882 protein-coding genes, 11 tRNA genes, 4 other RNA genes, 16 pseudogenes and 1 other annotated feature (2 of these 914 only partly in view) are annotated in these 903,887 nt (G+C 58.9%); of the genes and pseudogenes, 492 read left to right on the top strand and 421 right to left on the bottom strand.

Features of this window, described 5'->3' with window-relative positions; genetic code table 11:
- From potH to rlmC, 4 genes are all read left to right on the top strand, one after another.
- On the top strand, positions 1-859 hold the 3' portion of the coding sequence (gene potH / locus IMX17_RS10165; RefSeq protein ID WP_042784087.1) for a putrescine ABC transporter permease PotH. It extends 104 nt beyond the left edge of the window; only the last 859 of its 963 coding nucleotides appear in the window; its start codon lies off the left edge, out of view; the stop codon is at positions 857-859.
- Entirely contained in the window at positions 856-1,701 is an 846-nt protein-coding gene (potI, locus tag IMX17_RS10160) for a putrescine ABC transporter permease PotI (protein WP_042784088.1), read from the top strand. Before potH ends, potI begins: the two co-directional genes overlap by 4 nt.
- 161 nt (positions 1,702-1,862) lie before the next feature.
- Positions 1,863-2,342: a YbjO family protein gene (locus tag IMX17_RS10155; protein WP_046897048.1), complete on the top strand. Its 480-nt coding sequence runs from the start codon at positions 1,863-1,865 to the stop codon at positions 2,340-2,342.
- Positions 2,343-2,411: 69 nt separating this feature from the next.
- Positions 2,412-3,539, top strand: coding sequence for a 23S rRNA (uracil(747)-C(5))-methyltransferase RlmC (gene rlmC, locus IMX17_RS10150; RefSeq protein WP_046897049.1), 1,128 nt, complete (start codon positions 2,412-2,414; stop codon positions 3,537-3,539).
- On the opposite strand, the pseudogene IMX17_RS10145 reads toward rlmC, so the two are convergent.
- The 8 genes and pseudogenes from IMX17_RS10145 to IMX17_RS10110 all read right to left on the bottom strand — a co-directional run bounded on the left by IMX17_RS10145 (position 3,536) and on the right by IMX17_RS10110 (position 8,789).
- Positions 3,536-3,819 (bottom strand): annotated as a pseudogene (locus tag IMX17_RS10145) (type II toxin-antitoxin system RelE/ParE family toxin). The gene rlmC and the pseudogene IMX17_RS10145 sit on opposite strands and share 4 nt — an antisense overlap.
- Complete coding sequence (locus tag IMX17_RS10140) at positions 3,809-4,060, bottom strand: type II toxin-antitoxin system Phd/YefM family antitoxin (RefSeq protein WP_004928423.1); 252 nt, start codon at positions 4,058-4,060, stop codon at positions 3,809-3,811. Before IMX17_RS10140 ends, IMX17_RS10145 begins: the two are co-directional and overlap by 11 nt.
- 100 nt (positions 4,061-4,160) lie before the next feature.
- Entirely contained in the window at positions 4,161-4,895 is a 735-nt protein-coding gene (gene artJ, locus IMX17_RS10135; RefSeq protein ID WP_015377297.1) for an arginine ABC transporter substrate-binding protein, read from the bottom strand.
- 200 nt (positions 4,896-5,095) lie between these two features.
- Positions 5,096-5,764: an arginine ABC transporter permease ArtM gene (artM, locus tag IMX17_RS10130; RefSeq protein WP_094142945.1), complete on the bottom strand. Its 669-nt coding sequence runs from the start codon at positions 5,762-5,764 to the stop codon at positions 5,096-5,098.
- Positions 5,764-6,480 (bottom strand): arginine ABC transporter permease ArtQ, encoded by a 717-nt coding sequence (gene artQ, locus IMX17_RS10125; RefSeq protein WP_015377299.1) that lies wholly within the window; start codon positions 6,478-6,480, stop codon positions 5,764-5,766. The genes artM and artQ overlap by 1 nt, the downstream gene beginning before the upstream one ends.
- A 9-nt stretch (positions 6,481-6,489) precedes the next feature.
- Positions 6,490-7,221 (bottom strand): arginine ABC transporter substrate-binding protein, encoded by a 732-nt coding sequence (gene artJ / locus IMX17_RS10120; RefSeq protein ID WP_033642533.1) that lies wholly within the window; start codon positions 7,219-7,221, stop codon positions 6,490-6,492.
- Positions 7,222-7,253: 32 nt separating this feature from the next.
- Positions 7,254-7,982, bottom strand: a complete 729-nt coding sequence (artP, locus tag IMX17_RS10115; RefSeq protein ID WP_089192582.1) for an arginine ABC transporter ATP-binding protein ArtP — start codon at positions 7,980-7,982, stop codon at positions 7,254-7,256.
- Positions 7,983-8,246: 264 nt separating this feature from the next.
- Positions 8,247-8,789 (bottom strand): lipoprotein, encoded by a 543-nt coding sequence (locus IMX17_RS10110; protein ID WP_094142943.1) that lies wholly within the window; start codon positions 8,787-8,789, stop codon positions 8,247-8,249.
- 159 nt (positions 8,790-8,948) lie between these two features.
- Between IMX17_RS10110 and IMX17_RS10105 the strand changes: the two genes are divergently transcribed.
- Entirely contained in the window at positions 8,949-9,272 is a 324-nt protein-coding gene (locus tag IMX17_RS10105; protein ID WP_004928400.1) for a heavy metal-binding domain-containing protein, read from the top strand.
- 53 nt (positions 9,273-9,325) lie between these two features.
- Here the strand turns inward: IMX17_RS10105 and IMX17_RS10100 are convergent, their stop codons facing one another.
- Positions 9,326-10,891, bottom strand: a complete 1,566-nt coding sequence (locus IMX17_RS10100; RefSeq protein WP_193549700.1) for a DUF3300 domain-containing protein — start codon at positions 10,889-10,891, stop codon at positions 9,326-9,328.
- Between the two features lie 187 nt (positions 10,892-11,078).
- Here IMX17_RS10100 and IMX17_RS10095 point away from each other — a divergent pair, with 187 nt between their 5' ends.
- Positions 11,079-11,915, top strand: coding sequence for an N-acetylmuramoyl-L-alanine amidase (locus IMX17_RS10095; RefSeq protein ID WP_046897054.1), 837 nt, complete (start codon positions 11,079-11,081; stop codon positions 11,913-11,915).
- On the opposite strand, the gene IMX17_RS10090 is transcribed toward IMX17_RS10095, so the two are convergent.
- Both IMX17_RS10090 and IMX17_RS10085 read right to left on the bottom strand, forming a co-directional pair.
- Positions 11,916-12,926, bottom strand: coding sequence for an NAD(P)-dependent oxidoreductase (locus IMX17_RS10090; RefSeq protein WP_046897055.1), 1,011 nt, complete (start codon positions 12,924-12,926; stop codon positions 11,916-11,918).
- 158 nt (positions 12,927-13,084) lie between these two features.
- The gene (locus tag IMX17_RS10085) at positions 13,085-14,524 is read right to left on the bottom strand and encodes a DUF2867 domain-containing protein (protein ID WP_193549699.1); all 1,440 of its coding nucleotides are present in this window, start codon (positions 14,522-14,524) and stop codon (positions 13,085-13,087) included.
- Positions 14,525-14,673: 149 nt separating this feature from the next.
- Between IMX17_RS10085 and IMX17_RS10080 the strand changes: the two genes are divergently transcribed.
- Positions 14,674-15,021, top strand: a complete 348-nt coding sequence (locus IMX17_RS10080; RefSeq protein ID WP_046897057.1) for a DUF1294 domain-containing protein — start codon at positions 14,674-14,676, stop codon at positions 15,019-15,021.
- On the opposite strand, the gene IMX17_RS10075 is transcribed toward IMX17_RS10080, so the two are convergent.
- Entirely contained in the window at positions 15,022-15,849 is an 828-nt protein-coding gene (locus IMX17_RS10075; RefSeq protein ID WP_046897058.1) for a MurR/RpiR family transcriptional regulator, read from the bottom strand.
- Positions 15,850-16,016: 167 nt separating this feature from the next.
- Between IMX17_RS10075 and IMX17_RS10070 the strand changes: the two genes are divergently transcribed.
- Both IMX17_RS10070 and IMX17_RS10065 read left to right on the top strand, forming a co-directional pair.
- The gene (locus IMX17_RS10070) at positions 16,017-17,573 is read left to right on the top strand and encodes a PTS transporter subunit EIIC (RefSeq protein WP_046897059.1); all 1,557 of its coding nucleotides are present in this window, start codon (positions 16,017-16,019) and stop codon (positions 17,571-17,573) included.
- Positions 17,570-18,265, top strand: a complete 696-nt coding sequence (locus IMX17_RS10065) for an N-acetylmannosamine-6-phosphate 2-epimerase (RefSeq protein WP_046897060.1) — start codon at positions 17,570-17,572, stop codon at positions 18,263-18,265. Before IMX17_RS10070 ends, IMX17_RS10065 begins: the two co-directional genes overlap by 4 nt.
- A gap of 29 nt (positions 18,266-18,294) precedes the next feature.
- On the opposite strand, the gene ltaE is transcribed toward IMX17_RS10065, so the two are convergent.
- From ltaE to IMX17_RS10040, 5 genes are all read right to left on the bottom strand, one after another.
- Positions 18,295-19,311 carry a low-specificity L-threonine aldolase gene (gene ltaE, locus IMX17_RS10060; protein ID WP_046897061.1) on the bottom strand — a complete coding sequence of 339 codons (1,017 nt, stop codon included), beginning with the start codon at positions 19,309-19,311 and terminating at the stop codon, positions 18,295-18,297.
- Positions 19,312-19,386: 75 nt separating this feature from the next.
- The gene (poxB, locus tag IMX17_RS10055; protein WP_193549698.1) at positions 19,387-21,108 is read right to left on the bottom strand and encodes a ubiquinone-dependent pyruvate dehydrogenase; all 1,722 of its coding nucleotides are present in this window, start codon (positions 21,106-21,108) and stop codon (positions 19,387-19,389) included.
- 198 nt (positions 21,109-21,306) lie between these two features.
- Complete coding sequence (gene hcr, locus IMX17_RS10050; protein ID WP_046897062.1) at positions 21,307-22,308, bottom strand: NADH oxidoreductase; 1,002 nt, start codon at positions 22,306-22,308, stop codon at positions 21,307-21,309.
- Positions 22,309-22,364: 56 nt separating this feature from the next.
- A complete protein-coding gene (hcp, locus tag IMX17_RS10045; protein WP_046897063.1) occupies positions 22,365-24,014 on the bottom strand; it encodes a hydroxylamine reductase in 1,650 nt (549 codons plus the stop codon).
- A 180-nt stretch (positions 24,015-24,194) separates the two neighbouring features.
- Positions 24,195-25,091 carry a lysine exporter LysO family protein gene (locus IMX17_RS10040; protein ID WP_046897064.1) on the bottom strand — a complete coding sequence of 299 codons (897 nt, stop codon included), beginning with the start codon at positions 25,089-25,091 and terminating at the stop codon, positions 24,195-24,197.
- A gap of 187 nt (positions 25,092-25,278) precedes the next feature.
- On the opposite strand from IMX17_RS10040, the gene IMX17_RS10035 reads away from it, so the two are divergent.
- On the top strand, positions 25,279-26,937 hold the full coding sequence (locus tag IMX17_RS10035) for an ATP-dependent endonuclease (protein WP_046897065.1): 1,659 nt from the start codon (positions 25,279-25,281) through the stop codon (positions 26,935-26,937).
- 14 nt (positions 26,938-26,951) lie between these two features.
- On the opposite strand, the gene IMX17_RS10030 is transcribed toward IMX17_RS10035, so the two are convergent.
- Entirely contained in the window at positions 26,952-27,905 is a 954-nt protein-coding gene (locus tag IMX17_RS10030; RefSeq protein ID WP_033642547.1) for a VirK/YbjX family protein, read from the bottom strand.
- 194 nt (positions 27,906-28,099) lie between these two features.
- Between IMX17_RS10030 and macA the strand changes: the two genes are divergently transcribed.
- The gene (gene macA, locus IMX17_RS10025) at positions 28,100-29,215 is read left to right on the top strand and encodes a macrolide transporter subunit MacA (RefSeq protein ID WP_046897066.1); all 1,116 of its coding nucleotides are present in this window, start codon (positions 28,100-28,102) and stop codon (positions 29,213-29,215) included.
- Positions 29,215-31,161: a macrolide ABC transporter ATP-binding protein/permease MacB gene (gene macB, locus IMX17_RS10020; RefSeq protein WP_033642549.1), complete on the top strand. Its 1,947-nt coding sequence runs from the start codon at positions 29,215-29,217 to the stop codon at positions 31,159-31,161. The genes macA and macB overlap by 1 nt, the downstream gene beginning before the upstream one ends.
- 87 nt (positions 31,162-31,248) lie before the next feature.
- Here macB and cspD read toward each other — a convergent pair whose 3' ends face one another.
- A complete protein-coding gene (cspD, locus tag IMX17_RS10015; protein ID WP_004928349.1) occupies positions 31,249-31,470 on the bottom strand; it encodes a cold shock-like protein CspD in 222 nt (73 codons plus the stop codon).
- A 355-nt stretch (positions 31,471-31,825) separates the two neighbouring features.
- On the opposite strand from cspD, the gene clpS reads away from it, so the two are divergent.
- A complete protein-coding gene (gene clpS / locus IMX17_RS10010) occupies positions 31,826-32,146 on the top strand; it encodes an ATP-dependent Clp protease adapter ClpS (RefSeq protein ID WP_004928347.1) in 321 nt (106 codons plus the stop codon).
- A 27-nt stretch (positions 32,147-32,173) separates the two neighbouring features.
- Positions 32,174-34,453 (top strand): ATP-dependent Clp protease ATP-binding subunit ClpA, encoded by a 2,280-nt coding sequence (gene clpA / locus IMX17_RS10005; RefSeq protein WP_025302261.1) that lies wholly within the window; start codon positions 32,174-32,176, stop codon positions 34,451-34,453.
- Positions 34,454-34,658: 205 nt separating this feature from the next.
- Here clpA and infA read toward each other — a convergent pair whose 3' ends face one another.
- The 6 genes from infA to IMX17_RS09975 form a co-directional block, all read right to left on the bottom strand.
- Positions 34,659-34,877: a translation initiation factor IF-1 gene (gene infA, locus IMX17_RS10000; protein WP_002211347.1), complete on the bottom strand. Its 219-nt coding sequence runs from the start codon at positions 34,875-34,877 to the stop codon at positions 34,659-34,661.
- 105 nt (positions 34,878-34,982) lie between these two features.
- Entirely contained in the window at positions 34,983-35,708 is a 726-nt protein-coding gene (gene aat, locus IMX17_RS09995) for a leucyl/phenylalanyl-tRNA--protein transferase (protein ID WP_033650663.1), read from the bottom strand.
- 29 nt (positions 35,709-35,737) lie between these two features.
- Entirely contained in the window at positions 35,738-37,477 is a 1,740-nt protein-coding gene (gene cydC, locus IMX17_RS09990) for a cysteine/glutathione ABC transporter ATP-binding protein/permease CydC (protein WP_193549697.1), read from the bottom strand.
- Positions 37,478-37,479: 2 nt separating this feature from the next.
- Positions 37,480-39,246 (bottom strand): cysteine/glutathione ABC transporter permease/ATP-binding protein CydD, encoded by a 1,767-nt coding sequence (gene cydD, locus IMX17_RS09985; RefSeq protein WP_182264801.1) that lies wholly within the window; start codon positions 39,244-39,246, stop codon positions 37,480-37,482.
- A gap of 240 nt (positions 39,247-39,486) precedes the next feature.
- The gene (trxB, locus tag IMX17_RS09980; RefSeq protein ID WP_019454557.1) at positions 39,487-40,458 is read right to left on the bottom strand and encodes a thioredoxin-disulfide reductase; all 972 of its coding nucleotides are present in this window, start codon (positions 40,456-40,458) and stop codon (positions 39,487-39,489) included.
- 158 nt (positions 40,459-40,616) lie between these two features.
- Complete coding sequence (locus IMX17_RS09975; RefSeq protein WP_182264800.1) at positions 40,617-41,057, bottom strand: hypothetical protein; 441 nt, start codon at positions 41,055-41,057, stop codon at positions 40,617-40,619.
- A gap of 55 nt (positions 41,058-41,112) precedes the next feature.
- On the opposite strand from IMX17_RS09975, the gene lrp reads away from it, so the two are divergent.
- The 5 genes from lrp (at position 41,113) to serS (ending at position 48,953) form a co-directional block, all read left to right on the top strand.
- Entirely contained in the window at positions 41,113-41,607 is a 495-nt protein-coding gene (lrp, locus tag IMX17_RS09970) for a leucine-responsive transcriptional regulator Lrp (RefSeq protein ID WP_004928318.1), read from the top strand.
- A gap of 120 nt (positions 41,608-41,727) precedes the next feature.
- A complete protein-coding gene (locus IMX17_RS09965; protein WP_182264799.1) occupies positions 41,728-45,387 on the top strand; it encodes a DNA translocase FtsK 4TM domain-containing protein in 3,660 nt (1,219 codons plus the stop codon).
- Between the two features lie 198 nt (positions 45,388-45,585).
- A complete protein-coding gene (gene lolA / locus IMX17_RS09960; RefSeq protein WP_033642555.1) occupies positions 45,586-46,197 on the top strand; it encodes an outer membrane lipoprotein chaperone LolA in 612 nt (203 codons plus the stop codon).
- Positions 46,198-46,264: 67 nt separating this feature from the next.
- On the top strand, positions 46,265-47,551 hold the full coding sequence (locus IMX17_RS09955; RefSeq protein WP_182265115.1) for a replication-associated recombination protein A: 1,287 nt from the start codon (positions 46,265-46,267) through the stop codon (positions 47,549-47,551).
- Between the two features lie 109 nt (positions 47,552-47,660).
- The gene (gene serS, locus IMX17_RS09950) at positions 47,661-48,953 is read left to right on the top strand and encodes a serine--tRNA ligase (protein WP_182264798.1); all 1,293 of its coding nucleotides are present in this window, start codon (positions 47,661-47,663) and stop codon (positions 48,951-48,953) included.
- A 53-nt stretch (positions 48,954-49,006) separates the two neighbouring features.
- Here serS and IMX17_RS09945 read toward each other — a convergent pair whose 3' ends face one another.
- Positions 49,007-49,372, bottom strand: coding sequence for a DUF1801 domain-containing protein (locus IMX17_RS09945; protein WP_171403356.1), 366 nt, complete (start codon positions 49,370-49,372; stop codon positions 49,007-49,009).
- A 163-nt stretch (positions 49,373-49,535) separates the two neighbouring features.
- On the opposite strand from IMX17_RS09945, the gene IMX17_RS09940 reads away from it, so the two are divergent.
- Positions 49,536-50,687 carry an MFS transporter gene (locus IMX17_RS09940; RefSeq protein WP_015377323.1) on the top strand — a complete coding sequence of 384 codons (1,152 nt, stop codon included), beginning with the start codon at positions 49,536-49,538 and terminating at the stop codon, positions 50,685-50,687.
- Between the two features lie 49 nt (positions 50,688-50,736).
- Here the strand turns inward: IMX17_RS09940 and pflA are convergent, their stop codons facing one another.
- The 4 genes from pflA to ycaO form a co-directional block, all read right to left on the bottom strand.
- Positions 50,737-51,477: a pyruvate formate lyase 1-activating protein gene (gene pflA, locus IMX17_RS09935; RefSeq protein ID WP_031299859.1), complete on the bottom strand. Its 741-nt coding sequence runs from the start codon at positions 51,475-51,477 to the stop codon at positions 50,737-50,739.
- A 281-nt stretch (positions 51,478-51,758) separates the two neighbouring features.
- Positions 51,759-54,041 carry a formate C-acetyltransferase gene (gene pflB, locus IMX17_RS09930; RefSeq protein ID WP_046897072.1) on the bottom strand — a complete coding sequence of 761 codons (2,283 nt, stop codon included), beginning with the start codon at positions 54,039-54,041 and terminating at the stop codon, positions 51,759-51,761.
- Between the two features lie 54 nt (positions 54,042-54,095).
- Positions 54,096-54,956 (bottom strand): formate transporter FocA, encoded by an 861-nt coding sequence (gene focA / locus IMX17_RS09925; RefSeq protein ID WP_019454548.1) that lies wholly within the window; start codon positions 54,954-54,956, stop codon positions 54,096-54,098.
- A 460-nt stretch (positions 54,957-55,416) separates the two neighbouring features.
- Positions 55,417-57,180, bottom strand: a complete 1,764-nt coding sequence (gene ycaO / locus IMX17_RS09920; RefSeq protein WP_182264797.1) for a 30S ribosomal protein S12 methylthiotransferase accessory factor YcaO — start codon at positions 57,178-57,180, stop codon at positions 55,417-55,419.
- A 148-nt stretch (positions 57,181-57,328) separates the two neighbouring features.
- Here ycaO and ansB point away from each other — a divergent pair, with 148 nt between their 5' ends.
- From ansB to lpxK, 9 genes are all read left to right on the top strand, one after another.
- Positions 57,329-58,375, top strand: a complete 1,047-nt coding sequence (gene ansB, locus IMX17_RS09915) for an L-asparaginase 2 (RefSeq protein WP_193549696.1) — start codon at positions 57,329-57,331, stop codon at positions 58,373-58,375.
- 302 nt (positions 58,376-58,677) lie between these two features.
- On the top strand, positions 58,678-59,763 hold the full coding sequence (gene serC / locus IMX17_RS09910) for a 3-phosphoserine/phosphohydroxythreonine transaminase (RefSeq protein ID WP_084826489.1): 1,086 nt from the start codon (positions 58,678-58,680) through the stop codon (positions 59,761-59,763).
- A 113-nt stretch (positions 59,764-59,876) separates the two neighbouring features.
- Positions 59,877-61,163 carry a 3-phosphoshikimate 1-carboxyvinyltransferase gene (gene aroA / locus IMX17_RS09905; RefSeq protein WP_193549695.1) on the top strand — a complete coding sequence of 429 codons (1,287 nt, stop codon included), beginning with the start codon at positions 59,877-59,879 and terminating at the stop codon, positions 61,161-61,163.
- 259 nt (positions 61,164-61,422) lie between these two features.
- Positions 61,423-62,112: a (d)CMP kinase gene (cmk, locus tag IMX17_RS09900; RefSeq protein ID WP_004928270.1), complete on the top strand. Its 690-nt coding sequence runs from the start codon at positions 61,423-61,425 to the stop codon at positions 62,110-62,112.
- A 184-nt stretch (positions 62,113-62,296) separates the two neighbouring features.
- A complete protein-coding gene (gene rpsA, locus IMX17_RS09895; protein WP_004928267.1) occupies positions 62,297-63,970 on the top strand; it encodes a 30S ribosomal protein S1 in 1,674 nt (557 codons plus the stop codon).
- A 62-nt stretch (positions 63,971-64,032) separates the two neighbouring features.
- Entirely contained in the window at positions 64,033-64,317 is a 285-nt protein-coding gene (ihfB, locus tag IMX17_RS09890) for an integration host factor subunit beta (RefSeq protein WP_004928264.1), read from the top strand.
- A gap of 276 nt (positions 64,318-64,593) precedes the next feature.
- Positions 64,594-66,864, top strand: coding sequence for a ComEC family protein (locus IMX17_RS09885; protein WP_193549741.1), 2,271 nt, complete (start codon positions 64,594-64,596; stop codon positions 66,862-66,864).
- Between the two features lie 35 nt (positions 66,865-66,899).
- Positions 66,900-68,648, top strand: coding sequence for a lipid A ABC transporter ATP-binding protein/permease MsbA (gene msbA, locus IMX17_RS09880; RefSeq protein WP_033642563.1), 1,749 nt, complete (start codon positions 66,900-66,902; stop codon positions 68,646-68,648).
- The gene (gene lpxK, locus IMX17_RS09875) at positions 68,648-69,628 is read left to right on the top strand and encodes a tetraacyldisaccharide 4'-kinase (protein ID WP_193549694.1); all 981 of its coding nucleotides are present in this window, start codon (positions 68,648-68,650) and stop codon (positions 69,626-69,628) included. The genes msbA and lpxK overlap by 1 nt, the downstream gene beginning before the upstream one ends.
- 2 nt (positions 69,629-69,630) lie before the next feature.
- On the opposite strand, the gene IMX17_RS09870 is transcribed toward lpxK, so the two are convergent.
- Positions 69,631-71,037, bottom strand: coding sequence for a VOC family protein (locus tag IMX17_RS09870; RefSeq protein WP_046897078.1), 1,407 nt, complete (start codon positions 71,035-71,037; stop codon positions 69,631-69,633).
- Between the two features lie 525 nt (positions 71,038-71,562).
- On the opposite strand from IMX17_RS09870, the gene IMX17_RS09865 reads away from it, so the two are divergent.
- From IMX17_RS09865 to IMX17_RS09840, 6 genes are all read left to right on the top strand, one after another.
- Positions 71,563-71,772, top strand: a complete 210-nt coding sequence (locus IMX17_RS09865; protein ID WP_004928244.1) for a cold shock domain-containing protein — start codon at positions 71,563-71,565, stop codon at positions 71,770-71,772.
- A gap of 223 nt (positions 71,773-71,995) precedes the next feature.
- Positions 71,996-72,217, top strand: a complete 222-nt coding sequence (locus IMX17_RS09860; protein WP_004928241.1) for a cold-shock protein — start codon at positions 71,996-71,998, stop codon at positions 72,215-72,217.
- 113 nt (positions 72,218-72,330) lie between these two features.
- Positions 72,331-73,557, top strand: coding sequence for a winged helix-turn-helix domain-containing protein (locus tag IMX17_RS09855; RefSeq protein WP_193549693.1), 1,227 nt, complete (start codon positions 72,331-72,333; stop codon positions 73,555-73,557).
- Between the two features lie 297 nt (positions 73,558-73,854).
- Positions 73,855-74,037, top strand: coding sequence for a Trm112 family protein (locus IMX17_RS09850; RefSeq protein ID WP_004928237.1), 183 nt, complete (start codon positions 73,855-73,857; stop codon positions 74,035-74,037).
- A complete protein-coding gene (kdsB, locus tag IMX17_RS09845; RefSeq protein WP_033642567.1) occupies positions 74,034-74,783 on the top strand; it encodes a 3-deoxy-manno-octulosonate cytidylyltransferase in 750 nt (249 codons plus the stop codon). The genes IMX17_RS09850 and kdsB overlap by 4 nt, the downstream gene beginning before the upstream one ends.
- Before the next feature lie 149 nt (positions 74,784-74,932).
- Positions 74,933-75,829 (top strand): YcbJ family phosphotransferase, encoded by an 897-nt coding sequence (locus IMX17_RS09840; RefSeq protein WP_094141876.1) that lies wholly within the window; start codon positions 74,933-74,935, stop codon positions 75,827-75,829.
- Between the two features lie 8 nt (positions 75,830-75,837).
- Here the strand turns inward: IMX17_RS09840 and elyC are convergent, their stop codons facing one another.
- On the bottom strand, positions 75,838-76,611 hold the full coding sequence (elyC, locus tag IMX17_RS09835; RefSeq protein WP_042784114.1) for an envelope biogenesis factor ElyC: 774 nt from the start codon (positions 76,609-76,611) through the stop codon (positions 75,838-75,840).
- A gap of 152 nt (positions 76,612-76,763) precedes the next feature.
- On the opposite strand from elyC, the gene cmoM reads away from it, so the two are divergent.
- The 7 genes from cmoM to IMX17_RS09800 all read left to right on the top strand — a co-directional run bounded on the left by cmoM (position 76,764) and on the right by IMX17_RS09800 (position 87,493).
- Positions 76,764-77,549, top strand: a complete 786-nt coding sequence (cmoM, locus tag IMX17_RS09830) for a tRNA uridine 5-oxyacetic acid(34) methyltransferase CmoM (RefSeq protein ID WP_046897081.1) — start codon at positions 76,764-76,766, stop codon at positions 77,547-77,549.
- Positions 77,546-78,868, top strand: coding sequence for a chromosome partition protein MukF (gene mukF / locus IMX17_RS09825; RefSeq protein WP_004928228.1), 1,323 nt, complete (start codon positions 77,546-77,548; stop codon positions 78,866-78,868). Before cmoM ends, mukF begins: the two co-directional genes overlap by 4 nt.
- Positions 78,849-79,577, top strand: coding sequence for a chromosome partition protein MukE (gene mukE / locus IMX17_RS09820; protein ID WP_046897082.1), 729 nt, complete (start codon positions 78,849-78,851; stop codon positions 79,575-79,577). The genes mukF and mukE overlap by 20 nt, the downstream gene beginning before the upstream one ends.
- On the top strand, positions 79,574-84,022 hold the full coding sequence (gene mukB / locus IMX17_RS09815) for a chromosome partition protein MukB (protein WP_089196851.1): 4,449 nt from the start codon (positions 79,574-79,576) through the stop codon (positions 84,020-84,022). Before mukE ends, mukB begins: the two co-directional genes overlap by 4 nt.
- Before the next feature lie 221 nt (positions 84,023-84,243).
- Positions 84,244-86,052 (top strand): L,D-transpeptidase, encoded by a 1,809-nt coding sequence (ldtD, locus tag IMX17_RS09810; protein WP_071991639.1) that lies wholly within the window; start codon positions 84,244-84,246, stop codon positions 86,050-86,052.
- A gap of 180 nt (positions 86,053-86,232) precedes the next feature.
- Entirely contained in the window at positions 86,233-86,781 is a 549-nt protein-coding gene (locus IMX17_RS09805) for a YcbK family protein (protein ID WP_004928217.1), read from the top strand.
- Positions 86,782-86,845: 64 nt separating this feature from the next.
- Entirely contained in the window at positions 86,846-87,493 is a 648-nt protein-coding gene (locus IMX17_RS09800; RefSeq protein ID WP_046897084.1) for an MBL fold metallo-hydrolase, read from the top strand.
- Positions 87,494-87,572: 79 nt separating this feature from the next.
- Here IMX17_RS09800 and IMX17_RS09795 read toward each other — a convergent pair whose 3' ends face one another.
- From IMX17_RS09795 to IMX17_RS09775, 5 genes are all read right to left on the bottom strand, one after another.
- A complete protein-coding gene (locus IMX17_RS09795; RefSeq protein ID WP_033642574.1) occupies positions 87,573-88,763 on the bottom strand; it encodes an amino acid aminotransferase in 1,191 nt (396 codons plus the stop codon).
- Positions 88,764-89,007: 244 nt separating this feature from the next.
- On the bottom strand, positions 89,008-90,150 hold the full coding sequence (gene ompC, locus IMX17_RS09790; protein WP_046897085.1) for a porin OmpC: 1,143 nt from the start codon (positions 90,148-90,150) through the stop codon (positions 89,008-89,010).
- A 301-nt stretch (positions 90,151-90,451) separates the two neighbouring features.
- On the bottom strand, positions 90,452-91,852 hold the full coding sequence (asnS, locus tag IMX17_RS09785) for an asparagine--tRNA ligase (RefSeq protein ID WP_033642576.1): 1,401 nt from the start codon (positions 91,850-91,852) through the stop codon (positions 90,452-90,454).
- A gap of 221 nt (positions 91,853-92,073) precedes the next feature.
- A complete protein-coding gene (gene pncB, locus IMX17_RS09780) occupies positions 92,074-93,279 on the bottom strand; it encodes a nicotinate phosphoribosyltransferase (RefSeq protein WP_033642577.1) in 1,206 nt (401 codons plus the stop codon).
- 255 nt (positions 93,280-93,534) lie between these two features.
- On the bottom strand, positions 93,535-95,235 hold the full coding sequence (locus tag IMX17_RS09775) for a GGDEF domain-containing protein (protein WP_193549692.1): 1,701 nt from the start codon (positions 95,233-95,235) through the stop codon (positions 93,535-93,537).
- Between the two features lie 336 nt (positions 95,236-95,571).
- Between IMX17_RS09775 and pepN the strand changes: the two genes are divergently transcribed.
- Positions 95,572-98,190, top strand: coding sequence for an aminopeptidase N (gene pepN / locus IMX17_RS09770; protein ID WP_193549691.1), 2,619 nt, complete (start codon positions 95,572-95,574; stop codon positions 98,188-98,190).
- Between the two features lie 51 nt (positions 98,191-98,241).
- On the opposite strand, the gene ssuB is transcribed toward pepN, so the two are convergent.
- From ssuB to ssuE, 5 genes are read right to left on the bottom strand one after another with little or no spacing between them, the layout of a single operon-like run.
- A complete protein-coding gene (gene ssuB, locus IMX17_RS09765; RefSeq protein ID WP_046897089.1) occupies positions 98,242-99,015 on the bottom strand; it encodes an aliphatic sulfonates ABC transporter ATP-binding protein in 774 nt (257 codons plus the stop codon).
- Positions 99,012-99,806: an aliphatic sulfonate ABC transporter permease SsuC gene (gene ssuC / locus IMX17_RS09760; protein WP_193549690.1), complete on the bottom strand. Its 795-nt coding sequence runs from the start codon at positions 99,804-99,806 to the stop codon at positions 99,012-99,014. The genes ssuB and ssuC overlap by 4 nt, the downstream gene beginning before the upstream one ends.
- A gap of 11 nt (positions 99,807-99,817) precedes the next feature.
- Positions 99,818-100,966 (bottom strand): FMNH2-dependent alkanesulfonate monooxygenase, encoded by a 1,149-nt coding sequence (gene ssuD, locus IMX17_RS09755; protein ID WP_193549689.1) that lies wholly within the window; start codon positions 100,964-100,966, stop codon positions 99,818-99,820.
- Between the two features lie 19 nt (positions 100,967-100,985).
- Entirely contained in the window at positions 100,986-101,951 is a 966-nt protein-coding gene (locus IMX17_RS09750; protein WP_182264790.1) for a sulfonate ABC transporter substrate-binding protein, read from the bottom strand.
- Between the two features lie 24 nt (positions 101,952-101,975).
- Positions 101,976-102,554, bottom strand: coding sequence for an NADPH-dependent FMN reductase (gene ssuE, locus IMX17_RS09745; RefSeq protein WP_043137622.1), 579 nt, complete (start codon positions 102,552-102,554; stop codon positions 101,976-101,978).
- A 258-nt stretch (positions 102,555-102,812) separates the two neighbouring features.
- Here ssuE and pyrD point away from each other — a divergent pair, with 258 nt between their 5' ends.
- Together pyrD and IMX17_RS09735 are read left to right on the top strand one after the other, a co-directional pair.
- Positions 102,813-103,823 carry a quinone-dependent dihydroorotate dehydrogenase gene (gene pyrD / locus IMX17_RS09740; protein WP_019454516.1) on the top strand — a complete coding sequence of 337 codons (1,011 nt, stop codon included), beginning with the start codon at positions 102,813-102,815 and terminating at the stop codon, positions 103,821-103,823.
- 176 nt (positions 103,824-103,999) lie between these two features.
- Positions 104,000-104,548, top strand: coding sequence for a cell division protein ZapC (locus IMX17_RS09735; RefSeq protein WP_004928171.1), 549 nt, complete (start codon positions 104,000-104,002; stop codon positions 104,546-104,548).
- Positions 104,549-104,554: 6 nt separating this feature from the next.
- Here the strand turns inward: IMX17_RS09735 and IMX17_RS09730 are convergent, their stop codons facing one another.
- The gene (locus IMX17_RS09730; protein ID WP_046897092.1) at positions 104,555-105,658 is read right to left on the bottom strand and encodes a YcbX family protein; all 1,104 of its coding nucleotides are present in this window, start codon (positions 105,656-105,658) and stop codon (positions 104,555-104,557) included.
- A gap of 103 nt (positions 105,659-105,761) precedes the next feature.
- Between IMX17_RS09730 and rlmKL the strand changes: the two genes are divergently transcribed.
- From rlmKL to rmf, 6 genes are all read left to right on the top strand, one after another.
- The gene (gene rlmKL / locus IMX17_RS09725; RefSeq protein WP_152665189.1) at positions 105,762-107,888 is read left to right on the top strand and encodes a bifunctional 23S rRNA (guanine(2069)-N(7))-methyltransferase RlmK/23S rRNA (guanine(2445)-N(2))-methyltransferase RlmL; all 2,127 of its coding nucleotides are present in this window, start codon (positions 105,762-105,764) and stop codon (positions 107,886-107,888) included.
- Between the two features lie 5 nt (positions 107,889-107,893).
- Positions 107,894-109,798: an ABC transporter ATP-binding protein gene (locus IMX17_RS09720; protein ID WP_049200441.1), complete on the top strand. Its 1,905-nt coding sequence runs from the start codon at positions 107,894-107,896 to the stop codon at positions 109,796-109,798.
- A gap of 76 nt (positions 109,799-109,874) precedes the next feature.
- Complete coding sequence (gene pqiA, locus IMX17_RS09715; RefSeq protein ID WP_369825817.1) at positions 109,875-111,188, top strand: paraquat-inducible protein A; 1,314 nt, start codon at positions 109,875-109,877, stop codon at positions 111,186-111,188.
- Entirely contained in the window at positions 111,175-112,821 is a 1,647-nt protein-coding gene (gene pqiB, locus IMX17_RS09710; RefSeq protein WP_033642587.1) for an intermembrane transport protein PqiB, read from the top strand. Before pqiA ends, pqiB begins: the two co-directional genes overlap by 14 nt.
- Positions 112,818-113,378, top strand: coding sequence for a membrane integrity-associated transporter subunit PqiC (gene pqiC, locus IMX17_RS09705; RefSeq protein ID WP_182264789.1), 561 nt, complete (start codon positions 112,818-112,820; stop codon positions 113,376-113,378). Before pqiB ends, pqiC begins: the two co-directional genes overlap by 4 nt.
- 270 nt (positions 113,379-113,648) lie before the next feature.
- Positions 113,649-113,819: a ribosome modulation factor gene (gene rmf / locus IMX17_RS09700; RefSeq protein ID WP_004928150.1), complete on the top strand. Its 171-nt coding sequence runs from the start codon at positions 113,649-113,651 to the stop codon at positions 113,817-113,819.
- Positions 113,820-113,883: 64 nt separating this feature from the next.
- Here rmf and fabF (IMX17_RS09695) read toward each other — a convergent pair whose 3' ends face one another.
- The 4 genes from fabF (IMX17_RS09695) to IMX17_RS09680 form a co-directional block, all read right to left on the bottom strand.
- Complete coding sequence (fabF, locus tag IMX17_RS09695; RefSeq protein ID WP_033650690.1) at positions 113,884-115,161, bottom strand: beta-ketoacyl-ACP synthase II; 1,278 nt, start codon at positions 115,159-115,161, stop codon at positions 113,884-113,886.
- Positions 115,158-115,685, bottom strand: coding sequence for a helix-turn-helix domain-containing protein (locus IMX17_RS09690; RefSeq protein ID WP_033642590.1), 528 nt, complete (start codon positions 115,683-115,685; stop codon positions 115,158-115,160). Before IMX17_RS09690 ends, fabF (IMX17_RS09695) begins: the two co-directional genes overlap by 4 nt.
- A 464-nt stretch (positions 115,686-116,149) precedes the next feature.
- Positions 116,150-116,668: a bifunctional 3-hydroxydecanoyl-ACP dehydratase/trans-2-decenoyl-ACP isomerase gene (gene fabA / locus IMX17_RS09685; protein WP_004928144.1), complete on the bottom strand. Its 519-nt coding sequence runs from the start codon at positions 116,666-116,668 to the stop codon at positions 116,150-116,152.
- A 68-nt stretch (positions 116,669-116,736) separates the two neighbouring features.
- Positions 116,737-118,485 carry a Lon protease family protein gene (locus IMX17_RS09680; protein ID WP_072056112.1) on the bottom strand — a complete coding sequence of 583 codons (1,749 nt, stop codon included), beginning with the start codon at positions 118,483-118,485 and terminating at the stop codon, positions 116,737-116,739.
- A gap of 210 nt (positions 118,486-118,695) precedes the next feature.
- On the opposite strand from IMX17_RS09680, the gene matP reads away from it, so the two are divergent.
- Complete coding sequence (gene matP / locus IMX17_RS09675) at positions 118,696-119,154, top strand: macrodomain Ter protein MatP (protein WP_033642591.1); 459 nt, start codon at positions 118,696-118,698, stop codon at positions 119,152-119,154.
- Positions 119,155-119,254: 100 nt separating this feature from the next.
- On the opposite strand, the gene ompA is transcribed toward matP, so the two are convergent.
- Together ompA and sulA are read right to left on the bottom strand one after the other, a co-directional pair.
- Complete coding sequence (gene ompA, locus IMX17_RS09670) at positions 119,255-120,334, bottom strand: porin OmpA (protein ID WP_046899347.1); 1,080 nt, start codon at positions 120,332-120,334, stop codon at positions 119,255-119,257.
- Between the two features lie 357 nt (positions 120,335-120,691).
- Positions 120,692-121,198, bottom strand: coding sequence for an SOS-induced cell division inhibitor SulA (gene sulA, locus IMX17_RS09665; protein ID WP_033642592.1), 507 nt, complete (start codon positions 121,196-121,198; stop codon positions 120,692-120,694).
- A gap of 243 nt (positions 121,199-121,441) precedes the next feature.
- On the opposite strand from sulA, the gene IMX17_RS09660 reads away from it, so the two are divergent.
- On the top strand, positions 121,442-122,098 hold the full coding sequence (locus tag IMX17_RS09660; RefSeq protein ID WP_033650692.1) for a TfoX/Sxy family DNA transformation protein: 657 nt from the start codon (positions 121,442-121,444) through the stop codon (positions 122,096-122,098).
- Positions 122,099-122,102: 4 nt separating this feature from the next.
- Here the strand turns inward: IMX17_RS09660 and yccS are convergent, their stop codons facing one another.
- Positions 122,103-124,238: a YccS family putative transporter gene (gene yccS, locus IMX17_RS09655; protein WP_182264787.1), complete on the bottom strand. Its 2,136-nt coding sequence runs from the start codon at positions 124,236-124,238 to the stop codon at positions 122,103-122,105.
- Positions 124,239-124,264: 26 nt separating this feature from the next.
- The gene (locus IMX17_RS09650; RefSeq protein WP_025302313.1) at positions 124,265-124,717 is read right to left on the bottom strand and encodes a YccF domain-containing protein; all 453 of its coding nucleotides are present in this window, start codon (positions 124,715-124,717) and stop codon (positions 124,265-124,267) included.
- A gap of 165 nt (positions 124,718-124,882) precedes the next feature.
- Here IMX17_RS09650 and helD point away from each other — a divergent pair, with 165 nt between their 5' ends.
- Entirely contained in the window at positions 124,883-126,937 is a 2,055-nt protein-coding gene (gene helD / locus IMX17_RS09645; RefSeq protein WP_193549688.1) for a DNA helicase IV, read from the top strand.
- Positions 126,938-126,970: 33 nt separating this feature from the next.
- Here helD and IMX17_RS09640 read toward each other — a convergent pair whose 3' ends face one another.
- A complete protein-coding gene (locus IMX17_RS09640) occupies positions 126,971-127,429 on the bottom strand; it encodes a methylglyoxal synthase (protein WP_042784134.1) in 459 nt (152 codons plus the stop codon).
- A 121-nt stretch (positions 127,430-127,550) separates the two neighbouring features.
- Positions 127,551-128,216, bottom strand: coding sequence for a DUF2057 family protein (locus IMX17_RS09635; RefSeq protein WP_094141859.1), 666 nt, complete (start codon positions 128,214-128,216; stop codon positions 127,551-127,553).
- Between the two features lie 256 nt (positions 128,217-128,472).
- Between IMX17_RS09635 and IMX17_RS09630 the strand changes: the two genes are divergently transcribed.
- Positions 128,473-128,886, top strand: coding sequence for a CoA-binding protein (locus IMX17_RS09630; protein ID WP_033642598.1), 414 nt, complete (start codon positions 128,473-128,475; stop codon positions 128,884-128,886).
- A gap of 66 nt (positions 128,887-128,952) precedes the next feature.
- Here IMX17_RS09630 and hspQ read toward each other — a convergent pair whose 3' ends face one another.
- Together hspQ and rlmI are read right to left on the bottom strand one after the other, a co-directional pair.
- On the bottom strand, positions 128,953-129,270 hold the full coding sequence (hspQ, locus tag IMX17_RS09625) for a heat shock protein HspQ (RefSeq protein WP_004928104.1): 318 nt from the start codon (positions 129,268-129,270) through the stop codon (positions 128,953-128,955).
- 60 nt (positions 129,271-129,330) lie between these two features.
- Positions 129,331-130,521, bottom strand: a complete 1,191-nt coding sequence (gene rlmI / locus IMX17_RS09620; RefSeq protein ID WP_042784137.1) for a 23S rRNA (cytosine(1962)-C(5))-methyltransferase RlmI — start codon at positions 130,519-130,521, stop codon at positions 129,331-129,333.
- Positions 130,522-130,613: 92 nt separating this feature from the next.
- Here rlmI and yccX point away from each other — a divergent pair, with 92 nt between their 5' ends.
- Positions 130,614-130,892, top strand: a complete 279-nt coding sequence (gene yccX, locus IMX17_RS09615) for an acylphosphatase (protein ID WP_033650696.1) — start codon at positions 130,614-130,616, stop codon at positions 130,890-130,892.
- A 34-nt stretch (positions 130,893-130,926) separates the two neighbouring features.
- Here yccX and tusE read toward each other — a convergent pair whose 3' ends face one another.
- Positions 130,927-131,256 (bottom strand): sulfurtransferase TusE, encoded by a 330-nt coding sequence (gene tusE, locus IMX17_RS09610; protein WP_033642601.1) that lies wholly within the window; start codon positions 131,254-131,256, stop codon positions 130,927-130,929.
- Positions 131,257-131,366: 110 nt separating this feature from the next.
- Complete coding sequence (yccA, locus tag IMX17_RS09605; RefSeq protein ID WP_033642602.1) at positions 131,367-132,026, bottom strand: FtsH protease modulator YccA; 660 nt, start codon at positions 132,024-132,026, stop codon at positions 131,367-131,369.
- Positions 132,027-132,255: 229 nt separating this feature from the next.
- On the opposite strand from yccA, the gene IMX17_RS09600 reads away from it, so the two are divergent.
- The 8 genes from IMX17_RS09600 (at position 132,256) to IMX17_RS25450 (ending at position 139,807) form a co-directional block, all read left to right on the top strand.
- Positions 132,256-132,343, top strand: a tRNA-Ser gene (locus IMX17_RS09600).
- 227 nt (positions 132,344-132,570) lie between these two features.
- Complete coding sequence (locus tag IMX17_RS09595) at positions 132,571-132,783, top strand: hypothetical protein (protein ID WP_004928089.1); 213 nt, start codon at positions 132,571-132,573, stop codon at positions 132,781-132,783.
- An 819-nt stretch (positions 132,784-133,602) separates the two neighbouring features.
- Positions 133,603-134,199 carry a fimbrial protein gene (locus IMX17_RS09590; RefSeq protein ID WP_369795919.1) on the top strand — a complete coding sequence of 199 codons (597 nt, stop codon included), beginning with the start codon at positions 133,603-133,605 and terminating at the stop codon, positions 134,197-134,199.
- A 54-nt stretch (positions 134,200-134,253) separates the two neighbouring features.
- Complete coding sequence (locus IMX17_RS09585; RefSeq protein WP_046899348.1) at positions 134,254-134,949, top strand: molecular chaperone; 696 nt, start codon at positions 134,254-134,256, stop codon at positions 134,947-134,949.
- Positions 134,950-134,963: 14 nt separating this feature from the next.
- Positions 134,964-137,459, top strand: coding sequence for a fimbria/pilus outer membrane usher protein (locus IMX17_RS09580; protein ID WP_046899206.1), 2,496 nt, complete (start codon positions 134,964-134,966; stop codon positions 137,457-137,459).
- A gap of 15 nt (positions 137,460-137,474) precedes the next feature.
- Positions 137,475-138,539: a fimbrial protein gene (locus tag IMX17_RS09575; RefSeq protein WP_046899207.1), complete on the top strand. Its 1,065-nt coding sequence runs from the start codon at positions 137,475-137,477 to the stop codon at positions 138,537-138,539.
- A 136-nt stretch (positions 138,540-138,675) separates the two neighbouring features.
- Positions 138,676-139,200, top strand: coding sequence for a hypothetical protein (locus tag IMX17_RS09570; RefSeq protein WP_049866670.1), 525 nt, complete (start codon positions 138,676-138,678; stop codon positions 139,198-139,200).
- Positions 139,201-139,291: 91 nt separating this feature from the next.
- A complete protein-coding gene (locus tag IMX17_RS25450) occupies positions 139,292-139,807 on the top strand; it encodes a LuxR family transcriptional regulator (protein WP_080280843.1) in 516 nt (171 codons plus the stop codon).
- Positions 139,808-139,881: 74 nt separating this feature from the next.
- Here the strand turns inward: IMX17_RS25450 and IMX17_RS09560 are convergent, their stop codons facing one another.
- From IMX17_RS09560 to IMX17_RS09540, 5 genes are all read right to left on the bottom strand, one after another.
- The gene (locus IMX17_RS09560; RefSeq protein ID WP_033650698.1) at positions 139,882-140,682 is read right to left on the bottom strand and encodes a DNA/RNA non-specific endonuclease; all 801 of its coding nucleotides are present in this window, start codon (positions 140,680-140,682) and stop codon (positions 139,882-139,884) included.
- 153 nt (positions 140,683-140,835) lie between these two features.
- Positions 140,836-142,296 carry a TrkH family potassium uptake protein gene (locus IMX17_RS09555; RefSeq protein WP_046899208.1) on the bottom strand — a complete coding sequence of 487 codons (1,461 nt, stop codon included), beginning with the start codon at positions 142,294-142,296 and terminating at the stop codon, positions 140,836-140,838.
- Positions 142,297-142,423: 127 nt separating this feature from the next.
- Complete coding sequence (locus IMX17_RS09550; RefSeq protein WP_016928271.1) at positions 142,424-142,738, bottom strand: hypothetical protein; 315 nt, start codon at positions 142,736-142,738, stop codon at positions 142,424-142,426.
- 236 nt (positions 142,739-142,974) lie between these two features.
- Complete coding sequence (gene wrbA, locus IMX17_RS09545; RefSeq protein WP_046899209.1) at positions 142,975-143,574, bottom strand: NAD(P)H:quinone oxidoreductase; 600 nt, start codon at positions 143,572-143,574, stop codon at positions 142,975-142,977.
- Positions 143,575-143,652: 78 nt separating this feature from the next.
- Positions 143,653-144,270: a LysE family translocator gene (locus tag IMX17_RS09540; RefSeq protein WP_193549687.1), complete on the bottom strand. Its 618-nt coding sequence runs from the start codon at positions 144,268-144,270 to the stop codon at positions 143,653-143,655.
- Between the two features lie 68 nt (positions 144,271-144,338).
- On the opposite strand from IMX17_RS09540, the gene IMX17_RS09535 reads away from it, so the two are divergent.
- Positions 144,339-145,262, top strand: coding sequence for a LysR family transcriptional regulator (locus IMX17_RS09535; protein WP_193549686.1), 924 nt, complete (start codon positions 144,339-144,341; stop codon positions 145,260-145,262).
- Here the strand turns inward: IMX17_RS09535 and IMX17_RS09530 are convergent.
- Positions 145,246-145,713, bottom strand: a complete 468-nt coding sequence (locus IMX17_RS09530; protein WP_193549685.1) for a helix-turn-helix domain-containing protein — start codon at positions 145,711-145,713, stop codon at positions 145,246-145,248. The genes IMX17_RS09535 and IMX17_RS09530 overlap by 17 nt on opposite strands.
- A gap of 117 nt (positions 145,714-145,830) precedes the next feature.
- On the bottom strand, positions 145,831-146,406 hold the full coding sequence (locus IMX17_RS09525; protein WP_193549684.1) for a helix-turn-helix domain-containing protein: 576 nt from the start codon (positions 146,404-146,406) through the stop codon (positions 145,831-145,833).
- A gap of 67 nt (positions 146,407-146,473) precedes the next feature.
- Between IMX17_RS09525 and IMX17_RS09520 the strand changes: the two genes are divergently transcribed.
- On the top strand, positions 146,474-147,397 hold the full coding sequence (locus IMX17_RS09520) for a DMT family transporter (RefSeq protein WP_046899214.1): 924 nt from the start codon (positions 146,474-146,476) through the stop codon (positions 147,395-147,397).
- A gap of 50 nt (positions 147,398-147,447) precedes the next feature.
- Here the strand turns inward: IMX17_RS09520 and cycA are convergent, their stop codons facing one another.
- Positions 147,448-148,848 (bottom strand): D-serine/D-alanine/glycine transporter, encoded by a 1,401-nt coding sequence (gene cycA, locus IMX17_RS09515; RefSeq protein WP_033642613.1) that lies wholly within the window; start codon positions 148,846-148,848, stop codon positions 147,448-147,450.
- Between the two features lie 350 nt (positions 148,849-149,198).
- Here cycA and IMX17_RS09510 point away from each other — a divergent pair.
- A tRNA-Lys gene (locus IMX17_RS09510) sits at positions 149,199-149,274 on the top strand.
- A gap of 220 nt (positions 149,275-149,494) precedes the next feature.
- Here the strand turns inward: IMX17_RS09510 and IMX17_RS09505 are convergent.
- The gene (locus tag IMX17_RS09505; protein ID WP_182264782.1) at positions 149,495-149,998 is read right to left on the bottom strand and encodes a DedA family protein; all 504 of its coding nucleotides are present in this window, start codon (positions 149,996-149,998) and stop codon (positions 149,495-149,497) included.
- A 74-nt stretch (positions 149,999-150,072) separates the two neighbouring features.
- The gene (locus tag IMX17_RS09500) at positions 150,073-151,386 is read right to left on the bottom strand and encodes an MFS transporter (RefSeq protein WP_182264781.1); all 1,314 of its coding nucleotides are present in this window, start codon (positions 151,384-151,386) and stop codon (positions 150,073-150,075) included.
- Positions 151,387-151,770: 384 nt separating this feature from the next.
- Between IMX17_RS09500 and IMX17_RS09495 the strand changes: the two genes are divergently transcribed.
- Positions 151,771-152,073 carry a putative quinol monooxygenase gene (locus tag IMX17_RS09495; RefSeq protein WP_046899217.1) on the top strand — a complete coding sequence of 101 codons (303 nt, stop codon included), beginning with the start codon at positions 151,771-151,773 and terminating at the stop codon, positions 152,071-152,073.
- Positions 152,074-152,184: 111 nt separating this feature from the next.
- Here the strand turns inward: IMX17_RS09495 and IMX17_RS09490 are convergent, their stop codons facing one another.
- The 7 genes from IMX17_RS09490 to IMX17_RS09460 all read right to left on the bottom strand — a co-directional run bounded on the left by IMX17_RS09490 (position 152,185) and on the right by IMX17_RS09460 (position 159,289).
- The gene (locus tag IMX17_RS09490) at positions 152,185-152,754 is read right to left on the bottom strand and encodes a hypothetical protein (RefSeq protein ID WP_227414483.1); all 570 of its coding nucleotides are present in this window, start codon (positions 152,752-152,754) and stop codon (positions 152,185-152,187) included.
- Positions 152,729-153,295, bottom strand: a complete 567-nt coding sequence (locus IMX17_RS09485; protein WP_193549683.1) for a GNAT family N-acetyltransferase — start codon at positions 153,293-153,295, stop codon at positions 152,729-152,731. The genes IMX17_RS09490 and IMX17_RS09485 overlap by 26 nt, the downstream gene beginning before the upstream one ends.
- Before the next feature lie 135 nt (positions 153,296-153,430).
- The gene (locus IMX17_RS09480; RefSeq protein ID WP_193549682.1) at positions 153,431-154,150 is read right to left on the bottom strand and encodes an enoyl-CoA hydratase-related protein; all 720 of its coding nucleotides are present in this window, start codon (positions 154,148-154,150) and stop codon (positions 153,431-153,433) included.
- Positions 154,143-155,315, bottom strand: coding sequence for an MFS transporter (locus IMX17_RS09475; protein ID WP_193549681.1), 1,173 nt, complete (start codon positions 155,313-155,315; stop codon positions 154,143-154,145). Before IMX17_RS09475 ends, IMX17_RS09480 begins: the two co-directional genes overlap by 8 nt.
- Entirely contained in the window at positions 155,312-156,523 is a 1,212-nt protein-coding gene (gene hemA / locus IMX17_RS09470; protein ID WP_193549680.1) for a 5-aminolevulinate synthase, read from the bottom strand. The genes IMX17_RS09475 and hemA (IMX17_RS09470) overlap by 4 nt, the downstream gene beginning before the upstream one ends.
- A gap of 15 nt (positions 156,524-156,538) precedes the next feature.
- A complete protein-coding gene (locus IMX17_RS09465; protein ID WP_193549740.1) occupies positions 156,539-157,750 on the bottom strand; it encodes an acetyl-CoA C-acyltransferase in 1,212 nt (403 codons plus the stop codon).
- 9 nt (positions 157,751-157,759) lie between these two features.
- Positions 157,760-159,289 (bottom strand): 3-hydroxyacyl-CoA dehydrogenase NAD-binding domain-containing protein, encoded by a 1,530-nt coding sequence (locus IMX17_RS09460; protein WP_046899223.1) that lies wholly within the window; start codon positions 159,287-159,289, stop codon positions 157,760-157,762.
- A gap of 347 nt (positions 159,290-159,636) precedes the next feature.
- Between IMX17_RS09460 and IMX17_RS09455 the strand changes: the two genes are divergently transcribed.
- The 3 genes from IMX17_RS09455 (at position 159,637) to IMX17_RS09445 (ending at position 161,819) form a co-directional block, all read left to right on the top strand.
- Positions 159,637-160,353, top strand: coding sequence for an autoinducer binding domain-containing protein (locus IMX17_RS09455; protein WP_033642622.1), 717 nt, complete (start codon positions 159,637-159,639; stop codon positions 160,351-160,353).
- 179 nt (positions 160,354-160,532) lie between these two features.
- Entirely contained in the window at positions 160,533-160,961 is a 429-nt protein-coding gene (locus IMX17_RS09450) for a universal stress protein (protein WP_033642623.1), read from the top strand.
- A 177-nt stretch (positions 160,962-161,138) separates the two neighbouring features.
- Positions 161,139-161,819 (top strand): hypothetical protein, encoded by a 681-nt coding sequence (locus IMX17_RS09445; RefSeq protein WP_193549679.1) that lies wholly within the window; start codon positions 161,139-161,141, stop codon positions 161,817-161,819.
- A 46-nt stretch (positions 161,820-161,865) separates the two neighbouring features.
- Here IMX17_RS09445 and IMX17_RS09440 read toward each other — a convergent pair whose 3' ends face one another.
- The 5 genes from IMX17_RS09440 to IMX17_RS09420 form a co-directional block, all read right to left on the bottom strand.
- Positions 161,866-162,879 (bottom strand): Ldh family oxidoreductase, encoded by a 1,014-nt coding sequence (locus IMX17_RS09440; RefSeq protein ID WP_046899225.1) that lies wholly within the window; start codon positions 162,877-162,879, stop codon positions 161,866-161,868.
- A gap of 18 nt (positions 162,880-162,897) precedes the next feature.
- Complete coding sequence (locus IMX17_RS09435; RefSeq protein ID WP_046899226.1) at positions 162,898-164,463, bottom strand: APC family permease; 1,566 nt, start codon at positions 164,461-164,463, stop codon at positions 162,898-162,900.
- Positions 164,464-164,507: 44 nt separating this feature from the next.
- The gene (locus tag IMX17_RS09430; protein WP_193549678.1) at positions 164,508-166,124 is read right to left on the bottom strand and encodes an aldehyde dehydrogenase (NADP(+)); all 1,617 of its coding nucleotides are present in this window, start codon (positions 166,122-166,124) and stop codon (positions 164,508-164,510) included.
- Between the two features lie 54 nt (positions 166,125-166,178).
- Positions 166,179-167,099: a dihydrodipicolinate synthase family protein gene (locus IMX17_RS09425; RefSeq protein WP_046899228.1), complete on the bottom strand. Its 921-nt coding sequence runs from the start codon at positions 167,097-167,099 to the stop codon at positions 166,179-166,181.
- Positions 167,100-167,306: 207 nt separating this feature from the next.
- Positions 167,307-168,161 (bottom strand): AraC family transcriptional regulator, encoded by an 855-nt coding sequence (locus IMX17_RS09420; protein ID WP_193549677.1) that lies wholly within the window; start codon positions 168,159-168,161, stop codon positions 167,307-167,309.
- Positions 168,162-168,548: 387 nt separating this feature from the next.
- Between IMX17_RS09420 and IMX17_RS09415 the strand changes: the two genes are divergently transcribed.
- From IMX17_RS09415 to IMX17_RS09400, 4 genes are read left to right on the top strand one after another with little or no spacing between them, the layout of a single operon-like run.
- Entirely contained in the window at positions 168,549-169,496 is a 948-nt protein-coding gene (locus IMX17_RS09415; RefSeq protein ID WP_193549676.1) for a 4-hydroxyproline epimerase, read from the top strand.
- Positions 169,496-170,620, top strand: coding sequence for an FAD-binding oxidoreductase (locus IMX17_RS09410; protein WP_193549675.1), 1,125 nt, complete (start codon positions 169,496-169,498; stop codon positions 170,618-170,620). The genes IMX17_RS09415 and IMX17_RS09410 overlap by 1 nt, the downstream gene beginning before the upstream one ends.
- Positions 170,617-170,877, top strand: a complete 261-nt coding sequence (locus tag IMX17_RS09405; RefSeq protein ID WP_193549674.1) for a (2Fe-2S)-binding protein — start codon at positions 170,617-170,619, stop codon at positions 170,875-170,877. Before IMX17_RS09410 ends, IMX17_RS09405 begins: the two co-directional genes overlap by 4 nt.
- Entirely contained in the window at positions 170,870-172,138 is a 1,269-nt protein-coding gene (locus IMX17_RS09400) for an FAD/NAD(P)-binding oxidoreductase (protein WP_193549673.1), read from the top strand. Before IMX17_RS09405 ends, IMX17_RS09400 begins: the two co-directional genes overlap by 8 nt.
- 47 nt (positions 172,139-172,185) lie before the next feature.
- On the opposite strand, the gene IMX17_RS09395 is transcribed toward IMX17_RS09400, so the two are convergent.
- Entirely contained in the window at positions 172,186-172,545 is a 360-nt protein-coding gene (locus tag IMX17_RS09395) for a hypothetical protein (RefSeq protein WP_033642634.1), read from the bottom strand.
- Positions 172,546-173,087: 542 nt separating this feature from the next.
- Here IMX17_RS09395 and IMX17_RS09390 point away from each other — a divergent pair.
- Both IMX17_RS09390 and IMX17_RS09385 read left to right on the top strand, forming a co-directional pair.
- Positions 173,088-173,402 carry a hypothetical protein gene (locus tag IMX17_RS09390; RefSeq protein WP_046899234.1) on the top strand — a complete coding sequence of 105 codons (315 nt, stop codon included), beginning with the start codon at positions 173,088-173,090 and terminating at the stop codon, positions 173,400-173,402.
- Positions 173,403-173,576: 174 nt separating this feature from the next.
- Positions 173,577-174,008 (top strand): hypothetical protein, encoded by a 432-nt coding sequence (locus IMX17_RS09385; protein WP_193549672.1) that lies wholly within the window; start codon positions 173,577-173,579, stop codon positions 174,006-174,008.
- 17 nt (positions 174,009-174,025) lie between these two features.
- Here the strand turns inward: IMX17_RS09385 and IMX17_RS09380 are convergent, their stop codons facing one another.
- Positions 174,026-174,367 carry a GlpM family protein gene (locus IMX17_RS09380; protein ID WP_004927953.1) on the bottom strand — a complete coding sequence of 114 codons (342 nt, stop codon included), beginning with the start codon at positions 174,365-174,367 and terminating at the stop codon, positions 174,026-174,028.
- Positions 174,368-174,489: 122 nt separating this feature from the next.
- Positions 174,490-174,714: a DUF2594 family protein gene (locus tag IMX17_RS09375; RefSeq protein ID WP_004927950.1), complete on the bottom strand. Its 225-nt coding sequence runs from the start codon at positions 174,712-174,714 to the stop codon at positions 174,490-174,492.
- Between the two features lie 705 nt (positions 174,715-175,419).
- Here IMX17_RS09375 and uvrY point away from each other — a divergent pair.
- From uvrY to IMX17_RS25445, 10 genes and pseudogenes are all read left to right on the top strand, one after another.
- The gene (uvrY, locus tag IMX17_RS09370) at positions 175,420-176,076 is read left to right on the top strand and encodes a UvrY/SirA/GacA family response regulator transcription factor (RefSeq protein WP_004927947.1); all 657 of its coding nucleotides are present in this window, start codon (positions 175,420-175,422) and stop codon (positions 176,074-176,076) included.
- Positions 176,069-177,901 (top strand): excinuclease ABC subunit UvrC, encoded by a 1,833-nt coding sequence (gene uvrC, locus IMX17_RS09365; RefSeq protein WP_193549671.1) that lies wholly within the window; start codon positions 176,069-176,071, stop codon positions 177,899-177,901. The genes uvrY and uvrC overlap by 8 nt, the downstream gene beginning before the upstream one ends.
- 58 nt (positions 177,902-177,959) lie before the next feature.
- Positions 177,960-178,508, top strand: coding sequence for a CDP-diacylglycerol--glycerol-3-phosphate 3-phosphatidyltransferase (gene pgsA, locus IMX17_RS09360; RefSeq protein ID WP_033642639.1), 549 nt, complete (start codon positions 177,960-177,962; stop codon positions 178,506-178,508).
- Between the two features lie 144 nt (positions 178,509-178,652).
- Positions 178,653-178,728 (top strand) — tRNA-Gly (locus IMX17_RS09355).
- Between the two features lie 308 nt (positions 178,729-179,036).
- Entirely contained in the window at positions 179,037-179,801 is a 765-nt protein-coding gene (locus tag IMX17_RS09350) for a hypothetical protein (RefSeq protein WP_182264770.1), read from the top strand.
- Between the two features lie 357 nt (positions 179,802-180,158).
- A pseudogene (locus IMX17_RS25405) lies at positions 180,159-180,593 on the top strand (RHS repeat-associated core domain-containing protein); the annotation flags it as partial.
- 430 nt (positions 180,594-181,023) lie between these two features.
- Positions 181,024-181,539 (top strand): hypothetical protein, encoded by a 516-nt coding sequence (locus tag IMX17_RS09340; protein ID WP_193549670.1) that lies wholly within the window; start codon positions 181,024-181,026, stop codon positions 181,537-181,539.
- Positions 181,540-181,857: 318 nt separating this feature from the next.
- Positions 181,858-182,532 carry a hypothetical protein gene (locus tag IMX17_RS09335; protein WP_182264767.1) on the top strand — a complete coding sequence of 225 codons (675 nt, stop codon included), beginning with the start codon at positions 181,858-181,860 and terminating at the stop codon, positions 182,530-182,532.
- Entirely contained in the window at positions 182,525-183,232 is a 708-nt protein-coding gene (locus IMX17_RS09330) for an RES family NAD+ phosphorylase (RefSeq protein WP_193549669.1), read from the top strand. The genes IMX17_RS09335 and IMX17_RS09330 overlap by 8 nt, the downstream gene beginning before the upstream one ends.
- A 9-nt stretch (positions 183,233-183,241) precedes the next feature.
- Positions 183,242-183,679 carry an SH3 domain-containing protein gene (locus IMX17_RS25445; RefSeq protein WP_370571082.1) on the top strand — a complete coding sequence of 146 codons (438 nt, stop codon included), beginning with the start codon at positions 183,242-183,244 and terminating at the stop codon, positions 183,677-183,679.
- Here the strand turns inward: IMX17_RS25445 and IMX17_RS25370 are convergent.
- Both IMX17_RS25370 and traD read right to left on the bottom strand, forming a co-directional pair.
- Positions 183,676-184,350, bottom strand: a pseudogene (locus tag IMX17_RS25370) (TIGR03747 family integrating conjugative element membrane protein); the annotation flags it as partial. The gene IMX17_RS25445 and the pseudogene IMX17_RS25370 sit on opposite strands and share 4 nt — an antisense overlap.
- Positions 184,345-185,288 (bottom strand): annotated as a pseudogene (gene traD, locus IMX17_RS25365) (conjugative transfer system coupling protein TraD); the annotation flags it as partial. The pseudogenes traD and IMX17_RS25370, both read right to left, overlap by 6 nt.
- A 309-nt stretch (positions 185,289-185,597) precedes the next feature.
- Here traD and IMX17_RS09310 point away from each other — a divergent pair.
- From IMX17_RS09310 to IMX17_RS09280, 7 genes are all read left to right on the top strand, one after another.
- Positions 185,598-186,035: a hypothetical protein gene (locus IMX17_RS09310; protein ID WP_193549667.1), complete on the top strand. Its 438-nt coding sequence runs from the start codon at positions 185,598-185,600 to the stop codon at positions 186,033-186,035.
- Positions 186,036-186,443: 408 nt separating this feature from the next.
- Positions 186,444-186,860, top strand: a complete 417-nt coding sequence (locus IMX17_RS09305) for a hypothetical protein (RefSeq protein ID WP_193549666.1) — start codon at positions 186,444-186,446, stop codon at positions 186,858-186,860.
- A gap of 398 nt (positions 186,861-187,258) precedes the next feature.
- Positions 187,259-188,839, top strand: a complete 1,581-nt coding sequence (locus tag IMX17_RS09300) for an SEL1-like repeat protein (protein WP_193549665.1) — start codon at positions 187,259-187,261, stop codon at positions 188,837-188,839.
- Positions 188,840-188,855: 16 nt separating this feature from the next.
- Positions 188,856-189,191, top strand: a complete 336-nt coding sequence (locus tag IMX17_RS09295) for a TfoX/Sxy family protein (RefSeq protein ID WP_182264760.1) — start codon at positions 188,856-188,858, stop codon at positions 189,189-189,191.
- Positions 189,192-189,346: 155 nt separating this feature from the next.
- Positions 189,347-189,751, top strand: a complete 405-nt coding sequence (locus tag IMX17_RS09290; protein WP_182264759.1) for a DUF5413 family protein — start codon at positions 189,347-189,349, stop codon at positions 189,749-189,751.
- A 351-nt stretch (positions 189,752-190,102) separates the two neighbouring features.
- Positions 190,103-190,176 (top strand) — tRNA-Cys (locus IMX17_RS09285).
- 10 nt (positions 190,177-190,186) lie between these two features.
- Positions 190,187-190,272 (top strand) — tRNA-Leu (locus tag IMX17_RS09280).
- Positions 190,273-190,410: 138 nt separating this feature from the next.
- On the opposite strand, the gene IMX17_RS09275 is transcribed toward IMX17_RS09280, so the two are convergent.
- The 8 genes from IMX17_RS09275 to IMX17_RS09240 all read right to left on the bottom strand — a co-directional run bounded on the left by IMX17_RS09275 (position 190,411) and on the right by IMX17_RS09240 (position 196,396).
- Positions 190,411-191,421 carry a tyrosine-type recombinase/integrase gene (locus IMX17_RS09275; protein WP_193549664.1) on the bottom strand — a complete coding sequence of 337 codons (1,011 nt, stop codon included), beginning with the start codon at positions 191,419-191,421 and terminating at the stop codon, positions 190,411-190,413.
- 6 nt (positions 191,422-191,427) lie between these two features.
- The gene (locus IMX17_RS09270; RefSeq protein WP_060448284.1) at positions 191,428-191,652 is read right to left on the bottom strand and encodes a DUF4224 domain-containing protein; all 225 of its coding nucleotides are present in this window, start codon (positions 191,650-191,652) and stop codon (positions 191,428-191,430) included.
- Between the two features lie 210 nt (positions 191,653-191,862).
- Positions 191,863-192,039, bottom strand: a complete 177-nt coding sequence (locus IMX17_RS09265; RefSeq protein ID WP_168166355.1) for a hypothetical protein — start codon at positions 192,037-192,039, stop codon at positions 191,863-191,865.
- A 41-nt stretch (positions 192,040-192,080) separates the two neighbouring features.
- On the bottom strand, positions 192,081-192,581 hold the full coding sequence (locus IMX17_RS09260; protein WP_193549663.1) for a siphovirus Gp157 family protein: 501 nt from the start codon (positions 192,579-192,581) through the stop codon (positions 192,081-192,083).
- Positions 192,578-194,755 (bottom strand): hypothetical protein, encoded by a 2,178-nt coding sequence (locus IMX17_RS09255; protein ID WP_193549662.1) that lies wholly within the window; start codon positions 194,753-194,755, stop codon positions 192,578-192,580. The genes IMX17_RS09260 and IMX17_RS09255 overlap by 4 nt, the downstream gene beginning before the upstream one ends.
- A 51-nt stretch (positions 194,756-194,806) precedes the next feature.
- On the bottom strand, positions 194,807-195,085 hold the full coding sequence (locus IMX17_RS09250; RefSeq protein WP_193549661.1) for a hypothetical protein: 279 nt from the start codon (positions 195,083-195,085) through the stop codon (positions 194,807-194,809).
- Positions 195,086-195,095: 10 nt separating this feature from the next.
- Positions 195,096-195,413, bottom strand: a complete 318-nt coding sequence (locus IMX17_RS09245) for a hypothetical protein (RefSeq protein WP_193549660.1) — start codon at positions 195,411-195,413, stop codon at positions 195,096-195,098.
- Between the two features lie 527 nt (positions 195,414-195,940).
- Complete coding sequence (locus tag IMX17_RS09240) at positions 195,941-196,396, bottom strand: helix-turn-helix domain-containing protein (RefSeq protein WP_060431576.1); 456 nt, start codon at positions 196,394-196,396, stop codon at positions 195,941-195,943.
- Between the two features lie 107 nt (positions 196,397-196,503).
- On the opposite strand from IMX17_RS09240, the gene IMX17_RS09235 reads away from it, so the two are divergent.
- From IMX17_RS09235 to IMX17_RS09050, 38 genes are all read left to right on the top strand, one after another.
- Positions 196,504-196,737: a YdaS family helix-turn-helix protein gene (locus IMX17_RS09235; protein ID WP_072265290.1), complete on the top strand. Its 234-nt coding sequence runs from the start codon at positions 196,504-196,506 to the stop codon at positions 196,735-196,737.
- A gap of 60 nt (positions 196,738-196,797) precedes the next feature.
- Positions 196,798-197,250 carry a toxin YdaT family protein gene (locus tag IMX17_RS09230; protein WP_193549659.1) on the top strand — a complete coding sequence of 151 codons (453 nt, stop codon included), beginning with the start codon at positions 196,798-196,800 and terminating at the stop codon, positions 197,248-197,250.
- A 23-nt stretch (positions 197,251-197,273) separates the two neighbouring features.
- Entirely contained in the window at positions 197,274-197,492 is a 219-nt protein-coding gene (locus IMX17_RS09225) for a hypothetical protein (RefSeq protein ID WP_193549658.1), read from the top strand.
- Positions 197,493-197,494: 2 nt separating this feature from the next.
- A complete protein-coding gene (locus IMX17_RS09220) occupies positions 197,495-198,214 on the top strand; it encodes a helix-turn-helix domain-containing protein (protein WP_193549657.1) in 720 nt (239 codons plus the stop codon).
- Positions 198,211-199,584, top strand: coding sequence for a replicative DNA helicase (locus tag IMX17_RS09215; RefSeq protein WP_193549656.1), 1,374 nt, complete (start codon positions 198,211-198,213; stop codon positions 199,582-199,584). The genes IMX17_RS09220 and IMX17_RS09215 overlap by 4 nt, the downstream gene beginning before the upstream one ends.
- A gap of 45 nt (positions 199,585-199,629) precedes the next feature.
- The gene (locus IMX17_RS09210) at positions 199,630-200,328 is read left to right on the top strand and encodes a hypothetical protein (RefSeq protein ID WP_193549655.1); all 699 of its coding nucleotides are present in this window, start codon (positions 199,630-199,632) and stop codon (positions 200,326-200,328) included.
- 59 nt (positions 200,329-200,387) lie between these two features.
- Positions 200,388-200,810 carry a hypothetical protein gene (locus IMX17_RS09205; protein ID WP_193549654.1) on the top strand — a complete coding sequence of 141 codons (423 nt, stop codon included), beginning with the start codon at positions 200,388-200,390 and terminating at the stop codon, positions 200,808-200,810.
- A gap of 3 nt (positions 200,811-200,813) precedes the next feature.
- Complete coding sequence (locus tag IMX17_RS09200; RefSeq protein WP_193549653.1) at positions 200,814-201,056, top strand: hypothetical protein; 243 nt, start codon at positions 200,814-200,816, stop codon at positions 201,054-201,056.
- A 157-nt stretch (positions 201,057-201,213) separates the two neighbouring features.
- Positions 201,214-202,107 (top strand): hypothetical protein, encoded by an 894-nt coding sequence (locus tag IMX17_RS09195; protein WP_193549652.1) that lies wholly within the window; start codon positions 201,214-201,216, stop codon positions 202,105-202,107.
- A 7-nt stretch (positions 202,108-202,114) separates the two neighbouring features.
- The gene (locus IMX17_RS09190) at positions 202,115-202,531 is read left to right on the top strand and encodes a DUF2513 domain-containing protein (RefSeq protein ID WP_193549651.1); all 417 of its coding nucleotides are present in this window, start codon (positions 202,115-202,117) and stop codon (positions 202,529-202,531) included.
- Between the two features lie 376 nt (positions 202,532-202,907).
- Positions 202,908-203,504 carry a DUF1367 family protein gene (locus IMX17_RS09185; RefSeq protein WP_060426453.1) on the top strand — a complete coding sequence of 199 codons (597 nt, stop codon included), beginning with the start codon at positions 202,908-202,910 and terminating at the stop codon, positions 203,502-203,504.
- A gap of 8 nt (positions 203,505-203,512) precedes the next feature.
- Positions 203,513-203,818: a Ref family recombination enhancement nuclease gene (locus tag IMX17_RS09180; RefSeq protein ID WP_193549650.1), complete on the top strand. Its 306-nt coding sequence runs from the start codon at positions 203,513-203,515 to the stop codon at positions 203,816-203,818.
- 154 nt (positions 203,819-203,972) lie between these two features.
- Entirely contained in the window at positions 203,973-204,269 is a 297-nt protein-coding gene (locus IMX17_RS09175) for a hypothetical protein (RefSeq protein ID WP_060433296.1), read from the top strand.
- 28 nt (positions 204,270-204,297) lie between these two features.
- Positions 204,298-204,750: a hypothetical protein gene (locus IMX17_RS09170; protein ID WP_193549649.1), complete on the top strand. Its 453-nt coding sequence runs from the start codon at positions 204,298-204,300 to the stop codon at positions 204,748-204,750.
- A gap of 10 nt (positions 204,751-204,760) precedes the next feature.
- Positions 204,761-204,988: a hypothetical protein gene (locus IMX17_RS09165; protein WP_019456281.1), complete on the top strand. Its 228-nt coding sequence runs from the start codon at positions 204,761-204,763 to the stop codon at positions 204,986-204,988.
- A 3-nt stretch (positions 204,989-204,991) separates the two neighbouring features.
- Complete coding sequence (locus tag IMX17_RS09160; protein WP_193549648.1) at positions 204,992-206,614, top strand: portal protein; 1,623 nt, start codon at positions 204,992-204,994, stop codon at positions 206,612-206,614.
- Positions 206,614-206,847 (top strand): hypothetical protein, encoded by a 234-nt coding sequence (locus IMX17_RS09155; protein WP_193549647.1) that lies wholly within the window; start codon positions 206,614-206,616, stop codon positions 206,845-206,847. Before IMX17_RS09160 ends, IMX17_RS09155 begins: the two co-directional genes overlap by 1 nt.
- Positions 206,834-207,658 (top strand): hypothetical protein, encoded by an 825-nt coding sequence (locus IMX17_RS09150; RefSeq protein ID WP_193549646.1) that lies wholly within the window; start codon positions 206,834-206,836, stop codon positions 207,656-207,658. Before IMX17_RS09155 ends, IMX17_RS09150 begins: the two co-directional genes overlap by 14 nt.
- 109 nt (positions 207,659-207,767) lie before the next feature.
- A complete protein-coding gene (locus IMX17_RS09145) occupies positions 207,768-208,664 on the top strand; it encodes a hypothetical protein (protein ID WP_193549645.1) in 897 nt (298 codons plus the stop codon).
- Between the two features lie 224 nt (positions 208,665-208,888).
- The gene (locus tag IMX17_RS09140) at positions 208,889-209,800 is read left to right on the top strand and encodes a phage capsid protein (RefSeq protein ID WP_193549644.1); all 912 of its coding nucleotides are present in this window, start codon (positions 208,889-208,891) and stop codon (positions 209,798-209,800) included.
- A 55-nt stretch (positions 209,801-209,855) separates the two neighbouring features.
- A complete protein-coding gene (locus IMX17_RS09135) occupies positions 209,856-210,419 on the top strand; it encodes a hypothetical protein (RefSeq protein WP_193549643.1) in 564 nt (187 codons plus the stop codon).
- Between the two features lie 2 nt (positions 210,420-210,421).
- Positions 210,422-212,416, top strand: coding sequence for a hypothetical protein (locus IMX17_RS09130; RefSeq protein WP_193549642.1), 1,995 nt, complete (start codon positions 210,422-210,424; stop codon positions 212,414-212,416).
- Positions 212,417-212,418: 2 nt separating this feature from the next.
- Complete coding sequence (locus IMX17_RS09125; protein WP_193549641.1) at positions 212,419-212,868, top strand: GNAT family N-acetyltransferase; 450 nt, start codon at positions 212,419-212,421, stop codon at positions 212,866-212,868.
- Between the two features lie 2 nt (positions 212,869-212,870).
- A complete protein-coding gene (locus IMX17_RS09120; protein WP_193549640.1) occupies positions 212,871-213,398 on the top strand; it encodes a hypothetical protein in 528 nt (175 codons plus the stop codon).
- Positions 213,398-215,923, top strand: coding sequence for a hypothetical protein (locus tag IMX17_RS09115; RefSeq protein ID WP_193549639.1), 2,526 nt, complete (start codon positions 213,398-213,400; stop codon positions 215,921-215,923). Before IMX17_RS09120 ends, IMX17_RS09115 begins: the two co-directional genes overlap by 1 nt.
- Positions 215,920-217,389, top strand: a complete 1,470-nt coding sequence (locus IMX17_RS09110) for a hypothetical protein (protein WP_193549638.1) — start codon at positions 215,920-215,922, stop codon at positions 217,387-217,389. The genes IMX17_RS09115 and IMX17_RS09110 overlap by 4 nt, the downstream gene beginning before the upstream one ends.
- Before the next feature lie 4 nt (positions 217,390-217,393).
- A complete protein-coding gene (locus IMX17_RS09105; RefSeq protein ID WP_193549637.1) occupies positions 217,394-219,868 on the top strand; it encodes a hypothetical protein in 2,475 nt (824 codons plus the stop codon).
- 12 nt (positions 219,869-219,880) lie between these two features.
- Complete coding sequence (locus IMX17_RS09100; RefSeq protein WP_193549636.1) at positions 219,881-220,027, top strand: hypothetical protein; 147 nt, start codon at positions 219,881-219,883, stop codon at positions 220,025-220,027.
- Positions 220,028-220,054: 27 nt separating this feature from the next.
- On the top strand, positions 220,055-220,381 hold the full coding sequence (locus tag IMX17_RS09095) for a hypothetical protein (RefSeq protein ID WP_227414481.1): 327 nt from the start codon (positions 220,055-220,057) through the stop codon (positions 220,379-220,381).
- 53 nt (positions 220,382-220,434) lie between these two features.
- Entirely contained in the window at positions 220,435-220,932 is a 498-nt protein-coding gene (locus IMX17_RS09090; RefSeq protein WP_193549635.1) for a hypothetical protein, read from the top strand.
- Positions 220,933-221,021: 89 nt separating this feature from the next.
- Positions 221,022-221,363 carry a hypothetical protein gene (locus IMX17_RS09085; RefSeq protein WP_019456267.1) on the top strand — a complete coding sequence of 114 codons (342 nt, stop codon included), beginning with the start codon at positions 221,022-221,024 and terminating at the stop codon, positions 221,361-221,363.
- Entirely contained in the window at positions 221,360-222,970 is a 1,611-nt protein-coding gene (terL, locus tag IMX17_RS09080) for a phage terminase large subunit (RefSeq protein WP_193549634.1), read from the top strand. The genes IMX17_RS09085 and terL overlap by 4 nt, the downstream gene beginning before the upstream one ends.
- A 15-nt stretch (positions 222,971-222,985) precedes the next feature.
- Positions 222,986-225,349: a phage tail fiber protein gene (locus IMX17_RS09075; RefSeq protein ID WP_193549633.1), complete on the top strand. Its 2,364-nt coding sequence runs from the start codon at positions 222,986-222,988 to the stop codon at positions 225,347-225,349.
- Between the two features lie 28 nt (positions 225,350-225,377).
- On the top strand, positions 225,378-225,686 hold the full coding sequence (locus IMX17_RS09070) for a hypothetical protein (RefSeq protein WP_193549632.1): 309 nt from the start codon (positions 225,378-225,380) through the stop codon (positions 225,684-225,686).
- Positions 225,687-225,688: 2 nt separating this feature from the next.
- Positions 225,689-226,198, top strand: a complete 510-nt coding sequence (locus IMX17_RS09065; RefSeq protein ID WP_193549737.1) for a lysozyme — start codon at positions 225,689-225,691, stop codon at positions 226,196-226,198.
- Positions 226,183-226,557, top strand: coding sequence for a hypothetical protein (locus IMX17_RS09060; protein ID WP_193549631.1), 375 nt, complete (start codon positions 226,183-226,185; stop codon positions 226,555-226,557). Before IMX17_RS09065 ends, IMX17_RS09060 begins: the two co-directional genes overlap by 16 nt.
- The gene (locus IMX17_RS09055) at positions 226,554-226,811 is read left to right on the top strand and encodes a hypothetical protein (protein ID WP_193549630.1); all 258 of its coding nucleotides are present in this window, start codon (positions 226,554-226,556) and stop codon (positions 226,809-226,811) included. The genes IMX17_RS09060 and IMX17_RS09055 overlap by 4 nt, the downstream gene beginning before the upstream one ends.
- Positions 226,812-226,928: 117 nt before the next feature.
- Positions 226,929-227,327: a S24 family peptidase gene (locus IMX17_RS09050; RefSeq protein WP_164106103.1), complete on the top strand. Its 399-nt coding sequence runs from the start codon at positions 226,929-226,931 to the stop codon at positions 227,325-227,327.
- 354 nt (positions 227,328-227,681) lie between these two features.
- Here the strand turns inward: IMX17_RS09050 and IMX17_RS09045 are convergent, their stop codons facing one another.
- A complete protein-coding gene (locus IMX17_RS09045; protein ID WP_033642641.1) occupies positions 227,682-229,022 on the bottom strand; it encodes an anaerobic C4-dicarboxylate transporter in 1,341 nt (446 codons plus the stop codon).
- A 237-nt stretch (positions 229,023-229,259) separates the two neighbouring features.
- Between IMX17_RS09045 and IMX17_RS09040 the strand changes: the two genes are divergently transcribed.
- From IMX17_RS09040 to IMX17_RS09030, 3 genes are all read left to right on the top strand, one after another.
- The gene (locus tag IMX17_RS09040) at positions 229,260-229,712 is read left to right on the top strand and encodes a PaaI family thioesterase (protein WP_182264716.1); all 453 of its coding nucleotides are present in this window, start codon (positions 229,260-229,262) and stop codon (positions 229,710-229,712) included.
- 142 nt (positions 229,713-229,854) lie between these two features.
- Positions 229,855-230,136, top strand: a complete 282-nt coding sequence (locus IMX17_RS09035) for a hypothetical protein (protein ID WP_033642643.1) — start codon at positions 229,855-229,857, stop codon at positions 230,134-230,136.
- Complete coding sequence (locus IMX17_RS09030) at positions 230,102-230,653, top strand: hypothetical protein (protein ID WP_033642644.1); 552 nt, start codon at positions 230,102-230,104, stop codon at positions 230,651-230,653. Before IMX17_RS09035 ends, IMX17_RS09030 begins: the two co-directional genes overlap by 35 nt.
- A 56-nt stretch (positions 230,654-230,709) precedes the next feature.
- On the opposite strand, the gene IMX17_RS09025 is transcribed toward IMX17_RS09030, so the two are convergent.
- From IMX17_RS09025 to IMX17_RS09000, 6 genes are all read right to left on the bottom strand, one after another.
- Positions 230,710-230,979: a hypothetical protein gene (locus IMX17_RS09025; RefSeq protein ID WP_033642645.1), complete on the bottom strand. Its 270-nt coding sequence runs from the start codon at positions 230,977-230,979 to the stop codon at positions 230,710-230,712.
- Positions 230,980-231,081: 102 nt separating this feature from the next.
- Positions 231,082-231,264 (bottom strand): hypothetical protein, encoded by a 183-nt coding sequence (locus IMX17_RS09020; RefSeq protein ID WP_139285535.1) that lies wholly within the window; start codon positions 231,262-231,264, stop codon positions 231,082-231,084.
- A gap of 96 nt (positions 231,265-231,360) precedes the next feature.
- Positions 231,361-232,863 (bottom strand): glycine betaine/L-proline transporter ProP, encoded by a 1,503-nt coding sequence (proP, locus tag IMX17_RS09015; protein WP_004927916.1) that lies wholly within the window; start codon positions 232,861-232,863, stop codon positions 231,361-231,363.
- Positions 232,864-233,277: 414 nt separating this feature from the next.
- Positions 233,278-234,645 (bottom strand): TolC family protein, encoded by a 1,368-nt coding sequence (locus IMX17_RS09010; RefSeq protein ID WP_046899244.1) that lies wholly within the window; start codon positions 234,643-234,645, stop codon positions 233,278-233,280.
- A 3-nt stretch (positions 234,646-234,648) separates the two neighbouring features.
- Positions 234,649-236,586, bottom strand: a complete 1,938-nt coding sequence (locus IMX17_RS09005; RefSeq protein ID WP_033642649.1) for a MacB family efflux pump subunit — start codon at positions 236,584-236,586, stop codon at positions 234,649-234,651.
- On the bottom strand, positions 236,583-237,788 hold the full coding sequence (locus IMX17_RS09000) for an efflux RND transporter periplasmic adaptor subunit (protein ID WP_182264714.1): 1,206 nt from the start codon (positions 237,786-237,788) through the stop codon (positions 236,583-236,585). Before IMX17_RS09000 ends, IMX17_RS09005 begins: the two co-directional genes overlap by 4 nt.
- A gap of 216 nt (positions 237,789-238,004) precedes the next feature.
- Between IMX17_RS09000 and cho the strand changes: the two genes are divergently transcribed.
- The 5 genes from cho (at position 238,005) to IMX17_RS25355 (ending at position 240,376) form a co-directional block, all read left to right on the top strand.
- Positions 238,005-238,853, top strand: coding sequence for an excinuclease Cho (cho, locus tag IMX17_RS08995; RefSeq protein ID WP_193549629.1), 849 nt, complete (start codon positions 238,005-238,007; stop codon positions 238,851-238,853).
- 112 nt (positions 238,854-238,965) lie between these two features.
- Positions 238,966-239,062, top strand: a tRNA-OTHER gene (locus tag IMX17_RS08990).
- Positions 239,063-239,248: 186 nt separating this feature from the next.
- Entirely contained in the window at positions 239,249-239,548 is a 300-nt protein-coding gene (locus IMX17_RS08985; RefSeq protein ID WP_193549628.1) for a sigma-S stabilization anti-adapter protein IraP, read from the top strand.
- 123 nt (positions 239,549-239,671) lie between these two features.
- The gene (locus tag IMX17_RS08980) at positions 239,672-240,175 is read left to right on the top strand and encodes a YlaC family protein (protein ID WP_033642651.1); all 504 of its coding nucleotides are present in this window, start codon (positions 239,672-239,674) and stop codon (positions 240,173-240,175) included.
- A gap of 69 nt (positions 240,176-240,244) precedes the next feature.
- On the top strand, positions 240,245-240,376 hold the full coding sequence (locus IMX17_RS25355) for a hypothetical protein (RefSeq protein ID WP_015377413.1): 132 nt from the start codon (positions 240,245-240,247) through the stop codon (positions 240,374-240,376).
- A gap of 61 nt (positions 240,377-240,437) precedes the next feature.
- Here the strand turns inward: IMX17_RS25355 and IMX17_RS25350 are convergent, their stop codons facing one another.
- The 5 genes from IMX17_RS25350 to mdoC all read right to left on the bottom strand — a co-directional run bounded on the left by IMX17_RS25350 (position 240,438) and on the right by mdoC (position 245,706).
- Complete coding sequence (locus tag IMX17_RS25350; RefSeq protein WP_033642652.1) at positions 240,438-240,566, bottom strand: hypothetical protein; 129 nt, start codon at positions 240,564-240,566, stop codon at positions 240,438-240,440.
- Positions 240,567-240,809: 243 nt separating this feature from the next.
- A complete protein-coding gene (locus tag IMX17_RS08975) occupies positions 240,810-242,531 on the bottom strand; it encodes a potassium/proton antiporter (protein ID WP_004927894.1) in 1,722 nt (573 codons plus the stop codon).
- A 283-nt stretch (positions 242,532-242,814) separates the two neighbouring features.
- Entirely contained in the window at positions 242,815-243,039 is a 225-nt protein-coding gene (locus tag IMX17_RS08970) for a hypothetical protein (RefSeq protein WP_033642653.1), read from the bottom strand.
- Between the two features lie 302 nt (positions 243,040-243,341).
- The gene (locus IMX17_RS08965) at positions 243,342-244,358 is read right to left on the bottom strand and encodes an acyltransferase (protein ID WP_164106098.1); all 1,017 of its coding nucleotides are present in this window, start codon (positions 244,356-244,358) and stop codon (positions 243,342-243,344) included.
- A gap of 217 nt (positions 244,359-244,575) precedes the next feature.
- On the bottom strand, positions 244,576-245,706 hold the full coding sequence (gene mdoC / locus IMX17_RS08960; RefSeq protein WP_046899246.1) for a glucans biosynthesis protein MdoC: 1,131 nt from the start codon (positions 245,704-245,706) through the stop codon (positions 244,576-244,578).
- A 259-nt stretch (positions 245,707-245,965) separates the two neighbouring features.
- Here mdoC and mdoG point away from each other — a divergent pair, with 259 nt between their 5' ends.
- From mdoG to IMX17_RS08945, 3 genes are all read left to right on the top strand, one after another.
- Complete coding sequence (gene mdoG, locus IMX17_RS08955; RefSeq protein WP_169539530.1) at positions 245,966-247,534, top strand: glucans biosynthesis protein MdoG; 1,569 nt, start codon at positions 245,966-245,968, stop codon at positions 247,532-247,534.
- The gene (gene mdoH / locus IMX17_RS08950; protein WP_033650723.1) at positions 247,527-250,085 is read left to right on the top strand and encodes a glucans biosynthesis glucosyltransferase MdoH; all 2,559 of its coding nucleotides are present in this window, start codon (positions 247,527-247,529) and stop codon (positions 250,083-250,085) included. The genes mdoG and mdoH overlap by 8 nt, the downstream gene beginning before the upstream one ends.
- A 163-nt stretch (positions 250,086-250,248) precedes the next feature.
- Positions 250,249-250,494 (top strand): YceK/YidQ family lipoprotein, encoded by a 246-nt coding sequence (locus IMX17_RS08945; protein ID WP_033642658.1) that lies wholly within the window; start codon positions 250,249-250,251, stop codon positions 250,492-250,494.
- 6 nt (positions 250,495-250,500) lie between these two features.
- Here IMX17_RS08945 and IMX17_RS08940 read toward each other — a convergent pair whose 3' ends face one another.
- Entirely contained in the window at positions 250,501-251,046 is a 546-nt protein-coding gene (locus IMX17_RS08940) for a GNAT family N-acetyltransferase (RefSeq protein WP_193549627.1), read from the bottom strand.
- 33 nt (positions 251,047-251,079) lie between these two features.
- A complete protein-coding gene (locus IMX17_RS08935; RefSeq protein WP_015377419.1) occupies positions 251,080-251,457 on the bottom strand; it encodes a MysB family protein in 378 nt (125 codons plus the stop codon).
- 277 nt (positions 251,458-251,734) lie between these two features.
- On the opposite strand from IMX17_RS08935, the gene IMX17_RS08930 reads away from it, so the two are divergent.
- From IMX17_RS08930 to IMX17_RS08915, 4 genes are read left to right on the top strand one after another with little or no spacing between them, the layout of a single operon-like run.
- Positions 251,735-252,052, top strand: a complete 318-nt coding sequence (locus IMX17_RS08930; RefSeq protein ID WP_046899249.1) for a helix-turn-helix transcriptional regulator — start codon at positions 251,735-251,737, stop codon at positions 252,050-252,052.
- The gene (locus IMX17_RS08925) at positions 252,042-252,476 is read left to right on the top strand and encodes a YeeE/YedE family protein (protein ID WP_046899250.1); all 435 of its coding nucleotides are present in this window, start codon (positions 252,042-252,044) and stop codon (positions 252,474-252,476) included. Before IMX17_RS08930 ends, IMX17_RS08925 begins: the two co-directional genes overlap by 11 nt.
- 2 nt (positions 252,477-252,478) lie before the next feature.
- The gene (locus IMX17_RS08920) at positions 252,479-252,907 is read left to right on the top strand and encodes a YeeE/YedE family protein (RefSeq protein WP_193549626.1); all 429 of its coding nucleotides are present in this window, start codon (positions 252,479-252,481) and stop codon (positions 252,905-252,907) included.
- Complete coding sequence (locus IMX17_RS08915) at positions 252,898-253,296, top strand: VOC family protein (protein ID WP_182264711.1); 399 nt, start codon at positions 252,898-252,900, stop codon at positions 253,294-253,296. Before IMX17_RS08920 ends, IMX17_RS08915 begins: the two co-directional genes overlap by 10 nt.
- Positions 253,297-253,346: 50 nt before the next feature.
- On the opposite strand, the gene IMX17_RS08910 is transcribed toward IMX17_RS08915, so the two are convergent.
- From IMX17_RS08910 to IMX17_RS08895, 4 genes are all read right to left on the bottom strand, one after another.
- Positions 253,347-254,900 (bottom strand): peptide MFS transporter, encoded by a 1,554-nt coding sequence (locus IMX17_RS08910; protein WP_193549625.1) that lies wholly within the window; start codon positions 254,898-254,900, stop codon positions 253,347-253,349.
- A gap of 474 nt (positions 254,901-255,374) precedes the next feature.
- Positions 255,375-256,613 carry a multidrug efflux MFS transporter MdtG gene (gene mdtG / locus IMX17_RS08905; RefSeq protein WP_193549624.1) on the bottom strand — a complete coding sequence of 413 codons (1,239 nt, stop codon included), beginning with the start codon at positions 256,611-256,613 and terminating at the stop codon, positions 255,375-255,377.
- A 198-nt stretch (positions 256,614-256,811) separates the two neighbouring features.
- Positions 256,812-257,096 carry a YciI family protein gene (locus IMX17_RS08900; protein ID WP_033642669.1) on the bottom strand — a complete coding sequence of 95 codons (285 nt, stop codon included), beginning with the start codon at positions 257,094-257,096 and terminating at the stop codon, positions 256,812-256,814.
- A 101-nt stretch (positions 257,097-257,197) separates the two neighbouring features.
- The gene (locus tag IMX17_RS08895; RefSeq protein ID WP_193549623.1) at positions 257,198-258,118 is read right to left on the bottom strand and encodes a Kdo(2)-lipid IV(A) acyltransferase; all 921 of its coding nucleotides are present in this window, start codon (positions 258,116-258,118) and stop codon (positions 257,198-257,200) included.
- A 408-nt stretch (positions 258,119-258,526) separates the two neighbouring features.
- Between IMX17_RS08895 and IMX17_RS08890 the strand changes: the two genes are divergently transcribed.
- Positions 258,527-259,594, top strand: coding sequence for a rhodanese-related sulfurtransferase (locus IMX17_RS08890; RefSeq protein WP_182264708.1), 1,068 nt, complete (start codon positions 258,527-258,529; stop codon positions 259,592-259,594).
- A 43-nt stretch (positions 259,595-259,637) separates the two neighbouring features.
- Here IMX17_RS08890 and IMX17_RS08885 read toward each other — a convergent pair whose 3' ends face one another.
- Entirely contained in the window at positions 259,638-260,216 is a 579-nt protein-coding gene (locus tag IMX17_RS08885) for a YceI family protein (RefSeq protein ID WP_016928208.1), read from the bottom strand.
- Between the two features lie 23 nt (positions 260,217-260,239).
- Positions 260,240-260,794: a cytochrome b gene (locus tag IMX17_RS08880; RefSeq protein ID WP_046899255.1), complete on the bottom strand. Its 555-nt coding sequence runs from the start codon at positions 260,792-260,794 to the stop codon at positions 260,240-260,242.
- Between the two features lie 442 nt (positions 260,795-261,236).
- On the opposite strand from IMX17_RS08880, the gene IMX17_RS08875 reads away from it, so the two are divergent.
- Positions 261,237-262,295, top strand: a complete 1,059-nt coding sequence (locus IMX17_RS08875) for an AI-2E family transporter (RefSeq protein ID WP_193549622.1) — start codon at positions 261,237-261,239, stop codon at positions 262,293-262,295.
- Here the strand turns inward: IMX17_RS08875 and IMX17_RS08870 are convergent.
- The 8 genes from IMX17_RS08870 to pyrC form a co-directional block, all read right to left on the bottom strand.
- Entirely contained in the window at positions 262,243-263,247 is a 1,005-nt protein-coding gene (locus tag IMX17_RS08870; RefSeq protein ID WP_193549621.1) for a zinc-dependent alcohol dehydrogenase family protein, read from the bottom strand. The two genes, IMX17_RS08875 and IMX17_RS08870, sit on opposite strands and share 53 nt — an antisense overlap.
- Positions 263,248-263,250: 3 nt before the next feature.
- Entirely contained in the window at positions 263,251-263,367 is a 117-nt protein-coding gene (locus tag IMX17_RS08865) for a DUF2770 family protein (RefSeq protein ID WP_004927822.1), read from the bottom strand.
- Between the two features lie 122 nt (positions 263,368-263,489).
- Entirely contained in the window at positions 263,490-264,116 is a 627-nt protein-coding gene (locus tag IMX17_RS08860) for a LuxR C-terminal-related transcriptional regulator (RefSeq protein ID WP_089191509.1), read from the bottom strand.
- Positions 264,117-264,332: 216 nt separating this feature from the next.
- A complete protein-coding gene (gene solA / locus IMX17_RS08855) occupies positions 264,333-265,448 on the bottom strand; it encodes an N-methyl-L-tryptophan oxidase (protein WP_182264706.1) in 1,116 nt (371 codons plus the stop codon).
- Positions 265,449-265,587: 139 nt separating this feature from the next.
- Positions 265,588-265,842 carry a biofilm formation regulator BssS gene (bssS, locus tag IMX17_RS08850; protein ID WP_004927812.1) on the bottom strand — a complete coding sequence of 85 codons (255 nt, stop codon included), beginning with the start codon at positions 265,840-265,842 and terminating at the stop codon, positions 265,588-265,590.
- Positions 265,843-266,041: 199 nt separating this feature from the next.
- Complete coding sequence (locus IMX17_RS08845; protein WP_046686854.1) at positions 266,042-266,323, bottom strand: hypothetical protein; 282 nt, start codon at positions 266,321-266,323, stop codon at positions 266,042-266,044.
- 130 nt (positions 266,324-266,453) lie between these two features.
- The gene (dinI, locus tag IMX17_RS08840; protein ID WP_033650738.1) at positions 266,454-266,693 is read right to left on the bottom strand and encodes a DNA damage-inducible protein I; all 240 of its coding nucleotides are present in this window, start codon (positions 266,691-266,693) and stop codon (positions 266,454-266,456) included.
- Between the two features lie 75 nt (positions 266,694-266,768).
- Positions 266,769-267,815, bottom strand: a complete 1,047-nt coding sequence (gene pyrC, locus IMX17_RS08835; RefSeq protein ID WP_193549620.1) for a dihydroorotase — start codon at positions 267,813-267,815, stop codon at positions 266,769-266,771.
- A gap of 213 nt (positions 267,816-268,028) precedes the next feature.
- Here pyrC and IMX17_RS08830 point away from each other — a divergent pair, with 213 nt between their 5' ends.
- Positions 268,029-268,316 carry a putative quinol monooxygenase gene (locus tag IMX17_RS08830; RefSeq protein WP_046899352.1) on the top strand — a complete coding sequence of 96 codons (288 nt, stop codon included), beginning with the start codon at positions 268,029-268,031 and terminating at the stop codon, positions 268,314-268,316.
- A 60-nt stretch (positions 268,317-268,376) separates the two neighbouring features.
- Here IMX17_RS08830 and rne read toward each other — a convergent pair whose 3' ends face one another.
- Positions 268,377-271,745, bottom strand: a complete 3,369-nt coding sequence (gene rne, locus IMX17_RS08825) for a ribonuclease E (protein WP_193549619.1) — start codon at positions 271,743-271,745, stop codon at positions 268,377-268,379.
- A 552-nt stretch (positions 271,746-272,297) separates the two neighbouring features.
- Between rne and rluC the strand changes: the two genes are divergently transcribed.
- A complete protein-coding gene (gene rluC, locus IMX17_RS08820; RefSeq protein ID WP_004927787.1) occupies positions 272,298-273,257 on the top strand; it encodes a 23S rRNA pseudouridine(955/2504/2580) synthase RluC in 960 nt (319 codons plus the stop codon).
- 6 nt (positions 273,258-273,263) lie between these two features.
- Here rluC and IMX17_RS08815 read toward each other — a convergent pair whose 3' ends face one another.
- Positions 273,264-273,845: a nucleoside triphosphate pyrophosphatase gene (locus IMX17_RS08815; RefSeq protein ID WP_033642681.1), complete on the bottom strand. Its 582-nt coding sequence runs from the start codon at positions 273,843-273,845 to the stop codon at positions 273,264-273,266.
- A 141-nt stretch (positions 273,846-273,986) separates the two neighbouring features.
- Between IMX17_RS08815 and yceD the strand changes: the two genes are divergently transcribed.
- The 14 genes from yceD (at position 273,987) to ptsG (ending at position 286,302) form a co-directional block, all read left to right on the top strand.
- Positions 273,987-274,508 (top strand): 23S rRNA accumulation protein YceD, encoded by a 522-nt coding sequence (gene yceD, locus IMX17_RS08810; protein WP_004927780.1) that lies wholly within the window; start codon positions 273,987-273,989, stop codon positions 274,506-274,508.
- Positions 274,509-274,524: 16 nt separating this feature from the next.
- Positions 274,525-274,692: a 50S ribosomal protein L32 gene (rpmF, locus tag IMX17_RS08805; protein WP_004927778.1), complete on the top strand. Its 168-nt coding sequence runs from the start codon at positions 274,525-274,527 to the stop codon at positions 274,690-274,692.
- 11 nt (positions 274,693-274,703) lie between these two features.
- Positions 274,704-275,738 carry a phosphate acyltransferase PlsX gene (gene plsX, locus IMX17_RS08800; protein WP_071841648.1) on the top strand — a complete coding sequence of 345 codons (1,035 nt, stop codon included), beginning with the start codon at positions 274,704-274,706 and terminating at the stop codon, positions 275,736-275,738.
- Positions 275,739-275,744: 6 nt separating this feature from the next.
- Positions 275,745-276,698, top strand: coding sequence for a beta-ketoacyl-ACP synthase III (locus IMX17_RS08795; RefSeq protein ID WP_033642683.1), 954 nt, complete (start codon positions 275,745-275,747; stop codon positions 276,696-276,698).
- Positions 276,699-276,716: 18 nt separating this feature from the next.
- Positions 276,717-277,646 carry an ACP S-malonyltransferase gene (fabD, locus tag IMX17_RS08790; RefSeq protein ID WP_193549618.1) on the top strand — a complete coding sequence of 310 codons (930 nt, stop codon included), beginning with the start codon at positions 276,717-276,719 and terminating at the stop codon, positions 277,644-277,646.
- A gap of 11 nt (positions 277,647-277,657) precedes the next feature.
- Positions 277,658-278,392: a 3-oxoacyl-ACP reductase FabG gene (fabG, locus tag IMX17_RS08785; RefSeq protein ID WP_004928729.1), complete on the top strand. Its 735-nt coding sequence runs from the start codon at positions 277,658-277,660 to the stop codon at positions 278,390-278,392.
- A gap of 154 nt (positions 278,393-278,546) precedes the next feature.
- A complete protein-coding gene (gene acpP, locus IMX17_RS08780; protein ID WP_004719003.1) occupies positions 278,547-278,783 on the top strand; it encodes an acyl carrier protein in 237 nt (78 codons plus the stop codon).
- Between the two features lie 82 nt (positions 278,784-278,865).
- Entirely contained in the window at positions 278,866-280,107 is a 1,242-nt protein-coding gene (fabF, locus tag IMX17_RS08775) for a beta-ketoacyl-ACP synthase II (RefSeq protein WP_033642685.1), read from the top strand.
- Between the two features lie 150 nt (positions 280,108-280,257).
- Positions 280,258-281,055, top strand: coding sequence for an aminodeoxychorismate lyase (gene pabC / locus IMX17_RS08770; protein WP_193549617.1), 798 nt, complete (start codon positions 280,258-280,260; stop codon positions 281,053-281,055).
- Between the two features lie 13 nt (positions 281,056-281,068).
- The gene (gene mltG / locus IMX17_RS08765; protein WP_193549616.1) at positions 281,069-282,094 is read left to right on the top strand and encodes an endolytic transglycosylase MltG; all 1,026 of its coding nucleotides are present in this window, start codon (positions 281,069-281,071) and stop codon (positions 282,092-282,094) included.
- Positions 282,084-282,722 carry a dTMP kinase gene (tmk, locus tag IMX17_RS08760; protein WP_182264700.1) on the top strand — a complete coding sequence of 213 codons (639 nt, stop codon included), beginning with the start codon at positions 282,084-282,086 and terminating at the stop codon, positions 282,720-282,722. The genes mltG and tmk overlap by 11 nt, the downstream gene beginning before the upstream one ends.
- Positions 282,722-283,729: a DNA polymerase III subunit delta' gene (gene holB / locus IMX17_RS08755; protein WP_182264699.1), complete on the top strand. Its 1,008-nt coding sequence runs from the start codon at positions 282,722-282,724 to the stop codon at positions 283,727-283,729. Before tmk ends, holB begins: the two co-directional genes overlap by 1 nt.
- 19 nt (positions 283,730-283,748) lie before the next feature.
- Positions 283,749-284,525: a metal-dependent hydrolase gene (locus IMX17_RS08750; RefSeq protein ID WP_182264698.1), complete on the top strand. Its 777-nt coding sequence runs from the start codon at positions 283,749-283,751 to the stop codon at positions 284,523-284,525.
- Positions 284,526-284,868: 343 nt separating this feature from the next.
- Positions 284,869-286,302: a PTS glucose transporter subunit IIBC gene (gene ptsG, locus IMX17_RS08745; RefSeq protein WP_019455831.1), complete on the top strand. Its 1,434-nt coding sequence runs from the start codon at positions 284,869-284,871 to the stop codon at positions 286,300-286,302.
- Positions 286,303-286,358: 56 nt separating this feature from the next.
- On the opposite strand, the gene IMX17_RS08740 is transcribed toward ptsG, so the two are convergent.
- Together IMX17_RS08740 and mntR are read right to left on the bottom strand one after the other, a co-directional pair.
- Positions 286,359-286,724, bottom strand: coding sequence for a DUF4180 domain-containing protein (locus IMX17_RS08740; protein WP_046899270.1), 366 nt, complete (start codon positions 286,722-286,724; stop codon positions 286,359-286,361).
- Between the two features lie 14 nt (positions 286,725-286,738).
- Complete coding sequence (gene mntR, locus IMX17_RS08735; protein ID WP_016928182.1) at positions 286,739-287,209, bottom strand: manganese-binding transcriptional regulator MntR; 471 nt, start codon at positions 287,207-287,209, stop codon at positions 286,739-286,741.
- 229 nt (positions 287,210-287,438) lie between these two features.
- Between mntR and IMX17_RS08730 the strand changes: the two genes are divergently transcribed.
- Entirely contained in the window at positions 287,439-288,743 is a 1,305-nt protein-coding gene (locus IMX17_RS08730; RefSeq protein WP_193549615.1) for an Nramp family divalent metal transporter, read from the top strand.
- Between the two features lie 9 nt (positions 288,744-288,752).
- On the opposite strand, the gene IMX17_RS08725 is transcribed toward IMX17_RS08730, so the two are convergent.
- Complete coding sequence (locus IMX17_RS08725) at positions 288,753-289,658, bottom strand: LysR family transcriptional regulator (RefSeq protein ID WP_046899272.1); 906 nt, start codon at positions 289,656-289,658, stop codon at positions 288,753-288,755.
- Positions 289,659-289,816: 158 nt separating this feature from the next.
- Between IMX17_RS08725 and IMX17_RS08720 the strand changes: the two genes are divergently transcribed.
- Complete coding sequence (locus IMX17_RS08720) at positions 289,817-290,335, top strand: DUF4440 domain-containing protein (RefSeq protein WP_046899273.1); 519 nt, start codon at positions 289,817-289,819, stop codon at positions 290,333-290,335.
- A gap of 50 nt (positions 290,336-290,385) precedes the next feature.
- Here the strand turns inward: IMX17_RS08720 and IMX17_RS08715 are convergent, their stop codons facing one another.
- On the bottom strand, positions 290,386-291,135 hold the full coding sequence (locus IMX17_RS08715; protein ID WP_193549614.1) for an SDR family oxidoreductase: 750 nt from the start codon (positions 291,133-291,135) through the stop codon (positions 290,386-290,388).
- Between the two features lie 99 nt (positions 291,136-291,234).
- Here IMX17_RS08715 and IMX17_RS08710 point away from each other — a divergent pair, with 99 nt between their 5' ends.
- Positions 291,235-291,612 carry a helix-turn-helix domain-containing protein gene (locus tag IMX17_RS08710; protein ID WP_080350253.1) on the top strand — a complete coding sequence of 126 codons (378 nt, stop codon included), beginning with the start codon at positions 291,235-291,237 and terminating at the stop codon, positions 291,610-291,612.
- Here IMX17_RS08710 and IMX17_RS08705 read toward each other — a convergent pair.
- On the bottom strand, positions 291,609-292,514 hold the full coding sequence (locus IMX17_RS08705) for a transporter substrate-binding domain-containing protein (protein ID WP_193549613.1): 906 nt from the start codon (positions 292,512-292,514) through the stop codon (positions 291,609-291,611). The genes IMX17_RS08710 and IMX17_RS08705 overlap by 4 nt on opposite strands.
- Positions 292,515-292,735: 221 nt before the next feature.
- On the opposite strand from IMX17_RS08705, the gene hinT reads away from it, so the two are divergent.
- From hinT to IMX17_RS08660, 9 genes are all read left to right on the top strand, one after another.
- On the top strand, positions 292,736-293,086 hold the full coding sequence (hinT, locus tag IMX17_RS08700; RefSeq protein WP_004928776.1) for a purine nucleoside phosphoramidase: 351 nt from the start codon (positions 292,736-292,738) through the stop codon (positions 293,084-293,086).
- An 11-nt stretch (positions 293,087-293,097) separates the two neighbouring features.
- Complete coding sequence (locus IMX17_RS08695) at positions 293,098-293,487, top strand: YcfL family protein (RefSeq protein ID WP_025302428.1); 390 nt, start codon at positions 293,098-293,100, stop codon at positions 293,485-293,487.
- Between the two features lie 26 nt (positions 293,488-293,513).
- Positions 293,514-294,104, top strand: a complete 591-nt coding sequence (gene lpoB / locus IMX17_RS08690; RefSeq protein ID WP_193549612.1) for a penicillin-binding protein activator LpoB — start codon at positions 293,514-293,516, stop codon at positions 294,102-294,104.
- Positions 294,085-294,951 (top strand): thiamine kinase, encoded by an 867-nt coding sequence (gene thiK / locus IMX17_RS08685; protein WP_182264694.1) that lies wholly within the window; start codon positions 294,085-294,087, stop codon positions 294,949-294,951. Before lpoB ends, thiK begins: the two co-directional genes overlap by 20 nt.
- A gap of 37 nt (positions 294,952-294,988) precedes the next feature.
- The gene (gene nagZ, locus IMX17_RS08680) at positions 294,989-296,008 is read left to right on the top strand and encodes a beta-N-acetylhexosaminidase (protein WP_182264693.1); all 1,020 of its coding nucleotides are present in this window, start codon (positions 294,989-294,991) and stop codon (positions 296,006-296,008) included.
- A gap of 79 nt (positions 296,009-296,087) precedes the next feature.
- Entirely contained in the window at positions 296,088-296,630 is a 543-nt protein-coding gene (gene ycfP, locus IMX17_RS08675; protein ID WP_015377468.1) for an alpha/beta hydrolase YcfP, read from the top strand.
- Positions 296,631-296,962: 332 nt separating this feature from the next.
- Positions 296,963-298,267: an NAD(P)/FAD-dependent oxidoreductase gene (locus tag IMX17_RS08670; RefSeq protein ID WP_004928794.1), complete on the top strand. Its 1,305-nt coding sequence runs from the start codon at positions 296,963-296,965 to the stop codon at positions 298,265-298,267.
- 356 nt (positions 298,268-298,623) lie between these two features.
- On the top strand, positions 298,624-299,160 hold the full coding sequence (locus tag IMX17_RS08665; RefSeq protein ID WP_004928798.1) for a glycine zipper 2TM domain-containing protein: 537 nt from the start codon (positions 298,624-298,626) through the stop codon (positions 299,158-299,160).
- A gap of 265 nt (positions 299,161-299,425) precedes the next feature.
- Positions 299,426-299,905 (top strand): Rrf2 family transcriptional regulator, encoded by a 480-nt coding sequence (locus IMX17_RS08660; protein WP_046899281.1) that lies wholly within the window; start codon positions 299,426-299,428, stop codon positions 299,903-299,905.
- A gap of 65 nt (positions 299,906-299,970) precedes the next feature.
- On the opposite strand, the gene sdeB is transcribed toward IMX17_RS08660, so the two are convergent.
- Together sdeB and sdeA are read right to left on the bottom strand one after the other, a co-directional pair.
- The gene (gene sdeB, locus IMX17_RS08655) at positions 299,971-303,114 is read right to left on the bottom strand and encodes a multidrug efflux RND transporter permease subunit SdeB (protein ID WP_042784219.1); all 3,144 of its coding nucleotides are present in this window, start codon (positions 303,112-303,114) and stop codon (positions 299,971-299,973) included.
- 24 nt (positions 303,115-303,138) lie between these two features.
- Complete coding sequence (gene sdeA / locus IMX17_RS08650; RefSeq protein WP_182264692.1) at positions 303,139-304,326, bottom strand: multidrug efflux RND transporter periplasmic adaptor subunit SdeA; 1,188 nt, start codon at positions 304,324-304,326, stop codon at positions 303,139-303,141.
- Between the two features lie 297 nt (positions 304,327-304,623).
- Here sdeA and IMX17_RS08645 point away from each other — a divergent pair, with 297 nt between their 5' ends.
- A complete protein-coding gene (locus IMX17_RS08645; RefSeq protein WP_033642706.1) occupies positions 304,624-304,980 on the top strand; it encodes a helix-turn-helix domain-containing protein in 357 nt (118 codons plus the stop codon).
- A 52-nt stretch (positions 304,981-305,032) separates the two neighbouring features.
- Here IMX17_RS08645 and IMX17_RS08640 read toward each other — a convergent pair.
- The 5 genes from IMX17_RS08640 to IMX17_RS08620 all read right to left on the bottom strand — a co-directional run bounded on the left by IMX17_RS08640 (position 305,033) and on the right by IMX17_RS08620 (position 306,017).
- Positions 305,033-305,152: non-coding RNA, RtT sRNA (locus tag IMX17_RS08640), on the bottom strand.
- Positions 305,153-305,198: 46 nt separating this feature from the next.
- A non-coding RNA gene (locus tag IMX17_RS08635) (RtT sRNA) lies at positions 305,199-305,318 on the bottom strand.
- Between the two features lie 46 nt (positions 305,319-305,364).
- Positions 305,365-305,454: transfer RNA gene (locus IMX17_RS08630), tRNA-Ser, on the bottom strand.
- Between the two features lie 307 nt (positions 305,455-305,761).
- A non-coding RNA gene (locus IMX17_RS08625) (RtT sRNA) lies at positions 305,762-305,882 on the bottom strand.
- 45 nt (positions 305,883-305,927) lie between these two features.
- Positions 305,928-306,017, bottom strand: a tRNA-Ser gene (locus IMX17_RS08620).
- 447 nt (positions 306,018-306,464) lie between these two features.
- On the opposite strand from IMX17_RS08620, the gene IMX17_RS08615 reads away from it, so the two are divergent.
- The 6 genes from IMX17_RS08615 (at position 306,465) to IMX17_RS08590 (ending at position 313,354) form a co-directional block, all read left to right on the top strand.
- On the top strand, positions 306,465-307,931 hold the full coding sequence (locus IMX17_RS08615; protein ID WP_046686867.1) for a peptide MFS transporter: 1,467 nt from the start codon (positions 306,465-306,467) through the stop codon (positions 307,929-307,931).
- 127 nt (positions 307,932-308,058) lie between these two features.
- Positions 308,059-309,000, top strand: coding sequence for a glyoxylate/hydroxypyruvate reductase GhrA (gene ghrA / locus IMX17_RS08610; protein ID WP_193549611.1), 942 nt, complete (start codon positions 308,059-308,061; stop codon positions 308,998-309,000).
- A 90-nt stretch (positions 309,001-309,090) separates the two neighbouring features.
- Complete coding sequence (locus IMX17_RS08605; protein WP_073533891.1) at positions 309,091-309,828, top strand: phosphatase; 738 nt, start codon at positions 309,091-309,093, stop codon at positions 309,826-309,828.
- 42 nt (positions 309,829-309,870) lie between these two features.
- The gene (locus tag IMX17_RS08600) at positions 309,871-310,449 is read left to right on the top strand and encodes a molecular chaperone (RefSeq protein WP_193549610.1); all 579 of its coding nucleotides are present in this window, start codon (positions 309,871-309,873) and stop codon (positions 310,447-310,449) included.
- Between the two features lie 149 nt (positions 310,450-310,598).
- On the top strand, positions 310,599-311,252 hold the full coding sequence (locus IMX17_RS08595) for a tellurite resistance TerB family protein (protein WP_046899353.1): 654 nt from the start codon (positions 310,599-310,601) through the stop codon (positions 311,250-311,252).
- Positions 311,253-311,320: 68 nt separating this feature from the next.
- Positions 311,321-313,354: a S9 family peptidase gene (locus IMX17_RS08590; protein ID WP_193549609.1), complete on the top strand. Its 2,034-nt coding sequence runs from the start codon at positions 311,321-311,323 to the stop codon at positions 313,352-313,354.
- Positions 313,355-313,389: 35 nt separating this feature from the next.
- On the opposite strand, the gene exoX is transcribed toward IMX17_RS08590, so the two are convergent.
- A complete protein-coding gene (gene exoX / locus IMX17_RS08585; protein ID WP_033644251.1) occupies positions 313,390-314,058 on the bottom strand; it encodes an exodeoxyribonuclease X in 669 nt (222 codons plus the stop codon).
- Between the two features lie 26 nt (positions 314,059-314,084).
- Positions 314,085-314,831, bottom strand: coding sequence for a carbon-nitrogen hydrolase family protein (locus tag IMX17_RS08580; protein WP_182264689.1), 747 nt, complete (start codon positions 314,829-314,831; stop codon positions 314,085-314,087).
- 369 nt (positions 314,832-315,200) lie between these two features.
- Here IMX17_RS08580 and dksA point away from each other — a divergent pair, with 369 nt between their 5' ends.
- Both dksA and pip read left to right on the top strand, forming a co-directional pair.
- Positions 315,201-315,626, top strand: a complete 426-nt coding sequence (dksA, locus tag IMX17_RS08575; protein WP_033652008.1) for an RNA polymerase-binding protein DksA — start codon at positions 315,201-315,203, stop codon at positions 315,624-315,626.
- Between the two features lie 177 nt (positions 315,627-315,803).
- Complete coding sequence (gene pip / locus IMX17_RS08570; RefSeq protein ID WP_046899355.1) at positions 315,804-316,757, top strand: prolyl aminopeptidase; 954 nt, start codon at positions 315,804-315,806, stop codon at positions 316,755-316,757.
- A 31-nt stretch (positions 316,758-316,788) separates the two neighbouring features.
- Here the strand turns inward: pip and IMX17_RS08565 are convergent, their stop codons facing one another.
- Positions 316,789-317,019: a DNA polymerase III subunit theta gene (locus IMX17_RS08565; RefSeq protein ID WP_193549608.1), complete on the bottom strand. Its 231-nt coding sequence runs from the start codon at positions 317,017-317,019 to the stop codon at positions 316,789-316,791.
- A 340-nt stretch (positions 317,020-317,359) separates the two neighbouring features.
- Between IMX17_RS08565 and ftnA the strand changes: the two genes are divergently transcribed.
- From ftnA to IMX17_RS08545, 4 genes are all read left to right on the top strand, one after another.
- Positions 317,360-317,878, top strand: coding sequence for a non-heme ferritin (ftnA, locus tag IMX17_RS08560; RefSeq protein ID WP_033642716.1), 519 nt, complete (start codon positions 317,360-317,362; stop codon positions 317,876-317,878).
- Positions 317,879-318,203: 325 nt separating this feature from the next.
- Complete coding sequence (gene yobA / locus IMX17_RS08555) at positions 318,204-318,587, top strand: CopC domain-containing protein YobA (RefSeq protein WP_025302450.1); 384 nt, start codon at positions 318,204-318,206, stop codon at positions 318,585-318,587.
- A gap of 2 nt (positions 318,588-318,589) precedes the next feature.
- Positions 318,590-319,471 carry a copper homeostasis membrane protein CopD gene (gene copD / locus IMX17_RS08550; protein ID WP_193549607.1) on the top strand — a complete coding sequence of 294 codons (882 nt, stop codon included), beginning with the start codon at positions 318,590-318,592 and terminating at the stop codon, positions 319,469-319,471.
- Positions 319,472-319,540: 69 nt separating this feature from the next.
- The gene (locus IMX17_RS08545; RefSeq protein WP_016928154.1) at positions 319,541-319,882 is read left to right on the top strand and encodes a YebY family protein; all 342 of its coding nucleotides are present in this window, start codon (positions 319,541-319,543) and stop codon (positions 319,880-319,882) included.
- 436 nt (positions 319,883-320,318) lie between these two features.
- Here IMX17_RS08545 and IMX17_RS08540 read toward each other — a convergent pair.
- Positions 320,319-321,272, bottom strand: a pseudogene (locus tag IMX17_RS08540) (tyrosine-type recombinase/integrase); the annotation flags it as partial.
- A gap of 44 nt (positions 321,273-321,316) precedes the next feature.
- Here IMX17_RS08540 and IMX17_RS08535 point away from each other — a divergent pair.
- Positions 321,317-321,724 (top strand): tail fiber assembly protein, encoded by a 408-nt coding sequence (locus IMX17_RS08535; RefSeq protein WP_227414530.1) that lies wholly within the window; start codon positions 321,317-321,319, stop codon positions 321,722-321,724.
- A 25-nt stretch (positions 321,725-321,749) separates the two neighbouring features.
- Here IMX17_RS08535 and IMX17_RS08530 read toward each other — a convergent pair whose 3' ends face one another.
- The 5 genes and pseudogenes from IMX17_RS08530 to IMX17_RS08510 all read right to left on the bottom strand — a co-directional run bounded on the left by IMX17_RS08530 (position 321,750) and on the right by IMX17_RS08510 (position 325,413).
- Positions 321,750-322,115, bottom strand: a complete 366-nt coding sequence (locus IMX17_RS08530; RefSeq protein WP_193549606.1) for an AraC family transcriptional regulator — start codon at positions 322,113-322,115, stop codon at positions 321,750-321,752.
- A 103-nt stretch (positions 322,116-322,218) separates the two neighbouring features.
- Positions 322,219-323,025, bottom strand: coding sequence for a helix-turn-helix transcriptional regulator (locus IMX17_RS08525; RefSeq protein WP_072056116.1), 807 nt, complete (start codon positions 323,023-323,025; stop codon positions 322,219-322,221).
- Between the two features lie 195 nt (positions 323,026-323,220).
- Positions 323,221-323,685 (bottom strand): VOC family protein, encoded by a 465-nt coding sequence (locus tag IMX17_RS08520; RefSeq protein WP_072056117.1) that lies wholly within the window; start codon positions 323,683-323,685, stop codon positions 323,221-323,223.
- A gap of 15 nt (positions 323,686-323,700) precedes the next feature.
- Complete coding sequence (locus tag IMX17_RS08515; protein WP_072056118.1) at positions 323,701-324,501, bottom strand: NAD(P)H-dependent oxidoreductase; 801 nt, start codon at positions 324,499-324,501, stop codon at positions 323,701-323,703.
- 28 nt (positions 324,502-324,529) lie between these two features.
- Positions 324,530-325,413, bottom strand: a pseudogene (locus IMX17_RS08510) (DMT family transporter).
- A gap of 717 nt (positions 325,414-326,130) precedes the next feature.
- On the opposite strand from IMX17_RS08510, the gene IMX17_RS08505 reads away from it, so the two are divergent.
- Positions 326,131-326,439, top strand: coding sequence for a hypothetical protein (locus IMX17_RS08505; protein ID WP_227414479.1), 309 nt, complete (start codon positions 326,131-326,133; stop codon positions 326,437-326,439).
- 91 nt (positions 326,440-326,530) lie between these two features.
- Here IMX17_RS08505 and IMX17_RS08500 read toward each other — a convergent pair whose 3' ends face one another.
- Together IMX17_RS08500 and IMX17_RS25345 are read right to left on the bottom strand one after the other, a co-directional pair.
- On the bottom strand, positions 326,531-326,749 hold the full coding sequence (locus tag IMX17_RS08500) for a hypothetical protein (RefSeq protein WP_193549605.1): 219 nt from the start codon (positions 326,747-326,749) through the stop codon (positions 326,531-326,533).
- A 74-nt stretch (positions 326,750-326,823) separates the two neighbouring features.
- Positions 326,824-326,949, bottom strand: coding sequence for a hypothetical protein (locus tag IMX17_RS25345; RefSeq protein WP_255511563.1), 126 nt, complete (start codon positions 326,947-326,949; stop codon positions 326,824-326,826).
- A 292-nt stretch (positions 326,950-327,241) separates the two neighbouring features.
- Between IMX17_RS25345 and IMX17_RS08495 the strand changes: the two genes are divergently transcribed.
- Positions 327,242-327,592, top strand: a complete 351-nt coding sequence (locus IMX17_RS08495; RefSeq protein WP_193549604.1) for a DUF4377 domain-containing protein — start codon at positions 327,242-327,244, stop codon at positions 327,590-327,592.
- A 50-nt stretch (positions 327,593-327,642) separates the two neighbouring features.
- Here the strand turns inward: IMX17_RS08495 and IMX17_RS08490 are convergent, their stop codons facing one another.
- Both IMX17_RS08490 and IMX17_RS08485 read right to left on the bottom strand, forming a co-directional pair.
- The gene (locus IMX17_RS08490) at positions 327,643-327,945 is read right to left on the bottom strand and encodes a hypothetical protein (protein WP_193549603.1); all 303 of its coding nucleotides are present in this window, start codon (positions 327,943-327,945) and stop codon (positions 327,643-327,645) included.
- On the bottom strand, positions 327,945-328,787 hold the full coding sequence (locus IMX17_RS08485; RefSeq protein WP_193549602.1) for a DUF4225 domain-containing protein: 843 nt from the start codon (positions 328,785-328,787) through the stop codon (positions 327,945-327,947). The genes IMX17_RS08490 and IMX17_RS08485 overlap by 1 nt, the downstream gene beginning before the upstream one ends.
- Before the next feature lie 210 nt (positions 328,788-328,997).
- On the opposite strand from IMX17_RS08485, the gene fabV reads away from it, so the two are divergent.
- From fabV to IMX17_RS08450, 7 genes are all read left to right on the top strand, one after another.
- On the top strand, positions 328,998-330,197 hold the full coding sequence (gene fabV / locus IMX17_RS08480; protein ID WP_046899292.1) for an enoyl-ACP reductase FabV: 1,200 nt from the start codon (positions 328,998-329,000) through the stop codon (positions 330,195-330,197).
- Between the two features lie 157 nt (positions 330,198-330,354).
- Positions 330,355-330,918 (top strand): DUF2975 domain-containing protein, encoded by a 564-nt coding sequence (locus IMX17_RS08475; protein ID WP_046899293.1) that lies wholly within the window; start codon positions 330,355-330,357, stop codon positions 330,916-330,918.
- Positions 330,919-330,925: 7 nt separating this feature from the next.
- On the top strand, positions 330,926-331,141 hold the full coding sequence (locus tag IMX17_RS08470) for a helix-turn-helix transcriptional regulator (protein WP_025302459.1): 216 nt from the start codon (positions 330,926-330,928) through the stop codon (positions 331,139-331,141).
- Positions 331,142-331,368: 227 nt separating this feature from the next.
- A complete protein-coding gene (locus tag IMX17_RS08465; RefSeq protein WP_071605351.1) occupies positions 331,369-331,608 on the top strand; it encodes a hypothetical protein in 240 nt (79 codons plus the stop codon).
- Positions 331,609-331,778: 170 nt separating this feature from the next.
- Complete coding sequence (locus IMX17_RS08460; RefSeq protein WP_046899294.1) at positions 331,779-332,078, top strand: hypothetical protein; 300 nt, start codon at positions 331,779-331,781, stop codon at positions 332,076-332,078.
- A gap of 60 nt (positions 332,079-332,138) precedes the next feature.
- Positions 332,139-332,564: a hypothetical protein gene (locus IMX17_RS08455; RefSeq protein ID WP_052759987.1), complete on the top strand. Its 426-nt coding sequence runs from the start codon at positions 332,139-332,141 to the stop codon at positions 332,562-332,564.
- Between the two features lie 33 nt (positions 332,565-332,597).
- Entirely contained in the window at positions 332,598-332,933 is a 336-nt protein-coding gene (locus IMX17_RS08450) for a hypothetical protein (protein ID WP_182264649.1), read from the top strand.
- 37 nt (positions 332,934-332,970) lie between these two features.
- On the opposite strand, the gene dcuR is transcribed toward IMX17_RS08450, so the two are convergent.
- The 3 genes from dcuR to IMX17_RS08435 form a co-directional block, all read right to left on the bottom strand.
- Positions 332,971-333,690 (bottom strand): two-component system response regulator DcuR, encoded by a 720-nt coding sequence (gene dcuR, locus IMX17_RS08445; protein WP_033642727.1) that lies wholly within the window; start codon positions 333,688-333,690, stop codon positions 332,971-332,973.
- Positions 333,683-335,296 (bottom strand): sensor histidine kinase, encoded by a 1,614-nt coding sequence (locus IMX17_RS08440; protein ID WP_046899297.1) that lies wholly within the window; start codon positions 335,294-335,296, stop codon positions 333,683-333,685. The genes dcuR and IMX17_RS08440 overlap by 8 nt, the downstream gene beginning before the upstream one ends.
- 125 nt (positions 335,297-335,421) lie before the next feature.
- Complete coding sequence (locus IMX17_RS08435; protein ID WP_033642729.1) at positions 335,422-336,264, bottom strand: class I fructose-bisphosphate aldolase; 843 nt, start codon at positions 336,262-336,264, stop codon at positions 335,422-335,424.
- A gap of 496 nt (positions 336,265-336,760) precedes the next feature.
- Here IMX17_RS08435 and IMX17_RS08430 point away from each other — a divergent pair, with 496 nt between their 5' ends.
- From IMX17_RS08430 to IMX17_RS08410, 5 genes are all read left to right on the top strand, one after another.
- Positions 336,761-337,690, top strand: coding sequence for a sugar ABC transporter substrate-binding protein (locus IMX17_RS08430; protein ID WP_033652022.1), 930 nt, complete (start codon positions 336,761-336,763; stop codon positions 337,688-337,690).
- A gap of 75 nt (positions 337,691-337,765) precedes the next feature.
- Complete coding sequence (locus IMX17_RS08425; protein ID WP_033642731.1) at positions 337,766-339,250, top strand: sugar ABC transporter ATP-binding protein; 1,485 nt, start codon at positions 337,766-337,768, stop codon at positions 339,248-339,250.
- Positions 339,251-339,265: 15 nt separating this feature from the next.
- A complete protein-coding gene (locus IMX17_RS08420; RefSeq protein ID WP_033652114.1) occupies positions 339,266-340,306 on the top strand; it encodes an ABC transporter permease in 1,041 nt (346 codons plus the stop codon).
- A 65-nt stretch (positions 340,307-340,371) separates the two neighbouring features.
- Complete coding sequence (locus IMX17_RS08415) at positions 340,372-341,292, top strand: sugar ABC transporter substrate-binding protein (protein WP_033642732.1); 921 nt, start codon at positions 340,372-340,374, stop codon at positions 341,290-341,292.
- Between the two features lie 137 nt (positions 341,293-341,429).
- Positions 341,430-342,194 (top strand): SDR family oxidoreductase, encoded by a 765-nt coding sequence (locus tag IMX17_RS08410; protein WP_046899300.1) that lies wholly within the window; start codon positions 341,430-341,432, stop codon positions 342,192-342,194.
- Between the two features lie 30 nt (positions 342,195-342,224).
- Here IMX17_RS08410 and lhgO read toward each other — a convergent pair whose 3' ends face one another.
- The 5 genes from lhgO to metQ form a co-directional block, all read right to left on the bottom strand.
- Positions 342,225-343,415, bottom strand: a complete 1,191-nt coding sequence (gene lhgO / locus IMX17_RS08405) for an L-2-hydroxyglutarate oxidase (protein WP_046899301.1) — start codon at positions 343,413-343,415, stop codon at positions 342,225-342,227.
- A complete protein-coding gene (locus tag IMX17_RS08400; RefSeq protein ID WP_182264645.1) occupies positions 343,415-344,134 on the bottom strand; it encodes a FadR/GntR family transcriptional regulator in 720 nt (239 codons plus the stop codon). Before IMX17_RS08400 ends, lhgO begins: the two co-directional genes overlap by 1 nt.
- Positions 344,131-346,086, bottom strand: coding sequence for a TRAP transporter permease (locus IMX17_RS08395; protein WP_193549601.1), 1,956 nt, complete (start codon positions 346,084-346,086; stop codon positions 344,131-344,133). The genes IMX17_RS08400 and IMX17_RS08395 overlap by 4 nt, the downstream gene beginning before the upstream one ends.
- A 13-nt stretch (positions 346,087-346,099) precedes the next feature.
- Positions 346,100-347,134 (bottom strand): TAXI family TRAP transporter solute-binding subunit, encoded by a 1,035-nt coding sequence (locus IMX17_RS08390; protein ID WP_182264643.1) that lies wholly within the window; start codon positions 347,132-347,134, stop codon positions 346,100-346,102.
- 184 nt (positions 347,135-347,318) lie between these two features.
- Positions 347,319-348,134 (bottom strand): methionine ABC transporter substrate-binding lipoprotein MetQ, encoded by an 816-nt coding sequence (gene metQ, locus IMX17_RS08385; protein ID WP_193549600.1) that lies wholly within the window; start codon positions 348,132-348,134, stop codon positions 347,319-347,321.
- Positions 348,135-348,370: 236 nt separating this feature from the next.
- Here metQ and IMX17_RS08380 point away from each other — a divergent pair, with 236 nt between their 5' ends.
- From IMX17_RS08380 to IMX17_RS08360, 5 genes are all read left to right on the top strand, one after another.
- A complete protein-coding gene (locus IMX17_RS08380) occupies positions 348,371-348,889 on the top strand; it encodes a hypothetical protein (RefSeq protein WP_046899306.1) in 519 nt (172 codons plus the stop codon).
- 147 nt (positions 348,890-349,036) lie between these two features.
- Positions 349,037-349,462 (top strand): universal stress protein, encoded by a 426-nt coding sequence (locus IMX17_RS08375; RefSeq protein WP_046899307.1) that lies wholly within the window; start codon positions 349,037-349,039, stop codon positions 349,460-349,462.
- A gap of 110 nt (positions 349,463-349,572) precedes the next feature.
- Positions 349,573-349,887, top strand: coding sequence for a helix-turn-helix transcriptional regulator (locus IMX17_RS08370; protein ID WP_046899308.1), 315 nt, complete (start codon positions 349,573-349,575; stop codon positions 349,885-349,887).
- Complete coding sequence (locus tag IMX17_RS08365) at positions 349,884-350,213, top strand: SRPBCC domain-containing protein (RefSeq protein WP_193549599.1); 330 nt, start codon at positions 349,884-349,886, stop codon at positions 350,211-350,213. The genes IMX17_RS08370 and IMX17_RS08365 overlap by 4 nt, the downstream gene beginning before the upstream one ends.
- Positions 350,214-350,258: 45 nt before the next feature.
- Complete coding sequence (locus tag IMX17_RS08360; RefSeq protein WP_046899310.1) at positions 350,259-350,852, top strand: ATP-dependent Clp protease proteolytic subunit; 594 nt, start codon at positions 350,259-350,261, stop codon at positions 350,850-350,852.
- A gap of 5 nt (positions 350,853-350,857) precedes the next feature.
- Here IMX17_RS08360 and IMX17_RS08355 read toward each other — a convergent pair whose 3' ends face one another.
- From IMX17_RS08355 to IMX17_RS08330, 6 genes are all read right to left on the bottom strand, one after another.
- Positions 350,858-351,724, bottom strand: a complete 867-nt coding sequence (locus tag IMX17_RS08355; protein WP_193549598.1) for a hypothetical protein — start codon at positions 351,722-351,724, stop codon at positions 350,858-350,860.
- A gap of 44 nt (positions 351,725-351,768) precedes the next feature.
- Positions 351,769-352,521 (bottom strand): molecular chaperone, encoded by a 753-nt coding sequence (locus tag IMX17_RS08350; protein WP_227414478.1) that lies wholly within the window; start codon positions 352,519-352,521, stop codon positions 351,769-351,771.
- On the bottom strand, positions 352,518-353,858 hold the full coding sequence (locus tag IMX17_RS08345; RefSeq protein WP_047026270.1) for a fimbrial protein: 1,341 nt from the start codon (positions 353,856-353,858) through the stop codon (positions 352,518-352,520). Before IMX17_RS08345 ends, IMX17_RS08350 begins: the two co-directional genes overlap by 4 nt.
- A gap of 27 nt (positions 353,859-353,885) precedes the next feature.
- The gene (locus tag IMX17_RS08340; RefSeq protein WP_193549597.1) at positions 353,886-356,417 is read right to left on the bottom strand and encodes a fimbria/pilus outer membrane usher protein; all 2,532 of its coding nucleotides are present in this window, start codon (positions 356,415-356,417) and stop codon (positions 353,886-353,888) included.
- Between the two features lie 20 nt (positions 356,418-356,437).
- Positions 356,438-357,160 carry a molecular chaperone gene (locus IMX17_RS08335; protein ID WP_182264639.1) on the bottom strand — a complete coding sequence of 241 codons (723 nt, stop codon included), beginning with the start codon at positions 357,158-357,160 and terminating at the stop codon, positions 356,438-356,440.
- 89 nt (positions 357,161-357,249) lie between these two features.
- On the bottom strand, positions 357,250-357,783 hold the full coding sequence (locus IMX17_RS08330) for a fimbrial protein (RefSeq protein ID WP_046686889.1): 534 nt from the start codon (positions 357,781-357,783) through the stop codon (positions 357,250-357,252).
- A 375-nt stretch (positions 357,784-358,158) separates the two neighbouring features.
- On the opposite strand from IMX17_RS08330, the gene IMX17_RS08325 reads away from it, so the two are divergent.
- Positions 358,159-358,842 carry a helix-turn-helix transcriptional regulator gene (locus IMX17_RS08325; protein ID WP_227414477.1) on the top strand — a complete coding sequence of 228 codons (684 nt, stop codon included), beginning with the start codon at positions 358,159-358,161 and terminating at the stop codon, positions 358,840-358,842.
- Position 358,843: 1 nt separating this feature from the next.
- On the opposite strand, the gene IMX17_RS08320 is transcribed toward IMX17_RS08325, so the two are convergent.
- Positions 358,844-359,344, bottom strand: coding sequence for a helix-turn-helix domain-containing protein (locus IMX17_RS08320; protein ID WP_193549596.1), 501 nt, complete (start codon positions 359,342-359,344; stop codon positions 358,844-358,846).
- A gap of 166 nt (positions 359,345-359,510) precedes the next feature.
- Between IMX17_RS08320 and IMX17_RS08315 the strand changes: the two genes are divergently transcribed.
- Positions 359,511-359,945 (top strand): tautomerase family protein, encoded by a 435-nt coding sequence (locus tag IMX17_RS08315; RefSeq protein ID WP_046899318.1) that lies wholly within the window; start codon positions 359,511-359,513, stop codon positions 359,943-359,945.
- Between the two features lie 87 nt (positions 359,946-360,032).
- Here IMX17_RS08315 and ychF read toward each other — a convergent pair whose 3' ends face one another.
- Positions 360,033-361,124: a redox-regulated ATPase YchF gene (ychF, locus tag IMX17_RS08310; protein WP_033633304.1), complete on the bottom strand. Its 1,092-nt coding sequence runs from the start codon at positions 361,122-361,124 to the stop codon at positions 360,033-360,035.
- 223 nt (positions 361,125-361,347) lie between these two features.
- Positions 361,348-361,938 (bottom strand): aminoacyl-tRNA hydrolase, encoded by a 591-nt coding sequence (gene pth, locus IMX17_RS08305; protein ID WP_033652046.1) that lies wholly within the window; start codon positions 361,936-361,938, stop codon positions 361,348-361,350.
- Between the two features lie 301 nt (positions 361,939-362,239).
- On the opposite strand from pth, the gene ychH reads away from it, so the two are divergent.
- Positions 362,240-362,518 (top strand): stress-induced protein YchH, encoded by a 279-nt coding sequence (ychH, locus tag IMX17_RS08300; protein WP_033642754.1) that lies wholly within the window; start codon positions 362,240-362,242, stop codon positions 362,516-362,518.
- Positions 362,519-362,703: 185 nt separating this feature from the next.
- Here the strand turns inward: ychH and prs are convergent, their stop codons facing one another.
- The 3 genes from prs to lolB form a co-directional block, all read right to left on the bottom strand.
- Positions 362,704-363,651, bottom strand: coding sequence for a ribose-phosphate diphosphokinase (gene prs, locus IMX17_RS08295; RefSeq protein ID WP_004941061.1), 948 nt, complete (start codon positions 363,649-363,651; stop codon positions 362,704-362,706).
- 174 nt (positions 363,652-363,825) lie between these two features.
- Positions 363,826-364,692 (bottom strand): 4-(cytidine 5'-diphospho)-2-C-methyl-D-erythritol kinase, encoded by an 867-nt coding sequence (gene ispE / locus IMX17_RS08290; RefSeq protein ID WP_182264636.1) that lies wholly within the window; start codon positions 364,690-364,692, stop codon positions 363,826-363,828.
- The gene (gene lolB, locus IMX17_RS08285; RefSeq protein ID WP_025302493.1) at positions 364,689-365,312 is read right to left on the bottom strand and encodes a lipoprotein insertase outer membrane protein LolB; all 624 of its coding nucleotides are present in this window, start codon (positions 365,310-365,312) and stop codon (positions 364,689-364,691) included. Before lolB ends, ispE begins: the two co-directional genes overlap by 4 nt.
- A 468-nt stretch (positions 365,313-365,780) precedes the next feature.
- On the opposite strand from lolB, the gene hemA (IMX17_RS08280) reads away from it, so the two are divergent.
- The 6 genes from hemA (IMX17_RS08280) to kdsA are packed head-to-tail and all read left to right on the top strand — an operon-like array spanning position 365,781 to position 371,155.
- Positions 365,781-367,043: a glutamyl-tRNA reductase gene (hemA, locus tag IMX17_RS08280; RefSeq protein ID WP_193549595.1), complete on the top strand. Its 1,263-nt coding sequence runs from the start codon at positions 365,781-365,783 to the stop codon at positions 367,041-367,043.
- A 31-nt stretch (positions 367,044-367,074) separates the two neighbouring features.
- Entirely contained in the window at positions 367,075-368,160 is a 1,086-nt protein-coding gene (gene prfA / locus IMX17_RS08275; protein WP_046899320.1) for a peptide chain release factor 1, read from the top strand.
- Entirely contained in the window at positions 368,160-368,993 is an 834-nt protein-coding gene (gene prmC, locus IMX17_RS08270) for a peptide chain release factor N(5)-glutamine methyltransferase (RefSeq protein WP_046899321.1), read from the top strand. Before prfA ends, prmC begins: the two co-directional genes overlap by 1 nt.
- A 44-nt stretch (positions 368,994-369,037) precedes the next feature.
- On the top strand, positions 369,038-369,436 hold the full coding sequence (locus IMX17_RS08265; protein ID WP_033642758.1) for a SirB2 family protein: 399 nt from the start codon (positions 369,038-369,040) through the stop codon (positions 369,434-369,436).
- Positions 369,433-370,242, top strand: coding sequence for an invasion regulator SirB1 (sirB1, locus tag IMX17_RS08260; protein ID WP_033642759.1), 810 nt, complete (start codon positions 369,433-369,435; stop codon positions 370,240-370,242). The genes IMX17_RS08265 and sirB1 overlap by 4 nt, the downstream gene beginning before the upstream one ends.
- Before the next feature lie 58 nt (positions 370,243-370,300).
- Positions 370,301-371,155 (top strand): 3-deoxy-8-phosphooctulonate synthase, encoded by an 855-nt coding sequence (gene kdsA / locus IMX17_RS08255; protein ID WP_004941087.1) that lies wholly within the window; start codon positions 370,301-370,303, stop codon positions 371,153-371,155.
- Positions 371,156-371,201: 46 nt separating this feature from the next.
- Here kdsA and dauA read toward each other — a convergent pair whose 3' ends face one another.
- A complete protein-coding gene (dauA, locus tag IMX17_RS08250) occupies positions 371,202-372,890 on the bottom strand; it encodes a C4-dicarboxylic acid transporter DauA (RefSeq protein ID WP_193549594.1) in 1,689 nt (562 codons plus the stop codon).
- A gap of 232 nt (positions 372,891-373,122) precedes the next feature.
- A complete protein-coding gene (locus tag IMX17_RS08245) occupies positions 373,123-373,608 on the bottom strand; it encodes a heme-degrading domain-containing protein (protein WP_193549593.1) in 486 nt (161 codons plus the stop codon).
- 200 nt (positions 373,609-373,808) lie between these two features.
- On the opposite strand from IMX17_RS08245, the gene IMX17_RS08240 reads away from it, so the two are divergent.
- Complete coding sequence (locus IMX17_RS08240; RefSeq protein WP_193549592.1) at positions 373,809-374,909, top strand: GGDEF domain-containing protein; 1,101 nt, start codon at positions 373,809-373,811, stop codon at positions 374,907-374,909.
- Positions 374,910-374,940: 31 nt separating this feature from the next.
- Here IMX17_RS08240 and mfd read toward each other — a convergent pair whose 3' ends face one another.
- Together mfd and IMX17_RS08230 are read right to left on the bottom strand one after the other, a co-directional pair.
- On the bottom strand, positions 374,941-378,414 hold the full coding sequence (mfd, locus tag IMX17_RS08235; protein ID WP_042784264.1) for a transcription-repair coupling factor: 3,474 nt from the start codon (positions 378,412-378,414) through the stop codon (positions 374,941-374,943).
- Positions 378,415-378,424: 10 nt separating this feature from the next.
- Complete coding sequence (locus IMX17_RS08230; protein WP_046899325.1) at positions 378,425-378,685, bottom strand: hypothetical protein; 261 nt, start codon at positions 378,683-378,685, stop codon at positions 378,425-378,427.
- Between the two features lie 38 nt (positions 378,686-378,723).
- Here IMX17_RS08230 and lolC point away from each other — a divergent pair, with 38 nt between their 5' ends.
- The 5 genes and pseudogenes from lolC to cobB all read left to right on the top strand — a co-directional run bounded on the left by lolC (position 378,724) and on the right by cobB (position 383,692).
- Entirely contained in the window at positions 378,724-379,926 is a 1,203-nt protein-coding gene (lolC, locus tag IMX17_RS08225) for a lipoprotein-releasing ABC transporter permease subunit LolC (RefSeq protein WP_004941116.1), read from the top strand.
- On the top strand, positions 379,919-380,623 hold the full coding sequence (gene lolD, locus IMX17_RS08220) for a lipoprotein-releasing ABC transporter ATP-binding protein LolD (protein ID WP_046899326.1): 705 nt from the start codon (positions 379,919-379,921) through the stop codon (positions 380,621-380,623). The genes lolC and lolD overlap by 8 nt, the downstream gene beginning before the upstream one ends.
- Positions 380,623-381,870 (top strand): lipoprotein-releasing ABC transporter permease subunit LolE, encoded by a 1,248-nt coding sequence (lolE, locus tag IMX17_RS08215; RefSeq protein ID WP_046899327.1) that lies wholly within the window; start codon positions 380,623-380,625, stop codon positions 381,868-381,870. Before lolD ends, lolE begins: the two co-directional genes overlap by 1 nt.
- A gap of 53 nt (positions 381,871-381,923) precedes the next feature.
- Positions 381,924-382,844: pseudogene (nagK, locus tag IMX17_RS08210) on the top strand (N-acetylglucosamine kinase).
- A gap of 11 nt (positions 382,845-382,855) precedes the next feature.
- Positions 382,856-383,692 (top strand): Sir2 family NAD+-dependent deacetylase, encoded by an 837-nt coding sequence (gene cobB, locus IMX17_RS08205; protein ID WP_046899329.1) that lies wholly within the window; start codon positions 382,856-382,858, stop codon positions 383,690-383,692.
- Positions 383,693-383,737: 45 nt separating this feature from the next.
- On the opposite strand, the gene potD is transcribed toward cobB, so the two are convergent.
- The 5 genes from potD to IMX17_RS08180 all read right to left on the bottom strand — a co-directional run bounded on the left by potD (position 383,738) and on the right by IMX17_RS08180 (position 388,045).
- On the bottom strand, positions 383,738-384,781 hold the full coding sequence (gene potD, locus IMX17_RS08200) for a spermidine/putrescine ABC transporter substrate-binding protein PotD (protein WP_046899330.1): 1,044 nt from the start codon (positions 384,779-384,781) through the stop codon (positions 383,738-383,740).
- A 226-nt stretch (positions 384,782-385,007) separates the two neighbouring features.
- Complete coding sequence (potC, locus tag IMX17_RS08195; protein ID WP_046899331.1) at positions 385,008-385,790, bottom strand: spermidine/putrescine ABC transporter permease PotC; 783 nt, start codon at positions 385,788-385,790, stop codon at positions 385,008-385,010.
- Positions 385,787-386,647, bottom strand: coding sequence for a spermidine/putrescine ABC transporter permease PotB (gene potB / locus IMX17_RS08190; RefSeq protein WP_033642771.1), 861 nt, complete (start codon positions 386,645-386,647; stop codon positions 385,787-385,789). The genes potC and potB overlap by 4 nt, the downstream gene beginning before the upstream one ends.
- Positions 386,631-387,746, bottom strand: a complete 1,116-nt coding sequence (gene potA, locus IMX17_RS08185) for a spermidine/putrescine ABC transporter ATP-binding protein PotA (RefSeq protein ID WP_046899333.1) — start codon at positions 387,744-387,746, stop codon at positions 386,631-386,633. The genes potB and potA overlap by 17 nt, the downstream gene beginning before the upstream one ends.
- Before the next feature lie 8 nt (positions 387,747-387,754).
- Positions 387,755-388,045, bottom strand: coding sequence for a hypothetical protein (locus IMX17_RS08180; RefSeq protein ID WP_127897190.1), 291 nt, complete (start codon positions 388,043-388,045; stop codon positions 387,755-387,757).
- Between the two features lie 57 nt (positions 388,046-388,102).
- Between IMX17_RS08180 and pepT the strand changes: the two genes are divergently transcribed.
- From pepT to IMX17_RS08155, 5 genes are all read left to right on the top strand, one after another.
- On the top strand, positions 388,103-389,332 hold the full coding sequence (gene pepT, locus IMX17_RS08175; RefSeq protein ID WP_046899334.1) for a peptidase T: 1,230 nt from the start codon (positions 388,103-388,105) through the stop codon (positions 389,330-389,332).
- A 298-nt stretch (positions 389,333-389,630) separates the two neighbouring features.
- Complete coding sequence (locus IMX17_RS08170; protein WP_193549591.1) at positions 389,631-390,770, top strand: tail fiber domain-containing protein; 1,140 nt, start codon at positions 389,631-389,633, stop codon at positions 390,768-390,770.
- 92 nt (positions 390,771-390,862) lie between these two features.
- Positions 390,863-393,043 (top strand): S-type pyocin domain-containing protein, encoded by a 2,181-nt coding sequence (locus IMX17_RS08165; protein WP_193549590.1) that lies wholly within the window; start codon positions 390,863-390,865, stop codon positions 393,041-393,043.
- Complete coding sequence (locus tag IMX17_RS08160) at positions 393,043-393,300, top strand: hypothetical protein (protein WP_015377593.1); 258 nt, start codon at positions 393,043-393,045, stop codon at positions 393,298-393,300. The genes IMX17_RS08165 and IMX17_RS08160 overlap by 1 nt, the downstream gene beginning before the upstream one ends.
- A gap of 262 nt (positions 393,301-393,562) precedes the next feature.
- Positions 393,563-394,651 carry a malate/lactate/ureidoglycolate dehydrogenase gene (locus IMX17_RS08155; protein WP_182265105.1) on the top strand — a complete coding sequence of 363 codons (1,089 nt, stop codon included), beginning with the start codon at positions 393,563-393,565 and terminating at the stop codon, positions 394,649-394,651.
- A gap of 40 nt (positions 394,652-394,691) precedes the next feature.
- Here IMX17_RS08155 and IMX17_RS08150 read toward each other — a convergent pair whose 3' ends face one another.
- The 3 genes from IMX17_RS08150 to phoP all read right to left on the bottom strand — a co-directional run bounded on the left by IMX17_RS08150 (position 394,692) and on the right by phoP (position 398,032).
- On the bottom strand, positions 394,692-395,813 hold the full coding sequence (locus IMX17_RS08150) for a cupin domain-containing protein (RefSeq protein ID WP_046899336.1): 1,122 nt from the start codon (positions 395,811-395,813) through the stop codon (positions 394,692-394,694).
- An 84-nt stretch (positions 395,814-395,897) separates the two neighbouring features.
- On the bottom strand, positions 395,898-397,355 hold the full coding sequence (gene phoQ, locus IMX17_RS08145) for a two-component system sensor histidine kinase PhoQ (RefSeq protein ID WP_033652118.1): 1,458 nt from the start codon (positions 397,353-397,355) through the stop codon (positions 395,898-395,900).
- Positions 397,356-397,360: 5 nt separating this feature from the next.
- Entirely contained in the window at positions 397,361-398,032 is a 672-nt protein-coding gene (gene phoP / locus IMX17_RS08140) for a two-component system response regulator PhoP (protein ID WP_004941169.1), read from the bottom strand.
- A gap of 378 nt (positions 398,033-398,410) precedes the next feature.
- On the opposite strand from phoP, the gene IMX17_RS08135 reads away from it, so the two are divergent.
- Positions 398,411-399,430 carry an ADP-ribosylglycohydrolase family protein gene (locus IMX17_RS08135; protein ID WP_182264626.1) on the top strand — a complete coding sequence of 340 codons (1,020 nt, stop codon included), beginning with the start codon at positions 398,411-398,413 and terminating at the stop codon, positions 399,428-399,430.
- 4 nt (positions 399,431-399,434) lie between these two features.
- Here IMX17_RS08135 and IMX17_RS08130 read toward each other — a convergent pair whose 3' ends face one another.
- Positions 399,435-400,199, bottom strand: coding sequence for a GntR family transcriptional regulator (locus tag IMX17_RS08130; RefSeq protein WP_046899337.1), 765 nt, complete (start codon positions 400,197-400,199; stop codon positions 399,435-399,437).
- A gap of 139 nt (positions 400,200-400,338) precedes the next feature.
- On the opposite strand from IMX17_RS08130, the gene IMX17_RS08125 reads away from it, so the two are divergent.
- The 3 genes from IMX17_RS08125 (at position 400,339) to IMX17_RS08115 (ending at position 403,142) form a co-directional block, all read left to right on the top strand.
- The gene (locus IMX17_RS08125) at positions 400,339-401,853 is read left to right on the top strand and encodes a PLP-dependent aminotransferase family protein (protein WP_182264625.1); all 1,515 of its coding nucleotides are present in this window, start codon (positions 400,339-400,341) and stop codon (positions 401,851-401,853) included.
- A gap of 116 nt (positions 401,854-401,969) precedes the next feature.
- A complete protein-coding gene (locus IMX17_RS08120) occupies positions 401,970-402,422 on the top strand; it encodes a GNAT family N-acetyltransferase (RefSeq protein ID WP_033652064.1) in 453 nt (150 codons plus the stop codon).
- Between the two features lie 15 nt (positions 402,423-402,437).
- Entirely contained in the window at positions 402,438-403,142 is a 705-nt protein-coding gene (locus IMX17_RS08115) for a GNAT family N-acetyltransferase (protein WP_046899339.1), read from the top strand.
- 51 nt (positions 403,143-403,193) lie between these two features.
- On the opposite strand, the gene purB is transcribed toward IMX17_RS08115, so the two are convergent.
- Positions 403,194-404,564, bottom strand: a complete 1,371-nt coding sequence (gene purB, locus IMX17_RS08110; RefSeq protein ID WP_033652066.1) for an adenylosuccinate lyase — start codon at positions 404,562-404,564, stop codon at positions 403,194-403,196.
- Between the two features lie 22 nt (positions 404,565-404,586).
- On the bottom strand, positions 404,587-405,213 hold the full coding sequence (gene hflD / locus IMX17_RS08105; RefSeq protein WP_004941196.1) for a high frequency lysogenization protein HflD: 627 nt from the start codon (positions 405,211-405,213) through the stop codon (positions 404,587-404,589).
- 331 nt (positions 405,214-405,544) lie between these two features.
- Here hflD and kup point away from each other — a divergent pair, with 331 nt between their 5' ends.
- Positions 405,545-407,413, top strand: a complete 1,869-nt coding sequence (gene kup / locus IMX17_RS08100) for a low affinity potassium transporter Kup (protein WP_182264624.1) — start codon at positions 405,545-405,547, stop codon at positions 407,411-407,413.
- 49 nt (positions 407,414-407,462) lie between these two features.
- Here kup and mnmA read toward each other — a convergent pair whose 3' ends face one another.
- The 4 genes from mnmA to rluE all read right to left on the bottom strand — a co-directional run bounded on the left by mnmA (position 407,463) and on the right by rluE (position 410,113).
- Positions 407,463-408,563: a tRNA 2-thiouridine(34) synthase MnmA gene (gene mnmA, locus IMX17_RS08095; RefSeq protein ID WP_016928066.1), complete on the bottom strand. Its 1,101-nt coding sequence runs from the start codon at positions 408,561-408,563 to the stop codon at positions 407,463-407,465.
- Positions 408,564-408,669: 106 nt separating this feature from the next.
- Positions 408,670-409,116, bottom strand: a complete 447-nt coding sequence (locus tag IMX17_RS08090) for an NUDIX hydrolase (RefSeq protein ID WP_015377609.1) — start codon at positions 409,114-409,116, stop codon at positions 408,670-408,672.
- Between the two features lie 9 nt (positions 409,117-409,125).
- Positions 409,126-409,464: a lysozyme inhibitor LprI family protein gene (locus tag IMX17_RS08085; RefSeq protein ID WP_182264623.1), complete on the bottom strand. Its 339-nt coding sequence runs from the start codon at positions 409,462-409,464 to the stop codon at positions 409,126-409,128.
- Between the two features lie 22 nt (positions 409,465-409,486).
- Positions 409,487-410,113, bottom strand: a complete 627-nt coding sequence (rluE, locus tag IMX17_RS08080; RefSeq protein WP_046899344.1) for a 23S rRNA pseudouridine(2457) synthase RluE — start codon at positions 410,111-410,113, stop codon at positions 409,487-409,489.
- Between the two features lie 131 nt (positions 410,114-410,244).
- Between rluE and icd the strand changes: the two genes are divergently transcribed.
- Complete coding sequence (gene icd / locus IMX17_RS08075) at positions 410,245-411,498, top strand: NADP-dependent isocitrate dehydrogenase (protein ID WP_015377612.1); 1,254 nt, start codon at positions 410,245-410,247, stop codon at positions 411,496-411,498.
- A 112-nt stretch (positions 411,499-411,610) separates the two neighbouring features.
- On the opposite strand, the pseudogene IMX17_RS08070 reads toward icd, so the two are convergent.
- Positions 411,611-412,048: pseudogene (locus tag IMX17_RS08070) on the bottom strand (tyrosine-type recombinase/integrase); the annotation flags it as partial.
- A 100-nt stretch (positions 412,049-412,148) separates the two neighbouring features.
- Here IMX17_RS08070 and IMX17_RS08065 point away from each other — a divergent pair.
- Both IMX17_RS08065 and IMX17_RS08060 read left to right on the top strand, forming a co-directional pair.
- A complete protein-coding gene (locus IMX17_RS08065; protein WP_193549589.1) occupies positions 412,149-412,421 on the top strand; it encodes a hypothetical protein in 273 nt (90 codons plus the stop codon).
- A gap of 8 nt (positions 412,422-412,429) precedes the next feature.
- Complete coding sequence (locus IMX17_RS08060) at positions 412,430-412,864, top strand: tail fiber assembly protein (protein WP_182264620.1); 435 nt, start codon at positions 412,430-412,432, stop codon at positions 412,862-412,864.
- Positions 412,865-412,894: 30 nt separating this feature from the next.
- On the opposite strand, the gene IMX17_RS08055 is transcribed toward IMX17_RS08060, so the two are convergent.
- A complete protein-coding gene (locus IMX17_RS08055) occupies positions 412,895-414,016 on the bottom strand; it encodes an acyltransferase (RefSeq protein WP_193549588.1) in 1,122 nt (373 codons plus the stop codon).
- A 312-nt stretch (positions 414,017-414,328) separates the two neighbouring features.
- On the opposite strand from IMX17_RS08055, the gene IMX17_RS08050 reads away from it, so the two are divergent.
- Complete coding sequence (locus IMX17_RS08050; protein ID WP_182264618.1) at positions 414,329-414,517, top strand: isocitrate/isopropylmalate family dehydrogenase; 189 nt, start codon at positions 414,329-414,331, stop codon at positions 414,515-414,517.
- 74 nt (positions 414,518-414,591) lie between these two features.
- On the opposite strand, the gene uspF is transcribed toward IMX17_RS08050, so the two are convergent.
- The 3 genes from uspF to IMX17_RS08035 form a co-directional block, all read right to left on the bottom strand.
- Positions 414,592-415,041, bottom strand: coding sequence for a universal stress protein UspF (uspF, locus tag IMX17_RS08045; protein ID WP_182264617.1), 450 nt, complete (start codon positions 415,039-415,041; stop codon positions 414,592-414,594).
- Between the two features lie 217 nt (positions 415,042-415,258).
- Positions 415,259-415,486, bottom strand: a complete 228-nt coding sequence (locus tag IMX17_RS08040) for a YgdI/YgdR family lipoprotein (protein ID WP_019454813.1) — start codon at positions 415,484-415,486, stop codon at positions 415,259-415,261.
- Between the two features lie 12 nt (positions 415,487-415,498).
- Positions 415,499-415,732, bottom strand: coding sequence for a YgdI/YgdR family lipoprotein (locus IMX17_RS08035; RefSeq protein WP_033642785.1), 234 nt, complete (start codon positions 415,730-415,732; stop codon positions 415,499-415,501).
- 366 nt (positions 415,733-416,098) lie between these two features.
- Between IMX17_RS08035 and tolA the strand changes: the two genes are divergently transcribed.
- Positions 416,099-416,536: a cell envelope integrity protein TolA gene (gene tolA / locus IMX17_RS08030; RefSeq protein WP_046898576.1), complete on the top strand. Its 438-nt coding sequence runs from the start codon at positions 416,099-416,101 to the stop codon at positions 416,534-416,536.
- A 161-nt stretch (positions 416,537-416,697) separates the two neighbouring features.
- Here tolA and IMX17_RS08025 read toward each other — a convergent pair whose 3' ends face one another.
- The 3 genes from IMX17_RS08025 to IMX17_RS08015 all read right to left on the bottom strand — a co-directional run bounded on the left by IMX17_RS08025 (position 416,698) and on the right by IMX17_RS08015 (position 418,478).
- Positions 416,698-416,991, bottom strand: coding sequence for a hypothetical protein (locus tag IMX17_RS08025; protein ID WP_046898574.1), 294 nt, complete (start codon positions 416,989-416,991; stop codon positions 416,698-416,700).
- Positions 416,992-417,057: 66 nt separating this feature from the next.
- The gene (locus IMX17_RS08020) at positions 417,058-417,270 is read right to left on the bottom strand and encodes a hypothetical protein (RefSeq protein WP_046898573.1); all 213 of its coding nucleotides are present in this window, start codon (positions 417,268-417,270) and stop codon (positions 417,058-417,060) included.
- Between the two features lie 92 nt (positions 417,271-417,362).
- Positions 417,363-418,478: an AI-2E family transporter gene (locus IMX17_RS08015; protein ID WP_033652078.1), complete on the bottom strand. Its 1,116-nt coding sequence runs from the start codon at positions 418,476-418,478 to the stop codon at positions 417,363-417,365.
- Between the two features lie 294 nt (positions 418,479-418,772).
- Here IMX17_RS08015 and IMX17_RS08010 point away from each other — a divergent pair, with 294 nt between their 5' ends.
- Positions 418,773-418,910, top strand: a complete 138-nt coding sequence (locus IMX17_RS08010; protein ID WP_016928056.1) for a hypothetical protein — start codon at positions 418,773-418,775, stop codon at positions 418,908-418,910.
- A 72-nt stretch (positions 418,911-418,982) separates the two neighbouring features.
- On the opposite strand, the gene IMX17_RS08005 is transcribed toward IMX17_RS08010, so the two are convergent.
- A complete protein-coding gene (locus IMX17_RS08005) occupies positions 418,983-420,194 on the bottom strand; it encodes a CynX/NimT family MFS transporter (protein WP_182264616.1) in 1,212 nt (403 codons plus the stop codon).
- Between the two features lie 232 nt (positions 420,195-420,426).
- Here IMX17_RS08005 and IMX17_RS08000 point away from each other — a divergent pair, with 232 nt between their 5' ends.
- The 5 genes from IMX17_RS08000 to IMX17_RS07980 all read left to right on the top strand — a co-directional run bounded on the left by IMX17_RS08000 (position 420,427) and on the right by IMX17_RS07980 (position 424,801).
- Positions 420,427-420,885: a hypothetical protein gene (locus tag IMX17_RS08000; protein ID WP_046898571.1), complete on the top strand. Its 459-nt coding sequence runs from the start codon at positions 420,427-420,429 to the stop codon at positions 420,883-420,885.
- Between the two features lie 98 nt (positions 420,886-420,983).
- The gene (locus tag IMX17_RS07995) at positions 420,984-421,400 is read left to right on the top strand and encodes a DUF2000 domain-containing protein (RefSeq protein WP_004941246.1); all 417 of its coding nucleotides are present in this window, start codon (positions 420,984-420,986) and stop codon (positions 421,398-421,400) included.
- Positions 421,401-421,472: 72 nt separating this feature from the next.
- The gene (locus IMX17_RS07990) at positions 421,473-422,504 is read left to right on the top strand and encodes a LacI family DNA-binding transcriptional regulator (RefSeq protein WP_182264615.1); all 1,032 of its coding nucleotides are present in this window, start codon (positions 421,473-421,475) and stop codon (positions 422,502-422,504) included.
- A 186-nt stretch (positions 422,505-422,690) separates the two neighbouring features.
- A complete protein-coding gene (locus tag IMX17_RS07985; RefSeq protein ID WP_046898569.1) occupies positions 422,691-423,614 on the top strand; it encodes a TIM barrel protein in 924 nt (307 codons plus the stop codon).
- A 14-nt stretch (positions 423,615-423,628) separates the two neighbouring features.
- Positions 423,629-424,801, top strand: a complete 1,173-nt coding sequence (locus IMX17_RS07980) for a Gfo/Idh/MocA family protein (protein ID WP_182264614.1) — start codon at positions 423,629-423,631, stop codon at positions 424,799-424,801.
- A 13-nt stretch (positions 424,802-424,814) separates the two neighbouring features.
- Here IMX17_RS07980 and IMX17_RS07975 read toward each other — a convergent pair whose 3' ends face one another.
- Entirely contained in the window at positions 424,815-425,165 is a 351-nt protein-coding gene (locus IMX17_RS07975; protein ID WP_182264613.1) for a GFA family protein, read from the bottom strand.
- A 150-nt stretch (positions 425,166-425,315) separates the two neighbouring features.
- Between IMX17_RS07975 and IMX17_RS07970 the strand changes: the two genes are divergently transcribed.
- The gene (locus IMX17_RS07970; RefSeq protein ID WP_004941260.1) at positions 425,316-425,525 is read left to right on the top strand and encodes a hypothetical protein; all 210 of its coding nucleotides are present in this window, start codon (positions 425,316-425,318) and stop codon (positions 425,523-425,525) included.
- 147 nt (positions 425,526-425,672) lie between these two features.
- Positions 425,673-426,317 (top strand): Qnr family pentapeptide repeat protein, encoded by a 645-nt coding sequence (locus IMX17_RS07965; RefSeq protein WP_046898567.1) that lies wholly within the window; start codon positions 425,673-425,675, stop codon positions 426,315-426,317.
- Between the two features lie 9 nt (positions 426,318-426,326).
- On the opposite strand, the gene IMX17_RS07960 is transcribed toward IMX17_RS07965, so the two are convergent.
- Positions 426,327-426,707 carry a hypothetical protein gene (locus tag IMX17_RS07960; protein WP_227414476.1) on the bottom strand — a complete coding sequence of 127 codons (381 nt, stop codon included), beginning with the start codon at positions 426,705-426,707 and terminating at the stop codon, positions 426,327-426,329.
- A gap of 579 nt (positions 426,708-427,286) precedes the next feature.
- Here IMX17_RS07960 and cspA point away from each other — a divergent pair.
- On the top strand, positions 427,287-427,499 hold the full coding sequence (gene cspA, locus IMX17_RS07955; RefSeq protein WP_004941268.1) for an RNA chaperone/antiterminator CspA: 213 nt from the start codon (positions 427,287-427,289) through the stop codon (positions 427,497-427,499).
- A gap of 114 nt (positions 427,500-427,613) precedes the next feature.
- Positions 427,614-427,692: pseudogene (locus IMX17_RS07950) on the top strand.
- 259 nt (positions 427,693-427,951) lie between these two features.
- Here the strand turns inward: IMX17_RS07950 and IMX17_RS07945 are convergent.
- Positions 427,952-428,173, bottom strand: a pseudogene (locus IMX17_RS07945) (hydrolase); the annotation flags it as partial.
- Positions 428,174-428,426: 253 nt separating this feature from the next.
- Between IMX17_RS07945 and IMX17_RS07940 the strand changes: the two are divergent.
- Together IMX17_RS07940 and IMX17_RS07935 are read left to right on the top strand one after the other, a co-directional pair.
- Positions 428,427-428,855, top strand: a complete 429-nt coding sequence (locus IMX17_RS07940; RefSeq protein ID WP_182264612.1) for a universal stress protein — start codon at positions 428,427-428,429, stop codon at positions 428,853-428,855.
- 313 nt (positions 428,856-429,168) lie between these two features.
- Positions 429,169-429,924 (top strand): SDR family NAD(P)-dependent oxidoreductase, encoded by a 756-nt coding sequence (locus tag IMX17_RS07935; RefSeq protein ID WP_016928044.1) that lies wholly within the window; start codon positions 429,169-429,171, stop codon positions 429,922-429,924.
- A 43-nt stretch (positions 429,925-429,967) separates the two neighbouring features.
- Here the strand turns inward: IMX17_RS07935 and IMX17_RS07930 are convergent, their stop codons facing one another.
- Genes IMX17_RS07930 through puuD form a run of 4 tightly spaced genes read right to left on the bottom strand, consistent with a single transcriptional unit; the run spans position 429,968 to position 434,087 of the window.
- Positions 429,968-431,248 (bottom strand): FAD-binding oxidoreductase, encoded by a 1,281-nt coding sequence (locus tag IMX17_RS07930; protein ID WP_046898564.1) that lies wholly within the window; start codon positions 431,246-431,248, stop codon positions 429,968-429,970.
- A gap of 11 nt (positions 431,249-431,259) precedes the next feature.
- A complete protein-coding gene (gene puuC, locus IMX17_RS07925; RefSeq protein WP_182264611.1) occupies positions 431,260-432,756 on the bottom strand; it encodes an aldehyde dehydrogenase PuuC in 1,497 nt (498 codons plus the stop codon).
- Between the two features lie 15 nt (positions 432,757-432,771).
- A complete protein-coding gene (puuR, locus tag IMX17_RS07920; protein WP_046898562.1) occupies positions 432,772-433,329 on the bottom strand; it encodes an HTH-type transcriptional regulator PuuR in 558 nt (185 codons plus the stop codon).
- Positions 433,326-434,087 carry a gamma-glutamyl-gamma-aminobutyrate hydrolase gene (gene puuD / locus IMX17_RS07915; protein WP_193549587.1) on the bottom strand — a complete coding sequence of 254 codons (762 nt, stop codon included), beginning with the start codon at positions 434,085-434,087 and terminating at the stop codon, positions 433,326-433,328. Before puuD ends, puuR begins: the two co-directional genes overlap by 4 nt.
- A 219-nt stretch (positions 434,088-434,306) precedes the next feature.
- On the opposite strand from puuD, the gene IMX17_RS07910 reads away from it, so the two are divergent.
- The 5 genes from IMX17_RS07910 (at position 434,307) to IMX17_RS07890 (ending at position 439,976) form a co-directional block, all read left to right on the top strand.
- Complete coding sequence (locus IMX17_RS07910) at positions 434,307-435,725, top strand: glutamine synthetase family protein (protein ID WP_015377637.1); 1,419 nt, start codon at positions 434,307-434,309, stop codon at positions 435,723-435,725.
- A 308-nt stretch (positions 435,726-436,033) separates the two neighbouring features.
- Positions 436,034-437,404 (top strand): APC family permease, encoded by a 1,371-nt coding sequence (locus IMX17_RS07905; protein ID WP_046898560.1) that lies wholly within the window; start codon positions 436,034-436,036, stop codon positions 437,402-437,404.
- 91 nt (positions 437,405-437,495) lie between these two features.
- Positions 437,496-438,389: an aromatic amino acid DMT transporter YddG gene (yddG, locus tag IMX17_RS07900; protein WP_046898559.1), complete on the top strand. Its 894-nt coding sequence runs from the start codon at positions 437,496-437,498 to the stop codon at positions 438,387-438,389.
- 73 nt (positions 438,390-438,462) lie between these two features.
- Entirely contained in the window at positions 438,463-438,735 is a 273-nt protein-coding gene (locus tag IMX17_RS07895) for a hypothetical protein (protein ID WP_046898558.1), read from the top strand.
- A gap of 362 nt (positions 438,736-439,097) precedes the next feature.
- A complete protein-coding gene (locus IMX17_RS07890) occupies positions 439,098-439,976 on the top strand; it encodes a nucleoside-specific channel-forming protein Tsx (protein ID WP_046898557.1) in 879 nt (292 codons plus the stop codon).
- Between the two features lie 54 nt (positions 439,977-440,030).
- On the opposite strand, the gene IMX17_RS07885 is transcribed toward IMX17_RS07890, so the two are convergent.
- On the bottom strand, positions 440,031-440,210 hold the full coding sequence (locus tag IMX17_RS07885) for a hypothetical protein (protein ID WP_033642811.1): 180 nt from the start codon (positions 440,208-440,210) through the stop codon (positions 440,031-440,033).
- 442 nt (positions 440,211-440,652) lie between these two features.
- Here IMX17_RS07885 and IMX17_RS07880 point away from each other — a divergent pair, with 442 nt between their 5' ends.
- Complete coding sequence (locus IMX17_RS07880; protein ID WP_047576109.1) at positions 440,653-441,141, top strand: anti-virulence regulator CigR family protein; 489 nt, start codon at positions 440,653-440,655, stop codon at positions 441,139-441,141.
- A gap of 115 nt (positions 441,142-441,256) precedes the next feature.
- A complete protein-coding gene (locus IMX17_RS07875) occupies positions 441,257-441,787 on the top strand; it encodes a chorismate mutase (protein ID WP_182264609.1) in 531 nt (176 codons plus the stop codon).
- 3 nt (positions 441,788-441,790) lie between these two features.
- Here the strand turns inward: IMX17_RS07875 and IMX17_RS07870 are convergent, their stop codons facing one another.
- From IMX17_RS07870 to hutC, 4 genes are all read right to left on the bottom strand, one after another.
- Positions 441,791-443,326: a serine hydrolase gene (locus IMX17_RS07870; RefSeq protein WP_182264608.1), complete on the bottom strand. Its 1,536-nt coding sequence runs from the start codon at positions 443,324-443,326 to the stop codon at positions 441,791-441,793.
- A 243-nt stretch (positions 443,327-443,569) separates the two neighbouring features.
- Entirely contained in the window at positions 443,570-444,373 is an 804-nt protein-coding gene (gene hutG, locus IMX17_RS07865) for an N-formylglutamate deformylase (protein ID WP_182264607.1), read from the bottom strand.
- Positions 444,370-445,593 (bottom strand): imidazolonepropionase, encoded by a 1,224-nt coding sequence (gene hutI, locus IMX17_RS07860; RefSeq protein ID WP_004941304.1) that lies wholly within the window; start codon positions 445,591-445,593, stop codon positions 444,370-444,372. Before hutI ends, hutG begins: the two co-directional genes overlap by 4 nt.
- A 157-nt stretch (positions 445,594-445,750) precedes the next feature.
- Positions 445,751-446,506, bottom strand: a complete 756-nt coding sequence (gene hutC, locus IMX17_RS07855) for a histidine utilization repressor (protein ID WP_193549586.1) — start codon at positions 446,504-446,506, stop codon at positions 445,751-445,753.
- A gap of 180 nt (positions 446,507-446,686) precedes the next feature.
- On the opposite strand from hutC, the gene IMX17_RS07850 reads away from it, so the two are divergent.
- From IMX17_RS07850 to IMX17_RS07840, 3 genes are all read left to right on the top strand, one after another.
- Entirely contained in the window at positions 446,687-448,057 is a 1,371-nt protein-coding gene (locus IMX17_RS07850) for a formimidoylglutamate deiminase (RefSeq protein ID WP_193549585.1), read from the top strand.
- A complete protein-coding gene (locus tag IMX17_RS07845; protein WP_193549584.1) occupies positions 448,057-448,620 on the top strand; it encodes a HutD family protein in 564 nt (187 codons plus the stop codon). The genes IMX17_RS07850 and IMX17_RS07845 overlap by 1 nt, the downstream gene beginning before the upstream one ends.
- A 69-nt stretch (positions 448,621-448,689) precedes the next feature.
- Positions 448,690-449,691 (top strand): LacI family DNA-binding transcriptional regulator, encoded by a 1,002-nt coding sequence (locus IMX17_RS07840; RefSeq protein WP_033652100.1) that lies wholly within the window; start codon positions 448,690-448,692, stop codon positions 449,689-449,691.
- 41 nt (positions 449,692-449,732) lie between these two features.
- Here IMX17_RS07840 and IMX17_RS07835 read toward each other — a convergent pair whose 3' ends face one another.
- From IMX17_RS07835 to IMX17_RS07820, 4 genes are all read right to left on the bottom strand, one after another.
- Positions 449,733-451,175 (bottom strand): glycoside hydrolase family 32 protein, encoded by a 1,443-nt coding sequence (locus IMX17_RS07835; protein WP_193549583.1) that lies wholly within the window; start codon positions 451,173-451,175, stop codon positions 449,733-449,735.
- On the bottom strand, positions 451,172-452,431 hold the full coding sequence (locus IMX17_RS07830; RefSeq protein ID WP_182264602.1) for an MFS transporter: 1,260 nt from the start codon (positions 452,429-452,431) through the stop codon (positions 451,172-451,174). Before IMX17_RS07830 ends, IMX17_RS07835 begins: the two co-directional genes overlap by 4 nt.
- A 167-nt stretch (positions 452,432-452,598) precedes the next feature.
- Entirely contained in the window at positions 452,599-453,903 is a 1,305-nt protein-coding gene (locus IMX17_RS07825) for an MFS transporter (protein ID WP_193549582.1), read from the bottom strand.
- Between the two features lie 93 nt (positions 453,904-453,996).
- Entirely contained in the window at positions 453,997-454,695 is a 699-nt protein-coding gene (locus IMX17_RS07820; protein WP_193549581.1) for a DAPG hydrolase family protein, read from the bottom strand.
- A 93-nt stretch (positions 454,696-454,788) separates the two neighbouring features.
- On the opposite strand from IMX17_RS07820, the gene IMX17_RS07815 reads away from it, so the two are divergent.
- The 3 genes from IMX17_RS07815 (at position 454,789) to IMX17_RS07805 (ending at position 457,613) form a co-directional block, all read left to right on the top strand.
- A complete protein-coding gene (locus IMX17_RS07815; protein WP_193549580.1) occupies positions 454,789-455,454 on the top strand; it encodes a TetR/AcrR family transcriptional regulator in 666 nt (221 codons plus the stop codon).
- 57 nt (positions 455,455-455,511) lie between these two features.
- Positions 455,512-456,423: a LysR family transcriptional regulator gene (locus IMX17_RS07810; protein ID WP_193549579.1), complete on the top strand. Its 912-nt coding sequence runs from the start codon at positions 455,512-455,514 to the stop codon at positions 456,421-456,423.
- Between the two features lie 167 nt (positions 456,424-456,590).
- Complete coding sequence (locus IMX17_RS07805) at positions 456,591-457,613, top strand: alcohol dehydrogenase catalytic domain-containing protein (RefSeq protein WP_227414475.1); 1,023 nt, start codon at positions 456,591-456,593, stop codon at positions 457,611-457,613.
- A gap of 56 nt (positions 457,614-457,669) precedes the next feature.
- Here the strand turns inward: IMX17_RS07805 and pckA are convergent, their stop codons facing one another.
- Positions 457,670-459,289 (bottom strand): phosphoenolpyruvate carboxykinase (ATP), encoded by a 1,620-nt coding sequence (pckA, locus tag IMX17_RS07800; protein ID WP_193549578.1) that lies wholly within the window; start codon positions 459,287-459,289, stop codon positions 457,670-457,672.
- A 432-nt stretch (positions 459,290-459,721) separates the two neighbouring features.
- Here pckA and IMX17_RS07795 point away from each other — a divergent pair, with 432 nt between their 5' ends.
- Positions 459,722-461,065 (top strand): 2-hydroxycarboxylate transporter family protein, encoded by a 1,344-nt coding sequence (locus IMX17_RS07795; RefSeq protein ID WP_033642832.1) that lies wholly within the window; start codon positions 459,722-459,724, stop codon positions 461,063-461,065.
- Positions 461,066-461,393: 328 nt separating this feature from the next.
- Positions 461,394-462,812, top strand: a complete 1,419-nt coding sequence (locus tag IMX17_RS07790) for a serralysin family metalloprotease (RefSeq protein ID WP_182264599.1) — start codon at positions 461,394-461,396, stop codon at positions 462,810-462,812.
- A gap of 146 nt (positions 462,813-462,958) precedes the next feature.
- On the opposite strand, the gene IMX17_RS07785 is transcribed toward IMX17_RS07790, so the two are convergent.
- Entirely contained in the window at positions 462,959-463,168 is a 210-nt protein-coding gene (locus IMX17_RS07785; RefSeq protein WP_004931526.1) for a hypothetical protein, read from the bottom strand.
- Between the two features lie 159 nt (positions 463,169-463,327).
- On the opposite strand from IMX17_RS07785, the gene IMX17_RS07780 reads away from it, so the two are divergent.
- Complete coding sequence (locus IMX17_RS07780) at positions 463,328-463,480, top strand: hypothetical protein (RefSeq protein WP_162837208.1); 153 nt, start codon at positions 463,328-463,330, stop codon at positions 463,478-463,480.
- Positions 463,481-463,518: 38 nt separating this feature from the next.
- On the opposite strand, the gene yniD is transcribed toward IMX17_RS07780, so the two are convergent.
- Complete coding sequence (yniD, locus tag IMX17_RS25205; RefSeq protein ID WP_016928013.1) at positions 463,519-463,611, bottom strand: small membrane protein YniD; 93 nt, start codon at positions 463,609-463,611, stop codon at positions 463,519-463,521.
- A 336-nt stretch (positions 463,612-463,947) separates the two neighbouring features.
- Here yniD and IMX17_RS07775 point away from each other — a divergent pair, with 336 nt between their 5' ends.
- Positions 463,948-464,340 (top strand): ASCH domain-containing protein, encoded by a 393-nt coding sequence (locus IMX17_RS07775; RefSeq protein WP_033638276.1) that lies wholly within the window; start codon positions 463,948-463,950, stop codon positions 464,338-464,340.
- A 4-nt stretch (positions 464,341-464,344) separates the two neighbouring features.
- Entirely contained in the window at positions 464,345-464,944 is a 600-nt protein-coding gene (locus IMX17_RS07770) for a C39 family peptidase (protein WP_046898541.1), read from the top strand.
- Positions 464,945-464,998: 54 nt separating this feature from the next.
- On the opposite strand, the gene IMX17_RS07765 is transcribed toward IMX17_RS07770, so the two are convergent.
- The 11 genes from IMX17_RS07765 to yebS all read right to left on the bottom strand — a co-directional run bounded on the left by IMX17_RS07765 (position 464,999) and on the right by yebS (position 477,647).
- The gene (locus IMX17_RS07765) at positions 464,999-465,238 is read right to left on the bottom strand and encodes a YebV family protein (protein WP_193549577.1); all 240 of its coding nucleotides are present in this window, start codon (positions 465,236-465,238) and stop codon (positions 464,999-465,001) included.
- A gap of 135 nt (positions 465,239-465,373) precedes the next feature.
- Positions 465,374-466,309, bottom strand: coding sequence for a spore coat protein U domain-containing protein (locus tag IMX17_RS07760; RefSeq protein ID WP_193549576.1), 936 nt, complete (start codon positions 466,307-466,309; stop codon positions 465,374-465,376).
- 16 nt (positions 466,310-466,325) lie between these two features.
- Positions 466,326-468,797 carry a fimbria/pilus outer membrane usher protein gene (locus IMX17_RS07755; RefSeq protein ID WP_370570999.1) on the bottom strand — a complete coding sequence of 824 codons (2,472 nt, stop codon included), beginning with the start codon at positions 468,795-468,797 and terminating at the stop codon, positions 466,326-466,328.
- Between the two features lie 22 nt (positions 468,798-468,819).
- Positions 468,820-469,587, bottom strand: a complete 768-nt coding sequence (locus tag IMX17_RS07750; protein WP_094142178.1) for a molecular chaperone — start codon at positions 469,585-469,587, stop codon at positions 468,820-468,822.
- Between the two features lie 20 nt (positions 469,588-469,607).
- Positions 469,608-470,123: a spore coat U domain-containing protein gene (locus IMX17_RS07745; RefSeq protein WP_370571131.1), complete on the bottom strand. Its 516-nt coding sequence runs from the start codon at positions 470,121-470,123 to the stop codon at positions 469,608-469,610.
- A 20-nt stretch (positions 470,124-470,143) separates the two neighbouring features.
- Entirely contained in the window at positions 470,144-470,647 is a 504-nt protein-coding gene (locus tag IMX17_RS07740) for a spore coat U domain-containing protein (protein ID WP_046898540.1), read from the bottom strand.
- A gap of 2 nt (positions 470,648-470,649) precedes the next feature.
- On the bottom strand, positions 470,650-471,186 hold the full coding sequence (locus tag IMX17_RS07735; protein ID WP_046686938.1) for a spore coat protein U domain-containing protein: 537 nt from the start codon (positions 471,184-471,186) through the stop codon (positions 470,650-470,652).
- Positions 471,187-471,459: 273 nt separating this feature from the next.
- Positions 471,460-471,996 (bottom strand): spore coat protein U domain-containing protein, encoded by a 537-nt coding sequence (locus tag IMX17_RS07730; RefSeq protein ID WP_046898539.1) that lies wholly within the window; start codon positions 471,994-471,996, stop codon positions 471,460-471,462.
- 265 nt (positions 471,997-472,261) lie between these two features.
- Positions 472,262-473,698, bottom strand: coding sequence for a 16S rRNA (cytosine(1407)-C(5))-methyltransferase RsmF (rsmF, locus tag IMX17_RS07725; RefSeq protein ID WP_193549573.1), 1,437 nt, complete (start codon positions 473,696-473,698; stop codon positions 472,262-472,264).
- 102 nt (positions 473,699-473,800) lie between these two features.
- Positions 473,801-476,431, bottom strand: a complete 2,631-nt coding sequence (locus tag IMX17_RS07720; RefSeq protein WP_193549572.1) for a PqiB family protein — start codon at positions 476,429-476,431, stop codon at positions 473,801-473,803.
- Positions 476,400-477,647 carry a membrane integrity lipid transport subunit YebS gene (yebS, locus tag IMX17_RS07715; RefSeq protein WP_046898636.1) on the bottom strand — a complete coding sequence of 416 codons (1,248 nt, stop codon included), beginning with the start codon at positions 477,645-477,647 and terminating at the stop codon, positions 476,400-476,402. Before yebS ends, IMX17_RS07720 begins: the two co-directional genes overlap by 32 nt.
- A gap of 255 nt (positions 477,648-477,902) precedes the next feature.
- On the opposite strand from yebS, the gene IMX17_RS07710 reads away from it, so the two are divergent.
- The 3 genes from IMX17_RS07710 to prc all read left to right on the top strand — a co-directional run bounded on the left by IMX17_RS07710 (position 477,903) and on the right by prc (position 481,275).
- Positions 477,903-478,400: a GAF domain-containing protein gene (locus IMX17_RS07710; protein WP_033642843.1), complete on the top strand. Its 498-nt coding sequence runs from the start codon at positions 477,903-477,905 to the stop codon at positions 478,398-478,400.
- A gap of 96 nt (positions 478,401-478,496) precedes the next feature.
- On the top strand, positions 478,497-479,207 hold the full coding sequence (gene proQ, locus IMX17_RS07705; protein ID WP_004931497.1) for an RNA chaperone ProQ: 711 nt from the start codon (positions 478,497-478,499) through the stop codon (positions 479,205-479,207).
- Positions 479,208-479,226: 19 nt separating this feature from the next.
- The gene (gene prc, locus IMX17_RS07700) at positions 479,227-481,275 is read left to right on the top strand and encodes a carboxy terminal-processing peptidase (RefSeq protein WP_033642845.1); all 2,049 of its coding nucleotides are present in this window, start codon (positions 479,227-479,229) and stop codon (positions 481,273-481,275) included.
- Positions 481,276-481,342: 67 nt separating this feature from the next.
- On the opposite strand, the gene IMX17_RS07695 is transcribed toward prc, so the two are convergent.
- The 6 genes from IMX17_RS07695 to IMX17_RS07670 are packed head-to-tail and all read right to left on the bottom strand — an operon-like array spanning position 481,343 to position 487,186.
- Entirely contained in the window at positions 481,343-482,188 is an 846-nt protein-coding gene (locus tag IMX17_RS07695; protein WP_193549571.1) for a DMT family transporter, read from the bottom strand.
- Positions 482,185-483,492: an opine metallophore biosynthesis dehydrogenase gene (locus IMX17_RS07690; protein WP_182264590.1), complete on the bottom strand. Its 1,308-nt coding sequence runs from the start codon at positions 483,490-483,492 to the stop codon at positions 482,185-482,187. The genes IMX17_RS07695 and IMX17_RS07690 overlap by 4 nt, the downstream gene beginning before the upstream one ends.
- Complete coding sequence (locus IMX17_RS07685; RefSeq protein WP_033642848.1) at positions 483,485-484,282, bottom strand: nicotianamine synthase family protein; 798 nt, start codon at positions 484,280-484,282, stop codon at positions 483,485-483,487. The genes IMX17_RS07690 and IMX17_RS07685 overlap by 8 nt, the downstream gene beginning before the upstream one ends.
- Entirely contained in the window at positions 484,270-485,055 is a 786-nt protein-coding gene (locus IMX17_RS07680) for an ABC transporter ATP-binding protein (RefSeq protein WP_046898535.1), read from the bottom strand. The genes IMX17_RS07685 and IMX17_RS07680 overlap by 13 nt, the downstream gene beginning before the upstream one ends.
- A complete protein-coding gene (locus tag IMX17_RS07675; protein WP_046898534.1) occupies positions 485,052-486,092 on the bottom strand; it encodes an iron ABC transporter permease in 1,041 nt (346 codons plus the stop codon). The genes IMX17_RS07680 and IMX17_RS07675 overlap by 4 nt, the downstream gene beginning before the upstream one ends.
- Before the next feature lie 2 nt (positions 486,093-486,094).
- Complete coding sequence (locus IMX17_RS07670; protein ID WP_046898533.1) at positions 486,095-487,186, bottom strand: ABC transporter substrate-binding protein; 1,092 nt, start codon at positions 487,184-487,186, stop codon at positions 486,095-486,097.
- 368 nt (positions 487,187-487,554) lie between these two features.
- Between IMX17_RS07670 and htpX the strand changes: the two genes are divergently transcribed.
- Together htpX and IMX17_RS07660 are read left to right on the top strand one after the other, a co-directional pair.
- Positions 487,555-488,433 (top strand): protease HtpX, encoded by an 879-nt coding sequence (htpX, locus tag IMX17_RS07665; protein WP_033652481.1) that lies wholly within the window; start codon positions 487,555-487,557, stop codon positions 488,431-488,433.
- A 338-nt stretch (positions 488,434-488,771) separates the two neighbouring features.
- Entirely contained in the window at positions 488,772-489,479 is a 708-nt protein-coding gene (locus IMX17_RS07660; RefSeq protein ID WP_182264586.1) for a hypothetical protein, read from the top strand.
- Positions 489,480-489,558: 79 nt separating this feature from the next.
- Here the strand turns inward: IMX17_RS07660 and IMX17_RS07655 are convergent, their stop codons facing one another.
- Positions 489,559-490,953: an MFS transporter gene (locus IMX17_RS07655; protein ID WP_182264585.1), complete on the bottom strand. Its 1,395-nt coding sequence runs from the start codon at positions 490,951-490,953 to the stop codon at positions 489,559-489,561.
- Positions 490,954-491,183: 230 nt separating this feature from the next.
- On the opposite strand from IMX17_RS07655, the gene kdgR reads away from it, so the two are divergent.
- Positions 491,184-491,975, top strand: a complete 792-nt coding sequence (gene kdgR / locus IMX17_RS07650; protein WP_193549570.1) for a DNA-binding transcriptional regulator KdgR — start codon at positions 491,184-491,186, stop codon at positions 491,973-491,975.
- A 45-nt stretch (positions 491,976-492,020) separates the two neighbouring features.
- Here kdgR and IMX17_RS07645 read toward each other — a convergent pair whose 3' ends face one another.
- From IMX17_RS07645 to phnR, 5 genes are all read right to left on the bottom strand, one after another.
- Positions 492,021-492,824, bottom strand: coding sequence for an ABC transporter permease (locus IMX17_RS07645; RefSeq protein ID WP_193549569.1), 804 nt, complete (start codon positions 492,822-492,824; stop codon positions 492,021-492,023).
- A gap of 2 nt (positions 492,825-492,826) precedes the next feature.
- Positions 492,827-493,690: a 2-aminoethylphosphonate ABC transporter permease subunit gene (phnU, locus tag IMX17_RS07640; RefSeq protein WP_182264583.1), complete on the bottom strand. Its 864-nt coding sequence runs from the start codon at positions 493,688-493,690 to the stop codon at positions 492,827-492,829.
- Position 493,691: 1 nt separating this feature from the next.
- Complete coding sequence (phnT, locus tag IMX17_RS07635) at positions 493,692-494,816, bottom strand: 2-aminoethylphosphonate ABC transport system ATP-binding subunit PhnT (protein ID WP_227414524.1); 1,125 nt, start codon at positions 494,814-494,816, stop codon at positions 493,692-493,694.
- An 8-nt stretch (positions 494,817-494,824) separates the two neighbouring features.
- Positions 494,825-495,835, bottom strand: coding sequence for a 2-aminoethylphosphonate ABC transporter substrate-binding protein (locus tag IMX17_RS07630; RefSeq protein WP_182264581.1), 1,011 nt, complete (start codon positions 495,833-495,835; stop codon positions 494,825-494,827).
- 177 nt (positions 495,836-496,012) lie between these two features.
- A complete protein-coding gene (phnR, locus tag IMX17_RS07625) occupies positions 496,013-496,732 on the bottom strand; it encodes a phosphonate utilization transcriptional regulator PhnR (RefSeq protein WP_069100110.1) in 720 nt (239 codons plus the stop codon).
- A gap of 152 nt (positions 496,733-496,884) precedes the next feature.
- Between phnR and phnW the strand changes: the two genes are divergently transcribed.
- The gene (phnW, locus tag IMX17_RS07620) at positions 496,885-497,988 is read left to right on the top strand and encodes a 2-aminoethylphosphonate--pyruvate transaminase (RefSeq protein ID WP_182264580.1); all 1,104 of its coding nucleotides are present in this window, start codon (positions 496,885-496,887) and stop codon (positions 497,986-497,988) included.
- 9 nt (positions 497,989-497,997) lie between these two features.
- The gene (gene phnX, locus IMX17_RS07615; protein WP_182264579.1) at positions 497,998-498,807 is read left to right on the top strand and encodes a phosphonoacetaldehyde hydrolase; all 810 of its coding nucleotides are present in this window, start codon (positions 497,998-498,000) and stop codon (positions 498,805-498,807) included.
- Between the two features lie 63 nt (positions 498,808-498,870).
- Here the strand turns inward: phnX and IMX17_RS07610 are convergent, their stop codons facing one another.
- Both IMX17_RS07610 and IMX17_RS07605 read right to left on the bottom strand, forming a co-directional pair.
- On the bottom strand, positions 498,871-500,262 hold the full coding sequence (locus IMX17_RS07610) for an L-cystine transporter (protein ID WP_182264578.1): 1,392 nt from the start codon (positions 500,260-500,262) through the stop codon (positions 498,871-498,873).
- Positions 500,263-500,443: 181 nt separating this feature from the next.
- On the bottom strand, positions 500,444-500,992 hold the full coding sequence (locus IMX17_RS07605; protein WP_033642861.1) for a metal-dependent hydrolase: 549 nt from the start codon (positions 500,990-500,992) through the stop codon (positions 500,444-500,446).
- A gap of 126 nt (positions 500,993-501,118) precedes the next feature.
- Between IMX17_RS07605 and IMX17_RS07600 the strand changes: the two genes are divergently transcribed.
- Entirely contained in the window at positions 501,119-501,256 is a 138-nt protein-coding gene (locus tag IMX17_RS07600; protein ID WP_193549567.1) for a hypothetical protein, read from the top strand.
- Positions 501,257-501,413: 157 nt separating this feature from the next.
- Here the strand turns inward: IMX17_RS07600 and hxpB are convergent, their stop codons facing one another.
- Both hxpB and IMX17_RS07590 read right to left on the bottom strand, forming a co-directional pair.
- Positions 501,414-502,079 carry a hexitol phosphatase HxpB gene (hxpB, locus tag IMX17_RS07595; RefSeq protein WP_046898526.1) on the bottom strand — a complete coding sequence of 222 codons (666 nt, stop codon included), beginning with the start codon at positions 502,077-502,079 and terminating at the stop codon, positions 501,414-501,416.
- A gap of 64 nt (positions 502,080-502,143) precedes the next feature.
- Positions 502,144-503,424, bottom strand: a complete 1,281-nt coding sequence (locus IMX17_RS07590; RefSeq protein WP_046898525.1) for an HdeD family acid-resistance protein — start codon at positions 503,422-503,424, stop codon at positions 502,144-502,146.
- A gap of 185 nt (positions 503,425-503,609) precedes the next feature.
- Between IMX17_RS07590 and IMX17_RS07585 the strand changes: the two genes are divergently transcribed.
- Positions 503,610-504,170, top strand: coding sequence for a YniB family protein (locus IMX17_RS07585; protein WP_046898524.1), 561 nt, complete (start codon positions 503,610-503,612; stop codon positions 504,168-504,170).
- Positions 504,171-504,205: 35 nt separating this feature from the next.
- On the opposite strand, the gene IMX17_RS07580 is transcribed toward IMX17_RS07585, so the two are convergent.
- The 6 genes from IMX17_RS07580 to ghoS form a co-directional block, all read right to left on the bottom strand.
- Positions 504,206-505,075 carry a fructosamine kinase family protein gene (locus IMX17_RS07580; RefSeq protein ID WP_046898523.1) on the bottom strand — a complete coding sequence of 290 codons (870 nt, stop codon included), beginning with the start codon at positions 505,073-505,075 and terminating at the stop codon, positions 504,206-504,208.
- Positions 505,076-505,315: 240 nt separating this feature from the next.
- On the bottom strand, positions 505,316-506,170 hold the full coding sequence (locus IMX17_RS07575) for a metal ABC transporter permease (protein ID WP_182264577.1): 855 nt from the start codon (positions 506,168-506,170) through the stop codon (positions 505,316-505,318).
- Positions 506,170-507,030 (bottom strand): iron/manganese ABC transporter permease subunit YfeC, encoded by an 861-nt coding sequence (gene yfeC / locus IMX17_RS07570; RefSeq protein ID WP_182264576.1) that lies wholly within the window; start codon positions 507,028-507,030, stop codon positions 506,170-506,172. Before yfeC ends, IMX17_RS07575 begins: the two co-directional genes overlap by 1 nt.
- Positions 507,030-507,920 (bottom strand): manganese/iron ABC transporter ATP-binding protein, encoded by an 891-nt coding sequence (locus IMX17_RS07565; RefSeq protein ID WP_046898520.1) that lies wholly within the window; start codon positions 507,918-507,920, stop codon positions 507,030-507,032. The genes yfeC and IMX17_RS07565 overlap by 1 nt, the downstream gene beginning before the upstream one ends.
- A complete protein-coding gene (locus tag IMX17_RS07560; protein WP_227414473.1) occupies positions 507,917-508,861 on the bottom strand; it encodes a metal ABC transporter substrate-binding protein in 945 nt (314 codons plus the stop codon). Before IMX17_RS07560 ends, IMX17_RS07565 begins: the two co-directional genes overlap by 4 nt.
- Before the next feature lie 131 nt (positions 508,862-508,992).
- Complete coding sequence (gene ghoS, locus IMX17_RS07555; protein ID WP_033642868.1) at positions 508,993-509,292, bottom strand: type V toxin-antitoxin system endoribonuclease antitoxin GhoS; 300 nt, start codon at positions 509,290-509,292, stop codon at positions 508,993-508,995.
- A 109-nt stretch (positions 509,293-509,401) separates the two neighbouring features.
- Between ghoS and IMX17_RS07550 the strand changes: the two genes are divergently transcribed.
- The 6 genes from IMX17_RS07550 (at position 509,402) to IMX17_RS07525 (ending at position 517,058) form a co-directional block, all read left to right on the top strand.
- Complete coding sequence (locus IMX17_RS07550; RefSeq protein WP_025159924.1) at positions 509,402-510,067, top strand: transglycosylase SLT domain-containing protein; 666 nt, start codon at positions 509,402-509,404, stop codon at positions 510,065-510,067.
- Positions 510,068-510,374: 307 nt separating this feature from the next.
- Complete coding sequence (locus IMX17_RS07545) at positions 510,375-511,100, top strand: gluconate 2-dehydrogenase subunit 3 family protein (protein WP_033652465.1); 726 nt, start codon at positions 510,375-510,377, stop codon at positions 511,098-511,100.
- Positions 511,101-511,102: 2 nt separating this feature from the next.
- On the top strand, positions 511,103-512,884 hold the full coding sequence (locus tag IMX17_RS07540) for a GMC family oxidoreductase (protein WP_004931432.1): 1,782 nt from the start codon (positions 511,103-511,105) through the stop codon (positions 512,882-512,884).
- 12 nt (positions 512,885-512,896) lie between these two features.
- Complete coding sequence (locus IMX17_RS07535) at positions 512,897-514,234, top strand: cytochrome c (RefSeq protein WP_049239988.1); 1,338 nt, start codon at positions 512,897-512,899, stop codon at positions 514,232-514,234.
- Between the two features lie 256 nt (positions 514,235-514,490).
- Positions 514,491-515,774 carry an HAAAP family serine/threonine permease gene (locus tag IMX17_RS07530; RefSeq protein WP_089191618.1) on the top strand — a complete coding sequence of 428 codons (1,284 nt, stop codon included), beginning with the start codon at positions 514,491-514,493 and terminating at the stop codon, positions 515,772-515,774.
- Between the two features lie 150 nt (positions 515,775-515,924).
- Positions 515,925-517,058 carry an ABC transporter substrate-binding protein gene (locus IMX17_RS07525; RefSeq protein ID WP_116286382.1) on the top strand — a complete coding sequence of 378 codons (1,134 nt, stop codon included), beginning with the start codon at positions 515,925-515,927 and terminating at the stop codon, positions 517,056-517,058.
- A gap of 36 nt (positions 517,059-517,094) precedes the next feature.
- Here the strand turns inward: IMX17_RS07525 and IMX17_RS07520 are convergent, their stop codons facing one another.
- On the bottom strand, positions 517,095-517,784 hold the full coding sequence (locus IMX17_RS07520; RefSeq protein ID WP_019454910.1) for a MarC family NAAT transporter: 690 nt from the start codon (positions 517,782-517,784) through the stop codon (positions 517,095-517,097).
- Positions 517,785-517,891: 107 nt separating this feature from the next.
- Entirely contained in the window at positions 517,892-518,146 is a 255-nt protein-coding gene (locus tag IMX17_RS07515; RefSeq protein ID WP_152665249.1) for a hypothetical protein, read from the bottom strand.
- Between the two features lie 190 nt (positions 518,147-518,336).
- Between IMX17_RS07515 and IMX17_RS07510 the strand changes: the two genes are divergently transcribed.
- Both IMX17_RS07510 and IMX17_RS07505 read left to right on the top strand, forming a co-directional pair.
- On the top strand, positions 518,337-518,960 hold the full coding sequence (locus IMX17_RS07510; protein ID WP_046898517.1) for a hypothetical protein: 624 nt from the start codon (positions 518,337-518,339) through the stop codon (positions 518,958-518,960).
- Between the two features lie 349 nt (positions 518,961-519,309).
- Positions 519,310-520,512: a site-specific integrase gene (locus IMX17_RS07505; RefSeq protein WP_072274560.1), complete on the top strand. Its 1,203-nt coding sequence runs from the start codon at positions 519,310-519,312 to the stop codon at positions 520,510-520,512.
- On the opposite strand, the gene IMX17_RS07500 is transcribed toward IMX17_RS07505, so the two are convergent.
- From IMX17_RS07500 to IMX17_RS07420, 17 genes are all read right to left on the bottom strand, one after another.
- Complete coding sequence (locus IMX17_RS07500) at positions 520,476-520,724, bottom strand: hypothetical protein (RefSeq protein WP_071532844.1); 249 nt, start codon at positions 520,722-520,724, stop codon at positions 520,476-520,478. The two genes, IMX17_RS07505 and IMX17_RS07500, sit on opposite strands and share 37 nt — an antisense overlap.
- A gap of 182 nt (positions 520,725-520,906) precedes the next feature.
- Entirely contained in the window at positions 520,907-521,554 is a 648-nt protein-coding gene (locus IMX17_RS07495; RefSeq protein ID WP_193549566.1) for an MT-A70 family methyltransferase, read from the bottom strand.
- Positions 521,551-521,739 (bottom strand): ANR family transcriptional regulator, encoded by a 189-nt coding sequence (locus IMX17_RS07490; protein WP_060447806.1) that lies wholly within the window; start codon positions 521,737-521,739, stop codon positions 521,551-521,553. Before IMX17_RS07490 ends, IMX17_RS07495 begins: the two co-directional genes overlap by 4 nt.
- A 14-nt stretch (positions 521,740-521,753) precedes the next feature.
- Positions 521,754-522,134 (bottom strand): hypothetical protein, encoded by a 381-nt coding sequence (locus IMX17_RS07485; RefSeq protein WP_193549565.1) that lies wholly within the window; start codon positions 522,132-522,134, stop codon positions 521,754-521,756.
- Between the two features lie 224 nt (positions 522,135-522,358).
- Positions 522,359-522,577, bottom strand: coding sequence for a hypothetical protein (locus IMX17_RS07480; protein WP_193549564.1), 219 nt, complete (start codon positions 522,575-522,577; stop codon positions 522,359-522,361).
- A 56-nt stretch (positions 522,578-522,633) separates the two neighbouring features.
- The gene (locus tag IMX17_RS07475; protein ID WP_193549563.1) at positions 522,634-522,927 is read right to left on the bottom strand and encodes a hypothetical protein; all 294 of its coding nucleotides are present in this window, start codon (positions 522,925-522,927) and stop codon (positions 522,634-522,636) included.
- Between the two features lie 90 nt (positions 522,928-523,017).
- Positions 523,018-523,266, bottom strand: a complete 249-nt coding sequence (locus IMX17_RS07470; protein WP_193549562.1) for a hypothetical protein — start codon at positions 523,264-523,266, stop codon at positions 523,018-523,020.
- A gap of 118 nt (positions 523,267-523,384) precedes the next feature.
- Complete coding sequence (locus tag IMX17_RS07465) at positions 523,385-523,657, bottom strand: hypothetical protein (protein ID WP_193549561.1); 273 nt, start codon at positions 523,655-523,657, stop codon at positions 523,385-523,387.
- A 1-nt stretch (position 523,658) separates the two neighbouring features.
- A complete protein-coding gene (locus IMX17_RS07460) occupies positions 523,659-524,360 on the bottom strand; it encodes a hypothetical protein (protein ID WP_193549560.1) in 702 nt (233 codons plus the stop codon).
- Entirely contained in the window at positions 524,360-524,584 is a 225-nt protein-coding gene (locus IMX17_RS07455) for a hypothetical protein (protein ID WP_193549559.1), read from the bottom strand. Before IMX17_RS07455 ends, IMX17_RS07460 begins: the two co-directional genes overlap by 1 nt.
- On the bottom strand, positions 524,581-524,763 hold the full coding sequence (locus IMX17_RS07450; RefSeq protein ID WP_193549558.1) for a hypothetical protein: 183 nt from the start codon (positions 524,761-524,763) through the stop codon (positions 524,581-524,583). The genes IMX17_RS07455 and IMX17_RS07450 overlap by 4 nt, the downstream gene beginning before the upstream one ends.
- Positions 524,756-525,169 carry a hypothetical protein gene (locus IMX17_RS07445; protein ID WP_193549557.1) on the bottom strand — a complete coding sequence of 138 codons (414 nt, stop codon included), beginning with the start codon at positions 525,167-525,169 and terminating at the stop codon, positions 524,756-524,758. The genes IMX17_RS07450 and IMX17_RS07445 overlap by 8 nt, the downstream gene beginning before the upstream one ends.
- Positions 525,166-525,597 carry a hypothetical protein gene (locus IMX17_RS07440; RefSeq protein WP_193549556.1) on the bottom strand — a complete coding sequence of 144 codons (432 nt, stop codon included), beginning with the start codon at positions 525,595-525,597 and terminating at the stop codon, positions 525,166-525,168. The genes IMX17_RS07445 and IMX17_RS07440 overlap by 4 nt, the downstream gene beginning before the upstream one ends.
- A complete protein-coding gene (locus IMX17_RS07435; RefSeq protein WP_193549555.1) occupies positions 525,581-526,420 on the bottom strand; it encodes a chromosome partitioning protein ParB in 840 nt (279 codons plus the stop codon). The genes IMX17_RS07440 and IMX17_RS07435 overlap by 17 nt, the downstream gene beginning before the upstream one ends.
- Positions 526,421-526,423: 3 nt before the next feature.
- A complete protein-coding gene (locus tag IMX17_RS07430) occupies positions 526,424-526,567 on the bottom strand; it encodes a hypothetical protein (protein ID WP_193549554.1) in 144 nt (47 codons plus the stop codon).
- An 810-nt stretch (positions 526,568-527,377) separates the two neighbouring features.
- Positions 527,378-527,536: a DUF1391 family protein gene (locus IMX17_RS07425; protein WP_193549553.1), complete on the bottom strand. Its 159-nt coding sequence runs from the start codon at positions 527,534-527,536 to the stop codon at positions 527,378-527,380.
- Between the two features lie 376 nt (positions 527,537-527,912).
- Entirely contained in the window at positions 527,913-528,686 is a 774-nt protein-coding gene (locus IMX17_RS07420) for a helix-turn-helix transcriptional regulator (protein WP_193549552.1), read from the bottom strand.
- A gap of 84 nt (positions 528,687-528,770) precedes the next feature.
- Here IMX17_RS07420 and IMX17_RS07415 point away from each other — a divergent pair, with 84 nt between their 5' ends.
- From IMX17_RS07415 to umuC, 43 genes are all read left to right on the top strand, one after another.
- Positions 528,771-528,992: a hypothetical protein gene (locus IMX17_RS07415; protein WP_071845069.1), complete on the top strand. Its 222-nt coding sequence runs from the start codon at positions 528,771-528,773 to the stop codon at positions 528,990-528,992.
- 55 nt (positions 528,993-529,047) lie between these two features.
- Entirely contained in the window at positions 529,048-529,341 is a 294-nt protein-coding gene (locus IMX17_RS07410) for a CII family transcriptional regulator (protein ID WP_049300019.1), read from the top strand.
- Between the two features lie 133 nt (positions 529,342-529,474).
- Positions 529,475-529,657, top strand: coding sequence for a DUF4222 domain-containing protein (locus IMX17_RS07405; protein ID WP_075686568.1), 183 nt, complete (start codon positions 529,475-529,477; stop codon positions 529,655-529,657).
- Positions 529,654-530,676, top strand: a complete 1,023-nt coding sequence (locus IMX17_RS07400) for a helix-turn-helix domain-containing protein (protein WP_193549551.1) — start codon at positions 529,654-529,656, stop codon at positions 530,674-530,676. Before IMX17_RS07405 ends, IMX17_RS07400 begins: the two co-directional genes overlap by 4 nt.
- Positions 530,673-531,647: a DUF968 domain-containing protein gene (locus IMX17_RS07395; RefSeq protein WP_193549550.1), complete on the top strand. Its 975-nt coding sequence runs from the start codon at positions 530,673-530,675 to the stop codon at positions 531,645-531,647. The genes IMX17_RS07400 and IMX17_RS07395 overlap by 4 nt, the downstream gene beginning before the upstream one ends.
- A complete protein-coding gene (locus IMX17_RS07390) occupies positions 531,644-531,838 on the top strand; it encodes a hypothetical protein (RefSeq protein WP_060429441.1) in 195 nt (64 codons plus the stop codon). Before IMX17_RS07395 ends, IMX17_RS07390 begins: the two co-directional genes overlap by 4 nt.
- Positions 531,835-532,233: an antiterminator Q family protein gene (locus IMX17_RS07385; protein WP_193549549.1), complete on the top strand. Its 399-nt coding sequence runs from the start codon at positions 531,835-531,837 to the stop codon at positions 532,231-532,233. Before IMX17_RS07390 ends, IMX17_RS07385 begins: the two co-directional genes overlap by 4 nt.
- 489 nt (positions 532,234-532,722) lie before the next feature.
- Positions 532,723-533,343 (top strand): hypothetical protein, encoded by a 621-nt coding sequence (locus IMX17_RS07380; protein WP_193549548.1) that lies wholly within the window; start codon positions 532,723-532,725, stop codon positions 533,341-533,343.
- An 11-nt stretch (positions 533,344-533,354) separates the two neighbouring features.
- Positions 533,355-533,759 carry a hypothetical protein gene (locus IMX17_RS07375; protein WP_193549547.1) on the top strand — a complete coding sequence of 135 codons (405 nt, stop codon included), beginning with the start codon at positions 533,355-533,357 and terminating at the stop codon, positions 533,757-533,759.
- Between the two features lie 170 nt (positions 533,760-533,929).
- Positions 533,930-534,235, top strand: a complete 306-nt coding sequence (locus IMX17_RS07370; RefSeq protein WP_193549546.1) for a phage holin family protein — start codon at positions 533,930-533,932, stop codon at positions 534,233-534,235.
- Positions 534,232-534,672, top strand: coding sequence for a lysozyme (locus tag IMX17_RS07365; protein WP_193549545.1), 441 nt, complete (start codon positions 534,232-534,234; stop codon positions 534,670-534,672). Before IMX17_RS07370 ends, IMX17_RS07365 begins: the two co-directional genes overlap by 4 nt.
- Positions 534,673-534,704: 32 nt before the next feature.
- Complete coding sequence (locus IMX17_RS25340; RefSeq protein ID WP_332107334.1) at positions 534,705-535,112, top strand: lysis protein; 408 nt, start codon at positions 534,705-534,707, stop codon at positions 535,110-535,112.
- Positions 535,113-535,182: 70 nt separating this feature from the next.
- Positions 535,183-535,479, top strand: coding sequence for a hypothetical protein (locus tag IMX17_RS07355; RefSeq protein ID WP_193549543.1), 297 nt, complete (start codon positions 535,183-535,185; stop codon positions 535,477-535,479).
- A 63-nt stretch (positions 535,480-535,542) separates the two neighbouring features.
- A complete protein-coding gene (locus IMX17_RS07350; protein ID WP_193549542.1) occupies positions 535,543-536,193 on the top strand; it encodes a putative metallopeptidase in 651 nt (216 codons plus the stop codon).
- A 31-nt stretch (positions 536,194-536,224) separates the two neighbouring features.
- A complete protein-coding gene (locus IMX17_RS07345) occupies positions 536,225-536,692 on the top strand; it encodes a DUF2280 domain-containing protein (protein WP_193549541.1) in 468 nt (155 codons plus the stop codon).
- A complete protein-coding gene (locus IMX17_RS07340; protein ID WP_193549540.1) occupies positions 536,676-537,989 on the top strand; it encodes a PBSX family phage terminase large subunit in 1,314 nt (437 codons plus the stop codon). Before IMX17_RS07345 ends, IMX17_RS07340 begins: the two co-directional genes overlap by 17 nt.
- A gap of 21 nt (positions 537,990-538,010) precedes the next feature.
- A complete protein-coding gene (locus tag IMX17_RS07335) occupies positions 538,011-539,339 on the top strand; it encodes an anti-CBASS protein Acb1 family protein (RefSeq protein ID WP_193549539.1) in 1,329 nt (442 codons plus the stop codon).
- Entirely contained in the window at positions 539,323-540,279 is a 957-nt protein-coding gene (locus tag IMX17_RS07330; RefSeq protein WP_193549538.1) for a phage minor head protein, read from the top strand. The genes IMX17_RS07335 and IMX17_RS07330 overlap by 17 nt, the downstream gene beginning before the upstream one ends.
- 14 nt (positions 540,280-540,293) lie before the next feature.
- Positions 540,294-541,559 (top strand): hypothetical protein, encoded by a 1,266-nt coding sequence (locus tag IMX17_RS07325; protein WP_193549537.1) that lies wholly within the window; start codon positions 540,294-540,296, stop codon positions 541,557-541,559.
- A gap of 12 nt (positions 541,560-541,571) precedes the next feature.
- The gene (locus IMX17_RS07320; protein ID WP_193549536.1) at positions 541,572-542,018 is read left to right on the top strand and encodes a hypothetical protein; all 447 of its coding nucleotides are present in this window, start codon (positions 541,572-541,574) and stop codon (positions 542,016-542,018) included.
- A 17-nt stretch (positions 542,019-542,035) separates the two neighbouring features.
- Positions 542,036-543,112 (top strand): major capsid protein, encoded by a 1,077-nt coding sequence (locus tag IMX17_RS07315; protein WP_193549535.1) that lies wholly within the window; start codon positions 542,036-542,038, stop codon positions 543,110-543,112.
- Between the two features lie 9 nt (positions 543,113-543,121).
- Positions 543,122-543,415, top strand: coding sequence for a hypothetical protein (locus IMX17_RS07310; protein WP_193549534.1), 294 nt, complete (start codon positions 543,122-543,124; stop codon positions 543,413-543,415).
- 66 nt (positions 543,416-543,481) lie between these two features.
- On the top strand, positions 543,482-543,880 hold the full coding sequence (locus tag IMX17_RS07305) for a hypothetical protein (RefSeq protein WP_089191651.1): 399 nt from the start codon (positions 543,482-543,484) through the stop codon (positions 543,878-543,880).
- A gap of 173 nt (positions 543,881-544,053) precedes the next feature.
- Positions 544,054-544,290 (top strand): hypothetical protein, encoded by a 237-nt coding sequence (locus tag IMX17_RS07300; RefSeq protein WP_193549533.1) that lies wholly within the window; start codon positions 544,054-544,056, stop codon positions 544,288-544,290.
- Positions 544,291-544,293: 3 nt separating this feature from the next.
- Positions 544,294-544,641, top strand: a complete 348-nt coding sequence (locus IMX17_RS07295) for a hypothetical protein (RefSeq protein WP_193549532.1) — start codon at positions 544,294-544,296, stop codon at positions 544,639-544,641.
- A gap of 2 nt (positions 544,642-544,643) precedes the next feature.
- Positions 544,644-545,042 (top strand): HK97-gp10 family putative phage morphogenesis protein, encoded by a 399-nt coding sequence (locus IMX17_RS07290; protein WP_193549531.1) that lies wholly within the window; start codon positions 544,644-544,646, stop codon positions 545,040-545,042.
- Complete coding sequence (locus tag IMX17_RS07285; RefSeq protein WP_193549530.1) at positions 545,039-545,422, top strand: hypothetical protein; 384 nt, start codon at positions 545,039-545,041, stop codon at positions 545,420-545,422. Before IMX17_RS07290 ends, IMX17_RS07285 begins: the two co-directional genes overlap by 4 nt.
- Before the next feature lie 60 nt (positions 545,423-545,482).
- The gene (locus tag IMX17_RS07280; protein WP_193549529.1) at positions 545,483-546,232 is read left to right on the top strand and encodes an Ig-like domain-containing protein; all 750 of its coding nucleotides are present in this window, start codon (positions 545,483-545,485) and stop codon (positions 546,230-546,232) included.
- A 51-nt stretch (positions 546,233-546,283) separates the two neighbouring features.
- Entirely contained in the window at positions 546,284-546,955 is a 672-nt protein-coding gene (locus IMX17_RS07275) for a DUF6246 family protein (RefSeq protein WP_193549528.1), read from the top strand.
- Between the two features lie 113 nt (positions 546,956-547,068).
- Positions 547,069-547,443 (top strand): hypothetical protein, encoded by a 375-nt coding sequence (locus IMX17_RS07270; RefSeq protein WP_193549527.1) that lies wholly within the window; start codon positions 547,069-547,071, stop codon positions 547,441-547,443.
- Positions 547,443-547,802 (top strand): hypothetical protein, encoded by a 360-nt coding sequence (locus IMX17_RS07265; protein WP_193549526.1) that lies wholly within the window; start codon positions 547,443-547,445, stop codon positions 547,800-547,802. The genes IMX17_RS07270 and IMX17_RS07265 overlap by 1 nt, the downstream gene beginning before the upstream one ends.
- Positions 547,803-547,954: 152 nt before the next feature.
- Positions 547,955-548,155 carry a lipoprotein gene (locus IMX17_RS07260; RefSeq protein WP_060660822.1) on the top strand — a complete coding sequence of 67 codons (201 nt, stop codon included), beginning with the start codon at positions 547,955-547,957 and terminating at the stop codon, positions 548,153-548,155.
- Between the two features lie 111 nt (positions 548,156-548,266).
- A complete protein-coding gene (locus tag IMX17_RS07255) occupies positions 548,267-548,644 on the top strand; it encodes a hypothetical protein (protein WP_193549525.1) in 378 nt (125 codons plus the stop codon).
- Between the two features lie 12 nt (positions 548,645-548,656).
- Complete coding sequence (locus IMX17_RS07250) at positions 548,657-548,989, top strand: hypothetical protein (RefSeq protein WP_141173918.1); 333 nt, start codon at positions 548,657-548,659, stop codon at positions 548,987-548,989.
- Positions 548,990-549,053: 64 nt separating this feature from the next.
- A complete protein-coding gene (locus IMX17_RS07245; RefSeq protein WP_193549524.1) occupies positions 549,054-551,774 on the top strand; it encodes a tape measure protein in 2,721 nt (906 codons plus the stop codon).
- A gap of 57 nt (positions 551,775-551,831) precedes the next feature.
- Entirely contained in the window at positions 551,832-552,299 is a 468-nt protein-coding gene (locus IMX17_RS07240) for a hypothetical protein (RefSeq protein ID WP_046688430.1), read from the top strand.
- Positions 552,300-552,770 (top strand): DUF1833 family protein, encoded by a 471-nt coding sequence (locus IMX17_RS07235; RefSeq protein ID WP_193549523.1) that lies wholly within the window; start codon positions 552,300-552,302, stop codon positions 552,768-552,770.
- On the top strand, positions 552,763-553,182 hold the full coding sequence (locus IMX17_RS07230; RefSeq protein WP_227414471.1) for an NlpC/P60 family protein: 420 nt from the start codon (positions 552,763-552,765) through the stop codon (positions 553,180-553,182). The genes IMX17_RS07235 and IMX17_RS07230 overlap by 8 nt, the downstream gene beginning before the upstream one ends.
- Positions 553,142-555,631: a host specificity factor TipJ family phage tail protein gene (locus IMX17_RS07225; RefSeq protein WP_193549522.1), complete on the top strand. Its 2,490-nt coding sequence runs from the start codon at positions 553,142-553,144 to the stop codon at positions 555,629-555,631. The genes IMX17_RS07230 and IMX17_RS07225 overlap by 41 nt, the downstream gene beginning before the upstream one ends.
- Entirely contained in the window at positions 555,632-557,494 is a 1,863-nt protein-coding gene (locus IMX17_RS07220) for a hypothetical protein (RefSeq protein WP_193549521.1), read from the top strand. It abuts the gene before it with no gap.
- A 155-nt stretch (positions 557,495-557,649) separates the two neighbouring features.
- On the top strand, positions 557,650-558,477 hold the full coding sequence (locus IMX17_RS07215) for a hypothetical protein (protein ID WP_193549520.1): 828 nt from the start codon (positions 557,650-557,652) through the stop codon (positions 558,475-558,477).
- A 145-nt stretch (positions 558,478-558,622) separates the two neighbouring features.
- Complete coding sequence (umuD, locus tag IMX17_RS07210; protein ID WP_033637997.1) at positions 558,623-559,045, top strand: translesion error-prone DNA polymerase V autoproteolytic subunit; 423 nt, start codon at positions 558,623-558,625, stop codon at positions 559,043-559,045.
- Positions 559,045-560,313: a translesion error-prone DNA polymerase V subunit UmuC gene (gene umuC / locus IMX17_RS07205; RefSeq protein WP_060660818.1), complete on the top strand. Its 1,269-nt coding sequence runs from the start codon at positions 559,045-559,047 to the stop codon at positions 560,311-560,313. Before umuD ends, umuC begins: the two co-directional genes overlap by 1 nt.
- Here umuC and IMX17_RS07200 read toward each other — a convergent pair.
- Positions 560,310-561,035 carry an SOS response-associated peptidase family protein gene (locus IMX17_RS07200; RefSeq protein ID WP_193549519.1) on the bottom strand — a complete coding sequence of 242 codons (726 nt, stop codon included), beginning with the start codon at positions 561,033-561,035 and terminating at the stop codon, positions 560,310-560,312. The two genes, umuC and IMX17_RS07200, sit on opposite strands and share 4 nt — an antisense overlap.
- Before the next feature lie 267 nt (positions 561,036-561,302).
- Here IMX17_RS07200 and thrS point away from each other — a divergent pair, with 267 nt between their 5' ends.
- The 8 genes from thrS to ihfA all read left to right on the top strand — a co-directional run bounded on the left by thrS (position 561,303) and on the right by ihfA (position 568,592).
- The gene (gene thrS / locus IMX17_RS07195; RefSeq protein WP_025159696.1) at positions 561,303-563,231 is read left to right on the top strand and encodes a threonine--tRNA ligase; all 1,929 of its coding nucleotides are present in this window, start codon (positions 561,303-561,305) and stop codon (positions 563,229-563,231) included.
- A gap of 3 nt (positions 563,232-563,234) precedes the next feature.
- Positions 563,235-563,786, top strand: coding sequence for a translation initiation factor IF-3 (infC, locus tag IMX17_RS07190; protein WP_048233542.1), 552 nt, complete (start codon positions 563,235-563,237; stop codon positions 563,784-563,786).
- A 98-nt stretch (positions 563,787-563,884) separates the two neighbouring features.
- Entirely contained in the window at positions 563,885-564,082 is a 198-nt protein-coding gene (gene rpmI, locus IMX17_RS07185; protein WP_004931418.1) for a 50S ribosomal protein L35, read from the top strand.
- Positions 564,083-564,125: 43 nt separating this feature from the next.
- Positions 564,126-564,482 (top strand): 50S ribosomal protein L20, encoded by a 357-nt coding sequence (rplT, locus tag IMX17_RS07180; protein ID WP_004931417.1) that lies wholly within the window; start codon positions 564,126-564,128, stop codon positions 564,480-564,482.
- Between the two features lie 113 nt (positions 564,483-564,595).
- Positions 564,596-564,718: a sequence feature (Phe leader region), on the top strand.
- Positions 564,600-564,644, top strand: a complete 45-nt coding sequence (pheM, locus tag IMX17_RS07175; protein ID WP_121626058.1) for a pheST operon leader peptide PheM — start codon at positions 564,600-564,602, stop codon at positions 564,642-564,644. Its footprint overlaps the feature before it by 45 nt.
- A gap of 187 nt (positions 564,719-564,905) precedes the next feature.
- Positions 564,906-565,889, top strand: coding sequence for a phenylalanine--tRNA ligase subunit alpha (pheS, locus tag IMX17_RS07170; RefSeq protein ID WP_004931416.1), 984 nt, complete (start codon positions 564,906-564,908; stop codon positions 565,887-565,889).
- A 14-nt stretch (positions 565,890-565,903) separates the two neighbouring features.
- Positions 565,904-568,291, top strand: coding sequence for a phenylalanine--tRNA ligase subunit beta (gene pheT / locus IMX17_RS07165; RefSeq protein WP_033652458.1), 2,388 nt, complete (start codon positions 565,904-565,906; stop codon positions 568,289-568,291).
- Between the two features lie 4 nt (positions 568,292-568,295).
- Positions 568,296-568,592 carry an integration host factor subunit alpha gene (ihfA, locus tag IMX17_RS07160; protein ID WP_004931414.1) on the top strand — a complete coding sequence of 99 codons (297 nt, stop codon included), beginning with the start codon at positions 568,296-568,298 and terminating at the stop codon, positions 568,590-568,592.
- 188 nt (positions 568,593-568,780) lie between these two features.
- Here the strand turns inward: ihfA and IMX17_RS25335 are convergent, their stop codons facing one another.
- Positions 568,781-568,912, bottom strand: coding sequence for a hypothetical protein (locus IMX17_RS25335; RefSeq protein WP_046898516.1), 132 nt, complete (start codon positions 568,910-568,912; stop codon positions 568,781-568,783).
- 232 nt (positions 568,913-569,144) lie between these two features.
- On the opposite strand from IMX17_RS25335, the gene IMX17_RS07155 reads away from it, so the two are divergent.
- The 15 genes from IMX17_RS07155 to IMX17_RS07085 all read left to right on the top strand — a co-directional run bounded on the left by IMX17_RS07155 (position 569,145) and on the right by IMX17_RS07085 (position 584,550).
- On the top strand, positions 569,145-569,561 hold the full coding sequence (locus IMX17_RS07155; RefSeq protein WP_046898515.1) for a DUF2502 domain-containing protein: 417 nt from the start codon (positions 569,145-569,147) through the stop codon (positions 569,559-569,561).
- A gap of 179 nt (positions 569,562-569,740) precedes the next feature.
- Positions 569,741-570,748, top strand: a complete 1,008-nt coding sequence (gene btuC / locus IMX17_RS07150; RefSeq protein WP_193549518.1) for a vitamin B12 ABC transporter permease BtuC — start codon at positions 569,741-569,743, stop codon at positions 570,746-570,748.
- 45 nt (positions 570,749-570,793) lie between these two features.
- Complete coding sequence (locus IMX17_RS07145; protein WP_033642881.1) at positions 570,794-571,345, top strand: glutathione peroxidase; 552 nt, start codon at positions 570,794-570,796, stop codon at positions 571,343-571,345.
- 5 nt (positions 571,346-571,350) lie between these two features.
- The gene (btuD, locus tag IMX17_RS07140; RefSeq protein WP_193549517.1) at positions 571,351-572,106 is read left to right on the top strand and encodes a vitamin B12 ABC transporter ATP-binding protein BtuD; all 756 of its coding nucleotides are present in this window, start codon (positions 571,351-571,353) and stop codon (positions 572,104-572,106) included.
- Positions 572,107-572,507: 401 nt separating this feature from the next.
- Positions 572,508-573,662 (top strand): UDP-4-amino-4-deoxy-L-arabinose aminotransferase, encoded by a 1,155-nt coding sequence (arnB, locus tag IMX17_RS07135; RefSeq protein WP_033652454.1) that lies wholly within the window; start codon positions 572,508-572,510, stop codon positions 573,660-573,662.
- Positions 573,649-574,629: an undecaprenyl-phosphate 4-deoxy-4-formamido-L-arabinose transferase gene (gene arnC / locus IMX17_RS07130; RefSeq protein WP_019456023.1), complete on the top strand. Its 981-nt coding sequence runs from the start codon at positions 573,649-573,651 to the stop codon at positions 574,627-574,629. Before arnB ends, arnC begins: the two co-directional genes overlap by 14 nt.
- On the top strand, positions 574,629-576,611 hold the full coding sequence (gene arnA / locus IMX17_RS07125) for a bifunctional UDP-4-amino-4-deoxy-L-arabinose formyltransferase/UDP-glucuronic acid oxidase ArnA (protein WP_046898633.1): 1,983 nt from the start codon (positions 574,629-574,631) through the stop codon (positions 576,609-576,611). The genes arnC and arnA overlap by 1 nt, the downstream gene beginning before the upstream one ends.
- Positions 576,608-577,513 (top strand): 4-deoxy-4-formamido-L-arabinose-phosphoundecaprenol deformylase, encoded by a 906-nt coding sequence (arnD, locus tag IMX17_RS07120; protein WP_033652453.1) that lies wholly within the window; start codon positions 576,608-576,610, stop codon positions 577,511-577,513. The genes arnA and arnD overlap by 4 nt, the downstream gene beginning before the upstream one ends.
- Positions 577,510-579,174: a lipid IV(A) 4-amino-4-deoxy-L-arabinosyltransferase gene (gene arnT, locus IMX17_RS07115; RefSeq protein WP_033652452.1), complete on the top strand. Its 1,665-nt coding sequence runs from the start codon at positions 577,510-577,512 to the stop codon at positions 579,172-579,174. Before arnD ends, arnT begins: the two co-directional genes overlap by 4 nt.
- A complete protein-coding gene (gene arnE, locus IMX17_RS07110) occupies positions 579,171-579,515 on the top strand; it encodes a 4-amino-4-deoxy-L-arabinose-phosphoundecaprenol flippase subunit ArnE (RefSeq protein ID WP_182264569.1) in 345 nt (114 codons plus the stop codon). The genes arnT and arnE overlap by 4 nt, the downstream gene beginning before the upstream one ends.
- On the top strand, positions 579,512-579,904 hold the full coding sequence (gene arnF, locus IMX17_RS07105) for a 4-amino-4-deoxy-L-arabinose-phosphoundecaprenol flippase subunit ArnF (RefSeq protein ID WP_182264568.1): 393 nt from the start codon (positions 579,512-579,514) through the stop codon (positions 579,902-579,904). Before arnE ends, arnF begins: the two co-directional genes overlap by 4 nt.
- Before the next feature lie 176 nt (positions 579,905-580,080).
- A complete protein-coding gene (locus IMX17_RS07100; RefSeq protein WP_016927954.1) occupies positions 580,081-580,545 on the top strand; it encodes an NlpC/P60 family protein in 465 nt (154 codons plus the stop codon).
- A gap of 59 nt (positions 580,546-580,604) precedes the next feature.
- On the top strand, positions 580,605-581,618 hold the full coding sequence (locus IMX17_RS07095) for a lipoate--protein ligase A (RefSeq protein WP_046898508.1): 1,014 nt from the start codon (positions 580,605-580,607) through the stop codon (positions 581,616-581,618).
- Positions 581,619-582,129: 511 nt separating this feature from the next.
- Positions 582,130-582,861, top strand: coding sequence for an EAL domain-containing protein (locus IMX17_RS07090; RefSeq protein ID WP_033642891.1), 732 nt, complete (start codon positions 582,130-582,132; stop codon positions 582,859-582,861).
- Positions 582,862-583,107: 246 nt separating this feature from the next.
- Positions 583,108-584,550 (top strand): protein adenylyltransferase SelO, encoded by a 1,443-nt coding sequence (locus IMX17_RS07085; RefSeq protein ID WP_046898507.1) that lies wholly within the window; start codon positions 583,108-583,110, stop codon positions 584,548-584,550.
- A gap of 37 nt (positions 584,551-584,587) precedes the next feature.
- On the opposite strand, the gene IMX17_RS07080 is transcribed toward IMX17_RS07085, so the two are convergent.
- The 9 genes from IMX17_RS07080 to IMX17_RS07040 form a co-directional block, all read right to left on the bottom strand.
- Positions 584,588-585,373 carry a heme ABC transporter ATP-binding protein gene (locus IMX17_RS07080; protein ID WP_046898506.1) on the bottom strand — a complete coding sequence of 262 codons (786 nt, stop codon included), beginning with the start codon at positions 585,371-585,373 and terminating at the stop codon, positions 584,588-584,590.
- Positions 585,366-586,370, bottom strand: a complete 1,005-nt coding sequence (locus tag IMX17_RS07075; RefSeq protein WP_046898505.1) for an iron ABC transporter permease — start codon at positions 586,368-586,370, stop codon at positions 585,366-585,368. Before IMX17_RS07075 ends, IMX17_RS07080 begins: the two co-directional genes overlap by 8 nt.
- The gene (locus IMX17_RS07070) at positions 586,370-587,200 is read right to left on the bottom strand and encodes a hemin ABC transporter substrate-binding protein (protein WP_046898504.1); all 831 of its coding nucleotides are present in this window, start codon (positions 587,198-587,200) and stop codon (positions 586,370-586,372) included. The genes IMX17_RS07075 and IMX17_RS07070 overlap by 1 nt, the downstream gene beginning before the upstream one ends.
- Positions 587,197-588,234, bottom strand: a complete 1,038-nt coding sequence (locus IMX17_RS07065) for a hemin-degrading factor (protein WP_193549516.1) — start codon at positions 588,232-588,234, stop codon at positions 587,197-587,199. The genes IMX17_RS07070 and IMX17_RS07065 overlap by 4 nt, the downstream gene beginning before the upstream one ends.
- A gap of 66 nt (positions 588,235-588,300) precedes the next feature.
- On the bottom strand, positions 588,301-590,385 hold the full coding sequence (locus IMX17_RS07060; protein WP_193549515.1) for a TonB-dependent hemoglobin/transferrin/lactoferrin family receptor: 2,085 nt from the start codon (positions 590,383-590,385) through the stop codon (positions 588,301-588,303).
- A 94-nt stretch (positions 590,386-590,479) separates the two neighbouring features.
- On the bottom strand, positions 590,480-590,662 hold the full coding sequence (gene hemP, locus IMX17_RS07055; RefSeq protein WP_016927944.1) for a hemin uptake protein HemP: 183 nt from the start codon (positions 590,660-590,662) through the stop codon (positions 590,480-590,482).
- A 173-nt stretch (positions 590,663-590,835) separates the two neighbouring features.
- A complete protein-coding gene (locus IMX17_RS07050; protein WP_033642898.1) occupies positions 590,836-591,321 on the bottom strand; it encodes a glutathione peroxidase in 486 nt (161 codons plus the stop codon).
- Positions 591,322-591,426: 105 nt separating this feature from the next.
- Positions 591,427-592,473: a 3-deoxy-7-phosphoheptulonate synthase gene (locus IMX17_RS07045; protein WP_033642899.1), complete on the bottom strand. Its 1,047-nt coding sequence runs from the start codon at positions 592,471-592,473 to the stop codon at positions 591,427-591,429.
- Between the two features lie 196 nt (positions 592,474-592,669).
- The gene (locus IMX17_RS07040; protein ID WP_182264563.1) at positions 592,670-593,530 is read right to left on the bottom strand and encodes a pyruvate, water dikinase regulatory protein; all 861 of its coding nucleotides are present in this window, start codon (positions 593,528-593,530) and stop codon (positions 592,670-592,672) included.
- Positions 593,531-593,988: 458 nt separating this feature from the next.
- Between IMX17_RS07040 and ppsA the strand changes: the two genes are divergently transcribed.
- Entirely contained in the window at positions 593,989-596,367 is a 2,379-nt protein-coding gene (ppsA, locus tag IMX17_RS07035) for a phosphoenolpyruvate synthase (protein ID WP_193549514.1), read from the top strand.
- Between the two features lie 109 nt (positions 596,368-596,476).
- On the opposite strand, the gene rprA is transcribed toward ppsA, so the two are convergent.
- Together rprA and ydiK are read right to left on the bottom strand one after the other, a co-directional pair.
- Positions 596,477-596,588: antisense sRNA RprA (rprA, locus tag IMX17_RS07030), an RNA gene on the bottom strand.
- 258 nt (positions 596,589-596,846) lie between these two features.
- On the bottom strand, positions 596,847-597,947 hold the full coding sequence (ydiK, locus tag IMX17_RS07025) for an AI-2E family transporter YdiK (RefSeq protein WP_042784360.1): 1,101 nt from the start codon (positions 597,945-597,947) through the stop codon (positions 596,847-596,849).
- A 245-nt stretch (positions 597,948-598,192) separates the two neighbouring features.
- On the opposite strand from ydiK, the gene IMX17_RS07020 reads away from it, so the two are divergent.
- Both IMX17_RS07020 and menI read left to right on the top strand, forming a co-directional pair.
- Positions 598,193-601,249 (top strand): FAD-binding and (Fe-S)-binding domain-containing protein, encoded by a 3,057-nt coding sequence (locus IMX17_RS07020; protein WP_193549513.1) that lies wholly within the window; start codon positions 598,193-598,195, stop codon positions 601,247-601,249.
- The gene (gene menI / locus IMX17_RS07015; RefSeq protein WP_016927938.1) at positions 601,246-601,662 is read left to right on the top strand and encodes a 1,4-dihydroxy-2-naphthoyl-CoA hydrolase; all 417 of its coding nucleotides are present in this window, start codon (positions 601,246-601,248) and stop codon (positions 601,660-601,662) included. Before IMX17_RS07020 ends, menI begins: the two co-directional genes overlap by 4 nt.
- A gap of 45 nt (positions 601,663-601,707) precedes the next feature.
- On the opposite strand, the gene IMX17_RS07010 is transcribed toward menI, so the two are convergent.
- Positions 601,708-602,112 (bottom strand): hypothetical protein, encoded by a 405-nt coding sequence (locus tag IMX17_RS07010; RefSeq protein WP_004931369.1) that lies wholly within the window; start codon positions 602,110-602,112, stop codon positions 601,708-601,710.
- 525 nt (positions 602,113-602,637) lie between these two features.
- Here IMX17_RS07010 and sufA point away from each other — a divergent pair.
- The 7 genes from sufA to IMX17_RS06975 all read left to right on the top strand — a co-directional run bounded on the left by sufA (position 602,638) and on the right by IMX17_RS06975 (position 609,558).
- Entirely contained in the window at positions 602,638-603,009 is a 372-nt protein-coding gene (gene sufA, locus IMX17_RS07005; protein ID WP_004931368.1) for a Fe-S cluster assembly scaffold SufA, read from the top strand.
- A gap of 14 nt (positions 603,010-603,023) precedes the next feature.
- Positions 603,024-604,520 (top strand): Fe-S cluster assembly protein SufB, encoded by a 1,497-nt coding sequence (sufB, locus tag IMX17_RS07000; protein ID WP_033642904.1) that lies wholly within the window; start codon positions 603,024-603,026, stop codon positions 604,518-604,520.
- A gap of 43 nt (positions 604,521-604,563) precedes the next feature.
- Positions 604,564-605,310: a Fe-S cluster assembly ATPase SufC gene (sufC, locus tag IMX17_RS06995; protein ID WP_016927936.1), complete on the top strand. Its 747-nt coding sequence runs from the start codon at positions 604,564-604,566 to the stop codon at positions 605,308-605,310.
- Positions 605,285-606,571 carry a Fe-S cluster assembly protein SufD gene (gene sufD, locus IMX17_RS06990; protein WP_193549512.1) on the top strand — a complete coding sequence of 429 codons (1,287 nt, stop codon included), beginning with the start codon at positions 605,285-605,287 and terminating at the stop codon, positions 606,569-606,571. The genes sufC and sufD overlap by 26 nt, the downstream gene beginning before the upstream one ends.
- A complete protein-coding gene (gene sufS / locus IMX17_RS06985; RefSeq protein ID WP_046898496.1) occupies positions 606,568-607,794 on the top strand; it encodes a cysteine desulfurase SufS in 1,227 nt (408 codons plus the stop codon). The genes sufD and sufS overlap by 4 nt, the downstream gene beginning before the upstream one ends.
- Positions 607,795-607,829: 35 nt before the next feature.
- Positions 607,830-608,246: a cysteine desulfuration protein SufE gene (sufE, locus tag IMX17_RS06980; RefSeq protein ID WP_047026200.1), complete on the top strand. Its 417-nt coding sequence runs from the start codon at positions 607,830-607,832 to the stop codon at positions 608,244-608,246.
- A gap of 298 nt (positions 608,247-608,544) precedes the next feature.
- Positions 608,545-609,558 carry a L,D-transpeptidase family protein gene (locus IMX17_RS06975; RefSeq protein ID WP_046898494.1) on the top strand — a complete coding sequence of 338 codons (1,014 nt, stop codon included), beginning with the start codon at positions 608,545-608,547 and terminating at the stop codon, positions 609,556-609,558.
- 139 nt (positions 609,559-609,697) lie between these two features.
- Here the strand turns inward: IMX17_RS06975 and IMX17_RS06970 are convergent, their stop codons facing one another.
- The 7 genes from IMX17_RS06970 to IMX17_RS06940 all read right to left on the bottom strand — a co-directional run bounded on the left by IMX17_RS06970 (position 609,698) and on the right by IMX17_RS06940 (position 614,304).
- Entirely contained in the window at positions 609,698-609,934 is a 237-nt protein-coding gene (locus IMX17_RS06970) for a major outer membrane lipoprotein (protein WP_004931354.1), read from the bottom strand.
- 308 nt (positions 609,935-610,242) lie between these two features.
- Positions 610,243-611,655, bottom strand: a complete 1,413-nt coding sequence (gene pykF, locus IMX17_RS06965) for a pyruvate kinase PykF (protein ID WP_033642909.1) — start codon at positions 611,653-611,655, stop codon at positions 610,243-610,245.
- Positions 611,656-612,048: 393 nt separating this feature from the next.
- Complete coding sequence (locus tag IMX17_RS06960; RefSeq protein WP_046898493.1) at positions 612,049-612,354, bottom strand: cupin; 306 nt, start codon at positions 612,352-612,354, stop codon at positions 612,049-612,051.
- A 121-nt stretch (positions 612,355-612,475) separates the two neighbouring features.
- A tRNA-Val gene (locus IMX17_RS06955) sits at positions 612,476-612,552 on the bottom strand.
- 20 nt (positions 612,553-612,572) lie between these two features.
- Positions 612,573-612,649: transfer RNA gene (locus IMX17_RS06950), tRNA-Val, on the bottom strand.
- A 20-nt stretch (positions 612,650-612,669) separates the two neighbouring features.
- A tRNA-Val gene (locus IMX17_RS06945) sits at positions 612,670-612,746 on the bottom strand.
- A 181-nt stretch (positions 612,747-612,927) separates the two neighbouring features.
- The gene (locus IMX17_RS06940; RefSeq protein WP_182264559.1) at positions 612,928-614,304 is read right to left on the bottom strand and encodes an MATE family efflux transporter; all 1,377 of its coding nucleotides are present in this window, start codon (positions 614,302-614,304) and stop codon (positions 612,928-612,930) included.
- 238 nt (positions 614,305-614,542) lie between these two features.
- Between IMX17_RS06940 and IMX17_RS06935 the strand changes: the two genes are divergently transcribed.
- A complete protein-coding gene (locus tag IMX17_RS06935) occupies positions 614,543-615,193 on the top strand; it encodes a riboflavin synthase (RefSeq protein ID WP_046898491.1) in 651 nt (216 codons plus the stop codon).
- 53 nt (positions 615,194-615,246) lie between these two features.
- The gene (locus IMX17_RS06930) at positions 615,247-615,540 is read left to right on the top strand and encodes an I78 family peptidase inhibitor (protein WP_182264558.1); all 294 of its coding nucleotides are present in this window, start codon (positions 615,247-615,249) and stop codon (positions 615,538-615,540) included.
- Positions 615,541-615,611: 71 nt separating this feature from the next.
- Here IMX17_RS06930 and cfa read toward each other — a convergent pair whose 3' ends face one another.
- Together cfa and punC are read right to left on the bottom strand one after the other, a co-directional pair.
- Positions 615,612-616,763: a cyclopropane fatty acyl phospholipid synthase gene (cfa, locus tag IMX17_RS06925; protein ID WP_046898489.1), complete on the bottom strand. Its 1,152-nt coding sequence runs from the start codon at positions 616,761-616,763 to the stop codon at positions 615,612-615,614.
- Positions 616,764-617,107: 344 nt separating this feature from the next.
- Entirely contained in the window at positions 617,108-618,319 is a 1,212-nt protein-coding gene (punC, locus tag IMX17_RS06920) for a purine nucleoside transporter PunC (RefSeq protein ID WP_046898488.1), read from the bottom strand.
- A 123-nt stretch (positions 618,320-618,442) separates the two neighbouring features.
- On the opposite strand from punC, the gene punR reads away from it, so the two are divergent.
- Positions 618,443-619,399 carry a DNA-binding transcriptional activator PunR gene (gene punR, locus IMX17_RS06915; RefSeq protein ID WP_046898487.1) on the top strand — a complete coding sequence of 319 codons (957 nt, stop codon included), beginning with the start codon at positions 618,443-618,445 and terminating at the stop codon, positions 619,397-619,399.
- Here punR and purR read toward each other — a convergent pair.
- Positions 619,387-620,412 (bottom strand): HTH-type transcriptional repressor PurR, encoded by a 1,026-nt coding sequence (gene purR / locus IMX17_RS06910; protein WP_004931336.1) that lies wholly within the window; start codon positions 620,410-620,412, stop codon positions 619,387-619,389. The genes punR and purR overlap by 13 nt on opposite strands.
- A 322-nt stretch (positions 620,413-620,734) precedes the next feature.
- On the opposite strand from purR, the gene IMX17_RS06905 reads away from it, so the two are divergent.
- The gene (locus IMX17_RS06905; RefSeq protein ID WP_004931335.1) at positions 620,735-620,824 is read left to right on the top strand and encodes a YnhF family membrane protein; all 90 of its coding nucleotides are present in this window, start codon (positions 620,735-620,737) and stop codon (positions 620,822-620,824) included.
- A 64-nt stretch (positions 620,825-620,888) separates the two neighbouring features.
- Here the strand turns inward: IMX17_RS06905 and sodB are convergent, their stop codons facing one another.
- Together sodB and IMX17_RS06895 are read right to left on the bottom strand one after the other, a co-directional pair.
- Positions 620,889-621,467, bottom strand: coding sequence for a superoxide dismutase [Fe] (gene sodB / locus IMX17_RS06900; protein WP_004931333.1), 579 nt, complete (start codon positions 621,465-621,467; stop codon positions 620,889-620,891).
- Between the two features lie 200 nt (positions 621,468-621,667).
- The gene (locus tag IMX17_RS06895) at positions 621,668-622,486 is read right to left on the bottom strand and encodes a C40 family peptidase (protein WP_042784370.1); all 819 of its coding nucleotides are present in this window, start codon (positions 622,484-622,486) and stop codon (positions 621,668-621,670) included.
- A gap of 416 nt (positions 622,487-622,902) precedes the next feature.
- On the opposite strand from IMX17_RS06895, the gene IMX17_RS06890 reads away from it, so the two are divergent.
- The gene (locus IMX17_RS06890) at positions 622,903-623,250 is read left to right on the top strand and encodes a Grx4 family monothiol glutaredoxin (protein ID WP_004931329.1); all 348 of its coding nucleotides are present in this window, start codon (positions 622,903-622,905) and stop codon (positions 623,248-623,250) included.
- Positions 623,251-623,318: 68 nt separating this feature from the next.
- On the opposite strand, the gene rnt is transcribed toward IMX17_RS06890, so the two are convergent.
- From rnt to IMX17_RS06860, 6 genes are all read right to left on the bottom strand, one after another.
- On the bottom strand, positions 623,319-624,002 hold the full coding sequence (rnt, locus tag IMX17_RS06885) for a ribonuclease T (protein WP_016927925.1): 684 nt from the start codon (positions 624,000-624,002) through the stop codon (positions 623,319-623,321).
- 77 nt (positions 624,003-624,079) lie between these two features.
- Positions 624,080-624,487 (bottom strand): lactoylglutathione lyase, encoded by a 408-nt coding sequence (gene gloA / locus IMX17_RS06880; protein WP_033652600.1) that lies wholly within the window; start codon positions 624,485-624,487, stop codon positions 624,080-624,082.
- A gap of 333 nt (positions 624,488-624,820) precedes the next feature.
- Entirely contained in the window at positions 624,821-625,924 is a 1,104-nt protein-coding gene (locus IMX17_RS06875) for an alkene reductase (protein ID WP_033642920.1), read from the bottom strand.
- Positions 625,925-626,011: 87 nt separating this feature from the next.
- Positions 626,012-626,632 carry a TetR/AcrR family transcriptional regulator gene (locus tag IMX17_RS06870; protein WP_046898486.1) on the bottom strand — a complete coding sequence of 207 codons (621 nt, stop codon included), beginning with the start codon at positions 626,630-626,632 and terminating at the stop codon, positions 626,012-626,014.
- 102 nt (positions 626,633-626,734) lie between these two features.
- Complete coding sequence (eptA, locus tag IMX17_RS06865) at positions 626,735-628,372, bottom strand: phosphoethanolamine transferase EptA (protein ID WP_046898485.1); 1,638 nt, start codon at positions 628,370-628,372, stop codon at positions 626,735-626,737.
- A 136-nt stretch (positions 628,373-628,508) separates the two neighbouring features.
- A complete protein-coding gene (locus tag IMX17_RS06860; protein ID WP_046898484.1) occupies positions 628,509-629,150 on the bottom strand; it encodes an NAD(P)-dependent oxidoreductase in 642 nt (213 codons plus the stop codon).
- Between the two features lie 138 nt (positions 629,151-629,288).
- On the opposite strand from IMX17_RS06860, the gene IMX17_RS06855 reads away from it, so the two are divergent.
- The 3 genes from IMX17_RS06855 (at position 629,289) to IMX17_RS06845 (ending at position 631,476) form a co-directional block, all read left to right on the top strand.
- Complete coding sequence (locus tag IMX17_RS06855) at positions 629,289-630,218, top strand: LysR substrate-binding domain-containing protein (protein ID WP_193549734.1); 930 nt, start codon at positions 629,289-629,291, stop codon at positions 630,216-630,218.
- 21 nt (positions 630,219-630,239) lie between these two features.
- On the top strand, positions 630,240-630,479 hold the full coding sequence (locus IMX17_RS06850) for a DUF1289 domain-containing protein (protein WP_046898482.1): 240 nt from the start codon (positions 630,240-630,242) through the stop codon (positions 630,477-630,479).
- Between the two features lie 100 nt (positions 630,480-630,579).
- On the top strand, positions 630,580-631,476 hold the full coding sequence (locus IMX17_RS06845) for an aldo/keto reductase family oxidoreductase (RefSeq protein ID WP_046898481.1): 897 nt from the start codon (positions 630,580-630,582) through the stop codon (positions 631,474-631,476).
- A 60-nt stretch (positions 631,477-631,536) separates the two neighbouring features.
- Here the strand turns inward: IMX17_RS06845 and IMX17_RS06840 are convergent, their stop codons facing one another.
- Positions 631,537-633,381 carry a polyurethanase gene (locus tag IMX17_RS06840; RefSeq protein ID WP_046898480.1) on the bottom strand — a complete coding sequence of 615 codons (1,845 nt, stop codon included), beginning with the start codon at positions 633,379-633,381 and terminating at the stop codon, positions 631,537-631,539.
- Positions 633,382-633,622: 241 nt separating this feature from the next.
- Between IMX17_RS06840 and sodC the strand changes: the two genes are divergently transcribed.
- Positions 633,623-634,144 carry a superoxide dismutase family protein gene (gene sodC, locus IMX17_RS06835; protein ID WP_193549511.1) on the top strand — a complete coding sequence of 174 codons (522 nt, stop codon included), beginning with the start codon at positions 633,623-633,625 and terminating at the stop codon, positions 634,142-634,144.
- On the opposite strand, the gene IMX17_RS06830 is transcribed toward sodC, so the two are convergent.
- Genes IMX17_RS06830 through IMX17_RS06820 form a run of 3 tightly spaced genes read right to left on the bottom strand, consistent with a single transcriptional unit; the run spans position 634,145 to position 637,282 of the window.
- On the bottom strand, positions 634,145-636,175 hold the full coding sequence (locus tag IMX17_RS06830) for an FUSC family protein (RefSeq protein ID WP_193549510.1): 2,031 nt from the start codon (positions 636,173-636,175) through the stop codon (positions 634,145-634,147). It abuts the gene before it with no gap.
- A gap of 3 nt (positions 636,176-636,178) precedes the next feature.
- Positions 636,179-637,042, bottom strand: a complete 864-nt coding sequence (locus IMX17_RS06825; RefSeq protein ID WP_015377735.1) for an HlyD family secretion protein — start codon at positions 637,040-637,042, stop codon at positions 636,179-636,181.
- Positions 637,043-637,045: 3 nt separating this feature from the next.
- Entirely contained in the window at positions 637,046-637,282 is a 237-nt protein-coding gene (locus tag IMX17_RS06820) for a DUF1656 domain-containing protein (protein ID WP_025159708.1), read from the bottom strand.
- Between the two features lie 180 nt (positions 637,283-637,462).
- Between IMX17_RS06820 and slyA the strand changes: the two genes are divergently transcribed.
- Entirely contained in the window at positions 637,463-637,894 is a 432-nt protein-coding gene (gene slyA, locus IMX17_RS06815) for a transcriptional regulator SlyA (RefSeq protein ID WP_004931301.1), read from the top strand.
- Between the two features lie 93 nt (positions 637,895-637,987).
- Here the strand turns inward: slyA and IMX17_RS06810 are convergent, their stop codons facing one another.
- Positions 637,988-638,452: a glycine zipper 2TM domain-containing protein gene (locus IMX17_RS06810; protein WP_025159710.1), complete on the bottom strand. Its 465-nt coding sequence runs from the start codon at positions 638,450-638,452 to the stop codon at positions 637,988-637,990.
- Between the two features lie 351 nt (positions 638,453-638,803).
- Here IMX17_RS06810 and anmK point away from each other — a divergent pair, with 351 nt between their 5' ends.
- The 4 genes from anmK (at position 638,804) to tyrS (ending at position 642,429) form a co-directional block, all read left to right on the top strand.
- Positions 638,804-639,925, top strand: a complete 1,122-nt coding sequence (gene anmK / locus IMX17_RS06805) for an anhydro-N-acetylmuramic acid kinase (protein WP_046898478.1) — start codon at positions 638,804-638,806, stop codon at positions 639,923-639,925.
- 45 nt (positions 639,926-639,970) lie between these two features.
- Positions 639,971-640,273: an MliC family protein gene (locus tag IMX17_RS06800; RefSeq protein WP_004931294.1), complete on the top strand. Its 303-nt coding sequence runs from the start codon at positions 639,971-639,973 to the stop codon at positions 640,271-640,273.
- Between the two features lie 88 nt (positions 640,274-640,361).
- Complete coding sequence (gene pdxH, locus IMX17_RS06795; RefSeq protein WP_033642930.1) at positions 640,362-641,015, top strand: pyridoxamine 5'-phosphate oxidase; 654 nt, start codon at positions 640,362-640,364, stop codon at positions 641,013-641,015.
- Positions 641,016-641,154: 139 nt separating this feature from the next.
- Complete coding sequence (gene tyrS, locus IMX17_RS06790; RefSeq protein ID WP_033642931.1) at positions 641,155-642,429, top strand: tyrosine--tRNA ligase; 1,275 nt, start codon at positions 641,155-641,157, stop codon at positions 642,427-642,429.
- Positions 642,430-642,499: 70 nt separating this feature from the next.
- Here the strand turns inward: tyrS and IMX17_RS06785 are convergent, their stop codons facing one another.
- Positions 642,500-645,574: a DUF4214 domain-containing protein gene (locus IMX17_RS06785; protein WP_182264555.1), complete on the bottom strand. Its 3,075-nt coding sequence runs from the start codon at positions 645,572-645,574 to the stop codon at positions 642,500-642,502.
- Positions 645,575-645,981: 407 nt separating this feature from the next.
- Between IMX17_RS06785 and pdxY the strand changes: the two genes are divergently transcribed.
- On the top strand, positions 645,982-646,842 hold the full coding sequence (gene pdxY, locus IMX17_RS06780) for a pyridoxal kinase PdxY (RefSeq protein ID WP_046898476.1): 861 nt from the start codon (positions 645,982-645,984) through the stop codon (positions 646,840-646,842).
- 39 nt (positions 646,843-646,881) lie between these two features.
- On the opposite strand, the gene gstA is transcribed toward pdxY, so the two are convergent.
- From gstA to IMX17_RS06760, 4 genes are all read right to left on the bottom strand, one after another.
- A complete protein-coding gene (gene gstA, locus IMX17_RS06775) occupies positions 646,882-647,487 on the bottom strand; it encodes a glutathione transferase GstA (RefSeq protein ID WP_046898475.1) in 606 nt (201 codons plus the stop codon).
- A gap of 92 nt (positions 647,488-647,579) precedes the next feature.
- Positions 647,580-648,464: a 4-hydroxy-tetrahydrodipicolinate synthase gene (gene dapA / locus IMX17_RS06770; RefSeq protein ID WP_042784387.1), complete on the bottom strand. Its 885-nt coding sequence runs from the start codon at positions 648,462-648,464 to the stop codon at positions 647,580-647,582.
- 362 nt (positions 648,465-648,826) lie between these two features.
- The gene (locus tag IMX17_RS06765; RefSeq protein ID WP_182264554.1) at positions 648,827-649,090 is read right to left on the bottom strand and encodes a DUF3811 domain-containing protein; all 264 of its coding nucleotides are present in this window, start codon (positions 649,088-649,090) and stop codon (positions 648,827-648,829) included.
- A 95-nt stretch (positions 649,091-649,185) separates the two neighbouring features.
- On the bottom strand, positions 649,186-649,881 hold the full coding sequence (locus IMX17_RS06760; protein WP_209333048.1) for an HD domain-containing protein: 696 nt from the start codon (positions 649,879-649,881) through the stop codon (positions 649,186-649,188).
- Positions 649,882-650,081: 200 nt separating this feature from the next.
- Between IMX17_RS06760 and IMX17_RS06755 the strand changes: the two genes are divergently transcribed.
- A complete protein-coding gene (locus IMX17_RS06755; protein ID WP_072627681.1) occupies positions 650,082-650,474 on the top strand; it encodes a nuclear transport factor 2 family protein in 393 nt (130 codons plus the stop codon).
- Here IMX17_RS06755 and IMX17_RS06750 read toward each other — a convergent pair.
- Positions 650,471-650,740, bottom strand: coding sequence for a hypothetical protein (locus IMX17_RS06750; protein ID WP_004938382.1), 270 nt, complete (start codon positions 650,738-650,740; stop codon positions 650,471-650,473). The genes IMX17_RS06755 and IMX17_RS06750 overlap by 4 nt on opposite strands.
- A gap of 276 nt (positions 650,741-651,016) precedes the next feature.
- On the opposite strand from IMX17_RS06750, the gene IMX17_RS06745 reads away from it, so the two are divergent.
- On the top strand, positions 651,017-651,397 hold the full coding sequence (locus IMX17_RS06745; protein WP_046898472.1) for a nuclear transport factor 2 family protein: 381 nt from the start codon (positions 651,017-651,019) through the stop codon (positions 651,395-651,397).
- Between the two features lie 7 nt (positions 651,398-651,404).
- Here the strand turns inward: IMX17_RS06745 and IMX17_RS06740 are convergent, their stop codons facing one another.
- The gene (locus IMX17_RS06740) at positions 651,405-651,785 is read right to left on the bottom strand and encodes a RidA family protein (RefSeq protein WP_033644265.1); all 381 of its coding nucleotides are present in this window, start codon (positions 651,783-651,785) and stop codon (positions 651,405-651,407) included.
- A 183-nt stretch (positions 651,786-651,968) separates the two neighbouring features.
- Here IMX17_RS06740 and IMX17_RS06735 point away from each other — a divergent pair, with 183 nt between their 5' ends.
- Positions 651,969-652,823 carry an aminoglycoside phosphotransferase family protein gene (locus tag IMX17_RS06735; protein ID WP_046898471.1) on the top strand — a complete coding sequence of 285 codons (855 nt, stop codon included), beginning with the start codon at positions 651,969-651,971 and terminating at the stop codon, positions 652,821-652,823.
- On the opposite strand, the gene IMX17_RS06730 is transcribed toward IMX17_RS06735, so the two are convergent.
- Entirely contained in the window at positions 652,788-653,291 is a 504-nt protein-coding gene (locus IMX17_RS06730) for a cupin domain-containing protein (RefSeq protein WP_033652588.1), read from the bottom strand. The two genes, IMX17_RS06735 and IMX17_RS06730, sit on opposite strands and share 36 nt — an antisense overlap.
- A gap of 100 nt (positions 653,292-653,391) precedes the next feature.
- On the bottom strand, positions 653,392-654,579 hold the full coding sequence (locus tag IMX17_RS06725; RefSeq protein ID WP_046898470.1) for a benzoate/H(+) symporter BenE family transporter: 1,188 nt from the start codon (positions 654,577-654,579) through the stop codon (positions 653,392-653,394).
- A 115-nt stretch (positions 654,580-654,694) separates the two neighbouring features.
- On the opposite strand from IMX17_RS06725, the gene IMX17_RS06720 reads away from it, so the two are divergent.
- Positions 654,695-655,258, top strand: a complete 564-nt coding sequence (locus IMX17_RS06720; RefSeq protein ID WP_046898469.1) for a helix-turn-helix domain-containing protein — start codon at positions 654,695-654,697, stop codon at positions 655,256-655,258.
- Between the two features lie 194 nt (positions 655,259-655,452).
- Complete coding sequence (locus tag IMX17_RS06715; protein WP_046898468.1) at positions 655,453-657,546, top strand: prolyl oligopeptidase family protein; 2,094 nt, start codon at positions 655,453-655,455, stop codon at positions 657,544-657,546.
- 75 nt (positions 657,547-657,621) lie between these two features.
- Here the strand turns inward: IMX17_RS06715 and dtpA are convergent, their stop codons facing one another.
- From dtpA to rsxD, 5 genes are all read right to left on the bottom strand, one after another.
- Positions 657,622-659,136, bottom strand: coding sequence for a dipeptide/tripeptide permease DtpA (gene dtpA, locus IMX17_RS06710; protein ID WP_046898467.1), 1,515 nt, complete (start codon positions 659,134-659,136; stop codon positions 657,622-657,624).
- A gap of 604 nt (positions 659,137-659,740) precedes the next feature.
- Positions 659,741-660,382, bottom strand: coding sequence for an endonuclease III (gene nth, locus IMX17_RS06705; protein WP_019455952.1), 642 nt, complete (start codon positions 660,380-660,382; stop codon positions 659,741-659,743).
- Positions 660,382-661,080 (bottom strand): electron transport complex subunit E, encoded by a 699-nt coding sequence (locus IMX17_RS06700; RefSeq protein ID WP_046898466.1) that lies wholly within the window; start codon positions 661,078-661,080, stop codon positions 660,382-660,384. Before IMX17_RS06700 ends, nth begins: the two co-directional genes overlap by 1 nt.
- A complete protein-coding gene (gene rsxG / locus IMX17_RS06695) occupies positions 661,077-661,706 on the bottom strand; it encodes an electron transport complex subunit RsxG (protein ID WP_046898465.1) in 630 nt (209 codons plus the stop codon). The genes IMX17_RS06700 and rsxG overlap by 4 nt, the downstream gene beginning before the upstream one ends.
- Before the next feature lie 9 nt (positions 661,707-661,715).
- The gene (gene rsxD, locus IMX17_RS06690; protein WP_033652582.1) at positions 661,716-662,801 is read right to left on the bottom strand and encodes an electron transport complex subunit RsxD; all 1,086 of its coding nucleotides are present in this window, start codon (positions 662,799-662,801) and stop codon (positions 661,716-661,718) included.
- A gap of 365 nt (positions 662,802-663,166) precedes the next feature.
- Between rsxD and IMX17_RS06685 the strand changes: the two genes are divergently transcribed.
- Positions 663,167-664,060: a helix-turn-helix domain-containing protein gene (locus IMX17_RS06685; RefSeq protein ID WP_033642950.1), complete on the top strand. Its 894-nt coding sequence runs from the start codon at positions 663,167-663,169 to the stop codon at positions 664,058-664,060.
- 33 nt (positions 664,061-664,093) lie between these two features.
- On the opposite strand, the gene rsxC is transcribed toward IMX17_RS06685, so the two are convergent.
- From rsxC to IMX17_RS06665, 4 genes are all read right to left on the bottom strand, one after another.
- A complete protein-coding gene (rsxC, locus tag IMX17_RS06680; RefSeq protein ID WP_193549509.1) occupies positions 664,094-666,292 on the bottom strand; it encodes an electron transport complex subunit RsxC in 2,199 nt (732 codons plus the stop codon).
- Positions 666,285-666,857, bottom strand: coding sequence for an electron transport complex subunit RsxB (gene rsxB, locus IMX17_RS06675; protein ID WP_004938428.1), 573 nt, complete (start codon positions 666,855-666,857; stop codon positions 666,285-666,287). The genes rsxC and rsxB overlap by 8 nt, the downstream gene beginning before the upstream one ends.
- Positions 666,857-667,438: an electron transport complex subunit RsxA gene (rsxA, locus tag IMX17_RS06670; RefSeq protein ID WP_004938443.1), complete on the bottom strand. Its 582-nt coding sequence runs from the start codon at positions 667,436-667,438 to the stop codon at positions 666,857-666,859. Before rsxA ends, rsxB begins: the two co-directional genes overlap by 1 nt.
- A 135-nt stretch (positions 667,439-667,573) precedes the next feature.
- Positions 667,574-668,014 carry a DUF2569 domain-containing protein gene (locus tag IMX17_RS06665; protein WP_004938446.1) on the bottom strand — a complete coding sequence of 147 codons (441 nt, stop codon included), beginning with the start codon at positions 668,012-668,014 and terminating at the stop codon, positions 667,574-667,576.
- Between the two features lie 224 nt (positions 668,015-668,238).
- Between IMX17_RS06665 and IMX17_RS06660 the strand changes: the two genes are divergently transcribed.
- Complete coding sequence (locus tag IMX17_RS06660; RefSeq protein ID WP_182264548.1) at positions 668,239-669,279, top strand: oxidoreductase; 1,041 nt, start codon at positions 668,239-668,241, stop codon at positions 669,277-669,279.
- A 73-nt stretch (positions 669,280-669,352) separates the two neighbouring features.
- A complete protein-coding gene (locus IMX17_RS06655) occupies positions 669,353-670,357 on the top strand; it encodes a bile acid:sodium symporter family protein (RefSeq protein ID WP_004938453.1) in 1,005 nt (334 codons plus the stop codon).
- An 11-nt stretch (positions 670,358-670,368) separates the two neighbouring features.
- Here IMX17_RS06655 and IMX17_RS06650 read toward each other — a convergent pair whose 3' ends face one another.
- From IMX17_RS06650 to IMX17_RS06640, 3 genes are all read right to left on the bottom strand, one after another.
- Positions 670,369-670,914 carry an AAA family ATPase gene (locus IMX17_RS06650; protein ID WP_182264547.1) on the bottom strand — a complete coding sequence of 182 codons (546 nt, stop codon included), beginning with the start codon at positions 670,912-670,914 and terminating at the stop codon, positions 670,369-670,371.
- A gap of 117 nt (positions 670,915-671,031) precedes the next feature.
- Entirely contained in the window at positions 671,032-672,030 is a 999-nt protein-coding gene (add, locus tag IMX17_RS06645; RefSeq protein ID WP_016927887.1) for an adenosine deaminase, read from the bottom strand.
- A gap of 136 nt (positions 672,031-672,166) precedes the next feature.
- Positions 672,167-672,922: a DeoR/GlpR family DNA-binding transcription regulator gene (locus tag IMX17_RS06640; protein WP_046898460.1), complete on the bottom strand. Its 756-nt coding sequence runs from the start codon at positions 672,920-672,922 to the stop codon at positions 672,167-672,169.
- A 96-nt stretch (positions 672,923-673,018) separates the two neighbouring features.
- Here IMX17_RS06640 and IMX17_RS06635 point away from each other — a divergent pair, with 96 nt between their 5' ends.
- Together IMX17_RS06635 and IMX17_RS06630 are read left to right on the top strand one after the other, a co-directional pair.
- A complete protein-coding gene (locus IMX17_RS06635) occupies positions 673,019-673,615 on the top strand; it encodes an NUDIX domain-containing protein (RefSeq protein ID WP_046686980.1) in 597 nt (198 codons plus the stop codon).
- Positions 673,612-673,980 carry a hypothetical protein gene (locus IMX17_RS06630; RefSeq protein WP_033642959.1) on the top strand — a complete coding sequence of 123 codons (369 nt, stop codon included), beginning with the start codon at positions 673,612-673,614 and terminating at the stop codon, positions 673,978-673,980. The genes IMX17_RS06635 and IMX17_RS06630 overlap by 4 nt, the downstream gene beginning before the upstream one ends.
- Positions 673,981-674,012: 32 nt before the next feature.
- Here IMX17_RS06630 and IMX17_RS06625 read toward each other — a convergent pair whose 3' ends face one another.
- Together IMX17_RS06625 and malX are read right to left on the bottom strand one after the other, a co-directional pair.
- Complete coding sequence (locus IMX17_RS06625) at positions 674,013-675,194, bottom strand: MalY/PatB family protein (protein ID WP_182264545.1); 1,182 nt, start codon at positions 675,192-675,194, stop codon at positions 674,013-674,015.
- Entirely contained in the window at positions 675,187-676,806 is a 1,620-nt protein-coding gene (malX, locus tag IMX17_RS06620; protein WP_182264544.1) for a maltose/glucose-specific PTS transporter subunit IIBC, read from the bottom strand. Before malX ends, IMX17_RS06625 begins: the two co-directional genes overlap by 8 nt.
- Before the next feature lie 223 nt (positions 676,807-677,029).
- Here malX and IMX17_RS06615 point away from each other — a divergent pair, with 223 nt between their 5' ends.
- Complete coding sequence (locus tag IMX17_RS06615) at positions 677,030-678,061, top strand: Mal regulon transcriptional regulator MalI (protein ID WP_033650494.1); 1,032 nt, start codon at positions 677,030-677,032, stop codon at positions 678,059-678,061.
- On the opposite strand, the gene IMX17_RS06610 is transcribed toward IMX17_RS06615, so the two are convergent.
- The gene (locus IMX17_RS06610) at positions 678,058-678,939 is read right to left on the bottom strand and encodes a LysR family transcriptional regulator (protein WP_193549508.1); all 882 of its coding nucleotides are present in this window, start codon (positions 678,937-678,939) and stop codon (positions 678,058-678,060) included. The two genes, IMX17_RS06615 and IMX17_RS06610, sit on opposite strands and share 4 nt — an antisense overlap.
- Before the next feature lie 206 nt (positions 678,940-679,145).
- On the opposite strand from IMX17_RS06610, the gene blaSRT reads away from it, so the two are divergent.
- Positions 679,146-680,282 carry an SRT/SST family class C beta-lactamase gene (gene blaSRT, locus IMX17_RS06605; RefSeq protein ID WP_193549507.1) on the top strand — a complete coding sequence of 379 codons (1,137 nt, stop codon included), beginning with the start codon at positions 679,146-679,148 and terminating at the stop codon, positions 680,280-680,282.
- A 28-nt stretch (positions 680,283-680,310) separates the two neighbouring features.
- Here blaSRT and IMX17_RS06600 read toward each other — a convergent pair whose 3' ends face one another.
- Positions 680,311-681,216, bottom strand: coding sequence for a LysR family transcriptional regulator (locus tag IMX17_RS06600; protein WP_193549506.1), 906 nt, complete (start codon positions 681,214-681,216; stop codon positions 680,311-680,313).
- A 102-nt stretch (positions 681,217-681,318) separates the two neighbouring features.
- Here IMX17_RS06600 and IMX17_RS06595 point away from each other — a divergent pair, with 102 nt between their 5' ends.
- Positions 681,319-682,473 (top strand): serine hydrolase, encoded by a 1,155-nt coding sequence (locus IMX17_RS06595; RefSeq protein WP_182264542.1) that lies wholly within the window; start codon positions 681,319-681,321, stop codon positions 682,471-682,473.
- Between the two features lie 44 nt (positions 682,474-682,517).
- On the opposite strand, the gene IMX17_RS06590 is transcribed toward IMX17_RS06595, so the two are convergent.
- Entirely contained in the window at positions 682,518-684,050 is a 1,533-nt protein-coding gene (locus IMX17_RS06590; RefSeq protein ID WP_193549505.1) for a YdgA family protein, read from the bottom strand.
- 141 nt (positions 684,051-684,191) lie between these two features.
- Complete coding sequence (manA, locus tag IMX17_RS06585) at positions 684,192-685,370, bottom strand: mannose-6-phosphate isomerase (protein WP_046898452.1); 1,179 nt, start codon at positions 685,368-685,370, stop codon at positions 684,192-684,194.
- A gap of 472 nt (positions 685,371-685,842) precedes the next feature.
- Here manA and IMX17_RS06580 point away from each other — a divergent pair, with 472 nt between their 5' ends.
- Together IMX17_RS06580 and fumC are read left to right on the top strand one after the other, a co-directional pair.
- Positions 685,843-686,178 (top strand): hypothetical protein, encoded by a 336-nt coding sequence (locus IMX17_RS06580; protein ID WP_227414467.1) that lies wholly within the window; start codon positions 685,843-685,845, stop codon positions 686,176-686,178.
- A 229-nt stretch (positions 686,179-686,407) separates the two neighbouring features.
- The gene (gene fumC / locus IMX17_RS06575) at positions 686,408-687,805 is read left to right on the top strand and encodes a class II fumarate hydratase (RefSeq protein ID WP_089197008.1); all 1,398 of its coding nucleotides are present in this window, start codon (positions 686,408-686,410) and stop codon (positions 687,803-687,805) included.
- A 49-nt stretch (positions 687,806-687,854) separates the two neighbouring features.
- Here the strand turns inward: fumC and IMX17_RS06570 are convergent, their stop codons facing one another.
- A complete protein-coding gene (locus IMX17_RS06570) occupies positions 687,855-688,520 on the bottom strand; it encodes a peroxiredoxin-like family protein (RefSeq protein WP_182264541.1) in 666 nt (221 codons plus the stop codon).
- A 102-nt stretch (positions 688,521-688,622) separates the two neighbouring features.
- Between IMX17_RS06570 and IMX17_RS06565 the strand changes: the two genes are divergently transcribed.
- The 3 genes from IMX17_RS06565 to IMX17_RS06555 all read left to right on the top strand — a co-directional run bounded on the left by IMX17_RS06565 (position 688,623) and on the right by IMX17_RS06555 (position 690,663).
- Positions 688,623-689,513 carry a LysR family transcriptional regulator gene (locus IMX17_RS06565; RefSeq protein WP_046898448.1) on the top strand — a complete coding sequence of 297 codons (891 nt, stop codon included), beginning with the start codon at positions 688,623-688,625 and terminating at the stop codon, positions 689,511-689,513.
- 1 nt (position 689,514) lies between these two features.
- On the top strand, positions 689,515-690,204 hold the full coding sequence (locus tag IMX17_RS06560; protein ID WP_046898447.1) for a YafY family protein: 690 nt from the start codon (positions 689,515-689,517) through the stop codon (positions 690,202-690,204).
- A 90-nt stretch (positions 690,205-690,294) separates the two neighbouring features.
- Positions 690,295-690,663, top strand: a complete 369-nt coding sequence (locus IMX17_RS06555) for a VOC family protein (protein ID WP_193549504.1) — start codon at positions 690,295-690,297, stop codon at positions 690,661-690,663.
- Here the strand turns inward: IMX17_RS06555 and tus are convergent.
- On the bottom strand, positions 690,653-691,591 hold the full coding sequence (gene tus, locus IMX17_RS06550) for a DNA replication terminus site-binding protein (RefSeq protein ID WP_046898446.1): 939 nt from the start codon (positions 691,589-691,591) through the stop codon (positions 690,653-690,655). The genes IMX17_RS06555 and tus overlap by 11 nt on opposite strands.
- A 366-nt stretch (positions 691,592-691,957) precedes the next feature.
- Here tus and IMX17_RS06545 point away from each other — a divergent pair, with 366 nt between their 5' ends.
- Positions 691,958-693,754, top strand: coding sequence for a glycoside hydrolase family 3 protein (locus IMX17_RS06545; RefSeq protein WP_193549503.1), 1,797 nt, complete (start codon positions 691,958-691,960; stop codon positions 693,752-693,754).
- 126 nt (positions 693,755-693,880) lie between these two features.
- Positions 693,881-695,167, top strand: coding sequence for a glycoside hydrolase family 10 protein (locus tag IMX17_RS06540; protein ID WP_193549502.1), 1,287 nt, complete (start codon positions 693,881-693,883; stop codon positions 695,165-695,167).
- A gap of 50 nt (positions 695,168-695,217) precedes the next feature.
- Here IMX17_RS06540 and IMX17_RS06535 read toward each other — a convergent pair whose 3' ends face one another.
- Positions 695,218-696,486 carry an MFS transporter gene (locus IMX17_RS06535; protein WP_193549733.1) on the bottom strand — a complete coding sequence of 423 codons (1,269 nt, stop codon included), beginning with the start codon at positions 696,484-696,486 and terminating at the stop codon, positions 695,218-695,220.
- Between the two features lie 147 nt (positions 696,487-696,633).
- On the opposite strand from IMX17_RS06535, the gene IMX17_RS06530 reads away from it, so the two are divergent.
- From IMX17_RS06530 to bioD, 3 genes are all read left to right on the top strand, one after another.
- Positions 696,634-697,524, top strand: coding sequence for a LysR substrate-binding domain-containing protein (locus IMX17_RS06530; RefSeq protein ID WP_046898442.1), 891 nt, complete (start codon positions 696,634-696,636; stop codon positions 697,522-697,524).
- Positions 697,525-697,683: 159 nt separating this feature from the next.
- Complete coding sequence (locus tag IMX17_RS06525; protein WP_033642978.1) at positions 697,684-698,901, top strand: ROK family transcriptional regulator; 1,218 nt, start codon at positions 697,684-697,686, stop codon at positions 698,899-698,901.
- Between the two features lie 144 nt (positions 698,902-699,045).
- Positions 699,046-699,711, top strand: coding sequence for a dethiobiotin synthase (gene bioD, locus IMX17_RS06520; RefSeq protein WP_033650480.1), 666 nt, complete (start codon positions 699,046-699,048; stop codon positions 699,709-699,711).
- A gap of 5 nt (positions 699,712-699,716) precedes the next feature.
- Here bioD and IMX17_RS06515 read toward each other — a convergent pair whose 3' ends face one another.
- Positions 699,717-700,211 (bottom strand): DUF2938 family protein, encoded by a 495-nt coding sequence (locus tag IMX17_RS06515; protein ID WP_046898441.1) that lies wholly within the window; start codon positions 700,209-700,211, stop codon positions 699,717-699,719.
- A 69-nt stretch (positions 700,212-700,280) separates the two neighbouring features.
- Between IMX17_RS06515 and IMX17_RS06510 the strand changes: the two genes are divergently transcribed.
- Positions 700,281-700,673 carry a helix-turn-helix domain-containing protein gene (locus IMX17_RS06510; RefSeq protein WP_182265102.1) on the top strand — a complete coding sequence of 131 codons (393 nt, stop codon included), beginning with the start codon at positions 700,281-700,283 and terminating at the stop codon, positions 700,671-700,673.
- Here the strand turns inward: IMX17_RS06510 and clcB are convergent.
- From clcB to IMX17_RS06485, 5 genes are all read right to left on the bottom strand, one after another.
- The gene (gene clcB / locus IMX17_RS06505) at positions 700,670-701,971 is read right to left on the bottom strand and encodes a voltage-gated ClC-type chloride channel ClcB (RefSeq protein WP_193549501.1); all 1,302 of its coding nucleotides are present in this window, start codon (positions 701,969-701,971) and stop codon (positions 700,670-700,672) included. The two genes, IMX17_RS06510 and clcB, sit on opposite strands and share 4 nt — an antisense overlap.
- A gap of 125 nt (positions 701,972-702,096) precedes the next feature.
- A complete protein-coding gene (osmV, locus tag IMX17_RS06500; protein ID WP_182264535.1) occupies positions 702,097-703,236 on the bottom strand; it encodes an osmoprotectant ABC transporter ATP-binding protein OsmV in 1,140 nt (379 codons plus the stop codon).
- A complete protein-coding gene (osmW, locus tag IMX17_RS06495; protein ID WP_015377782.1) occupies positions 703,233-703,883 on the bottom strand; it encodes an osmoprotectant ABC transporter permease OsmW in 651 nt (216 codons plus the stop codon). The genes osmV and osmW overlap by 4 nt, the downstream gene beginning before the upstream one ends.
- Positions 703,884-703,892: 9 nt before the next feature.
- Positions 703,893-704,750 carry a glycine betaine ABC transporter substrate-binding protein gene (locus IMX17_RS06490; RefSeq protein ID WP_227414518.1) on the bottom strand — a complete coding sequence of 286 codons (858 nt, stop codon included), beginning with the start codon at positions 704,748-704,750 and terminating at the stop codon, positions 703,893-703,895.
- A 64-nt stretch (positions 704,751-704,814) separates the two neighbouring features.
- Positions 704,815-705,531 carry an ABC transporter permease gene (locus IMX17_RS06485; protein WP_193549500.1) on the bottom strand — a complete coding sequence of 239 codons (717 nt, stop codon included), beginning with the start codon at positions 705,529-705,531 and terminating at the stop codon, positions 704,815-704,817.
- Between the two features lie 517 nt (positions 705,532-706,048).
- Between IMX17_RS06485 and IMX17_RS06480 the strand changes: the two genes are divergently transcribed.
- A complete protein-coding gene (locus IMX17_RS06480; protein ID WP_193549499.1) occupies positions 706,049-707,536 on the top strand; it encodes an MDR family MFS transporter in 1,488 nt (495 codons plus the stop codon).
- Between the two features lie 50 nt (positions 707,537-707,586).
- On the opposite strand, the gene IMX17_RS06475 is transcribed toward IMX17_RS06480, so the two are convergent.
- Positions 707,587-707,886, bottom strand: a complete 300-nt coding sequence (locus IMX17_RS06475; protein WP_033642988.1) for a DUF1161 domain-containing protein — start codon at positions 707,884-707,886, stop codon at positions 707,587-707,589.
- A gap of 89 nt (positions 707,887-707,975) precedes the next feature.
- Positions 707,976-708,344, bottom strand: coding sequence for a DUF1283 family protein (locus tag IMX17_RS06470; RefSeq protein ID WP_033633135.1), 369 nt, complete (start codon positions 708,342-708,344; stop codon positions 707,976-707,978).
- Positions 708,345-708,492: 148 nt separating this feature from the next.
- Here IMX17_RS06470 and IMX17_RS06465 point away from each other — a divergent pair, with 148 nt between their 5' ends.
- Entirely contained in the window at positions 708,493-708,819 is a 327-nt protein-coding gene (locus IMX17_RS06465) for a YnfA family protein (RefSeq protein WP_004938563.1), read from the top strand.
- A gap of 36 nt (positions 708,820-708,855) precedes the next feature.
- Here the strand turns inward: IMX17_RS06465 and ydfG are convergent, their stop codons facing one another.
- From ydfG to fecI, 5 genes are all read right to left on the bottom strand, one after another.
- Positions 708,856-709,605 (bottom strand): bifunctional NADP-dependent 3-hydroxy acid dehydrogenase/3-hydroxypropionate dehydrogenase YdfG, encoded by a 750-nt coding sequence (ydfG, locus tag IMX17_RS06460; RefSeq protein WP_046898435.1) that lies wholly within the window; start codon positions 709,603-709,605, stop codon positions 708,856-708,858.
- A gap of 125 nt (positions 709,606-709,730) precedes the next feature.
- Positions 709,731-710,252: a GNAT family N-acetyltransferase gene (locus tag IMX17_RS06455; RefSeq protein ID WP_182264532.1), complete on the bottom strand. Its 522-nt coding sequence runs from the start codon at positions 710,250-710,252 to the stop codon at positions 709,731-709,733.
- 199 nt (positions 710,253-710,451) lie between these two features.
- Positions 710,452-712,755 carry a TonB-dependent Fe(3+) dicitrate receptor FecA gene (gene fecA, locus IMX17_RS06450; protein ID WP_193549498.1) on the bottom strand — a complete coding sequence of 768 codons (2,304 nt, stop codon included), beginning with the start codon at positions 712,753-712,755 and terminating at the stop codon, positions 710,452-710,454.
- Positions 712,756-712,869: 114 nt separating this feature from the next.
- Entirely contained in the window at positions 712,870-713,826 is a 957-nt protein-coding gene (fecR, locus tag IMX17_RS06445; protein ID WP_193549497.1) for a ferric citrate uptake sigma factor regulator FecR, read from the bottom strand.
- On the bottom strand, positions 713,823-714,347 hold the full coding sequence (gene fecI / locus IMX17_RS06440) for a ferric citrate uptake sigma factor FecI (protein ID WP_046898432.1): 525 nt from the start codon (positions 714,345-714,347) through the stop codon (positions 713,823-713,825). The genes fecR and fecI overlap by 4 nt, the downstream gene beginning before the upstream one ends.
- A 427-nt stretch (positions 714,348-714,774) precedes the next feature.
- Here fecI and guaD point away from each other — a divergent pair, with 427 nt between their 5' ends.
- The 3 genes from guaD to dcp all read left to right on the top strand — a co-directional run bounded on the left by guaD (position 714,775) and on the right by dcp (position 719,374).
- On the top strand, positions 714,775-716,091 hold the full coding sequence (gene guaD / locus IMX17_RS06435) for a guanine deaminase (protein WP_193549496.1): 1,317 nt from the start codon (positions 714,775-714,777) through the stop codon (positions 716,089-716,091).
- Positions 716,092-716,277: 186 nt separating this feature from the next.
- Entirely contained in the window at positions 716,278-717,006 is a 729-nt protein-coding gene (locus IMX17_RS06430; RefSeq protein WP_193549495.1) for a hypothetical protein, read from the top strand.
- 166 nt (positions 717,007-717,172) lie between these two features.
- On the top strand, positions 717,173-719,374 hold the full coding sequence (gene dcp, locus IMX17_RS06425) for a peptidyl-dipeptidase Dcp (protein WP_193549494.1): 2,202 nt from the start codon (positions 717,173-717,175) through the stop codon (positions 719,372-719,374).
- A gap of 43 nt (positions 719,375-719,417) precedes the next feature.
- Here dcp and IMX17_RS06420 read toward each other — a convergent pair whose 3' ends face one another.
- Positions 719,418-719,840, bottom strand: a complete 423-nt coding sequence (locus tag IMX17_RS06420; protein ID WP_193549493.1) for a cupin domain-containing protein — start codon at positions 719,838-719,840, stop codon at positions 719,418-719,420.
- A 168-nt stretch (positions 719,841-720,008) separates the two neighbouring features.
- On the opposite strand from IMX17_RS06420, the pseudogene IMX17_RS25440 reads away from it, so the two are divergent.
- Positions 720,009-720,338, top strand: a pseudogene (locus IMX17_RS25440) (cytochrome c); the annotation flags it as partial.
- A 99-nt stretch (positions 720,339-720,437) separates the two neighbouring features.
- Positions 720,438-721,298 (top strand): alpha/beta hydrolase, encoded by an 861-nt coding sequence (locus tag IMX17_RS06410; RefSeq protein ID WP_193549492.1) that lies wholly within the window; start codon positions 720,438-720,440, stop codon positions 721,296-721,298.
- On the opposite strand, the gene IMX17_RS06405 is transcribed toward IMX17_RS06410, so the two are convergent.
- Positions 721,282-722,187, bottom strand: coding sequence for a LysR family transcriptional regulator (locus tag IMX17_RS06405; RefSeq protein WP_193549491.1), 906 nt, complete (start codon positions 722,185-722,187; stop codon positions 721,282-721,284). The genes IMX17_RS06410 and IMX17_RS06405 overlap by 17 nt on opposite strands.
- A gap of 107 nt (positions 722,188-722,294) precedes the next feature.
- On the opposite strand from IMX17_RS06405, the gene IMX17_RS06400 reads away from it, so the two are divergent.
- From IMX17_RS06400 to IMX17_RS06355, 11 genes are all read left to right on the top strand, one after another.
- Positions 722,295-723,038 carry a sulfite exporter TauE/SafE family protein gene (locus IMX17_RS06400; RefSeq protein ID WP_193549490.1) on the top strand — a complete coding sequence of 248 codons (744 nt, stop codon included), beginning with the start codon at positions 722,295-722,297 and terminating at the stop codon, positions 723,036-723,038.
- A 212-nt stretch (positions 723,039-723,250) separates the two neighbouring features.
- The gene (locus tag IMX17_RS06395) at positions 723,251-723,535 is read left to right on the top strand and encodes a hypothetical protein (protein ID WP_161796309.1); all 285 of its coding nucleotides are present in this window, start codon (positions 723,251-723,253) and stop codon (positions 723,533-723,535) included.
- Positions 723,536-723,591: 56 nt separating this feature from the next.
- Entirely contained in the window at positions 723,592-723,858 is a 267-nt protein-coding gene (locus IMX17_RS25190) for a hypothetical protein (protein ID WP_046898631.1), read from the top strand.
- 59 nt (positions 723,859-723,917) lie between these two features.
- Positions 723,918-725,192 (top strand): TcdA/TcdB catalytic glycosyltransferase domain-containing protein, encoded by a 1,275-nt coding sequence (locus IMX17_RS06390; protein ID WP_193549489.1) that lies wholly within the window; start codon positions 723,918-723,920, stop codon positions 725,190-725,192.
- Positions 725,193-725,292: 100 nt separating this feature from the next.
- A complete protein-coding gene (locus IMX17_RS06385) occupies positions 725,293-726,567 on the top strand; it encodes an HlyD family secretion protein (protein WP_193549488.1) in 1,275 nt (424 codons plus the stop codon).
- Positions 726,560-728,659: a peptidase domain-containing ABC transporter gene (locus IMX17_RS06380; protein ID WP_193549487.1), complete on the top strand. Its 2,100-nt coding sequence runs from the start codon at positions 726,560-726,562 to the stop codon at positions 728,657-728,659. The genes IMX17_RS06385 and IMX17_RS06380 overlap by 8 nt, the downstream gene beginning before the upstream one ends.
- Positions 728,660-728,831: 172 nt before the next feature.
- Positions 728,832-729,887 (top strand): P1 family peptidase, encoded by a 1,056-nt coding sequence (locus tag IMX17_RS06375; protein WP_193549486.1) that lies wholly within the window; start codon positions 728,832-728,834, stop codon positions 729,885-729,887.
- Positions 729,888-729,903: 16 nt separating this feature from the next.
- Positions 729,904-730,728 carry a M55 family metallopeptidase gene (locus IMX17_RS06370; RefSeq protein ID WP_193549485.1) on the top strand — a complete coding sequence of 275 codons (825 nt, stop codon included), beginning with the start codon at positions 729,904-729,906 and terminating at the stop codon, positions 730,726-730,728.
- A 201-nt stretch (positions 730,729-730,929) separates the two neighbouring features.
- On the top strand, positions 730,930-733,152 hold the full coding sequence (locus tag IMX17_RS06365) for a molybdopterin cofactor-binding domain-containing protein (protein ID WP_193549484.1): 2,223 nt from the start codon (positions 730,930-730,932) through the stop codon (positions 733,150-733,152).
- A complete protein-coding gene (locus IMX17_RS06360; protein WP_033650458.1) occupies positions 733,152-733,610 on the top strand; it encodes a (2Fe-2S)-binding protein in 459 nt (152 codons plus the stop codon). The genes IMX17_RS06365 and IMX17_RS06360 overlap by 1 nt, the downstream gene beginning before the upstream one ends.
- A gap of 11 nt (positions 733,611-733,621) precedes the next feature.
- Positions 733,622-734,926 carry a c-type cytochrome gene (locus tag IMX17_RS06355; protein ID WP_193549483.1) on the top strand — a complete coding sequence of 435 codons (1,305 nt, stop codon included), beginning with the start codon at positions 733,622-733,624 and terminating at the stop codon, positions 734,924-734,926.
- A 36-nt stretch (positions 734,927-734,962) separates the two neighbouring features.
- Here IMX17_RS06355 and IMX17_RS06350 read toward each other — a convergent pair whose 3' ends face one another.
- Together IMX17_RS06350 and IMX17_RS06345 are read right to left on the bottom strand one after the other, a co-directional pair.
- On the bottom strand, positions 734,963-736,126 hold the full coding sequence (locus tag IMX17_RS06350) for a cupin domain-containing protein (protein ID WP_193549482.1): 1,164 nt from the start codon (positions 736,124-736,126) through the stop codon (positions 734,963-734,965).
- Between the two features lie 290 nt (positions 736,127-736,416).
- Positions 736,417-737,328: a LysR family transcriptional regulator gene (locus tag IMX17_RS06345; RefSeq protein WP_193549481.1), complete on the bottom strand. Its 912-nt coding sequence runs from the start codon at positions 737,326-737,328 to the stop codon at positions 736,417-736,419.
- 103 nt (positions 737,329-737,431) lie between these two features.
- On the opposite strand from IMX17_RS06345, the gene IMX17_RS06340 reads away from it, so the two are divergent.
- Together IMX17_RS06340 and IMX17_RS06335 are read left to right on the top strand one after the other, a co-directional pair.
- On the top strand, positions 737,432-737,998 hold the full coding sequence (locus IMX17_RS06340; RefSeq protein ID WP_046898629.1) for a chromate transporter: 567 nt from the start codon (positions 737,432-737,434) through the stop codon (positions 737,996-737,998).
- Positions 737,995-738,516: a chromate transporter gene (locus IMX17_RS06335; RefSeq protein ID WP_046688471.1), complete on the top strand. Its 522-nt coding sequence runs from the start codon at positions 737,995-737,997 to the stop codon at positions 738,514-738,516. The genes IMX17_RS06340 and IMX17_RS06335 overlap by 4 nt, the downstream gene beginning before the upstream one ends.
- 4 nt (positions 738,517-738,520) lie before the next feature.
- Here IMX17_RS06335 and IMX17_RS06330 read toward each other — a convergent pair whose 3' ends face one another.
- Positions 738,521-738,874, bottom strand: coding sequence for a protease inhibitor Inh/omp19 family protein (locus IMX17_RS06330; RefSeq protein ID WP_046898414.1), 354 nt, complete (start codon positions 738,872-738,874; stop codon positions 738,521-738,523).
- Between the two features lie 411 nt (positions 738,875-739,285).
- Here IMX17_RS06330 and IMX17_RS06325 point away from each other — a divergent pair, with 411 nt between their 5' ends.
- Positions 739,286-740,902: a serralysin family metalloprotease gene (locus IMX17_RS06325; protein ID WP_193549480.1), complete on the top strand. Its 1,617-nt coding sequence runs from the start codon at positions 739,286-739,288 to the stop codon at positions 740,900-740,902.
- Positions 740,903-740,944: 42 nt separating this feature from the next.
- Here IMX17_RS06325 and IMX17_RS06320 read toward each other — a convergent pair whose 3' ends face one another.
- Together IMX17_RS06320 and IMX17_RS06315 are read right to left on the bottom strand one after the other, a co-directional pair.
- On the bottom strand, positions 740,945-741,592 hold the full coding sequence (locus IMX17_RS06320) for a dihydrofolate reductase family protein (RefSeq protein ID WP_182264512.1): 648 nt from the start codon (positions 741,590-741,592) through the stop codon (positions 740,945-740,947).
- A 69-nt stretch (positions 741,593-741,661) separates the two neighbouring features.
- Entirely contained in the window at positions 741,662-742,666 is a 1,005-nt protein-coding gene (locus IMX17_RS06315) for an alpha/beta fold hydrolase (protein ID WP_193549479.1), read from the bottom strand.
- A 232-nt stretch (positions 742,667-742,898) separates the two neighbouring features.
- On the opposite strand from IMX17_RS06315, the gene IMX17_RS06310 reads away from it, so the two are divergent.
- From IMX17_RS06310 to IMX17_RS06275, 7 genes and pseudogenes are all read left to right on the top strand, one after another.
- Positions 742,899-743,330: a DcrB-related protein gene (locus IMX17_RS06310; RefSeq protein WP_046898410.1), complete on the top strand. Its 432-nt coding sequence runs from the start codon at positions 742,899-742,901 to the stop codon at positions 743,328-743,330.
- A 31-nt stretch (positions 743,331-743,361) separates the two neighbouring features.
- Positions 743,362-747,624 carry an EndoU domain-containing protein gene (locus tag IMX17_RS06305; protein WP_193549478.1) on the top strand — a complete coding sequence of 1,421 codons (4,263 nt, stop codon included), beginning with the start codon at positions 743,362-743,364 and terminating at the stop codon, positions 747,622-747,624.
- Positions 747,625-747,635: 11 nt separating this feature from the next.
- Positions 747,636-747,959, top strand: coding sequence for a hypothetical protein (locus tag IMX17_RS06300; RefSeq protein ID WP_182264509.1), 324 nt, complete (start codon positions 747,636-747,638; stop codon positions 747,957-747,959).
- Between the two features lie 134 nt (positions 747,960-748,093).
- Positions 748,094-749,046, top strand: a pseudogene (locus IMX17_RS25400) (RHS repeat domain-containing protein); the annotation flags it as partial.
- 3 nt (positions 749,047-749,049) lie between these two features.
- Positions 749,050-749,403 carry a hypothetical protein gene (locus IMX17_RS06290; RefSeq protein WP_033633100.1) on the top strand — a complete coding sequence of 118 codons (354 nt, stop codon included), beginning with the start codon at positions 749,050-749,052 and terminating at the stop codon, positions 749,401-749,403.
- A gap of 147 nt (positions 749,404-749,550) precedes the next feature.
- Positions 749,551-750,527: pseudogene (locus tag IMX17_RS25395) on the top strand (RHS repeat-associated core domain-containing protein); the annotation flags it as partial.
- Between the two features lie 55 nt (positions 750,528-750,582).
- On the top strand, positions 750,583-750,900 hold the full coding sequence (locus IMX17_RS06275) for a hypothetical protein (protein WP_060435512.1): 318 nt from the start codon (positions 750,583-750,585) through the stop codon (positions 750,898-750,900).
- 45 nt (positions 750,901-750,945) lie between these two features.
- Here IMX17_RS06275 and IMX17_RS06270 read toward each other — a convergent pair whose 3' ends face one another.
- Together IMX17_RS06270 and IMX17_RS06265 are read right to left on the bottom strand one after the other, a co-directional pair.
- Positions 750,946-751,842 (bottom strand): PhzF family phenazine biosynthesis protein, encoded by an 897-nt coding sequence (locus IMX17_RS06270; protein WP_193549476.1) that lies wholly within the window; start codon positions 751,840-751,842, stop codon positions 750,946-750,948.
- Positions 751,843-751,896: 54 nt separating this feature from the next.
- A complete protein-coding gene (locus tag IMX17_RS06265; protein ID WP_046898406.1) occupies positions 751,897-752,814 on the bottom strand; it encodes a DMT family transporter in 918 nt (305 codons plus the stop codon).
- Between the two features lie 178 nt (positions 752,815-752,992).
- Here IMX17_RS06265 and IMX17_RS06260 point away from each other — a divergent pair, with 178 nt between their 5' ends.
- The 4 genes from IMX17_RS06260 (at position 752,993) to IMX17_RS06245 (ending at position 755,579) form a co-directional block, all read left to right on the top strand.
- The gene (locus IMX17_RS06260; RefSeq protein WP_193549475.1) at positions 752,993-753,862 is read left to right on the top strand and encodes a helix-turn-helix domain-containing protein; all 870 of its coding nucleotides are present in this window, start codon (positions 752,993-752,995) and stop codon (positions 753,860-753,862) included.
- 18 nt (positions 753,863-753,880) lie between these two features.
- Positions 753,881-754,315 (top strand): glyoxalase, encoded by a 435-nt coding sequence (locus IMX17_RS06255; protein WP_117188372.1) that lies wholly within the window; start codon positions 753,881-753,883, stop codon positions 754,313-754,315.
- Between the two features lie 310 nt (positions 754,316-754,625).
- Positions 754,626-755,078, top strand: a complete 453-nt coding sequence (locus tag IMX17_RS06250) for a MoaF N-terminal domain-containing protein (protein ID WP_099783007.1) — start codon at positions 754,626-754,628, stop codon at positions 755,076-755,078.
- A gap of 9 nt (positions 755,079-755,087) precedes the next feature.
- Complete coding sequence (locus IMX17_RS06245; protein ID WP_033643018.1) at positions 755,088-755,579, top strand: nuclear transport factor 2 family protein; 492 nt, start codon at positions 755,088-755,090, stop codon at positions 755,577-755,579.
- 172 nt (positions 755,580-755,751) lie between these two features.
- Here the strand turns inward: IMX17_RS06245 and IMX17_RS06240 are convergent, their stop codons facing one another.
- Positions 755,752-756,951, bottom strand: coding sequence for a multidrug efflux MFS transporter (locus IMX17_RS06240; RefSeq protein WP_094142508.1), 1,200 nt, complete (start codon positions 756,949-756,951; stop codon positions 755,752-755,754).
- 256 nt (positions 756,952-757,207) lie between these two features.
- Here IMX17_RS06240 and IMX17_RS06235 point away from each other — a divergent pair, with 256 nt between their 5' ends.
- The 3 genes from IMX17_RS06235 (at position 757,208) to IMX17_RS06225 (ending at position 759,335) form a co-directional block, all read left to right on the top strand.
- A complete protein-coding gene (locus IMX17_RS06235; protein WP_046898402.1) occupies positions 757,208-757,780 on the top strand; it encodes an isochorismatase family cysteine hydrolase in 573 nt (190 codons plus the stop codon).
- Complete coding sequence (locus tag IMX17_RS06230; RefSeq protein ID WP_193549474.1) at positions 757,777-758,793, top strand: FUSC family protein; 1,017 nt, start codon at positions 757,777-757,779, stop codon at positions 758,791-758,793. Before IMX17_RS06235 ends, IMX17_RS06230 begins: the two co-directional genes overlap by 4 nt.
- A 92-nt stretch (positions 758,794-758,885) precedes the next feature.
- A complete protein-coding gene (locus tag IMX17_RS06225; protein WP_193549473.1) occupies positions 758,886-759,335 on the top strand; it encodes a MarR family winged helix-turn-helix transcriptional regulator in 450 nt (149 codons plus the stop codon).
- Positions 759,336-759,372: 37 nt separating this feature from the next.
- Here the strand turns inward: IMX17_RS06225 and IMX17_RS06220 are convergent, their stop codons facing one another.
- Positions 759,373-759,654: a YjcB family protein gene (locus tag IMX17_RS06220; RefSeq protein ID WP_046898399.1), complete on the bottom strand. Its 282-nt coding sequence runs from the start codon at positions 759,652-759,654 to the stop codon at positions 759,373-759,375.
- 295 nt (positions 759,655-759,949) lie between these two features.
- Here IMX17_RS06220 and mrdA point away from each other — a divergent pair, with 295 nt between their 5' ends.
- From mrdA to IMX17_RS06205, 3 genes are all read left to right on the top strand, one after another.
- Positions 759,950-761,875 (top strand): penicillin-binding protein 2, encoded by a 1,926-nt coding sequence (mrdA, locus tag IMX17_RS06215; protein WP_193549472.1) that lies wholly within the window; start codon positions 759,950-759,952, stop codon positions 761,873-761,875.
- 107 nt (positions 761,876-761,982) lie between these two features.
- Positions 761,983-763,701: a penicillin-binding transpeptidase domain-containing protein gene (locus IMX17_RS06210; RefSeq protein WP_193549471.1), complete on the top strand. Its 1,719-nt coding sequence runs from the start codon at positions 761,983-761,985 to the stop codon at positions 763,699-763,701.
- A 333-nt stretch (positions 763,702-764,034) separates the two neighbouring features.
- Complete coding sequence (locus tag IMX17_RS06205; protein WP_046898396.1) at positions 764,035-765,660, top strand: methyl-accepting chemotaxis protein; 1,626 nt, start codon at positions 764,035-764,037, stop codon at positions 765,658-765,660.
- Positions 765,661-765,815: 155 nt separating this feature from the next.
- On the opposite strand, the gene osmB is transcribed toward IMX17_RS06205, so the two are convergent.
- A complete protein-coding gene (gene osmB, locus IMX17_RS06200; protein WP_004940700.1) occupies positions 765,816-766,028 on the bottom strand; it encodes an osmotically-inducible lipoprotein OsmB in 213 nt (70 codons plus the stop codon).
- A 231-nt stretch (positions 766,029-766,259) separates the two neighbouring features.
- Between osmB and IMX17_RS06195 the strand changes: the two genes are divergently transcribed.
- The 3 genes from IMX17_RS06195 to IMX17_RS06185 all read left to right on the top strand — a co-directional run bounded on the left by IMX17_RS06195 (position 766,260) and on the right by IMX17_RS06185 (position 767,585).
- Complete coding sequence (locus tag IMX17_RS06195) at positions 766,260-766,655, top strand: DUF427 domain-containing protein (protein ID WP_046898395.1); 396 nt, start codon at positions 766,260-766,262, stop codon at positions 766,653-766,655.
- A gap of 131 nt (positions 766,656-766,786) precedes the next feature.
- Positions 766,787-767,257: an Rrf2 family transcriptional regulator gene (locus IMX17_RS06190; protein ID WP_046898394.1), complete on the top strand. Its 471-nt coding sequence runs from the start codon at positions 766,787-766,789 to the stop codon at positions 767,255-767,257.
- Positions 767,258-767,450: 193 nt separating this feature from the next.
- Positions 767,451-767,585: an AcrZ family multidrug efflux pump-associated protein gene (locus tag IMX17_RS06185; protein ID WP_033643027.1), complete on the top strand. Its 135-nt coding sequence runs from the start codon at positions 767,451-767,453 to the stop codon at positions 767,583-767,585.
- A 60-nt stretch (positions 767,586-767,645) separates the two neighbouring features.
- Here the strand turns inward: IMX17_RS06185 and IMX17_RS06180 are convergent, their stop codons facing one another.
- Positions 767,646-768,524, bottom strand: a complete 879-nt coding sequence (locus IMX17_RS06180; RefSeq protein WP_046898393.1) for an alpha/beta hydrolase — start codon at positions 768,522-768,524, stop codon at positions 767,646-767,648.
- Between the two features lie 150 nt (positions 768,525-768,674).
- On the opposite strand from IMX17_RS06180, the gene IMX17_RS06175 reads away from it, so the two are divergent.
- The 3 genes from IMX17_RS06175 (at position 768,675) to IMX17_RS06165 (ending at position 772,012) form a co-directional block, all read left to right on the top strand.
- Complete coding sequence (locus IMX17_RS06175; protein ID WP_046898392.1) at positions 768,675-769,424, top strand: DeoR/GlpR family DNA-binding transcription regulator; 750 nt, start codon at positions 768,675-768,677, stop codon at positions 769,422-769,424.
- Positions 769,425-769,436: 12 nt separating this feature from the next.
- Positions 769,437-770,504 carry an oxidoreductase gene (locus tag IMX17_RS06170; protein WP_046898391.1) on the top strand — a complete coding sequence of 356 codons (1,068 nt, stop codon included), beginning with the start codon at positions 769,437-769,439 and terminating at the stop codon, positions 770,502-770,504.
- Positions 770,505-770,617: 113 nt separating this feature from the next.
- Positions 770,618-772,012 (top strand): MFS transporter, encoded by a 1,395-nt coding sequence (locus IMX17_RS06165; RefSeq protein WP_046898390.1) that lies wholly within the window; start codon positions 770,618-770,620, stop codon positions 772,010-772,012.
- On the opposite strand, the gene IMX17_RS06160 is transcribed toward IMX17_RS06165, so the two are convergent.
- The 7 genes from IMX17_RS06160 to IMX17_RS06130 all read right to left on the bottom strand — a co-directional run bounded on the left by IMX17_RS06160 (position 771,997) and on the right by IMX17_RS06130 (position 776,610).
- Positions 771,997-772,533 (bottom strand): dihydrofolate reductase family protein, encoded by a 537-nt coding sequence (locus IMX17_RS06160; protein WP_182264492.1) that lies wholly within the window; start codon positions 772,531-772,533, stop codon positions 771,997-771,999. The genes IMX17_RS06165 and IMX17_RS06160 overlap by 16 nt on opposite strands.
- Positions 772,533-772,934, bottom strand: coding sequence for a VOC family protein (locus IMX17_RS06155; RefSeq protein ID WP_182264491.1), 402 nt, complete (start codon positions 772,932-772,934; stop codon positions 772,533-772,535). The genes IMX17_RS06160 and IMX17_RS06155 overlap by 1 nt, the downstream gene beginning before the upstream one ends.
- 147 nt (positions 772,935-773,081) lie before the next feature.
- Complete coding sequence (locus tag IMX17_RS06150) at positions 773,082-773,276, bottom strand: ribbon-helix-helix protein, CopG family (protein ID WP_004928567.1); 195 nt, start codon at positions 773,274-773,276, stop codon at positions 773,082-773,084.
- An 80-nt stretch (positions 773,277-773,356) separates the two neighbouring features.
- Entirely contained in the window at positions 773,357-774,145 is a 789-nt protein-coding gene (locus IMX17_RS06145; protein WP_182264490.1) for a spermidine synthase, read from the bottom strand.
- Positions 774,146-774,179: 34 nt separating this feature from the next.
- On the bottom strand, positions 774,180-774,635 hold the full coding sequence (gene fabZ, locus IMX17_RS06140; protein WP_182264489.1) for a 3-hydroxyacyl-ACP dehydratase FabZ: 456 nt from the start codon (positions 774,633-774,635) through the stop codon (positions 774,180-774,182).
- Between the two features lie 186 nt (positions 774,636-774,821).
- Positions 774,822-775,316, bottom strand: a complete 495-nt coding sequence (locus IMX17_RS06135) for a TIGR00645 family protein (RefSeq protein WP_004928561.1) — start codon at positions 775,314-775,316, stop codon at positions 774,822-774,824.
- Between the two features lie 94 nt (positions 775,317-775,410).
- On the bottom strand, positions 775,411-776,610 hold the full coding sequence (locus tag IMX17_RS06130; RefSeq protein ID WP_046898386.1) for an MFS transporter: 1,200 nt from the start codon (positions 776,608-776,610) through the stop codon (positions 775,411-775,413).
- 97 nt (positions 776,611-776,707) lie between these two features.
- Here IMX17_RS06130 and IMX17_RS06125 point away from each other — a divergent pair, with 97 nt between their 5' ends.
- Positions 776,708-777,649, top strand: coding sequence for a LysR family transcriptional regulator (locus tag IMX17_RS06125; protein WP_193549470.1), 942 nt, complete (start codon positions 776,708-776,710; stop codon positions 777,647-777,649).
- 6 nt (positions 777,650-777,655) lie between these two features.
- Here the strand turns inward: IMX17_RS06125 and IMX17_RS06120 are convergent, their stop codons facing one another.
- Entirely contained in the window at positions 777,656-777,949 is a 294-nt protein-coding gene (locus IMX17_RS06120; protein ID WP_025159743.1) for a SelT/SelW/SelH family protein, read from the bottom strand.
- 127 nt (positions 777,950-778,076) lie between these two features.
- On the bottom strand, positions 778,077-779,312 hold the full coding sequence (locus tag IMX17_RS06115) for an FAD/NAD(P)-binding oxidoreductase (protein ID WP_193549469.1): 1,236 nt from the start codon (positions 779,310-779,312) through the stop codon (positions 778,077-778,079).
- Positions 779,313-779,503: 191 nt separating this feature from the next.
- On the opposite strand from IMX17_RS06115, the gene IMX17_RS06110 reads away from it, so the two are divergent.
- The 3 genes from IMX17_RS06110 (at position 779,504) to adhP (ending at position 782,809) form a co-directional block, all read left to right on the top strand.
- Positions 779,504-780,289, top strand: a complete 786-nt coding sequence (locus IMX17_RS06110; protein WP_080350217.1) for a sulfite exporter TauE/SafE family protein — start codon at positions 779,504-779,506, stop codon at positions 780,287-780,289.
- 16 nt (positions 780,290-780,305) lie between these two features.
- On the top strand, positions 780,306-781,595 hold the full coding sequence (gene blh, locus IMX17_RS06105) for a bifunctional sulfur transferase/dioxygenase Blh (RefSeq protein WP_046898383.1): 1,290 nt from the start codon (positions 780,306-780,308) through the stop codon (positions 781,593-781,595).
- Between the two features lie 197 nt (positions 781,596-781,792).
- Positions 781,793-782,809 (top strand): alcohol dehydrogenase AdhP, encoded by a 1,017-nt coding sequence (gene adhP, locus IMX17_RS06100; protein ID WP_182264485.1) that lies wholly within the window; start codon positions 781,793-781,795, stop codon positions 782,807-782,809.
- Positions 782,810-782,869: 60 nt separating this feature from the next.
- Here adhP and IMX17_RS06095 read toward each other — a convergent pair whose 3' ends face one another.
- A complete protein-coding gene (locus IMX17_RS06095; protein ID WP_193549468.1) occupies positions 782,870-784,390 on the bottom strand; it encodes an aldehyde dehydrogenase family protein in 1,521 nt (506 codons plus the stop codon).
- A 277-nt stretch (positions 784,391-784,667) separates the two neighbouring features.
- Here IMX17_RS06095 and IMX17_RS06090 point away from each other — a divergent pair, with 277 nt between their 5' ends.
- The gene (locus tag IMX17_RS06090) at positions 784,668-786,446 is read left to right on the top strand and encodes a sigma-54-dependent Fis family transcriptional regulator (protein ID WP_193549467.1); all 1,779 of its coding nucleotides are present in this window, start codon (positions 784,668-784,670) and stop codon (positions 786,444-786,446) included.
- Positions 786,447-786,498: 52 nt separating this feature from the next.
- Here IMX17_RS06090 and IMX17_RS06085 read toward each other — a convergent pair whose 3' ends face one another.
- Positions 786,499-787,416 (bottom strand): ABC transporter substrate-binding protein, encoded by a 918-nt coding sequence (locus IMX17_RS06085; protein WP_193549466.1) that lies wholly within the window; start codon positions 787,414-787,416, stop codon positions 786,499-786,501.
- Positions 787,417-787,565: 149 nt separating this feature from the next.
- Between IMX17_RS06085 and IMX17_RS06080 the strand changes: the two genes are divergently transcribed.
- The gene (locus IMX17_RS06080; RefSeq protein ID WP_193549465.1) at positions 787,566-788,759 is read left to right on the top strand and encodes an MFS transporter; all 1,194 of its coding nucleotides are present in this window, start codon (positions 787,566-787,568) and stop codon (positions 788,757-788,759) included.
- Between the two features lie 30 nt (positions 788,760-788,789).
- Here the strand turns inward: IMX17_RS06080 and IMX17_RS06075 are convergent, their stop codons facing one another.
- From IMX17_RS06075 to IMX17_RS06045, 7 genes are all read right to left on the bottom strand, one after another.
- Entirely contained in the window at positions 788,790-789,602 is an 813-nt protein-coding gene (locus IMX17_RS06075) for a hypothetical protein (RefSeq protein ID WP_193549464.1), read from the bottom strand.
- Positions 789,603-789,624: 22 nt separating this feature from the next.
- Positions 789,625-790,797: an MFS transporter gene (locus IMX17_RS06070; protein WP_182264482.1), complete on the bottom strand. Its 1,173-nt coding sequence runs from the start codon at positions 790,795-790,797 to the stop codon at positions 789,625-789,627.
- The gene (locus IMX17_RS06065; RefSeq protein WP_046898375.1) at positions 790,794-791,603 is read right to left on the bottom strand and encodes a hypothetical protein; all 810 of its coding nucleotides are present in this window, start codon (positions 791,601-791,603) and stop codon (positions 790,794-790,796) included. Before IMX17_RS06065 ends, IMX17_RS06070 begins: the two co-directional genes overlap by 4 nt.
- A gap of 3 nt (positions 791,604-791,606) precedes the next feature.
- A complete protein-coding gene (locus IMX17_RS06060; RefSeq protein ID WP_193549463.1) occupies positions 791,607-793,055 on the bottom strand; it encodes a radical SAM protein in 1,449 nt (482 codons plus the stop codon).
- Positions 793,055-794,332, bottom strand: coding sequence for a glycosyltransferase family 2 protein (locus IMX17_RS06055; RefSeq protein WP_046898373.1), 1,278 nt, complete (start codon positions 794,330-794,332; stop codon positions 793,055-793,057). The genes IMX17_RS06060 and IMX17_RS06055 overlap by 1 nt, the downstream gene beginning before the upstream one ends.
- Before the next feature lie 76 nt (positions 794,333-794,408).
- A complete protein-coding gene (locus IMX17_RS06050; protein ID WP_193549462.1) occupies positions 794,409-795,785 on the bottom strand; it encodes a glycosyl transferase family 2 in 1,377 nt (458 codons plus the stop codon).
- A gap of 276 nt (positions 795,786-796,061) precedes the next feature.
- Positions 796,062-798,167: a bifunctional diguanylate cyclase/phosphodiesterase gene (locus tag IMX17_RS06045; RefSeq protein WP_193549461.1), complete on the bottom strand. Its 2,106-nt coding sequence runs from the start codon at positions 798,165-798,167 to the stop codon at positions 796,062-796,064.
- Between the two features lie 245 nt (positions 798,168-798,412).
- Here IMX17_RS06045 and IMX17_RS06040 point away from each other — a divergent pair, with 245 nt between their 5' ends.
- On the top strand, positions 798,413-798,622 hold the full coding sequence (locus IMX17_RS06040) for a hypothetical protein (RefSeq protein WP_161796308.1): 210 nt from the start codon (positions 798,413-798,415) through the stop codon (positions 798,620-798,622).
- Positions 798,623-799,191: 569 nt separating this feature from the next.
- Positions 799,192-802,122 carry an autotransporter domain-containing protein gene (locus IMX17_RS06035; RefSeq protein WP_370570942.1) on the top strand — a complete coding sequence of 977 codons (2,931 nt, stop codon included), beginning with the start codon at positions 799,192-799,194 and terminating at the stop codon, positions 802,120-802,122.
- 445 nt (positions 802,123-802,567) lie between these two features.
- Here IMX17_RS06035 and IMX17_RS06030 read toward each other — a convergent pair whose 3' ends face one another.
- From IMX17_RS06030 to IMX17_RS05990, 9 genes are all read right to left on the bottom strand, one after another.
- Positions 802,568-805,003 (bottom strand): glucose/quinate/shikimate family membrane-bound PQQ-dependent dehydrogenase, encoded by a 2,436-nt coding sequence (locus IMX17_RS06030; RefSeq protein WP_193549459.1) that lies wholly within the window; start codon positions 805,001-805,003, stop codon positions 802,568-802,570.
- A gap of 149 nt (positions 805,004-805,152) precedes the next feature.
- Complete coding sequence (pqqF, locus tag IMX17_RS06025; RefSeq protein ID WP_193549458.1) at positions 805,153-807,462, bottom strand: pyrroloquinoline quinone biosynthesis protein PqqF; 2,310 nt, start codon at positions 807,460-807,462, stop codon at positions 805,153-805,155.
- Positions 807,463-807,464: 2 nt separating this feature from the next.
- The gene (pqqE, locus tag IMX17_RS06020) at positions 807,465-808,601 is read right to left on the bottom strand and encodes a pyrroloquinoline quinone biosynthesis protein PqqE (RefSeq protein WP_033643058.1); all 1,137 of its coding nucleotides are present in this window, start codon (positions 808,599-808,601) and stop codon (positions 807,465-807,467) included.
- Positions 808,594-808,872: a pyrroloquinoline quinone biosynthesis peptide chaperone PqqD gene (pqqD, locus tag IMX17_RS06015; protein WP_033643059.1), complete on the bottom strand. Its 279-nt coding sequence runs from the start codon at positions 808,870-808,872 to the stop codon at positions 808,594-808,596. Before pqqD ends, pqqE begins: the two co-directional genes overlap by 8 nt.
- Positions 808,872-809,627 (bottom strand): pyrroloquinoline-quinone synthase PqqC, encoded by a 756-nt coding sequence (pqqC, locus tag IMX17_RS06010; RefSeq protein ID WP_089194742.1) that lies wholly within the window; start codon positions 809,625-809,627, stop codon positions 808,872-808,874. The genes pqqD and pqqC overlap by 1 nt, the downstream gene beginning before the upstream one ends.
- Before the next feature lie 9 nt (positions 809,628-809,636).
- On the bottom strand, positions 809,637-810,548 hold the full coding sequence (pqqB, locus tag IMX17_RS06005) for a pyrroloquinoline quinone biosynthesis protein PqqB (RefSeq protein ID WP_046898366.1): 912 nt from the start codon (positions 810,546-810,548) through the stop codon (positions 809,637-809,639).
- Between the two features lie 58 nt (positions 810,549-810,606).
- A complete protein-coding gene (gene pqqA, locus IMX17_RS06000) occupies positions 810,607-810,684 on the bottom strand; it encodes a pyrroloquinoline quinone precursor peptide PqqA (protein WP_004937827.1) in 78 nt (25 codons plus the stop codon).
- A gap of 117 nt (positions 810,685-810,801) precedes the next feature.
- Positions 810,802-811,851, bottom strand: a complete 1,050-nt coding sequence (locus tag IMX17_RS05995; protein WP_046898365.1) for a dipeptidase — start codon at positions 811,849-811,851, stop codon at positions 810,802-810,804.
- 81 nt (positions 811,852-811,932) lie between these two features.
- Positions 811,933-812,595 carry an O-methyltransferase gene (locus IMX17_RS05990; protein WP_193549457.1) on the bottom strand — a complete coding sequence of 221 codons (663 nt, stop codon included), beginning with the start codon at positions 812,593-812,595 and terminating at the stop codon, positions 811,933-811,935.
- 94 nt (positions 812,596-812,689) lie between these two features.
- On the opposite strand from IMX17_RS05990, the gene IMX17_RS05985 reads away from it, so the two are divergent.
- Positions 812,690-813,331 (top strand): TetR family transcriptional regulator, encoded by a 642-nt coding sequence (locus IMX17_RS05985; protein ID WP_182264472.1) that lies wholly within the window; start codon positions 812,690-812,692, stop codon positions 813,329-813,331.
- A gap of 40 nt (positions 813,332-813,371) precedes the next feature.
- Here the strand turns inward: IMX17_RS05985 and IMX17_RS05980 are convergent, their stop codons facing one another.
- From IMX17_RS05980 to IMX17_RS05965, 4 genes are all read right to left on the bottom strand, one after another.
- Positions 813,372-814,277: a LysR family transcriptional regulator gene (locus IMX17_RS05980; RefSeq protein ID WP_182264471.1), complete on the bottom strand. Its 906-nt coding sequence runs from the start codon at positions 814,275-814,277 to the stop codon at positions 813,372-813,374.
- Between the two features lie 139 nt (positions 814,278-814,416).
- Positions 814,417-815,886 carry an aspartate aminotransferase family protein gene (locus IMX17_RS05975; protein WP_193549456.1) on the bottom strand — a complete coding sequence of 490 codons (1,470 nt, stop codon included), beginning with the start codon at positions 815,884-815,886 and terminating at the stop codon, positions 814,417-814,419.
- An 18-nt stretch (positions 815,887-815,904) separates the two neighbouring features.
- Positions 815,905-817,287 (bottom strand): diaminobutyrate--2-oxoglutarate transaminase, encoded by a 1,383-nt coding sequence (locus IMX17_RS05970; protein WP_004937838.1) that lies wholly within the window; start codon positions 817,285-817,287, stop codon positions 815,905-815,907.
- A 505-nt stretch (positions 817,288-817,792) separates the two neighbouring features.
- Positions 817,793-819,013 (bottom strand): NADH:flavin oxidoreductase/NADH oxidase family protein, encoded by a 1,221-nt coding sequence (locus tag IMX17_RS05965; RefSeq protein ID WP_193549455.1) that lies wholly within the window; start codon positions 819,011-819,013, stop codon positions 817,793-817,795.
- Between the two features lie 72 nt (positions 819,014-819,085).
- On the opposite strand from IMX17_RS05965, the gene IMX17_RS05960 reads away from it, so the two are divergent.
- The 8 genes and pseudogenes from IMX17_RS05960 to IMX17_RS05925 all read left to right on the top strand — a co-directional run bounded on the left by IMX17_RS05960 (position 819,086) and on the right by IMX17_RS05925 (position 828,927).
- The gene (locus IMX17_RS05960; protein WP_193549454.1) at positions 819,086-819,493 is read left to right on the top strand and encodes a MerR family transcriptional regulator; all 408 of its coding nucleotides are present in this window, start codon (positions 819,086-819,088) and stop codon (positions 819,491-819,493) included.
- Positions 819,494-819,796: 303 nt separating this feature from the next.
- Complete coding sequence (locus IMX17_RS05955) at positions 819,797-822,238, top strand: glycogen/starch/alpha-glucan phosphorylase (RefSeq protein WP_193549453.1); 2,442 nt, start codon at positions 819,797-819,799, stop codon at positions 822,236-822,238.
- Position 822,239: 1 nt separating this feature from the next.
- Positions 822,240-823,127 (top strand): hypothetical protein, encoded by an 888-nt coding sequence (locus IMX17_RS05950; RefSeq protein ID WP_227414466.1) that lies wholly within the window; start codon positions 822,240-822,242, stop codon positions 823,125-823,127.
- A gap of 99 nt (positions 823,128-823,226) precedes the next feature.
- Positions 823,227-824,376 (top strand): annotated as a pseudogene (locus IMX17_RS25435) (PP2C family protein-serine/threonine phosphatase).
- A gap of 27 nt (positions 824,377-824,403) precedes the next feature.
- Complete coding sequence (locus IMX17_RS05940; protein ID WP_089194747.1) at positions 824,404-824,745, top strand: STAS domain-containing protein; 342 nt, start codon at positions 824,404-824,406, stop codon at positions 824,743-824,745.
- Between the two features lie 25 nt (positions 824,746-824,770).
- The gene (locus IMX17_RS05935) at positions 824,771-825,223 is read left to right on the top strand and encodes an ATP-binding protein (protein WP_193549452.1); all 453 of its coding nucleotides are present in this window, start codon (positions 824,771-824,773) and stop codon (positions 825,221-825,223) included.
- A gap of 40 nt (positions 825,224-825,263) precedes the next feature.
- Positions 825,264-827,144, top strand: a complete 1,881-nt coding sequence (locus IMX17_RS05930) for a diguanylate cyclase domain-containing protein (RefSeq protein ID WP_046898357.1) — start codon at positions 825,264-825,266, stop codon at positions 827,142-827,144.
- Between the two features lie 4 nt (positions 827,145-827,148).
- A complete protein-coding gene (locus IMX17_RS05925) occupies positions 827,149-828,927 on the top strand; it encodes a sensor domain-containing phosphodiesterase (protein WP_182264468.1) in 1,779 nt (592 codons plus the stop codon).
- An 11-nt stretch (positions 828,928-828,938) separates the two neighbouring features.
- Here IMX17_RS05925 and IMX17_RS05920 read toward each other — a convergent pair whose 3' ends face one another.
- The 7 genes and pseudogenes from IMX17_RS05920 to IMX17_RS05890 form a co-directional block, all read right to left on the bottom strand.
- Positions 828,939-831,122, bottom strand: coding sequence for a glycoside hydrolase family 2 protein (locus IMX17_RS05920; protein WP_052759957.1), 2,184 nt, complete (start codon positions 831,120-831,122; stop codon positions 828,939-828,941).
- Positions 831,119-833,809, bottom strand: a complete 2,691-nt coding sequence (locus IMX17_RS05915) for a response regulator (RefSeq protein WP_046898355.1) — start codon at positions 833,807-833,809, stop codon at positions 831,119-831,121. The genes IMX17_RS05920 and IMX17_RS05915 overlap by 4 nt, the downstream gene beginning before the upstream one ends.
- Positions 833,806-834,258 carry a hypothetical protein gene (locus IMX17_RS05910; RefSeq protein ID WP_046898354.1) on the bottom strand — a complete coding sequence of 151 codons (453 nt, stop codon included), beginning with the start codon at positions 834,256-834,258 and terminating at the stop codon, positions 833,806-833,808. Before IMX17_RS05910 ends, IMX17_RS05915 begins: the two co-directional genes overlap by 4 nt.
- Position 834,259: 1 nt before the next feature.
- Complete coding sequence (locus IMX17_RS05905; RefSeq protein WP_182264466.1) at positions 834,260-835,642, bottom strand: DUF3131 domain-containing protein; 1,383 nt, start codon at positions 835,640-835,642, stop codon at positions 834,260-834,262.
- Positions 835,627-837,117: a DUF3131 domain-containing protein gene (locus IMX17_RS05900; RefSeq protein ID WP_227414511.1), complete on the bottom strand. Its 1,491-nt coding sequence runs from the start codon at positions 837,115-837,117 to the stop codon at positions 835,627-835,629. Before IMX17_RS05900 ends, IMX17_RS05905 begins: the two co-directional genes overlap by 16 nt.
- A 97-nt stretch (positions 837,118-837,214) precedes the next feature.
- Entirely contained in the window at positions 837,215-838,579 is a 1,365-nt protein-coding gene (locus IMX17_RS05895) for a DUF3131 domain-containing protein (protein WP_193549450.1), read from the bottom strand.
- Between the two features lie 2 nt (positions 838,580-838,581).
- Positions 838,582-838,836 (bottom strand): annotated as a pseudogene (locus tag IMX17_RS05890) (cellulose synthase); the annotation flags it as partial.
- 64 nt (positions 838,837-838,900) lie between these two features.
- On the opposite strand from IMX17_RS05890, the gene opgC reads away from it, so the two are divergent.
- The 7 genes from opgC (at position 838,901) to IMX17_RS05855 (ending at position 845,327) form a co-directional block, all read left to right on the top strand.
- On the top strand, positions 838,901-840,103 hold the full coding sequence (gene opgC, locus IMX17_RS05885) for an OpgC domain-containing protein (RefSeq protein ID WP_193549449.1): 1,203 nt from the start codon (positions 838,901-838,903) through the stop codon (positions 840,101-840,103).
- 542 nt (positions 840,104-840,645) lie between these two features.
- Positions 840,646-840,963 (top strand): cupin domain-containing protein, encoded by a 318-nt coding sequence (locus IMX17_RS05880; protein WP_033643078.1) that lies wholly within the window; start codon positions 840,646-840,648, stop codon positions 840,961-840,963.
- A 356-nt stretch (positions 840,964-841,319) separates the two neighbouring features.
- Complete coding sequence (locus IMX17_RS05875) at positions 841,320-842,111, top strand: helix-turn-helix domain-containing protein (RefSeq protein ID WP_193549448.1); 792 nt, start codon at positions 841,320-841,322, stop codon at positions 842,109-842,111.
- Positions 842,112-842,197: 86 nt separating this feature from the next.
- The gene (locus IMX17_RS05870; RefSeq protein WP_193549447.1) at positions 842,198-843,733 is read left to right on the top strand and encodes a phospholipase D family protein; all 1,536 of its coding nucleotides are present in this window, start codon (positions 842,198-842,200) and stop codon (positions 843,731-843,733) included.
- A 37-nt stretch (positions 843,734-843,770) separates the two neighbouring features.
- On the top strand, positions 843,771-844,097 hold the full coding sequence (locus IMX17_RS05865) for a hypothetical protein (protein WP_227414465.1): 327 nt from the start codon (positions 843,771-843,773) through the stop codon (positions 844,095-844,097).
- A gap of 405 nt (positions 844,098-844,502) precedes the next feature.
- Positions 844,503-844,883, top strand: a complete 381-nt coding sequence (locus tag IMX17_RS05860) for a DUF4440 domain-containing protein (protein WP_182264461.1) — start codon at positions 844,503-844,505, stop codon at positions 844,881-844,883.
- Positions 844,884-844,889: 6 nt separating this feature from the next.
- Positions 844,890-845,327, top strand: coding sequence for a hypothetical protein (locus IMX17_RS05855; protein ID WP_193549446.1), 438 nt, complete (start codon positions 844,890-844,892; stop codon positions 845,325-845,327).
- A gap of 137 nt (positions 845,328-845,464) precedes the next feature.
- On the opposite strand, the gene IMX17_RS05850 is transcribed toward IMX17_RS05855, so the two are convergent.
- On the bottom strand, positions 845,465-845,680 hold the full coding sequence (locus IMX17_RS05850) for a hypothetical protein (protein WP_182264459.1): 216 nt from the start codon (positions 845,678-845,680) through the stop codon (positions 845,465-845,467).
- Between the two features lie 24 nt (positions 845,681-845,704).
- Between IMX17_RS05850 and IMX17_RS05845 the strand changes: the two genes are divergently transcribed.
- Entirely contained in the window at positions 845,705-846,082 is a 378-nt protein-coding gene (locus IMX17_RS05845; RefSeq protein WP_182264458.1) for a VOC family protein, read from the top strand.
- Positions 846,083-846,160: 78 nt separating this feature from the next.
- On the opposite strand, the gene IMX17_RS05840 is transcribed toward IMX17_RS05845, so the two are convergent.
- Positions 846,161-846,619 carry a YbaK/EbsC family protein gene (locus tag IMX17_RS05840; RefSeq protein ID WP_182264457.1) on the bottom strand — a complete coding sequence of 153 codons (459 nt, stop codon included), beginning with the start codon at positions 846,617-846,619 and terminating at the stop codon, positions 846,161-846,163.
- A gap of 168 nt (positions 846,620-846,787) precedes the next feature.
- Between IMX17_RS05840 and IMX17_RS05835 the strand changes: the two genes are divergently transcribed.
- The 5 genes from IMX17_RS05835 (at position 846,788) to IMX17_RS05815 (ending at position 851,857) form a co-directional block, all read left to right on the top strand.
- Complete coding sequence (locus tag IMX17_RS05835) at positions 846,788-847,213, top strand: DUF2231 domain-containing protein (protein ID WP_033650381.1); 426 nt, start codon at positions 846,788-846,790, stop codon at positions 847,211-847,213.
- A gap of 10 nt (positions 847,214-847,223) precedes the next feature.
- Positions 847,224-848,525 carry a sorbosone dehydrogenase family protein gene (locus IMX17_RS05830; protein WP_193549445.1) on the top strand — a complete coding sequence of 434 codons (1,302 nt, stop codon included), beginning with the start codon at positions 847,224-847,226 and terminating at the stop codon, positions 848,523-848,525.
- A 337-nt stretch (positions 848,526-848,862) separates the two neighbouring features.
- Positions 848,863-849,264 (top strand): DUF2946 domain-containing protein, encoded by a 402-nt coding sequence (locus IMX17_RS05825; protein ID WP_193549444.1) that lies wholly within the window; start codon positions 848,863-848,865, stop codon positions 849,262-849,264.
- A gap of 223 nt (positions 849,265-849,487) precedes the next feature.
- On the top strand, positions 849,488-851,554 hold the full coding sequence (locus IMX17_RS05820; protein ID WP_193549731.1) for a TonB-dependent copper receptor: 2,067 nt from the start codon (positions 849,488-849,490) through the stop codon (positions 851,552-851,554).
- Between the two features lie 141 nt (positions 851,555-851,695).
- Positions 851,696-851,857 (top strand): hypothetical protein, encoded by a 162-nt coding sequence (locus IMX17_RS05815; protein WP_171403660.1) that lies wholly within the window; start codon positions 851,696-851,698, stop codon positions 851,855-851,857.
- 269 nt (positions 851,858-852,126) lie between these two features.
- On the opposite strand, the gene IMX17_RS05810 is transcribed toward IMX17_RS05815, so the two are convergent.
- Positions 852,127-852,681 (bottom strand): NAD(P)H-dependent oxidoreductase, encoded by a 555-nt coding sequence (locus tag IMX17_RS05810; RefSeq protein ID WP_193549443.1) that lies wholly within the window; start codon positions 852,679-852,681, stop codon positions 852,127-852,129.
- A 101-nt stretch (positions 852,682-852,782) separates the two neighbouring features.
- Between IMX17_RS05810 and IMX17_RS05805 the strand changes: the two genes are divergently transcribed.
- Entirely contained in the window at positions 852,783-853,142 is a 360-nt protein-coding gene (locus tag IMX17_RS05805; protein WP_046898334.1) for a helix-turn-helix domain-containing protein, read from the top strand.
- A gap of 4 nt (positions 853,143-853,146) precedes the next feature.
- On the opposite strand, the gene entS is transcribed toward IMX17_RS05805, so the two are convergent.
- From entS to fes, 4 genes are read right to left on the bottom strand one after another with little or no spacing between them, the layout of a single operon-like run.
- Positions 853,147-854,430: an enterobactin transporter EntS gene (gene entS / locus IMX17_RS05800; RefSeq protein ID WP_182264448.1), complete on the bottom strand. Its 1,284-nt coding sequence runs from the start codon at positions 854,428-854,430 to the stop codon at positions 853,147-853,149.
- Positions 854,431-854,487: 57 nt separating this feature from the next.
- Entirely contained in the window at positions 854,488-862,998 is an 8,511-nt protein-coding gene (locus IMX17_RS05795) for a non-ribosomal peptide synthetase (RefSeq protein WP_193549442.1), read from the bottom strand.
- Positions 862,999-863,049: 51 nt separating this feature from the next.
- On the bottom strand, positions 863,050-863,274 hold the full coding sequence (locus tag IMX17_RS05790; RefSeq protein WP_033643114.1) for an MbtH family protein: 225 nt from the start codon (positions 863,272-863,274) through the stop codon (positions 863,050-863,052).
- A gap of 29 nt (positions 863,275-863,303) precedes the next feature.
- Positions 863,304-864,611: an enterochelin esterase gene (fes, locus tag IMX17_RS05785; RefSeq protein WP_227414464.1), complete on the bottom strand. Its 1,308-nt coding sequence runs from the start codon at positions 864,609-864,611 to the stop codon at positions 863,304-863,306.
- A 202-nt stretch (positions 864,612-864,813) separates the two neighbouring features.
- Here fes and IMX17_RS05780 point away from each other — a divergent pair, with 202 nt between their 5' ends.
- Entirely contained in the window at positions 864,814-867,003 is a 2,190-nt protein-coding gene (locus IMX17_RS05780; protein ID WP_046898330.1) for a TonB-dependent siderophore receptor, read from the top strand.
- A gap of 803 nt (positions 867,004-867,806) precedes the next feature.
- Here the strand turns inward: IMX17_RS05780 and IMX17_RS05775 are convergent.
- Complete coding sequence (locus IMX17_RS05775; protein ID WP_042784528.1) at positions 867,807-868,427, bottom strand: transcriptional regulator; 621 nt, start codon at positions 868,425-868,427, stop codon at positions 867,807-867,809.
- Positions 868,428-868,937: 510 nt separating this feature from the next.
- Between IMX17_RS05775 and IMX17_RS05770 the strand changes: the two genes are divergently transcribed.
- Positions 868,938-869,285 carry an antibiotic biosynthesis monooxygenase gene (locus IMX17_RS05770; RefSeq protein ID WP_046898329.1) on the top strand — a complete coding sequence of 116 codons (348 nt, stop codon included), beginning with the start codon at positions 868,938-868,940 and terminating at the stop codon, positions 869,283-869,285.
- 542 nt (positions 869,286-869,827) lie between these two features.
- A complete protein-coding gene (locus IMX17_RS05765) occupies positions 869,828-871,102 on the top strand; it encodes a Glu/Leu/Phe/Val dehydrogenase (protein ID WP_033643119.1) in 1,275 nt (424 codons plus the stop codon).
- Positions 871,103-871,141: 39 nt separating this feature from the next.
- Here IMX17_RS05765 and IMX17_RS05760 read toward each other — a convergent pair whose 3' ends face one another.
- A complete protein-coding gene (locus IMX17_RS05760; protein WP_193549441.1) occupies positions 871,142-872,680 on the bottom strand; it encodes a long-chain fatty acid--CoA ligase in 1,539 nt (512 codons plus the stop codon).
- Positions 872,681-872,814: 134 nt separating this feature from the next.
- Between IMX17_RS05760 and IMX17_RS05755 the strand changes: the two genes are divergently transcribed.
- Positions 872,815-873,384 carry a DJ-1/PfpI family protein gene (locus tag IMX17_RS05755; RefSeq protein WP_182264444.1) on the top strand — a complete coding sequence of 190 codons (570 nt, stop codon included), beginning with the start codon at positions 872,815-872,817 and terminating at the stop codon, positions 873,382-873,384.
- A gap of 7 nt (positions 873,385-873,391) precedes the next feature.
- Here IMX17_RS05755 and IMX17_RS05750 read toward each other — a convergent pair whose 3' ends face one another.
- From IMX17_RS05750 to IMX17_RS05730, 5 genes are all read right to left on the bottom strand, one after another.
- The gene (locus IMX17_RS05750) at positions 873,392-873,745 is read right to left on the bottom strand and encodes a DUF1493 family protein (RefSeq protein WP_033643122.1); all 354 of its coding nucleotides are present in this window, start codon (positions 873,743-873,745) and stop codon (positions 873,392-873,394) included.
- Positions 873,746-873,902: 157 nt separating this feature from the next.
- Positions 873,903-875,345: an efflux transporter outer membrane subunit gene (locus IMX17_RS05745; RefSeq protein ID WP_288446333.1), complete on the bottom strand. Its 1,443-nt coding sequence runs from the start codon at positions 875,343-875,345 to the stop codon at positions 873,903-873,905.
- 1 nt (position 875,346) lies between these two features.
- Positions 875,347-878,484, bottom strand: coding sequence for an efflux RND transporter permease subunit (locus IMX17_RS05740; protein ID WP_193549440.1), 3,138 nt, complete (start codon positions 878,482-878,484; stop codon positions 875,347-875,349).
- Position 878,485: 1 nt separating this feature from the next.
- A complete protein-coding gene (locus IMX17_RS05735; RefSeq protein WP_182264442.1) occupies positions 878,486-879,628 on the bottom strand; it encodes an efflux RND transporter periplasmic adaptor subunit in 1,143 nt (380 codons plus the stop codon).
- A 278-nt stretch (positions 879,629-879,906) separates the two neighbouring features.
- Positions 879,907-881,046 (bottom strand): agmatine/peptidylarginine deiminase, encoded by a 1,140-nt coding sequence (locus IMX17_RS05730; RefSeq protein ID WP_182264441.1) that lies wholly within the window; start codon positions 881,044-881,046, stop codon positions 879,907-879,909.
- Between the two features lie 143 nt (positions 881,047-881,189).
- Here IMX17_RS05730 and IMX17_RS05725 point away from each other — a divergent pair, with 143 nt between their 5' ends.
- Positions 881,190-882,053 (top strand): LysR substrate-binding domain-containing protein, encoded by an 864-nt coding sequence (locus IMX17_RS05725; protein ID WP_182264440.1) that lies wholly within the window; start codon positions 881,190-881,192, stop codon positions 882,051-882,053.
- 162 nt (positions 882,054-882,215) lie between these two features.
- Positions 882,216-883,889 (top strand): gamma-glutamyltransferase, encoded by a 1,674-nt coding sequence (gene ggt, locus IMX17_RS05720; RefSeq protein WP_193549439.1) that lies wholly within the window; start codon positions 882,216-882,218, stop codon positions 883,887-883,889.
- A gap of 107 nt (positions 883,890-883,996) precedes the next feature.
- On the opposite strand, the gene IMX17_RS05715 is transcribed toward ggt, so the two are convergent.
- From IMX17_RS05715 to IMX17_RS05705, 3 genes are all read right to left on the bottom strand, one after another.
- Positions 883,997-884,767 (bottom strand): DeoR/GlpR family DNA-binding transcription regulator, encoded by a 771-nt coding sequence (locus IMX17_RS05715; RefSeq protein ID WP_046898320.1) that lies wholly within the window; start codon positions 884,765-884,767, stop codon positions 883,997-883,999.
- A 113-nt stretch (positions 884,768-884,880) separates the two neighbouring features.
- The gene (locus IMX17_RS05710) at positions 884,881-886,104 is read right to left on the bottom strand and encodes an FAD-dependent oxidoreductase (RefSeq protein ID WP_193549438.1); all 1,224 of its coding nucleotides are present in this window, start codon (positions 886,102-886,104) and stop codon (positions 884,881-884,883) included.
- Positions 886,094-887,497 carry an NAD(P)/FAD-dependent oxidoreductase gene (locus IMX17_RS05705; protein WP_193549437.1) on the bottom strand — a complete coding sequence of 468 codons (1,404 nt, stop codon included), beginning with the start codon at positions 887,495-887,497 and terminating at the stop codon, positions 886,094-886,096. The genes IMX17_RS05710 and IMX17_RS05705 overlap by 11 nt, the downstream gene beginning before the upstream one ends.
- A gap of 258 nt (positions 887,498-887,755) precedes the next feature.
- Here IMX17_RS05705 and IMX17_RS05700 point away from each other — a divergent pair, with 258 nt between their 5' ends.
- The 3 genes from IMX17_RS05700 to IMX17_RS05690 all read left to right on the top strand — a co-directional run bounded on the left by IMX17_RS05700 (position 887,756) and on the right by IMX17_RS05690 (position 890,897).
- The gene (locus IMX17_RS05700; protein WP_193549436.1) at positions 887,756-889,216 is read left to right on the top strand and encodes a glycerol kinase; all 1,461 of its coding nucleotides are present in this window, start codon (positions 887,756-887,758) and stop codon (positions 889,214-889,216) included.
- Positions 889,209-890,441, top strand: a complete 1,233-nt coding sequence (eutH, locus tag IMX17_RS05695) for an ethanolamine utilization protein EutH (RefSeq protein WP_193549435.1) — start codon at positions 889,209-889,211, stop codon at positions 890,439-890,441. Before IMX17_RS05700 ends, eutH begins: the two co-directional genes overlap by 8 nt.
- Before the next feature lie 99 nt (positions 890,442-890,540).
- Positions 890,541-890,897: a DUF1937 family protein gene (locus IMX17_RS05690; protein WP_182264433.1), complete on the top strand. Its 357-nt coding sequence runs from the start codon at positions 890,541-890,543 to the stop codon at positions 890,895-890,897.
- Positions 890,898-890,935: 38 nt separating this feature from the next.
- Here the strand turns inward: IMX17_RS05690 and IMX17_RS05685 are convergent, their stop codons facing one another.
- Both IMX17_RS05685 and IMX17_RS05680 read right to left on the bottom strand, forming a co-directional pair.
- Complete coding sequence (locus IMX17_RS05685; protein ID WP_193549434.1) at positions 890,936-892,861, bottom strand: DUF3857 domain-containing protein; 1,926 nt, start codon at positions 892,859-892,861, stop codon at positions 890,936-890,938.
- Positions 892,862-892,982: 121 nt separating this feature from the next.
- A complete protein-coding gene (locus tag IMX17_RS05680; protein ID WP_227414463.1) occupies positions 892,983-893,552 on the bottom strand; it encodes a helix-turn-helix domain-containing protein in 570 nt (189 codons plus the stop codon).
- Between the two features lie 129 nt (positions 893,553-893,681).
- On the opposite strand from IMX17_RS05680, the gene IMX17_RS05675 reads away from it, so the two are divergent.
- The gene (locus IMX17_RS05675) at positions 893,682-894,578 is read left to right on the top strand and encodes a DMT family transporter (RefSeq protein WP_182264431.1); all 897 of its coding nucleotides are present in this window, start codon (positions 893,682-893,684) and stop codon (positions 894,576-894,578) included.
- A gap of 209 nt (positions 894,579-894,787) precedes the next feature.
- Here IMX17_RS05675 and IMX17_RS05670 read toward each other — a convergent pair whose 3' ends face one another.
- The 5 genes from IMX17_RS05670 to tetR form a co-directional block, all read right to left on the bottom strand.
- Positions 894,788-895,393: a nitroreductase family protein gene (locus IMX17_RS05670; protein ID WP_193549433.1), complete on the bottom strand. Its 606-nt coding sequence runs from the start codon at positions 895,391-895,393 to the stop codon at positions 894,788-894,790.
- A gap of 69 nt (positions 895,394-895,462) precedes the next feature.
- Positions 895,463-896,761: a cytochrome c gene (locus IMX17_RS05665; RefSeq protein ID WP_193549432.1), complete on the bottom strand. Its 1,299-nt coding sequence runs from the start codon at positions 896,759-896,761 to the stop codon at positions 895,463-895,465.
- A gap of 28 nt (positions 896,762-896,789) precedes the next feature.
- Positions 896,790-899,048, bottom strand: a complete 2,259-nt coding sequence (locus IMX17_RS05660) for a molybdopterin cofactor-binding domain-containing protein (RefSeq protein WP_193549431.1) — start codon at positions 899,046-899,048, stop codon at positions 896,790-896,792.
- Entirely contained in the window at positions 899,045-899,518 is a 474-nt protein-coding gene (locus tag IMX17_RS05655) for a (2Fe-2S)-binding protein (protein WP_033643143.1), read from the bottom strand. Before IMX17_RS05655 ends, IMX17_RS05660 begins: the two co-directional genes overlap by 4 nt.
- 175 nt (positions 899,519-899,693) lie before the next feature.
- Complete coding sequence (gene tetR / locus IMX17_RS05650) at positions 899,694-900,335, bottom strand: tetracycline resistance transcriptional repressor TetR (RefSeq protein ID WP_193549430.1); 642 nt, start codon at positions 900,333-900,335, stop codon at positions 899,694-899,696.
- A 64-nt stretch (positions 900,336-900,399) separates the two neighbouring features.
- Between tetR and tet(41) the strand changes: the two genes are divergently transcribed.
- The 4 genes and pseudogenes from tet(41) to IMX17_RS05630 form a co-directional block, all read left to right on the top strand.
- A complete protein-coding gene (gene tet(41) / locus IMX17_RS05645; RefSeq protein WP_193549429.1) occupies positions 900,400-901,578 on the top strand; it encodes a tetracycline efflux MFS transporter Tet(41) in 1,179 nt (392 codons plus the stop codon).
- A gap of 198 nt (positions 901,579-901,776) precedes the next feature.
- Positions 901,777-902,733 (top strand): sulfonate ABC transporter substrate-binding protein, encoded by a 957-nt coding sequence (locus IMX17_RS05640; RefSeq protein WP_033643146.1) that lies wholly within the window; start codon positions 901,777-901,779, stop codon positions 902,731-902,733.
- Between the two features lie 258 nt (positions 902,734-902,991).
- Positions 902,992-903,725 (top strand): annotated as a pseudogene (locus tag IMX17_RS05635) (MurR/RpiR family transcriptional regulator).
- A gap of 128 nt (positions 903,726-903,853) precedes the next feature.
- Positions 903,854-903,887, top strand: partial view of a 6-phospho-beta-glucosidase gene (locus IMX17_RS05630; RefSeq protein WP_152665244.1) — the beginning only. 1,403 nt of this gene lie beyond the right edge of the window; only the first 34 of its 1,437 coding nucleotides appear in the window; the start codon lies at positions 903,854-903,856; the stop codon falls past the right edge of the window.

The following is a 903,887-nucleotide window of genomic DNA, read 5'->3' as shown; positions in this document are numbered from 1 at the left end:
GATCGCGCTGCCGTATTTATGGCTGACGCTGCTGTTTATGCTGCCTTTCCTGATCGTGTTCAAGATCAGCCTGGCAGAGTTGGCGATGGCGGTGCCGCCCTACACCGAGCTGATGAGCTGGGTGGACGGCAAACTGAACATCGCGCTCAACTTCGCCAACTACCTGCAGCTGACCGACGATCCGCTGTATATCGACGCTTATCTGCAGTCGCTGCGCGTGGCGGCGGTTTCGACGCTGTGTTGCCTGATCATCGGCTATCCGCTGGCCTGGGCGGTGGCCCACAGCAAGGCGTCGACCCGCAACATCCTGCTGTTGCTGGTGATCCTGCCTTCCTGGACCTCGTTCCTGATCCGAGTCTATGCCTGGATGGGCATTCTGAAAAACAACGGCACGCTGAACAACTTTCTGATGTGGTTAGGGGTGATCGACCAGCCGCTGGTGATCCTGCACACCAACCTGGCGGTGTATATCGGCATCGTCTATTCCTACCTGCCGTTTATGGTGTTGCCGATCTACACGGCGCTGATCCGGCTGGATTACTCGCTGGTGGAGGCGTCGCTGGATCTGGGCGCCCGGCCGCTGAAAACCTTTTTCAGCGTGATCGTGCCGCTGACGCGCGGCGGCATCATCGCCGGCTCGATGCTGGTATTCATTCCGGCGGTGGGGGAGTTCGTGATCCCGGAGCTGCTCGGCGGGCCGGACAGCATCATGATCGGCCGCGTGCTGTGGCAGGAGTTCTTCAATAACCGCGACTGGCCGGTGGCCTCGGCGGTCGCTACCATCATGCTGCTGTTGCTGATCGTGCCAATATTGTGGTTCCACAAGCACCAGAACAAGGAAATGGGAGGCCAGGCATGAACAACTTGCCGGTAGTGCGTTCACCGTGGCGCATCGCCATCCTGACTGTTGGCTTTACCTTCCTGTATGCGCCGATGCTGATGCTGGTGATTTACTCCTTCAACAGCTCCAAGCTGGTGACGGTGTGGGCCGGCTGGTCCACGCGCTGGTATAGCGAACTGTTCCACGATTCGGCGATGATTAGCGCGGTGGGGCTCAGCCTCACCATCGCCGCCGCCGCCGCCACTGCCGCGGTGGTGCTGGGCGCCATCGCTGCGGTGGTGATGGTGCGTTTCGGCCGTTTTCGCGGCTCGACCGGTTTTGCGTTTATGCTGACCGCGCCGCTGGTGATGCCGGACGTGATCACCGGCCTGTCGTTGCTGCTGCTGTTCGTGGCGATGGGGCACGCCTTCGGTTGGCCGTCGGAACGCGGCATGTTCACCATTTGGCTGGCGCATGTCACCTTCTGTACCGCTTATGTGGCGGTGGTGATCAGTTCGCGTCTGCGCGAGGTGGATCGCTCAATTGAAGAGGCGGCGATGGACCTGGGAGCGCCGCCGCTGAAGGTGTTTTTCGTCATCACCTTGCCGATGATTGCGCCGGCGCTGATCTCCGGCTGGATGCTGGCGTTTACCCTGTCGCTGGACGATCTGGTGATCGCCAGCTTCGTCTCCGGCCCGGGCGCCACCACGTTGCCGATGCTGGTGTTCTCCAGCGTGCGCATGGGGGTGAATCCGGAAATTAACGCGCTGGCCAGCCTGATCCTGCTGGTGGTGGGCATTCTCGGCCTGATCGCCTGGTGGTTTATGGCGCGCTCGGAAAAACAACGATCGCGTGAATTGCAGCGGGCGGCCCGTAGCTGAATCGTAACAAACCTGCTATTTTTGCAATCAATAAGTATTGCAACTAACTACCTGACTTTACATGCGCCATTTGAATGGCTCCAATGAATTTCACACTGCCGCCAACAACGCGGCAATGTGAAAGGCGTAGGGGCAGTGGCGCGTCGTAGCGGAACACGGATATGTCAGACATGCTGAAAAGCGGGCAGGGAATAAGATCGACTGCAGATGCGCCGGTGCCGGTGATGGTGGCGGGCACCGCCATGGTGGCGATCAAGTGTATCAGCGTGGTGCTGCTGCTGGGCGAGCTGGGCGTCGACGGCGCGAAGGAGTTCGTCAGCACCAGCGCGCAGGCGTGGGATTCCACCTTTATCTTTCTGGCCGGGCTGATGCTGCTGTGCCTGCAAATCAGCTGCGGTTTTGCGGTGATGCGCGGCCGCAACTGGGGGCGCTGGGGCTACGTGGCCTGTCAGTGCATCGTGGTGCTTTACCTGCTGCTGGCCACCATCGGCAGCGTCTTCCCCGAGGTGTTCACCGTGGAGGGGGAAACCAGCGGCCAAATCCTGCACGTTCTGATCCTGCAAAAAATCCCCGACGTGGTGATCCTGGCGCTGCTGTTCGTTCCTGCCGCCAGCCGCCGCTTCTTCGCCGCGCGCAAGTGAGATTTTAGGCGCGCGGAGTGGTAAACTCTGCGCCCTTAATTCGTCATCCTGAACTTCACGGTAACCTTCATGCATTGCGCTTTGTATACGGCGGGCACCTGCCGTTCCTGTCAGTGGCTGGAAAAGCCCTATCCGCAGCAACTGGCCGACAAACAGCATCACCTGCAATCGCTGCTGGCCGGGCACGATGTCGCGCAGTGGCTGCAGCCGGTGGCGGGGGAGCTGAGCGCATTTCGCAATAAGGCCAAGATGGTGGTCAGCGGCAGCGTAGAGCGCCCGCTGCTCGGCATGCTGCACCGCGACGGCACGCCGGTCGATCTGAGCGACTGCCCGCTGTACCCCGCCGGCTTTGCGCCGATGTTTGCGGTGCTGAAAAGCTTCATCGCCCGGGCGGGCCTGACGCCGTATAACGTGGCGCGTAAACGCGGCGAGCTGAAATACCTGTTGTTGACCGAAAGCACGTTAGACGGCGGCGTGATGCTGCGCTTCGTGCTGCGTTCGGAAACCAAGCTGGCGCAGCTGCGTGCCGCGCTGCCGTGGCTGCAGCAGCAGTTGCCGCAGCTCAAGGTGATCTCCGCCAATATTCAGCCGGTGCATATGGCGATCATGGAAGGGGAGCGCGAGATCGCGCTGACCGAACAGCAGGCGCTGGAGGAACAGTTCAATCAGGTGCCGCTGTTCATCCGCCCGCAAAGCTTCTTCCAAACCAACCCGCAGGTGGCCGCCGATCTTTATGCCACCGCCCGCGACTGGGTGCGCGCGCTGGGTATCGACAGCATGTGGGATCTGTTTTGCGGCGTCGGCGGTTTCGGTCTGCACTGCGCGCAGCCGCAAACTCGCCTGACCGGCATCGAAATCAGCGCGGAAGCGATCGCCTGCGCGCGCCAGTCGGCGCAGCGATTGGGGTTGCTGCAGGTCGATTTTCAGGCGCTCGACTCCACCCGTTTCGCCACCGCCGAAGGGCAGGTGCCGCAGCTGGTGTTGGTCAACCCGCCGCGCCGCGGCATCGGCCAGGCACTGTGCGATTATTTGAGCCGGATGGCGCCGGAATATATTCTCTATTCCAGCTGCAACGCCGAGAGCATGGCGAAAGATATCGAGATGTTGCCGGGCTACCGCATCGAACGGGTGCAGCTGTTCGACATGTTCCCGCATACCGCGCACTACGAAGTGTTGACGCTGTTGGTGCGGCGTTAAAGGCGCTTTTTGGCAGCCGTGTAAGCCGCTGAACGTTCGCGTTTGCCCACAGACAGGACCAGAACCACGATCTCCGTTTCCATGACGCGATATACCAAACGAAAGCCTGAGGCTCTGAGTTTGATTTTGTAGCAATCGGGCAAACCGGCGAGTTTGTTGGCGGGGACGTGGGGATTAACCAGCACCGATGCCAGCTTTTTTTTGAACTGTTCCCGGATCACCGGGGACAGTTTTTAAATTCCTTCAGCGCATGTTCTTCGAATTCAAGCTTATAAGTCATCCAAATTGACCTTAATGCGTTTGCCGTTCATCCGTGAACGAACGATTTCAGCGAGTTCGATATCTTCCAGGTATTCCGCGATCGCCTCCCAGGTTTCCGGAGAGACGTAATATCCCGAAATCTTACCGTTGGTCAGGACGGCGACCGGTTGCCCTTGTGCCTCTTTAAGGGCGGCGTTGGGCGATTTCTTAAAATCGCTGATGCTGACAGCCGAGTCGGCAAGAATGGGTTGAACCGTCATGATGTTATCCTTGATGCTAAATTCAGTATTAAATTTAGCACTAACCGAATGGGGGGCAATCGGATGGAGCCGCCGAAGGAGGGCGACTCCACAGGCGGACTTACTGCGGGAACCATTTGTCGTTGATGGCCTTGTAGGTGCCGTCGGCCTTGATGGCGTCCAGCGCGGCGTTCAGCTTGGCCAGCAGCGCCTGATTGTCCGGGCGCACCGCGATGCCAAGGCCGGTGCCGAAGTATTGCGCATCGGTGATATGTTCGCCGACCGGCGCCAGCTGCGGGTTGGTTTTCAGCCACTCGTTCACCACGGCGGTATCGCCGAAGACGCCGTCGATACGGCCGTTTTTCAGCTCCAGAATAGCGTTCTGGTAGCTGTCGTAAGAGACGGTGTTAATCTCCGGGTGCTTGTCCTGCATGTATTTCTGGTGGGTGGTGCCATTTTCCATGCCGAGCTTTTTGCCTTTCAGATCCGCCAGCGAGCTGAACTTGCCTTTTTGCGCGATCACAATCGCCGAGTTGGCATAGTAAGGTTGGGTGAAGGCGACCTGTTTGCTGCGCTCCGGCGTGATATCCATACCGGAAATCACCGCATCGTATTTTTTGAATTTCAGCGCGGCGATCAGGCTGTCGAACGCCTGGTTGGTGAAAGTGCACTGCGCCTGCATCTGTTTGCACAACGCGTTGGCCAGGTCGATATCGAAGCCGACGATCTGGTTGTTGGCGTCCAGCGATTCGAACGGCGGATAGGTGGCGGAGGCGGCGAAGCGGATAGTCTCGGCCGCGGTGGCGTTAAAGGTCATTCCGGCCAACATCGTCGCGGCAAGCAGCAGTTTTTTCATGCGTAGAGCTCCTGTCTGGATCCTGAAAGTGATTATTTCGCTATCGTTTGTTTTTACTGGTAATCGCCAGAGGTTTTTGCGAGGACACCTGCTGATAACCCTGCCATTAAGTGAATTAAAATGCAATATAAATGATTAAATATTGAAATGGGGGTAAAAAAAGCCCCGCGCAATGGCGGGGCTGGAGAGGGGGGATGGCTTCAGTTGCGGCGCTCAAACGCCAGCGCGCGGCGCTCCACCAACCGCATCAGCAGCGTCAGCAGGCCGTTGACGCACAGGTACACCAGACCTGCGGCGCCGAACACCATCACGTCGTAGGTGCGGCCGTACATCAGCTGGCTATAGCCCATCACTTCCATCAGCGTGATGGTGTAGGCCAGCGACGTGCTTTTGAACACCAGCACCACTTCGTTGGAGTAAGACGACAGCGCGCGCTTGAAGGCGAATGGCAGCAGAATGCGCAGCGTCTGCCGGCGCGACATGCCAAGCGCTTCGCACGACTGCCATTGTCCGGCGGGGATGGCGCGCACCGCGCCGTAGAACAGCTGCGTGGTATAGGCCGCGCTGTTCAGCGCCAGCGCAATCATCGCGCACAGCCAGGGCTGCGACAGCAGGTTCCACAGCCAAGGGTAGTCGCGGATCGCCGGAAACTGACCGGGGCCGTAGTAGATAAGGAAGATCTGCACCAGCAGCGGCGTGCCGGTGAACAGCGTCACATAGGCCTTGACCAGCGGCGTCAGCACCGGCGTTTTCAGCGTCAGGATCACCGTCAGCAGCAGCGACAGCACCAGTGCGACCAGCAGCGCGGCGACGGTCAGTGTCAGGCTGGTATGCAGCCCTTTGAGGATTTCCGGTAAATATTCAATCATCAGGCCGGCCCCCGCTCAAACCGCGTGGCGCGCAGTTCAATGCGCTTGATGACGTATTGGCTGAATAGTGTCACCAGCAGGTAGATGGCCGCCGCGATCACGTACCAGGTAAAGGGTTCCTGGGTGCGGGTGGCGATGCTCTTGGTTTGCAACATCAGATCGTTCACGCTGATCAGCGACACCAGCGCGGTGTCTTTCAGCAGCACCAGCCACTGATTGCCGAGGCCGGGCAGGGCGTGGCGCCACATCTGCGGCATGATCAGGCGAAAGAAGATCGCCGCTTTGCCGAGACCCAGCGCCTGGCCGGATTCCCACTGCCCCTGCGGCACCGCTTTGAGCGCGCCGCGCAGCGTCTGCGAGGCGTAGGCGGAATAGAGCAAGGCCAGGGCGATCACCCCGCACAGGAACGGGCTGACTTCGAAATTGTCGATCGCCAGCTGAATCGGCAACTGAAACAGACCGAGGTTAAGGGTAAAGCCGTCGGAGAGCATCAGCAGCAGCTGCGACGAGCCGAAATAGATAAACAGCACCACCAGGATTTCCGGCAGGCCGCGCAGCACGGTCACCCAGGCGGTGCCGAGCCAGCTGACGGCTTTCCAGCGGGACGATTCCCATACGGCGAACAGCATCGCCAGAATCAGCCCGAGGATCAGGGCGCAAACGGCAAGGCCGACGGTCATGCCGGCGGCGCTTGCTAAAGGTTGTAATTCATTCATCGGGGCGTATTACTGCTGGAACCATTTTTTGTAGATGGTTTCATAGGTCCCATCCTGCTTGATCTTGTCCAGGGCGGCGTTGAACTTGCCCTGCAGATCGGTATTTTTCTGGCGTACCGCGATGCCAAGGCCGGTGCCGAAGTAGTCTTTATCCGTTACTTTAGCGCCTACTGTCGCCAGCGCGTCATTCTGCTTCAGCCACTCGTTGACCACCGCGGTATCGCCGAACACCGCATCAACGCGGCCGTTCTTCAGATCCAAAATGGCGTTTTGGTAGCTGTCGTAAGGCACGGTGGTGATTTCCGGGTGCTTGTCGGTCAGGTATTTTTGGTGAGTGGTGCCGTTTTGCACGCCGACTTTCTTGCCTTTCAGCGCCGCCACGTCGGCGATTTTGCCTTTCTGCGCGATGAACAGCGCCGAGTTATCGTAGTACGGCTTGGTGAACAGCACCTGCTTTTCACGCTCCGGCGTAATGTCCATACCGGCCATGACCGCATCGAAACGCTTGAACTTCAGGCTCGGGATCAGGCTGTCGAACGCCTGATTGGTGAAGGTGCACTCGGCCTGCATCTCTTTGCACAGCGCGTTGGCCAGATCGACATCAAAACCCTGAATTTTGTTGCCGGCGTCAATAAATTCAAACGGAGGATAAGAGGCTTCGGTAGCGAAACGGATGGTTTCGGCTGCGGAGGCGGAAACGCTGATGCCGGCCAGAACGGCGGCGATTATTAGTTTTTTCATCGCAAACTCCCCAAATTACAGCAAGTTAATTGTTAGTGTGATAAGTAGTTGGCAAACTCGGTGGTCCGCGGCTGCGTGAAGTGGCTGCTGTCGCCTTGCTCCACTACGTGGCCGTTTTCCATGTACACCACGCGGCTGGCGGTCTTGCGCGCCACTTCCACTTCGTGGGTGACGATCACCTGAGTGATGCCGGTGCCGGCCAGTTCGCGAATGATGCTGACGATCTGGGCGGTGATTTCCGGATCCAGCGCCGCGGTCGGTTCATCGAACAGCAGCACCTGCGGCTCCATCATCAGGGCGCGAGCAATCGCTACGCGCTGCTGCTGGCCGCCGGAAAGGTGCAGCGGAAAGCGATCGGCGAAGTCGGTCAGGCGCAGACGCTTGAGCAGCTTGTCGGCGCGCTCCATCGCCTGAGCCTTGGTCAGACCCAGCACGCGGCAAGGCGCTTCGATCAGGTTCTGGACCACGGTGAGGTGAGGCCACAGGTTGTATTGCTGGAAGACCATGCCGACATTTTGCCGCAGTTCGCGAATGGCTTTTTCGCCCGGCGCCTGCTTGAAATCGAATTGGTTGCCGGCGATCTTTAGCTGACCCGAACGCGGCATTTCCAGCAGGTTCAGCACCCGCAGCAATGAACTTTTCCCGGCGCCGCTTGGGCCAAGCAGCACCAGGGTTTCCCCGGCTGGACATTCCAGCGTGATGTCAAACAGCGCCTGGTGAGCGCCGTAATAGCAATTGATACCGTTAAGTTGAATACTCATGCGCCAGAATTGAATAGACATTGATGCCGCAAATGTTAACTTCCACAGAATACTTATGCAATCTTTGTGCGTTAAAATTTATGAGTGTGCGGCGGGACAGTAAAAGATTAGCACAAGATACCGCGACTCAGGCCGAGGGAGGGGATTTGTGGCGCAGGCTGTGAGATCGGTAGCGAAATTTTTTCTATCGGACGAAATCTGAACGGCGCAAGGAGAGGTAGGAACGACCGACGCGGTGGGCCCGCGTCGGCCGGGGAGTGCGGGTTATCGGTTTTCCAGCACCTGACGCACGCTGCCGTTGGTGGCGTGCGCTGGAACATTCAGGTAGCGAATATCATCAACTACCCAGCAGGTGCCTTCGCGCACCATCAGCACTTCGTCTTGCCAGTTCACGGTGCTGTTGGCGTCTTTCTGGTAGCTCAAATCAACGCGCAGCGGGATGTTCTTCGCATCGGTGTTGGGAATGGTCGAGGCGCTGGCGACGGACGCGCTGCTTGGCCCCTGCGCGTTGCCGGAGAATAGATCGCCGGTTATCTGATGCTTGCCCGGATTTTGAGTGGCGCTGACCAGATCCTGATACAGCACGTTGCTTAGATAAGGCTGCAGCTGCGCCAGGCGGTTGCTGTCCGGCAGGCTGGAGCCTTGCTGGATGCGCAGGTCATAGAACTTTTGCGCGACCGTATCCGGGCCGCCTTCCACACAGCTGCCGCTGCGGGTGCCGATTTCCTTGTATGCCGGTTCCACCGTGGTACAGGCACTCAGCAACAGCGCTAAGGGTAAAACAGCCGCAATCGTTTTTGTTTTCATCTTATTACCTTATGTGAAAGTCTCTACCATGAAGACCGATAGCTTACAGTATAAATGCGTTTTTTGGCCTTGCATTCGTACTGCGTGCCATTGATTAAGCGAACATAATGCCAATCTTCTGGTCATAGATACGTTGAATTAATCAAACAAGGAGTTCTGATGCAGCTTTCAACTACCCCGACCCTGGAAGGGTTTACCATCACCGAATACTGCGGTGTCGTCACCGGCGAAGCGATCCTCGGCGCCAACATTTTTCGTGATTTTTTCGCCGGCGTGCGCGATATCGTCGGCGGCCGCTCGGGCGCTTATGAGAAAGAGCTGCGCAAGGCGCGCCTGATCGCGTTCGAAGAGCTGGAAGATCAGGCGAAAGAGCTGGGCGCCAACGCGGTGGTCGGCATTGATATCGATTATGAAACCGTTGGCAAAGACGGCAGCATGCTGATGGTGACCGTCAGCGGCACCGCGGTGAAAGTGAGCCGCTAACGCCATGCTTTCTTTTCGCCCCGGCCATTCCGCCGGGGCGACATTCTCTTGATTTATCCCACCTTGTGCTGCTCGACGATTGGGCGGTGTTCCTGCGGCTTCGTGGGCACCGGTTCCTGGCGATGCGGCATCGGCTGAACGGACGTCTGATGGAGCTGCGGCGCCGGGGCCGCATGCGGCATGATGCGCTGTTGCGGCGCCGGCATCGGGCTTATCGCCGCCGGATGCTGCGGCGCTGCCGGTTCGCGGATCACCGGCTGAGCGACGTGCGGAGCCGGCTGAATCTGCGGGCGCGCGACGGCTGGATGCATCGCCGCAGCGGCCGGCATCGGATGCGTCTGCAGCGGCGCTGAATGTACGGCTGTCGGCTGCTGTGGGTGAGGCGCCGTCGGAACGGCATGCGTGAACGTCGGCGTGCTCATCGGCTGCTGTGCATGGGGCGCGATGACCGGTTGTTGCACGTGTGGGGCGGCCGCTACCGGCGGGTGTACGGCTATCGGCTGCTGTACGTGAGGCGCCACCGGCTGGGTATGCGCAAAGTTCGGCATGGTCATCGGCGCGTGGGCCGCAGGCGCGACGCGCGGCTGTTGCGGCGCAGCGTTAGGCTCCGGTTGGCTGAAACGCGGCGCCGGCGCGGCGGCGGTATTGTAGTTGTTCACCGTGCTGGTGCTGCTGCGATTCACAGTGTTCACGTTGTTATATTGGTTGATGTTAGTGACGCGATTCACCACGGTGGTGGAATGCGATACGTAAGGCGCATTGCGGTAGACCACCGGCTGGCGCCGATCGTCCCAGCGCATATCCCAGTTGTGCCAGCCGCTGTTGTGTTGGTTGAGCAAAGAGGCGACCGCGATGCCGACGCCGAAGCTGATCACGCCGGCCGCCAGCATGTCGCCGCCGCTGTAGCCCGAGGGCTGATACTGATAGCTCGGATAGGCCGGGATCGGCGTGCCGTAGGCCTCCCAGGGATCGTAATGCGGGACGTAAACCGTATCCGGCTGGCTGGGTTCGATAACGATGGTCTCGCCCGGCGCCGCCACCACGCGCTGGCGATAGGGCTGCTGTTCGACATAACGCGTCGTCGGCGCCACGACGATGCGCTGCTGCGGGGTGTTTTTCAGCGTGCCCTGGCTGGCCGCCCGTTGACGCATCACCTGAATGGCGTTCATCACGTCGGTGGGATCGTTCAGGTAGGCGCTGCCCAGGGCGGTGGTCCAGGGGATGTTTTTCGCCATTTGATCGAGCACGTCGGGGAATTGCACCAGGCCGCGCACGCTGGGATCCCAGGGCTGAGCGTCGGCCGCCGAGCTGAGCGCCGCCGGTTGCAAGCCGCGGTTTTGCGCCAGCCAGGCATCCGCGGCGCTGATTTGGTCAGGATAGCCCGCGCCGGCCAACACCTGCGCCAGCAGCTTGTCGGGGAACAGCGCCACCGGGCTGACCAACTGGTACAGTTGATCGGCGCTCAGCGGCGTATAGGCCGGCGCGCTGGCACTGGCGGCTGGAGCGGCAGGGGGCGGAGTGCCCCAGCCCATCGCATCGGCGACTTTTTGCCGATCGCAGCCGCTGAGCGGCAGCATGGCGGCACAGAGCAACCAGGACAGATAGCGTGGCGTGAACATGTTCGACTCCGCTCTTTCAGCGCAGATGATACTTTGAGACTATCATGGGCGGGAAAGGCCGCCAGCCGGGAGCAACACTCGCTTGCACATCGGCGCTATCTGTCATTATTTCTCGATGAGCGTGATGATTGGATACAGATTAATCGCGTCGCGTTACATCTTTCACGGACGTCAATCAGGAGGATAAGTGAAAATTTGGCCAGGGATCATCGCCGCCGCGCTGTTGGCGGGATGCCAAAATCCGCAGCAGGACACGCTCGTCGATCGTGGCGTTTACCAGCTCGAAACCTTGCATCAGGCGCAGGGCGCCGATCAGCGCATTCGGTTTCTGGTGATGCACTACACGGCGGAAGACTTTCATTCATCACTGAAAACGCTGACCGATGAACACGTCAGCGCACACTACCTGTTGCCGGCGCACCCGCAGCGCGAACACGGCAAACCGACGGTGTACCGGTTGGTGCCGGAGGCGATGCGCGCCTGGCATGCCGGCGTCAGCGCCTGGCGCGGGCGCAGCAATCTCAACGACACCTCGATCGGCATTGAAATCGTCAACAAGGGGTTCACCCGCAGCATGCTGTTCACCCATTGGCAGCCTTATACGGCGGAGCAGATCGCCGTGCTGATTCCGCTGAGCCGCGATATCATCCAACGCTATGGCATCCAGCCGCAGGACGTGGTGGGGCACAGTGACATCGCACCGCAGCGCAAACAGGATCCCGGCCCGCTGTTCCCCTGGCGGCAACTGGCGCAGGCCGGCATCGGCGCCTGGCCGGACGAGGCAGACGTGCAGCGTTTGTTGGCGGGGCGCGATCGCCATGCGCCGGTGCCGCTGGCGCCGCTGCTTGATAAGCTGGCGCGTTACGGCTACGCGGTTGATTCGTCATGGGATGCGCGGCAGCAGCGCAATGTGCTGGCGGCGTTTCAGATGCATTTCCGGCCCGACGATGTTCGCGGTGAACCGGATGCAGAGAGTGAGGCGATTATCGATGCGCTGCTGTTGAAGTACGGCGCGTGGCGTTGATTACAGGCCGTGCAGTTTGCCGTGATCTTTCAGCCAGCGGGCGGTGCGCGCGATGCCTTCTTCCAGCGAGACGATCGGCTGATAGCCCAGCTCTTGCTGCGCGCGGGTGGTATCGAGCGTGAGATCGAAGTTGAGTTTGGCGACGCCGTAATGGGTCAACACCGGCTCCTTTTCGCTTTTGCTGCCCAGGCGCTCCATGCCGCGCGCCATCATGTCGAGCATCGGATAGGGGACGGAGCGGATGCGGCACTTCATGCCCAAATCGTCGATCAGCTGCTGCACCACGGTGCGCAGCGGGCGCGGCTGCTGGTTGGTGATGTTGTAGGCGCGGCCGGACGGCGTGTCTTCTTTTAGCGTCGCCAGCCACATGGCGTGCACCGCATTCTCCAGATAGGTCATGTCCACCATCGCCGCGCCGCTGCGCGGCAGCAGCAGGTTGCCGTAGCGTTTGATCATCTGCAGCAACCGCGGCAACATCACCTTGTCGTGCGGCCCGAACAGGCCCTGCGGGCGCAAAATGGTGAAATGGGTCTGCGGATTGGACAGTGCCAGTTGCTGGATCACCTGCTCGCCGGCGGCCTTGCTGCGCGCGAACTCGTTGGCGTAACGCTGCGGGCGAAAGTCTTCGGTCACGTTGCGGTGATGGTGGTAGTCGAAATAGATCGCCGGGGAAGAGATGTGAATGAACTGCGCCACGCCATAGGCCGCCGCCCATTCGCCGAGGCGGCGGGTAGCGCGGACGTTGGCCAGTTCGAAGGCTTCTTCGGTGCCCCAGGGCGAGGTAAAGCTGGAGCAGTGCCACAGCACATCGACGTCCGCCAGCATCGCTTTGGCCTGCGAAGAGATCAGGTTGGTGAGATCGGCATGAATGAACTCCGCGCCCATTTTTTCCAGCAGGCCGCCCATCGCCTGGTTGCGGCCGGTGGCGCGCACTTTGATGCCCTGGCGGCGCAGATATTCAACGGCGTTACGGCCTAACCCACTGGTTGCACCGGTGACCAATACCTTCATAACGGACTCTATTCTCACCCAAAATCGGAATACCGGCGGGCGCTTGCGGCGCTCCCAGCAAATAAGATGCCATTCTTCCGTGATTTCGTGCGCTATGCAATCGGAAAGCCCCGAAGCACAGCGGCAAACTGTGCGGTTGATCGACAAATGAACGGCATTCAGCGCTGTTGGCGATCCAGGTTCTCGGCAAGCTCGGCGATGCGCTTCGCCATGCCGCGAAAAATGAACAGATGCGCGGGCATCATGGCGAACCAATACAGCAGCCCGCTGAAGCCGGCCGGATGCCACCAGGCGCGCACGTCCAGCGTGCGGCGATCGCCGCGATCGGTAATGGTGAAGCTCAGCCGCCCCAGCCCCGGCGCCTTCATGCCGAACAGCAGCGCCAGCTGCCGCAGCGGCTTCAGCGTGATGACTTTCCAGCCGTCGATCTCGTCACCCAGCGCCAGGGACGCGCGCGCCGGGCGGCCATAGACCACGCCGTTGCCGATCATGTCGTCCATGCGGGCGCGGATCCGCCACAGGATATTGGCGTAGAAATAGCCTTCCTTGCCCCCCAACTGCTGCACCGTTTGCCACAGCGCCTGGCTGGAGGCGGCGGTGTCGAGCGAACATCCCGCCTGTTTCGGGTAATAGCCGTAGCCGGGGCGCCAGCGGGCCCGCGCCGCCGGATCGTAGCCCCAGTCGGCGGAATCGACCACCTCCAGTTCGCGCTGCAGCGTGGCGGTGACCGCCTGATCGAAGGTGTGCAGACGTTGCGGGATCAGGGCCTGCAACGGTTTGCCGTCGGCGGGCAGATCGTGCTTCAGGCCCTGGATCAGCGCGCGCGCGATCGGCGTCGGCACCGAGGTGATCAGGCTGATGAACCACACTGAAATCAGCCGCGTCGGCAGGGGGATCGGGATCAGCCAGCGCCGCTTGCCGCTGATGGCGATAAAGCGTTTGAACATATCCTGATAGCTGAGGTATTCCGGCCCGGCGACGTCGAAGATGCGGTGTTCCTGCGCCGGGTGCACCAGCAGATCGGCCAGATAAACCAGCAGGTTCTCCAGCGCCACCGGCGAGGACTTCGAGCGCACCCAGCGCGGCGGCGTCAGCACCGGCAGGTTATAGACCATGTCGCGCATCACTTCGAACGCCGCCGAGCCGGGGCCGACGATGATGCCGGCGCGCAGCTCGGTCACCGGCACGCCGCTCTGGCGCAGGATCTCGCCGGTCAGGCGGCGCGCCGCCAGGTGCGGCGAGCTGTCGTCGTTCGGCTGCAGCGCGCCGAGAAAGATCACCTGCTTGACGCAGGCATTGCGCAGCGCGTCGCGCAGATTTTCCGCGGCCTGGCGTTCCTTCTCGATAAAGTCGTCGCCGTCGCCCATCGCGTGCACCAGATAGTAAAGCGTATCTATCTCCCACAGCGCCGCGCTCAGGGTTTCCGGGCGGTACAGATCGACATACAGGCAGTTGACCTGCGGCCAGTTCTGCTCCTGCAGCCACTCGATGCGCCGCGCGGCGGCGGTAATCTGGTGCCCCTGTTCGATCAGGTGCGGGATCAGGTTCTGGCCTATATAGCCGCTGGCTCCAAGAACCAATATGCGTTGGGGTGTCATCGTGCCGCCTTGTGCGGTGAAAGAGTCGCAGAGCGACAGGATGCCAAATTCAGAGTTTAAATGCACTTTTTGTATGGGTATAAGCCGGTTGCATCCGCCGCGGCGCAGGTTCACACTACGCGCCCCTTATCGAACGAAGACCGGATGTCATGAAGCTCAATGTGATTTGTTACGCCCTGCTGGGCCTGGCGCTGATCGCCAGCCTGTTCTCGCCGCATCCGGTGTGGATGTGGCTGCTGTCGGCCAATCTGCTGACGTTTCTGATCTACGGCGGCGATAAGCTGGCTGCGCGCAAGGGGTGGCGACGGGTGCCGGAGGCGACGCTGTTGCTGTTCGGCGCGCTGGGCGGCTGGTTGGGCGCGCTGCTGGCGCAACAGCTGTTTCGCCACAAGACCCAGAAGCAGCCGTTTAAAACCTGGTTTATTCTCAGCGTGGCGCTCAACCTGGCGGCGGTGCTGGGGCTGTGGTACTGGGTTTACGGCCGCTGGATCTTCTGATTACAGCAGCAGCGGCAGAGTCGCGCTGGCGGTGGTCTGCATCGCCTGAGCGTAGGCGGGATCGCGCTGAGTCAGTTCGGCGATCATCAACTCCACCAGCAGCATGGCGCCGACCTTGGCCGGCAGGGCGCCAGCGGTCAGCGGCCCTTCCGGTTTGGCCGCCACCAGCAGCGTATCCGCCATCTTGGCCAGCGGGCTGCGTTGGGTATTGCTGACGGCGATCACGCGTGCGCCGCGCCCTTTGGCCAACGTCACCGCATGCAGCACGTCCTTGGTTGAGCCGGAACTGGAGATGACGATCAGCAGATCCCGCTCATTCAGCGAGGCTGCATTCATCGCCGCCCGGTGCATGTCGCTGAACAGCTGCGCCGGTTTGCCGAGGCGCAACAGCTTGTAGTGCAGGAAGTCGCCGATGATGGCGCTGGCGGCGACGCCGTAAATCTGCACCGAAGCGCAACGTTGCAGGCTGTCCGCCGCCTGTTGCAGCGCCTGCGGATCCAACAGCGCGCCGGTATCCCGCAGCGCCTGTACGCTCTCTTCCACCAAATTTTCCGCCGCGCTTTGCCGCGTCGCCGCTTCCGGCTGGCTTTGTTGCAAGCTGAGGGCCAGCGCCATTTTAAATTCGGTATAGCCTTTGCAGCCGAGATGGCGGCACAGCCGCGTGACGCTGGCTTCGCTGGTGGCGCTTTCACGCGCCAGTTCGGTGATGGTCAGGTAAACGGCGCGGGAGGGCTCCGCAAGAAGATAGTTGCCGAGCTTTTGCAGCGTGGGGCTGTACCCCGCCAAATCCTGCCGCAGCCGCAATAACAAGTTGCCTGTATTCATCACGTTACCTTTCTGAGTATTCCCGTTTCTATTGTGGCGGAAAGACGCCGCGGCTCGCCAGTGAAATCGACGGATTGTGAAGCCGATCATCGTTATGAATAAATTTTTCATTAAAAATATTTTAATGTGGTAAAAATTTTCATCATAAAAATGATGTCGGGGGAAAATTTATGTCAATACCAGAATTGCCGCGCTCCGGCGGCTGGTTCGAAAAAGCTCAGCTGTTCGGCAAGTCGTTCATGCTGCCGATCGCCGTGCTGCCGGCGGCCGGCCTGCTGTTGGGGATCGGCGGTGCGCTGTCCAATCCCAATACCGTCGAGGCGTATCCCTTCCTCGATGTCGGCTGGTTGCAAAGCATATTTACCGTGATGGCCAGTGCCGGTGCTATTGTGTTCGCCAACCTGGCGGTCTTGTTCGCGGTCGGCGTGGCGGTGGGGCTGGCCAAAAGCGACAAGGGCACGGCGGGGCTGGCTTCGCTGATCGCCTATCTGGTAATGAATGCCACCATCAATGCGCTGTTGAAAATCAACGGCACGCTGGCCACGCAGAACGCGGGTGCGATGGGGCAGGGAACGATTCTCGGGATCCAGACGCTGGAGACCGGGGTGTTCGGCGGGGTGGTCATCGGTTTGGTGACCTGGTATCTGCATGGCCGCTACAACAAGATAGCGCTGCCGCCGTTCCTGGGTTTCTTCGGCGGCTCGCGCTTTGTGCCGATCGTCAGCTCGCTGGCGGCGATGGCGGTCGGTGCCCTGATGACGGTGGTGTGGCCGCATTTCCAACAGTTGATCTTCGGCATGGGCGGGCTGGTAGACGCCAGCGGCTATCTCGGTACCTTTATCTACGGCTTCGTATTGCGCATGCTCGGGCCGTTCGGCCTGCATCACATCTTCTATCTACCGTTTTGGACCACCGCGCTCGGCGGCAGCGAAGTGATCAACGGACAACTGGTGGAAGGCACACAGCGCATTTTCTTCGCCCAGTTGGCCGACCCGAATACTCAGCAGTTCTATATCGGCACGGCGCGTTTCATGTCCGGCCGTTTTATCACCATGATGTTCGGCCTGGTCGGCGCCTGCCTGGCGATGTACCAGAGTGCGCGTCCCGAGAACCGCAAACGCGTCGGCGGACTGTTGCTGTCGGCGGCGCTGACTTCGTTTCTGACCGGCATCACCGAACCTATCGAATTCTCGTTCCTGTTTGTCGCGCCGGCGCTGTACGTGGTGCACGCGCTGTTCGACGGCCTGGCGTTCATGATCGCTCACATCCTGCATATCACCATCGGCCAGACGTTCTCCGGCGGCTTTATCGATTTCATGCTGTTCGGCGTGCTGCAGGGCGAAGCGAAAACCCACTGGATGTACGTCCCGCTGGCAGGGGTGCCTTGGTTCTTCCTGTACTACTTCACGTTCCGTTTCCTGATCGTGCGCTTCAACTTTAAAACGCCGGGGCGCGAGGCGGAAACCTCGCCGGAAGCGGTGATGACGGGCACCGAACGCTCGCAGCAGGTGCTGGCGGCGCTGGGTGGCAAAGAGAATATCGTCGAACTGGATTGTTGCGCCACGCGGTTGCGCGTGACGGTGAAACAGAGCCGGTTACTGGACGAAAGCGGGCTGAAGGCCAGCGGCGCACGGGCAGTTATCGTTCGCGGCAACGGTGTTCAGGTGATCTACGGCCCGCACGTCACCATCATTAAAAACGAAGTCGAGGAGTTGTTGGATTTATGACGCTTTCCATTTTGCAGCAGATTGAGGGGCGCCTGGTGGTGTCTTGCCAGGCGCTGGACGACGAGCCGCTGCACAGCGATTTTATCATGTCGCGCATGGCGCTGGCAGCCGAGCAAGGCGGCGCGGCGGCGATCCGCGCCAACGGCGTCGAAGACGTCAAAGCTATCATGCGCACGGTGGCGCTGCCGGTCATCGGCATCATAAAGCGCGATTATGCGGGCAGCGACGTCTACATCACGCCGACCCTGCGTGAAATCGATGAGTTGATGGCGGCGGCGCCGCAGATGATCGCGCTGGACGCCACCGGCCACCCGCGGCCGGGGGAATTGCAGCTGGCGGCGTTGGTCGCCGCGATCCGCGCCAGGTATCCCCGGCTGCTGCTGATGGCGGACATCGCCACGCTGGAGGAGGCGCAAGAGGCCGCCAGGCTGGGTTTCGACTGTGTGGGCACCACGCTGTACGGCTATACCGCTGAAAGCCGGGGCGCCCGACTGGCGGATAACGATTTCGGCTTTCTGCGTGCGGTGCTGGCGGCGGTATCGGTGCCGGTCATCGCTGAAGGCAATGTCGAAACGCCGGCGATGGCCGCGCGCTGTCTGTCGCTGGGGGCGCATGCGGTGGTGGTAGGGGGCGCCATTACCCGCCCGCAACAGATCACCCGCCGCTTTGTCGACGCCATCGGCGGGCGATAAGAGACTTCCCGGCGCACCGGGAGGGGAAATCAGGCGTGCTGCTGAAGAAACTCCTGCCACAGTTCGACCACCCGCTGCAGATCCTGACGGCTGACGTCGAGGTGGGTCAGAATGCGCGTCAGCGGGCCGCTGCTGATCAGCACGCCGCGTTCGCGCATCCACGGGCCGAATTTGGCCGCCAGCGCCGGCGTTTGGCGCAGGTACAGCACGTTGGTCTGCGCGCCGGGTTCGGCGATCTCCACGCCGATCTGCCGCAGCTGTTGCTCCAGCCAGACCGCGTTGTCATGGTCTTCGCGCAGCCGCGCGACGTTATGCTCCAGCGCGTAGAGGCCGGCCGCCGCCAAAATGCCGGCCTGGCGCAGCCCGCCGCCGGTCATCTTGCGCCAGCGCAGCGCGCGTTGGATGAAAGCCTCGCTGCCGCACAGCAGCGAGCCGACCGGCGCGCCCAACCCTTTCGACAGGCAAATGGTGAAGGTGTCGCAGTACTGCACGATCTCTTTTAGCGGCAGGTTCAGCGCCACGGCGGCGTTGAAGATGCGCGCGCCGTCGATATGCAGCGCCAGCTGCCGCTCGCGGGTAAACTGCCACGCCTGCTGCAGGTAGGCCTGCGGCAAGACTCTGCCGCTGATGGTGTTTTCCAGGCTCAACAGCCGGGTGCGGGCGAAGTGGATATCGTCGGGTTTGATGGCGGCGGCGAGCTTGTCCAGCGGCAGCGTGCCGTCGGCGTCGGCCTCGATCGGCTGCGGCTGGATGCTGCCCAGCACCGCTGCGCCGCCGGCTTCGTATTTGTAGTTGTGCGCCTGCTGGCCGACCAGATATTCATCGCCGCGCTGGCAGTGGCTCAGCAGCGCCACCAGGTTGGCCTGGGTGCCGCTGGGCAGAAACAGCGCCGCTTCTTTGCCCGACAGACGCACCGCCTCCGCCTCCAGCGCGTTGACCGTCGGATCATCGCCGTAGACGTCGTCGCCGACTTCTGCCTGAGCCATCGCCTGGCGCATAGCGGCGCTGGGGCGGGTAACGGTGTCGCTGCGTAGATCGATAAGCATAGGGTTCCTGGAATGTAAGGGAGAGGAAAAGGGTACATGGCATCATATACCCTTTATTTGACCGGGGCAGCTTGCTTAGCGCAGCCAGTTGGTTTTCGCCAGCTCGACCACTTCGTCGCCGCGGCCGTTGATGATGGCGCGCAGCATGTACAGGCTGAAGCCTTTCGCCTGTTCGAATTTGATCTGCGGCGGCATCGCCAGTTCTTGCTTGGCGGTGACCACGTCCAGCAGCGCCGGGCCGGGGTGCGCCAACATCTCCTGCAGCGCGCCGTCCAGATCGGAGGCTTTTTCCACGCGGATGCCCTTGATGCCGGCGGCGTTGGCGATCGCCGCGAAGTCCGGATTATGCAGATCGGTGCCGTCGGTCAGGTAGCCGCCGGCCTTCATCTCCATCGCCACGAATCCCAGCACGCTGTTGTTGAACACCACGATTTTCACCGGCAGCTTGAGCTGCGCCAGCGACAGGAAATCGCCCATCAGCATGGTGAAGCCGCCGTCGCCGCACATGGCGATCACCTGTTTATCCGGCGCGGTGGCCTGAGCGCCGATCGCCTGCGGCATGGCGTTGGCCATCGAACCGTGGTTGAACGAACCGAGCAGGCGGCGCTTGCCGTTCATTTTCACGTAGCGGGCGGCCCACACCGTCGGCGTGCCGACGTCGCAGGTGAAGATGGCGTCGTCGCTGGCATAGTGGCTGAGCTGCTGCGCCAGATACTGCGGGTGGATCGGTTGGTCGTCGCCGGCGGTCGCCAGCCCGTCGAGATCCTTGCGCGCGTTGCGGTAATGCTCCAGCGCCTTGTCGAGGAACGCCCGATCGCGCTTCGGCTCCAGCTGCGGCAGCAGGGCGGTGAGGGTGGTGTGGATATCGCCCACCAGCGCCATATTGACCGGGCAGTGCGCGCCGATGCTGCCGGGGTTGATGTCGATCTGAATGATGTTGGCGTTGGTGGGGTAGAACGCGCGGTAGGGGAACTGGGTGCCGAGCAGCACCAGCGTGTCGGCGTTCATCATCGCGTGATAACCGGAGGAGAAACCGATCAGTCCGGTCATGCCGACGCTGTACGGGTTGTCCCATTCGATATGTTCTTTGCCGCGTAGCGCGTGCACCACCGGCGCCTGCAGCAGCTCGGCCAGCTTGACCACTTCATCGTGCGCGCCGGCGCAGCCGCTGCCGCACATCAGGGTTATGTTCTTCGCCTTGTTCAGCGTTTCCGCCAGCTTGTTCAGCTCGCTCATCGGCGGCTGCACCAGCGGCAGCGCCGGGGTATGCCAGGTCAAGGCCGCGTCTTCCGGCGCCATGCGTAGCGCCACGTCGCCCGGCAAGACGACCACCGAGACGCCGCGATTGAGGATCGCCTTGCGCATGGCGATCTCCAGCACGCGCGGCAGCTGTTCCGGGTTGGAGACCAGTTCGCAATAGTGGCTGCATTCGCGGAACAGCTCCTGCGGATGGGTTTCCTGGAAGTAGCCGCTGCCGATTTCGCTGGAAGGGATGTGTGCGGCGATCGCCAGCACCGGCACATGGTTGCGGTGGCAGTCGAACAGGCCGTTGATCAGATGCAGGTTGCCGGGGCCGCAGGAACCGGCGCACACCGCCAACTGGCCGGTGAGCTGGGCTTCGGCGCCGGCGGCGAAGGCGGCCACCTCTTCATGGCGGGTGCCCAGCCATTCGATGGTGCCCATGCGGTGCAGGCTGTCGCTGAGGCCGTTGAGCGAATCGCCGGTCACGCCCCAAATGCGTTTTACGCCGGCTTGATCCAGCGTTTTGGCGATCAGTGTGGCTACGGTTTGCTTCATGGTTCCCCCAAACATGGTTTGAAAAACGATGTGGACTCGATCCGGTGAGTGGCAGCAGAACAACTGCAAGCATAGCTTACCGGCTGTGGACGAGATGCGGTCAGGAAGGGTAAAGAGCGTAGGACGGGGAAAAGTGTAACCGGGCTGGCCACGGGGAACTTGCCGATAAATGCCCCATCGCGGCGATGGGGCCAGGGATCACGCCAGGGTGACATCGCCCTGCAGCTGGCAACTGCAGGCCAGCACGTAGCCCTGCGCGATTTCTTCCGCGCTCAACGTCATGGTGCTGGTGGTGGTGTAGTCGCCCTCGAGGATGCGGGTTTTGCACGAACCGCATACTCCGGCACGGCAGGCGGCGTTGACCGGCAGGGCATTGGCCTCCATCGCTGCCAGCAGGGTGCTGCCGACCGGCACGCGGAATTCGCGCAGCGGGCGGGCGGCGCGCAGCGTCAGCCCTTCGGTTGCGTCAGCCTGTGCCGTCGGCGTGTGGAACTGCTCCTTATGGAAACGCTCGGCCGGCACGCCGAGCCGGCGACAAAGTTGCTCCACCTGATCCATGTAGGGCGCGGGGCCGCAGGTCATCACCGTGCGTTCGGCGATATCCGGCGCCGCCTGCCGCAGCGTCTGTTCATCGATGCGGCCACAGAGGTAGCCGGGCTGCAGATCCTGCTCGGCCATCAGCGTCAGGCGCAGCTGCGGATGGGCGGCGCACAGCGCGCGCCACTGATCGGCGAAAATCGTGTCGGCGGGGGTGCGTACGTTAACGATCGCGGCGATATCACAGGTTGGACGGTTGGCGGTCAGCCAGCGGCACATCGAGACGATCGGCGTCACGCCGCAGCCGGCCGCCAGCATCAGATAACGATCGGCCGGGTGGCGCTCGCAGCTGAATTCGCCCTGCGCGTCGGACAGCCACAGCGTGTTGCCGGGCTTGACCTCTTGCGTCAGCCAGCGCGATCCGACGCCGTCCGGCAGGCAGCGCACGCTGATGCTGAGAAAGCGACTCTGGCCAGGCGAGGAGGAGAGCGTATAGGCGCGCAGCGTCTCCTCGCTGTTGCGAATGCTGACCAGCGCGAACTGGCCGGCCTGGTAAGGATAAAAAACGTCGCAGATCAGGTTCAGCGTCCAGACGTCGGCGGTTTCACGCTGGATGGAATGCACCTGCATGCGGTTCGGGCAAAGCGGAGTGGGTTGAGTCATCGGGGCACCTCAAAAAGCAAAGGGGCCGGCGCAGGCGGCCCCATAACGTAACGGCATCAGGCGAGCAGCGCGGTGATATCCTGCTCGACGGTAGTGATCGGGCGCAGGCCGAATTTCTCGTTGAGGATCGCCATCAGGTTGTCGGTCAGGAAGCCCGGCGCGGTCGGGCCGGTGACGATGTTTTTCACCCCCAGCGACAGCAGCGTCAGCAGAATGACGATCGCCTTCTGTTCAAACCACGACAGCACCAGACTGAGCGGCAGCTCGTTGACGCTGCAGCCGAGCGTATCCGCCAGCTTGACCGCCAGCATGATGGCGGAGTAGGCGTCGTTGCACTGGCCGACGTCCAGCAGGCGCGGCAGCCCTTCCAGCGTGCCGAAATCCAGTTTGTTGAAACGGTATTTGCCGCAGGCCAGCGTCATGATCAGGCAGTCTTGCGGCACGCTGCGGGCGAAGTCGGTGAAGTAGTTGCGCTCGTCGCGGCTGCCGTCGCAGCCGCCGACCAGGAAGACGTGGCGCAGTTTTTTCTGCGACACCAGGTCGATGACCGTGTCGGCGGCGTTTAGCAGCGTCTGGCGGCCGAAGCCGACGGTGATCAGGTGCTCGATCTCGGTGTAAGGGAAGCCGTTCATGCCCTGCGCCTGGCGGATCACGGCGCCGAAATCGTCGCCTTCCAGATGGTTGACGCCCGGCCAGCCGACGATGCTGCGGGTCCAGATGCGATCGCCGTAGTTGCCGACGTTCGGATCGATGATGCAGTTGGAGGTCATCACGATCGGGCCGGGGAATTTGGCGAATTCCGTCTGCTGGTTTTGCCAGCCGCTGCCGTAGTTACCCACCAGGTGCTTGAATTTTTTCAGTTCCGGATAGCCGTGCGCCGGCAGCATTTCACCGTGGGTGTAGACATTGACGTTTTGCCCTTCGGTTTGCTCGAGCAGCATGCGCAGATCTTTGAGATCGTGGCCGGAAATCAGAATGGCTTTCCCGGCCACCGGGCGTACGTTGACCGCGCTGGGCTGCGGATCGCCGTAGGCCTGGGTTTCGCCGCGATCGAGGATCGCCATCACGTTGAAGTTCATCTTGCCGATGCCCATGGCGTTGTTCAGCAGGGTGTCGACGTCGCGCGGCCGGGTGCCGAGCCAGGCCATAAAGGCGTGGTAGTCGGCATAGAGCTGTTCGTCGAACTGGCCGAGCACGTGCGCGTGTTCCATATAGGCCGCCGCGCCTTTCAGGCCGTACAGGCACAGCAGGCGCAAACCGTGTACGTCGTCGCCGACCTCGGCCTTGTCGCTGTCGAGGGCAAACTGCGCCGCCTGTTGCAGCAGCGCAGGCATAGCGTCACCGGCCAGCTGCAGCGCCGCCATCGGGTGATCGACGCGCACGTCGGCATCCAGCAGCCGGCAACGGGCGGCCAGCGAGTCGCGCAGCAGCAGGGTTTCCCGCGCGTAACCGATGATGCGCTGGGAGTCGAAGTTGACGTTGGTCAGGGTGGAGAAGAAGGCGCGCGGGGCGAAGCTGTCGATTTCGTGGTCGACGATGCCCAGCGAACGCGCCTGCAGCGCCCAGGCGGAGAGGCCCTGCAGCGCCGCCACCAGCAGATCCTGCAGATCGGAGGTTTCCGCCGTTTTGCCGCACATGCCCTGAGCATACGCGCAGCCGTTGCCTGCCGGGGTTCGAATGGTTTGTTCACATTGCACACAGAACATAGTCGCTTCCTTTTAATTTTAAAGTTGCATTTGTAATGCTTGTTTAAAAGCATAGATCGGCGATCGGGGTTGCAAAAGGCTTTTGTGCGACTACTGCGGGCAAGTTTGATTTAGCGCAATTTTGCCGTGCGGATGGGAATGATTACGCTTTGGGGGCCGGGTGGCCCCCAGGGGAAAGGATCAGGAGAACAGGGCGATCAGCACCGGCGCCAGCAGGCTCAGCAGGAAGCCGTGCACGATGGCGGGCGGTACCATGTCCAGTCCGCCGCTGCGCTGCAGCACCGGCAGGGTGAAGTCCATCGAGGTGGCGCCGCACAGGCCGAGGGCGGTGGAGCGGCTGCGGCGCACCAGCGTCGGGATCAGCATGATCGCCACCAGCTCGCGCGCCAGATCGTTGAAGAACGCGGCGCTGCCCATCACCGGGCCGTAGGCGTCGGTGATCAGAATGCCGGACAGCGAGTACCAGCCGAAGCCGGAGGCCATCGCCAATCCGGCCTTGACCGGCAGCCCCAGCAGCTGCGCCGCCAGCGCGCCGCCGGCCAGAGACGCGACGACCACCGCCAACGCCACCAGCGTGCCGCGGCGGTTGAGCACGATCTGGCGCAGCGTCATGCCGCTGTTGCGCAGCTGAATGCCGACCAGCAACAGCAGGAAGATCAGCGCATATTCGCTGCCTTTATGGGCGAACTGCAGCCATTGCCACTGCGTCAGGCCGAGCAGGAAGCCGCCGAGCACCACGCCGCACAGCTTGAGCGACTCCAGCGCCATATGCACGCGCGAAGGCAGCTTTTCCTGTTTATGGCTGCTGCGCCACGGCATGCGCCGCTCCAGCAGCGCCAGCAACAGCAGATTGGCGCAGAGAATGCAGAAGAAGAACGCCGCGCTGTACTGGAAGATCAGCACCAGATTGCTGCTGAGGTTCTCCATAAACGCCAGGCTGATGCCCATGAAAAACAGGATCACATACACCATCCAGCTCAGCAGGCGGTTGATCAGCACCAGCAGCGGGCGATGGCGTAAGGGAATGAGGTAACCGACAATCAGCGGTAACAGAATAATCAACAGTCCTGAGTACATGGTGCAACGAGTGTCCTTGAGTTTTGATGCGCGACGAACGGCGGCGAGGAGCACACGCTAACCAAAAGCCCGGCCGGAGTAAAGCGGCAGATTTGACGCTGGCCGCTTGACCTGCAAGGGGTTTTTTGACCATGCTCTGTGAAAGTCGCCTCATTGAAGAGGCGACGGCGCGCACGGGAGGCGGCGGATGTTCTTGGAGCGTATCGAAATTGTAGGTTTTCGCGGCATTAATCGGCTGTCCCTGATGCTGGACGACAACACGTTGTTGCTCGGCGAAAACGCCTGGGGTAAATCCAGCTTGCTGGATGCGCTGACGCTGCTGCTGGCGCCGGAGCAGAAACTGTATCGCTTTGAAGCGCACGACTTCCATTTTCCGCCCGGTGAGGAGGCGGCCAAAGAACGCCACCTGCAGGTGGTATTCACCTTCTGCGAGAAAGACATCGGCCACGCGCACCTACCGCGCTACCGCCATCTGACGCCGCTGTGGGTCAAGGGGGAAGACGGCCTGAGCCGCATTCACTACCGCTGCGAGGGCGAGCTGGCCGATGACGGCACTGTGTGCACCTGGCGCGGTTTTCTCGACGCCGACGGCAACGCCTTTCAACTGCACCATATCGAACAGCTGGCCCACGCCATCATCCGCATCCACCCGGTTTTGCGCCTGCGCGACGCGCGCTTTATTCGCCGCCTGCGCCCCAGCAGCCTCGGCGATGAACGCAAACCCGATACGCAGGCGTTGGCGCAGCAGCTGGATCAGCTGACGCGCGAGCTGGTGCGCAATCCGCAGAAGCTGACCAACGGCGAACTGCGTCAGGGGCTGGCGGCGATGCAGCAGTTGCTCGAGCACTATTTCGCCGAGCAGAGCTCGCAGGTGGCGCGGCCGCGCCGCCGCGGCGGTGAACCGGAGCAGGACGCCTGGCGCGCGCTGGACGGCATCAACCGCATGGTCGCCGAGCCGAACAGCCGCAGCATGCGTCTGATCCTGCTGGGCATGTTTTCCACCCTGCTGCAGGCCAAGGGCGACGTCAAGCTGGATCCGCACGCCCGGCCGCTGCTGCTGGTGGAAGACCCGGAAACTCGCCTGCATCCGATCATGCTGTCGGTGGCCTGGGGGCTGCTCAATCAGCTGCCGCTGCAGCGAATCACCACCACCAACTCCAGCGAATTGGTGTCGTTGGTGCCGGTGGAGCACGTGTGCCGGCTGGTGCGCGAGTCAGGCCGCGTCGCGACCTATCGTCTCGGGCCGCGCGGGCTCAGCGCCGAAGACGGGCGGCGCATCGCGTTTCACATCCGTTTCAACCGGCCGTCGTCGCTGTTCGCCCGCTGCTGGCTGCTGGTGGAGGGCGAAACCGAAGTGTGGCTGCTGAACGAACTGGCGCGCCAGTGCGGCTATCATTTCGAGGCGGAAGGGGTAAGGGTCATCGAATTCGCTCAGTGCGGTCTGAAGCCGCTGCTGCGCTTTGCCCGCCGCATGGGTATCGAGTGGCATGCGCTGGTGGACGGCGATGAGGCGGGCAAAAAGTACGCCAACACCGTGCGCAGCCTGCTGGACAATCATGAAGACAACGAACGCGATCGGCTGACCGCGCTGCCGGCGCCGGACATGGAACACTTCATGTTCCGCGAAGGGTTCGCCCCGGTCTATCACCGAATGGCGTCGGTGCCGATCAATGCGCAGATGCCGGTGCGCAAGGTGATCCAGAAAGCGGTCCACCACTCTTCGAAGCCGGATCTGGCGATCGAGGTCGCGATGCAGGCCGGCGAATGGGGCACGGACTCGGTGCCGCCGCTGCTGAAGAAAATGTTCTCACGGGTGATCTGGCTGGCGCGCGGCCGGGCGGACTGACGGCCCGCCGGGCGTTATCGGGCGCAGAAGTGCGCCGCCAATCCCTGTTCCAGCTCGTCCAGCAGCTGATAGCGGCGGCGATACTCGGCGCGCTTCTTGCTGGCGATCTCTTCGATCGGCTTGCGGGCGATGCGCTCGGGCAGCAGGAAATAGCCGCTGTCGAGCGGTTTGGCGCCCATCGACAGCCAGAACTGATCGTAATCGGCGTGCAGCTTGTCCTTCTTCTTACTCTGGTAGCGCCAGTTTTGATAGATATGGGTGGCGTTGCCGACCGCCACGATCTGGCGGATGCCGAGGTGCCGCGCCAGCGTGCAGATGCCTTCCAGCACCAGCCGTTTAGGGAACAGGCCGTGACACTCTTTGGTGGTGTGCTGGATCTCGGCGTGCGGCACGTCATGGTTCGCGCCCTGCAGGCCGCCGATGAACAACGTCGGCTGCTGCTGATAATGCATCAGCGCAAAGGTGATCTCCGCCAGCATCACGCCGTTGGCGTTGCGCAGCAGCAGCGTGGCTTCCCCTTCCTTATTCAGTTTGTCGATCGCCGCCAGCTCCAGCGTGATCGGCGCTTCGTTCTTGCCCATCGCGCTGGCCAGCACGAAGGCGTGCGGGCCGAGGTGGCCGAGGCGCATCTTCAGCGGCATGCGCTGTACGATGAGATCGTAATGATCGCGCAGGGCGAACAGGCATTCGATCTTGCTCATGTTGGCCGCCAGGTAGGGACGATGCAGTTTGCACGGCAGGTTCGGCTGCGCGCTCAGGATCTCCTCCAGCAGCGGATTGCTGGCCAGGGTGCTGAGCAGGCCGCTGGTGGTGCGCCAGTTGAGCAGCGAACGGCCGAGAAACTTCAGGCGAAACGAGGTTTTTTTCCAGGCGTTGCTCGGTGCCTTTTCGCCATTGATCAGCGCCGTCATCAGTTGCCAGCCGTTAAGCGGCCGGGCGGAGGCGAGTGGGTAGCTGAGCTGTGACATGATGAAATCCTTGGCTGTGTTGAATGGCGCTATTTCATCAAGGCTTCACTAAACGAGAGTTCAATGCCGAACTGTAACCAAGCGTGTCTCCACATTGTGTTGAGCTAAGGTTTAGTTATTCCCTACGGTGCGTGCTAATTTAGCTCCGCCGCCGCAATGGGCGGTCGATATTTACAAGCACAGGCAGGTCAATTTTGACAGGGTTTAAAGGACATAAACGCCGCTGGATACTCGCACTGGCGGTGATTGCGGCGATTGCCGCGGCGGCCGTTTGGCACTTCCGCCATCCGGCGCCGACCGATTTCAAAACGGTAAAGGTCAGCAAGCGCGATCTGCAGCAGAACGTGTTGGCGACCGGCCAGCTGGACGCCGTGCGCAAGGTTGACGTCGGCGCGCAGGTCAGCGGGCAGTTGGAAAAGCTGTATGTCGAGATCGGCGACAAGGTGAAAAAAGGTCAGTTGCTGGGGGTTATCGATCCGCAGCAGGCGCAGAACAGCATCCGTGAAGGCGAGGCGACGCTGCGCGAGCTGCATGCGCAGCTGCTGCAGGCGCAGGCGGAACAGCAGCTGGCGGCGGTTACGCTGCAGCGCAACCAGGCGCTGGCCAAACTGCAGGCGGTATCGCGTCAGGATCTGGATCAGGCGGCGACGCAGCTGGCGGTGAAGAAGGCGCAGGTAGGCACCATCAATGCGCAGATCGCCCGCAACCAGGCCAGCCTGGATACCGCCAAGATCAATCTGGCCTATACCCGCATCGAAGCGCCGATGGATGGCGACGTGGTGCAGATCACCACGCTGCAGGGCCAGACGGTGATCGCGGCGCAACAGGCGCCGAACATTCTGACGCTGGCGGATCTCGGCACCATGCTGGTGAAGGCGCAGGTCTCGGAGGCCGACGTCATTAACCTCAAGCCGGGTCAGAAGGCCTGGTTCACGGTGCTGGGCGATCCGACCCGGCGCTTCGACGGCGTGCTGAAAGACATTCAGCCGACGCCGGAAAAGGTCAACAACGCCATCTTCTATTACGCGCGTTTCGAAGTGCCCAACCCGGAAAGGCTGCTGCGCTTGCAAATGACGGCGCAGGTGCACATTCAACTGGCCGGCGTCCAGCAGGCGCTGGTGATCCCGCTGGCGGCGCTGGGCGATCAGATAGCCGACAATCGCTACCACGTTTCGGTGCTGAAACAGGGCAAGGAAGAGAAGCGTGAGGTGGCCATTGGCCTGCGCAACAATATCGATGTGCAGATCCTCAGCGGGCTCGAGGCGGGCGATGAGGTGATCGTCAGCCGCGGCGGCGTGGAGGCCGGCTGATGGCGGCGCTGTTGCAGCTGAACGGCATTCGCCGCAGCTACCGTTCCGGCGAGCAGACGGTGGAGGTGCTGAAGGGGATCAGTCTGAGCATCGACGCCGGTGAAATGGTGGCGATCATGGGGGCTTCCGGCTCCGGCAAATCGACGCTGATGAACATTCTCGGCTGCCTGGACAAGCCGAGCGCCGGCGTCTATCGGGTGGCCGGCCAGGACGTGGCGACGCTGAGCGACGATGCGCTGGCGCAGCTGCGGCGCGAGCATTTCGGCTTTATCTTTCAGCGTTATCATCTGCTGCCGCACCTGAGCGCGGCGCATAACGTCGAGGTGCCGGCGGTGTACGCCGGGCTGGGCAAAGCGGCGCGGCGCGAACGGGCGGAGGCGCTGTTGCGCCGTCTGGGGCTGGGGGAGCGCGTAAACTATCGGCCGAGCCAGCTTTCCGGCGGCCAGCAGCAGCGCGTCAGTATCGCCCGCGCGCTGATGAACGGCGGGCAGGTGATCCTGGCGGATGAGCCGACCGGCGCGCTCGACAGCCACTCCGGCGAAGAGGTGATGGCGATCCTCAAACAGTTGTGCGCCCAGGGCCACACGGTGATCCTGGTGACTCACGATCCGGCGGTGGCGCGCCAGGCTGAACGGATCATCGAGATCCGCGACGGCGAAATCATCGCCGATTCCCGTCCGGCGCCGTCGGAGGATGCCCAGGCCAAGCCGCTGACGCTGGCCGCCGCGGCGCCTTCCTGGCGGCAGATGGGCGGCCGCTTTCGCGAAGCGCTGGTCATGGCCTGGCGCGCGATGGCGGCCAACAAGATGCGCACCGCGCTGACCATGCTCGGCATCATTATCGGCATCGCCTCGGTGGTATCGATCCTGGTGATCGGCGACGCCGCCAAGCAGATGGTGCTGGCGGACATCAAATCGATCGGCACCAACACCGTCGATATCTACCCCGGCAAGGACTTCGGCGACGACGATCCGACCTATCGGCAATCGTTGAAATACGGCGATCTCGACGCGCTGCGCGAACAGCCGTACATCAGCGCGCTGTCGCCGAGCATCAGCAGCAGCATGCGGCTGCGGCTGGGCAACGTCGACGCGGCGGCCAACGTCAACGGCGTCAGCGAGCAGTTCTTCCGCGTGTACGGCATGAGCTTTACCCAGGGCGTCGGCATCGACCCGATGCAGGTGCAGTCACAGGCGCAGACGGTGGTGATCGACGCCAATACCCAACGGCGGCTGTTCCCGCACCAAAAAAACGTAGTGGGCGAGGTGATCCTGGTGGGCAACATGCCGGCGACGGTGGTCGGCGTGGCTAAAGAGAAGCAGTCGATGTTCGGCAGCAGCAAGACGCTGAACGTGTGGGTGCCGTACAGCACCATGGCCAACCGGCTGATGGGCAACAGCTATTTCGATTCGATCACCGTGCGCATCCGCGACGGCTACGACAGCAAGGAAGCGGAACAACAGCTGTCGCGTCTGCTGACGTTGCGCCACGGCAAGAAGGATTTCTTCACCTATAACATGGACAGCCTGGTGCAAACCGCAGAGAAAACCACTCGCACGCTGCAGCTGTTCCTGACGCTGGTGGCGGTGATTTCGCTGGTGGTGGGCGGCATCGGCGTGATGAACATCATGCTGGTGTCGGTGACCGAGCGCACGCGCGAGATCGGCATCCGCATGGCGGTGGGCGCGCGTTCCGGCGATGTGTTGCAGCAGTTTCTGATCGAGGCGGTCTTGGTCTGCCTGGTGGGGGGCGCGCTGGGGATTACGTTGTCGTTCGCTATCGGTTTGGCGGTGCAGCTGGTGTTGCCGGGTTGGCAGATCAGTTTCCCGCCGGCGGCGTTGCTAAGCGCGTTCCTCTGTTCCACCGGCATCGGCGTGGTGTTCGGCTATCTGCCGGCGCGCAATGCCGCGCGGCTGAATCCGATCGATGCGCTGGCGCGCGAGTAAGTCACAGGCATAAAAAATGCCAGTCACACGGCGGCTGGCATTTTTATCGCAGTCAGAGTCAGTGCAGCGCGACGCTGCCGGAAGCGTTTAGGACAGCGCCTCGCTTTCCACTGGCACAATAAGACTGGCATGGTTGCCTTTGGGCCCTTGATGCACGTCAAAGCTGACCTGCTGGCCCGCCTTCAACGTTCTGTAACCATCCATCTTGATTGTGGAATAATGCGCGAAAATATCTTCGCCGCCGCCGGCTGGGCAGATGAAGCCAAAACCTTTGGCGTTGTTAAACCATTTAACAGTACCCGTCTCCATGCTTTTACATCCCTCGCAACGCTATTTTAAGTGAGATGAATAACTGATTTCGCACTCGCCGTGGGCGAGTAGCAGGGTGGACAAGGGGTGGTTAAAAGACCACCAGCCACGAATTTACACTCTAGAGCAAATGATCGGGGCGTCAAGGGATCGGCTTTTGTCGGCGGGGAGCAGTTCACCAAAGTTTGAAGCAGGTAACGCTATTGCCACGATTCAGTCACAATTGGCCCGTTTTTTTGCGCACGTTACAGTGCGGCGGGACGATGCCGAAGATGATAAAATAGTAACTATCCCCACTTTGAATAACCGAAACCTGTCCCCATATCAGAGGGCAGAGCAGAGAAGATGAGCAGCGATGGGCAATAACAACGATTGGCTAAATTTTGAACACTTAGCCGAAGAAAAACAAATCGATGCGGTAAAACCGCCGTCTATGTATAAAGTTATACTTAACAACGACGATTACACACCGATGGAATTTGTGATTGACGTTCTGCAAAAGTTCTTTTCTTATGATATTGAACGCGCAACGCAACTGATGCTCACGGTCCACTATCAAGGCAAGGCGATCTGTGGTGTTTTTACCGCCGAGGTGGCGGAAACCAAAGTCGTCCATGTGAACCGGTACGCAAGGGAGAACGAGCATCCGTTGCTTTGTACGCTGGAAAAAGCCTGAATAAGGCAATCTATTGGGGAGGTGCTTATGCTCAATCAAGAACTGGAACTCAGTCTCAACATGGCTTTCGCCAGGGCGCGTGAGCACAGACACGAGTTTATGACCGTGGAGCACCTGTTGCTGGCGTTGCTGAGCAACCCTGCCGCGCGAGAAGCGCTCGAGGCATGTACGGTGGATCTGGCCGCGTTGCGCCAGGAGCTGGAAGCCTTCATCGAACAAACCACACCGACGCTGCCCGCCGGCGAAGAAGAGCGCGACACTCAGCCGACGCTCAGCTTCCAGCGCGTGCTGCAGCGCGCGGTCTTCCATGTGCAATCCTCCGGCCGCAGCGAAGTGTCCGGCGCCAACGTGTTGGTGGCTATTTTCAGCGAGCAGGAATCGCAGGCGGCCTATCTGCTGCGCAAGCACGACGTCAGCCGTCTCGACGTGGTGAACTTCATTTCACATGGCACGCGTAAAGACGAGCCGGGCCAAGCGCCGAATGCGGAAAACCCGGTGAACGAAGAGCAGTCCGGAGGGGAAGACCGTATGGAAAACTTCACCACCAACCTCAATCAGTTGGCCCGTGTGGGCGGCATCGATCCGCTGATCGGCCGCGATCGTGAGCTGGAGCGCGCGATTCAGGTGCTGTGCCGTCGTCGTAAAAACAACCCGCTGCTGGTCGGCGAATCCGGCGTGGGCAAGACCGCCATCGCCGAAGGCCTGGCCTGGCGTATCGTGCAGGGCGACGTGCCGGAAGTGATGGCGGACTGCACGCTGTATTCGCTGGATATCGGTTCACTGCTGGCCGGCACCAAATACCGCGGCGACTTCGAGAAACGCTTCAAGGCGCTGCTCAAGCAGCTGGAACAGGATCAGAACAGCATCCTGTTCATCGATGAAATTCACACCATCATCGGCGCCGGTGCGGCTTCCGGCGGGCAGGTGGATGCCGCCAACCTGATCAAACCGCTGCTGTCGAGCGGCAAGATCCGGGTGATCGGCTCGACCACCTACCAGGAGTTCAGCAACATCTTCGAAAAGGATCGCGCTCTGGCGCGCCGTTTCCAGAAGATCGATATCACCGAACCGACGGCGGAAGAGACCGTTCAGATCATCAACGGCCTGAAGACCAAGTATGAAGCGCACCACGACGTGCGTTATACCGCCAAGGCGATCCGCGCCGCGGTGGAGCTGTCGGTGAAATACATCAACGATCGCCATCTGCCGGACAAGGCGATCGACGTGATCGACGAGGCGGGCGCCCGCAGCCGGTTGATGCCGGCCAGCAAGCGCAAGAAAACCGTCAACGTGGCCGATATCGAATCCGTGGTGGCGCGTATCGCTCGCATCCCGGAGAAAACTGTGTCGGCCAGCGATCGCGACGTGCTGAGAAACCTGGGCGATCGCTTGAAGATGCTGGTATTCGGCCAGGATCAGGCGATCGAAGCGTTGACGGAAGCGATCAAGATGAGCCGCGCCGGTCTGGGCCACGAGCGCAAGCCGGTCGGTTCCTTCCTGTTCGCCGGGCCGACCGGGGTCGGGAAAACCGAGGTCACCGTACAGCTGGCCAAGGCGATGGATATCGAGCTGCTGCGTTTCGACATGTCCGAGTACATGGAGCGGCATACCGTCAGCCGTCTGATCGGCGCGCCTCCGGGCTACGTTGGTTACGATCAGGGCGGGCTGCTGACCGATGCGGTGATCAAGCATCCGCATGCGGTGGTGCTGCTCGATGAGATCGAGAAGGCGCACCCGGACGTGTTCAACCTGCTGCTGCAGGTGATGGACAACGGTACGCTGACCGACAACAACGGCCGCAAGGCGGACTTCCGCAATGTGATCCTGGTGATGACCACCAACGCCGGGGTGCGGGAAACCGAACGCAAGTCGATCGGCCTGGTGCAGCAGGACAACAGCACCGACGCGATGGAAGAGATCAAGAAGGTGTTTACGCCGGAGTTCCGCAACCGTCTGGACAACATCATCTGGTTCAACCATCTGTCTACCGAGGTGATTCAGCAGGTGGTCGACAAGTTTATCGTCGAACTGCAGGCGCAGCTGGATGCGAAGGGCGTCTCGCTGGAAGTGAGCGACGAAGCGCGCGATTGGCTGTCGGTGAAGGGTTACGACCGTGCGATGGGCGCTCGTCCGATGGCGCGCGTCATGCAGGAAAACCTGAAGAAACCGTTGGCCAACGAGTTGTTGTTCGGTTCGCTGGTGGACGGCGGTTCCGTGAAGGTCGAGCTGGACAAGGACAAAAAACAGCTGACTTACCACTTCCTCAGCGCCGCCAAGCGCAAGGCGGACGAGGGCGCGGTGCACTAAGGCCGCTTTCAGGCAAAGAAAAAGCGATGCTTCGGCATCGCTTTTTTTATGGGTGAGATTCACCGTACAACAGAAACGAGTGAGCCCTCTCAGTTTACCTGCGCACCTGCAACCCGTTGTTTAACGTCGCTGCGGGGGTAAACGGAAAGGGCTCCCGAGGGATTACATCCTCGATGCCGCCAGCGTGTGGCGCGCGGTGAGCCGATTAACGGCTACGGAAGACAATGCGGCCTTTGCTCAGGTCGTACGGGGTCAGCTCTACAGTGACTTTGTCGCCCGTCAGGATGCGGATATAGTTTTTACGCATTTTACCGGAGATGTGTGCGGTTACCACGTGCCCGTTTTCCAATTCAACGCGGAACATGGTGTTGGGCAGCGTATCAAGAACGGTGCCCTGCATTTCAATATTGTCTTCTTTGGCCATCGAATCCTCTAGGTCTAACTACCTTAGTTTTTAACCGGCAAGATAATGCCGAAAAACCCCCATTATGTAAAGATGTGTCGGTGAACATTGCACCGTTTCCATCAATTAGTTTACTGGATAGGGCGGTTCAACCGGCTGTGGGGATATGACTTGCGGCTCCCAGCACGCCGGTGCCAAAGGCCGCCGTTGAAGGGTGCTGAGCTGCTGCAAAAATTGACGGCGCGGAATTTCACGCGCGCCAAGGCGGGCAGTGTGAGCGTTCAGCACCTGGCAGTCAATCAATTCCCCGCCATAAGCGGCAAAATGGCGGCAAAAGGCCATCAATGCGCATTTTGAGGCGTTGGTGACGCGGCTGAACATCGATTCGCCGCAGAACAACGCGCCCTGCGCCACGCCGTACATGCCGCCAACCAGTTGATCATCCTGCCAGACCTCCACCGAGTGCGCGTAGCCGAGGCGATGCAGATGCTGATAGGCGCGCTGCACCTCCGGGCCGATCCAGGTGCCTTCATCCGGCCGGTGGGCGCAGGCGGCGATCACCGCAGCGAAGTCGTGATTGAGCGTGATGCGAAACGGATCGTGGCGCAGAAAGCGTTTCAGGCTGCGGTTAAGATGAAACTCGGCCGGGAACAGCACCGCACGCGGATCGGGCGACCACCACAGGATGGCCTCTCCCGGCGAGTACCAGGGGAAGATGCCGCGCTCATAGGCCGCCAGCAGCCGCGGCGCCGTGAGGTCGCCACCGATCGCCAGCAGGCCGTTGGGGTCGCGCAGAGCGCCCTCAGGCGAGGGAAACGCCAGCGACTGCGGGGAGAGCTTAACGATGCGCATACAGGGTCTCTGCGTCCTCTACGGGCCGATTAAGGCGCCAGGTTGCTGATACGGTTGCGAAAGCGGGCATAGCGGCCCTGCTGGCGCATCAGGGCCGCGTGATTGCCTTGTTCGACAATCCGGCCGTCGTCCATCACGCAAATGCGGTCGAGATGTTCCAGACCGTACAGGCGGTGCGTCACCAGGATCAGCGTCTTTTCCTGACAATGCCGGCGCAGCAGCGCCAGGATCTGCTGTTCGGTTTCGGCGTCCAACCCTTCGGTCGGTTCGTCAAGCAGCAGCAGCGGGGCCGGATGCAGCAGCGCGCGGGCGATGCCCAGACGGCGCTGTTCGCCGCCGGACAGTTGCCGGCCGCCTTCGCCGAGCCAGGCGTTCAGTCCGCCGTCGCTTTCCAGCAATTTGCCGAGCCCTACCTGCTGCAGCACGTCACTCAAACGAGCGTCGTCGGCATCTGGTGCGGCCAGCCGCAGGTTTTCCCGCAGCGTATCGCTGAAGATATGCACTCGCTGGCTGACGACCGTGGTCATTCGGCGCAGCGTGGTTTCATCATAATCCTCCAGCGGTTCGCCGTTGAGCAGAATTTTTCCGCCATCGGTGCGCCAGGCGCGGGTCAGCAGCTGCAGCAGGGTGGACTTGCCGCAGCCGGTGCGGCCGAGCAAGGTGATGTGTTCGCCGGCCGCCACCTCAAGCGTGACGTCGCGCAGCACCGGCTGCGGCTGATCGGGGTAGGTGAAACTCAACTGCTGCAGGCTGAGCTGCGCCCGATCGGCAGCGGCCGGGCCGGCGGCAGGGAAGGTGACTTCCGGTTGGCGATCGATGATCTGTTTGACCCGCGTGGCGGAGGCGATCACCTGACCGAGATGCTGGAAGGCGCCGGCCACCGGCATCAGCGCTTCGAACGACGCCAGCGCGGCGAAGACAAACAGCGCGATCAACGCGCCGGGTTGGGTATCGCCGCCGATGCCCGCGGCGGTCAGCCACAGCAGCAGCGTTACCGTCAGCCCGCTGGCGAGGATCATCAGCGCCTGCGCCTTGCCGCTCAGCGAGGCCTGCTGCCACTGGCGGCGTTGCCACCGCTGTTCGGTGGCGTTCAGCGTCTGGCGGAAGTCGTTGACGGCGCCGAACACCACCAGTTCCGCCTGCCCCTGCAGCCAGGCGGTCAGGTCGGTGCGGTATTGGCCGCGCAGCGCGGTGAGTTGGCCGCCGATCGGTTTGCCGGCGCGATAGAACACCGGCGGCAGCAGCAGCAGCAGCAGCAGCAGAATGCCGCCGAGCGTCAGGGCGAGCGCAGGATCCAGCCAGCTCAGGCCGTAAGTGACGACCAGGATCACCGCCGCCGCGCCTACCAGTGGCGAGATCACCCGCAGATAAAGATGATCCAGCGTGTCCACGTCCGCCACCAGGCGGTTGAGCAGGTCGGCCTGGCGGAAACGGGCGATGCCGCCCGGCGTCAGCGGCAGGATCTTGCTGAAGGTGAACACCCGCAGGTGCGACAGCACGCGGAAGGTGGCGTCGTGGCTGACCACGCGCTCGGCGTAGCGCCCGGCGGTGCGGAAGATCGCCGCGCCGCGCACGCCGGCGGCGGGCAGCATGTAGTTGAAGGTTAGCAGGCCCGCCAATCCGGCCAGCGAAGAGGCGGCCAGGAACCAGCCGGAGAGCGCCAGCAGGCCGATGCTGGCCAGCAGGGTGACGATCGCCAAAATGATGCCCAGGCTAATCAGCAGGCTATGGCGGCGATACAACGCCAAAAACGGCAGCAACACGCGCATGATTAAAGCTCCCCGCGGCGGTGGGCGATCAGAGTGGCGAACAGGCCCGGTTGGGCGCTGAGGGTGGCGTAATCGCCCTGTTGCACGATACGCCCGTTATCCATCACCCAAATCTGATCGTAGTCTTCGGTATCTTCCAACTGATGCGTCACCAGCAGGGTGGTTTGTTGATGCGAAGCGGCATTCAACGCCTGCATCACCCGTTGTTCGCTATGGGCATCGAGGCTGGCGGCCGGTTCATCGAGCAGCAGCAAGCGGCGCGGGCCGATCAGCGCCCGGGCGACCGCCACGCGCTGCGCCTGGCCGACCGACAGGCGGGCGGCGTTGTCGCCTACTTCGGTGTCGAGCCCCTGTGGCAGATAGGGCAACAGTTCGCTGACGTAGGCGTGTTCCACCGCCTGCTGCAGCTGCGCTTCGTCGGCCTGTGGGCAGCCCAACAGGATATTGGCACGCAAGGTTTGCGCCGGCAGGTGCGGGTTCTGCCCGACCCAGCTGAGCTGTTGACGCCAGTTTTCTGCGGACAGTTCACGCAGCTCGACGCCGTTGACGGTCAACGACCCACGGTAGGGCAGGAAGCCGAGCAGCAGATTGAGCAGCGAGCTTTTACCGGCGCCGCTCAGCCCGACCAGCGCCACGCGCTGCTGCGGTTGCAGGGTGAAACTCAGCGGCCCGGCCAGCAGCACGCCGTTCGGCGACAGGATTTCCAACTCGTTCGCCTGCAGCGTCAGCGGCTGATCGGCGGGCAGCTGCCGCGTGCCGTTGCCCATCTGCTCGCCTTCGGCGCTGAGGAAGGTTTCCAGCGCTTCCGCCGCGCCGACCGCCTGCGCCTTGGCATGATAGAAGGTGCCGAGATCGCGCAGCGGTTGGAAGAACTCCGGCGCCAGAATCAGCACCAGAAAACCGGAAAACAGCGTTACGCCGAGGCCATAGCTGCCGAAGTTGAGTTCGCCGAGGTAAGAAAAACCGAAATACACCGCCACTACGGCGATGGAGATCGACGCGAAGAACTCCAGCACGCCGGAGGAGAGGAAAGCCATGCGCAGCACTTCCATGGTGCGGCTGCGGAAGTCTTCGGAGGATTTGGCGATCTGCGCGGTTTCGGCCTGCGCGCGGTCGAACAGCCGCAGGGTGTCCAGGCCGCGCAGGCGGTCGAGGAAGTTACCGCTCAGTCGCGCCAGCGCCACAAAGTTGCGGCGGTTGGCGTCGGCGGCCCCCATGCCCACCAGCGCCATAAACAGCGGGATCAGCGGCGCGGTCGCCAACAGAATCAAACCGGCGGCCCAGTTGATCGGGAAGACGGCGATCAGGATCAGCAGCGGGATAAACACCGCCAGATACATCTGCGGCAGATAGCGCGAGTAATAGTCCTGCATATCCTCGATCTGCTCGACGATGATGCTGGCCCAGCTGCCCGCCGGTTTGCCCTGGATCCAGGCCGGCCCGAGCTGCTGCAGTTTATCCAGCACCTGCCGGCGCATACGCTGGCGGATCACCTGCCCGCACAGAAAACCGACCCGCTCCCGCAGCCAGCTAAGCAGCGCCCGCAGCGCGAACGCGACGATCAGCCAGATAAACGAAGGGATCAGCTGTTCGCGCGGGATGTGCTCGATGATCAGGGCGTGCAGCAGGCTGGCCAGCAGCCACGCCTGCGCCACGATCAGCAGGCCGCTGAACAGCCCCAACAGCATGGAAAGGCGCAGCCAACGCTGCGCTAACGAACTCTGGGTTTTAAGCCAACGGGTTAACTGTTGCTGTCTGGTTTTTTTCATCAGATATGCGTCTGCGTCGCCGGCGCCCGTTTGTTACGGGCTGGGTTAACGTACTGTTAAATAATAGTGTTTGGCGCAATCGGCGACAAACAAGCGAGGCCTCATGTTACCTCGTCACCCGGCAGACTGAAAAGAATAAAGCGGGCAAATATGGCTATAACAGATGGGAAGGAGAGATTGCTAAACCCAGAAACAAAAAAAGCGGCTCGAGAGCCGCTTTTTGCCGATGATGAAAACGTCTTAGCAGACTTCCGCGCCGGCGATGCCGTCCAGATAACGCTCTGCGTCCAGCGCCGCCATGCAGCCGGTGCCGGCGGAGGTGATCGCCTGACGGTAGATGTGATCCATCACGTCGCCCGCGGCGAAGACGCCGGGGATAGTGGTTTGGGTCGCATTGCCGTGAATGCCGGACTGCACCTTGATGTAGCCGTTTTCCAGCTCCAGCTGACCGCCGAAGATGCCGGTGTTCGGGCTGTGGCCGATGGCGATGAACACGCCGGCCAGTTCCAGCTCACGGGTTTCGTTCTCCGCTTTGGTGCTGCGGATGCGCACGCCGGTCACGCCCATTTCATCGCCCAGTACTTCATCCAGGGTATGGTCGGTGTGCAGCACGATGTTGCCGCTTTTCACTTTTTCCATCAGCCGGTCGATCAGGATTTTCTCCGAGCGGAAGCTGTCGCGGCGGTGGATCAGGTGAACCTCGGCGGCGATGTTTGACAGGTACAGCGCTTCTTCAACGGCGGTATTGCCGCCGCCGACCACCGCGACTTTCTGGTTGCGGTAGAAGAAACCGTCGCAGGTTGCGCAGGCGGAAACGCCTTTGCCCTTGAACGCGTCTTCGGAAGGCAGGCCCAGATAGCGGGCGGAGGCGCCGGTTGCGATGATCAGCGCGTCGCAGCTGTATTCACCGCTGTCGCCGAACAGGCGGAACGGACGCTGCTGTAGATCGACGCTGTTGATGTGGTCGAAGACGATTTCAGTCTGGAACTTCTCCGCGTGCTCGCGCATGCGCTCCATCAACGCCGGGCCGGTCAGGCCTTCGGCGTCGCCGGGCCAGTTTTCCACTTCGGTGGTGGTGGTCAGCTGGCCGCCTTGTTCCAGGCCAGTGATCAGCACCGGGTTCAGGTTGGCGCGCGCCGCGTAGACGGCGGCGGTGTAACCGGCCGGGCCGGAACCCAGAATCAGTAATTTGCTATGTTTAGCCGTGCCCATGAATAACCTCTTTATTCCACAATGGCGGACAATGAAGCCGATTGTAGGGAAAATGGCGCAGTAAAAAAAGCGCCGGGCGACGTTGTTAACGATTTGTATGATAGTTGTCGCCTATTAATGCATCCGTTGTCGGTAAATGGTTCGTCGAACGCAGAAATTTAACTTATCAAAACCGCATGCGGCCAGCGAATCGCCAACCGTGCAAAAACGGCGCACTCTGCGGCTTCCGCCGTTCCCTGCCGGGGCTTATCGGCCAGCGATTCATAATCAAAAATGGGATGCAGACTTTTCATGACGGTACGTTGTTCTGATTTTGCTTCTTTTACTTTGACAATCCGCTGCGCATTTGCGAAAACATCATAGGAAGAAGAAATTATCCCCGTAACACCAGAAAATCGTACGTATTTGCGCCGCAAGGTGACGATACGCAGCGGGAGTGCGGAGCAGGACGCGCAAGCGTTTGCTGATTTTTTCTCGACCGAAACATCGTTGCCGGCGCTGCGCGGAGTTGGACAGACAGGCTGCGCGGCGTGGAATGATGGTAGTGAAGAAGCACATGACAGGCATCGGGTCTTCGCTTGGAACGAACCCTTACACATTGACGTTGGCTAGGGTGTGGCAAGTGCACGGAAGAAAATAAGAGAGACAATAATAATGGCAGACAACAAGAAACGCCCGGGTAAAGATCTTGACCGTATCGACCGCAACATCCTGAATGAGCTGCAGAAGGATGGGCGTATTTCGAACGTCGAGCTTTCGAAGCGCGTGGGGTTATCCCCGACACCATGTTTGGAGCGCGTGCGCCGTCTCGAGCGCCAGGGTTTCATTCATGGCTATACCGCATTGCTGAACCCGCATTATCTGGATGCGTCGCTGCTGGTTTTCGTGGAGATCACGTTGAACCGCGGCGCGCCGGATGTGTTTGAGCAATTCAACTCGGCAGTGCAGAAGCTTGAAGAGATTCAGGAGTGTCATCTGGTTTCCGGCGATTTCGACTACCTGTTGAAAACCCGCGTACCGGACATGTCGGCTTACCGCAAATTGCTGGGCGAAACCTTGCTGCGTTTGCCGGGGGTTAACGACACCCGTACCTACGTAGTGATGGAAGAAGTGAAACAGAGTAACCGTCTGGTTATCAAAACACGGTAAGGTGCAGGTGCAAAACCTGATTAAATTGGTTACACTCCTGTTTATTCATACAGTTTCGGCGCCGGGGCAGTTTCTCGGCGCTGTTGCTATGTCAGCTAACAGGAACCTGGAGAGCCTTTCTTGAGCCAGGAATATACAGAAGATAAAGAAGTTACCCTGAAAAGACTCAGCAGTGGCCGGCGTTTGCTGGAAGCTGTGCTTATCGTGGTAGCGATTTTTGCCGTTTACCTCATGGCTGCGTTGGTCAGTTTCAACCCGTCTGACCCAAGCTGGTCGCAGACCGCGTGGCATGAGCCGATTCACAATCTGGGCGGCGGTGTCGGGGCCTGGTTGGCCGATACGCTGTTTTTCACCTTCGGTGTGCTCGCTTACGCGATACCGCCGATCATGCTGGTCCTGTGCTGGGCGGCTTATCGCCAACGCAGCAACAGAGACTACATCGACTATTTCGCGCTTTCCCTGCGCCTGATCGGCACCCTGGCGTTAGTGCTCACCTCCTGCGGGTTGGCGGCGCTGAACGTTGACGATCTCTATTACTTCGCCTCCGGCGGCGTGATCGGCAGCCTGCTGAGCAACGCCATGTTGCCGTGGTTCAACGGCATCGGCGCTACGCTGGCGCTGCTGTGCGTATGGGCGGCGGGGTTGACGCTGTTTACCGGCTGGTCCTGGCTGGTGATCGCCGAGAAGATCGGCGGGGCGGTGTTGGGCGTTGCGACGGTGATGACCAATCGCTCACGCCGCGAAGAACGCTATTTCGAAGATGACGAGCGTTACGTTGACGACGAACCTGAGCAGGCAGGGAAGGGCGCCGCAGCAGCAGCTGCCGCGACTGCCGCCGGAGCCACAGCCGCCGATGACGACGTGCTGTTCTCCGCGCCTTCGGTCACCGAAAGCGCCAAAGCGGCGGCGGAAGACGCCGCCGATCCGTTGCTCAGCGGCCTGCGCGCCGACGATGGCGAGCTTGAAGCAGAAGCTGCACCCAGCGCGCCGGTGGCTTCGCCTGCACCGACGGTGAAGGCAGAGATCCACGAGCCCGTTGCTGCGCCGATCGCCGCTCAGGCGCCGTCGGTAACGGTGGCGCCGGCCGCACCGGCCTCGGTCAATCAGCACCCGATAAGTGCGCCGGCGCAAGACGCTACGCCGCCGCTGTACTCCTTCGAGATCCCGGAAGAAACGCCTGCGCCTAAGGCGACGCGTCCTGTCGATCCTTATCAGGATGACGATGAGCCGCGCCTCGGCAACTGGCAAGAGCCGGCCGCGCCGCAGCCGCCGGCGCGTTCTCCCTTTGATTTTACCGCCGCACAGCGTGACAGCGTTGACATCGGCAGTTCGAACGGTTTCAGCGCCACCGGCGCCAAACCGCAGCCGGATACGGCGGCAGCCGCTGCTGCGGGCGTTGCGGCGGCGACCTTTATGCCGGCCTTCACGGCGACCAGCGACGGCAATCCGCAGGTTAAGCAGGGCATCGGCCCTGAACTGCCGCGGCCGAACCCGGTGCGCATCCCGACCCGTCGCGAGCTGGCTTCCTACGGCATCAAGCTGCCTTCGCAGCGTGCGGCCGAACAGGAACAGCGGCAGACAGAGGCGGAGCCTCAACAGCTGACGGCGGCGAACCCGCAGGAAGAAGAGGCGCTGCAAGAAGCCGCGCTGCGCCAGGCGTTCGCCGAGCAGCAAAGCCAGCGCTACGGCGAAAGCTACGCGCCGGAGCAGGATGATGAACAGGCTCAGCAGGAGGCCGAGCTGAGCAAAGCGTTCGCCGAGCAACAGAGCCAGCGTTACGGCGAACACCAGCAGGACGACGAAGCGGCGCGGCAAGAGGCTGCGCTGCGTCAGGCATTCGCCGAGCAGCAGCAGGCGCGTTATGGCCAGCAAGAGCCTGCTCCGCAGGCGCCGGCCGCCAGCCCGGTCGATACCCGCAATGCTTTCAGCTTCTCGCCGATGGCGGATCTGGTGGACGATGGCCCGAGCGAGCCGATGTTCACGCTGTCGCCGCAGCTTGAAGAGCGCATTGAACTGGAAAGCGAGCAAGAGGACGACGTGCCGTTCGGTCAGTTTGAGCCTGCGGCGCCGGCTGCTCAACCTCAGCAATCGCACCCTCAGCCGCAGCAATACCAACAGCCGCAGCAGCAACCGTATCAGCAGCCGTCGCAACCGCAATATCAGCAGCCGCAGCAACAGCCGCAGGTGCAGCAGCCTCAGCAGCCTCAGCAACCTCAGGCCGAGCAGCATCCGGCGATGGACAGTTTGATTCACCCGTTCCTGATGCGCAACGATCAGCCGCTGCAGAAACCGACCACGCCGCTGCCGACGCTGGATCTGCTGACAGAAGCGCCGAAAGAGGTGGAGCCGGTCGATTCCTTCGCGCTGGAACAGAAAGCGCGCCTGGTGGAGGCCAGCCTGGCCGATTATCGCGTGAAAGCCGACGTGGTGGACATCCTGCCGGGGCCGGTCATCACCCGCTTCGAGCTGGATCTGGCGCCGGGCGTTAAAGCGGCGCGCATTTCCAACCTGTCGCGCGATCTGGCGCGCTCGCTGTCGACTTCGGCAGTGCGCGTGGTGGAAGTGATCCCCGGTAAGCCTTATGTCGGTCTGGAGCTGCCGAACGCCAAGCGGCAAACGGTATATCTGCGCGAGGTGCTGGATTGCCCGGCTTTCCGTGACAATCCGTCGCCACTGTCCATCGTATTGGGTAAAGACATCTCCGGCGAACCGGTAGTGGCCGATCTGGGCAAAATGCCGCACTTGCTGGTCGCCGGTACCACCGGTTCCGGTAAGTCGGTCGGGGTCAACGCCATGATCCTGAGCATCTTGTATAAGGCCACGCCGAAAGAAGTGCGCTTTATCATGATCGACCCGAAAATGCTGGAGCTGTCGGTTTACGAAGGCATTCCACACCTGTTGACCGACGTGGTCACCGACATGAAAGACGCCGCCAACGCGCTGCGCTGGTGCGTGGGTGAAATGGAACGCCGCTACAAGCTGATGTCAGCTCTGGGCGTGCGTAACCTGGCCGGCTACAACGAGCGCGTCGATCAGGCCGAAGCGATGGGGCGTCCGATCCCGGATCCATTCTGGAAGCCGACCGACAGCATGGACATCACGCCGCCGGTGCTGGAGAAAGAGCCGTACATCGTGGTGATGGTCGACGAATTCGCCGATCTGATCATGACGGTGGGCAAGAAGGTCGAAGAGTTGATCGCTCGCCTGGCGCAGAAAGCGCGTGCGGCGGGTATCCACCTGGTGCTGGCGACCCAGCGTCCGTCGGTGGATGTGATCACCGGCCTTATCAAGGCCAACATCCCGACGCGTATCGCCTTTACCGTGTCGAGCAAGATCGACTCTCGCACCATCCTCGATCAGGGGGGCGCCGAGTCCTTGCTGGGCATGGGTGATATGCTTTATCTGGCGCCGAACTCCTCGATCCCGGTGCGCGTACATGGCGCATTCGTGCGCGATCAGGAAGTGCATGCGGTGGTCAAGGATTGGAAAGCGCGCGAGCGGCCCCAATATAAAGAGGGCATTCTCAGCGGCGGTGAAGACGGCGAGGGCGGTGCCGGCGGCGGTATGGACGGTGACGAAGAGCTGGATCCGCTGTTTGATCAGGCGGTGGATTTCGTGGTGGATAAACGCCGCGCCTCCATCTCCGGCGTACAGCGCCAGTTCCGCATCGGCTATAACCGCGCCGCGCGCATCATCGAACAGATGGAAGCGCAGGGCATCGTCAGCGAGCAGGGGCACAACGGCAACCGCGAGGTGCTGGCGCCGCCGCGGCACGATTGATGGTCGTTTAACCATTGCAACTCAATAAGAAAGGGCCGCTTAAGCGGCCCTTGTGCAAAGAAGCGTAAACCCGTTTCTTCTCGGAACATTGGCCTACCGGCCGTTCGCCGGCTTCGGGTAAAGTAACGGGGTAAAGGGTTGATTTGACCCGCACGGCGCCGCCTTGCGGTTAACGCATTTCATAAGGTATCTGGAATAATGAAAAAACTGTTAGTTGCCTGCTGTCTGCTTTCGGGATTCGCTTCTACCTCCGTGCTGGCCGACGCCGCACAGGATCTGCAAAGTCGCCTGGCGAAGGTGAACAGTTTCCACGCCAGCTTCTCGCAAACCGTGACCAGCGCCGACGGCGCCGCGGTGCAACAGGGTGAAGGCGAGCTGTGGGTGAAGCGGCCGAACCTGTTCAACTGGCACATGACGTCACCCGATGAGAGCGTGCTGGTCTCCGATGGCCAAACCCTGTGGTTCTATAACCCGTTCGTTGAGCAGGTGACGGCGACCTGGCTGAAGAACGCCACCGGCAATACGCCGTTTATGCTGATCACCCGCAACAATGCCAGCGACTGGAAGCAGTACAACGTGAAGCAAAAGGGCGATGATTTCGAGCTGACGCCGAAATCCGCCAGCGGCAACCTGAAGCAGTTCGCCATCAGCGTGACCAACAGCGGCACCATCCGCAGCTTCGCCGCGGTGGAGCAGGACGGCCAGCGCAGCGCTTATACGCTGAAAAGCCAGCAGAACGTCACCGCCGATCCGGCCAAATTCAAATTTACCCCGCCTAAGGGGGTGACGCTGGACGACCAGCGCCAGTGAGGTGCAAGTGAGTAATAATCTGTCGCTCGATTTTTCCCAGAACGAGTTCCAGCCGTTGGCCGCGCGTATGCGGCCGACCACGCTGGCGCAGTATATCGGCCAGCAGCACCTGCTGGCCGCCGGCAAGCCGCTGCCGCGTGCCATCGAGGCCGGGCAGCTGCACTCGATGATTTTATGGGGGCCGCCGGGCACCGGGAAGACGACGCTGGCAGAGCTGATCGGCCGTTATGGTCAGGCGGATGTCGAACGAATTTCCGCCGTGACCTCCGGGATCAAGGAGATCCGCGAGGCGATCGAACGGGCGCGGCAAAACCGCGACGCCGGCCGCCGCACTATTCTGTTCGTCGATGAAGTGCACCGCTTCAACAAAAGTCAGCAGGACGCCTTCCTGCCGCACATTGAAGACGGCACCATCACCTTTATCGGCGCCACTACCGAAAACCCGTCGTTCGAACTGAATTCGGCGCTGCTGTCGCGTGCCCGCGTCTATTTGTTGAAGGCGCTGACCGCCGAAGACATCGGCCAGGTGCTGGATCAGGCGATGAACGACAAGGCGCGCGGTTTTGGCGGCCAGAACGTCGAGCTGCCGGCGGAAACGCGCCGCCTGCTGTCGGAGCTGGTGGGCGGCGATGCGCGCCGGGCGCTGAACAGCCTGGAAATGATGGCGGACATGGCGGAGCTCGACGCCAAAGGCGTACGGGTGCTGACGCCGGAGCTGCTGAAAGAGGTGTCGGGCGAGCGCAGCGCGCGCTTCGACAACAAGGGCGACCGTTATTACGACCTGATTTCCGCGCTGCATAAATCGGTGCGCGGTTCGGCGCCGGACGCCGCGCTGTATTGGTATGCGCGCATCATTACCGCCGGCGGCGATCCGCTCTATGTGGCGCGCCGTCTGTTGGCGATCGCCTCTGAAGACGTGGGCAACGCCGATCCGCGCGGCATGCAGGTGGCGATCGCCGCCTGGGATTGTTTCACCCGCGTGGGGCCGGCGGAGGGCGAACGCGCCATTGCGCAGGCGATCGTCTATCTGGCCTGCGCGCCGAAAAGCAACGCGGTTTACACCGCGTTCAAGGCCGCCATGCGCGACGCCAGGGAGCAGGCCGATTATGACGTGCCGGAGCATTTGCGCAACGCGCCGACCAAGCTGATGAAGGAGATGGGGCTGGGGGCGGAGTACCGTTACGCCCACGACGAACCCAACGCCTACGCCGCCGGCGAGAACTACTTCCCGCCCGAAATGGCCCATACGCGCTACTACCAACCGACCTCGCGCGGGCTGGAAGGGAAAATCGGCGAAAAGTTGGCATGGCTGGCTGAGCAGGATCAAAATAGCCCGACAAAACGCTACCGCTAGCGTGGCCGTTGCGGTAAGGTTAGCGGGTATCACTCTTCTTTTATGCGGCTATAAATCAGCCGCATAGAACAACAACACTTCTTTCAATAACAACAAGCACAGGATTAGCATGCTCGATCCCAATCTGCTGCGTAATGAGCTAGACGCAGTCGCCGTCAAACTGGCTCGCCGAGGCTTTAAACTCGATCTGGATCTGCTGCGTTCGCAGGAAGAACGCCGCAAAGTTCTGCAGGTAGAAACTGAAACGCTGCAAGCGGAACGCAACTCCCGATCGAAATCCATCGGCGCGGCCAAAGCGCGTGGGGAAGACATCGAGCCGCTGCGTCGCGAAGTGAACGAGCTGGGTGACAAGCTGGATGCCGCCAAGGCGGCGCTGGATGCGCTGCAAAGCGAGATCCGCGATTACGCCCTGACGCTGCCTAACCTGCCGGACGACGCGGTGCCGGATGGTAAAGACGACAGCGAAAACCTGGAAGTCACCCGCTGGGGCGAACCGCGCCAGTACGACTTCGCGGTGCGCGATCACGTCGATCTGGGCGAAATGGCCGGCGGGCTGGATTTTGCCGCCGCAGTTAAGCTGACCGGTTCACGCTTCGTGGTGATGAAAGGGCAAATCGCCCGCATGCACCGCGCGCTGTCCCAGTTCATGCTGGATCTGCACACCGAGCAGCATGGCTATCTGGAGGCCTACGTGCCTTATCTGGTCAACCACGCCACGCTGTACGGCACCGGCCAGCTGCCGAAGTTCGGCGAAGATCTGTTCCATACCCGCCCGCTGGAAGAAGAAGCCGACAGCAGCAACTACGCGCTGATCCCAACGGCGGAAGTGCCGCTGACCAACTTGGTGCGCGACGAGATCGTGGAAGAGGAATCTCTGCCGCTGAAGATGACCGCACACACGCCATGCTTCCGTGCGGAAGCCGGTTCTTACGGCCGCGACACCCGTGGTTTGATCCGCATGCACCAGTTCGACAAGGTTGAAATGGTGCAGATCGTCCGTCCGGAAGATTCGATGGATGCCCTGGAAGAGCTGACCGGGCACGCGGAAAAAGTGCTGCAGCTGCTGAACCTGCCTTACCGCAAGGTGCTGCTGTGCACCGGAGACATCGGCTTCGGCGCGTGCAAGACTTACGATCTGGAAGTGTGGCTGCCGGCGCAGAACACCTACCGCGAGATCTCGTCCTGCTCCAACATGTGGGACTTCCAGGCGCGTCGCATGCAGGCGCGCTGCCGCAGCAAGGCCGATAAGAAACCGCGTCTGGTTCACACGCTGAACGGTTCCGGCCTGGCGGTCGGCCGTACGCTGGTGGCGGTGCTGGAAAACTACCAGCAGGCCGACGGCCGCATTCAGGTGCCTGAAGTGCTGCGTCCTTATATGGGCGGCCTGGAATACATCGGTTAAACGGCAAAGCATTTGAAAAAAGCGCCTGCGGGCGCTTTTTTTATGTCGGAAATTCAGTCTGTCGCCAGCGCGTAGGCTTGTTTAATGTAGTCCGCCAGGTGCTTGCTTTTCACTTCGGCGGGCGAGTGGAGCTTGATGTGCCGCCGATACTGGCCGTTGCCCTCGAGCAGGTGATAACGATCTTCCAGGCGGTAGCCCTGGCCGAACTCTACCGTGACGTGGCTGCGGTAGGCGAAAACGCCGCAGAAAAATTGAGTATGCGAGAACATGATGCCGCCGTATTTGACCGATTCGGTGACGCCACTGCCGCTCGCCGCGGCGACCCGGCGTACCTGTTGTACGATCTCCAGCAGCTCGCCGTGCGTGCTGCCGATGTCCGCCAGCAAGGTCTCGACCGCCGCATTATTTGCCTGACTCATCTCGCTTCTCCGTCGTTAAATCCGCTCTGCGCTGAGCATAGCGCTTTTTCAGCCGCTTAGCCGGAAACAAATCGTGCGCTGGAATGATAAGAGGCGATTGACTTTTTTATCGCCAGTGGCATGATGCGCGCACTCTCATTGCGCGTTCGGTCACAATTTCACTATGTCCGCTTACTCCCGCCCGGTGCTCTTATTGCTCTGCGGCCTCTTGCTGCTCACGGTATCCATTGCCGTTTTGAATACGTTAGTGCCGCTTTGGTTAACCCATGCTCAGCTGTCGACCTGGCAAGTGGGTATGGTCAGCTCCTCTTATTTCAGCGGCAACCTGTTGGGCACGTTGGTAGCGGGCAAACTGATCCAGCGCGTTGGCTTCACCCGCAGCTATCATCTCTCTTGTTTGCTGTTCGCCGCCGCGACCGCCGGCATGGTGCTGTCGATCGATTTCTGGAGCTGGCTGGGCTGGCGCTTCTTCGCCGGCGTCGGTTGCGCCTGGATCTGGGTGATCGTGGAGAGCGCGCTTTTGCGCAGCGGCAATTTGAGCAACCGTGGCCAGCTGCTGGCGGCCTATATGATTGTCTATTACCTCGGTACGGTGACCGGCCAGTTACTGTTGAGCATGACCTCGACCGAATTGCTGCACGTGGTGCCGTGGGTGACCGCCATCGTGATCAGCGCCATGCTGCCGATGCTGTTCGCGCGGGTCAACCGCCATGAAGACGAGCCGCAGCAGGCAGCGGTGTGGACAATGTTGAGACGCCGCAGCGCGCGCCTCGGCATCAACGGCTGCATCATCTCCGGCATCGTGCTCGGTTCGCTGTACGGCCTGATGCCGCTGTACCTCTCTCATCAGGGCATGAGCGACGCCAACGTCGGTTACTGGATGGCGCTGCTGGTCAGCTCCGGCATCGTCGGCCAATGGCCGGTCGGGCGTCTGGCCGATCGTTACGGGCGCCTGCTGGTGCTGCGCATTCAGGTGTTCGTAGTGATCCTCGCCAGCGTGGCGATGCTTGGCAACTACGCCATGGCGCCTTCGCTGTTCATCCTCGGCTGCGCCGGTTTTACCCTGTACCCGGTGGCGATGTCCTGGGCCTGCGAGAAGGCGCTGCCGCACGAACTGGTGGCGATGAACCAGGCGCTGCTGATGAGCTACACCATCGGCAGCCTGCTGGGCCCATCAATGACGGCGCTGCTGATGCAAAACTACTCCGATCGCGTGCTGTTCGTGATGATCGCCGCCGTGGCGCTGGTTTACCTGCTGATGCTGCTGAAGAAGCAGAAGCCGGATCGCCATCACACGCCGTTCGCCGCCGCCTGAGCATAAAAAAACCGGCCATGAGCCGGTTTTTTCTTTGGCGCTGCGTCAGTCAGTAGATCACTTTGTGGCCGTAGCTTTCCAGGATGCCTTTGACGCGGTCCATGGTCTCGGCCTTCGGCGGATGCACGCCGTCCAGTTTGTACTCTTCCCCCATCGCTATCCATTTGTGCTTGCCCAGCTCGTGGTAAGGCAGCAGCTCGATTTTCTCGATGTTGGTCATGTCTTTGGTGAACTCGCCCAGCAGGTGCGCCGATTTATCGTCGTCTGACCAACCCGGCACCACCACGTAACGGATCCAGGTGCGCTGGTTGCGTTTCGCCAGGTAGCGGGCGAATTCCAGCGTGCGATGGTTGGAAACGCCGACCAGATTCTGGTGGATCTCATCGTTCATCTGTTTCAGATCCAGCATCACCAGATCGGTAGTGTCCAGCAGCTCGTCGATCACCGGATCGTAGCGGCGCACGAAGCCGTTGGTATCCAGGCAGGTATTGATGCCTTCGGCGTGGCAGGCGCGGAACCAGTCGCGCACGAATTCAGCCTGCAGGATCGCTTCGCCGCCGGATGCGGTCACGCCGCCGCCGGAAGCGTTCATGAAGTGGCGGTAGGCCACCGCGTCTTTCATCAGCTCTTCGACGGTCACTTCTTTGCCGCCGTGGGTATCCCAGGTGTCGCGGTTATGGCAATAGAGGCAGCGCATCAGGCAGCCCTGGAAGAAGACGATAAAGCGGATCCCTGGCCCGTCGACGGTGCCGCAGGATTCGAAGGAGTGGATGCGACCAGTTACTGACATTGCGGGGTTTTCTCCAATATTGACTGTCAAACGCAGTCTAAAAATAGGCGCGTGGCCGCCGGCCAGGTATCTGCGATGCAGTGGCGGAGTGAGCCCGCCACCGGGGGTAATGATGCCTGTCGGCCGGTCAGTTGCCGGATAATTGTTTTGCCGGCTATCCATTCAGTATAGATGTCCGGCAAAACAGACTCGTACAGAGTCAGGGGAGAGCGGTGGGAGAAAAGGGCCGCCAGAACCGGCCCTGACGTTGCTACCGGGCGGTTTCCCGCCCGGCTGGCGCATTACATCGTTTGAGTGAAGGTACGAGTAATGACGTCCTGCTGTTGCTCTTTGGTCAGCGAGTTGAAGCGCACGGCGTAACCGGAGACGCGGATGGTCAGCTGAGGGTATTTCTCAGGGTTTTCCATCGCGTCCAGCAGCATTTCGCGGTTCATTACGTTGACGTTCAGGTGCTGGCCGCCTTCGATGGAGGCTTCATGGTGGAAGTAACCATCCATCAGGCCCGCCAGGTTGGCTTTACGCACGTCGTCGTCTTTACCCAGCGCGTTAGGCACGATGGAGAAGGTGTAGGAGATCCCGTCTTTCGCGTAGGCAAACGGCAGTTTGGCTACCGAGGTCAGGGAGGCGACTGCGCCTTTCTGGTCGCGGCCGTGCATCGGGTTGGCACCTGGGCCGAACGGTGCGCCGGCGCGGCGGCCATCCGGGGTGTTACCGGTTTTCTTACCGTACACCACGTTGGAGGTGATGGTCAGTACGGACTGGGTCGGTACCGCGTTGCGGTAGGTGCGCAGTTTCTGAATTTTCTTCATGAAACGTTCCACCAGGTCGCAGGCGATGTCATCGACGCGGGCGTCGTTGTTACCGAACTGTGGATACTCGCCTTCCACTTTGAAGTCGATAGCCAGGCCGTCTTCGTCGCGAATGGTGGTGACTTTCGCGTACTTGATGGCGGACAGGGAGTCGGCTGCAACGGACAGACCGGCAATGCCGCAAGCCATCGTGCGATAAACGTCACGGTCATGCAGCGCCATCAGCGCAGCTTCGTAGCTGTACTTGTCGTGCATGTAGTGAATGATGTTCAGCGCGGTCACGTACTGCTTGGCCAGCCAATCCATAAAGTGGTCCATGCGGGCCATGACTTTGTCATAGTCCAGCACTTCGTCCATCATCGGCGCTTCTTTCGGGCCGACCTGCATTTTCAGTTTCTCGTCAACGCCGCCGTTGATGGCGTAAAGCATGGTTTTCGCCAGGTTGGCGCGGGCGCCGAAGAACTGCATTTGCTTACCGACGATCATCGGGCTGACGCAACAGGCGATGGCGTAGTCATCGTTGTTGAAGTCAGGACGCATCAGGTCGTCGTTTTCGTACTGTACGGAAGAGGTGTCGATGGACACTTTCGCCGCGAATTTCTTGAAGTTCAGCGGCAGCTTCTCAGACCACAGGATGGTCATGTTCGGCTCCGGAGACGGCCCCATGGTGTACAGGGTGTTCAGGAAGCGGAAGCTGTTTTTGGTGACCAGGGTACGGCCGTCGACGCCCATACCGGCCAGGGATTCGGTCGCCCAGATTGGGTCGCCGGAGAACAGTTCATCGTACTCAGGGGTACGCAGGAAGCGCACCATACGCAGTTTCATCACCAGGTGGTCGATCAGTTCCTGCGCTTGCTCTTCGGTCAGTTTGCCCGCCTTGATGTCACGCTCGATGAACACGTCGAGGAAGGTGGACACGCGGCCGAAGGACATGGCGGCGCCGTTCTGGGATTTCACCGCGGCCAGGTAGGCGAAGTAGGTCCACTGCACCGCTTCTTGGGCGCTGGTGGCCGGGCCGGAGATGTCGTAACCGTATTTGGCGGCCATCTCTTTGATCTGAGCCAGCGCGCGATGCTGTTCAGCGATCTCTTCGCGCAGCTGGATGGTCATTTCCAGGTCTTCGCCGTTTTCCAGTTTTTCCTGCAGCGATTTGAACTGGTTCAGCTTGTCGGCCATCAGGAAGTCGATGCCGTACAGCGCCACGCGGCGGTAGTCGCCGATGATGCGGCCACGGCCGTAAGCGTCTGGCAGACCGGTCAGCACGCCGGATTTACGGCAGTTCAGGATGTCTTTGGTGTAAACGTCGAATACGCCCTGGTTGTGGGTTTTACGGTATTCGGTGAACACTTTTTTCAGCTGCGGATCCAGTTCGCGGCCGTACACTTTGCACGAACCTTCGACCATTTTGATGCCGCCGAACGGGATCAGCGCGCGTTTCAGAGGGGCGTCGGTCTGCAGACCCACGATGGTTTCCAGCTCTTTGGCGATGTAACCCGCGTCGTGAGAAACGATGGTTGAAGCAACGTTGGTGTCGAAATCAACCGGCGCATGAGTGCGGTTTTCCAGTTTGATCCCTTCCATAACCTTGTCCCACAAGGTGGTGGTGGCTTGAGTTGCGCCAGCCAGGAAGGATTCGTCACCTTCATAAGGCGTGTAGTTTTTCTGGATGAAGTCACGAACGTTGACTTCATTCTGCCAGTCACCCTTGCTGAAACCTTCCCAAGCGTTGGCTAATTTCTCGTTAAGTTCGGTCATTGTACACCTACCTTTGATTGTGGATTTCTAACTCTGCGCGCGGTAACTCACAGCTTAGTGCTGTTCGCGGCCCCCGCGCAGATAAATTACCCAGTAAGTCAACCCAACCAGCAGACCGCCGCCGATGATGTTACCAATGGTGACCGGAATCAGGTTGTCGATGATGAAGTTGCTTACTGTCAGATGAGCGAATTGCTCAGGTACCGCCCCTACGGCTTGCCAGAATTCCGGCGTGGCGAAGTGTTTGACCACGATGCCCATAGGGATCATAAACATGTTGGCGATGCTGTGTTCGAAGCCGCTGGCGACAAACATACCGACCGGCAGCACCATGGCGAGCATCTTGTCGGTCAGGGTACGGCCGGAGTAGCTCATCCAGACCGCCAGGCAGACCATCAGGTTAGCCAGAATGCCGAGGCAGACGGCTTCGATAAAGGTGTGATGCAGCTTGTGGTCCGCGGTTTGCAGAACATTCAGGCCCCACTGGCCGTTGGCGACCATATACTCGCCAGAGAACCAGATCAGCGCCACGAAGAACAGCGCGCCGACCAGGTTGCCGAGATAAACGTTCAGCCAGTTGGCGCCCAGTTGGCCCCAGCTGATGCGGCCGCTGGCCTTGGCGATGACGATAAGCACGGTAGAGGTGAACAGGTCGGCGCCCGACACCACCACCAGCATTAACCCGAGAGAGAAACAGATGCCGCCGACCAGTTTCGCCAGCCCGAAAGGCACGCCGGCAGTGCCGGTGGTCGCCGTGATGTAGAAAACGAAGGCAATGGAAATGAAGACACCGGCGGTGATCGCCAAATAAAACGTTTTCAGCGGATGTTTGGTGGCTTTATACACGCCGGCATCTTCAGCGATTTTCGCCGTTGCCGCAGGTAAAATCAGATCGAATGGGCTGTCAGTTTTCAAACTAACTCTCGCTCTTAAGGGTTAAAACAACGCAATGAGATACTAGCAAAGCAGTATAGGGGAAAATTTGATTTGGATCATAAGGCGGGGAAGTAGAGCGCCAAAATGGCATGCTTTCCGTGTGGTTTTTGTGTTTAATTTATTGAATTTAAACAAAAAAAATTTTTTTAATGTTTGCAATTTTTTTTGAATTCACCCGGTGTGCCGAGGGTGTCAAAGTTAAATTTTTAGGCGTTTTGTCGCCGTTCGCCGCTGAAAGTTTAATTATCGGTTAATTATTATTTCACCGTCCGGCAACAATCGCCGGTTTATTTATTCTTATGCTCGTTTAACCGCCTATTTTCCTGCGGGAAAATAAAACAGAATGCGTTGAAATAAACCGCAAAATGAAAACGCCGCAGCGGAGTGCGGCGTTTGACCGGGGAGGGTACCCCAAAAGTGGCGGTACCCCCAATGGCGATTAGGCCTTGGCCCAGTGACGGCGCTTGGCCGCCTGCAGCTTCTCGTAGGCCGCCAGCAGCGCCTGATGGGCCGGCAACGCCTTCAGATCGGCATCGACGGCGAACAGCCCGTTGAAGCGCTCTTCACCGCTGATGGCGGCCGAGGCCGCGTCCACCGCTTCCTGGCCGTACATTTTCACGAACGCGGTATAGTATTGCGCCGCTTCGCGCTCAGGCTCCTGCGCCAGCAGCAACAGCGTTTGCAGGCAACGGTAGTAGTTGCTGCGCGCCGGGCTCAGCACCGAGGCGTTGAAGTCCTGCGTCCACTCGGTCCAAATCAGCGCCTGATCCAGATCGCCGCCCGCCAGCGCCAGCATCGACTTCAGCTCGCCCACGCGCAGGGTATACCAGGCGTTGTCTTTGCCGCTGGCAATGCCCAGCAGTTCGCGTACGCGGGTGAAATCGTCCAGCCCTTCGTCGTCCAACTGCTCGATCAGCGCCAGGTATTCTTCCGGCTCCCACTCGCTGCCCGGCAACGCCAGCAGCGTATCGCGCAGGTGCGCGCCCATGCTGTTGTTGGCCAGCAGCAGGTCTTCCGCCGGGTAGATATCGGACATGCCCGGCACGATGATGCGGCAAGCGTAGACGCCCAGGTGTTCGTAGTCGGCGATGTACACTTCCGCGTCTTCTTTGTCGAAGATGCTCATCAGGGTGGCGAACTCTTCCTGCGTGCTGCCGCTGAAGTTCCAGTCAACGAACGGATAGTCCGCGTCCTGCTTGAACAGATCCCACGAGATCAGGCCGCTGGAGTCGATGAAGTGCGTTTCCAGGTTGGTGTGTTCCGCCACTTCTTCGTCATCGAAGGTCGGCGCGGTGAACACGTCGAGATCTTTCAGGCTGCGGCCCTGCAGCAGTTCGGTCACCGTACGCTCCAGCGCCACGCCGAAGTCCGGGTGCGCGCCGAACGAGGCGAAGCAGGTGCCGTTGGCCGGGTTGAACAGCACCACGCAGATCACCGGATAGTTGCCGCCCAGCGAGGCGTCGTAGGAGAGGATCGGGAAACCTTCCTCTTCCAGCTTGGCGATGGCTTCCACCACGCCCGGGTAGCGGTTCAGCACCTCGTCCGGGATCGCCGGCAGGCTGATGGATTCGGCGATAATGCGGTTTTTCACATAGCGCTCGAACACTTCCGACAGGCCCTGCACGCGCGCTTCGTTGGCGGTGTTGCCGGCGGACATGCCGTTGGAAACATACAGGTTGCCGATGATGTTCATCGGAATGTATACCGTTTGCTGATCGGACTGACGGGTGAACGGCAGCGCGCAGATGCCGCGATCGGCATTGCCGGACTGCAGATCGACAAGATCGCTGGCGCTCAGCTCTTGTTGCGGATCGTAGAAGGCGTGCAGACGCTCGTCGAGGATGCCGGCCGGCAGCGCATCGTCCGCCGGGATCGGGAACCATTTCTCATTCGGGTAGTGCACGAAGTCGCCTTCGGCGATCTGCTTGCCCAGATAGAAATCGGCGAAGAAGTAGTTGGTGGACAGGCGCTCGAAATATTCACCCAGCGCAGAGGCCAACGCGGCTTTTTTGCTGGCGCCTTTGCCGTTGGTGAAGCACAGCGGGCAATCGCGATCGCGAATGTGCACCGACCATACGTGCGGCACCGGGTTCAGCCAGGAGGCTTCTTCGATGTTGAAACCGAGATCGCTCAGTTTCTGCTGGAAACGGGCGATGGAATCTTCCAGGGCGGCGTCTTTACCGGGGATAAAAGTTTGCGTCATTGTCTTCACTTTTTGCGCGTACTAAAAACGCGCAATGATACGGGGTTTTACGCTGGAGCTCCACGTATTCCTAAAGCGGCGGCAAAGTCACAGTTTTTTTAAGGATAAAGGCCATAATTCAGCGAGTTATCTGTCACGGAGAAATCTAATGAAATCAGTGAAACTCAGCGTGTTAACCCTTTTGTTGACCGTCGTCAGCGCCTCGGCGCTGGCGCTGCCCAACATCACCCTGCTGGCGACCGGCGGCACCATCGCCGGCGGCGGCGATTCGGCGACGAAATCCAACTATACCGCGGGCAAACTGGGCGTCGAGGCGCTGGTCGATGCGGTGCCGGCGCTGAAGAACATCGCCAACGTGCAGGGGGAGCAGGTGGTTAACATCGGCTCGCAGGACATGAACGATCAGGTCTGGCTGACGTTGGCGAAGAAAATTGACGCCGACTGCGGCAAAACCGACGGCTTCGTCATCACCCACGGCACCGATACGCTGGAAGAGACGGCCTATTTCCTCGATCTGACGGTGAAGTGCGACAAGCCGGTAGTGCTGGTCGGGGCGATGCGGCCGGCGACGGCGATGAGCGCCGACGGCCCGTTCAACCTGTATAACGCGGTGGTGACGGCGGCGGATCCGCAATCGGCCAACCGCGGGGTGCTGGTGGCGATGAATGACAGCGTGCTGGACGCACGAGATGTCACCAAAACCAGCACCACCGCCGTGCAGACCTTCCAGTCGCCGAACTTCGGCCCGCTCGGGTATATCCACAACGGCAAGATCGATTATCAGCGTTCGCCGCAGCGCAAGCACACCCGGGAGACGCCGTTCGACGTCAGCAAGCTGAACGAACTGCCGAAGGTCGGCATCGTCTACAACTACGCCAATGCCTCCGATGCGCCGGTCAAGGCGCTGATCGCCGAAGGGTACCAGGGCATCGTCAGCGCCGGGGTCGGCAACGGCAACCTGTATAAAACCGTGTTCGACACCCTGGCGACGGCGGCGCACAGCGGCGTGGCGGTGGTGCGTTCTTCGCGCGTGCCGACCGGCGCCACCACCGAGGATGCGGAAGTGGACGACGCCAAGTACGGCTTCGTGGCCGCCGGCACGCTGAATCCGCAAAAGGCGCGCATTCTGCTGCAGCTGGCGTTGACGCAAACGAAAGATGCGAAGCAGATCCAGCAAATGTTCAATCAGTACTGATCGTTTTCTCTCCTGCGGGGGCCGTCCGGGCTCCCGCAGCCATCTCGGCTGAATACAGCATAAAACACCGCGTTAACCCGCTGAATTTCCCCATGTCGCAGGGTTTTATCGTCCAAAAAAACGCGACGACCGCAGAGCCTGTCATCACCCGGTGCGCCTGTTTGCCGCCGGCGGGCGAATAAGCGTTGCAGCCATGGGGCGTGAGTGATAAAACCGGAGGGTTGGTTAACGCGAGCGTTAACTTCGGGCGTCTTTTCGACAGGTCGCTTTTCTGCGGCGAACAGTGAATGTGGTGAGGGGAAATGACTCAGGTTTATAATTTTAGCTCTGGCCCGGCGATGCTGCCGGTGGAAGTGTTGCGTCGTGCGGAACAGGAACTGTGCAACTGGCACGGCCTGGGAACGTCAGTGATGGAGATCAGTCACCGCAGCAAAGAATTCATCGCCGTTGCCGAGCAGGCGGAACAGGATCTGCGCGATCTGCTGAAAGTCCCCTCCAACTATAAAGTGCTGTTTTGCCATGGTGGCGCGCGCGCGCAATTCGCCGCGCTGCCGCTGAACCTGCTGGGCGACAAGGCTACCGCCGACTATATCGACGGCGGCTATTGGGCGCACAGCGCCATCAAGGAAGCGGAAAAGTATTGCGCTCCGAACGTCATCGACGTGAAAACCCGCATCGACGGCCTGAGCGGCATCAAGCCGATGAAAGAGTGGCAGCTCAGCGCCGACGCGGCTTATGTGCACTATTGCCCGAATGAGACCATCGACGGCGTGGCCATCGATGAAACGCCGGACTTCGGCGACAAAGTGGTGATCGGCGATTACTCCTCGACCATCCTGTCCCGCCCGCTCGACGTCAGCCGCTTCGGCGTGATTTACGCCGGCGCGCAGAAAAATATCGGCCCGGCCGGCCTGACGCTGGTGATCGTGCGTGACGATCTGTTGGGCAAGGCGCGTAAAGAAGTGCCGTCGATCCTCGATTACACCGTGTTGGCCGAGAACGATTCGATGTTCAACACCCCGCCGACCTTCGCCTGGTACCTGTCCGGGCTGGTGTTCAAATGGCTGAAAGAGCAGGGCGGCCTGGTGGAGATGCAAAAACGCAATCAGGCCAAGGCCGAGTTGCTGTATGCGACCATCGATAAATCCGACTTTTACCGCAGCCAGGTGGCGATCGCCAACCGCTCGTGGATGAACGTGCCGTTCCAGCTGGCCGATGCAGCGCTGGATAAGGTGTTCCTCAGCGAAGCCGAGGCCATCGGCCTGCAGGCGCTGAAAGGCCACCGGGTAGTTGGCGGCATGCGCGCTTCTATTTACAATGCGATGCCGCTGGCCGGCGTACAGGCGCTGACCGACTTTATGACCGATTTCGAGCGTCGTCACGGTTGATCCCGTCAGCTCGCCGGGCGCGGGCTGACCAGGCTGTTGTCCTTTTGCATTAAAGCGGCTCCGGCATTATTCCGGAGCCGTTTCGTTTATCAGAATTGGAGAGTTTTGTTCACATGGTGGATTCCCTGACGTTACAACCGGTCGCCCTGGTCAATGGCACCGTCAACTTACCCGGCTCCAAGAGCGTTTCCAACCGTGCTCTGCTGCTGGCTGCGCTGGCGAAAGGCACGACCCGGCTGACCAACCTGCTGGACAGCGACGACGTGCGTCATATGCTGAACGCCCTGCAGGCGTTGGGCGTGAACTATCAGCTTTCCGCCGATCGCACCGTGTGTGAAGTCACCGGCGTGGCCGGGCCGCTGGTGGCCGAGCAGCCGTTGGAACTGTTCCTCGGCAACGCCGGGACGGCGATGCGCCCACTGGCGGCGGCGCTGTGCCTCGGCGAAGGCGACGTGGTGCTGACCGGGGAACCCCGCATGAAAGAGCGCCCGATCGGCCATCTGGTGGACGCGTTGCGCCAGGGCGGGGCGCAGATTGATTATCTCGAGCAGACCGATTACCCGCCGATTCGCCTGCGCGGCGGCTTCCAGGGCGGCGACGTCACCGTTGACGGCAGCGTCTCCAGCCAGTTCCTGACCGCGTTGCTGATGACTGCGCCGCTGGCGCCGCAGGATACGCAGATCCACATCAAGGGCGAGTTGGTTTCCAAGCCGTACATTGATATCACGCTGCACCTGATGCGTACCTTCGGCGTATCGGTGAGCCACGACAATTATCGGGTGTTCCACATTCAGGGGCGCCAGACGTATATCGCGCCGGGCGACTATCTGGTTGAAGGCGACGCTTCTTCCGCGTCCTACTTCCTGGCGGCGGCGGCGATCAAAGGCGGCACCGTGCGCGTGACCGGCATCGGCCGCAAAAGCGTGCAGGGTGACACCAAATTCGCCGATGTGTTGGAGAAGATGGGGGCGCGCATCACCTGGGGCGACGATTTCATCGAGTGCAGCCGCGGTGAACTGCGCGGCATCGATATGGACATGAACCACATTCCGGATGCGGCGATGACCATCGCCACCGCAGCGCTGTTCGCCGAGGGGCCGACCACCATCCGCAATATCTACAACTGGCGGGTGAAGGAGACTGACCGTCTGGCGGCGATGGCCACCGAGCTGCGCAAAGTGGGGGCGGAAGTGGACGAGGGCGAAGACTACATTCACGTCGTGCCGCCGGCCAAACTGCAGTTCGCCGAGATCGGCACCTACAACGATCACCGCATGGCAATGTGCTTCTCGCTGGTGGCGCTGTCGGATACCCCGGTCACGATCCTCGATCCGAAATGCACCGCGAAGACCTTCCCGGACTATTTCGAACAGCTGGCGCGCATCAGCCAGCCGGCGTAACCCGTCAAATCGTTTATTTTAAGGCCCCTTTGCGGGCCTTTATCGTTTTTGACCTTTGGCGACCGGCGTTTCTTCTATACTTTTTCGCGGTTGTGCGCTTATTTTCAACAACCGGACAGTTCCAGGGTAACAGATCGCCGTAGGGCAGCGTATAATACGCCACCGTATTTGCCCCTGATTGGGCAGGTGACAGAGCACCCGGGCTTCGAGTCGAAGCGCGCCGTGTCTCTGTGAGGTTTTCTACCTGAAGGAGAGAGAAATGACGGCTACAGCCCCGGTGATAACCGTTGATGGACCAAGTGGCGCAGGCAAAGGCACGCTGTGTAAAGCGTTGGCCGAGTCCCTTGGTTGGCGTTTGCTGGATTCCGGCGCGATCTATCGCGTGCTGGCGCTGGCGGCGTTGCATCATCAGGTGGATATCACTTCTGAGGAAGCGCTGGTTCCGCTGGCCGCACATCTCGATGTTCGCTTCGTTGCCCAGGACGGCAAGCTGCAAGTGATTTTGGAAGGTGAGGACGTCAGCAATGAGATCCGCACCGAAACCGTCGGCAACACCGCGTCGCAAGCGGCGGCGTTTCCGCGCGTGCGCGAGGCGCTGCTGCGCCGCCAGCGCGCGTTTCGCGAGGCGCCCGGCCTGATTGCCGATGGCCGCGACATGGGCACGGTGGTGTTCCCGGACGCGCCGGTCAAGATTTTCCTCGATGCCAGCTCGGAGGAGCGCGCACACCGCCGCATGCTGCAGTTGCAGGAAAAGGGCTTTAATGTTAACTTTGAACGTCTTTTAGCCGAGATAAAGGAACGGGACGACCGTGACCGTAATCGGCCTATCGCGCCTCTGGTGCCCGCTTCTGACGCCCTCGTGCTGGATTCTACCAGCATGTCGATCGAAGAAGTGATCCGGCAGGCGTTGACGTATGCACAGAAAGTGTTGGCGTTGCCGCAGCAATAAGCGCGGCGGCGCTATTGGCTTTTTGTCATATTTGTCATAGCGGTATCGCAATATATCGGGTAAAATTTTACCCCTGTAACCTTAAACCCTGTCGGCATGGAGCCAATGGCGGGGTATGTGAAACAACCCCATTCGGCGGGACGCTAAATGGACGTTAAACTAAAGAACCCTGAAGATTAACAACATGACTGAATCTTTCGCTCAACTCTTTGAAGAATCCTTAAAAGAAATCGAAACCCGCCCGGGTTCCATCGTTCGTGGCGTCGTTGTTGCTATCGACAAAGATATCGTACTGGTTGACGCCGGTCTGAAATCTGAGTCTGCCATCCCGGCTGAGCAATTCAAAAACGCCCAGGGCGAGCTGGAAATCCAGGTTGGTGACGAAGTTGACGTTGCTCTGGATGCTGTTGAAGACGGCTTCGGTGAAACCCTGCTGTCCCGTGAGAAAGCTAAGCGTCACGAAGCTTGGATCACGCTGGAAAAAGCCTACGAAGAAGCTGAGACTGTAACCGGTGTTATCAACGGCAAAGTGAAGGGTGGCTTCACCGTCGAGCTGAACGGCATCCGCGCGTTCCTGCCAGGTTCCCTGGTTGACGTGCGTCCGGTACGTGACACTCTGCACCTGGAAGGCAAAGAGCTTGAGTTCAAAGTCATCAAGCTGGATCAGAAGCGCAACAACGTTGTCGTTTCTCGCCGTGCGGTTATCGAATCCGAGAACAGCGCTGAGCGCGATCAACTGCTGGAAAACCTGCAGGAAGGCATGGAAGTTAAAGGTATCGTTAAGAACCTCACTGACTACGGTGCATTCGTTGATCTGGGCGGCGTAGACGGCCTGCTGCACATCACTGACATGGCTTGGAAACGCGTTAAGCATCCAAGCGAAATCGTCAACGTTGGCGATGAAATCACTGTTAAAGTGCTGAAGTTCGACCGCGAGCGTACTCGTGTATCCCTGGGCCTGAAACAGCTGGGCGAAGATCCATGGGTTGCTATCGCGAAACGTTACCCAGAAGGCACCAAGCTGACTGGCCGTGTAACCAACCTGACTGATTACGGCTGCTTCGTAGAAATCGAAGAAGGCGTTGAAGGTCTGGTACACGTTTCTGAAATGGATTGGACCAACAAAAACATCCATCCGTCCAAAGTTGTTAACGTGGGCGACGTAGTGGAAGTGATGGTTCTGGACATCGATGAAGAACGTCGTCGTATCTCCCTGGGCCTGAAGCAGTGCAAATCCAACCCATGGCAGCAGTTCGCAGAGACCCACAACAAGGGCGACCGCGTTGAAGGTAAAATCAAGTCTATCACTGACTTCGGTATCTTCATCGGCCTGGACGGCGGCATCGACGGCCTGGTTCACCTGTCTGACATCTCCTGGAACGTTGCAGGCGAAGAAGCAGTACGTGAATACAAGAAAGGCGACGAAATCGCTGCGGTTGTTCTGCAAGTTGACGCAGAGCGCGAGCGTATCTCCCTGGGCGTGAAGCAACTGGCTGAAGACCCGTTCAATAACTACCTGTCTATGAACAAGAAAGGTGCTATTGTTACTGGTAAAGTCACTGCAGTTGACGCCAAAGGTGCTACAGTTGAATTGGCAGGCGGCGTAGAAGGTTACCTGCGTGCATCTGAAGCCTCTCGCGACCGCATTGAAGATGCAACTCTGGTTCTGAACGTAGGTGACGAAGTTGAAGCTAAATTCACCGGCGTTGACCGTAAGAACCGCGTTGTAAGCCTGTCCGTACGTGCTAAGGACGAAGCTGACGAGAAAGACGCCATCGCAACTGTTAACAACAAACAGGAAGAAGGCAACTTCTCTAACGCAATGGCTGAAGCTTTCAAAGCGGCTAAAGGCGAGTAATGACGGGGGGCGGTCTCTGACCGCCCCGATACGGTAGTTTAGCTGCAAAGCTTGGAGGTACTATGACCAAGTCTGAACTTATTGAAAGACTTGCTGGCCAGCAATCTCATATTCCGGCGAAGGCCGTTGAGGATGCAGTGAAAGAGATGCTTGAGCACATGGCCGCTACGCTGGCCGAGGGCGAACGCATTGAGATCCGCGGATTCGGCAGTTTTTCTCTTCACTACCGTGCCCCGCGTGTAGGCCGCAATCCGAAAACCGGTGACAAAGTTGAGCTGGACGGCAAGTACGTTCCTCACTTCAAACCAGGCAAAGAGTTGCGTGACCGCGCCAATATCTATGGCTAGTCGCTGACTGCTCATAGCGTTGTTGCTTGAAAAGAATATAAAACGGTGCCTGTAAGGCGCCGTTTTTTTTCGCCTGCAATTCTCCGCGATACGCTCGTGAGTTGCGTACTGCGCCGCATTGACGATGTGGCTCCTGCATAGATCTCTCTTATCCTGCCATGTTCAGCGCATCTTCGTTAAAGCCCGCTGGCGGCGACGTGTCGCCTGAATGATCCTGCTTGCTTGCCGTGACGCGTCTTTGCTCATGGCGGAGCCGATGGGAGAAAAGCGATCAAAATTTCGCTGGATCTGGCGATATTCGCCGTTATCTGCGGCATCCTGCCGCTGTTGGTTTTACCGCAATTGCCTGAGCAATGGCAGCTGTGGCCGCTCTTGCTTGTTGTCTGTTTACTGCTGCGCACGCGCAGGCCACTCTGCCGTTATTTGGCCTGCCTGGGGTTGGGGTTCGCGTGGGCGGTTTTCAACGCCGGAAGCCTGATCGGGCAAATGGAGCGTTTGAGCCGCGGGCCGGAAGTGACGGCGGTGGTGCAGGTAAGCAGCATCGCGTTGAATCCGGCCGCCAGCAAGCAGACGCTGATGCGTATCGAGCGGATCGATGGCCATTGGCTGGCGCCTGCATTGACGTTTACCACGCTATGGGCTCCGGAACAGCAGCGGCTGTGCGCCGGGCAGCGTTGGCAATTGAAACTGCGCTTGCGGCCGGTGCACGGCAAGCTCAATGAAGGGGGCTTCGACAGCCAACGTTGGGCGATCGCACAGCGCCAGCCGTTGACGGGCCTGGTCAGGCAGGCCCGTTTGTTGGATGGCGATTGTAGCCTGCGTCAGCGCATAATCAGCCATGCGGAAACCAACATCGGTGAGCTGCGTTACAAGGCGGTATTGCTGGCGCTGGCGTTTGGGGAGCGAACCGCGCTGGAACAGCCTTTACGCACGCTGATGCTGAAAACCGGCATTGCGCACTTAATGGCTATTTCAGGGCTTCATGTGGCGATGGTCGCCATTTTGTTCTGGGCTGCGCTGCGGGCGCTGCAGTTTTTTCTTCCCTCCCATCTGATTGGCTATCGTTTTCCCCTGGTCGCGGGCTGGGTGGCGACGCTGATCTATGTCTGGTTGGTGGGTACCCAGCCGCCGGCGGTGCGTACCGTGTTGGCCATGACATTGTGGATGTTGCTGCGCCTGCGCGGCGTTCATTGTTCTTCCTGGCAGGTGTGGCTATGGTGTATCGGGCTGATTTTGCTGTGCGATCCGCTGGCGGTATTGTCAGACAGTTTCTGGCTATCGGTGCTGGCGGTAGGTTGCCTGATTTTTTGGTTTGAATGGGCGCCGCTCGGTGAGCGATTCCGGTCGGCCTGGTATTGGGCGCCGGTGCGCTGGCTGCATATTCAGCTCGGCATGACGCTGCTGCTGGTGCCGATGCAGGCCGCGCTGTTTCTGGGCCTGACGTTGACCTCGCTACCCGCCAATCTGTGGGCGGTACCTATTGTCTCATTGGTGACGGTGCCGCTGATTTTGCTGGCGGTGATATTTGGCTTCTTTCCCTCGTTAAGCTACGGGCTATGGTGGCTGGCGGACGTAACGCTGCACTGGGTGTTTGTGCCGCTGCATTACCTGCAACGCGGTTGGGTGGATCTGGGGGCCGCCTCGCTGCTGGCCAGCGCGGCGGGGTGGCTCATCGTCGTCTGTTGGCGCTTTCATTGGTGGTGGCGTTATGCACCGGGGCTGGCGACGATAGCGATATGCTGTGTGCTGTGGAGGGAAAAAGAGCCGGGATACCGCTGGCGAGTCGATATGCTTGATGTCGGGCACGGATTGGCGGTGGTCATTGAGCGAAACGGCAAGGGAATACTGTACGATACCGGCGATCGTTGGCCGGGCGGCAGCGCCGCCGAACGGCATATTTTGCCAATGTTGAACTGGCGGGGGATTGAATTGGAACAGATCATTATCAGCCATGATCATCTCGATCATATCGGCGGGTTGCCGGCGGTGCGACGGGCGTTTCCGCAGGCTACGGTGCGCAGCCCGATGCGAGGGGAGGGGCACTTGCCCTGCGTCGCCGGTGAGCGCTGGCGCTGGCAGGGGTTGCAATTCGAAGTGCTGTGGCCGCCGAAAACGCGTAAAAGGCCGGTCAATGACGACTCCTGCGTGATCCGTATCGACGATGGGAAATACAGCCTGCTGCTCACCGGCGACGCGGAAAAAAAGGCGGAGGCGCAGCTGCTCCGATTGCGGCGCGATCGCTTGGCGGCTACGGTGTTGCAGGTGGGGCATCATGGCAGCCGAACCTCTTCCACGCCGCCGTTTCTGCGCGCGGTCAATCCTCAGGCGGCATTGGCGTCAGCATCTCGTTACAACAAATGGCGTTTGCCGGCGCGTAAAGTGGTCGCCAGATACCGGGCAAATGGCATTATATGGCGCGATACGACGCGCTCCGGCCAGTTATCGGTACTTTTTTTCGACAACGATTGGCAAATTAAAGGCTTTCGCGAACAATTAATGCCCCGTTGGTACCATCAGCGGTTTGGCGTAGAGGGTGATAATGAGTAAAATAGGCCGCTATTTCTTCCGATGCTGGTATTTGCATGATGAATGATAAAGATCTCTCGACCTGGCAGACATTCCGTCGACTCTGGCCGATGATCACTCCTTTTAAGACCGGGCTGATTGTAGCCGCCATTGCGTTGATTATGAACGCAGCGGGGGACACGCTGATGCTGTCTCTGCTTAAACCGCTATTGGACGATGGGTTTGGAAAAACCGACAGCAGCGTGCTGGTGTGGATGCCGTTGGCCGTCATCGCGCTGATGTTAATGCGCGGCGTAACCAGCTTTGTTTCAAGCTACTGCATTTCCTGGGTTTCCGGCATGGTGGTGATGCAGATGCGCCGCCGCCTGTTTGGTCACATGATGAGAATGCCGGTGGCCTTCTTCGATCAACAGTCCACCGGGACCCTGTTGTCGCGCATTACCTATGATTCCGAACAGGTGGCTTCCTCCTCTTCCAGCGCGCTGGTGACCGTGGTGCGCGAAGGGGCTTCGATCATTGGCCTGTTCATCATGATGTTCTATTACAGCTGGCAGCTGTCAGTGATCCTGATCGTGCTGGCGCCGATCGTCTCCATTGCCATTCGCCTGGTGTCCAAGCGTTTCCGCAACATCAGCAAAAACATGCAGAACACGATGGGGCAGGTGACCACAAGCGCCGAACAGATGCTGAAAGGCCATAAAGAAGTGCTGATCTTCGGCGGCCAGCAGGTGGAAACCGAGCGCTTTAATTCGGTCAGCAACCGCATGCGTCAGCAAGGCATGAAGCTGGTTTCCGCGTCTTCGATTTCCGATCCGATCATTCAGCTGATCGCTTCGCTGGCGCTGGCGTTCGTGCTGTTTGCCGCCAGCTTCCCAAGCGTGATGGAAACCCTGACCGCCGGTACCATTACCGTGGTGTTCTCGTCGATGATTGCGCTGATGCGTCCGCTGAAGTCGCTGACCAACGTCAATGCCCAGTTCCAACGCGGGATGGCGGCGTGCCAGACGCTGTTCTCCATTTTGGATATGGAACAGGAAAAAGATACCGGCACCCGCGAAGTGAAGCGCGCGAAAGGCGATATCGAATTCCGCAATGTCACCTTCTACTACCCGTCCAAGGAAACGCCGGCGCTGCGTGATATCAACCTGAACATCGCCGAAGGCAAGACCGTAGCGCTGGTGGGCCGTTCCGGTTCGGGGAAATCGACCATCGCCAACCTGTTGACGCGTTTCTATGATATCCAGGAAGGCGAAATTCTGATGGATGGCCACGATCTGCGCGAATACACCCTGGCCTCACTGCGTAATCAGGTGGCCCTGGTTTCGCAAAACGTGCACCTGTTCAACGACACCATCGCCAACAATATCGCCTATGCGCGTGAGAGCGAATACAGCCGCGAGCAGATCGAGAAAGCGGCCGAAATGGCGTACGCGATGGACTTCATCAACAAGATGGAAAACGGCCTGGATACGGTGATCGGTGAAAACGGCGTCATGCTGTCCGGCGGCCAACGCCAGCGCATCGCCATCGCGCGCGCGCTGCTGCGTGACTGCCCGATCCTGATCCTGGATGAGGCGACCTCTGCGCTGGATACCGAGTCCGAGCGGGCCATTCAGGCCGCGCTGGACGAACTGCAGAAAGACCGAACTTCACTGGTGATCGCACACCGTCTGTCGACCATTGAAAAGGCGGACGAGATCCTGGTGGTGGAAGACGGCCGCATCGTCGAACGCGGTGAGCACGCCGAGTTGCTTGAGCGGCAGGGCGCCTATGCGCAGCTGCACCGTATGCAGTTTGGTCAATAATGATTGAGCGCATCTGGTCCGGCGGTTCGCTGCTTTATCTGGCGCTATTGCCGCTCTCGTGGCTGTATGGCCTGTTCAGTTGGCTGATCCGCTTCAGTTACCGCTGCGGCCTGCGTAAAAGTTGGCGTTCGCCGGTGCCGGTCGTGGTGGTGGGTAACCTCACCGCCGGCGGCAACGGCAAAACGCCGATGGTGATCTGGCTGGTGGAGCACCTGCAGCAACGGGGCTACCGCGTTGGGGTGGTGTCGCGCGGCTACGGCGGCAAGTCGGCGGTTTATCCGCTGCTGCTGGGTCAGAATACGTCGACCCGCGAGGCGGGTGATGAGCCGGTGCTGATTTATCAGCGTACCGGGGCGCCCGTGGCGATTGCGCCCAAGCGCGCCGAGGCGGTGCAGGCTCTGCTGCAACAACAGCCGCTGGATGTGATCATCACCGACGACGGTTTGCAGCACTACGCTTTACAGCGTGACTTCGAGCTGGTGGTCATCGACGGTGTGCGTCGGTTCGGTAACGGCTGGTGGTTGCCGGCCGGGCCTATGCGCGAGCGCGCTGCGCGGCTTGGCAGTGTCGATGCGCGCGTCGCCAATGGCGGCGTGGCCCAGGCCGGGGAAATTGCCATGCGTCTGCAGGCGCGTGATGCGGTGAACCTGCTGAGCGGTGAACGTCGCCCGGCGGCCGAGCTGCCGCGCGTGGTGGCGATGGCGGGTATCGGCCATCCGCCGCGTTTCTTCGCGACGTTGGAAAAGTTGAACGTCGAAGTCGTTCAGGAAGTGGCGTTTGCCGATCATCAGGAATATCAGCAGGCGCAGCTGGCGGCGTTGGTTAATGCAGATCAAACGCTGTTGATGACGGAGAAAGACGCGGTGAAGTGTCGCGCCTTTGCCCAGCCCAATTGGTGGTATCTACCGGTTGATGCGGTGCTGCCGTCCGCTCAGGCTGAGCAACTGCTGCAGGATATCGAGTCCCTGCTGTCTAAGTAATCTCAGGATGCCAGCGTGACAAGCCCCAAGGCTTGCGCGCAGGCTTCCAGCGAGCGCTGCTGGGTTTGCTGATACAGCGCCAGCTCGTCGATCACCTCACTGCCCAATGCTTGTTCAAACGCTGCCCGGCTTGACGCCGCATTGTACTGTGTATGGCGGCTGTCCCCCAGATTCGATTGGAAAATCCCCGCCGCGCTGACCGGCAGAAAATCCTCATACACCAGTGGCTGGAAGCGAACGTGTTCTTTCTCGATCAGTTGCTCCAGGGTGCTGTGCTTATCCAGTGATTCTTTGGCCGCCAGGCCGCATTCGGTCGGGAAATAGCGGAACCAAGCCAGCTGTTGCTCGCGCAGCGTGGCGTAATCATCCGGAAACTCCCGGAAGTTTTCTTCCAGCAGCTGATAATAGCGTTCGGCATTTTTCTCGTTCGGCGGCGCCTGCAGCGCATCGTTGGTGGCCTTCAGCAGACGGTCGTAGAGTTCTCTTCCTTTAGTCGTCAGCGCCACACCGCGCTGTTCGATCTCGCCGAAGCGCGCGGTATGATGACCGGCGACGACGTGGCCGTCATGCTCGACGAAATCGACGCGTTCTTCCAGCGCCTTGAAGCTGGTCTGGCGCAGCAGGATCGCGCGACGGCGACGCGGCGGGCCCTCGATGACCGCCTTGGGCGTAATGCCGCGTGCGGGCATCGCCTGCTGAACGCGATCGATATCCAGCGTGCGGGGTGTCAGATGATTGATATGCGGCCCTTTAAACGCCACCACGTCGGCGATCAGGCGATGCTGATCGTGCAACTGCCGGTATTCTTCGGCGCTGACCGTCGCCCGGTTGTGCCAGCGGAAGGTTTCCAGCGCTTGTTCGACAAATTCTTGCGCCTGCACCTCATTCAGCCCGCCTTGCGCTTCCTGCAGCGCGATCAGTTCCAACGCGCGATCGGTAAAGATGCGGCGGCGCGCCAGCAAGCGCTCAGCCAGCTCACGCAGCGCGGGATCTTCTATCAGCTCCAGGCGCAGCAGGGAGGTAAACACGCGGAACGGACTGATTTGCAGGGCGTCTTCGTGTACGGCGCGAAAGGCGGTCGAGTGGACGGGAACGCCCGCCACCGACAGATCATAGTAACCGACCGGCGCCATGCCCATCACCTGGAACAGACGGCGCAGGGTGGCCAGTTCGTCCGCCGTGCCGACCCGGATCGCGCCGTGGCGCTCCATCGCAAGGCGTTCGATCTCGCCGGTGATTTGCAGTTGATGAGCCAGTGCGGCATCTTCGCGCAGAACCTGTCGGTTGGTTTCCGCCACCAGTTCCAGCAGATCGCCGTACAGCGGTACCTCCTTTTGGTACATGTCCGACATCGCGTGAGAGAATCTGGCGCGGATTTCATTAGGTGAAACGAACTGCTGGGCGGTCATGCGCATAGCTCCTTGATTCAGCATAATCTGAAAAATCGTGTTTTTAGCGGCAAAAGTGCTGGCGAAAAAGCCGTCTGCCTTGTTTTCCCCTCAAGTTTAGCCATCTGATTTGGGATTTGTTATAGACGTGGCAAGCATATTAGAGTTTTATGCGTTAGCTCTCATTTGCAGCGCACGGACGGACAAATGATGCTCCGGTGAGGAGAGGAACGCGATGGATCGGCCGCGGCGAGCGTTAAATTAAGTCATGTATATTCAGGGGGATAAAAATAAATTCGGCGCATTTATGAATTTAATGCAATAAACCCCTTGTGTATTCACCATTTTTATGAGTAAATGCAAGTCGGCCTGTAATCCAGACCTATTTATGTTCGAGTTTAGAGTTAAGCAGTTCCTCCAAAAACGTTATCATCCGATTCCGCTTCAAAGACGAACCTTCTAAGTACCTCCCATAAGTAATGTTTCTGAAATGGCCGCAATTGCCTCTTATGGCAGATTTTGTAAATATATTTAAAGGTAAAAGTAATGTCTAAGAAGACGGGTCAAGTTAAGTGGTTCAACGAAAGCAAAGGTTTTGGTTTCATTGAGCAGCACGATGGCGGCAAAGATGTATTCGTACACTTCTCCGCAATCATGACCGACGGTTTCAAGACCCTGGCTGAAGGCCAGCGCGTCGAGTACACCATCCAGGACAGCCCGCGCGGGCCGGCTGCCGCCAACGTAGTTGCTCTGTAAGAAGACAGGGAACGCGTATAAAGAGATCTTAATACAACCATGGTGACGCTTCAGCGCTGAGTCATGCGGAAGATATTAAGTTCAACAAGCCCGCCTTAGTGCGGGTTTTTTAATTTTTTGCTCACGAGAGGTTTGTTACGAAAAACTTTAGGATGGGCTGGTAGCGTCCAGACAATATAAAAAATGACGTTGTCAAGGATGCTCAAGTAAAAGGATATCAGTTATGTTTAAAAATACTGTGTTAAAAATGGGCCGTGTGAAATGGTTTAATCAGGCCGAAGGCTATGGTTTTATTTCACCGGTAGATGGCAGCGACGAAATCTATGTCAATCGCAACGCTATCGCCAACACCAAAAATAAGTCGTTGAACGAAGGTCAGAACGTTGAGTTCTCGATCTATCGCAGCTCGCATGGGCTGTCCGCGGCAGACGTTATCGCGTTCTGATCGCATCCTCCTTCCTCGCCAGTGCCGGTGTCGCCACCCGCAAGCACTGGCGAAGATAAATCCCGCGATATCCACTATTATCAGGCCATTGCCTATTCGCCACGGATATCAGGATGACCACCCCGACCATTTCCCTTACCGCCGCTCGCGCGCTGCACCTTGCCGCCCAGGGGCTGCTTTCTCCGCTTAAACGCCAGGCTCGGCCCGATGACGTCGTGAGTGCGATCCGGCGCATGGGGCTGTTACAAATCGATACCATTAGCGTCGTTGCTCGCAGCCCGTATCTGGTGCTGTTCAGCCGTTTGGGAGCCTATCAGCCGGAGTGGCTTGAGCAGGCGCTCGCCGGCCGCAAGCTGTTCGAGTATTGGGCGCACGAGGCCTGTTTCCTGCCGATCGAAGATTTTGGTCTGCTGCGCCACCGCATGCTGGCGCCGCATGATATGGGCTGGAAATACTCCGCCGACTGGGTGCAGCAGCACCAGACCGCGATGGACAACTTGCTGCGGCACATCGAACAACAGGGGCCGGTGCGCTCCGCGGATTTCAGCGCCGAGAAGAAGGGCAACAGCGGGTGGTGGGACTGGAAACCGGAGAAACGGCATCTGGAGATCCTGTTTACCGCCGGCAAGCTGATGGTGGCCGAGCGTCGCAACTTCCACCGGGTTTACGATCTGACCGAAAGGCTGCTGCCGGCCTGGGACGATGCGCGGCATGCGCTGCCCGTGGAGCAGGCGCGCCGGCAGATGCTGTGCCGCACCTGCCGCTATCTGGGCATTTTCCGCGCCGAGTGGTTGGCGGACTACTATCGGCTGAAGCGCGTGGCGCCAAAAGACTTGCTGGCAGCGCTGCAGGAGCAGGGCGAGATTACGCCGGTGCGGGTCGAGGGGCTGGAAGGGCCGTTTTATGTGCATGAATCACTGGCGGAACTGCTGCCGCTGGCGGAGCAGGGCAAACTCAAATCGACGGTCACCAGCCTGTTGTCGCCTTTTGATCCGGTGGTGTGGGATCGTCGTCGGGCGCTGGAGCTGTTCAACTTTGACTATCGGCTGGAGTGTTACACGCCGAAAGAAAAACGCCGCTACGGTTACTTCACGTTGCCGGTGCTGCATCGGGGCGATCTGGTGGGGCGGATTGACGCCAAGGCGCACCGACGGCAGGGCATCTTCGAGATCATCAGTTTCCATGCGGAGCCGCAGGTGCGCTTCGGCAAACAGCGAACGCAGGATATCCGGCAAGCCATCGCGCGCACGGCTCAATGGCACGGCGCGCAACGCGTTGCGCTGGGCGACATTCCGGCGGCGTTGGCCGCTGAATGGGGAGCCGGCTGGGAAGTGGGATAACGAGCGACGCCGTCGGTGGGGTAAAACGAAGTTAAGCGCCGCTCGTTACAAAGGGGGCTCAGTGGCTGAAGTTAGCGAACAGAGCGATGATTTTGTGCAGACGTTTGATCACGTATTACAGTCTTTTTTGTGATTTCAATCACAAAATTCTACGCCGTGTGGCGCCGCAGTTCAAGCCGCTGCGCGGGCGCCATGAGGAAATATCGGCGGCTTGGCGCCGCCGATGATTAACCTGAGGCCGGGCGTTATGCTATCCTCACAGCCTTCCCAGATGACCTATCCCCTTGCGGAGGATGCATGGACCACCGTTTACTCGAAATCGTTGCCTGCCCGGTATGCAACGGCAAACTCTATTTCAATAAAGAAAACCAGGAGCTGGTGTGCAAAGCGGACGGGTTGGCTTACCCGCTGCGCGACGGCATTCCGGTATTGTTGGAAAATGAAGCGCGTGCGCTGTCGCTGGACGAGAAGCACGCATGAGTTTTATCGCTATTATTCCCGCCCGCTACGCCTCAACCCGTTTGCCAGGCAAACCGCTGGCCGATATTCACGGCAAGCCGATGGTGGTGCACGTGATGGAACGCGCCCGTGAGTCCGGCGCCAGCCGCGTCATCGTGGCGACCGATCACCCTGAAGTCGCCAAAGCGGTGGAAGCCGCCGGCGGCGAAGTGTGCATGACCAGCCCGGATCACCATTCTGGCACCGAGCGTTTGGCGGAAGTGATCGCGCACTACGGCTTTGCCGACGACCAGATCATCGTTAACGTGCAGGGCGATGAGCCGCTGATCCCACCCGTTATCGTACGGCAGGTGGCGGAAAACCTGGCGGGCAGCCAGGCCGGCATGGCGACGTTGGCGGTGCCGATCGACAGCGCCGAAGAGGCTTTCAACCCCAACGCGGTGAAGGTCGTGATGGATGCTCAGGGCTACGCGCTCTACTTCTCGCGCGCCACCATTCCCTGGGATCGCGAGCGTTTCGCCGCGTCGAAGGAGAGCATCGGCGACAGCCTGCTGCGTCATATCGGCATCTACGCATACCGCGCGGGCTTCGTGCGCCGCTACGTCAGCTGGGCGCCGAGCCAACTGGAGCAAATCGAGTTGTTGGAGCAGCTGCGCGTGCTGTGGTACGGTGAAAAAATCCACGTGGCGGTCGCGAAAGCGGTCCCGAGCGTGGGGGTCGATACGCCGGAAGATCTCCAGCGCGTGCGCGACAGTATTCAACCCTGAGCCTGAGTTCGTCGGCGCGCCGCGCAACGCGTCGACGATGCAATCCCCCCCTATCTGATCCCCGTTTTGTTGATCTGCGTTGAAGTATTTTTCCGCTCACCGTTCGATGATGTTACGCATCTCCCTTATTAGCCTGAGGTGAATGCTTTATGGAGCAGTTACGCGCCGAACTGAGCATTGTGCTGGGTGAGTCCATCAGCCGGCTGGAGCGGGTGAGCGAACAGCCTTATGCGCATATGTATTCCTTGTACGATCGGCAGGGCAACGCCATGCCGCTGATGGCGAAAAGCTTTATCTGCCAGGGCATCGCCCAGCAAGAGGCGTACAAGCTGTCGATGCTGGCGCGCGACGGAGATATTCGTCTGCCCACGGTGTACGGCGTGGTGTGCACCCATCAGGCGCCGTATAAGGAAATCCTGCTTATCGAGCGCCTGCGCGGCGTGTCGGCCGAAGCGCCAACGCGTTCGCCGGATCGCTGGAACATGTTGATGGAGCAGATCGTTGACGGGATGTTGGCCTGGCACCGCATCGACAGCCATGGCAGCGTCGGCACCGTTGACAGTACGCAGGAGAATGACTGGTTTTGCTGGTATCAACAGCGGGTCGAAGTGCTGTGGGCGACGGTGGTCAATCTCACTACCCCGCAGCTGACCATGGCGGATCGGCGTTTGCTGTACCGCACGCGCGAAGCGCTGACCCATTTCTTCGTCGGTTTCGACGATCCCTGCGTCCTGGTGCACGGTAACCTGTCGCTGCGCAGCATGTTGAAAGATCCCAAAACCGATCAGCTGCTGGCGATGCTGAATCCCGGCGTGGTGCTGTGGGCACCGCGCGAATACGATCTTTTCCGCCTCTGCGAGGCGGGCATGCCCAGTCAACTGCTGTTCAGCTATCTGCAGCGGGCGCCGGTCGCCGACGCTTTCCTGGCGCGGCGCTGGCTGTACGTGGTGTGGGAAGCAGTAGGGCGTTTGATCCATACCGGCAAGCTGGAGCGGCAGCCGTTCGACTATGCATCGCAACAGCTGCTGCCCTGGCTGGCCGGTTGAACGGGGTCTTACTCGGCGCCGGCGCTATCCGCGCCTTTCAGCCGCTGCCATAGGCTACCCAGCGTTTCATACCAGGCGCGCTCGGTATGGCCGAGGAACATTGACGACGGCGTGGCGCGATCCCAGATATTCAGCGGCGAGTCGATCGCCAATTGGTTGGCCGGGGCCGGGATCGGGTGCAGGCCCTTAGCCTCGAAGAAACGCATGGCGCGCGGCAGATGGTTGGCGGAAGTCACCAGAAGGAAGGGGTGTTCGCCGACCAACTTGGCTACCTGAGCGGCTTCTTCCTCGGTATCGCGCGGTTCCCCCAGGATCACCATGTCGCTGCGCGGCACGCCCAGGCTTTCCGCGACCAGCGCTGCCGTGGCGGCGTTGCTCTGCATGCGTCCGCCGGGCGCGCCGGTAAACACCATCCTGGCGCCAGGGTGCGCCAGGTAGAGCCGCACGCCCTCCGTCACGCGCGGCAGACTGTTGCCGAGCAGGTTCGAGCTGGGTGCCCAGTCGGGATTGTAGGTATAGCCTCCGCCCAACACCACGATGTAGCTGACCGCATCGTTGCCGCGATATGTCTGGTATTCGGCTTCGATCGGCCGCAGCAGGCGGTCGGCCACCGGTTGCAGGCTGAAAAGCAGTAAAAACAGCCAGCTCAGCGTGAAAATCGTCTTACCGCTTTTTTGCCAGCGGGTGAACCACAGCAGCAGCAGCGCCAGCCCCATCAGCAGCATCAACAGCGGCAGCGGCATCAGCAGAGCGCCAAAGAACTTTTTCAGGTTGAACAGCATCGAAAATCAGATCCTTTTGAGTGAAAAAACGGCATCCAGGCATAAACAGGCCGCAAGAAGATACATTCTAAGCCAGTCTGTGCCAAAATAGCAGGTTTGAATGGGCGTGCGCTTTGCCGCCGACAAGACTGAGATCAGCGGAGCCGTTGTCCATGCAGGATCGTAATTTTGACGATATTGCTGAAAAATTTGCGCGTAATATTTACGGCACCACGAAAGGAAAAATCCGCCAGGCGGTGGTTTGGCAGGATCTGACCGGGCTGCTGGCCCAGTTGCCGCAGCGGCCGCTGCGCATCCTCGATGCCGGGGGCGGTGAAGGCCATATGGCTTGCCAACTGGCAGAATTAGGACATCAGGTGTTGTTGTGCGATCTTTCTGGTGAGATGATCCAGCGCGCCGCGCAGCTGGCGGAGCAGAAAGGTGTGAGCCAGAACATGCAATTCGTACAAAGTTCTGCGCAGGATATCGCTCAACATTTGGAACAGCCGGTTGATCTGATATTGTTTCATGCAGTGCTTGAATGGATCGCTGAACCCGTGGCGGCGCTGCAGGCGTTGTGCGATTGTCTGGCGCCGGGCGGCGCGCTGTCGCTGATGTTCTTCAACGCCAACGGCCTCTTGATGCGTAACGTGGTGTTGGGTAACTTCCAATTGGTGGATCCCGAGGTCAGACGGCGCCGCAAGCGTTCGCTGTCGCCGCAATATCCGCACGATCCGCTATTGGTCTACGGCTGGCTGGAACAGCTGGGCATGCGCATCAGCGGCAAAACCGGCGTGCGGGTGTTCCACGACTATCTGCAGAGCAGACAGCTGCAAACCCAAAAATTTGAAGAGTTACTGGCGCTTGAACAGCACTATTGTCGGCAGGAGCCGTACGTGAGTTTGGGGCGCTATATTCACGTCATGGCGCATAAACCAAACCTGAAGGACGAACTATGAGTGAATTTTCCCAGACAGTACCCGAACTGGTCGCCTGGGCACGGAAAAATGATTTCTCTATTTCGCTCCCTACGGAGCGTCTCGCATTTCTGCTCGCTATCGCCACCCTGAATGGCGAACGGCTGGACGGCGAGATGAGCGAAGGTGAGCTGGTTGATGCATTTCGCCATGTCAGCAAGGGTTTTGAACAGACGCATGAAACGGTGGCGATGCGCGCCAACAATGCGATCAACGACATGGTGCGCCAGCGCCTGTTGAACCGCTTTACCAGCGAACTGGCGGACGGTAACGCGATTTACCGCCTGACGCCGCTGGGTATCGGCATTACCGATTACTATATTCGCCAACGTGAATTCTCCACGCTGCGTCTGTCGATGCAGCTGTCGATCGTGGCGCAGGAACTGAAGCGCGCCGCCGATGCCGCCGACGAGGGCGGCGACGATTTCCATTGGCACCGCAACGTGTTCGCGCCGTTGAAATATTCGGTGGCGGAAATCTTCGACAGCATCGACATGACGCAACGCGTAATGGACGAGCAGCAGCAGAGCGTGAAAAACGACATCGCGGCGCTGCTGAGCAAAGACTGGCGGGCGGCGATCTCCAGCTGCGAAATGCTGTTGTCGGAAACCTCAGGCACCCTGCGCGAACTGCAGGATACGCTGGATGCGGCGGGCGACAAGCTGCAGGCCAATCTGCTGCGCATCCAGGACGCAACCCTCGGCAACGTGGAGCTCGGCTTCGTCGACAAGCTGGTGTTCGATCTGCAGAGCAAGCTGGATCGCATCATCAGCTGGGGCCAGCAGGCGATCGACCTGTGGATCGGCTACGATCGTCACGTGCACAAATTTATCCGTACCGCTATCGATATGGATAAAAACCGCGTGTTCGCCCAACGCCTGCGCCAGTCGGTGCAAACCTATTTCGACCACCCGTGGGCGCTGACTCATGCCAATGCCGATCGTCTGCTGGACATGCGCGACGAAGAACTGGCGCTGCGCAGCGAGGAAGTGACCGGGGAACTGCCGCCGGATCTGGAGTTCGAAGAGTTCAGCGAGATTCGCGAACAGCTGGCGGCGATGATCGAAGAGGCGTTGAAGGTGTACCAGGAACAGCAGATGCCGCTCAACCTTGCAGCGGTGATGCGCGATTACCTGGCGCAATATCCGCGTGCGCGTCATTTCGACGTGGCACGTTTAGTGGTCGACCAGGCAGTGCGCCTCGGTGTGGCTGAAGCAGATTTCTCAGGGTTGCCGGCGGAATGGCAGGCAATCAATGATTACGGAGCCAAGGTCCAGGCCCATGTCATCGACAAATATTGAACAAGTAATGCCAGTCAAGCTGGCCAAAGCGTTGTCCAACTCGCTGTTCCCGGCGCTGGACAGCCAACTGCGCGCGGGTCGTCACATCGGTATCGATGAGCTGGACAACCACGCCTTTTTAATGGATTTCCAGGATGAGCTGGAAGAGTTTTACAACCGTTACAGCGTCGAGCTGATTCGGGCGCCGGAAGGTTTCTTCTATTTGCGCCCGCGCTCCACCACGCTGATCCCGCGTTCGGTGCTGTCCGAGCTGGATATGATGGTCGGCAAGATCCTGTGCTACCTGTATCTCAGCCCCGAGCGCCTGGCGCACGAAGGCATTTTCAGCCAGCAGGAGCTGTACGATGAACTGCTGAGCCTGGCGGATGAGAACAAGCTGCTCAAGTTCGTCAACCAGCGCTCCACCGGTTCGGATCTCGATCGGCAGAAGCTGCACGAGAAGGTGCGCACCTCGCTCAACCGTCTGCGCCGCCTCGGCATGGTCTATTTCATGGGCAATGACAGCAGCAAGTTCCGTATTACCGAGGCGGTGTTCCGCTTCGGCGCCGACGTGCGCAGCGGCGACGATCCGCGTGAAGCGCAGCTGCGCATGATTCGCGACGGCGAGGCGATGCCGGTTGAAACCAGCCTGTCGCTTAACGATGAGAATGACGCTGAGGATCAGCAGGTTGATAACGCTCCTGACGGTGCAGAGGATGAACAGGAATGATTGAACGCGGTAAATTTCGCTCGCTGACGCTGGTTAACTGGAACGGCTTCTTTGCCCGCACCTTTGATCTCGATGAGCTGGTGACCACGCTGTCCGGCGGGAACGGGGCGGGGAAATCCACCACCATGGCGGCCTTCGTCACCGCACTGATCCCCGATCTGACGCTGCTGCACTTCCGTAACACCACCGAAGCGGGTGCCACCAGCGGTTCGCGCGACAAGGGCCTGCACGGCAAGCTGCGCGCCGGCGTATGTTACTCCACCCTCGACGTCGTCAACTCGCGCCACCAGCGCGTGGTGGTTGGCGTGCGTCTGCAGCAGGTGGCGGGGCGCGATCGCAAGGTCGATATCAAACCTTTCACCATCCAGGGCCTGCCGACCGCGGTACAGCCGACTGAATTGCTGACCCAGACCGTGGGTGAGCGCCAGGCGCGCGTGCTGTCGCTGCAAGAGTTGAAAGAGCGCGTGGAAGAGATGGAAGGCGTGCAGTTCAAGCAGTTCAACTCGATCACCGATTACCACTCGCTGATGTTCGATCTGGGCGTGATCCCGAAACGTCTGCGTTCGTCAGCCGATCGCAGCAAATTCTATCGTCTGATTGAAGCGTCGCTGTACGGCGGCATCTCCAGCGCCATCACCCGCTCGCTGCGCGATTACCTGCTGCCAGAAAACAGCGGCGTGCGCAAGGCGTTCCAGGACATGGAAGCGGCGCTGCGCGAAAACCGCATGACGCTGGAAGCGATCCGCGTCACCCAGTCGGATCGCGACCTGTTCAAGCATTTGATCTCCGAGGCCACCTCCTATGTGGCGGCGGACTATATGCGCCACGCCAACGAACGCCGCATCCACCTGGACGGCGCGTTGGCGCTGCGCAGCGATCTGTTGGGCAGCCGTAAGCAGCTGGCTGCCGAACAGTATCGCCATGTGGAAATGGCGCGTGAGCTGAGCGAGCAGAGCGGCGCCGAATCCGATCTGGAAACCGATTACCAGGCCGCCAGCGACCACCTGAACCTGGTGCAGACGGCGATGCGTCAGCAGGAGAAGATCGAACGCTATGAAGCCGATCTGGAAGAGCTGACCTACCGTCTGGAAGAGCAGAACGAAGTGGTGGCCGAGGCAAGCGAGCAGCAGGCCGAGAACGAAGCGCGCGCCGAAGCGGCCGAGTTGGAAGTGGACGAGCTGAAGAGCCAGCTGGCCGACTACCAGCAGGCGCTTGACGTGCAGCAGACCCGCGCCATTCAGTACCAACAGGCGCTGCAGGCGTTGGAGCGCGCGCGCGCGCTGTGCCAATTGCCGGACCTGACCGCCGACAACGCCGAACAGTGGCTGGACACCTTCCAGGCTCGCGAGCAGGAGGCGACCGAAGCGCTGCTGATGCTGGAGCAGAAGCTGAGCGTGGCCGACGCTGCGCACGGCCAGTTCGAGCAGGCCTATCAGCTGGTGGGTAAAATCGCCGGCCAGGTCAGCCGCAGCGAAGCCTGGCAGTGTGCGCGCGAATTGCTGCGCGACTGGCCTTCGCAGCAACACCTCGCCGAGCGCGTTCAGCCGCTGCGACTGCGCCTGAGCGAACTGGAACAGCGCCTGCGCTCGCAACAGGACGCCGAGCGCCTGCTGCAAGAATTTTGCAAACGCCATGGTCAGGAGTACCAGCCGGACGATCTCGACATGCTGCAGCAGGAGCTGGAAGAGCGCCTGGAAGCGCTGTCGCAGAACGTCAGCGAAGCCGGCGAACGCCGCATGGAGATGCGCCAGGAGCTGGAGCAGATCCAGCAGCGCATCCGTGAGCTGACGGCGCGTGCGCCGGTGTGGCTGGCGGCGCAGGACGCCCTGAGCCAGCTCAGCGATCAGAGCGGAGAGCCGCTGGAAAACAGCCAGCAGGTGACCGAATACATGCAGCAGCTGCTGGAGCGCGAGCGTGAAACCACCGTCGAGCGCGACGAGGTGGCGGCCCGCAAGCGCGAAGTGGAAGCGCAGATCGAACGTCTCAGCCAGCCGGGCGGCGCGGAAGATCAACGCCTGGTCACCTTGGCCGAACGTTTCGGCGGCGTGTTGCTGTCGGAAATTTACGATGACGTCACCATCGACGACGCGCCTTACTTCTCGGCGCTGTACGGCCCTTCGCGCCACGCCATCGTGGTGCCGGATCTGTCGCTGGTGCGCGAAATGCTGGAAGGGCTGGAAGATTGCCCGGAAGATCTCTACCTGATCGAAGGGGATCCGCAGTCGTTCGATGACAGCGTATTCGCCGTCGAAGAGCAGGACAAAGCGGTGGTGGTGAAGATCGCCGATCGCCAGTGGCGTTATTCCCGTTACCCGGAAGTGCCGTTGTTCGGCCGCGCGGCGCGCGAAAACCGCCTGGAAGTGCTGCATGCCGAGCGTGAAACGCTGGCGGAGCGCTATGCCACGCTGTCGTTCGACGTGCAGAAAACCCAGCGTTCGCATCAGGCCTTCAGCCGCTTTATCGGCACCCATCTGGCGGTGGCGTTCGACGCTGATCCGGAAGCGGAGATCCGCAATCTGAACGCCCGTCGCGGCGAGATCGAGCGTGCGCTGAACAATCACGAAGCGCAGAATCAGCAGCAGCGCCAGCAGTACGAGCAGGCCAAAGAGGGCATTTCCGCGCTCAACCGCCTGATGCCGCTGGTGTCGTTGCTGAACGATGAAACGCTGCAGGACCGCGTCGACGAGATCCGTGAAGAGCTGGAAGAAGCGCAGGACGCCGCGCGCCACATTCAACAGCACGGGGTGTCACTGACCAAACTGGAGCCGCTGCTGTCGGTGCTGCAGAGCGATCCGCAGCAGCATGAACAGCTGCAGCAGGACTACGCGCAGGCGCAAAGCGTGCAGCGTCAGGCCAAACAGCAGGCGTTCGCGTTGACAGAAGTGGTGCAGCGTCGCGCGCACTTCAGCTATACCGACTCCGCCGGCATGCAGAATGCCAACAACGATCTCAACGACAAGCTGCGCCAGCGTCTGGAACAGGCGGAAGCCGAACGCGCCCGCGCCCGTGAGCAGCTGCGTCAATATCAAACCCAGTTCACCCAATACAGCCAGGTGCTGGCCTCGCTGAAAAGCTCGTATGACGCCAAGCGCGACATGCTGAAAGAGCTGAGCCAGGAGCTGGTGGATATCGGCGTGCAGGCCGACGCCAACGCGGAAGCGCGCGCGCGCCAGCGCCGCGACGAGCTGCATGCGGCGCTGAGCAACAACCGCGCTCGCCGCAATCAGTTGGAGAAACAGCTGACCTTCTGCGAAGCCGAAATGGATGGCCTGCAGAAGAAACTGCGTAAGCTGGAACGCGACTACCATCAGCTGCGCGAGCAGGTGGTGACCGCCAAGGCGGGCTGGTGCGCGGTGATGCGTCTGGTGAAAGACAACGGCGTGGAACGCCGCCTGCATCGCCGCGAACTGGCGTATATGGATGGCGACGAGCTGCGCTCGATGTCGGATAAGGCGCTCGGCGCGCTGCGTCTGGCGGTGGCGGACAACGAACACCTGCGCGACGTGCTGCGTCTGTCGGAAGATCCGAAGCGGCCGGAGCGTAAAATTCAGTTCTATATCGCGGTCTACCAGCACCTGCGCGAGCGTATCCGCCAGGACATCATCCGTACCGACGATCCGGTCGAGGCCATCGAGCAGATGGAGATTGAGCTGGGCCGTCTGACTGAAGAGCTGACCGCGCGTGAGCAGAAGCTGGCGATCAGTTCGAAAAGCGTGGCCAACATTATTCGCAAAACCATTCAGCGCGAACAGAACCGCATTCGCATGCTGAACCAGGGGCTGCAGGCCGTTGCTTTCGGCCAGGTGAAGAGCGTCCGTCTGAACGTCAACGTGCGAGAAGCGCACGCCACCCTGCTGGACGTGCTTTCCGAGCAGCAGGAACAGCATCAGGATCTGTTCAACAGCAACCGCCTGACCTTCTCCGAAGCGTTGGCCAAGCTGTATCAGCGTCTGAATCCGCAGATCGATATGGGGCAGCGCACGCCGCAGACCATCGGTGAGGAGTTGCTGGACTACCGCAACTACCTGGAGATGGAAGTGGAAGTGTACCGTGGCTCCGACGGCTGGCTGCGTGCGGAAAGCGGCGCCTTGTCTACCGGTGAAGCCATCGGTACCGGGATGTCAATTCTGGTGATGGTGGTGCAGAGCTGGGAAGAAGAATCCCGCCGCCTGCGCGGTAAAGACATCTCGCCATGTCGCTTGCTGTTCCTCGATGAAGCGGCGCGTCTGGATGCCAAATCGATCGCCACGCTGTTCGAGTTGTGTGACCGTCTGGAAATGCAGCTGATCATCGCGGCGCCGGAAAACATCAGTCCTGAGAAAGGCACCACCTATAAACTGGTGCGTAAGGTGTTCCAGAACCACGAGCATGTGCACGTGGTGGGGCTGCGCGGTTTCGCCAGCGAGCCGCCGGCGCTGGGCACTGCGCCGGTCGAAACGCCGTAACGCAGAAAAACGCCCTAAAAATCCGAAAATAGCCGCCGCAGGGTGGCTATTTTTTTGTGCGCGTGGATGATAGTCCTGCTTTTTTATCCGTTGAAAAGCGGTTAGTTTAATCAGATAAACAGTAATTCGACGCCCGCAGGGCGAAACGGCCTTTCTGTTTGTATACTGAAGCTATATGCAGTTTTTTGACGTTTTTTTTGTGAGCATACAGGGGGCAAGGGATGTTGCTTAAAAAGGGAAACTCTCTACGACGTTTGGCGCTGAGTGGCGCTATCGCCTGTAGTCTTGTGTCGTCGTTTTCCGCATTGGCCACCGTAACGGCGTTACCGGTGGCATCAGCAGGCATGTCCGTTGCGCAGAGCCGTTCTGAACTGCTGGCCGCGTTGCCGCGCGGCATGGATCTGCACTACCTTTCCACGCTGGCGCCGCTGTATGCGGCGAATCATATGCAGCCGATGTGGCAGGATCGCGAGGCCGTTCAGCAGTTTCAACAGCAGCTGGCCGAGCTGGCGATGTCCGGCGTGCAGCCGCAGTTCACCCAATGGGTGAAGATGTTGACCAATCCGGCGCTCAATGACGTAGGCCGCGATGTGGTGCTGTCCGATGCGATGTTGGGCTATTTGCAGTTCGTGTCCGCTATCGGCGCCAACGGCACCAGTTGGCTGTACAGCAATATTCCCTACAAGCTTGGCTTGCCGCCCACTGCGGTGATCAACCAATGGCAGCTGGCGGTGCGTCAGGCGCGCACGCTGAGCTACGTGAATTCGCTCGCGCCGCAGCACCCGCAATACGCCAAGATGCATCAGGCGTTGCGCGATATGCTGGCGGATAACCGCCCCTGGCCGCAGGTGGGCAGCGGCCCGAGCCTGCGCCCAGGACAAATGAGCAACGATATTCCTGCGCTGCGTGAGATCCTGACGCGCACCGGCATGCTGGCCGCTTCGGCGCCGGAGGCCGAGCCGGAGCCGGCGGTCGTCTCGGCGAAGAGCAATGAGCCTGATGACGGCGGGCTGACGGTAGACGAAGAGAAGGGGCGTGTGACGGTCAGTCCGTCGGCGGCGCCGGTGACGGAGTTGACCGCTGAACAGACGCCGCCGCAGGTCGGCAGCGTGGTGAGCGACAACCTTTATACCAACGAGCTGGTAGAGGGCGTCAAACGTTTCCAGAAATGGCAGGGGCTGACGGCGGACGGCGTGATCGGCGTGCGCACTCGCGAGTGGCTCAACGTATCACCGAAAACCCGAGCCGCCCTGCTGGCGTTGAATATCCAACGTCTGCGAATTTTACCGGGGCATGTCGGTACCGGCATTATGGTGAATATTCCCAACTACTCGCTGACCTACTACCAGAACGGCAACGAAGTGTTGTCCTCCCGCGTTATCGTCGGGCGGCCGAGCCGCAAGACACCGCTGATGAGCAGTGCGTTGAACAACGTGGTGGTCAACCCGCCTTGGAACGTACCGACTACGCTGGTGCGTGAGGATATCGTGCCGAAGGCGATGCGCGACGGTAACTATTTCCAGAAACACGGCTATACCGTGCTGTCGGGCTGGAGCAACGATGCGGAGGTGATCAACCCGGCGATGATCGACTGGAGCATGGTCTCTGCGCGCAACTTCCCGTATCGCGTGCGCCAGGCGCCGGGCGCCACTAACTCGCTGGGGCGTTTCAAGTTCAATATGCCGAGTTCGGACGCTATCTACCTGCACGATACCCCGAACCACAGCCTGTTCCAGAAAGACATTCGCGCGCTTAGCTCCGGCTGCGTCCGGGTGAACAAGGCTTCCGATTTGGCGAATATGCTGCTGCAGGATGCCGGCTGGAACAATAGCCGCGTTTCTTCCACGCTGAAAGAGGGGAATACCACTTATGTGAATATTCGCCAGCGTATTCCCGTAAAACTGTATTATCTGACCGCCTGGGTTTCGGATGACGGCCAACCGCAATTCCGTACAGATATTTACAATTATGATAATACGGTGAGATCGGGCGCACAAATTTTGGCTCAGGCCAAAAAATTAATGCAGTAAATGCAGTAATTATAAATAAATAACGGTCAGAATGTTTGGCTATACCGCAGGCCCTCTTAGCTGGGGGCCTGTAAACCTAGGCGTATCGCGGGTTGACTCAGCATACGCAGGCGGTTATGGTTCGGACAGTGCGCTGCTTTGTGCATTTATTTTGACATTCTTGCCGGGTTTAACAGAGTCATGGACAAAATTGATCATCATCGCCGTAAATGGCTGGCGCTAGGCGGCGCAGCTATGGGCATAGCGCTGCTTCCAGGGCAGGCGTTTGCCAGTCTTTCCACCGCTCGACCGCGTATTTTAGTGTTGAATAACCTGAATACCGGTGAATCTATTAAAGCCGAGTTCTTTGACGGCAAAGGCTACAATAAAGAAGAGTTGGTTCGGCTAAATCATCTGTTCCGCGATTATCGCGCCAACAAGGTTAAATCGATTGATCCCAGTTTGTTTGATCACCTCTATCGCCTGCAGGGGCTGCTGGGTACCAGCAAGCCGGTGCAGCTGATCTCCGGTTACCGTTCCGTAGATACCAACAACGAATTGCGCGCGCACAGCCGTGGTGTGGCCAAGCACAGCTACCATACCAAGGGCCAGGCGATGGATTTCCATATTGAAGGTATCCAATTGAGTAATATCCGTAAAGCAGCGTTAAAAATGCGCGCTGGTGGTGTAGGATATTACCCACGTAGCAACTTCGTGCACATCGATACCGGCCCGGTTCGGAGCTGGTAATCGCGGTGCCCTCAGTGAATAACGCCGCTCCTTGCGGAGGCGGCGTTATTGTCGTTGGAGCCTTATGAAATACCATCTTATTCCCGTTACCGCTTTTAGCCAGAATTGCAGCCTGATCTGGTGTGAAAACACGCAGCAGGCGGCGTTGGTCGATCCCGGCGGCGAAGCGGAAAAAATCAAAGCGGAAGTGGCGCAGCAGGGTGTGACAATCACGCAGATTTTGCTGACGCACGGCCATTTGGATCACGTCGGCGCGGCGGCGGAATTGGCGGAACATTATCAGGTGCCGATTTACGGCCCGGATAAAGAGGACGCTTTTTGGCTGGATGGTTTGCCGGCGCAGAGCCGGATGTTCGGGCTGGAAGAGTGTGCGCCGCTGACGCCGACTCGCTGGCTGTCGGAAGGCGATGAGATGCGGGTGGGCGAGATGACGCTCAAGGTGTTGCATTGCCCTGGGCATACGCCGGGCCACATCGTCTTTATCAATGAACAGGCGCGTTTGGCGCTGGTGGGGGACGTGCTGTTTAACGGCGGCGTGGGGCGCAGCGACTTCCCGCGCGGTGACCATCAGGCGCTGATTGCCTCTATTCGCACCAAGCTGCTGCCGCTGGGTGACGACATGCGCTTTATTCCCGGCCACGGCCCGATGTCGACTTTCGGCCACGAACGCCAGACCAACCCGTTCCTGCGTGAAGAGCCGGCGGTGTGGTAACGATCATTTCCCGGCAGAAATAATCAAGGGGCGCTTAGAGCGCCCCTTTTTTATGTCCTGATGGCCTGCGCCGACGCGCTTAGAGCACGGCGACGATGGCTTCACACAGCGGCGCCATGTTGTCCGGCGTCATGCCGGCAACGTTAACCCGGCCCGAGTTCACAGCGTAAACGCCAAACTCTTCACGCAGACGCAGCACCTGCTCTTTGGTCAGGCCGCTGAACGAGAACATGCCGTTCTGCTGGATGATGAAGCTGAAGTCCTGCTGCGCGCCTTTCTCCTGCAGGGTGTTCACAAACAGCTGACGCATGCGGTGAATGCGTTGGCGCATATCGGTCAGCTCCTGCTCCCACATCGCGCGCAGCGCATCGTTGCCCAGAATGGTGGCGACAACGGCGGCGCCGTGTGACGGCGGGTTGGAGTAGTTGGCGCGGATAGCCGCTTTCACCTGGCTAAAGGCGCGATCGGCGGTTTCGGCATCGGCGGCAACAATGGTGCAAGCGCCGACGCGCTCATTGTACAGACCGAAGTTTTTCGAGTAGGAGCTGGCGACGATCAGTTCTTTATGTTTGGCGGCGAAAATACGCAGGCCCTGCGCATCTTCTTCCAGGCCGTTGGCGAAGCCCTGATAAGCGAAGTCGAACAGCGGCAACCACCCGTTGGCGACGGAAAGTTCAGCCAGCTGCGCCCACTGTTCCGGCGTTGGATCGATACCGGTCGGGTTATGGCAGCAGCCGTGGAACAGCACCACATCGCCGGCCTGCGCCTGTTTCAGGCTGTTCAGCAGGCCGTCAAAATCCAACGCGTGGTTGGCGGCGTCATAGTAGGCGTATTCCAGCACTTCCAGGCCCACGGCGCTAAAGACGTTCTTGTGGTTCGGCCAGCTTGGGTTGCTGATCCAGATGCGTTTGGCGCTGGTCTGGTTGGCGATAAAGTCTGCCGCCACGCGCAGGCCGCCGGTGCCGCCTGGCGTCTGTGCGGTGCGCGCGCGGCGATCGGCGACGATCGGGCTCTCTTTACCGAATAGCAGTTCTTGCGTGCAGCTGGCGAACGCCGGGATGCCCTCAATGCCGAGATAGTTTTTGGTGGTCTCATTTTCCAGCAGATACTGTTCAGCTTTTTTTACGCTGGTCAGCACCGGGGTTTTACCGGTTTCGTCTTTATAAACGCCAATCCCTAAATTGATTTTATTCGGGCGGGCGTCGGCGCGGAAAATGTCGGTCAGGCCCAGGATCGGGTCGGCGGGTGCGGCGGTGATTTTTTCAAACATGTCAGGTGCTTCCAAATCTCGGAGTTAAGCAGACAGAAGCATCAGGGTAACGCCAGTTACCGGCTTTGCCAACCGTTTGCGACAAAAACACCGCGATCTTGTGAAGGGGAAGAGTTAGACAGAAAAAATGATGGGGAAGGGGGAATTGGCAGGATAAAAAATTACCGGCTGACACAAACAAAAACAGGGCCGGAGCCCTGTTTTTTAACTTAGCCGACGGTAAACCGCCGTTAAGCGAGACAACTTAGAACTGGTATACCAGACCAACGCCTACGATATCGTCAGTTGCGATGCCGGCTGCTTTGGTGAACGCGTTGTCATCCAGCAGGTTGATTTTGTAATCAACGTAGGTGGACATGTTTTTGTTGAAGTAGTAAGTGGTACCAACAGAAACATATTTAACCAGATCCTGGTCAGAGCCCGCGCCTGGGACGTTCATGTTCTTGCCTTTAGACTGCAGGTAAGACACTTCTGGACGCAGACCGAAGTCGAACTGGTACTGTGCGGTCACTTCGAAGTTCTGAGTTTTGCTGGCGAAACCACCGCAGCTGTTGTTCTGAGTGTCTGCACAAGAGGTAGTGCCGTCTTTCAGAGAGTTGTTACCACCGTAAGGGGTCATGTTACGGGTTTCTGCGTACATTGCCGCCAGGTAAACGTTGTTGGCGTCGTATTTCGCGCCCACGGTCCATGCGTCAGCCTTGTCGCCACGCTCGTTGGACTTGTTCTTCTGAGCATCGGTACGGTTGGAGGATGCGTATGCTGCACCTACGCTGATGCCTTCGCCGATGTCATAAGTAGAGGAGATACCCCAGCCGTCGCCGTTCTGTTTCTTGATGTCGCGACCGTCGTTCTGGTTTTTGCCCTGGTATTGCAGAGCGAAGTTCAGACCGTCAACCAGACCGAAGAAGTTGTTGTTACGATAGGTCGCAACGCCGTTGGTACGGCCGGTCATGAAGTTGTCGGAGTTGGTGTAAGTATCGCCACCGAACTCTGGCAGCATATCGGTCCAGCCTTCCACGTCGTACAGTACGCCGTAGTTACGGCCGTAGTCGAAGGAGCCGTAGTCAGCGAATTTCAGACCGGCGAAGCCCAGACGGGTTTTGGTGCCTTCGGTGCCCTGAGATTCGGAGTGGTTAGCTTGGACGTTGTATTCCCACTGGCCGTAACCGGTCAGTTGGTCAGTAATTTGGGTTTCACCTTTGAAGCCGAAACGAACATAGGTCTGATCGCCGTCATTACCTTTGTCTTTGGAGAAGTAGTGCAGACCGTCAACTTTGCCGTACAGATCCAGCTTGTTGCCGTCTTTGTTGTAGATTTCAGCTGCGTTTGCTGCACCAGCAGCCAACAGAGCCGGGATTACCACTGCAAGAATGTTGCGCTTCATCATTATTACCCTCATTGGTGTTATTCGGACACCTTTGCCACTGCCGCCAATAATTCTTTGGGAACTATTGTTGATAGATTGGTGTCGTCCTGTGTCTGAACGCAGTGTTCCATTCACAGGCGGGTTAATCTAGGACGAAAATGATACCAATGTCCCAATCGGGTTGCAAAAGGAAAGTATGTGTAACCAAATGTAATTTTTCGGGAACTTTGTGACGTGCGTCAATATTAAAAAATGCGAAAGGCCAGCGATGCTGGCCTTTGTTTTGTAACGAAATCGTTTAAAAAACGTGTGATCGTATAAATTAGAAGCTTGCGTTACGCGGCGTGCGCGGGAATGGGATCACATCGCGCACGTTTTGCACGCCGGTGACATAGGCGATTAAACGTTCAAAGCCCAGGCCGAAACCGGAATGCGGCACGGTGCCGTAGCGGCGCAGATCGCGATACCACCAGTAGTCTTCTTTATTCAGCCCCATCTCTTCCAGGCGCTGATCGAGCACGTCGAGGCGTTCTTCACGCTGCGAGCCGCCGATGATTTCGCCGATGCCCGGCGCCAGCACGTCCATGGCCGCGACGGTCTTGCCGTCTTCGTTCATGCGCATGTAGAACGCTTTGATGTCTTTCGGGTAGTTTTTCACCACCACCGGCGCCTGGAAGTGTTTCTCCGCCAGGTAACGTTCATGCTCGGAAGAGAGATCGATGCCCCAGGAAACCGGGTTTTCGAAGGTTTGGCCCGAGGCCAGCAGGATCTCAATGGCGTCGGTGTAGTCCACCTGGGCGAAATCGGAAGACACGAAGCGCTCCAGACGAGCGATAGCGTCTTTATCCACGCGCTCGGCGAAGAATTTCAGATCGTCGGCACGTTCATCCAGCACCGCCTGGAACACATACTTCAGCATGCTTTCGGCCAGGCCGGCAACGTCGTCCAGCGTAGCGAAGGCCACTTCCGGTTCGATCATCCAGAACTCCGCCAGGTGGCGGCTGGTGTTGGAGTTTTCGGCGCGGAAGGTTGGGCCGAAGGTGTAAACCTTCGACAGCGCGCAAGCGTAGGTTTCGCCGTTCAGCTGGCCGGAAACGGTGAGGAAGGCTTCCTTACCGAAGAAGTCTTCGCTGAAATCGACGGTGCCTTTGTCGGTGCGCGGCAGGTTTTCCAGATCCAGCGTGGACACGCGGAACATCTCGCCGGCGCCTTCGGTATCGGAGGCGGTGATCAGCGGAGTAGAGACCCAGAAATAGCCATTTTCATGGAAGAAGCGGTGGATCGCCTGCGCCAGAGTATGACGTACGCGCGCCACGGCGCCAATCAGGTTGGTGCGCGGGCGCAGGTGAGCCACTTCGCGCAGGTATTCGATGCTGTGGCGCTTGGCCGCCATCGGGTAAGTGTCCGGATCGTCGACCCAGCCGACCACTTTGATCGCGGTAGCCTGCAGTTCGAAGCTCTGGCCTTCGCCCGGTGAAGCGACGACTTTGCCGGTGACTTCAACCGAACAACCGGTGGTCAGATGCAGCACTTCATCCTGATAATTCGGCAGAGAATTATTAACGACGGCCTGTAACGGATCAAAGCAGGAACCGTCATAGACGGCCAGGAAGGAGATACCAGCTTTTGAATCTCTCCGGGTACGTACCCAGCCGCGTACGGTGACTTCACTGTCAACCGCAGCACGACCTTGCAGTACGTCGACTACAGGCACTACGCTCATAGATTTCTCTCTTTAATAATTTGGTTTAGAAATAGCTTACAACCCAAGAATATGGGGGTAATGGCTATGTTACTTGCCGCGGTGCAGAGCACAAGCAGAAATCATCGGATTGGCGCAACATTTATCGCGGCTGACTGAAAACAGGGCGTTCGGGATAAAAACAAAAAAGCCGGCGCGTAAACCGGGCCGGCTTTCTTTCTTTCTCTCTATATAGAGAAGGTTCAGCTGGCTTTCTTCACCAGCGGCAGATCGAAGGCCTTGCGCAAGGCCCGCACGAATGCCTGGTCCTGGCAGATGGTCTTGCCGGGGCTGTCGGAGAGCTTGGCCACCGGTTTGCCTTTGCATTCGACCAGCTTGATCACGATATTCAACGGCTTGACGCCCGGAATATCGCAGGTCAGGCGCGTGCCGATACCGAAGCTGAGATTGATGCGCTGATAGAAGTGGCGATAGAGCGCCAGCGCTTTTTCCAGATCCAGGTTGTCCGAGAACACCAGCGTTTTGCTCATGGGGTCGATGCCCAGTTTCTGATAGTGGGCAATGGCTTTCTCACCCCACTCGACGGGATCGCCCGAATCGTGGCGCAGCCCCTGATAACGCTCGGCGAACTGCGGGCCGAAGTCGCGCAGGAAAGCATCCATGGTAATGCAGTCGGTAAGCGCGATGCCAAGCTGATCCGGGTATTCATCCAGCCAGGCCTGCAATGCGGCGCGCTGGCTGTTGGCCAGCACCGGGCTTATCTGCTGATGCGCCTGGAACCATTCATGCGCCTGGGTGCCGACCGGCGCCAGGCCGAGCTGATGCGCCAGATCGTAATTGCTGGTGCCCGACAGGTACGGGAATTCGGCCTGCAAGGTGCTGACGATGGCCTGTTGTACGCCCTGGGAGAAGCGGCGACGGGTGCCGAAGTCCATCAGCTTGAAGCGTGAAAGATCCAAATCGCCCGCCAGCGTCTTGAACTGCGCCAACTTGGTTTGCAGGTGGGCTACCGCCTGTTCCGGCGTCGCCAGCGGAGAGCGCCGGCGGTGCACCACTTCGCTGATCACCGCCAGCAGCGGCACTTCCCACATGATCACTTCACGCCACGGCCCGGCGATGCGGATTTGCAGCTTGCCGTCGCGGTTGTCGATGGTCACCTGCTGCGGATCGTATCGGAACGTGCGCAACCAGCTCAGGTAATCTTGACGGAAGAAGGGCAGACCCGAAAGGTAAGCGAATTCGGCGTCGGTCAGCGCCAGCTGGCTCATCAGGGCGACCTGCGCGCGGATCTCGTCGGCATATTCGCCCAGCAGTTCGTCGCCGCGGCAGCGGAATTCCGCCGCCACGCTGATAGCGGGATAGCGATGGAACACTGCTTGCTGCATATGAAGCTTGTAAGCATCGGTATCAAGCAGTGATGTCAAAATCGGGGAAGCGTATTGAGTCATAGCGCGTTACAGCATCCTCGTCAGGCGCGTGTCCAAATCCGGATAATCATAAAAGTGGGGGTGGAGTATACCCGGATTATCCTGTTATTGAAGCTGCATCACACCATAAATCACCGAAGCGGGTCGAGGATTAAACGTGCCTTTATGGCGGGCTGGCGACGGCGGCGGAGGAAAAAAGCCAGATATGCCTGTAAGGTGAATGACTTAGCCTAATTAGTCATAAAAATTATAATGTTAATTATTTTAAACAACAAATCAGATAAACCCGGTCTGGGTGTGCACGCTGACCCGATCTTTGCCGTTCTTTTTGCAAAAATAGAGCGCTTCGTCCGCCTGTTTGATCGCCGCCTGCAGCGCAGTAAACGCGTTGACCGGCGCAATGCCGCAGCTGGTGGTGAAACGCACTTGCCGCCCGTCGGCCAGATTCAGCGTCAGGCGATGGGTGCGGGCGCGCAATTGCTCCATGATGTTCCGCGCGTTGTCCAACGAACAGTTGCCCAGCAGCACCGCGAACTCTTCGCCACCGTAGCGGCAGAAGATGTCGCTGGCGCGAAACGCGCGTTGCAACAGATGGCCGAATTCCACCAGCGCCCGGTCACCGACATCGTGGCCGTAGCTGTCGTTGAGCTGTTTGAAGTTGTCGATATCGATCAGGCAAAAGGCCTGCGGGTAGCTACCGTCGCCCAATAGCTGGCATTCGAGGAAGAATTTACGGCGGTTATAAATGTTGGTGAGCGGATCGAGGAAGGAAGAGGCCTCAAGCTCTTTAATCAGCAGCTGTTTCTCGCTTTCCAGCGAGACCTTGTCCAACTGATATTGTCTGAGCTGTTGAATGGCGTCGCTGATGGCGATCAGTTCCCGGCTGTAGAAGGCGTCGTTGCGATCGATATTCATCTCGCCGCGCGACAGCCGCACGATATTGTTGTGGGTTTTGGTCAACCAGCGGTTGATGTTGGTGCAGAACACCAGCGCCGGCAAAATGAACAGCAGCACCCCCAGACCGGCGAGCGCGATCATGCCGTAAATGGTGGTCTGGCTGTCATAAATCTTGTGACGCGAAGCGACGGTTTCCAGCTCAAAGCTGCGTTGATACAGCGCCTGTGAAAGCCTGCTCAACTCGTCGACATAGCGCGAGATAAGCGCGGCGGGATAGGGCTTTTGGGTATTGATGGCGGTGTATAGCCCATCGGTAATCTGCTTGAGGCGTTCGGTAGACACCTGGGTGAGCAACTGATTGACGATGCTGGTGGTTTGCACGTCGTCGTAGTTGAGCTTCATGAAGATCAACCGGGTGCTCAGCGCGTTCAGGACGCCGGTCAACTGAATGGACTTCAGATAGGCGTCTTTGCGATCGAGCGGGCTGACGTTGACGTCGATAATCTGATCGCTTAACTCCGTCAGCGACATATTCAGCCGGTTGTTGAGGCGAATGGCCTCGAGAAACATAAAGGAGTCGGTATCCACCATTCGGGTATCGTAGGTGTAGCGGTAATAGCTCTTGCTGGTTTGCGAGATGTAATAGGCGCTGTTGATGTTGAACAGGTTGGCGTTGGCGTTGTTGACCTGCGAAAGCTGCAGGTTGTCGTTATCCAGCAACTGTTCCATCAGGCCGATCATCGACAGCGCGGCGATTTTTTGCCGCACGCCCAGCTCCCTGGCGATCGTGTCGTTCAGATGCTCGCGGATCCGGGCGATTTTCTCGCGCGCCACCCGATCGGCGGCCAGACACTGCGCGCGAGTGATTTGCGGATCGATCAGGCTCAAGCGTTTGAGGCGGTGAGCCTGCAGCGAAGCCTGAAAGGCCTCGGAGATTTCTTTGGCGCGATCGATCTTATACAGGTTGAGCTGGTTATCGCGGTACTCGGTATGGGCTTCGAGCAGTTCCTCGACGATGAACAGCGAGAAGGAGGTCATCAGGCACAGGGTGAAAAAATAGATTGCGTATTTGATTTTCATAGTGCGAGTCATCCCTGAGCCTGATTCGGCAATTATACCATCATGCCGCCGGTGCCGCCTCAACAATGCCGGAGCGCCGCGAAGGCGGTTTTTTAGCATTAAATGCTGATTTTTATTTAGCCATTGGTCACCCGCGCTGCCATCTGGTGGGTGAACTATGATTTGCCTCTGATTTCTTTATCGCGCTTGCCCGGCGGATCTGGGCTTTTCAGCCAGCTGTGATACAGTTTATTCACAATCAGGTTCGCCGAGCGCCGCAGGGGAAATCTCCAGCGACGGCGCGGAGGAGAAGAGCGGCCTGGCACCTATAACTCACTGAGACGTTTAAGGGTTTTTATGACACAACAGCCACAGGCAAAATATCGCCACGATTATCGCGCGCCCGATTACACCACGACCGACATCGATTTGGACTTCAGTCTGGACGCGGAAACCACGCGCGTGACCGCCGTCAGTAAAATCAAACGTCAGGGCGCGGCTGGTGCACCGCTGGTGCTGGATGGCGAGGATCTGACGCTGGTGAGCATTCAGGTCGACGGTCAACCGTGGAGCGCCTATCGTCAGCAGGATAACCAGCTGATCGTCGAAGAGTTGCCAGCACAATTCACTCTGACCATCGTCAACGATATTCACCCGGCGAAAAACACCGCGCTGGAAGGGCTGTATCTGTCCGGCGATGCGCTGTGCACGCAATGCGAAGCCGAAGGCTTCCATCATATTACCTATTACCAGGATCGCCCGGACGTGCTGGCGCGCTTTACCACCCGCATCGTGGCCGACAAGGCGCGCTATCCGTTCCTGCTGTCGAACGGCAACCGTATTGGCCAGGGTGAATTGGCCGATGGTCGCCACTGGGTGCAATGGCAGGATCCGTTCCCGAAACCTTGCTACCTGTTCGCATTGGTGGCGGGGGACTTCGACGTGCTGCGCGACAGCTTCACCACCCGTTCCGGCCGTGAGGTCGCGCTGGAGCTGTTTGTCGATCGCGGCAACCTGGATCGCGCAGACTGGGCGATGACCTCGTTGAAAAACTCGATGAAGTGGGACGAGACCCGCTTCGGTCTGGAATACGATCTCGACATTTATATGATCGTGGCGGTCGATTTCTTCAATATGGGCGCGATGGAGAACAAAGGGTTAAATATCTTTAACTCCAAATACGTTTTGGCGAAGGCGGAAACCGCCACCGACAAAGATTACCTGAACATCGAAGCGGTGATTGGCCACGAATACTTCCACAACTGGACCGGCAACCGCGTCACCTGCCGCGACTGGTTCCAGCTCAGCCTGAAAGAGGGGCTGACGGTGTTCCGCGATCAAGAGTTCAGTTCCGATCTGGGATCGCGTTCGGTCAACCGCATCGATAACGTGCGCGTGATGCGCGGCGCGCAGTTCGCCGAAGACGCCAGCCCGATGGCGCACGCCATTCGTCCGGATAAAGTCATCGAGATGAACAACTTTTACACCCTGACTGTGTATGAGAAAGGTTCTGAAGTGATCCGCATGATGCACACCCTGCTGGGGGAAGAGAACTTCCAGAAAGGGATGCAGCTCTATTTCGAACGCCACGACGGCAGCGCCGCCACCTGCGATGACTTCGTACAGGCGATGGAGGACGCGTCCAACGTGGATCTGTCGCGCTTCCGCCGTTGGTATAGCCAGTCCGGCACGCCGCTGTTGACGGTGCGCGACGAGTATGATGCGCAAACCCAGCAATATCGCCTGCATGTCAGCCAGAAAACCGCGCCGACCGCCGATCAGCCTGAGAAGTTGCCGCTGCATATCCCGCTGGATATCGAGCTGTACGACAGCGAAGGCAACGTCATCGCGCTGCAGAAGGGCGGCCTGCCGGTCAACAACGTGCTGAACGTCACCGAAGCGGAGCAGACCTTCGTGTTCGACGGCGTGGCGCACAAGCCGGTGCCGTCGCTGCTGCGTGAATTCTCTGCGCCGGTGAAACTGGATTATCCGTACAGCGATCAGCAACTGACCTTCCTGATGCAGCACGCGCGCAATGAGTTTGCGCGTTGGGATGCGGCGCAGAGCCTGCTCGCGACCTACATCAAACTGAACGTGGCGCGGCACCAGCAGAAGCAGCCGTTGTCGCTGCCGCTGCACGTGGCCGACGCGTTCCGTGCGGTGTTGCTGAACGAGACGCTGGATCCGGCGCTGGCGGCGCAGATCCTGACGCTGCCGTCGGAGAACGAAATCGCTGAACTGTTCGCCACCATCGATCCGGAAGCGATCGCCGCGGTGCACGAAGCGATCGTTCGCTGCCTGGCGCGGGAGTTGGCCGATGAGTGGCTGGCGGTGTATCACGCCAACAAGACCGACGGCTACCGCGTGGAGCACGCCGACATCGCCAAGCGCGCCTTGCGCAATGTGTGCCTGGGTTATCTGGCGTTCGGCGAAGATGCGGCGCTGGCGGACCAACTGGTGAGCGAACAGTATCGCCTGGCGGATAACATGACCGACTCGCTGGCGGCGCTGTCCGCCGCGGTCGCGGCCCAGTTGCCGTGTCGCGATGCGCTGTTGGCGGCGTTCGACGAGCGCTGGCATCAGGATGGCCTGGTGATGGACAAATGGTTCGTGCTGCAGGGCAGCAGCCCGTCGGCGGATGTGTTGAGCAAGGTGCGTGCGCTGCTGCAACACCGCTCGTTCAGCCTGAGCAACCCGAACCGCACCCGCTCGCTGATCGGCGGCTTCGCTTCCGGCAACCCGGCGGCGTTCCATGCGGCGGATGGCAGCGGTTATCAATTCCTGGTGGAGATCCTCAGCGATCTCAACCAGCGCAACCCGCAGATCGCCGCGCGCCTGATCGAACCGCTGATTCGTCTGAAGCGTTACGACGCCGGTCGCCAGGCGCTGATGCGCAAAGCGTTGGAACAGCTGAAAGGGTTGGAAAACCTGTCCGGCGATCTGTACGAGAAGATCAGCAAGGCGCTCGACGCCTAATCTTTTCACCGTGAATACCCAAAGGGACGGCCTGCGCCGTCCCTTTTTCGTTCAATTCGCCGCCTGGCGTGGGCTGGCCGCGGTGACCGGCGGCGATAACACCCGCTCCAGCACTTCAGCCTCCAGTTCCGCCAGCCTGGCAGAACCCTTGCGGCGTGGCCGCGGCAGATCGATGCTCAGATCCAGTCCGATTTGGCCCTCTTCAATCAGGATCACCCGATCCGCCAGCGCGATGGCTTCGCTGACGTCGTGCGTCACCAGCAGTACGGTAAAACCGTGCTGTTGCCACAGCGATTCTATCAGCCCCTGCATCTCGATGCGCGTCAGGGCATCCAGCGCCCCGAGCGGTTCGTCCAGCAGCAGCAGGCGGGGGCGGTGGATCAACGCGCGCGCCAGGGCGACCCGCTGCTTTTGTCCGCCGGACAGCGCCGCCGGCCAGTCGCGGGCGCGATCCGCCAAACCGACCGCGGCCAGCGCCTGCAGCGCCGCGTCGCGCCACTGGCCGCGCAGCCCCAACCCCACGTTGTCGATCACCGTTTTCCACGGCAGCAGGCGCGCATCCTGAAACATCAGCCGGGTATCTTCTTTGGCGGCGGCAAGCGGCGCATTGCCGCTGAGCAGCGCGCCGCTGCTGGCCTGTTCCAGGCCGGCCAACAGACGCAGCAGGGTGCTCTTGCCGCAGCCGCTGCGGCCAACCACCGCCACGAACTGCCCGGCGGAGATGCGCAGCTGAATGTTATCCAGTACGGTGCGGTTGCCGTAACGTTTGCCGATGGACTCCAGCGTCACCGGCGTGCCTTGCGCAAGGCGAGCGGGAAGGGTCATAGCGCTTCTCCCTGTTTCAGTTGATAGGCCGGGTGCCAGCGCAGCCAGACGCGTTCCAGCAGTTGCGCGCCCACGTCTGCCAGCTTGCCGAGCAGGGCGTACAGCACGATCGCCACCACCACCACGTCGGTTTGCAGAAATTCACGCGCGTTCATCGCCAGATAACCGATGCCGGAGTTGGCTGAGATGGTTTCGGCGACGATCAGCGTCAACCACATGAACCCGAGGGCGAAACGCACGCCGACCATAATCGACGGCAACGCGCCCGGCAGCACCACCTGCGTGAACAGGCGAAAACCGCTCAGACCGTAGCTGCGCGCCATCTCCAGCAGGCCGCGATCGATGTTTTTGATGCCGTGATAGGTATTGAGATAAATCGGGAACAACGTGCCGAGCGCCACCAGAAAGATCTTGGCGGATTCATCGATGCCGAACCACAGGATCACCAGCGGGATCAGCGCCAGGTGCGGCACGTTGCGGATCATTTGCACCGAACTGTCCAACAGGCGTTCACCCCAGCGCGACAGCCCGGTAATAAAGCCGAGAATCAGTCCGATGCTGCCGCCGATGCCAAAGCCGATCAACGCGCGCTGGCTGCTGATGCGCAGGTGCTGCCACAGTTCGCCGCTTTGGCTCAGGCGCCAGAAGGCGGCCAGCACCGCACTCGGCGCCGGCAAAATGCGGTTGGACAGCCAGCCGGTTTCGACGGCGACTTGCCAGATGATCACCAGCGCCAGCGGCAGCGCCCAAGGGGCCAGCCGGTACAGGATGCGTTGCGCGTTATTTGCCATCGGGGCGCTCCTCAGCTCTGCGACACTTTTTGCGGAACATAGATGTTGGCCACCACTTCGCCCTGCGGGCGCACCGGTTGAAGGCGCGCGGGCGTTTCCTCCTGCGCCAGATCGAGGTGCGGAAACAGCAGTTCGCCGACACGGTAGGCCTCTTCCAGATGCGGATAGCCGGAGAGAATAAAGGTGTCGATGCCCAGATCGGCGTATTCCTGCATGCGCGCCGCGACCGTCGGGCCATCGCCCACCAGCGCGGTGCCGGCGCCGCCGCGCACCAGGCCGATGCCGGCCCACAGGTTCGGGCTGATCTCCAGATTATCCTTCTTGCCGCCGTGCAGCGCCGCCATGCGCCGTTGGCCGACGGAGTCGAAGCGGGCAAAGGCCTGCTGCGCGTTGGCAATGGTATCCTCATCGAGGTGGGCGATCAGCCGATCGGCGGCGCGCCAGGCCTCTTCGGTCGTTTCCCGCACGATGACGTGCAGACGGATGCCGAAGCGTACCTGCCGGCCCTTCGCCGCCGCTTTGGCGCGCACCTCTTCGATCTTTTCTTTGACCTGCGCCGGCGGCTCTCCCCAGGTGAGGTACATTTCTACCTGCTCGGCGGCCAGATCCTGCGCGGCGGCGGAGGATCCGCCGAAATAGAGCGGCGGGCGCGGTTGCTGCACCGGCGGGAACAGCAGTTTGGCGCCTTTCACCTGAATATGCTTGCCGTGGAAATCGACGGTTTCACCTTCCAGCACCCGGCGCCAGATATGAGTGAACTCGGTCGAGGCTTCGTAACGCTCTTCATGACTGAGATGCAACCCCTCCGCCGCCAGCTCTTCCGGATCGCCGCCGGTGACCAGATTGAACAGGGCGCGCCCGTTGGACAGGCGATCCAGCGTCGCCGCCTGACGCGCCGCCAGCGTAGGGGAGATGATACCCGGCCGCAGCGCGACCAAAAATTTCAGCCGCTGGGTGACCGGGATCAGTGAGGCGGCCACCAGCCAGGAGTCTTCGCAAGAGCGACCGGTGGGGATCAGCACGCCGCCGAATCCCAGCCGGTCCGCCGCTTGGGCGATTTGTTGCAAGTAACCGTGATCGACGCTGCGAGCGCCCTGTGCGCTGCCAAGATAGTGGCCGTCGCCGTGGGTGGGTAAAAACCAGAAAACGTTCAGGCTCATCGTCAATGCTCTCCCGTATTTATGGCGCGCTTGGGCGCCAGATGCGTTGCGAGATGTCGACCTTCACCGGCACCAGCCGGTTGGCGTAAAACAGGTCGGCGGTTTGCTGCTGCGCGGCGATCGTATGCGCATCGAGCGGTGTGATGGCGGTCGGGGGACGGTGATCCAGATAGCTGGCGATCACCGGTTCCGGCAGCCCCATGGCGTTGGCCAGCAAGGTCACGCTTTGCGCCCGGTCGCTGCGGGTGAGCGCATCGGCCTGGGTCAGCACCGTCAGGACCTGGCTGATAAAGGCGCCATTGGCTTCGACATACGGGCGCGCCGCCAGATAGAAGGAACCGGTCTGGTTCAGATCGGTGCCGTCGCCGAGCACCCGAACGCCGCCCTGCAGCAGCGCGGCGGAATAATAAGGATCCCAGATAGCCCAGGCATCGACGTTGCCTTGCTGGAATGCGGCGCGCGCATCGGCGGGGGTCAGGTAGGCGGGTTGGATATCCGTAAATTTCAGGCCGGCCTTTTGCAGCGATCGCAGCAGCAGGTTGTGTGAGCTGGATCCTTTCTGAAATGCGACCTTATGGCCTTTCAGATCGGCGACGGTTTTGATCGGGCTGTTTTCCGGCACCAGGATCACTTCCGCCTTCGGTTTGGGAGGCTCAACGCCGACATACAGCAGGTCCGCCCCGGCGGCCTGCGCGAAGATCGGCGGAATATCACCGGTGCTGCCCAGATCGATGCTGCCGACGTTCAAGGCTTCCAGCATCTGCGGGCCGGCGGGAAATTCAATCCAACTGATGCGGGTGGCGGGGAAGCGTTCTTCCAGCAGCCGGTGGCTTTTCGCCAGCACCAGACTCACCGATCCTTTCTGGTAACCGATGCGAAATTGCGCCGGGTCCTGCGCGACGGCGGCGTTGGCCCAGACCAGCGACAGCAGGCCGGTGAAGGCCGCTGCGTTCAGCCAACGTCGCAAAGCGTTGCGTTGTTTCATTCAGGCTCTCCTTTTCCAGGCATTTCAGGCGGTTTGACGCGCCGTCAGCGGCGAGGCGACGCGTAGCGCGGGCGGTTTGCGGCGCCCAAGCGCCAAATAGAAACTGGCGAGCGCTTCTTCCAACCGGGCGGCCACGGCGTCGGTGAGTGTGGCACTTTCGCCGGTCAGCTGGATCTGACTGTCGTCGGCGAACACGCCGTGCAGCACCTCTTGCGCTTTCAGCGCCGCCAGCACCGGTTTCAGCGCATAGTCCACCGCCAGCATGTGACCGACAGAACCGCCGGTCGCCAGCGGCAGCACCACTTTATGGTCCAGCGCGCGTTCCGGCAGCAGATCCAGCAGGGTTTTCAGCGCGCCGGAGAACGACGCTTTATAAACCGGCGTGGAAATCAGCAGGCCGTCGGCCTGCGCCAGCTGCTCGGCAAACGCCTTGATCGCCGGACTGTTGAAGTTGGCGTACAGCAGATCTTCGGCATCGAAGTCGTGCAGGGTATAGGCCGTCACCTCCACCCCTTGTTGCCGCAGCCAGTTCTGACTTAGCGAGAGCAGCGCGGCGGAACGTGATGGGATGCGTGGGCTACCGGCCAGTGATATAACGCGCATTGCCACTCCTTATAACTAAAAGTTAGGTTTAATTAGAAAATTAATAGGAAGTGTTTTAAACCTACCAGCAACCGGGCGCGTTTCTTAAATCTCATTTTTTGATTTGGATATGCGTAAAAGCGGATTGGCGCCGATTTGGCGGTGAAGAGGGAAAACGATTGCGTAAAAACGGCTTTTTTTGCCTTTAATCAATTCCAATTAGGCGGGGGATACCGGATAATACGCCCCCGGTTTGCAACCGGGAAATCAGGAGAGTCCATGTACTACCCCCTCATCAGGAAAGCGTTGTTCCAGCTCGATCCGGAGCGCGCGCACGAAGTGACCTTTCGTCAGCTCAGCCGTATTACCGGCACCCCATTAGCGTTTCTTGTCCGTCAGTCCGTGCCGACCAAACCGGTCAGCTGCATGGGGCTGTCGTTTAAAAACCCGCTGGGATTGGCCGCCGGTCTGGATAAAAACGGCGAATGCATCGATGCGTTCGGCGCGATGGGCTTCGGCCATGTGGAAGTCGGCACCGTGACGCCGCGTCCGCAACCGGGCAACGACAAGCCGCGCTTGTTCCGCGTGGTTGAGGCGGAAGGCCTGATTAACCGCATGGGGTTCAATAACCATGGCGTGGACAATCTGGTTGAAAACGTTAAGAAATCCCATTTCGGCGGCATTCTTGGGATCAATATCGGCAAGAATAAAGACACGCCGGTCGAGCAGGGCAAAGACGATTATTTGATCTGCATGGATAAAGTTTATCCGTATGCCGGATATATCGCGATTAACATCTCTTCACCGAATACGCCGGGGTTACGATCCTTACAGTATGGCGAAGCGTTGGACGATCTTTTGGCTGCGATTAAAAATAAGCAGCAGGAATTACATGCGCGGCATCACAAATATGTGCCGGTGGCGGTAAAGATCGCGCCGGATCTTTCTGAAGAAGAATTGATCCAAATTGCCGATAGCCTGGTGCGGCATAATATCGATGGCGTGATCGCCACCAATACCACGTTGGATCGAAAATTGATCCAAGGGCTGAATTACTGCGAACAAGCGGGCGGGTTAAGCGGGCGTCCGTTGCAATCACGCAGCACCGAAGTGATCCGTCGCCTCTCCACCGAACTGCAAGGGCGTCTGCCGATTATCGGCGTAGGCGGCATCGATTCGCTGACGGCGGCGCGCGAAAAAATGGAGGCCGGTGCGAGCCTGCTGCAAATTTATTCCGGATTTATCTATCACGGCCCGCGTTTGATTAAAGATATCGTTACCCATATCTAATATTTTTCCTCTCATTTTATTCCGGGGGTTTATTTCTGCCCCCGGCTCGTCTATATTTTGTTCGTTAGCTTAAATATCGTTCGCGGAATTATCCGATGTTTAAGCTATTTCATCGGTGATAAAATCGCCTTTTAGGGTGAGTGCGGCGTTGGCGTGGGCAGCGAGAAGGATACGAAATGAAGATAAAACCTGACGATAATTGGCGTTGGTATTTTGATGCCGAACACGATCGGCTAATGCTGGATTTAGCTAATGGTATGATCTTTCGTTCACGTTTCCCGGCTAAAATGTTAACGCCGGACGCCTTCGATGAATGCGCTTTTTGCGTGGATGACGCCGCCCTTTATTTCACCTATGAAGAACAGTGCAAGCAGGTCAAGCTGAGCCATGAACAGCGCGCCGAGCTGGTGTTGAATGCGCTGGTCGCCTACCGCTTCCTGAAACCGCTGATGCCGAAGAGCTGGCATTTCTCGCAGCAGCACTACCCGTTGCAGCCGAAAAACGGCGAGCTGGCGGCGGTGAAAGTGATGGAAAGCGGCGCGGAAGCGCGCCTGCTGGTGGTGGAGGCCGGGGATAACGCCAGCCTGTGCCTGCTGGCGCAAAATCAGCTGACGGTCGCCGGCCGCACCATGGTCTTGGGCGACGCCATCAAGGTGATGCACGATCGGCTGAAACCTTGCGCGCAGGATGAAAGCGCCGCCCCGGCTTACGACAGGGCGGTATAAGGCGGATTACGCCAACGTCAAATCAGTTTTCGGGATGCAGCTGCAGCACAGGATGGTGCCGTTGTCGCCCAGCGCGCTTTTCTTCAGGGGCGCGACTTCACCGCTCAGCAATGTAATGCGGCAGCTGCCGCAAATCCCGGCGCGGCACGAGTAAGGCACGCGAATGCCTTGCTGTTCCAGTTGTTCGAGCAGGATCTGCTGGTTATTGCCGGTAAATACCTTTCCTTCATATTCGATCGTGACGCTGTGCGCGCTGTCCTGCGGCGCCTGCACGCTCTCCACCACTTTACCTGCGCCATAAGGGCGCGGCGGCTTGGTTGACAAGACTTCCACCGTATCGCCCACGCGAATGATGCCGCTGTTGCGCGCGATCATATTCTGGCCGAAATCGATGTCGCCGTTGTCGGCGGAGCGGAATTTTTGCAGCGTGCTGAGCGGTTCGCCGCTCGGGTGCTTGCGGCCACGCTCGGTGCTGACGGTGGTGAGCACGCAGCGGCTGCAGGGTTTCACCAGATCGAACATCACGTCGCCGACGCGGATCACCTGCCAGCCGTCTTCAGCCCAGGCGGTAGCGCCGCTCACCACCAGATTTGGGCGGAACTGTTCCAGCTTGATGCTGCCGGGACAACGCTGCTGCAGGTCGTTGAACGAGGCTTGGTTAATCAGCAGATAAGGGTAGCCGTCGGCAAACGTCAGCGGGATTTCAGGGTGTTTCTTGACCCGGCGGGTCAGCTCCGGCCCCAGCCAGCGCAGCTGCACGTCGCGCTGGAAATAGCCGCTCAGCCAGCGGTTGATCTCATCCGGCGCGATCAGCGCGGTGAAATGGTTGCCCCACACCTCGGTCGGCTGCGGCGCGGCCGCGAAGTCGCTGAAGCGAATGGCGGCGCTTTCACCGTCCGGCGCGGTCAGAAACAGCCCGTCCGGCAACAGCGCCGGCGTGAACAACACCATCTGCGGATATTGGCGCGCGGTAATAAAGGTGCCGTCCGGTTCGGTGATCATAAAGTTGCGGTCGAAGGCCAGACCGCTGCTGCCGACCTGGGCGTAGGAAAGCTGCAAGCCGCGCAGTGATTTAACCGGATGGACGTAGAGTCTGGAAAGCGTGATCACCCTTATCTCCGTGCGATGATTAAATAGAAGGGAGCAACTTTATGACAAGCGGTGCGGATTAGCTATAATGCGCAACAATTTTCTTTTTGGTGATAAGTACGATATGAACTCTCTGTTTGCCAGCACGGCGCGTGGATTGGAAGAACTGTTAAAAAGCGAGCTGGAAACGCTTGGCGCTCACGACTGCAAAGTGGTGCAGGGCGGAGTACATTTTCAGGGTGACGATCGTCTTCTGTACCAAAGCCTGCTGTGGAGCCGCCTGGCTTCGCGCATTTTGTTGCCGCTGAACGAATTCCGCGTGCACAGCGACCTGGATCTGTACCTCGGCGTGCAGGCGATTGACTGGCCGAGCATTTTTGGCGTGGATAAAACCTTCGCCGTGCATTTCAGCGGCGTGAACGAAGAGATCCGCAACAGCCAGTATGGCGCGCTGAAGGTGAAAGACGCCATCGTTGACAGCTTCACCCGTAAGCTCGACCAACGCCCGACGGTTGCCAAACAGCAGCCGGACATTCGCGTTAACGTCTTCCTGCAACGCGATATGGCCAGCGTGGCGCTCGATCTGAGCGGCGAAGGCCTGCACCAGCGCGGCTACCGCGATCTCACCGGTCAGGCGCCGTTGAAGGAAAACTTGGCGGCCGCCATCGTGTTGCGTTCCGGCTGGCAGCCGGGCACGCCGATGCTCGATCCGATGTGCGGCTCCGGTACGTTGTTGATCGAAGCGGCGATGATCGCCGCCGATCGCGCGCCGGGCCTGCACCGTCAACACTGGGGCTTCAGCGCCTGGAATGGCCACAACGCCGAACTGTGGCGTGAAGTCACCACCGAAGCGCAGGTGCGCGCGCGTCGCGGCCTGCAGGAAACCGCCTCTCGCTTCTTCGGTTCCGATATCGATCGCCGGGTGATTGAGATGGCGCGCGGCAACGCCCGCCGCGCCGGCGTCGCCGAGCTGATCACCTTCAACGTCGGCGACGTCGCGCGCTTGACCAATCCGCTGCCGGAAGGCCCGCACGGCACGGTGATCAGCAACCCGCCGTACGGCGAGCGTCTGGAAAGCGAACCGGCGCTGATCGCGCTGCACAACATGCTGGGGCGCGTGATGAAAAGCGCCTTCGGCGGTTGGCAGCTTTCGCTGTTCAGCGCCTCGCCGGAGCTGTTGAGCTGCCTGCAGCTGCGCGCCGAGCGCCAGTTCAAGGCGAAGAACGGCCCGCTGGAGTGCGTGCAGAAAAATTATCAGCTGGCGGCAAGCCCGGCCGGCGCCGCTGCCGGCGGCGTGCAGGTGGCGGAAGATTTCGCCAACCGTCTGCGAAAGAATTTGAAGAAGCTCGACAAGTGGGCGAAGCAACAAGGCATCGAATGCTACCGCCTGTACGATGCCGATCTGCCAGAATACAACGTCGCGGTGGATCGTTACGGCAGCAAGGTGGTGGTGCAGGAGTATGCGCCGCCGAAAACCGTCGATGCGCAGAAGGCGCGTCAGCGCCTGTTCGATGTGATCAACGCGACGCTGGCGGTGCTGGAATTGCCGTCGAATCAGCTGATCCTGAAAACCCGCGAGCGGCAGAAGGGCAAAAATCAGTACGAGAAACTGGCGCAGAAGGGCGAGTTCCTGCTGGTGGAAGAGTATAACGCCAAGCTGTGGGTCAACCTGACCGACTATCTCGATACCGGCCTATTCCTCGATCACCGCATCGCGCGCCGTATGCTGGGCGAGATGAGCGGCGGCAAGGACTTCCTCAACCTGTTCGCCTATACCGGCACCGCCAGCGTGCATGCCGGGCTGGGCGGCGCGCGCAGCACCACCACGGTGGACATGTCGCGCACTTATCTGGAATGGGCGGAGAAGAACCTGCGCGCCAACGGCCTGACCGGCCGCCAGCATCGGCTGATCCAGGCCGACTGCTTGTCGTGGCTGAGCAATGCCAATGAACAGTTCGACGTGATCTTCATCGATCCGCCGACGTTCTCCAACTCCAAGCGGATGGAGAACACCTTTGACGTGCAGCGCGATCACCTGGCGCTGATGAAAGATTTGAAACGGTTGCTGCGCCGCAACGGGACCATTATGTTCTCGAACAACAAGCGCGGTTTCCAAATGGATATGGCAGGGCTGAGCGCGTTGGGTCTGGAGGCGAAAGAGATCACCGCCAAGACGCTGTCGCAGGATTTTGCCCGTAACCGTCAGATCCACAACTGCTGGCTGGTGACTCACGCCGGCGAAGGAAAATAATTACTATGTCGTTAATCAGCATGTCCGGCGCCTGGCTCTCTTTCAGCGATGCGCCATTGTTAGACAACACCGAAATTCATATCGAAGACAACGAGCGCGTGTGTCTGGTCGGGCGCAACGGCGCCGGCAAATCCACGCTGCTGAAGATCCTCGGCAAAGAGATCCCGCTGGATGACGGCCGGGTGATCTACGAACAGGATCTGATCGTGGCGCGTCTGCAACAGGATCCGCCGCGCAATATCGGCGGCAGCGTGTTCGATTTCGTGGCGGAAGGCGTCGCGGAGCAGGCGGAACACCTGAAGGCGTATCACGCGATCTCTCACCTGGTGGAAAGCGATCCGAGCGAGAAAAACCTGGCGCGCATGGCGCAAATCATGGAGATCCTCGATCACCAGGGGCTGTGGCAGCTCGACAGCCGCATCAGCGAAGTGCTGCTGCAGCTGGGGCTGAACGGCGACGCCGAGCTTTCCTCGCTGTCCGGCGGCTGGCTGCGCAAAGCGGCGCTGGGCCGCGCGCTGGTGAGCTCGCCGCGCGTGTTGTTGCTCGACGAACCGACCAACCACCTGGATATCGAAACCATCGACTGGCTGGAAGGTTTCCTGAAAGAGTTCGACGGCAGCATCGTCTTCATCTCGCACGACCGTTCGTTTATCCGCAACATGGCGACGCGCATCGTCGATCTGGATCGCGGCAAGCTGGTTTCCTGGCCGGGTAACTACGATCTGTACCTGCAGAGCAAAGAAGAAGCGCTGCGGGTGGAAGAGCTGCAAAACGCCGAGTTCGACCGCAAGCTGGCGCAGGAAGAGGTCTGGATCCGTCAGGGCATCAAGGCGCGCCGCACTCGCAACGAGGGCCGCGTGCGCGCGCTGAAGGCGCTGCGCGTCGAGCGCTCGCAGCGCCGTGAAGTGATGGGCACCGCCAAGATGCAGGTGGAAGAGGCGACCCGCTCCGGCAAAATCGTATTCGAGCTGGAAGACGTCAATTATCAGGTTGGCGAAAAGGTGCTGGTGCGCGGTTTCTCCGCCCAGGTGCAGCGCGGCGACAAGATTGCGCTGGTGGGGCCGAACGGCTGCGGCAAAACCACGCTGCTGAAACTGATGCTCGGTCAGCTGAAAGCCGACAGCGGCCGCGTGCACTGCGGCACCAAGCTGGAAGTGGCCTATTTCGACCAGCACCGCGCCGATCTCGATCCTGAGCGCACGGTGATGGACAACCTGGCGGAAGGCAAGCAGGAAGTGATGGTCAATGGCCGTCCTCGCCACGTGCTGGGCTACCTGCAGGACTTCCTGTTCCACCCGAAACGCGCAATGACGCCGGTGAAGGCGCTGTCGGGCGGTGAGCGTAACCGCTTGCTGTTGGCTAAGCTGTTTCTGAAACCGAGCAATCTGTTGATCCTCGATGAACCAACCAACGATCTCGACGTCGAAACGCTGGAGCTGCTGGAAGAGCTGATCGACGGCTATCAGGGCACCGTGTTGCTGGTCAGCCACGATCGTCAGTTCGTCGACAACTCGGTGACCGAGTGCTGGATCTTCGAAGGCAATGGCGTGATCAACGCCTTCGTCGGCGGTTACTACGATGCGCATCACCAGCGCGCGACAGCGAAACCGATTCGTCAGGCGGCGCCGAGTGCGAGCAAACCGGCGGCGGAGAAAAAGGCCGAACAGCCGAAGAAAGCGGCGGCCAAGCTGAGTTACAACCTGCTGCGCGAACTGGAACAGCTGCCGCAGCGGCTCGAACAGCTGGAAGCGGAAATCGAAGCGCTGCAGGCGCAGATGAGCGATGCCGACTTCTTCACGCGGCCGCACAGCGAAACGCAAGAAGTGCTGACGGCGTTGGCTAACGCCGAGCAGGCGCTCGAGCAGGCCTTCGCCCGCTGGGAAGAGCTGGAAGCGATGAAAAACGGCTGACCGTTGCGATACCGCCCGCGCGCTGCTGCGGGCGGTATCGACGTGCCGGTGAGCAACGTTATTTAGGAGGAATATGGTGTGTTCCCACAACAATCATCAGCAGCATAGTCATTCCGCACCTTCGGCGGCGCAGCAGGATAACCTGATGCTGTGCCCGCAGTGCGACATGCTGGTGGCGCTGCCGCCGCTGGCCTATGGCAGCAAAGCGGTATGCCCGCGCTGCAAAACCACGCTCAGCGCCCGCTGGGACGAGCCGCGTAAGCGGCCGATCGGTTACGCGCTCAGCGCCTTGTTCATGCTGGTGCTGGCCAACATTTTCCCGTTTATCAACATGCGCGTCGCCGGCCTCGGCAACGAAATCCGGCTGATCCAAATCCCGGAAGTCATGGTGGCGGAAGACTACGCCAGCATGGCCACCTTGTTTATGGTGTTCGTGCAGCTGATCCCGGCGTTTTGCATGGTGGCGATCATCCTGCTGTGCGCCAGGGTGCGCTTGCCGCTGGGCCTCAAAGAGTGGATGGCCCGGGTGCTGTTCCAGTTCAAGACCTGGTGCATGGTGGAAATTTTCCTCGCCGGGGTGCTGGTCAGCTTCGTCAAGCTGATGGCCTACGGCGACATCGGCATCGGCAGCAGCTTCGTGCCTTACTGCCTGTTTTGCCTGCTGCAGGTGCGCGCTTTCCAGTGCGTGGATCGGCGCTGGCTGTGGCAGGATATCGAACCGGCGCCGCGACTTAATCGCCCGCTGACGGTGGGGCGCACCGGCATGCGCCAGGGCGTGCGCTCCTGCGCGTGCTGCACGGCGATCCTGCCGGCCGATCAGGTGCGCTGCCCGCGCTGCCACACCAAGGGCTACGTGCGTCGCCGCCACAGCCTGCAGTGGACGCTGGCGCTGCTGGTGACCTCTGTCATGCTGTATATTCCGGCCAACCTGATGCCCATCATGGTGACCGAGGCGCTGGGCAACAAGATGAATTCCACCATCATGGCGGGGGTGATCCTGCTGTGGGGGGACGGCTCTTATCCGGTAGCGATGGTGATTTTCATCGCCAGTATCATGGTGCCGTCGCTGAAAATGTTGGCGATCGGTTGGCTGTGCTGGGATGCGAACGGTAGGAAGAAACCGCGCGCCGACAGCGAGCGTATGCATCTGATTTATGAAGTGGTCGAATTCGTGGGTCGTTGGTCAATGATCGACGTGTTTGTGATCGCCGTGTTGTCGGCGTTGGTGCGAATGGGGCAGTTGATGAGCATTTATCCCGCGACGGGCGCCGTGCTGTTCGCGCTGGTGGTGATCCTCACCATGTTCGCCGCCATGACATTTGATCCCCGGCTGACCTGGGATCGCGCAAGTGAAACAATAAACAAGGAGCCGCAAGGTGACGGAAAATAATCATAGCGTCGCGGACGTCGAGAAGATCAAACGCTGGTCGCCGGTGTGGATCATTCCCATCGTGACCGCGCTGATCGGCGCCTGGATCCTGTTTTACCACTTCAGCCATCAGGGGCCGGTGGTGACGTTGGTGACCACGACGGCGGAAGGGCTGGAAGCGGGTAAAACCAAAATCAAAAGCCGCAGCGTTGACGTCGGCGTGGTGGAAACCGTCACGTTGAGCGATGACCTGAGCAAGGTGATGGTGCAGGCGCGTCTCAATTCCGGCATGGAGAAATTGCTGCGCCAGGATTCCGCCTTCTGGGTGGTGAAGCCGCAGATCGGCCGTGAAGGGGTCTCCGGACTGGGCACGCTGCTCTCCGGCGCCTATATCGAACTGCAGCCGGGCAACAAAGGCAAAGACGGCAAAGACAACTATCAGCTGCTCGATGCGCCGCCGCTGGCTTCCCCGGACGCTAAAGGGTTGCGCATCGTGCTGGACAGCGAGAAATCAGGCCAGCTCAACGCCGGCGATCCGGTGCTGTTCCGCGGCTATCGCGTCGGGTCGGTGGAAACCAGCTACTTCGATCCTAAAGAGCGCGCCATGCGCTATCAGCTGTTCATCACTGCGCCTTACGATCAGTTGGTTACCACCAACGTGCGCTTCTGGAAAGACAGCGGCGTGGCGTTCGATATGTCGGCACAGGGCATGCGGGTGGAGATGGGCTCGTTGACCACGCTGTTTAGCGGCGGCGTCAGCTTCGATGTGCCGGACGGCTGGGATCGCGGCGAACAGGCGAAAGAGAAAGCGGAGTACCGGCTGTTCGACAACCAGCGCAGCACACAGGATTCGCTGTATACCGTGCATAAAGACTACCTGCTGTTCTTCTCCGACTCGGTACGCGGCCTGCAGCCGGGCGCGCCGGTCGAGTTCCGCGGCATCCGTCTGGGAACGGTGGCGCAGGTGCCGTTCTATAAAGACGGCATGGCGCAGCGTCTGGATAACGATTACCGCATTCCGGTGTTGATCCGCATCGAGCCGGATCGCTTCCAGAAACAGCTGGGCGGCAACTTCGATATTGAAGGGCACTTGAAAGATGCGGAATCCCGCGGCATGCGCGCCTCGATGAAGTCCGCCAACCTGCTGACCGGTTCGCTGTACATCGATCTCGACTTCTATCCGCAGGAAAAACCGTGGAAAGGGCCGCGCGAGCTGTTCGGTTATCCGCTGATGCCGACCACTAGCGGTGGTCTGGCGCAGATCCAGCAGAAACTGATGCAGACGTTGGATAAGATTAATTCGATGCCGATCAATCCGATGATCAGCGAAGCGACCAAGACGCTGGCGGAAAGCCAGAAAACCATGAAGTCGACGCAGCAGACCATGAAGTCGTTGAACGACATCATCGCCAGCAAAGAGATGCAGGCGCTGCCGCAGGACATGCAGAAAACGCTGCTGGAGCTGAACCGCAGCATGAAAGGGTTCCAGCCTGGTTCACCGGCTTACAACAAGATGGTGGGCGACATGCAGCGCCTCGATCAGGTCTTGCGTGAGCTGCAACCGGTGTTGCGCACCCTGAATGAGAAGAGCAACGCGCTGGTGTTTGAAGCCGCCGGCAGCAATGACCCTCAGCCGAAGAAGGCCACGAAATGATGAAATGGATCCCGGTAGCCCTGGCGCTGTTGCTCAGCGCCTGCAGCAGTTCGCCACAGAAGACTTACTATCAGTTGCCGGCGCTGGGCGCGCCGGCCGCGGCCGGCAGCAGCGGCGCCTCCACGCGCCAGCTGTGGCTGGAGCACGTGAGCGTGGCGGATTATCTGGCGCAGAGCGGCGTGGTGTATCAGACCAACGACGTGCAGTATGTGATAGCCCAGAACAACCTGTGGGCCAGCCCGCTCGATCAGCAGCTGCAGCAAACGCTGGTCACCAACCTGAGCAGCGCGCTGCCGGGGTGGGTGGTCTCTTCGCAGCCGATGAGCAGCGATCAGGATGTGCTGAACGTGACCATCAGCGGCTTCCACGGCCGCTTTGACGGGAAAGCGATCATTCGCGGCGAGTGGGTGCTGAACCGCCAAGGGCGTTTAATCAAAAGGCCTTTCAACCTGGAGCTGAAACAGGGTGAAGACGGCTATGATGCCCTGGTGCGCACTCTGGCGCAGGGGTGGCAGCAGGAAGCCCAGGCTATCGCAGCACAGATGGGCGGCATTTAGTCATAATTTGGTCTAAAATCGTCTAATCCCTGTCGGCGTGAAAAGTCGTTTTTTCTCGCTGGCAGGGATTTCTATTTCATTTCAATTGGTTAACTCCTTCCCCTGCAGATCAGCCACTTAGCATTTTCCTCGGGCGTAGCTCACAAATATGACATTGGCGTGAATTTTGCGCATTGATCTTCTCTTCTTTTAGCGCTATTGATTACTCGTGGCTGCGCAAAAAGCAGCCATTGTTTTCTTTCCACCAGACCAAAATGAGGGAAACGAGGCATGAAGAGACAGAAACGCGATCGTCTGGAAAGGGCGCATTCGAGAGGGTATCAGGCAGGTATTTTAGGGCGTTCCAGGGAACATTGTCCCTACCAATCATCAGTGGACGCCCGGTCTCAATGGCTGGGAGGTTGGCGAGAAGCCATGGAAGACAGGGCTGTGACCGCTTAAGCGGCTCCCTGTCAAATAAAAGGAATAACCTCCGCCCCTTGGCGGAGGTTTTTGTTTCAGGTGCTTATTCATCCCGCCAGCGTTTCAACAAAATACTCGCATTCACGCCGCCAAAGCCGAAGCCGTTTGATAAGGCGTAGGTCATGTTCATCGATTCCGCCTGTTTCGCGACCAGATGCAAACCTGCCGCCGCCGGGTCAGGGTTATCCAGATTTAGCGTGGCAGGGGCTATCTGATCGCGCAGAGCCAAGGCGGTAAAGATGGTTTCCAGCCCGCCAGCGGCGCCCAGCAGGTGCCCGGTCGCTGATTTTGTCGAGGTCACGGCGACAGTCCCGGCCGTGCCAAACAGGTGCTTGATGGCGTTGATTTCGCCCAAATCCCCTACGGGTGTCGACGTCGCGTGCGCATTTAAATGCTGTACCTCTTCGGGAACGACGTTGGCCTGCTTCAACGCGATTTTCATCGCCCGATAGGCGCCGTTGCCGTCTTCAGCGCCCGATGTCATATGGTAGGCGTCGGCGCTGGTGCCATAGCCGACGATTTCCGCGAGCGGGGTGGCGCCGCGCGCCAGCGCGTGCTCCAGCGTTTCAATGACCAGCATGCCGGCGCCTTCCCCCATGACAAATCCGTCCCGGGCGCTGTCGAAGGGCCGTGAGGCCTGTTGCGCCAATTCGGCCGGAGCGGTGGACATGGCGCGCGCGGCGGCGAACCCGCCCAGGCTGACGGTATCTATAGCGGCTTCGGTACCGCCGCACACGGCGATATCGGCTTCATCATTGCGGATCATACGCACTGCGTCGCCAATGGCTTGCACGCCGGCGGCACAGGCGGTGACCGGCGCGCCAATCGGCCCCTTGAAGTGGTGTTTGATTGAAACGTGGCCGGCCGCCAGATTGACCAGGAATGAGGGGATGGTGAACGGCGACAGCCGCTTGGCGCCGCGGCTGTCGGTTGTGCGCACCGCCTGGGCAATCGCCGGGAAACCGCCAATACCCGAGGCAATGACGGTGGCTGTGCGCTCTTGTTTTTCGTCCGTATCGGCTATCCAGCCGGCCTGACGAATGGCTTCGTCCGCCGCCGCCATAGCAAACAGGATAAAGCGGTCCATTTTCTTTTGGTCCTTGGGGGCGACGGAGGCGTCGGGGTTGAAGCCCGCTTCAGCATCTTGCGCCAGCGCCGGGACTTGTCCTCCGACCTTGACCGGTAAATCTGCAACGATCTCGTCAGGCAACGCTCGAATGCCGGATTCTCCTTTTAACAAACGTTGCCAGATGGCTTCAACACCGCACCCTAGCGGTGAAACGGCGCCCATGCCGGTAATGACGATACGACGATTGCTCATGATGGCTCCTTGGTAAATTCGGGTAAATCGGCGAGGCGCCGCTGCCGCATCAGTTCGGCGCGTTGATGTATGCCGTCGCTTGCCGCCGGCCCTGGCGCTAGCGTAATGAACTGCGGCGGCACCGGCTGTTGGGTATCACGATTGACCAACTGGACTTGGATCGGCCGATCGTTGCGTCCGTCGACCAACAGGGCGCTGACGTCCCCGTCGGTCAGATGATTGTTGCCCCATTGTGAGAGCGCCGCCAACACCGGGAGAAAATCGTTGCCGCGCTCAGTAAGCAGGTAGTGATAGCGCACCGGCCGCGTTTGATAACGTTCTTTATACAGAATGCCGTGGGCCACCAAATCCTTCAGGCGACGCGCCAGTAGCGTGGGTGACATCCCCAGACTTTGTTGGAATTCGTCGAACCGGGACAGCCCCTGAAAAGCATCGCGAAGGATCAGGATGCTCCACCATTCCCCCACGCGATCCAATGCACGCGCTACGGGGCAAGGCGCGTCGCTAAAGCGGGTTTTTTGCATACCTTCCTCACTAAGTACAATAATTGTAGTTACTATGCGAGTCATGTTAGAGGATCTTGAGGGGCAAGAGAATAACCGGATGCAAAAAAACTGCTATCGCACTGATGTGGGTATTAAGGGAGGCCGCCTTTCAGGCTGCCTGTTGCTTTGGCCGCTTCGGATAAGCATAGGGCAGAGACCGGTGGGGGAAGGCATTTCGGTGTCGGGCGATGAAATAAGGTGCACCCAGCGTCAATGCCAGCGTGATGAGATATTTCATATCGCCCGATAGCGCATCTTTGCTATCGGCCTTAATCCTCTTTGATGAGAACTGAATAATAAGATGATGCTAATGGCGGCTAAAAAGAGGCGGGAATCTTTGGAAGGCCGGGAAAGGATAAAAGAAAGAAATGCCATCACGTCGAACGTGATGGCATGCGAAAAACGTTAGAGAGAAGGCAGTGGCCGCCTTCTCGTCAGCGTGATTAGAACGCGGTGGTATCTTTGAACAGGCCCACTTTCAGATCGGTGGCGGTATAGATCACTTCACCGTCAACCAGCACTTCGCCATCGGCGACGCCCATGATCAGCTTGCGGGTGATGACGCGTTTGAAGTTAATACGATAGGTTACCTTTTTCGCGGTCGGCAGCACCTGGCCGGTGAACTTGACTTCACCGACGCCCAGCGCGCGGCCTTTGCCTTCGCCACCCAGCCAACCGAGGTAGAAACCGACCAGCTGCCACATTGCATCCAGGCCCAGGCAGCCCGGCATGACCGGATCGCCGATAAAGTGGCAACCGAAGAACCATAGGTCCGGATTAATATCCAGCTCCGCTTCCACATAACCTTTGTTGTGAGTCCCGCCGTCTTCGGTCATTTTGACCACGCGGTCCATCATCAACATGTTACCCGCCGGCAACGGTGGGCCACCGGCGCCGAACAGCTCGCCGCGGCCGGATGCTTCGAGGTCTTCTTTCGTATAGGAATCGCGTTTATCTACCATGTTCTCAGTAAGCCTTATTTTAATGAAGGACGCAGGTTAGCTAACACGTGTACGCTGAACAAGTCCGATCAGCCGTGGTTGAACCAGTTGAGCCAGCGTAGCGGCCATGGGCGACGGCGTTCCTGCAGGCTCACCTGCGCAATCCGTTCCTGAATGGCCGCCAACAAATTCGGCTGTTGTTCGTCAGAGTAGAGGCAACCGGTGAGCAAAGGCAAGGCTTCCGCCGCGCTCTCTACCGCCCACAGGTGGAATTGCCCCTCGCGCACCGCGTCAACGACATCCTGACGCAGGCACAGGTGGCGCACGTTGGTCACGGGCAGTATGACGCCCTGTTTGCCCGTCAGGCCGCGGCGTAAACAAACCTCGAAGAAACCTTCGACCTTTTCGTTAACGCCCCCTATCGGCTGTACGTTGCCGAATTGGTCAACGGAGCCGGTGACGGCGATCTGTTGTGTAATCGGCTGCTGTGACAGGGCGCTGATCAGGGCGCACAGTTCAGCCAGCGAGGCACTGTCGCCGTCCACTTCACCGTAAGATTGTTCAAAAACGATCGAGGCGGAGAAGGGCAGCTGCTGATCCAGGTCCAGTTCGGCGATCACGAACGCTTGCATGATCATCATGCCTTTAGCGTGCAGGTTGCCGCCCAGTTCGGCCTTGCGTTCGACGTCGGTAAATTCGCCGTCGCCGAGATGCACAACGCAACTGATGCGCGACGGTTCACCGAAGCTGCGTGGGTGGCCGGGATAATCCAGGACTGACAGGCCGTTGATTTGCCCAACCACTTCACCCTCGGTCTCGATCAGGATCTGACCCAGTTCGATCTCATCCTGCATACGCTCGGCGAGATAGCTTTCACGCCATTCGCGGGCATTCAATGCCGCTTCAAACGCTTTGGCCGTAATGCGGTCTTCTTCGGCGTACAGTGCAGCTTCGGACAACTGCTGCCCAAGCCAAACCGGCGAGAGTGGCAGGATGCCCTGATCGCCACTATAACGCACCGCCTGAACGATCAGCGGTAGCCAGGCATCGGCCGCTAACATCGGTAACTGTCGCTCGGCGATCACACCGTTGACGTAGCCGCACCACTGCGCCATATCATCAACTTCAGTCAGTTGCAGATCGTCTTCATATTCGCCATAGACCGCTTGTTCGCTCAGTTCTGGCTCGATATCGTGGAAATCGGCCAGGCCGTGGCGGTCGCCGACCACAATCAGCCGCAGATCCAGCGGCATCGGCGGAATGGCGACCGGCAGCGGGCGGGTTTCGTCAGGCGAAACCCAATGGAACAGACGCTGGCCGATCATTTGCTTCAACCGCAGCCATAGCAACGGCTGGGCCAGCAGCGCCCGGGCTGACAGGATCAGAATACCGCCGTTGGCCTGGTGCACCAGGCCGGGCTGCAGAGTGATGTCGCCATTGTGGATCCGCACGCAACCAAACAGCTGCTCTGGTTCAATCCACTCTTGGAACACGCAAGCACCGCCGGCAGCGAAAGGTTCATCGCCATGGCTGGCAGGCTCTACGCTGACCTTGCCATCCTGAATGACATAGTGGCTGCCGCGGCATGCCGTGTTTTGCGGCAGCAGTGGTTTGACGGCGTTAGCGATCAGTTCCAGGTATTCTCGCGTTTCTTGCGCTTTCAACAGCATGAATCGCGGTGGCGATTGGGGGTGACAAAATAGCGTCAGGGCATTTTCCAGCCGAGGCTGAATGGCGGAAAAGGGCACGGGTGCCAACTGAGCGGCGGTATCAAATATCGCCTGATAAGGCGTTACGTCCGGCAATAAAGATTGCCATTCAAGTCGGTTATTGGTCAAAGTGTTAGATGCAATCGTTAAAAAGGGAAAGGGCGATTATACAAGAATAACGGCAGCTTGATACATGTGGAGTGCCAGTTGGCATCAGGGAGTTTGACATCGTGCGATGACTGTGCAAAAAACAGTCTAAAAGACGGCTTAATTGCCGGGGAAATTCGGCGTAAAGCTGTTATGCTTATTTGAAGTTACGCGGTCACTGAAGAGCTCAAGATGAAATATCAGCAACTGGAAAATCTGGAGAGCGGTTGGAAATGGAAGTACCTGGTGAAGAAGCACCGGGAAGGGGAACTCATTACCCGCTACATTGAAAACAGCGCTGCTCAGGAAGCGGTTAACGAGCTGCTGAAGCTGGAAAATGAGCCGGTAAAGGTACTTGCATGGATTGCCGCTCATATGAATCCGGATCTGGATAACCGGATGAAACAAACGATCCGCGCCCGCCGCAAACGTCATTTTAACGCAGAACACCAGCATACGCGTAAAAAATCTATCGATCTGGAGTTTTTGGTTTGGCAACGCTTGGCTGCCCTGGCGCGTCGTCGCGGTGTGACGCTGTCGGAAACCGTCGTGCAGCTTATCGAAGATGCTGAGCGCAAAGAGAAGTATGCGAATCAGATGTCGTCGTTGAAAGAAGACCTGAAGGCGATTCTCGGCAAAGAACCTAAGTAAACGGGGCAGTGTGCCTCGTTGAGCCTGTCCTTGAATGCTCTGACAAAAACAGGACGAAAAAAAACCCCGCATTGCGGGGTTTTTTATTAGGCGAGTAAACTTAGCCCTGAGGCTGAGTTACAACGTCTTTGATACCTTTAACTTCGATCTCTACGCGACGATCTGGTGCCAGGCATTCGATCTGAGCTTTGGTAGCGCGACCAGCTTTGTAGCCACAGGTGTTGCCAGTAACTGGATCAGCTTTGCCCATGCCACGTGCAGAGATTTTGTCTGACGGGATGCCTTTGGAGACCAGGTAGTCAACAACGCTTTGTGCGCGTTTTTCAGACAGTTTCTGGTTGTACTGAGCGGAACCTACTGCATCGGTGTAACCCAGAACAACTACGGAACCGTCTTTAGGATCCATGGAGCTCAGCTGGGTGTACAGCTGATCCAGAGCCTGCTGACCTTGTGGCTTCAGAGTTGCTTTGTTGAAGTTGAACAGCACGTCAGACTTCAGAGTGAAACGCTTGGTTTCAACAACTGGAGCCGGAGCTGGAGCTGGAGCAACTGGAGCAACTACGTCATCCTGACCGAAGCGGTAAGAAACGCCCAGGCTCAGCATGGTGTTGTCTGGACGCGCGCCAACGGTACCAGCGTCACCGATGTTGCTTACGAACTGGTAGTCCAGGCGGGTAGCCCAGTTTTTGGTCAGTGCGTATTCAACACCAACAGCAGCCAGCGGAGAAACGCCGGTGTCGTGGTCGCTCAGGCGAGTGCCATTGCCGTAGTTAGCTTTGGAGTCTGCGCGCCATACCATACCACCCAGACGAGTGTAGATGTCCAGATCGTCAGCAATTGGGTAGCTCAGTTTAGCGGCCAGTTGAACGCCTTGCGCTTTGAAAGCACCGTTGTTCACGCTGCCTTTGTAAGGCATACGGCCAAGCCAGTCATAGCCCAGTTCGAAGCCCAGGTATTGGTTTGCCTGGTAGCCCAGGAACGCGCCTGCACCCAGCTGATCTTTGTGGGTTGGGCCGTTGCCGATACCGTTCTGGTAACCGTTGCCGTAGAAGCCAACGTCATGGTACTGGGACCAGCCCAGTTTAGCACCGGTGTACCAGGTGTTATCTTTTGGAGCGGCTTGCGCTACGGTAGCGAAACCTGCCAGTGCCACTGCTAATGCGATAGCTGTCTTTTTCATTTTGCGCCTCGTTATCATCCAAATAGGCAATGAGCTTTAAAGCTGTTTTAAGCCCTTGGTTAAATTCCTTCGCCAAGGTTTAAGCCCTCGTTTGTTACTCGCCAGTTTTTCTGACGTTATAGAGCAACCTTGGCGATGTAAAGTCTACAACGTGGCGCGAAAGTTACAAGTGTGATGTGATAAGGCTCTAAAAAAAAACGCAGAATCGTACATATTTGCTAACATTCTCAGCTCAAAAAAACGGCGATCAGCAGGGCGTTTTCCCTTGCCAAACCGCGGCTGGACTAGCTTTTTGCCTTATCCCGCAAAGGTTCCCTTTACGGGGTGCGAAAATGATGGGAAAAATCCTAAATTTACTTAATGATACAAAGAAGAGTGAATTTTTAGGGTAGAACACTGTCCGTGAGTCGGGCTAATGTCACGTTGTGGACGCATGATAAACCCGTATGCGTTACCCAATTCTGCCGCACGTCTTAATTTTAGACGATCCTCCTCCGTTAGCTCGGGCAACCAGCCGAGAACCACGCTGTAATTCCCCGTTTGCAGCGCTTTTTCCATTGCCTCAACCGTATTCACCGGGCTGATCTGGCTCAATTGCACCACTTTATCCACCGGCAGGCCGGATTGCTGCAGCCACTGTTTGCTTAATTTTTGCTGCGGCGTGAGCCACAGAAGCCAGCGAGACTGCTTGCCCAGTTGCTGCAGCAGGGGCAACAGCAATTGAGCCACTGCGGGCTGGCGCTCGTTGTAAACAAGTTCACTGATCAAGCCATTCTCTTTGCCGACATCCGTGTTCTTCGCAACATTGCGCGTTGTATAAGAGCCATGGCCGAAATGAGGTTGGTAGAGTGATTGAGTACGCATAAAGTTCCCGCCCGTCGTGTTACTGTATGTTTATACAGTATCCCTGATTTAGGATAAGATCAACCCAAATTTTCGTAGCGGCTCGCATAATTGCGATCATTTTTTGTACCGATGGTTTTTGTGATTGGCAGGCGGGCGGATAGTGCGTATTTTTCTAATTAGTTGTTCACGTTACTTTTTTCATTGATGAGAGAAATAATACGGCCAGAACCTAAAGGCCAGAACCTAAAAAGGAGGAACGCTATGAAAAGGATGTCGACGAGAAGAATCGCGCAGGCTAAAAATTGCTTTGCGGCATTGGGGGCCATCACGACTCGGTCGCAGTTCGGCGGTTACGGTCTGCTGGCTGAGGGAGTCATGTTTGCGGTGATAGCGGAGGGTGAGCTGTATTTGCGGGCTACGGCAAGCATGGAACCCGCCTTTCGCGCCCGCGGAATGGTCAATATGGTCTATTCCAAACGCGGTGTGCCCATTACCTTGCGCTATTACTGGGTTGACGAGTCGCTGTGGCGGGAACGCAACGAGCTGGTGGGGCTGGCTTGGCAGGCTGTCAGGGAGGCGCGCCGGGAGCAGCGGCTTAAGGCTGGCGATCACGGCCGACTGAAGGCATTGCCGAATATTGACGTCAATATGGAACGTCTGCTGTGGCGAGCGGGCATTCGCAACGCTTATGACCTGCGGCTGCATGGCGCCAAACGCAGCTATCTCCGTTTATTGAAACAGCAGACTAATTTGGGGCTACGAGTGCTGCTGTCGCTGGGCGGGGCGATAGCCGGTTATCATCAGGCGGCGTTGCCGGCCGAATTACGCAGCGAGCTAGTGCGTTGGTTCGATCATACGATGGCGATGCGCCGCCATGGGCATGAGCCGGTTATTCAGGGCCCATCGAACGGGCCCTGAATAGTTAGGCTGCCTTATTGATTTGGGCATGCAGCGCGGTGAGCTCCGGCAGCAGTTCGAGCACCAATCCCACCTGCTGCAAGACCAATTGTTCTTTGCTTTCAGGTTCCGGAACGGCTTTGCTGATGCGCTCCGCCAGCTGTTCCAACGCCTGCGCAATGCGCTGGCTGTTCCGTTCTTCCTGATGCAGGGCGCCGTCCACGTAACACACGGCGTCATTGAGCAGATCGAGCGTGGCCGGGGTGTTAAGCCGCTCGCGGTGCGCCCCCAATGCGGAGATATAGCTCAGGAGCGTGTGGTTCAGACAGAGCAAGCGGAAGGCGGCTTCCTGCAGCGCTTTGTCGGCCTTGGGATCGGCTGACATGTTGGAGATGACCGAAGCCAGTTCCGCATCGCTGTTATGGGCATCTCGTCGTGCAATGCGGTAAGCGAGGCCGTTATCCTTACCTTGATGATATTGCACCAAAATGGCGTCCAGATAGCGGCAGTTGGCATTCAGCGTTTTATCCACCACCGCCGGCAGTTGGCGGAACTTCCAGTCTGGCCAGATGAAGCTGACGGCCGCCCAGGCGATGGCGCAGCCCAGCAAAGTATCGTAAACGCGCGGAGCGGCCACTTCGAATCCTTCACCCAACAGGTTGAAGCACAGCAACACCAGCAGCGTGATGAACATCGTCGCGTGGGCATACTGTACGGTGCGGAAAGCGAAGAACAGGACGCCGGTGATGACGATCAACACCAGTTGCCCTTCTACGGAAGGCACGAAATAGAGGATTGGCAAGCCGATCAGGATACCTGCCAGAGTGCCGATGATGCGCAGTGCCAGGCGCCGGCGGGTGGCGTTGTAGTTCGGTTGGCAGACGAACAGGCTGGTCAGCAGGATCCAGTAACCGTGCTGCATACCGGTGAACTGGATAAAGGCGTAACCGACGCACAGCACCGCCGACATGCGGATCGCATGGCGGAACAGGGCCGACTGCGGCGTTAAATGGCGGCTGATGCGCAGCCGGATGTCGCTCCAACCGGTTAAGCGATCGTCGGCCAGGCTGTTCTCTTCCGTTTGTCCGCTCGCCAGCGTTTGCTCGGACTCGATATTGGCCAACTGCGCATCTATCGCATGCAGGTTTTTCAGCAGATGCGCCAGCGCCTTGGTCTGTTCGCTATTACCCTGGGTTTCGGCGATGCGCGCCAACGCCTCCTGAATGCGGCTGAAAGCCGGCTCAAAACGCGGGTTGTGCTGGTACTTTTGCCGCAGCAGGATAGATTGCGCCAGCTGGCGGCAGGCGCGCGCCTGCATACTCAGCAAACGCTGGAAGCGGAACAAAATGTCGCTGTGACGGAATTGCCGGCTGAGCGCAGGGTATTGAACGTGAGAAGAACTGGCGCGTTCGTGGATATCCTGCGCGACAAAATAGTAGTGCAAGGTGCGACGGGTGCCGCGCTGGCCGCGATCGCCTTTCAGGCGTGTCAATAACGAGGCTTTGGTCTGGTTGAGTAACGCGACCAACGCGCTGTTGGCCATTGCGACGTCCATCCATGGCAGGTCGGCGTCGCGTTCGGCGTCGGGATCGAACAGGTTGGCTTTGGCGTCCAGATAATTGGCCAGTTGATCGTAACAGCGCGCCAGGTTTTCTTGCAGCGGTCGGATCGGGAACAGCAGGTGGCCCGCCAGCGTCAGCAGGTTGTACCACAATGCACCGATCACCAGCAGCAGCGGTTGCTGATACCAGGCATCGTACATGGAAGTGCCGAGCATGGTGTAAACCGCGATCAGCAGTGCACCGAAGGCGATGGTGGCGTAACGTTGCCCCAAGGCGCCCAGCAGGATAAAACCGCAGGTCGAGGTGGTTAAGCCAAGCGCGAACAACCAAGGGTAGGGAAACAGCAGCTCAATCGAGGCGGAAGCAATAAAGAAGCATACTAACGTGATCAGCAGATTGCGTAATCTGCCGGCCAGGCGGTCGTCCAAATCAGTCAGGGCGGCTGCCACCACGCCCAGCGTTAACGGGATAGTCAGCTTGGGAATGCCGAGCCACCAGGGAACGGCGGTGGTGCCGATCAGCGCAATGAGGATGCGCAAGTGATACAGCAGGTTGCTGTTGTAAGTATAGCGACGAACTGCGGGTGCAAAAGAGAGCACGAAAAACTCCTCAAACGGAGAAAAAATTAACGCTGTTGATAGTGGCGGCGAGCATTCTCAATACGGGCTTGCTGAGCCATTTCTACCGAGACGACGCGGCGTCCCACCGGCCACAGCGCGATGGCGGCTATTTTGAAATTGGCGATGCCGACCGGAATGCCGATGATTGAAACGCATTGCACGATACCGGCGGCGATGTGTGACAGACACAGCCACCAGCCGAACAGCACCAGCCAGATAATGTTGAGCAGCGAGCCGCCGGCGGAGAGCAGCGCATTGCTTTTTTCCGGATACAGTTCATCGACGTGTATCGCTTCGTTGCCGAACGGCACCAGCGACAGCTTGGTGATTTCCCAACAGGAGCGGGTAAGCGGCAGTGTGATGACAAGCAGCACGCTGAACACGGTAGCAATAAGCCAGCCTAGCGTGGTGAAGAAACCGCCCAACACAAAATTAAGAATATTCAGTACAGTACGCATAGACGTCATTCTGCTCTAATGATAGCCAAACCGCGATGCGGGCGTATTCACGATAAAAACGCAAAATCTATTCTACCCTTTTTTTAGCGCTAGAGTGCCACTGCTTATCGCAGGTAAACTGGCAGATATCCTTATTTAATCTCAACATAGTCATGGCGCGACGATATGGAACTTAAAGCGACATCGCTGGGGAAACACCTGGCTCAGCACCCTTATAACCGCGTGCGGTTGCTGCACGCCGGCGTTGAGGTGAGCGGGGAAAAACATGAATACCTGATCCCCTTCAATCAACTGATTCAGGTCAGGTGCAAGCGTGGCATCGTCTGGGGCGAGCTGGAATTTGAATTACCGGACGAAAAAGTGGTGCGGCTGCACGGCACCGAATGGCAGGAAACGCAGCGTTTTTATCACTTTCTGCAGCAGGCGTGGCAGCAGTGGAGCGCCGAAATGAGCGACGTCAGCGCCGGCGTGTTGCAACAGCAGGTGGCGCAGATTAAGCGCATTGAGCAACAAGATAAATGGTTCAAAAAGTCTGAGCTGGGCAAGTTGCAGCAGCAAATTCGCGAGGCTTTCTCCGCGCTGCCGATGCCGGTGGCGCGCCTGGAGGAATTCGATAACTGCCGGGCTGATTACCATCTGTGTTTGCAATGGTTGCAGCAGGGGGAGCGCAGCATCGAGCAACGCAACCGGCAGTGGACCGAGCGCATGCTGGAGCAACACCATGATTTCTTCCAGACCGTCGAGAGTTCGCCGCTCAACGACGCCCAGAGCCGGGCGGTGGTCAATGGCGAGGATTCCGTGCTGGTGTTAGCCGGCGCCGGCAGTGGCAAAACGTCGGTGCTGGTGGCGCGCGCCGGCTGGCTGCTGCGCCGTCAGGAGGCTGAGCCGGGTCAAATCTTGCTGTTGGCATTCGGCCGTCAGGCCGCCGGCGAGATGAACGACCGCATCAAAGAACGTTTGGGTGATGTCGGTATTCAGGCCAAGACTTTCCATGCCTTGGCGCTGCAAATCATTCAACAAGGCAGCCGCAAAGCGCCGGCCATCAGCCGGTTGGAAACCGATGCCAAAGCGCGCAAAGAGCTGCTGATTACCCATTGGCGCCAACAGTGCGCGGAGAAGAAAGCGCAGGCCAAGGGGTGGCGTCAATGGTTGACCGAAGAGCTGGAATGGGAAGTGCCGGAAGGCGACTTCTGGCAGGATAAGCGCCTGGCGGATCGCCTGGCAAGCCGGTTGGAACGCTGGTTAGGGCTGATGCGCATGCACGGTGGCAGCCAGGCGGAAATGATCGAGCAGGCGGATGAAGAAATCCGCGATCTGTTTTCAAAACGCATCAGGCTGATGGCGCCGCTGCTGAAAGCCTGGAAAAGCGCCTTGAAAGAGGAAGGGGCGGTGGACTTCTCCGGCCTTATCCATCAGGCGGTCAACATTCTCGACAAGGGGCGCTTCGTCAGCCCGTGGAAACATATTCTGGTCGACGAGTTTCAGGATATCTCACCGCAGCGTGCGCTATTGCTGGCGGCATTGCGCCGACAGAACAAGCAGACCCGCCTGTTTGCTGTAGGGGATGACTGGCAGGCGATTTATCGCTTCAGCGGCGCAGAACTGACGTTAACCACGGCCTTCGCCACGAACTTCGGCGAAGGCGCACAGTGCGCGCTGGATACCACCTATCGTTTCAATGAACGCATCGGCGAGGTGGCCAACCGGTTCGTGCAGCAGAACCCGCATCAGCTGAAAAAACCGCTCAATAGCCTGAGCAAGGGCAATAAAAAGTCGGTGACGATCCTGCCGCACGAGCAATTGGAGCCGCTACTGGACAAGCTGAGCGGCTACGCCAAGCCGGATGAGCGCATCCTGGTGCTGGCGCGTTACCACCACCTGAAACCGGAAGCGCTGGCGAAAGCGGCCACCCGCTGGCCAAAGCTGGATCTGGAGTTTATGACCATCCACGCCAGCAAGGGGCAGCAGGCGGAATACGTCATCATCGCCGGTTTGCATGAGGGGCGCGACGGCTTCCCCGCCGTGGCGCGCGAGTCGGTCTTGGAAGAGGTGTTGCTACCGCAGCCGGAGGACTTTCCGGATGCTGAAGAGCGCCGTCTGCTGTATGTCGCGTTGACTCGCGCCAAACATCAGGTATGGCTGTTGCAGGATCGTGAACGTCCTTCGGTGTTCGTCGACCACCTGCGTGAGCTTGGCGTTCCGGTGCAGAAAAAACCGTAAGCAGCAGGCCTGGCGGCAGCCAGGCCGAAAGGACTATTTCAGGCGGTCTTGCAGGTAACGCTGATAGTCGGGGATGGCTATCTCCACCTCGCTTTTGAACAGCGGAGAGTCAATCAGGAAATCAGCGGTCGAACGGTTGGTCGCCACCGGAATATTCCAGACGGTCGCCAGCCGCAGCAGCGCCTTCACGTCCGGATCGTGCGGAACCGCGTTCAGCGGATCCCAGAAGAAGATCAGCATGTCTATCTTGCCTTCCGCAATCAGTGCGCCGACTTGCTGATCGCCACCCATTGGGCCGCTCAGCATGCTGGTGACGGGAATGCCGCTGGCACGCTGGATCAGGTTACCGGTGGTTCCGGTGGCGTACAACTGGTGCTGCGCCAGAATGGTCTTGTGGCTTTCAACCCATTCCAGCAGGGCCTGTTTGCGGTGATCATGCGCCACCAGCGCAATGTGCTTGCGCTCGGCGATAGTGCGGGTGGTCAATTCCATCTCAGTGTCCTTCGCTAATCGGTGATGTGCGACAGATTACTGAAACTGTTTTTCACTGCCTAGCGTTTGCACCTGAAAATGCGAAGAAAAGGCGCCTTTGCGGCTAAGGCGCCGGGAGGGATCAGCGAGCCGGTTGTTTGTTGGCCCAGTGCAGGAAGCGCTTCTGGGTTTCCTTGTCCGCCTGTTGGAACCAGTATTGCAGCATCTGTTCCGACACGTTTTCACCTTTCAGTGTCACCGTCGGGGCATTCACCGGTGCGCCGGCCGGCAGGGAGGCTGTTGTGTTGCCTGCGTTCGGCTGGACGAAAAGCGGGACGGAAGCCGGGCGGTTTTGGCGGTTGTAATCCGTCATCACCTTTTCCAAATCGGCATTGAAGGTAACGCTGTCGGGATGCAGCACATCATGCTGGAACGGCAGGGCATTACCCTCTTTATCCACCACCCGATAGTTCAGCGTTTTATCAAAGCGTTGCGTGTCACGATCGTTCTCGATGCGCGGCAGTTCGATCGCCACCTGACTGATCTTTTGCGTATTGAAGGTGGCAACCAGCGGCAGGGACGCATAGGCCTGCGTATGCTGGCCGGAACGTACAGTTTTAGTCACTTTAAACAGCAGCTGGTGCTGTCCGCCATCCAGTTCAAGGCTGTCGGCGCCTTTTAACAACGAACCTGTCATTTTCTTGCCGTCGACCACCAGCAGATCGATGTCCGGGGAGAGTTTCAGGGTCGTAGCCGCGGCAGGCATGCTGATGCTGAGCAACGCCGCAACCACCAGACCAAATTTCATCATTATCTCCTTATAAAGTGACGTAGCTCTAAGTGTTGAACATGGCATAGGTTGTGTCAAAATTTTTCAATCGGGTATTTTGTTTACATTTTTACATATTTATTTGTAATTAGACACGTCCGTGCGTGGCTGAACCGCGACAGCCTCAGACCATAAGATTACGCTGAAGTTTCCTGCGCGTAGCGTTTAGCCGTGCGAATGCCGATCGGTTACACTCGAAACGGAAGAGTGACGCAGTGATAAACGGGAGTTGAAGATGCAAGATCAAGAGATTGTTGAGTTATTGCAGCAGGTGAAAACCATCGCGCTGGTGGGCGCCAGCGATAACCCGTCGCGGCCCAGCTATGGGGTGATGGCTTATCTGTTGTCGCAGGGATATCAGGTGATCCCGGTGAGCCCAAAACTGGCGGGGCAGACGCTGTTGGGGCAGCCGGTTTATGCCACGCTGGCCGCCATCCCGCAGCCGGTCGATATGGTCGACGTTTTTCGCAATTCGGAGGCAGCCTACGGCGTGGCGCAAGAGGCGATAGCGATCGGCGCTAAGGCGCTGTGGTTGCAGATCGGCGTGATTAATGACCAGGCGGCAGTGCTGGCGCAACAGGCCGGGCTGCAGGTGGTGATGGATCGCTGTCCGAAAATCGAAATCCCGCGTTTGGGGCTGGAGCGCTAAATAAGCTAAATAAAAAGGGCCCGGCCGATGCCGAGCCCTTTCAGGGTTTCTCAGGTCTTGGCGCGGTCAATTGCGCAAGCGTGGTGCCTGTAACTGGTGACGGATGGATTCCGCCAGTTCATCCAGCGATGGTTGCTCGGGATGCGCTTCCTGGGGCTCGCCATCCAGCTGCGCTTCCGCCAGATAGGTATGCACCGGTTGGCCTTCCTCGTCTTCCATCACCACGTGGTACCAAGGAGCGGAACGCAGTTCATCGTTCGCCGCTATCTCGTCAGCTTTGGGTTGTTCCAAAGAGTATTCAGGGTCGATATCGATAACGACGCCCAAATACCCCAGCAGTTTATGCCTAACCTGTTGTCCGATACCGAATTTGCTGGCAATCATGATGACCTCCTGAGAAACAATGCCTTGCTCATATATGGGGGCAAGGCAGCGCATTTCAAGTTACATCACCCGACAAGCGAAGCCTTTCAGATACAGCCCCTCTGGGTACGTGGCGATCACCGGGTGATCGGCAGCCTGGCGGAACTGTTCTATAAATTGTACATCACGTCCGGCATCTACAGCGGCGTCGGCCAAAATTTTCTGGAACAGATCGGTCGGCATCAGCCCGGAGCAGGAGAAGCTGAGCAAAATGCCGCCCGGGTTCAGCAGCTGCAGCGCCAGCATGTTGATGTCTTTGTAGCCACGGCAGGCGCTGGCCAGCTGGTTTTTGTTCTCGACGAACTTCGGCGGATCCATGATGATCAGATCGAATTTCTCGCCCTGGGCGCGGTAGTTGCGCAGCAGTTGGAACACGTCATCGCGAACGAACTCTGCCTTGTTCAGATCCAACTTGTTGAGCTCGACGTTCTGTCTGGCGATATCCAGCGCCGCCTGCGAGGTATCCACACTGATCACCTGCGCGCAGCCGCCCATCAGAGCGGAAACGGCGAAGGCGCCGGTGTAGGAGAAGCAGTTCAGCACCCGGCGGCCGGCAGAGTAGTTACGCGCCGCCAGGCGGCTGTCGCGCTGATCGAGATAGAAACCGGTCTTGTGCCCTTGCTGAATGTCCACCAGCAGTTTCATGCCGTGTTCGGTGATCGGCAGCAGCTCCGGCGGCAGATCGCCCAGCACCGGGCCCTGCGCCAGCGGCAGGCCTTCTTTTTTACGTACCGCCACGTCGGAGCGATCGTAAATCGAACATTCCGGGTAGCAATGCTGCAGGGCGGAAAGCAGGGCCGGGCGCTGATATTCGGCGCCGGCGGACAGCAGCTGCAGCACCAGGAAATTCTGGAAGCGATCGATAGTGATGCCCGGCAGGCCGTCGGATTCGCCGGCGATCAGGCGGTATCCGTCCAGGCCGTCGCGCTGCGCGACCCAATCACGCCAGCTTTGCGCTTGCTGCAGGCGGCGAATGAAGAAATCGATGTTAATCTCTTCATCCTGCTGGAAAGTCCAGACGCGTGCGCGGATCTGCGACTCGGGCGAATAGGCGCCACGAGCCAGCCATTTGCCCTGGCTGTCGAGAATATCGATGGTTTCACCGGAGAGGGCTTTACCCTCAACGCGTTGAACGGCGCCGGAGAACACCCAAGGGTGGCGACGGAGTAAGGACTTTTCACGTCCTTTGGCGAGAAACAGGCGTACGGTCATAATTAATAATGCTGCCAGCTAGGATAGAAAGAGTGACACGGCGGTGCAAAGGCACGGCAATGCCATAACGAAAACTGAATAAGGGGGCGATTATGACACAAGTTTGCATTGCTGCGTATGTGTATGGCGTAGTGCAGGGGGTAGGGTTTCGCTATTCCACTCAGCGGCAGGCCGAGGCGCTGGGGGTGACGGGCTATGCGCGCAACCTTGATGACGGCAGCGTTCAGGTGGTGGCCTGCGGCACACAGGCGCAGGTGGACTCGCTGGTCGCATGGCTGAAGCAGGGCGGCCCGCGCAGCGCGCGCGTCGAACGCGTGCTGGTGGAGCCGCAGGGCGTGGCCGACTACGACGGGTTCGGCATTCGCTATTAAACGCTCGCCTGCAGCGGCGCTGCGGGCGGAGCGGTCAGATGCATTTTACCGGTTTGGGCAACCCGGCGATCTTGGTGGCCTGTTTGGCCGGCCCTTTCGGAAACAGGCGGTACAGATAGCGACTGTTGCCTTTTTCTTCGCCGTATTTCTGCGCCATCGCTTTGACCAGCATGCGAATAGCCGGTGAGGTATTGAATTCCTGATAGAAGTCGCGTACAAAGCGCACCACTTCCCAGTGTGCTTCGGTGAGCACGATCTCTTCCTGCGCCGCCAGCAGCGGCGCCAGGCCTTCATGCCAGTCGGCGCTGTTTTTCAGATAGCCCTGCGCGTCAGTGTCGATAACCCGACCTTCAAACTCCAACATACTGCCTCGATAACGGATAATTCGGAACGGCCGCCAGTTTAGCAAATTTTTTCAGCCGCAAAAAATAAAGCCCCGCCGGAGCGGGGCCTGGAAGGCGGGGTAACACGCAATCAGTTGCTGCGGGCGAAGCCCAGAATGCTCAACAGGCTGATGAACATGTTGTACAGCGATACGTACAGGCTGACGGTGGCGCGAATGTAGTTGGTCTCGCCGCCGTGAATGATGTTGCTGGTTTCCCACAGGATCGCGCCGGCGGAGAACAGAATGAACAGCGCGCTGATCGCCAGGTGCAGGGCAGGGATCTGCAGGAACAGGTTGGCGATCACCGCTACCAGCAATACCACGAAACCGGCCATCATCATGCCGGACAGGAACGACATGTCTTTACGCGTGGTCAGCACGTAGGCCGAGCAGCAGAAGAACACCGCGGCGGTGCCGCCCAGCGCCAGCATGATCAGATCGCCCGCGCCGGCGTTCAGGAACGAGCTGAGGATCGGGCCGAGGGCATACCCCATGAAACCGGTCAGCGCGAACGCCGCCAGAATGCCTGCCGGGCTGTTGGCCAGTTTATGCGTCAGGAACATCAGCCCGTAGAAGCCAACCAGCATCAGCAGCAAGCCCGGCGCAGGCAGGCCCAGCAGGGTACTGGCGGTTGCGGTCAGCGCCGAGAAAGCCAGCGTCAGGGATAACAGAAAATAGGTGTTGCGCAGGACTTTATGCGTGCTGAGCAGGGAGTCGCGCGAGGAAGACGAGACGACAATGCGGTCCATAATGATCTCTCTTATCAGGCCATCACAAAATAATCCCGATGATAGGCAGCGCAAGCGCTTGATTAAAGTTTGTTTACCAATCTTTACCCTTAGTTATCATTGTTGCAACAGCGGGAGGAGCGGCCGCGCGTTTGTTCGCCGACTTGCATCGTTCCGTCGATTTTTCGCGCGGTTGAACGCGCCTGGGCTTTACAAGCGAATAAGCTCTGTTTATAGTGCGCGTCGTTGCGGAGGGGTGGCCGAGTGGCTGAAGGCAACGGTCTTGAAAACCGTCGACGGGAAACCGTTCCAGAGTTCGAATCTCTGCTCCTCCGCCATACATTTTGACCCCGCGCTCTTAGAGCGCGGGGTTTTTTGCTTTTGCGTGCTGAGAATTTGACGGTCGCCCGCAGGAAACGTGAACGGCTATTGATAAGGGCTACGTATCGGTGAGATTATGCGGTCATCAAGGCAGGCCGCTTGGATGCCTGCTGCTGTCAGGCGTGACCGGCACGATAATTAACGCCGCCTTATCGATTTTGCTTAATACTCTTAGGAGACAGAGATGAACTGGTATCAAGTCGCCCTATGGACCATGATTTTTCTCAAGTCCGGCGCTTTCCTGGTGTTCGTATGGTGGTGGATGTTCAAACGTGCGACCAAACCCTATGAGCGTCCGAAAGACGTTGTGGTCGACGAGACGCCGTATGACGATAGCCTTACGATGGAAGAGGTGATGAAGAATCACGGCATCGTACGGACTGAAAAGCCGCTCTGATCGTCGAATGTCTGTGTTGCTATCAACCCGAGCCTGTGGTGCTCGGGTTTTTTATTCCCGCCGTTACTCGCGATGCATCCCTTTTCCCCTATCTTGTTTGACCCCTGTAGCGACTTATTTAAATGAATTATCTTTCAGTATATTTTTTAATATACTTTAAAGGTGGGTTTTATATTGATAGGGAAAGATATATTTTTCTCTAAAAATTCGTCCTTATCGACTGGGCGAAGAAAAATTCTGACTCTGTTTTTTGTGTGTCTGAATATTCATGTGCAGAGAGTATCGCATTTCCGGGCTACTCCTATAGCGGTAGGTTGGATAATTTTTAAGGCAGGGGCAAAGTAAACCTTACGTGGGAGAAGGCGGAGGAGTTAAGGAATCTAAGATTTTTCTTTGTGTGTTTTTTCTTTTTATATCAATGGCTTTTTGTTTTTTATGCCGTAAGCGCTTTTATGAGGAAATGGCGACGCTCATTTAACCCGCGCAGTAAGCAGCCAGCCGTACTCACTCTTTTAAGGCGCGCATCCTTCCGGCCATTGCTCGATTCATTTTTTTTATTGTCATGAAAATTATTTGATTCGATGTTGCAATTTTTTTGTCTTTGGAATTAATATGTCCTGCATCTGGCGGTGAATGAGATTTTTCCCATGCCGGATATCTTTTAGAATACACTTGGATATATATAAATATATACCGTCGCATATAAACTTTTAGATGGCAGGATGCTGTCAATACTCTGCTATTGCCTAAGCTTCGTTAGCCTCTAAACGGTTTAATGGTGTAGGTCATTTTATATATGCTCTCTCAGCGAAGAAAGTAATGGGGTTTATTATGATTAAGCAAGGCATCTCTTTGGCGGTATTGGCTGCCGCGTTAACATCTGTGGGCGCAACGGCGGCAGATAATTCCGCCGGTGGCGTTATTTCGTTTAGCGGTGCCGTTACGGATACCACTTGTACCATCAATGGCGGGAAAAGCGCCGATTTTACCGTTGCGCTCAGCCCGATTTCCGTGACTGATGCGGGTACCGTTGTCGGCCCCATCACCAAAAACAAGAAATCTTTCTCGCTGACGTTCTCCGGCTGCACGCCGGCGGCGGGAACGGCCGGTACGCCGCTGAAGATCTACTTCTCTTCGGCGAATAATATTTCTACCGACGGGAAATATCTGTTGAACAGCTCCGTGAATGAAAGCGACGCCGCCGTAGCGAAAAACGTCGGTTTTTCTCTGGCTGAGCCGGGTTCATCCACGCCGATTCCGTTGAACGTGCCTTATGTCACCAAGATCAAAGGCGATAAAACGGCGCCGGATGCCGAAACGCTGACGCTGGACGCCTATTACTACAAGACCAATGCGTTGGCGGCAAAAGTGGGGGAATTGAGTTCCAACGTGACTTACACCATTTCTTACCTGTAATTGCAATTAAGCCAGGCCTGCGCCCAGGGCAAAGGCCTGGCTTCTGGGGTGACTATGAAACAGTGCTTAATCTTTGCTGGATTGTTTCTCAGCAGCTTTTGCGCCGATGCCAATATTGTAATTAATGGAACGCGCGTTATTTATCCGGAAAAAAACAAGGATGTTATCGTTCAGTTAGTCAACAATGGTGACGATCCGGCACTGGTGCAGGCATGGATTGATGACGGTGATATAAACTCGACGCCTGAAACGGCAAACGTGCCGTTCTTGTTATCCCCGCCGGTTGTGAAAGTTGCCGGAAATAATGGCCAGCAATTACGCATACAAAAAATGAGCGCGACGCTTCCCGGCGACCGTGAATCGGTATTTTATTTGAATGTGCTGGATATCCCGCCTACGCCGGAGAATTTGCAGGGCGTCAATACGCTGCAATTAGCCATCAAGTCGCGCATCAAGCTATTTTATCGCCCGGCAGGGTTAACCGGCAGTGCCAATAACATCACCGACTTCATTGAACTCCAGGCGGCGGGAAAGGGATTTAAGGTTATCAACAAAGGCCCTTACTATTTTACGTTGGCCAATGTTGATCAGAAAGGCAAAAAGAATTTGTTGGTCGATTCAGTGATGGTCGGGCCATATTCCAGCCTCTTTGCCCCCACCAAAGTTGGCGTGAGCCGGAATATTCTCTACACCCTGCTCTATATCGACGACCTGGGGGCTTATAAATCTAAAGCCATTACAGCCCGCTAACGTGAAGAACGGCCATGAAGCTTAAACTAAAATTGCTTTCGATACTGACCGCATCTGTATTCATACCGTTAAATAAAGCATCGGCGATGAAATTCGACACTTCTCTATTGGCCGGCGCGTCCAGCGAATCCGATCTGTCGCGTTTTTACCTCAATAATGACATGCCGGCAGGCACGCAAACGGTCGACGTGTATGTCAACCAAAGTTGGAAAGGGCGGTTCTCGTTGCAGTTCGGTGAACATAAAGGCGATATTCGCATCGCCTATCGTGACGCCGCCCTGTTGGGCATCGATATGAGTCGTTTGTCCACCGGGGTGGACAAGGGGCCGATCCCCGTCCAAACGTTGGTGCAAGGAGGAAGGGCGGACTTCGATGTGGGGACGTTGAGCCTTAAGCTGACGGTGCCTCAGTCGCGAGTGATTCGCGCAGAGGCCGGCTATGTTGACGCCAAATTTTGGGATCGCGGCGTGCCTGCGCTGCTGCTGGCCTATAACGCCACCTATTACCACGTGCAGTCGTTGCAGGGCGATAAGGCGTCAAACGACGATTTCTATACCGGTTTGGAATCGGGGGTCAATCTGGCGGGTTGGCAATTCAGAGACAGCAGCAATTTCCGCAGCAGTTCGCGGCAAGGCAGCGATTGGCAAAATAATACTCGCTATGTGCAGCGTGGCTTCGCCGCCATCAAATCGAACCTGACGATGGGCGATTTCTATTCGCCGGGTGATCTGTTCGACTCGATTCGGGTGCGGGGCGGCGCTTTAGCCTCGGATATCAACATGCGGCCCAATTCGCAGCAGGGCTTTTCGCCGATAGTGCGGGGCGTGGCGCAGAGCAATGCCCTGGTGAAAGTATTGCAAAACGGTAACCTCATCTATCAGGAGAACGTGCCGCCGGGCGCCTTTACGCTGGACAACCTATTGCCGACCGGTTCCGCGGGGGATCTGTTGGTCGTGGTCAGGGAAGCCGACGGGCGGGAACAATCCTTTACCGTGCCGTTTTCCGCCGTTCCCAACATGTTGAAGCAGGGCGTCAGCAAATACGGCCTGGTGGCCGGTAAGGTCAATCAGGCGGATACCGACTATGCGCCCGCTTTCGTGCAGGGCACGCTGCAGTACGGCTTCAATAATCTGGTCACCGGTTACGCCGGTACGATCCTCAGCGACGATTATCGCGCCTGGCTGCTGGGCAGTGGCTGGAATCTGCCGTTCGGCGCGGTATCCATCGATGTAACTCAAGCCTCGACGCATTTGCAGGATCGCAATGAGAATGGGCAAAGTTTTCGGATCGCCTACAGCAAGTTTTTGGACGCTACCGCAACCAACTTCACGCTGGCGGCATACCGTTATTCGACCAAAGGTTATTACAGTTTCAACGATGCCATCTACACCCATCAAGGCTACCGCGAGCGTGACAAGCGCTTTCACGATTATTGGAACGATCGGGATGACGATGAGCTTGCCCCGCTGGATTTGAATACCTGGGACGCCGTTCGCTCCGCTCGTCCGCGCAATACCTTCAATTTGAACCTGAATCAGAGGCTTGCAGACGGGTGGGGCACGCTCTATTTCTCCGGCACCCAGCGCGACTATTGGTCGGATACGAATAAAAGCCGGGAATACCAGCTCGGGTATTCAAACGCCTTCGCGCGCGTCAGTTACAACATTTCCGCGAGTCGCGTGAGAAATTCCGATCGCAAAGAAGAGACGCGGTTTTATCTCTCTTTGAGCGTGCCGTTGTCGATGTTCGACAACAATGCCTATCTCAGCACCAGCTTATCCGCCACCGATTCGCACTATCAGCAAAGCTCGCTGAGCCTGAGCGGCAATGCGCTGGAATCAAACCGTCTGAGTTATGCGCTGGCCGGCAGCAATCAAAGCGGCGGCAACAGCATGGCGAGCGTGAATGCCGCCTATCGCGCCAACGCGACGACCGTCGGCGGCTCCTACAGTGAATCATCAGACTATCGACAGTTGGGCATGAGCGCCCGCGGCAGCCTGGTGGCGATCCCTTGGCATTTGCTGGCGTCCAACGAAATGGGCAACACCATGATGGTGGTGGACGCGCCCAAGGCCAAAGGGCTGATGGTGAACGGCGACGAGAGCATCGTCACTAACGACGAAGGGCTGGCTTTGGTGCCTTACGCCACGCCTTACCGACAAAACTCCGTGACATTGTCGGATACCGGCAACAGCTCCGGCGCCGAGATCGTCGGCAATATCGCCAACAGCGTGCCCTACGCCGGCGCCGTCAACTATTTGAGATTCGAAACCGACCAGCGTCGGCCCTATACGCTGCGCGCCTTTAAGCGCGGCAATAAGCCCTTGCCATTTGGTGCGGAGGTGGCGGATCAAAGCGGGCATGCCATTGGCTTCGTCGGGCAGGCCAGCGTCCTGTATCTGCGGGTGGAGCAGCAGCCAACGTCGCTGGAAGTCAGGCTGAATGACGGTGTCTGCAAGATTGAACGCCCGAAAATCTCGATGGACAGCGCAGCCAACACATGTCGATAAAAGGATAATTACACCATGCTCAGGATACTCGCACTGACCCTGTCCCTATTGTTCAGCGGTTACAGCTACGCTTCATGCTACGGCAACGGCATCCAATATGCGCCGCCTATCTACGTCGATTTGTCGGATAAGCTCAGCGATAAGACACCGGTTTGGGAAGGCAGTTTTTATACGCAATACAGCGGTTCATTCAGTTGTTCAACCTCGAGCAGCGAATTCGGCTATACGCGCATCCTGTCAACCGACAGCACAAAGGCGACCATTCTGGGATTCAACAACGGTAAATATTGGGTACGCGCGGAAATAACCAACGACATCGCCAACAAAAAACTTAGCGGTTGGGGATCGCATTCCGCTTCGGAATTGAATCAGTCGATGAATATTCGTTTCAGTCTGGTCAGCAAGACGGGCACATCGATACCCGGCGACACGATTAGCCTTAAGGACGTGATGTTCGTGACCGATCTGAGCGGGATGTCTTTGCTGGAGATCATTTTGTGGCCCGCCAAGCAGTTGGTGAAGATCTTGACCTGGCTGCTCAACGGCTTCAATTGGCCTTACGATCAGCGAGACATGTACGGACAGCCGATGACCATCAAGTATGCGCCCAAGATGACGACTTGCACTTTCGACAATGCCGGCCTGGCGGTGAAGTTGCCGACGCTGGGGATATCACAGATTACTCAGGGGGCGCAAAATGGCCTGACGCCCTTTACGCTGAATTTCAGCTGCCAGAATCGGCAAAGCGGCGGTACGGCCGATCGGGATATCAATATGTTTTTATCCAGCAATAATCTGTTGTCTTCGGATAATACGGTTTTGATTGATAAAAGCGCTGAGGCGGCAAAAGGCATTGGTATCCGGCTGGTCAAGATGGCTTCGCCGAATAATCCCATCACGCTGTCGCTTTCCAGCGTGACGCCAGGCGCGGCGACTTCATTATTTCACGTGGGAACCGGCAATGCCTTGGATGCGCAATTTTCCATCGGCATGGCGGCCTATTATTATCCTTACAACCCCACCGCAATGAGCAGCGGGGGAATTAACACATCGGCTACGCTTAACATTATATATAAATAATTCTTTTGTTATTTTTAATAATAAAAAACAGGTTGCCACATATAAGAAAAATCTTAACATGGTAATTGGTGGCGAATATTATTTGCTTGAATAATATTGGTGTTTAATCCGGATCTCTATGTTGAGGATGAATTGTATGACGGAACAAATCCAGATCGGTGTCAAAGTGGAAAAATCGCTAAAAGATGAGGTTGACGTCATTCTTCGCGGTTTGGATATTAAGCCGACGACGGCGATAAATGGGCTTTATCAATATATCTCGCAGCATGGAGAGCTCCCTTTTGTCATATCAACCAGCGTGAAAACACCGAAGGATATCGCCGGCGGGTTGTTCAAGAACCTGTTTTCCTTACAAAGCACGCTCAGCGTTTTCCTGGATAAAGTGCAAATGAAGCGGTGTGTCAGCAGGGAGGAAGTATTGATTGTGCTCGATATATTGCGCGACTTTATCGTTGGTTTTCGCCAAAGCGCGCAATATCTCGGCGCTTCGCCTTTCGGTCGGCGCGTAGTTTGGAAGGATGCCGTATGCGCCGTCGAGAGTATTCATGAAATTCTAGATAATAACGTGAAATACAGTGAAGATGGTATTATGAATTTGGATGAAAAATATCTTTCATCGCTGTCCGCATTACTGATCTCATTATGTTCTTCACTTAAATAAGTCGAACCAATAAAGTTAATTGACATGACTGCCATGGGGGCGTTGTTAAAAACGCGCCCATGACAAATAGCAATGGGGTGAGCCTGTGCGAGTGGCTATATTTTCTGATGATTACTATTTATTCTATGGCATATCGCAGATCTTAATGTCGTTGGAAGGCGTTGAAGTTATGGGGCTGCATTCATCTGCACGCCGTGGATTACATGCCATGTATTGTCATGCAGAAGTGGTTATCGTCTCTTTCTCGTCTATCTGTCGGGTTATGAATTTCTTATCGCATATTATCGACAGGCCTGACAATACGATCGTCTTAACCGGCGTGGAAACGCCGCGACTGGCGAATTTTAACTGTCTGAAAAAAAACATCGGTCTTACGACGTTTGTTGAGGCGATAAAAATGTTCACCGCGAGCTGCAAAGGGCAGAGCCTGTCGCCGCGCGAGCTTTCGGTGTTGGCCATGCTGCTGGCGGGAAAACCGAATACCGGCGTCGCTAAGGCGTTGGGCATTTCCGAGAAAACCGTCAGCCAGCATAAAATGAACGCCATGCGTAAATTGGAAATCGAACGTTTTCACCAATTTATTGTAGCGGCGGATGAGCGAGTGTAATCGTGATGGCGTTGGCGGAGTGAGCGCCGTTTGATGCCCGAGTAAAAATAAACCCGCCGAAGCGGGTTTTTGCGTCAGTTTTTGCAGCCCATCAACTCCGGCAGAACGCCGGGCTTGTTCTTCAGTGAAGCCTGTACGTCGTCCGGCAGACCAGCCCAGATGATCAGGCCGGTGCGTTTCTCGATCTCGTCCACCGTCACGCGGAATTGGCAAAAATCGGCGCCCTTCGGCGTGTTTTGGTCGAACAGGAAAGCGGCATAGTGGTTCACCGCCGGGCTGTTGTTGATGAAAATCACCTTCCAGTAGGCGCTGGGGATGGTGTGCGCTTTCTGGGTGCCCGGCAGTTTGCCCATATCGCGTTCATACAGCGGCCCGGTCACGGTATAGACCGAAGAGATGTCCGCGCGATCGATAAGCTTGCGCTCCTGATCTTCCAGCCGCGCCCAGGCGCCCTGGTTCAGGTCGGACTTTTGCGGCGTGATGTTGGACAGGTAGTTCAGCGATTCCCAGTCGGAAACGCCGGCCAACGAGGCCAGCGGCGCCTGATGACCGCGATCGACCTTCAGCGCCGCGTTGGCGCCGGTGTAATCGGCAGGGGCCAGGGTATCTGCCGGATTGAGCGCCGGGTCGGTTTTCCAGTTGCGCGTCTTGCCGCTGGCCGGCGTGTCTTTGGTGATGTGATAGGCCACCCAGTTGGCGAATTTGGTGGTGCTGTTATTGTTCAACGTATAAGCATGACGCACGATCGAGACATTGCTGCTGCCGCCGGTCGGGCAGCCAACCGCGCAGTTGTCGATGGATTCGAGCGTCTCGGCTGATGCCTGTGCGGCGAACAGCAGGGCGGCCAGGGCCAACATCTTGTTGTTAAAGCGCATATTCATATCCTCAATAAGTTAAAAAGTACTGTATTTATTTACAGTAAATTAAACTTATCGCAGTGAAACGAATACAACAATGCAACACATTTATGTTGTGAATGTGTCAGCGATAACCGAGCGAAACGGTGGCTTCATGCCGGGCTTGTCCGCTTAAAAACGCCAAAACGCGCGTGAACAAAGGATCAGCATCGGGTAGATCTCGAGGCGCCCGAGCAGCATGGCGGCGCACATCAGCCATTTCGCCGCGTCGTTCAACGTGCCGAAGCCAGCGGCGGTTTCTCCGTATCCTAGCCCCATATTATTGATGCAGGCGGCGACGGTGGCGAAGGCGGTGACCAGATCATAGCCCATTAGATTCAGCAGCCAGATAAACAGGCAGGTGAACAGCACGTAGAGGAAGAAAAAGCTCCAAACGGAGCGCAGCATCCGATCCTGGATCGGCGCATTACCGACCTTGATGGTGTACATGGCGTTAGGATGCACCAGCTGGTTGATCTCGAGCCGGCTTTGCTTGTACATGATCAGAAAACGCAGCGCTTTAATGCCGCCGCAGGTAGAGCCGACGCAGCCGCCGAAGAAACTCGCCGCCAGCAGCAGCATGATGGTATGGGACGGAATTTGGGTGTAATCGGCGATGGCCAGACCGTTGTCAGTCATCATCGAACTGGTGAGGAAAAAACCGTGCACGAAGGCGTCCTTGACGCCGTACATGCCCGAGCGATACAGCTCAACGCACACGATCGCCACGACGATGGCCAGCACCAACAGGAAAAAGCGCAACTCGGGGTTCCGATACAGCGGTTTCAGGCTGCGGCGGCCGACGGCGACGAAATAGAGCGTGAAGTTCACCGCCGCCAGAACAGAGAAAATGCCGCCGACCATTTCCACCGCCGAGCTGTCGTAGTATCCCAGGCTTTCATTGCGGGTGGAGAATCCACCGAGCGAGACGGTAGAGATGCCGTGGCACAACGCATCGAACCACGGCATGCCCGCCAGGCGGAAGGCGACGGTGCAGGCCAGCCCCAGTCCAAGATAAATCAGCCACAGATTTTTCGAGGTGTCGGCCAGCCGCGGTGTCAGGCGTTCCTCTTTGAATGGGCCGGGCATTTCCGATTGATAAAGTTTGGCGCCGCCGATGCCCAGCAGCGGCAACACGGCCACCGCCAACACGATAACCCCCAGACCGCCGATAAAATTGAGCTGCGAGCGATAGTAGAGGAATGATTTGGGCACGTTGGAGACGTCGTTCAGCACCGAGGCGCCGGTCGTGGTGATGCCGGAGACGCCCTCAAACATCGCGTCCACCAGACGGACGTTCAGCGTGTCATCCAACCACAGCGGCAGGGCGCTGATGGCGGAAAACAACAGCCAGAACATGACGATGATCAGGAAACCGTCCTGGGTGCGCAACTGCACTTTCGACTGCCGGGTGCTGAACCAGCCCAATCCGCCGAGTGTGGCGGCGAGCACCAGGGTATAGAAAAACGAGAAGGCGCTTTTTTCTTTATACAGCAGGCCCATCAACAGAGGCGGGATCATTGAAAGGCTGTAAAGAAGGACTAAAAAGCTGCAAAGATGAATAACGACCAGGATTTGTTTGGTTTTGACCATGCTGTTGCTCGGAGTACCCGCCGACGATGCGTCAATTTATTGAAGTGTATCAAGCATAAAGCAGGCGATATAAAAATAACGTAAAAATTCATATCGCCGAATACGCATGGCGTGGAGGGGGAGAACGCTATTCCAGCAGGTCGTTGACCGTGCGGCGAACGTAGTGCGTCATCTGCGCCAGATCGTCCGGTGACACCGGCCCGCCGCCGGCGCGCACCACCTGCTGCTCAATCTGGGCGATCTCTTGCTCGACCTTGTTGGCGATCTGCACTTTGACTATCTTGTCCACCGAAGACAGCAGCACCTTCAATACCACTTTCAACGCGATGTTTTCGCAGAACGAGTCGTAGTGATGAACCGGCGGCGGCGGGGCCGGGGCCGGCTCGGGCGCGCGCGGAGCCAGAGCTTTGAAGCTGTCTACATTTTCAATAATAAGATCCATGTCTCTTATTAGTTCATCAAAATCTTTAGACACTGACTTATTCCCTTCGCTGTGCGCAAAAAACAGAACGCCCGTCCTCGGGCTGAAAGCCGATGAGCGACGGGCAGAACGAATTCGGGCCTGGCCTTCAGACGCTGAATGGCCGGGGGAAGGGCATTCTAACCTTGCGGCGGGTCGGCAACAAGATGGGGCCGTGCGAATGCGCGGCCCTTTGAATCACGGGGATGGGAGGGCGCTTAACTTTTCAGCTTGGCGGTGATTTTCGCCACGTGCTCGCCCTGATAGCGGGCGATGGTCAGCTCTTCGTTGCTCGGCTGCCGCGAGCCGTCGGCGCCGGCGATGGTGGTGGCGCCGTACGGGGTGCCGCCGCGTACCTGTGAAACGTCAAACAGCTCCTGCGTCGCATAGCCGATCGGCACGATGATGAAACCGTGGTGCGCCAGCGTGGTCCAGGTCGAACTGATGGTTTGTTCCTGGCCGCCGCCGGTGCCGGTGGAGGAGAAGACGCTGCCCACCTTGCCGTACAGCGCGCCGGAGGCCCACAGGCCGCCGGTCTGATCGAGGAAGGTGCGCATTTGTCCGGCCATGTTGCCGAAGCGGGTCGGCGTGCCGAAAATAATGCCGTCATAGTCCGCCAGCTCTTGCGGGGTGGCGACCGGCGCCTGCTGGTGTTGCTTGCCTCCGGCCTTGGCGAAGGCTTCCGGCGTCATGGTTTCCGGCACGCGTTTGACCGTCACGTCCACGTTATTGACCCGATTCGCCCCTTCGGCCACCGCCTGCGCCAGGCGTTCGATGTGGCCGTACATTGAGTAATAAAGCACCAACAGTTTCGTCATGTTTCGTACTCCCGCTCAGATGATTAACAAAAACCCCTGATAAGCATAGAAGCGAATGACGAACTTGGCGTCGCGGCGTTACCTGATGCCGGCGATCGCCAACAGGGCGCCAAAGACAATCAGCAGCCCACCAAAGGTGCGATCGATGCCGCGGCGCAAACGCAAAAAGCGCGCATTGACGCCCGGCGCGGAAAACAGCAGCGCGACGGCGGCGAACCAGAATACATGGACGGCGGCGATAAAGAGGCCATAGCCGATCTGTACGCTGAGCGCCGTGTGGGGAGAGACCACCTGCATGAACAGGCTGACGATGAAGATGGTGGTTTTCGGGTTTAACGCGTTGGTGAGAAAGCCGGTTTTCAGGGCGGCGAGATCGCTGATGGCGGCCGGCGTCGTAGTGGGCACGGCGTCGTGATGGGTTGCGTTGCGCAGCAGCGTAAAGCCGAGGTAGATCAGGTAGGCGGCGCCGATGCCTTTGAGCAGGTTAAACAACCAGGGCGACTGTTGGATCAACACGCCGACGCCAATCAGCGTATAGCTAACATGGATCAGCACGCCCGCGCCGATGCCGCAGGCGGTGAAGATGCCGGCGCGGCGGGAGAGCAGCAGGCTGTTGCGCGAGACCATGGCGAAATCCGGCCCGGGGCTGATTACAGCGAGTAAAGTAATGGTGACGACAGCGATGAGTTCAGTCATAGTTATCCTTGCGGTGTTTATCAATAGAGTGGCTGATTTATAAGAGTAATTTTTCTCGGTGACAAACGATGAATAGTGACAGTATCGGTGAGAAAAACTCACGCAAAACCGGCAGGCCGTTGCCATTGGGCGGGCTGCGCTGCTTCGAGGCCGCCGCGCGGCTGGAAAGTTTTACACAGGCGGCGCAGGGGCTGAATTTGACGCACGGCGCCGTCAGCCGGGCGGTGCGGGCGCTGGAAGAGGAACTGGGCGTGGCGTTGTTTGAGCGCCGCCATCGGCGGGTACTGCTCACGGCGGCGGGGCGCAAGCTGTTTCAGGCGACACAGCAGGCCTTCGGCATTCTGGACCATACTGCGCTGGAGCTGCGCCAGCAGGCGCTCAATGCGCCGCTGGTCTTGTCCTGTGAACCGACCTTATTGATGCGTTGGTTGATCCCGCGTTTGCCGGCTTTTCAGCGGGCGCACCCGGACATCAACTTACAGCTGGTGGCGGGCGGCGGTCCGTTTTCATTCCATGACGGCATCACGGCGGCGATCCGGCGCAATGACTTCGATTGGGGAAAGCAGACGCATAGCCTGGCGCTGTTCAATGAAAAGGTCGGGCCGGTGTGCCAACCCGAGGCGCTGACGAGGCTGACGGCCTCTGTGGACGGGCGGCGGCTTTTGCGGCCGGGCGCCAAACTGCTGCATGCCGCGACCCGGCCGGATGCCTGGCGGCACTGGGCGCATCAGCAGGGGGTGACATTGGCGGGGCATCCGGAACAGCGCTTTGACCATTTCTATTTCAGCCTGCAGGCCGCGGTAGCAGGCCTTGGCATCGCAATCGGCTCATGGCTGCAGGTGCGAGACGATCTGGCCGCCGGCTTGTTGAGCGCGCCGTTCGGTTTTACGCCCGACGGCAGCGGCTATTACCTGTTGTCGCCGCAGCCTATCGTGCCGGGCAGCGCGTTGGCCCGGCTGGCCGAGTGGCTAACGCTCACGGCAGGCGCCTGAGTTTTTGCGCCAGCCGCTGTTCCTGCCAGCGGCTGAAGACGTTGCGCAGCAGCAGGGTGCGCACCGCCCGCATGATCAGCGCGAGGCTCATGCCGCCGATCGCCCATAGCGCCCAGAGATAGTGCGGGTGGGTAAAGACGTTGACAGCGAGCAATATCGCGCCGATGAAGGCGAAACGCACCGCCATGCTCAGCAGCTTGCCCTCTGCCGCAACCTGGCGACGAAGGCGCTGCGCCTCAGGCGTCTCCTCTTGCGGTGTTTGCGGCGGCGCGTTGAGATCGCTGACCTGCACGTCCAGCGCGGCGGCGATCGCGGTCAAGGTTTCCAGGCTGGCCTGTTCGCCGTTTTCAATCCGCTGTACGGTGCGGGTGCTGAGGCCGGCGATGGCCGCCAACTGTTCCTGCGACCAGCCTTTTTCCAGGCGTAATGGTCTGATGCGGTACTTTTGCATGGTGCACTCCCGAGTTCGCTGTCACTGTCATCCAGTGTAGGAGGCGCGGGGTAGCGGCGCCACGACAGCGGCACGACAGCGACACGACATCCGCCGTCGGCGCGGGCCGGCGGGCAGTCAGAAGGCGACGTTGCGGATAAAGCACAGCAGGCGATCGCCGTGGTTGGCGTAAGCGTAGCGCTGATCGCTGTTGAAGGTTTGCGTGGCGCCGGCGCTGAGCGTCAGCGTGCCTTGTTCCAGTTCCAGCGTCAGAGTGCCGGCAATCACGTAGATGATTTCGCTCCAGCCTTCGGCGTCCGGCGCGGAGTCATAGCGCTCGCCCGGCATCAGCGTCCATTCCCACAGCTCGGCCCGTTGGCGCGCCGGCACGCTGGCGGCGAACAGCGCCTGGCTGCCCGGTTGCGCGCCTTGCCAGGCCAGTTCCCCCACCAGGTGGCTGCCGCGCGCTTCCGGCGCCTGGATCAGATCGGTGAACGAAATCGTCAGGGCGGCGGCGATCTTGTCGAGTACCGCCAGACTGACGTTGCGATCGCCGGCCTCGATGCCCGCCAGCATGCGGCGGCTGACGCCGGAAAGTTCGGCCAGCGCCATCTGGCTCAGGCCCGCCTGTTGGCGGTAGCCGCGCAGATTGCTGCTCAGGTACTGCAGCACTTTGGGGGGATCGGTTTTCGCGTTATGCGCCGTATTGCTCATCGCCGGACTTTATCTCATACTGGCAGGATCTGTGCATTATATTGCACTCAGCAGGAAGGGCAAGCCGGTGTCAGCAGCAAAAAAATCCTTTATTTCCGCCGTGGTTCCGCAAATCAGGTTGCCGGAAGCGGTGTTGATTTTCATCACCATGATCTGGGGCGGCACCTTTTTGGCTGTGCATCACGCGATGCAAGTCAGCGGGCCGTTCTTTTTCGTCGGTCTGCGTTTCGCCACCGCCACGCTGGCGTTGACGCTGTTTTCGCTGCGCGTGCTGCGCGGCCTGACCCTGTATGAACTGAAGGCGGGCGTGCTGATCGGGCTGGCGATCATGTTCGGCTACAGCATGCAAACCGTTGGCCTGCAGACCATCACTAGCAGCCAATCGGCGTTCATCACCGCCATGTACGTGCCGATCGTGCCGCTGTTGCAATGGCTGGTGCTGGGGCGGTTCCCCGGCATCATGTCGTGGATCGGTATTCTGCTGGCCTTTACCGGCCTGATGCTGCTGGCGGCGCCGAGCAGTACGGACATGTCGCTGAGCCTCGGCGAAATTCTGACGCTGGCCGGCACGCTGGGTATGGCGGCAGAGATCATTCTGATCGGCGCCTTCGCCGGCAAGGTGAATATTCGCCGGGTGACCATTGTGCAGCTGGCGACCGCCTCACTGGCCTCATTTTTGATGATGGCGCCGACCGGCGAGTCGCCGCCGCCGTATTCGGATTACCTGCTGTACAGCGCCATAGGGCTGGGGCTGGCCAGCGCGTTGATTCAGCTGACCATGAACTGGGCGCAGCGCAGCGTTTCACCCACGCGCGCGACGGTGATTTACGCCGGCGAACCGGTCTGGGCGGGCATCGTCGGGCGGCTTGCCGGTGAGCGTTTGCCGGGCGTGGCGTTGTTGGGGGGCGCGTTGATTGTGATCGGGGTGGTGGTCAGCGAGTTGCGCGTACGGCGCAAGGAGAAAGCGGCGGTGGCGACGGAAGCGGATTAGCGCAAAGGCAAGAGAGAACAAAGGGGCGGAGATATCCGCCCCTTTTTGCATCACGCGGTTTTCTTCTTGCGCAGGAACACGTAAGACAGGCCGAGCAGGATGAACCACAGCGGGGTGACGATCAGCGCCTGGCGGGTGTCTTCGCGCAGCGACAACAGCACCAACACGAACACGAAGAACGCCATGCACACCCAGCACATCAGTTTGCCGGCCGGCATTTTGTAGATCGATTTCTGGTGCAGCGCCGGGCGCCGTTTGCGGTAGACCAGATACGAACACAGGATGATGGTCCAGACGAACATGAACAGAATCGCCGACACGGTGGTTACCAGGGTGAAGACCGTCATCACGTTCGGGATCAGGTAAATCAGCACCACGCCGCCCAGCAGGCAGATGCAGGAGAAGGTGAGGCCGTTGGCCGGCACCGCGCGCTTGGACAGGTTGGCGAACGATTTCGGCGCGTCGCCTTCCTGCGCCAGCCCGAACAGCATGCGGCTGGTGGAGAACACCCCACTGTTGGCGGAGGAGGCGGCGGAGGTCAGCACCACGAAGTTGATCACGCTGGCCGCGGCCGGCAGGCCAATCAGCACGAACAATTCAACGAACGGGCTCTTGTCCGGCACCACGGAGCTCCACGGCGTCACCGACATGATGACGATCAGGGCGAACACGTAGAACATGATGATGCGGATCGGAATCGAGTTGATGGCGCGCGGCAGTGACTTCTCCGGATCCTTGGTTTCCGCGGCGGTGGTGCCCACCAGTTCAATGCCGACGAAGGCGAATACCGCGATCTGGAAGCCGGCGAAGAAACCGCTGATGCCTTTCGGGAACATGCCGCCGTCATTCCACAGATGGGTGAATGAGGCCACGGTACCGGTCGGCGACTGGAACTGCATGGCGATCATCACCAACCCGGCGACGATCAGCCCGACGATGGCGACGATTTTGATCATCGCAAACCAAAACTCCATTTCGCCGAACATCTTCACCGTCGCCAGATTAAGGCCGAGCAGCAACAGCACGCACAGCAGCGAAGCGATCCACTGCGACAGTTCAGGGAACCAGAACTGGGCGTAGGCGGTGATCGCCACGACGTCGGCGATGCCGGTGACCACCCAGCAGAACCAGTAGGTCCAGCCGGTGAAGAAGCCGGCCCACGGGCCGAGCAGATCCGCGGCGAAATCGCTGAACGATTTGTATTCCAGGTTGGACAGCAGCAGCTCGCCCATGGCGCGCATCACGAAGAACAGCATAAAGCCGATGATCATGTACACGAAGATGATCGAAGGGCCTGCTAGGCTGATGGTTTTACCGGAGCCCATAAACAGACCGGTGCCGATGGCGCCGCCGATGGCGATCAGTTGAATATGTCGGTTAGTGAGGTTTCGCCGTAGATGATCTTCTGAAGCGGGCGTCGCATCAGTCGCTATTTTAGAGTGATCTACCATCTGATGATGTCCTGTTTTACCTGTCATTAGTGAAGTCGTGAGCTCTGAAGTGGCTCTTTTTTATACATTTATCCGGTTGGTCCGGCTTTAGTAAGGTAGTGCAATAACGCCACCTTTGTGCAACATGTTTACAACATTTATACGTGGGATAAAAGTCGACCAAGCTTTACACGAGAGGAGGCAAATCGGACGTTCAGGGAGCGGAAGATTACTCTTCAAACGGTGGGATTAACAGACCTTATGCGGCTTATCTCGTTGATTAAACAAAGGGTTGTAAATTTCGCATGAGAAAAAGTAATGGGTGTAAGCGTTTGACAGCGCCTCCGACGAGGAGGACAATTTACCTCGTTGGGTCGTTAGCTCAGTCGGTAGAGCAGTTGACTCTTAATCAATTGGTCACAGGTTCGAACCCTGTACGACCCACCAACCAAATCAGCGTGTTACGCTCAGACTTTTCTTCGTTTCTTCCCGCATTGCGCCGTTTTAAGCGCGCATTCTGCAAAAAAATTCGCATTTTTCGACTGATGTTCAGAAAGGTGATCTGGCGCAAACTGCAATGTTGCACCGGACTTTATACGGCAAGGAGGGCTGTGCGCTGGCGCAACGTCGGCGCAGGGATGGGCCATTTGCCCAAGAATCTTTCAGGTCAGGAAACGGGGAATAAATGCGCAGCCGACATCAAAAGCAGCGCCCAGACGGCGGCCGAGAGCGCGGCGGTGGCATAGACGCGCCGCGCCGGCAGTTGCAGCATGCCGGCCATCAGCGGCACGGTGTAACGCATCACAGCCAAAAAACGCGAGGCGAACAGTAGCGGCAGCCCGCGCTTTTGCAAGGAACGTTGCGCTTTGCGCAGCGGGGCGTGAAAGCGTGCCGGCAGCCGGCGGCCAAGATCGCGACGGCAGAACAGTGCGCCGCAGTGGAACGACAGGATTGAGCCCAACGCCGCGCCGAGGGCGATGGCTGCCCAAACCGCGCCGATGGGCAGCGCATGCTTGCCTGCAAGGATGCCCATCAGCAGCGTGACCGAGGCGGGCGGCAAGACGGAAGACACTACGATCACGGATTTACCCAGCGCAAACAGGAAAATCAGCAGCAGCAACATCTCCGGTTCCGGGCTGTATTTGGCGATAATGTGCGTCAATTCATCCATTTAACACCTGCGGGCGAGAGGGGGGACTGTCAGTGTCCCATCTGCAGGTTCAATAATGGCTAAATAACGCGCCGCTATCCGGCAATCTCTGCGTCTGGTTTGCTCACGTCGGCACGCCGATGTCTGAGCGCCCCTAACAGCGCGGCGCACAGCAGTGAAAAGGCGGCCAGCACCAGCGGCCCGGCATGCGGGCTGTTGAAGCGCTGTTCCGCCTCGGTGCGGATAAGCGGGGCTAAAAAGCTGAATGCGGCGCCGAGCGTGGTGCAAAAACCGATGCCGGCCGCCAGCGCCGGGCCGGTCAGCAGCTGAGCGGGAAACGTCCAGAAAATGGGTTGTACCGCCAGAAAACTGACTGCGCAACAGCTCAGGGCGACGATAGCGAGCAATGGGCCGGCATAGGAAGAGACAACCAACCCCAGCGCTGCCGCGACCATGCAGCCAACGGCGATCGGCAATCTTCTGGCGGTTTTTCTGTCGGCATAGCGCGGCAGGAAATAGACGCCCAGCGCGGAGCATGCCCAGGGAATGGCAGCCACCAACGAGGCCTTGAAGCCGAGATGGGTGCCCATCAGCGAAGCGATCTGCGACGGCAGAAAAAACATCAGGCCGTATACGCCGATTTGCAGGGTGCCGTAGATCAACGCCAGATGCCAAACTTTGCCGCTTCTCATCGCCGCTTTAACGCTGCTGGTTTCGGTGCGCTGCTGTTCAGCGGCCAGCTGTGCGACCAGCGCGTTGCGTTCTTCCTCGGTGAGAAAGCGGGCTTGCCTTGGATTATCGTCGAGATAGAAAAAGGCGAAGACGCCGAGGACGACGGCCGGCAACCCTTCCAGCACGAACATCCAGAACCAGCCGGGCTTGCCCAACACGCCGTGCATCTCCAGCAATGCCCCCGACAGCGGTGAGCCGAGCGTCAGGGCCGCCGGCACGCCGAGCACGAAAATGCCAATGACCGAGGCGCGCACCTTATTGGGAAAATAGATCGACGCCAGCAGCAGGATGCCGGGATAAAAGCCGGCTTCGGCGATCCCCAGCAGAAAACGCAGGACGATAAATTGCTGTTCGTTGGTCACCAGCCCGGTGCAGGCCGATAACGCCCCCCACAGCGCGGTGGTGGCGCTGAGCCAGCGTTTGGCGCCCCAGCGATTCATCAACAGGTTGGCAGGAATGCCGAACAGCGCATAGGCGGCAAAGAATATCCCCGCGCCCAGCGCAAAGGCGGATTGCGACAGCGCGATATCGATGGCCATCGCGTCTTTGGCAAAGCCGACGTTGACCCTGTCGATAAACGCGATGAAGTACATGGCGAACATCAATGGCACCAGTCTGCGCCAGGTTTTGCGGATGGCGGCGTTGAGCGCTGGAGCGGCATAGGTGGCGTGATTCACTGGCGGTAACCTCTCTTCTGAGAATGATAAGCGTCGGTCATAAGGACCGTCCTGGCGCCGTGGCCCATCATGCGGCGATGACATGGCTTTTATGCGTGAGCCGTAAAGGCCTAAAGGACTAATGGTCAGGCCTTTAGAGGCGAAAAAAACGCCGCGCAGTGCGTCGGCATATCGGTACAGATATCACCATGGTGAATAGTGTGTTGCTTTTTTGTTAATTTAAAGTTCACACAGGGCCAGGAGGCGTTCAAGCGCTTTGATCGATATCTGTGTGCGCTATCACCGAATTGGGAACCCGATGACAGACACTGGAGAGTGGCGCTTTCATCTCGGGAGGGAGGGCGATAAGGTGAAGCGCGGCACAACAGAACGCAGGAGCGCAACATGCTGAAGGTCATTGCTGAAGATTTCATTCACCCGGAACACATTGACACCGTTATGCCTTGGTATCGCGAGTTGGTGGAGAAAACCCGGCAGGAGCCGCTGTGCATCAGTTATGAACTGTGCATAGACCAGCAGGATCCCGGGCACTTTATTTTTATCGAAAGCTGGCCGGATCGCGCGGCTCTCGAAGTGCATTGCCAGACCGAGCATTTCACCCGGCTGGTGCCGCAGATCAATCAGTATCAGCGCAAGCCTTGCGCCTTCCTGTTTATGCAGGCGTTCCCTGAAACAGGCGATAAATAGGCGAAAAAATCCCCGCAGGGGGCGGGGTTAATGGCTTCTCAACACTATCTTGTTGTGATTAAAAAATAGGCTGATAATGATTTTCATTCTCTAAGAATGCTCTTAAATTAATCAATCTGGTGAATGATTCGCCGTCTGCTTTTCGCTGGCGGTTTTAATGGCGCGCAGCATGCGGCGTCTTATCAATCCACTCACCAGGCGAATCGCATACCAGTAGGGGGTAAACCGCCGCCGGCTGGCGCTGTCGGGGCAGAAGATGCGCGTTTCCGTTACCAGGCGGCAGCGCCCGCCCTCCAGCGGGCTCGCGGCATACCCCAGCGCCAGTTTAGCGACGCCGGGCTGAGCGAAGGCCTGAAAGTCTGCCCCGTCAGCGACCGTCACCAAACCGTATTCAGCCTGCCAAAACCGGCCGATCAGGCCATAGACCAACGCGGTTTCATCCTGCTCAAGCAGGCAAAAGTTTTGCAGGCCAAACGGCGGAGGACGAGGCTTATCGCGTGGCATCAGGCGCGCGGGCAATTCGCGCAGCGCTATCATGCTGCGGAAAAAACGATCGCGCTTGGGATCGTAAGCGGCCACGGCGTCCAACACCCGCGATTGCGACGCGGTGATGACGATCGCATGCTGCTCAGAGAACTGGTATTGCCCAAGGTATTTATTCAACAGCGTCATGTCGTTCATGCTCCCGCCATTCGCTTTGCAGCAGGGCGAAACCGAATTCATCGCCCCATGCGCCTTTGAAAAACACGTTTTGCCGCCAACAGGCCTCACGGCGAAAGCCCAGCTTACCGAACAACGCGGCGGCGCGAAGATTACGCGCGTCCACCACGGCGGTAATGCGGTGTTTCGCCAGCGGCCCGAACAGCAGGGCGATGACGGCGCCTAGCGCCTCGCGCGCCTGTCCTTGCCGCTGATGAACCGGATCGAAGGTCACGCCCAGTTCAGCCTGACGCCCTTCATCGAAAAAATGCACCGCGACATCGCCCAGCAACGCGCCGTCCTCGCGGCGCTCGACCGCCAGTTGAAACCAGCTGTCATCACGGTTGAACGCGAGCCGCTGTTGCTGTGCGAAAAAGGCCTGCGCCTGCGCGGCGCTGTAGTCGCTCCAGCTTTGGTAGCGCGCCACGTCAGGATGGTTGCGGTAGGCGGTAAAGTGGGGCAGATCGTCGGCGGTGAACGGGCGCAAGATCAGTCTGGGGGTCAGCAAAGGCAAGTGGCGCATTATTTTTCCTTATCAGCGCATGAGGTCTACCGGCAGTGTAGCCCAGCGCCGAGAGGCGGGCTGCGTAAAATGAGCTGTGGCGGGGAAGCGCAGCGGGAAATGCCGGCTCAGGCAAGCCGGCAAGCAATAAGGGGGTTAACGACGAGCGGCCGCCTGACGCAGGCGTTCGACCGGCGCCTGCTGAAAATCGAACGATGGCGCCTCGCGCTGCGTCAGCCCCTGGCGCACGATGGCCTTCACGGCCAGGCTGGCGGCGAGGTCCTTCCCGGCGATCTGCTCGGCGATGCGCAGCGCTTCTTCCCGGGCCGAGCCCTCGCTGATGCGGGAAATGGCGCCGTGTGACAGGGCCTCACGCGCACCGACGGTTCTGCCGGTCAGCAGCCAATCGAGGGCGACATAGGGAGAAACTCGCGCCGGCAAACGCGCGCATCCGCCTTGCGCGGCGACCAATCCGAGCCCGGTTTCGGGGAAGCTGAAACGCGCGTTCTGGCTGGCGACGATCAGATCGCAAGCCAGGGCGAGCTCAAAGCCGCCCCCGTAAGCGATGCCGTCAACGGCGGCGATGATCACCTTGGCGATCTGCGCATGGATCAGCCCCCCGAATCCCTCCGGCGTGACGATGGGCAGTTCGCCCTGTCGGAACGCGTTGACATCCATGCCGGCGGAAAATACCGCCGGCTGACCGGCCAGGACGATTGCGCGTATCGTATCGTCATTATCCGCCTGCCGCAGGTAACTGCGGATCAACTCGGCCATCTGCAGGTTGATGGCGTTCTTTTTCTCCGGCCGATTGAGGGTGATGACTGCAATCTGCGCGCCATAACGTTCGTAAAGCACCGGCGGTAATTCACTCATCGCTGGCCTCCCCGCGGAAAAAGATCAGCGTCAGCAGCAGGGCGATGGCGCCGAGCGGCAGCGAGAACAGCGGCAAATAGTGGGCCGGCAACGCATAGAGCGTCAGACCGCCCAGCATGCCGCCCGCCGCGATGCCGGCGTATAGCACCGAGCTGTTGAGCGACACGGTCAGCGCGCCAAAACGCTTCGACAGCGACAACAGGTGATGTTGGATCGGCACCAGATACATCCAGCCGGTGATGCCCCAGATAAGAAAGATGGCCAATACCCACCACGGCGAGGTGACGTAAAAGGCCAGCAGGAACAGGGACAGCGTCTGGATCGCCACCGAAAACAGCAGCACGCATTTGCTGCCCAGGGCGTCGGTCAGCGCGCCGGAGGCAAAATTGCCGATCACCGCGCCAATGCCGAACACCAGCAGCGCCAAAGGCAGAATGGCTTCCGGGCCGAACTGGGTGTCTTTCAACAGCACGCTGACGTAGCTGTAAACAATGTGCTCCGAGCACACGGCGAAAAAGGTGATCAGCAGCGTGGTCAGCACCGCCTTTTGCCGCAGCGGGGCGAGCCGTTCTTTCAACGAATGTTTGCCCGGCGCCGCAATAGCGCGCAGCGCCAGCGACAGGCCGAGCAGCGCCACCGCCCCCAGCAGGGCGATGAACAGAAAAATGTCGCGCCAGCCGATCAGTTTGGCCAGAAAGGTGCCGAACGGAATGCCGAGCGCGATGGCCAGCGTCATGCCGCCATAGACGATGGAAATAGCCAGGCCGCGGCGTTTTTCCGCCACCAGCCCCACCGCGGCGGCTGCGGCCTGCGGGGTGTAACAGGCCGCGCCCAATGCCGCCAGCACTCGGCCTAACGATATCTGCAGGTAGCTGGTGGCCCAGGCGCAGGCCAGGTTGCCGGCGATGAACAGCACCAGCGCCAACTGCAGGATGTGCTTGCGGTTGACGTTGCCCAGCAGCCAGGCGGTCAGAGGCGCAAACAGCATGTAGGCCAGCGCGAATACCGATATCAACTGCCCCGCTTGCGCGGGGCTGACGGCAAAGGTCTCGGAAATATCGCTGAGCACGCCGGCGACGATAAAGGCGTCGGTGCCGATGGCGAAGGTGCCGGTCGCCATCAGACACAGCGTGACCAGATGGCCGTTATAATCCGCTAACTTCATCCTGCCCTCCGCAGATCGTTCGCTGCCCAGACCCGGCCCAGAGCTGCCAGGAAGGTCTCCACGTCGGCATGGGAATGTGCCGAGGTTGGCGTTACCCGCAGCCGCTCGCTGCCTGCGGGCACCGTCGGGGCATTGACCGGTTGCACGTAAATATCATGCTCATCGAGCAGCACTTTACTGATGTGTTTGTTGCGGTGCGGATCGCCGACCCGCAGCGGCAGGATATGGCTGTCTGCCGACACCAGCGGGATGCCGGCGGCGCGCAGACCGGTCTTCAGGTGATCGACGATCGCCAGCAGGTGCTTGCGTTGGGTGTCGTGCTCGAGGTTGTATTTAAAGCTGGCCAACGCGGCGGCCACCACCGGCGCCGGTGACGAGGTGCTGAAGACGAATGCCGGCGCCCAGCTGCGTACGGCTTCCACCACCGAACGGGGCGCGGCGATATAGCCGCCCGCCGCACCGTAAGACTTGCCGAACCCGCCCTGGATAATGGTGATTTTATCCAACAGTCCCAGCTGTTCGGCATAGCCCAGCCCCCGTTCGCCATACACGCCAGCCGAATGAATTTCGTCGAGATAGGTCAGCGCCTGATACTGTTCCGCCAGCGCCACAATCTGCGCCAGGGGAGCAAAGTCACCGTCCATGGAATACAGCGACTCAAAGGCGATCAGCTTTGGCCGCGCCGGATCGGCGGCCTGCAGCAGCTCGGCGAGGTGCGCCACGTCGTTATGGCGGAAGATTTTTTTTTCCGCCTTGCTGTAGCGAATCCCGTAAATCATCGAGGCGTGATTCAGTTCGTCAGAGAACACGATCAGATCGGGAATGGCGTCGCACAGGGTGGACAAGGTGGCGTCGTTGGCGCCGAAGCCGGTGGTGAACAGCAGCGCCGACTCTTTGCCGTAGGCGCTGGCCAGCAGCGTTTCCAGTTCAGTGTGATAGGCCGAGGTGCCGGAAATGCTGCGGGCGCCGCAGGTGCCTAACCCGACTCGGTTAACCGCGTCGGTGGTGGCCAGCAGCACTTTGGGGTGGTGGCTCATGGCCAGATAGTCGTTTGAGCACCAGACGTTGAGACGGCGCTCGCCTTGCTGCCCGTAGCTGGTGGCCCAGGGTTTGTCCTGCACGCCGCGTTCAAGGTTGAGGAACTCGCGAAAACGTCCCTGCTTTTTGGTTTCCGCCAACTTTTCTTCAAGAATGTTCAGTACGCTCATCGTATGTTCCTTGTGTTAAACGGCTTTAAGGTTTAATGACAGCCCCTGACCGACGCCGACGCACATTGTCACCAATGCGTTGCCGGCCTGCCGATCGCGTAATTCCAGCGCCGCCGACAGCACCAGGCGCGCGCCGGACATTCCCAGCGGATGGCCGAGCGCGATGGCGCCGCCGTTTGGGTTGACGCGCGCGTCGCCGGCGTCGATGCGCCAGTGTTTCAGCGCCGCCAGAACCTGCGCGGCGAAGGCTTCGTTAATCTCGATGATGTCAAAATCATTCAGCGTGAATCCGCCGCGCTGCAGTAAGCGCTCGGTGGAGGCGATCGGCCCCAGCCCCATCAGCGCCGGCGCGACGCCGGCGGCCGCGCTGTCGCCGATCTCCACCAGCGGTTGCCAGCCCTGGCGTTTCACGTAGCGGCCGGAGGCCAGCAGCAGCGCGGCGGCACCGTCATTGATGCCGGAAGCGTTGCCGGCGGTGACCGAACCACCGGCGGCGAAGGCCGGTTTCAGCGTCTGCAACTGCTGCAACGTGCTGAGCCGGGGGAATTCGTCCTGTGCGAATATGCGGGTGGTTTTACGATCCGCCGGCACCTCCACCGGCGTGATTTCCCGCGCCAATCGACCACTGTCGATCGCCCGGCGGGCCTTTTGCTGTGAGCCCAATGCGAACAGATCCTGTTCCTCGCGCGAGATATGCTGTTGTTGGGCCACGTTTTCCGCCGTGATGCCCAGCGGATCGCTGCCGTAGCGTTCCGCCAGGCGCGGGTTGACAAAGCGCCATCCCAGCGTGGTGTCGTACAGCTTTACCCCCTTATCGAACGGCGTTTCGCCCTTGCTCAGCACATAGGGCGCGCGGCTCATGCTTTCCACGCCGCCGGCCAGAATCAGTTCGCTGAGGCCGCTGCGGATTTTCGCCGCGGCGTAGATCACCGCATCCAACCCGGAGGCGCAAAGGCGGTTGAGGGTGATGGCCGGCACCGACTGATCCAAGCCGGAAAGCAGCGTCGCCATGCGGGCGACGTTGCGGTTGTCTTCGCCGGACTGGTTGGCGCAGCCCAGCACCACTTCATCCAGATCCTGCTGCGCCGCCGGATGGCGCTGAAGCAGGCTGCGAATAATCGTCGCCGCCATATCATCGGGGCGGGTATGCGCCAGGCTGCCGCCATAGGCGCCGATCGCCGTGCGCGTGCCGTCGATCAGATAAACACCGTCATCTTTAATGTTCATCATGGCTCCTTAAGGCGTGGAGGTCAGCGCCGGTTGGGCGGCGTGCAGAAGGGTGTAATGCGGTGCATAGCGCGCCGCGTGCAGCAATTGCGCCAGGTTGCTCAGCGTCGTCCTGACATTTTCCTCCCCGAGGCGAGTGAGCCAGACGAAAATACCGTCGGCGTAGTTCACGCCGGCGACGGCGGCGACATCAATGTCTTCCCGGCTGCAGACGCCGCTTTCCACCATGATCACCGACTCGTTGATCAGGCTGCTGAGCACCCGGGCGACGATCAAGGCCGGGGAATCCTTGATAAATTCCACCTGCGGGATCGCGGTGTGCAGCAGGCGTAAAAACAGCGCCTTATTGGCCGCAGAGGCGTGGCGGCTATGCGCCGCCGCCAGGTACGCCGTATCGCCGTAGTTCAGGGCGACATCGACGACAAAGGCGTCCGCCGCGGTCTGTTCGGCAAGCTGATTTGCCGTGCGACCATCGGTAACGCTGACGGTGAAAGCATCATTGACCTGAATGGCGGCGCCCAGGCCCGGTAATGTCGGCCGGTGTTCCACGCGCAGCCGCGGCCATTGCAGGGCGGCCCGCTGCTGTAGCAGGGTAAAGAGAGGATGTTCACCGTAAATGCGTAGCGTCTCGATCTCCGCATCGACGGCGGCTGCAAGCGGCGGGGGAGATTCTTCGGCGGAAAAATAGGAGCGGCCGTTCTTTTTGCCCAACAGACCGGCATCGACCAGCGAGCGCTGCAGATGGCCCGGGGTATAGCGCGGATCGTACTGCATGTCCTGCCAAATTTGCCGGCTGACCTGATAGTTGATGTCCTGACCGATAAAATCGGTCAGCTCGAGCGGCCCCATGCGAAAGTGTCCGCCGGCTTTGAGGGCGCGGTCGATCTGCGGCGCACGTGCCACGTGTTCTTCCAACAGGCGGAACCCTTCCAGATAGTAGGGGCGAGCCATACGGTTGACGATAAACCCCGGCGTGGCCTGACAGACGACATCGCGTTTCCCCAATGCCGCCACCAGTTGACGGCAACGTTCGGTGGTGACCTGTGCGGTAAAATAGGCCGGAATGATTTCAATCAGCTTCATCAGCGGCGCGGGGTTGAAAAAGTGCAAACCGATAAAGCGTTCGCTGTGCGTCACCGCCGTCGCCAGCTTATTCAGCGACAGTGAGGAGGTATTGGTGGCGATCAGCGTGTCGGGCTTGACCGTCGCGGCGATGGCCGCCAGCACCTCGAGTTTGGCTTGCTCATGTTCTGCGATGGTTTCGATCACCAGATCGCTGTCGACGATGGCCCCAAATTCCGCGGAGAACGTCAGATTAGCCAGCACCGCGTCTTTATCCTGCGGCGCGACCCTGCCCTGTTCGATCTTTTTGTCCAGGTCTTGCACGATATATTCACGAGCCTGAATGAGGGTATTGCCGTTGCGATTATAAAGCACCGTACGAATGCCTTTTTGCGCGAAAAGATAAGCGATGCCTCTGCCCATCGTTCCCGCGCCGATAATCGCAGCCGATTGAATTGCCGCATTACTTTCTGCCATAGAAAATCCCCGTCACTGTATGCCATGCGAAATTCGCAAATGCTTATTATCTCTTTGGATTTACGGCGGCACCGGGTGCCAGTGAGGAAAGTAATTGGCGGTGTGTTGGCTGTCTAACGGTAGAAATGACAGGTTTACCTGCAGGCGGGGTTATGCTATTCGCGTAGTTTTGCGGTTCAGCCCAATAAAAAGGCTTATTCTGAGGGAAATAAACCGGGGAATAGCTTTTTTCGTTATAGCGTTCGTATTTTTTATTATATGAAACGGCTATTGGCGCCGGGCGGCGATATCCTATAGTGAGTCTGACCTATCGATAAATCGACATCGCTATTTGGAGAACCTGCGTTATGGATACCCGCACTCAACGGCTCATGGCGGAGGTGATTGGCAGTTTGACCGATCGCGAACGTTTTCTGACTCAACTGGGGCGCTGCGTCGAGGCGCTGGGTTTTGATTATTTCTCCTACATCGTTTTTTCCTGTTATCCGGCGAGCCGGCCAAAAATGCGGGTTGAAGGAACGTTTCCGGCGCGCTATCTCGAGGATTATCGGCGGCAGCGGGCGTATTTGCAGGATCCTGTCATCGAGCGAGCCCACCATTCCACGCTGCAATTCCAGTGGGACGAAAGTTTTTATCACGAGCGGCCGGCGCTTTGGCAGCGCATGTCGCAGTTTGGTCTGCACACCGGGTGGTCGCAGTCGGTCAAGGATTGCTATGGCCGCCTGGGGATCCTGACTTTTGCCGGCAAGACGCTGCCGCAGCAAACGCCGCAGGCCGGCGCGGTGAATGAACTCTTTTTCCTTTGGCTGGCGCAAACCGCCCACAAAACGCTGCGTGAAGCGTTGATATCGGTGAACGACGAAGCGATAAAAGATGTGCTGACGCTGCGAGAGAAAGATATCTTGCGCTGGTGCAGCGAAGGTAAAACGGCGGAAGAGATCGCGCTGCTGATGGGGGTGAGCGAACGTACGATCAATTTCCATATCGGTAACTCGATTAAAAAACTTTCGGTCGCCAATAAGACCGCAGCCACCGCCAAAGCCGTTTATTTACAGCTGATTTAATGGCGAGAAATAAATAATTAATCGCCTATCAGTTAGCGGCGCGATGTTTATATTTTGTTAAATTAAGCATTGTCTTTATCAGTATTTACCTCCGATCACAAAAGCGTGATAAAGCGGTTCACCGCGCCCGTGCGCGGCAGTACTCTGTAGGCACCCGGTTTACATAGAAAGGATGTGATATGTACAAGACTATTTTAGTGCCGATAGATATTGAAGAGGATCTGTTGACCGAGCATGCGCTGAAGCATGTGGAATATTTGGCGAAGATGTCCGGCGCTAAAGTGCATTTTTTCCATGCGCTGCCGGATGCCTCGGCTTTTGTTACTGCCTATTCGTTCGGTCTCAAGGAGTTTGAGAATCAGGCGGAAGTGAAGGCGGTGGAGAAGCTGAAGAAAATCATGTCGGAAATCGATCTGCCGTTAGATCGCCTCAATTACACCGTCAGCTTTGGCTCTGCGCGCGATCAGGCGCTGGAACTGGCGGAAGAGATCGACGCCGATCTGATCATTATCGGTTCGCGTCGCCCGAGCGTGAAAACTTATCTGTTGGGCTCCAATGCCGCCGCCATCGTTCGCCATGCCAATATATCGGTGATGGTGGTTCGATAATCCTCCTTTAAGTCCGCCGTTTTCATGCGCGTTCTGCGGTCGCCGGTCGGCCGTAGAACGCAGGCTGCTTTATTGCCATCTCAGCCTGAGCTGCTACGATTTTAGCTGACGTTTTTTATGACGACCGGGCCAGCGGCCTTGCGCATATTCTTTATTTCAGCCAGAAGAGGGGCAGCCATGCCATTAGAAGTCGATGGGATCATCAGAGGCGATCGAGGCAATGAACCGAGCCATTGGCAACATACGCCAACCAAACCGCTTGTCACGCTGACCTGGCATCACACCATCCCCTGGAACTGTTTACGTAATGTCTGGAATGGTCTGGTGGCTGGCGAGCACTGGAGCGCGCTCGACGAGTTTATGAATCTGATCGGTGTGCCTAACCGCGCCGAGGTGCTCAAACAGATAAAGAATGAAAATCTGCAGGATCGCGATGGGTTACATACCCTGGTGACCTGGCAAGGCTGGAATATCGTCGAGGGGCCGGGTAACGAATATCGCGCGCAGGGTGACGATCCCGGTGAAAATTTCGACGACTGGTCCGGCAAAGGCATGAGCACGAATCAGCAAGCGACGCTGCAGCAGGTCAAAGTGTTGTATCAGGTGATGGCACCGCTGGGAAGCCGCGCGCTGGACGCCGCCAGACAGGCGCCGAACATTACTGCGGAAGAAGCGAGCGTCTTGCAACGAACGATTAAACAGACCCGCCCAACGTTGCGCGGAAAGGAACCGATCCGGTGGCAAGAGGACATGTGGCACAAAGTGCAACCAGGTAAACAGGCGAAACATTTCGCCCAATGGGACAGCAAACCCGTGTGGCGCAAGCGCCTGCACAGCGACTTGGCTCAGGCAGGCTAAACTTCGCCCCGCGCCGGATTGGCGGCGCGGGGGCATCAATTCGGCGCTAATCGCACAGCGCCGCTATCTCGTCGTACAGCGCCCTCGGGATTTCCACGCCGTATTGTTCGCTGTGGCGTCGTTGCCGATAGCGACGCTCGCCGGGAATGCGCGCGCCTTGCGCTTGCATGTCGGCAAACATCGCCTCCGCGCTGGCGAAATACCGCTCCTTATCCGCGCCGAGAAAACGCTCGGGATCCAACGCGATGATCAGTTCACCGCCGTAGGGCGATGAACCGGTGCCGTCGTCATAGGCCAGAGATTCTTTGCTGGTCATGTCGCCGATCAGCGGCCCAGCCAACAATTCAACCATGGCCGCCAGCGCCGAGCCTTTATGGCCGCCGAAAGTCAGCATCGCGCCCTCCAACACGCTGGCAGCGTCGGTGGAGGGGTTGCCTGCCTTATCAATGCCCCAGCCTTCCGGCAGCGGGGTGCCGGCGCGGCGATGCAATTCGATTTCGCCGCGCGCCGCCGCGCTGGTGGCCATATCGAACAAAAACGGCGGCCGAGCCGGGCGCGGCCAGCCGAAGGCGATGGGGTTGGTGCCGAATAGCGGGCGTGAACCGCCGGCCGGCGTCACCCAGGCGTGGCTGGGCGTGCAGGCTAAGGCCACGAAACCCTGTTCGGTCAGCGGTTCGATGTCGGCCCACAGCGCGGAGAAATGCACGCAGCGGTTGATCGCCAGGGCGGCGATGCCGTTGGCGCGCACCTTATCGATAAAGGCCGGCAGAGCGGTGCGGTAGGCGAGCAGGGAAAAGGCGCCGCCGGCATCGGCGCGCAAGATGGCCGGCGCCTGGTCGAAGAGCCTGGGTTTCGCATCGGCAGAGACTTTGCCCGCCCGTAATGAGCGGACGCAGCCCAATAGCCGGTACAACCCGTGCGAAGCACAGCCGTCGCGCTCGCCCTGGGTGACATTTTGCGCCACTGTCTCGGCATGCGCCTGATTGAAGCCGTTGCAGCGCAGTGCGCGTAGCGCCAGTTGATAAGCGTGTTCCAGCGACAAAACGTGCATGGTTGTCATTTCGATGTCCTCCCTGGGTCATTCTTCTTCATCGCCGATAAAATTGGCCTGGGGTAAACAGGTATAGGCGCCCCAGTAGTAAATCGCCAGCGCAACCACCGCCATGGTCAGCGTGTCCCACGGATGAGCAATAGCGCCGATGCCGCCGAAACTGCTGAGGTAGGAAAGCGCGATCGTCAGCGCATAGAAGACGATTAGCCACAGCGAGGACCCAATTTGCTGCCTGAGGCTAACGGCGTGGGTCGGCACCTGATTCTTGAACAGGATGTAAATGAAGAACATCAGTATCTGCAAGCCGAGCAGCCAGGAGACGGTGTCCCAGCCGGACCAGAAGACGATCAGCGCCGAAATGATAAACGACAGCGGGCCGAGCACGCAGAAACCGCGCACCCGGAACGGACGCGGCATATCGGGCGCATTGCGCCGCAGCCCGGCGGCGGTGACCGGGGCGATGGCGTAACTCAGCACCAGCGCGGCGGACACCACGCCGATCAGCTTTTCCCACGACGGGAACGGCAGCGTCCAGAAGACCGAGAGGGCGAAGGTCAGCCACAACGCCGGGCGCGGGATACCGGATTCACCATCCACCCGGGTGAACAGTTTGAAGAAGGTGCCGGCGCGCGCCCACCCGTAGATCACGCGAGGCGTGGCGTTCATGTAGATGTTGCCGGTGCCGCTGGGCGAAACGATCGCGTCACTGACCACCAGAAACGCCAGCCATCCCATGCCGAGCGTGATGGCGATATCGCGGAACGGCAGGGAAAAATGTTGGCTGATACCGGCCCAACCGCCGCTCAGCATCTCGCTGGGGATACTGCCGAGAAACGCTATCTGCAGCAGCACATAGATGATGGTGGACAGCACGACTGACAGGATCAGCGCGATGGGAATGGTGCGCTGCGGTTTTTGCACCTCGCTGGCGACCGAAATGATCGGCGTCAGGCCGAGGTAGGCGAAGATGATGCCGCCGGCGGAAATGGCTGCCTCGACCCCGGCGGAGCCGAAGGGGGCAAAGCCCTGGCTGTGCAGGTTTTCCGGTTTGAAAAAGCTGAACAGCACCACGATCACCAACAGCGGCACCAGAAACTTCAGCACGCTGATGAGATTATTGGATTTGGCGAAGGTTTTGACGCTGTAGTAGTTGAGCGCGAAGAAAAAGCACAGCAGCGCCAACTGCACCAGCCAGCCGAGCGCTGTCGGATCGCCGGAACCCGGCTGGCTGAGGAGCGGGAACCAGGCGGCGGCGTACTGACGGGCGGCGACGACCTCGATAGCGATCAGACTGGAGAAGGCGATCAGCGTGATAAACCCCAGCAGATAGCCCATCAATTCGCCGTGCGAGAACACCGGATAGCGAATGATGCCGCCGGCGCGCGGCAGGGCGGCGCCCAGCTCGCAGTAGACGATGCCCAGCAGCAGCACCGCCAGGCCGCCGATGAGCCAGGAATAGATGCCGGCGGGGCCGGCGATGGAGGAGACATGGCTGGCGGCGAACAGCCAGCCTGAGCCGAATATGGCGCCAAGACCGATGAACGTCAGATCGGTGAGCGTAAGCTGCTTCTTGAATTTGCCTTGGGTTGTCATGGTATTACCCTTTTGTTATTGAGTGGCAGGCAGATGCGGCCGGGCTAATGTTGGGCAGGTGAAACTATGGGATCTCGGGTGTAAACGCCGTTCACCAGCCGCAGCAGATTGAGCGGGTTGGCGTCCTGCAGCGGCGGCGGCAGCAGCGCCGCTGGGGTGTTTTGCAGGCAGACCGGCCGCAGGAAACGCTCGATGGCCAGCGTGCCTACTGAGGTGCCGCGCGCGTCGCTGGTCGCCGGGTAAGGGCCTCCGTGCACCATGGCGTCGCACACCTCTACTCCGGTTGGATACCCGTTGAACAGCATCCGGCCGGCTTTGCGCGTCAGCAATGCCGTCAGCCCGGCGGCCATATCGAGATCGCCGTCTTCCGCCAGCAGCGTGACGGTCAGCTGGCCTTGCAACGCCGCCAGCACCGCATGCAGCTGCGCTTCGTTATCTACCGCCACCAGCACGCTGGCCGGACCGAAGACCTCAGCTTGCAGCAGCGGATCGGCCTGCAGCAGCAATGTTTCCTCCGCCTGATAAAGCTGCGCCGCTGCCCGATGAGGCAGAATTTCGCGCCCCCCCGCCAGATGCCGTATGTGCGGATGGGCATCGAGCGCGGCCAGCCCGCGCCGGTAGTGTTCCAGCGTGCCGGCATTCAGCATCGGCTGTGGGGCGGCGGCGTCGACCAATGCGCTCATCGTCGCGGTCAACTGTTCGAAGGCGACGCCGCGCAGCGCGACGATCACGCCGGGCTTGGTGCAAAACTGGCCACAGCCGAGCGTGAAGGAGGAGACCAGTTCCTGCGCGATGTGCTGCCCGCGTCGAGCCAACGCCTGCGGCAGGATCACGACCGGGTTAATGCTCGACATCTCGGCGAAGACCGGGATCGGCTGGGGACGCTGTGCGGCCAGATCGAACAGCGCCCGACCGCCTTGCAGTGAGCCGGTAAACCCCACGGCCTGAATCGCTGGATGCTGCACCAGCTCGGCTCCGACACGGTTGCCGAAGATCATGTTGAAGACGCCGGCGGGCATGCCCATACGTTCCCTTGCGCGCTCGATCGCCTGAGCGGTCAGCTCGGCGGTGATCATATGGCCGCTGTGTGCCTTGAACACGACCGGGCAGCCGGCGGCGAGCGCGGCGGCGGTATCACCGCCCGCGGTGGAAAACGCCAGCGGAAAGTTGCTGGCGCCGAACACCGCCACCGGACCGAGCGCCGTGCGATATTGACGCAGATCGGGACGCGGCAGAGGAGAGCGCTGCGGTAACGCGCAGTCGATGCGCACGCCCTCGACGTCGCCGCGTCGCAGCAGCGTGGCGAACAGCCGCATCTGGCCGCTGGTTCTGGCGCGTTCGCCGCTTAACCGCGCCGGTGGCAGGGCGGTTTCCTGCATGACGAAGGCAAAGAAGGTCTCATCCAACGCGTCCAGCTCCTCGGCGATGGCGTCGAGAAAACTTGCGCGTTGTTCGGCGCTGCATTGCGAATAGGGATCAAAGGCCGCCGCGGCGGCTTCGGCGGCGGCGGCGGTTTCTGCCGCCGTAGCCTGGTGGAAGCGGTAGCCGGTCGGCTGACCGTCGTCGGCGCGCAGGCTGAGCAGCGCCGCTTCTCCCGTAGCACGGCGCTGGCCGCCGATAAATTGTTGGCCGCTGATGGCGGCATCGCGAGCGTTGGGCATGGGTCCCCCTGGTAGAGAAAGTGCGACGCCCGGCGTGGCCGGGCGGTGAAGGCGTTACAGGCCGACGTTCGGCAGTGCGGGACGAGTGGCCAGCGCTTTATCGATCACGGCGTTGATTTCGGAGAGCGTTTCCCCCTGCAGCGCCAGACGCGGCGGGCGAGTGACGGCGCTGCCGCGGCCGACCCGCTGTTCGCACAGCTTGATGCATTGCACCAGATCGGGGCGGGCATCGAGATGCAGCAGCGGCATGAACCAGCTGTACAGCGCCAGCGCTTCCTCATAGCGTTTTTCCTTCGCCAGCCGGAACAGGGTTTCCCCTTCGCGCGGGAAAGCGTTGGACATGCCGGAGATCCAGCCTTGCGCGCCGACGGCGATGCTCTCCAGCACCACATCATCCAACCCGGCGAACAGTACGAAGCGATCGCCGACTTCGTTGCGCAGATCGATAAAGCGGCGTGTGTCGCCCGACGAGTCTTTGAAACACACGATGTTCTCGCAGTCGACCAGTGAGGTCAGGATGTCGGGCGTGACGTCATTTTTGTAAATGGGAGGGTTGTTGTAGACCATGATCGGCAGATCGGTAGCGCCGGCGACGCTGCGAAAGTGCGTGGCGGTTTCGTGCGGCTTGGCGGAGTAGACCAGCGCCGGCATCACCATAATTCCGTCGACGCCGGCCTTTTGCGCTTCACGCGCCATGTTTTGCGCGAAGGCGGTGGTGAATTCGGCGATGCCGGCGATCACCGGCACTTGGCCGTCGGCGGCGTCCCTTGCCACTTCGATCACCGCCAGCTTTTCCTGTACCGTCATCGAGGTGTTTTCACCGACGGTGCCGCAGACGACCAGGCCGGAGACGCCGTCGCGCACCAGGTTTTTGATCACCGTATGCGTGGCGTCGAGGTCCAGAGAAAAATCGTTGCGGAACTGGGTCGTCACCGCCGGGAATACGCCGCTCCAGCTTAGGGTTTTATGGCTCATCGTGTTTGTCCTGTCGTCCGAAAGTGTTAATAAAAAGTGAATCTTTGGTGAGGCTCACCGACAGATTGACCGGTATTGCGCAGGGAGGCTTGACGCTTTTCGCCGATTGCTGCGACGAAATTGGCACAATGGCGCCGGAAAGCGGGCGTGCAGAAACCGGGCGCCGGTGCGCCATAAAGAATGATTTTAATGGGGTAAATCAGCGTATTAAGCGGAAAGCGTCAGGCGGAAATCACGTGGCGTGGAACCGGTCATCGCTTTGAACTGACGGCTGAAGGCGCTGTGATCGGTATAACCGCACTGCAGCGCGATGTCGGTGATCGGCAGATCGCCCGCCAGCAGTTCCGTGGCCTTTTCCAGCCGCACTTTGTGGATCATCTGGCGCGGAGTGAGGTGGAAGATGCGTTTGCAGTAGCGTTCTATCTGCGCCACCGACAACCCGGTCAACGCCGTCAGCTCCTCGAGCGCGATCGGTCGGGCGTAGTGGCGGCGGATGTAGACGTCGATCGCGGCCAGCCGTTGGTAAGCCGGATGATTGGCTTTGGCCTCTTGCAGATCGTGTGAAATGCCCGCCATGCCGATGATTTTTCCCTGCGCGTCGTACAGCGCCAGCTTTTGCGTCAGGCACCAGCCGGTTTCACGGCCGTTGTACAGGTGCATTTCCAGCTGATCCTGGATCAGCACGCCGTGGCGTAATACCCGCAGATCTTGCTCGGTGTAGCCGGATCCGAGCTGCGCGGGGAAAACGTCGGCGGACGTCTTGCCCAGCAGCGGCGCGACGGTCTTGAAGCCGCAGCGCCTGGCCAGCGTCAGGTTGGCCAACAGGTAGCGCGCCTGGGCGTCTTTGATAAAGAACACCACATTGGGAATCGCGTTCAGCAACGGCGCGATCAGCGCCAGCGTATTGAGCAGATCGCGCAGGTTGTTCGGACGCTGCTGCGCCAGCCCGTCGCACAGGCGCGACAAATGTTCGACGGCGAAAACGTCCTCCTGAACCGGCTGCTCCACCAGGGCAGGCGGCGAGAGAGAAATCTGATGTTGATGGTCTGAAATGGATCGCATAGCAGTCCCTTTTCGGTCGTTAGCCGGAAAAACAGGCGGCCAGGTTGGCGCTTTCGCATCAATATTAACTTTTTTGTAACGAATCAAGCGCTATTTCCGGCTGGCCACCAAATATGCGGATCGCCGCAAACTTTTGCTGGACGGCGCGCGCCGGTTGCTTGAAAACTGCGGCATTTCTCGCTACGCGGTGGTTTAGCATGAAAGTAACGTCATGATAAATAAGATATTATTATGGTTTCGTTAAATGTATGCCCGTGATGGGCCAGACTAGCCTGTCGTCATTGTGCTGATTTCTTCATTCGCCACGCCGAAACGCATCAAGCCGCCATGCGCGCATTCGTTCAGGCTAACGCCATTGGTAACATCTCATTAACCCTGGAGACGCCGATGGCACTTTCTGCGCATATCACCGCTTTGCGGGCGATCGATTCTCATACCGGCGGGGAGCCGACCCGGCTGATCGTCGAAGGCTTCCCCGACCTTGGCGAAGGCAGCATGGCGGAACGGCGGGCGCATTTCGCGCAACATTATGACGATTGGCGCTGCGCGGTGATGCTCGAACCCCGCGGCAATGACGTGTTGGTGGGGGCGTTGCTGTGTCGGCCTTGTTCGCCGCAGGCTACCGCCGGGGTGATCTTTTTCAACAACACCGGCTATCTGGGCATGTGCGGCCACGGCACTATCGGGCTGATTGCTTCGTTGGCGCATCTCGGGCGCATCCGCGCCGGGCGTCATCTGATCGAGACCCCGGTCGGCCCGGTGAACGCCACGCTGCATGATGACGGCAGCGTTACCGTAGAGAACGTGGCGGCTTATCGTTATCGCCACCAGGTGCGAGTTGAGGTGGCCGGTTACGGCCCGGTGACGGGGGACATTGCCTGGGGGGGAAACTGGTTTTTCCTCATCGGCGAGTCGCCGTTGACCATCGATAAACACAATCTGGAGGCGCTGACCGTGTTCACCTGGGCGGTCCGGCAGGCGCTTGAACAGGCGGGCATTCGTGGCGAAGACGGCGGGACGATCGACCATATCGAGCTGTTCGGTGACGATCCGCAGGCCGACAGCCGCAGCTTCGTGCTGTGCCCCGGCAAAGCCTACGATCGATCGCCGTGCGGCACCGGCACCAGCGCCAAGCTGGCGTGTCTGGCGGCGGACGGCAAACTGGCGCCCGATATGCACTGGCGCCAGGCCAGCGTCATCGGCAGCGAATTCCAGGCTTATTACCGCTGGAACGGCGAGCGCATCACCCCCTTTATTCGTGGGCAGGCTTATGTATGCGCCGATAGCCAACTGCTGCTCGACGAACGCGATCCTTTTGTCTGGGGCATACGCTGATGGTCGGCGGACGAGGAGTTGATGCCATCGTGGTGGGTGCCGGCATCATCGGCGCCGCCTGCGCCTGGCGGTTGGCGAGGGAGGGGTACCGCGTCTCGGTGGTGGACGACTGTCGCGCCGGCGCCACCGCCGCCGGCATGGGGCACCTGGTATGCATGGACGACAACCCGGCTGAGCTGGCGTTGAGCGCTTATTCGCTGCGGTTATGGCGTGAAGTGACGGGCCGGATGCCGCAAGCCTGCGCCTGGCGCGGCTGCGGAACGCTGTGGTTGGCGGAGCAAGCGAATGAAATGGCCATCGCCGAACAAAAGCTGGCGCGGCTGGCGGAGCAGGGCGTGGCGGCGGAACTGCTGACTGCGGAGCAGGTTGCCGCCATGGAGCCGATGCTGCGGCAGGGGCTTGCCGGTGGGCTGCGGGTGCCGGGCGACGGCATTTTGTATGCGCCGCACGCGGCGCGTTGGCTGTTGGCCGACGCTGGCGCGGCGATCGATGTGGTGCAGGGTGAAGCGATCGCGCTGGACGAGGCGGCGGTGCGGTTGGCGGACGGCAGAGAGCTGGCGGCGCCGGTGGTCGTCTTGGCCTGCGGCCTGCGGGCCAATGATTTGTTGTCGCAACCGTTGCTGCGTGCCAAGAAGGGCCACCTGGCGATCACCGATCGTTATCCGCCGCGGGTGCGGCATCAGTTGGTGGAGTTGGGGTATGGCGCCAGCGCGCATGCCAGCGACGGCGCCTCCGTGGCGTTCAATGTGCAGGCTCGGCCCACCGGGCAATGGCTGATCGGTTCTTCCCGCCAGTTCGATTCCGTCGATTCGTCATTGGATATGCCGCTGCTGGCGGCGATGCTCATGCGCGCGCAGCATTTCTTGCCCACACTGACGCAGCTGAACATCATTCGCTGTTGGACCGGGCTGCGCGCCGCCTCTGCCGATGGATTGCCGCTGTTGGGCGCGCATCCGCGGCATACCTGGTTGTGGTTGGCGTTGGGGCATGAGGGGTTGGGTGTCACGACCGCCCTCGGCAGCGCCGCGCTGCTTGTTGCGCAGATCGGCCGGCAGGCGCCGGAGATTGACTATTCCCCGTATTTGGCGGCGCGGGCGTTTGCCGCCGAGGAGCAGCCCGTATGAAAGAGAGGCAAAACACGCTCGCGTTGAGCATCGACGGCAAATCCTACCAGGTCCCGGTTGGCATCAGCGTTGCCGTGGCGCTCAGTTTGTGCGGCGGGGATCATTGCCGGTTGTCGATTTCACGCCAGCCGCGCGCACCATTTTGCGGCATGGGCGTTTGTCAGGAGTGCCGGGTAACCATTAACGGTCTGCGCCGCCTGGCGTGCCAGACGTTGTGCCAATCCGACATGCGGATTGAGAGGAGCGATGATGAGTGACTTCGATTGCGAGGTGCTGATCATCGGCGCCGGGCCGGCCGGCATGGCGGCAGCGCTGGCGGCGGCGGAAAATGGGGGGCAGATACGGGTGATCGATGATAATCCGCACCCTGGTGGGCAAATCTGGCGTGATGGGCCGCAGGTGGCTTTGCCTGAAGCGGCGAGACGATATCGGCAGGCGATGGCAGTGCGGGAAAATATTGTGCTGCACGCCGGCTGCAAGCTGGTGGCGCAGTGTGGCGCTAACCGATTGGCGTATGAAGACGCCGAAGGCTGCGGCGTGATTCGTTATCAAAAGCTGATTCTATGCAATGGCGCCCGTGAACTGCTGCTGCCGTTTCCTGGCTGGACGTTGCCGGGAGTGAGCGGCGCCGGTGGTCTACAGGCGCAAATCAAGCAGGGGCTGGCGATCCGCGGCGAGCGGGTGGTGATAGCTGGCAGCGGTCCGTTGCTGTTGGCGGTGGCGAAAAGTGTGAAACAGGCCGGTGGCGAGGTCGTGCTGGTAGCGGAACAGGCGGCGCTGCGGCGATTGGCGGCATTCGCCGGCGGCCTGTGGCGTTGGCCGTCCAAGCTGCGTCAGTCGTTTTCTCTGATTCAGCCTCATTACTGTGCCGATAGCCGAGTATTGGCGGCATTGGGGCAAGAGCGCTTGACGTCAGTGCGCGTCGGCAACGGCGGGCGGGAAAGTACGGTGGCCTGCGACAGGCTGGCCTGCGGCTTCGGTTTGGTGGCGAATATTGAACTGGCGATGCTGCTGGGATGCCGTATCGCACACGACGCCGTCGCGGTGGATCATTGGCAGCAAACCAGCCAGGCGCAAATTTATGCCGCCGGGGAGTGTACCGGTATCGGCGGCAGTGAATTGGCGCTTATCACCGGCTCCATCGCCGGTTATGCCGCCACGGGGCAAAAGGCAAAAGCCGAATCCCTGACGGCGCAGCGGCGGCGATGGCGGCGTTTCGCCACGTCGACAGCGGCCGCTTTTGCGCTTGATGAACGCATGACTTATCTGGCCAAACCGCAGACCCTGCTGTGCCGCTGCGAAGACGTCACGCTGGAACAGGTATGCCATCAACCTGACTGGAACACGGCCAAGCTGAGCAGCCGCTGTGGTATGGGAGCCTGTCAGGGCAAGGTTTGCGCGACGGCGGCGCGGCACCTGTTGGGGTGGCCTTTGCCGCCGCCACGGGTCCCTTTAACGCCGGTGCGGACGGAAACGCTGGTTGCTCTGGGAAGGCATTGCAGCGACGACGATAATTGATGGGGCATCGCGGCGGTGGCGTTTCAGTCCAAATCGATTTCGCTGCATCACCACTGCGGCCAATAGTAGGTTTTCTCTCGCCAGCCCTTGCCGTACATGCAAGCCTCGATGGTGGCGTTTCGCGCTGACTGATTGCGATCGGTCTGTACCGTTTTGATCGACGGCTCTTTGTCATAGCGATATCCCGATGGACAATCTTTCTTATTCTTCTCGCAAGGGATGTATTTGTTTTCGTAGCTGAACTCTACATCCCGCACGACGTCTGGCGGGAAGCGATCGTAGCCCCGACTGCGGCATTCGGCATATTCGGCATTTCGGGTGCTCTCAACTGCGCCGGGTCTTTCCCATTGGGTACAGGCAGTCATCATCAATAACGGCAAAACAATCAAACAACGGTAATTCTTCATGGTGTCCCTAACTCTTCCTCTATCCTGGTGATCACTGACTAGGAATCTTCCCAACCAGCGATGCGAAAAAGTGTAATCAACTGACGGCATAATTGGAAATGATAATGGTTATTGTTTAGGTGTGATTGAGGCAACGACACCCTGAAATGCGCCGTCGGCGATAGGGGAGAGGCTTACAAGGGGCAGAGCTGACGATGAGAGTGCTTGGGCAGAGCGATTTTATATCTATTCTCTTTTTGCTGCATGGACTGGTCATTATCTCAGCGTTATGAGAGGGAAGAACGGTATGCAAGCTAAGTATTTTCTTATCCTGTTTAAATGGAATTTTGAATTAGGATATTTACCCATGACCAAGTTTTAATGTACGGTATTAATGCTCTATTTTTTTATTTCTGTTTTTTTATTGTGCCTTTATTTTCAGAATTCTTCCATTAAATAATTTTTAGTTACAGGGAATTCATTTGCATTTTAAATTTGGATTTTTTAAATTCAGCTCAGATGAGGGATAACCGTTAGCGACAGGTACAAAAAAGGAGTTTATTTTGTCTGGGATAAAGAAAACGCCTGAAAGCCATGACGGTTTGCCTTCACCATCAGGGGATTATGATAATTTTAAGCACCTTTCCGATGTTGGCACCGTGTTGGGATATGGGCGAACTCGCTTTTATCAGTGGTGCCGCGGACGCGGATTTCTAACGCCGATGAATGTTCCTTCGCATGAAATGCTCAGTCTGGGATATATGGTAGCAGTGCTGTCAGAGACCGGTCATACCCGGGTTTACGTCACGCCGGATGGCTTCAGCTACGTTAGTGACGCGTTTGCGGCAGATATCCAACGCGGCATGGTAAAGTTTTAAATTTGTAAAAATCGCCTTTATTTCAAGGTCTTTAATACAGAATCTTCTTATCCGGAAAGACGCGCTGGGCGATGAGTGGGAAGTTATCCGATTTTTTCATCTCTGCGACATGAAGGCTACTGACAGCAGCTATTCTCTTGTTACGATAAGCATTATTTTTTTCAGGAGCCAAGGATGAAGCATTACGCCGCGTTGTTGTTCGCCTCTGTACTGTTGACGGGATGTGCGACCCAGGCCGTACCGCCGCAACGGGCTGAATTACCGCCCCCAAGCCGTCTGATGCTTTATCAGAATATCCCGGATACGCCATACGCCACGGTGGTGGTGGTGCGTGACAGTGGAATGCTGGCGGGTAGCTGCCGCACCGGCGTTTATGTGAATGGGGAGTTCGCCGCTTCGCTGGGCGCGAAAGAAAAAGCGGAGTTTCGCGTGCCGCCGGGCAATACTTCGGTGAGCATCGGGCAAGATATGATAGAGAACTCTCTGTGTATTTGGCGCGATACCAGCGGCAGTGTGCCGATGACGCTGCGCGCCGGTGAAAGCCGCTATCTGCGGATCGCCGGCGATCCGCAGCGAGGCTTCGTTTTGCAGGCAGGGCGGCCGTAACCGCCCAGGCAAGGGCGTTAACGCCCTTGCCACCATCCCCACAGCGTAATTAATAGCCACGCCGCCGCAATCCAGCACAGTACCGCCGCACCCAGCGCTAACGACAGCCGCAGACTATTAATCAGGAAATACAGCGAAATCAAATACACCAGATAGGGCAACACCGCCCACATGCCGAAAATCAGCGTCGTTTTCAGCGCCGCTATTGAACGTTCGCTGCCGACAATATAATGCGCAATCAAAGCGAAAGTGGGGAAGAGCGGGACTAAACCGGCGATATAATAGTTGCGCGTTTTGGCCAGCAGGCCGATCAGAACCACGACCAGCGCGCCTATCAGCGCTTTGACAAGGATGCCCATAACGGTCTCGGGTGTCGGGGGAAAGCCAACACACTGCCCGAAAGCCTGAGCAGAATCAATGGCGTATTGTGTAGTGCGGGGAAAAACAGACCCGCATGAATTGCGGGTCTGAGCGGCAGCGTTTACTGGCGGTAAGCGTGCTTGATTTGCTGAATGCTGTTCTTGAAGATTTCCGCCTGAGTCGGATCTTCAATCTGGGCGATGAAACGTTCCATGTTGATGATGACTTTCCCGGCATCGGCCTGGCCGATCGACTTCAGGATCAGCGTCAGCGTGGCTTTGAGGCAGGCAACCTCGGTCGCCAAGATCTCCGGGTTTGCAGACGTAGTGAAATCAACGTTGCTCATTTTCTCTCCTGATTTTTGAGGCCGTAGCCTGATACAAGCTGCTTTAGCGCACCGCGCGCGGACTACAGGCAAGTTGCCCACGCACGGCGGCGAATTTAACTGGGCGCGGAGTATAGCATAGCATGCGTCAACCATCTGCACCGGGCTTGCTCTGGCGGCGCTGGTGGGTGAAGTTTGCTCGTTGCACGCCCGGGTCATCCATTGTCGGCCAGTTATTTCGAGGCGGTTAACAAGTATTTGCCCGGCACGTTATTGTTGAACAATCGGGGTTATTATAATTATTGGGGGCGGTAGCACTGATTTTGCCGGTGTTGGGCGGTAATAATAGTTTTGTACGCCGGCGGTCAGGCTCGCGTTGGCTGCGGCTTTTGGTACGTCTTTAAATATCAAATGATTACAAACAGCCAACAGCCGTGTTAATATTATTCATGTCGTGATTGCTTACACAGATTTCTCCCTCGCGGCATGATTGTCGCGCTATCCTGTGTCTGACGCAGCGCGACGAAATTATTTTCGTCGCTCGATCTTTTCCGACGGGACGATTTATCGGCGGCATAGACGGCTAAAATTGAAAAATCAGCTATGCTCCGCAAAGTTATTCGGAAGTATGTATTAATCTGTGTTCATTCTTGTCTGAAAAACAAGTAATATCTCTGGCGAAAACAGAGGCTGATTGCGTTACTCCCTTTTTTTGGAGAATTTTCCTTGATTAGCGTTCTTCTTGTTGATGACCACGAACTGGTGCGCGCAGGGATACGACGCATTCTTGAAGATATCAAAGGTATAAAAGTTGTCGGTGAGGCCCAGTGCGGTGAAGACGCCGTAAAATGGTGCCGTGGCAACGCTGTCGATATCGTGCTGATGGACATGAATATGCCGGGCATTGGCGGGCTGGAAGCCACGCGCAAGATTGTGCGTTATGCACCCGACGTCAAAGTCATCATGCTGACTATCCATACCGAAAATCCCTTGCCCGCGAAGGTGATGCAGGCGGGTGCCGCCGGCTACCTGAGCAAGGGCGCCGCGCCGCAGGAAGTGATTAACGCCTTGCGTTCCGTGCATGCTGGGCAGCGCTATATCGCGTCTGATATCGCCCAGCAAATGGCTCTGAGCCAGCTGGAGCCGCAGGCCGAAACGCCGTTCAGCTGCCTGTCTGAGCGCGAGCTGCAGATCATGTTGATGATCACCAAAGGCAAAAAAGTGAATGAGATCTCGGAGCAACTGAGCCTCAGCCCGAAAACGGTGAACAGTTACCGTTACCGTATGTTCAGCAAATTGAATATCAGCGGCGATGTCGAACTGACCCACCTGGCCATCCGACATGGATTGTTCAATGCGGAGACGTTGTTAAGCAGTGAATGACCGTTTTGATGCCAAAGCTTTCCTGAGTACCGTCACCAGCCAACCTGGCGTCTATCGTATGTATGACGCCACTGGCACGGTGATCTACGTTGGTAAAGCCAAAGACCTGAAAAAACGTCTCGCCAGCTATTTTCGGCAGCAGGTCAGCAGCCGTAAAACCGAAACGCTGGTTAAAAATATCGCGCAAATAGACGTAACGGTTACCCATACCGAAACAGAAGCGCTGTTGTTGGAACATAACTACATTAAATTGTACCAACCGCGATATAATGTTCTTTTGCGAGACGATAAATCTTATCCGCTGATTTTTCTCAGCGCCGATACCCATCCCCGTTTAGCGGTGCATCGCGGCGCCAAACACGCCAAGGGCGAATATTTCGGTCCTTTTCCCAACTCTTATGCCGTGCGCGAAACGCTGGCGCTGCTGCAGAAGCTGTTCCCGATCCGCCAGTGCGAAAACAGCGTGTATCGCAACCGCTCGCGCCCGTGTCTGCAGTATCAGATCGGCCGCTGCCTGGGCCCCTGCGTCGCCGGCCTGGTGAGTGAAGAAGAGTACCGGCAACAGGTGGACTACGTGCGGCTGTTTCTTTCGGGTAAAGATCAACAGGTGTTGCACCAGCTGATTGCCCGCATGGAAGAAGCCAGCAAGCTGCTCAATTTCGAAGAGGCTGCGCGCATACGCGATCAAATTCAGGCCGTGCGCCGCGTTACCGAGCGGCAGTTCGTGTCGGGCGACAGTGACGATCTGGACGTCATCGGCGTGGCGTTCGACGCCGGTATGGCATGCCTGCACGTGCTGTTCATCCGTCAGGGCAAGGTGTTGGGCAGCCGCAGCTATTTCCCTAAGGTGCCGGGCGGTACGGATATGAGCGAAGTGGTGCAGACTTTCGTCGGCCAGTTTTACCTGCAGGGCAGCCAGGCGCGCACGCTGCCCGGCGAGATCCTGTTGGATTTCAGCTTGCCGGAAAAGGACCTGCTCGCAGAATCGCTCTCCGAGTTGGCGGGGCGCAAGATCCAAATTCAGAGCAAGCCGCGCGGCGATCGCGCCCGTTATCTGAAGCTGGCTCGCACCAACGCGGCAACGGCGTTGACCACCAAACTTTCGCAACAGTCGACGATCCATCAGCGGCTGGCGGAATTGGCCAAGGTGCTGAATCTGGCGGAAATCAACCGTATGGAGTGCTTCGACATCAGCCATACCATGGGCGAACAGACCGTGGCTTCGTGCGTGGTGTTCGACGGAAACGGCCCGGTGCGTTCGGAGTATCGGCGCTACAATATTAGCGGCATCACCCCCGGCGATGACTACGCGGCGATGACGCAGGTGCTGAAACGCCGTTACGGCAAAGCGCTGGAAGAGAAAAAAATCCCGGATGTCATTTTCATCGACGGCGGTAAAGGGCAGCTCGGCATGGCGATCGACGTGTTCAACTCGCTGAACGTCACCTGGGACAAGAATAAACCGTTGCTGATCGGCATCGCCAAAGGCGCCGATCGCAAGGCCGGGTTAGAAACGTTGTTCTTCGTGCCGGAAGGCGAAGGGATTTCGTTGCCGCCGGATTCGCCGGCGCTGCATGTGATCCAACACATCCGCGATGATTCACATAATCATGCGATTACCGGTCACCGGCAAAGAAGGGCGAAAGTCAGAAATACCAGCTCACTGGAACTGATTGAGGGCGTAGGGCCGAAACGGCGCCAGGTGCTGTTGAAGTATATGGGCGGACTGCAACCTTTGTTGAACGCCAGCGTGGAGGAAATTGCAAAAGTGCCGGGTATTTCACAAGCATTGGCAGAAAAGATCTACAATGCATTGAAACACTGAGGGCAATGTAGCAACATACTCTTAATTTCCACTTTAGCCAGATAGTTACCGTAGCATTATGCAATTGAATATACCGACTTGGCTTACCCTGTTTCGCGTAGTTCTGATCCCATTCTTTGTGCTGGCGTTTTACCTGCCGTTCAGCTGGGCTCCGATGGTTTGCGCCGTTATCTTTGTGTTTGCCGCTGTCACCGACTGGTTTGACGGTTTCCTGGCGCGCCGCTGGAAACAAACGACGCGCTTCGGGGCGTTTTTGGATCCGGTCGCGGACAAAGTGATGGTGGCGGTAGCGCTGGTGCTGGTGGCGGAGCACTACCACAGCTGGTGGATCACGCTGCCGGCGGCCACCATGATCGCCCGCGAAATCATCATTTCGTCGCTGCGCGAGTGGATGGCGGAAATTGGCAAACGCAGCAGCGTGGCGGTGTCCTGGATCGGTAAAGTGAAAACCATGGCGCAGATGATGTCGCTGGTGGGCTTGCTGTGGCGCCCGGATCGCTCTGTGGAATATGTGGCGATCGGCTTGCTGTATATTGCGGCGGTGCTGACTTTCTGGTCGATGTTCCAATATTTGAACGCGGCGCGTAACGATTTGCTGGAACCGTGATCGATACGCTGCAAAAAGCGGCAAACGACCGTGATGGGCCAACAATTTTATTGACTCATCACGTCAGGTAAGTAGAATGCATCGCATCAGACGACAACGATGAATTGCTGAAAGATAGCAAAGAAATCAGTCAGTTCTGGTAATGCGGGAATAGCTCAGTTGGTAGAGCGCAACCTTGCCAAGGTTGAGGTCGCGAGTTCGAGCCTCGTTTCCCGCTCCAAACATTAGCCTGTTGAATCCCCGTGATTCGGCTGGTAAGGAAAAGGGGCTTCGGCCCCTTCTTCGTTTTCTATTTCCTTCCTCTGTCCTCCATCAATCTTTAATCAGTGGCTATGTCTCTGGCCGTCGATTCAATACCTCGAAGCAACAGAATCACGCATTCTTTTTCTTGCATGATGTACTTTTTCTCCCGTCGCAAATAGTCTGAACATCCAGGTGGTTTTTCAGCCGTTATTACCGTCCGGCGATGGTGAACAAACGACTGCAGGAAAGGATATTTCCGTGAATCTGATAACAAGGAGGTAGGTTATGGGTATGCACTGTATTTTGTGGATCGTCATGGTAACGATATTGTGGCCTTGGCCTGCGAGATCGACAGTCGACGATACCGTCGCGTTCACTGTTGAAAATTACGCGCTGCGTTACCCGTATGCGAGCCCTACAGATAATCAGGCCGCTTTGGCCGGGATGCTAAAGAGCGCAAAAGTGACCGGCCACTATTGGAAATCGAGCAGAGTGCTAAAGCTTACTCGCTGCATGACCGGCGTGACGTGCTATCCCTCACCGCATTTTGCAGATGATTTGATAGACCACACGGTGACTGTGCGGCCGCATATCATATCGGGCACGCCGACGCGCTTCACTTTCAACCTCCCCGTCAGCCACCGTGGTGCGCAGCTGGACGGGGTCACTTTGATGTTGCCTCTGAAACCTGTGTGGCGCCAGCCCAGCGTGCAACAGGCTTTGCAGCGTGCAGAGGTTGCCTTACCGGAGTATGCAAAGACCCGACACGCTTTGGAGATGGGGGCATCGGTGTCTGTTAATCTCGCGCTGCCGAAAACGCTGGGGGAATTTGGACCGACGCTGAATTATTGTGCGGGGATACCGAACCCGTTGAGCTGGAGCCACTCAGGGGTGCTTTCGATGAGGATCCTCGTTCAGCAGGCATCACACGCAAATAGGCCATGGCCGTTTATCGAAAGCCCCTGGACTTCGGCTAATTTTGGAACGGAAGAGAGCTGTGCAACCTGGCGGCCTGAGGTAGAGAACAGCTACCTATGGCATAACGAGTAGCAAGGCGCCGTTGGACTTTCGTTCTCTTTTTGAGGATTAAGCTGTTCAGATGATGCAGAAACGCGACCGCGGACTCCCGGAACACTCGTTTGCTGGATGCAGCCGTTAAACGGTGAAACAATAATTTGATACGTCGGGTGGTTCGCCATGCAAGAAGAAAATAACGCGGCGTATGACACCATCCGAGCACTCAGGCACAGCCATGCTGCGCTGTCGCCTCGCCAAATCGCTGGACAACCTGCTCAAGCAATATGCCGGCACCCACTACCAGTACGATGCGCGGGCAACCTGAGCACGCCGCAGGAGCTGACGGACGAGCAGAGCGAGATTGCGTGAGCCGCCGAGTATCGCGCGTGGGGTGTGGTGAAAGAAGCACTGCGCAAGGCATCGGATGGCCGTGTCGAGCTGCGCAACCCGATCCGGTTCCAGGGGCAGTACCATGACCACGAGACGGGGCTGCACGACAACCGCTATCGGTACTACGATCCAGAGGTGGGGCGGTTCGTCACCAAGAACCCGATCGGGCTATTTGGTGGTTGGAATTTTCACATCTACCCATTAAATCCAAACAATCGAATCGATCCTCGCGGACTTGAGCCTGAACCAAAGCCATGTGCACAGCGAATTCTCGATGCCGTGCATAGGCTAAATAATCAAAATCGCTATAGCTATGAATCTGGGTACGGGTTTGGTGAGGGGAAAAACAAATGCAATCTATTCATCTCAGATGTCCTCGAAGACTCTGTTGCCCTTCGGCGAATCATGGATGATTTTGAATTTGGGGGCCGATGAAATTTATAGAATCACTGATTAATAGGCAATCGCACGAGGTTGTCGTGCGATTGCCGGCGCGGAATGGCCGGATACCGAAGCGAAGCCCCACCCATTCGGAGAGGTTTGCCCTGTGGACGCGCCTCATTTCTCGCATTTCTCAGGTGTTGTTGCGTCAATCCGACCGTCACGCGGCGGTCTGACTGACGTTTACACGCAACAGGCGGGGCGGTACCCCTGTTAACAATTCGGGTTCCTGCGTAGATACTCGATTTTTGCCGCCGAGGCGATGCGCAAGACGAGCGAGCCGAAGGCCTGCCGCACCTGTGCGCGCAGAGTGCGCTGTGCAGGCATCGGTGACAGTACCGAAGGCTTGGCGTCACTTCTATGGCGGATTATCCTATGGTGGACTATCCCCGCTAACGCGCTAACGCGCTAACGCGCTAACGCCATGACGACAACTATTGACGAACTACGGTTTCGTATTAACGCTTTACGAACTAGCTCTAAACGAAAAGAGGTCGCAGAGATTGCGTTCGCATTAGAGTACCTGTCGCTAACAGTTTCTCCCTTGCCCAGGGATATATTTTCACTATATCTGGAGGTGTTGTCGGATCCTCTAATTTTCTCTAGGCAAGGTATAGAGGGCTTCATTTCTGGAATTTACAACGACTTTGAGAAGCTCACCATCGATCAAAAAGGCTTCCTATTGGAAGCCTTGGTTAACAACTCAAAAGGGTATGGCGATGAGAATTTGTGCTTCTCTGTTGGGGATATGATCGCTCGAAAGTACTCCGTCCAAGTTGCACTGGACGCTTTCCGCCGGATGTGGGCCTCGGGTGAGAAAAACTCCCGATTCATTGCTCAATTCGGCGCAGACGTTCTATCCCTTTCTCAGCCAAAAGATGAGGAAGAGCGTAGTGAACTGCGCAAGTTCAAACGCGAGATCGGTTTGAAAGAACAGTGATTATCGTCCCAGATACACCGCCGTAATCTGCGTGCGCTCATGCCCAAGCTCGCGGCTGATCGCCTGCCGCGCCTGTGCATCCACGGCGCGCTGCGCAGGTGTCAGTGACCGTGCCGAAGGCCCGCTAGCGGCCGGAGCCTTCCAGCCCGTCAGCGCCTCGTACCGATCCTGCGCGTAGCCCAGGATCTCACCCGAGAGGAGAGGGACTGCTTGGGCTTGAGAAGTCCTGTATCAGTACACCTATGAGGGAGGATGCTTGAGGATTATTCAGGATATGATATTGTCTAATAATCGTGATAATCAACAAGGAGTCAATCTATGAACGTCGTTCACGACCATCAAAGGGTCTCTACTCTTGTTGGAACCCCAAAAGAAATTCAGGACAAGCTCCGGAAGTCGCATGCCGATAAGGTGATGGTGCTCACTTTCGAGCACATGAATGCCCATGTGCTGAAGACCTTGACTGAGAACATGTCAAACGTTGCCTCGTCGATGTTCGAAGCGCTGCTGACACGGCAGGATCGCGAAGTCGTGGAGCGTTTGGCTGACGCGCTCGTTCCGCGAAAGCCAGCTTCGCCACGGCTGCTCAAGGAAGCGATGATGCTTGCCAGGGCGCGCAAGGCCGTGCTCGACAGTGGCGATTGGCTGACGGCTGCCGAGATTGCCCAGTTGGCCGGGCTGAGTGCGACGAACCCCAGCACCCAACCCAACAAGTGGAAAAAACAGGGGCAGATATTCGCCATTCACCACAATGGCGTCGACTACTTCCCTGACTATGGCCTGGACCGGAGTACGAACTTCCGGCCGTTGAAGGCCATGGCCAGGGTCATCGAGGTTTTTGCCGAGCATAAGGATGCCTGGGGCATGGCCTACTGGTTTCTTTCGGTCAACAGCTTCCTGGGAGGCAAGCGGCCGCAGGACCTGCTGGCGACGGCACCGGATAGAGTGATTGACGCCGCAAGGGATGAAGTGCAGGAGATAGCGCATGGCTGATCGCCGGCGCCCATCTTCCGGCCCGGCGCCGGCCTCGGCGGTTCCTGATGCCGGTACTGTCACACCGGTACCTCCTGACGCTCCGGACTTCACCATGACGACCGTGGAGGCTGGAGCCGTATTGCACCGCGTGCACCCTGGTCGGTACAACGCCGACCAGTTCAATCCAGGCACGCAGGGCAATGCGCGCTTCAGCCCTATCCAGAACGCCCAAGGCGATGCCATTCCCACCTTGTACGGCGGCTCGACCATGGACTGCGCCCTCATGGAAACGGTATTCCACGATGTTCCGTACGCGCCAGGTTTCAAGACGCTCGACAAGAGCAAACTGAGCGGGCAGGTACATTCCAAGGTCGAAGTGACCCATGATCTGCAACTGATCGACCTGGCCAGCGTGCCATTGCGCAAGCTGGGCGTTACCCGCAAGCAGCTCATCGACACGGAAAAGGACCAGTACCCGGCCACCCGCCAATGGGCCCAGAAACTCCACGAGAAGGCCCCACAGGCCCAAGGGCTCTCCTGGATATCCAGGCAGGACGACTCGGCGCGTGCCGTGGTGCTCTTTGGAGACAGGATTCCTCAGGGAGCGCTACAGCAGCAGGGGAGCTCACGCAGTCTGGTGGACGACGGCGGAGCCTATGACGAAGTGTTGAACCTGGCCGCGCGATTAGGCGTGCTGATTGTTCCGGGTATGGATTGAGACGATGTCATGGCATCTTTCCTTACTGGAGGGATGCCAGGTTGCGAGGTTTCTATGCTCTATGTTTTTCCTGCGGATACATTCGGTGTTGCGATTGACGACTATGCGCGCCCCTATGAAAACCCGATCTCCGTGGCAAAGGGGGATGTCGTTCGCCCGTGTGTAGGCGGCTCTATGAGTACCGACTTCATGGGATGGACGTGGTGCATTGGATCCGACGGGCGCGCGGGATGGACGCCTGACAGTTGGTGCGACGTCACTGACGAAGGATGGCGATTGAAACGGGACTTCTCAGCGCTTGAGCTGACTGTCCGAAAGGGCGATCGCTTGCTCCTTCTCTTCAGCGAAAGCGGTTTTGTCTTCTCCGAGAGTAGTAGTGGCGAACGAGCCTGGGTTCCGGATGCCGTCTTGGCACTCGAAACGACGTCATGCGTCGATATCGCCTAGAGATACTTCTTGAAGCTCCCTGCGGCAATGCTCATGGCCAGTCCCAGCAAGAGCGCGCAGGGAACGAGTACCAGCAATGGATGCACGCTGATGGGCAACGCCAGGTTGCTCACCCAAGGCAGCACGGCTAGCGGCATCAGGCTCGCGCGGGCGCGGTGGTAGACGAATCCCGATTCCCTGCCGGCGCTGAAGCGGCGCAGATCCCGCCTCACCAGTCCGTCCACCAGGCCGACAAAGGCGGCCAGCAGAAACAGCGGCAAGCTCATGCAGAGCACCAGCAGCCGCAGCAGGAATACCAGCGCCATATAGGCCGCGGCGATCAGGTACTGCTCCAGATGGACGTAGACCAGACCCAGGTAGTAGCGGAAGTCATGGGCTGTTCGCGAGGCGGCGGCGTTGGCTCGCTGCGAGGCATCCCGGATGTCGGTCGCCAGACCAGTCTTGACGAAAACCCACTCGTACGCCTGTTCGATCAGCGCCCGGGCGGTGCGTCCCGGCTCTTGCACGAGAGTACTCCGGGTGAACTCGCTCGATAGCTGTGCCAGCTCGAAATTCAGCATATCCCTAGCGTGGCGCCATCCGTGTTCCGGCCGGAACAGCGCCATGCATACACACTCGACCACGATGCTCAGCACCAGCGCACCCACCATCACGCCGAAGAAGCGAAACGGCTCAGCGTGCAGGTTGATCGCCACCTTGGTTCCTGCCTCGCCACCGGGAAGGCCATCGTCGATACCGAATTTGTAGATATGGCCGGCGACCGAAACCAGGTCGGAGAACATCGAGTTCCCCACCGCCGCGGCAACTTCCGCGTCAGAGAGTGCATCCAGCCCGACGTAGACGACAGCCCGCTTTCGGATGATCTGCATCCAGTCGAAGGTGGGACGGGGATCGTCCAGGTCCGAATAGTTTGGCGCAAGAAGTTGCGCGGTCTTGCCTGTGGTGAGCTTTTCCAGGAGCGGTAAAAGCGACGCAACGATCTTGTCGAAATAGGTGCGGTCATAGCGTACGGCACTGCGCAATCCGTCCAGCACCGGATCGTAGACGCGGACCTGAGACAGGTACTGTTCGAGGGCGACGACGCGTTTCTCGCGCCCGACCATGTGCCGCGGGATGTTCTTGTCGTTGATTCTGGCTTCGAGCTGGACGATGACTTCCCATGCCTTCGGGGCGCTCTTGGCAAAGTACTGCGCGGCGTATTCGATGAACAGCGCATCGATGTTGACCACATGCGGCTGGATCAGCAGGTAGTCGGCCGCTGGCCGAGCTTGACCAATGCGCGGGGGATGATGTTGACGAAGCGCCAGGCGAATTCCCTGAACGCGGCACTGTTGCCTTCGCTGGAGAGCTGGCCGGCGATGCGCGTGGCCACCTCTGAGATGCGGCCGAAACGGCCCACCGCGTTGTAGCGCGCGCTGAGGTCTGGCCAGCCCAAATGGAAGACATAGAACTCACTCTCGCGATCGGCACGCTTGGCTTCGACGTACATCCGCTTGAGCAGGTTGGCGTCGCCCTTCGGATCGAACACGATCACCACCTCGTGCTGTCCATGGACCTTGCGTCGAATGTCCTGGGTGATCAGCAATTCGGCTAGGCGCGTCTTGCCGACCGTCTAAGTAATTTTTCGCTATGCAGGTGAGCATATTGCTCGCTAATTTCAGCGTTGTTCCTATGGAATATTCTCTTTTCAGGTTGGCCTATTTCCTTTCCATCCAAAATAGTAGATAAGGAACGTTTGTATAAACCTGAAGGTAGAGTCTATCGTGAAAACAGCCATTCGGGTTCCCCTCGTCGGGAGCGTGATCAGTATGGTCGCCAGTCTGGCGGCATTTTATAACGTAGAATATGGCCATGGTCTGATAACGAGTTGCCACCTTGGTTTATTTGGTTTGGCATTCAAATTGCGGTAGTGGGATGGATGACTCAGTTGCTCCGTCAGAAAAGGTGGCTTTGTCGCGGTGCGATAGTAATTTCATTACTGCTGCTTTGGACGTTATGGCCTGCGAGAATGAAGGTCCACTTATTTGAGAAAAACCCCGATTCTGTGTATGGATTGCCGTATCGGATCGACTACGAGCCGATAACGCGCTGGCAATGGCGCAACATTTATCCCAACGGGTTAAGTCCAGGTAGCAGTGCGTTTTCAGGCACGAAGTTTGAGTTTGCGAGAGTCAGAGGAGCGACGCTTGATGAAATGGACAATGTTTCTATTCGCGATTACAGCTGTGAGGCGTTGAGGGTGGTCTATTGGGGGCCTATATCGGTCATGTATGCACGGGGATTTTCCGATAATCAAGAAGACTTCAATCTGAAGGAATGCACTGTGATTGAACCTGATACTGATACGGAGGGCTAACACATGAGAGTTATGTATCTTATTGGCTGGATACATTCATCTGCCGTCGGTTGTTAAACGGCGACCATTCGCTGAGTCTGTTGAGCGATTATTCATGACGGGAAAGTGGACGACTGCCGATATTTTAAATTTGATTGTCAGTTTACCATGATGAGATTTTATGCTTCGAAGTTAATTATTTTTTTTCATTATGTTTTTGTTTTTTGGTATGCGTATTTTTTATTTATTTAGCCAGAGAGAGGAGAGCTGAACTTTATGGGGGTGAGAAATGAAATTAATGATATTCATTAAGCTTAGGTGGCGACGCTTCCTCTTGCGGTTTATCGCTTATCCGTTCCGAACGGTTTTGGGTATAAAGAAAAGAGCAGGTTCTAAAGTGTCTATAGGAAAGTATGTCGGGGAGGGGGCGTGAATCGAAAGGTTTTCTTATTCTGGGGTGGCATGGATTTATTTTTCACTATCCATTTTCTTTGGCTCAATTTAAGTCATCGGCAGATTCCCTTTTACACAGATTTTGTCGTGCTGGATGAAATGGAGCAACCGCTCTGGTTTTCTGGCTTTTGGTGGATGTTGTCTACGGTATTGGTCATATCGATTGCGATTTCCGCCAGGTTATTCCTGAGTGAAAATTGCTTCGCGCGTCGCTGGGCTTATATGCAGACTCCGCTGCGTATCATACTGGCTGAACCATCGCTATCCTTTCTTCCTTGGCTATTGAGTGTTACAGAAAGCCGTAATCTGGTTCTCAATTTTTCACTGCTTATTGGTTCCGAAGCGTTGAAAGTCTATTCCCTACACCGGACTCGAGAAGCGGGGGCGTTTTAAACCGACTCCCAAAGGATTGAGTGAGATGGACAGCATTTCATTTTGTAATTAATTGTATTTCATGAGGAAAGATATGTTAACGCTTATTCTGCTTTGATTTGTCGGCATAATATTCGTTTACGTCAGGTTTTGGCCTTATGAGATTGCAGTGCGGAAGTTGTCTGCGTTTCTTCGATGCAATGCTCTGGTTAGGCAATTGCGGCTTTGTTAACGGGACATCCTGTGCCAGCTATATCCAAACATAAGGGATCGGGAAGGGGACTTTTTGCTGAAAGGCGAGTGCCGAGTTATTCCGGCTTGCCGCCTGGCTGCCTCGCAAGGCTGGCTCAGCACAATATGGATTTGAAACAGCCCGCTTTGTTGACGAACTTAAAAAAAATACTTTGGAATTTGTCAATATGATGCATCGTCTTCTGAGAATTTTTAGAAAAAGCAAGGCTGAGGCGCAGTATCAACTGGGCCGGAGATATGAGGATGGGGATGGAGAGGCACAGGACTACGCCCTGGCCGTGATGTGGTATCGCAAGGCGTCCATGAACGGCCATGCTATGGCTCAGCATGCTCTGGGCTCAATGTATATGCACGGTCTGGGCATAGATCAGGACGATGCTCTTGCCGTGGCATGGTGGCATAAGGCTGCTGAGCAAGGGGATGCTGCCGCCCAATCTGATCTTGCGTTTATGTACTCCACAGGCCGAGGCGTAGCACAAAGCGATATCCAGGCCGCTGCGTGGTGGCAGAAAGCGGCGGATCAGGGGTATAAGATTGCTCAGAACTGGCTTGGCGGTATGTATGAAGCGGGGAGAGGCGTCGCCCAGGACGATACACAGGCGGTCGACTGGTGGTATAAAGCCGCAGAACAAGGGCACGTTATAGCTCAAGTCAATATTGCCGGAATGTACCGGCTTGGCAGGGGGGTGAAGCAGGACGATGCTCAAGCCATATATTGGTGGTGCAAGGCGGCAGAACAAGGCAGTGCAGAAGCGCAACGGAATCTCGCCAATATGTACGCGACAGGTGAGGGCGTTGAATGGGATAGCGGTCAAGCTGTGTTCTGGTGGTGTCGTGCGGCCGAGCAAGGCGACGTAATCGCCCAGGCAAGCCTTGCTGCTTGCTACGCTCAGGGTGAGGGGGTGGCTCAGGACGATGTCCAAGCGATAACGTGGTGGCGTAAGGCGGCGGAGCAAGGGCATGCTGTTTCTCAAGCGAACCTTGGCTCCTTCTACATGGATGGTCGTGGCGTTGCCCAAGATGAAGAACAGGCCGTTGCCTGGTGGCGTCAAGCTGCAGAGCAGGGCAATGAGCTGGCCAAATTCAATCTGGATGCCTTGCATGTTCTCCAGCGGGGTGATGGCACCGAAGCCGTCGAATGGTTACGCCGCGCCGGTGAACAAAGCGACAACGATGCTAAGGGCATACTCATGTTCGGTGAACGGCTCCCTGCCGTAGGGGGGATTGAGTCGCTGGTGTTAGACGAGACAACTTATTTTTTTGGATTCGACTACAGGAGCGATCTGGTGCTTTCACGGTTGTTCGATGATATCGACGCGATGGCATTCTACGCCAGCTTGAATATGCTGCAATCTGACGGAAAGCACGATGTGGCCTATTGGCGAACGTTGGCTAACGAGGCTGTAGATGCGTCGGAGTTATCGCCTGGCCTTGAAAGTCAGACCTTTTCTAGTCAGGCGCTTGGGTTGACGCGCCTGAACTTGCAGCGCGCTTGTCAGAATAATTCGACGGTGCCTGGTTTTTCAATTTCGTATCACTTGCTTTATCTGCTTGAATCAGCTGGTGGGTGGGAGGCGGATATGGGCGATATCCGGACAGAGATTCGCATCATTGCTGGCGATAGGCCTTTGAAAGAAGGCGAGAGCGTTTCTAAGGTTGCGCAAGACGTGCAAGCGCGACTGAAAGAACTGCTCCGCTGCGCGCCCGGGAATTGGCGGGAGTTGTTCGCTGTCCTGTCTCCGGAATAAGGAATAGGCGAACCTGATGGCCTCAAAACAGAGTACGGTAGAATTTATCATCAGCAATATTTTTGTTTCGGATACGGTTTCGGCAAAGAAGATGTTCGGTGAGTATGGCATTTATTGCGGTGAGAAACTGGTCGCGCTGGTCTGCGACGATCGATTGTTTATCAAACCGACGCCGGGCGGTAAAGCGTTCCTGAAGGAAGGCTTGGAGGCTGCGCCTTATCCTGGTGCAAAGCCCTGTTTTGTGATTCCGGCAGAGCGTTGGGAAGATAGCGCCTGGCTTTCCCAATTAGTCTCTATAACTTACGCTCAGTTGCCTGTGCCCAAGAAAAAAGCATCGAAGAAGTCCACTTGAACCCCATGAGTCATGGCTGCTCGTCGGATGGGGGCACCTTTGCACTGCTATCCATAGGTCAAATATCCACTGCCGGTATCATAAGGAACGGAGGTATAGGAGGAGGGATGAAGTCTGGCGCTATACGGCATCTGGTAAGAAGAGGGGCAGGATGTATGATGTTCTTCGGCCTGGTTGCCCCGCCGTTGGGGGGGATGTTGATGTTGCTGCTGATGACGTTTGGCATCAGTGGGTATGTGGATCCCAGATATTTCAACGTCGGTGATGCGTTGGGAGTGTTGGTGCTAATTGGGACTTTTTCTTATGCACTCGGTTTTTTGCCGGCATGTCTGGTGGGGGCTATCGCCGGTATCGTCCATTCCCGCATTCGCCGGTTGCGGTGGTTTCTGCTGTTATGTGCGGTGCTGTCCGCCATTGCTCCCGGTTTGCTGAATGCCGATCAGCGTATTTTTGGCGCGATCGCTCTCTTACCGGGAATGTTCGCCGGGTTTTTATGGTGGCGCCGGAGATTGCGTGATGCCCCGACTGATGAGGTTTTGCACGATAGCCCTTCGCCATAAGCAAGCGAAAAGCCGGGGAGGGCTATTCCTGTCGAGAAAAAGAACCGTTTTGCCCGTGAATTCCTGAGTCGATGCATATAATATCAACATTCCGCTTGCCTTTTCGTTGGCATTGTGAACAGTGCGCCCACAAAATAAGCAGTTGAAAGCGTTAGAGAACTTTTTGCTATTTCGGGGGGTTGCCAAGGTGGGGGGTTTAGTCCATAATGCAGTCCATCGATTCGGCAGTAACGAAATAAATTACTTAAGAATCAGATAATTAGGATGAGCGATTTTATCATCGCAATCCCGAAGAACAAAACGAAGTGGGTGATTCACCGGCTTTGGCCTGAAAAGGCAAAACAGAATAAAGGCGCGTTAACAAAGCGGTTATGTAGCGGATTGCAAATCCGTCCAGTCCGGTTCGACTCCGGAACGCGCCTCCAACTTTCCCGAGCCCGGGTGGTGAAATCGGTAGACACAAGGGATTTAAAATCCCTCGGCTTATGGCTGTGCGGGTTCAAGTCCCGCCCCGGGTACCAGGGAACGAAAATACCGAATAATCAAAGCAATAAGTAGTAATGTCGTAGACCGCCGAGAGGCGGTTTTTTTGTTTCTGCACTCCCAATCCTAACATCATTCCTAACATCGTTTTTACTCTATGCGCGCGCACTGAATAATTACTGCCCGCCGACCACCGGCACAATCTTGGTTTTTCTGTCGTATCTTGCTGTTTGGCTGATGCTCTTGTGCCCTGAAATCGCCTGCTTCTCGGTGAGTGATCCCTCCAGATCAGAAATGCCTTTGGCTTTAAGATCATGGAAAGTGAAATCAAAACTCAGCTCTGGAAACTCGGCGGCAGCTCGCTCCCTGGCGGCCTGCCAGCGGCTATTAAAACCATCCCGCGTATATCGATGTCCTCGAGGCTGGTGTAGAACGTACATACTCACCACACCATCCTTTAGCGGTAGGCTTGCGGCGAGGGCAATCGCAGCTTTAAGCCGGTCTGTCCATGCCTTGATCTGCTTCTTGCCCGTTTTACCCTGCTTGATAAAAATCCCTTCCGGCAACAGCTGTGATTTTGACAGGGAAAGCAGGTCGCCTTGCCGGGCGCAGCAAAGATAGGCCAGCTCCATCGCTGCCTGTACCAGGGGCGGTGAGACTGAATACAGCGCGCTATATTCCTGATCGGTGATATACCTTTCCCGTTCATTTTCTTTGAACTGCTTCACGCCTTTACACGGATTCATCTTTACCATGCCGCGCTCGTACGCCCAGCGGAACACGCGAGACATGAATGATTTTTCGCGATTCGCCTGGGTGGTGCTCTTTACGCCGCGCTTGTCCATGTATTGGCGGATGTGCTGCGGTTTGATCTCATCAGGTAGCATTCTCCCGAACACTGGCAGCACCTTGCCAGAATACTTTCGGTAGTCCTTCTGCGTTTCGGTGCTCAGGTTGGCAAAATCAGCTGATCCAAAAAAGTCTTCAACCAGAAAATTGAAGGTTCGCTTTTTCTGTGCGCCGGAGTTTTCTTCCTCAAATCGCGCCCATACCAACGACAGCGGCGAATCCAATGCGCAAAGCGAGATTGAGCCGCCGCCGGCCGGGTGAAACTCGTATTGTGTTTTGCCGCGGTAAACGCGCTTTGGTAACGCGTTGTCTGCTGCATTTTTCCGTTTGCCTGCCATGATCCCTCACATCGCATCAAAATTAGGCGTGTTCTCTTCCGTGACAGCTGGCGCCAGGTAACCGGACAGAGCCGCGTTAACGTGGGCCCATGTTACCCGTGGACGTCCGTCCCGGCGTTTAATGAAAGATATGCCAGCGCGGGCGAGCGCCTCGCATTGCTTTGACGGATATTTATACCCGGTCATCTCGATCAGCTCCTCGTCGGTCAGCAGTTCGTTGTTGGTGCTCATGGTCTTTCCCCGTTATGCGGGCGATCACGTCGTCGGTCACACGACACGCCCGGGTGATATCGTCATCGCTCAGCGTCGCTTTTCTGACGCTGGCAGACAGCCGGCCGATCTTGATATCGAAATCAGAGAGTAGGCGGGCGCCTGGTTGCCATGGTTGCATTGCTGTTCCCCGTTGTGTGGTTTCCAACAATGCAAACATGGCGGAAGTGATTATTTCTGATTAGGCGTAATCGGTTTTTTAAAGGCCTCTTTCTCGCGCGTCAGGCGTACAGACTGCGGGAAATGGAAAGCCAGCTCGCCACGGCTCTCGGCCTCAATGATTCCGGTGGTACCGTCAGGGAAGGTCACGTGCACCGCATCGCCTTTGGCCAGGTACATTCTCAGCATGGGAAATCCTCAGTAGTGGCCCCGTCGCCGGGGCCGGGTGATTACCGCACCTGCAGCGACGGTTCGCCGATTTCGATATGTGCGCCTTTGACTTCCACGCCGTTCTCGATTGCCTCTTTGATGGCTTTCGTGTCCGGCGCTACCACAGTTTTCACCGTCACAAGTTCATCCGGTAGCAGGTCGGCATTGTCGACCACCACGCTGGCGGAGCCTTTGCGCGCCGTGAAGGTGTTCGCCGTGGTTTTAATGGAGCCTTGACCGCTGGCCAGCAGGCACGCCAGCACATACTTTCGGATCGAATTGGCGCGGTTCTCGAATGACTTTTTGCGGTCGGTCAGGCGTTTGATTTCCGCCGCCAGCGTGTCGGCTTGCCCCTCGATGTTTCGAACGTGGATAAAAGCGGCGTCCAGCTTGTCGCCGAGTGCCCCCTCGATACCTTCCAGCGTGTCGGCGATCATCTCCGGCGTCAGATCGTCTGAGGCTTCGATCAGTTCGTGAAACTTGGCGTAATCAGCGGCCAGTGCAATGGCGGTAGTGCTCATGATGCTTTCTCCTCGGACAATGCGGCGATACGTTCATCTTTCAGTGCGGTGAGGCGGCGTAGGCGGCCGGCTAGGTACTTGGCATGATCGGCATCGCCTTTTGCCTCAGCGGCCTTGCGATGCGTTTCGACCTCGCGAGCGATGGAGGCGTGAACCTTGCTGGCCTCGTTGACTGTTACAGCAGATGTGATTGTGTCGGCGACTTTTGCCAGCTTCTCGTCCAGTTCTTCACGCAGGCGCGTTACGTCTTCGGCCTTGTCACTGGCATTTCTGATCGCGAACTCGGTGGCGTTTTCTTCGCGATATTCCGGCAGGTCGTGCCAACCCAGGAACACGTCGGCGGAGAAGCCCAGCATGGACAGCGACTTTTTGATTGCGTCGGTGAGGCTCTTTTTCATCACCTCACCGTCAGCCATAAAACCGCGCTTCGTTTTGTACATATATGGCGTGGCGCCATATGCCGTAACTCGGCCTTTGGTGCCGTTCAGAACATACCAAAACTCGATCAGCAGGCTGTGGTTCTGCTCGAACAAGATAGAACCGTCTGCATCGCGTAGAATGCGGTTACCAATAATTTTTCCGCCCTCGAATACGGCTTCGCTCATTGGTGCGCCGGCGATCATCTTCTCCTCTACAATGTCAAAGCCCCAGCCCGTACCGATAGGGCCAAAAATTTCGGTTGCGCGCATAAACATGTATTCGCTGTTGATGCTGGTACCGACATAACCGGCCCCCTCGATCGGCTTCGTATATCGAGGATCTGTGCGCATAACGCGCTTCCAGATATCGAGATTCTGCTGGGCTTCCGCTGGCTGTTCGGCGATCACCTGGGCAACCTGCGCGGCGCGCTGCTGGAAATCGTCGGCTTTCAGCTGCTGCGCCAGTGCTTCGGCGCGGTCGGCATTCTCTTCTGCCTGCTGCAGCTGCGGAGATTTCTCCGCTGGCGCGTTGGCGTAAACGCCATAGCCCATCTGATCCAGTTGCTGTTTGGCCTGCGCCGCCGCGGTGTCGGTAACTTGCTGCTGCGCCACTTCCGTTTTTTCACCCTGATTTGAGGCGGCAGATTGCGCCGGTCCGGTCTCCGCATGCTGCTGCTCACCGCTGCTGATCAGGCCGTCGATTGAGAAGCGGCCGCCGCCAAGGTTGGCCACCTCGACCGGCTTCTCGTCGTCCTTGCCATAGTCCGCCAGATCGGCGCATGCAGGGTGGCCAGCAAGACGGGATTTCACAAAGTGCAGGCGTTCTGCGTCGTCGCTGATCAGCTTCAGGTTTTTCAGTCCATCGGAAATGATGCCGTGGCGCACATCGGTTTCGACGTTGAGAATGCCGACGATCACCCGCAGCGTTTTGTCCCACGCGCGCCAGGCGTTATCGCGGTTGGCGATAATCTCTTTGGCGTTCTTCACGTCAGCCGCTTTCGCATCCGCAGGATTAACGCCCATGATCGATAACGCCGTGTGCATGCTCAGGGTGTTGTAGTCGGCCGCGCCGCTGGCATTGTCGGTGCTGGTGCTGGTGCTGGTGCTGGTGCTGGTGCTGGTGCTGGTGCTGTTCTGCGTCAGGTTTTCGCGATCGTCAGGCTTGTCGACCCAGGCCTGCGCGAATGCGGTGGTGGCTTCTTCGGTCGGCATGGCAGTAGTGTTTTGGAACAGCGCTGAAACCAATTTGTAGACGGATGCGGGGGACATGGCGCCGACAGCGGGAACCGATACTAGCCCGTCGATCACCGCGCGCATGCCGGTATCATCTGGCGTTTCCTCGTCATTGAGCAAATCCACAACCAGCGATAACTGGCTATTATCGATCTCTGCATCACCGTACATCACAACGGCGGCGATCCGAACGTTGGCAGGTTGCGCCATCAGGTCGATAGGCCCGGCCGGCAATTCCGGCTCTGGCTCTTCTGGCGTCCACGCGTTGCCGTCGAACACGTTCTCAGCGGCAAACTTTTCATCAAACTGACCGACGGCCGGGCGAGGGTGACCGGTCTGATCTTCGACAGTTTTCGGATTGAAGAAGTTGTCGCCGCCCTCCGGGTAGGCTTCGTACAGTTTGCCGGTGGCGATGCTTTCGGCTGCGCGCTTGTTTGGCGCTTCCAACGCGATCACTAGCGGCACGGCGCCATTAACCTGGGCCTTTTTCTTCGGCTCAAAAAGTGAAATGTAGATAGGCATTTTTGGTCTTTCCTCTGTTTAAAAACGGCGCTGGTCAGGCGCCGGGGTGGGTTAAAACTTCTCGTGCGCTACGGCTTTCACGTTGTCGCAATACCAGTTGTAAAGCTCACGCTGGCGCTGCTGCAGGGTGTCCGGCGTTGCCATCATTACGGCCATCAGCAGGCGGTCGCGGGTGTCGGCGGCGGTGCCATCGATGTGTGTGAAAACCTCGATCGCCTCGTCGGAATAGCCGTGCGTCGCTGCGGCTTCAAATTGGTCGCGTTGCCCGGCCTCATCATGGCGTTGCCACAGCGCCAGCTCGGCGCTCAGGTTGTGGGTTTCGATATTCATGGCCACGCCCTCAGTACGGGAGTTCGTCGGCGTCGACAGGGCAGTGCTCAATGCAAAGCAGCTGCTGCACCTGATCGTCGATCTCGGCAATGCGTTTGTAAGTGGCGTCGGCCAGACGGGCTTTTTCCAGCTTCAACGCTTCAACCTGTTTCCCGATGATGTCGATCGGTTCAGGCTGGTTAACGTCGATGTGGATTGTGCGGGTTTCCAGCAGCACGTATTCCGGGTACTGAGACATGTCCATGGTGAACACAGAGATTTTCTCTTGGGTGTACTGGCTAACGTTCGCGTGGATAAACAGCATGACGGGTATCTGTAGTGCTTTCATAGCGACTCCTGATATAATCGGAGCTGATCAGTAGCTCCATGGGTTATTGGTCTTTCCTCGATACAGGGTTGGTCCCCTGTATCATTCCCGGTTGCTTTGGTCGGCGCCGGGGTAAAAGAACCCGCTTCGGCGGGTTTTTTTACGTCTTGAGTTTGCCGGTCTTTCCCGGCTGTCAGGCTGGTCAGGCCGCTGGTCTTTCCTCAATCTGCTGGGTGAAAAAATTGCCCCGGCGCGCGGGACGAAAGATTACACACAGCAATGTCTTTCGGGTTGTGGTGGCCGAGAACAACGCCCCGAAGTTACGACCACCACGTTTAAATCCTTTGCCGCGTATCGCCCGGCTGGCGGAACATTTCTGAACAACCGCTGCAGTGTTAGTGCGCTGTTGATGGGATGGATATTACCGCTTCGAATATTAAACAGTCAAGCGTAGCGGTAATAAAAATATGCGTAAATGTGATATGTGGTTGATTCTTATGGTGAGAAAAAATAAAAAACCCGCACACGGCGGGTTTGTACTGATCGGGTTATTGTTTTCTTGCGGCGAGGAGTTCTTTGAAAAGCCTATCGAAATCAGAAACTTTCTCTTTCAATTCAGCCATGTGTCTCGACTTTTCACTTTCAGGAAGTCTTTCGTATAGGCTGAGCAATTCGGCTTGTTCTGGTCTTAGAATTTGCCATCCTGGCGCCGCCAGGTCTTCGTTATACTCACCTGACTTTCGCACATAGTTCATCAGCTCAGCCAGTTCGGGCTTAATTTCTTCGGGCCTGACCTGCAAAAGAGCAGCAAATTTAAGAACTGCGTCAGTACCTAACGGGTTTTTCCCGTTTAAATACTGACTGACAGTTGATTGCGTTTCGAAACCGAGCGCGTCCGCTGCCTTTTCTTGGGTAAGGCGGAGCGTGACTTTCTTCTCGTTCCAGATTTTCCGCAAGCGATCAGCGGCTTCTTGGTCTTTGATATCGAGCGGTTTTTTCTTCATTAGTCCATTTTATTCGCAATTCTAATATCGTCCAATCACCGCTACGCTTGACTTATAAATATTCGTGGCGGTAATATTAATTCATCACATCAACACGAGGAAAGGTGATGGACTTAAAAAGCTACTTGGGCGACGCCCGCATCCGGCAGCAAGATTTCGCCGTAGCAGTTGGCTCCTCTCAAAGCTATGTGAGCCGCGTGATCGCAGGTTCATGCGAGCTCGGAAGTGCGAGCGTTATCAAATGGGCGGCAGCAACTGGATTCAAAGTCACACCTCACGAACTGCGCCCGGATTTATACCCAAATGCTCGCGATGGTCTACCGGAGCAGACAGCAGCTTAACAACCAACCCCACCGAAATCTGATTATGTGTAATCGGGTTCGAGCGACAGGAGACGCGAAGTGGAAAACATCGAGAAACTGAAAAACGAGATCGTGAGCTGGGCGGCGGAGCAGGGGCAGGAACACGTTGCCATCGAGATCACCCGCGCATGGTTCCAGCTCGGCGCCGACGGTGACCGGGTTCGGTTGTATCCGATCGAAGATGAAACCGGCGGCGCGGACTGGCGGGCGATCAACACCAACCGGCAGGCGATATTTCGCCACATGCGCAGCGAGTCGAAAGCTGCGCGTGAGAAGGTGCAGGAGCTGGCCGACGCCATGCTCGCTGCGCTGCCGGCGGAACGGCGTGCCCGGCTGGCTGGCCCAACTCAGCAGTATTTGCTTTCGGTGGCCATCCGTGAATTTGCTGCCGCGATTATTGCAATCCTGCTTGGCGCATGTGATACGCCGCAGCGCATTGCCGGCGCTCTTGTCGCCCTGCAGGAAACCCAGCGCCTGACCAGCGCCGCGTAAAACTTTGTACCGAGGAAAGACCAATGCAAGCCAACCACATCACATACCGGAACGGCTGGCGCCTGAATGGCATGCCCGCCAACGCCGCAGATATCAGACCGATATTTGAAGATCGCCAGGCTGCCGCGCATGCCGTCTGGGAACAATACGAGCAGGGCAAGGCCGCGCTGCGTGAGGAAAATTTATCGCCAGAGCAGTACCAGGACGCGTGCCGCCAGCTTGCAGACTCGCTGGGGATCTGATCATGAGCATGGAAATGATGGTGCAGGCCATGAAAATCAAAGTCGGCAACCCGCTGCGTAAACTTGTGCTGCTGAAACTGGCCGACAATGCCAGCGATCAGGGTGAATGCTGGCCATCGGTGCCTTACATCGCAGAGCAGTGCGAGATCTCCGAGCGCTCGGTGCAAAATCACATTCGACAGTTGGTCAAAGATGGGCTGGTGCGCATCGAAAAACGCCTGGCGGAGAATGGGCTTAATCGCTCAAATGTTTACCACATCACCTTATCTGGCAGTGGTGCAAATCCTGCACCAGGTGGTGCAGCTCCTGCACCAGGTGGTGAATCTCCTGCACCAGGGGGTGGTGCAGCTCCTGCACCCAGAATCAGTCAGTCTTTTGAACCAGTCAATGAATCACCCCCTAACCCCCAGGAGGGGGACGACGCTGGCGCGCCGGATAAGTCAAAAATTAAATATCAGGACGTGGCTGACGCCTACAACGAAATTCTGGGTGATCGTCTGCCAAAGGTGCAGGAGCTGAACGACAAGCGCAAACGCCAAATCAAGCGCCTGCTGGGCGAGCTGCATGAACCGACCCTTGACGCGGTGAAAGCCTACCTCGAGACGTTCGCCGATACTGCTGGGCCGTTTTACTTCGGCGACAACAACCGCGGCTGGCGCGCCGGATTCGATTACCTGCTCCGATCCGAAGTGCTGGTTAAAACCCGCGAGGGTTCGCTATGACACCGCAGGAGATGGAAGCGACCGTGCTGAGCGGCCTGCTGGTTGGCGGCGCCACGCCTGACGCGCTGGACGTAATCGCCACCATGCCAGAGGACGCGTTCAGCATCCGGTTTTACCGCGAGGCTTACCGGGAAATTAAAAAACAGGCGCTGACGCACGGTGTGATCGACGTGGTGCTGATCAGCGAGGCGCTCGGCGGCGATAGCCTGGCTTCGCTGGTGGAAGTCAGCCGCATGCCCGGCACACTGGCCAACCTGAAAGGCTTCGCGACGCTGGCAACCAAGGGCTGGCGCAGCCGCCAAATGGCCACGATGCTGCAAGATGGCGCCGATAGCATCCGCAACGCCAGAAACCAAGAACAGCGCGACGCGGCGATCCAGTCGTCTGTAACCAAGCTGATCGAAATGTCTGCCGATACCGGCGGCGTGGTGCCGGTTCACCTGGGCGAGCTGCTGGGCGGTTACATGGACTTGATGGATCGCCGCATGAAGGGCGACGCCGGAATGCGCAACCTGTACAGCGGGATTGCTGAGCTGGATGCGATTACCGGCGGCTGGAACCCGCAGGATCTGATTGTGGTCGCCGGCCGCCCGGGCATGGGTAAAACCGAATTCGCGTTGAAGGTGATCGAGGGAGCTACGCGCGACGGTGGCGGGGCGCTGATTTTCAGCATGGAAATGGCAGCGCTGCAGATGGTTGAGCGCTCCGTCGCCGGGGCCGGAAACCTGTCAGTGTCGAAGCTGCGCAAGCCGGAATCGCTGTGCGACGAGGATTGGGGCCGCATACACACGGCGCTGGAGGTGCTGAACAACCGCGATATTTGGATTGTTGACTCGACCGATCTGAACGTTGACCAGATCCGCGCAATCACCGAAACCCACAAACGCCGATATCCGCATTTGGCCGTCGCCATGGTCGATTATCTGGGTCTGATCGCCAAGCCGAAAGCAGAGCGCAATGATCTGGCCATGGGCCATATTTCCCGCAGCCTGAAAACCATGGCCATGCGGAGCAAAACGCCGGTGCTGGCGCTGAGCCAGTTATCGCGGAAAGTCGATGATCGCCCGGTCACCGCCCGGCGGCCGACAATGTCCGACCTCAGCGAATCCGGCAAGGTTGAACAGGACGCCGACAGCATCGTGTTGCTGTACCGCGACGGGGTTTATAACCCGGACGGTCCGGCGGCTCGCTACGCAGAAATCATCGTTGGTAAAAACCGATTCGGCCCCGGCGGCACGGTTTACCAGGAGTTTAAAAACGGCCACTTCGTCGCTTGTGATCAGGCGCTGGCTTTGGAGACAACTCGAAATCAGAATGACGCAGGGCAGTTAAAAAAAATGGAACGGCCATATACTACTAAGAAGTTCTAACATCAAATGTTAATGTAAATAGGGAATATAGATAACGGAGTAACCATGAACAACAAGAAGACGCGGAAAATAAAAGTAAGTAAGCAAACACCTGACTCTTATCGGTTTAGTATTTTGGTTTGCGACTTAGATGAGAAAGATGATCTTGAGGCTGTTATCATGGGGGGCGCATATCTCGAACGAATTCTAGAGGTTAGCATAGTTTCTAAACTTATGGAGATAAATCCAAATTTTGACCTGGAAACCTTTGCTTCACATTCCATGTTAAAAGACTTTGAACATAAAATAACGATGGCTCTTCACCTTGGTATCTTCGATGTTGCTATATACAAGCAACTGAAATTGATAAAAGATATTAGAAATATGTTTGCGCATAGTGTGGTTTCCCTTGGATTCGATAATGAGGCTATTAAAAACAAAGCTGCGAATCTGGATCCATTCGAAATATATGATGTGAGTGGTTCAGCGGCGGAGCTCCCTGGGATTACAAAAATGGATCTTGATGTTGATTATACATTCATCAATGAAAATGGTAAGGAAATTTCAGGAAAGGAACATATGTTTGTCATAAGTGGAAATCAAAGGATATGTGCTTATATGTGCAATAAGGAAAGAAATAGTATTATCACTTCAAGAGATAAGTTTATTTATAGTGTTCAAATGGCTTGGCTGTTATTAATGGTTGGTGTGTTCTCTAAAAATATAAATTTAATTACTAATGAGGTGATTACATCGTTTAATTGAAAACTACTTAGGAGCCGATGCTTGACCAACATCGGTTATTTCTAACTTGAGGAAAGACCATGAGCACTATCAACGAAATGATCCGCGATAAGCGGTTTGTGATGGATGACGGCTGCGACCACGCGCCGGCGATCCTTGACCGCATCAATCAAGCAGCCCGCGCCCGTTCCCGCGCACCGTACTGCCCACCGCCAAAACCCCAGCGCGTCGCCCGGCCGGCAGCTGAATCCAGCCCAATCATCAAAATCGGTGACCGTATCAGCTACGGCCGCCGGGTGATGACCGGTATCTACGAGCTGCAGCGTCTAGGACGCTCCCCCGAGTGCATCGCGCTGATGCTCCGCATGCCCCTCGATCGTGTGCTGCACATTCTGAAGCCTCTAACGGCCATACGACGCGAAATTCAGAAAAGCGTGGCAAGTGGGTTACCCCCACGGGAAAAAGACGTTATGCGCCGTCTGGCGGCTGAATCGAGGGCATAAACCATGGCCGGGCAATCGGACTATCTGCCGCCCGGCCTGCCATTCAATCGAGGCGCCTGGACGCAGGAACAACGCGATTTAGAACAGTTCGACCTGCGCGCCTGTGGCCTGGTTCGCGATTTATTCGCGAGGAAGATCACCCGCACAAAGGTGCTGGTGGCGATTGAAGAGGTGCCGGAGCAATACCGGGAACATTTCAGAGCACGCCTGAATTACTGGCGTGATCGTATCATAGCGATGGCTTAATTTCTTGGTTGTAAAATGTTCATCTCTGTTAAGTTGCACTAATCACTCATAATGTGCACAAATCTCGATTTTTGAATAAATTTTTGATTGATGCATGCGTTCCAAAATACAATAAGTTGTTTATGCTTTGTATTTTGGTTAATAAAGGGGCAGTGAAGTGGCAAAAGCTAATAAAGCTAACGATGAAAATGAAAATAATTTACCTGATGAACTAAATGGAGGGGCTCCAGTTTGCGGGATAGTAATGCCAATAGCTAATACAGCAGGATATCCAGATGGGCATTGGACTGATGTCTACGGTATCTTGTGCGAAGTAGCCAAAAAGGCAGGGTTTGATCCCTGCATGGTTAGTTTTGACGAGGATATTGGCGTAATCCATAAGCGAATAATTCATAATTTATATAAGAACCCTATAGTTGTTTGTGATATTAGCTCTAGAAATGCTAATGTAATGTTTGAATTGGGAATGCGGCTTGCATTTGATAAACCAACAATAATTATAAAAGATAAAGTGACTCCTTTTTCTTTTGATATATCATCAATTGAACATCTTGAGTACCCCTCCGACTTGAGGTATCAGTCTATTAACGAATTTAAGAGTAAGCTGGAGTCTAAAATAAAAAAAACCTACAGGCGCTCACAATCAGAACCAGAGTATTCTACCTTTCTCAAGGACTTTGGCACATTTACTGTTTCACGTTTGGATGAAAAAGAGGCCTCATTCAATGAGGTTCTGCTTGAAGAATTCAAGGAGCTTAAAAAATCAATATCTATGCAGATAAACAGAAGTAACCATAGCAGGGGCCTCCCAAGAAGTCCCTTAGGTGATATTGCAAATGCTACGAGTGAAAATTCCCTCGCATTTGGATCTGATGGTCTTGGTGGTAAATTATCCGACATATTGGAAGCCATGATTGAATTGAAAGGTTCGCATGGGGTTGAAATTCCGTCCTTGAGAAAGGTTAACGATGACTTGGTGATTATGACGTTTGATAAAGTTATATCACCTGAGCATAAGGAATTGATAAAAGAAGCAATGGTAAGGTTCTGATGAAATCATGAAAATAGACATTTATTACGTTAAAAAACTATTGGATTTGTTTGAGCTAGCTCCCACTGCTGATGTGACTATCAATTATTTAAGTCAAAGTGGGATTGATTACAATACAGATAAGTTTGTATTTCATATGAGAGTATTACAAGATGGTGATTTTTTAAGGAGGTGCGACGGTAAGCTAGGATTTGGTTTGGATGTTGGCTTAAATGGCCACCGCATGTGGACGATAACCCCATTAAGGCTAACAGCCAAAGGTCATGAATTCATCGAAGCTTTGCACCAAAAAGAGACTTGGGAAACAGTAAAATCTAATTTCAAAGATGCAAGTCTATCAACAGTGTCAACGCTAGCGAAACAGCTTGCAGCTGGTTACGCTAAAAAGAAGGTTAAGGATATCACTGGCATCGATATTGACTAATCAGTTGGTTAGCTAGACTGAGTTTGTATCAAGAATGATACAGAATTATCACCTGTTTATTTGTACAGCATGGTGTTCTAATAAGCTTGCGGTACACAATAAAGAGATAGCTAGTTGATTGATATTGAAGACTTGAGTGAGTCATTGCCTAGCACCGGAAGAATGGTTGTCACCTGTGAGAATGGAGCGATAACCGGCACTCGCATCCTTAAGGATAACGAGCACATAGCATCACTTAACGCGTTGATTGATTTGGCAAAATCCGCAGGTTATTCAGTTGTGAGACCTGATGGAAACGCGCTATAATTAATGGGCTGGACTGAACACCCAGCCCGTTCGAATTCTGAGCAACTGCTGCGCCACCGGAGAGCACCCAATGGCGCAGTATTCGTTTGTAAAATCCGCAGGAAATTTGTTAGTGCCGGCCACCCCGGACGCGATCGAATTCCTGAAAACCAAAGTGAAGATCGGCGCCGTCCTGTATGCCGACTTTAGCCAGGCTCGCAACCCGGCTTTTCACCGCAAATATTTCTCCCTGCTGAATCTCGGCTTCCAGTATTGGGAACCGACCGGCGGCGCCATATCGCCGACCGACAAAGAGCTGGTTACCGGTTACGTGAAATTCCTCGCGTATTATGCCGGGAACGAAAGCACGCTGCAGGCAGCCGCCGACGAATATCTGCAGGATGTAGCAGAAAAGCGCGCCGGGAATATCAGCGCCGCAAAATCGTTCGAGGCATTCCGCGCCTGGGTAACGATCCAATCCGGCCATTACACCGCATACCAGATGCCGGATGGCAGCGAGCGCAAAGAACCCCGTAGCGTATCGTTCGCGAAAATGGACGATATTGAGTTCGCCCAGCTCTACAAAGCCACAATCGACGTGCTCTGGAATTTCATTCTGTTCCGCGCGTTCCCAAATCAGCAGGCTGCAGAAAACGCCGCCTCCCAACTGCTCAGCTACACGGCATAGGGGGAACCATGGCGACCAAAGACGAAAAGCAATGGTTATCCGACGTGGCAGATCTTGGCTGCGTAGTCTGCCGCAATCTGGGTTACGGCTCATCCCCAGCTGAAATACACCATATCCGCACAGGACAGGGAACAGCACAGCGCGCTACCCATAAGCAAACCCTCCCGTTATGTCCACCGCACCACCGCATTGGCGGCCATGGTGTGGCTGTGCACGCAGGAAGGAAAACATGGGAGAAGAATTACGGCTCTGAGCTGGAATTGCTGGAACAAGTCACAAGGGAAGTGGAGGAATTGCGCGAATGCAGAATTTAATCCTATCCCTAAGACCAGCAGGAAATAGAGAAAAGTCAAAAGGCACCCAGCGGTGGGAAAGAACAAAATCCTGTTTGGCCCATCTTATTGCAATGGCCGGCGGCGTGTTCGTCTCTCTCTATGCTCGCGCACGCGCGCGTTTAGGGGGCTGATCATGCCTCTCGTCGCAACATTCCGCACAGACTGGTTTCGCGTGATTACCGATATCAACCGCACCCGCATGGCAACGCAGAGCATCGCCGAGGAATTGGGCGTGTCGAAATCTGCCGTTCTCGGCTGGAAATCGGGATCTGAACCGCGTCACGGTGACGGCGAGGCGTTGATCGCCCTCTGGTGCCAAGCAACAGGCTCAGACCGTGGCAGCCTGCCGACCGTGCTTTACCGGCAGTGGTGGACGTTCAAGCGTCCGGTAATTGGTCGGGAATCCGACCGCAAGCAGGGCAGACAATGACCGCTCATCAACCCACGGAGTAAACGCAATGGGACGACCACGTAAAGAAATCCAAACCCCGGGGCAGGAAAATCAGCGTGCGGATGAAAACGCTGCTGACGCGCTGCTGTTGAATTCTGTCGCGCAGCATCCCGCAAATACGCTGGAACAGCTGAACGCCGCCACCGCTGGCGCTACGGTGATTACCGTCCAGGAGCCACAACGCAGTGAAGAAGAATTGGCATTGGCTGCCCGTAACGCGCTACTGGGAACTATCAACGAGCAGGGAGCCGCCATCATCACGAAGTTTGAAGCGTACGCTTTCATCGATGAAAACGGCCATCCGCTGACCAATAACCTCGAATTCCTCAACCTGGTGAAGAAAGCCACCGATGTGGCTACCCGGGACACCAGCCCGATGGTGACGAACGAAGAGGGCAAAAAGCAGCCAGCACCAGGCAAACCTGTTTTAACCGAACACGGCTGGCACGTACCAGGCTAAGGAAACCGCTATGTGTGGATCTGCACCGAAAGTAGTTCAGACCGACCCGCAGGCTGAGGCAGACGCAGCAGCAGACGCCGCGGCTAAATCTGCAAACGCCGACGCCGCAAGCCGCAAGAAACGCAAGAAAGGCTCCTCACTGCTGGCCAGCGGTGCAGAGGGCGCCGCCGATGCTGGTGATTCACTGCTCGCAAGCGGCGCTCAGGCGGCAGGCAACAAATCAACGCTGGGGGCGTGATTGATGGACGACACCGCCGCAAGGCTGATTAAACGCGTGAACACGCTCAAGGCTTCCCGTCAGGTTCACGAAAGTGTCTGGCGGGAGTGCTACGACTACACGTACCCGCTGCGCGGCGCTGGTTTCTCGTCTGAGGTGCTGGACGCCCAGAGCGCAAAGCACAAGGTGGCCAAGCTGCTGGACGGCACGGCGACCGATAGCTCGCGCATGCTGGCGTCTGCTCTCATGTCCGGCATGACGCCGGCTAACGCGCAGTGGCTGAATCTCGACAGTGAATCCCTGCCGGACGATGCCAAAGCGTGGCTTTCTACCTGCGCAACGCTGGTGTGGGAAAACATCCACGCGGCCAACTTCGACGCCGAGGGCTACGAGGCAAATCTCGATGTGGTTTGCGCTGGCTGGTTTGTGCTGTACGTCGATGAAGACCGGGACGAGGGCGGCTATTCATTCCAGCAGTGGCCATTGGCGCAGTGCTACGTCGCATCGACTCGCAAAGACGGCATCGTTGATACGATTTTCCGCTGCTACCAGCTGACCGCCGAGCAGGCGATCGCCGAGTTTGGCCAGGATGCCGTAAGCGAGAAGATCCGCGACGCCGCCAAGAAAAAGCCAGACGACAAGTTTGATTTTCTGCACGCGATCTTCCCGCGTACGAATTACATGGTTAACGCGCGCCTGGCTAAAAACCTTCGCTTCGCGTCATACAACATCGATGTGACCGCCAAGAAGGTGGTGCGTGAATCCGGCTATCACGAATTCCCATGCTGCGTGCCGCGCTGGATGAAAATCCCCGGCGGTTCGTACGGCATCGGCCCGGTTTATGACGCGCTGCCCGATTGCAAGGAGCTGAACGAAACCAAACGCATGGAGAAAGCCGCACAGGATTTGGCGATTTCAGGCATGTGGATCGCAGAGGATGACGGCGTGCTTAACCCTCGCACGGTGAAGGTGGGGCCGCGTCGCATCATCGTGGCCAACAGCGTCGACAGCATGAAGCCGCTGCTCACTGGTTCCGATTTCAACGTCGCATTCACCGCTGAGGAACGTCTGCAGGCGTCAATCCGCAAAATCATGATGGCCGACCAGCTGCAGCCGCAGGACGGTCCGGCCATGACGGCCACCGAAGTGCATGTGCGCGTCGCGCTAATCCGCCAGTTGCTGGGGCCGGTATACGGACGATTCCAGGCGGAATACCTGCAGCCGCTGGTTGAGCGCTGTTTCGGTATCGCGTTTCGCGCTGGCGTGTTCCCTGAGCCGCCGGAGAGCATGAACGCTGCCAACTTCAACGTGCGCTATATCTCGCCGCTGGCGCGCGCACAGAAGCTGGAAGACGTCACAGCGATTGAGCGTTACGCCCAGAACGTTATGCAGCTGGTTCAGGTTTACCCGGACATTATCGACAACATGGACAGTGACGAAGCAAGCCGCGTTGTTGGCGAGGCGTTGGGGGTACCGGCCAAGGTTATGCGCTCGTCGGCGGACGTTTCCACGCTGCGCGACCAGCGCGCCAAGGTGCAGCAACAACAGCAACAACAGGCATTGCTGATGCAGGCCGGCCAGCAGGCGGCAGGCGCGGTAGGACAGAGTGCTGGTGAAGCAATTGGCCAACAACTGGCGGGGGGCTGATGGGTATCAAGAAAGTTTCACCACTGGATTACAAGCGGCTGTTTGAAGAGACGGCCGGCGGCACCGAGGTGCTGGATGAATTAACCCGGCGCTTCGGTGGATCGATTTTTGTGAAGGGCGGCCCTGAGGGTGACCGCCAAACCTGTTTTAAGGCCGGGCAACGCGATGTGCTCGATTTCATTTTGCGCCAGCTTAATCTGGCAGACGGAGTAAACGACGATGTGGAAGATTAAACACTTATTCATGAATGCGGCTAGCGAAGTTGGGGAAGGTGGCGGCACTGGTGACGGCGGCAACCCAGGCACCGGCGATGGCGGCAGCACTTCCTTGCTGAGCACTGGCGCGCAGAATCAACCAGGCGGCGATGATTGGGTGCCTGAGAAATTCCGCGTCATGGGCGAGGACGGGAAAATCAATATCGAAGGGTCCGCGCGCAAGCTGGCCGAGTCCTATACGCACCTGGAAAAACAGCGCGGCACCAGCGCGGCACCGAAAACCGTAGACGAGTATGCGCCTACCGTTGAAGTTGAGGGCTTCAAGTGGGACGAGTTCAAGGCCGACCCTGAGATGCAGGGATTCCTCAAGGCGGCGCACGCCAAGGGCATCACTAACGATCAGATGGGCTTTATCCTCGGCGAGTACATGAACCGCGCTCCGGCGCTGGTGGGCGGTGCTGCAGAGCTGGATCAAGAGGCGGCAGCTACCGAGCTACGCGGCACGTGGAAAACCGATGCGGAATTCCAGAAAAATATCGGGCTGGCGCACCGCGCGTTTATGTCGCTGGCTGACCCAACCGACCAGGGCAAGATGGACGAGATCGGCAACAACCCGATGGTAATCCGCATGCTGGCGAAAATCGGTGCAGAAATGGGTGAGGATACCCCTGTAGGCAATGGCCAAATCAATCTCGAAGAACAGCAGAGCATCCGCGACCTGATGAAGTCCGAGGCGTACACCAACCCGAAACATGCTGACTATGAGCGCGTTACAGCTCAGGTGCGGGATTTTTATCAACGAAGCTTCGGAAACCAACCCGTCGTTTAACCAGGTTAATAAAAAAGCCAGTGCTAATGCTGGCTTTTTTAGCTGCAGAGATTATTTTTTTTATTTATTATCACCCGGTTGAATTTTTATGTTCTTTCACGGGTGAAGTATGAGCGATTCAAAAGATGAAGGTTTAATCGATTCAGTTAAGAAAACACTGCTTGACAGGATAAATACGCCATTATTCGGTTTTATCTTGTTATCATGGATTATGTTTAACTGGGATAATATATTATTTGTAATGCTTAGTGATGTTAGTATAGAAAATAGAATTACTGCAATAAAGAAAAGTGGAGAGTTCCCATATAAAAACCTAATCTGTCCTGTTGCTTCTGGTTTTATTTTTAGTGTTGCATTCCCTTATATTCAGCTAGTTATATCTTATCTGCAAAGATGGGCTCAGAAAGCAATTGATAAAAACAAAGAGCTTAAGGAGATAGATGAGTGTGAAATTACAAAGAATTTAGCTCGAAAAAGGGTGGAAGCTGCCACTGCAATGGATATGGTAAAAGAAAGCGTAGGCTTAGAAATCGCAATGAAACGGCAAGAAATAGCAAAGGTTGATTTTGATATAGCTGAGTTGGAGAGGGTCTTTAAAGGACTATCCTCCGATGTTTCAAAGAAGAGGCAAGAGGTTGAAAATCAAGAAACGTTATATAAAAACATTAAGGATGATGTGCAGTTTATCGAGCGCAGGCTAGTAGAGTTGCGCGAAGTAGAAGGTGAGCTAGTCAAAAAAATAGGTTCTAGTGAGCTGCTTGTTAAAGGGTTTTCAGAGATAAACAAAGATGTTATAAATCTGGTTGATGGCATAAGAAATGAAATTAATATATATGTAAGAGAGTTGTCAAGCAAAGGAATTGCAGTTGGGGAGTTTAATTCCAACAAATTTAGCATCCCTGGAGACGAGGAGCTAGCTAATTTTATAAAGCGTATTGATAGAGGCGTGAGTACGATTCAGTTAATATCGACAGAGCAATTTAGTAACATATTAAACAGGCCTTAATTAGATTTAATGCCAGTGCCGCATGTGTACTGGCTAACAATCCTCTTTTCACCCTCAGAAATGGTCGGGATTCCGACCGCCCACTTCGCACATTATCACTCCAACAGCCCGGCGTGGTAGCCGGATAACTGATATCTCCCGCCAGGCGTATGCGCCACTCGCCTGGTGTATTCAGGGCCGGTAACCCGATAACCCTCAGGCGATAATCTTTGGAGTGATAAAAAATGGCTTTTGATCCGAACAAGAACATGATTACCGCCGCCTTTGTGCAGCAGTTCCATGATTCTTTCGAAATCGCATCGCAGCAGAAGGACTCGCGCCTGCAGGCTGCCGTACACGATCGCGGGATGATTACCGGCGCATCGTTCACAATCAACGACATGGGCACCATCGAGATGAACCCAATTACCGAGCGCTTCGGCGATACGGTTTGGGATCTGCCTGAAGCTGGCACACGTAACGCGCTGATGGCGGATTACGGTGTGTTCGTGCCGGTGGAAAAACGCGACCTGCGCAAGCTGATCGCCGACCCGCAGGGGCCATATCTGCAGCTGACCCTGGCGGCCGCGAACCGCAAAAAGGACGACGTGATTTATCGCGCGTTGCTGGATACCGTTCTGCGCAAAACCTCGAACACTGGCGCCTACGCTCCTGTGGCGCTGCCGGCGTCGCAGAAGATTGTGGCCGGCGGTACCGGCATGACCAAGGCCAAGCTGATCGCCGCCAAGGCCATGTTCCGCCGCAACGAGTGTGACGAGCAGAACGGCGAAGAGCTTTACATCACCTACAACGCCGACATGCTGACGCAGATCCTGAGCGATACCACCCTGACCAGCGCCGATTTCATGGCGGTGAAAATGCTGCAGGAAGGTGCGGTGTCCGGCAACTGGTTGGGCTTCAAGTGGTTGGCATACGAAAAACTGGACTCGGCCAGCTCCGGCGATCCGGCTGTCACCACCAAGACCGCCACCGCCTGGTGTAAGTCTGCAGTGCATTTCGGTACCGGTGCCGAGTACAACACCGATATCGGCCCGCGCCGCGACAAGAACAACACGATTCAGATTTCTGTCGACGCGTCCTATGGCGCCGGCCGCGCAGCCGAAAACAAGGTTGTCGCGATCGACTTCACCGCTTAATGCCAGCGCTCCCTTGCCGGGGGTAACACCCCGGCCTTTTTCATGAGGTACCGCTATGGCTTCCAGTATTTCTATCTGCTCAAACGCTTTGCTCGCGCTCGGTGCTCATCCGATCAACAGCTTTGACGAAAACACAGAACACGCCCGCCTGTGCTCCAACATTTACCCGACAGTGCGTAATGACCTGCTGCGTAAGCACCCATGGAATTGCGCGGTTAAACGCGTATTGCTTTCACCCAGCAGCACGGCGCCAGCGTTTGGATTCGGCTTTCAATTCCCGCTACCGGGTGACCTGATTCGCATCTTGTCCGTCGGCGAAGATTGGGACGATATCCCGTACCGCATCGAGGGCAATAAGCTGCTGGCCAATCAAAACGCGATCCGCCTGCGCTATATCTTCCGCAATGAAGATGAATCGACCTGGGACTCGGCGCTAGTCAATCTGGCAGAAGCCACCATGGCGGCCAAGCTGGCCTATGCGGTAACGGCATCCGCTAGTCTGCGCGACAGCCTGACCCAAGAGGCGGCCTATCTGCTGCGCCAAGCCAAGTCTATCGACGGGCAGGAAGAACCGCCGGAAGAGCTTGGCGGCTATCCAACTTACGATTCGAGGTTCTGACCGTGCGCGCCAACCTGATAAAAACCAATTTCACCGCCGGCGAGATTTCCCCGCGTCTCATGGGCCGCGTTGATATCGCGCGTTACGCCAACGGCGCCAAGCAGATCGAGAATGCGGTTTGCGTGGTGCAGGGCGGTGTTATGCGTCGCCCTGGCACCCGTTACGCAGCAGTGGCCAAATACGGCGACCGCGGCGCCCGGCTGATCCCCTACGTTTTTAACCGCTCTCAGGCGTACGTTTTGGAGTTTGGCGACGGCTACCTGCGGATTTTCCAGAACGGTGCGCAGCTGGTGAACGACGACAACACCCCGTATGAAATCGCCAGCCCGTACAGCTCCGCCATGCTGCCGGCCGTAAATTACGTTCAGGGCGCCGATACCATGTTTCTGGTGCACCAGGGCGTGAAGCCTCACCGACTGCAACGGCGCGGGCAGCTTGATTGGGTGCTTGAGCCATGCCCATTCATCGTTGAGCCGTTCGACGAAATCCGCGATACGCCGGAAAAATGGTGCAAGCCGTCAGTTAAGGAGTTTGTCGGCTCAGAAATCACGCTGACGCTGAGCGACGACGAGCCACCGAAAGACAGCGAGGATTCGGCACCATTCACCGGCCCCGGTTGGGTTGCCGAGGATGTTGGCTCATACGTCCGTATCAACAGCGGCCTGGTGCTGATCAAGAGCATCACCAGCGAGCAGATTGCCGTCGGCGTCATCCGCACTGACCTAACCGCCACACAGGCAGCGTCGCCGGGTGCGTGGACTCGCGAAGACACGGTATGGACTGACGAATTCGGCTACCCTGGCGCAGTGACGCTGCACCAACAGCGCCTCGTTCTGGCCGGCTCAGTCAGGTACCCGCAAACCATCTGGTTCAGCGAAACTGGCGTTTACCTGTCGTTTGAGCTGGGTACCGACGACGACAAGGCGATCAGTTTTACGCTTTCTTCCGACCAGCTCAACCCGATTGTGCATCTGGCGCAGATGAATACGCTGATCGCGCTAACGTACGGCGGCGAGTTCACGATCACCGCTGGCAACGATGCGGCGATCACCCCGACAAATATCTCGGTGAAAAACCCCAGCCCTTACGGCTGCAACGGGATCCGCCCGGTGCGTGTCGGTACCGAAATCATGTTCGTGCAGCGCGCCGGCCGCAAACTCTATGCCGTGGCCTATGACCCGGACAGTTTTGTTTCGTATTCCGCCAACGATATGACGGTGCTGGCAGAACACATCACCGCCGGCGGCGTGATCGATATGGCCTACCAGCAGCAGCCCGACGCTTTTATTTGGCTGGTACGCACCGACGGCGTGATGGTGACGATGGCAATCGACCGGGCGCAGGAGGTGATCGCCTGGTCACGCCAGATCACCGCCGGCGGATTTGAGTCGGTAGCGTCGATCCCGTCGGACAGTAACGACGTTGTTTACGCGCTGGTTCGCCGGGAGATTGGCGGCCAGGTGGTTCGCTATGTCGAGGTGTTCGACTCTACGCTGTATACCGACGCCGCCGTAACCGGCAGCAGCGAGGCCGGTGCAACAACGTGGGCAGGGTTAAATCACCTCGAGGGGCAGACCGTCGATGTTGTCGCTGACGGTTCTGTGATGCCTGTGCAGGTGGTTTCCGGCGGGCAGATCACCCTGACGCGAAAAGCTCACCGCGTGGAAATCGGTCTGCATTTTGAATCCACGATCCAAACGCTCACGCCAGAAGTGGGCACCACAGAGGGCACAACGCAGAGTGCCAAGAAGCGCACCAGCGAAGTGACAATGCGTTTCCTCGAAACCACCGGCGCCGAGTGCAACGGCCAAGTTATCCCGTTCCGTACCTTCGGCCCGAAAATCCTTAACCAGCCGGCGCCACAGTTTACCGGCGATCACTACTTCGGAAAATTGGGCTGGGAGAAAGGCGAGGACACGCTACTGATTCAGCAGCGCCAACCGCTGCCGTTCCACCTTCTGGCCATTATCACAACGTTCACCAGTAACGGGGGCTGACAATGATCCGCAACGCAACCGCCGGGGATATCCCGGCACTGATTGAGCTTGGCGCCCGCATGTACCTGGAGTCGCGTTACGCGGAAACTTCGCCATTCGACGAGCAAAAATGCGCCGAACTGGCGCGCCACCTGATCGCTGCTCCTGGCGGGTGCGTGCTGGTGGCCGAGCATTGCGGGCAGGTGATCGGCTGGCTGGCCGGCGGCATCGCCGAGCAGTGGTTTTCGCGTAAGCTGATGGCGTTCGAGTACGGGTTATTTATTGCGCCTGAGCATCGCGGCGGATCTGCAGGTCCGCGCCTGGCTAAATCCTTTATCGCGTGGGCCGCTGACCATGGCGCCGCCGTTATCAATATGGGCATCACCACCGGCGTGCACGAAGAACGCACCGGGGCGATGTATGAACGTCTTGGCCTGTCGCGCACTGGCCTGTTGTATTCGAAGGAGATTTGATTATGTGCACTGGGTTAGAGGTGGCAGTGATCGGTTCGTCGGTGCTGGCTGCCGGCGGCGCTGTCGCTGGCGGTATTCAGCAGCAGAAAATGGCGAATTACCAGGCGGATCAGGCAAACGCCGATGCCGAGGCCGCACGCGCGTCAGCACGCGTACAGGCCGACAGAATCAGAAAGGCAGGGCGTGAGCAGGCCGCACAGGCAAACGCGGCGCTGGCGGCGTCTGGCGTCGAAACTGGCGAAGGTACTGCGCTGCGCATCACATCCGGCATAACCGGCGACGCCGAGCAGGACGCCTACACGACGATCCTGAAAGGCATGAACACCGGCGCGCGGTACAACGCGCAGGCGCAGGCCGACCGACTCAGCGGCCGCAATGCGGCGACGTCCGGCTATATCAATGCGGGCAGCTCGCTACTGTCTGCCGCCGGAACCGGTTACTCCGGCTGGAAAAAAGCCAATCCAACAACCACGACGAATACCGGAACCGCGGCGTCGAATAACATGTTCTCGAATATGGGGGGGCGCTGATGCGGATACCTACCGGAAATTTTGGCAATGTGGTGCCGGAGGCCCAGCGTACGCGCATTGACGTTGGGAACGTTGGTGCTCCTGCAAATGCATTGCAGCACCTGGCGACTGTTGGGATCGGTGTTGCCGAAGATCAGCAGCGCCGAATTGCCCAAGAAAACCAGAGCCAGCTGCAGGCGCTGACGCTGCAGCTTGATGATTTCAGTAACGGGCTGGTTAACGATCCTGACCATGGCTTACTGGCACAACAGGGAACCAATGCGGAAGGTGCGACCAAAAACTACACCAGCCAGTACGAGGACTTTGCGAACAAACTTGCAGCTGATTTACCGCAGGAAATGCGCGAGCAGTTCCAGCAGCAGGCAATTGCAAAGCGCATTCAGCTCGAGCGCACAGGATTAACCCATGAATTGAGCCAGCGCCGCCAGGTGGAGCAGGGTAATTTTGAGTCGACCATAGCGAACAGCTCCACGCGTGCGCAGAGCTATTGGGGTGACAACGTTAATTATCAGTTAGAGGTTGGTAGCGCGCAGCAGCAGATCGCTGAGTATGGTAAAGCTCACGGTTGGACGCCGGAACAGGTAACCGAACAACAAAATAATTACGTTAAAACAACCGCATATAAAACCATGGAAAACCTGGTTGCGTCGGATGCCGACACGGCCGCTAGGCTGATGAGCGAGCCTTCTGACGTGGGCGGCGCGGTGCGCTACAGCGGTGGCGGCGCTTCTGATCCGGTAGGGCTTCGCAATAATAACCCCGGCAATCTGGTTAAAACTGCCAATACCTGGGACGGGGAAGTAAAAGGCGATGGTCGTTTTGCGTCGTTCGCTACACCGGAACACGGGCTGCGCGCGCTATGTAAAAATCTGCTGGCCTACAACAAACGCGGTTACACCACGGTTGAGCAAATTATCGGGCGGTGGGCGCCACCAAACGAAAACGACACTGCAGCCTACACGGCATCGGTATCTAAGGCTCTTGGCGTGCCGGCTGACAAACGTCTTGATCTGACCGATATCAATACGCTTACCGCGCTGTGTGCCAGCATCACCCAACATGAAAATGGCAGCAATCCCTATTCGCAAGAGCAGATCACCACCGGTGCTATGGCTGCATTGGGAATGACCGCATTACCCCAGCCAGATGGTGGAAATTTGCGTGCAGCTGGCGCAGCAACAGCGGTTACTCAGCTCGACCCGGTACAGCTGGCGCGACTGCGTAGCATGGCGCAAGGGCAGTTAAGCCAACAGCAGCGTGAATATCGTGCCGGGCTGGAAAGTGAGCTGAAAGACTTCAACGCCGTCGCCTACCAGGGCAAGAGCTATCCCCGAGAGTTTAGCGAGGGTGAGTTTGTCCGTGCTTATGGGTATGACGCCGGACAAAAAGAGTACGCCAGCTACCTCGACACACGTCAACTTAGCCGCGACATTTCGGTTGTACAACAGCTATCTCCGGGCGGTCAGCAGGCGCTGCTTAACGCACGCGAGCCGTCACCCGGCGAAGGGTTCGCCGAATCGTCTAAGCGATACGAAACCTTGCAAAAAGCCGTGGCGTACGTGAACAAAGTACGTGAAGCCGATCCCATCCTTTATGCCGCCGGCCAGCAGCAGGTAAACCCGCTGGACATGCAATCCCCTGAGGCATTCGGCAGTAGTCTTACAAACCGCGCGAGCGCCACCCCGGAGATCGCCCGGCACTACGGAACGCCATTAACCGTATTTTCAAAGGCAGAAGCATCGCAGATTGGCGATATGCTGCGTACCGCGCCGGCGTCGCAGTCAGTTGCCTACCTGGATGCGATGCGCCAAGGATTAGGGACTGGCGCGCAGTATTCAGCAGCGCTGCAGCAGGTTAGCAGTTACGCCCCATCCGCTGCTGTTGCGGGCGCGATTATGGGTAAGAGCGGTAATGTGATCGGTAAGTCCGGATGGTTCTCAGACTCCATGGTAAACCCCGATGATGCGGCAAAAACAATCATCGAAGGGGCTAATGCTCGGGCCGGGATCACCACCAAAGTGAACGGGGTGGAGAACAAAACGAAAGGAATCGAGATACCGAAAGATTCCGATCTGCGCCCTGATTTTGTTGATGCAGTTGGGAACGCCTTTGCCGGTGATGCTGCTGGCGCGTCACAGGCCTATGAGGTGGCCAAGGACTACTACGCTGGGCTGATGGCCAAGAAGGGCGATGTTTCTGGCGAGTATGACCGTGACGCATGGACTCAGGCAATCAACGTCGCAACGGGTGGCGTTTACGATTACAACGGGCAGGGAGAGGTCTTGCTGCCGTGGGGAATGTCAGAGGGACAATTTGATTCTGCCGTAAACACTGCGTGGCAATCCCAGATCGTTGATGCCGGAATCAAAGCGCCTCCTGGACAATATGGGTTGCAGAGCTTTGGCGACAGCCAATACCTGATAAAGCTGGGAGCCGGCTACCTGCTCGGAAAGGATGGTAATCCGGTCGTGCTCCGCATCAACGCTGAGCGCGTTCGCCTCGGAAATGGAGGGATACCGCAGTGAGTTATTTCGGATTCAACCAGGCGCAGCAAAATAGGGAGCTGGCGACGGCAGCAGAAAATCCGATTGGCTCCGCCCGCTCTGATGCTGATTTTTTTGATGGCGCATTCACTGCCCCTTTCAAGGGGCTTTACGCCGGGGTTACACAGGCCGATCAAGTTGCATGGGCTGGTGTGGATGCCGTTGTGTCACCGATCTCGCGGGCTGTTAATGATGCGTTCGGGGTGAACGACACCTCTGAAAGTTTCATCAAGAATCAGCAAAAGCTGGCGGAACAGCAGGTGCGAGCGTTAACGCCTGATGCCGGAACCACCGGTACCGCCGGTCAGGTGCTTTTCTCTCTGGCTGAGGTGGGCGGGCAGGCGGCGGCCGGCACGTTGTTGGGTGGGTTGCCCGGAGCTGCGGCAACAGTTGGCGGCTTGCAGGGTTTTTCCGATTACGAGAAGTCTCGCGCTGAGGGCGTGGATTATGGCACCGCTGTAGAAAAAGCGCTGGTTACTGGTGGTACTGCGGCGCTTGGCGCCGTGCTTCCTATGTCTCTTGGCCTGCGTGCTGGTGGTGCAGTAGCTGAAGGAGTTGGCGCTGCTCTTACTACCGGTGGCACGGCAGCGGGCGCAACTGCCGGTGCTGTTGCTCGGGCAGCGCCGGATCTGCTTTATTCAGCTGGCACCAACGTCGCCATGGGCATGGCGCAGCGCGGTTTGTCAGCGGAGATCCTCCGACGCGGTGGCTATGAGGATATGGCCCGTCAGTACGATATTTTCGATAACCAGGCGCTGGCGGTCGATGCCGTGCTCGGCATAGCTTTTGGCGGGCTCGGTCGATTTATCAATAGCCGGGGCGAAAGCGTGGCAGTGCGTAGCGCAGAGCCGGCAGAGATCGACGCGGCGCTGACTTCAAGCTCTCACCTCAACTATGAGGTTACGGCATCGCCTGGCGTTCCTGTAAGCGTCCTATCACGCAATGCGCATGCCCGTGCTATGGATAAAGCCATGACTGATGCGCTTGCTGGCCACCCGGTAGACGTCGGTTCATTGATGGATGGAGCCGAGTTTATTCAGCGCCGCCCGCGCGTCGATCTGGCATCGCAAGAGGTGCGTAAGGCGATGGGATTACCTGATGCCGTAATTCGCGACACTGACGCGGCTCGTTTCGACGATGTGGCCGGCGCCAATTACCTAGCCACACCGAAACCCAGAACGCGAGAGCAGATCCAGCAAGATGAAATTGCGGATGCGGAGCGCGCCATTCGCGGGGAAGAATCCCGCGCAACGGAGGCCGATACACTGGAGGCGCAACGCGCCATTTCCGACAACCCGGATCTGCAGGTTCATGTCGTAAACCCAGACGACAGCACAACGGTGGTAAGGGCTGCCGATCTGATGGCTGAGGCCGATCGCGACATGGCCAATGCCCAGCATGACGCAAATTTATTTGATGTGGCCGTGAGCTGCTTCCTGAGGAGATAATTTTATGAGAGACGAGTGCATTCAGGCGATCACCGCCGCATCACAGCGACCACTTACCGCCGCAGAAATAAAAGGGATTGAAGATCGCATCGTGAAAAATATGCGCAACCTCGCGCGTAACGATCCAGCCTCATGGCGCAATCTTAGCGAAGCGGAGCGCATGCAGCGCGCCGGGCAGATGGCGGCCAATGAATTGCAGCGAGAGGCTGCACTGAAAAAGCGGCGTGTTGCTTTAACCATTGCCGCGCGCCAACGCCTTGATAACTACATCAACAGCTACCAGGGCAAGGATGGAAAGCTCGAGGCGTTAAACCGCACCATAGCTTTTCACGCGGACGGCAAGGCTAATTTTCTTTCCGTTGAGTCGAGAACCAAGGCGACCCGCGATTATGCTCTGAGCCAGTTGGAGGAGCTTTTCGAAGCGATCGATCCGCGTTTCTTCCAGCTGCTCGAGGACAATCAAGGCGTGCGCGATCTGGTCTACGAGATGCGCGGGCAGGAAACAGGAAATCAGCGGGCGAAAAGAGGCGCCGAAGCGTGGCGACGTGTTGCAGAACTGCTGCGCCGGCGCTTCAACGATGCCGGCGGCGATGTAGGGTTCCTGGAGGATTGGGGGCTGCCGCAGCATCATTCCATGGAGAAGGTGGGCAAGGCGTCACAGGATGAATGGGTGGGCTTTGTCGTTGGGAAACTCGACCGCAATAAATATGTGAAAGAAAACGGCGAGATGATGAATGATGCGGAGCTTGCCGCGTTCCTGGGCGACGCCTACAAAACTATCGCCACTGGAGGTATGAACAAGCTTGGCGATAGCGGGCTGCGGGTTTCCGGCGCTCGGGCAAATCGCGGGAGTGCTGAACGGCAGATTCATTTTCGTGATGCCGAAACCTACCTCGAATACCAGCAGCGCTTTGGCGAAAAATCGATGTGGGATATTTTGGTAAATCACATTGATGGCGTGAGCAAGGATATCGCGCTGGTGGAAACCTACGGGCCCAACCCCGATCACGTATTCCGGTCTCTGCTGGATCAGCTGACCAGCGAGACAGCAAAGGCAAACCCGCAGCGGTCAGGGCGTATTAATCGCCTGCGTAACAGTACCGAGAGCCTTTACAATTTTGTTGCCGGAAAAACGCAACCCATCGCGAACCCACATATCGCGCGCTGGTCGGATAACGTCCGAAACTGGCTTGTTGCAACGCGGCTCGGTTCGGCGCTGATCTCTTCACTTTCGGATAATGGCACGATGTATCTTACCGCCAACGTGAACAATCTGCCCATGGCGCAGCTGTTGCGCAACCAGTTGGCAGCTATGAATCCGGCGAACAAAGAAGAGTTACGGCTTGCGCGCGGCGCCGGCCTATCGATGGAAACGCTGATCGGCAGCGTGAACCGCTGGGCGACCGACAACATGGGCCCGTCGGCGTCACGCTGGACGGCCAACGCGGTTATGCGCGCCAGCGGCCTGTCTGCCTGGTCGGATGCCCATAAACGCGCCTATGGTGTCACCATGATGGGCGGCGTGGGTAACCTGGTGCGCCAGCATGGCAGCCTTGGAAAAATCGCTGCTGATGATGGCCGGATCCTCAAAAGTAAAGGGATTACAGATCGTGACTGGGGTATTTGGCGTTTGGCTGAGCAAGAGGATTGGGGGAACGGCAATACAACCATGCTCACCCCGGAAAGTATCATGCGCATTCCGAATGAAAAACTCGAGGCATTTGGCAACCCTGAGCGCGTGAAGTTCGAGGTAATGCGCAAGCTTCTCGCCACTGTTTCCGAAGAGGTTGATATGGCGGTGATCTCGCCTGGCGCGCGGGAGCGGATGATCGCTGGTGCCGGCATGCAGCGAGGCACGGTTTCAGGGGAGCTTTGGCGCAGCCTGTTTCTGTTCAAATCATTTCCAATCTCGGTGATGATGCGCCATTGGTCGCGCGCAATGGGAATGCCATCAGCCGGCGGACGCGCTGCGTACCTCGCGACGTTCTTGGCCAGCACAACGATCTTGGGTGCTATGTCTCAACAGATTAGTGACCTGATCGCGGGCAAAAATCCCCGCGAAGCCTTTGGCGAAAAGGCGCCGCAGTTCTGGCTTAATGCATTGCTCAAAGGTGGTGGATTGGGGCTGTATGGGGATTTCCTGTTATCTGACCATACGCGCTATGGTTCCGGCGCCTTGGCATCAATGCTAGGACCAGTGGCGGGTTTGGTTGATGATGCGATCAAACTGGCGCAGGGTGTCCCGCTTAATGCCGTCGAGGGAAAACCCGAGCAGACAGGCGGTGATACTGTAAAATTTGTGAAAGGGCTGATACCCGGGCAAAACCTGTGGTACACAAAAGCTGTTTTGGATCATATGATATTCAACCAGATGCAAGAGTATTTCTCACCTGGCTATTTGCGCAGGATGGAAAAGCGATCTAAAAAAGAATTCAATCAAACATACTGGTGGCGCCCACAAGATAGATTGCCGCAATAAGGAAAATAAAGCATGCATCTAATCATCGGTGTTGTGGTATTCGCGTTAGTAATGTTGTGGCTTTATAGGAATGAAGTTTTTGATGAAGGTGAGTTTTTTGCGATCATGGTGCTTGCTGGGAGTGCTCTGGCTGGTTACTTAGGTACTAACAATTATTAGAAGGTTAATAATATCTTTGGAGAACAAATGAATCTTCACTTGTTGGCTAGCTCCTTGGCTATAGTATGTATTTTGCAAGCCCCCGGAGTACATGCATCTGTATATGGAGGATCAAATCTTAGTTACTCTGGCTATCCTGAATTTAATGATTTTCCACCATCAGCCCCATATGGTAATGACCAATATGCATGGGATAACTATAAACAGGAGGTTGAGGATTATGTGAGAAAGGCAAAGGAATATATCTCTTATGCTGACAATGATATGGAGAGAATTAATGAGGGAAAGCAAGCTGCGATTAGGAAAGCTAATAATGCTGTAGAGGAGTATAATAGAAGTGTGAAAGGTTATTAACGAAAGGTATACTGTGTTCTTCTTAGCTAACTTTACTTTTATTTGAGGTGCTCGTGTCAATTATAACAAACCCAGTCATCTATGATGTACTAAAAAGAATGATAATTTCATCACTGCCTATGGGGGATGTAATTTACAAAGCAGTTGAAGTGTCTGGTGAGGCGGTTAAATCGGCTGAGGGAAAAAACATTAATGAATTTGCTTTGGAAGTAAGAAAGCAAGAGATGCAGATGGAGTTTGCACAGCATCAAGCAAAAGTATCACAGGAGCTTGCTATTGCTAATAGAATAAATAACGCCTCAGAGGTTGAAATTGAAGAGTTTTATGAGTCAGTTGGGAAAGGGAAAGGAGGGTTGGGTATTGACAGTGTGGATGGAATAACACTTGGGGCTTCTGGGGAGGCACATCGAGTTACCCGACGGATTTACAGGTTTAAAGGAAATGCAGGTCAAGCTAGTGAATTGGTATCCCAACAATTGGGTGATGAAATTGAAAAGATTGTAAAAATAGAGAGTGAAGAAAAATTGAGAAAAACGAAAAAAACACAATAAGCAGAATAAATTCCAAAGAAGCACTAAGGTCAGGAAACCGACCAACCATCCGCCACATCATAGCCCCATGACAACCATGGGGCTTTTTTATGCACAACGATTACAAAACCCGCCTTACCGCGCTGAGTGACAAGTTAACCGACGTCGTGCTCGAGGAAGCCGACCCGGATACCTGGCCGGGCGCCGACAAACCACTAGACAAACACACGAAGCAGGAGCGCGGCGATCGCTACTGGTGCAAGAAGAACGCGGCGGCGTCGCTCACGCTGCTGGTGAAGGTGCATTCGCTGATCGGCATGCACACGCGCGGCGGTACGCCGAAAGACGGCGACGAGCCGGACGACGAAGCGTTTCGCCTCGGGCAGCAGGTATCTGCCGCTGAGCGCGCGGCGCAGGAAGTTCTCGACCGTATCCAGCAGCGGAAAAAATGATTTCGTTCGTCGCATTTTTCATCATATGGGCGGAGCGGATGGGGTGGGATGTTCCCGACTGCCATTACCGCGCCTGCCACTGGCTCGAGCACCGCGGCGATCTGGCGGTGCTTCGCTGTTTCCGTGGCTTCGGTAAATCCACAATTCTGGCGGTGTATAACGCCTGGCGGTATTACCAGAATCGCCAATACCGAATCCTGCACCAGTCCGAAGCCGATGGCACCGCGTACAAAACCAGCCGCGACACGCAGAACGTGCTGCGCAATCACCCGCTGACGCGTGGCATGCTGCCGGACGGACAGGGAACCGTCGAGCAATGGTGGGTTAACGGCTCGCTGGATATGCGTAACGGCAGCATGTACGCAAAAGGAATCCTGTCTAACGTCACCTCGGCCCGCGCCGACGAGTGCCAAAACGATGACGTCGAAGTTCCGCGAAACATCCAGACGCCGGAGGCGCGCGAGAAACTTCGCTACCGCCTCGGCGAGCAAACGCACATCCTCGTGCCCGGCGGCCGCAAGCTGTTCATCGGCACGCCGCACACCCACGACAGCCTATACGATGAGGTCGAAGCCATGGGCGCCGACTACCTGACGATCAAGCTTTTCGAGAAAGAGCACCGCATCGATGAAAAACAAGCGACGGCGCGCAGCTACGCGTTGCCGTTCCGGCCGGAATACGTCTTTGTCGGCATGCACATCGGAGCGCGTCTGCTCGCCGAGGGCGTCGATTATCAGCTGACGGCCACAGGTATCACCTTCGCTGAGCCGCCAGGAACGACGGTGGACTGCTACGCCGAATGTGCATGGCCAGAGCGGTTCACGCCGGCAGAGATGGAGAAGCGCCGGCAGGAAACTCGCACGGTCAACGAATGGGACAGCCAGTACCAGCTGCACAGCAAACCGATCGGTGAATCCCGTCTCGACCCTGAGCGCATCCGCGAGTACAACGTGCAGCCGGAAATCCGGTACGCGAACCGCACAGCCTCGATGTGGCTGGGCAGCCAGCAGATTGTTGGCGCTGTCGCCTGGTGGGACGTGGCTACCGGCAAAGCAAAAGCGGATGCCAGCGCCTTTTCTCTGGTGCTGACCGACTCGCGCGGGCACCTGTACTGGCATGTATGCCAGGAGCTGATCGGCGATCTGGCCGAGTTCGACGAGCGAGACAAAATCACCGGCGGCCAGGTTGTGCAGATCCGTGAGCTGGTGATCCGGTACCAGATACCGCAGGTGGTGGTTGAGGTAAACGGACCCGGTAGCTTTGCTGGCAAGCTGCTCCGCCAGGCGCTGAAAGGTACCGGCTGCGGTGTCCGTGAAGAATTCACCATAACCAACAAGCAAAAACGCATCCTCGATGCATTCGAGGCGCCGCTGTCGTCCCGTTTCCTGTGGGCGCATAGCGACGTGCTCGACGGGCCGGCTTACGACCAAATGCGAGATTTCAACCCGGCGGTAACCAATCAGCCGGACGACTTTATCGACTCTGGTGCGGGGGCTATCAGCGAAACGCCGGTGCGCATCGGTAAATTGGTCGGGAAACCGACCGCTCAGGGGCGGGAAGATTGGCAGCCAACAGATGGCGATCATGAGGTCGCAGTAGACTATTAAAACCGAGGTTGCCTTATGTCGGTACCTAACCAGACCCCATACAACATTTACACAGCCAACGGCCTGACAACTGTTTTCCCCTACGAGTTTTACCTGCTGAATGCCGGTGATTTGGCCATATCTCTAAACGGTTCGGTGATCACCTCCGGCTATACGATTTCTGGCGTTGGCAACGTTGACGGCGGCGAGGTTTCATTCCTAACGCCGCCAGCGAACGGCGTTACCGTCATGCTTGAACGAGTGATCCCTACCTACCGCCTGACCGACTACCAGGACAACGGCGATCTGCTGGCAGATACCGTAAACAAGGATTTCGACCGCTTATGGATGGCCATTCAGCAGGCGTTTATCTACCTCGGACTGGCGCTGACGCGCCCGTTGCTTGGTGGCCCGTTCAATGCAAAGGGGTACCGTATCGAAAATCTGGGCGATCCAGTGAATGGGCAGGACGCAGTAACAAAGAGCTGGTACCAGCAGCAAAACACGCTTTCGCTTTCTCGCGTGCTGCGTGTTCCTGATTCGACAATTTCATCGCTTCCATACGTTGCCGGCCGCCGAAATCAACTCGTTGGTTTCAATGCCCAGGGAGACGCGGTTACGGTGCCGGTTGTATCAGACTCCACCGCCGAGGTGTTTTTAAAACTGCAGGATTACGACGGCTATAAGTTCATCGGCAGAGTGCCTAATTATTCTGCGCTGCGTGCTATTGAGCCGGGTAATGATCTGCAAAAAATTGAGGTCATTAACCGAGTATCCGGCAACCGCTGGGGCGGTGGTATTTTTAATGCTGATATGAACGATAGTACGACGCCGGATGATGGCGGTGTTGTCATTGTCACAGCTGGCGGCCGCCGCTGGAAGCGGCAATTTGAAGGGGATGTAATTCATCTCGTTTGGTTCAAAACCTCGGCGAATACCTGGGATGACGCTTGGACGAATGCGATTGCGTACGCATCAAACACGGCCAATGACACCGTGCGTAAAATAGTTCTGCCAGCTGGCAATGTTGGGCCAATGACGCGGCCAGTTATTTTTACCCCAACGCTGGGTTGGTACATCGAGGGGATTGGCGGTAATGGCCAGAAGGGCACCACGCTGTTATTCAACATCCCTCAATCGGCTGGTTATGCAGACTATGGTGCGTTGCACCACTTCCCACCAAATTTTGTTGAACAATTTTCACTGAAAAACGTAAATATTTCAGGTGCCGCTACCACTATCGCGCAACCAGGCGATGAGGCTGGATGGGCATTTACTCATGCAGTTGTTTGCCGGGCGGGTAACTCGACGTGGTTCGACGTCAGTATGCTAAATTTCCGTGGTTCGCTGATGCTCGATAACTCGTTCGATTGCTCATTTTATCGCGTCAGCACCTACGCAATGGGGCGGATGAAACCCGGCTATTCGTATGATGATCCTGCGGCCGTTGGAAACCGAGAAGCATGCGAAACAGCGCCAGTTATGTTTTACAGCACACGCACCGGGGATGCATGTAACAACCTGCGTTTCTATGATGGTTCATGTGAATTGCAAAACGTGACGCCATTTGTTTGGGCTAAATCTGGTATCGATCTGCACATTGTTAGAATGCACGCAGAGCGCCCAGGGCGTTCAAATATGGCACCATTCTTACCTATGGGTGCTTTTGCACGCGTTGACGACGCGGAACTATTTATAGATGGTTCCGCATTGCAGCCTAACTTTATAAACTCGATAGAGTACGGTAATTCATCGCAGATCGTTTTATCAAACATGCAACGATTCGCTGGAAACATTATCAGGAATCCACTAGTTCCATCGCGTGCAGGCACATTGCGTATTCGAGCAACAAATATTATTGCTGGGAGTGTTGTTCTGCCGAATTCTCAAACTCAAGATGTTCAGTTTGCAAACTGCATAATTGGTAATGTTACCGCTTATTCTAACTCTGGGATTCGTAGCTTTGTTGGGTGCAAAATGACAAGTATGACAATATTTGGTATTTCCGCACCGCTCGGCTCTGATTACGGAACGCAAATAATCGGCGGCTCAATATCTGGTAATTTCTCCGGCGATGCTACAGCTCAGCGCGTAACGCTACAAGGAACTTATGTTGCTGGTAGCGTGACATACCTCGGCAACAACAGCCGCATTGAACCGTCGTTCGTTGGTGGGGCAGAAAACTATGCGAACGCTGGTACGAACCATATTAATTCACCTAATGGGCCGCAAACGTATTATGTGAACACTGACATTTCGGAAGTTGTTGGCTCAATTATTAAAGGTTCATATATATATCGCAAAAATGCGGTTTCTGGTGAGCCTATGGGGTGGATTTGCACAAATACCGGGCCTAGTGGTGGTGGTGGTACTTTCACTAAATTACCAAACCTTCCATAAATTAATATGCCCTCAAGGGGGTGAGGCCATGAAAATGAATGATCAACAGGCAATAAATTTTATGACTCGCGTTTTCGGCGTGCTGGCAACTATAGCCAGCGCGCTGGGGATTTCTACTCAGGAATTGGTTTATATGATTTTCGCTGCTGTCGGGGCGATTGTCACTGTGTTGTCGTTCGTATTTGGCCGCATAGATGCCCGTGCGAAACGTAGGCAGGAAGAGCGCCGCACTAAGCTCTATGAGGATTATTTAGGGAAGCGCAGCGGTAGGGCAGACTCCTCTGTTGACGAGGCTGATCGGTATACGCCGCTGCCAGGTGGGGAGAGTGAAGCGTGAGCATATCAAAAAAGACAGGCGCCGCTGGCGCCGTCTGTTCTGTTGCGGTGATCATTGGTCTGGTGCTGTCTAACGGTGAGGTAAAAACCAGTCGCGCCGGCCTTGAGCTGATCGGTAACGCCGAGGGATGCCGTCGAGAGCCATACAAATGCCCGGCTGATGTTTGGACGGATGGGGTCGGGAATACGCACGGCGTTAAACAAGGCGTGCGCAAGACAGAACAGCAGATCGCCGCTGACTGGCAAAAGAACATCCTGTCGGCTGAGCGGTGCGTTACCAACTATGCCGCCGGTGACAAACTGCAGCAGGGGGCCTTCGATGCGGCGGTGAGCATCACGTTTAATGCCGGCTGTGCGGCAATGCAGAAATCGACGATGTTCCGCCTGTTCCGTCAGGGCGATGTAGCGGCCGCCTGCGAGCAGTTCCCGCGCTGGGTGTATGCCGGCGGCGTAAAGCTCAACGGCCTGGTGATCCGCCGTGACAAGGAGCGCGCACTATGTCTGGCAAAATAACGTCTGTGGTGGTGATTTTGCTGGCTCTGGCGGCCGTTGTCGGCGCTGGCGCATGGTTGGCAGCTCGACACTACCAGCCGACTATTGACCGCCTCAATGAGGCGCTGACTCAGAGTAAGGATGCTGGTCGGCAACAGGCAGCGACGATCGATAGCCAGAACGCAGGCATAACGGAGTTGCAACGCAAACAGAAAGAGATGGAAGCCAAGGCCAGGGCGGAGCAGGAAAAAGCCCGCATAGAGGCTCAGAGCGATTATGAGAGGGCTAACGCAGTTATGGCCGAGCGAACCACGGGCGAAGCGTGCGCCGCCGCATCAGCCGCTTTTGACGCAGAGCTGCGCCGGGAGCGTGCACAATGAAACGGCTGATCGTTATCGCCTCAATTGCTCTGGTCGGCTGCGCGAGTGCGCCACCGGCACCGTCATATGTCGAGGTCAAAGTTCCGATCGCCGTGCCATGCAAAACTGCTGACGTCGCGCGCCCGGCGTTCGCTGTTGACCAGTTGCCGATCGGCGCTCCCATCGACGAGCAAATGCGTGCGCTGCGAGCTGAGCGTCACCAGCGGATCGGCTATGAGCGCGAGCTGTTGGCGGCTAACGAATCCTGCAAATAACTTTCTTTCCTGCCCGATCATCATCATAGCGTCAGTGAACAGTTTGGCGCTTTCCCATCGCTCCTACGCATGATTATACTGTATGTATGTACAGTATTTGTTGTGAGGTAAAACACCATGGGAATGATGCCAAAATTTGCTAGCCCGGCAGCAGACTACGTTGAGCGCCGCTTGAGCCTCGATGAGATCTGCATATCCAAGCCCAGCGCAACGTATTTGCTGCGTGCGGCTGGTCAGGCGCTGGCGGTCGGTATCCACGCAGATGCTTTGCTCGTTGTCGACTCATCGGCTACGCCGGTGCACGGCAGTATTATCGTTGCTGCCGAAGAGGGAGTGCATGTGCTGCGCCGGCTTCGGCTATACCCGAACCGCGCGCTCGAATTTCTGGATGGATCCGGCCGTGAGAAGGAAATCGGGTATGAAGATAGCGAGGAGGGGATCGAAGTGTTCGGCGTTGTTATCTGGGCGGTGAACGACATGCGAACCTGCGAATGGGACGATCTGCCTGTTATTTGATGGGGCGCCGTGCATAACTATCTGCTTATCTGTTCCTAAAATGGCTATGCGCGGCCGCATTGTGCAATGATCTGAATTTTCACTGTGTTAGGATCTTCAATGTTAACTAATTGATATATAAGATTAACAAGATGAATTTAAAATCCCTCGGCTTATGGCTGTGCGGGTTCAAGTCCCGCCCCGGGTACCAGGGAACGAAAATACCGAATAATCAAAGCAATAAGTAGTAATGTCGTAGACCGCCGAGAGGCGGTTTTTTTGTGCCTGAAATTCGCATTACGCCTGCATTTTTTTCCTTTCTTGTCTTGCCGCCACCCTGCCTGCAGGGAGCCCCGCAGGGCTCCACAGTACAGATCATAAGAAACCGAACGCCGCGGCGAGGATCCAGCCGAAGACGCAGGAGACGCTGACGCCGATCAGGCCCGGTAGAATGAAGCTGTGATTGATCACGAAGCGGCCGATGCGGGTGGTGCCGGAGCGGTCGAACTGAATTGCCGCCAGGTCGCTGGGGTAGGTCGGCAAAATATAATAACCGTAGCAGGCCGGCGCCGAAGCGACGATATAGGCCGGGTTGACGCCGATCGCCAGCGCCACCGGCACCAGCGCCGCCAGCGCGGCAGCCTGCGAATTGACGAATTTCGACACCAGCAGCAGGATCAGCGCATAGGCCCAGGGGTACTCTTTCACCAGCACGCCCAGCGTGGCTTCTATCTGCGTCAGGTGCGCGCCGAACATGGTTTCCGCCATCCAGGCGACGCCATACACCGCCACGATGGCAATCATGCCGGAACGGAACACCTCGTTTTTAGAGATAGACGCCGGGTTGGTGCGGGTAATGATGACGATCAGCGCCCCAGCCATCAGCATGCACATCTGGATCACCAGGACCATGGAAAGTGGCTTGCCACCGAAGCTGGGCCGCAGGTCGGAAAAGGCCCCCAGCACCGCCACCAGGGCGATAGTGGCGAGGAAAATCCACATGGCGATCCAGTTGCTGCGCGGCAATACCCGGTCCAGCAGGGTGGCGGCGTCGCCATAGACGTAGCGATGGTTCTCCGGCACCGAGATGAATTTCTGGAACTCGGGATCTTTGTCCAGGTCTTTGCCGCGGAACCAGCTGAAGATACCGATCGCCAGAATGCCGCACAGGGTGGAAGGAATGGTGATCGACAGCAGATCGAGGAATTCCAGATGGCGGCCATTGAAGGTGTAGCTGCTGAGCATCGCCACCAGTGAAACGACAGCCACCGAGACCGGGCTGGCGATAATGCCCATCTGCGCGCCGATCGAGCTGGCTGCCATCGGCCGTTCCGGGCGGATGTTATTTTTGATCGCCACGTCATAGATGATCGGCAAGATGGTGTACACCACATGGCCGGTGCCGCAAAGAATAGTGAGAATGCAGGTGACGAACGGCGCGATGATCGAGACATATCGCGGGTTGCGCCGCAGCATCCGCTCGGCGATCTGGAGCATGACGTCCAAGCCGCCTGAGGCCTGCAGGGTGGCGGAGGCCGCCACCACCGCGATGATCACCAGCATCACGTCTACCGGCGGTTTGCCGGGCTGCAGGTGAAAGCCGAACACCAGAATCATCAAACCAATACCGCCCAGTAACCCCAGCGCAATGCCGCCCTTACGCGCCCCATACAGCAGGCATGCCAATATCACCGCTAATTGCAGAAAGAAATCCATGATAGATACGCCTTAATAATGTTGAACTTAACTGCGTTCAGTTTCCGGCGGCGTTTACAGCAGAAAGTTGTTTTAAATCTAAAGGCATTAATAAATTATGGTTATTAACCTTAAAGAGTGATGTCGGTCACATTCAAAGAACATGGAGAGCGGGCGGAAAGCGGCATCAGCACGAAAAAGCAAGCCAAGAGGTCAGACCTCTCCTATGTGACGGATTTACCACCAGAGGAGAGAGTTATGGATCCGACAAAAATGACGGGGCTGGCGTTATTACAGGCAGCGATGGCCGGCAAAATTCCACCGGCTTCGATCGCTGAAACGGTGCCCATGAAACCGGCCGCAGTTGAAGAGGGATATATCCGCATCGTGGCGCGGGCCGACGAACGCCACCTTAACCCGCTGGGCGGCGTTCATGGCGGCTTCGCCGCCACGGTTTTGGACTCGGTGACCGGTTGCGCGGTGCACAGTACGCTGGGCGCAGGGACGGGTTATGGCACCGTCGATCTGCAGGTGAAAATGTTGCGCCCGGTGCCGAAGGAGGTTGATCTGATCGCCGAGGGGCGTCTGGTCTATGCGTCGAAAAACGTCGCTTTCGCGGAAGGCACGCTCAAAACGGCGGAAGGAAAACTGCTGGCTTCGGCAACCGCCACTTGCTTTATCATTCGCCCTACCGAACAGCCGCCGCAATAACCTGCCATTTATCAGGCCCCGGTTCTCCCATCCGGGGCCTGATGCATTTCTCTGTCGGCTGCACCGATCGCCGCGATACGGCTGCAGGCGCGATGCGTCATTGTGGTCTAGTATTCTTGGGTAAAAATTTATCGGGGTGAGTATGCAGCCGTATAAAGAGGTTGAGTTTGATCATGAGCTTTGTCTGGCGATCGGCAGAGCCGTATTGGACGTGGTAGCGCAAGGGGAAGAAACCAGCGCGACGTCGGTGATGAGCGCCATTGAGCGGGCGGTGGAACAGGGGCTGAACGACGACGACACCGCCGTTGCCGACGACGCGCTGGATTTGATGGCTCGTCTCATTCACGGCTGCGGATTTATTAATCTATCGGGTGAAGAGGAGACTTCCCATGCATTGGTTGAATTTCAAGCGCTACAAGAGTGACGTCGCCAAACAGGCCGTGCCGCCGCATCTGAATGCCGCTGAATTTGCGCGGCATTATGCCGATAAGCCGCAGGAGAATACGGAAGAGTATCTTTCGCTCAGCGGGGAGATGTGTTGGGATGCGGTGGTGCTGTGCGCCCACCGTTCCGGCGCGCTCAGTAAGGCGAAATACAAGCAGCTGTGGCTGACGGTGTTCGATAAGCAGTACAAACATTTCGTCAGCCCTGACGATACCGAGATCCGCACCATGGCGGATATGCTGCGCGCCCCGCAGGGATGTTTTATCGGGATATTCTCCATGCGCGACGCGGCCTCGCCCCGATTGCTGCATGCCATGATCGGCACCGGCGCGGGATTTGCCGCAGGCAATAAAAATCTTTGCATCGGCGTGGGAGGCGCGGTCGGCTGGGAAAATCTCAACCTGGCGCGCGATCTGCGCTGGCAGCCGGAAGGCGGCTTTTTACGCCAGGGCGACAGTGAAGTGCTGCGTATTTTTTATCGGCCTTTCCCCGCCTGAAACGGTCCGGACGCTTTTTCGGGTAAAAAAACCGCCGTTGGGCGGTTTTTTGCGTCTTATTTGAACCCGCCGCTGCGGATGAAGTCGAGACCGGCGGCGGTGATCCGCGTTTGGTGCGGATCGATATCATAGTTGTTCTCGTCGATGTCGCTCATCACGTAGGCCTGTATCAACCCCTTGGTTTTGAGATAGGCGAAGGGATCTGCGAAGGCGTGCGGGCTGGTGGCGTCCTGCTTCCACAGTTCGTAAGTTTTCTCATCCAGCGTGCCGGGATGATTGGCGGCCAGTCGGGTCAGGATCTGATTGTAGAACACATAGTCGGTCATGATGCGGTCCTCTTTATCGCGAGCGACAGTCTCGGAAAATGACGTAACCTCTATCAATCATAGTCGATGTTTGCTCATCGCCCGTGTTACCGCGTACGCAGGCTATCCTCGTTGGCTTTCAATCCAGTGAAACAGACGCGAAATGGTGAAGGTGATATCGCCGATGTTGAACAGTGCGCCGAGCCACAGGGTTAGCATAACCAGGATGCCAATGATGACGGGAAGATCCATCTTGCTCATGATCAGGTGCTTCATCAATAAAGAGTGTGGTTCAAAGCGTATCATCAATCCTGATTGTCATAAAATGCGCTGCGCATTGTTTCGCGTGAAACCCATGTAAAAAAGCCACCCAAGCGGGTGGCTTTTGCCTTTCAGCGCCGATCAGTCCAGCTTGGGATGCTGGTCGATCAGGATCTGTTTTTTCTTTTCCAGTTCGGCGATCTGCGCGTTGATGTCCTCGACTTTCTGTTCGATGTTGTCGTAGGTCTCCTGCAGCAGCTCTTTCGCTTCGGTACGGTCAGACGCCGCCGGCGTCGCGCCGCGTAGTGGCTTGTTAGCAGTTTCTTTCATGTACAGACCGGTGATAAGACCGATCACCGCAACAACCATCAGGTAGTAGGCCGGCATGTACAGGTTGCCGGTCGCCTCCACCAGCCAGGCGGCGGCGGTTGGCGTTGCACCGGCGATCAGCACCGAAATGTTGAACGAAATCGCCAGCGCGCTGTAGCGAATGTGCGTCGGGAACATCGCCGGCAGGATGGAGGCCATCACCCCGGTGAAGGAGTTGAGCAGCACCGCTAGCACCAGCAGGCCGACGAAAATCAGGCCGATGACGTTGCTGTTGATCAGAATGAAGCACGGGATCGCCAACGCCAACAGGCCGATGCTGCCGCCGATGATAAACGGCTTACGGCCGATGCGGTCACTGGTCAGGCCGATCACCGGCTGCACGAACAGCATGCCGATCATGATGGCGATGATGATCAGAACGCCGTGATCTTCCGAGTAGTGCAGGTTATGCGACAGGTAGCTCGGCATGTAAGTCAGCAGCATGTAATAGGTCACGTTGGTGGAAATCACGATACCGACGCACACCAGCAAACTTTTCCAGTGTTTGGCCGCGATCTCTTTGAACGAGGTCTTTGGCGGATTTTCGATGGCGTTGCGATCCTCTTTCTCCATCTTGTCCACGTGCTGCTGGAACGCCGGGGTTTCTTCCAGCGCATGGCGCAGGTAGAGACCGATCAGGCCCAGCGGCGCGGCGATGAAGAACGGGATACGCCAGCCCCAGTCGAGGAAGTTGGCTTCGCCGACGATACTGGAGATCAGCACCACTACGCCTGCGCCCATCACAAAGCCGGCGATGGAGCCGAAGTCCAGCCAGCTGCCCATAAAGCCGCGTTTGCGGTCCGGTGAGTATTCGGCGACGAAGATCGCCGCACCGGAATATTCGCCGCCGACGGAGAAGCCTTGCGCCAGTTTGGCCAGCAGCAGCAGGATCGGCGCCCAGATGCCGATCGACGCATAGGACGGGATCAGGCCGATACAGAAGGTGCTGACCGCCATGATGATAATGGTGACCGAGAGCACTTTTTGACGGCCGAACTTGTCGCCCATGGCGCCGAAGAACAGACCGCCGAGCGGACGCACCAGGAAGGGGACGGAGAAGGTCGCCAGCGCGGCGATCATTTGTACGCCGGGAGAGGCGCCGGGGAAGAAGACCTGGCCAAGCGCATAGGCGACAAAGCCGTATACGCCGAAGTCGAACCATTCCATTGCGTTGCCGAGGGCCGCGGCGGTAATGGCTTTCTTGAGTTTGCTGTCATCGATGATGGTGATGTCGTTAATGTGCATCGGTTTATGTCGTTTTTTTCTTAACTTCATATAATCATCCCTTAATGAATTATTCGTTGTTCGTGAAAGCGTAATCTCCGTTCACTGTTGTTTTCGAGTTATCAAATCGGCTAATCGAATCGCGGTTCAAGACGATTCATTATCCACATTTAAGTTGGGATGTGGATCACAAAATAGCGTCGCTCATGCCGATGTTATGTCATTTAGGTGACTAATTATTTTGTATCTATAGCTTAACGTTATATCTTGCGGCGATCAAATCCAGCAGTTTAACTTAAGTGTTTGCACCGATTTGGTGCGAGAATGGTCTGATAATTGTACGATGTGGCGATTTTTCGTCTGATTGACGATGCTTCAAGTATAGAGAGTGCGGGAGATAAAACAGGAAAAATTGATGTGTTCGCCGCTAAAAAAACGCCTGGCCGGGTGGCCAGGCCGCTGAGATTACGGCGCCGATGAACCGCCGAATTCGAGATAGATTTTCGCCAGATTCTGGTACTGCGCGAAGCGGTTTTCATCCACCGCCAGTTCCGCCTGACGGCGCTGTTCCTGAGCATTCAGCCAGTCGGTAATGGTGACGGCGCCCTGTCGGTAACGCACCTCGTTCAACCGCTCCGATTTTCGCGCCAACGCCAATGAGGCGCGCAACTGCGTCTCCTGCGCCAGCAGCTGCGTGCGCAGTGACAGCGCGTTATTCACATCGCCCATCGCTTTATACAGCGCCTGCTTGAAGGCCAGAACTTGCTGTTCATAGTCGTTGCGGGCGATCTTGATCTCCACGCCCATTTGGCGCCACTGCAGGAACGGCAGCGTCAGGCCGGCGCTGAGGCTGCCCGTCGGGTTGCGCAGGAATTCCAGCAGCGCGCTGCTGCTGGCGCCCAGTGAACCGGTCAGGCTGAACGCAGGATAGTATTGCAGACGTTTTTCATCGACGTTGGCCAGGGCGGCGCGCAACCGCAGCTCTTGAGCGCTGAGATCCGGACGACGGCTCAGGACGCTGGCGGGAATGCCGGTGTTGATCTGCGGCATCGCCGTCGTCGGCAGGCGCGCGGGCGCGATGGTGGCCTGGCCTGATGGCGCGCCCAGCAGCACCGCCTGCTCGTTCAGCGCCTGTTGACGATCGTGTTGTAACGCCACCAGGCTGCGTTCCTGCGTCAGCAAGTTTTGTTCCGCATTCACTACGTCCAGCGCCGAGATGCTGCCGGCCTGATAACGGGCGTTGGCCAACCGCAACGTCGTTTTGGCATAGGCGATGCTCGCCTGGCTGACGCTGATTTGTTGATTGAGAAAACCGATGCGCCAGTAGTTGGTGGCGGCGTCGGCCAACAGCTTCAGGCGCGCCGCCTGCAGATCCTGCACGGAAGCCTGGCTGCTCCACTCGGCCGCGTCGCGCTGGCGCGCCAGCTTGCCCCACAGATCGACCTCATAGCTGGTGGTGAGCGACGCGTTGCTGGTTTTATTCCACGCGGAGGACTCGGACAGCGGGCGATTAATGCCGCTGCTTAATGAGGCGCTGACGCCGGGCGCGGTGCTGATGCCGACGCGTTCCGCCTCGAGCCGCGCGCGGTAAACGCGCAGCACGGCGGCGGCCAGATCGTTATTGCTCGCCATCACCTGTTGCAGCCAACGATCGAGCTCGGGATCGTGGAAATCGCGCCAGTCGAACGGCGTCGGCGCGGCGTTGTCGGCAGCGTATTGCCAGCCCGCAGGATAGTTGACCTGCGGCGCCCGGTAGTCGCTTTTCAGGGCATTGCCGCAGCCGGCGGTGAGCAGAGCGGCGAGGCTTAACGCCAGGGGAGATAAAATTTTCATGGGTTACTCGCTGGCCAATGAAACGACCGGATCCATCCTTGCCGCTTTGCGGGCGGGGAGATAACCGAAGATCATGCCGATTAAGGTTGAACAGAAAAACGCCGTGGCGGCGGCTTGCCAGGAATAGATGGCGGTGAACATGCCGCCCGCCAGCGAGGTGAACAGCGACCCGGCGGCGAACGACAGCGCGATGCCTAAAGCGCCGCCGATCAGACAAACCAGCACCGCCTCTATCATGAACTGTTGCATGATGTCGCTGCGCCGCGCGCCGACCGCCATGCGCACGCCGATTTCGTGGGTGCGTTCGGTCACCGAGACCAGCATGATGTTCATCACGCCCAGGCTACCGATCACCAGCGCGATGGACGCCACCATCAGGATCAGCAGGCTAAAAGTCATTGACGTGCGTTCGATGGACTTTCGGATTTTATCGAAGTTGTACAAACGGAAATCTTTTACGCCATGGCGTTGGGTCAACAGCTGTGTGATAGCGGTGACGGCCGATTCGCTGGCGACATTGTCCTTTAGCCGAACGGTGATGCCGCTGAGCGTCGGTTTGCCCACCATGCGATACATCACCGTGCTGTAGGGCATCCAAACAGTGATGCGATTGGGCGCGTAGTTGCGATTGCTTTTCGCCACACCGATCACCCGGGCTGGCACCGAGCCGAGAAACACGATCTGGCCGAGCGGCTCGACGCCGAAATCGCCGAACAGCGCCTGGCGCGCATTGTCGTCGATGATCACTTCCTGCAGCGCATTACGATCGTCGCGGAAAGTCACGCCTTGTAACAGCTCGACGCCGTTCACGCGGAAATAGTCGCGCCCGACGCCGGTGATCGAGGCGGTGGCGGATTTGCTGCGAAAACGGATGCTGTCGGAAGCGTCTACTTCCGGGCTGACGCTGTCGACGAAGCTTTGCTGCGCCAGCGCGTCGGCATCGGCCGGCACCAGGGTGCGGATGCTGTCGATGGCGTCGTCGAAGAAATCGCGGCCCGGATAGATGCTTACCACGTTAGTGCCGAGATCTTTGAGGTTTTCCAGCGTGCGCTGTTTGGCGCCTTCGCCCAGCGCCACTACCGTGACCACGGCGGCGATGCCGAAGATGATGCCGGTCATGGTCAGCGCGGTGCGCAGACGATGAGCGTTCATCGCTTTCAGCGCCATGTGCAGCGATTCGCGGGTGCGGTCGATCAGGCGTTGCCAGCCGCTTTGCCGGCTGCGGTTCGGCGGCGGCAACGATGGGCCGGACGCCGACTTGCGGCCGCTGTCAGCGATGATCTTGCCGTCTTGCAGTTCGATGACGCGCTGCGCATGTTGCGCCACTTTCATATCGTGGGTGACGATCACCACGGTATGGCCGCGCTGATTCAGTTCGCTCAGGATCGCCAGCACTTCCTGACCGGATTGGGTGTCCAGCGCGCCGGTCGGTTCGTCCGCCAGGATGATCTCACCGCCGTTGATCAGGGAGCGGGCGATGCTGACGCGCTGCTGTTGGCCGCCGGAAAGCTGGCCGGGTTTGTGGTCTTCGCGTCCCTCAAGCCCCAACCGCGCCAGCAATTGCGCCGCCCGCTGCCGACGCTGATCGCGCCGGGCGTTGGCGTAGATGGCCGGGATTTCGACGTTGCCCAGCGCGCTGAGATCGGGCATCAGGTGATAGCGCTGGAAGATAAAACCGATATGTTCGCGGCGCAGGCGGGCCAATTCGTCCGGCGACAGGTGGGCGGCGTTCTGGCCGCTGATGTAGTAATCGCCGCGATCCGGCACGTCGAGGCAGCCCATGATGTTCATCAGCGTCGATTTGCCGGAGCCGGAGGCGCCGATGATCGCCACCAGCTCGCCGGCGGCGATGGTCAGATCGATATCTTTCAACACCGTTAACGCTTGACCGCCGTTGGTGTAGGTTCGGCTGATGCCTTTTAGTTCGATGATCGCGTTCACAGGAAGATGCCATCCTCAGCCGATTTGGCGGCGGGCTGCGACAGCACCACGGTTTCACCGGCTTTCAGGCCGCTGAGGATCTGAATGTCGACATTGTTGGTGATGCCGGTGGTCACTTTGCGCGTTTCCAACCGCTGGTCCTGGGTCAGCACCTGCACCTGCTGCTCTTTGCCATCGATTTTATGCACCGCCTGGATCGGCACCAGCAGGGTGTTCTTCGCGTCGCCGAGCAGCAAGGACACCTGCGCGGTCATGGCGATGCGCAGGCGGTTTTCCGGGTTTGGCACGTCCAGCAGCGCGTTGTAATAGACCGAGGCGTTCGAGGTGCCGGAGCCGGAAGCGGAGCTGGCGCCGGCGAGCGAGTCGTCTTTCATCACCGATTCCGGCGCCAGCTCGATGGTGCGCAGCGTGGCGTCGTAGCGCTTATCCGGATCGGAGAAAATAGTGAAGTAAGCCTTTTGTCCCGGCGAAATGCGGGTGATGTCGGCTTCGGAGATCTGCGCCTTGATGGTCATCATATCCAGCCGCGCCAGCTTGACGATGGTCGGCGCACTTTGGCTGGAGTTGACCGTTTGTCCCTGCTGCGTAACCACGGCGATAACAATGCCGTCCATCGGCGCAACCACGCGGGTATAGCCCAGATCGATTTTTTTCTTCTCGACTTCGATCTGCGATTGCACCAACTGCGCATTGAGCGCCTGCAGATCGGCGCGAGTGGTGGCAAGCGAGGCTTCGGCGGTCTCGAAGTCTTCCCGCGAACTGGCTTCGTCGTTCAGCATGCGGCGCTGGCGTTTGAAACGAGACTCCGCCTGTTTCAGCAAGGCCTGTTTGGCTAACATATTGGCTTTGACTACGTTCAGCGCCGCTTCGGCGTTGCGCAGATCGTTGCGCTGTTGCAGATCGTCGATGTCGGCGATCGGTTGCCCTTTGGTGACGCGATCGCCCAGCTTGACCTTCAGCGATTTGACTTCGCCGGAGACGCGGGCGCCGACGTTGACGCGTTCGATGGCATCCAGCCGCCCGGTGGCCAGCACGGCGTTTTCGATATCGCCCAGGCGGGCCGGCGCAGTAACGTAATCCTGCTGCGGCGGGCGTTGCCAAAAGATGGCCAACGCGACGACGACGGCGATGAAAACGATGGCGGCGATCAACGCCAGACGGCGGGAGGGGAGTTTCAGTGATGACATACCCAGGTTTTCCATAACGATAAAAGCGGCGGTTCCAGTCTGCCATCATGGCAGCGCCAGCTTGAACTGGCGCTAAACGTGAGGCGCTTTCCCGCTGGAAAGGGGATAGTAAAGGCTTTCCCGTTAAAGATCACGGTGAGTTATTATCCGCCGGGTGTGCAACCGGCTGCGTTGGGCGTTATACTGGGTAAAAAACCAGTATTCATTCATCAGCAGGATAATGCCACCGCCATGATGCCAAACCGCCTCGAGCCAGAACTCGACATTTATCAATACCCGGAGCACCTGCGCGCCTGCCTGGCGCCGTTGCCCAAAGGGCCGGGCGTGTATGTGTTTCACGGTCAAAGCGAGAGCCTGCCGCTTTACATCGGTAAAAGCGTCAATATACGCAGCCGGGTGATGGCGCACTTCCGCGCGCAGGACGAGGCTAAAATGCTGCGCCAAACACGACGCATCAGCTTTATCGAGACCGCCGGCGAGTTGGGCGCATTGCTGCTGGAGGCGCAGTTGATCAAACAACAACAGCCGCTGTTCAACAAACGTCTGCGGCGCTCGAAACAGCTGTGCGCGCTGCGTTTGCAGGCAGATGCGGTGACGATTGCTCACGCCAAAGAGATCGACTTCGCCGTCACGCCCCATCTCTACGGACTGTTTGCCAATCGCCACGCCGCGCTGGAAAAGCTGCGCGCCATCGCCGACGAGCATCGTTTATGTTACGGCAAGCTGGGGATCGACAAGCTGCCGGCGGGGCGAGCCTGTTTCCGCTACAGCCTGCGCAAGTGCGCGGGCGCCTGCTGTGGCGTAGAGTCGGCGCAGGAGCATGCGCTGCGGCTCAGCGCGGCGCTTGAGCAGCTGCGCATCACCTGTTGGCCGTTCGCCGGGCGCGTGGCGCTGGAGGAGCAGGGCGAGACGCTGCGTCAGTACCATGTGATCCACAATTGGTTTTATCTGGGCTCGGTCGGCAATCTGGCGCAGGCGAAGCGGCTACAGAGCGCGGCCAGCCATTTCGACAGCGATGGCTACAAGATTTTGTGCAAGCCGCTTATCGCCGGCGATTACCCGATTATTGAGCTGCCGTAAGGCCATAACGCTGGTGATAACCTAAGACTTATCCGTAAAATCAGGGCATTATGCTAAAAAAGCTTGAGTCCATAATGTTGTTATGGATAATAACGCCCCGAAGCGAAGGAACGCGCTATTAACTCAGTTGGCAGAGTGATTGGTTTTATAATGGCTTGTTTTGGCTTGAAAATTGATAGACGCGGGTTCGAGTCCTGCATAGCGCGCCAGCTTTCTTTCACTTCATCTCATCGCGCTTACCGTAAAGCGCACCCGGGTTGATTTGCACTATCGACTCCTCGTTGGGATTTTCGGGTGTGCTTTACCGTAACCGCTGGCTTTCCTTCCTCTTTCTCTCTCGATCCTTTGCTAAACTGTAATCAGGCAGGTTTGCTGCCCGGCAACAGGAGGTCGATATGTCCCACTCCGAGCAACTGCAGGAACTCTTGCAACGCGTCGCCGCCCTCGAGGCGAGAGAGAAGGCGCTGACCGCCGCGTCCAACGCTTACCAGGCGATTATCACCACCATGTTGGGCAATATGGAGAAGACTGAACGGGATCGCATCATCGCGATGATCGAGCAGGCCCATGAAATCGCCTACGCCCGCGCCATTCAACGCAGCAACGAACCGCAAAAGCAGAAAATCAAACAGGCCGACGACGTGGCCCAGCGCATGTTCATGTTTGCGCAAGGCAAAGCCGCTCAACCGCGCTGAAGCCGAACTATAACAGTTGCCGCCATTAAGTTGGTTAACTGATCTACCCGGCAAAACTGTACTTGTGTTACTTTTAGCGGTGAGATTTGATGGCAATGCTGTTTCCAGCATAAGGTTGTAACGATGGACGCGATTAAAAGCATCTTGGTTAAAGAGATTGAACAGATCAATCGGCGCGAAGGGCGCGACGGCAAGCCGCGCTTCAACAGCGAATTCGCCCGCACTCACCGCTATTTGTGCCTTGCCATGTTCGCCGGTTACTTCGCGGTGATCGCCGTGATGTATCAGGTGCCGTACATGGGGATGTATGCCTTCCTCGGCTTCACCGCCTTTGTGCTGTTCATGTTCGCCATGCTGCTGATCGAGATCCGGCCGGTCTACCGCTTCGAGGACATCGGGGTGCTGGATCTGCGGGTGTGCTATAACGGCGAGTGGTACTTCACCCGCGCGCTGTCGCCTTATGCGGTGCAGCAGTTGCTGGATGAGCCGTCCATCGGCGCCGCGTTGAAACAGAAGATGCGGGTGATCATCGGCAACAAGGGCGAAATCGACTTCTACGACGTGTACGACATGGCCTACGGAAAAAAGCCGCAGGATGAGCCACCGCAGCTGGCGGCGGCAAACTGAAGGGTTTCCGGCCGGCGGCTTGTGGATTATACTCAGCGTTTGAACGCGAAGCAGAATGAGGACCAAGCGATGAGTGATGATATTTTCGATTTTGATATCGATGCCGAACTGGCGAAAGCCGAAGAAAAAGCGGCGCAGAAGGTAAAAGAGGTCCCTGAATTCCTCGAAGACGAAGCGGACTGCGAAGGTTGCAAGATCTGATCGCCTGACCCATAAAAAAACCGCCGCGGCGGTTTTTTTTTATCTCTGAGCGTCCCCGGTATCAATCCAGCATGAATCCCCAGATGAGGAATGCCGCCACCAGAATCAGGCAAAGCGCGGACACCGTCACCAGTATTTTCCCCAGAATGTCTTTTTCTTGTTCCCGCTGCGTCACGTTGAAATTATCCAATTAAAAGTCTATGGACCAAACCGGCGATGCTGAGATCGAGCGCCGCTACGCCCAGCGCCATGATCATCATCACCGAAAGAAATCGAGTCTTGCCGTTCACATCCCTAATCCCCGTTGGCGCCGCTGTTAAATTGTTTTTATATCAAACGGATATAATTCAGCGACGCCGTACTTCATGCATCATGATAGTGATTAAGAACGTTCTTAAGGCCAGAAGTTCCCTCATCTGATAACGCGGCCGCGTTAGTCGGTCACGATCCTGACGCCTATCTTGCTGACCTGATTGCCCTCCATTTCGGCAATGGTCCAGGTCAGGCCGTCCCATTCCACTTGGTCGCCGATCACCGGTTCACCGCCGATCAGCTGAATGACGAATTGCCCCAGCGTCTGTTGCTCGTCGACATCGTCTTGCAGATTGAGGCCATAAACCTGCGAGATGTCGCTTAAACGGGCGTCGGATTGCAGGATAAAGTCGCCGAAGAAGCGTTCGTCGAGCGTCACGGCCGGCGCTTGGCTAAACAGTTTGCCGAGGATCGGCAGATCGTGCTCATGGCCGATAACGCACAGGATATCGTTCTCGCGCAGCCGGGTACTGCCGCTAGGGTGCAGCAGCTCTTTGCCGCGGAACAGGGCGGCGATGCGGGTATTGGGTGGCATTTTCAGCTCGCGCAGCGCGGCGCCGACGCACCAGTTTTCCGCCGAAAGCTGATACACAAACTGTTCCCACTGGTTTTCCGGGTGCACGTCCAGCCCAACGCGGGAGATCGGCGTCAGCGCCGGTGGCACGATCACCTTGGCCTTTTTGGCGGCGAACGACAGCGTGGTGCCTTGCAGCAGCAGGGAGACCAGCACCACGAAGAACGCCACGTTAAAGAACAGCTGGGCGTTGGGCAGCCCGGCCATCATCGGGAACACCGCCAGGATCACCGGTACCGCGCCGCGCAGGCCAACCCAGGAAATAAAGCCGCGTTCGCGCAGGGTAAAGCTGCGGAACGGCAGTAGGCCGATAAACACCGACAGTGGGCGTGCGAACAGGATCATCCACAGCGACAGCAGCAGGGCAGGGATGGCGATCGGCAGCAGCTCATGCGGGTTGAGCAGCAGGCCGAGCACCAGGAACATGCCGATCTGGCTGAGCCATGCCAGTCCATCGAAGGTTTGCACGATGCCGTGACGGTTGCGAATTGGACGGTTGCCCAGCAGCAGGCCGCACAGGTACACCGCCAGAATGCCGCTGCCGTCCAACGCGGTGGTCAGCGCGAAAATAAGAATGCCGCCGCTCACCGCCAGCAGTGGGTAGAGGCCGTCCGCCAGCTTGATGTGGTTAATCAGCGTCAGCAGCAGCCAGCCGCCGCCGAGACCGAAGACGATGCCCATGCCGAACTGCTGCATCAGATGCAGCGGGAAGGTCCAGCTCAGCGCGGTTTCCCCGGCGGCGATCATCGCAATCAGCGTGATGGTGAGAAATACCGCCATAGGATCGTTGCTGCCGGACTCGATCTCCAGCGTGGCGCTGACGCGTTCGTTCAGCCCTTTGCCGCCCAGCAGCGAAAATACCGCGGCGGCGTCGGTAGAACCGATGATGGCACCGATCAGCAACCCCTGCAGCAGATCGAGATTGAACAGCCAGGCGGCGGCCATGCCGGTCAGGCCGGCGGTGATCACCACGCCGACGGTGGCGAGAGACAGTGCCGGCCACAGCGCCACGCGGAACGAGCTGACCCGGGTGCGCATGCCGCCGTCGAGCAGGATCACCGCCAACGCGAGGTTGCTGACCAGATAAGCGACCGGGTAATTGCTGAAGACGATGCCGCCGGGGCCGTCAACGCCGGCCAGCATACCGATCGCCAGGAAGATCACCAGGATCGGAATGCCGAGCCGGGAAGAAAATGAGCTGAGCAGAATGCTTGCCCCCACCAGCACGGCACCGATGACGAACAAGCTGTTAATGGTGCTGGCATCCAAAATATCGTTCTCCTGAGGCTGGGGGATAGGGGGCACTGCGCGTGTTTCGATGATAACGTGTTTAGTGGGTAAAACGCCAAGGCTGATTGCGAAAACAATCGATCAATTATTACCCTTTGGTGCGATTAAACTAAGAAAGTGAGGGGAAGAGGTGAAATTCTGCCTTTTATCCAACATTATCAGGCTACTGTATTTCGGTTTTGGCAACAATGCCGGGTTTGCTCGGCGGGAAAAACCATTAAGCCCGCGCAGGCAGGCTTAATGGTTTGCAGGCGCGGTAGGGTTAATGGTCGAGCGATTCCAGCGAGCGTTTGATCAGCTCGGTGGCCAGTTTGCGTTCCGCTTCGGAAATGCCGTCGAGATTGAAGTTGGAGAGCTCAGCGACCAAAACGCTGCGTTCTTTACCGCTGATCGAAGCATCCAGCGCGGATAGCAACCTGCTGAGGATCTTCAGCAGGGTGGCGTTTTCCGCTACGGCTTCCTGAGCCTGTGTATTTTTATCGGTCATTCAAAATCCTCTCTGTCGTGACGGAAGGGAGAGACAGGTAACGCCATCGAATCAATCAAGCGATCGCGCAGCCCTTCGGGGGTTGAGCCCAATCACTACCGTAAGGCAGGGATCCGGATTTCTACTTATGCATTGCAGTTATAACGGCCAGGTTATCTATGCCGCCGTATCACTTTGCCTTAACGGACGACGTCAAGCTGAACAATGTGTGCTCTGTGTGACATGGGGAAGAAGACGCAACCGACAGGTTGCGCCATCAAGTATAGTGTCAGGAACAGCGGGCAGGGGCGGCGGAACCGCCCTCAGGAGATTTTTTCTTTTTGCAGACGGCTATTGAAGCGAGGACGCTCCAACAGAAAATTGAGATGCAGGCGCTGTATCAGCAGATAAGCGATAATGGGCGCGCTCAAGCCAACCAGTGTGCCGAGGATCGCATGCGCCGGCCAATTGCTGACGTGCAGAAACTTGGTCAGTATGATGCGTAAACCGCTGGTGGCGAGGATATGCATCAAATAGATCACCATGCTCAATTCACCGAGTCGGCGCAGCCAGGAAAGCTTCGTTTTAGCCAACATAACCGATAGGGTGACGATGAAGAAGATGGCTTCAACCGCCAGTATCAGGGAGAAACTTCCTGCATCGGTATACAGCAAGCCGGAATAGCCGTGGAATCCCCATTGCAGTGCGATAAACGCGAACAGGGAAGCCAACAGCGAGCCAAAGCCCAGATTGGCGATGTGAGAAGCATAACGAACGGCCAAAGCGCCAAGCAGGAAGAAGATCAAGAACCGGGTGATGTAATCGAAATGGAAGGCTTTGGTGAGGTTATCTTGGTAGAGATACAGCCCCATGCTGATGACGATCAACACCGGCAGAAGATAACGGTATGCATCTTTGCTATACAGTAAAGTTGCTAACACAAAGACCATAAACAAGGCATACAAGAACCAAAACTGCGCGCGAGGATGCGTAAACAGCGCCAGGACATCGCCGAGGCTCGAAGGATTATTGGTGTAACGTGACAATAAGACTTCCACCAAGCCTTGCAGCAGCGACCAGATCACATAGGGGTAGACGATGGTATCGATCTTGCTGATGACGAAGCGAGTCTTGCCCTTTCTCTCCAGCGACTGCGTAAAAAACAAACCTGAAAGGAAGAAAAACAGCGGCATATGGAAGCTGTAGATAACGCTGTCTGTCAGTTGATAGAACGAGCCGGGAAGTTGAATGCCTGCGCTGTATAGACCGCGGTTGACGTGGCCGAAAACCACGAGAATGATGCCGATCCCTTTTGCATAATCGACCCATGCTTCTCTCATATGTGTACCTTGCCCAGAAAGTAACGCAACTAATTTATAAGTATCAATAGTGAGCGTAACAGGCAGTTGCCGTTTTGCAATGCGTCCCAGGGATTAGGATTAATATTAGGAAAATGCTCAGGGTGCTGCCGATGCCGCAGCGGTAATGGAAGGGACCATAACATTGATGCGGTTAATTTCTGGGCGATAATTCATCACCCAGAAATGGCGTAAGACCTTATTGCGGCTTGCCGGAGAACAGGAAGCGCAGCACCGGGATGCGCTTGTGCAGCTCATATAAAGCGAAGGCCAGCGAGAACACAAACAGCAGGCCCAGCAAGAACCCCAACAGGTTGTTGCCGATATAAGGCGTCACGAAAGCGCCATATATCAGGGTCAACGGATGGTGCACCAGATATATAAACAGCGAGGCGTTGACCAGATAGGTGATGCGCGGCGAGTGATAATTCAGCAGGTTATGCCCGAAAGAGAACACCACATTGGTCATCAGGATCCCCATTAGGGTTTTGATCACCACTTCCAGCTCGAACATATAGCTGCTGTGCGCCAACAGTTTCTGGTTCAGCATATATGCGATAAACAGCAGCAGCGAGCCGAGCAGCGCCAGCGGCGAACGGCGCAGAAAAATCTCTTTAAGCCACACATACTTAAACGCATAGGCGCCGAGGATGAAGAACGGCAGGTAGAACATCGTCTCCATCACCACGAAATTGAACAGGCCATTGGATAATAGCTGCGGTGCGAAAATTAAAATAATACGGTGCGCGGCCGAATAGCATACCGCATAAATAAAGAAACACAGTGAGATGTTTCCTAATCCACGCATTCTGTTTATTAACGCTGGAATAGACCCGTGGGTTTGACGCTTGATTTTGCGGAACAGATAAAAGCAGGCGAAGGTTAACAATGACAGGGTCAATAAGAACCACAGATGAGACACCAATTCCCAAACTGTTACATTTATTTTCTGATAGAGAGAAAACTCGTCCCAGCCGTTTAATTTATCGGTGAAATATTTCAGCATGAAAAATTGCGGCACCGTAATTAGCGGGATGGAGCTCAACAGCGGGATCGCCACCCGCTCCAGCCTGACCTTCAGCCACTGATGGCGCTCGTAACGCTCGTAGAGCATGTAGGAGAAGTAGCCGGAAATCACGAAGAACACCTGCATGCGGAAGGCGTGGATGAAGTCGTTCAGCACCGTGAGCGAGAAGGAGGGCGACGCGCTGTTTACCGCCCAGGCGTGGCTGGAATAAATCAGGGAAAGGTGAAACGGAATGCCGAGCAGCATCAAATAGGCTCGGATCGAATCGAGGAAAAACTCGCGCTGTTTGCTGCCTTTAGTCATAGATTACCGCTGGTGATTTAATCGGGTGCTCATTAACACGCTTAATAAGTCGTCAAACGTTAAATTGTTATCCGGAACCCTACTATAGCCCCTCGCATTTTTCCATAGCGTCTTGTTGCGCGGCTTGCTACGCTGGTGCTCCATCAGCTGCTTAAACAATGAGCCGTAAACATGAACCATCCATTTATCATGTTGTCGGAAAGCTGAGTAATCCATTAATATGGATTTAAATGATTTGAGCACACGAATAGGGGGGGATGTGCTAGTTAATATATTATCCGGACAACCACGCGCCGCGAGCGTTCGTTGGTTAGGTGCTACCGTATTGTTCACGCTGTTCAGTTCGCCGGCATGGGCCTTTTCTATTGATGATGTGGCCAAGCAGGCGCAGGATCTGGCTGCGAAAGGTTTCGAAGCCCCGAAGAGCAACCTTCCTTCTCAGTTCCGCGAGATGAAGTTCGCAGACTATCAGCAGATTCAGTTCAATCACGATAAAGCCTATTGGAGCAAGCTGAAAACCCCTTTCAAGCTTGAGTTTTATCATCAGGGGATGTATTTCGATACGCCGGTGAAAATCAACGAAGTCACCTCTACCAGCGTAAAACAGATCAAGTACAGCCCGGATTACTTCAACTTCGGCTCGGTCAAACACGATCCTGAATCGGTGAAGAACCTCGGCTTTGCCGGCTTCAAGGTGCTCTACCCGATCAACAGCGCCGACAAAAACGATGAGATTATGAGCCTGCTGGGCGCGAGCTATTTCCGCGTAGTGGGCAAAGGGCAGGTTTACGGGCTTTCCGCTCGCGGCCTGGCTATCGATACCGCTTTGCCTTCCGGCGAAGAGTTCCCGCGTTTCCGCGAATTCTGGGTTGAGCGTCCGAAGCAGGGCGACAAACACCTGGTGATCTACGCGCTGCTGGATTCCCCGCGCGCCACCGGCGCTTACCGTTTCACGGTGATCCCGGGCCGCGATACCACCGTGGACGTCGAGTCTAAAGTGTTCCTGCGCGACAAGGTGGGCAAATTGGGCCTGGCGCCGCTGACCAGCATGTTCCTGTTCGGGCCGAACCAGCCGTCGCCGACGCTGAACTACCGCCCGGCGCTGCACGATTCCAACGGTCTGTCTATCCATGCCGGCAACGGCGAGTGGATCTGGCGTCCGCTGAACAATCCTAAACACCTGTCCGTCAGCACCTATACCGTTGAGAATCCGAAAGGCTTCGGTCTGCTGCAGCGCGGTCGCAACTTCAAAGAGTACGAAGATCTGGACGATCGTTACGATCTGCGCCCGAGCGCCTGGATCGAACCGAAAGGCGACTGGGGCAAAGGCAAGGTCGAGCTGGTGGAGATCCCAACGGCGGATGAAACCAACGACAACATCGTCGCGTTCTGGACGCCGGATACCTTGCCGGAAGCTAAAAAACCGCTGACGCTGAGCTACCGTCTGAACTTCACCCGCGATGAAGACAAACTGCATTCGCAAGACATCGCCTATGTGGCGCGGACCATGCGTTCTACCGGTGACGTGAAGCAGTCCAACCTGATCCGCGAGCCTGACGGCAGCGTCGCCTTCCTGGTCGATTTCGTCGGCCCGGTGCTGAAAGCGCTAGACGCCAATACGCCGGTCGCTTCTCAGATCAGCATCGGCGACAACGGTGAAATGGTAGAAAACAACGTCCGCTATAACCCAGTGACCAAAGGCTGGCGCCTGACGGTGCGTCTGAAAGTGAAAGACGACAAGAAGCCGGTAGAAATGCGCGCGGCGCTGGTCAATGGCGATAAGACACTGTCGGAAACCTGGAGCTATCAGCTACCTGCCAATGAATAAGCCTACTCAACCCGCCCAGGATTATCTTGCGGCGCTGCCTCTGACCGCCGAGCGGTCGGAGGCGCTTACCCCTAAAACGGCGGATGACGCTCAGGCTCTGGAGGCGCTCCATCGGCAGATGGGCGCCGCCGACGCCAACGTCAATAGCCTGTCGGCGGATGACGTGGCGCTGGCCTCGGTCAAACCGCGTATCGAAAGCGCCTGGCCGGATGCGGTCAGCGATGACGACTTCGATACCGACGCCGAAGGGCGCGCCATTCTGAAGGCGACGCCGCCGATCAAACGCACCACCATGTTCCCGGAAGCCTGGCGCACCAACCCGGTGGCGCGCTTCTGGGATTCTCTGCTGGGGCGGTCGCCGCACAATCGGCACGCCACCAAAGAGGAGGCCGAGGCCGAGAACCGCTGGCGTACCGTTGGCTCCATGCGCCGCTATGTGCTGCTGGTGCTGATGCTGGTGCAAACCGGCATCGCCACCTGGTATATGAAAACCATCTTGCCTTACCAGGGCTGGGCGCTGATCGATCCTATCGCCATGCTGGATCAGGATCTGATGCAGTCGGTGCTGCAGCTGCTGCCGTATGTGCTGCAAACCGGCATTCTGATCCTGTTCGCCGTGCTGTTCTGCTGGGTCTCGGCCGGTTTCTGGACCGCGCTGATGGGCTTCCTGCAGCTGCTGATCGGCAAGGACAAATACAGCATTTCCTCCACCATCAAGGGCGATGAGCCGATCAACCCGGCGCACCGCACCGCGCTGATCATGCCGATCTGCAACGAAGACGTCGAACGCGTGTTCGCCGGCCTGCGCGCGACCTATGAGTCCGTCGCCGCCACCGGTCAGCTGGAACACTTCGATATCTACGTGTTGAGCGACAGCTACGATCCGGACATCTGCGTGGCGGAGCAAAAGGCGTGGATGGAGCTGTGCCGCGATGTCGACGGCCACGGCCGCATCTTCTATCGCCGTCGCCGCCGCCGCGTCAAACGCAAGAGCGGCAACATCGACGACTTCTGCCGTCGCTGGGGCGGTGAGTACAGCTACATGGTGATCCTGGATGCCGACAGCGTGATGAGCGGCGAATGCCTCACCGGGCTGGTGCGGCTGATGGAAGCCAACCCGAACGCCGGCATCATTCAGTCCGCGCCGAAGGCGTCCGGCATGGATACCCTGTACGCGCGCGTGCAGCAGTTCGCTACCCGCGTTTACGGGCCGCTGTTTACCGCCGGTCTGCATTTCTGGCAGCTGGGCGAGTCGCACTACTGGGGCCATAACGCCATCATCCGCGTGAAGCCGTTTATCGAGCACTGTGCGCTGGCGCCGCTGCCGGGCGAGGGCTCCTTCGCCGGTTCTATCTTGTCGCACGACTTTGTTGAAGCGGCGCTGATGCGCCGCGCCGGCTGGGGTGTGTGGATCGCTTACGATCTGCCGGGCAGTTACGAAGAGCTGCCGCCGAACCTGCTGGACGAGCTGAAACGCGACCGTCGCTGGTGCCACGGCAACCTGATGAACTTCCGCCTGTTCCTGGTGAAGGGCATGCACCCGGTGCACCGTGCGGTGTTCCTCACCGGCGTGATGTCCTACCTGTCGGCGCCGCTGTGGTTCATGTTCCTGGCGCTCTCCACCGCATTGCAGGTGGTGCATACCCTGATGGAGCCGCAATACTTCCTGCAGCCGCGGCAGCTGTTCCCGGTCTGGCCGCAGTGGCGGCCGGAGCTGGCGATAGCGCTGTTCTCCACCACGCTGGTGCTGCTGTTCCTGCCGAAGCTGCTCAGCATCGTGCTGATCTGGGCCAAGGGCGCGAAAGAGTACGGCGGCGCGTTCCGTTTGTTCATTTCGATGCTGATGGAAATGCTGTTCTCGGTGCTGTTGGCGCCGGTGCGCATGCTGTTCCATACCGTATTCGTGGTGAGCGCCTTCCTTGGCTGGGAAGTGGTGTGGAATTCGCCGCAGCGTGACGACGACGACACGCCGTGGGGCGAAGCGTTCCGCCGCCATGGCTCGCAGATGCTGCTGGGCCTGGTGTGGGCCGGCGGCATGGCGTGGTTGGATCTGCGTTTCCTGTGGTGGCTGTCGCCAATCGTGTTCTCGCTGATCCTGTCGCCGTTCGTGTCGGTGCTGTCGAGCCGCGCGACGCTGGGCATGAAAAGCAAACGCGCCAAGCTGTTCCTGATCCCGGAAGAGTACAATCCGCCGCGTGAGCTGCTGGCGACGGAAGAGTACCTGCATCTCAACCGCAACCGCGCGTTGACCAACGGCTTTATGCACGCGGTGGTCAACCCGTCCTTCAACGCATTGGCGACGGCGCTGGCGACGGCGCGTCACCACCTGCGCGCGACGCTCGATCGCAATCGCGAGGAGCGGGTAAATGAAGCGCTGCAGCTGGGGCCGGAGAAGCTGGTGAAGGGCAAGCGTCTGGAACTGCTGAGCGATCCAGTCACGCTGGCTCGTCTGCACCAGCGCGTCTGGCTGCTGCCGGAAGGCGCCGCCTGGCGTGAACACTACCAGCAGTTGCCGCACAACCCGCTGGCGCACCCAACGGGCCGGCGTTAATCGCTTAACGGCAACGCTTAGACGGGGAATGCGCATGGCGCGTTCCCCGTTTTTTTTACCTTTTGCCTGAGCGCGCCGGTGCCGGTGAAAAAAGGGAACTGTGATAGACTGCGGCCGATGCGTTGTTCACTCGCGAAACAACCCCTTTCTCAGAGTCAATGTCGTGAAGCTCTCTTCCTATTTTCGCCTGGCCTGCGTGACGGCCGGCGTGATGGCCCTAACCGGCTGCGGCAGCATTATCAGCCGCACCGTGCCCGGCGCCGGGCACGGTCACCAGTATTATCCCGGCGTGCAGTGGGATCTGCGCGATACGCCCTGGCGCTACGTCACGGTGATAGACGTGCCGCTGTCGATGGTGGTGGACACCTTTATGCTGCCGTTCGATGCGCAGCATGGCCCCTACGAGTAACTTCGTTCAGCGGGTGGCGAACACCACCAGCTGATAGCCTTTCTGCCCGCAATGGAAAGGCGCCAGCACCGTCATCCCCAGCCCTTGCACGTGAGCGGCCAACGAATGCGGATTGTCGTCGTCGATAAACAGTGCGCCCACGTCGTAATCATGGCGGGTGTGCGCTTTGACTGCGGCGTAGAGGCGCTTTAATACGCCTTTGCCGCGCCAGGCCATGCCGAGGCAGACCGGGCCGTAGAGAAATACCCGCTGCTCACGCAGCGGCCGTCCGGCGAATGAGTGCGTGGCGAGCGTCGCCAGCATCGCATCCACCACCGGCGGCCGCGGCTGCGCGTCAGCGGGCATCAGGCAAACGAACCCCGCCAGTTGGCCTTCCTGTTCCGCCACCCATATGCCGATGCCGCGGTTGATCGCCGTCAGCTGCGCCTCATTCATGCGCGATACGATAAATCCCTGCCGTTTTTGGCGCTCATCGAGCGCTTCCGGCACGTTTTCCGCCTGCAGCTGCAAAATGGCGGGGTAGTCGGTGGGGCGGGCCTGGCGAATGTTCATGCTGCCTCCTTGGCGTTCAAAGCGTCGTGCGGGTTAACGTTCATCCCACTCATCGGCGGCGGCCTGGCCTTCTTCGGTATCCAGCGGCGGCTCGAGCTGGAAGTCGCCTTCCTCCCATTCGTACAGGGTGTTTTCGTCTATCCACTCGGCGGTGATTTCCACCTCGTCGTAGTCACCGTCGAAGATCGCCTGCGCCGCCGCACCGCTGCGCAGCGTCAGGCATTCCACCGCCTCGCCTTCTTCTTCGAAGAACTCCGCCTGCCACATCGTGTCGCCATCCTGCATCACGTACTTTTGCAGATTGAACTGCTGTGGCACCGGCGGTTCGTCACCGCCGCCGCCTTCGGCGGTGTCGAGAAATTCTTCGCGTGCGGCCTCGATGGCTTCTTCCAGGGTTGCATACAGGCTCATGTTCGCCTCCGTTGACAATGAGAGTAAAGCGTCCGGCGTGCTGCCGGCGCGGTGGGGGAAAACGTCAAAACTAATTGTTGTCTCACTGGCGCAGGATGCAAATTTTTTTGTTGTCCGCTCTGCGACGACGGTTGTCCGCAAAGCGGGAGAAGCAGGCGCGGAGGCGGGAAATAATGACGGTATCGTTCACTCAGGCATTTTCACGCCAGCCTGTGGCTTTGTATGCGAATACTCTATAAAATAATATTATATAATTTTATATATTGATGGAGGGGCAATGGATATTGACGCGATGCGCAAGGCGGCGGCGCAGGCCGGCGCGATGCTGCGCACCCTGGGCAACGAAGATCGGCTGCTGCTGCTGTGCCGGCTCAGCCAGGGCGAGATGGCGGTGAGCGAGCTGGCGCAGGCGCTGGATATCCGCCAGCCGACGCTGTCCCAGCAGCTTGGCGTGCTGCGGGAGGAAGGGTTGGTCTCCACCCGGCGCGCCGGCAAGCAGATTTACTATGCGGTGGCCGATGCCAAAGCGCTGGCGCTGCTCCATACCCTGTATCAGCTTTATTGCCCACAACCGGAGAACCGCGATGACTATTGACTGGCAGCACTTCACGCCTTATTCCGCGCTGGCGGGCGGGGCCATTATCGGCGGCGCGGTGGCGCTGCTGCTGCTGTTCAACGGCCGGATCGCCGGCATCAGCGGCATTACCGGCGGTGTATTGAGTGCCGGTGGCCAGGAGCGGGGCTGGCGCGTCGCATTTATTGGCGGGTTGCTGCTCTCTCCCTGGCTGTATGCTGCCGCTGCGGCTTTGCCGTCCGGTGAGATCGCGATCGGCAACGGCGGGCTGGCGGCCGCAGGGCTGTTGGTGGGATTGGGCACGCGATTGGGCAGCGGTTGCACCAGCGGGCACGGCGTGTGCGGCGTCGCACGGTTAGCGCCGCGTTCGCTGGCCGCCACGGCGGTGTTTATGCTGCTGGGCTTTATGACCGTGTGGTTGATGCGCCACCTGGCGGGTGGTTGAGAATGCTTAAAACGCTGTTGGCGCTGCTGAGCGGCGTCATTTTCGGCCTGGGGTTGATCGTCGCCGGCATGGCCAATCCGGCTAAAGTATTGGCGTTTCTTGACGTTACCGGCGCGTGGGATCCCTCGCTGGCGTTGGTGATGGCTGGAGCGATCGCGGTGGCGGCGCCGGCCTTCCTGTGGGCGAGGCGACGAGAGCGTAGCCTGTTGGGGGAAACGCTGCAGATCCCGGCCGCCGGGCGTGTGGATCGTCGTTTGCTGGCGGGCAGCGCGCTGTTCGGCATCGGCTGGGGCATCGCGGGTATTTGCCCCGGCCCAGCCTGGGTGTTGGTCGGGGCGGAGATAAGCCGGGTATGGCCGTTCCTGCTGGCGATGCTGGCGGGTATGGCGCTGTATGACGTTATCATGAGGAGGAAGAGTACATGTCGATAGCCAAAGCGGTGTTGCGCATCGCGCGCCCGACCGATCGGTTGCAAGAGATTGCGACGCTGTATTGCCGCGGGCTGGGTTTCGAAAAGCTGGGCGAGTTTGTCGATCATCAGGGGTTCGACGGCATAATGATCGGGCATCCGCAGCATGCCTACCATCTGGAGTTCACGCAGCATCGCGGGGTGCGGGTTGGACAGGCGCCGACGCAGGATCATCTGCTGGTATTTTATCTGCCGGATGAGAACGCATGGCGGGCCGCGTGTGAGCGGATGCGGGCGGCGGGGTTCTTAGCGGTCGCCGCCTATAATCCTTATTGGGATCGGGCGGGGCAAACCTTTGAAGATCCTGATGGCTACCGGGTGGTATTGCAACATCAGGCCTGGCAAGCATAAAAAAAACCGGCGCATCGAGCGCCGGTTTGCGAGATAAAACGGGCTATCCGTCAGGCGTTAGTCGCCGGTTTTTGCGCGTTCTTGGACTGGGTATTTTCCAGCATGCGGCGAATCGGCACGATCAGCACGATAAGTACGGCAGCGCAGATCAGCAACGCGACGGAGCAGCGGGCGAACAGATTCGGCAGCATATCCAGTTGGTCGGCCTTGACGTGACCGCCGATCAGACCGGCCGCCAGGTTGCCCAACGCGCTGGCGCAGAACCACAGCCCCATCATCTGACCGCGCATTCTCTCCGGCGCCAGCAGCGTCATGGTGGCCAGCCCGATCGGGCTCAGGCACAGTTCACCCAGCGTCAGCATCAGAATGCTGCCCACCAGCCACATCGGCGATACGCCGGCGCCGCCGTTGCTCAGCACATTCTGCGCGGCCAGCATCATCAGGCCAAAACCGCCGGCGGCGCACAGGATGCCGATCACGAACTTGGTGATGCTGCTCGGACGCACGTTATTGCGCGCCAGCGCAGGCCAGGCCCAGCTGAAGACCGGCGCCAGCAGGATGATGAACAGGGCGTTGATCGACTGGAACCATACCGCCGGGATCTCGAAGTCGCCGATCATGCGATTGGTATAATCGTTGGCGAACAGGTTAAACGAGGTCGGTTTCTGTTCAAACGCTGACCAGAAGAAGGCGGCGGAGATCAGCAGGATGAAGCACACCAGCAGGCGTGCGCGCTCTTTGCGGCTCAGGCCGGCAAAGGCGAACAGATAGATGAAGTACAACGTGACCGACGCGGCGATCACGTACACCAGCACGCTGGCCACCTCGACCGGATTGATGACGATAGTGCCTTGGGCGATCAGCACGATGACCGCCACCAGGATGGCCGTCAACGCCAGCAACCAGGTGCCGACGCCTTTTTTCTTCGCGACCGGGCTGTTCCAGGTGGAGTCCAGGCCCACTTCGCGGTCATAGCGTTTCATCGCCGGGACGGCGAATACCCGGAAGATCACCAGCGCCACCAGCATCCCGATACCGCCGATGCCGAAGCCCCAGTGCCAGCCGTGTGACTTGATCAGCCAGCCGGAGATCAGCGGGGCGATGAACGAACCGATGTTGATGCCCATGTAGAACAGCGAGAAACCGCCGTCGCGACGCGCATCGCCTTTCTTGTACAGCGTGCCGACCATCACCGAGATACAGGTCTTGAACAGGCCGGAACCGAGCACGATGAACATCAGACCGATGAAGAACAGGTTGGTGCCCATCACTGCGGACAGCGCGATCGACAGGTGGCCGAGCGCGATCAGAATCGAACCGTACCAGACGGCCTTGCGTTGGCCGAGCCAGTTGTCCGCCAGCCAGCCGCCGGGCAGCGCCGCCAGGTACATGCTGCCGGCGAAGATGCCGACGATCGCCGACGCGTTCTCGCGCGCCAGGCCCAGGCCGCCGTCGTACACCGTGGCGGCCATAAACAGGATCAGCAGCGGACGAATGCCGTAGAACGAGAAGCGCTCCCACATTTCGGTGAAGAACAGAGAACCCAGCGGATAGGGATGGCCGAAGAAGGTCCGGCTTTCTGACTTATTGACAGAGGATTGCATAACGATTTCCCAATAAAAGGCGCTGCAAGGCTGCAGCCCGTACTGTGGTATGTATGTGTATTTAATGAAGGCGATCCGCCCAATGCGGATTACCCGACAAAACCGCGGCTGCAACGCTGATAAACCGTGGAAAGCGTGCTGACCTTTTCTTCACTTGGCCGATGGTTCACATCTGGCGTGATATTATTTAACCATTTGATAACTGGTCGTTGGATTTGTCTAGTACCTGTATCCCATTTTTTAGACGAAAAGTCGACAAGCATCTCCTTTTCTGGTTTTTCTGTTGGTTGTGACAGGAATATGATTGACAGCGGGTTTTATGCGCTGAAAGTTAATTATTTGTTGATAAACAAGATGTTGTATTAAGAATGTTCTGGGTGAGGCGAAAATTCACCGGCGGCGAGAAAGCATTATTAAAAATAGGGGAAACGCGCCGTTGATCCGGCCAACGGCGGAAACTGGCGATAAATGCAGCTATTGCTCTTCCTGCAGCGTATCTTCCCGCATATAGCCCGGCCGTCGTCGCAGACACCACCAGGAATAGCCGGCGTTGAACAGCACCACCAGCGCGGTGACGCCGAAGACTGCGCGAAAACCGTAACCGGCGGAGACAACGGCACCGAGCAGCGGGCCGCTAACGTTGCCGACGTCGCGGAACGACTGGTTATAGCTGAAAATACGGCCGGCCACCTGATTGGTGCAGTTATAAATCAACAGCGTCTGTACCGCCGGCAGCAACGCGCCGTCGGCCGCCCCCAGCAGAAAACGCAGCACCCCGAGTTGCCACGGCGTTTGCACGAACGCCATCGGGATCAGCAGCAGCACCGAGACGATCAGCATGAACACCAGTATGCGTTCCGGGCCGATGCGATCGCCCAGCTTGCCCAGCCGCGGGGCGCTCATCAATGCCGCGACGCCGGGCACCGAGGCGATCAGCCCGCTGATAAACGCCAGATTGTGGGTGACGCCGGCCAAATCGCGCACATACAGCGTCAGGATCGGCGCGATCGAGCCGGTGGCGATCTGGATGATCATGGTGGTGACGAACAGGCTGAGCACCAGCTTCGGATTTTTCAGCGAAGCGAACACCTGTTTTACGTGCAACATGTCGCGCTTTTGTACCGGGGTGAATTGTTCTTTGACATACAGCAGCGTCAGCACGAAGCAGACGAACAGCACCGCGGCGGTGATATAAAACACCGGGCGCAGGCCGTATAAATCGGCCAGCAGCCCCCCGATCAGAGGGCCGACCAGCGCACCGCCGACGCCGCCGGTGGACAGGGTGCCGAGCGCCCAGCCGCTGCGGTTGCGCGGCACCTGGGTGGCGATCAGCGCGTTGGCGTTGGGAATGAACCCGCCGAGCAGCCCCAGCACCGCACGCAGCGCGAGAAACTGCCAGACCGTTTGCGCCATGCCCATCAGCGCCATGACGATCGCCATACCGAGCGCCGAACGCAGCAGCATCAGTTTGCGGCCGCGTCGATCGGCCAGGGCGCCCCAGAACGGCGCGGCGATAGCGGAAAACAGAAAGGTGATGCTGAACAGCAGACCGGACCACATGTTGAGCGCCTGATGGCCGGTAACGCCCAGCGTCTCTACGTACAGCGGCAGAAACGGCATCACCAGGCTGAAGGCGGCGCCGGTGAGAAAACATCCCAGCCAGGCGACGAAAAGATTGCGTTTCCAGTTAACGGGTTCTGCTGCCGAAGCCATAAATGTTCACTGCCGAAAGGTGACGCGTTTTGCCGGTGGCGAGCTGATGGGCAAAACGTGAAAGTTAGCGTGGTAAGTATGCGCCGCAGGCGCGGCGACGGCAAACGAGGGGGCGCAGATAGGGCGAAAAATGAAATAAAGTTTTAAAAATAGAGTTTAAACCGTATTCCGCGCTTGGCGCGCGGAATTTACAGCGTTTTATAGTCCGGCCAGCGCCTCGAAACCGGCGGCGGTGGTGGTGGCGCTAAAGTCGGTGACCTCGTAGTGGGCCACGGCGTTGAACGGATCTTCGGCCAGGATGGCGTCCAGCCGAGCACGCTCAATGCCTTTGGCCAGGATCACGCCGCCGGTGCGGGGATTCTTGCGGCCGGAGGCGACGAAGGTGCCGTCCTGAAAATATTTCTTAAGCCAGGCGATGTGCCCGTCAAGGTGGCTGTCGACGTCGGCGATTGGGCGATGGTAGGTCAGGCTGACAATGTACATGGCGGCTCCAATGGTGGCGGCAAAAGCATTAACATCCCACCCTCGCCGGCGATTCTCAAGGGGCGCGCAATAAAAAACCCGCCGGCGGCGGGTTTGCGTGATCAGTACAGCGAAGGCTCGCCTTCCGGGCGGGTCTTGAAGCGGCGGTGCAGCCACATGTATTGGTCCGGCGCCATCAGGATCTCTTTTTCCACCACTTTATTCATAAAGGCGGCGGCGTCGAGTTCGTTGTCCAGCGGGAAGTTTTCCACCGCCGGCTGCATGATCAGCTCATAGCCTTTGCCGTCCGGCAGGCGACGCGGGGTGAACGGAATGATCGCCGGTTTGCCCATCCGCACCAGCACGTAGCTGCCGGTGGTGGTGGCGGCTTTATCCACCGCGAACAGCGGCACGAAAACGCTGCTGCGCGGGCCGTAGTCGTGATCCGGCGCATACCAGATGATATCGCCCTGTTTCAGGGCGCGGATCATGCCTTTGACGTCTTTACGATCCAGCATCGATTTGTTGGAACGCATCCGGCCCCAGGTTTGCAGCCAGTCCATCAGCTTGTTGTCGTGCGGGCGGTAAACGCCGATGCCCGGGTTGTGAATACCGAAGATGCGCGCGCCCAACTCCAGCGTCAAAAAGTGCAGGCCAATCAGCAACACGCCCTGATGGTTGTCGCGCGCTTTTTGAATGTGCTCCAGGCCGCTGACCTTGAACCAGCGCTCGATGCGCCAGTTCGGCCAGAACCACGCCATGCCGGTTTCAAACAACCCCATGCCGACCGATTCGAAATTCTTTACCACCAGCGCATCGCGTTCAGTCTGCGGCATGTCGGGAAAACAGAGTTCGAGGTTACGTTGGGCGATAACGACGCGCCGCTTGAGAAAGCGCATGGAAAATCGCCCGATCGAGGTGCCGAGCCAGTAGATGACGGGATAAGGCAGCAACACCAGCAGATACAGCAAGCCGATGCCTACCCAGGTCAGCCAGTAGCGCGGGTGCAATAAGGAGCGATTGAAAGTAGGGACTTGAGTCATTGGTTCTCTGTTTTAATACGGTTGTTTAAGTGTAATGACAGAGTCATAGCATGGTCTGACGGCCGGGTGGGCTCGGTCGCTAGGTTCGTTTCTGCCGATTGTTTGCGACTATTGTGGCATTTTTCTGGCGATCCGGGAAAACACAACGCATTAAAATCCCTTTTTGGGCGTTAAATATGCATCGAGCGCCGAATTTTTCCACAATATTTCCTGCCAAGAGCCCATGGCGATATCATTATCAGGAAGGTAAATTACGGTGGCATCCGGGATGAGCGCGCGATGCAGGTATGCGCACGCGAGCGCCAGGGCTGCGCGGCGGCGGTTTTTCGGGTATGATGTGCGCCGCGCGCGGGCCGGCTGGCTGCGCGCGGTAACTCAGTCACCTCCCGAAAGACAGGAAAGTACACCATGCCAGTGTTACATAACCGAATTTCTAATGAGGAACTGAAGGCGCGCATGCTGGCGGAAACCGAGCCGCGCACCACAGTTTCTTTTTACAAATACTTCTCCATCGACGATCCCAAGGCGTTTCGCGACAGCCTGTACGTTCAGTTCGAAAAACTGAAGGTGTTCGGCCGCATCTACGTGGCGAAAGAGGGCATCAACGCGCAGATCAGCGTGCCGCAGCATAACTTCGACGTGTTCAAAGCCGCGCTATTTGCCTCGCACCCGGCGTTGGATCAGGTCCGCCTGAATATCGCGCTGGAAGACGACGGCAAATCCTTCTGGGTGCTGCGCCTCAAGGTGCGCGAGCGCATCGTGGCTGACGGCATCGATGACGAGAGCTTCGATCCGAGCAACGTCGGTGAGTATCTGCAGGCCGATCGCGTCAATCAGATGATCGACGATCCGAATACGGTATTCGTCGATATGCGCAACCACTATGAGTACGAAGTCGGCCATTTCGAAAACGCCATCGAGGTGCCGTCGGATACCTTCCGCGATCAGCTGCCGATGGCGGTGGAGATGTTGCAGGACAGCAAAGACAAGAATATCGTCATGTACTGCACCGGCGGCATTCGCTGTGAAAAAGCCAGCGCCTATATGCTGCACAACGGCTTTAAAAATATCTACCACGTGGAAGGCGGGATTATCGAGTACACCCGCAAAGCGAAAGAACAGGGGTTGCCGCTGAAGTTTATCGGCAAAAACTTCGTGTTCGATGAGCGTATGGGGGAGCGCATCTCCGACGATGTGATCGCCAACTGCCACCAGTGCGGCGCGCCGTGCGATACCCATACCAACTGCAAGAACGACGGCTGCCATCTGCTGTTCATTCAGTGCCCGAGCTGCGCCGCCAAGTTTGAAGGATGCTGCAGTGAGATTTGCCGCGAAGAGCTGAAGTTGCCGCGCGAAGAGCAGCGCGCGCGCCGTGCCGGCCGCGAAAACGGCGTCAAGATTTTCAATAAATCGAAAGGATTGTTGCAGACCACGATGCACATTCCGGCACCGGAAGAAGAAGGCCCAGCCCGCTGAGCCTGAGGAACCGACAAGCCCGGTCGCCAAGCCGGGCTTTTTTTTATTTCTCGCGCACGCCTTCTACGGAGATGATCAGCTCAACGTCTTGCGACGCCGGGCCCAGATCGGTGGTGATGCCGAAATCTTTCAGCTTGATCTTGCCGTTGGCTTCAAAGCCGGCGCGGTAGCCGCCCCACGGATCGTTGCCCTGGCCAATCAGTTTGGCATCGAGCGTAACCGGTTTGGTGACGCCGTTCAGCGTCAGGTTGCCGACCACCGCGTAACCGTCGCCGCTTTTCTTCACTTCGGTGGATTCAAACTTGGCTTGCTTGTTCTTCTCCACGTTGAGGAACTCTGCGCTGCGCAGGTGCTTGTCGCGCTCGGCGTGGTTGGTGTCGACGCTGGCGGTATTGATGGTCACGTTGACCTTGTCCTTGGACGGATCTTTCTCGTCGAAGGTGAAGCCGCCGTCGAAGTCTTTAAAGCTGCCGTACAGCCAGCTGTAGCCCAGGTGCTGGATGCGGAACTCGATAAAGGCGTGTTGGCCTTGTTTATCGATCTTGTAGTCTGCCGCCAGTGCGGAACCGGCGCTCAGCAGCAGGGCGCCTGCGGTCAGGCCCAATACGGTCTTTTTCAACATAGCAATCTCCATAAATCCAAAGGTTAATCGGCGCTGCTACCCAGCATCCGTTTCAAAGTGACATCACGATCGATAAAGTGATGTTTAAGCGCGGCCAGCCCGTGCAGTACCGAGAGCACTACCACGGCCCAGGCCAGGTAAAGGTGTATGGTGCCGGCGGTGTCGGCCTGTTCCGCCATGCCGGTCACGGTGGCGGGCACGTTGAACCAGCCGAACACGCTGATCGGTTGGCCGTCTGCGGTAGAGATCAGATAACCGCTGATCAGAATGCCGAACAACACGGCGTACAGCGCCAGATGCGCGAGGATGGCGCTGACGCGAGTGAAACGGCCATAGCTGGCCAGCGGTTTGGGCGGCGGTGAGACAAAGCGCCAGACCACGCGGATCACCATCACGATGAACAGCAGCGTGCCGATGCTTTTGTGGATCTCCGGCGCCTGATGGTACCAGACGTCGTAATAGCCCAGCGTGACCATCCACAGGCCGAGTGCGAACATGCCGTACACCGTCAGCGCCACCAGCCAGTGGATCAACACTGACACATGGCCGAAACGATCGGCGGTATTTTTCCAGAGCATCCTGTTTCCTTCGATTACCGATTGGCTGGCTGCAATAATTAAACTTTAGGAAACATAAAATCAATAATAAATTTAACTATGTTACTACTTTGAAATATTAGTCAGTGAATTTGTTCGAGATGTTCGGAGTTAATCAGATAAATCGTTGGAGATAATATTATTTCGCTCACCAGAGGTTTATGCTAGTCATTGAAAAATGGGGCTATTATCTATTAATGTCAGCTTTTGTCATTTTACGTAAACCCCTCGTGAGTTGCCCAGCGAGATTATTTGTTGGCAAAGGTTATGCCTATTTATTGCGGCGCAGAGCAGGGCGGAAATATTAACTTTGTCGAACGGTTGCGCTAAATCCCCTGCGGTGCAACGGCGGATTTTGCTACCATTAGCGCCAAGAGCCGGCGCCCTGGCGCCGGTTAACCCAGTGAAATAACAAGGAAACGTCATGGGCCGAACCCGTGTGACCGACAGCAGCCTGCGTCTGGCCGTCCTGCTGGCGATGTTGGTGATCATTTTGGCCGGGGTGAAAGCCGCCGCCGACATTGTGGTGCCGTTTTTGCTGGCGGTATTTCTCGCCATGGTGCTGAATCCGCTGGTGGCGATGCTGGAGCGTAAACGGGTGCCGCGTATCGTCGGGGTGACGCTGCTGGTGACGACGGTGATCGTGGTCGTGATGCTGTTTATCGGCATGCTGGGGGCTTCGCTGAACGAGTTTGCTCGTTCGCTGCCGCAGTACCGCGGCATGATGATCGAGAAGCTGCGCGAGCTGCAGCATTACGCCGACCGTTTCAATATCAGCCTTTCCAGCGAAGCGATGCTGCAGTATGTCGATCCCAGCGCGGCGATGAATCTGGTCACCCGCATGCTGGGGCACCTGTCTGGCGCCATGACCAACGTCTTTCTGCTGCTGATGACCGTGGTGTTTATGCTGTTCGAAGTGCAGTTGCTGCCTTACAAACTGCAACAGGCGCTGGATAAGCCGAACGAGGGGCTCGCCGCGATGCGGCGGGCGCTGGATGGTGTGACGCGCTATCTGGTGATTAAAACCATCATCAGCCTGGCCACTGGGGTAATCGTCTGGATCTTCCTGGCAGCGGTCGGCGTGCGTTTTGCCTTTATCTGGGGGCTGCTGGCATTTCTGCTTAACTACATTCCCAACATTGGCTCGGTATTGGCCGCCATTCCGCCGCTGATTCAGGCGCTGTTGTTCAACGGATTGGGTGATGCGCTGGTGGTGGCGGGCGGCTTTATCGCTGTCAACATGGTGATCGGCAATATCCTCGAGCCGCGCGTGATGGGGCGCGGGCTGGGGTTGTCGACGCTGGTGGTGTTCCTGTCGCTGATCTTTTGGGGCTGGCTGCTCGGCCCGGTGGGCATGTTGCTGTCGGTGCCGCTGACGATCGTGGCGCGCATCGCGCTGGAGACCACCGAGGGCGGCTATCGGCTGGCGGTTATCCTGGGGGACGGCCGCCCGCCGCGCCAGCCTCCGGCGGCACCGGAGTGAGGAAGATTTTGCCATTCACGCCGGGCTGGGCGGCGTGGTGCAGCGCCGCTGCGTACTGACACAAAGGATAAATCGCGGCGGGTGGGCGCAGCGCCAGCTGGCCGCGTCGCAGCAGCTGGAATAACTGATAAAACGCCGTCTGCCATTGCGCCGGCGCTGCCTGTGCGTTCCATTTGCGCAAGTGGAACAGCGAAGCGCGCAGCTTTAACTCGTCCACCACGCGCCGCCAGTCTACCTGGCGGCCGCTAAGCAGGCCCAGCGCCACAAAATCGCCGCCGGTGCGGACCGCCCGCGCCAACTGCAATCCGTCTTCACCACCGATGCAGTCGATGGCCGCACGGGCGCCAAAATTCGTCATTTCCGCCAGCTGCGGCGCTTCGATAACGCGCCAGGCGCCGGCGGCCAGCAACGCCTGGCGATGAGCGCCGTTGCGCGCCACGACCGCCAGACGAATGCCGCGCAGCGCCGTCAGCTGCGCCAGCAGCAGGCTGACTGCGGAGCCGCCGCCGTTGAGCAGCAGTACGTCGCCGGCGTTGAGCGGCAGCCATTGGGTCAACAGCACCCAGCAGGTGAGCGGGTTGATATAGATTTGCGCTGCGCAGGCGTCGTCGATGTCGTCCGGCACCCAGACCACCCGATCTTCAGGCAGCGTGACGAACGTTTGCCAACTGCCGTTACCCGCTACCGCCAGCGCGCGTCGGCCCGCTGAATGCCCATTCTGCGGATTGACGATGACGCCCACGCCTTCATATCCCGGCACCTGAGGAAGGGCGATACGGTGCGCGTATTGGCCGTGGATCGGGATCAGATCGGAAGGGTTGATCGGGGCATAGCGCATCTGCAATAACCGTTGTCCGGGGCGCAGCAGCGGTCTGCTCGTCTGCTGCAATTCCAACACCTGGGCGGGTTCGCCGAAGCGGCTGAAGCTCAATCGGGGAAATAACGGCGGCATGGATTACATGACGAAGAAGAAATAGACATCCAACGCCAGCAGCACCAGCCACAGACAAAGGTACAGCACCAGATGCTCACGCACATTGTTGACGATAGCCGCCAGTATTCGGTTTAACATTTCAGCCGCCTGAAGAGAAGGACCTTTGATTATAGTCCTTTTCTCGGCGTCATTTATAGCGCGCCGCGCGTGAGTGGCGGGAAAGTGGTGATAAAAAAGCCTGCGTTATCGCAGGCTTGAGGTTACACGGCCAACAGCGCCAGCGGCGTTGAATTCGCCGGCGTGCTCGGCGGGTAGAAATAGCGCAGCACGTTATACAGCGAGTAAAACTCCAGCCGGTTGCGCGCGTTGATCTTTTCCGTGATGTGACGCTTGTGCACATAGACCGTATGGGAGCTGATCTGCAGTTTTTTCGCAATGCGGTAGTTAGGCATCTCTGCCATCCAATACTTCATTACCGTCAGCTCCTGCGGGCTGAACAGGGAACGCTCTTCGCCGTCATCGGCCAGCGCCAGCGGATCCTCGCGCAGCGTGCGTAAGGTGAGCGGCAGAATGCTTTTATTGAACAGAAAGGCGTTATCGGCGATGCGCATTGGCGCTTCGCTGTATGGGTAAGGTGTGTCGAGATAAATAAACAGCAAGGCGGACTGGCTGGCTTCCATAAAGGCCTGCAGTTGCGCGTCCGCTTCGTTATAGCGGCATTGGTTGCTGAGGTTCACCAGAATGTGGCTCGGCTGGAAGCTGGCCAACAGCGATGTAGCGTATTCAATGCTGTGGCAGCACTTGATCGTCGTGATCCCACTATCAGCAAAGTAGCTGGCTATACCGACCCGGGTGAAGCAGCATTCGTCCACGACAAGTAGTTTCATGGTGACGTCCTTGTTGAAAGCCGATGGAGCATATCTTCTGTAAAATAGGACTTACACTGCAAGTGTTCAATTCGGAAATTCAACTGCTGAATATAAGAAATTTCCGTTATCAGGATTTTTACTTGGTATTTAAAAGAGTTAGCATGTTAATAAATTGTAACCGCCAAATTTCGCTGTCCAGTGCCTGAGGGGGACTTGGACAGCGAAATTCTTCGCTCAGCTAAATCGTTTCAGACCAAAGCTTGAGACGTCAACCGGCGGCGCTTTGTCCTGCGCGAACAGCGCGGCGATCTCGCCCAGAGCGCTGGCGAACTTGAAGCCGTGGCCGCTCAATCCGCTGATGACCATCAGGCGATCGCAATCCGGCAGGGTATCGATAATAAAGTCTTCGTCGGGGCTCATATCATAGCTGCAGGCTTCACCGTGTAAACATACGCCTACACCCGGCAAAAATTGCCGCAGGAAGGAGAAAACTTCCGTGCCGTCGCTGGCGTAGCTGCCGAAGGGTTTACGCTGCTCGGGGGCATCCATTGGCTGGCCGCCGTCGTGTTTGCCCACTTTCAGACCGTCGTTATCCGCCGGAAAACCGTAATAGTGCGTGCCGTCTTGCGCTTCGACGGTAAAGGCCGGGAAACGATTGTTCACGCTGTAGCGGCCATCTGCCTGATGCCAGGAGAAGACTTTGCGCAGTGGCGCGATCGGCAGTTGCGGCAACAGCGCTTTGACCCAGGTGCCGGCGGTGATCACCGCTTTTCGCGCCGTGAAACGCCCTTCGCCGGTGATGACCTCAACGCCGCCATCGATGGGTTCTACCGCGTTGACCGGGCAGTTGAACAGCTGGCTGCAGCCGGCTTCTTTCGCCAGCTTGATCAGGCTGGTTATCGCCAGCTCGGCACGCAGGAACCCCGCGTCGGGCTCGAATACGCCGACATAACCTTCCGGTGCTCGGAATTCCGGCCAGCGCTGATTGATCTGTGCGGCGCTGAGGGTTTGCGCGTTCAGGCGGAATTTTTGCGCGCTGAGCTGCGCATTGCGAATGAATTCGGAGTGCTGTGGCCCCAGGTTGAGCACGCCGCACGACTGGAACAGTTCCTCGCCGGATTGTTGAATCAGCGCATTCCACAGCGCCTGCGCGCGCAGCACCAGCGGCACGTACTTTTCGCCTTCGCCGTAAGCGTGACGGATAATGCGGGTATCGCCGTGATGGCTGCCGTTTCGGTGCGGAGGGATAGCGCTGTCGATCATCAGCACTTTCAAGCCGGCCCGCGTGGCATAATAGCCTGCCGCCGCGCCGACGGAACCGCTGCCCACCACAATCAAATCATATTCCACGTGCCAACCCTCTCTGATAGCGATTTCTTATGCCCCCATGATAAAAGGTTGGCGGACGCAATGCACTGATTGAACGGCGAAAGGCGAAGAAAAGGCGCCGGGAAAGGTCGCGGCGCCTTAGGGGGTAGGAGACGATGAATCAATGTTTTCTGCGATCAAGATCCTGGTAATCCGTAGCTTCAATCTTGGCGATGCCGGCCTCTAAGATATTGATTAATTGACGGGCGACATCTGTGGTCAGCCAAAGCGTTCGGTCTACTTGGGCTTCTTCGGGCGTTTGGTCTAGTGAAGACAGGTAATGAAGGCGTATCATCATGGCGTCGTAAACGTCGACAGTACTGATATCCCAACCGACAAGCGGGTGCGTCTGAATTACTTCATCATTTCTGTCCATAAAGACCCCTTATTGAGTAGTAACTACCGTGAGTGACTAACGAGGATCAATGCGGCTCATCATCATGAGAGCAATTACAGTATACGCATCCGCTTTCATCGGTGGAGGGGTTGTCACCTAAAATTGCAAAATAAATATTTATTTGAACAATTATTCTACAAATTCGGGTGCGAACGCGCGATGAGTAAAGCCTGTGGCGTTATTCCGCGCCGCCGGTGGGGGGGGCGGAGCCGTGCAGACATTTTTCCAGTTCTTCAGCCAAGTGCGCGAAATGTTTCTGCGTTTCGGCGTCGCGATTCTGGCTTTGCGATTCCAGCCTCAGGCTGTGGATCAGCCGTTGGTTGGCTTTGTCATCCAGGCTGAAGGCCAAGTAAGAGAAGGCCACTTCCAGTACGTTCAAGCGTCTTTTCTGATCGGCAATCAGCGCCAGCAATTCGCCAAACGTCATTGCGTCTTCGGATTTCACCTTGTCCGGGGCCATGCTTACTCCTTTGCGTTAAATACAGCGCTGAGGCGGATTTGGTTCCAGAGTAAGGGTAAGCGATGAATGGGCAGGGCGCCAGAAACAAAAAAGCCGGAGAGCGACCCCCGGCAAAAACAGCATTGCAGTGTTATTCTGCGCTGAACCATTCGTCCGCGCTTTCCCAGGTTTCCTGAAGGATTTCCTCAATCAGATCCCGGTCGGTTTTGGCGCCCCCCAGCACGGAGAGCCCGTTGGCGCCGGCATAACGGACGTGCACGACGGCGCCTGGAAACTGGCGATTGACCCGTTTGCCCAGCTCGCCGGTCAGCGCCTCAATGGCGCCTGACGGCAGCGGCCGGGTTTTATCTATAGTGACTTCAACACGCATAATTGCCCCCGAAGCGATTTACTGTTTATTTATACAGTTAACCATAAGCGAGGGCAAGAGGGCGAAGCAAAAATATCACCCTTTCAGAGACCAGTTCAGGGTTTCGCCGGCCAGGAATGGAATGACGGATTCATTGCCCAGGGCGATCTCTTCCGGCTGGGTGGTCGGCACGCGCTGCAGTTCGATGAAATCTTCGTTGATCGGCAGGCCATAGAAGCGTGGGCCGTTGAGCGAGCAGAAGGCCTCGAAGTGATCCAGTGCGCCGAGCTGTTCGAAGACGGCAGCGTAAGCCGGGATCGCATTCGGCGCATTGAAGCAGCCGGCGCAGCCGCAGCTGGACTCTTTGCGGTGCTTGAGGTGCGGCGCGGAGTCGGTGCCGAGGAAGAAACGGTCCGAGCCGCTGGCCACCGCCTGACGCAGCGCTTCCTGATGGACATTGCGCTTGAGGATCGGCAGGCAGAACAGGTGTGGGCGAATGCCGCCGACCAGCATGTGGTTGCGGTTGAACATCAGGTGCTGCGGGGTGATGGTGGCGCCGAGGAAACGGTTGCCTGCCTGCACGTACTGCGCCGCTTCTTTGGTGGTGATGTGTTCGAAGACGATTTTCAGTTCCGGGAAGTGACGGCGGATAGGCTCCATCACCTGTTCGATAAAGCGCGCCTCGCGGTCGAAAATATCGACGGCAGGATCGGTCACTTCACCGTGGATCAGCAGCGGCATGCCGATTTTTTGCATTTGCTCGAACAGCGGGTAAATGCCGGTCACGTCGCTGACGCCGTGGCTGGAGTTGGTGGTGGCGTTGGCCGGATACAGCTTGGCGGCGGTAAACACCCCTTGCTCGAAACCGCTGACCAGTTCACTGGCCGCCAAAGAGTTGGTCAGGTAACAGGTCATCAGCGGAGTGAAGTTGTGACCCTGCGGCACCGCCGCCAGAATCCGATCGCGGTAGGCGCGTGCGGCGGCCACGGTCGTCACGGGCGGAACCAGGTTCGGCATCACGATCGCCCGGCCAAATACCTGGCTGGTATAGGGCACCACCGTTTTCAGCATCTCATCGTCACGCAGGTGGATATGCCAGTCGTCTGGGCGGCGGATTTTCAGAACTTGAGGTTGTGCGGTCATCTAGCTAGGCTCCGGCGGTCAAATACGTCTAATGAAAAGCGAATAATGGGTTTATTCACGCCGGGGCGTAAGGATAAGCGGAAAGTGCCGCAGATGCATCTGTTTGTTGGCGACAAGTTGAAATCAACGGCGCAGCAGGCGCATAGTGACAAGGATTTCAACGATGCCGACGCCAATACCGTCGACTTTCATCAAGTGGAAAGGGAGAAAACAATGGAAGTACGCGTTATCGCCACCCTGCAAGCGAAAGCGGGATTTGAGGCCGCAGTCAGTGAAGCGGTGCACGACATTATCGAGCCGAGCCGCCAGGAGCTGGGCAACCTGCAATATGATTTGCATCGCGATCTGGAAAAACCGGGCACCTTCGTGTTCTTTGAGCGTTGGGCCAGCAGCGAAGCGCTGGATAAGCATAATGAGACGGCGCATTTTCAGCAGTTCGTCAGTCGGCTTGACGGCAAGTTGGATGTTCTGGACATCAAAAAACTGAAAAAGATCGCCTGAGCTTTTTGCAGGCAAGAAAAAACCCGCCGTCGGCGGGTTTTTTTAGGGGTGCAGATTAACTTATTCGTTAACCGGCTGCGGCTTGGTGGCCGGCGCGGTGGCCTGGCTCACTGCCGAGTGACCACCGGCTGAACCTTTGCCTTCAAAGTTGAAGGAAGGGCGCTGCCAGTCGCTGTGCTTGCGTTCTTCCGGCACGTAGGCCGGCGCAGGCGCTTTGGTCATCGGCGCAGTGGCGATGTGTTTGTACAGCGCGTCCTGCACGGCTTTCACCGGCGCCGGCTGCTGAGCAACCGCAGGCGCAGGCTTGGCGGCCGTTGGTTCCGGCGCTTTTTCTACCGGAGCGGCTGCCGCTGCAGGTGCGGCTTCTACTACTGGCGCTTCTTCCGCCGGCGCGGCTTCTACCGGTGCAGCTTCCTCCACCGGCTCGTCTTCCGCAGGTGCAGGTTCAACCACTGGCTCTGCCGCTACGGTTTCAGCTACCGGCTCAGCTTCCACTGCAGGGGCAGTCTCTTCCGCTTTCGGTTCTTCAACCGCAACCGTTGCCGGGGCGGTTTCCACCGGCGCCGGGGTTTCCTCGGCCGGGGTGGTGGCAACCGGCGCTACGACTGCCGCTTCTTCCGTTACGGTGACGGCGGCAGTTTCAATGACGGCTTCTGGTGCCGGTTCGTTGACGCTGGCCGCGGCCTGAGTTTCTTCCACGGCAACGCTGTGCTGTTCAGCCGCTGCGGCGACAACCGGCGCCTGCTCTACGGCTTCGGTTTGCACTTCGGCTTCTTCAACCTGAGCGACCGGGTAGCTTACCCAGACTTTGCCTGATGCCATTTCCGGGGAAGCGAACGCGCCCACCAACGGCATTGGGGATTGCAGCGGGTAACGCTCGTCGCGGTAACGACGGCGACGCTGGCCGCTGACGCGCAGGTGACGCGGTGAACGACGGGAACGACGTGGCATGCCTTCGCCGTTGCCGCGGTTTTCGCCCTGGGCATCGTCTTCCGCCTGAGCGGCAACGGTTTCCGGCAGCAGCTTCACGCTGTCGTCGGCGGTTGGCTGCGCATCTTCGGCTTTCGCTACCGGCGCTTTCGGCGCCAACAGCTCTTCCGCTGCGCGCTGCAGCTCTTCTTCTGCGGACAGGATACGCACTTTCTGCGTCAGAGGGCGGCGCTGACGGCGCTGCATGTTCTGCTGCTGGCGTTCTTCCTGCTCTTCGTCGGTGCTCTCGAGGGCGTCAACGCTTTCCAGCGCTTTCACTTCCTGCTGAGCCTGACGTTTCTCTTCCTGGCGACGACGCTGGCGTTCAGCACGCTGTTCACGGCGCTGCTGTTGATCTTCGCGCGGTGCTTTAGCGTTTGCTTCCGAGGCGGTTTCCTCCGCTACCGGCGCGTTCTGCTGCTGGTTGCGGCGGTTACGGCGCTGCTCATCGCGGGATTCACGCGATTCACGGCTTTCACGGTTCTCACGCGGTTCACGGTTATCGCGTTCGCGATTGTCACGGCCTTCACCGCGCTCTTTACGTTCGCCGCGTTCCGGACGATCGCCACGGTCGCTACGCTCACCGCGATCTTTACGGCCGGTGCCTTGACGGCGCTGACCGCGACGATCCTGACGACGGTTTTCACCGTTGCCTTCCGCCTTCGGCGTTTCGGCCGGTTTGGCTTCTTCGACGGCAGGTTGTTCTTCACCGGCGAACAGGCTCTTCAGACCACCGAACAGGCGGCCCAGGAAGCCCGGCTTGGCGGCGACCGGCGCTGCGGCTTTAGCCTTGGCGGCTGCCGCAACAGGTTTGGCAACGGCGACGGGTTCTTCAGCCGGCGGCGGCACATCGGCGGACAGGGAGAAGGAAGCCAGGGCCGGTTGCTCCGGACGCTTGCGTTCCATCGGCGCATCTTCCAGCGGACGCTCCATGTCTTCTTCGTGCAGTTTCGGCAGCAGGTAGCTGAGGGTAGAGGTTTCCTCGCCCTTGCGTACGCGCAGCACTGAGTAGTGCGGGGTTTGCATTTCATCGTTCGGCACGATGACGGCTTTCACGCCACCCTGACGTTTTTCGATCGCGCTGACGGATTCACGCTTTTCGTTCAGCAGGTACGAAGCGACCTGAACCGGTACGATAGCGTGAACTTCTTTGGTGTTTTCCTTCAGCGCTTCTTCTTCGATCAGGCGCAGGATGGACAGCGCCAGCGATTCGTTGTCGCGGATGGTGCCGGTGCCGTTACAGCGTGGGCACACGTGGTGGCTGGATTCACCCAGCGACGGGCTGAGGCGCTGACGCGACATTTCCAGCAGGCCGAAGCGGGAGATGCGGCCGATTTGGATGCGCGCGCGGTCTTGACGCACGGCGTCGCGCAAGCGGTTTTCCACTTCGCGCTGGTGGCGTACCGGCGTCATGTCGATGAAGTCGATGACGATCAGGCCGCCGAGGTCGCGCAGGCGCAGCTGGCGAGCGATTTCGTCCGCCGCTTCCAGGTTGGTGTTGAACGCCGTCTCTTCGATGTCGCCGCCGCGGGTTGCACGCGCGGAGTTGATGTCGATGGCGGTCAGCGCTTCGGTGCTGTCGATGACGATCGAGCCGCCGGACGGCAGGCGCACTTCGCGCTGGAAGGCGGATTCGATCTGCGATTCGATCTGATAGTGGCTGAACAGAGGAATTTCACCGCTGTACAGTTTGATTTTGCTGCTGAAATCCGGGCGGCCCAGCGCGGCGATGTGCTCTTTGGCCAGATCGAGAATTTTCGGGTTGTCGATCAGGATTTCGCCGATGTCTGGGCGCAGATAATCGCGGAAGGCGCGCACGATAACGTTGCTTTCCTGGTGGATCAGGAACGGCGCAGGGCGGCCTTCGGCGGCTTTTTTGATCGCTTCCCAGTGCTTCAGACGGAAGGAGAGATCCCACTGCAGCGCGTCGGCGGATTTGCCTACGCCCGCGGTGCGAACGATCAGGCCCATGCCGTCCGGCAGTTGCAGCGAAGAGAGCGCTTCTTTCAGCTCGGTGCGATCGTCACCCTCGATGCGGCGAGAAATACCGCCGGCGCGCGGGTTGTTCGGCATCAGCACCAGATAGCTGCCCGCCAGGCTGATGAAGGTGGTCAAGGCGGCGCCTTTGTTGCCACGTTCTTCTTTGTCTACCTGAACGATGACTTCCTGGCCTTCGCGCAGCACATCTTTGATGTTCGGGCGGCCATGGGAAGAGTAATTGCTAGGGAAGTATTCGCGGGCGATTTCTTTAAGAGGGAGGAAACCATGTCGTTCTGCGCCGTAGTCTACGAACGCTGCTTCAAGACTTGGTTCAATGCGGGTGATTTTGCCTTTGTAAATATTCGCTTTTTTCTGCTCATGACCCGGACTTTCGATATCCAAATCATACAGCCGCTGTCCATCTACGAGGGCAACACGCAACTCTTCCTGCTGAGTTGCGTTAATCAACATTCTTTTCATCTTAACTTACTCGTTATTTTTACATTATCGACAAAGCTGCGGGCAAAATAACCTCATGGCCGGAGTTAAACCGAAAGCCCCGTGTCTTCTCGCAAAGCCGTCAACCTCACGGTTGTCGCCTGCATAGGGGCGCATTATCTCGGTAAGCCTGCTTTTCTTTGTGAAAGACAGCACTTTTACTAGGGGAATAGCCTCTGATTTACGTCGACAGATCTGATTCCATTTGCCGGCCAAGCTGCAACCCGCAGCCCGCTAATTGTTTGATTTCGCATTACGTCTTACGCCATTGCTGCGTTTTTGCGCGATCAGACAAATTTTATAATTCCACCGTTTTCCCTGTTTAACGAGAATCAACGCGGAAAGTGACTGCATTATTCCACTGCTGATGCCGTTATAGCAAGGTGACTTTTCCTTAACTGCGGAAGAAATCGCAAACGTTCAAATCGGCTTGCTGCCTTATTGTCCGCTGGGGTTTCGCCCGCCGTCAGAGAGACAGTTAAGCACAGAAAAAGATGTGGCGCTATTCACGCGCTCTATTTAGAATCCCGCACCATGAAAACGAACAATCCAGCAGTACAATTCATCACGATTTCCGACGACGAAGCCGGTCAGCGAATCGACAACTTTCTGCTCGCTCGCCTGAAAGGCGTGCCGAAGAGCATGATTTATCGCATCGTGCGCAAAGGCGAGGTGCGGGTTAATAAAGGGCGCATCAAGGTCGAATACAAATTGGCGGCCGGCGACGTGGTGCGCGTGCCGCCGGTGCGCGTGGCCGAGCGCGAAGAGGCGCCGGTGTCGGCGAAGCTGGATAAGGTGGCAGCGCTGGCCGACTGCATTCTGTATGAAGATGACCACCTGCTGATCCTCAACAAGCCTTCCGGCACCGCGGTGCACGGCGGCAGCGGCCTGAGCTTCGGCGTGATTGAAGGGCTGCGGGCGCTGCGCCCTGAGGCCCGTTTCCTGGAGCTGGTGCATCGGCTCGATCGCGATACCTCCGGCGTGCTGTTGGTTGCCAAGAAGCGTTCCGCGCTGCGTTCGCTGCATGAGCAACTGCGGCTGAAGGGCATGCAGAAGGATTATCTGGCGCTGGTGCGCGGCCAGTGGCAGTCCCACTGCAAGGCCGTACAGGCGCCGCTGCTGAAAAACATTCTGCAAAGCGGCGAACGTATCGTGCGCGTCAACAGCGAAGGCAAGCCTTCGGAAACCCGCTTCAAGGTGGAGGAGCGTTACGAATTCGCCACCCTGGTGAAGGCCAGCCCAATTACCGGGCGTACCCACCAGATCCGCGTGCACACCCTGCATGCCGGGCATCCGATCGCCTTTGACGATCGCTATGGCGACCGCGAGTTCGATCGTCAACTGGCGGGTACCGGCCTGAAGCGTCTGTTCCTGCACGCCGCGGCGCTGCGCTTCGAGCATCCGGCCACCGGCGAAACGATGCGTATCGAAGCGCCGATGGACGAAGAACTGCGTCATTGCCTGCAAGTGCTGCGCCGGCAGGCCGCCAAATAATCCGCGTCACACCAGCGGGTTGATGCCTTCAGCCCGCAACATCTCCAACAGCGCGATCAACGGCAGGCCGATCAGGGCGTTCGGATCCCGGCCTTCCAGCCTGTCGAACAACGCGATCCCCAACCCCTCGCTCTTGAAACTGCCCGCGCAGTTCAGCGGTTGCTCCAGACGTACATAGGCGGCGATCTCCGCTTCGCTCAGCGCGCGAAAATGCACGTGGAAAGGCTCGCACAGGGCCTGTAGCTGCTTGCTACGGCCGTTGTACAGCGCCAGGCCGGTATAGAAGGTCACGGCCTGGCCGCTTGCCTGGCGCAGCTGCGCGCGGGCGTTTTCCTCGGTATGGGGCTTGCCGGTGATGCTGCCATCGATCACGCAGACCTGATCGGAACCGATGATCAGATGCTCGGGGTAGGCGAGGGCCAGCGCCTGAGCCTTCGCTGCCGCCAGGCGCAGCACCAGCGCTTCGGCGCCTTCGCCCGGCAGCGGGGTTTCATCCACCTCCGGCGCGGCGCAGTCGAACGGCAGCTGCAGTTTCTCCAGCAGCATTTTTCGATAGGGGGAGGTGGAGGCTAAAAGCAATCTCTGCATAATTTTTTTCGCAAACCGTAGCGTAAATGGGTACGGCATTTTAAACTGTCGGCCGCTGTGGAAGCGAATATTGGTGAAAGGAGCCGTTTTACGGCCTTTTTCTTTGACTCTATGTCGTTACAAAGTTAATATGCGCGCCCTATGCAAAAGGTAAAATTACCCTTGACCATTGATGCGGTACGTACCGCTCAGAAACGCCTGGACTATGCTGGTGTCTATGCGCCTGAGCAGGTTACTCGTGTTGCCGACTCCGTGGTCAGTGTGGACAGTGATGTTGAGGTGTCGTTGTCGTTTAATATCGACAATCAACGCCTCGCGGTGATAACAGGGCATGCGGACGTCACGGTAACGTTGATGTGCCAACGCTGTGGAGTCCCGTTCGAACATCAGGTTCACACAACATATTGTTTTAGCCCGGTCGTCAATGATGAGCAGGCTGAGGCATTACCGGAAGCGTACGAACCGATCGAAGTTGACGAGTTTGGCGAAGTCGATCTGTTGGCAATGATTGAAGACGAAATTATTCTTTCACTGCCTGTCGTTCCGGTACATGAATCTGAACACTGTGAAGTGTCCGAAGCGGACATGGTATTTGGCCAACTGCCTCCCGAGGCGGAGAAGCCGAATCCGTTTGCCGTATTAGCCAGTTTAAAGCGTAAGTAATTGAGGAGTAAGGTCCATGGCCGTACAACAGAATAAACCAACCCGTTCCAAGCGTGGCATGCGTCGTTCTCACGATGCTCTGACCACGACTACTCTGTCTGTAGACAAAGTATCCGGTGAAACTCACCGTCGTCACCACATCACTGCCGACGGTTTCTACCGCGGTCGCAAGGTTATCGGCTAAGTAGCGATACCTTGACTCGTCTAACCCTGGCGTTAGATGCAATGGGCGGGGACTTCGGTCCCTGCGTCACAGTGCCTGCTTCGTTGCAGGCACTGGCCTCTAATTTACAGCTTCATCTCTTGCTGGTCGGTAATCCCGACGCCATCTCCCCTTTGCTTGCCCACGCCGATCCGGTTCTTCTGGAGCGTCTGCAAGTCGTGCCCGCCGAGTCTGTGATCGCCGGCGACGCCAAACCCTCACAAGCGATACGCGCCAGCCGCGGCACGTCGATGCGCATTGCGCTCGAACAGCTCAGCAGCGGCAACGCGCAGGGCTGCGTCAGCGCCGGCAATACCGGCGCGCTGATGGGATTGGCGAAGCTGTTGGTCAAGCCGTTGGAGGGCATTGAGCGCCCGGCGCTGATGACGGTGATCCCGAACCAGCAGCGCAGCAAAACCGTGGTGCTGGATCTGGGCGCCAACGTCGAGTGCGACAGCACCATGCTGGTGCAGTTTGCCGTGATGGGCGCGGTGATGGCGGAAGAGGTGATCGGCATTGCGCAACCGCGGGTGGCGCTGCTGAATATCGGCGAAGAAGAGACCAAAGGCCTGGATAATATCCGCGAAGCGGCCGCTGTGCTAAAAAATACTCCGGCAATCAACTATATTGGTTACCTGGAAGGAAACGAACTGCTCACCGGCAAGACCGATGTGTTGGTCTGCGACGGCTTCGTGGGCAACGTCACGCTGAAAACCATGGAAGGGGTGGTCAGGGTGTTCTTATCGCTGCTGAAATCGTCCGGCGATGGAAACAAGCGAGCCTGGTGGCTGAAATTGTTGGGCCGTTGGTTGCAAAAACGGGTGGTCAAGCGGTTCGGCCACCTGAACCCCGACCAGTATAATGGCGCATGTCTGTTAGGATTGCGCAGCACCGTAGTCAAGAGCCACGGCGCTGCGAACCCTCACGCGTTTGCAGTCGCAATCGAACAGGCTGTGCAGGCGGTGCAGCGGCAAGTCCCGGAAAGGATTGCTGCGCGCCTTGAGGCTGTATTACCTAAGAGTGACTGATCGTACATGTATACAAAGATTCTCGGTACGGGGAGTTATTTGCCCGTACAAGTGCGCACCAATGCTGATTTGGAAAAAATGGTGGATACCTCTGACGAGTGGATCGTCACGCGTACCGGTATTCGCGAACGTCGCATCGCCGCTGCGGATGAAACCGTCGCGACGATGAGCTTCCAGGCCGCTGAGAAAGCGCTGGAAATGGCAGGTGTGGCTAAAGAAGACATCGGGCTTATCGTCGTGGCGACCACCACGACGACTCACGCGTTCCCGAGTGCGGCGTGCCTGGTGCAGCAAATGCTCGGCATAAAAGACTGCGCGGCGTTCGATCTGGCTGCGGCCTGCGCCGGCTTTACTTATGCGCTCAGCGTGGCCGATCAGTACGTGAAAAACGGCGCGGTCAAACATGCGCTGGTTATCGGCGCGGACGTCTTGTCGCGCACGCTGGATCCTGAAGATCGCGGCACCATCATTCTGTTTGGCGATGGCGCAGGGGCGGTGGTGCTGGGGGCTTCTGAAGAGCAGGGCATTCTGTCTACCCACCTGCATGCCGACGGCAGCTACGGCAGCCTGCTGACGCTGCCTTACAAGGATCGTCAGAATCAAGACAAGCCGGCCTATGTCACCATGGCGGGCAATGAAGTCTTCAAGGTTGCGGTCACCGAACTGGCGCGCATCGTCGATGAGACGTTGCAGGCCAACAACATGGACCGCAGCGAGCTGGATTGGCTGGTGCCGCACCAGGCCAACCTGCGCATCATCAGCGCAACGGCGAAAAAACTGGGCATGGGGATGGACAAAGTGGTGGTGACGCTCGATCGTCACGGCAACACCTCTGCCGCCTCGGTGCCTTCCGCACTGGACGAAGCCGTGCGAGACGGGCGAATTCAGCGTGGCCAGCTGGTGCTGCTGGAAGCCTTCGGCGGCGGCTTTACCTGGGGCTCGGCGCTGGTTCGTTTCTGATTTGAACAGGAATAAAAAATGACGCAATTTGCTTTTGTTTTCCCGGGCCAGGGGTCGCAGGCCGTTGGCATGCTGGCCGAATTGGCCGCACAGTTCCCGATCGTCGAAGAGACTTTCGGTGAGGCCTCTTCCGCGCTGGGTTACGACCTGTGGCAGCTGGTGCAGCAAGGCCCGGCGGAAGAGTTGAACAAGACCTGGCAGACCCAACCGGCCCTGCTGGCGGCTTCCGTGGCGATTTTCCGCGTGTGGCAGCAGCAGGGCGGTGAAGCGCCCGCATTGATGGCGGGCCACAGCCTGGGCGAATACTCGGCGCTGGTCTGCGCCGGTGTGCTGGACTTCAAGGCGGCGATCCGCCTGGTCGAGCTGCGCGGCAAGCTGATGCAGGAAGCGGTGCCGGAAGGCACCGGCGCTATGTACGCCATCATCGGCCTGGACAACGACGCGATCGCCAAGGCGTGCGAAGAGTCCGCGCAGGGGCAGGTGGTTTCTCCGGTCAACTTCAACTCGCCGGGCCAGGTGGTTATTGCCGGCAATAAAGAAGCGGTTGAACGTGCAGGCGCCGCCTGTAAAGCGGCGGGTGCCAAACGTGCACTGCCGCTGCCGGTGAGCGTGCCTTCGCACTGCGCGCTGATGAAACCGGCCGCCGACAAGTTGGCCATGGCGCTGCAGGACATCACCTTCAACGCGCCGCAGGTGCCGGTGGTGAACAACGTCGACGTACGCACCGAAAACGATCCTGAAGCGATCCGCAGTGCGCTGGTGCGTCAGCTGTACAGCCCGGTGCGTTGGACCGAGAGCGTAGAATTTATCGCAGCACAGGGAGTGACGTCGCTGCTGGAAGTGGGGCCGGGCAAAGTGCTGACCGGTCTCACTAAACGTATTGTTGACACCCTGACGGCTGCGGCGGTGAACGACACCGCCAGCCTGTCGGCGGCGCTTGAACAATAAAGAGGAAAATGATGAGCTTCGAAGGTAAAATCGTTCTGGTCACCGGCGCGAGCCGCGGTATTGGCCGAGCTATTGCAGAAACGTTTGTGGCCCGCGGCGCCAAAGTGATCGGCACCGCGACCAGCGAGAGCGGCGCTGAAGCGATCAGCGGCTACCTGGGCGCAAACGGCAAAGGGTTTATGTTGAACGTTGTTGATGCGCAATCTATCGACAGCGTGCTGGCATCGATTCGCGCCGAATTTGGCGAAATCGACATTTTAGTGAATAATGCCGGCATTACGCGTGATAACCTGCTGATGCGTATGAAGGATGATGAGTGGGAGGATATCCTCGACACTAACCTGACTTCCGTATTCCGCCTGTCAAAAGCGGTAATGCGCGCTATGATGAAAAAGCGGTTTGGCCGTATCATCACCATCGGTTCCGTTGTCGGCACCATGGGGAACGCAGGGCAGGCGAACTACGCGGCGGCTAAAGCCGGTCTGATTGGTTTTAGCAAATCTTTGGCACGTGAAGTTGCTTCTCGTGGCATTACGGTCAACGTCGTGGCACCTGGCTTTATTGAGACGGACATGACACGGGCGTTGACAGATGATCAACGCGCAGGCATTTTGTCATCAGTTCCAGCCAACCGGCTGGGCGATGCTAAAGAAATCGCCAGCGCTGTTGCATTTTTGGCCTCTGATGAGGCCGGCTATATCACCGGTGAAACGTTACATGTCAATGGCGGCATGTACATGATTTAAAAAATGTGAAAACCATTTGCGTTATTTGAGGCAAAAACCGCAAAATAGCGTAAAATCGTGGTTTGACCAGCCGGGATTTAGTTGCATCTTTTTCAGCATTTTATACACTACGAAAACCATCGCGAAAGCGAGTTTTGATAGGAAATTTAAGAGTATGAGCACTATCGAAGAACGCGTTAAGAAAATCATTGTTGAGCAACTGGGTGTTAAACAGGAAGAAGTTTTGAACAACGCTTCTTTCGTTGAAGATCTGGGCGCTGATTCTCTTGACACCGTTGAGCTGGTAATGGCACTGGAAGAAGAATTCGACACCGAGATTCCAGACGAAGAAGCTGAGAAGATCACTACTGTTCAGGCAGCTATTGATTTCATCAACGCTAGCCAGCAGTAAGAGAACATATCTAGGCGGTCGTTCGACCGCCTAAGTTTTTTCTATCCCTAGTGTCATATTTTTCCCTCCCTGGAGGACAAACGTGTCTAAGCGTCGAGTAGTTGTGACCGGACTGGGCATGTTGTCTCCTGTCGGCAATACGGTAGAGTCCACGTGGAACGCTCTTCTTGCCGGTCAGAGTGGCATCAGCCTGATCGACCATTTCGATACCACTGCCTATGCGACCAAGTTTGCTGGCCTGGTAAAGAATTTTAATTCTGAGGATTTCATCTCTCGCAAAGATGCGCGCAAGATGGACGCCTTTATCCAGTACGGTATCGCTGCCGGCATGCAAGCCATGCAGGATGCAGGTCTGGACATCACCGAGGCTAACGCCAGCCGCATTGGAGCCGCGATCGGTTCCGGCATCGGCGGCCTGGGTTTGATTGAAGAAAACCACAGTTCACTGGTTAACGGTGGCCCACGGAAAATCAGTCCGTTCTTCGTGCCTTCCACCATTGTGAATATGATTGCAGGTCACCTGACAATCATGTACGGCATGCGTGGCCCAAGCATTTCCATTGCCACCGCCTGTACTTCAGGTGTACACAACATCGGCCATGCCGCGCGTATCATTGCTTACAATGATGCGGACGTGATGCTGGCCGGTGGGGCAGAGAAAGCCAGCACCCCATTGGGCGTCGGCGGCTTTGGCGCAGCGCGCGCCCTGTCCACCCGTAATGACAACCCGCAGGCGGCGAGCCGTCCGTGGGATAAAGACCGCGACGGCTTCGTGCTGGGCGACGGCGCCGGCATGATGGTGCTGGAAGAGTACGAACACGCGAAAAAACGCGGCGCGAAAATCTACGCCGAAGTGGTTGGTTTTGGGATGAGCAGCGATGCTTATCACATGACGTCACCACCGGAAAACGGCGCAGGCGCTGCGTTGGCGATGGAAAATGCCCTGCTTGACGCCGGTGTGACCCCGTCACAAATCGGTTACATCAACGCACACGGCACCTCTACGCCGGCGGGCGACCAGGCGGAAGCGCAGGCGGTGAAATCTGTGTTCGGCGCTGATGCCCAGCGCGTGCTGGTGAGCTCGACCAAATCGATGACCGGCCACCTGTTGGGCGCGGCGGGCGCGATCGAGTCCATCTTCACCGTGCTGGCGCTGCGCGATCAGGCGGTACCGCCGACCATCAACCTGGATAACCCGGATGAAGGTTGCGATCTGGACTTCGTGCCTCACGAAGCGCGTCAGGTCAGCGATATGGAGTACACCCTGTGTAACTCCTTCGGCTTCGGCGGCACCAACGGCTCGCTGATCTTCCGCCGAGTGTAACTCGCGCGGTTGTTCGCTAATGAAAAGCCCGGTTTTTTAACCGGGCTTTTTTACGCCCGGCGTCCGGCCGTCAGCAGGGCTGCGTATTGCCTTGCCGCCTGCTATTCTGCTCTGCGAGCGTAATGAAATCACCCGGCAACAGGAGGAAGCATGTACTGGATTAACGGACAACGCCACGATGCGCTGGCGCCGAGCGATCGCGGCCTGCAATTCGGCGATGGCTGCTTTACTACCGCCCGGGTTATCGACGGCAAAGTCGAGCTGCTGCCCTGGCATCTGGAACGGCTGCAGCAGGCGGCCCAACGGCTGATGCTGCCCGCCACCGATTGGCCGGCTTTCGAGCGCGAGATGGCGCAGGCGGCAGAATCAATTTCGCTCGGCGTGGTCAAAGCGATACTGACGCGCGGCAGCGGTGGACGAGGCTACAGCCCTACGGGGTGCGAAAACCCGACGCGCATCGTCGCCCGTAGCAGCTACCCTGCGCACTATTTGCAGTGGCGCGAGCAGGGCATCACGCTTGCGCTCAGCCCGGTGGCGCTGGCGCGCAATCCGCTGCTGGCGGGGTTGAAGCATTTGAACCGCCTGGAGCAGGTGCTGATCCGCGCGCATCTTGACCAGACGGCCGCCGACGAGGCGCTGGTGCTTGACACTGCCGGTATGCTGGTGGAATGCTGTGCGGCTAATTTGTTCTGGCGTAAGGGAAAAGCGGTGTTTACCCCGGATCTGAGCCAGGCGGGCGTCGCGGGCCTGATGCGGCGACGGGTGATCGCGTTGCTGGCGGGATCGGAATACCGTCTGCACTGCGTCAGCGAGCCGTTGGAGACGCTGGCCGATGCCGACGAAGTCTTGGTGAGCAACGCGCTGATGCCGCTGCTGCCGGTAAACGTTGCTCAATCATGGCGTTATCATTCGCGCCAGCTGTATGATTTTTTGCGTCCACACTGTTAACCATGGCTGATTGATGAAGAAAAGAAAGCTGAAGGTCCTGTCTGTTATTGTTGTTCTGGCATTGGCGCTGCTGTTTTGGGGCTACCAGAAGATCGAACGCTTTGCCGATACGCCGCTGGCTATCCAGCAAGAGACTATCTTCAAACTGCCTGCCGGCACTGGCCGGGTGGCGCTGGAAGGGTTACTGGTGCGCGATAAACTGGTGCGCAGCGGCCGCTGGTTCCAGTGGCTGCTGAAACTGGAACCGGAGCTGGCGGAGTTCAAGGCCGGAACCTACCGGTTCACGCCGGGCATGACGGTGCGCCAGATGCTGAAACTGTTGGCCAGCGGCAAAGAGGCGCAGTTCACCGCGCGCTTTATCGAAGGCTCACGCCTGCGTGACTGGCAGCAGGTGCTCCAGCAGTCCAAATACCTGAAACACACTCTGGCGGGCAAAAGCGACGCGGAGATCGCCGCCGCGCTCGGCATTGCTGCAGGAGAAACCCCGGAAGGGCGGCTGTACCCGGATACCTACCAGTATACCGCCGGCATGAGCGACATCTCGCTGCTCAAGCGCGCCCACGCCCGCATGAATAAAGCGCTGCAGGCCGCCTGGGACGGCCGCGACACCAGTCTGCCGTACAAAACGCCGGAAGAGCTGCTGACCATGGCATCGATCGTCGAGAAAGAGACCGCGGTGCCGGAAGAGCGCAGCAAGGTGGCGTCGGTGTTCGTCAACCGCTTGCGCATCGGCATGCGTCTGCAGACCGATCCGACGGTGATCTATGGCATGGGCGAAAGCTATAATGGCAACATCACGCGCAAGGATCTGGAGACGCCGACGCCTTACAACACCTATGTGATCGCCGGCCTGCCGCCAACGCCGATCGCCATGCCGGGCGAGGCCTCGCTGCAAGCGGCCGCCAATCCGGCTAAAACGCCTTATCTCTATTTTGTCGCCGACGGCAAGGGTGGGCATACCTTCACCACCAATCTGGCGAGCCATAACCAGGCGGTGCGCGTGTACCGTCAGGCGTTAAAGGAAAAGAATGAAAAGTAAATTCGTTGTTATCGAAGGGCTGGAAGGCGCGGGCAAAACCACCGCGCGCGACACGGTAGTCAATGTGCTGCGTGAACATGGCATCAATGACATCGTCTTCACCCGTGAACCTGGCGGCACGCCGTTGGCGGAGAAGCTGCGCGACCTGTTCAAGCGCGGCATAGACGGCGAATTGCCGACCATCAAGGCCGAAGTCTTGATGCTGTACGCTGCGCGCGTGCAGTTGGTGGAAACCGTGATCAAACCCGCCCTGGCGCGCGGCGCCTGGGTGGTGGGCGATCGCCACGATCTCTCTTCACAAGCCTATCAGGGCGGCGGCCGTGGCGTGGATCCGCAGCTGATGACCTCGCTGCGCGACACCGTGCTGGGGGATTTCCGGCCGGACCTGACGGTCTATCTCGATCTGCCGCCGCTGGTCGGCCTGCAACGCGCGCAGGCGCGCGGCCAGCTGGATCGCATCGAACAGGAGGCGCTGCCGTTCTTCGAACGCACCCGCGCGCGTTATCTCGAGCTGGCGGCGCAGGATGAAACCATCGTCACCGTCGACGCGGCCCAGCCGCTGGAACAGGTGACGGCGGCGATCCGCGACTGCGTCAGCCAGTGGCTGCGGCAGCAGGAAGGCGCATAATGAACTGGTATCCGTGGCTGAATGGCCCTTATCGCCAGCTGGTTGGGCAGTACGCCGAGGGCCGCGGCCATCATGCGCTGCTGCTGCACGCTGCGGCGGGCAACGGTGACGATGCGCTGGCCTACGGCCTGAGCCGTCGGTTGATCTGTCAGCAGCGCAACGGTGAAAAAAGCTGCGGTGAGTGCCATAGCTGCCGGCTGATGCTGGCGGGTAACCACCCGGATTATCACGTGCTGGCGCCGGAAAAGGGCAAGAGCAGCCTGGGGATCGAACCGATTCGCCAGGTGATTGAGAAGCTGTACGCCCACGCGCAGCAGGGCGGCGCCAAGGTGATTTGGCTGCCGCAGGCGGAACAGCTGACCGAGGCGGCGGCCAACGCGCTGTTGAAAACGCTGGAGGAGCCGCCGGAGAAAACCTATTTCCTGCTGGGGTGCCGTGAGCCGTCGCGGCTGATGGCGACGCTGCGCAGCCGCTGCCTGTACTGGCATTTGGCCAGCCCGGAGGAGCAGCTCAGCCTGCAGTGGCTGGGCCGACAGGCGGCGGGCTCTCAGACGGACCGCCTCACGGCGCTGCGCCTGCACGATGGCGCGCCGCTGGCCGCCGAACAGCTGTTGCAGCCGCAGCAGTGGCAACAGCGCGGCGCCCTGTGCGCCGCATTGAGCGCCGCGCTACCGCAGCGCGATATGCTGTCGCTGCTGCCGACGTTAAACCACGAAGACGTCGCCGAGCGCCTGCACTGGCTGTGCGCGCTGCTGGTGGACGCGATGAAGTGGCAACAGGGCGCGCATCACTATGTGTTGAATCAGGATCAGCAGCCGCTGGTGCACCAGTTGGCCAGCCTGCTGAGCAGCGCCTCGCTGCAGCAGATCGTGCAGCAGTGGCTGAACTGCCGTCACCAGCTGCTCAGCGTGGTGGGCGTCAATCGCGAGCTGCTGCTGACCGAACAGTTACTTCGCTGGGAACAGATGCTCGGCGCCGCCGGCTATTCCCAACCTCATTCGCTGTAAAGTAAAAGAGTTAAAAATTATGTTGTTAGTCGATTCTCATTGCCACCTTGACGGCCTGGATTATCAAACGCTGCACCAGAATGTGGACGATGCGCTGGCCAAGGCCAAAGCGCGCGACGTCGGCTATGTGCTGGCGGTCGCCACCACGCTGCCGGGCTACCGTTCCATGACCGAACTGATCGGCCAGCGCGACGATGTGGCCTTCTCCTGCGGGGTGCATCCGCTCAACCTGGAAGAAGGCTATGATTATGCCGAGCTGCGTCGCCTGGCGGCGGCGGAGCAGGTGGTGGCGCTGGGGGAGACCGGGCTCGATTACTTCTACCAGAAAGACAACCTTGAGCTGCAGCAGGACTCTTTCCGCGAGCATATCCGCATCGGCCGGGATTTGAACAAGCCGGTGATCGTCCACACCCGCGATGCGCGCGCGGATACGCTGGCGATCCTGCGTGAAGAGAACGCACAGGACTGCGGCGGCGTACTGCACTGCTTCACCGAAGATCTGGCCACCGCCGAAGCTTTGCTGGATCTGGGCTTTTACATCTCTTTCTCCGGCATCGTGACCTTCCGCAATGCCGAACAGCTGCGTGAAGTAGCCCGCTATGTGCCGCTGGACCGCATTCTGGTGGAAACCGACTCGCCTTATCTGGCGCCGGTGCCGCATCGCGGCAAAGAAAACCAACCCGCCTATGTGCGTGATGTGGCTGAATACATGGCGATATTGAAGGGCGTTAGCCTGGAACAACTGGCCGAAGCGACCACCGCCAACTTTTCACGCTTATTTCACCTCGATCTGTGATCTTTGACCTAGGCTATAGCTGTAGGTCATTGTCTGCATAATTTTTTTTGAGCTCGTAATTAATCACTGAAACGGGTAAGGTTCCCTCCCGTTTCAGGTTGTTCGGTGCGTATTTTTTGGCCTTTTTTGCCAAAAAACAGCCGGTTTATGCAAAGTTGCTGCGGCTCGATCATCGAAACGTGATTGTCATCAAACATTGCGCAGGCTATTTATTTTACTCTGCGTAATAAATTCAAGGGGTGCTCAGACACCCTGAATTGCAGGGGTTTTTCTCCCCCCCTTGCAGCGCGACCAATCGCGACAAGAAGTAGCAAAGCATTATTACTCAGGAGCACACTCAACTATGTTCAAGAACGCATTTGCAAACCTGCAAAAAGTAGGTAAATCGCTAATGCTGCCGGTGTCCGTGTTGCCTATCGCAGGTATCCTGCTGGGCGTCGGCTCCGCCAACTTTAGCTGGCTACCTGCGGTAGTCTCCCACGTGATGGCGGAAGCGGGCGGTTCGGTCTTCGCCAACATGCCTTTGATTTTCGCTATCGGCGTCGCCTTGGGCTTCACCAACAACGACGGCGTTTCCGCGCTGGCGGCGGTGGTGGCTTACGGCATCATGGTGAAAACCATGGCGGTGGTTGCGCCGCTGGTGCTGCACCTGCCGGCTGAAGAGATTGCGGCCAAACACCTGGCGGATACCGGTGTGCTCGGGGGGATTATCTCCGGCGCCATCGCGGCCTATATGTTCAACCGCTTCTTCCGCATTCAACTGCCGGAATACCTTGGCTTCTTTGCCGGTAAGCGTTTCGTGCCGATCATTTCCGGTCTGGCGGCGATCGTTCTGGGCGTAGTGCTGTCCTTCATCTGGCCACCGATCGGTACGGCTATCCAGACCTTCTCGCAGTGGGCGGCTTATCAGAACCCGGTTGTAGCCTTCGGCATTTACGGCGTGGTTGAGCGTGCTCTGGTGCCGTTCGGTCTGCACCACATCTGGAACGTACCGTTCCAAATGCAAATTGGTGAATTCACCAACGCGGCGGGCCAGGTATTCCACGGTGATATCCCTCGCTACATGGCGGGCGACCCGACCGCGGGCAAACTGTCCGGCGGCTTCCTGTTCAAAATGTACGGTCTGCCTGCTGCGGCCATCGCCATCTGGCACTCGGCCAAGCCGGAAAACCGCGCGAAAGTCGGCGGCATCATGATCTCCGCCGCGCTGACCTCGTTCCTGACCGGTATCACCGAGCCGATCGAGTTCTCCTTCATGTTCGTTGCGCCGATCCTGTACGTGATCCACGCTATCCTGGCCGGTCTGGCGTTCCCAATCTGCATTCTGTTGGGCATGCGTGACGGCACCAGCTTCTCGCACGGCCTGATCGACTTTATCGTACTGAGCGGCAACAGCAGCAAAATCTGGCTGTTCCCAATCGTCGGCATCATCTACGGTCTGGTGTACTACACCATCTTCCGCGTGCTGATCGCCAAGCTGGATCTGAAAACCCCGGGCCGTGAAGACACCGCTGCCGAGCAGACTGCGCAGGGCGGTTCCGAAATGTCCGCAGCGCTGGTTCAGGCCTTCGGCGGTAAAGAAAACATCACTAACCTGGATGCTTGCATCACCCGTCTGCGCGTCAGCGTGGCCGACGTGTCCAAAGTTGACCAGGCGGGCCTGAAGAAACTGGGCGCAGCTGGCGTAGTCGTCGCTGGCTCTGGCGTGCAGGCCATCTTCGGCACCAAGTCTGACAACCTGAAAACCGATATGGACGAATATATCCGTAATCACTGATTCAGGCAGGGGAGTTACCAAGGGAGGCGAAAGCCTCCCTTTTTTATTGCCTTTCGTCAGGCGCCAAGGCGCTGTTCGAGTTCGGCGAGAGAAGGGAGGAACCAGACCTGTTCGCCGCGATTGGCTTCGCGCACAAAGTCTTGCAGCGCGTTGCTTTGCGCTAACCAAGGGGTGATATCGCCCAGCAGGGCCACACGCAGGCGGTAGTTGATGAATTTCTGCAATACGGCGCCGGCCATGCCGCTCCTCAGCTGGAAGAAGGCGGCGTCGAGGCGGCTGACGGGGAGGGCAATCATCCCGGCCTCGTGTTCAAAGGCGGGCGCGATAAACAGGCTGACGTCGTTTTCGCTTTTCAACATCGGCCCGGCTTCGGCGAATACCACCAGGCGCTGATCGTAGACTTGCTGCACGGCGTAGCTCATCGGTGCTCCGGGAGTCAGGGTTTGGCATGTTTTTGCAGGTAATGCTCGAACACCGCCAGCGTTTCGTCCGAGATATGGTGTTCAATCCCTTCGCTGTCCAGCTCGGCGGTTTCGCTCGGCACCCCGAGGCACATCAGCAGATCGACCACGATGCGGTGACGGCGGCGCACCTTCTGCGCCAGTTGCTCGCCTTCCTCCGTTAAAAACACCCCGCGATAAGGGCGCGATTCCACCAGCCCGGCGCTTTTGAGCCGCGCGATATTTTTGATCGCCGTCGGGTGAGAGACGCCGAAGCGGCGCGCGATATCGGTGGTTCTGGCTTCACGGGTGCTTTGCAGCAAATCGGCGATCAGCTCAACGTAATCTTCGATCAGCGCATTGGACTGCGCTTCGCGGGCGCGGCTAAAACGCAGGGCGTGCTCGGCCTCGTCCGGCATGTCGGTCTGGGCGTGGCGGTCGGCGTTATCTGGCGCGCGGGTAACCATAGCGTGGGGCGTCCTGTAAGCATAAAAATGGCGTCTCCCGGCAATGCGGGAGGGTTGCCCTAAGTTAGTCCAAATAGCACACATTATCAATTCGATGCCATGCATTGTGGTAGTTAGAAATATCTCTACACAAAGCCCATTAATTTCGCCTGTTGCATAAAGTGTAGCCGATGCTACATTGTCAGCATGAACGGTGGAAAAATAACCAGTAAAAGATTAAGGGTACTTCATGCGAGACGCGGCAACCCCCTCATCGTTAACCGAACGGACAAACATCGCGATTGGCGCCGCCCTTGCCGGGCGCAAGCGCGGCGCCTTCACGCCGCTGCTGTTCGCCGGCCCGGCGGTGATTGCCTCTATCGCCTATATGGATCCCGGTAACTTCGCCACCAACATCCAGGCCGGGGCGAAATACGGCTACAGCCTGCTGTGGGTGGTGGTGATGGCCAACCTGATCGCCATGCTGTTCCAGGCGCTGTCGGCCAAGCTCGGCATCGTCACCAACCGCAATCTGGCGGAGATGTGCCGCGACCAGTTTTCACGGCCGGTGGTGATCGGCATGTGGCTGCTCAGCGAAGTGGCGGCGATGGCCACCGATCTGGCGGAGTTTCTCGGCGGGGCGATCGCGCTGGCGCTGCTGTTCCACATGCCGCTGCTGGCGGGCATGGGGGTGACGGCGGTGATCACCTATGCGCTGCTGATGGTGGAGAAAAAAGGTTTTCGTCCGGTTGAACTGATGATCGGCGGCCTGGTGGGCATCATCGCGCTGTGCTACCTGGTGGAAATGTTCATCGTGCCGGTGGATTGGCAGGCGGCCGGCCTCGGCATGGTGACGCCGCAGTTGCCGGATGCCCAGGCGCTGACCATCGCCGTCGGCATTATCGGCGCCACCGTGATGCCGCACGCCATTTTCCTGCACTCGGGGTTGACCCAGCACCGCAGCCCGGCCAGCGACAACGGCGAGCGGCGCAAGCTGCTGCGTTTCTCCAATATCGAGGTGGTGATCGCGCTGGCGCTGGCCGGGCTGGTGAATATTGCGATGGTGATCATGGCCTCGAGCGCCTTCCACGCCGGTAACAGCGACGTGGCCGAGATTGGCACCGCCTACCATACGCTGACGCCACTGTTCGGCGCGGCGGCGGCCGGCATCTTCCTGGCGTCGCTGATCGCCTCCGGCATTTCCAGTTCGGTGGTGGGCACCATGGCCGGGCAAATGATCATGCAGGGCTTCGTCGGCTTCCGCATCCCGGTGTGGGTGCGCCGCCTGGTCACCATGGTGCCGGCGTTTATCGTGGTGGCGATGGGCGTCAACGCCACCGACGCGCTGGTTTACAGCCAGGTGGTGCTGAGTTTGGCGCTGCCGGCGCCGATGATCGCGCTGGTGATGTTCACCCGCCGCCGCGACATCATGGGCGAGTTCGCCAACGGCCGCTGGACCAGTCTGGCGGCGGTGGTCGGCACGGTGGTGATCGTGCTGCTCAACGCGGTGTTGTTGCTGCAGACTTTCGGCGTCGATATCCCTGGATTGGGGTGAGCCGCGCGATCAGGGCCTGGCGAATTTTTCGGCGAACAGCTCGCTAATGAAGTCGACGAAGACCCGAATTTTGTGGCTGCGATCCCGCAGGCGCGGATAGAGAATATTGATCGGCGCCCCGGTGGGCGCCCACTCCTGCAGTATCGGCTCCAATTCCCCCGTCTTCAGATAATTTTCCAGCGTGCAATCCAGCAAGTAAACCAGGCCGAGGTGATTCCTGGCAACCTCGCACAGCGATTGGGAATGGTTAAAGCTCAACAGCGGGCTGGGCGCCAGAGAGTAGCGTTCGTCGCCGCGAATGAACTGCCAGTCATCCGCCGCCGCCGCGCCTGAACGGATAAATCCCAGCCGCTGGTGCTGTTGCAGTTGTTTTGGGTGTTCCGGCCGGCCGTGGCGCGTAAAATAATCGGGAGACGCACAGCACAGATAGCGTGGTTGCAGCAATTGACGGCTGACCATCTCGGGGATGTCGCCGGCGCCGATGCGAATAAATACGTCGGCGCGATCTTCCGCCGGATTGACCAAGCGATCGCTGACCGACACGCTGAGCTGCAATTCCGGGTATTGTGCCAAAAAAGCCGGCAGCGCCGGGGCGATATGCATGCTGCTGAGCATCGAGGCTATCTCGACCCGCAGCGGTCCGCGCGGTTGTTCAAAGTCGCCCGACAGGTCGTTTTTCAGCCGGTCAAACTGCTGCAGTATCGCCTGCGCGGTGCGGTAGCAACGCTCCCCGGCGCTGGTCAGGGAGAAGCGCCGGGTTGAGCGTTTGAAGAGGGGCTGCCCGAACTGTTTTTCAAGCTGATTGATGCTGTACGTGACGCTGGCCGGGGAGAGCCCCATTTTGGTTGCCGCCTGGCTGAACCCCTCCATTTCTACCACCTGGCAGAACACGCGTAGCGCATGCAGTTCATTCATGTTAACGGCTTCAATTATTTAAATTATTAAAAGAGTATTTTTAAATATGCCGGCTGTCAATTTAACGCGGCATTGGATAGTTTATTTTCAGCGTTTTTATTCATCTGAAATCGCATCCTGTATTGCCATAATGAAATAACGCCGAAGAGGATATTTATATGAGAAAGTTAACTGCCGTATTGTTATTGGCGGGAGCAGGCTTGTGCGGCCAAACGTATGCCGTAGGCAGCGAGGCCGCGCCACAAAGTTACAGGGTTTCCGCTGATGCGGGCGTTGCGGCTGAGCAGAAGGCGGTTTATCAGCTGATAAACCGATATCAGACAGCGCTTAATGCCGGCGATACTCAAACTATTTTGTCACTTTTTGCACCACAAAGTTATTCGCAGTGGAACGAAAGGCCGACGGCGGACAGCAATGAAAAGCGCCGCCAACAATATGACGACCTATTTAAGAAAGAGAAATTTGAAACCGAGTTCGTGTATGACAGCGTTAGCGTGAACGGTAATATGGCCTATGTACGCACGCACCATCATCGCGGCGCAACGGTCACCCGAATAAGCGACGGTGCCACCCTGATCGATTTAAATCGTGAAGTATTTGTATTGGAGAAACAGCAGGGGCAGTGGAAGATCGTAGTCTACACCTTTAATACCAACCCGATTCAAGGGGTGAGCTGAGTGGCACCTGATAAAGGCCGCATAAGCGGCCTTATTGTGCTGCGCGATAGTTAAAGATTCCCCACGCCGCCGTCCATCTGCAGCTCGGCGCCGACCATAAAGGCCGACTCATCCGCCGCCAGAAACACCACCGCTTTGGCCAGCTCCAACGCGCTGCCCATGCGGCCGATCGGCACCAGCGCGCGGATATCGTCGCGCAAGGCCCGCTCATCCGCTTCCGCCAGCCCCAGCTTACCCAGCGCCGGGGTTTCGGTCGGGCCGGGGCTGAGGCCGTTGACGCGAATGCCGCGCGCGTGCAGCTCGCCGGAGAGCGTTCTGGCCAAAGATAACAAACCGGCTTTGCTGGCGGCGTAGGCGCTGCTCTGCGGCAGGCCGATATGGGCGCTGACCGAACCGCACAGGATCACCGAAGAAGGGTTGGCCAGCAGCGGCAGCAGCGCCTGGATCAAAAAGAACGGCCCCTTCAGGTTGATGTCCATCAGCCGCTGATAGCTCTGCTCATCCCACTCCTGCAGCGGGCGATGCGTGACGTCGCCGGCGTTAACGTACAGCACGTCCAGCCGCGGCCACCGTTGCTCCAACTGCTGCGCCAGCGCGCGCTGCTGTGGGATGTCGCCGGCGTCGCTCAGCAGCAGCAGCGCGTTGCCCGCCAATGCCTGGCCTGCAGCGTCCAGGGCGCGTTGGCTGCGGCCGGTGATCGCCACTGTTGCGCCCTCGGCGATGAACTGGCGGGCGGTTTCCAGCCCGATGCCGCTGGTGCCGCCGGTAATCAATGCGTATTTGCCTTGCAGTCGTGACATAACCGATTCCTCTTTAGCGTCTGTTGCGGCATTATTTGCGCTATAGTTCCTTTTGCATAGTAGGCACCTTTTGGATACTAAAGGGCGAGGTGGGATGAAATGACGACGCAAGCGCCCTTAACGGCGGAAAATAATTTGGCGACGTTGCCGACGGCGGGGGAACCCTGCCCGATGGTGGACTTCGTCAATCTGGTGTCGGGCAAATGGGCGATACCCATCCTGTACCGGCTGATCATAATCGATGGCCCGGTGCGATTCAGCGAGCTGCAGCGGGCGGTGGCACCCATCGCGCAAAAAGAGCTGACGCGCCAGCTGCGGCTGTTCGAACAACGCGGTCTGGTGACGCGGCAGGTGTATCCCGAAGTGCCGCCGCGGGTGGAGTATCAGGTCACCGCGCTGGGCAAATCGCTGCGGCCGACGCTGGACTCGCTGGCCGAGTGGATGCGTCGGCATGCCCCGCAGCTGATCGGCGGTTAGTCGCCGATGCCCGGCGGGTTGATGGTTGAACGCTCGACCTTTTCGTCGCCTTCGCCCCAGCGTTCCAGCACCTGCGCATATTCGCCGCTGACGATCGCACCATTGATCGCGGCGTTGACGGCGTTCACCAATCCGTTGCCTTTTTTGGTGGTGACCGCGACGTAGGCCACGTTGGGGACGATGCCGACCATTTTGGTTTTGCCGGTCAGCGCCGCCTTGTAGGCGCCGGTGGAGTGGGGGCCGAAGAACGCATCGGCGCGCCCGGACTGAATGCTGAGGTTGGTGGCGGCGTCGTCGGTCACGTAGATCGGCTGTACCGGCGGCAGCCCGGCGGCGCGGTTCTGCTTATCCCATCCCAGCAGAATGTTTTCCTGATTGGTGCCGGATCCGACGATGATCCGCAGCCCGGCCACGTCCTGCGGGCGATTGATCGCGGTGATGTGGCTGGTGGATTTGACGTAAAAGCCCAGCGTATCCACCCGGTAGGTGGCGAAGTCGAATTTGGTTTTGCGCTGTTTGGTGACGGCGATGTTGAAGATCGCCGCATCGTATTTGCCCGCGCTGATGCCCAGCGGCCAATCTTCCCAGGAGGTGGGCACCAGATTCAGCTCCAGCCCGAGGCTGTCGGCCACCAGGCGGGCGATGTCCGGATCGCTGCCGATCAGCGTTTTATTGTCTTCGGCGAACAGCGCCAGCGGCGGCGAGTTCTCGAATGCTACCGCCACCGTCAGCTTGCCGGGCACCGCGAAGTGAAAGTCCGCCGGGATCAGCGCGATAGCGGCGGGGTTTTTCTCCGTGTGTATCGGCTCTCGGTTAGCCTGCAGGTCGATACCGCCCGACGGAGCCGCCTGCACGGCGGCGCTCAGCAACAGCGCGCACAGCGCCGAAATTCTCGGTAACATAACGCCCTAGATCCTTTGTTAATCATGGGGTTACTATTGGCGGCGGCGCGGGGCAAGTAAAGCAACATTAGTGAATAACCAAAGTGAAAAGATGCACAAGCGGGGGGCCGGGCTGCGCGAATCTGCAGCACTCGACGTGGAAAGTGCGCAATCAGGTTGAAAGCAGTAGAATTTGTCACTCATACTGCGTACAGCTAATTGTGTAAAACAAGGAACGCCAGATGGCCGAAGAAACGATTTTCAGTAAAATTATCCGCCGCGAAATCCCTGCTGATGTGGTTTACCAGGATGAACTGGTCACCGCTTTCCGTGACATCTCCCCCCAGGCGCCCACCCATGTGCTGATCGTTCCCAACGTGCTGATCCCAACCGTCAACGACGTGACCGTGGAGCATGAGGCCGCATTGGGCCGCATGATCACCGCCGCGGCGAAAATCGCCGAACAGGAAGGCATCGCCGAGGACGGCTACCGCCTGATCGTCAACTGCAACCGCCACGCCGGTCAGGAGGTCTATCATATTCATATGCACCTGGTCGGTGGCCGCTCGCTGGGGCCGCTGCTGTCACGTTAAGCGAGGAAATCATGCGCGGTAAAAAAACTCTGCGTTGTCTGATGGCGTTGGCGCTGCCCGCCGCGTTGCTGATGGGGTGCAGTTCGCCATCCGGCATCGCGGTTAACCGGGGGCAAACGGTGGTGATGGATCCTTCGGTGCTGACCGCCGGCATTTTTGCCGATACGCCCTCTGTCTCGAACGCTTCCGGGCGGGTGATGGCGACTTCGGTGCTCAATAACAGCCAACCGACGCCGGTCACCGTGCATTATCGTTTCTATTGGTACGACGCGCAGGGGCTGGATATTCGCCCCTTCGAGAAACCGCGTGAGATCGTCGTGGCGCCTAACTCGGACGCCAAAATCTACTCGATTAACGGTAATCTGGAAGCTAAAAGCGCGCGTCTGTATCTGTACCTGTAAGCGCTTGCCAGGTTTGGAGAAAAAGCATGAAAAACTACGTCTTAGTGGCGCTGGCCGCATTCACCCTGAGCGGCTGTCTGTCGCGCCCGCCTGAGCCGGATCAGCCGTTGCCACCGGTCACCGTCGAACCGGAACAGCCGACGCCGCCGGTCGAGCAGCCGCAGCCGCCAACCACCGAGCCGGTGCCGCAGCCGCCGAAAATCCAGCAGCTTGACTGGCTGGGCAGCGTTCAGCCGCTGGTGAATCAGATGCTCAAGGCCGATGGCGTCACGGCCGGCAGCGTGCTGCTGCTGGATAGCGTCAAGAACAACACCAACGGCTCGCTGCAGATGGGCAAAGCCACCGCGGCGCTGTATAAGGCGCTGGCGTCGAACTCCACCTTCAGCGTGGTGCCGGAAGTGAAGCTGACCAGCGCCAGACAAACGCTGGGCCTGTCGGCGGATGACAGCTTCGGTTCGCGCAGCAAGGCGATTGGCCTGGCGCGCATAGTCGGCGCGCAGTACGTGCTGTACAGCGACGTCAGCGGCGACGTGAAGTCGCCGGCGCTGGATATGCAGTTGATGCTGGTGCAAACCGGCGAGATCGTCTGGTCGGGCAATGGCGCCGTTAAACGCTGAGGCCGCGCTGCGACAACTGATGGAAACCAGACTGCCGGCGGTGAATACCGCCGGTTGTCATTTCAGCCCGGTGCAGGGGCTGACCGGCGAGAGCTGGCGCATCGACGGATCGGACATCACGCTGCTGGCGCGGCAAAACAGCGCGGAGAAACGCGCGCTGGGCGTGAGCAGACGGCGGGAAGCACGGGTCTTGCGTCGCTGCGCGTCGGGGCTGGGGCCACGGGTTTTCGCGCAGAATAATCAGTGGCTTGTCCTTGAATGGCTTGAAGGTGACATCGTCACAGAAGCTGAGTTTGACGCGCTGAATCAACGCGGCGAGCTGGCGGCGATGGCGACGACGTTGCATCGGCGGCCGCTCAGCGGTTACCGGCTGGATCTGCGGCGGCAGTTCATTCGTTACTGGCAGCAGCTGGATGGGCGGCGTCTAACCCCCGCCTGGCTGCGTTGGCAGCGTCATTTCTTACGCTGCGCGCCGCCGCGGCCATTACGCCTGGCACCGCTGCACATGGACATCCACCCGGGCAATTTGCTCGCGACCGGCGAGGGGCTGCGGCTGATCGACTGGGAGTATGCCGCCGACGGCGATGTGGCGCTGGATATCGCCGCGCTGTTTCGCGGCAACGGCTGGGCGGCTGAGCCGCAGCAGCGCTTTTTGCAGCACTACGCGCGTCAGGGCTATCACGACGTCGCCCGGCTGCAGGCCCAGGTGCAGCGCTGGCTGCCGTGGGTGGATTATCTGATGCTGCTGTGGTTTGAAGTGCGCTGGCAGCAGAGCGGCGACGTTGAATTTTTGCGCTGGGGCGCGGCGCTGCGCCGGCAATTCTGTTTATCATCATCCGAATTCTGAACGAACAATATGAAGTGAGGTGCCCGTGGGCCCAGTAATGCTAGATGTCGCCGGCTACGAGCTGGATGCAGAAGAACGCGAGATTCTGAAACACCCGCTGGTTGGCGGATTGATCCTGTTTACCCGTAATTTCCACGATGCGGAGCAGCTGCGTGAGCTGGTGCGCCAGATCCGCGCCGAATCGCACGATCGGCTGGTGGTGGCCGTGGATCAGGAGGGCGGGCGCGTGCAGCGCTTCCGCGAAGGCTTCACCCGCTTGCCGGCGGCGCAATCGTTCGCCGCCTTGAACGATGCGCAAGAAGGCGGCCGCCTGGCGCAGGAGGCCGGCTGGCTGATGGCGGCGGAGATGATCGCGCAGGATATCGACATCAGCTTTGCGCCGGTGCTGGACATCGGCCATGCCAGCGCGGCGATCGGCGAGCGTTCGTTCCACAGCGATCCGCAGCAGGCGTTGGCGATGGCGGAACGCTTTATCCTCGGCATGCGCAGCGCCGGCATGAAAACCACCGGTAAGCACTTCCCGGGGCACGGCGCCGTCAGCGCCGATTCGCACAAGGAAACCCCGCGCGATCCGCGGCCGCTGGCGCAGATCCGCGAGCATGACATGGCGATCTTCCGCGAGCTGATCAATCGTCAATTGCTGGACGCCGTCATGCCGGCTCACGTCATCTATACTGAAGCGGACCCGCGTCCGGCCAGCGGCTCGCCGTACTGGCTGCAGCAGATCCTGCGTCAGGAGCTGGGCTTCGACGGCGTGATTTTCTCCGACGATCTGTCGATGGAAGGCGCCGCCATCATGGGCAGCTACGCCGAGCGCGGCCAGGCGGCGCTGGATGCCGGTTGCGACATGATCCTGGTGTGCAACCACCGCGAAGGTGCGGTCAGCGTGCTGGATAACCTGTCCCCGGTCAAAGCAGAGAAGGTGAAGCGGTTATATCATCGCGGTCAGTTCACCCGTCAGGAACTGCGCGACTCCGAGCGCTGGCAGCAGGCGCACAAGGCGCTCAGCGCGCTGAGCGAACGCTGGGAGGAGCACAAGCAGCGTTCGCAAGGGTGAACCCAGGCGCCGCATCGCGGCGCGGAGCGGAAATGATGAGGGCCGCGCCCGCGGCCCTTGGCTTGTTGCGAGGATCCACATGATTATCTATTTGCACGGCTTCGATTCCACCAGTCCCGGCAATCATGAAAAGGTGTTACAGCTGCAGTTTATCGATCCGGATGTGCGCTTTATCAGCTACAGCACGCTGCACCCGCGTCACGACATGCAGCATCTGTTGAAAGAGGTGGACAAGGCGGTGCAGCAGGGCGGCGATGCGCACCCGTTGATCTGCGGGGTCGGCCTCGGCGGCTTCTGGGCGGAGCGCATCGGCTTCCTGTGCGGCATTCGCCAGGCGATGTTCAATCCCAACCTGTACCCGGAAGAGCACATGCACGGCAAGATAGACCGGCCGGAAGAGTATCGCGATATCGCCACCAAGTGCGTGGAGGATTTCCGCGAGAAAAACCGCGATCGCTGTCTGGTGGTGCTGTCGCGCCACGACGAGGTGCTGGATAACCGGCGCAGCGCCGAATTGCTGCATCACTACTACGAGATCGTGTGGGATGAACAGCAGACGCACAAGTTCAAAAACATCTCGCCGCATCTGCAGCGGCTCAAGGCGTTCAAGGCGCTGGGTTAACAGTTTCATAACGCTGCCGCGAGCCGCGCTCCCCGTTTTTCACCGACGGAAAGTGCGGCTTTTTTGTGCGCCAAAGCCAGATTTTGCGTGGCAATCGGCAAAATTTAAAACTGTGACTCAGCGCTAACTATTTGAATCGCAATCCCCAAAAAATGCCCTCGTCCAGCCTTTAACCAAATAAAATTGATGTACGTCAATTTTGGTATGACCAAATAACCTCACATGCTATTCTGGCTGCAGAGAGCCGATTTATTTTACGCGAACCCTATGTATTCTAAGGATATTATTTATTTACCCTGAGATAACAAATGGTTCACATTTAGGGGGTTATTTTGACAACGCCAAAGAAGAAAATCGTTATTGTCGGCGGCGGCGCCGGTGGTCTGGAGCTGGCGACCAGCCTGGGCCATAAACTTGGCCGCAAGAACAAAGCCGAGATCACGCTGGTGGATCGCAACCACAGCCATTTGTGGAAACCGCTGTTGCACGAAGTGGCGACCGGCTCCCTCGATGACGGCGTGGATGCGCTCAGCTACCTGGCGCACGCGCGCAATCACCATTTCAGCTTCCAGCTGGGGTCGTTGACCAACATCAACCGCGAGACGCAAACGCTGCAGCTGGCGCAGATCTGCGACGAGCAGGGCGGCGAGCTGGTGCCGGCGCGCGAACTGCCGTACGACATCCTGGTGATGGCGCTGGGCAGCACCTCAAACGATTTCGGTACGCCGGGCGTGAAAGAGCACTGCATCTTCCTGGATAACCCGCATCAGGCACGTCGTTTCCACAACGAAATGCTTAACCTGTTCCTGAAGTTCTCGGCGCAGCCGGGGCAAAAAGAGCGGGTCAACATCGCCATCGTCGGCGGCGGCGCCACCGGCGTTGAACTGTCCGCCGAACTGCACAACGCGGTGAAACAGCTGCACAGCTACGGTTTTGAAGGCCTGGACAACAGCGCGCTCAACGTGACGCTGGTCGAAGCCGGCGAGCGCATTCTGCCGGCGCTGCCGCCGCGCATTTCCGCTGCGGCGCACCAGGAGCTGATCAAGCTGGGCGTGCGCGTGCTGACCAACACCATGGTGACCAGCGCGGACGCCAAAGGCCTGAATACCAAGGGCGGCGAGTTCATCGACGCCGATCTGATGGTGTGGGCGGCAGGCATCAAAGCGCCGGACTTTATGAAGGACATCGGCGGCCTGGAAACCAACCGCATCAACCAGTTGGTGGTGGAGCCGACGCTGCAGACCACGCGCGATCCGAACATCTTCGCCATCGGCGACTGCGCCTCTTGCCCGAAAGAGGGCGGCGGTTTCGTGCCGCCGCGCGCCCAGTCGGCGCACCAGATGGCCTCACGCTGCGCCACCAATATTCTGGCGCTGATGAACGGCCAGACGCTGAAGCCTTACGTGTACAAAGACCACGGTTCGCTGGTGTCGCTGTCGCGCTTCAGCACCGTCGGCAGCCTGATGGGCAACCTGATGCGCGGCTCGATGATGGTGGAAGGGCGCATTGCGCGTTTCGTCTACATCTCGCTGTATCGCATGCACCAGGTGGCGCTGCACGGCTACATCAAAACCGGCCTGATGATGCTGGTGGGCGGCATTAACCGGGTGATCCGCCCGCGCCTGAAGATGCACTGATCCCGCCGTTGTCGATCAACCCGCGCCGGTTCGCCCGCGCGGGTTTTTTTATGGCGGCGCGAGGCTAACGGCGGCGGTTGCTTGATTCTTCAGCATAAGTTGTCGCCGACATGGGTAAAATTCTTAAGATTCCTCCTAAACAACGGCAAAACGGCCGTTTTCCCGCATTTTTGGTCCCCTTGTCTTATTGCGAGCCCTCAAATCATTGTGCAGACTTTACCTCGTTTACAGACGGCGCGTCGCGCACGCCGTAAACCGGGATACCGCAAGCCGCCCATGCGCAAAATAATAAGCGCGGTGCCATGCCGGTAACAGACCCGGAAAAAATGCGTGGTAACACTTTCAGGAGGTTTCCTGTGAACAAGTCAATGTTAGCCGGTGTTGGGATTGGCATCGCTGCCGCTCTGGGGATTGCCGCGGTAGCCAGCCTGGACGTCTTTTCTGCCGGTCCGCAATATGCGCAGGTGCTCGCCGCAACGCCGATTAAAGAAACCATCAAAACGCCGCGTCAGGAATGCCGCAACGTCACCGTCACGCACCGTGCACCGGTGCAGGATGAAAACCGCATCGCCGGTTCTGTGCTGGGCGCAGTGGCGGGCGGCGTGATCGGCCACCAGTTCGGCGGCGGTCGCGGACGCGACGTGGCGACCGTGGTGGGCGCATTGGGCGGCGGCTACGCCGGTAACCAGGTGCAAGGGGCGATGCAGAACAACGACGTCACCACCAGCGTTCAGCAGCGTTGCAAAACGGTCTACGACAAGTCTCAGAAAATGCTGGGCTATGACGTGACCTACAAGATCGGCAATCAGCAGGGCAAGATCCGCATGGATCACGATCCGGGCACCCAAATCCCATTGGATAAAAACGGCCAACTGGTGCTGAACAGAGCCTGATCGACGCATTCGAATTAAACCCGCGGGCAGTGTTAGTTCTGATCGTTTAACTCGGTTAAGCGAGCGGCGTTAACATTGACGCGGGTTTCTGCTTTTTGTCTGCCCGCGAATTCGACGATCGTTCTAATGTCTGCGTGCGATATCACTGGACAAAACTTCAAAAAAGCCCCCGCGTTTGTTATATTATTGTGCGATTAAGCGGTGTGTTCGGCGCTAATCGCCGCACCGGCCAAACCCGAGTATTTCGTCTCGCAGAGATAACGACATGTTAGATTTTCGCTTTCCGACAGCGTTGCAAATGGTCCTTAGCGTCGCCGTAGCTGAGAAGCAGGGCATGCGTTCGACGAGCGCCACGCTCGCCGCCACTCTGGAAGCTAACCCGAGCTTTATCCGCAAACTGATGGTGCCGCTGACCAAAGACGGCATCATCGTTTCCACCCTGGGCCGAAACGGCTCTATCCACCTTGGCCGCCCGGCGGAAGAGATTACCCTGCGGGATATCTACCTGGCGGTGATCGACGACAAGCGCATCTGGGCCTCACGCCCTGAAGTGCCGGCCCGCTGCCTGGTGAGCGCCAACGCCTGTTGGTATTTCAAATCGGTGGTGAACGAGGCCGAGCAGGCTTCGCTCGCGGTGCTGGCGCGCCACACCGTGGCTGACTCGCTGGCCGAACTGGAGCGGGGCGACAAGCGCGCCTGTGCGGAATACGTCGCCGCGCAAGAGGCCGAAACCGCCGATAAATAATCGCGGTTCTGATGCATAAAAAAAGGTCGGGCAATGCCCGACCTTTTTGCATGTTAAGACGAGGATTACGCCGTCTGCGTCTGCGTTTTGCGCGCCACCAGGCGGCGCAGGGTGACGTAGAACACCGGCGTCAGGAACAGCCCGAACAGCGTGACCCCCAGCATGCCGGAGAACACCGTGATGCCGGTGACGCCGCGCACTTCGGCGCCGGCGCCGTGGCCGAGGATCAGCGGGATGGTGCCGGCGATGAAGGCGATGGAGGTCATCACGATCGGTCGCAACCGCAGGCGACAGGCTTCCAGCGCCGCCTCGACGATGCCTTTGCCTTGCATTTCCAGCTCGCGGGCGAACTCGACGATCAGAATGGCGTTCTTGCAGGCCAGCCCCATCAGAACGACCAACCCGACCTGCACGAACACGTTGTTGTCGCCGCCGGTCAACCACACGCCGAACAGCGCCGACAGCATGGTCATCGGCACGATCAGGATCACCGCCAGCGGCAGCGTCCAGCTTTCATACAGCGCCGCCAGCGCGAGGAACGCCAGCAGTACCGCGACCGGGAACACCACCAGCGCGGCGTTGCCCTGGGTCGATTGCTGGTAGCTCAGATCGGTCCACTGGATGTTCATGCCGTTCGGCAACAGCTTGCCGGCCATTTGCGTCAGCGCGCTCATCGCCTGGGTAGAGGAGAGGACGCGCGGATCGGCGTCGCCGATCAGGTCCGCCGCCGGGAAACCGTTGTAGCGGATCACCGGATCCGGGCCGTAGGTCGTGCCGATGCTGACCATACTGCCGATCGGCACCATTTCGCCTTTGTCGTTGCGGGTACGCAGGTTGGCGATGTCTTCCACGCTGTCGCGGAACTGGCCGTCGGCCTGCGCCATCACCTTCCAGGTGCGGCCGTAACGGTTAAAGTCGTTGATGTAAGACGAACCGAGGTAGGTCTGCAGCGTGCTGAACAGCGCATTGAGCGGCACCCCCTGGGCCTTGGCCTTGTCGCGATCGATTTTGGCGTCCAGCTGCGGCACATTGGCCTGATAAGAGGAGATCGGGAAGCCCATGCCCGGCGTTTGCATAATGGCGCCGGACATCGTGTTGATCGCGGTCTGCAGCGCGCCGTAACCCAGCCCGCCGCGATCCTGCACGTACAGCGAATAGCCGGAACCCTGGCCGATGCCGAGGATCGGCGGCGGCATGATCGAGAAGGCGAACCCTTCCTGGATCTGCGAAATGCGCGCGTTGATCTCGGCGTTGATCTGCGCCGCGGTGCGGGTTCGGGTGCTCAATGACTCCAGCGCGAAGAACACCGTGCCGGTATTCGGCGTATTGGTGAACTGCAGCGCGTTCAGGCCGGGGAAGGCCACCGCATCGGTGACGCCGTCCACGCTCAGGCCGATGGCGCTCATCTTGCGGATCACCGCATCGGTGCGCTCCAGCGAGGCGCCTTCCGGCATCTTCACGCCGCCAATCAGATACAGCTTGTCCTGCGTCGGGATAAAGCCGCCGGGCACGGTCTTGAACATCACCCCGGCGGCGACCAGCAGCAGCAGGTAGACGACGAACACTGCGCCGCGTCGACCCAGCACGCGGGATACCCCGTGCTGATAACGCTGCGAGCCGCTGGCGAAGAAGCGGTTGAACGGCCGGAACAGCCAGCCGAACAGCCGGTCGATCAGGCGCGACGGCAGATCTTTCGGCGCGCCGTGCGGCTTCAGCAAGCGCGCCGCCAGCGCCGGTGACAGGGTCAGCGAGTTGATGGCGGAGATCACCGTCGAGATGGCGATGGTGACGGCGAACTGTTTGTAGAACTGGCCGGTAACGCCGGAGAGGAACGCCATCGGCACAAACACCGCGCACAGCACCACGGCGATGGCGATGATCGGGCCGGAGACCTCGCGCATCGCCTGGTGCGCCGCCGCCAGCGGCGACAGCCCCTCTTCGATGTTGCGCTCGACGTTCTCCACCACCACGATGGCGTCATCCACCACGATGCCGATCGCCAGCACCAGCCCGAACAGGCTGAGGGTGTTGAGCGAGAAGCCGAGCAGATACAGCGCGGCGAAGGTGCCGACCACGGAGATCGGCACCGCCAACAGGGGAATGATCGAGGCGCGCCAGGTCTGCAGGAACAGAATGACCACCAGCACTACCAGGATCACCGCTTCCAGCAGGGTGTCCACCACCGCGCGGATCGAATCGCGCACGAACACCGTCGGATCGTACGGCGATTTCCAGCTCATGCCGTCCGGGAAGCGGGTCGCCAGCTCGGCCATCTTGCCGCGCACCGCGTCCGACAGCTCGATGGCGTTGGCGCCCGGCGACTGGAAGATGCCGATGCCGACCGCATCCTTGTTATTGAGCTGGGCGCGCAGCGCGTAGCTTCCGGAACCCATTTCGATGCGCGCCACGTCGCGCAGCCGCACGATCTCGCCGTTATCGCCGCTCTTAAGAATGATGTTGCCGAACTCTTCTTCGGTTTGCAGGCGGCCCTGTGCGTTGATCGACAGCAGATAGTCGCTGCGCGTCGGCATCGGCTCCGCGCCAAGCTGGCCGGCGGAGACCTGCACGTTCTGCTCCTGCATGGCGCTCACCACGTCGGAGGCGGTCAGCCCGCGCGCGGCGACTTTGTTCGGATCGAGCCAGATGCGCATTGCGTATTCGCCGGCGCCGAAGATCTGCACCTGGCCGACGCCCGGCAGGCGAGCCAGTTCATCCTTGACCTTCAGGGTGGCGTAGTTGCGCAGGTACAGCGAGTCGTACTTGCCGGAAGGCGATACCAGATGCACCACCAGCGTCAGCGCCGGAGACTGTTTCTGGGTAGTGATGCCCTGGCGGCGCACGTCCTCCGGCAGGCGCGCTTCGGCCTGCGCCACGCGGTTTTGCACCTGCACCTGCGCCTGATCGGGATCGGTGCCCGGGCGGAAGGTGACGGTGGTCACCAGCACGCCGTCGGAACCGGCGACCGATTTCATGTACATCATGTTTTCGACGCCATTGATCGCTTCTTCCAGCGGCGTCGCCACCGTTTCAGCAATCTCTTTCGGGTTGGCGCCCGGGTATTCGGCGCGCACCTGCACGCTGGGCGGCACCACGTCCGGGTACTCGCTGATCGGCAGCAGCGGAATGGCGATCACCCCGGCGACAAAAATCAGTATCGACAGCACCGCGGCGAAGATCGGCCGGTCGATGAAAAAACGGGAAAAGTCCATGGGTCAGAATTCTCTGCTGGGAGCTTAGTTAAGGGCGGAGGCGGTGGTGGTCATGGCGACGCTTTTCGCGTCGACCGGCATGCCCGGCATAAACACTTTCTGCATGCCGTCGACGATCACCCGATCGCCGCTCGCCAGGCCTTTTTGCACGATGCGCATACCTTCGGCCATCCGGCCCACGTCGATGTCGCGGCGCTGCGCCTTGCCGTCTTTATCGACGATGTAAACGAACTTGCGGTTCTGATCGGTCATCACCGCTTTGTCGTCGATCAGCATGGCGTTGAACTCGGCGCTGCCGGGCATCTGCACGCGGGCGAACAGCCCCGGCGTGAAGCGGCGATCGCGGTTGTCGAGCAGGGCGCGCATGCGGATGGTGCCGGTACCGGCGTTCAACTGGTTGTCGGTGAAGTCCACCAGCCCCTGATGCGGAGTGCCGTCTTCGCCCACCAGGCCCACCTTCACCGGCAGGCGCGCGTCGTGTCGGCCCTGCTGCTGATAGCGCAGGAACGTCGCCTCATCCACGTCGAAATAGACGTAAACCTTATCGAGCGATACCAGCGTCGTCAGCACGCTGGCGCTGTCGCCGGCGGTGACCAGATTGCCGGCGGTGATCATCGCGCGGCTGGCGCGTCCGTCGATCGGGGCGGTGACGCGGGTAAAGTCGAGATTAAGCTGCGCCATATCGAGCTGGGCCTGCGCCGCCAGCACGTTGCTTTGCGCCTGCGCGGCGGACGAACGCCGCTGTTCCCACACTTCCTGCGAGATGGCCTGAGTGCCGATCAGCTTCTCGGTGCGCGAGGATTCGCTGCGCGCCAGCGCCGCCTGATTGCGCGCCCGCACCAGCTCCGCCTGTGCCTGTTCGCGCGCGGCGCGGTAGGTGCGATCGTCAATGGTGAACAGCACCTGGCCTTTCTTCACCTCGTCGCCTTCGGTGTAGTTGACCCGCTCGATGTAGCCGGAAACCCGCGGGCGCAGCTGTACGCTTTGCACCGCTTCGACCCGACCATTGAACGCATCCCACTGGCTGATCGGTTTGACCACCACGCTGGCGGCGCTGACCACCGGCGGCGGTGGCGGGGCGTTGTGCGCGACGCTGTTGTCACACCCGGCGAGCAGGGCGGCCAGCAGCGCCACCCCGGAGAGCCGCTGGCCCAGAGCGAAGGCGCGCGTGCGGCCGCCGGCGTTGAACGATGAGTTTGGTTGATTTGGCATTATTTTTATTCCGATAAGTAAGCGCTGTCTGGCCCCATACCCAGCCCTGTTTTCCGGGCTTTTCCCTTCATGCCGGCGTTCGGCGGAAGGGGCGCCGCGCCTTGTCATGGCGCAACGTTAGGTTTTGAAACATATTGGTGTCACATTAATGTATCAATATCGGTTACATTAATTGGGTGGAGTATAGAGGCGGCCTTCTGGTAAATGCAATAATAAAAATTGCATTTAAAGCGAAACTGTTGCAACGTATGCGCACTGGGCAGTGATTGACCCTGCCGACATGATGGGAGCATCAGCATGAACACGACGGGTTTCATTACCGATTTGAAGACGTGGATCGACAACAATCTGGAAGAAAAACTGGATATCAACACCGTAGCGGACCGCGCGGGCTACTCCAAATGGCATCTGCAGCGCATGTTCAAGCGCCAGACCGGCTATGCGCTCGGGGAGTATATCCGCATGCAAAAACTGAAGGTGTCGGCGGAGCGCCTGGCCAACAGCGGCGAACCGATCGTCAGCGTGGCGATCTCGCTCGGCTTCGACTCACAGCAGTCGTTCAACCGCAGCTTCAAACGCCAATTCGGCCAAACGCCGGGCGATTGGCGCCGCGCGCTGGCGCAGCCGACGGCGGTGAGATGCACGCACCACTGAGCGGTTTGGCAGTGGGAATAAAAAAGCCTGAATTTGCGTTCGGGCTTTTTTATGGCGGTGAGGGCGGGATAGATTCGCTGCGCTCACCCTGCGGGCCGCCGTTGGCGGTCCAAAACGCGGGCGTTTTGTCGAACCCTGTCGAGGATTCTCACCCTCCCGGTCGGTGCGCTATGCATACAAAAAAGCCTGAACGTGAATTCAGGCTTCTTCGTAGAATATGGCGGTGAGGGAGGGATAGATTCGCTGCGCTCACCCTGCGGGCCGCCGTTGGCGGTCCAAAACGCGGGCGTTTTGTCGAACCCTGTCGAGGGTTCTCACCCTCCCGGTCGGTGCGCTATACAAACAAAAAAGCCTGAACGTGAGTTCAGGCTTCTTCGTAGAATATGGCGGTGAGGGAGGGATTCGAACCCTCGATACACTTTCGCGTATACACACTTTCCAGGCGTGCTCCTTCAGCCACTCGGACACCTCACCATATTTTTTTGTTGCGAAATCATCGCTGCAACGGGGCGCTACTATAGGGAGTGGGGCCGATCCGGTCAAGAATAATTTCTGTGTTTTTGTTTGTCCGCTCAAGCTGTGCGCACTTTGCTGAAAACTGCGGCGAACGGCACGGCGGAAGCCATGAAAGAGCGAGAACATCAGCGGTAAGGTTCGTGGATAACCGGCGTAAATGGGAATCACGGTCACAGAGGGTGGGAGATGCGCTGCGAAAGCCCCTCTCGGCGGTGCGCCATGCAAAAAAAAGCCTGGACGCGAATCCAGGCTTTCTCTTTGAATTTGGCGGTGAGAGAGGGGTTGATTCGCTGCGCTCACCCTGCGGGCCGCCGTTGGCGGTCCAAAACACGGGCGTTTTGTCGAACCCTGTCGAGGCTTCTCACCCCTCTCGGCGGTGCGCCATGCAAAAGAAAAAGCCTGGACGCGAATCCAGGCTTTTTCTTTGAATTTGGCGGTGAGAGAGGGGTTCGAACCCTCGATACACTTTCGCGTATACACACTTTCCAGGCGTGCTCCTTCAGCCACTCAGACACCTCACCGTTTTGTTGCCGATAACGCCTTGCGCTGTCGACGGGCGCTAATGTAGGAGAATCTGATCTCAGCGTCAACCCTCTTATTTCATTCTCATGACTGTTTAGCCAAACTTGCAGCAATTTGCTGATTTACCGAACGATATTCCCACTCTTGGCCGCCGGCGGGCAGGGCAGACAGCGGTCAGAATCCATGAAAGACGATTGTTTGACCTTTTTCTGTACAGATAGCTCAATATCTCGCCATTGAGGTTATGTTGTTTGCTGTTATATGCATTAATACTGGATTATTAGTCAGATGTGTCGCTAAATGGAATCATGTCGGCGCGGCGTTTTTGGCAAGGAACATCACGTCGCCGCGCAGATTGCCGGGTGACAGGACGGCGATATAGCAGACAGGGACAGACTCATTACATAATAATGCAGTAGAGGTTCGTTTTGACTCCTTCAGATGCCATGCCGGCGCCGCAAGCGCGCCATGCCATTCCGCCCGGTGCGGGAGCGCTGTTCTTCATCCAGATCTTCGCCACGCTGGGCTTCGCCGTGCTTTACTCTACGCTGGTGCTGTACGCCACCAAGCGGCTGGGCTTCAACGAAAGCAGCGCCAACGCCATGATGGGCGTGTTCGGCGCCTTCAACTATGGCCTGCACATGTTCGGCGGCTACCTCGGCGGCCGTTTCCTCAGCAACCGCAACCTGTTCGTGCTCGGTATGGTGCTGCAGGTGTTCGGCTGCGCGCTGATTGCCGTCGCGGGCGTGTGGGGGCTGTACTGGGGGCTGGCGATGTTCCTGACCGGCAGCGGTCTCAACGTGACCTGCATCAATATGATGCTCACCCAGCGTTTCAAACCGGACGATGATCGGCGCGAATCGGCGTTCCTGTGGAATTACGCCGGCATGAACCTCGGGTTCTTCGTTGGCTTTACCGTGGCCGGGTATTTCCAACTGACGGAAAATTATCGCGCGCTGTTCCTGTTCGCCACGCTGGGCAACGCGGCGGCGATCATCGTCGCCGTCTGTCGCTGGCGCATTCTGGCCGATCTCAATACGCCGCTGCACGACGCCAGCCGCAGCCAATACCGCTGGCGCATGCTGGTCGGGTTGGCGGTGCTGGTGGCGCTGGTGCCGATTATCCGCGTGATGCTGACCCATGCCGAGTTCAGCGGCCATTTCGTGATCGTGCTCGGCGCGCTGATCTTCCTGATGCTGTGCGTCGTGACGCTGCGCCACCATCCGCGCGATGAGCGCCGCAGAATGGCGGCCTATCTGATCCTGGCGCTGGGGTCGCTGGTGTTCTGGGCGCTGTATCAGCTGGCGCCGATGGGGCTGATGCTGTTCTCCGAGCACAACATCAATCTGAACGTTTACGGCATTCAGGTGGCGCCGCAGTGGATCCAGAACATCAACACGCTGGTGATCGTGGTGGGCGGCCCGCTGCTGGCCTGGTGGTTCAACCGCCTGCGCGCCCGCGGTTGCAACATCGACATTCCGCTGCAGTTCTCCGGATCGCTGTTTTGCATCGGGCTCGGCATGCTGGTATTGCCGCTGGGCATCAGCATGGCGGGCGGCGACGGGCTGGTGGCGTTTAAATGGATCGTCATCAGCTATGTGCTGCAAAGCGTCGGTGAATTGATGATCTCGCCGATCGGTTACGCCATGATCGGCAAGCTGGCGCCGCCGCGCTATCAGGGCGTGATGATGGGCTGCTGGATGATGGTGACCGGCGTCGCTTCGGTGTTGGCGGGCTACGTATCCGGCCTGATGCCGGAAAACAGCGGCAGTACGCCGCTGCAAACCAACCCCGGCTACAGCGAAATCTTCAGCGCGCTGGGTTGGGGGGCGACGGGCGTCGGCGTGGCGATGCTGATTTTAATTCCGCTGCTGCGGCGTCTTATCCGGCGCGACGGCGCGTCTGCCGCCTGATTTTGCGCACATGCACAACAGCCCCACTGGTCGGGGCTGTTTTTATTTTGGGCTTTAACGCTTGCATCCGGCGATGAATCGCGGAAGGCTGAAGGAAAACCAATAAAAACAAACGGGAGCCCGCAGTATGAACATCATCTATTACCATCCCTTATTTAACGCCCAGGAATGGCTGACCGGCATCAAGCAACGCCTGCCGCAGGCCGAGATCCGCGAATGGCAGCGCGGCGACGAGCGGCCGGCGGATTACGCGCTGGTATGGCGCCCGCCGCACGAGATGTTAGCCAACCGCCGCGATCTGAAAGCGGTGTTCGCCCTCGGCGCCGGCGTCGACGCCATTCTCGATCAGGAGCGCAAACACCCCGGCACGCTGCCCGCCGGCGTTCCGCTGCTGCGGCTGGAGGATACCGGCATGGCGCAGCAGATGCAGGAATATGCGCTGAGCTATGTGCTGCGCTATTTCCGCCGTTTCGACGAGTATCAGGCGTTGCAGCAGCGGCAGGAATGGCAGCCGCTCGATCCGCACTCGCTGGATGATTTCACCATCGGCATCCTCGGCGCCGGCGTGCTGGGGCAGAGCGTGGCGCGCAAGCTGACCGAGTTTGGCTTTAGCGTGCGTTGCTGGAGCCGCAGCGCCAAACAGATTGACGGCGTGCAAAGCTTCGCCGGAGAGGCGCAGCGCGCGGCCTTCCTCGACGGCGTTAAACTGCTGATCAACCTGCTGCCCAATACGCCGGAGACTCTCGGCATCCTCAACCGCGAGCTGTTCGCGCAGCTGCAGCCGGGCGCCTATCTCATCAACATCGCGCGCGGCGCGCATCTGGTGGAAGCCGATCTGCTGGCGGCGCTCGAGCAGGGGCAGCTGGCCGCCGCCACGCTGGACGTGTTCGCCCGCGAGCCGCTGCCGCAGGATCACCCATTCTGGCGTCATCCGCGTGTCACCATTACCCCGCATATTGCTGCCATCACGTTGCCGCAGCAGGCGATGGATCAGATCGCCGCCAACATTCGCGCGCTGGAGGCGGGGCATGCCCCGGCCGGTGTGGTCGACAGGCAACGGGGTTACTGATCCTTCAGCCGCCGTTCGGTAACTGATAAGCTGTTATCGTCATCGCGCCTGCCCGTACCTTTGCGGGCGGGCCCTCTGGAAGGAGAAACAATGTACCCCGTTGATTTGCATATGCACACCGTCGCCAGCACCCACGCCTACAGCACGCTGCACGATTACATCGCCGAAGCCCAGCAGAAGGGCATCAAGCTGTTCGCCATCACCGATCACGGCCCGGACATGGCCGATGCGCCACACTATTGGCACTTCATGAACATGCACGTGTGGCCGCGCCAGGTGAACGGCGTGGGCATTTTGCGCGGTATCGAAGCCAACATCAAAAACCTGCAGGGCGACATCGACTGCACCGGCCCGATGCTGACCGCCACCGACGTGATCATCGCCGGTTTCCATGAGCCGGTGTTTGCGCCGCAGGATAAAGCGTCCAATACTGAAGCGATGATCGCCGCGATGGCGCAGGGGGACGTGCATATCATCAGCCACCCCGGCAACCCGCGTTATCCGATCGACATTCCCGCCGTCGCGGCGGCGGCGGCCAAATATGAGGTGGCGCTGGAGCTGAATAACTCGTCGTTCACCCACTCCCGCAAGGGCAGCGAGGCCAACTGCCGGGCGATCGCCGCCGCGGTGCGCGACGCCGGCGGCTGGCTGGCGCTGGGCTCGGATTCGCACGTCGCCTTTTCGCTGGGTAACTTTGAGCACTGCGAGCGCATTATCGAAGAGGTGGGCTTCCCGCAGGAGCGCATTCTCAACGTCAGCCCGCGCCGGCTGCTGGATTTTCTCGAGCGGCGCGGCAAGCCGGCGATTGCGGAATTGGCCGATTTGTGACATCGTCCCGGCAAAATTTTCCGTATTGAATAAGGCTTTATCATGAATGAGTTTTCGATTGTCTGCCGCGTGCTGGGTACGCTGTTCTACCGCCAGCCGCAGGATCCGCTGTTGGTGCCGCTGTTCGCGCTGATTAAAGAGGGCAAGCTGCAGCAGCACTGGCCGCTGGAGCAGGATGACCTGCTCAAGCGCCTGCAGCAGGGCGGCGACGTCAACCAACTGGCGACCGACTTCAATGCGATGTTCGTCGGCAGCGAATGCAGCGTGCCGCCGTTCCGCTCCGACTATGTCGAAGGCGCAAGCGAGGCTGAAGTGCGCGCCTTCCTGCAGCAGCGCGGCATGCCGCTGGCTGAGGCGCCGGCCGACCATTTCGGCCAGCTGCTGCTGGCGGCGTCCTGGCTGGAAGATCAATCGCAGGAAGATGAAGCGCAGGCGCAGATCGCGCTGTTCGACGAGTTCCTGCTGCCGTGGTGCGGCCGCTTCCTCGGCAAAGTGGAAGCGCACGCCACCACCGGTTTCTACCGCACGCTGGCGCTGATGACCCGCGACGCCATCCAGGCGATGCGCGACGAGCTGGCCGAGTACGAGCAGGACGATGACGCGGGCGACGAAGACGCGTAACGCCGCAGCCATCCTGGCGGGCCACCCGGCCCGCTAAACACAGGTTTGCATCCCCCGGACGTAAATTGACAAAAGATCCCCTAATCTGGCGGTTTAACGTCGGTTCGGCCGCGCTTGCGCGCCGCGTTTTCTCACGCAAGGGGTAGATGATGAAAAGTAACTGGATGCAGCAGATTCAAACGTTGATCGGGCAGAAGGCCGGCGCGATGGGCGGGGCAGAAGGCATCGGCAAGCTGCTGGCGCCCACGGCGCTGGGCGGCCTGGTCGGCGTGCTGTTGGCCAACAAATCTTCGCGCAAGCTGGTGGGCAAGTTCGGCAAGAATGCGCTGATTATCGGCGGCAGCGCGGCGGTGGGTGCGGTGCTGTGGAACAAGTACAAGCAGCGGGTGAAAGAGACCCATCAGGACGAACCGCAGTTCGGTTTGCAAACCACGCCGGTGGATCTGCGCGCCAAGCGTTTGGTGCAGGCGCTGGTGTTCGCCGCCAAAAGCGACGGCCATATCGATGCCGAAGAGCAGCGCGCCATCGATCACAGCCTGGCGCAACTGCAGGTGGGGGAAGAAGCGCAGGGCTGGGTGCAGGAAGCGCTCGACCAGCCGCTCAACCCGGAGTTAATCGCCCGCAGCGTGCAAAACGAAGACGAGGCGCTGGAGGTTTATTACCTGAGTTGCCTGGTGATCGACGTCGATCACTTTATGGAGCGCGGCTATCTTGATGCGCTGGCGCAGGCGCTGAAGATCCCGGCGGACGTCAAGCAGGGCATCGAGAGCGACGTCAACGAGAAAAAGCGCGAGCTGGCATAGCGCCGCTTGGCAAGCCGGGGGGAATCGTGTCACTCTTGCCGCAATCTATGTAAGCGGATGATTTAGCAATGATGACCCCACCGAAAGCGGAAAAACGGCCTTATCCCATCACTATCCACGGCGACACGCGAGTGGATGACTATTACTGGCTGCGCGACGATGAGCGCGCAGACCGCCAGGTGCTGGACTACCTGCAGGCGGAGAACGCCTACACCGATGCGATGCTGAAGCCGCAGCAGGCGCTGCGCGAAACCCTGTACGAAGAGATGGTGGCGCGCATCCCGCAGCAGGAACATTCGGTGCCTTACGTGCGCCACGGCTATCGCTATCAGACGCGCTACGAGTCGGGTAACGAATACGCGATTTATGTGCGCCAGCCGCAGGCCGAGAGCGAGCAGTGGGATGTGCTTATCGACGGCAACCAACGCGCCGAGAACCACGAGTTTTACACCCTGGGCGGGCTGGACGTCAGCCCCGACAACCAGCGGCTGGGGGTGGCGGAGGATTTCCTGTCGCGCCGCCAGTATGACATTCGCTTCAAGAACCTGGCTGACGGCAGCTGGGCCGACGAAGTGCTGGAAAACACCTCCGGCAGCTTCGAGTGGGCCAACGATTCCTCGACGGTGTACTACGTGCGCAAGCACGCCAAGACGCTGTTGCCGTATCAGGTTTATCGCCACGTAGTCGGCAGCGATCCGCAGCAGGACGAGCTGATTTACGAAGAGCAGGACGATACCTTCTACGTTGGGCTGGAGAAGACCACCTCCGAGCGCTTTATTCTGATCCACCTGAGCAGCACCACCACCTCGGAGATCCTGCTGCTGGACGCCGATCGGGCGGACGCCAAACCGCAGCTGTTCGTGCCGCGCCGCAAGGATCACGAGTACGCCATCGATCACTATCACCAGCATTTCTATATTCGCTCCAATAAGGACGGCAAGAACTTCGGCCTGTACCAGAGCGAGCAGGCGGACGAAGCGCAGTGGCAGACGCTGATCGCCCCGCGCGCCGACGTGATGCTGGAGGGCTTCAGCCTGTTCCGTGATTGGTTGGTGGTGGAAGAGCGCAATGCCGGCCTGACGCTGCTGCGCCAGATCCACTGGCAAAGCGGCGAAGAGAAGCGCATCGCCTTCGACGATCCGACCTACACCACCTGGCTGGCGTATAACCCGGATCCGGAAACCGCGCTGCTGCGCTACGGCTATTCGTCGATGACCACCCCGACCACGCTGTACGAGCTGAACATGGACAGCGGCGAGCGAACGATGCTCAAACAGCAGGAAGTGAAGAATTTCACGCCGGAAAACTACCGCAGCGAGCGGGTGTGGGTGAAGGCGCGCGACGGCGTCGAGGTGCCGGTTTCGCTGGTGTATCGCCAGGACAGCTTCCAGCGCGGCGCCAACCCGCTGATGGTGTATGGCTACGGCTCTTACGGCAGCAGCATGGATCCGGCGTTCAGCGCCAGCCGACTGAGCCTGGTGGATCGCGGTGTCGTGTTCGCGCTGGCGCACATTCGCGGCGGCGGCGAGCTGGGGCAGCTGTGGTATGAAGACGGCAAGTTGTTCAACAAGCAGAACACCTTCAACGACTTTATCGACGTGACCGAAACGCTGGTCGCCCAGGGGTACGGCGACGGCAAGCGGGTGTTCGCGATGGGTGGCAGCGCGGGCGGCCTGCTGATGGGCGCGGTGATCAACCAGGCGCCGCAGCTGTTCCACGGCGTGGTGGCGCAGGTGCCGTTCGTCGACGTGGTGACCACCATGCTGGATGAGTCCATTCCGCTGACCACCGGCGAATACGACGAGTGGGGCAACCCGAACGAGCAGGCCTATTACGACTACATCAAGCAGTACAGCCCGTACGATCAGGTGAAAGCGCAGGAGTACCCGCATCTGCTGGTGACCACCGGCCTGCACGATTCGCAGGTGCAGTATTGGGAGCCGGCCAAGTGGGTGGCCAAGCTACGCGAGCTGAAAACCGACGATCGGCAGCTGCTGCTGTATACCGACATGGATGCCGGCCACGGCGGCAAATCCGGCCGTTTCAAGGCCTATGAGGATATTGCGCTGGAGTACGCCTTCATTCTGGCGCTGGCGGAGTAACGGCGAACAGCGGGCGGCCTGCGCCGCCCGCTGTGTTAGCCGATCAGATAGTATTTCAGCGTGTGTTTCATGTCCGGGCTCAGATCGTCGATGGATTTCAGCATCCAGCGCAGATAGCCGGGGTCCTCCTGGGCGATGCGGTCGATCTCCTGCCCGCGATACTTGCCGAACTTGAACTTCTTCAGCAGCACCGGCTGTTCGGTGATCTGCACCATTTGCTCCGGCGTCCAGCCCGAATCCTTGATGATGCGTTGCAGCAGCGCGGCGGTGACGTAGCAGTCATACAGCGCGCGGTGCGGGTACAGCGTGGCGTCTGCCGGCAACTGCACGTCCAGATTCAGCGCGTAGCGCAAATACTGGTTGCCGTACTTGATGTCCGGATACAGCGTGCGCGCCAGCTTGAGGGTGCAGATCCAGGCGCCGTTCATCTCCGGCAATACCCCGCGATCAAAGGCGGCGTTGTGCGCCACATAGTAGGGGCTACCCTGATAGCGGCCGATCGCCACCGCAATGCGCGGTTTGCCTTCCACCATCTGTTCAGTGATGTGATGAATAGCCATCGCGTCGAGGCTGATGGGGCGGTCCGGGCTGATCAGGTCGCTCATCGGGTTGGTCAATTGGCCGTCGAGCAGATCGAGGGAGGCCACTTCCACCACGCCGCCGTCCAGCCCGCAGGTCTCGGTATCTATTACGCGTAACGTCATGCTTTCCTCCGCGTTGCCGTCAGGCTTCAGCTTAACCGGCACAGGCGGCCGTGCCAACCGTCGCGGGCCTTGTCGGCGATGATAAGACCAGGGGCATCATCCGGCGCGGCAACCAAAAGCGCTCCCGTGTCATCCCAGATGGCGCTGCGGCCCGCCGGGATCCAGCCGCCGGTCGGCGCCGCATGGTTGGCCATCAGCGTGACCATGCCATAACGACGGGCATAGCCTGCCAGCGCGGCGCTGTCTTTCGCGTAACCGGCTTCAGAGATCAGCACGCCGGCGGCATAAATCTGCGCGCCCGCCAGCGCGGCGGCGCTTGCGTGGCCGGGTTGCGAGGTGTCGGCGCAGATAGCCAGCGCGATGCGTTGCCGATGTATTTCCAGCAGCGTGCCGCCATTACCGGGCAAGAACCGTTGCTGTTCCGCGCCGTGCAGATGTTGCTTGGTATAGGCGGCCACCGCGCCGTTGGGGGGAAAGATCAAGGCGGCGATATGCAGCGCCTGGCCGCTGCGCAAGGGCGCGCCGACGATGATCGTCATCTGATGCGATTGCGCCGCCGCAGCGAGCGGTTGCAGACGCGGATCGCCCAGCGTCAGCGCCAGTTCGGCGGCATCGGCCAGCTCATAGCCGCTTAGCGACAGTTCGGGAAAAACCAGCAGTTGCACCTGCCGTTCGGCTGCCTGCGCGACAAATTCAAGGTGACGTTCAAGGTTGCAGGCGATATTGGCCGCAGCGGCGGGGTATTGGGCTGCGGCGAGGGTGAAGCAGGGCATTGGCCATCTCTCCGGTAAGGCAATAAAAAACCCGCCTTGGCGGGTTTAATGACGGCTGGAAGGACGCTTACTCACCAGACGGATGCGCTTTTTTGGCGCGTTTCTCCGCACGTTTCTCTGCTGGGGTTTTCAACGGCTTCTTCTTCGCATTTTTTTTGCTATCCATTCCCTTACTCATGATGGCCTCTCGTTACCTATGATTGGGTGGCTTGCTCAGCCATTAACCGCCTAAAGCCGACAGGATGCAAGCGACAAAGTGCAAGTAGTATGTAACCGGCTGTTTGCACGTGAAATTTTGTTTTTGGATGACCGGGTGCTTAAAATAATTATTATGTTATAATATTACACTTTTAAGGTTCGGAGAACGCTATGACAGTGATGACATTACCGGATGCGCAGCAACTGCTGGCCATGCCGGATTCTGATTACATGAACTCGGTTCAACGGGCTTTTTTCCGCCAGCTGCTGCAGGATGAGCGGCAAAAACTGCTGCTGCACATCGATGAGCTGAAGAAGGCGATCGACAGCGGCGAAGCGACGGGCGATGAAGCTGACAAGGCGGCGCGCGAAGAAGAGCTGCGCCTGTTGTTCCGCCAGTTGGATCGCGAAAGCCGCCTGCTGCCGAAAATCGATGCGGCGCTGGCGCGGTTGCAGAACGGCGAATACGGCTACTGCCGGGAAACCGGCGAACCCATCGGCTTGGCGCGCCTGATGTTGCGCCCGACGGCGGAACTGAGCATCGAGGCGAAAACCGCACAGGAGATGCGCGAGCCGCATATGCGTAAAGGCGTGTAGGCGTAACAAGGCGTGAACTGATCGGGCCTGTGGGTGTTTTGCAGGCGGGTCGTTGCGATTTTGAGCAAACGCGCGCCGAGTTCCCGGCGCGCGTTCGAGTTTTCAGGTTTTACCGTTGACCTGCCGGGCGGCTTCCGCTTTGATGAAAGCATGACTCACAGAGAGACGGAAAGCGCCATGGAACAATTACGAGGTTTGTACCCGCCGTTAGCGGCATACGACAGCGGTTGGCTGGACACTGGGGATGGCCACCGGATCTACTGGGAGCTGAGCGGCAACCCGAACGGGAAACCGGCGGTCTTCATTCATGGCGGGCCGGGCGGCGGCATCTCTGCGCATCATCGCCAGCTGTTCGATCCCGAGCGCTACAAGGTGTTGCTGTTCGATCAGCGCGGCTGTGGCCGCTCCCGTCCGCACGCCAGTCTGGACAACAACACCACCTGGCATTTGGTGGCCGATATCGAGCGGCTGCGCGAAATGGCCGGCGTCGAGCAGTGGCTGGTGTTCGGCGGCTCCTGGGGATCTACGCTGGCGCTCGCCTATGCACAGACCCACCCGGAGCGCGTCAGTGAAATGGTGCTGCGCGGCATCTTTACCCTGCGCAAGCAGGAGCTGCATTGGTATTACCAGGACGGCGCTTCGCGCTTCTTCCCGGACAAGTGGGAGCGCGTGCTGTCCATTCTGTCGGATGACGAGCGCAAAGACGTGATTGCCGCCTATCGGCAGCGGCTGACTTCAGCCGATCCGCAGGTGCAGCTCGAAGCGGCCAAACTGTGGAGCGTGTGGGAAGGGGAAACGGTGACGCTGTTGCCAAGCCGTGAATCCGCTTCGTTTGGCGAGGATGATTTCGCGCTGGCGTTTGCCCGGATTGAAAACCACTACTTCACGCATTTGGGGTTCCTGGAGAGCGATGACCAACTGCTGCGCAACGTGTCGCTGATCCGCCATATCCCGGCGGTGATCGTCCACGGCCGCTATGACATGGCCTGCCAGGTGCAGAACGCCTGGGATCTGGCCAAGGCTTGGCCGGAGGCGGAGCTGCATATCGTGGAAGGGGCGGGGCATTCGTTTGATGAACCGGGCATTTTGCACCAGCTGATGATCGCCACCGACCGGTTCGCCGGCAAGTGACACGAAAAACCCGCCGTAACGGCGGGTTTTGTTATTTGCTCTTCGGTTCGTAAGGCAGACGCGAAAACTTGTGGGATTCCGCGCGGTAGTGCGCCACGCGCTCGCGAAAATAGTCGCGCAGCGGCTCCGGCTGCTCGCGCTCCACCACTTCCGGGATCACCGGCATGTTGTAACGCTCTTTGTACGCCACGCCTGAGGCGGCGAGATCCACATTCACCCTGTCCATTTCTTCTTTGGACAACTCGGCCAGATTGTAACCCACCTTATGCTCCTTACTTTGCCGCATTGAATCTGCGCAGAAGGTAATCCACCCGGCGGCGCTTGGCAAGCCCGTTGCGCCGCGGCGGCGGGCGATATTTATCCAAGAGTAATGTAATCTATTTATTCTTTTAAATAAGAATGATTCGCTTTTTGATTAAAATAAAAGATCTAAATAATTCTCATGTTAATTACCAATGATTTTATGATATTTTAACTTATTGATATAATTTGTTTTTGTAATTGATTTGGTTTGAATGTAAATAAGGTGTTTTTATTTTTACGGCGACAGGGCATAATGCGCGAAAATTAAATTCATGACCTGCAAAATAAAAGGAATGATTATGCTGACGCAAGAAATGACTCAAAAGCTGAATGAGCAACTGAATCTGGAGTTCTACTCCGCCAACCTGTATCTGCAGATGAGCGCATGGTGCAGCGACAAAGGCTTTGAAGGCGCCGCCGCATTTCTTAAAGAGCACTCTCAGGAAGAGATGCAGCATATGCAACGTCTGTTCGACTACCTCAGCGACACCGGCTCTCTGCCGCTGCTGGGCACCATCGCGGCCCCGCCGGTGGCGTTTGAGTCGCTGGCGGACGTGTTCGAGCAGACCTACGAACACGAGAAGCTGATCACCCGTCAGATCAACGAGCTGGCGCACGCGGCAATGTCCTCTCACGATTACTCCACCTTCAACTTCCTGCAATGGTATGTGGCGGAGCAGCATGAAGAAGAGAAACTGTTCAAATCCGTGCTGGATAAGCTGGCGCTGGTGGGCACCAGCGGCAAAGGCCTGTTCTTCATCGATAAAGACCTGAAGAAAATGGGCGCGATGGGCCAGGGCGGCAACGGCCAGGCCTGATCCCTGACTGAGCATTGAAAAACCGCGCGCGGGCGAGCCTGACGCGCGGTTTTTTTTACCCTGCGTTTATCGCGGTTATGCGGCGATACGTGCTGCCGGATCGCAAAATGCCAGTGATGCGCTCGACTTGCTGAGGCGTGCTCGCTATGATTTACCGCGATACGCTACAGGGATGGTAGAGTCAAAACAGCGGGTTAGCCGATACAACCCGTTTTTCTGTTTACCCGTGGCGCAATCATTTGCGGTGGGTTGGGGCCGCTGATACATCGCCTTGGCTGTGGCCCTAACCCTTATGACCCTCTTTATACTGTTAAGGGATACCACTGTGATCGGTAAAATTCGTTCCTCCTGTCGCCTGCTTTCCACCGTTTTCGTTCTGTTCGTTGGCCTGTCTTCTCAGCAAGCGCTGGCGCACGCCCACCTGAAAGTGGAAACGCCGAAGGCCGACGCCAGCGTCAGCCCGGCGCCGAAGGCGCTGACCCTCAGCTTCTCCGAAGGCATCGAGCCGAACTTCAGCGGCGTGAAAATCACCGGCCCGGACAACGCCGTGGTGAAAACCGGCAAGCTGCAGCTCGATCCGAACAACAACACCCAGGTCAACGTGCCGATCGACGGCGAGCTGAGCGCGGGCAAATACAACGTCAGCTGGCATGTGGTCTCGGTCGACGGGCATAAAACCAAAGGCCAGTACAGCTTCACCGTAAACTGATCGTGAGTCTGGCGACTCTGTTCGTTCTGTGTCGCTTGGTGCACTTTGCGGCGGTGATGCTGATGTTTGGCATCAGTCTGTTCACCGCCTTATTGGCACCGCAGCGCCTTTCCCCGATCCTTTCCCGCGATGTGCGTTCGCTGCTGCTTGCCGGCACCTGGGCTGCCGGGCTTTCCGCCGTGGCGCTGCTGGCCATTCAGGCCGGGCAGATGGGCGACGGTTGGCATGACGCCTGGCGGCTGGAGGTTTGGTGGGCGGTGCTCGGCACCACCTTCGGCGAAGTGTGGCGCTGGCATCTGGGCTTGTCGCTGCTGGCGATCCTGAGCCTGCTGCTGCCTGAACGGCCGCGCGCGCAGGCGTTGGCGCTGTGCTCGGCGCTGCTGCTGGTGAGCCTGGCGTTCATCGGCCATGCGGCGATGCACGAAGGCGCGCTGGGCGCGCTGCACCGCGCCAATCATGCGGTGCACCTGCTGGCCGCCGGTTACTGGTTCGGCAGCCTGGCGCCGCTGCTGGTTTGCCTGCGCTATCTGCAGCCGCCGCAATGGCGCAGCGACGCCATCACCACGCTGATCCGTTTCTCGCGCTGGGGGCACCTGGCGGTGGCGGCGGTGATCGTTACCGGCATCGTCAACAGCCTGATCATACTCGGTGGTTGGCCGCTCAACCTCAGCTCGCCTTATCAGCGCCTGCTGCTGATCAAAACCGCGCTGGTGGCGCTGATGGTGATGGTGGCGCTGGCCAATCGCTACGCCATCGTGCCGGCGATGAGCCGCGTACCGGCGCTGGCGCAGCGCGGCGTGGTGCTGGCCTGCTGGTTCGAAGTCGGGCTGGGGATGGCGGTGCTGCTGCTGGTCAGTTTATTTGCAACCTATGCGCCGGTTTGACATTTCAGCTTGCCGCAGGCCGGCAAGCTGCGGGAAAATCGACGCGAATAGCAACCTTAAGGCCATCACATGAAATCGGTATTACTCGGCATTACGCTGCTGGCAACCGCGACCGGCGCGCTGGCGGCAGACAAACTGGTTAACATCACCAAACTGGAGTACGGCAAACAGTGGGCGTTCACCAAGGAAGAGGTGACGCTGCAGTGCCGCAGCGGCGGCGCGCTGTTCGTGCTGAATAACAGCACCCTGATGCAATATCCGCTCAACGACGCGGCGGAGCAGCAGGTGAAGAAGGGCCATCAGCGCGCGCAGCCGCTGGACGTGATCCTGCTGGACGATCCCGCTGAACCGGGGAAGAAAATGAGCATGGCGCCGTTTATCGAACGCGCCGAGAAGCTGTGCGCTGACTAACCGCTTGTTTGCCAACGCCTTGCCCAGCGCGCGCAGATTGATGCGCATTTGCCGCATAGTTATTTCGTCACGAAACTATCACGCGGCCGCCGGGCGGCTGGCAAAACTGGCGCGGTAGGCTACTCTTAAAGTGCACGGCTGAACAAGCCCTGCATTAAATGCCAACTTTTAGCGCACGGCTCTCTCCCAAGAGCCATTTCCCTAGACCGAATATAGGAATCGTATTCGGTCTTTTTTTGAGTTGTTGATTTTGAAGGGTTTATTTTCGTTTGTCCGAAAATGTCCGAAAATGTCCGAAAATGTCCGAAAATGTCCGAAAATGTCCGAAAATGTCCGAAAATGTCCGAAAATGTCCGAAAATGTCCGAAAATGTCCGAAAATGTCCGAAAATGTCCGAAAATATCCGAAATATGTCCGAATTTTGATATTCGGTCTTTTACAGCATCACGTACTCTTTCCCCCTCGTTTTGAGATATTTCAGCGTCATCATTTCCGTTGTATGTCCCAGCAGCTTTTGAGCAAATGCCTTGTCGTTCTGCTTTTCGTACAGGCGGCCGGACAGGCTTCGGATCTCGTGGAACGTCGGCGGGCTTTCCTGAAATTCCAAACCTGATGCTTTCCGCGCGGCGACAAATTTCTTCGTTAGCCCGTCGGGATGGATCGAACCATCTGGGCTATTTTTCCTGATGCCGGCGCTGATCATGAAGTCTGTCGTGCTGACCAATCGGCATCGGTCGATAACGGTGCCAAGCCGCAGGCCCATACATTTCAGTTCAAGATCAAGGGGGAGGGAGAGCAAAGCCCCTGTCTTGCCTTGTTCAACCTGCAGGCGTCCGTCAACGATATGGCTAAAGCGCATTTGTGTCAGATCCTCGCGGCGCTGGCCGGAGACCAGAGCGAGATCCGTCGCCAGGCAGAACCAAGGCGGCATTGTTTCCGCGGCCTCTCGAATCGGCCCGTATTGCTTCAGTTCCAGACGTTCGCGCATCACGACAGCTTTCGCCGCGCGGGTAGGGGTCACAGGGTTGTTTTCGATGTGACCTTCCACGATCGCCTCGCGGAAAATATCAGACAGCACCGATCGCATGGTTGCGGCCATTGTCTTTTTGTTCTGGGCGATCCAAAACTCGAGAAATTCGGCGATGTGGCGTGTCGTGATTTTTGTCAGCACCATGTCGCCCAGGCGTTCCCGGATAATGGCAATTTGGCCGGCGCGCACTTTGTATGTGTTCTCGGCCAGTTCTCGCCGCTTGAATAGGACATCGTACCGATCGAGCCAGGCGTTTAGCGTGTATTCGTGGCTGCCCTTGATTTTCTCCAGGAGCAGAACGGGAGAGTAATTTTGTTCGATATAGTGGTTGGCTTCAATCGCCTGGGCGATAACGGCTCGAAAATCTGGTGGAATACCGTTGAAGCGAACTTAGTCCAGACACGCTGAAGGTCATGTATGACGAGAATGGTATTATCGTCTGTATATCAAAAGACGTCACAGCAATTTTCCCTCCTGGTTTCTCAGTAGCAGAGGTGGCCATTTGTGAGATGCCTGATGATGCTTGTAATGACACTAATTGGATATATAGAGATGGTAAAGTAGTCAAGAGAGTCTATACCGCCGAAGAGAAACGACAGAAAATCGAAGATGAGAAGTCACTTCGGATCGACCGTGTTAACCAGGTTACACAATCATTGCATACAAAACTAATGCTGGGAATGTGCATCATCGAGGAGAAAGATAGCTTGAAAAAATGGATGCACTATGTCAATCAGATAAATGGCATTGACTCCAATATGGAGCCTCGAGAAATTAGATGGCCAGAATCTCCTGAAAAAATCACTAGGTGAAGTCTTATCTAGGAGTGTTATTTTATTATGATTTTTTGATTTTTATAGTGGCTGATTTTTCATTTCTTGCCTTCCTACGATAGTCAGAAGGTGAAAGTCCGTATATTTTAATGAAGGTTTTTGTAAACTGAGAAAGGGAGCGGTATCCATATGTGGCAGCGATTTCTGAAATTTTAGAGTTTGTTTTTGACAATTTTTTCTCTGCATCTGAAAATTGCACTGCTCTAATGTATGAGTAGATTGTTTCACCTGTTAACTTTCTGAAAACAGACTCCATATATCGTCTGGAATATCCTGGCTTTTCAATCACGCTATTAATGGATAGTGGTTTTTCTCTATTGTCAAAAACCCATTTCTTTAGGCAGGAGACAGTTTTGTTATGTCTTTTCATGATGTCTACGTGTAATTATGGCATAAATTAAGCCATTAATCTTTGCTCGAATTTGAAAAGTTTTACTATTGGTCTAGTGAGATTGGATTAAATCAAAGATATCTTATCGACACCGAGTGGCAATACTACCTGGGGTTCTACCGGTTACTCGGTGAAACATTGCTATAAAAGACGATGCACTACTATAACCAACCGAATAGGCAACGATTTCTACTTTTTCGCCTTTTTCTAGAAGATCTATTGCTTTTACAACACGCAAACGCTGCCGCCAATCGCCAAGTGACATTCCTAATAATTGATGGCTGCGTCGATTTAATGTCCGAACAGTATATCCTAATTTTTCAGCTAGCTCATTTAGAGGGATTTCCACCGACGGGCACTTTTCGATTTCAGCAATAACTTTACTGAGCAACGGATCGCTGGTATAGGGAAGGAAAGTACTTTGGCGAGGGGCTGCACATAACTGATCGCTAAGCACTTGTAATATACGCATGCTTTTATCATCAATAGGTGCTGTCAACGGGTTGTCCTTAAGGTGCTCTAGAATCGAAATAGTAAATTCATTTATTTTCAACGTACAAGGAAAAGTTGGCAGCTCTTCGCACAGCTCTGGCATTAAATAAAAAGAGCAATGTGTTGCTTCATTTCTGTTAAGGCCAACATGAGTTAGCTTCGGTGGTAACCAGATTCCGAAATGTGGCGGGGCTGTGAGATGCTCATTCTTGATTTTGACTTCCATTATACCACTGTATGAATATACGAACTCACCCCAAGGATGAGAGTGTACCGGATAAGTGGCATCTGCTGGCATTGTCCCTACTCTGAACCATGCAGGAGCAGGTAGTGAGGTCGTGAAAGGAGGAGCTATCAACTTCTTTTTCTGAAGTTCTTGGGGAATAATAGTTGTCATTTCATCGTCACCTACTGCAAGCTTGGAAAGACAACATCCCGGCACTTGAGAACGGGATGTTGATATATCAAGGTGTCAACATAACCTTAAATAAAGATATAATATATTAATCGCACTAGGTCAATGTATACAGATTCATAATTAAACCTTTAGCAAGGTAAAGTTGGAGGCAAGTATTGTGGGGCACTCAAAGCATTAGCTATTTGCTACAGGTTTAATTGCGCGTACTTGTAGTATTACCCCTGCTCGTGCGCTTGTGTCAAAATAAGTAAATCCACTATGATCTGGCAATCTTCCGCGGATTAAGTTTGTTAAGCCAAGGCTATGAGCTTGTTTCTCTGCATCATCAACAGCATCTACAGTAAAGCCTAAATGGAAAACACCCTCACCATTCTTTTCCAAAAAATGACGCTGTTCAGTATCCCCCAAAGATGGTTGGCAAAGTTGGATTTGAATATCACCTATATTAGTATAGCAATATTTGTTTTGCATAAAATCATCAACATTGCTAACTTCCAGCTTATCTCTGAATCGTTCTAATGACGGGAAATCATTCCAAGGGCCAATTCCTATAGACTCATAGAACTTTACTGATTCATCCATATCATTAACAACGATACAAATATGGTGTAGCTTATTAAATATGCTATGCTTTTTCATTGTGTGATCCAAGAACTAATCTTTTTTGAGGTGTTTAGTATACTGACGCGCTGCAATCTCATGTGTTTGCCCCGCGGAAGGATTCCATTGAAATCCGGTCTTCGCTATTACATCGGGACGTAGGCGTTGTTCCGATGTATAATCCTCTCGACCATGAAAGAAAAGTGGTTCCTCGTTTTCAATACTGCCAATTCTTATTGCCCAAGACTCAAGTGCAGCTTCTCTCTCTGATTCTGTAAGATTTCCCGGCATCCAAACCATCTGAGGTGGGAGGACATCAAAACCAGTATAATGGAAGATTCCATTGTGAATAGGCCAAAGTATATGGTTTATATCGCCGTCAATACCATCTGGAGCATATAGGGAGCCAGCCGTTCCTGTAGTGGCGCATATCATTGCTCTCTTTCCTTTAAAAATGCCAGAACTGTATTTTCTCCCTGTCTTATATGCAAATCCTCGAGTAAAAGTACGATCAACCCAGCCTTTTAAGATTGCAGGCATACTGAACCACCATATAGGGAATTGGAAGACTAACATGTCACACCAAACGAGTTTTTCCTGTTCTTTTCGAACATCTAGTGTTGCCCCAGTTGTATTCTCCATGTGTTCTTGTTCTTCATGTACAGTAAATATGGAGTCATTCAATCTGCTGCCTGGAATATCTTTCTCATCTATCTGGCTTTTCCAACCCATTTTATATAGATCACTTACCTCAACTTCATGACCAAGGGAAAGCAAAGTTTCAACCGCAGTATCTTTAAGCGCTGCGTTGAATGACTTTGATTCTGGATGTGCGAAAACAATGAGTACTTTCATAGTAATATACCTCTATCAAAAAATGTTTTTATTTTTTTCGTGAGTTAATTTTGCTCTGCAACCAAGGGTAACCACTGACAACAATTATTCCGAAAAGAATAAGTAGCGTCCCAAAAATGAAGCCGGACTTTATCTTGTCATTCAATATAAGAGCGCCTGCAAAAACACCAAATACTGGAGTCATGAATGACAGTACACCTAGCTGTGATGCCAAGTATTTTTCAAAAGTGTAAACCAAACCATATAACTAAGGAATGCAACAATTACTGCTTGAAAAATTAAACTTAGTCCTCCTTTTAGGCCAACCGTAAAAAGAGTCTGCCCGGTGGAGAATGCATAGATAAACAATAAAATAGCCGCTACGGCAAGTTGATAGAATAGTGTTTGACTCGCTGGAGACTCATTTAATTTTGAACAGCGTATTACAATGGTCGTCATACCCCACGAAAGGCCAGCAAGAAGGCCTAGCCCATCACCGATTAGAATATCATGTGTTTTGCTGGTGTTATCAGCAGAACCCGATAGGAATGCAACCAGAATTCCAACGAAAGCTAGGGTTATACCTAACCATTGGACTAAGGAAAGGCGTTCTGCTGGGAGGAAGATTTGTAAACCTAACGCTGCAAAAGCAGGTGCAGTATAAAGAAAAACTGACATATGTGATGCAGACGTAAATTTTAGCCCTTCGGCAACAAATAAAAATTCAAGAGCAAAAAGTAAGCCTACAACCAGACCGGGCTTTATTGTGTTGCGAATATCAGTAAAGGATTCTTTTTTAACTAACATTACAATCCATACCAAAAAACCTGCAACGCCTGAACGAATAGCTACTTGAAGTACAGGAGATATTTCTTCAGCGACACCTTTTATCGCCACCTGTTGTGAACCCCAGATGAGACAAACTAGTATCATGATAGATACGGCAAACACATCAACAGCTTTTCTCATAATCTTCAGATATGCCAAAATGACCAAGTATGATGCTGATTATGACTAATCCTCGGTTGAAGTATATAGCGCGAAATGGACATTTTGTATGGTGAATTGGTTATGATCCTAATGTATTTTGACTCCACTTTGTAGATGACAAATTAAGCAATAGTGGCTTCCTTATATTTAATGTATTCTCTGATTATAAAATAGATGGTTGTGATAATTACTATGTATATGTACTTGAGGTGTGTGGGGGGGCGAAGAAACAAACTGCTCCGAAATTCATCCGAATTGCTCCGAGAGTCCTGGTAACTATCTGAAATTAAAGACAGGGAATGTAAGGTATAGTAGGGGGTTGCAAAGGCTAAATTTTTGGTAATGCATTGTTTAAAAAGGATATTCACATAGTTTTTCGTATAAAGGAATCGTATTCGGTCTTTTTTTGTGTGATTGATTTATAAGTAAATTTCACCTAATACGCCAGCAACAATCCCCGTTTCTCTTTTCGCGTCACAGCCATCAGCCTGAGCTCCGTCTCACTCCCCCAACCGCACCTATCGCTAATTTGGCCGCACCAAAAGTCATTACGTCATCTATGGCGCTGATAAGCTTCGGCCATTGCTCCCATCAACGGTTTAACGAGAGTGTCATTATGGGAAATATCCCGGCATCAGGCGCTATAAAAGGTAACCCGCAGTGAACGAGCAACTGAGTCAATTAAAGATGATGTTGCCCGGCTATCTCAATGCGTGGCGTGAGGGGGCTTTACCCTCTGACTGGGGGCAGGTGGCCAATCCTGAAGTGGTCGCCGCCCTGTTGGCGGAGTGGGAGGCGCTCAGCGAGTTGGCGTCTCGATTCGACACCGCCACTGAAGCACGCGCCGATGCCACCGCGTTTTGGCATGCGCGCGCCGAGCTGATGGCGCAGCGCAATCGTGAGCTGATGGCCCAACTGGCGACGCCAATCCGTTTGCCCAGCGCACGTGTGGCTTTTTTGGCTATGTGAAAACGGCCGTGCTGGACGCCAGGCAGGTTAAGGCGGCGATTCGCGATGCCGGTTTTATCGTTGCGGGCTGCGCCCCCAACGAGAATACGGCTTAACGCGATTTCTTCTCAAATTTCTCGGCAAAAAAGAACCGCAGCAATTTATGGATCCACAGCAGGATGGCGCCGACCACCACCAGCGAGACGAGGAAATGCGACAGATTTTTAGGCGCGGCGTAGCCGTGGGTAAAGGAGACCCCCGCGCCGCTGAGCAGCAGGGTGGCGATCCAGAAGCTGAGCAGCAGGCATAAGGAACGAAACAGTTTAAACATGGTTATCACCAAAAATACGGAAAGCGCCGACCGCACGCAAAGACGCAACCGGGGCTCTGATTAATTAAAACCGCTTAGCGCGAACAGGTGTTGCCACCCTTGTTGCTATTATCATTGACGCGTCCATTGTTGCCGCGATTGTCGGCAAAGTTGCCGCCGCCGGCGATCAGGTGAAAATATTTAGCCTCGATCTCTTGCATAAAATTCCCTTTTCATCGATACGGTTAAATAGCGTAAAGCTTACGCAAGCCAGCTGTTTTTAACAGAAAAAACAGTGGGGGTAATTACCGGTTCGGATAAGAACAGGGAATTTATTTAAGGGTGTTTTTTAGGCTTATGAGAGTGATGGTGAATGATATTCTCGACGCGAGAGTAGCGCGAGTCACCCCGGGCCTTTGCAACGAAGGGACGCTCTGCGGCGCGCAGCAAGGTTCAATTCACCCGGCCAATTTGTTAGGATCGCGCAACTTAGATGACTAATGGTGCAGTACATTGAAAATTAAAGCGTTGTTATTTGTTGCGTTGGCCGCGCTGGCCGGCTGCAGCCAGGAGGGAACCTCGATGAATCAGCCCGCAAACGAAAAAGGCGGCCAAACGGAAGTGTTGCTGGTGAACAGCGCGCTGGTAGATTGCGTGGGCGTTGCCCCGTTGAAGTGCATGCAGGTGCGCCGCTCCGCGCAGCAGCCGTGGGAGTTGTTCTATACCGGCATCGAGGGCTTCACCTTCGAACCGGGCTATCAGTATCGGCTGAAAGTGCGCGTCACCCCGGTGGAGAACGTACCGGCCGATGCCTCATCGCTGCGTTACACGCTGATTGAGCAGCTGGAAAAGAACAAGGCGTAATGGATCTATCTCGTCACCACCAAATGGCGTTTCATTTGGTGGTGACGTTTTCAGGAAAGTTTGTCTTTTTTCTTTCTTTTGGAGGATTCGAAAGTGGCGAAGGCATGTGCAAGAGCAAACCCCAGTGCACAGTAGCGTAGAGGCCAATTCTCTTTAGCCCATGTTTCAGAGTCAGCAATAAACATCGTGTTGCCGTTGGCAAAAAGGGTAAATTGCCAGCAAAGGATTAAAAAGCATATCGTAACCAGAACGACATAACCCTTGGAACCCAGAGACGGTCTGAAGACGTATTTCACGGCCAGGCAGGCCGTGGCAGCGAGAGTAGAAAAAATATAATATAAAGTCGGTTCCATCACTGTTCCTGGCTGCTTTTATAAATGGAATTAATGGTTGAGACATCTGCGCCACCTTCAAGCATCAAGCTGGCTCTTCCCATGTTCCTCCAACCGCGAATATAGTCTGTATTGATGTAACGAAATAATCGCCAAGCTTCGGGTTTCAGCGACAGTTTTAGTAAACCATAGCCTGATAACAGTAAGTCTACGCCACCTAACGCGATGTCTGCTGCGGAATGGGAATAGCCTAGCGTTGAAGCCGCAGAGCGGTACATCATTCGGCCTGGACCAATAGTATTCTTGCCAAATAACAGCGTATAACCGTTTTCGTAGACATTATTGATGCCATTGATTAAAAGCAACGTTCCTGGAATGGCGCCGACGCCAGTCCAATCCAAGCCCACGCCGAGTAAAATTTGTGCTATTCCCGAGAGGAAGCCAACGCCGGCTAACACGTAGGTCACTACGGCGTCATGATTGACTTTCTTTCTCATTACGGCATAAGGCGTCACGGCGTCAGTTCGCAATAAGCGCTCTTGCTCAGAAAGCGATTGATATTCTTGCTTCATTTCTCTCATTGCAACACTCGCCGCTTCACCTACTTGTTGGCATTTTTGCAATTTATCATTCACAAAGCAGTGCATCTCATGTCTGAAGGCATTACCGACTGTCCGATCTTTTAAAAAGTCCCTATTAACGCGTTCTGAGAGTTCTAAAAGCATACGTCCTTGTTGGCGAGCCATCGTTTGCGAGTAGGTATTTAAACGTTCTTTTAGTAACAGCGGATTATCCATTTTTCTTTGTTCCTCCCTGGATTTCGACCGAAAAACAGCCACACCATAACGCAACGCCAGAAGCATAATCAATCTTTGCTGATTTGAAGAGGGAAGGTTTGAATGCGCTGAGGGTGCGAAACGTGGCGCGTGAAGGTATCACGATGCGGAGTTGGGAAACCCTGATCCCTCGGCTAAACTGGTCTGGTCACTGCGCTTGTTTGCGCACTTTCTTAAGTATATCGAGAAAATCAGGTATATTGTCCTTCGGTTTTTAGCTACCAAGAAAAAATTACTATGATTATCAAACCTAAAATTCGTGGTTTTATCTGCACCACCGCTCACCCGGCAGGCTGTGAAGCCAATGTCCGTGAGCAAATCGCCTACGTTAAGTCGCGCGGCGAACTGAAAAACGGGCCTAAAAAGGTGCTGGTCATTGGTGCATCCACCGGTTACGGTCTGGCCTCGCGCATCAATGCCGCTTTCGGCAGCGGTGCGGCCACCATCGGCGTATTTTTCGAGAAGCCTGGCAGCGAAGGCAAAACCGGTTCCGCCGGTTGGTACAACTCCGCCGGTTTCGACAAGGCAGCTAAAGAAGAAGGCCTGTACGCGAAAAGCATCAACGGCGACGCATTCTCCAACGAGTGCCGTCAGGCCGTTATCGATCTGATCAAGAAAGACCTGGGCCAGGTTGACCTGGTGGTTTACTCGCTGGCTTCGCCGGTGCGTAAGATGCCGGAAACCGGCGAAGTGGTGCGTTCCGCACTGAAGCCGATCGGCGAGCCGTACAAATCCGTCGCGCTGGACACCAACAAAGACGTGCTGGTTGAGGCCGTGGTCGAGCCGGCCAACGAGCAAGAAATCGCCGACACCGTGAAGGTGATGGGCGGCCAGGACTGGCAGCTGTGGATGGACGCGCTGGACGAAGCGGGCGTGCTGGCGGATAACGCGCAGTCTGTCGCTTACTCCTACATCGGTACCGATCTGACCTGGCCAATCTATTGGCACGGTACGCTGGGCAAGGCGAAAGAGGATCTGGATCGCGCGGCGCACGCCATCAACCAGAAGCTGCAGGCCAAAGGCGGCGCAGCTTACGTCGCGGTGCTCAAGTCGGTGGTGACGCAGGCTTCTTCCGCCATTCCGGTGATGCCGCTGTATATCTCCATCGTGTTCAAAATCATGAAGGAGCAGGGCATTCACGAAGGCTGCATCGAGCAGATCCAGCGTCTGTTCGCCACCAAGCTGTACAGCGGTGCGGCGCCGGATACCGACGAGAAACACCGTCTGCGCCTGGATGACTGGGAACTGCGTGACGAAGTGCAGGAAACCTGCCGTAAAATCTGGCAGCAGCTGAACGACAGCAACATCAACGAACTGACGGATTACCAGGGCTACAAGGCGGAATTCCTGCGCCTGTTCGGCTTCGGTCTGCAGGGCGTTGATTACGATGCCGATCTGAGCGGCGAAGCCAACTTCGAAGTGATCGAACTGGTCTAAGCGCGTCGAGCGGTCAAACAAGGTCGGGTTAGCCCGGCCTTTTTTATTGTCCGCGCGTTGGCGACCACCGCCTGACTCATCAGTCCACTTGATCATTGACAGCAATAAATTATCGTTTTACGATAATTTATTGCTGTTGATTAAGGGATAGAAAATTATGGGCGCTGCGCCAAGGATCCATCTGCCGCTGTATGTGCGTTGTCTGTGTTTGCTCATTATGGCGATGCTGATCGTCAGCACCGGCGTTGAGATGTTCATCATCGTGCGGGACTGGCTGCAGGGCGTAGCCTATCGCGATATCGTCGCCTCTTACCGGGAATATTACCCGGAGCTGCTCACCTACGCGATCCCGCAGCAACGATGGGCGCTGTTCGCCACGCTGGTTATCGACATGCTCGGTTATTTGCCCTATTACAGCGCGCTGCTGTGCGGCGCCGGGCTGTTTTATCAATTCTTCCGCGGCAACGTGTGGCATCGCAACAATATGGTGCTGTTGCAGATCATTGGCATCTTGCTGATCGTCGATGTGTTGTTCCCGTCGTTAGCCGGTCTGCTGCAGGTGATGGTATTGACCGCCGATGAAAAAATGCTGTTTATCCTTTATTATGGCGTCAATAGCGAGTCGGTGCGCTCGCTGATCGTAGGCTGCGCAATCCTGGTATTTAGCCGGGTATTTCTGGAAGCGTTGCGGCTGAATGAAGAACAGCTTTCTTTCGTGTGAGAATAGAGTGGCAATAATCGTAAGTCTTGATGTCATGTTGGCCAAAAGGAAGATGCGTTCAAAGGAGCTGGCGGAGCAGGTGGGGATCACCGAGCAAAACCTGTCTCTGTTGAAAAACGGCAAGGTCAAGGGAGTCAGGCTGGAAACGCTGGACAAGATCTGCCGTATTCTCGACTGCCAGCCTGGCGATCTGCTGGCCTGGCAGCCGGACGGCGAAGAGTAAGATCCCAGCGCACTCGGAAGTGCGCTGAGCCTGCTGGCCCATTTCTGCGATTAGCGTTGTCTTATTGAACGATATTTGTTTGATTCAGGTTAATTAAAATAACGGGTGATTAACACTTGCGTATTCTTTTTGTCGCAGGCGATTGCATGCGGTGAAAGTTATTAAACTAAATAAACTCGTTTTTCATTTACCGTCACTACCAATAGCGTTATTTTAAGGGAAATAGTATGACATGGCGTAATTCTCTTCTGGCATTGTGTCTTGTATTAAACGGATGCAGTGCCATTCACCCCACTGTTTCATCCTCATCCTCCTCCACTCACTGGGGGAATTGGGGAACACCGCAGCCCGCAACGCGAGAACAAAAACAGCGCATTATCGCCGGCGAATCCGCCGCTGCCGTGCTGAATGAAGGCCGCGTCGGTATCGGCGGTACGCTGGACTGGTCGAAAATAGGGGGGCGCTAACCACCGCTCTTTATTCGGCGGGGCGGCAGACGTTATCTCAAAGATATTGTGGAACGGTTTATTATTAATTCGCTACTCTGTTTTTCCGATGCGTTATTTATCTTTAAACGATGAATCTCTGCTTGTTGAATATATATCAACATACCCAGACATCCTTACAGGAGTTTTCAATGGCAAAGCGTATTGTCGTCATGTTGATAATGTCGTTGTTGAGTCTGCAAGCAAATGCGGCCCGTTACGATCGGCAATGCGAGGGAATTTCTCCCGTGCTGTTTCAGAAGAAATTGAAAGAGCTGGCGCATGGCCTGCGACAAGAGATGGCTGAGCCGACCCCGCCCACGGAGAATGAGGCCGAAACCTTGGCGCGTCTGGCGGAATGCGATGCCGAAAACGCGAAAGCGCCGGCGACGGGAGGGCAACATGCGCCCGATCCCGCGGAGCCTCAGGTGTCTTCACTCAACGGCTGTTGAAAGGTTCTCTGCGTCGTTTTTCGCGGCGCGCCCAGTCGGCTTATTCATGGAGCTTGTGTATTGAAACTACCTTCGTTAATCACTGCGGCGCTGGCGCTGCTGGCCTCATTTTGCAGTCAGGCGTTCATCGATCGCCATTCCTCGCCCGGCGCCTCGACGGAAAGTCCCTCTGCGGCGGGGTGTCCGGCGCGGCTGGATGGCTTGTTGCAGCATATTTGGTTGGCTGAACAGATTCAGGCGGAGCGCATGCAGCTGGCGCGGCTGCGTGCGGAGCGGGAAGCGTTGGAAGTCCGGTTGCAAACGCAGGAAGCGGCGAGACCTTCCGCGCAGGGGCATCAGAGCGCCCGAACGGCCTGTGAGCAGGGTGCCGATATCGTCCGCTGCCTGTCGCTGCGTCTGCGGCGGACGTCTCTGACGGGGCCGCATCGGCCGTTTGTCGGCGTTTATTGCCGCGCCTGGCTGAATGGCCGGCCGCTGAATTGCTAAAGATGAGAACAGGGATTTGTCAGGAGTTTATCGATGAAAAGGCTAGTGTTGGCCGGCGTGGCCCTGTGTTGCGCCTGCTTTGCGCAGGCGCGGGTGGATTTGGAATACCACGCGCCGCCGCCGAAGGACAATAAAGTCCCCGAGGAGTACCAGAAAAAACGCAGCGCGCTGCGCCACAAGGTGTGGAATGTCGACAGCCTGACGCAGGCCAATGAGCAGGCGATCGCGCGTGAGCAGCAGCGCGAGGCCGCAGAGGCCGCCAAGCGGCAGCAGCGTCAGCTGGAGCAACAGCAGAAAAAGCAGCGCTGCCTGCGGATACACTCGAAAGATCCTCACCGCGAGGCGAGGTGTTACATGTACAACTTCTAGCTTTCAACGTCCGGGCGCTTGCAGCGCCCGGCGTCGTTTATGCCGGGCGGCAATGCTCTTTCAGCATGGCGATCGCGTCCGGCTTCAGCTGATACAGATAAACCGGGCGGCCCGTCGCGCCGTACAGAATGCGGGTGCCGAGAATGCCACTTTCCGCCAGATAGATGAGGTACTTGCGGCAGGACACCCGCGAAATGCCGATGGCGTTGGCCAGGTTGTCGGTGGAGAATTCGCTGTCGTGCTGCTGTTCTATCCACTCGCAGACCGTGCTCAGGGTGATGCTGGTCAGGCCCTTCGGCAGCTTTTTGCTCTCCTGGCCGCCGGGCTGGCGGCGCAGCAGACTGTCGACGTCAGCCTGCGAAAACTCGCGCTGCGCCAGCAGCTGCGACTGTTGCCGATAGTGGCTGAGCGCCTCCTTGAAGCGGCTGAACTGGAACGGTTTGATCAGGTAATCCACCACGCCGTAGTGCAGCGCCTTTTGCACCGTGTTCACATCGCTGGCGGAAGAGATGATGATCACATCGGTCTTCTCGCCGAGCTCGCGCAGGCCGGGCAGCAGATCCAGCCCGTTCTCCTGCTGCATGTAGATATCCAGCAGCACCAGATCGATGCTGACGCTGGCGTCGGCCAGCAGGGCGCGCGCCTGGCCCAGGGTGGCGACCGTCGCCTGGCAGTGAAAACCGCCGATCTGGCTCAGGTAGTATTTGTTCAGCTCCGCCACCATCGGGTCGTCGTCGACAATCAGTACGTTAATCATGGGTTCCGCTCTTGGCCTGATAGGGAAGGTGCACGAAAAATTGGGTCAGCTCGCCCGGTTCGGACTCGACATCGATGCCGCCGCCCAGTTTCTCCAGATGGCTGCGGATCAGCGCCAGGCCGATGCCGCGTCCCGTTCCCTTGGTGGAAAATCCGTGTTCAAAGATGTGCGCGGCGATCGCCGGATCGATGCCGGGGCCGTCGTCGCTGACGATACAGTGTAATTGATCGTCGTGGTGATGGAAGCTCAGGCCGATCTCGTGGCCTTCAACGCCGTCGATGGCGTCGATGGCGTTTTCGATCAGGTTGCCGAGCACGCTGATCAGCACGTGCGTGGTTTCCGCGTCGTCGGTTTCCGGCAGCAGGCTGGTCTCCTCGATGGTCAGTTCGATGCCGGCTTCGTGGGCGCGGCTGATCTTGCCGATGAAGAAGCCCGCCACTTCCGGCGAGTGGATCTTGCGCAGCAGCGCGCCGATCTCTTCCTGGTAGTTGCTGGCGGTATTGATGATGTAGTTTTCCAACTGCTGATAAGCCTTCATGTGCAGCATGCCGAGTATCACGTGCAGCTTGTTCATAAATTCGTGCGACTGCACCCGCAGGGCATCGGCGTAGTGCGCCATGCCGCTCAGGCGCTGCAGCAGCCGGCTGACCTCGGTCTTGTCGCGGAAGGTGGCGATGGCGCCGGTCACCTGGCCGTTGACGATCACCGGCACGGTATTGGTCAGCAGTTCGCTGCCGTTGAAGCTGATCTGTCGATCGCGCAGCGGTTTGCCGCTGGCCAGCACTTCCGCCAGATGCAGCTGCGCCGGCCAATGCTTGCTGGCGGCGTCCAGCAGCAGGTTTTCCACCGGGCCGCTCTGGCGCAGCAGGCGCTTGGCCTCGTCGTTGACGATGGTGATGCGGGAATCATTATCGACCGCGATCACGCCTTCTTTAATCGACTGCAGCATGGCGTTGCGCTGCTCGAACAGGTTGGAGATTTCGTAAGGCTCGAAACCCAGCATGATGCGTTTGAGCGCGGAGACCAGGAAGAAGGTGCCCAGGCTGCCGACCAGCGCGGCGAAGGCGATGGTCCAATAGATGATCCAGCGGCTTTCCGCCACCACCCGCTGCACGGTGTCCAGCGCGATGCCGAGCGCCACCACGCCGATTTGCCGCCGCTGCTCGTCATACACCGGCACGAACACCCGCAGCGCCGGGGCCAGCGTGCCGCGGTTGATGGCGCTGTTGACGTTGCCCTGCAGCGCCGGCGCCAGATCTTCGCCGATGAAATGTTTGCCGATCAGCCAGGGTTTGGGATGCGAATAGCGGACGCCCTGCATATCCACCACCACCACGAACAGCAGCTCGTTTTGATGGCGCACCTGCTCGGCGAAGCGCTGCACGGCGCCGCTTTGATCGCGTCGCTGCAGGCCGTCTATCACGGTACTCGAGAGCGCCAGCGTGTTGGCGATAGCGATGGCTTTTTGCTGCAGCTGATCTTGCCCTTCGCGGCTCATCTGCACGAAAAACAGCGCAAACACCACCAGCAGCACCGAAGCGATGATGGCGGACACCATCAGCGTGATGGAGGTGCTCAGCTTGAGCGGCACCCGTTGTTTTGGCATGGCGGTTCTCCGAATGGCGATATCACGGCGTATTCTAGCGAGGAATGAGGCAAGCTGCAGTTACCGGCAGCAGGTTATAGCATGCTGCCGGGTCGCGAAGGGGTTATTTTAGTTACAAAAGCGGGTCACTGCTGGTGGTAGATCTCCAGCGCCTGTTGGCCGCTGGCGCCTTGATGGATGATCGCCATCAGGGCGCGCACCACCTGCGACGGATTGCTGTGTTGATACACGTTGCGGCCATAGACCATGCCGGAGGCGCCCTGGGCCATCAGCGCCGCGGATTTCTCCAGCACCGGGCCCAGCTCCCCCTTGCCGCCGCCGCGCACCAGCGTCGGGCAGCGCGCCGCTTCCACCACGCGGTGGAAATCTTCCACCCGTTCGGTCGGGTCGGCCTTGATGATGTCGGCGCCCAGTTCGCGCGCCAGCCGCACCAGCGGCACGATCTTTTCCACGTCGCCGAGCGACCCGTAGGCGGCGCCTTGGCCGGCCGGGGCCATCACCAGCGGTTCGATCATCAGCGGCATGGCGTAGCGATCGCAGGCGTGGCGCAGGCGGCCGATGTTCTCCACGCACTGGCGGAAAATGCCGGGTTCATCCGGGATCATATACAGATTGACCACCACCGCGGCGGCGTCCATTTGCAGCGCGGCGAGGATCGGCGCTTCCGGGTTGTGCAACACCGCCCACATCTCACGGTGGCGCGCGGCGTTATAGGCGTTGCCGACGTCGGTGCGCATCACCAGCGCCGGCTTTTCACGCTGCGGCGCGCGCTGCAGCAGCTCCGCCTGGCCGTAGTTGACCTGAATGGCGTCGGGGCGCGCGGCGATCAGGTTGCCCATCACCCGTTCGATATCTTCCAGACCGATTAAGAAATCCGGTTCGTTGGCGATGCCGTGATCGATCGCCACATCCAGGCACTTGCCGTTATTGAACAGGCGGTTCATCCGCACCTTACTGCTGAGCTGCATGTCAGGTCCTCCTGAGATAGGGATATGTCCATTATTGCCGAGTAAGGATGGTCGGGAAACGCGGAAACCGCAAACTGCGCGCCCGCTCGCAGTTTTTGCCAGCGCCCGGCGTGGCGCACGCACGGGGCGCGTTACCCGATGGTTTTCACTGCATTTGTTAGATCCGTGTCATGTTTTTGTTAATAAGCCATTCCAAAACGCATGTTTCGCTTGTTTGGGTTAAAAAGTTTCAATAATCTCAATTATGAAATAAACATTTAAAAAAGCGGCGAGGACGCGGCTTGCTCTACCAGAGGTTTATTTCAATTGATTGTTTTTAATCTGTTTTGAGATACCGATCACCATTTTGTTCACGGCCTTAATACGACGATAACGCGGTAATTTCGCCGTATCAAAGGGATAACACCGACCGTAATGTTGTTTGAATGTAAAAAATATCTTTCATTAGCTGTCAATCAACAGACCACTTCATTCTAACGATTAAAGGGTAACGAACATGAAGCTGAAGAAACTGATCGCCGCCTCCGTACTGATGTGCATGCTGCCGGCCAGCGTGTTGGCGAAAGACATCAAGATCGGCGTTTCCATGGCTTACTTCGATGACAACTTCCTCACCATTCTGCGCCAGTCGATGCAAAACAAAATGAAAGCCGACGGCAACGTCAGCGGCCAGTTCGAAGACGCCAAGGGCGACATCGCGCAGCAAATTCAACAAATCGAAAACTTCGTCAGCCAGGGCGTCGACGCCATTATCCTCAACCCGGTGGATACCCAGGGCGTCAAACCGATGATCAAATTGGCCGAGAACGCCAAGATCCCGCTGGTGTTCGTCAACCGCAAGCCGGAAGTGACGCTCCCGGCCGGCATGGCCTACGTCGGCTCCGATTCCAAGCTGGCCGGCAAACTGCAGATGGAAGCGTTGGCCAAGCTGATGAATGGCAAGGGCAACGTGATGATCCTGATGGGGGAACTGTCGAATGAATCGACCCGCGACCGCACCCGCGGCGTGGAAGAGGTGGCGGCCAACTATCCCGGCATCAAGATTGTCGATAAGCAAACCGCCAAGTGGACGCGTAAAGATGCGGTGGATATCACCACTGACTGGGTGCTGACCGGCCAGCAGATCGACGCCATCGCCTCCAACAACGATGAAATGGCCATCGGCGCCATCCTGGCGCTCAAGCAGGCTAAAAAGTCCGGCGTGCGGGTGGCCGGCGTGGATGGCACGCCCGATGCGCTGGAATTCATCAGAAAAGGCGATCTGGCGCTGAGTGTGTTCCAGGACGCCAAAGGCCAGGGCGAAGGCGCGGTGCAAACCGCCGTTCAGTTGGTGAAAGGCGAGAAGGTGGAGAGCAACGTGCTGATCCCTTATCAGTTGATCACCCAGGCCAATTACCAGCAATTCGCCGATAAAAACAAAAAATAAGCCTTGAAGCCTGCCGCGGGCGCTCAGGTGGAGCGCCTGCGGCAGAAAACGTGGGTCAGTGCGGAGGTAAGCGGTATGTACCCTTATGTTCTTGAGGCCGAAGGCATCAGCAAGCAGTTCCCCGGCGTCAAAGCGCTGGATAAGGTCTCGATTAAAATCAAACCCGGCAGCGTGCATGCGCTGATGGGCGAAAACGGCGCGGGCAAGTCGACGCTGATGAAATGCCTGATCGGCATCTATCACCCGGATGAGGGTTCGATCAAAATCAAAGGCCGGCCGGTGACCTTCAGCGACACGTTGCAGGCGCTGCATTCGGGCATTTCCATGATTCACCAGGAGCTGAACCTGGTGCCCTACATGACGGTGGCGGAAAACATCTGGCTGGGGCGTGAGCCGGCGCGGCTGGGGTTCGTCAACCACGAACAGCTGAATGAACAAACCCGCGAGCTGCTGGCGCGGCTGAACATCAAACTGCGGCCGGAAACGCTGGTGGGCGAACTGAGCATCGCCAGCCAGCAGATGGTGGAGATCGCCAAGGCCGTATCCTACAACGCCGACGTGCTGATCATGGATGAGCCGACCTCGGCGCTGACCGAAGGTGAAGTGGTGCATCTGTTCGCCATCATTCGCGAATTGCGCGAGCAGGGCAAGGGCATCATTTACATCAGCCACAAGATGGACGAAATCTTCGCCATCACCGACGAAGTGAGCATTTTCCGCGACGGCACCTTCATCGCCTGCGACAAAACCGAAAATCTGACCAAACAGTCGCTGATCACCATGATGGTGGGGCGCGAGCTGACGCAGATGTTCCCCAAATTCAACAACAACATCGGCGAGGAAGTGCTGCGGGTGGCCGGGTTGCGCCGCAGCGGCTGGTTCCACGACGTCTCGTTCAGCGTCAAACGCGGCGAGATCCTCGGCGTCGCCGGGCTGGTGGGCGCCGGACGCAGCGAAGTGATGGAAAGCCTGTTCGGCATGCACCCGGCGGACGGCGGCGAGATCTTTATCGAAGGCCAGGCGGTGAAGGTGGATTCCCCGGCGAAGGCGATCGAGAGCGGGCTGGCGTTTCTCACCGAAGATCGCAAGAAGTCCGGCCTGTTTCTGGTGCTGTCGGTGGTCGAGAACATGAGCATCGTCAACCTGTCGGAATACATCGGCAAGAACGGCTTCGTCAGCCATGTGCAGATGGCCAAAGACTGCATGGCGCAGATCAAGAAGCTCAACATCAAAACGCCGACCATGGATCAGATCATCAATAACCTCAGCGGCGGCAACCAGCAGAAGGTGCTGATCGCGCGCTGGCTGCTGGCGCAGCCGAAAATCCTGATACTCGACGAACCGACGCGCGGCATCGACGTGGGGGCCAAAGCGGAAATCTACCGCCTGATCAGCGAGCTGGCCAACCGCGGCGTCGCCATCATTCTGGTGTCTTCCGAGCTGCCGGAGATCCTCGGCATGAGCGATCGGGTGATGGTGATGCACGGCGGCCGCATCACCGGCATTTTGGACAAAGACGACGCGGACCAGGAAAAGATCCTGGCGCTGGCCTCAGAATAACGAAGGATGAACATCATGAGTAACGTAAAGATTGAGAAGCCGCTCTCCGCCGATTCAACGGGCAAGGGATCGCTGTTCTCCGGGCTGAGCGGCAAAATGCCGAAAGACACCGGTATTTTCATCGTGATGCTCGGCATTGCGCTGATCTTCGAAATCCTCGGCTGGTACATGCGCGATCAGTCGTTCCTGCTTAACCCGAACCGCCTGCTGCTGATCGTGCTGCAGGTGGCGATCATCGGCATCATCGCGGTGGGCGTCACCCAGGTCATCATCACCACCGGCATCGATCTCTCATCCGGTTCGCTGATTGCGTTGACCGCGGTGGTGGCGGCCAGCCTGGCGCAGACCTCGGACAGCATTTCGCCGATGTATCCGGGGCTGCTCGATCTGCCGGCGGCGATCCCGATCGGCGCGGGGATTGGGGTGGGCATCGTCTGCGGCTTTATCAACGGCTTCCTGATCACCCGCACCGGCATTCCGCCGTTCATCGCCACGCTGGGGATGATGGTATCGGCGCGCGGTCTGGCGCAGTACTACACCAAGGGCAACCCGGTCAGCTTCCTGTCGGATGGCTTCACGGCGATCGGCCAGGGGGCGATGCCGGTGATCATCTTCCTGGTGATCGCGGTGATCTTCCACATCGCGCTGAAGCACACCCGTTATGGCAAATACATCTACGCCATCGGCGGCAACATGACCTCGGCGCGGGTTTCCGGCATCAACGTCAATAAGTACCTGGTGACGGTTTATACCATCGCCGGCGGGTTGGCGGGACTGGCAGGCGTGGTGCTGGCGGCGCGCGTCAGCAGCGGCCAGTCGAGCATGGGCATGTCCTATGAGCTGGACGCCATCGCCGCGGCGGTGATTGGCGGCAGCAGCCTGATGGGCGGCGTCGGGCGCATTACCGGCACGCTGATCGGCGCGGTGATCCTTGGCCTTATCAAAAGCGGCTTCACCTTTATCGGCGTCGATTCTTACATTCAGGACATCATCAAAGGCGTGATTATCGTCGCCGCCGTGTCGATCGACATGCGTCGCAACCGCAAAAAACACTGATTGCCGTGAATTGCCGCCGGCGCCAGGGTTGGCCGGCGGCGTTTTTTTACCCGGGGGGACATATCATGAACTTTCTGAAAGGGCTGTGGCTGGCGGCGGCGCTGTGCGCTTCCGCGCCGGCATGGGCGCAAACCATCGGCGTATCGATGGCCTATTTCGACCAGAACTTCCTCACCATTATCCGCCAGGCGATCGACAAGGAGGCCAAAGCGCGCGGCATTACCGTGCAGTTCGAAGATGCGCGCGGCGACGTCGGCCGCCAGACCGATCAGGTGCAGAGCTTTATCAGCGCCGGGGTGGACGCGATTATCGTCGATCCGGTCAACTCGGCCAGCACGCCGGTGATGACCAAAATGGTGCAGGCCGCCGGCGTGCCGCTGGTGTACGTGAACCGCACGCCAGGCGACGCCAGGCTGCCGCAGGGGGTGGTGTTCGTCGGCTCCGACGAGCGGGAGTCCGGCACGCTGCAGATGGAAGAACTGGCGCGGCTGGCCAACTATCAGGGCAATGTGGCGGTGATGATCGGCAACCTGACCGACGCCGGCGCGCTGCAGCGTACCAAAGACGTGGAGCAGGTGGTGGCCAAATACCCGAAGATGAAGGTGGTGCAGAAACAGAGCGCCAACTATTCACGCAGTGAAGGTATGGATCTGATGATGAACTGGCTGACCAACGGCGAAACGATCGACATCGTCGCCGCCAACAATGACGAGATGGCGATCGGCGCGATCATGGCGCTGCAGCAGGCCGGCAAAGCGGACAAGAACGTGCTGATCGGCGGCATCGACGCCACGCCCGACGGCCTCAAGGCGCTGGCCTCCGGCAAGATGCAGGTCACGGTGTTCCAGGATGCGGTCGGCCAGGGCAAGGCGTCGGTCGATGTGGCGCAGCGCATGATCAACGGCGAAAAGCTTGAGCCGTATTATTGGATCCCGTTCGAGTTGGTGACGCCGGCCAATCAGGAGAAATACGCGGCCAAACCGTGAGTTCGCCGTCGGATCCGCGTTGCCGGGGCGCTGCTTGCAGCGCCTTTTTCATGGCGCCAATTGCATGTCCGCTTGCGGCCAGCGCTGCGCCGGATGTTGCGTCACACTGAGGCTCTTTTACGGTGTGAGGATAAGAGATGAACGCATTGAACGGTAAGGTAGCGTTGATTGGCGGCGCCAGTTCGGGGATCGGGCGGGCGGCGGCGCTGTTGTTCGCCCGGCAGGGGGCGGCGCTGGTGTTGGGCGCCCGGCGCGAGCGGCTGCTGGCTGAACTGGTGGGGGACATTCGGCGCGAGGGCGGCCGGGCGTTGGCGGTAGCCGGTGACGTGTGCGACGAAGCCTTCGCCGAACGGTTAACGGCGACGGCCGTCGATGAATTCGGCGGGCTGGATATCGCCTTCAACAACGCCGGCACGTTGGGGCCGCTGGGGCCGTCGCTGGCGCTCAGCGCGTCAGAATGGCGTGACGTGCTGGAAACCAACCTGTCCAGTGCTTACTACAGCGCCAAATATCAAATTCCCGCCATGCAGGCGCGCGGCGCGGGCTCGGTGATCTTCACCTCTACATTCGTCGGCCACACCGCGGCGTTTCCCGGTACGGCGGCCTATGCGGCCAGCAAATCGGGGCTGATCGGCCTGACGCAGGCGCTGGCGGTGGAGTTTGGCGGACACGGCATTCGGGTGAACGCGCTGCTGCCGGGGGGCACTGACACGGCGATGGGGCGGCAGATGAGCAATACCCCGGAAGCATTGGCGCAGGTGGCCCAGCTGCACGCGCTGAAGCGATTGGCGATGCCGGAGGAGATCGCGCAGGCGGCGCTGTATTTGGCGTCTGACGCTTCCTCGTTCGTCACCGGTACCGCAATGCTGGTGGACGGCGGCGTTTCCATCCAGCGCGGCTGAGGCCACGGGCGCCCGCGGCTTCAGCGGGCGTCAGAAAGTGGACAGGTGGCGGCGCACGATCTCTTTGCCGATCTCCAGCGAGGCGGTCGCCGCCGGAGAGGGAGCATTGCACACGTGCAGCGAGCGTTTTCCCTGCACGAAGTGGAAATCGTCCACCAGCTTGCCGTCGGCGGTCAACGCCTGGGCGCGCACCCCGGCCGGCCCGGGCCGGATATCCTGCTCCTGCAGCGCCGGGATCAGCCGGCGGGCGTTGTCGGCGAAACGGCGGCGCGACAGCGAACGGCGCATTTCCGCCAGCCCTTCGCCGAGGTAGTTGCCGGCGATTTTCCAAAAGCCGCGATAGCCGAGCACCTCGCTCAGATCGCGCAGGCTGAAGTCGCATTTGCGGTAGCCTTCGCGTTTGAAGGCCAGCACCGCATTGGGGCCGACGTCGCGCTTGCCGTTGTACATGCGGGTGAAATGCACGCCGAGGAACGGGAAGTCCGGGTTGGGCACCGGATAGATAAGATGGTTGACCAGGTGGTTTTTCGCCTCGTCCAGCACATAGTATTCGCCGCGGAACGGCACGATCTTCATGCCGGTTTCGTAACCGGCCAGTTTGGCGATGCGATCGCTGAACAGCCCCGCGCAGTTGACCAGCACCCGCCCTTCGAAGGTGTCGCCGGCGGCGGTGACAGTGACGCCGCCGGCGTGCTCGCGAATGGCCTCGGCCTGATGGCCGTAAGCGATTTCGCCGCCGCGCCGCACAATGATCTCCGCCAGCTTGGCGGCCACCTCCGCGTAGTTGACGATACCGGCGTCGGGCACCAGCAATGCCTCGAGGCCGTTGACGTGCGGTTCACGCTCCCGCAGTTGCGCCTGCGACAGCCGGGTGACCTGCAGGCCGTTTTGCAGGCCGCGCTGATAGATATTCTCCAGCCGCTCCAGCTCGTTCAGTTGGGTGGCGACGATCACCTTGCCGCACTGGTCGTGATACAGGTCGTGTTCGCGGCAAAAGGCGAACATGCTGCGGTTGCCCTGTTTTGCCAACTGCGCTTTCAGGCTGCCGGGCGCGTAGTAAATGCCGGAGTGCACCACGTTGCTGTTGTGGCCGCTTTGGTGCGCCGCCGGGCCGCGCTCTTTTTCCAACACCAGAATGCGCCGCTGCGGATCCGCCTCCTGCAGCGCATTCACCACGCCAAGCCCCACCAGGCCGGCGCCGATCACGATCGCGTCGTACATCACGGCTTTTGCTCCTCGTTTTCCAGGCGGCGTAATTTGCCGCGCACGTTGTTCAAATGATTTTGCATGGCGGCGGTGGCCGCCGCCGCATCGCCGTCGCGAATGGCGATAAACACTCGTTCATGCTCGTCGATCACCCGCTGGCGCTCGGCCTGACGCCCCAGATTTTTTCTGAGCGAGTACACCAGCACCCCCAGGTACAGCTCGTGCATGTTATCGAGGATCTGCACGAAAAATGGGTTATGCGAAGCCTGCATGATGGCGCGGTGAAACAGGTAGTCCTGCCGATAGCCGATCTGGCCGTCGTTCAGCGTGCAGTCACGAAAGGCGAGGTGCGCCTGTTCGATCGCCTGCAATTCCTGTTCGGTGCGGCGCTCGGCGGCCATGCGCGCCGCCTGTTGCTCCATGACTTCGCGCATTTCCAACAGCGCCTCCACCTCACGGCGGTCGGCGATTTCCATCACCAGCGGCTCGTATTTGCTCAGCAGCGAATGCTGTTCCACCCGATGACCGCCGCCCTGGCGTGAGGAGATGATGCCGCTGACCTCCAGCACGCCGAGCGCCTCGCGCACCGGCACCCGGCTGACGCCGAACGCGTCCGCCAACACATTTTCCGATGGCAGCTTCTCGCCGATCGGAAAGGTGCCGTCGCTGATGCCGGCTTTCAGCTGCGCCAGCACTTGATGAGAGGCTTTCTGGCGCGTGACCTTGCGGATCATGACGCGCCACCCGGCAGCGCGGCTCGCTGCTTATAGCGCAGCAGGTGCATGGCGGCGGCGCCGGCGATCAGGGTCGCGCCGCCCAGATCGGTCATCAGGCCCGGTTTGATCAGCAAAATCGCCGCCGCGGTAAACAGCACTCGCTCCAGCCAATGGGTTTTCATCAGCCAGAAATTGGCGCTGGCGATCGACAGCGCGTAGATCCCCACCAGCGCGCTGATCACCATATGCAGCACCGACAGCGGATTGAGATCGTCCCCCTGCATCAGCAGCATCGGGTTGTAGACCAGAATGAACGGAATGATAAAGCCCGGCAGCGCCAGACGCACCGCATCCCACGAGGTTTGCATCGGATCGGCGCGGGCGATGCTGGCGGCGGTGTAGCTGGCCAGCGCCACCGGCGGCGTGATGTTGGACAGTGCGCCGAACCAGAACACGAAGAAGTGCGCCGCCAGCGGCAGCACGCCGGCCTTGATCAGGATTGGCGACACGGTGACCGCCACCACGATGTAGAGCGCGGTGGAAGGCAGCCCCATGCTGAGCACGATGCACACCAGCATCACCACCAGCAGGATCATCCACAGGGTGTTGTCGGTCATGGCGACGATGTTGAACGCCAGCGTCGAGCCGATGCCGGTCATGGTCACCACGCAGATGATCACGCCGATGGCGGCGCAGGCGATGGTGACCTGAATCGAGCCGCGCGCCGCGTCGTTCAGGGCCAATGCGATTTTTTTCGGCGTCATGCGCACCGAGCTGTCGGGGGTGAGCCAGCTGGCGACGATAATCGAAATGATGCCGAGAAAGCCGGCGTAGATCGGCGTTTTGCCCAGCAGCAGCGTGCCGATGACGATGACGAGCGGCAGCAGCAACAGCCCGCGCGCCTTCAGCACCGCGCGCACCTGGGGAATGTTCTCTTTGCTGATGCCCTTCAGGCCCTGTTTCTTGGCTTCCAGATCGATGGCCATGATCAGTGCGGCGTAATAGAGCAGCGCCGGCACGATGGCGGCGATGACGATGGTGGTGTATGAGATGCCGAGGAAGCCGGCCATGATAAATGCCGCCGCGCCCATGATGGGGGGCATGATCATGCCGCCGGTGGAGGCGGTGGCCTCAACGGCGCCGGCGAAGCGAGGCGACAGGCCGATGCTTTTCATCAGCGGAATGGTGAAGGTGCCGGTGGTGGCGACGTTGGCCACCGCGCTGCCGCTCAACGAGCCGGTGAGCGCCGACGAGATCACCGCCACCTGGGCCGGGCCGCCGCGGCGGCGTCCGGCAGCGGCCAGCGCCAGATCGTTGAACAGCGCGGTCGCGCCGCTGACGCTGAGAAAGGCGCCGAACAGAATAAACACCACGATGGCGGTGGAGGCGGTGGACAGGGTGATGCCGAAAATCCCTTCGCTGGTCATAAACAGCCGGTACAGCAGGCGCTCCACCGAGAAACCGCCGTGGCCGAAAATGCCCATGAAATACTGGCCGAACAGCGCATAAACGATGGCGAAAGTCGCCAGGCCGGGAATGAAATAGCCGGTGGTGCGGCGCGCGGCTTCAAACAGGACGCCGATGCCGATCGCCGCCATGACGTAATCGGTGGTGTTGGGCATGCTCTTGCGCACCACGTGCAGATCGACATAGTTAACGTAGAAATAGCCGTAGCTGACCAGCGTCAGGATGATGAACAGATAGTCCCAACGATTGAAGCTGCGGGTGGCGTGGCGAGCTGAAAACGGGAACAGGATAAAGCCCAGGATCAGAATGCCGCTCAGGAAGGTGGTGTTGCGATAGAACTCTTGAGTGTTGGACAGCGCATTGGCGTAGATGGCGTAGGCGGAAATGGCGATCGCCAGGACGGTCGCCAGCTGCAGATAGACGCCGCTCAGCGGCCGGCTGCCGGCGCCGGCTTCCTTGTCCAGATCGGCGGCGGGCTGCGGTGAAGAAGAGTGAGTGCTCATACGACCTCCTGGATTATGGGTTGGCGGCCAGCGCGGCGGCTTCCGGTGGGATCAGATAATCGGGTATCTCGACGCCGGCTTCGCGATAGTAGCGATAGGCGCCGAGGTGCAGCGGCACCGAAACGCCTTTCAGCGCGTTTTCCAGCGAGATGTATTTGGCCGAGCTGTGCACCTGGTGCACTTCCGGCAGGTTCTCGAACATCGTTTTGGTCAGGTCGTACACCAGCTTTTCGTCGAGCCGGCTGAGGGCCACCAGAATGTTGGGCTGCGCGATGGTGGCGACCGCTTTGGGCTGGCGCGGGTAGGTATCCGCTTTGATGTCGAACCGAAACCAGGAGTTGGCGATGGCGTTGATGCTGGCCAACTGCTCGTCGGTGACTTCCAGGAGGCGCGCTGGCACGCCGCTCGCGTACATGTCGGTGACGGCGGCCGCCGGCACCCCGGCGGGCAGGGCGCCGCCGTCCAGGCGCCCGTCGCGCATTGCGGACACCGTATCGCCGTAGCCGAGGTATTCCGCCGACAGCGATTTTTTGCTCAGCTTGACGCCCTGCAGGATGATCATCGTCGACTGCTCGGTGCCGCTGGCCTGCGGCCCGACGGAAAAGCGCGTGCCGGCAATATCGTTCAGCGTGCCGTCTTTCACCCGGCTTTCCAGCATCACGAAGTGTTCGACGTTGGGCCACAGCATGGAGATGGATCGCAGCTCGCCGTCGGCGCGGCCGTTGAAGTTGCGCACGCCCTGATAGGCTTCAACGGCGATCAGGCTCTGTAAAATCGCCAGCTGCGCCTCGTCTTTTTGCAGCAGGTCGATATTCTCGATCGAACCGGCGGAGGACTGACCGGTCACCTGGATCCCCTGATGTTTCAGCCGGTTGCTCCAGACGTTGGCCAGCCCGACGCCCATCGGGTAGTAGGTGCCGCCGGTGGAGGCGGTGGCGACGGAGAGAAAGGTTTTATCGGCGTTTTCCGCTTTACCGGCGATGGCCAGCAACGCGGCGCCGACCACGGCACAGGTAACAAGTAACGTTTTGATTTTTCTATTTTTCATTATTTTCCCCAGCGGTTTTTTGAAACAAATAGAAAACATTTACGCAAACTTGTATACAACATGGCAGCTTTATTCACCTAAAGCGCAGTGTTTGATTTGTGATCTGGGTGGGTGAAAAGTGAACGGCGCGGCGGAGGGGAAATGCAAAACCCGTGGCCTGGCGCCACGGGCATACGGGAGAGGGTTACCAGCCTTTGACGGCGTCGCCCTTGTAGATTTCGGCGGCGCTGGCCGCCACTTCGTCGGTCTGATAGGCCTTGACCAGATCCTTCACTTTCTCGCTGTCTTTGTTGTCGATGCGGCTAGCGAAGATGTTGACGTAAGGCGAGTTTTTGTCCTCGACAAACAGCCCGTCCTTGGCCGGCGACAGACCGATCTGGCTGGAGTAGTTGGTGTTGATGATCGCCAGCGTCACCTGCTGGTCGTCCAGCGCGCGCGGCAGCTGCGGCGCTTCAATCTCGACGATTTTCAGCTTTTTCGGGTTGCTGACGATGTCCAGCGCGGTCGGCAGCAGGCCGACGCCGTCTTTCAGAGCAATCAGCCCCTGTTTTTGCAACAGCAGCAGCGAGCGGCCCAGGTTGGTTGGATCGTTCGGCACCGCCACCTGCGCGCCGTCCGGCAGTTGGCTGAGCGCGGTGATTTTCTTCGAATAGCCGGCGATCGGGTAGACGAAGGTGTTGCCTACCGCCGCCAGCTTGTAGCCGCGCTCCTGCATCTGTTTGTCCAGATAGGGTTTGTGTTGGAAGGCGTTGACGTTCAGATCGCCGTTGTTCAGCGCTTCGTTCGGCAGCACGTAATCGTTGAAGGTCACCACTTCCACGTCCAGATCGTATTTCTGCTTGGCCACTTTCTGCACCACCGCCCACAGCGACTGATCGATGCCGGCGCTGATGCCGACCTTGATGTGGTGATCGTCCTGTGCGGTCGGGCCGCAGGCGGTCAGCAACAGCGTGCCGGCGGCGGCCAGCGCCAGCGTGAGGTTTTTCAGCGTAAATGTCATTTTCCCAGGGTCCTTGTCAACATTGCCTGCTAATTTAGGCGGGCAGAATAGTGGCAGTGACTGTAGGTAATCGCTGAGCTAAAACAAAATACTGATTCAATATGACTAATAGCGATTGGCTATGAGTAGCCGCCGCCCGGCGCGATGCGGATTGCTTTGACGGCGAATCGGCGGGCTTATTATGATAGCCGCTGGCCCGCGAGGGCAGACTGGGTACTGAAACGAAGGAAAAGACAATGCGATTGAACACTTGGAGCAAGGCGCTGCTGCCGCTGGTGGTGTTGGCCTGCGTCTCGGCGACTCAGGTTCGGGCGGCGGAGAGCGATACCGGACCGATCCCTAAACAGCTGCTGGGCAACTGGCGCGTCAGCAAAATCGTGCCGACCCAAACCACCGGCTGCTGGGATCAGCAGCAGGCGCAGAGCCTGATTGGCGGCAAGATCAGCTATAAAGCGGATGCGTTCAGCTGGAACGGCACGGCGCTGAAAAGCGAGGGGGCTACCGTCAGCACCGTAGAGGCGCAGGAGTTTGTTGAGGACAACGCCGGCAGCAGTTCCTACATCGATTTCCCGATGCTGGGCATCAGCACGCCGTCGGTCGAGCGTGTGACCATTCAGCATGCCGATACCGCCATCAAAGGCATCACCGATCAAGGCACCGAAGGGGTGCCCGGCGACAACGTGCTGGTGAAAAATGCCAACACGCTGATCCTGTCGTTGTGCAACGTCTGGTTTGAGGTGCAGCGCGAGAAGTAATTTCTGCCTTCAGCCCCGGCAACGGGGCTTTCCCACCGCATCACCACCCGCCACGAGCGCCATTTCTGAACTAAAATTAACCATAACGATATGACCCCGGCGTGATATCGGAGCCTCGGCTCTACCGAGTCCATGACAGGAGGCGCTATGTGTTACCACCATATTGTCATCGCCACCGATCTGAGCGATGACGGCAAACGGCTGGTCGAAAAGGGGGCGCTGCTGGCGGAAGCGCTGAAGGCCAAACTCTCGCTGATCTATGTGGACGTTCACTACGACACCTACCACGCGGCGATCGGCTTTTCGGAGCGCAGCTATGACGGCGTACCGTTCGAAGAGAAGATCCGCAAAGAGCTGGAGCCCACCACGCAAAACGTCAATTACCCGATCGCGGAAGTGATTATCGGGCGCGGCGGCTTCGTTGACGAACTGCGCACGGCGGTCGTGGACAAGAACATCGATCTGCTGGTGTTCGGCCATCACCACGATCTGTGGAGCAACCTGTTTTCCTCCACCCGCAACGCCATCAACCAGCTGAATATCGACGTGCTGGTGATCCCGATCCGTTCATAAGCGCGATCATGCCTCGTCCATTCACTCCGCGCTGCGGCGCGGAGTTTCTTTTGCAGCAAAAAATGCCTTGCTCGGTTGCATGATACATAAGTGAATACTAATGTGTTTATATGAACGAAAATGACATCTTCAAGGCGCTGGCCGATCCGACCCGCCGCCGCATCTTCGACAAACTCGCCGCCGGCAGCATGAACGCCAGCGCGCTGCGCGAAGGGCTGACCATCAGCCAGTCGGCGATGTCGCAACACCTGGCGGTGCTGCGCAATGCCGGACTGGTGCGCGAGGCGAAACAGGGGCGCTGCGTCAATTACCAGGTCGACTCGGACGGGCTGGCGCAGATCGCGCAGTGGCTGGCGAAGTACCGCGCTTATTGGCCGGCGCGCATCGACGCGCTGCAAACCTTGCTGAAGGACATGGATCAATGAACAAACAGGCCGAGCTGCCGCCGCAGGAACGGCTGGTGTTGGAATACTCGCTTGATGCGCCGCCGGAAAAAGTGTGGCGAGCGCTCAGCGTGCCCGAATTGCGCGAGCAGTGGCTGCCGACGGGAGATCTGGCGCAGGCCGAGCCGCTGACCGCCACGCCGGGCGAGGCGGTGAGCTATCGCCTGCGCGACGACCAACCGCCGTTTCTCGAAAGCGTCGTCACCCTGCAGATCGTGCCGGACGCCGGCGGCGGCAGCCTGCTGCGGATTATCCACCAGCTCGACGCCGCCAACGATGGCCCGACGACGGTAATGCGCGCCGCCTGACGCGTTAAACACCTTTCTCTTTGTTGCCAATCCAGGAGTTCACCGATGCGTGAGAAGATGATGCTCGTCCCGATGGTGGTGGAGCAGACCAGCCGGGGAGAACGTTCCTTTGACATTTACTCGCGCCTGCTGCGCGATCGGATCGTGTTCCTCAACGGCGAAGTCAACGACGACGTGGCCGAAATGCTGTGCGCCCAGCTGCTGTTTCTGGAGGCGGAAAACCCGGAAAAACCGATCCACTTGTACATCAACTCGCCGGGTGGGGCGATCACCAGCGGGCTGGCGATTTACGACACCATGCAGTACATCCGCGCGCCGGTGCATACGCTGTGCATGGGCACCGCGCGCTCGATGGGCTCGTTCCTGCTGATGGCCGGTGAGCCGGGGCAGCGTATGGCGCTGCCTAACGCCAGCCTGCACGTGCACCAGCCGTTGGGCGGCTTTCAGGGGCAGGCGTCCGATATCCTGATCCACGCCGAAGAGATGAAGCGCACCAAAGATCGGGTGATCCGGCTGTACGCCCAACATTGCGGCCTGAGCGATGAAGCGGTGGAGCGGGCATTGGATCGCGATCGCTTTATGACCGCCGACGAAGCGGCGGCCTGGGGGCTGATCGATCGGGTATTGCGGGCCCGGTAAAGGGCTCAGGAGTGCGTGGCGGATTGTTGCGTTTGCCAAACGTGTTCAAGCCCGAATTCGACCATCGCGAAATAGAGACTGAAATAGCGCTCCGCCATGATGAAAAACGAACTGTTGAGTTCGATTACCACATTATTGGTGGTGGTCAGCAGGCCGGATTTTTCTGCCGCCTGCAGAATGCGGTTCACGTGAGCGCGAGAGACGGAACACGACTTGGCGATTTTCGCCGAGGAGAGCAGCAGAAAGGGGGAGTCCTGTCGGATGCTTTCGATAAACAGCATCAACAACACCATGTGGCCGGCGTCTTTGCTGATAAACAGTGCGGATTGCGGCACCAGATCGATCAGGTAGATCTCCTTGAGCATCAGCTGCCCGTAGGCGGCGAAAAAGGCCGGCAGAAAGTCGGGCGCTGCCAGCAGCGCCGCGATGGGCATCTGCGGCGCCAGCGCCTGATAAGGCCGCGCCATTGAGGCGATCAGCGCCTGGGTTTCCGCCAGCGCGTGCGGCGTAGGCTTATAGCTCAACTGGCGTTTGTCATGTTCGCAGGGTTTGACCTCCAGCCGGCGCCCGACCCGTAAAAAGAACAGAAAGGAATCCAGGGAGTTCTCGCTGATCATATTCTTCCCTTTGAAAAAGGCTTTGATGTCTTTCAGCGCGGCGGCGGGCTGGTGGTAATAAATGGACAGGATGGTGGAGCAGATGATGAACCGGCTGTTCCTGAAAATGATTTTGTAAAACAGCGGATGCTTCTTGTAGGTCTCCCTCAATAATTCCCCGTGTTTGACGATGGCGGTGTGAAACGCCGCTGACTGCCTGATGTTGTTGGCCTGTTTCTCCAGATGAAACTGTAGCTGGAATCTGCTTAGACTCATTTTCCCTATTTCCTGTACTTAAAAAAATGCGCTGCTTTTTATCGTTATGGGTTTGCTGTGTATGGCTTGACGATCTGCTGGCCCTGGTCGTTGATGAGGGTGGCCCGAACGGTGGCCCGAGAGGGGAGCGCGGATGCCGAAACGCCGTCGAGGTGATAATCCCGCGAGCTGAATGGCGCGGTCATCATGTCGCTTTCTTGCCGCACCGGGTAATCGCGCCTGTCGGCGTGCACGGCGATGCGCGCGAACGAGAGATAAAACGCCGATCGGTTTTGACAGCGCAGCAGATAACCGTCCGGCGATTTTTGCAGCGTGAATGAGACGGCCTCGGCCGCGTTTTCGGCTTTCCCCTTCAGCGCCCTGGGCCGGTAGAAGATTTTCATCTGGGTGTTCATCGCCAGCGTCACGCGCGACGCCAGCGGCGGCGTGGTCGGCCGGGTGGGCGGGATCTCATACAGGTTAAGCCAGAACACCGACTCTCTGTCGGCGGGCAGGTTCGCGCCGGCAAACAGGATCCGCAGCCCTTTCAGCGCCGAAGGTTGCAGGGCGAACACGCTGGGCAGGGCGACAAACGGCGCGCGGGACAGTTCGGGGGCTGCGTTGACGTCACCGTTATCGACCCAGGTTTGCGCCACGATCGGGTAGCCGTTGGTGTTGAGCAGCATCAGGGTTTTTTCCGTCTCGCCCTCGTGAAAGATCACCCGCGTGGCGGAGGCGATGATGCCCGCCTGCGCGCCGATGGAGGCCAGCGCCATCAGCAGGGCGCATCCCATAATCAGGTATTTCTTTCTCATCATTGCACCTTAACCCAGACGTAGGCTCTGGCGTCCACCTTGCCGGCGGTGACGGTTTGGCCAGGCAGCCGGGCGAGCGTGGCGGTGAGCTGGGTGGTGTAGTGGGTAAACCCCGCTGCAGTGCTGCCGCCGCCGCTGGCGCCGTTGAGCACCGGATACCAGCCGGCGTCGCTGCCCTGCGGGCATTGCCCGGCGCTGCAGCGCGCCCAGCCGACAAAGTTCATCGGCGCGCCGTTGCCGGCGTTGGCGAGCGCGATGCCCACGCCGGTGGCGACGCTGCTGTCGGTGCCGTAGCCGCTGGAGAGCAGGTAACTTACGCCGCCGTTGGCGCTGACCAACCCGAGCCGCTGCGCCGCGACATAGCTTTCATACGGCACCTGCAGGCCTAGAGCGGTATTGTTGCTGCTGACGCCGGACACGGCGGCGTTGTCGCATTCGATATTGAGGGTGAACTGCGCCTGCGAGGTTTGCCCGGCGGTCAGTTGGCTGACGGAGAGGGTCGGCAGGATCACCAGCGGCGTGACGTTGCGCGCCACGCAGGTGGCGGTATAGGTCAGCGAAGAGATCGGTGCAGTGCCCATGCCCATCGCGTTCCAGCGCCCGGTGCCCCAGGTGGCGTAGTTGGTGGCGGAGTCGCTGCCGATAGGATCCGAGGCGATGCCGGGCCCCTGAAAGGTGACATAGCCGTTCGGCTGCGTGCAGGTATAGTTCGAATTGCCGGTGGTCGACGCCATGCCCACCAGCGGGTTGCCGGCGCTGTAGCCGCAGTAGTTGCTGGCGCCCGCGCCCGGCAGCGAGCTGATGCGGATCAGATCGGCGCGGATGGCGCTGAAGTCTTTCACCCGGATCTGGATTTTGTTGCCGACGGTGGCGTAGCGGGTAATCGGCGCCGACTGCCAGTAACGGGTAAAAACCTTGCCGGAATCCAGATGGGTCAAACGAATGCCGACGTAAGGGAAGTAGGTGGCGTAATAGTTGGGGTTGCCGTCCCTGGCGCCCAGATCGTAATAGCCGCCGACGCGATCGTCGCCGTTGGTGGCGAAGACTTCATAGATCTGTCCGACATCGCCGGCATCGCATTCATACAGCACTTTGTTTGGGTCGGGATAGCGGGTGCCGGAGGTCAGATCGAACACGCTGGTGCCGAGCGGCGTGCCGACGGGCTGCAGATAGGTGCTGGTCAGGTTGACCCGACCCAGCGCCGTGCCCACCCCGCAAGGATCGCAGCCGGAGTCGATCCAGGGGGCGACGCGCGTGCATTGCGCCAGCGCCGCGGGCGCGCCGAACAGCGACAGGGCGAACAGCGCCGGGGCGGCGACCAAATAAGAAATGCGTTTCATCGTCTCTCCTGAGATAAGTTAAACGGGCTAGCGGCACGGGGCGCTGAGCCGCTGAATCGGGCTGTCTTCCGCGGCGGGCAGGCGATAATGCAGCGTGCACTGCTGGCCGGGCGCGTCGCCCCAGTTCAGCGTCAGCGTGCCGGCATTCCGGTCGCTGCGCAGATACACCTGATTGGCTTGGCCAACCATGCCTACGCTGTTACCCGCTTTGTCCAACACGTTGGCGCCCATCGGGATCGGCGCGTTGTCGGGACGCTGTGCGGTAATCAGCAGCGCCTGGCCGCGCACGGTGTTGAAGCGCAGGCGCACCGTGGCGCCGGCGTACGGGGCGACGCGTTGTTGGCCGTCCTCCAGTTCCGCTTTATCATTCATGCCCTCGGGGTTCAGCGCGACGGTGTTGTAGTGATAGGGCACCAGCGCCGGCGCCAGCGCATAGCCGAAGCGATCGACGCGCGCGCCTTGGCCGCCCATCACCTGCGCGCCGTTGGCGCCGGGCGCCTCTATCAGGGCGAAGGTGTCACCGACATACGGCCCTAATGTCACGCCGCCGCGGTGCGCCACCACCGCGCCCTGCAGCGACAGTGAGCCTTGTCGATACTGGCGCGCGGTGGAGAACGAGCCGGTGACGTTGGCGTAAGGCAGGCGGGTTTGCAGGTTGCCGCCCCAGATGCTTTGTTGGCGATCGTCGTCGGTGGTGAAGTTCAGGCCGTAGCTGACCGGCTGTTCGTCGCCGACGCTGCCCGATAGCGCAGCCTGATAGTTGCCCCCCTGACCCTGGCTGTGGTTGGCCAGCAGCGAGACGCTGGGGGCGGATGACGAACGCCCGAGCGGGAAGCTCAGCGACAGGGCGGTGACGGTTTGCGTGTTCTGCGCCAACGGCGCGCTGTAGACGTTATCCAACGGCCCGTAGCCGCGATAGTCGTCGTTGCTGTAGCCCAGGCTGCGGGTGCGGGTGACGGAGAGGTTAAGCGCCACGCCGTTGCCGAAGGTTTTCCCCCAGCCCAGCTGGAGCTGATTGTCGCGGCCGCGCTGATCGCGGTAGTCCTGGGTCGAGCCGGACATCGTCAGGCTGCCGAACGCGCCCATGCCCTGATTGACGGCCACCTCGAAACGCGAACGCTGGCGGTAGGAATCGGACTGCCAGCGTTGGCCGGTGACGGCGGCGCGCCGCACGCCGAGCACGTCGCTGAGATCGCGGAAGCCTTCGGTGGAATAACGGTAGCCGGCGATGGATAAGGTGGTGTCCGTCGGGCTGAAGGTTCGGCTGTAAGAGAGATGCAGCATCCAGCCTGAGGCGCCGCCGTCCGGCAGGCTGGCGTGGGAATAGGTGGTGTCCATGCCGAAGGCGCCCAGTTCGCTGCTGTACACGCCGCCCAGCATCATCGCCTGATAGCCGTCCGCCAGCTGGTTGCCGACGTTGAAGGTCAGGGCGTTGGTCAGGCCGTGTTGCCAGGTCAGTTCGCTGAACAGATCGTTATCGCCGACGTAGCGGGAACGGCCGACGATGGCGGAGTAGCGCGACTGGCCGGGGCGGATGGATTCCGGCACCGCGGCGAACGGCACGGTGAAGGTGCTGACGCTGCCGTCGGCTTCGGTCACCACCACGGTCAGATCGCCGGCGTAGTTGGTGGCGTACAGATCGTTGATGGCGAACGACCCCGGCGCCACGGTGGTTTCGTACAGCGTGCTTTTACCCTGCAGCACCGTCACGCGCGCGTTGCTTTTCGCCACGCCGCGCACCACCGGCGCATAGCCGCGCTGTGAATCCGGCAGCATGCGATCGTCCGAGCTGAGCTGAATGCCGCGAAAGCCCAGGCCAGAAAAGAAGTGCCCGTCGGTAAAGCCTTCGCCCAGCAGCATTTCGCTGCGCCAGGGCAAGATCGCGCGCTGCACGTAGCGGCGGCTGGTGTCCAGGTGGCCGCCGAATTCCCGATCGTAGCGGTAGCTGGATTGCTGGCGGTAGCGCCAGAGCCCGAGGTTGAACCCGCCGTTCAGGTTGGCGTAGGTCGAGTCGAGGTCGCGGGTTTGCCCCTGTCGGTAGCTGACGTGGTATTGGTTGAGGTTATAATTGACGAAGACCATCGATTCGCCGCCGTCCAGGCTGGCGGGATTGACGCTGCCGCGCGGCTGGCCGTTCAACAGCGCCTGCGGAATGCTCAGATCCAGGCGCAGCCGCGAGATATCGGCGTTCACCGTGATGTCCTTCAGATCCCGGCCGGGCAGCAGGCATGCCGTTTCGGCCGCCGGCGGATTTTTCAGCCCGAAGCGCGTCAGCTGTGCGCGATCGAAACAGGGCAGCACCTGCTTGCCTTCGCGCACGAAACGAATTTGATCTCGCTCGAGAAACTGGCCGTTGAGGTACAGATCGATCTGATAGCTGCCGGGGGCGACGGCGTCCTGTTGGTTGAATTGACTCAGGGCGCTGTTGCTCAGCACGCTGCCGCGCAGCAGCGCGGGATCGAAGGTGTAGCCATCGGCGGCGGCGCAGCCCAGCGGCAGCGCCAGCAGCGCGCAACACCAGCGTGCGGGAAGCGGCGTCGCCTTGCGAGCATCGAACATGAAAACCTCCCTGTCTGGTTTCAGCGCGCGACGTTCAGGGTGCGTGTGATTTCCACCCCATAGTCATTGATGACGCGCAGCGCGATCTGCCGCACCTCACCGTTCACCGGCCAGCTGGCCTGCGAAAACGGCGGGATCAGGTCCGCCTGCGGGATCAGGGTGCGTTTTGCGCCGCTGAGTATCGCGGCCTGGCTGACGTTGGCGTAGTAGCCGGTCGGGTTATCGACGCGCAGCGCGTTGCCGACCTGGCGCAGGCTGAGCTTATCGATGACATGGTTGGCGTCGCCGGCCAGCCCGGCCGGGCGATAGAACACTTTCAGGCGATTGGTGACCACCAGCAGCAGTTTGTTCTTGTCGCTGTCCGTCTGACGCACGGCGGGCACCTGCAGGAAGTTGAGGTAGAACAGCGATTCGCGATCGCGCGGCAGCGGCTGGCCGACGAACGACAGCCGCACCATCTGCCCGCTGTGCGGATTCATGCGGAAGATTTGCGGCGAGGCGACAAAAGGCGCGTCGGCGTTTTCCGGCGTGGACTTGGGGTTATTAATATCGAGCCAGATCTGCATCAGCGCCGGGGCGCCGTCGTCATTGGTGAATTGCAGCGTTTTTTCCCGCGCCTCGGCGGGGTAGATCACGCGATTGCCGAGCAGCGTGACGCTGGCCGACGCGTAGCTGGCGGCAAAACTCATCAGGCAAAACGATAGGGCGGCCCAACGGCGGGCGTAACGGGTTATCTGCTGCATAAACGTGAACCGATAAAGGGAGCGAGTCATTCAGCGCCGTCCGCTAAGGAACGGCGCTGTCATCAACAGGTATGGCGCCTGACGCCGGCTTATCTATAGGTAATGGCGAACTGTGCGGTGGCGATCACCGAACCGGCCGCTACGCCGGTATCTTCCGCGTAGTAGCGAGCCACCAGGTTCTGCGAGGTGGACGTGGCGTCTTTCGCCAGCGTCATCGCCGACGTGGTGACGGTAGAGCCGCTGGCGAATGACAACGGCGTAGTGGCGTCGCTGTCCAGCAGTTGAATGGAAACCTTGGCCGCATCGCCCGCGTTGCCCAGGTTGCCGTTAACTGTCGGGTTGTTGCCCGCCAGCACGGTTTTGATCGCCGTATCGCTGGTTGCCGCCGCACAGCCCGTGACGTTAACGGTAAAGGTGGTGTCGCCGGCGGTGGCGCCTTTGGTGGCGAGCTGGCTGGCGGCGACGGTCGGCAGCAGAACAACCGGGTTGGATTGGTTGCCGTTAATATTCACCGAACAGGTTTGCGTGCTGACTTCGCCTTTAAATTGCACCGTATTGGACGAGGCGGCCGCACAGGCGCCGGAGAGAGTCAGCATGGATAATGCGACTAATTTAACATTCATGTGAAATGCCCTTTAATTTACTTTAGAGAAAAGCTTTCCTGACAGTAATAATTTACTGACGTGCGGTTGTTGATTAATCATGTTGCGCAATTGTTTTTTAAACGCGTCGGCAAACATGGATTTTCATCCTAACAAACTAAGAATTTTCCCTATAGATATTTTGAATAAGGCAATAAGGTGATGGCTCCTGTTGTTACATTTACTTTCATTTTCGCTTATATCATACAAAATAGAAAATAGATCTATATCATTGCGTTGCGTTTTTATTGAATTGTCAGTTTTTGTGAATGAAATAATTTGAAACATTCATGCCTTTTTTGCGTATTAATCAAAGCACTGGCTGTTGCGTGATTATTTGAAAAACATGTTATCAAGATGTTTTATATCGGTGTGCTTTGCAGGCGAATTACCCCAAAAAAGAGCAGCGACAAGCCGACTGAGGTGTGGAAGCATACTTTCACGCTGATAAGGAGAATTAAAGTGAGAGTGATTTATATCGACGGTTCGCCGCTGTGCCGTTTGGGGGTGAAAACATTATTGGGAGAAGGAGTGATAACCTTATCCTCGCCCAATATTAATATTATTAAAAATATAAGCCCTGCGCCTGATTTAATTATCATGGATTTTCCCCATGAAATTTATCGGTTCGAAGCGTATTTGCGATTTATTCACGCTTCACGTGCTGAATATGAAGGCGTCCGGATACTGTTCTTCGTCGATAAGACTTCGCCGCTGATCCTGGCGTTTATCGCGGCGGCGCAGCCGGATGCGATTTTGCACAAACGGGAAGCGCTACAGGTGGTGCGGGAGACCTGCGCGGCGTTGAGCCGCCGGGAAAAGGCGGGTGAACGGCGCGCGCTGAACAGGCATCGAGCGGCGGCGATCACGCCCGGCGAGGCGGCGGTACTGTGTGAAACGGCCCGTACGGAAGATATCCGCCTGACCGCGCGGCGGCTGAATTTGCACCCGAAAACCGTTTATTCGCACCTCAACAATGCCGGCAAGAAGTTCGGCATCCGTAATCGGGTGGAACTGCTGAAGATGATTGCGCTGCTGTAGATCACAACGAACGGGCTTGGCCGACGGCCAGCCGCCATTGCGTCATTTCGTCGGCGCCCGGCCCGGCCGCCAGCGCCAGGTTTTGCGCCAGCAGCGATTCGCCGGTCACGGCATCCACCGCGCGCAGGGTGGCAGGGTGGCCGGTTACGCGGTCAACCACGCGCAGCGGCGGCCCGGGCAGCTCGGACAGATTCCATTTGTCGCCAATCTGAATCATCGCCATCACCAGCAGCCCGAGATCTTTTCCCTTCTCCGTCGGCAGATACTCATAACGAGCGGGGCGCGTTTGGTATTGGCGCTTTTCGATAAGGCCGTGGCTTTCCAGGGCCTTGAGCCGGTCGGCCAGCGTATTGTTGGTAATGCCGGTCGAGTGGCGCAGATCGTCATAGCGCGAGAGCCCCAGCAGCAGATCGCGCATGAGAATAGCGCCCCAGCGATCGCCCAATGCCGACAGCACGTGCGCTACCGAGCACGTCATGCCTTCAAACCCTTTTGCTTTCACGTTGCTTTACCTCCGCTTGCCGCCTGATTGCCGAGAATGTTATCGCCTCGGCTTGATAACTTCAATAATTGGAGTTATTACTCTTATTATTGGAGTTATTGTTTTAAACCGGCTACCGATCAAAGCGGTTGCCGATAGCCTACGCCCACACCGAGGAGACAATGCGATGCCACTGTGGCAGATCTACCACCCCGAACCGGCCTTCAGCGCTGCCGATAAACGCGCGATTGCGCAGAAGGTCACCGCCCTGTACCAGGACTTTTTGCCACGTTTCTACGTCAACGTCTTCTTCCATGCGTTGCCGCCCGGCACGGCTTATCTCGGCGGCGAACCGGCCGATGACTTCGTGCGGGTGACCATCGACCATATCGCGCGCGCCATGGACAACGACGCGGAGCGGCAGCAATTTCTGGCGGCCTGCACCCGCATCCTGCAACCCTACATCGCCGCCCGCGGGCTGCGTTGGGAGCTGCACGTGGACGAAACGCCGTTCTCGCTGTGGACTATCGAAGGTTTAAAACCGCCGGCGCCGGGGACGGCGGCAGGAGAGAAGTGGCGCAAGGATAACCGGCCTTCGGTGTGGGAGGGGGGGATGGGTTGAGTCTGGGGATATCAGGACAAAAAAATCCACGCCGAAGCGTGGATTTTTCCGTTTCCGGCAGCGGAAAAAAGCGCTGCGGAGAGAGGCTTAGACGTTGAACAAGAAGTTCATCACGTCGCCGTCTTTGACGATGTAGTCTTTACCTTCGGAGCGCATTTTGCCGGCTTCTTTGGCGCCTTGCTCACCCTTGTAGGTGATGAAGTCGTCATAGGAGATGGTTTGGGCGCGGATAAAGCCTTTCTCGAAGTCGGTGTGGATCTTGCCGGCCGCCTGCGGGGCAGTGGCGCCTACCGGGATGGTCCAGGCGCGCACTTCTTTCACGCCGGCGGTGAAGTAGGTTTGCAGGTTCAGCAGTTCATAACCGGCGCGGATCACGCGGTTCAGACCCGGCTCTTCCAGGCCCAGCTCGGCCATGAACTCGTCGCGCTCTTCGTCTTCCAGCTCGGCGATGTCGGATTCCACGGCGGCGCACACGGCGACCACCACGGAGCCTTCGGCGTCGGCGATTTTACGCACGGTGTCCAGGTACGGGTTGTTCTCGAAGCCGTCTTCGTTGACGTTGGCGATGTACATGGTCGGCTTCAGCGTCAGGAAGCTCAGGTATTTGATCGCCGCCTTGTCTTCCGCGGTCAGATCCAGCGCGCGCAGCATGCCGGCGTTTTCCAGGTGCGGCAGGCATTTCTCCAGCGCCGCCAGCTCGGCTTTAGCGTCTTTGTCGCCGCCTTTGGCTTTCTTCTGCACGCGGTGGATGGCGCGCTCGCAGGTGTCCAGGTCAGACAGCGCCAGCTCGGTGTTGATCACGTCGATGTCTTCGGCCGGATCGACCTTGTTGTTGACGTGGATGATGTTGTCGTTTTCGAAGCAGCGCACTACGTGGCCGATGGCTTCGGTTTCGCGGATGTTGGTCAGGAACTGGTTGCCCAGGCCTTCACCTTTGGACGCGCCTTTCACCAGGCCGGCGATGTCGACGAATTCCATGGTGGTCGGCAGAATGCGCTGCGGCTTGACGATCTCGGCCAGCTTATCCAGACGCGGATCGGGCATCGGCACCACACCGGTGTTCGGTTCAATGGTGCAGAACGGGAAGTTGGCTGCTTCAATGCCCGCTTTGGTCAACGCGTTGAACAGGGTGGATTTGCCTACGTTAGGCAGGCCGACGATACCGCATTTGAATCCCATGTTGTAATCACCTTAAATATCTTAACTATCAGCCGGTTAGATTTAATCGACTGCATAAAGGGCAAAATAATGCCGCCATTATACACGTAATGGGCGTTTATCTCGATCAGACTTGATTGGCGGGGCGATCCGCAGCAGGAGAGGAGACGCCGCGTGGGCGAGGAGACCTTCCACCCGCGTGGCTAAAAGCCGGCAGCGGGCAGGGCGCCCGCTGCGGCAAGGTTCAGGCTTGCGCCTTGAAGCTGTGCAGGCGCTGAACGGTTTTTTCCAGCCCGTCCTTCATCAGCATCTCGGTGCAGCGCAGCGATTCGTCGATCGCTTCGTCGATCATCTTCTGCTCGCCGGCCGGCGGCTTGCCGAGCACGAAGCCCACCACCTTGTTCTTGTCGCCAGGATGGCCGATGCCGATGCGCAGACGATAGAAGTTCGGGTTGTTACCGAACTTGTTTTGGATGTCTTTCAGGCCGTTGTGGCCGCCGTTGCCGCCGCCGAGCTTGATTTTGGCCACGCCGGGCGGCAGGTCCAGCTCGTCGTGCGCCACCAGGATTTCGCTTGGTTCGATGCGGTAGAAGTTGGCCATCGCCAGCACCGCTTTGCCGCTCAGGTTCATGAAGGTGGTCGGCACCAGCAGGCGCACGTCGTTGCCCGCCAGGTTCAAACGGGCGGTATAACCGAAGAACTTGCTCTCTTCTTTCAGCTGCTGATTGTGGCGCTGGGCCAGCAGATCGACGTACCAGGCGCCGGCGTTGTGGCGCGTCTGGGCGTATTCCGCGCCCGGGTTTGCCAGGCCGACTATCAATTTAATACTGCTCACTGAGTGATTCGCTATGATCAGGGTAATGGAAAGGGCCTTAGTCTACCTGTCGGGGCGGCGAATGACAAAATCCGATCTCCGCCGTCGTCGCAGGTAAGAAAGATGAATGATTCATTAGCTGAATAATTCAATTTGTCCGCTAATTTTCAGCCGTGTGTTAAGAAGTGTCAATAATTCTTTACCATTTGTGATCGCCTCCGCAATCCCCTTGCCGCAGCAAGGGCTATACTTAACTTATCAAAGTGGGTTAACAAGTTGCAGCGTTATCCCGGTTGGCACATGGCAATCATGGAGGTGGCATATGAAACGTAGAAACGCGGACAGAATGGGCAACTTTTTTATGGGGCTGGGCCTGGTCGTGATGATCGGCGGCGTCGGATACTCCATTCTTGCTGAAGTATCGCAGTTCAATTTACCGCAATTTTTCGCCCACGGCGCCATCATGAGCATCTTCGTCGGCGCGCTGTTGTGGCTGGTGGGCGCGCGTATCGGCGGCCGCGAGCAGGTAGCGGATCGCTACTGGTGGGTAAAACACTTTGATAAACGGTGCCGCAACGATCAACATCGTTCGTCGCATTGATTAAAAAAGCAGAAGGGAAGCAAGAGCAGGGCAAGGGAACATCTGCCGTGCATTAAGGTTTGAGGTCATGTCGGACTACAAGTAGAAAACCCGTTGTTGCTTGCGCACCAACGGGTTTTTCTTTTTCTGCATTCGGGCTCGCTATCTTTCCGGCGCAGTGGGCGCCGCACCGGAAAGACGACGAATCAATGCTCGAACATCGCAGAGATCGACTCTTCGTTGCTGATGCGGCGGATGGCTTCAGCCAGCATGCCGGACAGGGTCAGAGTGCGAACGTTTTTCAGTGCCTTGATTTCCGGCGACAGTGGAATGGTGTCGCAGACGATCACTTCATCAATCACCGAGTTCTTGATGTTGTCCACGGCGTTGCCGGAGAAGATCGGGTGCGTCGCGTAGGCGAATACGCGCTTGGCACCGCGTTCTTTCAACGCTTCAGCCGCTTTACACAAGGTACCGCCGGTGTCGATCATGTCGTCGACCAGCACGCAATCGCGGCCTGCCACATCACCGATGATGTGCATCACCTGAGAAACGTTCGCGCGCGGGCGACGTTTGTCGATGATGGCCATGTCGGTGTCGTTCAGCAGTTTGGCGATAGCGCGGGCACGCACCACGCCGCCGATATCCGGAGAAACCACGATCGGGTTTTCCAGATTTTGCTGCAGCATGTCTTCCAGCAGGATCGGGCTGCCGAACACGTTGTCTACCGGTACGTCGAAGAAGCCTTGAATCTGCTCAGCATGCAGATCCACCGTCAGAACGCGGTCAACCCCTACGCTGGAGAGGAAATCGGCGACAACCTTGGCGGTGATTGGCACACGCGCGGAACGCACGCGGCGATCCTGGCGGGCATAGCCGAAGTAAGGGATAACGGCGGTAATACGACCTGCGGAGGCGCGACGCAGGGCGTCGACCATCACAACCAGTTCCATCAGGTTGTCGTTGGTCGGGGCACAGGTGGACTGGATGATGAAAATATCACCGCCGCGTACATTTTCGTTGATTTGCACGCTCACTTCGCCGTCGCTAAAACGACCTACAGCGGCGTCACCAAGGCTGGTGTACAAACGGTTGGCAATACGTTGTGCTAGTTCCGGGGTGGCGTTACCAGCAAAAAGCTTCATATCAGGCACGAGAAGAACCTCAGGCTTGCGTCCAGAGAAGATATTGTCATGCGACATCGCCAAGGGGCAGTCGGCGACGCCGGCGCAATATACATACGGGTATGTAAAACTAAAATTGAGACCGCAGGCAGCGCAGGGATAACAGGGCCAGGTGTGCATGACCCTGCGCAGCGAAACGTTGAGCTACGACTCAAACCGCCCGGAACGGATGCGATGTAGTGGGGAGACGTTAACGCCGCGCGCTACAAAACCACACAACCACTCCGGGGCTTGATTTAACACCTGACGGGCGGCGATTTCTGTGTCGAATTCAGCAAACACACAAGCACCTGTGCCAGTCAGGCGTGACGGGGCGTATTCTAACAGCCATGAAAGAAGCTGTTCAACCTCGCGAAAACGTTTTCTTGCGATCGGTTCGCAATCATTTGCGTACGGCGCCTGCAACAGCTCACTTAAGGAGCGAACCGGGGTGTCCCTTTTCAATTCGGCGTCGCCGAAGATAACCGGCGTCGGGATGCCGACGCCGGGATGCGCCACCAGATACCATTTTTCCTGCGGCTCGGCCGGCTGCAGGCGCTCGCCGATGCCTTCGGCGAAGGCGGCGTGGCCGCGCACGAACACCGGCACGTCGGCGCCGAGGCTGAGCCCCAGCTCTGCCAGTTGGTCGTCGCCAAGACCGCAGCGCCACAATTCGTTCAGCGCCACCAGCACGGTGGCGGCGTTGGAGGAGCCGCCGCCCAAGCCACCGCCCATCGGCAGGCGTTTGTCGATGCTGATGTCGGCGCCGCGCGGCGCAGTTTGCAGGCCGCGTTCATCGCAATAGCGCTGCAGCAGGCGGGCGGCGCGCACGATCAGGTTCTGCTCATCCGGCACGCCCTCGACCGGCGTCAGCAGGTGAATGCAGCCGTCCTGGCGAGGATCAATGGTCAGGGTGTCGCCGTAGTCCAAAAACTGGAACAGCGTCTGCAGCAGGTGATAGCCGTCTTCACGACGGCCGGTGATGTACAGAAACAGGTTGAGTTTCGCGGGGGAGGGCCACTGGCGGATCATTTGAGCGTCCAGTTATCCATCTTCAGCTTGATGCGCTGGTCGCCCTGCTGCAGCTCCAGGCGGTTCGGCAGCGTCGGCTGCACCTCGTTGCTGTAGCCCTGGTAATCCACTTTCCAGGTCTGGCCGCCTTGCTGGTAGGTCAGTTTGCTCAGGCGATATTGGTCATCCAGCGCAAAATCGCTGGCTTCGCCCGGCAGGCCGAGCATCCATTGGCGCAGGTTGTTCAGCGGGATCGCCATGCCGGTCAGCTTGCGGATCATCTCTTCCGGGTTGTCGCTGACGTAGCGTTTGCCCTGGTTGTCGGTCAGCTGCACCACGTTTTTCTGCACGTTGAGATCCATTTCCGTGCTGCCCAGCGGGTTGGTCAGCAGCAGGCGGTAGCGCTCCGGCGAGAACTGCTGCCAGAAGAAGCGGGCGTAAACTTTTTTCTGATCAGACAAGTAGGCGAAGGAGCCGCGGGTCTGATAGGTGCTGAGCTGTTGCACCGCCTGCTCATGGGCGCGCCACTGCGGTGAGGTTGGGCTGGTGGCCGGGCCGGTCGGCTTGGTGGTGGTACAGGCGGCCAGCACCAGGCTGGCCAGCGGGATCAGACGGAGCAAACTAACTTTGCGTATTGGCATAACTTTCTCTTGTCCTTTTGTCCTTGCGGGCATGCGCGACGAAACCCGGATTCAGCGCTCACGCTAACGGGGCGGCGGCGACGCGTCAATTTTTTGCTGCATCGCGTTGAATCTTGCCGCTTTTGCCGGCGCAATGCCAACCCGGCGCGCGCGTCGGGGTCGCCATTAAGATTAACACAATCGGCTGAAGGCGGGGGAGGCGCGCCCGATAAGCGGCGCCGGAGTTGCGCAAACGCCGCCGTTGCGTACGCCGAATAGCGTGCGCGTTATCGCAGACTGCGCTAAAATTTAAGCAATCAACCTACCCTATGACTATTTATCCTGCTGTATTTATTGCTTATTCATTAATTGATGTCATCTATGACAGCGATTGAACGGAAGATGCGGTTGTTACTTTTATTGATCCCGCGCATCAAGTAGAATGCCGTTCAACGAGAACCCGTACCAACATAAGTATTACTCGAAGCAATGACCCTGCTGGCGTTAGGTATAAATCACAAAACCGCTCCGGTTTCTCTGCGTGAAAGGGTGACCTTCTCGCCAGAGTCCATCGATGAGGCGCTGACCAGCTTGCTCCAACAACCGTTGGTGCAGGGCGGCGTCGTGTTGTCCACCTGCAACCGCACCGAGCTGTACCTCAGCGTAGAGCAGCAGGAACACATGCACGAGCAGCTGGTCGCCTGGCTGTGCGCGTATCACAACCTGCGCCCGGAAGAGGTGAAGAAAAGCCTGTACTGGCATCAAGGCAACGACGCGGTCAGTCATCTGATGCGGGTGGCCAGCGGGTTGGACTCACTGGTGCTGGGCGAACCGCAGATCCTCGGCCAAGTGAAAAAGGCCTTCGCCGAGTCGCAACGCGGCCAGTCGCTGTCCGGCGAACTGGAGCGCCTGTTCCAGAAATCCTTCTCCGTCGCCAAGCGCGTGCGCACCGAAACCGAAATCGGCGCCAGCGCGGTCTCCGTGGCGTTTGCCGCCTGTACGCTGGCGCGGCAGATCTTCGAATCGCTGGCCGATCTCAACGTCTTGCTGGTGGGCGCCGGTGAAACCATCGAGCTGGTGGCGCGCCACCTGCGCGAACACAAAGTGCGGCACATGATCATCGCCAACCGCACCCGCGAGCGCGCGCAGCTGCTGGCGGACGAAGTCGGCGCGGAAGTGATCACCCTGCCGGAAATCGACGAACGCCTGGCGGACGCCGACATCATCATCAGTTCCACCGCCAGCCCGCTGCCGATCATCGGCAAGGGAATGGTGGAGCGGGCGCTGAAAGCGCGCCGCAACCAGCCGATGCTGCTGGTGGATATCGCCGTACCGCGCGATATCGAGCCGGAGGTCGGCAAACTGGCCAACGCTTATCTGTACAGCGTGGACGATCTGCACGCCATCATTCAAAGCAACCTGGCGCAGCGCAAAGCGGCGGCGGTGCAGGCGGAGTCGATCGTGCAGCAGGAAAGTACCAACTTCATGGCCTGGCTGCGTTCGCAGGGCGCGGTGGAAACCATCCGCGACTACCGTTCGCAGGCCGACCAGATCCGCGCAGAAATGGAGGCCAAAGCGCTGGCCGCCATCGCGCAGGGCGCCAACGTGGAGCAGGTTATTCACGAGCTGGCCCATAAACTGACCAACCGTCTTATTCATGCCCCCACCAAATCCCTCCAGCATGCCGCCGGCGACGGCGACGTGGAGCGGTTGCAGTTATTACGCGACAGCCTCGGGCTGGATCAGCATTAGTTTTCTCTATTAACAGGGTTTATTACCACGCATGAAGCCTTCTATTGTTGCCAAACTGGAAGCGTTACAAGAGCGCCATGAAGAAGTGCAGGCGCTGCTCGGCGATGCCGGCGTCATCGCCGACCAAGACCGGTTCCGCGCGCTGTCGCGAGAATACGCGCAGCTGACCGACGTCAGCCGCTGCTTCCTGGAATGGCGTCAGGTGCAGGAGGATCTGGAGACGGCGGAAATGATGCTGGACGATCCGGAGATGCGCGAGATGGCGCAGGAAGAGCTGAAACAGGCGCGGGTGAGCAGCGAAGAGCTGGAACAGCAGCTGCAGGTGTTGCTGCTGCCGAAAGATCCGGATGATGAGCGCAGCTGCTTCCTCGAAGTGCGCGCCGGCACCGGCGGCGATGAGGCGGCGATCTTCGCCGGCGATCTGTTCCGCATGTATAGCCGTTACGCCGAAGGCCGCCGCTGGCGCGTCGAGGTGATGAGCGCCAACGAAGGCGAGCACGGCGGCTTCAAAGAAGTGATCGCCAAAGTTTCCGGCGACGGCGTGTACGGCCAGCTGAAGTTTGAATCCGGCGGCCATCGCGTGCAGCGCGTGCCGGAAACCGAATCCCAGGGGCGCATCCACACCTCCGCCTGCACCGTGGCGGTGATGCCGGAAGTGCCGGAAGCCGAGCTGCCGGACATCAACCCGGGCGATCTGAAAATCGACACCTTCCGCTCCTCCGGCGCCGGCGGCCAGCACGTTAACACCACCGACTCGGCGATCCGCATTACCCACCTGCCGACCGGCATCGTGGTGGAGTGCCAGGACGAACGATCTCAGCACAAAAACAAAGCCAAGGCGATGTCGGTGCTGGGCGCGCGCATTCGCGCCGCCGAGATGGCCAAGCGCCAGCAAGCCGAGGCGTCCACTCGCCGCAACCTGCTGGGCAGCGGCGATCGTTCCGATCGCAACCGCACCTACAACTTCCCGCAGGGGCGGGTGACCGACCACCGCATCAACCTGACGCTTTACCGCCTGGACGAAGTGATGGAAGGCAAACTGGACATGCTGATCCAGCCGATCGTGCAGGAGTATCAGGCCGATCAACTGGCTGCGCTGTCCGCCGAGCAAGAGTGATGGATTATCAACACTGGCTGAAAGCCGCCGCCGCGCGTTTGACCCACAGCGACAGCGCCCGGCGCGACGCGGAAATCCTGTTGGGTTTCGTGACCGGCAAGGCCAGAACCTTCCTGATGGCGTTCGGGGAAACCCTGCTGACGCCGCTGCAGCAACAGCAGTTGGAGACGCTGCTGGCGCGCCGCGAACGCGGTGAGCCGGTGGCCTATCTGGTGGGCGAGCGCGAGTTTTGGTCGCTGCCGCTGTCGGTCTCGCCCGTGACGCTGATCCCGCGCCCGGATACCGAATGCCTGGTGGAACTGGCGCTGGCGCGCCTGCCGCCGCAACCCTGCCACTTCCTCGATCTCGGCACCGGCACCGGCGCCATCGCGCTGGCGCTGGCCAGCGAGCGCCCGGATTGTTCGGCAGTCGGCGTCGATGTGCAGCCGGACGCGGTCGCGCTGGCGCAGCACAATGCGCACAAGCTGAAGATCGACAACGTTCGATTTTTACAGGGCAGCTGGTTTGCGCCCGTGGCCGGGCAACGCTTTGCGCTGATCGCCAGCAATCCGCCCTATATCGACGCCGCCGATCCGCATTTGTCGCAGGGCGACGTGCGCTTCGAGCCGGGCAGCGCGCTGGTGGCCGCCGAGCACGGGCTGGCCGATCTGGCCGCCATCGTGCGCCAGGCGCCGCACTATCTGCAGCCACAGGGCTGGCTGCTGTTGGAACATGGCTGGCAGCAGGGTGAGAGCGTGCGCGCTCTGCTGCAGGCCGCCGGATTTTCCGCTGTCGCCACCCACCGTGATTACGGCGACAACGATCGTGTGACGCTCGGCCAATGGCCGGGATAAGCGCCCCTGATAATAACGACGCCCAGGCCATCTAAGGGAGCATCATGACTGCATACACCGCGTTGAAACATTTCCATTTGCTGACGGTCGCCATCAGTATTACCTTGTTTGTGCTGCGTTTTTACTGGCAGTGGCGCCGCTCGCCGATCGTGGGGCGCCGCTGGGTCAAGATAGCGCCGCACCTGAACGACACGCTGCTGTTCGTCAGCGGCATCGCGCTGGTGGTGACGTTCGGGTTTTATCCGCTGCTGGGTATGGACTCATGGCTGACCGAGAAGCTGTTTGGCGTTATTATCTATATCCTGCTTGGCTACGTCGCATTGGGCAAGAAGACCAAAAGTCAGCGGCTGCGAACCGTGGCGTTCGTGCTGGCGTTGGGCTGTCTGTATCTGATAATTAAACTTGCCACGACGAAAATACCGTTTCTGATGGGATACCTATGAGTAGCATTGCTGATTTTGAATTTAACACCTCGCCGCTGAGCGAAGGGGTGATCCTGGTGTCGCAGTCGGTAAGGCGTGATTTCCCCGCCGCCGACGTGGAGCGCAAGCTGCAACAGCTGGTGGACGAAGCGCGCGCGGCGGTGCCGGCCGACATCACACAGGAGCAGCAACTGGATGCGCTCATCGAACTGTTCTATAAAACCTGGGGATTCGGCGGCGCCAGCGGCGTCTACCGCCTGTCGGACGCCATCTGGTTGGACAAGGTGCTGGAGGGGCGGCAGGGCACGCCGGTTTCGCTCGGCACCATCTTCCTGCATATCGCCAACGCGCTGGATCTGCCGCTGCTGCCGGTGATTTTCCCCACTCAGCTGATCCTGCGCGCCGATTGGCTGGATGAAGAGCTGTGGCTGATCAACCCGCTGAACGGCGAAACCCTGAGCGAGCACCAGCTGGAAGTGTGGATCAAGGGCAACCTGGGGCTGGGCGCCGAACTGGAAGACGACGATCTCGATGAATCCGAGAACATCATGGTGGTGCGCAAGATGCTGGATACGCTGAAGGCCGCCCTGATGGAAGAAAAGCAGCTGGAAATGGCGCTGCGCACCAGCGAAACGGTGCTGTGCTTCGATCCGGAAGATCCGTACGAGATCCGCGATCGCGGGCTGATTTACGCCCAGCTGGAGTGCAACCATATCGCGATTTCCGATCTCAACTATTTTGTCGAGCAGTGCCCTGAAGACCCGGTCAGCGAAGTGATCAAAGTGCAGATCCATTCGATTGAGCCGAAACAGGTGACGCTGCATTAATTTAATGACTCCGTGCAGTTTGCAAGGCGACGGTTACAACCTTAACAAAGGCGAAAGCATGAAACAGAAAGTGGTTAGCATTGGCGACATCGACGTAGCAAACGATCTGCCGTTTGTGCTGTTTGGCGGTATGAACGTGCTGGAATCGCGCGATCTGGCGATGAGCATCTGCGAGCACTACGTCACCGTGACGCAAAAACTGGGCATCCCTTACGTTTTCAAAGCCTCTTTCGACAAAGCCAACCGTTCTTCCATCCACTCGTACCGCGGTCCGGGCCTGGAAGAAGGGATGAAGATCTTCGAAGAGCTGAAGAAAACCTTCGGCGTGAAAATCATCACCGACGTTCACGAAGCGGCGCAGGCGCAGCCGGTTTCCGAAGTGGTTGACGTGATCCAACTGCCGGCCTTCCTGGCGCGTCAGACCGATCTGGTGGAAGCGATGGCGAAAACCGGCGCGGTAATCAACGTCAAGAAGCCGCAGTTCGTCAGCCCGGGGCAGATGGGCAACATCGTCGACAAATTCAAAGAAGGCGGCAACGACCAGGTGATCCTGTGCGATCGCGGCAGCAACTTTGGTTATGACAACCTGGTGGTCGACATGCTGGGCATCAACGTGATGAAGAACGTGACCGGCGGCCATCCGGTGATCTTCGACGTGACCCACGCGCTGCAGACCCGCGATCCGTTCGGCGCCGCGTCCGGCGGCCGTCGCGCTCAGGTGGCCGAGCTGGCGCGTGCCGGCATGGCGGTTGGCCTGGCGGGGCTGTTCCTCGAAGCGCACCCGGATCCGAACAACGCCAAGTGCGACGGCCCGTCCGCGCTGCCGCTGGACAAGCTGGAGCCGTTCCTGGCGCAGATGAAAGCCATCGACGACCTGGTGAAGAGCTTCCCGGAGCTGGATACCAGCAACTAAGCGCTCATTGCCAAAAAAAAGCCCGACTCGTCGGGCTTTTTTACGTTTAGGCGCCGGTGTCCGCCAGCGCTTCCGGCAGCGTCGGGTAGAACTGCAGCCGGCCCTCGATCGGCTGCACCCGTGCGCGCGCCAGGGTTTTCAGCGGCTGGAACGGCACGTCGGTGATCACCAGCTTTTTATCCGCCGGCAGCACGTCGATAAAGCGACGCAGGGCGCTCAGGCCGCCGGCGTCGAGCACCGGCACCGCATCCCATTGCAGCACGATCGTCCGATAGCCCTCGCTGCGCGCCAGCAGTTCGGTAAAGATGCGCTCGGCGGCGGCGAAGAACAGCGGGCCGTTCACTCGCAGCACCAGGCGGCCGTCGTCGGCGCTCAGTTCGCTCAGCCGCGTCATGCGGGCGATACGGCGCATGAACAGCAGCGACGCCAGCACGATGCCCACGGTAATGGCGATCACCATGTCGAACAGCACCGTCAGCGACATGCACAGCAGCAGCACCAAAATATCGTCCTTCGGCGCCCGGCGCAGCAGGTAAACCACCTTGTGGGCCTCACTCATGTTCCAGGCGACCATCAACAGCAGCGCCGCCATCGCCGCCAGCGGCAGATAAGAGAGCCACGGCGCCAGGACCAGCAGCGCCAGCAGCACCAGCAGCGCGTGGATAACGGCGGATACCGGCGAGGTGGCGCCGGCGCGCACGTTGGCGGCCGAACGGGCAATCGCTGCGGTCGCGGTGATGCCGCCGAAGAACGGCGCGATGATGTTGCCCGCGCCCTGGCCGATCAGTTCGCTGTTCGAGTTATGCTTCTTGCCGGTCATGCCGTCGAGCACCACCGCGCACAGCAGCGATTCGATCGCCCCGAGCATCGCCATCGAAAACGCCGCCGGCAGCAGGGCGGAAACGGTTTGCCAGCTGAGGGTGAACGGCTGCCCGCCGCCGCCCGGCAGATCCCAGGGCAGCAGCAGCTGCGGCAAGATAGGCGGGATGCCCTGGCCGCTGCTGCCGTCGGCCAGCAGGTAGCTGAAACGGGAGCCGATGGTCGCCACCGGGTGGTCAAACAGCGTCAGCAGCCCCATCAGCGCCGTGCCCGCCAGCAGCGCCGGCAGGTGGCCGGGCACGCGCAGGCCGAGTTTGGGCCAGAAGATCAGGATCAAGAGCGTCACCGCGCCGATCAGGGTATCGCCGAGATCCAGCGTCGGCAGCGCCTGCAGCAGGGCGTACAGCTTGCCGACGTAGTTTTCCGGCGTGTGCGCCAGCTGCAGACCGAAAAAGTCCTTAATCTGCATGGTGGCGATGGTGATGGCGATACCGGAGGTAAAACCGAGCGTCACCGGCAGCGGAATGTACTCGATCAGCCGGCCAAAGCGCGCCAGCCCCATCAGCAGCAGAAATACCCCGGAGATCAACGTGGCGACCAGCAGGCCGGCCAGGCCGAACTGCTGCGAGACCGGATAGAGGATCACCACGAAGGCGGCGGTGGGGCCGGAGACGCTGTAGCGCGAACCGCCGCTGACGGCGATGACGATGCCGGCGATGGCGGCGGTATACAGGCCGTACTGCGGCGGCACGCCGCTGGCGATCGCCAGCGCCATCGCCAGCGGAATGGCGATAATGCCGACCGTCACCCCGGCGATGGCGTCTTTCAGCAATCGCGCCAGGCTATAAGGTTCCCGCCAGCAGGCGTCTATCAGCGCGCTGAAGGGGCGAATTTTGTTTATTTCATGGGTTTTCATCTACGGTGCGTACCAAATCTTCAAAAGTGAAAGGAATGGCGGGCCCGATGAGGTCCGTCTTGTCACGTGACAGATACCATACGCCTTTTGCTCAGCGGATTACCAGACCTGTATCAATTTGGCGCAGGAAATCAGAGAGTCGCCGTTTTATCCGGCGCTAAATGCCGCTGATGAGTAAGTCAGCCGCAGAATCTGCGGCTGAAAAGGAAGTGAACAATCAAGATTTTGACGGTTAACGCGGGGTGGGCAGGGATAAGCCGAGAAAATGGGCTAAAGTGCTCACCAGCAGCTGATGATCTTCTTTCTGCGGCGCGCCGGAAATGCTGATGCTGCCGACGCAGCCGAGGCCGGTCAGGGTGAGCGGGAAGGCGCCGCCGTGCACCGAATAGTCGCGCACGCCGAGCCCGTAACGCTCCTCCAGCGACGTTTGGCGCTGCTGCAGGCGCAGGCCGATAGCGTAAGAACTTTTGTGAAAATGGTTCACCAGGTTGCGCTTGCGCCGCACCCAGTCGGCGATATCCGGCGTGGCGCCCGGCATGGCGTAATAAAACAGCGTTTGCCCGGCCAGCTGGATCTCGATGGCGATGCTCACGCCGCGCCGCTCGGCGGCGATTTTCAGCGCCGCGCCCAGTTCCCAGGCGGTCGCGGCGTCAAAATGCGCAAACGCCAGCGTCGCTTCCTGCTCGCTGAGTGCGTGCAGTTCATCGTCGATATTCATGCGGTTCTCCCCAGATAACCCAAAGCACAGAGTAGCCTGAAGCGTTCGCGATGAGATAGACGGCTTAGCGATAAGATAGAACTGCTACTCTATTAATAGACCGTGTAAAATGGCCGCCGCCGAAGCGGAGACGACAGGGATGCGTTATTCAACGTCTGCATATTACCCCCTGGCGACACCGAGGAGCGCGCTGACTATTTATGACTTACATTGCGTCCATTTCCACCCTTTACAGCGACGCCTGCATCACCTACGCCACGCTGTCGATAAGCTATTTCCTGCTCAGCAAGAATGCCCCTTTTTCTTATCAATCCGCACGGTGGAAGCGCGTCGTTTTCGGCCTGCTGGCCGGTGTGGCGGCGCTGTACTTAAGCCAGGACCGCCTGGAGCTGACCGATAAGGTTCACTACAGCTTTGCGATGATCCCGATGATTTTGGTGACGTTCTTCGGCGGCGGCGTCAGCGGGCTGGTGAGCTTTCTGTTCGCTATGGCGCTGACCGGCGGCTTCACCGTCGATAACCTGTTCATCGCTTCGATCGTCGCGCCGCTGCTGCTGTCGCGGGTGTGGCTGAAGAAATCCCATCGGGTGTTTTACCTGACGATCGGCGTCATCGCGCTGTATCGCATCGTTGTGGTGTGGCTGTTGGTGGACCTGAGCGGGCTGTGGCCGGATGTGTTGCTGTACCAGGCGGCTTCGGCGCTCTGTCTGGCGATTTGCTATCATGCGCTGAATTTCAAAGAGCGCCACATCTACGCCTATTTCGCGATGCGCGCGCGCGCCACGACCGACAGCCTGACCCACATCAACAACCGCGCCAGCGTCGATTATCACCTGATGCTGCAGCGCGCCGAACGTCGCCCGTGCGGGTTGATGATCCTCGATTTGGATAACTTCAAAAACATCAACGACACTTACGGTCACCCGGCCGGCGACGTGCTGCTGGCGAGCGTCGGACGGCTGCTGCAAAACAGCGTGCGTAATGAGGACTTCGTCGGGCGCTACGGCGGTGAAGAGTTTATGGTGATCACCGCCAGCTACGATCCGCAGGTGATCGGCGGGGTGGCCGAGCGCATTCGCAGCGCGGTGGAAAGCTCGACGTTCTTGCTGAATGCGCACGACGAAGCGCACATCACAATGTCCATCGGCGTGTCGCTGTATCTGCCAGGCATGAGGCTGGACAAGGCGATCGCCATGACCGACGAGGCCTTGTATGAGGCGAAGCGCAGCGGCAAGAACCGGGTGGTGACCAGCCGCGTGATGCAGCTGGCGCCGCTGGGCGCCGGATTCCCGCGCGAATAAGCACCCCCGCCGCCACGGCGGGGGCGTTGGTTCAGGCCGCCAGCGTGTGTTCGCGGAAGGCGTTCAGCAGCTCTTCGGTGAACGTCAGGCGTTTCTGGCGATCGGCCAGATCGAGCGTGAACTTCAGCTTGCTCGGGCCATCCAGGCGGTAAACCTGCGGATTGCCCTGCAACAGGCCGATCAGATAACCCGGGTCGACGCGGTTATTGTCGCCGAACTCGATAAAGCCGCCGCGCTCGTTGCTCTCGATGCGTTTGATCCCCAGCTTCTGCGCATGCAGCCGCAGCGCTGCGCACTGCAACAGGTTGCGCGCCGCGTCCGGCAGTTGACCGAAGCGGTCGATCAGCTCAACCTTTAGCTCATCCAACTCACCGTCGTTCTTCGCGCTGGCGATGCGCTTGTACAGCGACAGGCGGGTATTGACGTCGGGAATGAAATCTTCCGGCAGCAGCGCCGGCATGCGCAGCTCCACTTCGGTCTGGCTGTTGGTGAGATCTTCCAGCGACGGTTCGCGGCCGTTTTTCAACGCGTCGACGGCGCTTTCCAGCAGCTCCATGTAGAGCGAGAAGCCGACGGTGGTCATCTGGCCGCTCTGGTCTTCGCCCAGCAGTTCGCCGGCGCCGCGGATCTCCAGATCGTGGGTCGCCAGCGCAAAACCGGCGCCGAGGTCTTCCAGCGAGGCGATGGCCTCGAGCCGTTTATGGGCGTCGGTGCCCATGGCTTTCGGGTTTGGCGTCAGCAGATAGGCGTAAGCCTGGTGGTGCGAACGCCCGACGCGGCCGCGCAATTGATGCAGCTGCGCCAGGCCGAAGCGATCGGCCCGCTCGATGATGATGGTGTTGGCGCTGGGGATATCGATGCCGGTTTCGATGATGGTGGTGCACACCAGCACGTTGAAGCGCTGGTGATGGAAATCGTTCATCACCCGTTCCAGATCGCGTTCGCGCATCTGGCCGTGGCCGATGGCGATGCGCGCTTCCGGCACCAGCTCCGCCAGACGCTGCGCCGCTTTCTCGATGTTTTCCACGTCGTTGTAAAGGTAGTAAACCTGGCCGCCGCGCAGCACTTCGCGCAGGATCGCCTCGCGCACCACCAGGCTGTCGTATTCGCGTACGAAGGTCTTCACCGCCAGGCGGCGCGCCGGCGGAGTGGCGATGATCGACAGATCGCGCATGCCGCTCATCGCCATGTTCAGCGTCCGCGGGATTGGCGTGGCGGTCAGCGTCAGGATATCGACGTCGGCGCGCATCGCCTTGATGCGCTCCTTGTGGCGCACGCCAAAGCGGTGCTCTTCATCGACGATCAGCAGCCCCAAATCCTTCCAGCGCAGATCGCTCTGCAGCAGTTTGTGGGTGCCGATGATGATGTCCACTTTGCCTTCGGCCGCGTCGTCCAGCACCTGTTGCTGCTCTTTGGCGCTGCGGAAGCGCGACATCATCTCGATGCGGATCGGCCAGGTGGCGAAGCGATCGCGGAAGTTGTCGAAGTGCTGCTGCGCCAGCAGCGTCGTCGGCACCAGCACCGCCACCTGCTTGCCGTTTTCCACCGCCAGGAAAGCGGCGCGCATCGCCACTTCGGTTTTGCCGAAGCCGACGTCGCCGCACACCAGGCGGTCCATCGCCAGCGGCTGGCACATGTCGCTCAGCACCGCGTTGATCGCCTGTTCCTGATCCGGCGTGGTTTCGAACGGGAAGCTCTGGCAGAACAGCTGGTACTGCTCGCGGTTGTGTTTGAAGGCGAAACCGGCCTTGGCGGCGCGCTGGGCGTAAATATCCAGCAGCTCGGCCGCCACGTCGCGCACCCGCTCGGCGGCTTTCTGCCGCGCGCGCGTCCAGGCGTCGCCGCCCAGTTTGTGCAGCGGGGCGTTTTCGTCCGCGCCGCCGGCGTAGCGGCTGATCAGATGCAGCGATGACACCGGCACGTACAGTTTGTCCTCACCGGCGTAGGAGAGGATCAGGTATTCGGCCTTGATGCCGCCGGCCTCCAGCGTGGTCAGGCCGACATAGCGGCCAACGCCGTGCTCCAGGTGCACCACCGGCTGGCCGGGATGCAGCTCCGCCAGGTTGCGGATAAGGGTATCGGTGTTGATGGTGCGCCGGTTGTCCTGCCGGCGACGGCTGACACGCTCGCCGAGCAGATCGCTTTCGCAGATCAGCGCCCGCCGGCGCAGGCCGTCGAGGAAGCCGTGTTCGGCGGCGCCGACCATCATGTAACGGCCCGCGGTTTCCGCCTGATCGAGTCGTTGGATCAAGGCAGGCGCCAGCTTGATGCGGCCGAGCAGATCCTGCAGCGTTTCACGCCGCCCCTCGCTCTCGACGGAGAAGATCACGCTGCCGTCAAAACTTTCAATAAAGCGGCGCAGATTATCCAGCGGGGATTTATGCTGCGCCTGCACCGCCAGATCGGGCAGGGCATGATAATCCAGATTGGTATTGCCCGCTTTGGCCGGCAGCTCATCGGTTTTCAGCGCGATGCGCGGCCAGGCTTTCAGCTCGCCGAACAGCGCGTCAACGCGCAGCCACAGCGTATCCGGCGCCAGCAGCGGGCGCATCGGATCGACGCGGCGGCTTTCGAAACGCTGGTTGACGTCCTGCCAGAAGCGCTCGGCGGCGCTCTCCAGATCGCCGGTGTTGACGATCAGCGTATTGGCCGGCAGGTAGCTGAACAGCGACGGCAGCGGCTGGCTGAAGAACAGCGGCTGCCAGTATTCGATGCCGGCGGGCCAGGCGCTCTTGCTGACCTGCTGATAGATGTGCTCGGCGTCGCGACGCACCTCAAACTGCTCGCGCCACTGGCTGCGGAATAGCTCGATGGCGTTTTTGTCGGTAGGGAACTCGTGGGCCGGCAACAGGTTGATGGCCTCGACTTCGCTCAGCGTGCGCTGGGTGTCGACGTCGAAGATGCGCAGGCTGTCTATCTCGTCATCGAAGAAGTCGATGCGGTAAGGCTCATCGCTGCCCATTGGATACAGGTCGAGCAGCGCGCCGCGGGTGGCGAATTCGCCGTGCTCCATTACCTGATCGACGCTGCGGTAGCCGGCCTGTTCCAGCTGCGCGCGCAGCTTGTCGCGCGACAGGCGCTGGCCTTTTTTCATCACCAGCGCATGGCCGTGCAGGAATTCGTGCGGGCAGACGCGTTGCATCAGGGTATTGACCGGCAGAATGATCACGCCGCGCGCCATGGTCGGCAGGTGATACAGGCTCGACAAACGGTCGGAGATGATTTCCTGGTGCGGCGAGAAGCTGTCGTACGGCAGGGTTTCCCAGTCGGACAGGGTGGTCACCATCTGATCGGTGAACTGTTGGATCTCGTCGCGCAGCCGCAGGGCGTTTTGCATGTCCGGCGCAATCAGCATCACCGGGCCAGGGTGACGTTCGACGATCTCGGCGCACTCCACGGCGCAGGCCGCGCCGGTCAGTTGCCCCAGCTGGCGCAGATCGCCCGCGCGATCGGGCAGAGAATAACGGGGGGATGAGGAACGGTTACGGCTATCGGAAGTGCTCATTCAGGTATCTTTAATCAATGTGTTGGATGGCGTCCCGGCACGGATAACCCAGCGCCTTTATGCTGTTTATAGTAGCCCAGCGGCCGGCAAACTGACACAGCAAAAAGCGCTGCTCATCAATTTTCTGCCGGTTATTTAACCGGTTAATGCCGTCTGTTTTTTGCGGCTGAGGATAAATAACGCGCGAAGCTGCCGCCGTCTCCCTCTTCGCCGCCACGCAATAAAAGGCCCTCGGGTGTTCCCTAAACGAGGGAGAGCCTTTATTATCCATGATCACTTTGCTTAAGCCACGGCTATCAAACGGATTTCATGTATCAACCTGTCGCGTTATTCATTGGCCTGCGCTACATGCGCGGGCGAGCCTCAGACCGCTTCGGGCGGTTTGTTTCCTGGCTTTCCACCATCGGCATTACGCTGGGGGTGATGGCGTTGGTCACCGTGCTGTCGGTGATGAACGGTTTCGAAAAGGATCTGGAGAACAACATTCTCGGCCTGATGCCGCAGGCGTTGGTCACCAGTCCGCAAGGATCGGTCAACCCACAGCAGCTGCCGGCCTCCGAGGTGCAGAAGCTGCAGGGCGTCACGCGCGTTGCGCCGCTGACCACCGGTGACGTGGTGCTGCAAAGCGCTCGCAGCGTGGCGGTCGGGGTGATGCTCGGCGTGAATCCCGACGAGGCCGACCCGCTGACCCCGTATCTGGTCAACGTCAAGCAGCAACAGCTGCAGCCGGGCCAATACAACATCATCATCGGCGAACAGCTGGCGGGGCAACTCGGCGTCAAGCGCGGCGATTCGCTGCGCGTGATGGTGCCGAGCGCCAGCCAGTTCACGCCGATGGGCCGCATTCCCAGCCAGCGTTTGTTCACCCTCATCGGCACCTTCCACGCCAACAGCGAGGTGGACGGTTATCAGCTGTTGGTCAACCAACAGGATGCTTCGCGCCTGATGCGCTACCCGGCCGGCAACATCACCGGCTGGCGCCTGTTCCTGCAACAGCCGCTGACGGTCGATACCCTCAGCCAGCAGGCGCTGCCGGCGGGCACCGTCTGGAAAGACTGGCGCGATCGCAAGGGCGAGCTGTTCCAGGCGGTACGCATGGAGAAGAACATGATGGGGCTGCTGCTCAGCCTGATCGTGGCGGTGGCGGCGTTTAACATCATTACCTCGCTCGGCCTGCTGGTGATGGAGAAGCAGGGCGAGGTCGCCATTCTGCAGACTCAAGGGCTGACCCGCCGCCAGATCATGTCGGTATTTATGGTGCAGGGCGCCAGCGCCGGCATCATCGGTTCGCTGCTCGGCACGCTGCTCGGCGTGCTGCTGGCCACCAACCTGAACAACCTGATGCCGATCCTCGGCGCCTTGATCGACGGCGCTTCGCTGCCGGTGGCGGTCGATCCGCTGCAGGTGACGATCATCGCCGTGGTGGCGATGGCGGTTTCCCTGTTGTCCACGCTCTATCCTTCATGGCGCGCTGCCGCCGTACAACCCGCTGAGGCTTTACGTTATGAGTAACCATCTTTTGCTGCAGTGTGACAACCTGTGCAAGACCTATCAGGAAGGCAACCTGCACACCGACGTGCTGCGCAACGTCAGCTTTGCCATGCAGCAGGGCGAGATGATGGCGATCGTCGGCAGCTCGGGTTCCGGCAAGAGCACCCTGTTGCACCTGTTGGGCGGGCTGGACTCGCCGACCTCCGGCGAGGTGATCTTCAAGGGCGAATCGCTGAACGCCATGTCTTCGGCGGCCAAGGCCGAGCTGCGCAACCGCCAGCTGGGCTTCATCTATCAGTTCCACCATCTGTTGCCGGACTTCACCGCGCTGGAAAACGCCGCCATGCCGCTCTTGATCGGCGGCGCCAAACCGGCGCAGGCACAGGAGAAAGCGCGGGAGATGCTGACGGCGGTCGGGCTGGAAAAGCGCAGCAAACACCGTCCGTCCGAGCTTTCCGGCGGCGAGCGTCAGCGCGTGGCGATCGCGCGTGCGCTGGTCAATAACCCGGCGCTGGTGCTGGCGGATGAACCGACCGGCAACCTCGACAAGCGCACCGCGGACAGTATCTTCGATCTGCTCGGCGAGCTGAACGTGCGTCAGGGCACCGCTTTCCTGGTGGTGACACACGATCTGCAGCTGGCCAAGCGCCTGAGCCGCCAGTTGGAAATGGCCGACGGCCACCTGCAGGCGCAGCTGACCCTGATGGGGGCCGAGTAATGGCGGGAGCCTCACTGTCCTTCCTGACGGCCCTGCGTTTCAGCCGCGGCCGTAAACGCGGCGGCATGGTGTCGCTGATCTCGGTCATCTCCACCATTGGCATCGCGCTGGGAGTGGCGGTGCTGATCGTCGGTCTGAGCGCGATGAACGGCTTTGAGCGCGAGCTGAAGAACCGCATTCTGGCGGTGGTGCCGCACGGCGAACTCGAGCCTGTCAATCAGCCGTTCAGCGGCTGGCCGTCGATTCTGCAGCGGGTGGAAAAGGTGCCGGGCATTGTGGCTGCCGCGCCGTACATCAACTTTACCGGCCTGATGGAGAACGGCGCGCAGCTGCGCGCGGTGGAAGTCAAAGGCGTGGATCCGCAGCAGGAGAGCCGACTGAGCGCGCTGCCGCAGTATGTGCAGGGCGACGCCTGGGCCAACTTCAAGCCTGGCGAGCAGCAGGTGATCCTCGGCAAGGGCGTGGCCGACGCGCTGGGCGTCAAGCAGGGCGCCTATGTCACGGTGATGATCCCCAACAGCGACCCTGAGATGAAGCTGCTGCAGCCGAAGCGCATTCGCCTGCACGTGACCGGCATTTTGCAGCTCAGCGGCCAGCTCGATCACAGCCTGGCGCTGGTGCCGCTGGCCGATGCGCAGCAGTACCTCGACATGGGTGACAGCGTCACGGGCATCGCGCTCAAGATGAACGACGTGTTCGCCGCCAACAAGCTGGTGCGCGACGCCGGCGAAGTCACCAACGCTTACATCTACATCAAGAGCTGGATCGGCAAGTACGGCTATATGTACCGCGACATCCAGATGATCCGCGCCATCATGTATCTGGCGATGGTGCTGGTGATCGGCGTAGCCTGCTTCAACATCGTCTCCACGCTGGTGATGGCGGTGAAAGACAAAAGCGCCGACATCGCGGTGCTGCGCACCCTGGGCGCCAAAGACGGCTTTATCCGCGCCATTTTCATCTGGTATGGGCTGCTGGCCGGGCTGCTGGGCAGCCTGAGCGGCGTGGTGATCGGGGTGATCGCTTCACTGCAGCTGACCAACATCATCCGGGGCATCGAGAAACTGGTCGGTCACTCCTTCCTGTCGGGCGATATCTACTTCATCGACTTCCTGCCTTCCGAGCTGCACTGGCTGGATGTGCTGATCGTGCTGGCGACCGCCATCGTGCTGAGCCTGGTGGCCAGTTGGTATCCGGCGAGGCGCGCCAGCCGCATCGATCCGGCGCGGGTGCTGAGCGGACAATGACACCGACGGGGAGGCAGCGATGCCGCCCCGTTTTTTTAGCCTGGGGATGGGTTATGTACTACGGTTTCGATATGGGCGGCACCAAAATTGAGCTGGGGGTGTTCGACGACAGCCTGCAGCGCATTTGGCAAAAACGGGTGCCGACGCCGCGCGACGATTATCGGCAACTGCTGGCTACGCTGTGCGAGCTGACTCTGGAGGCGGATGCGTTTTGCGGCCGGCGCGGCAGCGTCGGCATCGGCATTCCGGGCCTGCCCAACGACGATGACGGCACGCTGTTTACCGCCAATGTGCCGGCGGCGATGGGGCGGCCGTTGCCGCGCGATCTGGCGGCGCTGATCGGGCGCGAGGTGCGGGTCGATAACGACGCCAACTGCTTTGCGCTATCGGAGGCCTGGGACGACGAGTTCCGCCGCTACCCGACGGTGCTGGGCATCATCCTCGGCACCGGCGTAGGCGGCGGCCTGATCGTCGACGGCAAGACGATGCCCGGGCGCAACTATATCGCCGGCGAGTTCGGCCATTTGCGCCTGCCGGTGGACGCGCTCGAGGTGCTGGGGCGTGATGTGCCTCGCGTCGCCTGCGGGTGCGGGCATCAGGGTTGCATTGAAAATTACATATCGGGCCGCGGTTTCGAATAGATGTACGCCCATTTTTATGGCCGGCGCTTGCCCGCCACCGAGATCATTGCGCATTATCAGGCGGGTGAGCCGCAGGCCGTGGCGCATGTCGATCGCTTTATGGACGTGCTGGCGATCTGCCTGGGTAACCTGCTGACGGTGCTGGATCCGCACCTGGTGGTGATCGGCGGCGGGCTGTCGAACTTCGACACCATTTACCAGGCGTTGCCGCAGCGGCTGCCGGCGCACCTGCTGCGGGTGGCTCGGCTGCCGCGCATCGAGAAGGCGCGCTATGGCGACGCCGGCGGCGTGCGTGGCGCAGCGTTCCTCAATTTGGTAAACAGGGAAAAGTAAGGAGAGAGTTAATGCACACTCGCCATCGGCTGTGTCAGTTTCGCAAGAGTAAGCATGTGCTGCATCAGCGCTTTCGTTCACGCATTTTTCACCGTGACACCATGGCGGCGGCCGAGCTGAAAAAGCCGTTTGTGGTGGTGTTGACCGGGGCCGGCATTTCGGCCGAGTCGGGTATTCGCACCTTCCGCGCCGCGGATGGGCTGTGGGAAGAGCACCGGGTGGAGGACGTCGCCACGCCGGAAGGTTTTCAGCGCGATCCGGCGCTGGTGCAGGCGTTTTACAACGAACGCCGCCGCCAGCTGCAGACGGAGGACATTGCCCCGAACGCCGCGCACCGCGCGCTGGCGGATCTGGAAGAGTGGCTGGGGGACAACTTCCTGCTGGTCACGCAAAACATCGATAACCTGCATGAGCGCGCCGGCAGCAAGCGGGTGCTGCACATGCACGGCGAGTTGCTGAAGGTGCGCTGCACCCAGTCGGGGCAGGTGTTCGAATGGCCCGGCGATCTCAGCGTCGACGAGCGTTGCCACTGCTGCCAGTTCCCGGCGCCGCTGCGGCCACACGTGGTGTGGTTCGGAGAGATGCCGCTGGGCATGGACGACATCTACCAGGCGCTGAGCAAAGCCGATTTCTTCGTCGCCATCGGCACCTCCGGCCATGTCTATCCGGCGGCCGGGTTCGTGCATGAGGCGCGGCTAGGCGGCGCCTATGCGATGGAGCTGAACCTGGAGCCGAGTCAGGTGGAAAGCCAGTTCGACGAGAAACACTACGGCCTGGCCAGCGAAGTGGTGCCGCGTTTTGTGCACAAATTCCTGGTGGGCAAGGTGGCGCGGGCCGATAAGCCCTAAAGACATCAGGACGCAATGCGCGCCCTGATGGGATGGCGGGGCGTGTTAGCGCCCGGCTTTCAACTTTTGGAAGTAGCTTTCGTACAGCGTGCTGGCGTCGCCGACGTCGTTTTGCCACTCGCCGTGCTCAATCACCGCCTTATCCGGGTAGAGTGACGGGTCGTTGGCGATCTCCGGCGACAGCAGCTTTTTCGCCGCCAGGTTCGGCGTCGGGTAACCGATGGTTTCCGCCACCTGCACCGCGATTTCCGGCCGCAGCAGGAAGTCGATCAGCTTCAGCGCCCCCTCGACGTTGCGTGCGTTGGCCGGAATGGCCAGGCTGTCCATCCAGAAGATCCCGCCTTCCTTCGGCCAGACGATCTCCAGCGGCGTGCCGGCCTGGCGCGCCACGAAGGCCGAACCGTTCCACACCATGCCGACGTTGACTTCCCCTTCCATAAACGGGTTGCCCGGGTTGTCGGAGTTGAAGGCCAGCACGTTCGGCATCAATTTTTGCAGTTCGCGGTAGGCGGCTTCGATCTCTTTCGGATCGGTGGTGTTGCCGGAATAACCCAGCTTGAGCAGTGCCATCTGGAACACTTCGCGCGCATCGTCGGTCAGCAGCAGGCGGCCTTTGTACTGCGGTTGCCACAGATCGGCCCAGGAGGTGACGGTGGACGGATCCTGCGCGTCGCTGTTAACGCCGATGGCGGTGGCGCCCCAGATGTAAGGAATGGAGTAGTCGTTGTTGGGATCAAACGGCTTGTTCAGCAGGGTAGGATCAAGATCCTTGAAGTGGCTGAGCTTGCTCTTGTCGATTTTTTGCAGCATGCCTTCCTTGCTCATCTTGGCGATGAAGTAAGTGGAAGGCACCACCAGATCGTACGCGCCGTCCTTGTAGGTCTTCAGCTTGGCGTACATGCTTTCGTTGGATTCATAGGTGGAATAAATCACCTTGATGCCGGTTTCTTTGGTGAACTGCTCCAGCAGCCCCGGTGGGACATATTCAGTCCAGTTATAGAAATACAGCGTTTTGCCGTCAGAGGCGTTTGCAGAGCAGAAACTCAGCGCCATCATCCCGGCTGCGAGCAGATGTGACCACTTTTTCATGCAGCGTATCCTTCAGCAGTAGTGAGCCGAACCCGTATGAGCCGCCGTTTTCGGCCGCGCCATACCCCAGAAAGGGGCCATTATAGGGGCCGGGGCGGGGTGGGTAAAGGCGGTTATCCCAGCGGCAAATCAGCGGGTTAACCGAGTCAGGGCCATCACCAAAGGCCGCTTTCATATCATTGTGGTCAATGAAAGAGACGGGCGCCGCAGCGCCCGGCGGGAAGGATTACTCGGCCTTGGGCGAGCGATCGCGCATCACCCACTGGCTGGCGATCACCAGCGTCAGCGACAGCAGCAGCAAAATGGTGGCCAGCGCGTTAACCTCCGGCGAGACGCCGACTTTCACCATCGAATAGATCTTCAGCGGCAAAATCTCGTAGCTCGGTCCGGTGACGAAGGAGGAGACCACCACGTCGTCCATCGACAGGGTGAAGCTCAGCAACCAGCCGGCCGCTACCGCCGGCAATGCCAGCGGCAGGATGATCTTGCGCAGAATGGTGAACTCGCTTGCGCCGAGATCGCGCGCGGCTTCCAGCATCTTCACGTCGAAGCCTTTCAGGCGCGCGTAGACGGTCACTACCACAAACGGCAGGCAGAAGGTGATGTGCGAGAACAGCAGCGACCAGAAGCCGAGCGAAATGCCCAGCAACATGAACAGCACCAGCAGCGAGATGGCCATCACGATGTCCGGTGACATCATCACCACAAACAGCATGCCGCCGACGAACGGTTTGCCGCGGAAGCGGTAGCGGTACAGCGCCACCGCGGTCAGCGAGCCGATCAGCGTGGCGAAGGTGGCGGAGAGCACCGCCATGGTCAGCGAGTGGCCCGCCGCCTGCAACAGGCTGTCGTTGTTGAGCAGCGTGCTGTACCACTTGGTGGTGAACCCTTGCCAGTTGATGCCGAAGCGCGAGGCGTTGAAGGAGTTGACGATCAGGATGACGATCGGGATATACAGATAGGCGTATACCAGCGTCATAAAGCCGCCGCGCAGCAGACGTCCGATCATGCCAGATCCTCCTTCTTGTTCAGCAGGCGGGCGGCCCGGTAATAGACCAGCAGCAGCAGCCCCATCACCAGCGTCAGGCAGATGCTGGTGGCCGCGCCGAACGGCCAGTCGCGGATATTGAGGAACTGGCTTTTAATCACGTTGCCGATCAGCAGATTCTTGGCGCCGCCCATCAGATCGGCGACGAAGAACAGCCCCATCGCCGGCAGCACCACCAGCAGGCAGCCGGCGATAATGCCCGGCATGGTCAGCGGCACAATGATGCGGATAAAGGTTTGCAGCTTGCTGGCGCCGAGATCGCGCGCCGCCTCCAGGCAGGATTTATCGAGCTTTTCGATGCTGGAGTAGAGCGGCATCACCATAAACGGCAGCAGGATATACACGAGGCCGAGGATCACCGCTTCCGAGGTGTACATGATGCGCAGCGGCTTGTCGATGACGCCGATCCACAGCAGCGCGTCGTTGAGATAGCCGCGGGTGCTGAGAAACAGCTTCAGGCCGTAGATGCGGATCAGCGAGTTGGTCCAGAAGGGCACGATCAGCAGAAACAGCAGCAGCGGCCGCACCTTCTGCGGCAAGCGCGCCAGAATAAAGGCGAACGGATAGCCGATCACCAGGCAGCACAGGGTGGCGATCAGCGCCATGTTCAGTGAGTGCAGCAGCACCTGGGCATACAGCGGATCGAACAAGCGCCGGTAGTTATCCAGCGTGAACACCATCTGCACCAGGTTGGCGTCATCACGGGTCAGGAAGCTGGCGCCGATGATCATCAGGTTCGGCATGAACACGAACAGCAACAGCCAGGCGACGACGCCGACGATCACCACATTCTGGAAGACTTTACGCGATTTCTTCATCGGCCAGCACCACCTCCCAGCTTTCGACCCAGGTCACCGCCATCTTCTGATTGAGCGAGTGATCGACGTCCGGATCGTCTTCGTTGAAGAACTCGCTGACCATCACCGTTTTGCCGTTCTCCAGCTCGACCACCGACTCCAGCGTCATGCCTTTGTAGTTGCGCTCACGCACGTAACCGATCAGCCCGTCGTGCTGCGCGCTGTCGTTCACTTCTTCCACCCGCAGATCCTCCGGGCGCAGCAGCACCTTCAGCTTTTGGCCCGGTTCTACCGGCAAATCGGCGTAGATGTCGCACTCGCGGCCTTCCACGTTGGCGCGCACCCGCTGCGGATCGAGGCGTTGCAAGACCACCGCGTCGAAGATGTTGATCTCGCCGATGAAGCTGGCGACGAACAGGTTTTTCGGCTCTTCGTAGATCTCACGCGGCGTGCCGTCTTGCTCGATGCGGCCTTCGCGCATCACCACGATGCGATCCGACATGGTCAACGCTTCTTCCTGATCGTGGGTGACGAACACGAAGGTGATGCCCAGCTTGCGCTGCAGCGCTTTCAGTTCGTTCTGCATCTGCTTGCGCAGCTTGTAGTCCAGCGCCGACAGCGATTCGTCCAGCAGCAGCACTTTCGGCTTGTTGACCACCGCGCGGGCGATGGCCACACGCTGCTGTTGGCCACCGGAGAGCTGGCCCGGCCGCCGCTTGGCGAACGCATCCAGCTGCACCATGCGCAGCGCCTCTTCGACGCGCGGCGTCAGTTCGGCCGCCGGCACCTTTTGCATGCGCAGGCCGAAGGCGACGTTGTCGAACACCGACATGTGCGGAAACAGGGCATAGCTCTGAAACACGGTGTTGACGTGGCGATGCTCGGCCGGGATTGCGGTGATGTCCTGGCCGTCGAGCGCGATGCGGCCCCGATCGGCGTCTTCCAGACCGGCAATCAGGCGCAGCACCGTGGTTTTGCCACAGCCGGAGGGGCCTAGAATGGTGAGAAATTCGCCGTGATTAATCGTCAGATCCAGATCGGCAATGATGGTTTTGCCATCGAACGCTTTGCTCAGGGCATGCAGTTCAACAAGGGGTGCTCGAGAGGATGTCTCAGTCATTTATCGTCTTACTCTATCCCGTGGGCTAATGCAGATAGAACCGCAACTGGAAAAGACTGCCGGAGCTTGCGGGCATGCCCGCGATTCAAAAGAAGCTCAAACCAGTTGCGCCAATGGAAATTTTTCGAGCGCGCATGATAGACGCTGAATGCCGGAATTGAAAGCCGATCCGGCCCAGATGCCGCGTTTTTCATCATGATAGCGACAAATGACCCTGTGATGACAGCGTTATTTCCCTCTGAAATCATCACAAAGATTAATGATATTGGCGAATTCTGGTTAAAAATGACCTGACGCAATATTTGATCCTGATCGGTTCAGCATAATGAAACGCGATATTCTGAGGGGCCGCTACCATGGATAAATTACTTGACCGCTTTTTCAACTACGTCTCTTTCGACACCCAGTCCAAAGCGAACGTAAAGCATGTGCCGAGCACCGACGGGCAGTTGAAGCTGGCGCGCGCGTTGCAGCAGGAAATGATCGCGCTCGGCTTCGAGCGGGTGTCGCTCAGCGAGCACGGCTGCGTGATGGGCACCTGGCCGGGTAACGTCGCCTGGCCGGTGCCGGCGGTCGGTTTTATCGCCCATCTGGATACTTCGCCGGATTTCAGCGGCAAACACGTCAATCCGCAGATCGTCGAGAACTATCGCGGCGGCGACATTGCGCTCGGCATTGGTGATGAAGTTCTCTCGCCGGTGATGTTCCCGATCCTGCACCAGATGTTGGGGCAGACCCTGATCACCACCGACGGCAAAACGCTGCTGGGCGCCGACGACAAGGCCGGCATCGCCGAGATCCTCACCGCCATGGTGCGCCTGCGCGCGCGCAAAATCCCGCACGGCGACATCCGCGTGGCCTTCACCCCGGATGAAGAGGTGGGCAAGGGGGCGCAGCTGTTCGACGTGGCGGCCTTCAATGCTGAATGGGCTTACACGGTGGACGGCGGCGGCGTCGGTGAGCTGGAGTGCGAGAACTTCAATGCCGCCTCGGTGACGATCAAAATCCTCGGCAACAGCGTGCACCCCGGCAGCGCCAAGGGCGTGATGGTCAACGCGCTGTCGCTGGCTACCCGCATTCATCAGGCGCTGCCGGCGGACGAAACGCCGGAGACCACCGAGGGTTACCAGGGCTTTTACCACCTCAGCAGCATCAAGGGCAGCGTGGAACGCGCCGAAATGCACTACATCCTGCGCGACTTCGAGCGCGAGGGATTCGAGGCGCGCAAACGCAAGATGGTGGATATCGCTCGCGAGGTCGGCAAAGGCCTGCCGCGCGATTGCTATATTGAAGTCAGCATCGAAGACAGTTATTACAACATGCGCGAACAGGTGGCGGAGCATCCGCACGTGATCGCGCTGGCGCAGCAGGCGATGCGCGACTGCGACATTATACCTGTGATGAAACCGATCCGCGGCGGCACCGACGGCGCGCAGCTGTCGTTCCGCGGCCTGCCGTGCCCGAACCTGTTCACCGGCGGCTACAACTACCACGGCAAGCACGAATTCGTGACGCTGGAGGGCATGGAGCAAGCGGTGGCGGTAATCATGCGCATCGCGGCGCTGGCCGCCGAGCGGGCGCGGTAAACACCTTCGTTCCCCGGCCGGCTTGTGCCGGCCCGCATTCCCTTTTCTGATACGTCCGGCGGGCTCAGCGCGCCCGCCGTTTTCTTGTCGTTCCCTGCCTCATTGTTGTCCCCTTCACCATACAACCCGCGGTGAGGGAATCCCGTTATCCTTCGATATAGAGTGCTGGCTATGCATACAGTTTTCTGTGTGCTTAACCGGTTTTACAGCTTCGGTGCGGTGAGCCCAGTGGCCAGGGAATGTTGGGGGAATGAGCGCTGTTAACCGCCATCAAACAGGACGTAAGAGGGTAACAATCATGGCAGAAGAAAAGAAAAATGCTCAGGTGATTAACGGCGTTAACGACGATATTGCCGAACTGAAATCGCTGTCTACGCTGCGCCAGCGCGTGGTCAGCGACGGTGAAATCGTCTCCAAATCGGCCAACGGTTTTCGGCTGGCAAATGGCAATACCGGCGTGATGCTGCGCAACGACGGCGAAGCTTTTTACCTACTGACAACCCAGGCTGGACAAGCTCAAAACGGACAATGGAACACCTTGCGTCCTTTCGCTTTCAGCCTGGCTTCCGGCAGGGTTGCACTCGGTAACGGCGTTGATATTTCCGGTGGGGCGATGGTATCGCATGACGCGGGTATAGGGGCTGTGACCACTGGGCCCACTCCTCTGATAAATGGGCAGGCATACAACGCGCCCTACATTCATACGCGCTTCGTCACCAGCGGAGTAAGTTCTTCTATGATGATGGGCGCGCGGATTATCCCCGGAAAAGAAGATACGGGATTACTGGCTTATAGCGACCTTGCGGGACGCTGGAATGAAATTCAAGTAAAGGCGAACAGCGAGCTCTCTGCCGGGCAACTGACAAAACGTAACGGCAATGGCTGGATTGTCGCTGCCGGCAATATTGACGTTGCAGGAAAAGCAGAACGTATTACCAATGGGGTGCGTCTTCAGGGAAATGGGGATCTGAGCGCAGATATTTATCACATTGAACACATTAGCCAATACCATGCCATGGCATTCCATGTGGCCAACGGCGGGGCGCAAGGATGGTATGAGTTCCGCAATAACGGTCATGCCTACACCAACGGCGCCTGGCACAGCAGCTCCGACGCCCGCATGAAAACGGACATCACCCAAATTGCCGGCGCATTGGACAAGCTGGCCAATATCGGCGGCTACACCTACCTCAAACAGGGCGTGCCGGAGGCCGGGGTGATCGCTCAGGAAGTGGAGAGCGTATTGCCGCAGTCGGTAACCCAAACCGAATTGAAGCTCAACGACGGCAGCGTGCTGAAAGATGCCCGGGGCATCAATATCAACGGCGTGGTGGCGCTGCTGGTTGAGGCGCTTAAGGAAGAGCGATCGGCTCGAGAAAGGCTGGAAGCGCGGTTGGCGGCGTTGGAAGGCATGATTTCAACGTCTCAAAATGCTTGAGTCACGGCCAACTGACGGGATTTTCAACGGAGTAATTATTGCGGTTGAATAAAGCAATATTTGCTCCGCCTGTCTCGAACAAGGAGAAAGATATGGGCGGATTTAACTATGGCGGCGGAAAAGGGGATGGGACTGACTGGAGTTCTGAAAAAGGAGATACTCCCGAACCCGGTGGCGGCTCCAATGGCAATGGCGGTCGAGACAGTGGCAACGACAACTCTCAGGCGGGTGCTTTCCAACGCCAGATGACCGCAGTGCTGAATGATCCGGCGATTAAAAACATGCTGGCGGATTTGCAAAAGCGGGCTCTGCGCATTAGTCCATCGGCGAAAGTCGAGTTAGTCAGTGTAGATGCGCGCGGTCTGTTGAGTATAAGACTTTCGGGTATGCGTCGTGAGCAGTCTCTCGCCGTAGAGATGGCTTTTCAGTCAGTGCGACCGCAAATAGAAAGAGATTCAATATTTTCAATTACCGCCGACGCGGGCACAGTAAATGAAAAGACGTTTTACTCAGGAAAGGTTGAAACCGGTTACCGACTCGGTGATTACGAGCGAGGGCCCAGTGGTAACAATGGTGATGCCAATACGGTGGCGGAAAACAACGTCACGTTTAGTGCCTATTCATCTGTTCTGCAAGGGAAGATACCACCGGGCTATTGGCTGAATAACAATAAAGTCATGACCGAGGTTGTGATTGAGTATGAGATTAACGGTGGGGGGAAAGGAGACAGTCGGACGGGATACCGGAAAACCACAGTAGAAGTTCCTTCGCTCACCCGTGCTTACCAACAGTGGCAACAGATGCTCAGAGATGTCGCTGAGGAGGCCCGTAAAGCTGAGGAGGCCCGTAAAGCTGAGGAGGCCCGTAAAGCTGAGGAAGCTCATAAGGCTGAAGAGGCCCGCAAAGCCGAAGAAGCTCGCAAAGCCGAAGAGGCTCGAAAAGCAGAAGAAGCTCGCAAGGCTGAAGAAGCCCGCAAGGCGGAAGCCGCAAGAAAAGCGTTGTTCGCCAAAGCGGGGATTCTGGATGCACCGGCCTACTCCCCGGAAAAGCTAAAAGCGGCCAATGCGGCGCTGGCGGCAGCAGGTGCCATGGTGCTCAACCGTGCGCCCGCGATGTTGCAGACGTCGATGGTCGGGCAAGGTGTGATGACGACCTCGAGCGAACTGGCCGGCTGGGCAGCGAGCGCCTCGTGGCGGGCGGCTTATGAAGTTGGCAGTATACGCGCCGGCACCGCGGTCGCCGCCGGATCGGTGCTGGGGGCTTTTGCCCTCGGCTTCTTCCCGACGGAAGCCGGGGCCGGGAGTGCCCAGGTGCCTGGGCGGGATGTCAATCTGTTTGCCCTTCAGGCGAGCCTGGCGGCGGCGGGCAGGGCGACCATCCAGCCCGGCATGACCTCGGTCGATTTGCCGGTGCGTGGATTTATCACCACCGACGATGACGGGAGACAGAGCGTCAACTTTGTCAGAACGGGCGTCGGCGGCGTATCGCCGAGCGTGCCGGTATTCAGACCCGTTCGCGATGAGCTGACGGGGCTGGACAAAATCACGCTGCCGGCGGTGGCAGGCGCACCGGCCAGAACGATACTGATCAACCCGGTACCGACCGGGCCGGCAGCGCCGGCGCATACCGGCAACGGCTCACCGGGGCCTAAGTCGCCAGTGCATACCGGCACCGGCATCAGGCAGGCGGACAGCATCGTGGTCACCACCTTCCCGGCGGATGTGGTGCAGGATCTGCAAGATTTTATCCTGTGGCAGCCGGATGCGACGGAGATTGGTGTAGAGGCCATCTATGTGATGGTGAGCAAGCCCTATGGTGAAACCAACGCCAGGGGCAAATACAGCGGTCGTGAATACAACACCAATAAAGCCGGAGGCCCCATTCAGAATCTGGATTGGAAAGGGGCCAGCATCGACCGTGCCGGCGTGGATAAGGTGAAGCTGCATACTGGGCGTTTTGAACAGACTCCGGAAAACCAAGTGATGATTGACCGTTTGGATAAAATCTTGAAAGGGGAGCTACAACCAACTGACACTGATAGGCGATTTTATACTCATGAAATCAGAGAGTTGGAAAGGTACAGGAATCTTGGCATAAAAGATGGTGAGGTTCCGCACAGTGTTCAAGAACAGAAGGCCGTATGGAATAATACACATACTGCTACGCTTGAAGACTATAGAATAAATGAAAAAGAACAGGCACTTTATACAGATGGGGCCCTACAAGCCGCATATGAACAGGAGCTGAAAGATGCTATGGGAGGGAAGAAATAATGCCTTTAAAAGATATCGTTAAAAATGAAAGTGTAGAAGATGTGCTAACTTTTTTGGGGCCGACCTCTGATTACCGTAAATTGGATCGTCTATATACCTATAATCGCTTTGATGCAATTTCCAGCGGGGAACTCTCTTCTACTTACGATGCATTATTCCAAAAAGGGGTGCTTCAAGATCAAAATGGAAAAGTAGTTAAAGGCCCCAATTGGAAAGAGCCGAAATTCGTAACTGAGAAAAAATACGGTATCGAATAGCCATAGTTATGGTCTGATTAGTGCATCTTTAACCCCCGGCAAACGAAATTTTGTTGGGGGTTTCTTTTTTGGCTGGTGGGGCGCCATAACGCGAGCCTTTATGCCGGGTGGCTAAAGTAGCGGCGCCCGCTCTTTTCGTCGCCTGGGCTAACGTGCGGATACCATAGTTAAAACGGGACGCTTGCGATCGGCATAATCGCTTGCCGTAACAAGGCGTTGCTCATAGTGTTGAAGCCTATTCCCCACGCATAAGGACCGCATGATGAGCACCGAATACCGTATCGCCAGCCCGCATTTGGCGCAGTTCGTTCAGGCGATTTGGCGCCAGGCCGGCAGCACGGCGCGTGAAGCCGAGCTGGTGGCCGACCATCTGGTGCAGGCCAATCTGGCCGGGCACGACTCGCACGGCGTCGGCATGATCCCCAGCTACATGGCGTCGTTGGCGCAGGGGCAATTGCAGCTCAATCAGCATGCCGAGGTGGTGCGCGACGCCGGCGCGGTGCTGACGCTCGACGGCGCGCGCGGCTTCGGCCAGGTGGTGGCCAGCGAAGCGATGGCGCTGGGCATTGAACGCGCCGGCAAGCTGGGCCTGGCGGCGGTGGCGCTGCACAACGCGCACCATATCGGCCGCATCGGCCATTGGGCGGAACAGTGCGCCCGCGCCGGTTTTATCTCGATTCACTTCGTCAACGTGGTAGGCGATCCGATGGTGGCGCCGTTCGGCGGCAGCGATCGCCGCTTCGGCACCAACCCGTTCTGCGCCATTTTCCCGCGGCCGGGCCGCACGCCGCTGCTGTTGGATTTCGCCACCAGCGGCATCGCCTTCGGCAAGACCCGGGTGGCTTATAACAAAGGCTTGTCGGTGGCGCCGGGCTATCTGATCGACGAACAGGGGCGGCCAACTGCCGAACCGAAGGTGATGCATGAAGCGCCGTTCGGTTCGCTGCTGCCGTTCGGCTTGCACAAAGGCTATGCGCTGGCGGCGATGTGCGAGATCTTCGGCGGCGCGCTCTCCGGCGGCCGCACCACCCACGACGCCACGCTGAAAGCCGACAGCGACGCCATCTTCAACTGCATGACGACCCTGATCCTCGATCCTCAGGCCTTCGACGCCCCGCAAATGCAGGCCGAGGCCGAAGCGTTTATCGGCTGGGTGAAGGCGTCGCCGCCGAGCGGCGAACAGCCGATCGCGGTGCCGGGAGAATGGGAAGAGGCCAACCGCGCGGCGCGGCTGGATCAGGGCATACCGATAGACGCCAATACCTGGCGGCAGATTTGCGCGGCGGCGGAGCAGGCGGGCATGGCGAATGAAGCGCTGGCCGGTTTTCGCGCGCAGGCGCGGCAAGCATAAAAAAGCCACCCGATGGGGTGGCTTGTTCGCGTACTCGCAATCAGTCGTTAAAGTACCAATAGCCGCTGTTGACCAGCGCGGTCAGCAGCGCCAGGAATGACGGATCGTCCACCGCGTCGCCGAGCAGGGCGGCGTCAACGCTGAAGTGCTGGCACAGGGCGTCTGCGGCCTGCAGCTGGTCGGTGTCGATCAGTTCGCCGTTGACGAAGCAGCGATCGCCGATGCGCAGCACGCGCAACCCGCCCAGGCGCTGCAGCGCTTCACCCTGTTGCAGCAGTTCGTAGATTTCCCCGGCCTGATACGGCGGCTCCGGCGGCGCCAGATCCAGCTCGTGGCGCGATTGGGAGATAAACTCGCCGAACCAGTGCTGGAAGTGTTCCGGCTGTTGCACCAGATCCAGCATCATCTGCCGTAAGGCGTCCACTTCCTGCGGCAGGATCTCCGCCGGGTGTTCGCGCAGTGTAACGTCCGGATCGCCGTAGCGTTTGCTGCCCAGCTCGCGCGCCAGCACGTAATCGGCGAAGCCGCTCACCAGCTCGCGGCCGTTCGGCGCGCGGAAGCCCACCGAGTAGTTGAGCGCGTTTTCCAGCGCGTAACCTTCATGCGGGAAGCCCGGCGGAATGTAGAGAATGTCGCCCGGCTCCATCTCTTCGTCGATGATGGCGTCGAACGGCTCTACCTGCAGCAGATCCGGGTGCGGGCAGTGCTGTTTCAGCGGCGTTTTTTCCCCAACGCGCCAGCGGCGGCGGCCAGTGCCCTGAATGATGAACACGTCGTACTGATCGAGGTGCGGGCCGACGCCGCCGCCCGGCACCGAGAAGGAGATCATCAGGTCATCCATCCGCCAGTCCGGCAGTTGGCGGAACGGGCGCATCAGCGCGGCGGAAGGCTCATGCCAGTGGTCCACCGCCTGCACCAGCAGCGACCAGTTGTTCTCGCTCAGGTGATCGAAGCTCTCGAAGGGGCCGTGCGCGACCTGCCAACGGCCATCCTGGTGGCTGACCAGGCGGCTGTCCACTTCGTTTTCCATCGCCAGCCCGGCCAGCTCATCCGGGGAGATCGGATCGATAAAGTTTTTGAAGCCGCGCTTCAGAATCACCGGACGCTTTTGCCAATAACGTTGCAAAAAATCGTTCCAGTCCAGGTCTAATTGATAATCCATGTTCTATTCCAGGATAGAGGAGTGAGCCTGAGTGCGATTATAACGGAAGTTTGGCCCCGTGGATCGGGGCCGCAGAGGCATAATTTACTCGTTGTGGTGGGTGTCGTGCTGGCGGGCGAAGGTGACCTGCATGCGCGCGCCGCCGAGCGGGCTGTCGCTGATGACGATTTCGCCGTCGTATTGCTCGATGATCTCCGCCGCCACCGACAGGCCAAGGCCCTGGCCGGGACGCAGGGTATCCACCCGCTGGCCGCGCTGGAAGATCAGCTGGCGCTTGCTTTCCGGGATGCCCGGGCCGTCGTCGTCGATGACGAGGATGAGGTTTTTCTCGGAGTGCAGCGAGGTGATTTCCACGAACTCGAGGCAGTATTTGCAGGCGTTTTCCAACACATTGCCCATCACTTCCATAAAGTCGTTCTTCTCGCCCATAAAGGTCACTTCCGGCGAGATGTCCAGCGTGATCACCACCCCTTTGCGCTGGTAAACCTTGTTCAGCGCCACCACCAGGCTGTCGAGCAGCGCCGGCACCGAGTGGATCTCGCGCGTCAACACCGTCTGGCCGGAGTTGATGCTGGCCCGATGCAGGTAGTAACCGATTTGCTGAGAGATGCGCCCGATCTGATCCAGCATGATCGGCTCGGCTTCTTCGATGGTGGTCTGCTTGCCGCTGCGCAGCGAGCGCAGGGTGCTTTGCAGCACCGCCAGCGGCGTTTTCAGGCTGTGGGTCAGATCCGACAGGGTGGTGCGGTATTTGGTGTAGCGCTGGCGTTCGTTGCGCACCAGAATGTTCAAATTGCGCACCAGGCCGCGCAGTTCGCTGGGCGGGTTCTCATCCAGCTGATCGCGTTCGCCGTTCTCCAGCTCGCCCACCTGATTGACCAGCGCCTTGATCGGCCGCAGGCTCCAGTAAGCCGCCAGCCACAGCAGCGGCACCACCAGCAGCAGGTTGGCCAGCAGCACGTAGCTGAACCACTCCCACACCACGTCTGAGCGCTGCAGCTCCTGCGGAATGCTGTCGACCACCACGATGGTCAACGCCGGCAGCCGCGCCGTGGCGGCATAGGTATTGACCGCCACCGAGTGCGTCAGCGCGTTCTGATCGGTATCGTCATAATTCTTCAGCTGATCTTGCGCTTTGGGGTTGTCCCCCAGCACTTCGCTACTGATGCGGGTATCGGTGTCAATTTCGTAGAAGCCGGACTCCTCCAGCCATTCCTTGTTGATCAGCTTCTCCAGCTCCGGCACCTTGCGCTGGCTCCACAGCAGGTTGCCTTTATCGTCGTAGATAAACACCAGCGTGGGAAAATTGAGATCGATATCGGGAGGAATGGCGATGGTGAGCTTGTTGTCTTTCCACTGCGCCAGGCTGAAGAACAGGTTGCTTTCGCCGCGCAGCAGGCGGAAGGCGGTCTTGTCGAAGCTGACGATGTAGCCGACGACCGCCACCAAACCGTAAGAGAGCGACAGCGCCAGGATCACCCCGGCGGTCGCCATCAGGAAGCGGGCGCGCAGCGAAAACGGTTTTTTATTCTTGTTGAACATCATGTTCACTTCGCGTCAAAACGATAGCCCTGGCCACGTACCGTGGTGATCACTTCATGCGGGTACTCCGCCTGCACCTTCTTGCGCAAGCGGCCCATCAGCACGTCGATGGTGTGGCTTTCGCGCAGTTCGGCGTCCGGGTAAAGCTGCAGCATCAACGAATCCTTGCTCACCACCTTGCCGGCGTTGCGGATCAGGGTCTCGATGATGGTGTATTCAAAGGCGGTCAACTTGATCTGTTGATCGTTGACGCTCAGTTCGCGGCGCGACAGATCGATCTGGAACGGCGGCAGCACGATCACCTGCGATGCCAGGCCGCTGTTGCGGCGCATCAAAGCCTGCATGCGGGCGATCACTTCTTCCAGGTGGAACGGCTTGGTGACATAGTCGTCGGCGCCGGCTTCCAGCACCGCCACTTTGTCCTGCCAGCTTTCGCGGGCGGTCAGCACCAGGATCGGCAGCTTGGTCTGGTGCGCGCGCCAACGGCGGATCAGGCTCAGGCCGTCTTCGCCCGGCAGGCCGAGATCGACGATGGCGATATCCGGCGCATGCTCCTGCAGGAAATAATCGGCTTCCTTGGCGTCTTCAGCCGCATCGACCTGATGGCCCATCTCGCGCATCTGAACGGAAAGGTGGTGGCGCAGCAAACCATTATCTTCAACAACCAGTACTCGCATGGCGAACTCCTGTGACTGTGCGGGTGAATGTCCTGTCACCCACGCGATAAAAGGGAACACGCTCTGCGGCGTGTCAGGGGATAACGCGGCCACCTGAACCATTTTGGCAAAAAATGCTGAGGTTATGGTAGGTATAACCCGCCCGGCTCGCAAGAGAGCCGAAGCAATGTATTAAAATAAGCGTTATCAATTTGTTCGCCGACATTATCGACAAGCTCTGATAAACGTCGGATAAACAGCGGCGGGGCAACGTTAAACGCAACTTAAACGCGTCGGGCATTGCCGCGAAAGGAAAGTGTGAACCGGAGCGCTTGATAAGCTTTAAAGGTACTAATAAGGTATTATTGAGGTATCGGCATATTTTCTCAGGAGCGATGGATGAAGCAATTAACCCAGGCAGAACGCATAGCGGGCGCATTTTACGGACAGATGCTGGGCGACGCGCTCGGCATGCCTTCCGAGCTGTGGCCGCGCGAGCGGGTTAAGCGCCACTTCGGCTGGATAGACGGCTTCCTCGATGGGCCGGCGGAGAACTCGGCCGCCTGTTACTTCAAGGCCGGGCAATATACTGACGATACCTCGATGGCGTTGGCGCTGGCCGATGCGCTGCTGGAAGCGGAAGGCGAGGTGGTGCCAGAACTGATCGCCCGCAACGTGATCCGCTGGGTGGACAGTTTTGACGCCTTCAACAAGAACATTCTCGGCCCCAGTTCCAAACTGGCGTTGAGCGAGCAGAAAGCGGGCACGCCGATCGCCGCGTTGGAAAACAACGGCATCACCAACGGCGCGGCGATGCGCATTTCGCCTTTGGGCTGCGTGCTGCCGTCTGCGCCGCTGGAGGGATTCTGTCAGCAGGTGTGGCTGGCCTCCAGCCCGACGCACAAATCCGACATCGCCGTCGCCGGTGCCGTGGCGATCGCTTGGGCGGTTTCGCGTGCGGTGGAGGGGGCTGACTGGGCCTCGATTCGCCTGGCGTTGCCGGGCGTAGCGGAGTATGCCCAGCGTCGTCAGGTGACGACGTTCAGCCCTTCGCTGGCGGCGCGCATCGAGTTGGCGTTTCAGGTGGTGGATGAGGCGGTCGATCCCGAACAGGCATCCGAGCGGATATATCAACTGATTGGCGCCGGGGTGAGCACCATCGAGTCGGTGCCGGCGGCGCTGGCGATGGTGCAGCTGGCGCAAACCGATCCTACCCGTTGCGCCGTGCTGTGCGCCAACCTGGGGGGCGATACCGACACCATCGGCGCGATGGCCACCGCTGTCTGCGGCGCGCTGCACGGCGCCGAAGCGATGGATCCTGCGCTGCTGGCGCAGTTGCAGCGGGTGAATCCACTGGACGTCGAGGCGTATGCCCAGGCGTTCGTGCGTTTTCGCCGCCGTCGGCAGGGCGAGGCGTAACGGATCAGCTTTCGCTGGTAAACTCGTACATGTCGCTGCGGCAGAAGCTTTCGCTGTATTCGATAGGCTTCTTGCGGTGGTCGAACAGCGTCTGGCGCACGATCAGCAGCGGCATCGGTTCTGATAATTGCAGCGCCCGGCGGATGTCGTCATCGGCCATGGCCGCGCTGACCTGGCTGCGCAGCGATCCCATCTCCACGTTATTTCGGCGGAAGTAGTCATAGAGCGAGATGCCAATCTCGTCGACGTTGGCAATCGCCGCCGCCACCACGTAGGACACCGCCACCGACATCGGTTGCCGATCGATCAAGTGAATGCGTTTGAGTTGATAGATCGGCGTTCCGGTCGCCAGCTGGAGCTTTTCCGCCAGTTCGGCGCTGGCCGGCACCCGTTCGCGGCTGAGCCATTGCGTGTCCGGCCGGCGCCCTTGTTGCATCACCTCGCGCGAGAACCCTTTGACGTCCGCTAATGAATAGTGCAGCTTCGGCGCGGGCCGTTGCGCCTGGATGAAAGTGCCGTAACCGCGTGAACGGCCGATGATGCCGTCTTGCTCAAGACAGGCCAGCGCTTTGCGCACCGTGATGCGCGAGATGCCGAGCCGTTCGGTAAACAGACGCTCGCTGGGCAGGAAATCCCCCGCGTTCAGCAATCCTTGCTCGATGGCCTGGCGCACCGAGGCGTTAAAGCGCAGATACAGCGGCATCGCGCCCGCGCTGGCCAGATCCTGCAGCAGTTTTTCCAGCAGACGCTGGTTGGTCTCCTTGCTCATAGCCGACGGAAATCCTGTAGCCTCAATGCAATGGCTTATTTAAGGGGATTTCGCCGGGCAGCGCAACTGCCGCCGCCGAGGGGATGAAATAAGGTAGAGTAGTGTGCAATCGCCCCGAGTTTGGAGAAACAGACAGCCCATGAGTGACCACCCATCCTGCGCGGACGACGCGGCAATCCTGACGGCCTTCACCCAGCAGCGTCAGCAGGGGCTGACCCGACGTTCGGCGCTGCATCAGGCCCTGTTGCGGCTCATCACCGCCGGGGAACTGCCGTGGCGGGCGAAGCTGCCGCCCAGCCGCGCCTTGGCACCCCGGCTGGGGGTGGCGCGCGATACGGTGGAGCAGACCTACGCGCGGCTGGAGGCGGAGGGATACATCAGCCGGGCGGTGGGGCGCGGCAGCTATGTTCGCTATCGCTGCGATACGCTGCTCGGCCGTGAACTGCTGGCGACGCAGGCAGGCCAGGAGGCGCAGTTGGCGGAGCGCGAGCTAAGCGATCGCGGCCGGGCGCTGCTGGCGGTCAGCCATACGCCGCACACCAGCCGTCAGGCGTCGCTGACGCCCTCGCTGGCGGATCTGCGGGCGTTTCCCATCGATTCGTGGCTGCAGTGGGAAAAGCAGGCGCTGCGGCGGCACGGCGAGCGGCTGTTGGGCTATGCCGATCCGCAGGGCTTGCCGGAGCTGCGTGCGGAGATCGCGCACTATTTGCAGCGGGAGCGGGGCGTCAAGGCGACGGCGGAGCAGGTGATCGTGGTCACCAGCTCTCAGCAGGCGTTGGCGCTGTGCACGCAGGTGCTGTTCGATCCCGGCGATGCGGTATTTGTCGAAGAGCCGGGTTACCAGGGGGCGAAAAAACTGGTGCAGTCGGCGGGGCTGCAGGCGCGGCCGATCGGCATCGATGAGCAGGGGCTGGACGTCGGGCAACTGATGCAGGCTTCGTGCGGCGGGCGGGGCGTTTACATCACGCCGTCCCATCATTACCCGCTGGGATACTCGCTGAGTCTCGAGCGGCGCTTGGCGCTGTTGCAGTGGGCCCAGCGCCGGCGGGCCTGGATCATCGAAGACGATTACGACGCCGAGTTCAACTACGATCGACAAACCAAGGCGGCGCTGCAGGGGCTGGACAGCGGCGGTCGCACGCTGTACATCGGCACCTTCAGCAAGACGCTGTTTCCGGGGCTGCGCATCGGTTTCATGATCGCGCCGCCGCAGCTGGTGCGGCCATTGGTCGCCGCCAGGCAGTTTCAGGACGGCTACACGTCGGCGTTGGCGCAGATGACGCTGTTCCACTGCCTGCACGAGGGCGGCTACGCCGAGCATCTGCGCAATATGCGCACGCTGTACAAGGCGAGGTTGGACGTCCTGTACGACGCGGTGCATCGGCATCTCGCGCCCTGGACGCGCCCGGCCTTGCCGCAGGGCGGCCTGCAGCTGGTTTGCCCGCTGGCGGATGCGGCGACGGAGCGGCGGCTGGTGGCGGCGGCGGCCGAGCGGGGAATACGATTGTACGGCCTGGCGGATTTCTACACCGGCGCGCCACAGCGCGGGGCGCTGGTGCTCGGTTTCTCGGCCTATGCGCCGGACGAGATCGTTCGCTTTATCGCCACGCTGGCTCAGGTGTTCAGCGCGCTGCCGCGGGAAAACGGCGGTTAAAATTGGTCTGCTCGGCGTTTTGAATTGGTCCGTATTACACCGTCGCTGCGCGGTGTATTCTGCCGCTATTCGGTTATTTCCCTAATGGAAATAATATCTTAACCCCGTGAGGCGCTATGAACCCATCAAATCGTGAAGTGACTATCCGCAGAATCAATGGCGACGACAGAGCGCAATGGCTGGCGTTGTGGCAGGGCTATCTCGACTTCTACCGCGCCGACGTGGCGCCGCAGGTGACCGATCGCACCTTCGAACGGTTGGGGCAGGATGAACAGGTGTACGGGCTGGTGGCGGAGGATGCCGACGGCCGGCTGCTGGGGCTGATGAACCTGGTATTCCATCCGTCCACCTGGAGCGCGGTGGGCTATTGTTATATCGAAGATCTTTATGTGTCGCCGCAGGCGCGCGGCCATAAAGTGTCGGAAAAACTGTTCGAACAGGCGTATCGGCTGGCGGAGGCGCGCGGCAGCGATCGGGTCTATTGGATGACTCAGGAGTACAACGCGCCGGCGCGTTCGCTGTACGACAAAATCGGCAGAAGAAGCTCGTTTATCGTTTATACCCGTTAACCGCAGGAGGCGCGTATGGCAATGAATCGTTATGGTCAGCCGATTGGCGAACCGATGCCGGATTGGCAGCCGGCTCGCCGCCCGGGCGGCGCAACGCTCGGCGGGCGTTTCTGTTCACTGGCGCCGCTCGAGCCGCAGCGGGATTACGCCGCGCTGTACGATGCTTTCCAGCTGGCGCCGGACGGCCGCGACTGGACCTATCTGTCTATCGAACGGCCCGATACGCCGGCGGCGATGCTGCAGCATCTGGAGACGCTGCAGGCCAACCCGGGGCTGGTCAATCTGACGGTGTTCGACGCCGCCAGCGACGCGCCGGTGGGGACGGTGGCGCTGATGCGCATCGACGAGGCCAACGGCGTGCTGGAGATCGGCCACGTCAGTTGGTCGCCGTTGATGAAACAGCGCTCCAGCGCCACCGAAGCCATCGCGCTGCTGCTGCGCTACGCCTTTGATACGCTGGGCTATCGCCGCTGCGAATGGAAGTGCGACAGCCACAACGCGCCGTCGCGCCAGGCCGCGCTGCGCTTTGGTTTCCGTTACGAGGGCAACTTCCGCTTTGCGGTGATCGTCAAGGGGCGCAGCCGGGATACCGACTGGTTCGCCATCACCGCCGACCGTTGGCCGACGGTGCGGCAGGCGCTGGCGCGTTGGCTGAGTGCCGAGAACTTCGATGCGCAGGGGCGGCAGATCGCCCGGCTGCAGGTGTTGCGCGGCGAATAATAAGCAACAAGGCGGCCCGCGGGCCGCCTTGTCGTTGTGGGTCTAACGCGCTTACTTCAGCTCGTCGACCAGGGTAGTGGCGCGGCCGATGTAGTTGGCCGGGGTCATCGCCTTCAGACGGGTTTTCTCTTCTTCCGGCAGCGCCAGACCGTCGATGAACGCCTGCATGCCGGCGGCGTCCACGCGCTTGCCGCGGGTCAGCTCTTTCAGCTTCTCGTAAGGCTTCTCGATGCCGTAACGGCGCATCACGGTCTGGATCGGTTCGGCCAGCACTTCCCAGTTGTGATCCAGTTCGTCCAGCAGGTGCGCCTGGTTCACTTCCAGCTTGCTGATGCCCTTCAGGGTGGCCTGATAGGCGATCAGCGCATAGCCCAGGCCCACGCCCAGGTTACGCAGCACGGTGGAGTCGGTCAGGTCGCGCTGCCAGCGAGAGACCGGCAGTTTGCCCGCCAGGTGGCCCAGCACGGCGTTGGCCAGGCCCAGGTTGCCTTCGGAGTTTTCGAAGTCGATCGGGTTGACCTTGTGCGGCATGGTGGAGGAGCCGATTTCGCCGGCGATGGTCTTCTGCTTGAAGTGGTTCAGGGCGATGTAGCCCCAGATGTCGCGGTCGAAGTCGATCAGAATGGTGTTGAAACGCGCTACGCAGTCGAACAGCTCGGCGATGTAGTCATGCGGTTCGATCTGGGTGGTGTACGGGTTCCAGGTGATGCCGAGCGAGGTCACGAACGCTTCGCTGAACTGATGCCAGTCCACTTCCGGGTAGGCGACGATGTGGGCGTTGTAGTTGCCGACCGCGCCGTTGATTTTACCCATGATCTCCACGCGCTCCAGCTGGCGGTACTGGCGCTCCATGCGGTAAGCCACGTTGGCGAACTCTTTGCCGACGGTCGACGGCGTAGCCGGCTGGCCGTGGGTGCGCGACAGCAGCGGGATATCGCGGTATTCCAGCGCCAGCCCTTTCAGCGCATCGATGATTTTACGCCAGTAAGGCAGCACCACGTCCTGACGAGCGCTTTGCAGCATCAGCGCGTGCGACAGGTTGTTGATGTCTTCGGAGGTGCAGGCGAAGTGGATAAACTCGGACACCGCGTGCAGCGCAGGCACCGCCGCCACTTTTTCCTTCAGGAAATACTCGACCGCTTTCACGTCGTGGTTGGTGGTGCGCTCGATGGTTTTGATGCGCTGAGCGTCTTCTTCATTGAATTCCGCGACGATTTTGTCGAGGAAAGCGTTTGCGTCGGCGTCAAAAGCGGGAACTTCCTTGATTTCTGCGCAGGCGGCCAGTTTTTGCAGCCAACGTACTTCAACCTGTACGCGGAATTTCAGCAGACCGTATTCGCTGAAAATGGGGCGCAGTGCGCTGACTTTATCACCGTAGCGTCCATCAACGGGGGAAACGGCGGTCAGTGAGGATAATTCCATCGGTAGCAACTCCTGGGATCGATTAACAATGAGCAACGATATTTTGCGCCTGCTTGAACAGACGATTACGGGAAAACATTAACTGCAGGCGGCTGCCGCCGACCTGTTGCCACAGCACGGCGGCGCGAATGCCGGCCAGCAGCGTGGCGCGAACTTTGGCCTGCACCTGCGGGTTCTGCAGGATGGCCGGCGAGCCGGTCACCTGGATGCGCGGCCCGAGCGGGCTGACCACGTCGACGTAAATGCCGGCCAGCGCGCTGATGATGGTGTCCGATTCAAGATCGAAGTGCGCCAGCTGGCGTTCGAGCTGGCCGAGGCGTTCGCCGAGCGTGTTCATCGCCTGTTTGTTGGCGTTCAGCTTGCGCTCCAGCACCATCAGGCTGATGGTGTAGCGGGTCAGTTCCGCGCCCGGCCCTTTGTTGTTGGCATTCAGCACGCCCATCAGGGTTTCGAGGCCGACCATCAAATTGCGTTCCTCGCCGCCGAACACCGCCAGCGTAGAGGGTGGGTCCATCTGCAGCAGGCTTTTCAGCGAGGTCTGAAACGCTTCGCGGTTGCATTGCCCTTCATGGGCCAATTGCTGAACCAAACGCGCCGACTGGCTGATACCCGCCATGGCCAGCGTGATGTCATAATAATTCTTCGCCACGATGACTCCTGTAAACGCGGTGAACGGTACATGGCTTACTGCATAAGGTTGTGTGTATCGCAGGGGTAACGGCGGCGGCCGCGAACGGTAACGATCGGGCGTGGCTGTAACAACGATGACAACGAATGCCGCGGATCATGCCACAAAATCGAGGGTAAACCCAGCGTCTAATACGTCTGCGGTGAGGCGGAGGCGCCGTGCGGCGCAGAACTGCGCAAATAGGCGACGAAAATCGCCGGCGCGGCGGCGCGAACTTATTGTTGCTGCGGCAAATAAAGTGCGGCGGCTGCATCTATACTGCCAACGTGAACCCTCAAATAAAGACCTTTATATGCACGTAAAAAACAAGCAGCCACTGCCGGCGGTGACGCTGGCGGCCATCGGCGTGGTGTACGGCGATATCGGCACCAGCCCGCTGTATACCCTGCGCGAATGCCTGACGGCGGAGGAGGGCATCACCCTGACGCCGGCCTCGATTTACGGCTTTTTATCGCTGATTTTCTGGCTGCTGACGCTGGTGGTGTCGATTAAATACATTTGTTTCGTGATGCGCGCCGACAACGACGGTGAAGGGGGGATTCTGACGCTGATGTCGCTGGCGATCCGCAAGCTGGATGCGCGCTGGGTGCCGGCGGCGGTGCTGGTCGGGCTGGTGGGCGGCAGCTTCTTTTATGGCGATGGGGTGATTACCCCGGCCATTTCGGTGCTCTCGGCTATCGAAGGCCTGCAGATTATCGCACCCGAGCTGGACAGCTTTATCGTGCCGCTGTCGCTGCTGGTGTTGACCGCGCTGTTCGCGATCCAGAAACACGGCACCGGCAGCGTCGGCAAACTGTTCGCCCCGGCGATGGTCATCTGGTTCCTGACGCTGGCGCTGCTGGGCATCGGCGGCATTTTGCATCACCCCGGCGTGCTGCGGGCGCTGAACCCTTACTGGGCGGTGAATTTCTTCCTCGAGTACAAGGCAGTGTCGTTCTTCGCGCTGGGCATGGTGGTGCTGTCGGTCACCGGCGCCGAAGCGCTGTACGCCGACATGGGCCACTTCGGCAAAAAACCGATCCGCCTGGCGTGGTTTACGCTGGTGGCGCCGGCGCTGGTGCTGAACTACTTCGGCCAGGGGGCGCTGCTGTTGGCCAACCCGGCGGCGATCAATAACCCGTTCTTCCTGCTGGCGCCCACCTGGGCGCTGATCCCGCTGCTGGTGATCGCCACGTTGGCGACGGTGATCGCCTCGCAGGCGGTGATCTCCGGCGTCTTCTCGCTGACGCGCCAGGCGGTGCGGCTGGGCTACCTGCCGCCGATGCGCATCATCTATACCTCCGATCAGGAGTCCGGGCAGATCTACATTCCGGTGGTGAACTGGCTGCTGTTCGCGGCGGTGTTGATCGTGATTATCAGCTTCAAACACTCCAGCAACCTGGCCTCGGCTTACGGCATCGTGGTGACCGGCACCATGCTGCTGTCATCGATTCTGCTGAGCATCGTGGCGGTGAAAAACTGGGGCTGGCCGCGCTATCTGGGCGGACTGATGCTGCTGGTCATGCTGTGCATCGACGTGCCGCTGTTCGGCGCCAACCTGATCAAGCTGGCGACCGGCGGCTGGCTGCCGGTGGCGCTGGGATTGACCATTCTGCTGATCATGCTGACCTGGAAGACCGAGCGTTCGCGCCTGATCCGCCGGCTGCGCGACAATCAGGAGGGGTTGACCGCGCTGATCGAGTCGCTGGAGAAGGCGCCGCCGAAGCGGGTGCCGGGCACCGCCGTATTTATGGAGCGCACGCCGCATGCGGTGCCGCTGGTGCTGTTGCATAACCTGAAGCACAACAAGGTGCTGCATGAGCGCGTGGTGTTGTTGACCATCGTCACCACCGACATGCCGTATGTGCATAACGTGCAGCGGGTGACGATCGAACAGCTGTCGACGAGCTTTTGGCGGGTGGTGGCGAGCTACGGCTGGCGCGAAACGCCCAACGTGACCGACATCCTTTATCGCTGCGGCCTGGAGGGGATGAGTTTCACCATGAACGAGACCTCGTTCTTCATGTCGCGCGATACGCTGGTGCTGGGCAAACGGCCCTGGTATCTGCGCATTCGCGGCAAGGTGTTCCAGCTGTTGCAGCGCAACGCGCTGCGGGCGCCGGATCTGTTCGAAATCCCGCCGAACCGGGTGATCGAACTGGGGGCGCAGGTGGAATTTTGAATAAAAAAACGCTGCGATAACGCAGCGTTTTTCTTGGGCGGCAGGCGAACTACGCCAGGCGCTGTTCGATGATGCCGCCGCCGAGGCAGATTTCGCCCTGGTAGAACACCGCTGACTGGCCGGGGGTGACGGCGGAGACCGGCTCGTCGAAACGCACTTCGATGCGTTCGTCGTCGAGTGGGGTCACGGTGCAAGGGATGTCCTGCTGGCGATAGCGGGTCTTCACCGTACAGCGGAACGGGCCGGTCAGCGGCAGGCGATCAACCCAGTGCAGCTGCTGCGCGATCAGGCCGACGGACATCAGGCGCGGGTGATCGTGCCCTTGCGCGACCACCAGCACGTTATTGGCCACGTCTTTATCCACCACGTACCACGGATCTTCGCTGCTGTCTTTCAGGCCGCCGATGCCTAACCCTTTGCGCTGGCCCAGGGTGTGATACATCAGGCCCTGGTGTTCGCCGACGGTCTGGCCGTCGACGCTGACGATCGGGCCCGGCTGCGCCGGCAGGTAGCGGCCGAGGAAGTCGCGGAATTTGCGCTCGCCGATAAAGCAGATGCCGGTGGAGTCTTTCTTCTTGGCGGTGACCAGCTCCAGTTGCTCGGCGATGCGGCGCACCTCCGGCTTCTCCAGTTCCCCAACCGGGAACAGGCTTTGCGCTACCTGCTCATGGCTCAGGGTATAGAGGAAGTAGCTCTGATCTTTGTTGCCGTCGACGCCGCGCAGCAGGCGGCTTTTGCCGTCCACGTCCTGGCGGCGCACGTAGTGACCGGTGGCGATGAAATCGGCCCCCAGGTCTTCGGCGGCGAACTCCAGGAAGGCTTTGAATTTGATCTCTTTATTGCACAGGATGTCCGGGTTCGGCGTGCGGCCGGCCTTGTACTCTTCCAGGAACAGTTCAAACACGTTGTCCCAGTATTCCGCCGCAAAGTTCACCGTGTGCAGTTCGATGCCCAGCTTGTCGCAGACCGCTTGCGCGTCGGCCAGATCGGTCGCGGCGGAGCAGTACTCTTCGTCGTCGTCTTCTTCCCAGTTTTTCATGAACAGCCCAGCGACCTGATAGCCCTGTTGCTGTAACAGATAGGCGGTAACGGAAGAGTCGACGCCGCCGGACATACCGACGATTACTTTTTTCTGGCTGTTGTCTGACATGGGGATCTCACGAACTTGAACACGAACCGTGCTGATAAAAACAAGCGCAGGATTTTACCACGTTGGCCGCGCCGGCGCACTGTTCATCTTGTGCTGCCCAGCGCGCTTAATGCGGCCAGGCGAAGCTGCCGACCAGCGACAGCGGGTAACGCTCCGGCTGCTGATAGCTGCGGATGCTCTCCGCCACCAGTGCGGAGCGCAGGTTGGGCGCCTGCAAAATCTCGTCGGCGCTCAGCCACAGGCAGCGATCGATGTCGCTGTCGTGCGGCTCGGTCGGCAGCGGCTGTTCCAGCTCGATGACAAAGCAGAAGCGCAGGAACGGCGTGCGATCCGGCGCAATCCATTGGTGCAGACGTAAAAACGCCTGCGGCGTGGCGCGGATGCCGGTCTCTTCCCACAGCTCGCGCTCGGCGGCCTGCACCAGCGTCTCGTCGGCCTCCAGATGGCCGGCCGGCTGATTCCACAGCGCTTTGCCGTTGATGGTCTCTTCGACGACCAAAAATTTGCCGGCGGCGTGCACTACGCAGGCCACGGTGACGTGCGGTTTGAACATGCGGTCTCCTTACAGCGGTTTGTCGATGCGCCGATAGATATCGTCCAGCTCGGCGATGCGAGTGCGGTAGCTTTTGAACAGACAGGCGGTGTCACCGCCGCACCGCTGGCGTTTTGCCAGCCAGGCCTGCTGGCTGTCCTGCATCGCGCCGCGCGCGCCCATGGCGAACAGGCCGCGCAGGAATTGGTATTGGGTGGCCATTTGCACGTCCAGATCGTTCAGCGTGCGGTCGGCGCAGATGGCGCGTTCATCGCTGCCTGCCGCCTTGGCGCAGTCGAAGCTGGCGGCCTGGGCGGCGAGCGGGGCCGCCAGGGCGGTAAACAGCAGCGCGATCAGAGAGGGTTTCATTGCGCCTCCTTCAATTGTCGGTCTACAGGGAATCGATGGTTTTCCATTCACCAGGCTGCAGTGAGCCCAGCGAAAGATTACCCATACTGTAGCGAATCAGGCGCAGGGTAGGGAACCCGATATGCGCCGTCATGCGACGTACCTGGCGGTTTCGCCCTTCGAACAGGGTGATTTTCAGCCAACTGGTGGGGATGGATTTACGCTCGCGGATCGGCGGGTTGCGCGGCCATAGCCACTGAGGCTCGGCCACCAACTCCACCCCGGCGGGCAGCGTCGGGCCGTCTTTCAGCGTGACGCCGCTGCGCAGCGGCGCCAGATCGCTCTCCTGCGGCGCGCCCTCGACCTGCACATAATAGATTTTGCCGGTGCGTTTGCCCGGCTGGGTGAGCTGCGCCTGCAGGTGACCGTCGTTGGTCAGCACCAGCAGCCCCTCGCTGTCGCGATCCAGGCGCCCGGCGGCGTAAACGTCGGGGAAGGGGATGTACTCTTTCAGCGTGGCGCGGCCAGCTTCATCGGTGAACTGCGGCAGCACGTCGAAGGGCTTGTTGAATAACACAATTCGGCGCGGCCCCTTCGGCGCGGCGGGTTTGGCGGCATTCGGCTTGCTGAATCGTTTAACGTTGTGATTTCTAACAGAGAATTTTTTCATAACAGTTGAGATTACGGATGATAAGCGCATTATAACCGAATCCGTTTCGGATTGGCGCGGACCGAATATTCAAGTAGTATCTACACGCATCTTACAAAGCATTAACAAAATTGCGCTTGAAGGAGAGGTTGATGGAAAGCAAAGTAGTTGTTCCGGCAGAAGGTAAAAAAATCACGGTTGACGCCCAGGGTAAACTGGTTGTTCCTCATAACCCGATCATCCCGTTCATCGAAGGCGACGGCATCGGCGTTGACGTGACTCCTGCCATGATCCACGTGGTTGATGCGGCCGTTAAAAAGGCTTACCACGGCGAACGTAAAATCTCCTGGATGGAAATCTACACCGGCGAAAAATCTACCCACGTTTACGGTAAAGACGTGTGGCTGCCGGACGAAACTCTGGACCTGATCCGCGACTACCGTGTCGCCATCAAAGGCCCCCTGACCACCCCGGTCGGCGGCGGCATCCGTTCTTTGAACGTGGCCCTGCGCCAGCAGCTGGATCTGTACGTGTGCCTGCGCCCGGTGCGTTACTACCAGGGCACTCCAAGCCCGGTGAAACAGCCTGAGCTGACCGACATGGTGATCTTCCGCGAAAACGCCGAAGACATCTACGCCGGCATCGAGTGGAAAGCCGGCTCCGCCGAAGCGGACAAAGTGATCAAATTCCTGCGCGACGAAATGGGCGTGAAGAAAATCCGCTTCCCAGAGCAGTGCGGTATCGGCGTGAAGCCATGCTCCGAAGAAGGGACCAAGCGTCTGGTGCGCGCGGCGATCGAATACGCCATCACCAACGACCGCGACTCCGTGACCCTGGTTCATAAAGGCAACATCATGAAGTTCACCGAAGGTGCCTTCAAGGATTGGGGCTATGAGCTGGCGCGTGAAGAGTTTGGCGGCGAGCTGATCGACGGCGGCCCATGGCTGAAGATCAAGAACCCGAACACCGGCAAAGAGATCGTGGTTAAAGACGTGATCGCCGACGCCTTCCTGCAGCAAATCCTGCTGCGCCCGGCGGAATACGACGTGATCGCCTGTATGAACCTGAACGGCGACTACATCTCCGACGCCCTGGCGGCCCAGGTAGGCGGCATCGGCATCGCGCCGGGCGCCAACATCGGCTCTGACTGCGCGCTGTTCGAAGCGACTCACGGCACTGCGCCGAAGTACGCCGGCCAGGACAAAGTGAACCCAGGCTCCATCATCCTGTCTGCAGAGATGATGCTGCGTCACATGGGCTGGTTCGAAGCGGCTGACCTGATCGTTAAGGGCATGGAAGGTGCAATCGCCGCCAAGACCGTGACCTATGACTTCGAACGCCTGATGGAAGGCGCTAAACTGCTGAAATGTTCAGAGTTTGGCGACGCTATCGTTAAACACATGTAAGTTACTCCATTGTAGCGAATGTTAACGGGGGCATAATGCTCCCGTATTTTTTCCCGCCTAAAAAATCTTCTGCAAAACTCTTCTGCAAAATGGTATGAAAAATGACCGAATTTCACGCCCCAACAACTCTCCATTCTTTTCCTCGATCATCGTTGTATCGATCGGTTTGACGCTGGCTTTTATGCCCAAGTAAATCCCGAGTATTGATTTTTTGTTCCCGGTATAAGCGTTCGGCCAGCGAACGGATTTCGTGAAAGCTGGGCGGAGTTCCTTTGCTCCAAGACAATCCCGATAGCTCACGAATTTTTTTAAAACTTGTGCTGATAGTGTTGGGCTTAACCATTCCTCCCCGTCTGGCCATCGCCGTATTGTGCGTGTAGTGGACGAGGTAAGGGCTGACGATATGATCCCGGCACTGAGTGATTATCTGTTCCAGGGTCATGCCAATGGCATCACAGCGAAGGGATAGGGGGATCGCGACCTTAGCCCCGGTTTTTATCTGTTCAACGTGTAGGTGGCCGTCCCATACGTCAGAAAACTGCATTTTGCTATACACTACCAATAGCCAACCACCTTACCCGGTAACCAGCGTTAATGGCCGTAGTGGCGCTGTGGCGCTTAATGATGGTTTCTCTACTGATGGCACGAGCATGTGGTGGGATGCATTTAGTTCGCAGTTGCGTATACAAGTTGGTACCTGGTCAATAGGTGCAGCCCCAGGTTCATCCGTTACAGTCTCGTTTCCAAAGGCATTTCCTAACTATTGTATTTTTGCTATTCCAGTGCCAGATTCTTCTCTATCGACCGCCGCTGCAACTGAACAAGTTGGGGTTGGCGGAAGAACAAATACGACTGTTACTTTCACAAAAGGTAAAGGGGACACTGATGCTCGCGGTGGAAAATATCTGGCAATTGGCTTCTGAGGTCTCTTATGAAAGAGAATAGATATTACTACAGTGCTAAAACAGGTGGGTTTTACGATGCATCAGAAAAGAGTGTCTATGAGAACTCTATCAAAGGCTGGCCAGCGGATGCTGTCGCGATAACTAATGATGAATATAAATTGTTATTTGACTGGCAGGCCATTGGGAGAGTCATTGTTGCTGGTGACGATGGAAAACCTTACCTTGCAGCTCCACCAGAACCAACGCAGGAACAGTTAGTAGCGTCGGCGGAGCAGCATAAGCAGACATTGATTGATGATGCCATACAATCAATCAACACTATCCAACTAAAGTTGCAGGCAGGGAGGAAACTGACTATTGGAGAGACGGCTAGGCTAAACGTAATGCTGGATTACATTGATTTCGTACAAGGCATTGATGCGTCGATGGCTCCTAACATCGAATGGCCTGAAAAACCGTAGGAAAAGAAAGCCCGGACTCCGGGCTTTCTTTTATGAACGTTGTCTTTGAATGAAGAAATTACTCTGTAGCATTCTTTTGTTTAATCTCATTGCTGGGCTCTCGATTAGCTTAAAGCTAAAGTATGCAAAAACACTCGATATTACAACCGATAGTAGTATATTAACGTATGGTGATGCTACAAATAATGATGCTATGGTTTGCTGAACGGGAAAGGCCCATAAATAAACACCATACGATATGTCATTTTTGATTTTTAATCTTCTGATAAGCGAAAGAGAGGATGCATATAGTAATGACATGGACGCAAAAATATAAAATAATGCTGTTTTTGCCTTATCACTGTCAGACAAGAAAAATGCAATGATAGCAGCTATCGCCAAAGTAAATACCATACTGGTAGTGATTCGGTTTTTTAGTATTGCCAGAAGACACCCAGCAGAGAAAAATGGGTAAAGCAAATAGATACTTGGATCTTCCGATTTTGCTATCAAATGGCCTTTTAATGGAGTAAACGGCTCAATGAGTATAGCTATCGATATAATGGCAATAAATGTTTTCTTGTATGACCTGAATATAATGCTGGTTAAATATATTAATAACAGGTAAAAGTATGATTTTATCTCCATTGGTATCGTCCAAAGCGAACCATTAACGGCACTTAATGTGTTATCGACAAATACACCTGGGAGATTATATTGGACATCCAACCTTAAGGTTTTAAAAATGTAAGACCAAACATCATCGTACGAAAAGTAATCTCTAAGGCTAAAATTACTTAACCAAGGTCCAAATATTATCGCTGTTATTATGATGGTTGCGGCGTAAGCAGGAAAGACCCTGAAGAAACGCGATGATATATAATTTAATATATTCCCATTTGACAATAAACTGTTTGTAACGAGCAGTCCACTAATTAGGAAAAAAGTTTTTACTGCTACCCCACCAAATGAGACGTATCCTAATAATGTCATTTTATATAAAATATCATTACTTCCATCAGCTGGGGATAGTGCAAATGCGTGTGCATAAATAACAAAATAAGCGCACATTATTCTTATTAAATCTAGGTTGTTATTATCTCTTTTTATAAACTGCTCTATGGTAATTGATTTCATTAATGAACCACGTAAATAAATTTTTATCTGCATCATTCTATCACCATGCATGAACGAGAGGAAATTTAGTTGTCTATTCTGTGGCAATCGGGAGTCACCATACTAATAGAGATCAGGCGCAAGACTGTCGGCAACACGCTTTACAAGGGCGTATTGCGGGATGCAGCTGCATTAGTCCGCGAAAAATAAAAATGACCGGTCACCATTTTGTGCCGGTTGCCTACTTTGACGCTGGGGCGGTTCTTTCTGCAAAACTCAACTGAAACCACCATGAATAAAGGTTCGTTAAACACGATTCGTTTGAAATACCACAATCGGTAATTGTGATATTTATATATATAATTCAGTGTGTTAATTTTGACATGGTATGTGCTGCTGCGTCACATGGGCTGGTTCGAAGCGGCTGACCTGATTGTTAAGGGCATGGAAGGCGCCATCGCCGCCAAGACCGTGACCTATGACTTCGAACGCCTGATGGAAGGCGCTAAGCTGCTGAAATGTTCAGAGTTTGGCGACGCTATCGTTAAGCACATGTAAGTGTGTTCAGCGCTTGAATAAGAGCGGGAGCCTAAGGGCTCCCGTTTTTTTATTGTTCAAATGAGCAAGAGATTTTAAGCGTTAGCCGATTCACGCACCACCAACACCGGGCAATTGGCGTGGCGCACTACCGCGGTGGCATTCGAGCCGAGGAGGTAAGTCATTGCAGAAGGGCGGTTGGAACCCATCACAATAATCTCCGCGTTAAGCACATCGGCGAGTTCCAGGATCTGATCTTTGGGATCGCCGACAGCGACATGCGTGGTCACTCTATCTTCAGGCACGCTGAATTGTTTTGCCGCTTTCGCCAGCCCCTCGGTCGCTATCGCAATGGTTTCATCTTTGGTTTCCACCGCCGCCGTGGCGGCAAAGCCGAAGGCCGCGTAGGTGGCGCGCGACGGGATCACCGCCAGGAAATGGACGTGGGAGTCTTCGAGCCTGGCGAGCGCGTTGACATGCGGGATGACCTGCTGTGTTAATTCCGGCTCGGTAATATCCACGGGAACCAAAATAGTTTTGTACATACTCCCTCCTTATCGTTTTAAAAAACTCCACTTATCGGATTATAGCCGTTCGACGCCGGGAAAGGGGAGATCCGTATGGCAAACCTGGCAACGTTGTCTGCTGAAATGTCAGGCGTTTATCGACGTTATCGTTAAACGCCAATGGGCGCGCTTACTGTTTGAATAGAAAGGGAGCCATCGGCTCCCTTGGTTTTAGCTGGCTGAGATTATCGGACTCTTAATGAGGGATTTCCGACACCTCTTTGACTTCCGTCTTGTTGATTTGCTGTTTGACGCCATTGGCGTCGGTATACCCGATCAACCCGGCAGAAGTCTCTTTCGGTTTGCCGTCACTGATGATCGTTCGGCCATCGTGGGTATGAATAGCGTAGCTGGTGCGTGTGCAGCCTGACAGTGCGGCGATGGCAACCAAGGCGATCGCGGGAAGAACAAGCGCTTTTTTCATTTGAAGCTCCTTTTAGTTATTCAACTCACTCATGTTTGCAATCTGGTCTCGATTGATCTGTTCCGTTTTGCCCGTTTCAGCATTTCGATAGGAGACCAATCCGGTATCTTTATCGATCTGGGGCTTGCCGTCGGTAACAATGGTTTTGCCGTCCGTCGTTTTGATCGCCTGATTGGAAGCGCAGCCCACCAGGGACATCAATGCTGTTGCCGCCAGCAGCGCGGCAAAGGGGCGTTTGCTTTTCATACCTACCATCCTGGTTACTTAAACAAATTTAATATCATGAAAGTAAGTATAGGCAGATTTTCCAGATTGCCAGGGGTAAAAGTGCTTCTAATGGGATAAAAAATTAAGAATAACTTAATTTATTGATGGAGTGATTGCTCGTTCGGATAACAAGGTTATCGATAGGTCAGGGTACGCAGGCGTACCCCCCCCCCCGCCCGGGGGCTATGGCTTCATGTCATCATCGGCCCACGATTCTCCGCATGCCGATGCTTGATACTAATAATGTCTCTGGCGGTTTGGCGTTAATTCTGTATAAGTATTCGCCGGGGATCTTGTCGAATACCACGTTGATTTCGGCTGACTATCATCCATAAGGACAGGGATATGAAAATCACGCATTCAGGCTATAAAACCGGCGTCGCCACGCTATTGGCGGGAATGTTCGCACTGGCGTTAACCGGGTGTGCCAAGAGCACAACCCCCAGCCAAACCGACCCGGTGAATAAAGAGGTTGACGATCTTTTCGCCAACCTTGGCAACCCAAAGGCGCCGGGGAAAGAGAAATTACATTACCTGTCTCAGGTGCAAGCTGAGATTCAACGTCATTTTAAAGACGCCGAGACCTACTCAGGCAGAAGTTGCACATTAAGCATCAAGCTGGCGCCGGATGGCCTGCTGATCAGCATTCGGGCTGAGCAAGGGGATCCGGAACTTTGCCAGGCCGCGATAAAGGCAATCGTCAATGCACGTTTGCCTAAACCGCCAACGGCCGCGGTTTACGAAGCGGTCAAAAGCAGCGTATTGGAATTTCGCCCGCAGTGAAAATGCAGGGCGGAAACTGCTATGCCAGACAATTAAACCAAAGTCACAGGCCGTATTTTCATGCGGCCTGTGAATATTGGGTTGTGCAATATTTCGTATAGCGCTTCCTCATGCTAAAGCCCGTTTTTTCGGCATTATTTCACGGCATGCGGCACCACTCTCTACCGATACATCATCGCGCTTACGCGCTCGCTTCGGTCTTTAAAACCGTTGCTGCGCATCGTGACCACATAGTAGCGATAGTGGTGTTTCTGTGCGTATTCGCGCACCAGATCTTCGGCGAACAGGCCGCTGAAGGTGACGGTGGTGACGAACGTCAGCCCTTTCACTTCGTAGGTGCCGATCTCTTGCGGGGTGCCGATATACGGCGGCGGGAACACGGTTTTGTGATACTGGCAGCCCGCCAGCAGCAGGGTGAACAGCAGGGGGATAACGGATGTTGGCGGTAATCTCATCGGGAAATGCTTTCCTTTCTTGGCGTGTGTTTCAGTCACTCTATAGGTGTTTTTTATCCCAGCGCGCTAATACAGCCTGACATCCACCGCCTGCTGTTGCAGCCAGGCGCTGACGTAGCCGTAAGCGGCAGAGAAGGCCAGCAGCGCGAAGAGCAGTACGGAAAGCGAGGCCAAAAACTTGACGTCGCCGTGCTTCGACAGCTGATAGGCGCAATAAATAAAGGCCAACAGGCACAGCAGGGTGAAGGCGATGGCCAGCGTGGCGTAGAGAATAAGCATAACGAAACCCGTTCTTCCTTGTGAGCGCGGCAAGGATACCACAGACAAAAAAGGGGCCCAAACGGGCCCCGGTGCGATACGGCGCGAGAGGTTTACTCCGCCGCGTCGGGATGATTCTTGCCTTCTTCGATGAATTCTTCGTCGATCTCTTCGATGTTTTCCTTGCTGTCGCGGCCGGACAGGATGTTCCAGCAGGCGATGAACAAGGCGGCGATCAATGGCCCGATGACGAAGCCGTTAATGCCGTAAATCTCCATGCCACCCAGGGTGGAGATCAGGATCAGGTAGTCCGGCATTTTGGTGTCTTTGCCTACCAGCAGCGGGCGCAGAATATTGTCCACCAGACCGATCACCACCACGAAGAACACCACCAGGAAGATGCCTTTCCACAGCATGCCGGTGGCGAAGAAGTAGATCACCGCCGGCACCCAGATGATGGCTGAGCCCACGGCGGGGATGATCGACAGGAACGCCATCAGCGCGCCCCACAGCAGGCTGCCGTCAATGCCGGTAAAGTAAAACGCCAGCCCGCCGAGCGCGCCTTGCACCACGGCGACCACTACCGTGCCCTTGACGGTGGCGCGGGAGACGGCGGCGAACTTCACGAACAGGTGGTGCTTCACGTGCTGTGAGAGCGGCAGCGCTTCGAGCGCCAGGTTCACCAGGTACGGGCCGTCTTTCAGCAGGAAGAACAGCAGGTAAAGCATCACGCCGAAGCCGACGACGAAGTTGAAGGTGCCTTTGCCGATCAGGAACACGCTGCCCGCCAGGTATTGCCCACCCTTGAGCGCCACCTCGGAAAGTTGTTTTTGGATCTCGGCGGCGCTGTTGAGGTTATGCTCCGCCAGAAAGCGCTGCGCCCAGCCGGGCAGATGCCGCATAAAGTCCGCCAGCATGGTCGGCAATTGGCTGTTATTGGTCTGCAGCTTGGTGTAAATCATGTTGAATTCCATCGCCAGCGATGAGGCGATGATCGCTAACGGCGTGAACACGATCAGGCAGATCAGCGCCACCGTCAGCAGCGACACCACGCCGTTGCGTTCGCCGACGTACTGCTTCAACTTCTTTTTCACCGGATGGAAAATCACCGCCAGAATAACCGCCCACAGCACCGAGGAGTAATAAGGCCCCAGCACGTCGAGAAAGGCGGCGGTGACGATAAACAGGATCAGAATAAAGAATCCCTTGGAAATGCCTTTAGACATCATAGTCGTCCCTCAAAAGATGAATTTTCAGCATAGATGAACTGAATGAAAACAACACTATCATCACCTTTGCTTATCCGGTAGGGGATTTTTAACGGCGTATTCCATAGGGTTACTAAGGGGAAAGGAGGGCGCCGCGCGAGGCTCAGGCGGCGGCGCAAGGAAAGAAAGAATGCTAAATAGTTAACAAAATTTATTGATTGTGTTTCATTTTGTGTGTTGCGCTTGCCCCCTGAGCCAGGCTTTCCTAGTGTTGATGAGGGCGGCCGTTCGCCCGATACCCGAAGGAGTATGCAAATGACAGAACACAAACGACTTGCCGTTATCGAAAAGGCATTGCTGATCGCTTTCGCCGGTCTGCTGATTTATCTTGTTGCGACCGGCGCCTTGTCTTTGTCGGGCCTGGATCATCACTGGCCTTATCCTTCACGATAAGCACGCACCCGCACCAGGGAATATTCAGCACTGCTAATAATAAATAGAACCCCCTTTCTCATTATTGCGCCATTACGCCGCATTGCGCGGCCCGCGGCGAAAAATCAGCGCCAATACCGCCCCTGACACCGCTGCCGCCAGCACCAGCCACCCCGGCGCCGCCCAACCGGCCGCGGCCACGATGGCGCTCAGCGCGATCGGGCCGATCACCTGGCCTAGGTAGTTTCCCTGCATCACCAGCCCGAGGCTCAGCGGCAGCAGCGTGGGCTCTGGCGTCGCCGCCGGCGTGGCGGCCAGAATGGTGGCGGGCAGCATGCCGGCGATGGCGCAGAACAGGAAGCACAGCGGGATCAGCAGGCCATTGGGCGTCAGCGGCAGGAAAATGCCGATGCCAAAAATGCCGATAATCAGGCTGGTGGCCGCGAGCAGGCTCCCGGCCCGCAGACCGCGCGACAGCAAGAACCCGGCGGCGAGATTGCCGAAGATATTGACGGCGACCGCCGCCGCGCTGATGCCGCCGGCGGTCGCCAGGGTCAGACCGATGCGCTGCATCAGAAAGATCGGTAAAAAGGTCATCACCGAGAAAAACTGCAGGTTGTAAGCGGTGAACATCAGCGCCAGCAACAGCGGCTGGCGCGCCCGCAGTATCGCGCCCAGCGCTTGCCGCAGCGGCAACGGCGCAGCGTGCGCGTCGGCGGCGCGGCGTGGCGTGGTCAGCGGCAGCAGCAGCGCGGCCAGCAGTGTCAGCGCCGCACCGGCCTGCCAGTTCTGTTGCCAGCCCGCCAGGTGAGGGCCGAAAAACAGCGAAATGGCAATGCCCGCCGGCATGAAGGTGCTCCAGATGCCGAACACCAGGCTGCGCTGCGCCGGGGCGACGATGCGGTTCAGCACCGCCGGCGAGGCGACCACCACGATGACGAAGCCGAGGCCTTCGACAAAGCGGCTGACGATCAAGCCGCTGAAGTCGTGCAGCGTGGCGCCGGTAAAGCTGGCGGCGCTGACGATCAGCAATCCCAGCGCCAGCAGGCGCCGATCGCCCCAGCGGCGCACCAGCAGCCCGGCGGCGATGCCGCCGAACACCCCGACGAAAGGAAACGCCGAGATGACCCAGCTTAGCGTCTCCAGTGAACGGCCAAACTCGGCCTGCAGCGCCGGCAAGGCAATGGTGGCCTTGCCCACGTGCAGCGCCGCGGCGATGCCGGCGAACAGCACGTTGATGACGGCCAGCCAGGGCGTGGCGGCGGGGGAAATGCGGTCGATGGCGTCCGGTTTAATCGCAGTCATAACACTCTCCAGTGGCGGTAACGCCCTCACTATGCGTCTGCGCTACGACAGAAGTCGTTCAAATGCTGCGCTGTCACGCGGGGAAATTATTCATTTCGAGCTTTATTTTGCGCGCCTCGTTGTTTGGTTCGCCAGTGTGCCGCCCTGCGTGGACGCGGGCGGCCGTTCAGCGGTTTACTGTTCCGGCACGCCGCGAGCGTGCCCGATCAATTTTATTTATAAGGAGCAGTGTATGTCAGAGATGATGAATGAAAACGGAGCGCCGGTGATGGAGTGGAGCTACGGTGGCCGGGGTGACGATATCAGCAGCAGCCTGACCTTCGACACGGTAGAGGAACAGCCGCATGGCTTCCTGATGACGGTCGATCGGCCGGTCCAGATCTTCAAAGAGGCGCTGTCGCCGCTGATGGCCTTTGTCACGCTGCTGCGCCCGCTGTATGCGAAGACGGGCGAGGGATTCCAGTTCGTGCCGGTTTCCAACCCCTGGACCGATGTGCAGCGCCTGCCGCCAAGCGCCGGTTATCTGGGCGTGCAGGTCAACGCCGGCCTGTTCTTCCACGGGGCCAAACCGACGCACTATAAAGATCGCGACGGCCAGATGAAACCGATCGACGGCGGCACTGTCCTGCAGAACATCACCGTGCTGCATCAGGTGGCGCAGGCGCAGGGCCCGGGCGAAGGCGGGATCTGAGGCTGAAACGTCATCACGGGGCCGGACGCGGCCCTTATCTCGCCTTGAAAACCGCCCTTGGCTTGGGTAAAAAGGGTTGTCTATTCAAGGAGAAGAGTATGTACAGCGACAACGAGAAAAAATTCTACATCATCCTCAACCGCAACCACGAACCGGCCACGCTGTTTAACGCCTCCTGCCATCTGACGGCGGGCATCACCGATCTAATCGAGCAGCGCGAGTTTCACCACTACCCGAGCAGCCTCGACGGCGTCAGCGCCAATATGAGCCATTACCCGATCGTCATCCTGCAGGCCAAGAACAGCAGCCAGCTCAGCAACCTGATCCTCAAATGCAAGGAGGAGGGCGTGCTGTCCAACTTCTTCACCACCACCATGCTGTCGCACTCCGCCGAGCAGCAGATCGCCGACACCGCCAATACCCCCTACGAGCAGTTGGACTTCGTGGCGGTAGCGCTCTACGGCGACACTGAGCAGCTTAAGCCGCTCACCAAGAAGTTCTCCGTCTACCGTTAATCGCGAACGGCGTCACATCAGGGGCGGCAACGGCTATGATATTTTTCCATCAAATCGTTGATGGAGATGAACATGAGCGGCAAGAAAACCACCATGGCGGCCATTGCCAGAGAGGCGCGGGTCGGCATCGCCACCGTCGATCGGGTGATCAACCAACGCGCGTCGGTGCGGCCCGCCACCCAGCGCCGGGTGATTGAGGCGGCGAAAAAGTTGGGGTTCGCGTTGGAGAAGTCCCACTGCCTGTCGGCGGTGCTGGGCAGGCCGGAACGCCGCCTGAGAATGGGGTTCATCCTGCTGCGGCGCGAACACTCTTTCTATGCGCAACTGGCTGATGAACTGATGGCGCAAGCGGCGCCGTATCATGAGCCGGGTCAGCCGCCGCAGTTCATCTTCCACTCTCTCAATGCCATCGGCGACACCGCCGCCGCCATTAGCCAATTGAGCCGCCAGGTGGAAGCGATCGGCGTGCTGGCGCTGGATCACCCCCTGATCCACTATGCCGTAGAAGAAGCCGCCCAGGCGGGCATCAACGTTTTCGCGCTGCTGTCGGATTTATCGGTGCCCAGCCGCGCCGGCTACATCGGTCTGGATAATCAAAAAGCGGGCCGCACCGCCGGCTGGGCGGTGGATCGTCTGTGCCGGCGTCAGGGCGACGTCGGCGTGATCATCGGCGACAACCGTTTTACTTGCCAGGAAGCCTGCGAGATCGGTTTTCGCTCCTACCTGCGTGAACAGATGAGCGGCCAGCGTGTGCTGGAACCGGTGCGCAGCCTTGAGGACGCGGAAACGGCGCGCCGGGTCACGCGTGAACTGCTGGCGAACCACCCGGAGCTGGCGGCGCTTTACGCGCCGAGCGGCGGTGTGGAGGGCATTATTCAGGCGTTGCGAGAGAGCGGCCGGCAGCGCGACATCACGCTGGTGTGCCACGGCCCGATGCAGGGCGGTGAAATGGCGCTGCTCGACGGCACGGTGGATCTGCTGCTGTGCCACCGCATTCCCGAATTGGCCGCCACGATCGTCGAGACGTTACTCGCCGCCGATGAACAACCGGGATTACGCCACATCATTAATCGCTTCGATGTGATCACCAAAGAAAACCTCTGACGGCCGCTGAGTGGTGTTTGCCGAGAGCAGCGCGCAACAAGGCGCCGCTTGAATTTGATAAAAAACTATCAAATAATTTATCAAAAATAGCGCGATCTCTATCAAAAAATAAAATTTTCATTATTGATGGCTTTGGAATTTTTATTTGATACTGACGGCATTCCCCGCAAAAAAGGAGCCGTCGCCATGACTTTGCCTATCGCCAATGCGCCCTGCAGTTGGGGCGTGGATGATCCGAACAACCCCCATTTGCCGCCCTACGCCACGGTTCTGCAAGAAGCGTCGGCGGCCGGCTACCGCAGCATCGAGCTGGGGCCGTGGGGCTATCTGCCGACGCAGAGCGAGGCGCTGTGCGCCGCGCTGGAGCAGCATCGCCTGTCGCTGGTGGCCGGCACGATTTTTGACGATCTGGTCAGCGAGGCGAACATTGAGCGCCTGCTGGCCCTGACGCATCGGATATGCCGCAACCTCTCGCGGGCGCCCAGGGCGGAGCCGACCGAGGGCGATCGCGCCGCGCCGCCATTCTTGGTGATTATCGATTTCGGCAATCCGCAACGCGCCAGGTTCGCCGGGCGTTCAGATTTAGCGCCGCGTTTGTCGCAGGGGGAGTGGCAGAGGATGATCGGGCACATTACGCGCATCAGCGAACTGGCCTGGCGGGAATATGGTGTGCGGCCGGTGGTGCATCCGCACGCCGGCGGCTGCATCGAGTTCGCCGACGAAATCGACCGGTTGGCGGCGGACATTCCGCATCACACCGCCGGATTGTGCCTGGATACCGGCCATCTGTATTACGCCGGGCTGGACCCGGCTGCCTGGCTGAGCAAGCACTTTGAACGTATCGATTATCTGCACTTCAAAGACGTCGATCCGCAGGTGTTCCGAGAGGTGCTGGCGCGCGGCGTCGATTTTTTCACCGCCTGCGCCGAGGGCGTCATGTGCCCGTTAGGCAGCGGGGCGATCGATTATCCGCAGCTGCGCGCGCTGTTGGCCGAGCGCGGATACCGGGGCTGGATCACTATCGAGCAGGAGCGCGATCCGCGCAATGTGCAGGGCAGCCTGCAGGACGTCACCGCCAGCTTGCGCTACTTGCGCGGCCTCGGCTTTTAATCAGGAGAAACACGATGATCAACGGCAGCAAACCTTTGGCGAGATCGTTGCGCTGGGGCATGGTCGGCGGCGGCGGCACCAGCCAGATCGGTTACATCCATCGTTCGGCGGCCTTGCGCGACGGCGCGTTTACTCTGTTGGCCGGCGCGTTCGACATTGACGCCGAACGCGGGCGTGATTTTGGCCGGAGTCTGGGCGTGGCGGCGGAGCGCTGTTATGCGGATTATGCCGAAATGTTCCGCGCCGAAGCCGCGCGGGCGGACGGCATCGAAGCGGTCTCGATCGCCACGCCGAACAACACCCATTACGCCATTTGCCGGGCGGCGCTGGAGGCGGGATTGCACGTGGTATGCGAGAAGCCGCTGTGTTTCAGCGTCGAAGAGGCACAGGCGCTGGCGGCGCTGTGCGAGCGGCAGCGCAAAGTCATCGGCGTGACCTACGGCTATGCCGGGCACCAGATGATTTTGCAGGCGCGGCAGATGATTGCCGATGGCCGGCTGGGGGAAATTCGGCTGGTGAATATGCAGTTCGCCCACGGCTTTCACGCCGCGCCGGTGGAGCAGGATAATCCCAGCACTCGCTGGCGGGTCGATCCGCGCTTTGTCGGCCCCAGCTATGTGCTGGGCGATCTGGCGACCCACACGCTGTTCCTGGCGGAAACCATGGCGCCGCAGCTGAAGATCCGGCGGCTACTCTGCAGCCGGCAAAGTTTTGTGCCGTCGCGCGCGCCGTTGGAGGACAACGCCTATGTGCTGATGGAGTATCACAACGGCGCCATCGGCTCCGTGTGGGCTTCGGCGGTCAACTGCGGTTCGATGCACGGCCAAAAGGTGCGCATTGTCGGTGAAAAGGCCAGCCTGGAGTGGTGGGATGAACAACCCAATCAGTTGCGCTTCGAAGTGCAGGGCGAGCCGGTGCGGATCCTGGAGCGCGGCATGCCGTATCTCGCCGCGTCGGCGCTGGCGGACGATCGCATCGGCGGCGGCCATGCGGAGGGGCTGTTTGAAGCCTGGTCGAATCTCTACCGCCGCTTCGCGCTGGCGATGGACGCCACCGATCGGCGCGACGCAGCCTTCCTGGCCGACTTCTGGTATCCGGACGTGCAGGCCGGCGCGCTGGGCGTGAAGTGGGTGGCGCGCTGCGTGCAATCCGCCGAAGCCGATGCCGGCTGGGTCGCCTTCGACTGAGCGCGCGATTCGCTCAGACGCTGGCCCCGTCGTAGCTGTGGATCTGTAACGCATCCAGCGTGACGTCAGGCACGCAGCGCAGGTTAACGGCGCACATCGCGGCGTCGTCCGGCGCGGTGCCGTAGGCGAAGGGCTGAGCGCCGCAGACTCGGCAGAACTGATGGCGGATCCGGTGCCGATTGAAGGTATAGGCGCTGAGTTGATCTTCACCGCTGTGCAGCGTGAAGGCTGTGAGGGGAAAGAACGACAGCAACAGCCCCTTGCGGCGGCAGATTGAGCAGTTGCAGCTGAGGGCTTCGGTCGGCAGTTCGGCGTCTACGGAGAAGGTAACGGCGCCGCAGTGGCAGCTTCCCTGGAATGACATGACGGTGATCCTGTGGCAGGAGGGCGGGTTTGCCCAGTTTGCCCAGTATAGTGCAATTTATCGCCATTTGGCCGTGCCGGGCGCGGTTTCCTTAATAAATGCGCGGTTTTCTGGTAGGTTAAGGTTTAACGTCATCAAAAGGAGATCGCGATGTTAGAGCATTACTATCCGGCAAACATGGGCGCCGAACCGGTCACGGACGAACAGCACAAGCGGCTGGTGGCGGTGCAGGCGGCGCTGGAGCTTATCAAGGCTACGCTGTCAGACACCAACGACGGCAACGGCGTTGATTTCCAGCTGAAGGCGGCGGAGAAGCACATCGGCCCGATGGCCGACGCTATTCAGGAAGCCCTGAAGTAACGGCTTGTCGTCAGCTAAACCGCCCGTCCCGGGCGGTTTTTTTTGCGGTTATTACAGCGAACTCCCGACCGAACGACGCCGGTTGCCAACCCTGGCGGAATAGGGTTAAATGTCATGATAACTGTATAAATAAACAGGTTTGCTGCGATGAGTCTGATATTGAAGGGTGAAAAGATTGACCGTAACCGCTTTACCGGCGAAAAAATTGAAAACGGCAACTTTATGCTGTGCGATTTTTCGGGCGCCGATCTGACCGGCACCGAATTCATCGGCTGTCAATTTTACGATCGCGACAGTCGACAGGGTGGTAACTTCAGCCGCGCGATCCTGAAAGACGCGAGTTTTAGAAGCTGCGATTTATCGATGGCCGATTTCCGCCACGTTGACGCATTGGGGTTGGAGATCCGCGAATGTCGCGCGCAGGGAGCAGATTTTCGCGGCGCCAGCTTTATGAATATGATCACCAGCCGCACCTGGTTTTGCAGCGCCTATATCACCAAGAGCAACCTGAGCTACGCCAATTTTGCCAAAGTGGTGTTGGAGAAATGCGAGCTGTGGGAAAACCGTTGGCACGGCGCGCAGGTGCTCGGCGCCAGCTTCAGCGGCTCCGATCTGTCCGGCGGCGAATTCTCCGGTTTTGACTGGCGCGCCGCCGATGTCACCCAGTGCGATCTGAGCAACGCGGAACTGGGCGAGTTGGATTTGCGCACCACCGATCTGCAGGGCGTTAAAATGGACAGTCACCAGGCCGCTCAACTGCTGGAACGGCTGGGGATCGCAATCATCGGCTGAAGGGGAGGGTTAACGCGATGGTTGGGCAAATAAGCGATTGAACGCTTGATCCGCGTCCACGGGAATGCGGCGTTGCATTACCGGGATAGTGAAACGCGGATCGCGCACAAAGTGCCGAGCTTGCTCGTTGAGCGGCACGACGGCGATCGCCAGATTGTCGTTAGCCTGCATGACGCCTTCCTGCTCGAACAGGGCGAATACCGGCGCGTGACGCGCGTTGCCCAATGAGCAAGCCGAAATCCAATAATCGCCGTCTTGGGCAAATTTGCACTGCACCGCTTGAGGGCCAATCGCGCTGATTTGTTTGGCTATCAAGGCGTTCGCGTTTTCCACATAGCTTGGCGGTGCCGGCTGGCAGCCCGCCAAACTGAGCGTCAGCGCCGTCAGCATCAGTGTTCTTTTGCCCATCATAGCCATCCTTGAGGTCATTTCCTGTAAAGTAAAATAATTATCCTAACAACGATAATGCGCCAGTGTCGAGAACAGATTGATTTATTAAGCTTTTATTTCTCTTTCATGACGATTAAGCGGTTTTCTTCAGTGTTATAGCAGGGAGTGGTTTCGCGTGAAGGGAAGAGCAGAACGCGGAATCGGCGGCTGTTTGCGCGTTCATGATCGGCCCCGGCGCGGCGAGTCCAAGCGTTCGTTATTTTTCACCCCGAACGCCGCGCAGATAACCCTGAGCTGGCGGCAGATGCAGGCGGTACTTTGCGGTAATAAATTTATGAGGCAGATGAATATAATTTAAAATATATCTTGATTAAATAATTTAGCTGTGTGTAAATAGCGTCATCGGTTTGTAGTACAGACCTTATGAAAGCAGTTTTAGTAAAGCAGTTCTCAGTATTAGCGATATCCCTCAGATACCTCTTCTTCCGCGAATTCTCTTCTCTAGTGCCCCATAAGTTTCCAATAAAAACAGACCTCTATCGCCATGTGGCGTCGCAAAAATATAAAGGAAATATCTCTATGTCCAATAAAATGACTGGTTTGGTAAAATGGTTTGATGCAGGTAAAGGCTTTGGCTTTATCACCCCGGCAGACGGCGGCAAAGACGTGTTCGTACACTTCTCCGCTATCCAGAGCAACGATTTCAAAACGCTGGACGAAGGCCAACAGGTTGAGTTCACTATCGAAAATGGCATGAAGGGGCCTTCTGCCGGCAACGTGGTCGCGTTATAATTTTTGGCCGAGGTGCAATTTCTTACGACAGCGATGAGGGTTTAAGCCGGAGCAGTTAAGCAATGAAATCCTCAGCCTGAATAAACTCCGGGTTCGCCCGGAGTCTTTCTCGATACGTCATTAGCTCAGCAGGAAGAGCGGCAGCGAAATTATTTGTTGGCGGACTGGGGTTCGATTCCTCGATGACGTTCCAATAATTAATGATTATTGGCAACAGAAAAACAGATTGCCGCAGAATTAATAACGCTGCGTTTCAGTCTATTTTTCTGTTGTGAAAAAGTCGCGCTTAGGCTGCGTAATGTTGGAGTGTGGGATGGACGCTTACGCCATAACATGACAGCCGGGAAAGTCACCGGCACACGATTAATAGCCCCGGCCTTGGCCGGGGTTTTTTATGCCCGCGATCTTAACGCTGCGAGTCCAGCAGTTCGTTATTTTTCACCACGTCCTGCGCCTTGAGGTAGCTCTCGATCAGCAGCTGATAGGGTGGTGATCACCGGCAGTTTGCTGAGGGTGGCGATGCTGGCGAGGGCGGCGGCGCGAGCGCGCAGTTCGGTCATCGGCATATCGGCGACGGTCTGAAACAGACCGCTTTGGTGGTCGATCAGGAGCATGACCGCGTCATTAGCATCAATAACAGGACGCTGGCCGTTGAAGTTGGCTGGAGTGCTCATGGTGTCTTCCTTTTTTCGTCGTGAGGTCAGAGGGTATCTTCTTTGATTGATAAGGCTGAAAATCAGCACTTGCCTACAGTGTAGGGAGAGGAGAGAAATCCGGTAGAGCCTAAAGCCGGGATGCATCGTTCCATTAATAGAACGACACTGCAGCAGGCGCGGGGGCCGGCGCTGGGCTAAACTTAAGGTGCATGAGAAACATGCGGCAAGGAACGCCATCCTGTTCATGGGTTTGACGCGGAGGGCCGCCGTCATGGCTTATCAGCATATCGTTGTCGCCACGGATCTCAGCGAAGACGCCGAGCTCCTGTTGGGCAAGGGCGCCAGGTTGGCCGCCGCGCTCCAGGCCAAACTTTCACTGATTTATATCGATATTCACCGCGCCGGTTATTATGTCGATCTGGGCGTGGGAGATTACAACTACACCGATCGCACGTTTTCGGAGCGGGTGAAGAATATGCTCAATGCAATCAAAGGGCAGTCTTCCTATCCGGTGGAAGAGGTGATCGTCAGCCGTGGCGCGTTGACGGAAGAGCTGAATCGGGTGGCGAAGGAAAAAGGGTTCGATCTGGTGATCTTCGGCCATCACCACGATGTCTGGAGCCGGCTGGTTTCTTCGGCGCGTCAGGCGATCAATGAGTTGAACGTCGATCTGCTGGTTGTCCCCATCGAGAAAAAATAGTCGCGGCCGCCGGCGGGCGGCTGCTATTTCATTCGCATCGCTTATCTCTGAGCGGCCATAACTGTCTATCTGCAATAATCCCGCTGGCTGACAATCCGCCAGGAAAATAGTGACTGGCCGCAATTTTATTATCTCCATCAATATGTTGGCCAAAATCCGATAAAGATTAACCCAGCGCATTGAAATGACTCGCATACCTCCTTTTGGTTAATAAACCGCACGTTTTGACTGGCTCTCAGGGAGCCTGCGTCTTATCCTCGGGGCAATGAGATTTGTATGACTTATATAAATGCGTTTACATGGAGGAGGTCTCATGCGTTTTGACAATAAAGTCGTGGTTATCACCGGTGCGGGCAATGGCATGGGGGAAGCGGCGGCGCGCCGTTTCTCCGCCGAGGGCGCCATTGTGGTGCTGGCCGACTGGGCCAAGGAAGCGGTAGACAAGGTTGCCGCTTCGCTGCCGAAGGGCCGCGCGATGGCGGTGCATATCGACGTTTCCGATCACGTGGCGGTTGAAAAAATGATGAACGAGGTGGCGGAAAAACTTGGCCGCATCGACGTCCTGTTGAACAACGCCGGCGTACACGTGGCGGGCAGCGTGCTGGAAACCAGCATCGACGACTGGCGTCGCATCGCCGGGGTCGATATCGACGGCGTGGTGTTCTGTTCCAAATTCGCCTTGCCGCACTTGCTGAAAACTAAAGGCTGCATCGTCAATACCGCATCGGTGTCCGGCCTGGGCGGTGACTGGGGCGCGGCCTATTACTGCGCGGCGAAAGGCGCGGTGGTTAACCTGACGCGCGCCATGGCGCTGGATCACGGCGGTGACGGCGTGCGCATCAACTCGGTCTGCCCGAGCCTGGTTAAAACCAACATGACCAACGGCTGGCCGCAGGAGATCCGCGACAAGTTCAATGAGCGCATCGCGCTGGGGCGTGCGGCGGAGCCGGAAGAAGTGGCGGCGGTGATGGCGTTTCTGGCCAGCGACGACGCCAGCTTTATCAATGGCGCCAACATTCCGGTCGATGGCGGGGCGACCGCCTCGGACGGCCAACCGAAGATCGTCTAAGCGTTAATGCGCAGGCCCGGCCATTATGACCGGGCCTGTTGTTTTAGACGCCGATGCGATCGCGCAGCGTGTAGTAGGCCGCGCCGATGGCGGTGAACGGGATCTGCAGATTGCGTCCGCCGAAGAACGGCAGGTGCGGCAGCTTGGCGAAGGCGTCGAAGCGTTCGGCGTCGCCGCGCATCAGCTCGGCGATCAGCTTGCCCGCCAGATGGGTACAGGTCACGCCGTGGCCGCTGTATCCCTGCATGTAGTACACGTTATTCTCCAGCCGGCCGAACTGCGGCATGCGCGACAGCGTCAGCAGGAAGTTGCCGGTCCAGCGATAGTCGATACGCACGCCTTTCAATTGCGGGAAGGTCTTCAGCAGCTTCGGCCGGATCAGGTTATCGATGTCATCCGGATCGCGCGCGCCGTACACCACGCCGCCGCCGTACAGCAGACGATGATCGGCGGTGATGCGGTAGTAATCCAGCAGGTAGTTGCAGTCCTCCACGCAGTAGTTCTGCGGGATCAGCGCCTGCGCTATCTCCGGCGCCAGCGGTTCGGTGGCCACCACCTGGGTACCGCACGGCATGCTGCGCTTGGCCAGCCGCGGCTCCAGCTTATCGCCCAGATAGGCATTGCCGGCGACGATGACGAAGCGCGCCTTCACCTGGCCATTGGCGGTGCTGATGAGCGCCGGTTCGCCGTGGCGAATGTTCGTCACCGCCGATTGCTCGAAGATGCGCCCGCCCTGCAGGCGAATCGCCTCGGCCTCGCCCAGCGCCAGATTGAGCGGATGGATGTGGCCGCCGCTGTGATCGAGCAGCGCGCCGACGTATCGATCGCTGGCGATCTCCTGGCGCACCCGGTCCGCGTCGAGCAGCTCAAGCTGGGTATTGCCGTAGCGCTCCCAGTTGCGTTTTTGCTCGATCAGCGCATGGAACTGCTTGTTGTTCAGGGCGGCGAAGATGCCGCCGGGGCGGTAGTCGCAGTCGATGGCGTAGCGGCTGATGCGGCTGCGAATGATCTCCGCGCCTTCGAACATCATGCTGCCGAGCAGGCGGGCGCTTTCCGCGCCGTAACGCTCTTCAATCACATCGATGTCGCGGCTGTAAGAGTTGACCAACTGGCCGCCGTTGCGGCCGCTGGCGCCGAAACCGATGCGCGCCGCTTCCAACACCACCACGTCGTAACCGGCTTCCACCAGGAACAGCGCGGAGGAGAGGCCGGTATAGCCGCCGCCGATCACGCAGACGTCGCATTCGATCGATTCATTCAGTTGCGGATAGGGCTGATGTGCGTTGGCCGTGGCCGCATAATAGCTTTTTACGTGTTCAGTCATGATGTAAGCCCTTATTCCAGCGAGATCCAGGTGGTTTTCAATTCGGTGAATTTGTCCAGCGCATGCAGCGATTTGTCGCGGCCGTTGCCGCTTTGCTTGTAACCGCCGAACGGCACGGTCATGTCGCCGTCGTTGTAGTTGTTGACGAACACCGTACCGGCCTTCAGTTGGCGCGCCATGCGGTGCGCGCGCGCCAGATCGCGGGTCCAGACCGCGGCACCGAGGCCGTAGTCGCTGTCGTTGGCCAGCTGCAGCGCCTGTTGCTCGTCGTCGAACGCCGTCACCGCCAGCACCGGGCCGAAGATTTCATCGCGCGCTACGCTCATGGCATTGTCCACCTGGGTGAGGATGGTCGGCCCCAGATAGCCGGCGTGGTCGCCCTGCGGATGGTCGCGCCCGTCGAGGAACAGCGCGGCGCCCTGGCTCAGCCCCCGATCGATATAGCCGGCCACTTTCTCGCAGTGGCCGCTGTCGATCAGCGTGCCCATCACCGTGGCGGGATCGAGCGGGTCGCCGGGCACGAAGGCCGCCGCGTGTTTGCGCAGCGCCTGCAGGAACGCTTGCTCAATGCTCGCTTCGACCAAAAGGCGAGTGCCGGCGATGCACACCTGCCCCTGATTGTAGAAGATGCCGGCGGCGGCGCTGCGGGCGGCCTGATCCAGATCCGGGCAGTCGGCGAAGACGATGTTGGCGCTTTTGCCGCCGGCCTCCAGCCAGACGCGTTTCATGTTCGATTCGCCGGCGTAAATCATTAGCTGTTTCGCCACCAGCGTAGAGCCGGTAAAGGTGAGGGCGTCGACGTCGCGGTGCAGCGCCAGCGCCTTGCCGGCATCGTGGCCGTAGCCGGGCACCACGTTCAGCACGCCGTCCGGCAGCCCGGCCTGTTGCGCCAGTTTGCCGAGCAGGATGGCGCTCAGCGGCGATTTTTCGGAGGGTTTGAGCACCACGCTGTTGCCGGCGGCCAGCGCCGGGCCGAGCTTCCAGCAGGCCAGCAGCAACGGGAAGTTCCAGGGCACGATGGCGCCGACCACGCCGATCGGCTCGCGTTCGATCAGCGCCAGCGCGTCGCGACCGGTAGGGGCGATTTCGCCGTACACCTTATCGATCGCTTCGGCGTACCAGCGGATGCAGCGGATAGCGCCCGGCACGTCGTCGCGCAGGCTGTGACGAATCGGTTTGCCGGTGTCCAGCGTTTCCAGCAGCGCCAGCTCTTCGTGATGCTGTTCCATCAGCTCGGCGAAGCGCAGCAGCGTGGCTTTGCGCTGCGCCGGCGCGGCCTGGGCCCAGTCGCCGCGTTCAAAGGCGGTGCGCGCCGCGCTGACCGCCCGATCGATGTCGGCGGCTTCGCCGCGCGCGACCTGCGCCAGCTCACGGCGACCGGCGGGATCTTCGACGGCGAAACGTTTCCCCGCGGCGGCCGGCTGGTAGCGGCCGTCGATAAACAGCTGGTGCTCAATCTTCAGGGCCTGCGCCCGTTGTTGCCAATACTGCAAATGGTGAAAGTTCATGCCTGGCTCCGTTGATCAGAATGTCGTCGGCGTATGGGCGCTGATAATCCGGCAAATGCGCGCCGACGTGTTGCTGAAACTGTGGGGGATGCCGGTATTGATGGCGTAGCTCTGCCCGGCCTGCAGGTGATAGCTCTGGCCGTTGACCTGCAGCACCACTTCGCCTTCCAGCAGCGTGCCGATCTCTTCCCCCTGGTGTTTGATGCGCTCGCCGGTGGTGGTGCCCGGTTCGTAGGTCTCGATCATCATTGCCAGCGTGCGATTCGGATCGCCGTTATGGATCAGCTTCATCGATACGCCCTGGCTGCCGATCTCGATCAGGTCGTCGTTGTCTATAACGATCTGCGGCTCCGTCGGTTTTTCCGGTTCGGCGAAAAACGCCGACAGCGACAGACCGTATACCGTCAGCAGCTTTTGCAGCGTGCTGATGGCCGGGCTGACCTTGTCCTGCTCGATAGTACTGATGGCGCTGTGGGTTAACCCAGACAGTTCGGCGACCCGGCGCTGCGACAACCCCAATTGTTGACGGATCTGCGACAGACGTTTTCCCGGTGCCAAGCTGACGTCGCTCATGGGCGTTTTTCCTTTTGATAGTTCCGACAGGCGGTAATGAAACCATCAAACAACAGGCGCGACAGGGCGTACTCGTCGCTGTTCCACTCCGGGTGCCACTGCACGCCGAGCGCGAAGGGCTGATCGCGCACGCTGATCGCCTCCACCAGCCCGTCGGCGGCGTGCGCCTCGATGCGAACGCTCGCGCCCAGGGTTTTGGCGCCCTGGCCGTGCAGCGAGTTCACCCAGAATCTGTTGCAATCCGGTATCAGTTGCGAAAGCAGCCCCCCTTCCTGAACGGTGACCTCGTGGGCGGGGGCGTATTGCTGTTCCAGCGGCAGGTCGTGATCTTCACGATGCTCCAGCAGCTCGGGCAGTTCATACAGGCGGCGATGCAGGGTGCCTTGGGTGGCGACCACCATTTCCTGCATGCCGCGGCAAATGGCGAAAAGGGGAATGCGCCTGTCGAATGCCTGGCGGATCAGCGCCTGGCTCAACGCGTCTCGGCCAGGATCGGCGTCAGGCTCATCGCCGTTTTCACCATAAAGGTGCGGCTGCACATTACTGGGGCTGCCGGGCAACAGAATGCCGTCGAGGCGCGGCAACAGTTCCGCCAGCATTTCCGGCTCCGCCAGCGCGTGCGGCAGGGCGATCGGCAAGCCGCCGGCGGTGATAACGGCATTCAGGTACTTTTCTTGCAAGGTCTGTGTGAGGTGCCCGTTTAACCTATACCTGCACATGACGACGCCGATGACTGGTCTGTTAAATATATTGTCCATGCTATCCCCTTGGTACGTTCGAAATTATGAACGATAAGCTTCTCCACCGCCGATTTCGTTCAATATTCTATAAATCTAGCAGTCGATTGGCCAATATTCAAACCAAAAGTAACACTTGCAAAACAAATTTGTTTCATCTACGTTTCAATTGTGGGCATTATATTGAACAATACGGTCAATAAACATCGACGACAGCAAAACACAAACGGCGGGTGAACCATGCAGACCAACATCGTAGAAGTGGAAAACTTTGTTCAGCACAGTGAAGAGAGACGAAGTAGCGCGTTCCAGCGCGAAGTGAAGAAGTACCTGGAACGTTATCCGTTAACCCAACATGTCGACGTCCTGTTGACCGATCTGAACGGCAGCTTCCGCGGTAAACGCATCCCGGTCGGCGGTCTGAATAAGCTGGAAAAAGGCTGTTACTTCCCGGCGTCGGTATTTGCGATGGATATTCTCGGCAACGTGGTGGAAGAAGCCGGGTTGGGGCAGGAGCTGGGCGAGCCGGATCACGTGTGCGTGCCGGTACCGGGCACGCTGACGCCGTCGGCGGCGGATCCGCAATATATCGCGCAGGTGCTGCTCACCATGTTGGATGAAGATGGCACTCCCTTTGACGTTGAACCGCGCAATGTGCTGAACCGAGTGTGGCAGCGTTTGCGTCAGCGCGGGCTCTCCCCCGTGGTAGCGGTAGAGTTGGAGTTCTATCTCATCGATCGTCAACGCGATGCGGAAGGCTATCTGCAGCCGCCGTGCGCGCCGGGCACCCAGGAGCGCAACACCCAAAGCCAGGTGTACTCCGTCGATAACCTGAACCATTTCGCCGACGTGCTGAGCGAGATCGACGAACTGGCGCGCTTGCAGGGCATTCCGGCGGACGGCGCGGTGGCGGAGGCGTCGCCGGGGCAGTTCGAGGTCAACCTGCACCATACCGATGATGTGCTGCAGGCCTGCGACCATGCGTTGGCACTGAAGCGCTTGGTGCGCATGGTGGCCGAGAACCACAATATGCAGGCGACCTTTATGGCCAAGCCGTATGAAGAGCACGCCGGCAGCGGCATGCATGTGCACATCAGCATGCTGAATGCGCAAGGCGACAACGTGTTCGCCGATGACGACGGCGAAGATTCGGCGCTGCTGAAACAGGCGCTGGCGGGCATGATCGCCCTGATGCCGTCCTCGATGGCGCTGCTGGCGCCGAACGTCAACGCCTACCGCCGCTTCCAGCCCGGCATGTATGTGCCGACCCAGGCCTCCTGGGGACATAACAACCGCACCGTGGCGCTGCGCATTCCCTGCGGCGATCGCGATAACCACCGGGTGGAGTATCGCGTGGCGGGCGCCGACGCCAACCCGTATCTGGTGATGGCGACCATTCTGGCCGGCATCGTCTACGGCCTGGAAACCGCCTTGCCGCTGCCTGAGCCGGTGACCGGCAACGGGCTGGAGCAGGACGGGCTGCCGTTCCCGATCCGCCAGAGCGACGCCCTGTACGAGTTCGAACACCAGCCGGTGCTCAATGCGCTGCTGGGCGAACGCTTCAGCCATGTCTACCTGGCCTGCAAAACCGATGAGCTGGTGCAGTTCGAGCGCCTGATCACCGAAACCGAGATCGAGTGGATGCTGAAAAACGCCTGATCCCGCTCGCCCAACCATGACCGCGCGCGTCCGGCGCATTTCATCGGCTCTCCTGTGGCCGGTGAGGCTGCGCGCTGCGGTACAGAATTTCTTCTATCACGGCGTACAGGACGCCGACGAGGAAATAACCATGACTCAGTCATCCCCCTGCGCAGACGTTTGCCTGTGCCGCAGTGCCGACGGGCCGGTCGTCGGCCGCCCGACAGCGATCCCAACCCGTTTTTCCCGCCGCCTGAGCAGCAGTTTCCCCGCGGCCTCTCTGAATGACGTTGCACGGTTGACAGCAGAGGACCAAAAGGGGAAATGCCATGACGACTAAAGCCATCGACGGCGGCCTGGCGGGCAAACCGCAGCTGCGCAAATCCCTCAAGCTGTGGCAGGTGGTGATGATGGGCCTGGCCTATCTGACGCCGATGACGGTGTTCGACACCTTCGGCATCGTCTCCGGCCTCACCGACGGCCATGTGCCGACCTCCTACCTGCTGGCGCTGGCCGGCGTGCTGTTCACCGCCATCAGCTACGGCAAACTGGTGCGCCAGTTTCCCACCGCCGGCTCTGCCTATACCTATGCGCAGAAGGCGATCAATCCGCACGTCGGTTTCCTGGTGGGGTGGTCGTCGCTGCTGGACTATCTGTTCTTGCCGATGATCAACACGCTGCTGGCCAAGATCTACCTGACCGCGCTGTTCCCGGAGGTGCCGCCCTGGGTGTGGGTGGTGGGCTTCGTGATTCTGATCACCGCCATCAACCTGAAAAGCGTCAATCTGGTGGCCAACTTCAATACCCTGTTCGTACTGGCGCAGGTGGCGATCATTTTGGTGTTCATCTATCTGGTGGTACGCGGCCTGCACAACGGCGAGGGGATGGGCACGGTGTGGAGCCTGCGGCCGTTCCTCAGCGAGAATGCGCACCTGCTGCCGATCATTACCGGCGCCACCATCCTGTGCTTTTCGTTCCTCGGCTTCGATGCGGTGACTACGCTGTGCGAAGAGACGCCCGACGCCGCCAAGGTGATCCCGCGCGCCATCTTCCTGACCGCGCTGTACGGCGGGGTGATCTTTATCAGCGTGTCGTTCTTCATTCAGCTGTTTTTCCCGTCCATTCAACGCTTTCACCAGCCCGACGCCGCGCTGCCGGAGATTGCGCTGTACGTCGGCGGCAAACTGTTCCAGTCGATCTTCCTGTGCGTGACCTTTATCAATACGCTGGCCTCCGGCCTGGCGTCGCACGCCAGCGTGTCGCGCTTGCTGTACGTGATGGGGCGCGACAACGTGTTCCCGGAGAAATTCTTCGGCTATATCCATCCCAAATGGCGCACGCCGGCGCTGAACGTGCTGATGGTCGGGTTGGTGGCGTTGTCGGCGCTGTCGTTCGATCTGGTGACCGCCACGGCGCTGATCAACTTTGGCGCGCTGGTGGCCTTTACCTTCGTTAACCTGTCGGTGATCAGCCACTTCTTTATTCGCGAAGGGCGCAACAAAAGCTGGAAGGATCGTTTCAACTTCCTGTTCCTGCCGTTGGTGGGGGCGCTGACGGTGGGCGTGCTGTGGCTGAATCTGGAGAAGAGCTCGCTGACCATGGGATTGATCTGGGCGACGCTGGGCTTCGGCTATTTGGCCTGGCTGACCCGGCGTTTTCGCCAACCGCCGCCGCAGCTGGAGCGGCAACCGCAGCAATAAATTCACAGGCGGGAGTTTCCCGCCTTCCTTTTTGGCGCGAGCGGCAGTAGAGTGAAAAACCTGATAAAAAATAACCTATTGGACCTGCCTTATGCCCGTTTTGCCCTCGCGTACCCGCGCCACGCTGTTCGGTTTGTTGGCCATCGTGCTGTGGAGCAGCGTCGTCGGCCTGATCAGAAGCGTCAGCGAAGGGCTGGGGCCTGTCGGTGGCGCGGCGATGATCTACAGCGTCAGCGCGGCGTTCTTGCTGGTGGCGCTCGGCGTGCCGAAATGGCGCAGCTTTCCGCGGCCTTATCTGATCGTCGGCAGCCTGCTGTTCGTCAGCTACGAGATCTGCCTGTCGCTGTCGCTCGGCTACGCCAATACCCGCCTGCAGGCGATAGAAGTGGGCATGATCAACTACCTGTGGCCCTGTTTCACCGTACTGATGGCGCTGGCGCTCAACGGGCAAAAGGCGAAATGGTGGCTGCTGCCGGGGCTGTTGCTGTCGCTGTTCGGCATCGGCTGGATCATGAGCGGCGAGGGCGGCTGGTCACCGGCGCAGATGCTGGCCAACGTGCGCAGCAATCCGCTCAGCTATACGCTGGCGTTCAGCGGCGCGGTGATCTGGGCGCTGTATTGTAATCTGACCAAGAAGATCGCCCGGGGCAGCAACGGCGTGGTGCTGTTTATCGCGCTGACCGCGCTGGCGCTGTGGCTGAAGTACGCCTTCAGCGCGGAAAGCGGCATGCAGTTCAGCGTCGGCGTGACCGTGACGCTGCTGTGCGCCGGGGTGGCGATGGGGGCGGGGTATGCCGCCTGGAACGTCGGCATTCTGCACGGCAACATGACGCTGCTGGCGACCGTCTCCTATTTTACCCCGGTGCTGTCGGCGGTGTTCGCCGCGCTGGTGCTGCACACCTCGCTGACCGTCAATTTCTGGCAGGGCGTGGCGATGGTCACCCTGGGTTCGCTGATCTGTTGGCGGGCAACTCGCGGAAATTAACGGAAATTATCCGCCATCGCCGCAATGTTGAACTAGAATTTAACTAGCCATGTTGCCTGAAGGAACGACGACAATGAGAAGTGACATTCAATTTATTCAGCAGCCTGAAATCGACGTGCATCATTATGAACGCGGCGATACCGTGCGCCTGACCACGGCGAATTTGCGGCATGAATATCAGCTCGATGTTTATATTTTGCGCCGCGACGATAAGCTGATTTACGGTTCGGTCGTCGCGGCGGCGCCCAAAACCGATATTCCGGTCGCCAGCTGGGAGGTCAAAAACGGTGAAGAGGTCGTGTTTCGCCAGGAAAACATCGCCAAAGCGGTGCCGGCGGTAAACTGATTTCACGTTCCGCACTTTCTCCTGATGCTGATGAAGGCCGACGCTCGCGCGTCGGCTTTTTCTTTTCCACCTCGTGATGACGTCCTGATGTCATTTGGCTCAAAAACTGCGCTAAAAAACGCGACACATGACAAAAATCACAGCGAATGTGAATTTGCATGAAACATAATTTGACAAATGTGAACGCAATCGATTACCTATTCGCGAAATGCGTAACTGGATCACAGATTCTTACAGTCAGTGGTTTCTATAATGCGCGCGTCATCCGAGTTTCTGTGTGAAGACAACGCCAGGTGTCGGCAGACTCATTGTCATCTTTTCTAAACGGGCAGGAAATGGCCCTTTAAGCATGTGGTAATAAAATGAAAAAAATAGCTCTCGCAGCAGGTGTACTGCTCGCAGCGTCTTACAGTGCATCATCAATGGCTGATAGCAAAGACAGTCAATATGTCTCCGACTGGTGGCACCAGAGCGTTAACGTGGTGGGCAGCTACCACACCCGTTTCGGGCCGCAACTGAACAACGACGTGTATCTCGAATACGAAGCCTTCGCCAAGAAAGACTGGTTCGATTTCTACGGCTACGTTGACGTGCCGAAGTTCTTCGGCGTGGGCAACACCCCGGATCGCGGCATCTGGAACAAAGGTTCCCCGCTGTTTATGGAGATTGAACCACGCTTCTCCATCGACAAACTGACCGGCACCGACCTGAGCTTCGGTCCGTTCAAAGAGTGGTACTTCGCCAACAACTACATCTATGACCTGGGCCACAACGCCGACGGTCGTCAAAACACCTGGTACATGGGCCTGGGTACCGATATCGACACCGGCCTGCCGATGAGCCTGTCGATGAACATCTATGCCAAGTACCAGTGGGAAAACTACCAGGCTGCCAATGAGAACAGCTGGGACGGTTACCGCTTCAAGGTGAAGTACTTCGTGCCGCTGACCCAGGTGTGGGGCGGCAACCTGAGCTACATCGGCTTCACCAACTTCGACTTCGGCTCCGATCTGGGCAAGGACAGTGGTAACGCGATCAACGGCAAACAGGTACGCACCGGCAACTCGATCGCCTCCAGCCACATTTTGGCGCTGAACTACGATCATTGGCACTATTCTTTCGTGGCGCGTTATTTCCATAACGGCGGCCAGTGGCAGGATGGCGCGGATATCGGTACGCCGCAGGGCCCGATCAAGTCTACCGGTTGGGGTTACTACCTCGTGGTCGGCTATAACTTCTGATTTTCCGTGTTATCAGAAACAGAAAACCCCGCCTGGCGGGGTTTTTTTTCGTCATCACTGGGCTTGTTCTACCGGGAGATGCCTCACCGGCATAAACAGCCTGCCTTTGATCACGTGACATTCATTATTTATCCAACTAATGATTTGTTCACGGCTGACGCCTTCCGACTGCGCATAACGATGAAGATCGCCGTTAAAGTGCCGAGTGATGTATTCCATGAGGGTCATTTGCACGTCTTTTGCTCCTGAACGCCCACCCGTTGCCAGCCTGGCCACCGCGGGAGGTTAAGGTTTCTCAGACAGCGAATGTAAATTATCGGCAACGAAATCTCAACATAAAGCACCAAATAGGGGCGACGCCGGTGGGAAAAAGAATCCCGCACGGAAAGGCGGGAAGTGTTCGATATTATCATTCTGGATGATAAGAATAAGATTTGAGGTGCGACGAAAAAGAGCACGCTAACTCTTTTTTGTTACCGTCCCACGCTAGCGGAAGGCTTATTTTTCTTCAAGAAAAATCGGGGGTAGATTTCGGAATTCTCGAGGCGTTTTGCGTTAAAACAAGAGAGTGGCGCGAATGCCGTAAAACCGCACTGTCATCTCGGAGTTTTCCTTATACTTTGCCCGGAAAAGGCCAACTATAGTAAACAGAGTCCCCCACGCAGGAATACACAACATGAACAAACGTCGTACGACTCTCACGGTGTTGGCACTGATTGCATCGCTGGGGTTGTCATCCGCCCCGGCCATGGCCGACAAAGGCGGCAATGGTAACGGCAACGGGCATGGCAACAGCGGCAATCATGGCAATAACGGTAACCACGGCAACAATGGCAATCACGGCAACAAAGATAAAGGCGACTATAGAGACTATAGAAACGACGACAATCTGGTTTCCGTCAGCCTCTCGCGCGACCGCGCCCGTTCGCTGGCGCACACCTACGGGCTGACCGGCTACCGCTCGTTGCCGCCGGGCATCGCCAAGAATCTGGCGCGCGGCAAACCGCTGCCGCCGGGCATCGCCAAAAAAATGGTGCCGTCTTCGATGCTGCGTGAACTGCCGCAGTATCCGGGTTATGAATGGCGCATCGCCGGCGACGATCTGGTGCTGGTCGCGCTCAGCACCGCAATTGTGGCTTCCGTCATCAACGGCGTGTTCGACTAACGCCGGTTGGGTCTCATCGGGCCTCGCTGCGGCGGGGCCTTTTTTATTTGCCCGCGCGGGGCTGACGTGGTGAACTTGGCGCCTGACCTTTTCACTGCATCATAAGGGAGGCGCCATGTTCAGGGCGTTATTGATAGCGTGTTGCCTGACCAGTTTTCCGGCGTTGGCGGGCGGCGGCGCCGCTATCGGCGAGCTGGTGAACCAACGGCTGTCGTTGATGAAAGACGTGGCCGGTTACAAGGCGCAGCAGCATTTGCCGATCGAAGATCTGGCGCAGGAGGCGAAGGTGTTGGCCAACGCGCAGGCGGAAGCGGGGCGTTTGGGGCTGGAGCCGGCGTCGGTGCGGCCTTTTATCACCGCGCAGATGGACGCCGCCAAGGCGATTCAGTACCGCTATCGCGCCGACTGGTTGGCGAGCCCGGAAAACGATTGGCAGCCGCGCCCGCTGGCGCAGGTGCGGGTGCAGATCGGGCAACTGAGCAGCCGGATACTGCAGCGTTTGGCGGCGCAGCTGCGCGCCGGCCCGCTCGACGCGGCGGATCGGGCGGCGTTTATGGCGTCCGTGGAACAGGTGAATCTCAGCGCCGCCGACAAACGGCGGCTGGCGGATGCGCTGCTGGCGGTCAAAGCCGACAGCGCGCGCTGATCGTCAGTCGCGGCCGACGGTGCTGCGGCGGAAGGTCAGCATCCGGCTGCGGTTGGCGATGAGATCCACGTTGTAACCGCGGAAATAGAGGCAAAAGCGTTTCAACCACGGGCCGTCCTGGCACTCCACCAGCATGCGGCCCTGGCCCAGCGGGCTGAGCGTGCCGGTCTGTGCCGCCGGGCCGACGCCGATATGCACCCGATTGCCGCGAATTTCAAAGGCGGTGCGATAGTGCGGGTGGTACCACAGCCCCTGCACATGCTTCAGGCAGTCGCCGTTGGCCGTGACCGGCAGGAAACGGCGCGCCACGTGGCCGACCTCGCCCTCGACCGCTTCGCCGGTCCACTTCAATTTGATTGGCATATGGGCGGACAGCGACACCGCATAGCCGTCTTCGCCCTGATACAGCGGTTCGCCGCTGCCCAGATAGGCCAGGTTGCCGTCTTTGACTTCCAGCCAGTGCGGCTCCGCCAGCGTGGCGTAGAGGCCGTCGGGGATCGCCGCGCTGCGCTGCGGCAGCGGTTCGCCCAGCAGCGTCGCCATCACCTGCAAGGCCATGCCGAAACTGTCGCAATCTTCGCGGTTGGCCACCAGCGCGACGCCGGCCTGACGGTCGGGCGCCAGCAGGAAATAGGTTTTGTAACCGGCATGGGAGCCGCCGTGGCCCAGCAGGCTGCGGCGGCCCAGCGGCGTGCGCGCCAGCCCCAGGCCATAGGCGCTGAGTTGGCCCTGATTGAGGCGGCGCGGCGCGCTGAGTTGCGCCAGCACGCCCTGGCCGGGGCCTTGGTCTGCCAATAGCGTTTGCAGCCAGCGGGTGAGGGCGTTGACGCTGCCGGTCAGGCAGCCGGAGGCGGAAAGGTGCAGGCCGGCGCTGGCGTGTTGCCAGCCCTGCGGCGCCCGCCAGTAACCCGGCACCAACCCCGGCACTACGTCGAACCAGCTTTCCGGCGCCCGCATCTGCACCTGCAGCGGCTGGGCGATATGCCGTTGCACCAACTGGTCGAAATCATAGCCTTTGCTGCGCAGCGCGGCCTCCAGCAGCCGATAGCCGGTATTGCTGTAGGCGATCTCGCTGCCGGCCTCATAGTTCAATCTTTCCAGCCCCTCGACAAACTGCATCACCGGCTGCGCTTCGCTGACGGCGTGCAGCGATATGCCCAGCAAGCCGAGCGTTTCGCGCACGTCGGGCAGGCCGCCGGTCATGTCCAGCGCCTGGCCGACGGTGACGTCCGCCAGCGCAGGCTGCAGGGCGGGGAGCAGATCGCCCAGGCGTTGCTCCAGCCGAACGGTGCGATCGGTGGCGTTCAGCGCCAGCGCGGCGAAGATATGCTTGGTCACTGAGGCGTAGCGCACCACGCTGTCGGCGGTGAAGGGGGTGTTCTGCGCCAGATCGGCCAGGCCGGCACAGGCGGTGGCGCGGAGTTGTTCGGCGTCAAACAGGGTGATGGCGCCGCCGGGTTCGCCACGCCGTTGCCAGCCGGCCAGCAGTTGTTCGGCGACGGCGCCGGCAGCGCGCCAGTTTAACGGTGTTACAGACATAGGGCCTCCAGAGAGATATTCGAAACGGGCCAATTGGCCACAGGCCGCCCGGTGCTGACGATGAGCACGGGCTTTTGGGCTGATTGTGGCGCAGTGCGTTTTTCGTCGGCCGCTGTTTTGTGCGCTGTTTGGACCAGTTAGCGGGGAATCACGCGAAACTTTGATATAGCGCGCAGATTGCTGCTGGCGTTGCGGTTAAAGGCAGCAGAAAAACAGGCGCCCGGCGGCGCCTGTAAAGGGGGATCAGTTCAGCCTGGCGGCGCCGTCCAACAGGCTTTCAATCATCTGCTTGAGCAGACGCTGCAGCGAGGCGGCGCGCTGCGGTTCGAACGCGAAAGGATACTGTTCGGACATGTAGTTGACCTGCGCCAGCTCGAGCTGGATCGCATGCTGTTGCTGCTGCGGTTGACCGTAGGCGCGGGTGATGTAACCGCCCTTGAAGCGGCCGTTCAGCACGTGGGTGTACTGCTGTTGCTGCTCGCAGCAGGCGACCAGCCGATCGCTCAGCGCCTGGGCGCAGCTTTCGCCGCCGTTGGTGCCGAGGTTGAGATCCGGCAGTTTGCCGTCGAACAGCCGCGGGATCACCGAGGCGATGGAGTGCGCGTCGAACAGCAACGCATAACCGTGCCGCGCTTTGAGGCGCGCCAGCTCGTTTTGCAGCTGCTGATGATAAGGTTGCCAAATCTGCTGCAGATAGCCGGCGCGTTCTGCGTCCGTCGGCGCTTTGCCCGGCAGGAAGCTTGGGCGGCCGTCGAACAGCACGTCGGGATACAGACCGGTGGTGGCGGTGGTGTACAGCGGTTTGTCGTCCGCCGGGCGGTTCAGATCGATGACGAAGCGCGAATAGTTGCCGACCAGTACGCTGGCGCCCATCGCCCGGGCGAAGTCGTACAGTTGCGGAATGTGCCAGTCGGTATCGGGCAGCGGGCGAGCGTCGTCGGTCAGCCCGGCCTCGACCGCCGGTGTCAGTTGTGTGCCGGCGTGCGGGATGCTGATCAGCAGCGGCAGGCTGCCGGTCTGGAAGCTAAAAGGATCGCGAATGGTCATTGACGTACTTCTCCTCGGAAAATCACCGTACAGGGCAGCTGGCCGCCCAACCAATAAGCCAGTTCCGCCGGCCGCGACAGCGGCCAGTGAACGAAGTCCGCCACCTTGCCGGTTTCCAGCGTGCCGTGGCTGTGCTGCAGCCCCAGCGCTTTGGCGGCGTGGGTGGTGACGCCCGCGAGCGCTTCTTCCGGCGTCAGGCGGAACAGCGTGCAGGCCATGTTGATCATCAGGCGCAGCGACAGCGCCGGCGACGTGCCGGGATTGGCGTCGCTGGCGATCGCCATCGCCACGTGGTGCTTGCGGAACAGCTCCACCGGCGGGCACTGGGTTTCGCGCAGCAGGTAGTAGGCGCCGGGCAGCAGCACCGCCACGGTGCCGGCGTCGCCCATGGCGCGGGCATCTTGTTCGGTGGCGTATTCGAGATGGTCGGCGGAGAGCGCGTGATGGCGCGCCGCCAGTGTGCTGCCGCCGAGGGCGGAGAGCTGCTCGGCGTGCAGTTTGACCGGCAGACCGGCGGCTTCGGCGGCGGCGAAGACCCGCTCCACCTGCGCCGGTGAGAACGCCAGATGTTCGCAAAAGGCGTCAACCGCATCCGCCAGGCCGGCGGCGGCCGCCTGCGGGATGATGGTATCGCAGACCAGATTGATGTAGTCGTCGGCGCGGTTGGCGTATTCCGGCGGCAGCGCATGGGCCGCCAGACAGGTGGTTTTCACCTCGACCGGCAGCAGCTCGCCCAGTTTGCGCGCCACCCGCAGCATTTTCAGCTCGCTTTCCGGGCTGAGACCGTAGCCGGATTTGATTTCCACGCAGGTGACGCCTTCCGCCAGCAGCGGCCGCAGGCGGAACAGCGCCTGCTCCAGCAGCAACGCTTCGTCGGCCTCGCGGGTGGCTTTCACGGTGGAGATGATGCCGCCGCCCTGCGCGGCGATGTCGGCGTAGCTTACGCCGTTCAGCCGCTGTTCGAACTCGCCGCTGCGATTGCCGCCGAACACCAGGTGGGTGTGGCAGTCAACAAAGCCGGGGGTGATGATGCCGCCGTCGAATTTCACCGTTTCGTCCGCGATAAGATCGGGCGGCAGCGCCGCATGTTCGCCAATCCAGACGATCTTACCGTCGCGTACGGCGATCGCGCCGTCGGTCAGGGTGTGATATTTGCCGTCGCGCATGGTGACGATATCGGCGCCGTGCCACAGGCTGTCACAGTGAATCTCAGACGTCATTGCTTTCCTCCGTCGGAGCCGCAGCTCCCACATGGTTGTATATACAATTAAAAACAACCTAACGCATTCACCGGGATGTCACAAGAGGCGGGAGAGATTTTGTTATCAGGATGTGATCGACAACGGAGATGCGGGCGCAGGGCGCGCCCGCCGGGGATCAGACTTCGCTGGTGAAGCGGCCGAACAGCTGGTAACGGCTGCCGGGATACAGCAGCCGGGCCGAGGTCACCACGGTTTTGCCGGACCAGGTGCGGCGGTGGATCAGCAGGCCGGGTTCGTGGTCCTCCAGCTGCAGCAGCTCGCGTTCGCGCCGGGTCGGGAGCACCGCTTCGACGATGTGTTCGCCGGCGGTCAGCGGCGCGGCCTGCGTCAGATAGGTGTAGGGCGTGACGCGGTCGAAATCCTGCTTCAGATAATCCGGCGCCACCAGCGGATTGACGCAGCGGTCTTCCACCTGCACCGGCACGTCGTTTTCGTAATGCACGATCTGCGAATAGAACAGCCGTTGGCCTGGCTGGATGCCGAGCGCCGCCGCCTCTTCCTCGCTGGCCGGGCGGGCCTTCAGCTCGAGGATCTTGCTGCTGTGGCGATGACCGCGCGCGGCGATCTCATCGGCGATGTTGTGCACTTCCAGCAGCGCGGTGTGTGCCTTGGCTTCGGCGACGAAGGTGCCGACGCCCTGCATGCGGATCAGAAAACCTTCGCTGGTCAACTCGCGCAGCGCGCGGTTGATGGTCATGCGGCTGACGCCCAGTTCCGCCACCAGTTCACTTTCGGAGGGCACGCGCTGGTGCGGTTGCCAGTGCCCCGCACGGATTTGATTCACGATCGCCTGTTTGACCCGTTGGTAGATCGGGGCGGGGGCATCGCTCATTGCAGCCGCCAGTTGTAACACGGTCTGTTGTTCAGCCACGACGTTAACCTCGTCAAATAAAAAAATAATAACACCAGTTTACTGTTGATGTCGGCGTATGTATATGTATATACAACTAGTGGCCGTCGCGCCAGAAACTTGCCGGCGACCGCCAAAAATTCCTGAAGACGCGCCATCGCCGCGCCTTATTCGCCGTTACATTAACCGTGGAATACTGCCATGCCTGCTTATTTTGCCCCACGCGCTTTGCTCCCTGAGGGCTGGGCGCATAACGTCCGGCTGGACGTCGATGCGCAAGGTTATCTGACTCAAGTTACCGCCAACGCTGAACCGCAAGGCTGCACCCGGCTGCACGGCGATGCGGTGCCGGGCATGCCGAACCTGCACTCCCACGCCTTTCAGCGCGCGATGGCCGGGTTGGCGGAAGTGGCGGGCAACCCGCAGGACAGCTTCTGGACCTGGCGCGATCTGATGTATCGGCTGGTGCAGCGCCTGACGCCGGAGCAGGTGGAGGTGGTCGCCCGTCAACTGTATATCGAAATGCTCAAGGGCGGATATACCCAGGTGGCCGAATTCCACTACCTGCATCACGACGCCGACGGCAAGCCTTACGCCGATCGCGGTGAGATGACCGGCCGCCTCAGCGAGGCCGCGCATCAGGCCGGCATCGGCATGACGATGCTGCCGGTGCTGTACAGTTACGCCGGTTTTGGCGCCCAGCCGGCCCAGCCGGGGCAGAAACGGTTTATCCAGGATGCCGAAGGCTATTTGCAACAGCAGCAGGTGATTGCTCGCCAATTGGCGGATCGCCCGTTGCAGAATCACGGTCTGTGTTTCCATTCGCTGCGCGCGGTGGAACTTGGCCAGATGCAACAGATTTTGGCCGCGTCGGATCGCACCTTGCCGGTGCACATTCATATCGCCGAGCAGCAAAAAGAGGTGAACGACTGCCTGGCGTGGAGCGGGCAGCGCCCGGTGGCCTGGCTGTATGACCATCTGCCGGTGGATCAGCGCTGGTGTCTGGTGCACGCCACCCATCTGGATCGCGATGAGCTGGAAGCGCTGGCGCGCAGTCGCGCGGTGGCCGGCCTGTGCCCGACCACCGAAGCCAACCTCGGCGACGGCATTTTCCCCGGCGACGCCTATCTGCAGCAGCAGGGGCGCTGGGGCATCGGCTCCGATAGCCACGTTTCGCTCAACGTGGTGGAAGAGCTGCGCTGGTTTGAATATGGGCAGCGGCTGCGCGATCAGCGCCGCAATCGCCTGACGACACCGCAGCAATCGGCGGTGGGCGATGTGCTGTATCACCAGGCGCTGCAAGGCGGCGCGCAGGCGTGCGGCGCGCCGATTGGCCGCTTGCAGAGCGGCTATCGCGCCGACTGGCTGGTGCTGGACGGCGACGATCCGTATTTGGCGGCGGCGCCGGATGCCTCGATCCTCAACCGCTGGCTGTTCGCCGGCGGCAAAGAGCAAATTCGCGACGTGTTCGTCGGCGGCCGACAGATGATCGAGCAGGGGCGGCACGCGCTGCAGCAGCAGAGCAGCGCCGCGTTCCTGCAGGTGCTGAAAACCTTTCAGCAGGAGGCGTGATGAGCCTGACCCGTTTTAATTTCGCTGGGTTGCCGGTCAGCCCGTGGCGCAACGGCGGCGGGGAAACCCGTGAAATCGTCAGTTGGCCGCCGGGCGAGCCGGATTTCGACTGGCGCGCCAGCATCGCCACCATCGCGCAGGACGGGCCGTTTTCCGCCTTTGCAGGCATTGACCGTTCGATCACGCTGCTGGAAGGCGACGGCGTGCGGCTGTTCAGCGCCGGGCATATCGACCATCAGTTGGCGCGTATCGGGGAGCCGTTCGCCTTTTCCGGCGACGTGGCGCTGGAAGCGACGCTGCTGGGTGGCGCCAGTCAGGATTTCAACATCATGACGCGCCGCGGCCGGCTAGCGGCGCAGGTGCAACGCAGCGCCGAGCCGCTAACCTTGCCGCCGGGACGGGCGGGGGTGCTGTATGTGCTGAGCGGGCTCTGGTCGCTGCCGGGGGGCGGCGAACTGAACGCGCGCGAGGGCGTCTGGTGGACGGCATCGGCGGCGGGGGGCGACGTGGCGCCGTTGAGGGCTGGCAGCGTTATCCTGTGGGCGAACATCACAGCCTGCTAACGCAGAGTAGAGTCCTGCGCCCGGTTATGGGATTATTCACTTTTCCCCATTAATCATAAAGAAGGGCGCATGGCTTCGCTGAAAGACGTCGCAAAACTTGCCGGAGTCTCGTTGATGACGGTGTCCCGCGCCATCAATGACCCCGGCAAGCTGCGGCCGGAAACCTACCGCCGCGTCAAACAGGCTATCGATCGGTTGGACTATGTGCCGGATCTGTCGGCGCGGCGTATTCGCGGTGACGGAAATCGCGTGCAGACGCTCGGCGTGCTGGCGCTGGACACCGCCACGACGCCGTTCTCGGTGGAAATGATCCTGTCGATTGAAAAAACCGCGCGCGAGCGAGGCTGGAACAGCTTCGTCGTCAACCTGTTCGCCGACGACAACGCCGAGCAGACCGTCGATCTGCTGCTGGCGCATCGGCCGGATGGGGTGATCTTCACCACGATGGGGCTGCGTGAGGTGACGCTGCCGGCCAAACTGCTGGACAAAAAGCTGGTGTTGGCCAACTGCGTCAGCCCGGCGCATTCGATCGCCAGCTACATTCCTGATGACGAGCAAGGGCAGTATGACGCCACGCGCACGCTGATCGCCAAAGGCTATCGCGCGCCTTTGTGCATTCATTTACCGGCGGATACGCTGGCGGCGGGGCTGCGCCGCCGCGGTCTGGAACGCGCCTGGCGCGAAGCGGGGCGCGATGTTGAACAGCTGCGGCAGTATCATCTCGATCTGAGCGCCGGCGATCAAAGCTATCGCGACTGCGTAGCGTTGCTGGAACGGCATTTTTCCGCCGGCCGGCGTGATTGCGATGTCGTGGTGTGCGGGAACGATCGGATAGCGTTTCTGGCGTATCAGGTATTGCTGGCGCAAGGATGGCGGATACCGCAGCAGGTGGCGGTGCTGGGCTACGATAATATGGTCGGCACCGGCGAGCTGTTCCTGCCGGCATTGACGACGGTGCAGCTGCCGCATTATGAACTGGGTCGCCTTGCGGCGCTGCATGTGATTGAGCGGCGGGAACAGCGTGATACGGTGAAAGTGCCTTGCCCGCTGCTGGAACGTGGTTCGCTGTAACCGCACCGGGGGCGTCGCTGCGCGCCCGGTGCTCATTCCCACTATCCCCAGATGCTAGCCAGCTGCCATCCCGTGATGGGCTCGAACAGCGCCCGGCCGCCTTCGGCGAACAGGCTGAGACGGCGATCGCCCGCCGTCGGATAGATGCGGCTGGTCAGGCAGGCCTGCCCCTGATTAACGAAGATCTCCAGCGAGGAGCGATCGATAAAGATCCGCAGCGACAGGATGTCACCCTCCGGCAGCGGCACGCTGCGGCAGGTGCACAGCGCCGGGTGTTCATTAAAACGCTCCAGCACCAGTCGGTGTGACTGATTGTCGACGAACAGCCGCGCCGCACTCCCAATGGCCAGCCCGTATCGCTCGGCGTCGCTGTCGGCCGGTCTCAACGTCAGGATGAGCTCCTGCATATCGTTCGTCAGCTGCAGATGCTGATTGGTCAGCGACTGCGCCAAAAACGAGTGCGATTCTCGGCGCAGCGCCGCCAGTTCACGCGCCGGATTCATGCGGACGCTGCCGTCGGCGGCCAGCGTCAGCTCGCGTGGCAGGGTGAGGGCGCCGGCCCAGCGGTGCGCTTTGCTGGGCATCGGTGATTCCCACATATCCATCCAGGCAAACAGCAGCCGGCGGCCGTCGGCGGCGGTGAAGGTCTGCGGCGCATAGAAATCGTGGCCGGCATCCAGCTCGCAGAAGGGCTGGGTTACCGTAAAGTCGCCGTCCGACCGCCAATGGCCGAGCAGATAGCCGCTCTGGAAGCGATTGCGGTAGCGGTAGCCCTGCGCCGCCAGCCCCTGCGGCGAAAACAGCAGCAGGTGTTGCTCGCCCAGCGGGAAGAAATCCGGGCATTCCCACATATAGCCCTGATGCGCCGTTTGCGCGCCGGCCAGCACTCGATCGAAGCGCCAGGCGCGCAGGTCGGCAGAACGGTACAGGCGCACCTGGCCCAGGCCGTTTTCTTTGGCGCCGACCACCAGCCACCATTCGCCGTTTTCGCGCCAGACTTTCGGATCGCGAAAATGCTGAATGCCGTCCGGCGGGGCCAGTACCGGCCCGTGTTTGACGAAGCGTATGCCGTCTTCGCTGGTGGCCAGACATTGCACTTCCCGCACCTGGCTGTCGTCACCGGGTTCGCCCAACCACACGTGGCCGGTGTAAAGCAACGTCAGCACGCCGTTGTCATCCACGGCGCAGCCGGAAAAACAACCGTCTTGGTCATAGGGCGCATCGGGCGCCAGGGCGATGGGCTGGTGCTGCCAGCGGATCAGATCGCGGCTGGTCGCATGCCCCCAGTGCATGGGCCCCCAGTGCTCGCTATGGGGATGATGTTGGAAGAACGCATGATAGACGCCGTCAATACAGATCAGGCCGTTGGGATCGTTGATCCAGCCGGCGGCCGGTGCGAGATGGAACTGCGGATAATAATCTTCTCGGCGCTCTGCGCACAGGGCTTCGACCGCATGGTCGGCTTGAGCTAAAGCAGTGTTCATTGGACAGACTCACTTGATTTAATGGCGGATGGAAAGGGCGTTGCCGTGGCGGAGCGTTCGCCGCGCAGCAAGAAACAGGAGACAAGCGTGGTGGCGGCGACCGCGCAGCCCATCAGCAGATAGGTATCGGCAAAGCCGATGCGGTCATAACCGTAGCCCGCCAGCGGCGACAGGAAGCTGGCCATCACCTGGGTGATGAACTGGAAGCCTACCAGGTACAGCGTGGAGGAGAGTCGGCTGTCGAAGCGGCTGGCGATGTATTTGAAGATAGCGATCAGCAGGATTGGCAATTCTACGGCGTGCAGCAGTTTCATGGCGGAGATCATCAGGGCGCCGCTGACCAACCCGGAACCGAACATGCGCAGCGCCATCACGCTGCCCGCCAGCAACAGCCCCTGCTTGGCGCCGATACGGTTCACCAGCAGCGGGGCCAGGAACATGCCGCCGGCTTCGAGGAAGACCTGCAGCGAGTTGAGAAAACCGTACATCTCGTTGCCCTGTGCGCGAGAAGCGAACTGTGAAGCGAAGTAGACAGAAAATTGCTGATCGAAAACGTTGTATACGCTGATCCCCAGCACAAACACCACCAGCGCCCAGAAGCCCGGCATACGCAGCAGCGCCAGCGCATCCTGCAGCCGCAGGTTCTCCGGTTTGCCGAACGCCAGGCCGGCCATGGCGTTCGGCTTCAGCTCGCGCACCTGGCTGAGCAGCAACAGGAATACCACGGCGGCGGCGGAGGCCAGCCAGAAATTGATGTTCGGATTGATATTGAAGATAAAACCGGCCACAAAGGTGGCACTGGCCCAGCCGAGCGAGCCCCACATGCGGGCGCGGCCGAACTCAAAACCGCTGATGCGGCTGACGCGCTCGGTATAAGACTCCAGCGCGCCGATGCCGGCGAAGAAGGTCGCGCCGATGAACAGCCCGCCGACCAACGCACCCAGCGGCAGGCTGCTCGCCAGCAGCGGGGCATAAACGTAGATAAAGAACGGGCCGGTCAGCAGCAGCATTACGCCGAGAAACTGCAGCAGGTGTTTGCGCAGCCCAAGTTTGTCCTGAATAAAGCCGTACAACGGCTGTGCGCACAGCGCCACCAGCGAGATGGCGGAGAAGATCAGGCCGGTCTCGGCGCCTTTCAGCCCGATCTTTTGATTCAGCCACAGCGAGATCAGCGAAAAGCTGGAAGACCAGGTGAAGAAAAAGAAGAACAGCAGGCCGCTGAGCAGCACGTAATATTTTTTGGTTTCGCGGTTCATGGGTAGGGCCCCGGTGAGTGAAGTTAGCTCTATTGTTAACGTTAACTCGCAAAGGGATGAAGCTAGCAGATATCACGCGTGCGATGTTAATCACAAAAGTTAACGTTAACATTATTGCGTTGTGATCATTGTCACGAGTTGGAATGGGGGCGATGCGCCCCGAAGGATTAACGTTCGTTCAGCGAACGCAGATGATCGTCGCGGCGCAGCGTCATCAGCGCAAACAGGCTGACCACCGACGTGGCGACCACGTAGTAGGCGGGAATGTCGATATTGCCGGTCTGTTTGATGAGGCCGGTGATAATCAGCCCGGCCGAGCCGGAAAACACCGCATTGGACAGCGAGTAAGCCAGCCCCAGGCCGGTATAGCGCACCCGGGTCGGGAACATCTCCGCCAGCATCGCTGGGCCGGGACCGGCCAGCAGGCCGACCACGGCGCCGGCGATCATCACTGCCAGTCCTTTGATCCACAGTGAGCTCTGCGCATCCTGCAACAGGTGCAGCAGTGGGAAGGTGAACAGGATCACCGCCGCCACCGCCGTCAGCATCACCGTTTTACGCCCCAGCCTGTCGCTGATGATGCCCGCCGGCAGGATGGTCAGGGCGAAACCGACGTTGGCCAGCACCGTCGCCACCAGCGCCTGCTGGAAGGTGGCGTGCAGCGAAGTTTGCAAATAGGAAGGCATCACCACCAGGAAGGTATAGCCGGCGGCTGACCAGCCCATCATGCGGCCGATGCCGATCAGAATGGTTTTCACCACGCCGCTCAGTTTCGCTTCCTGCGGTGTGGCGGCCTGTTCCGCGCGTTGCTGCGCCTGGGTAAACGTCGGCGTTTCCTCAAGCTTGAGCCGCAGCCACAGCGCCACGGCGCCCATCGGCAGCGCCAGCAGGAAGGGAATGCGCCAGCCCCAGTCATGCAACTGCTGCACGCTCAGCAGCGCGGCCAGCAGCGCCACCAGCCCGGCGCCGGCCAACAGGCCGAGCGCGACGGTCAGCGATTGCCAGGCGCCGAACAGCCCGCGCTTGCCCTTTGGGGCGAACTCGGTCATCAGCGACACGGCGCCGCCGAATTCGCCGCCGGCGAACAGCCCCTGGAACATGCGCAGCAGCGTCAGCAGCAGCGGGGCGGCGACGCCGATCGAGGCATAGGTCGGCATGACGCCGATCAACGCCGTCGCCAGCGTCATCAGCAGCAGGACCGCAATCAGCGTCGGACGACGGCCGATGCGATCGCCGATGCGGCCGAAGATCACCGCGCCGATCGGCCGGCAGAAGAACGCCAGCGCGAAGGCGGCGTAGGTGAGGATCAGGCTGGTGATTTCATTTTCACCCTGCAACGTGAAAAAATTGGCGGCGATGACGGTGGCCAGAAAACCGTATACCCCGAACTCATACCATTCGATAAAGTTGCCGACCGAGCCGGCCAGCAACGCCTGACGCGACCGGCGCGCGTCGAGAGTCTGTTGATTCATCCCCGTTCCCATACATTTGAATTATTGTTCGTCAGTTCTAAATTTATACGACAAAACAATCAATTGATTTCAGCGGGAACTGTGAGGCGCGATTCACCAGAGCAACGGCGCCGGCTCGCGGCCGTTTTCGGCGTAGTACAGCGAGGGCAGGAACTGCGCCAGATAGCTGAACTCGTTGTAGCAGTGGCGCATCAGGTTAAACCCGATGTCGTCCGACAGTTCGTCGTGGGCGTTGGCGCAGGCTTTACCCAGCAGGAAACGGCTGCGCAGCACGCACCCGTAGGGCGTATCGCGCGCCAGATGCAGCATTTCGCCGTCGCAGGGATCGCCGTTGTCATCCAACGCCACCTGGTCGCCGAAGCCGATGCGCGCGCACACGGCGACGGAGAGCGCCTGCGCGTCACGTGCCTGGCGCAGCGGCTGCGGCGCGAAGAAGTCCTCGGCGGCGTGGAATTTGAGGCGCGCCGCGACCGGTGGCAGCTCCGCCAGCCATTCGACCGCTTCGATGCTGGCGCCGACGTAGCTTTCCCCTTTTTTCCAATGGCGGTCCCAGCCGCGATGTTCGACGTGATCGTGCGGGTGCCACCAGTTGATGTGCTGCGTGTTCTCAAAGAAGGTGAACCACCAGTCCAGCATGCGCCCCTTGCAGCCGTGCAGATCGGTACGGACCGCGACGGTCAGCAAACCGTCGGCGCTGCGACTCAGCCCCATCTCCAGTCGCAGCGGTTCAGGTTTGAGCAACTCGTTGATATCGTTAACGCCCCACGGCGCCAGCAGGGAAGGATGTGTCATAATGGGTTCCTGTTTTATTTTGGAAACGAATTGTGTTTCCAAAATAAAGTTATGCCGCTATGCTGAGTCTGTCAATGCTTGTGAGGAATAAATATGGCGAACCCGAATGAAGAACCGCTGCGTGCTCGCGGCCGGCCTGCCACGCCGGAAACGGCGCTGCGCGCCGCGCTGACGCAGGCGACGCTGGCGCTGCTGCTCGACGGCGGATACGCCGCGGCAACGGTGGAGGCGGTGGCGAAACGCGCCGGGGTGGCTAAAAAAACCCTGTATCGCTTTGCGGCCAATCGCGACGAACTGGTGGCGCAGGTGGTGAGCGGCTGGACCGAGGCGTTTCAGCCGGCCTTCGCCCAGGATGCCGGGCGGTGGGAGGCGGTGGCGCCGCTGTTGGAAAAAGGGCTGAAGGCGGTGGCGCAGCAGGTATTGAGCGCCGAAGCGGTGGGGATGTTTCGGCTGCTGCAAAGCGAGTTTCCGGGGCGCGAGGCGCTGCTGGACAGCTATCAGCGCAACGGCATTCAGCGCGGACGGGCGACGGTGGCGGACTGGCTGCGGCGCCAGCAGCAGTGCGGGTGGCTGCGTGAGCGCGACTGGGCGCAAACCAGCGATCTGCTGTTGGCGATGGCCATCGCCGAACCGCTGCGGCAGATGACGCTGGGGCTGTTGCCGCCGGGCAGCGCGATCGACGAACGCATCGCGGCGGCGGTGGCGCTGGTGATGCCGGGGTTGCTGCGCGGCGAAAACGCGGAGTGCGCCACATTGTGAGCCGTATTCATCTGTGGCATGTTGATTGTTCAATCCATATCACTTCGCGATGCCCACATGAATGCTGCTTACCCGTTCAAGCAGGGCGATCTGTTCGCCTTGACCGTTTTTCTGGCCGTTGCCACCCATCGCAGCTTTCACGCGGCGGCGGTGGAGCTGGAGGTGACGCCGTCGGCGGTCAGCCACTCGATAAAAAACCTGGAACAGCGGCTCGGGGTGAGACTGTTCAACCGCACCACGCGCAGCGTGGCGCCGACCGAAGCGGGTGAGCGTTTGGCGGCGCAGCTGCGCCCGGCGCTGTCGTCTATTTCGCGGGCGCTGCATGAAGTGGATGAATGGCGCGCCACGCCGAGCGGCACCGTGCGCATCAACGCCAGCGAAGGGGCAGTCAGGCTGGTATTGCGTCCGTTGCTGGCCGATTTCCTGCGCGAGTACCCCCATATCCATCTGGACATCGTCTGCGACGGCAAGCTGAGCGATATCGTCGCCGAGGGGTTTGATGCCGGCATTCGGCTGGCGGAAGCCGTGCCGCAGGACATGATCGCGATGCGCGTCAGCCCGCCCGTGCGTTTCGCCGCCATCGCCGCGCCCGGTTATTTCGCCATCCATGGGCGCCCGGCGACGCCGCAGGATTTGCTGCGCCATAACTGCATCCGTTTTCGCTTCGACAGCGGCACGATTTATCGCTGGGAATTTGAGCGCGATGGCGTGAGCGAGTCGATCGGCGTTACCGGCTCGCTGACGCTGACCGATCAATCCCTGATGGTGGAGGCGGCCATCGACGGTGTCGGCATCGCTTTCGTTCCCGAACATTTGGCGCTAGAGGCGTTGCACGACGGGCGACTGGAACGGGTGCTGGAGGCGTGGTGTCCGGCTTATCCGGGGTTATGTCTCTATTATCCCGGCCATCGCCACGTGTCGGGCGCGCTGAAGGCGTTGATCGAGTATCTGCGCGCGGCGCAGTCCTGATGCGTTCTTCTTTCGGCTACGCCAATTAGTGAGCCGCCTTCATCTCGACAGTGAGGTTCGCTTGCATTGTTGCGGCGTGGGGCCTGCCTTACGCTCATGAGGAGACGCCGGGCAATCGTCCGGAACCCGCACCACAATGCAGCGAGGAATCGATGATGGATAAGAAGATGAAAGCGGTAGTTATGACCGGCGCCAACCGGCCCTGGGAAATCAGACAGGTGCCGATGCCCCGCGCAGAACCGGGTCAGGTTCTGGTCAAAGTACACGCCTCGGGCATGTGCTACACCGACGTGTGGGCGACGCAAGGATACGGCGGCGATATCTACCCGCAAACGCCCGGCCATGAAGTGGTGGGGGAAGTGGTTGAGGTGGGCGCCGGCGTACATACGCGGCAGATCGGCGATCGCGTCGGCACCACCTGGGTGCAATCGGCCTGCGGCCGCTGTCCTTACTGCCGCGAGAGTCGGCCGCTGACCGGGCAAACGGCGATGAACTGCCCGGCGCCGCGCACCACCGGTTTTGCCGCCCAGGGCGGCCACGCCGAGTATATCGCCATCACCGCTGAAGGCACGGTGTTACTGCCGGACGGGCTGTCTTATATCGACGCCGCGCCAATGATGTGTGCGGGGTATACCACCTGGAGCGGCCTGCGCGACGCGGCGCCGTTGCCGCATGAAACGGTCGCGGTGTTGGGCATCGGCGGGCTGGGGCATGTCGCGCTGCAGCTGTCGAAAGCCTGTGGTTTCGATACCGTTGCCATCACTCATTCGCCGGACAAGCACGCGCTGGCGAAGCAGTTGGGCGCCGATCGCATCGTCGCCTCCGGCAAGGCGCTGCGGGAGAGCGGCGGCGCGGATATTCTGCTGGTGACCACCAATGACTTCGACTCCGCGCAGGAAGCGATGAACGGCTTGCGGGTTGATGGCCGAGTGGTGTTGTGCGGGCTGGACTTCAGCAAGCCGTTCGCTATCTCTTCGGAAGGGGTGCCGTTCCATATGATGCGTCAGCGGGTGATCGGATCGACCCATGGCGGGCAGCACTACCTGAGTGAGGTGCTGAACCTGGCGGCGAAAGGCAAAGTGAAGCCGATTGTCGAGACGTTTGCGCTGGAACAAGCCCAGGAGGCTTATGAACGGCTTGCCTCCGGCAACATGCGTTTTCGCGGCGTCTTCGTGCCATCGGCGGCGTGAGAAAAGGGCCGAGAATTCGGCCCTTGATGGCAGGGTGCCGCGGCGCCCTGCTTCTGTTACAGCTTCGGCCCGGCGTTCACCAGCTTTTCGCCCGCCTGGGTGACGGTATATTTGGCGAAGTTATCGATAAAGCGCTGCGCCAGATCCTGCGCTTTCTCCTGCCACAGCGATTCGTCGGCGTAGGTTTTGCGCGGATCGAGGATCGACGGATCGACGCCCGGCAGCGCGGTCGGCACTGCCAGCCCGAAGATCGGCAGCGTGAAGGTCTCGGCCTGTTCAATGTCGCCATTCAAAATGGCGTCGATGATGCCGCGCGTATCTTTGATCGAGATACGCTTGCCGCTGCCGTTCCAGCCGGTGTTGACCAGGTAAGCCTGGGCGCCGGCGGCCTCCATGCGTTTCACCAGCACTTCAGCGTATTGCGTCGGGTGCAGCGTCAGGAACGCGGCGCCGAAGCAGGCAGAGAAGGTCGGCGTCGGGGCGGTGATGCCGCGCTCGGTACCGGCCAGCTTGGCGGTGAAGCCGGACAGGAAGTGATATTGGGTCTGCTCCGGCGTCAGGCGCGACACCGGCGGCAGCACGCCGAAGGCGTCGGCGGTCAGGAAGATGATCTTGCGCGCGTGGCCGGCTTTGGACACCGGTTTGACGATGTTCTCGATGTGATAAATCGGGTAAGAGACGCGGGTGTTCTCGGTTTTGCTGGCGTCGTCGAAGTCGATGCTGCCGTCGGCCCGCACGGTGACGTTTTCGAGCAGCGCATCGCGGCGGATCGCCTGATAGATTTCCGGCTCCGCCTGTGGCGACAGCTTGATGGTTTTGGCGTAGCAGCCGCCTTCGAAGTTGAACACGCCGTCGTCGTCCCAGCCGTGCTCGTCATCGCCGATCAGCTGGCGTTTCGGATCGGTGGAGAGGGTGGTTTTGCCGGTGCCGGACAGGCCAAAGAACACCGCGACGTCGCCTTGCTCGCCGACGTTGGCCGAGCAGTGCATCGAGGCGATGCCCTGCAGCGGTAGCAGATAGTTCATGATCGAGAACAGGCCCTTCTTCATTTCGCCGCCGTACCAGGTGCCGCCGATCAGCTGCATGCGCTCGGTCAGGTTGAAGGCGACGAAGTTTTCCGAGTGCAGCCCTTGCTGCTGCCAGTCCGGGTTGGTGCATTTGGCGCCGTTCATCACCACGAAGTCCGGCTCAAAGTCCGCCAGCTCGGCGTCGCTTGGGCGGATAAACATGTTTTTCACGAAGTGCGCCTGCCAGGCTACCTCGGTGATGAAGCGCACCTTCAGGCGCGTATCGGCGTTGGCGCCGCAGAAGGCATCCACCACGAACAGACGCTTGCCGGAGAGCTGGTTGCCCACCAGCGTCTTCAGGTGCTGCCAGACTTCCGGCGACAGCGGCTGGTTGTCGTTCTTGCCGGTGCCGTTGTCGGACCACCAGACGGTGTCGCGCGTGGTGTCGTCGCGCACGATGTATTTGTCTTTCGGCGAACGGCCGGTAAATTCGCCGGTCGCGACGTTGACCGCACCCAATTGGGTGAGGGTGCCGCGTTCCAGCGGCGGCAGGTCGGCGCGGGTCTCTTCGGCGAACAGCAATTCATAGCTGGGGTTATAGACGATGTCGGCGGCCTGATGGATGCCGTAGCGAGCGAGGGTTTGTGGGGTAACAGCGCGTGAAGACATATTCTACTTCCTTATGAGTCATATTATGCCTTTTTCCCACGCGGTGCCGCGCGCAGGATTAAGGTTCGGATCAAGCTGACCGGATTCAGCTAATGGCGTTTCCGGTTCTTTATTAATAAAGCAGGGGGCTTTTTCGCCCTCCTATAGCATAGCAGCGAATTTAAGCCTGATTACTTTAATTACAAAATGCTGACGATAATTAATTAAAACCAACCTTGGCGGAGGGTCACAATATTGAATTCCCTCAGCGTAATTTAGTTTTGCATTTTTATTTTTTATCATATTGTCAGTGCTGTCTACTGTTTTATTTCTTATTAGAAAAAGCGAAATCCGCAATAGGATTTTTGTAATTAGTTGTTTTCACTTGGCTATGGCGGGATTGTTGCGCCAGGTGAATCTAACCGTACTGTACGCTTGTCAGCAGGGTGAATAATGAAACAGATAAATGCAGAAATAGCCTGTGATAAAAATACGGCATCGTCCGAATCATCAGGATTAATTAATCAACTTCGTCAAATAGATATCGGTGCGGTACCGATCGCGTTGTTTATCACGATTTGCGCCATCGTGGCGATTTCCGCCTACGCCAACTTCCTGCCGAAGAATATGATCGGCGGCCTGGCGGTGATAATGACGCTGGGCTTTGCGTTGGCGCAGTTGGGTAAAAGCATTCCCGTGCTGCGCGATATCGGCGGGCCGGCCATTCTGTGTTTGATGGTGCCGTCGGTGCTGGTCTACTTCAACGTGTTCCAGCCCAACGTCATGGGCACCGTCCACCTGCTGATGAAAGACGCCAACCTGCTTTATTTCGTCATCGCCAGTCTGGTGGTCGGCAGCATTCTCGGCATGAACCGGGTGATCCTGATCCAGGGGATGATTCGCATGTTCGTGCCGCTGGTGGTTGGCACGGTGACGGCGGTGATCACCGGGCTGCTGGTGGGGAAACTGTTCGGCTTCACCTTCTATCACACCTTCTTCTTTATCATCGTGCCGATCATCGGTGGCGGCATCGGCGAGGGCATTTTACCGCTGTCGCTGGCCTATTCGGCGATCCTGGGATCGACGCCGGACGTCTACGTCGCGCAGCTGGCGCCGGCGGCGGTGCTGGGTAATATCTTCGCCATCGTGACCGCCGGGGTGCTGGCGCGCATCGGCATGCAGCGCAAGGCGCTGAGCGGCGACGGCATGCTGATCCGTTCGGCGCAGGAGAACGCGATGTTCGCCATCAAGGAGCAAAGCGGCAACGTCGATTTCCAACTGATGGGCGGCGGGCTGCTGGTGATCTGCGCCTTCTTTATCGTCGGCGGCCTGTTCGAGCATATCGTGCATATCCCTGGCCCGGTGCTGATGATCCTGTTCGCGGTGCTGTGCAAATACTGCCGGGTGATCCCGGCTTCGATGGAGACCGGCGCGCACAGTTTCTATAAGTTCGTCTCCACCGCGCTGGTGTGGCCGCTGATGATCGGTCTGGGCATGCTGTACGTGCCGCTGGAAAGCGTGGTTGCGGTGTTCTCGGTCGGCTATGTGGTGGTCTGCGGCTCGGTGGTGCTGTCGATGGGGTTGGTCAGTTTCCTGATTGCGCCTTACCTGAAGATGTTCCCGGTGGAAGCGGCGATCGTCACCTGCTGTCACAGCGGCCTGGGCGGCACCGGCGACGTGGCGATCCTGTCGGCGTCCAACCGCATGGGGCTGATGCCGTTCGCCCAAATCGCCACGCGCATCGGCGGCGCTTCCACGGTCATAGGCGCTACGCTGTTGCTCGGTTGGTTAGTCTGAATCCAGAGTGTGTTATGGATAACCGGGGTTGGATTGCCCCGGTTTTTTTATACTTTTTTCGTCATCGTAATAATGCTGATTATTACCTTGAAAATCATTCGTATGGCGGAAAATCCCTGTCACACTTTTGATAAGAAAAATCTGTTCTCGGTAAAATGTGTCTATTCTCTTCTCTTAAGGGATTATCGTTCTCATTCAGAGTGCCGATGGAAGGCGCCAGCGCATTACCGATATCCCCGTATTGATTCAACACCGGGCCGCTGCCGTTCAGGCAATCCGCCAGTTGGGGCATCCCCCCGATTGAATTGACGAATATGGAGATAAGGTTATGTCATCAAGCAATGCTTCCGTTAAGGCCGAAGGCGTATTAGCCCTGCTGGGCGCTTATAAACCCGATGAAGACGACACCATTACCGTGCTTCATCCGTCGAAAACGTTCGAGAATGCCGGCCTGGAACTGGTGCGCGGCGATCGCAGTTGGCACGACAAGGGCGTGACCGAAAAGCCGGTCTCCCTGACCTACAGCTTCTGGGAAAAGGCGCCGGGTAATATGTCGAGCATGAGCATCAGCGGCTTCAGCAGCTTTAACGCCGAACAGCGCGAACAGGCCAAACTGTCGCTGCAGTCATGGTCCGACGTGGCCAACATCACCTTCACCGAGACCAGCAACACCGCCGCCGCCAACATCAAATTCGGTCTGTTCGATTACAGCTCGCGCGGCTCCTATGCCTTTGCGTATAACCCGGATTCATCGCCTTCGGTCGCCGGTCAAACCTGGTATAACGCCAAGAACCACACCTTCGTCAACAACCAGATCCATGAAAACGAGTACGGCCGCCAGACCTTCACCCATGAGATCGGTCATGCGCTGGGGTTGCAACACCCGGGCGACTATAACGCCGCGCCGGGCGTCAGCATCACCTACGCTAAAGACGCGACCTACTTCGAAGACAGCCGCGCCCACAGCCTGATGAGCTATTTCAGTGAAAGCAACACTGGGCAGGACTTTAAAGGCGCCTACTCTTCCGGGCCGTTGCTCAATGACATCACGGCGATCCAGCATTTCTACGGCGCCAACATGAACACCCGCACCGGCGACACGGTTTACGGTTTCAATTCCAACACCGATCGCGACTTCCTCACCGCCACCGGCGCGCAGGACAAGATAATCTTCACCGCCTGGGATGCCGGCGGCAACGACACCTTCGACTTCTCCGGCTTCGGCCAAAATCAGCGCATCAACCTGAATGAAAAGGCGTTCTCGGACGTCGGCGGCCTGAAAGGCAACGTGTCGATCGCGGCGGGCGTAACGATTGAAAACGCCATCGGCGGGGCGGGTAACGATGTGCTGGTCGGGAACGCCGCCGATAACGTGCTCAAGGGCGGCGCGGGCGATGATGTGTTGTACGGCGGTAAAGGGGCGGATCAGCTGTGGGGCGGCGCCGGCAAGGACACCTTCGTCTACTTCGCGGCGGATGAGTCGACGGCGGCGGCGCCGGATTGGATCCGCGACTTCGTGCGCGGCGAGGACAAGATCGATCTGACGCTGTTCAACACCGGCAGCGCCGACGGCATCCGCTTCGTCGATCAGTTCAGCGGCAAGGCGGGCGAGGCGAAGCTGAGCTACGATGTGCAAAATCACGTCAGCGATGTGGCGATCAACCTGGGCGGCGCTTTTGACGGCAACGATTTCCTGGTGAAAGTGGTGGGGCAGCCGCTGGATGCCAGCGATTTCGTGTTGGCGTAATGCAGGCAACAAAAATAGGGCGTTTTGGGCAAAAACCCGACAATTCCTATTAATTACGTCATATTAGCGTGACATAGTAGCGCGCAGAAGGCCGGGCTTGCATACCTCGGGCTTCTGTCGGATCGCCAACCTTTTCGGTTGGCGATTCATTTTCCGCCTTTCAGCATGTTGATGGCGGCGCCGAGCAGGATACGCCGTTCGATGTCGTTGCTGTCGGCCAACTGCCGCGCCAGATGTTTCTCCAGCGTTTCCACCGACAGCGCTTCGCCGCGATGGCGCAGCTGCATCACGCCGTCGCCGATCAGGCGGGCGACCTCATCCCATACGGGTTTAATCTCCTGTTCCGAGAACGTCATGGCCTACACCTCGGTGGGTTGATTTTCGCCGAATGTAGCAGTTGAACTGCGGCTTCGCTACCGACGGCCAAAAACAGGAAGCATAAAAAACAAGCCATCAGTATTTCTTCTGGTTTTTGCGCTCAATACTGGCAGTGTCGAAAAGCAGGAGAAAACATCATGAACTGGGTTGAAACCTTGGCGGAGTACTACCGCCTCAGCCGCACGGGTGAAACGCAACATTGGCTGTGCCGTCGCTGGTTGCCACAGGGGGAAGCGCGTCTGGCCTATTTGCGCGAGTTACTGGAGCCGACCGCGGCGCCGCGGCGGTGAGCAGGGCGCCGGCGGCTGGCCGGCGTCGTTTTATGGGATTAACCGAATGCTATCGCCGCCCAACGCAACAGCAGCAACGCCAGGCAGATCAGCAGCAGCACCACCACCATTTTACTGAGCTTGTTGCCCATGCGTTTTGTCGCCACGTCACCCTCTCTTAACTAAGATACCATCCGCCGGCGATGGCGATGAGCAACAGCGTCGCCAACGCGACGCTGTTGAGTAAATCGCTGAAGGTATCGTCAGCATCGAAATCGTCTTGCCGCATGTTGCCGCCTGGCGTTGCTATTGAGTGAATAATGTTCACAGTATGCGCCCCGTAGCGTTGAAGGCACAGCGAAGAACGGTAAAAACTCGTAAAGACGGCGCTGGCGTAACGCGCAGTCGCGCTTGTGACGGATGCAGACGGCCGCCAATACGTTGTACTATCCTGTCTGCATTGAGGCATTTTTCCAAAAGGTATAATCATGGCGACGGCAATTCCACAGAAATACGAGCACCTTGAGCGCTGGGCGTTCGGCGATACCGAACAGCAGGCCGATGAAGTGGTGCAATTGATTTTGAACGGCACCAAAACGGCGACCTGCTCCAATCTGGACGGCGAGGGCATTCCGCAGGCTGGCGATCGGTTCCTGGTGGTGGACGGCAAGGGAGAGCCGGTCTGCGCGGTTGAGCTGACCGCGGTGGAAATGAAAACCTACGATCAGGTCGATGAAGCACACGCCTTTGCCGAAGGCGAGGGCGACCGTTCGCTGGCGCATTGGCGCAAAGAGCTGCAGCGCTTCTTCGAAGAGTACGATCTGTTCTCGCCGGACATGACGCTGGTGCTGATGAATTTCAAAGTCGTCGACAAGTTCTAAACTGATGCGCGCCGTTCCCTACGAGTGCCAGTGGGCGAGCCCGGAGATGGCCGCCGATCTGATCGCCGGCCGCGCGACGCTGGCGCAAGACGAGAATTGGGCGCGCAGCGGCGCCCGCGATCGGGCGGAGTACGTCGAGTGGGCCAACCACGTGTGCGGCATGGCCTGCCTGAAAATGGTGCTGGGCCACCGCGATGGTGAAGCGCCGCCGCTGTTGGAACTGGCGCGCCGCAGCCTGCCCTACGGCGCCTATGTGCGCGAGGGTGAACGGATAAAGGGCCTGATTTACGCGCCGTTCGTCGAGTACGTGCGCGAGCAGTTCGCGCTGCAGGCGGAGGTGACGGTGGGGATGGCGGCCGCCGATGTGCCGGCGCTGCTTCATGAATGCCGCTACTTTATCGCCTCGGTGCATCCCGCCATTCGCCGGCCCGAGAGTATACCGCCGCAGCGGGGCGGGCATCTGGTGTTGATCACCGCCGCCGATGCGCAAAGCGTGACCTTCCATAATCCTTCGGGCGACAGCCCGGCGACGCGCGAGCGAGTACAGCTGTCACTCAACCGCTTCGCCCACTTCTTTGCCGGCCGCGGCATCGCCATCGCATAAAAAAACGCGCTGTTTCTGATAAAGCAGCGCGTCGTCAGCCGACTGGATGCATTTTCATGCCACCCGCATCACCCAGGCGTCCGTCTGTCGATCGTAGTGTTGTTTGTACAGCAGCGACTGCTTGCCGTTGAGGATGGCCGGAATGCTGGTGTGTTCATCCCAGCCGTCGAGCTGCATGCACAGATCCGGATCGGACTTGCAGGGGATGCTCAGGGTGCCTGCACGGTCGGCGGTGGTGTGAAGATGCGCGTCATCGACCTCGAAGCTGCCAATTTTTACGACGGTTTTGCTCATGGGAACTCCTTGCTCAATGATGTGGTAGGAGGTTAGACCAGTTAGGCCATCGGTATGAGCATAGCCAAATGAGCAAAAAATGCCACATAAAAAATACATTTTGGCAACATTCTTCCTGAGCGGCTAGCGGCCGCGCTAATAGGTCACGACATAGCTGACGTTATCCTGATAGGTGCCGACCGGCACTTCGGTCTGCGCCGGATTGACGGCGGCGGTAAAGGGGATGCTTTGCGCCAGGCCAGTGCCGGTGCCGCTTTGCGCGTTGGTGCTGCTCCACACGGTGCTGGTATTGGGCAAATAGATCTGATACTGCAGGAAGTTGCTGGTGCCGCTGATCATTCGCCGCCAGCCGGTGATCGGATTGTTGCCGTTGGTGAAGTAGGAGCTGTAAGACTGGGATTTGGTGCAGGTCAGCGTGATGCTTTGGTTGATCGGATTGAATTGCCCCACTAAGGCCATGCTGCCGAAGTTGACGTTGTTGGCGGTATTGATCAGGCAACTCTTGGTGATGACCGCCGTGACGGTCACGGTGCTGGGTTGATTGGTGCCGTCCCACCAGATGCAAAGCCCTATCACGCCCAGGCCGCAGATATGGTAGTTCCACACCAGGTTGATGGTATCGGTATAGGTGCCGGCGCTGACGTTCGCGCCGACGACGGTTTTGATATACAACGGAAAGTTGACGTTGGCTGAGATCAAGATCAGCGACAGCAGATTCAGCGAGCTGTAATCGATGGTCTGGCCGACGCTATACGGATACTGGTAGTTCGAATCCGGGTAGATCAAATAAGAAATTTTATCGCCTGAGCCGTTGCCATTCAGCAGAGCCATGTTGTTGGTGGTGGAAGCGATCTTGACCGTGACGGTGTTTTGCGACAGCAAATTGAGCCCGAGCCCGGTGCAGTTCAGCCCCGCGGTGCCCTGGGCGCTTATCTGGCCGTTGTAGACGGCGAAGGAGTTGCTGCTGGGCAGGGTAACCGTGCCGTTGGTGGTGGTGCAGTCCGCCAGCGCGCGTTGTCCACACATCAACAGCAGCGCCGCCAAAAAGATTTTCACTTGCCGAGACATCATTCTTCTTCTCCGTGTGTTACTGGCAGACGAGAGGGCCGACGCGTTGCAGCCCCTGCGGGTTGGCCAGGCTGAAACTGACCTGGCACGGCGGGCCGCCGTCGGCCGGGATTACGCTTAACCGGTTGTGTTGCTGCACCGGATCGATATAGGTCATGCCATCCCACCCGACGTAGCTTTGTTGATTGTCGCCGAGCACCGCGACCTGGCTGCCGTTGGCCAGCGGTTTGCCTTGCGCATCGACCAGCTCCACGTCGGCGGCGGACAGGCGCTGGACGGGGAATTCGACCAGGTAGCCACTGTGATCGCGGATGGCGACGGTTTTTTCAACCGCCGGCAGGTTAACGTCCGCCGGTAAATTGAGCGGGTCGATTTGGAACTTGGCGTGGTAATACGAGGTGACGGTGGGCACCAGCAGATAACCTTTGTCGTTGGTGACGCCGATGCGCTGGTTCTCGTAGCTGACCGGAATGCCGGCGTAGCCGTCGGTCGATACCAGCGCGAAGGCATCGTTGATGGTGTTGGTGGCATAAACGCCGCCGTTCATCGCCACCAGAGAACCGCTGACTTCGCCCCAGCGGGTGTAGTCGTTACGGTTGCCATACAGCCCGGCGCGGGTTTCCAACAGCGAGGTGCGCCAGGTCACATCCGCCTGACGATAATCGCTGTTGCTGCCCTGGCCGCCGGCATAGGCCAGATTCCAACCGAAACCGCCGTCGGTCGGCGCGGCGCGGCTGTAAGCCACGCGTTCGCTCCAGCGGTTGCCGGCGTCGCGGGCGGTGCTGACGTTGGCGGTGCCCCAGGTATCGAACGGAATGCTGATCTGCAGCTGAGAGCTGTAACCGTCACCGCCAATCTCGCGGTTCGCCGAGGCGTACAGGCTGATGTTGCGCCACAGCGTCAGGCTGTACGACAGGTTGACCAGGCGAGTGCGCTGGCCGATGGCGTCGCGCACGTCGAAATAACCGGCGCCCAGGCTGCCGAAGCGGCTCAGGCCGATGCTGCCGGTCAGCTGATCGGTGCGGCGGCTCAGCCGATAGCTGCTCTTATAGGTGGAAAGATCGCCAAAGTCCGCGCTGCGCAGCACCCGTTGAGCGTTGAGGCTGAAATACTGATTGCTGTAGGTGTAGCTCAGGCTGGTTTGATCGCCGTGGCGGCCGGCGTACTGATAGACCGGCTCGGCATCCGGTTGCTGCACCGGTTGGCCGGTGACCGGATCGTAATACCGCGGCGTGACCGGCGGGGCGTTGAAAGCGTCGCGGCCCGCCTGGCTGTAGCTGTAGGAGGCGTTGAGCACCCCTAACTGCCCGATGCGCACGCCGGCGCCGGCGCCGGTGACCGCCAACTCCGCCGCACCTTCCGCCCGCCCTTCGATCGTGAGCCAGTCGGTGACGCCGTAACGCCCGCTGCCGCTGGCCACCCACTGGCCGTAGTCCGCAGATCGGTAACCGTAGTTTTGGCGCAGCGCGCCTGCCGACAGGCTGAAATCGCTCAACCCGGCCTGCAGCAGCGAACTGGCGACATAGAACGGCACCGTCGTGCTGATCTGGCGGCCGAGCGCATCGGTCGTCACCACCGTCGCCTGACCGGCGCCGTTGATATAGGGCACGGTATTCAGGGTGAACGGGCCGGGATTCACGTTGGCGGAGGTGTTTTTATAGCTGTTGATGTACAGATCGACGCTGCTCGGCACGGCGGCCTGGCCGGAGAACTGCGGCAGCGGGTAGGTAATGAGATCCGGCCGCGTGGCGAAATTACGCGCCACCTGCAGACCGCCGACGCGCACCGAACTGGTCCAGGGCAGCGAGCCGGTCGTGAGATCGCCGGCGGTATAGCTGAGCATGGTGTCGTCGTCGCTGTAGCGCCAGCTGCTGTCGTAGCGGATATAGCGATTGTTCTGCTGCGCGGCGGTCTCGCCGTTGAAGCTGCTGCGGAAAATGCCGGTGTTGGCGATAACGCCGAAGCCGTCGAACAGCCGCTGTTCGCTCCAGGCGGAAAAATAGCCCGGATTGCCGCGTCCGCCGCTTTGGCTGACGTAGGCGTCGTAATTCAGCAAGAAGCCCAGGCTGCTTTGCGCCGGCAGCCGCTGCTCCGGGTTGGCGTCGCCGAGGGTTTGCCTGGGGAGCCAGTCGTTGGGCACCGAGATCAGCAACTGCTGCGTTTCGCCGCTGTAGGTGACGTCGACCTTATCCAGTTGATCGACGGCGATCTCTTTCACCTGTTTGTCCGTCACCGGCAGGCCGGCATCGATCAGCTGCTGAGGCGTTAAATAGTAATGGCCGCCGCGGTAGGCGACCGGCACGACTTTGCCGGTCGGGCGGCCGTTCACCACCGGCTCCAGATACAGCGTGGTATCCGGCATGCTGACGGCGCGGGGCGGCGGTGGCAAATCGTCGGCGGCAGCAGGCGGCGGGCACAGTTCTACCGCCATACAGAGTACGGCCAGGGCCAGCGGCTTGAGCTGCATGCCGCGTGAGGGCGATGGCGACATCCGCATCACCTGCGCCTCGGGCTCAGTAAGACGGAAGGGTTACGGGCTGCTTGTTGTCGTTGACCATCGCCTGCAGCTTGCCGGCGGCGAAACTGCCCGACGGCGGCAGGGCGAAGCGCATTTGCGCACCCGGCAGCACATAGCCCAGCAGCCCGTTGTTGAGCGGCTTGCCCTGAATGCTGACCTGCGACAGACGAGCATGCACGATGCCGTCATTGCGCACGTCGAGCCAGCGCTGGCTGTTTTGTTGCAGCAGCCGGTAGCTGAGCTTCGGCTGGTTGGCGGTGGCGTAGTCGCGCGGGTGTTCGAAGTCTTGCTTGGTCCAGACGCCTTTGCCGCTGACGAACAGCGGCACCGAATAACGCATCTGGAATTTCAGCCCCATCTGCGCGCCTTTGTCGGGCGCTGCGCCATCTTTATCTTTGATCGGCACTTCATCGACCAGGATGCGGTAAGCCCGCTCTTGTCCGGCGGCGGCCGGCGTCTGCTTGATCAGGCGAATCAGTTGGCGTTTGCCGGGGAGAATGGTGGCGACCGGCGGGCTGGCGAGCACCTCGCTCTGGTTGCGGTAATCGTCCTTACCGCCGGTTTGTTGCCAGCCCAGCACGCGAATTTGCATGTAAACCGGCTTGCTGTCGCGGTTTTCCAGCCACAGGGCCGTCGCCTGCTGGTTGTCTTCAATAACCGGATCGATGGGCCAAATCAGAATGGAGGCGGCGGCGAAGGCCTGCGGCTGGCCGGCTAACAACAATCCTGCCAGCAGGGGCAGGCGAAGCAGAGTACTACGCATAATGTGATCCTTTTAAAAGCTCAATAACTCACCGTCACTAAGACCGTATCGTTGTAGGTGCCGCTGGTGGGCAAGGTGCTGCTCGCCATTAAACTGGCGTAGATTTTTATTTCCTGCGTACTGCCGGTGGAGGAGACGGTTTGGGCGGCGCCGCCGTTGCCGCCGTCTCCCCACAAAACGGCGTAGTTGGCATCCTGGTAGAGCTGGTAAATCAGCGTTTCCGAGGTGACCGAGTTCAACAGCTTGCGCCCGCCGGCGATGGAGCCGGTCACGTTATTGCCGACGTTCAATCCCAGGGTGACGCTGAGCCCGGGGTTGCAGCGGATCAGGATTGAGCCGGCGCCGGCGCTCGAGACAATTTTTATCGGGCTGCTTAAAGACGCCACCTGGCCGAAGCTCATGCTGCCGAACGAGGTGACGTTGGTGATGCCGCTGCCAAGCACGCAGCCTTTGATGATCGAAGCGTTTACCGTGAAGTTTTGGCTGACGGTATCGGCATGTGCCGCCGGCGCGCCGAGCAGCGCCGTCAGCAGCAGGGTGCGCAGCGTTCCGTTAATCACCAATTTATCGTCACCTGTACCGTGTCCGTATAAGTGCCCGTCGCTGGCGTCGTTTGTACCGGGATCATGCCGTACACCGGCAGCCAGACGCTTTGGCCGGTGGCGGTCTGCGTCACGCCGGTGACGTTATCCCAGACGGTGGCGTAGCTGGCGCTGGTATACAGGTTGTAGTTCACGCGGGCGCCCGCCGCGCTTTGCAGATAGCGCGAAGCGGTATTGCCGCTCTGTCCGCCGCTGAGCAGCACCGTGTAACTGGTGCCGTTGTTGCAGTTGATCTGCAGTGCGCCGGCGTTTGCCTGGCCGGTCACTTTTATCGCCGTATTGAGGAAATAGACCGTGCCGAAGTTAAAAGTGCCGAACGTGGTGTTGCCGCCGCTGGTGGTGCCTGCGACACAGGATTTGACCAAGGTAGCGCTGACGCCGACCGTCGCAGTGCTGACGTCGGCGCGGCAAGCGCCCGCCAACGACAGCAGCATGCAGGTGACGGCCAGGCGCGTCATGCTTACCAGGTGACGGTCATGGTGACGGTATCGCTGTACGCGCCTGCCGCCGGGGTGGTGCCCGCGGCGGGCACCAGACCATAGACGATCAACGGGACCGCCGAGCCGGTGCCGGTGCCGGTCAGTACGCCGGTGGTGCTGTTCCACGGCACGGCGTGGGCGCTGTCCTGGTAGAGGTTATAGCTGATGTAGGCGGGCACGCTGCTGGCCATGCGCCGCTGGCTACCGGAGGCGTTGAGGCCGTTGTCCAGCGCCACGGTGTAGTTGGTGCCGGTGGTGCAGTTCAGCCCCAGGGTGCCGGTGCCGCCGCTGCCGGTGGCGCTGGCGGTGATGACGTTAGCCAGCGACGAGTAGGTGCCGAAGCTGATGGAGCCGAAGTTGTTGGTGGTGCCGGAGCTGTTGCCGCCGGTAACGACGCAGCCGGCGCCGATGGTTAAAGTGACGCCCAGCGTGCCCTGAATGGTGCCTGCCGCAAAGGCGGCGCCAGAGGTGCACAGCAGGGCCGCTGCCGAGGTTAATGCCGCCAGAGTCTTTTTCATCATGGTTCCTTGCCGTAGTAGAGAAGCCTGCCAAAAAGCCCGAAAAATGAGTCAAATGCATTAATCTATTTACAGATTAATTAATAGAATAAGAACGGGAGAATGTCTTGCGGAAAGATTAAAAATTTTATTTATTTTTAAGCGAGATCGCAGGTTGAGTGCAGCGTAAACACATCAGGGGGAATCGTGTTTGAGACAACGAGATGGTGGATAGGAATATTATTATATTAATGAATAACGGAGCGCCGTGGTGGCGCCCCGTGTCGGCAGGCATCACCAGGTCACGGTCATGGTGACGGTATCGCTGTACACGCCGGCGGCCGGGGTGGTGCCTGCGGCGGGCACCAGACCGTAGACGATCAGCGGGACCGCTGAACCGGTGCCGGTGCCGGTCAGCACGCCGGTGGTGCTGTTCCACGGCACGGCGTGGGCGCTGTCCTGATAGAGGTTATAGCTGATGTAGGCGGGCACGCCGCTGGCCATGCGCCGCTGGCTGCCGGAGGCGTTGAGGCCGTTGTCCAGCGCCACGGTGTAGTTGGTGCCAGTGGTGCAGTTCAGCCCCAAGGTGCCGGTGCCGCCGCTACCGGTGGCGCTGGCGGTGATGACGTTAGCCAGCGACGAGTAGGTGCCGAAACTGATGGAACCAAAGTCGTTGGTGGTGCCGGAGCTGTTGCCGCCGGTGACCACGCAGCCGGCGCCGATGGTCAAAGTGACGCCCACCGTGCCCTGAATGGTGCCCGCTGCGTTGGCTGCGCCGCTGATGCACAGCAGAGGTGTTAACGAGAGCAAAACCAGCAGAGTTTTTTTCATCATGATTCCTTGCCATGTCAGAGAAAGTCCGCAAAAACGCCACCCAGAGCTGAGTTGCACGCATTTATTTACTTACATTTAAATTAATAGGATAAGAACGTGAAATTGTCTTTATCAAAGGTCAAAACTTTTTAATTGGCACAGGGCAAACGTGCGCGGGTGAAATAACGTGATGGTGAAATGATTAGAATAATAACGAATGGTGATGGGAATATTGTTATCTTTATTTATCGCCGGGGAAAGCGGCTCCCCGGCGCCAGGGCGATTACAGGTGAAAATCCAGCGCGCCGTCGCGCACCAGCTCGCGCGGCAGGTTGTTCTTGATGCGGCTGCCGATGCGTTTGGCGATGCCCAGCGGTTGCCCCTGATAGGTGACGATGCACTCGTCGCCCGCCGGCGGCTGCTCAGGGTAGAGATCGCGGCCGTGATACCACTCCTGGGCCAGCGCGGCGTCCAGCTCGAAATGCTGTTTGCCGTCGGCGCCCGCGAGGGCGATGGCCGCTTCATGCTGCCAACGGAACCCTTTCGGGAAGCGCTCCGCCAGCTTGAGGCCGATACGCGAGAAGCGCACTTTGCCGAACAGCGGCTCCAGCTCGGCCGGGAACAGCCAGATTTCCTTGTCGCGCTCCCACAGCCGGCTGTCATCGCCCCAGGTTAAGCCGGATGCGGCGGCGGCTTGGGCGACCAGCGCCGCCTCTTTGCCGGACAGCGGGCTGAACGGGAATTTCCCAACTTTATAGGTCGGCTTCGCCAACGGCGCCACGGCGCGCTGTTTACGCAGGCGGGCGACGAAAAACCCTTCGCTGTCGTAAATCTGCGGGAAGACGTGCAGGAAGCCCTCGGCGGTCAACGCCTTGTCGGCGCCGGGGAACAGCTCACCCAGCGGCTCGATGCTGACCGCGTCGCCATAGGTGTCCAGCAGCCAGCGCACCACCTGCTGATTTTCCTGCGCATTGAGGGTGCAGGTGGAATAAACCATCACGCCGCCCGGCGCCAGCGCATGAAACGCACTGTCGATCAGCTCGCGCTGGGTGGCGGCGATTTCGGTCACGCTTTCCGGCGACCAGTTGCTCATAGCGTCTGGATCTTTGCGCACCACGCCTTCGCCGGAGCAGGGGGCGTCGAGCAGAATGGCGTCGAAACTCTCCGGCAGCGCGGCGCCGAACACCCGGCCGTCGAAGTGGGTCAGCGCCGTGTTCTTCACGCCGCAGCGGCTGATATTGGCGTGCAGCACTTTCACCCGGCTGGCGGAGTATTCGTTGGCGACGATGCCGCCCTGATTATCCATCAACGCGGCGATCTGGGTGGTTTTGGAGCCCGGCGCGGCCGCCACGTCCAGCACCCGATGGGGCGCTGCGCCGCCGGCGAACAGCGCGCTGACCGGCAGCATCGAGCTGGCCTCCTGAATGTAGAACAGACCGCTCAAATGTTCGGCGGCGCTGCCTAATCGCAGTTCTTCATCGTCGCGCTCGATCCAGAACCCTTCCGCGCACCAGGGAATGGGCTCCAATCGCCAGTCGTAATCCTGCACCAGCGCCAGGAAGTCGGCGACGCTGATTTTCAGCGTGTTGACGCGCAGGCTACGGCGCAGCGGGCGCTGGCAGGCGGCGATAAAATCGTCCATCGCCAGTTCGGCGGGCATGATGGCGCGGGTGGCGTCAAGGAAAGCGGGGGGCAGAAAAACGGCGGTGGATTTGGCCACGGGGCGAACTCTCAGGGTGCAATAAAGACAAGGGCGAGAGTTTATCACAAAGCGGAAAAAAACAGGGCCCGGCATTGCCGGGCCCTGAGGAAAACGCGAAAGTTAATCGCGCGGAATGGCGGTGCCCCAGGTTTTCCAGTCCTTCGGCTCTTCCGGATTCAGCAGGAAGTGCTTGTTCGGCGTGGCTTTCGGCGCCAGCGGGATGGTTGGCGGGGTGGCGAAGGCGATGCCGCCGCGAATGAACTGCTGGAAGGTGCCGCTCTTGATCACGCCGCCGGTCAGGCCGAACTGCAGGTTGTAACCCGACGCCAGCCAGAACACGCTGTTGTTGCGCACCAGATGCTGGTACTTCTTGCTGATGCGCAGCGCGACGTGCACCCGATCGGACATGGCGCCGAGGTAGAAACCGGTGATGGTGCCGACCTCCACGCCGCGGAACAGCACCGGCGTGCCGATCTGCAGCGAGCCGGTTTCGGCGGCGTCGAGCACCACGCTCAGCCCATCGAGATAGCGCGAATCGGTGATGCTGGCCTGCTGCAGTTCGAAGGTGCGCAGCTCGCGCCCACGGCCCGGCTCCACGTTGATATAAGGCTGGAGCAGGGTATCGAGGTTGCTGACGCCGGCGGCGGAGATCTCCGGCGACACGATCGAGAAGCGGCTGCCGAGACGCGCGAAGGTCTGCACGTATTCCGGATACAGCACCGCTTTGGCCAATACTTCGTTGCGCTCCGGCGCCAGCTGCAGCGACTCCACCTGGCCGACGTCGATGCCGAGGTAACGCAGCGGCATGCCCGCCGACAGCTTGCTGGCGTCATAGGTTTTCAGCGTGATTTGGCTGCCCACCGCGCGGGCGGCGGTTTCGTTGGCGTACAGTACGCGGTTGGCGCCTTTGTTCAGCGTCACGCCCTGCAGGTTGTCGAAGCTGATGGCGCCTTTCAGCGCGCGGTTGAGCGGTGAAGCCTGCACCGTCAGGCCGCTGCCGTTGAGCTGCACCTTGGCGCCGCCTTCGGCCCAGAAGATGCTTTCACGGGTCAGCAACTTACGGTATTCCGGGCTGATGTAGACGTCCACCTCAAACTCGTTGGCCTTCGGCCGAACGTTGACGATCTCGCCCACCTGGAATTTACGATACAGCACCACTGAGCCGGCCTGCACGTCCGGCAGGCTGGTGGCGCTGAGGGTTAGGGTGGTGGAAGGGGCGTTGCCGACGATGCCTTCCTCGGCTTTTTCGCTGTTGGCGTACAGCGGGTACTGGCCACCAGGCTCCCCTTTGCTGCCGGGGATAATGCGCACGCCGCCGTCTACCCACTCCTGCGCGCTGGCGCCGAGCACTTCCATGCCGTCGATCCCCAGCTTGACGTCGAGGCGGCTGTTGACCACGAATTTGCTGTCTTTGTGCAGCAGGCCGCGATATTGCGCATCAACGGCGGCGGTGAATACCACGCCGCCGGCGGTCAAGGTGCGGCTCAGGATTTGGCCGACTTTCACGCCGTGCACCACCAGCGGCTGCCCGACGTCGATGCCGTAGCTTTGCGGCGCATTTAGCGTGACGGTCAACACACCCGGCTGTTGCAACAGCGTTTCGCTGCTGTCCAGCACGTTGAAGCGCTGCTGCGGTTCGCCTTCACCCGGCACCAGCTCCAGCGTGGTACCGGTCAGCAGTTGGCTGAGCTTGGCGTCGTTGAGGCTGATGCGCGGGCTGCGCATCACGATGCGGGTGCCGCTGCGCATCAGATCGACCACCGAAGGATCGATGGTCAGTTCACCGATGACTTTGCTGTCCTGTTGCAACGTCAGCTTGGTCAGGGTACCGACCTGCAGCCCCTGGTACATCAGCGGCGTGCGGTTTTCACTCAAATTGTTGCCGCTCGGCAGATCCAGCAGAATATTGACGCCGCGCTGGCTGTGGGCCAGGTCCGGGTAAAGGGTATAGTTCTGATCGCCTTTGGCCTGCTGGCCATCGGCCGGCGAGTCGAAGGCGATGGCGCCGTTGACCAGCGCCGCCAGGCTCTCCATCTGCACCGTGGCGCCGGACAGGCTGAAATCGCCCTTGAAGCCGGAGACATTCCAGAAGCGGCTGTTGCTCTTCACCAGGTTGGCGAAGCGGCGGTCGATCAGCACGTCGATGGTTACGCCCTTGTTGCCTTCGCTGATGGTGTAGTCATATACCTTGCCGACCGGGATTTTACGGTAATAGACCAGCGAGCCGCTGTTGAGCGAACCCAGGTCGTCGGCGTGCAGGTGAATCATTAGTTCGCCGGTGTTCAGACGGTACTTCGGCTGGGTATCGAGCGCGGTGAAGTGGGTTTGCTCCTTGCCGCCGCCGGGCATCATGCCGATGTAGTTGCCGCCGACCAGCGCATCGAGTCCGGATACCCCGGCCAGCGAGGCCTTGGGCGTCACCAGCCAGAACTGGGTGCCTTCGCGCAGCGAGTCTTCCAGATCGCTTTTGATGCTGGCTTCCACCACGATGCTGCGCAGATCTTTGCTCAGGCTGATTTTTTGCACCGTGCCGACCTCAACGCCCTGGTAGCGCACCGGCGTGCGGCCGGCGACGATGCCCGCCGCCGATTGGAAATCGATGGTGACGGTGGTGCCGCGTTCCTGGAAATTGTTATAGACCAGCCACCCGGCAATCAGCAGGGCGATGAACGGCAGTAACCAGAACGGTGAAATGCGGCGTTTGTTCTTGACCCGCGCTTCAATCGGTGTAGTCGGCGTTTCCTGTTGCATGTGCATCCCAAATCAATCGGCTATCGAGCCATTCAACGGCAAGAATAGTCAAAATGACCGCCGAGCCAAAGTAAAACGCGGCCGGTCCCATAGTAAAAGATAACAGTTGATCGCGATTTACCAGCGACATCATCAAGGCGATAACGAACAGATCGAGCATCGACCAACGGCCGATCCAGGTGACCAGGCGCAGCAGACGAATGCGCGTCTTCAGGCTGTGCGAGGTTTTAAAGTGGATGCTCAGCAACAACATGATCAGCACGATCACCTTGGTGAAGGGCACCAGTACGCTGGCGATGAACACGATGGCGGCGATCGGCACGTTGCCGGAGGTGGCCAGGGAGACCACGCCGGAGAAAATGGTGTCTTCCAGCCGCGTGCCGTTGGCGTAAATGATGGAAATCGGCAGCAGGTTGGCCGGTATCAGCAGGATCATCGCCGCGATCAGCGCCGCCCAGGTTTTCTGCAGGCTGTAGGGCTGGCGATGGCACATCGGCACATGGCAACGCGGGCAGCGGCCACGCGCGTCGGGATAGCCGGTATAGTGGCAGGACAGACAAATGTGCAGCGCCGTCGGTGGGCCTTCCGGCTGTTCCTGCGGATAGTAGCGCTCCCACAGCTGTTCCAGGTTGACGTGGATCAGCGTCAGGATGCTCAGCACCGTGAGCGACAGGTAAGCGATCAGCGCGCTGCCGGGCTGGATGTCGGCGTAATCCTGCACTTTGATCGCCGCCACCGCCATGCCGATCAGATAAATGTCCAGCATCACCCACTCTTTGAGCCGCTCCAGCATCAGCAACACCGGGCGCAGGTTCATGCCGAGCGCATGGCCGAAGCGCAGGTAGAGCAGCGACAGCACCAGCGTCAGCGGGGCGCCGATGGTGCAGAATGCCACCATGCTGGCGGTGAGCGGATCGCCCTGGCGGCTCATCTGCCAGATGCCCTCCAGCAAACTGGCGTCGATGCGCGTGCCGAGCAGGCGGATGCTGATCAGCGGTTCGGTGAAAGCGAACGGCATCAGCAGCAGCATGGTGATCGCCATGGCGGTCAGACGCGTCATCGACCAGTCGCGGCCGTGCACCACCTTGGCGTTGCAGCGCGGACAATAAGCGGCCTGATTACCGCTGAGCGGCGGCAGCACGAACAGCAGGTCGCACTCGCAGCAGCGTTGGTGGCGCGCTTTGGAAAGGGGGGCGGTGATCGCGTGTATTTTCATTTTTGACAAGTAGCTGCCCCTGAGCCCGCCGGAACTGTCAGCGTAGCTGAAAAATAAACCGGCCGCGTCACCGGCGATCGGGTGCCGGACGGTAAAACGAGGTAAACCGGGATTCTGAGCGGCAAACATACCCCGAGCGACGGGGTTTTGTGAAGCAACAGATGATTAACCTTGTGGCTATACGCATTTAATGCTTATTTTATAGGGCCTAAGCTTTGGGCTTCTGGCCATCTTCACTGTTTCAATGGTTAACACATGACAAAAGAACAATTCTACGCGGAATTAAAACGTGACCTGAGCGCGTTGCTCGGCGGGGAAACCAACTTTATCGCGGCGCTGTCCAACGCCAGCGCGTTGCTCAACGAGCGTCTGGATGACGTGAACTGGGTCGGTTTCTATCTGATGGATGGCGACCAACTGGTGCTGGGGCCGTTCCAGGGCAAGATCGCCTGCGTGCGCATTCCGGTGGGCAAGGGCGTATGCGGCACGGCGGTGGCGGAAAATCGCGTGCAGCGCGTCGGCGACGTGCATGCGTTTCCGGGCCATATCGCCTGCGATGCGGCCAGCAACGCGGAAATCGTGCTGCCGCTGGCGGTTGGCGGCCGGGCGATCGGCGTTTTGGATATCGATAGCACGGTTTATCAACGCTTCGACGAACAGGACGAAGTGGGCCTGAAAGCAGTGGTGGCGGGGCTTTGTGAGCAACTGGAACAGTGTGACAGTGCGAAATATGTGACTGTGGCGGCAAGTTGATCGACGGTTAACGTGGCAATTACCGATGGCGTCATTATAATGACGCCTGTTCATGCCTGTGGCTTGTTGGCAATACCGTTGTAATCAGGAAATTTCATGGAAAATCAACCTAAGTTGAACTCTAGTAAAGAAGTCATTGCTTTTCTTGCCGAGCGTTTTCCGCTCTGCTTTAGCGCCGAAGGCGAAGCTCGTCCGCTGAAAATCGGTATTTTTCAGGATTTGGTAGAGCGCGTGCAGGGGGAAGAGAATCTCAGCAAAACGCAATTGCGTTCTGCCCTGCGCCTATACACCTCAAGCTGGCGTTACCTATACGGCGTCAAGGTTGGCGCGCAGCGCGTCGACCTGGACGGCAATCCGTGCGGTGAACTGGAGCAACAGCATGTCGATCATGCTCGCCAGCAGCTTGAAGAAGCCAAAGCGCGCGTTCAGGCACAGCGTGCCGAACAAAACGCCAAAAAACGTGAAGCCGCCGGCGAATCCGCCGATGCCGCTCCGCGCCGTCCGCGTCCAGCCGGTAAAAAGCCCGCTGCGCGTCGCGAAGGCGGAGCCGCGCCGGAAAACCGCAAGCCGCGCCCACAAACTCGCCCACAGCCCGCTCGCCAACCTCGTGCAGCCAAAGAGGAAAGCCAGCCGCGTTATGCGCCAGTCACGGATATCTCTAAACTGCAAATTGGCCAGGAAATCAAAGTCAGAGCAGGCAAGAGCGCGATGGATGCTACCGTACTCGAAATCGCTAAAGATGGCGTACGTGTGCAGCTCTCTTCCGGTCTGGCGATGATTGTGCGCGCAGAACACTTGCAGTTCTGATACGGAGGCCAACCCAGGCATGAACAAATTCGTCAGATTAACAGCGATTGCAGGGCTGCTGTGGGCGGGTGTCAGTTACGGCGCGGAAACAGCCAACATCCGCATCGGCCAACTGCCCCAACTGCAACAGGAACCCCAGCACGCTACGGTGAGTGAGCGCGTCACCTCGCGCTTCACTCGCTCTCATTACCGCCAGTTCGCCCTCGATGCGGAATTTTCGGGCAAGATCTTCGATCGCTACCTGAACATGCTGGACTACAACCATAACGTGTTGCTGGCCTCCGACGTGGCGCAGTTCGCCGGCAAACGCAATCAGGTTGGCGAAGAGCTGAAAACCGGCAAGCTGGACACCTTCTACGCGCTGTTCAATCTGGCGCAGAAACGCCGCTTTGAGCGTTACACCTATGCGTTGTCGTTGCTGGACAAGCCGATGAACTTCACCGGCAACGGCACTATCGATCTCGATCGCAGCAAAGCGCCGTGGCCGAAAGACAAGGCCGAGCTGGATAGCCTGTGGGATGCGAAAGTCACCTATGACGAGCTGAACCTCAAGCTGACCGGCAAGACCGACAAAGAAATCCGCGACACGCTGACCAAGCGCTATCAGTTCGCCATCAAGCGCCTGACGCAAAGCAACAGCGAAGACGTCTTCCAGCTGGCGATGAATGCCTTTGCGCATGAAATCGACCCGCACACCAACTATCTGTCTCCACGCAACACCGAGCAGTTCAACACCGAGATGAGCCTGTCGCTGGAAGGCATCGGCGCGGTGCTGCAGATGGATGACGACTACACCCTGATCAACTCGATGGTGCCGGGCGGTCCGGCGGCGAAGAGCAAGGCGATCACCGTGGGCGATCGCATCGTCGGCGTCGGCCAGGCCGGCAAACCGATGGTGGACGTGATCGGCTGGCGCCTGGACGACGTGGTGTCGTTGATCAAAGGGCCGAAGGGCAGCAAGGTGCGCCTTGAGATCCTGCCGGCCGGCAAGGGCACCAAAACCCGCGTGGTCACCTTGACCCGCGAGCGCATCCGTCTGGAAGACCGCGCGGTGAAAATGACCATCAAGACCGTCGGCAAAGAGAAGGTGGCGGTGTTCGACATCCCCGGCTTCTATGTCGGTCTGACCGATGACGTGAAAGTGCAACTGCAGAAGATGGCCAAGCAGAACGTCAAAAGCGTGATCATCGATCTGCGCACCAACGGCGGCGGCGCGCTGACCGAAGCGGTGTCGCTGTCCGGCCTGTTCATTCCGAGCGGCCCGGTGGTGCAGGTGCGCGACAACAATGGCAAAGTGCGCGAAGACGCCGACACCGACGGCGTGACTTACTATAAAGGCCCGCTGGTGGTGCTGGTCGATCGCTTCAGCGCCTCCGCCTCCGAAATTTTCGCGGCGGCGATGCAGGATTACGGCCGCGCGCTGATTGTCGGCGAGCCGACCTTCGGTAAAGGCACCGTGCAGCAGTATCGTTCGCTGAACCGTATCTACGATCAGATGCTGCGCCCTGAGTGGCCGGCGCTCGGTTCCGTGCAGTACACCATTCAGAAGTTCTACCGCGTCAATGGCGGCAGCACCCAGCGCAAGGGCGTGACGCCGGACATTCTGATGCCGACCGGCGTCGATCCGGCGGAAACCGGCGAAGCGTTTGAAGACAACGCCATGCCGTGGGACAGCATCAATGCGGCGACCTACAGCAAGACCGGCGATATGGCGCCGTTCGAGCCGGAGCTGCTGAAAGATCACCAGCAGCGCATCGCGCAAAATCCGGAGTTCCAGTACATCGCGCAGGATATCGCGCATTACAAGGCGCTGAAGGATAAACGCAACATCGTGTCTCTCAATCTGGCGGTACGTGAGAAAGAGAACCACGATGACGACGCGACCCGTCTGAAACGCATCAACGAGCGTCTGGAACGTGCGGGCAAGAAGCCGCTGAAATCGCTTGACGATCTGCCGAAGGATTACCAGGAGCCGGATCCGTACCTGGATGAAACCGTGCATATCGCGCTGGACCTGGCTCATCTGGAAAAGGATCAGCCCGCTCAGCAGCCGACGCCGGCCAAATAAGGCCACGGCTTTGCCTGTGAAAAACGCACCCTCGGGTGCGTTTTTTTTTGGTTGCGGCAAGCCCGGCTTAAGCCGGTTTCTTGCGATGACGCAGCCCGAGCTGAAGGCAGGAAACCACCACCAGCAGACAGCCGAACAGCGACAGCAGCAGCGGGATCTCATGCCAGAACAGCCAGCCCCAGGCGATGTTGAACACGATGCCGATATAGCGCACCACCGAGACCACGATCAGGTTATCGGAAGAGAAGGCCTGGGTTAAGACGACCTGCCCCAACAGCGACACCAGGGCGATGGCGAGCAGAATGGCGAACTGATAGGCGTTGGGCCAAACGAACGCGTTCCATATCAGCGGCAGCGAGATCAGCGTTGCGATGAACAGGAAGTAGAACACGATCTCGTAGTTGTGGTGGCGCTTGCTGAGTTTGTTGACCGACAGATAGGCGATCGAGGCGAACACCGCGCTCATCACGCCGACCAGCGACGCCAAGGTATAGGCCGAGAAGTGCCACGGCCGCACCAGCAGCACCGCGCCGATGATGACCATCGCCAGCCAAAACGCGGTATTGGCGTTGACCCGTTCACGCAGCACCAGCAAGGAGAGCAAAATGGAGAAAAACGGCGACAGATAGGCCAGCATGCTGGCGTCGGCCAGCGTCAGATGGGCAATGCTGTAAAAATAACAAATGAGATACAGCCCGCCCATGGTGCCGCGCAACACCAGCAGCGGCCGGTCTACGCGGCTGAAGGCGACGCGGTGGCGGTACATCAGCAGCAGAACCAGCAGACAGCCGATGCTGCTGCGAAAGAACACGATTTCACCGGTGGGAATAGCATCGGAGATGGTTTTAACCAGCGCGTTCATGACGCTGAAAATCAACGAGGCAAAAATGGCCAGTAGCGCACCCTGATTCATGCTTGCCTCCGCCATTGTCGGTAAATGATGTCCGCCTGCTCGTCGCAGGTATCGTCCAGCAACGAACGATGACAATGCTCGGCGCCGATCCGGGTGACGAAGTGCTGCAGCGCCTGCTGAAAGCGCGCCAACAGACGCTGGGCGGCGGGCATCTCGACGTCAAGCCGCTGAGCCAGCAAGACCAGGACGCGCAGTTTGCGCACGTCCTCTTGCGGCACGCGCGGCAGGCGCCAGCGCCCCTGGGCATCCTGGAAGACGCGGGCGACCCTGACGGCGGAAAAATCATAGTAGCGGCCCTGCGCGTCCGGCTCGGAATAGGGGTCGACCAGCAGCGCGGTATAACGCGTAAACAGCGCATAGCATTGCTCCGTCGGCGTGAGCTGCGGGAATTGGTCAATCCAGCGGCGGCTCACCATGCGGGGTGGCACCGGGTAGTTGTCGTCATTCAAAAAGCGCAGCAGGTTAATGGCCTCGATGCCGAGCCGGTTGAGCAACTGCTGGTAATCCTGCGAGAGCGCCAGCATGTCGGCGATCGCCTCGGGACAGATGGGGCCCTCGGGGTGGGTTTTATACAGGTACTGGATCGGCGCCTGCGGCTGGAATATCGCCTGCAGCGTGGTTTTGGCCAACGCCAGCGGAGGATGAACATAATTGGTGATGCTGAAGCGCTCGGCGGCGAGCAGGCTGTCGCAGCGTTGGGCGTCAATGCCGTGACGCGCCAGCAGCGAGCAAAGCCAGTCGAGTTCGGCGCAGTCTGACCTTGCGCCTGCGCCGGCCAGATAAATCCGCTGCTTGAACGCCTTGGTGTAGGCGCGGCAAGGCTGCTCGGCGTTCTGGTATTTGGTATCGGCGTAGTAGCTCGACAGGCTGATGACCTCGACGTGGGATTGCCCGGCGTCCTGCAGCAGGCTTTGCGCCATCAGGCCGGAGCCGATGGAGGGAGAGAGCAGGATCAGTGAGCGCAGTTGGGGCAACGCCGCCCATGGCACCTGTCGCAGCACGTCATGGTATTGATCGGCGGGGACGGCAAGGATCAGTCTGCGCCAGTCGCCGCCGACGAGCGCCAGATCATCGCAATAGCGATCAATCGTCACCTGCGCATCGTCTTGGGTGCGCTGCGCCTTACCGGCGCCCGTCAGCCACAGGCTGGGCGTGTGCGCCAGATGTTGCTTCAGGCGGCGCCCTTTTTCGCTGGGGCGGTTGTACAGGCCGATGCGCGCATTGCCCGCGGCCTTGATGTCCGCAGCCAGTTGGATCGCCGCCGGGCCGGCGCCGAGGATCAGGGTGGGAAAGGCATTATTCATGGCGGTGAGGCTCCAAAATCAAAAGGTCGTACAGCGGGGTGGTGAGCGGTTTACCGCTGACGCGCCAGGGCGAGCCGGCGGCCTGGTGGTGGTAAGGGCAGTTGAAGATCGACTTGAGGCCATTGCCATAGCGCACCAGCAATTTGCCGCACTGGGGCAGCAAAGGCCGCAGCGCCTTCAGCAAACCCTGTTTGTCCGCCACCAGGGAGGCGATGATGATGTGATCGATATCGTTGCGCGTCAGGCCGTTCAGCTTGTCGATGCAGGGCATCTGCTGCACCAGCCCCAGGTGGCGCGTGAGCCGGCGGGCAAAACGCTGGGCCGCCGGATCGCAATCGTAGCAAATGACGGTGGCGGAGAGCCTGGCGACCAGCGCCAGCGCCGTGGTGGGCAATGCGCCGCTGCCCACCAGCAGCACCCGTTCGCCGGGTTTAATGTCGGCGGCCGCGATCTCCAGCTGCAGCGCGCGGTCGAAACTGTTCAGGTAGGCGTTGGTTTGCGCCGGTTCCCGGCACAGCGCCGAGACGCGATGCTTCTCGTAGTCGCACAACGCGGCGTTGGCCGTCGCCCGTAGTTGGGTGATCTGCGCCGTGATCAAACGGTCGTTTTCCAGCTTTTGACGATAGGCCTGCAGCTGCGGTTCGTCGTTAAAGGCCTGCAGGCGGCTGAAACGACGTTCCAGCAGGGAAAAATGGCGCCGATCTTGCCGGGCGGAACGGTGAAGCTGGTGAATTTCCTGTTGCAAGCCGGCGAGTTGCGCCAGCATGTCCGCCTTGGTCAGAGTGTACATGGGGATTCTCCGTGTGCGTGTAACAGCTGTGTCGGCAGCAGATAGGGGTAGCCCTGCGGGCTGACGCCGTTTTCGATGCCGACGCCAAATACGCGAGACACCATCGGATGTCCCATCATCTGATGGGTATCGCCGTGGCAAACAACGCGTCCGTGCGCGAGCAGCGTGAGTGAGTGGCAATAGCGCAGCGCCAGCCCCAGATCGTGGATCACCAGCAGCGTGATGCAGCGGTGGCGCCGGCCGTAGTCGGCGATCTGATTGAGCACGCGCAGCTGGTGGTGGATATCCAGCGCGCTGGTGGGTTCGTCGAGCAAAATGATCTGCGGCTGAGAGACGAAGGCCTGAGCCAGCATCACCAACTGTCGCTGGCCGCCGCTGAGACGGTTGAAGGGGCGATCGGCGAGCGCGGAAATGCCGCATTCCGTAAGCGCCTGCTCGACCGCATCGGCCTGGGCGGCGCTGACGCGCCAGCTCAACTGGCGCACCTTGCCCAACAGCACCATGTCAAAAGCGGTCAATGCCGAATCGCAGCGATTAAGCTGCGGCACATAGGCGATACGGCAGGTTTTCGGATCGAGAGGGCGTTCGCGGTAAGCGATCTCGCCGCTGCACGGCACCATGCGATTAATCGCTTTGAGCAGCGTCGATTTGCCGGCGCCGTTGGGGCCGATGATGCCGCCGAGCTGCGCCTCCGGCCAGCTCAATGAAACGTCTGTCAACAGCGAGCGGCGATGCAGCGAGACGCCGACGCGGGTGAGGGTCAGTTGAGTCATGGGCGTTTAACCTGTCGAGTGACGAAGTAAAACAGCACCGGCACGCCGATCAGGGCGATAACGATGCCGATGGGCACCACGCCGTTCGGCATCACCAGCTTGGCGACGATCGAGGCGCACAGCAGCAGCAGGCTGCCGCAGAGGGCGGAAATGCAGATCAGGTAGCGCTGGTCCTCACCCACCAGAAAGCGGGCGAAATGCGGGGCGATCAGCCCGACGAACCCGATGGTGCCGACAAACGAGACCGAGGCGGCCGTCAGCAAGGTCGCCAGTAGAAAGGCCAGCTTGCGCAAGGCGCTGACATTGATGCCCAGCCCCTGGGCCTGTTCTTCGCCGGCGGACAGCGCCGTTAGCCGCCAGGCGAGCCGCAGACTGACGAACAGCGCGCACAGCAATACGACGCCGGTGATCGCCACGCCGTGCATATTGGCTTTGAGCAGGCTGCCGAACAGCCAAAAGACAATTTGCTGCATGGCTTCCGGCGAGGCCAGAAACAGCAGCAGCGATTGCAGCGACTGAAAGAAAAACAGCACCACGATGCCGCTCAACACTAATATTTGCGGCGTCATGCCGCGGCGTTGTCCCAGCAGATAGACAGGCACGCAGGCGAGCAACGCCATCAGCGAAGCCAGCAGCGGTGTGCCCAGCGCCAACGCGCCGCCCAGGCTGAAGCCGGTGAGGATCGCCAGCGCCGCGCCGAACCCCGCCGCGGCAGAGATCCCCAGCGTATAGGGGCTGGCGAGGGGATTGGCCAGCACGGTCTGCATCAGCAGGCCCGCCAGCGCCAGACTGGCGCCGACCACCAAGGCGGTGAGCGTCATCGGCAAGCGAATCGACCAGAAAACTGCCTGATGCAGTGCGTTGCCAGGCGCAGAGCCGGGCCAAAGCATCCGCATGATATCCGTGAGGCCAAGTTGCGCGGCGCCGACGGTGAGATCGATGGCGGTCGCCGCCAGCAGCGCGCCGAGCAGCGCCAGCGTCAGTAGCCCGCGGCGCAGCCTGCGCCGTCGCAAAAACGCACGTCCTGTGTGGGCCACGGTTATTCTCCTTGCCAGCGTTGCAAGAAGACGCCGTCCGCCTCTATCGGCAAATATTGATGGTAGAACTGCGCCAGATTGCGCGCGGGATCAACATCGGCAAACGCGGTGGGATAGAGCGCTTTCGCCAGATACTGGACAAAGATAAAATCGTAAATCGTGCGCGCGCCGCCATGGTAAAGCGCATAAAGACGCTGATTTTTTACCGCCGGCAGTTGCGGCCATCCCGCCCGCCGGGCGTATTGCGTCAGGCGCGTCTGTAGGGGGGCTGCCTGCGTGCCGTAGCCCATCGGCACGGCGTTCGGCATGTTTTCCCAGTCGCCACCGGCGAGAAAAATCACCTCGGGCCGTTGGGTCAGGACATAGTCGGCGCGCAAGGGGGAAGGGCTGCCGACGACGCCGGCGGCGATATTGTCGGCGCCGGCCAGCTGCAGCAGCGGCCCCCAGATCGATGCGCCATAGCTGCTGCCGTACTCGCCGGGGCCCTTGTCCCCCAGCTCAATGTAGGTGACCGGCGGCGGCAGCTGCGCCTGGCGGATGCGCCGCCGGGTATCCTCGAGGCTTTGGCGATATTCGTCGGCCAGCCGTTCCGCTCGCTCGGCGTGGCCCATCGCCTGGCCCATTAACCGGATGCTGGCGAGCTTGACTTCAACGCCCTGATTGAAGTCGACGACAATGTAAGGAATGTTGAGCTGTTGCAGCACCGGCAGATAGTTGGCGAAGCCGTCGAGCTGCCACTTCGCCAGGATCAGCAGGTCTGGTCGCGTGGTCAGCAGGCGTTCAAAATCGAAGCTCTGGTTATAGAGCGAACCGACATCGACCAGTTGAGCGAGCCGTGGCAGCGCCGCCTGATAGCGCGCCCATTGGCTGGCGCGCAACGCCCAGTCGCTTTTGGAGAAGGCGACGACCTGTTGATAACTCTCCGGGCCGTTCACCGCCAGAAAATCTTCGTAGTAAAAGCCGATATAGGCGCGCTGTGCGGGGGCGGTCAGGGTAACCTGGCGTCCTTCAACGTCGGTGAGGTGAATTTCAGCGTGCGCGACCTGGCAGAAAAGCAGCCACGTCGCCAGCATCCAGACGATACGCGATAACATGATTGACATCCCTTTACGATTATTTGTTATGTTATAATGTAACAATCAATCGCGAGATTCAAACTTTCGTCGCCGCTGAATCAGGCGGGGCATGATGAAACGTGCTGAGCGAATATTGACCTATAAAGCGTGAGGATAACGTTTCTCGTTGTCATGGCGTGCGGGCAAAGAAATTTTTCTGCAAAATCCCTCCGCCTTGCGCAACAATCGTTTACAATTTGCCAAATCCCGGTCGCGCGTCGTTTTTGTAAAGTTTCGTATTTTTAGTAGGTTAATGGCGCGCAACTCTTGAAACTGTGACGAATGCCCATACGATTCAGGGTATCTGGACAGTGTTTTGTTAACATTTATGAGGAAGTAAACATTTTATGATGCGTATAGCTCTGTTCCTGCTCACCAACCTGGCGGTGATGTTGGTTTTCGGGCTGGTGCTCAGCCTGACAGGAATCCAATCCAGTAGCGTTCAGGGCCTGATGATCATGGCCGGTCTGTTCGGCTTCGGCGGCGCTTTCGTGTCGTTGCTGATGTCCAAATGGATGGCGCTGCGCTCCGTAGGCGGGGAAGTGATTGAACAGCCGCGTAACGAAACCGAAAACTGGCTGCTGGAAACGGTGCGCCGTCAATCGCAGCAGGCGGGCATCGCCATGCCGCAGGTCGCTATCTACCACGCGCCGGACATCAACGCCTTCGCCACCGGCGCACGCCGCGACGCTTCGCTGGTCGCCGTCAGCACCGGCCTGCTGCAGAGCATGAGCCGCGACGAAGCGGAAGCGGTTATCGCGCACGAAATCAGCCACGTCGCCAACGGCGATATGGTGACCATGACCCTGATCCAGGGGATCGTGAACACCTTCGTCATCTTCATTTCGCGCCTGATCGCACAGGTTGCCGCCGGCTTCCTGGGCAACCGCGACGGTGAAGGGGAAGGCAACGGCAACCCGATGATTTACTTCGCCGTGTCGATGGTGCTGGAACTGGTGTTCGGCATCCTGGCGAGCATCATCACCATGTGGTTCTCGCGTCACCGCGAATTCTATGCCGACGCCGGTTCCGCCAAACTGGTGGGCCGCGAGAAGATGATCGCCGCCTTGCAGCGTCTGAAAACCAGCTATGAACCGCAGGAAGCGGGCAGCATGATGGCGTTCTGCATCAACGGCAAATCCAAGTCGTTCAGCGAGCTGTTCATGTCGCACCCGCCGCTCGACAAGCGCATCGAAGCGCTGCGCACCGGTCAGTACCTGAAGTAATCGGCTGAATGAAATGAAAAACCCCGGCTTGCCGGGGTTTTTTTATGGCATGCCTGAACCGCTTTTACAGCGGCGGCGACGGATTCAGCAATGAAATTCGGCAATGAATGGGGTGAGCGCTTCACCAAAGTTTGCGGGCGTTAATGCCGTGCAGCAGCGCCCGAAGTCCCTGAATCCCACCTGCAAACCGCGTCTTTCGGCCTCTCAGCTTGGGCAGGCGCGGTGCCAGATCACCCGGTGAGAGGGCAAGCCGCATCGGGCCCGGTCACGACCGCCTGTTTGGCTTTGGAAGCGCATGTTATATGCTTTGGCACAATGACATTTGTCCCTGAGGCCCTATGAAAATCAACCACCTTCCCTTACTCAACGGTGATGAGGTGCCGGCGCGCCTGGCCGCATTGGCTGGCGGTGTCGCCGATGCGGTTGCGGAATTGTTGAACCGGCATGATGACGATGATGAACCGCCGGTTATTCGCTGGCATTCAGGCGATCTGCGCCTGCCGGCGTTTTTCCCCGCCGAGCACGACGGCCACGATTACGATTACCTGATCGTGGACGGCGATGTGATCGTCGAGGGATGCCTGGCGGTGTCACCGCAGCGAGAGGACGGCGGCATTGTCGTGCTGGGGCGGCTGCAGGCGGATACGCTGATTTGCTGGGGCGGGCTGGTCGTGCGTGACGATGTCCGCATACGCCATGCCTATTGCAGCTCAGGAAACGACGGCGCGTTCGTGGTGGGGGGAGACCTGACCGCGCTCACCCTGGTAGAAACGGGGGAGTTTATCCATGTCCATGGCGATCTCGACGTGCGATGTCTCGCTTCGTTGCAGAACTTCGTTCAGGTTGACGGAGAGACGCGCTGCGACTGCCGCATCGACAGCGCGCAGTCCGAAGATCTGATAAAGCGCATGTTCGCCCCCGGCCTTCTGAAGGCCTTCGAGGGGATGGGTAACGACGGTCAACGCATTGTTGGCTGGTATCCGGATGACGACGCCTATTTAGCCTGTTTACGACAAGGCCGCAGCCCTTTGAGGCGCGGCGACTGACGCCTGGCCTGCATCGCACTCGACGTGGCCCGGCTCAGGCAGGGCACATTGGATTGGGGCCAGGCTCTTTCTATGCCCTCTATTTCACCTCGCGGCTGGGCTGCGCCGTTTGCGTCGTCGGTTGAGTGATGCGCAGGCTGCTGACGGCCGCAGCCAGGGTGGCGAACACCCCAGCCAGGATCAGTGAAGCGTGGGTGCCGGAGGCCGGGAACAGGTTGAACATCAGCGCCACCAGCGCGGCTCCCGAGGTTTGCCCCAGCAGGCGAGCGGTGCCCAGCATGCCGCTGGCGCCGCCGCTGCGGTTGCGCGGCGCGGCTGAGATGATGGTGTGGTTGTTGGGCGACTGGAACAGACCGAAACCGGCGCCGCACAGCACCATGCGCCAGATGATGTCCATATTCGACGGCGCCGCGGGCAGCAGCGCCAGCGAGAACAGCCCGACCGCGAACACCGCCAGTCCAATGCAGCCCAGCAGGCCTGCGTGCACGCGCTCCACCAGCCGGCCGGCGATCGGGGCCATCACCACGATCGCCAGCGGCCACGGCGTCAGCAGCAGCCCGGTCGCCACTTCGTCGCGGCCCAACGCGCTTTGCAGGAAGAACGGCAGCGACACCATCGCCAGCATCTGTGCGGCGAACGAGCAGATTGAGGTGCCCATCGACAGGGCGAAGATCGGAATGCGCAGCAGGTCGACCGGCAGCAGAGGAAATTCCTGGCGCAACTGGCGGCGAACGAACACCGCGCCAATCGCCAGCAGCGCGGCGATCTCGCTGAAGATCAGCGTCAGGCTCTGGCCCTGGGCGAAGCCGCTGATGGCGGTGATCAGCAGGCCGAAGGTCAGCGCGTTCAGCACGGCGCTGGTGGGATCGAAACGGCGGTTATCGCTTTTTTGACCGTTGGCCGGCAGGAATTTCATCCCCAGCAGCAGCGCGACGATGCCGATCGGCAGGTTGATGGCGAACAGCCATTGCCAGGACGCGACCGACAGGATAGCGGCCGCCACCGTCGGCCCGGCCGCCGAGGAGCAGGCGACGATCAGCGAGTTGATGCCCATGCCGCGGCCGAGAAAACGCTGCGGGTAGATGATGCGGATTAGCGCGGTGTTGACGCTCATGATGGCGGCGGCGCCAAAGCCCTGCAGCACGCGGGCGATGGTCAGGGTGAGCAGCGAGTCGGACAGGGCGCAGAACAGCGAGGTGATGCTGAACACCAGCAATCCTGCCTGATAGATGCGGCGATAGCCGACCAGATCGCCGAGCGACGCCAGCGACAGCAAAGAGACGGTGATCGCCAGTTGATAGGCGTTGACCACCCAGATGGAACTGGCCGGACTGGCGTTGAGATCGCGCGCGATGGTGGGCAGCGCCACGTTGGCTATCGCGCCGTCGAGCACGGATACGGTAATGCCGAGGGCGATGGCGAGGATCGCCCCATAGCGTTGCGGGACGGGGAGGCCGTCGGAACAAGGACGCATGCAGGTCTCAGCGGTATTTATTCAGGAGAGTATTATCATGCTAATCATATTCGCCTGCGATTGCATGCCCCTTGTCCGCTTAATTGTAAACGGCGGTGAGCGGCAGGCGGTTATTCATTTGGCTTCAATCGCTTAGCCTTCAGCTGCGTTGCGCGTCGCGATCTGTTCCGATTATACTGAAACCCTTGTTTAAATTTCCTGAAACAAAACCGTTAAGTAGGGTATTCGCCATGGCTAACGCAGATTCAGACAAGCAACCGGATGCCGTCTCATCCGTGATGAAAGTGTTCGGCATTTTGCAGGCGCTCGGCGATGAGCGCGAGATCGGCATTACCGAACTGTCCCAGCGGGTGATGATGTCTAAAAGCACCGTCTACCGATTTCTGCAGACCATGAAAGCGCTGGGTTACGTTTCTCAGGAAGGCGAGACGGAAAAGTATGCGCTGACGCTCAAGCTATTCGAGCTGGGCGCCAAATCGTTGCAGAACGTCGATCTGATCCGCAGCGCCGACGTGCAGATGCGCGAGCTGTCGAATCATACCCGTGAAACCATCCACCTCGGCGCCCTGGACGAGGATGGCATCGTCTACATCCACAAGATCGACGCGATGTACAACCTGCGCATGTATTCGCGCATCGGCCGCCGCAACCCGCTGCACAGCACCGCCATCGGCAAGGTGCTGCTGGCCTGGCGCGAGCGGGATGAGGTGGCGCAGATCCTGTCGCAGATTGAATTTACCCGCAGCACCGAGCATACCCTGACCAGCGCCGCCGAACTGTTGCCGGTGCTGGATCGGGTGCGTGCGCAGGGATACGGCGAAGATGCCGAAGAGCAAGAAGCGGGGATCCGCTGCATCGCGGTACCGGTCTTTGACAGGTTCGGGGGGGCGATCGCCGGGCTGAGCATCTCTTTCCCGACGCTGCGTTTTTCCGAAGCGGCGCGGGAGGAGTATGTGGCGTTGCTGCATGTCGCCGCCCGACGCATTTCCGAACAGCAGGGCTATCACGACTACCCGTTCTGACCTGCGTTTCGATGAGCAAGGCGCCGCCATGGCAGCGCCTTGCTGTTATTTCGCGCCGGGCGTCAGCCGCTGTGAAATCCGCTCCAACACCAACATCAGCAACAGCGTGGCCGCTACCAGGATCATGGTCAGCGTTGCGCCATTGGCGATGCTGCCGCGATCGGTCAGGCTGAAGATCGTGACCGGCAATGTCGCCCAGCTCGGCGGGTAGATCATCATGGTCGCGCCCAGCTCCCCCATCGACAGCGACAGACTGAGCGCGAAGGCGGAGAGCATGTAGGGGGCGATCATCGGCAGGGTGACGTGGCGCAGGCGGAACAGCGGCGACGCGCCCAGGCTGGCAGCGACGTTCTCGTAGTCGCCAGGCAGCCGGGTCAGCCCGGCCATCACGTTGCCGAAGGTAAAGGCGGAAATCAACACGAAGTGGGCGGCGGGCACGATCAGGAAGGTGCCGTTCATCTGCAGCGGCCCCTGGCTGAACGCCACCAGTATCCCCAAACCGATAGAGACCGAAGGCACCGCGCTGGGAATGAAAAACAGCGTGTCCAGCAGCCGTCGGCCGCGTTCAGGCACGTGGCGCAGGGCCAACGCCGCCCAGGTGCCGCACAACAACGCGAACAGGCTGGCGCTGAAGCCGATAGCCAGACTGGCGACCAGCGCGTCCCAGGAGGCGCCGCTGAAGGCCTGGCGAAAGTGGCTGAGGGTGAAGCCGCTCGGCAGCACGCCGTTCCACTGTTCACTGAGGCTGGACATCAGGATCACCGCCAGCGGCAGGCAGAAGAACAGGGCGAACAGCGTGACCGTCAGCGTGCAGGTCAGGGTGCGGCCGGTGCGAGACCAAATCAACATCGTCAGTTCCTCAGCCCGGCGCGCGCCGCGGCGTAGCGGTAAAGGGAGAACAGCCCGAGCGACAGCGCGATATTCACCACGGCGATCGCGCAGGCGACGGCGTAGTCCGATTCCAGAATCGCTTTGGCGTAGACCATCATCGGCAGTGTGGTGACGCCCTTGGCGCCGATAAACAGCACGATGCCGAACTCATTGGTGGTCAACAACAAACACAGGCTGCCGCCGGCCAGCAAGGCCGGCAGCGCGGCCGGTAAAATCACCTGGCGCACCACCCGTCCCGGCCGGGCGCCGAGGATGCTGGCGGCCTCGAGCTGGCTGCGGTCGATCTGCGACAGCGCCGCCATCAGCGGGCGCATCACCAGCGGGGTAAACACGGTGATTTCCGCCAGGATCACCCCCCAGATGGAGTAAAGAAAATCCACCGGCGGCAGGGTGAAACCAAAGGTCGCCATCAGCGTGCCGTTCAGCAGACCGGCGGAACCGTAGATGAACGTGAAGGCCAGCGTGATGAGGAAGGTCGGCATGGCGATAAAGGTATCGATCACCCGGGCGACCAGACGGCTGCCGGGGAACGGCGTGAACACCAGCAGCAGCGACAGCAGGGTGCCGAGCACCAGGCAGCCGAGCGTCGCCAGCAGCGCGATCTGCAGCGTGTTGAGAAAGGCGCCGACAAAGCGGCGGGATTCGAACACCTGCTGCAGCGCAGCGGCGCTGAACAGCCCCTGGTCATCGGTAAACGCCTGTTTGACGATCAGCGCCAACGGGTAGAAAAACAGCGTCGCCAGTACCAGCAGCGGTAACAGGATCCACAGGCGGCGCGGCAAACGCAGCCGCTGGGCCGGGCGAATAAGCGTAGAGTCGGTCATGTCAGTCCTCGATCAGTACCGCATCGTCGGGGGCGAAATAGAGCGGCACCCGTTCGCCGATCTGCGGCATCCGGCTGCGATGGGTGGTGACCACGCGCAGCGGGTGGCCTTGCGCGTCGAACTGCAGGTGCGTCAGTTCACCCTGCCAATGAATATCGCGTAGCGTGCCGATAAGGCAGTTGCTGCGCTGGGCGTCGGCATCGAGCGCAATGTGCTGTGGCCGGATGCACAGCAGCTTGTCGAAGCCGCGTTGTGCGCCATAAGTGAAACAGCCGATCACTTTGCCGGCGCAGCTGACGGTGGTCATGCCTTGCTGCGCGGTAGTCTCCAGGGCGGTAGCCGGCAGCAGGTTGGCGCGGCCGAGGAACTCGGCGGCGAAGCGGTTCGTCGGATGATGATACAGCGCGCGGGTTTCGCCGTGGGCGATCAGATGGCCGTCGCGCATGATGCCGATCTTGTCCGCCAGCGTCAGCGCTTCGCCCTGATCGTGGGTGACGTACAGGATGGTCAGATCCGGCAGCTCGCGGTGCAGGCGGGCTATCTCTTCCACCATGCTGTGGCGGATTTGCGCGTCCAGCGCCGACAGCGGCTCATCCAGCAGCAGCACCTTGGGGCGCACCGCAATGGCGCGGGCGATCGCCACCCGCTGCTGTTGGCCGCCGGAAAGCTGGCTGGGATAGCGCCTGGCGTAGGCGGACATGCCGACGATGGCCAACGCTTCTTCGACGCGCTCGGCGGTCAGGCCGCGCGGCTTGCCCTGGGCGCGCAGGCCGAACGCCACATTGTCTTCGACGCGCATATGCGGAAACAGCGCATAGTTCTGCACCACCATGCCCAGGCCGCGTTCATAGGGCGGCACGTCGGTGACATCGATATCGCCGATGGCGATGCGTCCGGCGGACGGCTGCACGAAACCGGCAATCGCTCGCAGTACGGTGGTTTTGCCCGAGCCGGAGGGGCCGATCAGCGCCAGCACTTCGCCGGGCGCGATGGTGAGCGTCAGGGGTTTCAGCACTTCGGTGCCGCGGTACGACACGCTGACACGGTCGAGCTGAATGCCCGACGGCCCGGCGATGTCCCGGCTGTTATCCCGCGCCTCAGCGCGGGAAGCGAGAAGATAAGGCATGGTCAGCGTCATTCTGTCACCTTGTGCCAGCGGGAAATGTCGGCGGACAGGCTGCTCACCACCTGATTCCAGTCCGGCGTCCAGATATCCACGCCCTGCAGCGCAGCCTGCGACTGCCTGAAGTTATCGTCGGTCGGGGTCACGTCTTTACGCACCGGCATGCCGTAGGAAATGGCGCTGACGCTGCTCTGCGCCTCTTTGCTCAGCAGGAAATCGATCAGCTTTTTGCCGTTGGCGCTTTGCGGCGCGCCTTGCACCAGGCCGATGTAGTAAGGCAGCGCCAGCGTGCTGCGCTTGCCGTCCGGCCCGGCCGGCCAGAACACCTTCACGTTCGGGTTGCTGCGCATCTGCGTCAGGTTCATCTGCAGATCGCCGTTGGCCACCAGCAGCTCCCCTTTATTGACCAGCGCGGTCAGCTTGCCGGTGGAGGCGGAAGGGCCGACGTTGTTGCTTTGCAGCTTGCCGAGGTAGTCGAAACCGGCGTCTTTGCCGCCGAAGCTGTGGAACGCCTGCAGCATCACCGCAGTGCCGTCCCCCGCCTGGCCCGGCGTGGAGTACTGCAGCTTATTGCGGAACTGCGCGTCCAGCAGCTGTTGGTAGCTGGCGGGCGCCTGCGGCAGCAGTTTGGCGTTATAGATGAAGCTCAGGTAGTTGTTCACCAGCGGCACGAACTGCGGCTGCGCATCGGCGATTTGCGCGGCCGCCTGCGGGGTAAAGTCCTGCAGCAGTTTTTCCGCCGCCGCGCGTTGAATGAACGGCGGCAGCGTCACCAGCACGTCGGCCTGCGGGTTGCTGCGCTCTTTCGACAGGCGTTCCACGATGGCGCCGGAGCCGCCTTCGACGTACTGCACCTTGACGCCGGTCGCCTGGGTGAAGGCGTCGAACTGGGTTTGATACCAGCTGTGATCGCCGTCGTGCAAACCATCGGCGGAGTAGACGGTCACCACCGCCTCGGCGGCCCAGAGCGGCGCGGAGCCGAGTGCGATGGCGGTCATCACGACCAGTCGAGAAAATTTCATAGCTTCAGCCTCACTGTTACGGGTTAATGCGAAACTGGTATACACCAGATATGCGGCCACGCTAATCGGCGAATATGACAAACAAATGAAATCAGCAAAATATCATTGCCGGGAACGGGGAGGACGACGCGGGAGAGAAAGGCGGGCCTGCGTGCGCAGGCCCCGTTGGGCATGGGGTTAAAGCGTATCGACTTCGATGCGCAGGCTGTCGTGGCGCCAGTATTCGATATCGAAATCGAGGATGCGGCCGTGCTGATCGTAATTCAAGCGGCGCAACAGCAGCGCGGGCAGGCCGACCATGGCACCCAGCGCGTTGGCGGCGCGATAAGGCAGGGCGGTCGGGTAGAACGACAGGTGCATGTTGCTGTAAATCAAATCGTAATGCTGCTGATAAACCTCGGTCAGGCTGCCGTTGAGATCGTGGCTGAGCAGTTCCGGCACCCGTTGCGGCAGGCAGTGGTTCTCGCAATAGCAGATGGCGCGGCCGTCGGCATAGCGCACCCGGCGCAGCAGATACACTTGATCGAACGGTTCGAGCGCCAGCGGCTGCATCACGTCGAGCGGCACCGTGGTTTTTTCGCCGGACAGCAGCGCGGTGCGCGGCGTGCGCCCTTGCTCCTGACAGAGACGGTGGAAGTTGGTGTTTTGCGTCGGATCCAGCCACAGCCGCTCCGGCGTGACGAACCAGCCGCGACGATCGGCGCGGTAGATGGCGCCGGTGGCTTCCAACTGCGCCAGGCTCTCGCGGATGGTGACGCGGGTGGTGGAGAAGATGGCGCACAGCTCGCGCTCCGAAGGCAGCTTGTCGCCGGCCTGCAGCGCGCCGCGGGTGATGCGCGCCTGAAGCTGATCCTTGATCTGCAGATAGTGGGGCATATCGCCCGGATGTTCTTTCATTTCATCTCGCTATGGCATCGGCCTGGCATTCCGGCCCGCTTATTATACATAGCCAGATGAATTTTTTGTTTCACCGCGCTTTGCCGTTTGACCTGGGAAGGAATTTGCCGCCACAATCAGCGTAATCTGGTATAGACCAATAGGTGAATAACATGTCCGACCGTAACTACCTGCTGTTGACCCCCGGCCCGTTGACCACGTCGAAAACGGTGAAAGAGGCGATGCTGTATGACAGCTGCACCTGGGATGAAGATTACAACCTCGGGGTGGTGCAGCGCGTTCGCCAACGGTTGGTGGCGCTGGCGACGCCGTCCGCCGGCTATACCTCGGTGCTGCTGCAGGGCAGCGGCAGCTTTGCGGTAGAGGGCGTGCTGGGCACGGTCATCGGCCCGCACGACAAGCTGCTGATCGTCAACAACGGTGCCTACGGGGCGCGGATGATCGAAATGGCGCGGCTGATGGATATCGACCACCACGCGTTCGACTGCGGCGAGGTGAACGAACCGGACGTGGCGGCGATGGAGGCGGTGCTGAAAAGCGATGCGCGCATCAGCCATATCGCCATGGTGCACTGTGAAACCACCACCGGCATGCTCAACCCGCTGCAGAAGGTCGCCGGTCTGGCGGCGCGCAACGGCAAGACCTTTATCGTCGACGCCATGAGCAGCTTCGGCGGTATCCCGCTGGATGTGGACGCGCTGGGCATCGATTTTCTGATCAGCTCCGCCAACAAATGCATTCAGGGCGTGCCGGGCTTTGCTTTCGTCATCGCCCGCCGCAGCGAACTGGAGAAATGCGCCGGCCGTTCGCGCTCGCTGTCGCTGGATTTGTATGCCCAGTGGCGCTGTATGGAAGACCAGGCCGGCAAATGGCGCTTTACGTCGCCCACTCACACCGTGCTGGCCTTCGCGCAGGCGCTGAAAGAGCTGGAACAAGAGGGCGGCATTGCCGCGCGTCACAACCGCTATCACGCCAATCAGCGTCGGCTGGTGGCGGGCATGCGTGAACTGGGCTTTGAGACCCTGCTGGAGGATGCGCTGCATTCGCCGATCATCACGGCGTTCTATTCGCCGAAGGCCGACACTTACCGCTTCGCCGAGTTTTATCAGCGCCTGAAGCAGCAGGGCTTCGTGATTTATCCCGGCAAAGTGTCGCAGAGCGACTGCTTCCGCATCGGTAACATCGGCGAAATTTTTCCGCAGGATATCGAACGTTTGCTGGCGGCCGTCGGGCAGGCGATGTACTGGAATCAATAAGGATTGACCATGAAACAGATCAACGCCGTAATCCTCGACTGGGCCGGCACCACGGTGGACTTCGGCTCCTTTGCGCCGACGCAGATTTTCGTCGAGGCGTTCAAACGCACTTTCGATATCGATATCAGCCTGGCGGAAGCGCGCATTCCGATGGGGCTCGGCAAATGGCAACACATCGAGGCGCTGGGCAAGTTGCCGGCGGTTGACGCGCGCTGGCGGCAGAAGCTGGGCCGCTCGATGAATCACCAGGATATCGACGCGCTGTATCAAGCGTTTATGCCGCTGCAAATCGCCAAAGTGGTCGACTTCGCCGATCCCATCGAGGGCGTGCCGCAGGTGATTGCCGCTTTGCGCGAGCTGGGGATTAAAATCGGTTCCTGCTCAGGTTATCCGCGCGCGGTGATGGAAGTGCTGGCGCCTGCCGCTGCGCAGCGCGGCTACGCGCCGGATTACTGGGTCGCCACCGACGATCTCGCGGCCGGCGGGCGACCGGGGCCGTGGATGGCGTTGCAAAACGTGATTGCGCTTGGCATTGATGCGGTGGCGCACTGTGTGAAGGTGGATGACGCGGTGCCGGGCATTGCCGAAGGGCTGAACGCCGGGATGTGGAGCGTCGGGCTGGCGCTGTCCGGCAACGAGTTCGGCGCCACCTGGCAGGAGTATCGCCAAATGCCGCAAGGGGAGATCGAGCGCCGTCGCACGGCCGCCGCCGATAAGCTGTACGCGGCGGGCGCGCACTATGTGATAGACACGCTGGCGCAATTGCCGGGTGTGATCGCCGATATCAACCGGCGGCTGGCGAACGGCGAGCGGCCGTAACGACCGAACGCAGGGCATAAAAAAACCGGGGATCATCCCCGGTTTTTTCGTTCGCGAAAGGCGTTAACGGTGAGCCAATTCGACTTCGTCTTCGCTGTCCATCACGGCTTTGTCGGTTTGCTTCATCAGTTGGCTGGTGATGGTGCCCGCCGCCATGGAACCGTTGACGTTCAGCGCGGTACGGCCCATGTCGATCAGCGGTTCGACCGAGATCAGCAGCGCAACCAGCGTCACCGGCAGGCCCATCGCCGGCAGCACGATCAGCGCGGCGAAGGTGGCGCCGCCGCCCACGCCCGCCACGCCGGCGGAGCTGAGGGTGACGATGCCGACCAGAGTGGCGATCCACACCGGATCCAGCGGGTTGATGCCGACGGTCGGCGCAACCATCACCGCCAGCATCGCCGGGTAGAGGCCCGCACAGCCGTTCTGGCCGATGGTGGCACCGAACGACGCCGAGAAGCTGGCGATGGATTCCGGCACGCCCAGGCGACGGGTCTGCGCTTCCACGTTCAATGGAATGCTGGCGGCGCTCGAGCGGCTGGTGAACGCGAAGGTGATCACCGGCCACACCTTGCGGAAGAACTTCAGCGGGTTAACGCCGGTGAAGGCCAGCAGGACAGCGTGAACCACAAACATGATGGCCAGGCCGATGTACGAGGCCACCACGAAGCTGCCGAGCTTGACGATATCGTGAATGTTGGAACCGGCGACCACTTTGGTCATCAGCGCCAGCACGCCGTACGGCGTCAGCTTCATGACCAGACGCACCAGCTTCATCACCCAAGCCTGCAGGGTGTCGATAGCCACCAGCACGCGCTCGCCTTTCGGCTTGTCGTCTTTCAGCAGCTGCAGCGCCGCCACGCCGAGGAAGGTGGCGAAAATCACCACGCTGATGATCGAGGTCGGGCTGGCGCCGGTCAGATCGGCGAACGGGTTTTTCGGGATGAACGACAGCACCATCTGCGGCACGGTCAGATCGGCCAGTTTACCCACGTAGTTGGTCTGGATGGCCGTCAGGCGCGCGCTTTCCTGCGCCCCCTGCACCAGGCCTTCGGCGGTCAGGCCGAACAGGTTGGTGACCAGCACGCCCACCAGCGCCGAGATCAGCGTGGTGAACAGCAGCGTGCCGATTGTCAGAACGCTGATTTTACCCAGAGAAGAGGCGTTATGCAGTTTGGCGACCGCGCTCAGGATCGAGGCAAACACCAGCGGCATGACGATCATTTGCAGCAGTTGCACATAGCCGTTGCCGACGATGTTGAACCAGCTGATGGATTCTTTCAGCACCGGGTTGTCGGAGCCGTACACCAGCTGCAGGCCCAGACCGAACACCACGCCGACCACCAGGCCGACCAGCACTTTTTTCGCCAGGCTCCATTGCTTGTGGCGGGTTTGCGCCAGCAGCAAAAGGAGCGCGACAAACACCAGCACGTTAATCACGAGCGGAAGATTCATCCCCAATGTCTCCAATAATCTTTCTTATAAAAACGACTACGCATCACGTATGTCGCGATGTAAATATCGTAACAGTTTGCTGAGGGGCTCACTTATATCCAAATGGAATTTAATATAGCTTTTTGTGTGATTTTGTTCGTTTTATATACGCATGGGTGATGTATTGAGCGACTTTTTGTGATCAGAGTCTGATATTTCTGATTTGCTCTACGTAGGATTGCACCGGGAGGGTGAAATCACCTTGCCAGCAGATGGCAAACGCCACCAGGCAGAGGCACAGCACGCGTTCCAACTGATTGCCTTTTTGCGAGTTGAGCAGCGGCAGGCGAAAACGCCAGCGGCACGGCCACAGCAGCGGCACGCCGGCGGGCGTGAGCATGTCGGCCAGCAGATGGCTGAAGTAACCGATGATCATGGCGTGCAGCGCGTCGGCCGGGATCGGCCAACTGCGCGGCACATCAAGCTGAAACAGCGCCATGCCGCCGGCGATCGCCAGTAGGCTGTGGGTGAAACCGCGGTGGCCGAAAGCGCGGGCGATGGGAATGGCGATCCAGCGCAGACGCTGGCCCAGCACCGACTTGGGGTGATCGATGTCCGGCAGCAGTGAGGTCAGCAGCGCGGCGGGTATGATGTGCCACCAGTCGCCGGTAGCCAGCTCTGGCGTCACTTCCGCCTTCTTGGCGAAGATCGCGCAAGCGACAGAGAATATAAGGTGTCCTTCCGCGGTCATGCTGTTGCGATTCCGACTGGTAAACTGTTAATTTATCCAGTATATGGGAAAATTCCCAGTAGTGGAAGCAGTTACCCTGTAACCAATTGTTTATTTTTCCCTGTTTTACAACGGCTTGTTACGGCAATGGGTAACAAAGCATCGATTTTGACGGGCGAGAACAAAAAGCGGGCGATGGGGGGGTATGGCGGTGAGAAAAAAGGACGGTTGCTCGGCGTGTGGCGGGAGGAAGCGGCGGCCTTGAATCGCGCTGCGTGGCAGTGACAACGCGCCGCGGGCCGTCGCTTTCCCTGCCATGCAGCATAATGAGAACGTCATGCCAATTCAATAAAATGAAACGGCGTTTCGTTTATTTTGCGGTGCGGATCCCTTTTATGACGCAGAGCGGCAAACCCAGGGCGCCGATGGCCGGCGCCGCAGGTCAGGCAAAGTGGGCGGCGGTGAGCTGTTCCAGGGTGTCCAGCTTGTGGTCCGCCAGCGCCCAGCGCGGATCGTGACGGTATTCGGCCGCCGGGATCACGATGGAACGCATGCGTGCGGCCTTGGTGGCGATCATGCCGTTAAACGAGTCTTCCAGCGTGATGCAGCGCAGCGGATCGCTGCCCAGGCGTTCGGCGGCGATCAGGTAGACCTCCGGGTGCGGCTTGCTGTACGGCAGGTATTCGGCGGAAACCAATTGATCAAAGTAGCCTTCAAGCTCGAACATCTTCAGCACCTGCCGTTGCATGTGCAGCGGCGAGGCGGAGGCGAGACCGATGTTCAGCCCCTGGCTGCGACACAGCTCCAGCGCCTGCTGAACGCCCGGCAGCAGCGGGCGCGTCTCGTGCACCAGCTCGATGGCGCGCTCGATAATCCGCGCCGACACCTCATCAAGTGAAACCCCTTGCCACGGCATCGCCTGATACCACATCTTCACCACCAGATCGATGCGCAGCCCCAGCGTGTCCGGCAGCTTGTGACGGTCGGACAGATCCAAACCCAGCGCGCCGAAGATATCCAACTCAGCCTGCAGCCACAGCGGTTCCGAGTCGATCAACAAGCCGTCCATATCAAAAATTGCGGTTTCAATGCGTTGCGAATAAGCCATTAACGGTTAACTCCTACCGGCGCGGGTGAATGTGCCCGACACTTTATCATCGCCGGTGACGAGACTAAAACCTTTGCCTGCGCGTTTGGCTTTTGCCAAAACGCAGGATATTCCACACCTCGCGCAATTTTAGCCACCAGCGCTGGTGTTGACGCTCGGTGACCTGTTGCAACATGCGCGCATAGTCCAGCACCAACCCCGGCGTCCAGGTCATGCTTTCACCGCGGCTGCGCAGTACCGCCAGCATCCACAGGTTGGGATCGAGCACCAGCAGCAGAAAACGGCGCCACAGATGTTTATCGCCCAGCACGCCTTCCAACGCGCTGTCGAGCGCGCCGATGACCGTGGTGGAGCAGTTGCGCCGGGTCAGATTGTAGGTGGCGTCCTGCCGATAACGCAGCCAGAATGCGCGCAGCGCCGCCGGGTTATAGCGGTAGAATTGAATTTTCTTGTCCGGTGGGCACCAGGCGGCGATCTCGCCCGCCAGATCGGGCAGGAAACGCCCGTCGACGTTGTTCTGTTCGCCGGCATGCAACAACTGGCGGAAATCCTGAACGGAATGGCTGATGTCGTTGAGCGGGTAGTGACTGATATACACATCCGGCGCGAGCGCCAGGGCGGCGTGACCGGTGGAGATATTGCCGCCGCCGTCGACCGCCGCGATGTATCGGTCGACGATGTAACGCCGGCGCGGATCTTTAGCCGCACCAATCGGTGTCCAGACATACACCGTGAGCGGCGCAGTCTCATCCGCCGCCTGCGGCGGCTGCCGCGCGGGGTGCTGATTCAGAGAGAAGCTTGCCAGTCTCCGGGCGATACGCAATAAGGCCCAGCCGGAAAGCACCATCATCACGCCGAGGCAAAAGGGCACCGTCATCCGATGCGGCGCCGGCCAGCCGACAAAAATCATCAACGAAAGCAGGATCTCGCCGCCGCCCGCCAGCGCCACGCCTTTCCATCGACTGTGTTGAATCACCGTGGAGGAGGCGATGCGCACGGCGCCGTCAAGCAGCAGCGCGCTGCCAAACACCACGGTAGCGACGATGTTATCGTCTGCAGGCACGTCCAGCATTAAAAAGGCCATAAAGACAAAACCCAATCCTTTCAGCAGCACTGGCCTGCTGGCCGAAGAGCCGATCACCAGCGCGGCGGATACCGCCACCAACCCCTCCAGCGCCAGGATGACCGCCAGCGCATCCAGCGCCAGCACCGACCGGCCATCCTGCAGGATGTCGAACAGCATCAGCGCCCCTGCGGCTATCCACAGCCAACCGAACAGCACCAGCAGACGGCGCTGACCGTGCAGCGCCTGCGCGCCCAGCAATAAGATAATCAGTCGAATCATGGCGGCCTCTGCCCGAATGGATAACGTTATCTCTTCAATGATAGTGTGCCGGCGCGGTTAAGTTTTTGATTTCGACTAATTCGGCTAAGCTTGTAGCACAGCGGGAGTGAAGAAAACGGTGGGCGAGTTTCGCCAACAGCAGGTAGACTTAGCCGATTCGGTTACGTCGCTAACAAGGGGAACACATGACGTATCAACAGGCCGGGCGTCTCGCCATTTTGAAACGCATTCTCGGATGGGTGGTTTTTATCCCGGCGTTGCTGTCGACGCTGATTTCCGTGCTGGGTTTTATCTATCAGCACAGTGAAAAAACCAAGGGCATCAACGCGGTGATGCTGGATTTCGTTCACGTGATGGTGGACATGGTGCGTTTCAACACGCCGTTCCTGAACCTTTTCTGGTACAACTCACCGGTGCCCGACGTGGATAAAAGCCTGTTGAGCGGCGCCAATCTGATGTTCATCATCATCTATATATTGATCTTCGTCGGGCTGGCGCTGCAGGCTTCCGGCGCGCGCATGTCGCGTCAGGTCAAGTTCATCCGCGAAGGGTTGGAAGACCAGATGATCCTGGAGCAGGCCAAGGGCAGCGAAGGGCACACGCGCCAACAGCTTGAGGAGCGCATTACGCTGCCGCACCACACCATCTTCCTGCAGTACTTCCCGCTGTATATCCTGCCGATCGTGATTGCGGTGATCGCCTGGTTCGTGATCCGCCTGTTGGGGCAGTTGGCCGGCGCGGCCTGAACCCTGAACGGGGCGCCGCTCGGCGCCCCGGAACGTTATGACGCTTCGGGTTGCAACAGCGCCTCCACCGCGCGTTGGGCAGCCACCAAATGCTGGCCGCCGAACAGATTGCTGCGGTTGAGCAGGTAGTACAGCTGATACAGCGGCTGGCGTTCGATAAATCCGGCCCCCAGCGGCCACACGCTCTGATAGCCGTCGTAGATCTGCGGCGGCAGCTCCGGATACAGCGGCAGCATCGCCAAATCGCACTCTCTGTCGCCCCAGTAGCTGGCCGGATCGAACAGTATCGGCCCGTTGGCGGTCATCGCGCAGTTGCCCGGCCACAGGTTGCCGTGCAGCAGGGAAGGCTGTGGCTGGTGGTGCTGCAAGCGCAGATACACCCGATCGACGATGTCGTCGATGTCGCCGAAGGTCATGCCTTTTTCCGCCGCCAGCTGCAGCTGCCAGCCGATGCGCTGCTCGGCGAAGAATTCCGACCAGCGGCGTTGCCAGGCGTTGGGTTGCGGGGTGGTGGTCAGATCGCTGTCGAAGTCGAGACCGAACTGCGGTTGCTCGCTCCACTGGTGCAGATGCGCCAGTTGTTGCCCCAGGCAATAGGCGCCATGGGCGTCGAGGGGTTTCAACTGCTGATACTCCAGCAGCAGGAAGCTGTAGTCGCGATCGCTGCCGACGCCGTACACTTCCGGCACCCGCACGCTTTTGCTGCGCGCCAGCAGCGCCAGCTGATCGGCCTCGGCGGTGAATATCGGCAGTTGTTCACGGGCGTCGCATTTCACGAACACCTCGCTGTCACCGTAACTCACGCGCCACGCCGGGTGAATGTCGCCCCCGGGCAGTTCAATCCTTTCGCGTATCTCTGCGCTGCCAAGATGTTCACTTAACAGACGGCTAACGGCTTGCCACATGGTATTTCCCCCTCTGTGCTGCCTGATAATTCATTAGGTTAGCGTCTTTCCTGCGGTGAAAACACGACGCGGCGCACAGCCGGCGTCAAAGGCGGCGATTTTTTCAGCATCCCGCCAGCTCACAGTATATACCTTATTGATTAATTTAAGCGCAATACCGGTTGCAACTTGATGACAACGGATAAGCGGGCGGAGGAAACAGGATGCGGCGGAGAGCGCCGCCGCATCAGAGGAGGGCGTTTAACTGTCGCTCAGGGCGGTTTGGTTACGCTGTAACGGACGCAGTTTACTGTACAGCAAGGCGATAACGAACAGCACGGCCTGCACAATGACGATGCAGGGCCCGGTTGCGCCGTCGATGTGGAAACTGATCAGGGTGCCGAGCACGCAAGAGAACACCGACACCACCGTCGCCACCATCAGCATGCGATCGAAGCGGCGGCACAGCATAAAGGCGATGATGCCGGGGGCGATCAGCATGGCGATCACCAGGATCACCCCCACGGCCTGCAGCGAGGCGACGATGGTCATCGCCAGCAGGCACAGCAGCCCGTAGTGCAGCAGCTTGACCGGCAGGCCAATCACCCGCGCATGGTGCGGATCGAAACAGTAGAGCATGAAGTCTTTGCGTTTAAGCAACACCACCGCCAGGGTGAGGCCGGCGATCAGCAGGGTTTGCTTCAGCTCGCCGTCGGTGATGCCCAGCATGTTGCCGAACAGAATGTGGCTCAGGTGCTGGTCGGTGTCGATGCGCGAGAACAGCACCAGGCCGAAGGCGAACATGCCGGAGAAAACGATGCCCATCACCGTGTCTTCTTTCACCCGGCTGTTCTCTTTCAGGTAGCCGGTGGCCACCGCGCAGAAGATGCCGGAGAGGAAGGCGCCGATCGCCAGCGGAATGCCGATGACGAACGCCACTACGATGCCGGGCAAGACGGCGTGCGAGATGGCGTCACCCATCAGCGACCAGCCCTTGAGCACCAGATAGCAGGAGAGCACGGCGCATACCACGCCGGTGACGATGGCGGCGACGATCGCCCGCTGCATGAACGGGTAGGCGAAGGGTTCGCTGAGCAGTTGGTAGAGCGTGTCCATCAGCGGCCTCCGGTTGGTGACTGTGCTACGCGACGTTTTGCCGCCAGCAGGCCGTGTTTCGGCGCGAAGAAGAACGCCGCCAGGAACACCAGTGTTTGCAGGGTGACGATCACCCCGCCGGTGGCGCCGTCGAGGAAGAAACTCAGGTAGGCGCCGATGCCGCTGGTCAATGCGCCGATGATGATGGCGATGATCACCAGCCGGCTGAAGCGGTCGGTCAGCAGATAGGCGGTGGCGCCCGGCGTGATTACCATGGCGATCACCAAAATGGCGCCGACGGTTTGCAGCGCGGCGACGGTGCAGGCGCTGAGCAGGGTGAAGAACAGGATCTTCAGCTTCAGCGGCGACAGGCCGATCGACACCGCGTGGCTTTCGTCAAAAAACACCGCCAGCAGATCTTTCCACACCAGGCACAGGATCAGCAGCGAAACGCCGATGATGATTTCCACCTGCAGCACGTCTTCGTCGGCGATGCCGAGGATATTGCCGAAGATGATCGACTGTACGTTGACCGAGGTGGGGTTGAGCGACACGATCAGCAGGCCGACGGCGAAGAAGGTGGAGAAGATAAAGCCGATGATGGCGTCTTCGCGCAGCCGGGTGATGTGGCGCACCAGCGTCATCGCCAGCGCCGCCAGCATGCCGGTGAAGAAGGCGCCGGCGGCGTAGGGAAGGCCGAGGGCATAGGCGCCGGCCACGCCGGGCACCACCGAGTGCGACAGCGCATCGCCCATCAGCGACCACCCTTTCAGCATCAGGTAGGCGGACAGAAACGCGCAGGCGGCGCCGACGATGGCGCTGACCCAGATGGCCTTCACCATGTAGTTATAACTGAAAGGTTGCAGCAGAAGGTCCAGCATCAGGATTGTTTCTCCCTGGCCTGACTGTTGGCAGGCGGATCGCTCTTGGTGTGGCCATAGAACACCGCCGGGCGTTCATCGTCGGTCAACACCGTGACGGTGCGCGGATCGTTGTCGTCGTGCAGATCCGGGCCGGAGAGGTTGATATGGCGCAGCACGCCGCCGAATGCCAGCTCCAGATTGCTCTGGGTGAAGGTGGTTTCGGTCGGGCCGGCGGCCAACACCGTGCGGTTGATGAGGATCACCCGATCGCAGAACTCCGGCACGCTGCCGAGGTTATGGGTGGAAACCAGGATCAGATGCCCCTCGTCGCGCAGCGAGCGCAGCAGATCGATAATGGCATTCTCGGTTTTCACATCCACGCCGGTGAAAGGCTCATCCAGCAGCAGCACCGTGCCCTGTTGCGCCAGGGCGCGCGCCAGAAACACGCGCTTTTTCTGACCGCCGGAGAGTTCGCCGATCTGCCGGCCGCGCAGCTCGCTGAGGCCGACGCGCTCCAGCGCCTTGTCGACCCGCAAGCGATCCTCGCGCGACGGAATGCGCAGGAAATTCATCTTGCCGTAGCGGCCCATCATCACCACGTCTTCCACCAGCACCGGGAAGTTCCAGTCGACGTCTTCGGTTTGTGGCACGTAGGCGATCAGGTTCTTTTTCAGCGCGTCCGCCACTGGTTTGTCGCTCAGCGACACCCGGCCGCTGGTGGGCTTGACCAGCCCCATGATGCTTTTGAACAGCGTCGATTTACCGCTGCCGTTGACGCCCACCAGCGCACAGATAGAACCGCCGCTCAGGGTAAAACTGGCGTTATGAATGGCGGTGTGCCCGTTGTTGTAGGTCACAGTGACGTTGTCCACATTCAATTCAGGGCGGACAAACAGCTCATGGGTCATTGATCGAATCCTTTGGCGATGGTTTGCACGGTGGTGTTAAGCAGATCGATATAGGTCGGCACCGGGCCATCGCGGGTGGACAGCGAGTCCACGTACAACACGCCGCCGTATTTGGCGCCGGTCTCTTTCGCCACCTGCCTGGCCGGCTTGTCGGAAATGGTGCTCTCGCTGAACACCACCGGAATATGGTGGGCGCGCACCGCGTCGATCACCCGGCGGACCTGTTGCGGCGAGCCTTGCTCATCGGCGTTGATCGGCCACAGATAGACTTCTTTCAGCTGATAGTCCTGCGCCAGGTAGCTGAAGGCGCCTTCACTGGTCACCAGCCAACGCTGCGCGGCCGGAATGCGCGCCAGGCGTTCGCGCAGCGGAGCGTCCAGCGCGCCGATTTTCTCTGCGTAGGCTTTGGCGTTGCGGTTGTAGGTTTCCGCATTGGCCGGATCGTGCGCCACCAGCGCTTTGCGGATGTTTTCGATATAGACCAGCGCGTTGCTCGGTGACATCCAGGCATGCGGGTTCGGGTTGCCGTTATAGGGCCCTTCACGGATCGGCAGCGGGGTGATGCCTTCGGTCACGACCGCCGCCGGCACCTGCTTGATGTTCTCGAAGAAGCGCTGGAACCAGCGTTCCAGGTTCATGCCGTTCCACAGGATCAGGTCGGCGTGCTGCGCTTTGACGATATCGCGCGGGGTGGGCTGGTAATCGTGGATCTCGGCGCCCGGCTTGGTGATGGATTCCACGACGGCGGCGTCACCCGCCACGTTCTGGGCGATATCCTGAATGATGGTGAAAGTGGTCACCACGCGCAGCTTTTTTTCCGCCAGCGCGGCTTGGCTGACCAGAGCGGCGCCGAGCAGCAAACAGGCGAGCGTGAAGGGGCGTAACAGTGCGGCAGCGCGGGGAGGGCGACTGCGACGAAAAGCGCAAGTTATCAATGGCATGATGACGTCTCCTGGTTCAAATGAAAATGATTATCAATATCAATTGAAGCGAAGTCAAGCGTCACTTGCCCACCGCCGGCGGGGCTATTTCTCCAACTGAAAAATAATACCGTCCGGGGAGTTATAGCATTTTATGTATCAGTATGTAACCGCTGAAGGTAGTCCTTACAGGTGCAGATCGCTACCTCCGGCTGTTTTCCTAACGCCAACTGCCCGAACCCCTGCGCCAGTCGCTGCACATCCTCTTGATCCAGAACGGTTATGAACGCAAAACTGTTGCTGCCGAGCTCATGATGAACGCCATTTTCGTCTGTCACCGACGTGACAAAACCTTCACGGGTCAATTGCCCGGTCAGCTTGGCCAGGTCGGTCAGTCCCGCTTCCTGATAGCGAAAAGTCACCACAAAGCAGCTTGTTGCAGATTGACTCATAAATCACCTCTTGGTATATGGATAGCTTGAGATTAGTCCAAAAAATTACTGCAGGTGTCCTTACAAGTTGTATATGCTACGCAACTCATTGAAAGGAGTGAGGGATTCTGTGAAAACAAAAATAGGTTGCCTTACGGCAATTTTGCTTTTGTCGGGGTGCGCCAAAGACCCGCAAACGGCGAGCAATATTTCAGGCAGTGGCACAACGCGCGGCGGTTGGTTAAAACCCCCTCCGCAGGCACCGGTAAACCGCACAGGCACGCCGGTTGTTTATAACGATTACATTCGTCAGGCCGCCAGCAACTACGGCGTCGACGAAACGCTGATTAAAGCGATTATTCAGGTGGAGTCCGGGTTTAACCCGAACGTGGTCAGCACCTCGAACGCAGTGGGATTGATGCAGCTGAAGGCTTCTACCGCCGGCCGCGACGCCTATCGCATGAAAGGACGAAGCGGGCAACCCAGCTCGCGTGAGCTGAAGGATCCGGCGGTCAATATTGATCTGGGAACGGCCTATATCAATATTCTTCAAAGCCAGCAGCTAGCCGGGATCAACAACCCACAGACTTTGCGTTACGCCACCATCGTTTCGTATGTGAACGGGGCGGGCGCCATGTTGCGCACTTTTTCCTCGGACAAGCGCGTGGCGGTTAATCGCATCAATCAGATGAGTCCGGATGAGTTTTATCAGCACATCCAGAAAAAGCACCCGGCACCGCAGGCGCCGCGCTATTTATGGAAAGTGACCACCGCTTATCAGGCGATGTCGCAGTAACCCTTCATCCTGTCGAATCGGCCGCAAAACGCGGCCGATTTGCTTTCCGTTGTCGCTTCAGAGCGCGACCCGCCTCGCATTTTTCGTTATTTCCTCATCGCTTATCAGAAAAACCGCACAAAAAGTTAAATTTACGTTAGCAGATAAATCTTTACGTTCATTCAATAAGTTACCGGTAACATTTTTGCTTTTGCTCGCATTCTGACCTTCAATAAATAGACAAATAAGTAACAAATTATTTTAAAAACCCGTATCGATCGCAAGGTTGCGGTTAAATAGTTGTGACTATCTTTGGATGGAATGTGACATGTCGAATCATAAAACCAACAATTCGCGTCGCGATTTCTTGTTGAAATCGATGACCTTAATTCCTGCGGCGGTAATTGGTGGCAGCGGCGTTGGCGCGCTGACGGCCCCGGCACCAGCGGTCGCTGCCTCGAACACTTCAACGCAGAACGATTACCAACCGACCTTTTTCACCCCGGAAGAGTGGGCCTTCATCAAGGCCGCCGTCGCGCGCCTGATCCCGGCCGACGAACGCGGCCCTGGCGCGCTGGAAGCCGGCGTGCCGGAGTTTATCGATCGCCAGATGAACACGCCGTACGCCACCGGTTCCATCTGGTACATGCAGGGGCCGTTCAACCCCGATGTGCCGAAGGAAATGGGCTACCAGCTGCCGCTGGTGCCCAAGCAAATCTACAACCTCGGCATCGCAGACGCCGACGCCTACAGCAAGAAAACCGCCGGCAAACCCTTCGCCGAACTGGATGGCGCGCAGCAAGACGCCCTGCTGCAAAAGTTCGAGTCCGGCGAGGCGGAGTTCCAGCAACTGCCGTCGAAACTGTTCTTCTCCTATCTGCTGCAAAACACCCGTGAAGGTTTCTTCAGCGATCCGATCCATGGCGGCAACAAAGACATGGTTGGCTGGAAGCTGATTAATTTTCCGGGCGCGCGCGCCGATTTTATGGACTGGGTTGAGCGAGGGGAGCGTTATCCCTTCCCGCCGGTCTCGATTCGTGGGGAGAGGGGCTAACCATGGCAACGGTAATGAAAAAAGTAGACGCGGTGATCGTCGGCTTCGGCTGGGTGGGCGCGATCATGGCCAAAGAGCTGACCGAGGCCGGCCTCAACGTGGTGGCGCTGGAACGCGGCCCGATGCGCGACACCTATCCGGACGGTTCTTATCCGCAGGTGATCGACGAGCTGACCTATAACATTCGACGCAAGCTGTTCCAGGATCTGTCGAAAAGCACCGTCACCATTCGCCACAACAGCAGCCAGACCGCGGTGCCTTACCGCCAGCTGGCGGCGTTCCTGCCGGGCACTGGCGTCGGCGGCGCCGGCCTGCACTGGTCGGGCGTGCATTTTCGTGTCGATCCGATCGAACTGCGCATGCGCAGCCACTATGAAGAGCGCTACGGCAAAAACTTCATTCCGAAGGACATGACCATCCAGGACTTCGGCGTGACCTACGACGAGCTGGAACCGTTCTTCGACAAAGCGGAGAAAGTGTTCGGCACCTCCGGCACCGCCTGGACCATCAAAGGGCAGAAAGTGGCGCAGAAGGGCGGCAACCGCTTTGCGCCGGATCGCTCCGACGACTTCCCGCTGCCGGCGCAGAAAAACACCTACTCCGCCCAGCTGTTCGAGAAAGCGGCGCTGGAGGTGGGTTATCACCCTTATAACCTGCCGTCCGCCAACACCTCGGACTCTTACACCAACCCGTACGGCGCGCAGATGGGCCCGTGCAACTTCTGCGGTTTCTGCAGCGGCTACGCCTGCTACATGTATTCCAAAGCTTCGCCGAACGTCAACATCTTGCCGGCGCTGCGCATGGAGAAACGCTTCGAGCTGCGCACCAACGCCAACGTGCTGAAGGTCAACCTGACCGATGACAAGTCCCGCGCCACCGGCGTGAACTACGTCGATGCGCAGGGCCGTGAGATTGAACAGCCGGCCGACCTGGTGATCCTGGGCGCGTTCCAGTTCCACAACGTGCACCTGATGCTGCTGTCCGGCATCGGCAAGCCTTACGATCCGGTGACCGGCGAAGGCGTGGTCGGGCGCAACTTCGCCTACCAGAACATGACCACCATCAAGGCGTTCTTTGATAAAGACGTCTTTACCAACCCGTTCATCGGTGCCGGCGGCAACGGCGTAGGCGTGGATGACTTCAACGCCGACAACTTCGATCACGCCAAAGAAGGTTTCGTCGGCGGTTCGCCGTTCTGGGTCAACCAGGCGGGCACCAAGCCGATCTCCGGCCTGCCGACCCCGCCGGGCACCCCGGCCTGGGGCAGCAAGTGGAAAGCGGCGGTGGCGGATGCCTACACCCACCACGTGTCGATGGACGCCCACGGCGCGCACCAGTCGTACCGCAACAACTATCTGGATCTCGATCCCAACTACAAGAACGTGTTCGGCCAGCCGCTGCTGCGCATGACGTTCGACTGGCAGGAAAACGACATCAAGATGGCGCAGTTCATGTACGACAAGATGGCGCCGATCGCCAAGGCGATGAACCCGAAACTGATCGCCGGCAGCCCGAAAAACGCCAACAGCCACTTCGATACCACCAGCTACCAGACCACCCACATGAACGGCGGCGCGGTGATGGGGGAAGATCCGAAGACCAGCGCGGTCAACCGCTATCTGCAGAGCTGGGACGTGCACAACGTGTTTTCGATCGGCGCATCGGCCTTCCCGCAAGGGCTGGGCTACAACCCGACCGGCACCGTGGCGGCGCTGGCTTACTGGTCTGCCCGCGCCATTCGCGAGCAGTATCTGAAAAACCCAGGCCCATTGGTGCAGGCATAAGGACGGCGAACGATGAAAGCATTTGTACCGGCACTGGTTCTCAGTGCAGTGAGTTTCTCCGTTTGGGCGCAGGACGCCACCGTCAGCAGCGAGCTGATCAAGCGTGGCGAGTACCTGGCGCGAGCCGGTGACTGCGTGGCCTGTCATACCGATGGCAAGAACGGCAAGACCTTCGCCGGCGGCTTGGCGATGGAGACGCCGATCGGCACCATCTACTCGACCAACATTACGCCGGACAAGAAAACCGGCATCGGCGATTACAGCTTCGAGGATTTCGACAACGCGGTGCGTAAGGGCGTAGCCAAAAACGGCAGCACCCTGTACCCGGCGATGCCGTACCCGTCGTTCGCGCTGGTGAAAGAGGACGACATGCGCGCCATGTATGCCTATTTCATGCACGGCGTGCAGCCGGTGGAGCAGGCCAACAAGGACTCCGACATCCCGTGGCCGCTGTCGATGCGCTGGCCGCTGAGCATCTGGCGCGGCATGTTTGCGCCGTCGCCGGCGGATTTTGTCGCCGACGCCAAGGCCGATCCGGTGATTGAGCGCGGCCGCTACCTGGTGGAGGGCCTGGGCCACTGCGGCGCCTGCCATACCCCGCGCAGCATCACCATGCAGGAGAAAGCGTTGAGCAACAGCGAAAGCGACGACTACCTGTCCGGCAGCAACGCGCCGATCGACGGGTGGGTGGCTTCCAGCCTGCGTGGCGAGCGCAAGGACGGCCTGGGCAGCTGGAGCGAAGCCGAGCTGACCGAGTTCCTGAAAACCGGCCGTAACGACAAAGCCATCGTGTTCGGCGGCATGAGCGACGTGGTGGAGCACAGCCTGCAATACCTGAGCGACGACGATCTGACCGCCATCGCGCGCTACCTGAAATCGCTGCCGCCGAAAGACGGCAAGCAGCAGGCGGCGCCGGTCGAAGACAGCGTGGCCAAGGATCTGTGGCGCGGGAATGACAGCAAGCCCGGCGCGGCGCTGTATGTCGATAACTGCGCGGCCTGCCACCGCACCGACGGCGTGGGCTACAAGCGCGCCTTCCCGTCGCTGAAGGGCAATCCGGTGGTGCAGACCGAGGACGCGACCTCGCTGATCCATATCGTGCTGACCGGCAACACCACGCCGGCGGTGCAGGGCGCGGTGTCCAACATCACCATGCCGCCGTTTGGCTGGCGTTTGAACGATCAGCAGGTGGCGGACGTGGTGAACTTCATCCGCTCCAGCTGGGGCAACAGCGCCAAACCGGTGAGCGCCTCCGACGTGGCCGACGTGCGCAAAGACCGCTCGATGATCCGCGATGAGAAGGAGATGGGCAGCGCCGAGGTGCCGGACCATCCGGACGCGAAGAAGTAAACCGTTTAAGGGCTCCGCAAGGGGCCCTTAGTTTTTCTGCTTCCGCCTGCTTTTTCAGCAGATTGTGTTCGCAAATCGTCCGTTCAGCCGATAAAACATAGACCCGCAGCGGATTTTTCATTATCCTTTGCCGTCCTTTCATCAGGCGTAAGTATGAAATATCGCTTTAATTCACTGATTATTATTAAAAAACTCGCGGAGAAGGATATCCCGTTAGGCGCAATCGTTGTCGCCGCAGATTAAGGTAGACTGTCTCATGAGTACGATTTCTCCCGATTCAGGCACGCTGACGGCCGCTCAGACTGCCAAATGGAACAAAACCGACACCGTCTGGATGTTCGGTCTCTATGCGACTGCGGTGGGCGCCGGTACGTTGTTCTTGCCGATCAACGCCGGCCTGAACGGCCCGCTGGTGCTGCTGTTGATGGCGCTGTTCGCTTTCCCGCTGACCTATTTGCCGCACCGTGCGCTCAGCCGCTTCGTGCTTTCCGGCTCCAGCCGCGACGGCAACATTCACGATGTGGTGGTGGAACACTTCGGCGTGCTGGCCGGCAAAATCATCATGGTGCTGTATCTGATGGCGTTCTTCCCGATCGTGCTGGTGTACAGCATTTCGATCACCAACGCGCTGGACAGCTTCCTGATCCATCAGTTTCATGTGGCGCCGCTGCCTCGCCTCTGGCTGAGCCTGGCCGTGGTGGTGGTGCTCAATCTGGTGCTGCTGCGCGGCAAAGACAGTATCGTAGCGGCGATGGGCATGCTGGTGTTCCCACTGCTGGTGTTCCTGATGGGCATTTCGCTCTATCTGATGCCGAGCTGGAATACTGCCAACTTCGTGCATGGCCTGGCCGCCACCCGCTTCGACACGCCGGGGTTGTGGCATTCGCTGTGGCTGGCCGTGCCGGTGATGGTGTTTTCCTTCAGCCATGCGCCGATCATCTCTTCCTTCGCCTCGACCCAGAAGAGCCTGTACGGCGACAAGGCGGAACGCCGCTGTGCGCGCATCATGCGCTACAGCTATGTGCTGATCTGCGTTACCGTGCTGTTCTTCGTGTTCAGCTGCGTGCTGAGCCTGTCTCATGAAGACATGCTGCAGGCGAAAGAGCAGAACATCACGGTGCTGACCACGCTGGCCAACAAGTTCTCCAACCCGCTGATCGCCTACCTTGGCCCGGTGATGGCGATGCTGGCGATGGCCAAATCCTATCTCGGCACCTCGCTGGGGGTGACTGAAGGGGCGACCAGCCTGATCGACGGCGTCACGCGCGCGGTCGGCAAGCCGCTCAGCTCGCGCATGACGCACCGCATCTCGGCGGTGTCGCTGTTCCTGCTCACCTGGGCGGCGACGGTGTGGAACCCCAGCGCGCTGCATATCATCGAAACCATCAGCGGCCCGCTGATTGCGGCGATCCTGTTCATCCTGCCGATGTACGCTGTGCGTGCGGTGCCGGCCATGCGCCAATATCGCGCGGCGAGCAACGTCTTCGTGCTGGTGATGGGGCTGATCGCGCTCTCGGCGTTGATCTACGGCCTGATGTGATCCCCTGGGCGCGCCGCCTCCGGCGCGCCTTTTATCCTTCCTTTACACATCCCTTTGCAATTAATCGCCGGCATGCCGGGCGTTATCTTTGATAATGCAAGCGATTCTCATTAGTATTTCCTGAATGTATTCATGACTAAGGAGTCTTTCGTGCACCGTCGAATCACTTTGCCGGCGCTGGTTTGCGCCGCCTTACTCGCCTCTCCGGCGATGGCCACTACCTATCCGTTGACCCTGACCGACACCTCCGGCCAGACGGTTACCCTCCCGCAGGAGCCGAAACGCATCGTGGTGCAGGACGGGCGCGACATTCTCACGCTGGCGCTGCTCGATCGCGCTAACCCGTTCGGCCGGCTGGTGGCTTGGAATAACCTACTGAAGAAAAGCGACGCGGCGACCTGGGAAATCTTGCAGAGCAAATGGCCGGCGGCGAAAAACATCATCGACATGGGATTCAGCGATAAAGGCGAAGTGAATCTGGAGAGCGTGATCGCCAAGCGCCCCGATCTGATGATCGCCCAGCTGCGCTCCAAGCCTTCGCTGAGCCAAACCGGCGTGTTGGATAAGCTGAAGGCGCTGAACGTGCCGGTGTTGTTTATCGATACCATGCTCAAGCCGGTGGAAAACACGCCGAAAAGCGTGACGCTGTTGGGGGAAACCCTCAACCGTGAAAGCGAAGCCAAGCAATATACCGATTATTATCAGCAGCATTATCAGGCCATTCTGGCCAAAACGCAGGCGGTGGAACCCAAACCGTTAGTGTTCTTCGAAGCCAAGGCCGGCCTGAATGGCCTGGAATCCTGCTGCTTCACCCATGCGCACGTCGGCTGGGGCGCGTTGGTCGAGGCGGTCGGCGCGCGCAACATCGGTTCTGCGCTGCTGCCGGGCGCGACCGGCGACGTGGCGCTGGAAAAAGTGATCAGCATGAAACCGGATGCGTATATCGTTTCCGGCTCGCAGTGGGCCAGCAAGACCAATGCCGCGGTGCCGTTCGGCTATGGCGTGACGCAGCAGCAGGTGGATGAGGCCTTCAACCGCATGAAGCAGCGCCCAGGGTTCTCGCAGGTGTCGGCGGTGAAGGAAGGGCGGTTCTACGGCATCTACCATAACTTCTACAACCACCCGTACAACATCGTCGGGCTGGAGTATCTGGCGAAGTTTATCTATCCGGCGCAGTTCCCGGATTTGGATCCGGCCAAGACCTACAGCGAGATCCTCAGTCGCTTTACCGAAGTGCCGGAAGGCAAGGGCATTTTGGGCGCGCAGGCGCCGGCGGGGAAATAACGGCAACGGGCGCGATGTCGCGCCCGTTTTTGATCCTTAAGCGGCGGCCGGCGTATAGGTGGAGATGATCTCCAGCACGCCGTTGATGATGAACTGAACGCCCATGCACACCAGCAGGAAGCCCATCAGGCGCGAGATCGCCTCGATGCCGCTTTTCCCGACCAACCGCATGATGGCGCCGGAACTGAGCAGGCAGGCCCACAGGATCACCGCGACCGTCAGGAAGATGGCGACCGGCGCCACGGCCAGCACCCAGGGTTCAAAACCCAGCGTATTATCTTTGACGCTCGACGCCGAGCTGATGATCATCGCGATGGTGCCCGGCCCGGCGGTGCTTGGCATGGCCAACGGCACGAAGGCGATGTTGGCCGAGGTCTTATGCCGCAGCTCGTGCGACTTGCTCTCCACCTCCGGCGCCTCATCGGCGCTTTGTTGCGGAAACAACATGCGGAAACCAATGAAGGCGACGATCAGGCCGCCGGCGATGCGCAGGCCGGGGATCGAAATACCGAAGGTGTTCATCACCACCTGGCCGGCGTAAAACGCCACCGTCATGATGCAGAACACATAAACCGAGGCCATCAGCGACTGCTGATTGCGCTCCTCACGCGTCATATTGCCGGATAACCCGAGCAGCAACGCCACGGTGGTCAGTGGGTTGGCCAGCGGCAACAGCAGCACCAAACCCAGTCCGATGGCCTGGAATAACTGCAAAATACCCGTCATAAAATAAACTCCCTGTGCAACGTTCAAGCCGCCAGGCGGCGGCCCATGAGCTGAACAGCCTAGCCTGCCGTACGGCCGGCGGCAATGGGGATAGCTCGTAACGTTAATTAACCGTCGGCGGGCGCTTCATCCTCACCGCTGCACTCGGCGGTGAGTTCTGGTTCATCCTCACACCCCAGCGGCGCCTCGTTGACCGCGATCGCGCGCGGCACCGAACGCGCGCCAAAATGCACCAGCCCATATAACGTCGCCAATGCCGCGCACACCACGACGAGGACTGCGAGTAACCGATTCATCTTCTGCATAAGTCTCAATTGGAACAGACTGGTTTCAGAATAGCGGCTGGCGGCGAAGATCGCCACGCGAAGCCGGTATGCCGCCGAACGCCGGCGATAAAGTGATCGGCGTCTGGAAAATACGCGCATTTTTTGTGTTTTATGGCCTTTTTCGCCGCAGTTGGCCGGTAAAGGCCGACGTTTCGCATCAATTGCTACACCCTGCTGGCTCAGCTGCCTACCATAGGCGCGCTTTAAAACAAGAATGAGACTGACTATGCAAGACGAGCTGAAACTTTTACTGGGGAAAATTGGCGCCTTCGCGCTTTCCGGCGTTTTTCTGGCGGCATTGGTCGGCCTGGTGTTTATTGACGTGCACTGGCTGCATAACTTCGTGCATGAAACCTCGTTGACCGAAGCGGCGCAGGAGCTGTTGCTGCTCGCCATCGCCGGCGGTTTTTTCGCCGCGGCTCGGCGGCAGGCTGAACGTCGCTCAGCCTGGATGTTGGTCGGCGGCTTCTTTCTCTGCATGCTGATCCGCGAGATGGACTTCGCTTTCGATGCGTTGTGGCACGGCGCCTGGGTGTGGTTTGCGCTGGCGGTCGCCCTGGCCTGCCTGTGGCATGCTGCAAGGCACGTCGCGGCGACGGTGCGTGGGCTGGCCTATTTCGTGACGCATCGCGGCTACGGCATGATGTGCGCCGGTCTGCTGTGCATTCTGGTGTTTTCACGCCTGTTCGGCATGGGGGCGCTGTGGCAAACGCTGATGCTGGACGGTTACAACCGGGTGGTGAAAAACATGGTGGAAGAGGGATGCGAACTGCTGGGCTACGGCCTGTGCCTGCTGGCCACCCTCAGCTACCTGAAAGGCGTTTTTGCGCCGGATAACGCGAAAGTGTGAGGGCGGCGGCGCTTTATTTATCCGGAACAATTTTAGTGATACTATTCGCTTAGCCGAATGCGGCTGAGAAGGTATGCGTTCCATTCTGTATACCCAGTGAGGTTTCAATCTGGCAATTGTGGGCGAGATCTGAAACCTGGCTGACCAAACCCAAAATCCAATTTTCGTACTGCATGTGATCTGTCGTGTAAGCAATGCTCGGCAGTTCACATGATTCCATTCTGTTTCAAATTACCCCATCAACTCACTGTGGTGCTTGAAAAAGCCCTTGGCTAGTGATTCAATCCGTTTCATATGATTTCAATCCAAGCCACTAAAATTGTGTACATACCTGTGTACATAATTGGAGATGTACACAGTGCTCACCGATGCCAAACTCCGCAAGCTTAATGGAAAACCCATCCCAAAACTGATCGAGATGCCTGACGGCGGCGGCCTGTCTATCCGTATAACCCCACTTGGGCTGATTGTTTTCCAGTACCGATACCGGTACGCAGGTAAGGCACGCCGCATGACGCTTGGAAGTTACGACGAAATTTCGCTCAAAGAAGCGCGCGATATGGTTCAAGAGGCCAAGCGCGTCTTGGCCGAAGGGAAAGACCCCATCACAGTGAAATCCATGACGCTTGAGGAGATCGCTGGCGCAGCCTCTGTGAAAGACTGTCTATCACATTGGACTGCCAGCGCTCAGGCTCAGCGCCTTGTGAAATTGCAGTATTGGGAGAGGGCATTTGAGCGGCATGTAATCCCATATGTCGGCGATATGATTGTGGATGAAATGCAGATATCTCACTGGCAGCCAGTTTTCAAAAGGATGAGAACGAATGGGGCGGAAACCTTTGCTGGGATCATGCTTTCAAAGCTAAAGCAGGTGTTTTCGTATTGCTTGAGAACGGAGAAGATTCGCGTTAATCCTATCGCCGCATTGAGAATTAGCGACGTTGGAAAACCTGTTGGCGTGGTTAAACGGTATTTCAGTGATGATGAAATAGGAGCTTTTTGGTTGGCTCTTGAAGGTTCCCGGATTGTTCACCAGAACAAAATCTTCATTAAATTGTTGCTGCTTACAGGATGTCGGGGAGTTGAGCTAAGGAAAGCAAAGAAGGGCGAGTTTGATGTGAAAAACAGAACGTGGCGCGTTCCTGCGGAAAATTCAAAAACGCGCCAGCCGTTTGTGAGAGGACTATCAGGGGATGCCGCAAAGCTAATTGAGGAGGCTATGTCGCTATACCCGAACATATCGCAATTGTTCCCGCCGGCGATTGTGCAGGGCGATCGCCCTATGTCGGCAGGTGTTCTATTGAACATGGCGGAACAGCTTAGGAATGAGATGGGAGTTCATGACTGGGCTATGCATGATCTACGTCGCACTGCAAAAACTAAAATGAGCGAATTAGGGATTGAGCCCCACGTATCCGAAAAGGTGCTGGGGCATAAACTCGGTGGTGTGCTGGCGGTATATGACCAGCATTCATATCTCAAAGAGCAGCAAAATGCGCTGGATATTTGGGCCGCTCATGTGGCGTCCTGCGTTTCATCAATGAGGCCTTGAGCGCGGAAAAATCGTATCACGTCGCAATATCTGTACTGTTCGCCGCCATGGATTGGATTGGTGCCAGGCGCTGGTTTAGGGAACGGTGTACCAGCCTTTTCCCACTGCTTTTTCCTGCGCCAAAAGGTGGTTCTTGATATACCGCCCAACTGCTGTTGTATACCTTCGCGGGTGATCAATACAGGCTGAATCGGTAGGTTGCTTTTAGTCATGGCTTATCTCTCTGTAAAACGCCCATTCAGCATGCCGATCGTGTAGTTGAATCGCGGCAAAGAAATGCCGAGCAGTTCGACCTGAGCGAAATGCTTCATGATGATAGGGCGGGATAGGGTGTCGAAAGGGGTTTTCGGGTGTTGCTTAATCGCGGCGTGGAGTTCGTCGTTACATCGCTTCGCTACTGATCGGAGTGCGTTTTGCTGAACGCTGCCGGCAGCAATTGCAGGCTGTTTACTGGGCATTGATTCCCCCAATGATCCCAGCCAGGCGCATCGCCACGGCTGAATAGTTCGATTCGTGACACGTCGCCGGATAGCAGCTCAAGGCGCCGGCGGACTTCCCAGGGTTTCGCGCTGTGCTCGCCGAGACAACTGAACACAACCTGTTTTACTGATGCGCTTGCTCGCTCGATGCCCTGGCCGCGAACGGCGATCAACACGTCTTCTGAGTTGGCGCGCGTGTAATTGCCGCCATTCATCCGTGTTTCGGCGTTGATCATGTCGAGCAGGTCGGTAAAGTCGAATATGGTTTGATGCTTCAGCGCTTTGTTGAACCGAATTTCGGCCTGCTGGTTCAGCTTCACCCAGGTGAACGCTTTCATCGTTCTGACGCTGAATCCCCAAGCCACTGCCAGCTCGATCGCCTCCTGGCTGTGGTTGCCGGTGTACCACATTGCGAGCACGCTATCTGGCGCAGCAATAGCCCATATCGGCAGACGCTTCAGATCTACCATGCTCATCGGGCTGTAGTGATTACCGGCGGCGCCATTGCTAATCGTGTTGCCGTAACTCCAGGGCGGATCTGCATAGATGAGTTGATAGGTCATTGAGCGTTACCCCAGCAGCGCGCGGCCGCGTTGACGCAAAAACCTATGCGGATGTGGATCCAAGCAACATCTACCGCCCGCGCAGCTTCAAGCGCCTGGCGCCACTTCTCTGCAGCATCTGCGAAATGGGCGCGTCGTTCTGCCTCGGCCGCCTGATGGGCCAGTGATTTGTATTTGAATGACATGGCTATCTCCGGGATCAGTAGGCGCGCTGGTGGGTTACAGGGGCAAGCAACTGGTTAAACAGCTGCATGAGTTGGATTCTGCGAACAACCTCAGGCGGCTCACTGAGTAAATAGCTGTCGGTAAGTTTTGCGATTGCTCCCCTTGGTTTTTTCCTTGCATAACGCTGGTACAGCGGATCAACAGACAAAACCTTCAGTGCTCGGACGTTAGCTTTCACATAGATGATTTCGCATTGAACGTATGGGGAGCTTGTGAGAGAAAACCGCAGATTTGAAATCCTTTCCGGGGTGATGCACTCATCAGGAAATTTCTTCTGCAGCATAGCGATATGCTCATCACGGATATAGAAACCGCCGTCTCCGATGAGGAACAGAATCAGATCGTAATTAGTCATGGCTAAATCCTGATTTGGTTGTTGTAGCGCTCATGGCTCATCACTTCCCATGAGTTGCCGTTGTCTTTCGAAAGCATTCGCCAGCAGCGGGCCACTGGCAGCGTCAAATACTTATGCTGGTAGGTTTGGTTGGGCTTCTTTTCACCCCTCTTATAGGCGCATAGAACCCCCTCAGCTTTAGCGCTGATTCGTTGCGGAATTCGTGGTTTCATATTTTTGGTGGGTTATTTGGTGATTGGCGCCCAGCATGCGGATTGGATGCCAGGACGGCGGACTTTCTCAACGGCGTTTTCTTTTTCCAGCTTGATCAAACGCTGGCGGATGGCTTTCCCGGTCATGCCGTTGTAGCCGGCACAGCGGAGGAGGCTTGCGACCGAATCCGGCGTTGAGCCGGCAATACTGAGCCGCGAGATGATTTCGTTATCGTCGGGTAGTAAGAGCAATGTCGACCTCGTTTGAAATGGCAATTGAAAACCCCGCGAATGCGAGGTTTATTTAGTTACCGAATCTCCGGTATGGGACGTGGGCTTTCTTGCATGATTTTTACATCTATATCTTCCGGAATATACCCATCAGCGACTGCAAGGAAGTACCTTTTACGATCTAGGCCAGATGTATGTACCATAACCTGGAATTTCTCAAATCTTGCTTGTTGAGGGATTATTGGCTTTCCTGGGGTTATAGCTTGCAATTTTGCAGCAGGCAAAAACTCCACAACCCCGCTGCCGTTGTAATCGTCAGTGCGCAAAACACCATCATGGCCATGACCAAAAACTATGAAATCAACTTTCACAATAACTCTCCTAAGGCACCAAGTGTTGCCTACTTTCTATAGACTGAACAATCCGCTTTTGAGCGAGACAGTATGATTTAGCATAACTATTTATTTCGTCTTGAAAATATATGCTTGTTCAGTTTCATCAACAAGGAAGTAATCACCGCTTCCTGAAGGTTTGCAATCGAAATAAACGCCTTGATCCCGACGCCAGCCATCAAATAAAACCTTGCTAACTTCATTTATTGGGATTTGAATTATATGATATTTATGTGGCCCATTACGGCCGCTTTCTACATGTTCTCTATGCATACCTGTAAGATTGGTAGCGAAATAACTTATGGTAATATTTTTCATTTACATGTCCATTATATTGTTTGTTTTTAACCGGTTGTCACTACAACTTGTAAGTAAGTTGGCCTATGAAGTTTAGCGCTAATTCCACATTAGTACTCTAGCTGCTGATGGAAATACTCTAGATAACTTTCAAGTTACTAAACAGCAAGTGTCTTGCATCACCCTGCATGTGCTTTTGGCAAGCTGGGCAAACCCAGCCGCCATTGATTTTTTTCCAGCCATCTTCTTTCGCCTCAGCAAACAGCTCACTCATGCACACAGCGGCAGATTTCTTTGTGTCATCGGCCATAGTCCACGGGTCGTTGTTATCGTCTGACCAGCATCGAGTCCCGTCATACGGCGACCGACCATCGCCGCGTTCTTCGCAACGCAATGAAATGAAGATTGCCATCCTACTCATCCCCCTCTACGGTGAAGGTGAAGCCAGCGGCGCGAACAGCATCAACGCAATAATCAACGGCAGCATTAAAGCCGTCGCCGGCAAATGGCACGTTGCTGGAATCGACCTTCTTCAACCGCACCGGCGTAGCCAGCCGCTTTTCTGCTGATTCGGCACGTTCGATGTTGTGAGCCAGCAGGCGTGACAGCTCGGCGATGCGCTGCTCTGCCGCTGCAAGTTTCTGCGCCGGAGTTAATCCTTCAACGCGTTGCATGGTTACGGTCATCTCTCCGACTTCTGCATGCTCGAAAAGCAGTTCGAGATAGTTGATGGCGCCAGAGGATTTGAACTGGTCAGCGAAGCAATCGGCCATCAGTTGCACGGCAAGCCCAGAGAACGTGAACCCAAAGCTTCCATCCTGCTTAGGCTCTGCTTTGTTTAGGTAAAGTTCACCAGCCAAAAACTCACCCAGGCTTTTACCCGCAATGCGTTCAGTTTCGATGCCGTCGAATGCATTAACGCAAGCAATGGCGCGCTCATCTTTTTCTTTCGATTTCTCCAGCAGGGCGGAGACGTACTCTTGCGAGTAGAGGGGCACGTCTTTCCCGAATCCAAGCGGAACGGGCCACATGTCACTTGTAGCATGGTGGAATCGCAGCTCTTCCGCATCGGTATACGCCACCGGCTTGCTCAGTTCGCTCAGCTTATTGTCCATCACTCAGCCTCCCGAATTTCAACGCTCAGCACCAGAAGGCGGCCATCTTTCAGCTCGTAGGTATGGCTGTCACCGGTATGGTAAAGATGCTCGGCAACAGATCGACGCGCCATTTCAGTTACGTCAGATTTATGACCAACCCAGCGACCCTTGTCGGTGTCCAGTGTGCCGTAAAAAATTGTGCCACTTAGCGGGCTGGCGCCCATCGTTTTTACCCTGCTCATAATGCTTTCTCCTGGGCCTCGTCGCCCTCTACCGGCAACCACTCGATGCCGTTAAAAAATTCAGTTGCCGCCATCGCTGTTGAGCTGTACGAAGTAGAGCCAGGCTCTGAAACGACGTGCGCGCCAATTTCTTCATCGAAATAACGCAGGCTCCCTGGCTTGAAGTTTTGATTAACCACGCTCCACCTCCCTAGCACTGTCACTTGACCGGCGAATTCCCATATCAATGAGCACGTTTTCATGGCGCGCCTGGCATTCGATATCGCAGAATGCCTGCTCGCATTTCTCGTCAAAAACACGGCCTTCGGTTTCGTCGTAAACGCGATGATTGCAGTATCCGCACTCTTGCGACCAGCCACGCTCCTCGATGAGCACCTTCCATGGCACATGACGAGTAGCGGCGTACTTATCCAGATCCGGCGCACGACGGCACGAAACGATATCGCCAAACTCAACATCAAGTTCTGCTGCACCCTCACGACGGGCTTCTACATGAGTTTTGGCGAATCGAATGCATCCGAACTCATCGGCTTGCACGCTGAACGCCTTCAGTTCATTTGCTGGCATCACTGGGCGCTTTTTCATTTAGCCTCCCGCAGTTCGGCGGCATGACGCATCAGCACTTCAAACACATAGCCGGAGCCGTATAGTTTTGCCGCAGCCTTCTCAACTCCCTGCGCCTGGATAGCTGCAAGTGCTGCGTCAGTGGCTGGGGTTTCGACCGCATCGATCAACTTCTTGGCATGGTCATATGCCATGCACCCGAAATCGATCTCTGCATCCATAAAGCCGGCAAACTTGCCGTTGATGGTTTTCATCCCTGGGTTCCATCCATTGGATGTCACGAAGTCGATATAGGCTTTCCCGGTTATGGCACTCTTCAGCGCCGCATTCTCCAGAGCAAGGGATTCATAGTCCGAGAATCTAACGAACTCACCATGCTCATTTTCGCGGGCAAACGGCGCAAATCGCGCCGCGTGCATGACGTAATCCGGGTTATATCTCTGAACCATCGGGGTTCTCCTTGCCACTGGTGGAGCGGTACTCATCGAGAATGGCGAGCACATCAAGCTGAGTGCCGGCGGGAAGGATGTAGGCGGTCTGGCCGTCGATTTCACGGACTTCGGCTTGTGCTAAGAGCGTGACGAGCTTGCGGGACTTTGGTGCGCTGAATTTTGAAGCGATAAAGGATTTTGTGACCTTTTTCTTGCCCGCGGCTTTGGCCTTTTCTACGTCGCCAGCCAGTACCTTGCCAGCTTGCTCGCCATGCTCTTTTACGCGCTCAACAGCGGCATCGACGGCAACAGCGCCATCTTTGACAAGCGTCTGAACATCGTGATTTGCCTGGGTGAGGGCAAGCAGCTTATCGACCGTGGCGCGGCTCTTGCCGACCAGCGCGGCAATCTCATCTGGTGACAGGTTGAAGCCTGCGAGCTCTTTTACCACCTGCGATTGCTCGTATGGGGTAAGCGACAGCTGGCTATTGCTGTTCATGATGCGCGCTATGCGCTCCACGTCGCTACCAGTGAACGGTAGGATTGCTATCCACTCAACGGGCTTTCCCGCGTCACGGCAACGCAAATATGCGCGGTGCCGGCGGTGGCCCTCAACAATCCAAACGCCGCCTTCATCGCGCGGGCGAACCTCAAGCGGAGGAACCGGCTTTCCTGATGACAGGTGATTGAACAGGTCATCATCAGCGGCCTGTGTGCGCTCATCGTCTACGCGCTTGTTGAAGCCTTCCTGGACGTGAATATCAGCCAGCTTGATGAACATTCCGGAGTCAGTCCGCTTAAGCGTTCCGTTGTTCTTCATCTGCTTGAATGAGTTCGCCATGCATTAACTCCAGACCGCGCCGGCAGTCAGCAGGCACAGGGTAAAAATGAGTAGGTAGAAAAGGTGTTTGCCGTGGTGGCGTTTAGGGGCGAAATCGCACCCGGTCAGGTCGTACTTGTGCTGAATACGGGCGTTGAGGCTTACCATGTTGACCTCCGCTGCTGAGTGTGCAGGCGGCGCTGCAGTGTTCTGATGTTCTGGCGGACGACATACACTGGCGCGCAGGTGTCGGAACAGACGAGGATTCGGACGGCTTTATATCTGCCGTCTTCATAGCGTTGAATGCTTACGGACTGTTTGGCTACGTCGCGCGTCTGGCCGCAGTGTTCACAGCGTTGGGTAGTGGTTTGCATAACATGTCCTCTCAATGAAATTCACATGGGTAAAGGCGCTGCCTTGTTGGGATCCGCGCTCGCTTTCGCTACGGTTCCGGCACTTCCGGAGCGGTGGGCAGCGCCTTTACTGATGAGAAAAAAGAGCCCCGGCGAGCGGGGCAAAGGATGTGACAAGGGAAGTGGTACTGAGCAGGCTTGTGATTTCTCACGCACCTGGTGGCGCACCGCTCCGGGGATTTATACTGTGTAGATATAAATTAGGAACTGAAACGATACGCCACCAGATAGGTGAGGTATTGGGCTGACCACTCATGAGGTAGGATCCTTCACCGCTTCCAGAACTTAAGGAATCGGGCGAGTGGTCAGCCTAATACGCCGGAATTAACCGGCGAGATAAAAACCGAAACCAGACCAGCAGGCGGCGCATAAGACAAACACGCCAAGCCAGACGATTTGATTGAATGTCATGATGGCCTCAGTGCGCCCGTAGGGCGCGGTGGGTGTTAATAGCCGCGTTTTGCTTTGCGGGCGTAGAACAGCGCTGCTATTGCTGCAAATCCATCTGCACGAAGTTCACGGTAGAGAACCATGTCGTAACTTTTCATCGTGTAACCCTCTGCTGTTAGTCGGCCATCTGACGAGCAAACCAGCGTTGCGCACCTGTTTCGGTTTTAAAATCCCGGCTCTTAGTGAACGTCATCGCGGTAAACGTGCCGTTTCCGTTGGGGAAAACGCCGGTCTTTACTGTTTCGTTGTTGCCCATATCGTGAGTAGTGTTCATCGCTAATCCTCAGTGGTTTTATGCCTACCGCCCCAAACTGGCAGCGGCAGGGTAAATCCACTCTTTCCCTAAAGAACGTTTCCGGTCGATCCCTCTCGGGGCCGGGGAGTGATTGCATCGCTCACCCCTGGGCGTCTTACCTGTGTGGCTTCCTGCCGGTGACGTTGTTGCTGTCGATGAGCTGATTATTAGCTATCGGTTAATTTTGGTCAATAACCAGTGGTTAATTTGGTTGTGTTAAATCGATAACCAAATGAACCAAAAGAAAATTTAGTTGTGATTAATTTATCGGGGAGGGGAGTTTTTGAACGGTTTGGTGGTGAAAGGCACAAAAAAACCCGGCGCTTGGCCGGGTTTGGTAGTTATTGGCAGGGTGTTACCAGATGGTTGATGTCCAGAAAAGACGCCCTATGACTTCAATTTTGTCCAGATCTACCTCTTCGGCAGGGTGCTCCACATCGTTAAAGCTTCTGATGCTTATGCGGTTAGGGCCGACACGGTAAAGTATTTTCAATCGCTTCCAGCCGTCCTGGTTTATTGCGTAGATCTTACCATCCACTATTTGTTTATCGTCGGTGTTTACCGCGACGGTGGAACCGTCTGGAATGTTTGGCTCCATGCTGTTACCGCGCGCAGGGAAGCAGAGCACTCCGGTACCATCTGTTCTGGCGCCTATGCGGCGCAGCGTGGCTTTGGAGAATCTCAATTTGAATCCGTTATAGTCTTCTTCGTTATAGCTTCCGTCCCCAGCGGCGAGTTCAATATCTCGCAAAAACGGCACCTCAACCTCATCCGTAGGGAGAGGGGTACTACTATCCCAGGCGTCTACATTATCCCATTCTTCCTCGGGTGGAATGTTTGCTTCAGGGATGCTTTTGCCTGGGACATTCTCTTTCATCTCCCCGCGCCCATATTCAAGCCACTCAGGGCGAACATGAAGCCAGCGGCTCAATGCAAGAATGTTTACCGAGTCAGGAATAGCGGCGGCGTTCATCCACTTCCAGATCCCCGGTTCAGTTATGGAGATCCCCTGTTTAGCCAGGGCGTCTTTCATTCGTTTTGGAAGCCCACGGCCACCCACGCCAGCTTCAAGACAAGCAGCGCGCAAGCGTTCAGTGAATTTCTCTTTCAGTTCATCTTTTTTAACCATGCGTTAAGTATCCAAAGAATTGACATAACTGTCAGTTAAGATATATTCTTAACTCGTAGTTAATTTGGTTAATAAAGGACTCCTATGAACCCAGTACAAATTGCAGTAGATGCGGTTGGCGGGCAAACGGCAGCAGCGAAAATCTGCGGTTTATCGGTGGTTGCCGTCCACAAGTGGTACGCCAAAGGCCGGTTGCCGCGAACCGAATACACAAAAAAAACGGATTACGCCCAGCGATTAGCAGCGGCATCCAAAGGGAAATTCAGCGCTGAATGGTTGCTTCATGAAGCCAACCCAGACAGCTGAGAAACCATTGCTCACGGGCAATTCAACAAACATCTGTAAGACATGGAAATTGTAAATGGAATCAATCGCAACAACACGCAACGAAGCTCAGGCGATTCAGAGCGACATCATGAGTCGCATTGCAGCTATCGGAGTGACAAGCCTGGCCGGCGCGATCGGCGTTGATAAATCGCAGGTGAGCCGCTGGCAGAGCAAAGGGGGGCTGGTGGAGAAAGCGAGCCTGCTACTGGCCGCTACAGGTTTTCGGCGTTCGGAAACCATGCTGACGTTCAGGGGCGAGGAAACTGCAGAGCTGGCGCGCGGGTTGATGGCAATGCTGGAGCACATCCGGGAACCAAAGACGGAATAGGGGGCTTTATGGCCTGGGGCAAGAAGAAAGCCGAGCAGTTGCAGCTGGTCGGCAATCACTTTTCTAACTGGGAGTACTGCAATGAACAGCCTGATTGTTATCGATATGTCGGTATCTCGTCAAGGGTTGAAAAATGTCCGGTTCGCAAAGTACTGAGCTCGATCGGTATTACACGGATTGGCGGGGCGTGCAGGTTCACGTCATCCGCTGGGATCGGGTTGAGCGCCAGGTCATTTTCACGCGAGAGGGTTATCCGCATGAGTGCATGCAGCCCCTTGAGAGATTCAAAGAGAAATTTAAGCGAGTCGAAGTATGAGCATGAACCTGATGGCGCAGGCTATGAGCATCAAAGTGGGCAATCCACTGCGCAAGTTGGTGCTGATCAAGATAGCTGATAACGCGAACGACAAGGGCGAATGCTGGCCTTCATATCAGCATGTCGCTGACCATTGCGAGTGCAGCAAAAGCGCTGTGCGGGCGCACATTGAGGCATTGATTAAGATGGGTTTACTCACCAAAGAGAACCGCCTTGGCGTGAACAATGGGAAGGGTAATACCTCGAATCTCTACTATCTGACCCTGGACAACCCTGTGCCGTCAGAAAGCATAGCCCCCTGTGCCGTCAAAAAGCATAGCCCTATGCCGTCAAAAAACACAGGGGTATGCCAGCAGGTGACACAGGGTGTGCCGTCAAAAAGCACACCCCCTATGCCAGCAGATGGCACCAGAACCAGTCACTCTTTTGAACCAGTCATTGAACCAAAAGAAAATCCCCCCAAAGCCCCCCAAGGCGATGCGGTAGCAGATTACCCATCGGCTGAGGCTGGGGAAGTTCTCGATTTTCTGAATGAAAAAATCAACGGCAGGACGCCAAAGCGCGCCGACACGTTGCGTGAGATTACCGAGCGCCTGACGGACGGTAACAGCGCCTCCGAACTGAAGCTGGTGGCTGAACACCGTGCACGTCTGCTGCTGGGCGATCCGAAGATGGGCCACATGCTCAGCGCCAAGATGATTTTCGATGCCGTCCGGTTCGGTGGGTATCTGGCAGCCGCCAAAGCTTGGGATCGTCAGCGTAGCCACAAAGCTGCTATGGCCGAAGCGGTCGAACAGCAGCGTCAGGAGCCGGTGGCCGGTGACGCGCCAGAGATTGATTTCGATGAGGCTTTCGATCGCCTGATCCGTGATGCAGCGATGCCAGAAAATGACGCTGAGAAACGCGCGCTGCAGCAGGTGCGCAAGAACGGATTTGGCAACGTGGATGAGAGCAAGGCTCGCCAGCAGTGGCGCCCAATTTTAACCAGAGCTTATGCAATGTCAGGAGTTCAGGCATGAGAGCGATAGTCAAAGCAGCGATACAGCGTGATCTGGGTATTGCCTTGATCCCGGTGGACGAAAAGCTGGCGTTACACATGACAGGCCGCGTGATGGTTTCCACGTTGCCGGACGAGTTCAAATCATCGCCTGACGGTATTCTGCCGGCGGTGGAACATGAGATCGCGAATGACCCTCGCTTGAAGGCATTCTTCCAGAATGAGCGCGTCACGAATGCATGTGGCGGCGTTAACTCGATTGAGGCCTGGGCGACGCAATTCACGAAATGCCAGTACAGCAAGCACGATCGGCCGGCGACGATTTTGGACACTGAGCGCGTAGGGAATTCAGCCGTTCGCATCTGCCCGCAGTGCTACAAACAAAGCCTGGGTGTATCACCGAAGATTGAAAAAATCGCTGCACGCAACACGGCGCGCTGGGTGGTAGCAACGGCCAAACACCGCCTGAAGTCTGAGGGACAGTTGACCATTCCTGAGCTGCTGTTGTGGGCCATGCTTTCCGGCGTATTCGACCTGATCCCCGATGAAGTCGCCCGCACAGTAACTGACCTGCCGGAGCCGAAGATTATCACCGGCACCCGCAAGGAGTCCGAGATGGATTGCACGCCGGCGGCCACTGCGATTATTTCCAAACAGGCAGTCAAGTGCTTCACCGTAGACCCGGCGCCACAAAAGGCCTTCATGCTGCGGCCAAAGCTCACCCGCGTAGAGGACAGCAAATATACCCGCTGGGTTAAGAGTCGGCCTTGCTGCGGTTGCGGCGCCCGCGCTGATGACCCTCATCACATCATCGGCCACGGATTGGGCGGAATGGGAACCAAGCCCAGTGACTACCTGACAATTCCGCTGTGCCGCACCTGTCACCGCAAACTGCATGACGACCCAGCGGCCTGGGAAGCGGAACATGGTAGCCAAACCGATTTGCTGGCGCAGTTCCTGGATTACTCAATTGGCATCGGGGCGATCGCATGAAAGAGGTGACCATAACACGTCAGCAGTACCGGAACGTCTGTGATGCGTTGCTCAACACAGCCAATCTGAACGAGCAGCTTTTGCTGCTTTCTACCGCCGACAAGCGCTCAGAAAGAGTTCATCGCCAAGCCAGCAAGCTATTACAAAAAATTCGCCAGCAACTTCAGGAAGCCGTGGGAGAAAAAGCATGAGAGACATCCAGCTTGTTTTAGAGCGTTGGGGGCAGTGGGCGAGAGACAACAGCGGTGTGGATTACTCTCCGGTCGCTGCAGGATTTAAGGGGCTTCTGCCGAACACGAGCAAGAGTAAGCCTTCATGTTGCGATAATGACGGTCTGATTGTTGACGGCGCCGTGGGTAGATTGAAGAAGGTACGCGACGAAAGAGAGCTTGGGGTAATCATGCTGCACTACCGATTCGGGGTATCAAAATCGGAGATAGCTCGTAGATGGAAGGTTTCAGAGGGGAACATTAGGCAAAAGCTGATGATGGCAGAAAGCTTTATAGAGGGCTGTTTGGCTATGACCGGGGCGACGCTTGAGATGGACGCGTGGACGAGCAGATCAGTAATTTCGGCTGTCGCGTAAATTTCCGCTTTTCGTTACGAATTTTACTGGCTATTGTGATAAGAGTGGTTACGCAGTGACGTAGCTTACCAACTTTCAAAACCTCGCTTCGGCGGGGTTTGTTTCTTTATAATGGTTTGGCAATTTTAAAAAAAAAGCACTTTTTGCAAAAAAAACACTCGCCGCTTTTTTTTGTCGATAAACCTATCTGAATTTTCAACTTATCCACAGATTTGTTTTTTGTGGACTAGTTAACAGTTCTTTGCTTGTGGATAATTTTGTTTGCAAGCGAATCATTTTCAACCATTGTCGGTCATTGTACGTAATACCTCTTCCCTTTTACGCTGGTTCTGTGGATAAAAAGCTACCTTTGTGGTAAAAATAGGGTACCGAAGGTGCAAGCAGAAAAGTTTGCACTTGATAGATTAAAACTATATATCGGCTCCTAAAGTTGAAAATGATATGGCCGATAACAGAGGTAGCCTTTCCGTTACATGCGGAGATCTCACTATGCAAACTATCACTTCATCCACAGTTGTTGGGTTAGCACTGGCTCCACTTTTCTTAAGTGTGCAGGTGCAAGCCCTGCAGGCTCCTGCACCAGTAGTTCAGATAGCATCCAATCAGGGGTCTTCCGACAGAAGGGCAAGAATCACTATAGGGGCTCTTCGTTCTCTTGATTATGATGTGCGTAAGGCACTGGAAAAACTGTCGCTATCGAACCAAAAGATGCTGTCAGAAATTGGCCTAACTTTGGAAATGATTGATCGTGGTGAAGAGGTGGAGCTTAGCCATAACTTCTATAGTTCGGCAATGAGTACGAGCAAGTCTATACAGGACACTGCTGAATACACACGCGAGTTTTTCGATAAAATTTTGTGTGCATTACCAACACAACTTAAAGGAATGATCGATAACCTTAAGTATGACACCTTAGCTGGGATGCAGGAGGTCATTGAATCTATGAATAAAATTGGCGAAATTGAAACAAAGTTACAAGAAAGAAAAATGACGGTTGTTGTCATTGATCAGGAGAGAATGAACGCGGCCTTAGCTTCGCCACGAATTTTAGTGGAGAGGAAGCTAAGCCGGGAAGAAAAGCGTAAGCTTATCTTACAGCACGCGTCATAAGGATTTGATGGATGACATTAACGTTTACGTGGTCTTTTAATAAACAATTCGCCAACGAATTCAAGGCGTATCCTAAAGATCAACAAGACAAAATTCTTGATTTTTTAGAGGTTTATGAAGAGCACGGGATGTCAGATTTCTCATGTTATCCTGGGAAACTATGCTGTTCATGGCGTGGATTAGATGATTCAGACCCTAACTATCACTATGCTAAGGCCAATAATCTTTGGCACTACCATGTTGGTTTGCCCGTATATGTGTCAGTACACCCAGGATTTAAGACTTCAGACTGGGTGTTACACTTGCAGTGGGAGAAAGGGAGTACTCACATAGATATTGCAGACATGTATACTCACCATACAGCAGATGGGCAATTCTACTTGCCATCACCGGCATATCTCCGGCAAGCTGGTTAGTTCATAAAATCACGCTTACAAAGCCCCGGCCTTAACGCTGGGGCTTTTTGCATTTCAGCCCCAGCCAACGGACGACACACACGGCACCCTTTTACCGGCAGCGTTTACGGCTGGTGGCTGATCCCTGTCCATAACCCGAAACCGGGAAAGAGCCCCGGAAGGGGGAGGTTATGAAAATGCCCTGGAAGAACGAACCCAACATCCTATCAATGCTGATTGCGTTCGGTATGACTTTGCTGGGAGCCATTGCCAGTTACTCATTCAAGGTGCTGAACGGCGAGGCCTTCAGTTGGCGCACGCTGTTTCTGCAGCTTTTCGTTTCTATCTTCGCCGGATTAACCATGGTGATGATCGCCCTGCATTACGAGTGGCCTTCAGAAGTTATGGGGGGCGTGTGCGGCATGGCTGGTTGGTCTGGTGCGTCGCTGATTAAGGCGCTGGAACGTCGATTCCTGAATAAGGCGAGCGAGCAATGAATATCAGTAAAAACGGCATTGAGCTGATCAAGCGCTTCGAAGGCCTGCGATTGAAAGCCTATCAGGATTCGGTGGGCGTCTGGACGGTTGGTTACGGATGGACGCAGCCAGTTGACGGTAAGAAAGTTGGCCCCGGAATGCAGATTGATCAGGCGACTGCCGATCGGCTGCTGAAATGCGGTGTTGTGCTGTATGAGCAGGGCGTTAATCAACTGGTGAAGGTTCGCATCACTCAGGGGCAGTTCGACGCGCTGGTGAGCTTTGCGTATAACCTCGGCCTGCGGTCGCTGAGCACATCGACGCTCTTGAAAAAACTGAATACAGGCGATAAAGCCGGTGCCGCTGACGAGTTCGGTAAATGGGTAAATGCTGGCGGTAAACGTCTGGATGGTCTGGTTGCACGCCGTGCAGCAGAGCGCGAGATGTTTTTATCATGAAATGGCCGCTACCGCATTGGCAGGCAGCTATCGTGGCCGTGGTGCTCTCTCTGCTGGCGTATTTCGCGTACAGCAATCAGGCACTGCGCCAAGAGCGCGACAAATTGCAAACGGCCAACAGTCAGCTATCTAGTCAGCTCGACTGGCAGAACAGCACGCAGCGCGCGGTGTCCGCCATCGACGAACGCCGCACCCAGGAGCTAAACGATGCCAAGAATAAAATCGATGCTCTGCGGCGTGCTGTTGACACTGGCGCTCGCAAGCTGCAGCTCGCTGCCACATGCCCAAACACCGCCTCCACCGGCGTGGCTGATGCAACCGGCCCCCGACTTACTGACGCCGCTGAACGGGATTATTTCCGCCTCAGAGAGCGAATCGAAACCGCCCGCAGCCAAATAGCTGGCCTGCAGGACTACATAAGACAGGTTTGCTTGAAATAGCATTACAGGTGGCATTCACTGAGTGCCATCGATAATGTTATATTTGCCCTTCAAATATGGAGGGTTTTTAATGGAACACCTGATACACACATTATTGACGAACAGCAAAGGCGGCCTGCTTGTTAAGTATGAAATATATAGCACAAGCCGAACCCTAAATTATTACAACAAAGTGCCGGAGGGTACTTGCAGGGTTATTGCCTACAGATTGGATATCAGTGACTCATCATTTAAGGTGATAGATTCCGATCTTGATATTCAAAGTTTGTTTGAAGCTAACAGGCCTAAAGAGAATACTTGGTACTCAGACGGACAGGACAGGGTAAACCTTGAAATGGTTATTAACCACCTGAAAGATATGAATTAATTATGTTTTTAGCTCACGGTAGCCACCCGCAATTGCTGGTGGCTTTTTTATTTGGAGAAAATCATGGCTAAAACAGCACAGGATGAGAGCCATGAGAGGCGGCCCTACCCACCGCTAAGGTTTATCGAAGACCATCAGCTAACGCCATACATCGGCCTGGTTCCTGCGAACGAGGTACAGGAGTGGATAAAGCGTCAAATTATCGACGAAGCCGGCAGCCTGTTTAACCCAGACCACGGACACCTTGCAGACGCCGATCTGCGCTTTATGTGGGCATCGTCCGCGTTTGAGAAGAAAGGGCGCCATGTGCTCGGCCAGGCTGAAGAGGTAGCGATGCGCGCCGGCGGCTGGCAGAAGGCCAGAATGGAACAGCAGATGTGTGAGTGGTTCGGTGAAGTGCCGAAATTCATCATCACGCTGGCTGCCGACTACTGCTCACAGTGCTCTGATGCTGAGTTCTGCGCCCTGGTCGAGCATGAGCTGTACCACATCGCACAGGCGACAGACGATTTCGGCGCACCAAAATTCAACAAGGAAGGCCAGCCGGTGCTGAAGCTGCGCGGCCACGACGTTGAAGAGTTTGTTGGCGTAGTTCGTCGGTATGGCGCCAGCGTGGAAGTTCAGGAATTGGTTGATGCGGCCAACAGGCCTGCGGAGGTGGCACAACTAAACATTGCCAGGGCGTGCGGTAACTGCATGTTGAGGCTGGCGTAAATATTGGACTGTATTGGACGGATGGTGATTTATGGCTGCATTAAAACCAGATGTAAAAGCCTTCATCATTCAGTCGCTTGCGTGCTTTGACACCCCTACGTTGGTGGTGGAGTCTGTCCAAAAAGAGTTTGGGCTAAAAATCACGCGTCAGCAGGTTGAATCTCACGACCCGACAAAGGTTAGCGGCAAGTCGCTGGCTAAGAAGTGGGTAGACCTGTTCCACACGACGCGGGAGCGATTCAAGACAGAAATTTCAGACATTCCGATCGCCAACAAGGCCTACCGGCTGCGCGTTCTTGATCGCATGGCGACGCGAACCGAAACCATGAAGAACTATGCATTGGCCGCTCAGATCGTCGAGCAAGCCGCGAAAGAGTGCGGTGATGCATATAGCAACAAACAGAAGGTTGAGCACACCAGCCCTGATGGGAGCATGACTCCTCGGCCAACAACAATCAGACTGGTGGGAGTGGAGCCAACTAATGGAAAGTCAGGTTGATCTGCAAATTCCCGCCAAGCTTGTACCGGTTTTCGCTACTGAAGGGATTCGCTATCGCGGTGCTCACGGCGGACGTGGTTCAGCAAAGACACGCACCTTTGCGCTTATGAGCGCGGTAAAGGCATACCAGGCAGCAGAAAGTGGATTAAGCGGGGTGATCCTCTGCGCCCGTGAATTTATGAACTCCCTGGAAGAATCCTCCATGGAGGAAGTAAAGCAGGCCATCAGGTCTGTACCGTGGCTGGATGATTACTTCGATATTGGCGAGAAATACATTCGTACCAAAAACCGCAAAGTAAGCTACGTGTTTTGCGGCCTGCGTCATAACCTCGACAGCATAAAGTCGAAGGCGCGAATTCTAGTAGCCTGGGTGGATGAGGCAGAGTCAGTTTCATCCACGGCCTGGAAAAAGCTTCGTCCGACCGTTCGTGAAGAGGGGTCAGAAATTTGGGTCACCTGGAACCCGGAGAAAGACGGCAGCGCTACCGATAAGCTGTTCAGAAAGAACCCTCCTAAAAGTTCAATGATTGTCGAGATGAACTACAGCGACAATCCGTGGTTCCCAGAAGTGCTCGAAGATGAGCGAATTGAAGACCTTGAAAACCTTGATTACGCCGATTACGCGTGGATCTGGGAAGGCGCATATCTTGAGAACTCTGATAAGCAGGTGCTGGCGAATAAATACATCGTTCAGAGCTTTGCTGATGACCTGTGGCAGAAAGCTGAACGATTGCTGTTTGGCGCCGACTTCGGCTTCGCGAAAGACCCTAGCACGCTCATTCGAATGTTCATCCTCGAAAGCAACCTCTATATCGAATACGAAGCCTATGGCAATGGCATAGAGCTCGATGACATGTGGAAGTTCTATGCTGGCAGAGAAGGGGCATCGCAGCGGCAAATGGAAGAATGGAAGGTAACAGACGAGGCGAAATATCCCGGCATCCCCGAGGCGCGCAAATGGCCTATCAAGGCAGACAACTCTCGTCCTGAAACTATCAGCCACATCAAAGCTCAAGGATTCAATATTGCCGCTGCTCAGAAGTGGGCAGGTAGTGTTGAGGATGGCATAACCTGCCTTCGTGGATTTAAGAAGATCATTATTCATCCTCGCTGTAAAGAAACAGCAAAAGAGGCGCGGCTCTACTCGTACAAAACCGACCGTATTACTGGCGAAGTCCTGCCTATCATTGAGGACAAGAATAACCATTGCTGGGATGGTGTTCGCTACGGCCTTGATGGCTATATCAAGCACAAGCCTCAAGCAATGGGAATGCTGATCCCTAAGCGACTTAGGTAAACCACTCCAAACGGAAACCACATGAACAAAAATCTCCAACTGGCCGTCAACCACGCGTTGAACGACGCCAGGATTGAGCGTGCTCGTATGGCGATGCTTGGGCCATCTATGGGCCTGGATAATAAACGCGGCTCCGCATGGTGCGAATACGGGTTTCCTGAGCAGATCACTTACGACAACCTTTATTCACTGTATCGCCGCGGTGGTATTGCGCATGGCGCCGTGGAAAAGCTGGTGGGTAAATGCTGGCAGACCAACCCGGAGATCATCGAGGGTGATAAGGCCGACGAGAAGCGCGCGGAAACTGCCTGGGAGAAAAAACTCAAACAGGTATTCACGAACCGGTTATGGCGCGCTTTTGCAGAGGCTGACCGCCGACGGCTTGTCGGGCGTTACTCTGGCATTTTGCTGCACATCCGCGACAACAAACCATGGAATACCGAAGTAACCAGAGGCCGAGGGCTCGAAAAAGTCACGGTAGCCTGGGCTGGTTCACTAAACGTGAGCGAGTGGGATACCGGGCTTAACTCGCAAACATACGGCCAGCCGAAGATGTGGCAATACACGGAGCGGCTTTCAAATGGCGCCACGCGCCGTGTCGAAATCCATCCAGACCGGATCTTCATCCTTGGCGACTACACCGACGACGCTATCGGGTTTCTTGAGCCAGCATACAACGCATTCGTCAGCCTGGAGAAGGTGGAGGGCGGTTCCGGTGAGTCATTCCTGAAGAACGCAGCGCGGCAGTTGGCGCTTAGCTTCGACAAAGAGATCGACTTCGGCAGTTTGGCGTCTATGTATGGCGTCAGCGTTGACGAATTGCAGGACAAGTTCAACGAAGCCGCGCGCGAGATGAACCGCGGCAATGATGTGCTGATGAGTTTGCAGGGCGCCGCTGTTACCTCCCTTGTTTCCCCTGTGTCTGACCCAAGCCCAACCTATGCCGTGAACCTGCAGACGGCTTCTGCCGGCGTTGATATTCCTTCGCGGATACTGGTAGGCAACCAACAGGCTGAGCGCTCAAGCACCGAAGACCAGAAGCACATGAACAGTCGCTGCCAGAGTCGCCGTGGTGATCTGTCGTTCGAAATTGAGGACTTCTGCGACAAGCTGATCGACCTGAGAATTATCGATTTTGTCGGACAGAAAACGGTTATCTGGGACGATCTCAATCAACAGACTCGCGCTGAGCGCCTGGCAGACTCCAAAGCCATGGCAGAGGTGAACAAGGCCATGGTCGAAAGCGGAGACACGGCGCCATTCAGCGGTGAGGAAATTCGAACTGCAGCAGGATTCGAAACTGAAGGCGGCGACCCGCTTGGAGAGACTGAGGATGACGACGAAACCTAAGCCTCCAATCCTGCCGAGCAACATCAAAGATCCCACTGGAGTTGATAAGTTAGAGCGTGGCGCCATGCGTGAGTTTGCAAGGCGCATGAAGCTGATAACGAAAGGTTATATCGACATCCTCAACCGCATCCCCTCCGAACCCGTCGTAAACGAGCGCTACACCTTCCGTCTTGATCAGGGACTTCTGTCGATGCTGCTACAGAACGGCGAAGCGCTGGTGGACGAAATTCTGCTGGAGGGTGGGGAGTTCAATCTGTGGTTCTTTGGCCGCTATGTGTCCGTGGCTTACCAGCGAGGAACGGCGCAGGAGTATTACAACCTCTCTCAGCAATCCTCCGCTTACGCTGCCGGCCAGCAGGATGTTCCCAACATCTTGTTGAGTGAGCCCTATCAGCTGCGGCTGATTCTGGTTAGAGCGCGTGAATTCGAAGAGATGAAAGGGCTCAGCGCTCAGGTTAAGAGCGATATGGCGCGAATTCTGACTGATGGTATTGCCAGGGGGCTCAATCCGCGAGACGTAGCCAAAAACCTCAACGAGCAAACCGGCATTGAAACCCGGCGTGCGAATCGCATTGCCAGGACGGAAATCACTACCGCACTTCGGCGCGCTAGGTGGGATGAAACACAGGATGCAGAAGACCGTTACGGAATTAAAACCAAGCTTCTGCACCTTTCCGCATTAAGTCCTACAACACGGCGACATCACGCACTAAGGCATGCGCATCTCTACACCATAGAAGAGGTTCGAGAGTGGTACAGCGTCAACGGCAACGCAATCAATTGCAAATGTACGCAGGTGTCCGTTCTGGTGGATGCCGCTGGTAACCCGCTATACCCGAACGTTATTGACATGGCTAAGAAGAGACTCGAGAAGGCGCAAAAGGACGGGATGTTTACTAACCATAAGCATTGCGGCTGCGGTCATCACAAGGCCGCATAACATTGAGAAAAACTATGAAAGTTCAAGTTAACGTCACTACGAAGGTTAACAGCCAGGCAATTCGCCGGGAGTCATACAACGGCCGCGAGCATCTTGTTTTACCGAGCTACACATTGCCGGCAAACGTGGTCATGAATGAAGGGCTGTATACGGCCAGCGAAATCGATGCTCACTATCAAGGACTTGAAGGCACGCTGGCGCCGCTGGGGCATCCTCAGCTAAATGGCGCATTCATCTCTGCCTTTTCGCCGGAGGGCATCAACCAGGGCCATATCGGCGCCTGGAATCGCAACGCGAAGAAATCGGGCAACCGAATCTACCTGGAGAAGTGGGTGGATACCACGATCGCTAACCAGAGTGAAGGTGGCAAAGAGCTTATAGCTCGTGTCGAAGCATTCGAGCGTGGTGAAGATGTTCCACCTATTCACACAAGCGTTGCGGTATTTCTCGATCAGTTGGAGCCAAACGAGCAGCAAAAGGCCACAGGCGCGAAGTGGGTGGCGAAGATTCACAGCATAGATCATGACGCAATCCTACTCCATGAAGTGGGCGCAGCGACGCCTGAGCAGGGCGTTGGTCTGATGGTTAATGCTGACCTTGCCACGCCGTTAAAGGTCAACTCTGGCGCGCTGATTGGTGAATCCTACCGGGATCGTGAGCAGCGTCTCGACCGCGCAGCAAAAGATAAATTCGCTCCCGGCGAAAATGAATATGCCTGGGTGGCAGACTTCACCGACTCGCAGGTGGTGATCATCCGCAACGGCGGCGCAGCTCAGGTTTATGGCTATACGTCGGAGGGCGGAAAAATCACCTTTGATGAAACCGGCACACCGGTTGCGCGGCAGGAATCCTGGGTGACGGTCGTCGCCAACAAAGTTAAATCCCTTTTCAATCCGCAGGGACAACCTGCAACAAACCACCAAACGGAGGGCGACATGCCTTTAACCACTGAAGAGAAACAAGAGCTGCTCACCGAAATCGGCAAAGGCCTGGCCGCCAACTTCGCCGAGGCGCTCAAGCCGATCACCGAAAAAGTTGATGCGCTGCAGGCCAACCATAACCAACTAGCCGAAACCCTGACTGCAAACTCTCGCGCGGAAGAGAAAACTAAGCGTGAAGCGGTGGCGAAAGTTCACGGCGAAATCGTGGCAAACGCGCTGCAAGGCGAGGCGCTGGAAGCGATGTTTAAAACGCTGGGCGAATCAGCGCCGCTGGCAGGTAACTCAGGCCAGCATCAGCAAGAATCCGGCGCACCCGCCGCAGATGCATACTTCAAATAAGGGGGCTATCCAATGCCACGTTATCGTCGCGTAAACATCGACGGAAAGTCGCTGTATAAGACCGAAACCCACACCACTGCCGCGGCACTTCTGCCAGGCACTGCTGCAGTCATCAACGCCAGCGATGAATTCGCTCAGGCTACCGCGCTAAAGGGCCGGATCTACATCATCGACGTTGCCTACCATCAAGGGCTTAAAATCACCGATGCGGTTCCTGCTGGCGACTCTGCTGTAGGCAACTACGTGGAAGAAGGCCGTGAACTGGCGCTGCTCTGCGTACCTGGCGCGTACAAGAAAGACAGCCCGATCAAGCTTGGCGCTAACGGCCAATTCACCCTGGCAACTACTGACACTGATTCAGTGATCGGTTACAGCCAGGACGAAGCCACCATCGCCGCCGGCGCTACCGATTTCATCCGCGTGCGTATGCGCGTTGGCACTGTCGCCGCTGGCGCTTAAAAGAAGGATAAACGCACATGTATTTCTCCAAAGAGACATTGGCGGCTAACAGCCGTCTCGGCGGTCACTGGAATGAACTGTGGGCTAACCGAAACATCTGGAACGCCCAGCACAATGCAATGCTCGCCGCAAACCGTGCGCATATGACGCCTGAAATGCTGGCGTGTAATGCGGTAGGCGGTTTCGCTCGCGAATTCTGGGCTGAAATCGATAACCAGATCCTGCAGCTGCGCGACCAGGAAGACGGTATGGAAATCATCAATGATTTGATGGGTGTCCAGACTATTCTTTCTGTTGGTAAAACTGCAAAACTCTATAACGTTGTTGGTGATATTGCTGATGATGTCTCAGTAAGCATTGATGGCCAGGCGCCGTTCTCATTCGATCACACTGAATACGATAGCGACGGTGACCCGATCCCTGTCTTCACTGCGGGTTATGGGGTTAACTGGCGGCACGCTGCCGGCCTTAATTCCGTGGGTGTTGATCTGGTTCTGGATTCTCAGTCTGCTAAGTTGCGTAAAGTCAATAAGCGCCGGGTGGCCTATTATCTTGGCGGCGATGAAAAAATTCAGGTTCAGGGCTACCCAGCTCAAGGCCTGAAGAACCACCGCAACAGCAAAAAGCTCAACCTGGGGGCCGGTGCCGGCGGCGCTAATATCGATCTGACCACCGCGACGATGACTCAGTTGTTCGAGTTCTTCGGTAAGGGGGCTTTCGGTACGTTGGCACGCGTTAACAAAGTTTCGCAGTACGACGTGATGTGGGTGTCTCCGGAAATCTGGGCTAACCTGGCGCAGCCATACGTGGTCAACGGTGTAGTGAGCGGTAATGTATTGCAAGCGGTAATGCCATTCGCGCCGGTGAAAGAAATTCGCCAGACGTTCGCACTGAAAGGCAACGAGTTCATTGCGTACGTTCGCCGCAAAGATGTGGTCTCCCCACTGGTTGGTATGGCTCAGGGCGTTATTCCTTTGCCGCGCCCAATGCCGAACGTTAACTACAACTTCCAGATCATGTCTGCTGAAGGTCTGCAAATCACTGCAGACGATCAGGGGCTTTCCGGTGTTGTCTACGGCGCCAATATGGCGTAAGGGGGAAACATGGCTAAATACGAAGTTATTCGCCCCTGGAATGGCGTAGAAATCGGGGATGTGTTGGAACTGGAAAAGCTTCACCCAGCGCTGAAATCTAACGTTCGGTTGATGCGTGGCGCGGCCGGCGGTGAACTGACCCCGGCTACCCCGGATGCCGGCAACGAAACAAAGTCGCGCAAGGATGCTATCAAGGCGCGGCTCACTGATCTGGGGATTGAGTTCAAAGGCAACCTCGGCGAAGAAAAGCTCGCTGAACTGTTGCCGGAAGGCGAGCTCGAAAATCTGTTCCCTGTTGAATAACAGCCGCCGCCAAGGCGGTTTTTTTATGCCCCGTTCCGGCGGGGTATCTTCTTACAGGAATCAGCCATGGTGACTAAAGAAAAGGCCAAAGAATATCTGGAGTCACAGGGTATCACTTTGCCTGATTTCGTCCTGGATGCGCTGGTGGAGCAGGTGAACAGCATTCAGGAATGTCTGGATGCGAATTACCCAGCATCCACAGCGTTACTCATCCAACTCTATCTTCTCGGGCTTATGGGATTAGGCCAGGGCGATAAATACATCAGCTCTCAAACGGCGCCAAGCGGTGCATCTCGTTCGTTCCGCTATCAGTCATTCAGCGATCGCTGGAAAGGGGCGCTGAACCTGCTGCGGGGGTTGGATAAACAAGGATGCGCTACAGGCCTGATCCCGCCCGACCCAACAAACAAGGCTTTTGCCGGTGTCTGGATTGGCAAGGGCGGCTGCATGTGCGGTGGTGGTTGATGGCTTGGATACCTGTCGCCGAACGGTTACCAAAGCCTTTTGAGCGCGTCTGGGTGAAGACAGATTCCGATCGGCAGACTACTGCTTACGTCAAATCGGATGGTGAATGGTTCATCAATTGTCCGCGCATTCGTGAGACTGGTTCGAAGGTGTTGCAATGGAGGGAATGAAAGATGCCGATTGTAAAAAGTACCATTAGCGCATTAAACGTGACGGTGGTTTATCACGTTGCTGGTGAAACAAAGACGTTTAGTGATTCCGTTGTCGCGCAAATCATTATCGACCGTTACTTGCAACTTGAATGCGGCGACACCGTCGGTCTCTTCGTACCGGTAGGAAAAGGTCAGCAGGTCAACGCGCTGAATATCGAGTGGTTTGAGATTGAGCGCATTATGGCGCCAAAGGAGTGACAGGTGTCGAGTGCAGCAAGCTGGTCTTATACCGCCCAAGCCACCATCTGGCGCAATCTTGGCAATAGCGAAGCGGGCGATCCTCTTGGCTGGGCTCCGCCTGAAATTATCATGTGCGATTACCAGGGCGGACTCTCGGCGAAGCTGAACAATATCGGTTCGGAGATCACTGTTAAAAACACGGTGTGGACTGAATTCACCGACGCCAAGAAAGGAGACTATCTGCTTATCGGCGTGTCTACCATGATAGACCCGATCGCCGCGGGTGCCGATGAGGTGGTACAGGTGATCCGCCATGCCGACACGTTTGAGCGCCTGGCAGAGGATATAGCCATTCTGACTGGAGCGTAGCGATGGGCGTAAAGATAAAAGGTATCAAAGAGGCCCAGCGGCGCCTTGATGCGGTGGTTGAGGACATCAGGACGAGAAAGGCAGTCAGGGCTATCAAATCGGCCGTGATGATAATCGCTAATGAAGCAGCGCTGATGACCCCGGTTGACACCAGTAACCTGATAAATTCGCAGTACCAGGAGACAATGATCAACGGTACTCGGATTACTGGCCGTATCGGTTACTCATCGAATTATGCGGTCTATGTCCATAACGCCACTGGCATCATGAAGGGGTTACCGCGGCCAAACAACCGCGGCAATTACTGGGATCCTGCTGGTGAACCTAAATTCTTAACCAAGGCCGCAGATAAAACCCGCCGGCAGGTGGACGAGATAATCAGGAAGGAGATGATGCTATGACACCTCCAATGTATCTCCGCCTACGAAATATTTTCGAGAGTGTAGGCCTAACCGCGGGGCTCACCATCCAAACGCTGATGTGGAACGACACGGGTAAGTTATCCGACGCTTTCATCGTGTTCCGGCCAGGTGGAGGTTCAGATATTCAATACGACCGCGGCGGAGATTTCTTCGTAATGGTCGATGTTGTCGGGGCCAAAGGGAAGAATGCAGAAGCAGATGCCGCGGCGAACAAAATCGCCGATTACATCAGCAGCCAGCAGGGCGCTGATAGCTGTGTTGGCGCTATGCGTCTGCCTGGAGGCTCTCCAACGCCAATCCCATCAGCAGATGGGCGATTAATCTATCGGCTTTTAGTCTGTTGCACCTACGGCGAATAACGCACATATCTATCCATCAGGCTGCCTCTGGGCGGCCTTTTTTATTTGAAGAGGTAACACATGCAAGGTTGTGCAAATGATACCGGCAAGCTGATCGGTAAAGTCGCGGTAGTGCGTATGGCTTTCGGCTGTGCTGACACGCTGCCGGCTCTGGGTGACTGGAAGCGCCTCGGCGCTATGACCACCAAGGGCTTCGACTTCTCACCAAACTCCGTGACGTCTGAAGCAGACGATGCGAAAGGGCTGGTGGAGAACCTGGTAACCAATATGGACATCACCATTTCCGGTGAGGGCGAGTTCCGTCGTAAAGACAAAACCACTGAGATTGGCGCGCTCAACATCTCCAAATACATTTTCGATGAAGTTCAGGCCGCCCGGCAGCCGTCTATCTGGGTGCGATTCGATTTCGTCGGCGAAGACTCCGGCACCTACATCATGGGCTACTTCAATACTACGTCGTGGTCTGGTGATTTTGGTACGAGCGACATCGCCACTTTCTCTGGCGAGTGGAAAGTTGCTGATGCCGATACTGTTGTGTTTGAAGTCGCCGCGGATGTACCGGTTACCGGGGTGACAGTGGCGCCAGCAACAGCAAGCATTGCTGTAGGGGCTACTCAACAGCTTACCGCTACCGTGGCGCCAGCTGATGCCAGCGACAAAACCGGCACCTGGTCATCCTCGGCAACCGGTAAGGCCACCGTCAATCAGTCAGGTCTCGTTACTGGCGTTTCTGCCGGCGCGGCCACAATCACGTTTACCACCAACGATGGCGCCAAAACATCAACCAGCGCGATCACCGTTACCGCGTGACTATCACAAAGGGCGTACTGCGCCCTTGATGATAATTATTCGAGGCATCTCATGACACCAATCACTGAACTAGGCGAGATGGTCATCACCGATGCCGATCGCGATTACTTCCTTCGACCTTCGTTCGCAAATATGACCCGCATAGGCTCGCCAGCGGAGATTGTAGAGCGATTTGCTGAACTCCATACCAGTGAGTCGCCACGGTTACTTGTAGCCGCTGTAGAGGCATACGGTGAGGTTCCTGGGTGGTTGCTGGCATACATCAACGCGCCGTCATTCAGTAGCTCAGCAATATTCGCCGGGATGATCGTCATGCAGGCATGCTGTGATGATGACCTTAGCGCGCTGGTGGGAGAGTTGCGGCCAAGCAAACGAGGTAAGAGGGCTTTCGTGTTTCGCCGCGGCAAGATGCCGGCGAGCGATATCATCGTAATCGGCCAGTCGCTGATCACTCACGGCATCATCGGCAAGGCAAAGATGCGCAAGCTGCAGCGACACGAGTCGAACAGCTACGTGAACGAGTTCAACGCCTTCGAGTACATCAGTGCAGCGCGCAATCATTTCAATATGCCTCGCGCCGAAGCAGAGCGCCTTTCGATGACCGAGTTTCAGCTACTGCTGGCGGCTAAGTACCCAGAGCAGAAAGGCTTCACGCGCGAAGAGTACGATCAGGTCATGGACGAAGATGAGAAGCGCTGGCAGGCGATGATGGCTCTTGCATGATTTCGCCTATTTATACAGTCAGTTGACCGCGAGCTGCACAGTGTTTTTCTATTTGTTCGATGGTATAATTTAATGCTTAATGTCAGGGTTAGTGTTAGTTGAGAGTGTAAAATATGTTGATCACAGCAACGGGGAATGGAAGAAAGCTAGTTGAGTCTGGTACGTTTCATTTTGTTTGTGGAGAGGGTGAACAAGGATTGAAGTTAAATTACGGTGGTTTGGATATAATTATCGTAACTAATGTTTTAACTGATGAAAAAGCACCGAAAACAATTTTAAGTGTTGAGGTAAATAGTAATAATATTACATTTACTCATAATTTTATCAAAAGTCCTCTCGGCACGCCAGCAGGTTTAATTATCCCTCATGAGATCGGTACTAAAAAAGATGGGGGTAGGATTTACATTACTTGGCTTACGTTTGTACAAAAGACGAGCACTGACCAAACGGTGCTAATAACGACGTATTCCTTGTACGAGGATGCATAATGTCAGACCAGATTACACCCTCTGTCGAGCCAATAAACAGCCAAGAGAATACCGCTAACCGGCCATCTATCAAAAGTGGTGGTGTATCCGGTGTAAGTACAACAGGGACCATTGCAGCTCAAATAGGAACTGGGGAGCATGCAAGAGATTCTTTCATATGGATGACCTTGAAGTATTGCTTTTATCTTGGCGCCACCTTCAGTATTTGCATCATGTTGTCATATTTTCATTTTGTATTTGATAAAAACGAGCCGGATAAAATTGACATTATTTCTGCGTTAAAAGATGTCTGGTCAATCTTTACACCTATACTTACGCTGGCCTTGGGGTATGCGTTTGGTAAGCGTGAGCAGAGATAAAGTTAATTCTTTAACAATAATTGCATCACTTTGGATTTATCATAGTGGTAACTCACTCAATAGGTGGGTTTTTGCTTTCTAAGTCTTGCTTTACCTCACAAGTGAGATTCGTTATCATTTGATGAGTTGTTTGTTCCTATAAGGATATAGATATGCGTAAGTCACTGCTGGTTGCCCTAGGTGTGATAGTTCTATCGGGATGCGCAGGCCAGAACGATGATTATCAATTGAATAGCAAACAATCATCTGCTCAAAAAGACAGCAAAGAGTGGAAAGAGTTTGTCGCTCCTCTGTCTACCAAAACTCAATCGCCACAAGACAGGCTGATGAAGCGTGCCGAGAGAAACTACTAACTGATAAAAGCCCACCTGAGTGGGCTTTTTGCTTTCTGGCCCCTCGTTTTCGTTGCCAGCCGCGCGCCATCTGCTACGATTCCCATATCTTTGATTGATGGGGATAGGGATGTGACTGAGGAAGAATGGCTGGATGGCCTGCGGCATCTTTCGTATGAACAGATAATTCAGGTTCACTTCGGATTGCAGGAGCAGATCAAGAAGCACTACAAGCTGAGAGCAGATGCATTTCACCTTGAGAAAGCGATAGAACTGTGTAAGCAACAGATTGCGTTTGCTCAGCTTGCTTTGCCAGCATTAAAAGCGGCTCACGACGCTAGAGTCAGCAGTTATGAGACCTGGATAAAAAAGCCTCATCCTTTTCCTGAGTTCAAAGCGCCAGGCCATCATGGATATTATCAATATTCAGTAATCCTGCGCCGACAAAAAGACTTTGATAAACTTGCGCAGATAGAAGCGAAGAGAAAGTTGGAAGGTTGGGCTGGTTGATATGGGGTATCTATGAAAAAGAATTTATTTTTACTTGCATTGTTTATTTCTCCATTTGCCATGTCGGCAGAGTATAAAATTTCAATTCCTACCGATTCCAAGGCTGTGTATACAGTGTTAGGTAAGGGGGAGCGTGATGGTCTGAAAACCATTATTACTAAGCGAGAGGGTAGTTCCGGGGTGTCATACTCTGAGCGTGCTTACGACTGTGTTAATCGCACAGTAAAGTATCTGGGTGATGGCGAGACCCTAGAGCAAATGAAGTTATCCCGCGCTGACCCGAATATGAGCGATATAGTTCCCCAATCAATCGCTGATTATGTAGGTAATGAAGCCTGCAAGTAAAATATTAACCATTAGAAAATAAACCCCGTTCAACCGGGGTTTTTTTATGCCCGGAGATCAGTAAATGGCGGAGCAGGACGGTGGGAGCTTGGTTTACCAAGTTGATATTGAAACTGCAAAGATGGTCACAGGTAGCCGTCAAGCAGCTGTCGTGTTAGGGGAGATGGAAAAACAAGCCAATCGTTCATCTAAAGCCGTTGATGGACTGACATCCTCTGCCGACAGTGCTGGTAGGTCTATGTCTGGGTTTAAATCAGTGTTGAGCGGGGTTGCAAGCGCAATATCAGTTGCTTTGATTATCGATTACGGCAAGGCTTTTTTGACAGTCGCCGATAACATTACGCAACTTCAGTCACGGATCCTCAGGCTATCAACTGATGCCGCAGCAGCAATGTCTACGTTTGAAACGTTGACGGCCATAGCATCGACTACTGGCGCTAGCCTTAGGGATACGGCCAAGCTGTGGGAGGCGATGACCTCCGCGCTAAAAGGGACTGGAGCAACCAACACCCAAATACTTGCATTAACCGATACGCTTCAGAAAATAGGGCGAGTTGGCGGCTCTTCTACAGAAGAGATGGCAAATGCATTAAGACAATTCGGCCAGTCTATTTCCTCCGGCACAGTAAGAGCCGAAGAATTTAACTCCATCCTTGAACAAATGCCTGAGCTTGCTAGGCAGATTGGCGCAGGGATGGGACTATCAATGGGGCAGTTGCGACAAGCAATGCTCGAGGGTAAGTTGAGCGCTCAGGATGCACTTAATGCAATCATGAAGCAGTCATCGGCTGTTAACGATGAATTCTCGAAGCTCCCAAGGACGATGGATCAGGCGAGCAACTCCCTTACGATTTCCCTTCAAAATCTAATTGGGAAAATGAACGAAGCTATGGGCGCTAGCGCAACCATGGTGAAGGTTATTGACTCTATTAGCGCAGCAATAGATAGGCTAAGTGGAAAAACTGAGACGGCATCACAGAAGATTGCAGATCTCACGTCAACTGGCGAAATGTATGCACGAAGAGCAAGAACGTGGTCATGGCTTGGACTTGATGGCTGGTCAGAACAAAATCAGGCTTTAGCAGCTCTCAGCAACAAAGCAGCCACGCTGATCGGCGATATGAATTCGGTGGCAAAAGCTTCAGAAAACGCAGCCAATGAAACGATTAATTTCAATAACTCAGGCACTGCAAACCCTAAACAAGATGCATTGGTGAAGCGTTCTCAGCGTCGCATAGAACTATCGAAACTAGAAGGGGAAGCAAGAGCCAGGCTACAGGCAGTGTATGACGCTGAAGATGCTGGTATATCTAAGAATGATCCGCGAGTGAAGAAACTCCAAGATCAGTATGCCGAGATAGAGCGGAATACCAAAGCCCAGAAAGAAAGCAATGCGGAGGGTAAAAAATCAGCCAACCAGGCGGAAAGCGTTGCTCAGAAGCTGGCAAACCTGAAACAGCAGTCCGAACTTGCGGCGGGCTCAACAAGTGAGCTTAGCCGAGAGCAGGCGATCCTGACCGCGCAGCAATCACTCGGTAAAGGCGCGACGCAAGCACAGGTTACTCTGGCCGGTGAGTATGCAGCCAAAGCATGGGATGCTGTCGCTGCAGCCAAAGGCGTCACTGAGGCGATCAAGGCTATGCCTGAGAAGGCAGAGAATAAATCCTACGCCGAATCCATGCAGAACCTGAAAGCTGCGCTGGATGCCGGGAAGATTGACCTTCAGGAGTACAACACCGCCACCGAGAAAATGGCGCTGGAGCATCAGAACAACTTAGCGAAGATTAACGCTCAGGCTGTAGTTAACCCTGTTGCATCTGCACGTGCTGAAGTTGATCCGGTTCAGCAGTTGGCGAATGAGAATGCTCAGAAGCTGGCCCTGATGCAGCAGTATCAACAGCAGGAGCAAGCGATACTGCAGCAGAGTTACCAGCAGGGAAAAATCAGCTATGACCAATTCATCTTGGCTAAACAGGCCACGGATGATCAGTACCTGGCTTTGCGCACTGCCCAGGAGAAGCAATACCAGGAGCAGCAGACGGCGGCGCAATGGCAGCTGTTGAGCCAGCAGAGCCTTGGCTACGACATGCTGACGAGTGCTGTTGATGCTTTCTCTGGCAATGCCTCAAACGCTATTACAGGGCTACTTACCGGCACCATGTCGGCACAAGAGGCGATGAGGTCGCTTGGCAACACTATCCTGAACAGCGTGATAAACAGCATCGTTCAGGTAGGCGTGGAGGCGTTGAAAAACTACATCCTCGGCCAGACTCTTGGCGCCGCCTCCGTGGCATCATCTGTGGGTATGGCTGCAACAACGGCTTCAGCCTGGGCGCCGGCGGCCGCAATGGCATCCCTGGCAACTCTTGGCGCTAACGCTGCTCCAGCGGCTGCAGGGATAACCTCAACCGTTGGATTGGCTGGTGGGCTGGCTTTGGCTGGAGCGCGTTATAACGGCGGCCCTGTGAGCGCTGGCGCAATGTACCAGGTAGGTGAGCGAGGCAAGCCAGAGATTTACCAGGCGAGCACTGGTAAGCAGTACATGATCCCCGGTGACAACGGCAAGGTGATTAGCAACAAGCAGATGACCGGCGGCGGCAGTGCGGCGCCAACCATCATTATCGAAAACTACTCATCCGGCGCTGGTGTAATGGATACCCAGGCCAGCAAAGGTGCTGATGGTAGCGATGTGGTGCGCATTGTGCTGGCTGATCTGCAGCAGGGCGGCCAAATCAGCCAGGGTATATCCCAGTATCACCAGGCACCTCGCAAAGCCACTGAATAGCAGCACTCAAACCAACATAACCCGCTTCGGCGGGTTTTTTATTACCGGGAGAAAACCGTGGCAATACCTTATCCCGACTGGCTATCACTTCCCCAGAAGGCTAACAAGAGCCGCACGATTGATGCAGGGTTCCGCACCGATCAGCCTGCAGTGGGCGCACCTATCTTCCAGCGCCTGACAGATGACCTCAAAACCACCTGGTCGCTGACGTGGATTTTCACGCTGCAAGAAGATCGGGCATTCGAGCAGTGGTATCGCAGCCCTCGTTACCTGGATAACGGCAATCAGTGGTTCACGATGCTTTGCAACTTGGGTGGCTCAGGCCTGCAACTGCAGGAACTGCATTTTGTGGCACCGCCGGTGCAAACGAGCATCAACGGCAACACGACGACGTGGACGGCGAGCGTAATCACTCGGAAGGTCTACAACCCAGATGACGAGTTCTCAGACGTCATTGTTGAGCTGCCGCCGTATCAGTGGGGGATCATTGATGAAGTGGTCAACCGCGACATGCCGGAGTATTGAATGCCTACATTACGAGAGTTTCAGTCACAGCGGCCTAACCGGATCATCTACGACACGATGACGTTTAGCCATCCGTCATTTGGCGTTCTCCGGCTGGTGGCAAACCAGATATACCCAAAGACGTTCGCCGGCCAGGTGTTTTCACCGTGTCGAATGGAGGTCGCAGAGAGCCAGCAGAGCAGTACGCCGGTGATCAACTCAACGGTGAAATTCGGGCGCCTGGCACAGGACTTTAAGCAGCAGCTGAAGCTGTGGCGCGCGCACTCACGCATAACGCCTATCTCTGCCTCGTATCAGCGTTTCGATGCGGCGGACATGAACACGCCGCTGAAGTCTTGGACGCTGTATGTGAAAGATGCCTCTCTCGATGAGGCTGACGTAACGTGCTCGCTCACGCTGCAGAACCCGCTAAACAACAACATCGGCTTTCTCTACAACACCACTGAATTCCCAGGACTCGCCAATGCATAAACCTGACTTCATTCACGCCATGGAGGGTAAGCCGTGGCGCGATCGGGCGTGCTCGTTCGACGCAGCTGATTGCTGGGGACTGGTGGTGCTGTATTACCGGCATGTGCTCGGCATAGAGATACACCAAACGCCGGACTACGAAGCCGGTAGCGACTTCCTGACGTGTTTTTCCGGTGATGTTGTGTTCTGGCATCAGGCCGAGAAAGCGGCCGACGGTAGCATTTTTATCGCGTATTACGGCGGTCAGCCAGCCCACGTTGGTTTGGTCATTGATGGGCAAGCATTCCATAGCCGTGGCGAAGCGGGGCATGTGCGCTTTGACAAACTACGGACGCTGGAGCGAGTTTTCACCAAATTGGAGTTTTACGACTATGCCGTTGATCGAAGTTCAGCGCGTGCCGGGGTTGCCTAAAGAACGTCACAACCTTCCCGCCGGCAGCATGTTCTATCCCTGGCTGAAATCGGCCAACCTTCACTGTGATGTTGAAATTCTGCGTAATGGCGTAAAGCTGCAGCCTGATGATGAGCTGAATTTCCTACTCAACGATGGCGACGTGATCAGCGTCTTCGACCAGCCGAAAAGCGGCACCATTGGCAAAGTGCTAAGCCCGATTTTCGCACCGATAAAGTTTGTTCAAAAAATCCTGACGTCATTGCTCGGCCAGCCAAGTGCGGGCGTGGCGACAAGCAGCAACGCAAAGACCTCCCCGAACAACAGCCTGAAAGGGCAGACCAACATTGCGCGAAATGGCGAGGCAAAGCCTGACAACTACGGCCAGGTGCGCGCGTACCCAGACCTGATTCAGGAGTCGCTGTTTGAGTACGACAAGAACATCAAGAAGGTGACCGAGTGGATGAACTTCGGGCTGGGCCGGTATGACGTCACGTCAGTCAGGTACTCAGAATCGAACCTTGGCGCGCTGGCTGGCGCCTCATACCGTATCTACCAGCCAGGCGAGAACATCCCGCTGATCAATGAGGGGTTCGCTTTCGACGACATCGACGGCCAGGAGCTTCCTGGGCCGAACGAGAGCGGTGATTTCCCAGCAGAAACGGCGACGACTACCGACATGGTTTCTGGCGAGTTCATCGCCGGACAGGCAAAGGTGAAAATCAAGCAGAACAGCGACTTTGATTACTTCTATGACCTGTCTAAGCCTCATTCTGTGTCGTTTGTGGTCAATGTCACCTACAACACAGTATCAGGCCCAGTAACACGCGATATCACTGTATTTGCCGATCTCTTCAGTGCTACGACAACCGACGATGGCGCCCCAGTTAATCCGCAGTATTTCTACGAATTCACCTTCATAAACCTGGGGGGCAATGATATTGGGCAGATCCCCGATGATGCGGTGATCAACACGTCGATATTCACGCTAAACGACAATGAACCGTTGGTAATTGGCCCGTCATTTTCACCAGTAGAGGGGACTCAGCTTTGGATTCATCTGCAGGCGCAACTGGGGCATGGTGACTATGCACGAACAACGGTCACATGGTGGAAAATTGACGATGACAACAACCAGATCCCAGGGACTACAGAGTTTCTAAACATCGGACTTAACAATGATGACGAGAATGCAGATACCAAGTACGGGACAACCAAAATCACGCCGGCAGCCGGTTATGGTCGTTATGCGCTTCAGTTTGTCAGAACCAACAACAGTAACGATCACTCAATTCTGAAGGTCGAAGCTGTTCACATCGTCAGGACGCGCACCAACGTTGTTTACCCGAATGACACGCTCGTAACCGTCACTGTCACTGCGACAGAGCGCGCAACCAGTGCGAGGGAGCGAAAATATAACGCTCTAATCACCCGTCATGTTATCAGCTACAACCTGGCTACACAGACGGTCGATTACACAGAAAGGCCTTCACGTTCGTTTGCTGACGCTGTATTGCACACCTGGCTAAAAATGGGCGGTCAGCCAGAGTCGAGCATCGACATCTACGAACTTTACTCTATCGCGGCATCGTTGACGGATCAGCGCCTGGGCTATTTCGATTACACCTTCGACGACGAAGATATCTCGCTGGGTTCTCGGATTCAGACGATCTGTGATGCGGCGACGGTAACCGCGTTTTGGGATGGCGGAGTGTTGTCTTTCACTCGCGATGAACGGAAGCCAAGCGCAACGACGGTATTCAACCGCGCCAACATGAAAGCGGAGGATTACAGCCTTTCCTACGACATGACGCTACCCGGTGGTTTTGATGGGGTAGAGGTCAAATATCGAAACCCGGTCACGAATAAACAGGCATTCATCCGCTACCGGATCGTCGGCAACTCGATAGAAGAGGGCGAACCGGTAAAGGCGAAGAAGTTTGACATGCTGTTTATCCGCAATTCTTTTCAGGCACGGGATCGGGCATTGAAAGAAGTTCGCCGGCTGCTGTATTCACGCCAAACGATGGCTATCCGCGCGCTTGCTGATGGTGAATGGGTGAACGTCGGCCAGATGGTGCAGGTAGCCGATATCTACGACGCGAACCAGCAGGATGGCTATATCGTTGCGCGAAACGGCAACAACTTCGACACAAGCGAACGCATCGAATGGGCTGGGGATATGTTTGTGGTCGTTACTGATGCAATCGGTGCGCCTACAGTGCGCGTCCAGGCATTTCCTCGCACAGATAGCATATTTGGCTTCACTGCAGCAGTACCAGAAATAACCCTCAACCTCTATGACGGCTACAACACACAGTCGCCGTCTCGTTACGTCATCGCCTCGCAAGTAGAGATGGACGCAACGAAATGGACGATCACGGAAAAGAAACCGAATGGCGACGGGACAACCTCGTTAACCATGTCTGAATACAACGATGAAATGTATAATTACGAGGTTACAGCGTAAATGACTACACCAACGAATAAGCCAATCCCAAGCGAGGACGTAAGGGATTTAAAATTCAACTCTGGAAAGGTTGATGAAATTGTCAACTCAAACAATAAAACGTATACCGATAGGTTTGGTGTAAAGCGTTATACCTGGGCAGGCGCATTAGCTAATATCGCTCCTCTTGGTCATCCGTGGACGATTTCAGAAGCTAATGCAGCAATCTCATCTGGCGAAATACCCAATGGGGCATATTACTTCGTTTGGTCAGATGATAACCACAGTATCGCTGATGTTTGGCAAAACGTGAATGGAGTAGGAAAAAAAACAGAGAAAAGTTATCCATCCAGTGAGTTTCTTTACGATATTAGTGAAGAAGTATCAAACGCATTAGTTGAATTTAAAAACAGGGTGAGCATGGTGCCGAATGATCTGGCTGGTATTGACAGTAATATTGCTGCTGGTGTGCTTTTTCCTGATGGTTCATTTGCTCCATTGATGCTTGATGATGGACATCATGTTTTTGCTGATAAAGATGGGAAGATGCAGCGTGTCGCTGCTGATTCAGATCTGGTAGTAAAACCGTATTTCGAATCAAAACCCTTCGTCCTTCCTGATGGTGCGGTATGTACTAAAGTTGTTGTTGATACAGAGAATTATATTGTTGAAGCATGGACTGAGGATGGTGGGTACTATTTTGCTACACCTGATGGATTAAAACGGGTAGGGGAACTTAAACCTGCAGCACAGCAGATAACGCAAGCGACGGCGGCCAGTGATACGTTTATGAATTACGGCGCAACGCGTATCTCCGTTTCTAATGATCCGCGCCCTGTGATGTACATCTTGCCAACATTTGGCCAATCTCTTGCGCAAGGTTGGAGCACTTACGCAGATGACGTGTTGGTTGCCACGACGCAGCTCTATCCTGACAACGCATGGATGTTCAAGTCTGACCGTGGCGCCGGGAAGGAGAATCCGAATCGTGGAGCAGCACAGATCGATGAAATTGTTTCGCTGACGGATACAGTGAACGGTGGGTGGAAAGAAACGGCATGCTCATCTTCTGCTGCGCATATTATCAGTGAAGTTGAAAAGCTTACTGGTAAGCGCATTCATATTCTGCGTTATGTTGCGGCCGAGGGCGGCAAGGCTTACCGAAACCTGACGAAAGGGACGCCCGCATGGTCGGCTTTAATTCAGGGGCTCATTGACGCAAAAAGAATTTGTGAACGCATGGGATTTAATCCCATAGTCTTGGGTATTGACGTAAAAGCAGGAGAGACAGATATTGATGGGACTGGTGGCATTTACGCAGACCTATACACCAGATTTCTGATGAATTTTGACAGGAATATTAATGCTGAGGTTAAGCGCATTTTCGGAGGAGAACACCCCGCCATATCTATTTTTGTAGAGCAATGCAGCTGGTGGCCTTACACAGAGTGGGATTTTAGAAATGTGCGGCTGGGGCAGCTAAACGCAGATGGGGTGGGTAATATTCGGTTCACTGGTCCAGGCTATCAGTACCCGCACCCAGGGGACGTTATTCACATTAACTCGAAGGGGCAAAATATGCGCGGCGTATCACTCGCGCGTGCAGTAGCTTTCGAGTGCTTTGGTACAGGGTTCATTCCTGTTAAACCGATGGATGTCTATTGGTCTGGGGTAAACACAATCGAAATTATCAACTCGTCATCTATCGAGATTGTCAGAGATGATTCTGGTGAAATCGTTAACCCTGCTGGCCTTGGTGCTGGAGCTGGTTTTGGCATTCGTGCGCGAGATGGATCGGCTATTAGCATCACAAATGCAGAAGCATTCGGTAAGGTAGGAATAAGATTGACTATCGATAATCCTACTAATACGCGAAGTGTATAAATTAGTTACGCTCAGCGGCGGACGGGGAGCAATAACCAATCTGGCCCGATTGACGGCGCTCGCGGATTATTCCGTACAAAAACAGGTGTTACAAACTTATATACTGGTGAGGTCAATTATCAATGGCTGCCAGCGTTCACTTGGGAGTTAAGTTAATGTCTTATTCTATGATTGTATTAAACACAGAGCATCAAAAGAAAAACCCAAACCTTCCTAAACTTGATATCTCTAAACAAGAAATTGACATCTTGCAGATGAATCCTTCGGCATGGATTGAGGCTAAAAGTGGTGTTACAAGTAGTGGCGGTGATGTCTCTATTGTTCAGGATAAAACAGGCAGAGCGAACTGGGCGCCAATATCTCCGATGAAACCACGTATTATTACTGCTGGGAAAGGTTTTGCTTTGCGATTTGGTCGTGCAGCATCTAATTCTGGCGCATTAATCGCAAACAATGCTTACGAGACATTCCCGATTGACGGCGTATATTCAACATTTATTCTGTACCGAATTCCATTGCCAAATACTGAAGGGTATACAGGTACAGGGGGAAATATCTGCGGGAACTACACAACGGTCCCTGATTGGTTGCGTGTGCGGTTCGGGAATGATTCATTCCAGACCGATATTGTGTGGATCAACCATGGTGACACCGCAGCCAGCGTTCCGAGCAACTATCCGATCAACACAACAATTCCAGGATTTCGTGATAACCAGTGGCATATTGCAGCCATTGAGGTTACGAACAAAGTACACCGCTGGGAGCATGACGGATCGCTACTGCAGCAGCAAAACTTCGAGGCAAAAGGGTTTGCTACCGCTGATTCAAGACGACTTGTTATTGGTGGTGCAGGTAACCCATTGAGCCACGGTTTCCAGGGGGATATTGCTGCTCAGATTGTTATCCCTGGGCCATTGGCAGTTAGCGCCAAGCAGACGCTCTATGATCGTTTCAACTCGTTAAAGGCTGAACTGCAATCGTAAGCGGTCGCCGGGAGGGAACCCGGCCATTCATCAAAACTATCTTTCTTTACCGATCAATATCCTACCTATCTAACAAAAATCCGAACTTTCCCCCGTCAAAATCTTGCGCATATACTGTATAAAAACACAGTAACAAGGCAACATTATGACTTTCTTTTATCCAACACCAAACCCAACCAAGCTCAAAATCCCGCTGTTCGCCGACAAGGTGCCGGCGGGGTTTCCCAGTCCCGCAGCAGATTACGTCAGCTCGCGCATCGATCTGAACGAGTACTGTATCAGCCATCCCAATGCGACCTATTTTCTCTATGCGACAGGTGATTCCATGCTTGAGGCAGGGATCACTGAGGGCTCTATGCTTGTTGTTGACCGCAGCATCAGCCCAGCCCATGGCGATATCGTTATAGCCAGCATAGCCGGCGAGTTCACCGTTAAGCGCCTCTGTTTACATCCCCGTGCGCAATTGGAACCCATGAATCCGAAATATGAGCCGATCCTGCTTCATGACGGCGGCGACGATCTGGAGGTGATGGGCGTTGTTGTGTCTTCGATAACGAGGCTCAAGTGATGTACGCGCTTGCTGATGTGAACAGCTTCTACGCGAGCTGCGAAACGTTGTGGCGACCAGATCTGCGAGGGCGTCCTGTTGTCGTTCTGTCGAATAACGACGGATGTGTCGTAGCCAGGAGCAAGGAAGCGAAGGCGTTAGGGCTAAAGATGGGAGAACCCTATTTCAAAATTAAGAGGGAATTTGAGCGCGCAGGGGGCATCGCGTTCAGCAGCAACTATGAGTTATACGCAGACATGTCTCAGCGTGTGATGGCCGTTTTAGAAGAGATGGCACCTCGCGTGGAAGTGTATTCAATTGACGAAAGTTTCCTTGATCTGACTGGCGTTCGTAACTGCATTGATCTTGATACTTTCGGTCGTCAGGTGAGGGCCAAGGTACTGCGCAACACTGGGCTAACTGTGGGCGTTGGCATTGCCCAAACCAAGACGTTAGCCAAGCTGGCAAATTTCGCAGCGAAGAAGTGGGACAAGACCGGCGGAGTAGTGGATCTATCTAATGAAGGGCGCCAGCGCAAATTGATGGGCCTCGTGCCGGTCGATGAGGTCTGGGGTATCGGACGCCGGATATCGAAAAAGCTCAACATGATGGGGATTGAAACGGCACTACAACTGGCCGATGCAAGCACTGCGATGATCCGCAAGCATTTCAGCGTTGTCATTGAGCGAACGGTGCGTGAGCTACGTGGTCAGCCTTGTCTCGAGCTGGAGGAGTTTGCGCCGACAAAACAGCAAATCATCTGCAGCCGCAGCTTCGGTGACCGGATCACCGAGTATGACCAGATGCATCAGGCTATTTGCATGTACGCGACGCGTGCAGCGGAGAAGCTGAGGGAGGAGCATCAGTATTGCCGGCATGTCAGCGCGTGGCTCAAAACCAGCCCATTTGCCATCAATGAGGAGTACTACGGCAACACCGCAAGCATAAAACTGAGCGTACCCACACAGGATACTCGCGACATTATCGCCGCGGCTATGCGTTGCCTTGATGCGATTTGGCAACCCGGTCATCGGTATCAGAAAGGCGGGGTGATGCTGCAGGATTTTTACAGTCAAGGCGTGGCTCAGTTAGGACTGTTCGATGAGTACAAACCACGGCATAACAGTGAACAGCTCATGGGCGTGCTTGATCGGATAAACAATTCGGGTAGGGCGAAACTGTGGTTTGCTGGTCAAGGGGCGCATCAGGTGTGGTCAATGAAGCGTGAGCTACTGTCACCGGCATACACTACGCGGCTTAGTGATCTGCCGCGCGCTCGGGTTTATTAAACTAGTGGATTGGCGATAGGCTTAATCAGCTCAGCGCTGTCATTGCGGATATTGCCGACTGATTTTCCTACAGGATGCCAGGCGAAATCGTCGGGAGATGTGGCCGCTTCGTTCGCGAGTTCTTCTACTCTCGCTGATGTGATGTCTGGCTTAATCCACTCGCGTGCAGCTGCTGGTGGCAGAACGACAGGCCGGCGGTCATGAATATCGAGCAGACCCGAATCGCTGGCGCAGGTCACGATGACAAAACCGTCATCATCAGGAGGATCTTTAGCATCGGGATGATCTTTAGCATCGGGATGATGGCGGCTTATTGCGGCGAAAAATATAGGTGCTTTCGATTCGTGATAGATGAAATAGGGCTGCTTTACTTTGGCTTCGTGCTTGTCTTTCTTCCACTCGTACCAGCCATCTGCCATCACCAGCGCGCGACCGTGATTCCATAGCGGCTTGAACATTCTGCTGGTGGCGGCTGTTTCAACGCGAGCATTGATAACCGGCTGACGCCTCATTTCACGCCACCAATCAGGGCCATACCCCCAGTCAACAGGATCAAAGTGTAGCTTGTCGTCACGCTGATTCAATATCAGTACGCGAGTACCTGGCGCCACGTTGTAACGTGCAATCGGCACGTTATCCAATGCGCCGGCAAATTCTAGATCGGATGCCAGAACATCTAGATAATCTGCACGAGTTTGAATTTGAGCAAAACGGCCACACATACTGATATCCCTTTAGAGGATGATAGTGGAAGTATAGACGAGGGGAGGGTTTGTAAATCCTCTTGTAGATGATGGCCTTTCTCTAGTGATAGACTACTCATCCCGTTATGGCGTAACAACATAGTACATTTCAAATTGTGTACATATGAGTGTACATATCTGGCAGGGTAAAGCTGGATAGCGTCGATAACATCATGTAGTTAAACAATATTGTATTTCTTCATGTGATCTGTCGTGTGGGTCACCACTGTAGATAAGGAATTATTAATGCCTGTTATTACCCTTCCTGACGGAAGTCAGCGTCATTTCGACCACCCCGTTTCCCCGATGGATGTCGCGCGCGATATCGGCCCTGGCCTGGCGAAAGCCTGTATCGCCGGCCGCGTCAACGGCGAGCTGGTCGACGCCGGCGATCTGATCGAATCAGATGCGCAGCTGGCCATCATCACCATCAAAGACGAAGACGGTCTGGAAATCATGCGCCACTCCTGCGCGCACCTGTTGGGTCATGCGATCAAGCAGCTGTGGCCGGATACCAAAATGGCGATCGGTCCTGTTATCGACAACGGTTTCTATTATGACGTGGATATCGACCGCACCCTGACGCAGGAAGACCTGGATCTGCTGGAAAAGCGGATGCACGAGCTGGCCGATAAGGATTACGACGTCATCAAGAAGAAGGTCAGCTGGCAAGAAGCCCGCGACACCTTCGCTGAGCGCGGCGAAATCTATAAAGTGGCGATCCTGGATGAGAACATCAGCCATGACGATCGTCCGGGCCTGTATCACCACGAAGAATACGTCGACATGTGCCGTGGTCCGCACGTGCCGAACATGCGTTTCTGCCACCATTTCAAACTGCAGAAAACCTCCGGCGCTTACTGGCGCGGCGACAGCAAAAACAAAATGCTGCAGCGTATCTACGGTACCGCCTGGGCAGACAAGAAGCAGCTGAACGCCTACCTGCAACGCCTGGAAGAAGCGGCCAAGCGCGATCACCGCAAGATCGGCAAACAGCTCGACCTGTATCACATGCAGGAAGAAGCGCCGGGCATGGTGTTCTGGCACAACGACGGTTGGACTATCTTCCGCGAGCTGGAAGCCTTCGTGCGCATGAAGCTCAAAGAGTATCAGTACCAGGAAGTGAAAGGTCCGTTCATGATGGACCGCGTGCTGTGGGAAAAAACCGGCCACTGGGAAAACTACAAAGACGCCATGTTCACCACCGCGTCGGAAAACCGTGAATACTGCATCAAGCCGATGAACTGCCCGGGTCACGTGCAGATCTTCAACCAGGGCCTGAAGTCGTACCGCGATTTGCCGCTGCGCATGGGCGAATTCGGCAGCTGCCACCGCAACGAGCCTTCGGGTTCCCTGCACGGCCTGATGCGCGTGCGCGGCTTCACGCAGGATGACGCCCACATCTTCTGTACCGAAGAGCAGGTGCGCGCCGAAGTGAACGAATGCATTCGCATGGTCTATGACGTGTACGGCACTTTCGGCTTCGACAAGATCGCCGTCAAGCTGTCCACGCGTCCGGAAAAACGCATCGGCACCGACGACATGTGGACCCGTGCGGAAGAAGACCTGGCCGCCGCGCTGACCGAGAACGGCATTCCGTTCGAGTACCAGCCGGGCGAGGGTGCCTTCTACGGACCGAAAATTGAATTTACCCTGCATGATTGTTTGGATCGCGCATGGCAATGTGGTACCGTGCAGCTCGATTTCTTCTTGCCGGGCCGTTTGGGCGCATCGTACGTTGGCGAAAACAACGATCGCGTCGTGCCGGTAATGATTCACCGCGCCATTTTGGGCTCCATGGAACGCTTCATCGGTATCCTTACCGAAGAATATGCCGGGTTCTACCCGACCTGGATCGCTCCGGTGCAGGTGGTGGTGATGAATATCACCGACAGCCAGTCTGATTACGTCCAGCAATTGACCAAAAAACTGCAGGATGCAGGTATTCGCGTGAAAGCGGACTTGAGAAATGAGAAGATTGGCTTTAAAATTCGCGAACATACTTTACGTCGAGTCCCTTACATGTTGGTGTGCGGTGACAAAGAGGTCGAAGCAGGCAAAGTTGCCGTTCGTACCCGCCGTGGCAAAGACCTGGGAAGCCTGGACGTAAACGAAGTCGTAGACAAGCTGCTGAAAGAGATTCGCAGCCGTAGTCTTCATCAACTGGAGGAATAAAGTATTAAAGGCGGAAAACGAGTTCAACCGGCGCGTCCTAATCGCATTAACAGAGAAATTCGCGCGCAAGAAGTTCGCCTAACCGGCGTCGATGGCGAGCAGATTGGTATTGTCAGTCTGAATGAAGCTCTTGAAAAAGCTGAGGAAGCGGGCGTTGATTTAGTAGAAATCAGCCCAAATGCCGAACCGCCAGTTTGCCGAATCATGGATTACGGCAAATTCCTCTACGAGAAGAGCAAGTCGACGAAAGAACAGAAGAAGAAGCAAAAAGTTATCCAGGTTAAGGAAATCAAATTCCGTCCTGGCACCGATGATGGCGACTATCAGGTCAAACTACGCAACCTGATTCGCTTTCTGGAAGATGGCGATAAAGCCAAAATCACCCTGCGTTTCCGCGGGCGTGAGATGGCGCACCAGCAGATCGGCATGGAAGTGCTTAATCGCGTCCGTAAAGACCTGTGTGAAGATATGGATCTGGCAGTGGTCGAGTCCTTCCCTACGAAGATCGAAGGCCGCCAGATGATTATGGTGCTCGCTCCTAAGAAGAAACAGTAAGGCTTACAAGTAATGGAACCCGCGCGGCGCTTGCGCTGTGTGGGTTTTATTCGCCCAACTGATTCGTTGTTTAACAATGCGAAGTGGATTTAATTAAAATGCCAAAGATTAAAACTGTACGTGGTGCAGCCAAGCGCTTCAAAAAAACCGGCAGCGGTGGTTTTAAGCGTAAACATGCCAACCTGCGTCATATTCTGACCAAAAAAGCAACCAAGCGTAAACGTCACCTGCGTCCGAAAGGCATGGTGTCTAAAAACGATCTGGTCCTGGTTACCGCGTGCCTGCCGTACGCATAAGCCATTTTTTTTGAATTTAGAATAAGACTTTAGGAGAGAGCATATGGCTCGCGTAAAACGTGGTGTAATTGCACGCGCACGTCACAAGAAAATCATGAAGCAGGCGAAAGGCTACTACGGTGCCCGTTCGCGCGTATATCGTGTTGCCTTCCAGGCAGTAATCAAAGCAGGTCAGTATGCTTACCGTGACCGTCGTCAACGTAAGCGTCAGTTCCGTCAGCTGTGGATTGCACGTATCAACGCAGCTGCTCGTCAGAACGGTCTGTCTTACAGCAAGTTCATCAACGGCCTGAAAAAAGCCTCGATCGAAATTGACCGTAAGATCCTGGCTGACATCGCAGTCTTCGACAAAGTGGCCTTCGGCGCACTGGTTGAGAAAGCGAAAGCAGCTCTGGCGTAAGTCAGTAGAAGAGGGAGCTTGCTCCCTCTTTTAATCTTTGTTTTCAGCGACAAATATTGACTTTCATTGCCCGCCGCTATATCACTGGTGGACAATCATCGACAAGGTACCGCAATCATGCACGCAGCTATTTTTCGTTTCTTTTTTTACTTTAGCGCCTGATTTCAGGAGGCTTTGCGCGTAAGAAAAGAAACGAAAAGTAGCGCCTAAGCCTCCCTCGTGGAGGCTTTTTTGTTTTTGGCCATCGTCCCGCCTTGCAAAGCGTTGCGGTGAGAACGGCGGGTACTCAGCCAGCACTGCGCCGCGCAGGCGAGCCGCCTGGCCGGCAACGCATTGAAAAGTCTTTGAAGATTGCTCAAAGGCGTGTTCGAATAATAGATAACAATTACTTAGGGCCATCCCGGCCAGAGGAAGAGGAAAGCAATGCCACATCTCGCAGAGCTGGTTGCCAATGCCAAGGCAGCCGTAGAAGATGCCCAGGATGTTGCCGCGTTAGATTTGGTGCGCGTCGAATATTTTGGCAAGAAAGGTCATTTCACCTTGCAGATGCAGTCTCTGCGCGACGTACCGGCGGAAGACCGTCCGGCGGCCGGCGCGGTGATCAACCAGGCCAAGCAAGAGGTGCAAGACGCCCTCAACGCGCGCAAGAACGCGCTGGAAAGCGCCGCGCTGAACGCGCGCCTGGCGGCTGAAACCATCGACGTCTCCCTGCCGGGCCGTCGCATGGAAAACGGCGGTCTGCACCCAGTGACCCGCACCATCGACCGCATCGAAACCTTCTTCGGCGAGCTGGGTTTCTCCGTCGCTACCGGCCCGGAGATTGAAGACGATTACCATAACTTCGACGCGCTGAACATTCCAGGGCATCACCCGGCGCGCGCCGACCACGATACTTTCTGGTTCGACGCCACGCGCCTGCTGCGCACTCAGACCTCCGGCGTGCAGATCCGCACCATGAAGAACCAGCAGCCGCCGATCCGCATCATTGCGCCAGGCCGCGTTTATCGTAACGACTACGATCAGACTCACACCCCGATGTTCCACCAGATGGAAGGGCTGATCGTCGATAAAGACATCAGCTTCACCAACCTGAAGGGCACGCTGCACGATTTCCTGAATAACTTCTTTGAAGAAGACCTGCAGGTTCGTTTCCGTCCGTCCTACTTCCCGTTCACCGAGCCGTCCGCCGAAGTGGACGTGATGGGTAAAAACGGTAAATGGCTGGAAGTGCTGGGCTGCGGCATGGTGCATCCGAACGTGCTGCGCAACGTGGGCATCGATCCGGAAGTTTACTCCGGCTTCGCCTTCGGTATGGGCATGGAGCGCCTGACGATGCTGCGTTACGGCGTCACCGACCTGCGCGCATTCTTCGAAAACGATCTGCGTTTCCTCAAACAGTTTAAGTAAGGCGGGAATATCACATGAAATTCAGTGAACTCTGGTTGCGCGAGTGGGTAAACCCGGCCATCAGCAGCGAAGCATTATCCGATCAAATCACCATGGCCGGTTTGGAAGTGGACGGCGTGGATCCGGTTGCCGGCGCGTTTAACGGCGTTGTGGTGGGTGAGGTTGTCGAGTGCGGTCAGCACCCGAACGCCGATAAACTGCGCGTCACTAAAGTTAACGTGGGCGGCGATCGCTTGCTCGACATCGTCTGCGGCGCGCCGAACTGCCGCACCGGCCTGAAAGTGGCGGTTGCCACCGTGGGCGCGGTGTTGCCGGGCGATTTCAAAATCAAGGCCGCCAAACTGCGCGGCGAACCTTCGGAAGGCATGCTGTGTTCGTTCTCCGAACTGGGCATTTCTGACGATCATGACGGCATTATCGAACTGCCGCTGGATGCGCCGATCGGCACCGACATCCGTGACTATCTGAAATTGAACGACAACACCATTGAGATCAGCGTCACTCCGAACCGCGCCGACTGCCTGGGCATCATTGGCGTCGCGCGTGACGTGGGCGTACTGAACCAGGTTGCGCTGACCGAGCCGGACATGAGCCCGGTGCCCGCGACGATTGACGCCACGCTGCCGATCCGCGTTGACGCGCCGCAGGCGTGCCCGCGTTATCTGGGCCGCGTGGTGAAAGGCATCGACGTCAAGGCGCCAAGCCCGCTGTGGATGCGTGAAAAACTGCGTCGTTGCGGTATCCGTTCTATTGATGCCGTCGTCGACGTCACCAACTATGTGCTGTTGGAACTTGGCCAGCCGATGCACGCTTTCGATCTGAGCCGCATCGACGGCGGCATCGTGGTGCGCATGGCGGAAGAAGGGGAAACCTTGACGCTGCTGGACGGCAACGAAGCCAAACTGAACGCCGACACCTTAGTGATCGCCGATCACCAAAAAGCGTTGGCGATGGGCGGCATCTTCGGCGGCGAGCATTCCGGCGTCAACGGCGAAACCCAGGACGTGCTGCTGGAGTGTGCTTTCTTCAGCCCGCTGTCGATCACCGGCCGCGCGCGCCGTCACGGCCTGCACACCGATGCTTCTCACCGCTATGAGCGCGGCGTCGATCCGGCGCTGCAGTACAAAGCCATGGAGCGCGCCACGCGCCTGCTGCTCGACATCTGCGGTGGCCAGGCCGGCCCGATTATCGACGTGACTCACGAGAACGAACTGCCGAAGCGCGCCACCATCACGCTGCGCCGCGAGAAGCTGGATCGCCTGATCGGCCACGTGGTGCCGAGCGAGCAGGTCAGCGACATTCTGCGCCGCCTGGGTTGCCAGGTGACCGAACAGGGCGACAGCTGGCAAGCGGTCGCGCCGAGCTGGCGTTTCGATATGGAGATCGAAGAGGATCTGGTGGAAGAAGTGGCGCGCGTTTACGGCTACGACAACATTCCGGATGTGCCGGTGCGCGCCGATTTGGTGATGACCCAGCATCGCGAAGCCGATCTGACGCTCAAGCGCGTGAAGACCATGCTGGTCGATCACGGTTATCAGGAAGCGATCACCTACAGCTTCGTCGATCCGAAAGTGCAGGCGCTGCTGCACCCGAATGAAGAAGCGCTGATCCTGCCGAGCCCGATTTCGGTCGAAATGTCGGCGATGCGTCTGTCGCTGTGGACCGGTTTGCTGTCCGCGGTGGTGTATAACCAGAACCGCCAGCAGACGCGCCTGCGCCTGTTCGAAAGCGGCCTGCGCTTTGTGCCTGATAGTGCGGCAGATCTGGGTATCCGTCAGGACGTCATGCTGGCGGGCGTGATCGCCGGCCATACGCACGATGAACATTGGGATCTGGCGCGCAAGCCCGTCGACTTCTATGATTTAAAAGGGGATCTGGAGTCTGTCCTCGAGCTGACCGGTAAATTATCCGAAATTCAGTTCCGGGCGGAAGCCAATCCGGCCCTGCATCCAGGGCAAAGTGCGGCGATTTATTTGCACGGCGAACGCGTTGGTTTCATCGGTGTGGTTCACCCGGAACTTGAACGTAAACTGGATCTTAACGGCCGCACCGTGGTGTTTGAACTGGAGTGGAACAAGCTTGCGAGCCGCGCCGTGCCTCAGGCGCGGGAGATTTCGCGCTTCCCGGCAAACCGCCGTGATATCGCCATTGTGGTGGCTGAAAACGTCCCCGCAGAAGATATTTTGGCCGAGTGTAAGAAAGTTGGCGCAAATCAGGTAGTTGGCGTAAACTTGTTTGACGTGTACCGTGGCAAGGGCGTGGCAGAAGGTGACAAGAGCCTGGCTATCAGTCTGGTATTGCAGGATACCGCTCGTACACTGGAAGAAGAGGAGATAGCCGCTACCGTTGCAAAATGCGTAGAGGCTCTAAAACAGCGATTCCAAGCATCCTTGAGGGATTGAACCTATGGCGCTTACTAAAGCTGAAATGTCAGAACACCTGTTTGAGAAGCTTGGGCTTAGCAAACGGGACGCCAAAGACCTGGTGGAACTGTTCTTTGAAGAGGTCCGTCGGGCCCTTGAGAATGGCGAACAGGTAAAACTGTCGGGTTTTGGCAACTTTGATCTGCGTGACAAGAACCAACGTCCGGGGCGTAACCCGAAGACCGGCGAAGACATTCCGATTACGGCGCGCCGCGTGGTGACCTTCCGTCCGGGGCAGAAGCTGAAAAGCCGGGTAGAAAACGCCAGCCCGAAAGGGTGAGTGACGTGACATCAAAAAAGGCCGCTTGCGCGGCCTTTTTCTTTTCTGGGACAAAATTCAGTTTATTCCTAATCGATAAGACATGACTTCATTGAGCCGTTAAGTCGGTACGGCGAAAATCATTGCCCTTAATTGCGGAATATTCTTATATCTTATTTCATGTAATGCGTGGCTTTTAATTTCTCACTTCAATAACGGCCGTAATAATGGCCAGGGCCATCGCCACGGTGGCCGCCGCCTCCGTGAGGGCCCCAGCAGCAGGCGCTGAGGGTTGAGGCCAGGGCGACCACGGCCAGCAGCATACCGAGTCGTTTAATCATCTTATTATCCTCCGGTGGGGATCCGTTTAATTATCATTGTCGCGCCGCTTAAGCGATGTCAGTTATTCGTTAAGCCTTGGCAGAGGCAATAATAATTAAAGACGTCGGCAAACAGTGTCGGGATTGTGTAAGGCCGTCGAAAACGATCTGAAAATAGGCACCGGTGAGATAGTCGCTAAATAAGCGCACTGATATAACCACTGCAGCAAGAAAAATAGAGTGAGAAGGCAAAATGAAAAAGATCCTGTTGCTGGTGTGTTTTCCGCTGTTGCTGCCGCTGGCGGCACAGGCCGATGTCTCCGTCGATATCAACGTGCCGGGCGTTTCCCTGCATTTGGGGGATCAGGACCGCCGTGGTTACTACTGGGATGGCTACGACTGGCGTCCCCCGCAATGGTGGCATGCACACCAGGGCCGCGGTTTGGGGGAGCGCAATGCGCGCGGCCTGTACTGGGACGGCGGGCGCTGGCAGCCTTCGCCGCCGCGCGGCTATGAGCATCGCGAGCCGGCGCGCAGCGGCAATCCTTTCCACGGCGATCGCGATAATCGCGATCATGATGGCCGCCATGACGATCGCGGCGACCATGACCGGCGCGATGACGGCCGTGGCCAGCCCTATCCGCAGGGCAACCCCGGTCAGCATCGTTAACCCCTGAGTTTATCGGCGGCTGGTTTTGCCATCATCCTGGCGATGACGGGCAGGGCCAGCCGCTGCTTTCCTGCGCCATCGCTTACGCAAGGCTTCCCCTTGCGGCGTTAACCCCCTAATATTTGACTCAGACGTCAATTATCCGGCCACGACAGCGGCCGGCAGGGAATCGCCGCGCCATGCCAACCAGCCGTACCTTCACCTTACTGTTGCAACATCAACGTTACCGCGATAAACGCCAGGTCATTCTGTTGGCGCTGGGTGTGGTGCTGGCATTGCTGTTTAGCCTTTGCGCCGGCGATCGATGGATATGGCCGTCAGAATGGTTCAGCGATCGGGCGCAGCTGTTCGTCTGGCAACTGCGATTGCCGCGCGCGCTGGCGGTGATGTTGGTCGGCGCAGCCCTGGCGGTAGCCGGGGCGGTGATGCAGGCGCTGTTTGAAAACCCGTTGGCGGAACCTGGCCTGCTGGGGGTGGCGAACGGCGCCGGCGTCGCGCTGGTGCTGACGGTGCTGCTGGGCCACGGTCTGCTGCCGGTAGCGCTGATGAGCGCCGCCGCGATAGCAGGCGCGCTGGCGATGACGTTCTTGCTGCTGGGCTTCGCTCGCCGGCGTCGCCTGACCAATGCGCGGCTGTTGCTGGTGGGAGTGGCGCTGGGCATCATGTGCAGCGCGCTGATGACCTGGGCGGTCTATTTCAGCACCAGTCTCGATCTGCGGCAGTTGATGTACTGGATGATGGGGGGCTTCGGCGGTGTCGACTGGCGCCAAAAGTGGCTGGTGTTGGCGCTGCTGCCGGTGCTGCTGTGGCTGTGCGGCCAGGGGCGAGCGCTTAACCTGATGGCGCTGGGCGAGGTGCAGGCGCGGCAGCTCGGGCTGTCGCTGCATCTGTGGCGCAACCTGCTGGTGCTGGCGATCGGCTGGCTGGTGGGCGTCAGCGTGGCGCTCGCCGGGGTGATCGGCTTCGTCGGGCTAGTGATCCCGCATATTTTGCGGCTCACCGGCCTGACCGACCAACGCTATCTGTTGCCGGCCTGCGCGCTGGCGGGGGCCGGCGTGTTGCTGGTGGCCGATGTGATTGCCCGCGTTGCGCTGCTGGCGGCCGAACTGCCGATCGGCGTGGTGACCGCTACGCTGGGAGCGCCGCTATTTATCTGGTTACTGACCCGGGCAAAAGGCGTAAGGTAGTTTTCTTCATTCACCTGCCATTAAAAAACTACAGGATGACAACCGATGAGCAATCCAATTTATAACCTGCCGTTACAGACCATCGAAAATCAGGCTACCACGCTGGGGGCCTATCAGGGCAAGGTGCTGCTGGTGGTCAACGTGGCCTCGGAGTGCGGCCTGACGAAGCAATATGAAGGGCTGGAAGCGCTGTACGAAACCTATCGCGATCGGGGGCTGGAAGTGCTGGGGTTCCCGTCCAATGAATTCCTGGGGCAGGAGCCGGGCAGCAACGAAGAGATCCTGGCGTTTTGCCGCGGCACTTTCGGCGTGCAATTCCCGATGTTCGCCAAGATTGAGGTGAACGGCGAACACCGTCATCCGCTGTATCAGGCGCTGATTGCCGCGCAGCCGGCTGCTGTCGCGCCGCAGGGCAGCGAGTTCCTGGCGCGGATGACCAGCAAAGGGCGTGCGCCGAAGCACGCCGGCGATATTTTGTGGAACTTCGAGAAATTCCTCATCGCGCGCGACGGCACGGTGATCCAGCGCTTCTCGCCTGACACCACGCCGGAAGATCCGGCGCTGGTGGCGGCGGTGAAACAAGCGCTGGCAGGGTAAGACGAATGCTGCAACTCGTTGAGGTTGGGGTGGCGGGGCGCCTGGCGCCTTTTTCGGCACAGATTGACGGCGGGTTGCAGGTTCACCTGATCGGCCCAAACGGCGCCGGGAAGAGCACTCTGCTGGCGCGGGTGGCGGGCATGCTGCCGGGGCTGGGCGAGGTTCGTCTGGACGGACGCGCGCTGTCCGATTATCCAGGGAGCGAACTGGCATTCCGGCGCGGTTACCTCAGCCAGCAACAGCCGCCGGTGTCGCTGATGCCGGTGTTTCAGTATTTGGCGCTGCACCGGCCTGCGGCGGCGACGCAAACCGATGTGGAGCACGCCATCCTCTATCTGTGCCGGCGGTTGAAGCTGGTGGATAAGCTGTCACGCACGCTGACGCAGCTTTCTGGCGGAGAATGGCAACGGGTGCGGCTGGCGGCGGTCTTGCTGCAGGTGTGGCCCAGCGTCAATCCGCACAGCCGCCTGTTGTTGCTGGATGAGCCGACCAACAGCCTGGATGTGGCGCAGAAAGTCGCGCTGGATCGCCTGCTGCGCGAATTCTGCCAGAGCGGGCGCAGCGCGCTGGTATGCGCGCACGATCTGAATCACACCCTGCAGCAGGCCGATCGGGTTTGGTTGCTGCATGCCGGCCGGCTGGTGGCGCAGGGCGTCACGCGTGAGGTGATGGCGCCCGCACTGCTGTCGCAGATTTATGAAGTGGATTTCCAGCTGCAATGGGTAGGGGACCAGCGTTGGATCATGACCCGCACGGCTTAATTAACCCAGTCGGCGGGGCGCAACGTAAACGGAAACTAAACACAGTGAATATAAATAGCGGGGTAAGGATCGGCGAATATTGTGCGGTCTCTCATTTTCTTATCGATTTTCTTGAAAAACGTCGATGACGTGCTACGCTTGATTCGGCAAAAATAAAATACGTAAGTAATTATTAAAAAACATAAGAAATTGATTTACATAATAAAATTAAATTAATGATGACGGCGCCTTCCTATCAGTTCTCCCACTGATGACAAGTCTCGTCTTAAGGTTTAGTTAAGCTTGCGGCCTTACATTGGCAGTTAATCCACGGAAACGATTCTTCTCTGGCGTTTAATATTCGTTAAACGAAAGGGATTTACAGTGTCATCAAAAGCAGTCCGATACGTTTGGGGTTAACTATGGATCAATTTTTACCTTTCTCTCGTCCAGCCATCGGCGACGAAGAAATCGCCGCGGTAGAGAAAGTGTTGCGTTCCGGTTGGATCACCACCGGCCCGCAAAATCAGCAACTGGAAAGCGACTTCTGTTCCACCTTCGGCTGTAAACACGCCATCGCCGTCAGTTCCGCCACAGCAGGCATGCACATCACTTTGATGGCGCTGGGCGTGGGGCCCGGCGATGAAGTCATCACCCCTTCCCAAACCTGGGTTTCCACCCTCAACATGATCGAACTGCTGGGCGCTACGCCGGTGATGATTGACGTTGACCGTGAGACCTTGATGGTCAGCGCCGCCGACGTCGAGGCTGCCATCACCCCGAAAACCAAAGCGATTGTTCCGGTGCATTATGCCGGCGCCCCCCTGCAGATGGACGCTTTGCGCGCCGTGGCCGAACGCCATCGTCTGCCGTTAATCGAAGACGCCGCCCATGCGGTCGGCACGCGTTACAACGGCGAATGGGTCGGCGCGCGCGGCACGGCGATTTTCTCGTTCCACGCGATTAAGAACGTGACCTGCGCCGAAGGCGGCCTGATCGCCACCGACGACGATGCGCTGGCGGACCGCCTGCGTTGCCTGAAGTTCCACGGCCTGGCCGTCGATGCCTTCGATCGCCAGCAGCTGGGCCGCAAACCGCAGGCCGAAGTGGTGGAGCCGGGGTACAAATACAACCTGTCCGACATTCACGCGGCGATCGCCGTGGTGCAACTGTCGCGCTTCGCCGAGCTGAACGCGCGCCGTAAGGCGCTGGCGCAGCGCTACCTGAGCGCGCTGGAAGGCTCGCCGTTCCAACCGTTGGGCGTGCCGGATTATCCGCATGACCACGCCTGGCATCTGTTTATGGTGCGCGTCGATCCCGAGCGCTGCGGCCTCGATCGCGACCAGCTGATGGAGCGTCTGAAAGAGGTTGGCATCGGCACCGGGCTGCATTTCCGTGCGGCGCACACCCAGAAATTCTACCGTGAGCGCTATCCGCAGCTGTCGTTGCCGAATACCGAATGGAACTCGGCGCGGCTGTGCACCTTACCGCTATTCCCTGATATGACCGACGCCGATGTGGATCGCGTGGTCAATGCCTTGTCTTCTGTTGTGGAGTCTTTACGTGTCTCGCGTTGAACCGATCAAAAAAGTGTCGATAGTCATCCCGGTATACAACGAGCAGGAAAGCCTGCCGGCGTTGCTGGAGCGCACTACCGCCGCCTGTAAGCAGTTATCCCAACCTTATGAAATCATTCTCGTCGACGATGGCAGCAGCGACAACTCCGCTGACATGCTGACCGCGGCGGCCGAAAAGCCGGACAGTCACGTGATTGCCGTCCTGCTTAACCGCAACTATGGCCAACATTCGGCGATCATGGCCGGTTTCAATCAGGTGACCGGCGATCTGGTGATTACCCTTGACGCCGATCTGCAGAACCCGCCGGAGGAAATCCCTCGGCTGGTCAGCGTGGCGGAAGAGGGCTATGACGTGGTGGGCACCGTGCGCGCCAACCGTCAGGACTCCTGGTTCCGCAAAAGCGCTTCGCGCGTGATCAACATGATGATTCAACGCGCCACCGGCAAATCGATGGGGGACTACGGCTGCATGCTGCGCGCCTACCGTCGTCATATCGTTGAGGCGATGCTGCACTGTCATGAGCGCAGCACCTTCATCCCGATCCTGGCGAATACCTTCGCCCGTCGCACGACCGAGATCGAGGTGCGTCACGCCGAGCGCGAGTTCGGCGACTCCAAATACAGCCTGATGAAGCTGATCAACCTGATGTATGACCTGATCACCTGTCTGACCACTACGCCGCTGCGTTTGCTCAGCGTGGTCGGCAGCATCGTGGCGCTGTCCGGGTTCGTGTTGGCGCTGGTGCTGATCGCGCTGCGTCTGCTGCTCGGTCCTGAATGGGCCGCCGGCGGCGTGTTCACGCTTTTCGCCGTCCTGTTCACCTTTATCGGCGCCCAGTTTGTCGGCATGGGGCTGCTGGGTGAATACATCGGCCGCATCTATACCGACGTGCGCGCACGTCCTCGCTATTTTGTTCAGAAAGTGGTCGGCGTACAGCAAGACCACAATACTCAGGAAGAAGAATGATGAAAGCTATTGTATTTGCTTACCATGATATTGGCTGCGCAGGTCTGAAAGCGCTGACTGAGGCGGGTTATGACGTGCAGGCTGTGTTCACGCACACCGACGACCCAGGTGAGAACAACTTCTTCTCCTCCGTGGCCCGTTTGGGCGCCGAATTGGATCTGCCGGTCTATGCGCCGGAAGACGTGAACCACCCGCTGTGGGTTGATCGCATTCGCGAACTGCAGCCGGACGTGATCTTCTCGTTCTACTACCGTCACATGCTGAGCGACGAGATCTTGTCGCTGGCCCCGTTGGGCGGTTTCAACCTGCATGGTTCGCTGCTGCCGCGCTACCGTGGCCGCGCGCCGGTGAACTGGGCGTTGGTGAATGGCGAAACCGAAACCGGCGCCACCCTGCACAAAATGGTGAAACGCCCGGACGCCGGTGACATCGTCGGTCAGCAGAAAGTGACCATTGCCGACAACGACACCGCGCTGACGCTGCACAAAAAAGTGCTGGAAGCCGCGCAGGCCGTGTTGAAAGAGCAGCTGCCGAAGCTGAAGAACGGCACCGCCACCTTCACCAAACAGGATGAGTCTCAGGCCAGCTACTTCGGGCGCCGCACCGCGGCGGACGGCGAGATTTTGTGGCACAAGTCCGCCAAAGAGATCAACAACCTGGTGCGCGCCGTCACTGAACCGTACCCGGGGGCATTCAGCTACCTCGGCCAGCGCAAGCTGATCGTCTGGCGTTCCCGCGTGCTGGATACCCAACACGATAAACAACCGGGCACCGTGCTGAGCACCGCCCCGCTGGTCATCGCCTGTGGCGAAGGCGCGCTGGAAATCGTCGCCGGGCAGAACGAAAGTGGCCTGTACGTGCAGGGCAGCCGCCTGGCGCAGGAAATGGGCATCGTCACCGACGTGCGTCTGGCCGCCAAGCCTAACGCCGTGATGAAACGCCGCACTCGCGTGCTGATCCTCGGGGTTAACGGTTTCATCGGCAACCACCTGACCGAGCGTCTGCTGCGCGACGATCGTTACGACATCTACGGTCTGGATATCGGCTCTGACGCCATCAGCCGCTTCCTCGACAACCCGCGCTTCCACTTCGTGGAAGGCGACATCAGCATTCACTCCGAGTGGATCGAGTATCACATCAAGAAATGCGACGTGGTGCTGCCGCTGGTGGCGATCGCGACGCCGATCGAATACACCCGTAACCCGCTGCGCGTGTTCGAGCTGGACTTCGAAGAGAACCTGAAGATCGTTCGCGACTGTGTGAAATACAACAAGCGCATCATCTTCCCGTCCACCTCCGAAGTGTACGGCATGTGCGACGACAAAGAGTTCGATGAAGATCATTCGCGTCTGATCGTCGGGCCAATCAACAAACAACGCTGGATCTACTCGGTCTCCAAACAGCTGCTGGATCGGGTGATCTGGGCTTACGGCGCCAAAGAAGGCCTGAAGTTCACGCTGTTCCGTCCGTTCAACTGGATGGGGCCGCGTCTGGATAACCTGGACGCCGCGCGCATCGGTTCTTCCCGCGCCATCACCCAGCTGATCCTCAACCTGGTAGAAGGTTCGCCGATCAAACTGATGGACGGCGGCGCACAGAAGCGTTGCTTCACCGACATCAACGACGGCATTGAAGCGCTGTTCCGCATCATTGAGAACCGCGACGGCCTGTGCGACGGCCAGATCGTCAACATCGGCAACCCGACCAACGAAGCGAGCATTCGCGAGCTGGCGGAAATGCTGCTGGAAAGCTTCAACAACCACCCGCTGCGCGACCGCTTCCCGCCGTTTGCCGGCTTCAAGGACGTGGAGAGCAGCAGCTACTACGGTAAAGGTTACCAGGACGTCGAGCACCGCACGCCGAGCATCAAAAACGCGCGCCGCCTGCTGGGCTGGCAGCCGACCATCGAGATGAAGCAAACCGTCGCCGATACGCTGGACTACTTCCTGCGCACTACCGTTCAGGAAGGGAACGATGCATGAAGAAAGTCGGTCTGCGGGTTGATGTAGATACCTTCAGCGGCACCCGTGAAGGGGTGCCGCAGTTGCTGGACCTGTTCGAAAAGTACGACATTCAGGCCAGCTTCTTCTTCAGCGTGGGACCGGACAACATGGGGCGCCATCTTTGGCGCCTTTTGCGTCCGAAATTTCTGTGGAAAATGCTGCGCTCGAACGCCGCTTCGCTGTACGGCCTGGATATTCTGCTGGCCGGCACCGCGTGGCCGGGGCGCAACATTTCACGCGCGCTGGGGCCGCTGATGAAGCGCACCGCCGAAGCCGGCCATGAAGTCGGGCTGCATGCCTGGGATCACCAGGGATGGCAGGCCAACGTTGGCAAGTGGAGCGAGGCGCAGCTGACCGAACAGGTGCAGCGAGGCGTCGATGCCCTGAGCGCCAGCACCGGCCAGCCGGTGAAATGCTCCGCCGTGGCGGGGTGGCGTGCCGACACGCGCGTGCTGGAGGTCAAGCAGCGCTTCGGCTTCCATTACAACAGCGATTGCCGCGGCACCCATCCGTTCCGTCCGGTGCTGAGCGACGGGCGTCACGGTACGGTGCAGATCCCGGTGACGTTGCCGACCTTCGACGAAGTGATCGGCAGCGAAGTCAGCATGGCCGACTTCAACGACTACATTCTGCGCGCCATCGAGAACGATCGCGGCGTACCGGTGTACACCATTCACACCGAAGTGGAAGGCATGTCGCAAGCGGCGATGTTCGAACAGTTATTGCAACGCGCACGGCAGCAGGGCATCGAATTCTGCCCGCTGAGCGCGCTGTTACCGCAAGATTTGGCGTCACTGCCGTTGGGCCGCATCAAGCGCGCTCCTTTCCCCGGCCGCGAAGGTTGGCTGGGCTGTCAAACCGATGTGAAGGACGTTACATGAAGGCGCTAAAAGGATCCTGGGCCATTCTGCTGGCCGTTTTTTTTGCTCTGGTCTATCTGATCCCGCTTAACGGTCGCCTGCTGTGGCAGCCGGATGAAACGCGTTATGCAGAGATCAGCCGTGAGATGCTGCAACGCGGCGATTGGGTGGTGCCGCACCTGCTGGGGCTGCGCTATTTCGAGAAGCCGGTAGCGGGATATTGGTTCAATAACATCAGCCAGTGGCTGTTCGGGGAAAACAACTTTGCGGTGCGGTTCGGCTCGGTGTTCAGCACCGGCATGACCGCGCTGCTGGTATTCGCGCTGGCGATGCTGATGTGGCGCAATGCGCGCCGCGCCAGCCTGGCGATGCTGATGTTCCTGTCGATGGTGCTGGTGTTCAGCATCGGCACCTACAGCGTGCTGGATCCGATGATTTCGCTGTGGCTGGCGGCGGCGATGGTCAGCTATTACCTGACGCTGAAAGCCACCTCGGTCAAAGGCAAGCTGGGCGCCTACGCCTTGCTGGGTTTGGCCTGCGGCATGGGCTTTATGACCAAGGGCTTCCTGGCGCTGGCGGTACCGGTGATTGCGGTGATCCCGATTGTCATTCAGCAACGTCGCATCAAGGATCTGCTGTGCTACGGCCCGGTGGCGATCGTGACCGCCACGTTGCTCAGCCTGCCGTGGGCGCTGGCGATCGCGCAACGTGAGCCCGATTTCTGGAATTACTTCTTCTGGGTCGAACACATTCAGCGTTTCGCCGAAGATAACGCCCAGCACAAGGCGCCGTTCTGGTATTACCTGCCGATCCTGCTGGCGGCGGTGTTGCCTTGGCTGGCGCTGCTGCCCGGCGCGCTGCTCAAAGGTTGGCGCGAACGCGTGCAGCGCCCGGAGCTGTTCTTCCTGCTGAGCTGGGCGATGATGCCGCTGATCTTCTTCAGCATCGCCAAAGGCAAGCTGCCGACCTATATTCTGCCGTGTATGGCGCCGCTGGCGCTGCTGATGACCGCCTATGCGGAAGACTATGCCGCCACGCTGCGCGCCAGGCTGTTTAAGGCTAACGCCTGGCTGAACGGCCTGTTCGGGCTGATTGGCATCGTGGCGCTGGTGGTGTTGAGCTCCGGTTTGCTGCCGAAAGCGCATCTGTTTACTCCGCAGGAGTGGCCGAAAGTGGTTCTCGGCCTGATCGCGTTCGGCGGTTGGCTGCTGTTCGCGCTGGTTTCCGCGCGCGATAACGGCCGCCAATGGCGTTGGGCGGCCGCTTGCCCGGTGCTGCTGTGCCTGGTGATCGGTTACGCGATTCCGCAGCAGGTGACCGATTCCAAACTGCCGCAGAACTTCGCCCGCGCCACGATGGCCGAACTTGGCGACAGCCGTTACGTGCTGACCGACAGCGTCGGGGTGGCGGCCGGCTTGGCCTGGGAGCTCAAGCGCAGCGACGTGCTGATGTACAGCCAGAAAGGCGAGGTGGCCTATGGTCTGGAGTATCCGGACGCCAAAGGGCACCTGATCAGCGACGCCGACTTCCCGCAGTGGCTGGCGCAGGCGCGCAAGCAGGGGAATGTGTCGCTGGTGTTGCAGCTCTCCCGCGGCGAAGCGCTGCCGCAGGAGCTACCTGCCGCAGACAAGGTGGATCGCATGAACCGTCTGGTGCTGATGTGGTATAAACAGCAACCATGATCGGTTTTCTGTTGGTGATAGTGGTCAGTCTGCTCACCTGTGGTGGGCAGCTGTGCCAGAAGCAGGCGGTGCACTGCTGGGAACGGGCGGACGAGGCGCGGCTCAAGCAGACGCTGCGTTGGCTGGCGCTGGCGGTGCTGTTGCTGGGGCTGGGCATGGCGGTGTGGCTCAATGTGCTGCAACGCCTGCCGCTCAGCCTGGCTTACCCGATGCTCAGCCTTAACTTCGTGATGGTGACGCTGGCCGCGCGCTGGCTGTTTCATGAGCCGACGACCGCGCGCCATTGGTGTGGCGTGGCGTCGATTATGCTGGGGATCCTGCTGATGAGCGTGCATTCATGAAGGGCTATGCCTGGGGCGCCGCCAGCGTACTGCTGGTGACGCTGGCGCAGTTGCTGATGAAGTGGGGCATGGTTCAGATCCCGCTGATGTCGTTCGCCGACGTCTCGCTGACGCTGATCGGCGACTACTGGCTGCCGCTGCTGGCGGTGGGCGGCGGCATTTTTGGCTATGCGCTGTCGATGCTGTGTTGGTTCTTTGCGCTGCGCCATCTGCCGTTAAACCGCGCTTATCCTCTGCTGAGCGTCAGCTATGCGCTGGTTTACCTGGCGGCGGTGGTCCTGCCGTGGTTTAACGAATCCGCTACGCTGCTGAAAACATTGGGCACGCTGTTTATTCTGTTCGGCGTCTGGCTGATTAACAGCAAATCCGAGACCAAATCGCCGCAATAGGGCCAAAACCGGCGATCCTGCTATTATCTCCCTCATGGCGCTTGCCTTTTTCCCCGTGCGGGAGATAAATTAACGCGAAATAGCGCTTTCCTTACGTGGTGCCGGCTTTGCCTCGCAGGCAGTGTAGTGGTGTACCGAATGGCATAATGCGGCAACGTGTTCAATGAAGGGATATTATGCGGATGCGTGTGTGGTTTTTATTAGCCAGTTTAATCCTCGCCGGTTGCAGCAGCCATGCGCCGCCACCCAGCGGCCGCCTGGCGGATTCTATCGTGGTGGTGGCCCAGCTCAATGAACAACTGCGCCAGTGGTACGGCACGCCATACCGTTACGGCGGCCTGGATCGCGGCGGCGTGGATTGCTCCGGCTTTGTTTACCGCACGTTCCGCGATCGCTTCGATATGCAGCTGCCCCGTTCGACCGAAGAGCAAACCTCGCTGGGCACCAAGGTCTCGCGCGACGAACTGATGCCGGGCGATCTGGTGTTTTTCAAAACCGGCGGCGGTGAGAACGGTCTGCACGTCGGCATTTACGATACCAACGACCAATTTATCCACGCTTCGACCAGCCGCGGGGTGATCCGCTCCTCGCTCGATAACGTCTACTGGAAGCGGGTGTACTGGCAGGCGCGGCGCATTTAGCCTTAACCCGTTGATTTGGTGTATCATGGCGGCATCACGTGTTTTGAACGGTGCCTGCCATGAACAGTTTGCGTTTACTGATCTCCGACTCCTACGATCCCTGGTTCAACCTGGCGGTGGAAGAGTGCATCTTCCGCGAAATGACCACGCAAAAAATCCTCTTCCTGTGGCGCAATGCTGAAACGGTGGTGATCGGCCAGTCGCAGAACCCCTGGAAAGAGTGCAACACCCGGCGTATGGAACAGGATGGCATTCGGCTGGCGCGGCGCAGCAGCGGCGGCGGGGCGGTATTCCACGATTTGGGCAACACCTGTTTCACCTTTATGGCCGGCAAGCCGGGGTACGATAAAAGCGTCTCCACGAACATCATTCTGCAAGCGCTGCGGCAGTTGGGCGTAACGGCCGGCGCATCGGGGCGCAATGACCTGGTGATGGAAACTGCCGACGGGCCGCGCAAAATATCCGGCTCCGCCTATCGCGAAACGCAGGATCGCGGTTTCCACCACGGCACGCTGCTGCTGAATGCCGATCTGGAGCGGCTGGCGGACTACCTCAATCCGGATCCCAAAAAACTGCAGGCCAAGGGCATCACCTCGGTGCGTTCGCGCGTCGCCAACCTGGCGGAGTTTTTGCCGGGCATCAGCCATGAGCAGGTGTGTGAGGCGATCGTGCAGGCCTTCTTCGCCCACTATGGCGAGACGGCCGAGCCGGAGATCATTTCGCCGGATGTATTTCCCGACCTGCCCGATTTTGCCGCGCAGTTCGCCAAACAGAGCAGTTGGGAATGGAATTTCGGCAAGGCGCCGGCGTTCAGCCATCTGCTGAATGAACGCTTCGTCTGGGGCGGCGTGGACCTGTTCTTCGATGTAGAGAAGGGGACAATTGTTCGTGCGCAGGTATTCACCGACAGCCTGAATCCGGCTCCGCTACAGCGGTTGGCGGACATGCTGGTGGGCTGCGCGTACCGCAGTGAGCCCGTCGCCGCCTGCTGCGACCGTCTGGTGGCGGCCTATCCGCAACAGGCGGCTGAATTGACCGAGCTGCGGCAATGGCTGAGCGATACCATCCGCTAGCCGGGCGGTCTGGCAGCGAGGGGATGAGCGTGCTCATCCCTTTTTTTATCGCTGAAAGCGACGTTTCGCTGGGCGTAGCGCAGATTTTCTGAAAATCAAGGTGGGCATTTTTTCAGGTTTTCAATGCTGCGAATAACGGGCGGAATTGATGCGTTATTAAATTTAATCAGTCATCGTTAACGGCCGGAAAAATTGGCGTTAAGTCAGAAAGATTATTTTACTTTATTTAGGATTTTTCTTAATTAAAACAAAGGAGATAAGTCAAATTTGGCCTCAAATCCATTCCACTTAAGCCAAATATCTTTTCGCATCACGCGCCGAACGAGAAAACTGGCATAAGTGCGGCTGCTTTTCTTTGCGCCGTTCGCGATTGTCGTATAGCTTTAATCTATCAATTAAATGATATTTTACGAGCATTTGCATTGATATTTCCGATTAATCCCAGAAGGATTGATCGATAAAATATATTGATATACGATGATACGCTAGCCATTCATCCTGTGGCATTAAAATGAACATCCAACTCGAAGCTGACTTTATTAGTAGCTATGTTTTTCAACCTGTTTACTCAATGGAGGGTGGGCTGTTGGCGGTGGAAATGTTGAGCCGTTTCAACAGTCTCGACGGTGATTTAGCCATGCCGGCCGAAATTGGGATTAATTTATTGGCGCCTGAACAAAGGATTGAGTTATTTAATGAGCAATTGAGACTGGCGGAGCAGCATGCTGCCTGGTTTACCGGTAACAGCGTGCAGTTGACCATCAATATCGAAGAAACCATCGTCGAGCTTATTCTTTCCGATCCGGCCTTGTGCCAGAGGATCCGGCAATATCCTTTTATTGCATTTGAAATGAGTGAGAGTTTTCCGAATCTTTCTGCCGGAAAGAACAATACGAGCGTGCGGCGATTAAGCGAATTGTTTACGCTGTGGCTCGATGATTTCGGTTCCGGTAAAGCCACGCTGACCGCGTTGTACGATGGTTTGTTTGACTACGTAAAGATAGACAAGCGTTTTTACTGGCAGCTGTTTACCCATCAGGGGTATGACGTGGTCATCGACTCGTTGTTAAAGAATATCAACCTGTTGTGTAAAGGCGTGATCGTCGGAGGAATAGAGAAAAAAGAGTACTTTAATAAACTCAGATACGCCGGTGTTTTAGGCCTGCAAGGTTTTTTATGGCCCAGCGTTGGTGTGGATAATCTGCAAGCTTTGCTGGCGATGCCCAGCGAGTTCAATAATTAAGAAGTGATACAAAAAAACTACACACAATGAGGTAAATAAGCGCCGGGGTGGTGTTTAGCGTGATTCAGTCGCCGTTATTCCCCCACGTTTTTGCTGATAATCGCGTTTGTCAGCCGACGTTCAAGCGCGTTTCCTCACGCGAAATCTCCCGCATCCGTTCTGGCGACAGGCGGATGCGTTCTCCCTGCATTCCTTCGGTGTTAATCCTCCCGTTCAGGCTCTACACTACGCTGAAACGGAGGGCCTATGCCGCAATTCGATAACGCTTACTACCAACAACTACCCGGTTTTTACACCGCCCTGAACCCGACGCCGCTCAAGGATGCGCGCCTGCTGTACCACAGTGAGCCACTGGCGCGCGAGCTGGGGCTGGATGAAAGTTGGTTTACTCAGGATAAAACCCCGATTTGGGCGGGGGAAACGCTGCTGCCGGGCATGCAGCCGTTGGCACAGGTGTACAGTGGCCACCAGTTCGGCGTCTGGGCCGGGCAGCTGGGCGATGGGCGCGGCATTTTGCTGGGCGAACAAGTCCTGGCGGACGGCAGTCACCGCGACTGGCACCTGAAGGGCGCCGGGCTGACGCCATATTCACGCATGGGGGATGGCCGCGCGGTGCTGCGTTCGGTTGTCCGCGAGTTTCTGGCCTCTGAGGCGTTGCACCATCTGGGGATCCCCACCACGCGTGCGTTAACTATTGTCACCAGTCAACAACCGGTATACCGCGAGCAGCCGGAACGCGGCGCGATGCTGCTGCGGGTGGCGGAAAGCCATGTGCGCTTCGGTCACTTCGAACACTTTTATTACCGCAAACAGCCGGAGCAGGTGCGGCAGCTGGCGGATTTCGTCATCGCCCGTCACTGGCCGCAGTTGCAGGATCAGGCCGATCGTTACCTGTTGTGGTTTACCGACGTGGTCGAACGCACGGCGCGCCTGATCGCCCATTGGCAAACCGTCGGATTCGCCCACGGCGTGATGAACACCGACAACATGTCGATTCTCGGCATCACCATCGATTACGGCCCTTACGGCTTCCTCGATGACTATCAGCCCGGCTATATCTGTAACCATTCCGACCATCAAGGGCGTTACGCCTTTGATAATCAGCCGGCGGTGGCGCTATGGAACCTGCATCGTCTGGCGCAAACCTTGTCGGGGCTGATGACCGCCGAACAGCTGCAGCAAGCGTTGGCGGCGTATGAACCGGTGTTGATGCGCGCCTATGGCGAACAGATGCGCGCCAAACTGGGCTTCTTCACGCCGACGGCGCAGGATAACGACGTGCTGACCGGCCTGTTGAGCCTGATGGCCCAGGAAGGGCGGGACTATTCCCGCACGTTCCGCCTGTTGAGCGAAACCGAACAGCAACAGGCGCAGTCGCCGCTGCGCGATGAGTTTATCGACCGCACGGCCTTCGACGCCTGGTATCAGCAATATCGTCAGCGTCTGCAGCAGGAGCAGGTCAGCGATGCGGAGCGGCAACGGGCGATGAAGGCGGTGAACCCGCGGCTGATCCTGCGCAACTACCTGGCCCAGCAAGCGATTGAGGATGCGGAGAAAGACGACGTCGGCCGTTTGCAGCGGTTGCATCAGGCTCTGCTGAGGCCGTTCGACGATGCGCCGGAGTATGACGATCTCGCCGCGCTGCCGCCGGACTGGGGCAAACATCTGGAGATTTCCTGCTCTAGCTGAGATGAAAAAAGGGCGCCTCATGGCGCCCTTGAACGTTTCATTGTCGCAGATAGACCTGCGGCAACGACACTTCGGGATGATGAACCACGCCGAGATCGGCCTGGTACCAGCGGGTGAGGATTTCCGTCTGCAACACTTCCTGCGGTGTGCCGCTCGCCACCAGGCGCCCCTGATGCAACAGCAGGATGCGATCGGCGTACAGCGCCGCCAGATTGAGATCGTGCAGCACACAGCAGACGCCCAGCGGCTGTTGGCGCGTCAACGAGCGCAGCAGGCGCAGGGTATGCTGCTGGTGGTAAAGATCCAACGCCGACGTCGGCTCGTCGAGGAACAGCCAGGCGGGGGACGGCTGCGGCTGCCACAGCTGCGCCAATACCCGCGCCAGTTGCACTCGCTGCTGTTCGCCGCCGGACAGCTGACGATAGTCGCGTTGCGCCAGCGCCAGGCAATCGGTCTGCGCCATCACCTGTTGGATCGCCTGGTGCTCGTCGCGTTTGCCGTGCGGCGCGCGTCCCATGCTGACCACTTCTTCCACGCTGAAGGGAAACGCCAGATCGCTGTATTGACGCATCACGGCTCGGACTTTGGCCAACTGCTGCGGCGCCCAGTGTTCCAGCGGGCGGCCAAGCAGTCGGCATTCGCCGCAGTCCGGCGTCAAATAGCCGGTCAGCAAACGCAGCAGCGTCGATTTGCCGGCGCCGTTAGGGCCGATAATCGCCACCATTTCACCGCCGGCGAGGCTGAGCGAAACATCGTTGATCAAGCGGCGCGTACCGAGGCTGTAGCGCAGCTCCCGGGCCGTGAGGTTGGCGGCGTTATCCACCGGTTCGCTCCCGCTGGCGCATCACCAGCCATAAGAAGTAAGGGCCGCCGAGAAGGCTGGTCATCAATCCCACCGGCATTTCGGCCGGCGCCACCAGCGTGCGCGCCAGCGTGTCGCTGACCAGTAGCAGGCAGGCGCCGCCCAGAGCAGAGCAGGGCAGCAGCCAGCGGTGATCCCCGCCGAGGCGCATGCGCACCAGATGCGGCACCACCAGACCGACGAAGCCGATCACGCCGCTCATCGCCACCGCCGCGCCGATCAACAGGGCGCTCAACAGCAGCAGCTGCAGCTTGGCGCGCTGAACGTTCACCCCAAGGTAGTGTGCCTCTTCGTCCCCCAGCTGTAACAGGTTCAGACGACGCGCCTGCAGCAGCGTCAGCAGCGCCGTGGGCAGGATCAACGAGGCGGAAACGGCCAGCGTCGGCCATTGCGACTGGCTGAGGCTGCCCATCATCCACAGCGAGAATTGGCGCAGCTGTTGATCGCTGCTGATGTAGGAGAGCACGCCGATGGCCGCCATGCACAGGGCGTTGATCGCGATGCCCGCCAGCAGCAGCCGCGACAGATTGCCGTGCCCGCTGCGGCTGATGCCGTAGATCAACAGCGATACCAGCAGGCTGCCGAGGAACGCCGCCAGCATGTGGCCATACAACGCGATCGTCACCGGCAACGCCAGCGGCATCACGATGAACAGCGCGACAAACAGCGCGCCGCCGCTGCTGATGCCCAGCAGGCTCGGATCCGCCAGCGGATTGCGGAACAGCCCCTGCATTACCGCGCCGGATACCGCCAGCGCACAGCCGATCACCACCGCCAACAGCACGCGCGGCAGACGAATGTTGAGCCAGATGTGCCAGGCGGCGTCGCTAAAGGGTTCGCGCCACAGGGTGCCAAACGACAGCGTCAGCGCGCCCAGGTTAGCGGCGACCAGCGCCAGCAGCGTCAGCAGCACCAGCAGGCCGATGATGGCTAACTGAGGCGAGGTGCGACAGCGCATTACTTTTGCTCCGCCGCGTGGCGCAGTTTGGCCAGCGCCGCCGGCGTTTCCAGACCGAAGCCCAGCAGCGCCATGTCATCGACGATCAGCACGCGACGCTGCTTGCCTGCCGGCGTCAACGCCAGACCCGGCAACGTCCACAGCTGCTGTTCGCCGCCGAGGGTGCGTACGCCGTCGGTGGTGACCAGCAACAGGTCCGGCGCGCTGGCGATGACGCCTTCCTGTGACAGCGGACGGTAGCGGTCAAAGCCTTGCATGGCGTTTTTCAGTCCGGCGGCGGCGATCACCGCGTCGGCGGCGGTGTGTTGCCCGGCCGCCATCGGCGTAATGCCGCCGTGGCTCATCACAAACAGCACCTTGACCGGCAGCGGAGTGGTATCGACCGCCGCCAGCTGCTGTTGATAGCGCTCGCTCAACTGCTTGCCTTGCTCATCACGCTGCAGCGCGGCGGCGATCGCGGCGATTTTTTGCGGCACCGCCTGCAGGGTGGTGTCACCCGGCACGCTGACGACCTTGACGCCGCTGTCCGCCAGTTGTTTGAGCACCAGCGCCGGCTGCGCCAGCTCGGTTGTCAGCACCAGCGTCGGTTTCAGCGCCAGAATGCCTTCGGCGTTCAGCTGGCGCATGTAGCCGACGTCCGGCAGCTTTTTCACCGCTTCAGGATGCAGGCTGGTGCTGTCGCGGGCGATCACGTCGTTGCCGGCGCCGAGCGCAAAGGCGATTTCCGTCACGTCGCCGCCGATCGAGACGATGCGCTGCGCCGCGGCGGCGGTGAGCGGCAGCGTCAGCGTCACCATCAACGCCAGGCGGCGGATCAAGGAGGATTTCATGCGGCGATGTCCTTGGCGGTGAGCGCGGCGACCTGCTCGCGCCACTGGGTTTGTTCCGGTTGGCCCTCGGTGCGCTGGCCATACAGCTGCGCGATCTGCGTGCCATCTGCGGCGAACAGCTCCAGGCTGGTGACGATGCCGTCTTTGGTCGGTTTGCGGGTGATCCAGCTTTCGGCGATGGCATTTTCAATCAGGTGCAGCGTGAAGCGGCGGTTGAACACGTTGATCCAGCCTTCCTGCGGCATCAAGCGTTCGATCTGGCCGGTGAAAATCTGCACGCAGCCACGGTTGCCGACGAAGATCATGATCTCATTTTGCTGTTGCTGCGCCGCCTCCAGCAGTTGCGACAGCGCGCCGTTGTCCACCTGATAGGCCAGATCGTCGCCGACGGCGCGGAAGGCCTGCTGGCGCGTCAGCTTATTGCGGCTCAGCAGCTGGAAGAACTGGTGCACGTCGGTCATCGCGCGCCATTCAGCGTCGATTTTGGCATGATCCTGCGTGGCTTCATCGGAGGTGGCCGCCTCGGCGGGCTGCAGCGCCAGCGCCGGGTTTTCTTCGCTCAGGTGGCGTTCCACCAGCGCCATCCAGGCCGGCAGATCGGTTTCCTCGGTGGTGTAGACCTTGTGCAGCGCATCGCCCTGCGGGTCAAAGAACTGAATGCTGTGGCGCACGCCGCGCTTGTTGGTTTCGCTCATGGCGAAAACGCTGGTCCAGTGGTTGAGGAACAGGCGCAGATCCAGCTCGCGCGGGTTGAGGATCAGCCCGGCGTGGCCGTTGAGGTGCTGGTTGCGGTAGCGGCCCATCTGCTCATGCACCGCATAGCTGTTGCGGGTGATGGACTTGGTGACGCCCACTTGCTCGAGTTCGGTCAGCAACGTGCGGGCGTCGGCCTGCAGGCGGCGGGCGTCGTGGCCAACGCGGGCATGCGTCAGCTCCGCTTCGCTGACGCCAAGGATCGCCGCCAGATCGCGGGCGTATTTGCCGGGATGGTCGATTTTAGCCTGTTGGTAACGTTCGTACAGGGTGTTGCTCATGCGGGATTCTCCTGCGCTGTGATGCGAATGGCGGACACACCGGATGTCCGCCAGATAGTCAAATGATCACCACTGGTAGCTGACCAGCAGTTTGGCGTTGCGGCCATCCTGCGGGACGCCCTGCGGCGAGTAGTACTCTTTATCGAAGGCGTTGCCCAGCACCACGGTGGTGGTGACGCCCTGCAGACGGTCGCGGCCTTTGTAGCTCAGATAGAAGTCGTTAACCCCGTAGCCGCCTTGCTCCGGCGTCCCCGTCTGCACGCGGGTGGCGCGTTCGGCGAAGGTGGCGACCCAACCGGCGGACAGACCGGTTTCGCCCAGCGGCACATCCAGCGAGCTGGTGACGGTGTCCGGATTGATGCTGCTCAACCAGTCACCGGTCGCTTCATTTTTGCCGCGGGTGCGGTTATAAGCCAAATCCCAGCCGAACCAAGAGGTTTTATAGCTGAGCGTAGCGTCCCATCCCCAGATTTTTGCGCGATCGATATTGGTCGAGAAGGTGGTGCAACTGATGCAGTAAGGGCCGCGCGGGCCGCGTCCCAGCTCCATGGTGACGTCGGTTGTGATGTAATCCTTGGCTTTGGTATCGAAATAGCTCGCTTTGAACTGCAAGCTATCATCGGCGAGCAGCAGATCGTCGAAACGCAGACCAAATCCGTACTCTTGAGTTTCATTGGTTTCCGGTTTCAAATTAGGGTTCGGCACCCAATAGTTGGTGAGGGTGGTAGGCCCCATGGGTATCGAAAAGTGTTTGGAGTCGTTGTACATCTCACCCATTGTCGGTGCGCGGAACGCCTGAGAATAGGAGCCGAACAGCATTAGCCAGTCGGTGGGGGTAATGCTGACTGCGCCGCGTGAGGACCATTTGTTCGCATCCACATCGGCATAGCCGTCACTTGAGCCCTTGTAATTGTCATAGCGGGTGCCGGCGAGCAGGGTGACGGGCAGATCGCGCAGCGTGATTTCGTCCTGCAGCCAGCCTGAAGCGAAGTTGATTTTTGCGTGCGGGAAACTTTCGGTCGCTCCGCCCGGCGTTTGCTCCTGTTTGTAAGCCTCGGTGCCGTAGGTCAGCAGGTGCGAAGCGAAAGTATCTGCAAACAGGCGCGTGCGGTTTTCGAGTTTGGCGCCTTTAGTGGTTTGTTTGCGCGCTTCATCTTCGCTGCCGCTGGCGTGCGCGTTAATTTTCACGTCCGAGTAATACACTTTCGCTTCAGCATCCAGCCAATCCTGGCCGACCGGCTTCAGTTTGTAACTCAGAGCCGCGTCGCGTTGGATCGTCGAACGATCGGTCATTAAGTTTCCAGCGGAGCTGGCTGGCGTTTGTGGGTTTTTCGGCTCTTGGGCGCTGTTGTTGTAGTAACGAAGGTTGCCGCCCAGCGACTGGTTATCGTCGATCTTCCAGGTGCCTTTGGCCAGCACGTTGTTGATGGTTTCGTCGTTGGGGGCATCGAAGCCATTGCCCTGGCGCAGATTGCCGACGTCGCGGGTGCCGAACGACAGCAGACCGTCGAGGTTATCGGTCTTGCCGTAGGCGCTGGCGCCCATGCCCAAGCTGTGATCGCCGCTGCCGGCGGTGCCGTAGACGCGGAACCCGCTGTCGTGGCCCGGCAACAGCAGATCGGCGGCGTCGACAGTTTCATAAGACACTACGCCACCCAGCGCGCCGCTGCCGTACAGCAGGGCAGAAGGGCCGCGCACGATTTCGATGCGTTTCACCAACGCAGGATCTAAAAATGTGCCGTTAATATGGCCGGTATCGGTGCCCTGGCGGATGCCGTCGACCAGCGTCAGCACGCCGCGTCGGTCGTAACCGCGCATCATGAGATCTTGCCCATTGCTGCGGCCGGAGCCCGTGACGGTAATACCCGGCACGCGGCGCAGCATATCGGCAGCGGTCCCCGCAGTTTGGCTTTCCGGCGAACTGCCTTCGATGACCGTCACCATCATCGGCGCTTCAAAGCTGCTGCGCTGATTGCCGGTGGCGACCACGGTCATGGTGTCGTCAGCGGCTTTGGCTTTTTTGGCCGGCGTCGCGGGGGAGGAAGAGGGTGTCGTGCTGGTGTTTTGTGCCAAGGCCACCGTAGGCAGAGCGCAGGCAATCGCCAGACTCAACGCGGAAAAACGCAGCCGGGTGGAAAATGTCAGAGGCATGGTGCAACTCTCCGTATGTAATGAAACATATCAATAGATTTGCTGGCTGCCTGGATCACAAGATCGGGGTGGCTGGCGTTTGAGGATGCTGTGGTTATTTGGTCAGGATCAATTTCCCTGCCTTGGTCTGCCGCAGTTGATAGCGCTGGCCCTGATGGGTAATGAACGCGATACCGTCGGCGCCGAGCAGCTGTGCGCTGTCGTAGCTGGGCGGCGCGTTTGCGCTGTGCTCGGTCGGGGCCGCGGCGGCGGGAGTTGGCGTGTTGGCAGTATCCATCATCTTTGTGCTTATAAAACAGACCATTAAATGGTAATTAATATCAAATTGAGAATCATTATCATGTGATGGAAAGGTTACATCAAGGAAAATTTTCTTACCGATGGAACCTTTTTGCCGAACGGACATCCGGCGACGGGCCGAACGCGCTCGGCCCGTAAAAAAAGAGGGGATTATTTCAGCAGGGTTTCGATACGGTCGAACAGACGCTCAGGTTTGGTGATCGGCGCAAAGCGTGTCACGCGCTGGCCGTCGGCGGTGAGCAGGAATTTGGTGAAATTCCATTTGATGCGTCGGCTGCCCAGAATGCCGGGCGCCAGGCGTTTCAGTTCGTTGAACAGTGGATGGGCACCGGGGCCGTTGACCTCTATTTTGTTGAACAGCGGGAAACTGACGCCGTAGTTGAGGCTGCAAAAATTGGCGATCTCAAGCGGACTGCCCGGCTCCTGAGAACCAAACTGGTTGCAAGGGAAGCCGAGCACCATCAACCCGCGTTCGCGATAGTATTGCCACAAATTTTCCAGCCCGCGGTATTGCGGGGTGAAGCCGCACTTGCTGGCGGTGTTGACCACCAGGTAAGCGCGCGCCGGGAAATCGCCCAGCGTTTTTTGCTCGCCCTGCAGCGTGACGCAGGGGATGGATAACAGAGAGTGAATCATGCCGGGGCTCCCAGTGCGTTGCGGCGGGTGTTAAAGGATTGCGATCAGTATAGATGAGCGAAACAGGGGAGATAAAGCCGGGGCGTGGCCCCGGCTTGCGATAGGCTAGAAGCGGCTATCGATGGCATCCGCCAGCATCGCCAGCAGCTGTTCGCTGTCGGACCAGCTCAGGCAAGGATCGGTGATCGACTGGCCATAGGTCAGCGGCTGGCCGGCGACGATTTTCTGCGTGCCTTCCACCAGGAAGCTTTCCGCCATCACGCCGGTGATGGCGGCAGAGCCGGCGCGGATCTGCTGGCAGACATTGTCGGCCACTTCCAACTGACGGCGATGCATCTTCTGGCAGTTGCCGTGGCTGAAGTCGATCACCAGGTGCTCCGGCAGATCGAATTCACGCAGGCTGTCACAGGCGGCGGCGATATCGCTGGCGTGGTAGTTCGGCGTTTTGCCGCCGCGCATGATGATGTGGCCGTACGGGTTGCCGCTGGTCTGGTAGATGGTCATCTGACCATGTTTGTCCGGCGACAGGAACATGTGCCCGGCGCGCGCCGCGCGAATGGCGTCGATGGCGATGCGGGTGTTGCCGTCGGTGCCGTTTTTGAAGCCGACCGGGCAGGAGAGCGCCGAGGCCATTTCACGGTGGATCTGGCTTTCGGTGGTGCGCGCGCCGATGGCGCCCCAGCTGATCAGATCGGCGATGTATTGGCCGACCACCATGTCCAGGAATTCGGTGGCGGTCGGCAGGCCGAGCTGGTTCACCTCCAGCAGCAGGCGGCGCGCCATTTCGATGCCGCGGTTGACCTGGAAGGTGCCGTCCAGCGCCGGATCGGAGATCAGGCCTTTCCAGCCGACAACGGTGCGCGGTTTTTCGAAGTAGGTGCGCATCACGATCTCCAGGCGATCCTGGTAGCGTTCGCGCAGGGCGTTCAGCCGGCCGGCGTAATCGACGGCGGCGTCGAGATCGTGGATGGAGCAGGGGCCGATCACCACCAGCAGGCGGCGGTCTTCACCGGTAAGGATTTTTTCAATGCGTTTACGTGACGCTGTCACGTTATCGGCGACGGCCGCCGAGATCGGCAGCTTATCCGCCAACGCTTGCGGCGTGACGAGGCTGTCGATGCGCGCGGTCCGCAGTTCATCTGTTTTGTGCATGTTGTTCCCTGGAAACTGTTCTTCTCTGCGGCAGGAGCGCCGGGAAGTGATGGCGATCACAATAACGCAAAAAGCGCTGAATTCAACCGTAGAGATTGCGTTCTGTTGATCAAAGCCGCGAAAAAAAGCACAAAAAAATCAGCTGCTGCTGAAATAAACGGCAGGCGGCGGGGCGCGATGGCCCCGCGGGGAAAGATCAGAACATGCGGCGGCTCATGCCAAGGATATCGAGGATTTTGGTGGAGATCTCTTCGACCGAATAGTTGGTGGTGTTGAGGTAGCGGATCTGGTTTTTGCGGAACAGCGCCTCGACCTCGGCGATTTCCATGCGGCACTGGCGCAAGGAGGCGTAACGGCTGTTTTCACGCCGCTCTTCACGGATCGCCGCCAGGCGCTCCGGATCGATGGTCAGGCCGAATAATTTATGCTGAAACGGTTTCAGCGAGGCCGGCAGATGCAAATTGTCCATATCGTCGGCGATAAACGGGTAGTTGGCGGCGCGGATGCCGAACTGCATCGCCAGATAGAGGCTGGTGGGGGTTTTGCCGCAGCGCGAGACGCCGAGCAGGATCACCTGCGCCTGATCGAGGTTGCGCAGCGAAATGCCGTCATCGTGCGCCAGGGTATAGTCGATGGCGGCGATGCGAGCGTCGTACTTGCCGAGGTTGCTGGCGGTCAGGCCGTGGGTGCGGTTCGGCACCGGCGTCGGTTCCACATCCAGCTCGCCCTGCAGCGGGCCGACCAGCGCCTGCACGATATCCTGGCAGAAGCCCTGGCTCTGGACGATCACATCGCGCACTTCCGGCGAGATGATGGAGTAAAACACCAACGGGCGCACGCCGGTTTCATGATAAATATCATCGATTTGCTGGCTAACTGCGCGCGCGCGGGCCTCGGTTTCGACAAACGGCAGGGTATAGGTGGTCGCCGTGACCGGGAACTGCGACAGCACCGCGTGTCCCAGCACTTCGGCGGTGATCGCCGTACCATCCGAAATATAAAAAACGCTTCTTTCCACCCGAGGCTCCTTACCTGAAAACGGTGTTCCTGCTGTCATCACTGTCAATATCATGGGCCGCAGACGATCCGTCGGTAAAGGGGCGAGAGAAAAAATTGTGATGAAGGGGCGATAAACCGCCATGCGGCGACGCAGGCGGAAAGCGCGATTAGCGGCCGTAAAAAGTGCGGCCCAGCGGCGCTTTTCCACCTGAAGCGCGAGTTTGCCGTTATTTTCACCAAAAACGGTAGCGTTTGCGCGGTCATTAAAACAGAAGTTTAAAAAGAACGTAATTAGTTGAGAACTAAGCTTTTCGTGCGTTTGGGAACGGTTCCCAGGCAAATCAGCCGGTTAGGACATTCTCTTAAAAACCACTTTCTTCAGTGGGTTGATCGATTCACCTTTCCATTTTCCCCGGATCAGTGTGCTAGTCTGATTCGGCTCCGCGTTTAGCGGCGCCGTAAAGCAAGCGAATTAAATCCGTCTTTACCCTACTGATAGCAATAAGGATTGTCTCGATGTCCAACAATGGCCCAGACTTGCGTAATGTGCTTTGGTACAACCAGCTTGGCATGCACGACGTTGACCGTGTCGGCGGCAAAAACGCTTCCCTCGGTGAAATGATCACCAATCTTTCCGATTTGGGCGTGGCCGTGCCGAACGGTTTTGCCACCACCGCGCAGGCGTTTAACGATTTCCTCGAACAAAGCGGTGTTAACCAGCGCATCTATCAGTTACTGGATCAGACTGACGTTGACGACGTTGCACAACTGGCCAAGGCCGGTGCCCAGATCCGCCAATGGGTGATCGACACGCCTTTCCACGCCGAGTTCGAGCGTGAAATTCATCAGGCTTACCAACAGCTCGCCGACGGCGAACCGGAAGCTTCCTTTGCGGTGCGCTCCTCCGCCACGGCGGAAGACATGCCGGACGCTTCCTTCGCCGGCCAGCAGGAAACCTTCCTCAACGTGCAGGGCATCGACGCCGTGATGGTGGCGATCAAGTACGTGTTCGCGTCGCTGTTCAATGACCGCGCCATCTCTTATCGCGTGCACCAGGGCTACGACCACCGCGGCGTGGCGCTGTCGGCGGGCGTACAGCGCATGGTGCGCTCCGATCTGGCCTCCTCGGGCGTGATGTTCACCATCGACACCGAGTCCGGCTTTGATCAGGTGGTGTTCATCACCTCCGCCTTCGGTCTGGGTGAGATGGTGGTGCAGGGCGCGGTGAACCCGGATGAGTTCTATGTGCACAAGCCGACGCTGCAAAAAGGCAAGCCGGCGATCGTGCGCCGCAACCTGGGCTCGAAAAAAATCCGCATGGTGTACGCGCCGTCGCAGGATCACGGCAAGCAGGTGCGCATCGAAGACGTGCCGGAAGCGCAGCGCAGCCGGTTCTCGCTGACCGATGACGAAGTGCAGGCGTTGGCGCAGCAGGCAGTCCTGATCGAAAAACATTACGGCCGCCCGATGGATATCGAGTGGGCGAAAGACGGCCATACCGGCAAACTGCTGATCGTGCAGGCGCGCCCGGAGACCGTTCGCTCCAACGAACAGACCATGGAACGCTATCAGCTGAACGGCTCCAGCCCGGTGCTGGTGGAAGGCCGCGCCATCGGTCATCGCATCGGCGCCGGTCCGGTGAAAGTGATTCACGATATCAGCGAAATGGATCGCATCCAGCCGGGCGACGTGCTGGTGACCGACATGACCGATCCGGACTGGGAGCCGATCATGAAGAAGGCCGCTGCGATCGTCACCAACCGCGGCGGGCGCACCTGCCACGCGGCGATCATCGCCCGTGAGCTGGGCATTCCGGCGGTAGTGGGCTGTGGCCACGCCACCGACGTGCTGAAAGACGGCCAGAAAGTCACCGTATCCTGTGCGGAAGGCGACACCGGCTTCGTTTACAGCGACATGCTGGACTTCAGCGTGCAGAGCTCCGAAGTGACCGAACTGCCGGATCTGCCGCTGAAGATCATGATGAACGTCGGCAACCCGGATCGCGCTTTCGACTTCGCGCGTTTGCCGAACGAAGGCGTGGGCCTGGCGCGGCTGGAATTCATCATCAACCGCATGATTGGCGTGCACCCGCGCGCGTTGCTGGAGTTCGATCAGCAAACGCCGGCGTTGCAAAACGAAATTCGCGCGTTGATGCAGGGCTATGACCACCCGGTCGAGTTCTACGTCGGTCGTTTGACCGAAGGGATCGCGACGCTGGGCGCCGCCTTCTGGCCGAAGCGCGTTATCGTGCGTCTGTCCGACTTCAAATCCAACGAGTACGCCAACCTGGTGGGCGGCGACAAGTATGAACCGCACGAAGAGAACCCGATGCTGGGCTTCCGCGGGGCCGGCCGCTACGTGGCCGACAGCTTCCGCGATTGCTTCGCGCTGGAGTGCGAAGCGGTGAAACGCGTGCGTAACGAAATGGGGCTGACCAACGTCGAAATCATGGTGCCGTTCGTGCGCACCGTGGCGCAGGCGGAAGCGGTGGTGGCCGAGCTGGCGCGTCAGGGGCTGAAGCGTGGCGAAAACGGGCTGAAAGTGATCATGATGTGCGAGATCCCGTCCAATGCGCTGCTCGCGGATCAGTTCCTTGAGCACTTCGACGGCTTCTCCATCGGCTCCAACGACATGACCCAGCTGGCGCTGGGGTTGGATCGCGACTCCGGCGTGGTGTCAGAACTGTTCGACGAACGCAACGACGCGGTGAAAGCGCTGCTGTCGATGGCGATCCAGGCGGCCAAACGCCACGGCAAATACGTCGGTATCTGCGGCCAGGGACCGTCCGACCATGAAGACTTCGCCGAGTGGTTGATGGAGCAGGGCATCGATAGCCTGTCGCTCAATCCGGATACCGTCGTGCAGACCTGGATCAACTTGTCGAAAAAGAAATAATGCTTTGGCGCTGCTAAGGCATTAATACCCGGCCGCAGTTTACGCTGCGGTCTTTTTATTTCTGAATGTAAATAACGGCGCGTTAAATAATCAATTTGGCGAAAAAAGAATAAAAAAAAGCCCATCGTAGGAGATGGGCAAAGACTACACACAGCAATTCACATGTATGGCATTACATTGTTCAGAAAGGTTGCTTTAAAATCAGTGATTTGAAGCAATAGATGGCCATAATACTAGATATTTGAACGCGACTAGTCATTAAGAATCATCCTAATCGATAGCGGTATCACCATTTATTTGCGGGCGTTATCTCTTTTTGCATTTTGCAGCAAACAAGGATTTACATTGCACCTTTCCATTTGCCACGCCTTAATCAATAAACAACGGCATTATATTTGGCGAAGATATTACCCGAATGAGGTAGGCGTAATGAGAGGGGAAACTCTTCCGCCCGGCGATGCGGGCGGAAGGGAGGGCGATTAACGCTTTTCCAGTTCTTCGATCACTTGCTCCGGCGCGGTGGTCGGCTCCGGCGCTTCATCCATCCAGGCGGTCAGCAGGCGATAAGACACCGCCAACACCACCGGGCCGATGAACAGGCCGATCATGCCGAAGGCCAGCAAACCGCCGATAACGCCGGACAGGATCAGCAGCAGCGGCAGATCGGCGCCCATGCGGATCAGCACCGGGCGCAGCACGTTATCCAGCGTGGCCACCACACAGCTCCAGACCAGCAGCACGGTGCCCCAGGTGGTGTCGCCGTGCCAGTACAGCCAAATGATGGCCGGCACCAGCACCAACAGCGGCCCCAATTGCGCCACACAGCAGATGAAGATCAGCATCGTCAACAGGGTGGCGGCCGGAATGCCGCTTACCGCCAGACCGATGCCGCCCAGCACCGACTGCACCAGCGCCGTCACTACCACGCCCAGCGCGACCGCGCGGATCGCCTGGCCGCCCAGTAGCACCGCCGCATCGCCGCGCGCGGAACCGAGGCGCACCGCAAAGTGACGGATACCCAGCGCGACCTGTTCGCCGCGCGCGTACAACAAGGCGCTGAACAGCAGCATCAGTGCGCAGTGCAGCAGCAGGCGGCCGATATGCGCCGCCTGCGCCACGAACCAGGTGGCGGTCTGGCCGAAGTATGGCTGTACCTTCGCCAGCAGCGCGGCGCCGCCGGCGTTAACCAGCGTATGGTAGCTGGTATAGAGTTTGTCGCCGATCATCGGGACGGATTGCAGCCAGGCGAGGTCGGGAATATGCAGCTTGCCTGGCGAGCTGGCCCAGGCGATCAACGGCGCGCTGTTATCCACCACGCTGCTGATCAGCAGGGAGATGGGCAGAATGAACAGCAGGATCAACAGCAGGGTCATGACCAGCACCGCCAGCGAGCGGCGGCCCCACAGCAGCTTTTGCAGTTTGAGCAGCAGCGGCCAGGTGGCGATGACCACCATGCCCGCCCAGGCGAAGCCGAGAATAAACGGTTGGATCACCCAGAAACAGGCGACGATCATGATGGCGATAAACAGCACGCCGAAAATAATTCGCGGTAAGTCGTAACGCGATTGCGGGAGTGGCATCAGTGGGTTCTCATCCTGGTCAATTAAATCCCTGGCACCGGCGAATCGGGGTGCCTGTCGGTCGGTTTATCACCGCCGGGCGGCCGCCTGTGGCGGCGCTCGCAGGGCGGTAATAATGTGAATGCCTTCACTAAACGAGTATGTTAGTTTTTAGTGTCACTAAAAAATAGGGTGGGTCTGAATTAAAGGCCCGATTCAGCGTACATCAGCGCATAAAAAATAGACGGACAGGGTCAAAAAAGCGAATGATCCCACAGATTTCTCAGGCGCCCGGCCTCGTTCAACGGGTGCTCGACTTTTTGGAAGCACTGAAGCAAAACGGATTCAACGGCGATACCGCCACCAGCTACGCCGACCGGCTGACGATGGCCACCGACAACAGCATTTACCAGCTGTTGCCCGATGCGGTGGTGTTTCCCCGTTCCACCGCCGACGTGGCGCTGATCGCCCGCCTGGCGGGGGAAGAGCGTTTCAATACGCTGACCTTCAGCCCGCGCGGCGGCGGCACCGGCACCAACGGTCAGTCGCTCAATACCGGCATCGTGGTCGATATGTCGCGTCATATGAACCGCATTCTGGAGATCAACGTCGAACAGGGCTGGGTGAAAGTCGAAGCCGGGGTCATCAAGGATCAGCTGAATCAATATTTGCGGCCGTTCGGCTACTTCTTCTCGCCGGAACTGTCCACCAGCAACCGCGCCACCTTGGGCGGCATGATCAACACCGACGCCTCCGGCCAGGGCTCGTTGGTATACGGCAAAACCTCCGATCACGTGTTGGGCCTGCGGGCGGTGCTGCTGGGCGGCGAGATGATCGACACCCGCGCCATGCCGACGGCGCTGGCGGAAACGATTGCCCTGGAAGAGACCGCCGAAGGGCGCATCTACCGCACCGTGCTGAATCGCTGCCGCGAGCAGCGCGCGCTGATCCTGGAAAAATTCCCCAAACTCAACCGCTTCCTCACCGGCTACGACCTGCGCCACGTGCTGAGCGACGATCTGCAAACCTTCGATCTGACGCGCATCCTCACCGGTGCGGAAGGCACGCTGGCTTTTATCACCGAAGCGCGGCTGGACATCACGCCGCTGCCGAAGGTGCGTCGTCTGGTTAACGTGAAATACGACTCCTTCGACTCGGCGCTGCGCAATGCGCCCTTTATGGTCGAGGCCAAGGCGCTGTCGGTGGAAACCATCGACTCCAAGGTGCTGAATCTGGCGCGTGAAGATATCGTTTGGCATTCGGTAAGCGAACTGATCGCCGACGTGCCGGACAAAGAGATGCTTGGGCTGAACATCGTCGAATTCGCCGGCGACGATCGCGCGCTGATCGATGGCCAGATGGAGACCCTGTGCCAACGGCTGGATGAACTGATCGCCCAGCGGCAGGCCGGCGTGATCGGGTACCAGATCTGCGGCGACCTGGCGGGCATCGAGCGCATTTACAACATGCGCAAGAAGGCGGTCGGGCTGCTGGGCAACGCCAAAGGGCGCGCCAAGCCGATCCCGTTCGCCGAGGATACTTGCGTGCCGCCGCAGCACCTGGCGGACTATATCGTCGAGTTCCGCCAACTGCTCGACGAGCACAAGCTGAGCTATGGCATGTTCGGCCACGTCGATGCCGGGGTGCTGCATGTGCGTCCGGCGCTCGACATGTGCGACCCCCAGCAGGAAGTGCTGATGAAGCAGATCTCCGATCAGGTGGTGGCGCTCACCGCCAAATACGGCGGCCTGCTGTGGGGCGAGCATGGCAAGGGTTTCCGCGCCGAGTACAGCCCTGAATTCTTCGGGGAAACGCTGTACGAGGAGCTGCGCCGCATCAAGACGGCGTTCGATCCGGATAACCGTCTTAACCCGGGCAAGATCTGTGCGCCGTTGGCGGTGGATGCGCCGATGATGCAGGTGGATGCGGTCAAACGCGGCACCTTCGATCGCCAGATCCCGGTCGAAGTGCGCACCTCGTTCCGCGGCGCGCTGGAGTGTAACGGCAACGGTCTGTGCTTCAACTTCGACGTGCGCAGCCCGATGTGCCCGTCGATGAAGATCAGCGGCAACCGCATTCATTCGCCGAAAGGGCGGGCGACGCTGGTGCGCGAGTGGCTGCGTCTGTTGGCCGAGCAGGGTGTCGATCCGGTGGCGCTGGAGAAACAGCTGCCGCAGCAGCGCCTCAGCTTGCGCGGTCTAATCGAGAAAACCCGCAACAGCTGGCATGCCGGCAAGGGCGAGTACGACTTTTCGCACGAAGTGAAAGAGGCGATGTCCGGCTGTCTGGCCTGCAAGGCCTGTTCCACCCAGTGCCCGATCAAAATTGACGTACCGGGGTTCCGTTCGCGCTTCCTGCAGCTTTACCATACCCGCTACCTGCGCCCGGTGAGCGACTACATGGTCGCCGGCGTAGAGAGCTATACCCCGTTGATGGCCCGCGCGCCGAAGGTGTTCAACTTCTTCTTCCGCCAGCCGTGGCTGCGGGAGATGAGCCGCAACGCCGTCGGCATGGTCGATCTGCCGCTGTTGTCCAGCCCGACGCTGCGTCAGCAGCTGTCAGGCCACCGGGCGACCACGCTGACGCTGGAACAGTTGGAAGGGCTGAGCGCCGAGCAACGCGAAGAACACGTGCTGATCGTCCAGGATCCGTTCACCAGCTATTACGACGCCAAAGTGGTGGCGGATTTCGTGCGGCTGGTGGAGAAGCTCGGCTATAAACCGGTGCTGCTGCCGTTCTCGCCGAACGGCAAGGCGCAGCATGTGAAGGGCTTCCTGACGCGGTTCGCCCGCACCGCGCGCAAAACCGCCGATTTCCTCAACCGTGTGGCGCAGCTCGGCATGCCGCTGGTGGGCGTCGATCCGGCGCTGGTGCTGTGCTATCGCGACGAATACCACGAGATCCTCGGCGCCGAGCGCGGCGATTTCCAGGTGCAGCTGGTGCATGAATGGTTGCAACAGCGGATCGCGGATCGCGCCGAACAGCCGGCGACCGGCGAACCCTGGTATCTGTTCGGTCACTGCACCGAAACCACCGCGCTGCCGGCCAGCGGCCAACAGTGGGCGGCGATCTTCGCCCGCTTCGGCGCCCGGCTGGAGAACGTCAGCGTCGGCTGCTGCGGCATGGCCGGCACTTACGGCCATGAAGCCAAGAACCTGCAAAACTCGCTCGGCATTTATGAGCTATCATGGCACCCGACGCTGCAGCGTTTGCCGCGTCAGCGCTGCCTGGCGACCGGCTATTCCTGCCGCAGCCAGGTGAAACGCATCGAGGGCAATGGCGTGCGCCACCCATTACAGGCACTTCTGGAGATGATTGAGTGAAATTGTGGAAACGTGAAACATCGCTGGAGCAGCTGAACCGCGCCGGCGACGGCTGCATGGTCAGCCATGTGGGCATCGAGTTTACTCAGCTGGGCGAGGATTTCCTGGAGGCCACCATGCCGGTGGACGGCCGCACCCGGCAGCCGTTCGGGCTGTTGCACGGCGGGGCGTCGGTGGTGCTGGCGGAATCGATGGGATCGATGGCCGGCTACCTGTGCAGCGAAGGCGAACAGAAGGTGGTGGGGCTGGAGATCAACGCCAACCACCTGCGGGCGGTGTTCGATGGCCAGGTGCGCGGGGTGTGCCGCGCGCTGCACGTGGGCCGCCGTCATCAGGTGTGGCAGATAGAGATCTTCGACGCGCGCGATCGGCTGTGCTGCACCTCGCGTCTGACCACGGCGGTCATCGACTGATCCCTGCCGGTTTCCGCAGGCGATCGGCCTGCGGAGCGCTTCGTTTTACAGCTGAAACGGCACGCGTTTAACGAAGTCCTTCTGAAACGCGTTCGCCTTCTCCCAGGTGCCTTCCATCGCATATTTTTGGCAGATCAGCGTCAGCGTGTGGCGGGCGAAGTGGTAGCTTTGCACCCGAAACAGCTGGCAGCGCTGCGGATTGTTGATCTCGACGATCAGCCGGTTGTGCAGCTTGCTGAGCGCGTGCAGATAGCTGTCATCATCGCCGTTCTCCAGGCACAGATTGGCCATGGTGAGGCTGACGCTGTTGTACCGCTTCAGATGATCAATATTGCATTCCGGGCGGCGCAGCGCCGCTTCGGCCATATAAAAGTCCACCGTGGCGTCGCGCACGCTGAATTTGTAGTCATCAATCTTGCCCAGCAACCATGCGTTGATCGAAAGAGTCATTGGCTTCGCGCTCAAATTCAAATTGAATGATAATCATTATCATATAAACTGCCGCGTTGCCGATCAATCCCCGTGGCGGCGTTTTTTCATTCCATGGGGGTAAAAGGCCGTCGACGGCCCAACTTAACCCAGAGCGACTAAACTTTAACGTAAAGGCCGCGCCTTGCGCCGCAGCGCAAAATGCCGATAAACGCACATTTACGACAGACAGAATGCAGAAATAGGTATTTTCTATGAATGTTTAGATCGGCAACGCACCGCGGCGCTGTAACGCTGACGGGCCACCGGGGAGTGCGGTACGGTGATGCAGGATAAAGAACAAATTCATAGGGATAGCATGCACGCCTTGCCGCCACACGCCGCAAGCCGCCACGGATGTCCCGCTGGCTTGCCGCACGCCGCAGCGAAAAACCGCGCTCGCGGCGGATACCCCCGCAAAACAAACGGTTGAAGTGATAATCGTTATCACTAACATATAAGTAACCCAGATTGGCTGTGGCCAAACACGAGTGTGAGGTAGACCCTATGCAAACGGAAAATGTCGGCACTTTTTCTTTGGACGAGAATGTCTGGCAAGGCATTTCGCTCAGCGACAGCGCCGTACGACAAATAACGAAACTGATGCAGCAGGATCCGCAGGTGAAAGGGCTGCAGCTAGGGGTAAAACAATCCGGCTGCGCCGGCTTTGCCTATGTGCTGGATCTGACCCGCGAACCCGCCGATGACGATCTGCTGTTTGAGCGCGACGGCGCCAAACTCTATGTGCCGCTGAAGGCGATGCCGTTTATTGACGGCACCACGGTAGATTATGTCCGCGAAGGGCTGAATCAGATATTCAAATTCAATAACCCTAAAGCTCAGCATGCCTGCGGGTGCGGCGAGAGTTTTGGCGTTTGAGCGATGCAATCAACATGACACGAAGCAATGTAGAAATGCCTAATGAAGTGCAGGCTTGGGTCAGCGAAGGTCGCTACAAAGAAGGTTTCTTCACCCAGCTGGCAACCGATGAGTTGGCCAAGGGCATCAACGAAGAGGTGGTGCGCGCCATCTCGGCCAAGCGCAACGAACCCGAGTGGATGCTGGAATTCCGCCTCGAGGCCTACCGCGCCTGGCTGCAGATGGAAGAGCCGCACTGGCTGAAGGCCAATTACGAACGCCTTAACTACCAGGACTACAGTTACTATTCGGCGCCGTCCTGCGGCAGCTGCGACGACGCCTGCGGTTCGCAGCCCGGTGCCGAGCAGCAACCGGGCGCGGCGACGGAAAAAGATTACCTGACCAGCGAAGTGGAGCTGGCGTTCAACCAGCTCGGCGTGCCGGTGCGCGAGGGCAGCGAGGTGGCGGTGGACGCTATCTTCGACTCTGTCTCGGTCGCCACCACTTACCGTGAAAAACTGGCGGAGAGCGGGGTGATCTTCTGCTCGTTCGGCGAAGCGATCCAGGAATATCCGGAGCTGGTGCGCCAGTATCTGGGGCGCGTGGTGCCGTCCAACGATAACTTCTTCGCCGCGCTGAACGCCGCGGTGGCTTCCGACGGCACCTTCGTCTATGTGCCGAAGGGCGTGCGCTGTCCGATGGAGCTGTCGACCTATTTCCGTATCAACGCCGCCAAAACCGGCCAGTTCGAGCGCACCATCCTGATCGCCGACGAAGGCAGCTATGTCAGCTACATCGAAGGCTGTTCCGCCCCGGTGCGCGACAGCTATCAGCTGCATGCGGCGGTGGTGGAAGTGATCCTGCATAAAGACGCCGAAGTGAAATACTCGACGGTGCAGAACTGGTTCTCCGGCGGTGAGAGCAAGGGCGGTATCCTCAACTTCGTCACCAAGCGCGCGCTGTGCGAAGGCGCCGGCTCGAAAATGTCCTGGACCCAGTCGGAAACCGGCTCGGCCATCACCTGGAAATACCCGAGCGTGATCCTGCAGGGCGACAATTCGATCGGCGAATTCTTCTCGGTGGCGCTGACCAGCGGCCATCAGCAGGCGGACACCGGCACCAAGATGATCCACATCGGCAAAAACACCAGGTCGACCATCATCGCCAAAGGCATTTCCGCCGGGCACAGCGAGAACACCTATCGCGGCCTGGTGAAAATCCTGCCGGGGGCGGAAAACGCCCGTAACTTTACCCAGTGTGACTCGATGCTGATCGGGCCGGACAGCGGCGCCCACACGTTCCCTTACGTTGAAGCGCGCAACAACAGCGCGCAGCTGGAACACGAAGCCACCACCTCGAAGATTGGCGACGACCAGCTGTTCTACTGCCTGCAGCGGGGCATCAGCGAGGATGACGCCATTTCGATGATCGTCAACGGTTTCTGCAAGGACGTTTTCTCCGAGCTGCCGCTGGAGTTCGCCGTCGAGGCGCAGAAACTTTTGGCCATCAGCCTGGAACACAGCGTGGGCTAATCGCCGCATTTTTAGCGCCGTCGGCGCTATCTGAGGACACAGCATGTTAAGCATCAAGAATTTGAAAGTCAGCGTGGAAGGCAACGAGATCCTCAAGGGATTGGATCTGGAGATCAAACCGGGCGAAGTGCACGCCATCATGGGGCCGAACGGCTCGGGTAAGAGTACGCTGTCCGCCACGCTGGCCGGGCGTGAAGAATACGAAGTGACTGAAGGGGAAGTCACCTTCAAGGGCAAAGATCTGCTGGAGCTGGATCCGGAAGATCGCGCGGGCGAAGGCGTGTTCCTGGCGTTCCAGTACCCGGTGGAGATCCCCGGCGTCAGCAACCACTTCTTCCTGCAGACGTCGGTCAACGCGGTGCGCAAATACCGCGAACAAGAGCCGCTGGATCGCTTCGATTTCGCCGATTTCATCGAAGAGAAGATCGCGCTGCTGGATATGCCGGCCGATCTGCTGACCCGTTCGGTCAACGTCGGTTTCTCCGGCGGCGAGAAAAAGCGCAACGACATTCTGCAGATGGCGGCGCTGGAGCCGGATCTGTGCATTCTCGATGAAACCGACTCCGGTCTGGATATCGACGCGCTGAAAATCGTCGCCAACGGCGTCAACTCGCTGCGGGACGGCAAGCGCGCCTTTATCATCGTCACGCACTACCAGCGCATTTTGGACTACATCCAGCCGGATTACGTACACGTGCTGTCCCAGGGGCGCATCGTCAAATCCGGCGATTTCTCGCTGGTGAAACAGTTGGAGGAGCAAGGCTATGGCTGGCTTACCGACCAACAGTAACGCCAACGCGTTGCAGCAGCTGTATCGTCTGTTCGAAGGCCGCGGCGGCGAGCGTTCGCCCCATGCGCTGGCGCACTGGCAGCAGGCTCTGAGACTCGGCTGGCCGACGCGCAAACATGAGAACTGGAAATACACGCCGCTCGAGGGGCTGCTGGAGCAGCAATTCCTTGAGCCGCAGCCCGCATCCGTGAACGCCACTCAGCTCGAGGCGCTGGCGCTCGGTATCGACGCCTGCCGGCTGGTGTTTATCGACGGCCGCTACAGTGCCGCGCTCAGCGATGGCGATCTGGGCGACTACCAGTTCGAGCTGACCGCCTACGGCACGCCGCAGGCGCTGCCGGAGCCCATTCAGCCCGAAGTCTTCCTGCATCTGACCGAAAGCCTGGCGCAGGAAACCAGCCTGATCCGTCTGCCGGCCGGTAAAGCCCCCACACGGCCGCTGTACCTGTTGCATATCAGCAGCGGCCGCGGCGTGACGGGGGAAGTGAATACCGTGCATCACCGCCATCATCTGGAGATCGGGCGCGGGGCCGAGGCGGAAGTGATCGAACACTATGTCAGCCTGGGCGAGGCCGCGCACTTTACCGGCGCGCGCCTGACCGCCAACGTGGTGGACAACGCCGGGCTGTTGCACTGCAAGCTGGCGTTTGAAAGCCGGCCGAGCTACCACTTTGCCCATAACGATCTGGTCATCGGCCGCGACGCGCGGGTGAAAAGCGACAGCTTCCTGCTGGGCGCCGGCCTGACGCGCCACAACACCAGCGCGCAGCTGAACGGCGAAGGCGCCAATCTGGTGATCAACAGCCTGGTGCTGCCGGTGGGCAAGGAGATTTGCGATACCCGCACCTATCTGGAACACAACAAGGGCTACTGCGAAAGCCGCCAGCTGCATAAAACCGTGGTCAGCGATCGCGGCAAAGCGGTGTTTAACGGCATGATCAAAGTGGCCAAACATGCCATCAAAACCGACGGGCAGATGACCAACCACAATCTGTTGTTGGGGAAAGTGGCGGAAGTGGATACCAAGCCGCAGCTGGAGATCTACGCTGACGACGTCAAGTGCAGCCACGGCGCCACCGTGGGGCGTATCGATGAAGAACAGCTGTTTTATCTGCAGTCGCGCGGCATCGACAAGCACGCGGCGCAGCAGATGATCATCTTCGCCTTCGCCGCCGAGCTGACCGAAGGCATCGCCAACGACACCATCCGGGAACGGGTGCTGGCGCGCATCGCCCAGCGCCTGCCGGGGGAGGCTGCATGAGTTATCCGATTGAACGCGTGCGCGGCGATTTCCCGCTGCTGGCGCGCGAGGTGAACGGCCAACCGCTGGCCTACCTCGACAGCGCCGCCAGCGCGCAGAAACCGCAGACGGTGATCGACCGCGAACTGGATTTCTATCGCCACGGCTATGCCGCGGTGCATCGCGGCATCCACACCCTGAGCGCCGAGGCGACTCAGCAGATGGAAGCGGTGCGGGAACAGGCGGCGCGCTTTATCAACGCCGCCTCGGTGGAAGAGATGGTGTTCGTCAAGGGCACCACCGAAGGTATCAATCTGGTGGCCAACAGCTTTGGCCGCCACCGGCTGCAGCCGGGTGACGCGATTCTCATCACCGAGATGGAGCACCACGCCAACATCGTGCCCTGGCAGATGCTGGCGCAGGAGCGCGGTCTGCAGCTGCGGGTTTGGCCGCTGCAGCCCGACGGCACGCTGGATCTGGCGCGGTTGCCGGAACTGGTCGACGCGTCCTGCAAACTGCTGGCGCTGACCGAGGTCTCCAACGTGCTGGGCACCGTCAACCCGGTGCGCGACATCATCGCCCGCGCCAGAGCCCTGGCGCCGGATCTGACGGTGCTGGTGGACGGCGCGCAGGCGGTGATGCACCAGCGCGTCGATGTTCAGGCGCTGGACTGCGATTTCTACGTGTTTTCTGGCCATAAGCTGTATGGCCCTTCCGGCATCGGCATGCTGTATGGGCGCCAGGCGCTCCTGCAGCAGATGCCGCCGTGGGAAGGGGGCGGCTCGATGATCCGTCAGGTCAGCCTGACGGCGGGCACCACCTTCGCCGATCCGCCCTGGCGCTTCGAGGCCGGTTCGCCGAACACCGCCGGTATCATGGGGCTGGGCGCGGCGTTCGATTACGTCGAAGCCCTGGGGCTGAATGCGATCCGCGATTATGAACAGTCGCTGATGCATTACGCGCTTGAGGCGCTCAAGCAGGTGCCGACGCTGAAAATCTATGGTCCGGCGCATCGGGCCGGGGTGATCGCCTTCAATTTGGGGGAACACCACGCCTATGACGTCGGCAGCTTCCTCGATCAATACGGCATCGCCATTCGCACCGGCCACCATTGCGCCATGCCGCTGATGGCGTTTTATCAGGTGCCGAGCATGTGCCGCGCGTCGCTGGCGTTATATAATACCCGCGAAGAGGTGGACCGGCTGGTGGCCGGGCTGCAACGCATTCATCAGCTGTTAGGCTAGCCGGGGCGCGTCCTCGGCGGTACAAAAGGATCCCCATGGCGAATTTGCCGGACAAAGACAAATTGGTGCGTAATTTCTCCCGCTGTTTGAACTGGGAGGAGAAATACCTGTACGTGATTGAACTCGGCGCCAAATTGCCGCCGCTGGACGAGGCCGAGCGGCAGGCCGAGAACCTGATTTCCGGCTGCCAGAGCCAGGTGTGGATCGTGATGCGCCGCGATGAGCAAGGGCAGGTCGAATTCCATGGCGATAGCGACGCGGCGATCGTCAAAGGGCTGCTGGCGGTGGTGTTTATTCTTTATCGTCAATTAACGCCACAGCAAATCGTCGAGCTCGACGTGCGGCCGTTTTTCACCGAGCTGGCGCTCAGCCAACATCTGACGCCTTCGCGCTCGCAGGGGCTGGAGGCGATGATCCGCGCCATTCGCAGTAAAGCCGCTCAGTTGGCCTGATCCTTAACGCCACTGCTCTTTAAAGGCTCATTGATATATTCGCTTTGTCAATGAGTCTTTACAATCCGCCGTTTTCCCCAGGAATCCCCCCCCAATTCAGTGATATTTCAGCAGCTTACTTATTGACGTTTCGTTGACAATCAACGACGGTGATTACGTTATAACGTGTTGATTTTTAGAGAACTTATTGCCTTTGATGCCAGCGTTGCTAGTATTAATCAGGTATTGTCTGATTTACCCACCGCCAGGCGCTCGTTAGCCTTGGGGGCGAACCGTCATAAAAAATATAGGGATGATAATGAAACGTGCGTTGAGTTTAATGGGCATGGTCTTCGCCACCGTACTGGCCGGCACGCAGGCCGCCAGTGCGACCGAATACCCGCTGCCGCCGCCGGACAGCCGTCTGATCGGTGAAAACACCACTTATACCGTGCCAAACGACGGCCGTCCGCTGGAGGCGATCGCTGCCGACTACAAGATTGGCCTGCTGGGCATGCTGGAAGCCAACCCCGGCACCGATCCGTTCCTGCCTAAGCCGGGTACGGTGCTGACCATTCCGACCCAAATGCTGCTGCCTGACACCAAGCGTGAAGGGATCATCGTCAACCTGGCCGAGCTGCGCCTTTACTACTATCCGAAAGGCGAGAATAAAGTGATCGTCTATCCGATCGGTATCGGCCAGACCGGGATGCACACGCCGCTGGAAGTGACCTCCATCAGCCAGAAGATCCCGAACCCGACCTGGACGCCCACCGCCAACATCCGCAAGCGCTATCAATCCCAGGGCGTGACGCTGCCTGCGGTGGTGCCGGCCGGCCCTGAGAACCCGATGGGGCTGTTCGCCCTGCGTCTGGCGATGGGGCGCGGTGAATACCTGATCCACGGCACCAACGCCAACTTCGGTATCGGCATGCGCGTCAGCTCCGGCTGTATTCGCCTGCGTCCGACGGACATCGAGGCGCTGTTCAACATGGTGCCGCGCGGCACTCGGGTGCAAGTGATCAACGATCCGGTGAAGATTTCGGTCGAGCCGGACGGCAAACGCTATGTGGAAGTGCACCAGCCGCTGTCGCGGGTGGAAAGCGACGATCCGCAGACCATGCCGATCGCGTTGTCTAAAGCGGAGAAAGCCTTTGCTGCCGATGGGCAAACCGATCGCGCCGTGTTCGATAGCGCGGTTGTACGCCGCTCTGGCATGCCGGTGCTGGTCAATGTAGGGGAGAGCCCGTCTGAGGTGCGTTTAACGCCTGCAGAGGCTCCTGCGGCGAATAAGAGCCCATTCAAGGCAGCACCAATCAGCTCGGTGAACTAAGTTTGCCGGATTGAGCGGTCGAAGAGGGGTTCAGCGTGCTGAACCTCTTTTTTTGTCTGCTGCGCAGGAAAAGTCAGTCCAAGAAACAGGCAAAAAAAACGGCGCACAATGTGCGCCGTTTTCAATAACCAAAGCTATCTTACTTTTTGTAAGCGTGAGCTTGGTTGTCCAGACGCTGGTTAGCGCGTGCTGCGTCGTCTTTAGCCGCTTGAACGTCAGAACGCATTGCGTTCACGTCGTTGCTCAGCTGATCAACTTTAGCGTTCAGAGTCTGAACGTCAGAAGACAGTTGATCGATTTTAGCGTTGCTAGAGCAGCCAGCCAGCAGAGTGGAACCCAGGATTACCGCGCCCAGTACCAGTTTAGTACGATTCATTATAACACCCTCTAGATTGAGTTAATCTCCATGTAGCGTTACAAGTATTACACAAACTTTTTTCGAAAGAGAATAATTTTTTAGTGTTGAGGTGCTTTATTTTGATCGTTCGCTCAAACTTGCATCTGGTTTTACAAATTAGTTAAAAAAACGAGGGAAAACAGCCGGCTTCCATGGGACTACTCCGATTTGTTATTAGCTAAATAATGAGCAGATCGCGGTTGCGTTTTGAGAAAAATAGTTTACTGGCGATAAAAAAAACGCCGCAAAGCGGCGTTTTGATCAAGATAATTATGTCACGTTTTATATTACAGCACGTGTACCGAGGCGGTGTTGGTGGTGCCGCTCGGCACCAGCGCGCCGGAAACCATCACCACGACGTCGCCTTTTTGCGCCAGGCCGCTGGCCAGCGCGGCTTCTTTACCGATGCGGTAGAAGTCGTCGGTGGAGGCGATTTCTTTGACCATCTGCGGGATAACGCCCTTGCTCAGCACCAGCTGATGCGCGGTGGTCTGGTTGGTGGTCAGCGCCAGGATCACGGCGTTCGGGAAGTATTTACGCACGGATTTCGCTGACTTGCCGCCGCTGGTGGCGACGACGATCAGCGGCGCGTCCAGTTTTTCGGCGGTTTCAACCGCGCCGCGGCATACCGCTTCGGTGATGCGCAGCTTGCGGCGATCGTTCAGGGTATCGATGCGGCTTGGCATCACGCGATCGGTGCGTTCGCAGATGGTCGCCATGATGTTGACCGCTTCCAGCGGGTATTTGCCCTTGGCGCTTTCGCCGGACAGCATGACGGCGTCGGTGCCGTCCAGAATGGCGTTGGCGACGTCACCGGCTTCCGCACGGGTAGGGCGCGGGTTCTTGATCATGGAATCGAGCATCTGGGTGGCGGTGATCACCACTTTACGCGCACGGTTGCATTTTTCGATCATCATCTTCTGGGCGAAGATCACTTCTTCTACCGGGATTTCAACGCCCAGATCGCCGCGGGCAACCATGATGCCGTCGGACGCTTCGAGAATTTCGTCGAAGTTGTTCAGGCCTTCCTGGTTCTCGATCTTGGAGATGATCTGGATCTGCTCGCCGCCGTGCGCTTTCAGGTGCTCGCGGATCTCCAGGACGTCGGAGCGTTTACGGATGAAGGACGCCGCCACGAAGTCGACGCCTTGCTCGCAGCCGAAGATCAGGTCGCGTTTGTCTTTCTCGGCCAGCGCAGGCAGCTGGATGGACACGCCCGGCAGGTTGACGCCTTTGTTCTCGCCCAGGTCGCCGTTGTTCAGCACCTTGCAAACGACTTCGTTCTCGGTCACGTTGGTGACTTCCATGCCGATCAGACCGTCGTCAACCAGCACGGTGTTGCCGATCTTCAGGTCGGCGGCGAAGCCGGCGTAGGTCACCGCCACGCGTTCGCTGTTGCCGATCACGCTCTGGTCGGTGGTGAAGGTGAAGGTTTGGCCGGCGACCAGAGAGGCGTCTTTGCCGCCTTCCAGTTTCATGGTGCGAATTTCCGGGCCTTTGGTATCCAGCAGGATGCCGGCGTTGATACCGGTTTTCGCCATCACGGCGCGCATGTTCTTGATGCGGTTGCCGTGCTCTTCATAGTCGCCGTGAGAGAAGTTGAGACGCATCACGTTCATGCCCGCATTGAGCAGGTTGGTCAGCATTTCTTCCGATTCGGTTTTTGGACCGATGGTACAAACAATTTTGGTCTTTTTCATGGCGGAGTTTTCTACAAGTTGTGATGGATAAAAAAACGAATTTGACCGGCGTTGTTTACGCCGATAGGGAATTTGAGCCGTGCCTGGTGGTGAAAAACATAGTTAAGGATAGGTGACGACAGTTGATGTGGGGCGGAAAAATTCAGCCCGCGCGGGGGCGCGGGGATGCTGCGCAACGGGGTGAGATTAAATCGTGTTGTTATTGCGTTTTCGCAGATCAAGGGCTGAAACCATTCAACTGATAGACGTTGCGCATTATAAAGGCTAAGCGGCGGGAAACAAAATAAAAAACCGCGGCGGTGCGGCGGATATGTCAAAACGAGGGCAAATGTGGCGCAAATGCAACGCGTTGCGTACAGCTTGTTGCGCAAATAACCTTGCTGTAAATGCGGCTTAGCGCGTTTGCGGGATTTCCAGCAGCACGCCGGCGCTCAGGCAGAAGCAGCCGCTGGCGACGTTGGCCGGCAGGGTCAGGCTCTCGCCGGCCCGCACTATCCGCGTGTCGCCGCCGAGGGTGAACTCGAATTCACCCGATATCACCCGGGTTTGCAGCGCCTGCGCGGGCTTTTGCAGCTGGCCGAAGGCCCCGGTCTCGAAACGCACTTCCGCTGCCGGCGAACCGTCGCTCATCACGCCTTCACGACGGGCAAGGCCATTGTCGAGCGGTAAAAAGGCGGTGTTGGCGGTGAAGGTGGTCATGTGGCGTTCCTGATGGCTGATGGCGGTAGTTCGGCGCAATCGACATGAAAAATCGAGCGGTCGGGCAGAGACGAAACAGCGAGAATTATAACGCGATAGGGGGAGAGGTGAATCAGCAATATGGTGCGTCCGAGTGGACTCGAACCACCGACCCCCACCATGTCAAGGTGGTGCTCTAACCAACTGAGCTACGGACGCACTGCACTGCTTCTGGAATTTGGTGCGTCCGAGTGGACTCGAACCACCGACCCCCACCATGTCAAGGTGGTGCTCTAACCAACTGAGCTACGGACGCACTGTACTGCTTCTGGAATTTGGTGCGTCCGAGTGGACTCGAACCACCGACCCCCACCATGTCAAGGTGGTGCTCTAACCAACTGAGCTACGGACGCATCTTTTCCTGTCTGTCATGGCTGACAGCGGGGACGAATATTAACGAGCTACCCGCGTGCTGGCAAGGGGAAAAACGCAATTTTATTCGGTATTTCACGCGATTGCTGAGGTTGTGCGCAGACAGGCGTTTTTTTCCGCAACCCGCTGCCCGGCCGGGGAGAAAACCGGCCGGGAACGGGCTCAGCGGGTAGAACGCTGCAGGATGACGGTGGTCGGCTGTTTCTGCAGCCAGCGCATGCGCAGCGCCATCATGATGGCGGCGAAGGTCAGGCCGATGATAAAGCCGATCCAGAAACCGCTCGGCCCCATCGCCGGCACCACCGCATCGGTCAACGCCAGCAGATAGCCGCTCGGCAGGCCCAACACCCAGTAAGCGATGAAGGTGATGAAGAAGATCGCGCGAGTATCTTTATAACCGCGCAGCACGCCGCTGCCGATCACCTGGATTGAATCCGAGATTTGATACAGCGCCGCCAGCAGCATCAGTTGCGAGGCCATCGCCACCACCGCCGGGCTGTCGTTGTACAGCAGGGCGATCGGTTCGCGGAAGGTGGCGGTAAACAGCGCGGTGCAGACGGCCATGGTGATGCCGACGCCGATGGCGGAGTAAGCGGCGACGCGCGCGCCTTCTACCGACCCTTCTCCCAGACGAAAACCGACGCGAATGGTGGCGCCGACGCCCAGCGACAGCGGCAACACGAACATCAGGGCGCTGAAGTTAAGCGCGATCTGGTGGCCGGCGACCGCGACGATCCCCAGCGGCGACACCAGCAGCGCCACCACGGCGAACAGGGTGACTTCGAAGAACAGCGCCAGCGCCACCGGCATGCCGATGCCGATCAGGCGCTTCAGCGCCGCCCAGTCCGGGCCGCCGAGATCGCCTGCCTGGCGCTTGATGTCGCGCTGCGAAGGTGCGCGCTTCACGTACCAGCGCATCATCAGGAACATGATCCAGTAGACGCTGCCGGTGGCGACGCCGCAGCCCACGCCGCCCAGCTCCGGCATGCCGAACTTGCCGTAGATGAAGATGTAGTTGATCGGGATATTCACCAGCAGGCCGAGGAAGCCGATCACCATGCCGGGCTTGGTTTTGGACAGCCCTTCGCACTGGTTGCGCATCACCTGGAAGAACAGATAGCCCGGCGCGCCCCACATGATGGCGTGCAGATAACCGACGGCTTTATCCGCCAGCTGAGGATCGATGTTGTGCATCATGTCGATGACGAATTTGCAGTTATACAGCACGACGATCAACAGCACGGAAACGCCGGAGGCCAGCCAGAAGCCCTGACGCACCTGATGGGCGATACGATCGCGACGGCCGGCGCCGTTTAACTGGGCGATCACCGGGGTCAGCGCCAGCAGCAGGCCGTGGCCGAACAGGATGGCCGGCAGCCAGATAGAGGTGCCGACCGCAACCGCCGCCATATCGGTGGCGCTGTAAGCGCCGGCCATGATGGTATCCACCACACCCATGGCGGTTTGCGAGATTTGCGCGATGATCACCGGGATAGCGAGAGCCAATAAACTACGCGCTTCAATTAAGTACTTCTGCACGCATACACCTTTCTATTTATATATGTGGGAGGGAGGGCTGCCGCGAGAGGACAACAATTAAAATAGCGGAATTTTGTCAAAAATATTGTACCTGCTCGGCGTCGTTAAGCAAACGCCGCAGATAAATAGTTATTAAATGCGCAGGGACGCGTTTTTTGCCGTCGCGGATTTGGTTTTCCGCGCCAACTGGGGCAAACTGCCGGAAGCGTTTTAATCTATTGAGTAAGAAGAGGCACATATGTTCACCGGTATCGTACAAGGCACCGCGCCGCTGGTCGCCATTGATGAGAAACCCAATTTCCGCACCCATGTGATCGAGATGCCTGCAGAACTGCTGCCGGGGCTGGAGCTGGGCGCGTCGGTGGCCCATAACGGCTGCTGCCTGACCGTCACCGCGGTGGAAGGCAACCGCGTCAGCTTCGATTTGATCAAGGAAACGTTGCGCCTGACCAACCTCGGCGATCTGGCGCTGGGCGACATCGTCAATATCGAGCGCGCGGCGAAATTCAATGATGAAATTGGCGGTCATTTGATGTCCGGCCATATCATCTGCACGGCGGAAGTGGCCAAAATTTATACCTCGGAAAATAACCGTCAGGTATGGCTGCGCATGCCGAATGCGGAATTGATGAAATATGTGCTGCACAAAGGTTTCATCGGCATCGATGGCATTAGCCTGACCATCGGCGAAGTGGTGAATAACCGTTTCTGCGTGCATCTGATCCCGGAAACCCTGGAGCGCACTACGCTGGGTAAAAAACGCCTGGGCGATAAGGTGAACATCGAGATCGATCCGCAAACGCAGGCGGTGGTGGACACCGTCGAGCGTGTGTTGGCCAATCGGGAAGCGACGCTGGCGGCGGCGATAGCGCCGGCGCACAAAGACTGACAGCGATGCGGCGTTGCCGCCGACATCGAATTATAAGCAGAGAGGAGAAACGCGTGAAGTTTTATGGGAAAACGTTGTTGTTAACCGCGTTGCTGGCGCTAAGCGCCTGCAGCAGTTCACCTGAGCAGGGCGGCGGCGCGCAAGCGGCCGATGCGGACGACACCTGCGGCGCTTCGCAGTATCAAAACTTCGTCGGCAAGCCGATGACGTCGCTGGAAGGCGTGCGGATCGAATCCAAGGTGCGCGCCATTCCGTACAACTCTGCCGTCACTATGGATTTCAACCTGCGTCGTTTGAACTTCCTCGGCGATCGCGACGATAAAATCATCCGCGTATACTGCGGCTAAGTCGCCTGGTTCGAAAAAGCAAAAAAAGCCCCGGCGATGTTGTTGCCGGGGCTTTTTTATTAGGGGAGCGTTCAGCGTGCGACGCGGATGCCGCCTTCAACGCCTTTCGGGCTGAACACCACCTGCCAGAGCTGCAGGTCGCGCGCCCGAAACGCGCCGGCGCAGGCGTTCAGGTAATAGCTGAACATCCGCTCGAAGCGCTCGGAATAACGCGGAGCAAGCTGCGGCCACGCCTGTTTGAAGCGCTCGAACCAGGCCATCAGCGTGCGATCGTAGTCGGCGCCGATGTTGTGCCAGTCTTCCATCACGAAATGGCCTTCGCTGGCCTCGGCGATATGCCTCACCGAGGGCAGGCAGCCGTTCGGGAAGATATATTTGTTGATCCACGGATCGACGTTCATATCGGTCTTGTTGGAACCGATGGTGTGCAGCAGGAACAGGCCGTGCGGTGCCAGATTGCGCTCCACCACGTCGAAATAGGTGCGGTAGTTTTTCGGCCCGACGTGTTCGAACATGCCGACCGAGACGATGCGATCGAACTGCTGGTGCAGATCGCGATAATCCTGCAACAGGATCTGCACGTCCAGCCCGGCGCAGCGCGCCTGAGCCAGCTTCTGCTGCTCGGCGGAAATGGTCACGCCGACCACCGACACGCCGTAATTTTTCGCCGCGTAGGCAGAAAGGCCGCCCCAGCCGCAACCGATATCCAGCAAGCGCATGCCCGGCTGCAGCTGCAGTTTTTCGCAGATCATCCGCAACTTGGCTTCCTGCGCTTCTTCCAGCGTTGTGGCGTCTTTCCAGTAGCCGCAGGAGTATTGCATGTAAGGATCGAGCATCAGCGTAAACAGATCGTTGCCAAGATCGTAATGCTCTTTGCCGACGATCCAGGCGCGTTTTTTCGATTGCAGATTGGTCAGGCGCGCTGCGGCGATACGCAGGGTATCTTTCAGATGGTGGGGGAGCTTCTTCTCCAGCCCGGCGCTGACCACGCGCTGGAAGAACATATCCAGCCGCTCGCACTCCCACCAGCCGTCCATATAGCTCTCGCCGAGACCCAGTGAGCCTTGCTGCAAAACGCGTTTAAAGAATTCGGGGTTTTTAACCTGAATATCGAAAGGGCGCGATCCGTTAATTTCGATACCGGCCAGACCGAGCATTTCGTGCGCGATACGGTACCACTGGTTATCCTGGATGCTCAGATCTTCTATACACGATGAACTCATAGCTTCTCCATCACCTTCTTCTGACTGATGACCCGTTAGGAAACAGCTTAGACAATTTCTGCGGGTGCATACGTATACCAACGGGAAATAAGCCCGCGGCGTCTGATATCCGACTATGAACAGAGGAAATTTAAAGAAGCGATCCGACGCAAACGGCGCAGGATAAACGCCTCTTTAAAAAAAGAGTGTGACGCAAGACGCGTACACAACAGCTAATTGAGATATAGAGATTATAAGGTGTTACTTTACAAGGTTGTTTTTGAGTATAGGCGCGCCGAGGCATTGACTCAACTGTAAATCGCACTCGGCACGCATATTCTTTAAGTGATTATTTAGCTTGGCAATTATGACGCTGAGTTAGCATGCTCGCGCGGCGTTTCTTGCGGCGCCTTGGCCGCTTTTCCCCGCTGCAGGAAATACCCCAGCGCGGCCAGTATCACCGTGGACACCATCACCGTCACCGTCGCCAACAGCGGCTGCGCAATAAACGTCGATACCAGCATGCTCGCCACGAAACACAGCCCCAGCTGCAGCGTATTTTGCAGCGCGGCGGCTTTGCCGCTGCTGTCCGGGAACGGCATCAGCGCGTTGGCCACCATGATCGGATAGCCGGCGCCGTTGACCAGCGCCATCACGCAGAACGGGATCAGGAGCGTGGTGAGCGTCGGGTTGGTCAGGGTCGCCACCAGATACAGGGCCACCATGCTGACAGCATAAGCTACCAGCAGCCACGGCAGCAGGGTTTTGCCATTGATGCGCTTAAGCGCGGCGCGGCACCCGTAACCGCCCAGCAGGAAGGCCAGCGTCTGCGGCACATAGCTCAGGCCGATGTCGCTCGGGCCGTAGCCCATATCACCGAGGATAAACGGCGAGCCGGTCAGCCAGGCGAAGAAACCGGCCGAACAGGCGGCGTACATGGCGACATTGCCGCTGAATACCGGGGATTTCAATAATTGCCAAAAACTGACGCTGCTTTTTGGCGCGTCGACGGCGGGTTTTGGCCTGGTGTTCTCTTTGAGCAGCAGCGTCGGCAGCAGCAACAAGGCGGTGATGGCCAGCAGCACGGCGAAGATCGCGCGCCAGCTGGCGTGGTTCAGCAGCCAGGCGCCCAGCAGCGGCGCCAGCGCCGGCGATAGCGCCACCAGCGGCATGATGGTGGCGAATACGCGGTTGGCCTGGCCTTCACGATAGCGGTCGACCACCAGCGCTTGCCAGATGGCGGCGGCGGAACAGACGCCTACGGCCTGAATAAAGCGCAGTATCCAGAGCTGAGCGGCATTTTCCACCCACAGCATGCCCAGGCAGCCGAGCGCGAACAGCGTCAGGCCAATCAACAATACCGGTTTGCGCCCCAGACGGTCGGAGAGCGGCCCCCACAGCAGCTGCGCGAAGGCGAAGCCGGCCAAAAAGATGCTCAGGCTGGCGCTGACCGCGCCGGCGGAAATTTGCAGTTCCTCCCGCATGGCGCCGAAGGCGGGCAGGTACATATCGGTCGCCAGATAACCCAGCATGCTCAGGCCGGCGAGGTAGAACATAAAACCAAAGGAATTTCGCATGGTATTTCTCGTTAATATTTTAGTGTCGCAGGTTTTTAGCGCCGGCCAGTGTATCCGGCTGGATCTCTGCTTGTGAAACGGTAATATTTGCAAAGTGCTGTTAAAAAAATTGAAGGCAAAGCGATGTGGTCTGAATATTCTCTCGAGGTCGTTGATGCGGTGGCGCGCACCGGCAGTTTCAGCGCGGCGGCGCAGGAGCTGCACCGGGTGCCGTCGGCGGTAAGTTATACCGTGCGGCAGCTGGAGCAATGGCTGGCGGTGCCGCTGTTTGAGCGGCGTCATCGCGATGTGGAACTGACGCCGGCCGGCGCGCTGTTTATCAAGGATGCGCGAGCTGTTATCAAAAAAATGCTCGACACCCGCCGCCACTGTCAACAGGTGGCCAACGGTTGGCGCGGTCAGCTGAATATCGCGGTGGACATCATCGTCAAACCGCAGCGCAGCCGCCAGCTGGTGCTGGATTTCTACCGCCATTTCCCCGACGTCGAGCTGATGCTGCAACCCGAGGTATTTAACGGCGTGTGGGATGCATTGGTGGACGGCAGGGTGGACATGGCGATCGGCGCCACCCGCGCGGTGCCGGTCGGCGGCGGCTTCGCTTTCCGCGACATGGGGGATATGAACTGGCTGTGCGTAGTCAGCCCACAGCATCCGCTGGCGCAGCTGGCAGGGCCGTTGAATGACGACCGGTTGAGGCCGTACCCTGCGCTTTGTCTGGAAGACACCTCGCGCAATCTGCCCAAGCGCGTCACCTGGACGCTGGATAACCAGCGGCGGCTGGTGGTGCCGGACTGGACCTCGGCGCTCGACTGTTTGTGCGCCGGATTGTGCGTCGGCATGATGCCGGCGCATCTGGCGCTGCCGCGGGTGCAGCGCGGTGAGCTGAAGGCGTTGCAGTTGCAGCAGCCGTTTCCCGCCAGCCCCTGCTGCCTGACCTGGCAACAGGATAAACCGTCACCGGCGATGAGCTGGCTGCTGGCGTATTTGGGCGATGGCGAGACGCTGAATCAGGAGTGGCTGAGTGAGGCGGCACCGGAAGCCGTGTCGGCTTCCGGTAGGGAGGAGGATCAGCGGCGGTAGTCGATGAACGGACCGTCGGCGACCGAACGGCGTTCGACCAGTTTCGGATGCACTTCGATCACCTGCGATTCTTCGCGCTTGCTGATGATGCGATCCAGCAGCATGGTGAAGGCCATTTCGCCCAGACGCTCTTTCGGCTGATGAATGGTGGTCAGCGCCGGGGTGAAGTAGCGGGCGTTGCGCACGTTGTCGTAGCCGATCACGGAAATATCCTGCGGCACCCGCAGCCCCAGTTCGTCGGCGGCGCAGATGGCGCCCATCGCCATGATGTCGCCGCCGCAGAATACCGCGGTCGGTCGCTGTTTTTGCGACAGAATTTGATGCATCGCCTTGTAACCGGACTCCGGCTCGAAGTCACCCTGGACTATCCACTCTTCGCGAATATCGATATGCGCTTCCTGCAGCGCCTTCATGAAGCCCTGATGCCGACCGCCGCCGGTGTTGCGCGACAGCTGGCCCGGGATAGCGCCGATATCGCGGTGGCCGCGTTCGATCAGATAACGCCCGGCCAGATAGCCGCCCTCGAACGCGTTATCGATGATGGTGTCGGTGAAGTCGCCGCGCGCGGCGCCCCAGTCCATTACCACCATCGGGATGTTGCGGTAGTCTTCCAGCATGCCCAGCAGCTGATCCGGGTATTCGGAACACATGACCAGCAGGCCGTCGACGCGCTTTTGCGCCAGCATCGCCAGGTAGGCGCGCTGTTTGTCCAGATTGTTGTGCGAGTTGCACAGGATCAGGGTATAGCCTTTGCTGTAGCAGCTGTTTTCCACCGCCTCGATCACTTCGGCAAAGTAGGGCGCTTCGCTCGAGGTGGCCAGCAGACCGATAGACTTGGTGTGATTGACTTTCAGGCTGCGCGCTACGGCGCTCGGCGAGTAGTGCAGCTCTTTGATGGCGGCCCACACGGCCGCTTTGGTCTCTTCGGCGACGAAACGAGTCTTATTGATGACGTGCGAAACGGTGGTGGTGGAAACGCCCGCGCGTTTGGCCACATCTTTAATCGTTGCCATGTAAGGAATGACTCCTGAACTCACATGTTTACAGCATGTAAGTGTGATGTTAATCGTTTGCCTACGTAGATCCTTCTCCAGAGAAGCGAAAACTGAGTTTTTAGTGTTGAAGTCGTCAGCGCTTAATCAGGAGGGGCATGAATGCCGGTACGCAGTTGTGAACTGCGAATTTTGTCGCATATTGAACAAAAGTGGAAGAGGTAATCGAGATTATAAACCGGGAAATGATAACAAGATTTTATCGGCGAACTGTGGGAAAATGATTTGACGTACTAATTGTGCGTCTTTTATCCTTAGGAAAGCCCATTTTAAAGGAGTTGTCATGGATACCGATCTGAAGATGTCGCTGTTCACCACCGTCGGCGCGTTGGCGATGATCATCGCTTTCAGCTTTGTCGCCGCGTTGAACTGATTTCCCGCCAGTTATAAAAAAGGCGCAGCCAAGCTGCGCCTCATCACTCAGGCAAGGCCTGCGTTTACGCCAGGTTTTCCGCCGCGAAGGTCCAGTTGACCAACGCCCAGAAGTTTTCCAGGTATTTTGGACGCGCATTGCGGTAATCGATGTAATACGCGTGTTCCCACACGTCAACGGTCAGCAGCGGTTTGTCTTCGCCGGTCAGCGGGGTTGCCGCGTTGGAAGTGTTGACGATCGCCAGCGCGCCGTCCGGTTTTTTCACCAGCCAGGTCCAGCCAGCACCGAAGTTTTTCACGGCGGCATCGGTGAACTGCTCTTTGAACGCAGCGAAAGAGCCGAAGGATTTGACGATCGCCGCCGCCAGTTCGCCCTGCGGTTCACCGCCGCCCTGTGGCGACAGGCAGTGCCAGTAGAAGGTGTGGTTCCACACCTGCGCGGCGTTGTTGAACACGCCGCCGTTGGAGGTCTTGATGATCTCTTCGAGCGATTTGCCTTCGAACTCGCTGCCTTTCACCAGGTTGTTCAGGTTAACCACGTAGGTGTTGTGGTGTTTGCCGTAGTGGTATTCCAGGGTCTCGGCGGAGATGTGCGGCTCGAGCGCGTTTTTTTCATACGGTAATGCAGGTAATTCAAACGACATTGCTTCCTCCTTTACAGCGCCATTCAGCTTCTCGCCGGGGCGAACGCCGGATGGGCCGTTTTTTATTGTGGTCATTCAATCTTAACAATTTTCATCATAAAAAACAGGAGGAAAAGCGAGAAATGCGCGTGGGGGAGTGCGATGGGCGATAGCTTGAGCAGGCGGTTGCGGCCGAGGCCACAACCGCGCAGAGCAGCGAATTAACGGATGGTTTTCGGCGTCACTACGCGGCGAGCGCCGATGTAGTGGTTCTGCCAATAGTCGTTGTCGAGCTGGCTGATGCGGATCTCTTCGCCGGTGCGCGGCGACTGGATGAATTTGCCGTTGCCGAGGTAGACGCCGACATGATCCGCCACGCCGCGGTTGTTAATGCGGAAGAACACCAGATCGCCGCTTTCCAGTTCGCTTTTCTTGATCGGCGCCGCGTCGCGCAGGTGATACATCTCGTTGGCGGTGCGCGGCATCTTGATTTTCACCACGTCTTTATAGGCGTAATAGATGAGGCCGCTGCAGTCGAAGCCGGTGCGCGGCGAGCTGCCGCCCCAGCGATAAGGCTTGCCCATCTGATCCATCAGCTTGGCCATCGCGGTCTGCTTGGCGTGCTGGTAACGCTTTTTGTGCGCCGGGCTGAGTTTCAACGGTTTTTCATCACGCGCCAGCTTGGCGGTGGCCATACCGGCTTCGCGGTGGCGGCCATAGCCTTTTTTGTAGCCCTTTTTCGGCGGGGTGACTTTAATTTTGGCGGTTTTCTGCGCTTTGGCCTTGGGTTTGGCGCTGACGATCTTTTTCGCGCTTTTCTCGCTTTTGACCTTGGCGGTCTTGGTTTTTTTCTCGGGGGCCGTCACTTTGGCTTTTTTGGCGGCTTTATCCGCTTTCTTTTTTCTGCGGTCATCGGGCCGCGCTTCATTGGCATGGCTTTTACGCTGCTCGGCGGCAACACGCGCCTGTGGCGCAGCGTGCGCCAAATTGAAGAAGAGCTGCGTAAACAGCAGCGCAAAGAGCGTAAGAATTAAACGCATGTCGACGTCACCAACCTTGGCCCCGAAACGGATATCGAAAGAGTTACAGTATTCCCGAATTTCGCCATATAAAACAGCGAAGAACTCATAAATAATAATCCATATTGTGAGAAAACGTTAATGACATTTTTTTTGGTTTAAAATCAGCCTGTCGGTGTATAAAAAAGCGCCAGGCGGCGGTGACGGATATAATTAAGCCGCGCCGTCATCGCGGCGCAATATATTAGTGAAATGGTCGGATTAAAAATGTTATTCTCAACGTATGTTTTGACCGGAATGACGTGGCCGGTGAAACGCGATCGGCGGCGGGCGAATATCCTTGCAAAAGATGGCGTTTTCTTGCGACTGTTCCAGCCGCTACAATAGCCCGCGTGATGCATGTTGTAGCCATGAAATGTGGCTTGAGGAAGCAATAAATGACGACGACACTTGAAAAAATTCAGCACCAGATCGCTGAAAACCCGATTCTGCTGTACATGAAGGGTTCGCCAAAGCTGCCGAGCTGCGGCTTCTCTGCTCAGGCTGTGCAAGCGCTGTCCGCCTGCGGCGAACGTTTCGCCTATGTGGATATTCTGCAAAACCCGGACATCCGCGCCGAGCTGCCAAAATACGCCAACTGGCCGACTTTCCCGCAGCTGTGGGTAGACGGTGAGCTGGTCGGCGGTTGCGATATCATCATCGAAATGTATCAGCGCGGCGAATTGCAGCAGTTGATCAAAGAAACGGCAGAAAAGTATAAAGCGCAGGAAGACCAGCAGTCTTAATCGACAGACTTGCGTTTATCGCGTAACGGGCGGCGCCAGTGCAAACTGGGCCGCCTTTTTTATTGGGCTTATTCGGCGAGATCGCCGGCGGGCAGCGGCCAGCCGCCGAGACGCTTCCAGCGGTTAACCAGCTCACAAAACAGCAGGGCGGTTTGTTCGGTGTCGTACAGCGCGGAGTGCGCCTGGCTGCTGTCGAACGGCATGCCGGCGGCGATGCAGGCTTTGGCCAGCACCGTTTGCCCCAGCACCAGGCCGCTCAGCGCAGCGGTGTCGAAGGTGGCGAACGGATGGAACGGATTACGCTTCAAGCCGGCGCGTTCGGCCGCGGCCATCAGGAAGCTGTGATCGAAGTTGGCGTTGTGCGCGACGATAATGGCCCGGTTGCAACCGCGATCCTTGAGCCCTTTGCGCACCGCTTTGAAAATGGCGTGCAGCGCGTCGTATTCGCTGACCGCACCGCGCAGCGGGTTGTGCGGATCGATGCCGTTAAACGCCAGCGCTTCCGGTTGCAGGTTGGCGCCCTCGAAAGGCTCCACGTGGAAGTGCAGGGTTTCGTCGCGCTGCAGCCAGCCGTCTTCATCCATTTTCAGCGTCACGGCGGCGATTTCCAGCAGCGCATCGGTATTGGCGTTGAAGCCGGCGGTTTCAACATCTATTACTACGGGATAAAACCCACGAAAACGACCACTCAGGGCGTTAAGATCACTTTTTTCGGCCATCAGTTTCTTATCTTCATCGAATGCAGCGCGCATTATGGCAAATTTTGCGCCCGGTTGCAGGCGCTATCGCGCGGAGAATCAGCGGGGTGCAGGCGCGCCCCGAGAAAGGCTTAGTGGCCGAGGCCTTGGCCGGCGTGTTTGTTTTCGATCAGCTCGATTTTATAACCGTCCGGATCTTCGACGAACGCGATCACCGTGGTGCCGCCTTTCACCGGGCCGGCCTCACGGGTGACGTTGCCGCCGGCGCGGCGGATGTTGTCGCAGGTGGCGGCGACGTCGTCCACGCCCAGCGCCAGGTGGCCGAAGGCGGTGCCCATGTCGTAGCTGTCGGTGCCCCAGTTATAGGTCAGTTCGATAACCGCGCCTTCGCTCTCTTCCGTATAGCCGACAAAAGCCAGCGAGTATTTGTACTCCGGGTTTTCGCTGGTGCGCAGCAGGCGCATGCCTAATACCTTGGTGTAGAAGTCGATGGAGCGTTGCAGATCACCGACGCGGATCATGGTATGGAGTAAGCGCATAATTCCTCTGAATTGACTGTGCCGTGGCAGACGGCGGGTGGATTGAAGCACAAGCGAGTATAGCCTTGTCCCGCAAGGGAATTCAACGTGACGAACTGGTGACGATGTCACTTTTTACCCCCTCGCCATGGGTGTTTAAATATTGATCGAGTGTACCGATCGATACGAAGTAATTGATCTGCACAATCAATTATCAATTCCGCCCGTAACCGTGTAGAAATTGACCTGTAGCAGATAACAACACCAGGGAACGTCGGCCCGCCTTGTGCGGGCCTTTTTGCGTGCATAAAAAAATGGCCAGGCGGTTGCGTGGCCGTTTAGGATCAGGACGGGTTACTTCGTCAGAAACGGATAGTCGGTATACCCTTCGGCGCCACCGCCGTAAAAGGTTTCCGGCTTAGGTTCGTTGAGCGGGGCGTGCTGACGGAAACGCTCGACCAAATCCGGATTGGCGATGTAGCTGCGGCCGAAGGCCACCGCGTCGATGAAGCCTTTTTCGATCAACGCTTCGGCTTTTTCAGCGGTGTAGGCGCCGGCGCCGACGATCACTCCTTTAAAGTGGGCGCGCACCGAGTCACGGAAGGCGTCGGAATACGGTTTGCCGCCGGCCCAGTCCGGTTCGGAGATGTGCAGATAGGCGATGTTGCGTTTGTTCAGCTCTTCCACCAGGTACAGCGCCGCTTCTTCCTGATCTTCACCGTTGTCCAGGCCGTTGAACGGCCCCAGCGGCGAGATGCGGATGCCGATGTGCTCGGAGCCCCATTCTGCGATGGCGGCGTCGACCACTTCCAGCGTCAGGCGGGTGCGATTCTCGATGCTGCCGCCGTATTGATCGGTACGTTGGTTAGATGCCGGAGACATGAACTGGTGCAGCAGATAGCCGTGAGCCGCATGCAGCTCGATAAAGTCGAAGCCGGCTTCACGCGCGTTGGCGGTCGCCTGGCGGAAATCGTTGACGATGCCCGGGATCTCGCTGGTTTCCAGCGCGCGCGGCGTAGAGGTCGGTACGCGCACCCAGGCACCGGTTTCGTCACGCACGGTGGTGCGGGTGTCCGCGTTGATCGCCGAAGGGGCGACCGGCGCTTGTCCGCCCGGCTGGAGGCTGGTGTGGGAGATGCGGCCTACGTGCCACAGCTGTACGGCGATGTGGCCGTTTTTGTCGTGTACCGCCTGCGTGATGTGTTTCCACGCGGCGATCTGCTCCGGGGTATGCAGGCCCGGCGCACCGGCGTAGCCTTTCGCCTGGAAGGAAATCTGCGTCGCTTCGGTCACGATCAGACCGGCGCCGGCGCGCTGGGCATAATACTCCGCCATCAGCGGCGTGGGAATGTCGCCCGGTTCGATGCTGCGCAGACGCGTCAGCGGAGCCATAAACACGCGGTTGGGCAGGGTGACTGCGCCAACTTTCAGCGGAGAGAGCAATTTTTCAGTCTTCATAGTGCATCCTGTATTTAATAGACCGGTCGTCTAGTTATGGGCGATAAAAAAACACGAACTGCATTTTCACGAAAAAAGACGGTGGTGTTACGGCTGCGGCGGGCGCAGCAGCAACTCAATGCTTTCCAGTGCGCTGGTCAACGGGGCCAACGAGCGCCGGATCTTGGCGCGCAGCGAGGCGCCAAGCCACAGGGCATACAACGTCTCTGCGGTTGCCGCCGGGCTCATGGCTACCGACAGCGATCCCTCCGCGATGCCGCGCTCAATGGCCGCCTGCAGGTGGCCGATCACCCGGGCGGTCCCGGTTTCCAGCGCATGGCGCATCGGCTCCGACAGGTCGCTCACCTCGGCGGAGAGTTTCACCGCCAGACAGGCGTTATGACATTCGCTGCGGCAGTGGTAACTGATGGCCTGGGCGTAATACCCCAAGAGCTGGTGGCGGGCATCGGTGTGCTCGTCGGCAAACAGCGTTTGCATTTGCGCATCATAGTGCGCGAAATAGCGTTGCAGCATCGCTTCGCCGAAGGCTTCCTTCGAGCGGAAATAGTGGTAGAACGACCCTTTCGGCACGCCCGCCGTGGCCAGCAGTTCGCTCAGCCCCATGCCGGTAAAGCCCAGGCGCAGGCTGAGGGTTTCGCCGGTGGCGAGCAGATGTTCACGTGTATCCACGTTGCAATGCGTTGATTTGGTCATCATGGTGCCGAGCATAATAGACCGATTGGTCTAGGTCAATGGGAATAAAAAAACCGGCGCACAAAACGCCGGTTGGTCTCAAGCATTGTGCCTCAGCGGCACGCGGAAGTTAAGCGCTTACGCCGCGTTGCGGCAGCGTTGCAGAATATCCAACTGGGATTGATATTCACGCGTCTGCACATTCAGCATGCCCAACAGGGTGTGGAACAGATTGTCCTGCGACACGTCGTCCTTTTCCGCCAGCGCGCTCAGGCACTGGCGATCGATGCCGAAATTGCGCTGATAGTCGGCCGACATCCACATCAGGAATGGCACGTGAGTTTGCTGGCTTGGCGCGAACACATAAGGCGTGCCGTGCAGGTACATGCCGTTTTCCCCCAGCGATTCGCCGTGATCGGACAGGTAGACCAGCGCGGTATTGAACCGGTCGTCATACTGCTGCAGCAGCTTGATGGTGGCATCGAGCATCGCGTCGGTATACAGGATCGAGTTGTCGTAGGTGTTCACCAACTGCTCATGGCTGCAATCCTGGATCTGATTACTGTTGCAGGTCGGCGAAAACGTCTGGAACTGCGGCGTGCTGCGGCGGTAATAAGCCGGGCCGTGGCTGCCCATCTGGTGCAACACGATCACGCCGTCGTCTTTCAGGCTATTGATGTAGTCGTTCAGTTTGTACAACAGCACATTGTCCATGCAAACCTCGCCGTCACAGTCCTGCGGCAGTTTCAGTTTGGTCATGTCGATGTGCGGCACCCGATCGCAGGCGCCTTTGCAGCCGCCGTCGTTATCGCGCCACAGCACGTTGACGCCGGCATGCGCCAGCACGTCGAGCATGCCTTCCTGGTGCGTCGCCTGAGTTGCGTCGTACGCTTTGCGCGGCATGTTGGAGAACATGCAGGGGACGGAGATTGCCGTTTCGGTGCCGCAAGAGCTGGCGTTCTTGAAATAGACCACGTTGTCCTGCTTGAGGCGCGGGTTGGTCTCGCGATCGTAGCCCCCGAGAGAAAAGTTTTCGGCGCGGGCGGTTTCGCCCACCACCAGGATCACCAGCGTTTTCTTGGCCTGTCCGGCGATCAGCGGCCCTTTGCGCGCGTCTTCACCGATCTTCACCAGCGGCAGATTGCGCGTGAAGTAGCGCTGCTCGGTAAACTTGATGGTGCCGGCGACGAAGTTGGAAGGCGTTAACATCTTCACCACGCTTTTATTGTTGCGGATCAGCGAAGCGTAGTCTTTGTAGAACAGCGCGGCGATGATCAGGATCACCACCAATGACAGCATGACGTTGGCGGCGCGCAGCCCAACCATGTACCACCAGGGGCGGGTCTGGCGAATATGGGTGAAGCAAACCGCCGCCGCCGGCAGGACGCCGAGCAGCGCCAGCCACAGCCCCATGCGCGGCGTCAGCAACGCCGTCGCTTCGTGGGTGTTGGTTTCAAAGGCGTTTTGCATCATGTTGCCGTCGATCACTACGCCATAGCTGTACATGAAATAGTTGGCTGCGGCGCTGCCGAGCAAGAAAAAGACGATCAGCGGTTTGCGCAGGTAGGGCACGGTCAACACGCTGAAGATAATATTCAGCGCACAGAAGATCACCACCGGCATGCTGGCGGCGAATATCACGCTGTGGACGCTATCGAAGGTGATATACGACCAGGCGCGATGCAGGAATAACGCGTTTTGGAACAGAGTGAAGAACAGGGCGGTGGCGAGGATAAAACCGAGGCTGTTGCACTGTAAGCGTTGACGTAACCACATTGCCAAATCTGGATCCTGAGAGTGGATAATGCCTTGAAATCTACCGGATGAAACTTAAGAAAACCTTAGAAATTCAGAATACTGGCGGCGGCGAACGCGGGAAAACGCCAGGCCGGTGGCCTGGCGGTGAGGGGAATTAGTAGGCGGCGGTGAACTGGGCGCGAATAAACTGAGGTTTTTCAATCTCATCGACGATAGCCACCGCCAGATCTTCCACCGAAATGCTGGCCGGCGCGTCGCCGTTCATCAGCAGCTGCGTGGTGCCGAGGCGGAACTGGCCGGTGCGTTTGCCCGGTTCCAGCAGGGCGGCCGGAGAGAGGTAGGTCCAGTCGAGCGCTGATTCGTTGCGCAGTTTATTGCGCAGATCGCGCACCGCCTGCGCGCCGGGGCGGATATTTTCCGGGAATTGCGGCGTATCCACCAGTTCAACGCCCGGCGCCACTTCCAGGCTGCCTGCGCCGCCCACCACCAACAGGCGCTTGACGCCTGCCTGCTCGACCGCGGTAAGGATCTGCTGGGCGCCGCGCGTAGTCTTCTCATACAGGTTGTCTTCGCCCCAGCCGGGATTGTAGGCGCTGATCACCGCATCCTGACCGTGCAACTGCCCCGCCAGCCAGGCGGTATCGGCGACGTCGCCCAGCGCGACGGTCAGATTGGCGTGGTCCGGCAAATCTTTTTTCTGACGGGCGATCGCCGTTACCTGCATGCCGCGAGCCAGCGCTTCATCCACCACACGGCGGCCAACAAAACCGGTTGCTCCAATAATGGCTACTTTCATCTGTATGCTCCTTCAGGGATGGGTCAGTATCGTAAGGCAGGCCGATGTGCCTGCTGCGTGGGATCTACTCTAGTCCTTAACAATAGCCGTGATTAGTGCCATATTCATGCTTTCTTGATTAAGTAAAACTTCATAATGGTGGATAAACTCAATCGAATGGCGGTGTTCGCCACCGTGGTGGCGGAGGGATCGTTGGCCGGTGCGGCGCGGCGGCTGGGCATGACGCCGTCGGCGGTCAGTCAGCATATGCGCTCGCTGGAGAAGGCGCTCGGGGTGCCGCTGTTGCACCGCTCCACCCGCCGTCTGGCGTTGACCGAGGCGGGGGCGGCGTTTTATCCCGGCTGCGAGGCGATGTTGCAACAGGCGCAGCAGGCGGAGCAGCGGCTGGCGGAACTGCGGGACACGCTGGTGGGCGAGCTGCGCATCGCCACCCCGGTCGGCATCGGCGGCCGCTCGTTGGCGGAGGCGCTGGCGCCGCTGTTGCAGGCGCACCCCAAGCTGACGCTGCGGGTGCTGGCGGACGATCGCATCGTCGACATGATAGAACACCGGGTCGACATTGCGCTGCGCGCCAATCGTCAACTGGCGGACGCCAATATGATCGCTCACCCGCTGACGGCGTGGCCGATGGTGCTGTGCGCCGCGCCGCGTTACCTCAGCCAGCATGGGGTGCCGGAAAAGCCGCAGGATTTGGTGCAGCACCGCTGGATTTCCAGCGGCTACAGCGGGGACCATCTGGATTTGCTGCATCAATCCGGCCAGCAGGTCAAGCTGCGGCTGGCGGAGGGGCAGATCGTCAGCGAAAGCATGAACGTGATGCGCGCCTTTACCCGCGCCGGTCTGGGCATTTCCGTTCAGCCGCTGTATGAAATTGGCGATGAGCTGCAGCGCGGCGAGCTGTTGCTGTTGTTGCCGGAGTGGCGACCGGCGCCGCTGCGGCTGCACGCGCTGACGCTGGAACGCACTATGCCGGAGAAAAGCCGCCAGGCGCTGCGCTATTTGCGCGACTATTTTCGCCGCAATGGCGAAAAGGGACTTGCCAGCGGCGGCGATGACGTCTTCAATTAGCAGGAGAATGCAGGAGGGCCCGTGGCACAGCAGCTTGAATTTTTCGACATCCCCAGCCCGTGTCGCGGCATTTGCCAGGCCGACGAGCGCGGTTTCTGCCGTGGCTGCCTGCGCAGCCGCGAGGAGCGGTTCGGCTGGATGAGCATGAGCGACGCGCAAAAGCGCGAAGTGCTGCGTCTGTGTCGCCAACGTTTCCTGCGCCTGCAGCGCGCCAACAAAGCCCCCGACGAGCCGCTGCCGGAACAGCCTTCGCTGTTTTGACCCTTTCCTGATCTGCCGCACGTTCATGCGCCTTTGCGCTTCCCTGCGCCTCACCGGCTTGTGTATGCTGGCTGACAACTAATGTCATGAGGTTTTCGCAATGGTAGAACGCATTCGTCTCGCGCCGCAGGGGCCTGAATTTTCCCGCATGATTTGCGGTTACTGGCGGTTGATGGAGTGGGGCATGTCGCCGCAGCAGCTGCTGACGTTTATCGAACAGCATGTCGAACTGGGCATAACCACCGTCGATCACGCAGATATCTACGGTGGCTATGCCTGTGAGCAGGCATTCGGCGACGCGCTGCGCCTGAAGCCCGCGTTGCGGCAGTCGCTGGAGCTGGTGAGCAAGTGCGGCATTGCCACCACCGCCAAGCCCGGCAACCCGATCGGCCACTACATCACCGACCGCGATCATATCGTACAGAGCGCGGAACACTCGCTGCGCCATCTGCACACCGACTACCTCGACCTGTTGCTGATCCACCGCCCGGATCCGTTGATGGACGCTGACGACGTGGCCGAAGCCTTTGTCGCGCTGCACAAAAGCGGCAAGGTGCGCCATTTCGGCGTCTCTAACTTTACGCCCGCGCAGTTCCAACTGCTGCAGTCGCGTCTGCCGTTCTCTCTGGTCACCAATCAGGTGGAAATTTCGCCGATTCACCAACCGGCGATCCTGGACGGCACGCTCGACCAGTGCCAGCAGCTGCGCATCAAACCGATGGCCTGGTCCTGCCTGGGCGGCGGCCGCTTGTTCAACGACGCCGAGTTCCAGCCGCTGCGCGACGAGCTGCAGCGGGTGGCGCAAGAGATCGGCGCCGAGACCATTGAACAGGTGGTTTACGCCTGGGTGATGCGCCTGCCGTCTTCGCCGCTGCCGATTATCGGCTCCGGCAAGATCGAGCGGGTGCGTTCGGCGTTGAAGGCGCAGAAACTGGCGCTGAACCGCCAGCAGTGGTTCCGCATTCGCAAGGCGGCGTTGGGGTATGACGTGCCCTGAGACGGGGTAGAAAGAGGAAAGCCGGGCGGCGAAAGCGCCCGGCTTTTTTTACGTCGGTCTTTAGGCCAACACCACCTGATCGGGGTTGAAATGATCGAGCGAGACGCCGATCAGCGTGACCTGGCTGTGGCCGAAGGCCAGCACCAGATCGTCGTTTTGCTGCGTGGCATAGTCGCGGATATTCCCGCTGGCGCCCTCGGTGCCGATAAATACCAGTTTGTCGGTGGCGTTGAAGCCATACAGCTGGTCGCGGCCGAAATCGCCGCTGAACAGGAAGGTATTGCCGTTGCCGACCCCCTTCAGGATGTCATCGCCGCTGCCGCCGACGAAGGTCAGGTTGCCGCCGGCATGGCCGATCAGCGTATCGTTGCCGGCGTTGCCGAACAGCCAGGCGTCGTGGCTGCGAGCCTGCAGGATGTCATCGCCGTCGCCGCCGGTGGTGGCGGCTGCATAGGCTTTGAGGCCCGAATCCGATTTCAATCCGGCGGTGGTCACCTGATGATCCACCTCTTTGCTGAAAATCAGCCAGGAGGTTTCTTTGCTGCGCAGGGTGCTGATGTCGTCCGCCAGCGTAATGCCGCCCTTGGCGTCGCGCAGGTAAAGCGTATTACCGTCGTAGGCAACCTCGGTGTTTTTCAACGCCTGCTGGGTATCGAAGATATTGTGGCCTTTGCCGCCGGCAATCAGGTTATAGCCGCCGGCGTCGCGGAAGATATCGTCACCGTCGCGCCCCTCGAGATAGTCGTTGCCTTTGCCGCCCTTGATCAAATCATTGCCGTCGCTGCCGATGATAAACGTCGGCCCGCTGTGCGTTTCCGCGTTGCGGTTCAGATCTTCCACCCAGGTACTGCCGCGCGTGACGTTCGACAGGTTGGAGACGATGATGGTCGAGTCTTTGTCGGTCAGCGAATAAAACTCGGAGTTCAGCACCCGCATCAGACCATCCTGATAGAAGAACGGCAGGTGGGATAGCCAGGTCGGAATGTTGAGAATGGAGAACGGCAACAGATTCCAGGCGTCCGACGCGTAGTGGTCGTTGAAGTTGACGATATTGTTGGTGGCGGAGGTATGCGGCGCATCGTGAACGCCCAATGACGGCAGGGTCAGCGAGGTGCCGTCGAGCGCGCGAAACACCGGATCGTTCTCATAGCCGATGTTGATCACCTTGCCGCCGGCTTCGTACTGGGTCGGCGAGGCGAAGGCGACATAGTTGGACTGCGCGTAGAAGCCGCCCCAGTTGGCGTCGCTCTGCGCCGCCATGCTGTTGACCGCCAGCCCGCCGAGGCTGTGGCCGCTGATCACCACGTCTTCGCCGCTCAGCCCGTGGGCCTGCGCGAATTTCGCCACGTCCCCCAGCAAATTGCCGAAGGCCTTCAGCGTATAGCCGTCGGCATAGCCTTTCGGCCCGAACCCGGCCAACAGATCGTTAATCACATCGCCGATGGTATCGCCGATCAGCGACTCGCGCGGGCCGCTGGTACCGCGAAATGAGATGCCAATGGCGGTGAGATTGCCTTCGCTGTCATATTTGCCCAGCACCTCGGCCTGAGCGGTGGTGTAACCGGCGGTTTCGCCGTAGTAGGTGCCGCGCGCATCGGTTTTGCCGGCGTAACCCAACTGCGCGGCGTCGATCACTGACCAGCCGGCATTGTTCACCGCGTCCTGCGCGGCCTGTTCGGAATCGGGGTTCCAGGGAAGACCGGGCAGGCCGCCCTGCGACTGAGTGCTGCCGATGAGCGCCGTGATCAGCGTCAGCGGCAGACCGAGGCCGAAACCGGTCTGGTGATAGCCTTCATCGAAGCCGTTATCGATATTGTGGTAAGCGTAGGTAGAGATGGCCAAGGCGTCGGAAAACAGCGCCTTTGACGCGTTTTCGTCCAGATCCTTATAGCTAAAGATGCCCATATCAGTTCCTTATGAAGTATGCCGCCTGGCCGGGAAGTGAACTCTCGCGCGTCGGCGGTGGAAACAGGGAAACAACGTTAGCCGAACGACAGCTGGTCAGAGGACCAACATCGGTAGAATTATTATTGGTGCTAAATATTAGGCCCGCGAATCAAATTGGCGAGATTGTGCGTTGGTTAACAGTGCTGGCGCTGGCTCTCCTATACTGATAACTCGATAGAGTCATTAAGGAGACTGATTGATGAAACGTTATTGGTATGTGGCGTTTGGCCTGATGGCCTGCGGGGCCGCTCAGGCGGCGACGGTCGACGTTGAGATGAACTTGGTGACCGGGCAGGGCATCGGTCAGGATATCGGCAAAGTGGCCATCAGCGAAACGCCTTACGGCTTACTGTTCACGCCGAGCCTGAAAGCCTTGCCGGCCGGGGTGCACGGTTTCCATGTGCATGAGAAAGGCAGCTGTGAGCCGGGCATGAAGGACGGTAAGGCGGTGGCGGCGCTGGCGGCCGGCGGGCATTTTGATCCGCAAAAAACCGGGAAACACCTCGGGCCGTATGCCGACGGGCATCTGGGCGATTTGCCGGCCATCTATGTGACCGCCGACGGCATGGCGAACGATCCGGTGTTGGCGCCGCGGCTGAAAAAAATCAGTGAAATTGAGGGCAAGGCACTGATGGTGCACGCCGGCGGCGATAATCACTCGGATCATCCGCTGCCGCTCGGCGGCGGCGGTGAGCGCTTCGCCTGCGGCGTGATCAAGTGATCATCTGCCGCTGACGGCCGCTGTGGCGGCGGGCTGGCCAATGGCCTGTTGCAATTGCTGCAGCGAGCAGTAGAGCCGCCAAATCAGGCCGGCCAGATCGCGCGCCGCCTGTTCCGGGTGGTGCGCCAGGGCGTTGCTCATGCGCAGCAGTTCTTGCAGCGTGGCGTCCAGCGAACTGTGCTGCACGCCTTTCTCCGTCATGATGCCGCGCAGGCAGTGGATACAGACGTTGCGCACCGCCGACAGCGGATCTGAGCGGGTTTGCCAGTCGCGCAGCTGCCAGACGATATGGCTGCAGTTGAGCAGCACTACGCCCCAGCGCAGCAACCAGGTGCGCGCCTCCTGATCCTGACTTTGATTGAGCTGGCTGATGCGATGGTAGATCAGCGATTCAAACTGGCTTTCGCTCTGCTGCGGCTTTTTGCTCAACTGATCGATAAAGTCGCGGCGCAGCGCGCGGATAATACGGCGGCTCTTTCGCTTGTCCGAGCTGGGGCGCAGGATCTGAAACGCCAGCCCGGCCAGCAGCACACCGACAATTTTACCGATGTTGTCATTGATAAAGGACTGGTAGTCATAGCTCGGCGGATTACTGACGGTCAGAAATGAGCCCATGAAGACGATCAGCTGCCCCCAAAGCGCGGCATAAGGCGGATTCTGCAGTTTGAGCATCTGCATGGTCACCAGGATCGGGAACAGGAAGGCGCAGAACACCCAGAAATCATCAATCTGGATCATCAAACCGAATTTCACCACGAAGCAGGCGACCGAGAGCAGCAGCACCGCCTTGAGCAAGGTGCTGACGCTGTTGATTGGCGAAGGCGTGGAGGAGTAGAGCACGCAGCTGATGGCGGTGAGCGTCAGCGCCGCGCTGCCGGCGTCCCACTGCGTGTTGATCCAGTAGGCGCAGCCGATCACGATGCATAAAAAGGTGCGCAGGCCGTTATAGGCGGCTTCGTAGCTGTCGGTATGGCGCGCCAGCGAGGTGACGCGCGGCGGCTGGAGAACGCTGACCGCCGTGGCGCTTTCCAATCGTTGCAGCCAGCGGTTGCAGCGTAGGTAAAGCCAGCAGAAATCACGCAAACGCAGCCAGAAGGCGCGATGGCGGTAGTCCGCTGCATCTTGCGGGGCAATCTGCTGGAGCAGGCGCGCCAAACGGTATTTGTCGGTGGCGGGATCGCGCAATTCATCCAGCAGTTGCGTCAGCACCGGCATCAGATTGGCGGGGCGATCCGGCCAGTTCAGCAGCATGCGGCGCAGGCTGGAAATGACGCTGGTAATGCGCAGCTGCTGGTGCAGCAGATAGTTGAGCAGATTATTTTGCCGCCGCAGGCGGTAGTGGCTCCAAAACGCCTGAATGCGCAGCAGGTTCATGGTCAGGATCTGACCGATAACCCCTTCGTGCGAGGTGCGCATCTGCGCGGTGACCTCCGGTTGCCACAGCATGGCGGCGTGCTCCAGCAGCCGTTGCTGCATGCGCCGCAGCGAAGTCAACAAGGCTTCGCCGTCGGAGGTGCTGGGCAGGATCATCATCATCAACCCGCCGCACAGAATGCCAGTGATCACTTCGCAAACCCGCGCCTGGGCGATATCGAAGATCTGCTGGGTATCGGTGACGTTGACCGTACCGAAGGCGATGATGGCGGCGGTATAGCCCGCCAGCGCGAACGCGTAGGAGACGTTGTTTTGATAATGGTTGGAGATATAGGTGCATAGCCCGATCCAGGCGGCGATGAACAGCGTGAACAGCCAGGGATCGTTCAGGCAGTGGCCGGCGATCGCCACCGAGGCGGCGGCGCCCACCAGGCTGCCGAAGATGCGGCCGATGCTTTTGCTGATCACGCCGCCGATGGTGGGGAAGCTGACCACCGCGGCGGAGGTGAGCGCCCAATAGGGTTCGTCGAGCTCGAGCACGAACGCCACCCACAGCGCCAGACACATCGCCAGTGAGTTGCGCAGCGCATAGCGCCATTGGCCGCCGGTCGCCTTACCCCAGGGGGTACGGCTCCACTCCAGAAAGGGCAGGTTCACACTTTAGTTCCGCTGATGAATCGAAATGGTGCAGGTGGTGCCGGCAACCAGCGTCAAATCGGCGGGCACGTTGAGCAATTTTATCCGCACCGGCACGCGCTGAGCCAAACGCACCCAGGGAACATTGGGCTTAACATCCATTAATAGATCGTTGTTGCTGTCAACGCTCTGATCGTAAATGGCGCGGCCGATACTCTCTACTTCCCCCTGCAGCGGGGTGTTGCCGTTATATAAGACAATATCGGCTTTATTGCCTTCTTTTATATGTTTCAGCTTGGTTTCTTCGAAATAACCGAGTACATAAAACGAATGGACATCCACCAGTGCGACCAAAGGCGTGCCGGCGTTGGCGTAGTTCCCGACCCGCGCCTGCAGATTGGTGATATAACCGTCGGTCGGTGCGTAAATTTTAGTTTTGCTCAAATTCCATTTGGCCTGTTCCAGGTTGGCCAGGGCGGCTTTATAGGCGGCCTTCATTGCCTGAGCGGCTAAATTGGACTCATCCAAATCTTCAGCGGAAATAACGTTGCGCGGCAACCCGCGGCGTCGGGCGGCTTCGTGGTCCGCCTTGGCCAGATCCGATTGCGCTTTTGCCACCGCGGCCTCGGCATTGTCCAGCGCGATCTGATAAGGCACCGGGTCGAGGGTAAAAATCAGACTTCCCGCAGGTACGAATTGATTGTCATTCGCACTTATTTTCTCTAATCTTCCAGAAACCTCAGGGGTGATATTGACGAGTTCTGCGCGCACTTTTCCGTCACGGGTCCATGGGGATTGCATATAATAATTCCAGAGCCACCAACCGGCGCAGACGGCAATGGCGCAGACGATCACCGTAGAAAAGTATTTTAATGTTTTATGCTGCATGGGTTACCAACTCGCTAAAATCCATAAGGAACCGCTGACGGTCAGGACGAAAATGGACAGGTCCATCAACATGGGGTGCCAGATTTCACCGGAATACATCCAGTCCCTGAGCAGCTGATGAATCAGCAGCCATAAGACCAGTCCTAGCAAAAAAGCTTTAAATATGGGTGGAAAATAAAGCGATGCCCCCAGGACCAAATCGGGTAAGGGCGATGAGGCGTGTAACCATGATGTATTCACATTAACAATCCCTACGGGTGAATATGTTGAATATTTGCATAACGATTAAACAATAGCGGCTAAAAATAGTGGTTATTTCCACAATATACATTATATACATTTGTGTTTTTAATGTGAGTTACCCAAAATAGTCTAAGCTCTGGGAGGTAATGTTAGCATGCTAATTATAAGGAGGGGTAAGTGGAGTCAACATTAGGTTCAGATTTAGCACGATTGGTTCGTGTTTGGCGAGCGCTCATCGATCATCGGCTCAAGCCGTTGGAGCTGACCCAAACGCATTGGGTTACGTTGCACAATATCAATCGCTTGCCGCCGGAGCAGTCGCAAATCCAGCTGGCCAAGGCGATCGGTATCGAGCAACCGTCACTGGTTCGCACGCTGGACCAACTGGAGGAGAAGGGGCTTATCACGCGTCACACCTGTGCCAACGATCGCCGCGCGAAGCGCATCAAGCTGACCGAAGCGGCCGATCCGATCATCAGGGAAGTCGACAGTGTGATCACGTCTACGCGCAGTGAGATTTTAAGCGGCATTACCGCCGACGAAGTGCATCTGTTGGTAGGGCTGATTGGCAAGTTAGAACAAAATATCACCGAACTGCAGAACAAATAATAATATTCTTATTTTTCTACGATTACAGTTTCACAGCATCAGAAATAAAACCGGAGGCGATTGCCTCCGGTTTGCCGTGTGCCGCCTGCTGACTTACAGCGGAGAGACGGTGATGGTGTCGCCCATGCGCGCCATGCGCACGCGCTGACCCGGGCTGAACTTGGTGTCGCCTGCTTTCTGCACCACGACGATGTTCTCTTTCTGGTCGGTTTTGATTTCCAGCTCGTAGCCTGAGGTACGACCGGCCACTTCACCGATGCTGTTGCCCGCCGCGCCGCCGGCGATAGCGCCCGCCGCGGTAGCCAACGTACGGCCGGTGCCGCCGCCAACGGTGTTGCCCAACAACCCACCAATTACCGCGCCGCCGATCATCCCCAAGGCGTTGGAGCCTTCGCCGCCCTGAATTTTAACCGGACGCACGGAAACCAGCGTCCCGTAAGTGACGTTCTGCACCTGCTTGGCCTGCGAGGACGAGTAGACATCGCCGGACATGGATTCATTGGCACACCCAGCCAACGTAACGGCGGCGACGGCAACGACGAGAAGACGCTTGATCATATAAAACTCCTGATGGTAGTAGTCCATAACCTGGCAAAGCTCACCAGGCAAGATTCAGTGAAAATGATAGACAAAGTATGGCTGAAAGTTGATACAGCGCCATGCCTCATCGCTGCACGCAGCTTAACTTTTCTCTGTTCAACCAATAATAAACCGCGGTTTACCTTTATGACAGCCTCACCGACATTCCGTTGCCGGTTAACGCACGGTTTAACACATAAAATGTGCCACAGAGACGCATCTGGCTCACGGCGCGTAAAAAAAGCATCATAATTCATGGCGTTAATTCGTCAATTCTGGTTTATTTGTCAGGATAAAATTTGCTTACCGTGCGGGTTAGAGGATGTTGCTATGAAGTCAGGCCGCTATATAGGCGTCATGTCCGGCACCAGTCTGGACGGAATCGATGTGGTATTGGCCGCGATTGACGATCGCATGGTGGCGCAGCAGGCCAGCTATAGCCATCCGATGCCGATCGCGCTGAAAAAAGAGATCCTGGGGATGTGCCAGGGGCAGCAAACCACGCTGGCCGCGGTCGGCCGGTTGGACGCACAGCTGGGCACGCTGTTTGGCGAGGCGGTGCTCGGCCTGCTGAAGCAAACCGGCATCGACGCGGATCATATCACCGCCATCGGCTGCCACGGCCAGACGGTATGGCACGAACCGGAAGGTGATGCGCGTTTCTCCATGCAGCTCGGCGACAACAACCGCATCGCCGCACTGACCAATATCACCACCGTCGGCGATTTCCGCCGGCGCGACATGGCTTACGGCGGGCAGGGCGCGCCGCTGGTGCCGGCGTTTCATCAGGCGCTGCTGGGGCATCCCGTCGAACGGCGTATGGTGCTGAACATCGGCGGCATCGCCAACCTCTCTCTGCTGTTGCCTGGTGCGCCGGTGCGCGGTTTCGACACCGGGCCGGGCAACATGCTGATGGACGCCTGGATCTGGCGCCACCGCGCGCAACCTTACGATCAGGACGGCGGCTGGGCCATGCAGGGGCGCGTCTGTTTGCCGCTGTTGCAGCAGATGCTGGCGGACCCTTACTTCGCGCTGCCTGCGCCGAAAAGCACCGGCCGCGAGTATTTCAACATCGCCTGGCTGGAGCGCCAGCTGGCCGGATTACCGGCGATTGCGCCGGTCGACGTGCAGGCCACGCTGACGGAGCTGACCGCCGTCAGCATTAGCGAACAGGTGCAGCTGGCCGGCGGGTGTGAGCGCCTGCTGGTCTGCGGCGGCGGGGCGCGCAACACGCTGCTGATGGCGCGCCTGTCGGCGCTGCTGCCGGGCACTGAGGTCGGCCTGACCGACGATTGCGGCGTCAGCGGCGACGACATGGAAGCGCTGGCCTTCGCCTGGCTGGCGTTTCGCACGCTGTCCGGCCAGGCCGGCAACCTGCCTTCGGTGACCGGCGCCAGCCGTGAAACGTTGCTGGGTGGGATTTATCCGGTTTTGCCATTGAGGGGCCGTTAGCTCTGTTAGGATAGCCTGTGAAGGATTTTTCTAAGGAGCAACAGCATGAAAAAAGTCATTTTCGTCGCCGGCGCGCTGGCGCTGTCCGGCTGCAGCTACATCCTGCCGCAGAGCAGCCAGACGATGCACTACCAGTGCGGCACTACGCCGCTGACGGTGGCGCTCGACGGCAAGGCGAGCGAAGTCAGCCTGCTGATGGATGGCGAGCAGCTGCATCTCAAGCAGGTGCTGGCGCTGACCGGCGCCAAATACAGCGACGGCAAATACACTTTTTGGTCGAAAGACCGCAATGCCTATCTTGAGCGCAACGGCAAGGTAGTCATGAGCGACTGCGTGTTGACGGAGTGACGGTCAGCGGCGGCGTCGGAGCGATTGAGTTCCTGGCGCCGCAGGCGCAGAATGTAACGACGGATTTTTCAGTTGGTCGATAACCCAGATGATTGAAAAGAATGAGTTTGATGTTGCGGACCTGCGCCGTGAATATACCCGAGGCGGCCTGCGCCGCAACGATCTGACCGCCAATCCGCTCGAGCTGTTCGAGCGTTGGCTGAAACAGGCCTGCGACGCGCGCCTGGCCGATCCGACCGCCATGTGCGTCGCCACCGTCGACGAACGCGGCCAGCCGTATCAGCGCATCGTGCTGCTCAAGCATTTCGATGAGCAGGGGTTGGTGTTTTACACCAACCTCGGCAGCCGCAAGGCGCAGCAGCTGGCGCAAAACCCGCATATCAGCCTGCTGTTCCCCTGGCACATGCTCGATCGTCAGGTGATTTTCCTCGGTCAGGCGGAGCGCCTGTCGACCCTCGAAGTGCTGAAGTATTTCCATAGCCGGCCGAAGGACAGCCAAATCGGCGCCTGGGTGTCGCAGCAGTCGTCACGCATTTCCGCGCGTGGCGTGCTGGAAAGCAAATTCCTCGAGTTGAAGCAAAAGTTCCAGCAGGGCGAGGTGCCGTTGCCGAGTTTCTGGGGCGGATTCCGCGTGAAATTCGACTCCGTCGAGTTCTGGCAGGGCGGCGCCCACCGCCTGCATGACCGTTTCCTGTATCAGCGGGACGGGAATGACTGGAAAATTGACCGACTGGCACCTTGAAGACGTAAAATCCCCCTCTAAGCGCTGGTGCTGACGCCGCCGGCGCTTTATTCTATGCGCTACCCTGAATTTTTATTTCGCCACTGGGCGAAAGGCCGTGTACCGGCAAAGGTGCATTCGTTTATACATGGAGTCATTGATGGCAAGCAGCAACTTGATTAAACAACTGCAAGAGCGGGGCCTCGTTGCCCAGGTTACGGATGAGGAAGCGTTAGCGGAGCGACTGGCGCAAGGGCCAATTGCACTGTATTGCGGTTTCGATCCGACCGCTGACAGCTTGCATTTGGGCCATCTGGTTCCTCTGTTGTGCCTGAAGCGCTTCCAGCTGGCCGGCCACAAACCGGTAGCGCTGGTGGGCGGCGCCACTGGCCTGATCGGCGATCCGAGCTTCAAAGCGGCGGAGCGCAAGCTGAACACCACCGATACGGTGAACGAGTGGGTGGAGAAGATCCGCAAACAGGTTTCCCCGTTCCTCGATTTTGACTGCGGCAGCAACAGCGCTATCGCGGCCAACAACTACGATTGGTTCGGCGGCATGAACGTGCTGACCTTCCTGCGTGATATCGGCAAGCACTTCTCCGTCAACCAGATGATCAACAAGGAAGCGGTCAAGCAGCGCCTGAATCGCGACGACTCCGGCATCTCCTTCACCGAGTTCTCCTACAACCTGCTGCAGGGCTTCGATTTCTCCGAACTGTACAACCGCCACCAGGTGGAGCTGCAGATCGGCGGTTCCGATCAGTGGGGCAACATCACCTCGGGTATCGATCTGACGCGTCGCCAGCATCAGAAGCAGGTGTTCGGCCTGACCGTGCCGTTGATCACCAAAGCAGACGGCACCAAGTTCGGTAAAACCGAAGGCGGCGCGGTCTGGCTGGCGCCGGAAAAAACCAGCCCGTACAAGTTCTACCAGTTCTGGATCAACACCGCCGACGCCGACGTTTACCGCTTCCTGAAGTTCTTCACCTTCATGAGCCTGGAAGAGATCAACGCGCTGGAAGAAGAAGACAAGAACAGCGGCAAGGCGCCGCGCGCCCAGTACGTGCTGGCGGAAGAAGTGACCGGCATGGTGCACGGTGCGGAAGGCCTGGCGGCCGCCAAGCGCATCACCCAGAGCCTGTTCTCCGGCGCGCTGCATGACATGACCGAAGCGGACTTCGCCCAGCTGGCGCAGGACGGCATGCCGACCATCAAACTTGAGCGCGACGCCGATCTGCAACAGGCGCTGGTGAATGCCGAACTGGTGCCGTCACGTGGCCAGGCGCGCACCATGATCGGTTCCAACGCGGTGACCATCAACGGCGAGAAACAGTCGGATGCCGAATACCGCTTCAGCGATGCAGACCGTCTGTTTGGCCGTTACACGCTGCTGCGCCGCGGCAAGAAACACTACTGTCTGGTGGACTGGCAGTAAGCGTCAGGCTACATGACATGAAAAGCCCGGGGTCTCCCCGGGCTTTTTTTTCGCATGGCGCGGATGAAGATTAGGCAAACGCCTCCGACGGCGAATTTTCGGCCGCAAGACCGTTCACGGTGACGGCCGGCGCATGGTAGTGCAGAGAGACGGCGGCCAGATAGGGATCCTGATTGCCGATCGAGAACACCACATCATCGGCGTCAAACGTCTGGTTATGATTTTTATCCACGATGACATAGACCGACTTATCCAGTTTAAGCAAACCGACTTCCGCCAACTGGTGAGTGCTGGCGCCGTTGGTCATTTTCGCCAGAACCTGCGAGAACAGCGCCTGGGCGTTGTTGGCGCCCGTCAGACCGCTAAACGCCGCCTGCAGTTCGGTGGCGCTGGTCGCGCTGCCATACAGCGTGGCGGTTTTATCGCCGGCCTTGGAGAAGACCCATTGGCTGGCGGCATCACCGACATTGATCACGCTATTCTGATAGCCGACGTTCAAGGTGACCATGTCATCTATTTTACTGTCGCTGAAGGAGAGTGTCCGTGCCGAGTCCACCGTGGTATTACCTTTTACCTGTGCTTTCAACACCGTCAGGCCGGTATCGTCGATGGTCAGTTGATGCCCGTTCAATGCGTTGATGACAGTGCTGAAATCGTCTTTGTTGGCCAAGGAGTTCAATGTGTTGTAGAAGCTGCCGCCACCGGTGCCGCCTTTCTCCGCCACTAACTGCAGCTTCATATCCGAATAAAAGCGGCGATCGATGTAGTCGTTTCCGCGAATGGTTTGCAGATTATCGCTGAAATCCGCCGCGACGGTGAGGTTGAGCACCAGTGCTTGATCGCCGGCATACATCGCACCGGTCAGTAGCAGGTCGGAAATTGAGTTGTCCCCGCCGCTGAGCGTCATGGTGCGGTTTTGCACCATTTCTGCGTTGCTGCCCATATAGACTTCCAGCGTTTGTTTATGGTCAGAGGTAAAGCTGAACGTGCCCATATCCAAATCGAAGAACTTGCCGCTGTCTTTGGTGAATTCCAACGTAAAGCGGGTATCGCTTTGCCGGGTATCATGAATATGAATATGGCTGTTGCTTGTCAGACCGCCGGCCAGTTTGAACGAGTCATTGCTGACGTTAAGCAGTGTCAGGTCGCCGGAATAAGCCGAAATAATCCCACCGGCGTGGCCGGTATAACCGTTGCCGTTGCTCAGGGGCAACTCGGCTTGGGTGAGGGAGGATACGTTGGCGTAAGCCGCGTTGTGGATGCCGGCATTTTGGCTGAAAAGACCAAAGTCGAAGACCTTGCTGCCTTCGCTGGCAACCCATTTTCCGTCGAGATAAATGTCGCCGGTTCCTTTGTAGTGAGTCAGATCGATATAGTCAAAATATCTGAATTGGTTGACGTTGCTGACGATACTGCCGTCGAGATTACCGAGCTGATTTGTGGTCAGATAAACTGATTTGGTAATGAAGTTAGCTGACAGCATTGTGATAGTGGACGAACTCGCGGATTTAGCCTCTGCCAAAAAATGGCTGCCGATATGGTTGGCGCCGCCGTTGACGCCATTGCCGGCCCAGAGCAAGTTTTTCGCCATCAGGCTGATATGGGCATTGTTCAGGCTGCTGCTTCCTTCAACCACGACGTTTAAAAAGCTGATGGGTAAAGCGGCATCCGCATTGGCGATATTGGCATCGTTGAGGCGCAGAGAAACGAATTTATTGCCCAGCGAAGAGAGCACCATGGTGTTCGTAGCATAGAGACCGGACAGCACGATGGAATTAACATTCTTCAAGGCTGTCACATCAAGGTTCGTGGGCGTATTGACGTTGAGGTTGATCTGACTCAACGTGACTATCTCGGCATTGGTGACCTCATGATCCCCTCTGCCATTAATGCTGGCCACCAGTTTACCGCTATCCGACAGGCTGAACGTTCCGTTGAAGTCCCGTTGATAGCCCAATGCATCGCCCAATTTTATATCGAAGTTTTTCAGCAGACTGGCCTGGGGCGGGTAGGGGTGATTATCCAGTGGGAATTTGCCTTCGCGGAAGGCATCGATAATCAGCGAGGAAGCCTTGATATTGTCGTTGCCGGCCTTCAGCAGGATAGCCTGCGCTGAAGCGCTGTCGAGTGGCTGGCCATAGAGTTTGAGGTAAATCTTTTGATAATCTCCGGCGTTGCGGAATTGGTAAGCGCTTGACAACATTTTAAGCAGATCGCTGTGAGAGGTGCCGCTGGCCAACAAACGGCTAAAGGTATCGAGCGCAGTGGCGTCAGCGGCGGTTCCGGCAACCGTCAGGTACAGTGCCATCACCGCTTCGGTATAAACGGGCGGCGGTAATTCACCTGGTCCATAGACATGAGTTGCCGCCGTGAAGTTTTGCTTGGCGGTGGTGGCGGCGGCGTCATTTCTGATGTCATCCATCATGCGCACTATGACATCACCGCGTGTTTCACTGTGATCGTTCAATCCCTTCACGTATTGTTGCAGGTCACTCTCACTGGCGCTTTTACCAAACCCCGTCGAAAATATTTTCCTGACAAAATCGTCGTTGCTGAGTGAATGGATATAGCTTTTCGAGGCGATGAATGCATTGGCGATGTCGACGGTGTTTTTCTTGCCGCTAACCAGCAGGTCGCTCCAGTATTGGACGGCGGCGGAATGGGTCATGCTACCGAGCAGATAATAGAGACCTTGTACATCTGCTGCTGCAGAGAGCTGTGACGGTTGCAGCAGCTCTGAAGGATACAGCGTGGTGTTGACGATCGTCTGCAAATGCTGTTGTTGAGCTTGCAGTCCGGCATCGTTGCCTGTGTAGTTTATGACGTTGGCGATCAATTCAGTCGTCAGGTTGCCGAGAGATTTTCCCGCGTTGACCTGCGTGGTGAGCGCGTTCAGCGTCAAGGCATCCGGCTGTGCGCCGGTGGTATTCTGATAGATGTATTGTATTTTTTGGCTGGTGGTCAGGCCATCGTAGCGATGTTGCCCGTCTTGCGAACGAATAAACATATTGGCTAATTCACTTTGCGTGTAATCGCCTTTCTCCAGTTTTTTGGCGAAATAATTCAACGCGTCATCATCGGCTTTTTTGCCCAATGTGGCATAGAACAGCTTGGCTACACCTTGTTGCAAGGTCAGTAGGCTCATGATATTTCCCTGTGTGTTGTTAAAATAAGTGCGAGGCATCGACAAGTACAGCCCAAAACAGCCTGATTGCAATGTGAGTGAACCTAAGGAAATTCTGTATTTGTTGAAAGTGCGGCCTCCCACGACGCGAGGTGGCCGCTAATGACCATCAGGCCATGGCTAATGTCGTCGAAATGCAATTCAGCGGCCGTGGGAAGATCCCGGATTTTCAGGTCGCAGAGGCCTTGCATGGCGGTTCTCGGCTTTTTTTGAATCGGACTTTTCGCTACAATACGCCGCCGTCGAAAGCATAAAAATTCCTCTCATTTCTTGTTTTTAACAGCGCCGGTATGACGTTTTCGCGTTATGCACCCATTTTCATTTCGCCGCGGGCTGATGCACACGGCATGGCGAGGTCAGTTGTTCCGATGAAAAACATTCTTTCTATCCAGTCGCACGTGGTGTTTGGTCACGCCGGCAACAGTGCGGCGGAGTTTCCGATGCGCCGCATGGGCGTCAACGTCTGGCCGCTGAACACGGTGCAGTTCTCCAACCATACGCAATACGGCCAGTGGACCGGCTGCGTCATGCCGGCCAGCCACCTGAGCGAGATCGCGCAGGGCATCGCCAATATCGATCAGCTGAAGCGCTGTGATGCGGTGCTGAGCGGTTATATCGGTTCGCCGGAGCAGGGCGACCATATTCTGGCGATCGTGCGTCAGGTTAAGCAGGCGAATCCGAACGCCTGGTATTTCTGCGATCCGGTGATGGGACATCCGGAAAAGGGCTGCATCGTGGCGCCGGGGGTGGCCGAGTTTCACTGCCGTCAGGCGTTGCCGTGCAGCGACATGGTGGCGCCGAACCTGCTGGAGCTGGAAATGCTGAGCCAGATGGCCGTCGCCAACGTGGACGACGCGGTGCAGGCCGCTCGAGCGCTGATCGCCAAGGGGCCGCGGTTGGTGCTGGTCAAGCATCTGGCCCGTGCCGGCTATCACACCGACTGTTTCGAAATGCTGCTGGTGACGGCGGACGAAGCCTGGCACATCAGCCGGCCACTGGTGGACTTCGGGGCGCGTCAGCCGGTCGGCGTCGGCGATTTGACCAGTGGTCTGCTGCTGGTGGATCTGCTGAAGGGCGAGGCGCTGGATAAAGCGTTGGAGCACGTGACCGCCGCCGTGTATGAGGTGATGCTGACCACGCAGGAGATGGGCGAGTACGAACTGCAGGTGGTGGCGGCGCAGGATCGGATCGTGCAGCCGCGCAGCGAGTTCAAAGCGGTCAAACTGTAAGCGGCATCGGGCCCCGGCGAGAGCCGCCGAGGCTGAACCTTACTTCAGTCCTTCGGCGTTCAGCGCCGCATCCACCGCCGGGCGCGCCGCAACGCGATCGAACCAGGCCGCCAGATGGGCGTGCTGGCGCACATCGAACTGCAGGGCGAATGCCCAGCGCAGCACGGTGAACAGGTAGGCGTCGGCCACGCTGAAACGGCTTCCCAACAGGAAATGCTGCTTCGCCAGCACCGAATCCAGATAGCTGAACTGCTGCTCCAGCCTGGCGCGCGCGATGGTTTTATATTCCTCGGGCGTCTTCGGGTTGAACAGCGGGCTGAACCCTTTGTGCAGCTCGGTGGCGATGTAGTTCAGCCATTCGATCGCGTGGTAGCGCGACAGGGTGCCCGCCGCCGGGATCAGGTTGCGGTCCGGCACGCGGTCCGCCAGGTATTGCACGATCGCCACGCCTTCGGTCAGCAGGCTGCCGTCATCCAGCAGCAGCGCCGGCACCTGTCCCTTGGGGTTGATGGCGAGATAATCGGCGCCGCTCTCGGTTTTCTTCTGCGCCAGATCGACCTTCTCCGCCGTAAAATCCAGCCCTGCCTCACGCAGCACGATATGCGGGGACAGCGAACAGGCGCCGGCTTTATAGAACAGTTTCATCGGAAGCTCCTTGTTGATGACGAATGACGGGCATGCTTAACCTCTCATCGTAGTCCCACAGCGCCAAAATTACAGCGGCTTAGCTAACAAATTTAACCGACGATCGCCTCGGCGGGCTGCAGCTGCGCCAGCGTCGCGGCGATCTGCTGCTGCAGCGCCTGTGGCGCCACCTGCATCGGCGAGCGCAGTTCGTTGGCGATCAGCCCCTGTTGGGCCAGCACGGTCTTGACCGGCGCCGGATTCGGGAAGCTGAACATCTGGTGGATCATCGGCAACAGCTCATAGAAGTTGCTGCGCGCCGCGGCCAGATCGCCGGCGGCGACCTGCTGCACCAGCTGGACGAAACGTTCAGGGTGAACATGCGCGGCGGCTGAGATGGCGCCGGTGCCGCCGAGGCACAGCGTGGTGAGGATCAGATTGTCTTCCCCGGTCATCACATCGATTTCGCCGTCGGCGATCAGCGCCATGGTGGCGTCAGGGTTGCCGCCGCAATCCTTGATGGCGGTGATGCGCGGGTGACGTGCGAGCCGGCGCAGCGTGGCCAGCTCCATGGCGATGCCGGTGCGCTGCGGAATGTTGTACAGGATCACCGGCACGGTGGAGGCGTCGGCCAACTGGGTGAAATAGTCTATCAGGCCGCATTGCGAAGGGCGGATGTAGTAAGGCGCCGGGATCAGCACGCCGGCGATGTCGCGCAGTTGAATGGCCTGTTGCATCTGCAGCGTGGCGGCCATGTTATTGCCGGAAAGTCCCATCACCACCTGATGGGCGGGCGCCACCTCCAGCACGGCGTCGAGCACCGCCAGCTGTTCTTCCTTGCTTAGCGCGGCGGCTTCACCGGTAGAGCCGCAGACCACCAGACCGTCGATGCCGGCGTCGAGCAGGTGCCGCGCCAGGCGTTTAACCGCCGGCAGATCGACGGCATCTTGATTGAAAGGGGTAACCATCGCCACCCAAATACCCGAAAATGAGGCCATAAAATATTCCTTCTGTGTGACCGACAGAGAAGCCAGATGAGAAAATTGAAGGCGGGGCGTTGCAGGCCATCCAGTCAGCTCATCTGACGGGACAGCTCGCCCCGGTCAAATGAGCGTCTGTTTCTTCGATGTAACCGCCGCCAAACCGCCAACGGGCAACGCCGGGAGAATCGGTGTATTAACGTTGCGCGGATAGGCCATGGCAGTCTCGTGAAAAGAGGATGTGGGGGTGATAATGAATATTCTTCATCAGGCTGTCAATTTACAACAGATTGATAACATTGTTATTCATGATGGGTGAGGGCAGATGAATTTGGCTAATAAACGACAATCCCCGCGGCGGCGGGGATTGTTTGGCTGGCTCAGCGCGGCGGGCGGGTACCGATGGTGGCGGACCAACTGAAGGTGTCGCCGCTTGGCCGGTAGCGGTTGGCCTTGCGTTCCGCGCGCTCTGCCTTGGCGAGCTTCGCTCTGGCGGCCATGATGCGCGCCACCACTGCATCTTTGACCTTGTGCTGTTCGGCGTTGGTCAGCGGCCGGCCGTGGCTTTTACGCGCTTTGTCCAGCTCGGTTTTGACTTCCCGTTGCTCGCTTTCCGTCATCTCTTTCAACGTCAACTTTTTCATCTTTGCCGCCCGTTCGGTGAAGTTGGCTTTCAGTTTAACGGCGTTATGTGACCGAAAATGTTATGGGCATAACGAAAATGCCCCGTAAGCCCAGGTTACACCTCTTCCAGCAGATCGTCGACAAAGCGTCGCATGCGTTCGGTGCGCTGCTCGGCCATCTGTCGCCCGGCGGCGGTCTGGAAGCCGTCTTGCAGCTTGAAGAGCTTGGTTTCGAAGTGATCCAGGCTGAAACGCTTGTCGTCGTATTGACGATGTTCGGCCCGCGGGTCCGCAGCGTCATACAGCGCGCTGCGCATGCGGCCGCCGATATAGAAGCAGCGGGCTACGCCAATCAGGCCAATGGCGTCGAGACGATCGGCGTCCTGCAGGATCTTCGCTTCCAGCGTTTGCGGGGGGATGCCGGCGGAAAAACTGTGTGCTTCGATAGCGTGGGCCACCGCCGCGATGTCCGCCGGCGACCATTCGAGCCGGGTCAGCGTCAGCGTGGCTTGCTGCGCCGCCATGCGCGAAGCCAGGTGACGCTGCGGCGAATTCTTTTCCACCGCCACGGCGTCATGCAGCAGCACCGCCGCGCAGAGAATGCGCCGGTCGCCGCCTTCCAGCTTGCTGATGCGGCGGCAGTTCTTCCAGACTCGGTGCAGGTGCGCCACATCGTGCGAGCCATCGTCCGAGTCGAGGGTGAGCGGCAGCAGCGTTTGCGCCAGCGTCTGGTAGGGGGAAAACGGCTGTAACAGCTCTTGCGTCAGCGAGGGTAAAGACACGTTCAGCTCCTGTTGGGGGAAATCGGGCAATCAGCATAGCCGCGTCGTAGGTCGAGAGAGTGACAGAAGACGACTATTGTTTACTAAAGTGCAACCTACTATTGTCATAACTGCGGTTTTTGCAGCGAAACAAGCAACCTAGAATAGCCGCATTCCGCCGTCTCCGCCTGGTGAGAGCCTGTGTCCGCGGAGATGGTCGGAATATCCTTATCAGCCATGGGAGAAGAGACATGCCAACCCCTCTTGAGATAGTGCGCGCGACTTACGAAGGCAGTTCCGAAGAAAACGGCCGTAATCTGTTGGCGGCGCTGGCCCCCGATGCCGAGTGGACCGAAGCCGCCGGCTTCCCTTACGCCGGTACTTATATCGGCCCGGAGAATATCATCAAGAACGTGCATCAGCGTTTGGGCAGCGAATGGCAAGGTTACCGCGCCGATGTCGATCACTTTTACGACGCCGGCGACAACGTGATTGCCCAAGGTTTTTATCACGGCACTTACCGGGCCACCGGCAAATCCTTCAGCGCCTCCTTTGCGCATATTTATACGGTGCGCGCCGGCAAGATCGTGAAGTTCGTGCAGATTGTCGACAGCGCTAAAGTGCTGGAAGCGATGCAGCCTTAATCGCCGCTGCGCTTGCCGAATTTGCGGTCAAACTCGCGCCGGTAACCCCGAGCCTTGTTGCGATCGCGGATCCACAAATAGCCGCACACCAGCGCAACCGCTCCCGAGAAGGTGACGTTGCGCATATCCCGGTCATACCAAAACACCAACAGCGCATCCAGCGCAGCAATCAGCGCGATCCATTTGTACATATGGGATTGGCGCCGCGTGGCTGCGTTGAGTCGTTTTAACTGTCTGGCTTCGTCCAACACCGGTTTTTGCTGCATAGCGTTTCGTTATCATCAGGCTGTTCACGCTAAATTAGCAGAATCCTGCCAACTGCCGCAAAGATTAACGCACGCCGTCAGGCGGTTTTCAGCGTTCCCCGGAGTACGCTGAAAATTTATGCGCGGACGCTTGTATTGCTTATCGGGCGTGATAGGTTATTTATTCGCTATTTTCGTGTTTTTATTCAATTGGCGCTGTGTCATCAAGCCGTAGCACTGGGCGGTTAACGTGATGGGTTCGACGTATGCGGCGGTTAACTTCGGCAGGAGAACATGATGAACGATAAGACGGCACGCCCGCAGGATGTGGTTCAACAACAGCTTGACGCCTATAACGCCCGCGATATCGAGGCCTTTATGGCCTGCTGGGCGGATGACGCGCAGTATTACGAACACCCCGACACGCTGCTGGCCAGCGGCAAGGCGGCGATCCGCGAACGGCATCTGGCGCGCTTTCGCGAGCCGAGCCTGTACGGCGAACGGATAAAGCGCATGGCGGTGGGGAATATGGTGGTCGATCAGGAGGTGGTGACGCGCAACTTCCCGCAGGGGCGCGGCAAAATGGATGTCATCGCCATTTACGAAGTGGAACAGGGGCAGATCGCCAAAGCCTGGTTCAAGATCGGCCCCTGCGTGCCGGACGAAGGCGCGCTCTAGCCGCACATTATTGCAACGCCATCACCGCCTCAATTTCCACGCACACCGCAGGTGAGAACAACGCGCTGACCGCCATCAATGAACAGGCCGGCAGCGCGCCGTCGAAATAGTCAAACAGCACCGGGCGCACGCTCGCCAGATCGGCGATGTCGGTCAGAAACACGCTGATTTTAATCAATGCCTTGAGATTGACGCCTTCGCTGGCGGCGATGGTCGCCAATTGCTCGAGGATCTCCTGCGTTTGCTGCGGCGCGCTCAAGCCCTGCGCGTCGGTGGCGAAGGCCGTCAAGCCCGATACGTACAGGCGATCGCCGTGGCGCACGGCGTGCACATAAGGGCCACCCGGCGTAGGCAATTGCGGATAATTAATGCGTTTTAATGATGTCATGGTCAAACCCCGCGCAAGACCGGTTAATAAAATCGACAAACTTGGTTAGGATACTGGAGAAAACGCGGCAAAGCGCCGCACACCGATGATATCTGAGAGAATCATCCCCCCTTTATGTTATACGCCGTCTCTCACGCGAATGTGACAGTGCGGCGCAGATCGGCCACAAGGACGCATGAGACGATGAACCCGCTTTTTACTCCCTACCTGCAGCGCTGGCAATTGGAGCAGGACGGCAAAGCCTTCGAAACCCACAGCAGTCTATTGATGCCGGTGCGTTACCGGGGCGCGGCGGCCATGCTGAAGATCGCCCGCGAGCAGGAGGAGCGCTTCGGCGGGCAGCTGATGTGCTGGTGGCGTGGAGAAGGCGCCGCGCAGGTGCTGGCGTGGCACGACGACGGCATTTTGCTGGAGCGCGCGCAGGGCGAAGGGTCGTTGGCGCAGCTGGTGCGTGACGGCGACGATGAACAAGCCACGCAGATCCTGTGCCGGGCGATCGCCGCCTTGCATGCGCCGCGGGCGGCGCCGTTGCCTGAGCTTATCCCGTTGCAGGAGTGGTTCAGCTCGCTGTGGCCGGCGGCCCAGGCGCACGGCGGCATGCTGCGTCTCAGCGCCACGGCGGCGGCGGAGCTGTTGAGCAGCCCGCGAGAAGAAAGCGTGTTGCATGGGGATATCCACCATGACAATGTGCTGGACTTTGGCGCACGCGGTTGGCTGGCGATCGATCCCAAGCGTTTGTACGGTGAACGAGGCTTCGATTACGCCAACATCTTCTGCAATCCCAACTACGGCGTCGCCACCGATCCGGCCATTTTCCATCGCCGCGTGGAACAGGTGTGCCGGTTGGCCGGGCTGGATCGCCGGCGTCTGCTGCAATGGATCCTGGCCTGGTCGGGGCTTTCCGCCGCCTGGTTCATGGAAGACGGCCAGGCGGCGGACATCGATTTTCGCGTCGCGGAACTGGCGGCGCGCGCGCTGGATCTCACGTTGCCGGACGGCGATTCAGGGTTCATCCTGCCAGTAATCGAGCGAGGCTGAAGGGCGCTGCAGGTAACGCACCTGCTCGCCGTCATTGCCGCGCGCCATCGCCTGGTATTTGCCTGAGTCCGGATACATCACCACTTCCGGCTGTTCGCGCGTGCTGACGGACAGATACTTCAGCGGTGCATCGGAGGTGTTGATGATCTGGTGCGGGTATTCCGGGCCAGGCGGAATGAAAATGACATCTCCGCTGACGATCGGCAGCATTTCTCCGGCCACCCGCAGCGTACCGCTGCCTTCCAGAATGATGAACATTTCCTCCTGAGCGTAGTGAAAATGGTAGGGGCAGGAACGCATGCCCGGCGCCACACAATCGAAGGAGGCGCCCAGCTTGTCCGCGGCAGTGCCGGTGCCGAGACGCGCGCCGACGCTGTCATACAGCGGCGGCCGCCGGTCATGCTTCATCTCTACCTGTTCGACATTGCGTATCAAGCGCTGGGCCAACAGCGCGGCTTTCTCGGTCATAAGCTTCCTTGGTGACGGCGTCACTTATTATGTGAATTGACATTCAGACGACAGAGAAAGTGAAGGCGCCACGGCGCCGCTTGTCAATGTAGACCGCCCGTTACGTCACGGTGGTTCGCCGCGGCAGCGACAGCAGCAGATGTGCGATGGCGCCGCCGACAATGCCCCAGAATGCCGAACCGATGCCGAGCAACGTGACGCCGGAGGCGGTGATGAGGAAGGCGATCAGCGCCGCGTCGCGCTGTTTTTCATCGTGCAGCGCGCGTTGCAGGCTGCCGCCGATGGTGCCGAGCAGCGCCAGCCCGGCGATGGTGTGGATCAAGGCGACCGGCAACGCGCTGAACAGCAGGCCGATGGCGCCGCCGAACAACCCGGCCAATAAATAGAAGCCGCCGGCGGCCACCGCGCCCATATAGCGCCGCTGTGGATCGGGATGCACGTCCGGCCCCATGCAAATCGCGGCGGTAATGGCGGCGATGCACACCGAGAAACCGCCGAATGGCGCCAGCAGCAGCGCGGTCAGCGCCGTCCAGGCGATCAGCGGTGAGGTGGGGACACGGTAGCCCGCCGCCTGCAGCGTAGCGATCCCGGGGGCGTTCTGTGAAGCCATGGTGACCACGAAGAAGGGCACGCCGATGCCGAGCAGCGTCGGCCAGCTGAAATGCGGCGCGATAAACTCCGGCACGGCCACCGCCGGCGCCTGTTGCGCCAGATGGATATCGCCCTGTAGCGCGGCGATCGCCAGCCCAATCGCCAGCGTCAATACGATGGCATAGCGCGGCAGGTAACGGCGGCTGAGCAGATAGGCCAGCCCCATACCGGCGCTGAGGAGGAAATTGAGCTGCAGCGAAGCGAAGGCGTCCAGCCCGAAACGCAGCAGGATCCCCGCCAACATCGCGGCAGAAATCGCCTGCGGAATATAATCCATCAGGCGGGCGAACAGTCCGGTGATGCCGCAGAGCAGGATCAGGCCCGACGCGAAGATGAACACCCCGATAGCCTCATTGATCGGCGTGCCGGGCAGGCTGGTGACCAGCAGCGCCGCGCCTGGCGTCGACCACGCGGTGAGGATCGGGGTGCGATAGTACAGCGAAAGCCCCAGCGAGGTGACGCCCATCGCGATCCCAAGCGTGCTCAGCCAGCCGCCGATCTGCGCCGGTGTGGCGCCTGCGGCGGCGGCGGCCTGGAAAATGATGGCGGCAGAGCTGGTGTAGCCGACCAGAACGGCGACAAAGCCGGCCATGACGGCAGGCAGAGTCAGGTGACGCAGGGTGACGGCAGGGCGCATGAGCAGCTCCAATCGATAATTGTGCGTTATAACGCACGGTAAGAAATCAGCATAGCACCGTGCGCTATAGCGCACAAGCGAGTATAATCGAGCGCGATACGCAGAGGAGAACAGGATGCAGGAACTTGCCGGCCATTTGGCGCACACCCTTCGCACGTTGCGCGCGCAGCGCGGCTGGAGCCTGACGCAGGCGGCAGAATGCACCGGCGTCAGCAAAGCGATGCTTGGGCAGATCGAACGCGGCGAATCCAGCCCGACGGTGGCGACGCTGTGGAAGATCGCCACCGGTTTCAACGTGGCGTTCTCCGCCTTTCTTGAGGCGTCGCCCGCGCAGCAGCAGGCGACGCTGCACCGCTACGGCGAGCTGCCGGTGTACGATCAGAACAACGCCGATATGCGCGTGGTGCCGCTGTTTCCCTACGATCGCCAGCTGGGTTTCGACATGTTCGTCATCGATCTCGCGCCGGGCGCGCTCAGCGAATCGTCGCCCCATGAGCCGGGCGTGATCGAGCATGTGATCGTGATCAGCGGCCGATTAGAATTGGCGATAGACGGCGAGTGGCACAGCCTGGCGGCCGGCGAAGCGATGCGCTTTCAGGCCGATCGGCCACACGCCTACCGCAACGCCGGTTCACACACGGTGCGCATTCACGATCTGATCCACTATCCTCAATCCTGACTCAACGCGGCGGCCGCGGGCTTTGACTCCGCGCCGCCAAACGCCTACCTTGTTGAAAATGACTCTTATTTCACAGGCTGTCGCCCATGACGAGGCGGCGTTGCAGCCGACTCAAAAGGAGCTTGATTTTGCCGGTCACCAATCGACGTCAGTTTATTAAACTCAGTGCGCAAACCGCAGGAGCCGTATTCGCGATGACTTCATTACCCAACAGTATCCGCCTGGCGATGGCGGCGGAGGGCGGCGCGGCCGCCGGCGATGAATTCCTGTGGCTGGAAGAGCTGCAGGGTAAAAAAGCGCTGCACTGGGTGCAGCAGGAAAATCAACGCACTACCGCGCGCTTCGCCCAGGGCGAAGACTTTCAGCGCATTGAGCGCGAGGTCCTGGATATCCTCAATAAAGACACTCAGATCCCGTGGGTGAGCAAACGCGGCGAGTTCTATTACAACTTCTGGCAGGATAAAGCCAACCCGCGTGGCCTGCTGCGGCGCACTACGCTGGACGAGTATCGCAAGGCCAAACCGGCCTGGGAGACGGTGCTGGATATCGATGCGTTGGGCAAAGCCGAGGGCAAGGATTGGGTCTATCAGGGTTCGCAACCGCTGGCGCCGGAATATCGCTACTGCCTGATGCAACTGTCGCCGGACGGCGGTGACGCCACCGAAATCCGCGAATTCGATCTGGTGGCCAAACGCTTCGTCAAAGACGGCTTCAACGTGCCGGTGGCGAAAAGCCGGGTCTCCTGGGTCGATCGGGACACGCTGTTCATCGCCACCGACTTCGGCCCCGGCTCGATGACCCAGTCCGGCTACGCGCGCATCGCCAAACGCTGGCGGCGCGGCACGCCGCTGAGCGCGGCCGAAACGCTGTACGAAGCGCAGCCCGAGGACATGGCGGTCTTCGCCTATCACGATCGCACGCCGGGCTTTGAACGCGATTTCGTCGGCCGCAGCCTGGACTTCTATCGCCGTGACTATTTCTTGCTGGCTCAGGACGGCCGGCAGAAAAAAATCGACATCCCGGCCGACGCCGAGTTGGATACGCATCGGGAATGGCTGCTGATCAAACCGAGCAGCGATTGGGACGTGGGCGGCAAGCGCTATCCGTCCGGCTCGCTGCTGGCGGCCAACTTCGATGACTATCTGGCGGGCAAGCGCGAGCTGCAGCCGCTGTTTACCCCGACGGCGGAGCAGGCGCTGAGCGGCTACAGCGGCACCCGCGATCATCTGATCCTCAGCATCATGGATAATGTGGTCAACCGGCTGGAGGTGCTGACGCCGCAGGGCGGCAGCTGGCAACGTCGCCCGCTGGGCAACCCCGGCGCCATCAGCACCATTTCCGCCGGCGGCATCGACGACGAGAGCAACGCCTATTTCCTGACCGTCAGCGGGTTCCTGCAACCGACCTCGCTATATATGGGCAACCTCGACGGCGGGGAAGCGACGCTGCTGAAACAGGCGCCGCAGGACTTTGACGCCGCCGGCTATCAGGTCAGCCAGCATTACGCGCGCTCCAAGGACGGCACCCGCGTGCCGTATTTCCAGATCGCCGCCAAAGATCTCAAGCTGGACGGCAGCACGCCGACGCTGCTGTACGGCTACGGCGGGTTTGAAGTGCCGCTGTTGCCGGGCTATCTCGGCGGCAAGGCGCCGGCCTGGCTGGAGCGCGGCGGGGTGTATGTGGTGGCCAACATCCGCGGCGGCGGCGAGTATGGTCCGGCGTGGCATCAGGCGGCGCTCAAGCAGCATCGTCATCGCGCCTATGAGGATTTCGCCGCCGTGGCCGAAGACCTGTTCGCGCGCAAGGTGACTTCGGCGCCGCATCTCGGCGCGCGCGGCGGCAGCAACGGCGGCCTGCTGGTAGGCAATATGCTGACGCTGTATCCGCAGCTGTTCGGCTGCATCGTCTGCGAAGTGCCGCTGTTGGACATGCAGCGCTATACCCAACTCTCCGCCGGCGCGTCGTGGATCGCGGAATACGGCGATCCGAGCAAGCCGGAGCAGTGGGCCTATATCAAAACCTTCTCGCCGTACCACAATATTCAGGCGAAAACGGCCTATCCGCCGGTGCTGTTCTATACCGCCACCAGCGACGATCGGGTCAACCCGGCCCACGCGCGCAAAATGGCGGCGCGCATGCAGGCGATGGGGTATCAGCAGGCTTACTTCTACGAAAATACCGAGGGTGGGCACAGCGCCGCCGCCGACAAGCAACAGGCGGCGTTCCACAGCGCGCTGGTGAGCGAATTCATGTGGGCCAACCTGAGCGGCAAGCGCAAGCCAGCGTAAACACGTTTCTTGCGGGCATAAAAAAACGCCGGGGGTTAACCCCGGCGTTTCTACTTACGCTCAATCCGTAGGCACTCAGTGGGCCGCCGTGGCTTCCTGCGCTTTCTGATTCAGGTCTTCGCTGGTGTCCAGCGTCATGCGGTACAGTTTCGGCGCGGTCAGCATCATCAGGATGGCGATGACGGCGGTGGCGATGCCGATTTGCATAAACACATGGCTGTAGATGGCCAGCGAAGCGTGCGCGTCGTTGATGTCGCTCGGGACGGCGGTCAGACCGGCGACTTTACCGGCGATCAGCGCCGCGGCGGCGGTGGTCAGGAACCAGGAGCCCATGATGAAGCCCATCAGACGCTGCGGCACCAGCTGCGCCACCATCGCCAGGCCCAGACCGGAAATCATCAGCTCGCCGATGCTCTGCAGCGCGTAGCTCAGGATCAGCCAGTTGACCGACACGATGCCCTGTTCGTTGGCGAAGCTGGCGCCCCATGGCAGCACCAGGAAGGCGCAGGAGCACAGGATCATGCCGAAAGCGAACTTGTGCGGCATCGGCAGGCGATCGCCCATCTTGTTATACAACGCGGCCAGAATCGGGCTGGCGAGCATGATCCAGAACGGGTTCAGCGCCTGGTACTGCTCCGGCTCGAAGGCGACGCCGAAGATGCTGTGCTCCACGTTGTGGATGGCGAAGAAGTTCAGCGACGTCGGCATCTGGCTGTACAGCACGAAGAACACCACCGCTTCCAGCATCAGCAGGAAGGCGACGATCATTTTACGGCGTGCGGCGCCATGCAGGGCGAAGGCTTCCTTAGCGAACACGATCACGATCCCGGCGGAGATGAAGGCCAGCGCCCAGCGCGCGATCACCTGGTTGTGCAGCAGCCAGCTGGACACGGCGACCAACGCCACGATGCCGACCAGCACCATCAGCAGTTTCGGCAGATGCAGCGGCTTGAAGTCAGGCCTGGAGCCGTTTTTCTTCACCCACTTGTGGCACATCATAAAGTTGACCAGGGTGATCAGCATGCCGACCACGCTCAGGGAGAACGCCACGCTCCAGCCGTACTTCGCCGCCAGCCACGGGGTAGCCAGCATGGAGAAGAAGGAACCGATGTTCACCGACATGTAGTACATGGTGAAGGCGCCGTCGATACGCGGGTCGTCTTTCTCATAGCAGGTGGAGAGCAGGGAGGACGGGTTAGCCTTGAACAGGCCGCTGCCCACGGCAATGGTCGCCATGCCCAGGTAGACCCAGAAGATGTTGTGGCCGGAGTAGGCCACCATGGCGTAACCGGCGGCCAGCACCAGCGCGCCGAGCACGATCACGCGTTTGGCGCCCAGCACCTTGTCGCCCAGCCAGCCGCCAATGGCGACGAAGCCGTATACCAGGGCGCTGAAAGAAGAGAACAGGGTGATGGAGTCGGCTTCGCTCAGACCGAGCATCTTGACCAGATAAACCGCCATGATGCCTTGCAGGCCGTAATAGCCGAAGCGCTCCCACAGTTCGATCGAGAAGATCAGATAGAATGCTTTCGGTTGTTTGAACGCGTTAAGGCTCACGCTCTCCTGGTGTTGGTTGTTTGCTGTTGACACGGGTACCTCTGTTTTTTCGCAGCCCGTCTTTAGGGGACGGGAAAGTACAAAAGTTGATGCGGAACGGCATCCTTTTGCGTTGTTATAGGATGGGGACGGCGGTTAATGTTCACTATCTTTGTCAACGTGGCAAGCAGTTTGTCATATTCGGTTACATTTAACGCCGGCAGGATTATGCCGCGATGTTGCAAATGTTATGCAGTATTAACTTTCGGCTTTTAATGGTTTATCGATTTTTTGTTTTGACTAAAAGCTATACGAATTTTAAACAGTGATATATTCTGCTGAATTGCTATTTTTTAGCGCATCAGTGTACGTGAGGTTATTAATCCGTTGGAATGTTGTGTATATGGCGCGATTTGTAAAATTATAGAAATTCAGGAAAACGGAACTGGCATTTGTGAACGCCTTGTGATCCTGAAAGCGTGACGTTCACCGCAATTTTCGACTAATTTTTTGCTTGAAAATAACGCTGCGATGGGTTTCTTACTGAAAACCGCGATAACGCCGGGGTTACTGCTGCGCGATATCACATTTTCGATAAAAAAGCGGCGTTGGCGAGGGAAGAGGAGGCGGCGGGTGCGGTTTGCCGCACCCAACGGACTCAGGATTCCGGATAAACCTTTTCTTTATATTCGCACAGGTCTTCGATGATGCAGGAGCCGCAGCGCGGTTTGCGCGCGATGCAGGTGTAGCGTCCGTGCAGGATCAGCCAGTGATGGCAATCAACCTTGAATTCGGCGGGCACCACCTTCAACAGCTTCTCCTCCACCTGATCGACGTTCTTGCCCGGCGCAAAGTGGGTGCGGTTGCACACCCGGAAGATATGGGTGTCCACGGCGATGGTCGCCCAGCCGAAGGCGGTGTTGAGCACCACGTTGGCGGTTTTGCGGCCAACGCCCGGCAGCGCCTCCAGCGCGGCGCGATCTTCCGGCACTTCGCCGCCGTGCAGCTCCAGCAGCATGCGGCAGGTCTTGATCACGTTTTCGGCCTTGCTGTTGAACAGACCGATGGTCTTGATGTACTCCTTGACGCCATCAACCCCCAGCGCCAGCATGGCGGCGGGGGTGTTGGCGACCGGATAGAGTTTGGCGGTCGCCTTGTTGACGCTCACGTCGGTGGCCTGCGCAGACAGCAATACCGCGATCAGCAGCTCAAACGGCGTGGTGTACACCAGTTCGGTGGTCGGGTGCGGATTGTTGTCGCGCAGCCGGGTCAGAATTTCCAGTCTCTTCTGCTTGTTCATCAGGCCTTCTCAGCACGTCCTTGTTCAAGCAGCGTTTCCGCCGCCACGGCGCGGGCTTTGCGCGCCTTCATTCTTTCGTCTATCAGATACTTGACCGCCAACAGCAGGCCCAGGCCGATAAAGGCGCCTGGCGGCAGCATGGCCAGCAGGAACGGGCTGTCGAAGTGCACCACTTCGATGCGCAGCGATTTGGCCCAGCCGCCCAGCAGTTGATCGGCGCCGTCAAACAGCGTGCCATTGCCCAGCAGTTCGCGCATTGAACCCAGCGTCACCATGACGCCGGTGGCGCCGAGGCCGATGGCCATGCCGTCCAGCGCCGAGAGGCCGACCGGTTTCTTGGCGGCCACCGCTTCGGCGCGGCCCACGACGATGCAGTTGGTCACGATCAACGGAATAAAAATGCCGAGCGACTGATACAGACCGAAGGCATAGGCGTTGATCAGCATCTGCACGATGCTCACCACCGCGGCGATGATCATGACGTAGATCGGAATACGCACTTCGCTTGGCACCCAGCGGCGCACCGCGGAGATGGAGGCGTTGGTGAGCGTCAGCACCAGCGTGGTGGCCAGCCCCAGGCCCAGCGCGTTGGTGACGGTGGAGGTCACCGCCAGCAGCGGGCACATGCCCAGCAGCTGCACCAGGGCGGAGTTGTTCTTCCACAACCCCTGGACGATCAATTCTTTGGCTTCACTCATTCGCTGGCTCCACACGCAGGTAAGCTTTCAAGTTTAGGCGGCAGCGTTTCCATATACAACGCCGTGCGGCGCACCGCATTGACCACCGCACGCGGGGTGATGGTGGCGCCGGTGAATTGGTCGAACATGCCGCCGTCTTTCTTCACCGCCCAGCGTTTGTCGTCCGGGCCGTCGATTTTCTTGCCGCTGAAGAAGGAAATCCAGTCGGAAATGCGCAGTTCGATCTTGTCGCCCAGCCCCGGGGTTTCATGGTGTTCAATCACTCGGGTGCCGAGTACCGTGCCGTTGAAATCGGCGCCGACCAGCAGCTTGATGGCGCCGGAGTAACCGTCCGGCGCGGTGGCTTCCAGCGCGGCGGCGGTCGGTTGCCCGTTTTTGCGCGCCAGGTATAAACGGTGTGGCGCGCCGTCGCCCAGCGCCGGATCGCTAACCAGGAAACATTCGTTCTGCATGACGTTGTCGTAATTTTCCGGCGGCACCACCTGATCGAGCAGGGCTTTTTGCTGCAGCGCCGCCTGATGCGCGATGGTGGTTTTCGTCAGGGCGTAGACCACGGCGGTGAGGCCGGTGGTGACCGCCGCAAACACCGCCAGCGTGGTGCCGTGCTTTCTCATGGAATTCAGCATGGCGGCTCCTTAGCGATGGCCGTACACGCGCGGCTGCGTGTAGTGGTCGATTAACGGGACGGTGATGTTGGCGAGCAGCACGGCGAAGGCCACGCCGTCAGGGTAGCCGCCATAAACGCGGATCAGCCAGACCAGCACGCCGATCAGCGCGCCGTAGATTAAACGGCCCTTCGGCGTGGTGGAGGCGCTGACCGGGTCGGTGGCGATAAAGAACGCGCCCAGCATGCTGGCGCCGGAGAACAGGTGGATCAGCGGCGAAGCCTGATGCGCCGGATCGAGCCACCAGGCCAGACCGGAGCAGAAGGCGATGGCGGCCAACATGCTGAAGGGGATCTGCCAGTGGATCAGGCGGCGCGCCAGCATAAACAGGCCGCCGGCCAGAAAGCCGAGGTTGACCCACTGCCAGCCGATGCCCGCCAGCGCGCCGCCGAACAGCGGCTGCTGCAACACCTGTTCAACGCTGTGGCCGCTGCGCAAACCGGTTTTGAAGCCGTCGAGCGGCGTCGCCTGGCTGATGCCGTCAACGCCCATCTGCAATTCGTGCAGCGTCGCGCCCTGAGCGGTATGGCCGCTGAAAATGGCCAGCAGCGTGTCGTGGAACGATAGCGCGGTGGCGCGCAGCTCATCCGGCGGCAACCAGCTGGTCATCTGCACCGGGAAGGAGATCAGCAGCACCACGTAACCGACCATCGCCGGGTTGAACGGGTTCTGCCCAAGGCCGCCGTACAGCTGTTTGGCGATGACGATGGCGAAGAAGGTGCCGATGACGATCATCCACCACGGGGCCAGCGGCGGCAGGCTGATGCCGAGCAGCAGCGCGGTCAGCAGTGCGGAGTTGTCCGCCAGCCGGCTGCGCACCGGCAGCTTGCGCAGCCTGAGGATCGCGCCTTCTGCGGCCAGCGCGACGATCGCCGCCAGCGCCACCTGAATCAGCACCCCGTAACCGAAGAACCAAATCTGTGCTGCGATGCCGGGAATGCAGGCCAACATTACCCACAGCATAATGCGGCTGGTGCTTTGCTGGTTGTGGGTGAACGGCGAGCTGGCGATGTGTAAGCCTTTGGCGGCTGTGGGTGATACCGGCCTGAACTTCATAGAGTAACGATACCTTCTGCGCCGCGCCTGCGGCAGTTTCGATGCGCCGAATTGCGGGCGCGGCAAAAATAATAGCCGAGCATTCTACCTGATTCGATGCGAGGGTAATACGCCTTAATGATAGGGGTATTCGGCTTTTCGCACCCGTTGAGATCGGCGTGGCGCGATTTGATTTTTTTTTGGCCGGAAAATGGGCTAACGTGAGGAATTGTCTGTGGAACTTGTGCCGCTATCGCCCCTGAGAAATGGGGTAACCGTATGAATGAAAAATCATTTTTGTCCAGATTTCCGCACAAAATAACAACTTTCACATAATACGTGTAGGTTACTATCGCGAACATTATTGAGTCAGTGAATCCATAATAATGACAAATGAAGACATTTTTTTTATTGAAGAGCTAATTGAGTGGGTGGAGATACATCTGGAGAAACGGCCAAACCTGGATGAAGTCGCGCGTATTTCGGGCTACTCCAAGTGGCATCTGCAGCGTAAATTCAAGCGTATTACCGGCATTCAACTCGCCACCTATATCCGTTCGCGCATCCTGACGCGCGCCGCGGTGGCGCTGCGCATCACCCGTCGCTCCATCATCGACATCTCCGATGAGCTGGGCTTCGACTCGCAGCAGACCTTTACTCGCATGTTCAAGCAGCGCTTCGGCACCACGCCCAATCGCTACCGCTCAATGGAGCACTGGGACGTGAAAAACCTGATGCCGCGCTTTAACTTCGAAGCCAGCTACGGCGCGGGATATTATCCGGAAGTGAAGCGGCTGACGCTGCCCGAGATGCAGCTGGTCGGCTTCTCGCGCCGGCTGGATTTCGCCTCCGAACAAGAGCTGGAGTACGCGTCCTGCATGGCGATGAAGGACGAGATTTTTAATGACTTCTTCAAGGGGTTGCACGTCGACTGCCGGCGAATTTACAGCATCTATTGCCCGCAGGCCGGGGAAGGCGACGAGCTGTCGTCCACGCTGGTGATGGCGGTCGATCCTGAACATAAAAAGGACATTCTTTCCAATCATCAGATAGACACCATCCATCTGCCGAGCCGCGAGTTTATCTCCATCAACCATAAGGGCACGGCGAAGGAGTGTCTGCAGTTTTTCGGTTATCTGGTGTCGCATGTGATGCCGGGGCTGAAGGATAAGGTGCGCGGCAGTATGGAAATGGAGATCATTCAAACCAAAGAGTGGAACCCGGAGTCCAAACTGCGTCAGATTGAGGTGGACTACACCTATCTGATCTCTATCGATTAAACGGCGCCCGGCGTAGGCCAGGCGCCGCCGTCATCATTTGTCTTCCGTTTCCGCCGCCAGCGATTCTCTGGCGGCTTTTTTGGCTTTGGCGCGGGCGATAGCCGCCGCGACCGCCGCCTTGCGCGGATCGTCTTCGGCGGCAGCCGGAGCCGGTTCTGTCTCGGCAGGAGCGTCCGCCTGCTGCGCCGCTTTCTTGGCTTTAGCGCGGGCGATAGCCGCCGCGACCGCCGCCTTGCGCGGATCTTCTTCGGCGACAGCCGGAGCCGGTTCTGTCTCGGCAGGAGCGTCCGCCTGCTGCGCCGCTTTCTTGGCTTTGGCGCGGGCGATAGCCGCCGCAACCGCCGCCTTGCGCGGATCGTCCTCGGCGGCAGCCGGAGCCGGTTCTGCCTCAGCCGGAGCGCCTGCCTGCTGCGCCGCTTTCTTGGCCTTCACGCGAGCCAGGGCGGCGGCGACCGCCGCTTTACGTGGATCGTCCACTGCCGCGGCAGGGGCGGTGATGTCTGCGGCCGGTGCCTCTTTGCGCGCCTTCACGCGGGCCAGCGCCGCGGCCACGGCGGCCTTACGCGCGTCGTCGCCGGAGGTTGCCGGCGAGGCTTGTTCCGCTTCGTCCGCCAACTGGGCGCGCCGTTCACGCGCCTGCGCTTTACGCGCTTCGCGGGCGGCGATCATCTCGCTGTTGTCAGGCTGCTGGCCGTCGACCGGCGTAACCGCCGCTTCGGCATTCTTGCTGCGTACGCGCGCCAGTGCGGCCTGTACCGCCCCCTGATCGTCGTCGGTCAGTTTGACGGCGGCCTTTTTGTGCCGCTCTTCGCGCGCCAGTTTCTCGCGCTCCAGACGCGCCAGCTTGGCCTCGTAACGCGCCTTGGCCTCGGCGGTGCGCGCCGCTTCCAAATCGATAGCCTTGATTTCGGCCTTTTCCTGCCGGTAGTACTGCACCAGCGGAATGTTGCTGGGGCAGACGAACGCGCAGGCGCCGCATTCGATGCAGTCGAACAGGTTATGGTTGCGCGCCTTGTCGTGCTCCTGCCCGCGGCTGAACCAGTACAGCTGTTGCGGCAGCAGCCCGGCAGGGCAAGCGTCCACGCACAGGCCGCAGCGGATGCAGGATTGCTCCGGCTCTTGCGGCGTCATTTCATCGACCGTCGGCGCCAGAATGCAGTTACTGATCTTGACGATCGGCACGTTCAGCGCGGGCAGGGTAAAGCCCATCAGCGGGCCGCCCATCACCACCATCTGCTGCGCCTGCGGACGGAAACCGACGAAGTCAAGCAGGTGCTGCACCGGCGTGCCGATGCGCGCCCACAGGTTGCCAGGGCGCTCGACCGCCTCGCCGGTCAGGGTCACCACGCGCTCAATCAACGGTTCGCCGTCGACGATCGCCCGCTTGATGGCGAAGGCGGTGCCGACGTTTTGCATCAGCACGCCGATAGCGGAGGAGTGCTTGCCGTGCGGCACTTCCTTGCCGGTCAAAATCTTGGTCAGCTGCTTGGCGCCGCCGGACGGGTATTTGGTGGGGATGACGCGCAGGGCAATGCCGGACTGGCCGCGCAACGCCTGTTTCAGCGCCGCGATCGCCTCCGGCTTGTTGTCTTCAATGCCGATCAGCGTGACCTTGGGCTGCAGAATGTGTTGCAGGATCTGCGTGCCTTCAACGATCTGATCGGCATGTTCCTGCATCAGGCGATCGTCGGCGGTGATGTAAGGCTCGCACTCGGCGGCGTTGAGGATCAGCGTTTCCACGCCGCTCATGCCGCCTTGCAGTTTACTGGCGGTCGGGAAACCGGCGCCCCCCAGACCGGCGATGCCGGCCTGATGAATACGTTGAATCAGCTCCGCGGCGGGCGATTGGCGGTAATCCGCTACCGGCTCGCGCTCGCACCAGCGGTCTTCGCCGTCTGCCTCGATAATCACGCACAGCTCCGACAGCCCGGAAGGGTGAGCGGTGATGTGCGGCGTGATGGCGCTAACGGTGCCCGAGGTCGGGGCGTGCACCGGCACGGTGCGCCCGCGGCCGACGGTCAGCGGCTGCCCTTTCAACACTCGATCGCCGGCGTTGACGCACAGTTCGCCTTCCGGCCCCAGATGCTGCTGCAGCGGAATGATAAAGGTTTTGGGCAGAGGGGCGACACGCAGCGGCGCGCCGCTCGACTGAGTCTTCATTTCCGGTGGATGGATCCCGCCGTCGAAATCCCAGATCCGGTCTTTTTTAAAGGCGGCGAACAGATTAAGCATGTTGCTCCACGTGGATCACTTGCACCGGGATCGTCTTCATGTCCCACTTCCAGTTGGCGGTGGTGGTGGCGACCGGTCTCATTTCAATACAGTCGGTAGGGCAAGGGGCGACGCACAGATCGCAGCCGGTACAGAGGTCGGTAATGACGGTATGCATGGCGCGGGTGGCGCCGACGATGGCGTCAACCGGGCAAGCCTGAATGCACTTGGTGCAGCCGATGCAGTTGGCCTCGTCGATATAGGCCACTTTACGCTCCGGCTCGGCGGCGGCTTCGCTGCCCAGCGGCTGCGGCTCCACGTTGAGCAGCTCCGCCAGTTTCAGCATCACCTGTTCGCCGCCCGGCGCGCATTTATTGATCATCTCGCCGTTGGCCACCGCCTCGGCATAGGGGCGGCAGCCGGGGTAGCCGCACTGGCCGCACTGGCTCTGCGGCAGGATCGCGTCGACCTGCTCGGCGACCGGATCCTCTTCCACTTCAAAACGGCGCGCGGCGTAGCCCAGCACCAGTCCGAACAGCAGCCCGAGCGCGCTCAAGGCCGCGATAGCTATCCACAACGCAGTCATTAGAATTTCACCAGCCCGGTAAAGCCCATAAAGGCCAACGACATCAGCCCGGCGGTGATCAGTGCGATCGAGGAGCCGCGGAACGGCGCCGGCACGTCGGCCACCGCCAGACGTTCGCGAATGGCGGCGAACAGCACCATCACCAGCGAGAAACCGGCGGCGGCGCTGAAACCGTAAACGGCGGACTGCAGGAAGTTATAACCGAGGTTGACGTTAAGCAACGCCACGCCCAGCACCGCGCAGTTGGTGGTGATCAGCGGCAGGAAGATGCCCAGCAGGCGATAGAGCGCCGGGCTGGTCTTGCGCACCACCATCTCGGTGAACTGCACCACCACGGCGATCACCAAAATGAAGGAGAGCGTGCGCAGATACACCAGATCCAGCGGAACCAGAATAAAGGTGTTGATCACCCAGGCGCTGACGGAGGCCAGCGTCATGACGAAGGTGGTGGCCATTCCCATGCCGATGGCGCTTTCCAGCTTCTTGGAAACGCCAAGGAACGGGCACAGGCCAAGAAACTTCACCAGAACGAAGTTGTTCACCAGTACGGTGCCGACAAACAGGAGCAGGTATTCGGTCATTGCGATGCCTAAAAAAATAAAAGCCGCCTATTATCGGGAATCGGCGGCCGGACGACAACATATGAATCGCAGGGGTATTGCCTTTTTTGGTGAAAATTTACACAAATTACCCAATAAAACGTGCTGCAATCGCCGTTAACGTTCGGTAAAGGTCCCTTTGACCCGCTGCGAACGCTTGATGTAAGGCACCAGCAGCGCCGCCATCAGCAGCGGCCAGCCGAGGCTGCGCACCGCCACTTCATCCGGCACCGGCGCGAAGGCGAAGGCTTTCACCGCCAGGATCACCGTGATCAGCAGCCATAACAAGAACAGTTTAGGGAAGCGCTGCGACCGCTGGCAAAACAGAAACACCAGCCACAGGGTGAAGCCCCACATCAAGAGCGTGGTCAGCACCGAAAAGTACCATTGCAGGGTAAACGCCTGGGCGTTGGTCAACAGATAGTCGCGCGACTCGGGCATGAAGATCGCCATGGCGTACAGGAGCAGCATCAGGCTGGCGCTGAGCAGGGTGACGATCAGATAGGCCAGCGGGGCCAGCAACCAACCGCCGATACGAGAGTATTCAGCTTGAGACATAAAACGGCTTCCTGATTGAATCGGGGATCACAGGCGGCATAGCTTAGCGGGTAATACCGGCTTCGTCATCCCTATCAACCGGATAGCCCGGCGTCGCGGGGCCGGGCCGCACGTTTGGCTACTCCGACCCCGCTTCGAATTAACATCTCATTTACTTCTTGTTCCAGCCGGCCGCATGGTGTCAAATCGAAAGGGTCTGTCGTGAGCCTGCAAGAGGAAATCCCATGGCTGAGAAAATTCGTGTCGGGCTGGTCGGTTACGGCTACGCCGGCAAAACCTTTCATGCGCCGTTGATCGCCGGTACGCCGGGCCTGGAACTGGCCGCCGTTTCCAGCAGCGATGCCGGTAAAGTGCGCGCGGACTGGCCGTCGATGACGGTGGTGGGCGATGCGCAGGCGCTGTTCGCCGATCCGGCCCTCGATCTGATCGTGATTCCTACCCCCAACGATACCCATTTCCCGCTAGCGCAACAGGCGCTGGCCGCCGGCAAGCACGTGGTAGTGGACAAACCGTTTACCGTGACATTGTCACAAGCCCAGGCGCTGCAGCAGCAGGCGCAGCAGAGCGGTTTGCTGTTGTCGGTGTTCCACAACCGTCGCTGGGACAGCGATTTCCTGACCCTCAAAGCGCTGCTGAACGACGGTTCGTTGGGCGAGGTGGTGTACTTCGAGTCGCACTTCGATCGTTTTCGGCCACAGGTGCGTCAGCGCTGGCGCGAACAGGGCGGCGTCGGCAGCGGCATCTGGTTCGATTTGGGGCCGCATCTGCTCGATCAGGCGCTGCAACTCTTCGGCAAACCCGAGCGGCTGTTTGTCGATCTGGGTGAGCTGCGGCCGGGGGCGCAGGCGGTGGACTATTTCCACGCGCTGTTGAGCTATGGCGATCGCCGTGTGGTGCTGCACGCCAGCATGCTGGCGGCGGCGGAGAGCCCGCGTTACGTGGTGCACGGCACCCGCGGCAGCTATGTCAAATACGGCCTGGATCCGCAGGAAGACCGGCTGAAGGCCGGCGAACGCTTGCCGCAGGCCGACTGGGGCTATGACATGCGCGAGGGTGTGGTGACGCTGTCACGCGGTGACCTGCTGGCGGAACAGCCGCTGCTCACTATTCCCGGCAACTACCCGGCTTATTACGCGGCGGTGCGCGACGCGATTGCCGGCATAGGCGAAAACCCGGTGCCGGCCGCCGACGCGATCGCGGTGATGGCATTGATCGAACTGGGGCTGGAATCGGCCCGGCTGCAGCAGGCGCTGCCGGTGGTCTGATCCCGCCCACTTTTCTGTGGCCCGGCGCAACGTCGGGCCTTTTTATGACTCTACGTGCAAGGAAATTCGTTTCATGTCCTGGTTGCAGCGTTTGCGCATTGATAAATTTTTGCTGGTTCTGATTTTGGTGGTGATCGTCGCCTCGCTGTTCCCCTGCGAAGGCATCTGGAAAACCTTCTTTGAACACCTGACCACCGCCGCCATCGCGCTGCTGTTCTTTATGCACGGCGCCAAGCTGTCGCGTGAGGCAATCGTCGCCGGCATGAGTCACTGGAAGCTGCATCTGCTGGTGTTCCTCAGCACCTTTGCGCTGTTCCCGCTGCTCGGGCTGGCGATGAACCTGTTGGTGCCGGGCATCATGACGCCGACGGTCTATCTCGGCTTCCTCTATCTGTGCGCGCTGCCGGCCACGGTGCAGTCGGCCATCGCCTTTACCTCGGCGGCGGGCGGCAACGTGGCGGCAGCGATCTGCAGCGCCTCGGCGTCGAGCATTCTTGGCGTGTTCCTGTCGCCGCTGCTGGTGGGCGCGTTGATGCATACCCAGGGCGGCAATACCGACGTGCTGCACGCCATCGGTTCGATCATTCTGCAATTGATGGTGCCGTTCGTGATCGGCCACCTGGCGCGGCCATTGATCGGCAAGTGGATCGACCGCCATCGCAAACTGATTAACCTGACCGACCGTTCGTCGATCCTGCTGGTGGTGTATACCGCGTTCAGCGCGGCGGTGGTGGAAGGGATTTGGCACCGTATCGACGGCTGGTCGCTGCTGACCATCCTGGTGATGTCGCTGGTGCTGCTGACGGTGGTGCTGGTGATCAACACCTATGCAGCGCGCTGGCTGGGCTTTAACACCGCCGATGAAATCACCATCGTCTTCTGCGGTTCGAAAAAGAGCCTGGCGAACGGCATCCCGATGGCCAACGTGCTGTTCCCGGCTGCGGCGGTGGGCGCGATGGTGCTGCCGCTGATGATTTTCCACCAGGTTCAGCTGATGGTGTGCGCGGTGCTGGCGCAGCGCTATGCGCGTAAAACCGCGAAACAGCGGGCCGAGGCGGAGGCGCTGGCGGCCAAATAGGCCGCAGGCCGCTAACGGTGGCCCAGCGCGTCGAGCAGAAAGTCGGCACGCTCGTCCGGTGAGGCGCGCGGCAGTTCTTGCAGCTGATAGCCATAGCGGCGATAGACGGCCACCATCGCCCGGTAGGTCAGCTCGGCTTCGGCGAAAGATTGTTTTCTTTCGCTGTCCTGCGCATAGATCGCTTGCCACGGCGGGGCGATGAACACCCTTTCGGCATAGCGAAAGGCGCCGATCGCCGCCGTCAAATGCGCGGGGATCGATAATCCGCACAGCGTCAGGTAACCGGCGATATCCGGCAGGCCGCGATCGAAGAACCAGCATGTTGCGCCCGTCGCTTCGCCCCATGAGCGCAGTTCCCAATCGAGCATCCGCTCGGCGAAGGCCTGGCGATCGCCCCACGGCAGCGCATGGCCGCCGATACTCATCTGATCCTGAATAATCGCCCGGCCGGCTTCCTGCGAGTGCGGAAAGCCGCGGCGATGAAGAACGTCGATGAGCGTGCTTTTACCCGAACCCGGGCCGCCGGTCAGCACGATGCGGCGTGTTTTGTCAGACATGCGAAATTCCTCTCTTGCAGCAGAGTCATGGGGTAACACAGCGATAAAGACGAGCAGTCGGAAGAAGACGGCGGGGAGAGGGATGAGAAGAAGGCGCCGTTTGGCGCCTGGGAGGATTTAGCCCTGAACTTTGGCGCGCAGCGCCTGTTTTTCCTGCTCGCTGAGGAAGGCCAGCTTCAGGCCGTTTTCCTGCGCGGTGCGGATTTCTTCCGGCGTCAGCCCGGCCTGCGGCGCGGCGACGCGGTATTCATGCTCGATCTCGATGCCCTGAACCGCCGGATCGTCGGTGTTGATCGACGCCAGCACGCCGTGGCGCAGGAAGGTGGCCAGCGGATGCTGCGCCAGCGACGGCACGGTGCTGGTCTGGATGTTGGAGGTCAGGCAGGATTCGATGCCGATGCCGTGTTCCGCCAGGAAGTCCATCAGCGCCGGATCTTCGACCGCTTTCACCCCGTGGCCGATACGTTCGGCGCCCAGCTCGCGGATCGCCTGCCAGATGCTTTCCGGGCCGGCGGCTTCGCCCGCGTGCACGGTGATGCGCAGGCCGGCGTCGCGGGCGCGGTTGAAGTGGCTGAGGAACAGGCTGCCGGGGAAGCCCAGCTCATCGCCCGCCAAATCCAGCGCGGTAATACCGTCGCGGTGCGCCAGTAATCCTTCCAGTTCCTGCAGACAGGCGGCTTCACCGAAGGTGCGGCTCATGATGCCGATCAGGCGAATGTCGATGTCACGATCGCGGCAGCCCGAACGGATCCCGTCGATCACCGCTTCCACCACGCCGGCGACGGGCAGTTGATGCTTCATCGCCATGTAGTAAGGGGAGAAACGCAGCTCGGCATAGTGCAGGCCGGCGTTGGCGGCGTCCTCGACGTTTTCGTATGCCACCCGGCGGCAGGCGTCCAGATCGCCCAGCACCGCCACGCCCCAGTCCAGTTTCTGCAGGAAGCTGACCAGATCCGGTTCGGCATGGGTGATCTGCACGTGCGGGCGCAGGCTCTCCAAATCGTTGGCCGGCAGGGCGAGATTGAACTGACGGCCGAGGTCGAGAATGGTCTGCGCGCGGATGTTGCCGTCGAGATGGCGGTGAATGTCGGTAAGCGGTAGGCGGGGATCGATCATGCTGGGCACTCGCTAATTTATCGTAGGTAAAGTGCAGAACAGTATAAAAACAAATGAATGAAACTTGCCATCTCGTTGCATAAAAAAGTGATGTGAATCACAAATAATGCGCGATATATCGCATTATCGTCGTGAATCAGGCTTTCAACACGCTGACGCCCGCCTGCTGCAACGGCGCGATCAATGCGTCGTCGGTGGCGCGTTCAACGATGATGGTGTGCGCCAGCGTAATATCACCGATCGCATACTGCGAGGCGGCATTAAGCTTGGCGGCGGAAGCCAGCACCACGGTTTCCGCCGCACGGGCCGCCAGCGCTCGCTTGATGTAGGCTTCTTCCAGATCGCCGGTGCTCAGCCCTGCGGTGGGGTGCACGCCGGTCACGCCCATGAAATAAATATCGGCGCGGATATGTGACATCGCTTCTACGGCGGCGGCGCCGACGCTGACGATTGAATGCTTATACAGTCGGCCGCCGATCAGGATCACCTCGACGGTAGGGTGATCGACTAACCCCACGGCGACGCTGGGGCTGTGGGTGACGATGGTGGCATTGAGGTTGGCCGGCAGTTGCCTGACCAGCTCTGCGGAGGTGGTGCCGCCGTCGATGATCACCACCTGGCCGGGGGCGATCAGCGCCGCCGCCGCTTTGGCGATCGCGCGTTTGGCGCCGGATTCCAAGCGATTGCGTTCGGCGAAGCTGGCGATGGCGGAAGAAACCGGCAGGGCGCCGCCATGCACCCGTTGCAGCAACCCGTCGGCGTCCAGTTCACGCAGATCGCGCCGGACTGTATCTTCCGACAGCCCGAACAGCTCGCTGAGCTGTTTGGCCAAGACCTGACCATCCTGGGCCAGTTTTTCCAAAATGATCTTCTTGCGCTGGCTGGTCAACATGGCCATTTCCTCTCAAATTTGCTATGCACGAAATATCTTGATCATACACGAAACTGCACGATAGTATCAATTTCCTTCCTCTGGCGGAGTAAACCGATGATAGCCACCAAAGACAGGGTTCGCATTGTCGAAACCCGGGTGTTGTCCGATGACTGGTACCTGCTGAAAAAAACCACCTTTGATTTTTTGCGGCGCGACGGCGTTTGGCAGCGGCAGAGCCGTGAGACTTACGACCGCGGCGACGGCGCCACCATTTTACTGTTCAATCGGCAGGCGCAGACGGTGATCCTGACGCGCCAGTTCCGCTTTCCAGTGTTCGTCAACGGTCATGACGGCATGCTGATTGAGGCCGCCGCCGGGCTATTGGACGACGCGTCGCCGGAGGCGCGCATCCGCGCCGAAGTTGAAGAGGAAACCGGCTACTTCGTGCAGAACGTGGAGAAAGTGTTTGAGGCGTACATGAGCCCTGGCTCGGTCACCGAAAAGCTGCACTTTTTCGTCGGTGAATATCAGGCGAGCGATCGCCTCAACGAGGGCGGCGGGCTGGCGGCGGAGGGGGAAGATTTGGAGGTGATCGAGCTGCCGCTGGCGCAGGCCCTGCAGGCGGTTCGTCAGGGTACGATCGTTGACGCCAAAACCATCATGCTGCTGCAGTTTGTCGCATTAAATCGGACGTTGGAGGAACAACGATGAAAGCACAACAAATCTTGATCGCCGGCCCTTATCGCAGCGGCACCGATGGCGATCCGCAGCGTATCGCCGCCAATCTGGCGCGCCTCGAACAGGCGGCGCTGGCGGTTTACCAGCGGGGGCACGTGCCGGTGATCGGCGAGTGGCTGGCGCTGCCTTTGGCGGCCGCGGCCGGTTCCACTCAGGTTGGCGATGCGGTCAGCGAGGCGTTTCTTTACCCGGTGGCTCACCGACTGATTGCGCAGTGTCAGGCGGTGTATCGCATCGAAGGGGCGTCTGTGGGGGCCGATAACGACGTGCGGTTGGCTAACGAATGGGGATTGACGGTCTATCGTCATCTGGAGGAAATCCCGTCTGTTCAGGCGTAACCGAGGGGCGGGCAGAGGCTCGCCCCCTCGCGTTATTGCTCGTCCAGCACAAACTTCAACCCGGCGATCAGCTTGTCCATGCCGGCTTCCAGCTTGCTGCGCGGGCAGCCGACGTTGAGGCGCAGGAACCCGCGGCCTTCTTCGCCGTAGGTAAAGCCCGGCATGATCGCCACCTTTTCACGCTCGATCAGCACCTGCTGCAGCGCCCGATCGTCCACGGCCAGCGGCCGCAGATCGATCCAGGCCAGATAGGTGGCCTGCGGCGGGCGCCAGCCCAGCGCGGGAAACGCCTCCGCCAGCCGTTCGGCGACGTAGGTCAGGTTATCCTGCAGATAGTCGCGCAGGGCATCCAGCCAGGGTTCACCGCGCCGATAGGCGGCTACGTGAGCCGCCACCGCCAGCACCGCCGGCGAGGAGAGGCCGTCACGGGATTTGAGCTGCTGGAAATAGGCTTCGCGGCTGGCGTCGTCGCTGATAAAACCGTAGGCGCCGGTCAGCGCCGGAATGTTAAAACTCTTGGAGCCGGAGGTCAGCAAGGCCCAGGCGCCGGTCGCCACCTGGCTCCAGGGCGTATGGCGGTGTTCACCCCAGACCATGTCCATGTGGATCTCATCGCTGATCACCCTCACGTCGTGGCGTTCGCACAGTTCGGCCATCTGCTGCAGCTCTTCGCGGCGCCACACTTTACCGGTGGGATTATGCGGGCTGCACAGCAGCAGGATCTTGGTCTGCGGCCGCGCCAGCAGCGCTTCGAGGTGCGCCATGTCGCAGCGCCAGTCATCTGCGGCCTTGTGCAGCGGGCAGGCCAGCAGCTGGCGCTGGTTGGCGAGGATCACCTTATAGAAGGCGTCGTAGGCCGGGGTATGGGTCACCACGTAGTCGCCCGGCACGGACCATTGGCGGATCAGCTGCGCCGCCATGTAGATAACGGAAGGGCCGTACACCGCCGTTGCGGTGTCGATAGCGGTGTTGAAACGTTGTTGATACCAGTGGCGCAGCGCGCCGAGAAAATCCTCATGCTGCCAACGGCTGTAGCCCAGCACGCCATGCTGCAGGCGCTGTTGCAGCGCCTCGAGAATGCACGGCGCGGTGGCGAAATCCATATCGGAGATGGTGAACGGCAGCAGGTCTGCGCTGCCGAAGCGATCGGCGATGTAATCCCACTGGGTGCACCAGGTGCCGTGGCGGTCGATCGGGGTGGAGAAATCAAACATGGGTGGCTCCCTGCAGCGCCGCGGCAGGGCGCGCCGTGGCTATCAGTGAGTCTAATTCATCCTTCACCGATTGCACCTGCGGGCCGATCACTACCTGCAGATTATGATCGTTGAGATGCACCACGCCGATGGCGCGGTTGGCCTTCAGCGCCGCGTCGTCCACCTGGTTCATGTCGTTGACCGACAGGCGCAGGCGGGTGATGCAGTTGTCCAGCGTAATGATGTTGTCCGGGCCGCCGAGCGCCGCCAAAATCGCCGGCACATTGTAGCCGGATTTGCCCGCCGCGCCGCTCGGCGCGTTTGGGGTGACGGCGCCGTCGCTCTCACGGCCCGGCGTTTTGATGTTAAAGCGCTGGATGGCGAAGCGGAAAATGGCGTAATAGCCGACGAACCAGACGGCGGCCACCACCGGCACCAGATACCACTTGGTGGCGGTGCCGTGCAGAATGCCGAACACCACGAAGTCGATAATGTTGCCGTCGGTGTTGCCGATGGTCACGCCCAGCAGCGCCATGACGGTAAAGCCCAACCCGGTGAGCAGCGCATGGATCAGATAAAGGAACGGCGCGACGAACAGAAACAGAAACTCGATCGGCTCGGTGGTGCCGCCAACCACGCAGGCCACCACGCCGGAGATCAACAGCCCTTTGATTTTATGGCGGTTCTCCGGTTTGGCGCAGTGGTACATCGCCAGCGCCGCGCCCGGCAGGCCGCCGAGGAACGCCGGCATTTTACCCTGCGACAGGAAGCGGGTGGCGCTTTCGGCGAAACCGGTGGTGGTCGGGCAGGAGAGCTGCGCCTGGAAGATGGTCAGGGCGCCGCTGACGCTGTGGCCGCACACCTCCATCGTGCCGCCCGCCTCGGTAAAGCGGATCAGCGCCACCAGAATGTGATGCAGGCCGAACGGCAGCAGCAGGCGTTCGCCGGTGCCGAAAATCATCGGCCCGAAGATGCCGGCGCCGTTGATGACGCGGCCCAGGCCGTTAATGCCGGCGGCGAACCACGGCCAGACCAGCGGGATCACCAGGCCGCACAGGCCCAGCACCACGGTGGTCACGATCGGCACAAAGCGGGTGCCGCCGAAGAAGGCCAGCGCATCCGGCAGCCGGATGGTATGGAAACGTTCATGCAGCAGATACACGATGATGCCGACGATCACTGCGCCGAGGATGCCGGTGTCGATCGACTGAATGCCGAGAATGTTTTGGATGTTGTTGGCCTTCAGCACCAGCGGATCGCTGGTGGGCAGCACGCCGGCGGCGGTCAGGTAGAAGTTGGTGGCCAGATTCAGCACGGCGAAGCCGACGAAGCCGGAGAAGGCGGCGACGCCCTTGTTGTCGCGCGCCATGCCCAGCGGAATGGCGATGGCGAACATCACCGGCAGGAAGCTGAAGGCGAAGGAGCCTATCTTGCTCATCCAGGTGAAGATCAGCTGGAAGATCGGATGGCCGATAAACGGCATCAGGGTGATCACGTCGCGGCTGCTCAGCGAGCTGCCGATCCCCAGCATGATGCCGCAGAAAGAGAGCAAGGCGACGGGCAACATGAATGTTTTGCCCAGGCTCTGGAAGAACTCCCAGAGGGTGATTTTGGGTTTATTGGCTGCTGACATAACCGACTTCTCCTGGCGAAAAGACGAGCAAAAAGGGGACTGCTGATTAGGTAAAAAGAAGATAAAACGTTTTACCTAGCAAAAATGCGCCGCCAATCACAAATCTGTCGCCCGGTTTTTGGCGACAATGCGGCGGGCAGTAAAACGTTTTACTGCATTGACGGATTCGGTATACCCTTGATCGCTACGGCGCGGGTTGCCCAGGAACGGGTTCGCAGAGACTATGAGCATCAAAAAGATCACCATTACCGATGTGGCGCAACAGGCGGGCGTTTCGGTCACCACGGTTTCCTTGGTATTGAGCGGCAAGGGGCGGATTTCGCCGACCACCGTCGAGAAGGTCAATCAGGCGATAGAGCAGCTGGGTTACGTGCGCAATCGCCAGGCGGCGACGCTGCGCGGCGGTGAATCCGGGGTGATAGGCCTGATCCTGCGCGACATTTGCGAACCTTTTTATGCCGAAATGACCGCCGGGCTGAGCGAAGCGCTGGAGGCGCATGACAAACTGCTGTTTTTAACCCAGAGCGGGCGCGATGGTCAGGGGCTGCAGCGGGCGTTTGACGCGCTGCTGGCGCAGGGCGTCGACGGCATCGTGCTGGCGGGCGGCATTCGCGCGGCGGCCGGGCTGAAGGAAAAGGCGGCCGAGCAGGGCGTGCCGCTGGTGTGCGTGGCGCGCTCCAGCGGTCTCGAGGGCGTGGACGTGGTGCGGCCGGACAATATGCAGGCCGCCAAGCTGGCTACCGAATTTTTGATCAAACGCGGGCACAGCCAGATTGCTTATCTCGGTGGCCAGAGCGACTCGTTGACGCGCGCCGAAAGGTTGGGCGGATTTTGCGCCACGCTGTTGCAGTACGGCCTGCCGTTTCGCAGCGAATGGATCGTCGAGTGCGATTGCCGGCAGCGTGAGGCGGCGGAAGCGGCGGAACAGCTACTGCGCCACTACCCGAATATCACCGCTGTCGTTTGCCACAAGGCTTCGGTGGCGCTTGGCGCCTATTTTGGCCTGACGCGCAGCGGCCGCAGCATCGGTTCGGACGGGGTCGACGCCTACTACGGCCGGCAGGTGGCGCTGATCGGTTTCGGCGACGTGCCGGAGGCCGAGCTGACCGAACCGCCGCTGACCTTTGTCTCCAGCTCGGCGCGGGAAGTGGGGCGCAGCGCCGCCGCGCGCCTGCTGCAGCGCATCAATGACGCCGATCTGCCCGCGCAGAACGTCATTTTGCCGCCGACGCTGATCCGGCGTGGCTCCGCTTAGTCCCGCCGCTGTTCCTCTTCCGCTTCGCGGCTAATCCAGCCGATAAAGGCCTTCATCGCCGGCGTCAGATCCCGCGATTTCAAATGGGTCAGCCAGTAGGCGCCGAGCGCGGCCTCGGCGGCGAACGGCCGCTGCAGCGCGCCGGCGGCCAGTTCGCGGCGGAACATGCTGACCGGCGCCAGCGCCACGCCGTCGCACTGGAGCGCGCCTTCCACCATCAGCCTCGATGAGTCGAACACCGGGCCGTTGATTCGCCACGGCGTCACCTGCGCAGCCGTGAACCAGCGTTCCCATTCATCCTGGCGGTAAGTGCGCATCAGCAGTTCGTGTTGCAGATCCTGCGGCGTATGCAAGCGCGCGGCGACCGCCGGCGAGCAGAGCACCGTCAGCGGCGCGTCGAACAGCTTGATATTGCGGGTGGCGGGCCATAAACCTTCGCCGAAACGGATGGCGAAATCCATGCCGTCGGCCGACAGATTGACCAGGTTGTTGTGGGTCAGCACCCGCAGATCGATGAACGGATGTGCCGCGCGGAACGCCGCCAGCCGCGGCATCAGCCAGCCGACGGCGAAGGTGCCGACCACCGCCACTGTCAGCACTTCGTGGAAATGCCCGCCTTCGAACTGCTGCAACACCGCCTCGATGCGATCGAAAGCGTCGCTCAACACCGGCAGCAGCGCCTGGCCCTCTTCGGTCAGATCCAACCCGCGCGGCAGGCGGCGGAACAGCTGAATGCCCAGCTGTTCTTCCAGCATGCGCACCTGCTGGCTGACGGCGGCCTGAGTGACGCGCAGCTCCAGACCGGCGCGGGTGAAGTTCAGGTGGCGGGCGGAGGATTCGAACGCCCGCAGGGCGTTGAGGGGAAGTCGGTTGCGCATTGTTAATAGCCATAAGTTTTTCTTTATGCTGGCTGAAATTATTATCGCTTGTCAACCCGGCGGCAAAAACCGATATTTGGCGCGGCTACCGCAAGATTGGCGGAGCCCGTAAAGGAATGACATCATCCATCAGGGAGTGCGCCGTGAGCAACGCCAATAAAAACTTTTGGCCGCGGCCGATGCCCTGCAACCGAAGAGCCTCTATCATGACGAAAATGAACCGCCTGGCGGCCGCGCTGATCGCCGCACTGATCTTGCCGACCGCGCACGCCGCGCAGCAGCAGGATATCGACGCCGTTATTCAGCCGCTGATGAAAAAATACGGCGTGCCGGGCATGGCGATCGCCGTATCGGTCGATGGCAAACAGCAGATTTACCCGTATGGCGTCGCCTCGAAGCAGACCGGCAAACCGATCACCGAGCAGACGCTGTTCGAGGTGGGGTCGCTGAGCAAAACCTTCACCGCGACGCTGGCGGTCTATGCGCAGCAGCAGGGCAAGCTGTCGTTCAGCGATCCGGCCAGCCATTATCTGCCTGAGCTGCGCGGCAGCGCCTTCGACGGCGTCAGCCTGCTGAATCTGGCGACCCACACATCCGGCCTGCCGCTGTTCGTGCCGGACGACGTGACCGACAACGCCCAACTGATGGCTTACTACCGGGCCTGGCAGCCTAAACACCCGGCGGGCAGCTACCGCGTCTATTCCAACCTCGGCATCGGCATGCTGGGCATGATCGCCGCTAAGAGCCTCGATCGGCCGTTTATCCAGGCCATGGAGCAGGGCATGCTGCCGGCGTTGGGTATGAGCCACACCTACATTCAGGTGCCGGCGGCGCAGATAGCCAACTATGCCCAGGGTTACAACAAGGACGATAAGCCGGTGCGCGTTAATCCCGGCCCGCTGGACGCTGAATCTTACGGCATCAAATCCAACGCCCGCGATCTGATTCGTTACCTGGACGCCAACCTGCAGCAGGCGAAGGTCGCGCAGCCGTGGCGCGAGGCGCTGGCCGCCACGCACGTCGGCTATTACAAAGCGGGCGCGTTCACGCAGGATCTGATGTGGGAGAACTACCCGTACCCGGTGAAACTGTCGCGGCTGATCGAGGGCAACAACGCCGGGATGATCATGAACGGCACGCCGGCCACCGCCATCACGCCGCCGCAGCCGGAGCTGCGCGCCGGTTGGTATAACAAAACCGGTTCGACTGGCGGTTTCTCCACCTACGCGGTGTTTATCCCGGCGAAAAATATCGCCGTGGTGATGCTGGCCAACAAATGGTTCCCGAACGACGATCGGGTCGAGGCGGCTTACCGCATCGTGCAAGCGCTGGATAAGCGCTGATCGTGGGGGCGCCGTCGGGGCGCCCCTGTTACCGGTGCTGTTGCTCTCGCCGCTCGCGCATGAAATCGATAAAGGCGCGCAGCTTGAGCGGCAGATGCCTGCCGGCGGGAAAGTAGATGAAAAATCCCGATGCCTCGCTGGCATACTCCGGCAGCACTTCCACCAGATCGCCCTGCGCCAGTTCCTGCACCACCGTGCCCTGAAAACGTTGCGCGATCCCCAGGCCCGCCAACGCCGCATCCTTGATCAGCCGATCTTCGTTAAAGATCAAACTGCCGCTGACGTCCAGCGCCCGCTCATCGCCGTGCCGACTGAAATACCAGGGCTCCAATTTGCCGCTGCCGGGAAAACGGTAGCGCAGGCAATGGTGCGCGAGCAGATCGTCCGGCGTGGCCGGCGCGCCGCAACGCGTCAGATAATCGGGTGAGGCGACCAGCACCCGGCGCTGGCCGTTGTCGATCGGCACGGCGATCATGTCCTTTTGCAGCATGGCGTGCATGCGAATGCCGGCATCGAAATTGCCCAGCACCAGATCGGAAAAGCGGTCTTCGGTAAACAGCTCCAGCTGCACTTCGGGATAGCGCCGCTGAAACTCCGCCAGGTGCGGCATTACCAGCAGCGAAGCGGCCAACTGCGGCAACGTGATGCGCAGCAGACCCGCCGGCTGCGCGCCCAGGGCGCGCACGTCGTCCGCCGCCACGTCGATCTGGTTCATCGCCGGCGAGACCTTCTGGTAAAACAGTCGGCCCTCGTCGCTGAGACGCACCGAGCGGCTGGTGCGGTGGAATAAGCGCACCCCCAGCTGATTCTCCAGCGCCTGAATGTTTTGCGACACCGCCGGCGGCGTGACGCCCAGTTGGTTGGCCGCGCGGGTGAAGTTGCCCAGCCGCGCGACGGCTTCGAAATAGGGCAGCAGCTGCAGGAGTGAACTCATCTATCAATAACCTGTGCTTAATGATTCATTAAATTATGCCTTATTTTAATTTATGACGAACGTTTTAGACTGATTTTACTTTCCCTCAGCGAGATAAAAATCATGTCGGCAGAACAACGGGCGTTAACAGAACGGATCGCGGCGATCGATCAACAGGCGATGGCCGAAGGGCGCATCGTCGGCAGCGTGGTGCTGGTGGCGCAGCGGGGTGAAATTTGCTACGCCGGTGCGGCCGGTTATGCCGATCGCGAAGCGCGGCAACCGATGCGGCGAGAAACGCAGTTTCGGCTGTCGTCGGTTTCCAAACCCTATACCACGCTGGCGGCGCTGCGCCTGATTGAACGAGGCAAGCTGAGCCTTGACGATGCGGTCAGCGACTGGCTGCCGTGGTTTACCCCGGCGCTGGCCGACGGCCGGTGCCCGGCGATCCGCATTCGTCATTTGCTGAGCCATACCGCCGGGTTGGACTATCGTCTGAATCAGCCACCGGCGGGGGTGTATCATCGGTTGGGCATTCAGGACGGCGTGGAGCTGTCGACGCTGACGCTGGAGCAAAACCTGCGGCTGTTGGCACAGGCGCCGTTGCTGTCGGAACCGGGCGCGCGCTTCAACTATTCGCTGGCGATCGACGTGCTCGGCGCGGTGCTGGAGCGAGTGACGGGCATGTCGCTGCCGCAGCTGTTTGTCGAATGGGTGGCGCGGCCGCTGGGGCTCGGCAATACCGCGTTCCATGCGACCCATGCCGCTAACCTGGCGACGCCTTATTACAATACGCCGCAGGGGCCGCGGCGCATGCCGGAAGGCGTGCGGATCGCCTTGCCGGAAGGCATGGCGGGGGGAGAAGTGACGTTCTCGCCGGCGCGCGCGCTTAACGTCGGAGCCTATCCCTCCGGCGGCGCGGGCATGGTCGGCGATGCCGACGATGTGCTGAAGCTGGTGGAGGCGCTGCGCAGCGGTGGGCAGGGCATTTTGCAACCGGATACGGTGGCGTTGCTGCGTCACCCGCACGTCGGCGCCGAGGCGCAAACGCAAGGGCCGGGCTGGGGCTTCGGCTTTGGCGGCGCGCTGCTGGTGGATCCAGACGCTGCGCAGACGCCGCAGCATGTCGGTACCCTGACCTGGGGCGGCGTTTACGGCCACAGCTGGTTCTTTGATCCAGAGGCGCAGCTGAGCGTAGTCGTCTTGACCAATACCGCATTTGAGGGCATGTGCGGCCGCTACCCGCAGCAGATCCGCGATGCGGTTTATGCGGCGTAAATAACAAGGGCCCCGCAGGGGGCCCTTGTTAGGTTTTCAGGCGATTACTGCGCCGGTGCCGGAGCGGGTTCCGCTTCCTGCGCCGGTTCAGCGTCTTCCGCCGGGGCGCCCAGCATGGCGAACTGGCCGATGAACTCCTGCAGCGACATTTTGTTGCCGTTCAGGTCAACCTGATTGTCAGCGTAGTGGAACTTGCTCGCGATCACGCCGTCTTTCTGGGTGGTCAGCTTGAACATCTGACCCATGGCCGCCAGGCCCTGCACTTGCTGCTGCGCCAGTTTCTGCGCGTCTTCCTCATTGTAACCCTGCAACAAGGCGGTCTTCGCGGTCACTTCGGTAGCCATCGCTTCCGGAATGGTCAGGCTGAGATCCAGCTTTTTAACCGCCTGAGCGATCAGCTGATCCGGCGACTGTGCCGGGGAGGCGGCCTTGCTCGGATCGGTCATCGCCAGATCCAGTGTGAAGATGCTCTCACCCTTGCTGTTTTTCCAGCTCAGCGGGGCGATGCTGAGGCTTGGGTTGCCTTTCAGCAGCAGCGGCAGGTTCTTTTGCAGCATCTCGGAGGTCTGCTGTTCGTAGACGTCCGGATCCAGGTTCTCGCCCTGCTGCAGCAGCGCCATGGTTTGGCGGTTGTAGCTGTCGGAGAAGTCTTTCAGCGCCTTGCCGTCGACGTTGTCGATTTTCAGCGTCAGTTTACCGGCACCGAAGTCGTTGCCCTGCACCTTGAGCGCGTCCATGGTGTAATCGATCTGGCCGCCGATATTGCTGCTGCCTTGCTCGCCGAACTTGCTCACCAGATTGAAACCGTCCAACGCCACGGTGTCTTTACCGTCGATCGTCAGTTTGAACTGTTTCAGGGTCATCGTCTGATCGCCGAGCTTGACGCCGAACTTGCTTTCGTTGCTGTTGCCTTTCAGGTTGAAGCCCTGGAAGGTGATCTGCTCGTTTTGGCCGAATTCGTTCGGGCTGGCGAACACGATAGTGTCGCTATTGGCGTCCAGCGCGATTTTTTTCAGATCGCGGGACACGTCGGCGTCAATGGTGGCGCCGCTGAATTTCAGCGAAGATTTATCCTTCTGGTAGTCCAGTGGGATAAAGTCGATGGTGGACGCGGTATCGCCGCTGTACGAGATGCGCGAATCGGCGGTAAACAGCGATTTGCCTTTGGTGGTTTCAAACAGGCCTTTCACCGCCGGGGTGTTTTCCAGCTCGGTATGCACCGACGCCATGCTCGGCAGCAGGTTGAATTTTTTCAGCTGCGCGAACGGGAACGGACCGTGATCGATGGTTTCCAGGAAAGCCACTTCTTCACCGGCTTTCAGCGCCGCGTTTTCGCTGGTATCCGTGCCGTCGGAACGCAGCACATAACGCACTTTACTGCTGAACAGGCCGCGCTGGTAATTTTCATAGCTCAGCTTGACGCCGGCTTTCGGCAGGTAGGCTTTCAGTTGGCCGTTGGCGTTGTCGACGACTTCGCCCATGTGCTGCTCGATCTGTTTCCCGGTGTACCAGGATGCCCCGGTCCATGCTGCGCCAAGAACGACAATGACGCTGACAGCGACTAACGATTTTTTCATAGCTCTGTTTCATCCTTTTTTCTTATAACCCTCCGTTGCGAGGGAGGGGGCAAATGTGGGCCGACAAAAAACGCCCGCAGGCGTTTAATTGTGGGGGCAGCTCTCGCTTTCAGCAAGCAATTTGCTGAAATTTATCAACGGTTAGGCCAGTTGGTTATAAACCCGGGCGATACGGCCGCTGCCGCTAACGTTGACCGGCGATTCGAAGGCGCCGATAAAGCAGGATTCACCCGGTTTGAGCGTCAGGCGCTGCCCGGATTTTTCCAGCGTCGCTTCGCCGCTGACGCAGAACACGATAGCCGCGCTCCGTTGCGCGAGCGCCTGCGGCGCGGCGGTCAAATCGTGCAGCGAGAAGGCGAAATCTTCCACCGGGATCGGGAAGAACAGTTCGTTGCCGCGCCGCTCCGGTTGGGTCAGCAGGCCGGACGCCGGCTGCGGGCGGAACTGCAGGTTGGCCAGCAGCTCGGGTACGTCGATAAATTTCGGCGTCAGGCCGGCGCGCAGCACGTTATCCGAGTTGGCCATCACCTCCAGCGCCACGCCTTTCAGGTAGGCGTGCGGCGTTTCTGCATACAGGAACATCGCCTCGCCCGGCGCGAGCTGCACCACGTTCAGCAGCAGCGGTGAGAACAGACCGCTGTCGTCCGGATAGAAACCGGCGATGAAGCGCACGGTATCCCAGGGTTCACCCTGCTGGTTGTTGAGCGCGGCTTTCAGCACGCCGAGCGCCAGCGACTTTTGCTCGCCGCTCATCGTCAACAGGCTGGCGAACAGGGTAGACAGATGGGCGGTGTCCGGCTGCTGCAGGAAGGTGGCGATATCGTGGTGCGCGCCGGCGATCGGTTGCAGCAGGGAGACGATATCGGCCAGTTCGCGAAAGCCGTTCATCGCCAGGAACGGCGTCAGGGCGAAGACCAGCTCGGGCTTGTGATTGGGATCTTTATAGTTGCGTTCGGCGGCGCTCAGCGGGATGCCGGCGGCGTTCTCTTTCGCGAAGCCGATCTCGGCCGCCGCTTTGCTCGGGTGGACCTGGATCGACAGCGGTTGATCGGCGCAGAGCACCTTAAACAGGAACGGCAACTCGCCAAAGCGGCTGGCGACGTCAGCGCCCAGCTGCTTTGGCTGGTCTTCATCGATAAGAAAGCGCAGCGAACGCAGTGCGCCATCGGCGCCGGGCACGCGGGAAGGGCTCTTGGGATGCGCGCCCATCCACAGTTCGGCCATCGGCTGATTATCCGGGTTGGCGATGCCGTAAAGACGGGTCAGCGCATCGTGGCTGCCCCAGGCGTAATTCTGTACCGCGTTGGTCATTTTTTGCATGTCGATAAACGTCCTTTGCGTCATTGCCGCACTAATGGCAATAACTTACTGATTTTATAAGATTCGCTTCATCTGTGCCGACAACCATCATACGCCCGCGTCGGCAGGAACTCTCATGGGCGCGATCAAAACAACGCCGGATAAGGTTGCGTCCGGTCACGCGGCCAGAGTATAGCGTGATAACGATCGGCGTCTCAAATGGCGCACCGGCCTCAAGAGAGCCCGGCAAATCCGCCAATCGATCGTAGATTGGAGGGAAAGAAATTATTGCCGACAGCGCAGGCTTTCTGCGTCATTATTTATTTATCGGCATGTCAAATTATGTCGGCGGAATTTATTTTTTACCTTCTGAGCCATTCTCTTATTATTATTTTTGCGCCAAGTCGGGCGGTCACACGCCGAGCTTAATCCTGAACGACAGACCGCTTTACCGTAGCCGTTAACGAGTCGATTTAACGAAATGAGAGGTCTGTTGCATGAAAAAATGGTGGCTGTTGTTGGGGCTTTGCACCGGGGCGGCCCAGGGGCGGTGATCGTCACCTATCCCTACGTGGCCCCGCGCGCCGTGGTGATAACGCCGGCGCCGATCGTCGTTGCGCCCGCACCGGTCACGCTTCCCGCCGTGACTGCACCCGTGGCGCATCCGCTGGCGCTCACTGCCGGCGCGGTGGCGACCGGGGCGTATCGCCATAATGAACGGCAGGATGCCTACGATGAGAACAATCATTTACAACAGCAGCGGATCGATGAACTCAATCACTTACAGGCGCAGCGCATCAATAATTTTAATTCACGTCACGCGCGTTAATTTTCATCTCCGCGTTTATTATCCCGGTTCTTTCTTCGCCTTTATTTCGGCGCGGGTTAACCGACGGCAAATAACCGCGTCATGAATGGGTAAAAGAGATGAATCGTGCTGTGAGATAACTCTCTTAATGCGAATAGTTATTATGTCACTATACTGGGAATGCGTGCCGACGGGGGGTAGCGCGTCGGCCTAACCCTACAATTTTAGGAATTATGCTAAGGAGACAATGATGGCAGGCGTTCGTATTGAAAAAGACTCCATGGGCCCCATCGAAGTACCGGCCGACAAGCTGTGGGGTGCACAGACCCAGCGCTCATTGGCGCATTTCCGCATTTCCTCCGAAAAGATGCCGACCGCGCTGATCCATGCGCTGGCGTTGACCAAGCGCGCCGCCGCGCAGGTGAACGTGGATCTGGGGCTGTTGCCGGCCGAGCGGGGCGCCGCCATCATCAACGCTGCCGACGAAGTGCTGGCGGGCAGCCATGCCGACCAGTTCCCGCTGTCCATCTGGCAAACCGGCTCCGGCACTCAGACCAACATGAACATGAACGAAGTGTTGGCCAATCGCGCCAGCGAGCTGCTGGGCGGCGTGCGCGGTGAAGAGCGCAAGGTGCATCCGAACGACGACGTCAATAAAAGTCAGAGCTCCAACGACGTGTTTCCCACCGCGATGCACGTGGCGGCGGTGATTGCGCTGCGCGAGCACCTGATCCCCGAGCTGAAAGTGCTGCACAAGACGCTGAGCGACAAGGCCGAAGCCTACCGCGACATCGTCAAAATCGGCCGCACACACCTGCAGGACGCCACGCCGCTGACCCTGGGCCAGGAAATCTCCGGCTGGGCGGCGATGCTGGCGCACAATCTGAAACACATCGAAGACAGCATCCCGCACATCGCCGAGCTGGCGCTGGGCGGCACGGCGGTCGGCACCGGCCTGAACACCCACCCGGAGTACGCGGTGCGCGTCGCTAAAGCGCTGGCGGAGTTGACCCATCAGCCGTTCGTCACCGCGCCGAACAAGTTCGAAGCGTTGGCGACCTGCGATGCGTTGGTGCAGGGGCACGGCGCGCTGAAAGGGCTGGCGGCTTCGCTGATGAAGATCGCCAACGACGTGCGCTGGCTGGCGTCCGGCCCGCGCTGCGGCATCGGCGAGATTTCTATCCCGGAGAACGAGCCGGGCAGTTCCATCATGCCAGGCAAGGTCAACCCGACCCAGTGCGAAGCGATGACCATGCTGTGCGCGCAGGTGCTCGGCAACGACGTGGCGGTGAACATCGGCGGCGCTTCCGGCAACTTCGAGCTGAACGTGTTCCGCCCGATGGTGATCCACAACTACCTGCAGTCGATCCGCCTGCTGGCCGACGGTATGCAGGGCTTCAACGAGCACTGCGCGGTGGGCATCGAACCGAACCGCGATCGCATTACCCAGTTGCTGAATGAATCGCTGATGCTGGTGACGGCGCTCAACACCCATATCGGTTATGACAAAGCGGCGGAAATCGCCAAGAAAGCGCACAAGGAAGGGCTGACGTTGAAAGCCGCAGCGCTGAAGCTCGGCTATCTGACCGAAGCGCAGTTCGATGAATGGGTGCGCCCGGAGGCGATGGTCGGCAGCATGCAGAAGTAACCGCATTCATCACCATCTCTTAACGGGGCGCGTTTGCGCCCCGTCTTTATCAGGCCAATCCTTCCAGCACCGACAACAGCGCCTGCGGCTCCGGCCGCCGGGTGTAATCGGCGTGCGCTTCGGCGTAGACAATACGGCCATCGCGGGCGATGACGAATCGCGCCGGCAGCGGCAGCGTCCAGCTGTCATCCTGGTTAAACTGCGTCAGATCGAGGCCGAGCCGTTGTTGATAGAGGGCGATGAGCGCGTCCGGCAGGCGGTAGCGCAGGCCGAACTGGGCCGCCAGACGATTGCCTGCATCACTGAGCAGCGGAAAGGTGAGAGCGTGATCGCGCGCGGCCTGGCGGTTATGCGCCGCGTTTTGCGGCGAAACTGCCAACAGCTGCGCGCCGCGTTGCGTAATGGCGGGAAGTGTGGCCTGCAGCGCCTGCAGATCGAGCGTGCAGTAGGGGCACCAGATCCCGCGATAGAAACTGACGACCAGCGGTCCCTTTGCCAACAGCGCCGAGGAAGAACATGGCCGGTTTTCGCTGTCCGGCAGGGTAAAGGCGGGCGCGGCGTCGCCGATCGTCAGGGCGCGTTCGGCAATGCCCGACGCGATCTGCGCCTGGATTGCCTCACGCATCAGCGCGTGATCTTGCGCCGCGAGTTTGAACGGCAGTTGGTCGGCTTCGAATGCCGCTTTGAAGGCATCGAGTGTGTCTTGCAGTGTCATGCGTACTCCTGACGGGAATGAGAGGTGCGCTCATCTTGCCCATTCCAGAATGGCGCGTGTAGACTGCAATAAATGCTAACCGTTATTCCATCAAGGAATGTCATGGGCAAATTTGCCGATTACGAAACCTATGCCTGCGTTTACGAGAGCGGCTCCTTCACCGCGGCGGCGCGGCGGCTGCACGTGGGGCAACCGGCGGTCTCGAAAGCGGTGGCGCGTCTGGAACAGCAGCTCGGTACGCGCCTGATGTTGCGTTCGACCCATGGCCTGCAGCCGACGGATGCGGGGCGGCAGCTGTATCAACGCACCCGGCGCATCCTGAACGAGCTGGCGGAGACCGAAGCGCTGGTGCAGAACGCCGGCGAAACGCTGAGCGGCCGGCTGCGGGTGGCTTCGGCGGCGGTGTTCGCCCGTATCGTTCCCTTGCCCGATCTGACGGCGTTCATGCGCGCCAATCCGCGTTTGAACGTCGATCTGCTGTTGGATGACGGCAACCTTTCGCTGATTGAAGAGGGGATCGATATAGCCCTGTGCGTCGGCGAGCTGGAGGATTCCGGCTTTACCGCCCGCAAGCTGGGTGAGGTCAAGCAATGCGTGATCGGCACGCCCGGTTATTTTGCCGCTGCCGGTATGCCGCAGCGACCGGAAGATCTGTTGCAGCACGAGATGGTGATTTACCATCGCCGGGGCGGCGGCGAGCAGTGGCGTTTCAGCCGCGAAGGGGAACAGCGCGCGCTACGGTTGCCGGGGCGCATGCGGGTCAACGCGGCGGAGTGCGTACGCGAGCTGGTGCTGGCGGGCTTTGGCGCCACCGTCGCCAGCGAAGGCATGTTCCGCAGCGAGCTGCAAAGCGGAGCCGCGGTCGCGGCATTAGCGGACTGGCAACTGCCGCCGCTGGCGCTGTGGGCGGTGTTCCCCGGCGGCCATTTCGTCTCGGCCAAGGCGCGGGCCTTTGCCGACTTTGTCCAAACCGCGTTATGCAGGGAGCGATGATATGTCGCGTGCACAACGTTTACTCGATCTGATGCAGCTGCTGCGCAGCCACCGCTATCCGGTGGCGGGCCATGCGTTGGCGCAGACGCTGGGCATCAGCATGCGCACGCTGTACCGCGATATCGCCACGCTGCAGCAGCAGGGAGCGGAGATCGTCGGCGAAGCGGGGCTCGGCTATGTGCTGCGCCCCGGCTTTATGCTGCCGCCGCTGATGTTCTCGCAAGCGGAAATTGAAGCGCTGGTGCTGGGCATGCGCTGGGTCAGCCGCCGCGGCGACAGCCAGTTGGCGAGCGCCGCGGGCCAGGCGCTGGCCAAGATCGCCGCGGTGCTGCCGACGGCGCTGCGGGAGGAGCTGGAGGCCAACACGCTGCTTATCGCACCGGCTCAGTCGCCGCCGGTGGCGGATGAAATGCGGGTGTTAATCCGTGACAGCATCCGCCGCGAGCGCAAGCTGCATATCGACTATCTCGACCTGGCGGGGCAGCGCAGCGAACGGCTGCTGTGGCCCTTTGCGCTGGGTTTTTTCGATCGGTTCCAGATGCTGGTTGCCTGGTGTGAGTTGCGCCAGGCCTTTCGTCATTTTCGCCTCGATCGCATTCAGGCCGCCACGCCGCTGGAACAGCGTTATCCGCATGGCCGGCGGCGACTGTTGAAAGAGTGGCGGTTGAGCGAAGGCATTGCGGAACAATAACGACACGCTGCTGCCATAAACTGTCAGTCGCCTCCTTTAGTCTGTGCCTATCGGGAACCAACCGGTTCCCATCACCCAGAGGACAGACCGATGACCCTTCCCAGCATGATCCTGCTTTACGTCGATAACCCGCTCAACAGCGCCGCCTTTTATCAACGCCTGCTGGGGCAGGCGCCGGTAGAGCTTTCTCCCGGCTTTGCCCTGTTCGTGCTCAACAACGGCTTCAAGCTCGGGATGTGGGCCAAACAGGGGGTAAAACCCGCCGCCACGCTGACCGGCGGCGGCGGTGAACTGGGCTTTTTATGCCAGGATCCGCAAGAAGTGGAGGCGCGCTATAACCAGTGGCGCGAGCTCGGGCTGCCTATCGAGCAAACGCCAACCGAGATGGAATTCGGCTACACCTTCGTAGCACGGGACCCGGACGGCCATCGCCTGCGGGTATATGCTCTCAGCGAGTAGCGCCGTCGGTATACAGGTGCAGGCGCGGCACCAGCAGCCGCAGCGGCCTGGCGTCGGGTTTGTAGCGATGCTTCACCGCGTCGGCGTCGTAGTTGAGCAGTTCGCCGATCTTCGGCACCGCAGCGCCGCTTTCAACCTGACACAGGGCGATCAGCGGCAGCGGGCAGGGATGCTGCACCTGTTTTTGCTGCTGCTGATACCACACGCGGGCGATCGGCTGCACTTTTACCGGCCGCTTGATTTTCAACGTCGCATGCTGCGGCAGGCGGCTGACATCGTCTATCTCGCGGCTGACCAGAGCGGCCCACTGTTCACGGCTGTGCGGCGGCACCGCGCGGCCGGTTTTCAGGCTTTTCTCCAACTGCGCCAGGATGTCGTCCCGTTTGACGTTTTTGATGATGTGCTTGTTGGCCCAGCCGAAGCGCACCGAGTCGGGATTGGTCAGGGCGGTGAGGGTGCGGTAGGCGCTGAGGGTAATCAGCCCGTGCAAATGGGTGTGCACGAATTCGAAACGCTGCTCCGGCGCCAGGCCGGAATCGACGGTGATAATCTGTTCCAGCTCGCCCTTCAGGCGGTTGATCAGCGCCAGCTGCGTTTGCAGCGCCTGATATTCCGGTTGCTCCACCGCCAGACAGATGACGCCGGGCAGGCGCACGGCGGCCTTGCTGCTGACATTTTCACGGTTATGGTGGATGAAGAGCCGCTGATAGTGTTCCAGCGCCAGATCGCGCGCCGCTTGCCCCACATGCTGCTCGACCGCGATATGCGAAATGGCCTGATGTTCCTGGCCTTTTTCTACCTCCGGCAGGCTGAACACCCGCGCCGCCAGCAGCCGCAGCGGGGTTATCTGCTGCTGCAATGCGCCGAGGGCTTGCTCCAGTTCGGTAAAGCAGGCGTTCATCCGGCCAATCACATCGTATTTGCTCATCATATGCCCCTATTTTAGTTACAACATACTATAGGAGAGTAGCGAACTGGGGGCAACATCGGCAATGGGGCAATACTCGGCTTAACTACCCGCCCGGCTTACCAGGAGGAAATAGGGCGGGCAGCAGGGGGAATTCTCTCGCTCGTCTGCTACGCATGCGGGCAAGTGTGACTGTCGAAAATAAACCTGGTCTTCTTATGGTTTTGATTCATTGATGGATTTTTTGCTGTTCGTTTGTCTTCTGTTTAATCCATTTCCCGTTTGCCGTTGTCCAAACGCTGGAACAAACAGAATGGCAGGACGCTATGAGCCCTTGGGGTTATCTTTTCTTCTGTCATTAACGGGTGCTTTAACAGGAGGTTTACTGTGGATATTAAACAGAAAGTCAAAAACATGACGCTGGAAGAGAAGATCGGGCAAAAAATCATGCTGGATTTTCGCTACTGGGATCGGAACGGTAGCAGCAATCAGGATATGACCGTTCCCGATGAAGCTATTGGCAAGCTGATCACCGATAACCATGTAGGCGGGGTGATCCTGTTTGCCAATAATCTGAAAGATAAGCAGCAGATCAATACGTTAACGGCCTGGTATGCCGCGATGAAAACCCACGCTGGCATCCGCCTGTTCATTGGCACGGATAACGAGGGCGGTAACGTTTTCCGGCTGCCGCGCGGCGACTATGCCTCATTCCCCGGCAATATGGCGCTCGCCGCGGCGATTGAGGGCGGCGCCGATAAACAGCTCGCCGTTGAGCAGGGTAAGCTGATGGCCCAGGATATGCGCGCGTTGCATATCAATACCAACTTTGCACCGGTTGTGGACGTCAACACCAACCCGTTCAACCCGGTGATTAACGTTCGCGCCTTCAGCGATGATAAGAACGCCGTTGCCCGCCTGGCCGAGAAAATGGTGGCGGGTATGAAGCAGCAAAGGCTTATCACCGCTTACAAACACTTCCCTGGCCATGGCAGCACCTCTACCGACTCGCATACCGGTTTGCCCCGCGTCGATCGCACGCGGGAAGAGGCCTTTGCCATCGATATCGCCCCTTACAAACAGGCCATTGATCGCTGCGCGGCGCCGGATATGGTGATGACTGCGCATATTCAGTACCCCGCGCTGGATAACCGCCAGATCGACACCCGCAGCGGCGAAAAAATCACGGTGCCGGCCACCATGTCGCATGAAATTCAGACCCGCATCCTGCGCGATGAGCTGGGTTATGCCGGCGTAACGATTTCAGATGCGCTGGATATGGGCGCGATTGCCGAGCATTTCAGCCAGCAAGCGGCGGCTGAAAACGTCTTTGCCGCCGGGGTGGATATCGCCCTGATGCCTGTCAGCATCGCTTCACCCTCTCAGGCTAACCTGCTGCCGGACCTGATTCGTTACCTTGCGGATCGGGTGAAAACAGGGCATCTCAGCGAGGCCGATATCGATGCTTCGGTCGAGCGCATTTTGCGCCTCAAATTGCGCCATCACCTGATGGGGCATCGCGAAGCCCCTTGTTCCAGCAGCGTTTCGTCCTCAGCGCATAAGCTGGAAAAACGCATCGCCGATCGCTCCATTACCGTGGTCATTAACCGCCACAGCCTGCTGCCGCTGAAAGACAAGGCGCTGCGCTATTTTATCCTGACTCCGTGGGGGGAGCAGGCCAAAGGCATCGCTAACGTGATGGCGCAGGAGGGCTACCAGAACGTCGTCGCCGCGAAGGAAACAGAACTGAGCGATGCCCAAATCAGGGCGCATATTGCCGATTGCGACGTGTTCCTGCTCGGCACGCTTTCGACCCGCTTTACGCCTGCCGAGCAGGATGGCGTCGTTACCGCCGCCACCGGATCGGGTAATGACAGCAGCCCTTACCCGGGCTGGTTGAAATACGCCGCCGAGCAGGGGAAAAAACGCGTTCACCTCTCATTGCGCGCGCCTTACGATATCGTGAACTATGCCGCAAACGTGGATGCAGCCGTCGCCACCTATTCTTACTACGGGTATGACAGCGGCGTATGGCGTGGCCCGTCGATGATCGCTTTGGCGCACGTGCTGACGGGGAAAATCAAACCGCACGGAAAACTGCCGGTCAACACCTGGCATGACTACGATGAGGAAACCAATACGGGCAAGGTGGCCTTCCCTCGCGGGACGGGGCTGAGCTGGTAATGGGACAAGCACCGGCGTCGTCAGAAAGGGCGACGCCGGTCGCGGGATAGCGTTGATAAAGCAGGCGGTTTCTTGCTCTGCACGCTACGACATGGGATAACCGTCACTCACGGAAGGAGAACATTTATGCCGACAGGCGCAACAAAACTAGGCGGATGGCTGTTGATGGCCGCCATGCTGGGCGTGAGCGGATGCGCCACCCCCCCTGAGCCGGAAAAGCCTCCGCAGCCTGCACCGCCGGTCACACCGATGCGGGGCATCTGGCTGGCCACTGTCATGGGGCTGGACTGGCCGCCGGCGGCCTCCCTGAAAGCGGAAACCGCGCCAGAGCGAATTCGCCTGCAGCAGCAGGCGCTGACGGACGCACTGGACGACATGGTGAAAACCGGGATTAACACGGTGTATTTTCAGGTAAAACCGGACGGAACGGCCCTGTGGCGTTCTGACATCTTGCCCTGGTCGGAGGTGTTGACCGGCACCGTGGGCCAGGATCCGGGTTACGATCCGCTGGCCTTTATGCTGACAGAAGCGCACCGGCGCGGCATCAAAGTGCACGCCTGGCTGAATCCTTATCGGGTTTCCATGAATACCCGGCAGCAAACGATTGATGCCCTTAATCAAACGCTGCAGTCCCCGCCGGCCAGCGTCTATGCGCTGCATCCCGACTGGATACGTACGGCCAACGACCGCTTTGCGCTCGATCCTGGCTTACCCGACGTGCGCAACTGGATCACCGGCGTGGTGGCTGAAGTCGTCAAAAACTATGACGTCGACGGCATTCAATTTGACGATTATTTCTATTATGAGACGCCGCAATCGCCGCTGGATGATGAAAAGACGTATCGCGAATACGGCAAAGGGTTTGCAGACAAAGCCAGTTGGCGAAGAGACAATACGCTGCAATTGATAAAGCAGGTTTCAGCCACCGTCAGGGCGCTAAAGCCCGCTGTCGCGTTTGGCGTTAGCCCGGCGGGCGTCTGGCGAAACAAAGCGGACGATCCCGCCGGTTCGGCGACTCAGGCCGGCGCGCCATCGTACGATGCGGCCTATGCCGATACGCGCCAGTGGGTCAAACTGGGGCTGCTCGACTACATCGCACCGCAGCTGTACTGGCCTTTCGATCGTGAAATAGTCCGCTACGACGTGCTGGCCAACTGGTGGGTCGAGGTGGTGAAAGACACGCCGGTTCGGCTTTATGCCGGGGTGGCGCTGTATAAAGTGGGCACGCCATCGGCGAGCGAACCGGCATGGACCGTCGACGGCGGCGTTCCCGAGCTGAAAAGGCAGTTGGATCTCAACGAGAGCTTGCCGGGGATGGGGGGAACCATCCTGTTCCGGCAACGTTATCTGACCGAGCCGCAAACGGATAAGGCCGTGGAGTACCTGCGCACCCGCTGGAAAACCGGTCAATAATCACCGGCATTGGCATAGCGAGCCGCGGTAATCCACCGCGGCTTTTTTATTCACAGACGCGCCGCTTCCGGCAGGCGCTTCAGGTAATGCACCACCAGCAGTGCCAGCAACAGCATCAGGCTGATGAACGTCGCCACGCCATTCCAGCCGAAACTGTGCCAGAACACGCCGCCGAGGGTCCCGGCTACGCTCGAGCCGACGTAATAACAGAACAGATACAGCGACGACGCCTGGCCTTTGGCGCGGCGCGCACGGCGGCCGATCCAGCTGCTGGCCACCGAGTGGGCGGCGAAGAAACCGGCGGTGAACAGCATCATGCCGATAAAGATCGCCGGCACCTGCGGCAACGCGGTAATCAGAATCCCGATCAGCATAATCACGATCGACGCCAGCAGCACCGGGCCGCGCCCGAAGCGCGAGGTGAGCGCCCCGGCCTTGGGCGAGCTGTAGGAGCCGGTAAGGTAGACCACCGACAGCAGACCGACGATCGCCTGGCTCAGATGATAAGGATCCGCCAGCAGGCGATAACCGATGTAGTTGAACAGGGTGACGAAGCTGCCCATCAGCAGAAAGCCTTCCGCGAACAGCAGCGGCAGACCCTTATCGTGCCAATGCAGTTTGAAGTTGATCAGCAGCGTGCGGGGGCGCAGCGAGCTGGCGCGAAAATGCCGCGAAGCGGGCAGAATGCGCCAGAACATGCAGGCGGCGGCGAGGGCGAACAGACCGATGACCCCGAGCGAGACGCGCCAGGAGAAGAAGTCGGTCAACACCCCGGTCACCAGGCGGCCGCTCATGCCGCCGATCGAATTGCCGCTGATGTACAACCCCATCGAGAAGGCGACGAAGCTGGGATGGATCTCTTCGCTGAGATAGGTCATGCCGACCGCCGCCACGCCGCTCAGCGACAGGCCGATCAACGCGCGCATCAGCAAAATGCCGTGCCAGCTGGTCATAAAGGCGCAAATCAGCGTGCAGACTGCCGCCAGCAACAGCGCCACCACCATCACCGACTTGCGGCCGATGGCGTCGGACAGCGGCCCGGTGAACATCAGGCCGATCGCCAGCAGGCCGGTAGAGACCGAGAGCGACAGGCTGCTTTCGGCCGGCGAGACGCCGAAATCTTGCGACAGCACCGGCAGGATCGGCTGCACGCAATAAAGCAACGCGAAGGTCGCCAGCCCGGCGGAAAACAGCGCCAGCGTTACGCGCATAAACTGCGGCGTACCGCGTTCGATGTAGGGGAGTTTGTTGTTGAGGGTGGAGCGTTTTACTGTTGGCGCAGCGGCCGCGTCATCGTTGGCGGCCAGCGTCGACGGCATCACGGCCGCAGAACGCACAGGGGTTGTCACAGCGTTTCCTTACCGAACTTCGGGGAGATAAACAGACACTTTGCAGATAACAAAATGATAGGGAGCGGCGATTTTTTTGTCTAATATATTAATAATTACAATTAAGACTTTTTAAATATGAATATCGAGTTGAGACACCTGCGTTACTTTATCGCCGTGGCGGAAGAGCTGCATTTTGGCCGCGCCGCCGAGCGGCTGCGTATCTCCCAGCCGCCGCTCAGCCAGCAAATCCAGGCGCTGGAGGAGATGGTCGGCGCGCGGCTGTTGGCGCGCAACAACCGCAACGTCAGCTTGACGCAGGCAGGGGAGATGTTCCTCAAAGAAGCCTATCAGGTGCTCGATCAGGTCGGCCGCGCGGCGGAAAAGGCGGCGCGCCTGGATCGCGGCGAACTGGGGGAAATGACCATCGGCTTTACCTCTTCCGCGCCCTTTATCGGCGTGGTGGCGCGCAGCCTGCGCGCTTTCCGTCAGCATTCTCCGCAGGTGCACATCAAGATGCGCGAAATCAACACCAAACAGCAGATCGAACCGCTGCTGAACGGTGAGCTGGATCTCGGGGTGATGCGCAACACGCGGCTGCCGGAAGCGCTGCACTATCAGCTGTTGCTGCGCGAACCGCTGGTGGCGGTGGTGCCGGAGGGGCATCCGCTGGCGGAAACGCCCGGCGGCGCGCTGCGTTTTCAACACCTGGCGCAGGAGCCGTTCGTGTTCTTCTCGCGCGAAGTGGGCACGGCGCTGTATGACGAAATTCTGCTGCTGCTCGGCAAGGCCGGTATCACCCCGTATATCACTCAGGAAGTGGGAGAAGCGATGACCATCATCGGTCTGGTCTCCGCCGGGTTGGGGGTCTCGATTCTGCCGGCGTCTTTCGCCCGGGTGCGGGTGGACGGCGTGCGCTATTTGCCGCTGGCGGAGCCGGACGCCACGACCGAAGTGTGGCTGGTGCATCACCGCCGACGGCCGCTGACCGCCGCGGCGCAGGCGCTGATGGCATTAATGCTGAAATGACGTTGAGGTTGGGCAAATAAAAATCAATCCGCGCTGAAATTGCGAGGAATTTGTGCAGCAAATCACATAACGAATCAAATAGTTGACGCTGTATGACAAAAGCCCCACCATAACCCCTAGTCTTTATTTAGAAGCGCGAAAAATAGTAGGAGCCGGTTTGTGATTGCGGTTGGGCAGCCTGGGCATATTGATCAAATCAAACAGACCAATGCGGGGGCGGTTTATCGGCTAATCGATCAACTGGGCCCGATTTCGCGCATCGAACTGTCAAAACGCGCACAGCTGGCGCCCGCCAGCATCACCAAGATCGTGCGCGAACTGCTGGAAGCCCATCTGGTCAAGGAAACCGAGTACCAGGAAATCGGCAGCCGGGGGCGCCCGGCGGTAGGGCTGGTGCTGGACACCGAGGCCTGGCACTACCTGTCCGCCCGCATCAGCCGCGGCAGCATCACGCTGGCGCTGCGCGATCTGAGCAGCAAACTGGTGGTGGAAGAGCTGCTGCCGCTGGCGGCCGAAGATCCCGAACCGCTGCTGAAACGCATCCTGACCGAAGTCGATCAATTCTTTATTCGCCACCAAAGCAAGCTGGAACGGTTGACGGCGATCGCTATTACGCTGCCGGGCATTATCGACGTGCAGTCCGGCGTGGTGCACCGCATGCCGTTTTACGACGTGCTGGAGATGCCGCTCGGCCCGGCGCTGGAAACCCGGACCGGTCTGCCCGTCTATTTGCAACACGACATCAGCGCCTGGACCATGGCCGAGGCGTTGTACGGCGCCTCGCGCGGCAGCCAGAACGTGATTCAGGTGGTGATCGACCACAACGTTGGCGCCGGCGTGATCACCGGCGGCCACGTGCTGCATGCCGGCAGCCACAGCGTGGTGGAGATCGGCCACACCCAGGTCGATCCTTACGGCAAACGCTGCTACTGCGGCAACCACGGCTGCCTCGAGACCGTGGCCAGCATCGAGAACATGCTGGAGATCGCCCAGCAGCGGCTGAGCGGCTCGATGAGCTCCAGCCTGCACGGCGCGCCGCTGACCGTTGAATCGCTGTGCGACGCCGCGCTGGCGGGCGATCAACTGGCGCGGGACATCATCCTCGGCGTCGGCCACAGCGTGGGGCGCATTCTGGCTATCATGGTTAACCTGTTCAATCCGGAGAAGATCCTGGTGGGTTCGCCGCTCAACCGCGCGGCGGAGATCCTGCACCCGGCTATCGCCTCCTGCATTCGCCAGCAGGCGCTGCCGGCCTACAGCGAGCAGGTCAAGGTTGAATCCACGCAGTTCTTCAATCAGGGCACCATGCCCGGCGCGGCGCTGGTGAAAGAGGCGCTGTATAACGGTTCATTGCTGGTGCAGCTGCTGCAAGGCTAACATCAGAACTTCTTATTAATCCCGCAAAAGATTGAGCTACCTCAAGCCCCTACGTGGCGGCATCCCCTAGAATTTTTCCGCAAGACTTCTTCGCCGCCGGTGCGGCGATACATTGTTAACGGGGCATTCTGGGGCATTTTATTCATGTTGAAGCGTTTATTTGTGACAGGCACGGATACCGACGTCGGTAAAACCGTGGTTTCCCGCGGGTTGATGCAGGCGCTGGCCGCCGATGGCCGCTCGGTCGCGGGCTACAAGCCGATCGCCGCGCGCTGCCAGGAAACCAGCGAGGGCATCCGCAATAAAGACGCTTTGGTGTTGCAGGCATCTTCCACCTTGCCGCTGTCCTATGAGGAGATCAATCCCATCACCTGTCTGGATGAGGTGTTTCATGCGCATGCCACCGAGGACATCAACTACGGCCTGATGAGCAGCGGCCTGCGCGATCTGTCCGCCAAAGCCGATACGGTGGTGGTGGAGGGCAGCGGCGGCTGGCGCGTGCTGATGAACGATCTGCGGCCGTACGCCGAATGGGTGGTGCAGGAGCAGCTGCCGGTGGTGTTGGTGGTGGGCATCAAACTGGGCTGCGTCAGCCACGCGCTGCTGACCGCGCAGTCGATCATCAACGACGGCCTGCCCCTGTTAGGCTGGGTGGCCAACCGCATCAATCCGGGGTTGGCGCACTATGCCGAAACCATCACGGCGCTGCAGCAGCGCATTTCCGCGCCGCTGCTGGGTGAAATTCCGTACCTGCCGCGCGCGGAGCAGCGCGAACTGGCGCACTACCTCGATATTTCCACGTTGCTGTAGCCCATTCAGGCGCAGAACGTCGCCAACAACCGGGCGGCGATTAGCAGGCCCAGCCCATACACCGTATGGGTGATCAAGCTGAGGAGCCGCGCTCTGCGCGGATTGGCGGTTTTCGCCGCCGCCACGCCAAAGCCCAGCGCGGGCTGCATCACCAGAAACGGCGCCGCCAGGCTCAGCCAGCCGCTCAACAGCGCGATGCGCGGTTCCGGCGCCGCATACCACTCGATGCCCGCCAAAGCGAGTGGGATAAAGGCGAACGCCAAGCCGATGGCGTAGTGCAGTATCCAGCCGATTTTTCTCTCACCCTGGCGCGGCGGCGCCGTGACGATGGTGGCGTGCAACCAGCGGCCGTCGAACATGCCGAGAAACCAGCGGCCCACCAGCGCGTAATCGAGGGAAGGGATGCCGAAGCGCCGCTTCAGCAGCAACGCCCACAAATCCATGCAGAGGGTGGCGCCGGCGCCGGTTAACAGAATGCGCGATAACAAATCGGGGGTCATACGGGTGTCCTTGGTTCAGTGACGTGATAAGGTGCGCACAGTGTGCAACTTAAAGTCGACTTCAAGTCAATGGCAAAAGAGCTGGATATCGGCGCGGTGGCGCGCCTGAGCGGAGTCGCGCCTTCTGCGCTGCGGCATTACGAGAAAAAGGGGCTGATCGCCCCGATAGGCCGCCACGGTTTGCGCCGTCAATACGCCGCCGGGGTGCTCGATCAACTGCGGTTGATCGCCCTCGCGCGCCTGGCCGGTTTTACGTTGGATGAGATGAGCGCCTTGTTTGACGAACGGGGCAAAATCGCGCTCGATCGCGTGTTGCTGGCGGCGCGGGCGGATGAGTTGGATCGCCATATCCAGCGCCTGATGCAGGTGCGCGACGGGCTGCGGCACATGGTCGATTGCCCTGAGCCCGAGCACCTGCAGTGCCCGCAGTTCAGGGAAATATTGCAGCAGGGTGAGTTCTAAGCCTCGCGTTTGGGCGGCGGCGCGGTGTGGTAGACCGATACCGGCCGCAGGCCGCGCGACACGGTGGTGGCGATCACGCAGGCGAGCAGAATGCCGGGCAGCAGCGCGTATTCGCCGGTCATTTCAAACACCATCAGCGCCGCCATGATCGGCGCATGGGTGGTGGCGGCCAGCAGAGTGGCCATGCCGGTCAGCGCCAGCAGCAGCGGCACCGCCGCATCCATGCCCGGCCACAGGCCGAACAGCTGACCGATTATCGATCCGAGCGCGGCGCCGACGAACAGCGTCGGGGTGAAGACCCCGCCGGGCGCGCCCGAGCCGCTGCTGGCGAGGATCGCCAACAGTTTACACACCAGGATCGCGCCCAGCAGCAACACCCCCGGCGGCGCGATCAGCAGCGCCTGCACCACGCTGTAGCCATTGCCCCACACCTGCGGAAACAGCAGCGAAAGCAGCCCGACGAACAGGCCGCCCAACGCCAGCTGCAACGGCGGCTTCAGGCGCAGCGATCGGAAGGCGCGGCCGGTGGCGGTCATCAACCACAAAAACAGCGGCCCGCCGGCGCCGGCCACCACGCCGACCAGCGCCATCAGCAGGTATTGCGTCGGCAAGGGAGCGGCGAGCGGCGTCACCAGGTAGAGCGGCGCCTGGCCTCCGTTGAGCAGGTTGGTCATCAGCAGGGCGCTCACTGCGGCGATCACCACCGGGCCGAGCGAGGCCAGCATCAGGGTGCCGAACAGGATCTCGGCGATAAACAGGCTGCCCGCCAACGGCGCATGGTAGGCGCTGGCCATCCCGGCGGCGGCGGCGCAGGCCACCCACAGTTTCCATTCTTTCTCGTGCGTAAAGCGCTGGGCGAAGAGCGATCCCACCAGCGCCGCCAGCAGGATCATCGCGCCTTCGCGGCCGATGGCGCTGCCGCTCGACACCACCAGCAGCGACGCCAGACACTTCACCAGGCTGGCGCCGGTATCCAGCTTGCCGTTGCCGGTCTCAATCGCTTCCATATAGTCGGTGGGCGCCGCCGGGCGCTGGTGGCGGTAGCGCTGGTGAATATACAGCAGCAGGCCCGCCGCCAGACCGCCCAGCGCGGGCGTCAGCGCGCGTCGCCAGCCGGGCAGCGCGGCGGCGGCGGCCACCAGGCTGCCGTCGGCATTGCCGAGCAGCAGCCACTCGAGGCCAATCATCGAACGGTGAAACAGCCACACCGCCAGGGCGGCGGCGACGCCGATAAACACGGCGATAAACAGGCTGCGCAGCAGGGCGCGATAGTGGTGCAGGTGGACCAATCTTTTCATGCGTGGGCGGCGTCGTGAGAAAAATCAAAGGGTCATCAGCGCATTGTGCTTGGCGCTCCGGCCGATGACCAGTGAATCTTTAGCAAACTGCGGCATGGGCGGGGCGGCCAGCGCCCCGGCGCGGGTTATTGCGGCGTCAACACCCGGCGCGTGCGGCCGGAGCTGAGGTAGTCGGCGATATAATCCTGCGAGATTTCGCCGCTGTAGCGGCCGTCTTCATCGACGATCGGCATCCAGGAGGTGTTGTGCTCGTACAGCTTCGACAGCACCACGCGCAGGTTCTCCTCCGCGCGGGCGGTGACGCGGAAGCGGTGCAGGCTGTCGGCGCATACCCCCGACGCGCCGCGCGCCTCACGGCGTTTGACGTAGCCCAGCGGCTTGCCGTCGGCGTCCACCACCGTCACCGAACGGGCGTCGATATCGTCCATCAGCCCGAACGCCTCCACCAGCGGCGTTTCCCGGCGCACCGTCACCGTCTCTTGTTGGCCTGCCACGTCGCCGGCCTGCACCAGCAGCAGGCGCTTCAGCGTGCGATCCTGGCCGACAAAGGAGGCGACGAACTCGTTGGCCGGCCGCGCCAGCAGCTCATCGGCGCTGGCGTTCTGCACGATTTTGCCCTGGCGGAACACCGCAATGCGATCGCCGAGCTTCAGCGCTTCGTCGATGTCGTGGCTGACCAGCATCACGGTCTTTTTCAGCTGGCGCTGCATGTCGAGAAACTCGTTCTGGATGGTTTCGCGGTTGATCGGATCCACCGCGCCGAAGGGTTCATCCATCAGCAGCACCGGCGGATCGGCAGCCAGCGCGCGGATCACGCCGATGCGCTGTTGCTGCCCGCCCGACATCTCTTTCGGGTAGCGGTGCAAAAAGCGTTTGGGATCCAGCGCCACCATGCTCATCAGCTCCTCGGCGCGGGCGTGGCAGCGTTTTTTGTCCCAGCCCAGCATGCGCGGCACCACGGTGATGTTCTCCTCGATGGTCATGTTGGGGAACAGGCCGATCTGTTGGATGACGTAGCCGATTTTACGGCGCAGGCTGACGGTATCCAGCGCGCTGGTGTCTTCGCCGTTGATCAGAATGGTGCCGCCGGTGGGTTCGATCAGGCGGTTGATCATCTTCAGCGTGGTGGTTTTGCCGCAGCCGGAAGGGCCGAGCAGCACGCAGATTTCACCTTCCGGCACGTCCAGATTGATGTTGTCGACGGCGTTGAACGGCGTGCCGTTCTTTTGCATGAACTGTTTGGTCAGATTTTCCAATTTAATCATGAGCGGATCCCCTTGGGCGTGAGCGCAATTTGCAAGCGGTGCAATAACCAATCGAGGACGATCGCCAGCAGGCTGATCATCACGGCGCCGGTAATCAACTGGCGAATGTCACTGCTGCTGATGCCGTTGAGCAGCAGCAGGCCGAGGCCGCCGGCGCCGATCACCGCGGCGATCGCCATCACGCCGATATTCATCACCACGGCGGTGCGGATGCCGCCGAAAATCACCGGCAGCGCCACCGGGATCTCCACCCAGCGCAGCCGTTGCCAGAACGTCATGCCGATGCCGCGGCCGGCTTCGCGCAGCCCGCCGGGCAGATTGTCGAGCGCGGTGTGGGTATTGCGCACGATCGGCAGCAGCGAGTAGAGAAACACCGCGGTGATCGCCGGCACGTAGCCGATGCCGTGGCCAATCAATGAAAACAGCGGGATCATCAGCCCGAACAGGGCGATGGAGGGCACGGTCAGCACCAGCGTGGCCAGGCTCAGCACCGGCGTCGCCAGCCATTTGTGGCGGACGATCAGCACGCCAAGCGGCACGCCGATCAGGATCGCCAGACCCACGGCGACGCCGACCAGCAGCAGGTGTTCCAGCGTCAACCCGGCGATATAGGCCCAGTTTTGCCAGGCGTAGAGTAAGGTATTCATCATGCCTCCTTAAATCAGGCCGCGCTGCTTGAGAAACGCGTCGGCGACCTGTTGCGGCGTCTGATAGTCGATATCCACCCTGGCGTTAAGCTCGGTGATCACCTGGTTATTGAACTGTTTCGACAGCGTGTTCAGCGCTTCTTCCAGCCCCGGCGTGTTTTGCAATACGTCGGCGCGCACCACCGGCGTGACCGCGTAGCTCGGGAAATAGCCTTTGTCATCTTCCAGCACCTGCAGATCGAAGCCTTTCACCCGGCCGTCGGTGGTGTACACCAGCCCGGCGTCGACGAAGCCGTCGCGGATGGCGTTGTACACCAGGCCGGGGTCCATTTGGCGGATTTGCGGGCGATCGAGCGGCATGTTATACAGCGCCTGCATCGGTTTCAGACCGTCCGAGCGGCCGGCGAACTCCAGATCCAGCCCCAGCAGCCAGTTGTGTTTAGGGTCCGTTTTACGCACCTGTTCCACTTTGGCCACCAGCTGCGACATCGTGCGGATCTGCTCTTTTTCCGCGCGCTGGCGCTGCATGGCGAAGGCGTAGGTGTTGTTCATGTCCGCCGGCTGCAGCCACACCAGCCCGAGTTTGGCGTCGAGCTTTTTCACCGTGTCGTAGGTTTCCTGCGGCGACATGCGCTTATTGATGTGGTTAAAGATGATCAGCGAGGTGCCGGTGTATTCCCAGGTCATGTCGATCTGCTTGTTGATCATCGCGTTGCGGGTGATCACCGTGGCCAGGTTGGTCTTGGGTTCGACCTGAAAACCTTTGGCCCGCAGGTATTGCACGGTGATCGCCGACAGAATGCGCTGTTCGGTAAAGTTCTTGCTCGCCAGCGTCAGCGGGGCAGCCCAGGCGGCCGCGCCGGTCATCAGCAAGGAGAACAGCAGCGCGTGGCGGAGGCGTTGTAACCATCGAGTCATCGCGTTTCTCCCATCAGGATGCGGTGTGCGGGCTGAGCCGGCGGCCGAGACCGGCCAGCGCCAGATCGAGCAGCAGGGCGATCAGCGCGGTGGCGGCGGCGCCGAGGATCAGCGTCGGGAAGTCGTTCAGGTAGATGCCGGGGAAGATCAGCTCGCCGTAGCTGCTGGCGCCGATTAAAAACGCCAGCGGCGCGGTGCCGACGTTAATCGCCATCGCGATGCGCACCCCGGCGAAGATCACCGGCAGGGCGTTGGGTAGTTCGACCTGGCGCAGCCGCTGCCCGGCGGTCATGCCAATACCGTTGGCGGCCTCGACCAGCGCCGGCGGCACCGAACGCAGGCCGGCATAGGTATTGCGCACGATAGGCAGCAGCGAGGCGAGGAACAGCGCCACCACAGCCGGCCGGTCGCCGATGCCGATGATCACCATCGCCAGCGCCAACACTGCCAGCGGCGGCAGGGTGTTGCCGACGTTAAAGATCTGCATCACGTGCTCAGCCCAGCGGCGGGCGAAAGGGCGGCTCAGCAAGATACCGCTGGGAATGCCGACCTGCAGCGACAGCAGCATGGAGCAAGCCACCAGGAACATGTGTTGCTGGCCGAGGTAGATCAAATCTTCCCGGCGCGACTTGAGGGTGTCCCAACCGATGCCGTAAACCAGCAGCGCGATGACGGCGATAAACAGCAGGCTCCCGAGGAGCAGGCGCCGGTATGGCGCTGACTTGTGCATGATGTTGCGTCCTCCGTTGCGCGGAGCGGCCGACGAGACGGCGCATTCCGCTCTGATTGTTACCCACGGCCCGGCGGGCGTGGCGGTACAAAACGGGCGTTTCGCATGAGGTTAGCGACATTGCGACATTGAGCGAAGGGTGCGTTCGGCACAGCGTGCTGAACGTAGGCTCAATACGTGAGTTAATCAGCATAAGATACTGATATTTAAACCCGAGAAAGCACGAAGCCCAAAGGCGCCGGCTAGGGAAGGTATAGCACCCTGTCGTTGACCGTGCCAAGTTTTATGAACAAAATCAGGTGATTGAGTTTGTGCCGATCGGCGCCTCAACCCGCGTCAGCGCTGGGATGGGGGGAAAGTGAAAAAAATCCGTCGCATAACGTTACGCCGTAACAACAAGTCCAAATGGTGCGATCCGCCGTCGGCGAAGACGGGATGTGAGGGCGGATAGACTCGGTGCAGGCGCTTGCTGATATACTCAGGGAAAACAAAAACGCCAGGAAACCTGCATAACGCCATGACAAATAACGTTTCACCCGCCCCCATCGCTCACCGCCCGCTGATTCTGATCGCCTGCATGCTGGCGATGTTCATGTCGGCGATCGAAGCCACCATCGTCGCCACCGCCATGCCGACCATCATCGGCGATCTTGGCGGTTTCTCGCTGCTGGGCTGGGTGTTCGCGGTCTATTTGCTGTCGCAGGCGATCACCATTCCCATCTACGGGCGGCTGGCGGATCTCTACGGCCGCAAGCGGGTGTTCTTCTTCGGCGCCACGCTGTTCCTGTTGGGATCGGTACTGTGCGGTTTCGCTCCCGACATGTATTGGCTGATCGGCTTTCGTCTGCTGCAGGGGCTGGGCGCCGGCGCCATCATGCCGATCGCCTCCACCATCATCGGCGATATTTACAGCGCCACCGAACGGCCGAAGGTGATGGGATACCTGTCGAGCGTGTGGGGCGTATCGGCGATCATCGGCCCGCTGTTGGGGGCGTTTATCGTGCAGCATTTGCCGTGGGCGTTAGTGTTCTGGGTCAACCTGCCGATCGGCCTGTTGGCGATGTTTTTCCTCTGGCGCTATCTGCCGGCGCATCAGCCATTGCGCCAGCACGCGCTGGATCTGGCGGGCACCGCCTGGTTGACGCTGTTCGTGTCGGCGCTGCTATTGGCGCTGTTGCAGATGGAAAGCCTGGGATGGTGGGTGGCGCCGTTGCTTGCGCTGGCGGCGGCGTCGCTGGCGCTGCTTGTCCGCCAGGAGCGGCGCGCGGTCGAACCGCTGTTCCCGCTGGCGCTGTGGCAAAGCCGGGTGATCGTCGCCGGCAACATCGGCGGGCTGGTGATCGGCGCGGCGATGATGGGCATCAGCGCCTTTCTGCCGACCTTCATTCAGGGCGTGATGGGGGGCTCGCCGCTGGAGGCGGGCACCACGCTGGCCCTGATGTCGATCGGGTGGCCGCTGGCCAGCACGCTGAGCGGCCGCTTGATGCTGATGACCTCGTACCGCGCCACGGCGCTGCTGGGCGCGCTGTTGTTGGTGGCGGGCGGCCTGATCTTGCTGCTGCTGCAGCCGGAGGGCGGCTTGCTGTGGGGCCGGGTGGCGGCGTTTATGGTCGGCGCCGGCATGGGGCTGTGCAATACCACGTTTCTGGTTTCGGTGCAGAACGCGGCCCATTACAGCATTCGCGGCATCGCCACCGCCTGTACGGTGTTTACCCGCATGGTGGGCTCGGCCATCGGCACCGCGATTTTGGGCGCGACGCTGAATCTCAACCTGCAGTGGCGTTTGCCGCAGATTGACGATCCGGTGCAGCGGCTGATGGAACCGGCGGTGCGCCAGAGCATGGGGAGCGAGGCGTTGGCGCAGCTGACCCAGCAAGTGGCGGCTTCGCTGCATTGGGTGTTTCTGGTTTCGGCGCTGGTGTCGTTGCTGGCGCTGGCGGCGGCGATGCTGATCCCGGCGCGTTGTCGGCCGCAGGGCGAAGAGGAAGAGGCGGAACAGGCGTAAGGAAAGAAGGAGCGGGCGCTGCTGCAGAGCGCCCTGGTAGCCGGGGCGGCTTACTGCGTGTTGGAGGTATCCTGGCTGGTGCCGGTCTGCGCCGCATCACCGCGATCGTCGCCGTTGTTCAGGCGGGTGTAGACGATCTTCTGGGTGTCGTTTTCGCAGTGGCCGACCACCTGGCCGCCCGCTTGATCGGCCTGATCGTTTGGCACGATCTCCAGTTTGAAGCCGGACTCCGGTACGCCGTTATTGACGATTTTTTGCGAAATGTCCGCTTTCACGCTTTCGCAGGAGGCCAGGGCCGCTATCGGCGCGCCGGCCAGCAACACAGCGGTTAATATCAGCGTTTTTTTCATCACGTCATCCTTTTAGACAATGGACTTCCTGTAACAGGATAGCAGCAACGGCGGCCGGGTTTCACGCTTGCCCGCCCGCCGCAGGCGGATTAAGGATTAATCCGACGCCCGGTCTGGCGATCCAGACATTTACGGGTGTCCGGCTCCCAGTAGGCGTTGACGTTGTTGCTGTCGTTGCAGCGATCTTCGTCATCCGCCGCGCGATCGATCTTGTCGAATTCTTTCTCGACGCGGGTGTTAACCTTGTGGCGCAGGGATTTGGTATCATTCCACTGCTCTTTGCTCTGGCGCGCTTCTTCGGTGCTCATCGCGCCGCTGCCTTTGCCATCGACGGTGACGCAGGTGCTGCCCTGAGTGCAGGTGGCGGCCAGCGCCGGCGCCTGCCAGGCGCCCATTACGGCCAGCATGGCGACCGGCAGCATCCCGCGCAGCAGTCGTTGGGTCGAAAATGTTTTCATCGTTTCATCCTTATGAGTGAGTGCGCCTGATGAAGGCGGCACTGGCGTTACCTCGCCCGCAGGCGTGGTGACAAATATACCACCGCGCTCCTGGAATTCACCAGCCAAGCGCCGATTCGTTTACTTTATCGAGAGAAAACTGCGACCGATGTTAAAAACTACGCTGTTGTTTTTCGCCACCGCCCTCGCTGAAATTATCGGCTGTTTCCTGCCTTACCTGTGGCTCAAGAAGCAGGGCAGCGCCTGGCTGCTGCTGCCGGCGGCCTTGAGCCTGATGCTGTTCGTCTGGCTGTTGACGCTGCATCCTGCGGCCAGCGGGCGGGTCTACGCGGCCTATGGCGGCGTGTATGTGGCGACGGCGCTGCTGTGGCTGCGAGTGGTGGACGGCGTGAAGCTGTCTGCGCTGGATTGGGTCGGCGCCGGGGTGGCGCTGGCGGGCATGCTGATTATCGTTTCCGGCTGGCGCGCGGCCTGAGGAAACACGGCGGGAGTTGCCTCCCGCCGACAGGGCTCAGGCGCCGCGGTGGATGTTCAGCCCGGCGAAGGACTGGCTGACCGGCATCATTTCCAGCGTGTTGATGTTGACGCGCGCCGGCAATGTGGCGACCCAGAATACCGACTCGGCGATGTCTTCCGGCGTCAGCGCATCGGCGCCTTCGTAGGTTTTATTGACCTTGCCGTCATCGCCCTTGAAGCGCACGTTGGAGAATTCGGTGCCGCCCACCAGGCCCGGCTCGATATCGGTCACGCGGATGCGCGTGCCGTGCAGATCGGCGCGCAGGCCCAGGCTGAACTGCTTGACGAACGCCTTGGTGGCGCCGTACACGTTGCCGCCGGCGTAAGGCCAGTTGGCGGCGGTGGAACCGATGTTGATCACGTGGCCGACGTTGCGCTCGACCATGGCGGGCAGCAGTGCGCGGGTCATGTTCACCAGCCCTTTGGCGTTGGTGTCGATCATGGTTTCCCAGTCATCGGCGTTGGCCTTGTGCGCCGGCTCCAGCCCCAGCGCCAGCCCGGCGTTGTTCACCAGCACGTCGATCTGGCGCAGCTCGGCCGGCAGCGCTTCTATCACCTGCTGAATGGCGGCGCGGTTGCGCACGTCGAGCCGCACGATGTGCAGCGCTTCCCCCAATTCTTCCTGCAGCGCGTCGAGACGCTCAAGGCGGCGCCCGGCGGCGATCACCTGGTGGCCTTCACGGATAAAACGGCGCGCAATGGCCTCGCCGAAACCGGAGGTGGCGCCGGTAACAAATATAATCATGTTGCTGTTCCTCAACTGTTTTTACCCTACATGCTTCTATCATTAGCACAAACCCGCAGGCAGTGGCAGCGGTTATCACGGCGGAAAGGAAAAAAGGTCACACCGGGCCAGCGGCCCGATGCTGATTAGCGCTGACGCGGCAGGTGGTAGACCACGGCGTCATACTTGATACGCTCGCAACGGCCGGCCAGCACGCCGCCCAGCGACTCGACGAGGCGGCGGCTGGCGGTATTCTGCTCAGCCACCGGGTAGAGAAAATGCGGCGGCTGAAAGCGCTCGCTGGCCCAGCGCGCGATGCCCTGCACGATTTCACGGCCGTAGCCCTGGCCATGCAGGCTCTCTTTCACCCAGATGCCCAGCTCCGGGGTGGGGCTGCGCAGGTTGTGCGCGCCGCCGACGCCGACGAACTGCCGGTCTTCGCGCCGGCGGGCGACAAAGATCACTTCTTCGCCTTCGCGCATCAGCGGCAGCCAGCCTTGCCAGACGTTGGCGAAATCTTCCGGCGACGCTTCCGGCTCAAAGGTCATAAAGCGCGTCAGCGTGGGGGTGATCGCCTGGTAAACATCGTCGGCGTCTGCTGCGGTAAAGGGGGCAATCAACAAACGGTCGGTGTCAACGCGGCACTGAGAAAGGTCATTGTGATTCATTTTATTTCCTCGCTTTTCAGGCCATAACGGCAAAAAATCCGCGCACATAAATCGGGGCGGATCGTCGATATTACGCGTATTGGCGTCAGAAGCGACTTATTTTTCGCCGCTGCGGCGACGCGGAGGAACGGTTTTATGTGACGCTGTCACGTTGACGGGAAAGGCGGCGGACACGGTTAACCGCGCCCGCCGCTGCGGATCAGAACTTCACCGAACCTTGCAGATAGATCGTGCGTGGCTGGCCGATATACAGACCTTTGTTGTTGTCGTCATAGGCGCGGGTGAAATACTCGTGGTTGAACAGGTTTTTCACGCCGACGCCCAGATTCAGGCCGGCCATTTCCGGGCCGAAATCATAGGCGGCGCGCACGCCCCACAGCATGTAGCCGGGAATGCGGCCGGTGCTGCCGTCGGCGCTTTCCGCCACGGTGTTGGCGTTGTCGGCGAACTGGCTGGATTGGAACTCGCCGTTAAGGTTAAACGCCCAGTTGCCTGGCGTGTAGTCCAGCCCCAGGGTGCCTTTATGCTTCGGCGAGAACGGCACCTGGTTGCCCTTATAGCCGCCGTCTTCGCGGATGGTGGCGTTGACGTAGGCGTAGCTGGCGTAGGCGGTCAGGTCGTCCAGTTTCGGCGTCAGCTGCGAAAGATCGTAACGCAGGCTGCCTTCCAGCCCGGCGTGGCGGGTTTTGCCGCGCGCGGTCACGCTGTCGGTCACCTGGTTGGAATCGTACTGGTTGTTGAAGTTGATCAGGAACAGCCCGATCTCGCCGGTCAGCGCGTCGCCGGCGTAGCGGGTGCCCAGTTCCCAGGTGCGCGCCTTCTCCGGTTCAATCTTGCCGCTGTCGACCGCTTTGCCCATCTGGCTGTATTGCACGGTGCCGAAGGAGCCTTCGGTGTTGGCGTACAGGTTCCAGTATTCGTTCAGGTGATACATCACGTTCAACGCCGGCAGCGGCGCGTTATAGCTGACGTCGAGGCGGTTGTTCTTGATGTAGTTGTTCTGATACGACTTGATGTACTCGTAGCGCATGCCCGGCGTGATGGTCCAGTCGCCGATGTCGATGCGATCGTCGAGATAGAAGGCGTGCGCCTCGGTGCCGGACTGGGTGTCGCGATCGTCCGGGCTGGCGGTGGACGGCAGCCTGCCGGTGCTGGCCTTGCTGGTGTAGCGCAGCTCATGGGTGGATTCACTGACGTAACGGTAGCCGACGCCGACCTCATGGGCGGAATCTCCCCAGCGGAAACTTTGGCTGTAGCGCGGTTCTACGCCGCGCACCCAGTATTCGCGCGGCGACAGGGTCAGGTTCTTGCCCTGATCCAGATAGCCGCTGCGCAGGGTGTAGGTGTAGAAGCTCTGCACGTCGAACTTATGCTGCTGATCAGGCTGATATTGGTAGCCGAAGTTCGCCAACTGGCGGCGGCCCCAGAACTTGTCGTACGGGCGCGTAGACTGGAACGGGTTGGCGTTGTAGTCCGCCCGGCTCAGGCCGCCCGGCATGTTCGCTTCGCCTTCGTAGTATTGCAGCAGGCTGTTGAAGGTGTGCACCTCGTTCGGGGCGTAGCGGCTTTTCAGCATCACGTCGTCTATCTTGGTTGCGCTGTGCTCGCGCCAGTCGCTGCCGCGGGTGCCGGAGTAAAGCAGCGCCGCGCCGAAGCCGTTGTCGGCGGTGCCGCCGATCATCAGGTTGCCGGTGCCTTTCGGGTGATCCTGGCGCGAGGTCGGGCTGAGCTGCCCCTGCATGCCGGCCTCCAGGCCGAAGGTTTTCGGGATGGCGCGGGTAACGAAGTTGACGACGCCGCCGACGCTCTGCGGCCCATAGCGCACCGCGCCGCCGCCGCGTACCACGTCAATCGCATCCATATTGCCGAGCGAGACTGGCGCCAGCGATAGCTGCGGCTGGCCGTAAGGGGCGAAGGGCACCGGAATGCCGTCCATCAGCACGGTGGAGCGGCTGGCGAGGCGCGGGTTGAGGCCGCGTATGCCGAAGTTCAGCGCCATATCGTGGCTGCCGGTGCCGTTGTTTTCCGGGGCCACCACGCCCGGCACGCGGTTCAATGCTTCACGCACGGTGGTGGTGCCGGTTTTGACGAAGTCTTCGCGGCGCACTACGTCGCGCGCGCCGGGGTGTTCGAACACGTCTGCCTGACGGCCTTCCGCCAGCCAGTCGCCGACCACGGTGATGTCCTCTTCTTTTTTCTGCGGCTGCGCTAGTTTGGCCAGCGTGTAGCCGTTGTTGCCGAGCGCTTTAGCCTGCAGGCCGCTGCCCGCCAGCAGGGCGTTCAGGCCGTCATCGACGCCGTAGCTGCCGCTCAGGCCCGGCGAACGTTTACCGGCGGTCAGCGCGCCGTCCAGCTCACCGGCCGGAATGTGATAAGCGGCAGCGGCGCTGGCGGCGCTCGCCATCTGCGGTGCAGCGAAGACCAGGCCAATGGCCACGGCCAGCGGCGTGGCCCGTTTTCCCCAAAGCGAAGCCGGAGCGACCTTTCCCCAAGCGTTGTTCATACCTTCTCCTGAATCATTTTTTATTTATTGCTGCAGTGTTTTCCTGGGAGTCGGATGAGCAAAGCAAAAGGGACAATCAAGAATGCGATTTTTTATCATTTTCATTTAAAAAATTCAGGCGGGGACGATTTGCAACCAATAGCGGGTAAAGCTTTGCAGGCGTACCGGCAGCGTCTGGCTGAGCAGGGCGAGGGCGCGATCGGTATCGTTGAGCGGGAAACTGCCGCTGACGCGCAGGCCGGCAACGGCAGGATCGCAGCTCAGGTGGCCGCGCCGATAGCGCGCCAGTTCGGCGATCACCCGATCCAGCCGCCACTGGCTGACGCTCAGCACGCCGTGCAGCCAGCCGTCTTCCGCCGTAGCCGGTTGCTTGTCGCTGAAGGCCGCCGCGCTGAAGCTTATCTGTTCGCCGGCGTTCACCCGGCGTTTTTGTTGCGCGTCTTGCGCCAGCTGCGCCTCGACCGCGTGCTCCAGCACCGTCAGGCGCGTTTCGCCGTCGCTCTCGCGCACCAAAAAACGGGTGCCGAGCGCGCGCATTGCCCCTTGCGGGCTCTGCACCCACAGCGGCCGGGCATCGCGTCCGGTCACCAGGCTGATTTCTCCGGCGTGCAAGCGGATCAGCCGTTGGCGATCGTCGTAATGCACATCCACCGCGCTGGCGGTGTTCAGCACCAGCTGGGTGCCGTCGCTTAACACAATGGGTTTGATTTCGCCGGTGGCGGTGCGGTAGTCGGCGCGCAGCTCCCGGCCGAGCGGCGACCGGTAGAAGAAGCCGCCGCCGCCCACGCCGAGCAACAGCAGCAGGCTTTTCAGCAGGGTGCGGCGATCGATCGCCGATTGACGGCCGGCGCGATCGAGCGCGCGATAGCTGAATTTGCCCGGCACGCCCTGCAGCTGGCTCTGCAACGCTTCGACGCGCTGCCAGGCCCAACGGTGATCGTCATGCTGCTGGTGCCAGGCTTGCCACTGTTGGCGCTGGCGTTCGGTGACGTGCTCGTCGCACAGCAGGGCATACCAGTGTGCGGCCATTTTCAGCGCCTGGCGCTGCTCGGGGGTGATGGCGTTGCTCATGAATAAACGTCGTTTTCGAGGCTGAACAGCAGGCAATGCTCGGTGGCTTTGGCCATGTATTTTTTAACCGAACTGACCGAAACGCCGAGGCGCGCGGCGATGTCCGCATAGCCCAGACCTTCGAGCTGCGACAACAGAAAGGCCTGTTTTATCTTCGGCCCCAGGCCGTCGAGCATGGCGTCGATCTGCTGCAGGCTTTCCAGCAGGCTCTGGCGCTGCTCCGGCGACGGGGCGTAGCCTTCCGGGATCAGCGCCAGCATCTCAAGATAGGCGCGCTCCAGCGTTCTGCGGCGGAACAGATCGACCATCACCCGCTTGGCGACGGTGACCAGAAAATCTTTCGGCTCGCGCAGGGTCGCCGCGGCGTCGCCCTTCAGCAGGCGCATAAAGGTGTCCTGCGCCACATCGTCCGCGTCGAAAGCGCAGCCCAGCCGCCGACGCAACCATCCCTGCAACCAGGCGTGGTGGGTAGCGTAAAGGCGCGACAGCGCGGCGTGCGGGGCAGAGGCGGTGGCGGACATGGTTTTCGCATTGCTGGTCAAAAAGATGCGCGGATGATAATTGAGAATGGTTATCGTTTCAAGTTTGACCGTTGCCTCCAGGCTGGGATTCCGCCCCCGGACGCGGCGTTGAAATAAAGCGGACGGTCGTAAAGAGCGTCGTTTGCCCATTAAAGGTGCAGCGGCGCGGTGTTATTTCGGCAAGCAAACGGTTGCTATTTATCCGCCGTCGAAGACTGAGCGTGGGTCTTATTCTCTTTCGCCGGCTTATGCTTTTAGGTTAATTACCAATCAATTGTTTTTATTTAAAAATGTATTTTATCGCCGCCTGTTGGCATGCGGCTTGCTATGCTTAAGCCGGTCTTTGCGTTTGGGCAAAAAAGCCTTGTTTCATCGGCGCAGGTTATTTCGCGGGTGAGCTTGGCCGGTCGTCACAAGGAAGAAAATAATGGCACTGCAATTCACCACGGCTATTCGTGGCAATTTTTTTGATATCGCAGCCTGTGTGGATGCGCCGCAACAGCTTGAGGAACGCCTGCGGCATATTCCCGACGGTTTGCTGCTGCTGAACGACGGCGTCATCGTCTGGTTCGGCAGCTGGCGGCAGGGCGAGGCGCTGCTGCCGCCGGGCTTCGCGGTCACGGAGTATCACGACAAGCTGATCGTGCCGGGTTTTATCGATACCCATATCCACTATCCGCAAACCGAAATGATTGGCGCCTATGGCGATCAACTGCTGGACTGGTTAAACAATTACACTTTCCCGACCGAAAGCCGTTACGACTGTGAGCAGCACACCGACGCGATGTCGGCTTTCTTTCTGCAGCAGTTGCTGAGTAACGGCACCACCACCGCGCTGGTGTTTGGCACCGTGCATCCACAGTCGGTCGATGCGCTGTTCAGCCAGGCGGCAGCGCTGAACATGCGCCTGATCGCCGGCAAGGTCATGATGGATCGCCATGCGCCGGAGGCGCTGCTGGAAACGCCGGAGCAGAGTTATCGCCAGACGCGCGAACTGATCGAACGCTGGCACGGCAAAGGCCGCCTCGGTTACGCTATTACCCCGCGCTTTGCGCCTACCAGTACGCCGGCGCTGCTGGCGCAGGTGCAGCGGCTGCGCGAAGAATATCCCGACGTTTGGCTGCAGACGCACCTGAGCGAGAACCCGCAGGAAGTGGCCTGGGTAAAAGCGTTGTTCCCGCAATACCGCAGCTATCTGGATGTTTACCACCGCTACGGCATGACCGGCGATAAAAGCGTATTCGCCCATTGCCTGCATCTGGAGGAGCAGGAGTGGGACTGCCTGTGCGATACCCGCTCGGCGATCGCCTTTTGTCCCACCTCCAACCTGTTTCTCGGCAGCGGGCTGTTTAACCTGCAGCAGGCCTGGCGCAAGCGGGTGAAGCTCGGCATCGGCACCGACGTGGGGGCCGGCACCACCTTCAATATGCTGCGCACGTTAGGCGAGGCGTACAAGGTCGGCCAGCTGCAGCATTACCGGCTCTCCGCCGTAGAGGCGTTCTATCATGCCACCCTGGGCGGCGCCCGCGCGCTGGCGCTGGACGACAAAATCGGCAACTTCAACGTCGGCAAAGAGGCGGATTTCGTGGTGCTCGATCCGGCGGTGACGCCGCTGCAGCAGCTGCGTCACGCCAATAGCGCCACGCTGATGGAGCAAGGGTTTGTGCTGATGACCCTGGGGGACGATCGCAACATTTATCGCACCTATGTGGACGGTAAGGTGGTTTATGAGGCGTCGCGCTGACGCAGCCGCATTCATTCCTGGTATCGAAGCGTCCAACGTCGCTGTCTTTATCTGGTTATTGTGCGGGAAAAGGCGGGAGAGACGCGAAGCCATTGGCACAGGGTTAACACTGTTGAGCGGATACTATTATCAGGAAGGACACTGCGCGTATTTTTAATTAAACACTATATAAAGGATTTATTGCTCATGCTCGTATCTGACCCCCGTTATCACTTGTTAGCCGTCTGCAGCGCTCAGCATCTGCGCGCTGTAGCTGAAAGGATCTGTGCTCGCGATAAACTAGAACCGCTAGCATTTGATGCTGTTCTTTGGCGGAGTTGTTGGACATCACCACTGCCAACCATATCGCCAGAGTCGTCAAGTGAGTTTCTGCAATCGGTGGGGCATGTTTATCCTCGCGCCACTTATGAGCTAAGGTCTTGGCTCATCTCTGGCGGACGTAAGTTGGATCTGCAAGCTGCCGACAAGCTGATTTATCTTGCTCGCGTGATCGAGAAGGAGTGGAAAGTTGAAGAGCAACCTTCTGTTTGGCGCAAGCACCCCAGCAACAGGCTCAATGGTTATGCGTACAATATCGTACAGATTCTTATACATACCAGCGTATCTGAGGACTATCCAAAGGAGAATAATATCTCTCACCGGCATGATTTGCTTACGCATTCACCGAGTAACTCAAGGCTCACGGCTTGGATGGAAAAATATCAACATAGCTCAAAAGACCCCTTTGTTTTAGCACGGCTTGATGTGACACGTATCAGTAATATGAGGGAGTTGTTTCTGTGGCAGATTTCGCTTGAAACCCATAGCGGATTATATACTTCGGCAACCTTCGAGGCTGCAGTGGGGAAAAGAATCAGGTCATACGATCGTCCGGTGCCCGGTCGGCGCATTCAAGCGTTTATAGGTTATATCTAATCGAGTTAACGCACCGCTATACGCCACAGGGAGCGAATCATCGTGGGATGAATATTCTAATCACTTGTTTTTGCTCAAACTGCCAACTGCGCCTAAGCTAGGAGGTGATTCAGAGGGAGCCATTCCCCGAGACCTTATTCCGTGAACATGGAGGAGTTTCGATTTGATGCGTTTATCCACATTGGTGCTGGCGATCGGCATGGCGCTGGGCTCGCAGGCACAGGCAGCAGAAACCCAACCTCACGCCGACCATAGCGCGCTGCCCAGCGGCCAGGCGAAGGAGGCTACCGTGACCGGTGAAGCCAATCAGCACGATAAGCAAAAGACCCAAAACCCGTTCTTCTATCAAAGCCGTCTGCCGTTCCAGGCGCCTCCGTTCAACCTGATCAAGGAAAGCGACTACGCGCCGGCGATCGAAGCGGGCATCAAGCAAAAGCGGGAAGAGGTGGAGAAGATCGCCAACAACCCGGCCAAGCCCAACTTTAAAAATACCTTCGTGGCGCTGGAGCAGGCCGGTTCGCTGCTGACGCGGGTGATGAACGTGTTCGGCGCCATGACCTCGGCCAATACCAGCGATGCGCTGCAGAAGCTGGATGAAGAAACCTCGCCGAAGCTGGCGGCGCTGAACGACGACATCATGCTCAACGGCAAGCTGTTCGCGCGCATCAAGGCCATCTATCAAGATCGCGATGCGCTGAAGCTGGATCCGGAGTCGCGTCGGCTGGTGGAAGTCACCTATAAGAACTTCGAACTGGCGGGCGCCAACCTGTCGGACGCCGACAAGGCCAAGCTGAAAGCGCTGAACCAGGAAGCGGCGACGCTGAGCACCCAGTTCACCAACAAACTGCTGGCGGCGAGCAAAAACGGCGCGCTGGCGATAACCGACCAGGCGAAGCTGGACGGTCTGTCCGAAGGTGAGCTGGCCGCGGCAGCGCAGGCGGCCGCCGAGCGCAAGCTGGAGAAACAGTGGTTGTTGGTGCTGCAGAACACCACCCAGCAGCCGCTGCTGCAGAGCCTGAAAGATCGCGACACCCGCAAAGCGCTGTTCGACGCCTCCTGGACGCGGGCGGAAAAGGGCGACGGCAACGATACCCGCCAGACCATTTCCCGTCTGGCCAAGGTGCGCGCCGAGCAGGCCAAGCTGCTGGGCTACCCGAACTACGCCGCCTGGAAGCTGCAAAACCAGATGGCCAAGACGCCGGATGCCGCGCTGAGCTTTATGCGCAACATCGTGCCGGCAGCCACCGCGCGCGCTGAGCGTGAAGCCAAAGACATTCAGGCGGTGATCGACCAGCAGAAAGGCGACTTCAAGGTGCAGGCCTGGGACTGGCAGTTCTACGCCGAACAGGTGCGCAAGGCCAAGTACGATCTGGACGAGTCGCAGATCAAACCTTACTTCGAGCTGAACAACGTGCTGAACAACGGCGTGTTCTACGCCGCCAACCTGCTGTACGGCATCAGCTTCAAAGAGCGCAAGGACATTCCGGTCTACCAGCCGGACGTTAAGGTGTATGAAGTGTTCGACAAGGACGGCAAATCGCTGGCGCTGTTCTACACCGACTACTTCAAACGCGACAACAAGGGCGGCGGCGCCTGGATGAGCAACTTCGTCGATCAGTCGAAGCTCAATGGCACCAAGCCGGTGATCTACAACGTCGCCAACTTCACCAAACCGGCGCCGGGGCAGCCGGCGCTGCTGTCGTATGACGACGTGATCACGATGTTCCACGAGTTCGGCCACGCGCTGCACGGCATGTTCGCCGATCAGGAATACCCGAGCCTGTCGGGCACCAACACCGCGCGCGACTTCGTCGAGTTCCCGTCGCAGTTCAACGAGCACTGGGTCAGCGATCCGAAAGTGTTCAGCCACTTCGCCAAGCACTACCAGACCGGCGAGGCGATGCCGCAGGAACTGGTCGACAAGATCAAGAAGGCCGACAAGTTCAACAAGGGCTACAGCATGACCGAGCTGCTGTCCGCCGCGCTGCTGGATATGCACTGGCACATGCTGACCGCCGATCAGCCGCAGCAGGATGTGGACAAGTTCGAGACCGAGTCGCTGCAAAAAGACAAGGTGGATCTCAGCTACGTGCCGCCGCGCTACCGTTCCAGCTACTTCCAGCATATCTGGGGTAACGGCTACGCCGCGGGCTACTATGCCTATCTGTGGACGGAAATGCTGGCGGACGACGCCTTCCAGTGGTTCACCGAACACGGTGGCCTGACCGCCGAAAACGGCCAGCGCTTCCGCGACATGATCCTGTCGCGCGGCAACAGCCAGGATCTGGAGAAGCTGTACATCGATTGGCGCGGCAAAGAGCCGAGCATCGAGCCGATGCTGATCAACCGCGGGCTGAAGGACGAGTAATCGACGCCACAATGAAACCGGAGCGACCAATGCTCCGGTTTTTTTACGCCTCGCTGACAATGCTGAGCGGGATATCGACGCCGCCGGCGTAGAACACCAGCAACTCCACCGTCTCTGCGCCAGAAATGCCCCGATGCACGCTATTCACCACTTCCGCGATCACGTCGCCGCGGTTGAACGTTTCCCGCGCGCCGCCGTCTCTTTTTTCGATCGTCAGTATGCCGCTAAGCAAATAGCCGACCGCCGGTATCGGGTGGCGGTGCCAGGCTAACGCGGTGTGCGGCGGCACGCTGATCTTCAACACGCTGATCATCGGCGCGCCTGCCGGGTAATGGGGGTAGGCGGCGCCATCCCAACTGGCATTGGCCGCCAGCAATGTTTCGGATTTAACTTCAGCAGAGATTGAGTTTTCCTGTGCAGGAGAGGCAGAGGCGGTAACGGCGCTGCCTGGCTGATTGAATGTCATATTTCCACCATGATAATAATTTTGAATGAAATTAAATCGGGTGGCTGCTTGGCGTGACATCCTGTGCTTGGCTGTAGACGGATCCGTTGGCGATATTGACGTTGTCGAATAAGCAGCAGTGCTTATTGATTCTAGTCGTTGAAAAGGTTTTCACCAGTCGGTTTGACGGGCGAGCGGTTGTTTCAGGGCGCTTGCCAGGCCTGCCACAGCGCCGCCGCCGGCGGGCCGCAGCTGTTCGGCGTCAGCCCGGATCTGGCCAATAACACCAATATCTTCAGCGAGCGCCCCGATAACCTGATCAAGGTGATCCTGCAAGGGATCACCAAACCGGCCGACGCCGAATTGGGCTTTATGCCGGGCTTTAAGGACAGCTTTTCCGATCGGTAGGTGACGGCGCTGGTGAATTATCTGCGCCAACGCTATGCCGGCGACAAACCGGCCTGGCGCGACGTGGAGGCGCAGGTGGCGCGGTTGCGCGCGGAGCCGGGGAATCATTAACATTGTAAATTGTTACATTGGGTTATTGACTGACGGCGCTCATTCGGGGATTAATGTTAGCCTGATTTTTACCTTACCTATAAAAAACAGGAAGTTAACATGGCATTAACCACGCATAAAATGGAAAGCGGCCTGGCCGTAACAGTTCGTTTACCTGATAACCCGGCCAAGGTTCCGGCGATTATTCTGTGTCACGGCTTCTGCGGCATTCAGGAGCTGTTGTTGCCGGCCTTTGCCGAGGCCTTCGTCAACGCCGGTTTTGCGGCGGTGACGTTTGACTATCGCGGCTTCGGCGCCAGCGAGGGTGAACGCGGGCGGCTGGTACCGGCGCTGCAGATTGAGGATATCCTGGCGGTGAGCCGGTGGGTGCAAACGCAGCCGCAGATCGACAGCGAGCGCATCGGCCTGTGGGGCACGTCGTTTGGCGGCTGCCATGTGTTCGGCGCTGCCGCGGCCGAGCCGGCCATCAAATGCGTCGTTAGCCAGCTGGCCTTCGCCGACGGGGAAACCATCGTGACGGGGAAAATGGCCGCCGATGAAAAACAGGCGTTCATCGCCACGCTGGACAAAATGGCGGAGAAGAAGCAGGCCACCGGCAAAGAGATGTTTGTCGCCGTCACCCGGGTGTTAAGCGATGACGAGTCGAAAGCGTTCTTCGAGGAGAACAAGGTGCGTTACCCGGCGATGGACATCAAGATCCCGTTCCTGACCGTGCGCGAAACGCTGCGCTATCAGCCACGTGACAATGCGGCGCGAGTCACATGCCCGGTACTGGTGGTGGTGGCGGGCGGCGATACCGTGAATCCGCCGGAGCAGGGCATCGCGCTGTATGAGGCGGTAGGTAGTGCGAAGAAGGCGCTGCATGTCGAGCAGAATGCGAAGCACTATGACATGTACGCCGGCCCGCATTTCGCCGGCATCATCGGCCGTCAGATCGCCTGGTTCAACGATCACCTGTAATTCCGACTTCCCCCTGGCGCAGGAACGCCACCAGCCGCTGCGCCGGCAGCGGCAGCTGCGCCAGGTCACGCACCGCGATCGACAGGCGCCGGGTCGCCCACTCGTCCGTCAGCGGCAGGGCGCCGTGCCGAATTTGCGGATGGCGTCGGGCGCTCTCTTCCGGCACCACCGCCAGCCCGGCGCCGCGCAGCACCATGCGGCAGATGGCGTCGAAATGAGCCGCGCGCGCCCGCAATCGCATCGGGCCGCCGCTGCGTATCGCCAATTGCTCCAGATGCTGTTGCAGCGCGCTCTCTTCCGGCAGACCGATGAAATCAAAAGGCAGGGCGTCCGCAAAGCTGAGCGTGCGGCGGCCGCTGAGCGCATGCCCCGGCGGCAGCGCCAGCACCAGGCGATCCTGGCGAAAAGGGTAGCTTGTCAGCCCGCGCAGATCGGCGTGATCCGCCACGATGCCGATATCCGCCGCCTGTTCAGCGATCGCCTGCGCGATGGCCGGGCTGGGCAGCTCCTCCAGTACGATATCGGTATGCGGGTGCAGCACCAGAAAATCCGCCAACAGCTCCGGCAGAAAAGCGTCGGCGGCGACGGTATTGGCGACGATGCGCAGCCGGCTGCGCTGGCCCGGCGCGAACTCGGCCAGGTCGCCGCGCAACCGCTCACGCTGCTGCAATAGCACTCGCGCGTGATGCAACAGGCGCTCACCGGCGGGCGTCGCCTGGACGCCGCGCGGATTGCGCGTCAGCAGCGCTACGCCGGCCTGTTGCTCCAGCCCGCGCATGCGAGCGCTGGCGGCGGCCAGCGATAGCCCGACGCGCTCGGCGCCGGCGGTGATGCTGCCGGTCTCGAGCACCGCCGCCAACAGCCGCAGATCGATAAAGTCAAAATGCATGCGTTTTCCCTCTGTCTTTGCCGCAGGCAGGCTCTGCCATTGCCGCATTGTGCCGCGCTATACCGCCGGCCACAATCGAGCCGTTGATTCGCCATAAGGATAGACGCATGTCGCTGACGCAACTCGAGATTATCGCCCTGACGGGCATTTTTACACTGGCCGGCACGGTCAAAGGAGCGATCGGTCTGGGGCTGCCGACCGTGTCGATGGGGCTGCTCAGCCTGATGATGCCGCCGGGTCAGGCCGCCGCGTTGCTGTTGCTGCCTTCGCTGATCACCAACCTGTGGCAGTTGCTGCGCGGGGCGCGGCTGGAGGCGCTGTGCCGCCGGCTCTGGCCGATGATGCTGTGCGTCACGCTGGGCACGTTGTTGAGCGCGGGGGCACTCACTGCCAGCGACGGCCGCCTGGCGCCGCTGGCGCTGGGCGTGTGTCTGATCGGTTATGCGCTGCTGGGTTTCACCCGTTTCGACTGGCGCGTTTCCGCTGCGGCGGAACCCTGGTTGGGGCCGCTGTGCGGCCTGGTGACCGGTGCGCTGACCGGCGCCACCGGAGTGTTCGTCATTCCGGCGGTGCCTTACCTGAATGCGTTGGGCCTGGCGCGCGACGATCTGGTGCAGGCGCTGGGGCTGTCGTTCAGCGTCTCGACGCTGGCGCTGGCCGCCGGTTTAGCCTGGCACCAGGCGCTGCCCGCCACGCTGCTCGGCGGTTCGTTGTTGGCGCTGTTGCCGGCGTTGGGCGGCATGTGGCTGGGGGAGAGGGTGCGTCGTCATTGTCGCCCGCAGCTGTTCCGCCGCCTCTTCTTTATTGGGTTATTAATCTTGGGCGTTGAGATTATTTGGCGATTCAATTAATTGAATCGATAGCATCTGCGTGTAATTAGGTTCGATATATTATTCTGGGGTTTATTTTAATATGATGAGTTGCAATGTTTAGAATACGCTTTTCTTATTGGTTTTTTTTATGAAATACAGGATGGTTATGGATTGTTATTAGTGTGTTTTACATTTGCCACTACAGCTGTTTTTAATGACGGTAAAACCAGTAAACCCATAGGAGAGTATTTATGAAGGAAATTTTAAGTAGCCAATTCGATGCGGTGTCAGGTGGATGGCAGGATCGAGATGGGAGCGGCAAAAGATCGTCTGATAACGGAGGCTCTGGTGCTTCAGATCGTGGTGGAAATAACGGCGGTGACCGCGGGCCTCAGTCATTCTTGTCAAAAAACAGCCCTTATGGCAGCGGTTCCGGCGCCAGTGGTTTCTGGGGGAATGGCAGCTCTACAGGAAATGGTTATGGCGGCAATGGCACTGGGCCGAGAGAAACCAGAGAATCCGGAACCAAACGCTAATTAACAGCTGCAATCCCAGCACAGAAGTAACATTCTGTGCTTTTATGGGGTATATGATGAATAAATATGTTGTTTTTATAAAGAGCGATGAGTCAAGGGTACTGAGAAAGGAAGTGGTTACACGAGAAATAATTAAAGACATGAAGCGGAAGGGGTTCAGAAAGCATCATGTTGAAGTAGAAGCTGAGAACGAGAACGATGCCATTAACAAACTAAATAAGAACAGCAATGACTATTTGGATTCACTGAAAAATTTTTCCGGTGATTTATTATTTTGTTCTATTTGTGTCATTGTTATGGTCATGGTTTATTTATTTAGCTGAGCCATAATCAGTATTGAATTATTAAAGTTATTTATACTATATTTTGCGTGGTGATTTAAATGAGTCATCAGATGTTGGGTGTGGATTTATCAAAGATAGAAAAGTCATCCGTTCCAAATATCCTGCACTTTATATGGATTGGTGACTTAAGTGAAGTAAATACTCATTATGTCGATATATGGAAAAAGACGAATAAAGATAAGCAGATATTCTTTTGGTATGACAAAGACGCTTCACTGTGTCATTTGCTAAATAATGCCATACACGATTTCGTCAACGCCGAAAAAAATAAATTTAAGGTTGAATTGAAAATAAAAAATCACGCCTTTAATTATATATACCCAAAGGTAATGGAGGGCTTTTCTTTTGATGAGCTGGTTGTTGCATTCTTAATCGAAAATGAAATTCCTTATCAGAAACCGCCAAAAGCGATTGAAGGCGCATGGTTTGAAAGTAGAGGTTTTACAAAAAAATGTATAACGGAGCTTTTTTGCAATGGTTTCGATGATTTCATGAGATATTATTATTATTATGAGATTATATTAAGGTGTAATCTTGCCAGTGCAAGCGACATAATCAGGCTTTTAATCATCTACCAATATGGTGGAACTTATGTCGATGTTGATACACTTCCATACACTGATAACATATATCATGGATTAAATAAACATATAGAAGATGAGGGCATTATCGAGAGCGACTCGCTTCTCTTATTTAAGACCGTGTGTTTTTTAAAAAAGACAAATTCAGAAGAGCTATGGCCTGCAGCAGTGATCGGCTGCGATGAAAATGAGTTAGGAGTAGATGCTGTTGGATTTGAAAAAATAAAACAGCTTGTCGAACAGGACCTCTCTGGTTTTTCTTTGGATATGATACTGCCATTGGGTGAAACATACGTTCATAAAAATTTATTGGCGTTAGGATCACTCAGAAGATTTAAAGGTGTTTATTTTAATAATTTCATATCTTCTCATCAAAAATCAAAAGCGATAAGGATCATCCTTAGAACCATGAAGAAAAGGTATCGCTTTTTGGAAAAAAGCAATTGCATATTTGATTGTTACGTTGACGACAAGCCCAAGTGTTATCTGACCAGACTTTTAACATGGAGAACCGAGTTAACAACAAGGGACTATTGTGTGACTCAGGTCTTAACTGGTCCGGGATTGATTGTCGAGGTTTTATTGGGGTTGGCTTATAAAGTATTCAATGTTGAATATTCAGTTGAGCCACATATTATAGCCGAGTACATGCAAAATTCTGATTTTGGAATTGCATTATTTCAACACAACATAGATACACCTGATGGCGTCTATTCCACATGGAGAAAATAAAAAATAGCTTTGGATGCAAGGTGGTTTAAGTTTCGATGGATTATTGCCAATCTAATAGCGTGTGAGTTTTGTCATTATACTTCACTAAGGGACGCTGCTCATGTTTCGCCAGGAAGCGATCGAGAATCAGAAAATGAAATGGCGTGGCAGGGCGCTCCTGCTACCCGGCATTCCCTTTTGGCTCACGGCAGGGCTCTGCCTGTTTTTCTTCATCGCCTTTCTCACCTTCGCGATCGCCGGTACCTATACCCGGCGGGTCAACGTGACCGGCGAGATCAGCACTTATCCGCGCGCCGCCAACGTTTATTCCGCCGTCCAGGGGATAGTGGTCAAGCAATTTGTCACCGAAGGGCAGGTGATTGCCGCCGGCGCCCCCATTTACCAGATTGACGTCAGTAAAAGCACCCGCAGCGGAGTGGTCAGCGACAACCAGCAGCGGGATATCGATGACCAGCTGGCACGCATTGCGCAAATCATCAACCGACTGGAAAGCAGCAAGCAGGCCACGCTTACCATGCTGGAGAAACAGAAGGCACAATATACCGCTGCGTTCACCCGCTCCACCGACATCCTCAAACGCGCCCAGGAAGGGATACGCATCATGAAGGAGAACATGGAGAACTACCGGCAGTATCAGACCAAGGGACTGATAAATAAGGACCAGCTTACCAACCAGGTGGCGCTGTATTACCAGCAGCAGAACAACCTGCTGGGCCTGTCCGGCCAGAACGAACAGAATGCGCTGCAGATCACCGCGCTGGAAAGCCAGATCCATATCCAGGCCGCCGAGTTTGACAACCAGATCTACCAGATGGAGCTGCAGCGCTACGAGCTGCAAAAGGAGCGGCAAAACATCGATGCCACTGGCGATATTATCGTTCGCGCGCTGGCCGGCGGCCGTATCGATTCGCTGAGCGTCACGGTTGGCCAGATGGTCAACGTCGGCGACAGTCTGCTGCAGATTATCCCGCAAAACATCGATCGCTATGCTCTGGTGCTGTGGGTGCCCAACGACGCTATCCCCTACATCGCCGCCGGCGATAAGGTCAATGTGCGCTATGACGCTTTTCCGGCGGAGAAATTTGGCCAGTTTGCCGGTACGGTGGCCGTCATCTCCAAAGCCCCGGCCTCGCCGCAGGAAATGCTGACCTATCAGGGAGCGCCCAAAGCGGCGCTGACCGCCGCCGTGCCGTACTACAAAGTGATCGTCATGCCGGAGAAACAGGCCATTGCCTATGACGGTAAACGTCTGAGCCTGGAAAACGGCATGAAAGCGCAAAGCACCCTGTTTCTGGAAAAAAGGAAGATTTATCAATGGATGCTGTCACCGTTCTACGACATGAAACACAGCGCGACGGGGCCAGTCAATGAGTAGGACCACATTCAAACAGCGGGTCAGCCAGCTGGATCTGCGGCTGCGCCACCGGGTTCCGATGGTACACCAGACCGAGTCGTCGGAATGCGGGCTGGCCTGTCTGGCGATGATCTGCGGTTATTACGGCAAAAACATCGATCTGATCGCGCTGCGCCGGCAGTTCAATCTGTCGGCCCGCGGTGCAACGCTGGTTGGGCTGACCGGTATCGCCGAACAGCTGGGGTTGAGCACTCGCCCCTTGTCGCTGGAGCTGGACGAACTTGGCGCGCTGAAACTGCCCTGCATTCTGCACTGGGAATTCAACCATTTTGTGGTGCTGGTCAGCGTCAAAGGCCACCGCGCAGTGCTGCACGATCCGGCGCGCGGGCGGCGGGCGGTCAGCCTGGCGGAGCTGTCGCACAGTTTCACCGGCGTAGCGCTTGAGGCCTGGCCCGGCAGCGCCTTTACCGCCGACAGCGTTCGCCACCGCATTCACCTGCGCACGCTGATTGGCAGCGTGCATGGCCTCAAGGGGGCGCTCGGCAAAATCTTTTGCCTGTCTCTGGTGTTCGAAACCATCAACCTGGTGATGCCCATCGGCACGCAGCTGGTGATGGATCACGCTATTCCTGCCGGAGATCGCGGGTTACTGTCGCTCATCTGCGCCGGATTGATGCTGTTTATCTTGTTGCGGGCTGCTATCGGCATGGTGCGGGCGTGGTCCGGACTGGTTATGTCGACGCTTATCAACGTTCAGTGGCAATCCGGTCTGTTTACTCACCTGCTGCGCCTGCCGCTCGGTTACTTTGAACGGCGCAAGCTGGGTGACATTCAGTCACGCTTCGGTTCACTGGATACGCTGCGCAGCACTTTCACCACCAGTATCGTCGGCGCCATCATGGATAGCATCATGGTGATCGGCGTGCTGGTGATGATGGCGCTGTATGGCGGCTGGCTGACCTGGGTAGTGCTCACTTTCACCGCGCTTTATGTGTTGATGCGACTGCTGACCTACGGCTATTACCGTCAGCTGTCTGAGGAGGCGCTGGTTAGAGAGGCTCGGGCCGGCTCGTATTTTATGGAAACGCTGTACGGTATCGCTACCGTCAAGATGCAGGGCATGGCAGAACGCCGCATCGCTCACTGGCTAAACCTTGAAATCGACACCATCAACACGGGGATCCGCGTCACCCGAATGGACATGCTGTTTGGCGGGATCAACACCTTCATAGCGGCGTGTGACCAGATCGTCATACTGTGGCTGGGCACCAGCCTGGTGATCGATAACCAGATGACCCTCGGCATGTTCGTGGCGTTCGGCGCCTTTCGGGGGCAGTTCTCCGACCGCATCGGGTCGCTGACGGAATTTTTGCTGCAGCTGCGCATGATGAGCCTGCATAACGAGCGCATTGCCGATATCGCCCTGCATCCGCGGGAGGAGCGTAAACCCGAACACCCTTACACGGCGGGCCTGCAACCTTTGGGATTGACGACTCATGCCCTGAGCTATCGTTACGACAGCCAGTCACCGGCTATCTTTGAAGGCCTGGACATCAGCGTTGCGCCGGGCGAAAGCGTGGCCATTGTGGGCCCGTCCGGCGCCGGCAAAACCACGTTGATGAAGGTGCTGTGCGGACTGTTTACCCCGGCTTCAGGGCGAGTTGAGGTGAACGGCGTCGATATCCGGCAGCTCGGCATCAACAACTACCACAAAATGATTGCCTGTGTGATGCAGGACGACAAACTGTTCTCCGGCTCGATCCGGGAAAATATCTGCGGGTTTGCGGACGAGGTGGATGACGCCTGGATGCAAGCCTGTGCCCGTGCCAGCTATCTGCATGAGGTGATCAGGCGCATGCCGATGGGGTATGAAACCCCGATCGGCGAGTTGGGGGAAGGATTGTCCGGCGGGCAGAAACAACGCCTGTTTATTGCCCGGGCTATTTATAAGAAACCGGCTATTTTGTTCCTGGATGAGGCCACCAGTGCGCTGGATAAGGAGAGCGAAGCTGCCGTGAATCAGGCCATCAAGAGACTCAATATCACTAAGCTGATCATTGCCCACCGTGAAACGACCATTGCGTCGGCAGATCGGGTTATACATTTGGGATAAGGGGAGATATCACCCGCGGCACCGGCTATTTACATTGCTTTTCTCCCTAAAAACCCAATAAGTGGCGATGAGGCAAGGCTATTTTTGCTGCTCGCTTCCGCTTTCAATTTACGGCGCGGCGCATTGCGCGATATTCTGGTTTTCTGATGGGCTAACGGCGGATGAGGGAACCATGACAGACAGCCAGGCATTTGAACAACAAAGCCTCGAGAATCTGCTGAGCTATTGGCGGCGCCACCGCCGCCTGCCGGGCGCGCGTTATCCGGCCGGCCCGACCGACACCCTGTGCGACGTGCCGGGCGTCAGCGTCGGGCATCACACGCTGGCCGACGGCGAATGTCAGACCGGCGTCACCGCCATCGTGCCGCCGGGCGATCTGTTCAACCAGCCGCTGCCGTGCGGCAGCGCGGTGCTCAACGGCTTCGCCAAGCCGCTGGGGCTGGTGCAGCTGAACGAACTGGGGGTGTTGCAAACGCCGATCCTGCTGAGCAACACCTTCGCGGTCGGCACGCTGTTCAACGCCATGGTGCGGCGCAGCTGCCGGCGCTATCCGCAGATCGGCCGCGGCAGCGCCACCATCAATCCGCTGGTACTGGAGTGCAACGACGGCTACCTCAACGATATTCAGGCGATGGCGGTGCGTGAGGAGCACGTCTTCAGCGCGCTGGATAACCATTCCACCCGCTTTGCGCGCGGCAGCGTCGGCGCCGGGCGCGGCATGAGCAGTTTCGGCTTGAAAGGGGGCATCGGCACCGCCTCGCGCTATTGCCCGGGGCTCGGCACCACGCTCGGCGTGCTGGTGCTGGCCAATTTCGGCACTCTCGACTCGCTGACGCTGAGCGGCGTGCGCGTCGGCCAGGCGCTGGGCAAGCTGTTGGCGGATCCGCCGCCGCAGGTAGACGCCGGTTCGGTCATCATCATCATCGCCTGCGATCGGGCGCTGGACAGCCGTCAACTCAACCGTATCGCCCGCCGAGCGGGTGCCGGTTTGGGGCGGGTAGGCAGCCATTGGGGGCACGGTTCCGGCGATATCGCGCTGGCGTTCTCCACTCGGTTGCTGGGGGCGACGCTGCCGGACGAACGGCTGGAGCCGCTGTTCGCGGCGGCGGCGGACGCCACCGAATACGCGGTGCTGGATGCGTTGCTCAGCGCCGAAGGCGTCAGCGGCTTCGAGCAGCATGCGCGCGTGGCGCTGGGCCCGCTGCTCGATCGGCTGGCGGCAAATTAAATAACGGGAGTGTGATGTGAAAGTCTTTATCTCTGCGGATATCGAGGGGATCGCCGGCGTGATGCGGCCGGAGCAGTGCAACCCGGCCCACGCCGACTATGCGGCGGCGCGCGAGCTGATGGAGCAGGAGGTCAACGCCGCCATCGACGGCGCTTTTGCCGGCGGCGCCACCGAGGTGACGGTGGCCGACAGCCACGCGATGATGCAGAACCTGCGCGCAGAACGCATCGATGCGCGGGCGCGCCTGGTGCAGGGCAAACCGCGCGGGCTGTCGATGGTGGAAGGGCTGCAGCATCAACGCTACGACGGCCTGATGTTTATCGGTTATCACAGCGCCGCCGGCGAGCGCGGCGTGCTGGCGCATACCATCAACGGCCGGGCCTTTTATCGCGTCAGCCTGAACGGCGAGGCGGTAGGCGAAAGCGATCTGTACGCGGCGGCGGCGGCCGAGTTGAACGTGCCGCTGTGGCTGGTGAGCGGTGACGATGAGCTGCATCGCTGGATCGCTGAACGTTATCCGCAATCCGGCTATGTTTGCGTGAAACGCGCCCTCTCGCAAACCGCCGCCGAATCGCTCAGCCCACAGCGGGCGCGCGCCGAGATCCGCGAGCGCGCGATGCAACAGGTGCGCCAGGGCGCCAGACTGCCGGTGGAGCGCCGTTTTATGCCGCCTTACCGGCTGACGCTGATGGCGGCCAAACCGGTGCTGGCGGATCTGTTCAGCCTGGTGCCCGGCGTGGAGCGCCAGGATGTGCTCACAGTGGCCTTCGACAGCGACAACATGGCGGCGCAAATCCGCCTGCTCAGCGTCTTCTCCTATCTGGCGACGACGCAGAGCTGACCCCCGGTGCGGGTTCCCGCCCGCACCGCACGATTCTCCAATAGAAAATCCCTTTTCAACATTAAGCCTACTGGATAATAGGCTACGCTAATTATTGCTCTGTTGTGCTATGTCACCTGACCGGCGCGGCAAGCCATTCCCATAATTAGCGCTGTTTCGCCGAAGGCAGTGACGCCTTCGGTTTTTTTGGAGTCATGAGCAATGAGCATATCCCAAGTTCCGCTTTCGCGGCGGCGGTTTATCGTCGGCGCCGGGGCGTTGGTGATCGGCGCCTATCTGCCGTCCACCGGTGCGCTGGCGCGCTCGAACGCCCCGGCCGCCGCCGGCGCGACGGCGTTTGACGCTAACGCCTTCGTTCAGATCGGCGCCGACGGCATCGTCACCGTCATCAGTAAACACACCGAAGTGGGCCAGGGGGTCTATACCGGCATGGCGACGCTGGTCGCCGAAGAGCTCGATGCCGACTGGGCGCAGGTGCGGGTCGTGGCCGCGCCGGTGGACACCGCCGTCTACAAGAACCTGGCGTTCGGCTTCCAGGGCACCGGCGGATCCAGTTCGGTCGCCAACGCCTATGAACAGATGCGGCGCATGGGCGCCATGGCGCGCGCGCTGCTGGTGCAGGCCGCCGCGCAGAGTTGGAAAACCTCGGCGCAGGAAATCACCGTGCAGGCGGGCAAGATCCGCCATGCCGCCAGCGGGCGCGAAGCGGGTTTCGGCGAGTTCGCCGAGTTGGCCGCCACGCTGCCGCCGCCCGATCCCGCCAGCCTGGCGCTGAAGGATCCGGCCAATTTCACCCTGATCGGCAAAACGCGCGGTCTGCACCGCGTCGATTCACTGGCGAAAACCAACGGCAGCGCGCAGTTCTCGCAGGATATCCACGAGCCGGACATGCTCACCGTCACCATCAAGAAACCGCCGCGCTTCGGCGGCAAGGTGGCGACCTTCGACGCCGAACGGGCGCTGACGGTACCGGGGGTGGTGGCGGTGAAGCAAATCGCCACCGGCGTGGCGGTTTACGCCAAAAACACCTGGGCGGCGATCCAGGGGCGAGAGCGGCTGAAGGTGACGTGGGACGATGCGCAGGCGGAGCGACGCAACACCGAGGAAATCTACGCCGAATTCCGCCAGGTGGCGCAGAAAACCGGCGTAGTGGCGAAGAGTCTCGGTAAGCCGGACGAGGTGTTCGATAAGGCCGATAAGGTGATCGAGGCCGAATACACCTTCCCCTACGTCGCTCACGCGCCGATGGAGCCGCTGGACGGCTATCTGTTCTGGGATGGCGAAAGCGTCAAGGCGCGCTACGGCTGCCAAATCCAGACGCTCGACCACAAGCAGCTGTGCGATCTGTTCGAGCTGCCGCCGGAGAAGGTGCAGATTGAAACCATTCTGGCGGGCGGCAGCTTCGGCCGGCGTATCGATCTGGGCAACCCGACGCTGGGACCGGATCTGGCGGCCGACATGGCGGCGGCGGCCAAGGGCATCGGTCCCGGCCACGGCGTGAAGGTGGTATGGACGCGCGAGGACGACATCCGTAACGGCTGGTATCGCCCGATGATCCTGCATCGCCTGCGCGGCGCCATTCGCGGCGGCAAGGTGGTGGGCTGGACCGATACCGTAGTCGGCCACTCCTGGACGCGCCACAGCGCGATGGATGCGCTGGTGGTCAACGGCCTCGATCAGATGATGGTCGAGGGCGCCAGCGAGGTGCCTTATACCTTCGAAGCCTTCCGCTGCGATGCGCACATCGTGCCCGGCAAGGTGCCGACCACCTCGCTGCGGTCGGTCGCCAGCACCCACACCGGCCACGCGGTGGAGAGCTTTATCGATCAACTGCTGCAGGAAACCGGGCAGGATCCGGTGGAAGGGCGGCTGGCGCTGATGGGCGACGCGCCGCGCGCGGCGGGCGTACTGCGGGCGGTGGCCAAAGCTGCTGATTGGCAGGGCGCCAAGGTGGTGGACGGACGCGCGCGCGGCGTGGGCGTCGCCAAGGCATTCGATACCTATGTGGCGCAGGTGGCGGAGGTATCGATCGGCGAAGGCGGCATCCCGAAAGTGCACAAGGTGTGGTGCGCGGTGGACTGCGGCGTGGCGGTGAACCCCGACGTGATCCGCGCGCAGATCGAAGGCGGCATCGGCTACGGCCTGAACCTGGCGCTGTACGGCAACATTACGCTGAAAGACGGCGTGGTCGAACAGTCCAACTTCAATAATTACCGCCCGTTGCGCATCAATGAGATGCCGGAGGTTGAGGTGATCATCGTGCCCTCGACCGAGAAACCGACCGGCGTGGGCGAACTGGGGGTGCCGACCATCGCTCCGGCGGTCGGCAACGCGCTGGCGCTGCTCGGGCGGCCGCGCACTTCGCTGAGCCTGCCGCTGCATAATCCCACTGCGAATCCGGCGTCTGACAAGGAGAGAACCTGATGATTCATTTAACCGTAAACGAGCAGCCGCTGACCTTCGAGGGCGATCCGCACATGCCGCTGCTGTGGTTTCTGCGTGATGAAGCCGGCCTGACCGGCACCAAGTTCGGCTGCGGCATCGCCATGTGCGGCGCTTGCACCGTGCATCTGGACGGCGTGCCGGTGCGTTCGTGCATGACGCCGGTCTCCGCCGCCGCCGGCAAGAAAATCACCACCATCGAAGCCGTCGGCGCCACGCCGGAAGGCAAGGCGGTGCAAGAAGCCTGGCTCAACCTGGACGTGGTGCAGTGCGGTTACTGCCAGTCCGGCCAGATCATGAGCGCCAGCGCGCTGCTGGCCCAGAGCAAAAACCCGAGCGATGCGGACATTGACGCGGCGATGGGCGGCAACGTCTGCCGCTGCGCCACCTATGTGCGCATTCGCGCTGCCATCCACCAGGCCGCCAAGGCGTTGGGTTAGGGAGAGACGTGATGAGCAACGCCTTGAAAGGGCTGTTATGGCTGATTATCGCCGTGGTGGTGTTGGCGGGAGGGTACGCGCTGTACACGCTGCTGCGGCCTGCCGGCGCGGAGCCTGCGGCGCCGATCGCCGGGGCGCCGGCCGGCATGACCGACAAACTGGCGCGCGGCGAGTACCTGGCGCGCGCCGCCGACTGTGTGGCGTGCCATACCGCGCCGGGCGGCGCGCCTTATGCGGGCGGCTTCGCCTTTAAGCTGCCGTTCGGCACCATTTACGGCACCAACATTACCGCCGACAAGGAGACCGGCATCGGCAACTGGAGCGACGATCAGTTTGTGCGCGCGGTGCGTGAGGGCATCGGCCCGCAGGGCAACCTGTATCCGGCGATGCCTTATACCTCGTACACCGGGCTGAGCCGCGACGACGTGCTGGCGATCAAGGATTATCTGTTCAGCCTGCCGCCGGTGAAACAGGCCAACCCGCAAAACGAGCTGTCGTTCCCGTTCAACCAGCGCTGGGGTATGAAATTCTGGAACCTGGCGTTCTTCCATGAGCAGCGCTTCGCGCCGGATCTCAACAAGGATGAACAGTGGAATCGCGGCGCCTATCTGGCGACGGCGCTGGGCCACTGCGGCGAGTGCCATACGCCGCGCAATCTGGGGTTTGGTCTTAACCAGAGCAAGCACCTGAGCGGTGAAGTGGTGCAGGGCTGGTTCGCCGCCAACATCACGCCGGACAAACAGACCGGCATCGGCGGCTGGAGCGACCAGCAGCTGTCGCAATATCTGGCTACCGGCCATGCGCCGGGGCGCAGCAGCGCCGCCGGCCCGATGGCGGAGGCGGTGGAAAACAGCCTGCAGTTCCTGACGCCGGAAGATAATCTGGCGCTGGTGAAATACCTGCGCGACATCGAGCCGATCGCCGGCGACGGCGCGGCGGCGGTGAACCTGCAGCCGAAGGGCGCGGGGGCTTCCACGCCGATCCTGCCGGGCGGGCAAGACAGTTCGCTTGGGCGCCGGGTGTTCGCCAACGACTGCAGCGGCTGTCACCAGTGGAACGGGCCGGGCCGCCAGAGCGAGTATGCGTCGCTGGTGGGCAGCACGGCGGTGAACGATCCGCAGGGGCGCAGCGTGGTACAGGCCATTCTGAAGGGGACGAGCATCAGCGTCGGCGAGCGGCATGAGATGATGCCGGCGTTCGGCAGCGCGTATTCCGACGAGGAAGTGGCGGCGGTCGCCAATTTTGTGGTCGGCCATTTCGGCGACAAGCAGGGCAAGGTCACCGCCAAACAGGTGGCGGAGCAGCGCAAGCAGTAAAGAAAGCGGCGAGGGAGATTCTCCCTCGCCGCGGCGTCAGCGGCGCGACATCACCCGTTTGTCTTTCGGTCTATCCTGCCAGTCTTCAACCTGATTATTGAAGTTGTCCGCCAGCAGGTAGGCCGGGGTTTTCGCCAGCCAGTCGGACAACGAAATATCCTGATAAATGCCGTTGTCCATCACGATCAGTACCTTCAAATCCTCATCGCCGATGTTCTCGATGTAATGGCCGAAGCCCTGCGGCACGTAACCGACGTCCGAAGGGGCGTACTCTTCCGTCTGCGCGTGGCCGTGCGAACTGAACACCGTCATGCGGCCTTTGCCGGAAATATAGTATTGCCATTCGTTGGCATTGGGGTGCCAGTGCAATTCCCGGATTGCGCCGGGTTTCACGATCTCGATGATGCCGGTCATGGTGGTGGAAATGGGAAATTCTTTCGACGACACCAAATGGACGCTGCCGGCGTCATTTTCAAAGAACGGCTTTTGCTTCATTAATTCATAGCGGTGTGCCAGCGGGGCGTTATTTAATCCGCCGTCGTTTTTAGGCAATGGCAATGCGGGCGGAACGGCGCCGCCGACAATATAAGCCTCTCCCTGTTTGGCCTTGGAAAATATCGCCGCCGGCATGTTGACGCTTTTTTCCAATGCTTCTTTCGGCATATGCGCCACCCAATCGGTAATGCTGAAGGTGCCGAATTCGGAGAAATGCCCATTATCGAACGCCAGAATAAAATGCGCACCGTCCGCCAGCGCCTGAATGGAATGGCCGTAACCTTTCGGGAAATACCAGACGTCGCCGGGGCCGAAATCCGCCACCTCGCATTTGCCTTCTGGATCGAGAATGGTGATGCGCGCATGGCCTTCGAGCATAAACGCCCATTCGGCGGCGATGGCGTGCCAGTGCAGTTCGCGCACGCCGCCCGGCTCCAGCGTCATGTCGACGCCCGCCACGCCCTCGGAGATCGGGAATTGCTCGACGGTGGCTTCGCGCGCCCAGCCGTTGGGCAGGCTGCGCTTTTTGCTGTCGGTGAATTTGTATTTATAGAGATGCTGCGCATCGGCAGGCGGCTGATAGCTGCTGGGGGGCACGATATTGCGATGGTCGTCGGCAGCGGCATTTTTGGCGATGCCGCCGATCATGCCGGCGGCCGCCGCGCTGACGGCGGAGACTTTCAATATATCACGACGCGATAGCATAGCATTTTCTCCAATATAAAACCGTGCGCCCGCAGAGGCAGGCGACAGGGAAGGCGCGAGCGCCATTGAAATGATTTTTTGTCATCGGCGGGAACAGGCTGTGACCCTTAAATCCTAGTGGCTGGAATGTATTGCGTAGGCGCTTATTTGTTTGCGTTTGTTACTAAGTGAGAGCGGGTTTAATTAATTAACCGTAAGTTGAATAGTCATGGATTGGAATTAATTTTCACCGCTCACAGGCTTAAATAAATAATAAACGAACGTCATTTTTTATTGGCCGTTTGGGCTTTTTATGACGCCCCCACGGTCTCCAGCACCAGCTGACGAAAGCGCTCGACGATCGGCGAGGCCGGGCTGCGGCGCAGCGCCAGGTAAAGCGGGGCGCTGAGCTGCGCCTCTGCGGCGAGAGTGCGGTAGACGATGCCGTCGCCGCCCAGCCGCCGCATGGAACCGGGCACGATTGACACCCCTAATCCGGCGCCCACCAGGCTGAGGGTGGCCGGCAAGCGCGGCGCTTCCTGCACGATGCGCGGGCTGAAGCCGGCGCGGTGGCAGGCGGCCAGAATGGCGTCGTACAGCCCCTGGCCGGCCGGGCGGCGATAGAGAATAAACGCCTCGTGGGCCAGTTCGGCCAACGGCAGCGGTTGCTGCGTCTCTTGCGCCAGCCGATGGCCCAGCGGCAGGGCGACGATCATTGGCTCGCTGAGCACCGGTTCCACGCTCAGGCCGGGAATGCCGTTGGCCGGCGAGCGCACGAAGGCGGCGTCGAGGCGCTGTTCCAGCAACGCCTCCATCAGTTCGCCGCTGCCGGCTTCTTCCAGTTGAGTGGTGATGCCCGGCAGGATGTCGCGGTAGCGGCGCAGCAGGTTGGGCACGAACGGATGCAGCGCGGCGGAACTGGTGAAACCGATGGCGATGTGGCCCTGCTCGCCGCGGGCGGCGCGCTGCACCGCTTCGCGCAGGCGTTCGGCGCGCGCCAGCAGGGCGCGGGCTTCTTCGAACAGCACACCGCCCGCTTCGGTGACGCGCACGCCGCGCGGCAATCGCTGCAACAATTTCACGCCCAATTCGTCTTCCAAGCCCTGCAACAGGCGGGTCAGCGGCGGCTGCTGGATAAACAGCCGCTCGGCGGCGCGGGTGATGTTGCCTTCTTCCACCACGGTGACGAACGCCCGCAGGCGACGCAGTTCAATCATAACCATACCTCAAAGGTATCTTTCGTTGTTCCGGAATGCATTAGACATCATGGCACGGCGGCGCGCATGATACCAGACATCAAAACAAACGATGTGGAACGACAATGTCATGTCAGATATCAATACGTTAAAACCGCACCCGGCGGCAGCGCCGGGCAACGCGGCGCTGTTTTTGGGCTTTCTGTGGCTGGGGCTGATCGGCTTCGGCGGCGTACTGCCGATGGCGCGCAGCATGTTGGTGGAACGCCGGCGCTGGCTGAACGCGGAACAGTTCACCGAGCTGCTCGGCCTGTGCCAGTTTTTGCCCGGCGGCAATGTGATCAACCTGTCGGTGGCGGTGGGGATGGAGTTTCGCGGGCTGCGCGGCGCGCTGTGCGCCTTGCTGGGCCTCATCAGCGCGCCGACGGCGATTGTGGTGGGGCTGGGCGTGGTGTACGCCCGCTTCCAAAACGATCCTCATGTGCAGCATGTGTTCGCCGGTCTGGCCGCCGCCGCCGCCGGGTTGCTGCTCTCGACCGGGATTAAGATGCTGCTGCCGCTGCGCGGCAAGTGGGCGGCGCTGGCGATTGTGGCGCTGGCGCTGATCGCCATTGCCTGGCTGCGCCTGCCGCTGTTGCCGACCATGCTGGTGCTGGCGCCGCTGAGCATTCTGCTGATGTGGCGGTGGCCGTCATGAGCGGGGTGTTGATGGCGTTGGCGCTGATCTTCACCGAGCTCTCTTTATTGGCGTTCGGCGGCGGCATGACCATTCTGCCGGAGATGCAGCGGCAGGTGGTAGAGGTGCATCAGTGGATGAGCGCCCAGGAGTTCAGCGCGCTGTTCGCCATGGCGCAGGCCGCGCCGGGGCCGAACATGATGATCGTGCCGCTGGTCGGCTGGCACGTGGCCGGCTGGGCGGGGCTGCTGGTGTCTTCGATCGCCAAGTTCGGGCCGTCTTCCATCGTTACGCTATTGGTGATGGGCGCCTGGCGGCGCTTTAAGGATCGCCCGTGGCGCCGCATCGTGCAGGCCGGGCTGGTGCCGCTGACCGTGGGGCTGGTGGTGGCCAGCGGCCTTTTGATCGCCGAGGCTTCCGCGCCCAATTGGCGGCTGGCGGCGATCGTGGCGCTGGCGACGGGGTTGAGCATGAGCAAGCGCCTCCATCCGCTGTGGGTGCTGGCCGGTGGCGCGCTGCTTGGCTTGCTGTTCGCCTGAAGGATTAGCGCGGGATCAGCACAAAGCGTGAAGGGCCGCTGCGGTCGATCAGCTCATAGCGCTTCGGCGCGGTCAGGGCCAGAAACGCCACCATGCTCCCTTCGGCGTCGGTCAGCGTCATGCCGTCCGGCGTCGGCCGCCAGGCGACCGGCAGCGCGTGCAGCGCCAGCGGCTGCAGGCACTGGGCGGAGGCGCTGAAGCGGAAAGCGTTGGTGTTGGCTACCGCTTCGTCGCTCAACTGCACCTCGCAGACGGCTTTACCGTCGCCGATGGCGGCGAGCTGCCAGTCGCCCTTCAGCGCGGCGGGTTCCAGCAACGGCAGTGAACTGCCCAGGGCACTGCTGCACAATACGCTCATAACGACTCCTGTCAGGCTGGCGCGGCGCAAGGCGCGCATAAGGAAATGGGTTGGCATCGGGTCACTCCTTTCGGCTGTCCGTTCTCACCTTAGCACGTTCCCGGCGGGATGATGAGGCAAGGATTAGGTTTTTTAATCCTCGATTATTCTGATCTAACCGTCGCTAAAACGCGCGAAAAGACGAATGATTAACCTGTTATTGCGCTTATTTTTCTCATTAATATAGTGAGAATACAAATTGTTATGGTTATCTCCTTCTTAACGCCCGGCGCGGCGAAGCCCGGCTGGGCGGGCTCGCGCCGCCGGGGTGAGTCACTATACTGGTCAATCCTAAGCCTCGGCTTAGATAAGAACGACTGATGAATAGTCTTACAAAGCGAGTGGATTCCTAGTGTGTAAAAGGAGAATGCAATGAGCAGTCGCCACAACGACATTTTGCAAGATGATGATGAGTTCACCAGCCTGGCCGCCACATCCCCCAACGATCATAACTATCAGTTTTACTATCACCAGCCCGGCAGCCCCTATGACGGATTGGGCTACGGCGCGCTGTTCACGCTGGACAACGCTAACCTGTACAGCAACCAGCGCGGCGGGGCGGCGATTAATAATTTGGGTAAAATCCGCGATAACTTCAGCTTCGATCACGCCGCCGATCAGTTGACGCGGACGGGTCTGACGCACAACGGCGACCAGGTGTATCACCAGCCAGTCGCGCTGACCTATTCCTTCCTGACGCAGAGCGCGCTGAACCGCATCGGCCAGACCGGTGACGGCGACAAGGGGCTGCAGCCGTTGACCCAGGCGGCGCAGGCTCAGGCGCTGAAATCGATGCAGGCGTGGGCCGACGTGGCGAACGTAACCTTTACCGAGGCGGCGTCCAGCGATATCAACCACCGTGCGGACATCACCTTCGCCTACTTCACGCAGCGCGCCGACGGCAGCACCGCCGCCGGCAGCGGCCCGAATGCCATCAACGCTTACGCCTATTACCCGCCGAGTTCCAAATCGGGCAGCGATAACGCCTTTGCAGGCACGGTGTGGTTCAACAAAAATTTCGCCACCCATAAGGCGCCGGTTAGCGGCGACTTCAGCAGCCAGACCTTCACCCACGAACTGGGGCATGCCCTGGGGCTGGCGCATCCGGGATCTTATGACGCATCGTTAGGCAACCCAAGTTACCAGAATGACGCGGCTTATTATCAGGATTCGCTGCAATACTCGATCATGAGCTATTTCAACGCCGGTTACACCGGCGCCGACACCAAAGGGGTGTACGGCTATGGCCCGATGGTGGATGACATCGCCGCGATCCAGAAGCTGTACGGCGCCAACATGAACACCCGCACCGGCGACACGGTGTACGGCTTCAACTCCAACACCGGGCGCGATTTCCTGACCGCCACGGCGGACAACGGCAAACCGGTCAACTTCGCGGTGTGGGACGCCGGCGGCAACGACACGCTGGACTTCTCCGGCTACAGCCAGCAGCAGATGATCAACCTGAACGACGGCGCGTTCTCCAGCGTCGGCGGCGGCACGCAGAACGTCGCCATCGCGCGCGGGGCGATCATCGAGAACGCCATCGGCGGCAGCGGGCGCGATCTGATCATCGGCAACGATCAGGACAACCTGTTGGCGGGCAACGCCGGTTCCGACATCCTGTACGGCGGGCGGGGGGCAGACCATCTGTGGGGCGGCAAAGACGCCAACAACTTCACCGACTATTTCGTCTATCTCAACGCCAAAGAGTCCACGGTGGCGGCGTTCGACGTGATTGAAGACTTCGAGCACGGCATCGACAAGATCGATCTCTCCGGCCTGCGCTTCAACAACAGCCTGAGCGAGCTGCGCTTTATCGACAGCGGCAGCGCCTTCAGCGGCCAGAAAGGCGAGATCCAACTCAACTTCGACGCCTTCAACGGCACTACCGATCTGTTGATGAACACCCAGAGCAACAGCTACGCCGCCGACTTCAAGATCCACGTGGTCGGGCAGGTGGAGCAGAGCGATATTCTGTTTGCCTGAGGGCGAGGAAGGAAAAGAGAAAAGGGCCGAACGGCCCTTTTTTTACGACTGGGCCGCTGCGCTTTCCACCGTGAAGTCGCCGATGGCCACCTCGCCGGCGCGGCGATAGTGGGCCACAATGACGCCGCCGGGCGAGACCACCGAGTGGGTCAGCGTGAAGGCCGCCGGCGCGGCGTTGTCATCGAACAGCCGCTTGCCTGCGCCGAGCAGCACCGGGTAGGTGAGCAGGCGCAGTTCATCCACCAGATCGTTGGCCAGCAGCTGTTGCATCAGCGTGCTGCTGCCCTGCACCAGCAGCACCGGCCCCTGGGTGCGCTTCAGCTCGCGCAGCCGGGCGATGATGTCCCGCCCCAGCCACTGGCTGTTCTCCCACGTCAGCGTCTCGCCGCGATGGGTGGCGACGTACTTGGCCGCCTGATTGAACGTGCGGGCGATATCGGCGGAAAACGGGTCGGCCTCGTCGGTGATATGCGGCCAGTAGCCGGCGAAGATATCGTAGGTGCGCCGCCCGAGCAGCAGATCGAAAGGCGCAGAGAAAAGTTCGCCCATCGTTTCCGCGACGGCGTCATCCCAGTAGGGGGCGGTCCAACCGCCGAAGCGAAAGCCGCCGCTGCGGTCTTCGTCCTGCCCGCCGGGCGCCTGCATCACGCCGTCGAGGCTGACGAACGCGCTGGCAATAATCTGTCGCATGGCTGTCTCCTGCAATTGAGTGCCAGCTGAAAGTTTAGCCGCCGCGCGCCGGCTGCGCCAACCGGCCGCTCAGGGTTGCAGCGCCTTGAGCAGCGCCTGATGGAAACGCTCCGGCTCCTCCATCTGCGGGGCATGGCCGAGCCCGGCGAACTCGATCAGCGTGGCGTGCGGGATCAGTTTCGCCGCCTGTTTGCCTAACACGTCATAATGCCCGATCGCGGCCTTGACCGCCGGCGGGGCGATATCGCTGCCAATGGCGGTGGTGTCGGCGGTGCCGATCATCAGCGTGGTGGGCGTTTGCAGATCCTTGAACTCGTAATACACCGGCTGGGTGAAGATCATGTCGTAGATCAGCGCCGAGTTCCACGCCACCAGTCTGTGGCCCGGCCCGTTGTTCAGCCCGGCCAGCATATCCACCCAGCGATCGTATTCCGGCTTCCAGCGGCCGCCGTAGTAGGTGCGCTGCTCATAGTTGCGGATGCCCTCGGCGGTGGTGTTCAGCTCGCGCTCGAACCACCGATCGACGCTGCGCCACGGCACGCCTTTCGCCTTCCAGTCCTCCAGCCCGATCGGGTTGACCATCACCAGCCGTTCCACCGCCTGCGGGTACATCAGGCTGTAACGCGTGGCCAGCATGCCGCCGGTAGAGTGGCCGATGACGATGGCCTTGCTGATTTTAAGATTCTGCAGCAGCCCGTGGGTATTCTGTGCCAGTTGCTGAAAGCTGTACTGGTAATGCGCCGGCTTGGTGGAGGAGCAAAAGCCGATCTGATCCGGCGCGATGATGCGGTAACCGGCCTTGCTCAGCGCCTTGATGGTGTCCTGCCAGGTGGCGGCGCAGAAGTTTTTACCGTGCAGCAGCATCACGGTGCGGCCGTTGGCGGCGCCTTCCGGCGGCACGTCCATATAGCCCATTTTTAACGGCTGCCCCTGCGAGGTGAAGCTGAACTGTTGCAACGGGTAGGGGTAGTGAAAGCCCTGCAGCTCTGGGCCGAATTTCGGCGTTTCGGCGGCGCCGGCGGTGAACGCGGCCAGCGTGGCGCACAACAGCGTGCTACGGGTTAATCTCAGCATCCTGATCTCCTGAAAAGGGCGATAGCCGAGTATAGCCACAATCGGCGCGTCGGCGCGCCAGTGGTTTCAGATAATTCTGTAATATTACGGTTTGATTCCCGGCAAGATTCCGACAACGGTCTTTTTCACAGTGAACGGGGTCACGCCGTGCAACATTCGCCGTATCTGATGGTTTTATTTCAAGGCTAAGTTATGCGATGCTTAAGCATTATTTATGCAAAAGGATCCTCGCATGTCCGCTTTATCCCGCTGCGCTTTCAGCGAAGGCAGCGTCGCTTTGCCGGAAGGCTATGCCGATCGCACCGTCAACGTGCTCTTGGCCGGCGATGATGTTTCCCCCTCAGTCAATATTTCCCGCGATGCGCTGCAGCCGGCGGAGAACCTGGAAAGCTACGTCACCCGCCAGCTTGATGCGCTGGCGCAGGGGCTGAAAGGTTGGGCGTTCAAAAGCCGCGAGCCGGCGTCGCTGGGCGATGGGCTGGCCGCCGGTGAGTGGGTACGCGCCAGCTACCTGCGCGACGGCAAACGCATCTGGCAGAACCAGGCGGTGTTTGCGCTGGCGGAAGGCCGGGTGCTGGTGTTCACCCTGGCGATGGCGCGCAAGCTGACGCCGCAAGACGACGCGCTGCTGCAGCAGGTGCTGAGCAGCTACCGGGCGGCATAACGATGAACTCTTTGCGTAAAAGGAACTTACGATGACCGAAGCGGCCCGCGTCGGCGATACCATCGGGCACTCCCATGCCCTGGCCGGCATGATTGCCGGCACGATTGTCGGCGGCCTGATCGCCGCCGCAGGCGCATTGGCAGCGGGGGCGCTGTTCGTCGCCGGCCTGGCGGCTTCCTGTATCGGCGTCGGCGTGCTGCTCATCGGCGCCAGCCTGGCGGTGGGGTATCTCACCGGGGAGGCGGCCACCGCGGCGCGTGACGGCATTGCCGACGCCGGTGCCGGTAGCCTGACCCCCAAAGGCAATATCGTCACCGGCTCTCCCAACGTCTTCATCAACGGTAAACCCGCCGCGCTCGCCACCAACAGCCAGGTAGCCTGCAGCGACGACGGCCCGAGCATGCAGATGGCGCAGGGCTCCGACAAGGTCAGCATCAACGGCCAGCCCGCCTCGCGCGTGGGGGACAAAACCAACTGCGACGCGCAGGTGATGGAAGGTTCGCCCAACGTGTTTATCGGCGGCGGCACCGTCACCACCTTGCCGATCAAGCCCGAAGTGCCGGATTGGCTGTATAAGGTCTCCGATCTGACGCTGCTGTTCGCCGGCCTGGTGGGCGGCGTGGGCGGCGCCGCCGGCAAGCTGGGGGCGCTCGGCAAACTGCTGGGCAAACTGCCCGGCATCAACAAACTGGCGCGCATCGCCTGCCGCGCCGGCACCCTGATGACCGCCACCGCCGCGGTCGGCATTATCGCCCGGCCGGTGGATATCGTCAGCGGCCAGAAATTCCTCGACGGCGAAGACGATCTCGATTTCGTGCTGCCTTCGCGCCTGCCGGTCGCCTGGCAGCGCTATTGGCGCAGCGGCAACCCCGGCGACGGCGTACTGGGCCGCGGCTGGAACCTGTTTTGGGAGAGCAGCCTGCAGCCGTATCAGGACGGCCTGGTGTGGCGTGCGCCTTCCGGCGACTTCGTCGCTTTCCCTATGGTGCCGCGCGGCCACAAAACCTACTGCGAAGCCGAAAAATGCTGGCTGATGCACAACGACGACGGCAGCTGGCAGCTGTTTGACGTCGGCGAACAGATTTTCCACTATCCGCCGCTGGCGGGCGATCGGCCGAGCCGGCTCAGCATGATCACCGACGCCATCGGCAACGCCACCTCGCTGTTTTACGACGACGAGGGGCTGCTGAGCGAACTGGTGGACAGCGCCGGGCAGCGCCTGATGTGCCGCTATGCGCAGGGCCGCCTGCGCGAAGTGGCGCTGCAAACCGCCGAAGGCGAACGGACGCTGGCGCGCTACGGTTACGATGAGCAGGGCCAACTGACGACGGTGAGCAACCGCGCCGGTGAGGTGACGCGCCGCTTTGGCTGGCGCGACGGCCTGATGATCAGCCACCAGGACGCCGCCGGGCTGCTGAACGAATACCAATGGCAAGAGATCGACGGCGTGCCGCGCGTGACGGCCTATCGCAACAGCGCCGGGGAATCCCTTGAGTTCGGCTACGACTTCGCCGGCGGGCGCCGCAGCGCGGTGCGCGGCGACGGCAAGCGGGCGGAGTGGCGGCTGGATGACGACGACAACGTGGCGCAGTACACCGATTTCGACCAGCGCCGCTACGGCTTTATCTACCAACGCGGCGAGCTGTGCAGCGTGCTGCTGCCCGGCGGCGCACAGCGCCGGAGCGAATGGGATCCTTACGGCCGTCTGCTGTCGGAGACCGATCCGCTCGGCCGCGTGACGCGCTATCAATATTCGCGCAACAGCGGCCGGCTGTTCGCCGTCGCATACCCGGACGGCAGCAGCGAAGCGCAGCACTGGGACACGCTGGGCCGCCCGACGCGCTATGTCGATGCGCTGGGCAATGCCACGCTGTACCGCTATCCGGATGACGAAGAGAGCCTGCCCGCTAGTGTGATCGACGCGCTGGGCGGGGAAGTGAAGCTGGAGTGGGACGCCCGCGGCCAGCTGACGCGCTACACCGACTGTTCCGGCAGCGTCACGGCTTATACCTACGATGCGCTGGGGCAACTGACGACGCAGACCGATGCCGAAGGCCACCAGACGCGCTACCGGTGGGATAACGGCGGCCGCCTGCATACCCTGATCCACCCGGACGGCGGCGAAGAGCGCTTTAACTGGAATGCGCACGGCCAGCTGGCCGAACATCAGGACGCGCTGGGCAGCCTGACCCGCTGGCAGTACAACGCCCTGGGGCTGCCGGTCAGCATCACCGATCGCATCAACCGCACCCGGCGCTATCACTACAGCCCGCAGGGCTGGCTGACGCGCCTGGAGAACGGCAACGGCGGCGACTACCGCTTCAGCTACGATGCGGTGGGCCGCGTGCTGACCGAAGATCGCCCGGACGACACCCGCCATTATTATCGCTACGGCGCGGCCGGGCTGCTGGAGGAGCACCGCGAGGTCGGCTTGCCGGGCAGCGCGGGCGAGCTGACGCAGCGCGAACAGCGCTTCCGCTTCGACGAGGCCGGGCAGCTGGTCTGGCGCGGCAACGCCAGCGCGGAATGGCATTACCGTTTCGACGCCATGGGGCGGCTGCGCGAGCTGAACCGCCTGCCGACGGCGAGCGGCGCGGCGCTGGGCATCGAGCCGGACAGCGTGCAGATGCGCTATGACGCCGCCGGGCGGCTGCTCGGCGAACAGGGCGTGAACGGCGAGCTGCAATACCAGTGGGATGCGCTGGCCAACCTGCAGGCGCTGACGCTGCCGCAGGGCGATCGCCTGCAGTGGCTGTATTACGGCTCCGGCCACGCCAGCGCCATCAAATTCAACCAGCAGGTGGTGAGCGAATTCACCCGCGATCGCCTGCACCGGGAAACCAGCCGCAGCCAGGGCGCGCTGCAGCAGCAGCGGCGTTACGACGCCCTGGGCCGCCGCAGCTGGCAGAGCAGCGCCTTTGGCCACGACAAATTGACCCGGCCGGAAGACGGCGTGCTGTGGCGCGCTTATCGCTACACCGGCCGCGGCGAGCTGGCCGGGGTGAGCGACGCGCTGCGCGGTGAAGTGCACTACGGTTACGACGCCGAAGGCCGCCTGCTGCAACACCGCGAACCTAATCAGGGCAAACCGGGCGCGCGGCTGGTGTACGATCTGGCGGATAACCTGCTGGGCGAACGCAGCCCGCAGAGCGACATCGACGCGCACCTGCCGCTGGCGCCGATCGCCGACAACCGCCTGACGCACTGGCAAAAACTGTTTTACCGTTACGACGCCTGGGGCAACCTGATCAGCCGGCGCAACGGCCTGTACGAACAGCACTACCGCTACGACGCCGACAACCGGCTGGTGCAGGCGCACGGCCGCGGCCCGCAGGGCGAGTTCGAGGCGCAGTACCATTACGACGCGCTGGGCCGCCGCAGCCGCAAGGCGGTGCGCTACAAGGGCAAAACCGAACAGACAACCCGTTTCCTGTGGCAGGGATACCGGTTGCTGCAGGAGCAGCGCGACGACGGCAGCCGCCGCAGCTGGAGCTACGATCCGGCCAGCCCGTGGAGCCCGCTGGCGGCGCTGGAGCAGGCGGGCGACAGCCGCTCGGCGGATATTTACTGGTATCACACCGATCTGAACAGCGCGCCGCTGGAAGTGACCGACGCAGCGGGCAACCTGTGCTGGTCCGGGCAATACGACACCTTCGGCAAGCTGCAGGGCCAGACGGTGGCCGGCGCGGCGAAGCGGCAGGGCGCGCAATATCAGCAGCCGCTGCGCTACGCCGGGCAATATCAGGACGACGAAAGCGGCCTGCACTACAACCTATTCCGCTACTACGAACCCGAGGTGGGGCGTTTCACCACGCAGGATCCGATAGGGCTGGAAGGTGGGTTGAATTTATATGCTTATGTCATGAACCCACTGACGTGGGTTGATCCTTTGGGATTAGCTGGGTGTCAGAGTGTAAACGCTAAACATATTTTTCATGGTGAGATTAACCGCCGAGGTCGTGCTGTTGGTTTCCATCATGAAGGAAGCATTGGGCATCTAGGAAAAGCTAGAGTAACTCAAGTCACGACACCACCAAACGCTCATGGCGTATATAAAGGTAAAGTGGAAATATTCGATTCTACTAGTGGGCAATGGGTACAAAAAGGGCCAGAATCTACATTTTTCCCAACATCATGGAACAGGCAGAAAGTAATGTCCGAAGTCCGTGGGGCATATAATAATGGCTCGGTCATGCCAAATGGAAAATGGGAAGGTATATCTCCGAGTGGCGTGAAAATTGGTGGCTATTTGGATTCTGGTGGGAATATTAATACAGCTTTCCCAATAATGTAATGGAGGTGGGGATGAGATTTTTTATTGGTGATGACGGTTATCCATCTATAGAAGCCAATGGTGATTTTAGGATACTGATTGACTTTTTAAAGGATGATATCCAAAGAAGTATCTATGGTGTCAATGAGTTTATTGAGGCCTGTAAGCTTGTAAGATCTGGGGCTCTGCCATTTTGGGAGGGGACGGGGAACTCTCATACTATAACTATTAAACCTAACGGTGTGGAGATTTTTAATGAGTACACCGAGGAGTCTATGATTGTTTCGAGTATAGATGAGTTTGAGGGGTATCTTGAGAAATGGAAGCATCTAATTTCAAATAAAAGTGGCTTGTGAGAATGAGAGAGGTAAATAATATACTTTAACGCTAAAAAATTAGGTTCAGCGAGGCGTTCTTTAGAAATAAGAATGAACTGGTTTATATAAGTCTGCAAAACGACATCCTCGCGCACCTGCCACCGGTGCCGATCGCCGACAACTGGCAGGTGCAGGCGCACTTCCGCGGCCCGCAGGGCGAATTCGAGGCGCAGTACCATTATGACGCGCTGGGCCGCTGCAGGAGCAGCGCGACGACGGCAGCAGCCGCAGCTGGAGCTACGATCCGGCCAGCCCGTGGAGCCTGCTGGCGGCGCTGGAGCAGGCGGGCGACAGCCGCTCGGCCTGGTATCACACCGATCTGAACAGCGCGCCGCTGGAAGTGACCGATGCAGCGGGCAACCTGTGCTGGTCCGGGCAATACGACACCTTCGGCAAGCTGCAGGGCCAGACGGTGGCCGGCGCGGCGAAGCGGCAGGGCGCGCAATATCAGCAGCCGCTGCGCTACGCCGGGCAATATCAGGACGACGAAAGCGGCCTGCACTACAACCTGTTCCGCTACTACGAACCCGAAGTGGGGCGTTTTACCACGCAGGATCCGATAGGGTTGCGCGGCGGGCTGAACCTTTATCAGTATGCGCCGAACCCGCTGATGTGGGTGGATCCGCTGGGGTTATCTGTAGAAGGAGTTCCACATGGCTTTAATAGTTTCGGCCAATTTAAACAGTTCGGTGAAGCATTACAGGCAGGAATGAGTAAATTAGGATATCCCGGCACAGTTTCATATATGCAAGGAAGCTCCGTATCGGGGGTAAGTTTCTCTACAGGTCAACCATTTGATGTTGGCCGTGTTAGTGATTTTGACGTTGCTATTTCACATCCTGAGCTATATCAAAAAGCAGAGCAGCTGGGAATAGGAAAAGGAGGGCGCAATGGACCAATTGATATGGGTAGTGAAATGGCTAAGAAATTAGGTATTGATGATACATTGCAAAAATTATCCAAAATGTCAGGAGGTAGACCTGTGAACGCAATGGTCTTTGAGTCTGCTGCTGAAGTTAAGGCTAAAGGAAAGGGAACTAGAATACCTGGTAAATGTGGTGGATAAATTATGAAAAAATTATATTTTTTAAAATATGGTAGTATTATATCAAAAAAAGAAGCGAGCAAATTACTGGACGATAAATGGGATATAACTTGTTCGGAGTATGACAGCTCCTATTTTGGAGTTTACTTTGCATATACTGGCCTTTATGCGGACAAGTTAACCATTACTGATAATTATATTCCTCACTCTAATGAGTGGTTAGAGGAAGATAACAAAGAGTTTAGCACGATAATTAAGGTGTCTTTCACTAATGGGAAGAATCCAGAAAAACTCAGCAGGTACAAATTCTTGAAGAATGCGTTTAATCAACTTGATGGATTATCGATCATAAGTGATGAGTGCATCGAAGAAGAGTGACCGACAAGCTGCGAAAGGATCCTTTCTTTGGAGCTCTTTAGTGTGCAGTATTAAATATGAGATATAAGATCAAAGCTTGAAAAGGAGATATTAGGTTCTTTAAAAATAAAAAAGGAAGAGTAAAAACATTAGATTGTTAGTTGCATCAAAGGCCCCCTGCTGCAACACCGCGAACCCAATCAGGGTAAACCGGGCGCGCGGCTGGTGTACGATCTGGCGGATAACCTGCTGGGCGAACGCAGCCCGCAGAGCGACATCGACGCGCACCTGCCGCTGGCGCCGATCGCCGACAACCGCCTGACGCACTGGCAAAAACTGTTTTACCGTTACGACGCCTGGGGCAACCTGATCAGCCGGCGCAACGGCCTGTACGAACAGCACTACCGCTACGACGCCGACAACCGGCTGGTGCAGGCGCACTGCCGCGGCCCGCAGGGCGAATTCGAGGCGCAGTATCATTATGACGCGCTGGGCCGCTGCAGGAGCAGCGCGACGACGGCAGCCGCTCGGCGGATATTTACTGGTATCACACCGATCTGAACAGCGCGCCGCTGGAAGTGACCGACGCGGCGGGCAACCTGTGCTGGTCCGGGCAGTACGACACCTTCGGCAAGCTGCAGGGCCAGACGGTGGCCGGCGCGGCGAAGCGGCAGGGCGCGCAATACCAGCAGCCGCTGCGCTACGCCGGGCAATATCAGGACGACGAAAGCGGCCTGCACTACAACCTGTTCCGCTACTACGAACCCGAGGTGGGGCGTTTCACCACGCAGGATCCGATAGGGTTGCGCGGCGGGTTGAACCTGTATCAGTATGCGCCGAACCCGCTGATGTGGGTGGATCCGCTGGGGTTGAGTAGTAAGCCTTGCAAGACTGAAGAAACAACCCGTGTTCGCCATTACACCAATCGTAAAGGCTCAAATGCAATTGAAGAAAGTGGCGTAATAAAAGCTCAGGATAATGGTCGAGTTTATGTTGAGCCAGCAAATAAAAAACCAATGAGTCAAGTTCAGGCTGAAAATAAATATCAAATTAAACCAGGAAGAGGAAGGGATTATGTTGAGACCGATGTTCCCAACTCACAATTAGAGTGGATTACTAATCCTCGCTATCATACCCAAGAGCTTACTGTGAAGGGTGATGTGCCCTTAAAAAACCCAACGATCACAAGAAGGAAGTAAGATGTTAAAAGAAAATGAAACAATCAAACTAACAGGTGAAGAAGCTGTTAATATAATCAAGGAGGTTAATTATTTATTGATCTCACTTGGTAATATCGCACATTATTATTACAGCGAGCCAGTTATTAGTGACGATAAGCGGTTAGAGTATGAGAGCGAAACAACTAAATTTATAGACAAGAATAAAGTTACACATAGGCTGGCAGAAATTAGAAGGATATTATCCAGTAAGTTTGATAATAGTCTTGGTGATGATGATATGGATGATATAGAGAGAGCTACAGAGGATACCCCTTATTGGGAGAAGCCGGGGGACTAGCCTCAAAGAAAATTAGGCACTACAGGAATAGCGTGGAGCCTCCTGCTAAATACCCAATGTGCCGTTAATCAGGGTGCAGCACTGCCCGCCGATCCAGGGCTCGCCGTCAATAAAGCGCACGCTCACGCGGCCATCTCGCTTCAGTTGGGTGCCCTGGCGCACCAGGTAGCCCTGTGCGGTTCGGTCGCCGTCGGGGAAGCGGTTGGCCTTCAGCAAGCGCGCCAGGCAGGCGTTGGCGCTGCCCGTTACCGGATCTTCGATCAAGGCGCCGCATTCCACCATAAATGCGCGCATTTCGTAATCTGCCGGTTCGGCCGCAGAACAGGCGCCATAAATCACTACGCCATCCACATCACAGGCGGTTTGCAACCGTTCGATCATGGCCTGATCCGGCATCACGGCCAGGCAAGATTGCGCATCCGGCAGGCGCATCATCAGCCAGCGGATGCCCATGTCGACAATAACCGGCAGGGTATCGGCTTCAATCACCGCCGGCTGTAAAGCGGCCATCAGCCGTTCTGTTTCCTCAACCGCCATCGCGCGAAAAGTGACTTCGGGCGCGGCGAACGCCAATGCGCCTTCCGGCAGGATGTTGATCGCCACCAGACCGACGCCGCATTCCTGCATCACCGTTCCGGGGCGTTTAGGCGCCAATCCGGCTTCCAGCAGGGCGTGTGCGGTGCCCAGCGTCGGGTGGCCGGCGAAGGGCAGCTCCTTTTCGGTAGTGAAGATGCGCACCTTATAATCCGCCGCCGGGTGCGTCGGTTTAAGCACAAAGGTGGTTTCCGAAAGGTTGGTCCAACGGGCCAATGCCAGCATCTGCGCGTCGTTCAGCCCTTCGGCTTCCAGCACCACCGCCACGGGATTGCCGAGCAGCGGCGTGGCGGTGAAAACGTCCACCTGTTTGTAGGCGCGGGGTATCACATCATCGCTTCTGAGCATTGGCCATCATCCGTTATCAACAAAACCTGATGATAACGATATTCGCCAATGGCTTCAAAGGGTTGAATTTTGTTTTGGCATACCTGCCCGTCGCCACCTCAGCCCCGGCTTGGCGAACATCACCAGGTTGCCCAGCAGAATCAGGCACAGCCCCAGCACGGCGTTGAAGTGCCACTGGTAGCCTTCGTAGATCGTCGAGATGGTCAGCGCCACCAGCGGGAACAGCAGAGTGCTGTAAGCCGCCGCGCCGGCGCCGATGCGGCCGAGCAGGCTGAAGTAGGCGGCGAAGGCGATCACCGACCCGAAGACAGCCAGGTACAGCAGGGAGCCGATATAGCGGCTGCTGAATTCGATCTGGAACGATGCGCCCTGCGCCAGGGCGATCAGCGCCATCAGCATCGCGCCGTAGGTCATGGCGTAGGTGTTGGTGGAAAAGATATCCAGCCCGCGGCGCTGATGACGCGCGCTGATCATATTGCCCAGCGAGAAGCCGTAGGTGCCGAGTGCGCTCAGACCGATGCCTTTGAGCAGCTCCGGCGCCATGCGGGTGGCGGCCAGATCTTGCCAGAACAGCGCCACGATGCCGGTCAACCCCAGCAGCGCCGCCGGCAGCAGGTTGGGGCTGGGGCGCTGGCGGAAAAACAGCAGGCTATTGAGGGCATTGAACAGCACCGCCATCGAAAAGATCACCGATTCCAGCCCGCTGCTGATATAGGCCGCCGCGTGATAAAAGCAGAAGAAGTTGAAACCGAACACGCAGCAGCCCTGCAGCACGCAGAATAGATGATCGCGCGGGGCGATGCGGCGCAGGCGGCGCGTTAACAACAGCACGATGAACATCACCGCGGCGGAAATGGCGAAGCGGTAAGCGATCGAGACAGGAATGGCCACCGGACCTTCCTGTTGCAGGGTGATCGCAATCCAGGTGGTGCCCCAAATCAGCACCACGGCGAGGTACAACAGCGCATTCATTCTATTCACTCCGAAAAAGCCGATGGCGCAGTATCCGCTTTGGCGTGCCGTCGCGCTTGCAGCGCCTTGCGCCCAGTTGCATATTCTTGCGCTTTTTTTGCCAAAAGCGCGGGGCGGCCGCTGGCATGCCGAGGCGCCACTCTTTACACTGTCGGCATGTCGAACAACGGGGCCGGCGATGTCCAACTATCAGGCGTTTGAAACACTGCGTGAGCATAAAGCGCGGTTGCACGGCCGCGTGCTGCTGGGCACCGGCGTGGAGCTGGCCGCCTGGTCCAACTGCAACGATCGCGTCACGCAGGAAAGCGCCGATCACCATACCCTGAGCCTGTACGTCGCCGACGGCTATGAGTGCTACCAGCAGGTGCCGGGCGGCTGGCGCAACGGCGGCGGGCCGGATCGGTTCTGCATCATGCCGCGCCAGTATGCATCTACCTGGGATGTGCGCAGCGATCTGTCATTCGTGCATTTGTACTGCACCGATGACCATCTACGGCAGTTGGCGGAGCAGACCTGGGATCGCAGCCCGGCGGCGATCAACGTAGAGCCGCGCAGCTTTGGCGAAGATCCGCAAATTACGCTGCTGTATCGCCAGTTCTTGCTTAACTGCGACTGGCGGGACAGCGCCAATCTGCTGGCGCTCAGCAGCGCGTCGAACCTGCTGATGTCGCACCTGATCCAACGCTACAGCCAGCTGCAGTGGACGCTGCCGCAGGCGCGCGGCGGCCTGGCCCCCGCGGTAGCCAGGCGGGTGCGGGAATATATCGCAAGCCATCTCGATCGGCCGCTGCTGCTGGCCGATCTAGCGGCGCAGGCCGGATTGAGCGAGTACCACTTCGCCCGCATGTTCAAGCACGCCACCGGCCTGGCGCCGCACCAGTTCGTGATGCGCGCGCGGCTGCAACGGGCGGAACAGCTGTTGCGGCATAGCCAACAGCCGATCACCGAGATCGCGCTGGCGTGCGGCTTCAGCTCCGCCAGCCATTTCAGCAACCGCTTCAAGGCGGCCTATGGATTTGCTCCGCTGCAGGTGCGGCAGGGGCGCTAACCGGAAGGGAGTGCAAGCATGGATCAACAATTTGCGGGCCTGGGCGTATTGTTCGTCGCCGGATTCGGGCCGATCACGCGTGAGAGCGACGCGAGCAAGGCGTTTTATGTCGAGGCGCTGGGGCTGCCGCTCAAGCCGATGCCGGGCAACGAGAGCTATCTGCTGGCCGAGCAGGGCGCGCTGGACGGGGTGAAACACTTCGCCCTGTGGCCGCTGGCGCAGGCGGCGCAGTCCTGTTTTGGCGACGATCGCTGGCCAGCGGATCTCGCGGCGCCGCAGGCGTGGATCGAATTTGACGTGGCCGACATGGCGATAGCCACCCAAGGGCTAATCGATCGCGGTTATCGGCTGCTGGTCGCCAACCGTGAAGAGCCGTGGGGGCAAAGCGTTACCCGGTTGCTCAGCCCGGAAGGGTTGCTGGTTGGCGTCACCTATACGCCCTGGCTGCGTTAAACGCCGCGCCGTTCGCCGCCGTTTCCCTGCGGCGGGCGGCTTAAGAACAAATTCGCATTAGCTTAAAGCTATCTGCGCTATAGACCTACCGAATCCCCGAGCTATCCCTCATCCTGAAAACAGTAATCCCGTTCATTGCGTAAAAACCAAGGGTCAGAACGCGCTATTGCCACGCCATTTCACGGCGATTTTTCACCCTCTTTTGGCGTCGTCAGGTGCCTGATGGGAATAGAGATTATTCTTATATTTCCGCTAACCGTTAAGAAATAATAATGATTCTCGTTTTCAACCACGGAAAGGAGAAGGAACGATGAAAACAGTGAAGCGAACGGGCATCGCGCTGGCGATAGCCCTGACTTTCCCCCTGGCATTGCCTGCCGCTACGGCGGCGCAAACCTCCCTGACAAACAGTAAGGCGGCGACGATGACGGAAAAGCACGGGCAGTTTATTGCGGTTGGTAAAGTGGTGCAGGTGACCTTTGGCGATTTCGCCTTCAAGCTGGATTTTACCGATGACAAGACCATGACCTTCACCGGCATCGGTGAGGCGTCGCAGGGCATCACCGATACCGTGCAGTACACCGCGGTGGAAATTCGGCCGAAGGTCTACATGGTCTACTGGCATGAGCCACAGTCCGGCGACAACGTGACGCATATCGAGGACTTCGAGCGCGGCGAGGTGTACACCAACATCGCCGCCAAGGACGGCAGCTTCACCCATCTGAAAGGGCAGCTGAAAATTGTAGGTCACTCAGGAAACTAAGGAGCAGTTATGAAAAAGGCATTGATCACCTGTGCGATCGTCGGCGGCCTGCTGGCGAGTTACCCGGCGCTGTCAACGGATCAGGCGGCGTCTTACAAATCGGCCGGCAAGGGCGGTTATCATCATGCTCAGCAAAAGCTGAAGGTGGTGGAAGATCTGTACGCGGGCTTCTTCAACCGCCATGACATCGGCGTGGCGCGGAAGCTGATTGTGGAAAACTACAAGCAGCATAACCCGTTCGTCGGCGACGGCATCAAACCGTTCCTCGATTTCTTCAGCCAGACCTTCAAAGACAACCCGCAGTACAGCGCTAAAATATACCGCAGCGCGGTCAACGGCGATCTGGTCTACGTTCACGTCAAATATCAAAATAACCCGCAGGATCGCGGCACTGCCAGCGTGGATATTTATCGGGTGAACGATCAGGGGAAAATCACCGAGCATTGGGACGTCAATCAGGATGTGCCGGAAAAATCGGCCAACGACAACACCATGTTCTGATGCAAAAGGGCCGCTGCGGCGGCCCTCTACGCGCCTGCAACACTTTATTTACTTACATAAATACCAAACGTTCATCGCGTCGAGTAGGCTACGGCCGCCTTTGGCAGTGGCGGCACGGTTGATGGGCGTCATTGTCCCGCCACTGCTTGAGGCGCCTCCCTCGCATTCCCCGTTATCCCGCGCGTTTAGGCTGCACTTTTTTGAACTGATGGCGCAGCTGCAGCGCATTGAATAGCACCAATACCGCCGTCACGGCGAACACCCAACGGAACCCCATCATCGCCGAAATGCCCGAACCCAGCAGCGGGCCGACCACGTTGCCCAGATACATAAATGACTGGTTATAGCCGAAGATGCGCCCGGTCACCTGATCGGAGGAATACTTCAGCAGCAGCGCCTGCACCGCCGGCATCAGTGCGCCATCGGCGAAGCCCAGTAGAAAGCGCAGAATGCCCAGCTGCAGCGGCGTATTCACCCAGGCCATCACGGCGAACAGGCCGGTGGTGAACAGCAGCGCGGCGATCAGAATGCGCGCGGTGCCGATGCGATCGCCGAGCCGCCCGAGGCGCGGCGCGGAGATCAGCGCCGCGATGCCGGGCACGGCGGCGATCATGCCGCTGACGAAGGCGATATTGCTGACGTTGCCCGACAGTTCGCGAATGAACAGCGTCAGGATCGGGCTGATGGAGGAGTTGGCCAGCTGAATCATCAGGGTGCAAACGAACAGCGTGACGATCAGCGCCGGATAGGGCAGCGACCGGAATACCGCCTTGCCGCTCAGCTGATCCGCTTTTTTCACCGTGATGCGCCGCTCTTTAATCAGGAACAGCGTCACCAGGAAGCTGACGAACATCAGCCCGGCGGTGACGAAAAACACCACCCGCAGCCCCAGATGGTCGGCCATCAGCCCGCCCAGCAGCGGCCCGGCGATCACGCCGGAGATCTGCCCGGTCGAGAGCGTGCCCAGCGCCCAGCCGCTTTTATCGCGCGGCGCCTGCGAGGCGACCAGCGCCATGGCGTTGGGAATATAGCCGGACGTCAGCCCCATCAGGGCGCGCAGCGCGAACAGCTGCCACACGTTGGTGGCCAGCCCCTGCAGCGCGATGACGATCGCCATGCCCAGCGAAGCGCGCAGCAGCATCAGCTTACGGCCCTTACGGTCGGCCAGGCTGCCCCACAGCGGCGACACCACCGCCGAGACCAAAAAGGTGCCGCTGAATACCAGCCCGGACCACAGGCTGAGGGATTGAGGATCGCTGACGCCGAGTTGTTCGACGTACAGCGGCAGAAAAGGGAGGATTTGGCTCATCGCCAGCCCGGTGAAGAAACACCCGAGCCAGACCGAGATCAGATTGACTTTCCACGCTTCCATCGACTTGTCGTACCACTTTGAATTTGGAGGGATTTGTTAAGCAAGATAATAATAACACCGCGAACTGGCTGGTGCGGGGTGAAATGCGTGAGAAAACGTAAAGCCCGTCGGCGGCGTTGTTATATTTTGCTATAAATTAATAGCTATATTAACATAGGTATTTATTTTAAGCTACTCCACCAAGCCGCTCAACAATCCGGCGGCACCACTCTCTCTCTATCCATTTCGCCGTGTCGGCGGCAAGGAGACGCTTTCTATGAATACCGCACTGATCGCTCTGGACTACATCGTGGATATCTCCCATCCGGAAGGAAAAATTGCGCGCTCGGCACAGCAGGTTATTGAGCGCGATGCCATCGCGCGGGCAAATAGCGCGTTGTCTCTCGCGCAGCGCAAGGCTTGGCTGCGCATATTGGTTAAAGTCGGTTTCGCGGCCGGTTATGTCGATCAACCAAAATACTCGCGGATGTTTGGGCAGGCGCATCAATTTGGCGCTATTGCACTGGGCCAGCCGGGCACGGATTTTCACCCTGATTTAGCGTCTGACTTGGGAGAGTTAACCATCGTAAAACCGCGAGTCAGCGCGTTTTATGGCACCAATCTGGATGCGACGCTGCGCGCCCGCCGCATTGAACGGTTGGTGATCTGTGGGGTCAGCAGCACCTGGGCGGTACAGGCGACGGCGCGCGACGCGCACGATCGAGATTATCAGGTGCTGATACTGGAAGAGGCTTGCGCGGCGGCCACGGCGGAAGAGCACCGGATCTCGATGGAAACGCTTGCCACTATTGCCGATATCGTCACGCTGGAACAGTTGAGCGCATTATGAAGCCGCTGTGTGAAGAAATCGCCTGGCGTCAGCTGCGACGGGGAACATGGGTGTTGGCGCCGTTGCTGGCCCTGAGCCTGGCGACAGGCAATGCCAACTGGCTGAAGGCTTCGGTGGTCACCATATCGCTGTTTGTCGTTTGCGAGCGCCTTGAACTGGCGCCGCTCGGCGTGGCGCTGCATGCGGCGGCATTGCTGCTGCTCTTTATGGCGCTGCTGTGCGCCATGTACACGCCGGTGATCTTCGTTTTGGCGTGCGTGTTGGCGGCGGCGGCGGCGGTTGGGATCTCCGCGTTGGGCGGGAGGCTGCGATCCCTGGGGAATTTTATTTTTATTCCGGCTCTTTATCTGGCGTGTGAAACCGCTGAAGGTGGCGCCGGCGCGCCATTAGCCCAACGCGGCTGGGCGCTGCTCCCTTTTCTGGGAGCAGCCGCCTTGCCGGTGTTGATGCTTGCACTGGCAGAGCACCGGCGGCTAGCGCGGCTGTCGACGAGTGACAACCTGCATCATTATCTCCAGCTGCGCCGCAGCGATGAGCTTGGCGCTCGCGTGGCCTGCGGCGAGGCTTTGCTCGCCGTAAGTTGTGCCGTTGCACTGTCGGCCGCGATCGTTGAGTGGCAACACATCGATTACGGGCAATGGGTGATCTGGTCGGCCGTCAGCGTGATCAGCGGCGATATGGCCGGTACGTGCAACAAACTCCGCCAGCGTGCGTCAGGGGCATTGCTGGGGGTGCCCGTCGGTATTTTGCTGGGTAACCTCATGCCGCATGGCAATGTGGGTTATGAACTGCTGAGCGTGGCGACGATGCTCACCTTGGTATCTTTTCATCGTTATACCTTGGGGTTTGGCGCCCGTTGCGCCTGCATCGCCTGCGCGTTGGTGATTGCAGGAAAAGCGCCGTCGATCGCCGCAGAAAGGGTGGTCAATGTGTTGCTGGGCGGTGGCGTCGGTCTGCTGTTCGCGTTGGTGGTGCACGCGGTGTTACCGGTCAACGCCGGTACCCGCCAATAGCGAGCTGGCATATTTCGTCCGCCAATTTCGGTTGACCGTTCCCGGTCTCGGTGTGAAAGTACGGACAAATCTATCGTTATCTATTGATGCCAATGAAAAAAGATCATCCTGAAGACGTGACGCTGCTGCGCACGCAGTTAATGTCGCTGGTGCGCCGCATGCGGCGCGAGTCGCGCAGCGACGAAAAATCCTGGGCCCAGCTGATGCTGTTGGGGGCTATCGATCGCCACGGCGGCGAAGCGACGCCGTCGTTGCTGGCGGAGTCGGAGCGTATGCGCTCCTCAAACCTGGCGGCCGCGTTGCGCGAGCTGGAAGCCGATGGGCTGCTGGTGCGCACGCCGGATACCGAAGACAAACGCCGGGTGCGGGTGCGGCTGACCCCCGCCGGGCTGGGTTTGCTGCAGCAAAGCCGCGCCCGACGTGAGGCCTGGTTGCTGGCGGCGATGGAAAGCTGTCTGTCCGAGCGGGAGCAGGCGCTGTTGCTCGAAGCGGGGGCGCTGATGGCGCGGCTGGCGGCGGCGCCCTCTGCGGAAGCGGACTGATTGCAGGGGCGGCCTGAGTTGCCCCCCTGCGGCGAGATTACGGCATCGGCCAATCGACCGGCATGGTGCTGACCACGTCCACGTAGCGATCCCAAGCCGATGACCAGAATTGGGCGAAGGCTTCGAGGGTGAAGTGAATGCCCATCAGGCCCATCACGAACCAGCAGGCGGTAAACAGGCCCAGGCTGCTGAACATGAACGCCATGCCATTGCGGCTGGTTTTACGGCAAACGACGTTTAACTGGCTGGCGAAGAACATCATCACGGCGCTCAGCAACTCCCAGCGCATCATGATTAAACCGGTGGCAATGGTACTCATCGAACTCGATCCTATGTAACAAAAAGCCGCATCCGGCAGGGCGCCGACAGGAAAATGCGGAGGAGAATAACGGTAATAGTGTGATATGGATCACATTGTAGCATTGAGAGGAACGGCGGCTCAATGGGGCGCGCGGTGAAAAAACACCGCCGGTAACATTCCAATATGCTGAAACAGTTATGCCATTTCATTAGCAACCTTTTCATGGGGCGTCGCGCCCGATAACGCTATGCTTGCCGGCTTTTCAGTTCCCTGATTTTGCGGGGGAATGTGACGCAAAAGGTATCGGCTCCGCATGGCCCTGTTAAAAGAAAAAATTCGCGACCACTCCGCGGAAGAGATGCTGTTTATCCGCCGGGCGGCCGTGGCGCTGGCGCTGGTGGTGGTCTGTTTCGGCGCGCTGGTCGTCAACCTCTACCGACTGCAAATTCGCCAGCACGGCTTTTACCAGACGCGCTCCAACCAGAATGACATCAAGATGTTGCCGATCGCCCCGAGCCGCGGGCTGATTTTCGATCGCAACGGCATTCCGCTGGTACGAAACGTGACACTGTATCGTATCGAGATCACGCCCAGCAAAATCACCGATATGGCGTCGCTGCTGCAGGCGTTGACGCCGATCGTCGATCTGACGCCGGAAGATATCAGCGCGTTTCGCGACGACATGCACCACAACAGCCGCTACAAGCCGATAACGCTGAAAGCCGGGCTGAACGACACCGAGGTGGCGCGCTTCGCCGTCAATCAATACCGTTTCGACGGGGTGACTATCGATACCTATCAGCAGCGTGAATATCCTTACGGCGCGCAGCTGGCGCACGTGCTGGGTTACGTGTCGAAGATCAACGACAGCGATCTCAAGCGCCTGGACAAGGCCGGGTTGAGCGAGAACTATGCCGCCGATCGCAACATCGGCAAACAGGGCATCGAGGCCTATTACGAGTCCGAGCTGCACGGCACCACCGGCTATCAGGAGGTGGAGGTGGATAACCACGGGCGCGTGATCCGCTTGCTGAAGGAGCAGCCGCCGCAGGCCGGCAAAAACATCTATCTGACGCTGGATCTGCCGCTGCAGCAGTACATCGAATCGGTGCTGAAGGGGCAACGCGCCGCGGTGGTGGTGGAAGATCCGCACGACGGCGGCATTCTGGCGATGGTCTCCAGCCCCAGTTACGATCCCAATCCCTTCGTCAAAGGCATCGGCTATCAGGCCTATAAGGCGCTGCTCCGCAACCCGGATTTGCCGCTGATCAACCGCGTCACCCAGGGCTTGTACCCGCCGGCGTCGACGGTGAAGCCCTACATGGCGGTTTCGGCGCTGTTTGCCGGGGTGATCACGCCCACCACCACCTTTTTCGGCGCGCCGACCTGGACGCTGCCCGGCACCGAACGCCGCTACCGCGACTGGCTGAAAACCGGTCACGGCATGCTCAACGTCACCAAAGCGATCGAGGAGTCCGCCGACACCTTCTTTTATCAGGTGGCCTATGAGATGGGTATCGATCGCATTCACCACTGGCTGAGCCAGTTCGGTTACGGCCAGTCGACCGGCATCGATCTGAACGAAGAGTACCGCGGCGTGCTGCCAAGCCGCGACTGGAAGCTGAAGGTGCACAAAAAAGTCTGGTATCAGGGGGATACGGTATCGGTAGGCATCGGCCAGGGATATTGGGTGGCGACGCCTATTCAGATGGTGAAAGCGCTGACTACGCTGATCAACAACGGTAAGGTGAAAACGCCGCACCTGCTGTATTCGCTGCAGCAGGGCAACCGGGTCACGCGTTATCAGCCGCCGACGCAGGCGCTGCAGATTGGCGATCCCCGTTCGCCTTACTGGGGCATTGTGCGCAACGGCATGTATGGCATGGCCAACCTGCCGAACGGCACCGGATACAAGCTGTTCCATACCGCGCCGTACCAGATTGCCGCTAAATCCGGCACCTCACAGGTATTCAGCCTGAAGCAAAACCAGACTTACAACGCCAAAATGATCCCGGTGCGGCTGCGCGATCACATCTTTTATACGCTGTTCGCTCCCTACAAAAACCCCCGGGTGGCGATGGCGCTGATCCTTGAAAACGGCGGCGGCGACGGCGTAGTGGCGGGGCCGACCGCGCGCGCGATCCTCGACCACATTTTCGATCCGGCCAACGCGCCGCAGCCCGGCGACGCGGCGCAAACTAAACCGCAGTTAAACGACAGTGCGGATGAGCAACGGTGATGCGGTTTGTTTTTACTTTCTTACAAACTGCAATCTCATGACCATTTCCGGCAAGGTAGACTGAAATAACACGATAAACCGAATAAAAACGCAGGGTTAACACAACAGTGGCGCCATCGACCAAAAAGAGCGGTAAAACCTATTCCACAGTTCGTTTCGGCTGGATTTGCGCCGGCATGCTGGTCTGTTTTTTTCTGTTGGCGTTCAGGGTCGGTTACCTGCAACTGCTGGAACACCAGCAGTTGGCGAACCAGGCTGACCAGCGCTCGATCCGCACCCAGGTGGTGCCGACCAACCGCGCCATGATCACCGATCGCAACAATGAGGCGCTGGCGGTCAGCGTGTCGTCGAAAGACATCGTGCTGGATCCGAAGCATATTATCGATACCCAGACCGATACCGGCAACGAACGCTGGCAGAGCATGGCCAACGTGCTGAAGATCCCGCTGGCGGACGTGCAGCATCTGATCCAGAGCAACGCGCACAAACGCTTTGTCTACCTGGCGCGCAAGGTGGAGGACGACAACGCCGCTTATATCAGCAAGCTGCACCTGACCGGCGTCAGCACCGAGCAGGATTTCAGCCGCTTCTATCCGATGGGCCAGGACGCGGCCGGACTGATCGGCATCGTCGGCCAGGACAATCAGGGGCTGGAGGGCATCGAGCTGGGCTTTAACCCGTTGCTGCAGGGTAAAAACGGCCTGCGGGTCTACCAGAAGGACGGCAGCGGCGCGGTTATCGGCGTGATTAAAAGCGTGGATCCGGTGCCGCCGCCGAATGTGACGCTCAGCATCGACAAATTTATCCAGTACGTGCTCTATGCGCAGATCCGCGACGGCGTGGTGGCTAACCAGGCCGACTCCGGCTGCGCGGTGCTGGTGAAAATCGACACCGGCGAAATCCTCGGCATGGCCAGCTACCCGTCGTTCAACCCGAACAACTATGGCAGCACGCCGGCGAAAGATATCCGCAATGTGTGCAGCAGCGACAGCTTCGAACCGGGTTCGACGGTGAAACCGGTCGTGGTGATGGTGGGGCTGGAACATAAGCTGATCCGGCCGGATACCGTGTTGGATACCACGCCGTATCGGGTGAACGGTCACCTGATCAAGGACGTCGGCCACTGGTCGAAGCTGACCATCACCGGCGTGCTGCAAAAATCGAGCGACATCGCGGTATCGCACATTGCGCTGGCGCTGCCGGCCACGGTGCTGCCGGCGGTCTACCGCAGCTTTGGCCTGGGGCGGCCGACCGAGCTTGGCATCGGCAACGAGAGCAGCGGCTACCTGCCGCAGCATCGCGAGCGCTGGGCCGATATCGAACGCGCTACGTTTTCCTTCGGCTATGGGCTGCGCGTGACGCCGCTGCAAATGGCGCGCGAGTATGCCGCGATCGGTTCCTTCGGCATTTATCGGCCGCTGTCGATCACCAAGGTGACGCCGCCGGTGATGGGGCAACGTATTCTGCCGGCCGATACCGTGAAAACCGTGGTGCATATGATGGAGAGCGACGCCTTGCCGGGCGGCAGCGGGGTGAACGCCGCGGTGCCCGGCTACCGTCTGGCGATCAAAACCGGTACCGCCGAGAAAATGGGCCCCAGCGGCAAATACGACGGCGGCTATATCAACTATACCGCCGGCGTGGCGCCGGCCAGCGATCCGCAGGTGGCGCTGGTGGTGATGGTCAACAACCCGAAAGCCGGCAAGCACTTCGGCGGCTCGGTAGCCGGACCGGTGTTCGGCAAGATCATGGCCCAGGTGCTGGAGCACATGAATATCCTGCCGGATGCCCAGCCGCTCAATGTGGTGTCGTCGGTTAAAGGGTGAGGATTTAAGCGGGAAGTGAGTGGGTCAGAAAATGTCTGACCCACGCTTCAATACCACGAGTTTAACCTACGGCAGTATTTATTATGGATATGCCTTGAAGTATTGATTGATATTCGACTTGAATGAATTTCTCTGTTTCTAAAATAATATTTCTTATTTGGCGATTCGCAGAGAAGCTTATTTTCTCACCAAGACAATTCCCTCTTTCGTTCAAGCCTTAACATGATTTCAACGCATTCCTAACCCGGCAACACCCACCTATGGGCGGCTGTAATCGTCGTGTCATCAATGCTCGTTAGACTCGCGGCATCCTGGTATTACCGACTAAAAATCATGAATATAAAACTGACACTTGGCCGCAGGGTAAAACCTGCGACGGCGCTGCCGCGCGCGTTTGGCTTCGGCAAAAGCATGGGGTTATTAAGCGGCGTAATTTGCGTTATCGCGCTATTTTCTCTGCTGCAATTGTTTTCCACCGTATTTATTTCCAATATTCTGCGCGACGCCAAGATTAACCTGGTGACGGGCGACGCCTTGCATCGCCAGCAGGCGGCGATGGATCGCGCCAGGCTGTCGCTGCTGACGGCCAGCGATACCCTGAACCGTGCGGGCATTTACTATCTGCAGGATAAAGCCACCGGCTCCGACGGCAGCTGGCACAGCCTGCTGGATGAATCGCTGGCGGCGTTGCAGGCTTCAGAGCAGGCCTTCGCTCGGTTTGAGCGCCTGAGCGCGACCATGCCCGAGGCCGCTGACGCCCTGAAAGGCAGTTATCGTCTGTTCTATGACGGTCTGAAGGAGCAGGCGCAAGGGCTGCAACGCAGCGACAGCATCGATGCGTTTTTCGCCGTGCCGATCCAGGCTTTTCAGGCGGATTTCAACGAGAAGTATCTCGCTTATCAGGCGCTGAACGAACGACGCGGCGATGACGTCAACGTGCGGCAATTGGCGGCGCTGGAGCAGGCCAAAACCTATGCGCTCGGCGCGCTCGCGGCGTTGGCGCTGATCGCCGTGGGCGTGTGGTTCGGCGTTGCTCGTTGGGTGATCGCACCGTTGCAAGGGGCGATCGCCCATCTCAACGTGCTGGCCGCCGGCGATCTTTCGCGGCCGTTGCCGCCTGAACGGGCGGTTAACCGCGAAATGCGCCAGTTGCAAACCAGCATTGGCCACATGCAAAACGGCCTGCAGCGGCTGGTGAGTGAGGTGCGCGATGCGGCGAGCGGGATCCTGAACGGCGTCGGGCGGCTGGCGGACGGCAATCGACAGTTGACGGCGCAGTCGGCGAAGCAGGACGGCGAATTGCAGTTGGCGACCGAGCACGTGCAGCAGTTGGCGGCGCGGGTGGAAGAAAACGGCCAATACGCGCAGCTGGCCAATCAACGCACCGAACAGGCTCGACAGTGCGCCGGCGCCGGTGAAAAGATGATGCAAACCGTCAACGTCTCGATGCAAGGGATCGTCAACCAATCGGCCGAGATGCGCGGCATTGTGGCGCTGATCGACAGCGTGGCGTTTCAGACCAATATTCTGGCGCTGAATGCGGCGATCGAGGCCGCGCACGCCGGCGTTCACGGCCGCGGTTTCGCCATTGTCGCTAAAGAAGTGGGCCTGCTGGCGCAGAAGAGCAGCCAGTCTACGCGCGATATTCAGCAGCTGATCAACCGCTCGTTGCAGCAAATCGATCAGGGGTCGCAAGCGGTGGATCTGCTGGCGGGCAATTTGCGTCAAATTATCGATCTGGTGAACACGTTTAGCGCGCTGATGGGGGAGATCTCGCTGGCGTCGCTCAATCAGGGGGAGAGCATTCAGGACGTGACGGCGCGCATCGCCGGGCTGAATCAGGTGGCGCGGCAAACCGGCGCCGTGGTGAACGCGGTGACCGAGGCTTCGCAGTTGCTGCAGGGCGAATCGGAACGATTGGAAAAAGCGATGGCACGTTTCAGGCTGCCGGCGCAATAAATAACCCTGGCGTAGGTTAATGAATAATAAAGCCGCGCTTAACGTTATTTATTTAGGTTCGCTCCCTGAGGAATTTCAGCGGAGTAAATAAAAACAGGCCGGCGCGCATGGATTAAAAAAACGCCGGCCTGCGAAGGTTATTTTGGGCGGGAGAATTAACGGCTGGTCTGGTGGCCGATGATGCCGCCCAGCGCTGCGCCGCCGAGGGTGCCCAGCGTGCTGCCGTCGGTCAATACCGCGCCGCCCACGGCGCCGACGCCCGCACCGATCGCCGTGTTGCGATCGCGATTGGACATATGCCCACATGCGGTAACGGAAAGCGTCGCCATCACCACCACCAACACACCCGCGGCACGTTTAATATTCATAATGAGTTCCTGGTAAATTGGCTAATTAATGGATTAAAAATAATCCGATTAACTCGCCGGTAGAAGTTGGGATGAATGTATTCCTCCGAAAGAAAATCGAACAGGTAAAAATTCTTAATTTTGGCGCGGTGAAAAGCGATCGCTCGCCGAATGTGCGGCCGTCGACAAAACTGTTCGGCTATACTGGGAGGACGCCTCACGAGGGGCGGGGCGCACACGCTGGAGGCCGCCATGTCCGAGCTCGTTTCCGCATCCGGCAAACCGGTGAAAATTCCCGGCCCGGACCATCCGATTACGCTGACCCGCCATCCGATGCGGGTCGTGGTGCGCGGCGCCGGCCAAATCCTGGCCGACAGCCGTCATGTGCTCATCTTGCAGGAAGCCAACTATCCGCCGGTGTTTTACTTTCCGCGTGAGGATGTGAATATGGCACTGTTGCAGAAAAACGCGCACGTGAGCTACTGCCCTTATAAGGGCGACTGCAGTTATTTCTCTCTCACGCTGAACGGCCCACAGGGAGACAATGTGGCCTGGAGCTATGAAATGCCTTACAACGCCGTGGTGGCGATCAAGGATCATCTGGCATTTTATCCCGACAAAGTCACGGCGATCCGTACCGAAGCCTGAGGAGCCGCCGCCTTCGGGCGGGGGCAGGTTGACATTCCACTTATCCCTACTCATTATGTGTATTACCGGAAATTGATACGCTTTTCTTATGTTTTAATCCGACATAAGCGAAACTCTGAGCAGGTGCCAAGGTGTCTACCTCTACGCGATTTGCCGTTGCCATCCATATTCTGACTAACATCACGCTGTGTCGCGGCCAGACGGTGCGTTCCGAAGATATCGCCCGCAGCGTCAACACCAATCCGACGGTGGTGCGGCGCATTCTCGGGGCGTTGGCGGAGGCGGGGCTGACCTATTCGCAGATGGGGCAAGGCGGCGGGGCGCTGTTAGCGCGGCCGGCGGAAGCGATTTCTCTGCTGGACGTGTATCGCGCGGTGGAGGAGCAACCTTATTTCACGCTGCACCGCACCCGGCCTAACGAGGCGTGCTATATCGGCCACGCTATTACCCCGGTGCTGGAGCAAGAGTTTGCGCGTGTCGGTCACGCGCTGGAAGCCAGCCTGGCGCAGACCAGCATCGCCGAAATGGCCGGGCAGGTCGAGCTGCGCGCCGGCTATCCCTTCGTCCCTTGTTCACCGCAATATCAAGCAGATACGCAATAAAAAATCACGCCAAACCCCGTTCCGCACAGAGCATTTTTTGCATTGCGTTAATGTAATTGTGTAAGTTACATTAGCTCGCATCAAGTGTGATGTAGCTCACGTTTTAGACTGCCTCCCCACGATAATCGACCGTTTGGCCGGAAACCTTTTCTTCCGGCGCAGATTCGCTGTGCTTATAAACCAGGAGAGAACGATGTTAGAAATGATTGAAAGCTTGGCCACCGTGGTGGTCCTGGTGCCGGTAATGGTGGCCGTCTTGCTCGGCGCGATTTACGGCCTGGGTGAAGTGTTCAACGTCTTTTCCGCTATCGGCCGCAAAAACGGCTGAATCTGTATGCTTGGGGGCTATCGGCCCCCGGCTATAACTCCCTTATTTCCCCCTTTCTCTCTATGAACACGCCGTTGCGTCGATCATCGCCATCACCTGCCGGAACATCGCGCTTTCCGCATCGGCCAGCTCGTTGACCAGCGTAAAGTGATTGCAGTGGCGGTCGGCCAGCAGGTGAACGTCGAGACCGCGCGCCAGACAGGCGTCATAATAGGCCTGCGTCTGGTTTTTGAAGCCTTGCGTTTCGCGGTGGCCGACGTCGAGCAGGATCTGCGGCGCATGGTCTTTCTCCGGCAGCAGAAACAGCGGGCTGAGGGTTTGCGCCTGTTCGGGCGTCAGATGCAGCCAGTCGTTGATGTAGATATCGCACAGCGGACGCAAATCGTAGAGGCCGCTCAGCGCCAGCGCGCCTTTGATCGCGTCGGGCGGCAGGCGATAGCGTTGTTGCCAGCCGTCGGCGATCAGCATGCCGCACAGGTGGCCGCCGGCCGAACTGCCGCTGACGAAAATGCGCGCCGGATCGATGCCGAACGGCGCCCCGTGATGATAAAGCCAGGCGACGGCGCTGCGCACCTCATGCACGATTTCCGCCAGCGTCGCTTCCGGCGCCAGCGTATATTCCAGGGTGGCGACCGCTACGCCGCGATGGGCAAAGGCCGCGGCCATCGAGCAGGCTTCCTCTTTGCGCTGTGAATGCCAGTAGCCGCCATGTATAAAGATCAGCAGCGGGGCGGGCTGTGCGCTGGCCGGGAACAGATCGAGACGCTCGGCGGCGCTCATGCCGTAGCGCAGATCGTAAATGCCCGGCGTCTGTGCTTTGGCGCGCTGCGCCAGCGCGGCATAGTCCGCCATGCAGGCGTCAAAATCCTCCACCGAAGCGCGGGCGTTGTATTGCGCGGCGCGGGCGCTCAGGTCTTCAAACGTCAGATCGATGTTCATGCGTTTCTCCGGATTGTTATGCGTTATGTCTTCATCATCGTCCCGCAGGGGAAAAGATGTTTGATCTTCGGTGCGCACAATTGCGGCTTCTCCAATGCTGTTATCTGCTGTATATTGCCGTTTTATGCTTTTTTAATGCGGAATAATCCCATGCACAAAGCGGCACGACAGCGCCATTTACTGGATTTGCTCAGCGAACGCGGGCAGGCGGCGGTGGCGGAATTGGCCAGCGCCATCGGCGTTTCCGTCGATACCGTGCGCCGCGACTTGGCCGATCTCGAGCGGCAGGGGCTGGCGCAGAAACATCACGGCGGCGCGATAGCGCTCGAACCGTCCGGCATGCCGCGCCAGGCGCGCGCGGCGCTGTTGCCGCAGGTCAAGCAGCGGCTCGGCCGCGCGGTGGCCGCGCAGATCCCGCCCGGCAGCACCCTGATGCTGGATGCGGGCAGTACGCTGTTGGCGGTGGCGCAAGCGTTGCGCGGCCCGGCGACGGTGATCACCGCCTCGCTGGATATCGCGCAGTGCCTGAGCGATAAGCCGGAAATCCAACTGATCTTGCTCGGCGGCCAGTGGGACGCGCGCCAACGGCTGTTCGCCGGCAGCGCGACGCTGGCGTTGCTGGAACGCTACCGCGCGGACATCGCCTTGCTGGGCGCCTGCGCGGTGCATGCTCAGCTGGGGCTGAGCGCCGGCGAAGAGGCAGATGCAGAGGTCAAACGCGCCATGCTGGCCAACAGCGGCGAGCGCTGGCTGGTGGCCGACCATATGAAGCTGGATCGCTGCGAGCCGCATCACGTGGCGGATCTGGCGCAGATCCAACGCCTGTTTACCGATCGCCCGTGGGATAACCTGGACGAGCAATCAATGATTGAACTTTGTGTCGTCGCCGACGACCGCTAGAGGAGAACACTGATGAACGATAACGCTCAACCGTTGCAGGTGGCGCTGATTGGTTACGGCTTTGTCGGCAAGGCGTTTCATGCGCCGCTGATTAACGCGGTGCCGGGTCTGGCGCTGAGCGTGGTGGCTTCGCGCGATGCCGCCAAAGTCCATGCCGATCTGCCGCACGTGCGCGTGATCGCCGATCCGCTGGAGGCGATCCGCTTGCCGGAAGTGGACCTGGTGGTGATTGCTTCGCCGAACGCCACCCATGCGCCACTGGCGCTGGCTGCGCTGGAAGCGGGCAAGCACGTGGTGGTGGATAAGCCGTTTACGCTGGATTTGGCTCAGGCGCGCACGCTGATTGCGGCGGCAGAGAAGCACGGCCGCCTGCTGTCGGTATTCCAGAATCGCCGCTGGGACAGCGATTTCCTGGGCGTGAAGCAGGTGATCGAGCAGGGACTGATCGGCAAGGTGACGCACTTTGAGTCGCACATCGATCGCTACCGTCCCGAAGTGCGGGTGCGCTGGCGCGAGCAGAATCTGCCGGGCAGCGGGCTGTGGTTCGATCTGGGGCCGCACATGGTCGATCAGGCGTTGCAGCTGTTCGGTTTGCCGCACAGCGTGCAGGCCAACATCGCCACGCTGCGCGCCAATGCGCAGATCAATGACTGGGCGCATGTGGTGCTGAACTACCCGACGCACCGCGTGATTTTGCATGGCAGCATGCTGGTGGCGGGCGGCGTGTCGCGCTTTACCGTGCACGGCGATAAAGGCAGCGTAGTCAAAGCGCGCGCCGACGGGCAGGAGAGCCAACTGCTGGCCGGCGTAACGCCGGGATCGGCTGAGTGGGGTAAAGACGACGACGCGATGCGCCTGTTTATCGGCACGGAGCCGGTGCGTACGTTGCCGACGCCGGATGGCGATCAGCGCCAATATTACGTCCAGGTGCGTGACGCGCTGCGCGGCGCCGGCGCCAACCCGGTCACCGCATCGCAGGCGTTGGCGGTGATGGCGGTGCTGGAAGCGGCCACCCTGGCGGCGGAAACCGGCATAACCCAAACGCTGCCGCTCACCGAGGCGGAGATCGCCGCCTGGTAACGCATCGCGCCAGATAAGGCGTCAGATGCATTGATACAGTGCATCGCATGCGTCTTCCGCCATCCCAGCCCCTGACATAGGCTACCCCTCAGTCTATGTCAGGAGTGCTTATCATGTTATCCCATCCTTCGCCGCAGGGCGTCCGCGGCATACTGGCCGCACTTTCTCTGTGTATGCTGCTGTCATCACTCGGCATCAGCATCGCCAACGTCGGGCTGCCGGCGCTCGCCACCGCATTCCATGCGTCGTTCCAGGCGGTGCAGTGGGTGCTGCTCTGCTATTTGTTGGCCGTCACCACCTGCATCATCGGCATCGGCCGCTTGGGCGACAGCCTCAATCGTCGCCGCTTGCTGCTGGCGGGCATCGCGCTGTTTACCGCCGCTTCGCTGGCTTGTGCGTTGGCTCCGCAGCTTTGGCTGCTGCTGCTGGCGCGCCTGGCGCAGGGGCTGGGGGGCGCAGTCATGATGTCAATCACCATGGCGCTGGCGGGCGAGGTGCTGGGCACGGAAAAGATCGGCCGCGCGATGGGGCTGCTCGGCACTATGTCGGCCGTGGGCACCGCGCTGGGGCCGTCGTTGGGCGGCGCGCTGATCGCCGGTTTCGGCTGGCGGGCGATGTTCCTGATCAACCTGCCTCTGGGCCTGCTGGCGCTGTGGCTCGCCTGGCGATACTTGCCGGATGGGGCGCGGGCGGTGACGCGCCCTGAACCATTCGACCGCGCCGGCACGCTGCTGCTGGGCGGCGCATTGCTTTGCTACTCGCTGGCGATGACTCTGGGACGCGGTGATTTCGGTGCGCTTAACCTGGCGTTGATGTTGGGCGCTCTGTTGGCGGCAGGGTTGTTTATCCGCGTGGAGCGCCGCGCCGTGTCGCCGCTGTTGGCGCCGACGATGTTCCGCCATCCGGCCCTGACGGCGGGGCTGGCGGCCAGCGCGTTGGTCATGACGGTGATGACCGCCACGTTGGTGGTCGGGCCGTTTTATCTGGCGCGCGCGCTGGGGTTAAGCGCCGCGCAGGTAGGGCTGGTGATGTCGGCGGGGCCGGCGGTGGCGATCCTGACCGGTATTCCGGCGGGTTATCTGGTGGATCGCTTTGGATCGCAACGCATCGCCCAGCTTGGGCTGGCGGCAGTGGCCGCCGGGGCGGGATTGCTGTCGCTGCTGGGCCGCTGGGGCGTACTCGGCTATGTCGCGCCGATCGCGCTGTTGACCGCCGGTTATGCGCTGTTTCAGGTGGCCAACAACACGGTGCTGATGAAGGATCTGTTTCCCGAACGACGCGGGTTGATCGCCGGCATGGTCAATCTGGCGCGCAATCTGGGGGCGATCACCGGCGCGTCGGCGATGGGGGCGCTGTTTTATCTGGCTTCGCAGCGGGTGGCGGGCGCCGCGGCGGCCGCGGCTTACGGCATGCGCGTCACCTACGGCGCGGCGGCGTTGCTGGCGTTGGCGGCATTGCTTATCGCCTTCGGCGGCCGCCGACTGGCGCTGCGTTATGACGCGCGCTGAACGGCGTAGCGTTCTTGCACGAAACCGTTGTCCGACTGGGTGACGGCGAGCAGACGCAGGCGCTGCTCAGGGGCATCGACGCCGAACAAGGGAATGCCGCCGCCCAGCAGCAGCGGCACGCGCGTAATCGTCAATTCGTCGATCAACCCGGCCTGCAGGAAACGCTGCACGGTCTGGCCGCCGTCGATATACAGGTGACGGCAGCCGGCCTCGGCCAACCGCGCCACGATGCCGGCCGGTTCGCCGCTCATCCAGCGGACAGGCTCTGCGCCGTGCGGTGCGGGTTGCGTCGACAGTACCACCACCGGCAGTTCTCCATAGGGCCATTCGGGAAAGGCGCGGACTTTTTCATAGGTATGGCGGCCCATCACCAGCGCGTCGATGTCGGCGATAAACGCTTCAAAACTCAGGCCATTGAGCAGCGAAACCGCGTACTCGGGCCGCAGCAGCCAATCGATGTCGCCGTCCGGGCCGGCAATGAATCCGTCTACGCTGGTGGCGATGTAAACCGAGCATTTCATCAGGCGAGATCTCCGCGGTAAACCACATGGATCTTGTTGCCGTCGGGATCGCGCAGGTAAGCGCCGAAATAGCCTTTGCCGTAGTGAGGGCGCTCGCCGGGCTCGCCTTCACTGCTGCCGCCCGCCAGCAGGCCGGCAGCGTAGGCGCGTTTAACCGCCAGTTCGTCGGCGGCGAGAAAGGCCAGCATGCTGCCGTTGCCGGCGCTGGCGGGCTGTCTGTCGAAGGGTTGGTAGGCATAAAACCGCGGCAGCGTTTGGCCCGGCATCACCCAGCAGCGGGCGGCGGGGCCGCCGTCCGGCGTCACTTCCCGCCGTTGTAAACCCAATGGCAGCAAAATGGCGTCGTAGAACGCGGCGGCGGCGTCCAGATCGCTGACGCCGACGGTAATGTGGCTGAACATGGCGCGTTTCCTTCCCCAAGTGAGAATAATGAACGGATAAAACAGTAGCAGCGATAGCGCAGGATGGACAGACCGCCGAGGAGGATTCGGATTAGGGACGCGCGCAGGGGGACAAAGCGCGCTTCACGGTTTGTAGGGCGGGCCGCCTCAATTGCTCTCGACGCGAGGATTGGCGTGGGTCGGCTGGCTGGGATAATCCACCTGATGCTTGTGCAGATAATCGCGTATCAGCTGACGCACCACCTGGGAAGGGGTGACGTCCTGCTGCAGGCACAGCTCTTCCAGGGCTTTCTTCTTGTCCGGGTCAATCAGCACCGTTAGCCGCGCCGTTTTCTTTTCCATCAGGATCCTCCAGAGAATGATGACTGAATGATAATACCATGTGAGCGAAGCGGCCAGCCAGACCGCGCGGCCGCTCGTCTTTAGCGGAAATGCAGCCGCTCTATCTTGCGTGACAGGTAGCCGAGTTCGCAGTTGAACAGCTCGCCGCTGCCGGCGGCCAGCGTGCGCAGCGTGCTAAGCGGCAGCGACACCTGGGCCGGCGTAGCATAAATGATCACGTTGCCGCTGGGGGCGACGCAAAACAGCACGGTGGCGAATATCCGGTGCAGGCTGTGGTACAGCAGGCTGTTTTCGTCGGGCAGATCGTGATAATTCAGCACCAGCCAGCCCCCGTTATTCAGCCGCGCGGCGCAGTTCTCCAGGAATGTCTGGGTGCCTTGCTGCGGATCCATGGCGAACGCCGAATAGAGATCGGAGAAAATCAGATCGTAACGCGTTTCGGCGGGCGGGCGCACGAAGTCCATGGCGTCGGCGGTGCGCAGGCTGATGGTGTCGGTGGCCGGCAGCGTAAAATAGCGGCGCGCGACGGCGATCACCGCGGCGCGCAGCTCGACGACCTCCAGGCGCATAGCCGGATCGAGCGCGTGCAGCGCACGCAGCAGGCTGCCGCCGCCTAACCCCAGAATCAACGCCGACGTCGGCGGCTGCCAGGCCACCGCCATCAGCATCGCTTTGATGTAGTTGTGGATCGGCTGCGCGGGGTTGCTAAGGCTCATCTTGCTTTGCTCGCAGATGCCGTCAAACCGCAGCGTGCGGTAGTCCTTGTGATCGGAAACGATGATTTCACCCCAGGCGTCGGCTTCGCGAGCGATCACCTGGCCACGCGGGGAGAAATCGAGGGTTCTGAGTAAGCTGTCAACCAGAGACATGGTATTCGCAGGGCTCCTTTGGCAAGCGGCCTGTTTACTTACGGGCGCACATGAAATCGGCGGTGCAAATGCGCCGGCCATCGATGCTGGCACGGCCGGTGAAGCGGGCGATCGCGCCGCGCCGGCGTACAAAGGCGACCTCCATCAACACCTGGTCGCCGGGACGGGCGGCGCGATAAAACCGCGCCCGCTGAATGGAAGCGAAGTAGTAATGTTCCCCTTCGTTCAGCGCCCCGAGATAGTAATGCGCCAGCAGACCGGTGCTTTGCGCCAGCGCTTCCACCAACAGCACGCCAGGAAAACCGGCGAAGCGCGCATGGCCGCTCCAGAACGTCGGCTCATTGGCGGTGATGTTCTTGATGGCGCTCAGCCGCCCTTCGTCGATGCAGGTGCCGGCGGGCAGCACGCGATCGACCAACAGACAGGGATAGCGATGAGGCAGAATCGCCTGAATATCGTGGAATTGCAGGGGGTGACCATGTAATGGCATGGGGAGCGTGATCCTGTCTGCGGCGAATCCGGCGCGATGGCCGACGTTCGGTCCATAATGAGTGTAATAACATTATAATAAAATTATCATCAGATGTGCCAGATGAAAGACATGACGGCGGCGACGGGGGGAAACAGCGAAGGAGGGGAAAACACCCGATCCTGACGATCGGGCGTGGCGGCGAGCTTAGTGCTTGGAGCGGGTCACCTTGTCCAAATAACCCATCACGAAGGCGGAGAGCACGAAGGTGAGGTGGATGATCACATACCACATCAGCTTGTTGTCGGGCACGTTCTTGGCGTCCATAAACACCCGCAGCAGATGAATGGAGGAGATGGCGACGATAGACGCGGCGACTTTGTTTTTCAGCGAGGTAGCATCCATTTTGCCCAGCCAGCTCAGCTTTTCTTTCCCTTCGGTGATATCCAATTGCGAGACGAAATTTTCATAGCCGGAGAACATCACCATCACCAGCAGGCCGCCGACCAGCGCCATGTCGATCAGCGACAGCAGGGTCAGCACCAGATCGGCTTCGGTAACGGCAAAAATATTTGGCAGGACGTGGAGAATTTCCTGAAAAAACTTGATCGACAAGGCGACCAGAGTGAGCGAAAGGCCGAAATAAACCGGCGCGAGCAGCCAGCGGGAGGCGTACATCGCGTTTTCTAGCAAGCGTTCCATCATAAAATTGTTTTGAATGCGTAGCAAAAAGGGCGCTCAGTATAGCGCAAGAGGCCTGGGTGAAATCAACCGCTTGCGCCAGTAGAGGGCGATATCAGGCCGCTACGCGCGCCGTTTTGCGCCCGCAGCGGATCCACAGCGCTACGGCCCCCGCCGCCGTCGCCAGCGCCACGACGCCCGGCCAGCCCGCGCTTGCCAGAATGCGGCTGCCGAGGGCGGCCCCGGTCGCCATGCCGATGAATACGCCGGTGAACAAGAGGGCGTTCAAGCGGCTGCGCGCCGCCGGATCGAGACCGTAGACGATGGTCTGGTGTGCGATCAGCGTCGCCTGGATGCCCAGATCGAATCCGACGGCGCTCAGCGCAATGAGCGCCAGCTGCGCCGGGAGCGGCAACAGCGGAAGCAGAAACATCAGGGCGAAGGCGGCCAGGACCAATCCCGCGCCGATGCGGGTCACGGCGTCAGGGCCGTGCCGATCGGCCAGGCTTCCTGCCAACGGCGCCGCCAGCGCACCCGCCGCCCCCGCCAGACCAAACGCGCCGGCCGCCGCGCTGCCGATCTGGTAGCGCTCCGCCAGCATCAACGCCAGCGTTGACCAGAAAGCGCTGAAGCCCAATGACAGAAAGCCTTGCGCCAGCGTTGCGCGCCGCAGCTCGGGATACGCGGCCCACAGATGCCCCAGCGAGCGCAGCAGCGCGGGGTAACTCAGCGCGTTATGGGGGCGAAGACGCGGCAACATGCGCCAGATAGCCAGCGTGATCGGCAAAACGCCCAGCGCCGCCAGCGCGTAAACGCTGCGCCAGCCGGCGAACTCAGCGAGCGCGCCGCTGAACACGCGCGACAGCAGAATGCCGGCCAAGAGCCCGGTCATCACCGCGCCGACGGTTTTGCCGCGGCTGGCCTCCGGCGCCAGCGTGGCGGCGGCGGGGATAATGTCCTGCGCGACGGTGGCGGTCAGGCCTATCGCCAGGCTGCTGAGCAATAACAGCGGGAATGAGGCGGCAAACGCGCAAAGCAGCAGCGTCAGCGTCAGCAGCGCGCCTTTGATCAGAATGATCCGTCGGCGATCGTACCGGTCGCCCAGCGGCGCCAACAGTAAAATGCCCAGCGCATAACCCAGCTGGGTCAGCGTCGGCACCATGCCGGCATCGGCGACGCCGGCGTGGAAATCGGCGCCCATCATGCCGAGCATGGGCTGGCTGTAATAGATTGAAGCGACGCTGAGGCCGGCGCCGGCGGCCAGCAGAAACACGACGTTGGCGGACGGGGCGCCGTGGGTGGCGGTGGTGCTCATGGCAAAGATCCCTGCAAAGTGAATGTGCAGCCATTTTTACCGCTTGCTTCATTCCGCTGTAGCCCCCTCGCAGGTAAAACTGTTATACACTTAACGTATGAATAAAATTAATTTACCCAACGGCGACCGCATAACTTTGCTGCATACGCTGGTGCGCATCGTCGAAAGCGGCAGCCTGTCGGCAGCGGCGCAGCAGCTGGGCACCTCACAACCGACGATCAGTCGGCGTCTGCAGGCGTTGGAGCAACTGCTGGGCGCCAAACTGATCAAGCGGACGACTCACGCTCTCAAACTGACCGATGACGGCGAGCGCTGTTACCGCCAGGCGCGGGGGCTGATCGAACAATGGCAAAGCCTGGAAGAAGGGCTGGGCGGCGCGCGCGACGAACCGGTCGGGGTGTTGCGCGTGCGGGCGCCGCACGCTTTCGGCCAGGATCAGCTGATCGGTCCGTTGGGCGAGTACTTGCGGCGCTACCCGCAAGCTTACGTTGAGTGGACGCTGAACGATCATTCTCCGGACTTTATTCCCGAAGGCGTGGATTGCGCCATTCACGTCGGTGCGGTGACCGATCCGTCGGTCGTGGCGGTGTTGCTGGCGGAGGTGCCGCGCAGCACGGTAGCGTCGCCGGCGCTGCTGACGAGCCGAGAGCCGGTCCGCTGTCTTGACGATTTGGCGCGCTTGCCGTGGCTGGCGTTGAACAGTTTTTATCGCAATGAAGTGGTGCTGACCCATGTTGAGCGCGGCGAGCAGGGGCGGTTCGATATCACGCCGAGGTTGAGCACCGACAGCCTGTACGCGGTGCGCAAGGCGGCGCTGGAGGGGCTGGGCGTCGCGATTGTCTCCTCCTGGCTGGTGCGGGACGATGTGGCCGACGGGGCGCTGCAAACCGTGTTGCCGGCCTGGCGCGCCGCGCCGCTGCCTATCTACCTGCTGTATCCCTACGCCAGCTATTACCCGGCTCGCCTGCGCAAGTTCATGGAAATGATGAAGGAAGTGATGCCGCGCATTCTCGGCGCGCGGCCGCCGGCGGCGGGCTGACGCCGTTCAGTGCCGGGCCTTTTTGCCGTCGCTGTGGCCGAGGGAACGCTCGGGAAAGCTGTGATCGCGCAGCCGCTGCTTTAACTGCGCCGCATCGGGGAAGCCGCCGTCAATTTTGCGATCCCAAATCATCACGCCATCGACGCTGATTTGATACACCCCGCCGGTGCCCGGCATCAGGGTGACGGAGGCGAGATCGTCGCCGAAGGTATTGAGCAGCTCTTGCGCCATCCAACCGGCGCGCAGCAACCAATTGCATTGTGAACAGTAGTGAATCGTAACGGCGGGTGCGTTTTTCATCGTTGATCGACCGGTTAGTGGTGATGGCTTGCCATCAGCCTGATGGCTCGCAAGCGATGGTGGCTGTGTATCGCCAAATAGTCAAGCGCCTGCGCAAGCCGCGAGGCGCGGATAACGATGACGGTCGCTATGGTTTGCTTTTGGCAAACCATTCGACCCCGCGCAACATGCCCGCCCAGTAAAATTTGGGTAAAAACCAGGCCTTCAGCCACCATGCCATACGGCTGGGATGCGTGTTGTCGAACAGAGGAAAGGTGGGGAGCAATTTACTGTCGTACCCAAACTCCGCCAGAACAACCTTGCCTTTCTCTACCGTCAATGGGCAGGAACCATAACCATCATACTGTGCCGCATCAGGAACGCCGTTAAGCTGCGCCGCGATGTTCTCTGCCACCACCACCACCTGTTTGCGAGCCGCCGCCAGGGTTTTGGCATTTGGCGTGGCGCAACAGTCGCCAACCGCAAAAATCGTCTGCCACTGCTTATGCCGTAGGGTGAATTTATCCACGTCGCACCAACCTGACTCGTCAGACAACCCACTTTGCGAAATGAACGCCGGCGCAGATTGCGGCGGCACTACGTGCAGCATATCGAAGGGCAGTGTCACTTCGCGTTTGCCTTCTTCATCACCGTCCAGAGAAAAGGTCGCTTGCCGCTGCTGCCCATCAACGCGAACTAAATTATGCCGGAAGTTGACCTGTGCGCGGTATTTTTTCAAGTAATCGGTCAGCGGAGGAACAAATTGCGGCACGCCGAATACCGCCGCGCCCGCCAGGCAAAAATTGACGTTAATATTATTAAGGACACCTTGTCGCCGCCAGTGATCGCATGAAAGGTATAAGGCTTTTTGCGGCGCGCCGGCGCATTTTATCGGAATCGGCGGTTGAGAAAATATCGCCTCGCCGCCTTGCATTTCACGAACCAGTTTCCAGGTGTATTCCGCAAGATCAAAACGATAATTAGAGGTGACGCCATTCATTCCCAACGTTTCTTCAAGACCCTCTATTTTATCCCAACGTAAAACGAGGCCGCAGGCAACAATAAGGAAGTCGTAGTTTATTTTCTGCCCTTGGCGGGTCTCGACATATTTTTGGCCGGGCTCAACCCTGACCACGCTATCCTGAATCCATGCGGTTCCTGGGGGGATGACGGCGCGCATCGAACGCCGCGTTTTATTGATATCAAAGAGCCCGCCGCCCACCAGGGTCCATGCCGGTTGATAATAATGACAGTCGCCAGGTTCAATTACCGTTATATCAATGCCTTTAACTCGCTTCCTTATGCTTGCCACGACGCTTATTCCAGATGAACCACCGCCAATAACAACAACTTTTTTCTGGGTGTTTATTTTTTCCGGTTTCATGCAGGCCTCCTTTCATAAGAAAGTAGGAGGTTGATGCCCAAATTAAAAGGGAATTCATAGAACTTATTGTTATATTGAAAATCACATATTCGATTTAGTTATATGTAATAGCTAAATGTAATAAGTTATTTGACAATTAATGCGAACTGATCGTTAATAAATACCACAAACACCGTTCAGGAATTAACGCATTGGATTTTTTCCATTTTACTTTTTATACCCTGATGTTATTGGTGATAACCGGAGGAATAGTCGGATTTCTCTTGGCCCTGACAGGCGGAGGCGGCTCCATCGTTTGTGTGCCGCTGCTGCTGTATATGGTGCAAATCCCGGATACGCATTTGGTGATAGGCACCAGCGCCATGTCCGTCGCCGTCAGCGCGCTGCTCAACCTTTTTGCGCACGCCGCCAAAGGAAACGTCCGGTGGCGAACCGGCATTGTCGTTTCGCTGGTCGCGGTGGCCGGGACGCTGGCAGGTTCACAGATGGGAAAAATCACGGACGGGCGCTATCTAACCCTGCCTTTCGCTTTGCTGATGCTGATTGTCGCCGGATTAACGCTGAAAAAAAATCACCGGGCCGGCAACGGGTTGGCTTCCCCGGATGCGACCTTTCATCCCGCCATCGTGTGGCCCTGCGTGTTGGCGCTGGGCGCGGTGGCCGGCTTTCTGGGGATCGGCGGCGGATTTTTAGTGGTGCCGGCGCTGCTCTGGTTTTTCCGCTTTTCGCTGCTTGAAGCGGTGGCCACCTCGCTGGTGGTGGTTTCTGCCATGGGGTTATCGACGAGCGCAAGCTATGCCTTGTCCGGCAAGGTGTCGCTCGTCATCACGTGCTGGCTGATCGTCGGCGGTGTTCTGGGGGGCGTCGTGGGGGTTGCGCTCACCGAGCGCCTGAAGAAACGCGAGGACATTATCCGTGTGCTCTACGCCGCCATGCTCTTGGTGCTGGCCCTTTATATGCTTTTTAAAAGCTTATAAGACAGAAGGAAAAAATATGCGCATCCGTACATACCATCATCAGCTCTCCTTTTCGGGGGCGCCCGCAGCGAGTGATTTCGCGACCCTGCAACAACAAGGCTACCGGCTTATCGTCAACAACCGGCCAGATGAAGAACCGGGGGAGCATCTATCCCATCAGCAAGAGAAAACGCTGGCTGAAGGCATGGGCATAGACTACGTCTATCTGCCTTACACGTTCGACACGCTGACCTGGGAGACCGTTTATACCTTCCATTACCTGTTGCGGCGGGGCAAGAAGACTCTGGCGCACTGCCGGAGTGGGGCGCGCTCAGCCTGCCTTGCTCTGCTGCATGCGCTGCGCGAAGGGCGGATCGATGAAGCGCGATTCCGCAGCCAATGCGAAGAATATGGCGCGGATGCCGATAAGGCGCTCAGCTGGTATCGCCGGCATCAGTCCGTTCAGTCTCATGCGCAAGTGCACGCATTTTATGAGCCGGAAAGCGGCAGCCTGCAGTATGTCGTCGCCGATCCCGAGGCGCGTCGCTGTGCGATCATCGATCCGGTACTGGATTTTGACCGCCGATCGGGCACGGTATCGCATCAGCAGGCGCACACCATTTTGAGCTTTATCCGGCAGCAAGGATGGGGCGTGGCCTGGGTGCTGGATACGCACCCGCATGCCGACCATTTTTCTGCCGCAACCTGGCTGGCGCAGAAAACCGGCGCCCTCAGCGGCATAGGCGAGAAAATTACCGTCGTGCAGGGGCTGTGGCAAGACATCTATAATTTGAAGGAACTGCCTCCCGCTGAGACCGTGTGGGATGCGCTGTTTGCGGATGGGGACGTCTTTTTTATCGGCAACCTGCGCGCTGAAGTCTTGCTGTCTCCTGGCCACACCCTAGCTTCCATCACGTATCACATTGCCGATGCGGCGTTTATTCACGATACGTTTTTCATGCCGGACAGCGGCACCGCAAGGGCCGATTTCCCCGGCGGAAATGCGGAAGCCCTGTGGGATTCGTTGCAGCGGATCTTGAGCCTGCCGGCGGAGACCCGCCTGTTTACCGGCCACGATTATCGCCCTGCGGGGCGTGAGGCCCGCTGGGAAAGCACCGTGCGAGAGCAGCGCGAAAACAACCCCTGGGTGGCCAACATGGATAAAGCCCAATTTATCGCGCAAAGAAAGCAGCGAGACGCCACGTTGCCGCATCCGGAATTGATGCTGATGGCGCTGCAGGTCAACATTCGCGGCGGCGTTCTGCCTGATTGCGAAGATGATGGGCGGCACTACCTCAAAATCCCTGTTAATCGCTTCAAGGGGTAAATCAAGCCAGAGAGGCGCGATCGTTCACGGCTGCCAATCTCAAGACGATCGCGCCGTCTGTTAATGGTTTTTTATGAAATAATCAGACTGATTCATATTTAATTATTTGTTTTTACACAAAACACGCGGCGCTTGCCCTCGCTGAATACAGTCACTACATTAACAACTGTACTTCCCACACTGCTAAGGAAAACACCATGAAAGCTGCCGTAGTGACGAAAAACCATACCGTAGACATTCAGGATAAAGTGCTGCGCCCGCTGAAGCACGGCGAAGCGGCGTTGAAAATGGAGTGTTGCGGGGTGTGCCACACCGATTTGCACGTGAAAAACGGCGATTTCGGCGAGGTGCCGGGCATTACGTTGGGGCATGAGGGCATCGGCGTGGTCTCCGCCATCGGTGAGGGCGTCACCTCGTTAAAAGTGGGTGACCGCGCCAGCGTCGCCTGGTTTTACCAGGGGTGCGGCCACTGCGAATACTGCGTCAGCGGCAACGAGACCCTGTGCCGCTCGGTGAAAAACGCCGGCTACAGCGTTGACGGTGGCATGGCGGAAGAGTGCATCGTGGTGGCGGACTACGCGGTGAAAGTGCCGGACGGGCTCGATTCTTTCGCCGCCAGCAGCATCACCTGCGCCGGCGTCACCACCTACAAGGCGGTGAAGATTTCCGATATCAAGCCGGGGCAGTGGATCGCCATCTATGGCCTGGGCGGGTTGGGTAACCTGGCGTTGCAGTACGCCAAGAACGTGTTTAACGCCAAAGTGATCGCCATCGACGTCAATGATGGCCAGCTGGAGTTCGCCAAACAGATCGGCGCCGATCTGACTATCAACTCCAAAACGCAAAACGCGGAGGAGATCATTCAGCAGCAAACCGGCGGCGCTCACGCGGCGGTGGTGACGGCGGTGGCGAAAGCCGCCTTCAACTCGGCGGTGAATGCGGTGCGCGCCGGCGGTAAAGTGGTGGCCGTGGGGCTGCCGCCGGAGAGCATGGATCTGAGCATTCCGCGCCTGGTGCTGGACGGCATTCAGGTGGTGGGTTCGCTGGTGGGCACGCGCGAAGATCTGAAGGAGGCGTTCCAGTTCGCCGCCGAAGGCAAGGTGACGCCGAAAGTGACCAAGCGGCCGCTGGGGGATATCAACGCCATCTTCGACGAGATGAAGGCGGGCACCATTCGCGGTCGCATGGTGATCGATCTCGGCATGGCGAAGTAGGCCACGCGAAAAAAGAAGGCCACCTGCGGGTGGCCTTCTTGTTATTTCATTACGCTGGCGTCAGAACAGGCCCAGCGGTTTGGCGTCGTAGCTGACCAGCAGGTTTTTCACCTGCTGATAGTGCGACAGCGCCGCCTTGTGGGTCTCGCGCCCGATGCCGGAGTTTTTGTAGCCGCCGAACGCGGCGTGCGCCGGGTACAGGTGGTAGCAGTTGGTCCATACGCGGCCGGCCTTGATCGCACGTCCCATGCGGTAGGCGCGGTTGATGTCGCGGGTCCACAGCCCGGCGCCCAGCCCGAACTCGGTGTCGTTGGCCAGCGCCAGGGCTTCGGCCTCATCCTTGAAGGTGGTGACGCCAATCACCGGCCCGAAGATCTCCTCGCGGAAGAAACGCATGCTGTTGTCGCCGGTGATCAGCGTCGGCTGCAGGTAGAAACCGTTTTGCACTTCGTCGCCGCGCTGAGCGGGCTCGCCGCCCGCAACGATTTTGCCGCCCTCGTTTTTAGCGATGTCGATATAGGACAGGATCTTGTCGTACTGCTGTTTTGACGCCTGGGCGCCGATCATGGTCTCGGTGTCGAAGGGATCGCCCTGGCGGATGGTGGCGATACGCGCCAGCACTTTCTCCATGAACTGCGGGTAGATGGACTCCTGGATCAGCGCGCGTGAAGGGCAGGTGCAAACCTCTCCCTGGTTGAAAAAGCCCAGCACCAACCCCTCAACCGCCTTGTCGATAAACGCCGGCTCCGCCTGCATGATGTCTTCAAAATAAATGTTCGGCGATTTGCCGCCCAGCTCGACGGTGCTGGGGATGATGTTCTCCGCCGCACAGGCGAGAATGTGGCGGCCGACCGGCGTGGAGCCGGTGAAGGCGATTTTTTCGATGCGTTTGCTGCGCGCCAGCGCTTCGCCGGCCTCGGTGCCGAAACCTTGCACCACGTTGAGCACCCCCGGCGGCAGCAGATCGCCGATCTCTTCCATCAGCACGCTGATGCCGAGCGGCGTCTGTTCCGCCGGTTTCAGCACCACGCAGTTACCGCCCGCCAGCGCCGGCGCCAGTTTCCAGGCGGCCATCAGCAGCGGGAAGTTCCACGGGATAATCTGGCCGACCACGCCCAGCGGTTCATAGATATGGTAGGCCACGGTATTTTGGTCGATCTCCGCCGCGGTGCCTTCCTGCGCGCGCAGGCAGCCGGCGAAGTAGCGGAAATGGTCGACCGCCAGCGGCAGATCGGCATTCAGGGTTTCGCGGATCGGTTTGCCGTTGTCCCAGGTTTCGGTCAGCGCCAGCATCTCCAGCCGCGACTCGATGCGATCGGCGATGGCCAACAGCACATTGGCGCGTTCCTGCACGCTGGTTTTACCCCAGGCGTCCGCCGCCGCATGCGCCGCGTCAAGCGCCAGTTCGATGTCTTTGGCGTCGGAACGCGGGAATTCGGCGATCGGCTGGCCGGTCACCGGCGAGGTGTTGGTGAAGTAGTTGCCGGATACCGGTTCGACAAATGCGCCGCCAATGTAGTTGCCATAGCGTTGACGGAACGAAACCAGCGAGCCAGGCAAACCGGGGTGAACATATTTCATGTGAAGCACCTCTCTGCAGATGATAACCGGCGCTATTGCGCTGCGCCTGTGAGTGCGGCCTGTCGCCGCAGCACAGAGAAGCACGCCCCGTGCCAGATTAGCGACGGACGTAGTGTTCGCAAAAAAAGAGCTATTTATTAAAACGTTAAACACTGAGGAGGGTAAGTCAATCGCGCGGTTTCGCGGCCGCCGATGATTTTTTTGTGTTCCGTGTCGCAACGCCTGGTACACATATGTGATACATATTTGTAACACTTGCAGCCGGGGGGAGAAACGCATGTTGCCTGACGACCGCTTGCTCACTGAGAGCGCCAGTTTGCTGACCCACCCGCTGGCGGAATCCTGGCAGCGCAGCCGAGGTTACGGCCTGACGCGCGCCGATCAACATATCCCGTTTATCAAAGCCGGCCTGCTCGAAGAACTGCGCAGCCGCAACGACTGGGTGCCGCAGCGGGTACAGCCGCTGATCGAACAGTTGGGCGCGCAAATTACGCGTCAACCGGCCATCGTGGTGATCGCCGACGCCGACGGGCTGGTGTTGGAAACCCGTGGCAATCACGATTTTCTGCACAAGGCGTCGCGCTTTGCGCTGGCGCCAGGCAACCAGTGGGGAGAAGCGGAGCGGGGCACCAACGCCATCGGCACTGCGCTGGCGCTGGGCGCTTTCTGCGAAGTGCGCGGCGATCAGCATTTTCTCAACCAAAACGCCGGATTGAACTGCACCGCCGCGCCGATCTACCGGCCGGATGGCCATATTGCCGGCATACTGGATCTCTCTGCCCCGGCCCAGCGCCCGTATCCTGATGCGCAGCGTCTGATCATGCAGGCGGTGCGCCATATCGAACACCGCTGGGTCAGAAGCGCGATCGCCGATCGTCACTGGACGCTACGCCTGCACGCCGACGCTGGCCGCCTGGGCAGCGCGCAGGAACTGCTGCTGGTGTTTCACGACGAAGTGCTGATCGCTGCCAATCGGCTGGCGATGGTCGAGTTCCAACTCTCGCCGGCCGCATTCGGCTCGCTTGAATTCGCTCAGCTGTTCCCCGATCTGTTGCGGCAACCCTCCGGCGCACCGCGCCAGACGCTGGCCGGCAATCAACGGCACTATTATTCGCTGCTCGAGGCGCCCCAGCGTCGCGTCAGCGCTTTGCGTTCGACGCCGCCGGCGGAACGGCACGACGAGCAGCATCAGAAAGCGTTGCGCATTCTCAACGCCGGCCTTTCTCTGTGCGTGACCGGCGAAACCGGCTGCGGCAAGGAGCACTTCAGCCGCCGCCTGTTTCAGGAAAGTCGCTGGCGCAACGGCAACTTCGTGGCGATCAACTGCGCGGCGCTGCCGGAACCGCTGATCGAGTCCGAACTATTCGGCTATGCGCCGGGGGCGTTTACCGGCGCCAACCCCAAAGGCTATATCGGCAAGATCCGCGAGGCGGATGGCGGCGTGCTGTTCCTCGATGAAATCGGCGACATGCCGGCGGGCCTGCAAACGCGCCTGCTGCGGGTGTTGCAGGAGAAAACGGTCACGCCGCTCGGCAGCCGCAGCGCCTATGCGGTCGATTTTGCGCTGGTTTGCGCGACGCACCACGATCTGCATCGGCAGGTGCAAACGGGGGCGTTTCGCGAAGATTTATTGTATCGCATACAGGAGTACAGCCTGCGCATCCCGCCGCTCAGAGAGCGGGCGCAATTGGAGGCGTTCATTCTGCAGCTGTGGCGGGAGCTGGGCGGCGAGCGGCGCGACATTCGCCTGTTGCCGGAGGCGCTGGCGATGCTGGCGCGCTATCCGTGGCCCGGCAACGTGCGGCAATTGTTAAGTACGCTCAAGGTGCTGCTGGCGCTGGCGGACGATCGCGCGGTGATCACCCTGGACGATCTGCCGCAGTCGATCGCGGTGCTGTCGCCGCGCCAGGCATGCGCCGACGCCGGCGGCGAGGATCTACTACAGGCGGCGATCGACAGAGCGGGCGGCAATCTCAGCCGGGCGGCGAAGGCACTCGGCGTTTCGCGCAGCACGCTGTACCGCAAGTTGGGGAGGCGAAGAGCGGCAGAGGAATGACATTTCTCGATTGACCGGCGATAAGGCCCCGCCTGCGGGGCCTGTTGCTCTCTCAATCCCCCAGTCCCGGCGGGTTAATCTCGGAATGGGCAATCTTCTCGTCGCTCTCCGCCCAGCGATCCAACACCTGCAGATAACTGCCGTTGGCGATAGCGCTGTTGAGCGAAGCCTGCACCGCGTCCACCAGGCCGTTGCCTTTCTTCAGCGTGACGGCGATGTTGGCGGTCTTCGGCCAGCCGCCGGGCACGATGCCCACCAGCCGGGTTTTACCGGTCAGCCGCGCCTGATAAGCGCCGGAGACGTTGGGCCCGAAGGTGGCGTCGGCGCGACCCGACTGAATGGCCAGCGTGGAGGCGGCCTTATCGGTGACGTACACCGGCTGCAGCGGCGCTAATCCCTTGGCGCGGTTCTCCTTGTCCCAGGCCAGCAGCACCGCTTCCTGATTGGTGCCGGAGTCGACGATGATCTTTTTACCGGCGATATCCGGCGCGGTTTTGATCTGGGTGATTTTACTGTCGGACTTGACGTAGAAGCCCAGCGTATCCTGCCGATAGGTGGCGAAATCGAATTTGGTTTTGCGTTCGTTGGTCACGGTGATGTTGTAAACCGCGGCGTCATATTTGCCGGAGGCCACCCCCAGCGGCCAGTCTTCCCACGACGTGGGCACCAGCCTGAGTTTCAACCCCAAACCGTCGGCCACCAGGCGCGCGATGTCCGCCTCGCTGCCGATCACCGTTTTATTGTCGCGGGCGTACAGGCCGAACGGCGGGCCGCTGCCCAGCAGGGAAATGGCGACCGTCAGCGTGCCGGGTTCCACGAACCGGAAGCCGGCGGGGATTTTGGCCACGGCTTCGGCGCTCTTCACCGTGTGGATCGGCGTTTCGTTGGCGACGAGATCAACGCCCGGTGCGGCGGCGGCGGAAAAACTCAGCAGCGCCGCAATCGCTATCGTCTTTTTGCTATCTATCATTATGTTAATTACCTTCATTATTATGGGTGTCACACGGTCGTTGCACTATCTCTAAAGGCTGCAGATCTGTGAACGAACAAAATCAACTAACCAATCTTGGAAAAATCATGAGGCGCCTCTGGCGGCGCTGAATCGATCGAGGATGCACCATGTCGTCGCGTTTCGCTACGTTGGGCCGCATACCGCGCGGCGTGTGGGTATTGGGTGGCGTGAGCTTGCTGATGGACGTTTCCTCGGAAATGATCCATAGCCTGTTGCCGCTGTTTATGGCGACGACGCTCGGCGCCAGCGTGATTGTCATCGGTCTGATCGAAGGGCTGGCGGAGGCGACGGCGTTGATCGTCAAGGTGTTCTCCGGCGTGCTCAGCGATTACCTCGGCAAACGCAAAGGGCTGGCGCTGCTGGGCTACGGGTTGGGCGCCATCAGCAAACCGTTTTTCGCCATCGCGACGTCGTCCGGCATGGTGATGAGCGCGCGCCTGCTGGATCGCGTGGGCAAAGGCATTCGCGGGGCGCCGCGCGATGCCTTGGTGGCCGACGTGACGCCGCCGGAAATTCGCGGCGCGGCTTTCGGGCTACGCCAGTCGCTGGATACCGTCGGTGCCTTTTTAGGGCCGCTGCTGGCCGTCGGCCTGATGCTGCTGTGGCACAACGATTTTCGCGCCATCTTCTGGGTGGCGGCGATCCCGGCGGCGCTGGCGATTGCGCTGCTGTTTTTCGGCCTGAAAGAGCCGGCCACCGCGATAATCCACAAGCGCACCAACCCGATCACCCGCGCCAACCTGCGGCTGCTGGGGCGCAGCTATTGGTGGGTGGTGAGCATCGGCGCGATCTTCACGCTGGCGCGCTTCAGTGAAGCGTTCCTGGTGTTGAAGGCGCAGCAAGGCGGCACGCCGCTGGCGCTGATCCCGCTGGTGATGGTCGCCATGAATCTGGTCTACGCCTGCTCGGCCTATCCGTTCGGAAAACTGTCCGACCGCATGAGCCATGAAGGATTGCTGAAAGCCGGGTTGCTGGTGCTGATCGCCGCCGACCTGGTATTGGCGCTGAGCGATCATTGGGGCGGGGTGCTTTTTGGCGTCGCGCTGTGGGGCGTGCACATGGGCATGACCCAGGGGCTATTGGCGGCGATGGTGGCGCATACCGCGCCGGCGCACCTGCGCGGCACCGCGTTCGGCATGTTCAATCTGATCGGTGGCGTGGCGTTGCTGCTGGCGAGTCTCGGGGCCGAAACCCTGTGGGAGCTGTTCGGTTCCGCCTCCACCTTCTACGCCGGGGCGCTCATCTGTGTGGTGACGCTTATCGGCATGAAGCTGGCGCCGTTCGGCGAACGGCGGCCGTGAAAGCGGCGGCGCTCAACGCCGCCGCGCGGTTTATGCCGGCTGGGCGTCATTCTCGTTGCCGCCAATCGCCAGGTAATCCGTGTAGATTTGCGGCGCGCCGGAGAACGACGCCAGTGTTTTCCACTCGTCGTACATGCGTTCGGTGTCCTGATGCTCGGCAACGAACCTGAGCGCTTGCTCGGTTGAGACATCGAGCTCCGGATGGAACGCGTTGAGCGACGCCAGACTTTCAATGATCAGCATCACCGCGTATTGGTCCAGCCGGTTGCCGCTCTGGCCCTTCAGCAGGTGAAACTTCCAGCCCGGGTAGTCTTCCACGCGGTGGATGTTGTCGGTAATGAACCGTTCAAACTGCTCGGGCGAGACGCCCGCTTTAAGCGCCAGGTTATGAATGCCGATGACACGCTGAATGCTTTCCTTCCCTGGTTCGCTGCGGTAATTGGGACCGGGCGGCAATGAACTGCGGCTATTCTCGGCCACCAGACGGTAACAGGTGTAAAGGGTCGGCAGTTCGGCGAAGGTCGCGAAGGTTTTCCACTCCTCAATCAGCGCGGCGGCCTCCGGACGCTGCCGCCAAAAGGCGTGCGCCTCGTCGGTCAGCTCGCCGTTGCCGTCGATATAGCGCGCGTAGGTGGCGGCGTCTTTAGCCTGATAAACCATCAGGTACTGATTTTCACGCTCGCCGCGCAGGCCGCGCAGCAGCGTCCATCGCCAGCCGGGATAGGCCGGGATGGCGACGCCTTTACGGCGAACGAACGCTTCGAAACGCTCCGAGGCGACGCCCCGTTTCAGGTTGATTCCCACGTAGTGCAGGGAGAAAACCGGCGTGGTTGATGCATGCATTAAACGATCCTCGCAAGTTAAGTTAGTGAGATGTGTTCGTCACGGCTTTGGCGCTGATGCTGACCAGCAACAGGCACAGCAGCGTGCAGCCGAAAGCCAGGGCCAGGCTGGTGTAATTGGCGATAAAACCGATCAGCGCCGGGCCGGTTAATAAGCCGAGATAGCCGACCAGCGTCACGGCCGGAAACGCCTGGCCGGGCGGCACCTGTTTTTGATTGCCGACGGCGTTGAACAGAATGGGAACGATGTTGGCGATGCCCAGGCCGGCGAGCATCAACCCGCCAAAGGCGGCCGATGCCAGAGGGACGGTGACGGTCAACAGCACGCCCGCCGCGGCGCACAGGCTGCCGAGCAACAGAGTGCGAAAGCGCCCGATTGCGCCGATCAGCCTGTCGCCATACAGCCGCCCGCAGGCCACGGCGACGGCGTACAGCGTGAACCCGATCCCCGCTTGAGATTTGGCCACACCGCGCTCGGCATGCAGGAATAATGCCGACCAGTCGAGCATCGCCCCCTCGGTCAGGAACACGAAGAAACAGAGCAGGGCGATAAACAGGATCTTGCCGTGGGCCAGCGCCCACCGCGCGCCGCCCTGTCGCCGCTCGCCGACGCCGCCGTGCGCCAGTAAATCGCCGGCGACGATCAGCAGCAGGATCGCGATGAGGAGGGCGATCAGGCCGATGGCCTGGGCCGGGGCGAGGCCCGCCAGCAGCAACAGACTGACGCCGCCGGCGCCGGCAATGCCGCCAAGGCTGTAGAAGCCATGAAAACCGGACATTTTCGCCTGGCCGCTCTCCCGCTCGACGATTATCGCCTGTGAGTTCATCGCCACATCCATGATGCCGTTGACGGCGCCAAATACCCCCAATGCCGCCCCCATCAACAGCGGCTCATCGAGTAACGCCAACAGCGGCAAGTCGATGCACAGCAAGGCGCCTGCGCCCAGCAACACGGCGCGGCACCCCAGTTTGGCGATCAGATAACCGGCGAAGGGCATGATCGCCATGGAGCCGGCGGCGAGGCAAAACAGCAGCAAACCGAGCGCGCCGTCATCGATGCCCAATCGCGCTTTCACGAAAGGGATCAACGGCGCCCAGGCGGCCATGCCCAACCCGGCGAGGAAGAAGATCGCTCGGGTGGCGATTTGCCGGCGATGATTCTCTGCGGCCTCGCCGGTTAGCCAAGGCAGCATCATGACGATCGGCTCTGTGCGACGGACAGATAATCGGTATAAATCTGCGGTGAACCGGAAAATGACGCCAGTTGCTTCCACTCTTCATACATTTGCTTAGTGTCGCGATGCGCTTTGGCGAAGGTTGCCGCTTCGGCGGTGGCGATATCGGGCTCCGGATAGAACACGTCCAGCGCCGCCAGGCTGACGATTTCCATCATCACTGCGTACTGGTCGAGCCGATTGCCGCGTTCTCCCTTCAGCAAGTGAAACTTCCAGCCCGGATAATCCTCAATGCGATGGTGATTTTCGGCGATAAAGCGTTCGAATTGCGCCGGGGTCACGCCTTCGCGCAGCGCCAGATTGTGGATGCCGATAATGCGCGCCTCGGGCGGTTCGCCCGGCCGTTCCCGGTAGCGCGGGCCGGGCGGCACGTCGCTTTTTCTGTTCTCAGCCAGCAGGCGATAATCGCTGAACAGCGTCGGCAGCAGGCTGTAGGTGCCCAGTTTTCGCCACTCGGCGAGGATTTCCTGCGCGGCGGCGTGCCGCCGCCAGAATTCGAGCGCGTGCGCCGTTCGCTGCCCGGTGGCGGTGACGTAACGATCGCGCTGCTCGGCGCTGTCAATCTCGTACAGCATCAGGTATTGACCGACGCGTTCGCCGCGCAGGCCGCGCAGCAACGTCCAGCGCCAGCCGGGATAACAGGGGATATGCACGCCTTGCTCGCGCACGAAGGTTTCAAACTGTTGTGGCGTGACGCCGGCTTCGGTATCGATGCCGATGTAATAGAAGCTGAATACCGGTTTGGGATCGGAGACTTTCGTCGTCATCTTTCACTCCTGATTGGCGAATGCGGCGGAAAATTGGGTATTGATAATGGCTTCGACCAGCGTGACGCCGATGGGCGTGAGCGTAACGCACGGGCCATCGACGGTGACCAGCGCTTTATCCACCAGGGTTTTCAACGTGCGGCGGATGACCGGGTTAGCAAACAGGCTGTTGCCGTCAAAGCGCCGTTTAAACACCCGATCGTCCACCGGCAGCAAGGTGGAGAGCGCCATTTTGAAGGCGTTCACTTCACGCTGGATCGGGGAGAAGCCGCGGCTTTCCTCGATGGGCAGGCGGTCTTGGTTGAGCGCCTCCTTGTACTTCTTGTAACCGGTGATGTTGATGGCTTCGGATCGCGTCGATTTGGAGCTGCCGCCCAAACCGATCGCCACTTCCGGATACTGCTTGTCGAGATCGGTGATGAGCGCTTTCCACTTTTCCGGCTGTTGATCATTGCGGTGAAAGTACATGGTGGGGTGTTCGGTATAGCCGCCATTCAGGTAGTTCTCGACCAGCTCGCGCATTTGGTACTGTTTGCCCAGCCCTGGGAAGCGCAGGTTGTTGATGCTGATCAGCCCCTTTTTCTGCCACAGGCTTTCGCGCTCGCCCGAGACGCCGGTGCGATTTTTAATAAACTCATCCATGTGCAGCTTGGTACAGACGACGTGCGACAGATTCAGCTCGAGGGTTTTTTCCATGTCGTATTTCACGTCGTCCACGCTTTGGCCCAGCATGCCGTAAATGAGATCCACGCTGACCCAATCAATGCCGAGCGCGCGCGCATGATGAATGGTCTCCACGCACTCTTCGGCCGAGTGCATGCGCCCGCAGGCGGTGATGATGTCGTCATTGAAGGATTGGGTGCCGAAACTGATTTTGCTGAAGCCGAGCTCTTTCAGCAGCGCCAGATAGGCTTTGTTCAGGGTGCCGGGCTCCCCTTCGAAGCGCAGGGTGGCGTTGGCGAAGTTAAAGTGGCTGAAGTAGAAGGCCATCATGCGGCGCAGTTCCGGCTCCGGCAGCAAGGACGGCGTGCCGCCAAAGACGTTGAATTCGCCGATTTCCACTTCGGCCAGGCTGGGCACGCGCGCCAGCCACATTTGCGCCTCCTTGATGTTGAAATCGACCAAATCGCGGAATACCGCCTGAGAGGCGGGCGCCTTGGGATTGAGTATCACCGTGGGGTACTGACAAAAATGGCAGCGATAGCGACAGGTCGGAATATAGGCCCAGAGATGGATTTTGCCCGCCTGGCGAATGTCGGCCTCCATATCGGCAAAAAACGCGGCCAGCGGGTAGTCGACGAGATCGCCGGGGAACACGTGACAGCCGAACGGATCCTTATGGACGTACTCCAGAAAGGCCCGGTTTTCCGGTTGCGCCAGGAACGCGTTCACCCGCGGCGTGGGATAGTTTTCATCGATATCCAGCAATGAGTGCAAGGCTTCGTCGTTCATCAGAATACCCCTCCGTTGCCGAAATAGTTGTGGGCTTCGCCGGACTCGCGGTCTTCACAGAAGTAATAAACAAAGCGGGTGAAATCCTCGTCTTTGACCGTATCGAAGCAGGCCGGCAATGCGGGTGGGAAGCCGATATCGTCACCGACGGCGCGCCGCATGGCGGCAAACAGCGCATCGCGAAATTCGAGGTAGAGCCGATAGGCGGGGGTTTTGTAGGCATGGATCGGTTTGAAATCGATGATGCGCATCTCGTGTTTCAGTTCGTGAATGCGGCGGTAGAGGCTGTCGGCCAGCGGGCCGGAGAAGAAATCGCGCACTTCGCTGTTTTCCAACAGCAGATACGGATTGAGCAGCACCGGCAGTAAGATATTCTTTGGCGTGTAGTCCTTGACCGAGTAGTCCCAGGCCAGTTTCGCCTCCGCCGGCGTGGCGTCCGCCAGCGCGGTTTTCTGCCGCTCAACGTCCGGCCGGACGTCCTTCATGATAATGATGCCGTCCTTGCCGTAGGCGATGCCGTTGATCACCTCATCGAGAATGGTGTCCACCCGGCGGCTGTTGATCTCAACGTAAGCATGGCGAGCGTAAACCGGCTTGCCGCCGTAGGCGATGACCTTAATGCCGAAGTCCCAGTCGTCGGACAGGTGTTCGACAAAGCGGCCATGGTTGAGCTGGTAGAAGATTTCGATGCCGCCTACCGCGTCATACAGGCTGCGCTCCACCCCGAACCCTTTGCCGTCGGGGAAGCCGCCGAACAGGGAGAACGAAAATTCGCGCAGACGCAGCGTTTTTTGGATCTCGCGGAACAGGTTGGGGCGGTGCTCAAACTCTGCGGGAGGGTAGTAATAGTTGCAGGTGCCCAGGTCGCCTTGTTGCTCGATCATGGTATTCACCAGCTCGTAAAGCCAAAATGCATCCACGGTGCAATCGGCATCGGCGGAAACGATATAGTGCTTGCGTTTATTTCCCAGCCGGCTGTCGCGGGCTTTAGAACGCAGCGACGCATAGTCCATGCCGCGTTTTCTGGCCGAGGAGACACCCTGCACCGTTTCGGCGATAACATGAATGGCCATAGCCGGATGCCTTTCACTAAACGCGTTTATTTTAGCGACGGAATCATCGGTGGAGTTGTTATCAACGACAATCAGTTCGTAAGTGTCGTGGGTGATTAATTCATTCTTGGTGTGTTGATTGAACAGCGAAAGTAAAACCGCCTCAATACGGTCGCTTTCATTATAAACGGGCAGTACGACAGACACAAAAACAGTATCACGCATAGATCCTCCAAGGGCTAATGAAAGTCCACAGTTAGAAATGGCTTGTCTGAAAATGAAATGTCACGTTATTCGATGATTAGCTGATATTTAAGAACTCCATGACGTTGTTGGATAAAATCCGCTTGCCCAGCGCGTAATTCTTTTCCGCCACGCGCTTCATCTGCTCCTTGTTATTAATGAACCGGTAGACTTCCTGGATGAATTCGTCGTTCGGCGGCCCATCCTGTAACTCGGAGATCGGCATGACGGGCGCTTCAAACCCATGCCGGCCGTAGACTTCGTGATAATATTCGTAGCGAGTGGTGATATAGCAACGGCGGCAACTGATCGCTTCGCCGATAGGATTGCCATAGCTATCATAATCATATGAGGTGAGAAAAGAGACCAGGTCGCAAGAGTGATAGAGGTCCTCTATGCAAAACGCGTCGTTTTCCGAGCGCATATCGACATGGGGAAGCATGCCGACGAATTTGACATAGGGGAGAACATTCAGTTCCTGCGCCAATTTGGCGAGTTGCAGATAACATGACGGATTTTCATATTCATTGCCGGCGATCGCCAAATAGGCGCGTCGAGTGTTGTGGTCGCGGATAAATAAATCGTTAAGCCGGCTGATCAGAATAATATCGCGGTCCAATCTTTTCTGAGGGATGATGCGGGTGGTTCTGGCGATGAGAAGATCATTATCGCGAATATTCATCTGCTTTCTGACATTCGTTCTTTCGTGAGTGTCCGAGAAGTCATAGGTATTTTTCTTTACCTCGACATGGACATCATTATTGCACCAGGCCTCCAGCTTTTGCTTCAGATCGTGATTGAGCGTGACATAGGTAATGTATTTTGAAGGGATAGGTTTGATGGCGTGAGAATAAGGTGGCGGGCCGTATTTGAGCACCTTTTTTTCGCTGTTCCACATCAGGTCATGATCGCGCCAGATGACGAAACGCGTCAGTCGATAACGTCGGCCATAATCTTCGATCGCCAGATACAGCGCTTTGGTATAGATGATGTTTTCCGGCAGCGTGCCGTTTTCCACCACCACATGGCTGATTGCGAGCGCTTCCCATTGGGCGATGAGGCGATCCGCCAGCTGCCGCGCCGTCAGCGCGATGGTATGCAACAAAGCGGCTTTTTCTTGCTCGTCAATGGGCGTTTTCTGGCCGATCAACGCCGCGTGTGCGTAGTCGAGAAAGGCGGGGTGGTAATCTGGAATCGACGTGATGTCGTCCAGGCGGACCAGCGTAAAGACATCGCGGTAGATGTCATGCTCATGCTGATAGGGTTTATTAAAGTTTCCCTTATCAATCTTGATGTCGTATCCCAGATCAAGATAAGAGCGAAATCCACAGGCTTGCAGTCGCTTGGCAATCTTCATTGCTTCCACCGTGATCCCCGAGACCGAGACGGCATCGAACGAAATGAACATTGCATTCTTCTCTTGCCTTTCGTGCATCGCAGTACCTCCTGCTATTATTTGTAGTGCATTGATTTAAATTAACTATTTTTTAACAAGTCTCCGGTAACGTTCCCAATTGAGTGGAAAAAGAATCGTTTTGACGCTCTGGAATACACTCAAATCTGACAGAACGGAAGCTTAACCGTTCAAAAATGTAAAGATACGTTTATGCTTTGTGAGGGCTCTCACAAATATTCCGGTGCGGGAGGCGTGAAACAAGCAGAGGAAAAGAGGGGGGATCACTCCCCCGAATGTGGGGCATGCGATGCCGATTTAACGATTCGCCATGCCGCCTTCGGCAGGCTGAAGTATCGCCTGCAGCAGCGTCGGCACCTGCTGGGATCCCACCGCCGGGCTGAACAGAAAACCCTGGCCGATATGGAAACCGGCTTCGCTCAGCGTTTGGCGCTGCTGCTCGGTTTCCACGCCTTCGGCGATGATATCGATCGACAGCTTTTGACCGAGAATGCCGATGCTTTCCACGATCGCCAGGATCGCCGGTTCGGTGTTCATGCGTTGAATGAAGTCGCAGTCCAGCTTAATGCAGTCCAGCGGGTAGTCCATGATATGGCTGAACGAGGAGTGGCCGGTGCCGAAGTCGTCCAGCGCGATACGGATACCCATCTCTTTGAGCATGTGCAGCGCGCGCAGTACGTATTTCGAACCGTGCTTGTTGAACGCGTGTTCGGTCACTTCCAGTTCGATCAGGTGGTGGGGAATGTGGAACTTCAGCAGGCGTTGCAGGAAGGTTTCGGCGTAGTTGTCGCGTAAAAACTCGATCGGCGACACGTTCAGAGAAACAGGCCGCACCGCCACGCCGGCCGCGCGCCAGCGGGCGATATCGGCGAAGACTTTCAGCTGCATGGCTTCGCTGATTTTGGTCGCCAGTTCGTAGTCGTTGAAGGCCTCGCTGACCGTCGCCGGCAGCTGTATGCCGTTTTGCGGGCAATGCCAGCGCAGCAGCGCTTCGAAGCCGACGATGCTGCCGTCGGCGAGGCTGACCTTCGGCTGGTAGTTGGGGCGAATGCAATTATCGCGCACGATCTGGCGCGCGTAGTTGAGCTGACTGGCGCGGGCGCGGGCTTTGTCCATCATCTTGCTGTCGAACATGTAGACGCCGCCGCGGCCGCCTTCTTTCAGTTCATACAGCGCGGTATCGGCGCACTTCATCAGCTCTGACGCATCGCGGGCATCTTTGGGATAGATGGCGCCACCGATGCTCATGCCGCAATGCAACGTCTTGCCGCCGTGGGTGATCGGCGTCTCCAACTGCAGCAGAAACTTGTTGGCGATGCGGAAAATATCCTGCTCGTTTTCGACGTCGCTGATCACCACGGCGAACTCGTCGCCGCCGAGGCGAGAGACGAACGAATGGGTATTCATGCAGGCGCTGAGCCTTTTGCCCAGCACCCGCAGCAGATGATCGCCCGCCGCGTGGCCCAGCGTATCGTTCACCAGTTTGAAATGGTCAAGATCCAGCAGCATCAGCCCGAGCGACTTGTTGCCGTGCAGGGCGCGCTTCATCTCTTGCTTCAGCTTTTTCTTGAAGAGGCGCCGGTTGGGCAGGCCGGTCAGTTCGTCATACTCGCTGGCAAGCAGCAGGCGTTGCTCCATCACGCGCTGCGACGTCACATCCCGTGAGACGCACAAGATCTCGGCCACGGCCCCGTGCTCATCGCTGACGGGAGAGAGGATGTTGTCCCAATGCTGTTTTTTGCCCTGCGGCGTCACGCTCAATCCCGCGAAACGCGCATTCTTACCGGCTTTGACGCTGCGCAACGCTTTGCTGCCGCGGCGGCGAACTTCGGGCGACAACAGCCCCAGCCAGGGCATGCCAAATTCTTTTTGCGCCGGATCGAGGCCGAGCGCCAGGCTGCCGGAGCGGTTCATGTGGCGCAGCGTGCCGTCGCGATTGATCACTTTGATGCAGTCGACGCTGGCGTCCAGCATGTCTTGCTGGATAGAGAGCGCCTGAACGTTTTGCTGGCGTTGCAGCATTTGCGGATGGATGTCGGTAGCGGTGAGGTACCAGCTGGGCTCCAGCGCCTTGCCGTCCTGGCGGGCGTTAAACGCCAGCATAAACCACCGGTAGGCGCCGCTGCGCTCGCGCAGACGGGCTTCGCCGGCGAACGAGGAGAGGGCAACGATGGCCTGGCGCCATTGCGCGGCCAGGCGTTCGCGATCGTCAGGGTGCAGGGCCTCGAGCCAGTCTGCGGCGCCGTGCTCACCGGCGATTGCGCCGGTATAGTCGCGCCACTGCTTGTTGAAGTAACCGCCAAGGCGGTTGCCGAAGCAAATCAGACCCGGCAAGTCATCTACGATTTCGCTGTAGAGGTCGATCGGATTTTTGTTATTGGTCTGCTCGGGCAACAGGCTCATGCGGTATTTCCTCGGAAAATTACCCATATTCTTGCTCTATAGCAGAGCCTCTTTCAATATAGTCTTGCCAATGAAAATGGGAATAGCCAGCGGGCGCGGCTAAAAATCGGCCTGGTAGCATGAAATAGATTACGCAAGAACGCATTAGGAATACTCCTGTTATTTATAAGCCCCTCTTATATTGCATCGAAAAATAAGTGCTCCGACCAGGCGGTTTAATAACCGCAAAAAAGTAATCAAACTTGATGTTTCTTTTTGAGGAAATGTTCAGTCTTTCTGCTGCTCTTTCACTCGTCATAGCGCCTCTCTTATGCACCATGACTGACAAAATCCGCACGCCGGACGGTAAAAAACGCCATGTTATCCCCGGTTCAGCGGTGGCCGGCGCACCTGTCGCCGACGTTTGCGGTGAAAGTTATGATGCAAATCAAGAAATGTTTTGTTTCATCTGTTGACACTTTGCTTACGTATAAGATAGCCTCGCGAATGAAAATCATTAACAAAACTGGATGATTGAGCAGGATGCACCCACAGCCTGATTCTCGCGTTTCGGCCGGATGGCCGAGCCGTGCCGGTATAACGGCGCCGGGGTTATCGCCGGCAAACGTACATTCGCCACCTGTCTGCACTTCTGCGCCCTAAGCGTATGGCGTGGTGACATCTTCATGTCCGCACGCCCGAATTTTTATCACTCAGCCTGTTTTATGCGGCCCGCGTCGGGCAGGCATGCGTTATCTGTCGTTTCACGATCATAGGAGGTTTCAGCGCGGTTAAAACGTCAGTTTTCTTCTGGGTATAAATAAACATGGAGCGTAAAATGATACTTAATAAAAAATTGAAGTTAGCGTATTGCGTGTTTCTGGGTTGTTATGGCTTATCTCTTCATTCATCTCTTGCCGCTTATCGGGAACCAGGACAATTAGGTTCGCCCGACAGTTGGAAAACCGCAGAATTTAATCGCCAATGGGGGCTTGAGGCTATTTCCGCCGAGTTCGCCTATGCCAGAGGCTATACCGGTAAGGGCGTGACGATTGGCGTTATTGATGATGCCATTCTCTCTCATCCGGAATTCGCCGGTAAACTGACGCGGCTGGATAACGGCAGCTATAATTTCTCGTATGATAAACAAGATAATATGTCATTCGGCACGCATGGCACGCATGTCGCCGGTATTGCAGCCGCCAAAAGAGACGGCTCCGGTATGCATGGCGTCGCCTACGACGCGGACATTATCGGCGCCAAGTTGAATGACTTCGGCAATCGCAACGGCCGCGAAGAACTGATCCAGAGTCCAGCCCGGGTTATCAATAACAGCTGGGGTATCCCACCGGCGGTCAGAAAGGATGCCAATGGCAACACCATTTGGCTGCCGAACGGGCGGCCTGACTATGTGGCGTGGGTGAAAACCGACGTCATCAATGAAGTGATGCGCAATAAGTCCAACCTGCAATGGGGCAGCGAGCAACCCGTACCCACCGGCGGGCACAGCGCCATGGCGACGCTGCTGCGCGCCGCCAAGCATGGCAAGCTGATCGTGTTCTCGGCAGGCAATTACAATAACTACAATATTCCTGAGGCGCAAAAGTCACTTCCCTATGCTTTCCCTGAGGTATTGAACAATTATCTGATCGTGACCAATCTGAGTAATAACGATAAGTTAAGCGTTTCCTCAACCAGCTGCGGACATACGGCCAGTTTTTGCGTGTCAGCGCCGGGCAGCAGTATTTACAGCAGCGTAGGAGAGCTGGTTTCCAATACCGGCGGGGCGGTGAACCGCGAAGCCTATAATAAGGGCGAGCTGACGGTTAAACCCGATTACGGAAATATGTCGGGCACCTCAATGGCGGCGCCGCACGTCACCGGATTTGCCGCCGTATTGATGCAGCGCTTCCCTTATATGAGCGCCGCTCAAATATCCGCGGTCATCAAAACTACCGCCACCGATTTAGGTGAGGCCGGCATTGATCATTTATTCGGCTGGGGCCGCGTCAATTTACGCGATGCGATCAACGGGCCGAAGATGTTTATCACCCAAGAGGATATTCCGCAGGAATTCTATGTGCCGGGTTCCTACAGTGAAAAACAGTTCGTGGTGAATATCCCCGGTCTTGGGAATATCGTCGAAGCCGGAACCCCGGTTGAGCGGCGTTGCTCGTCGGGTGAATGCGACTTCGATTCGTGGAGCAATGACATCCGCGGCCACGGCGGGTTGACCAAAACGGGCGCCGGTACGCTGGCGCTGTTGGGGAATAATACTTACAGCGGTGACACCTGGGTGAAACAGGGCGTGCTGGCGATCAACGGTTCGGTGGCGTCCAATGTCTATATCGAAAATAGCGGCACGCTGGCCGGCGACGGCACGGTGGGGGCGTTCAGAGCGGTTCGGGGCGGTAGCGTGACGCCGGGAAATGGCATCGGTACGCTGCACGTGTTGCATGACGCCGTGTTTGATCGCGGCTCGCAGTATAACGTCGAGGTCGCAGACAATGGCCGCAGCGATAGAATCGAAGCACGGCGCGCTTTCCTCTACGGCGGCAGTGTGAACGTCAGCCTGGAGCACAGCAAAAACCTGCTGTCGCAAAATGAGGCGCAAAGCCTGCTGGGCAACAAATACACCATCCTGACGACGACGGATGGCGTGACCGGCCGCTTCGAAAATGCCAATCCTTCGTATCCGTTTGTCAACGTGACGCTGGACTATCAGGGCAATGACGTCGGCCTTGGGATCACGCGCACCGCCGCCCGTTTTGACAGCCTGGCCAGCACCGAAAACGAGAAAGCGGTCGCCCGCGCGGTGGAAACGCTCAACGCCACGGAACCGGTCACGGAAACGCCCAAACGCAGCGTCGCGGCGCCTACCGCTGAAGCGCTAACCGCACTGCAGGGCGTTGAAGGCGAGGCGACAGCCGTTACCGAAGCGACGAGCCCCGTGGTCGGCCACCCGGTTTATGAAAGCTTCCTCGGCTTCACTTCGGCCAGAGAATTGCAGCAGGCGACTCGTCAACTGTCCGGCCAGATCCACGCGGATATGGCTTCCGCCCAGATCAACGAAAGCCGTAATCTGCGCGATACCGCCACCGAGCGCTTGCGCCAGGCTGAAGGCCGCCGCACCGCTTCCGATATCAAAGCGGATGATAATGGCGCCTGGGCGAAACTGCTGGGCAACTGGGGGCATGCTTCCGGCAACGACAACGCCACCGGTTACCAGACATCCACCTATGGCGTGCTGTTGGGTTTGGACAGCGAACTGTTTGACGACGGCCGGCTTGGCGTGATGACCGGGTATACCCGCACGTCGCTGGATGGCGGCTATCAGTCAGATGCTCACAGCGACAACTACCATCTGGGGCTGTACGGCGACAAACGTTTCGGCGCGTTGGCGCTGCGAGCGGGCGGCACCTATACCTGGCATCGCATCGACACGTCGCGCTCGGTAAACTACGGCGCGCAGGCGGATCGCGAAAAGGCCCGCTATAACGCGCGCACCGGTCAGCTGTTTATCGAAAGCGGTTACGATTGGAGCAACGACGCGGCCAATCTTGAGCCGTTCGCCAACCTGGCGTACACCCACTATCGCAACGAGGGGATCAACGAGCAAGGCGGGGCGGCGGCGCTGCGCGGCGATAAGCAAAGTCAGTCCGCCACCGCTTCGACGCTGGGCCTGCGCGCCGATACGCAATGGCAGACCGACAGCGTGGCGATCGCGCTGCGCGGCGAGCTGGGTTGGCAGCATCAGTACGGTAAGCTGGAGCGTAAAACACAGCTGATGTTCAAACGCAGCGATGCGGCGTTCGACGTGAACAGCGTCCCCGTTTCCCGTGACGGGGCGGTTCTGAAGGCGGGCATCGATGTTGGGGTTAACAAAAACGCCGTGTTGTCCCTCGGTTACGGCGGGCAATTGTCGTCCAACCATCAGGACAACAGCGTCAATGCCGGTCTGACCTGGCGCTTCTGATAGCCGTTGAGCCGTTTCATGCTACTCAGCCCCCATCGCAACGATGGGGGTTTTTTATGGGGCGCGCGGAAGCGACAGGCCGGGCGGCGGTGTCTTCACAGGATAAAAGAGCGTTAGAACAGGATGTTTCTAATTCTTTTGGTTAGCAAAATTGATGATAATCATCTGAAATGACTAAAAGGATTTAGGCCGAAACATGGAATTTCTCTTCATTTTATTATTTTTTACCTTATACATATCAATTGCCTGTGAGTATCACCGGCGCCGGTGGCGCGTGCTGTATCGCCGTAAGAGAAATAGAAGAAAAGGCATGAAAATAAAACGGATGGTTAATATTCAGCTGTTCAGGCAATAAACCCCAAAAAAAGGAGACGTCATGTAACGTCTCCCTCGAAATGCCTCATTGAGCGCGGTTCGCCGCTTTATTTAACCGGCGTTCCGGCGATTATTTATCCAGCGCGTAGGCGATGACGTAATCACCACGATCCGGCGACTGGCGTGCGCCGCCGGCGGAAATGACGACATACTGCTTACCGGTGGTCGGCGAGACGTAACTCATCGGCGTGCCGCCGCTGCCGACCGGCAAGCGCGCTTTCCACAGCTCTTGCCCGGTGGACGAATCAAAGGCGCGCAGATAATAATCCTGCGTACCGGCGATAAACACCAGGCCGCCTTGAGTCGCCAGCGTGCCGCCCAGCGTCGGCATGCCGACCGGCATCTGCGCGCGCATTTTGATGCCGAACGGCCCGGTATCCTGCACGGTTCCTACCGGAACCTGCCACACCACTTTGCGCGTCTGCAAATCGATGGCGGAGAGGGTGCCGAACGGCGGTTTTTGGCAAGGAATGCCCAGCGGCGACATGAAGCGATTCTTATTGACGGCATACGGCGTGCCTTTGAGCGGGACCGCGCCCATGCCGGTATTCACGGCTTCACCGCCGTTGCCTGCCGGCGCTCCTGCGTCGGCTTTCTGCGGGATCATCTGCACCCACAGGCCCAGACGCATATCGTTGGCGAAAATATAACGGTTGTTCGGATCGGTAGAGAGACCGCCCCAGTTCATGCCGCCCAGCGAGCCGGGGAAGCTGAGGGAAACGTCGGTGTCCGGTGCGGTGAACAGGCCGTCATAACGCATCGATTTAAAGCTGATGCGGCACATCAATTGATCGAATGGCGTTGCGCCCCACATGTCGGATTCGCTGAGCTTCTGCGCGCCAATCTGCGGCATGCCGACGGAGAACGGCTGCGTGGCGGAATATTGCTCGCCCGGAATGGTGCGGGTCTTCACCGGCAGTTCCTTCACTTCGGTCAGCGGTTTGCCGGTATGGCGATCCAGCACGAAGATCTGCCCGCTTTTGGTGCCGATAACCAGCGCAGGGCGGGTGGTGCCGTCCTGCATCGGGAAGTCGAGCAGGCTGGGCTGCATCGGCAGATCGAAGTCCCACAGATCGTTATGCACGGTCTGATAGACCCATTTCTCTTTGCCGGTGGTTGCGTCGAGCGCCAGCACCGAGGCGCCGTATCGGTGATCCAGCGCGTTGCGGTTGGCGCCCCACAGATCGACGGAGGAGCTGCCCATCGGCAGGAAGACCGTGTTCATCGCCGGATCGTACGACATCGGTGCCCAGGAGTTCGGGGTGCTGCGCACGAAGTGTTGATCCGGTTTCAGGGCAGCGTTCGGCTGCGGATTGCCCGGGTCAAACGCCCAGCGCATTTCGCCGGTGATCACATTGAAGCCGCGCAGCACGCCGCCGGGCATATCGGTTTGCACGTTATCGGCAACGCGCCCACCGACTACCACCGTGGTGCCGGCCAGCGTCGGCGCCGACGTCAGTTGATATTTCGGATCGGCGGCGTCGCCCAGACCGGCCTTCAAGTCCACCACGCCCTGGTTGCCGAAGTGTTGGCAGAATTCGCCGTTGTCGGCGTTAATCGCCATCAGGCGCGCGTCGATGGTGTTCATCAATATGCGCCGTTGGCAGCTGTCGCCGGCCGCCAGCGCGACGGGCGCGGCGGGGGTTGAACTCGGCACGCTCGGCGCGGGCAACGGCTTGTTGATATCGAAGTAGGCCAGGCCGCGACAGCGGTTCCATACCTGCGACTTGGCATTGACTTCTCGCCGCCAAATTTCTTTGCCGCTGTCGGCGTCGACGGCGATCACATTGTTATGCGGCGTACACAGGAAAATGCGATTGCCGATCTGCAGCGGCGTTTGCTGATCTTCCGCGCCGTTGCCATCGGGGCTGATAGGGATGTCACCCGTATGGAACGTCCAGGCGACTTTCAGCTCCCGCACGTTATCGCGGGTGATCTGATCCAGCGCGACGAAACGGCTGCCGCCCGGCGTATTGCCGTAGTTATCCCAATCCTTCTGCTGTTGCGCTTTATCAACCGGGATCAGCGGCAGCGGCTGGCCGCTGAAGGCAACGGTGGGATGCGGCTGGAACATTTGGACAAAGGCGCCGACCATGCCGACCGCCAGCAAGGCGGAGAGCAGGTAAGCCGGCTTGGCCAACGGCGCTTTGCCTTCGCGCTTGCGCAGCGCCGGCCAGGTGAGGAAGGCCAGCAGCATCAGGCCGGTCGGCACCATCAGGCGGGAAATCAACGGCCAAAAATCAAAACCGGCGTCCAACGGCGCCCAGATGAGGGTGCCGATGAACACCGCCAGGAACAGCCAAACCGCTGAAGACTTGCGGCGGAAAAACTGAATGGCCGACAGCAGGATGACGAGGCCGGCAATCAGGAAGTAGGCGCTGCCGCCCAGCGTGAGCAGTTTGCCGCCGGCGACGGTGAAGAACAGGCCGGTGGCGGCCAGGATGATGCCCAACAGGCAACACCACAGCGTAAGTTTTATGCCCGAACGTGCATTGGCATCTGACATTGAATAATCTCCAATAACATACTGATTCTTAAAGGTGAAGAGGTCGTTATTGGCGACTATTGTAACATTGATGGTGGTGCGTTTGTTAAGGATATGTAACTGTTTTTATGAGAGAAAAGCCGACGTTATCGTCACAACCTCGGTTTGGCTTAGAGGAATATCCGTTTCTGCCAGTATACGAGCTGCGCGGCAGGCAGAGAGGCAACCTGCGCCACCCGGTGGCGATTTTCCAGGGCGATTTCCCGGGCGCGTTGCAACGGCTCGGCGCTGAGGCGCTGCACGCTTTGCCGCAGCGCCTGTTGCGCCAGCTCCAGTTCGCCGGCGCCGAGGTGCGCCAGTTCATGGCGCATCTGCAGCAAGAATTCGTCGGTTAACTGCCGCAGCTGCTCAACGGCGAACGTCGGGGATTGCAGCGCAAACAGCAGGCCTTCGGCATCGGCGCTGCGATGAAAGGCGCATTGCACCACGTAACCCACGTTGCGCTCGACGCGCAACTGCTGGAAGTAACGCGGTGCGTAAAGCCGGGCCAGCACGCGCAGCGCCCAACGCCCTTCGGCTTCGTCGTTCGGCAGCGGGTAAAATTGCAGCAAGGCGTGTTCTGCGCCGCTTTCCGTCAGGGTGACGGAGTGGCGATGCAGAGGCGCCGGCCGCTGAACCTCGTCGGTTATGGGAAAAGGAAAGTCATACAGCAAATGCGACAGCCGCCGCTTTAACTCGCCGTCGCCGCCAACCAGGGTGGCATGCCAGAGTGGGGCCGTTGCCGTTGATACGCTCAACGCCGCCGGCAATTGGGCTAACAGGCGGCGAATGGCGATATCGTTTTGCGCTTTGAGCTGCGCGTGGCGCAGGTTTCTCGCCGCCTCGTTGATGACGGCCGGCGGCAGCGCCGCCAGAGCCCGATTCACGACGTTCTGACCGTGGCAGATTAGCGCTGCGCTGCCCGCCAGCTGTAATAACCACACGCCCTGGTGGCGCTCGAAGCTTAAATGTCCCTCCCGATGCGCTAACTCGGCCGCTCCAGGGCGCAATGCCGCCTGCAAACCACAGGCCTGTTCTTCGCTGAGAACGCCATGCGTTGATGGGCGCAGCAGCAGCACCGGCTGCGCTTCGTCGGGGTGCAGATGCCGCAGCGGCGCCTGGCCGGCCGGCAGGGGCGGGATCGGCATCGCCGCCGAGGTGGAGAAAAAGCGGAAAGGATCTATCGTGGGCGTCGGCACGGTGCGGACGAAGGGCGCGAGCGCCAACGGCAACCCTTGAATTTCACGCGCTTCACCGCCTCCCTCAGGCAGCACGGCCAGACGGCGATGCGGCGCGCTAATCAGCGCCGAAATATGCCGTGGCCAATCGTCGTTCGGCTCCACCGGCGGCAGCCCAAATGCTCTGGCGCGCAACTGATCGAGCGGCGCCAAACGGTGGAAATCGCGGTTTGCCAGTTGCCCGAAATGCGCAAGCTGAGCCGGTGTCAGCGCGATCAGCGCCTGCAACCAGGCCAGCAAGGCGCTTTCGATGTGGGCGGCTTCAGACGCCGAGCCGTGATTGACGGTAAAAATAAAACTCAGCAGGGCACTGTTTTCAGCGCAGCGGGCGTAATCCAGCTTAACGGCGTCGGCCCACGCGTGAGCGCGTAGCCGCGCCAGCAGCCCGCCAGGGGCTTCGTCCAGCAATAAGCGCTCCAGCCGCCGCAGCCAGCCGCGTGAACGGGAGTGTGGCAGGGCAAACACCAACCGCAGCTGCGGCGCACCGGGGAGAGACAGCGTGTAATCTTGCCCGGCGGCCAGCGGCGGCAAGGCCTCGGGTGGCACGACGCTGCCCGGCGGCAAGGCGCCGCCGTAGCGCTGCGCCAGCGCATGCAACTGCTCGAGCGATTGTGGGCCTTGCAGCCACAGCGTGATGTTCGGCGCGCGGTAATAGTGGTGGTGAAACTGCCGCAGCGCCCGCTGCAACGCGGGAATATCGCTGCCGAAAGCGGCGCGGCTACCGATATGAAAGCGGTGCAACGCGTCAATGCCGCTGAACATCTGCCGCTGCGCCGCTTCGCAGCGGGTTTCACCGTCGGCGCGCAGCAGGCGATATTCGGCGTCGATGATCTCGATCTCCTGGGCGATTGCCTCAGCCGCCAGCTGTGGGACGGCGAGCATATCGATCAGCCTGGCCAACCCCTCCGCCAGCTGTTCGGCGCTCACCTCAAAGAAAAACGCGGTTTGCGTGGCCTGGGTCGTGGCGTTTAACCGGCCGCCGACCGCCGGCGTCCAGCCCATCAGCCCATCCTGCGCGCTGAAGTTCACGCTGCCGCGAAACAGCATATGCTCCAGCAGATGCGCGAGACCTGGCCAGGCGGCAGGCGCCTGAAAGCTGCCCGCCTCGATGCGCACCAGCGCGGCGGCGGCCTCGGCGTCAGGGGTGCTTATCGCCCTGACGGCCAAACCGTTATCGAGCTGCCACGAGGCGGCGAGTGCCATCGTCAGCCCTTGAAGATCAATCGGGAGTTGGTCTGATTGCGAAAACGCAGCTGATCGATGCCGATCTGCGAGCGATTCGCCGCTTCTCGCGCCGCCAGAATGGTGCCGTGGTGCGGCGACTTGCCGCACACCGGGTCGGCGTTGTCGGCGTCGCCGGTCAGCATGAACGCCTGGCAGCGGCAGCCGCCGTAGTCTTTCTCTTTCTCCGAACAGGAACGGCAGGGCTCCGGCATCCAGTCATAGCCGCGATAGCGGTTAAAGCCGAAGGAGTGATACCAGATATGCTGCAGATCGTGCTCCAGCACCGACGGAAAGGCGATCGGTAACTGACGGGCGCTGTGACAGGGTAACGCCATGCCTTCCGGCGTCACGCTCATGAAAATAGCCCCCCAACCGCCCATGCAGCCTTTGGGGCGTTCCTCATAGTAATCCGGCGTGACGAACAGCAGGTTGGCCAGCTTGCCGTCGGCAGCCATGCGCTCGCGATAGCGTTTCACCACGGCTTCCGCATCGGCGATCTGTTCGCGGGTCGGCAGCAGGCCTTCACGGTTCAGGTGCGCCCAGCCGTAGAACTGGCAGGTCGCCAGCTCGACATCGTCGGCATCCAGCTGGATCGCCAGTTCGATGATGCGGTCGATCTGGCCGATATTATGGCGATGCAAGACGAAGTTGAGCACCATCGGATAGCCGAGCGCCTTGACCGCCTTGGCCATCGCCAGCTTCTGCTGAAACGCCTTGGCGGAGCCCGCCAGTGCGGCGTTCAGCGTTTCATCGCTGGCCTGAAAACTGATCTGAATATGATCCAGCCCGGCGTCGGCGAAGGTCTGCAGCTTTTTCTCGGTCAGGCCGATGCCGGAGGTGATCAGGTTGGTGTAAAACCCGAGATCGCGCGCGGCGGCGATCAGCTCGGGCAGGTCTTTACGCACCAACGGCTCGCCGCCGGAGAAACCGAGCTGTACGCTGCCCATCGCCCGCGCCTGGCGAAACACCGCGATCCATTGCTCGGTCGTCAGCTCTTTTTCCTGCGCGGCAAAGTCGAGCGGGTTGGAGCAATAGGGACACTGCAGCGGGCAGCGATAGGTCAGCTCCGCCAGCAGCCAGAGCGGCGGATTTACCGCCGGCGCGCGTGGCTCAGTCACGGAAGGTCACCCATTTTTGTTCGTAGGCGCGCTGGAAAAACGCCAGCACGTCGTCCGCCAGCCCCTCGGCGCCGGGGAAGCGGGCGTTCAGCTGCGCGATGATGCCGTTCAGCGTGGTGTTGCCGTCAACCAGCTGCAGGATGGCGGCGGCGCTGTCGTTCAGTTTGGCCATGCCTTCCGGGTAGAGGATCACGTGGCTGTTTTGCACCTGCTCCCATTGCAGGCGGTAGCCGCGGCGGAAGACGGGGGTGTGTTCAGGATTCAGCGTCATTACACCAGCCTCTGATTGTGCCAGACCCGCGCGGCGGTCACGCTGTGGTAAGGCGGGCGGTTCAGGGTATAGGCCATGCTCATGGCGTCCAGCATGCTCCACAAAATATCCAGCTTGAACTGCAGGATTTCCAGCATGCGCTGCTGTTTTTCAACGGTATCGCAATAGTCCAGCGCCAGCGCCAGTCCGTGCTCCACGTCGCGGTTGGCCTGGCCGAGGCGACTGCGGAAATAGTCGTAGCCGGCGGCGTCGATCCACGGGTAGTGCTGCGGCCAGCTGTCGAGGCGCGACTGGTGGATCTGCGGCGCGAACAGTTCGGTCAGCGAGCTGCAGGCCGCTTCCTGCCAACAGGCACGGCGCGCGAAGTTGACGTAGGCATCCACCGCGAAACGCACGCCGGGCAGCACCAGCTGCTCGGATAGCAGGGCGTCGCGCTGCAGCCCAACCGCCTCGCCGAGGCGCAGCCAGGCCTCAATGCCGCCTTCGCTGCCGCCGTAACCGTCGTGATCCAGAATGCGCTGCACCCATTTGCGACGGGTTTCCGGCTGCGGGCAGTTGGCCATGATCGCCGCATCCTTGATCGGAATGCTGGTCTGATAGTAGAAACGGTTGGCCACCCAGCCCTGGATCTGCTCACGGGTCGCTTCGCCGTTGTGCATCGCGATGTGATACGGGTGGTGGATATGATAATAAGCGCCTTTGGCGCGCAGCGCCGCTTCAAATGCCTGCGGAGTCAGGGGGAGTGGTTGCGTCATGGCGATTCCCTACAGTTCGATATTCATGCCGTCCCAGCTCACTTCGATGCCGGCGGCGCTCAGGCTCTGCCGTTCCGCGGAGTCTTCATTGAGGATCGGGTTGGTATTGTTAATGTGGATCAAGATCTTGCGTTTGGCGGGCAAGGTGCTGAGCAGGGCCGCCAGCCCGTGCTCTTCCGCCAGCGCCAGGTGCCCCATGTCTTTGCCGGTATTGCGCCCCACGCCGGCGTTGGCCAGCTCGTTGTCGCGCCAGAGCGTGCCGTCGATCAGCAAGCAATCCGCCCGGCGCAGCCAGGGCATCAAAGCCTCGTCCGGCTCACCCAGGCCCGGCGCGTACAGCAGACCGACCCCGCGCGCGATATCTTCGATAAACAGCGCCACGTTATGACCCGGCAGCGGGCGATCGCGGTACGGCGAATAGGGCGGCGCGTTGCTGAGCAGCGGAATGGCGGTGAATCGCACGTTTGGGCAGACCGCCGTGTGGAACGGTTCGCCGGGTGTCACCGGGTGATGGATCAACCCGCCGTTCCAGTGAGAAAGCATGGGAAACACCGGGAAACCGGTGCTGAGATCGTCGTGCACTTCAGGGGTGCACCAGACCTGATGCGGGCAGCCCTCACGCAAATTGAGCAAGCCCGCGCTGTGATCGATCTGGCTGTCGGTCAGCACGATCGCGCCGATGCCGGTGCCGCGCAGCACGTCGGGATTGTTCAATTCGGGCGATGCCAGCAGCTGATGGCAAATGTCCGGGGAAACGTTGCACAGCACCCAGTTTTTACCGTCGTCGCTGACGGCGATGGAAGACTGCGTGCGGCGCGTGGCGTTGATGCTGTGGCTGCGAACGCCCCGGCAGTTGTCGCAGTTGCAATTCCACTGGGGAAAGCCGCCGCCCGCTGCCGAGCCGAGAACTTTTATCTGCATGTCTGAACCAGAAAAAGAAGGAAAGAAATGCCCGCGCGAAAGGCGGGCAGACAGGCGATTAACGGTTGGAAATGTACAGCGTCACTTCCAGCCCCAGACGCAGGTCAACAAACTCAGGTTTGGTCCAGGTAGTCATAGCGGTGCTCCTTTGCATGCATCATGATAGTTCGAAGCCAATGAGAAAAATTCGCATTCGGCTGGCTCAATGTTGACGAAATGTGACGGAGATCGCAACCGTTAAAGCGTAACCGGGTTATTCACCCCAGGTGGCGGAGAGCACGTTCAGCCAGTTGCGCCAGGTCAGCTTCTCCAGCAGCCGGTCGTCAAACCCCGCCTGCTTGAGCGCTTGCGTCAGGCGCGGCAGGCCTGCGGCGTCCTCCAACGGTTGCGGTACGTTAACCCCGTCAAAATCAGAGCCAAATCCCACGCGATCTTCACCAAGTTTAGCGATCAAATACTCAACGTGTTTAACAATTTCTGTTAAGCCGGTCGTTGCACTGTCACGTTTTCCGTCAGCCCGCAGGAAGGCGGTGCCGAAATTGACGCCGACCATACCGTCGCTCTGGGCGATAGCGTCCAGCTGCGCGTCGGTCAAGTTGCGCGGCTGCGGGCAGAGGGCGTGGGCATTGGAGTGGGTGGCGACCAGCGGTGCGGTGCTCAACGCGGCGGTTTGCCAGAAGGTTTTCTCGTTCATGTGCGAGACGTCAATCATGATGCGGCGCTGGTTGCAGGCGCGGATCAGCGCTTCACCGGCCGGCGTCAGGCCGGGGCCGGTGTCGGGTGAGCCGGGGAACGGCCCGTTGACGCCGGTGCCGAAGGCGTTCGGCAGATTCCAGAACGGCCCGATGCTGCGCACGCCCAGCCGATAGAAGGCCGCCAGCTGCGTCAGCGCCGCGTCGATCATGCCGGCGCCTTCGATATGCAGCACCGCGGCGATTTGCCCGTCGAGGCTGCACTGTTCTATCTCGGTAGCCGTGCGGCAGAGGCGCAACTGCCCCTGAGAGGCGCGTTCCAACTGGTGCAGGATGGCTATCTGCCGTTCGGCTATCGCCAGCGGATCGAACGCGGCCTGCGCTTCCTCCAGCGTTTGATTACGCATTTGGGCGATATAGCTGACCGGAGGAATAAACACCGCGAACAGCCCGCCGCAGAATCCGCCGCGCCGCATACGTGGAAAGTCGAGGTGGCCCGGCGTGACGTGCGAATAAAAGGCGGTGACCGGATCTTCATCGTGCTGCAGCCACAGGTTGAGCAGCAGATCGTTATGGCCGTCGAACACCGGCCAAAGAGGGGGAAGCGTCATGGGCGTTTCACTGTGTCAGGCATCATGCACGCTATGTTGTACGATCGCGCGAGGGGTAACAACCCCCGCGCAATGAGGGATTTAAAGGCGTATCGACAGCTCGACGTCATCCGCGAACGGCGTGGAGAGATAACCCGACGCCGGAGAACGCACGCGCGCCAGATATTCCGGGCTGTAATCGGCGTTGTCGGCGACGATCAGCGCGCCGGGCCGCAGACGATTTTCCAGCAGCGTGAGGATATCGGGGTAAAGCCCCTTGGCGCCGTCCAGCAACAGCAGGTCGACAGTGGCCGGCAGATCGTCGCGCAGCGTTTCCAGGGCATCGCCCACGCGGATCTCCACCAGATCGACGACGCCGCCTTCGGTCAGGTTGTGGCGCGCCTGCGCCGCTTTGTTCGGTTCAAATTCGCAGGTGATCAACCGGCCGCCGCCGTTGTCGCGCAGCGCGGCGGCCAGGTGCAGCGTTGAAATACCGAACGACGTGCCGAATTCGACGATATTTTGCGCCCGACAACCGCGCGCCAGCATGTACAGCAATGCGCCGGTTTCCGGCGACACCGCCAGGGGGAAATCCTTCAGGCGATGGTAGAGTTCACGATAATCGGTTTTACTCTGCATCAGTCGATTTTGCTCTTCGTCTGGCACGTCGCGGAACAGGGCGACGAGCGCCGGTGAACGGCCAGCGGCCTGCTGGAACAGGGTGCTTAGCAGCGGCGCCAACGGCGCAGTGGTCAGGGTACTCATGGCAAAACTCCCGTAGAAAAAGTGAGCGCGAAAGCGCGTGCCGCTATAATATGACGAACTATTCGCATTTCACTATTCGCATTGGCCGCCCGCTATGACTGAACGCCGCAGTAAGCAAATTTCCTCGAGAAAACAACCGCAACAGGCGCGATCCGCCGAATTGGTCTCCGCCATTTTGACCGCCGCTATTCAGGTTTTGGCGCAGGAGGGCGCCGCGCGTTTCACTACCGCCAGAGTGGCTGAACGTGCCGGCGTCAGTATTGGTTCGCTTTATCAGTATTTTCCCAACAAAGCGGCGATCCTGTTTCGTTTGCAAAGCGACGAATGGCGGCAGACCACCGCCATGCTGAGCGGCATTCTGGCCGATCGAGAGACTGCGCCGTTCGAGCGTTTACGGTTGCTGGTGCAGACATTTATCCGTTCGGAATGTGAAGAGGCGCAGATGCGTGTGGCGCTGAACGATGCGGCGCCGTTGTACCGCGATGCGCCGGAGGCGCAGGCGGCGAAGGCCACAGGCAAGGGTATCGTGCAGGTGTTTATGGGCGAAGCGCTGCCCGATGCGGCGGAAGGCGTCCGTAAGTTGGCAGGCGAGCTGATCGTCGGCACGCTGGGGGCGGCGGGCAAGCAATTCTCCGAAACGCCGCGCAGCGATGCGGAAATTGTGGCTTATGCCGATGCGATGGCGGACATGTTTTGCGCCTATCTGGCCGATTTAAACGGGCGAGCGGCGCCGTAAGGGAATGTTTGGTGACATTGTCACTTGGTGTGCGCGGTGCCTACGCCCGTTGACGGCAGACGGCCAACACCAACTGCCGCAGCCAGCGGTGCTCCGCTTCAGCGTCCAGGCGCGGGTGCCACATTTGCGAGACGGTAATGGGCGGCGTTTTCACCGGCAGCTCGAACATGCGCAGCGGGCCGTCGCCCGGATGAGCATGCAGAAAGGAGGCGGGCAACAGCGCCAGCAGGTCTGAGGCTTGCGCCACCGCCAGCGCGGCCGGAAAGCTCGGCACCACGGCGGCAATCTGGCGCGTCAGCCCCAGCTCCGCCAACGCGGCGTCTACCGGCCCGAGAATGCGTCCGCTGCGCGAGGCCACCACGTGGCCGCAGGCGGCGTACTCGGCGGCGCCTATCTTGGGCCGCTGCGCCAGCGGGTGCGCGCTTCTCATCACGCCGACGAAGCGGTCGCGAAACAGCGCCTGCAGGCGGATTTCCGGCCCCATTTCGCCCAGCACGCCAATCTCCAGATCGACCAGGCCTTCACGCAGGGGGCGGTCGCTTTTCTCCGGCTTGGGCGCAAAGCGCAACCGCGCCCGTGGCGCCTGTTGCGCAGCGGCGGCGATCAGCGCCGGGCCGAAGGCCTCGACGAAGCCGTCGTTGGCGCGCAGCGTAAAGGTCCGGTCTAGCGTGGCGGGATCCAGCGCGTTCGGCGTCGGACGCAGCAGCGCCCGAGCTTCGAATGCCGCGTTTCGCACCCGTTCGCGCAGCGTTTCGGCATAAGGCGTCAGCACCATATGACGCCCGGCGCGCACCAACAGCGGATCGCCGGTGGCCGTGCGCAGTCGGCTGAGGGTGCGGCTCATCGCCGAGGCGCTTAAACCGAGACGTCGCGCCGCGCCGGCTACGCTGCCCGTCGACAGCAGCGCGTCGAGCGCGGTCAGCAGGTTGAAATCAGGGTCGGTCATGCATTTATCCTGTGGCGCCGGAAATAAGAGAAGGGGTTTGCTGCAGTATATCAGCGTAAGCGCTGCGTCACTTGCTCTCTGATGGGCAATAAAAAAGCCGATAACAAACGTTATCGGCTTTACAGGCAGGGGGACGACGTTACGCCGGCAGCTGTTGCGCGGTTTTCTCGACCAGCGCCAGCAGCAGCTTGATGTCTTCCAGCGTCACGATCGGGTTCAGCAGCGTCATCTTCAGGCAGGTCACGCCATCGAACTCGGTCACGCCGACGTTGGCGCGGCCCGACTCCAGCAAGGCGTCACCGATGCGCTGGTTGAACAGCGCGACCGCCGCGTCGCCTTTCGCCGCCAGCTGAGCCGGACGGTAGCGGAACAGCACGCTGGCCAGCTGCGGCTGCATCACCAGTTCCAGCGATTCCTGGTCGGCGATGTAACGTGCCACCTGTTGCGCCAGCGAGACGCCATGATCGATGATCTCAGCATACTGCTTCTGCCCCAGCGCTTCCAGCCCCATCCACAGCTTCAACGCATCGAAGCGGCGGGTGGTCTGCAGCGATTTGGAGACCAGGTTCGGCACGCCTTGCGCTTCGTCGAATTCGGAGTTCAGGTAGGCAGCCTGATAGCGCATCAGCTCGTAGTGGCGCTCGTCCTTCAGCAGGAAGGCGCCGCAGCTGATGGTCTGGAAGAACTGCTTATGGAAGTCCAGAGTGATGGAGTCCACCAGCTCCAGGCTGTCCAGGTAGTCGCGGTACTGCTCGGAGAGCAGCAGCGCGCCGCCCCAGGCCGCATCCACGTGCACCCAAATTTTCTGCTCCGCCGCCAGCCGCGCGATATCGCGCAGCGGATCGATCGCGCCGGCATCGGTGGTGCCGGCGGTGGCGACGATCGCCATCACCTGCTCGCCGTTAGCCTTGGCCTGCGCCAGTTTTTCCGCCAGATCGTTCACGTCCATGCGGGCGAAGCGATCGGTTTTCACCAGCGTGACGGACTGGTAGCCGAGGCCCATCAGCGCCATGTTCTTCTGCACCGAGAAGTGGGCGTTTTCAGAACAGAACACTTTCAGCTTGCGCAAATCGCCCACCAGACCGTCCTGCTGCACGGAGTGGCCCTGACGCGCGAAGAAGGCATCGCGCGCCAGCATCAGCCCCATCAGGTTGCTCTGGGTGCCGCCGCTGGTGAACACCCCGGCGTCGCCGGGCTGGTAACCGACCTGGGCGCGCAGCCACTCGATCAGCTTCATTTCGATCAGCGTGGCCGACGGGCTCTGATCCCAGGAGTCCATGCTCTGGTTGGTGGCGTTGATCAGCACTTCGGCGGCCTGGCTAATCACCAGGCTCGGGCAGTGCAGGTGCGCCACGCACTGCGGGTGGTGCACCGACAGGCTGTCTTTTAAAAAGTACTCGATGGCGCGTTCGATCGCCGCCTGGTTGCCCAGGCCTTGCGGGGTAAAGTCGAGCTGGATGCGCTCGCGCAGTTCGGCAACGCTTTTGCCCTGATACATCTCGGGCTGTTGCAGCCACTGCACGACGGCTTCACTGCTCTGTGCGATCGCCTGGCGGTAAGCCTCGGCGCTGTGCGCCGAGGAAGCCAGAATCGGGTTTAACTTGGACATCGCGGTCATTCGCTCCAATCAGACTGGCTTGACGCCGGCGGCCAACAGCGCCTGCTCAAATTTATCCAGGAAAATACCCAGCTCATCATTGGTGATCAGCAGCGAAGGCAGCAGACGCAGCACACAGCCATTGCGCCCGCCGCGCTCCAGGATCAAGCCGGATTCGAAGCATTTTTTCTGCAGCAGCGCGGACAGCTCGCCATCGGCCGGGTAGCAGCCCATGTGATCCTGCGCTTCGTTCGGCTTGACGATCTCGATGCCGATCATCAGGCCCAGACCGCGGACGTGGCCGATCACCGGATAACGTTTCTGCAGCTCGGCTAGCTTGCCTTTGAGCCATTCGCCCTGAGCGGCCACTTTGTCGGCGACCTTATGCTCTTTCAGGTACTGCAGGGTGGTCAGGCCGGTGGCCATCGCCAGCTGGTTGCCGCGGAAGGTGCCGGTGTGGTGGCCCGGTTCCCAGGCGTCGAACTCTTTTTTGATGCCCAGCACCGCGAGCGGCAAGCCGCCGCCGACCGCTTTCGACATCACGATGATGTCCGGCTCGATGCCCGCGTGTTCGAAGGCGAACAGCTTGCCCGTACGGGCGAAACCGGCCTGAACTTCGTCGATGATCAGCAGAATGCCGTGTTCCTGGGTCACTTTGCGGATGCGCTGCAGCCACTCGGCCGGCGCCGGGTTAACCCCGCCTTCGCCCTGAACGGCTTCCAGGATCACCGCAGCCGGTTTACGCACGCCGCTTTCCACGTCGTTGATTAGGTTGTCGAAGTAGTAGGTCAGCGCCTTGACGCCGGCTTCACCGCCGATGCCCAGCGGGCAGCGGTATTCATGCGGATAAGGCATGAACTGCACTTCCGGCATCATGCCGTTGATCGCCGCCTTCGGCGACAGGTTGCCGGTGACCGACAGCGCGCCGTGGGTCATGCCGTGGTAGCCGCCGGAGAAGCTGATCACACCGGAACGGCCGGTGTGCTTTTTCGCCAGCTTCAGCGCGGCTTCCACCGCATCGGCGCCGGACGGGCCGCAGAATTGCAGGCAATACTCTTTGCCTTCGCCAGGCAACAGAGAGAGCAGGTAATCGGAGAAACGATCTTTCAACGGGGTCGTGAGATCGAGAGTATGTAACGGCAAGCCGCTGGTAATGACATTTTGGATGCTTTGCAGGACGTCGGGGTGATTATGTCCAAGAGCCAACGTTCCCGCCCCGGCCAGGCAATCAAGATATTGATTATTCTCAACATCAGTGATCCAAACGCCCTGGGCTTTCGCAATTGCCAACGGCAATTTGCGCGGATAACTCCTAACATTCGACTCAAATTCGGCTTGACGCGCCAAATAGGTTTCATTGTTTCCGTTTAATGAGTTTGCAACTAAAGTATCAATACGGACTTTATCCGTCATCATATCTCTCCTACAACCGAAGGTCTCAAGACGCAACGATTGAATTAATGAATTAGAAAAGTAACTGCCTTGTGAAAAGCGCGACCAATATATGGCTTTTTCGCCTGGGACTCAATAGCCGATTTTGTTTTGAATTGTTTAGTTTTTTCTTAGGCTCATCAATATGTTGTTGATTTGTTGACCGTTGGTTTTGCCGGCAAAAAACAACATTTCTTTAACATTGCGTAAAAATCCTTTTCTGCTTTCCTTTAGCTGCTTCTTTAATGCATTTATTATTAAGGTGAATTTCCGATTAATAACATAAATAGAAAATAGCGGCTTATTTTCATCTATTCACCACCTTAAGTCCTATAGCGGTTATATACACAAAATTTGTGATGAATATAAGCAGCCGAGCGTTAAAAGCGCAGTATCCAGAGTGGTGATTTCTTGCAGATTTTACGTAGCGCGATCAAAACAGCGGGATTTTTGTGCGGCGCCGGCGTGTCTGCCGGCGCCGCGGTCATTAACGTTGCCGTAACCAGGCATGATAGCGCCGCAGAGTGCGGCGGGTGCGCCACCGATCGATGAGCAGCGACCACAGCGGGGAGTAACGCACGTTGCGCGTCCGATCGCGGCTCAGAGCGTGCATGCGGCGCTTGATCAGCGCCATGCGGGCGAGCAGCGTCAGCGTTTTGTCGCGCCATTTTACCGGTGCGGGCAGCGCATGAGGGGCTTCACCGGTTTGCCAGCGGCGCGGCAGATCGGGAATTTCCGCCATGGCGGTGGCGATGCCGACCACCGCGACGCCGCTGTTCAGCACCCGTTGCGCCACCGACGGGCGGGCGATGCCGCCGGTGGTCATCACCGGCATGCGCGCTACTGCGGCGAGATCGCGGGCGAAGGCCAGAAAATAGGCTTCGCGCGCCAGGGTGCTGTCGTCTGCGGCTTCCCCCTGCATCGCCGGGCTTTCATAACTCCCGCCCGACAACTCCACCAGATCGACCGGCAGTGTGTTGAGCATCAACAACACCTGTCGGGCCTCGTCCGGCGAAAAGCCGCCGCGCTGAAAATCGGCTGAATTGAGCTTTACCGCCACGCAAAAGTCTGGCGAGACACGCTGGCGCACCGCGCGCACCACCTCCAGCAGCAGACGGGCGCGATTCGCCAGTTCGCCCCCCCAACGATCGCTGCGCTGGTTGGCCAACGGCGACAAAAACTGGGAGATCAGGTAGCCGTGCGCCGCGTGGATCTGCACGCCGGTAAACCCGGCCTTTTCGGCGGCGTGCGCGCTGGCGGCGAAGCGGGCGATCACCTCGGCAATCTGCGCTTCGCTCATGGCCTCCGGCTGCGCGAACGCCTTGCTGTACTTGCCCATCGCCATCGGGATGGCGGAGGGCGCCCAGGCGTTGCCGCCCATATTGGCCATCACCTGACGGCCCGGGTGGCTGAGCTGCATCCAAACCTGCGCGCCTTCCTGGCGCGCGGCCTTGGCCCAGGTTTCGAACGAGGCGAGCGGCGTATCCTGTTCCAGCACCACGCCGCCGGGGCCGGTCATGGCGCGGCCGTCGATCATCACGTTGCCGGTGATGATAAGACCGGCGCCGCCGATACCCCAGTGGCGATACAAGCGCCATAGCGCGGGGCCGGGCAGTTGGCCTTCATCGGCCAAATTTTCTTCCAACGCGGCTTTGGCCAAACGGTTGGTCAGGCGGCTGCCGTTGGGCAGTGTCAGTGGGGTAAACATCGGGTTTGCGCTCCTGTCGCAGGGGGAATGGCACTATACTAGGTTTAAAGTTAACTTTAAGGTCAATAGGGCATGAAGATCGGAGAATTGGCGGAACGGGCCGGCGTGGCCGCCTCGGCGATACGCTACTACGAGCAGCAGGGTCTGCTGCCCAAAGCGGTGCGCGGCGTCAACGGTTATCGGGTGTATAGCGAAAGCGCGCTGGAACGGCTGCATCTGATCCAAATCGGCCAGAATCTGGGGTTCTCGCTGCAGGCGATCCGTGGGGTATTGGCGCTGCAGGGCAGCGCCTATCAGGATGGTCTGATACAAGGCGTCGACAGTCGGCTGGCGGAAATCGAGCGGATGATGGCGACGCTGAACGAGCAGCGTGAGACGTTGATGGCGACGCGGCGCATTCTGTTGGAATCCGGCGTGGCGGGGTTGTGCCAGGTCAAAAATGAAAAGCTGGCCGGCGGGCTGCCGCCCTGCAAGGCTTAGTGGCGTTTAAAGGCGGAGAGCCCGGCCTGTGCGGTGAGCACCTTTCGCCCCGGATGCCGGGCGGGTTCAGTTTTAACCGCCATGTTTCCTATATCATCCGCAGCCGCGCCCACATCCCTTTGGCTTTCCCCATTTAGATAGCGGGAACCGCCTTAATATAATTAACATCCATACCATTTCATTTTGAATTAAAAATAAATCCGGTAAAAAAAAGACATTATAAAAAAAGGCGCTAGAATTTATCTGATACTTATTGCCGTTTAACGAATATATCGTTAAACATCATTCCTGAAAGGAAGTGCAATGAAATCCAAGCAGCCTGTAGCCAATGCACCAAGCGTTAGCGAATTGAGTGCACAAATTGAAGATAACCTTAAATATCAACTTTGTGTGACCTTGCCCACGGCAACTGAAAGCGACGTTTTTAATGCGGTGGCGCTGACCGTTCGTCATTATCAATATGATGACTTTCTAATTTCACAACAAAGACAGCGGGCGGAGAAAAAGAAACGCCTTTATTATTTGTCGATGGAGTTTTTATTAGGCCAGTCATTGCGCAATAACCTGATCAATACCGGCTTGTTGACGAATATGCAGCGTGCGGTCACCGAACTGGGATTCGATTTCGAGCGCATTGTGGACGAGGAACCCGACGCGGCTTTAGGCAATGGCGGTCTGGGGCGTTTGGCCGCCTGTTTCATCGACTCGATGGCCACATTGGATATCGCCGCCTCCGGGCACGGCATCAAATACGAGTATGGGCTTTTCAAACAGGCAATCCACGACGGCAGGCAAATAGAACAGCCGGATGACTGGCACTCTACGCGCTCGCCGTGGCTGGTAGAGCATCATGCCCAACAAATGCTGATCCCGATCGGCGGCCGCGTTGAACATGGCGAAGACGCCGAAGGCAACTATAACCCGATGTGGATGGACTGGCGGATCCTCGTCGGGATCCCGCACGACTATTTCGTTTCCGGTTATCAGGGCTCGGCGACCAATAAGCTGCGCCTTTACAGCGCGCTGGCTTCAGACTCCTTCAATATTCATATCTTCAACCGGGGCGACTATATCAAGGCGGTAAGCGAGAAAATCGCCTCGGAGAACATTTCGAAGATTCTCTATCCGGCCGATGAAGCTCTGACCGGCAAGGAGCTTCGTCTCACGCAGGAGTATTTCCTGGTCGCTTGCACTCTGCGCGATGTGCTGGCCGATTATGCGGGGGAAGAGGCATCTATCACGGCACTGCCGGAGCGGGTGGCGATCCAGCTCAATGACACCCATCCGGCCCTGGCGGTGGCGGAACTGATGCGTCTGTTGGTCGATGAGCACCAACTGCCGTGGGAGCAGGCTTGGGACATCACGCAGCGAACCTGCGCTTTCACCAATCACACGCTGATGCCGGAGGCGCTGGAAACCTGGTCGGTGAGCCTGTTTGAAAAACTGCTGCCGCGTCATCTGCAGATCGTTTATGAGATCAACCGACGTTTTCTGGCGCACGTTGCCGCGCGATGGCCCGATAAGCCGCAGTTATTGCCGTCGCTTTCCCTGTTCGCGGGCGATAACGACAAGAAGATGCGGATGGCTAACCTGGCGATCGTCGGTAGTCATCGGGTTAACGGCGTGGCGAAACTGCATTCGGAGTTGATCAAGAAAAGCCTGGTGCCGGACTTTTATTTTATCTCGCCGGAAAAATTCATTAACCAGACCAACGGCGTAACGCCACGTCGCTGGGTGCAGCAGGCCAACCCGCCGCTGGCGGCGTTTTTGCATCAGCATCTGGGTGACGAATGGCCGACGGATCTGCAGCAGTTGGCGGGGCTCGAGAAATTGGCCGACGATATTGGTGCGATCGACGAGATACGCGCGATAAAACGTGCGAATAAGGGCGCCTTATGTCGATTAATCGCACAGCGTCACGGCATACAACTCGATCCGATGGCGATGTTCGACTGTCAGGTGAAGCGGATCCACGAATATAAACGCCAGCTGTTGAATATTCTGCACGTCATAGACCTTTATCTGGAGATCAAAGAGGGCGGTAAGACTATCGCGCCCAAAGTGCATCTGTTCGCCGGCAAAGCGGCGCCCAGCTATGCGGTGGCCAAGCTGATTATTCAGCTGATAGGCGCCGTGGCGCAGCGCATTAATCGGGACTCTCGCGTCGGCGGCCAGCTGAAAGTGGCTTTCCTCGAAGACTATAAGGTTTCACTGGCCGAACATATCATTCCCGCGACCGACCTGTCCGAGCAGATATCGACCGCCGGCACCGAGGCCTCGGGCACCAGCAACATGAAATTCGCCCTCAATGGCGCACTGACCATCGGCACACTGGATGGAGCGAACATCGAAATCCGCGATGCAGTTGGGCCGGATAATTTCTATCTGTTCGGCGCCACCGCCGAGGAAATCGACGATATCAGACGCCATGGCTATCACGGCGGCGATCATTATCTCAACAACCCGCGCATTGCGCGCGTGGTGGATTCGCTGACTTCGGGCCTGTTCTCGGCCGATAACGAGCTGTTCGCGCCGTTACGCAATATCCTGCTCACCGGCGACTATTTCTGTCATCTTCAGGACTTCGAGAGTTATCGGCTGGCCCAGCAGCGGGCGGCGGCCGATTTCGATGAGCCGGGGCAGTGGCACCGTCGCGCACTGTTGACCATCGCGCGCATGGGCGGTTTTTCCAGCGATCGCACCATTCGCGGCTACGCCAAGGATATTTGGGGGATGAATTACTGACATGACCACCCGTTTATTTCGGCGCCTGTCCCCGCTTGCCGGCTGTTTGTTCAGCGTTTGCGGCTGGGCGGCGGACACCGTGCCTAACCAGCCGGCGGTAAGGGTATTCACCAGCCCCTGGGCGCGTCTGTTTTCGGGCAGCGAGTCATCTTTTTCCACGGCGCTGACCTACAACTCGGATTTGGCTCGTCATCCGGTTTATGTGCCGACGGGACGGGACGCTTCCGAGATCCATGATAAATACAACCAGCGCCTGTTGCTGAGCATGCAGTATTCACCGATGAGCTATTTTTTTGCCAACATGACGGTGCGTGTGCCGCTGCAGGACACCAATAAATACAGCACCGACTTCGTGTACAGCTTTGGTTACGATGACTGGCATCCGGGCACTTTCAGCCTGGTGTACGGCAACTACAGCGAGGATAACCATTTTTATCCCGCTAGCGGCGCCAGACATACCTACTTCGAGCGGGGAGCCTGGACTTTCGCTTATAAATTCAGCTTGCCGGGCAGCCTCGAAAAACACTTGCTGATCAACAAAGAGGACGCGCTGATTTGCCAGGTGGGGTATAGCTATGTCCCGCGTTACTATTCTCTGGCCGACAGCGGCATCAAGCGCAATAAAAGCTCGCTGTTGGCCAGCTGCGGTTACACGCTGCTGCAACACTATTTCCTGCGCGTGTCGTCGTTTTATTATCCCGATAGCCGGCAACAGCAGCCGTGGGATTACGATTACACCTACAGTATCGGCTATGTGTCCAGCTATTTGCCGGGCGCGGTTTCCGTGCATTACGACAACTATTCCGGCACGCGCTACCCGTGGCGCAGCGATGCCAATGCCAATTTTCGTCGCGGGACGATCAACCTGAGCTGGACGCTCCCGTTTTAAGCGAGTGTGACTGTGGAACCGACGGACAAAGACAGCGCGTTCTCTCTGACTATCCTGATCGTCGATGACTCCAGGAGTTACCGACACCTGCTGGGCAGCATGCTGAGCAAATGGGGCTACCGGGTGCTGGAGGCGCAGGACGGCGTACACGCGCTGGCAATGTTGGAGACGCAGAACATCAACGCCGTCATCAGCGATTGGGAAATGCCGCAAATGGACGGTGTGGCGCTGTGCCGTCAAATTCGCCAGCGTGACTTCGGCCATTACATTTATGCCATTTTGGTGACGGCGCGCCAATCGATCGACGATCTGGTGCAGGGGCTGGAGTCCGGCGCTGACGATTTCCTTTCCAAGCCGGTCAATCAGAGCCAGCTGCGCGCCCGGCTGCATGCCGCGGAACGCGTCCTGACGCTGGAAAGCACGCTGGCGGTGCGCAACCAGCGCCTGAGCAGTGCCTACCAACAGATTGAGCAGGATCTGCAGGCCGCCGCGCGATTGCAGCGCAGCGTGTTGCCGTCGGCATCGCTGGCGTTCAGCGGTTATCAGGCGGACTGGATGTTTTTGCCTTCCGCGTACGTTTCCGGCGATCTGCTGAACTATTTTGCGCTCGATAGCCGTCATCTGGCGTTCTATTGTATTGATGTCGCCGGCCATGGCGTCAGCGCGGCGATGCTGTCGCTGGCGGTGGCCAGAGAGTTTCTCACCGGACGGATCGATGAGCGATTGCTGATCGTCGACGGGAACATCGTCGCGCCACATCAGGTGGTCGCTGCGCTCAACCGGCGTTTTTGCCTGGATAACGAAGAGAATCACCAGCTATTTCACGCTCATCTACGGTTTTATCGACACGCAAACCGGGTTGGGCGCGCTCTGTCAGGCCGGGCACCCGACGCCGTTCATTATCCGTCAGGACGGCGAGCTGCGCACCGTCGGCCTCGGCGGCGTGCCCGTAGGGCTGTTTCCACAGTCGGAATATCAGAGCAGCGAGTTTTGCCTGGCGCCCGGCGAACGGCTCTATCTTTACAGCGACGGCATCAGTGAATGTGAGAACCGCGCAGGCGAGCTTTATGGGGAAACGCGGCTGCAGCAGTTGCTGATCGCGCAGCGTAGGCAGCCGCGCTCGGCCGTTTTCCAATGCGTTGAGCGCGAGCTGGTGAGTTGGAGCCAGCCGGAGTCCGACGGGCTCGCAGAGTACGGCCGTTTCTTTAATGACGATATTTCGCTGGTGGCGATAGAGCGCACCGCATAACTCCCGACAACATCGATGAGGAAGACTATGAATTTTGAAATGCACACCGAAAATGACATTGAGATCGTGGTGCCGCTGGTGCGTCGTCTCGACGCCTCCGTCGCGCTGGCGTTCAAGCAACAGGTGCTGGAAGTGATCGAGCGTCATGGCCATCACGTACTGCTCGACTTCAGCCGGGTCGATTTCATCGACAGCAGCTGTTTGGGCGCCCTGGTGTCAATACTCAAAACGTTGAACGGCAAAGGGGAGCTGGTGCTGTGTTCGTTGAACGGCAATATCCAGCATCTGTTCAAACTGACCCGCATGGACCGTATTTTTACCATCGGCGCCACGCGTCAGGACGCGATGAACATCCTCGCCCGCGAATAGTGCGGCGCTTTGCCGGGAGGCCTTGATGGAGACTGCCACCACCGCGCTGCGCCTGGGCGCGACGCTTGAGAACCTCGAGACGTTGAGCCGTGCCCTCCAACGTTTCGTGGCGCCGTTCGCGCTTGATCCCGCGGCGATATATCAGCTGGATTTGGCGGCCAGCGAGGCATTCAGCAACATCGTCCGGCACGGCGTCGATTACGACGCTCGGCAAGCGATTGAGGTGACTATGTCACTTTCTTCCGGCGCAATCACTCTCACGCTCATCGACACGGGGCGCCCGATACCGGCGGACATTCTGCAGGCGGTGACGGATAAGCAACGGTCGTTCCCCGAGCCCGGCGCCCTGGAAAATTGGCCAGAAAGCGGAATCGGATTGATACTGATTTATTCCATGATGGACAAAGTTCGTTACCGTACCGCCGACGGACGCAACGAGCTGATTCTGACTAAAAATACGATGGGCGAGCGAACCTGAAAGGCGGGACGCGCCCGTTGGAGACGCTACAGGAGTCAACATGCTCGAGCCATGCTTCCCCGAAAACGAAGCCGAACGCCTGTCGGTATTGAATTCGCTGAACGTGCTGGATTCGAACTCAGTAGAAAAGCTGGATCGCATCACGCGGCTGGCCGCGAAATATTTCGGCGTCAGCATTGCGCTGGTGTCACTGATCGACCGCGATCGTCAATGGTTTTTATCGCGCTATGGCCTGGATGTCCGGGAAACGCCGCGCAACATCTCGTTCTGCGGCCATGCCATCCTGCAACGCGAAGCGCTGGTGGTGCCCGATACCGCGCAGGATCCGCGCTTTTTCGATAACCCACTGGTGGTCGGCGGCCCGCGCATCGGCTTCTACGTCGGGCAACAGCTGCTGTCGCTCGACGGATTGCCGCTCGGCACGCTATGCATTATCGACAGTCACCCGCAGCCGTTTCCTCAAGATAAACTGGCCGACCTGCGTGACTTCGCCGCGGTGGTGGAAGAGTATCTGCAGAGCATCGAACGCAACGTCTATACCGAAAACCTGAAATCCGATCTGCAGCGCACGGAGGCGTTATTCGAACAGACTTTCTCTCAGGCGGCGGTGGGCATGGCGCTGGTTTCGCTGCAGGGGTATTGGCTGCGGGTCAATCCGCGCATCTGCGAAATGCTGCAATACTCCGAGCGCGAGCTGATGGATCGCACCTTTCAGGACATTACCTATCCGCTCGATCTCGACACCGATCTGGAAAAACTGCAGCAGTTGCTGAGAAACGAGATCGACACCTACTCGCTGGAGAAACGCTATTTCCGCGCCGATGGCACGATCGTATGGGTGGAACTGACGGTGGCGCTCAATCGGCTGCCGAACGGCAAGCCGGATCATTTCATCTCGGTCATCGTCGACATCAGCGAGCGCAAGGCGGCGGAGGCCGACCTGTATGCCTTGCAGCATGAGCTGGAAGAACGCGTCGAAATTCGTACGCATGAGCTTAACGCAGTGGTCAAACAGCTTAACGAAGAGATAGAAACCCGGGTGCTCGCTGAATCTCAGCTCAGTGCGGAAAAAGAACGCCTGCGCGCCATTACCGACAATATGCCGGCGTTAATCAGCCAAATCGACGCCAATGAACGCTACCTGTTCGCCAATAGCGCCTATAAGACCTGGTTTGGTCTGGAAGAGGCCAGCCTGCAGGGCATGACGGTGCGCGAGTTCATGGGGGAAAGCGTGTATCAAATGGCCCGGCCGATGATCGCGCGGGCTTTGGCGGGCGAAATGGTCAGCTTCGAAAACGAATTGCAGACCCAGCAGGGGCTGCTGATGATCCACACCACGCTGGTGCCGTGCGAGGCTCAGGGCTTTTACATTCTCTCCATGGATATCACCGAGTTGAAGCGGCTGCAGCAACGATTGGAATATGACGCCACGCACGACATGCTGACCGGGTTGACTAACCGACGCGCATTTCTGCGCCGGTTGTCGGGCACGTTGCAAGTCTGCTGTCATCAGCGGCAGATGGCCCTGTTGTTCATCGATCTCGATGGTTTTAAGGGCATGAACGACAGTTACGGCCATGACTTCGGCGATCTGATCCTGAAGACGTTCGCCAACTTGCTCAGCGCTTGCGCCGACGAAAGGCACAGCGTCTCGCGCCTGGCCGGCGACGAGTTCACGGTGATCCTGTGGCCGCTGACAGCGCCGCGGCCTGAGGTCAGCGCGTTTTGCGAAAAGGTGTTGGCGGAGCTGGCCGGTATTTCGCAGATCGGTCAGCAGAAGGTCTGCCTGTCCGCCAGCATTGGCGCCGCTATCTCTGCGAGTGGGGACGTGACGCCGGAAATGCTGCTGGCCAGCGCCGACGGCGCGATGTATCAGGCGAAAACCGCCGGCAAAGGCACTTACGCCATCTGTGAGCTGTGAGCCAATGTTACGACATCTCAGTAAGAACGAAGACGAGCGCCTGGCGGCCATCGATGCGCTGGCGGGGTTGGGCGCCGGCCATGACGACGCGATCCATCAGGTGCTGACGATCACTCGCAAGCTGTTACAGGCCGAGGGCTGCCTCATTTACCTGCACGGAACGCGCAAGATTTGGATCCGCGAGCACATTGACGTCGGGTTCGAGGAGATCGACTTCGTCAGCCCCTTGTTCAATTTCGTTCGTCTGAGCGGCGAGGCGTTGATTTGTCCGGACACCCATGCGGATGAACGCTTTGTCTCGGATCCCATGGTCAACGGCGCCGCGGCGATCCGCCACTGCGCCGCCATCCCGCTGTGCACCCGCGAAGGCTATACGATCGGCGCGTTCTGCCTCGTGGGTTCGCAGCCAAAGCATCTGACTCGCCGTCAGGTCGAACTGCTGCGCAGCATGGCCACCATCGTCGGCGAGCTGATTGAAGCGCAGAGTGAGATCGGCCTGGTCGATGCCATCACTCGCTTGCCCAATCGGCAGCGGCTGATGGGTGAACTCGGCAATTTACCGGACGCGGGCAAATACGCGTTATTGCTGTTCGATACGATAGATATCCAATACGCCTACGAGATGGCGCGTTCTTTCGGCCTGTCTACGGTAGAGTTACTGCTGGGGAATATCAGCCATTTCCTGAAAGAGACGTTTCTCAGTGAGCGCATGCTGTACAGCATCGCGCCTGGACGTTTCGCCGTCATTATCGAGGCGCAGCACATGCCGCAGGCGAAGCGCGATCTGTTGCGTTGCGCCGACCGTTTGCATCACGAAGTGAGAGGCGCCGTGCCGCTGCGCCTGGAACTTAATGCCGGTTATGCGTTATTTTCCGCGCCGCATGCCGATCCTCCCGAGATTTTGCGCCAGGCGACCAGCGCGCTGCATGATTCGATCGACGAGGGGCGAGCCGTCTCCCTCTACAGCGAGCCGAAGGATGCGGTGCGCAAGCATAATTTCAATATTTTTAATGAGTTGGCGCAGAGTCTGAAGGAAAATAATCGCGGGCTATTTTTGGAGTACCAACCGCAGATTGATTTGGCGAGCGGCAGGATCGTCGGCGCGGAAGCATTGCTGCGTTGGCGGCATGAAAGTTGGGGGGCGATCCCGACGGGGGAGTTCATTCCGCTGGTGGAAAATACCTCGCTGATCAAACCGTTGACCGAGTTTGTCATCGCGCAGTCGATTGAACAGTTGTTGTTGATGCGTGAAGCGGGGATCGCGTTTCCCATCTCGATCAACGTGACGGCCGGCAATCTGGCCGAGCGGCACTTTGCGGCGCGGTTGAATGAAGCCATCACCCGGCGCGGGCTGCAGGCGGGGGACATTGAGATAGAGTGCCTGGAGTCGCAACGCATTCAGGAAAGCAGCGCGGCGTTGGCCTGTCTGCATGCGCTCAAGGCCAACGGGCATCGCATCGCGCTGGATGATTTCGGCGCCGGCTACAGCAATTTAAACTATCTGCGCCATATCCCCGCCGACGTCGTCAAACTGGACGCCTCCCTGATAAGACTGCTGAAGAGCGATGCGGACAGCCGCATCATCGTGCAAAGCATCATCGATATGCTGCATAAACTCAACTATGAAGTCCTGGCGGAAGGGGTGGAGGACCTGGAGTCGCTCCACTATCTGACCGAGTATCGGTGCGATGTCGTACAGGGCTTCTATTTTTCACCGGCGGTGACGTTGGAAAAGCTGTGCGCGCTCGTCGACATTCACGGGCAGCAGCGGCGAAATGCCTGAGGCAACGCCGCTCATGGCGCGCCAACCGGAAATCGCCGACGATTCTCACCCAGGCGCAGGCCATGACTGTCCGTCAATTCCGTCACCACCTGCAGAGGCAGCGTCGAGCGCGGCGTGAGGTTGAGCTCCTTCAATTTACGGCCGCTGTCCGCCGGCAGGTCGAGCATCGTCTCGCCGCGAGCCAGTTCGTGCTCTCCCTGCGTCACTCGCCAACGCAGCGTGGCGGCGGGGTAATCTTGCCAGCGATCGTTGATCGCCCACAGGCCTATCTTGCCGCTTTCTCCCGTTCGCCAGTTGAGCGAGATAGGCTCAATGGAGGGCAGTACCGGCTGATAGGCGCGTTGCAAGGCGTAGTAACCCGTTTTGGGATGGCGCTGATAGTCGATGACCGCCCAGTTGATCGAAGGCCAGGTCTCGCTGAACATGAACTGGAACAGGGCGGCGACCGGCTGATAGCGTTGACGCCGATAGCTTTCCGCCGCCAGCTGAATGCCTTCCGCCTGATAGCGCTGGGTGTTGGCGATAAAACTCTCGATCGTGGCGCCGCGCGACAGCTTGGCCAGCCCGAAAGCCTGCTCGGGCTGGAAATTGTGATACTGCCAAACCTTCCAGCCCGGGTCGTCAGGCGAGGTGCTGGCGGGCCACAGGTGCGCCGCCGGAATGATAGTGCGCAACGTGGCGAGACGAGGCAGCGCCTGCGCGCCAAATTCGCTGATGATCGGACTGGTCGCCGGCTTGAGAAAATCGGCAATCGTGCCGAAATACCAGCCCTGCCAATAATGCTCCGCCACGGTAGACCAACGGTGCACGATGCGGCTGCGATCTTCGCTCAGTGCGTCCGCCACGCGGTGCGCCAACCGACGGTTGAGCGTGGGCGTCCAGTCGGTAAACCGCTGTTTCATCCACGGCGCGTCGAAAGGCGGCTCATTTTGCCCGGCCCACACGATCACCGAAGGGTGGTTGCCCCGTTGTTTCAGCAGGTCGCCGGCCTGGCGCGCCGCTTCGGCGGCGAAGGCTTCGCTGTCGTCATACCCCCATTGCAGCGGCATGTCTTGCCACAACAACATGCCCAGCGCGTCGGCCTCGCGATACAATGCCCGGCCGGCCACGTGCCCATGCACCCGCACCGCGTTGATGTTCGCCGCGCGCATCAGCAGCAGATCCCGGCGATAAAGCGCGGCGGTCATGCTGCCGAGCCACGGTGAACCGATATAGTTGGTGCCGCGAATAAACAGGCGGCGGCCATTGATCGTCCAGCCGTGGCCTGAGGCCAGCTCACGGACTTCTCTCAAGCCGGTCTGTGCGGTGCGCCGATCCAATATTCCTTCGGCATCGGACAGCGTTGCCTCGATGCGATACAGATTTTGCGCCCCATGGCCGTACGGCCACCAGAGCGCGGCGCCCGGCATCGGCAGCGAAACGGCGAGCGGCGCGCCGCCGGTCAACACCACGCGGCGGGAAAGGTGATAGCTTTTGCCGGTGAAGTTAAGCGGCGTCAGGCGCAGTGTCAGGCGCGCTTTTCTTGGCCGATTGACCCGATAATCGAGGCGGATGTCCAGCGCCGGCTTCTCCAGTCCCTGGCGCCAATCGGGCAGCGCCGTGAGGTTGTCGATCGCTGCGCCGCGGCTGAGGCGAAGCGTGACGGGTTGCCAAATGCCGCCTGAATTGGCGTCCTGGCCCTGCGGCGACCAGGCGCCGCCGGGGCGGGTATCGTGCTGCGACAGCACGCCTTTAATCGCGCGCTTGTGCAAGGGCCAAACGCTGCCGGGACGCTCGAATGGGCTGTCCACCCTGACCAGCAGGTGGTTTTCGCGGCGAGCCGCCTGGGTTACATCGAACTGGAAACGTTGAAAATAGCCCTGATGCTGGCCGACAAAGCGTTGGTTGAGCCATACGTCAGCGCGATAATCGACGCCGTCGAAAGTGAGCGTAGCCAACCGATCTCGGGTGAGATGCGGCAGAGTGAATGTCGTGCGGTACCACAGCGCGCCTTGATGATCGACGCCGTCGCTGTACCAGTTCGCCGGTACTCGCAAGGGGTGCCAGTTCGGCGTCAGGCGCTGCCGGTCGTCATGGGGCGGGTTGGCGTTCTGGTATTGCCAGATGCCGTCGAGAGAAACGCTGCGCGGCGTCTGGGCAAGGGGGCTTGACGCGCAAACCAACAGCCCCAGCGAGAGCCAGATTCTTGTCTTCATGTTGCCTCCACGATGGCGAGCAGCGCGTCGCGTAACTGCCGGCTCAGCGGCGCCAACTGCGACTGCAGTGGGGGTATCGACGCGAGATCGCGGGCGCCGGCGGCCTGCTCAATGGCTTGCAGACAGGGCGCCAGCGTCGAACCGGCAAAGTGCAGCGTTTCTCCTTTGAGGCGATGCGCACAGCGTTTGATCTCGTCGCATGCCTGATCGTCGATCGCCGTTTGCAGGGCTTGCAGCAGCCCAGGCAGTTCGTCGATAAACATCGTCGCCAGTTCGTTGAACAGGGCCGGATCGTTGTCCAACTGCGCAAGCGCGAGCGGATAGTCGAAGGCGGCTTCCGGCGCGGGCGCCGCGGCGACGACCTGCGTAATTTCTTCGGCCAGTTTGTCCAGCAGGATAGGCTTGGCGATATAGCCGTCAAAGCCGAGCTGCAGGCATTTCTCTCTGTCGCCTTTCATGGCGTGAGCAGTCATGGCGATGATCCGCTGTGTCGGTTCGCCCGGCGGTTGCCGCCGCTCCGCCTGACGAATCGCCTGCACCGCTTCGATGCCGCCCATCTCCGGCATCTGCAAATCCATTAAAATGACGTCGTAGCGCGCGGTTTTCAGCCGAGCCAGCGCCTCGACGCCGTTGCCGGCCAGCTCGGCGCTGTGCCCCAGCTTGCCGATAAAGCTGAGCGCCAGCTTTTGGTTGACCGGATTATCTTCGGCGATCAGCAAATGATAATGGGGCGACTTGGCGCTCACCGCCGGCGTGCGGGCAACTGGCGCGATGAGGGCCGTTTTCGGCAGCATCGGCACCAGCGCTTGTTCCATGGCGGCAAACAGTTCCCCGGCGTCGATGGGTTTGGTCAGGAAAAAGGAAACGCCCACTTTTTGCAGCACCGCCTTGTCGATACGGCTTCCCGTCGAGCTCAGCATGATCAGCGTGCAGTGCCGCAACGACGGGGTGGACATGATTTCCAGCGCCAGCGCCATGCCGTCCATTTCCGGCATTTGCGCATCCAGTAGCACCAGCGGGAAGGGCGCGCGGCTGTTCATCAGCGCCAGCGCCTCTTTCCCCGAACCGACGGTGACGGGCTTCAGGCCCATATTGCGCAGCAGATCGGACAGCAGCCGCAGGTTGGTGGCATTGTCGTCCACCACCAGCACCTCGATGCCCGCCAGCGTCTGCGACCAGCCGACGCTTTCTCTGCGCGCGCCTGACAACACCGGCAGTGAAAAATAGAAACAGCTGCCGCGTCCGGCGTCGCTGTCTACCTGCAATTCTCCCCCCATCATCGCGACCAGCCTGGCGGAGATCGTCAGCCCGAGACCGGTGCCGCCGTATTTTCTCGTCGTCGAGTTATCCGCCTGGCTGAACGATTCGAAAATGACTTTCTGCTTGTCTTTAGCGATGCCGATACCGCTGTCGCGGATGCTGAACAACAAACGGTGCGCATCGTTGACCACCGGTTCGATACGCAGCACCACTTCGCCTGCAGGCGTAAATTTGAGCGCATTGCCAATCAGGTTGGTCAAAACCTGGCGCAACCGCAGCGGATCGCCAAAGATCTTGTCGGCGACGTCAGGGTGGATATCCACCAGCAGCTCGACGTTTTTTTCGGAGAACTTGGGCGTCAGCGGGCGGGTGATCTCCTGCACCAACGGCCGCAGAGAGAAGTCCTCCGGATCCAGGCTGATCTTGCCCGCTTCGATTTTGGAGAAGTCCAAAATATCATCGATAATTTTCAACAGCGCGCGCGCGGAACTGTAAGCCATTGAGATGTAGTCGCGCTGTTCATGATTCAACTCGGTCTCAAGACAGAGTTGGGTCATGCCGAGAATGCCGTTCATGGGCGTGCGAATTTCGTGGCTCATATTGGCGAGAAATTCACTTTTCGCCAGGCTGGCCGCTTTGGCCATCTCAACCGATTGGCGGGATGAGGCTTCCGCTTCTTTGTATTCCGTAATGTCCTGCAGGGTGCCGATCGCCCGTTGTACTTCGCCTTTAAGGCCTTGTTGCACGATCTGGCCCTGCAGCGATACCCAACCGTACCGCTCGTCTGCGCGCTGCACTTTCACTTCGCAGGCGAAAATCGGCAAGATAGCCTGGTTCGCCTGAAGGATACACTGAGTGAAATGCGCCAGATCGTCGGCCGGAAAGGCCTGCGCCCACAGTGAGCCGGAAAGCGTCGAATGCGTGCGAGGAATTTCCAGCAATAGCAGTAACGCGTCGTTGACCTGCAATTCGTCGGTCGCCAAATCCCACTCCCAAATGCCGATGCGCGAGGTTTCCGCCGCCAGGATAAAATCGCTGTGCAGCCGCTGTTCGGCCTTGATGACGTCGGCATAGCGGCTGATATCGGTGTGGGAGCTGATCACGCCGCCTTCCGGCGTTCGCTGGTGCTGGATATACAGGGTGCGATCGGTTATCCGTCTCACCTCGTAATGGTCTGGCCGGCGGTAGTTGGCCAGTAAAGAAGCCGCCATGCGCTTTTGGGCTTCGTCATGCAGCGCCGGATAGCTGATATCGATCATCTTGCGCAAGACGTCGGCGAGCGTAAGCCCGACGCTCAGCCAAGGTTCCAGCCCCGGATAATAGTCGTTCACGCGCCGGTTCCAGTAGACCAACCGCTCTTCGGCGTCATAAATGGCCAGCGCGATAGGCGGTGCGTTGAGCGCGGAAAGCAGCGTCGGCTTGTTCATCCCGGTAGCCCCGACTGCGCGGCGGGATTGTGATGCAATTCGGCCTGACGCCGCATGAACTCGAGCCCCGGCGCCAGCACGATGGCCCACGCGGTCAGGATCTCTTCATCGCATTCAGGATCGAGGTCCCGCACGGTTTGCAGCACGGCTTTGCGCCACAGCGCATAAATCGACGGCGGCAGGTTGAGGCCCTGCGGGCTGCCTTCCTGCGTTACCTGTACCAGGTAATCCGCCACGATATGCGTGTTGGCGACCGAGAGCATGTAGAAAAAGGTTTTATAGATGATTTTCTGCTTTTCCAGCCGCTGGGCGATGCTGCCCGGTGAATTGAGATCCTCGGTGCTGCCGATAAACAACGCGTAGAAATGGGCGAAGAACCGATCGCCTTTATCGCCCTGAGTGATGCGGCTGTAGCTGTTATTGAACAGCTCTTCATAGTTAATCCCCATGTCATTCTCCTTTCGCACTGGGGAGCGGATGACGCTCCTGCGGCAGACAGTGACGAGGCCAGTTGAAAACGTCTTGCATGCGAGCGCCGAGGTAGCCGTCGTTGAGCGGCGCCTGCAGCAGCGGGCCGCGATTCTGTTTGAACAACAGCGCCTCCAGCACGACGGTGTTGGTGGTGAGCGTGAAGGTGGTGTTATAGCCGCCGTTCGCTTCATAGCGGCCTTCGAACCAGCCGCGTTTGTCATCCTGATGCAGCCGCCCCAGTTGCATGAGCGCGTCGGTGTAGTGAGTATCCCACAGCACCCACAGACCGAAAATGGCGCGGGTCGAAAGCAGCGCCAGCTCGGGGGCGTAGCGGCCGTCGTCTGTGAGGGTATTCCAGGCGTAACCATTGGCGAACAGGCTGTCATATATCTCCCACGGCGCCGTGCTGCGTGAATATTGCGCCCGCGCAGTGAGGATTTTCTCCCGCTGCCAGCGCATTTCCTGCGCCTGGTAAAGACGTTGGGCTCGTTGCGCCATGCTGACGTCGGCCGCATCGCCGGCATTGGGCGCCGGCCATCCCATCTCGATCCCGGTCAGCAGATACGGCGTGCTTTCGATGCCGGCGGGGGTGCCGGTGAGGCGCGGATCGCGGGCCGTCACGGCGATGGGCTCACCATAGACGATTGCCGTTTTGAATGGCGCCATTCGGGGAGACGAGCGTTGAAACCCCCACAGGCGGAAAGCCGCGCTGTTGTAGTCGGCATAGCCGACGTCGCTGGCTGTGGCACTGCGCCAAGCGCCGTTTTGCTCTCGTCCGTCGAGCGGCTGACCGTCTTGGGTCAGCAGGTTGCAGAAGTTCCAGCGCAGCGCGATTCGTTCGAGAAAGGTGCGATATTCGGGAAAGCTTTGCGCCGTGAAACGCATGCCGGTGAGCAGACGGGCCATGCCTTGCGCTTCGCTGACGGCGCCGCCGTTCTGGCTGAACGCGCCGCTGGCGGCGTCATACAGCGCACCTGGCGCGCCAATGCGGGTTACCGGTAAACGATCGAGCGTCGTCAGCAGTGCCGCCAAACGGGCGTCGAATTCCCGTTGCGGGAGCAGGTTCAAACGCCGCGCGGCGGTCAGCGCGATCAGGCTGTCGCCAATGTTCCACAGCGAGACCACCGGATAACGATCTTTGCCGTTCACCAAACCGGAGCCGGGCTGCGTGTTGTTCTGCACGTAGCGCCAGGCGACGTCGGCCCATTGCCGTTGCTCTTCGGTCAACGCGCCGTGGCGAGGCTGTTGCCGCCAGCGCTCCCACAGGGCACCGGCGTTGTCGGGGCGCGCCATGACGCCCAGCAACACGACCAGCGCAAGGGCGATGACGACGGAGGCGATCAACGTTAGGGTTTTAAGCATGATGTCGCTACCGGGGGCAGTTTCACGGGCGCGTCATTTTGACACTGCGGGCATTTGCAGGCTTTGCAGGATGGCGCGTTGCGCAGTGCGACCCCCGTTTGTTGGCACCAGCTCTTCAGGTTAGCGTCAGGCGTGATAAAGGGGCGGTTAAACGGTGTGTTTTTGGTGTCAAACACGTTCACCAGCGTTTTATCCCACAGCGCCGGCGCGTATTTGCCGTCGCTCTGGTCATTGGTATTGAATTTCAACAGGCGCCCCTGTTTTTTAAACAGCAGGGCTTCGAGCATGATGCCATTGTTGTTGGCGGTGAATTCACGGATCGGGCCGGCGCCGTTTTCATACAACCCTTCATAGAAGCCTTTGTCTTTTTCGCCGGCATTCTCAATCACGTCGAGTAGCCGATCGGTATACGGAGATTGCCACAGGCTCCACATGCCGAGCGCCGCTTTGAGCGAGATGGCGGCGGTATCGGGCACATACTCGCCCTTATCCGTGATGGTGTTCCAGTCAAACCCGTCGGAATAGACGGTGTCGTACACGAAGTACGGCGCGCGGTCGAGCTGATGTTCGGAACGCGCCGTCAGGCGGCCGGTAATCTGGTAGCGATTCTCCTGCGCCTGATAGACGCGATTGGCGAAGTCTTGCATCCAGGGATGGCTGTGTTTAGCGAGGTCGGCGCTGCGATCGTCGCTGGTGTTCCAGCCCATCTCCAGCCCGTGCAGCACATAGGGTTCGGTGGCCACATAGTTATGCTGACTGGTGGTGCGCGGATCGCGTGAATCATAGGGCACCAGAACACAATAAATGTCCGCCAACTGGTAAGGCTCCGCGCGGGCGGCCTGGCAGGTGGAGAACCCCCACAGCTGGAAACCGCTGGCTGCGTACTCTTCATAACCCAGCCGGCCTTCTTGGACGTAAACCGGCTGTTTATTGGCATCCAGATTGGCGCCATACAGCGTGCCGCAGTCGTCGATGATATGACTGAAATCCCAACGCAGCACGACGTTATCGACGTCGTTGGCAAATTCGGGATAGCGCTCTTTGATGATTTTCAACCACAGCAGCATTCTGCCGATGTCGATGGATGAAAAGCCGATCTCGCCGGGCTTATTGAGGTAGTCGACCTTTTGCGCGGTGATGGTGTTGTACGCTTTGTTGGGCATCTGATTTTGGAACAGCGGCACGGTATTTAGCGTGGCGAGAAACTTGATCAGACGCTGATCGAACTGTTCCTTGTCGATGATGCCGAGTTCACGCGCGGCCGTCAGCGCGGCCAGGTAGGAGGCGCTATCCCACATAGTGGTCGAGGGATAGTTGTTGACGGCGTTGACCAAACCGGTCGCTGGTTGATAGTTGGTGACGAAATATTGCCAGGCCTTGACCGCCATCGCCTGTTCACGCGCCGTCAGGTCGCCGTGGCGCTGAGGGTAGGCGGCGGCGGGCAACTGGGTGTCGCCCTCGGCCGCGGGCGACATCAGCAGCAGTAGCAGGCAACCGCACAGCGCGCGCCTAACTAGCGTGATAAACGGCCTGGTGAAATAATGATGAGGCATAGTGGCTCCTTATAACTGATTACGGCCGTTGATCGTCGGCAAGATTCGCGGCGGGCGCGGAGGCGCAGTTTTGGCAAAACAGCGGACCTTGCGCGATGTAGACCAGGCTTTCCAATATCAGGGCATTGGTATTGGCGCCGATCACCCGACTCTGCTGCCCATTGGCGGCGATGATGCCGTCATACCAGCCGCGTCCCGGCTCGAACAGGACGCCGGCGCGCTGCCGCATTTCGTCACTCCACGACGTACGAAACAGCGCGTACCAACCGAATGCCGACTTGGTCGACAGCTGCAGCGCCGCCTCTTTGATTTCCGCACGCGACTTGTCGATCTGCGCCGGGAATCGACTGATGACCGCGTCGTCGATAAAACGCGGCAATTGCTCTTCATTGTCGGTATTCACATAGGCGTCACCGCCGCGGCTGCGATAGCGGCTTTCCTGTACTTTCATCACTCGCCAGCTGATTTCCGCCGACCGGATGTTGAACCCGACCTCCAGACCGGTCAGTAAATAGGGCATGGTAGTGACGACCGGGTGATCGACCTTGCCGATTTTGGCCTGGCTGTCGTAGGGAATACGCAGGCCGTCAATGCTGATGGTGCGGGCTGATGGCGGTTGGGTGCCGAGAACGATGCCGGCCAGAGGGCTGACGCGGCGCAGTCCGTGGGCGGCGTAAAGCTGGTAACCATAGCTGTCACGATTGCTTTGAGTGACGAGCAGCCATTTTTTTGCCGCCCGGAAATTCAGCGGCTGTCGCTGCTCCTGCTGCATGAACAGGGCGTCGAACTGCCAGGGGGCGATTAAACGGGCGATCGCGCCGGTCTGTTCCGGGTACAGCCAGGCGACGATATCCAGCGCCATCAACAGACGGCTGAGGTCGACGGCAGACCAATCGGATTGGCTCTCGTTTTGGCCCAGGCTATTCAGCCTGATAGGGCGCTGAGTATGGTAATACAGCGACGGCAACTGACCGTCGGCCAGCGGTAACGAAGACAACGCTGTCAAAACGGCATTCACGCGCGCATTCAGCTCGTCCTGCGTAATGATCCCGAGGCGTTGTGCGCTGATCGTCGCCATCAGATAACTGCCGGTGTCCCACATGGTGGTGTAAGGCTGGTTGTCGATGGCATTCGCCAGCCCGCTGGATTGGGTGTTGTTGACAAAATATTGCCAGGCGATGCGCGCCCAGACGGCCTCGTCGAAGGTCAGCGCACGTGGCGCGGGCAGCGTGGGGAAATCGGCGCTCAGCGTCAACTCGGCGCTTTCCGCCGGGGCGGGGGGCATCTTCATCTCAACATACACTACGACGCCGAAGGCCAGCAGGAAGCCAAGGATGACCGCAATATAGCTGCGCGCCTGCAACAGTGAGTGTTTCCACGCCATGTCTATCCGGCCTCCTGCTGTTCGGAAGGGGGCTCCGACTCAGGGCGCCACAGCGCGGCGAACACCATCGGCAACATGGCCATCACGTTTACGCCGCCCCAGAAGATATTGATCACATAGCCGGCCGGATCGTCCACCTTGCCGAGATACAGCTGCGCGCCGCCCCATAACAGCCCCAACAGCGTCAGGGCGATGATGGCCAACTGCGGTTTGACCAGCGTCAGAAAGTTGCCTTGCTGGCGCTCTTTGGGCGTAATTAATTACAAATTAAACAAACCATATGGCGCTGTCTTTTGAACCGATTCATCATGAGATAACCGAATGAATTTACAGCAAGTTAGTGAATCTTCTACGGCAACGCTTCACTATGTCGCCATTGGGAAACGTGATTTGCGTATCGACATGCTGCGCGGCATCGCGCTGGTGATGATGGTGGTGGCGCACGTAGAGGTGATGTCGGTTTTGAATGTTTTTACCTGGGAGCGGTTCGGTTTGACTACCGGCGCTGAAGGTTTTGTTATCTTGTCGGGTTTTATTCTTGGCAATATGAAACGGCGACAGTTACAAACTGAATCCATGTTGACGGTGGCCTATTCGTTGGTGCGGCGCGCGGCTAAACTATATATTGTTAATATCGTTATCATTATAAGTATTTTGCTGCTGCAAATGCTGGATTTTATCGATACCTTTGAAGTGACACATTTCGTTGACCGTTTTTCAGGGGCGGTATATTCGATGTATCCGGTTAATGAACAAGTCAAAGAGGCTTGGTTCAACGAGATTATTTTTTTGCAGATAGGGCCACACCAGACGCAAATTCTGGGGCTCTATTTTTACCTGCTGTTGTTTAGCCCGCTGTTCCTCTGGCTATTGAATACGGGCAGGGGCGCAGGGCTGTTGGCACTGTCGCTCATCGCTTACGGCTATTACCAAATCAGCGGCATGCCGATGACTTCGGCGGAGTTCGAGTTCGCTTTTCCTTTCCTGGCGTGGCAATTGATCTACATACTTGGCCTGTGCTGCGGATGGTACAAAGAGGAGCTCGCGTCGTTGGCCCGCACTCAGGCAGGCAAGATTGCGCGCTATGGCATGGCGGCGGTGGCGCTGATAATGCTGTTCGTCGCGCAAAACCATACCAATCCCTTTATGCCGCCGGCGTTAATGCTGCACGTGATCCCGGCGGCGGAATTCAACTGGTTTTATCAGCATCTCGCCGCTAAGAATGCGCTGGGCCCTATGCGCATCCTGAATGATTTTTGCCTGATCGCTAGCGTCTATTGGCTGCTGACCGTCTGCTGGCGGCCCATCAACAAAGCCATCGGCTGGTTCCTGATCGTGCTGGGGCAAAACTCGCTGTATACCTTCATCATTCACGTCTATCTGGTACTGTTCATCAGCCAGTTTGTGACCTTCGATCTCTGGACGCAGCATTGGCTCTTTAACACGGCGGTGCATGTCGCCGGGCTGCTGGTGCTGTGGGTGATGGCGCGTTACGGCCTGTTGAAGAAGATTGTTCCCAACTAAACGAGCTCAACCAAATGGGGGAAGAAAGATCGTTTGTCAGCCTTTGATTTTGCTCACTATGATGAGGCATCTCTTTCTGATTGCTGAGTTTATGATGCGGATCTTTTGGCTATCGGTCATGCGTGTTAATGGCGTTACAGGGGCTGACGCTCGACATCGAGGCGCTAAAAAGGCGTATGCTGCAGATTGCCGGGCGGCAGACGGCGCTTAGCGCACGGGATCTCCCTTGCGTGGAAACGCCCTATGACTTTAAAGCCGATAATCTGATTTATGCTGGATAATCTTTCCGACTACGGATTAACACCGTAATGCGCTCAACGTTGCAGTGGTTTTTTGCGCCGTTGGCGAGGCTCTTATATATTTATTAGCATGCCTGAGGCAGGTTAGGCATGAAGCGGTGGCCGTACAGGCCGCTGCAAGCACGACAGTTAATCCGTTCGCCAAGAGGCTGCGAGACGGTGCTTTCGGTAGGGACAGCCGCCAAACGTTTTTACGGCGACCGAAGGCGGAGCAGCTACTCACAGGTCACGAGGACACTTACCATGCATAAGAGAACACTGGCGTCACTGCATTACGAAAACATGCCTTACGATGGGGTGCGCTTTCATATTTTGAAACGGGAGACGCCGGGCCATACGGCGTTGCTGAAGCTGGATGCGGGCAGCCGACAACCGGCGCGTTTTCATCCGGGATGGGTGAAACTGATGGTGCTGAGCGGTGAACTGAAGGTTGACGATCAGACGCTGCAACCTCATGAGATGTTAATCATTCCTGCCAATACCGCCTATACGGTAGAGGCGATAACGGAAGTGATTTGTCTGGCGATTTCCGAGCTGGACGGCGCCGAACTGGCCCGTTGACGTATTGACAAGAAGGGATAGCGGAGAGCCTAGGCGCTCTCCCTATCCCTTCAGCATTGAGCCGCCCCCCAGGCTAAGCTACCTGCTGATTAGGCATAAACCTCCTGATTCAATTCACCGCGCTTTCCCTTTCCATCACTTTCGGCCTCCGTCGCCCCCGCAACGTTGCCGCCATTGTGCAGCGCATGCACAATGTCATCGCCCCGTTACCACGCAGAACGATGAAATGTGGGTGTCATAGTGAGTTTATTCGCATAAGGCCCTGGTGTGGCTTGCGAGAACGTCACTATATGGAGGATCATGCGGCCTCTCTATCAAATAAAAGACATTCGCGTTATCAAAAGGGACAAACGACCATGGGATTCGAAGTCGACAACGCCGAAACGAAACGCATCAACCTCAGCAGCCACGAGAATTCCTCGTTCGAGGTGACAGGGCTGGTGAAACACTATCCGGCAGGCTTTGTCGTTCCTTTCCACTCGCATAAACGTTGCCATTTGCTCTATTCGCAACAGGGAGTGATGGCGGTCGAAGCGGGCAGCGGGCGTTGGATCGTGCCGCCAACCACCGCGGTCTGGCTGCGGCCGGGGGTAGAGCATCAGCTGGTCATGCAAAGCAATATCTGCGTTTACGGGATTTTTGTCGATGAATTCACCGCCGCGCGATTGCCGTTGCGCGACGGTGTTTTGCAGGTGTCACCGCTGCTGCGGGAGCTGATCGCCCAACTGGCGACGCTGGCACCCGAGGGCGAGGAAACCAAACGCCACGCGCTGCTCAGAGCGCTGTTCCTCGAGGAACTGAGCCTGCAACCGCAGCTGGCGCTGCATCTCCCTTGGCCGATGGAAGCGAGAATGGCCGACATTTGCCGGCAGTTGGTCATCACGCCTGCCGACGATCGCGGCATTGAGATCTGGGCGGATTCACTGTCGATCAGCGCGAAAACCTTCCAGCGTCACTTTACTCAACAAACCGGCATCACCTTTGGCCAGTGGAAACAGCGTCTGCGGCTGCTATCGTCCATTACGCTGCTGTTGGCCGGCCACTCCATCATACACGCCGCTTTCGAAAGCGGTTATGAGAGCCACAGCGCCTATTCGGTGGCGTTTAAAAAACTGTTTGGCGTTTCGCCTTCGCGCTTTACGCTATAGCCGTATTGCAGAGCGAGCTTCTCCTATAGATTGAAGCAACCTAATGACGTATAAAGCAAAGCAGTCAACCTCCGAGGCCGCTTCCCGTGATAAAAATTGTCGTGTATCTGATTATCGCCGTGACGATCGCCATTATTGCGGCAAGAGTCATCTTTCGTTTGCCGGATATTTCGCAGCGTCTGCCGCAGGCGGCATTGCCGGCGGATCCTGCCGCGCTATTGCCGGCGCGGGCCGCCGAACAGATGGCGGCGCATCCCGGCCTGAGCGGCGTGGTGCCGCTGGTCAGCGGCCACGATGCGTTCGCCAGCCGCCTGGCGTTGGCGCGGATGGCGGAAAGGTCGATCGATGCCCAGTACTATATCTGGCATAACGACACCTCCGGGCAGATCCTGCTGAAAACCCTGTATGACGCGGCCCAACGCGGCGTGCGTGTGCGGCTGCTGCTGGACGATAACGGCGTCGCCATGGATGAAACGCTGGCGGCGCTGAACGCGCAGAAAAACGTCGAGATCCGTCTGTTCAACCCGTCTACCGTGCGTACACCGAAGCTGGCCGGTTACGCCTTCGACTTTATGCGCATGAATCGACGCATGCATAACAAGTCCTACATCGTCGACGGCGCCGTGGCGATCATCGGCGGCCGCAACATTGGCGATGAGTATTTCCAGGTCGGCGACGAGAACTATTTCCTCGATCTCGACGTGTTGAGCGTCGGCAGCGTGGTGGCGGAGACCGCTGATGTCTTCGATCGCTACTGGAACAGCGCCTCGGTATTCGGCGTTGAGCAAATTATCCGGGGCCAGGGCAACCTCTCGGCATTCCTGACGCAGGCTGCCGCAACCGAAACCAGCGAGCGCGCCCGTAAATTGGCGGTGCAGCTGGAAACCAGTGCGGTGCGCTTTCGCGATGGCGCCGTGCAGCCGGAATTCACCCAGGTAGAGCTGGTAGCCGACGATCCGGCGAAGGGATTGGGCAAAGCGTCGCGCGATCGTTTGATGGTGACGCAGCTGGGCAAGATCATCGGCGGCGTCAGCCGGCAATTGGATCTGGTCTCCGCCTATTTCGTGCCGGGGCGGGAAGGGGCAACCTTCTTTGAATCGCTCGCCAAGCAGGGAAAATCCATCCGCGTGCTGACCAACGCGATGAACACCACCGACGTGCTGGTGGTCCACGCCGGCTACGCCAAATACCGGCGTGAGCTGCTGCAGGCGGGCGTCGAGCTGTTCGAGCTGAAGCTGCGCGCCGGGCAACCGACGGGGCGCAAGGAACTCAAGCCGCTGGGGCTGTCCGGTGCGGCGCTGCATGCCAAAACCTTCGCCATCGATGACAAACGGGTGTTTATCGGCTCGTTCAATTTCGATCCGCGCTCGGCGCACCTGAACTGCGAAATGGGATTCTTGATTGATAGCCCGACGTTGGCGGCCGACACCCGCCAACTGTTTGATGGCCCGCTCGAATACGCCGCCTATCGGCCGGTATTGACGCCCGAAGGCAAAATGGTGTGGAAAGAAGCCTTCGAAGACGGCCACACCGAGGTGCACCAGCAAGAACCCGGCGCCGGATGGGTAAAACGCATCGTTCTTACCGTGGCCGGCTGGCTGCCTATCGAGTGGATGCTGTAGCGCCGGCGAAGGCCGTCGCCACCTGGTGTAACAGCCGTTGCAAGGGAATCTCGCCCGCGATGATTGCGATGAGGCGTGCATCCTCAAACAGGGCGGCACGCTGTCCAGCCTTGGCGTCTATAGTGACGATATTCAATTGCCCGTAGAGGCGTTTGCCTATGGGCTTGGCGATCATACGATTCGTACGGCGCTGTGCCCAGGCGGCAAGGAGCGAATGCGCAGAATGATGAACGTCATCCAGCATGGCGGGTTGGATCTCACACCGTTCGTAACGCATCGTTTTCAGCTGGAGAATATCGCAGAGGCTTATCGTTTATTCTCGGAAAAGCATGATGGCGTGATTAAGTTGGCGATAACCCCGTAAGATTTTGGGGGGAAATAGGCGTGAGGCTTCCCATTTTCGTGACAATGTCACTATTGATGTTTGATGAGAGCGCATCGAGATAAAAAGAAAAAACTCTATAGAAGAGAAAGTGTTACCTCCAGAGAGCCCATCGCCAGCGGTGGCGAGTACCGCTGGGAGCGCCATGGCAAACAGGCGGATTTTGCTCAGTAAAGTGGGCCAACCCTGGAATGAAGTACGCAGCGAAGCGATTAGTCGCTTGGATAAAGAAGCGCCTTGAGCACGGGATATTGCAGAAAGTGAAGCCGGCATTCACCGCAGAAGATGTGCCGGTGAGATACCGTTGTTGTACCTATACGTTCAACGGGGAACTCGTGCCCCGAAGTTTGCCAGATTTCACGTAGCGCGATCAAAAAGGAGGGCATTTTGACGCATTCTGCAGAGTTGTTTAGCCAAATCCAGACGCTTGAGGTTGAGCTGCATCAGCCAACGGTGCGCCGCGATCCGCAGCGCGTCGCGGCATTGCTGCATGAAGACTTTGAAGAGATTGCTCGCTCAGGTCTGCGTTATGACAAACGCCAGACCGTTGCGGCGCTGGAAATGGAAACTGAGCATCCGCAGATTGTTGCCGAAGGTTTTGCGCTGATGAAAATCAGTGAAGGCGCCGTGTTGCTGACGTATAAGAGTTTTCAACGCAACGCGCAGGGCAACGCCATTCGTTGCACAGCACGGTCGTCGATTTGGATGCTGACGGAAAAGACGGGTTGGCAGATGCGGTTTCATCAGGGCACACCGACCGAGGATTAAACTGAGGTGCTGAAACTGAACGGGCTGATGATGGGCTTAAACATAAAAAAGGATATCAGCCTGATAAGGCTTGAAGGTGAGGTGAGAAAGGACGGCCAGGCTAACCGCGGTGCGTACCCAATAATGAAATTTAACATAATATACATTATGCGCACCTATATGGTTCTACGTGGATTCTGGCGTCCTGGCTTGATCATGGGTTTTCTCCTGTGGCCAACCATTCCAGCGTCCGTTGCTTATGTCGTTGAACGAATTCGTTTTTCAACTGGTCTTCAGCCGTCGAGCTTTCGCTGCAGGCTTCATTACCATTGCCGCCTATTGCTGAGCGACACCATGATGTTTGCGCAAACATCTGAGGCGTGCGCTTGCCGCTTCCCAGGATTTCGGCACTTGGCGTTCCAACGCCGCTTAACCACCCAGCAAAATTATCAATCGTTGGTTTGACCGCCAGCAGCTCTGCCGACGTGATGGACTGCCGTTAACACGCCAGCCAATATCTCGCGAAGTTTCAGCTTTATCACGTTCCACCCACTGAGGATCATAGATAAATGCGTTCTGCCATTAATGATGACCGGGCATGCTTATGTCGATGCATCTCTGGGGATGTTGAGGCGAAATCCCCCCGCTTTTTTGATCGCGCTACGTGAAATCTGATAAAACATGGCTACTGCGATACTGCAGATTTCACCAAAACGCGCCATAAAAATGAACAACTTCTGCCTGCCAAATGCGTACTGGCGTTCGTCTTCACCGTTTCCGGCAGCCTTCATGACGTTGGCTATACTGAATAGGAACATTCTTCCACACTCCAGGACATCCCCATGTTTGACCATGTGAAATTTGGCGTCAGCGACTTTGCTCTGAGCAAAGCGTTTTTCCTTAATGCGCTGGCGCCGCTGGGCGTAAAGATCGTTGCCGAAGGTGAACCCGATTATGGCGTTGAGCTGTGTCCCGATCGGGGTAACGTGTCATTATGCCTGTTTCAGACCGATGAAAAACCGGCGCATCTGCACCTGGCATTTGCCGCAAGCAGCCGTGAACAGGTCGATGCGTTCTATCACGCCGCGTTAAGCGCCGGCGGCAAAGACAATGGCGCGCCCGGTTTACGCCCCAATTATCATGCCCACTACTATGCGGCATTTGTGATTGGTCCGGATGGCCACAATATCGAGGCGGTTTGCCACAACGCGATAGACTAGTTTTTTCTTTTAAAACAGATAATTATAAATAAAGACTATGAATTTAACATAACGTTATTGTGACGACATCACTATTAGTTACCCCGTCACGTCAATCCACTCCGCTCCCGTGATGCCGGCCAGCCGCTGTGGCGCAATTCTCACGCCAGAGTTATCGCTGCCGCCTGCCGGAAGCACTTCATCGAAAGCGCGCAGGCTATGATCGCAGTAGATCCTCACCGCCTCCGGTGCGGCAAAGGGACAAACGCCGCCGGGCGGATAGCCGGTTAATGCTTCAACCTCTTCCGCCGGCAGCATTCGCGCCTTCACGCCGAAGAATTGCTTATACTTCTTGTTGTCGATTCTGGCAGTGCCCGCCATCACCAGCAGCACCACATCGCCGTTAACGCGAAACGAAAGCGTCTTGGCGATCTGCCCGCTCTCCACGCCAAAGGCTTCTGCCGCCAGCGCCACCGTTGCGGTGTTCTTTGCCAGCACCGTTACCGTCGTCTCCGGTGCGTGATCGGCCAGAAAACGCTGAACGCGTTCTATGCTCATGCCCTGCCTCCTGATATTGCTAAACCATTGATAATGCCGAAGTGATGGTTTCGGTTTTAACATCGCATGCTAAAAATGAGAATCAAAATTGTTCAAATCGCTGGATCTGAACAAAGCTTTAAGGGGCCAATGGCCTTTTTACCCATCATTTTTCATGGAGATGCCTGCATGACCACGCAAACGACAGCAAGGCCCTCAGCGGCCGCAGTGGCCGTCTATGAATGGCTCAACCCGATACCTTACGGATTTTTCACCGCGGCGCTGATTTTCGACATCATTTATGCCTGTACCGCTAATATTCAGTGGGTCAATGGCGCAAGTTGGCTAATTGCCATCGGGCTGATTTTTGCCATCATTCCCCGCCTGATTAACCTGGTACAGGTATGGTTCGGCAGCGCTCGGCTGCGGGGATCGTCGGTCAAACTCCATTTCTGGCTGAATTTGCTGGCCATCGTTCTCGCCATTATCAACGCTTTCGTGCATAGCCGGGATGCGTATGCCGTGGTGCCCCAAGGCCTGGTGCTGTCTGCGATCGTGGTCGCGCTGCTCAGCCTGGCGAACATTCTGCTGGCCCTTGGCGCCCGCGCAAAATAAGGAGGTTTTCATGAAGCTCTCATCTCTGGCGCTCACTCTTTCCGCCGTTTTGGCCTTGGCCGGCTGCGATAACAGCGCCGTCATTTCGCCAGAGCAACAAATGGGCCCGGACCCGACGTTGCCGGCGGCGCAGGACTTTCTGATGCCGCCGATGCAGGTGCCTAAGGGCGTTGGCTGGCAACAAGATCAGACGCCGAAAGTGGCGGAAGGCTTGAAAATCGATAAGGTGGCGGACGATTTGCTTCATCCGCGTCAGTTGCTCACGCTGCCCAATGGCGATGTGTTGGTCGTGGAGGCCAATGGGCCGGGCACCGAAGCGGTGAGCACGCCCAAGCAGCTGATCGCCGGCCTGGTGAAAGGCCAGTCCGGTAAAGGCGGCAAAGGGGGCAATCGCATCACCCTGCTGCGCCCAACCGCTGGCGGCAACTGGGAAAAGCACGTCTTCCTCGAGGGGCTCGATTCCCCGTTCGGCGTCCAGCTGATTGGCAATACGCTGTACGTGGCCAATACCGGCAATATCATGCAGTACACCTATCAGCCAGGCGAAACGCGCATCAGTGATGCGGGCAAAGAACTGGCCGATCTGCCGGACACTATCAACCATCACTGGACCAAGGCCCTGCTGGCCAGCCCGGACGGGAAAAAGCTGTATGTCGGCGTCGGTTCCAACAGCAACATCACCGAAAACGGCCTGGCCGTAGAGTACCGGCGCGCCGCCGTGCTGGAAGTGGACACCGCCTCCGGCGCCAGCCGCATCTTCGCCAGCGGCCTGCGCAACCCGACCGGGCTGCAGTGGGAGCCGCAAAGCGGCAAGCTGTGGGCGATTGTCAACGAGCGTGACGAAATCGGCGCCGATCTGGTGCCGGATTACCTGACCTCGGTGCAAGACGGCGGTTTCTACGGCTGGCCTTACAGCTATTTCGGCCAGCACGTCGATCGGCGGGTTCAGCCGCCGCGGCCGGACCTGGTGGCGAAAGCCATCAAGCCGGACTACGCGCTCAGCTCGCACGTCGCGCCGCTGGGGCTGCTGTTCTACACCGCGAGCGCTCTGCCGGCCGACTATCACGGCGGCGCTTTTATCAGCGAGCACGGCAGTTGGGATCGCTCGCCGCTGAACGGCTATCGGGTCAGCTATGTGGCGTTTGAGCAAGGCAAACCGGCCGGCAAGCTCAAGGCCGTGGTGACAGGTTTTGTCTCCGATGATGAGAAGGAACTCTATGGCGCTCCTGTGGGGCTGGCTGTCGACAAGACCGGCGCTTTGCTGGTTGCGGATGACGTCGGCAACACCGTCTGGCGCGTCAGCGCGAAGTAAGGTTACGGGTGGGTTCCAGTGAACTCGCCCGTGACATTGTCACTCACTCCTCTGCGCCAGCCAGATCGTCATAAAGCGGAATAATCGTGCTCGCCAGTTTTTCCGTCATTAATATTGTCCCCGTCACGGTATTGGCGTAAGAAAATAGCCTTTGGTCAGAATTAAAGCGCTTATCCGATAATATATTCATCAACAGAGCGTTGACCAGAAATAAAAGGTTTTAACATTTCGACATAAACCAGTACAATTCCCTTCCCTGTGTTAACCCTTTTTTAGGTTGATTGTGTCGTTAATTCAGCCCCCTGCATCACGTAACCGGGCCGCCGCCTGGTTAGGGATGTTCGCCATTCTGATGTTGTTCATTGCGCCGGTGGTCTCGCGATCCCTGGAGCATGCGCGCGCCGGAAGTGCTGAAACGACCGTCATGGCGGACTGCGGCATGGCGATGCCGATGCATCATGAGATGCATTCGCCGCCGGCCGTGCCGGAAAAGGCCGCAGCGCCGATGATGCAGCACGGCGGCGGCCACCACAACATGGCGATGATGATGGACGACAGCGCCTGCGGCTACTGCGTGCTGTTGCTGCACGCGCCGCTGCTGGACGTGAGCCACGCCCCGCTGTTCTGGTCTCAATCTCTGGCCTCGCGCCCGCCGCCGACTCATTATCTCGTTCCCCTGTTTGCCCACGTCGTTCATACCGAATTACAGCCGCGCGCGCCGCCCGTCTCTTTCCTCTGATTTAACAATACCCCATTGCCGTTTCTGTATTGCCGTTGATCGTTTCAACATGGCGGAATTAATACGCCCAATGGTTATGCATTGAGACGACATTATTAGCCCGGTTATTTCCACGTTGAGGGAATTAACCCCCGTATTTTCCGATGGTGATTTTCGCCAGGCATCCCCACGCCTGAATAAATCGCCGGAGAATAATGGAAAAAAGTTAGCTTAAGGAAAGATGATGTTTAAACCCGCTTATAAAAAGAACGCCGTCACCCGCGCAATCACCACCGCCATGCCGCTGTTCCTGCTGGCCGGCCACGCGGCGCAGGCGCATCAGCACCCTACCGACGCACAGGTTAATGATGGCGACGTGATCACCGTCACCGCACCGCTCTACTCTCCGCTGACCATCGTGACGTCACCGAAAACCCCGCGTCAGCCGGTGCCCGCCAGCGACGGTTCGGACTATCTGAAAACCATCCCCGGTTTTTCGCAGATCCGCAACGGTGGCACCAACGGCGATCCGGTATTTCGCGGCATGTTCGGTTCACGGCTGAAAATTCTCACTGACGGTTCGGAGATGCTCGGCGCCTGCCCATCGAGAATGGATGCGCCCACCTCTTACATCTCGCCGGAAAGCTTCGATCTGCTGACCATCACCAAAGGGCCGCAGACGGTGCTGTGGGGGCCGGGTTCGTCGGCGGGCACGGTGCGTTTCGAACGTGAACGTCCGCGCTTCGACAAGCCGGGCATCAAGGGCAACGCCAGCGTGCTGACCGGCTCCAATGGCCGCTGGGACGAGAATATCGACGCCAGCCTCGGCGCCGAGCAAGGCTATCTGCGGGTGATGGCCAACAAATCTCGTTCCAACGATTATCAGGACGGCACCAATACGCGCGTGCCGTCGCGCTGGGATAAATGGAACGGCGATCTGGCGCTCGGCTGGACGCCGGACAACGATACGCTGCTGGAAGTGACCATGGGCCGCGGCAACGGCGAAGCGCGCTATGCTGGCCGCAGCATGGACGGTTCGCAGTTCAAGCGCGAAAGCCTGGGCATGCGGGTGGAAAAATCCAACATCGGCGAGGTACTGGATAAGCTGGAAGCGCAGGTCTACTACAACTACGCCAACCACGTGATGGACAACGTGACCCTGCGCTCGCCGGGCAGCGGCGGCATGGGCGGCCACGGTGGGCATGGCGGCATGAGCATGGGGGGCCACGGCGGGCACATGATGTCTTCCGGCATGACGATGCAGCTCGATCGCCGCACCGTCGGCGGCCGCGTGATGGGCACCTGGCAGTGGCAGGACGTGAAGCTTGAAAGCGGCCTGGACACGCAGACCAATACCCACCGCAGCATGAGCCGCGGCAGCTGGGAAAAAGACGCCCAGTTCAACAGCTACGGCGCCTTCAGTGAGCTGACCTGGTCCACCAGCGAGCAGGATAAACTGATCGGCGGCGCGCGTCTCGATCGCACCCTGGTGGAGAACTTCCGCAGCGGCAGCGATGTTGAACGTTCAGACACCCTGCCGAGCGGCTTTATGCGTCTGGAGCATACGCTGGCCGAGCTGCCGCTGATGCTGTATGCCGGCGTCGGTTATACCGAGCGCTTCCCGGATTACTGGGAGCTGTTCTCGCCGAAGCTTGGCCCGAACGGCAGCAAGGATCCGTTCTCCAGCGTCAAGAGCGAGAAAACCACGCAGCTCGACATCGGCGCGCAGTACAATGGCAAACGCTTCAACGGCTGGGTCTCCGCGTATGTGGGCCGCGTCGATGATTTCATCCTGTTCAAATACGATCCGCACAATGCGCGTCTCAGCCAGGCCGATAACGTCAACGCCAACATCATGGGCGGCGAAATGGGCATGGGATATCAACTGAGCGAACACTGGAAAACCGATGCCAGCCTGGCTTACTCCTGGGGGAAAAACACCAGCGACGGTCGCCCGCTGCCGCAGATCCCGCCGCTGGAGGCACGCTTGGGGCTGACCTATGAGTACGGCGACTGGAGCGGCACCGGCCTGTGGCGTCTGGTCAGCAGCCAGCACCGCGTGGCGATCAACGAAGGCAACGTGGTAGGCAAAGACTTTGCCGAAAGCGCCGGCTTCGGCGTGCTCTCCGCCAACGCCGCCTACAAGGTGAATAAAAACGTCAAGCTGAGCGCCGGTCTGGATAATATCCTGAACAAGACCTACAGCGAGCACCTCAACCTGGCGGGCAACAGCGCCTTCGGCTATTCGGCCAACAGCGCGGTGAATGAACCGGGCCGCACCCTGTGGGCCAAGGTTAACGTCACCTTCTAAGCCATCCACCGGGCGATGGGCAACCGTCGCCCGGTTACGCGATATGCGATCCGGTTCTTAGGATATGAGTTTTAAGTTTTTCCCATTCGGTTTAGCGGCGATTACTATCACCCTCAACGTAATCAACGATCCGGAGGGAATATGCAAAAGCTCACTCGTTTTCTGGCCCTGCTCGGCGAGCTGATGATCGAAAAAGCCGAAGACACCGCGCCGCAGGCTGCTCAGCCTGACGATCGCGACGACGCGTTGCCACCGCGCCTCGAGCGTGGCGTTCCGCTGGCCGACCGCTTCCTGTTCATGTAATTTCCCGCGCTGTTTTTTGTCCCGCACGTTCCGGTATTTCATTACCGGACGCCTGCGTCTATCTTCTTTCATCAAAAAATGGGCTTTCGCGATTACGATCGTCTGCTGCAGGTGCCGCTCAGCGATGGCACGCCGGTCGACAGAATCAAAAAGCGCTTTTCCGTTTAATCAGCTGCCCCTGAAAGCGCATCTCGCGCCGGGGCAAGACGGTTTCGGCGTTCACATCAAGTAACCGGATGCGCACTCCCTGGCGCATCCGGGGAGTCTCGTTAATTCAGAGCGGCGAGAAATGCCCGATAGTCCTGCGCGCTGCTGTCCAACTCGTGTTGCTGAACCTGCTCTGCCGTCCCGTCCGAAGCAGCTTCCTTGCCGTAAAAGGCAAAGAACGAAGCATAGTCGGCCCGCACATAATCGGCGGTCACTTCAAACGGCCGGAAGATTTCCTCCAGCGAGTAGCGATAACGCCCTTCACGCGCGTAATCTTCCGCGCGCACGCCCGCCGTGACCGCCAGCGCCAGTTTCTTGTTCTGCATCTTATAGCCGCTGCGGGAACCGTAGGCCCAGCCGTAGGTGAGCACGTCGTCCAGCCATTTTTTCAGCAGCGGCGGGCTGCTGAACCAGTAAATCGGGAACTGCAGCACGATGTTGTCATGCGCTTCAATCAACTGCTGTTCTTTGGCGACGTCTATCTGCCAGTCCGGATAGGCCTGATGCAGTTCGTGCACGGTATAGCGCTCCGGATAGCGGCGCAGTTCCTCCAGCCAACGTTTGTTGACCACCGAGTTCGCCATATCGGGATGGGTCACGACCACCAACGTTTTCATACTGATCTCTCCAGTCAGGTGTTTCGACGCATCTTAGGGTATGCTGACAGAATGTAAAATACGCACACTCACGACACATACTTACCCTGGAGAAAGTGTAAATGACCGCCGAATCCCACTGCAGCCCTACTGGCATCAGCCTTGAAGACACCGGCTATGGCTACACCCTGTCGGTGATCAACGGTAAATACAAAATGATTATTCTCTACTGGCTGGCCTTGTATAAGCCGGTATTGCGGTTCAACGAACTGCAGCGCTGCATCGGCACCATTTCGTACAAGACGCTGAGCTCGACGTTGAAAGAGCTGGAAAAAGATCGGTTGGTGGTGAGGAAGGAGTATCCGCAGATCCCGCCCAAGGTGGAGTACAGCCTGTCCGAGCGCGGGCGTTCGCTGATCCCGGTGATCGACATGATGTGCGACTGGGGGGAGCGGCACCGGCCGGAATCGCCGGTGCCGTGAGGGGTTAGTTGTCCGCCGCCGCTGAGGTTGCCGGCGCGGGTTCATCGTGCTCAACCAGCGCGTCCGCCGGCCGGCACTGGCGCAGCGTGCGCACGCTGAAGGCCACCAGCACGCCGAGCACTGCGGCGAATGCGCCAAACGACAGCACGCTCATCAATGGGGTGAACACCCTGCCCAGTACGCCGAGCCCCAGCGCGCCAATCGAATCGCCGGTCACGTCCTGCGCGGTGCCGAGGCTGTTAACCCGCCCCAGCAGATGATCCGGCGTGTTGCTCTGGATCAGCATGAACTGCAAGAGCGAGGCGATGGCATTGGCGTAGCCGTAGCACACCAGCGCCAGCAGCGCCGGCGCCAGGTGGCTGAACAGCCCCAGTGACGCGATGGCGGTGAACGCGACGATAGCGGCGATCAGGATCAGCACGCCAGGGCGAGGGAAACGCCCCACCCAGCCGCTGGTCAGCGCGCCCAGCATCGCACCGAGCGGCACTGCGGAGTACATCAGGCCAATAGAGGACGCGCCGACGTGGTAAGCGTCCTGCGCCAGCGCCGGAAACAGTATCCTGACGGCGCCGACGATGCTCATCAACATCCCCAGCAACACCACCGAGCCGACCACCTTATTGCGCCAGACAAACTGGAAGCCGCTGGCGAGCGCTCGCAGCGGGTGTTCCGGCTCCTGCTGCTGCGGCAGCAGCGTCGGCAAGCGCACCAGCGGGACCAGGGTGCCCAGCGTCCCGGCCGCCGCGACGGCGAAAGCGAGACCGACGCCGCCGAACACGATGATGATCCCCCCCAGCGCCGGCGCCAGGATCGCGCCGATGCGCACCGTCACCATGCTCAAGGCCCCCGCCGCCGCCAGGTTTTCGCGCCCGACCAGCAGCGGGATCACCGCCATCAGCGCCGTCATGCCGAGCGCGCCGAAAAACCCGTCCCACGCCGCCAGCAGATAGAGCGCCCACAGCGACGGGGCCGGCGCGAAGGCGTTCAGACTCAGGGCGACAAAGCCCAGTCCGCAGGTGCCGCGCGCGAACAGGATCAGCTTGCGGCGATCGTAGCGATCGGCGAGCACCCCGCCCAACATCAGGCCGATAAACATGCCTGCGCCGTCCAGCGCCACCGCCACGCCCACCTGCAACGTGGAGCCGGTCATCGCCTGGATCTGAATCGGCACCCCCACCGCCAGCATGCCGAGTGAAAACACCGACAGCATGCGGGCGCAGAAAATCGCGCGAAAATGCGCATTGCTTCTCAGCAAACTGAAATCAAGAAAAAAAGAAGGTCTGGCCATAGTGTCCTGCATATCATGTTTTAGTACGGGCCGTGGCGCACGCCCGGCCCGGTTGCGTTATACCAACCCGTATTGCCGCGTCAGCAGCGAATGCAATAGCGGCCCGAGCGTCTCCAGCGAGACCGGCGACAGAATGTCCGCGTGCTCGCAGCCTTGGTGATGACAGATCAGCCGATCCAGATACGGCGCCCACACGGCGTTGATATCCATCAATGGCGGCAGCGTCCGGTCGGCGACAAACAGCGTTGCCGTGCCGTGGAAACGCCGGCTGCGCGCCTGAGACAGAAGGCGCACCGCGTCGCGATAGTTGGCGACGATGCTGTCGAACATCGCCGCCTTCTCCGCCATCAGCGCCGGATCGCCATGATCTTCCGCCATAAACTCGGCCTGTTCCTGCGCCACCTCCTTCTGCGCCTCTTCCTCGGTGGGGCCGGTCCAGTCCTGGCCTTCCGGCGGATAGGTATCCAGCATGCCGAGGAAAGCCACCTCTTCACCCTGCTGCTGCAGACGCGCGGCCATCGAATGCGCCAGCGTGCCGCCGAGCGAATAGCCCAGCAGGTAGTAAGGCCCCTGCGGCTGCAGGCGGCGCAGAGTGGCGAGATGACGATCGACCATCTGCTCAATGTCCTCACAGGTGGCGATGACGCCGTCCGGTCTTGGCGACTGCAGACCGATGATCGGGTAACTCCCCGGCAGATACCGGCTCAGCCCCGAGTACTGCCAGGCGAAACCGGAAGCCGGATGCAGGCAGAACAGCGCCGGGCCTTGGCCCGCCCGCAGCTGCAGGCACTCACCGACGCCGCGGCTCTCGGCCGAGTCGGCGGCCTGCGCGTCATCGAGCAGGTGCGCCATTTTCTCCAGACTGCGGGCGAACATGATCTGCCCAACGCTCAGCGGCCGGGTGACGCGCCGACGCAGCTCCGCCGCCAGGCGCATCGCCAGCAGCGAGTGGCCGCCCAACGCGAAGAAGTCGTCGTCGGCATACACCGTCTCGCGCCCCAGCAGTTCGCTGAACAGCGCCGCCAGCAGGCGCTCGCTGTCGCTATGCGGCACGCGGCCGCTCTGCGGGCTCAGCTGCGGCCGAGGCAACGCCTTGCGATCCAGCTTGCCGCTGGCGCTGAGCGGGAAGCTGTCGGTCATGACATAGCTGACCGGCATCATGTGCGCCGGCAAACGCGCCTCCAGCGCCTGATGCAGGACGGCGGTATCCAGCGTCACGCCCGGCTGGGCGATCAGCCAGGCAACCAACTGCCGCATATCGGCGCCGCCCAGCCCCGTCGCGCCCTCACCCAGTTCGATGGCGTGGACCGCCGCCTGCGCTACTCCCGGCTGCGCCAGCAGCGCCTGTTCGATTTCGCCCAGTTCGATGCGCTGGCCACGGATCTTCAGCTGATCGTCGCTGCGCCCCAAATACTCGACGCTGCCGTCTTCCAGCCAGCGGGCGATATCGCCGGTGCGATACATGCGCGCCCCGTTGCCGGCGGGATCGGCGACAAACCGCTGTGCCGTCAATCCCGGCCGATGCAGATAGCCGTCGGCCAGCTGAATGCCGCGCAGGTAGAGATCGCCGGCGCAGCCGACGGGCACCGGCCGCAGCATGGCGTCGAGAATGCTCAGTTGGGTGTTCCAGACCGGTTTGCCGATCGGCACGCCGGCGCCGCTCACCGCCGCCAATGCCTCGCCGGACGCCGGTTGATAGGTGACATCGACCGCCGCCTCCGTCGGGCCATACAGGTTATGCAGCGGCGCGGCGACCAACGCCTGGTAGCGGGATGCCAGTTCACACGACAACGCCTCACCGCTGCAGAACACGCGCTTCAGGCTGGCGGCGGCGCGCTGCGGCGCACGTTCGTTCAGCGCTTCAACCCAGATAGCCAACATGGACGGAACGAAATGCAGCGTGGTTACGCCATAGTCGTCGATCAACGTCGTCAGCGCCTGCGGATCGCGGTGCGCCTCCGGCGGCGCCATCACCAGACGCGCGCCGACCATCAGCGGCCAGAAGAACTCCCAGACGGAAACGTCGAAGCTGCACGGCGTTTTCTGCAATACCACGTCCTGCGCATCGAGCGGATACTCATGCTGCATCCAGAACAGACGGTTGACGATCGCCCGGTGGTTCACCACCACCCCTTTCGGCCGCCCGGTAGAGCCGGAGGTATACAGGACGTAGGCGGGATAATCGCCGTTCCCCGCCGGTGCGCGCTGCATCGGTTCGCGCCCGCTGTCGTCCAGCGCATCGAACCGCAACGTCGGCGCCAGCGCGGCAAAACGGGCATCCAGGGCGCTCTCGGTGATAATCAGCCGTGGCCTGGCGTCTGCCACCATGTAGGCCAGACGCTCATCCGGGTAACCGGTATCCAGCGGCAGCCAGGCGGCGCCGGTTTGCACAATCGCCGTCAGCGCCAGGCTGAGGCGCACGGAACGCGGCAACGCCACCGCGACGATATCGCCCGGTTGAATGCCCGCCGCCGTCAGCCGTTCGGCCAACAGCGCGGCCTGGCGCTGCATGTCACGGTAGCTGAGGCTGTGCCCGGTATCCTGCAATGCGATGCGTTCGGGCGTGCGCCGCGCTTGATCGGCGATCGCCTGATGCAAGGTGGTGTCCGCTACCGCCTGGGCGGTGCGGTTGACCGCCGCGATCAACGCCTGTTCCTGCGGGGTTTGCAATTGCCAGCGCGGCAACGGCAGATCCGGTTGCGCAATCCATTGTTGCAGCAGCGCCATCAGCCGCGCGGCGAAGCGTTCAGGCTGCGGCACCGAGTTGCGGTACTCCATCAGCAGACGCAGACGCTCGCCCGGCAGCACCAGCAACGTCAGCGGATAGTGGGTATAGCCTTTGTTGCGGATGGCGTCGCAGCGAAGGGAACCTGTGCCGCCGAGCAAGGCATCGTTGTCCGGGTAGTTCTCCACCACCAACAGCGTATCGAACAGCGTGCCCGCGCCGGCCAGGTGCTGGATCTCACCCAATCCCAAATCGTCGTGCTCCAGCAGTTCAATCTGCCGGTGTTGCAGAGCGGTCAGCTGTTCCGTCAACGGCCGGCCGTTTTCCAGCCGTACGCGTACCGGCAGCGTGTTGCTGAACAGGCCAACGTGCTCTTCCACACCGTCGATCTGGCCAAACCGCCCGGAAACCGGCGAGCCGAACACCACGTCCTGATGGCCGCAACAGCCGGCCAGCTGCAGCGCCCAGATGCCCTGCATCACGGTATTGAGCGTCAGCCCGCGTTCGCGGCACAGGGTCAGCAAACGCTGTTCCTCCGCCGGCGGCAGCGTCATTTCCAGCTCAAACACGCGGTCGTCCTGCGTCTCGCCAAACAGCAGCGTTGGCCGCACGTCCTGCAGCGTCTCGCGCCAGATGCGGCGCGAGGCGTCGGCATCCCGCGCGGCCAGGCGGCGCACGATATCGGCATAGTTCGAACGCAGCGGCGGCAACGCCGTTATCCCTTCACGCAATGCGAGCATCAGATCGTTGAGCACCACCGGCGTCGACCAGCCATCGACGATCAGGTGGTGGGCATTGAGGAACAGCGTGCAGCGTTCGCTCTCGCCGTGTTTGACCCACAGCGCATGCAGCATCGCGCCCGGCTGGTTAAACAGATCGCGCTGCAGCTCTTTCTGCTCCAGCTCATTCAGCGCCTGCATTTCTTGTTCGGCGGACAGCGGCGGCAGCCTGTGGCTGTCCAGTGGCCAATGGCTTTCCTGCGGTATCAGCTGCAGCGGTTCGCCTTCGCGGTTGAACCGGGCGGCCAGCTGCGGATGGCGGCGGATCACCGCATCCAGCGCCTGCTGGAGCCGTGGCGCATCCAGTTCGCCGCACAGGCTCAGGCGCGTCAGCGAGTTATAACTGCCGCCCTGCTGCGCCGTCTGGGCATGGAACAGCAGGCCGTGCTGCAAAGGCAACAGCGGTAGCGCATCGGCCAACGGCCCATACTCCCGCTCCCAGGCGCGCAGCGTTTCATCGTCGACGTTCGGTTGGGCGATCTCGGCCGCCGTCAACGTTGCCGCTGCGCGTTCGGGATGCCGTTCGGCAAACTCGCACAGCGCACGCACGGCCTGCTCGATGCCCCTATGCAACGCCTCGATGTCGCTCGCGCTGAAAATCCCCTCCAGCCAGCTCCAGTTGATCGCCAGACACGCGCCGTCGCGCCGCTCTTCGACAAAGATGTTCACTTCCAGCCCGTAACACAGCGCCTGCTGCGCATCCTGCGCCACGGCGAAGGCGTCGCGGAAACGGGTCCGGCTGCGCTGCGGTGTCCAGTGTCCCTCATCCTGGCCGAAGCGCCCGAGGTAGTTGAACAAAATCTCCGGCGCATTGCGCTGCGCCAGCGCGGCCAGTTCGTCACGCTGCGGATGCAAATAGCGCAGTTGACCATAGCCGATGCCGCGATCGGCCACCGCGCGCGTCACCCGTTTCACCGCGCGCACGGCCTCGTGGTGTTCGGCGTCATGCAGTTCGATGCACAGCGGGTACTCCGCCGTCAGCCAGCCGACGGTGCGCGCCAGATCGAGGCTATCGTCCAGTTCGGCGCGGCCGTGCGACTCCAGCGAAAAACGCAGTGAAGCGGCCTGGAAATGACGCCGGCAGGCCAGCGCCAGCGCGCACAGCATGATCTCTTCGACCTGAGCGCGGTATCCCTGCGGCAAGGCGCCCAGCAGCGCGGCGGTCAGCCGGCTGTCGAGCAGCGTACGCCGTTCGCTCACCGAAGCGAGACGATCGGTCTGCGGATCCAGCGCGCGTCGCCCCAAGCGCGGTACGCCGTCCGCCAGCATCTGCCGCCAGAACGGCAGTTCGGTTTCCCGGCGTTCGGCGTCGGCCCGTAAACGCGCGGACCACTCATAGAGTGAGGTTTCCTCCGGCGGCAGCGCGATCGGCTGCCCCTGCATGGCGCTGTCGGCCGCTTGCCGCAGTTCGTCGAGCAGGATGCGCCAGGAAACGCCGTCAACCACCAGGTGGTGGATCGCCAGCACCAGCCCGAGGCTCTGCCCGTCACGCTGCAACAAGATGGCCTGCATCATGCTGCCCTCGGCCGGATTGAGGCGCGCCAGCGCGGCATCAAACGCCTGTTCCGCCGCGGTTTCCAGATCGCCGGATACGGGATGAGGCTGCATCAATTCACCGGCGGCGGCGGTTTCAACCACCAACTGGCCGTCGTGGATCCGCGCGCCCAGCGCCGGGTGTGCCGTACGCAGCTGTTCCAACGCATCACGCAGCTGTGCCGGTTGCAATTCGGCAGGCACGCGCAGGAAAACGCCGTGCGCGAAGCGACGATGCATGTCGCCCGTCTCGGCAAACCAGTGCAGGATCGGCAGCCCGTCGATCGGGCCTTGCTGCACGCTGCGCGCGGCCTGAGATCCAACGGCCAGCGGCTGCATCGCCTGCGCCATGCGCGCGGGGGTGTGCAGCGCGAAGATCTCACGCGGCCGCAGCAGATACCCGTTGCGCCGCAGGGCGGTGCCCAGCCCCATCGCCGAGATGCTGTCGCCGCCGAGCGCGAAGAAATCGTCGTCGGCGCCGACGCGCTCCATCCCCAACAGCTGCGCCATGGCGCGGCAAATCAGCCTTTCCTGTTCGGTGGCCGGCTCGCGCAGGCTTTGCGCCAGCGTCTCCTGCGGTTTGGGCAGCGCCTGACGGTCAATCTTGCCGTTAACGTTAAGCGGCAGCTCCGGCATCACCACCAGGATCGCCGGCACCATGTAATCCGGCAGACGCTGCGCCAACTGCGCCAGCAGTTCGTTTTGCAGCGCGGGTGAGGCGCGCCGCGCGTCATCCTGCACCGAGCAGTAACCGATCAGGCGATAGGTGGCGCCGATCCGCTCGGCGATCACCACCGCCCGCCCCACGTCCGGCAAGGCAGCCAGTGCGCTCTCCACTTCACCCAGTTCGACGCGGAAGCCGCGCACTTTGATTTGGTGATCGGTACGGCCAATGAACACCAGCTGGCCGTCCGCGCTCCAACGCATCAGATCGCCGCTGCGGTACATCACCTCGCCGTCGACGAACGGATTGGCGACAAAGCGCGTCGCCGTCAGATCCGGGCGGCGCAGGTAACCGCGCGCGATGCCCTTGCCTGAAATGTACAGTTCCCCCGCCGCGCCGATCGGCACCGGCTGCAGGCGACTGTCGAGCAGCCAGACTTCGGTATTGGCCAGAGGGCGCCCGATCACCGGCTGGTCTGCGGCCGTGACCGGCGCGCCGAGGGTATCGACGGTGTATTCGGACGGGCCGTAATAGTTATGGATCTCGACTTCCGGATGCTGCCGCATAAGGTTCCACAGCGTCGGCGTCGCCGCCTCGCCGCCGATCATCACAAACGCCGGCAGCGGGAACTGTCCCTTCAGCAGGCCGCAATCCACCAACTGCGAGAGGAACGACGGCGTGATGTCCAGCAGATCGATCGGGGTCTGTTGGGTTTGTTCGAGCAGCGCCCAGGGGTCGCGGCGCAGCTCTTCATCGAAGATAACCAGTTCGCTGCCCATCATCATGCAGAACAGCGGCTCCCAGGAGGAGTCGAAAGAGAACGAAGCGGTATGCCCGGCGCGCAGACGCCGCCCGCGGCGAGCCTGGAATTTTTCAATCGCCGGGCCGAACAGCGAGGCCTGATGCGACAAGAACAGGTTCAGCAGCCCGCGGTGCGTGGACATCACGCCCTTGGGTTTGCCGGTTGAACCGGAGGTGTAAATCATGTAGGCGAGATGCGCTTCATTCAGCGGCGCACGCCGCTCTTCGTCCGATATCGGCGTGGCTTCGGCGGCCGCGCAGCGCGCCAGGCACGATGCGTCGTCCAGGCACAATACCTGCGGCAGATCCGGCATGTTGGCCCGCGTGGCGCTGTGGGTCAGCAGCATCACCGGCCGCGCGTCGTCGCACATCAGCGCCAGACGTTCACGCGGATAATCCAGATCGAGCGGCATGTAGGCCGCGCCGCTGGCCAACACGCCAAACAGCGCGACCAGCGTGTCCACCGAGCGCGGAATGCCGATGGCGACCACGTCTTCGGCGCCGATGCCGCTTTCGATCAGCACGCGCCCCAGTTGCATCACCCGTTCACTGAGTTGACGGTAGCTGAGGCGCACATCGCCGCAGGTCACCGCCAACGCCTCGGGCTGTCGCTCAACCTGACGCTGGAAAGCGTCCATGATCGACACCATGCCCGCCGGCGGCGTCAGCTCAGCGCCGCGCCCCCAGGTCGCGAGTTGGCGCAGCTCCCCTTCGCTGACCAGCGCCAGTTGACCGTTCGGCTGATGCGGCCGCCGCGCCAGCTGCTGCAGCCAATGGCCGATGCGCTTTGCGTGACAGTGTAATGTACGCGGCGAGTATTTGGCCGGGTTGGCCACCAACGACAGCGTCAGCACGCCGCTTCGAAAACCGATCTCAAACTCGAGGTCGTCGACCGGCCCCATCGCCAGCGTATGGGTAACGGCCGCTTGACCGTCGAAGGACAAGGCGCTGTGGTAAACCTTAACGTTGACCACCGGGCCGTACAGCTCCTGATGGCCGCCGACCAGGCCGAGATCGCGTTTGATCTGCTCCGCCTCATAGCGTTGATGGCGGCGCACCTGTTTGATTTCCGCCGCGGTGGCCTGGCAGACGTCCGCCAGCGACATCTCCGGCGTCACGTTCAGCAGCAGCGGCAGTACGTTAACCACCGGGCCGACCGCCGCCAGCGCCTGCGAGCCCATGCGGCGCATGAAAGGAAAACCGATGGAGAACCGGGTTTCGCCGCTCATGCGCGCCAGATACATCGCCAGCGCCGCCGTGACGATATCGGCCGGTTGCAACGACTGCAGCGCCGCATCGCGCAGCGCTTCGTCAAACAGCGACTCCGGCAGCACCAGCGCCTGTTTGAGCGGGCGAGCGCCCGGTTCGACCTCGCGGTTTTCCGTCGCCAATGACAGCGGCGACGGCAGATCGCGCAGATGCTGCCGCCAGAATTCGGCCGCCCGCTGGCGTGCGGGCGACGTTTGCCATTGCTGAAACTCTTCCACCACCTTGCCGAACGGGGTAAACGGCGAGGCCGCCGGCGACAGCCCGTGGCGCAGCGCGCGGTAGATATCGGCGATCCGGCGGGTGATGGCCTCGAAGCTGAAGCCGTCCAGGGTCAGATGATGAAAGCGCTGGTACCAGAACCAGCGATCGGCGCTGATGCGGATCACCGCATGGCGATAGAGCGGGCGCTCGCCGTCCGCGGGCAGATCCTGTGCCAGATCGTCGTGCATCAGCGCCAGCGCCGCCTGCTCGGCGTCTGGCCGCGCGCTGAAGTCAAACCACTCCGGCGCCAGCACCCGCGCGGGATCCGCGTTCAGCGGTAAACGTTGCACCGGCTGGCCGTCCTGCGCCTCAAAGAAGCGCGCCTGAACCGTATCCGCTTCCGCCAGCCCCTGGCGAATCGCGCGCTCCAGCGCCGAACGATCGATATCGCCGTGCAGTTCGGTGTAGTGCGCCACGGCGAAGCTGTTGCGCCGCAGCGCGATTTGGTCGGCAATCCAGATCCCCGGTTGCGCCGCAACCAGCGGATAATCCCGATACTCGACCTGAGTATCGGGCAATGAAAGCGTTTCTGACATGGTGTCTGTCCTTTTCCTCAAACGGAATGTAGCGATGTGGCTGTGCGGCGATTAACGCGGCGCATCCGCCGCTTTCAACGACGCCGGCCGCATGTCCTGCCAGTGCGCTTCGATATAGTCGATACATTCACCGCGCGACGCCGGCCCCATCAACACGCGCCATCCCGGCGGCGTATCGGCAAACTGCGGCCACAGCGAATACTGCTGTTGCGCGTTGACCAACACGGAGAAACGGAGACTTTCGTCATCGAACGGGTTTTGTTGTTCCTGAGTCATTTGCCTTACCTGTCTGTCAAAATGTGGGATTACTTCATTGCGGAAAGCAGCCGGCGCACGCCGTCCACCAGACCGCCGCGCCAGCAGAGCGCGTCATGTCCGCCGGAATACACGCGGTAGTCGGCACGGTGCCCGGCCGCCGTCAGCGCCTGGTGCATCTGGCGATTGACGAATTCGATGTCCGCCTCCCGATCGCCGGCTTGCTGAATCACGGTGAGCGTCGGCGCGGTCGCGCCGCGCTGCCGAACCTGGCGTATCAACCAGCCTTCCTCCAATTCGTGGCGTTTTTCAAACTGGGTAACGAATTGCACCGTGGGCCACCAGAAGGAGCCGGACTGGCTCAGCACATGGCCGAAGCGCTCGGGCCAGTGCAGGCCGGCGTATAACGCCGCCAGCCCGCCGTAGCTCTGGCCGGCGACCACGGTGCGCGCCCCCTCTTCGCTGAACGGTTCGCGCCGCTGCGCCTGCGGCAGCAGTTCGTCGATCACCGCCTGCCAAAAGGCGGCGTTGCAAGGCAGCTCGTTTTCCCGGTGTTCGCCATCGATCGCATCGATCAGCAGCCAGCACGCGGGCGGCAGATGCCCTTTTGCGGTCTCGTTCTCAATCACCGGCAGCAATGCGTGCCTTTCGATCCAGTTCTGGCCGTCGAGCAGCAGCACCAGCGGGCGGTTCGCGTTGTCCGCCGCCTCGCCGCCGGCATACAGCCACACGCGCCGCCGGGTGCCCAGCCGTTCGCTGTGCCAGTGAAAAAGCTGGAGCCGCGCTTCATCCAACGGCCGATCGGCGGCCTGCCAGGCGCTTTGGTCGTCCGCGTCCGGCCCCTGAGCCAGGGAAACGGCGCGCGGGCGATAAGCCGGCCCCAGCGAGGTGCGATTCAGCGGATCGGCGATCGCTAACGGCAACAGCGATACCCACCAGGCGCGCTGCTGGCGATCGCGCAACGTTTCGTCGTCGCTGAAGACGGGAGGAAGATCCCGCGCCGTAATCGGGATCAGGCTGTAACTGCCGCGCCAGCGGCGATCGACAACGGCCGCGCCGTACCAAACGTCGGTGCCGGGGAGTCTTTTCAGGCTGCTGGGGGTCGTGCTGTGATGGTCGGTAATGCCGTTGATATCGGCATAGACCCGGCATATCGGCGAGTGCCGCTCGTCGCCGGCAGGATCGCGCCATAGCCAGGTCATTCTGACGTGCTGTTCATCGTGCGCGTCGACGACAGGCGTGCCATGAGCGGCAACCTTCTGCCACCATGCGGGTTGCCCCGCCGTCGCCTCACGCAGCCAGTGCGCCGCCAATCCCTCATGGCCGTGTTCTGGCCTCTTTTCCGGCAAAAACTCCATAGCGCCCCTTACATAACGTGCGTGACTTTTACAAAACCTGACAATCGTATTGATACTCATTATCATTTTCAATACTATTTGTCGGATTTTTGCCGTCGTGCAAACGCGACGTCTCCGCGTCGACGAGGGAAAGCGTATTCATCGGCATTGCGGGGTTTATCAGGGTGGCATTACACACAAAAGTAGGCATGCAGGAGAGATAATGAATATTAGAAACAAAGGGATAGAAAACGATAGCGCAGAGGCGATGTCCGCCAACCGGCTGTTGCTGGGGGCGACGCTGGCGCTACTGCCCTTCGCGCAAAACGCTTTTGCCGCGGCGGACGAGACGATGGTGGTGACCGCCGACGCGCAGAGCAGCGTGACCGCGCCCGTCAAAGGGATCGTCGCCAAAGAGAGCGCCGCCGGCACCAAAACCGCCGCCCCGCTGAGCAAAACCCCGCAGTCCATCTCGGTGGTGACGCGCGAGCAAATGAACGATCAGGAACCGGCGTCGGTCGCCGACGCCTTGAACTACACCAGCGGGGTGATCACCACCTATCGCGGCAATTCCAACCGCAATGACGAAGTGATCAGCCGCGGCTTCCGCTACGCGCCCAAGCTGCTCGACGGCCTGCACTTTGGCCTCTCGAGCCAAAACGGCGGCGCCGGGCAGATCGATCCCTGGTTGCTGGAGCGCGTGGAAATGGTGCACGGCCCAGCCGGCGTGCTTTACGGCCAGGTCAGCCCCGGCGGCGTGATGGTGATGACCAGCAAACGCCCTACCGCCCAGAGCATTCACGAAGTTAAATTCAGCACCGGCAACCGTCATCTGGCGGAAACGGCGTTCGACTTCGGCGGCAAACTCAACGACGACAACACCCTGTTCTATCGCCTGAACGGTATCGCCAGAACCGAACATGAGTTTGTCAAAGACAGCAAGCAGCAACGGGTGGCCATTGCCCCGGCCTTCACCTGGCTGCCGAACGAAGACACCAGCTTTACGCTGCTGACCAGCTATCAGAACGATCCGAAAGCCGGATCGCGCAACTTCCTGCCGCGCGCCGGCACGCTGTTCCCGACCAGCGCGGGCTATGTGCCCTATGACTTCAACATCAGCGAACCCAGCTTCAACAAGTCGCGGCGCGAGCAGGCGTCGATTGGCTACAGCCTCGAGCATAACTTCAGCGATGCGCTGTCGTTTACCCAGAACCTGCGCTTCACCCACCGTGATGAGGACTATAAATATCTGGTTTATAACGTAAACTCGAAGGTCAACGACCACACCGTCACCCGCATGGCGCAGCATGAAACGCAGATGACCAACGAGTTTGGCGTGGATAACCAGCTGAAGGGCCTGTTCGATACCGGCGAGGTGAAACACACGGTGCTGGGCGGATTGGATTACCGCTACAGCCATATCGATTCGAAGATGTATCGCGATCGCGGCAACGATTACCCGATCGACTGGGCCAACCCGGTTCGCTCCAGCATCGATGGCAGCACGCTGGCGCTTGCTTCCAGCGATTTGAAGACGCTGAATCAGATCGGGGTGTATCTGCAGGACCAGCTGGAGTGGAATAACTGGAACCTGCTGCTGTCCGGCCGTCAGGACTGGTCGCAGGTCAACACCCGCGATCGCACCAGCGGCGGCAAAGAGCAGACCTACAATGATGCCCAGTTCACCGGCCGTGCGGGCCTGCTCTACGCCTTCGACAACGGCATTTCGCCGTACGTCAGCTACAGCACCTCATTCGATCCTAACCTGTATCCGAGCGCGCCGGGGGCAGACCCGCTCAAGCCGACCACCGGCAAACAAACCGAGGTGGGCGTGAAGTACCAGATCCCGGGCGGCAACACCCTGCTGACCCTTTCCTGGTTCGATATCACCCAGCGCAATGTGGCGTCCTATAACCGACTCACCTCCGCCTACGAGCAGATCGGTGAGGTGAAATCCAAAGGGATTGAGGCGGAAGTGCACGCTCAGCCGACGCCGGAGATCAAGCTGATCGCCGCCTACACCTACACCGACGTAGTGACCAAAGACTCTAACGCGGCGGACGAAATCGGCCACAGCCCGGCGGGCATTCCGCGCCACGCGGCGTCCGCCTGGGGCAGCTACAGCTTCCTGAGCGGCGCGCTCAACGGCCTGACCGTCGGCAGCGGCGTGCGTTACATCGGCGATGCGCCGGCCGACGCCATCGGCCAGTACGATGTGCCGCACTACACGCTGTACGACGCCATGGTGAAATATGATCTCGGCCAGGCCTCGCCGGCGCTGCGCGGTGCGGCGCTGCAGCTCAACGTGCAGAACCTGACGGACAAGAAATACGTTTCATCCTGCAGCGGCGAGTACGCCTGCTTCTACGGCAGCGGCCGCAGCGTCATCGCTTCGGTGAACTACCGCTGGTAACGAAAATGGGCGGCCAGCGTCGTAATGCGTGTCAGTTAGCGTTTTTCTGAAGGTATTGGTGACGTATTTCGGTCGATAAATGTGAGATGCACCATGAAACTCATGCGCCTCGACCGAGCAAGGGACCGTAGGCGCGGTCCCTTGCAACCCGCGCCTTTGCCCTATCAGACGGTTCAGCCCATCCCTGGGCCTCGCCCCTTCGGGGCCGCTGCAAGCAGCGTTCAAATCTGCTCCAGGCAGATTTGTCCTCCCTCCGCCATAGCGCATTGAGGCCGGCTGCGACAGGCGTCCCTGCCTGTCTCACCTGAAACCGCCGTCCGTGGCGGTTTCGCCTAATGCGCTATGCCTACGTTCGGCGTCTTCAAGGGCGTCCAATACCGTGCTCATCTCCGATTTCTCTTCTCTGCCATAACCTCATAAGGGACAGGTTGCCCGGTAGCTGCCAGCTCTGGTGTTGACCTTAGGCGCGCATCACTGGCTGCCGAGCAAGACGGCATTGTCAGGGGCAACCGGCCAGGGAAGGCCGGTTGAGGCGAGACTAACAGGGACGTTTGTCGCAGCCGACCCGCCCGACAATGCAGACGCGGCGAGGGTATCCGCATAGCGGACAGACGGTGTTAAGCGAAGGCGCGGGTGGAGGGGCCGCGCCTTCGGCCCCTCCAATTGCCGTTCTATTGTGGTAACAGAGAAATTCGGGGTATTTACGGCAATTTTTCCTGCACGGCGCTGACAGAGACCGGATAAAAAATGCCAGTCAGGTTTACGGCCAGCGCCGCTCCTTTCTTCCACCTTTCCCGCCGCGTTTACTCTTGCTTCAATTCCCGCAGATGCTTGTACACCGTAGCGCGCCCCATCGACAGCACGTTGGCGATATAGTCCGCCGCGCTTTTGGCCTTGAACGCCCCCTGATGATAGAGATCGCTGACCAGCCGCCGTTTCTGTTCGCGGCTCAGCGCGCCGAGCGCCGCGTTCTCGCGCCGCAGCCAGTCATGCAGAAAGGTATTGATCTTCTCTTGCCAGTCGTCTTTGAACAGCTGTTGTGGCTGCGGCTGCAATCGCGTGACCGACAGGAACATATCCAGCGCGTTGCGGGCGTCCTCGAACATCGCGGTGCTCAGGTTGATGCACAGCAGATAGCTGGGGTTGCCCTGCTCGTCGCGCGCGGCTATGCTCACCGAGCGCATCTTTTTACCGTCCCAGTTCAGCTTCTCGTAGGGGCCGGTCACGTTGGCGCCGCCATCAAACGTGAAATCTTCCAGCCCCGCGTCGTCGCCCGGTTTGCGCTTCGACAGGTTGTTCGCCAGGTAGGCTATCTTGTTGGCGGCCAAATCGTGGATCACCACTTCCGCATTCGGGAAAAACAGGGCCGCGATGCCGTCGGCGACCGACCGCAACAGTTCAAGTTGAGAAGAAGAATTCGCCACGCTGGGGTGTCTCCGTATAGCCCGGTTTGGTTTGTTGTTCAGCCGCTTAGCATACCGCAGTTGCCGCCGCTTGCCGAGCGGATGGCGTTGGTTCCCCCTTCACCGCCGGCTGCGCCGCAAGTGACCTTTTATCCCGACGGGGGCATGATTGGCCATTGCCGGTCGCCTGCGAAATAACGCCCGCCCCTTCAAAGATGAAACGGAAATAGGTTAACCACGCCGTTCACCTACCGTTTTTTATTTAAAAACCGCTCCCTTGCCAATGGCATTAATAACCACATCACTGTTATTGAATTATTGCTTCAGTTCGTTGGAAAGTTGATTAGCAAACTCCCTTATGCAAGAAAAATCTCATACAAATCATCATGTTTTACATAGAGCAAAGCGCTGATTCAGATTATTCCTAATTTTTTATTTCAGACATCAGGAATAAATTTAACCTGCAGTACTGCAATAAGGATGCAGCTTAATTTGAGTTGTATAAGCAATTTAATTTAAAGGACTTTTATTATGAATTATGAATCCAAGGCGGACTGTTCCGTCAACAGCTACATTATTGAAATTTCAAGTTTTAAACTGCCGGCCTCACTCAGCCCTGAAGCGTTTGCCGTATTGGACAAGCGCGTAGAAGAGGAATTTATCTCGAACCAGAACGGGTTTATTTCGCGTGACTCGGGCATCAGCGTAGACAATGAGCCTCGCTGGGTGAACATTGTAAAATGGGAGACGCTGTTGGATGCGGATGAAAACATCTACCAATTTACGCAAGCTTCCGCGCCGGCGTCCGTCAAAGAATATCTGGCGAGTATCGGCGCTGAACCGGTGGAATTACAACGCTATCAGCATACCGGCGCCTAATGCGTAGCGGATGGCCACGCCACCGCGGCGCGGTCTTCTTTAAACGCTGATTCGCCAAATCAGAACGGGTGGCCGGCCGCTCGCGGTCACCCGTCCGTTTCAGGTGAACACGCTTTTCAGCCCACTCTTCTGCCGCAATACAGTAAAACAGCCCCGAATCATGCTTCTCGCTGCCCAGGCAAAACGCGGCGGCAGACGGCGTTTTAACAGGATTTTAACGCTGCCGAGGGGAAACGCCATTGTCAACATAGCAGTTAAATAAAATGAAACTTTTTGATCACATTCAAGCTTCTGAAAAATAGATACAAAGGGTTTTTATGCGTTTTATATGCATAAAGTATGCATGTGCCCGCTAACGCCCGGCGAAAAGTAATTAACTATTCATTTACCGCCCTGCAGGCGGCGAAAAACCGTCCGCTGGCCCGATGAGCGGGGGGCTAACAACCGGCATAATTAGTGGTAAATTTAGCGGCGCAAAGTGTTATGCGCTTGCTAATCCACGGTTAAACGAAATAAATACCTCTAAAATATAAAGGTTGGTTATGGAAAAGCTATCCTACGCTTCAGACAGCAGCACCACCGCTTGGGCTACATATCTGCAACAAATCGATCGCGTCGCCCCTTACCTCGGCGACCTCTCACGCTGGGTTGATACGCTGCGTCACCCTAAACGCGCTTTGATTGTTGATATCCCGCTGCAGATGGACGATGGCACCATCCGTCACTTCGAAGGCTTCCGCGTACAGCACAACCTGTCGCGCGGGCCGGGTAAAGGCGGTATCCGCTTCCACCCTGACGTCGATCTGAACGAAGTGATGGCCCTGTCCGCCTGGATGACCATCAAGTGCGCCGCGGTCAACCTGCCGTACGGCGGCGCCAAGGGCGGCATCCGCGTCGATCCGTTCAAACTGTCTGAAGGTGAACTGGAGCGACTGACCCGCCGCTACACCAGCGAAATCGGCTTCATCATCGGGCCACAGAAAGACATTCCTGCGCCGGACGTCGGCACCAACGCCAAAGTGATGGCCTGGATGATGGATACCTACTCCATGAACCACGGCACCACCATCACCGGCGTGGTCACCGGTAAGCCAATCCACCTCGGCGGCTCCCTGGGCCGTGAGAAAGCGACCGGCCGCGGCGTGTTCGTCACTGGCAGCGAAGTGGCCAAGCGTCTGGGCGTGCAGATCGAAGGCGCCAAAGTGGCGGTGCAAGGCTTCGGTAACGTGGGCAGCGAAGCGGCTCGCCTGTTCGTCGGCGTCGGCGCTCGCGTCGTCACCATCCAGGACCACTCCGCTACCCTGTTCAACGCCAACGGCATCGATCTGGCCGCGCTGACCGAATACCAGGCCAAGCACAAACAGATCGCCGGTTTCCCAGGCGCCAGCGAGATCGAAAGCGAAGCGTTCTGGTCGGTTGACATGGACATCCTGATCCCTGCGGCGCTGGAAGGCCAGATCACCCGTCAGCGCGCCGAAATCCTCAGCGCCAAGCTGGTGCTGGAAGGGGCTAACGGCCCAACCTTCCCAGAAGCGGACGACATTCTGCGTTCCCGTAACATCACCGTGGTTCCGGACGTTATCTGTAACGCCGGCGGCGTAACGGTCAGTTACTTCGAGTGGGTGCAGGACATGGCGAGCTACTTCTGGAGCGAGTCAGAGATCAACGAGCGTATGGACAAGATCATGACCGACGCGATGGTCCACGTCTGGAACAAGGCCGCCGAGAAAGAGTGCAGCCTGCGCACCGCCGCTTATATCGTGGCTTGTGAGCGCATCCTGACCGCACGTAAAGAGCGCGGCATCTACCCAGGTTGATGTCCGTTTCCCGGCCTGCTCCGGCAGGCCGGATTTTCCTCAGCGCAAACAGCGTTTCAACACCTTACCGGTACTGGTCATCGGCAAGCGTTCGACAAACTCGACGATACGCGGATACTTGAACGCCGCCAGCCTCTCCCGGCTCCAGGCGATCAGCGCCTCTTCCTCGAGCGGCTCCTCCGTTTCTTTCAACACCACCACCGCTTTGATCTCTTCACCCAGCGAAGGATGCTCGACACCGATCACCGCCACCAACGACACCGCCGGATGGCGAATCAGCGCCTCTTCAATCTCGCGCGGATAGACGTTGAACCCGCCGCGAATGATCATGTCCTTAGCCCGATCGACGATGAAATAGAAGCCGTCGGCATCGCGGCGCGCCAGATCGCCGGTGCGGAACCAGCCGTTTTCCAGCACTTCCGCCGTCGCCTCGGGGCGGTTCAGATAGCCTTTCATGATGTTGTAGCCGCGCACCGCGATCTCTCCCACCTGATCGACACCGTCGATCGGTTGCCCGGTGACGTCGAGCAAGCGAACCTCCACGCCCCAGATCGGTTGGCCGATGGAGCCGGGTTTGGTCACGCGGTGCGGATGGTTAAAGGTGGCGACCGGGCTTGTTTCCGACAGCCCATACCCTTCGAGAATGTTGACGCCGAAGCGGCGCGAGAAATCCTCCAGGATCTGCACCGGCAGGCTGGCCCCGCCGGACACCGCCATACGCAGCGTGCTGCGCAGGCGCTCGATATCCGTATGCTCATCCAGCGCATTCAACAACGCCCAATACATGGTCGGCACGCCGGCAAAAAAGGTAATGCCGTGCTGCTGCATCAGCGCGATGGCCTGCGCGGCGTCGAAGCGTTCGACCAGCACCAGGGTGGCGGCGGCGGAAAATCCGGCATTCATCTGCACCGTCGAACCAAACGTGTGGAACAGCGGCAACGTCACCAGATGGCGATCGGGATCCGTTTCCGAGCCATCGAACAGCCGCACCGATCCCAGCGCGTTAAGCACCAGGTTGGCGTGGGTCAACTCCGCCCCTTTGGCCCGGCCGGTGGTGCCGCTGGTATATAGCACCACCGCCGTGTCGCTTTCGAGCGTCGCGGCCGAAGCGAACTCGGTGGCCTGTGCGGCTATCGCCGTGCTGAAACGTTCGCCTTCGAGCGGCAGCCGATCGCCGATGATAAACACCTCACGGCATTGCTCCGCCTTCGCCGCCGCCCGCAGCGCCTCTTCCCCCAACGGCAGGCCGCTGCTGCCTTCGAAGCAAAACAACGCCACCGCCGCCGAGTCCGCCAGGTAATAGTCGAACTCTGCGCTCTTAAGCAGAATATTGAGCGGCACCACCACCGCGCCGCTTTTGAGAATGCCGTAATAGATAGCCGGAAACTCCGACCGATTGGGGCAGGCCAGCGCCACCCGTTCACCGGGCTGCACGCCGCGCGCGACCAGTAAATTCGCCACCCGGTTGGCCATTTCATTCAGCGCCCGATAGCTGAGCGGTATATCGTCCTGTATCACCGCCGGCCGTTCCGGCCAGGTGCGCGCACTTTCTTCAAGCAAGGTAGCCAGATTCAGCATCGGGGATCCTCCCTGGGGTTGAGCGGCGAGAAAGCGCCGCAGTATCACGAGTATAGATAGGCGCTTTGCGGTTCGCATTCCCAGGGGCGCTGGGCTATACCTTAGGCATTCCCCCTCCTGCAGGAGTTGTGATCATGAACAAGAAAAAAATCCTGATGCTGGTCGGCGACTACGCCGAAGATTACGAAACCATGGTGCCGTTTCAGGCATTGCAAATGCTTGGCCATTGGGTGGATGCCGTGTGCCCCGACAAAGCCGTCGGCGACTACATCCAGACCGCGATCCACGACTTTGACGGCGCGCAGACCTACAGCGAGAAACCCGGTCATCGTTTCACCCTGAACGCCGACTTTACCGCCGCCAAAGAAGAACACTATGACGCGCTGTTGATCCCCGGCGGTCGGGCGCCCGAATACCTGCGCCTAAATCCCGACGTGATCGCGCTGGTGCAGGCGTTCGACGCCGCCAAAAAACCGATCGCTGCCGTTTGCCACGGCCCGCAGCTGCTGGCGGCGGCCGGGGTGTTGAAGGGCCGCACCTGCAGCGCCTACCCGGCTTGCGCCCCGGAGGTGCGGCTCGGCGGCGGCCACTATGCGGAGATCGGCATCGATCAGGCGCACGTCGACGGCAACCTGGTCACCGCCCCGGCCTGGCCGGCGCATCCGCAGTGGCTGGCGAAGTTCGCCGAGCTGCTGGAGCAGTAACCTGGCGCTAGCGCAATTGCTCGATAAGAAAATGGATGTCGTACAGCCAGCGTTTGGCGCGCGCCGAGCGCACCAGCATCGATACGCACAGCGGCCGGGTGTGTTCTTTACAGGCGGAGGGGGAAAACCAGCGCCCGGTATTGCTCGGCGGCTGGAAATACAGCTCGTGGTTGTAGTTGCTGCTGTCGACGCCGAAGGTATCGAAGTAGCGGCGCATCAGCGTGTTGGAGTCGCTGAACGACAGGTTGAGCGCGGTGTTAATCTCCGTTTCCGGGGTGATGACCGCCCCCTTCTTCTGCCGCCCTGGCGCGTTGAATGCGGCGATAAGCGCGATGACCTGCTGCTGAATGTCTTCTGCCATGACGACCTCGAGCCGATATGAAGAAAAGGTGAATACAATTATCTGTCTGACTCTGCCCGCCGCGGCGAGTTCGGGCCGCCGCGCGGGTTTTCCGTTTCTTTACACTTTCCATAAGTAAACCGCGCGCCGCCCAACTCGCGGCGCGCGCGGTCGACGGTTAGCGGCTGAGCGCCGCCTTATCGGCGATGACGCCGTCCCCCTGCCGCTCGGCGGCAACCCCGCCGCCCAACACTTTATACAGGGTTGCCTGATTGTCGTACGCGGTCTGCTGTGCGGCGATCAGAGACTGCTGCGCCGTATACAGCGTGCGCTGCGCGTCCAGCAGCGTCAGGTAGCTGTCCACGCCCTGGCGGTAACGCAGTTCGGCCAGGCGATAATATTGCTGCGCCGCCGCCACATAGCCGGTCTGTGCCGCCAGCTGTTCCTCCAGCGTGGCTTTGCGCGCCAGCGCGTCGGCGGTTTCCTGAAATGCCGTCTGCACCGCTTTCTCATAGGTGGCGACATACAGGTCTTTCTGCGCCTGGGTGTAGTTGAGCTGAGCCGTGTTGTAGCCGCCGCTGAAGATCGGCAGGCTGATGCTCGGGGCGAATGACCAGACGCCGGCGCCGTGGCTGAACAGCGACGAGAGTTCACCGCTGCCCACGCCGCCGCTGGCGGTCAGGCTGATCGACGGGAAGAATGCCGCCCGCGCCGAGCCGATGTTGGCATTGGCGGATTTCAGGTTATGCTCGGCCTGCAGCACGTCCGGCCGCGTCAGCAGCACCTGCGAAGACACCCCGGCCGGCAGATTGCGCATGATTTCGCCGAGCGCATCGATACCGCCGGGCAGCAGGTTTTCCGGCACGCTTTGCCCCACCGCCAAATCCAGCGCGTTTTTCGCCTGCGCGGCGAGGGTGGCGTAGCTGGCGGCGTCCGAACGCGCCTGCTGATAAACGGTTTCCGCCGACGCCACGTCGACCAGCGACGAAATGCCGTGCTGTTGATTGTTGCGCGTCACGTCCAGCGAACGTTTGGCGCTTTCCATCGTCTGCTGCGCCACTGCCAGATTGCTGCGCTCGGCCGCCACCGCTACCCAGTCGGTGACGATATCGGCGATCAGCGTCAGACGGGTGCTTTTCGCCGCTTCCGAGTTGGCCAGATAGGTTTCGAACGCCGCCCGCGACAGGCTGGCGTTCTTGCCGAACAGATCCAGCTCGAACGCGCTGACGCCGCCCTGCGCTTCGTAGCTCTGGCTGATGGCGGTGGCATTGCCGTTGCCGGTCAGCGAACGCCCGCGGCTGCCGTCGGCGGTGGCGTTGATCGTCGGCAACAGCGCCGAGCGCTGCTCACCGTACAGGGCGCGCGCCGAGGCGATATTGGCGATCGCCTCGCGCAGATCGCGGCTGCTGTTCAGCCCCATCGCCACCACCTGCCGCAGCCTGGCGTCCTGCACATAGTCGCGCCAGGCGACGTCCGGGTAGCTCAACGCCTGTTTGCCGGCGGCCTCGCCCTGCGGCAGGTTGGCGGGCACCGGCGCCGCCGGGCGCTGGTAGTGCGGATCCAGCGACAGACACCCGCTCAGCAGCAGCGGTAAAGTTAACATCATGACTCGTTGCAACACGTTATTCTCCTGCCTGCGACGGCGAGTTGGCGGCCCGACGGGTAAACATGCGGCGCACCAACACATAAAACAGCGGTACGAAAAAGATCGCCAAGGCGGTGGCGGTGATCGTGCCGCCGATAATGCCGGTGCCGATGGCGATTCGGCTGTTGGCGCCGGCGCCGCTGGATACCGCCAGCGGCAGCACCCCGGCGGTGAACGCCAGCGAGGTCATCAGGATCGGTCGCAGGCGCATGCGCGCCGCGTGGACCGCCGCGCCAATCAGCGTTTCCCCCCGCTGGTGCATCTCCTCGGCGAACTCGACGATCAGAATGGCGTTCTTCGCCGACAAACCGATGATGGTGAGCAGCGCCACCTGGAAGTAGATGTCGTTTTCCAGCCCGCGCAGCGTGATCGCCAACAGCGAACCCACGATGCCCATCGGCACCACCAACATCACCGCAAACGGAATCGACCAGCTCTCATACAGCGCCGCCAGACACAGGAACACCACGATGAGCGAAATGGCGTACAGCGACGACGCCTGGCCGCTGGTCAGCCGCTCCTGATAGGACAGTCCGCTCCAGGAGTAGCTGCTGCCGGCGGAGAATGTGGCCGCCAGTTTCTCCATCTCGCTCATTGCCGTTCCGGAGCTGACGCCGGCGGCGCCCTGCCCGGTGATCTCGAACGACGACAGCCCGTTATAGCGCGACAGGTTCTCCGGCCCGTAGATCCAGTGCGAAGACGCAAAGGCGGAGAACGGCGTCATGCTGCTGGCGCCCGATGCATTGGTGCCGCGCACAAACCAGCGGTCGAGGTCTTCCGGCTTGGCGCGGTACTGCACGTCGCCCTGCATATAGACTTTTTTCACCCGGTTGCGGTCGATAAAGTCGTTGATGTAGGTGCTGCCGAACGCGCTGCTGAGGGTGCTGTTGACGTCCGCGGCGCTAAGGCCGAGTGCCTGCAGTTTGCCGTTGTCTATCGCCACCTGCAGCTGCGGGGTGTCCGGCAAGGTGTTGGCTCGCACCGCCAGCAATGCCGGATTGTTGCCGGCGGCGACGACGATCTGGTCGCGCATCGCCTGCAGCTCGGCGCGGGTGGTCGCCCCTTTGGCCTGCAGCTCGAAGGTGAAGCCGTCGGACTGACCGAATCCGTCGATCGCCGGCGGGCTCATGGAGAACACCTGGGCGTCGCGCAGCGAGGCGAAGTGCGCCATGGCGCGTTTGGCGATGGCGTCGGCGGTGTTTTCGCTGCCGCGGCGTTGGCTCCAGTCTTTGAGGCTGACGAACGCCATGCCGGCGTTTTGCCCGCTGCCGCTGAAGCCGAAACCGTTGATGGTGAAAATGGTGCTGACGTTGGCCTTTTCCTGGTTGAGGAAATAGGCGGTCACCGCTTCGCTCACCGCCGAGGTGCGCGCGTTGGTGGCGCCGGCCGGCAAGGTGTACTGCACCATCACCGTGCCCTGATCCTCGTTGGGCAGGAAGCCGGTCGGCAAACGCAGATACATCACGGCGGCGGCGATCAACAGCAGGCCGTACAGCAGCAGATAGCGCGTTGGCCGGTGGATCACTGCGCCGACCTTGTCGGCGTACTTCGCCTGCAGCCGGTCATAGCCGCGGTTGAATTTGCCCAGCAAGCCTTTGTCGGTCTGCGCGTCGTGAGCGGGTTTCAGCAACGTGGCGCACAAGGCCGGCGCCAGCGTCAACGCCAGCACCACCGACAACACCATCGAGGAGACGACGGTGATCGAAAACTGGCGGTAGATCACCCCGGTGGAGCCGCCGAAGAACGCCATCGGCAGAAACACCGCCGACAGCACCAGCGCGATGCCGACCAGCGCGCCGGTGATTTCGCGCATCGATTTCTCCGTCGCCTCGCGCGGCGGTAGCTTATCCTCGCGCATCACCCGTTCGACGTTTTCCACTACCACAATGGCGTCATCCACCAATAGCCCGATCGCCAACACCATGCCGAACAGCGTCAGGGTATTGATCGAATAGCCGAACGCCGCCAGCACACCGAAGGTGCCCAGCAACACCACCGGCACGGTAATGGTCGGGATCAGCGTGGTGCGCAGGTTTTGCAGGAACACGAACATCACCACCACCACTAACGCCACCGCTTCAAACAGCGTTTTCACCACCTCTTCGATCGAGATGTTGATGAAGTCGGTGCTGTCTTTCGGGTAGGCCACCTTATAGCCCTGCGGCATGGCGCTTTGGTATTCCGCCACCTTGGCCTTTACCAGCTTGGCGGTGCTCAGGGCGTTGGCGCCCGCCGCCAGTTTGACCGCGATCCCCGCCGCCGGGTGGCCGTTGAGGTGCGCGCTGGCGGAGTAGTCTTCGTTGCCCAGCTCAACCCGTGCCACGTCGCCCAGCCGCACCAGCGCCCCGCTGCTGTCGCTTTTCAGGATGATATTGCGGAACTGTTCCGGCGTTTGCAGCCGCGACTGCGCCTTCACCGTGGCGGTCAGTTGCTGGTCAGCGGCGGCCGGCAGATCGCCTATCTTGCCGGCGGACACCTGGGTGTTTTGCGCCTCGATCGCCGTCTGCACGTCGGAAGGCATCAGCGAAAAGCTCGCCAGTTTGGTCGGATCCAGCCAGATGCGCATCGCGTATTCCGAGCCGAACACCTGCACGTCCCCGACGCCCTCGATGCGCGACAGCGGATCCTGCAGGTTGCTGACCAGATAGTCGGAGATATCGGCCATCGTCGCCTTGTCGCTTTCGTCATACAGCCCGACGATCAGCAGAAAGCTGCTCTGGGATTTTTTGACCGTCACGCCCTGCGCGGTAACGGCGCTCGGCAGACGACTTTCCGCCTGCTGCACCTTGTTTTGCACCTGCACCTGGGCGATATCCGGATCGGTGCCCTGCTCAAAGGTGACGTTGATACTGACCGAGCCGCTGGCGCTGCTGGTCGATGAGAAATACAGCAGGCCGTCCAGGCCGGTGAGCTGCTGCTCAATCACCTGGGTGACGCTGTTTTCCAGCGTTTCCGCGTCCGCGCCCGGGTAGGTGGCGGAGATGGCGATCTGCGGCGGTGAGACGTCCGGGTACTGCGAGACGGGCAATGAATTGATCGACATCAGACCGCACAGCATGATGATGATGGCGATCACCCAGGCGAATACCGGACGCCGGATAAAGAACTGCGCCATATCACTGCTCCCCGCGTTGGGTTTTGTCGACCGAGACGTCTACCGGCTTCACCGCGGCGCCGATCGTCACCTTGCTGGTGCCTTCGACGATCAGGCGATCGCCGTCGTTCAGCCCGCTGTCGATCAGCCAGTTGCTGCCCACCACCCGTTCGGCGCTGACGGTGCGTTGCGCCACTTTGTTTTGCGCGTTTACCACCAACGCGGTGGCTTCCCCTTTGGCGTTGCGGGTGATGCCCTGCTGCGGCGCCAGGATGGCTTTGGGATCGACGCCGTTATCCACCGTGGCGTGGACGTACATGCCGGGCAACAGCTCATGTTCGGGGTTGGGGAACACCGCGCGCAGCGTGACCGAACCGGTGGCCTCATCCACCGCCACCTCGGTCAACTCCAGCTTGCCGGCGTGGGCATAAGGCGTGCCGTCCTCCAGCTTGATGGCGACCGGCGTGACCGCACCGCGCTGCAAAGCGGCCTGCTGACGGCGCAGTTTAAGCAACTGGGCGCTGGACTGGGTCAGATCGACATAGATCGGATCCAGCGCGCGGATGGTGGCCAACGCATCAGTCTGGCCGGCGGTGACCAGCGCGCCCGGCGTCACTGACGAAATGCCGATGCGGCCGGCGATCGGCGCCCGCACCTGGGTATAGGCGAGGTTGATGCGCGCCGTTTCCAGCGCCGCCTGATACTGCGCCACCGACGCCACGGCCTGCAGATACGCGGCTTTGGCGTCGTCCGCGTCCTGTTTGGAAACGCCATTTTCTTTCACCAGCGCCGCATAGCGCTGCGATTTGAGCCGGGTGGATTGCACCGTCGCCTGGGCGTTTTTCAGCTGGGCGGCGGCCTGATCGTAGCTGGCCTGATAGCTGACGGGATCAATTTGATACAGCACTTGCCCGGCCTTCACCTCCGCCCCTTCGGTAAACAGCCGCTGCTTGATGATGCCGTCGACCTGCGGCCGCACGTCGGAGGTCATGGTGGCGTTGACCCGGCCGGTCAACTCGCTGCTCAGGGTGACAGACTGGCCGCGTAACGTGACGACGCCGACCTCCCGTTCACCGCCTGCGCCCGTCGGCGCGCCGGCGTTTTGTCCATCGCAGGCGGCCAGCGACAGCGAAAGCCCCAGCGCCAAAAGCGTTTTCCTCTGCATTGCAATACGATCCTATTGAGAATGACTATTCTCAATATATCGAATGCCGGAATGCGCTTCTGAAAGGGTTGCGTAAGGATTGCGTAAAATCTTGTCGAAGCGGAAAACGGTGGCGCAATCTCGTTCAGCGTGGTTTCAGCACATTGACGCAGCGGTTTTTAGCCAATGCAATAAAGCGTTCCACTTCAGCCGGGGGCGGCACCGCGTGGGATTTTTAGGGTTTAACCAGCCTAAACACTCGATGATGACAAACAACCGCACGCGCATTTTTTGAACATTCACTGGCCTGGCTTGCCAGGCGCCGGCAACTGGCTGGTCACACAGTGAATGCCGCCCCCGCCGGCGGCGATCGCGTCGATCTCCAGCTGCACCACTTTGCGCTGCGGATAGAGCGCCGACAGCAGCGCAAACGCCGCCTTGTCCGCCTGCAGGTCGCCAAACTCCGGGGCGATCACCGCGCCGTTGATAACGAAATAGTTGATGTAACCCGCCGCAAAATCGGGATTGTTGCGGCTGAAACGACTGTCGCGTGGCGCCAGCGGCGGCGAAAGCGTATGCACCTGCAGCGTGCGGCCATCGGCGTCGGTCGCCTGCTTGAGGATCGCCAGATGCGCCTGGGTGACCGCATGATCATAAGAATCCGGATCGGTATCCAGGTTGGCCACCACCACGCCCGGCCGCACGAAACGGGCGTAAAAATCGACGTGGGCGTCGGTAATGTCCCGGCCTTTAATGCCCGGCAGCCAGATAATTTTACGCAGGCCGAGCATCGCCTTCAGCTCCTGCTCCACCCGATCGCGGTTCCAGCCTGGATTACGGTTTGCATTCACCCAACTGCTCTCGGTCATGATGCCGGTGCCGCGCCCATCCACCTCAATGCCGCCGCCTTCGCCTACCAGTGCGCTACGGCGCGGTTGAGCGACGCCGTATCGCCTGGCGGCAAACCCTGCCAGACGCGCATCCCTGGCATGCTGCTGCTTATCGCCCCAGCCGTTGAAGTTGAAATCCACCGCGCCCAGTTCGCCGGCATCATTGACGACGAAATTGGCGCCGATGTCGCGCATCCAGATATCATCCAGCTCGGTGACGACATAGCTGACGTTGTGACTGCCGCAGGTGGCCTCGGCCAATTGCCGTTCACGCTCGCGGCAAAAAACCGTCAACGGCTGAAATTTGGCGATGGCGCGGGCGATACGCCCCTGCGCTGCCCGCACGTCCGCCGTGAAGTCGCCCCAAATCGCGCGCTGCGCGCCGAACGCGATAAACGCCCGCTGCTGCGGTTCCCCTTCATCCGGCAAGCGCCAGGCCGGATTAAGCGCAGCTTTTGCGTGACCGCGTAACGAAATACCCAATGATGCCGTCAAGCCAACGCCGGCCACCGCCGAAAGCTGCTTGATAAAGGTGCGACGCGTTGACATAAACGACCTCTTTTAATTAATTTAAATTCAAATGGTTAACCGGATTTTTCACTCTCCGGCAATTGAATCTCATGCTAGTCTTCTCCTGCCACCGCGACAAACGATATATTTAGTGGATATCTGATTAGACAGGCTTATTGATAATGTTAAAACACTGGCCCCCGTTAAGCGCATTGCGCGGTTTTGAAGCGGCGGCGCGCCTGGGCAGTTTTCATCAGGCCGCCGAAGAATTGCACCTGACCCAGTCGGCCATTAGCCAGCAGATCCGCAGCCTCGAGGCGTTTTTGGAACAGCCGCTGTTTTTCCGCACCGGCCGCAGCGTGACGCTGACCGATGCCGGCCACGATCTGTTCAGCACCGCGCAGGTGATGCTGCAACAATTGGCCGTCGGCATTCGTCGTTTGGATCAGTACCGCAAACCAAACCAGCTGATCGTCAACACCACCCCGGCCTTTGCCCGCCACTGGCTGACGCCGCGGCTGGGCGAGTTCAACCAGCGGCATCCGCAGATAGATCTGTGGCTCTTCACCAGCTTCGAGCCGCCGGATATGGCGACGGACAGCATCGACTTGGCGATCCGCGACGATCTCAGCGCGCAGGCGGACTGCACCTTTAAGGTTCTCTGCACCGACCGGCTTTATCCCGCCTGCCACCCCAGCCTATTGGCGCTGGCGGCGGAGCAGCGCGTGACCTTGCACGGCGAACGCGAAATGGACTGGAGCCACTGGACGGTGGCGGGCGGCGCGCACGTCGGCCAGCGCGACAGCGGGCTGAATTTCTCCGATCCCGGCCTGCTGCTGGACGCCGCCTGCCAGGGGCTGGGCATCGCGTTGGTCAGTCAGCTGCTGGCGCAGCACGCGCGTGACGCCGGGTTGCTGCAACCGTTAACCGAGCAACGCGTGCGGGGCGCCAACTGGGCGTGGCTGCTGCATCGCGACAGCGAACACAATCCGCTCGCCCGGCACTTCTGCCAATGGCTGCAGTCGGCGCTGCCGGCCGACGCATAACGCGCCACATCACGATTTGCTACTCTGGTCAGGCGGCCCCGCCTGACCGCTGCTACCTTCAATAAAGCGCCGCAACAGCCCGAAGAAAACGCGCTAACCTGCTGTTTCAAAAATAATTAGTTGAATTCACCTGATAACTTAACATCGCTAAAAGGATCTTCTATGTCTGCCGGTTTATTGAAAACGATAGCGCTGAGCGTGGCCCTGGCCTGCACCGTTCCCGCCGCCTTTGCCGCCGATCTGACCGCCGGCGCGGTCGCCGCTCCGGATCAGTATGGTGCAAAAGTCGCCGCGCACATTCTGCAGGCCGGCGGCAACGCGGTTGATGCGGCGGTCGCCACCGCCTTTACCCTCGCGGTGACCTACCCTGAAGCCGGCAATATCGGTGGCGGCGGCTTTATGACGCTGTACGTCGACGGCAAGCCCTATTTTCTCGACTACCGCGAAGTGGCACCCAAGGCCGCCAGCAAGACCATGTATCTGAACGATAAAGGCGAAGTGATCGAAAATCTCAGCCTGGTGGGCAGCCGCGCCGCCGGCGTGCCGGGCACCGTGCTGGGGCTGTGGGAAGCCCACAAGCGTTTCGGCAAGCTGCCGTGGGCCGAACTGCTGACGCCGGCGATCGGCTACGCCCGGCAAGGTTTCACCGTGGCGGATCAGCAGTATCAGTACCGCGAAGACGCCAACAAACTGTTCGCCGGTAAAACCAACTTCGGCGACTATTTCGGCGCCATGAAACCCGGCACGGTGTTCAAACAGCCGGAGCTGGCTGCCACTCTCGAGCGCATCGCCAAATCGGGCGCCGACGATTTTTATCACGGCGAAACCGCCCGCCTGCTGGTGGCGCAAATGCAGCGCGATAACGGGCTGATCGGCGCGGCGGATCTGGCCGACTATCGGGTGAAATGGCGCGAACCGATGCGCATCAGCTGGCGCGGCAACACCGTGTATACCGCCCCGCTGCCCAGCTCCGGCGGCATCGCGCTGGCGCAGCTGCTGGGGATAAAAGAAGATCGCGCCGCCGACTTCAAGGGCGTGCCGCTCAACTCGGCGCGCTATATCCACCTGCTGGCGGAAATCGAAAAACGCGTGTTCGCCGATCGCGCCGACTACCTCGGCGACCCGGACTTCACTAACGTGCCGGAAGCGCAGCTGATCGCCCCCGACTATCTGCAAAAACGCGCCGCCGAGATCAATCCGCAGGCGATCTCACCGACCGAACGGGTGCGGCCAGGGCTGGAAACCCACCAAACCACCCATTTCTCGATCGTCGATGCCGCCGGCAACGCGGTCAGCAACACCTATACGCTTAACTGGGACTTCGGCAGCGGCGTGGTGGTCAAGGGCGCCGGCTTCCTGCTTAATGACGAGATGGACGACTTCAGCGCCAAACCCGGCGTCGCTAATGCTTTCGGCGTGGTGGGCAGCGACGCCAACGCCATCGAGCCGGGCAAACGCATGCTCTCTTCGATGAGCCCGACCATCATCACCCGCGACGGCGACGTCACCCTGGTGATCGGCACGCCGGGCGGATCGCGCATTTTCACCTCGATCTTCCAGGTGATCAACAACCTCTACGATTACCATCTGCCGTTGGCGCAGGCGGTGGCCGCCCAGCGGGTGCATCACCAACTGTTGCCGAAGGACACCGTTTATTACGACAGCTTCGCGCCGCTGACCGGCAAACCGGCGGACGAGCTGAAAGCCATGGGCTACACCCTGGAAGATCAGGGCTGGAACATGGGGGATATTCAGGCTATCCGCATCGATGGCCACACGCCGGAAACCGCCTCCGATCCGCGCGGCCGCGGCGTGGGGCTGGTGGTGAAGAAGTAAAAAGACGCTGATGCGCATCAGCCCGACGGCGCTGCGTGCGCCTGGCGGAAGACGTTTGCGCCTTTCTCCGCATCGCTTCAGCACGGAGAAAGGCTTCTTATCCCCTTTTAGACCTGTGCGATCAATACATTAACGTTGGCGGGGAAAACCAAGCCTTCTAATGCGTTACCGCTGTCGGAGGTCACCAGATAATCGACCTCGGGCCATTTGGCCACCAGCGTCATCGCATGGCCGCGCAGCTTATTTTCGTCAGCCAACACGATGCACTTGCGGCTCTGGGCAATCATTTTGCGCGCGATGGCCGCCTCATTGACGTTCTGATCCATCACGCCGGTCTGCAGATTGACCGCGCCGGCGCCGATGATGGCGTAGTCGGCGAAAAACGCCTCGATATTATTCAATGCGATCGCGCCCAGGCACGCCATTTTGGAGTCGATGAACTGCCCGCCGATCAGCACCACGTCAATGGAGTCATTTTCCAGACAGACGTTGGCGATAAGCGGCGAGTTGGTGATGACCGTCAGTTGATCGATCGTCGCCAACTGCCGGGCAAACTCCAGCGTGGTGGAGCCGAAATCCACGAACACCGTATCGCCCGGTTGGAGCAGCGTCGCCGCTTTCTCCGCGATGGCGCGCTTCTCGGCCTCGGCGATTTTGGCCCGCTCGTTGAATTCATGCTCGAATTTAAACTGGCTGCTCACCGCGCCGCCGTGGATCTTCTTGATCAGCCGATAGTCTTCCAGCTTGTTCAGGTCGCGCCGAATGGTTTCCTGCGAAACCTGGAATTTATCCGCCAGCTCATTCACGTAAACCCGGCCGTTGGCCTGGATCAGCGCCAGTATTTCATTGCGCCTTTCCACGGAATTAGAGATATCCATTCACATTACACTCGCTGCCTTTAGTTAGAGTGACTGCCTCCGCCGAGACTTGCGGCGTTAACTGACGGAATACTACGGGTTTCAGGGCGTTAGACGCAAGCCGTTGCCGTCGTTCACCCGGCGGATTCTATGCTGATGTGCAGCGCATCACGCTCAGCCTCGGCTGGCAAGACGATATTGCGCAGCAGGATCCGCCGTTCAGGCAGGCAACGATGCGTTTTGCGGTACAGCACTTTCTCCCCCAGCCGCACCACCACCGAACCGGACACCGCCTGTTCCACGCGCATATTGATCGTGATCGTGGCGGGCTTGCCGATCAGCGCCACACAGGCGGGCGCAGTCAGGCGTATCCGTTCGTCGTGCCGCACCGGCAGGATTTGCCGCGCCGGCGGCAGCGTGCGCTGCAGCGAATGGGCAACGGCCTCGCCGACGCGCAGCCCTTCCTGATAACACTGGTCGCCCATGTCCGCCGGGTGCAACATGTTGCCGACGGCGAAATAGGCGGCGTCGGAACAGCGGCCGAACTGATCGGTCAACGGACAGCCGCTGTCCGGCCGCTGCGCCAGGTGGCTCTGGCGGATCAGCGTATACTCCCCGGTGAAGCGGCCGGTGAAGATCAGGCTGTCGCAGGCGATGCGCCGTTTCTCCCCCTGGCGATTTTCCACTTCTATGGATTCAACCCGATCGCGGCCGGCAATATCGGTCACGCGCGAATAGTAGTGGATCGGCACCCCCATCAGACGCGCATAGAGCGCGCTCAGACGCCAGGCGACGGGTCTGCCGCCGCTTTCAATCATGGCGACGGCGCGCACGCCGGCGTTACGCAGCGTCCACAGCGCGGAGAAACTGACCAGCTCGGTGCCGATCACCACCGGCGCCTTGCCCGGCTGCAGCCCGCGCAGATAGACGAACTGCTGCAGCGCGCCGGCGGTGAGTACGCCCTGCGGCCGCAGCCCGCTCACCAGACGCGGATGGCGCGGTGTCTCGCGCACGCCGGTCGCCAGGATCACCCGCTGCGCTTTCAACGTGCTGACGCCGCGGCAGTCCGTGATGGTCAGCTCGCCGTCCGGCTTGATGGCGAGCACCGTCACGCCGGTACGGATCTCCACCTGCCCGGCGCGCGCTAGTATTTTATCGACATAGGTGGATCCCAGCATCGGCCGATAGAACGTTTGCAGCCCAAAGGTGGGGTGCCGACAGTGTCTCGGCACGCCGCCTGCTTGCTGCTCCCGCTCCAGGAGCACCACATCCTCGATCCCCGCCTGTCGCAGCGCGGTCGCCGCTGCGATCCCGGCCGGCCCGGCGCCAACAATCGCCACCTGATACTCAGTTTTCATCAATGCTCCCTACGGCCAGCGTCTGGCCAAAACGATCGCCTACCATTTCCGCCACCCGGCTGCTGCAATAAAACCCGTTGCAGCGCCCCATCATCACGCGCGTGCGGCGCCGCAGCCCGCCGATGCACTCCGGGGGCACGGCGGAATCGAACGCCGCCTCGATCTCCCGCTGGGTCACCAGCTCGCAGTGGCAAACGATGCCGCCGTTGTCCGGGCGCGCGTAATCGCGCAGCGCGTAGTCGGCAAGCATCGGCATTTGCGGCCAATGCAGGGTCTCCGGCGTTTTTGGCGTGAAGCACGGCGTGAAGTGGTCGCGATAGAGCTGTTCCACATATTGCGCGATGCCCAGCGCCGCCGTCAGGCCGGTGGAGCGAATGCCCGCCACGCAGATCCACTGCCGATCGGGATAGTGCTGAATGCGATAGTGTTTCTGCTCGGTCGCCGGACGCAAGCCGGCATAGCTGGCGGTCACGCTGTAATTCGCTAGCGAGGGCAGCAGCCGGGTGCCCTGTTCGATCAGTTCGCGCATTTTGGTTTCGTCCACCGTCGCCGTCTCGCGATCCTGCTGTTCTTCGGCGGTCGGCCCGAGCAGCAAATTGCCGAAGATGGTTTTCGACAGCAGCACCCCTTTAGTGTTCGCCGTCGGCACCGGCAAGATAATGGCGTTGACCTGCCCGGCGGCGGCCTTGTCGAACACCAGAAACTGCCCTTTGCGCGGGCGAATTTCAAACTCGGGCTGGTGGCAGAAACTTTCTACCCGGTCGCCCTGATTGCCGGCGCAGTTGATGACGATTTTGCCGTGAAACTCGCCCCGGTTGCTGGTTAGCCGCCAGCCTGTCGGCACGCGTTCAGCGCCGGTCACCTCGGTACTGAAACGATAGTCGCCGCCGTGTTTGACGCCCTGCGTCAGGTACGCCAGCGGCGTGCTCCAGGGATCGATCACGCTTTCCCCCGGCACCTCGACCGCCGCCAATGCGCCGGGCGCCAGCTGCGGCTCACGGCGATACAGCTCGCCGGCGTCGATCTGTGCCACGTCCAGCACGCCGTTGTCGTGCGCCTGCTGCACGATCGCGGGCAGCGCCGCCAACTGCTGCTCGTCCCAGGCCACGACTAGCGCGCCGGTGGGCAACAGCGGCAAATTCATCCGTTCGCGGATGGCGATAAATTCCCGGTAGCCGGCCTGCATGCAATGCAGTTCCAGACTGCCGCTCGGCGCATCGAAGCCGGTATGCAACAACGCGCTGTTGGCTTTGCTGGCGCCGGACAGGATATCGCCCCCCTTTTCCAACAGCAGCGTTCGGGCGCCCATCAGGCAGAATTGGCGGAATACCGCGCACCCGACCACACCGCCGCCAATCACGACAATGTCCCAATCCGTTTGTTCTTCCATCATGCTGATGTCCCGTTTTGATGTGATAACCACAATAAAACCACACAATAACCGCATTTGAAATGGCAAAAACAACACAACTCCCAAAAAAAGGTCGCAGGACGCGGTGATAAGCAAAAAGTATGAGGTCGATCACGCGGGGTTATTTTATCTTGTGATTTATGTTGCTTTAATGTGTGAAATTGAAGATAGATTATTAAAACAGTCACACAACCAACACCAGGCGCAATAAAAAAACAAAACCTATAAGAGAGCAAAGCAATGATGAATCAACGTTATGCCGCGATTGATCAGGGGACCACCGGCACCCGGGTCGTGGTGTTCGGCGAAGACGGCAGGCACCATTCACCGGCCAGCATGCCGCACAAGCAGATCACCCCCAATCCGGGCTGGGTGGAACACGACGCCCTGGAGATTTTGGCGAATATCCGCCACTGTCTCAGCCAGTGCGACATGGTGGACGCCATCGGTTTAGGGCATCAGGGCGAAAGCCTGCTGGCCTGGGACGCCGACAGCGGCCTGCCGCTGTACAACGCTATCGTTTGGCAAGATCAGCGCACCGAGCCGGAGATCCAGCGGCTGAAACGCGAAGGCGTTGAGCCGCTGGTGACGGCGAAAACCGGTCTGCCGCTCGATACCTACTTCTCAGCCAGCAAGATGGGCTGGCTGATGAACAATGCCCCTGGCGCCAGGCAATTGGCGCAACGCGGCCGCCTGCGGCTCGGCACCATGGACGCCTTCTTCCTGTTCCACCTGTGCGGCCGGCATCTCACCGACTATAACTCGGCCTCGCGCACCTCGTTGTTCAACATTCATACCCTGCAGTGGGATGAGGAGCTGTGCCGTTTGTTCGGCGTGCCGATCGACAGCCTGCCCGAAGTCAGAGATAACATCGGCCACTTCGGCGACGTCGCGCTCAACGGTAAACCGGTGCCGCTGACGGCCTGCATCGTCGACCAGTTTGCCGGTACATACGGTCACGGTTGCCATCAGCCGGGGCAGATGAAGATCACCTTCGGTACCGGCGCCTTTTTACAGGCGATCACCGGGCCGCGCCCGATCGATGCCGGCGAGTCCGGCCTGTTGCCCACGCTGTGCTGGAAGCTGCCCGGCAGTGAGCCGGTGTATGGCCTGGACGGCGGCGTTTATAACGCCGCCTCCGCCATTAACTGGGCGAGAAAGATCGGCCTGTTCAATGATTTCGATGAATTCGGCGACTTCCCCTCTCAGCCGGCCATCGCGCGCGGCCTGGCCTTTGTGCCCGCGCTCTCCGGACTGGCTTGCCCGTACTGGGACCGCTCCGCCGCCGGGATGTGGGCCGGGCTGTCGCTGGAGACCGAGCGCAAGGATCTGCTGCAGTCGATCCTCGAAGGCATCGCCATGCGTTCCGCCGAGGTGATCAACGCCATGGATAAACTGAAACCGATCGGCGACAGCATTTCGGTGGACGGCGGCCTGTCCGCCAACCGCTATTTCACGCAGTTTCTCGCCAACCTGATCCAAAAACGCATCGTCTCTCCCGCCAATAAGGAGATCACCGCCCAAGGCGTGGCGCTGTTGGCGCGTAAAGGACTGGGGGTGGAACATCCGCTCAAGGTGCTCAACCGCTATGAAGTGACGGAACCCGCCGAGGTCGATATGGCGGTCTGGTTTGCCCGCTATCAGGAAATCATCGCGCGCTCGCGCGGCTTACGTTCATCGCAGGAGGAACACCATGGCTGAGTTCGGTAATTTCATCATCTATATCATCATGGCCGGCACTCTGATCGGTGCGCTGGCGTCGATCGTCAAACCGGAAGGCGAGCTGGGACGCGAATTCGTCAACGGCATTCACGCCATCGGCCCGGTGTTTCTCGCCCAGGCTGGCATCATGGCCGCAATCCCGATCATCTCTTACCTGATCATGTACAGCATCGGCCCCTTCTTCTCGGCGCTCGGCTCCGACGCCTCGATCGCGGCGCTGGCGGTGATCGCCGTGGACATGGGCGGCTATCAGCTGGCCGACGCCATCGCCGCCAACCGCGACATGTGGATCGTCGCCATGTTGGTGGGCTACACCTCCGGCGCCAGCATCGTGTACCTGATCCCGGTAGGGCTTATCATGCTGAACCGCGACGACCATAAATATCTGGCGCTGGGCGCCATGGCGGGCCTGATCAGCATTCCGTTCGCCGTGCTGATCGCCCTGGTGACCATCACCTTCAATAACCTGCCGGTCAGGGAGATCATTTCCACCACCTCGCCTGCCGCGCACTATCTGCGGCTGGACTTGCTGCAGGCGCTGCGGCTGCTGTCGCCGCTGTTCGCCCTGTGCTTCCTGCTGGCGTTGGGGCTGAAGCTGCGGCCGGCGGCGATGGTGAAAGGATTCCTGATCTTCGGCAAGGCGGCGGATGCCTTTATCAAGCTGGTGTTGGCGCTGTGCATCATCGAGCATTTTACCGGCGTGTTTAAAAAGGTGTTCGGCGGCTGGGTATTCGATCCGTTATTTGCCGACAAAGACGAATTATTCCGCGCTATCGAGATCGCCGGTTATATCGGCATTATGTTGGCGGGCACATTCCCCATTTGTTATTTATTCCAGCGCTATTGCCGCAAGCCGATGCATTTTATCGGTAAAAAGCTCGGTTTATCGGATACCGGCGCGCTGGGCTTTATTATGGTATTGGCCAATATCATCGCCGTTTATCACCTGTTCAAAGGCATGCGCGCCCGCGATAAGGTGCTGTGCGTGGCCTTCGGCATCTGCGCACAGGCCACGTTGGGCGATCACCTAGCGTTTACCGCCAACTTCCAACCTTCGCTGGTGTTGCCGATCATGATGGGCAAATTCCTCGGCGGCATGATCGCCGTGCTGATCGCCATAAAAATTTCGGTGCCGGAGGCTGAATTGCTGGAAAAAGAACAGACGCAAAGGCAATCGACGGCCATCGCCGCCGCCGCTCGCTAAATTTATCCCTAAGCCATAAAAATAAACGGGGCGCCGCCTCACGGGGAAGCTGCGCCCTTTTTTCGTCCCTGACAACAATTATTGAGAGAACAAACGCTAATGAGAAAAATATTTTTAGCCTGCCCCTACAGCCACGCCGACGCCAACGTCGTGCAGCAACGCTTTATCGCCTGCAACGACGTCGCCGCCGCTATCGTGCGCGCCGGCAGCGCCGTTTTTAGCCAGGTCAGCATGTCACATCCGATCAACCAGTGTTTGCAAGAGCTCGACAAAACCGCCATCGGCAAGCTGTGGGCACCGATCGACGCGCTGTTCATGGCGGCGATGGATGAATTGATCGTGCTCGATTTGCCGGGTTGGCAAGAGAGCGGCGGCATCAAACGCGAGATGGATTCTTTCGCGGCGCGCGGTTGCCGTGTCAGCCTGTGGTCCGAGGTCGCAGGCGAGTTCAACTGAGGCGTGCGCCCCGCCGCTTGGCGCGACGGGGCAGCGGCTTATTTGCCGTTGGCCAATTCACCGTACACCACCTGGCCGCGGAAACCGCGCCGTACCTGCTGGAACAGCTCGCGGAACGCCGGGTAATCCTGCGCCTGGCACAGCGCTTCCTTGCCGCGAATGGCGTTCACCTGCAGGCGGTGATTGACGGTCACCTGCTGCCCGTCGCGCCGCCACTCAACGCGATAGTCGCCCGCCGCATTGCGGAATTGCCTGTCTTGCGGAATGGCGATGATCGGCACGTTGGCCGGCAGCTGCAGACGGTAGGTTTCGTCGTAGCGCTGCGCGGTGCAGTAAAACGGTGTTTCGTTGCCCGGCGCCGCCGTGGTGGTATACAGCGTGCGGAACGATTTGCCGCCGGGCGGGTTGGGCAACGTCATGCCGCCCACCACGCCGAAATCGACGTAGTCGTCCGCCTTGAAGCGGAAGCGATAGCCGAACTGCTTTTTGAGATCCAGCGGATCGCTGTTCATCGCCACCTCGCCGTTGCCGTCGATGCCGGAAGCGGACATGATCGTCGCTTCGGCCTGCGCCCGATTCTGACGGTTGATCTGCGAGAAGTAGCCCCGCAGGTCAATTTCTTCCACTTCGCTCAGCCGGCGCTCGGTCTGTCCGCGCAGATTGCCCGCCTTGTCGAACACGAAATCGACGTTCAGCGCGCTCTTGACCGGCTGCTCATCGCTGCCCGGCGTGCGCGCCAGCCTGGCGTCGCGCGTCAGCAGCACCGGCGCGCCCAAATCGCCCTCCGGCAGTTGCCCGAAACGCGCCCAGGGATTGGTGGAATCGAGGTACAGTTTGAATTCCGGCACGTAGGTGATGGCGTGATTGAAGCGGCCAAGCAGCGGCACTTTAGGCAGTATCGGGCCTTCATCCATGCCGATCAGCACCGGCGAGCTTTCAATGCCTTTGGCGGCGAGCAGCGCCTCCAGGATCACCACGTGATCCTTACAGTCGCCGTAATGGTTATCGAGAATGCTCTGCGCCAAATTCGGCTCCAGCCCGCCGTTGCCCAGGTACACCGCCACGTAGCGAATGTTTTGCGCCACCCAGCGATAGAGGGCCTCCGCCTGCTCGCGCCGATCGCTGATACCGGCGGTGATATTGTCCGCCAGCGCCTGAATGCCCGGCGTCACCTTCGCCGCCGCGCCGGCCTTCAGCTGGTAGGCCTTGGCCAACTGCGGCCACTCGCGGTAGGTGCTGGCCATGATGGTCGGGCTGAAGGTCCAGCTGTCCGCCGCCCAGTTTTGCGCCTTCATCGGCGCGCTGCGCGAATAATGCCAGCGCCAGTGCGCCTGGCCGTTGCGGATCTGCGGTTGGTCCCCGCCCTCGACGCCGCGCGTGAAGATATGCATCGGCAGCTTGGCCGGCGCCTGCAGGGTCACTTCGGCGTCGTCGAACTGATCGAAAACGCTGAACGTCTCCCACAGGCCGAAATAGTCAGGGAAATACGGGGTGTTTTGCGTGCGGCGCAGCTCATACACCACGCGCGATCCCGGCGCCAGATTGGAGAACACGATGACGCGCACCTTGCGATCGGCATACAGCGGTGCCGTGGCGCTGGAATAGCTCTCCTGGGTATAGATGCGATCGGGCGCCACATCGTGGCGCTGGCCGTCGGCGGTCAGCGTATAGGCGGCGACCACCTCCAGCGTTTCCATTTTCTCGCTGTAGCTCAGGCGGATCTGGCTGAATTTTTCGACCGCCGCCTTGGTTTTCAGCAGCACTTCGTAGCTTTCCGTCTTCACGTTGGTGGCGTTGGCGTTAACGCGGTAATCCGCGCGATAGCGCACGAAGCTGAAATCATTGTTGGCCGTGTCGTTCTGGCCCTGATCCGCCGCGGCGGGCGGTGCAGCGGCCAACACGGTGGCCGGGTGCGTCGCCGTCAAACCGGCGAGTAACAGTATGGAAGGAATAGCGATTTTCATCTTCGGTCCTTGAAGGGCGTTAAGCAGCGACACCGGGCCATACGCCCGTCCCGGCGTCAAAACAGGCGGGCACACTAATATAATTGAGAATCATTTTCAATAAACGAACCATCAACGCGTGCTAGCCCTGCTCGATCAGCATGACGGCGGTGGTCTCCGGCTCCAGCGCCTCGAAAACGTGCTCGCGATCGGCGGAGTAACTGATGTAATCCCCGGCGCTCAGCACCTGCGGCTGATCCGCCGGCCCAAGGCGCGCCCGTCCACTGCTGATGATCACATGCTCGACGGTGCCCGGCGGATGCGGCCGGGAAAGTTTGACTTCGCCGGGCTGCACCCGCAGCCGGTAAATGTCGCGCTGCGCGCCCGGTGGACAAGTGGCCAGCAACGTGGCGGCGTAGTTGCCCTGCTCTGACACCGCCGCGGTCCCCTCATGAGCGCGGATCACTTGCACCTGCCTGCTGGGTTGCGAAATCAGTCGGCTGACCGGCACATCCAGCGCCATCGCCAACGCCCACAGCGTTTCCAGACTGGGATTACCGCCGCCGGCTTCGAGCTGCGACAACGTGGACTTGGCGATACCCGCGCGCTTCGCCAGTTCGGTGACGGACAGGTTCAATCGCTCCCGCTCACGGCGGATTGCCGCCGACAAGAGGCCGATCGGCGTGATGTTCTGCATTAGGCTCTCGCTCATTGTTCGTTATATCATTCATTTGTTCGACTTGACGAACACTGTCAACCATGTTCATCATAATGTTCGATTGTTCATTTTAATGATTAAGCGACTTCACCACAAGCACGGTCAGGCCGCGAGGGAAACGACATGAAAACGAAAACGCGCGGCGCAGTGCAAATGATCCTCGCCATGACGATCTCCGGCACCGTCGGTTGGCCGGTGATCGTATTAGGGCAGCCGCCCGCCACGGTGGTGTTTTGGCGCTGCGCGTTCGGCGCGTTGGCGATGCTGGCCACCTGCGCCGCGCTCGGCCAGTTAAAACAGGGTGTGATCAACCGGCGACAGCTGGCCTTCGCCGTCCTGGGGGGCCTCGCGCTGGTGCTCAACTGGACGCTATTGTTTGCCGCCTATGCGCATGCCTCGATCGCTGTCGCCACCGTGACCTACCATGTTCAACCGTTTATGTTGGTGGCGCTGGGAGCGCTGCTGTTCGGCGAAAAACTGACGGCTAATCGGCTGGGCTGGCTTCTGCTGGCGTTCGCCGGGATGGTGTTGATCGTCACCGGCCGGCAGAGCGGTGGCGGCGATGGCGACTATCTGCTGGGCGTGGCGCTGGCGCTCGGCGCAGCCCTGATGTACGCCCTGGCGGCGGCGATCGTCAAACAGCTGGCCGCGTTACCGCCGCAGCTCATCGTGTTGATTCAACTGACCGTTGGCGCGCTGGCGATGGCGCCGTTCGCCGGTCTGGCCCGCCTTCCCGCAGAACCGTTCGACTGGCTGCTGCTGGCCACCCTCGGCCTGGTGCATACCGGGGTGATGTCCACGTTGCTCTATGGCGCTATCCAGAAAATCCCCACCGCTCTGGTCGGCGCGCTGTCGTTTATCTACCCGGCAGTGGCGATCGTGGTGGACTGGGCGGCGTTCGGGCACCGTCTCAGCCTGTTGCAGCTGCTGGGCACGCTGGCCATTCTCGGCGCGGCCGCGGGCATGAACTTCGGCTGGCGATGGGCACCCGCCGCGCACCGGGTCGGTAAAATCGGTTAATCCCGTCCGACGGGCAAGCTATGCACAATAAGGCATTCGCCTTATGTTCGGCGCGGTGCTATTTATTTAAACCGTGTAGGGTAGAAGGAGTGTTCTATGTGGCATCACCGCCTGCAACGGCGCATCCGTTTCAGTTACTGGAACGAACTGTGCGTCATAAAAAAATAAGGGAAGGCGCAAGCCTTCCCTTTTGTCATTCACCGTTCAGCTCAGAAGCGATCGGTTTTCACCACCTCGTCGAACGGCAGCTTGCCGATGCGCGGGTAAGGTTGCCCCGCCGCCTTGCCGATAGCGACCATCAGCGCGATCTGATAATGCGCCGGCTTATTGATAATCTCGCCCACCGCGTCGAAATCAAAACCGTCCATCGGGCAAGAGTCGTAGCCCTGTGCCTTAGCCGCCAGCATCAGCGTCTGGGCGAAGATGCCGCTGCTGCGCATCACTTCGTCGCGCTGCACCTGCGGCTTACCGCGATAATACTGATCGACGGCCGGGAGCATGAACTGCTGCACCGGCTCCGCCGCGTCGGCCCAAACGGTTTTTACCTTCGATTCCCAACTCGACAGATCGCCGCACAGCACGACCAGCATCGACGCGTCGGTCACCTGCGCCTGGCCCCACGCCGCCTCGCGAATTTTCTCGCGCTGCGCGCGATCTTCGATCAGCAACGGGCGCCAGTGCTGCAGGTTAAACGCGCTGGGAGCGCCCTGCAGCGCAATGTTCAACAGCGCTTTTTTCTCTTCGAGCGTCATCACGTGCTGCGTATCGAACTGCTTGGTGGCGCGGCGTTGGCGGATCGCGTCTAACGTATTCATTTTACTGCCTCTGTCCATGTGAAAAGGTCTATTGTCGTCAACGCGACGCGGCTGTCCAGCCCCAGACGGCTATTTCTGCGCGGTTTCTGCGCGCAAACGGCTGACCTGCGCCACCAAGTCCGGCCACGGCGCCTGACTGGCGTAATGCTGCCGCAGGTAGTTGAGCAGGATGGCGATCTGCGCGTCATTCAGGTTATGGCGAAAGCCCGGCATATAGCCCAGCTCGGCGTTCGCCGGCCGCTGTATGCCGTCCAGCACCACACGAATGGCGTTGTCCGGCGCGTCGGCGAACAGGTTGGTGTTCAGCGCCAGAGACGGCCGCACCCCCGCCATCTGCGCGCCTTTTTCCTGCGCATGGCAAGCCATGCAGGCGCCGGAAAACAGCCGCGCCCCTTCCGAACTCAAAGGCTCCACCTGCCGTTCCGCCTGAGCGTTTAACGTTGTCGCCGTAGCGCCCGCCGCCGTTTCAGGATGATAGCTGCGCAGATAGACGGCGATCGCCTGCAGATCGGCCTGCGGCAAGCGCGACAGCCCTTCTTCGATCACCGGCGCCATCGGGCCGGCGGCGACGCCGTGGTTGGCCGAGTAGCCGGTGCGCATGAAATCGACCAGATCCTGCTGCGTCCACGCGAGCGGCGCGGGCGAGCGGCCGGTCAACGCCGGCGCCGTCCATCCCTCCGCCACGCCGCCGGCCAGGTGCTCGCCGCCGGTTTTCTCGCCGAACAGCACGTTGCGCGGCGAGTGGCAGGCGCTGCAGTGCCCCAGCCCTTCGACCAGGTACGCGCCGCGGTTCCAGTCGGCGCTTTGGGTCGCCTGTTCCGGCATCGCGCCCGGCGTCAGGAACAGCAGGTTCCAGGCAAAGATGCCCTGGCGTATGTTGAACGGAAAGTGCAGATCGGTGGCCGGCGGCCGGTACTTGACCGGCGGCTGCGACATCAGATAGGCATACAGCGCCTGCAGATCGTCGTCGGGAGTGCGGGTAAAGGCGGTATAAGGAAATGCCGGATAGAGATAGCGGCCCTGGCGATCGACTCCGTGGCGCATGGCGCGTTCGAACGCCGCGTAGCTCCAGCTGCCGATGCCGGTTTCCACGTCCGGCGTGATGTTGGTGGTGTAAATGGTGCCGAAGGGGATCTCCATCGCCAACCCGCCGGTGTTGCGCTCGCCGCCCGCACGGGTGTGGCACACGGCGCAGTCGCCGAGATCGGCCAACGTTTTGCCGCGCGCGATCTGCGCCTCGCTGAAACTGTGGGTCGCATCGGCGGCGAGCGGCGCAATCTCCGGCTGCCAACTGGCGACCACGCCGGCGACCACAACGGCGATCACCGTGACGCCGCCCCACCCGACGATTTTTTTCATCTTACTCATCTTTGCTGTCCTTGTTCGTTACGGGGGGTTAATGGCCGGCCTGAGCGCGCAGCGCGGCGAGCACCCGCGCCGGTGTGAACGGCACCTCGCGCAGGCGCACGCCGAGGGCGTCAAACAGCGCGTTGCCGATCGCCGCCGCACTCGGCACCGAGGCGGACTCTCCTGCGCCCATCGGCGCTTCGTCCGGGCGGTCGATCAGTTGGATATCGATCTGCGGCAATTCGTCAAAGCGCAGGATCAGATAGCCGCCCCAGTCCAATGACGTCACGCCCGACTCGTTGAAGGTGACAAACTCTTTCAGCACCCGGCTGGCGGATTGGATAATGTTGCCGTGCACCTGATGGCGCACCCCGGCCGGATTGATCATCCGGCCGCAATCATGCGCCACGAAGATTTTATCGAGCGTGATCTGCCCCGAAAGACGATTGACGCTGAGATCGCACACCCAGGCCGCCCAGGCGGCGCCGAAGCCGGGGAATTTGCTGTGGAAATAGCGCGCATAGGCGAAGCCGCGGCCGCTCACCACTTCGGCCCCGGCGGCGCGCGAGCGGTGCGCCGGGCCGTCTTGCCAGTTAGCCTGGCGCTTCAGGGCCTCAATCAAGGCCACCGCGCGCGGATCGTTCAGGTAACGCAGGCGAAACGCGATCGGATCCTCGCCGGCGCGCCAGGCCAGCTCGTCGATCCAGGATTCATGGGCGAACACGTTGGGCAGCGCCGAAACGCCGCGCATCCACGACGCCCGCACGATCGGCGCGGCGTCCTGACAGATCACCCGCATGTGCGGATACGCGTATTGCGGAATGGCGGTGCGATCGCCCATCTGTTGCACGTCGGCCCGGTTGGCCACCTTGCCGGTCAACACCAGCGGCAAGGTCACCGCATTGTTGGAGGGATAGCTGGTTTTCAACTCGTAAGCCGCCACCCGATTTTGCGCGTCGAGGCCGCCGCGCACCCGGATCAGTTGGCCGGTGCCCTTCGGCTCCCAGCCGGATTCCTGTTCACGCATCAGCTGCACCCGCACCGGGCGGCCGGTGGCCCGCGCCAACAGCGCCGCGTCCGCCGAGACGTCGTCGGCGCAGTTGCGGCCATAGCAGCCGGAGGCTTCCATGCGGGTGATGTGCACCTGCTCAGACGGCAACTCGAGCAGCCTGGCGATATCTTTGCGCAGATCGTGCGGGTTTTGCGTACCGGACCACACCTGCGCCCGCCCGTCTTTGACCTCCGCTACCGCGCAGGACGGGCCGATCGAGGCGTGCTGATGGTAAGGCCAGACATAGTCCGCCCGCACTTCGGTATGCAGCAATGCCAACGCCTCGTCCGTGCCCGCATCATCGCGCAGCACACGGTCGGTTTTCGGGTTGGCTTCCAGCGCGGCGGGCAGCGCCTCCGGCGACAGGTCCGGCAGGCCGGCCCAGGGTTTCCATTCGGTTTTCAGCCGGCGCATGGCGGCGATCGCCTGCTCTTCGCGCTCGGCCACAATGCCGATGAAATCGTTGATCACCACCAGTTTCACGATACCCGGCAGATGCGCGATCGAACTTTCATCCACCGACAACAGGCCGCCGCCCAGCGGTGCGCTGCTGTCGGCGCCTGCGTAAGGCGGGCGCACCACCCGGCCATGCAGCATGCCGGGCAAGCGCAGGTCGTGCACGTAGGTTAGCCCCCCGCTGACCTTGGCCGGAATATCGACCCGGGCGACGGCGCGGCCGACATAGCGGCCCTGCTGTTCACCGTTCAGCGGCACGTTTTTATCCAGCGTCACATGCAGATTTTGCCCGCTCGCCAGCTGCGCATAGCTCAAGGAACGCCCCGGGTGCTTGGTCACAAATACCTGTCCCGCCGCCGCCGTCAGCTGGTCGGCCGGCAGTTCGAAGGCTTTGGCCGCCAGCGCCGTCAGCATATGTCGCACCTGCGCCGCCGCCTGCCGCAGCGGCACCGACGTGACCTGGATGGTGGCGCTGGCGATGGTCGGCCCCTGATCCGGCGTGCGTTGCGTATCGCCGAGGATCATCGTGACGTGCTCGAACGGCACGCAAATTTCGTCGGCGACGATCTGTGCCAGCGCGGTGCGAATGCCGGTGCCGAGATCGACATGGCCATTGAAGGCCGTCACCCGGCCGTCGGCGGTGAGGCTGATAAAGCTGTCCACCCGATCCAGCGGCAGATCGGCAGGCGATGCAACCGCCTCGGCGGCGAAGGCGTTAAACGGCGCGGACAGCAGACTGCTGACCATCACCACACCGCCGGCTTGCAACAACTGTCGGCGGGTCAGTTCGAGGCGGCTCATGCTTGCCTCCGCGCAGCCAGCAGATCGCGGGCGCGCTCGGCGGCGCGCAAGATCTCAAGGTGGGTACCGCAGCGGCACAGGTTGTAGGCCAGCTCTTTCTTGATTGTTTGTTCATCTGCATCCGGCTCGCGTTCGAACAACGCGACCAGCGTCATGATCATGCCGTTGGCGCAGTAACCGCACTGCGCCGCCTGCTCATCGATAAACCCCTGCTGAACCGGATGCAGCGCCTCCGGCGTACCCAGGCCTTCCAGCGTGGTGACGGACTTGCTTCCTACGGCGGCCAGCGGCATTGAGCAAGAACGCGCGGCGACGCCGTCGATCAGCACCGTGCAGGCGCCGCACTCCCCCAGGCCGCAGCCATATTTGGGGCCATTCAAGTGCAGATCGTTGCGTAAAACGTACAGCAGCGGCGTGTCGGGCGCGAGATTGCCGAGTGGAACCACCCGGCCATTAACGTTGATTTCCATGGTGAAACTATCCCTTAAACAAACGGATTTAATCCGTAACATCACTGCGGTGAATAATTGCGCAGCGTGCTAATAATTATCATCAAAAGACTTGACGATGTTAAGGGAATGTAGCCGCCATGGCTTTAACGAAAAGTGGGTATTTTCTATAAATTTCCGATAGATAAGCGCGCTTTTATGATTGCCGCCCGTGATTATTGTCGATCGTCAGTCCGGCCTCGGCGCCATCGACCAACAGCCGCACGCCGGCTTCGAACAGCGCATCCGCGCCCTTCTCCTGCAATGTTTCCCAGCCTTGGCACAGCAGCGGATAATGGCGGCGGTCGGCATCATTGAGCGGATCGTCAGGCTGCATTTGCTGTTCCTCCAGCACCCAGCCCACCACGAAACGCCCGACGGCGAACAGCAGGTTTACCGCGCGCTCCGGCGTCAACCCCGCCCGGCACAGCAGCGCCACCTTGGCCTCAATGACGGCGAATTGCGGCTCCTGCGGCCGGGTGCCGGCGTGCAGACGCGCGCCGTCGCGGTAAGCCAGCAGCGCCCGACGGAAGTTGCCGGCATTGGTGACAACCCAATCCTGCCAGGGCATGTCGGCGGGCACCTCTTCACGGTGATCCAGCATGATGGTTTCCGCCATCGCCTTCAGCAGCTCGGCCTTGTTCTTGAAATGCCAATAGAGCGTGGGAGATTGCACGCCCAAATGTTGCGCCAGGCGGCGGGTGCTCAGGGCATCGATGCCGATGTCGTTCAGCAACGCCAGGGCCCCGCGCAGGACGGTTTCTCGCGTTAAACGTGTCGCAGTATTTTTTTCGCTCATCTCTCTATCACTGATAGGGTAACTGTGGAATACTCAATACTCTATCACTGTTAGAGTCACAATTTTGAAAAAACCCATGCTGGTTATTTTGTTGACGGTGTTGCTGGATGCGGTGGGCATCGGTCTGATCATGCCGATTCTGCCGGCGTTGTTGCGTTCGCTGGGCGGTCTTGACGCCGGCAGCCTGCACTACGGCACCCTGCTGGCGGCCTATGCGTTAATGCAATTTCTGTTCTCGCCGATCCTCGGCGCGCTGAGCGATCGTTTCGGCCGGCGGCCGGTGCTGCTCATCTCGCTCGCCGGCGCGGCGGCCGACTATCTGCTGATGGCGTTCGCGCCGACGCTGGCCTGGCTCTATCTGGGCCGGTTGCTGGCGGGCATCACCGGCGCCAACATGGCGGTCGCCACCGCTTACGTCACCGACATTACGCCGGCCGGTCAACGCGCTCGGCGTTTCGGCCTGGTGGGCGCGGTATTCGGCGTCGGTTTTATCGTCGGCCCGCTGCTCGGCGGTTCGCTGGGCGAGTGGCATCTGCATGCGCCCTTCCTGGCGGCGGCGGCGATGAACACCGTCAACCTGGCGATGGCGTTTTTCCTGCTGCCGGAATCGCGTAAACCCCGCGCCCGCGCCGCCGAGAAAATCCGCCTCAATCCCTTTTCGTCATTGCGACGGCTGCACGGCAAGCCTGGCCTGCTGCCGCTGGCCGGCATTTACCTGATCATGGCGCTGGTTTCGCAGGCACCGGCCACATTGTGGATTTTATACGGTCAGGATCGTTTCGGCTGGAGCATGATGGTGGCGGGCCTGTCGCTGGCCGGTTACGGCGCCTGCCACGCGCTGTCGCAGGCCTTCGCCATCGGCCCGCTGGTCGCGCGGCTCGGCGAACGCAAGGCGCTGCTGATCGGCCTGGCCGCCGACACAATGGGCCTGGCGCTGCTGTCGATCGCCACGCGCGGCTGGGCACCTTTCGCCTTGCTGCCGTTCTTCGCGGCGGGCGGTATGGCGCTGCCCGCGCTGCAGGCGTTAATGGCGCAAAAGGTGGACGACGATCATCAGGGCGAGCTGCAAGGGACGCTGGCCAGCATGGGCAGCCTGATCGGCGTCGCGGGGCCGCTGGTGGCGACGGCGCTGTACGCCGCCACGCGCGATGTCTGGCCGGGCCTGGTCTGGGCGTTGGCCGCCGCCCTCTATCTGTTGGTTCCGCTGTTGCTGGCGCGTTCGCGCGAGCGTGACGCGGCATAACGTCGAGCTCACCCTCTCCCGCTTAAGCTGATTTATGGCTAAGCAAGGCATTATTCAGCATAAGCGGGCGCTTTACACGCGACTGCGCCGCTCATTATCATCGCCCTTATCCCGCCGCAGGAAAATTTAAATGCCGTTTCATGGCGTTACGCCCAGCGCGTCATCGCTACCGTTCACTTCGCCTATCGGAAAATCAGGATGAGAAAACTCACAACGCCGCTGATCGCCGCCCTGCTGCTCGGCCTGTTTAGTCTGCCGGCCGGCGCGCAGGAGAAACCGCAACAAATCACCATCGGTTACCAGAAAGCCAACATTTTTGCGCTGCTGAAATACCGCGGCACGCTGGAGAAAACCCTGGAGCCGCAGGGCGTCAAGGTTCGCTGGATAGAATTCCCCGCCGGCCCGCAGATGTTGGAAGGGTTGAACGTCGGCAGCATCGATCTGGCGGCGACCGGCGACGCCCCGCCGGCTTTCGCGCAAGCCGCCAAGGCCGATCTGGTTTATTTGGCGCATTCGCCGCCCAGCCCGAAAACCGAAGCCATCGTGGTGCCGCAGGATTCGGCGATCCGCTCCGTAGCCGATCTGAAAGGCAAACGCGTGGCGCTGAACAAAGGGTCGGACGTCAATTACCTGCTGGTGAGCGCGCTGGAACAGGCCGGCTTGAGCTACAAGGACATCACGCCGGTCTATCTGCCGCCGAGCGATGCCCGCGCCGCCTTCCAGCGCGGCAGCGTCGACGCCTGGGTGATTTGGGATCCCTACTACGCCGAGGTGGAAACCCATGCCAACGCCCGCCGGCTGAAAGACGCGGAAGGCCTGGTGCCACACTACACCTTCTATCTCGCCAGCCGCCGCTTTGCCGAAACCTACCCGGACAGCGCCAAGCAGGTGATTCAACAGCTCGGCGCGCTGAGCGACTGGGCCAACGGCCATCCGCAGGAAGCGGCGGCGATCCTCGCTCAGAGCACCGGCCTGGATCAGGCCATTTGGGCCAGAGCCATCGCCCGCATGCCGTTCGGCAGCCAGCGCATGTCGCCGGAGGTGTTCAGACAGCAACAGCAGTTGGCGGATAAATTTACCGCCATCGGACTGCTGCCGGGTAAGGTAGACGTCAACGCCGCCCGCTGGTCCGAAGATAAGCCCGAGGCGCCGTAGCCTTTGCCGCGCTTTGGCTTTAGAAAGCAGAAACCGGCATTTTGCCACCGGAGTAAGCTGACCTATGCTAACCCTGTGTGATGAAACGCGTTTTCATGGCATGTCTTCCGGAACGTTTTGCTTTATTTGTTCGTCGTGAACCCTGGGCCGCCCCTGACTGGTGCGGCTTTTCTTTTTTGTTCGACAGTGCCAGCGGCGGGGAATTTTGCTATGTTAACCCGCAGATACGCTTCCCGTTTTCAGCCGCCGGATCGACTCATGTTTACCCATAAAGCAATCGCCGCGCTCAACGCCCTGGAGCTGATGGTTTATAACTACGTCAGCAAACACAATAATCAAGTGATGTACATGACTATCCGCGAGCTGGCCGAGGCCGCCGGCGTGTCCACCACCACCGTGCTGCGATTTTGCAAAAAATGGGGTGTGACGGCTATTCGGAATTTCGCATCCGTTTCAAACTGTACCTGGAGCAAACCGATGCGCCGCCGGTCGATTCCGGCATCGGCGAAATTCTCAGCTTTTTTAAAAGCGTCAGCAATGATGAATTTAATCAGTTGCTCGATGAAGCGGTGCGGCATATCGCCGCCGCCGAGCGAATTATTTTCGTCGGCATCAGCACCTCCGGCGCCCTGGGGAAATATGGCGCGCGTTTCTTTTCCAACGTCGGAAAATTCAGCACCCATATCGACGATCCTTATTATCCCGTCAACAGCGATATGTATAAAAGCGCGGTGGCGATCATGCTGTCGGTTTCCGGCGAAACCGAAGAGATCCTGCGGCTGGCCAGCCAGTTCAGCCTGCACCACTGTAAAATCATCAGCATCACCAACAACGAAACCTCTTCGCTGGCGCGGCTGGCGGACTTCAACCTGTCTTATCACGTCCCACAACACTTGATCGGCGATCATCATAATATTACTACGCAAATTCCCGTGCTTTATATTATTGAAACCATCGGCAAGCGCCTGGGAAGAATGAACGCGATAAAATAAAACAGGCTGTTTTTTTATTGTGACAAATCACGTTTTACGGCGATTTGTTATATCGTGACATTTCTTTCGGTCTTGTTACTCTATTGGCAACGCGAACGTTATTACCCTTCATTAAATAAGATGAGACATTGACGATGAAACAGTTGCCGAAAGATTTTCTGT

This window comes from Serratia sp. X3 (assembly GCF_014982455.1).
Taxonomy (GTDB): Bacteria; Pseudomonadota; Gammaproteobacteria; order Enterobacterales; family Enterobacteriaceae; genus Serratia; species Serratia ureilytica.
Note: the sequence above shows the minus strand (reverse complement) of the source record. Positions and strands in the feature narration are given on the sequence as shown.

What these genes read in the sequence shown, in the direction of transcription:
- metQ (WP_193549600.1), bottom strand. Translation starts at nt 348,134, where the DNA reads ATGACATTTACGCTGAAAAACCTCACGCTGGCGCTGGCCGCCGCCGGC.
- IMX17_RS09275 (WP_193549664.1), bottom strand. Translation starts at nt 191,421, where the DNA reads ATGGCAGGCAAACGGAAAAATGCAGCAGACAACGCGTTACCAAAGCGC.
- IMX17_RS07145 (WP_033642881.1), top strand. Translation starts at nt 570,794, where the DNA reads ATGAGCAATCCAATTTATAACCTGCCGTTACAGACCATCGAAAATCAG.
- IMX17_RS06390 (WP_193549489.1), top strand. Translation starts at nt 723,918, where the DNA reads ATGAGTCATCAGATGTTGGGTGTGGATTTATCAAAGATAGAAAAGTCA.
- IMX17_RS08390 (WP_182264643.1), bottom strand. Translation starts at nt 347,134, where the DNA reads ATGAAAAATAGAAAAATCAAAACGTTACTTGTTACCTGTGCCGTGGTC.
- pgsA (WP_033642639.1), top strand. Translation starts at nt 177,960, where the DNA reads ATGCAATTGAATATACCGACTTGGCTTACCCTGTTTCGCGTAGTTCTG.
- IMX17_RS06810 (WP_025159710.1), bottom strand. Translation starts at nt 638,452, where the DNA reads ATGATCAAGCGTCTTCTCGTCGTTGCCGTCGCCGCCGTTACGTTGGCT.
- IMX17_RS05920 (WP_052759957.1), bottom strand. Translation starts at nt 831,122, where the DNA reads ATGAAGACAAGAATCTGGCTCTCGCTGGGGCTGTTGGTTTGCGCGTCA.
- rpmI (WP_004931418.1), top strand. Translation starts at nt 563,885, where the DNA reads ATGCCAAAGATTAAAACTGTACGTGGTGCAGCCAAGCGCTTCAAAAAA.
- IMX17_RS06245 (WP_033643018.1), top strand. Translation starts at nt 755,088, where the DNA reads ATGAAAAAGGCATTGATCACCTGTGCGATCGTCGGCGGCCTGCTGGCG.
- IMX17_RS09460 (WP_046899223.1), bottom strand. Translation starts at nt 159,289, where the DNA reads ATGGCAGAAAGTAATGCGGCAATTCAATCGGCTGCGATTATCGGCGCG.
- IMX17_RS06510 (WP_182265102.1), top strand. Translation starts at nt 700,281, where the DNA reads ATGGCAAAAGAGCTGGATATCGGCGCGGTGGCGCGCCTGAGCGGAGTC.
- IMX17_RS06405 (WP_193549491.1), bottom strand. Translation starts at nt 722,187, where the DNA reads ATGCATTTTGACTTTATCGATCTGCGGCTGTTGGCGGCGGTGCTCGAG.
- kdgR (WP_193549570.1), top strand. Translation starts at nt 491,184, where the DNA reads ATGGCTAACGCAGATTCAGACAAGCAACCGGATGCCGTCTCATCCGTG.
- IMX17_RS07930 (WP_046898564.1), bottom strand. Translation starts at nt 431,248, where the DNA reads ATGACTGAACACGTAAAAAGCTATTATGCGGCCACGGCCAACGCACAT.
- IMX17_RS09300 (WP_193549665.1), top strand. Translation starts at nt 187,259, where the DNA reads ATGATGCATCGTCTTCTGAGAATTTTTAGAAAAAGCAAGGCTGAGGCG.
- cmk (WP_004928270.1), top strand. Translation starts at nt 61,423, where the DNA reads ATGACGGCTACAGCCCCGGTGATAACCGTTGATGGACCAAGTGGCGCA.
- clpA (WP_025302261.1), top strand. Translation starts at nt 32,174, where the DNA reads ATGCTCAATCAAGAACTGGAACTCAGTCTCAACATGGCTTTCGCCAGG.
- IMX17_RS09350 (WP_182264770.1), top strand. Translation starts at nt 179,037, where the DNA reads ATGGGTATGCACTGTATTTTGTGGATCGTCATGGTAACGATATTGTGG.
- serS (WP_182264798.1), top strand. Translation starts at nt 47,661, where the DNA reads ATGCTCGATCCCAATCTGCTGCGTAATGAGCTAGACGCAGTCGCCGTC.
- ssuE (WP_043137622.1), bottom strand. Translation starts at nt 102,554, where the DNA reads ATGCGCGTTATATCACTGGCCGGTAGCCCACGCATCCCATCACGTTCC.
- clcB (WP_193549501.1), bottom strand. Translation starts at nt 701,971, where the DNA reads ATGAAAAGATTGGTCCACCTGCACCACTATCGCGCCCTGCTGCGCAGC.
- IMX17_RS07910 (WP_015377637.1), top strand. Translation starts at nt 434,307, where the DNA reads ATGCAGACCAACATCGTAGAAGTGGAAAACTTTGTTCAGCACAGTGAA.
- ycaO (WP_182264797.1), bottom strand. Translation starts at nt 57,180, where the DNA reads ATGACGCAAACTTTTATCCCCGGTAAAGACGCCGCCCTGGAAGATTCC.
- IMX17_RS07905 (WP_046898560.1), top strand. Translation starts at nt 436,034, where the DNA reads ATGACGACTAAAGCCATCGACGGCGGCCTGGCGGGCAAACCGCAGCTG.
- IMX17_RS07850 (WP_193549585.1), top strand. Translation starts at nt 446,687, where the DNA reads ATGCCTGCTTATTTTGCCCCACGCGCTTTGCTCCCTGAGGGCTGGGCG.
- IMX17_RS06535 (WP_193549733.1), bottom strand. Translation starts at nt 696,486, where the DNA reads ATGCCGTCGACGCTGGCCGCCAACGATGACGCGGCCGCTGCGCCAACA.
- potD (WP_046899330.1), bottom strand. Translation starts at nt 384,781, where the DNA reads ATGAAAAAGTGGTCACATCTGCTCGCAGCCGGGATGATGGCGCTGAGT.
- IMX17_RS05680 (WP_227414463.1), bottom strand. Translation starts at nt 893,552, where the DNA reads ATGAGCGAGAGCCTAATGCAGAACATCACGCCGATCGGCCTCTTGTCG.
- IMX17_RS07795 (WP_033642832.1), top strand. Translation starts at nt 459,722, where the DNA reads ATGAAACAGATAAATGCAGAAATAGCCTGTGATAAAAATACGGCATCG.
- IMX17_RS07880 (WP_047576109.1), top strand. Translation starts at nt 440,653, where the DNA reads ATGAACAAACGTCGTACGACTCTCACGGTGTTGGCACTGATTGCATCG.
- IMX17_RS06300 (WP_182264509.1), top strand. Translation starts at nt 747,636, where the DNA reads ATGAGATTTTTTATTGGTGATGACGGTTATCCATCTATAGAAGCCAAT.
- IMX17_RS07835 (WP_193549583.1), bottom strand. Translation starts at nt 451,175, where the DNA reads ATGAACACTGCTTTAGCTCAAGCCGACCATGCGGTCGAAGCCCTGTGC.
- IMX17_RS07585 (WP_046898524.1), top strand. Translation starts at nt 503,610, where the DNA reads ATGACGTATCAACAGGCCGGGCGTCTCGCCATTTTGAAACGCATTCTC.
- IMX17_RS09855 (WP_193549693.1), top strand. Translation starts at nt 72,331, where the DNA reads ATGACCACCCCGACCATTTCCCTTACCGCCGCTCGCGCGCTGCACCTT.
- IMX17_RS06730 (WP_033652588.1), bottom strand. Translation starts at nt 653,291, where the DNA reads ATGACCGAGAAAGCCGCGCTGTTGGCCCAGCGCTTGATACGCAATGTC.
- IMX17_RS06465 (WP_004938563.1), top strand. Translation starts at nt 708,493, where the DNA reads ATGTTAAAAACTACGCTGTTGTTTTTCGCCACCGCCCTCGCTGAAATT.
- IMX17_RS09805 (WP_004928217.1), top strand. Translation starts at nt 86,233, where the DNA reads ATGGACAAAATTGATCATCATCGCCGTAAATGGCTGGCGCTAGGCGGC.
- IMX17_RS09840 (WP_094141876.1), top strand. Translation starts at nt 74,933, where the DNA reads ATGGAGCAGTTACGCGCCGAACTGAGCATTGTGCTGGGTGAGTCCATC.
- IMX17_RS09490 (WP_227414483.1), bottom strand. Translation starts at nt 152,754, where the DNA reads ATGAACGACATGACGCTGTTGAATAAATACCTTGGGCAATACCAGTTC.
- IMX17_RS07740 (WP_046898540.1), bottom strand. Translation starts at nt 470,647, where the DNA reads ATGACGCGCCTGGCCGTCACCTGCATGCTGCTGTCGTTGGCGGGCGCT.
- IMX17_RS07830 (WP_182264602.1), bottom strand. Translation starts at nt 452,431, where the DNA reads ATGAACCGCGAAACCAAAAAATATTACGTGCTGCTCAGCGGCCTGCTG.
- IMX17_RS09250 (WP_193549661.1), bottom strand. Translation starts at nt 195,085, where the DNA reads ATGAATATCGAAACCCACAACCTGAGCGCCGAGCTGGCGCTGTGGCAA.
- IMX17_RS06145 (WP_182264490.1), bottom strand. Translation starts at nt 774,145, where the DNA reads ATGTCTCTGGTTGACAGCTTACTCAGAACCCTCGATTTCTCCCCGCGT.
- IMX17_RS07045 (WP_033642899.1), bottom strand. Translation starts at nt 592,473, where the DNA reads ATGCACAAAACAGATGAACTGCGGACCGCGCGCATCGACAGCCTCGTC.
- IMX17_RS10040 (WP_046897064.1), bottom strand. Translation starts at nt 25,091, where the DNA reads ATGTACTCAGGACTGTTGATTATTCTGTTACCGCTGATTGTCGGTTAC.
- IMX17_RS07100 (WP_016927954.1), top strand. Translation starts at nt 580,081, where the DNA reads ATGCGGATGCGTGTGTGGTTTTTATTAGCCAGTTTAATCCTCGCCGGT.
- IMX17_RS06860 (WP_046898484.1), bottom strand. Translation starts at nt 629,150, where the DNA reads ATGAAAGTAGCCATTATTGGAGCAACCGGTTTTGTTGGCCGCCGTGTG.
- IMX17_RS06480 (WP_193549499.1), top strand. Translation starts at nt 706,049, where the DNA reads ATGACAAATAACGTTTCACCCGCCCCCATCGCTCACCGCCCGCTGATT.
- IMX17_RS08940 (WP_193549627.1), bottom strand. Translation starts at nt 251,046, where the DNA reads ATGAACATTCGCCAGGCCCGCCCCACCGACTACCCCGCCATTTTGCAG.
- IMX17_RS09465 (WP_193549740.1), bottom strand. Translation starts at nt 157,750, where the DNA reads ATGAACATTAAAGATGACGGTGTTTATCTGATCGACGGCACGCGCACG.
- pflB (WP_046897072.1), bottom strand. Translation starts at nt 54,041, where the DNA reads ATGACCGAACTTAACGAGAAATTAGCCAACGCTTGGGAAGGTTTCAGC.
- IMX17_RS06180 (WP_046898393.1), bottom strand. Translation starts at nt 768,524, where the DNA reads ATGAACATCGATCTGACGTTTGAAGACCTGAGCGCCCGCGCCGCGCAA.
- sulA (WP_033642592.1), bottom strand. Translation starts at nt 121,198, where the DNA reads ATGCGTACTCAATCACTCTACCAACCTCATTTCGGCCATGGCTCTTAT.
- IMX17_RS05750 (WP_033643122.1), bottom strand. Translation starts at nt 873,745, where the DNA reads ATGGCAGAAGACATTCAGCAGCAGGTCATCGCGCTTATCGCCGCATTC.
- IMX17_RS07420 (WP_193549552.1), bottom strand. Translation starts at nt 528,686, where the DNA reads ATGGTTAAAAAAGATGAACTGAAAGAGAAATTCACTGAACGCTTGCGC.
- IMX17_RS08605 (WP_073533891.1), top strand. Translation starts at nt 309,091, where the DNA reads ATGTACCCCGTTGATTTGCATATGCACACCGTCGCCAGCACCCACGCC.
- IMX17_RS09450 (WP_033642623.1), top strand. Translation starts at nt 160,533, where the DNA reads ATGTACAAGACTATTTTAGTGCCGATAGATATTGAAGAGGATCTGTTG.
- pqqF (WP_193549458.1), bottom strand. Translation starts at nt 807,462, where the DNA reads ATGGCACTCGCCGCCTCGTGGCAGCTCGATAACGGTTTGGCCGTCAGG.
- IMX17_RS06075 (WP_193549464.1), bottom strand. Translation starts at nt 789,602, where the DNA reads ATGCATGCATCAACCACGCCGGTTTTCTCCCTGCACTACGTGGGAATC.
- IMX17_RS07075 (WP_046898505.1), bottom strand. Translation starts at nt 586,370, where the DNA reads ATGCGCTGTCGCACCTCGCCTCAGTTAGCCATCATCGGCCTGCTGGTG.
- hxpB (WP_046898526.1), bottom strand. Translation starts at nt 502,079, where the DNA reads ATGGCTTATTCGCAACGCATTGAAACCGCAATTTTTGATATGGACGGC.
- IMX17_RS05875 (WP_193549448.1), top strand. Translation starts at nt 841,320, where the DNA reads ATGGGATTCGAAGTCGACAACGCCGAAACGAAACGCATCAACCTCAGC.
- IMX17_RS09850 (WP_004928237.1), top strand. Translation starts at nt 73,855, where the DNA reads ATGGACCACCGTTTACTCGAAATCGTTGCCTGCCCGGTATGCAACGGC.
- potB (WP_033642771.1), bottom strand. Translation starts at nt 386,647, where the DNA reads ATGAAGAAATCGCGTAAAGTCTTCCAGAATGTGGTGATCGTCGGCGTC.
- rlmC (WP_046897049.1), top strand. Translation starts at nt 2,412, where the DNA reads ATGCATTGCGCTTTGTATACGGCGGGCACCTGCCGTTCCTGTCAGTGG.
- IMX17_RS10080 (WP_046897057.1), top strand. Translation starts at nt 14,674, where the DNA reads ATGAAGCTCAATGTGATTTGTTACGCCCTGCTGGGCCTGGCGCTGATC.
- IMX17_RS06320 (WP_182264512.1), bottom strand. Translation starts at nt 741,592, where the DNA reads ATGCGACAGATTATTGCCAGCGCGTTCGTCAGCCTCGACGGCGTGATG.
- IMX17_RS09775 (WP_193549692.1), bottom strand. Translation starts at nt 95,235, where the DNA reads ATGAAAATCAAATACGCAATCTATTTTTTCACCCTGTGCCTGATGACC.
- IMX17_RS07510 (WP_046898517.1), top strand. Translation starts at nt 518,337, where the DNA reads ATGCAAGACGAGCTGAAACTTTTACTGGGGAAAATTGGCGCCTTCGCG.
- IMX17_RS07275 (WP_193549528.1), top strand. Translation starts at nt 546,284, where the DNA reads ATGACACCAATCACTGAACTAGGCGAGATGGTCATCACCGATGCCGAT.
- phoP (WP_004941169.1), bottom strand. Translation starts at nt 398,032, where the DNA reads ATGCGAGTACTGGTTGTTGAAGATAATGGTTTGCTGCGCCACCACCTT.
- IMX17_RS06685 (WP_033642950.1), top strand. Translation starts at nt 663,167, where the DNA reads ATGACAAATGAAGACATTTTTTTTATTGAAGAGCTAATTGAGTGGGTG.
- IMX17_RS06220 (WP_046898399.1), bottom strand. Translation starts at nt 759,654, where the DNA reads ATGAGTACCATTGCCACCGGTTTAATCATGATGCGCTGGGAGTTGCTG.
- IMX17_RS06115 (WP_193549469.1), bottom strand. Translation starts at nt 779,312, where the DNA reads ATGAAACCGGAAAAAATAAACACCCAGAAAAAAGTTGTTGTTATTGGC.
- arnB (WP_033652454.1), top strand. Translation starts at nt 572,508, where the DNA reads ATGGATCAATTTTTACCTTTCTCTCGTCCAGCCATCGGCGACGAAGAA.
- osmV (WP_182264535.1), bottom strand. Translation starts at nt 703,236, where the DNA reads ATGATTAAATTGGAAAATCTGACCAAACAGTTCATGCAAAAGAACGGC.
- infA (WP_002211347.1), bottom strand. Translation starts at nt 34,877, where the DNA reads ATGGCCAAAGAAGACAATATTGAAATGCAGGGCACCGTTCTTGATACG.
- serC (WP_084826489.1), top strand. Translation starts at nt 58,678, where the DNA reads ATGACTCAGGTTTATAATTTTAGCTCTGGCCCGGCGATGCTGCCGGTG.
- IMX17_RS07040 (WP_182264563.1), bottom strand. Translation starts at nt 593,530, where the DNA reads ATGACAGCAGGAACACCGTTTTCAGGTAAGGAGCCTCGGGTGGAAAGA.
- IMX17_RS07645 (WP_193549569.1), bottom strand. Translation starts at nt 492,824, where the DNA reads ATGTTGATTTGGTCTCGCACCGGCCGCACCCTGACCTGCACGCTGACG.
- IMX17_RS07780 (WP_162837208.1), top strand. Translation starts at nt 463,328, where the DNA reads ATGAACTGGGTTGAAACCTTGGCGGAGTACTACCGCCTCAGCCGCACG.
- sufB (WP_033642904.1), top strand. Translation starts at nt 603,024, where the DNA reads ATGACACGAAGCAATGTAGAAATGCCTAATGAAGTGCAGGCTTGGGTC.
- IMX17_RS08090 (WP_015377609.1), bottom strand. Translation starts at nt 409,116, where the DNA reads ATGTTCAAACCGCACGTCACCGTGGCCTGCGTAGTGCACGCCGCCGGC.
- IMX17_RS06175 (WP_046898392.1), top strand. Translation starts at nt 768,675, where the DNA reads ATGCACAAAGCGGCACGACAGCGCCATTTACTGGATTTGCTCAGCGAA.
- IMX17_RS07200 (WP_193549519.1), bottom strand. Translation starts at nt 561,035, where the DNA reads ATGTGTGGCCGTTTTGCTCAAATTCAAACTCGTGCAGATTATCTAGAT.
- IMX17_RS08890 (WP_182264708.1), top strand. Translation starts at nt 258,527, where the DNA reads ATGCCAGTGTTACATAACCGAATTTCTAATGAGGAACTGAAGGCGCGC.
- ihfB (WP_004928264.1), top strand. Translation starts at nt 64,033, where the DNA reads ATGACCAAGTCTGAACTTATTGAAAGACTTGCTGGCCAGCAATCTCAT.
- IMX17_RS06275 (WP_060435512.1), top strand. Translation starts at nt 750,583, where the DNA reads ATGTTAAAAGAAAATGAAACAATCAAACTAACAGGTGAAGAAGCTGTT.
- potA (WP_046899333.1), bottom strand. Translation starts at nt 387,746, where the DNA reads ATGACTGAGACATCCTCTCGAGCACCCCTTGTTGAACTGCATGCCCTG.
- bssS (WP_004927812.1), bottom strand. Translation starts at nt 265,842, where the DNA reads ATGGACAGAAATGATGAAGTAATTCAGACGCACCCGCTTGTCGGTTGG.
- terL (WP_193549634.1), top strand. Translation starts at nt 221,360, where the DNA reads ATGATTTCGTTCGTCGCATTTTTCATCATATGGGCGGAGCGGATGGGG.
- IMX17_RS05845 (WP_182264458.1), top strand. Translation starts at nt 845,705, where the DNA reads ATGTTTGACCATGTGAAATTTGGCGTCAGCGACTTTGCTCTGAGCAAA.
- IMX17_RS09735 (WP_004928171.1), top strand. Translation starts at nt 104,000, where the DNA reads ATGAAGATAAAACCTGACGATAATTGGCGTTGGTATTTTGATGCCGAA.
- IMX17_RS07505 (WP_072274560.1), top strand. Translation starts at nt 519,310, where the DNA reads ATGTACACAGTGCTCACCGATGCCAAACTCCGCAAGCTTAATGGAAAA.
- IMX17_RS08595 (WP_046899353.1), top strand. Translation starts at nt 310,599, where the DNA reads ATGAAAAGTAACTGGATGCAGCAGATTCAAACGTTGATCGGGCAGAAG.
- IMX17_RS06740 (WP_033644265.1), bottom strand. Translation starts at nt 651,785, where the DNA reads ATGACATCATTAAAACGCATTAATTATCCGCAATTGCCTACGCCGGGT.
- IMX17_RS10155 (WP_046897048.1), top strand. Translation starts at nt 1,863, where the DNA reads ATGTCAGACATGCTGAAAAGCGGGCAGGGAATAAGATCGACTGCAGAT.
- IMX17_RS06530 (WP_046898442.1), top strand. Translation starts at nt 696,634, where the DNA reads ATGAATATCGAGTTGAGACACCTGCGTTACTTTATCGCCGTGGCGGAA.
- IMX17_RS09025 (WP_033642645.1), bottom strand. Translation starts at nt 230,979, where the DNA reads ATGACCGACTATGTGTTCTACAATCAGATCCTGACCCGACTGGCCGCC.
- IMX17_RS09010 (WP_046899244.1), bottom strand. Translation starts at nt 234,645, where the DNA reads ATGAAAATTTTATCTCCCCTGGCGTTAAGCCTCGCCGCTCTGCTCACC.
- IMX17_RS09295 (WP_182264760.1), top strand. Translation starts at nt 188,856, where the DNA reads ATGGCCTCAAAACAGAGTACGGTAGAATTTATCATCAGCAATATTTTT.
- IMX17_RS06590 (WP_193549505.1), bottom strand. Translation starts at nt 684,050, where the DNA reads ATGAAAAAATCGTTAGTCGCTGTCAGCGTCATTGTCGTTCTTGGCGCA.
- IMX17_RS09495 (WP_046899217.1), top strand. Translation starts at nt 151,771, where the DNA reads ATGCTGAAGGTCATTGCTGAAGATTTCATTCACCCGGAACACATTGAC.
- IMX17_RS07020 (WP_193549513.1), top strand. Translation starts at nt 598,193, where the DNA reads ATGATCCCACAGATTTCTCAGGCGCCCGGCCTCGTTCAACGGGTGCTC.
- IMX17_RS05910 (WP_046898354.1), bottom strand. Translation starts at nt 834,258, where the DNA reads ATGGGGATTAACTATGAAGAGCTGTTCAATAACAGCTACAGCCGCATC.
- IMX17_RS06615 (WP_033650494.1), top strand. Translation starts at nt 677,030, where the DNA reads ATGAGCATCAAAAAGATCACCATTACCGATGTGGCGCAACAGGCGGGC.
- pip (WP_046899355.1), top strand. Translation starts at nt 315,804, where the DNA reads ATGGAACAATTACGAGGTTTGTACCCGCCGTTAGCGGCATACGACAGC.
- cfa (WP_046898489.1), bottom strand. Translation starts at nt 616,763, where the DNA reads ATGAGTTCATCGTGTATAGAAGATCTGAGCATCCAGGATAACCAGTGG.
- IMX17_RS06330 (WP_046898414.1), bottom strand. Translation starts at nt 738,874, where the DNA reads ATGAGCGTATTGTGCAGCAGTGCCCTGGGCAGTTCACTGCCGTTGCTG.
- IMX17_RS07760 (WP_193549576.1), bottom strand. Translation starts at nt 466,309, where the DNA reads ATGATGTCTCGGCAAGTGAAAATCTTTTTGGCGGCGCTGCTGTTGATG.
- IMX17_RS08155 (WP_182265105.1), top strand. Translation starts at nt 393,563, where the DNA reads ATGAGCACCGAATACCGTATCGCCAGCCCGCATTTGGCGCAGTTCGTT.
- IMX17_RS07230 (WP_227414471.1), top strand. Translation starts at nt 552,763, where the DNA reads ATGCATAAACCTGACTTCATTCACGCCATGGAGGGTAAGCCGTGGCGC.
- IMX17_RS09330 (WP_193549669.1), top strand. Translation starts at nt 182,525, where the DNA reads ATGGCTGATCGCCGGCGCCCATCTTCCGGCCCGGCGCCGGCCTCGGCG.
- IMX17_RS07330 (WP_193549538.1), top strand. Translation starts at nt 539,323, where the DNA reads ATGACGACGAAACCTAAGCCTCCAATCCTGCCGAGCAACATCAAAGAT.
- IMX17_RS07995 (WP_004941246.1), top strand. Translation starts at nt 420,984, where the DNA reads ATGTACAGCGACAACGAGAAAAAATTCTACATCATCCTCAACCGCAAC.
- IMX17_RS09975 (WP_182264800.1), bottom strand. Translation starts at nt 41,057, where the DNA reads ATGTGTAAGGGTTCGTTCCAAGCGAAGACCCGATGCCTGTCATGTGCT.
- fabD (WP_193549618.1), top strand. Translation starts at nt 276,717, where the DNA reads ATGACGCAATTTGCTTTTGTTTTCCCGGGCCAGGGGTCGCAGGCCGTT.
- yfeC (WP_182264576.1), bottom strand. Translation starts at nt 507,030, where the DNA reads ATGCTGGACCTTCTGCTGCAACCTTTCAGTTATAACTACATGGTGAAG.
- IMX17_RS07810 (WP_193549579.1), top strand. Translation starts at nt 455,512, where the DNA reads ATGAATGCTGCTTACCCGTTCAAGCAGGGCGATCTGTTCGCCTTGACC.
- IMX17_RS08325 (WP_227414477.1), top strand. Translation starts at nt 358,159, where the DNA reads ATGTTTTATATCGGTGTGCTTTGCAGGCGAATTACCCCAAAAAAGAGC.
- pflA (WP_031299859.1), bottom strand. Translation starts at nt 51,477, where the DNA reads ATGTCAGTAACTGGTCGCATCCACTCCTTCGAATCCTGCGGCACCGTC.
- ychH (WP_033642754.1), top strand. Translation starts at nt 362,240, where the DNA reads ATGAAACGTAGAAACGCGGACAGAATGGGCAACTTTTTTATGGGGCTG.
- IMX17_RS06565 (WP_046898448.1), top strand. Translation starts at nt 688,623, where the DNA reads ATGGGCAAATTTGCCGATTACGAAACCTATGCCTGCGTTTACGAGAGC.
- tolA (WP_046898576.1), top strand. Translation starts at nt 416,099, where the DNA reads ATGAAAATCACGCATTCAGGCTATAAAACCGGCGTCGCCACGCTATTG.
- IMX17_RS06640 (WP_046898460.1), bottom strand. Translation starts at nt 672,922, where the DNA reads ATGTTGACCAGCCAGCGCAAGAAGATCATTTTGGAAAAACTGGCCCAG.
- artM (WP_094142945.1), bottom strand. Translation starts at nt 5,764, where the DNA reads ATGATTGAATATTTACCGGAAATCCTCAAAGGGCTGCATACCAGCCTG.
- IMX17_RS06825 (WP_015377735.1), bottom strand. Translation starts at nt 637,042, where the DNA reads ATGCAGCATAAAACATTAAAATACTTTTCTACGGTGATCGTCTGCGCC.
- IMX17_RS09165 (WP_019456281.1), top strand. Translation starts at nt 204,761, where the DNA reads ATGTGTGGATCTGCACCGAAAGTAGTTCAGACCGACCCGCAGGCTGAG.
- IMX17_RS09180 (WP_193549650.1), top strand. Translation starts at nt 203,513, where the DNA reads ATGGCGACCAAAGACGAAAAGCAATGGTTATCCGACGTGGCAGATCTT.
- IMX17_RS06250 (WP_099783007.1), top strand. Translation starts at nt 754,626, where the DNA reads ATGAAAACAGTGAAGCGAACGGGCATCGCGCTGGCGATAGCCCTGACT.
- IMX17_RS09155 (WP_193549647.1), top strand. Translation starts at nt 206,614, where the DNA reads ATGGGTATCAAGAAAGTTTCACCACTGGATTACAAGCGGCTGTTTGAA.
- IMX17_RS05940 (WP_089194747.1), top strand. Translation starts at nt 824,404, where the DNA reads ATGAATTTTGAAATGCACACCGAAAATGACATTGAGATCGTGGTGCCG.
- IMX17_RS09415 (WP_193549676.1), top strand. Translation starts at nt 168,549, where the DNA reads ATGGCACTTTCTGCGCATATCACCGCTTTGCGGGCGATCGATTCTCAT.
- IMX17_RS06870 (WP_046898486.1), bottom strand. Translation starts at nt 626,632, where the DNA reads ATGCTCGGCACCATGATGACCAAATCAACGCATTGCAACGTGGATACA.
- asnS (WP_033642576.1), bottom strand. Translation starts at nt 91,852, where the DNA reads ATGAGCGTAGTGCCTGTAGTCGACGTACTGCAAGGTCGTGCTGCGGTT.
- IMX17_RS08410 (WP_046899300.1), top strand. Translation starts at nt 341,430, where the DNA reads ATGAACGCATTGAACGGTAAGGTAGCGTTGATTGGCGGCGCCAGTTCG.
- phnU (WP_182264583.1), bottom strand. Translation starts at nt 493,690, where the DNA reads ATGACCGACTCTACGCTTATTCGCCCGGCCCAGCGGCTGCGTTTGCCG.
- IMX17_RS07305 (WP_089191651.1), top strand. Translation starts at nt 543,482, where the DNA reads ATGGTGACTAAAGAAAAGGCCAAAGAATATCTGGAGTCACAGGGTATC.
- IMX17_RS06610 (WP_193549508.1), bottom strand. Translation starts at nt 678,939, where the DNA reads ATGCGCAACCGACTTCCCCTCAACGCCCTGCGGGCGTTCGAATCCTCC.
- hemA (WP_193549680.1), bottom strand. Translation starts at nt 156,523, where the DNA reads ATGAGCGTACTGAACATTCTTGAAGAAAAGTTGGCGGAAACCAAAAAG.
- tusE (WP_033642601.1), bottom strand. Translation starts at nt 131,256, where the DNA reads ATGTTGGAGTTTGAAGGTCGGGTTATCGACACTGACGCGCAGGGCTAT.
- IMX17_RS05715 (WP_046898320.1), bottom strand. Translation starts at nt 884,767, where the DNA reads ATGGATATCTCTAATTCCGTGGAAAGGCGCAATGAAATACTGGCGCTG.
- IMX17_RS09650 (WP_025302313.1), bottom strand. Translation starts at nt 124,717, where the DNA reads ATGCGTACTGTACTGAATATTCTTAATTTTGTGTTGGGCGGTTTCTTC.
- hcr (WP_046897062.1), bottom strand. Translation starts at nt 22,308, where the DNA reads ATGACTCAACCCACTCCGCTTTGCCCGAACCGCATGCAGGTGCATTCC.
- IMX17_RS06970 (WP_004931354.1), bottom strand. Translation starts at nt 609,934, where the DNA reads ATGAATCGTACTAAACTGGTACTGGGCGCGGTAATCCTGGGTTCCACT.
- phnT (WP_227414524.1), bottom strand. Translation starts at nt 494,816, where the DNA reads ATGCCTTATCTTCTCGCTTCCCGCGCTGAGGCGCGGGATAACAGCCGG.
- IMX17_RS08245 (WP_193549593.1), bottom strand. Translation starts at nt 373,608, where the DNA reads ATGAATATCGACGATGAACTGCACGCACTCAGCGAGCAGGAAGCGACG.
- pqiC (WP_182264789.1), top strand. Translation starts at nt 112,818, where the DNA reads ATGATGAAATGGATCCCGGTAGCCCTGGCGCTGTTGCTCAGCGCCTGC.
- IMX17_RS06395 (WP_161796309.1), top strand. Translation starts at nt 723,251, where the DNA reads ATGAAGGAAATTTTAAGTAGCCAATTCGATGCGGTGTCAGGTGGATGG.
- IMX17_RS09235 (WP_072265290.1), top strand. Translation starts at nt 196,504, where the DNA reads ATGGACTTAAAAAGCTACTTGGGCGACGCCCGCATCCGGCAGCAAGAT.
- IMX17_RS07010 (WP_004931369.1), bottom strand. Translation starts at nt 602,112, where the DNA reads ATGACTCTTTCGATCAACGCATGGTTGCTGGGCAAGATTGATGACTAC.
- IMX17_RS08530 (WP_193549606.1), bottom strand. Translation starts at nt 322,115, where the DNA reads ATGAAAAGACATAACAAAACTGTCTCCTGCCTAAAGAAATGGGTTTTT.
- IMX17_RS07970 (WP_004941260.1), top strand. Translation starts at nt 425,316, where the DNA reads ATGTTAGAGCATTACTATCCGGCAAACATGGGCGCCGAACCGGTCACG.
- IMX17_RS09530 (WP_193549685.1), bottom strand. Translation starts at nt 145,713, where the DNA reads ATGCAAAAGTACCGCATCAGACCATTACGCCTGGAAAAAGGCTGGTCG.
- IMX17_RS05965 (WP_193549455.1), bottom strand. Translation starts at nt 819,013, where the DNA reads ATGTTTACCCCACTGACACTGCCCAACGGCAGCCGCCTGACCAACCGT.
- IMX17_RS07775 (WP_033638276.1), top strand. Translation starts at nt 463,948, where the DNA reads ATGGCGACGGCAATTCCACAGAAATACGAGCACCTTGAGCGCTGGGCG.
- IMX17_RS07655 (WP_182264585.1), bottom strand. Translation starts at nt 490,953, where the DNA reads ATGCGTCCTTGTTCCGACGGCCTCCCCGTCCCGCAACGCTATGGGGCG.
- entS (WP_182264448.1), bottom strand. Translation starts at nt 854,430, where the DNA reads ATGGCCAGACCTTCTTTTTTTCTTGATTTCAGTTTGCTGAGAAGCAAT.
- fabA (WP_004928144.1), bottom strand. Translation starts at nt 116,668, where the DNA reads ATGGTAGATAAACGCGATTCCTATACGAAAGAAGACCTCGAAGCATCC.
- ggt (WP_193549439.1), top strand. Translation starts at nt 882,216, where the DNA reads ATGTCTGCCGGTTTATTGAAAACGATAGCGCTGAGCGTGGCCCTGGCC.
- IMX17_RS07695 (WP_193549571.1), bottom strand. Translation starts at nt 482,188, where the DNA reads ATGAATCAGGGTGCGCTACTGGCCATTTTTGCCTCGTTGATTTTCAGC.
- IMX17_RS07345 (WP_193549541.1), top strand. Translation starts at nt 536,225, where the DNA reads ATGGCTGCATTAAAACCAGATGTAAAAGCCTTCATCATTCAGTCGCTT.
- IMX17_RS07575 (WP_182264577.1), bottom strand. Translation starts at nt 506,170, where the DNA reads ATGGACACGCTCTACCAACTGCTCAGCGAACCCTTCGCCTACCCGTTC.
- nagZ (WP_182264693.1), top strand. Translation starts at nt 294,989, where the DNA reads ATGCTAGATGTCGCCGGCTACGAGCTGGATGCAGAAGAACGCGAGATT.
- lpxK (WP_193549694.1), top strand. Translation starts at nt 68,648, where the DNA reads ATGATTGAGCGCATCTGGTCCGGCGGTTCGCTGCTTTATCTGGCGCTA.
- IMX17_RS09750 (WP_182264790.1), bottom strand. Translation starts at nt 101,951, where the DNA reads ATGAAACAACGCAACGCTTTGCGACGTTGGCTGAACGCAGCGGCCTTC.
- IMX17_RS08720 (WP_046899273.1), top strand. Translation starts at nt 289,817, where the DNA reads ATGAGAAAGTTAACTGCCGTATTGTTATTGGCGGGAGCAGGCTTGTGC.
- IMX17_RS08315 (WP_046899318.1), top strand. Translation starts at nt 359,511, where the DNA reads ATGCCACTGTGGCAGATCTACCACCCCGAACCGGCCTTCAGCGCTGCC.
- IMX17_RS05790 (WP_033643114.1), bottom strand. Translation starts at nt 863,274, where the DNA reads ATGACTCAGGAACAACAAAACCCGTTCGATGACGAAAGTCTCCGTTTC.
- fabG (WP_004928729.1), top strand. Translation starts at nt 277,658, where the DNA reads ATGAGCTTCGAAGGTAAAATCGTTCTGGTCACCGGCGCGAGCCGCGGT.
- IMX17_RS25190 (WP_046898631.1), top strand. Translation starts at nt 723,592, where the DNA reads ATGAATAAATATGTTGTTTTTATAAAGAGCGATGAGTCAAGGGTACTG.
- IMX17_RS06060 (WP_193549463.1), bottom strand. Translation starts at nt 793,055, where the DNA reads ATGAACGACGAAGCCTTGCACTCATTGCTGGATATCGATGAAAACTAT.
- IMX17_RS08230 (WP_046899325.1), bottom strand. Translation starts at nt 378,685, where the DNA reads ATGGATAATAAAGGCTCTCCCTCGTTTAGGGAACACCCGAGGGCCTTT.
- mukF (WP_004928228.1), top strand. Translation starts at nt 77,546, where the DNA reads ATGAGTGAATTTTCCCAGACAGTACCCGAACTGGTCGCCTGGGCACGG.
- IMX17_RS07365 (WP_193549545.1), top strand. Translation starts at nt 534,232, where the DNA reads ATGAATATCAGTAAAAACGGCATTGAGCTGATCAAGCGCTTCGAAGGC.
- IMX17_RS07565 (WP_046898520.1), bottom strand. Translation starts at nt 507,920, where the DNA reads ATGACCCATGAGCTGTTTGTCCGCCCTGAATTGAATGTGGACAACGTC.
- IMX17_RS09215 (WP_193549656.1), top strand. Translation starts at nt 198,211, where the DNA reads ATGACACCGCAGGAGATGGAAGCGACCGTGCTGAGCGGCCTGCTGGTT.
- IMX17_RS05960 (WP_193549454.1), top strand. Translation starts at nt 819,086, where the DNA reads ATGAAGATCGGAGAATTGGCGGAACGGGCCGGCGTGGCCGCCTCGGCG.
- rsxB (WP_004938428.1), bottom strand. Translation starts at nt 666,857, where the DNA reads ATGACTGCGTTGTGGATAGCTATCGCGGCCTTGAGCGCGCTCGGGCTG.
- IMX17_RS06120 (WP_025159743.1), bottom strand. Translation starts at nt 777,949, where the DNA reads ATGAAAAACGCACCCGCCGTTACGATTCACTACTGTTCACAATGCAAT.
- aat (WP_033650663.1), bottom strand. Translation starts at nt 35,708, where the DNA reads ATGCGCATCGTTAAGCTCTCCCCGCAGTCGCTGGCGTTTCCCTCGCCT.
- IMX17_RS09105 (WP_193549637.1), top strand. Translation starts at nt 217,394, where the DNA reads ATGAGAGACGAGTGCATTCAGGCGATCACCGCCGCATCACAGCGACCA.
- helD (WP_193549688.1), top strand. Translation starts at nt 124,883, where the DNA reads ATGGAACTTAAAGCGACATCGCTGGGGAAACACCTGGCTCAGCACCCT.
- fumC (WP_089197008.1), top strand. Translation starts at nt 686,408, where the DNA reads ATGGCAGGCGTTCGTATTGAAAAAGACTCCATGGGCCCCATCGAAGTA.
- IMX17_RS08000 (WP_046898571.1), top strand. Translation starts at nt 420,427, where the DNA reads ATGTCAGAGATGATGAATGAAAACGGAGCGCCGGTGATGGAGTGGAGC.
- mdtG (WP_193549624.1), bottom strand. Translation starts at nt 256,613, where the DNA reads ATGGCTTCGGCAGCAGAACCCGTTAACTGGAAACGCAATCTTTTCGTC.
- IMX17_RS07445 (WP_193549557.1), bottom strand. Translation starts at nt 525,169, where the DNA reads ATGAAAAAGCGCCCAGTGATGCCAGCAAATGAACTGAAGGCGTTCAGC.
- IMX17_RS05700 (WP_193549436.1), top strand. Translation starts at nt 887,756, where the DNA reads ATGATGAATCAACGTTATGCCGCGATTGATCAGGGGACCACCGGCACC.
- rsxD (WP_033652582.1), bottom strand. Translation starts at nt 662,801, where the DNA reads ATGAAGTTCAGGCCGGTATCACCCACAGCCGCCAAAGGCTTACACATC.
- IMX17_RS05765 (WP_033643119.1), top strand. Translation starts at nt 869,828, where the DNA reads ATGGAAAAGCTATCCTACGCTTCAGACAGCAGCACCACCGCTTGGGCT.
- rluE (WP_046899344.1), bottom strand. Translation starts at nt 410,113, where the DNA reads ATGAAAAAATTCTCTGTTAGAAATCACAACGTTAAACGATTCAGCAAG.
- IMX17_RS09335 (WP_182264767.1), top strand. Translation starts at nt 181,858, where the DNA reads ATGAACGTCGTTCACGACCATCAAAGGGTCTCTACTCTTGTTGGAACC.
- IMX17_RS05955 (WP_193549453.1), top strand. Translation starts at nt 819,797, where the DNA reads ATGAAATCCAAGCAGCCTGTAGCCAATGCACCAAGCGTTAGCGAATTG.
- ydfG (WP_046898435.1), bottom strand. Translation starts at nt 709,605, where the DNA reads ATGATTATATTTGTTACCGGCGCCACCTCCGGTTTCGGCGAGGCCATT.
- pqqC (WP_089194742.1), bottom strand. Translation starts at nt 809,627, where the DNA reads ATGACGCAACCACTCCCCCTGACTCCGCAGGCATTTGAAGCGGCGCTG.
- IMX17_RS09870 (WP_046897078.1), bottom strand. Translation starts at nt 71,037, where the DNA reads ATGACCGCCCAGCAGTTCGTTTCACCTAATGAAATCCGCGCCAGATTC.
- IMX17_RS06305 (WP_193549478.1), top strand. Translation starts at nt 743,362, where the DNA reads ATGACCGAAGCGGCCCGCGTCGGCGATACCATCGGGCACTCCCATGCC.
- IMX17_RS25345 (WP_255511563.1), bottom strand. Translation starts at nt 326,949, where the DNA reads ATGCAAGAGATCGAGGCTAAATATTTTCACCTGATCGCCGGCGGCGGC.
- eutH (WP_193549435.1), top strand. Translation starts at nt 889,209, where the DNA reads ATGGCTGAGTTCGGTAATTTCATCATCTATATCATCATGGCCGGCACT.
- IMX17_RS07980 (WP_182264614.1), top strand. Translation starts at nt 423,629, where the DNA reads ATGATCAACGGCAGCAAACCTTTGGCGAGATCGTTGCGCTGGGGCATG.
- IMX17_RS09435 (WP_046899226.1), bottom strand. Translation starts at nt 164,463, where the DNA reads ATGACAACCCAAGGCAAATTCAAGAAGCAGCTTACGCTCACCGATCTG.
- pepT (WP_046899334.1), top strand. Translation starts at nt 388,103, where the DNA reads ATGGATAAATTACTTGACCGCTTTTTCAACTACGTCTCTTTCGACACC.
- IMX17_RS05670 (WP_193549433.1), bottom strand. Translation starts at nt 895,393, where the DNA reads ATGAATACGTTAGACGCGATCCGCCAACGCCGCGCCACCAAGCAGTTC.
- IMX17_RS08025 (WP_046898574.1), bottom strand. Translation starts at nt 416,991, where the DNA reads ATGAGATTACCGCCAACATCCGTTATCCCCCTGCTGTTCACCCTGCTG.
- IMX17_RS08010 (WP_016928056.1), top strand. Translation starts at nt 418,773, where the DNA reads ATGACAGAACACAAACGACTTGCCGTTATCGAAAAGGCATTGCTGATC.
- blh (WP_046898383.1), top strand. Translation starts at nt 780,306, where the DNA reads ATGCGCATCCGTACATACCATCATCAGCTCTCCTTTTCGGGGGCGCCC.
- IMX17_RS08440 (WP_046899297.1), bottom strand. Translation starts at nt 335,296, where the DNA reads ATGCCAAAACAACGGGTGCCGCTCAAGCTGAGCACCTCCATCACGCTG.
- IMX17_RS08935 (WP_015377419.1), bottom strand. Translation starts at nt 251,457, where the DNA reads ATGAGCCTGTATGCAACCCTGGAAGAAGCCATCGAGGCCGCACGCGAA.
- eptA (WP_046898485.1), bottom strand. Translation starts at nt 628,372, where the DNA reads ATGTGGTTACGTCAACGCTTACAGTGCAACAGCCTCGGTTTTATCCTC.
- IMX17_RS07085 (WP_046898507.1), top strand. Translation starts at nt 583,108, where the DNA reads ATGCCGCAATTCGATAACGCTTACTACCAACAACTACCCGGTTTTTAC.
- IMX17_RS08485 (WP_193549602.1), bottom strand. Translation starts at nt 328,787, where the DNA reads ATGCTTCTGGCGTTGCGTTATGGTGTGGCTGTTTTTCGGTCGAAATCC.
- IMX17_RS08360 (WP_046899310.1), top strand. Translation starts at nt 350,259, where the DNA reads ATGCGTGAGAAGATGATGCTCGTCCCGATGGTGGTGGAGCAGACCAGC.
- IMX17_RS06475 (WP_033642988.1), bottom strand. Translation starts at nt 707,886, where the DNA reads ATGAAAAAAACGCTGATATTAACCGCTGTGTTGCTGGCCGGCGCGCCG.
- IMX17_RS07280 (WP_193549529.1), top strand. Translation starts at nt 545,483, where the DNA reads ATGCAAGGTTGTGCAAATGATACCGGCAAGCTGATCGGTAAAGTCGCG.
- elyC (WP_042784114.1), bottom strand. Translation starts at nt 76,611, where the DNA reads ATGCTGTTCAACCTGAAAAAGTTCTTTGGCGCTCTGCTGATGCCGCTG.
- IMX17_RS07215 (WP_193549520.1), top strand. Translation starts at nt 557,650, where the DNA reads ATGTCTTATTCTATGATTGTATTAAACACAGAGCATCAAAAGAAAAAC.
- IMX17_RS07095 (WP_046898508.1), top strand. Translation starts at nt 580,605, where the DNA reads ATGAACAGTTTGCGTTTACTGATCTCCGACTCCTACGATCCCTGGTTC.
- IMX17_RS05710 (WP_193549438.1), bottom strand. Translation starts at nt 886,104, where the DNA reads ATGAAAACTGAGTATCAGGTGGCGATTGTTGGCGCCGGGCCGGCCGGG.
- tus (WP_046898446.1), bottom strand. Translation starts at nt 691,591, where the DNA reads ATGAGCAAATACGATGTGATTGGCCGGATGAACGCCTGCTTTACCGAA.
- IMX17_RS06470 (WP_033633135.1), bottom strand. Translation starts at nt 708,344, where the DNA reads ATGAAAACATTTTCGACCCAACGACTGCTGCGCGGGATGCTGCCGGTC.
- IMX17_RS08115 (WP_046899339.1), top strand. Translation starts at nt 402,438, where the DNA reads ATGGCAATGAATCGTTATGGTCAGCCGATTGGCGAACCGATGCCGGAT.
- IMX17_RS07610 (WP_182264578.1), bottom strand. Translation starts at nt 500,262, where the DNA reads ATGAATCTTCCGCTCGTGATTAACGTGCTGGTGTTTGTCGCGCTCCTT.
- phnW (WP_182264580.1), top strand. Translation starts at nt 496,885, where the DNA reads ATGTCCGACCGTAACTACCTGCTGTTGACCCCCGGCCCGTTGACCACG.
- nth (WP_019455952.1), bottom strand. Translation starts at nt 660,382, where the DNA reads ATGAACAAGCAGAAGAGACTGGAAATTCTGACCCGGCTGCGCGACAAC.
- IMX17_RS09690 (WP_033642590.1), bottom strand. Translation starts at nt 115,685, where the DNA reads ATGCAAAAAACCCGCTTTAGCGACGCGCCTTGCCCCGTAGCGCGTGCA.
- IMX17_RS07935 (WP_016928044.1), top strand. Translation starts at nt 429,169, where the DNA reads ATGCGTTTTGACAATAAAGTCGTGGTTATCACCGGTGCGGGCAATGGC.
- potI (WP_042784088.1), top strand. Translation starts at nt 856, where the DNA reads ATGAACAACTTGCCGGTAGTGCGTTCACCGTGGCGCATCGCCATCCTG.
- IMX17_RS09795 (WP_033642574.1), bottom strand. Translation starts at nt 88,763, where the DNA reads ATGTTTGAAAAAATCACCGCCGCACCCGCCGACCCGATCCTGGGCCTG.
- icd (WP_015377612.1), top strand. Translation starts at nt 410,245, where the DNA reads ATGGAAAGCAAAGTAGTTGTTCCGGCAGAAGGTAAAAAAATCACGGTT.
- IMX17_RS10070 (WP_046897059.1), top strand. Translation starts at nt 16,017, where the DNA reads ATGTCAATACCAGAATTGCCGCGCTCCGGCGGCTGGTTCGAAAAAGCT.
- IMX17_RS06725 (WP_046898470.1), bottom strand. Translation starts at nt 654,579, where the DNA reads ATGCGCCCTGCCGTCACCCTGCGTCACCTGACTCTGCCTGCCGTCATG.
- IMX17_RS07430 (WP_193549554.1), bottom strand. Translation starts at nt 526,567, where the DNA reads ATGGTAAGCCTCAACGCCCGTATTCAGCACAAGTACGACCTGACCGGG.
- IMX17_RS06080 (WP_193549465.1), top strand. Translation starts at nt 787,566, where the DNA reads ATGTCGTCGCGTTTCGCTACGTTGGGCCGCATACCGCGCGGCGTGTGG.
- IMX17_RS08425 (WP_033642731.1), top strand. Translation starts at nt 337,766, where the DNA reads ATGTACCCTTATGTTCTTGAGGCCGAAGGCATCAGCAAGCAGTTCCCC.
- IMX17_RS05795 (WP_193549442.1), bottom strand. Translation starts at nt 862,998, where the DNA reads ATGTCAGAAACGCTTTCATTGCCCGATACTCAGGTCGAGTATCGGGAT.
- IMX17_RS08880 (WP_046899255.1), bottom strand. Translation starts at nt 260,794, where the DNA reads ATGCTCTGGAAAAATACCGCCGATCGTTTCGGCCATGTGTCAGTGTTG.
- IMX17_RS05905 (WP_182264466.1), bottom strand. Translation starts at nt 835,642, where the DNA reads ATGCTTAAAACCCTAACGTTGATCGCCTCCGTCGTCATCGCCCTTGCG.
- IMX17_RS05950 (WP_227414466.1), top strand. Translation starts at nt 822,240, where the DNA reads ATGACCACCCGTTTATTTCGGCGCCTGTCCCCGCTTGCCGGCTGTTTG.
- IMX17_RS10090 (WP_046897055.1), bottom strand. Translation starts at nt 12,926, where the DNA reads ATGAAGGTATTGGTCACCGGTGCAACCAGTGGGTTAGGCCGTAACGCC.
- IMX17_RS06090 (WP_193549467.1), top strand. Translation starts at nt 784,668, where the DNA reads ATGTTGCCTGACGACCGCTTGCTCACTGAGAGCGCCAGTTTGCTGACC.
- cspD (WP_004928349.1), bottom strand. Translation starts at nt 31,470, where the DNA reads ATGGAGACGGGTACTGTTAAATGGTTTAACAACGCCAAAGGTTTTGGC.
- IMX17_RS08435 (WP_033642729.1), bottom strand. Translation starts at nt 336,264, where the DNA reads ATGCAGCTCAGCAGTAAGGTGCGGATGAACCGCCTGTTCAATAACGGC.
- lolE (WP_046899327.1), top strand. Translation starts at nt 380,623, where the DNA reads ATGGCGGGAGCCTCACTGTCCTTCCTGACGGCCCTGCGTTTCAGCCGC.
- IMX17_RS09175 (WP_060433296.1), top strand. Translation starts at nt 203,973, where the DNA reads ATGCCTCTCGTCGCAACATTCCGCACAGACTGGTTTCGCGTGATTACC.
- yccA (WP_033642602.1), bottom strand. Translation starts at nt 132,026, where the DNA reads ATGGACCGCATTGTCGTCTCGTCTTCCTCGCGCGACTCCCTGCTCAGC.
- IMX17_RS06055 (WP_046898373.1), bottom strand. Translation starts at nt 794,332, where the DNA reads ATGCGTGATACTGTTTTTGTGTCTGTCGTACTGCCCGTTTATAATGAA.
- acpP (WP_004719003.1), top strand. Translation starts at nt 278,547, where the DNA reads ATGAGCACTATCGAAGAACGCGTTAAGAAAATCATTGTTGAGCAACTG.
- wrbA (WP_046899209.1), bottom strand. Translation starts at nt 143,574, where the DNA reads ATGACGAAACTGTTGGTGCTTTATTACTCAATGTACGGCCACATCGAA.
- IMX17_RS05705 (WP_193549437.1), bottom strand. Translation starts at nt 887,497, where the DNA reads ATGATGGAAGAACAAACGGATTGGGACATTGTCGTGATTGGCGGCGGT.
- IMX17_RS06135 (WP_004928561.1), bottom strand. Translation starts at nt 775,316, where the DNA reads ATGGAACGCTTGCTAGAAAACGCGATGTACGCCTCCCGCTGGCTGCTC.
- IMX17_RS07065 (WP_193549516.1), bottom strand. Translation starts at nt 588,234, where the DNA reads ATGAGCAACACCCTGTACGAACGTTACCAACAGGCTAAAATCGACCAT.
- mltG (WP_193549616.1), top strand. Translation starts at nt 281,069, where the DNA reads ATGAAGAAAAGAAAGCTGAAGGTCCTGTCTGTTATTGTTGTTCTGGCA.
- IMX17_RS06085 (WP_193549466.1), bottom strand. Translation starts at nt 787,416, where the DNA reads ATGATAGATAGCAAAAAGACGATAGCGATTGCGGCGCTGCTGAGTTTT.
- IMX17_RS08525 (WP_072056116.1), bottom strand. Translation starts at nt 323,025, where the DNA reads ATGACAACTATTATTCCCCAAGAACTTCAGAAAAAGAAGTTGATAGCT.
- IMX17_RS09420 (WP_193549677.1), bottom strand. Translation starts at nt 168,161, where the DNA reads ATGCGATCCATTTCAGACCATCAACATCAGATTTCTCTCTCGCCGCCT.
- blaSRT (WP_193549507.1), top strand. Translation starts at nt 679,146, where the DNA reads ATGACGAAAATGAACCGCCTGGCGGCCGCGCTGATCGCCGCACTGATC.
- IMX17_RS08725 (WP_046899272.1), bottom strand. Translation starts at nt 289,658, where the DNA reads ATGAATGAACTGCATGCGCTACGCGTGTTCTGCCAGGTGGTAGAAATG.
- hutG (WP_182264607.1), bottom strand. Translation starts at nt 444,373, where the DNA reads ATGACCATTCGCGATCCTTTTAGCTTCCAGACCGGCAGCCTGCCGCTG.
- IMX17_RS06165 (WP_046898390.1), top strand. Translation starts at nt 770,618, where the DNA reads ATGTTATCCCATCCTTCGCCGCAGGGCGTCCGCGGCATACTGGCCGCA.
- proQ (WP_004931497.1), top strand. Translation starts at nt 478,497, where the DNA reads ATGGAAAATCAACCTAAGTTGAACTCTAGTAAAGAAGTCATTGCTTTT.
- IMX17_RS09290 (WP_182264759.1), top strand. Translation starts at nt 189,347, where the DNA reads ATGATGTTCTTCGGCCTGGTTGCCCCGCCGTTGGGGGGGATGTTGATG.
- IMX17_RS08845 (WP_046686854.1), bottom strand. Translation starts at nt 266,323, where the DNA reads ATGGCCCCGGACAAGGTGAAATCCGAAGACGCAATGACGTTTGGCGAA.
- purR (WP_004931336.1), bottom strand. Translation starts at nt 620,412, where the DNA reads ATGGCAACGATTAAAGATGTGGCCAAACGCGCGGGCGTTTCCACCACC.
- IMX17_RS09240 (WP_060431576.1), bottom strand. Translation starts at nt 196,396, where the DNA reads ATGAAGAAAAAACCGCTCGATATCAAAGACCAAGAAGCCGCTGATCGC.
- IMX17_RS08580 (WP_182264689.1), bottom strand. Translation starts at nt 314,831, where the DNA reads ATGCCCTGCTTCACCCTCGCCGCAGCCCAATACCCCGCCGCTGCGGCC.
- htpX (WP_033652481.1), top strand. Translation starts at nt 487,555, where the DNA reads ATGATGCGTATAGCTCTGTTCCTGCTCACCAACCTGGCGGTGATGTTG.
- IMX17_RS09255 (WP_193549662.1), bottom strand. Translation starts at nt 194,755, where the DNA reads ATGCCTATCTACATTTCACTTTTTGAGCCGAAGAAAAAGGCCCAGGTT.
- IMX17_RS08165 (WP_193549590.1), top strand. Translation starts at nt 390,863, where the DNA reads ATGGGCGGATTTAACTATGGCGGCGGAAAAGGGGATGGGACTGACTGG.
- IMX17_RS07690 (WP_182264590.1), bottom strand. Translation starts at nt 483,492, where the DNA reads ATGAATAATGCCTTTCCCACCCTGATCCTCGGCGCCGGCCCGGCGGCG.
- IMX17_RS07990 (WP_182264615.1), top strand. Translation starts at nt 421,473, where the DNA reads ATGAGCGGCAAGAAAACCACCATGGCGGCCATTGCCAGAGAGGCGCGG.
- IMX17_RS06785 (WP_182264555.1), bottom strand. Translation starts at nt 645,574, where the DNA reads ATGAGCCTACTGACCTTGCAACAAGGTGTAGCCAAGCTGTTCTATGCC.
- IMX17_RS06205 (WP_046898396.1), top strand. Translation starts at nt 764,035, where the DNA reads ATGAATATAAAACTGACACTTGGCCGCAGGGTAAAACCTGCGACGGCG.
- IMX17_RS07490 (WP_060447806.1), bottom strand. Translation starts at nt 521,739, where the DNA reads ATGTCATTCAAATACAAATCACTGGCCCATCAGGCGGCCGAGGCAGAA.
- sufA (WP_004931368.1), top strand. Translation starts at nt 602,638, where the DNA reads ATGCAAACGGAAAATGTCGGCACTTTTTCTTTGGACGAGAATGTCTGG.
- IMX17_RS05725 (WP_182264440.1), top strand. Translation starts at nt 881,190, where the DNA reads ATGTTAAAACACTGGCCCCCGTTAAGCGCATTGCGCGGTTTTGAAGCG.
- cycA (WP_033642613.1), bottom strand. Translation starts at nt 148,848, where the DNA reads ATGGTAGATCACTCTAAAATAGCGACTGATGCGACGCCCGCTTCAGAA.
- IMX17_RS07965 (WP_046898567.1), top strand. Translation starts at nt 425,673, where the DNA reads ATGAGTCTGATATTGAAGGGTGAAAAGATTGACCGTAACCGCTTTACC.
- IMX17_RS07670 (WP_046898533.1), bottom strand. Translation starts at nt 487,186, where the DNA reads ATGTTATCGCGTATCGTCTGGATGCTGGCGACGTGGCTGCTTTTCTGC.
- pyrC (WP_193549620.1), bottom strand. Translation starts at nt 267,815, where the DNA reads ATGACCGCACAACCTCAAGTTCTGAAAATCCGCCGCCCAGACGACTGG.
- ftnA (WP_033642716.1), top strand. Translation starts at nt 317,360, where the DNA reads ATGCTGACGCAAGAAATGACTCAAAAGCTGAATGAGCAACTGAATCTG.
- IMX17_RS09535 (WP_193549686.1), top strand. Translation starts at nt 144,339, where the DNA reads ATGAATAGTGACAGTATCGGTGAGAAAAACTCACGCAAAACCGGCAGG.
- rnt (WP_016927925.1), bottom strand. Translation starts at nt 624,002, where the DNA reads ATGCGCGCTGCATTCGATGAAGATAAGAAACTGATGGCCGAAAAAAGT.
- ansB (WP_193549696.1), top strand. Translation starts at nt 57,329, where the DNA reads ATGAAATCAGTGAAACTCAGCGTGTTAACCCTTTTGTTGACCGTCGTC.
- phnR (WP_069100110.1), bottom strand. Translation starts at nt 496,732, where the DNA reads ATGAAAGAACATCCGGGCGATATGCCCCACTATCTGCAGATCAAGGAT.
- IMX17_RS06265 (WP_046898406.1), bottom strand. Translation starts at nt 752,814, where the DNA reads ATGAATGCGCTGTTGTACCTCGCCGTGGTGCTGATTTGGGGCACCACC.
- cydC (WP_193549697.1), bottom strand. Translation starts at nt 37,477, where the DNA reads ATGCGCGTGTTGCTGCCGTTTTTGGCGTTGTATCGCCGCCATAGCCTG.
- IMX17_RS08645 (WP_033642706.1), top strand. Translation starts at nt 304,624, where the DNA reads ATGAACACGACGGGTTTCATTACCGATTTGAAGACGTGGATCGACAAC.
- IMX17_RS08985 (WP_193549628.1), top strand. Translation starts at nt 239,249, where the DNA reads ATGTCCCACTCCGAGCAACTGCAGGAACTCTTGCAACGCGTCGCCGCC.
- macB (WP_033642549.1), top strand. Translation starts at nt 29,215, where the DNA reads ATGGCGGCGCTGTTGCAGCTGAACGGCATTCGCCGCAGCTACCGTTCC.
- IMX17_RS07370 (WP_193549546.1), top strand. Translation starts at nt 533,930, where the DNA reads ATGAAAATGCCCTGGAAGAACGAACCCAACATCCTATCAATGCTGATT.
- IMX17_RS08795 (WP_033642683.1), top strand. Translation starts at nt 275,745, where the DNA reads ATGTATACAAAGATTCTCGGTACGGGGAGTTATTTGCCCGTACAAGTG.
- IMX17_RS06750 (WP_004938382.1), bottom strand. Translation starts at nt 650,740, where the DNA reads ATGCAGCAAAAACCGGTGTTGGACGAAGCCAGACAGTTAAAACGACTC.
- IMX17_RS05935 (WP_193549452.1), top strand. Translation starts at nt 824,771, where the DNA reads ATGGAGACTGCCACCACCGCGCTGCGCCTGGGCGCGACGCTTGAGAAC.
- IMX17_RS06935 (WP_046898491.1), top strand. Translation starts at nt 614,543, where the DNA reads ATGTTCACCGGTATCGTACAAGGCACCGCGCCGCTGGTCGCCATTGAT.
- rsxG (WP_046898465.1), bottom strand. Translation starts at nt 661,706, where the DNA reads ATGCTGAATTCCATGAGAAAGCACGGCACCACGCTGGCGGTGTTTGCG.
- IMX17_RS05685 (WP_193549434.1), bottom strand. Translation starts at nt 892,861, where the DNA reads ATGAAAATCGCTATTCCTTCCATACTGTTACTCGCCGGTTTGACGGCG.
- IMX17_RS09955 (WP_182265115.1), top strand. Translation starts at nt 46,265, where the DNA reads ATGCGGCCGACCACGCTGGCGCAGTATATCGGCCAGCAGCACCTGCTG.
- hemP (WP_016927944.1), bottom strand. Translation starts at nt 590,662, where the DNA reads ATGGATACTGCCAACACGCCAACTCCCGCCGCCGCGGCCCCGACCGAG.
- sufD (WP_193549512.1), top strand. Translation starts at nt 605,285, where the DNA reads ATGGCTGGCTTACCGACCAACAGTAACGCCAACGCGTTGCAGCAGCTG.
- cobB (WP_046899329.1), top strand. Translation starts at nt 382,856, where the DNA reads ATGCACACTCGCCATCGGCTGTGTCAGTTTCGCAAGAGTAAGCATGTG.
- ppsA (WP_193549514.1), top strand. Translation starts at nt 593,989, where the DNA reads ATGTCCAACAATGGCCCAGACTTGCGTAATGTGCTTTGGTACAACCAG.
- IMX17_RS07530 (WP_089191618.1), top strand. Translation starts at nt 514,491, where the DNA reads ATGAGTACGATTTCTCCCGATTCAGGCACGCTGACGGCCGCTCAGACT.
- pckA (WP_193549578.1), bottom strand. Translation starts at nt 459,289, where the DNA reads ATGTCTTCACGCGCTGTTACCCCACAAACCCTCGCTCGCTACGGCATC.
- IMX17_RS08420 (WP_033652114.1), top strand. Translation starts at nt 339,266, where the DNA reads ATGAGTAACGTAAAGATTGAGAAGCCGCTCTCCGCCGATTCAACGGGC.
- IMX17_RS05835 (WP_033650381.1), top strand. Translation starts at nt 846,788, where the DNA reads ATGACCACGCAAACGACAGCAAGGCCCTCAGCGGCCGCAGTGGCCGTC.
- rne (WP_193549619.1), bottom strand. Translation starts at nt 271,745, where the DNA reads ATGAAAAGAATGTTGATTAACGCAACTCAGCAGGAAGAGTTGCGTGTT.
- IMX17_RS07605 (WP_033642861.1), bottom strand. Translation starts at nt 500,992, where the DNA reads ATGACCGCGGAAGGACACCTTATATTCTCTGTCGCTTGCGCGATCTTC.
- IMX17_RS07815 (WP_193549580.1), top strand. Translation starts at nt 454,789, where the DNA reads ATGGCGAACCCGAATGAAGAACCGCTGCGTGCTCGCGGCCGGCCTGCC.
- IMX17_RS06595 (WP_182264542.1), top strand. Translation starts at nt 681,319, where the DNA reads ATGTCGGCAGAACAACGGGCGTTAACAGAACGGATCGCGGCGATCGAT.
- IMX17_RS05740 (WP_193549440.1), bottom strand. Translation starts at nt 878,484, where the DNA reads ATGGCGCAGTTCTTTATCCGGCGTCCGGTATTCGCCTGGGTGATCGCC.
- IMX17_RS09020 (WP_139285535.1), bottom strand. Translation starts at nt 231,264, where the DNA reads ATGATACGCTTTGAACCACACTCTTTATTGATGAAGCACCTGATCATG.
- sdeB (WP_042784219.1), bottom strand. Translation starts at nt 303,114, where the DNA reads ATGGACTTTTCCCGTTTTTTCATCGACCGGCCGATCTTCGCCGCGGTG.
- phoQ (WP_033652118.1), bottom strand. Translation starts at nt 397,355, where the DNA reads ATGTTCAACAAGAATAAAAAACCGTTTTCGCTGCGCGCCCGCTTCCTG.
- IMX17_RS06905 (WP_004931335.1), top strand. Translation starts at nt 620,735, where the DNA reads ATGGATACCGATCTGAAGATGTCGCTGTTCACCACCGTCGGCGCGTTG.
- IMX17_RS07730 (WP_046898539.1), bottom strand. Translation starts at nt 471,996, where the DNA reads ATGAAAAAAACTCTGCTGGTTTTGCTCTCGTTAACACCTCTGCTGTGC.
- IMX17_RS08715 (WP_193549614.1), bottom strand. Translation starts at nt 291,135, where the DNA reads ATGTCACGACTGCAAGGCAAATACGCATTGATTACCGGCGGCACCAGC.
- IMX17_RS09035 (WP_033642643.1), top strand. Translation starts at nt 229,855, where the DNA reads ATGCAGCCGTATAAAGAGGTTGAGTTTGATCATGAGCTTTGTCTGGCG.
- IMX17_RS05820 (WP_193549731.1), top strand. Translation starts at nt 849,488, where the DNA reads ATGTTTAAACCCGCTTATAAAAAGAACGCCGTCACCCGCGCAATCACC.
- IMX17_RS08925 (WP_046899250.1), top strand. Translation starts at nt 252,042, where the DNA reads ATGACTATTGACTGGCAGCACTTCACGCCTTATTCCGCGCTGGCGGGC.
- IMX17_RS07680 (WP_046898535.1), bottom strand. Translation starts at nt 485,055, where the DNA reads ATGACTCAACTGACCCTCACCCGCGTCGGCGTCTCGCTGCATCGCCGC.
- IMX17_RS08900 (WP_033642669.1), bottom strand. Translation starts at nt 257,096, where the DNA reads ATGTACATTGTCAGCCTGACCTACCATCGCCCAATCGCCGACGTCGAC.
- IMX17_RS05755 (WP_182264444.1), top strand. Translation starts at nt 872,815, where the DNA reads ATGAACAAGAAAAAAATCCTGATGCTGGTCGGCGACTACGCCGAAGAT.
- IMX17_RS07785 (WP_004931526.1), bottom strand. Translation starts at nt 463,168, where the DNA reads ATGACGTTCTCGGAACAGGAGATTAAACCCGTATGGGATGAGGTCGCC.
- IMX17_RS06765 (WP_182264554.1), bottom strand. Translation starts at nt 649,090, where the DNA reads ATGAAAAAGTTGACGTTGAAAGAGATGACGGAAAGCGAGCAACGGGAA.
- IMX17_RS08875 (WP_193549622.1), top strand. Translation starts at nt 261,237, where the DNA reads ATGGGCCGAACCCGTGTGACCGACAGCAGCCTGCGTCTGGCCGTCCTG.
- IMX17_RS08340 (WP_193549597.1), bottom strand. Translation starts at nt 356,417, where the DNA reads ATGTTCGATGCTCGCAAGGCGACGCCGCTTCCCGCACGCTGGTGTTGC.
- IMX17_RS07415 (WP_071845069.1), top strand. Translation starts at nt 528,771, where the DNA reads ATGAACCCAGTACAAATTGCAGTAGATGCGGTTGGCGGGCAAACGGCA.
- IMX17_RS06375 (WP_193549486.1), top strand. Translation starts at nt 728,832, where the DNA reads ATGACAGACAGCCAGGCATTTGAACAACAAAGCCTCGAGAATCTGCTG.
- ispE (WP_182264636.1), bottom strand. Translation starts at nt 364,692, where the DNA reads ATGATCCGCCAGTGGCCCTCCCCCGCGAAACTCAACCTGTTTCTGTAC.
- sodC (WP_193549511.1), top strand. Translation starts at nt 633,623, where the DNA reads ATGAAACGTTATTGGTATGTGGCGTTTGGCCTGATGGCCTGCGGGGCC.
- IMX17_RS07580 (WP_046898523.1), bottom strand. Translation starts at nt 505,075, where the DNA reads ATGTGGCAAGCCGTTAGCCGTCTGTTAAGTGAACATCTTGGCAGCGCA.
- IMX17_RS08120 (WP_033652064.1), top strand. Translation starts at nt 401,970, where the DNA reads ATGAACCCATCAAATCGTGAAGTGACTATCCGCAGAATCAATGGCGAC.
- IMX17_RS08520 (WP_072056117.1), bottom strand. Translation starts at nt 323,685, where the DNA reads ATGAAAAAGCATAGCATATTTAATAAGCTACACCATATTTGTATCGTT.
- IMX17_RS08930 (WP_046899249.1), top strand. Translation starts at nt 251,735, where the DNA reads ATGGATATTGACGCGATGCGCAAGGCGGCGGCGCAGGCCGGCGCGATG.
- IMX17_RS07975 (WP_182264613.1), bottom strand. Translation starts at nt 425,165, where the DNA reads ATGTCATTCCAGGGAAGCTGCCACTGCGGCGCCGTTACCTTCTCCGTA.
- IMX17_RS06070 (WP_182264482.1), bottom strand. Translation starts at nt 790,797, where the DNA reads ATGATGCTGCCTTGGCTAACCGGCGAGGCCGCAGAGAATCATCGCCGG.
- rsxC (WP_193549509.1), bottom strand. Translation starts at nt 666,292, where the DNA reads ATGCTTAATCTGTTCGCCGCCTTTAAAAAAGACCGGATCTGGGATTTC.
- tetR (WP_193549430.1), bottom strand. Translation starts at nt 900,335, where the DNA reads ATGAGCGAAAAAAATACTGCGACACGTTTAACGCGAGAAACCGTCCTG.
- lolD (WP_046899326.1), top strand. Translation starts at nt 379,919, where the DNA reads ATGAGTAACCATCTTTTGCTGCAGTGTGACAACCTGTGCAAGACCTAT.
- IMX17_RS07770 (WP_046898541.1), top strand. Translation starts at nt 464,345, where the DNA reads ATGCGCGCCGTTCCCTACGAGTGCCAGTGGGCGAGCCCGGAGATGGCC.
- kdsA (WP_004941087.1), top strand. Translation starts at nt 370,301, where the DNA reads ATGAAACAGAAAGTGGTTAGCATTGGCGACATCGACGTAGCAAACGAT.
- IMX17_RS08915 (WP_182264711.1), top strand. Translation starts at nt 252,898, where the DNA reads ATGTCGATAGCCAAAGCGGTGTTGCGCATCGCGCGCCCGACCGATCGG.
- sufC (WP_016927936.1), top strand. Translation starts at nt 604,564, where the DNA reads ATGTTAAGCATCAAGAATTTGAAAGTCAGCGTGGAAGGCAACGAGATC.
- IMX17_RS07470 (WP_193549562.1), bottom strand. Translation starts at nt 523,266, where the DNA reads ATGAAAAATATTACCATAAGTTATTTCGCTACCAATCTTACAGGTATG.
- IMX17_RS06225 (WP_193549473.1), top strand. Translation starts at nt 758,886, where the DNA reads ATGAAAAAAGATCATCCTGAAGACGTGACGCTGCTGCGCACGCAGTTA.
- IMX17_RS07435 (WP_193549555.1), bottom strand. Translation starts at nt 526,420, where the DNA reads ATGGCGAACTCATTCAAGCAGATGAAGAACAACGGAACGCTTAAGCGG.
- IMX17_RS08400 (WP_182264645.1), bottom strand. Translation starts at nt 344,134, where the DNA reads ATGATCCGCAAGGTCACGCGCCAGAAAGCCTCTCATCAAGTGCTGGCG.
- IMX17_RS09225 (WP_193549658.1), top strand. Translation starts at nt 197,274, where the DNA reads ATGCAAGCCAACCACATCACATACCGGAACGGCTGGCGCCTGAATGGC.
- IMX17_RS07425 (WP_193549553.1), bottom strand. Translation starts at nt 527,536, where the DNA reads ATGAACACTACTCACGATATGGGCAACAACGAAACAGTAAAGACCGGC.
- IMX17_RS05760 (WP_193549441.1), bottom strand. Translation starts at nt 872,680, where the DNA reads ATGCTGAATCTGGCTACCTTGCTTGAAGAAAGTGCGCGCACCTGGCCG.
- lolA (WP_033642555.1), top strand. Translation starts at nt 45,586, where the DNA reads ATGAAAAAACTGTTAGTTGCCTGCTGTCTGCTTTCGGGATTCGCTTCT.
- IMX17_RS08490 (WP_193549603.1), bottom strand. Translation starts at nt 327,945, where the DNA reads ATGGAACCGACTTTATATTATATTTTTTCTACTCTCGCTGCCACGGCC.
- fes (WP_227414464.1), bottom strand. Translation starts at nt 864,611, where the DNA reads ATGGAGTTTTTGCCGGAAAAGAGGCCAGAACACGGCCATGAGGGATTG.
- ompC (WP_046897085.1), bottom strand. Translation starts at nt 90,150, where the DNA reads ATGATGAAGCGCAACATTCTTGCAGTGGTAATCCCGGCTCTGTTGGCT.
- bioD (WP_033650480.1), top strand. Translation starts at nt 699,046, where the DNA reads ATGTTGAAGCGTTTATTTGTGACAGGCACGGATACCGACGTCGGTAAA.
- IMX17_RS07410 (WP_049300019.1), top strand. Translation starts at nt 529,048, where the DNA reads ATGGAATCAATCGCAACAACACGCAACGAAGCTCAGGCGATTCAGAGC.
- hemA (WP_193549595.1), top strand. Translation starts at nt 365,781, where the DNA reads ATGACCCTGCTGGCGTTAGGTATAAATCACAAAACCGCTCCGGTTTCT.
- IMX17_RS07720 (WP_193549572.1), bottom strand. Translation starts at nt 476,431, where the DNA reads ATGCAACAGGAAACGCCGACTACACCGATTGAAGCGCGGGTCAAGAAC.
- malX (WP_182264544.1), bottom strand. Translation starts at nt 676,806, where the DNA reads ATGTCAGCAGCCAATAAACCCAAAATCACCCTCTGGGAGTTCTTCCAG.
- IMX17_RS07960 (WP_227414476.1), bottom strand. Translation starts at nt 426,707, where the DNA reads ATGCTGACGGCGCTGACGCTCAGTTTGGCGGGCTGCCAGCCGGCACCG.
- IMX17_RS05770 (WP_046898329.1), top strand. Translation starts at nt 868,938, where the DNA reads ATGAATTATGAATCCAAGGCGGACTGTTCCGTCAACAGCTACATTATT.
- pheT (WP_033652458.1), top strand. Translation starts at nt 565,904, where the DNA reads ATGAAATTCAGTGAACTCTGGTTGCGCGAGTGGGTAAACCCGGCCATC.
- IMX17_RS05810 (WP_193549443.1), bottom strand. Translation starts at nt 852,681, where the DNA reads ATGAAAACGTTGGTGGTCGTGACCCATCCCGATATGGCGAACTCGGTG.
- IMX17_RS05805 (WP_046898334.1), top strand. Translation starts at nt 852,783, where the DNA reads ATGACCGCCGAATCCCACTGCAGCCCTACTGGCATCAGCCTTGAAGAC.
- IMX17_RS09505 (WP_182264782.1), bottom strand. Translation starts at nt 149,998, where the DNA reads ATGGATGAATTGACGCACATTATCGCCAAATACAGCCCGGAACCGGAG.
- IMX17_RS07540 (WP_004931432.1), top strand. Translation starts at nt 511,103, where the DNA reads ATGGCAACGGTAATGAAAAAAGTAGACGCGGTGATCGTCGGCTTCGGC.
- IMX17_RS07465 (WP_193549561.1), bottom strand. Translation starts at nt 523,657, where the DNA reads ATGGCAATCTTCATTTCATTGCGTTGCGAAGAACGCGGCGATGGTCGG.
- IMX17_RS06335 (WP_046688471.1), top strand. Translation starts at nt 737,995, where the DNA reads ATGAGCGGGGTGTTGATGGCGTTGGCGCTGATCTTCACCGAGCTCTCT.
- IMX17_RS07460 (WP_193549560.1), bottom strand. Translation starts at nt 524,360, where the DNA reads ATGGACAATAAGCTGAGCGAACTGAGCAAGCCGGTGGCGTATACCGAT.
- osmW (WP_015377782.1), bottom strand. Translation starts at nt 703,883, where the DNA reads ATGAATACCTTACTCTACGCCTGGCAAAACTGGGCCTATATCGCCGGG.
- mnmA (WP_016928066.1), bottom strand. Translation starts at nt 408,563, where the DNA reads ATGTCAGACAACAGCCAGAAAAAAGTAATCGTCGGTATGTCCGGCGGC.
- yniD (WP_016928013.1), bottom strand. Translation starts at nt 463,611, where the DNA reads ATGGGCAACAAGCTCAGTAAAATGGTGGTGGTGCTGCTGCTGATCTGC.
- IMX17_RS09095 (WP_227414481.1), top strand. Translation starts at nt 220,055, where the DNA reads ATGAATCTTCACTTGTTGGCTAGCTCCTTGGCTATAGTATGTATTTTG.
- IMX17_RS07520 (WP_019454910.1), bottom strand. Translation starts at nt 517,784, where the DNA reads ATGACGGGTATTTTGCAGTTATTCCAGGCCATCGGACTGGGTTTGGTG.
- dapA (WP_042784387.1), bottom strand. Translation starts at nt 648,464, where the DNA reads ATGGCCTCATTTTCGGGTATTTGGGTGGCGATGGTTACCCCTTTCAAT.
- thrS (WP_025159696.1), top strand. Translation starts at nt 561,303, where the DNA reads ATGCCTGTTATTACCCTTCCTGACGGAAGTCAGCGTCATTTCGACCAC.
- ptsG (WP_019455831.1), top strand. Translation starts at nt 284,869, where the DNA reads ATGTTCAAGAACGCATTTGCAAACCTGCAAAAAGTAGGTAAATCGCTA.
- pqqA (WP_004937827.1), bottom strand. Translation starts at nt 810,684, where the DNA reads ATGACTACCTGGACCAAACCTGAGTTTGTTGACCTGCGTCTGGGGCTG.
- IMX17_RS08615 (WP_046686867.1), top strand. Translation starts at nt 306,465, where the DNA reads ATGCCGGCGCCGCAAGCGCGCCATGCCATTCCGCCCGGTGCGGGAGCG.
- sufS (WP_046898496.1), top strand. Translation starts at nt 606,568, where the DNA reads ATGAGTTATCCGATTGAACGCGTGCGCGGCGATTTCCCGCTGCTGGCG.
- IMX17_RS05880 (WP_033643078.1), top strand. Translation starts at nt 840,646, where the DNA reads ATGCATAAGAGAACACTGGCGTCACTGCATTACGAAAACATGCCTTAC.
- IMX17_RS05675 (WP_182264431.1), top strand. Translation starts at nt 893,682, where the DNA reads ATGAAAACGAAAACGCGCGGCGCAGTGCAAATGATCCTCGCCATGACG.
- IMX17_RS08475 (WP_046899293.1), top strand. Translation starts at nt 330,355, where the DNA reads ATGGGCGCTGCGCCAAGGATCCATCTGCCGCTGTATGTGCGTTGTCTG.
- IMX17_RS05825 (WP_193549444.1), top strand. Translation starts at nt 848,863, where the DNA reads ATGTTCGCCATTCTGATGTTGTTCATTGCGCCGGTGGTCTCGCGATCC.
- IMX17_RS08750 (WP_182264698.1), top strand. Translation starts at nt 283,749, where the DNA reads ATGTTGTTAGTCGATTCTCATTGCCACCTTGACGGCCTGGATTATCAA.
- lolC (WP_004941116.1), top strand. Translation starts at nt 378,724, where the DNA reads ATGTATCAACCTGTCGCGTTATTCATTGGCCTGCGCTACATGCGCGGG.
- IMX17_RS09540 (WP_193549687.1), bottom strand. Translation starts at nt 144,270, where the DNA reads ATGACTGAACTCATCGCTGTCGTCACCATTACTTTACTCGCTGTAATC.
- IMX17_RS09100 (WP_193549636.1), top strand. Translation starts at nt 219,881, where the DNA reads ATGCATCTAATCATCGGTGTTGTGGTATTCGCGTTAGTAATGTTGTGG.
- IMX17_RS09260 (WP_193549663.1), bottom strand. Translation starts at nt 192,581, where the DNA reads ATGAGCACTACCGCCATTGCACTGGCCGCTGATTACGCCAAGTTTCAC.
- uspF (WP_182264617.1), bottom strand. Translation starts at nt 415,041, where the DNA reads ATGTACAAAACTATTTTGGTTCCCGTGGATATTACCGAGCCGGAATTA.
- ssuC (WP_193549690.1), bottom strand. Translation starts at nt 99,806, where the DNA reads ATGGCAAATAACGCGCAACGCATCCTGTACCGGCTGGCCCCTTGGGCG.
- lolB (WP_025302493.1), bottom strand. Translation starts at nt 365,312, where the DNA reads ATGCCAATACGCAAAGTTAGTTTGCTCCGTCTGATCCCGCTGGCCAGC.
- puuR (WP_046898562.1), bottom strand. Translation starts at nt 433,329, where the DNA reads ATGAGCGACGTCAGCTTGGCACCGGGAAAACGTCTGTCGCAGATCCGT.
- IMX17_RS08515 (WP_072056118.1), bottom strand. Translation starts at nt 324,501, where the DNA reads ATGAAAGTACTCATTGTTTTCGCACATCCAGAATCAAAGTCATTCAAC.
- IMX17_RS08060 (WP_182264620.1), top strand. Translation starts at nt 412,430, where the DNA reads ATGAAAGAGAATAGATATTACTACAGTGCTAAAACAGGTGGGTTTTAC.
- pqqD (WP_033643059.1), bottom strand. Translation starts at nt 808,872, where the DNA reads ATGACGCTGAATCCTGAACACACCCCCGTCTTCCGCCGCGGCTACCGC.
- IMX17_RS05660 (WP_193549431.1), bottom strand. Translation starts at nt 899,048, where the DNA reads ATGAGCCGCCTCGAACTGACCCGCCGACAGTTGTTGCAAGCCGGCGGT.
- yceD (WP_004927780.1), top strand. Translation starts at nt 273,987, where the DNA reads ATGCAAAAGGTAAAATTACCCTTGACCATTGATGCGGTACGTACCGCT.
- arnD (WP_033652453.1), top strand. Translation starts at nt 576,608, where the DNA reads ATGAAGAAAGTCGGTCTGCGGGTTGATGTAGATACCTTCAGCGGCACC.
- IMX17_RS08065 (WP_193549589.1), top strand. Translation starts at nt 412,149, where the DNA reads ATGTGGTGGGATGCATTTAGTTCGCAGTTGCGTATACAAGTTGGTACC.
- IMX17_RS09945 (WP_171403356.1), bottom strand. Translation starts at nt 49,372, where the DNA reads ATGAGTCAGGCAAATAATGCGGCGGTCGAGACCTTGCTGGCGGACATC.
- gloA (WP_033652600.1), bottom strand. Translation starts at nt 624,487, where the DNA reads ATGCGCTTACTCCATACCATGATCCGCGTCGGTGATCTGCAACGCTCC.
- btuC (WP_193549518.1), top strand. Translation starts at nt 569,741, where the DNA reads ATGCCAACCAGCCGTACCTTCACCTTACTGTTGCAACATCAACGTTAC.
- IMX17_RS07790 (WP_182264599.1), top strand. Translation starts at nt 461,394, where the DNA reads ATGTCATCAAGCAATGCTTCCGTTAAGGCCGAAGGCGTATTAGCCCTG.
- IMX17_RS09210 (WP_193549655.1), top strand. Translation starts at nt 199,630, where the DNA reads ATGAACAACAAGAAGACGCGGAAAATAAAAGTAAGTAAGCAAACACCT.
- yddG (WP_046898559.1), top strand. Translation starts at nt 437,496, where the DNA reads ATGCCCGTTTTGCCCTCGCGTACCCGCGCCACGCTGTTCGGTTTGTTG.
- IMX17_RS07895 (WP_046898558.1), top strand. Translation starts at nt 438,463, where the DNA reads ATGAGAAGTGACATTCAATTTATTCAGCAGCCTGAAATCGACGTGCAT.
- IMX17_RS06630 (WP_033642959.1), top strand. Translation starts at nt 673,612, where the DNA reads ATGAAAGCACAACAAATCTTGATCGCCGGCCCTTATCGCAGCGGCACC.
- IMX17_RS06875 (WP_033642920.1), bottom strand. Translation starts at nt 625,924, where the DNA reads ATGAAGACTGAAAAATTGCTCTCTCCGCTGAAAGTTGGCGCAGTCACC.
- IMX17_RS08395 (WP_193549601.1), bottom strand. Translation starts at nt 346,086, where the DNA reads ATGAGCACTCACTCTTCTTCACCGCAGCCCGCCGCCGATCTGGACAAG.
- IMX17_RS09150 (WP_193549646.1), top strand. Translation starts at nt 206,834, where the DNA reads ATGTGGAAGATTAAACACTTATTCATGAATGCGGCTAGCGAAGTTGGG.
- IMX17_RS08135 (WP_182264626.1), top strand. Translation starts at nt 398,411, where the DNA reads ATGAAGCAATTAACCCAGGCAGAACGCATAGCGGGCGCATTTTACGGA.
- IMX17_RS09185 (WP_060426453.1), top strand. Translation starts at nt 202,908, where the DNA reads ATGGCGCAGTATTCGTTTGTAAAATCCGCAGGAAATTTGTTAGTGCCG.
- IMX17_RS09405 (WP_193549674.1), top strand. Translation starts at nt 170,617, where the DNA reads ATGAAAGAGAGGCAAAACACGCTCGCGTTGAGCATCGACGGCAAATCC.
- IMX17_RS10140 (WP_004928423.1), bottom strand. Translation starts at nt 4,060, where the DNA reads ATGACGGTTCAACCCATTCTTGCCGACTCGGCTGTCAGCATCAGCGAT.
- umuC (WP_060660818.1), top strand. Translation starts at nt 559,045, where the DNA reads ATGTACGCGCTTGCTGATGTGAACAGCTTCTACGCGAGCTGCGAAACG.
- mntR (WP_016928182.1), bottom strand. Translation starts at nt 287,209, where the DNA reads ATGGTTACCCGCGCGCCAGATAACGCCGACCGCCACGCCCAGACCGAC.
- IMX17_RS05730 (WP_182264441.1), bottom strand. Translation starts at nt 881,046, where the DNA reads ATGTCAACGCGTCGCACCTTTATCAAGCAGCTTTCGGCGGTGGCCGGC.
- IMX17_RS05850 (WP_182264459.1), bottom strand. Translation starts at nt 845,680, where the DNA reads ATGTTCCTATTCAGTATAGCCAACGTCATGAAGGCTGCCGGAAACGGT.
- IMX17_RS07840 (WP_033652100.1), top strand. Translation starts at nt 448,690, where the DNA reads ATGGCTTCGCTGAAAGACGTCGCAAAACTTGCCGGAGTCTCGTTGATG.
- IMX17_RS09590 (WP_369795919.1), top strand. Translation starts at nt 133,603, where the DNA reads ATGGGGTTTATTATGATTAAGCAAGGCATCTCTTTGGCGGTATTGGCT.
- IMX17_RS06515 (WP_046898441.1), bottom strand. Translation starts at nt 700,211, where the DNA reads ATGACCCCCGATTTGTTATCGCGCATTCTGTTAACCGGCGCCGGCGCC.
- IMX17_RS08350 (WP_227414478.1), bottom strand. Translation starts at nt 352,521, where the DNA reads ATGATGAGAAAGAAATACCTGATTATGGGATGCGCCCTGCTGATGGCG.
- puuD (WP_193549587.1), bottom strand. Translation starts at nt 434,087, where the DNA reads ATGGACAATATATTTAACAGACCAGTCATCGGCGTCGTCATGTGCAGG.
- hutI (WP_004941304.1), bottom strand. Translation starts at nt 445,593, where the DNA reads ATGACGTCTGAGATTCACTGTGACAGCCTGTGGCACGGCGCCGATATC.
- IMX17_RS08355 (WP_193549598.1), bottom strand. Translation starts at nt 351,724, where the DNA reads ATGAGTCTAAGCAGATTCCAGCTACAGTTTCATCTGGAGAAACAGGCC.
- IMX17_RS09660 (WP_033650692.1), top strand. Translation starts at nt 121,442, where the DNA reads ATGAAAAGGATGTCGACGAGAAGAATCGCGCAGGCTAAAAATTGCTTT.
- pyrD (WP_019454516.1), top strand. Translation starts at nt 102,813, where the DNA reads ATGTACTACCCCCTCATCAGGAAAGCGTTGTTCCAGCTCGATCCGGAG.
- pepN (WP_193549691.1), top strand. Translation starts at nt 95,572, where the DNA reads ATGACACAACAGCCACAGGCAAAATATCGCCACGATTATCGCGCGCCC.
- IMX17_RS09480 (WP_193549682.1), bottom strand. Translation starts at nt 154,150, where the DNA reads ATGAGTGAATTACCGCCGGTGCTTTACGAACGTTATGGCGCGCAGATT.
- IMX17_RS08460 (WP_046899294.1), top strand. Translation starts at nt 331,779, where the DNA reads ATGGCAAAGCGTATTGTCGTCATGTTGATAATGTCGTTGTTGAGTCTG.
- IMX17_RS09425 (WP_046899228.1), bottom strand. Translation starts at nt 167,099, where the DNA reads ATGAGCCATAAAACCCTAAGCTGGAGCGGCGTATTCCCGGCGGTGACG.
- IMX17_RS09050 (WP_164106103.1), top strand. Translation starts at nt 226,929, where the DNA reads ATGGGAATGATGCCAAAATTTGCTAGCCCGGCAGCAGACTACGTTGAG.
- IMX17_RS06755 (WP_072627681.1), top strand. Translation starts at nt 650,082, where the DNA reads ATGCCAACCCCTCTTGAGATAGTGCGCGCGACTTACGAAGGCAGTTCC.
- IMX17_RS08345 (WP_047026270.1), bottom strand. Translation starts at nt 353,858, where the DNA reads ATGAAACGCATTTCTTATTTGGTCGCCGCCCCGGCGCTGTTCGCCCTG.
- IMX17_RS07535 (WP_049239988.1), top strand. Translation starts at nt 512,897, where the DNA reads ATGAAAGCATTTGTACCGGCACTGGTTCTCAGTGCAGTGAGTTTCTCC.
- kup (WP_182264624.1), top strand. Translation starts at nt 405,545, where the DNA reads ATGCACGTAAAAAACAAGCAGCCACTGCCGGCGGTGACGCTGGCGGCC.
- IMX17_RS09940 (WP_015377323.1), top strand. Translation starts at nt 49,536, where the DNA reads ATGTCCGCTTACTCCCGCCCGGTGCTCTTATTGCTCTGCGGCCTCTTG.
- IMX17_RS10105 (WP_004928400.1), top strand. Translation starts at nt 8,949, where the DNA reads ATGCAGCTTTCAACTACCCCGACCCTGGAAGGGTTTACCATCACCGAA.
- IMX17_RS06555 (WP_193549504.1), top strand. Translation starts at nt 690,295, where the DNA reads ATGACCCTTCCCAGCATGATCCTGCTTTACGTCGATAACCCGCTCAAC.
- IMX17_RS08885 (WP_016928208.1), bottom strand. Translation starts at nt 260,216, where the DNA reads ATGTTGAAAAAGACCGTATTGGGCCTGACCGCAGGCGCCCTGCTGCTG.
- IMX17_RS08465 (WP_071605351.1), top strand. Translation starts at nt 331,369, where the DNA reads ATGACATGGCGTAATTCTCTTCTGGCATTGTGTCTTGTATTAAACGGA.
- arnE (WP_182264569.1), top strand. Translation starts at nt 579,171, where the DNA reads ATGATCGGTTTTCTGTTGGTGATAGTGGTCAGTCTGCTCACCTGTGGT.
- IMX17_RS06130 (WP_046898386.1), bottom strand. Translation starts at nt 776,610, where the DNA reads ATGAGCACCACCGCCACCCACGGCGCCCCGTCCGCCAACGTCGTGTTT.
- IMX17_RS09860 (WP_004928241.1), top strand. Translation starts at nt 71,996, where the DNA reads ATGTTTAAAAATACTGTGTTAAAAATGGGCCGTGTGAAATGGTTTAAT.
- IMX17_RS06840 (WP_046898480.1), bottom strand. Translation starts at nt 633,381, where the DNA reads ATGGGCATCTTTAGCTATAAGGATCTGGACGAAAACGCGTCAAAGGCG.
- rluC (WP_004927787.1), top strand. Translation starts at nt 272,298, where the DNA reads ATGAAAACGAACAATCCAGCAGTACAATTCATCACGATTTCCGACGAC.
- prc (WP_033642845.1), top strand. Translation starts at nt 479,227, where the DNA reads ATGAACAAATTCGTCAGATTAACAGCGATTGCAGGGCTGCTGTGGGCG.
- IMX17_RS05980 (WP_182264471.1), bottom strand. Translation starts at nt 814,277, where the DNA reads ATGACCGACCCTGATTTCAACCTGCTGACCGCGCTCGACGCGCTGCTG.
- IMX17_RS06340 (WP_046898629.1), top strand. Translation starts at nt 737,432, where the DNA reads ATGTCAGATATCAATACGTTAAAACCGCACCCGGCGGCAGCGCCGGGC.
- IMX17_RS09575 (WP_046899207.1), top strand. Translation starts at nt 137,475, where the DNA reads ATGCTCAGGATACTCGCACTGACCCTGTCCCTATTGTTCAGCGGTTAC.
- IMX17_RS07560 (WP_227414473.1), bottom strand. Translation starts at nt 508,861, where the DNA reads ATGCCATTGATAACTTGCGCTTTTCGTCGCAGTCGCCCTCCCCGCGCT.
- IMX17_RS05895 (WP_193549450.1), bottom strand. Translation starts at nt 838,579, where the DNA reads ATGGCGTGGAAACACTCACTGTTGCAGGCGCGCAGCTATATTGCGGTC.
- IMX17_RS09205 (WP_193549654.1), top strand. Translation starts at nt 200,388, where the DNA reads ATGAGCACTATCAACGAAATGATCCGCGATAAGCGGTTTGTGATGGAT.
- IMX17_RS09135 (WP_193549643.1), top strand. Translation starts at nt 209,856, where the DNA reads ATGGCTTCCAGTATTTCTATCTGCTCAAACGCTTTGCTCGCGCTCGGT.
- arnA (WP_046898633.1), top strand. Translation starts at nt 574,629, where the DNA reads ATGAAAGCTATTGTATTTGCTTACCATGATATTGGCTGCGCAGGTCTG.
- IMX17_RS09455 (WP_033642622.1), top strand. Translation starts at nt 159,637, where the DNA reads ATGGATACCCGCACTCAACGGCTCATGGCGGAGGTGATTGGCAGTTTG.
- IMX17_RS09800 (WP_046897084.1), top strand. Translation starts at nt 86,846, where the DNA reads ATGAAATACCATCTTATTCCCGTTACCGCTTTTAGCCAGAATTGCAGC.
- ssuB (WP_046897089.1), bottom strand. Translation starts at nt 99,015, where the DNA reads ATGACCCTTCCCGCTCGCCTTGCGCAAGGCACGCCGGTGACGCTGGAG.
- IMX17_RS09585 (WP_046899348.1), top strand. Translation starts at nt 134,254, where the DNA reads ATGAAACAGTGCTTAATCTTTGCTGGATTGTTTCTCAGCAGCTTTTGC.
- IMX17_RS07070 (WP_046898504.1), bottom strand. Translation starts at nt 587,200, where the DNA reads ATGAAATCCTCCTTGATCCGCCGCCTGGCGTTGATGGTGACGCTGACG.
- prmC (WP_046899321.1), top strand. Translation starts at nt 368,160, where the DNA reads ATGGATTATCAACACTGGCTGAAAGCCGCCGCCGCGCGTTTGACCCAC.
- IMX17_RS08860 (WP_089191509.1), bottom strand. Translation starts at nt 264,116, where the DNA reads ATGAAACTACTTGTCGTGGACGAATGCTGCTTCACCCGGGTCGGTATA.
- artQ (WP_015377299.1), bottom strand. Translation starts at nt 6,480, where the DNA reads ATGAATGAATTACAACCTTTAGCAAGCGCCGCCGGCATGACCGTCGGC.
- IMX17_RS05840 (WP_182264457.1), bottom strand. Translation starts at nt 846,619, where the DNA reads ATGAGCATAGAACGCGTTCAGCGTTTTCTGGCCGATCACGCACCGGAG.
- IMX17_RS06240 (WP_094142508.1), bottom strand. Translation starts at nt 756,951, where the DNA reads ATGGAAGCGTGGAAAGTCAATCTGATCTCGGTCTGGCTCGGGTGTTTC.
- rlmKL (WP_152665189.1), top strand. Translation starts at nt 105,762, where the DNA reads ATGAACTCTCTGTTTGCCAGCACGGCGCGTGGATTGGAAGAACTGTTA.
- IMX17_RS06420 (WP_193549493.1), bottom strand. Translation starts at nt 719,840, where the DNA reads ATGACATTCAATCAGCCAGGCAGCGCCGTTACCGCCTCTGCCTCTCCT.
- IMX17_RS07405 (WP_075686568.1), top strand. Translation starts at nt 529,475, where the DNA reads ATGTCCGGTTCGCAAAGTACTGAGCTCGATCGGTATTACACGGATTGG.
- IMX17_RS06635 (WP_046686980.1), top strand. Translation starts at nt 673,019, where the DNA reads ATGATAGCCACCAAAGACAGGGTTCGCATTGTCGAAACCCGGGTGTTG.
- IMX17_RS06700 (WP_046898466.1), bottom strand. Translation starts at nt 661,080, where the DNA reads ATGAGTGAAGCCAAAGAATTGATCGTCCAGGGGTTGTGGAAGAACAAC.
- IMX17_RS08035 (WP_033642785.1), bottom strand. Translation starts at nt 415,732, where the DNA reads ATGAAAAGCAAACGCCCCTTTGCCGCGCTGCTGGCGGCAACAGCATTG.
- IMX17_RS07985 (WP_046898569.1), top strand. Translation starts at nt 422,691, where the DNA reads ATGACTTTGCCTATCGCCAATGCGCCCTGCAGTTGGGGCGTGGATGAT.
- yccX (WP_033650696.1), top strand. Translation starts at nt 130,614, where the DNA reads ATGACACAAGTTTGCATTGCTGCGTATGTGTATGGCGTAGTGCAGGGG.
- ycfP (WP_015377468.1), top strand. Translation starts at nt 296,088, where the DNA reads ATGATTATCTATTTGCACGGCTTCGATTCCACCAGTCCCGGCAATCAT.
- IMX17_RS08130 (WP_046899337.1), bottom strand. Translation starts at nt 400,199, where the DNA reads ATGAGCAAGGAGACCAACCAGCGTCTGCTGGAAAAACTGCTGCAGGAT.
- IMX17_RS07500 (WP_071532844.1), bottom strand. Translation starts at nt 520,724, where the DNA reads ATGACTAAAAGCAACCTACCGATTCAGCCTGTATTGATCACCCGCGAA.
- IMX17_RS06890 (WP_004931329.1), top strand. Translation starts at nt 622,903, where the DNA reads ATGACGACGACACTTGAAAAAATTCAGCACCAGATCGCTGAAAACCCG.
- IMX17_RS07290 (WP_193549531.1), top strand. Translation starts at nt 544,644, where the DNA reads ATGGGCGTAAAGATAAAAGGTATCAAAGAGGCCCAGCGGCGCCTTGAT.
- IMX17_RS06540 (WP_193549502.1), top strand. Translation starts at nt 693,881, where the DNA reads ATGCCGACAGGCGCAACAAAACTAGGCGGATGGCTGTTGATGGCCGCC.
- IMX17_RS06030 (WP_193549459.1), bottom strand. Translation starts at nt 805,003, where the DNA reads ATGTCAGATGCCAATGCACGTTCGGGCATAAAACTTACGCTGTGGTGT.
- IMX17_RS07325 (WP_193549537.1), top strand. Translation starts at nt 540,294, where the DNA reads ATGAAAGTTCAAGTTAACGTCACTACGAAGGTTAACAGCCAGGCAATT.
- IMX17_RS06155 (WP_182264491.1), bottom strand. Translation starts at nt 772,934, where the DNA reads ATGTTCAGCCACATTACCGTCGGCGTCAGCGATCTGGACGCCGCCGCC.
- IMX17_RS08910 (WP_193549625.1), bottom strand. Translation starts at nt 254,900, where the DNA reads ATGCAATCCTCTGTCAATAAGTCAGAAAGCCGGACCTTCTTCGGCCAT.
- gstA (WP_046898475.1), bottom strand. Translation starts at nt 647,487, where the DNA reads ATGAAACTGTTCTATAAAGCCGGCGCCTGTTCGCTGTCCCCGCATATC.
- IMX17_RS09140 (WP_193549644.1), top strand. Translation starts at nt 208,889, where the DNA reads ATGGCTTTTGATCCGAACAAGAACATGATTACCGCCGCCTTTGTGCAG.
- cspA (WP_004941268.1), top strand. Translation starts at nt 427,287, where the DNA reads ATGTCCAATAAAATGACTGGTTTGGTAAAATGGTTTGATGCAGGTAAA.
- IMX17_RS09310 (WP_193549667.1), top strand. Translation starts at nt 185,598, where the DNA reads ATGACTCAGTTGCTCCGTCAGAAAAGGTGGCTTTGTCGCGGTGCGATA.
- IMX17_RS08020 (WP_046898573.1), bottom strand. Translation starts at nt 417,270, where the DNA reads ATGCTTATTCTCTACGCCACGCTGGCCATCGCCTTCACCCTGCTGTGC.
- IMX17_RS08085 (WP_182264623.1), bottom strand. Translation starts at nt 409,464, where the DNA reads ATGAAACCCTCTCTGATCGCGCTGCTGTTTACCGCCCTGGCGGCCCCG.
- IMX17_RS06040 (WP_161796308.1), top strand. Translation starts at nt 798,413, where the DNA reads ATGTTTCTTTTTGAGGAAATGTTCAGTCTTTCTGCTGCTCTTTCACTC.
- pdxY (WP_046898476.1), top strand. Translation starts at nt 645,982, where the DNA reads ATGAAAAACATTCTTTCTATCCAGTCGCACGTGGTGTTTGGTCACGCC.
- IMX17_RS07320 (WP_193549536.1), top strand. Translation starts at nt 541,572, where the DNA reads ATGCCACGTTATCGTCGCGTAAACATCGACGGAAAGTCGCTGTATAAG.
- yebS (WP_046898636.1), bottom strand. Translation starts at nt 477,647, where the DNA reads ATGAAAATACACGCGATCACCGCCCCCCTTTCCAAAGCGCGCCACCAA.
- fabF (WP_033650690.1), bottom strand. Translation starts at nt 115,161, where the DNA reads ATGAGCAATCGTCGTATCGTCATTACCGGCATGGGCGCCGTTTCACCG.
- IMX17_RS10110 (WP_094142943.1), bottom strand. Translation starts at nt 8,789, where the DNA reads ATGAAAACAAAAACGATTGCGGCTGTTTTACCCTTAGCGCTGTTGCTG.
- aroA (WP_193549695.1), top strand. Translation starts at nt 59,877, where the DNA reads ATGGTGGATTCCCTGACGTTACAACCGGTCGCCCTGGTCAATGGCACC.
- IMX17_RS09045 (WP_033642641.1), bottom strand. Translation starts at nt 229,022, where the DNA reads ATGGATTTCTTTCTGCAATTAGCGGTGATATTGGCATGCCTGCTGTAT.
- guaD (WP_193549496.1), top strand. Translation starts at nt 714,775, where the DNA reads ATGGCACTGCAATTCACCACGGCTATTCGTGGCAATTTTTTTGATATC.
- pncB (WP_033642577.1), bottom strand. Translation starts at nt 93,279, where the DNA reads ATGACTCAATACGCTTCCCCGATTTTGACATCACTGCTTGATACCGAT.
- IMX17_RS06230 (WP_193549474.1), top strand. Translation starts at nt 757,777, where the DNA reads ATGAAGCCGCTGTGTGAAGAAATCGCCTGGCGTCAGCTGCGACGGGGA.
- IMX17_RS06735 (WP_046898471.1), top strand. Translation starts at nt 651,969, where the DNA reads ATGAACCCGCTTTTTACTCCCTACCTGCAGCGCTGGCAATTGGAGCAG.
- IMX17_RS06170 (WP_046898391.1), top strand. Translation starts at nt 769,437, where the DNA reads ATGAACGATAACGCTCAACCGTTGCAGGTGGCGCTGATTGGTTACGGC.
- tyrS (WP_033642931.1), top strand. Translation starts at nt 641,155, where the DNA reads ATGGCAAGCAGCAACTTGATTAAACAACTGCAAGAGCGGGGCCTCGTT.
- cydD (WP_182264801.1), bottom strand. Translation starts at nt 39,246, where the DNA reads ATGAAAAAAACCAGACAGCAACAGTTAACCCGTTGGCTTAAAACCCAG.
- msbA (WP_033642563.1), top strand. Translation starts at nt 66,900, where the DNA reads ATGATGAATGATAAAGATCTCTCGACCTGGCAGACATTCCGTCGACTC.
- IMX17_RS06150 (WP_004928567.1), bottom strand. Translation starts at nt 773,276, where the DNA reads ATGGAAAAGAAAACGGCGCGGCTAACGGTGCTGATTGACCCGGACAAG.
- IMX17_RS05830 (WP_193549445.1), top strand. Translation starts at nt 847,224, where the DNA reads ATGAAGCTCTCATCTCTGGCGCTCACTCTTTCCGCCGTTTTGGCCTTG.
- IMX17_RS07400 (WP_193549551.1), top strand. Translation starts at nt 529,654, where the DNA reads ATGAGCATGAACCTGATGGCGCAGGCTATGAGCATCAAAGTGGGCAAT.
- IMX17_RS07050 (WP_033642898.1), bottom strand. Translation starts at nt 591,321, where the DNA reads ATGATTCACTCTCTGTTATCCATCCCCTGCGTCACGCTGCAGGGCGAG.
- dauA (WP_193549594.1), bottom strand. Translation starts at nt 372,890, where the DNA reads ATGAAAACCCATGAAATAAACAAAATTCGCCCCTTCAGCGCGCTGATA.
- opgC (WP_193549449.1), top strand. Translation starts at nt 838,901, where the DNA reads ATGAATTTACAGCAAGTTAGTGAATCTTCTACGGCAACGCTTCACTAT.
- IMX17_RS09200 (WP_193549653.1), top strand. Translation starts at nt 200,814, where the DNA reads ATGGCCGGGCAATCGGACTATCTGCCGCCCGGCCTGCCATTCAATCGA.
- IMX17_RS09430 (WP_193549678.1), bottom strand. Translation starts at nt 166,124, where the DNA reads ATGCCCAACGCTCGCGATGCCGCCATCAGCGGCCAACAATTTATCGGC.
- IMX17_RS07350 (WP_193549542.1), top strand. Translation starts at nt 535,543, where the DNA reads ATGGCTAAAACAGCACAGGATGAGAGCCATGAGAGGCGGCCCTACCCA.
- IMX17_RS07875 (WP_182264609.1), top strand. Translation starts at nt 441,257, where the DNA reads ATGTTCAGGGCGTTATTGATAGCGTGTTGCCTGACCAGTTTTCCGGCG.
- IMX17_RS07870 (WP_182264608.1), bottom strand. Translation starts at nt 443,326, where the DNA reads ATGTCTGTAACACCGTTAAACTGGCGCGCTGCCGGCGCCGTCGCCGAA.
- IMX17_RS06310 (WP_046898410.1), top strand. Translation starts at nt 742,899, where the DNA reads ATGTCCGCTTTATCCCGCTGCGCTTTCAGCGAAGGCAGCGTCGCTTTG.
- IMX17_RS05690 (WP_182264433.1), top strand. Translation starts at nt 890,541, where the DNA reads ATGAGAAAAATATTTTTAGCCTGCCCCTACAGCCACGCCGACGCCAAC.
- artJ (WP_015377297.1), bottom strand. Translation starts at nt 4,895, where the DNA reads ATGAAAAAACTGCTGCTTGCCGCGACGATGTTGGCCGGAATGACCTTT.
- IMX17_RS07260 (WP_060660822.1), top strand. Translation starts at nt 547,955, where the DNA reads ATGCGTAAGTCACTGCTGGTTGCCCTAGGTGTGATAGTTCTATCGGGA.
- rmf (WP_004928150.1), top strand. Translation starts at nt 113,649, where the DNA reads ATGAAGAGACAGAAACGCGATCGTCTGGAAAGGGCGCATTCGAGAGGG.
- IMX17_RS09395 (WP_033642634.1), bottom strand. Translation starts at nt 172,545, where the DNA reads ATGAAGAATTACCGTTGTTTGATTGTTTTGCCGTTATTGATGATGACT.
- IMX17_RS08965 (WP_164106098.1), bottom strand. Translation starts at nt 244,358, where the DNA reads ATGAGAGAAGCATGGGTCGATTATGCAAAAGGGATCGGCATCATTCTC.
- ihfA (WP_004931414.1), top strand. Translation starts at nt 568,296, where the DNA reads ATGGCGCTTACTAAAGCTGAAATGTCAGAACACCTGTTTGAGAAGCTT.
- IMX17_RS10030 (WP_033642547.1), bottom strand. Translation starts at nt 27,905, where the DNA reads ATGTCACAGCTCAGCTACCCACTCGCCTCCGCCCGGCCGCTTAACGGC.
- fecR (WP_193549497.1), bottom strand. Translation starts at nt 713,826, where the DNA reads ATGAGCAACGCCATCACCCCCGAGCAGCGCCAGGCGCTGAAAATGGCC.
- IMX17_RS07315 (WP_193549535.1), top strand. Translation starts at nt 542,036, where the DNA reads ATGTATTTCTCCAAAGAGACATTGGCGGCTAACAGCCGTCTCGGCGGT.
- IMX17_RS06665 (WP_004938446.1), bottom strand. Translation starts at nt 668,014, where the DNA reads ATGTCTCAAGCTGAATACTCTCGTATCGGCGGTTGGTTGCTGGCCCCG.
- IMX17_RS09070 (WP_193549632.1), top strand. Translation starts at nt 225,378, where the DNA reads ATGAAAATGAATGATCAACAGGCAATAAATTTTATGACTCGCGTTTTC.
- IMX17_RS09560 (WP_033650698.1), bottom strand. Translation starts at nt 140,682, where the DNA reads ATGCGCTTTAACAACAAGATGTTGGCCCTGGCCGCCCTGCTGTTCGCC.
- hcp (WP_046897063.1), bottom strand. Translation starts at nt 24,014, where the DNA reads ATGTTCTGTGTGCAATGTGAACAAACCATTCGAACCCCGGCAGGCAAC.
- IMX17_RS05900 (WP_227414511.1), bottom strand. Translation starts at nt 837,117, where the DNA reads ATGTCGCCCGCGGCCGAGGGCGACACCCAGTTGCCCGCCGCCGCCTAC.
- IMX17_RS09445 (WP_193549679.1), top strand. Translation starts at nt 161,139, where the DNA reads ATGCCATTAGAAGTCGATGGGATCATCAGAGGCGATCGAGGCAATGAA.
- IMX17_RS08015 (WP_033652078.1), bottom strand. Translation starts at nt 418,478, where the DNA reads ATGATGTCTAAAGGCATTTCCAAGGGATTCTTTATTCTGATCCTGTTT.
- IMX17_RS08380 (WP_046899306.1), top strand. Translation starts at nt 348,371, where the DNA reads ATGCGATTGAACACTTGGAGCAAGGCGCTGCTGCCGCTGGTGGTGTTG.
- IMX17_RS06975 (WP_046898494.1), top strand. Translation starts at nt 608,545, where the DNA reads ATGAAACGTGCGTTGAGTTTAATGGGCATGGTCTTCGCCACCGTACTG.
- IMX17_RS09475 (WP_193549681.1), bottom strand. Translation starts at nt 155,315, where the DNA reads ATGAAGTTAGCGGATTATAACGGCCATCTGGTCACGCTGTGTCTGATG.
- IMX17_RS06365 (WP_193549484.1), top strand. Translation starts at nt 730,930, where the DNA reads ATGAGCATATCCCAAGTTCCGCTTTCGCGGCGGCGGTTTATCGTCGGC.
- phnX (WP_182264579.1), top strand. Translation starts at nt 497,998, where the DNA reads ATGAAACAGATCAACGCCGTAATCCTCGACTGGGCCGGCACCACGGTG.
- IMX17_RS07225 (WP_193549522.1), top strand. Translation starts at nt 553,142, where the DNA reads ATGCCGTTGATCGAAGTTCAGCGCGTGCCGGGGTTGCCTAAAGAACGT.
- sodB (WP_004931333.1), bottom strand. Translation starts at nt 621,467, where the DNA reads ATGTCGTTTGAATTACCTGCATTACCGTATGAAAAAAACGCGCTCGAG.
- IMX17_RS05915 (WP_046898355.1), bottom strand. Translation starts at nt 833,809, where the DNA reads ATGAACAAGCCGACGCTGCTTTCCGCGCTCAACGCACCGCCTATCGCG.
- IMX17_RS06745 (WP_046898472.1), top strand. Translation starts at nt 651,017, where the DNA reads ATGAACGATAAGACGGCACGCCCGCAGGATGTGGTTCAACAACAGCTT.
- IMX17_RS07735 (WP_046686938.1), bottom strand. Translation starts at nt 471,186, where the DNA reads ATGAAAAAGACTCTGGCGGCATTAACCTCGGCAGCGGCCCTGCTGTGC.
- IMX17_RS08430 (WP_033652022.1), top strand. Translation starts at nt 336,761, where the DNA reads ATGAAGCTGAAGAAACTGATCGCCGCCTCCGTACTGATGTGCATGCTG.
- IMX17_RS07890 (WP_046898557.1), top strand. Translation starts at nt 439,098, where the DNA reads ATGAAAAAAATAGCTCTCGCAGCAGGTGTACTGCTCGCAGCGTCTTAC.
- IMX17_RS09865 (WP_004928244.1), top strand. Translation starts at nt 71,563, where the DNA reads ATGTCTAAGAAGACGGGTCAAGTTAAGTGGTTCAACGAAAGCAAAGGT.
- puuC (WP_182264611.1), bottom strand. Translation starts at nt 432,756, where the DNA reads ATGAACTTTCACCATTTGCAGTATTGGCAACAACGGGCGCAGGCCCTG.
- IMX17_RS06600 (WP_193549506.1), bottom strand. Translation starts at nt 681,216, where the DNA reads ATGAGTTCACTCCTGCAGCTGCTGCCCTATTTCGAAGCCGTCGCGCGG.
- IMX17_RS25355 (WP_015377413.1), top strand. Translation starts at nt 240,245, where the DNA reads ATGAGTGATGATATTTTCGATTTTGATATCGATGCCGAACTGGCGAAA.
- IMX17_RS08055 (WP_193549588.1), bottom strand. Translation starts at nt 414,016, where the DNA reads ATGATGCAGATAAAAATTTATTTACGTGGTTCATTAATGAAATCAATT.
- IMX17_RS07485 (WP_193549565.1), bottom strand. Translation starts at nt 522,134, where the DNA reads ATGACTAATTACGATCTGATTCTGTTCCTCATCGGAGACGGCGGTTTC.
- IMX17_RS09525 (WP_193549684.1), bottom strand. Translation starts at nt 146,406, where the DNA reads ATGAGCAATACGGCGCATAACGCGAAAACCGATCCCCCCAAAGTGCTG.
- IMX17_RS05665 (WP_193549432.1), bottom strand. Translation starts at nt 896,761, where the DNA reads ATGAGTAAGATGAAAAAAATCGTCGGGTGGGGCGGCGTCACGGTGATC.
- IMX17_RS05930 (WP_046898357.1), top strand. Translation starts at nt 825,264, where the DNA reads ATGCTCGAGCCATGCTTCCCCGAAAACGAAGCCGAACGCCTGTCGGTA.
- matP (WP_033642591.1), top strand. Translation starts at nt 118,696, where the DNA reads ATGAAATATCAGCAACTGGAAAATCTGGAGAGCGGTTGGAAATGGAAG.
- IMX17_RS09190 (WP_193549651.1), top strand. Translation starts at nt 202,115, where the DNA reads ATGAAAATAGACATTTATTACGTTAAAAAACTATTGGATTTGTTTGAG.
- IMX17_RS08365 (WP_193549599.1), top strand. Translation starts at nt 349,884, where the DNA reads ATGAACAAACAGGCCGAGCTGCCGCCGCAGGAACGGCTGGTGTTGGAA.
- IMX17_RS08660 (WP_046899281.1), top strand. Translation starts at nt 299,426, where the DNA reads ATGTTAGATTTTCGCTTTCCGACAGCGTTGCAAATGGTCCTTAGCGTC.
- IMX17_RS06570 (WP_182264541.1), bottom strand. Translation starts at nt 688,520, where the DNA reads ATGACACTGCAAGACACACTCGATGCCTTCAAAGCGGCATTCGAAGCC.
- pykF (WP_033642909.1), bottom strand. Translation starts at nt 611,655, where the DNA reads ATGAAAAAGACCAAAATTGTTTGTACCATCGGTCCAAAAACCGAATCG.
- IMX17_RS08330 (WP_046686889.1), bottom strand. Translation starts at nt 357,783, where the DNA reads ATGAATGTTAAATTAGTCGCATTATCCATGCTGACTCTCTCCGGCGCC.
- umuD (WP_033637997.1), top strand. Translation starts at nt 558,623, where the DNA reads ATGACTTTCTTTTATCCAACACCAAACCCAACCAAGCTCAAAATCCCG.
- IMX17_RS09720 (WP_049200441.1), top strand. Translation starts at nt 107,894, where the DNA reads ATGTCGTTAATCAGCATGTCCGGCGCCTGGCTCTCTTTCAGCGATGCG.
- adhP (WP_182264485.1), top strand. Translation starts at nt 781,793, where the DNA reads ATGAAAGCTGCCGTAGTGACGAAAAACCATACCGTAGACATTCAGGAT.
- IMX17_RS09145 (WP_193549645.1), top strand. Translation starts at nt 207,768, where the DNA reads ATGAGCGATTCAAAAGATGAAGGTTTAATCGATTCAGTTAAGAAAACA.
- IMX17_RS08545 (WP_016928154.1), top strand. Translation starts at nt 319,541, where the DNA reads ATGAAATCGGTATTACTCGGCATTACGCTGCTGGCAACCGCGACCGGC.
- IMX17_RS08600 (WP_193549610.1), top strand. Translation starts at nt 309,871, where the DNA reads ATGAATGAGTTTTCGATTGTCTGCCGCGTGCTGGGTACGCTGTTCTAC.
- IMX17_RS06380 (WP_193549487.1), top strand. Translation starts at nt 726,560, where the DNA reads ATGAGTAGGACCACATTCAAACAGCGGGTCAGCCAGCTGGATCTGCGG.
- lrp (WP_004928318.1), top strand. Translation starts at nt 41,113, where the DNA reads ATGGCAGACAACAAGAAACGCCCGGGTAAAGATCTTGACCGTATCGAC.
- IMX17_RS08005 (WP_182264616.1), bottom strand. Translation starts at nt 420,194, where the DNA reads ATGACTGCGATTAAACCGGACGCCATCGACCGCATTTCCCCCGCCGCC.
- IMX17_RS07265 (WP_193549526.1), top strand. Translation starts at nt 547,443, where the DNA reads ATGTCAGACCAGATTACACCCTCTGTCGAGCCAATAAACAGCCAAGAG.
- IMX17_RS08695 (WP_025302428.1), top strand. Translation starts at nt 293,098, where the DNA reads ATGCGCGGTAAAAAAACTCTGCGTTGTCTGATGGCGTTGGCGCTGCCC.
- sdeA (WP_182264692.1), bottom strand. Translation starts at nt 304,326, where the DNA reads ATGCCAAATCAACCAAACTCATCGTTCAACGCCGGCGGCCGCACGCGC.
- IMX17_RS07355 (WP_193549543.1), top strand. Translation starts at nt 535,183, where the DNA reads ATGGAACACCTGATACACACATTATTGACGAACAGCAAAGGCGGCCTG.
- IMX17_RS08415 (WP_033642732.1), top strand. Translation starts at nt 340,372, where the DNA reads ATGAACTTTCTGAAAGGGCTGTGGCTGGCGGCGGCGCTGTGCGCTTCC.
- dcp (WP_193549494.1), top strand. Translation starts at nt 717,173, where the DNA reads ATGCGTTTATCCACATTGGTGCTGGCGATCGGCATGGCGCTGGGCTCG.
- IMX17_RS07270 (WP_193549527.1), top strand. Translation starts at nt 547,069, where the DNA reads ATGTTGATCACAGCAACGGGGAATGGAAGAAAGCTAGTTGAGTCTGGT.
- IMX17_RS08980 (WP_033642651.1), top strand. Translation starts at nt 239,672, where the DNA reads ATGGACGCGATTAAAAGCATCTTGGTTAAAGAGATTGAACAGATCAAT.
- ltaE (WP_046897061.1), bottom strand. Translation starts at nt 19,311, where the DNA reads ATGCTTATCGATCTACGCAGCGACACCGTTACCCGCCCCAGCGCCGCT.
- rpmF (WP_004927778.1), top strand. Translation starts at nt 274,525, where the DNA reads ATGGCCGTACAACAGAATAAACCAACCCGTTCCAAGCGTGGCATGCGT.
- IMX17_RS07600 (WP_193549567.1), top strand. Translation starts at nt 501,119, where the DNA reads ATGGGTAACAAAGCATCGATTTTGACGGGCGAGAACAAAAAGCGGGCG.
- arnT (WP_033652452.1), top strand. Translation starts at nt 577,510, where the DNA reads ATGAAGGCGCTAAAAGGATCCTGGGCCATTCTGCTGGCCGTTTTTTTT.
- artP (WP_089192582.1), bottom strand. Translation starts at nt 7,982, where the DNA reads ATGAGTATTCAACTTAACGGTATCAATTGCTATTACGGCGCTCACCAG.
- ghrA (WP_193549611.1), top strand. Translation starts at nt 308,059, where the DNA reads ATGAACATCATCTATTACCATCCCTTATTTAACGCCCAGGAATGGCTG.
- IMX17_RS07385 (WP_193549549.1), top strand. Translation starts at nt 531,835, where the DNA reads ATGAGAGACATCCAGCTTGTTTTAGAGCGTTGGGGGCAGTGGGCGAGA.
- IMX17_RS07710 (WP_033642843.1), top strand. Translation starts at nt 477,903, where the DNA reads ATGACAAAAGAACAATTCTACGCGGAATTAAAACGTGACCTGAGCGCG.
- IMX17_RS08240 (WP_193549592.1), top strand. Translation starts at nt 373,809, where the DNA reads ATGACTTACATTGCGTCCATTTCCACCCTTTACAGCGACGCCTGCATC.
- IMX17_RS06650 (WP_182264547.1), bottom strand. Translation starts at nt 670,914, where the DNA reads ATGTCTGACAAAACACGCCGCATCGTGCTGACCGGCGGCCCGGGTTCG.
- IMX17_RS06625 (WP_182264545.1), bottom strand. Translation starts at nt 675,194, where the DNA reads ATGTTTGATTTCTCCACCCCGATCGACCGCCACGGCACCTGGTGCACC.
- IMX17_RS06290 (WP_033633100.1), top strand. Translation starts at nt 749,050, where the DNA reads ATGAAAAAATTATATTTTTTAAAATATGGTAGTATTATATCAAAAAAA.
- clpS (WP_004928347.1), top strand. Translation starts at nt 31,826, where the DNA reads ATGGGCAATAACAACGATTGGCTAAATTTTGAACACTTAGCCGAAGAA.
- IMX17_RS07825 (WP_193549582.1), bottom strand. Translation starts at nt 453,903, where the DNA reads ATGAATCAACAGACTCTCGACGCGCGCCGGTCGCGTCAGGCGTTGCTG.
- IMX17_RS07590 (WP_046898525.1), bottom strand. Translation starts at nt 503,424, where the DNA reads ATGATTCGACTGATTATCTTATTGCTGGGCGCGCAGGCGCTGCACGGT.
- IMX17_RS06490 (WP_227414518.1), bottom strand. Translation starts at nt 704,750, where the DNA reads ATGACCGGCGCGGCCGCCTGGGCTGCCCCGCTGACGCTGGCGAGCAAG.
- IMX17_RS09075 (WP_193549633.1), top strand. Translation starts at nt 222,986, where the DNA reads ATGTCGGTACCTAACCAGACCCCATACAACATTTACACAGCCAACGGC.
- IMX17_RS06455 (WP_182264532.1), bottom strand. Translation starts at nt 710,252, where the DNA reads ATGAATCACAATGACCTTTCTCAGTGCCGCGTTGACACCGACCGTTTG.
- IMX17_RS07845 (WP_193549584.1), top strand. Translation starts at nt 448,057, where the DNA reads ATGAGCCTGACCCGTTTTAATTTCGCTGGGTTGCCGGTCAGCCCGTGG.
- IMX17_RS09160 (WP_193549648.1), top strand. Translation starts at nt 204,992, where the DNA reads ATGGACGACACCGCCGCAAGGCTGATTAAACGCGTGAACACGCTCAAG.
- IMX17_RS06895 (WP_042784370.1), bottom strand. Translation starts at nt 622,486, where the DNA reads ATGCGTTTAATTCTTACGCTCTTTGCGCTGCTGTTTACGCAGCTCTTC.
- punR (WP_046898487.1), top strand. Translation starts at nt 618,443, where the DNA reads ATGTGGTCTGAATATTCTCTCGAGGTCGTTGATGCGGTGGCGCGCACC.
- IMX17_RS09595 (WP_004928089.1), top strand. Translation starts at nt 132,571, where the DNA reads ATGAACTGGTATCAAGTCGCCCTATGGACCATGATTTTTCTCAAGTCC.
- pheS (WP_004931416.1), top strand. Translation starts at nt 564,906, where the DNA reads ATGCCACATCTCGCAGAGCTGGTTGCCAATGCCAAGGCAGCCGTAGAA.
- dksA (WP_033652008.1), top strand. Translation starts at nt 315,201, where the DNA reads ATGACAGTGATGACATTACCGGATGCGCAGCAACTGCTGGCCATGCCG.
- IMX17_RS10035 (WP_046897065.1), top strand. Translation starts at nt 25,279, where the DNA reads ATGTTCTTGGAGCGTATCGAAATTGTAGGTTTTCGCGGCATTAATCGG.
- IMX17_RS05975 (WP_193549456.1), bottom strand. Translation starts at nt 815,886, where the DNA reads ATGTCCAAGTTAAACCCGATTCTGGCTTCCTCGGCGCACAGCGCCGAG.
- IMX17_RS06255 (WP_117188372.1), top strand. Translation starts at nt 753,881, where the DNA reads ATGGATCAACAATTTGCGGGCCTGGGCGTATTGTTCGTCGCCGGATTC.
- IMX17_RS07805 (WP_227414475.1), top strand. Translation starts at nt 456,591, where the DNA reads ATGAAAGCGGTAGTTATGACCGGCGCCAACCGGCCCTGGGAAATCAGA.
- osmB (WP_004940700.1), bottom strand. Translation starts at nt 766,028, where the DNA reads ATGAATATTAAACGTGCCGCGGGTGTGTTGGTGGTGGTGATGGCGACG.
- IMX17_RS09040 (WP_182264716.1), top strand. Translation starts at nt 229,260, where the DNA reads ATGGATCCGACAAAAATGACGGGGCTGGCGTTATTACAGGCAGCGATG.
- IMX17_RS09375 (WP_004927950.1), bottom strand. Translation starts at nt 174,714, where the DNA reads ATGAGCAACGTTGATTTCACTACGTCTGCAAACCCGGAGATCTTGGCG.
- pqqB (WP_046898366.1), bottom strand. Translation starts at nt 810,548, where the DNA reads ATGCAGATAAAAGTTCTCGGCTCGGCAGCGGGCGGCGGCTTTCCCCAG.
- trxB (WP_019454557.1), bottom strand. Translation starts at nt 40,458, where the DNA reads ATGGGCACGGCTAAACATAGCAAATTACTGATTCTGGGTTCCGGCCCG.
- IMX17_RS08370 (WP_046899308.1), top strand. Translation starts at nt 349,573, where the DNA reads ATGAACGAAAATGACATCTTCAAGGCGCTGGCCGATCCGACCCGCCGC.
- IMX17_RS07820 (WP_193549581.1), bottom strand. Translation starts at nt 454,695, where the DNA reads ATGACACATCCTTCCCTGCTGGCGCCGTGGGGCGTTAACGATATCAAC.
- anmK (WP_046898478.1), top strand. Translation starts at nt 638,804, where the DNA reads ATGAAGTCAGGCCGCTATATAGGCGTCATGTCCGGCACCAGTCTGGAC.
- IMX17_RS09265 (WP_168166355.1), bottom strand. Translation starts at nt 192,039, where the DNA reads ATGCTGAGAATGTACCTGGCCAAAGGCGATGCGGTGCACGTGACCTTC.
- IMX17_RS08710 (WP_080350253.1), top strand. Translation starts at nt 291,235, where the DNA reads ATGACGACGCAAGCGCCCTTAACGGCGGAAAATAATTTGGCGACGTTG.
- hspQ (WP_004928104.1), bottom strand. Translation starts at nt 129,270, where the DNA reads ATGATTGCCAGCAAATTCGGTATCGGACAACAGGTTAGGCATAAACTG.
- IMX17_RS09085 (WP_019456267.1), top strand. Translation starts at nt 221,022, where the DNA reads ATGCACAACGATTACAAAACCCGCCTTACCGCGCTGAGTGACAAGTTA.
- IMX17_RS07340 (WP_193549540.1), top strand. Translation starts at nt 536,676, where the DNA reads ATGGAAAGTCAGGTTGATCTGCAAATTCCCGCCAAGCTTGTACCGGTT.
- IMX17_RS08375 (WP_046899307.1), top strand. Translation starts at nt 349,037, where the DNA reads ATGTGTTACCACCATATTGTCATCGCCACCGATCTGAGCGATGACGGC.
- IMX17_RS07335 (WP_193549539.1), top strand. Translation starts at nt 538,011, where the DNA reads ATGAACAAAAATCTCCAACTGGCCGTCAACCACGCGTTGAACGACGCC.
- IMX17_RS08705 (WP_193549613.1), bottom strand. Translation starts at nt 292,514, where the DNA reads ATGTTACCGAGAATTTCGGCGCTGTGCGCGCTGTTGCTGAGCGCCGCC.
- IMX17_RS08500 (WP_193549605.1), bottom strand. Translation starts at nt 326,749, where the DNA reads ATGTTTAAACTGTTTCGTTCCTTATGCCTGCTGCTCAGCTTCTGGATC.
- IMX17_RS09550 (WP_016928271.1), bottom strand. Translation starts at nt 142,738, where the DNA reads ATGGATCTTATTATTGAAAATGTAGACAGCTTCAAAGCTCTGGCTCCG.
- dcuR (WP_033642727.1), bottom strand. Translation starts at nt 333,690, where the DNA reads ATGATTAACGTACTGATTGTCGACGACGACCCGATGGTGGCGGAGCTG.
- IMX17_RS09245 (WP_193549660.1), bottom strand. Translation starts at nt 195,413, where the DNA reads ATGAAAGCACTACAGATACCCGTCATGCTGTTTATCCACGCGAACGTT.
- IMX17_RS09125 (WP_193549641.1), top strand. Translation starts at nt 212,419, where the DNA reads ATGATCCGCAACGCAACCGCCGGGGATATCCCGGCACTGATTGAGCTT.
- IMX17_RS05990 (WP_193549457.1), bottom strand. Translation starts at nt 812,595, where the DNA reads ATGAGTACCCTGACCACTGCGCCGTTGGCGCCGCTGCTAAGCACCCTG.
- mdoC (WP_046899246.1), bottom strand. Translation starts at nt 245,706, where the DNA reads ATGACTAAAGGCAGCAAACAGCGCGAGTTTTTCCTCGATTCGATCCGA.
- IMX17_RS08730 (WP_193549615.1), top strand. Translation starts at nt 287,439, where the DNA reads ATGCGAGACGCGGCAACCCCCTCATCGTTAACCGAACGGACAAACATC.
- IMX17_RS07310 (WP_193549534.1), top strand. Translation starts at nt 543,122, where the DNA reads ATGGCTAAATACGAAGTTATTCGCCCCTGGAATGGCGTAGAAATCGGG.
- IMX17_RS06360 (WP_033650458.1), top strand. Translation starts at nt 733,152, where the DNA reads ATGATTCATTTAACCGTAAACGAGCAGCCGCTGACCTTCGAGGGCGAT.
- dinI (WP_033650738.1), bottom strand. Translation starts at nt 266,693, where the DNA reads ATGCGTGTTGAAGTCACTATAGATAAAACCCGGCCGCTGCCGTCAGGC.
- IMX17_RS07495 (WP_193549566.1), bottom strand. Translation starts at nt 521,554, where the DNA reads ATGACCTATCAACTCATCTATGCAGATCCGCCCTGGAGTTACGGCAAC.
- IMX17_RS07235 (WP_193549523.1), top strand. Translation starts at nt 552,300, where the DNA reads ATGCCTACATTACGAGAGTTTCAGTCACAGCGGCCTAACCGGATCATC.
- lpoB (WP_193549612.1), top strand. Translation starts at nt 293,514, where the DNA reads ATGAAAAACTACGTCTTAGTGGCGCTGGCCGCATTCACCCTGAGCGGC.
- IMX17_RS09060 (WP_193549631.1), top strand. Translation starts at nt 226,183, where the DNA reads ATGTCTGGCAAAATAACGTCTGTGGTGGTGATTTTGCTGGCTCTGGCG.
- rlmI (WP_042784137.1), bottom strand. Translation starts at nt 130,521, where the DNA reads ATGACCGTACGCCTGTTTCTCGCCAAAGGACGTGAAAAGTCCTTACTC.
- IMX17_RS07250 (WP_141173918.1), top strand. Translation starts at nt 548,657, where the DNA reads ATGAAAAAGAATTTATTTTTACTTGCATTGTTTATTTCTCCATTTGCC.
- IMX17_RS06235 (WP_046898402.1), top strand. Translation starts at nt 757,208, where the DNA reads ATGAATACCGCACTGATCGCTCTGGACTACATCGTGGATATCTCCCAT.
- IMX17_RS07755 (WP_370570999.1), bottom strand. Translation starts at nt 468,797, where the DNA reads ATGTCGCCATCGCCCTCACGCGGCATGCAGCTCAAGCCGCTGGCCCTG.
- sirB1 (WP_033642759.1), top strand. Translation starts at nt 369,433, where the DNA reads ATGAGTAGCATTGCTGATTTTGAATTTAACACCTCGCCGCTGAGCGAA.
- IMX17_RS08830 (WP_046899352.1), top strand. Translation starts at nt 268,029, where the DNA reads ATGGAAGTACGCGTTATCGCCACCCTGCAAGCGAAAGCGGGATTTGAG.
- IMX17_RS06655 (WP_004938453.1), top strand. Translation starts at nt 669,353, where the DNA reads ATGTCCTGGTTGCAGCGTTTGCGCATTGATAAATTTTTGCTGGTTCTG.
- IMX17_RS09115 (WP_193549639.1), top strand. Translation starts at nt 213,398, where the DNA reads ATGCGGATACCTACCGGAAATTTTGGCAATGTGGTGCCGGAGGCCCAG.
- IMX17_RS09640 (WP_042784134.1), bottom strand. Translation starts at nt 127,429, where the DNA reads ATGGAATTGACCACCCGCACTATCGCCGAGCGCAAGCACATTGCGCTG.
- ychF (WP_033633304.1), bottom strand. Translation starts at nt 361,124, where the DNA reads ATGGGATTCAAATGCGGTATCGTCGGCCTGCCTAACGTAGGCAAATCC.
- IMX17_RS08265 (WP_033642758.1), top strand. Translation starts at nt 369,038, where the DNA reads ATGACTGCATACACCGCGTTGAAACATTTCCATTTGCTGACGGTCGCC.
- IMX17_RS05970 (WP_004937838.1), bottom strand. Translation starts at nt 817,287, where the DNA reads ATGACGGATAAAGTCCGTATTGATACTTTAGTTGCAAACTCATTAAAC.
- IMX17_RS08125 (WP_182264625.1), top strand. Translation starts at nt 400,339, where the DNA reads ATGAGTGACCACCCATCCTGCGCGGACGACGCGGCAATCCTGACGGCC.
- IMX17_RS07245 (WP_193549524.1), top strand. Translation starts at nt 549,054, where the DNA reads ATGGCGGAGCAGGACGGTGGGAGCTTGGTTTACCAAGTTGATATTGAA.
- IMX17_RS09380 (WP_004927953.1), bottom strand. Translation starts at nt 174,367, where the DNA reads ATGGGCATCCTTGTCAAAGCGCTGATAGGCGCGCTGGTCGTGGTTCTG.
- IMX17_RS06095 (WP_193549468.1), bottom strand. Translation starts at nt 784,390, where the DNA reads ATGAAATATGTTCACCCCGGTTTGCCTGGCTCGCTGGTTTCGTTCCGT.
- IMX17_RS09055 (WP_193549630.1), top strand. Translation starts at nt 226,554, where the DNA reads ATGAAACGGCTGATCGTTATCGCCTCAATTGCTCTGGTCGGCTGCGCG.
- add (WP_016927887.1), bottom strand. Translation starts at nt 672,030, where the DNA reads ATGATCGATCCCCGCCTACCGCTTACCGACATTCACCGCCATCTCGAC.
- purB (WP_033652066.1), bottom strand. Translation starts at nt 404,564, where the DNA reads ATGGAATTATCCTCACTGACCGCCGTTTCCCCCGTTGATGGACGCTAC.
- IMX17_RS06960 (WP_046898493.1), bottom strand. Translation starts at nt 612,354, where the DNA reads ATGACCACCTTCACCGCCAACACCGCCTTTTTACCGCTCGACAATGGC.
- IMX17_RS07380 (WP_193549548.1), top strand. Translation starts at nt 532,723, where the DNA reads ATGCAAACTATCACTTCATCCACAGTTGTTGGGTTAGCACTGGCTCCA.
- IMX17_RS06065 (WP_046898375.1), bottom strand. Translation starts at nt 791,603, where the DNA reads ATGACGACGAAAGTCTCCGATCCCAAACCGGTATTCAGCTTCTATTAC.
- rsxA (WP_004938443.1), bottom strand. Translation starts at nt 667,438, where the DNA reads ATGACCGAATACCTGCTCCTGTTTGTCGGCACCGTACTGGTGAACAAC.
- IMX17_RS08870 (WP_193549621.1), bottom strand. Translation starts at nt 263,247, where the DNA reads ATGCCGCCGTTATTTCCCCGATTGAGCTTCAGCCGCTTCGGCGAACCC.
- IMX17_RS05780 (WP_046898330.1), top strand. Translation starts at nt 864,814, where the DNA reads ATGAATATTAGAAACAAAGGGATAGAAAACGATAGCGCAGAGGCGATG.
- IMX17_RS07545 (WP_033652465.1), top strand. Translation starts at nt 510,375, where the DNA reads ATGTCGAATCATAAAACCAACAATTCGCGTCGCGATTTCTTGTTGAAA.
- manA (WP_046898452.1), bottom strand. Translation starts at nt 685,370, where the DNA reads ATGCAAAAAATGACCAACGCGGTACAGAATTACGCCTGGGGCAGCCAC.
- thiK (WP_182264694.1), top strand. Translation starts at nt 294,085, where the DNA reads ATGGCGCCGTTAAACGCTGAGGCCGCGCTGCGACAACTGATGGAAACC.
- fecA (WP_193549498.1), bottom strand. Translation starts at nt 712,755, where the DNA reads ATGAACAACGCTTGGGGAAAGGTCGCTCCGGCTTCGCTTTGGGGAAAA.
- IMX17_RS05655 (WP_033643143.1), bottom strand. Translation starts at nt 899,518, where the DNA reads ATGGAAATCAACGTTAATGGCCGGGTGGTTCCACTCGGCAATCTCGCG.
- IMX17_RS09340 (WP_193549670.1), top strand. Translation starts at nt 181,024, where the DNA reads ATGACGACAACTATTGACGAACTACGGTTTCGTATTAACGCTTTACGA.
- IMX17_RS08160 (WP_015377593.1), top strand. Translation starts at nt 393,043, where the DNA reads ATGCCTTTAAAAGATATCGTTAAAAATGAAAGTGTAGAAGATGTGCTA.
- IMX17_RS06125 (WP_193549470.1), top strand. Translation starts at nt 776,708, where the DNA reads ATGAATAAAATTAATTTACCCAACGGCGACCGCATAACTTTGCTGCAT.
- mukE (WP_046897082.1), top strand. Translation starts at nt 78,849, where the DNA reads ATGTCATCGACAAATATTGAACAAGTAATGCCAGTCAAGCTGGCCAAA.
- ghoS (WP_033642868.1), bottom strand. Translation starts at nt 509,292, where the DNA reads ATGAGTCAATCTGCAACAAGCTGCTTTGTGGTGACTTTTCGCTATCAG.
- poxB (WP_193549698.1), bottom strand. Translation starts at nt 21,108, where the DNA reads ATGAAGCAAACCGTAGCCACACTGATCGCCAAAACGCTGGATCAAGCC.
- IMX17_RS09400 (WP_193549673.1), top strand. Translation starts at nt 170,870, where the DNA reads ATGAGTGACTTCGATTGCGAGGTGCTGATCATCGGCGCCGGGCCGGCC.
- IMX17_RS09000 (WP_182264714.1), bottom strand. Translation starts at nt 237,788, where the DNA reads ATGGAAAACCTGGGTATGTCATCACTGAAACTCCCCTCCCGCCGTCTG.
- IMX17_RS05640 (WP_033643146.1), top strand. Translation starts at nt 901,777, where the DNA reads ATGAGAAAACTCACAACGCCGCTGATCGCCGCCCTGCTGCTCGGCCTG.
- rplT (WP_004931417.1), top strand. Translation starts at nt 564,126, where the DNA reads ATGGCTCGCGTAAAACGTGGTGTAATTGCACGCGCACGTCACAAGAAA.
- IMX17_RS06560 (WP_046898447.1), top strand. Translation starts at nt 689,515, where the DNA reads ATGTCGCGTGCACAACGTTTACTCGATCTGATGCAGCTGCTGCGCAGC.
- IMX17_RS05995 (WP_046898365.1), bottom strand. Translation starts at nt 811,851, where the DNA reads ATGACGCTTCCCCCTCTTTGGCCGGTGTTCGACGGCCATAACGATCTG.
- arnF (WP_182264568.1), top strand. Translation starts at nt 579,512, where the DNA reads ATGAAGGGCTATGCCTGGGGCGCCGCCAGCGTACTGCTGGTGACGCTG.
- sufE (WP_047026200.1), top strand. Translation starts at nt 607,830, where the DNA reads ATGGCGAATTTGCCGGACAAAGACAAATTGGTGCGTAATTTCTCCCGC.
- IMX17_RS07060 (WP_193549515.1), bottom strand. Translation starts at nt 590,385, where the DNA reads ATGCCTCTGACATTTTCCACCCGGCTGCGTTTTTCCGCGTTGAGTCTG.
- IMX17_RS07765 (WP_193549577.1), bottom strand. Translation starts at nt 465,238, where the DNA reads ATGAGCAAAACCGTCGTAAAAATTGGCAGCTTCGAGGTCGATGACGCG.
- IMX17_RS06160 (WP_182264492.1), bottom strand. Translation starts at nt 772,533, where the DNA reads ATGAAATGCTCGGTTTACATCGCCACCAGCGTAGACGGATTCATTGCC.
- exoX (WP_033644251.1), bottom strand. Translation starts at nt 314,058, where the DNA reads ATGACGTTACGCGTAATAGATACCGAGACCTGCGGGCTGGACGGCGGC.
- IMX17_RS06325 (WP_193549480.1), top strand. Translation starts at nt 739,286, where the DNA reads ATGAGCAGTCGCCACAACGACATTTTGCAAGATGATGATGAGTTCACC.
- IMX17_RS07395 (WP_193549550.1), top strand. Translation starts at nt 530,673, where the DNA reads ATGAGAGCGATAGTCAAAGCAGCGATACAGCGTGATCTGGGTATTGCC.
- IMX17_RS05815 (WP_171403660.1), top strand. Translation starts at nt 851,696, where the DNA reads ATGCAAAAGCTCACTCGTTTTCTGGCCCTGCTCGGCGAGCTGATGATC.
- IMX17_RS06345 (WP_193549481.1), bottom strand. Translation starts at nt 737,328, where the DNA reads ATGGTTATGATTGAACTGCGTCGCCTGCGGGCGTTCGTCACCGTGGTG.
- IMX17_RS07375 (WP_193549547.1), top strand. Translation starts at nt 533,355, where the DNA reads ATGACATTAACGTTTACGTGGTCTTTTAATAAACAATTCGCCAACGAA.
- IMX17_RS06800 (WP_004931294.1), top strand. Translation starts at nt 639,971, where the DNA reads ATGAAAAAAGTCATTTTCGTCGCCGGCGCGCTGGCGCTGTCCGGCTGC.
- IMX17_RS06315 (WP_193549479.1), bottom strand. Translation starts at nt 742,666, where the DNA reads ATGCTGAGATTAACCCGTAGCACGCTGTTGTGCGCCACGCTGGCCGCG.
- IMX17_RS05735 (WP_182264442.1), bottom strand. Translation starts at nt 879,628, where the DNA reads ATGCAGAGGAAAACGCTTTTGGCGCTGGGGCTTTCGCTGTCGCTGGCC.
- IMX17_RS08895 (WP_193549623.1), bottom strand. Translation starts at nt 258,118, where the DNA reads ATGACTCAAGTCCCTACTTTCAATCGCTCCTTATTGCACCCGCGCTAC.
- IMX17_RS06385 (WP_193549488.1), top strand. Translation starts at nt 725,293, where the DNA reads ATGTTTCGCCAGGAAGCGATCGAGAATCAGAAAATGAAATGGCGTGGC.
- potC (WP_046899331.1), bottom strand. Translation starts at nt 385,790, where the DNA reads ATGATCGGACGTCTGCTGCGCGGCGGCTTTATGACGCTGGTATACGCC.
- IMX17_RS08150 (WP_046899336.1), bottom strand. Translation starts at nt 395,813, where the DNA reads ATGGATTATCAATTAGACCTGGACTGGAACGATTTTTTGCAACGTTAT.
- ompA (WP_046899347.1), bottom strand. Translation starts at nt 120,334, where the DNA reads ATGAAAAAGACAGCTATCGCATTAGCAGTGGCACTGGCAGGTTTCGCT.
- IMX17_RS08040 (WP_019454813.1), bottom strand. Translation starts at nt 415,486, where the DNA reads ATGAAAAAAGCGCTTGTTCTTCCCGCGATCGCCTTGGTTGCCATCGCC.
- IMX17_RS07685 (WP_033642848.1), bottom strand. Translation starts at nt 484,282, where the DNA reads ATGTACACTCTGACCAAGGCGGACATGCTGGCGCAACTCGCCGGCTTG.
- tmk (WP_182264700.1), top strand. Translation starts at nt 282,084, where the DNA reads ATGAAAAGTAAATTCGTTGTTATCGAAGGGCTGGAAGGCGCGGGCAAA.
- IMX17_RS07660 (WP_182264586.1), top strand. Translation starts at nt 488,772, where the DNA reads ATGAAAATCAACCACCTTCCCTTACTCAACGGTGATGAGGTGCCGGCG.
- pdxH (WP_033642930.1), top strand. Translation starts at nt 640,362, where the DNA reads ATGATTGAAAAGAATGAGTTTGATGTTGCGGACCTGCGCCGTGAATAT.
- IMX17_RS25445 (WP_370571082.1), top strand. Translation starts at nt 183,242, where the DNA reads ATGGCATCTTTCCTTACTGGAGGGATGCCAGGTTGCGAGGTTTCTATG.
- lhgO (WP_046899301.1), bottom strand. Translation starts at nt 343,415, where the DNA reads ATGTACGACGCGATCGTGATCGGCGCCGGCCTGGTGGGGCTTGGCGTG.
- IMX17_RS09385 (WP_193549672.1), top strand. Translation starts at nt 173,577, where the DNA reads ATGAAGCATTACGCCGCGTTGTTGTTCGCCTCTGTACTGTTGACGGGA.
- IMX17_RS08170 (WP_193549591.1), top strand. Translation starts at nt 389,631, where the DNA reads ATGGCAGAAGAAAAGAAAAATGCTCAGGTGATTAACGGCGTTAACGAC.
- IMX17_RS06045 (WP_193549461.1), bottom strand. Translation starts at nt 798,167, where the DNA reads ATGAGCCTGTTGCCCGAGCAGACCAATAACAAAAATCCGATCGACCTC.
- fabZ (WP_182264489.1), bottom strand. Translation starts at nt 774,635, where the DNA reads ATGCCATTACATGGTCACCCCCTGCAATTCCACGATATTCAGGCGATT.
- IMX17_RS10065 (WP_046897060.1), top strand. Translation starts at nt 17,570, where the DNA reads ATGACGCTTTCCATTTTGCAGCAGATTGAGGGGCGCCTGGTGGTGTCT.
- kdsB (WP_033642567.1), top strand. Translation starts at nt 74,034, where the DNA reads ATGAGTTTTATCGCTATTATTCCCGCCCGCTACGCCTCAACCCGTTTG.
- IMX17_RS09120 (WP_193549640.1), top strand. Translation starts at nt 212,871, where the DNA reads ATGTGCACTGGGTTAGAGGTGGCAGTGATCGGTTCGTCGGTGCTGGCT.
- IMX17_RS07155 (WP_046898515.1), top strand. Translation starts at nt 569,145, where the DNA reads ATGAAAAAGATCCTGTTGCTGGTGTGTTTTCCGCTGTTGCTGCCGCTG.
- IMX17_RS10100 (WP_193549700.1), bottom strand. Translation starts at nt 10,891, where the DNA reads ATGTTCACGCCACGCTATCTGTCCTGGTTGCTCTGTGCCGCCATGCTG.
- ldtD (WP_071991639.1), top strand. Translation starts at nt 84,244, where the DNA reads ATGTTGCTTAAAAAGGGAAACTCTCTACGACGTTTGGCGCTGAGTGGC.
- IMX17_RS25335 (WP_046898516.1), bottom strand. Translation starts at nt 568,912, where the DNA reads ATGATTAAACGACTCGGTATGCTGCTGGCCGTGGTCGCCCTGGCCTCA.
- mdoH (WP_033650723.1), top strand. Translation starts at nt 247,527, where the DNA reads ATGAATAAGCCTACTCAACCCGCCCAGGATTATCTTGCGGCGCTGCCT.
- IMX17_RS07390 (WP_060429441.1), top strand. Translation starts at nt 531,644, where the DNA reads ATGAAAGAGGTGACCATAACACGTCAGCAGTACCGGAACGTCTGTGAT.
- IMX17_RS09570 (WP_049866670.1), top strand. Translation starts at nt 138,676, where the DNA reads ATGACGGAACAAATCCAGATCGGTGTCAAAGTGGAAAAATCGCTAAAA.
- fabV (WP_046899292.1), top strand. Translation starts at nt 328,998, where the DNA reads ATGATTATCAAACCTAAAATTCGTGGTTTTATCTGCACCACCGCTCAC.
- IMX17_RS08450 (WP_182264649.1), top strand. Translation starts at nt 332,598, where the DNA reads ATGAAAAGGCTAGTGTTGGCCGGCGTGGCCCTGTGTTGCGCCTGCTTT.
- IMX17_RS08590 (WP_193549609.1), top strand. Translation starts at nt 311,321, where the DNA reads ATGATGACCCCACCGAAAGCGGAAAAACGGCCTTATCCCATCACTATC.
- IMX17_RS09410 (WP_193549675.1), top strand. Translation starts at nt 169,496, where the DNA reads ATGGTCGGCGGACGAGGAGTTGATGCCATCGTGGTGGGTGCCGGCATC.
- IMX17_RS07300 (WP_193549533.1), top strand. Translation starts at nt 544,054, where the DNA reads ATGCCGATTGTAAAAAGTACCATTAGCGCATTAAACGTGACGGTGGTT.
- punC (WP_046898488.1), bottom strand. Translation starts at nt 618,319, where the DNA reads ATGCGAAATTCCTTTGGTTTTATGTTCTACCTCGCCGGCCTGAGCATG.
- ydiK (WP_042784360.1), bottom strand. Translation starts at nt 597,947, where the DNA reads ATGCCACTCCCGCAATCGCGTTACGACTTACCGCGAATTATTTTCGGC.
- cho (WP_193549629.1), top strand. Translation starts at nt 238,005, where the DNA reads ATGATGCCAAACCGCCTCGAGCCAGAACTCGACATTTATCAATACCCG.
- mrdA (WP_193549472.1), top strand. Translation starts at nt 759,950, where the DNA reads ATGGCCCTGTTAAAAGAAAAAATTCGCGACCACTCCGCGGAAGAGATG.
- IMX17_RS07630 (WP_182264581.1), bottom strand. Translation starts at nt 495,835, where the DNA reads ATGAAATTTTCTCGACTGGTCGTGATGACCGCCATCGCACTCGGCTCC.
- IMX17_RS09030 (WP_033642644.1), top strand. Translation starts at nt 230,102, where the DNA reads ATGCATTGGTTGAATTTCAAGCGCTACAAGAGTGACGTCGCCAAACAG.
- IMX17_RS08740 (WP_046899270.1), bottom strand. Translation starts at nt 286,724, where the DNA reads ATGAGCTACGCCGTGCAGCAAGTCTACGATCAGCGCCTGGTGGTATTC.
- IMX17_RS06185 (WP_033643027.1), top strand. Translation starts at nt 767,451, where the DNA reads ATGTTAGAAATGATTGAAAGCTTGGCCACCGTGGTGGTCCTGGTGCCG.
- IMX17_RS09170 (WP_193549649.1), top strand. Translation starts at nt 204,298, where the DNA reads ATGGGACGACCACGTAAAGAAATCCAAACCCCGGGGCAGGAAAATCAG.
- IMX17_RS10085 (WP_193549699.1), bottom strand. Translation starts at nt 14,524, where the DNA reads ATGACACCCCAACGCATATTGGTTCTTGGAGCCAGCGGCTATATAGGC.
- IMX17_RS08815 (WP_033642681.1), bottom strand. Translation starts at nt 273,845, where the DNA reads ATGCAGAGATTGCTTTTAGCCTCCACCTCCCCCTATCGAAAAATGCTG.
- IMX17_RS09270 (WP_060448284.1), bottom strand. Translation starts at nt 191,652, where the DNA reads ATGAGCACCAACAACGAACTGCTGACCGACGAGGAGCTGATCGAGATG.
- IMX17_RS07455 (WP_193549559.1), bottom strand. Translation starts at nt 524,584, where the DNA reads ATGAGCAGGGTAAAAACGATGGGCGCCAGCCCGCTAAGTGGCACAATT.
- pabC (WP_193549617.1), top strand. Translation starts at nt 280,258, where the DNA reads ATGTACTGGATTAACGGACAACGCCACGATGCGCTGGCGCCGAGCGAT.
- IMX17_RS08970 (WP_033642653.1), bottom strand. Translation starts at nt 243,039, where the DNA reads ATGACCGATAAAAATACACAGGCTCAGGAAGCCGTAGCGGAAAACGCC.
- IMX17_RS07090 (WP_033642891.1), top strand. Translation starts at nt 582,130, where the DNA reads ATGAACATCCAACTCGAAGCTGACTTTATTAGTAGCTATGTTTTTCAA.
- IMX17_RS06715 (WP_046898468.1), top strand. Translation starts at nt 655,453, where the DNA reads ATGACTTCATTACCCAACAGTATCCGCCTGGCGATGGCGGCGGAGGGC.
- IMX17_RS06660 (WP_182264548.1), top strand. Translation starts at nt 668,239, where the DNA reads ATGGCTGAGAAAATTCGTGTCGGGCTGGTCGGTTACGGCTACGCCGGC.
- IMX17_RS06260 (WP_193549475.1), top strand. Translation starts at nt 752,993, where the DNA reads ATGTCCAACTATCAGGCGTTTGAAACACTGCGTGAGCATAAAGCGCGG.
- IMX17_RS06350 (WP_193549482.1), bottom strand. Translation starts at nt 736,126, where the DNA reads ATGCTATCGCGTCGTGATATATTGAAAGTCTCCGCCGTCAGCGCGGCG.
- IMX17_RS07750 (WP_094142178.1), bottom strand. Translation starts at nt 469,587, where the DNA reads ATGCGTAGTACTCTGCTTCGCCTGCCCCTGCTGGCAGGATTGTTGTTA.
- IMX17_RS06720 (WP_046898469.1), top strand. Translation starts at nt 654,695, where the DNA reads ATGCAGGAACTTGCCGGCCATTTGGCGCACACCCTTCGCACGTTGCGC.
- proP (WP_004927916.1), bottom strand. Translation starts at nt 232,863, where the DNA reads ATGAAGTTAAGAAAAAAACGACATAAACCGATGCACATTAACGACATC.
- holB (WP_182264699.1), top strand. Translation starts at nt 282,722, where the DNA reads ATGAACTGGTATCCGTGGCTGAATGGCCCTTATCGCCAGCTGGTTGGG.
- IMX17_RS07285 (WP_193549530.1), top strand. Translation starts at nt 545,039, where the DNA reads ATGACACCTCCAATGTATCTCCGCCTACGAAATATTTTCGAGAGTGTA.
- IMX17_RS09580 (WP_046899206.1), top strand. Translation starts at nt 134,964, where the DNA reads ATGAAGCTTAAACTAAAATTGCTTTCGATACTGACCGCATCTGTATTC.
- IMX17_RS08920 (WP_193549626.1), top strand. Translation starts at nt 252,479, where the DNA reads ATGCTTAAAACGCTGTTGGCGCTGCTGAGCGGCGTCATTTTCGGCCTG.
- hinT (WP_004928776.1), top strand. Translation starts at nt 292,736, where the DNA reads ATGGCCGAAGAAACGATTTTCAGTAAAATTATCCGCCGCGAAATCCCT.
- IMX17_RS09220 (WP_193549657.1), top strand. Translation starts at nt 197,495, where the DNA reads ATGAGCATGGAAATGATGGTGCAGGCCATGAAAATCAAAGTCGGCAAC.
- IMX17_RS05925 (WP_182264468.1), top strand. Translation starts at nt 827,149, where the DNA reads ATGTTACGACATCTCAGTAAGAACGAAGACGAGCGCCTGGCGGCCATC.
- btuD (WP_193549517.1), top strand. Translation starts at nt 571,351, where the DNA reads ATGCTGCAACTCGTTGAGGTTGGGGTGGCGGGGCGCCTGGCGCCTTTT.
- prfA (WP_046899320.1), top strand. Translation starts at nt 367,075, where the DNA reads ATGAAGCCTTCTATTGTTGCCAAACTGGAAGCGTTACAAGAGCGCCAT.
- IMX17_RS06355 (WP_193549483.1), top strand. Translation starts at nt 733,622, where the DNA reads ATGAGCAACGCCTTGAAAGGGCTGTTATGGCTGATTATCGCCGTGGTG.
- IMX17_RS09440 (WP_046899225.1), bottom strand. Translation starts at nt 162,879, where the DNA reads ATGACAACCATGCACGTTTTGTCGCTGGAACACGCTTATCAACTGGCG.
- IMX17_RS06050 (WP_193549462.1), bottom strand. Translation starts at nt 795,785, where the DNA reads ATGCACGAAAGGCAAGAGAAGAATGCAATGTTCATTTCGTTCGATGCC.
- IMX17_RS06270 (WP_193549476.1), bottom strand. Translation starts at nt 751,842, where the DNA reads ATGCTCAGAAGCGATGATGTGATACCCCGCGCCTACAAACAGGTGGAC.
- artJ (WP_033642533.1), bottom strand. Translation starts at nt 7,221, where the DNA reads ATGAAAAAACTAATAATCGCCGCCGTTCTGGCCGGCATCAGCGTTTCC.
- IMX17_RS06845 (WP_046898481.1), top strand. Translation starts at nt 630,580, where the DNA reads ATGGTAGAACGCATTCGTCTCGCGCCGCAGGGGCCTGAATTTTCCCGC.
- rpsA (WP_004928267.1), top strand. Translation starts at nt 62,297, where the DNA reads ATGACTGAATCTTTCGCTCAACTCTTTGAAGAATCCTTAAAAGAAATC.
- IMX17_RS06485 (WP_193549500.1), bottom strand. Translation starts at nt 705,531, where the DNA reads ATGCACAAGTCAGCGCCATACCGGCGCCTGCTCCTCGGGAGCCTGCTG.
- ssuD (WP_193549689.1), bottom strand. Translation starts at nt 100,966, where the DNA reads ATGAGCCTGAACGTTTTCTGGTTTTTACCCACCCACGGCGACGGCCAC.
- mukB (WP_089196851.1), top strand. Translation starts at nt 79,574, where the DNA reads ATGATTGAACGCGGTAAATTTCGCTCGCTGACGCTGGTTAACTGGAAC.
- cmoM (WP_046897081.1), top strand. Translation starts at nt 76,764, where the DNA reads ATGCAGGATCGTAATTTTGACGATATTGCTGAAAAATTTGCGCGTAAT.
- fecI (WP_046898432.1), bottom strand. Translation starts at nt 714,347, where the DNA reads ATGTCCGCCACCGCCTCTGCCCCGCACGCCGCGCTGTCGCGCCTTTAC.
- IMX17_RS09555 (WP_046899208.1), bottom strand. Translation starts at nt 142,296, where the DNA reads ATGGTCAAAACCAAACAAATCCTGGTCGTTATTCATCTTTGCAGCTTT.
- mfd (WP_042784264.1), bottom strand. Translation starts at nt 378,414, where the DNA reads ATGAGCACTTCCGATAGCCGTAACCGTTCCTCATCCCCCCGTTATTCT.
- IMX17_RS09630 (WP_033642598.1), top strand. Translation starts at nt 128,473, where the DNA reads ATGCAAGATCAAGAGATTGTTGAGTTATTGCAGCAGGTGAAAACCATC.
- IMX17_RS07940 (WP_182264612.1), top strand. Translation starts at nt 428,427, where the DNA reads ATGGCTTATCAGCATATCGTTGTCGCCACGGATCTCAGCGAAGACGCC.
- IMX17_RS07440 (WP_193549556.1), bottom strand. Translation starts at nt 525,597, where the DNA reads ATGGTTCAGAGATATAACCCGGATTACGTCATGCACGCGGCGCGATTT.
- IMX17_RS09485 (WP_193549683.1), bottom strand. Translation starts at nt 153,295, where the DNA reads ATGCGCCACTTGCCTTTGCTGACCCCCAGACTGATCTTGCGCCCGTTC.
- IMX17_RS06400 (WP_193549490.1), top strand. Translation starts at nt 722,295, where the DNA reads ATGTCGCTGACGCAACTCGAGATTATCGCCCTGACGGGCATTTTTACA.
- IMX17_RS07220 (WP_193549521.1), top strand. Translation starts at nt 555,632, where the DNA reads ATGACTACACCAACGAATAAGCCAATCCCAAGCGAGGACGTAAGGGAT.
- IMX17_RS09635 (WP_094141859.1), bottom strand. Translation starts at nt 128,216, where the DNA reads ATGAAATTTGGTCTGGTGGTTGCGGCGTTGCTCAGCATCAGCATGCCT.
- IMX17_RS08335 (WP_182264639.1), bottom strand. Translation starts at nt 357,160, where the DNA reads ATGCAGCAGATAACCCGTTACGCCCGCCGTTGGGCCGCCCTATCGTTT.
- IMX17_RS06430 (WP_193549495.1), top strand. Translation starts at nt 716,278, where the DNA reads ATGCTCGTATCTGACCCCCGTTATCACTTGTTAGCCGTCTGCAGCGCT.
- IMX17_RS06410 (WP_193549492.1), top strand. Translation starts at nt 720,438, where the DNA reads ATGGCATTAACCACGCATAAAATGGAAAGCGGCCTGGCCGTAACAGTT.
- IMX17_RS08865 (WP_004927822.1), bottom strand. Translation starts at nt 263,367, where the DNA reads ATGTTAAACCGAATACTGGCGGCTATCGTCAACAATGTGCGTGAGCAT.
- IMX17_RS05985 (WP_182264472.1), top strand. Translation starts at nt 812,690, where the DNA reads ATGACTGAACGCCGCAGTAAGCAAATTTCCTCGAGAAAACAACCGCAA.
- IMX17_RS06195 (WP_046898395.1), top strand. Translation starts at nt 766,260, where the DNA reads ATGTCCGAGCTCGTTTCCGCATCCGGCAAACCGGTGAAAATTCCCGGC.